Raw genomic sequence first — 869,686 nt, forward strand, 5'->3', positions numbered from 1 at the left:
CCCTGACACGACCCGGAAAAACCCACCCGACCGCGCAAACCGCGACCGAGAGGCGAACCCGGGCCCATCAAAGGAACCCCGGAACCACACCCCACACAGGGGGTTGGTCCCACGGGGCCAAAACAAACTTGGCACAAAGTTGAACACGCGCTGTTGAGTTCTCAAGAAGCAACCGCTCATCCGGCACAAGCCCGAACCCGCCAACCGGCCGGTTCCCCAGGCTCTTCCCAAGAGACGGAATCTCCCCGCGGACCCGAACCCCGTTCCCGGTGAAATCCCGGGGCGGGAACCGATCCGCTGTGTTATGCCTTCACGTTATCAGGACCCCCGCAAACCCACCAAATCGGCGGGGTCGGAATTCCCGACTCCCAATTCCCCGCTTTCTCGCGCAGCAGCGACGGCACAAAGATCCGATCGAATCTGCCGAGCACCGACCGCGCTCGAAGGAGCGCCGGGATTGGGATGCGGTCACGCCCACCGTGCGGTGTTCGCTGCGACCGAGAAAGACCGCCGCCTGTGTGTGCACCACAATCGGGCGCTCCATCAGGCGACCCGACCCACTATAGCCACGCCCCTCCGCAATGCCAACTCGGAGTACCGGTGACGCGGGTCACTTCGGCGACCCGCGACCGAGTCCGCGCCGGAGGTGGTCCCCGGCCGGGCCCGGCCCCCACTGCGACCCCGGCGCACTCCGGCCGGCAGGCGCGCGACCCTGGGGCGCGCAGGCATTCCCGCCGTCGGTCGGCACGCCCCGCCGGCGCCCTGCGGACGTGTCTCTCGCCACAAAGGCGCTCCATCGGTCGCGTGTTCCATACGAGAGCATTATCTTTCTAGGAAAGTAATCCTACGTCGCAGTCCCCCGGAGGGAACCATGAGCGAGCCCGTGAAGCTGAGCATCGTCTACTACTCCTCCACCGGTACCGGGTACACCATCGCCCGCGAGATCGAGGAGACGGCTCAGAAGGAGGGCGCCGAGGTCCGGCTGCGCAAGGTGGCCGAGCTCGCCCCCGCTGAGGCGATCGCGAGCAACCCGGCCTGGGCCGCCAACGCCGAGGCCACCAAGGACGTCGCCGAGGCCGTGCCCGACGACGTCGTCTGGGCGGACGCCGTCATCTTCGGCTCGCCGACCCGCTACGGCAACATCACCTCGCAGCTCAAGCAGTTCATCGACCAGCTCGGGCCGCAGTGGCAGCAGGGCCTGCTCGCCGACAAGGTCTACAGCGGCTTCACCTCCACGGCCACCCTGCACGGCGGCCAGGAGTCGACCCTGCTGGCGCTGTCGAACACCTTCTACCACTTCGGCGGGATCATCGTGCCCCCCGGCTACACCGACGCCAGCAAGTTCGCCGACGGCAACCCCTACGGCACCTCCCACGTCGACGCCCAGGGCAACACCCCCGTCGACGAGGTGACGCGCACGGCCGCGCAGGTGCAGGCCCGGCGCGTGGTCCGCGTCGCCGCCGACCTCAAGGCCGGCCGGACGGCCGCCTGAGGCGCGCCTGAGCGCGCAGGAGCGCACGACGCCTCCGCAGAGGGGGCCGCACCCGCGGCCTCCTCTTTTTCGTGTCCGGGTTCCGGCCGCCGCGGGCTCCAGGCTCCGCCGGCGCTACTGCGGCCCGGCGGCCTCCCAGTTCACGCGCAGGGCCGCCTCCGAGCCCGCCATCCACAGCGCGAAGGCGAGGTAACCGGCCTCGAAGGCGACCAGATCGCCGTCCCAGCGCGCCGGGGATTCGCGGTGCCGGGAACGCAGCAGGAGGACGCCCGCGGCGAGGTTGATGCCGGCCCATACGCCGTTGGCCACGGGACCCGAATCCCGGCCGGCCAGCGGGGTGAGGTGGCGCCGCCCGCTCGCGGCGGTGGCGAGGTGCGGGGCGCTGTTGGCGATCAGCAGTCCGGCGGCGAAGGAGCGGAGTCGTCTGCGCGTCATGACGCACCAGGCTAGGCCGGGCCCGGGGATCGCGCCATGCCCGGATGCGGACATGTCGACAGGCCGATTCGGCGGCACAGGGACATGGAGACAGGACCGCACGGGGATAGGGGCTGCGGCCGGGGCCCGGCGGCGGATCTCCGCGGGGTTGGGAGCGCTCCCGGAACGGAGTTCCGCCGCCGGACTACTGGGTGGTCCCGCGCTGCACCGCTAGCTCGCGGAGCAGGTGAGCTCCGGGACCGGGTTGGTGCCGCTGTACGTGCCCTGCAGCCCGAAGGACGTGCTCTGCCCGGCCGACAGCGTGCCGTTGTATGCGACGTTGGTCGCCGTCACCTGCGAACCGCTGGAGCTGACCTCGGCGTTCCAGGCGCTGCTGACGCTCTGGCCGTCGGCGTAGGTCCAGGTGACCTCCCAGCCGTCCACGCCCTCCTGGGCGGTGACGGTGACCTGGGCGACGAAGCCGCTACCCCACTCGTTCTGGACCGTGTAGTCGGCCGTGCATCCGTCACCGGTGGTCGGCGGTTCGGTGGGGTCCGGGTCCGGCGGCTCCGTGGGGTCGGGATCCGGCTCGGTCCCGCCGTCGTAGACGCCGGCGGTCTCGGCCGTGGCGACGATCCCGTCGGGCCCGTTGAACAGTCGCTCGCCCCAGGAGGTCAGGCTGCTGGGGTCGAAGTCGTTCGTCAGGTCCAGGTAGTCGACGCCGCCGCTGTTGCCGCTGTAGGACCAGCCCAGGTAGCCCACGCCGAGCTGCTCGGCGGTGGCCATGATCGCGTCCTCGTCGGGGTTGCCGTCGCTGTGGTCGTGGCCGAACTCGCCGACGACGATGGGCAGCCCGTTGTCGACGTAGTAACCCAGGTAGTCCTGGATCCGCGACGCCTGCTCGTAGACCCCGTACATGTGGATGTCGAACAGGACGTTGCGGTCCGGGTCGCTCTCGAACACCTGCGCGGCGTTGTCGCGCATGGTGTTGGTCCAGTCCTGGCCCCAGTTGGGGGCGTCGACCATCAGGGTGTGCTCATAGCCCGCAGCGCGCAGGCGCTCGATGGCCGCGGAGGTGTCGGCCGCCCAGCTCTCATAGCCCTGGTTGCCGTAGGGCTCGTTGCCGATGTTGAGGATCGTGTAAGCCTCCTGGCCCTCCAGCGCGCTTTGGATGTCGATCCAGTAGTCCACCGCCTGGTCCAGGCTGGAGGCCGCGCTCTCCTCGCCGTAGCCGGTGGTGTCGTGCACCTCCAGCACGCAGATGAGCCGGTGCTCCTTGCACTCGCTGATGACGCCGGCGACGTCGGCCGCGTCGTTGCGCGTCCATCGGACGCCGTTGCTCAGCACGACGCGGACCGCGTTGGCGCCCAGCGAGGCGATCTCGCCGAACGACTCGGTCTCGCCGGTGAACCAGGAATGCGGATGGTTGACGCCGCGCATGACGAACGCCTTGCCGCTGGCGTCGACGAGGCGGCCGTTCTGGATGTGGAACCCGGTCTCGGCGCTTGCGGGCTGGATCGCGAGGAGGGACAGGACGAGGGTGAATACCGCCGAGGCGGCTAAGGCGAGGCGTGTTCGCATGTTGTTCCCCAAGGTGGATGTCGTCTCGGGTCGTGGACCCGGAACGTGCGGACGTACCGGCCGGCCGGACGGCTTCCCCCTGTTGCGCCCTCGCAACTATAAGCGACGTGACTTACTTAACTCAACTGTCTAAGTAAGATCCTTCCGCGCGATGTGACCGCCTCCTCGCTCTCGGCGCATGTCCGCGGGCGCGCCCCGCAAGCGCCCGCGGCACTACCGGCGACGACTTCGGAAGGGGCCGCTATCCCCCTGCCGAGGGCGGCGGGTCGGCTTCGACCGGCGCGCCGCCCCGCTCCATCCGCCACCACCGGGTGATCCCGATATCGGCGAGGAAGGCGGTGTCGTGCCCCGCCACGATCAGCGCGCCCCGGTAGGCGGCCAGCGCCTCGGTCAGCCGGCCGACGCTGTCCAGGTCGAGGTTGTTGGTCGGCTCGTCGAGCAGGAGCAGCTGCGGCGGCGGGTCGGCCAGCAGCAGGCAGGCCAGCGTGACGCGGAACCGCTCCCCGCCCGAGAGGACCCCGGCCGCGTCCGAGAGCCTGTCGCCGCGGACGAGGAACCGGGCGAGGTCGGCCCGCACCCGCTGCGGCGCGGCCGAGGGCGCGGCGGCACGCACGTTGTCGAGCACGCTCAGCGAGTCGTCGAGGATGTCCAGGCGCTGGGGCAGGTAGCCGACGCGATCGGCGACGCGCGCGACCGTCACCGCCGGGTGCGCCCCCGAGCCGGTGATCGCCCGCAGCAGGGTGGTCTTGCCCGTACCGTTGTCGCCGGTCAGCGCGATGCGCTCGGGGCCGCGCACATAGCTGCGGCCGTGCGGCCCGTCCAGCTCCAGCATGGTGCGGCCGGCGGGCACGGCGGTCTCGGGCAGCCGGATGCGGATGCGGTCGTCGTCGCGCACCGCGGCCTCGGATTCGGCCAGCGCCTGCTCGGCCTCCTCCACTTTGCCCGCGTGCATGATGTGGTGCTTGGCCGCGGAGACCTGGGCATCACCCCGGCGCTGGTTCATCACGACCTTGGGCTCGCGCTTGATCGCGTTCATCTTGCGGCCGTAGCGCGCCCGGCGGTCGAGCTTGGTCTGCGCCTCGATGAGCTGGCGCCGCTCCCGGCGGACGCCGGCCGCGGCGGTGCGGACGGCGCGCTGGGCGGCCTCCTGCTCGGCGGCGAGCTGCTCGGTGTAGGCGGAGTAGTTCCCGCCCCAGATGCGGATACGGCCTTCGCGCAGTTCGGCGATGCGGTCGACCCGCTCCAGCAGCTCCCTGTCGTGGGTGACGACGACGAGCACTCCGCGCCAGGTCTCGACGGCCTCGTACAGCAGGGCGCGGGCCCTGGCGTCGAGGTTGTTGGTGGGCTCGTCCAGGAGGGTGACGGCGGGCCGGCGCAGGATGAGCCCGGCGAGCCCGGTGAGGACCGCTTCCCCGCCGGACAGGGACGCGACCGTGCGGTCCAGCGGATCGTCGCCCAGCACGATGCCGAACCGCTCCAGCTCGGCGGCCGCACGCTCCTCGATGTCCCAGTCGTCGCCGACGGCGGCGAAGTTGTCCTCGGAGGCGTCGCCGGACTCGATCGCGCGCAGGGCGGTGCGGACGGGGGCGATGCCCAGGAGCTCGGCGACGCTCTGGCCGGTGTCGAGGGTGACGCGCTGTTCGAGGCAGCCGATGTCGCCGTCCACCCGGACGCTGCCCGACGCGGGGGTGAGCCGCCCCGTGATGAGTTTGAGCAGGGTCGACTTGCCGGAGCCGTTCAGGCCGATCAGCCCGGTGCGGCCGGTGTCGAAGGCGGCGTTCAGCCCCGAGAAGACAGGGGTGCCGTCGGGCCAGTCGAAGGCGAGTTCGGAGCAGACGATGGAGTGGGGCATGGGACCTCCCGGCGCGGAGCCGACGGAACGGGCAGGATGGGCGCGGTTCCGTTGGTGATGCGCATCGGGAAGGGTGCCTCCGTGTGGTCGGGAACGTCCGCAGCGGGCGTCGCACCCGCGGGAACGAGATTCCCATCCGGCCGGCCGGCGGCGCAAAGGGTTTTTCCGGCCCCGTGCCGGGCCTGCTCCGCCCGGGCCGCCGCGGCAGACGAAGCGGCCGCGCCGGTGGGCAGGGCCGGCGCGGCCGCGGTTGCGGTCAGGCCCTTTCGCCGGGGCCGAACGGGGTCAGTTGCGCAGGCCGTAGCCCATGCGGAACAGGGGCTTCTGGCCGTCGCCGCGGTTGATGGGCTCCTGGTCGACCGAGGACGGCCAGGTCACCGGGAGGCGTCCCCGGAAGGGCTCGTGGCCGAAGAGGACGTCGGTCATGCCCGCGCCCTCGGTGCCCGGCAGCCAGGAGGCGACGAACGCGTCGGCCGTCTTGAGCTCCTCGTCGATGATCATCGGGCGGCCCGAGACCAGCATGGCGACGCACACGTCGGTCTTGGCGCAGATGTCGTTGAGCTGCTCGGTGTCGGCCCGGCTCAGCTGGAGGTCGCCGTCGTCGCCGAAGCCCTCGGCGTAGGGTGTCTCGCCGCCGACCCAGAGGCCGATGTCGCCGGAGAAGTCCTGGCCGGTGTCGGTGCCGACGAAGCGGACGTCGGTGCCGGTGCCCTCGGTCTCCTCCTGGAGGGCCTCCCAGAAGGTGGTGCCTTCGGTGGTGTCGCCGCTGCCGCCCTGCCAGGTGATCGACCAGCCGCCCATCTGGTAGCCGAGGTTGTCGGCGGTCTTGCCGCCCACCACGATGTCCTTGCCGGAGTCGGCGGACAGCGGGAGCACGCCCTCGTTCTTCAGCAGCACCTGCGACCGGGCGACCGCCTCGCGGGCGACCTCGCGGTGCTCGGGCGCACCCACGTCGTCGGTGTAGGAGCGGTCGGTGAACGGTTTCTCGAACAGCTCCATCTCGAACTTGAGGTCGAGGATGCGGCGGACCGCGTCGTCGATGCGCTCCTGGCTGATGCGCCCGGCGCGCACCTCGCTGACGATGGCCTCGATGTTCTGCTCGTAGTCATCGGGGACCATGATCATGTCGACGCCCGCGTTGATCGACTTGCGCACCTTCTCGGCGTAGGAGTCGCCCTCGACCTGGCGCACGCCGCCCCAGTCGGAGACGACCACGCCCTCGAAGCCGAGTTCGCCCTTGAGCACGTCGGTGACGAGGTACTCGTGCTGGTGCATCTTCAGCCCGTTCCAGCTGCTGAAGGAGGCCATCACCGTGGCGGCGTCGGCGCGGACCGCCGCGCGGTAGGGCGGCAGGTGGATCTTGCGCAGCTCCTTCTCGCTCATCCGGGCGTCGCCCTGGTCGATCCGGTAGCCGCTGTCGCCGGTGCCCCAGGTGGTGCCGCCGTCGGCGACGTAGTGCTTGGCGGTCGCCGCGACGGTCTCGTGGCCGAGGTCGCGGCCTTGGAGGCCCTGGATCGACGCGTAGCCCAGGCGCTTGACGAGCTGCGGGACCTCGCCGAAGCCTTCGTAGGTGCGCCCCCAGCGGTCGTCGCGGGGCACGGTCACCGCGGGCGAGAAGTTCCAGTCGATGCCGGTGCCCAGGACCTCCTCGCGGGTGATCTTCTGGATGCGGTGCACAAGCCCGGGGTCGCGGGTGGCGCCCAGACCGATGTTGTGCGGGAAGATCGTCGCGCCGACGACGTTGTTGTGGCCGTGGACCGCGTCGACGCCGTAGATCAGCGGGATGCCCAGTCGGCTCCGCAGGGCCGCGCGCTGGTACTCGTCGTACATGTCGGCCCATTCCTCGGCGGTGCCGCCGGCTTCGCCGCCCGGACCGGCTCCGCCGCCGGAGAGCAGGGAGCCGATGCCGTACTCGGCGATGGCGTCCTTGTTCTCCATGACGTTGAGGTGGTTCACCTGCGTCATCTGGCCCGCCTTCTCCTCGAGGGTCATCTGCGCGAGGCAGTCCTCGGTGGAGTCGCATCGGGGGGCCGCGGCCGCGGTCGGGGCCGCGGCCACCATGAGCGGCAGCAGCAGTGCGCCTGCGGCCAGCGAACACGCCGCGGCGAACGATCGGGATCTATGCGCGCTCTTCGCGCGGGGACCTGCCATATTCGACCTCCTGACTGTGCGCCTCGCGGCGCTCGGAAAACCCGGCGGCCCCACCCCCGGCACGCGCCCCGACGGGCGTTTCAGCTCAGTCCTCGGCGTCGTCGCCGCACCACTCTAACTGGAAATAAAGTTGCCGTAAATAACGCTCCGTGTGAACGCAAAAGCGCCGTGTGCCCGGGCCGCCGCATAGCTGCGCAGCATGGTCCTTCTGCGCTGCGCGGGCATCGCGGCGCACAGGCGGCTGCCGGGATTTTGCCCGGCGCTGACCCCGGCTAGCCCGAGCCGCCGGGCTTCGCTCACGCGCGAGAAGGCACGCGGCGGGGGTGTCCCGGCTCCGCTCCGGGGCGGCCGGCTCAGGCGTCGTAGTCGACGGCGACCTCGGTGGTGACCGGGTAGGACTGGCACGTCAGCACGAACCCCTCCGCCACCTCGGCGTCCTCCAGCGCGAAGTTGCGCCGCATCTCGACCTCGCCTGCGGTGACCTTGGCGCGGCAGGTGCCGCACACTCCTCCGCGGCAGGCGAACGGCAGGTCCGCGCGCACCGCCTGGGCGGCGTCGAGCACGCTCGCGCCGGCGGGCATCGGCGCGCCGGTGCTGCGGCCGTCGAGCACGAACGCGAGGCTGCCGGCCTCCTGCGCCGTGCCCGCGGCCTCGGCGCGGCGCGGCGGCGGAGGCGGCGCGTCGACGTGGAACAGCTCTCGGTGCACCCGATCGGCGGGCATGCCGAGCTCGGCCAGCACCGCCCGCGCGCCCTCGGTCATCGCGAAGGGACCGCACAGCCACACGTGGTCGGTTCCGCGCAGGTTGACGAGGGCCTCCAGCACCCGCCGCAGCCGATCGGGGTCCAGCCGCCCGGAGAGCAGTTCGGCGTCGCGGGGCTCGCGGGAGAGCACGTGGAGGAGTTGGAAGCGGTCGGGGAAGCGGTTCTTCAGGTCGGCGAGCTCCTCGGCGAACATGGCGGTGCGCGAGGTGCGGTTGCCGTAGATCAGGGACACCTCGGCGGCGGGGTGGGCCGCCAGCAGCGACGCCGCGATCGAGAGCAGCGGCGTGATGCCCGATCCGGCGGCGATGAGCAGGTGGCGCCCGTCCTGGCCGGGCTCGGCGCGGAACGAGCCCGAGGGCGTGGCCACCTCGACCTCGTGGCCGGGGGCGACCTCCCGCAGCAGCCAGCCGGAGAACAGCCCGCCGGGCACCTCGCGCACGCCGATGCGCAGCGGCCCGCCCGCGGGGGAGCAGACCGAGTAGGTGCGCCGGTGCTCGCGCCCGCCGATCCGGCGGCGCAGGGTCACGGACTGCCCCGGCCGGAAGGCGTAGTCGGCGGCCAGCTCGGGCGGGACCTCGAACGTGACCGCGGCCGCGTCCGGGCACAAAGGCTCGACGGTGGCGACGCGCAGCGTGTGGAAGGCCGGGGCCGTGCGCCGCCGCGGCTCGGTGGAGGTGGCGGTCACCTCAGATCTCCTTCATGTGCTCGAAGGGCTCCGCGCACGAGGTGCAGCGGTAGAGCGCTTTGCAGGCGGTGGATCCGAACTCCGAGGTGAGCTCGGCGGTGTGGGAACCGCAGCGGGGGCAGTGCGCCTCGCGCCGACGCGGGGTCAGCGACAGCGGCATCGGGCCGTCACTTCGGGGCGCGGGGCCGGGGGGAGAGACGCCGTGCTCGGCGAGCAGGCGTCGGCCGCGCTCGGTGATCATGTCGGTGCTCCACGGCGGGTACAGCACCGTGCGCACCTCGACGCGGGCGAACCCGGCGGCGCGCAGGGCGCTGTCGAGGTCGGCGCGGATGGCGCCGATCGCCGGGCAGCCGGAGTAGGTGGGGGTGATGGCGACGACGGCGCCGCCCTCGCCGTCGGCCTCGACCTCGCGCAGCACGCCCAGGTCGGCCAGGGTCAGCATGGGCAGTTCGGGGTCGGTGACCGCCGCGGCGGCCTGCCGGGCGCGCCGCCTGGCGTCCGCGGTCCCGTCGGGTTCCGCCGCGGTCCCGCTGCGCTCGGCGTTCACCACGTCCCCCTCGGGTGCTCGCGGGCCAGCGACTGCATCTCGGCGAGCAGCGCGGCCAGGGCCGGGGTGTGCTCACCCGCGCGCCCGCGGACCCGCGTGGGCGCGGCAAGGTCGGGCCGGGGGAGATCGGCGGCCGCCAGCACCTCCTCCAGCACCTCCTCGCAGGCGGGCCGCACCTCCTCCGGCGATACGCCGGCCTTGGCGCCGGCCATCCGCAGCTCCACGGGGTCGGCGGCGAACAGCTCGGCGGCGTGCGGCCACACGGCCTCGGCGCCGGCCCGGGTCCGCCTGCGGGACTCGGCGGTGCCGCGGGCCAGGGTCACCGTCCACCGTGCGGCGTAGTCGCGGTGGTAGGCGACCTCGGCCACGCCCTTGGCGGCGACGGCGGCCAGCACCGGATCCGCGGAGGCGCGCAGCCGCTCCAGCAGGGCCAGCCGCCATACGGAGAACAGCAGCAGCCGCAGCGACGACTGCGCGAAGTCGCCGTTGGGGATCTCGGCGAGCGCGACGTTGCGGAATCCGCCGGGGTCGCGGAACAAGGCGAGGGCGTCCTCGGCGGGAACGGGGGAGTCGGGCGGGAGTTCGGGGACGCTGCGGGGGTCGGCCGCTGCGGCGCGGGCCAGCAGCAGCCGCGCCTGGCCCAGCAGGTCCAGGGAGATGTTGGCGAGTGCGACGTCCTCCTCCAGCTCGGGCGCGCGGCTGCACCACTCGGCCAGGCGCTGGGCCAGTACGAGGGCGTCGTCGCCCAGCATCAGGCAGTAGGCGGCGAGGTCGGTGCGGTCCAGGCCCGCGGGCACGGTGGTGTCGACGCCGGCCAGCGGGTCGTCGAATCCGGCGCCGAATGCCCACTGGGAGGCGTCGCCGTCGACGTCGACGAGTCCGGCGTAGACCGACTCCTCGTTCGGCTCGGCGGCGGGGGAGCGGGTCATGGCGGCCTCACATGTGCGGGACGTCGTCGGGGACGGTGTAGAAGGTGGGGTGGCGGTAGACCTTGTCGCCGCTGGGGGCGAACATGGGGTCCTTCTCGTCCGGGCTGGTGGCGGTGATCAGCGCGGAACGCACCACCCACACGCTCACCCCTTCGTTGCGGCGGGTGTAGACGTCGCGGGCGCGGCGCAGCGCCATCTGGTCGTCGGCGGCGTGCAGGGAGCCGACGTGCACGTGGTTGAGCCCGCGCTTGCCGCGCACGAACACCTCGTAAAGCGGCCAGTCGGCGGCGCCGGGGGTCTCGGTGTCCATCAGCCTCGCCCTCCTCGGGTCGCGGCGGCCGGGGCGCCGGCCGGGTTGCGGGCGGCGAAGGCGGCCGCGGCCTCGCGCACCCAGGCGCCGTCCTCGTGGGCGCGGCGGCGGTGGGCGATGCGCTCGGCGTTGCAGGGCCCGTCGCCCTTGATGACGCGGGCGAACTCGTCCCAGTCGGGCTCGCCGAAGTCGTGGTGGCCGCGCTCGGGGTTCCAGGCGAGCCGGGGATCGGGCAGGGTCACGCCGAGCGCGTCGGCCTGGGGAACCGTCATGTCGACAAAGCGCTGCCGCAGCTCGTCGTTGGTGTGGCGCTTGATGCCCCAGCGCATGGACTGCGCGGTGTTGGGGGAGTCGGCGTCGGGCGGGCCGAACATCATCAGCGAGGGCCACCACCAGCGGTCGACGGAGTCCTGCACCATGGCGCGCTGCTCTCGGGTGCCGCGCATCATCGTCATCAGCAGTTCGTAGCCCTGGCGCTGGTGGAAGGACTCCTCCTTGCAGATGCGGATCATCGCCCGGCTGTAGGGCCCGTAGGAGCTGCGGCACAGCGGCACCTGGTTGCAGATGGCCGCGCCGTCGACCAGCCAGCCGATGGTGCCCACGTCGGCGTAGCTCGGCGTGGGGTAGTTGAAGATCGAGGAGTACTTCTGCGCACCGGTGATCAGCCGGCGGGTCAGGTCGGCGCGGTCGACGCCCAGCGTCTCGACCGCCGAGTACAGGTAGAGGCCGTGCCCGGCCTCGTCCTGCACCTTGGCGAGCAGGATGGCCTTGCGGCGCAGCGACGGCGCGCGGGAGATCCAGGCGCCCTCGGGCTGCATGCCGATGATCTCGGAGTGCGCGTGCTGGGCGATCTGGCGGATGAGGGTCTTGCGGTAGCCCTCGGGCATCCAGTCGCGCGGCTCGACGCGGTCCTGGCGTGCGATGACCGCGTCGAACTCGGCGTTGAGCCGCTCCTCGTCCACCGCTGCGGGTGCCGTCATGGCTGCTCCAACCTCGCTGCACCGGTCCATTTACTGACCGAACGGTCTGTAATAGTCTGCCACCACGCAGGCCGAGGGCGCAATGGAGAGGACCCAGCCGTGACCGCACTACTGGAGAGCTACGCGCAGGGCGCCTGGTACCGCGCATCCGACGAGGGGCGGCCGCTGGCCGACGCGGCCACCGGCGAGACCGTCGCCCGCCTGTCCAGCACCGGGCTGGACGTGCCCGGCATGATCGACTACGGGCGGCGCGTGGGCGGGCCCGCGCTGCGCTCGCTCACCTTCCACGAGCGCGCGGCGATCCTCAAGAGCCTGGCCAAACACCTGAACGGGCTCACCGACGAGTTCCACGCGCTCTCGCACCGCACCGGCGCCACCCGGCGCGACAACGCCTTCGACGTCGACGGCGGCATCGGCACGCTCTTCAGCTACGCGAGCAAGGGCGCCCGCGAACTGCCCAACGACACGGTGCTGCCCGACGGCCCCACCGAGCGGCTCGGCCGCGGCGGCACCTTCGTCGGCCAGCACGTCTACACCTCCCGGCCGGGCGTCGCCGTGCAGATCAACGCCTTCAACTTCCCGGTGTGGGGGATGCTGGAGAAGTTCGCCCCGGCCTTCCTCGCCGGCGTGCCCAGCATCGTCAAGCCCGCGAGCCAGACCGCCTACCTCACCGAACTGGTGGTGCGGCGCATCGTGGAGTCGGGGCTGCTGCCCGAGGGCGCCCTCCAGCTGCTCGCCGGCGGCCCCGCCGGCCTGCTCGAACACCTCGGCCCGCAGGACACCGTCGCCTTCACCGGCTCCGCCGAGACCGGGGCCAAGCTGCGCGCCCACCCTGCGGTGGTGCACGGCGGCGTGCGGCTGGGCGTCGAGGCCGACTCGCTCAACTGCTCGATCCTGGGACCCGACGTCTCTCCCGGCGACCCGGAGTTCGCGCTCTTCGCCGACCAGCTCGTCACGGAGATGACCGTCAAGGCCGGCCAGAAGTGCACGGCCATCCGGCGCGCGATCGTGCCCCGGCACCTGGCCGACGAGGTGATCGGGGCGGTCGGCGAGCGGCTGGAGCGCGTCGTGGTGGGCGACCCCGCAGATCCTCAGGTCACCATGGGCCCGCTGGCGGGGCTGGACCAGCGCACCGAGGTGCGCAAGGCGATCGCCGCGCTGCGCGGCTCGGCTGAGGCGGTCTTCGGCGACCCCGAGCGCTGCTCCCCGGTGGGCGCCGACGCCCAGCGGGGCGCGTTCGTGCCTCCGGTGCTGCTGCGCGCCGCGGACGGTGCCGCCGAACCGCACGAGGTCGAGGCGTTCGGCCCGGTCAGCACGGTCATCGGCTACGGCACCGCGGCCGATGCCGTCGAGCTGGCCGCGCGCGGACGCGGGAGCCTGGTCGGCTCCGTGGTCACCAACGACCCCGCCGCGGCACGCGAGATCGTGCTGGGCCTGGCGCCGTGGCACGGGCGGCTGCTCGTTCTCAACCGCGACGACGCCGAGGAGTCGACCGGACACGGCTCTCCGCTGCCGATGCTGGTGCACGGCGGCCCCGGGCGCGCCGGCGGCGGCGAGGAGCTGGGCGGGGTGCGCGGCGTGCTGCACCACATGCAGCGGACTGCGGTCCAGGCCTCGCCCGACATGGCCACGGCGATCACCGGCCGCTGGACCACCGGGGCCCGGCGGCGCAGCGACGGCGCGCACCCGTTCCGCAAGAGCCTGGCCGAACTGCGCATCGGCGACACCATCGCCTCCGAGCGGCGCACGGTGACGCTGGAGGACATCGGCCACTTCGCCGAGTTCACCGGCGACACCTTCTACGCCCACACCGACCCCGAGGCGGCCGCCGCCAACCCGCTGTTCGGCGGGATCGTGGCACACGGCTACCTGGTGGTCTCCCTGGCCGCCGGCCTGTTCGTCGACCCGGCACCGGGCCCGGTCCTGGCCAACTTCGGCGTGGACAACCTGCGTTTTCTGACCCCGGTCAAGGCGGGCGACTCGATCGGCGTCACCCTGACCGCCAAGCAGATCACCCCGCGCACCAGCGCCGACTACGGCGAGGTCCGCTGGGACGCCGTCGTCGACAACGCCGACGGGCAGCCGGTGGCCACCTACGACGTGCTGACCCTGGTGGCCAAGGAGCAGCCGGAGGGCTGACCCGGTCGGCGGCCGACGTTCGGCGTGCCGACATGTCGATGTGCGGACGCGGCACCATGCCGACACGGGCCGGCTTGGCGGCGGGAACGCCATGCCGCCGGACCCACCGGCGGCGGCCGGGAGGCCGCGACCGCCGGCGGGGCTCGACGGGCGCGGCCGTGGTCGGCGGATCCCGCTGCGGGCGGGCCCGCCGACGGGGTCTACCGCACGGTCCCGCCGCCGAGGTCGAGCACGCGATCGGCGAGTGTCTCGAACATGGCCCAGTCCTCGGTGAACGGCCGCTGCAGCTCGGGTTTGCCCGCATAGCTGTCGAACAGCACCCAGTCCGCCCCCAGATCCTCGAAGGCCAGCAGGTCGTCGCGGACTCGGCGCAGCCCGCCGGCGTCGAGGCCCTCCTGAGGCAGGGCGATGCGGGGGTGCAGCGCGGGCACCGGGCGCCCTTCGCGCTCGGCCGCCGCACGCAGCATCGGCAGCCCCTCCTCGGCGAGCCACCCGGGCGTGACGTTGATCGGGTGCCAGCCGGTGCCGAACCGGACGGCGCGGACCGCGGCGGCACGGGAGTTGCCGCCCACCCAGATCGGCGGATGCGGATCCTGCAAGGGGCGCGGCCCGGTCTGGACGTCGGCGAAGGACACCGAAGGCGTGTCGATCGACGCGGTGTCGCGGGTCCACAGCTCGGTGATGGCCGCCAGGTAGTCGTCGGCGATCCGGCCCCGCTTGGCGAAGGGGACGCCCAGCGCGGCGTACTCCTGCCGCGGCCAGCTGATGCCCACTCCCAGAATGAACCGGCCGCCGCTGAAGTGGTCGATGTTGGCGGCCATGCGCGCGGTGAGCAGCGGCGACCGGTACGGCAGGATCGCCACGGTGGTGCCCAACCGCACCCGCTCGGTCCGCGCCGCCAGCCAGGCCAGCGTCGCGAACGGGTCGTAGAACGGTGCCCGGTACTGCTCGGCCACATCGGGTGTCACGGCCACGTGGTCGGAGACCATCACCGCGTGGAAACCGGCCTCCTCGGCGTTGTGCGCCCAGGCCGCCAGGGTCTCCGCTGACCCGTGCAGCCCGAAATTCAACGCGTTGACCGCGAACCTCATCGTCTACTCCCTGTCGCTTGCGGGTTTCCGTGCCAGCATCGGCCATGCCGTGCACGGCCGCCACGGCAGGTGTTGCCCGAAATCCGCGACGATGGCGGCGCGAATCGCCCGAGGGGGAGCCGGGGTGCGACTCGCGGTCGGGCCGGCGGTGCCGCACCCCGGCGCCGGTGCTACGCGCTCACGTGTGCGACCACTGCTGGTTGGCGCCGCCGGTGCACGTCCACTGGATCACACGGGTACCGTTCTCGGTCGACTCGTCGCTGACGTCGAGGCACAGGCCGCTGTGCCGGGCCACGATGCGGGAGTATCCGCCGCCGACGCTCTCGACCGACCACTGCCGGCCGGCCGAACCGTCGCAGGCGGCCTGGACCGCGACGGCGCCCGGCTCGGCGGATCCGCCCTTCACGGCCAGGCACAGGCCGCTGTGCATCGCCGTGATCCGCGAGTATCCCGAACCGGTGTCTTCGATCGACCACTGCTGGTTGCCTCCGCCGTGGCAGGTGTACTGGATGAGTTCCGCGCCCGGGGAGTCCGAGCCGTTGACCACGTCCAGGCACTTGCCGCTGTGCCGGGCGGCCAGTTCGCCGAACGCGCCGCCGAGCCCCCGCACCCGCCCCGTCGCGGTGTCGATGCTGATGCGGGAGTAGTAGTCCATCGCCAGCGTGCGGCCGCCGGAGAACTCCAGCGGCAGCCACACGTACTCCGAATCGTTGGGGATGCCGCCGTCGGCACCCGCCCAGCGGTCGCCCATGTAGAGGTAGGAGGTCGTCTGCGACCCCTCTACGGGCAGCACGAAGGTGGTCTGGCTGCCGTAGCCGGTGGAGTCGCCAAGATCGGACCAGCCGCTCCAGTCGCACTCGATGCAGTCCGCCGTGGCGTATTTCTGCTGGTTGGGGTTCCAACCGGTGGCGCCGGAGGTGACCAGGTAGTACACGCCGTCCCGCTTGAACATCGCCGGCGCCTCGCGGTGGCCGCCGGGCCAGGGGTTGGCGACCAGCTCCTCGACCTCGGTGAAGTCCGGACTCAGCCGGTAGATGTGCAGGTCGTAGTTGTCTCGCGCGGCGGAGATCATGTAGCCGGTGCCGTCGTCGTCGACGAAGGCGGTGATGTCGCGGGACATGTGGCCCAGCGGCCGGAAGCTGCCGAGCCACCGGTAGTCGCCGTCGACGGTGTCGGATACGGCGACGGCCGCCCGCGCCTGGCTGTAGTCGCGGCCGTTCTCCTTGTGCATCCACATGACGTACTGGTCGGTGCGGGGGTTGTAGACGACCTTGGGGCGCTCGATGTTGGATGTCTGCAGCTCGGGATCGGACTGCCGGGTCAGGACGTGGTTGCGGAACTCCCAGTTCTTCAGGTCCGTGGAGCGGTAGGCGGAGACATAAGAGAACCGGCTGTCGTCGCCGCGGTTCTCGCCGAACCAGTAGTAGTAGTCGCCCACTTCGAGGACGCCGCCGCCGTGGGCGTGCAGCGGGTTTCCCGAGGTGTCGGTGAAGCGGGTCCCGTTGGCGACGGTGACGGGTTCGGCCACGGCCGGTCGGGCCGCGGCGAGGGGTGCGAGCAGGCTGATCAGAGCCAGGACGAGCACGATCGGAAGACGTCGCATGGACACTCCTTCGCGAGGAGTAGGGGATGGTCCGGACGATCGCTGGTGAACACTGCCGGTCTCTCGGTTGCTACCGTACGCGTCGGCCGCACCGGCGGGAAGGCTGTCCACAGGGCGCGATCCGGCGCCGGCGGACCGCAGCGCCGCGGGCGCCCGCGGCCGGGTGCCTCCCTATCACCTCCCCTCGATGCCCGGCGTGCTCTCGCGCAGCACCACGTGGCCGGTCATCCGCACCAGGCGCGGCTGGGCGTCGGTGGGCCGCAGCGCCAGGTCGAGCGCGGCGCGCCCGGCCTCCGGCCACGGCAGGCGGACGGTCGTCAGCGCCGGGGTGACATCGCGCAGCACCGCCACGTCGTCGATCCCGGCCACCGCCATGTCCCCGGGCAGCGACATCCCCGCCTCGCGGAACCGCGCGAGCGCCCCGACGGCGACCGTGTCGCTGATCGCCAGGACCAGCTCGGCGGGCACCCGCCGGCGCAGGCACTCGCCGGCCGCGGAGTATCCGCCGTCGCGGTCGAATCCGCAGTGGATGACGCCGGACGGCGGCACCTCGACGCCGCGCTCCGCCAGGCCCGCGGTGAAGCCCTGCACGCGGTCGTGGGCGGTGCGCGCATCGGCCGGGCCGGCCAGAATCGTCACCCTGCGGTATCCCAGGTCGGCCAGCGTGGCGGCGAGGTCGCGGGCCGCACTCACGTTGTCCAGGGAGACGGTGTCGAAGGGCATGCCCTCCTCGCTGATGGCCACGACCCGGCCGCCCTCGTCCTGGAACGCGGCCAGCTCCTCGACCAGCCGCTCCTCCCAGAAGGTGCTGGCCACCGACCGGCCGCCGGCCAGGACGATCGCGCGGGGGCGCTGGCTGCGCAACGTGGACACGACCCGGGCCGCCTGCTGCGCGCTGTTGCGGCTGGAGATCATGGTGACCATCCGGTCCGCGGCCTCGGCCGCCTTGAGCACGCCCGCGGCGACGGGGGAGAAGTAGTCGTCGTTGATGCCGTTGACCACCAGGGCCAGGTGGTCGCCGCGGCCGCGGGCCACCGCCTGGGCCGCGGTGTTGGCGATGTAGCCCAGTTCGACGGCGGCGGCGTGCACCCGCGCCTGGTACTCGTCGCGGACCTTGCGGGCGCTGCCGTTGAGTGCGCGGGAGGCGGTGGCGGGCGAGACGCCGGCGCGCCGGGCGACGTCCTCCAGCGTGACCGGCGCGGAACCGCTCGGCGTGTCCACAGACCTCCCCTTCCTCCGCCGCTCGGGCCCGGAGCCTCCCGACCCGAGCGGGCGCCCGCTGCGCGCCGGCGGCTCAGCCGACGTCGAAGCCCTGCTCCTCGCCGTAGGAGCGGAGCTGCTCGCCCCACTCCTCGGCGCCGGCCTGGATCGATCCGCCCTCGCTGATCCGGGCGCCGACGCTGTCCGCGAAGACCGAGTTGGCATAGACCTGGTACGGCAGGTACTGCCAGCCCCGGGCCACCTGGCCGGAGGCTTCGGCGAGCACCTTGTTGGCCTGCTGTCCGCCGAAGTAGTCGAACTCCTTGGACAGCCACTCGGGGTCCTCCAGCGGCGCCGACTGCGCGGGGAAGGAGCCGGCGTCGAGCTGCTCCTGCACCGAGGCCTCGTTGAGGGAGAACCACTTCAAGAAGCCCATGGCCAGGGCGGTGTCGTCGCTGCCCTCGATCACGGAGAAGCCCGAGCCGCCGTTCTCGGCGTTCTGCGGGTCGCCGGCATCCCAGACCGGTGCCGGTGCGACGCGGAAGTCCCCGGCGTTGTCGGTAAGCGTGCTGGAGATGTTGCCCAGCGCCCAGGCGCCGGTGGTCCAGGTGGCCAGCGAGCCGTCGCCGAGGCTGCGCCACCATTCGTCGGTCCAGCCGGGTTCGGCCGCGACCAGGTCCCGGGCGAGGAGGTCGCTCCAGTAGTCGTTGACCTTCGCGGTGTCCTCGCCGGTGAAGTCGACGGTGACGCTCTCGCCCTCGTGCTGGAACGGGCGGCCGCCGCCCTGCCAGATGAGGCTGTCGAGGCCGCCGGCGTCGCCGGGGTCGATGGAGGCGATGCGGGAGTCGGGCAGCTCCTCCCTGATCTTCTCCGCTGCCTGGGCGTACTCCTCCCAGGTGGCGGGGGGCTCCTCGATCCCGGCCCGCTCGAATACGTCCCGGTTGTAGATCATGATCAGCGGCCCGGTGTTGTTGGGCAGCCCGTAGGTGGTGCCGCCGTAGGTCATCTGGCGCCAGGAGGACCGGGTGAACCGGTCCTCCAGGCCGCCCAGCCCCCATTCCTCGACGCTCACGAGCTGTTCGGACAGGGCCAGCTGCGGCAGCGCGAAGTACTCGACCATGGCGACGTCCGGGATGTTCTCGCCGGAGCTGATGGCGTTCTGCAGGGCGGTGTACTGGTCGGCCGACTGGCCCGCGTTGACGATCTCCACGTCGACGGCGGGATGCGCCTTTTCGAAGGCGGCCACCGCGCCTTCGAACTTGGTGCTCCACGTCCACACGGTCAGTTCGCCGCCCTCGTCGAGCGCGGCCTCGATCTCGGCGGAGCGGTCGGCGGCGGATCCGGCGCCGCCGTCCGTGCCGCCGGACCCGCAGCCGGTGGCGAGCAGGGCGAGGCAGATGCCGGGGGCCGCGGACAGCAGCAGGGTTCGGGACAGGCGCATGGGGATCCCTTCCAAGGACGGGGGTGGTTACTGCTTGACGCTCCCCGCGGCCAGGCCGGACTGCCAGTACCGCTGCAGGAACAGGAACGAGGCGATCAGCGGCACGATCGCCAGCAGAGACCCGGTGAGCACCACGTTGTAGACGGGCTGGAGGTTCGCCCCCGTCGTGACCTGGCTGTTGAGCTGGTTCAGGCCCACCGTGAGGGGATACAGGGAGGGGTCGTTGAGCATGATCAGCGGCAGGAAGTAGTTGTTCCAGGTGTGGACGAGGTTGAACAGCAGCACCGTGGCGAACCCGGGGGCCATCAGCCGGAAGGACACCCGCCAGAAGGTGGTCCAGGCGTTCGCGCCGTCGATCTTGGCGGCGTCCAGCAGCGAGTCGGGGACGGAGTCCGCCGCGAAGACGGTCATCAGGTAGAGGCCGAATGGGCTGACCAGGGCCGGGATGATGATCGCCAGGCGGGTGTTGGTGATGCCCAGCTCGGCGAAGAGCAGGAACGTCGGCACCGCGAGGGCGGTCGCGGGGATCGTGATCGCGCCGAAGACGATCGCCCGGACCAGGCGCTTGGTCGGGAACTCGAACTTGGCCAGGGCGTATCCGCCCCAGGCGCAGATGACGGTGGCGCCGACGGCGCCCGCCACGGAGTACAGGGCGGTGTTGAACAGCCAGGTCAGGTAGATGCCGTCCTGGTAGGTCACGGTGGCGACGATGTTGTCCCACAGGGAGATCTCCGAGCCCAGCCACAGCCCGTTGGAGCGGAACAGCTCTCCGTTGGACTTGGTGGCGTTGACCGTGAGCCAGTAGAGCGGCAGCAGGGTGTAGACCACCATGAGCACCATGAGCGCCTGCAGCACGAGGTTGGTGCGCGGTCTGCGGGGACTGCGCGCTTCGGCGCGCCGCCGGGGCGCGGGGGCGCCGGGCGCGGTCGCCGCCGCCCTGCCGGCGGGCGCGGAGGACGTCGCAGCGGTGTCGGTCATCGGGACTCCTGGCGCGCGGTCATCCGCTGGGCCGCGTAGGCGACGACGATCGTGATCAGCCCGAGCACCACGGCGACCGCCGCGGAGTAGGTGACCTGGTTGGCGTTGAACGCGAGCTGGTAGGCGTACATGTTCGGCGTGAAGTGCGTGCTGATGGAGCCCGGTGCCAGCGTCTTCAGCACGTTGGGCTCGTTGAACAGCTGGAAGCTGCCGATGATCGAGAACAGCGTCGCCACCCACAGGGCCGGGCGCAGCGCCGGCAGCTTGACACTGAGCGCCTTGCGGATCTCGCCCGCGCCGTCGATCGCAGCGGCTTCGTAGAGCTCTTCGGGGATCGCGCGCAGCGCGGCGTAGAGGATCAGCATGTTGTAGCCGACGAACTCCCAGGTGACGACGTTGCCGATGGCGGGGAGCACCCAGGTCTGCGACAGCGGGCTCGGCAGCGCGAGCCCGGTGGCGGCGTTGATCTGGCCCACGAGCCCGAACCGGTCGCCGTAGATGAACCCCCACATCAGCGCCGCCACGACGGAGGGCACGGCATAGGGCATGAAGATGCCGAGCCGCATGAACCGCATGCCGCGGACCCGCCCGGAGTCGAGCACGAGCGCGACCAGCAGTGCGAGCCCGATCATGATCGGTACCTGCACGACCAGGAACAGCGCGACCCGGCCGACGCCGTCGAGGAACTGGGGGTCGGTGGCGACGTCGGCGTAGTTCTCCAGGCCGACGAAGGAGCGGCCGCCGATCAGCTGGTCCCGGTAGAGGCTGAGGCCGGCCGCATAGGCCAGCGGCGCCACCACGCCGCATCCGAAGACGAGCAGGAACGGGGCCACGAACACCAGCCCGGTCCAGTTCCGGGCCGGCCGCCTCGGTGCTGCGGCGGTCGTGGAGACCGCGCCCATCGCGCCTCCTCGTGCCTGTCGGGCCGGAGGGCGGCCCTCGCGGCGATGGTGTAACTTCCATCACGGAATGCGCTTTCCACCGTAGATATGAGTTATGACACGGTCAAGGGCAGGTAAAGACCGTACCGGTCGGACGGCCGGCCACCCGGTACGAGCAAGGGGGCGGCGATGAGCCGCGGAACGGGGACCGCGGGCCGGAGCAGGGGGCACCCGGGCGGTGCCCCGGACAAGCGGAAAGCGCGTTCCGGACCCTGCCCGCCACCGCCGCACCGCCCGGCCCTACCCCGCCTCCTGCTCTGGGCCCCGGCCCTGCACGATCCGCCGCCCCCGATACCCGCGAGGTGACCGCTTGACCGCCACCCCTTTGCGGCTCCCGCCCGAGGACCGCGATCTCTCCCCCTACACCGGCTGGACCCGCGATCACTGGGTCGCACTGGCCGAGCACCTGCTGCTTAGCGTGCGCCCGTACGCCTCTCCCGGCCGCGCCCGGATCGACCTTCCCGGGCCCTCCAGTTCGAGCGGCGCGGCCAGCGACGGCCTGGAAGGGTTCGCGCGCACCTTCCTGCTGGCGGGTTTCCTCGTCGCCGGAAACAGCGGTGCCGACCCGCACAGGTTCCTCGACTGGTACCGCGCCGGTCTCGCCGCCGGCACCGATCCTTCGGGCGAGGAGCGCTGGCCCCGGCCCGACCGGCTCGACCAGGCCAAGGTCGAGGCCGCGTCGATCGCCCTGGTGCTCCTGCTGACCCGGCCCTGGCTGTGGGACCGGATGTCCCCCGCCGAGCGCGACCGGGTCCTCGACTGGATGTCGGCGGTCGTGGGCCGGTCGTATCCGCCGATCAACTGGGTGTGGTTCCAGGTCATCGCCGAGGAGTTCCTCCGGCAGGCCGGCGGGCCGTGGAGCCGCGCGGACATCGACAGCGGCCTGGCCGTGCACGCCGGCCTGGCCCGCGCCGGCGGCTGGTACTCCGACGGACCCGAGCGCTCCTACGACTACTACTGCGGCTGGGCGCTGCACTTCTACCCGCTGGTGTGGTCCTCGCTCGCGGCCGAGCCGCCCGGCACCGGCACGGTCGAGCGCTGGCGCGCGGACCTGTCGCGGTTCCTGGAGGACCACATCCGGCTTATCGGGGCCGACGGCGGACCCGTGCTCCAGGGCCGCAGCCTGATCTACCGGATGGCCGCGGCCGCCCCGCTGTGGGTCGGCGCCTGGAGCGGCGCCACCGCGCTCGCGCCCGGCCGGATCCGGCGCGCCGCCTCGGGGATCCTGCGCCACTTCCACGACCGCGGCGCCCCCGACCGCGACGGACTGCTGCCGCTGGGTTGGCACCACTCCTGGCCGGCGATGAGGCAGACCTATTCCGGTGGCGGCTCGCCCTACTGGGCCTCGAAAGGGTTCTTCGGCCTCGTCCTGCCGCCGGAGCACCCCGTGTGGACCTCCCGGGAGGAGCCCCTGCCCGTCGAGGAGGGCGACGACCAGCGCGTCGTGCGGGCGCCGGGGTGGATCCTCAGCGCCACCGCCCGCGACGGACTGGTGCGTGTGGTCAACCACGGCACCGACCACGCCGAGGAGGGAGACCTGCGCACCGACTCCCCGCTGTACGCGCGGCTGGGCTACTCCTCGGCCACGGTGCCGCCGCTGATCGGGGACACGCTCGACTCGCCTCTGGACAACAGCGTCGCCGTCCTCGACGAGGGCGGAGCCGCCACGCACCGCACCGGCTTCACGTCCCTGGGGGTGGTCCACGACGGGGCGGTGCCGGTGGGCGGCTCCCGCTGGCGCGCCCACTGGGTGGCCGCCGACCCCGGTCCCGGCCGCGACCACGGCTCCGGCAGGCGCGGCGAGGTTCGGCTCGGGCCGACGCTGGAGGTGTGGTCGCTCGTGCGCGGCCCGGACGAGGTGCGGGTGGTGCGTGTGGGCGGCGAGCCGGTCGGCGGCGGGTGCGACCGGTGGCGGCTGCGGGTCGGCGGCTGGCCCGTCGCCGGCGGGGGCGGCCCGGAATCCGTGGTCGAAGCGCTGACCGGCCCGCACGCCGGACAGGAGTCGGGGACAGCGGACCTGGGCGAGGCGGGGCCGCTGGCCGGTGCGACGACCGTGCCGTGGGTGTGCGCCGACGCCGCACCCGGCGAGGTGCTGGCGTTCCTGGTGCGCCTGGGCGCCGATGCGGCGGCCGCGCCGCGGCCGCGGGTCCGCATCGAGGCGTCTGCCGCGGTCGTCACCTGGCCCGACGGCACCGGCGCGCGGGTCGCCCTGCACGGCTGAGGACGGGAGTGGGCACGCCGGCGTACCGGCATGTCGGCGTACCGGCATGTCGGCATGTCCGCGTGTCGGCATACCGCGAACCCGCGCCGCGGGCAGCCCTCCGGGAGGGCGTGCCGGTCGGGCGGGCGGGTCAGGCCGGTCGGCCGAAAAAATCCGCGTCCGGTTTCCGGGCGCGGTGTCGATCCGGGGGCATGCTGTTCGTGTAGGGGGTGAGAGGCCGGCACCGATGCCGGCCGCGAACCCGAGGAGGAGCACCATGGCCCACTACCTGCTCAGCATCTACCAGCCCGACGGCCCCGCCCCGGAGCCCGAGGTCCTCGACCCGATCATGCGCGACGTCGAGGCGGTCAACGAGGAGATGCGCGACTCCGGCGCCTGGGTGTTCGCCGCCGGCCTGCACGCGCCGTCCACCGCCACAGTGGTGCGGGCGCGGGGCGATGAGGCGGACATGACCGACGGCCCCTACATCGAGGGCAAGGAGCACATCGGCGGATTCACCGTCGTCGAGGCCGCCGACCTGGACGCCGCGCTGGAGTGGGGGCGCAAGCTCTCCCGGGCGACCACCCTGCCCATCGAGGTCCGGCCCATGGAGGGTGGAAGCTGCGGGTGAGCAGCAGCGGAACCGCGGTGCCCGCAGCGGAGGTCGAACGCGTCTTCCGCGCGGAGCACGCCCGCGCCGTCGCCGTCCTGGTCCGCCGCTTCGGCGACATCGATCTCGCCGAGGAGGCGGTCCAGGAGGCGTTCGCCGCCGCGCTGCGGCGCTGGCCCGAGCAGGGCCTGCCGCCGCGGCCGGCCGGCTGGATCATCACCGCCGCCCGCAACCGCGCCGTCGACCGGCTGCGCCGCGATGCGCTGCGCGCCGAGCGCCACAAGCAGGCAGCCCTGCTGCACGACCCCGACGGCCCGGCCGAGGAGGGTCCCGTGCACGACGACCGGCTGCGCCTGGTCTTCACCTGCTGCCACCCGGCGCTCTCGCCGAACGCGCGCGTCGCGCTCGCGCTGCGCCTGCTCGGCGGCCTGACCACCGGCGAGATCGCCCGCGCGTTCCTGGTGCCCGAGGCCACGATGGCCCAGCGGCTGGTCCGGGCCAAGAACAAGATCCGGGACGCGCGCATCCCCTACCGGGTGCCCGGGGACGCCGATCTGCCCGACCGGCTGCGCCACGTGCTGGCCGTCGTCTACCTGGTCTTCAACGAGGGCTACACGGCGACCTCTGGAGAGGACCTGGTCCGCGGCGACCTGTGCGCCGAGGCCGTTCGGCTGGGCCGACTGCTGGCCGAGCTGATGCCCGACGAGCCCGAGGTCCGGGGCCTGCTCGCCCTGATGCTGCTCACGGAGTCGCGCCGCTCGGCCCGCGCGGCCGCCGACGGTGCGCTCGTTCCGCTGGCCGAGCAGGACCGCGGCCTGTGGGACCGCGCCCTCATCGCCGAGGGGCAGGAACTCGTCCGCCGCTGCCTGCGCCGCAACAGCCCGGGGCCGTACCAGATCCAGGCGGCGATCAGTGCCGTGCACAGCGACGCCGCCACCGCGGCCGACACCGACTGGGACCAGGTGGTCCGGCTGTACGACCAGCTCTACGCCCTCACGCCGACACCGGTCGTGGCCCTGCACCGCGCCGTCGCGGTCGCCGAGACCCGGGGGCCCGCCGCCGCGCTCGCCATCGTGGACGGCCTGGACCTCGGCACCCACCACATCTTCCACGCGATCCGCGCCGACCTCCTCCGCCGTCTCGGCCGCCCCGCGGAAGCCGCCGCGGCCTACGCCGAAGCGCGCTCCCGGACGGCCAACGCCGCCGAGCAGGCGTTCCTCCAGCGCAGGAGCGACGAGCTGGCCGGCGGCTGACGGCCGCGCGGGAGCCCCGGTGCCGACAGGTCGCCGTATCGACTCGGCGACAAGGCGGCAAGGCGGCACTGTCACCGCCGGCGGCCCGCCCTTTGCGCCCCATTGCTGGACGCCATCCCTCCCGGCCTTCCTCGTGCGGCCTCCCCGCCCCGGGGAATCGGCACCGTGTCCACACGTCGACGAACCGGCCGGCGCGGTGCTCCCAGGCCATACCGCCACCGGCTCCCCGCACCGATGACCTGCACTCCTGGCGCAGGCGCCGATTGCGCATACCCTGTGGCCATGACGAGCTGGGGAAGGCGACGCATGCGGCAGAAGACGGCGATCACGGCCGTTGCGGCACTGGCGATGGGCGCGGCCCTGGCCGGCTGCACTCCCGAGCAGCGCGAGGCGCTCTTCGGCGAGGTCGCGGCCGAAGGGCTGCGTATCGCCGCGGAGGACGCGTTCGCGTCCGCGGGCTTCCCCATCGAGGGACAGCTCGACTGCCAGGTCGAGGAGACCGAGGCCGGCCGCGTCGCGGCGGACTGCAGCGGAACGACGCAGCAGGGCGCCGACGTGGCCTTCGACGGCTCCTTCGACGCCGGCGACACCGACTTCACAAACGGGGTCCAGGGCGAGTTCACCGGAAAGGTCGAGGGACAGACGGTGTTCAGCACCGACTGCCTGGGCTGCGGCGGTGGCGGTTAACCGGGGGCAGGACCCGGGTCAGCCCTGTCGGCATGCCGGTATGCCTGCATGTCGACACTGCGGCGGCCCCGCCCCGGTCACACCGCGCCTGCCGGACCGAAGCGGCGGCGGTACGCCGACGGCGCCAGGCCGGTCCTACGACGCATGAGTGTGCGCATGTGGGCCGGGGTGCCGAGCCCGCTGCGCCGCGCTATCACATCCAGGCGCGGCTCTCCGCTCTCGATCAGCCGGCACGCGAGCATGACCCGCTCTGCGGTGAGCCAGGCCAGTGGGGTCGTGCCCAGTTGCGCCCGGAAGCGGCGGTGCAGGGTCGCCGGACTGACCGCCGCGCACGCTGCCAGGTCGGCCACGGTGATCTGCGACTCCAGCCGTTCCCGGGCCCAGTCCAGGACGGGTGCCAGGGACTCGTCGGCGGGCTGGGGGACGGGGCGTTCGATGAACTGCCGCTGTCCGCCGTCCCGATGAGCGGCGAACACCAGGCGCCGGCTCACCGCGTTGGCGACCTCGGCCCCGTGGTCGCGGCGGACGATGTACAACCCCAGATCCAGCGCCGCAGCGCTGCCCGCGGAGGTCAGGACGTCGCCGTCGTCCACGAACAGCACGTCCTCCTCCAGCCGAACCGAGGGGAAGCGGGCGCGGAAGGAGTCCGCCCACTGCCAGTGGGCGGCGGCGCGCCGGCCCTCGAGGACCCCGGCCTCGGCCAGCGTGAAGGCGCCGCTGCACAATCCGACCAGGCGCGTCCCGCGCGTGTGCGCCTCGCGCACCGCGTCGAGCACCGCCGGGCGGCGCGGCGCGGCGATATCGGGCCGGTTGGGCACGATGAGGGTGTCCGCGGAGCCGACCGCGTCCAGGTCGGCGACCCCGGTCAGAGTGAAGAATCCGTCCCGCATCGTGGTCTGCGGTTCGGCCGCGCAGAGGCGGAAGTCGTACAGCCGACGGCCGATCTCCGGCCGATCCAGCCCGAACACCTCGGTCGCGCAGCCCAGCTCGAAGGGGTTGGAGTTCTCGTCCACCAGCACGACGACGCGGTGCAGACCGCCCGAGGGGCGGTGCGAGGATACTTTCGGCATATGCGATTCCTAGCACTCCCCGCCGACGGCCACAACGGCGAGGATGCTCCCATGAGCTACGCACCCATCGCCCTGAGCACCGCGTTCGCCTCCTTCGACACGCTGTGGAGTCCGCACGTCGTCACCCGGGTCAACGACTACGACGTCCGCGTGGCCAAGGTCGAGGGAGACCACATCTGGCACGTCCACACCGACACCGATGAGTTCTTCCTGGTCTTGGACGGGGAACTGCACATCGCCTTGCGCGACGGCGCCGGCGAGCACTCCGTCCGGCTTCCCCGCGGCTCGGTGTTCACCGTCCCCCGCGGCACCGAGCACCGGCCCTCGGCCCCGTCGGGCGCGTCGATCCTGCTGTTCGAGCCCACCGGAACCTCGTCGGTCGGCGACCGCCACGGCGACGTCCCCGACCACGTCGACGCGACGACCGGGCGCGCGCTGCCGTCGGGCGCCGACCACGACGGCGCCCCGTCCACGTAGCCGCGAGAAGGAAAGCGGGAGAAGGGAGGGATGTCCGCGCGGAGGGCTCCCCGGCGCCAAGGCGCGGGAGCGAACGCCGCACAGGTTTCGGTGTGGCGCATGAATGCCGCACGAACCCACGAAGACGGCCCCTGCCGGTGCTCCGACAGGGGCCTTTACGCTGCTGAACTCCGTGGGCGTACCCGGACTTGAACCCGGGGCCTCGTCCTTATCGGTTCGATCGGGGGCAACGCCGGGGGCCTGGGCGCGGCCGGCGGCCGCGGTGCGGCCGTACGCGGAGGCGCTTTCGGCTCCGCACTACACCGGTTAAGGTCAACGAGCGTGCTTGGCGGCCAGGGGAGCCCGGACCGGATGCCGCCCCCTCACCCCCCGATAGCAAGGAGCCCGCTCATGGTCGACGACACCCCCGACGCACCCCCACCGCCCCCGGGTATCGACACCACGGTGCCCAGCGTCGCTCGGCTCTACGATTACGCGCTCGGCGGCAAGAACAACTACGCCGCCGACCGTGAAGCAGCCGAGCGCATGCTGGCCGTCCTACCCGAAGCGCACCTGATCGCCCACGCCAACCGCGCCTTCCTCGGGCGCGCCGTCGACGCCATGTGCGAAGCGGGAATCGACCAGTTCCTGGACATCGGTGCGGGGCTGCCGGCGCAGAACCCCGTCCACGAGGTCGCCCGGCGGCACCATCCCGACGCCCGCGTGGTCTACGTGGACAACGACCCGGTGGTGCGCGTGCACGCCGAGGCGCTGCTGGCCGACCGGTCCGACGTCACCGGCGTCCTCCAGGCCGACATGCGCGACCCGGAGACGGTTTTCGCCCACCCCGAGGTGACCGCCCGCCTGGACCTCTCCCGCCCCGTCGGCCTGCTGCTGGTGGCGATGCTCCACGTCCTCGACGACGCCCAGCAGCCCTTTGCCCTGATGCGGCGCTATCTCGACCACCTGCCGGCCGGCTCGCTGGTGGCCATCAGCCACGCCGAGAACGACACCCACCCCGAGCGGGCGCGGTTCCTGGAGGAGTCCTACCGGGCGACCAGTGCCTCCGGGCAGATCCGCTCCCGAGCCGAGATCGGCCGCTTCTTCGACGACATGACGCTGCTGGAGCCCGGGCTGGTCCACGTGGGCGACTGGCGCCCGCGCGCCGACGAACCGTACTACGCCCCCGAACAGGCGTGGATCCTCGGCGGCCTGGGCCGCTGGGAAGGCGGCCGCGGGGCAGGCGACGGGAGTGGCGATGCTCGCTGATGCCGCTGGGCGTCCCGAGGGAGCGCTCATCACAACACCTCTCCAACGAGGCGGTGTCGCAGACACCCTCTGAGCCCAGGGAGCGGATTCCGGCGATTTCCGCGCGGTCGATGGCCGGTCACCATGGAGAGCGACCGAGACGTGCTGTCACTGCTGCTGTCAAAGGCCCCTGCCGGTGTCCGACAGGGGCCTTTGCGCCGCTCATCTGTGTGGGCGTACCAGGACTTGAACCTGGGGCCTCATCCTTATCAGGGATGCGCTCTAACCGACTGAGCTATACGCCCGTGTTCCGGGTGGAACTCTACCGCACTCGGTGTACCTGGGCGAACCCGGTTTTGGTGCGGGGGAGAGGATCGGGCCACCCGTGCGGGTGGCCTTCCTCGTCTCCAGTCTATCGTCTCGGAGCCGGTGCTCGGGCCTGCGGGCGGGCGCCGTGCCGGTGGTTACTCCGACTCCGACAGCGTGATGTCGATACCGCCGACCAGGTCGGCGGCGATGTTGTAGAGCATGGCGCCGATGGTGGACAGCGAGGTGATCAGGATGATGTTCAGCGCGCCGATCAGACCGGTGTAGCCCAGTACGCGGCCCGGCGCGAACCACTGCTCGGGGTGGAGGTTGAGTTCATCGCCCTCGCCTCCTTCGGTCAGGGAGGCGATCAGCTCGGTGATCGCGTCGAAGACGCCCAGGGACGTGAGGATGCCGTAGAGCACCAGCACGGCGACGAACAGGATGACGAAGCACACCAGCGAGATGATGAAACTGAACCGCATCACCGACCACGGCTCCACCCGGCTCACCGACAGGTGCGCCTTGCGGGTGGATTTGCTGGCCTTGACCGCAGTCGCGGGACCGCTCGGCGCCATCATCGACACTCCCCTTTGCTCGGCCTTCGCCATGGTGGGGGACGTGCTCGCCTGACCGCCGGCCTCGCTCGATCCGCCCGGAGTGCTCGGCGTGCGCGGTGCCCCACCGGGGCTTGTACCCGATTTCCGAGCGGAACCGCTGGTCGCGGCGGTCGCCGACGTGCTCGACGTAGCCGATGCGGCTGCGGAGGAGCTCGCCGAGCCCGCGGAGCCCGCGCCGGCGGGCTTGTCGGAGGCGGACGGCTTTGTCGACTTGTCGGCCGAGGATCCGCCGGCCCCGCCGCTGCCCGCAGCGGACTTCGACGCGGTCGGCGTCGTCGAGGCGGACGCCGAGGAGGAACCCGGGGAAGCGGAGGCGCTGCTCGATGGACTTGTCGACGTGTCGCCGGACGACCCGGTCGGCGAAGAGGAGCCGGACGCGGTGCCGGCCTTGCCCGACGGCTTGGCCGACGCGTCGTCCGCGGCGCCGCCCGCCGCCTTGGCGACGGCCTTCTCGGCTATGGACGCGGCGGACGACGTGGTCGAGGACTTCGAGGGCGTCGAGGAGGCGGACGACGCCGGCTTGTCGCCGGACTTGCCGGCGGAGCCGCCTGCGGAGGTGCCGTCGCCCGTGCCCGCGGCACCGGCGGGGGAGGGCTGCGCGCTCTTCCCGCCGTCCGCCGCTGCGGCTGCGCCGTCCGATGCGCCGGTGCCGCTCGCCGCGGTGTCGGCGGAGGCGGACGGCTTTGTCGACTTGTCGGCGGAGGACGCACCGGAGGAGGTCGGCGTACCGCCGGACTTGCCGGCCTGCTTCGCCGGCGTTTCGTCCGCGGCGGCGGTCTTCGACGGGGCCGAGCCGGAGGAGGACCGCTTGGCGTCGTCGGCGCCCCCGGCCTTTCCGCCCGCGGAGTCCTGCTGCCCGGACTCGTTCTCGGGCTTCGTCCCCTGCTTCGCCTGGTCCGGCTCCGCGCTCGCGCCGCCCTTGGCCTTGTCCGACCCCTTCGGCGCGTCCGCGGACGACCGGGCGGCCTGCCCGCCGCCCTCTCGGGCTGTGGCGGCCTGATCCGTTTCTGCCGTCGTCTTTTCCGTGCTCACGGAGCCGTCCTTAGCGGACTTGTTGTGAGCAGCGGACTGCCGTTGCGTGTTGTCAGACATAGCCACGTTACCGCTGGACTTTCCTTGTGACGGTGAAACAGGGTCAAGGGGGGGATCGATCCGCGGCCGGACTCCGCACCGGCGGATGACACTGCCACGGGGGCAAACTCTATGCCCGATTCGTCGGTCGGCCGAAACAGCACGCGGAGGGCGGCCGATACCGCCCTCCGCGGTGTTCTACGGTCCTTGCGAGGAGTCTACGGGCGGTCGGCTCCACCGCGGTCTCCCCGCGGTCTCCCCGCGGTCTCGCCGCGGCACCGGCCGCGCGGACCGCCCCGCACGCGGGCGGTGCGACCGCCGGCGCCCGCGGTTCCGGCCGTCAGGACTCGCTGTCCTCCGGCGCCGCGGAACCCGCTGCGGAGTCGGCGGTTCCGGTCTCCTCCGATTCCTCGGCCCCGTCGCCGGCTCCGACCGCCTCCGGGCCCGCCTCGACCTCGTCGACCTCCTCGTCGTCGGCCTCGGCGTTGCGGGCGACGGCGACCACGTGGTTGCCCTTGGCCAGGTTCATCAGCCGCACGCCCATGGTCGTCCGGCCGGACTGCTTGATCTCCGAGCAGCGGGTGCGGATGACGCCGCCCGAGGACGTGATCGCGAAGACCTCGTCCTTCTCCGGCGAGACCATCATCGCGCCCACGAGCTTGCCGCGCGCCTCGACCACCTTGGCGGTCAGCACGCCCTTGCCCCCGCGGTTCTGCACCGGGTACTGGTCGGCCGGGGTGCGCTTGGCGTAACCGCCCTCGGTGGCCACCAGCACGTCGGAGGGCCCCTCGGACTCGCGGACGACGTCCATGCTCAGCAGGTAGTCGCCCTCCAGGAAGCGCATCCCGATGACGCCGCTGGTGGCCCGCCCCATCGGCCGCAGGGACTCGTCGGAGGCGGGGAACCGGATCGCCTGGGCGTCACTGCTGATCAGCAGCAGATCGTCGGTGGGGAACACCAGCCGCGCCGCGATCAGCTCGTCCTCGTCGCGCAGGTTGATGGCGATGATTCCGGCCGACCGCGCCGAGTCGAAGTCCTCCAGCCGCGACTTCTTCACCAGCCCCTGCCGGGTGGCCAGCACCAGATACGGCGCGTCGTCGTACCCGCGAAGCGCCATGACCTGGGCGATCTCCTCGTCGGGCTGGAACTCCATCAGGTTGGCCACGTGCTGGCCCCGGGCGTCGCGCGCCGCCTCGGGCAGCTCGTAGGCCTTGATGCGGTAGACGCGCCCCTTGTTGGTGAAGAACAGGATCCAGTTGTGGGTGGTGGTGACGAAGAAGTGCTGGACGATGTCGTCCTGCCGCAGCTGCGCTCCGCGCACGCCCTTTCCCCCGCGCTTCTGCGCGCGGTAGCCGTCGAGCCGGGTGCGCTTGGCGTAGCCGCCGCGGCTGATGGTGACGACCACGTCCTCCTCGGCGATGAAGTCCTCCGTACGCATGTCCCCCTCGAAGGGGATGATGTGCGTGCGGCGGTCGTCGCCGTACTTCTCGACGATCTCGGTCAGCTCGGAGCTGACGATGGATCGCTGCCGCTCGGGCGAGCCCAGGATGTCGTTGTAGTCGGCGATCTGGGACATCAGCTCGTCGTACTCGTCGGTGAGCTGCTGGCGCTCCAGGGCCGCGAGCTTGCGCAGCTGCATGTCGAGGATCGCCCGCGCCTGGACGTCGTCGATCTCCAGCAGCCCCATCAGCCCGGTCTTGGCCTCGTCGGCGGAGGCGCTGCCGCGGATGAGGGCGATGACCTCGTCGATGCGGTCGATGGCCCGCAGCAGCGCCCGCAGGATGTGGGCCCGCTCCTCGGCCTTGCGCAGCAGGTAGCGCGTGCGCCGGACGATGACCTCGATCTGGTGCTCGACCCAGTAGCGGATCAGCTGGTCCAGGCGCAGGGTGCGCGGCACGCCGTCGACCAGGGCGAGCATGTTCGCGCCGAAGGTCTCCTGCAGCTGGGTGTGCTTGTACAGGTTGTTCAGCACGACCTTGGCCACGGCGTCGCGTTTGAGGACGATGACCAGGCGCTGGCCGGTGCGGCCGCTGCTCTCGTCCTTGACGTCGGCGATGCCCGAGACCTTGCCGTCCTTGACCAGCTCGGCGATCTTCAGCGCGAGGTTGTCCGGGTTGACCTGGTAGGGAAGCTCGGTGACGACGAGCGTCTGCCGGCCGCGGGCGTCCTCCTCGACCTCCACCACCGCGCGCATGGTGATGGAGCCGCGCCCCGTGCGGTAGGCCTCCTCGATGCCGCGGCGGCCCACGATCAGCCCGCTGGTGGGGAAGTCCGGGCCCTTGATGCGGGCGATGAGCTGGTCGAGCAGCTCCTCGTCGGAGGTCTCCGGGTTGGCCAGGTACCACTTGACGCCGTCGGCGACCTCGCGCAGGTTGTGCGGCGGGATGTTGGTGGCCATGCCGACCGCGATGCCGGCCGAGCCGTTCACCAGCAGGTTGGGGAAGCGCGAGGGCAGGACGACGGGCTCCTGGGAGCGGCCGTCGTAGTTGGGCCGGAAGTCGACGGTCTCCTTGTCGATGTCCCGCAGCATCTCCATGGCCAGCGGCGCCAGCTTGCACTCGGTGTAGCGCATCGCCGCGGCCGGGTCGTTGCCGGCGGAGCCGAAGTTGCCGTTGCCGTCGACCAGCGGCATCCGCATGGACCACGACTGCGCGAGCCGCACCAGGGTGTCGTAGATCGCGCTGTCGCCGTGCGGGTGGTAGTTGCCCATGACGTCGCCGACGACGCGGGCGCACTTGAAGTACCCGCGGTCGGGGCGGTACCCGCCGTCGTACATCGCGTAGAGCACCCGCTGGTGCACGGGCTTGAGCCCGTCGCGGACGTCGGGCAGCGCGCGGCCGACGATGACCGACATCGCGTAGTCGAGGTAGCTGCGCTGCATCTCGACCTGGATGTCGACCGGCTCGACGCGCTGGCCGCCGCCTCCGGCTTCTGGAGCTTCCGGTGTGTTCGCATCCGTCACTGGATGTCGATCCTTTTCTGGTGAGTCGTTCGCTGCCGTCGGGATGTGCCGGCGTCAGATGTCAAGGAAGCGGACATCCCGGGCGTTGCGCTGGATGAAGGAGCGCCGGGACTCGACGTCCTCACCCATGAGCACGCTGAACATCTCGTCGGCCTGAGCAGCGTCGTCGAGGGTGACCTGCAGCAGCACGCGCCGCTCGGGGTCCATCGTGGTGTCCCACAGCTCGGTGGCGTTCATCTCGCCGAGGCCCTTGAAGCGCTGCACGAGGTCGCGGGGCCGGGGATCGCGCTTGCCGGCGGCGATGCCGGCGTTGATCAGCTCGTCGCGCTCGCGGTCGGAGAAGGCGTAGTCGGCGTCGCTGCCGCGGCTGTCCCACTTGATCTTGTAGAGCGGCGGCTGGGCCAGGTAGACGTAGCCGGCCTCGATCAGCGGCTTCATGAACCGGAACAGCAGGGTCAGCAGAAGCGTGCGGATGTGCTGGCCGTCGACGTCGGCGTCGGCCATCAGGATGATCTTGTGGTACCGCAGCTTGGCGGCGTCGAAGTCGTCGTGGATCCCGGTGCCCAGGGCGGTGATGATCGCCTGGACCTCGTTGTTCTTCAGGATCCGGTCGATGCGCGACTTCTCGACGTTGAGGATCTTGCCGCGGATGGGCAGGATCGCCTGGTAGTGGGGGTCGCGCCCGCCCTTGGCCGAGCCGCCGGCGGAGTCGCCCTCGACGATGTAGACCTCCGACTTCTCCGGCTCGGTGGACTGGCAGTCCGACAGCTTGCCGGGCAGGGAGGTGGACTCCAGGAGCGTCTTGCGCCGGGTCAGGTCGCGCGCCTGGCGCGCGGCGATGCGGGCGCGGGCCGCCTGGCTGGCCTTGGTGACGATGTCCTTGGCCTCGCCCGGGTTGCGCTCGAACCAGTCGCGCAGGTGCTCGTGGGTGACGCGCTGCACGAAGGACTTGGCCTCGGTGTTGCCCAGCTTGGTCTTGGTCTGCCCCTCGAACTGGGGGTCGGCCAGCTTGACCGAGATGATCGCGGTCAGGCCCTCGCGGATGTCGTCGCCGGTGAGGTTGTCGTCCTTCTCCCGCAGCAGCCGCTGCTCGCGCGCGTAGCGGTTGACCACCGAGGTGAGCGCGGTGCGGAACCCCTCCTCGTGCGTGCCGCCCTCGGCGGTGTTGATGGTGTTGGCGAAGGTGTGCACCGAGGAGGTGTAGGACTGGTTCCACTGCATGGCGATCTCGGCGGAGATGCCCTCGCCCTCCTCCTCGAAGGAGACGATCGTGGCGTGGGCCGGTTCCTTCGTCGTGTTGATGTGCGCGACGAAGTCGGAGATGCCGTTCTCGTAGTGGTAGGTGTGCACCAGGGGGGTGTCACCGGTGAACTCGGGCCGCTCGTCGCGGATGGTGATGGACAGCCCCTTGTTCAGGAACGCCATCTCCTGCATGCGCCGCGCGAGCGTCTCGAAGTTGTAGGTGGTGGTCTCGAAGATCGAGCCGTCGGCCCAGAAGGTGGTCTGGGTGCCGGTCTCGCTGGTGTCCTCGTCGCGGGACAGGGGGCCGGTGGGGCGCGCGGTGCGGTAGCTCTGCCGCCAGACACTGCCGTCGCGGCGGATCTCCACCTCAAGGCGGGTCGATAGCGCGTTGACGACGGTCACGCCGACCCCGTGCAGACCGCCCGAGACCGCGTAGGACTTGCCGTCGAACTTGCCGCCCGCATGCAGCGTGGTGTGGATGACCTCCACCGCGGGACGTTTCTCGACCGGGTGGGTGTCGACGGGCATGCCGCGGCCGTTGTCGGCCACACGCACACCCCCGTCGGCCTGCAGGGTCACCTCGATGGCGCTGGCGTGTCCCGCGAGCGCCTCGTCGACCGAGTTGTCCACGACCTCGTAGACCAGGTGGTGGAGACCGCGCTCACCGGTCGACCCGATGTACATGCCGGGGCGTTTGCGTACCGCCTCGAGCCCTTCAAGAATCGTGATCGCTGAAGCGTCGTAGGCCAAGTGGAAACACCCTCCTGCTGGGGACGCGTCCCGTCCGGTGCCCCCGGGGCATGGGGAGGTCCACCGGGCCGTCGCCAGGCAGGGCTGACCGACTCTGTACCGCGTACCGCCGGCACAACCCGCGCCTGGACATCGCGTACCGCCCCGTTTTCCACCGCCCTCTCCCTTGGGGCGGGCTATACCGGCGGAAGCGTCCGAAGAACTGCCTCCATGATACCGCGCGCACGGCCGGAAAGTGGCATTCGCGGCGCTGTGCCGCCCGAGAACGCACGAGCAGACCGGGACCGGACTCCCTACACGCGGGCACCCCCGCCAACAATTCCCCGCGCCGTTCAGCGCCGCGGAGCGGTACCGCCTACGCCAAGCCCGGGTCAACCCCGCGTGAGCGGCGGGTCACGGAGCGGTCAGCCGGCGCGCCAGGGGCCGGGACCGCGTCCGCGGCCGGGCGCCTGGACCTTGATGGAGTGCACCGTTCCGTGGCCCAACTCCTCGTTGAGCCGGCGCAGCAGGTCGCGCACCATCGCGCGGGCGTGGGCGGCCATCGTCGCCGAGTCGGCCGCGATGACCAGTTCGCCGCCCTCGTAGGAGACGGGGCGCAGGTGCTGGGCGTTGTAGTCGCCCACGATCTGGTCCCACCGGCCGAACACGCCGCCGACCGCGACCTGCTCCTGCCAGCCGTGCTCGGCCAGCCAGGCGCGCACGGCGTCGCCGAAGAGCTGCGGCTCGTTGCGCGAGCGCGCCGGCCTGCGGCGGACCCGCCGGGGCCGCTGCTCGGGGGACGCGCCGCGCTCGCGCGCGGCCGCCTTGGCCTGGGCCAGCGCCTGGCGCGCGAGTTCGATGCCCGTGGGCGCGGGCGGCCCGCCCGCGGGGGAGGGGCCGGGGGCGGCGCCGTCCTCACTCACGCTCGACACCTCCTTCGACGACGCGGAAGCGGGCGCCCTGCAGCTCCGGCGGGATGTCCTCGGCGACGGCGGCGCTCACGAGCACCTGTTCGGCGTGGCGGACGTGCTCGGCCAGGCGGCGCCGTCGCTCGGAGTCGAGTTCGGCGAACACGTCGTCGAGCAGCAGCACGGGGTCGTCCCCGTCAGCCCGCAGCAGCTCGAAGCCCGCCAGGCGCAGCGCCAGGGCATAGGACCACGACTCGCCCTGGCTGGCGTAGCCCTTGGCGGGCAGCTCGTCCAGGCGCAGGTGCAGGTCGTCGCGGTGCGGCCCGACGAGGCTGACGCCGCGCTGCAACTCCTGGACGCGGGACTCGGCCAGGGCGTCGCGCAGCAGCTGGGCGAGCCGGTCGCGGTCGGCCGGGACCGGCTCGTCGGGGCCGGCGGCGGAGGAGCGGTACTGCAGGACCGGAGGCCCGCCCGCGGTCGTGAGCTCGCTGTAGGCCTTGGCCACCAGCGGCTGGAGTTCGGCGACCAGCCCCAGACGCGCGGCCAGCAGCTCGGCTCCGGCCACGGCCAGGTGCTCGTTCCACACCTCCAGCGTCGACAGGTCGGGCTCGCCGCGCTTGAAGAACTGGGCCGATGCCGACTTCAACAGGGCGTTGCGCTGCTTGAGCACCCGCTCGTAGTCGGAGCGCACGCCGGCCAGTCGGGGGGTACGCGCGACCAGCAGCTCGTCGAGGAAGCGGCGCCGCTCGCCGGGGTCGCCCTTGACGAGTGCGAGGTCCTCGGGTGCGAACAGCACGGTACGCAGCACCCCCAGCACCTCGCGCGGGCGCGTGGCCGGCGCCCGGTTCAGCCGCGCGCGGTTGGCCTTGCCGGGGTTGATCTCCAGTTCGACGACGGCCTGCCGGTCGTCCTTGACGATGGCGGCGCGCACGATCGCGCGCTCGGCGCCCTTGCGCACCAGTGGCGAGTCGGTGGCCACGCGGTGGCTGCTCAAGGAGGCGACGTAGCCGATCGCCTCGACGAGGTTGGTCTTGCCTTGGCCGTTGGGGCCGACGAAGGTGCTGATCCCGGGGCCGAGTTCCAGGTGGACCGACTCATACGAGCGGTAGTCGGCCAACTGCAGGTGCGAAACGTACATCGACCTCTCCTGCCTGATGCCCGGGGACCGCGGCGACCGGCGGCGGGCCACCCACCCGGTTTCACGTGAAACCCGCGGTGCCCGGGCGGCCGCCGCGGCGCTCCGTCAGCACCGGCTGCCGTGCTCCAGTCAACCGCGCCCCGGCGACAGTTGCCGGGGCGCCCGCTCGAACCGGGGCGCCGATCGGCGGGAGCCGTTCAGCTCTCGGGATCCCGCTCGGGATCGTCGCCGGAACTGGTGACCTCATGACCGCCGAACTGGTGGCGCAGGGCGGCGACCACCTTCATCGCCGGACTGTCCTCCTGGCGCGAGGCGAACCGCGCGAACAGCGCTGCGGAGATCACCGGGGCGGGCACCGCGTGGTCGACGGCGGCCTGCACCGTCCAGCGGCCTTCGCCGGAGTCCTGGGCGTAGCCGCGGATGGCCTCCAGTTCGGGATCCTCCCGCAGGGCGCGCACCAGCAGGTCGAGCAGCCAGGAGCGCACCACGGTGCCCTCGCGCCAGCTGTCGAAGGTGCCGGGGACGTCGTCGACGATGTCGGAGGCGGCCATCAGCTCGTAGCCCTCGGCGAAGGCCTGCATCATGCCGTACTCGATGCCGTTGTGCACCATCTTGACGAAGTGGCCGGCCCCCACTCCGCCCGCGTGCACGTAGCCGCCGTTCTCGGGGGTCAGTGCGGTGAAAACGGGCTCGGCGCGGGCGACGTTCTCGGGGTCGCCGCCCACCATGATCCCGTAGCCCTCCTGCCGGCCCCAGACGCCGCCGCTGACGCCGGCGTCGAGGTAGCCGATGCCGCGTTCGCTCAGCTCGTCGGCGCGCCGACGGTCGTCGATGTAGTGGGAGTTGCCGCCCTCGATGAGGAGGTCGCCGGACTCCAGGACCTCGGCGAGCTGCTCGATGGTCTGGCGGGTCGGGTCTCCGGCGGGCACCATCAGCCAGATCGTGCGCGGGGCGGCCAGCCGCTGGGCGAGCTCGGCGAGGCTCTCCACGTCGCGCAGCTCGGGGTTGAAGTCGAAGCCCACGACCTCGTGGCCCTTGTCCCGCAGGCGGGCGGCCATGTTGCCGCCCATCTTGCCCAGACCGACCATCCCTAGTTGCATGCTCGTCTTTCCCCCAATACGACCGTGACGGTGTGTGCGCTCCGGTGCGGCCGCGGCGTCAACCCGAGAGCCGGACCGGCATGATCAGGTATCGGTAGTCGGCGGAGGCCTCCTCGTCGGCGGGCTTGCCGGTGATGATGGCCGGCTTCGTGGAGGTCGTGAACTGCAGCCGGGCGACGTCGGAGTCGATCGCCGAGAGGCCGTCGAGCAGGAACGCGGAGTTGAAGGCGATCTGGACCTCGTCGCCGTCGAGGGAGGCGTCCAGCGCCTCGACCGCCTGGGCCTCGTCGCCGGTGCCGGCTTCGAGGACGACCTGGCCCTCGCTGAAGGCGAGCCGCAGCGGCGTGTTCCGCTCGGCCACCAGCGAGACGCGCTTCACGGCCTCGATGAACTCCCCGCGCTGGACCTCGGCCACGGAGTTGAACGAATCGGGCAGCAGCGCGCGGTACTTGGGGAACTCGCCGTCGAGCAGGCGGGTGGTGGTGCGGCGGCCGCCGCCTTCGAAGCCGATCATGCCCTCGCCGCTGTCGGCGTCGGACAGGGCGATGGAGACCTCGGCGCCGCCGGTCAGCGACTTGGCGGTGTCTGCGAGCGTCTTGGCCGGGACCAGTGCGACGGCCGAAACGTCGGGGTTCTCGGGCTTCCAGGCGAGCTCGCGCACCGCGAGGCGGTAGCGGTCGGTGGAGGCCAGCGTGAGAGTGTCGCCCTCGATCTCGACCCGCACACCTGTGAGCATCGGCAGCGTGTCGTCGCGGCCTGCGGCGACGGCGACCTGGCCCACGGCCGCCGCGAACGCGTCGCTGCCGATCGAGCCGGTCGCCGCGGGCATCGCCGGAAGCGAGGGGTAGTCCTCCACAGGCAGCGTCAGGAGTGTGAACTTCGCGCTGCCGCAGGAGACCACGACCTTGGCACCGTCGGTGCTGATCTCCACAGTCTGGGGAGGAAGGTTCTTGGTGATCTCGGCGAGCAGGCGGCCCGAGACCAGGGTGGTGCCCGCCTCTTCGACGTCGATGTCCACCGATACCTGAGCGGAGACCTCGTAGTCGAAGCTGGAGAGCTTCAGCCGGCCGCCCTCGTCCGCGGTGGCGTCGAGCAGCATGCCGGCCAGCACCGGCACCGACGGCCGGACCGGCAGGCTGCGGGCGGTCCAGGCGACGGCGTCGGCCAGTACGTCGCGTTCGACCCGGAACTTCACTATCCGACTCACTTTCCTCGAAACCAGGTGGCCCCTGTGAGTGCTGGGGGCGGTGGCGCGGCGGTGGCACCGGACGCGTCATGGGGACGGGTTCACACGGTACCCGGATTCGCTGCCGTCCGCTGCCCGCACACCCCGATCCCCAACCGCCTCGGCGCCTGCCCCGGGTCCGAGCCGTACGGGAGGCGCGAAAGTGACACCAGACCGGCCGGGCGTCCACAGATCGGGGGCGCAGCTGATTTACCAAGGCACGAGAGAGGTAAATGGGGCGTCGTAGTAGTAGGGGCTGTGGAAAGTGTGGATAACCACTGTCCGTGCAGGTCATCCCCGCGATTTTTATCCACCGGTCCTGTGGGTGGAGCCTGGGGAGAACTCGGCGCGCTGTGGATGCCCGACGGCTCTGCACAGACACTCCCCAAGTTGTCCACGGCCGTTCCACAGGTTTTCCACGGGTTGCCCACAGGGACCGGGGGACCGCGGCCGATCCGCGCCATCGGCGGCACACAGGGCGTCCCCAAACCGTCCCCAGGTTGTCCACTGGAATGGGCGGGTTATCCGCAGGGTTATCCACGGGTTTTCCACAGACAATCCAGGCATCTTGGGGATAACTGCGGAGAGACCGCCGCGAAATCCACCGAAGAAAAATCTGCGGGATCCCGCATGACCGCATCCGGCCCGCGCGGCCGCGTGCTCAGCCGTTGCGCGACTGCTGCTTGATCCGGTTGGTCAATTCGGTGACCTGGTTGTAGATGGAGCGGCGCTCGGCCATGAGCGAGCGGATCTTGCGGTCGGCGTGCATCACGGTCGTGTGGTCGCGGCCGAACTGCTGGCCGATCTTTGGCAGCGACAGGTCGGTGAGCTCGCGGCAGAGGTACATCGCGATCTGGCGGGCGGTGACCAGCACCCGCGAACGCGATGTTCCGCACAGGTCCTCGGTACTCAGGCCGAAGTACGAGGCGGTCTGGGCCATGATGGCCGACGCGGTGATCTCGGGTCCCTCGTCGTCGGGGATCAGGTCCTTGAGGACGATCCCGGTCAGGTGCAGGTCGACCGACTGCCGGTTGAGGCTGGCGAAGGCGGTGACGCGGATGAGCGCCCCCTCCAGCTCGCGGATGTTGGTGGAGATCTTGCTGGCGATGAACTCCAGCACCTCCGGGGGCGCCGCGAGACCCTCCTGGGCGGCCTTCTTGCGCAGGATCGCGATGCGGGTCTCCAGCTCGGGCGGCTGGACGTCGGTGATCAGGCCCCACTCGAACCTGTTGCGCAGCCGGTCCTCCAGTGTCACCAGCTGCTTGGGCGGGCGGTCGCTGGAGATCACGATCTGCTTGTTGGAGTTGTGCAGGGTGTTGAAGGTGTGGAAGAACTCCTCCTGCGTCTGCTCCTTGTTCTCCAGGAACTGGATGTCGTCGACGAGGAGCACGTCGATGTCGCGGTAGCGCCTGCGGAAGCCGTCGGCCTTGCCGTCGCGGATGGAGTTGATGAACTCGTTGGTGAACTCCTCGGAGCTGACGTAGCGCACCCGCGCGCCGTCGTAGAGCCGCTGTGAGTAGTGGCCGATGGCGTGCAGCAGGTGGGTCTTGCCCAGCCCCGACCCGCCGTAGATGAACAGCGGGTTGTAGGCCTTGGCCGGCGCTTCGGCCACCGCGACCGCCGCGGCGTGGGCGAATCTGTTGCTGGAGCCGATGACGAAGGTGTCGAAGGTGTACTTCGGGTTCAGCCGTGCGGGTTCGGCCGAGGTGTGCGGCTGGTTGCCGCCGGAGGTGTCGGGCGCGGCGGGCGCGGGCGGCGGGGGAGCGGTCCCCTGTAGCGCCTCGGCCTCAGGCTCGGGTTGCCGGGCGTCGGCGGGTGCGCCGGAGTGCGCCTCGTCGCCGCGGCCGGACGCGCCGCCGCCCCGGTCCCACTGACCGGAGGCGTCCTCGGGCGGGCGCGACGGCTGCTGCCAGTGCGCTGCGGCCTCCCAGGAAGGGGTCTCCCAGCGGTTGGGGGCGTCCCACTCGGGGGTCTGGGGCTGGGGGCGGTGAGCGGAAGGCCCGGGCTGCTGGGGTTCGGGCGCGGGAGGAGCCGGCCGGTACTCCGCGGCGCCGGGTTCCCGGCGCGGTGCGAGCAGGTCGTCGCCGGCCTGCTGGGCGGGGCCGGGGGAGTCGGGGCGCGTGGGCTCGGCCGCGGGGTAGGCCTGCGACGGCCGCCCCTGCTCATGCCGGCCCTGCGGGCCGCCGTGGTTGCCGTGCTGGGGGTGGTGGCCGGGCGCTTCGTGGGAGTGCTGGCCGGGCTGCCCGAACTGGCCGTCGGGTACGGCCTCGGTGGCCGCCGCGGATCCCGGCAGATCCTCGGGCACGATGGCGGGCTGCTGCCACGGCGCCGCTCCCGGCGCCGGCGCGGGCGGCCCGGAAGCGGGGTCGGCGCCCGGCGGGCCGTAGCCGGGTGCGGGAGGCGCCGCGGGCGGCGCCGGCTGCACCGCGGTGGGGTCGACGGTGACCGCCACCCGGATCTCGCGGCCCAGCTCCCTGGAGAGGGCCTGGCTGATGGCCGGGCGCAGGCGGGTCTCCAGCACCTCCTTGGCGAACTCGTTGGGGGCGGCCAGCAGCGCGGTGTCCTCGATGAGCCCGAGCGGCCGCGTCTGCGGCAGCCACGCGCGCTGCTGCGGGGGGAGAGTGCTGTTGTCGAGGCTGTTCAGCACGCTCGACCACACCATTGCGAGGTTGACCTGTGCCTCAGACACGGTGACCTGCCATGGTTCGTCCCCTTCTCACTGGTCTCCTCGAAAGCGCATCGGGCCGTATGCGGCGGTCGCCGGCCGGTGCCGGCACCGGAGTCCGGCGTTCCATTGTCCCGGTTGTGTGGACGGGTGCGGGACCGGGCCGCGCCGCCGGGCGCGAAGGCGGCGTGCTGTGGGTAACCTGCGGTGGTTCTGTGGATCTGTTGTGTACGGGGGAACGCTGTGCGGCGGGGTCGGGATCGTGCCCTGTGCGGTGGCTTTCCACAGCTTCGGGGCACGATCCACATGTTGTACACGTCGTTGTACACAGCCTGGCAGATGCGTTCCGCGGATGGAGAGTTATCCACAAACCGCAGCTCACATGGGTTGCGTCACGTGCACATCGGCTGTGGACGCCGCTCCGGCGAGGGGCGCCGGCGGCACCGGCCGCGGCTCGCGCGTTTTCCACAGCTTAGGGGCGGCTCCCCAGGTTGCACAGCCTGTGGAGGACGTTTCGAGCCGGTTGTCCACAGGTTCGGGAAAAGCTCGCGCTGCGGCGTCTCGGCAGGCGCGGGGAGGGAGCCGGTAAGGCCGGCGGAGGCGAAAGGGCGAGTGGATGCCGAAGCGCCGCCGTCGGGCACGGTCTGCGGCCGCCGACACGGCTCCGGGGCGCGACCTGCGATTTGACCGGTGCTGAGGCGGCCCGTATCTTCGATATGCTTAGGTCGCCATCGGTCTGCGTTTGCGGCACCGCCCCGGCGTATCCGTCCGGCGGCCTGCGGCGCCGTCGGCGCGCCCTCCCTGAGGGCCCGTGCGGACCTTCGCATTCGCCCTGCGGCGCCGGAGAGCGCAGACTTGAGTGCCCCGCTGCCGTGGGGCAGCCGTGGTACTTGTACTTCGATTACACGCCCCTGGAGCCCTGCAGTGAGCAAGCGTACGTTTCAGCCGAACAACCGGCGCCGCGCCAAGGTTCATGGTTTCCGGCTGCGCATGCGGACCCGTGCCGGACGCGCGATCATCGCAGCGCGCCGCAAGAAGGGGCGCGCGCGGCTGACCGTGAGCCACTGACGGCCACGGTCGACCGATCGACTTGCGGGCCGGCTGTCCCTTGCGGCAGCCGGCCTTCGTTGTGCGCTCAGCCCGCCGAGGACCGATCCGATGTTGTCGCCCCAGAACCGAATGCGCCGCAGCGCGGAGTTCACCTCCGTGCTGCGGTCCGGCCGGCGCGCCGGCCGCGAGGCGCTCAGCGTCGCCTACCTGCCGCCGTCCGCCGGCGGCGCGGCGGGGCAGGCGCCGCCGCGCGTCGGCTTCGCCGTGGGCAGGCCGGTGGGCAACGCGGTGGTCCGAAAGCGCGTACAGCGCCGCCTCCGCCACCTCATGCGGGCGCGGCTGGCACAGCTCCCGGCGGGTAGCCTGCTAGTAGTGCGGGCCAAACCCCTGTCCGCGTCCCTGGGATACGACACGCTGGCCGCGCAGCTCGACGGCGCCATCGCAGCGGCGATGCGCCCCCGCAAGAATGCGACACGCCGTCGCAAGGGGGCCGGTGCACCGGCGAATACGCGCAGCAGCGGGGATCTGGCGGATTCATGACCGAGGACCGACCGAGCCGGGCGGCGAGAGCGCTTGTGGTGCCCATCCGCGGCTACCAGCGCTTCATCAGTCCCGTCCTGCCCCCCGTCTGCCGCTTCTACCCTTCGTGCAGCGCCTATGCGGTGGAGGCACTCCACACGCACGGTGCGCTGCGCGGGCTGTGGCTTGCCGCACGCAGGATCGCCCGCTGCCATCCGTTCCACCCCGGCGGCCTCGATCCCGTTCCCCCGCGCGGGGGTGCCGCCGGGCAGGGGGCGGCGGCGTTCGAACCGGGCACCGCACCGGAACCACCGGGGCAGTAGCTGAACCGAAGGAAGAGGGAGTTGGCCGGTGCTGGACTGGCTTTACAACATCGTCGGCTGGGTGCTGATCGAGATCCACTCGGCCCTGACGAGCGTCGGGCTCAACCCTGATAGCGGCTGGGCATGGGGCCTGTCCATCGTCACCCTGACGGTCCTGATGCGGCTGATCATGGTTCCGCTGTTCGTCAAGCAGATGCAGACGCAGCGCAAGATCCAGGAGATGCAGCCGCAGCTGATGAAGGTGCGGGAGCGCTACAAGAACGACAAGCAGCGCCTGCAGCAGGAGCAGATGAAGCTCTACCAGGAGAGCGGCACCAACCCCCTGATGGGCTGCCTCCCCCTGCTGCTGCAGATGCCGGTGTTCTTCGCGCTGTTCAACGTGCTGCGCAACGTCGCCGAAGGCCACGCCCGCTACGGCTTCACACCGGAGCTGGTCGAGAGCGCGCAGAACGCGGCGATCTTCCACGCTCCGCTGGCCGCGCAGTTCCTGATGAGCAACCGGGAGCTGGAGGGCTACGGCGCCGATCCCATCATCGCCAAGGCCGTCATCGTCATCGCCTGCGTGATCATGGGCACGACGACCTTCCTGACGATGCGCCAGAGCATGAACCGCAGCACCGTGCAGATGCCCGACAACCCCATGGCGCAGTCGCAGAAGATCATGATGTACCTGGCGCCGGCCTTCGGCCTCTTCGGTCTGGCCATGCCGATCGGTGTGCTGATCTACTGGGTGACCTCCAACGTGTGGACCATGGGCCAGCAGCACTTCCTGTACCGCAAGCCCGCCGAGGGCAGCGGAGAGGGCGCGGGCGACGCCGCCAAGACCGCCTCCCCGAACGGATCCGCCAAAGGGCTTCTCGGCAAGCGCAAAGAGAGCGCGCCAGAACCGGTCGAAGAGCCTAAGATCGAGCGTAAGCAGCCGAGGAAGCAGCCGCGGGCCAAGCGTTCGGGCGGCAACCAGCGCAAGGGCTAGCAGGACTATCGGGTAAGGGGTCGCGCAGGCGGAAGCAAGCCCTGGAGGCGCGGCTTCCCGACTCCCGCTCAGACGTTAGGAGACAGGTCGCTGTGAGCAACGGCAACGAGGACGGGGCGGGCGAGCGCGGAAGCGTCGCCGTGGCGGAGGCGCCGCAGACCGAAGGCGAGGCGGCCGACGAGGCCGTCGACATCGAAGCGTTGGAGCGCGAGGGCGACATCGCGGCCGACTACATCGAGGGCTTGTTGGACATCGCCGACTTCGACGGCGACATCGACATGGACGTCGAGGGCGACCGTGCGCTGGTGTCGGTCGTGGGCGCGACGCTCGACGAGCTCATCGGCGAAAACGGCGAGGTGCTGGAAGCCCTCCAGGAGCTGACGCGGCTGGCGGTGCACCGGACCACCGGCAACCGCAGCCGGCTGATGCTGGACATCGGCGGCTACCGCGACTCCCGGCGGCAGGCGCTGTCGCGTCTGGGCGCCGACGCGGTGGCAGAAGTCAAGAAGACCGGTGAGGTCAAACCCCTCGCCCCCATGACGCCCTTCGAGCGCAAGGTGGTGCACGACGCCGTCGCCGCCGCCGGATTGCGCAGCGAGTCCGAAGGGGAGGAGCCCAACCGCTACGTGGTGGTCTACCCCGCCGAATGAGGCCGCGGCGGCGGACGGAGTCCTCCGCACCGCCGGTTTCACGTGAAACACGGCGTCCGGCACAGGCGCCCCTCACGCATAGGATCGTGAGGGGCGCTTTTGTGTGTTCTTCGGTTTATCTCCATGTCGACCTGTCGATTGCTCGCTGACCGGTCGGAAAGGGTCAAGGTGGTGACTGATGGCCTCGGGTGCTGAGGGGAAGGTGGCACCACCCGAGCAGGCGCAGCAGTTGTTCGGTGACGCGTTGCCGGCGATGCGCCGGTACGCGGATCTCCTCGCAGACGCCGGGGTCGAGCGCGGCCTCATCGGTCCGCGGGAGGTGCCCCGCCTCTGGGAGCGGCATCTGATGAACTGTGCCGTGATCGAGGAACTCGTTCCTCAGGGAGCCGAGGTCGTCGACATCGGCTCGGGCGCCGGGCTGCCCGGTGTCGTGCTGGGTATCCTGCGTCCGGATCTCTCGGTGACCCTCCTGGAGCCGCTGCTGCGGAGGACGGTGTTCCTGAGGGAGTGCATCGACCACCTCGCTCTCCCCAACGTCGAGGTGCGCCGGGGCAGGGCGGAGGAGATGCGCGCGCAGATCCGGGCCGACATCGTCACTGCACGGGCGGTCGCGCCGCTGGCACGGCTCGGCGGGTGGGCGCTCCCCTTGCTCCGCAAGGGCGGCAGTCTCCTCGCACTCAAAGGTGAGCAGGCCGAGAGTGAACTGGCGGAGGCGCGCGGCGATTTGTCGGCACAACGCCCTTGCGTTGCCGATGTGATCCGGGTCGGGCGCGGTAAAGTCGAACCCGCTACCACGGTTGTTCGCGTGACGGTCACCGCTGAGAGCGATCATGCGTCCCCGGCGCGACGCTCCCCACGTGGCTCCAAGAAGAAGCGCGGACGGAAGAGGTGAAGTCATTCGTGCCCCAGAACCAGTCCGACGGCACCTATGTTTCACATGAAACGCCTCGCTGGGAGGACCATGCCATGCCTACCGACGTTTCACGTGAAACGGATGTCGACGTGATCTCCGCGCCCGACGCAGAGGTCGAACTCGATACCCCCATCGCCCGCGCCGCCCGAGCCGCGATGTCGGTGCGCGGGCACGGGGACAACTCCTGGCCGCGTCCCGGGAAGTGCCGCGTCATCAGTGTCGCGAACCAGAAGGGCGGCGTCGGCAAGACCACGACGACCGTCAATCTCGCCGCATCGCTGGCCATGCACGGGAACCGCGTGCTCGTGGTCGACCTCGACCCGCAGGGCAACGCTTCCACCGCACTGGGGATGGACCGCGGCGCCGACTCCCGCTCCATCTACCACTGCCTGGTCGAGGACGAGGAGATCCGCGACCTCGCCCACTCGGTGCCCGACATCGACAACCTCTGGTGCGTCCCCGCCACGATCGACCTCGCCGGCGCGGAGATCGAACTCGTCTCCCTCGTGGCCCGGGAGTCCCGGCTGAAGCGGGCGTTCTCCGCCTACGACAGCAGCGAGCTCGATTACATCTTCATCGACTGCCCGCCCTCCCTCGGCCTGCTGACGGTGAACGCGATGGTCGCCTGCGAAGAGGTGCTCATCCCGATCCAGTGCGAGTACTACGCGCTGGAGGGGCTCGGCCAGCTCCTGCGCAACGTCGAACTCGTGAAGTCGCACCTGAACCCGGCGATGGAGATCTCCACCATCCTGCTCACCATGTACGACGGTCGGACGAGGCTGGCATCCCAGGTTGCGGATGAAGTACGCGGACACTTCGGTGATCTGGTACTCAAGACACTGGTGCCCCGGAGCGTCCGCGTCTCGGAAGCCCCGAGCTACGGGCAGTCCGTCATGACCTACGACCCGGGCTCCACCGGTGCGGTCGCCTACATGGAGGCGGCTCGTGAGATCGCCTACCGGGCGAAGACGGGCGCCGGAAACTGACCATGAGACGTGAAGGGAGACGTCGGTGAGCCAGCAGCGGCGCGGTCTGGGCAAGGGCCTTGGCGCGTTGATACCCCAAGCGCCCGACACAGCGAGCCTGGACGCTCCGCCCAGCCTCGGTGCGGAGCAGCAGCCCCCCGAGGCCGTCGGCGGCGCCTACCTCGAGGAGATCGAGGTGGGCGCGGTAACCCCGAACCCGCGGCAGCCCCGCCAGCACTTCGACGAGGAGGCACTGGAAGAACTCCGCGCCTCCATCGCCGAGGTCGGCCTGCTCCAGCCCATCGTCGTCCGCAAGCTCGGTTCCGGGCGCTACGAGCTCATCATGGGCGAGCGCCGCTGGCGCGCGAGCAAGGAAGTGGGCCTGGAGCGCATCCCCGCGATCGTCCGCGAGACCGGCGACGACGAGCTCCTGCGCGACGCCCTGCTGGAGAACCTGCACCGCCAGCAGCTCAACCCGCTGGAGGAGGCGGCCGCCTATCAGCAGCTCCTCGACGACTTCGGCGCCACCCACGACGAACTCGCCAAGCGCATCGGGCGCTCCCGCCCGCACATCACGAACACGCTGCGGCTGCTCAACCTCTCGCCGTCGGTGCAGCGGCGCGTGGCCGCGGGCGTCCTCAGCGCCGGGCACGCGCGCGCGCTCCTCGCGGTCGAGGAGACAGAGACCCAGGACCGCCTGGCGCGCAGGATCGTCGAGGAAGGGCTCTCGGTCCGGGCGCTGGAGGAGATCATCTCGCTGCGTGAGACCGAGGACAAGCCTGCCTCCTCGCGCCGCTCCCCGGCGCGCAGTGCGCCCAGCCCGGAGATGGAGGAGTGGTCGCGGCGCCTCTCCGACGCCTTCGACACCCGGGTGAAGATCAATCAGGGACGCAACAAGGGCAAGATCGTCGTGGAGTTCGCCACGAAGGAGGACCTGGAGCGCATCATCGCCGCGATGGCGCCCGGCGCGGCCGAGGAGTGAGCGTCGTCCCCCGAAGTCGGTATGGCGCTGTGTCGACACGGCTTGTCGACTGATCGGCACGCCGGCCGCGCGCCGATCCCATCGGAGACCGCCTCAGCGCAGAAAAGCGTCCCCGAGCCATCGCGGCTCGGGGACGCTTTTCTGCGCTGAGGCGGGGGAGAGGGGTGCGCTCGTCCGCCGTTCGGGCGCTGTGCGCCGGTGCCGCGCGGGCCGGTTTCACGTGAAACACGTGCCGCAGCGGGCGGGCCTGCTGCTAGCCGATGAACTCCTCGAGGTCCTGCAGCAGCTTGCGCTTCGGCTTGGCGCCGCGGATCTGCTTGACGACCTCGCCGTTCTGGTAGACGTTCATCATCGGGATGGACATGACGCCCGCCTCCCGGGAGGTCTCCGGGTTCTCGTCGGTGTTCAGCTTGACGATCTCCAGCTTGTCGCCGTGCTCGGCGGCGATCTCCTCCAGGATCGGGGCGACCTGGCGGCAGGGGCCGCACCATTCCGCCCAGAAGTCGACCAGCACGGGCTTATCGCTCTTCAGCACGTCGGTCTCGAACGTGCTGTCGGTGACGCTCTTCAGGTCGGCCATGGTGAACTCCTCATCGGTCGCAATGGTCGTGTCGTGGTGCAGTGGGGCCGCAGGAGCGGCAGGCGCTACCGCCCCTGCTCGGCCAGGAAGCGCTCGGCGTCCAGGGCGGCCGCACAGCCGGTGCCGGCCGCGGTGACCGCCTGGCGGTAGTTGTGGTCGACGACGTCGCCGGCCGCGAAGACGCCGGGGATGTTGGTGCGGGTGCTCGGGGCGTCGACGGCCAGGTAGCCCTCGGAGTCGAACTCGAGCTGGTCCGTGAAGAGCTCCACGCGGGGGTCGTGCCCGATCGCGATGAACAGCCCGGTGATGTCGAGCTTGCTCTCCTCGCCGGTGACGGTGTTGCGCAGCCGCACGGCCGAGACCTTGGAGTCGCCGACGACCTCGGTGACCTCGTTGTTCCACAGGAAGCGGATCTTGTCGTTGGCGAAGGCCCGCTCCTGCATGATCTTGCTCGCGCGCAGCTCGCCGCGGCGGTGGATGACCGTCACCGAGCGGGCGAACCGGGTGAGGAAGGTGGCCTCCTCCATCGCGGTGTCACCGCCGCCGACCACGGCGATGTCCTGGTCGCGGAAGAAGAAGCCGTCGCAGGTGGCGCACCAGGAGGTGCCGCGTCCGGAGAACTCCTCCTCGCCGGGCACGCCCAGCTTGCGGTAGCCGGAACCGGTCGCCACGATCACCGTACGGGCGTAGTGCACGTCCGAGCCGACCTTGACGACCTTGGGCGAGGCGTTCAGGTCGACCTCGGTGACGTCGTCGGCGATCAGCTCGGCGCCGAAGCGCTCGGCCTGCTTGCGCAGGTTGTCCATCAGGTCGGGGCCCATGATGCCGTCGGGGAACCCGGGGAAGTTCTCGACGTCGGTGGTGTTCATCAGGGCGCCGCCGGCCGTGATCGCGCCCTCGAAGACCAAGGGCCGCAACTCCGCTCGCGCCGCGTAGACGGCCGCGGTATAGCCCGCGGGTCCCGATCCGATGATGATTACGTTGCGGACGTCGCTCACGATCGTCGCCCTCCGGTCGGCTCGGCGGGCAGGACGCTGGTGGCTGCCCGCGGGGAAAGTCGTCTCTCCCAACAGATGGTAGGGGCGTCCAATTCCCGCCCGTCTCCCACCACCGCCCCCAACGGAAGGCGCTCCGCGCCACCACCCCTCTGCCCGTCTCCCACCACCGCCCCCAACGGAAGGCGCTGTGTGCCAGCTTGCCGCCGAGCGCACGGTGCACCTTTGCGCCGGAGGCCCGCCACCGGTGGTGCGGCTCCACCTGGGAAGAACCGCGTGCGCTCGGCGGCAAGCTGTGGTCGCGCTTCGCGAGGCGCACCCATTGCCGCAGCCCCGATGGTGGCCGCCCCCGGGGGTACCCGGTGGGTTCCTGGAAAGACAGACGCCTCCGAGTTCCGCCGCCGCCGGCAGTGATTCACGTGAAACGTAGGCGCACACGAAGCGGCCCCCGCCGCGGGGCGCGGCGGGGGCCGGGAAGGCGTGTGGGGCGGCGAGGCGGCTACGGCGCGGGCACCGTGGTCCGCGCCAGTTCGGCGTCGGCGGGCTTGCCGCCGCTCGGGCCGCAGTCGGGTGAGAGGACCACCACGTCGTAGGAGTCCTGCGCTTTGTCGCCGGGCCGGGAGCCGTAGTACATCACCCACGCCTCGGTCTGCGTGCCGCCGGAGGAGAACCGGGCGAGGTCGATCAGCACCGGAGGGTCGCCGGCCCCGTCCGCGCGTCCCTCGACGCAGGAGGAGACGTCGGAGGGGATCTGCGAGGCGTCGGGTCGGTCGCCCTGCGCCGTGCCGTCAGCGTCGCTCTCAGCGCCGCCTGAGGCCATCGGGTCGGCGTCGTCGAGGACGGCCGCGGCCTGTTCTGCGAGCCGGTCCTCCGTGTAGACGGTCCCGCTGTGGACGACGACGGACCGGTAGCCCTGTGCCGCGTCGCCGTGCGCCGAGTGCTGCGGAGCGCCGGCCATGGGCTCGTGGACGCCTCCGGCGGAGCCGCCGGTCAGATTGCTCACCACGGCGGTTCCGGCGCCCGCGACCACCACGGCGGCAGCCGCGACCGCGAGGTAGTTGAGCCACCGGTTGGACGATCCGAACCTGCGGCGCATGGGGACGACGTTGGAGGGCAGGCCCCCGCCGGCGGCGCCGGACTCACCGGCGCCCTCGCCGGAACCGTCGGAACCACCGGAACCACCGGAACCACCGGAACCACCGCCCTCGGAGCGGCGGATCTCGGCCTCGGCCCGCAGCGCTTCGTCGAGGCGCTCCGCAGCGGAGTCCGGGAGCGGGGGAGCGGACACCTCCGCCAAGACCCGAGTGACATCGGCCAGCTCGGACCGCTGCGCGGAACACGTCGCGCATTCGGCCACGTGCTGCTGGACGGCGATCTCCTCGGTGTCCTCCAGCAGCCCTTCGGCCGACAAGGCGAGAGTCTCCGCGTCCACATGAGACGTCACGATGCCCTGTCACCTCCTCTCGGGGATGTGACGTCTCGGGGACCCTCAGGGTTCCTCAGGTGGGACAGATATGGCAGAAGTCTCGCGCGTCCCCGTGCGCACCGGCTTTTCACCGTCCCGGGGGCGACTTCGAGGATCTCGGAGGCCTCGTCGACGCGGTAGCCCATCATGTCGACGAGTACCAGCGCCAGGCGCTGCTCCTCGGGCAGCTTGCCCAGCGCGGCGTGGACGTCCATCGCCGAGTCGCTGCTGCCGGTGGGGTCGGGGGTGCTCGCCCTGGTCCGCTCGTTGGAGATCACGTCGAGGGTGGCGTCGTCGGTGGGGACGGCCGGGCGGACCATCTTGCGGCGCATGCGATCGTGGCAGGCGTTGATGACGATACGGTGCAGCCAGGTGCTGACCTGGGCCTCGCCGCGGAAGCGGTGGGCACCGCGGAACGCGGAGAGGAAGGCGTCCTGCAGTGCGTCGGCGGCCTCCTCGGAATCGCCGAGGACGCGGATCGCGACAGCCCACATACGCTCGCGGTGGCGCCGGACCAGCTCTCCGAAAGCCCGGTCGTCCCCCTGAGCGTGCCTGGACAACAGCTCCTTGTCGGGGAGCTCCTGGACCGCGTCAATCACCGTAGTCACGTTTTCCCGCGCAGCTCGACCTCGTTGACGATTCCCCTGTACCTGGCCCCGTCCTGGGGCAGACTAGTGAACCATACGACGACATAGCGTCCCTTGGCAGGCTCGGACAGTTCGATCTCCACCTCGCCCTGGACTCCGCTCTTGACAGCGGCGGGGGACCCGCCCGCGCCGAGTTCGGCCGGATCGGTGGAATCGCCCACGAGGATCTCCAGGTCGTGGGGGCCCTCGCCGAGGTTGAGGGACACGCTGTGCACCTCGGCGCTGCGCCCCAGGTCGACCATCAGGCCCACGCCCGACTTCAGCCCGCCGAGGTCGGAACTCTCGTATCCCTGGGTGTTCCACGCGGTGGTCGCCTGGCCGTCGATGGCCTGCATGGCGATGTCGTTGTGCTCTTGCCCGTCGTCGCCGAGCGGGTCGAAACCGTCGGCCGATTGTGGCCGCAGCGCGGTGAGGTCGGCCGCGTCGCCGTTGCCGGGGCCGTTTCCGGCCGCGGTCTGGCCGGGGTCGGCGCCGCCCGAGCCGCTCATGTTGGTGCCGATGTTCCACGCGGCCACGACGACACCGACGAACACGATCAGGGCCAGCCCTCCGACCAGCACGCGGGTGAGCCCGGCGGGCGCCCCTTTGCCGCGGCGTCGTCCCGGCGGCGGGGGCGCCTGGCGGGGCCGGCGCGGCTGGGGCGCGGGTCCGGGCGGCGCGGCGGCGAACTCGCCCGAGCGCCGCGAGGTGCCGCGGGCGGGCTCGGGGGGCACGGGCGCGTTCGGCGGGGCGGCCGGCAGCGGGACCACGCGGGGGACGTTGGCCAGCGCGTCGGCGACCTCGCGGGCGCTTGCGAGGGGGCCGCCGTGCAGCGGCGCGAGGAACGCCGAGCGGCACACGAGGTCGTTGAGGAACTGGGAGACGCCGGAGTTCAGCTGGGCGGGCTGGCACGGTGCCCCGGCGACCAGCGGCGCGGCGGGCAGTCCGTTGCGCGCCTGGTCGGGCCAGTGGGCGGTCAGCGCCGCATAAAGCAGGCGGCCGAGCCCTTGGGCGTCGGCCGCCGCCGGGTTGTCCGCGCCGATGCCGCGCAGGGCGGCGTCGACTCCGATGCCGGTGACCTTGACCGCGCCCCCGAGGCTCCAGATGAGCTTTCCGGGTGTCAGGTTGAGGTGGTACAGGCCGGCCGAATGCGCGGTGGCCAGGGTCTCGGCGGCCTCGGCCACCAGCCCGGCGGCGCGCTCGGGGGTGAGGGGGCCCTGGGCGAGGAGCTCGGCCAGGGACTGCCCGGCGACCCATTCTTCGACGACGTAGGGGGCGGGTCCGCTGTCGTCGGCGTCGAACACCTGGGTGACGCGGGAGTCGGCGATGCGGCTGGTGGCTCGCGCGGCCCGGACGACCTCGCCGGTGCGGGGAAATCCCTCGGCGAAGGTCCACACTGCGACGAGCCGGGCGAGGGTCTCGTCGGTCGCCTTCCACAGGGTGGCCCCTGCGGTGTGGCTCACCTGGCTGTCGAGTCGGTAACGGCCTGCGAGACGGGCGCCTGGCTCAATCATGAAGGTGCTCATGCCGGGAGTGACGGACGCGACGGCCGAAGGGGGAGGCTCTCACGAGGAGCGGCCTGCGGGGAGGATCCGGCCGTGTCTGTGCCTGTCCCCAACCTCCCTTCGGGCAGCTCAGAAAACTCGTGGACGGCGGTGGAGAACTGCCGTTCCATGCTAGGACGCCTGTGCGGTTCCTTCGGTGGCCAGGTGTGGGCGGATCAGTGAGCATTTGGGTCCTTATATCGGTTACGCAGGGTCATGCCCGCCTGGTGATCAGCTCCTCAGCAGGCGGTTCCGCACCATGTTCAGAAATGTTGTGACTTCAGTCACACCCAAGCGCTTCGCCACCAGTACGAAGAGCACCGCGCCCACCGCGCCGCCGGCCGCCATGGCCGCCAGAGACGGCAGCACCGTCCCCGGCAGCACGCCGAACGCCAGCACCATCGCCACCCCGAACAGCGCGCTGGGGACGGTGGCCGCATACAGCAGCAGCAGGGTGCGCAGGATCCGCCGGCCGTCCAGACCGTTGACCCGGGCGCGCAGCCCGCGCCAGGCCAGGACGCAGCCGACCACGTAGTAGAGCCCGTAGGCGATGGGCAGCAGGACCACCACCAGCTGCGGTGGAGCCGTGAACAGCAGCGCGATCGCCAGCGCGGCGTGCGCCGCCTCCGCCGGCAGCGCGATCAGCGACGGGGTCTTCGTGTCGCCCAGCGCGTAGTAGACCCGCATCTGCAGCTGGAACATCGTGAAGGGGATGAGCATCAGCGCGAACACCATGAGGATCCGCCCGATGCCCGCCGCGTCCTCGGCCGAGGTGCTGCCGTTGGCGTAGATCAGCACGCAGAAGGGGATGGCGAAGACGACCATCGCCACCGACAGCGGCACGATGAGCACCGCCGACAGCCGCAGTCCGCGGGAGAAGTCCGAGCGCACCAGGTCTTTGCGCCCGTCGGCCACGTGCGCGCTCATCCGCGGCAGCAGGGCGGTGATCACCGAGACGGCGATGATGGCGTAGGGCAGCTGGAACAGCATGGACGCGTACTGGTAGGCGGTGATGCCGGCGCCCGCCGCCGACTCCCCCGACTGCGCCGCCCGCACGCCCGCGCGGGTGGCGACGTTCGTGGTCACCAGCAGACCGGTCTGCGCGACCCCGATGTAGAGCATCATCCACGCGGCCGTCCGCACGGCCTCGCCCAACCCCGAGCCGCGCAGGTCCAGGCGCGGCCGCCAGCGGAAACCCGCGGCGAACAGCGCCCAGGCCAGCACCGCGGCCTGCAGCACCTGGCCGGCGGTGGTGCCCGCCCCGAGCAGGGTCAGTTGGGCGTCGGTGACCGATCCCGGGGCGGCGCCGGGCCCCGTGATCGACAGGAAGAGTGCGCCGACCCCGATGATCACCAGGTTGTTCAGCACCGGCGCCCACATCGGCGCGCCGAACCGGTCGCGCGTGTTGAGCATGGCGCTGGCCACGCCGCTGGCCCCGATGAAGAAGATCTGGCCCAGCAGGAAGCGGGCGAGTAGCGTGGCCGCTTCATGCTGCGGACCGGTGAACTCCCCGGCGTAGAGCCGGATCAGCAGCTCCGCCGCAGCGATGGCCGCCACCGTGATCGCGGCCAGCACCAGCAGCAGCAGCGTGAACAGCCGCTGCTCGGTGGCCGTGCCGCCGTCGGCGTCGCGCTTCTTGCGCTTCACCAGGAACGGCACGAAGACGCTGGCGAGCAGACCGCCGATGAGCAGGTCGTAGACGGCGAAGGGGACCATGTTCGCCGTCTGGTAGGCGTCGCCGAGCAGCTGGGTGCCCAGCGCCGCGGCGAGGACGATCGTGCGGACGAAGCCCGTGGCGCGCGAGACGACGGTGCCCGCGGCCATGATCGCGCTGGAGCGCATCAGGTTGCCCGGCGCCGCGTGCGCCGCCCCGCCGATCTCGTTGCCCTCCTCGCCGGGGCGGTCGGCGGTGCCCAGGTCGCCGTAGTCGGAGGGGTCGTGGGCGACGCGCAGTCCGGGCTCGGGCTCGGTCGCGGGCTCGGAGCGCTCGACCGCCTCCAAGACCTCCTCGGGCATGACGAGGCGCCGCCTGCGGGCGGCGCCCGGTCCCTCCGTCCCGCCGCCGGGCCGCTCGTCGGGCTGGTCGCCGGCCACCGGTTGCGTCATGTTCTGGGGCTTCCTCATTAGGCGGCGGGGGAGCCGCGGATGGGGGCGAGGGCCGGCGGCCGCGGTGGCAGGGGGCCGCCCGGGCTACCGCCGCAGGCGTGCACGCACGAGGGCCACCGCATCCGACAGCTCCCGCACCAGCGGTCGTGCGCAGAGGAGGAACAGCAGGGCGCCCGCCAGGCAGCCGACGATCGGCGCACCGAGGTTGGTCGCCAGGCCCTGCCCGAACCGCTCGGTGAAGAACCAGAGCACACCGACGCCGACGGCGGCGCTGGGGATCGCGGCCGCGTGCAGCCGCAACAATGTTGCACCGATGCGCCGCCCGTCAAGACCGCCCAGTCGGCGGCTGAGGATGAAGCCGGCGATGGTCAGGCCGGAGACGAACGAGAGCATGAAGCCGGCGGCCACGCCCACCACGACCAGGTTGGGCGGCAGCACCCGGAAGGCGGTGTAGGCCAGCACACCGTGCACGGTCACGTTGGCGATGCTGATCAGGGCGGGCGTGCGGGTGTCGCTCATCGCGTAGAACACGCGCAGCATCAGCTGGAACACGGTGAACGGCACCAGGCCCAGCGCCATGGCGGCCAGCACCGCGCCGATGTTGGCGGCGTCCTGCGCGGAGGTGTTGCCGCGGGCGAAGACGAGCGTCGCCACCGGCACGGCGTAGATCGCCAGCGCCAGCCCCAGCGGCACCAGCACCAGGGCCGACATCCGCAGCGTGCGGGAGAACCCGGCGCGGACCTGTGCCCAGTCCTCGTCGGCGGCGTGGGCGCTCATGCGCGGCAGCAGCACGGTGATCAGCGAGACGGCGATGATGGCGTAAGGCAGTTGGAAGAGGGTGTAGGCGAAGTTGTAGGCCGTCAGCCCGGCGCCCACGTCGTAGCCGCCGCCGGCGCTGGCGGCGCCGGCGCGGTTGACCACGTTGGCGGTGATCAGCAGGCCCAGCTGGGTCATCAGGGTGTAGAGGAACATCCACCCGGCGCTGCGCAGCGCCTCGCCCAGCCCGGAGCCGCGCAGATCCAGCCGGGGGCGCCAGCGGAAGCCCGCGCGCCACACCGCCGCGATCAGCACCACCGTCTGCAGGGCCATGCCCGCCGACGTGCCGGCGCCCAGCAGCACCAGTTCGCCCTGGGTCACGGTCTCCACGGTCCGCCCGGCGCCGGCCACCCACAGGAACAGCCCGCCCACGGTGATGATCACCAGGTTGTTGAGCACCGGCGCCCACACCGGCGCGCCGAACCGGTTGCGGGTGTTCAGCATCCCGCTGATCAGCCCGCTCAGCCCCACGAAGAAGATCTGGGCCAGCAGGAAGCGCGCCAGGTAGACCGACACCTGCGCCTGCTGCGGCGCGGAGTCGCCCAGGTAGAGCCCGATGAGCGGCTCGGCACCCAGGATCGCCGCGGCGGTCACCGCGAACAGCACGATCACGGCGCCGGTGAACAGCCGGTTCTCGGTCTTCACGCCGCCGTCGGCGTCGCGCATGCGCCGCTTGACCAGCAGCGGCACCAGCACGCTGGCGATCAGGCCGCCGATCAGCAGGTCGTTGATGATGAAGGGGATCGTCTGCGCGGTCTGGTAGGCGTCGCCGAGCAGCTGGGTGCCCAGCGCCGCCGCGATGACCACGGCCTTAACGAAACCGGTGACACGCGAGACCATCGTGCCGGCGGCCATGACCGCGCTGGAGCGCATCATGCCGCCGGTGCCGCCGTCCTGCTCGGCGCCGCCGGACTCCGCGGCGGCGGGTTCCGAGCCTGCCGCGGCGCGCTCGGCCCCGCCCGGGGCTTCCTCGGCGGCGCGGTCGCGGCCGCGGGCAGGCGGGTCGTCGCTGCCGTTGGCGGTCTCGGTGGCCACAGGCGGCTCCCTTCGGGTGTCTGGATTGCGAGCGCGGTGTCCCGCGCGGTGGGTCCGCTCGGCTACCGGTCGGCGTCGGCGCCGCCGGTCCCGTCGTCGCTCTCGGTCGGCGCGGCGTCCGCGGACCGGTCCTCATTGTGGTGCACAGCCGCGTCGGGATCGGACGCCTGCGCGCCCTGCGCGTCGCCGTCGGCGGAGCCGGTGCCGGTGCCGGCGCCGTCCTCGCCCGTGCCGCCGGGCTCCGCGGCGGCAGCGGCGCCGTCCGACCTGTTGCGCGCCCACTTGCGCAGGGCGCGCGGGGCCAGCGCGGCGACGAGCACCAGTGCGCCGATCCCGCTGATGACGAGTGCCTGGCTGCCCATGCCGGTGGCGTTCACCGACAGGTACTGCACCTCGGAGACGGGCTCGCCGCTGAGGTTGTGCAGGTTCATCTGGATCATCGTGCGGCCGTTGACCCGCGCCGACAGTTGGACGTAGACGGTGGTCTTCTGGTTGGGGCCGATCTCGATGGAGTCCTGGTAGTTGCCGATGGACAGGCGCTCGGGGTTGCCGGAGAGCATGGACAGGTTCACCCGGACCGGGTGGTTGTTGAGGTCGTTGGCGATCAGGATCCCGATCGTGCCCGTCGCGCTGGCCAGCGTCACCGGCTCGGTGGGGATGATGTGCACCTTGTCCATGGCGCGCTCGACCGACCGCTGGACCAGCGCCCGCGCCGGCCCGGACAGGTCGTCCTCCCGGCGCCAGGCGGCCGACTCCAGCCGCAGGATCGCGGGGCGGAACGGGTCCTCGCCGTCGACCAGGATGCTGTTGAACAGCCGCACCCGGCCGCGCACGTCCTTGATCCGGTCCAGGTAGGCGCCGTCCAGTTCGGCGCGGGTGCCCCGCTTGGGGTAGGTGAGCGACTGGCGGGCCTCGCCGGAGGCCGGGCCGCCGGGCCGGACGTCGGCCAGGTCCACGGGCTCCAGCCACGGCAGCGTCCGGCTGGCCTCCAGCAGTCCCCGCGCGAACTCGGGGCCGGGGTCCCAGTCGGAGGGCGGGTAGGCGACGATCGTCCGCGGCTCACCGGGGTCCTCGCCGGCGATCATCGCGGTCTCGGCGGCGAAGCGCTGCTGGGCGAGCGCGGCCTCGCCCAGCCCGGAGGCGTCCTGGCGCAGCACCTCGGCCAGGCCGCTGTCGGCGACCAGCGCCGTGCCCTGCTCGCCCTTGCCCAGCGACAGCGGCGCCTGGGCGGTGGGGGTGTGGTCCACCCGGTCCTCAGCGGGCATGGCGGCATCGCGCAGCAGGAACGTGCTGGCGCCGTGACGCTGGTAGAACTCGCGCGTGTCGACGTTCATCAGCCCGCCCTCGGGCAGCGCCACGGTCTCGTCGGCGGAGCGCTCCAGGACCCGCTCGACGGTCTGGTGGCCGAGGGAGAGCGCGGCGTCGGCGTCGTCGGACAGCCCGTGGCGCAGCAGGGCCGCGATGTCGGCGGAGGCGTAGGGCGTGGCCGCCACCGAATCGTCGGCCAGCGCGGCGCGTGCCTGCTCCAGCCAGATCCGCGCCTGAGGGCTGGGCTCCGCGGACTCCTTGGGGATGCCCGCGTCGTCCTCGGCGTCTTCGGCGCCGCTCTCCTGGGCGGCGGCGGCCGCCTGCGGGTCCTCCACCACCTTGTACGGGGAGGTGAGGCGTTCGACGTCGGCGAGCAGTCCGGGGTCCACGGCCCAGGTGACCGGCACGGTGGAGGAGTCCGGCTGCGCGGCGTCCTCGGCCTGCGCGGACCCCGCTGCGCCGGGGGCGGCGTCGGCCGCGGCCGACGCCGAGGCCGAGGGCGTCGGCGCCGCCGGTGAAGGCGAGTTCTCCGCGCCGGGGTCCTCGGGCTCCAGCGACACCTCATCGCTTTGGGCGCCGATCGTCAGCAGTCGGCCCAGGCGCCCTTGCGGCCCGAGGCTCTGCGGCAGCGAATCGTCCAGGAAGGTGTTGTCGTCGGCGCGGTGGGGCCGGTCCATCAGCGGCCACACCCAGGCGATGTCGACAGAAGCGGGCGCGGAGCCGCCGCCGCGGTAGGGCAGGAACGTCCGCTGCCGGCCGAAGTCCTCGCCCGAGCCGTCGAGGGCCTCGACGACCATGGGGTAGACGCCCCAGGAGGACAGCGACATCTCGCCCGCGTCGGCGCGCAGGGTGTAGTCGGCGGACTCGCCGGGTTCCAGCGGGTCCGGCAGCTCCACGGAGGCGCCCTTGATCCCGGGGGCGGCGCTGTCTCCGGAGGCGAAGGAGTCGAGGTCGGACCGCTCGTCGAAGGGGTAGGAGGCGTAGCTGAACCGCACGCTGACGTCGTCGAGCTCGCCGCCGGTGGTGTTGGTGACCTGGCCGGTGATGCGGATCGTGCTGTTGGCGCCGATGGATTTCGGCGTGATCTCCTCGACGATCAGCGGGGGGGTGTCGCCACCGCTCCCGCCGGGGTCGGCGGGAGCCGGAACCTGGGCAGGGCTGAACGCGGCCAGGGCCGGGATGACGGCCGCGGTCGTGGCCACGACCGAGCCGATGTGGACGATTCGACGCACGCCAGAAGGTCTTCCGTGTCAGGTTGACAATGGCCCGCGGGGGATTGGGAACGAAAACGTTAGACGCCGCAATCGCGCGACTCGGTCGGCTACCCGTCGGGGGCGCGTGAGTCGCGGCGGACTGCTGAGAACGATACCCCCTCACCGGCCGCACTCCGATGCATTACGGGCCGGGCGGAATGGATGGCGGCCCCGTCCCTGTTTCCCGCAGGCGTGCGGGGCGCTTTGAGGCGCCGCCTTCCCTCCTCGCTCGGTCGCTCGTTCCTCGCTTCCTCGCTCGTCAGTCCAGACGGCGCCGCCCCCCGCACACCCGCCCGGACCCTGCGCGGCGCCCGCTCAACGCGGCCTGTTCCCCGCCGCCCCCTGTGCACAGGCGCTCCCGCCGATTCGCGAGACGCGATGAGGCGACTTAGTCTCTGGTGGTGTGCCCAATACAGCGTTTCCAGGTGAGTCCCCCCGCGACCCCGCGGGCGGGGCTGCGCCGACCGCCCCGGACGACCTCACCGACAAGCAGCGTGCGGCGATAACCGAGCTCTTCGGCGCCATCGACTCCGTCGTCCAGGAGTTGGGCGAGCTGTTCTCCGCGGGCGGCCACGAGCTCGCCATGGTGGGCGGCCCGGTCCGCGACGCCCTGCTGGGCCGCGAGGTCCACGACTACGACCTCACCACCGACGCCGTGCCGCAGACCATCCTGTCCCTGGTCGAGGGCTGGGCCGACGCCGTGTGGACCGTTGGCATCGACTTCGGCACCGTCGGCCTGCGCAAGGGCGGCCTGCAACTGGAGATCACCACCTACCGCAGCGAGTCCTACCGCCCCAAGTCCCGCAAGCCCGAGGTCCACTACGGCACCTCGCTCTACGACGACCTGCTGCGCCGCGACTTCACGGTCAACGCCATGGCCGTGCGCCTGCCCGGGCGCGAGTTCGTCGACCCCTTCGGCGGACTCGCCGACCTCAAGGCCGGCCGCCTGCGCACGCCGGGCCGGCCCGAGGACTCCTTCAGCGACGACCCGCTGCGCATCATGCGCGCCGTGCGCTTCGCGGCCCAGTTGGGCCTCACCCCGGCGCCCGAGGTGCGCGAGGCCGCCGCCGCGATGGCCGACCGGCTGACGATCGTGTCGGCCGAGCGCGTCCGCGACGAGCTCACCAAGCTGATGCTCAGCGACAATCCCCGCAGGGGCGTGGAGCTGATGGTCGACCTGGGCATCGCCGCCCAGGTGCTGCCCGAGATCCCGCGCATGCGGCTGGAGATCGACGAGCACCACCGGCACAAGGACGTCTACGACCACTCGCTGACGGTGCTCGACCAGGCCATCGAACTGGAGCGCAAGCGCGGCATGGAGCCCGATCTGGTGCTGCGCCTGGCGGCGCTGCTGCACGACATCGGTAAACCCAAGACCCGCGCGTTCGAGTCCGGCGGCCGGGTCACCTTCCACCACCACGAGGTCGTGGGCGCCTCCATGAGCAAGAACCGGCTCAGCGCGCTGCGCTTCCCCAAGGACGTCGTCGCCGACGTCGGCAAGCTGGTGGCCCTGCACCTGCGCTTCCACGGTTACGGCAAGGGCGAGTGGACCGACTCCGCGGTGCGGCGCTACGCCCGCGACGCCGGCGACCAGCTTCAGCGCCTGCACGTGCTCACCCGGGCCGACTGCACCACCCGCAACCGCCGCAAGGCCGCCGCGCTCGCGCGCGCCTACGACGACATCGAGCACCGCATCGAGCGCCTCGCCGAGGAGGAGGAGCTCAACAAGGTCCGTCCCGATCTCGACGGCAACGAGATCCAGCAGATCCTGGGGATCGGCCCCGGCCCGATGATCGGCAAAGCCTGGCGGTTCCTGCTCGAACTGCGCCTGGAGAACGGCCCCATGGACAAGGAGGCGGCGGCCGCCGAGCTGCGCGCCTGGGCACAGCGCCACCTCGACGACGGCGGCGGCTCCCGCACCGGCGGAGATTCGGCCCCGGAGGGCGGCGAGTAGCCCGCGCACCGCCAGACCCCGCCGCGCCGTGTCGACATGCGGCCGTGTCGGCACCTCACCATGTCGACACGGCGGCTCGCTCAGCCTTCGCGTTGCGCCGCGCCCGTATCCGCAGGGCCCGGTGTGCGGGCGCGCACCGCCCAGCAGGCGGCCATCACCAGGTAGCCCGCCGCGAGTCCGGCGACCACGCCGGCGCTCACCCCCGAACGCGGCACGACCGCCGCGGCGAGCCCGGCGCCGCCCACGAACGCCGCGTTGAAGAGCATGTCGTAGACCGAGAACACCCGCCCCCGGTAGGCGTCGTCGACATGTCGCTGAACCAGAGTGTCGACACTGACCTTCACGCCCTGCGATACGGCACCCAGCGCGAACCCCGCCGCGGGGAACAGCGCGGGCGTGAACGGCAGCCCGAACGCCAGCAGCGCCGTGCAACCGGCGCCCAGCAGCAGCGCGATCCAGGCGTCGGCCGAGATCCGCGCGGTGGCCCACGGCGTCGCCACCGCGCCGGCGAAGTACCCGGCCGCCGACGCCGCAAGCGCGACGGAGAAGCCCGCGAATCCGGCGACGCCGCCGGCGGTGAAGGTGTTGTTGTACAGCAGCAGGGTCACCAGCGTCGCGACGCCGTAGCCGAGCCGGTGGCCGGCGATAGTGGCGAGCCCATAGCGCGCGGGGCGGCGGTGCCAGACGTGGCGCGCGCCGTCGACGAGTCCGGCGGCGACGTTGCGCACGGCCGTACGCACCCTGTCGGTCTGCTCGTCCAGGTCGGGTCCGAGCTCGGCGCGTCCGAGCGTCAGCGCCGCGGGCGCGGCCAGCGCCATGGCCGCACCGGCGCCGAGCAGGATCAGTGCCGTCCCCGCGTAGCCGTCCCCGCCCAGCAGGCGCAGTCCCGCGCCCGCGGCGGCGCCGAGGAACGCCGCGAACGTGCCGCAGGTCGGTGTCACCGCGTTGGCCATCATCAGCTTGTGCCGGGGCACCACGTGCGGCAGAGCGGCGGACAGCGCCGCCAGCACGAAGCGGTTCACACTCAGCAGGACGAGCGCGGTGGCGAAGAAGGCGGGGCCGTCGGATCCGGACCACACCAGCGCCGCGGTGCCGGCGGCCACGGCTCCCTTGGCGAGGGTGGACACGACCAGGACCTGTCGACGTGACCACCTGTCGATAAAGACACCCGCGAAGGGGCCGACCGCCGAGAACGGAAGCAGCAGGACGGCGAAGGCGGCGGCCACCTGGGCCGCCGTGGCGTGCTGCTCCGGAGCGAAGAAGACGTATCCGGCCAGGCCGGCCTGATAGGCGCCGTCCCCGAACTGCGATATCAGCCGGGTGGCGAACAGGCGGCGGAACCGCGGTCCCTGGAGGACGTCGCACAGATCGCGGTAGAAGGACACCGGTCAAGCCTACGGCGCGGCGCAGGCCACGGCGGTGCGGCCGGCGTCCCCGGCCGATGTTCCACGTGAAACAGCCGCGGCCGGTCCGCTCGCGGACCGGCCGCGGGATGCCGGCAGGAGGCGCCGAAAAGCGGGACTACTGCCGGTGCAGGGTGCCCGTGGACTCGCTCTGAGTTCCGTCGGAGAAGACGCTGGTGACGGTGACGTCGAGGGAGTCGTCGCCGGCGGGCTCCATGACGACCTGGCCGTTGTCCACGCAGTCCGGGTCGTCGGCCACGGTGTAGCTGAACGTGAACGAGGACTCGGTGGCCTGCGCGTCGGCGATCTCCCAGGTGCAGCGGCCGTCCTCGGTGTCGCCGAGGCCGTACTCCTCGGCCGAGATGGTGTCGCCGGCGATCTCGACGGTGAGCGACCAGGTGCCTACCGTGTTGCCGGCGCTGTCGTACTGGTCGAGCGTCCCGTCCCAGGTGCCCTCGTAGACGGCTTGGAGGCCGCCGCTCGGATCCTGGCCCTCCTCGCCCGAGCCCTGACCGCCCGCGCTCTGCCCGTCGGCGCCGGAGGAGCTTCCCGGGCTGCTCAGCACCACGAACGCGACTCCGCCCACGATGACGAGGACGGCCACGCAGACGGAGGCGATGACGAGGACGAGGCCGGCGTTGCCGCCGCCTCCCGGGGGCCGCCCTCCCGGGGGCGGGGGATAGGGGCTTCCGGGGGTGCCGGGGTAACCGCCGGGCGGCGGCCCCGGCGGTGTCCCGTATCCGCTCCCGGGGTCGCCGGAGGGCTGCCGGCCGGGGTACTGCGGGCCGCCGGGGCCCGGCGGCTGCTGCCACGGTCCCTGCGGTCCCGAAGGCGGCGGCCCGCCGGGATCCTGGGGGTTGCTCATCGAGGCTCCTTGCCCTGCTCGGACGAATCGCCCGGGTCGGCTTCGGTGGGAACGCCATTATGGCTTGCCCGGCGGCCGACCGGTCGCGGCGGCCGGGTCCGGCCGAGCGCGGGGCCGTCCTCCCGCAGCCGCCGTGTTGGGAGCCGGTCCGTGCGCCGCGGCACCGGTCTCGGGGTCGGCGCCGCGGCCGGGGCTCAGCGGTCGATCTCGCCCGCGATGAACCGCTCGACGAGGTCGTGGCCGTCGCTGTCGCTGTGCTGCTCGGGCGGGGACTTCATGAAGTAGGAGGAGGCCGAGAGGATGGGGCCGCCGATCCCGCGGTCCTTGGCGATCTTGGCGGCGCGCAGGGCGTCGATGATGATGCCGGCGGAGTTGGGGGAGTCCCACACCTCCAGCTTGTACTCCAGGTTCAGCGGCACGTCGCCGAAGGCCCGCCCTTCCAGGCGGATGTAGGCCCACTTGCGGTCATCGAGCCAGGGCACGTGGTCGGAGGGGCCGATGTGCACCGATCCGGCGTTGAGCTCGTGCGGGATCTGGGAGGTGACCGACCGCGTCTTGGAGACCTTCTTGGACTCCAGCCGCTCGCGCTCCAGCATGTTCATGAAGTCCATGTTCCCGCCGAAGTTGAGCTGGTAGGTGCGGTCCACCACCACTCCGCGGTCCTCGAAGAGCTTGGAGAGCACGCGGTGGGTTATGGTCGCGCCGATCTGGGATTTGATGTCGTCGCCCACGATCGGCACTCCGGCCCGGGTGAACTTCTCCGCCCATTCGGGGTCGGAGGCGATGAAGACCGGAAGGGCGTTGACGAAGGCCACGCCGGCGTCGAGGGCGCACTGGGCGTAGAAGCGGTCGGCCTCCTCCGAGCCCACGGGGAGATAGGAGACGAGCACGTCGGCGCGAGCCGCCTTGAGCGCCGCGACCACGTCGACGGCGTCCTCGGTGGACTCCTCGATGGTCTCGCGGTAGTACCGCCCCAGCCCGTCGAAGGTGGGGCCGCGCTGCACCGTCACTCCGGTGGGCGGCACGTCGCAGATCTTGATCGTGTTGTTCTCGCTGGCGCTGATCGCGTCGGCGAGGTCGTGGCCGACCTTCTTCGCATCGACGTCGAACGCGGCGACGAACTCCACGTCGCGCACGTGGTAGGAGCCGAACTGCACATGCATGAGGCCGGGGACCCGGGCCTCGGGGTCGGCATCTGAGTAGTAGTGGACGCCCTGGACGAGCGACGCCGCGCAGTTTCCAACACCGACGACGGCTACACGTACCGAACCCATTGGTCCTTGCTCCTTTTTCGTTGCTGATTGGGAATGTCGCGGCGCGCGCCGGGAGAGCGGACGCGCCGACTGCGGCGGCCGGGGCCGCCCCGGCTAGCGCCGGCTGTCGGTGTGCGTTGACGCCCCCTGATGCGGTGGCAGGCCCACACCGGCACCCGCCGACCTCTCGGCGCACCGCCGCTCCTGGCGGATGAGGGCGTCGAGCCAGTCGACCTCGCTCTCGATGGCCGCTGCCCGATGGCGGTTCAATTCAACGGCGTAGGGGTCCTGCACCTGTTCCCCCAGTCGCTCGCGCAGGGCCGACAGCCGCTCCAGCAGCCGTGCGCGCCGGCCGTCGAGAATACGCAGCCGCACCTCCGAGCGGGTGCGGCCGAACAGGGTGAAGTGCACCCCGAAGCACTCGTCGTCGGTGGCCGCGGGGGTGCTCTCGGAGAGCAGCTCGTGCAGCCGGTCGCGGCCGCGTTCGGTGAGCCGGTAGACGATGCGCGATCGCCGCCCCCGCACGGCGCCGTCGCCGGGTGTGGAGGCGGCCACGAGCTCGCGGCGCAGCATCGACTTCAGGCACGGGTAGAGGGACCCGTAGGAGAACGCGTGGAATGCGCCGAGCTCGGAGTTGAGGCGCTTGCGCAGCTCGTATCCGTGCATCGGGGCCGAGGCGAGGTGCCCGAGGACGGCGAGTTCCAGGACCCGGGCCCGCCCTGTGCTCATCGTGGTGCACCTCCTGGTTCGTTTGCGCCTATGGGAGTCAGCCGCACCGCGGCCGGATCTGTTCCCGCCCGCGCCGATCGGGAGTGCGGGAGCGCCGGAGAAAGCGCCGTCGCGGTCCCGATGCGGAGGTCTCTGGGACGATGGGGTCAATGGGTGGTTTTTCCGTTATGACTATATCGCCTCGATATAACGCAACCCTATGTTGGCTATCTAACACCCCCGGGGACGGCCCGGTGCAGCGGCGCGTCCGAGAGGGAACACGGGCGACCTGCGGCTTAGCATCCGCCAGAATGGAACTGCGCGGCCCTCGCGGCGGGGCTCGGACCGGTCGGGGACTTCCGGCCGCATACGCGGAGTAACCGTTCGCGACTCAGGGAGGTCGGCCAACCGGTACGCTCCCGCCTGGGTTGTGCTACGCGGCGGCCTCGCTCTACCGTGACGGGTGCTTTACCCGTGAGACCCGGTGCGCCTGTGGCCCGCCCCCGAGACGGGCCCGGGGGTCGAGGCGGGAGCGAGCCGAGGCCGGCTGCGCAGGCCGATGCCCGGCCGTGCTCTTGAAACGGGATTCTTGCCTAGAGGTCGCCGACAGGAGGAAGCAGAGGACGAGGTCTTCGGAGCGGACGGGAAAACCATCCGCGCCAGTCGGGCGTCCCATACTTCGGACGCCGAACCCCCGAAACGATTGGTGCGGTTCGTTCCGTAGGCCGTATTCGCCTTCGTGCAGGGCTCATCCCCCTCCCTTACCCGAGTCGTAAGGCCTATCGGCCGCTGAACAGCAATCGAGGACGCGTGAGTACCGAAAGACGACGGAATGCCGGCGGGCGCCGCCGGGCCAACGGCCCGGCCGACGGCGCGCGCGGCGACGGCGGCAGGCGCCGGGCCGGCGGCCCGGCGGGGGACGAACGCGCCGGAGGTCGGCGCAGGCCGGGTAACGACGACACGGCCGGCTTCTGGGACGGCGGAGGCGGCCGCGGGGCCGGCGGCTACGGCGGCCCGGGCGGCGGCGACGGTTTCTGGGACGACGAGCGACCCGCGCGGCGCAGCCGTGCCGAGGGCGCAGGCGAGAGCCGCAGGCGCCGCCCCGAGCCGGGCAGGCAGGGCGGCGGCAGGCGCGCCGCGGGCGCCGCGGGCGGAGCCCGCGCCGAGGCTGGCCCGGGGCGCCGCGCCGCGCACTCCGGTGGCCGCCGCAGGGCGCACCGGGGCGAGGATCCCGACGAGTACGACGACCGCGGCCCACTCAAGCGCTTCTTCGCCAAGGCGTGGAAGCCGGCGCTGATCACCTGCGGGGTCATGTTCGTGACCGGCGTCGCGGTGCTGGGCATCGCCTACGCCAACACCCCCGACCCGCGCACGATCGACCAGCAGGACAGCGCGATGCTCGCCGCCACGAGCATCAACTACGCCAACGGCAAGGAGGCCGTGACCACCGGCGAGGTCAACCGGGTCATGGTCCAGCGCGAGGACATCCCCAAGTCCGTGGTCAACGGCGTCCTCGCTGCGGAGCAGCGCAACTTCTACGAGGAGCCGGGGATCTCGATCACCGGCACCATGCGCGCGGTGCTGACCCTCGGCTCGGCCGGCGGCGGTTCCACCATCACCCAGCAGATGGCGCGCAACTACTACGACGTGCTTTCCCAGGAGCGGTCCTACACCCGCAAGCTGCGCGAGATCCTGATCGCCATCAAGGCGGGGCAGACCATGCACCCCGACGAGATCCTGGAGAAGTACCTCAACACCATCTACTTCGGGCGCCAGGCCTACGGCGTCCAGGCCGCCGCCCAGGCCTACTTCGGCAAGGACGTCCAGGACCTCAACGCCGCCGAGGGCGTGTTCATCGGCGCCATCATCCAGCAGCCCGGCAACTTCGAGACCGTCGAAGAGGGCTCGAAGATGGAGGAGATCCTCAAGGAGCGCTGGGACTACGCGCGCGACGGCCTCGTCGAGATGCACCAGAACAACCCCGAGCTGGGCATGACCAAGGCCGAGGCCGAGAAGCTGGAGTTCCCCGAGGTCATCGAGTACGACCCGGGCCGCGACATCCAGGGCCAAGAGGGCTACATCATGACGGCGGTCATCGACGAGCTGGCCAACCGCTACGGGCTGGAGCCCAGTCAGGTGTCGACGGGCGGCTACACCGTCGAGACCTCCCTCGACCCCAAGCTGATGAAGCAGGCGGGCAAGGCCTTCTCCCAGACCCTCCCCGACATGCCCGAGGAGACGGTCCAGGGGTTGACCTCACTCGATCCGCGAACGGGCGAGATCAAGGCGTTCTACGGCGGTACGGACTTCACCTCCGACCCCAACAACTCCCTCAACCTCGACGCCCAGGCCGGGTCGGCGTTCAAGCCCTACGTGCTGGCCGCCGGGCTGGAGCAGGGGATCGGACTCAAGAGCACCTTCAACGGCGACTCCCCGCAGGAGTTCCCGGGTGTGGCCGAGCCGATCCAGAACGACAGCAACCGCGACTGGGGCGAGGTCGACCTGGTCGAGTCCACGGCGAACTCGATCAACACCAGTTTCGTGCAGCTGGCGATCGAGACCACGCCGCAGGCCGTCGTCGACATCGCCGGTGCGGCGGGCGTCAGCGAGGACCAGTTCGAGACCGCCGCGATGGGCCCCAACATCGCGCTGGGCACCTACCGCGTCTCCGCGCTGGACCAGGCCACCGGGTTCGCCACCTTCGCCAACGGCGGCGTGCACATGCCGCCGCACATGATCACCAAGGTGACCAACGCCGAGGGCGAGGTGGTCGAGCCCAAGGACGCCGCCAAGCTGGAGTCGGGCACCCGGGCGTTCAGCGAGACGACCGCGATCGACGCCACCTACGCGATGACCCAGGTCGTCGAGAACGGCGGTGGCGACGCCGCCGCGCTGCCCGACGGGCGCCCGGTGGCCGGCAAGACCGGTACCTCCAACAGCGCCAAGTCGGCGTGGTTCGTCGGCTTCACCCCGCAGCTCGTCACGGCGGTGGGGCTGAGCCGCGACGACGGTGAGAAGCTGGTCATCCCCGGCGTCAGCGCCATCTACGGTGGTACGACCTCCGCCAAGATCTGGAAGGCGTTCATGACCGAGGCGATGGCGGGCAAGGAGGTCCAGGAGTTCGCCGACCCGGTCTACTCCGGCAGCTCCAAGCGCTACGGCCCCACGCCGTCTCCCACGCCGCAGGCCACGCCGAGCGAGGAGCCGGAGCCGGAGAGCCCGGAGCCGTCGATCACGCCGTCGACCCCGCCGGAAACCGCGCCGCCGTCGAACTCGCCGACTCCGCCCTGCCGGCCGGACGACTGGTTCTGCCAGGACGAGACCTCGGGGCCGACGACGCCGACCCCCGAGGATCCGGCTACCGAGGACGACGGCAACAACGGCCGCGGGAACGACGAGGACGACGGCGGCCTCTTTGGCAGCCAGTAGATGACCACGGCATCCGGATCGCGGGCCGGCGGCGCGAATGCCGCCGGCCCGCGGCATGTGGCCCCCGAAACCGGGCGGACCCGGCTTTGGCTGGCCCTTCTCGGCATAGCGGGCGCGGTCCTGGCCTACCTCGCCAAGTGGCCGTGCCGCTTCGGCGGCGCGTGGGTCGAGGGCGGCCAGTACACCTACGCCTGCTACAGCGACGTCTTCCCGCTGTACTACCGCGACGGACTGGGCTCGGGCGCCGTCCCCTACCTGGACGTCCCCACCGAGTACCCGGTGCTGACCGGCGGGCTGATGTACGCCGCTGCGCGCGCGGTCTCGTGGCTGCCGGAGGGCCTGGACCGCGCGTTCGCCTACTTCGACTTCACCGCCGTGGTGCTGGGCTGCTGCCTGGTCGCTGCGGTGATGGGCACCGGCTACCTGGCCGGCCGCGGGGGCGCCGACGCCGAGGACGGGGACTTCCGCCCGCGCGCCGCGCTGCTGGCCGGGGGCTTCGTCGCCCTGGCGCCTGCCGCGGTGCTGGCCGGGCTGATCAACTGGGACCTGCTCGCGGTGGCGCTGGTGGTGGGCGCGCTCGTGTGCTACTCCCGCGGCCGCATGTGGGCGGCGGGCGCGCTGATCGGCCTGGCGACGGCCGCCAAGTTCTTCCCGTTCCTGGTGTTCGGCCCGCTGTTCGTCCTCATGCTCCGCGAGGTGTGGCGCAAGGAGGGCGGGCTGCAGGCGGCCGACTTCCTGCGCACCCTCGCCGGAGCCGCCGCGGCCTGGGCGGCGGTGAACCTGCCGGTGTATCTGGCGGCCCCGCACAACTGGGCGACGTTCTTCCGCTTCAGCCAGGAGCGCGGCACCGACTGGGGGTCGCTCTACTACGCCCTGGGCGGCTACGGCCTCTTCGACTCCGGCGACCTCGACCTGGTCAACGCCACCGGCACCGGTGCACTCGTGGTCTGCTGCGCCGGGATCGGGCTGCTGGGGCTGCTCGCGCGCCGCAGGCCGCCGCTGGAGCAGCTGGTGTTCCTGGTGGTGGCGGCCTTCCTGCTGACCAACAAGGTGTGGTCGCCGCAGTTCGTGCTGTGGCTCCTGCCGCTGGCCGCCCTCGCCTGGCCCCGCACCGTGCGTCCGGCCGTCGCGGCGGCGGTCTTCGCTCTGTGGCAGGCGGCCGAGGTCTGCTACTTCTTCGGGATCTGGCAGCACCTGCTGTACGTCTCCCAGCAGGGCGACCCCGCGGTCGCCGGCCCGCCCGCCGGGCTGCCGTTCGAGGGCTATGCACTGGTGCTGCTGGGCCGGTGGGCCGGGGTCGTGGCGATGTGCGTCCTGACGGTTGTGGATTGCCTGCGGAAGGGCGATCCGAGGGGTTGACGGCTGGTAACCTTGGCTTCCGTCTGGCTCAATGCCCTCCTGCCATGGAGAGACCATGGCCGCGACAGTCCAGAGGAGGTACGAACGCCCATGCGTCGTTACGAAGTGATGGTCATCCTCGACCCCAGTCTCGACGAGCGTACGGTTTCCCCGTCGCTGGAGCAGTTCCTGGGAGTCGTGCGCAACGACGGCGGCACGATCGAGAAGGTCGACGTCTGGGGCAAGCGGCGCCTTGCCTACGACATCTCCAAGAACACCGACGGCATCTACGCCGTGATCGACCTGACCGCCGAGCCCGCCACGGTCAAGGAGCTCGACCGCCAGCTGAACCTCACCGAGGCCGTGCTGCGCACGAAGGTTCTGCGCCCCGCGGCGCACTAGAGGCGCCGCACCCGTCGTGACCACCGGCGCCCGGTCGCCCGGCGTTCCCCGCCCGCACGCCTGATCCGACTACTCAATCCGGAGCCAATCCATGGCAGGCGAAACCCAGATCACGCTCGTCGGCAACCTCGTCGACGACCCGGAACTGCGATTCACCCCCAGTGGTGCCGCGGTCGCCAACTTCCGCGTCGCCTCGACCCCGCGCATCTTCGACCGCCAGAGCGGCGAGTGGCGCGACGGCGAGTCGATGTTCCTCACCTGCTCCGTGTGGCGGCAGTACGCGGAGAACGTCGCCGAGAGCCTGCAGCGCGGCATGCGCGTCATCGTGCAGGGCCGTCTCAAGCAGCGCTCGTTCGAGACCAAGGAAGGCGAGAAGCGGACCGTCTTCGAGATCGACGTCGACGAGGTCGGCCCCGCGCTGCGCAGCGCCACCGCCAAGGTGACCAAGGTGCAGCGCCAGGGCGGCGGTTTCGGCGGCGGCCAGGGCGGCGGCGGAGGCTACGGCAACCAGGGGGGCGGCTTCGGCGGTCCTCAGGGCGGCCGCTCCGGCCCTCCGGCCGACGACCCCTGGGCGACCGGCGGCGGTTTCGGCGGCGGTGGAGGCGGAGGCTTCTCCGACGAGCCCCCGTTCTGACCGCTCACCCCCGACGCGGACCCGCGCGGCCGCCCGGCCGCGCATCCGCCTCATCCTGTCCGATTGACCATCCCCGGGACACCCGGGGCTCTTGCAAAGGAGCACCACGATGGCGAAGCCGGCAGCGCGCAAGCCCAAGAAGAAGGTTTGCCTGTTCTGTCAGGAAAAGCTGACCTACATCGACTACAAGGACACGACCCTGCTGCGGAAGTTCATCTCCGACCGGGGCAAGATCCGCGCCCGTCGGGTGACGGGCAACTGCACGCAGCACCAGCGCGACGTCGCCACGGCGATCAAGAACGCCCGCGAGATGGCGCTGCTGCCCTACACCAGCACCGCTCGCTAACGGGGATTTTCGAGGGAGGTTTGTCGTGAAGCTGATTCTGACCCAAGAGGTCACCGGCCTCGGCGCCCCGGGCGACGTCGTCGAGGTGAAGGACGGCTACGGCCGCAACTACCTGCTGCCGCGCGGGTTCGCCATCCGGTGGACCCGCGGCGGGCAGAAGCAGATCGACTCGATCCGCCGTGCTCGCGCCGCCCGCGAGATCCGCACCCTGGAGGACGCCCAGCAGATCGCGGGCCGACTCAACTCGATGCGGGTGAAGCTCAACCAGCGCGCCGGCGACGGCGGTCGGCTGTTCGGCTCGGTCACCGCCGGCGACGTCGCCGAGGCCGTGAAGTCGGCCGGCGGCCCGGAGGTCGACAAGCGCCGGATCGAGATCCGCAACCCCATCAAGTCGGTGGGCGACCACAAGGTGCAGATCCGCCTGCACCCCGAGGTGAGCGCCACCATCGCGGTCCAGGTCGTCGGCGTCTGACCGCGGCCTCGGCAACACGGGCCCCGATTCCGCACCGGCGGGATCGGGGCCTTTCGCATGTGCGGTGCGGGCGCGAGCGACACGCCGGATCCACTTCGTAACGCTTTGACGACAAACGGTGACATTATCTTCCTGTGGGCCTGTAACTCCACAGGAAGGGTGAGGCCGGTATGTCCAGCCCTGACGCGGAAAGAACGGACACGGGCGTCGCGCGCCGGAGTGTCCTGCACGGAGCCGCCCTGGCGGCCGGGGGCGTGCTGCTCGGCGGCGCGATCGACCTGGCCGCGGCCGACGGTGCACTCGCGGCGGCGCGGCCGCGGGTCTACAACCGCGGCGAATGGAACGCCCGCAGTCCCAAGCGCCGGGCGGAGGTGCGGTCCTCCCCGCCCGACCGGATCGTGCTGCACCACACCGCCACCGCCAACAGCTCCGATCGCAGCAAGAGCCACGCCTTCCGGCTTTCCCGGTCGATCCAGAAGTACCACATGGACACCAACGGCTGGAGCGACATCGGCCAGCAGCTCACGATCAGCCGCGGCGGCTACATCATGGAGGGCCGCAACCGCTCGCTGATGGCGATCGGCGACGGCGACCACGTCGTGGGAGCCCACACGGCCAACCACAACGGCCACACGATCGGCATCGAGAGCGAGGGCAACTACGTGTCGGCCAAGCCGCCGGGCGACCTGATGGACGCGCTCGTCGAGACGTGCGCCTGGCTGTGCCTGGCCTACGGCCTCAACCCGGCCTCGGCGATCGTGGGCCACCGCGACTACAACGTCACCGCGTGCCCGGGCGACGAGCTCTACGCGCTGTTGCCGCGGCTGCGCAGCGACGTCGGGACGCGGATGCGCGGCCTGCGGGCCCGGATCCGACTGCGCGACGACTCCGCCGTCCCTGAGGAGCACCTGCCCACCTATCCGCAGGTCCCCGCCCAGGAGCGGCGTGCGCCCTTTTACCACGGGCCGGCCGTGGGCCCCGACGACCGCTAGCAGGACGCGGCCGTTTAGGGCCGTGTCGCCCCGGCCACCAGCCAGGCGTCCGTGCGCGCACGCACTCCCAGAGTGACTCCGCGGGCCGCCATCCACACCGCGAAGGCGCACCACAGCAGCACCAGCCCGGCCTCGGACTCCGCGGCCGGGCTGTAGAGCACGGCGGCGGCGCAGGGCAGGAACGCCAGCATCGTCCACAGGCCGGCCCACGCCAGGTACCGCTGGTCGCCGGCGCCCATCAGGATGCCGTCGAGCACCATGACCACACCACTCAGCGGCTGCATGAGCGCCACCACCACGAGTGTTCCCAGCAGCAGCCGGTGCACCAGCGGGTCGTCGGTGAACAGCAGCGGCGCCCAGGGCCGCACCGCGAACACCACCGCGGTGAACACCACTCCCGCGAGCACGCCCCATTCGACCATCCGCCGGGTGGCCGCGCGGGCGCCGGAGACGTCGGAGGCGCCCAGATAGCGGCCGATGATCGCCTGCCCGGCGATCGCGATGGCGTCCATCGCGAAGACCAGCAGCGCCCAGATCTGCGTGGCCACCTGGTGGGCGGCGATCTCGGGGTCGCCCAGCCGAGCCGCGACGGCGGTGCACACGACCAGCACGACGCGCAGCGACACGGTACGCACGAACAGGGCGAACCCCGCGCCCGCGGCCGCGCGCAGCCCCGCGGCGCTGGGAGCGGGGGAGATCCCGCGGCGCCGGGCGGCCCGCCAGACGACGCCGACGTAGAGGGCGGCTCCCGCGCTCTGGGCGGCGACGGTGGCCCAGGCCGAGCCGGCGATCCCCCAGTCCAGCCACAGCACCAGCAGCGCCGCGAGCCCGATGTTGGCCAGGTTCGCCCCGACCGCCACCACCAGCGGGGTGGTGGCGTCCTGCAGACCGCGCAGCACCCCGGTGCCGGCCATGATGATCAGCAGCCCCGGGGCGCTGAGCAGGCTGATGCGCAGGTAGACCAGCGCGTAGGGGGCGACGTCGGGCGAGGCCCCCAGGGCCTGCACCAGCCATGGGGCGGCGGGATAGCCGACGGCGAGGATGGCGGTCCCGATGAGTAGCGCCAGCCACAGCCCGTCGATGCCGCTGCGGAGCCCGGCGGCGACCTCGCCCGCGCCGAACCGGCGCGCCACGGCCGACGTGGTGCCGTAGGCCAGGAAGATGCACAGGTTGGCCAGTGTCATCAGCACCTGGCCGGCCACGCCCAAGCCGCCCAGCGGCGCTGTGCCCAGGGTGCCCACGATGGCGGAGTCGCTCAGCAGGAACAGCGGCTCGGAGACGAGGGCGAAGAAGGTGGGGACGGCGAGCCGGAAGATCTCGCGGTCGTGGGCGTGGCGGAAGGGCGGCGCGGAGAGGAGAGCGGGCATGTCCTTGCCAGGATAGCGGACAGGTGTTCGACTGGTTGGGCGGGGTTGTCCACCGCCAGCGGGGGAGCCTGTGGATAACTTGTGGACAGCGGCGGGGGAATTTTCTTTCACGCACAGCCGGTGCACAAAGTATTTCCTGGTCACACAGCATATCGGCGCAGTGTGCGGAAGTTATCCACAGGTGCTGTGCACAAGCTATCCGCAGGATCTCCCCACTCGTCCACAGGATCTCCCCAGCTGTGTCCACAGGCTGCTTTGCGCCACGGGTGCCGCAGTCGCGAGAATCCAAGCTCGGGCATGTCTGGACATGCCGATCGTGAAGCAGGGGGAATCCACGTGAGCGTCGCCGAACACCCGCCGGATGACACCGGCACCGGATTCGAGCGCACACCGCCGCACGACATCATGGCCGAGCAGAGCGTGCTGGGGGGCATGCTGCTGTCCAAGGAGGCCATCACCCAGGTGGTCGAGATCGTGCGATCCGCCGACTTCTACCGGCCGGCCCACCAGACCGTCTTCGACGTGATCGTCGACCTGTTCTCCCGCGGCGAGCCGGTCGACGCCATCTCGGTCAACGCCGAGCTGACCAAGCGCGGCGAGATCGCCCGCGTCGGCGGAGCCCCCTACCTGCACACCCTTACCGAGGCCATCCCAACCGCGGCCAACGCCGGCTACTACGCGCGCATCGTCTCCGACCGCGCGGTGCTGCGCCGCCTGGTCGAGGCGGGCACACGCATCGCCCAGATCGGCTACTCCGGCGACGGCGAGGTCGACGACCTCGTCGACCACGCCCAGGCCGAGATCTACCGCGTCGCCGAGAAGCGCACCGGCGAGGACTACCTGCCGCTGAGCGACATCATGCCGGGGGCCCTCGACGAGATCGAGGCGATCTCCTCCCACGACGGCTCGATGACCGGTGTGCCCACGGGCTTCACCGACTTCGACCAGCTCTCCAACGGCCTGCACCCGGGCCAGATGGTGATCATCGCGGCGCGCCCGGCGGTGGGCAAGGCGCTCGCGCTGGACACGCCGCTGCCCACGCCGCGGGGCTGGACGACCATGGGCCGGGTGGCCGTGGGCGACGAGCTGGTGGCCGCCGACGGCACCCCCACGCGCGTGGTCGCGGCCACCGGGGTGATGACCGGGCGGCCCTGCTACGAGCTGGTGTTCGCCGACGGCACCGCGGTGGTGGCCGACGCCCGGCACCAGTGGCCGACCGTGCGGCGTGCGGCGGGCGGCGCACCGGTGTGCCGCCTGGCCACGACCGGCGAGATCGCGGCCGCGCTGGAGGACGTGCCCGCCGGGGACGCACCGCCCGACATCGTCGTCGCCGCGCCGGATTCGATGCCGGCGCAGCGGCCGGGCCGTGCCCCCGGCCGGGCGGCCCCGGCCGGCACCGCGCCGACGGCCGCGGCCCTGCTCGATCCCCAGTCTGTGGACGGCGCCGCGGCGCCCGAGCCGCACTCGCACCGCGTCGTCGCCGCCCGACGCGTGGCCAGCGTCCCGGTGCGCTGCGTCCAGGTCGACCACCCCGACCACCTGTACCTGGCCACCCGCGCGCGCATCCCCACGCACAACTCCACCCTCGCCCTGGACTTCGCCCGGGCCGCCTCGATCAAGCACCAGCTCACCAGCGTCTTCTTCAGCCTCGAAATGGGCCGCAACGAGATCGTCATGCGCCTGCTCTCCGCCGAGGCGCGGGTGCCGCTGCACACGATGCGGTCGGGCATGATGACCGACGACGACTGGGCGCGCCTGGCCCGCCGGATGGGCGAGGTCGCCAGCGCGCCGCTGTTCATCGACGACTCGCCGAACCTGTCGATGATGGAGATCCGCGCCAAGTGCCGCCGCCTCAAGCAGCAGCACGACCTCAAACTGGTGGTGGTGGACTACCTGCAGTTGATGAGCTCGGCCGGCCGGGTCGAGAGCCGCCAGCAGGAGGTCTCGGAGATGTCGCGGTCGCTGAAGCTGCTGGCCAAGGAGCTGGAGGTCCCGGTCATCGCGCTGTCCCAGCTCAACCGCGGTCCCGAGCAGAGAACGGACAAGAAGCCCCAGGTCAGCGATCTTCGTGAAAGCGGATCCATCGAGCAGGACGCCGACATGGTGATCCTGCTCTATCGCGAGGACGTGCACGAGAAGGAGTCCCCGCGTGCGGGCGAGGCCGACCTGATCGTCGCCAAGCACCGCAACGGCCCCACCGCCACGGTCACCGTCGCGTTCCAGGGCCACTACAGCCGCTTTGTCGACATGGCGCCGGGGTGATTCGGCGACCCCGCCGGTGACCGGTCCCGTGCCGGAGTCTTCGATGCGATGCCGGATTCGGGGCGGCGCCGGATCGGGGCGGTAATCGGCATGGAGCGGCGGAATTCGGTCGCGGCCCTCACACGTGCCGGTCTAAGATCGGCGGATGTCTTTGGAATGGGAACAGGTCATCGTCGACGCGGCGGATCCGGTCGGGCTGGGGCAGTGGTGGCTCGAGGCGCTCGGGTGGGTCGTGGTCGACTCCGACACCGACGTGTTCGAGATCCGTCCCGAGCCCGACCGCCTGCCGGGGCTCCTCTTCGTCAGGTCCGAGGGGCGCAAGACGGTGAAGAACCGCCTGCACCTGGACTTCCGACCGGACGACCAGGACGCCGAGGTGGACCGCCTGCTGGCTCATGGCGCACGGCGGGTGGACGTCGGCCAGGGCGAGCAGTCCTGGGTGGTGCTGGCAGACCCGGAGGACAACGAGTTCTGCATCCTCGGCCGGCGGCGCACGTAGGCGACGAAACCCTGCCACCGCTCGGGATGAGCCGGGGGGTGCGCATGGGCCGTGGCCGTCCGAAAACCGTTGGCCGACAAACCGATCTGTCGTCCTGTCACCCTGTCACCCCTGGCGCCGGGGGCCCGGCGCATCGGGCCCGCGGTGCCTCGGGCAGACTGTGGTCCCGTACGGGTCGTGCTGGAGGAGGGGCGGCATGCGGTTTTCGGACGGGCCGCAGACCGGGTGCGAGGCGCGGATCGCGGCTCCGGCCGCGCGGGTCTGGGGACTGGTGACCGACATCGCGCTGCCTGCGGAGCACAGCCCGGAGCTGATGCGGGCCGAGTGGCTGGACGCGGCGCAGGGCCCGGCACTGGGGGCGCGCTTCGCCGGCCACAACCGCAGCCGCCGCCTCGGCGAATGGCGGACCGTCTGCGAGGTCGTCGAGTTCAGCCCCGAGCGCGCCTTCGGCTGGGCGGTACTCGACGCCGACGGCCGCTTCGGCCCGCCCGCCGACGATCCCGACCAGCCGATGGCGGTGTGGCGCTACACCCTGGAGCCCGAGGGCGGCGGCACGCTGCTGCGGTACGGGGTGCGCCTGGGACCGGGCCGTTCCGGGCTCACCGCCGCGATCGACCGCATGCCCGATCTCGAAGAGCAGATCGTGGTCGGCCGTCTCGACGAGCTGCGCGCCGGCATGGAGACCACCCTGCGCAGCATCAAGAACCGCGCCGAAGGCGGCGGGTAGCGGCCGCCCGTGCACGCAGCGCCTCCTCCGCGGAGGGCCGGACGGGGTCGGCGGTCAGGCGGGGACGGAGGGATCCGGGGACCTGTCGGCGACACGCCATGTCGGCACGGCGTCAGCGGTGCTCCGCCTGCGCACCCGAGAAAGCGCTGAGGGGGCCGGCCGCGGCGTGCGGCCGGCCCCCTCAGCGGGGGACGGGTGTTCCCGTCTTTCAGACCCAGCGGGCCTCGGGACGGGTCCGTCCGTTGTCGTCGGTCACCAGCTGCCAGCTCAGCAGCGGACGGTCGGAGGCCAGGGCCTCGGCGGTCTCGCGCGGGCGCGGCGCGACGCTGGGCGCGTCGGCGCTGCGGCGTCGTACGGCACTGCGCGCGCGGCGGCGGGGCGGAGCGGTACGGCTGGTCTGTGGCGCCGGGCTCACCGGTTGGTTCATTGCGGCACCCCCTCGTTCGCCTTAGTGAAGACTCTAGTTAACCCTACGTTCACCCTGTGGTCAATCTGGATTCCCAGACCGGTCTCTCTATCCGGAGGTCGGCGCGGCATGCGAGCTGGGGGGTAGCGATTCAGGTGAACAAAAGGTGAACAGCGTGCGGCGCGGCGGTGGGCGGGGGTGCCGGCGGGAGGCGGTCGAGGCGCTCGGGCAGGTGGGGGTGCCCATCCTGCGGCCGGGCGGCCGGAAACGGCGAGGGCCCGGCCGCGCGGCCGGGCCCTCGCCGTTACCTCGATGCCGAGGTGTGTTCGCTGCTCGACGGACGCTCGCGCGCCGGCCGAGCGGCGGATCACTCGTTGGGATCCTTGAAGATCAGACCCACGACCTCCAGGTAGAGCTGCTCCGGGTAGGGCACGAAGTGGATCCGGCTCAGCGCCTGGTCCTGACCGGCCGACTCCATCACGAACGTGCCGTAGCCCAGGAAGCGCCCCAGGATCGAGCGCTCGAAGCGCATGTCGGTGACCTTGCCCAGCGGCATCATGTTGACCTGGCGCGTGATGAGCCCCTGGGTCAGCAGCAGCCGCTGCGACGTGATGACGAAGTAGTCGACCGACCACTCGGCCACGCGCCAGACGAACCAGACGAGGATGAGCAGCCACACCCACCAGATGACCGCCAGTGCGGCCGCGCTGCCGGCGATGGGGGTGTTGCTCAGGATGCCCGCGAAGATCAGCGCACCGAGCACGGCGGCGACGGGACCGATCAGCACCGCCGGGTGCCGGCGGATGGTGACGACGTCCTGTTCGTAGGGCAGAAGATAGCGGTTGACCGATGCCGGCGCCCGGTTCGGCGGTGCGACGAGCCTCATGGCCGGGCGACCCCTATGCGCTCAGGGCGTTCACGAATCGGGACATTGATTCAGCGGCCGACATGAGTCCCCCGACACCGGTCTGGATGACTCCGGCAGCGCTTTCCGGCTGTGTGAGCAGATAAAACGCGATGAAAGCGATGAGGGCGTACCCCAACCACTTTTTCAACCTCGCCATGACCGACTCCCCACGAATGCTGCTGACGACCCACTGACCCAAGGTGATTGTTACACCGACATACAGGCCCGTAAAGCTAGATGCCCGTTACCGGCGTGGCGTTCCCAGCGGGCCGTGTGGCGCTGGTCACCCCCTGGGGTGGTCAGCGGCGTTCGGCGAAGGCCAGTGCGAGGACCTGCAGGTGCTGGCGGGCGATGCGTTCCACGAGCTCCGGAGTTGCCCGGCCGGTGACGTCCAGGGCGCCCTGGCGCGCCGCATCCACGCAGCGGGCGATGGTTGCGGTGTCGTGGACGCCGGTGAACTCGGAGTTCAGGCGCTCGACGACGGGGGAGAGGTCGCGCGGCGTAGTGGTCTTCTCGGGCATCTCACTCCTTCGAGGGAAAAGGGTGACCGGTTGCGCTGGGTACCCGCATGCGGGCGCTTCGTAACCGCCCTGGGTACAAGACTAGGGGTCGGACATAGTGGCGAGGGTCGTCAGTAGGGGGCGATGGGGGATTCGGGGGAGGCTATGCGGTTGTCGGCGATCGAGGTTGCAGGTCGACTGTGCACCATGATCGGCCTTTTGTGTCACGACTCCGTCTCAGTCTGAATTCGGCCTACGCAAATCGGTATGTTCTGCATGCTCAGAACGCGGAGACCCCACGCCGGGCGCAGGGGTCCGCCGGATCACCATGGCGTCGTTCCCCATTTTCGGACGTCCAATCATCACGTTCCAGATCGATACAAAAAAGGTCGATCATGTCCGGCCGCCCGCCGGACTCCGCGGACGCCGCCGGCGGGGCTCCGGAGCGACCGCGGTCACCGGGTCAGATGCCCGGAAGTCCGCATCGGTTCAGACGCATCCGTAGAGCCGGTCGCCGGCGTCGCCCAAGCCCGGGAGGATGAACCCCTTGTCGTTCAGGCGGTCGTCGATGGCGGCCGTCACCACCCGCAGCGTCACGTCGTTCTGCTCGCCCAGGTTTTCGGTCAGGGCGTGCAGCCCCTCGGGGGCGGCCAGTAGGCAGATGGCGGTGACGTGGTCGGCACCGCGCTCCACGAGCAGGCGCATCGCCGCGGCCAGGGTGCCGCCGGTTGCCAGCATGGGGTCGAGGACGTAGCACTGCCGCCCCGAGAGGTCGTTGGGCAGCCTGTCGGCGTAGGTGGCCGGACGCAGGGTCTCCTCGTCGCGGGCCATGCCCAAAAAGCCCACCTTGGCGGTGGGCAGCAGCCGGGTCATGCCGTCGAGCATGCCCAGCCCCGCGCGCAGGATGGGCACCACCAGCGGGGTCGGCCGGGTCAGCTGCGCCCCGGTCATCGGCGTCAGCGGGGTCTCCACGGTCACGTCGGCCACGCGCACGTCGCGGGTCGCCTCGTAGGCGAGCAGGGTCACGAGCTCGTCGGTCAGCCGCCGGAAGGTGGGTGAATCGGTCCGCACGTCGCGCAGGGTGGTGAGCTTGTGCGCGACCAGCGGGTGGTCGACGACCAGGGTCTCCATTGAACACTCCGAGTGAGCTGGGCAAACGATGGGAAATCGGCGTCCGAGTCTATCCGTGTGCAGAGGGGCCGAACCCACCGCCCACCAGGGGATTCGGCGCTTCGCGCGGCGTGCGGCGGCATCCGTAATCCGATCGGGTCGGCCATAGCGTTCTGCTGGGCGCCGGATGTCCGTTGTAATAGAGGTTGTGAGCGCCGACTTCTATCACGAGGCAGATTCCCATTGGGGAAACCGGGTCGCGGGCGACCGCGACCGCTACGATGACGCCGCGCCGGACGATCTGGGATCCTGGCCCGATCACAGCCGGACTGGTGGGGTGACGATGACGGAACTCGAACTGGGCGAGGACGACGACGGCGGTGGCGACTTCGCGGCCGTCGCCTATCGCGAAGAGGAGTACTGGGACGTCTACCTGCTCCCGGTCGCACTCACTCAGGACTTCAAGGGCCTGCTGCACGCCCTGCGCCAGCAGCCCAGCATCAGCGGGGCGATCGGCATGCTGGCGATCGGCGACGACTTCTTCGTCATCGTGCGCGTCTACGGCGACGACGTGAGCCTGTTCCTGTCCGACGTCACGGCCTCGGTCGACTGGCAGGTGGCGCGCGACGTACTGGAGTACCTCGACATCGACGTGCCCGACGACGAGGACCTGGACCAGGTGCTTCCCGCCGGCGACATGTCGGTGCTCGCCGACCTCGGCCTGGACGAGATGGAGCTGGGCGCCCTCGCCGGCGACCTCGACCTGTACCCCGACGAGGTCCTCGCCAGCATCGCCGAACGCATCGGATTCCACCAGGCGTTCCAGCGTGCTGTGGACGCGATGGGGTAAGGACCCCACGGATCGAAGCATTGAGGCAGGCAGGCCCCCGGCCGGCCCGGCGCCCGCGAGAGAGGACGGGAGAGCGTGCGGTGTCGATCTTCTCAGCGGTCTTCTGCAGTGTCGCCGACGAGTGGACGGGCGTAGAGACCGAGCTTGACGACGCGGCCAGCATCGACGACGTCGCCGACACCATGCGCGACGTGTCGGGGGCCGCCGCCGACGGAACCATGGTCCTGCTGATGGAGGCCGACGACGAGTGGTTCGCCGTCGTCCGCGTCGAGGACCACTCCGACCCCCGGGTTTTCCTCTCCGACGTCCGGGTCGTGCACGAACACCCCCTCGCGGCGCTGCTGCTCGACAGCGGCGAGATCGAGGCCCCCGAGCCGGCCGAGGGGACCGGCCAGAAGCCCTATCCGCAGCCCGGCGGCGACACCGGCCTGCTGGACGACCTGGGCACCCCCGCCCGCGACCTGGTGTCGCTGACCACCACCGAAGGCATGCTGCCCGGAGACGTCCTCGCCGAGATCGCCGAACGCGCCGGATTCGGCGAGCCGCTTGAGGCCCTGCGGCTGTGACCGGAACGGGGGGCGATCCGGTCCCCATGGAGCGCGCGCGCATCGACGCGGCCCTGCGCCGGGCCCTGGAGGAAGGCCGCCGGACCGCCGGCAGCGGCGACGTGCCCGTGGGCGCCGTCGTCCTGGACGCCTCGGGCGAGGTCGTCGGCACCGGCCGCAACGAACGCGAAGCCGGCGGCGACCCCACCGCCCACGCCGAGATCCTGGCCCTGCGCGCGGCGGCCCGGCACCGCGGCGAGTGGCGGCTGACCGGCTGCACCCTGGCGGTGACCCTGGAGCCCTGCACGATGTGCGCCGGGGCCGTGGTCCTGGCCCGCGTCGCCCGCCTCGTCTACGGCGCCCGCGACCCCAAGGCGGGCGCGGTCGGCTCCCTGTGGGACGTGGTCCGCGACCCCCGCCTCAACCACCGCCCCGAGGTGGTCCCGCCCGACCTGGTCTCCCCCGAGGTCGCCGACGAGTGCGGAGCCGTTCTCACCGAGTTCTTCTCACTGCGCCGTATCCGGTAGAGTTACCCGCGGTGGAGTCGCCTAGTGGCCGATGGCGCTCGCCTCGAAAGCGAGTGTAGGGAGACCTACCGTGGGTTCGAATCCCACCTCCACCGCCAGCTTGCGGAGCCGGTCGCCCGAGGGTTCGGGGGCCGGCTCCTCGCGTGTGTAGGGGGCGGCCGCGGAGTCCGTGCTGCGGTGCGGCCGCAGCCGGGGCGCGGCGGTGTGCCGGCGGCCGGATGCGGCAACGAGGATCGCTGTCCGCGATCCGGGACGCCGATTACGATTGCTTCGACATCCCCCACATACCTGGAGACGCTCGTGACCCCCGGCGGCGTCGGTCCCGATGATCCCGATTCCCTGCGCGCAAGCGCGTGGGAGCGCACCCTCCTGTGGCGATGGCGGCACCCCATGGTGTTCGTGATCGGTTACTGCGTCGCAGTGTGCGTCGCAGCGGGAGCGCTTCTGGGAACGTTTTTCGTACCGGCCGTTTACGGAACACGCGGCGCGCCCCCGCTTGTCGAGTACTTGTGGATTCCGGGAGTCCTCTTCGGCGGGATCTTCGGTTTGCTGCTGGGCGTCGTCCTCGGTGCGTTCGCCAGGGATATGAACGCCCATCTTGCCGACGAGCTGCACCGGCATCCGTCGCGGCTGCTTGCCGCACGGCGGGCGTTGCAGCGCGGGGAGCTCACCGACGACGCGGAGGCGAACCGGATCGCGGCGACTTGGGCACGTCAGGTGAGGCGGATACCACATCCTCCTCGGCTGTTCCGGTGCATCTTCCTTGGGATGGCCGGGTTGGACGCCCTTTGCTTCGTATTCGCCGTCGGCGATGACCGCGTCGCGGGCATGGTGCTGTTCGGTTGGGGAGTGCTCTTCTTCTCGGTGATGGGCACGGTGGGCGTGGCGGCAGCCACGCGGTCTCGCCGCCGGGCGGAGCGTGTCGCGGCGTTGCAGGCAGCGGATGATTGGTGCAGCCGCGCGGGCGAGCGACTGCCCGGGACCACGCCGGCCGGTCCCGCCGTTCTGGACCCGCATGAGGCATCGAACGGTGCCTACCCCTCGCTCAAGGAGTGGTCATGACGGCCGACACGCGCGCCGCTGCGGCACTGCGCGAATCGCCGCTGGAGCGGATGCTGGTATCGCGGTGGACGGGAGCGCTGACATGGACGGCTTTCCTGAGTCTGACAACCGCGCCGGTGCTGGCGAGAATCCTCGGCAGAGCCGGCGAACTGCTGCGGATCGCGCTGGGAGCGGCCCTTCCGCCGGAGTCGGACTATGTGCTTGGCGGAATAGCGGGGATCGGGCTCTGCGCGTCGTTGGCGGCCGTGCGAGCAAGGCGGATCGGCCGCAGCACAGCGGGCGCCGAACCGTGGCGGAAGCGGGCCGCGCGGCTGGCTCTGCTGCGCGGGGAACTCGTCGACGACCCGGAGGCCAACCGAATCGCCGCGGGACTCGCACGGGCCACCGTGCGCGAGGGGTGGAGGCCGAGGCAGGCCCGAGTGCTTCAGGTCGGCCTCGGAATCTTCCTGCTGCTTCCGAGCGCCGTCGGGCTGGTCGTCGCCATCGCGCTCGGAAACGTCGCCAACATGCTCGAGTTCGCCAGGCTGACGGCCGTGCTGGCCTTCGCCGTCGGTGTCGCCATCCCCATGCTCGCGCGCTACCACCGCAACAGCGAGCGCGTCCTCGCCCTCTACGCCGCCGATGAACTCTCCACACGCCCCATCGTGCGGCTGCACCACCACTGAACACGGCCGCACGCCCCGCTGTCCGCCCAGTAGACTCCTTCCGCTCTCTGCGGAGGAGGCTCGCGTGCCCCGATACACGTCCCAGCGCTTCGCCCTGCTGTGCGCGCGCCGCCCGGTAGTGCCCTCGTGGCTCGCCGGCCTGTGCGGCGGCGCGTTGTACACCGCCGGTGCCGTCTCCGCGCTGCTGCTCGCGGACTGGCCGCTGCTTCCGAGGACGGTCTGGATCGCCGCCGTCGCGGTGGGCGCCGCCGTACTCGTGGTCTATGTCGGCGTCGTCTACCGGCGAGCGCTGCGTGACTCGGGAAGCGTCGTTCCGCCCGACACCGATCCGGCAGCGCTGTATGCGGCCGAGCGGGTCGTGCGCCGGGGCGAGTTCGGTCCGGACTCCGCCGTGAACCGCATCGCCGCGGAGTTGGCGGAGTACTGGCTCGCCCAATCTCGGCGGTTGCGCTCCGGTTTCGCGGCGGCGGGGATCCTCGCAGCGGGCCTGGGCGGATGGGCGTGCCTGGTCGCGCTCGGCGGCCGGGTCGCGGATGCGCTGCCCGCGGCGGGAGTAGCGGCCGCGAGCGCCTGCTACGTGTTCTTGGGCGTTCCGTGGGCGGCCCGGATTAGGAAAGGCGCCCAACGAATTGTCGTCATATCGGTGAAGCCCTTTCCCGACTTCGAGACTGCAGGAAACACCGTAACGGCACGCGATTCCCCGGCGGCGAGCCCGCCGCCGGGGTAGCCGCCCTTCTCAGGCCGCAGCAGGAGAGCGGCGGGAAGCGGCTTCGGCCAGGGTGCTGTGGATCGGCATCAGCCGGCCGATTCCGCAGATCTCCAGCACCCGCCGCACGTTGGGGTGCGGAGCCGCGACGCTGATCCGCTTGCCGCGCGCCTGCGCGCGGCGGCGGACGGTCAGCAGGGCGTGGACGCCCGACGAGTCGCAGAAGGTCGTCGCGGTCATGTCCACGATGAGGTCGCCGCCCTCGTCGAGCAGCCTGCACATGCGCTTCACCAGCACGTCGCGATTGTGGATGTCGATTTCAGCGGGCATGGCGGCGGTGGTGTACCGGTCGCCTGCCGGCACCGGTGAAGTGGATGCTGTCGGCATAAGGCTTCGTCCCTTTGCACCGAAGGCTGTGAGGAGGCCCTGGGCCGGACCGGGAGACCTCGGCGTTCGCCCCCATGTCTACCAACCGGCCTGCCAAGCCGGGGCAAACCGTCGTTATGGATCCGCCATTTACGCCATGTCCGACGTGATCCCTTTCTATTGTGTTTCGGACCGCATGTTTTTCACGTTTGCGGCGCGGAGCCGGGGGGCAGCGAAAGGGTGGGTCCGGAGGCGCGGCCCGAGGGTGCCCCCGCACACTCCAGCACGCAGCGGCGGGGACATCCGCCTAGGCGAGGTCCCAATGGGAGGGGACCGGAGCTTCCGGTCAGGTGATTATGAAACAACCTACGCAGATCGTCGCCAAGATCGACTACATCGGGCGCGGTGCCGTCGTCACCGTTCCGCAGAGCATCGAGCCGTGGCACACCCGCTGCCTGCGCGAGCAGCTGCTGTGGCTGCTCAACGAGCGCATCAGCGCGCTCGTGATCGACTTCACGCCGACCATCTCCTGCGCGGCGGAGATGTGCGGGGTGCTCGAACGCGTCCACACGCGCACCCAGGCCCGCGGCATCGAGCTTTCGCTGGTGATCGACACCGGCTCTCCCGCCGCCAGGGCGCTGGAGGACTCGGGGCTGCTCCGACTGCTGCCCACGCACACCGAGCGCGCCGATGCCGAGCGCCGACTCGTGGAGCCCGCCGCGGTGCAGGAGACCGCCGGCGAGCGGCAGACCTCCGGTGCGGTGCCTTCGCAGCGCGGACGCGGTACCGTCGCCCAGGCGTCCTGACGGGCGCTCTTCAGCAGCGGGCCGCGGTGGCCGAGCAGGCCGCCGCGGCCTTTTCGTGTCGACAAGCCGATCCGTCGGCACAGCGCCATGGTGATCAGCGGGTTCGGCGATCGGGCTGTCCAGCACAGCGGAACCACCGGGGCCGCGCTTGTCGACACGTCGACCGGTCGCCGAGTCGGCCGACCCGGGTCCGCCGGTGCGCGTGGTCCGTCGGCGGGCCCGGCCGAACATGGCCGCCGTTTCGCGGGTCCACATGATGGTGGGCGCATACCGGGCCTCGCTAAAGTCACCTCATGCACCCCCATTCCGGCCGGCACCCCCAACCCGCTCCCGGATCCCCCTACAGGCACCCCGGACAGGCCGCTCCATCGGAGGGGGCCAGCCCGCCCTCGACGAAGCGGCCGGAGCGGCGCGGATCCGGGTCGGCGGGCAAAGTCCTGGCCTGGCTCGGGATCGGCTGCGCCGGCGTGTTCGCGGTGGGAGTCATCGGCGGCGGGGTCGGCGGCGCCTATTACCTCGGCTGGTTCGAGACGGCCGACACCTACACCCGGCCACTCGACACCTGTGCGTTCACCGACACCGGCACCATGGCCGAGATCGCCCAGGAGGAGGACTTCTTCACCGACGAATCGACGCTCGGCCGGGGCAACGAGCGCGTGGAGTGCAGCTCGAACAACAGGGCCGACAGCCCGGGGAACCACGCGCAGGTGGTCAGCGAGGTGTTCTTGACCGTGCAGTCCGGCCTGGCCAAGGACAACGGCACCGAGCGGGCCCAGCGCCACGCGGCCTCGTTCGTCGAGCAGAACGGGCTGAGCGCGAGCCGGTGCCCGGGCGGCGGGCAGATCCACACCGGCTACGAAGGCCGCATCGGAACCGCCACCCACCTGGTCGGCAACCTGTTCGTGACCGCACAGGTCGAGCCGAGCCGGGTGGAAAGCGGCGGCCTGCCCGAATCCGAACTCGCCGCCGCTGCGGAGGAGCTGCTGTGCGGCAGCCTGGAGGGACTGCCGGAGAGCTCCTGAGCGCACCGCGGAACACCGTGCGGCGGCGCCCCGCACACACGAAGGCCCCGACCGCGCACCCGGTCGGGGCCTTCGTACTGCCTGCATAGAGGCGGCGGAGGATACGAGATTCGAACTCGTGAGGGGTTGCCCCCAACACGCTTTCCAAGCGTGCGCCCTAGGCCACTAGGCGAATCCTCCGCAGACAACTCTACAAGACTCGGCGGCGTGCTGTGACACGTCGATCCGCAGCGTGGGGCCTTCGCCCGGGTGAACGTGATCACCGCGCCGCGGCGGTTCGCCGGGGCGCCTTCGTCCGATACAGTGGAGGCAGACCCCTCGTGCGGCGTCACCTTATGAACCTCCCCAGGGCCGGAAGGCAGCAAGGATAAGTAAGCTCTGGCGGGTGCGCGGGGGGTCCTTTCTCTTTCCGGGAGGCCTTCCGCCCCCGCCTCTCCAGCGCCGCCCCGTGCGATCTGTCGCAGGTACAGGGTTGAATGGACTCGCGGACCCGGCCCGGGGGCGATCGGCGCCCCGGAACGGCCCGCTTCGTGCCGGTCTGCGGAGGGAGCAGTGAGCGCGCCGTGAGCATCGCGCTGTATCGCAAGTACCGCCCTGCGACGTTCGGCGAGGTCCGCGGGCAGGAGCACGTCACCGAACCGCTGCGCCAGGCGCTGCGCAACGGCCGTATCAACCACGCCTACCTCTTCAGCGGCCCCCGCGGCTGCGGCAAGACCTCCAGCGCCCGGATCCTGGCCCGTTCCCTCAACTGCGACCAGGGGCCCACCCCCGATCCCTGCGGCAGCTGCGAGGCCTGCGTGGCCCTGGCGCCCGACGGCCCCGGCAGCATCGACGTCATCGAGATCGACGCGGCCTCCCACGGCGGCGTCGACGACGCCCGCGACCTGCGCGAACGCGCCTTCTTCGCGCCGGTGAACTCGCGCTACAAGGTCTACATCATCGACGAGGCGCACATGGTGACCCGCGAGGGCTTCAACGCGCTGCTCAAGCTCGTCGAGGAGCCCCCGCCGCACCTGAAGTTCGTCTTCGCCACCACCGAGCCCGACAAGGTCATCGGCACCATCCGCTCGCGCACCCACCACTACCCGTTCCGGCTGATCCCGCCGAGCACCCTGCGCGAGCTGATGGAGGAGATCCTCACCGGCGAGGGCGTGCCCTTCGACCCCGCCGCATTGCCGCTGGTGGTGCGCGCCGGCGCGGGGTCGGCGCGCGACTCGCTGTCCATCCTCGACCAGCTGCTGGCCGGCTCCGACGAGAACGGCATCACCCGCGACGGCGCGGTGGCGCTGCTGGGCTACACCGACTCCAGCCTGCTCGGCGACATGGTCGACGCCCTGGGCGCCGCCGACGGCGCCGCGGTCTTCGGGCTGATCGACCGGGTGATGGAGGGCGGCCACGACCCGCGCCGTTTCACCGCCGACCTGCTGGAGCGCACCCGCGACCTGGTGGTGCTGGCCGCCGTGCCCGATGCCCTGGACAAAGGGCTGATCAACGTCGCGCCCGACGCCGTGGAGCGGATGCGCGAGCAGGCCGAGCGCCTCGGTCCGGCCCGGCTGACCAGGGCCGCCGACATCCTCAACCAGGGGCTGACCGAGATGCGCGGCGCCACCTCGCCGCGCCTGCTGCTGGAGCTGATGTGCGCGCGGATCGTGCTGCCGGGCTCCGCCTCCGGGGGCGACTCAGGTGCGCTGCTCGCACGTCTGGAGCAGCTGGAGCAGCGGATGGCCGCCGGGCCGCCCGCGGCCCCGGCGGTCTCGGCCGCTCCGCCGGTGCCTGCGGCGCCGGAGCACACGGCTTCGCCCCCGCAGCGCCCCGAACGGCCCGCCCCGGCCCCCGAGCCGGCGCCTGCGCCCGATCCGGCGGCCGAGCCCCGGCAGCGCCGGGCTCCGGCGCCCGCGGCCGGTTCGGCGGGCGACTGGGGCGAACCCGGCGGCGACGGTGCGTCGGCGCCGCAGCGCACCCCCGCCCCGGCGGCGCAGCAGGGCGGCGCCGGCACCGCCGATCTCGCCGCCATCCAGGCCTCCTGGGGGCAGATCATGGAGGCCGTCAAGGGCATCCGCCGGTTCACCTGGATGGTGCTCAGCGGCAGCGACGTCCGCCCCGTGGGTGTCGAGGGCAACCTGGTCCAGCTCGGGTTCACCCGGCCCAACGACGCCAAGGGGTTCTCCAACAGCGGCAGCGACCAGGTGGTCTCCCAGGCCGTGCGGCAGGTCCTCGGTGTCGAGGTCCGGGTGGCCGCCGTGCCGGCCAACGGGTCGGGACCCGCGGCGTCCTCGCCTCCCGCGCCTCCGCGCCCGCCTGCCGGGCCGCCCGCCGGAGAGCCGGCGGGGTGGGACACGCCTCCGGCTCCGCAGTCGCCGGAGGCGCCGGGATCCGACACCGCTGCGGGAGGCGGCGCCGATTCCGAGCCGACCGGACCGGCGGCTCCGCCGCAGGGCGGCGGCGCCGCGTCCGGCGACCCGCCGGGCCCCCCGGCGCTGCCGCACCAGCAGGAGCCGCCGCCCGACCCTTTCGAGAACGCGGCCGAGGCTCCGCCGCCGGAGACCGCGCCGGGCCCCGAGCCCTCGCCCGCCCCTGCGCCGCCCGCCCCCGCTCCTGCGCCGTCCGAGCCGGCCCCCTCAGCCGCGGACACCTCCTCGCCGGGGGCCGCCATCGGCGGCGCGAGGGCGGCCTCGGGGTTCGCGCTCATCGAGACCGAGCTCGGCGGCAAGATCATCAGCGAGATCGACCACACGGCCGACTGATTCCGCCGCGGCGGCGCCGTTCCGCCGCGTCCCTGCGCCGGGCGACAGGGGGATCTGTCGACATGTCGCCGGGCCGATCTGTCGACGCGCGGCCCCGGGGCCGCGCGTGCGGCGCGCGGCCCCGGGGCCGCGCGTGCGGCGCGCGGGCGCGGCCCGATCGCCCCGACCGGTGCGGGCGGGCACGCGGAACCGGGCGCATCGAGCGGATACGCTCGCAAGCACGGACAGCGCAGGCAAGGAGAGATGCAGTGAACCCTGGCGGCGGAATGGACATGCAGGCCCTCCTCCAGCAGGCCCAGCAGATGCAGCAGCAGCTGATGGAGGCCCAGCAGCAGCTCGACGAGGCCCAGGTCGAGGGAACCTCGGGCGGGGGACTGGTCAAGGTCACGGTGAACGGGCGCGGCTCGGTCGAGGACATCACCATCGATCCCCAGGCCATCGACCCCGCCGACGCCGAGGAGACCGCGCAGACCGTCGCGGACATGGTGCTGGCCGCCATCCGCGACGCCGAGTCCTCGGTGGAGGAGCTCCAGCAGGAGAAGATGGGCCCGCTCGCCGAAGGCCTGGGCGGCGGCGGCGGGATGCCCGGCGGCGGCATGCCCGGGCTTCCCGGCTTCTGACAGGGGCCGCCGGCCCCTTCGAGTACGACGGGACTCCGCCCGCGGGGCGCTCGCGGGCGGGCGCGCCGCCGGGCGCGGGCGTTCAGGCGCGCGCGTCGGCGCTGCTCAGCGAGAGGTCGGCAAGCCGTCCGTGCTCGTCGAAGGCGGCGCGCACCGTGCAGTCGGCGCGGGCCGCCTGCAGGGTCGCCGCATCGACCGCGGTCACCTGGAACCCGTGCCGCGACAGGTAGCCGCTGACCGCCGCGCGGTGGTCGTGCGGGAACACCTCGATGCCCTGCATGATCCGGCGGGGCAGGGTCGCCATGGTGCACTGGGCGCGTGGGACGGCGTCGTCGGCGATCATCATGGCCAGCTGCGCGCCGGTGCTCGCGGTCACGAGCCCGTAGCCGTACCCGGCGAGCACGCCGGTGGCGGCGAGGCACAGCCGCTCGGCGGCCATCCGGGGATCGGCGAACCCCGCCAGCTCCAGCCGGGGCTCCACCAGCTCGGGGATGCCGTGCTCCTCGCCGAGGCGGCGCAGGTCCAGCGAAGCCGCCAGGCGCGGCGAACCGGGCGGGTGCATGTAGGTGTTCGCCCAGGCCCACACCCAGCTGGAGTCGGTGCCGAAGGTCCCCAGCGGCGCCATCCGCACGGTCACCGCTCCCTGCCGGAAGGTGGACGCCTCGATGTCGACGTGCCATTCGTCCGGCGGCTGGTACGCGTTGTAGACCTCCGTCTGCTCCATCGCCCAGCCGGCGTAGGCCGCGCCCATCCGCTCCAGGCCGGGGCTGAACCACCGGCGGCCCTCGGGCGCCGTCTCGCTCATGTCTTCGTCCTCTCGCTCGGGTCCGCGTCGGAGTGCGCGCCAATGTAGCGGTCTGCGGCGGTCCGCCGGTGGCGGCGGCGCCGCCCGTTCTGGGCTACCGTGGGAGGCGCAGCGAAGACACACGTGGATGGGCTATGTACGAGGGCGCGGTTCAGAACCTGATCGACGAGCTCGGGCGGCTGCCCGGCGTCGGTCCCAAAAGCGCGCAGCGTATCGCCTTCCACCTGCTCGCCTCCGAGACCGCCGACGTCAGGCGCCTCGCCGACGCGCTGATCGAGGTCAAGGACCGGGTGCGGTTCTGCACCGTGTGCGGCAACGTCTCCGAGGAGAGCGAGTGCCGCATCTGCCGCGACGCCCGGCGCGACTCCGCTGTCATCTGCGTCGTCGAGGAGTCCAAGGACGTCGTCGCCATCGAGCGCACCCGCGAGTTCCGCGGCCGGTACCACGTGCTCGGCGGCGCGATCAGCCCCATCGAGGGCGTGGGCCCCGACGACCTGCGCATCAAGGAGCTGATGTCCCGGCTCTCCGACGGCCAGATCACCGAGCTGATCCTGGCCACCGACCCCAACCTGGAGGGCGAGGCCACCGCCACCTACCTGGCGCGGCTGGTCAAACCCATGGGCCTGAAAGTCACCCGGCTGGCCAGCGGCCTGCCCGTCGGCGGCGACCTGGAGTACGCCGACGAGGTCACGCTGGGACGGGCCTTCGAGGGCCGGCGGAGCCTGGAGTTTTAGCTCACACTCCGCGGCCGGGGCCCTGCCGGGGACGTTCAGCGGGGTGCGCGGTGTTTGCCGAGATGGCGGCACGACTTCGGCGCAACCATGAGTATTCGCCCGTTGAACGGGTACGTCCCCGCGCCGGTCCTGTGCGGCCCGCCGTCCGCCCAAGCCGAAGGCTTCGCAGGTGAGACGGCATGACGAACATCCCGCTAGCTACACTTTCCAGTTGATTACCGTGATCCCGAACCCTCAGGAGCAACGACCGTGGCTCTGATCGTGCAGAAGTACGGCGGGTCTTCCGTCGCCGATGCGGAAGCCATCAAGCGAGTGGCCCAGCGGATCGTCGCTCAGAAAAAGGCGGGTTACGACGTCGTCGTCGTGGTCTCGGCCATGGGCGACACCACCGACGAACTTCTCGACCTCGCCGAAAAGGTCTCGCCGCTGCCCCCCGGGCGCGAGCTGGACATGCTGCTGACCTCCGGTGAGCGGATGTCCATGGCCCTGGTCGCCATGGCCATCGGCAACCTCGGCTACGAGGCCCGCTCGTTCACCGGCTCCCAGGCCGGCGTCATCACCACGTCCATCCACGGCAACGCCAAGATCATCGATGTCACCCCCGGACGCATCCAAGAGGCGCTCGACGAGGGTTCGATCTGCATCGTCGCCGGCTTCCAGGGCGTGTCCGAAGACAGCAAGGACATCACCACCCTGGGGCGCGGCGGCTCCGACACCACGGCCGTCGCCCTGGCCGCGGCGCTGAACGCCGACGCCTGCGAGATCTACAGCGACGTCGACGGCGTCTTCACCGCCGATCCGCGGATCGTGCCCACGGCCCGGCGCATCCCCAAGATCTCCTACGAGGAGATGCTGGAGATGGCCGCGTGCGGCACCAAGATCCTGCACCTGCGCTGCGTGGAATACGCCCGGCGCTACGGAATTCCGCTGCACGTCCGCTCGTCGTTCAGTCAGAAGCCCGGTACCTGGGTCGTCTCAGAAGTTGAGGAATCCGAAGGCATGGAACAACCGATCATCTCCGGTGTCGCGCACGACCGGAGCGAGGCCAAGATCACGGTCGTGGGAGTCCCCGACAGGATCGGTGAGGCGGCGACGATCTTCTCGGTGCTCGCCGACGCCGAGATCAACATCGACATGATCGTGCAGAACGTGTCGGCCGCCTCCACCTCGCGCACCGACATCTCCTTCACCGTGCCGATGGACGCCGGGCAGACGGCGCTGGCCGCCCTGAAGAAGGTGCAGGACAAGGTCGGCTTCGAGTCGCTGCGCTACGACGACCAGATCGGCAAGGTCTCGCTGATCGGCGCCGGCATGCGCTCCTACCCGGGCGTCACCGCGCGGTTCTTCGACGCCATCGCGAAGTCGGGCACCAACATCGAGATGATCTCGACCTCGGAGATCCGCATCTCCGTGGTCGTGGAGCAGGACCAGGTCGACACGGCCGTGGCGGCGGCCCACTCCGAGTTCCAGCTCGACGCCGCGCAGGTCGAAGCCGTTGTGTACGGAGGTACCGGACGATGAGTGCACGCCGCCCCACCCTGGCCGTTGTCGGCGCCACGGGCGCCGTCGGCACCGTGATGCTGGACATCCTCTCCACCCGCGAGGACGTGTGGGGGGAGATCCGCCTCGTGGCCTCGCCGCGGTCGGCGGGCAAGCGCCTCACCGTCCGCGGTGAGGAGGTCGAGGTCCAGGCCCTGGCGCCGGAGGTCTTCGACGACGTCGACGTCGCCATGTTCGACGTCCCCGACGAGGTCTCCAAGGAGTGGGCGCCCGTCGCAGCCGAGCGCGGCGCGGTCGCCGTGGACAACTCCGGCGCGTTCCGCATGGACCCCGACGTGCCCCTGGTGGTGCCCGAGGTCAACGCCGATCAGACCCGCAACCGCCCGCGCGGCATCATCAGCAACCCCAACTGCACCACGCTGTCGATGATCGTGGCCATGGGCGCTCTGCACCGCGCCTACGGCCTGGCCGGGCTGGTGGTGGCCTCCTACCAGGCCGCATCGGGCGCCGGGCAGGAGGGCATCGACACCCTGCACGACCAGATCGAGAAGGCGGCCACCGACCGCACGCTGGGCAGCCGGGCCGGCGACGTCCGCGCCGCGGTGGGCGAGCTGGGTCCGTTCCCGGCGCCGCTGGCGATGAACGTCGTGCCCTGGGCCGGTTCGCTGAAGGAGGACGGCTACGCCTCCGAGGAGCTGAAGGTCCGCAACGAGTCGCGCAAGATCCTGGGCATGCCGGAGCTGCCGGTGTCGGCCACCTGCGTGCGGGTCCCGGTCGTCACCACCCACTCGCTGGTGGTGCACGCCACCTTCGACAGCGAGGTCAGCGCCGACGCCGCCCGCGAGGTGCTCTCCTCGGCCCCGGGCGTCGTCGTCCAGGACGACCCCGCTCGCGGCGAGTTCCCCACCCCGGCCGACGTGGTGGGCACCGACCCCACGTGGGTGGGCCGCATCCGCCGCTCGCTGGACGACCCGAAGTCGCTGGAGCTGTTCATGTGCGGCGACAACCTGCGCAAGGGCGCCGCGCTGAACACCGCCCAGATCGCCGAGGTCGTGGCCGCCGAGTTCTCCGCCTGATCACGGCCCGCCGCCCAGCGGCCGGGCGGTCCGCACGCCGGACCGCCCGGCCGTTCGCGTTTCGGCGGCCGCGGCCGCCTACCTGCGCGGCGAGCGCGCGAGGCTGAGGCGGTAGAGGAGCCGGCAGTGGTCGATCGAGCCCACCAGGTCGGAGGTCTCGACAGGGCGCCGGCCTTGGTAGTGGGTGCGCTCGACGACGAGCACCGGCAGTCCCGGTGCCAGGCGCAGCAGGCTGGACTCGGGTTCGCGCAGCGGGCGCACCCCCACCTCCTCCACCACCCGGTCGACGGTCACGCCCGCGGCGCCCAGCCGCTGCAGGACGCTGGTGCCCGGTTCGGCGTCGGCGGGCGTGCGCAGTGTCCCCTGGGTGAGGGCGGAGAGCTCCCAGGCGGTGTGCAGCGCCACGGGCACGTCGTCGGCCATGCCCAGGCAGCGGGTGCGGAAGAGCCGGACGCCGTCGCGCACCCCCAGCCGCCTTGCGATCAGTCCGCAGGCGATCTCGGTGCAGGTACCCAGGTCCTCGCGCTGCAGCGGGTCCACGCCCGACCCCGAGGAGCGGTCGGTGCGGGAGAACCGGTGGATCTGCGGAACCGACCGCACGTAGTAGCCCGACCCCGGCCGGGCCTCCACCAGCCCTTCGCTGACCAGCAGCCGCAGCGCGTGCCGGGAGACCTGCTCGCTGACCCCGTAGGTCCGGGCCAGCCGGGAGCGCGAGGGCAGCCGCGAGCCGGGTTCGAGCTCGCCGTTGAGGATGGGCCTGCGCAGCAGGTCGGCCACCCACAGGTAGCGCGGTTGCCCGCCCACGGCTACAACGCTCCCGGCGCCGCACCCTCCCGTTGTCCGGTGACTCTCAGCGCGAAGTCGAGCTCGGCCGCCATCTGCCGGATGCGCTCCTCGACGACGAACGAGCCGTGGCCGGCGTCGAAGCGGTAGATCTCGTGCGGCTTGCCGAGCTCGGCGAGGCGGGCGAGGTAGTTGTCGATCTGCCGGATGGGGCAGCGCGGGTCGTTCTCGCCGGCCAGCACCAGCACCGGCGCGCGCACATCGGCGGCGTAGGTGATGGGCGAGGACGCCCGGTACAGCTCGGGGACCTCCTCGGGCGAACCGCCGAACATCGACCTGTCGAACGCGCGCAGCGCCTCCATCTCGTCGGCGTAGGCGGCCTCGTAGTCGGCGATGGGCACGGCCGCGATGCCGGCGCTGAAGTCGCCGGGGCGGCGGCCCAGCGCCAGGAGGGCGAGGTAGCCGCCCCAGGAGCCGCCTTCGATCAGCAGCCGGCCGGGGTCGGCCAGTCCGCTGTCCACGGCCCAGTCGCGCACCGCCGCGATGTCCTCCAGTTCGGTGAGGCCCACCCGGCCTTCGAGCGCGTCGCGCCAGGCGGTGCCGTAGCCGGTCGAGCCGCGGTAGTTGACGCGCACGACCGCGAAGCCGTGGTCGACCCACGCGGCCACGTCGGGCAGGAACGAGTCGTAGTCCTGCAGCTGCGGACCTCCGTGGACGACGAAGACGGCCGGGTAGGGGCGCTCGCCCTCCTCGGGCAGCGAGACCAGCGCGTGGATCGTTCCGCCGGGGCCCTCGACGTGCACGTCCTGGACCGGTACCGAGGGCGGCGCCGAGGGGCCCTCGGGTTCGAGCACCACGGCTCCGGTGGTGTCGCGCACGACGGGCGGGTGCTTTGCGCTGGACCAGGAGTACTCGACTGTGCCGTCGGGGCGCGCGGAGGCGGCGGAGACCACCCCGGGAGGGACGTCCAGGGACGTGAGCGCGCCCGTGGCCAGGTCGTAGCGGTGCAGCAGCACGCGGGCGCGGTGCTCCTGGACGATCAGCAGCGCGGCGGCGTCGGGCGTCCACTCGGCCGACAGCTCGCCGGGCAGTCCGGTCTCGATCTCCTGCTGGGCGCCGGTGGCCGGGTCCCACACCAGCGGTTCGCGGCGGCCGCGGCGCTCGTGCAGCACCAGCAGCCGGTGTCCGCCGGGTTCGAAGGCGACCGGTGTGAGGTCCAGGCCGGGACCGTCCCACAGGTCGGCGACGGTCTCGGCGCCGATCGCGGCGGTGTCGGCGCCGGCGGCCCCGGTGTCGGGGAGCAGGCGCAGTACGCGTACCGCCATGTGCCGGCTGTCGCCGTGCTCGCTGTGCGCCAGCGCGAGCAGCGACCGGTCCTCGGAGAGGTCGGCCACCCAGCCCTCGCAGCGGTGGGCGTAGACGGTGCGGGCGGGGCCTCCGGCCGTTCCGGCGTGCGCGCTGAAGCCGGTGTCGGTGGAGCGGCCCACCACGGCGAAGCCGCCGGTACCCAGTGCCAGGCCGGCGATGTAGGAGGGGCCGAGGTCGGGCAGCGGGGTCTCGTCGGGGCCGTCGGGACCCGCCGTGAACGGTCGGCGCCGCCACATGCCGAACTCGTCGCCGTCGGTGTCGTCGAACCACCACACCCACGCGCCGCTCGGGTCGAGCGCACCGGTCTCCGTGCCGTTGGGGCGCTTGGTCAGCTGCCGCCGCTCGCCTGTCGCGCGGTTCCAGACGTGCAGTTCCCAGGTGCCGCTGCTGTTGCTGCGGAAAAGCGAGTGGTCGGGCGCCTCCCTCGCCCACGAGGGAAGACCGACCCTGCCCGCGCGGAACCGTTCCTGCCAACGCTCACCCATGATCTCCAGTAAAGCAGGCGTGATCCCCCTGATGTGCGCGAATCGATCAGGCGGGAGCGCGCTGGACCACCGGTTCCTCCGCGCGCGGCGGGTGAGGCGGTGTACTTGCGCTACGTACTGCGCTACTGCGGGAGGGCGGCGTCCAGGGGCTCCATCTCGACGCCGTCGGCCGCCAGCAGCCGGCGCACCAGGTCGGGATCGTAGTCGCCCAGGCCGGCGTCGTTCAGTACGACCATGTCGGTGGGGTGGGGCAGGATGTCCCGCGGGTGGAGCTGGCAGACTCCGGCGACCTCGGCGGGATCGGGGGCGAACCCTTCGGGCACGGTGCCGGCCTGCAGCGCCCGGTAGGCGTGCAGGCGCAGCCGGTAGGGCGCGCCGTCCTCCGCGCGGCCGCGGATGTCGTAGATCCCCGTCGGCGCCAGCGGCCCCGGGCGCACCCCCGACTCCTCGGCCGCCTCGCGGCGGGCGGCCTGCTCGGCGCTTTCTCCGGGGCCCACGCGCCCGCCGGGCAGCAGCCAGTGGCCCGCGTAGACGCCCCGGTTGGCCAGCACGAAGGTGAGGGTCCACTCCGGGCCGGGGACCATGGCGGCGGCGATCGCCACCGGGGCGGGGCCGGTCGAGGGGTGCGCGGAGGTCGTCATGCGTGCCTTCTCCTGGTCGGCGCTTTCTGCCTGGTGCCGGTCGCCCGGCCGCGTGCGGGGAACCAGCCTTGCGCATATGCGGTCGTCAGCGCCATCGGCGCGCCGGTTCGGCGGGGATCGGCGGCCGGGATCCGGGCCGCTCGGCCCCTCGCTCGAACCCGCGCCGACCTGCGCGGTTTCAAGCGGGCCGAAGGGGCGCGGTGCCGCCTGGACTGACGAGCGCGGGGAGCGAGGCCCTGAGCGGGCCGGAGGGGTGCGGCGCCGTCTGGACTGACGAGCGAGGGAGCGAGGAACGAGCGACTGAGCGAGGAGGGAAGACGGCGCGTCGAAGCACCCCGAAGGCCCGCGGAAAGCACGTGGAACCTGCACCGTCCGCGCATACAGCGGCGCCCGCCCCCGACGGGGACGGGCGCCGCTCCGGCCGGCCGGCGGCCGGGTCGCGATTCCTAGACGACGATCCGCATCGGGTTCTCCAGCACCTCGGCGAGGTCCTTGAGGAAGGCGGCCCCGACGGCGCCGTCGACGGCGCGGTGGTCCACGGAGAGCTCCAGCGCGATGGTGTTGCGGGCCACGACCTCGCCCTCGTGCACGACCGGCTGCTGCTTCATCGCCCCCACGGCCAGGATCGCCGCCTCCGGCGGGTTGATGACCGCCGAGAAGCTGTCCATCCCGTACATGCCGAGGTTGCTGACGCTGAAGGTGCCGCCGCTCATCTCCTGCGGCTTCAGCTTGCCCTCGCGGGCCCGGCCGGCGAGTTCGCGGCTGCGCTCGGCGATCTCCGAGAGCGCCATCTTGTCGGTGTCGTGCAGCACCGGGACGATCAGCCCGGCCTCAACGGCGACGGCGACGCCCACGTTGATGCGGCCGTGCTGCAGCAGCTTCTCGTCCACCCACGACCGGTTCACCTCGGGGTGGGTCCGCAGCGTCGTGGCGCAGGCCTTGACGATGAGGTCGTTGAAGCTGACCTTGGTGCCGGTCTCCTCCAACTGGGTGTTGATCTGGGCGCGGAACGCCTTGAGCGCCTCGGCGTCGATCGTCCGCCGCAGGTAGAAGTGCGGGGCCTCCTGCTTGCTCTGGGTGAGGCGGCGCGCGATCACCTTGCGTACGTTGCTCACCTGGAGTTCGGAGGAGGCGCGGCCGTCGTCGTAGGCCTCCTGGCCGGCGGGCGCCGCCGGTGCAGCCGCCTGGGGCGCGGCGGCCTGCGGAGCGGTGGCCGGTGCGGCCTCCGGCTCGGCCTGCTGCTGCTTGGCGGCGGCCTCGATGTCGGCGCGCACGATGCGGCCCTTGGGGCCCGAGCCGCTGATGGACTCGATGTCCAGGCCGTACTCGCGTGCGAGCCGGCGGGCCAGCGGGGAGCTGCGCGGGCGGGTGCCCGCGCTGCCGTCGGGGCCGGAGGGGGCGGGCTGCTCGGGGGCCGGGGCCTGGGCCGGCTGCTGCTCGGTGCCGCCGCCGGTTTCCGGGGCCGGTTCCCCTGCGGTCTCCTGCTCCTGCTCAGCGGGTGCCGACTCGCCGCCCGACTCCGGCGGGGCCGTGTCGGGGCTGTCGCCGATGTAGCCGATCACCGCGCCGATGGGGACGGTGTCGCCCTCGGAGACGGCCTGTTGGACCAGGTAGCCGTCCTCGTAGGCCTCGTACTCCATGACGGCCTTGTCGGTCTCGATCTCGACCAGGACGTCGCCGGAGGCGACCTTGTCGCCGACGTTCTTGACCCAGGAGCTGATGACGCCTTCCTCCATGGTGTCGGAGAGGCGCGGCATGTAGATCTCAGACATCGTGTGGTCCCCTTCACCCGACTCGCTTGCCGACAGCGCTCAGGGTCTCCTTGACGGCGGTGGTGATCGATTCGGCCGATGGGAGGGCTGCGTTCTCCAGCGGCTTGGCGTAGGGGAGCGGCACCTCGGCCATGGCGACCCGGCGCACCGGGGCGTCGAGGTAGTCGAAGGCGCCTTCCTGGATGGAGGCGGCGATCTCGGCGCCGATCCCGTAGGTCAGCCAGTCGTCCTCGGCGATCACCGCGCAGCCGGTCTTGCGCACCGAGTCGACGACGGTCTGCCTGTCGAGGGGGCGCAGGCTGCGCAGGTCGACGACCTCCACGCTGATGTCCTCCTCGGCCAGCTGCTCGGCGACCTGGCGCCCCACGGCGGCCATGCGGGAGTATCCGATGAGGGTGATGTCGCCGCCTTCGCGGGTGACGGCGGCGCGGCCGATCTCGGCGACCGACTCGTCGCCGTCGGGCACCTCGCCCTTGGAGTTGTACAGCCCCAGGTTCTCCAGGAGCATGACCGGGTCGTCGTCGCGGATGGCGGCGCGCAGCATCGCGGCCGCGTCGGCAGGGGTGCTGGGGGCGAGGACCTTCAGTCCGGGGACGAAGGCGTAGAACAGCTCGATGTTCTGCGAATGCGTGGCGCCGAGCTGCTGCCCGCCGCCGCCGGGGGTGCGGATGACCATCGGCACGCTGGTCTGGCCGCCGAACATCCCGTAGATCTTGGCGGCGTGGTTGATGATCTGGTCGATGGCGATCAGGGAGAAGTTGATCGTCATCAGCTCGACCACGGGGCGCAGCCCCATCATCGCCGCGCCCACGGCCGCGCCGACGAAGCCCTCCTCCGAGATCGGGGTGTCGCGCACGCGCTTCTCGCCGAACTCGTTGAGCAGCCCTTCGGTGATCTTGTAAGAGCCCTCGAAGAGGCCGATCTCCTCGCCCAGCAGCAGGACGTTGTCGTCCCGGAGCATCTCGGCCCGCAGCGTATCGCGCAGGGCCTGGCGGTAAGTGATCACAGACATGTACCCGCTCCTTGAGGTCTATTCGGCGAACACCGGGTCGGCGGGCATGCGTCGCGACTCGTTCGCCACGGGGGTGGCGTAGGTGTAGTCGAACAACGTGGAGACGTCCGGGGGCGGGCTGTTCTCCGCGAAGTCCGCGGCGTCGGCGACCTCATCCTTGACCGAGTCCGCGATCTCCTTCTTCTTGTCCTCGGTGAGCACGCCGGCCTTCTCCAGCTGGTCCTCGAAGGCGGCCAGGGGGTCGTTGGCCCGGGCCTGGGCCACCTGCTCCTCGGTGCGGTATTTGGCGGGGTCGACCACCGAGTGGCCCTTGAGCCGGTAGCTGGTGCACTCCAGGATGTAGGGGCGCTGCTCGGAGCGGGCCTTCTCGACGAGGTCCACGGCCGCGTCGCGGACCGCGAGCACGTCGCGGCCGTCGACGCGCACGCCCTCGATGCGGTAGGCCGACCCGCGCTTGTACAGGTCGGGCTCCGCGGACGACTTCTCGACGGTGGTGCCCATGCCGGTGAAGTTGTTCACGATGGCGTAGACGATGGGCAGGTTCCACAGCGAGGCGAGGTTGAGGGCCTCGTGCCAGGCGCCGATGTTGGTGGTGCCGTCGCCCAGCTGGCACATGACGATCTCGTCGCCGCCGCGGTAGGAGACCGCCAGCGCGGCGCCGGTGGCCAGGGGCAGCTGGCCGCCGACGATGCCGTAGCCGCCCAGCATGCGGGTCTGGGTGTCGTACATGTGCATGGAGCCGCCCCAGCCCTTGGCCACGCCGTCGGTGCGGCCGTAGAGCTCGGCCATGACCCGGCGCGGGCTCATGCCCTTGTGGATGGCGTATCCGTGGTCGCGGTAGTTGGTGTAGAGGTAGTCGCGCTCCTGCAGCGACTCCATCAGGCCCACGACCGTGGCCTCCTCGCCCAGGTTCAGGTGGCAGTAGCCCCCGATGCGCGCCTGGGTGTAGGCCTGCCCCGTGCGCTCCTCGAACCGGCGGACCAGCAGCATCCGCCGGTAGTAGTCGAGCAGGACGTCGGGCTTCTCGTCGGCGACGCCGGAGGTGGTGCCGCCGGTGGCCGATGTGGTGCTGTCTTTCCGGCTCCGCCGGCGGCCCCCCGTGCTCCTGGCGGTGCCGCCGCCCTTCGCCTTGGCCGTGTCAGCCATGCTGGTGCCTTTCTACGTGCGGAGGCGGCCCTGCCCGGACCGGTGGATCCGGGGAGGCCGCTACCCGGGATCGCGGTCGGGACCGGGCCCGGGAGAGGGTGCGCCGGCGCCGGGCTCAATCGGCGGGGCGCGCAAGTGGCTGGTTAGCTGTTCGTGGCCGGACTCGCGGTCCGCCCGCCTCCCGAGTCACCCTTCCCCGGTTCGGGGGCCGGGTCACCCTTTCCGGTCGGCTCGCGTAGCTCGTTCGACCCACATACCGTGTGATGTGCGTCGCGCACACTCTACGTACTGATCGATGATCGATCAATACGACTTTACGGGACACACACCGCGAAAGCCCAGCGGGCGTGTGGGGCGCGGCGCCGTCTGGACTGACGAGCGCGGGAGCGAGGGACGAGCGACTGTGCGAGGAGGGAAGACGGCGCGTCTAAGCACCCCGCACACCCGCGGAAAACGCGAATCAGGCAAGTCAGGGGCGGGGCCGGGCGCGCTTCAGCCGGCGCGGCCGTAGGTCTTCATCGCGGCCTCCACATAATTGAGGACATGCTCGCGCACCATCCGCCCCACGTCCGCGTCGCCTCTGCGGAACGCGTCGGTGATCTGGGCGTGGTCGGCCGCCTTGGCGTGCAGCTCCATGTTCAGCCACCGCACCGACAGCCGGGTCCACACCTCGACGCCCAGCGACTCCCAGGTGTGGGAGAGCACACTGTTGTCGGCCGCGCGCACGATCTCGCGGTGGAACTCCACGCTGTGCTTGATCTGCTCCTCGACGTCCCCGTCGGCCGTGGCCCGGCGCAGCGCCTCGACCTCGCGCTCCAGCGGCCGCGGGTCGGCGGCCAGGCGCGGGGCGGCCAGCTCGGCCGCGACCAGCTCCAAGCCGGCGCGCACCGGGTAGATCTCGGCCATGTCGGCGACCCCGAAGTCGCGCACCCGCGCGCCCTTGTTGGGCACCGACTCGATGAGCCGCAGGGTCTCCAGCTCCCGCAGCGCCTCGCGCACCGGCGCCTGGCTGACGTTGAACTCGGTCGCCACACGGCGCTCGACGATGCGCTCGCCCGGCTGCCAGCGGCCCGAGAGCAGACCCTCCACCAGCATGTGCCGGATCTGCTCCCGCAGAGGGTTGCGGGCCAGGCGGGCGGGGTCGTCCGGCCACTCCGGGAGATCGACCATCAACGGCCTTTCTGCTCAGGCCCCGGGCAGGGCGTCGGGCGGTCGGGATGTCGGGGTTCCACTACGAAGAGTGCCATACACGGCGCCCGCCGGACCTCAGCCGGGCACGGGGCGAACCGCGCCCACCGGGGGCGGACGCGGCGGTGAACAGTAGCCGGGAAAGCGCTGACCAGGGAATGAATCCCGAGGTGAATGGCTCGGCCTTCTGCGAGTGTCAGTGCCGCGCCGGGTGGCGGGACGCTATGCTCGACTGTCGGAAATGTTCCATCAAAGCTGGGTAGCGTGGCGGTGTGTACCGCCCCGGCGGCACGGCCGACCGGGTGGCGGCACAACCCTGTACTGCCCGCCCGTCCCCGCCGTCCGCAGCGCCGCGGACCCCGGCGGCGGCGCCGAACCCCCAGCGCCCGGGGAGGCTTTGACCTCGCGTCCCCGGCGCCTTGGCCCTTCGCGTTCCCACAGACCCCAGACCGAGCGGCGAGCCCGTCCCCCCTACGCACAAACGTGCCGCAGGCCAGCCCACAATGCGTGAGACAGCACTGAGCACATGATGCATACATTGCGGATCCGGTCGAACCCGCCGTTGACTGCCGGGATCTCGATACCCCTGCTGGGAGCCCGGCGGCCGCCCGGCCCGGGCCCCCGCACCTCCGAGGACAGCGCCGCACCGGGGCGCCGGCAGAACGCGCCTCAGGTCACGTGGCCGAGCGTGAGCGAGATCGCGTGGGGCCTCGCCTCCGACAAAACGGCGATCTTCCTGGCTGTGGCACTGATCATAATGACAGTTCTCTCAGCCGGTCCCCTCCACCCTATCGACAATCTGATCAACAACGCACCTCGGCCGTACTGGGATCAGTTGCGGGAACCGCTCATTCTGTGGCCCGACACCGTGGCCTCCCGTTTCGTGGCGCTTCCGGTGCTGGGGGTGACCTGCCTCCAGCTCGCCTACTGGCACCGCTCCTGGCGGCCGGTGATCCTCGGGGCCGTGGGCCCCTTCGGCATGATGAGCCTGGTCGCGGCGATGAAGCTGCTGTTCTCCCGCGGCCATCCGCGCTCCGGCGACCCCTCGTTCTTCGCCGAGTCGGGCGTCTCCTTTCCGTCCGGGCACGGCGCCAACGCCATCCTGATCTACGGGCTGGTGCTGTTTCTGATCATCCGCTACCGCGCGGCGCGGCCGCACATCGTGCGCCGGCTGGCGTACTGCATCGTGGGGATCGCGATCCTGCAGTCGGTGGTGTCGGTGTACCTGCACTTCCACTGGTTCACCGACCTGCTCACGGGCATGGTCGCCGGTGGGCTCGCCCTGGTGCTGACCATCCGGCTGGACCGGATGATCCCCGAGGGCCGCACGGCCTACTGGTGGCCGTGGTACGGCCGCAGCCTCTGGCGCGGCGACGCCCCCGACCCCGACCCCGAGCGGGTCGGGGCCGAGCGGGGCTGAGCCGGACCGGGCCTCCCCGCGGCGCTGCGGCGAGGCCCGGCGCGTGACCGGATCAGCCCGCCGGCACGAGTTCGCGCAGGCGCCCGTTGAGCTCCTTGGCGAAGAAGTCGAAGAAGCCGTCTGGGTCCGGCCCGGCGTTGACCAGCGCGAGGCGGTCGAACCCGGCGTCGGTGAACTGCTGGGCGACGGCGACGTGGCGCTCGGGGTCGGGACCGTAGCCGAATCCCGAGCTCATGTCCTCCTCGCGCACAAAGGACGTCGCCGCCTCGAAGTTGGCCACGTTGGGCAGCTCGGCCTGCACCTTCCAGCCCGTCACGCCGAAGCGGAACATCCGGTGCGCCGACTTCAGGGCGCTGTCCTCGTCGGGAGCCCAGGACAGCGGCACCTCGGCGTAGCGGGGCCCGCTGCCGCCCGCCTGGCGGTAGTTGCGCACCAGCTCGGGCTTGGGCTCGGTGGCGAAGATCGCGTCGCCCAGGTCCGCGGCCAGCCTCGCTGCGGCCTTCCCGCCGCCGGCCACCGCGATCAGCGGCGGGTTCTCCGGCAGGTCGAACACCTGGGCGTCGACCAGGCGCAGGTGCCGGCCCTCGAAGGAGTGGTAGCCGCCCTGCCACAGCAGCCGGATGATCTGGATGGACTCCTCAAGCATCTCGTGGCGCTCGGTGGCCGCAGGCCAGGACCGGCCCACGACGTGCTCGTTGAGCTGCTCGCCCGCGCCCACGCCCAACACGAAGCGCCCCTCCGACAGCAGCGCGACGGTCGCCGCGGCCTGGGCCACGATCGCGGGATGGTAGCGGATGGACGGGCAGGTCACGCCCGTGGCCAGGCCGATGCGCCGGGTGCGGGCGGCGATGGATCCCAGGATCGACCAGGCGAAGCCCGAGTGGCCGTGGCTCTCCAGCCACGGGTGGTAGTGGTCGCTGATCTCGACGAAGTCGAACCCGGCCGCCTCGGCGCGCTCGGCCTGGCGCACCATCTCCTGCGGCGAGTAGCCCTCGGCGAAGAGCTTGTAGCCGATCTGCATGCTTCCTCCACCGGTGGTGTCGGTGTCCCCGCGGGCCGCTACCCGTGGTGATCACCGGGCATGCGCGGGCGGAGGGCAGCGGCGGGAGGCGCGCCGGCGGGACGGCTCAGCTGCCGTCGCGCACGTCTGCCAGGCGCTCGGCGGAGTAGCCGATCTCCTCGAACCGGGCGGTGGCGCCCTGGCCCTGGGGGCTCTGCACGAGGAAGCCGGCCTCGACCTCGTCGTGCAGCGCGAAGTAGCGCACCAGCTGCCAGGGGCCCTCGCCCACGCGCGCGTGGAAGGCGTAGGCGGAGCCGAGCCGGCAGGCGCGCAGCCGGACTTCGCCGGCTTCGGGCGGCGCCTGGAAGGAGTTGCAGTCGTCGCTGACCCCGCGGTTGACCACCGAGACGATGGTCGGCACTCCCTGCGGCGACAGTTCCAGGCAGAGCTTCGCCCAGGTGTCGGGAGAGTGGTACAGCAGCAGGACGGCCGCGTCGAAGGTCTGGGCGAGGTCGATGCGCACCAGCGCGCTGACGCAGAAGTCGCCGTCGAGTCCGCCCACGAGCGCGGGGGCGCTGTCGAAGCGGGCTCCGCTGCCGGCGTCGGTGAACAGGTCGGTGTAGGTGGGGGAGCTGACGACCAGCCTGTCGTAGCCGGGGACCTCGAAGGACGCCGGTGCGTTGATCCAGCGCATCGGCACGGGGAAGGCGGCGATCGAGACGGAATCGGCCATGGGGGTCTCCAGGAGCGGCAGGCCGCGGAGGGGCGTCCGCGGCGCGGATTGGGCGGGGGCAGGCTCGGTCCGCGATCGGCGAAGGCGCCGTTTCGCCAGGAAGATACTGACCGGGAGTAGGTCGGGCAAGGGACCATCGGCAGTGTTCGGCCGGTGTTCAGCGCGGGCCGGGAGGGGTGTCGAATGTGCCGGTGGAGCCGCGACAGGCGGCGGACGCCGCCGTACCGGCCGCTCGGCCGACGAGCCGGTACGCTCGGACGCCGACGCCGCCGGCTCGGCGCGGGCGGCCGGGCGGAGCGGCGGACTGCGGCGTGCGGTGCGGAAGGGTGGTTTCGGGTGGAGCGGGACTCGACCGGAGCGGAACCGGCAAAGGCGGGCGCGCCCGCGGGCGGCTCCCTGCGCGACAGACTGCGGAGCATCCCGGTGTTCGCCGCGGAGATCCCCTCCTTCGACCCGGTGGCGGCCCCCGGCGATCCGGTGGAGCTGTTCACGCAGTGGCTCGACCACGCCGTGGCGGCCGGTGTCCCCGAGCCGCACGTGATGAACCTGGCCACCTCGGACGCCGGCAACCGGGTGGCCTCGCGCTTTCTGATCCTCAAGGACGCCGGCCCCCGCGGCTGGTCGTTCGCCACCGGCTCGACCAGCCCCAAGGGGCGCGACCTCGCCGCCAACCCGCATGCGGCCCTGGCCTGCTACTGGCCGCGCGTGGCCCGCCAGATCCGCGTCGGCGGCACCGTCGCCCCCGAGAGCCCGCAGACCAGCGCCGCCGACTTCCTGGCCCGCTCCGCGGAGGCGCGTGCCGAAGCGCTGGTGGGCGGGCAGAGCGCCCCGATGGAATCGGTCGAGCAGCACGAGAACGAGCTGGCCGAGGCGCGCAGCCGCGTCGCCGCCGATCCCTCGCTCGTCGCCCCGCAGTGGACGCTGTACACGCTGCGCCCCGAGTACGTGGAGTTCTGGCAGGGCGCCAAGGACCGCAACCACATCCGGCTGCGCTACACCGCGGCGGGAGACGGCGGCTGGGACCGGGTGCTGCTGCGGCCCTGACCGGCGCGCGGGTCCGGCCCCCATGTCACCGGGATGGTGCAGGATGTCGGTATGGCCGCGGACGGCCATACCGCCCGACCGGTGAGGAGCATTCGATGATCGGCCGCCTGTCCACCGTCGTCCTGGACTGCCCGGACCCCCGCGCGCTGGCGGAGTTCTACTCCGAGATCCTGGGCATGCCCATAACCCGTGTCGACGGGCTGTGGATCGACATCGGCGATCCGGGCGGCGTGCAGGTCAGCTTCCAGCACGCCCCCGACCATGTCCCGCCCCGCTGGCCCGACCCCGCTTACCCGCAGCAGCTCCACCTCGACATCGAGGTCGACGACATCGCCGCGGCCGAGCCCCGGGTGCTCGCCCTCGGGGCGACCAGGGTGGGCGACGGCTCCGACTTCCGCGTCTACACCGATCCCGCCGGCCATCCGTTCTGCCTGGTGGCCGGCTCCTCCGGAGCGGCCGCGAGCGGCTGACCCCGCCCGGGCCGCGTCGCCGTCGGCGGCACGGCGTGGCACCGACGGCTGCACCGCCTCGCGTGTTCGACTGGAGAGTGAGCAGGTCACTCGCCGGATTCGGCGCGGCGGCGCCTCACCGTCCCCCGGTGTGAGCCGGGTAAGCGAACACCCCGGTCGCCCCGGTCGGGTGCCGTCGCGGCGGGCGGCGGAGAGCGGCTCCGACGCGCCAGGGGAGGCAGCGCATGCCGGTTACCGACTCCCTGTTCGACGACTTCATCCACGTCCGGCCGCGGCTGGCGATCCTGGCGCGGCTGGCCCGCGCCGGCTGGGTGGAGTTCACGCAGCTGCGCGAGAGCGTGGGATGCAGCGACTCCGCGCTGTCCAAGCAGGTCAGCGCGTTGCAGTCGGCCGGCTACGCCGAGGTGCGCAAGATGACCGAGCGCCATCGCCGCCGCACCTGGATCCGGCTGACGGACGAGGGCAGCGCCGCGCTGATGCGCCATCTCGACGCCCTCGAACGCCTCGCCGCCCAGGCGCGCGGCGCGGTCCCGCGGCGCTGACCCGCGCGCGGCCGCGCGCCTGGGCCGCGCTCCCCCGGGTCGAGGCCCCTTGTTCAGGATGCGGTTTCCGTGCTGCGCACGAATTACGGGCGAGGTTTTAGGGCCGATTTCGGCTAGTCGCTATTGCGATCATCAACCCGAAACTATCGGTATTTCCACCTGCTGGCGGTGGGTGTCGTAGCGGTGTCGGAGCCGTACCCCCGCTAGTTCCCGGTTAACGGTCCGCGGTTTTCTCGATTTACGGCTGGCGCTTATTGCCGTCTTTTGCTCCGATAGTTTCGAATTTGCCGCGTCGGCTGCAACGAATCCGCAGGTGCGGGACTCGGCTCCGTCGCGACGTCCGGATTGGTCCGTAACTTCTTCTTCACGAGCCGTCGGAGGCGGTGTTACGTTCATCACGCTCATGAGCGGGAGCGCTCCCGGCTTCAGATTCCCCCACCCACCGGATCCGCACCTGGAGGTGCTGAAGTGAGACTCGCAAAACGCGCGAGCCACGAGACCCCCCGCCGGACCCGCCGCGGCAGGCGCGTCGTCGGCGCAGCGTTCGCGGCGCTCCTCGGAGCGGCCGTCCTGGCGCCGGCCGCACCGGCCGCCGCCGACGCCCCGCTGCGGGACCACGCCGCTCAGCAGGGCTTCGAGATCGGCGCGGCGATCGCCCCCAACCATCTGCAGAACGACAGCCAGTACGCGGACCTGGCCGCCACCGAGTTCAACGCCGCGACGCCCGAGAACGCGATGAAGTGGTCGGTGACCGAGCCGTCCCGCAACCAGTTCAGCTTCGGCCAGGCCGACGCGTTCATGGACTTCGCGCAGGCCAACAACCAGAAGGTGCGCGGCCACACGCTGGTCTGGCACAGCCAGCTGCCGTCCTGGGTCGAGAACGGCAACTTCAGCCGCAGCGAGCTGCTGTCGATCATGGAGAACCACATCGACCAGGTGGCCGGCCGCTACGCGGGCGAGATCGCCTACTGGGACGTCGCCAACGAGATCTTCCTGGGCGACGGCTCGTGGCGCGACTCGGTCTTCTACCGGACGCTCGGCCCGGACTTCGTGGCCGAGGCGCTGCGCATGACCGCCGAGGCCGACCCCAACGCGGAGCTGTGGCTTAACGACTACAGCATCGACGGGATCAACGCCAAGAGCGACGCCTACTACAACCTGATCCAGGACCTGATCGCCCAGGGCGTCCCGATCGACGGCATCGGCCTGCAGGCGCACCTCATCAACGGCCAGGTGCCCAGCAGCATGCAGCAGAACATCCAGCGCTTCGCCGACCTCGGCATCAAGGTGGCCATCACCGAGCTGGACGTGCGCATCCAGATGCCGGCCAGCCAGAGCGAGCTGGAGCAGCAGGCCCGCGACTACCGCGCGGTGATGGACGCCTGCATGAACGTCAACGGCTGCATCGGCGTCACCGTGTGGGGCGTCTCCGACCAGTACTCCTGGGTTCCGGACACCTTCGAGGGCCAGGGTGCCCCGCTGCTGTTCAACGAGAACTACCAGCCCAAGCCGGCCTACGACGCCGTCCACGAGGCGCTCGGCGGCACCAGCGACGGCGGCGGTGACGACGGCGGCGGCGACGACGGGGGCGGTGACGACGGCGGCGGCACCTCGGGTCCCTGCGCCGTCTCCTACTCCGCCGCCAACGAGTGGAACACCGGGTTCACCGGCCAGATCACCGTCACCAACAACGGCGGGTCCGCGCTGAACGGCTGGGAGCTGCAGTTCGACTTCCCCAGCGGTCAGCAGCTCTCCAACGGCTGGAACGCCCAGTGGTCGCAGTCCGGATCCACCGTGACCGCGACCAACACGAGCTGGAACAGCACCCTGGCGGCGGGCGGCTCGGTGAGCATCGGGTTCAACGCCTCGCACAGCGGCAGCAACGCCGAGCCGGAGTCCTTCACCCTCAACGGGCAGTCCTGCAGCGTGTCCTGATTGCCCTGACTCCCTCGACCCCTGCCCGGCGCCCCGGGCACCGGCGGTGACCCGGTGCCCGCGGGCAGGGTGACCGCGGCCGGCCGGACCGCATCCCCCATTCCGGCCGGCCCGGTCACGGCCCCCGCCGCCAGCGGCGGGGGCCGCTTCGCGTGCGCGGCTGCGCACCGGGCGGCGCCGCCGGCCCTATAGGCTCCGGACGCGGGGGCGCACAGTGCCCCGGTGCCAACGCCGAGGCCGCGATGGGGGGATCGTGCCGGAGGAATCGGGCGGGCCGCAGACCGGTCCGGCGCCGTGCTGCGCGGCGCCGCGCAGCAGCGGTGCGGTGCGGAAGCCGCAGGAACCGGTGTCGGCGCCCGGCGCCGCCGCATGCGCCGCGAGCGCACTGCCGCACGACGACGTCGCGCTGCCGGGCGGCGTCTTCGCCATGGGCGACGCCTTCGGCGAGGGCTACGCCGCCGACGGCGAGACCCCGGTCCACGAAGTGGAGGTCTCCCCGCTGCGCATCGGCGCGACGGCCGTCACCAACCGCGCATTCGCGCTCTTCGTCGACGCGACCGGCTACCGCACCGACGCCGAGCGCTTCGGATCCTCGGCCGTCTTCCGCCATGCCGTCAGCGCCCGCCGATCGGACGTCCTGGGCGCCGCGCCGTCCGCACCGTGGTGGCTGGAGGTCGCCGGAGCCGACTGGCGCCACCCCTTCGGCCCGCTCAGCGGGCTGGACGGGCTGGCCGACCATCCCGTCGTACACGTGTCCTGGGCGGACGCGCAGGCCTACTGCGCGTGGGCGGGCCGGCGGCTGCCCACGGAGGCCGAATGGGAGTACGCGGCGCGCGGCGGGCTCGCCGGGCGCCGCTTCGCCTGGGGCGACGACCTTGCGCCGGGCGGGCGGTGGCGGTGCAACATCTGGCAGGGCCGGTTCCCCCACAGCAACACCGGCGAGGACGGATGGCTGGCCACGGCCCCGGTGCGCTCCTATCCGCCCAACGGATTCGGGCTGTTCGAGACGGCCGGCAACGTCTGGGAGTGGTGCGCCGACGCCTTCGACCCGGCCTACTACGCCCGTTCGCCGCGCCGCGACCCGCAGGGCCCCCGGCCGGCCGGCGAGCAGGCGCCGCGGGTGATGCGCGGCGGCTCCTACCTGTGCCACGACTCCTACTGCCACCGCTACCGGGTGGCCGCCCGCACCGGCAACACCCCCGACTCCAGCAGCGGCAACTGCGGGTTCCGCACGGCGGCCCGCGACTGAGCGGCGGCCTCACCCCAGCAGGAAGGCGATCCCCACCAGCACCGGCAGGGTGAGGAACGTCGTCAGCAGCACCGTCTCGCGGGTCATCTCCTGGGCGGTGCGGTAGAGCACGGCGTAGGTGTACATGTTCTGGGCCGTCGGCAGCGCGGCGATCACCACGACCGCGAACAGCTCGGTGCCCTCCAGGCCGAAGCACAGGCTGCCCAGCATCCACGCCGCCGCGGGTTGGACCAGGCACTTCAGCAGCACCGCGAGGGCGACGGGGCCCCGATGCGGGCCGCGGCCGGGAAGCGGGCTGCCGTGCAGCGAGATGCCGAACGCCAGCAGCACCGCCGGCACCGACATCGAGCCGACCAGTTCGAACGGCCGCATCAGCGCGTCGGGCACCGTCCAGCCGCAGGCCGCGACCGCCACCCCGGCCAGGCACCCGATGACCACCGGGTTGCGCAGCGGCGCCGCCAGGATGCGCAGCGGCCCGGTGCGGGAGTCCGGATCGCGGCGGCGCAGGTCCAGGATGGTCAGGCCGATGGGACTCACGGCGACCAGCTGGAACAGCAGCACCGGCGCGACCAGGGACGCGTCCCCCAGCACGTAGGCCGAGACGGGGATGCCCAGGTTGCCGGAGTTGACGTAGGTGGCGCACAGCGCGCCCATCGTGGTCGTGCCCGCGTCCCAGCGGCGCAGCAGGGCCACGGCGGTGAACAGTGCGGCGGCCACCGCCATACTCAGGGCGCTCACCAGCAGCGGTGCGGCCACCAGCATTGACAGGTCGGCGTCGGAGAGGATCTCGAACAGCAGGGCGGGCGTGGCGACGTAGAAGGCGAGGTTGGTCAGCACGTGGCGGCCGTTGTCGCCGAGCACGTCCAGCCGGCCGAGGATGTAGCCGAGGGCGACGATGCTCGCGATCACGCCGAACCCGATCACGACCCCGGTCACGGCGCGTCCCCCCAGCTCCGCTCGCCTGCCGCCGGACGCGGACCGGCCACGGCGTGCCCGGGCCCGCTTGCGAACCCGAAGAGACTAACCGCGGCCGGCCGGGGGCTGCCACGGCGTGGCTCACACTCGCTGCGGCTCCGCCGGAGGGCTCCGCGTTGCGGAATCGGAATGTTTGGCCGCTGCCGACAGTGGCCAACCTGTGCCAAATCGGCACATACCAACGGTATGCAGGCTCTAAGGTGGTGTCTTCTCTTGTTCGGACGGTCAGGAAGGGCACCGGGAGTTGCTGCACCTGAGGGTGATCTCACCGCACGAGCGCACCGACGACGTCCTCGACGTCCTGAAGAACGAGGTCGGGGTGGCGCACGTCGTCGTCTTCAACAGCGCGGCGGTGCAGCCCCCGGGCGACGCGGTCGAGGCCGACCTGGCGCGCGAGTGCGTCGACTCGGTGCTGCTCAAGCTCTCCGCACTCGACATCGACCACACCGGCGCCATCACGCTTGAGGCGCTGGAGACCACGCTGTCCGACACCGCCGATACCGCGCGCGCCGACGCGCCCGGCCACGGTCACGAGGCGGTGGTCTGGGACGAGCTCATCTCCCGCGCCGACGACGACTCCCACCTCAACTGGGTCTACCTGACCTTCCTCACCCTGGGGCTGATGATCGCTGCCGTCGGCGTGGTCACCAACTCCCCGGTCACCGTGGTGGGGGCCATGGCCGTCGCCCCCGACTTCGGCCCGCTCGCGGCTTTCGGGGTGGGGCTCATCGGCCGCCGCTGGGACCTGGTGCGCCAGTCGGCGAGCACCACGGCGATCGGGTTCGGCGTCGCCATGGCCGTCACCACCGTGTTCATGCTGCTGCTGGAGTGGACCGGACTGGTGGCCATCACCGCGCCGGGGCTGAGCGACGAGAGCCAGGTGGACTTCATCTACGACGTCGGACCCTTCTCGCTGATCGTCGCGCTGCTCGCCGGCGCCGCGGGCATGCTCAGCCTGCTGTCGGCCAAGTCGTCGGCGCTGGTGGGCGTCTTCATCTCGGTCACCACGGTGCCCGCCGCCTCCTATGCGGTGGTCGCGGCGACCCTGACCGACTGGACGCGGGCGATCCAGTCGCTGGAGCAGCTCGTCATCAACCTCGTCGGCATCATGATCGCCGCCACCGTCGTGCTGGCCGTGCGCACCCGCCGCGAGCACCGCACCGGCGACGGCCGCCCGCTCAGCCAGCGGTGACCGCCGGCGCGCAGTCGGCGGCACCCGGTTGGCATGTTCACGGGCGCTTCGGGCAGCGGGCCGCGTGGGCAACAGACTCCGCTCCGACCGGAGGAGGAGAGATATGGCAGAGCAGGAACCGAGCAGCCCGCTGAAGGACAAGAACTACAACCTCGTCTGGGTCGTCCAGCAGTCGCTGGAGAACGTCTTCCGGCTGGAGACCTACATCCAGGACGCGGAGAAGCAGGGCGACGACGAGGTCGCCGGCTGGCTGCGCAAGATCCAGGAGAACAACAAGAAGGCCGGTGAGCAGGGCAAGCGCATGCTCGCCCAGCGGCTCCAGGCCGAAGGCGGCTGATCGGCGCTCGCCTTTTCGAGCGCTGCGGCCCGCTGACCCGCGGCCGCCGCCCGGGCGCGCTCCCGCGCCGGGCGGCGGCCGCTCGCATCCGCGCGGCCGGGGGCGGGGGTGCAGACGAGGTCGGACGGGGGATTCGCCGGCATGGGTGCACGCGGGAATGCGGGGACGGGCGAGGGGACGGTCACCGTGGGGGTGGTGGCCGATCCGGTGGCGGCCCCCGCCCAGGTCTCCGAGCAGCTGGCGCGCGACCTGCCCGATCTGCTGGCCGAGCACGTCGACGCCGACCGCCGATGGCGGGCCGACGTCCGCCGCGAGCAGCTGCCGCCCAGCGACGAGGCCCACACCGCGATGATGGACGTGGCCGACGCGCGGATGCGCCGCCACGGCTGGGACTTCGCGGTGTGCGTCACCGACGTCGTCCTGCGCACGGCCGGGCACCCCATCGTGGCCGACGCGAACCGCAGCCGCCGGATCGTGGTCGTCTCCCTTCCCGCCTTCGGCGGCATGGCGCTGCGCCGCAGCGTGCGGGCCGTGGTCGCCCAGCTCATCGCCGACATGGTCAACCCGGCGGCGCGCGTCCAGCTCCCGGGGCGCCCGGCGCGGGGCCGCCGGCTGCCCGTGCTGGCGCGCCGCTTCCAGCGCGTGGCCCCCGAGCAGCCGGGTATCGACACCCGGATCCTGGCCTCCCGCGGCAGGCTGCGGCTGCTGGTCGGCATGGTGCGCGACAACCGGCCCTGGCGGCTGGTGTTCGGCCTGACCGGGCCGCTGGTGGGCGCGTTCGCGTTCAGCGCGTTCTACACGATCAACACCACCGTGTGGCGGCTGGCCACCACCATGGGCGCACTCCGGCTGCTGGCCGCTGTGCTCGGCTCCATGGCCGTCATGGTCCTGTGGCTGATCGTGTACCACGGCCTGTGGGAGCCCTCGCGCGGCAGGCCGCCGGGCGAGCGCGACCAGGCCGCGCTGTTCAACGCTTCGACGCTGCTGACCCTGGGGATCGGTGTGGGCTGCATGTTCGGCGGGTTGTACGGGGTCAACCTGGCGGCGGCGTCGGTGCTGCTCGCTCCCGAGGTCCTGGGCCGGCACGTCGAGGCCGGAGTCGACGCCGGCGACTACCTGGCGGTCGCGCTGCTGGTGACCGCCGCGGGCACGGTCGCGGGCGCAATCGGGTCCGGGTTCGAGACCGAGGACTCCGTGCGCGAGGCCGCCTTCAGCTATCGCGAACGCGCGCGCCGCGAGGTCCTGCACGCCTCCTGGGAGCGGCGCAGCGGCGAGAAGGGCGCGGGGGAGTCCTGCGGTGCGGCAGAGCCCCCCGAAGAGGGGTAGTGCCCTCGGCGGCCCGGCCGCGTCAGCGCTCCGGCGCCGCAGCGGGCGGTGCCCCGTGTGCCGGCTCGGCCGCCTGCGGTCGCGCCGCCGCGGTGCGGCGCTGGTACTGGGCCAGCGCCGCACCGGTGATGATGATCAGCGCGCCGATCGGCTCGTTCCAGGCCAGGTCCTCACCGAGCAGCACGACGCCCGCGCCGATGGCCACGACCGGGGCGACGTAGGTCACGGTCGATGCGACGGTGGCCCCGGCCTCGCGGATGACCCCGTACTGCAGCACGAACGCGAGCCCGGTACCCAGCGCTCCCAGGATCGCGACGGCGGCGAGGGCCTGCGCGGGCAGCGCCTGCGGCACGTCGGTGAACAGCAGCGCGGCGACGGAGATCTGCACGCTGCCGGTGAGCAGCTGGGCGGTGACCAGTTCCAGCGACGAGTGCCCGCTGCCGGCCACGAACCGCCGCAGGTAGGGGGTGCCGATCCCGTAGCCGACGGTCGCGCCCACGGCCAGCAGCATGCCCGCGGCGCCGGCCCCCTCCAGACCCGTCCACACCCCGAAGACGACGAGCACGCCGACGAACCCGATGACCAGGCCCGCCAGCCGGGTGCGCGTAGGCCGCTCGTCGGGGAGCAGCAGCAGCGAGAACAGCAGGACGAAGAGCGGGGTCGCGGCGTTGCAGATGCCGTTCACCGCCGAGGGGATCAGCTGTCCGGCGTAGCCGAAGAGGGTGAACGGCACGACGTTGATGATGAACGCCGTCACCGAAAGGTGGAACCACATCCGCGCGCCGCGCGGAAGGCGGCCTCCGCGCAGCAGCACGAAGCCGGCGAGCGGTATCAGCCCGGTGAGCATCCGGCCGAGCGTGATCTGGATGGGCGGAAGGTACTCGCCGGCGATGCCGATCCACATGAAGCTCGTGCCCCACAGCACCGCCAGCAGCAGGAACTTCAGCCGCCAGCCGAGCGCGGGACGCGGCGAGGCGGGTCCGGCCGGGGCGCGGAGGGCGGGTGCCGGGCGGCGGGGCGGGGAGGCCGATCCGGCCGCGGCGGCGCTGTTCTGCGCGGGGTGGAGGCTCATGAGTCAAGGGATATCGCCGCCACCTGTATTAGGTCTACTTCATTATGCTTAACCGCCGCATTAGCGATGCTCAACCAAAGGCTCGGCCGGGCAGCCGTGCCGAGGCGGGTGCGGCGACGCGGGTGCGGGTTTCGCGGCGCCGCAGCGCGTGAGCTGGGCTTATCCGTCCTCAGCCCCGGTACGCGGTCTGCACCAGCCGGGGCTGGCCGTCCTCCCCCTCCTCGACGCGGTAGCCGTCGCCCTCGGGGGCTGTGTCGAGGATCTCCTGGCGGTAGCGCCGCGCCGTCCGCGGAGTCACGCCCAGGTGCCCGGCGATCTCCTCCTCGGTGATGTCGGGGATCGTCTCCAGCAGGTGGCGCACCTGCTGGCGGCGCTGCTGGGTCGTGGGGCGGGGGGACAGGGGGCGGGCGCTGCGCCGCGGCGCGGGGCCCGGAGAGGGCTGCGGGGCGTCCGCCGCGCGCTGCGCGGGCTCGGACTCGGGCTCCGGCCGGGACTCGGGAGCGGAGGCAAAGGCGGGCTCGGCGGCCGCCGGCTCCTCGGTCGCCTGCTGCGCGTGCGGCGGTTCGGCGGCGGCCGGTTCGGGGGCCGCGCGCGTGCCGCGCTGCGGCTGTGCGGGCTCGGCGGCGCCGGCCTCCGAGGGCCGGGAGGCGGCGGGGGAGACCGGCCCCGGTTCCTGGAACACCGGCGTGTGCGCTCTCTCGCCGCTCCCGGCCGCGGTCGCCGGGCCGCCGGCCTGCTCGCCGCCGGCGGTCTGCTCGCCGCCGGCCTGCTCACCGCCGGTCTGCTCGCCGTCGGCGGCGGGTCGCCGGGACGCGTGGCCGTCGGCGCCGCCGTCAGGCTCCGGGATGGCCACGGCCTCCCACCTTGCCGGTTCGGCGGCCGCGGGCGCCGCGGGTCGCGCGGCCGGCTCGCCGAGCAGGACGCGGGCCTCCTCGGCGCTCATGGCCACCCGCGAAGCGGTCATGGCGCGGATGATGCGGAACGCGGTGGGCAGGTCGTAGCCGTTGTCCAGCATCCACTTCAGGTGGCGCGGGGTCGCCCGCCGCCAGCGGCGCGCGTACTGCTCGCGCAGCATCGCGTAGGCGAGCTGCCGCTGCTGCTCGCGCTCCAGCGCATCCGGATAGGAGGTGATGCCCGAGCCCAGCATCAGCCGGGCGACCTTGAGGGTGGAGACGGGGTGGGCGATCCAGCGCCCGGCCGGGATGCGGTCGGCGGGACCGCCGTGGGCGAGCCCGGCCAGGTGGCGCACCCACGCGGCCACGCCCTCGGCGATGAGGATGATGACCACCGGCGGCCCTGCGTGGCCGAGGTAGGAGGAGGTGGTCCCCTCGCCCTGGGCGACGTTGAGCACGATGGTGATCGCCGAGAGCCCGTAGGCCGACCATCGGTTGAGCGGGTGGCGGCGGCCCTGCCACTCCATGACCAGGTCCATCGCCAGGAAGTAGACGATGACGGCGTCGATGCCCAGCGGGAACAGGAACCGCAGGTCGCCGCCGTTGATCGCGGTGAGCTTGGTGTCGGCCAGCCAGGTCGCCGACTCGTACAGGGCGGCGTAGCTCATCGTGAAGGCGACGGTGATCAGCGTCAGCGCGGTCGCGGCGATGATCGCGGTGGCCACCAGGTAGCCGGTGTGCAGGCCGGAGCCGGTGGCGGTGCGGGGGGTCCGCCGAGCGAGCAGGGCGCGCAGGCCGGCGATGGCGAGCACCACCACGGCGAGCGCGGCCGCGGCGATCACCCACCACGGCACGTGGGACGTCCACGCAGGCATCAGGTCTCAACTCCCGAATCAGGGCACACAGCACTGAACCCACGCGAGTCTGGCAGAGTCGGGTCTCGGTTGCGTGACCGGACGGCCACGGCAGGCGTCCGTGCTGCGGGTGCGAGTGTGCGGCGGGGCGGCCGGTCGCGGCGTCGTCCCCGGTGGTCGGCGGCGCACTGCGCCGTGCCCGCCCGGCGGGATCCCAAGGTCCGATCGGCGAGGGGGTCCGCGGGCCGCGGCGGCGAGCGGCCGGTGGCGTCGGAATCGCCGGTTTCCGCGACAGCATAGCCACCTCCCGGACTGCGGCGCCCGGTCGGGTTCGCTCCGCGCGCCGCCCCGGCGCGGTGGCCGCCCGGGTTTTCCCGACCCGCCCGCGGGTAGCCGCCGCGCCGAAAGCCGCTGCGCCTCCCGTTCGCGAGGAGCCACTCATGTCAGCAGGTCAGACGCCCGATCCCTATCCGAGCTTCGACACGATGCCGATCGGCGGCCGATGGCGGCCGGGCGGTTCGGGGCGGACGGCCGCCGACGTCAATCCCTATGACGACGCCGTGCTCACCGAGATCGGCCTGGCCGGCGCCGACGACGTCGACACCGCCTTCCGCGCCGCGGCGGAGGCCCAGCGCGCCTGGGCCGACACCCCCGGCGGAGAGCGCGCCGAGGTGTTCCTGCGGGCGATCTCGGTCATGGAGGCGCGCAAGGAGGAGATCGTCGACTGGCTCGTCGCCGAAACCGGCGGCGTGCGCCAGCGCGCCGAGTTCGAGTGGGGCCTGGTGCGCGCCGGCATGGCCGAAGTGGTCTCCTACCCGACGCGTGTTTCCGGGCGCATCCTGCCCGGCACGGTCCCCGGCAAGGAGAACCGGGTCTACCGCCAGCCGCTGGGCGTCGTGTCGGTGATCAGCCCGTGGAACTTCCCGTTCCAGCTCTCGCACCGCTCGGTGGCCCCGGCGCTGGCGCTGGGCAACGCGGTCGTGCTCAAGCCGGCCGGCGACACCCCCGTCACGGGCGGTCTCCTGCTCGCCCGCGTCTACGAGGAGGCCGGCCTGCCGCCCGGCCTGCTCAACGTGGTCGTCGGCAAGAGCAGCGAGATCGGCGACCCGCTCGTCACCCACGAGCTGTCCCGGCTGATCTCGTTCACCGGGTCGACGCCCGTGGGCGAAAGCATCGCCCGCAAGGCGCCGCTGAAGCGGCGGGCGCTGGAGCTGGGCGGCAACGGCCCGCTGGTCGTCCTCGGCGACGCCGACGTGGAGCGCGCGGTCGACGCCGCCGCCTTCGGCTCCTACTACCACCAGGGCCAGATCTGCATGGCGACCAACCGGGTCGTCGTGGACTCGGCGGTCCACGACGACTTCGTCGACCGGCTGACCGAGCGCGCCCGCAGTCTGCGCACCGGCGACCCCGCGGATCCGCGGACCGGCATCGGCCCCGTGGTCAACGACAGCCAGCGCGACGGCATCCTCGACAAGGTCGCCCGGGCCGTGGACGACGGCGCCGACCTGGTGCTCTCCGGCGAGCCCGGCGGTCCCGCCGGCCGGGTGATCCCGCCGCACCTGCTGGTGGGCGGCAACGACGTCGCCACGGCCGCCGAGGAGGTGTTCGGCCCGGTGGTGACGGTGGTGCGCGCCGAGGGCGACGAGCACGCGCTGGAGTTGGCCAACGCCACCGAATACGGCCTCTCCAGCGCGGTCTACACGGCCGACGCCGAGCGGGGCGTGCGCTTCGCGCAGCGCGTGCAGGCGGGGATGACCCACGTCAACGACACCACCGTCAACGACGAGCCCAACACGGCGTTCGGCGGCGAGAAGGCATCGGGGATCGGCCGATTCGGCGGCGACTGGGCGATCGAGGAGTTCACCCGCGACCACTGGGTGAGCGTCCAGCACACCTACCGCGACCTCCCGTTCGGCGCGGGCTGAGCCCGAGGCGAGGCCGCGGCGCCGCCGGGCCGCGCGCCCGCGGCGCCCGGCGTCCGATCGGGCTGGTTTCGGGTTAGTTCGGCTTCATAGGCGGCGGGGCACCGTATTAGGATCCCTTCATGCTCAGCGTCGACCGCCTGCGCACCCTCCACGCCATCGCGGCCCACGGGTCGCTCAACGGAGCGGCCGAAGCGCTGCACGTCACCAGCTCGGCCGTCTCCCAGCAGCTGTCGAAGCTGGAACGCGAGGTCGGGCAGTCGCTGGTGGAGCGCAACGGGCGCGGGGTGCGGCTGACCGAGGCGGCCCGGATCCTCGTGGAGCACACCGGGCAGATCCTCTCCCTCGTGCAGCAGGCCGAGGCCGCCGTTGAGTCCCACCGGGGCGAGATCGTCGGGACCCTGGAGCTGTCCTCCTTCGCCTCGGGCGCGCGCGGGCTGGTCACCCCGGCACTGGCCCTGCTCGCCCAGGCTCACCCCAAGCTGCGGGTGCACCTGAGCGAGCTGGAGCCCGACGACAGCATCCCCGCGGTGGCGCGCGGCGACTCCGACATCGCGCTGGCGGTCGACTGGGAGGGCTCGCCCATCGCGCTGCCCAAGTCGATGGTCAAGGCGCCGATCATGGTCGACGTCGCCGACGTCGCGCTGCCGGCGAGCCACCCGCTGGCGCACCGGGAGCTTTTGGAGCTCGACGAGGTCGTCGCGGAGCCGTGGATCAGCTGGGGCAAGGGGTCGATCTGCCACGACTGGCTGGAGGGCGTGCTGCGCGCCCGCGGGATCGAGCCGACGATCGCCCACAGCGTCGAGGAGCACCAGACCAAACTGACGATGATCGCCGCAGGGCTCGGCGCGGCGGTGATGCCGCGGCTCGGGCTGGGGCCGGTACCCGAGGGCGTGCGGCTGGTCCCGGTGCAGCCGGCGCTGGTCCGCCAGGTCTTCGCCTTCTGGCGCAAGGACGCCGCGCGCCGCCCCGCGATCACCGCCGCCGTCCGCAAGCTGCGCGAGGCCGCCGCCGAGCACGGCTGACACCGCGTCGTGTGCTTCCCGCGGGTGTGCGGGGAGCCGTGAGGCGCCGTCTTCCCTCCTCGCTTATGCCGGGTTAAAGAACGGCGGGCGCGCCGGTTTCCCAGGCACCCACCGGGCATCACCCGGGGCGGCTGCCAGCGGGGTTGCGGCAATGGGTGCGTTTCGCATAGCGCGGCCCGCCCGTCGGCCCGCCGCCACCCCATCGGGGACGCTGCGCGTCACATGCTCGCTTGCCGCCGAACGCACGCTGAACCTGTCGGGCGGAGCCGTGGTGACCGGCTTCTTAAACAGGTCGTAGACGCGCTCCGCACGCCCGCTCACTCGCGTCGGCCGCGCGCCGCGGGCGGGTATCGGCCTCCCCGCTGCTTCGCGGCGCCACCGGAGGTGCTGGAATGTCCGCCATGAGAACTCTGGCCAAGGCCGCGGCGTTCGCGGGGCGCTGGTTCGGCCTGCTGATCCTGGCGAGCGCGCTGCTGGGCCTGCTCGTCCCCGACCAGGCCGCCCGGCTGACCCCCGCGATCAGCGTGCTCCTGGGCGTCATCATGTTCGGCATGGGCCTGACCCTGCGGCCCTCCGACTTCGCGATCGTGTTCACCCGGCCGCAGGCGGTCGTGCTCGGCCTGGTCGCCCAGTTCACGATCATGCCGCTGGTGGGCTGGGGGCTGGCCGAGCTGCTGCAACTGCCTCCACTGCTGCTGGTGGGCATGGTGCTGGTGGGCGCCGCCCCGGGCGGAACGGCGTCCAACGTCATCGTCTACCTGGCGCGCGGAGACGTGGCGCTGTCGGTGGCGATGACCTCGGTCTCCACCCTGCTGGCGCCCTTCCTCACCCCGCTGCTGGTGCTGTGGCTGGCCGGCTCGACGCTGCCCGTCGACGCCGGCGACCTGCTGGTGTCCATCCTGCAGATCGTCCTGGTCCCCGTGGTGCTGGGCATCGTGGTGCGCGCGCTGTTCTCCAGGCTGGTGCAGAAGGTGCTGCCGGTGCTGCCGCTCGTCTCGGTCACGGGCATCATGATCGTGGTGTTCGCCGTGGTGGGCGCCAACGCCGACGCTTTGCTGGCCACCGGCGCCCTGGTGGTGCTCGCGGTCGTGCTGCACAACCTGATCGGCTTGGCCTTGGGCTACGGGGCCGGCAAGGCCGTCCGCCTGCCGGAATCCGCCCGGCGCGCCGCCTCGATCGAGGTCGGCATGCAGAACTCCGGCCTGGCGGCGGCGCTGGCCACCACGCATTTCGAGCCGCTGGCCGCGCTTCCGGCGGCGCTGTTCTCCGTGTGGCACAACATCTCCGGGGCCCTGGCCGCCTCCTACTGGGCCCGACGCAGCGGCGGCGCACCCGGCGCCGGCGGCCCGACCCCGGGGGCGCGCAAGCGCGCGTCCTGACCCGCCCCGTGCGGCGCGCAGGGCGCGCCGCACGCGGCTCCGTATTCGGACCTCCCCTATCCGACGGAATCTCCGCCCGTGTTCGGCCACCACGTCCCGGTGCCCGGTGCGCCGTCCGCCGGCCGAGGAGCCCCGACAGGGCTGAGTAGCATGCGACCGTGGGCCGCCGGTGAGGGAGCGGTCCCCTCGCCGAGTGGGAGGCACCAGCATGGTCCGGCCGAATTCCGCTGCGCCGTTCCTGTGGGCGCTGCGCGTCACGGCTGCCGTCCAGGCCGCGCTCATCGCCGTGGAGTTCGCAACGGCGGGTCAGTTGCTGATGGACCGGTCGGGCGCCCTGCCCGTGCACGCCGGAACGGCGCTCGCGGTGCACGTCGCCGGGGGCGCGCAGCTGGTCGCCGCAACTCTGCTCGTCCGCCCGGGAGGCGGCCCGGTGTGGCCCGCGGTTCTCAGCGCCGCGGCGTTGGCCACCGGGTTCGCCCAGGCCTACTTCGGCAGCCACCTGATGCTCGACTGGCACGTGCCCACTGCGCTGCTGCTGGTCGCCCTGGTGGTGGCCGTCCTCGTCGGCTCCTGGCTGCTCCCGGTGCGGCGCGCCGGGCGGTGAGGCTCCGCCGCGCATCCCGGGCGCGCCGCCGCCCCGTGTGAGCTGCGGTCCGGGGGGTAGAGGGGTGCCGCTGCAACCGACCGAGGAGTTTCCATGACGATGCCCGAGGAGTCCGGCAAGAAGACGTCGGACACCGACCAGGTCCTCCCCGAGGAGGGCGACCAGAGCGAGGGGGAGCCCGACACCCGCCGCGAGCTGGAGGCCGAACTCCAGGACGCGATGGAGGAGACCGGTACCAGCCGCGACGACTTCGAGGAGCAGTGACCGCGGCCGGGCGAACCGCGCGCGGCGCCGGCGCCCGGCCGCCGGTTCCTGCAGCAGGAGGAGGGGGAGGGCGCCGCCTGCGCGCCCTCCCCCTCTCAGCCGGGAACCCCGGCGGTGATCGCGGCCGCTATGCGGCGCTGCAGGTCAGCTCGGGAGCCCCGTTCGCGCCGCTGTGAGAGCCGGTGAACCCGAAGTTCGTGTTCTCACCGGCGCCGAGGCTGCCGTTGTAGCCGGCGTCCTCGACCGTGTACACGCCGCCGCTGCCGGAGACCTCGGCGTTCCATGCCTGGTCGATGCTCTGGCCGTCCGGGAAGTCGACGGTCACCGTCCAGCCGCTGATGGCGGAGGCGGCCGTGACGGTCACGCTCGCCTGGAAGCCGGTGGACCACTCGTTGGCCACGGAGTACTCGGCCTGGCACCCGTCACCCGGCTCGGGATCGGGGGTGGGCTCCGGGTCGGGCGTGGGCTCGGGGTCCGGATCCGGCTCGGCTCCGGCGGCCACCGCCATGTCATAGGCGCGCTGGGGCACGAACTCCCCGGCCGAGGCGATGCATCCGTCGGCCTCGCCGGGCAGCTTGACCCACAGGAACGCGTCGATCATGGCGTTGCCGGTGTTCGTCGTGCTCTCGGTGCCGATCGCGCGGCCTTCGGGGTCGCACCACTCCGAGCCCAGGGGGCCGTTGCCGTTGCGGCTGGTGTCGATGACCGCGCGCAGGTGGGAGTGGCCGGTGGCGGCGATGACCTGCTCGGCGTAGGAGACCTCGTCGGAGGTCCAGTTGTAGTTGGACACGTTGGTCGAGATGCCGTGGGCGCTGTTGGCGATGTCGGCGCCGTTGAGGCGCGAGGCGATCTCACCGGGGGAGTGCCAGGCGGAGTGCCCGGCGTCGAAGTACACGCGCGCCTGCGACGAGCCCGCCATGAGCGCCTTGCCCGCGTAGGCGATGGAGTCCATGACCTGGTTCTGCTGGCCCTGGTCCATGCAGTTGCTCATCAGGGACAGCACGTCGGGCTCCACGACGATCGTGGCCGGGCGGCCTTCGAGCCCGGCGGCGACCTGGTCCACCCAGGACCGGTAGGCGGAGTGGTCGGGCGCGCCGCCGCCGCTGTGGTTGCTGCAGTCGCGGTTGGGGATGTTGTAGACGACCAGGATCGGGGTCTTCCCGGCCGACTGGGCGGCCCCGACCAGCGCGTCCACCTGGCCCCGTACCTCGTTGGGGTTGTACTGGGTGAACCAGGTGCCCTGCGGGACGTCGGCGATCCGGTTGGCGATGACGTCGGCGCGCGAATCGTTCGGGTTGTTGCGCACCCACTGCGCCGAAGCCATGTCCGGGTTGACGTAGAACTCCGACTCGGCGGCCGAGGCGGGAGTTGGGCCGGCTGCCACCGCAGCGGCCAGGACGAGCGCGGCGCCGAGTATCGGGCGCACTGATTTTCGGAACATGCACGAAGTCCTTCGTCGTTGCAGCGGCCCCCGTGGACGGTGGTGCGCCCGCGTCAATGGGAGCGCTCCCACACGCTGGACCATAAAGCAGCGGGAGCGTTCTGTAAAGAGCCGGAAACATCCGGTCACCGGGGGACAAGGGTGTCCGGGCAGGCAGACGGGGCGTCCCGGTGCCGGCGGCCGGCTGCGACCGCGCGGACCGGCGGACGTTCGGCGGGTGCCGCGCGCCGGCAGCACAGCGGGGCCTCACCGATCGGCGGAGGAGTCCCGCGAAGCGGAGCGGGCGCGCACGACCAGCACCGCCATGGCGATGTCGAGCGGCAGGACGAAGGCGCACAGCGCACCGAGCGCGGCGGCCACGGTCGTGGCGCCGTTGACGGCGGCGTACACGGCCGCGCCGGCGAGGAACGCCGTGAAGACGAGGTTCACCACCAGAGCCCTGACCGGGTTCCCGCCCTTCTCGCCGCTGCCGCCCACAGTGTCCACCCTTCGCTTCTCTCACCCGCCCCGCGGAGCGCGGCAGCGGTCATCCCGAACAGACTGCACGATCCGGGCACGCGCCGGCGCCCGACCGCCCGTCACAGCGGTGAGTGGCGCCGGTACTCGCCGATCCACAGGTGGGGTGCGCAGCGGTGGAGGTGCGCCGCCATCTCGCGGTAGTCCTTGATGCCCCTGACACTGAACCGCAGGCGGGACCCGGGCAGCCCGGGGACGGGCGGGGGTTCGTCGCGGGTGAGGCGCTGGTGGGTGGCGAACGGCTCCTGCCCGGAGACCGAGCCGGGGTCGTGCAGAAACACCTCGACGGCATACATGTGCTTGCCGTTCTCGGTGGTGAGGAAGCGCATGAGCTCCTGGCCGAGCCGCGCACCCAGGCCGGCCTTGAAGGTGCGCCTGCTCTCCCGCCAGCTCCCGCCCACCGCCCGGATCTGCGGCCAGTCGACCCGCTCGGCACTCCGCCGGGTGACGAACCACAGCCCGGTCCGGTCCGCGGCCAGCCCGTGCGTACGCGACGAGGCGGCGACGCCGGCGATCGCCGGCAGGCTCAGCAGACCGCACGCGATGGCGATGACGAGGGCGATGGTGCGTTCCGGGCCGGCCGCGCCGCCCGTGAGGAAGCGCTCCGGCCAGGCGGCGCCGAGAGCCGCACAGCAGGTCATCAGGATCAACACGGCTGTACCCGCCAGCGAGCGCCCCATTCCGCTGCGTCCGAGGTTCACGAAGGCGGCGTCGGCGGCGGGCCGGGAACGGCCGGTCTCCTCCGATCTGGGCACCCGGTCCACGGGGATCGGTCCTTTCGCCGGGTGCGGTGTCCATGGTGGGACTCGCCGGTCCGGGCGCGGGTTCCCGCAGCCCGGGCCGTGGCGCGCAGCGGCCTCGGCTGCGGCGCACGGGACACCCGATACACGCTCAGCGCAGCCGCTCGGCCTCGCCCGGCCGGACCACGCGGGAGCAGTTGCCGCGCGTGGCCTTGACGATCTCCCCGTTGGCGCGGTCGCTGCGGCGCACCCACTCCTGCGCGTCCTCGGCGCTGCGGCCGCCGGCGATCTGGCGCTCGACCAGGCGCGCCTCGCGCGTGGTGTCGTCGGCATCGACGTACCACAGGTCGTTCAGCAGGGCCCGGACCTCGCGCCACAGCGGGGCGTCCTCGGCGAGGTAGTTGCCCTCGGTCACCACCAGCCGCACTCCCGGCTCGACGATCAGCCGCGCGGCCACCGGCTCGTCCAGCGTCCGGTCGAAGTCGGGTGCGTAAACGGGGGACTCGCCGACCGCGTGCAGGCGCCGCAGCAGCGCCAGGTAGCCGCGCACGTCGAAGGTGTCGGGAGCGCCCTTGCGGTCGCGGCGGCCCAGCCGCTCCAGTTGCGCGTTGGACAGGTGGAACCCGTCCATCGGCAGGTAGGCGGCGGTGCCCGGCCCCTGCGCGGCGCACACCTCGTCGACCAGATACCGCGCCAGCGCGGACTTGCCGGCTCCCGGCGGCCCCGCCAACCCGAGGAACGCCCGCGACGCCGCCCGTGCCGCCATCCCACCGGCCTCGGCGGCCAACTCCTCAAGCATGGAAGCAACCCTAAGGCCTGGTATCCGGCGGATTCCGCACGTCCGGCCCTCAGGCGCAGGCCCGCCCGGCGGACGCATGGTCGAGCGCGCGGGTGTTAGTGGAACGGTACGGCCGCACCGCCGTCGATCGAGCCAGGGGGCACCATGGACGCCGCGACGACGATCCGCGACTCGTTCCGGCGGCTGCCCGACGCCGCCGCGCTCGACCCGCTGCTGGAGCGGGTGGGCGACGCCCGGTTCGTGCTGCTGGGCGAGGCATCCCACGGGACCTCGGAGTTCTACGGGTGGCGGGCGGCGATCACCGAGCGGCTCGTGCGCGAGAAGGGCTTCTCGCTCATCGCGGTCGAAGGCGACTGGCCCGACTGCCTGCACGTCCACCGCCACCTCGCCGACCGCCCCGACGCGGCGGAGGACACCGCCGCGGTACTGGAGGGGTTCGCGCGCTGGCCGCGATGGATGTGGGCCAACGAGGAGATCCTGGGCCTGCTGCGCCGCCTGCGCGAACGCAACGCGCAACTGCCGCCCGAGGAGCGCACCGGGTTCTTCGGCCTGGACGTCTACTCGCTGTGGGACTCGCTGCAGGCCGTGCTGGACTATCTCCGCGAACACGAGCCCGACCAGGTCGGCGCCGCGATGTCGGCCTACCGCTGCTTCGAGCCCTACGCCGGCGACGAGCGGGCCTACGCACGCTCCACCGCGCTCGTCCCGCCCGGATGCGCCGACGAGGTGGCCTCGCTGCTGACCGGCATGCGGCAGGGCGCCATGGCCGCGGAGACGGGCTCCGCCGGGACCGCCGGGGACGCGGGCGGATCGGCGGAGCGCCTGGCCGCGGTGCAAAACGCCGAGGTCGTCGCCAACGCCGAGCGCTACTACCGGTCCATGATCGGCGGCGGCACCGGCGCTTGGAACATCCGCGACACCCACATGGCCGACACCCTGGAGCGGCTCGTCGACCACTACGGGCGCGGCGCCAAGGCCGTGGTCTGGGCGCACAACACCCACATCGGCGACGCGCGGGCCACCGACATGGCGGCGGCGTCCATGGTCAACCTGGGCCAGCTGATGCGGGAGCGCCGTGCGCACGAGGGCGTGGTCGCGGTGGGTTTCGGCACTCACAGCGGTACCGTGATCGCCGGCCGGCACTGGGGCGCCGACCCCGAACCGATGACCGTGCCGCCGGCCCGCGCCGGAAGCCTGGAGGACCGCCTGCACGGGGTCCTCCACGGAGGCGCCGCGATCGCCGTCTTCCCCGAATCGGGCGAGCCGCCGGAGTGGGCGGCGCGAACGCTGGACCACCGGGCGATCGGCGTCGTCTACCGCCCCGCGTACGAGGCGTGGAGCAACTACGTGCCCACGGTGGCGGGAAGGCGCTACGACGCGTTCGTGCACTGCGACCGCACCAGCGCCGTGCACCCGCTGCACCGCGCCGAACCGGCGCCGCGCGAACCCGAGACCTATCCCAGCGGAGTGTGAGGCGCGCCCGGAGCGCGCCGCCGCCGCGATTCGCGGGAAGGAAGCGAGGAGGAGATGACACGCGGTCAAGGAGACAAGCCCCCGCGCGGCAGCCACGACCGGCCCCGCAGCGCGCTGAACCTGCGGCTGGCCTTGGCCGTGCTGGGCATCCTCATCTGCGTCCCGCTGGGTGTGACGGCCTGGGTCACCGGTTTCACCGCCGTGGCGGTCATCCTCTGGGTGCTCGCGCTGATCGGCGTGCTCGACATCGCTGTCGTCCTCTGGCGGCGAAGGCAGCGGGGACCGGGCCACCGTTCGCTGTTCGAGTGAGGGCCGGCCCGGACCCCGCCGGGCCTACGTCCTGTTTAAGAAGCCGGACACCACAGCGGCTGCGGCCATGGGGCTGTGCTGCGCGAAGCGCTGTGCGCCGGCTTGCCGCCGAGCGCACGGCGCACCATTACGCCGGAGGACCGCCCCCATGGCACGGCTCCACCCGCCAAGCTCAGCGTGCGCTCGGCGGCAAGCTGTGCTCGCGCTACGCGAACCGCACCCATTGCCGCAACCTCGATGGTGGCCGCCCCAGGTGGTACCCGGTGGGTTCCTGGAAAGCGGCGCCCCCGCCATTCTTAAACACGACCTAGTCCTGCCGGCGGGCCATGGCCTGCAGCAGCTGCGCGAACGCGTGTCCGCTGACGCGGTCGCCCCATCCTTCCTTGGCCTCGCTGCCCACGCTGGCGCGGACCCGGCGCAGGGCCTCGGCGGTCTCGTCGCCGTACCGGCCGTCGACTCCGTACTCGGGGAGGCTGCCGCCGGCCTTGAGGATGAGCGACTGGAGCGCGATCACGTGCTCCTTCTTCCCGGTGGCCTCGCCGTCGCCTTTGCGCAGGTTGATCAGGGACATGTCGTCGTCTCCTCCTCGGGTGGGCATGCCGTCGCGGACCCAGGTGTGCAGCTCGTCGCCGGGGCAGGTGGTTTCGTTGACGTCGCGGTGGCCTTTGGCGGCCAGGCGCCGCCCGGCCCGCTCGCAGGCTTCGTCGTAGAGCGCGCGGACGGCGGCCTTGGCTGCGGGGGTGGGATTGTTCTGGCCGATGTAGCAGACGCCGATGCCGCTGCGGTTGTGGCCGACGGCGTGCGCCCCGACGACCAGCCAGCCGCGCCCTTCGTAGGCGGTTCCGGAGTCGTCGACGAGCATGTTGTAGCCGATGTCGGACCACCCGCGCCCGTCCATGTGGAAGTCCTGGATGGCGCGGACCGACTGCGTGGTGGGCCCGGCGGAGTGGTGCACGATGAACTCGGTGCGCGCGTCCCATGAGACGTACTCGCGGTTGCGGGGCGGGCGCGCTCCCCACTCCGACCGGTCGACGATGCCGACCTCACTGTCTGTTCTCGTCATGGCAAGACTCTGGCACCCCAGGGCGACCGATCGCACACGTTCCGCAGATTCCGCAGATGACGGGCACCCCGACCGGGCCGCCAGGTCGGGTCCGCGGCCGCCGCGCGGTCCCGTCGCAGCCTGACGGGAGTCTTCCGCGCAGTGCACGGGTCCGCCGCGGATGATCCGGGCGCTATGTGTACTCTTGCCCGAATCCCCCGATACCGCCAGGAGGTACACGTGTCCGACCGAGACCTCCGTCCGGACATCCAGGCCGCGCGGGACCGCATGAGCTACCGGCCCAATCGCGAGATCGACGCCCTGGCCGACCACCTCTGGGCGGGCGAGCAGGTGGCCCTGCTCGCGGGAGGGCGGTACGACGGGACGGACGACGGGTTGCTGGCGCTGACGAACCGGCGGCTGCTCTTCCTCTACGAAGGGTGGGGGTCCCGGACCGCGCGGACGTTCGATCTGGGCGAGATCTCCTCGGTGCGGTGGTCGAGCGGGATCATGTCGGGGGAGCTCGCCGTCTACGCCTCGGGCGACGAGGCGGTCTTCGACAAGGTGATGAAGGACGACGGCAGGGCCATGGCCGATGCGGTCGACAACGCCGTCGCCGGCGGCGGCCCGCCGCACGCTCCCGCACCGTCCCCCGCCCAGCAGTGGTGGCCGCAGGCGCACGCTCCGCATCCCCCGGCCCCGCCGCATCCGGCAGCGGCACGGCCGGCGCCCCCGCACCCGGGCTACGCGCACGCGCATCAGCCGCCACAGCAGGCCCCCGCCGATCCGCTGCCGCACGTGCCGTCGTTCGACCTCGTGCGGATCCTGCGCGACCGCGGCGTTTTGACCCCCGACGAGTTCCTCGGCATCGTGCAGCGCCTGTAGCGGTGGTGCGGGGCGCCGCCCGGCGGCGCGCCGCGGCACGCGCGGCACCGCCGCCCGCGCAGGCTCTCGGCGGGTGATCCCCGCGGTCGGACGCGGACCCGCATCGGCGTGCTCCCGGATGGGCACTGCGGGGCGGCCGGCGCTGCGGCGATTCGGCGGAGCGGATCGGGGAAGCGGCCCGGTGGCCGGTCCGCGACCGGGTGCCGGCCGCCCGCCGCGCACCCGGTACCGCGCCTCCACCCGCTTCCGAGTGCACCAGGAGCCGCCTCATGAGCGCCCAGCCCAGCCCCGTCTCGCAGCCCCAGGCCTTCCGGCCGCAGCGCGTCATCGTCACCGGCGCCGATTCCGGGATAGGCAAGTCCACCGCCAAGGCACTGGCCGCTCCCGGGCGCCAGATCGCGCTGACCTGGCACGAGGACTCCGACGGCGTCCAGCGCGCCGCCGAGAACGTGCGCAACGAGGGCGCCGAGGCCCGCGTGTACCGGCTCGACCTCACCGACCCCACGTCGGGCGCCGCGGTGGTCGACGAGGCGGCCTCGGCCATGGGCGGCGTCGACGCCCTGGTGCTGTCCTCCGGCACCGGATCCGCGGAGCCCCTGCTCGACATGGACTACTCCACCTGGCGCCACGTCGTGTCCGTCGACCTCGACGGCGCGTTCTGCTGCCTGCAAGCGGGCGCGCGCCACATGGCGGCCGCCGGCACGGGCGGCCGGATCGTGGTGATCACCTCGGTCCACGAGCACGCACCGCGAGTGGGCGCGGCTCCCTACTGCGCGGCCAAGGGCGGAGCGGGCCTGCTGGCCAAGGTCGCGGCGCTGGAGCTGGCGGAGTACGGCATCACGGTCAACGCGGTGGCGCCCGGCGAGATCGCGACGCCCATGACCGGGCAGGAGGACGAGTCGGTGCTGCAGGGCAAGCGCCGCCCCGGCATTCCCGTCGCCCGCCCCGGCGACGCGCGCGAGGTCGCCTCCATCGTGGCCTTCTTGTGCGGACCCGACGCCGGATACGTCACCGGCGCCTCCTGGACCGTCGACGGCGGCATGCTCCAGATGGGCCCGCAGGCCGGCTCCCACCTGGGCAGCGACGACTGGCGCCGCCCGTAGTCGCCGCTGCCGCGCAGGCGGCCGCACACCGCCGGGCCGGGAGACGTTTGCGCGGGGCCGCGTCCGGTAGTCCTCAGGGCATGACGCGGCGGCGGAAGGGAGTGTCCATGCTGATCCGGTCAGCCCTGCAGGGCTCGGTGGCGGGAGCGCTGGCGACGGGGGCCATGACGGCGGCGTTCGAGGCCGGGCGCAAGCAGGGCAGCCACCGCCACCCGCCCAAGCACATGATCCGCGCCCACCTGCCCGGCGGCCATCCCGGCAGGCCCCGCAAGGGCGAGAACGCGGTCACGGGGATCGCCCACCTGGGCTTCGGAACGGTCGCCGGCGCCCTCTTCGGTGCCGTGACCGGCCGCCGCAGGCCGCCGCGGACCCTGGGCGTCGCCTACGCGCTGGCCGTCATGCTCGCCGGCTACCAGGGGTGGGCGCCGAGGATCGGCGCGCTCCCGCCGCTGGCGCAGGACCACCCCGCCCGCGCGACCACCCTCACGGCGGCGCACCTCATCTACGGCTGGACCCTCGCCGCCGCCCTCCGCCGCATGCGCCGTTCCGACTGAGCCCGCTGACGCCCACCGCCCCACCGGCCACTACGGTCGGCCCCGGCGCGGATACGGTCGGTCCGCCCGCAGCACCTCGGCGAACTGCGCGGGTACGGGCGCGTCCAGGAGGCCGCGGGGCGTGCCCCGCGGTGCCCAGGCGGGCAAGGCCCGGGGCCGGCTCGGGCAGCAGCGCGGCGCCGCCCCGCGGGCGCAGCGAGACGAGCATTGTTCAGCCGTTTTCCGGCCCTTAGAATCCCCGGCATGGGCTGGTGTGGGTCGGGCGCTGGTGCGCCCTCGTCCTCGCGGACACGCCCTACCCGATGGCGGTCCACGTTCCCGGCCCGCCGGCCGCGGTCGGCCCGGCGGCGCCGGAAGGAACCGCCCCGGTCATCGTCCCCGCGTTGGGTGCGCTGTTCCGGCGGCGCGCCACCGCCGCCGGCGCCCTCGCCCGGCGGTGCACGGGCATCGCCACCCGATGCTGTTCCCCCTTACCCCGGCGTCGGTGCCGGGGCCTTCGCCAGCGGGGTGGCGTTCCTCGCGGCCGGCGCGCCGACCCGGCCGCACCCCGATCGCCCCGGCGCGGAGATCGCGGAGTTACGGCAGGAGTACGACAAGCGGTTCGGGGCCGGCGAGCGGCGGGGCGCCACGGTTGTCCGGCACGTCCGCGAAACCACGAGGAGAATCCGGCATGACCGCCGACCCCACCGCACCGACCATCGCGCCGGAGCTCCGCGAGCGGCTGCATGAGCTGTACAAGCACCTGCACCGCCACCCGGAGCTGTCCATGCAGGAGCACCGCACCGCCGAGCTGATCGACCGGCACATGAGCGGCCTGGGGTACCGCACCTTCCCCTGCGCCGGCACCGGCGTGGTGGCCGTTCTGGAGAACGGCGACGGCCCGGTCGTGGGGTTCCGCGCCGACATCGACGGTCTGCCGGTGGCCGAGGAGACCGGCCTCGACTACGCCTCCACCGACCGCGGCGTCCGCGACGGCGCCGAGGTGCCGACGATGCACGCCTGCGGCCACGACACCCACATCGCCTGCGCCATCGGCGCCGCCACCCTGCTGGCCGACGCGCGCGAGTCCTGGGCGGGCACCGTGGTCTTCCTCTTCCAGCCGGGCGAGGAGACCGCGGTGGGCGCCCGCGCCATGGTCGACGACGGCCTGTGGGACCGCGCGCCCCGCCCGGAGATCGTCTACGGGCAGCACGTGTGGTCGGGCCGCGCCGGGACCGTGGAGATCACTCCGGGGCCCGCCATGTCAATGGCCGACTCGTGGCGGGTGACGGTCTACGGGCGCGGCGGGCACGGGTCCCGCCCCGAGGACACCATCGACCCGGTGGTGCTGGCGGCGCACATGGTGGTGCGGGTGCAGAGCGTCGTCGCCCGGGAGGTACCCGCCCAGCAGGCGGCGGTCGTGACCGTGGGCACCTTCCACGCCGGCGTGAAGGAGAACATCATCCCGGACAAGGCGGAGTTCACCCTCAACGTGCGCAACCTGGACGCCGGCGTCCGCGACCGGCTGCTGTCGGCGCTGCGCCGGGCCATCGACGGGGAGGCCGCGGCCTCCGGGGCGCCGCGCCCCGAGGTCACCGAGCTGTACACCTTCCCGCTGCTGGTCAACGACCCCGCCGAGACCGCGGCGCTCACCGCCGACCTGCAGAAGGCCCTGGGGGCCGACCGGGTCGCCGACCGGTCGGCGAAGATGGGCAGCGAGGACTTCGGGGTGCTTCCCGACGCGATCGGCGTGCCCGGCGTGTACTGGTTCTTCGGCGGTATGCCCGACGAGGTGGTCGACTCAGGCGGGCCCGTGCCGGCCAACCACTCGCCGCAGTTCGGCCCGGCCCTGGAACCGACGCTGACCACCGGGGTCACGGCGGCCTACACCGCGATCATGTCGCGCGTGGGCCGGGGCGGTTAGCCCTCCGCGGGCCGCCGCAGGCGGGAATCGCCGCACCGGCCGGCCCCCGTTGCCGTGCGCGGGCGGCGCGTCAGTGCGGTTCGAGGCGGATGCCGGGCCACTCGGCCCGCTCGGCGAGCCGGGTGGTGACCTCGACGACGCCGTGGCGTACCGCGGCGACGGCGTCGCGCGGCTCGTAGTAGTCCGAGGCGGTGCAGACCGCGACGTGGCGGTCGACGACCGGCTCGGTGATCCTCGCGACCGCGAGGGCGGGCGAGCGCCGCAGTGCGGTGACGCTCGACAGCGGGAGCACGGCGCAGGCCTGGCCGCTCTCGGCGATGCGCACCATCGTGCCCAGCGACTCCACGTCCCCGGCGATCGCGGGCACGGCTCCGAGGTCGGCGAAGGCCCGGTCGATGAGCGCGCGCAGGTTGCTGCGGGTGCCCGGGGCCACCAGCGGCACCCCCTGCAGATCCGCCAGGCGCACCTCGTCCGCGGACCCGCCGGCCTCCGGCCCCGCCCCCGCCGGGCGCCGGGGTCCGCTCGGGTCGGAACCGGTCGCGCCCAGCGCGTTCGGAAACGACTCCGGCAGTCCGACCAGGTACAGCTCCTCGGAATACAGCGCCGTCTCGGCGGGGCGCGGTCCGGCGTCGCCGCGGAACAGCACGGCCAGGTCCAGCCGGCCGACGGTGAGGAGTTCGGAGATGTAGCCGCTCATCGACTCGAACAGCTGCAGGTGGACTCCGGGGAAGTGCCGCCTCGTCCACGAGAACAGAGCCGGCGCGAGATAGACGGCGACCGTCGTCGGCAGGCCGATCGCCACCGTCCCGTGGATGCTGTGGCGGTCCTCGGCGACGTTCTCGGCGATCCGGTCGAAGTGGCGGAGGAGCTGCTGGGCGTCGCGGTACAGGTTGCGCCCGGCCGGTGTGGGCACCACCCCGCGGGGGCCCCGCTTCACCAGCCGCACGCCCAGTTCGCTTTCGAGCTGGGTCATCCGCTGGCTGATGGCCGGCTGCGAGACGAAGAGCCGCGCGGCGGCGCGGGTGAAGCTGCCGCTGTCGATCACCACGATGAAGTCCCGCAGACTCGCGATGTCCACCGCCTCGCCCCCTGCCCCCCGGCCTACACGTCCCGGCCCCGGGCTCTGCACGCCGCAGGAGGCGGCGGGCGCGTTCGGCGACCGGCCCTGTCGATCATCTCACCACCGGGCCGCGCGCCTCCCGCCTGCGGTTCCCTTACACGACTCCGTCCGCCCGCAGCGCGGCGGCCTCCTCGGCCGGCACCCCCAGTTCGGTGAGAATGGCCTCGGTGTGCTGCCCCAGCTCGGGGACCGGGTCCATGCGCGGTTCGGGGTCGGTGATACCCGGCGGTGCGAGCGCCGGGACGCGCCCGGTGGGAGTCTCCACCTCGTGCCAGCGCCCGCGCGCGGCCAGCTGCGGGTGGCGCCACACCTCGGCGAGGCTGTTGACGCGGGCGTAGGCGACGGGGATCGCGGCGAGCAGCGCGGTGGCCTCCTCGCCGGCCAGTTCGGCGAAGCGCGCGGCGATCACGGCGCCCAGCGCCTCGCGGTTGGCGCTGCGTGCGGCGTTGGTCGCGTAGTCCGGGTCGTCGGCGAGATCGGGCCGGTGGAGGAAGCGCTCGCAGAAAGCGCGCCATTCGCGCTCGTTCTGGATGCTCATCATGACCACCTGCCGGTCGCGGGCCACGAACGGACCGTAGGGGTAGATCGTCGCGTGGGCCGCGCCGGCGCGCGGCGGCGGTTCGCCCCCGTCGTAGGCGTAGTACAGCGGGAAGCCCATCCACTCGGCCGTGGCCTCCAGCAGGGACACGTCCAGGTGCGCCCCGGTGCCGGTGCGTCCGCGCTCCAGTAGCGCGGCCAGGATCGAGCTGTAGGCGTACATGCCGGCGGCGATGTCCGACACGGAGATGCCCACCTTGGCCATCTCCTCGCCGCTGCCGGTGACCGACAGCAGGCCGGCCTCGCTCTGCACCAGAAGGTCGTAGGCCTTCATCGTCTCGTAGGGGCCGGGCGAACCGTAGCCGGAGATGTCGCAGACGATCAGGCCCGGGTGCTCGGCCTGGAGCTCGGCCGCGCCCAGCCCGGCCCGGGCGGCCGCTCCCGGCGCCAGGTTCTGGATGAACACGTCGGCGCCGGAGAGCAGGCCGCGCAGGACCGCGAGGCCGCGCGGGTCCTTGATGTCGAGCGACAGGGACTCCTTGCTGCGGTTGACCCAGACGAAGTGGGAGCTCATCCCGTTCACGCGCGCGTCGTAGCCGCGGGCGAAGTCGCCCACACCGGGGCGCTCGACCTTGATGACGCGCGCGCCGAGGTCGGCGAGGTGCCGGCTGGCATAAGGCGCGGCGATCGCCTGCTCCAGCGACACGACGGTTACTCCGCGAAGCGGCTGCATTTCCTTCTCTTTCGCGTGCGGAACGGGCTGAGGAGGCCGGCGGTCACGCCACGAGGCTGATCCCGGCGACGATGACCAGGGACACCACCGACGCCAGCGCGGTCACGAAGGTCAGCGCCTTGAGCGCGCCCTGGGTGGTGACTCCCAGCAGGGTCTGGAACATCCAGAAGAAGTTGCTGTTCACATGCAGGGCGAACAGGGCGCCGGCGCCGATGGCCAGGCCGAGCACCTCGTGGGGGAGGTCCAGACCGCCCATGATCGGAGCCAGGATGCCGGCCGCGGTGATGGCGGCGACCGAGATCGAACCGATCGCCAGGTGCAGCACGGCCGCGATCAGCCAGGCCAGCAGTACGGCGACCAGCGCCGGTGTGCCCGACTCGGCCGAGAACAGCCCGGCCAGCACGTCTTCGAGCGCGGTTTCGCCGATGATCGCGCCCAGTGAGCCGCCGACACCGGTGACCAGCAGGATCTGCCCGGTGGTGTTGAGCCCCTCGTTCAGCGCCTCGTTGGTGCGCTGGTTGCCCATCGCGCGGCGGGCCAGGAGGTAGGCGCCGAGCAGGCCGATGAAGAGCGCGAGCACCGGGTCGCCGAAGAAGGCGATCGCGGGCGACTTGGCCCCGGCGGCTTCGGCGATCGCCCCCGCGGCGATCATGACCAGGGGGACGAGGATGGGCAGCAGCGAGACGGCGAGCGCAGGGGTGCGCGGGCTTTCGGTCTCGGCGCCGGACGCGCCGCCGGAGGCGGCCGCCGATCCCCCGCCGGCCCCGGCCGCCGCGGCGTGCCCGCTCCGGTCCGCCCCGGCGTGGACGGCCTCCTCCTTCTCGCCGACCCCGGCGTGCTCCAGCTCGTCCTTCGCCGGGTTCCAGAACCCCATCCGCAGCAGCTGACCGTAGAGGAGCACGGTGAGCACGGCGGTCACCAGCCCGACCCCGAAGCCGTACAGCAGCATGTTGCCCAGCGGGACGCCCAGCAGCCCGGCGATGGAGACGGTGCCCAGGCCCGGGATGACGAACACGTAGCCGACCAGGATGCCGGCGGTCAGCGAGCCGCCCATCATCCCGATGCCGTTGCGGCCCAGGCTCGGTGCGGCCGAGCGGGCCAGCGGGGCGGCGAGCACGAGCTGGACGTCCACGTAGATGGACGGGAAGATCGTGCTCAACACAGAGGCGAGCGCATAGGGCAGCCGCCGGGGGCCCAGCAGCCGCAGCAGCAGCTCCACGAGCTTCTGCAGCGCGCCCATGGAGAACAGCAGGGATCCGAGTAGGACGCCGAAGCCGATCAGCAGGCCCACTTCGGCCATGATGTCGCCGAAGCCCTGCGCGAAGGTGGAAATCGTCTTCTCGAAACCCAGTCCTGCCGCCAGGCCCAGGTAGATCGACCCGATGACCAGCGCGATCACCGGCTCGACGCCTGCCCACAGGATCAGCAGCACGATCCCGAGAATCGCGACTGCGGTATGCAGCACGATCAAGCTGTCAGTCATCTCGCCCGTTTCCGTTCAGACCCGCGTCGGGGGTTGGCCTTGCGGTCTGGTCGCGGCGGCACGGATCCGCGGCGGCGCTCGACGCGGCGGAGCCGGGCCCGCGCCGGCGGCGCACGCGCCCGCCGGGTCGGCCGATGCGACCGCAACCCGGGCAGGCGGACATGGGGCCGCCCCGCCCTGTGGCCCGCGACACAGACCCGCCCATGGAACATGAGCACCGGCCGACTTGGGTAGACGCGAGTTCCCACGGCCCACATAAGCGCCGCTTATGGCCGGGCGCCCGGAGAGGACCCGCGGCCGCCGCCGGGGGGGAGCCCGGCGTCGAGCGGGCGCACACCGCGTTCGGCGAGGGCGCCGATGTGCGGGCGCCCGCCCGGACGGCGGGCCTCCTTCAGCAGGCAGCGTCGCCCTGCCGCGGAGGCGTGCCGGACCGGCCGCCCAGCCGCTGCCTGCGGTAGTCGCCGGGCGGAATCCCGAACTCGGTCCGGAAGACGCGCGAGAAGCCGGCGCCTCCGGGGAAACCCCAACGGGCGCCTATCGCATGAACGGGGCGCGCGGCCAGGCGCGGGTCGGCGAGGTCGCTTCGTGCGCGGTCGAGACGCTGCCGGCGGATGTAGGAGGTGACGGTCGAGCCGTGGGAGCGGAAGAGGCGGTGCAGGGTCCGCAGCGAGATGTGGTGCGCTGCGGCGACGGCGGTCGGAGAGAGCCCGGGGTCGTCCAGGTTGCGCCGGATGAAGTCCTGGATCAGCAGGAACCGGGTGTGCTCGCGGGTCTCGGCGGGGGAGCGGCCGGCGGCGTCGACGTGGTGGGCGAGCCATTCGGTGATCAGCCCGTTGAGGACGCCGCCCAGCCGCGGGCTGTCGGCGGGGCGGTAGGTGCCGGCATCGTCGGCCAGGGTGGTGAGGAAGCCGGCGAGCAGGCGTCCGATTCCGTCCCGGCCCGGGATCCGGGCGGCGGATATCCGGTGCACGCCGTCTTGGGGAAGCGGTACGGCGGCCCGCGGCACCTGGACCACCACGGATCCGCACGTGCTCGGGCGGGCGTCGACCACGGCTTCGTAGGGGTGGGAGGTGGAGTACACCACCAGGTCGCCCGGTTTCAGCACCGATTCGCGGCCGTCCTGGAAGATGACCTGGCGGCCGCCCCGGATGAGGGCCACCGCATACATCTCCGGATCGGAGCGGCGGATGAGCGCCGGCGTCCGCCGCGACACCATGGACGTGTAGCTCAGGGCGTTGACGTAGGCGCCGCCGATCTCGGCGGATCTCAGCGAGGCGCGGAACTCGGCCGCCGGGTCGATGCTGAGTTCGTTGGGTATCAGCGCGCTCGCCGTGGCGTCGCGCCAGGCGTCGATCCGCTCGGACGCCGGTAGATCCAGATCCCTGCTGTCGAACACGTACTCAAGCACAGACGCCGTTCCTCCTCAGCCCGCTCCGGTCCATCATCTCCGCTGCCGAGGCGGCGAAAAAAGGGGCGGCGTCCGAGGGAATCCGCCGCGGGGCATGCAGTGCGCCGCCGGTCCGGGCGGCGGCAGCGGTGCCGCCCGGACCGGTCCCGCTGCGTGCGCCCTCGCGCGGGCCGCTCGCCGAGCCCGCGTGGTGCGGACGTGGCGCGCAATGCGCAGCAGGCGGCACTCCGCGGCAACGACACCCGCACCGCGGGCGCGGATACTGTTCCGTGCGCCCAGCGGGGCGCTCATATGGGAGTCGGCGCGGTGCGGCCGAGTGCCGGTGCCGCCGCTCCGGCGATCTCGGACGGATACGAGCGCTTGGCAGGGGGACGTATCGGGGACTCGATCACGGGTTCCCGATCTCCTCCCGCAGCGGCGTCTTCGACCAGCGTGAACGGGCGTCGGCGGGGACAGGGGCCGATCGGGCATCCGGGACCGGGCGCCGGTTCGGACCAGCCGCTCTGCGGCGGCCGCGAAGCGTATCCACAGGGTTGTGCATGCGACCCCGGGGGAGGGGCAGGGCGGGCGCGTGCCGGCCGGGTCGCCGCGGGATCGGGCCGAGAGCGGGAGCCTCGCCCGACCACCCGGCGAGCACGGCCGGCGCGCGCCCGCCCGCATTTCCGCCGCGGCACCCGCCGTCAGCGGCCCCGGCGTGGACGGTGCGCCCGGCGAGGGGCGGGAACGGCGCCGATGACGCCCGGAACGCCGTCCCCGCCGACCGCCGATCGGTCCCTTCCCGGCGCAGCGCCGCGCGAGCGCGCGATCGGTGGACCGCCGGTTTCGTCCGGTCAGCGGGGCGGGTCGGCGCCGGCGCGCCCGGCGCGCCCTTCCCCGCGCGGAGGTCCCGCGTCGTGGAGCCCTCGGGCAGCACCGCCTGTGCGCGCTCCTCGCGGCTCACGGCTCGCCCGGTCACCGCGGGGTCAGCCGGATGACCGGGTACTTCCGGTCGGATTTGGCCTGGTACTTCTCGTAGCGGGGCTGGGCGGCGGTGACGCGCTGCCAGGCGCGCTCGTACTCGGCGCCGTCGAGCCGGTGCGGTGTCACCGGCACCTCGCCGCGGCCGGGCAGTACGACCGACGCCTGCTCCGGGTGCGCCATCAGGTTGGCGTGCCAGTCCGGGTGCTGACTCCCGCCGCCGGAGGCGACGATCAGCCAGGCGTCCTCACCGTCGGCGAACCACGCCAGCGGCGTCTCCCGGCGCTGCCCGCTGCGGCGGCCCACGGTGCTCAGCAGCAGCACGTCCATACCCATCATGCTGCTGCGGCCGCCGCGGATCTTGCGGGCCATCCGGGCGTTCATCTTCTGCTGGAACCATCGGGACAGTGGGCCGGGCGTGCCCGGCTTGCGGCCTTCGCGGCTGCCTTCCTGCTGGTTGCGGGTCATCGGTTCCTCCAGTCGGTCCGTCCTTCACGCGCGCCGGGCGGCGTCGCGCGGGTTTGGAGCGGGAGCGTCAGCCTTCGAGCGCCTGCTGGATCCGCACCGTGTTTCCCGAGGGGTCGCGGAACGCGGAGTCGCGAACGCCCCAGGGCCGGTCGACGGGCTCCTGCAGGACCTCGGCGCCGGAGGCCCGCACCCGCTCGAAGGTGGCGTCGAGGTCGTCGGTGCTGAAGACGATCATCGGCAGGCCACCCCTGCCGAGCAGTTCCCGCAGCGCGTCGGCGTCGGCCTCGGAACGGCCGGCGTCGGGCACCGAGAGCACGAACTCCAGCCCCGGCTGCGCAGGGCTGCCCAGGGTGACCCAGCGGGACGTGTTGGCGCCGACGTCGCTGTGGAGCTCAAGGCCGAGCGCGTCGCGGTAGAACACGAGCGCCTCGTCCACGTCGTTCACGGTGATCTGGCAGTACTTGAGTGCGAGTTTCATACCGCCAACGCTAGACAGCGCAGGTCCGCCCCGCTTCTCGATTCCTGACCGGTCCGGCGCCCACCGCGCGCAACGGGTCGAGAGCGGCCTCACGGACACCCCCCCCCCGACACGGAAGCCGGGCCGCGCCGACGGCATAGGTGCCGGGGTGAAGAGGAACCGCGCGCATCGGCCTGACCGGCTCCTCTTCCCCGGCGGCGCCTTCCGCGACGACCCCGCGGGGGGCGTGCCGTGAAGGGCCACAGCTGAGTTCGGACCCGCTGTCGACGATCACCTGTCCCGCTCGGGGGGCGTTGCGGCGGGCCGTGCGGGTTCAGGCGTGCGGCGCCGTGGCGCGGATGCCCGCGAGGACGACGCCGACGATGCGTTCCGCGTCCGCTCGGGTGAACGGGCGGGTGCCGCGGTTGACGACGAGGTGGACCGGGCCGGAGATCATCTCGCCGAGGAAGGAGCTGTCGACCGGTGGCAGCTCGCCCCGATCGACGGCCGTGTCCACCCGCTGCCGCAGGGCGGAAACGCGGTGCTCCAGGATCCTGCTGACCGCCTGCTGCACCGCGGGGCTCTGGGCGGCGGGCTGGAGGGCCTGTTCGAGCGTCCGGCCGAAGGGCGTCTCCAGGCCGCCGGCGATGCCCATCAGGAAGTCCGCCAGGTCACGGTGCAGATCGCCGGTGTCGGCGACCGACGCCAGGTCCTCGGCGTAGCGCAGCAGGGAGTCGACGACCAGTTCCTCGCGGTCGGGCCAGTTGCGATAGACGCTCGTCTTGTGCACGCCGGCGCGTTCGGCGACCTCCTCGTAGCGGAAGCCGGCGATGCCGTCGCGCGCCACGAGCTCGGCGGTCGCGGCGAGGATCTGCGCGCGCACCCGCGCGTTGCGGCCGCCGGGGCGCCGCGCCTGCGCTCGACCGGCGGTTCGGTTGGCCACTGCCGACTCCCCTCCTGGTCTCCGCCCGGGTACCGATTGTCGCCACCTCGGACTTTGCGGTGCAAGCCGGGTGCAAGTAGGCTCCATAAAAGCAACAGTTTGTAGCTTTAGTGAAGGCGGTCGCGGCTGCGGCCTCTCCTTCGCCGACCGCACTGCCGTGCACATCCCCCGTGCCCGCCGGCGGGCCACCGCCGGACCGAACGGCATGTCCAGCCGCCCACACCTGGAGTACATCCGTGCACATCCTCATCTCCGGAGCCGGTGTCGCGGGCCTGGCCGCAGCACTCGAGCTCGGCACCCGCGGCCACGAGGTCACCGTCGTCGAATACGACCGTCGCCTCCGGCTCGCCGGCACGCCGATCGACATCCGCGGAGACGCGGTCGAAACAGCACAGCGGATGGGCCTGCTCGCCGAGATCCGCCGGCAGCGACTGCGCATGTCGGAGACCGCCTGGTTCGTCGATGGCGACGGCGAGCCCATCGCCCGGGTCCCCTTGGCTCAGATCGGCGACTCCGACGACGACATCGAGATCCTGCGCGAGGACCTCATGCGTATCCTGGCCGGGGCGCTGCCGGACAGCGCGGCCATCCGCTTCGCCGACTCGGTCGCGGCACTGACCGACGACGGCGACGGCGTCGAGGTCCGTTTCGCCTCCGGCCGCACGGGGCGGTACGACCTGGTGCTGGGGGCCGACGGCCAGCACTCGGCGATACGCGGCCTGGTGTTCGGTCCCGAGGAGGACTACGCCCGTCACCTCGGTGTCTACATCGCGCTCGCCGCCCTGCCCGCCGAGGCGCGGATCGAGGGCGCCAACGCGATCTACAACGTCCCCGAGCGGATGGCAGGCGTCTTCCGGTACAAGGACAAGGCCGTCGCGGTCTTGGAGTTCCGCTCGGAGCCGCTGGACTACGACCGCCACGACACCGACGCCCAGAAGCGGATCGTCATCGACGCGTTCGCGGGATACCGGTCGTGGCGGATCCCCGAACTGCTCGACGCGCTCCGCGCCGACCCCGACTTCTTCTTCGACTCCGCGAGCCAGATCCACCTGCCCACCTGGCACCGCGGCCGCGTCGCCCTCGTCGGCGACGCCGGCTACAGCGCGGCCTTCCTCTCCGGGCGAGGGACGTCGCTCGCGCTCACCGGGGCCCGCATCCTCGCCGAGGAACTCGACCGGTGCGGCGGCGACCACACCACCGCGTTCCGACGGTACGAGGCGCGGCAGCGCCCCTATGTGGCCTTCGCCCAGAGCAGCGTCGACGACGGGCGCGACCGCATCCTGCCCGCCAGCTGGGCAGCCATCGCCGCCCGCAACGAGGCCCTGCGAGCAGCGGCGGCCGACGCCCGCTGAACCGCCGCAAGAGACCTTTCCACTGCTGCGCTAGAGAGAGCACATAGTGAAAGACACGCTCGAAGAGCCCGTTCCCGGTGCCCGGGAGCATCGCTGGAGCTGGCGGCTCGTCGTCTGGGTGGCCGTCCTCATCCTCGCCAACGTCCTGGCCGACGTGGCCATCGGCTCGCCCATGATGGTCCTCAACCGGCTGCTCGCACACTTCCACACCGACCAGGTCGCGTGGCTCAGCCAGAGCGCGATGCTGGCCGGGGCCATCTGGTCGCCGCTGCTCGCCAAGAGCTCCGACGTCTACGGCCAGCGCCGGCTGCTCGTCATCACCCTGGCGACGGCGTGCGTGGGCGCGCTGGTCTGCCTGGTCGCGCCGAACCTCTGGATCTTCTTGGCGGGGCGCTTCCTGCAGGGGGCCGCCCTGGCTTCGATCTTCATCACGGTGGCCCTCATCCGCCGACTCTGCGCCCCGCGGGTGGCGATGCCCGCGATCGGGCTCGTGACGTCGGGCTCGGCGATCGTCGGGATCGTCGAACCGCTGGTCATGCAGCCGATCATCGGCCTGTTCGGGTACCGGAGCGTGTTCGTCGCGGCGGCCCTGCTCGCCGCGGCGGCTGCCCTGTGCGTGCGCTCCTGCATCCCGGAGCCGCCGATCCGCAGCGCGGGCCGGGTCGACGTGGGCGGGGCGCTGCTGCTCGGCGGCGGCATGGGCGCGGTGCTCGCCTATGTCAGCCTCGGCTCGGACTCCGGGTGGCTGTCCCCCGGCATGCTTGTGCTGGCGGCGGCCGGTGCCGCCGCGCTGGCGGGGTGGGTGGTGCTCGCGCTGCGCGTCGCCGAGCCTGTCATCGACATCCGGGCACTGAGCCGGCCGGTGCTGCTGACGCTGCTGGCCGTGGTGCTGGCCGCGGGCTCCTTCCGGAGCATGCTGCAACTGACGGCCACCATCGCCGAAGTGCCCGCCGACCTGGGACTCGGCTACGGCATGGGCGACGGAGACGCTAAGGCGGTGCTGCTGGCGACGGCCCAGGCGGGCATCTTCGCGGGCGGCACGCTCGCCGGGTGGGCCGCGGGACGGTTCGGTCCCGCGAAGCTCCTCCTCGCGGCCATCGCTGTCGGGGCAGCGGGGACCTTCCTGATGCTGCCGGGAGTGTCCCTGCTCCCGCTGGCGGTCGCCTGCGGAGCCATGGTGGGCGCGGCCGCCGGCGCGATCGCGACGTCCGGCTACAACCTGGCCACCGACCTCGCACCGCCGGAGCGGCAGGGCACGGTCTCCGGCCTGGTGTCGGTCATGTTCGCCCTCGGCTCGGTCGTCTTCAGCTTCGCCGGCGGCGAGCTTCTCAAGGCGACGCGCATCGCCGGTACCGTCGCCGGCGGCGCCCCGGCCAGCTCGGCGACCGGCGTGCATCTCTACGTCCTAATGGCCGGGGTGCTCTTCGTCCTCGCCGCGGTCCCCGCGGTCATGCTGGCCCGCAGCCGCCGCCCGACTCCGTCAGAGCCGGAGGAACCGCAGTGCACGGACGCAACCGCGGCCGCCCGGCTCCGATGAGCCGTCGCCGCTGAGTCCCCGGCCGATCGCCAAGCGGCAACGAAAAAGCCCCGGCCTGTGTGTGCAGGTCGGGGCTTCTCTAAGCTGTCTCAGCTCTGCGCGCTCGGGAGGATTCGAACCCCCAACCTTCTGATCCGTAGTCAGATGCTCTATCCATTGAGCTACGAGCGCCGGTTCGGTTGTGTGTCTGCCGCCGGGGGTGTCCCTGCGGAAGACGTGTATGACTCTACCACGGGGAACGGAGCGGTTCCGCCGGATTGTCCGCGGGGAGCAGGGGTGTGTGAGTGAGGTCCCATGGCCGCCTCCGCTGTCGGGGCGGGGGCGGCCATGGGGGCGGGTCGGTCGGGCTCGGCGTCAGGCCGTGGCCTCCTTGACCGCCTGGGACCAGAGGCTGACCGCCTCGTCGACCTGGTCGGCGGTGACGATGAGCGGCGGGATCATGCGGACGACGTTGCCGTGCGGGCCGCAGGTGAGCAGGAGGAGGCCCTTCTCGGCCGCGGCCTTGTGTGCGCGGGTGGCGGTTTCGGTGTCGGGGGAGCCGTCGGAGGCGGTGAACTCGTTGCCGACCATCAGGCCCAGACCCCGCACGTCGCCGATCTCAGGGTGGTCGGCCGCCACCCGGGCGAGGCCGTTCTTGAGGCGCTCGCCCATCCGCTCCGCGTTGGCGACCAGTCCTTCGTCCTCGATGACGTCCATGGTGGCCAGGGCGGCCGCGCACGAGACCGCGTTGCCGCCGTAGGTGCCGCCCTGCGACCCCGGCCACGCCTTCTCCATGATGGAGTTGGGCGCCGCGATCGCCGACAGCGGGAAGCCGCTGGCCAGTCCCTTGGCGGTGATGACGATGTCGGGGCGGATCGCCGCGTGGTCGTGGCCCCAGAAGCGCCCCGTGCGCCCGAACCCGGTCTGCACCTCGTCGGCGACCAGCAGGATGCCGTGCTTGTCGGCCCGCTCGCGCAGGCCCCGCAGGAAGGCCGGCGGCGCCGGCACGTAGCCGCCCTCGCCCAGGACCGGCTCGACGAAGATCGCCGCGGTGTCCTGCGGGTAGCTGACCGTGGCCAGTTGGTAGTCCAGCTCACGCAGGGCGAAGGCGGCGGCCTCGTCCTCGCTCATCCCCAGCCGGTAGGCGTAGGGGAACGGCGAGACGACCACCCCGGGCATCAGCGGCCCGATGCCCGCGCGGATCTTGGTGCCTGACGTGGTCAGCGACGCCGCCGCCATCGTGCGGCCGTGGAAGCCGCCCTGGAAGACGATCGCGTTCTGCCGCCCCGTCGCCTGGCGGGCCAGCCGCAGCGCCGCCTCGACGGCCTCGCTGCCGGAGTTGACGTAGAACAGCCGGTCGATTCCCTCGGGCAGAACGCTCCCCAGGCGCTCGGTGAGCTGGAGGAGGGGGCGGTGCATGACCGTGGTGTACTGCCCGTGCACGAGAGTGGCGACCTGCCGCTGCGCGGCCTCGACCACCCGGGGGTGGCAGTGGCCGGTGCTCGTGACGCCGATGCCGGCGGTGAAGTCGAGATAGCGGCGGTCGTCCTCGTCGTAGATGTAGACGCCTTCGCCCCGTGCCGCCAGCACCGGCGTGGCCTGCTTGAGCAGGGGAGAAAGCGCGGCCGACTGCTCAGCCATGCTCAGACCTCTTCCGTAGGATTGTTGACAATCGACAGAGCTATGGAATCATCCCACATGAGGCGGTGTCCAGGTCCGTGCCTACCCCCGCGCGGACCCGGGCACCGCCGCTCCGCGAACACACGGCCGGCGGCGGTTAGCCCGCGCGCGCAGCTGGGAAGGCGTCTGATCGAGGCAGTTGCCGAAGGCGTCCTCCGCGTGTCCGGCGAACGCACTGTTACCCGCAGCCCAGAAGGGGATGTACCGCTATGACCTTGGCCGAATGGGAGACGCAGGTCGTCGAGCGCGTGCCCAAGCAGCTGTTCGTCGGCGGCACGTGGCGGGACGCGCGCAGCGGTGCGGCGTTCAAGGTCGAGGACCCGTCCACCGGGTCGGTGCTGTGCGAGGTCGCCGACGCCGGAACCGACGACGGATTCGCCGCCCTCGACGCCGCCGTGCAGGCCCAGCCCTCCTGGCGCAAGCACCCGCCGCGCGAGCGCGGCGAGATCCTGCGGCGCGCCTACGAGCTGCTCATGCAGCGCCAGGACGACCTCGCGCTCTTGATGACCCTGGAGATGGGCAAGCCCTTCGCCGAGGCCAAGGGAGAGATCGCCTACGCCGCCGACTTCCTGCGCTGGTTCGCCGAGGAGGCCGTGCGCATCGAGGGCGGCTACTCCATCTCCCCCAACGGCCAGTCGCGCTTCTTGATCATGCGCGAGCCCGTCGGCCCCTCCATGCTCATCACGCCCTGGAACTTCCCCATGGCCATGGGCACCCGCAAGATCGGCCCGGCCGTCGCCGCCGGCTGCACCATGGTCCTCAAGCCCGCCCAGCAGACCCCGCTCTCCGCCCTGGCCCTGGCCGACATCCTGCGCGAGGCGGGCCTTCCCGAGGGCGTGCTGAGCGTGCTGCCCACCTCCGAGGCCGGCGGCCTCACCGAGCCCCTGCTGCGCGATGGCCGCATCCGCAAGGTCTCCTTCACCGGCTCCACGGCGGTGGGCCGCAAGCTGCTGGAGCAGAGCGCCGAGCAGGTGTTGCGCACCTCCATGGAGCTGGGCGGCAACGCCCCGTTCCTGGTCTTCGACGACGCCGACCTCGACGCCGCCGTCGAGGGCGCGATGCAGGCCAAGATGCGCAACATCGGCGAGGCGTGCACGGCCGCCAACCGCCTCTACGTGCAATCGGGCGTCGCCGACGAGTTCGCCCGCCGGCTCAGCGAGCGCATGGGCGCGCTGCGGCTCGGCCGCGGCACCGAGGACGGCGTCCAGGTCGGCCCGCTGATCGACGCCAAGGCCCGCGAGAAGGTGCAGAGCCTCGTCGACGACGCCGTGAACCGCGGCGCCCGCGTGCTCGTGGGCGGCACCGCCGGCGACGGCGACGGCTACTTCTACCGGCCCACCGTGCTCGCCGACGTGCCCCAGTCCAGCGAGCTGTCCACCACCGAGATCTTCGGGCCCGTCGCCCCCGTCATCCCGTTCGACACCGAGGAGGAGGCCCTGGCCGCCGCCAACGACACCGAGTTCGGCCTGGTCAGCTACCTCTACACCGGCGACCTGAACCGCGCGCTGCGGGTCTCGGAGGCCCTGGAGACCGGCATGGTCGGGCTGAACCAGGGGATCGTCTCCAACCCCGCCGCGCCCTTCGGCGGCGTCAAGCACTCCGGACTGGGCCGCGAGGGCGGCACCGTGGGCATCGAGGAGTTCCTGGAGACCAAGTACGTCGGCATCGGCGGCGTGTGACGCCGATAGGCGCAGAACAGCAGCCATGCGCGGCCCCCGACCGCCCGCGGTCGGGGGCCCCGCATGGATCCGGACTCCCGCGGCCGGCGGGCGGCCGCGCGCCGGCCTACGGCTCCTCCGCCGCCAGGCGGTCGAGTTCGGCGCGCAGTTCGCCGGCCAGCTCGCGTGCCCGCCGCAGCCGGTCGGGCGGTTCCGGCGCGCCGCCGGATTCGGCCGGAGGGCCGCCCGCACTCGTGACCGCCGCGGGCTCCTCACCCGCGCCGCCGGCCGCCGCCTCGGCGAACGCCGTTCCCGGCTGCAGGCGCAACTGATCGGTGGACTCGTCGGCCTCGATGTCGAACACCACCCGGTCGGAGCGGTGCCAGCTCTCGAACCACTCCAGCGGCGCGCCCTCCTGGTCGAAGGTGCTGCCCTCCAGCAAGAGCAGCGGCGCGTCGGCCGGAACGCCCAGCGCCTCCGCGATCAGGGGATCGGCGGGCACCGCACGCACCTGGCGCCGCCCGCTGACCGGCCGGGCACCGAAGCGGGACTCCAGCAGCCGGTGCAGCGAGGCGTCGGCAAGCATGTCCGCGCGGAGCCCCGGCACCCGGTCCGCGGGCAGCCAGGTGCGCACATAGGACAGCGGGTCGCCCTCCACCGCGCGCACGCGTTCCAGCCGCAGCACCGCGCGCGTGCCCAACTGCCGGGCGACGTGCGCTGGCGGCGCGGCGGTCTCCTCCAACTCGACGACTCGGGTGGCCAGCCGCAGGCCGCTACGCGAGAACTGGTCGAACAGCCCGGTCACCCGCTGCACCAGCCGCCGGTGCTCCACCCCGGCGGTGGCCACCGCCGCGCGCCCGGGGTCGCGCCGGATGGAGCCCTCCGACTCCAGTGTGGACAGCGCCTGGCGGACGACGCTGCGCGACACCCCGAAGCGCTCTTGCAGCGCCGCCTCGCTCGGCAGGGTGTCGCCGGGCGCGATCGCCCGGTCACGGATTTCGGCACGCAGCGCCGAGGCGATCTGCGCGTGCAGGGGGCGGGGATCGGACCGGTCCACGGGCATGAGGCGCATTCTAGGGCTTACCTGCTGATGCGGACCGCGGCCGTCCCAGGTGGCCGGACGCGGTGTCAGGCCGCGGCCTGCGCCGCCCGCCAGACGTGCCCCCACCCCGGTGCCAGTTCGGCGGCGCGGCGGATGGCCAGCACCAGGCTGGCCTCGCGGGCGATTCCCTGCCCCGCGATGTCGAAGGCGGTGCCGTGGTCGACCGAGACCCGCACGACAGGCAGCCCGACCGTGATGTTGACGCCGTCGTCGCCGTAGACCGACTTAAAGGGCGCGTGGCCCTGGTCGTGGTAGCAGACAGTGATCAGCTTCCACTTCCCCTGCACCGCCGCGGGGATCAGCGCGTCGGCCGGCAGGGGTCCCGAGGCGCTGATCCCCGCCGCGCGCGCCCGCCGCACGGCGGGCTCCAGCACGTCGGCGTCCTCGTCGCCGAACAGCCGGTTCTCCCCGGCGTGCGGGTTGAGCCCCGCCACGCCGATGGGCTCCTCCGGCCTGCCCAGCGCCGCAGCGAACGCCCCCGCCAGCCGCAGCACGGCGTCGGTGCGTTCCGGGGTGACCAGCCGGATCGCGTCGGCCAGGGACACGTGGGTGGTCAGGTGGAAGAAGTACAGGTCGCCGGCCGAAAGCACCAGGCTGAAGTCCTCGACGCCGAACTCGTGGGCCAGCAGTTCGGTGTGCCCCGGCCAGGGATGCCCGCCGAGGTGCATCGCGGCCTTGTTCAGCGGCGGTGTGACGATTCCGTCGACCAGTCCGCGACGCGCCAGGTCGCAGGCCGCCATGACGAAGCGCGCCGCGCTGTCGCCGGCCTGCGCGCTCAGTTCGCCGTAGGGTACGTCCGCCAGCGACGGGCCGACCTGGACGATGTCGATGTCCTCCGGCCGCCCCTCGGCCAGCTCGGGGGAGTCGAGCACGCGCACCCGTTCGGGGTCACCGCCGGACAGGCGGACTCCGGCGCGCAGCGCGTCGGCGTCCCCCACGACGACGGGGCGGCACACCTGGCGCACCTCGGGGTGGTCCAGCAGCGATTTCGCGGTGATCTCCGGGCCGATCCCGGCGGCGTCGCCGAGGGTGATGGCCAAGGTGGGTCGGGTCATGACCGGTACCTCCTGTGTCGGACCGCCGCGACGGCGGCGAGCAGTGCGTCGGGGGCGCCGAACCCCCCGGCCTTGGTGACGATGCGGCGGCCGTGCAGCCGCCCGCCGCAGAGGGTGCCGACGGGGATGCCCGGTGCGACCTCGCCGGTGAGCGCGAACCCGGTGGCGCCGAGCGCGTCGGCCAGCGCGCGTGCGCCGTCGCCGCCGGTGACCACGAAGCCCGAGACGGCGTTGCGGTAGGCGAGATCGGCGGCCAGGGCGCCGAGGTGCCGCGCGACCGCGGCGGGGTCCAGCCGCGGGGAGCGCTCCTGCGGCGCCACGACGGCCAGGGACTCGCCGGCGACGGAGAGGCGGCGGTCGGCCGCGGCGCACCACTCCTGCCATGCGTCCTCGTCGGCGAACGTGTCGGCGGTGCAGTGCAGTACGGGCGCGTGTTCGGCGAGGCGGTCGACCTGATCACGAGTCGTCGCGTGCAGCGACGTCACGACCACCAGAGCCGGCGCGGGCGCGGCAGCCGCCGCCCACGCCTGTGCCATCGGCGCCGCCAGGCCGGCCGAACCGACCGGGACCGCGCGCGGTCCCAGGTGGGCGATGGCGGCGGCCAGGCACTCCAGGTCCGCCGGAGTGCGGGCGTCGGCGACCACGACCGGACCCGCGTCGGCGATCCGCGCCGCGTCGGCCACCGCGTCGAAGCCGTCCAGCTTCGCCTGCGCCGCGCCCAGCAGGGTCGGGATGTGGCTTTCGCTGACGGGGGTCACGGGGTCGGTGCCCACTTGGGTGCGGTGGGCGGGCGTGCCCTCCACGAGCAGGACGCCGTCCTCCACGGTGCGACCGGCGTCGGGGAAGGCGGGGCAGACGACGGCGACGGCGTCCTCCGCCCAGCTTCGGCGTGCCGCCTCGACCTCGGCCGCGATCTGCCCGCGCAGGGTGGAGTCGACCTTCTTGTAGAGGTGCCCGGCGGCGCGCAGTCCGCCCACGCGGTCGGCCACCGCGGCGGCGGCCTGTTCGGGGGGCAGAGCCCGCGAGTCGGTGCTCACCGCCACCACGTCGGCACCGCTGTCGGCGGCGGCCTCCAGGCGCAGTTCGGTGGACCAGCCCGCGCGCAGAAAGCGCACGGCGGTGTCGTTGGCGCCGGTGAGGTCGTCGGCGACCACGGCGATCGCGGGGGTCACGGCTTCGCCTCCTGCCGGGGCCCGGCGCCGGTTTCGGCCGGTGCGTCGCCGCTGTGCTCGCCGGCCTCCTCCTCCTCGGTGCGGGCGCCCGTCGCCCCGCTGCGCTTGAGCGCCCAGGAGGCCAGCATCGGCGCGAGCACGGCGGTGACGAGCACGCAGGCGGCAACCTGGGAGGTGGCGGTGCCGACGTAGGTCTGGAAGGAGGGATCTGCGGCGGCGACGATCGCCGGGGTGGCGATGGAGTTGCCAGATGTGGTGCCCGCGGCGAATCCGATTCCGCTCTCGCAGCCGCGGCGCAGGATCAGCCGGTAGCCCAGATAGACCAGCCCGCCGGTGACGGGGGTCATCAGCACGCCCAGGACGATGCCGGTCAGCCCGCCGGAGGCGACGTCGGCGAGGTCGATTTCGGTGCCCAGGGCGAACGAGAAGAACGGAATGACGATGTTGGGCACCGGTTTCAGAGTCTCGCGCCACGTGTCGTCGATGTTGCCGACGATCACACCCAGGGCGAAGGGGATGAGGGCCGCGATCAGCGAGGTGAACGGAATCTCGCCGAGCCCGGAGGCGCCGAGGAACAGCAGCGCGAAGAACGGTCCGTCGTTGACCGCGCCGGCGATGTAGGCGCCGCGGTCGCGGGCGCGCCCGTACTGGCCCGTCAGTGCCAGCCACAGACCGCCGTTGGAGTTGGTACCGGCGGAGAGCAGCGCGAGGATCGAGACGCCGAGGAGGCCACCGGGTCCGGTGACCGCGCCGAGGGCGACGATCAGCAGCCCGGGGATGATGCTCCGGCCGAGGAGCACGACTCCGGTGGTGGCCAGTACCGGGCCACCGGTGCGCAGCGTGACCTGGGTGCCGGTGGCGAAGATGAGCAGCGCGATGAGTGGGAGCGCGCTGTCCTTGAACAGGGCCGTGGTGAACCCGCCGATGTCGAGGGCCGCGGGGGCGAAGGTGCCCAGCAGCGATCCCAGGATCAGCGGGATGAGCATCAGCCCACCGGGTAGCCGGTTCATCGTCCCGAACAGCGGGATCAGGGTGCCATGGCCTCGGCGCACGGCTCCTCCTCTCCGGTGGGTGCGGGACCGGGTCCGTCCCCACGGATGTCGAACTCCACTAATTGTACGGACAGATTGTACGTACAGAGCGTGGCGTGCGCCACTAGAGGTTCACATCGGTGCAGACGAGGGCGGCCGCGCTGGGCGCGGGAAGCGGGATTCGCGGGGGTTTCGGCACCGCGAAACGCCGGGCCGCGCTCGGAATCCCGCATGTGCGGGCGCGCGAAACGGCCCGCGATGCCCACTCGGGGGCGCCGCGGGCCGTCGCCGTCCCGACCGCCGTGCGCTCTCAGCCCTGCGCGGAAGACGGGCGCCCCACCGCGGAGGGGCCGGTGGCGTTGACGTTGATGCGCTCGACGGTGTCGAGCATGTGCGACTCGATGAGTTCCAGGAGCCGCTCCTCGTCGCCCTCGGTTATGGCGTCCAGCAGTTTCTGGTGCTCGTCGACGAGCTCGGCGGCCTCCGGGTAGACGTCCTGCATCACCGCCAGGCACATGCGCGTCTCGACCAGCAGGGTCTGGGCCATGCGCTCCAGCCGCCGGTTGCCCGAGCAGCTGACCAGCGTCTGGTGGAACGCCTGGTCGGCGTCGCTCATGGCGGTGCGGTCGCCCGTCTCGGCGGCCTCGACGAGGCGGTCCAGCGCCGCCGTCAGGCGTGCCAGCGCCTCGCCGCGGTTGCCGCGCATGATCAACTGGCAGGAGGCGCGCTCGACCGCCAGGCGCGCCACGTAGATGTCGCGGACGTCTTCGGCTTCGAGTTCGCGGACGAACAGGCCGCGGTGGCGCTCGCTGCGCAACAGCCCCTCCTGGACGAGCCGCTGCATCGCTTCGCGCAGGGGGCCGCGGCTCACCCCCAGCCGCGCCGCGAGGTCGGTCTCGCCCAGCTGGTCGCCGGGCGCCAGGTGGCCGTACATGATCGCCGAGCGCAGCTGGTCGGCGATCAGCGCGGCGGTGGACCTCCGCGGCACGGGTTCGAGTCCGCCGTGGGAGTTCATGGCATCCGCTCTCCTCTCGTCCTCCTGCACGTGCCGCCGGTGTGCCCGCCGCGGGGGCGCTGCGGGCACACCCGGGTCTCAGCCCTCGGCCGCGGCCGCCGCTCCCGCGCCCGCGCCCGCGCGGAACAGGGTCCCCAGGCCTTCCCGCGGGCCGGCCGCGCCCGCGAGGCGCAGCCCCTCCCACACGCTGACCTGGTTGGCGGTCAGCACGGTCTTGCCCAGCCGCTCCTCCAGCGCGTCCAGGATCGCAGCGCTGTGCAACGCGGTGTCGGGGACCAGGACGGCCTCGGCATCGGGGTGGTCGCCGGCGGCCACCCAGTCCAGCACGTCGGCCCCCTGCAGCGTGCCGACCTCGGCCGCGGTGACGATGCCGCGCCCCGACCAGGCCGCGACGTCGATCCCGGCGTCGCCGAGGAAGCCCACGAAGTGCTCCGCGACGTCGTCGGGGTAGCTGGCCGCGATGGCCACGCGGCCGATCCCCAGCGCCCGCAGCGCGTGGACGAACGCGAACGAGGTGCTGGAGGCGGGCGCGCCCGCCTCGGCGCCCACCCGCTCGGCCTGGGCGCGGGCGCCCTCCCAGCCGAAGACGAAGCTGCCGCTGGTGCACGCCCACACGGCGGCGTCGACGCCGCGCGCCCGCAGCTCGCGCGCGCCCTCGCCCAGGACGTCGGACCCGCCCACGTCCAGCAGCGCGTCGACCCGGTGGGCGTCCTCGCGCATCAGGGTGTGCACCAGGTGCAGCCGGACGTCGCCGCCCAGCAGCCGCTCGAACTCGGGATAGTCGTCCTCGGCGCTGTAGCCGGGGTAGAGGAACCCGACGCTGGCCATCTGCGTATACCTCCCCTTCCGGGGGTCGCTGGGGTCGTTGCGGTCGGCCGTCATGCGGCGGTGCTCTGGGCGGTGGCGTCGACCAGGTGCTGGCCGTGTGCGACGGGCCGGCGGCCCATCGCCTGCATCGCGGCCCACATGGTCACCTGGTTGGCGGCGATAACCGGTTTGCCGAGCATGCGCTCCAGCGGCGCGATGATGTCGTAGGTCAGCACGTTGGTGCAGCTGATGAACACCGCCTCGGCGTCGGGGCGGTCGGCGTCGCGCACGGCTTGGACGACCTCGGAGTAGGTGGTCTTCCAGATGTGGCCGAGCAGGCCCAGACCGACGCTGGAGGTGGACTCCACGCCGTGCTCGGCCAGGTAGCCCAGCAGCCTCTCGGTGACACTGTCGACATAGGGCGTCACCACCGCGATGCGGCGCACGTCCAGCGCCTCCAGGGCCTGGATCAGCGCGCCGGAGGTGGTGACCGCCGCGGGCGCCCCGGCGTCGAGGATGCTCTGCCGCAGCCGGCGCTGGCCCTCGGCGCCGTGCACGAAGCTGCCCGACGCGCAGGCGTAGCCCACGACCAGGGGTTCGGGAGCCAGCAGGTCGCGGGTGGCGCGGGCGACGTTGTCGCCGTCGCTGAGCGCCGAGGCCTGGTCGACCGTCACCGGCACCGGAACGAACGGCAGCCGCGTGACGTAGAGCGAGACGTCGTCGGGCGCCCAGCGCCAGAGTTCGCGGTCCAGCGCGAAGTCGTAGGGCGCCACGATGCCCACCCCGGACTGCCACGGGGTCTCGGCCAGGGCGGAAAGCTCCACCACGCCGGCGGACGCCGAGGGGGCGTCCGCGGGCTCGGCCTCGGGGTCGGGAGCGGTCTCGGGGTACTTGAGGAGGACCCGCTCTTCCTGGTCGCCGCCGTTCACCGGATGTCCGGCGGTCCGATCGGTCCGCATTGGTCACTCACCTCCTTCTCTGCATGTCATCGGTTTCGGGGCCGCCGCGCGCGGCCCCCGGTGAACAGCGGTGCTACTCCTCCAGCCGCCGGTAGACCAGGCGCTCGCCGATGGCGCCGGAGCGCCAGACGTCGTTGCACGCCTCGGCCATGGGCGCCAGGCCGTCGACGATGGTGGCGTAGACGTTGCCGGGGACCCAGCCGACGTCGCCGTTGAGCAGCAGGTTGTTGCGGCCGTAGAAGATCGCGAGGTCGATGACCCCGGGCAGGTGGTCGATGCCCTTCTCCTCCTTGAACCGGCGGTCGAGCATGCCGCCGGGGAAGGAGAAGTAGACGACGTCGCCGGGGATGGGGGTGACCGTGGGGTTCTCCTGGCCCGGCTCCTCGGCGGCGAACCGGGGAACCATGGCGTAGACCTCGTTGCGCGCGTACTTGGCGTGGTAGACGTCGCCGCCCTGGGGGAGCGCCTCCCAGACCGCGTCGCAGGTGCGCGGGGCGTCCTTGTCGAGGAGTTCGGCCACGCACGAGACGCCGCGCTTCTCCAGGCTGATGGTCATATACCTGGGCATCGTCGGATGTGGGCCTTTCTAACTGGGCACCGTGATGCGCCGCCGGGGATCGCGGATCGCGGGTTCCCGGCGGAGGTGGGACGTGGCTGGGGCCGGCCGGCGCGGAGTCCGGGCGGGGGACCTCCGTGGAGAGACCGGAAGAATCGGAATCGCGGGAGGCGATACGGCCGATGATGGGACTTGTCGTGCTTTGCGCTGATGAGCTGTGCCGCAGCGGGCGGCGGCCAGTCTGCCGAGTGCTGTCGAATTGTCAACATTGGCCCCGATGGCCGTGCCGCGCGGGCGGAGTGGGCATCGGGTTCGACGGTGCCTATTGTCGACAATCATACGATCGGCGGGCCCGGCGGAGCAACGCTTGCGGGCATTGGCGTGTTACGTCTCCGTGACGCACCGCCGCAGTCCGCGCTGGGATATTGTTGACAATCCTACGGCCTGTGCCTACCGTTTCAACCGCTTCGCGGTACCCGGCCATTGGACGGCAGTGATCGCGGGTAGGCATACGCACGTACCACCAGGCCGCCCACGTCGTCGAATCGGGAGCCGCTCGCAGTGACACCCGCAGACCCGCCGCAGACACACCTCGCCGTCCTGCACGGCGGCGACCTGCCGCCCGGCCACCGGCGCCTCGACACCCACCCGCGGCTCGCCCCGGTCCGCTACGCCACCGCCGACCGCCTCGGCGAGGTCCTGCCCGGCGCGCACGCGCTGTTCGTCTGGGACCTGTTCTCCGAGGCGCTGGAGGCCGCCTGGCCCAAGGCCGACAGCCTGCGCTGGGTGCACGCCGCCACCGCCGGAGTCGACAACCTCATGTTCGACGGGCTGGTCGGCAGCGACGTGGTCGTCACCAACTCCCGCGGCGTCTTCGACGAGCCGATCTCCGAGTACGTCCTGGGCCTGGTCATCGCCTTCGCCAAGGACCTGCCCGCCACGCTGGGCCACCAGCGCCGCCGCGAGTGGCGCCACCGCGAGACCGAGCGCGTCGGCGGTCGGCACGCCCTGGTCGTCGGGACCGGCCCCATCGGCCGCGCCATCGCCCGCAAGCTGCGCGCCGCCGGCCTGACCGTCGAAGGCGCGGGCCGCACCGCGCGCCCCGATGACCCCGACTTCGGCGCGGTGGTCGAGGCCTCCCTCGACACCGCCGGCCCCGGCCTGGCCGACGCGCTGCCGCGCGCCGACTACGTCGTGCTCGCCGCGCCCCTCACCGACGCCACCCGCGACCTCGCCGACGCCGCCTTCCTCGCCCGGATGCGCCCCACCGCCCGGCTGATCAACGTCGGCCGCGGCCAGTCGGTCGACGAGGGGGCGCTCGTGGCCGCCCTGAACGCCGGCGAGCTCGCCGGCGCGGCGCTCGACGTCGCCCGCACCGAGCCGCTGCCCGCGGAGTCGCCGCTGTGGGACGCCCCCGGCCTCATCGTCTCCCCGCACATGTCCGGCGACGTCATCGGCTGGCGCAGCGAGCTGGTCGAGCTGTTCGCCGACAACCTGGAGCGCTTCCTCGCCAACCGCCCGCTGCGCAACGTCGTAGACAAGCAGCGCGGCTACGTGTCCGGTCCCTGACACCCGCTCCCGGCCGCCCGGCCGGGAGCCGCGCTCCCCGCCACCCGCCGACTCCAGGACGACGCCAGGAAGGACTGAGATTGAGTACCAAGTTCGAGGGGCTGGACCGGGCGAAGGCCGAGCCCGGGGACGAGGGCGCCGCCGCCTCCGCGCGGGCCGACTCCCCGGCCTGGCTCTCGGCCGCCGAGCTGCTGGGCGCCTACGCCCGCGGCGAGCTGTCGCCGGTCGAGGCCACCGACGCCGTGCTGGAGCGCATCGAGCGCGACAACCCCGCCCTCAACGCCTTCTGCCTGGTCGCGGCCGACGAGGCGCGCGCCGCCGCGCGCGAGTCCCAGGAGCGCTGGCGGCGCGGCGAGCCGGTGGGCCGCCTCGACGGCGTGCCCACCTCCGTCAAGGACATCCATCTCACCCGCGGCTGGCCCACCCTGCGCGGGTCGCTGAACACCGACCCCGACCAGCCCTGGCCCGAGGACTCCCCGGTGGTGGCGCGGCTGCGCGAGAACGGCGCGGTGTTCGTCGGCAAGACCACCACCCCCGAGATCGCGTGGAAGGGCGTCACCGACAGCCCGCTCTACGGCGTCACCCGCAACCCCTGGGACCTCTCCACCACGCCGGGAGGCTCCAGCGGCGGCGCGGCCGCGGCCCTCGCCGCGGGGATGGGGCCGCTGGCCACCGGCACCGACGGCGGCGGGTCGGTGCGCATCCCCGCGAGCTTCACCGGCGTCTTCGCGATCAAGCCGACCTGGGGGCTGGTCCCGCACTACCCGGCCAGCGCGTTCGGCAGCCTCGCCCACACCGGCCCGATGACGCGCACCGTGGCCGACGCCGCGCTCATGCTCGACGTCATCACCGGGCCCGACGCCCGCGACTGGGCCCGCCTCGCCTCGCCCGGCGCCTCCTTCGCCGAGTCCCTCGACACGCCGATGCGCAGCCTGCGCATCGCCTACAGCCCCGCGCTGGGCCACCTGGACGTCGACCCCGAGGTGGCGCGCATCGTGGCCGATGCGGCGACCGCCTTCGAGGAGCTGGGAGCCGTCGTCGAGGAGACCGACCCCCCGATCCGCGACTGCCGCGAGCACTTCCAGATCCTCTGGTACACCGGCGCGGCCAAGGCGACCGAGGCGCTGACCGGCGCCCAGCGCGAACGCCTCGACCCCGGCCTGCGCGAGATCATCGAGGAGGGGCTGAGCTACTCCGCGCAGGACTACCTGACGGCCATGGCCACGCGCATGGCGATGGGCGAGGCGATGGGCCGCTTCCACCAGGACTACGACCTGCTGCTCACCCCGGCCATGCCCATCACCGCCTTCGAGGCGGGGCTGGAGGTGCCGCCCGGGTGGAGCGATCGGCGCTGGACGAGCTGGGCGGGTTTCAGCTACCCGTTCAACATGACCCAACAGCCCGCCGCGAGCGTGCCGTGCGGATTCACCGCCGCGGGCCTGCCGGTGGGCCTGCAGGTCGTCGGGCCGCGCCACGGCGACGCCCTGGTCCTGGCGGCCTGCCGCGCGTTCGAGTCGGCGCGGCCCTGGGCGCACGTGCGCCCCTGACCACGCTCGGTGCGAAGGCGGGCGCGCCCGGTCGCGCCCGCCGCCCGCGGGGACTTAGGTCCCGAGCGATTCGTGGCCTTCGGCGTTTCCCGGCGCGCCGCCTGCGGCTACCGTCGTAGCCGGGTAGCTATCGCGAGGGAGACGAGGCGTGATGACGACGGCAGGTGCGCCGACCGCAGAGCCCGGTTCCGAGCCGATCGGCGTCTTCCTGGTCGACGACCACGAAGTGGTCCGGCGCGGCGTGGCGGCCATGCTCGAAGGCGAGCCGGACATGCGCATCGTCGGAGAGGCCGGCACCGCCGAGCAGGCGCTCGCCCGCATCCCGCTCGCCTCGCCCGATGTGGCCGTCCTCGACGTCCGGCTGCCCGGGGGTTCCGGGGTGAGCGTGTGCCGCGAGATCCGGTCCGACCACCCGGGGATCGCGTGCCTGATGCTGACCTCCTTCGCCGACGACGACGCGCTCTACGACGCGGTGATGGCCGGAGCGGCGGGCTATGTCCTCAAGCAGATCCACGGCGCCGACCTGGTCGGCGCGGTGCGCACCGTCGCCGCCGGAGGGTCCCTGCTGGATCCCGCCAGCGCGGGGCGGATGCTGGACCGGCTGCGCGAAGGGCCGCCCGAGCCCGACCCCCTGGCCGAGCTCAGCCCGCAGGAGCGGCAGATCCTCGACCTGATCGGCGAGGGGATGACCAACCGCCAGATCGGGGAGCGGCTGTACCTGGCCGAGAAGACGGTGAAGAACTACGTGTCCAGCCTGCTGTCCAAGCTGGACCTGAAGCGCCGCACCCAGGCGGCGATCCTCGTCGCGGAGCTGCGCAGCAAGCGGCGCTGAGGCCGCCCGTGCGGCACCGCTGATCCGGGCGCGACACGGGATGCCCCGCCCGGGTCCGCAGGGGCTCAGGCGGGCACCCGCGCGCCTGAGCCCTCCCGGCGGCTGTGCAGCGGCACGCTCCAGCGCAGCGCCGTGCCGCCGGAGGGGACGGGCTCGACGCTGAACTCGCCGCCGAGGGCCACCGCCCGCTCGGCCAGGTTGCGCAGACCGCTGCGGCGGCCGTTTTCGGAGATGCCGCGGCCGTTGTCGTCGACCTGCAGCGTGAGCCGGTCGTCGGCCTGCACCGACACGTGCACCTCCGAGGCGTCGGCGTGCCGGGCGACGTTGGACAGCGCCTCGCCGAGGACGGCCAGCAGCTGCTCGCCGACGTCCTCGGGCACCGAGGTGTCGATGGATCCCTCCAGCCGCACCCCCGGCTGGCAGCCCAGCGACCGGGCCGCGCTCTCGGCCGCGGTCAGGATGCGGTCGCGCAGCGAGGTGTGCTGCGGCTGGGAGGGCAGCTGGAGGGCGAAGACGGTGGAGCGGATCTCGCGGATGGTCTCGTCCAGGTCGTCGATCGTGCGCTGCACGCGGTCGCCGGCTTCGGCGTCGCCGATCAGCCGCACCGTGCTCATCAGCGTCATGGCCGAGGCGAACAGCCGCTGGATCACCACGTCGTGCAGGTCCTTGGCGATGCGGTCGCGCTCCTCCAGCACCACCAGCCGCTCGGCGTCGCGGCGGGCCTCGGCCAGCTCCAGTGCGACCGCCGCCTGCGCGGAGAAGGCGTCGATCATCCGGCGCGTGGCCTCGTTGAAGGGCGAGCGGGGGCTCATCTTGCCCAGCAGCAGCACCCCGCGCGTGTGCTCGGGCGTGCCGATGGGCACGAGCAGGCCCGGCCCGAATCCGCGGTGGGTGAGCATCGGGCAGTTGGCCTGGCGCAGGTCGGGGATGGTGGCGGGCTCGCCGTTGCGGTAGACCCAGCCGCACTTGGTGTCGGTCATCGTGACCGGGCTGCCGATGATCTGGTCGGCGACCGGGCCGTCGGCGATCTCGGCGATGAGGTCGCGCTCGCGCGGCTCGGGCAGCAGCACCACGGCGACGTCGGCGTCGGACATCTCGCGCGACTGCTGGGCGAGGTAGCCGAGCACCTCGTCGCTGTCGGCGCCGGAGAGCAGGCGGGTGGTGACCTCGGTGGAGGAGGCCAGCCAGCGCTCCCGCAGCCGGGTCTCCTCATACAGCCGCGCGTTCTCGATGGCCACACCGGCCGCGGTGGCCAGCGCGGTGACGATGGCCTCGTCCTCCTCGTCGAAGTCCTCGCCGTTGCGCTTCTCGGTGAGGTAGAGGTTGCCGAAGACCTCCTCGCGCACCTGGATGGGCACGCCGAGGAAGGAGTGCATGCGCGGATGGCCCTCGGGGAAACCGTGGAAGTCGGGGTGCTCGGCGAGGTCGCTCAGCCGCAGCGCCGACCGGTCGCGGGTGGGCACGGAGAGGATGCCCTTGCCGTGCGGGAAGACGTGCATGCTCGCGGCCTGGTCGTCGGTGAGCCCGACGGGGATGAACTCGGCGAAGCGCCCGCCCTCGTCGAGCACGCCCAGGCCCGCGTAGCGCGCGTCGACAAGAGTGGCGGCGGCCTCGGCGAGCCGGCGCAGCACGGTGGCCAGGTCGAGGTCGCTGCCGATGGACAGGACCGCCTCCAGCAGGGAGTGCACGCGGTCGCGGGTGGACAGCGCGGACTCCAGCCGGATGTGGAGTTCGGAGATGAGCTCGTCCAGACGCATCTTGGGGAGCAGGGAGCGTTCCGGGATGTCAGACATCGGATGCACACCTCCGGGTGCATACGTTATCGCGGAGGGCGATCGTCGTGGCCGGAATCGGTGGAATCTGCGGGATCGGCGGAAACCGGGAGACAGGAGAGGGGCGTGCCCTGTCGCGGCCGCCGGGCGAGGTGGTCGAGCGGCGCCCTGTCACTGCAGGGCGCGGCAGACCGGTCTCCGGAAGGATACGGCACGTGTGACGGAGAATCATTCGCAAACAGCGGGAAACCGGAAACAGGGTGAGTGGATGGAAGGGCGGGGCGGGAGGGCGTCGGAGAGCGCGGCCTGGCGGCGAGGCGGCTGCGGGCCGGGCCGCGGCCCGGCCCGCGCTCGTCGTTGACCGGCCCTCGGCCGCTCGGGGAACCTCCGGGGAACCGCCGCTGAAGAATCCTGGTAGGCGAAAGGTGCATACCGGAATATCCGGGACAGCGGCGCGAACGAAACCCCGCGTTTGGCGGTTGCTTCTCGTAGTGATCGTGCTACCGTCGCGTTCTGTTGGGGCCGAGCCCGGGTTTCGGGTAGTCGGTCGCGGCGGAACTCCGCGTCCGTAATCGGGGACATGATGGGGTTCCGTCCGTCTCGGGACTCGATGTACGTTCGGCGGGCCGCAGCCCGCGGCCCGGAGTCGTCGCAGGCCCCCTTCGCCGCACTCGTCGACACTCGTCGAAAGGGAACCCGCAATGCCGCGCACACACCGCTCGCGACGCGGAACACGCGTCGCCGCGGTCACGGGTGCGGCCGGGGTTCCCGCGAAGCTGTGGCCCTCGGCGCGCCGGTGGCTGGTCGTCGCCGGGCTGCTGTCCGGCGCCTGGTTCGCCGGGGCCGCCTGCGCCTCTGCGGACGAGACCGGGGCCGTTCTCGGCGAGACGGCGGCAGCGGTCCAGGAGGGCCAGGAGCAGGTCGCCGAGACCGCGCAGAAGGCGGATGCGCCTGATCCCGCGACCGGGTCGCAGGACCCGGGCGGGTCCGAGGGCGCCGGCTCCCGCCCGGGCCCGGCGGGCGACGCGGTGCAGGACGGCGCGGCCTCCGTGCAGGAGGGCGTCGGAACGCTCGCCGCCGACTCGCTCGGCACCCCGGCGTCCGGCGCCGGCTCCTCCGCCTCCACCGACCCCGCCGGCGAAACCGGTCGGCAGCGCCCGGCCGACTCCGGCGAGGCTCCGCAGGAGGCCGGCTCCGCCGCCGATCGGCTCAGCGGAGCCGTGGCGGCCGTCGGCAAGGTCGGCCGCGACGCGGGGCGCACCGTTCCCGTCTCCGTGGCCGCCTCGGGCGCGCCAGGTGCCGCGGACGCCGTGTCCGAAGCCCGTGCCGCCGGTCTTCACGGTATCGGCATGGGTTCGTTCGACCCGGTCGGCTTCGACGGCGCCGACATCCTTCCCGACCTCGGGATCGACCGCCCGGCCGGCCCCGCCGCCGGAGCCGAGCGCGCTCCGGGCGGTGCCGGCTCCGTATCGGCGGCGCGCGGCACCGGCGCGGCGCCGGCCGCCGAGGGCGGCGCACACGCGCACCCCGGCACCCCGGCCGTCGTCGGCTACGCGGGCTTCGCCCAGCCCGACCACGACGGCGCTTCCGGCGGCGACGAGTCCGAGCCCCGCGACGCCGGCACCGACCGCCCCGAGGCGGCCGCCGCTGTCGGCTCGGCGGTGAACACCCCTCAGCCCGGCGGCGGCGTGTGCGCCGGGTACCTCCCCGCGGCGGCCTCCGCCGCCCCGGCAGCGGGCCGCCTCCTGTGCGCCCGCCAGGCTCTCGCCGACGCCCCGCAGGACCTCGGCGAGCAGCCGACCTTCTCTCCCGACTAGGACCGCCCGCCCGGGACTCTGCGATCGCCCCGCACTCCGCGGCCCGAATCGCACGCCCCGTCTGGCACCCGGCCCATCGGTCCAGCGGCATTCGCCCTCTGGGGGCTGACGTGAGCCCCGTGCCCGTGATCCGCGGCGAGTCTCCTCGCCCCCGGCACGAGGTTCACGTCAGCCCGAGGTCCGCCAGATCCTCAGGTTGATCCCGGCATCCACCGTCCCTGCCAGCCACGCACGGACGCGGAGCCCCCGGGAGGAGTCCCCGAAGTCATCCCAGAACCCGCCGTGGGGGCCTCTGGCCAGGGCGCCCAAGCGGGAAATACGGACACACAAAGTCCATCCCCAAAAGCAACCGAAATCCAGACGATCCGGAAGGACGTTCCATGTTCCAGTTCGCTCGCCAGTCCGCCAAGGCCGTTCTCGTGGCGGCCAGTGCCGCGGGTATCGCCGCTCTCGGCGCAGGTACCGCCGGAGCCGACAACCTCGGCGCGCTGAGCGCAACTGACTCCCTGCCGCAGACCCCTGTCAACGCCGACCTGCCCGCCGGGCTGGGCGGCGGCGCGTCGTCGCTGGTCTCCAAGGTGCAGCAGGCCGACCTGCGGGGCGTCGCGCCCGCACCCGGCACGGAGAACCTGACCACCCCCGTCGGCAACCTGTCGCAGGTGGGCCCGCAGGCCCAGGCCCAGCTCGACGCCGTGCACAACGTGCTCGACGGCGCCCGCAACACCGTCGGCCTGCGCCACACCGTCCACCAGACAGCCAAGCCGGTCACGCCGGGGACCCTCCACCAGGTCACCAAGCCGGTCACACCGGGCACCGTCCACCAGGCGGCCAACGGTGTGGTGCCGGGCGGTCTGGGCGGTGTCGTGCCGCTGGGCACGGTCAAGGGGCTGCTGGGCGGCGCCACCAGCACGCTGCCGCTGAACCACGGCGTGGTCCACGAGACCGCCCACCAGGCTGTCGGCCAGGCCAAGGGCACGGTCGGTCCGGCCGAGGAGACGGTCCACCAGACCGCCCACGAGACGGTCGGCCAGGCCAAGGGCACGGCCGAGCAGGCCAAGGACTCGGTCCACCCGACCGCCCACGGCGCCGTCGGCCAGGCCCACGGGGCCCTCCACCAGGCCGGGGGCGCCGCGCACGGCACGGTGCACCAGGCGGCCAACGGTGTGGTGCCGGGCGGCCTGGGCGGCGTGGTGCCGCTGGGCACGGTCAAGGGGCTGCTGGGCGGCGCCACCAGCACGCTGCCGCTGAACAACGAGGTCGTCCCCCAGGCCGCGCCGGTCGACGGGGCCGCGGGCACGGTGCACCAGGCGGCCAACGGTGTGGTGCCGGGCGGCCTGGGCGGCGTGGTGCCGCTGGGCACGGTCAAGGGGCTGCTGGGCGGCGCCACCAGCACGCTGCCGCTGAACAACGAGGTCGTCCCCCAGGCCGCGCCGGTCGACGGAGTCGCCACCACCCTGCCCGCCTACGACGTCGTGCCCGACCAGGACCCCCTGGGCATGCTGCCCACCGGCCAGGTGACCGGCCTGCTCGGCGACGGCGCCTTCTCCATGGTGCCGATCGACAGCGCCGCCGAGACGCTGCCGCTGAGCAACGAACTGCCCAGCGAGTCCTCCATCGAGGGCGCGCCCGCCGAGATCGCCGGGGAGGCCGTGGGCACAGCGGTCGAGCAGACCGCCGGCGCGGCGCTGCCCGAGACCGCCGACAAGGTCGACAGCCTCGCCAACGAGCTGCCCGCCCCCTCCACCGAGGGCGTGACCGAGCAGCTGCCCGAGACCCCGGTCTCCGTCGAGGGGGTCGACACCGAGGCCGTCGAGGCGGCCGTCCCCGCCACCGGCCAGGTGCAGGACACCGTGGGCACCGTCACCGAGCAGGCCCCCTCCCTGGGCGAGGTGACCGAGAAGGTCGACGTCAGCGAGGCGACCGGCGACGTCGCCCAGGCCGCGGCCGAGGGCGCCGGCGCCACCGGCGCCGTGGACGTCGTCGAGGGCGTCGGCACCCCCGCGCTCTAAGCGACCGCGCGGTCCGACCACCGGAGCGCGCCGATCCGGGCGCTCCGCTGCAAGCCATCTGACCGTGCACCGCGGCCGATCCGTCGGGGCCGCGGTGCACGCCGGCCCCGGGCGACGGGGAGCCGGCCGGACGCGACGCCCTGGGAACTGTGGGGGTTCCCAGGTCGGATTCCCGGCCCGCACCGTCCGCCCGGGGCCTTTCCCATGTCCGCAGACCGGGCGCGCCTTTGGTGGGGGCGCGCCGTACTTCGGCCCGTGGAACCGGGGTCCAAGCCGCCTGGCCGCCGATCGGCAGCCCGAGGAGCGCGTTCGCGAAGGCTGCCCGCAGCCGAGGAGGGCGGACTGAAGCCGCCCCCTCTGGGACTCGGTGCCTGTACCCGGCACCGGCGGTCACCTCCGGCCGCGGTGGCTTCGCGGACTGACCCCGCGGGAGCGCTTGAAGGCGGCGCTGAACGCGAACGCGCTGCCGTAGCCCACGCGGCGGGCTATGGCGTCGACGGTGGTGTCGGAGTTCTCCAGCAGATCGGCGGCCAGGTCGATGCGCCACTCGGTGAGGAAGGCCATCGGCGGCACGCCGACGAGGTCGGTGAAGCGGCGGGCCAACGTCGCTCGCGACACTCCGGCATGCCCGGCGAGCGCGCCCACCGTCCAGGGGTGGTCCGGACGGCTGTGCATCAGTCGCAGGACCGGGCCGACGACCGGATCCCCGCCGGCCCGGTACCAGGGTGGCGCGCGGGAATCCGGCCGGACGAACCAGACGCGCAGGACGGCGACCACCAGCAGGTCCAGAAGCCGGTGGAGCACGAGATCCTGACCGGGCGCGTCTCGCACGGCCTCCTCGGCGAGCCGCGACACGAGCGCGGATTCTCGGTGGGCGGCCTCGGGGACGACCGCGAGCGGGGGCAGAGCGCTGAGCAGTCGCGTGGCGACCTCGCCCGGGCGCCGGTACTTGCCGACCAGCAGCACCGATGGGCCACCCGCGCCGTCGTCGCGGGCCGCCGTGCCGTTGGCCCAGGTGCGCACACCGGTGTCCGCCATCTCGCGCGGCTTCGCACCGACCGGTGTCGTCCGCCGGGGGCCGGGCCCGACCACCACCTGGACCGGGGTACGCGGATCGTCGGCGAAGGTGAACGCATCGGGGCCGCGCATCATCGCGATGTCGCCCGCGCCGAGCCGGACCGCTTCGCCGCCGCTGGGAACGGCCCAAGGCCTCCCCCGCACCACGGCCACGACGCTGAGCGGTGCCCCGTCCCGAACCTGCACCGACCACGGCGAGCTCTGCACGGTCCGCAGCACGAACGCGCCCCGGGCCTTGGCTCCGTCGAGCAGGATCGACAAAGGGTCCACCCGCGCAGTCTAAGACGCGGAATTATGGAACTGCGAGCTTCGATCATGGCCCGCGGCCCGGCGTTGCGATGGACTGGCGGCATGACGGCGACGGTATCGAGGACGCTGGTCCTCGCGGGGACAGGGAAGACCGGGCGCCGCGTCGTGTCCGGTCTCGCGGCGCGCGGCTTTCCGGTACGGGTCGGCTCGCGGCGCGCCGATCCGCCCTTCGACTGGCAGGACGACACCACGTGGGAGCCCGCACTACGGGGCGTGGACGCGGCTTATGTGGCCTTCTATCCGGACGCGGCGTTCCCCGGCGCGGCCGGGACTGTGGGCGCCTTCGCGAACTTGGCGGTGGCCTGCGGGGTTCGGCGCCTTGTTCTGCTGGCGGACCGCGGTGCCGCCGAGGCCGAGCGGTGCGAACAGGCGGTGCGGGACGCGGGTGCGGAGTGGACCGTGGTGCGGGCGGGGTTCATCACGCAGAACTTCAGCGAGGCGTTCCTGGCGGAACTGGTGCGGGCCGGTGTGGTCGCGCTTCCGGTCGGCGACGTCGGAGAGCCCTTCACCGACGCCGAGGACATCGCCGATGTCGCGGTCGCCGCGCTGACCGGGGACGGCCATGCCGGCCGGATCCACGACGTGACCGGACCCCGGCTGCTCACCTTCGCCGATGCCGTCGGCGAGATAGCCGCCGCGGCCCGCCGGGAGGTCCGCTATCTGCCGGTCACGCCCGAGCGGTTCGTCGCGGCGCTGACCGGACGGGGCGTGCCCGCCGAGTACGCGACGCAGTTGGCCGGCCTGTTGGCCGAGGTATTCGACGGGCGCCGGGCCGAGGTGACCGACACCGTCGAGCGCGTTCTCGGTCGGCCGCCCCGCGACTTCGCGGACTACGCGCGCGAGGCGGCCGCAACCGGTGTCTGGGACGCTCCTCCGGGCCCACCGGCGGAGCCGTACGCGTGACCGGGACGAGGAGGACCGCGGCCCGGCCGCCGCCCTTCGGCCGCCCGGCGACCCGTAAGCCGGCGGCGCTCCCGACCGTGTCGCCCGCCGGCCCGGCCTGAGTCCGGGCGACCGGCTTCGGGCTGCATGCTGCGGCCGGATACCGCGATCGTGCATCCGCCCGGCACGAAGCGGGGCCCGGCCCCACCGGCTGTTCGGTGGGACCGGGCCCCGCTGTCGTCTGGAGGAGCGGGCGCCCGCCCGATCGGGCGCCGCGCGGGTTACTGCTGGTGGTGCGGCGAGCCGGGGGTGCCGGGCTCGGAGGTGTCGTCGGCCTCGCCGGTGGCGCTCATGGAGACCCAGTCCTCAGCCGAGCGCTGCCAGTAGCCCCACCCGTTGTCGACCTCCAGCGGGCGGTCGGTGCCGGTGATGTCGACGGGATCGCCGCGCAGGCTCTCCTCGTAGAACCACCGGGAGTCCTCCAGGCTCATGTTGATGCAGCCGTGGCTGGTGTTGGCCTCGCCGAGCTGGTAGTTCCACGTGGCGCTGTGCAGGAACTCGCCGGAGTTGGAGATGCGGACCGCGTACTCCACGAACTCCTCGTAGTAGTTCGGGTCGTCCTTGGAGACGCCGAGGGTGTCGTTGCTCATCCGGTAGTCCGTGTGGAAGGCCATGGTCAGGTGGGTGCCCGACGTCGTGGTGTACTTCCGCTGGGTGGCCATGCCCAGGCTGACCGGGAACTCCTTGACGACTTCGCCGTCGCGCTCGACGGTCATGTGGTGGGCGTCCTCGTCGATCGTGGTGATCTGCTCGCGCCCGACCTCGAACTCGAACTCGCGGTTCTCGATGCCCCACACGCCCTCGGAGGCCGCGACGCCGGCGAGGTTCAGGTTCACCGTGACCTTCTGGTACGGCTCCCAGTACTCCGTGGGGCGGAACACGGCGATCTCGTCGCCGAACCAGTTCCAGGCGCCCTCGGCGGGCTTCTCGGAGGAGACCTCCATGGCGGCCTCGACCTGCGCCTTGTTCTTCACCGGCAGGTCGAAGTCGACGATGATCGGCATGCCGACCCCGACCGTGCTGCCGGGCTCGACGTTGATGGTCTCGATCTCCAGCCGCTGCCCCTCGACCGGCGGGACGGTCGAGAACTCGCTGATGGCCTCGGTGCTCTTGCCCTCGCTGTTCTCGGCGGTGGCGGTGACCGTGACGTCGCTGCCGGGGTGCAGCGTCCAGTCGCTGGTCCACTCGGTCTTGTCGTCGTTGAAGGTACCGGTCATGCTCTCGTCGGTCTTGCCCCCGGAGAGCTTCTGCTCGACCTGCACGTCGGTGATCTTGCCCTTGTCCGCGCTCACGACGACGGGGGAGTCGGGGCGGATCTCGGTGCCGCCGTCCGCGGGGGTGATGGTCACCTCGGCCGCGGCGACGTCGGGCTCTTCGTTGGCGAGGTCGGTGTTGCTTCCGCCGGAGCTGCAGGCGGAGACCGCCATCAAGACGACGGTGGCCGCGGCGCACAGCGCGGCCGACGGCCGGCGTGGAAAGCGGAGTGTCACTTCGGGGGTCCTCCAGGTCGACTGTTGGCGGGCACGGTCCCGGACGTGGCAGGGAGGTAGTGCCACCGACGCGGGGGCGGAGGCGTGTCGGCCACTATGCGGTGCGGGAACGGTGGTACCCGGTAGATGTGACGCCCGAACCGGGGCAGCGGTTCGCTTAAATCACAGATTTTCCTCGCAAAGTCGTCGGCCGCCCGCGATTCCGCCCAGAACGCACCGCGGCCGGACCGCCCCACCGCCGTCCCCGGCGGCACCCCCGGTGGTGCTCACAGCTGCGGCTCCGCGGACTCGCCCCCGCTCTGCGTGCCGTGGCCCAGCCCGTTGGCGCAGGGGTTGGAGGTCGCGTCGCGGCCCTTGATGGGCTCGCCGGGCCCTGCGGTCGCCTCCCCGGCGCCGGGAGCGGGGCTCGGCTCGGCCGCTCCGCCGCCGTGGGGCTGCGCATCCCTTCCGGCGGCGTGGCCGGCGCCGGCCTGGTCCGGGTCCGCCGCCGGGCCGTCCGCCCCCTCCTGGCCGCTGACCAGCAGCCGGTCCTCCACCGGGCGGTCGTGCCGGATGGCGGAGAACAGCCGCGCCGCTGCGCTCTCGTCCCAGACCACGCGGTTGGGGTCCAGCGGAGCCCGCTGCCAGGGCACCGTGTAGAAGGCGATGTCGGACAGTTCCGTCCCGGCGAGGGTCGAGGCGATCGAGATCATCGTCGGCAGGGTGAAGTCGCCGTCGGTGCCGGTGTGCTCGGTGATCGCGGTGAGCATCTCGGTGGTGCGGCCCGGGCGGGTGAGCAGGTCGCTTCCCGCGACCTCGTCGGCCAGCGCGCCGAGGAACATCTGCTGGCGGTCGATGCGCCCGATGTCGCTGCCGTTGCCGATCTCGTAGCGCGCCCGCACGAAGGACAGCGCCTCCTCCCCGTCGAGCACCTGGCGGCCCGCCTCCAGGTCGAGCTGTGCGCGCTCGTCGTGCATCGGCCGCGGAATGCATATCTGCACGCCGCCGATCGCGTCGATCATCTCCCGGAACCCCCCGAAGCTCAGATGCGCGAAGTGGTCGATGCGGATGCCGGTGAGCGACTCGACGGTCTTGACGACGCACGGCGGCCCGCCGTGGAACAGGGCGGCGTTGATCATGCCGTGGTAGCCCGGCGTGCCGTCGGTCTCGCCGTAGGGCTCGCACTCGGGGAGCCGTACCAGCGAGTCCCGCGGGAAGTTGACGACGGTGACCCGGCCGTCGGTGGAGATGTGGGCGAGCATCAGCGCGTCGGAGCGCTCGCCGACGAAGTCGCGCCCGCCGTAGACGGAGTTGCCGCCCTCGCGGCCGTCGGACCCGATGAACAGGATGTTGAGGTCGTCGCCGATCTTCTCCGGGCGGTCCTCCTCGTTCAGGGCCTCGTCCAGGTCGTGGCGGAGGATGTTGCCCTGGAGGGAGTGGTAGTACCCGTACGCGGTGCCTACTCCGGCGACCAGCACGACCGCGACGGCCGCGGCCACCCACGCGGCCAGGCGAGGCAGTCGGCCGATGCGCCCGCCGGCCCGGTGCGGCGGGGCGGTACCGGCGGTCGGACCCGGCTCCGCGGGCCGCTCGGTCGGGGGCGGTTCCGGTCGGTCGGTATCGGCGGATTCGGCGGAGTCGTCGGCGCCGCCGGTCTCTCCGGAGCCGGTATCCCCGCGGGTTTCGGCCGGCTCGAAGGAGGGGGTCGGGGCGGAGGGCTCGCGTGGCCCGGAGTCCGCCGGGCGGTCGGTTTCGGCGGCGCCGGAATCGGCGCCGGGGGAGTCGTCGGGCATGCGGGATCTCTTCGTGCCGAGGGGGTCTGGGTGCGCCGGTCCCGGGCACGCGCGAGCGGATCCGCGTGGCTGGAGAAGCGGAGGGAAAGAGGGGCGGATCCGGCCGCGGTGGAGGGGCGACCGCAGCGGTGCACGGGGATCCTACGAGATTCCCCGTCCGGCCGCGCGTGCGACTTACGGGTGTTCGTCACCGGTGTCCGGAATTGGCTGGGTAATTTCCGCAACACCTTTTCCCGCGGCGACTCTGACCGAAACCCCGCGCCAAGAGAGGTCTCAGGAGACGCGGCGCCACGTGCCGGTCTCGGCTCGGGCGCGGGCCCGGCGCCCGCGCGCCGCACCCGCCGGTGTGGGAACCGCCGGGTGCGGCGCGGCGGGCCCCTGGGCTCAGGCGGACTTGCGGGTGCGCATGCCCGAGATCGCTCCGACACCGACGACCGCCAGGACCAGCTGGGTGATCAGTTCCCACCAGTCGATTCCGGGCGTGTTCGCGTAGCCGGCGAAGCTCGCGATCGCCGTGCCGATCAGAGCGGCCACGATGCCGACGAGGATCGTCAGCCAGATCTGGATGTTCTGCTTGCCGGGCAGAATGATCCGCGCCAGGACGCCGATGACCAGCCCGATGATGAGCGCGGTGAAAATGCCGGTGATCTCCATGACGGTCCCCCTTCGATTCGGTAGTCCGTCACAGGTTGTTCTTTCCCGGATGCGCGCGGGGATGCGTCCGATCGGCGACCGGGCGGCCCGGTGGCAAGCGGCCGCCCGGTCCGAGCCGGCCGTCGAGGGCGGTGTGCGCCCGCCCGCCGGCGCCTGCCGCCGCCACCTGCGCCCCGCCCGGCGGCGGATCAGCCGCGGCCCGCGGCCGCCGCGGGGTGGGCCGGGAGCCCGCAAACCCCTTCTGTACGGCGATGGGCCGCCTTAGGGGCCGGATCGTCTCGCCCGGTGCCGCAGTCGTCCGCGTCCGTCTCATCGTCGGACGAAAAATTGGCCGCATCCGGCCAAGATCGTCCCTTGTGTCCGCGATAGTGAGTGTTCTGGTCGTCATTTCGCATTTGTGAAATCCGACGTCAGACCTCCCTGTCGGGCGTCCGGTCTGGCCGCTGCCCGGCGGCGGGCGCCGGGCGGAGGGTGTGTCCCGGTCTGTGTCGGGTCTGTCGCTCGCCGTTAACTTCACTTATCGTTTCGTCTCATTCACCGAACGCTTCGGTGGATGCGGCGGGACGGTCCCACAAGGTCCAGCCCGCCGGGGATTTGCGTCCGGTACGAGCCGGGCGCAGCTGCCCTTTTCCACCCCCGCTCAAGGAGTAAGGCACGTGCGAAAATCCCCCCACTTCATGGCACTCGGCGGCATCGCCCTTTCCATCGGGCTGATGGCGGCGGCCCCCTCCGCCGCGGCGGCAGACCCCGCCCCCACGGCGGCGCCCGAGCAGCTCGCGGCCATGCAGCGCGACCTCGGGCTGACCGCGTCCGAGGCCGAACAGCTGCTCAAGCAGGAGAGCCGGGCCCGTTCCCTGGAGGACGAGCTCCGCGCCGACCTCGGCTCCGACTTCGGCGGTGCCGTGTTCGACGCCGAGTCCGGTGAGCTGACCGTCTCGGTCACCGACGCCGACGCGGTCGAGGAGGTCGAGGACGCCGGAGCCGAGGCCGAGGTCGTCGACCACGGCCAGAAGGCCCTGAACAAGGTCGTCTCCGAGCTCAACTCCAGCGCTGAGGCGGCCGGGTCCGGTGTCACCGGCTGGTACGCCGACGTCGAGGCCGACACCGTCGTCATGACCGTCGAGAAGGGTGCGGTCGAGGCGGGCAAGGAGCTCATCGCCGAAGCCGGCGTGGACGCCGACGCCGTCAAGGTCAAGCAGAGCACCGAGCAGCCCAAGACCTTCGCCGACATCGTCGGCGGCAACGCCTACTACATCAACGGATCCGCCCGGTGCTCCATCGGCTTCGCGGTCACCACCGGGTTCGTCACCGCCGGCCACTGCGGCGGCACCGGCGACTCGGTCCAGGGTGCCGGCGGCGGCAGCGGGTCCTTCGCCGGCTCGGTGTTCCCCAGCCGGGACATGGGATACGTCCGCACCAGCGGATGGAACCCGACCCCGCGGGTGAACGACTACTCCGGCGGCACCGTGGCCGTCACCGGCTCCGCCCAGGCCCCCGTGGGCTCGTCGATCTGCCGCTCCGGGTCGACCACCGGCTGGCACTGCGGCACCATCCAGGCCCGCAACCAGACGGTGCGCTACGCCCAGGGCATCGTCTACGGCCTCACCCGCACCAGCGTCTGCGCCGAGCCCGGCGACTCCGGCGGTTCGTTCATCAGCGGCAACCAGGCCCAGGGAGTCACCTCCGGCGGTTCGGGCAACTGCAGCACCGGCGGCACCACCTACTACCAGGAGGTCAACCCCATCCTGAACCGGTGGAACCTGACCCTGGCCTGAGCCCCGGGCGGGTCGGAGTCCACGCTCCCTGCCAGATCCCCGACACATGAAGAACGGGCGGCCCCGGTGCACCTGCCTGCGCCGGGGCCGCCCGCGTTCGTGCGCTCGGGGGGTGTCAGTCGTCGTCGTTCCAGAAGGCGCTGTGCGTATCGTCGGTATCGGCGTCCTGGTCGGCGCCCTTGCCCGACTTGGAGCGGCGCGCCGGCTTGGCGGGCTCCTCGGCGGGGGCGGACTTGCGGCGGATGCGGCCCCGGGGCGCCGGCGCGTCGGCGGACTCGGCGTCGGGGGCGGCCGGCGCCGACTTGGCGGCCGAGGCCGACGACGAGGAGCCCTTGCCCGCCGCGCCTTTGGAGCGGACGGAGCCCGAGGCGCCGGTGTCCGCGGTCTTGACCGCGGAGGCGACGCTGCGCGGGGCGCCGCCGGCATGGATGCTCAGCGCCTCGTCCTCGACGTCGAGCATCTTCTGCACGCTCGGCGGCAGCGCGGGCAGCCGCTCGTTGCGGAAGTGCGCGCCCAGCACCTCCAGGGCGTGGTCGCACAGCAGCGGGCGCATGACCGCGGGTTTCGCGCCGCTGAGCTCCTGAAGCTCGGGCAGAGAGAGTTCACGCAGCAGCCGGATGATCGTGCGCATCCGCTCGCGGGTGCGCCGGTCGGAGATCGCCACCGAGGCCATCTCGGCCTCGGCGAGCGCCGGCGTCGGCTCGGTGCCGCCGGACTCCTCCGAGCCTTCGCGCTCGGCGATGAACAGGCCGGTGAGCTGGCGCGTCGACTCCCGGGCGGCGACGCGGTTCTCGCCCTTGCGGATGTGGCGGGCCTGTGCCCAGATCACCACGACGCTGGTCACCAGGCTTATGGCCGCGCCCGTGAGGACCAGCAGCATGTCGTACACGTCAGACCTCCGAGGGGGAAACGGGAAGCGGGCCGTTCCACACGGCGTCGCGTGACCCGTGAGCATTCGCGACCGCGGGGCGGATTGTCAAGTTTGTTGAGAGTCGTCCCTATGGCCTCACGGGGCGTCGCGCACCGTGGCCTCCTAGGCCCCACCGCCCTCGACCGAGGCTCGGCGCGCCGCCCCATGCCGGCCCGCCATCCACAGCCGGTCTCGGCGAAAGCGCCTCCTGCCTGCGCGCCCCCTGCTGATGCCAAATCGCAGCCGGAACCCGCCTTGACACATCGACCGCAACGAATATGAACTTGCTGCGACGTGCCTCCGAGCGAACCCCGCGATCGGCCGGAGGCGAGGGGGACCGCGGGACGTGGACGGACCGGCGGCGGCCGCCGATGAGGGGAGGGCGCGCCGCACTCCGGTCTCGTGGCCGGTCCCGGGCCACCGCGGTCCGGGACCGGTTCTCGCCCCGCCCGGCGCCGCCGTCGGCCGCCCTCGTGATCCCCCGGGGGAATCGCTACGCTGCGCCCCATGTCCCGATACGCCGCGAAACCCCCGGATCCGGGAGTCTGGCGGCCGGCGCCCGGCTGGCCCGCTCCCGGGCAGGAGGGAACCCTGGTCTTACGCCCCGGCGCGACCGGTGCCCAGTACGCGCGCTTCATCGGCCCCTACGCCCCGCTGCTGATCCTGCTGTTCCTCGTCACGACGGGCATCGGCGCGATCTTCTTCGAGACCGCGGCCGAGGGCACCGGCACGGTGGCCGGCATCGCCGTCGGCCTGGTCGCCACCGGCGCCATGGGCGGGCTGCTGGCGGTCCGCGTGCACCGCATGCTCACGCGGACGACCGTGGTGGTCTCGCCGGTGGGCGTCGAGCTGCGCGACCACCTGGGCGTGGAGATCCGGCTCGCCTGGCCGGACGCCCGGGTCGGCGACGTGACGACCCGCTTCTCCCCGGACGCGCGGGCGGGCCGGCCGGGCGGGGTGCGCGTGAGCACGCCCGAGTACCGCTCCCACGGACTGATCGGGTACGGCGACCGGGTCCTGCCGCGCCGGATGCCGCGCCACATGGCCCGCAGGCTCGCCGCCCAGCCCCGCGACCCGCACACCGGCCGGCCCCTGGTCGCCATCCCCTTCACCGCGGCGGGCACCAGGCAGCCGCCCAATCCGCTGGTGGACGCCGCCCGCCACTACCGGCCCGACCTCTTCGCCTGACCCGCGGCGGCCCGCCGGCGATCGGCCGCGGGCCGCCGCGGGCCTGTCCGGCGGAGCGCCTACCGGAGCTCGCGCTTGAGGATCTTGCCGGTGGCGTTCATGGGCAGGGCGTCGCGGAACTCGACCGAGCGGGGGTACTTGTAGGCGGCCAGCTGCTCGCGGCAGAAGGCGATCAGCTCCTCCTCGGTGGGCTCGGTGCCGGCCTCGGGTACGACGAACGCCTTGACCTCCTCGCCGTGGGTGTCGTGGGGCACGCCCACCACGGCGGCCAGGGAGACCGCCTTGTGGGTCATCAGCACCTCCTCGACCTCCCGCGGATAGACGTTGAACCCGCCGCGGATGATCATGTCCTTGGCGCGGTCGACGATGAAGTAGTAGCCGTCCTCGTCGCGCCGCGCGATGTCGCCGGTGCGGAACCAGCCGTCCCGCATCACCTCGGCGGTGGCCTCCGGGCGGTTGTAGTACCCCTTCATGACGTTGTGGCCGCGGATGGCGATCTCGCCCGGCCCCTCGCCCTCGATCGTGTTCCAGTCGCCGTCGACCAGCTTCATCTGCACGCCCCAAACGGGGAAACCGATCGATCCGGGCTTGGTGGGCCGGTGGAGCTGGTTGAAGCTGGCCGTCGGCGCGGTCTCGGAAAGCCCGTAGCCCTCCAGGATCTGCACCCCGAACGTCTCGTGGAACTCGCGGAGCACCTCCAGCGGCGCCGCCGCGCCGCCGGAAACCGCCGAACGCAGGGTGGTGGGCACCTCCTGGCCGCCGCCGCGTACCGCCGACAGCATCGCCCAGTACATGGTGGGCACGCCCGCGAACAGGGTCACCTCCTCGCTGCGCATCAGCGCCAGCGCCTCCACCGGTTCGAAGCGCGGCATGAGCACCAGCTTCGCGCCGCGGCGCAGGCCCGCGTTCATGATCGAGGACTGGCCGAAGGAGTGGAACAGCGGCAGCACCGCCAGCGTGGAGTCCTCGCCGGGGTGGCTGGGCACGAGTTCGTCGTTGACCATCGCGTTCATCAGCATGTTCTGATGGCTCAGCTCGGCGCCCTTGGGCCGGCCGGTGGTACCGCTGGTGTAGAGGATGACGGCGGTGTCGTCGGCGGAGGTCTGCGCCGACTCGAACCGGTCGGAGGCCCCGTCGAGGGCCGCCCACAGCGTCTCGGCCCCCTCGATGGAGGATTCGGTGGCCAGCGCCGCGGCCGGAAGGACGATGAAGTGCTCGGTGCCCGGTGCGGCGTCGAAGGCCTCCTTGCCCCGCTCGCCCAGCGGCAGCTCGGGCGTGCCCTCGAAGCAGAACAGCGCCTTGGCTTCGGAGTCCTCCAGGTAATAGGCGATCTCGCGGGCCTGGGAGAGCACGTTCAGCGGCACCACGACCGCGCCGGCCTTGAGTGCGCCGAAGTAGACGATCGGGAAGTAGGGCAGGTTCGGGCAGGCCAGGGCCACCTTGTCGCCGGGGCGGATCCCGCGTGCCGTCAGCAGGTTGGCCACCTGGTTGGCGAGGCCGTCGAGCATGGAGTAGGGCATGCGGATGTCGCCGTAGACCAGGGCGGTGCGGTCCGGGTTCTTCTGGGCGCTGTCCTCCAGCACGATCGCCAGGTTGAGCATGGGGGTCCTCCTTGCGAGCGGGGCACCGGTGTGTCGGATGCCATAGTCGCAGAGAAGAATACCGACTGGTAGGTATGACCGGGTCGGAGGTGGGCCGCGGGGCGGTCCGGCGGAGTCCGCCGGTCGCGGCCGGGTCCGCCCGGCGTCAGCCGATGTCCTAGGCGCCGGTCAGCTCCGGGCGGTGGCGCCGCGGCTCGCCGGCGCGGTGAGCGCACGGCCACCCGGACACCTCCCCGCTCGCGGTGCTGTCGTTCGGCGCCGCACGGGGTAGGAGATGGTGCGGGGACGACGGATCCCCGACCACCCGACCGGCGACGGAGTCCGCCCATGGCCGAGTACGACCCGCCGGGCGTCGAGTTCCACTGGCGGCCGGGTTGCATGTTCTGCTTCATGCTGCGCGTGCGGCTGCTGCGGCGCGGCGTGCCGCTGGTGGAGACCGACATCCGGCAGGACCCGGGGGCCGCCGCGCGGGTGCGCGCCGCCACCGGCGGCGACGAGACCGTGCCGACGGTCTTCGTCGGCCCCGTCGCCCTGGTCAACCCCCACCCCGACGAGGTCGTGGCGGCGGTGCGCACCCACGCGCCGCACCTGCTCGACCCGGACGGCGAGCGCGGCACGCAGTGACCCGGCCGCGGACTTCACCGGCCTTCGCGGCGCGTGGAGGCCGGGCGAGGTGCCGGGCGACCGAGGGGGAAAACCCGTTGACCTCGACCGTGGTTGAGGGAGCAGAGTGGCGGTGAACCGGAGGGGTGCGGCGACCGTCGGCGGACGCGGCGGCGCCCGACCGCGATCCCGCCCCGGCACGACCTGCACCGCGACACTGCCGAGGAGCACACCATGGCCGCACCGTCGGCGTCCTTCTTCGACGCCGCCTACGAGAACGAGACCGCGCCCTGGGTGATCGGGGAGCCCCAGCCCGAGGTGGTGGCGCTGGAGCGCGACGGCCGGATCGGCGGAGCGGTGCTCGACCCCGGGTGCGGCACCGGCGAGCACACCATCCACCTCGCCCGCCTGGGCTACGACGTGCGGGGCGTCGACTTCTCGCCGCGCGCCGTGGAGATGGCGCGCGCCAACGCCGCCGAGCAGGGGGTGGCCGCCGAGTTCGCGGTCGCCGACGCCTTCGCCCTGGGAGAGGAGGAGCGCCGCTACGACACGGTGGTCGACAGCGCCCTGTTCCACATGTTCGAGGAGGCCGACCGGACCGCCTACGCCGCCTCCCTGCACGCGGCCTGCCGGCCCGGCGGCGTGGTGCACCTGCTCGCCCTCTCCGACGCCGGCCCGGGCTTCGGGCCCCAGGTCGGCGACGACGCCATCCGCCACGCCTTCGGCGCCGGCTGGGAGCTGGAGGACCTGCGCACCGCGACCTACCGCTGCTACGTGGCCGACGAGGGAGGCGCCACCCTCCTGAACGTCCAACCGGGCTCCACGGTGGACCTCCCCGCCTGGCTGGCCCGCATCCGCCGCCGCTGAGGGGCGGGGTCAGTGCGGTCGGCCGCCTTCTGACTCTCCGGGTTGGGAGCGGTCCGGTTCCTCGCCGCTCGACTCCGGGTTCTCCAGGTCCGAGCGGGCCTCGGTGCCGTCGTCGGCGGGCACGGGGGTGGGCACGCCCGTCCCGGTGACCTTGCGGCCCTGGGCGCGGGCCTGCTCGGGGCTCGCCTGCTCCTCGTCCTCGCGGAGCACGGGCGCGAACTCGCGGTCGCGGGTGTCCTCGGGCTCGTGGCCGAGCGGCTGCGACACGGTCTCCCCCTTCCTCCACACGCTTGTGGACGGATCGCCGCTTATCCGGTTCCGCTACCCGCCGGGGTGCGCGGAATGCGGCAATCCCGCTCACCGGCCGCAGGCCGCCGGCTCCGCGGACGGGTCCGGTTCCGGTTCGTGCCGTGCCGGCCCGCCGCCCGGCGCGGTCCGCCGCCGGCCGCGGGCGGGGCCGAGCGCGGCGCCGGCGGCGGCCAGCGCCGCGGCGGCCGTGAACGCGGCGACGGGGCCGAAGGCGTCACTGAGCAGTCCCACGGCGGGGGAGGCGGCGGCCTGCCCGGCGGCGATGGCCAGGAACGCGGCGCCGACGCCGAAAGCCGGCGATTCGGGGTAGACGCGGGTGCCCCACAGCAGCAGTACACCGGTCAGGGCGATGTAGACGGCGCCGAAGAGCCCGCCGGCGACGTGGATGCCCGGGGCCGTGCCCGACGCCGCCACGAGGCCGGCGGTGGCGGCGCCCAGGGCGAGCATGCCGCCCGCCCACGCGCGGCCGAGCCCGGCGCGAGCGGTGATATCGCCCGTGAGTGCCCCGAGGAGCCCGGCGGCGCCCAGCACGATCCACATCGCTGTGGATGAGGAGGTTCCGGCTCCCTGCGCGACGGCCACGTCGCGGCCGAAGGTCCACACGGCGGAACTCGCCGCTCCCATGGCCCCCGCTGCCGCGAGGAGCCGCAGGGCGCCGGCGGGCAGCCAGGGGGAGGAGGTGTCGCGGGAGGGCATGCGGGCGGCGCCCGGACCGCCGGCGGGGCGGCGCCGCTGCGCCGGGACCACCGCGGCCGTCCACACCGTCGCCGCGGCGGCGGCGATCGCGAACGCCGCCCAGGCCAGGCGCCACTCGTGGGCGAAGAGGAGCGCGACGGGGCCGGACACCATGACGCCGAGCCCGGTGCCGGCGTTCACGACGCTCTGCACCCGGTCGGCGCGCTCGGGCGCGACCCAGCGCGCCACCGCCCCGGCCAGCGGCGGGGACGCCGCGCCGCTGCTTATCCCGGTGAGGACGACGCCGACCGCCAGCACCGCGGGGCCGGGCGCGGTCGCGATCAGCCCGGTGCCCGCGGTCGCCGCGCTTCCCGCTGCGACGGCCACGGCGCGCGGTCCCCAGCGCGGGGTGGCGGTGGATGCGGCCACGACCGCGGCGCAGTAGCCCGCGTAGCTCGCGGACGCGATGGCGCCGGCCGCTGCCGCGCCCAGGCCGAACTCCTCGCTCAGCACCGGCACGAACAGCCCGTAGGCGAAGCGCGCGAGCCCGTAGCAGGCCGCGATCAGCGCGAGTCCGGAGGCGGCCAGCCGGAGTGCCGGAACAGTGCCCCGCCCTGCGCCGGATCGGTGCGTCGCCATGATCATCCCCCCTGGTTATACCGATCGGTATACATCCAGGATGCCCACTGCCTCGCCGACAGGTCAACCCACCGGTGGGTATACTTCCCGGTATGGCGACACGAGCCGACATGACCCCGGCGGGAAAGCGGATCCTCGACGCCGCAGGCGGGCTGTTCTACCGCGAGGGCATCAACGCGGTAGGTGTGGCTCTGGTGGCCGACACCGCCGGGGTGACGAAGAAGACCCTCTACGACCGCTTCGGGTCGAAGGACGAGCTGGTCGTGCACTATCTGCAGCGCCGGCACGACGACTGGTGGGCCTACCTCGACGAGCGCCTGGCCGCGGCGGCCCCGCCGCGCACCCTCGTCCTCATCGACGCCTACGTCTCCCATCCGGGGCTGGAGGCGGCGCGCGGCTGCGCGTTCATCAACGCCGCCGCCGAACTGCCCCCGGGCCACGCGGGCTGGGAGGTCATCCGGGCCCACAAGCGCGCGGTCCGCACCCGCCTCGCCGAACTGATCGCGCAGGACGCCCCGCAGGCCGATGCCGAGGACCTGGCCGAACACGTCTTCCTGCTGATCGAGGGCGCGATCGCCCACACCGGCATCGACGGCGGAGACGGCCGCGTCCAGAAGGCCCGCGACCTGGCCGCCCGCCTGCTACGCGAAGACGCGCGGGCCGGCTAGCGTCGCGCCGACGACAGCGGACGCGCACCGGTCCGGACATGCGCCTCCTGGCATACCGGCGGCCACCGGGGTCGCGGCTTCGAAGGCGCGTTCCTTCGGCGGGAGCGGCTATCGTCGACCCGTGACGGGCCCGCTGCGCATCCGCGGCCCGACGACGCACGGGTCAGGGCGCGATTCCTCGAAGGAGTGACCAGTGACGCACCTGTCTGTGGGCGAGCACGCCGCCCGCGTCATGCAGCGCGAGGCCGACAGGCGCGGTATCGCCCTGGAGCCGGACCCCGACACCGGTCCGCCCGCGGAGATGCCCGCGGAACTGGCGCCGTGGGCGTGCAAGGTCGCGGGCAAGGGCTGGTGCGTCTTCGCGGCGCTCGACCGCGACAGCGAGATCACCACCCCCGCCGAGCGCGACTTCGTCCCGCTCGCGCAGGTGCTGGCCAACTCCTGGCAGATCATGGACGGCACCGGATCCGTGCGGGTGACCAAGACCCCCGGTTGAGGCCGCGCTCGCCCGCGCCGCCGCTTGCGGCGGTGGCCGCCGCCGACGGCCACCGTGTCCTCCGCGCCGCTATCGCCGCCAGAAGAAGTGGTGCACGACCCCGCTCGGGCTCGGCACCCGTTCCAGGTGGTAGCGGTCGGTCAGCTCCTTGGGGCTGTCCCAGAGCCGCAGGCCGCTGCCGAGCTCGTACGGGGCGACGGCGATGTGCATCTCGTCGATCAGGTCCGCGTCGAGGAACTCGCGCAGGGTCGTCACGCCGCCGCCGATCCGCACGTCCCGACCGCCCGCGGCGGCCTTCGCCTGTTTCAGCGCTTCGTGCGGGGTCGTGTCGAGGAAGTGGAAGGTCGTATCGCCCAGCTTGAACGAGGGCCGCAGGTGATGCGTGAGGACGAAGACCGGCGTGTGGAAAGGCGGCTCGTCGCCCCACCAGCCCCGCCACTCGTGGTCGGGCCAGGGGCCGCGGACGGGGCCGAACTTGTTGCGTCCCATGATCTCGGCGCCGATGTTGCGCGTGAAATCGCGGACGACGTAGTCGTCGAGCCCCCGGGTACCGCCGGGATCGGTGCGGTTGACCCAATTGGCCGTGGCACCGGCCCAGGCGAACAGGTCGCCGGGATCGGCGTGGCCGAAGGGGTGCTCGAAGCTCTGCTCCTCGCCCGCCCCGATCCCGTCCCGGGTGACGGTGAAGCAGTGGACACGGACCTGCTGTGTCATGATCGGCCTCCTCGAATGGTTGGACCGGCTCGCCGCGACCGCTGCGGTCGCGTACCCGGTGGTCGTCACCGGCGCGCCCCGCACGACAACTCTCGCGGATTTTCTCGGCGTCCTGTCGGATGAGCGCCGTCGGCGGCGACCACGGGGTGAACGGCCACGCGCGTGGCCGCCTACCGAGGAGGAAACCGTGAAGTACCTGATCCTGATGCATGTCGACCCGGCGGCGCTGGAGCAGCTCAGCGAGGAGCAGCAGCGGCAGATCCAGGAAGGGCACGGCGCCTTCATGGCCGCCGCCAAGGAGAGCGGCGAGTTCGTCGCCACCCAGGCCCTGGCCGATCCCAGCCGGTCGAAGGTAGTCCGCAGCTCCGGGAGCGGGCCCGAGGTGACCGACGGCCCCTTCGCCGAGAGCAAGGAGTTCATGGGCGGCTTCTACCTCGTCGACGTCGAGGACGAGGCCCGGGCGCTGGAGCTGGCCAAGCAGATCCCCGACGCCGCCATCCCCGGCCTCGCCCTCGAAGTGCGGCCGGTGATGTTCGCCGATCTGGGCGACGAGTGACCGAACGGCATCCCGTCGGCGAGGGCCTGTGGCGCGAACTCGCGCGGCAGGCCCTCGCCCGCCTGCTGCGCAGCTACGGCAGCGCTCAGTTCGACCTGTGCGAGGACGCCGTCCAGGAGGCGCTCCTGCACGCGTACCAGCAGTGGCCGACGCGGTTCCCCGACGACCCCCTGGGCTGGCTGACCGCGACAGCCCGCCGCCGGTACGCCGACCGCGCCCGCAGCGACGCCCGGCGCCGGAACCGCGAGACCCGCGCCGCGATGCTGCATCCCCCGGTGACGCCGGAGGCCCGCCAAAGCGACGACTCGCTGCTGGTCCTGCAGCTGTGCTGCCACCCCGACCTGCCGCGCTCGGCGCGGGTCGCGCTCACCCTCCGCGCGGTCGCCGGACTGACCACCGCCCAGATCGCCAACGTCTACCAGCTTCCCGAAGCCACCATCGCCCAGCGGATCACGCGGGCCAAGCGCCGGGTCGCCGCTCTCGGCCGGCCGCTCCCGCGGCCCGAACACGCGCGGGAGCGCCTGGCCTCCGTGCTCGACGTGCTCTATGTGATGTTCACCGAGGCGCACCACACGACCGCGGGAGCACCACCGCGCGACGCGGATCTCGCCGCCGAGGCGATCCGCCTGGCCCGGCTCCTGCGCCGCAGCGTCCCCGAGTCGACCGAGGCCGCCGGGCTCCTCGCGCTGATGCTGCTCACCGAGGCCCGCCACCCGGCCCGGGTGGCGCCGGACGGGAGCCTCAGGCCGCTCGACGAGCAGGACCGCACACTGTGGGACCGCGACCTCATCGGCGAGGGGATCGAGCTCGTCGAACAGGCCGCCCCGGGCGCCGACCCCGGGCCCTACCTGCTCCAGAGCTGCATCGCGGCCCTGCACGCCCAAGCCTCCGACACCGCGGCCACGGACTGGAACGAGATTCTCGCGCTCTACCGGCTCCTGGAGATCGTGACCGGTCACCGCAACCCCACGATCAGCCTGAACCGCATCGTCGCCCAGGCCATGGTCGAAGGCACCGACGTCGCACTCGCCGCGATCGACGCGCTGGAAGCCGACCACCCCGGCCTTCCCCGGACCGACGCGGTGCGCGCCCACCTGCTGGAGCAGGCCGACCGGCCCGCCGACGCGGCTGAGGCCTACCGGCGAGCCGCCGCCGCCACCGTCAACCTCGCGGAGCAGCGGCATCTTCGGCACCGCCTGCGCCGCCTCGCGGGCACCGACGGGTGACCGGCGGCCGGGGCCCGGCGGATCGCCGTCGGTGGGCCGGCGGAGGGAGCGGGCGAAAAAACGGGGTCCCCCGCAGGTGATACGCGCGGGGAACCCCATCTGACCTGCGGAGGCTCGGGGATTTGAACCCCGGAAGGGCGTGAACCCTAACCGCATTAGCAGTGCGGCGCCATAGACCGGACTAGGCGAAGCCTCCTGGCTGGGTTAAGAGTACCGATCGCGCGGTCCTCCGTGCAAAACGAATCCCTGGTGGCGCCGCGGCCGGTGCCGGTTCAGGTGGTGGCGCGGTCGATGGTGAGGTCGGCGTCCTGGCGGAGCTTGCTCACGGCGCGGGAGAGGGTGCTCTTGACGGTGCCGAGCGTGACGCCCAGGTGGTCGGCGATCTGGGCCTCGGTCATGTCCTCGTAGTAGCGCAGCACCACCATCGTCCGCTGGCGGCCGGGGAGCCGGCCGATGGCGCGGTGGACGACGTCGGCCAGGTCGGTCTTCCATGTGGGGTCGTCGATGCGCTGGTCGGGGATCTCGCCGGTGGGGTAGACGGTCAGGTGCTGTCGGCGCCATTCGGAGATCTGGGTGTTGACCATGGCACGGCGCACGTAGCCGTCGCGGGCGTTGGGGCTGGCGATCCTGTCCCAGGCGAAGAAGGTCTTGATGAGGGCGGCCTGCAGCAGGTCCTCGGCGTCGGAGCTGTTGTTGGCCAGCGAGCGGGCCATGCGCAGCAGTGCGGGGCCGCGGTCGCCGACGTAGGCGGCGAACTCCTCGTATCTGGACCTGTGCACCGTCCCCGTCACGCGATCACCGCCCCGGGCTCCCTGGTCGCGGCCCGGCGGCGGCCGGGCGCGCAACCCCGTTCACATCCCCGTCGTGGTTCTCACTGTGTCACGGCGGAAGTAATCGGCAGCTCTCATCAGGCCCATCTCTGTACAAACGGGGCGTTCTGTGTCCTTGTGGGCGGGAGGGACCCCCGCAAGCCCGCCGGGCGTTGCGTGCCCGGGCGGCGCCGCGGCCCCGCGGCGGGCGCGGCGCCCCGCAAGCCCGCGGGCAAACACGCCAGCACTGTGACATGCGGCGACGTCGGCGTGGGAGACGGCCGCTGAGCCGCCGGCGGTGACAATGGAGACAGGTCGGACGGTGGAAGGAGGGCCGATGCCCGTCGATGCGAGTGCCCGGCGGCGCCACACCGCGGTGGTGCTGGGAGACCGCGCCGCGCCGGAGCCCACACCGGCGCCCGAGCCCGATCCCGTCGTCCGCGGCGTCGTCACCGAGATCACCCCGCGCCTGGTGGCCGTCGCCACCGCGCAGGGCGAGGAGCGGTTCCTGTTCGAGGCGGCGACCACGTTCTGGTGCGGGCGCGAGACGGGCCTTTCGGCGCTGCGCGTCGGCGACGACGTGGTCGTTAGGTGCCGCGCCGGCCGGGCGGTCGCCGAGCGGATCTGGGTGCGGCTCGCGCGGGTGACCGGCGTGATCGCCGAACGCTCCGGCGAGACGCTCGTGGTCGACACCGGCCACACGGGCGGGCGCCGCTCTGTGGTGGTGCCTTACCGCTACTCCGGCCGCATCGGGGTGCGCCATCCGGTGCTGGAGCCGGGTTACCTGCTCGACGTGATCGGCGTCTTTGAGGACGGCGCGGTGCAGGCGGTCGTGCCCGCGACCACGCAGCCGCCGTTTCCCGTGTGGGACGCCGCGCCGGCAAAGGCCCCCGAGGCCGTCGGTGACCGGATCCGGGGATCGGTGTCCTGGTACGACCCCGCGGTCGGCGACCCGGACCGGGCGGGCCTGCTCGGCGCCGCCTACCCCGCTGTGGACCGCGACAGCGACTGCGGCCCCGGCTGCGACCGCGTACGCGGCTGCCTGCCGCTGCCGCTGCTCTCGCTCGGCACGACCCTCTCGCTGCGCAACGAGTGCACCGGCGACTCCGCCGTGCTGCCGGTGGTCGACTGCGCCTCGGTCACCGCGCACTTCTGCGACCGCTGCACCGACTGCGGCCCCGGCGAGGAGGGCCGGATCGCGCAGTTGACACTGGGCGCGTTCCTCGCGCTCGGCGGCCGGCCCGAATCCGGCTGCTTCAACGCGACCTTGACCCTGGGGTGATGGTTACCGTGCTCGACGTAGTCCGCGAAGCGCAGTTGCTCGTCCTTGCCGTGATCCTGCTGCCGGGTGCGGCGGCCAAACTGCTCGACCGCTCGCCGCGCGGCCAGGGGCCGGCGGTGCTCCTGCCGATCGGGTGGCGGCGGCCCGCCACGCTCGCACACGGTGCGGCCGAGGGAGTCCTCGCCCTTGCGCTGCTCGGCGCGTGGGGGATCGCGGGCGACGCCGCGCGCATCGGCGCCGCCCTGCTCTTCGCCGGCGGGGCCGCGGCGCTCGTCGTCCTGCGGCGCAGCTCGCCCGAGACCGGGTGCGGCTGCTTCGGCGGACTCAGTACGACCCCGGTGGACTGGCGCAGCATCGCCCGCAGCGGTCTGCTGGCGGTTTCGGCGCTCGCCGCGATCGGCGTCCCCTCCTCGGCCGCCGGCGTCGCGGCCGGGGCGACGCTCGGGCATGCCGGGGTGCTGGCGCTGGAGGCGGTGCTGATCGGTGCGCTCTCGCCCGAACTGGTCGAACTCGCGCGCCGGGCCGCCCGCCCGGTGCCCTGCGCGGTGCGGGAGATCCCGGTGCAGCGGACGCTCGCCCGCCTGCGGGCCAGCGACGTGTGGCGCAGCAACGCGGCCGTGGTGGAGGGCACCGAGCCGCTGGACGTCTGGCGGCAGGGCTGCTGGAGGTTCGCCGTGTTCCCCGGGCGCCGCAGCGGGCGGCCGGTCGACGTGGTGTTCGGCATCCCCCTGGAAGGCCGCCGGCCCGCCATCCGCGCCGTGATCACCGACCGCGAGACGGGCGAGGTGCTCTACGCGCTGGGCGGCCTCGCCGACTCCGGCCGCGGCGGTCGCCCCCGCCGGCAGGCCCCCGCGGGCGTGGAGGTCCAGTCCGTGGGCGACGCGGTGTCCGCGCACGGTCCGGAGCGCGAGGCCGATTCCCAGGTGACCGCCTGAGCCGTCGCGGCGCTGCGGCGCCGCGTGCGGCGGGTCACCGCCGCGGCGGCAGGGGCACGTCCCGCAAGGGCCGGCCGCCGTCGATGAGTAGGCGGCCGCCGGGCACCAGGGCATCGGCGAAGCGCGCCAGCGCGCGCCGGCCCGCCTGCGGATGGCGGCCGTCCAGCGCGCCCACGCGGATCGCGAAGGCGATGTCGAACGGGGCTTCGCCCGGTTCCAACTCGAATTCCTCGATCGGGACCCGCCTGACACTCATCCGGCCGGCGGAGATCTCGCGGGCCGAGTTGGCCTCGGCCAGCGAGACCGCCTTGGCGGAGCGGTCGATCGCGAGAATGTGCCCGGTCGTCAACCGCGCGGCCACGGCACGCGCGGCCGCGCCCGGTCCGCACCCGATCTCCAGGACCCGCGCCCCGGGCGTGAGCGGCAGCGCGTCCACGATCAGGGCGAGACGGGGCGAGAGGTCCTGTGCCATGGAGTGAGCTTAGGCCGGGGCGGCGTATTCGGGGGCCGATGGGGGATGCCGCGAGCAGGCGGCTATGCCGACGTCTAATGATTTCTAGTGGAATTCCTAGAAAGAGTTAGAGATTTCGAGCTTTGACGAACCCGACGGTCCGCCTTCGGTGCTCGGTCCCGGTCGGGATCTCGCTACGCTCGTCTTCACTCCTCTAGCGATCTCTAGGAATAACACTAGAGTCGCCGATACAACCCCACACACCCCGCACCGGACGCCCGGTGCTCAATCCGGCTGCCGGCGGAGGAAGCGTCCGAAGTGCGGGACCGTGAACGCGATGGTGCCGCGTTCGGCGCTGTAGATGAGGCCCTTCTTGATCAGGCTGTCGCGGGCGGGGGAGAGGCTGGAGGGGCGGCGGCCCAGGGAAGTGGCGACCTCGGTGGTCTGCACGGGCTCGTCGCCCAGGGCGGCCATGGCACGCATGTAGTCGCGTTCGGCCGGGGTGGCGCGTTCGTAGCGGCTGCCGAAGAACCCGACCGCGAGTTCCTCCTCGGCCTCCGGCGCCGCGATCTCGACGTCCTCGGCGGTGATAGGGCTGCGCAGGGCGTGGTCCCAGGTGACCTTGCCGTAGGCCTGCACGAAGAAGGGGTAGCCGTCGGAGACCCGGTAGAGGGCCTCAAGGGCCTCGGGGCCGAAGGACACGCCTTCGGTATCGGCCGGCGCGGTGAGCGCGTAGTCGGCCGCGCTGCGGCTGAGCCGGTCGATGCGGGTGTAGCGGAACAGGCGCTCGGAATAGCTCTTGCTCGCCGACAGCACGGCGGGCAGGTGCGGCAGCCCCGCGCCGACCACGATCAGCGGTCCGCCGTTCTGCGAAAGCTCGTGGCAGGCCGTGCACAGCGCCGATACGTCGTCGGGGGTGATGTCCTGCATCTCGTCGATGAACAGGGCGATGCCCACCCCGAGGTCCGTGGCGATCGACGCGGCGTCGACGAACAGCTCCATCAGGTCGATCTCCAGGTCGCCGGAGTCGGCCCTGCCGCGCACGGCCGGGGCGTCGATGCCGGGCTGCCAGCGGGGGCCGCCCTTGGCGGCCTTGGCGCCGGACTTGCCGGATGCGGGTTCGTCGGCCTTGGCCTGGGCGAACGCCTTAAGTACACCCAGCACGTGCTCGATGCGGTCGGGCGCGCGGTGGCGCGGCGCCAGCTCGCGCAGGGCCATGTGCAGGGCGGCGGCCACCGGGCGGCGGATGGACTGGTCGGGGCGGGCCTCGATCTTGCCGGTGCCCCACAGGCGCTGGATGGCCATCGAGCGGAAGGTGTTGAGCAGCACGGTCTTGCCGACGCCGCGCAGACCGGTGAGCACGGTGCTGCGCTCCGGGCGCCCCCGCGCGACCCGTTCCAGCACGACCTCGAACTGGCGGAGCTCGCGCTCGCGTCCGGCGAGCTCGGGCGGACGCTGGCCGGCGCCGGGGGCGTAGGGATTGCGCACGGGGTCCATGCCATCGGACCCTATACGCGGTTCTAGCGCGGCCTCTAGAGAGCGGTAGAAAGCGGCAGAGGACGGCGCGTCCCAGTCGACGCGGCGCAGTGCGAGCCGGTCGCCGAATGGGGAGTGGGGGGCGCGCCCGACCCCGGCGGGCCGAGGCGCGGTCCGACCTGGGACGTGCGCTGCCGTGGTCATGCCCCCCACTCCTTTCTCGAACGTGTGTTCGATCAAGGGAACTCTAGTGGATGCGGCCGGACGGTGCCACCCTCGCGGCGGCGGGTTGTGCACATCCCTCCACGCGCCGTCGTGTCCCGGCAGGCGGCACCGGGCGCGCCGGCCGCCCGGTCCGCCAAACGCGGGGCGCACCCCGATACTCCGCGCGTCTACTCCGCCCCGCGCCCGTGCGCCGCGCAGGCGGGACCGGTCGCAGGGCACGTCCGCCCGCCCCGCAGGCCGCGCCGAGCCGGCCGCCCCCTGCGCAGGCCGCACCGGCCCGCACCCGCTACGCCAGTACCTTCTCCTGGCGCTCCACGGCCTTCTCCGTGAAGGCGGCCACGGTCTCGCGGTAGTCGTCCTCGGAGTCGGGGCCGAGCATGGTGGTGGTGCCCAGGTACCCGCCGTTGCGGTAGACGAGGCTGTAGAGCCACACCGTCTCGCCGCCGAGGGAGGTCTCGACGGCGAAGGCCCGCGAGCCGTCGGCGACCGGCTCCGTCTCGACCTTCATCAGCCGGTAGGAGGTCGTCGACCCGTCCTTCATGGTCGCCGTGTAGCTGTCGCACCCCTTCGGCGGCTCGGCCGCCACGACCTCCTCGGCCGTCTCCTCGGGCACCTTGATCAGCGTGTGGGTGAGGGTGTCGTCGCCGCGCGCGAAGGTGGCCAGCGACGTGGGGGCCTTGCGCACCTCGGGCAGGTCCGCCCACTGGTTGGCGGCCTCCATGCACTGGGGCTTGTCCAGCTCGGTGGACTCGCGCAGCTTGTCGGTGCGCTTGGTGGTGCTCAGCTCGGCGTAGGTGCCCGTCTCGCTGCGCTCGGGCACCACCTTGGCCTCGCGGAACTGCAGCAGCTGGGCCTCGTGCAGGCGCTGCGCCGCCTCGGCGCCGGGATCCTTCCGGGCGTCGCCGCCCTCGGCCCCTTGGGCGCCGCCGCAGGCGGCCGCGGCGGCGACGGCGATCACGGCCAGTGCCGACGCCGCCGCCCTTCGTGCTGGCAGGGGGTGCTCCATGGTGCTGATTCCTCTTCTGTGCGATATTGCCGCTGAGGTCCGCAGGCACTGCTCCCTGGCGATGATCGCCGAAAGTAGCCTGGATATTGCACAGAGTATCGAGGAAGGACACCAGTGTTCGCGTCCGAGCCGAATCCGCCATACCTTCGCGACGTCCTGGGAACCATCCCCGCCTACAAACCCGGGCGCAAGGTGGTCTCGCCGAGCGGCCGGTCGGTCAAGCTCTCCTCGAACGAAAGCCCCTACGGCCCCCTGCCCTCCGTGCTGGAGGCGGTGGCCGCCGCCGCGGCGGACCTCAACCGCTACCCCGACACCGCGGCCGCCGAGCTGACCGCCGCGCTGGCGGCCCGGCTCGGCGTCACCGAGGACCGCATCGCCCTGGGCGCCGGGTCGGTGGGCCTGCTCCAGCAGATCCTGGAGGCCACCGCCGAACCCGGAACCGAGGTCGTCTACGCCTGGCGCTCCTTCGAGGCCTACCCGCCCCTGGTCGGGCTGTCCGGGGCCGAGGCCGTGACCGTCCCGCTGCGCGGCGAGACCCACGACCTCGACGCGCTCGCCGCGGCCGTCACCGACCGCACCCGCGCGGTCTTCGTGTGCAACCCCAACAACCCCACCGGCACCGCGGTGCGCGAGTCCGAGCTGACCGCGTTCTTGGACCGGGTGCCCGAGAACGTGCTCGTGGTCCTGGACGAGGCCTACCGCGAGTACGTCCGCGACCCCCAGGTCCCCGACGGCGCCACCCGCTACGGCGACCGCCCCAACGTCGCGGTGCTGCGCACGTTCTCCAAGGCCTACGGCCTGGCCGCGCTGCGGGTGGGCTACCTCGTCGCCCATCCGCACATCGCCTCGGCGGTCCGCAAGACCATGGTGCCCTTCGCGGTCAACCACGTCGCCCAGGTCGCAGCGGTGGCGTCCCTGGCCGCCGAGGAGGAGCTGCTGGAGCGTGTGGCCGCCACCGTCAAGGAGCGCGAGCGGGTGCGCGACGCGCTGCTCGCCGACGGCTGGGAGGTGCCGCCGACCGAGGCCAACTTCGTCTGGCTGCGCCTGGGCGAGGACACCGCGGCCTTCGCCGCCGCCGCCGAGGCCGCCGGTGTGGCGGTGCGCGCGTTCCCCGGCGAGGGCCTGCGGGTCAGCGTCGGCGCGCCCGAGGAGAACGACGCCTTCCTCGAGGTCGCGCGCGAGTACCCGCGCCGCAACCGCGCCTGACCGCGCCCTGCGCGTCGCGCATCCGACCCGGACGCGAAACGGGCCGGCCCCGCCTGCGGCGGGGTCCGGCCCGGAGGTCGAAGTGCCGCCCGCGCGGGCGCGCGGGCGGCGCGGCGGCTACTTGCCGGCCTTGTCCTTGTCCAGCTTCTCCAGGATCAGCCGGTACAGCTGGCGCGGCCGGCCCGGCTGGAGCGTGCGGTTGGGCGGCAGCGGCCAGGCCAGCCCCTCCTCGACCAGCGTGCGCAGCAGGCGGCGGGCCGTTCGCGGGGTGACGCCCAGCATCCGCCCGGCGTTCTCGGCGTCGACCACCAGCGGCCCGTCCTCCTCGGCGATCTTCTCCGACAGCCGCAGCAGGGTCTCGCGGCCCTTGGTACGCAGCGGCTCGGCCGACGGGCGCTGAGGAGCACGCTGCGCGGGAACCAGCGACCGGCCCTCCCGATCGACCGCGAAGCTCTGCCGCGTGGCCTGTGCCCGGCTCAGGGCGGCGCGGGCGTGGGTCTCGGCGTCCTGGGTGGTGCGCCCCATGCCGATGCCCACTTCGATCGCGATCCCGAGCTCGGCCTTGATCCGCTCGACGAACGGCGGCTGGCGGAACCCCTCGGTAGCGGTGACCAGGGACCCGCGCGTGGCGGTGACCATGAACGTGTGGTCGTCGACCGGGTGGGCGGTGGCGTTGATGCGGTGCGCCTCCTGCAGCAGCAGCCGCTGGAGCGACAGGCGCAGCTCGTCGCGCCAGTAGCGCGGCGTGGAGCGGCGGGTGGAGTCGCGCAGCGTGGGCACGTCGACGACGACCACCCCCAACTGGGCCTCCTCCAGCCGGTGGTGGGCGCCCAGCAGCCCCGCGGTCTGCAGCGCGCTGCGCACCCCGGCGTTGGTGGGGCGCAGCCGGGTCACCGGGACCCCCATGGCCTCCAGCCGCTCGGCGACACCGCGCACGCACGTGATCGCCATGCGGGTGGACTTGCGGCGCCACAGGCCCTCGTGGAAGGAGGTCAGCTGGGCGGTGCTGGTGAGCTCCTCGTGGACGTGGATGCCGTCGACGGGCAGGTCGACCTCGGAGTAGGCCTCGACGACGTCGGTGCGGCTGAGGACGTCGAGGCTGGCGCGGGTGGGATCGAGCCGTTCGTCCAGGGTGGCCCGCAGCAGGGCCTCGTGCAGGCTGGCTCCTCCCAGAGGCACGTAGGTGGCGGGCATGGTCAGCACGCCCGCCTTCCGTGCGAACTCGTAGGGGACGGGGCTGGCGAACAGATACGCGTCGATCGCCGAACCCAGGCGCAGCACCTTGTCGGTCGCCTCTTGCTCATCTCGATACGCGGCGGCGATGAGTCTGGCGTTGAGCGGCCCCGTGGACCCCGATCCCATGAGCATGACTCGCTCGACCACTTCATGGGGACCGATGACACCAATCGTCAGATCGCCAGTTCGCTGCGCACTCACCTCGGGCTGCTCCCCGCTACCATTCCACGCTCTTCACTATGTGCGCCCACTGGTTTCCCGAACCTGTTCCCTGTCACGGCATGGTTGCCGTGATCGTACCCATTGTGCGGGGCCAATGAAGATCGTTTCACACAGAACGCCGAAAGCCGGGTGGAAGCCGAACTCCCGCCCCGGTTCCGGCCGCGGACTCCGCGCCTAGTCGGCGGTTTCGCGCACCACGTCGGCGCCCAGCGCGACCAGCCGCTTCTCGAACTGAGCGTGGCCGCGGTCGACCAGGTAGCCCGGTGCCACGGTGGTCTCGCCCTCGGCCACGAGGCCGGCGAGCACCAGGGCGGCCCCGGTGCGCAGGTCGTGTGCGACGACGGGGGTGCCGCGCAGCGCGGTGTGGCCGTGGACGATGGCGCGGGTGCCGTCGACCTCGATCTTGGCGCCCATCTTGGTCAGTTCGTCGGCCAGCGCGAAGCGGCCGTCGTAGATCGCCTCGTGCAGGTAGCTCTCGCCCTCGGCCAGCGTGGCCAGCGCCATCAGCGGCGACTGCAGGTCGGTGGCGAAGCCGGGGTAAGGGGAGGTGACGGCGTTGATGGGGCGCAGCGGGGAGCCGGCGTCGCGCCGCACGTGCAGCACCGCGCCCTGCTGGGCGAACTCCACGCCCATCTGCTCCAGCTTCCAGCGGGCCACGCCCAGGTGCTCCAGGTGGGCGCCGACCAGGCTGACCTCGCCGCCGGTGGCCGCGGCCATCATCGCGAAGACGCCGGCGTCGATACGGTCCGACATGATGGTGTGCTCGACCGCCGTGAGCTCCTCGACCCCCTCGACGGTGATGAAGCCGGTGCCGCCGCCGCTGATCTTGGCGCCCATGCGGGTGAGGAAGTCGATGACGTCGAGGACCTCGGGCTCCAGCGCCGCGTGCTCGATGACGGTGGTGCCCGGCGCCAGCACGGCGGCCATGATCAGGTTCTCGGTGCCGGTGTGGGAGGGGGTGTCCAGGTAGAGGTGGCCGCCGCGCAGGTTGCCCGCCTCGACGTTGATGTGGTTGCGGGCGTCGTCCTCGGTGACCTCGGCGCCCAGGCGGGCGAAGCCGCGGTAGTGGAAGTCGAGTTTGCGGCTGCCGAGGTTGCAGCCGCCGACACCCTCGATCCGGGCCCGGCCCATCCGGTGCATCAGCGCCGGGACGAACAGCACGGACCCGCGGAAGCGCGAGGCGATGTCGGCCGGCAGCACGGCGCGCTCGGGGTCGTTGAGCTGGGAGGCGTCGATCACCACCGTGCGCTCGGCCTCGTGGAACTCCACCTTGGCGCCGATGTGCTCGGCGAGCTCCAGTGCGCGGTGGACGTCCTCGATGATGGGGACGTTGCGCAGCACCGTGCGTCCCTTTGCCGCGAGCAGGGCGGCGCCGATCATCGGCAGCACGGCGTTCTTCGCGCCCTGGATGAACGCCGTCCCGTTGAGGGGACGGCCGCCACGGACGCGGTAACGAACCTCCTGGCCCATGCTCATGTGCTCCTTCGTGAGGCGATCTAGGTGTAGGGGTCGTTCTCGTCGGATCTGGTGCGCTCTCAGACGCGGATGACAGGCGGAGCGTTCCGACGAGGCGGGCTCAACCTGGTAGCCATCGCAGGGTGTCCGGAGTCGGGATCGTGGCGCTGACTGGCACTACGTGTCGTGTGCCCGCTGAAGCGGTCGTCATGCCGACCGCGGTGATGCGGACGTGGTGCCAGGTCGCCGCGCCGGTTCCGGAGGATGGCGGGTTGTTGGGGCGCCCTTTGCGGAATGCTGGGCTGGACCGGCGTCCGGGCAAAGGACGGATACCACTGTATGTCCTGCGCGTTCCCTTCGCTCCCATCGTGGGGCGGATCACGCGCGCTCGGGTGGCCGGTTCCGGCGCGGTCCTGCGGCGCCGTGGCCGTGACCGGCCACGACGCTCGGCCGCCGAACGCGCCGGCGCGGTCCGCGGGAGGGCGATGTGGTCCGGACCGCACCGCCGCATCCGGGCGTGTCGCGCCCCCGCGGACCATCGCGCCGGTCAATCCGCGGCCATGGAAATGTTTGGCCGAGCGCGGCCGGGTCCGGGACCGCCGCGGACGCGCGCACGTACACCCGCACGCCCACGCGCGCGTGCATCCGTACGCACGCCCGCGCGTTCGCCTGCACGCTCGCGGCCGCGGCCCCGGCGCACTCAGCTCAGCTCGGCCAGGCGATCGAAGAGCCCGTCCAGCCGGCGCACGAACCGCTCGGGCCGGCAGACCTCGTCCAGCCGCGCCTCGTCCAGCTCGACGCCGCGCTGGGCGGCCTCCTCGCGCAGCGTCTCGCGGAACGGCGTGCCCGAGTCCCAGGTGCGCATGGCGGCGGCCTGGACGAGCGCGTAGACGTCCTCCCGCGAGGCCCCGGTCTCGATCAGCTCGGAGACGACGGTGGAGGAGTAGATCAGGCCGCCGGTGGAGTCAAGGTTGGCGCGCATCCGGTCGGCGTCCACCACCAGCCCGGTCACCAGCCGCGTGGTCAGGTGCAGCAGGTAGTCGGTGGCGATGGCGGCGTCGGGCAGCGAGATCCGCTCGGTGGAGGAGTGGGAGATGTCCCGCTCGTGCCAGAGCGGGATGCCCTCCATCACCGGCACGATCTGGGCCCGGACGTTGCGCGCCATGCCGCAGATCCGCTCGGAGAGGATCGGGTTCTTCTTGTGCGGCATCGCGCTGGAGCCCTTCTGGCCCTTGCCGAAGGGCTCCCACAGCTCGCGCACCTCGGTGCGCTGGCCGTGGCGCACCTCCAGCGCGATCGCCTCGCACACGGTCGCGGTGATCGCCAGGCACGACACCCACTCGGAGATGCCGTCGCGCAGCACCACCTGCGTCGACACGTCCGCCGGGCGCAGGCCCATGCGCTCGGCGACGTAGGCCTCCACGCGGGGGTCGATGTTGGAGTAGGTGCCCACCGGCCCCGAGATGGCCATCACGCCCACCGCCTCGCGGGCGCGGCGCAGCCGGTCGCGGGAGCGGGCCAGGCCGAAGGCGAAGTCGGCGACGCGGTGGCCCCACACGTCGGGCTCGCCGTGGATGCCGTGCGTGCGCCCCACGCGCAGCGTGGCCCGGTGCGCCAGCGCGTGGTCGCGCAGCGCGGCCACCAGGGTGTCGGCCTTGGCCAGCAGGATGTCGGTGGCCTCGACCAGCTGGGCGGCCAGCGCGGTGTCCAGCAGGTCCGAGGAGGTCATGCCGAAGTGCACCCAGGCCGCCGCCTCGCGCGGCTCGGTGTTGTCGGCCCAGGCGGTGAGGAAGGCGATGACGTCGTGCTGGGTGACGGCCTCGATCTCGGCCACCCGCTCGGGGGTCGGCGGCGGCGCGCTGCGCACCGGCTCCACCGCGTCGGCGGGCACGGTCCCGTCGGCCGCGTGGGCTTCGAGCACCAGGGTCTCGACCTGGCACCAGAGCTCGTACTTGTGGGCGTCGGAGAAGACCCGCCCCATCTCCGGAAGGGTATAGCGCTCGATCACCCGCCCATTTTCGCAGGCTCCGCGGGCAGGAGTGCCCTCCGCCTAGTCGGCGCCCGCCGCCGCACGCTCCGCGATGTCGGTGCGGTGGAAGGAGCCGCGCAGCTCGATGCGCTCGACCGCCTGGTAGGCGCGCTCGCGGGCGCGGGCGAGGGTGTCGCCGGTGCCGACGACATTGAGCACCCGCCCGCCGGCCGAGACGAGGTCGCGCACCCCGCTCCAGGCGGTTCCCGCGTGCAGCACATAGGCGCCGTCGAGCGCCGAGGCGGCGTCGATCCCGCCGACCGGGTCGCCCTTGACGGGCTCGCCGGGGTAGTTCTCGGCGGCGACGACGACGGTCACCGCCGCACCGCCGCGCCACTCCAGCTTGGTGTTGGTGCCCAGCCCGCCGACGTCGGCGGCCTGCAGCAGCCCGCCGATGGGGGTGGCCAGCCGGTCCAGTACCACCTGGCATTCGGGGTCGCCGAAGCGCGCGTTGAACTCCACCACGCGCGGGCCCTTCGAGGTCAGCGCCAGGCCCACGTACAGCAGGCCCTGGTAGCGCACGCCGCGCCGCGCCATCTCGGTGAGGGTGGGGGCCACGACGGTCTCCATGACCTCGTCGACGAGGCCCTCGGGCGCCCAGTGGACCGGCGCGTAGGCGCCCATGCCGCCGGTGTTGGGGCCCTGGTCGCCGTCGTAGGCGCGCTTGAAGTCCTGGGCCGGCAGCATCGGCAGCGCGTGGATACCGTCGCTGATCACGAACAGCGACACCTCGGGCCCGTCCAGGTACTCCTCGACGACGACGCGGCCGCACTCGCGCGCGTGGCGCTCGGCCTCGGCCCGGTCGCCGGTGACCACCACGCCCTTGCCCGCGGCCAGGCCGTCGTCCTTGACCACATAAGGGGGTCCGAACAGGTCGAGCGCCTCGGCGGCCTGGCCGGGCGAGCGGCACAGCCGGGAGCGCGCCGTGGGCACGCCGGCGGCCTCCATGACCTCCTTGGCGAAGCCCTTGGAGCCCTCCAGGCGGGCGGCCTGCTGGTCGGGTCCGAAGACCGGGATGCCCCGCTCGCGCAGCGCGTCGGCGACTCCGGCCACCAGCGGCGCCTCGGGGCCGATCACCACCAGCTCCGCGCCGATCCGGGCGGCCAGCTCGGTCACCGCGAGGCCGTCGACCGGGTTGATCACGTGGTTGTCGGCGTGCTCGGAGGTGCCGGGGTTGCCGGGCGCACAGTGCAGGTCGGTCACCCCGGGGTCGAGGGACAGCGCGCGGACCAGGGCATGCTCGCGGCCACCGCCGCCGAGGACCAGGGCTTTCACTTCACCGACCCTTTGTTTGTCGAGGGGGACAGGGGACTGCCGCGCGCGGGGTCAGACCAGGGAGCGCAGTTCGAGGGTCTGGTCGCGCCCCGGCCCGACCCCGATCGCGGAGATCGGGGCTCCGGCCATCTCCTCCAGGGTACGCACGTAGGCCTGGGCGGTCTTGGGAAGCTCCTCGAAGCCCCGGGCGTGGGAGATGTCCTCGTTCCAGCCGTCAAGGTACTCGTAAACGGGCACCGCGTGGTGGAACTCCGTCTGGGTCATCGGGATCTCGTCGTAGCGGGTGCCGTTGGCCTGGTAGCCCACGCACACCGGGATCCGCTCCAGGCCCGAGAGAACGTCCAGCTTGGTCAGGAAGAAGTCGGTGATGCCGTTGACGCGGGTGGCGTAGCGGGCGATGGGCGCGTCGAACCACCCGCAGCGCCGGTTGCGCCCGGTGGTCACGCCGTATTCGCCGCCCTTCTGGCGCAGCCAGTCCCCCCACTCGTCGTGCAGCTCGGTGGGGAAGGGGCCGGAGCCGACGCGGGTGGTGTAGGCCTTGATGATGCCCACGACCTTGGTGATGCGCGTGGGGCCGATGCCCGCTCCCGCGCACGCCCCGCCGGCGGTCGGCGAGGAGGAGGTCACGAACGGGTAGGTCCCGTGGTCGATGTCCAGCAGCGTCCCCTGGGAGCCCTCCAGGTAGACCGTCTTGCCGGCGTCCAGGGCCTTGTTCAGCTCCAGCGAGGTGTCGGCGACGAAGGGGCGCAGCTCCTCGGCGTAGCCCATGTACTCGTCGAAGACCTGCTCGACCTCCAGCCCGCGCCGGTTGAAGACCTTGGTCAGCACCTGGTTCTTGTCGTGCAGCGCGAGTTCGAGCTTCTGGCGCAGGATCTTGGGGTCGAACATGTCCTGCACGCGGATGCCGGTCCGGGAGATCTTGTCGGCGTAGGTGGGGCCGATGCCGCGCCCGGTGGTGCCGATGCGGCCCTTGCCCAGGAAGCGCTCGGTCACCTTGTCCAGCGCCCGGTGGTAGGGCATGATCATGTGCGCGTTGGCCGAGACGAGCAGCCGCTCGGTGCTCACGCCGCGGTCGCGCAGGCCCCGCAGCTCCTCGAAGAGCACGGCCGGGTCGATCACCACGCCGTTGGCGATGACCGGCACCACGTCGGGCGAGAGGATGCCCGACGGCAGCAGGTGCAGCGCGTATTTCTGGTCGCCGATCACCACGGTGTGCCCGGCGTTGTTGCCGCCCTGGTAGCGGACCACGTAGTCGACCCGGTTGCCGACCAGGTCGGTCGCCTTCCCCTTGCCCTCGTCTCCCCACTGGGCTCCAACGAGCGTGATCGCCGGCATCCGGGTCTACCTCTTCATTCGTTCGATCCGACCGTCGATGGTCGCGGTGCGCCGCACATGAGCAAGCCCCTGGCGCAAGCAAGCGACAGGGGCCCTTGCGCATTGAGCGTACACGACCCGCGCGAGGCGGTTAAGGGACGGATGTCTGTGCGGGGCGGCTGAGCTGCGGCCTTGCCGAGCCGGCGGCACCACCGGCGCGGACGGGGCTCAGGCGCCCAGCGCCTCGGCCGCCTCCGGGCTGCTCTCGCGCAGGAGGGTCGAGCAGCGCTCGGCCTCCTCGTTCTCGCCGATGGCCTCGGCCGCGCAGGCGAGCATGTGCAGCGCGTGCAGGAAGCCGCGGTTGGGCTCGTGCTCCCAGGGGATGGGGCCGTGGCCCTTCCAGCCGGCGCCGCGCAGCTGGTCCAGGCCGCGGTGGTAGCCGGTGCGCGCGTAGGCGTAGGCGGCGACGTCCTCGCCGGCCTCGAAGGCGCGCTCGGCCAGAGCGGCCCAGGCGGCCGAGTACGCCGGGAAGCGGGCGGCGACCTTGGCGGGGTCGGTGCCCTCGGCCATGGCGCGGGCGGCCTCGGGGGTGTCGGGCAGACGGGTGGGCGGCGGCTCGCCGAGCAGGTTCTGTTGCAGGTCCATGCCTCCATCCTGCCAGCGCCGCGCGCCGACGTGGGGGCGTGCCCGGCCGCCGCGTCCGCCCGTGGAAGTGGTGGCGACCGGGCACGCAAGGCCCCCGGCTCGTGGGGAACCGGGGACCCGTCTGGGGGCGGGCCGCTACTTCATCTTGTTGCCCGCACACTTGAGCTGCCGGCACGCCTCGGCGACGCGCGCGGCCATCCCGGCCTCGGCCGCCTTGCCGTAGGCGCGGGGGTCGTAGGCCTTCTTGTTGCCGACGTCGCCGTCGACCTTCAGCACACCGTCGTAGTTGGTGAACATGTGGTCGGCGATGGGCCGGGTAAAGGCGTACTGGGTGTCGGTGTCGATGTTCATCTTCACCACGCCGTAGTCGATGGCCGCGTGGATCTCCTCCAGCGTCGAGCCCGAGCCGCCGTGGAAGACGAAGTCGAACGGCTTGGCCTTGCCGTGCTTCTCGGCCACCGCCTCCTGGGCGTCCTTGAGGACCTCGGGGCGCAGCTTGACGTGGCCCGGCTTGTAGACGCCGTGCACGTTGCCGAAGGTCAGCGCGGTCATGTAGTAGCCCTTGTCGCCGACTCCCAGCACCTCGGCGGTGCGCAGCGCGTCGCCGGGGGTGGTGTAGAGCTTCTCGTTGATCTCGCCGACGACGCCGTCCTCTTCGCCGCCGACGACCCCGACCTCGATCTCCAGGATGGTGCGGGCGGCGTTGGACGCGGCCAGCAGCTCCTCGGCGATCTGCAGGTTCTCCTCCAGCTCCACGGCCGAGCCGTCCCACATGTGCGACTGGAACAGCGGCTGCTGCCCCTTGGCCACGCGCTCGGAGGACTCGCGCAGCAGCGGGCGCACGAAGCCGTCCAGCTTGTCCTTGGGGCAGTGGTCGGTGTGCAGGGCGATGTTGACCGAGTACTTCTCGGCCACGATCCGGGCGTACTCGGCGAAGGCGATCGAGCCGGTGACCATGTCCTTGACCGTCGCACCGGAGAGGAACTCCGCGCCGCCGGTGGAGACCTGGATGATGCCGTCGCTCTCGGCCTCCGCGAACCCGCGCAGCGCGGCGTGGAGGGTCTGGCTGGAGGTCACGTTGATGGCCGGGTAGGCGAAGCCCTGCGACTTCGCGCGGCCCAGCATCTCCGTGTAGACCTCTGGGGTAGCGATAGGCATGGTGTTGACTCCCTGGTTGGCCTGGAGTGTCTTGCGAGCGGCCCCGGCGGTCGATGCGGAACCGCGTCTCTTGGCGGAAATACCCAGTGGGTTGCCTGAGCAAGTATCGCGAAGTCGGCGGCGGAACGAAAGGTCTAGACCAAACCGCGGAGCGTCTCGCCGCGCCGCCGCGCGGTGGCGTGTCCGGCGAGGCGCGGCCTGTGGCGGATCGTTACCGTATGTGTTTTTACCAGGCTCGATGATGCCCCTGGCAGTGATTCGGACAGATATGTGGGGACCTACCGTCGAATGTCCCCGGTGATACACGCTACATTCAACATCGTGGGACGACATCGCAACGATCCACGAGGCATCGCCCAGATGGTGGCCATCGGCGGGGTGATCGTACTCTTCATCACCCTGGTGGTCCTCGGCGGATTCTTCCTCTACAAGTCGCTGCCCTCCGGCAACGACGCCGCCGCTGTGCCCGAAGGCGCGGGCGAGGAGGCCGACCCCCAGGCCGAGGCGCTGGAGACCGGAACCCTCTTCGTCCGGGTGATCGGGGAGTCCAGCGACGTCGTGGTCCGGGTGCCCGGCGGCGACGTCCTGGCCGACACCACGCTGACGACCGACGAGTACCTCAGCTTCGACGAGTCCCGGATCCTCAACGTCACGATCGGCCGGCCGAGCGAGGTGGAGGTCTACGTCCACGGCGAACACAGGGACATCTCCGACGAGGACGCCGGCTACAGCTTCACCGTGGAGCCCTGACCACCCGGCCGCCCCCGTCAGATGCGCAGCTCCTCCGGCTGGAACACCGCCCGGTAGTCCAGACCCTCCGCGCAGACGCGCTCGGCCGCCCCGCGGTCCACGATGACCGCGACGCCCGCCACCTCGGCCCCCGCCTCGCGCAGCGCCGCGACCGCCGTGAGCACCGAGCCGCCCGTCGTGGAGGTGTCCTCGACCGCCAGCACCCGGCGCCCGGCCACATCCGGCCCCTCGATCCTGCGCTGCAGCCCGTGGGCCTTGCCCTCCTTGCGCACCACGAAGGCGTCCAGCCGCCGCCCCTGGGCGGCGGCCGCGTGCAGCATCGCCGCCGCGACCGGGTCGGCGCCCAGCGTCAGCCCGCCCACCGCTTCGTAGTCCAGATCGGCGGTGGCCTCCAGCATCGCCCGGCCCACCAGCGGCGCGCTCGCGCCGTCGAGGGTCACCCGGCGCAGGTCCACGTAGTAGTCGGCCTCCTGGCCCGAGGACAGGGTCACCCGGCCCCGCACGACGGCCTTATCGTTGATGTGTCGAAGGAGTTCGTCGCGGTCGCTCATGATCTCCGAGCCTAGAGCGCCGAGGGGACCGCTCGAAGCGCCGGGCCGAGACCGGCGCCCGCGGCGGCAGGCAGCCGGACAGCGGATCGGAAGTGGGCAGTGATGGCCGAGGAGCGCGAGCACGCCGGCGCGCACGTGCGCGTCGAGACCACCAGCGACACCCGCGAGTCGGCCGACGACCTCGCGCGGTCGGTGGTCGACCGGCGCCTCGTCGCCTGCGCCCAGGTCGAGGCGCCCATCACCAGCTACTACCGGTGGGAGGGCGATATCTGCGCCGACCAGGAGTGGCGGGTCGTGATGAAGACCGCCCGCGACCGCCTCCCCGACCTCGTCGAGCACCTGCGGTCGGTGCACAGCTACGACGTGCCCGAGGTCATCGCCGTGCCGATCGAGGGCGGCAACCGCGCCTACCTCGACTGGCTCGTCGAGGAGACCCGGCCCTGACCGCGCAGCCGCCCGGCCTGGTCCTGCTGCACAGCCCGCTGGAGGAACCGTGGGAGCTGTGCGGCCTGCGCGACGCGCTGCGCCGCCGCGGCATCGGCGCGGACCTGGCCGAGATCACCGACGACGACGGCCCGCCCTACGCCGCGCGCTACATCGCCCGCGCCGCGCTGGAGATCCGGCGGCTCGACCCGCCGCCCCCCGTCGTCCTGGCCGCCCGCGGCGCCGCAGGCCCGCTGCTCCCGCAGATCGGCGCCGCCCAGCGCGCGGCGCACCGCCCGGTGGCCGGCTACCTGTTCGTCGACTCCCTGCTGCCCCAGCCCGGCTCGCCCACCCGCGCCGAGCTGCGCGACGCCCAACTCGGCGCCGGCGCGCCGCAGCCTGAGGAGCCGGCCGCCGCGCGCGAACGCCCCGCAGCCTTCTACACCGAGGCGCTGCCCATGGCCGCCGACTGGCCCGACGCGCCCTGCGGGTACCTGCTCACCGGAGCCGGCCCGCCCGCCTGCGCGCGGCTGGCCGAGCTGCGCGGCTGGCCGGTCCTCGACCGCTCCGCCGCGGGCCCGCGCTCCGGCCCCGAGGGCACCGCAGCACTGGCGGGTGACCTGGCGGAACTCCTGTCCAAGCTGTGAAGTGGAAGGTCTGAGGAGTTCAGAAACCCTCCGAGGACCCGGGGAAGGGCGACCACGGCGGCTGCGGCAACGGGGGCGGATCGCGCTTCGCGGTCCGCGCCCATTGCCGCAGCGGTAGTGGTGGCAGGTCGGGTGTGGCTCCGGTGGGTGCCTGGCAAGCGGAGGCGCGCCCGCCTCCCCATGCGGACGCGCCTCCCGGGGCGCCGTGGCGCCCCGCCACCGGCCGGCGTACCGCGGCCGCCCTTCTCCTCGGGGCCAGAAGGCCGCCGCCGGCCGGTGGCTTCGCCGGAGCAGCGCTCCGGCACACGCCGGCCGTGCGCCCGCCCCTCAACGGGCGCCGTGGCCGGCGGGCCGCCGGTTCCGGGCCCCGCCCCCTCAAGCAGGGCCGCGCGGTTCCGGCGGCGTCGGGGAAGGCTCAGTCGGTCGGTGATCTCCCCGCGTCGTCGAGCAGTGCCAGCGCCTCGGCGCACCCGGCGGGCAGCAGCAGCGTCCACACCCGCGCGCCGTGGTCGGCGCACACCTCTTCGCGTACCAGGCGCAACCGGTCCGTCAGATCCGCCGTGGCGGGTGCCAGCACGGCGATGCGGCTGCGGCTCAGCAGCGCCAGCGACTCGCCGTTGGGGAAGAACCGGCCCAGCTCGTGGCCGAGCACGATCAGCCGGGCGGTGCGCCGCCAAGGGTCCAGCCCCTCGGGCAGCGCGACGACGATCAGCCGGTGGTCCGCGGCCCGGGCCGCCGGATCGGCGGCGCTGCGGTACAGCTCGCTCACCCGGGTGCGCAGGTAGGCGGCCGTCGCCAGCCCGGTGAGCGGGTCCCGGCAGTCCTCCCGGGAGCGGCCGCCGTCCACCCATCCCGCCGCCAGGGCGGAGACCGGCTCGAACGGGGGCTGGGCGCGGCCCAGCGCCGCGAAGAGGTCGGCGAGGTCCTCCAAAGCGGCGCCGATGGGCATGCCGGCGCGCGCCCGGGCCTGCCCGAGCCGCCCGCACGCCTCGGCCAGGCCCTGTCCGCGGACCACCGCCTCGCAGACGGAGTCCACGGCCGGTGTCCACCAGTCCTCGTGCGGCTCGCCGCGCCGCTCGCGGCTGCGCCGGCCCCACAGCTCCCGCAGGCGCCGGCCCGATGCCAGGCCGTCGGCCAGCTCGAAGCCGCCGGTGTCGCGTCCCCTCATCTCAGCCCTGCTCCCGTTGCTCGGCGGTGCGTGGCGCCGCAGCGCCTTCACCCCTATTCACGGACTTCGGTGGCGGCCATGACGCGAGTGCGGGAACATTTTTTCCGAGCGGTTTCCTGCGGCCGTGCTCGTGTGTTCGCGAGCCCCCTCGGCAGGCCGCGGCGCATTCGGACATTCCACGCCGTCCCACGCCGCGCACTCCCCGGTCGCCGGGTGTGCGCAGGCGGGGCCCCCAAAGCGGAAGGGCAGCGCATGAGCGAACCCCAGGGCGATCACGCAGAGACGCTCATCGGTGACGATGAGCTGCTGGCGAAGGTCCGCGAAGGCGACACCGAGGCGTTCGAGGAGCTCTACACCCGCCACGTCGGCGCCGCCCGCGGCCTGGCCCGCCAGCTCGTCCGCAGCGAGAGCGAGGTCGACGACGCCGTCGCCGAGACCTTCGCCCGCGTGCTCGCCGTGCTGGGGCGGGGCGGAGGCCCCACCGACGGGTTCCGCCCCTACCTGCTGACCGCGGTGCGCCACGTCGTCTACGACCGGTTCCGCGGCGAGAAGCGGCAGGTCGTCACCGACGACATGGAGGTCTTCGACGCCGGCGAGCCCTTCGTCGACCCCGCTCTGGCCGGGCTGGAGCGGTCCCTGATCGCCCGCGCCTACCTGTCGCTGCCCGAACGCTGGCAGGCGGTGCTCTGGTACACCGAGATCGAGGGTGTCAAGCCCGCCGAAGCCGCCCCCAGCCTGGGGATGAACCCCAACAGCGTCGCGGCCCTGGCCTACCGGGCGCGCGAGGGCCTGCGCCAGGCGTATCTGCAGATGCACCTGGCCGGCGGCGCGGCCGAGGCGTGCCGCCCGGCCGTCAGCCGGCTCGGCGCCTACGTGCGCGGAGGGCTGGCCAAGCGCGACACCGCCGTCGTCGACCGCCACCTCGACGAGTGCGGCAGCTGCCGCGAGGTCTGCGCCGAGCTGATGGACGTCAACGTCGGCCTGCGCGGGATCGTGCTGCCGCTGGTGGCCGGCCCGGCCGCGGCCGGCTACCTCGCCGCCGCGGGCGGGGTCCCGGTCGGGATCGCCGGATGGTGGCAGCGGATGCCCAAGCGCGCGCAGCAGGCCACCGCGGGCGGCGCGGCCGCGGCGGCCGCGGCCGCGATCGCCTTCGCGCTGGTCAGCGCCGAGGACCCGGTGCCCGGTGAGCCGCCGGGCGCCCCGCCCGCGGCCGCCGCCGCGCCGCCGGGTCAGCCCGCACCGCCCGCCGCCGAGCCGCCCGCGCCGCCCGCTCCTCCTGCGCCTCCCGCTCCGCCCGAGGCGCCCGCCGAGCAGAAGCAGGCACCGGCGCGTCAGCTCAACGAGAGCGCGCCCCCTCCCGAGGAGGAGCCCGCGCCGCCCGCCAAGCGGCCGGAGCCGGCGCCCGCGCCTCCGCAGGTCCCCGATCCGCCGGAGCCCCCGCCCGCCCCGGAACCGCCCGACCCTCCGGCACCTCCGAACCCGCCCGAACCTCCGGAGTTCGACCCGCCCGGGAACGCGCAGCCGCCCGCCGACCCGCCGCCCTTCGACGGCGGGGGCTTCGACCCGCCGGGTGTCGGGCAGCCGCCCGCGGATCCCCCGCCGGCGGGCGGCCGTCCCCCGGGGCAGGCGGCTCCCGCGAACCCCCCGGGGCAGGCCGGACCGCCGGGGCAGCGGCCCGGCCGGGGCGGCGGTCCGCCCGCCGACCGGCCCGGCCGCGGTGTCGGCCGGGCCGCCGCGCTCGGCCCCGGATCGGTGTCCTGGGCCGTGCCGGACTCGTTCGGCGCGCCCCGATCGGCCGCGGCCGAAGGCGCGAGGCCGGGCCCGGCCGCCCGGTCGGCCATCGCGCGTGCCGCGGACCTCGCCCCGCTGAACTGGGCGGATTCGCCTGGGCGGGGCCAATGGCGGTGGCGGGGCGGCATACAAAGCTTTGCAGACTTGGTTAGGCTGTGGCGCGGCCTGTCTACAGGCCCAGTGCCGAACGCCGGCAGGACCGGGGGCGCGGATACCGCCCCGGTCGACCAACCAACGGGAAGGGGCGGTGTCGCGTGGATCGCTGCGCGCTATTCGTAGACGCCGGCTACCTCCTCGCCGACGGTGCGATGGCAGTACACGGAACCCGCAACCGCGATTCCGTGTCCTGGGACTACGCGGGTCTCGTCCAGCTCCTCAACGAGGTGGCGCGAGACCGCACGCAACTCCCGCTGTTGCGCTGCTACTGGTATGAGGCGACCACGGACGGCCGCCGGACCCAGGAGCAGGACGGGATCGCGGACATTCCCGGCATCAAGTTCAGGGCCGCGCGCATCCGTCCCGGCAGACGGGAGGGCGTCGAGAGCTACGTCCAGCGGGACCTGACCACCCTCGCGCGCACCGGGGTGCTGTGCGAGGCGGTCCTCGTCAGCGGCGACGAGGACATGGCCCAGGTCGTCTCGGACGTGCAGGACCTCGGCGTCCGCGTCACCGTCGTACACATCTCGGTCGAGGGGAACTGGACCATCTCCCGGGCGCTGCGCCGCGAGTGCGACGATCTGATCGAGATCGGCGCCGGCCACCTGCGTCCGCACGTCACCCTCCTCGCCGGCGTGGGCGAGGACGACACCAGCGAGACCACCACGCCGCTGAGCAACGGGCGCTCGCACAGCCCGCCGGAGATGCCGCGCCGCCCCGTGGCCTCCCATCCCGCACCGGGCCGGGTCGAGCCCGCGGCGGCCTCCTCCGGGGGCTACGAGCCCGCATTCGCCGGAACCGGCGGCCAGCCCGCGATGGCCGGCAGCGCGATGGACCAGCTGCGCGCCATGCAGCAGAGCCTGGCCCAGCAGCGCGGCGGCGACCACCTCGCGCCGCAGGGCGGCGCCGGCGTCGAGCCGCAGCGCAGCTCGCCCTCGGGCCCCATCGACGCCAACGGGTTCCCCTCCGGCGGCCACACCCCGCCGCGCGTCAGCGGAACGGGCGCGCACGCCGGCATGGCCGGAGCCCAGCCTCCGGGTGCCGAGTCCGGCTACGGCGTGCCGCCCAACACGGGGGCCCACCCGGGGATGCGGGGCGCACAGCACCCCTACGGCCCGCCACAGGGCCGCCAGGCGCCGCCGCAGCACCAGCCGGGGCAGCAGCAGCCCGCACAGCAGACCGGGGCGCAGCCGCCCCAGGCGCATCCGACGGGCGGCCACCCCGCACACGCCCACCCCACCGGGGGGCATCCGGCGCCGGGGCATCCCACCGGAGCGCATCCCTCCATGGCGGGCCACCAGTACGAACGGGAGAATCCGCCGGGCCGGAACACGCCGCCGCCCGCACCGGATCCCCGGTACGGGCCGAACACCGGTGAGAATCCGGGATTCGGAGGTAACACCGGCCCAAACCCTACTATTGGGGCCAGTACGGAAGTTGACTCCCGCTTCGGGAGCGGCGGCGGAAACCCGGTCGGGTCCGCTGCCGGTACTGGCCCCCACCCCGACCACCGCCTCCAGCACGGTCCCTACACCGACCCCACGCCCAGCCTCGGGCCGCCCCCCGCCGGCGGGGCCTCGCCGGCGAACACGATCGAGGACGCGGTGAATGTCGCGCACCAGGAGGGGAACGACTTCGCCGAGTCGATAGCCCGCGACGCCCCCGCACTGTGGATGGAGGCGGTTCTGGTGCGCCGTCCGCGCATGCCCTCCGACTTGGAGGCGCGCCTGCTCCAGGGATCGGCGCTGCCGATCGACTTCCTCCTGCGCGACGAGGTCCGCGAGGCCCTGCGCCAGGGGTTCTGGAGCGCGTTGGAACGTGCGGCCAGAGGATGACCGGCGGCGGCGCCGGCCGCGGACCGACAATGTTGGGGAGCGAGGGAGGGTGGCAGTGACACGTGTGACGACGGACGATCTCGACCGGCTGGAGTTCCGGGCGGTCCAGTCGGGTGACCATGTCGACGTCGCCATGGAACTCCTCGGCCTGGCCAACAGCGTCGACGCCGACAGCGAGATCACCCGCGCGGAGATCTTCGTGCGCGCCGGCGAGCAGTGGGAGATGGCCCAGGAGTTCGAACGGGCCACGGCCGCCTACCAGCGCGCCATCGACGACGGCGGCGTGACCATCGTCGACGCCCGCGCCCTGCAGGCCGGTGCGCTGCTGGAGCTGGACATGATCGACACCGCCTACGCCCAGCTGGAACGCCTGCGCGCCGAGGGGCCGCGCAACCTGCCCACCTTCATCCACATCGCCGAGACCCTGCAGGCCCACGGCGACCTCTCCGGGGCCCACAACTGGGCCACCATCGGCATCGAGCGCTTCCGCCACCAGGACGTGTCCTCCTACGTCCACGACCTGCTGCTGGAGCTCCTGCGCGCCCGGTTCCGCATCCGGATGGACCTGGGGCTGGGCGAGGACGACTTCGACCGCCTGCTGGACGGCTGGAACCGCCACGGCCACCCCAACGACCGCTGAGACCCGGCCGGCGGGCGCTCGCCGCCCGCCTCGGCCCGATCATCACGCCGTCCGGTCGGCCGCAAGCTCCCTGCCGCGGACGTAGGCCTCCATCAGGCTCGTGCCGCTGTACCGCGCCCGGGCGATGTCCGCCACGTGGTGGTCGGCGTTGATCGCGACGCTGTGGTGCACGTGGCCGAACAGCGGCGCGTCGGACATGGAGTCGCCGTAGGCCACGCACCGCTGGATCGGGATGCCCGCGCGCCGCCTGGTCTCCTCGACTATGCGCACCTTGTCCTCGGGCACCAGGATCCCGGCGGGGTCGAGAGGGCTGCGGAAGGGGAGGGGCGGGAAGGGGGAGGCCACCACCTCGTGGAAGCCGAAGTCCAGCATTCGACGGGCGTAGAAGTCCGGCGACATCGTCACGACCAGCGAGCGCTCGCCGCGCGCCCGGATGTCGTCGCACACCTCGGCGATGTCCTCCATGAACGGGGACGCCGAGAACGCCGCGTCGACGTGCTCCTCGGTGAGCTCGGACCACAGCGCGTGCAGCGTCGCCGCGAACACCTTGGTGTCGATCTCACCCGCACTGAAGGCGCGCTCCAGGTCGAGCAGCTCGGCCTCGGTCCCGCAGGTGCGCGCGACCTGCACGGCCGCGCTCGTGCCGCGGATGAGGGTTCCGTCCATGTCGAAGACGTGTAGGAAGCTCATGCCGCCCGTCCTATCACCGGGCGAAGGGGGGTGTCGCGCCCTTTCCCGCCCGTCACCCGCCCCCACCCCTAACGGAGGCGCTGCGCGCCACGTACTTGTTCTGCCGGCTTGCCGCCGAGTGCACGCTGCTCCGGCGCAAAGGTGCGCCGTGCGCTCGGCGGCAAGGAAACACGTGACGCGCAGCGTCTCCGTTGGGGTGGTGGTGGGCTGACGGGCGGGCCGCGCTTCGCGAGGCGCACCCATTGCCGCAGCCCCGGTGGTGGCCGCCCTGGGTGGTGCCCGGTGGGTTCCTGGAAGGCCGCGCCCCGGCCGTTCAACTACATGGCGTAACGGTGGCGCCGCGCGCCGCATCCTCGCCCGCCCGTCGCCCGCCACCACCCCTGCGTCCTGTCAAGTAGCCGGTCACCACAGGAGGTTGCGGCAATGGGGCTGTGATGCGCGAAGCGTTGTGCGCCGGCTTGCCGCCGAGCGCACGGCGCACTTTTGCGCTGGAGTCACGCCACCGGTGGTGCGGCTCCACCTGTGAAGGGCTGCGTGCGCTCGGCGGCAAGGAAACACGTGACACGCAGCGTCTCCGTTGGGGTGGTGGTGGGCTGACGGGCGGGCCGCGCTTCGCGAGGCGCACCCATTGCCGCAGCCCCGGTGGTGGCCGCCCTGGGTGGTGCCCGGTGGGTTCCTGGAAGGCCGCGCCCCGGCCGTTCAACTACATGACGTAACGGTGGCGCCGCGCGCCGCATCCTTGCCCGACCGTCACCCGCCACCGCACTCCTGTGCTGGTCAGCGCCCTGTCGCTCGCGCCTCGGCGGTCATCGGCCCGCATACGTCCGCAGGCCCTATGTGCGATCCGACAAGAGCGGCGCGTCCCCGTGCGGCGATCGGACAAGTGTGGCGGGTGAACAACTCGGCGAGGTATCGAAGGCGGCCCCACTTCCATATCGGACATTGCCCCGGGACCTGACCGGCCGTCAGTATCCATGCATCGCCCGACATACATCGCCCGACGACCGGCCAGCTGAAGAAAGGGGAGCCGATTGGATACGTCGACTCTGGCGTCGATCGCCACCTTCGCCGCGTACTTCATCGTCATGATCGCGATCGGTATCGCGGTGTACAACCGCACGAAGTCGCTGTCGGACTTCGTGCTGGGCGGCCGGAAGCTCAACAGCTGGGTTGCCGCGCTCAGCGCCAACGCCAGTGACTTCAGCGCGTGGCTGCTGCTCGGCCTGCCCGGTGCCATCTACCTCTCCGGGCTGGGCGAGGCCTGGATCGCCGTGGGGCTGGGAATCGGCTTCGCGGCGAGCTGGTGGCTGGTCTCCGGCCGGCTGCGCGTCTACACCGAGCGGGTCACCGACGCCCGCAGCGGCGGGGACTCGAACTCGCTGACGCTCTCCTCCTACCTGGAGAACCGCTTCGCCGACCGCAGCGGCGTGCTGCGCCTGGTTTCGGCGGTGCTGATCCTGCTGTTCTACCTGTTCTACGTGGCCTCCGGGCTCGTGGCGATGGGCGGCGTGTTCCAGCAGGCCTTCGGCATCTCCAGCGCGGTCGCGATCGTCGTCGGCGTATCGATCGTGGTCCTCTACACCTTCCTCGGCGGCTTCCTCGCGGTGAGCCTCACCGACGTGGTCCAGGCCGCGATGATGTGGATCGCGCTGCTCATCGTGCCCATCGCGGGCATCGTCACCGTCTTCTCCGACCCCGGCCGAGAGGCCGGCAGCTTCTCGGAGGTGCTGGGCGGTGTCGAGGGATCGCTCGGCGACGCGCTGGCGCCGATGGTGATCATCTCCGGTCTGGCCTGGGGGATCGGCTACCTCGGCCAGCCGCACATCCTGGCCCGGTTCATGGGCATCCGCTCGGCCGCCGACGTCCGGCAGGCCGGGACCATCAGCGTCACCTGGGCCATCACCGCCATGATCATGGCCGTGGTGCTCGGGTTCACCGGCGTTGTGTACTTCGAGCAGCCCCTGGACGACCCCGAGCAGGTCTTCGCCCAGCTCATCCAGGCTCTGCTCAACCCGTGGGTGGCCGGTCTGCTGCTCGCGGCGATCCTGGCCGCGGTGATGTCCACGGCCGACTCCCAGCTGCTGGTGGGCGCCTCGGCCGTCACCGAGGACGGCTACCGGGCGTTCCTCAAGCGGGACGCATCCGCCCACTCGCTGGTGTGGATCAGCCGCGGCGCGGTCATCGCGATCGCGGTGCTGGCCGCCGTGATCGCCCTGTCGGGCAACAACACCATCATGGGCCTGGTGGGCTACGCCTGGGCCGGATTCGGCGCCGGGTTCGGCCCGGTGATCCTGCTGTCCCTCTACTGGCGCGGCATGAACCGCGCGGCGGCGCTGGCCGGCATGATCGGCGGCGGCGCGACCGCCATCCTGTGGGACATCCTGGACAACTCCGGTATCCAGCTGGGCCCGATCGCGATCGAGCCCCTGGGCACCGGGCTGTATGCGATGGTGCCGGCGGTGATCGTCAGCCTGATCGGAATCTTCGTCTTCCAGTTCGTCGGCCGCGCGACGCCCGGCATGGAAGAGGACTTCGACCGGGTGGAGCGCGAGTTCGCCGGACCCGGCATCGCGCCCGCGGGGCGCTAGCCGGCCGCTCGCCCGGCGAGCACGGGCGGGGGCGCGCACCCGGTGTGCGCCCCCGCCCGCCGCTTTTCCCGTCCTGCGGCCGAACGTTTTCCGGGTCCGGAACCGGTCGCGCGGACGTCGGAAACCGCGGTGCCGAGTAAGCGCGGGTGCGGGTGCCGCAGCGGCGGGGCTTCGCCGATGCGGATCCCGGCGGTGAGCGTCGACCGGGCGCCGCGTCCGCGGAACGCCGCTGACGGGGGGCCGCTGGCGTGTGACGGGCGGTAGGGGTAAAACGGGTTCATGCCCTCAAGAGCCGCGGATCCGGTCGCCTGGTCACGGGTCGACGTATCGGCCGGACTCGGGGTGGGCGCACTCGTCGCCCAGCCCGGCGGCTTCCGGTTGGAGGCCGCCGAGACGATCGCCGATTCCGACGGCCGCTTCTCCGCGCGGTTCACCGTGCACGCCGACCTGGGCTGGTCGAGCACGAGCGCGCGGGTGGAGGCGCTTTCCACCGGCGGATCCAGCTCCGTCCAGCTGGAGCGGCGGGCCGGCGGCTGGACGGTGGACGGGCGGCGGGTGCCCGAGCTCGACGGCTGCGTGGACGTGGACGTGGCCGCCACGCCGCTGACCAACACGCTGCCGATCCGCCGGCTGGGGCTGCGGCCGGGGGAGTACCGCGACATCTCGGCGGTCTGGGTCGACGTGCCCAGCCTGCGCGTGCAGCGGATGGCGCAGCGCTACACCCGCCTGCAGGCCGCGAACGGCCACGATCGCTACGAGTACTCCGACTCCGTCTACGGCGCCTTCGTGCTCACCGTGGACCGCGACGGCCTGGTGGTCGACTACGAGGGCCTCGCTGTGCGCGTGCGCTGAGCCGGCCCCTCTCCGCTCCGGGTGTCCCGGTCACCCCGCCGGTCGGGCCGGCAGGCCGGCGATGGGCCGCCGCGGCTCGACGGGACGGGCGAGGACGCCCTTGAGGTAGTCGAGGAAGCCGCGTGCGTCGACGTCCTCCACCACCGTCGCGTTGGGCTCCAGGCCGTGCACGCCCCACGACATCGCCGCGTACCCGCGGGTGATCTCTCCGCTGGTCTCCACGTCGACGTTGTAGCGCCCGGTGGCGCGCATCAGTTCAGGGTGCAGCAGCAGCGCCGCGGTCAGCGAGTCGGGGTGGGTCGTGCCGTCGATGCCCACGGTGCGGTCGAACTCCAAGGTGGCCGCGCAGATGCGGGTGAAGAACCGCGCGAGCGGTGTGCCCAGCGCCTCGATCTCGGCCAGTTGGGCGGGGCCGAACACGGCCCGGTGCAGGGTCAGCGGGTGCCAGGGCACGACGACGATCTCGAAGCCGGCCGCGAAGACCGCCTTCGCGGCTTCGGGGTCGACGTAGAAGTTGAACTCGGCGGCGGGGGTGATGTTGCCGCGCCCGTTGTTGGATCCGCCCATGATGTAAAGCGTCTTGACGTTGCCGGCGAAGGCGGGGTCCTTGAGCGCGGCCGAGGCGATGTTGGTCAGCGGGCCGATCGCCACGATCGAGAGCTCGCCGGGGCGCTCGGCGGCCAGGCGGACGAGCGTGTCGACGGCGTGCTCGTCTTCGGCGGCCTGGTCGCCGTCGTCCATGGACAGGCCGCCGACCCCGTCTCCGTGCACGTTCTCCGCGCTGACCCATGGGCGCATGAGCGGGCGCCGGCAGCCGGCGTGCACCGGCACCTCGCCCAGCCGTCCGGCGGCGTTGAGGGTGAGGAAGGCGTTGTGCAACTGGCGCTCGAAGCCGACGTTGCCGGCCACCATGGTGATGGCGCGCAGATCGGCCGCCGGGTCGAGCAGGCCGACCAGCAGCGCTACGCAGTCGTCCTGGGCGGTGTCGGTGTCGATGACAAAGGGGACGGGCATGGCGGCTCCGCAATCCGGGTGGCCGCCGTCCGGTTTCCCGCGGGAACAGGACGGCGGCGGTCTGCTCAGGGCACACTAGCGCCGGGGGCGAGCGGGCTGTCTAGAGAAGTGCGGACGCGGCCGCCGCTCGGCCGTTCCACTAAACATCGGATAATGGTCTATGTCCGGAATCAGGTAAATCTTGGCGGTGTGGTCTCCCCTTTGGGAGCGCTCCCGCGTAGACTTGTCGCAGGCCGGAAGGTCTTTCGCGGGCAAATCCCGCGAAGATCGATTAACCGGCGCAATCGTGTATACAATCTGAGCAGAAGGTTGTCGAAGTGCCGCTGGTGCGGCAGAATTCGGCGATGGATGGTGGTTCCTCTGGGGCGGGTGCGACCAGGTCGCCGCCCGAGGTCGGAGCGAGCGCGGATCCGTTCCCGGCTTGTCGGTGCGACGGTCCCGGTCTGCCTGATCGGGCCGGTCGGCGCTCCCTGCCCGGGGATCGACAAGCACCCTAAGGCGGTGGCCCGACATGGCCCAGTGCGACGGAGTGGACGACGACGTCGGAATCTACACACTCCAGGCGTTCCGCACATTCCCCGGGACGCCTGACGAATGTCGCGAGGCCCGGCTCTGGACACGCATGCACATGCGGCCGTTTCCCGATGTGGCCGACGCGGTGGAACTCGTCGTCAGCGAGTTCTTCGGCAACGCCATCCGCCACAGCGCCTCCGGCGAGTCCGGCGGCACCGTCTTCATCAGCCTGGTCGGACTGGTCTCGGGCGCGCTGCACCTGGAGGTGCACGACGAAGGCCCCCGCAGCGACCTGCCGCGCACCGCGGCCCGCGTGGTCTCGCCCGACCTCGAACGCCCTGACGGACGCGGCCTCTTCCTGGCGGCGGCCCTGACAAAGGAGTGGGGCCGGCTGCCCGTCAAGGGCGGGCGGGGATATGCCGAGCGCGGCTACACCAGCATCTTCGACGCCGTCTGCGAGCAGGACGGCGGCGAGTACAACGGCCCCATGATCACCTGGGCGGACTTCACCACATCGGTGCGCACGCCCGAGGCCGCCCGCACGGCCCAGCACTCGGTGTCCTGAGCCCCCGCCCGTCGAGGGCCGCAGCGGTCCCCGCTACGGCGCGATCTCCGGGCTCCGGGGTTGTCGGCAGTCGTGGTCGAGGGCGCGCATGAGCGCGATCATCATCAGGAAGCCCATCACGAAGAACGGCAGCCCGACCACGATGATCACCTCGGAGAGGGCGTCCAGACCGCTCTGGCCCGTGGCCACGAGCAGGGTCGCCGCCACCACCCCCTCGGTCACGGCCCAGAACACGCGCTGGCGCACCGGTCCCGCGTTCTCGGTGCCCGAGCAGAGCATGTCGACCACCAGTGACGCCGAGTCCGAGGACGTGGTGAAGAAGATGGCCACGATCACCACGGCGAAGCCCGAGACCAGCGTGGTCAGCGGGTAGTTCTCCAGGAACGCGAAGAGCGCCCCGGGGATGTCGTTCTGCTCGACGACCTCGCGGACGAGCCCGCCGGGGCCGTCCATCTGGATGTTGAAGGCTGACAGCCCGAAGACGCTGAACCAGACGATCGTGAAGGCGGTGGGCAGCCCCAGCACGCCGAAGATGAACTCCCGGATCGTGCGCCCCTTGGAGATGCGGGCGATGAAGATGCCCACGAACGGCGACCAGGTGATGGTCCACGCCCAGTAGAAGACGGTCCAGTCGCCCTGCCAGCCGGTGTGGTTGAAGGTGTCGTTCCAGAACGACAGCGGGACCAGCCAGCTGGCGTAGATGCCGACGCTCTCGATGATCCCCCGCATCAGGTACAGGGGCGCGCCGGTGGCCATGACGAACACCAGCAGGCCGATCGCCATGACGATGTTGATGTTGGAGAGCCGCCGGACGCCCTTGTCCAGACCGAGCGCCACCGAGACGACGGCGATGGCGGTGATCGACGCGATGATGATGGTCTGGACGGTCTTGGACTCGGGCGTGCCGAACAGCGCCGACAGCCCGCTGGTGATCTGCAGGGTGCCCAGGCCCAGCGAGACCGCGACCCCGAACAGGGTGCCCATGACCGCCAGGATGTCGATCGCCCGCCCGATGGGGCCGTTGATCTGGTCGCCGAGGAAGGGGTGGAAGATCGAGCTCACCCGCACCGGCAGCCCGCGCTTGTAGATGAAGTAGGCGAACGCCAGCGCCGGCAGGGTGAAGATGGTCCAGGTGTGCAGGCCGAAGTGGTACAGCGTGTAGCCCATGGCCTGCTCGGCCGCCTCCACGGACCGGGGCTCGACACCGCCCTGCGGCGGGTTCGCGAAATGGCTGATCGGCTCGGCGACGCCCCAGAACATCAGGATGGTGCCGATTCCCGCGGCGAACAGCATGGCGAACCATGTCATGGTGCCGTATTCGGGCTTGGAGTCGCTGGCGCCCAGCCGCACGCGTCCGTACCGGGTGCAGGCGAGCACGAGCAGGAAGACGAGGAACGTCGTGACGCCCAGGATGTAGAACCAGCCGAGATTGGTGAGCAGCCACGCCGACATAGCGCCGAATAGCGCGTCGATGGTATCGGTGAACGCGATCGACGCGACGACGAACACGACCGTCAAACCGGCCGACACCGAAAAGATCACCGGGTTCGTGTCGAGCCCGAGCCTGCGGATGGTTTTCTGCAGCATCCGGTTTCCTTTCAATGGGCCGCCGGCAGGCGCCGCCTTTCCCGTTTCGCGCGACCGGGGGCCGACGGGGGACCGGCACGCCGTGCGCGGGCCTGGTGGCAGGCGGTCTGCGTGCGTCCGGTTGAGATCATGGCATATGCGGGACAGAGTCGGCCGGGGCTGTCCACAGCCCGCGCGTCGGCATGGATCCCCGGGCAGGGGGACAAGTACGGACCAAGGCGAATCGCGAAAGACCGCTCGGTCCACCGCACGCGGACCGCAATTTTCGTCTGGACACTAATCTGTGATGGTTTGTCCGTTCTGCGGCAATCCTCCTAACGCTGCCCACCGCGCCCGATGCCGTCCTCAGCGGGCCCCTCGGGCCTGCGTGCTGCAATCTTTTTGCTCAGCAAGGCTGCCCGTAAAACGGCACGGAAAACTTCGCAAAAGAGATCAACCGCAGCGTTAACCGCAAATCCGGCGACTGCCGGACGGCGGAGCGGTCGGTGATCGGCGGTCTTGAACTGTGCCCTGCCGGAATCCGCCGAAATACCCCCTGCCGCGACCGGGCCCGCGGTGCGAGGATGGGAACATGCGAGCGCTCAGCGAACTCCTGGACGTCGACGAGTCGGCCTGGCCGGCGCTGGAGGACGCGATCGAGCGAAGCCCGGTCCAGGTGCGCGTGCTGCCCGCCGACCGGCCGCGCCGCGGGCATTCGTGCCTGCTGCAGTTGCAGGTCACCGTGCGCTCGGCGCTGGGCGCCATCGCGGCGAACTCGGGCGGGCTGCTGGTGGACGGCGGCTGGCTGCGCATCTTCGGCGGAGCCGGCACCGAGGATTCGGGGCTGCCGAGCCTGGCGCGGGTCAACGGCTTCCCCGCCGAGGCCCGGGCCGACTGGCGGCCCGAGGGCGGTCTCGTCGTCGCACACGACGTGCTCGGCGGGGTGTTCGCCGTCAACGAAGTCGACGCCGCCGAGGCCGGCCGTCCCGGCGCGCCAGGCGAGATCTCCTACTTCGCGCCCGACACCCTGGACTGGGAGCCGCTGGGAATCGGGCACGGAGCGTGGGTCTCCTGGACGCTGTCCGGCGGTCTGGAGTCGTTCTACCGGGGCCTGCGCTGGCCCGGCTGGCGCGAGGAGATCGCCGGTCTGCGCCCCTCCCACGGGGTGTCGGTGTGGCCGTTCCTGTGGTCGGCCGAGGGGCGCGGCGACATCGCCGCCACCTCCCGCCGCAGCGTCCCGATGGCCGAGCTGATCGGTCTGCACAGCGAGCACACGGAGCTGCTCGGACTCGCCCCGCCGGGGTTCCTCGGCCACGTCCACCACCCCGCCGCCCCCGATACCGACCGCGGCCCCGCTGCCGGCCGCGTCCGCGACCCCGCCGACGCAGGCTCCGCCGAGCACGCCCGCGGCGACTAGCGAGCAGCCGCGGCGCCCGCATCGTCGCCACGTCCGCGCATGCGGTTCTCCGACCCGCTTCCCGCATTCCGGAAATCGGATTTTCATGGCAAACCGGAGTGTTTCTCTCGTCGTGGAGATCGCATTCCGATACTTTCGGTAAAATGCGCTCCGTGATCGACTGGCGGGTCGTGCACACTCCGGGTCATTCAGTGCCGTAATAGTCCGCCGGGGTGCCCGCCTGCCGTCTCGCGGGGCACACGAGGGCGGCCTGCCGGCAAGGTGTGCAACGATAACGGCCCGAGGTCCCGAACTGGGCAAATCCGCGCAAACCACCAGGTTTCAGCGTCGGTCGCCGCAAAGCCTGGCAAGGCCGTAAAGCCGCCCTGAACACCGGAAACGTCGACATTCGCGGCATGTTTTGACGATTCGGTAACGGCCTATGTAGTGTTCAGCACCGAGTTCTCTCGCGCATCTCCCTTCCCTCCCCACACTCCTTTGAGGTGCCTATCGTGACGAACGATTCCGACAGCATCTACGAGCGCATTGGCGGCCACGAGGCCATCGCCGCCGTCGTGGACGACCTGTACGTGCGCATTCTGGCGGACCCGGAACTCGCCGGTTTCTTTACAGGAACCAACCTGGCCAAGCTCAAAGGTCGCCAGGTGGAGTTCTTCTGCGCCGCGCTCGGCGGCCCGGACGTCTACGACGGGGGCGCCATGGACGAGGTCCACCGCGGCCGCGGCATCGAGCAGGCCCACTTCGACCTGGTCGCGGCCCACCTCGTCGACTCGCTGAAGGCGGCCGGCGTCCCCGGCCCCACCGTCGACGAGATCGTGGGCGTCGTCGCCCCGCTGGCCGACGACATCGTCGGCGGCTCGGGCGGCAGGACCGACTCGGCGGTCGGCTGAGTCGGCCCTATCGACCGGACCCTCCCGGACGGCCTCCCGCGCTCACGCCCACGGGAAACCGCCGACTCGGGGAGGTTCCGGCGCACCACGGCCGAGCACCGCGCGTTCCGCGCCCGCGGACCCGCGCGCCGCGCGGCCCGCGGTGCCGGTCGGCGCGGTGTGCTGACCACTACTGCCATATGCCCCGGCTTGTCCGGTCCGTCCCGGGCGGGACGCGCCGACCGCCGGGTGCACTCCGTAAGGATCTGATACGTGGACGTCACGCGGCTGAAGGACAGTTGGAAGAAGGTCGCGGCCTACGGCGATGAGGTGCCGCTTTTCTTCTACTCCACACTGTTCCTGACACATCCCGAGACTCGGAAGCTCTTCCCGGTCAGCATGGCCGGCCAGCGCGACAGGCTGGTCGGCGCGCTCGGGCGGATCGTCTCCGACGTCGACAGGGTCGACGAGCTCGTGCCCTTCCTGCAGCAGCTCGGGCGCGACCACCGCAAGTTCGCCGTGGTCGCCGAGCACTACCCGGCCGTGGGCCAGGCGCTGCTGCACACTCTGGCGCACTTCCTCGGCCCGGAGTGGAAGCCCGAACTCGCCGAGGACTGGAGCGAGGCCTACGGGCTCGTCGCCAAGGTGATGCAGGAGGCGGCCGACGAGGCCGCCACCACCACGCCCCCCTGGTGGGAGGCGCGCGTCATCCGGCACGAGCGCCGCACCGCCGACGTCGCCGTCCTGTGCGTGCAGCCGGAGTACGAACTCGACTTCACGCCCGGCCAGAGCGTGGCCGTGGAATCGCGCCTGCGGCCCAACGTCTGGCGCTACTTCACACCCGCCAACGCCCCGCGCCGCAACGGGACCATCGACTTCCACGTCCGCCTGGTCGGCGGCGGCCCGCTCAGCACCGCGCTGGTCCAGGGCGTGCAGCCGGGCGACACCCTGCGGCTCGGGGCGCCGGTGGGCAACCGGCTGACCCTCGGCGAGCGCCGCGACGTGCTCATGCTCGCCGGAGGCACGGGCCTGGCCCCCTTCAAGGCCATGCTGGAGCAGATGCGCGCCGAGGGCACCGAACGCCGGGCCCATCTCTTCGTCGGCGCGCCCTACGCCCGCGACCACTACGACTACCCTGCGCTACACGAGATGACCCGGGAATGCCCGTGGCTGCGGGTGGTGCCGTGTGTGTCCCGCGAGCCGGCGCGACCGGGGGTCGAGGCGGGCGACGCCGTCGACGTCGCGCTGCGCTACGGGTCCTGGTCCCAGGAGGACGTCTACGTGTGCGGTTCCCCTGAAATGGTCACCGGAAGCCTCCGGCGCCTCGCTGCGGCGGGGATCGCCGACGAACGCATCCGGTACGAGGACTTCGACAGCAGCAGCACGAGCGGAGGAAATCCGTGACCGCACGCGAGGACGGGGGTCCGATGAACCGGTCCCAGCAACGGCTCAGTCCAGAACGCGTCCGTGCCCAGGAGTTCTCGCGGACCCCGATCGGGCGGCGCGGGTACAACGAGGAGGAGGTGCGGCGGTTCATCGGCCGCGTCGCCGAGGACATCGCCGCCAGCGACGCCGAGAAGGCGAGCCTGCGCGCCGAGATCGACCGGCTCCGCAGGCGCTACCGCGAGCAGAACAACTCCGCCGCCGCCTTCGAGGGCCCGCCGGCCGACGCGGTCAACCTCCTCTCGGCGGCGCAGCAGCAGGCCGACGCCTACGTCGCACAGGCCCAGGAGTACTGCCGCCAGCTCACCGACCAGGCCCGCCAGCAGGCCGAGGACATCCTGGTCGAGGCCCGGGACCAGGCGGGCGCCGCCGCCGAGGAGGCCGCGCGCGGCTACCGCGCCAACGCCGGCACCTCCTACGACGCCGACCTGGAGGAGATGGAGCGCCGGGTCGCCTGGATCCAGACGTTCTGCCGGGCGGTGCAGATACAGATGCAGGCGGCCAGCGACGCGTTCTCCACGGAGATCGCCCGGCTCAGCGAGATCACCGCGGAGGCCGCCGCGAACCGCGGCGGCTCCGGCGCGGGCGAGCCCGAGGGGGCGCACCGCTCGCGGCACGCCCAGCAGGCGCCGCCGCAGCAGCCGCCCCCGCAGCAGGCCCCTCCCCAGCACGCGCCCGCGCACGGCGGAATCGGGCCCGACCCCGAGGACATCGTCTACCAGCAGCGCCACGGTGCGCCCATGGACCCCGACCGGCGGCCCTACGCCGAGGACGGCCTGCCCCCGGCCTGGTCGCAGCGCGGCTGAGGCGCCGAGCCGCTGAGGCGCCCGTGCTGCCGCTCCCCGCGGGGAGCGGCAGCACGGGCGCGGCAACGGGTGCGGTTCGCCCACGTCCCGTTTAAGTAGTCGGTCACCACAGCGGTTGCGGCAATGGGGCTGTGATGCGCGAAGCGCTGTGCGCCCACCCGTCAGCCCACCGCCACCCGGATGAGACGCTGCGCGTCGCGTGCTCGATTCAATGCCGCCGAGCGCACGGTGCTCCTTTGCGGTGGAGTCCCGCCACGGGTGGTGCGGCTCCACCTGACAAGTTGCGCGTGCGCTCGGCGGCAAGCTGTGCTCGCGCTTCGCGTGGCGCACCCATTGCCGCAGCCTCGGTGGTGGCCGTCCCAGGGGGTACTCGGTGGGTTCCTGGGAAGCGGTGTCCCCGCCGTCGTTATCGCAATCCAACGGTGGCGCTGCGCGCCGCGTGCTTGTCTGCCCCGTGGCCCGCCACCGCCCCTGCGTCCTGTTTTAGGGAGTCGGTCACCACAGGCGGTTGCGGCAATGGGGCTGTGATGCGCGAAGCGCTGTGCGCCCACCCGTCAGCCCACCGCCACCCGGATGAGACGCTGCGCGTCGCGTGCTCGATTCAATGCCGCCGAGCGCACGGTGCTCCTTTGCGGTGGAGTCCCGCCACGGGTGGTGCGGCTCCACCTGACAAGTTGCGCGTGCGCTCGGCGGCAAGCTGCGCCCGCGCTTCGCGAGGCGCGCCCATTGCCGCAACTCACCCCCCGTGGCTGCGGTGGGCTGTTTGACCCACCCGCGAAAACACCGTGCCCCCGGGGTGGCACCGACCCGGGGGCACGGCTTGCTGTGCGAACAGCGAGCGTTTCGCGGTTTCTAGTTGTGCATCATCCTCTCGTTACAGCGGGGGGTAGGCGTTCTCGACCAGCATCTGGAACTGCTCGGGGAACCAGTGGCCCGAGACCGGAGCGTTGGCCATCGCGCCGCTGGGGCTGTTGCCGTTGCGCACGTTGCCCTCGTAGGTGGGGTCGCACATCCGGTCGAAGCCCTTGCCCTCGTCGTTGTCGATGGGCTCGCTGTTGCCGTCGGACTCGCCGGGCGGCTTGATCCAGGTGTAGGCGTCGATCCCGGAGGCGGGAGCCGCCTGCGGGCGCTCGCCCAGGCCCGCGCCGTCCTGGTTGCACCAGTTGCCGGGGTGGATGCGCCGGTCGACGCGGCTTTCGTCGACGAAGGTGTTCAGGTCGGTCGAGGAGCTCGGGCCGTCGGGCCGCTCGGAGCCGCCCCAGCCGTTGCGGGAGGTGTCGATGAGCATGCCGATGTCGGAGTTGAACCCGGCGGAGACGGCCTCCTGGCGCAGCGCCTGGGCGAACGACTGCTCGTCGATGTACTGGTTCCAGTCGACCCAGTTGGACTGGCGCACCTGCTGGCCGCCGACGGTGTCGTTGACATCGAAGTGCGGCTCCACCAGCGCCGAGTAGTTGGCGGTGTTGACGGCGAAGCCGTGCAGGTCGTCGACGGTGGCGCCGTGGGAGGTGGCCGCCTCGTGGAAGACCTGGACGGACGGGCCCAGGTTGGTGTCCCAGCCCAGCCAGCCGTGGTGGCCGGCGTCCATGTAGTTGTAGACGTTGGGGATGTCGCCCAGCTCGCTCAGCGCGTAGGCCACGCCCTCGACGTAGTTGCCGTTCTCCTTCATGGTGTTGCAGTTCTCGGTGGCCGTCTCGCGGCTGCCGACGTTGGTGACCAGGTTCGGCAGCGAGTCCGGCTCGATGATGGTGACGATCCGCAGGTCCGAGTACTTCTCGTCATCCATGATCCCGGCGATGACGTCGATGTACTCGGTCTTGTAGCGGCCGATCTCCTCCTGGCCCAGCTCGCCGTGGGAGGCCAGCGCCGCGCAGTCGCGGCCGGGCAGGTTGTAGATGACGACCTGGATCGTCATCGGCCGGTCGCCGGCCTGGGCGAGGGCCTCGTCGAGGTGGTCACGCAGGCCCATGTCGCCGGTGGTCGGGCTGTCGTTGCCCGCGATCGCGCCGATCCGGTCCAGCCACAGGGCCGTGGACTCGTCGGCGACGGCGTCGCCGCCGGGCTCGCCGGCTGCCTTCTCCGACCACACCGGGTTCACGTACAGGTCGGCACCCACGAACGGGTTGTCGACGCGGCCGTCGCTGCCGCCGTCGTTGCTGCCGTCATCGCCGCCGCCGTCGTTGCTGCCGTCGTCACCCCCGCCGTCGTCACCGCCGCCGTCGTCACCGCCGCCGTCGTCACCGCCGCCGTCGTCACCGCCGCCGTCGTCACCGCCGCCGGTGGAGCCGTCGCAGACCACCCCGTTGAGGGTGAACTCCGCCGGAGCCTCGTTGCTGCCGCTGTAGGTGCCGTTGAAGCCGATCTGCACGCTGGAGGAGGTCCCCAGCGTCGCGTTGTAGCCGGCGTCGGTCACCGTGACGTGCTGCCCGGACTGGCTGTAGGAGCCGTTCCAGCCGTTGCCGACCTGCTGGTCGCCGGGGAAGTCCCACTCCAGCTCCCAGCCGTCGATGGGGTCGCCGAGGTTCGTGACGGCCACGTTGGCGGTGAAGCCGGTGCTCCACTCGTTGACCACCGTGTACTCGACCTCGCAGCCCTCCGCCGCATGTGCTGGGGACGCCGCGGCGAGTCCGGCCGCGCCGATGGCGAGCGCTGACACGCTCGCCACGGCCCGGCCCGGCCACCGCCGGGTGCGCCCGCGTCGGGGCTGTGCTCTCATTGATCCTCCTTGTTCGTGACCCGCCGACCGGACGGTTCCGGAGCGGTGAGCCGTATGGGGATGGGGAGGGTGGTGTGCCGGGCCCCTTGCGGGGGTCCCGGCACGGCGGCCGTCGGAAGTCGGACCTCCGGCGGCCTTTCCGGACCGGCGTTCAATGCTCCGCCGCCGTTACGACCCGGAACACGAGGTCCCGCCGGTCCGGAAATCTTCGGGTTGGGGCGATGCGGGCCCGGTGGCTTGGAAGCCGATCGACGCCGAGGCGCCGGCGTCCAGCGTGGAGGCCCAATCGGGTGCGGCGGCGGTGACGGTGTCGCCGCTCTGCGAAACGTCGGCTCCCCAGCCGCTGGTGACCTGCACCCCGTCGGGCGCGGTCCAGGTGAGGGTCCAGTCCGTGATCGCCTCGTCGCCGCTGTTGGTCAGTACGACGTCGGCGGTGAACCCGCCGTCCCAGGAGTTGGCGACGCTGTAGTCGACGGTGCAGGCGGTGCCGGCGGGCGGGTCGGTGTCGCCGCCTCCACCGTCGCCGTCGCCGTCGCCGTCGCCCCCGCCGGTGCCGTCGCCGTCACCGGGGCTGGTCGGGCTCAGGTAGGGCTCGACGTAGCTGTACTTGTCCTGGTCCACGGTGCGCCAGTCGTTCTGCAGGATGCCGCCGGTGTCACCGGAGTTGGGGTTCCACGACCAGTAGGTGAAGTCGATGCCGGACGTGCCCTGGCCGAGGTAGGACATCAGGTCCTGCAGCCACACCTGGTCGCGGCTGTCCTGCAGCGTGGTGCCGAACTCGCCCAGCAGCACCGGCGCGCGGTCCTCGTTCTCCAGGTAGCCCCAGAAGTGGTCCCACAGCGCGGGCATGTTCGCGGGGAAGTCCGGGTCCTCGAACCAGTCCTGCATCGCCACCGAGGTGGCGTACTCGTGCGCGGAGTAGACCAGCTTGTCGGGGTTGCTCAGCCGCACCGGGTACTCGGCGGCTCCGGAGAGGTTGCCGCCCCACCAGCCGCACTCGGGAGCACCGGTGCCGGCGACGCAGTCGACGCCTTCGACCACGATCAGCCAGTCGGGGTTGACCTCCAGGATGGCGTTTCCGGCTTCCTCGGCCGCCAGCCGCCAGTCGCGGGCCGGGTCGCCGCACCCCCAGCAGGCGCCGGTGCCGTCGGAGGTGGAGTGCGGCTCGTTGTGCAGGTCGGCGCCGATGACCGTGGGGTTGCCGGCGTAGCGCTCGGCGAGCATCTTCCAGTCGGCGATCCACTCGCTCTGCGGGTGGGCGTCGGTGTACCACAGCGCCGACTGGCTCGACGCCGAAGGGCGGTGGCGGTCCAGCAGGACCCGCATGCCGTGCTCGCCCGCCGACGCGATCACCTCGTCGAGGATCTCCACCCCGGAGAGCCCTTCGAGCTCGGGATTGACCGAGAAGTCGATGCCGTTGGGGACCGAGCCCGCATCCAGCGCTTCGTTGGAGTACGGCAGCCGGATGGTGTTGAAGCCCAGGCCCGCCATCTGCTCGACCATCGAGTCCAGATTGCGCTCCCACAGCCCGTGCGGCGCGAAGGTGTCGGTCTCGGACCCGAACCAGTTGATGCCGGTCATGCGGACCGGGTCGCCGTCGGCGTCGACGAGCTGGTCGCCTTCGGCGCTCCAGTAGCCCTGGCCGGTGCCGGCGGGCTCCGACGGCGCCGCCGCGGCCGGTGGGGCCGTGGCCGGCCCTGCGAGGGAGATGCCGAGTAGCGCGGCGAGTGCGGCCGCGGCCCAGCGGGGTGTACGCATCGGTCGTGCCTCCTGCTGCCCGGTGCGGATGGGGAGGGGATGGGAAGGAAGGGGGTCGCGGTGCCGGGGGCGGGTGCCGCGGCCGCGTGGACCGCGGCACCCGCGTGCCGGCGCTAGCCGAACAGGTTGTCGTGGGTGGCGAAGGCCGTCGCGATCTCCGCCTGTGCCCAGAACCGGTGATAGGTGAAGGTGGGAGCGTCCCCGTCAGGGTTGGCGAGGTAGTCCTCGACCTTGGAGAACTGCGGGTCGTCCCGGTAGAAGGAGCGGATGGACAGGAAGGTCGAGCCCGGCTCGACGGTGTCGCCGTTGGGCATGGTCCCGGACCAGCCCTCGGGGACGTAGACCTCGTCGTCGAAGCGGTCGTAGTCGCCCCGGCTCTCCTCGACGGCGATGCCGATGTCGTCCTCGTTGGCCATCAGGGCGTCCAGCAGCCCCTCGCCGGTGGTGAGGGCGTCGGAGTCGCCCGAGGCCGCCGCGTAGTACAGCAGCGTCTTGGCGAGCGAGGCCGCCACACCCACGTCCTGGCCGTGCGAGACGACGTCGACGTGCAGATCCGGGTTGCCGGTGTAGCTGCCGTCCCAGGTGTCGGGCTGGCCGGACCACTCCATGTCGGCCGGGACCGCGAAGTCCCCGCCGCCGTTGAGCTGGGTGTTCTCGATGGCCCAGGGCACCCACTTGTCCAGGATCTGCCCCGCGCGCTCGTTGCCGGTCTCATAGTAGAGCTGGGCGACGCGCTCCATGCTCCACACCTGGAAGCCGAACCAGTTGTTGGACGGCGGGTCGTGCCAGACCGGCTGCCAGTCGTAGTACATGCCGTAGAACTGCGACGCCTGCACGTCGGACGGGGGCTGCTCGTAGCTGCCCGCCCAGCTGTTGGTGGCGCCGCCGGCCAGACCGCCCTCGGAGGACTGCAGCCACTGCATGAACTCCAGTTGGCGCTCCATGCTGGTCGCCCAGTCCTCGGCGCCCGTGGGCGACTCGGGCTGGAGCTCCTCGCTCTGCGACAGCGCGTAGGCCGCCATCGGGTTCTGGTAGCCCTGGTGGGCGGAGCTGCCGCCGATGCGCCAGGCCCACGGGTACTCCGCGGACTCCATCGCGCCGCCCCACGCGTAGTACCAGGACATCAGGTAGTGGGCGCTGTTCTTGCCCTGGCCGGCCGCGCACTCCTGCGGGCCGACGCAGTCCCCGATCTCCTTGAAGTACTTGTCGTACATGGCGTAGCGCAGGTAGTCGCCCATCTTGGCGGCGTCGTCGACCACGCCGGAGATGGCGTCGGCGTTGCCCTGCTCCTCGGCCCACTTGTTGGCCCAGTAGGCCACCTGCACCGCGCGCGCGTCGGCGTCGGGGGCGTTGGTGTAGCGCCACTGCTGGGAGTAGGAGTCGTCGTCGGTGAACAGGTCGAGGTACCCGTTCTCACCGCCGTGCTCGAACGTCTCGCACGAGGGGTGCGGCACGGTCTCCCACACCGACTCCTGCGACCCGCGCTGGAAGGTGTTGATGAAGGCGGGCGCGTCGTCGGTGCCGTCGCCGCAGAAGCCGAACCCGTAGGTGTTGTCGACGTCCAGCAGCCAGTGCATGCCGTAGATCTCGTCGGTCCCGTAGGTGCTGCTCAGCTCCTGGGCCAGCGGGTCCTCGCCCACCGCCACGCTGTCGTCCAGCGCGGAGGGGTAGCCCTGCGGCGTGTCGTGCTCGGGGATGTAGGTCGCCGGCGACGACGGGTCGTAGGAGCCGTTGGTGGGCTGGTCCTCGGTCTCGGGGATGATGTACTCCTCCAGCGAGGCCCAGGCCTCGTTGAAGGGCTGCCACTCACCGGTGACGCGCCCGTAGGAGGCCTCCAGCCACAGGTAGTAGCTGAACGCCTCGGAGGTGGTGGCGTGCCCGTGGTCGGGCGCCTCCACGATCAGGGTCTCCACCGAGTGGTAGGGGACCAGACCGCCGTCGAACTCGCGGAAGTAGCCGCTGGCGGGGTCCTTGATCTTCTCGTACTGCTCCAGGAACGCCGCCTCGTAGTCGGACGTGGAGGCGTCGATCTCGGTGACCTCGACCGTGGTCGAGCCGTATCCCTGGCCCGAGACGGTGAAGACCGCCGAGGCCAGCGAGCCGCCGTTGTCGGCGGAGGAGACGGTGACCTCCTGGGCGGTGTCCCAGTTGTCGGCGGTGAAGGTCAGTGCGCCGCCGGAGGAGACGCTCAGGTCCTGGCTGCCGTCGGTGCGCGCGACGCTGACGTCCACGGCCGAGGAGGGCGCGTTGGAGAGGGAGACGTCGAAGGTCGCCTGGTCGCCCTGGCGGACGCTGAGGCTGGCGGGGGTGGCCACGATCTGCGGTTCGTCGATGACCTCGACCGCGATCGGGCTGGAGGTGGTCTCGGCGCCTGCGTCGTCGACCGCGGTGGCGGTCACCGAGTAGGGGCCGGTTTCGGCGCCCGACCAGGTGGCGGTGTAGGGCGCGGTGTCGTCGGTGGCGATCTCGGTGCCGTCGGCCTCGAAGACCACCTGCGCGACGGAGCCGTCGCTGTCGGAGGCGTCGGCCGCGAGCTCGATGTCCTCGCCGGCCAGGAACGTCGCGCCGTCCTGGGGGGAGGTGAGGCTGACCTCGGGCGGCGCGTTCTCGGTGCCGCCCCCGTCGCCGCCGCAGACGGTGCCGTTGAGGGTGAACTCCTCCGGCACTGCGTTGCCGCCGCTGGTGGTGCCCTGGAAGCCGACCGTGGCGGACTCGCCGCTGTCGAGGTCGGGGTTCCAGCCGGGATGGGTGACGGTGACCTCGTCGCCGCTCTGGCTGAACTCGCCGCTCCAGCCGTTGGTGACCTGCTGGCCGTCGGGGAACGTCCAGCCGAGGGTCCAGTTGCTGACGGGGTCGCCCTCGTTGTTGACGGTGACGTTGGCGGTGAACCCGCTGCCCCAGTCGTTGGTGATCTGGTAGTCGACGGAACACTCCGTCGCCGCGAGCGCGGCTGTGGCCGGCGCCAGGGCCGTTACCAGCCCTGCCGCGAGTCCGCCCGCTAAGAGCCGCCCCAGCGGCCATCGGGTCAAGAGCCGGGAACCCATGGTGGTGGAGTACCTCCAGTTTCTTTTCAACCCCCGCCGGTGCGGCGGGGACGTGGGGGATGCGCCCGTGAAGGGCGGGTGAACCTGGCGGTGGGCATGGTGGTGGTGCGGCGACGCTGCGTAGCCGCGATGGCCGGGGTTTCGGGCCGGCCGGGGCGGTCGGGGGCGGATCGGGTACGGGTGCGCCTGCGACGGGCGCCGTTACCGGGATGGGGGATGCCGGAGACGGAACGCGATGGGGATGGGGGATGGTGTCTCGGGTGGGGGTTGGGGGCTGTGATCGGCTGGGAGCGCTCCCAGGGGTCCTGGATGCCGAGGCGTCTCACCTCGGCGAAGGGCGGTCTTCAGTTTTCATGATCTTCGTCACTCTTGGGAGCGCTCCCAATTACGGTAACCAGATCTAACCCGTGTGTAAACCGTCCTTCCGCGTTTTCCCCTTGCGGGTGTCGGCGAAGCCGCTCGCGGCGCCGCACGCGGGCGCCGCGAACCCCGGAACAGCCGCCCTCACGCCAGTCGGGCAAAGGCCGCGTCCACCGCCTCCGCCAAGCGGCCGGGATCGTCGCCGGCGGCCGCGCGGCCCGCGTAGTAACAGGCGAGCGCCGTCTCGGCGGCCAGGCGGGCGGTGTGCTCGTCGGCGCCCTTCTCGGCGAGCAGGCCGGACATGGCCGCCACGTAGCGGCGCTGCTTCAGCAGGCTGCGCGCGAGCAGGTCGGGGTTCTCGGCGACGATCCGCTCGTGCTGCCGGTAGGCGGCGGGGTTCTCGGTGAGGCGAGCCACGAGCAGGGCCGCGGTCTGGCGCAGGTAGGCCAGTGCATCGGGCAGCGAGTCGCCGATCGGGGCGGCGGCGGGGAGCAGCCGCGCCTCGTCGGCCAGCGCGGCGTCCAAGCCTTCGTCGCCGCCGAAGACGACCTCCTGCTTGTCGCCGAAGTAGCGGAAGAAGGTCGCCCGGCCCACCTCCGCGCGCTCGGCGATGTCGGCCACCGTGACGCCCTCGAAGCCGCGCTCGGCGAAGAGCTCGTAGGCCGCCTCCACGATCGCCTCCCGCGCCCGCCGCCGCTTGCGCTCGCGCAGAGAGCCTTCACCGGGAGTCGAGCCGCCGTCCATGGATTCATTGTAGACAGGCGATACGCAGACTCTTATGATACCAAGCATCAACCGATACTCAGTATCAAAAAGGAGATCCGCATGACGGACGACCCGACCGCCAAAGCGCCCGCCGCCTCCACGGGGGCCGCCCGCGCCGCCGAGGAGCGCACCCGCGCGTTCCTCGCGGCGCTGGAGCACAAGGACCTGCCCCAACTGGCGGAGGCCCTGGACGAGCAGGCCGGACTCACCATCGCGCTGTCGTTCACCGGCGCGCAGGAGCCCGCCGGGCACTTCTCGGGCAAGCGGGAGGTGCTGGGCTATCTGGAGGGCGTAATCCGCAACATGGATCGGATCCGCTTCAGGGACGTGCGGATCAGCGTGACCGCCGACGGCCAGACCTCGTTCGTCCAGGCCGACGGCGACTTCACCGCCGCCGACGGGCGGCCCTACGCCAACGTCTACGTGCTGTGCCTGGACTGGTCGCAGGGCCGGCTGGTGCACGTCGACGAGTACGCCAACCCGATCGCCTTCACGCAGGTCTTCGGCGAGCTCTCCGCCTGAGCGCTCCCCACCGGAGCGCCCGCTCGGTGCGGCGGCGTCAGAAGTCCTGTGACGACTCGTGCGGGGCCGCGCCCGGGCCGGCTCCCGTCCGCGACCGCACCCCGCGCACGTGGACCAGCCGCGCCAGGCGGATGATCGGCCGCACGAGCAGCTCGGCGCTGCCGATCAGGAAGCACCAGGTGCCCCACGTCTCCCAGGAGGGGGAGAAGAACATGACGCTGCCGACGATGAACCACAGGGCGATCAGGATGTCGTTGGCGATGCTCGCCGCCTCGTAGCGGCGGCGGATCACCAGTTCTTCGGGCCCCACCCGCAGGACCAGGTGGGATCCGCGCCCGGATTCGGCCATGCCCCCGCCTTTCGCCGACATGTCCCCGGGGGCCTACTGCCCGGCGGCGGACGGGCCGATACAAGACGGGTGCGGGTAGATCGCGGCCGAGGGATCACGGCCCCGCTCGGAGCCGCGGCGGTCGGAAGGCGGGCGCTCAGCGCGCGCTCAGCTGTAGCCCCAGAGCTTCGCGTACTTCGCCAGTTCCGGGGAGAGCTTGTCGGCGTTCTCGATCTCGCGCGCGGCCTGGATACGGCCGGACCGGATGTTGGCGCTGCGGTCGCCCAGATTGGGAACGAACTCGCCGTGGTCGTGCTCGCCGTAGTCGAGCATGCCCGGCTCCCAGTCCACGTCCAGGTAGACGCAGAGCTTGCGCAGCGTCTCCTCGGGGTGGGCGGTGAGGTCCTCGTAGCGGACGGTGTGGCCCTCCAGGGCGTTGCGGCCCTTCTCCAGCGGCTCCAGGTACTTCAGCACGTTGGCTTCGAGCTGGTCCCGCGTCGCGGTGTTGTTCTTGCGGTTGGCCAGCGACGAGACGATGCCCTCGGGGTGGCGGAGCAGGAAGATGAACTTCGCGTGCGGCCAGGCGTGGCTCAGCCGCTCCCACGCCCACACGTTGCCCGGCGTCTTGTCGACGATGACGTCCTTGCCGCTGCGCTCCAGCTCCAGGTGCAGGATCCGGTCCCACAGCACATGCTCGATCTCCAGCCGGTCCAGGCCCAGCTCGCCCATGGACTTGGCGGAGAAGTCCTCGGCCAGCTGCACCTCGATCGTGCGCAGGTGCAGCTCGTGGGGCGCGCGGATGCGCGAGTGGCTGTTGAGGAGCATCCGCAGCAGCGTCGAACCGGAACGCACGGGACTGATCACGAACACCGGCGAGGGCACGTGGCGGGCCACGATCGGCACGCCGTACTCGTAGTGCACGGTGTGCTTGGGCGGCCGGGCCTTCTTCGCCTTCGACGCCTTGGGTGCCTTGGGCGCCTGCGCGGACGAGCCGGCAGATGCCGGCGCGGCCGCACCGCCCTTCGCAGCGATGGACCGCGGCGGGCGGAGCGCTTCACCCAGCAGCCGCGCCCTGCGCTTGATGCCTGATCGCAGGTCGCTCATCAGCCTCCGCCTTCCTGCCTGCAACGCCTGTACCTCGAAGAACGCAGTCCAGCCCGACCGCGTGCGGTGCGAGGGACACGCTGAGGGCGCGGGCGGGCTCGATGGCGCCTGAGATTACTGAATAAAAAATGTGTAAAACGTTAAGACTCAATAAATAGTGAATAACGGACGTAAGCTACCACAGGCACCAAACGTCACAGCCGTTCCGGTTCCCGGCGAGCGGGTCCATGCGGGAGCGCCTCGGTCCGCCTCCGGTCATCCGAGGGCGTGTGGGCCGCGGGGGAGCGGTCGCAGGTGAGCGGCCGCGGGCGGGTGGCGGTCCCTTCGCGGTCGTCGCCGCGGGCGCGGCCGGTGCCAACGCCCGCCGCCGTCAGCGCGGTTACGTCCTGTTTATGCGGCCGGTCACCACAGGAGGTTGCGGCAATGGGGCTGGGTTGCGCGAATCCCACCCGTCACCCGCCGCCGCCCCTAACGGAGGCGCTGCGCGCCACGTACTTGTTCTGCGCCGGCTTGCCGCTGAGCGGCGGTGCACCTGTGTTTCGGAGGCCCGCCACCGGTGGTGCGGCTCCACCTGGGAAGAACCGCGTGCGCTCGGCGGCAAGCTGCGACCGCGCTACGCGAGGCGCGCCCATTGCCGCAACCTCGATGGTGGCCGCCCCAGGTGGTGCCCGGGGGGTTCCTGGAAAGCGGCGCCCCCGTCGTTCTTAGACACGGCCTACGTCCTGTTTAAGTAGTCGGTCACCACAGGAGGTTGCGGCAATGGGGCTGTGATGCGCGAAGCGCTGCGCGCCAGCTTGCCGCTGAGCGGCGGTGCACTTTCGCGCCGGAGGTCCGCCACCGGTGGTGCGGCTCCACCTGGGAAGAATCGCGTGCGCTCGGCGGCAAGGAAACACGTGACGCGCAGCGTCTCCGTTGGGGTGGTGGTGGGCTGACGGGCGGGCCGCGCTACGCGAGGCGCGCCCATTGCCGCAACCTTGATGGTGGCCGCCACAGGTGGTATCCGGGGGGTTCCTGGCAAGCGGCGCCCCCGTCGTTCTTAGACACGGCCTACGTCCTGTTTAAGAAGTCGGTCACCCCAGGAGGTTGCGGCAATGGGGCTGTGATGCGCGAAGCGCTGCGCGCCGGCTTGCCGCCGAGCGCACGGCGCACCTTTGCGCCGGGGCCCGCCACCGGTGGTGCGGCTCCACCTGGGAAGAACCGCGTGCGCTCGGCGGCAAGGAAACACGTGACGCGCAGCGTCTCCGTTGGGGTGGTGGCGGGCTGACGGGCGGGCCGCGCTACGCGAACCGCGCCCATTGCCGCAACCTCGATGGTGGCCGCCCCAGGTGGTATCCGGGGGGTTCCTGGCAAGCGGCGCCCCCGTCGTTCTTGGAGACGGCCTATCCCTCGCCGCTGTCGCCCGTGCCCCGGTGCATCTTGCGCAGGCGGAACGCGGCCACCGCGACGAACGCGACCGCGAGCGCGGCGCCGACCGCCCCCGCCACGCCCAGGCCGGTCTCGGCTCGGGCGACGGCCGTGAGGAGGGAAACCGCGGCGAACGCGCCCAGCGACAGCCCGGCGATCACCTGGATCCGGGCTTCGATGTCGCCGTCCGATCCCCCTTCGGTCGCGCCCATGCTGCTCCCTTCGCCGACATCCGCCGGCCCCCCGCCGACGGTCCGGACGACGCCCGCCCCGTTCCCTCGGGCCGCCCACCGGCCGCCCGGGAGGTCAGGCGTACATCCGCTCTCCTGGGGATACCGTCCGGTGCGCACCGGGAAACACCGGACACGCCGAACAACCGCTCTGGAAGGCGGATCGGGGAGAGGAGTCGTGAAGGGGGAGTAGCGGCAGGTGCGCGCAGTGTTCGCCGCGCGCTTGGAGGTGTCGGATGAGTCTCCGCGCTACAGCTCGGCGGCGCGGGCTGCGGTGAGGAAGGCGTGCCACTCGGCGGCCGGGAAGGTGAGGTGCCCGGCCTCCGGGTGCTTCGAGTCGCGCAGGGCCGCGCCAGCGGGGAGGTCGGCGACTTCCACACAGTCTTGATGCTGGCCGCTGTGTGTGCTCTTGCGGAAAGTCGAAGGGACGTGGGCGACCTCTACGCAGTTGGGTGCCTGTCCGCTGTAGCTGCTCTTCCTGAAGATCAGACCATGATTCATGAGGCGCTCTCTAAGGTCTTGGCCAGGTCATCGATGAACCTCGCTGCTTGGGAGGTGCTGATGGCAGCGCCTTGGATGTCACCGAATGTCGCATTATACCGCTCTACGTCCCCAGGCTGCTCGAAGAAGACCGAGTCTGTGATGGTGTCGACGTGAACGATCGGCGGATTGATCGGGTCTGAGAATTCCAGGATGCTAAAGGGCGCAGCGAGGGCGGCATGAGAGCCGGCGTCGAACGGGAGTACCTGGATGTCGACGTTCGGCAGCTCAGCCATGTACAGCAGATGTCGCAACTGAGCCGCCATGATTTGCGGCCCGCCGATCATGCGGCGTAGTGCCGCTTCGTCCATGACGACCCGCAGGCGCACCGGGTCGAACTTCGTGAGGATTTCCCGTCGAGCGATCCGTGCTTGGACGCGGCGTTCGATGTCCTCGGGGCCTGTGTAGCGGCCTCCCTGGAAGAGCGCTTCGGCGTACTCGGGAGTCTGGAGCAGGCCGGGTATCACCAGTCCCTCGAAGCACCGGATCACAGACGCCTCGGCCTCGAAGTCCGGTAGGGCCTGATCGCCGAAGACTTCCCGGTACTTCGACCACCATCCCCGCTCCTTGGCATCGCGCGCGAGCGCGTGCATGGCCCTGCGCTTGTCGGGATCGGTGATCTTGTAGAGATCCATCATCTTGTCGAGATCAGCGGAGCTGATCCGCTTGGTCTCTGTTGTCTCGATCTTGCTGATCTTGGAAGCCGTCCAGCCCAAAGCCTGTCCGGCCTGGGTGACGTTCAGCTTGGCCTGCTCGCGGCCCTGCTTCAGCTCGGTGGCAAGCCGACGGAGGCGAAGAGTGGGGCTGTGGGAGTGGTGCATGGGGGAGAGCCTAGCCAAATTCTCGACATTGTCGAGTTCTCTATTGACACTCGACAATGTCGAGCTACTGTGAGTGTGTAACCGGTCACTGCACCATCACCCGCAGTGCCCAACGCCCAAGCTACTAACCGCCCGTCGCCCTGTCCGAAAAACGGACCAACCCACGGGCACCGGGACCGGTACCGGCACCACACGGCCACCCGCAGCACGCCCCTTCACACAGCCTCAGCTTCAGCCTCAGCACACCAGGAGTCGCCATGCCCGCTTGCGCTGCCCTCGTCCGGCTACCGTCCGTAACGGTCCCGCTCGGACTCCTCGTGCCCTGGCACAAGCAGCACTACTTCGACCCGGCCGCCCCGCGCGCGAACTTCCGCAGCCGGGCGTTCACCTTCTGGGGCGACACGGCCCTCTTCCCGCTGGTCCACGCCTTCCTCGGCGCCTGCGTGGCGGGCCGGGACCCCGACTACCGGTACCTCTTCGACCTGCTGGGCACCGAACTCGCGGCCAACGCCGTCCGGCACTCGCGCTCGGGCGAACCCGGCGGCAGGTACACCCTGCGGGTGGACCGCTGCGCCGAAGGGATGACCTTCACCTGCCGCGACGGCGGTCTGCCGGAGACCCGCGCGCTGGACGCCCGCGCTCGCGCTCACCTGTCGCCGGATCCCGCCGGCCTGGAGGCCGACGCCGAACGGGGCCGCGGGCTGGCGCTGGTAGACGCCCTGTCCACCAGGTGGGGCGACAACGGCCTGGCGACCCACCGACACGTGTGGTTCCACCTGGCCTACGACCTCTCGGAAAGCAAATGGCGCGGCGCCTGAGCCCCCCGGTCCCAGGCGCCGCGCCTATCCCCCCTACATGGCCTAGACAAGGCTCCCCCACCTGTCAGGGCCACTGTGTCCCGCCCCCGGCTTGCGCCCTTAGGAGCTGAACTGTGTCCAAGATTAGCGCTACTCCGACCCCTGCCGTAGCCGTTTCCGCAGGATCTTCGGAGGAAAGTGCTTACCAATTCCGTGAGCCCTCCGAGCAGGCGCTTCAGTATGCCCGGGAAGCCCCGAGTGCGCATATTTGCACTTCAAAAGCGGCTCCCCCGGCCACAAATGCCTATGAGGGCGGTGCATGCCGGTCGTGCCTGCACCCGCCCTGCCGCACCCGGCGCGCCGCCCGGCAGCCGCGCAGGCGCGGACACACCGCCGAATTCGCACCCGAACACCGCAATGCGGCCGTGATCCAGGCGCGCTACCCGGGCACGGCCGTCTGGTTCGGCGAGGCGACCCAGTCCTACTGGGCCATCACCCGTATCGGACTCGTCGAGGCCCGCGACACCGACGCGCTGCTGCTCGCCCTGTGGGCCGGAACGACCCCCACCCGCGCCGAGGCGCCCGCCCCCGCCCGGTCGGCCGGGCCCGCCCGGCCCGCCCGGCCGTCGCCCCCGCTCAGCGGCGCCGAGCCGGTCCCTCCCGCTCGTCCCGTCGCTCCACCGGGGCCGCCGTCGCCGCCCGAGACCGGTGCCGCGCCGCCGCCACCGCAGCCGCGACTCCGCCTACCCCGACCAACCCGGCCCCCAAGGCCACCCACATGACCCGCCGCCCGCCGCCGCCCGTCCCGGCGCCCGCGCCGTCCTCGGGCGGCGGCTCCGCCGCCCGCTGAAACTCCTCGTCGAGGATTCGATGGAACCGGCGCGCCCTGCGGGTATCCGCCGTGCGCAGCCGCACCGCACGTACCCGGCCCCAGAACTCCCAGCCGACCCGGCCCGCGAACAGGTTGCCCGCGAGCGCCCGCACATGCTCGTCGCCGATCGCGCGCGAGTCGTAGGCCATCTCCCACTGCGAGATGATCATGTTGGTGTACATGCTCTGGCGCTGCGCGGCCGGGTCGGTCATGGGGAGGTTGGCGCCCCAGCATCGCGCGTACTCGGGGCTCTCCATGGCCATGCGCAGCAGCTCGCTGTTGGAGTCGCGCAGGGCGAGCTCGCGGGAGATCCGCGTCTCGCGCGCCTGGAGCACCAGCGTCGCGACCACGCCGAGGAGAGCCAGACCGGCCAGCAGCGCGGACGCGGCGCCGTAGGTCTGCCCGATGAGGCTCAGGCCCTCCCAGTCGTCGCTGATACCCCGTACGGCCCCCAGCGCGATCGGCGAGAGGCCGATCGATGCGGCGACGAAAACCGCCAGCAGCGTGAGCAGGATGGGGACGAACACACGGACGGCGGCGCGGTCGTGGCGCGCCGCCGTGGATCTCGATCCCTCTGTCACCGGGACTCCCGGCCCTTCAGGCGCGGACGGCGGGCGGCGGCAGGGGCGCGATCTCGCGCTGGAAGTAGTCCGGCAAGGGCTCGCCGGCCTCGAAAAGCGCGGCCAGCTCGTCGGCGGCCTCGCCGATCGCGCCACGGTCGTCGATCCGCCAGGCGCCGTCGGCGCGGCCCGAGGAGTCATAGCGGACCAGGAACATCACCCGGCCGCCGAGGATCACGATCTCGGGCAGCGGGCGCTCGCGCTCCAGGTGTGCCACCTGCCTTCGCGGGACTACGCGGAGCGCCTGACCGGCCTCGGCGAGGAGGCGCAGAAACTGCATCTCCCACTGGAGATAGGGGCTGACCGGGTCCTCCACCACGCGGATGCGCCGGGTCTGCACGCCGACTTCGCGATCCTTGGCCGCCATGGCCTCGGCATCGGCCCGGTCGGCTTCGTTCAGCTCCAGCGCGCGCTCCCAGTCGCCGGCGGCGAACGCCTCCCAACTGGCGTCACCGGGCTCCTGGAAGTGCTGCGCGCGCTCCAGTTTCCAGAACACCCCGCCTTCTTGGTAGGCACTCCAGTACTGGGCGAGGTAGTCCTTGCGCTCCAGCGGTACGGCGGGCAGCTCGCGCAGCCGCTCAAGCATCGGGGATCTCCGGCTTGGCAGCGGTGAGCGTGATCCGCGGGATGACCACGAGCCGCTCGTCTCCGCCGATGCTGACACCGTCGGGAAGCCGGCCGCGGTAGGCCTCGGTCGCGTCACGACCGATGACGGCGATGTCACCGTTGTCGAGTTCCCAGATGTCGGGGCATTCCGGCCCGGCTTTGGTGACGCCGAGCGCGATAGGCGCCTTGCCGATCCGGCGCCGCAGGCCGGCACGGGAGTCGGCTTCCCAGGGGCGGTTCATCGAGTCTCCTCGGTCGCGAAGGGAGGGACGTTGGAAATGCCCCCGACTCGGCCGCACAAAACGTCGGCCGGGTTTTCGGGCATCGCCGAGCCCGCATCGTTCCGGCCGATAACAATGAACCGGCGATCCGGCGCTCACGCCCGAACGCGGATGAGCCAGGCGGGAATGAACCGGGCGGGGATCGCGCATCGGCGTGTCCGCGGCTCATCCGGTGTAGGCGGGCGGACCCAGTGGCGCGATCACGCGGCGGAAGTAGTCCGCCAGCGGCTCCGACCGCTCGTACAGGTCGGCCACCAGCGCCTCGGCCTCCTGCACGGCCTCCCGGTCGTCGATGCGCACGGCCCCGTCCGGCGTCATGTCCGCGGTGTAGCGCACCCGGTACATGACCTCGCCGCCCAGCAGCAGCTCGGGCAGCGGGCCGTCGCCTTCGAGGTCGGCGACCTGCTCGGCATCGAGCACGCGAATGGGCCGCCCGCACTCGGCGAAGACGAGATGGCTGTGCGTCTCCCAGCGCAGGTAGGCGCTGGGCGGGTGCTCCACGATGCGCAGGCGCCGCAGCTCGACGCCGCGCTGCGCCTCGGCGGCCACGTCCCGGCTGACCCGCTCCCGGTCGCCCTCGAAGATCGCGAGCACGCGCTCCCAGTCCCCGGCCCTGAAGGCGTCCCACGCGGAGTCGCCCACCTCGTCGAAGAACTGGCCGCGCTCCAGCTTCCAGAACACGCCGCTGCGGGCGGCGTACTCCTGCTTGAGGTCGGCGTGGTACTCCGGCCGGTCCATGACCTTGTCGAAGGTGTCGCTGAGGCCACTCTCGACGTCGAGAGTGGCCTCAGCGACACCCCCGACACGGCCGGGGGCGGCACTGCACGCGCGCCTCCGCCCTACCTGATGCCGAGCGCCCCGCTGGGGCACAGCCGGACGGCCTGAGCCGCGGCCTCGCGCAGCTCCTCCGGGGGTTCGGGGAGGAGTACCCGGACCAGGCCGTCCTCGTCGCCCTGGTCGAAGACCTGCGGCGCGGTGAGCGCGCACATGCCGGCGCTGATGCAGACGTCGGTGTCGGCGGTGATCCGCATGGTCGGCCTACCAGGTGACGGGCAGCTCGTGGACGCCGTACAGCAGGCCGCCGTGCTTGTAGGGCAGCTCGTCGGCGGGCACGGCGAGCCGCAGGGTGGGGATGCGGGCGAACAGGGCGGAGAAGGCGATCTCCAGCTCCAGCCGGGCGAGGTTCTGCCCGAGGCACTGGTGCACGCCGTAGCCGAAGGCGACGTGGTGCCGGTTGCCGCGGCGCAGGTCGAGCCGCTCGGGGTCGGAGAACACCGCGGGGTCCCAGTCGGCCGCGGCCAGCAGGGCGATGACCCCCGCGCCCGCGCGGATCGGCGTGCCGCTGAGAGCGGTGTCCTCAGCCGCGATCCGGGTGGTGACGACGTCGGCGATGCTGAGGTAGCGCAGCAGCTCCTCGACGGCGTCCGGAAGCAGCTCGGGGTCCTCCCGGAGCGCGGCGAGCTGGTCGGGGTGCTCCAGCAGAGCCGCGGTGCCGAGCGCGATCATGTTCGCGGTGGTCTCGTGGCCCGCGTTGAGCAGCATCAGGCACATCATCAGCAGCTCCTCCCGCCCGAGTTCGCCGGCGGGCTCCAACTGCTCGGCGACCAGCTTGCTCAGCAGGTCGTCGCCGGGCTCCTGCTGCTTGCGGGTGATCAGCCCGTCCATGTAGGCGCGCAGCTCGCCCAGGGCGGTCGCGAACTGCTCGGCGGTGCTCGACCCGGACACGGCGATCCTGCTCCTGCTCTGGAAGAACGCATGGTCGGCGTAGGGCACACCGAGCAGTTGGCAGATCACCAGCGACGGCACGGGGAGCGCGAACGCCTCCACGAGGTCCGCCGGAGGGGACTGGGCGAGCAGGTCGTCCAGCAGCCGGTCCACGGCGGCCTGGATGCCGGGGCGCATCGCCTTGACGCGCTTGAGCGTGAACTCCTGGATGAGCATGCGCCGGTAGAAGCTGTGCTGCGGCGGGTCCATGCGGATGAACGGCGGGCGCTTGAGGATCTGCGCCTGCCCGGGGATGAGCTTGGGGAAGCCGGGGCGGGTGCCGTCGGCGCTGAACGCCGGGCTGCTCAGCACGGTCCGGACATCGTCGTACCGGGTCACCAGCCAGGCGGCGCCGCCGTCGGGCAGGCGCACCCGGGAGACGGGTTCCTCGGCGCGCAGGCGGTCGTAGGCCGGCGGCGGGGCGAACGGGCACGTCCGCTTGAGCGGGAAGGCCGGGCTGTCAGGAGGCGTGGTCTGGGACATCAGACTCTCCGAAATAAGTGAAGGGAAAACCTCCGTTTGTCGCTGTGGATAAGCTAGCACAATCGAAGGGGATCCCTCCACATCATCGGGAAAGTGGGTACCGGTTGACCGAGAGCACCGCAGGGCTGCGGGCCGACGCCCGCCGCAACCGCGAGCAGATCATCGCCGCGGCCCGCGAACTCTTCCTTGAGCAGGGCATCCACGCGCCGCTGGAGGAGATCGCCCGGCGCGCCGGAGTCGGCATCGCCACCCTCTACCGGCGGTTCCCCGACCGCCACGCGCTCGTCCGGCAGGTCGCCCTGGACAACATGGCGCTGGTCGATGCGGAGATGGAGCGCGCCACCGCAGAGCACCCCGACGCCTGGGGCGCGCTGACGCAGCTCCTGCGCCGCCTGGTGGAACTCCGGATCGGCGTCTTCATGCCGGTGCTGGCAAGCAGCCTGGAAGAGGACATGCGCGGCGACGGGGGAGCGCTGAAGGCCAAGCGCAACGAGCTGCTGGAGCGGATGGAGCAGCTCATCCGCACCGCCCAGGACGAGGGGCAGCTGCGCCGGGGCGTCACCCCGATCGACATCATGCTCGGCGTCATCAAGCTGTCCCGCCCGCTACCCGTCCTCGGCTCGGAGCTGAACGAGCTGCTGATCGGGCAGCAACTGGAGCTGTTCCTCAGCGGCCTGCACGCGGTGGCGCTGGACGCCGCCGAGCCGCTGAGCAGGCACCGGCTCACCCTCGACGAGCTCGACCGCTACCTCAAGGCGGCGGAGTAGCAGCGCGGTGCCGCCGAGCCGGCGAGGAGTTCGAGGCGGTCCTGGGAGGGGGTCCCCGGCTCGGCCGTGTAGACGACCAGGTCGTGCGCGGCCCGCTGAGGCAGGGGCAGATTCAGGGAGCGGAAGGTCAGCTCCAGCCGGCCGACTTCGGGATGGTCCAGCTCCTTGACGCCTTCGTGGCGGATCCGGACGTCGTGACTGCCCCACATGTCGCGGAAGTCGGGACTGAGCGCGGAAAGCTCGCCGACGAGCTCGCGCAGGGCCCGGTCGTGGGGGTCGCGGCCGGCTTCGGCGCGCAGCACCGCGACCGTGGCCCGCGCGCCTTCCTCCCAGTCGGCGAAGAAGTCGGCGGAGCCCGGATCGAGGAAGAAGTAGCGGGGGAAGTTGGCGCACCCCCGATCGGCGGTGGTGTCGCTGTCGAACATCGGGGAGTACAGCGCCCTGCACAGGGCGTTGCTCGCGACGATGTCCAAGCGGCCGTCGCGTACGAAGGCGGGAGCCATGGTCATGGCGTCCACCATCCACTGGACCGAAGGCGGGACCTCGGCGTCCCTGCGGCGGTGCGGCCTGCGGCGGGCGGGGCGAGCCGCTCGGGACAGGTCGAGCAGGTAGGTGCGCTCGTCCTCGTCGAGGAGCAACGCCTGGGCGACCGCTTCCAGCACGTCCTCGGAGACCCCGCTGATGTGGCCCTTCTCCAGGCGTGTGTACCACTCGGTGCTCACGCCCGCGAGGGCCGCGACCTCCTCGCGCCGGAGACCGGGAACCCGTCGGCGCCGGCTGGTGGGAAGTCCGACCCGCTCCGGGGAGAGCCTGGCACGCCGGCTGGTGAGGAAGCCGCGGATCTCCCAGCGGTTGTCGGCGCGGTTAACGGCGTGATCACCGGTGCGGCTCGCGGGCGGAGCGTCCATTCGTCCAGATTACCCGTGGGCCGCGCCGATAGAGGGGTTGTGTTTACACCCCCCATAAGCGCGACCTTGTCCGCCTCTGGCGGCGCCGATTTCATGAGACCGGCGAACGTGAACGGAATTCCTGCACCGCGGACCGCCGTTCGCCGTCCTCAATCCAGTTCTCAGGAGTATGGCCATGGCCGGCAAAACCGTACTGATCACCGGCGCGACCAGTGGTATCGGCGCCCACACCGCGCGGTTGCTCCTCGACCGCGGCCACCGCGTGGCGGTCACCGGACGCGACGAGCGCAGACTGAAGACCTTCCTCGACGAGACCGGCCGCCCCGACCGACTGCTTGGGCTCGCAGCGGACGCGGCGGACTGGCAGGCCACCGAGTCGGTCGTGAACCGCACCGTGGAGCACTTCGGCGCCCTCGACGCGGCGGTGGCCAACGCCGGATTCATGTCGGGCGACTCCATCGGGGCCGGCGACCCGGAGTCGTGGGCGCCGATGGTTCTGGCCAACGTCCTCGGCCCCGCCCTGCTGGCCCATGCCGCCCTGCCCCACCTTGAGTCCACCGGCGGACGGCTGGTGCTCATCGGCAGCGTCGCGGGGCTGAAGAACTCTCCCGGCAATCTCTACTCGGCCACCAAGTGGGCCGTCACCGGCCTCGCCGAGAACCTGCGCCTGCACGCCACGACCCGCGGCATCGGTGTCACCCTCGTCAACCCCGGCATGATCGACACCCCGTTCTGGCAGGGTGTCGGCGCTCCCTCCTACGCCCTGCCTCCCCAGCCGATCGCGGAGGCCATCGCCTTCGCACTCGACCAACCGGCAGGCGTCGACCTCAACACCCTGACCGTGAGGCCCGTGGGCCAGCCCGTGTGACGGCGCCGGGTTGGCGGAAGGGGGCGGAGGGGGCGGAGGGGCCCGGCACCCGGGGTCCGCGTCACCGGATCCGCGTCGCCACCGCGTCCGCGATCAGGGTGCCGAGGCGGCGATGGTCCTCCGGCACGGGGCCGTCGTAGGCGGGGACGCGGTCGGGGGGATGGACGGGGAAGTTCCCGTCGCCGGGGTCGAGACGGACCGGGAGCACGGTCAGCCGGCCCTCGTTCAGGCGGACGTCAAGGCGGTGGGCCGGGGCCGCGTCCTCGGTCTCCAGCGGGTCGTCCTCGTCGTCGGACTCGTAGTGGGCCCGCGCTCCAGAGGCGACCGCGGCGCTGTGCCAAAGGCAGGCGGCGACGATCTCGCCGAGGAGCTCTTCGGTGGTGTATCTCAGGCTGGTCAGGACTTCCGGGGGCGCCGGCTCCTCCTGCGCGTCCGTGCGCAGCGGTTGGATGTGCAGCCGCTTGCCGCTGCTGCGGATGCGGCACGCGGCCGCGCCGATCCGGCGCACGTCTGATCTGGGCATGCCCGGCGTTCGTCTTGGCAACGAAGTCGAGGTCGCTGTACCCGCCCATGGTCGCCGGGGCCTTCCTGATCGCAGCCGGCCGGAATCCGCCGCGCCCGGTTTCCCAGCCGCGCGGCGGCGACGCGGCGCCGAGAGTGGACCGGGACCACTCTCGGCGTCCAGAGTGTGCAGGCGCCACCCTCGGCGCGAGCGGCAGTCCCTCGCGCGGGTTCGGGGCGGGCCGGTCAGCGGGTGCGTTGGTAGTGGCGGCGGGCCTTCGCGCGGTTGCCGCAGACGGCCATCGAGCACCAGCGGGCGCGGTTGGCGCGGCTGCGGTCGAGCAGGAACAGCCGGCACTCGTCGTTGGCGCACGGGCGCAGCCGGCCGGGCAGTTGCTCCTCGGTGGCGGCCCAGGCGAGAACCGCTGCGACGGCGAGCCGGGCGTGCGGTGGTGTCTCGACCCTCCACCGCAATCCGTCCGCAGTGAGTTCGGGGATCTGGCGGACCCCTTCGAGCAGCGGGCTCAGCGCAGTGGGCGGGGCCTCTCCCCGCACGACGGCCTGCAAAGTGTCCCGCGCCTCGCGCAGCAGCGCCAGTTCGGCGGGGCCGCCGTCGCCGCCGTGCTCGCGCGCCCAGCGCCGGCCGCCGGCCGGGTCGGCGAGCGCGTCCTGGTCCTCGCCGTCGACCCGCGGCCTGCTGTTGAGCAGGTCAAGCAGCGTGTCCGTCGAGTGGGTGCCGATCGGGTGCGCGTCCAAGGGGCGACTCCTTCTAACCGGATCGAGTCTATTGACAGGTTAGGTCAGTGCATGCTTGCATGGCGAACACCTAACCACATAAAGGCTTTAAAGGGGTTAGAAATGAACTCGGTGCACCACCGGACCGCCACCGTCGACGGCTACGAGATCTTCTACCGCGAGGCCGGCCCCGCCGACGCCCCCGCGATCGTCCTGCTGCACGGCTACCCGACCAGCTCGTTCATGTTCCGCGAGCTCATCCCGCTGCTGGCCGCCGACTACCGCGTGATCGCGCCCGACCACCTCGGCTTCGGCCACTCGGCCGCGCCCGGTGCAAAGGAGTTCACCTACACCTTCGACGCCCTCGCCGAGCTCACCGACGGACTGCTCGACCGGCTCGGCCTGGACCGCTACGCCGTCTACGTCCAGGACTACGGCGCCCCCATCGGATGGCGCCTCGCGCTCAAGCACCCCGAGCGGATCTCCGCCATCGTCACCCAGAACGGCAACGGTTACGAGGACGGCTTCGTGGAGTCGTTCTGGGCCGACGTCTGGGCGTACGGAGCCGACCCCGGCCCCGCCACCGAGCCCGCCGTCCGCGTCGCGCTCAGCCGCGAGGCCATCCGCTGGCAGTACCTGCACGGCGTGCCCGACCCGAGCCTGGTCAGCCCCGACACCTGGGAGCACGACGTGGCCCTGGTCTCGCGCGAGGGCAACGACGAGATCCAGTTGGCGCTTTTCCGCGACTACACCGGCAACCGCGCGCTGTACCCGCGGCTGCACGAATACCTGCGCAGCAGCGAGGTCCCGGTACTGGCGGTGTGGGGCCGCAACGACGAGATCTTCGGCCCGGAGGGCGCCCTGGCCTTCGCCCGTGATGCCGAGGACGCGGAGGTGCACCTGGTCGACGGCGGCCACTTCCTGCTGGAGAGCCACCTGGACGTCGTCGCCGGGTACATGCGGGGCTTCCTCGGGCGGGTGCTGGGGTGAGCCGGTCCTACCGGCCGGGCGTCCCGGGAGGCTGGGGGCGTGTCTCCTGGGAGCCGCTCCGGTGCGGAGGCGGCCCCCAGGGCCCTGGCATCAGAGGAACAGGAACACGATCAGCACCACGATGGTCATGGCGGCCCCGCACCGGGACATCCACAGGAACACCGTGGCCAGGCGGGGAGGCAGGGCATCGAGTCGGTTGCGGCCCCGCTGCCGCCAGACGATCTCCGGTTTGATCAGCACAGCCGTCTGCGCGACCACGCCGACCAGCACGAACCACGTGACGGGCTCTGTCAGCTTGTCGACGAGCATCGACATCATAGGGACATCACCACGAACACGGCGGCCATCGTGCAGGTCGACATCAGGCAGAGGCGTACGACCCACATGTTCGCGGAGGACGCCGACTCCTGGCTGTAGATGCTCGACCGGAGGAGGCGCCACGTCGGAGTGAACATGAACGGGATCGCGCACGCGATGTAGACCAGCGGGAGGAGGATCAGCGGATCGGTCAGTCGGCTCAAGAGCTCGTTCACGGCTCTCCGTTCCTGGTTGGTGTCCGGGCGTGACACGTTCTTCCGCAGGAACGGACGTAGGAGCCCTCCGGCCGGTTCCACCGCGCGGAGGGGGCGGGAGCCGCCGGCCGGCGCCCTCACGGCCTACCGCCTAGAGTCGGCTGCTCAGATCCGGTCCTACTTCCTCGTCCGGTTCAGGAGGAGCGATGCCGTATCCCTCGGGGCACCCGAACACAGTAGGATCTCCCGCTTCCGCGGTGACCCCCAACTCCGCTTCAACGGATTTAAGCGCCGCCTCGAGTCTCGGGGCGTTGTTCTCGTATACAACCCGATGCGGATTCCCATGGAAGTCGAACCACGTCCACACGTCGTGGTGCACCGCAATCTGCGCCCAAGCCCCATGGGGAGGATCCAAGCCGATGAGAAGGTCGACGAGGCGCGGCTCGCTGCGTTCTACGGAATCCTCGTCGATCCAGACACCGCTGCCGTGGACGTGCAGGAGGTCCACCCTCGCATCGGAGAACATCACAGGTCGACTGCCGATGGCCCGCTGCGCAACATCGCCGGATCCGAGCGGCTCGTCCAGTACGGCAAAAGATGTAGTGATTCCGGTGGCTCCCTGGCCCGGCACCATCCAGGAAAACTCCAGCCTCTTGGGAGCCAGAAGCCGGTGGCGAGAGAGCGCGGCGGCTATCCTGTCCGCCGCCTGGAGAGCGGAGTCGATCGTTCCCTCGGATATGCCATTGAGATTGAAGTCCCATGAGCCTGAAGGCTGCGGAGCTCGAAGAAGCGCGGGCATCGTTTCCTCTACGGATATATCGGGTGATCCGGGGGAATCGTAACCGATCCGTCATTGAAGCGGAGTCTGAATGCGATTCCATAGTTCTCGTGGTTATATTTTAATATCTCGAGGTGCTTTTTATCCAGGCTATTCACCGAATCATGTACATCTAGAATGGCGACTCTTTCGTTCGCTGCGCCAGGCGTGAGCTGTCTGGTCCGGATCTTCCTGAGTGCGGATTCGACTCCGCTTACGCTCTGTACGTCTTTCAGCTGATAACCGTAGTCGGCTGACCCATCGGAGTCCAAGGTCGCGACGTCCAAGTCGATGCCGGCGTCCTTGTCCTTCATCTCGAATGCGATGCTGTCAGGATCGACTCCTCGGTCCAACAGGAGATCCGCGTGCCGCAAGGCCATGTGGGCAGCGGGCATCATCCCCTTTCCCCTCATCATGTCCGCGACATCCTTGAAGTTGGCGATCCCCGTCAGATGACCCTCGGATATGAGCTCGGCAACACTGTGACCATACTCAGACTTCTTCAGCCGACGAATCAGCAGGTCCATGTCCTTCGGGCGGAGATTGAACTGCCCTATCTCTCGAACAACGCTGGCTTCCTGGTCGGGCGTCATGCCTCCGGTTGGCCGAGGTGCCCGTTCAGCGTCCGTCGGAACCTGCTCGCTGGCCGGGTCCGTCGTCGGCGCTTGGCCGGAATCAGGCTGATTCGGGGTGCTACTGGGGTCTGAAGGGTCGTACTCGACGTCGACCCCAGCGACCTGGGGGATCTTCGGTTGGGAGGGTGCGGGATCCGTATCAGAGTGCGACTCGGGAGACCCCTGTTCCGCGGGAGCAGAAGTCGGTTCGGGCTTTTCCTGGGCCCCGGATGGGGAGACGCGTAGGTCCTCGGTGCCTTCTGTCTTCTGGGGGGCGGACGCCTCCGTGGTTGGGGAGCCGGAGGGCTGGGATCGGTCCTGGGAGCCGTCGCCCTCGCCGTCCCCATCCCCCTCGGGGAACGGAGGCCGGTCTCCGCCCCCTCCGCCGGTGGGCGGCTGCCCGCCGCCTCCTCCGCCCCCGCCCTCGCCGGTAGGGCCGGGTGTGGGCGACGGGGTGGAGGGACGGTCCGGGGTGGGGGTGGTCGGGCTCGGGCTGGGGTTGGGGCTGGGGGAGTCGGTCGGGGACGGAGTCGGCCGGGGTGTCGTCGACGGCGGGTTGTCGGGGCCGTCGGCGTTGGCCTCGATGTCGGGGCCGCCGGCGCCGACGAGGGCGGGTTGGCGCTGCTCGGCGAGTTCGTTCAGCTCGGCCGCGCGGCGCATGGTCTCCTCCCAGCCGAGCTCGCGGGCCATGTCCTCCCAGTCGGCCAGCTGGTCCTGGATCTCCTGGGTGGTGGGCAGCCCGTCCCGGCCCTGGCTCTGCGCGCGCATGTTCGGGTCGGGCGTGTTGCCGGAGCCGTCGGAGTCCGACGAGCCGCTGCCGCTGCCGTTTCCGTCCGGGCCGCCGGATCCGGACCCGAGGTCGCCGAGGTTGCCCAGCGTGCGCATGACGCGCGTGCCCCGCCACGCCAGCAGCGGCACGCCCACCGCGGCACCGGCGCCCGTCGCTGTCAGCGCCACACCGGCGACGATGCTGCCGATGTTGACCAGGCCCTGCGTGATCACATAGCCCGGCCGGTCGCCCCACTCCCGCCACGGCACCATGGAGTGGGCGACCTCCTTCCACGCCGTCCCGGCGGTCGACCAGCTCCACTCGCCGTCGCTGTAGCCGGCCAGCATCGCCGCACCGGAGAGCATGTCGCCCCAGGTCTGGGAGGCGTTGTCCCACATGGTCCCCGGGTTGAGCGTCCAGTCGCCCGCGCCGTCGTGGAACCCGAACATGCCCAGGGTGTCCTTGACCGACCCCCAGGTGAGGTCGACGACGGCCGAGCCCACGTCCTCGTACCACGGCGCGTCGTGCTCCTGGGGGATCGCCCACGGGGTGGCCACGTCCTGCGGGGCATCGGTGTAGCCGTAGGCCTTCTCTCCCTCGTCCAGGTTCGGCTGGGAGCCGGGCTCGGCCGCCACGAACGTGGTGCCGCCGAACAGCGCGGTGATCTTGTTGGCGCACTCGCGCTCGGCGGCCATGAAGTCGTTCTGGACTTTGATGAGGTCGTTGTTGAGCTGGTTGAACTCCTCGACCTTGTCCTCGTCCTCGCGCCAGTCGTCGTTGGCGGCGATGTGCTCTTCCATGGCCTGGGCGTCGGCCTTGAGGGAGCGCCACCGCTCCAGGATGGGGCGCACCTCCTCGGCGAACGTCAGCAGCGCGTCGCCGGCGGTGGTGGCGGCGCTTTTGACCTCGTCGCCCTTGGTGGCCACCGGGTCGATCGCCGCGAAAAGGGTCTGGTCCTCGGGTGCCTGGTAGATGCCGTTGAGGCCGCCCCAGGCCGACTTGATGTCGCCGCCGATGTCGGCGACGTCCTGGCCGTCGTCCTTGAGGGCCTGGGCGGCTTCTTCGAGGGCTTCGAGCTTGACAGGGGGGATCGCGATGGCGCCGGCGTCGATGCCGTCGGCCAGTCCCGCCGGGATCTCCACGTTCATTCCTCGCCCCTTCGCCACGCCGTTCCCGGTCGGTCGCGGATTACTTTAAAGCCCGATTCGCTCGCGAGATGGGCGTTTTGTCCGAACGTGGGCGAGAGTGAATACCGGCACACCGGCCCCGCGGCGTCACCCCAGGACAACAGCGAGTGCCCGCGCGCTGCGGCAAAGCACATGACCGAAATCGGCCAGTCGGCCCGCGCAGTCGCCTACGCCAGGGGCCGGGCACGACCGGTGCTCGCCGGGCATCGGCGCCTGGGGGCGTTCTCGCGATCGGCCCCGACTCCGCGTCCGCGGCCACCGGCCGGGTCTCACTCGGCGAGTGCGCGCAGCAGGTCGGCTGTGGCGGGGTCGGCCGGGTAGAACGTCTCGACGGCGATCTCGTCCAGCGTCACGTCGCGCGGTGAGCCGAACACCGTGGTCGTGTAGAGCAGGGCGAGGTCGCCGTACTCCGTCGCCATGCGCATGGGCACGGCGATGTCGTCGATCGGCGAGCGGTCCGCACCGCCGGCCCGGGCGGCCGGTTCCGGCCCGCCCGACTCGCCCGACTCACCCGGCCCGCTCGACTCGCTCGCCCCGCCCGGCAGCGCGTCCGGGTAGCCCTCCAGTTCGGCGAGCAGCTCCGCCAGGCCCGGCGCGGCCGTCCGGTCCAGTTGCCTGCGCACCCGCCGCAGCACGTGGCGGCGCCACTGGGCGAGGTTGCGGATCCGCCGGGCCAGGCCGTCGGGATGCAGCGTCACGCGCAGCACGTTGATCGCGGGCCTGGTCAGCTCGGCGGGTACGCCGCGCAGGAACGCCGACATGGCCCGGTTCGCCGCCAGCAGCTCCCAGCACACGTTCACCGCGAGCGAGGGGTTGGGCTCCTGCCCGGCCAGCACCGAGCGCACCGCGTCGCCCGCGGCGCCCAGGTCGGTGAACGGCCGCTCGGCGTGCGCCGGGGCGAAGCCCGCCGCCAGGTACAGCGTGTTGCGCTCGCGCAGCGGGACGTCCAGCTCGTCGCACAGCCGCTCGATCATCTCCCGGCTCGGGTTGGCCCGGCCGGTCTCGATGTAGCTCAGGTGGCGCGTGGACACGTCGGCGGCGATGGACACGTCCAGCTGGGAGCGCCGTCGGCGCTCGCGCCAGCCGCGCAGGAGCGCACCGACCGGCTCGGTGGTGACCGTCATGCACACACATTGGCCCACCCGCTGCAGGCGCGGCAATGACCTCTGGGGTTATCGACGGGCCGCACCGGCGGCGCGCAGTCTCGGTGCATACCGGCCGGGCCGCATCGGGCTCCGGCCGCCGCACGCAGGGAGGCACAGCCATGACCGAGACCGACACCGGCGCAGCCACCGCCTCGGCGACCGAGCGCTACCTGGAGTTCTGGAACGCCGAGCCGTCGAAGGCGCGCCGACTCGCGCCCGAGGTCTTCACCGACGGCGTGGAATACCGCTCGCCCGCCGCGCTGATGCAGGGGGCCGAGGCCCTCATCGACTTCCGCACGCAGTTCGTCTCCCACGTCGGCGAAGCGTCGTTCGTCGCCCGGCGCGAGCCGGAGGGGCACAACAGCCGCGTCCGGCTGCTGTGGGAGATCCGGCTCGCCGACGGCACGTCGTTCGCGACCGGGACCGACGTGCTGTCGCTCACCGAGGACGGCCGTATCGGCTCCGTCAGCGCGTTCCTGGACCGGGCGCCCGAGGGCTTCGGCGACCACGAGCACGCCTGAGGGAGGCCGCAACCGATGGAAAGGACGATCGCCAACACCCATCAGTACGAGGCGTGGAACGGCTATGAGGGGCGGCACTGGGCCCGGAACCCGGCCCGCTACGAGGCCATGGTCGGCGGGTTCAACCGCCCGCTGTTCGGCGCGGCCCGCATCGGGCCGGGCGACCGGGTGCTCGACATCGGGTGCGGCACGGGACTGACGACCCGCCGCGCGGCCCTCAAGGCCCCGCACGGCCGCGCTCTGGGCGTGGACCTGTCGGCCCCCATGCTGGAGCGCGCCCGCACTGTCGCGGCGGAGAAGGGCATCGCCAACGCCGCCTTCGAGCAGGGCGACGCGCAGGTGCACCCCTTCCCGGCGGGCGCGTTCGACGTGGTGATCAGCCGGGGCGGCACCTGGTACTTCGCCGACCCCGCCGCCGCATTCGCCAACATCGGCTCGGCGCTGCGCCCCGGAGGCCGCCTGGCGATCGGCACCCCCGACAGCACCGGCGACGCGGCGGACACGGGGTTTCCGGACCTGTTCCGGATCATGGGCGAGTTCCTGCCGGAGCCGCCGGTCCTGGCCACTGAGGACGCCGAGCGGGCCCCGGCGACGATGTCGACACCGGGCGACGTCGAGGCGGTGCTGTACGCAGCCGGCTTCACGTCGGTGGCCGTCGAGCGGTGCAGCGCCGAGGCGATGCTCGGCCGGACCGCGGAGGACGCCGCCGACTTCGTCTTCGAATGGGGCCCGGTGCGCCACTGGTTCCGCCACACCGACCCCGAAACCGAACTCCGTGCGCGCGAGGCGGTGCGGGCGGCGCTCGCGCCCTACGAGGCGGCGGGCGGGGTGCGCCAACCCGGCACCGGACTGGTGGTGACAGCCGTACGCGGCTGAGGCGCCGCGAGGGGCCGGACCGCATCAGAGCCGGCCGTAGAGATCCGAGTAAGCGGAGAGGGAGCAGGAGCATGCTGTTCATCGAGGTATTCGCCCCGCGGGGCGCTCTGGGCGCCGAGGGCAGGGAACTGCTGGCCAGGCGGCTGGTGGAGCTGGACGACGGCGTGGACCGCGGGGAGGCGCACCCGCCGTCCGTCGAGGAGAACTCGCGCGCCTACACCCAGGTGGTGGTGCACGAGCCGCTCACCTGGATCGCCGGGGACCGCGCCGTCGGCGCCGACTGGCCGCAGCGCTACGTCGTGCGGGTGCGGGTGCCCGCGCCGTGGGTCAAGCCGGTCGCGGAGGAGTTCGTCGACCGCTACACCCGCATCACCGCCGCCACGGTGCGCGAGGTGCTGGGCGAGGGAGCCGACCCGCAGGTGTGGGTGGAGGTGCACGGCGTCCGCGAAGGCACCTTGGGCCTGGACGGGACGGTGATGGGGGCCGAGGCCATCGGTGAGCTGTTCACCGGCGCCTGGCGCGAAAGCGTGCGCGGCCAGGGTCCCGTTCCCGGCCCGGAGCCGGGGACCGTGCACTGCCCGGTGTGCAGCATGGTCGTGAGCCTCGGCGATGCTGCCATCACCCTGGAGCACGAGGGCGACGTCTACGGCTACTGCAGCAAGCACTGCCGCACGGCCCACGCCGCGGAACTGGGCGTACCGGTCCCGGCGTGAGCAGTGAAAAAGCGGCGGCGGTCACCCGCCGATGGCGACCGCCACCGCTTCGACCTCCACGAGCCGGTCCGGGTGGCCGAGCACGGCGACTCCAGCAGAGCGCCGGGGGCGTCGTGCTCGGCCACGTGCTCCCTGACGACCTCCCGCGTTGGGACGAGGTCGGCCCGCTCCGCGAAAGCCGCATACACGGTCGTCTTGACGACGTCGCACAGCGAGGCGCCCGCGCCGCCGAAGCCCTGGCGCAGGTTGCGCGCGGCCGTGCACCCCCGGAGCTAGCGCGGCAGCTCCGCCTCGATGAGGTCGGCGGCGTATCCGGTGCCGCCGGCCCGGAGCCGGGCGCTGATGCCGGCCAGGCGCCGGGCGACCTCCGGGTCGGCGGTCAGCTCCAGCAGAGCCGACCGCAGCGCCTCGGGGTCGGCGTCGTCGGTGTCGATGCGCCGGGCCGCACCCAGCTCCTGCAGCCGGTCGGCGTTGTCGAACTGGTCCACCGCCTGGGGAACCGCGATCATCGGCGTCCCGGTGTACAGCCCTTCGCTGCAGCCGCCCATCCCGGCATGGGTGACGAACGCGTCGGCTTCGCGCAGGACGGCCAGCTGCGGTACCCAGGAGCGCACCTCGACATTGCCGGGGATCGCGCCCAGTTCCGCCGGGTCCACGTACTGCCCGATCTGCAGCACCACGTGCCAGCCCGGCAGCTCCCCGAACGCCTGGAGGCACCTGCGGTAGAAGGCGGGCTGGTTGGTGTAGGCCGAGCCCAGCGACACCAGCAGCACCCTGTCCGCGCCCGCGGGGCGGCTCCATGCGCCCTGGTCGGCGCGGTCGCCGAAGCAGGGGCCGACGAATGTGACGCTGTCGGCGACGGTGTCGGCGTGCGGCTGCATCTCGCGCGGGATCATCGCCAGGCACCGGTCGGGCCTGCCCGCGAACGAAGCGTGGTCCAGGCCGTGGACGCCGTTCTCCGCCAGCCACGCGTCGAACTTCGCAAAGTGCGCGTCCGCACCCGGCAGCGAGCGCAGCCAGGCCGTCACGGTGTCGTCGTAGTCGGCCCAGGCCACGTAGGTGGGCGAGAGCTGCACACTCGGAACGCCCCAGTCGATCGCCAGGACGCGGGCGGAGTAGCCGCCGATGTCGTAGAGGAACAGGTCGGGGCGGTCCTGCTCGTAGTGGCCGCGGATGACGGGCAGGCTGTGGATGGCGTCGTCGAGGAAAAGGTCCATCCCCTCGACCGGATCGTCCGTCCACTCCGCGTCGTCAAGGGGCAGGGTGGTGGCGAACGGCACCAGCTCGGCGCCGGTGGAGGCGATGAGGTCGGCCATGCGGGGGTCGTTGGCGTAGGTGACGCGGTGTCCGCGCCGCACCAGCTCCCGGACGATCTCCAGGCTGGGCAGGATGTGGCTCACGGCGGGAACGCCGACCATGGCGATGTGGGCAGGACGGTCCACGGGTACTTCTCCAGGTTCGTCGAAACGGGACTGAGGGTTCGCGGTAGCACCGGGTACGGCACGCCTGCGCTCGGTCCCGGGAAGGACGAGCGCGTCGCGCCGACCGCGCCTCTTAGCCGTAGATCTGGTGGAAGTACATGCCGGCGATGGTAGTGCCCCGCTCACCGTCGGCGCACTCCGTTTACCCGCCCGCCCACCAGCGCGGACGACCGGTTTCGGCGGCACCCGTCCGCACCTCCCGTTCGCGGCCCCGGCACCGCCACCGCACCCCCAGGCGGTCAGCAGCCCGGGTAGAGGGCGGCGGCCGCGGCGCGGCGGCGCATGGGGCGGGTGAGGACGTCGGTGCTGTCGAGGCACTGGTCGACGGTGCCGATCAGGGGGAGGGCGCGCACGGTTCCGTCGGCGATGGTGAAGCGCAGCGCGGCCGCGAACCGCTCGGCGTGCAGGACCCGGTACGGCCGGGCGTGGTAGGGCCGGGTGCGCGGATCGATCTCCGGCGTGAGCCCGAGCGCGTTGTGCATTCCGGCCACCGACTCATAAGCCGCGGCCAGCCGGTCCTCGCGCTCGCTTCGCGACGCGGCGGCCATCGCGGCGGTCAGCACCGGTGTCAGCGACGGGGCGCACGGCAACCGCGCGAAGGCGCTGCCGAGCCACTTGCCATACGGCGGATACCGGCGCGCCATGAGCAGGCACAACCGCATCAGGTCCCGCACCAGCCGAGCGGCGACGACCGCCGCCCCGCATTCGTCGCCGACCTCCGCGCACCGCCCGGTGAACGCCTCCTCTTGGCTGATGCGCTGCCACTGGCACGTCAGGACGTAGCGCCACACGTCGTCGGGATACCAGGCGAGCCGCCGCCGCACCGCGCGGAGCCGCCCGGTTCCGTCGTGGAAGACCTCGCCCCCGGTGATCTCCGCGAGCTGCTGGGCGGGAGTGGCGAGCCAGTCGAAGAGCGTCGTCTGCGAGCAGGGGTCGAAGCCGAGTCGGACGGCGAGCCAGCCGTCGAGGCCGGCGACCTCGACCGCGTGGTGCACCCGCCCGCCGGTGATCCGCATGTGCCGAGTGCCGTCGGCGCCGACGGGCACCAGGCTCGTGGGATAGCCCAGGAACTCCGCCGGCAGCCGGTCGGCGAGCAGGTCCGCGACCGCGCCCGCGTACCGGTCGGCGTCGCCGTTGTCCAGCAGCAGCTGGAGGCGCGGACCCCAGTTGTGGTCGGTGGAGCGCGCGGTGTCGAACCCCAGCACCTCCGAGCCCGGCCCCAGCAGCGCGGCCGTATGCACCGGCTTTGGCACGTGCTCGGCCAGCAGGGGCGCGACGGCCTCGCGGTAGAACCGCCGCGCCAGCTCCAGCCCGGGAACGAACCCCTCGCTCATGCCGCGCATGCTCCCAGACCGGCACCCCGCGGGGCGAGCGGATTCCGGGCGCGAGCGAGCGGCGGAGGGCTGCGCGAGCGGCCTGCGGCCGGGACTATCTAAGATGGCCGCATGCCGGCGCATCTCGGACTCGACGACTACATCTCGGTGATCGAGCGCAGCGGAGCCGCGCTGCGCAGTGCCGCCGAGCGCGCCGGGCCCGGCGCCCGCGTCCCGACGTGCCCCGACTGGAGGGTGGCCGACCTCGTCGCGCACCAGGGAATGGTGCACCGGTGGGCGGCCGCCCACCTGCGCGGCGACTCCGCGCACGACTCCGGGCATTCCCACGCCGAAGGACTGGCGGCGCCCGATCCGCTCGGCTGGTTGCGCGCCGGCCTCGACGCGCTGGTCGAGACTCTGCGGGAGACCGCGGACGACGCGGAGGCGGCCGTGTTCCTGCGCGACGCGCCGCGGCCGCGGCTGTTCTGGGCGCGCCGGCAGGCGCACGAGACCACGGTGCACAGCGTCGACGCCCTCGCAGCGGCGCTGGGCACCCCGCCCGCGCCCGCCGACACCTCGATCGCGCCGGCGCTGGCCGCCGACGGGATCGACGAGCTCCTGTGCGGCTTCCTGCCGCGCGCAAAGAGTCGTCTGCGATCCGCCGAGCCGCGCCGCATCCTGGTGCGGACCGCCGACACCGGGCACGCGTGGTCGCTGCGCGTGAGCGAGGATCCTGTGGTCACCGAGGTCGGCGCGGCGGGCACCGCGGAGTCCCCCGACGCGGTTTTCGGCGGCACGGCGGTACAGCTCTACCTCGCCCTCTGGAACCGCAGCGCCGAAGCCGAGGTCGACGGCCTGCCCGAACTGCTGGAGCAGTGGCGCACCCAGGTGCGCGTCGAGTGGGGCTGACCCGGCACCGTGCGGCCGCCGCCGGGGCGAACGGGCCGAGTGCGCCCGGAGCGGTCGGCCCGATCCCGGTCCCCTGCCGTCCGAGCGCGGCCCCGGGTCACCCGGCCCGCACCACGTTCTCGGATCCTCACAGGGTGAGCAGGACGCTGCCGCGTTTGCGGCCGGTCTCCACGCGCTCGTGGGCCTGGCGGACGCGCTCCAACGGGTAGCGGCCGTCGACGACCGGGACCAGCCGCCCCTCCCCGGCCAGGCGGGTCAGCACGGCGAGGTCGGCGGCCCGCGCCTCCTGCGAGCGCAGGCCCGTCAACGCGAGGCGGGCCCTACGGCCGCCGGGGGCCGCGGTCAGCAGGGAGTGCAGCAGGATCCCCGCGCCGGGTCCGGTGGTGAGATAGGCGCCGCCCGGCTTCAGAAGGCGGCGGCAGCGCGCGTAGGAGCTCTTGCCGACCGCGTCGAATACGACGTCGAAGCGCCTGTTCAGCCGGGTGAATTCGGTGCTCGTGTAGTCGACGACCTCGCCGGCCCCCAGTGAGGCGACGAGCTCGGCGTTGGCGCCGCTGCACACGCCGGTCACCCGCGCGCCGAAGTGGGCGGCGAGCTGGACGGCCGCACCGCCGACGGCTCCGGAGGCTCCGTTGACCAGGATGCTCTGCCCCGGCTCCAGGCGAGCGTGGTCGCGGACGAAGGGCAGCGCGGTCAGGCCGCCGTCGGCGACGGCGGCGGCGGTCTCGCCGCTCATGCCGGCGGGCCTGGCGACGGCGCCGGCCGCGCGGACGCGGGCGTATCGGGCGTGTGCGCCGAGCGCGGCGCCGGTCTCGGCGATCACCTCGTCGCCGACCGAGAAGGCGGTGACACCGCCGCCGACCTGGGCGACCTCGCCGACGACGAGCCCGCCCAGGATCGGGTTGCGCGGCCGGAGCAGGCCGAACGCGAGCCGAGCGGTGGCGGGGTCGGCGGAGCGCGCGGCGCAGTCGGTCGGCGTGACGGCGCTGAAGCGCACCCGCACCTGCAGCTCGCCCTCGCCGGCGCTGGGCCGGGGGACGTCGCGGATCCGCAGCGTTTCGGGCGGCCCGTAGCGGGGGCAGACGGCGGCCTGCATGGTGGCAGCGGGCGCGGAGAGCTGTTCCGGCATGGACGTGCCTCTCTGTCGGCGAACGGTACGGCGGACGGCCCACGGCGGGCGCGCGGCGGGATCCGCCGGTGGCCGTCAGCCGCCGTCAGGGGTTTCGGGATAGTGGAAGACGTCCTCGACCCGGACGCCGAAGACCCGCGCGATCTGGAAGGCCACCTCCAGCGAGGGCGAGTAGCGGCCCTGCTCGATGGCGATCACGGTCTGGCGGGTGACGCCGATGCGTTCGGCCAGCGCCGCCTGGGTCATCTCACCGCGGGCGAACCGCAGGGACCGGATGGAGTTGGTGACTCGTGTGGACTTGGCCATACCTCAAAAGCCCCGGCGGTAGGCGACGATCTTCACCGCCGACGAGGTGAGGGCGTTCAGCACGAAGGCCAGGTAGAGCGTGTTGGCGATCCAGAAGTGCGGGACCGCCGCCATGGTCAGGGCCAGCGCCGCCGCCGCAACGCCCGCCAGTACGTAGAAGCCGATGTGCTCGCCGCGCCGGTGGATCTCGGCGTCGCGCTCGTCCCTGCGCTCGGTGCCGCGCGGGGTGAGGAGCATGTTCAGCACGAGCCCGGCGCCGATCGCTGCGAGCATCGGGACCACATAGTCGTAGTCCGGCGCCGCGCCCGCCATCCGCGCCAGGACGACCGCGAAGTAGACCGCGGGAACGGCCAGGGCGACCGCCGCGTAGCTCCACACGCGCTTCTCCTCGAGTGACAACGCCATCGCCCCGCCTCGGTCGGTGTAAAGAACCTTTGACATGCCCAATGTAAAGCGGGCTCGACACGATGTCAAAGGTTTTTGACGTCTCCTTGCTCGGCATACGGCGGCCGCCGGTCCTGTGCCGGGCGGGAGGGGCGGCGGGCGAAGGCGGGGGCCCGCTCGGGGCGGACGCCCACGCCGATCAGGTACGCCGGTACGGCCGACAACTGCGGCACCGCCTTGAGCGCGGCCAGGAGCGGCTTGGGCGGTGCGACGTCGCGGCCCGCCAGGAGCGGCGCCAGCAGCCGCCGGTGCAAGGCACGCTGCACGCCCTGCACGACCGCGGTCGGCAGCAGGCGCCGGCGGCGGACGGCGCCGAGCCTGCGGCGGGTGGCCCGGTGATCCTTCAGCGGTGCGGCGAGCAGGGCCGCGGTGGCCACGGCGTCCTGGACGGCGAGGTTGATGCCCACACCGCCGACCGGCGACATGGCGTGTGCGGCGTCGCCGATGCACAGCAGACCCTCGGTGTGCCAGCGGCGCAGCCGGTCCACCCGCACGTCCAGGTGCTTGACCTCGTCCATGGACGCCAGCTCGCCGACGGTGTCGGCCAGTTCCGGCATCAGCTCGGCGATGTCGCGGCGCAACTCCTCGATCCCGCGGGCGCGCAGTTCGGCGTCGGTGCCCTTGCGGCCCAGGTATGCCAGCTGGATGTAGCCCGTCCGGGGAATGGGGACGATGAACCGGCGGGGACCGGTGCGCGCGGTCAGCGCCGCAGGGGCGGTGCCGCGGACGGGCACGCGCAGCCACCAGACGTCGAAGGCCACCGGGAACTCCCGCAGCGGCAGGCCGGACTCGGCGCGCGCCATCGACTCGCGGCCGTCGCAGGCCACGGTCAGCTCGGCGCGCAGTTCGCCGGGGCCGTCGGGGCCCGCGTAGCGCACGCCCGCGACACGGCCGTTCTCCCGCAGCAGGCCCGTGGCTTCGGTGCTCATGTGCAGCGTGAATGCGGGCTCGTCCCGGCCGGCTTCGGCGAGCAGGTTGAGCAGGTCCCACTGCGGCACCATCGCGATGTAGGGGTGGCGCAGCCGCAGGCGGCCGAAGTCGGCGACGGTCAGCTGCCGTCCCGCACCGATGTCGACGCCCCCGCGGTCGATCCTGCTCTGGGGCAGCGCGGCGAAGCGCTCGCCCAGGCCCAGGTCGTCCAGTAGATCCAGGGTGCTGGGGTGGACGGTGTCGCCGCGGAAGTCGCGCAGGAAATCGGCGTGCTTCTCCAGCACCGTGACCTGCACACCGGCGCGCGCCAGCAGCAGGCCGAGCATCATCCCGGCCGGTCCGCCGCCGATGATCGCGCAGGTGGTCTTCTCGCTCATCGCTGAACTCCCTCGTCCTCGATGCGGGGGCGTGCGCGGTCCTCCGTGTGCGGCACCGGCGGACCCGACTCCCTGATTCCACAAATGTAGAATTCCCCGTGTGTAGATGTCAACGGGTGTGGAATTACGGGAGCGGCGACCCGGATCGGCCGAGCGGCAGTCGGGGCCGGCGGCCGGCAGACCGGCCGACCCGCGTCGCCGCCATAGAATTCCCCGGACATGGAGATAGTTGGGAGGGGTGCGATGACCACGGGCAACGCTGACGGCGTCGACCGACGGCCCGGCGGGCGCAGGCCCGGCCAGAGCGGTACCAAGGACGCGATCCTCGTCGCCGCGCGCGAGCAGTTCGCCGCCAAGGGCTACGCGGGCGCCACCTTCCGCGGTATCGCGGCCGAGGCCGGAGTCGACCCCGCCCTGGTGCGGCACTTCTACGGGACCAAGGACCAGCTCTTCGCCGCCACGCTGCACATGCCCCCCGAAGTGCTGGAACGCCTCCACGAGGCCCTCGACGGCCCCCTCGGCGAGCTGGGCGAGGCGTTCGCCCGCGCGTACCTGGGACTGTGGGAGGACCCCGAGACCGGTGCCGCGCTGAAGGCGATGATGCGCACCGCCCTGACCACCGACGAGGCCGCCGGCCTGCTGCGGGACTTCCTGCAGGCGCGCATCGTCGAGCGGGTCGCCGCACAGCTGGGCGGCGACCGGACCCGGCTGAGGGCCGTGCTGGCGGCCACGCACGTCGTCGGAACGGCCGTGGCCCGCCACGTGGTGCGGGTGGAACCGATCGCGTCCCTGCCCTTCGACGACCTGGTGGCGCTGCTGGGCCCCAACCTCCAGCGCTACCTCACCGGCGACCTGCCGGACCTGCCCGGCGCGCACCCCCAGCACCCCTGACCGCCGCCCGGCGCGCCACCGAGGACGTCATCCTTCGAGGTAGCGCAGAATCGCCGGGTGGACCGTTGCCGACATGGCCGCGCCCCGGCGGGTTCCGGCGCAGCGCGTGCGGCCGCCCGCACCCGCCGGGGCCGCACTCATCACGTGCGGGACCCGTGCCGGGGCGCGCGCCGACCGGACTCCGGCCGGTCGGTGTCGGTGCCGGTGTCACCGCCGGTCGGCAGCAGGAGCCGCTCCACCACCAGGATCACGACCACGAGCGCGAAACCGGCGGCCATGAGCGCCGTCGTCGAGGCCACGTCCGTGGTCGGAGCGAGCAGCGAGCGGTCGGACTCCTCGGCCCAGGGTTGCCACGGCCACAGCGCCCGCAGCGCACCGGCCATGACACCGGTGATGACCACCAGCGTGATCTTGCGGTGGTGCTCCAGCAGCCACTGGAGCAGCTTCACGAACAGCGCCAGTCCGATGACGGCTCCCGCGGCGAACATGCCGAGGTAGCCGAAGTCGCGATCGTTCACGGCGGCCAGCGTGGGCTCGTAGAGCCCCAGCGCCTGCAAGGTGAACGCCCCGGAGACGCCGGGCAGCACGAGCGCCGAGACGCCCAGGGCCGCGGCGCCCGAAACCGCCAGCGGGGCGGGGTCCGTCTCGGTGGCCGGCAGTCCCGTCAGGAGGAAGGCCGCGACCGCGGCCGCCGCGGCCAGCAGGTAGTGCCGGATACGCCATCCGCCGCCGGAGTGGGAGTAGGGAACCCACAAGGAGGCCAGCACCAGGCCGAAGAACACCGCGGAGGCCTGCTGCTCGTGCTCGGTCACCACCGGCTCCAGCAGGCGGGCGGCCGCGACCACCGCCAGGACCATGCCGATCAGCACGGCGATCACCACCGCCCAGGAGACCCGGCCGAACTCGCGCCCGGCACGGACCGTTCCCCTGCCGCGCACCAGGTCGGCGGCGCCCACGGCGACACCGGTGACCACGTGCCCGGCGGAGGTCATGAGCCGTTCATAGACCCCCGTGATGAGGGCGATGGTGCCGCCGCTGACGCCCGGGATGACTTCGGCGGTACCGATCAGGGCGCCGCGCACCCCGTTCAGCAGGTGGGTGCCGATGGCTGTGGGCATGGATCGCGCAACCTCCGTCTCGTCTGCACTGCCCCGCTCGGCGCCGCGCCGCCGCCGGAGTCCGGCCGGCGCGCACGCCGGCACGGCACGAGCGGGATCGGGAAACCGCGGGGCAGGCCGCCTCGGCGGACTCCGCCCCTGACCACGACGCTACGGTGCCGCGGGCGGCCGTCCAATGCGGACGACCGCCCGGACATCCCGGATCTCCGCACGCCAAGGATGCGGAGATCCGCAGTGCGGACCGAGCCGGCCGGTACGCGGGTCGGGCCGAGTGCTTCCGGGAGGGAGGTGCGGGGTCGCGGAACCCCGGCGGATCCCGTCTAGGACGCGGGCGGCACCGCGGCCTCCTGCCGCGATTGGGCGTCCCCGCGCGGCGAGCCCGCGCTCGCATCGGGCGGGGGCTTCCTGCGGGCCCGCCACCCCAGGACGGCGTCCACCGCCAGGAACAGCAGCAGCGAGGCGCCCAGCAGCGGCACGGCCAGGCCGAACACCGCCGGCAGGACCACCACGCCGGCCTTGAGGGGCAGCGGCAGCGCGCGGAAGGAGCCCCGCGGGTAGGGGCGGCCCGCGCTCAGTGCCCGCGCGTGCGTCGGGCGGCGCTGCCACCACATGCGGTAGCCCATGACGATCACGGTGATCAGTCCTGCGGCGAGGGCGGTCAGCAGGAGCTGGTTGGGCAGGCCGAAGAGCACGCCCATGTGCGCGTCGATCCCCCACCGGCTGAACTTGGCCATCAGCGGGTAGTCGGCGAAGCGGACCAGGTCGACGACCTCCCCGGTGTCCGCTGCGATCGCGGCCGAGTCCACCCGCGTGGGCCAGCTGCGGTCGACCTGCTTGACCACGTAGTCGGTAGAGGCCGCATCGGGCACCACCACCTCGACGGGCCCGTCCAGCCCGGCCTCGCGCGCGCTGGCCAGCACGGCGTCCACGCCGACGCCTCCGCCGGCCGCCGGATCGGCGCCGGCGTCCGGCGAGGCCGGCGGCGGCTCCGTGGTGACCGCGGGGGTGCTCCAGGCCAGCCGCTCCCGCAGTTCGCCGATGTTCGCGCCGGCGTACTGCGACCAGGTCATGCCGGTCGCCGAGAGGAACAGCAGGCCCACCAGCAGCCACAGGCCCACGGCCCCGTGCACCGACATGGAACGGAAGCGGGCTGGGGAGCGGGTCCGGGACCGGGCGGCCGGGGACGCGCCGGGATCCTGCGACCGGGTCTGGGAGCGCTCCCGGAAGGTGCCGGCGCCCGGGAGCAGCAGACGGCGCATCCGGCCGTCCCCGCGCCAGGTGCGCGAGACCCACAGCGCGGCGCCGCCCAGCGCGACCAGCCACATCCAACTCGCCGCCAGCTCGCTGTACAGGCGCCCGGCGTCGCCCAGGTGCAGGCTGCGGTGCAGCATGTCGGTCCAGGTGCGCACGGGCAGGGCGCCGCTCGTGCCGTAGGTCTCCATCACGCCGAGGACCTCGCCGCCGTGGGGGTCGACGAACACGGTCATCCGGTGGCTGCCCTCAAGCTCGGGCACGTCGAACAGCACCCGGGTGGAGTCCTGGTCCGTGGTGGCCGGCCGCACCGCGTCCAGCTCCGCGTCCGGAAGCTCGTCTCGGGCGATGTCGACCTGCTCCCGCAGGGGGAGGGACTCGCCGGAGGGCTCGACGCGCAGCTGCTCGGCGTAGACGACCTGCTCGATCTGCGGCGTCCACACGTACAGCAGCCCCGAGACGGCGGCGACCAGGATGAAGGGGGCGACGAACACCCCCGCGTAGAAGTGCAGGCGCAGGATCAGGGGGCGCAGCGCCGCCCAGGCTCCGCGCCGGGCGGATCCCGAGGGGGGCACGTCCTCTGCGGGCGTGTCGGTGTTCCGTCCCATGTGGGCCGTTCTCCTCTCATAGCCGGCGCGGGCGGCTCGGCGGCGCGCAGCGCCCCGAGCGCGGGGAGCCGCGCCGACGGTGGGGGCGGGGTTGTGCGGTGGTGGCAGACGCCGGCTTCGAAAGACCGCGTCCGCAAGCGCCGACAGCAGGCCCCGCCCCGGATCCCCGCGCACGGCGGCGGCCCCGCGCGGGGGAGAGGGCGTGGGGCATGAGGGGGTCCTGTCATGTCGGTGGGAGACCATAAGAACACGTCCCGTTACTGCGCGGCCACCCGCGACGAGGACCCCGATACGCCCTTTTCGCGACGATTGCGAGGGGGTGACCGCCATCAGCGTCGACAGGCCCCGGAAAGTGTCCGGCCGACCCGCCGTGCCGGGATCTGTATCCGCCGAAACCCACGGCGTGGGGCGTCCGTAACTGCCATGGGGTCTGTGTCGGCCAGGACGCCGTTCGCCGCCGGTGCCCCGCCCCCTGTCCGGGACCGGCCTGTGGACGGCCGGGATCCCCGGTCTGCGCGGCGCTATCGTGCTGTGCGCAGGCGTTCCCCCGCGCGCGATTCAATGCGAAGGCGGTTCCCCGTGCCCGTCGCCTACATCGTCCTGGCAGTCCTGGCCGGCTCGGCCCTCGTGGGCTTCGTCGCGCTGGTCGTGTTCGACCTGCGCCGTCGCCGCCGGCGCGAGGTCCACGGCGTCCGGGCCGAGGCCACGGTGGTCGAGGTCCGGCCCGCGGTGCCGCAGGAGCCGGGGGAGGGCATCGAGCAGCCGTTTCTGCTGCGCTACGCGGATGCGCAGGGCAACCGGTACGAGCGGTGGTTCACCGCGGGCTTCGGCGGAATCGTTCCCATGAAGGGGTGGACCCTGCCCGTGGTGTTCGACCCGCGGGAACCCGACAACGCCGCGATCGCGGAGAACCCGTACCTGCACGGGGCCGGAGGCCGCGCGGCCCCGTCCTCGCCGCTGCGGACGTGGTGCATCCGCGCGCTCGTCGCCGCGACGCTCCTCCTCGCGGCATCGGGAGGCGCGGCGCTGGTGTTCGCGGCGTCCGCCCTGGAAGCCGGCAGCGCCGGATACGACCGGGCCGTGCTCGCGGGCGCGGTCCTGCTCCTCGCGGCGGTGGGAGCGGCCGGTATCGGTGGGGGAGCCGACCGTCTGGCAGCGGCCCTGCGGCGGCGGCGCACCGCGGTCACCACGACGGGCGTCGTCACCCAGACCTGGACCGAGACCCGCCGCGGATCGGAATCCTCCGGGCCCAAACGCGTCTTCCCCTACGCGGTCCGGTTCGAACTGCCCGACGGCAGACAGGTGCACCGCCGCGCGCACGACACCCCGTCGGCGCCCCTGCACGAACCCGGTCGAGAGGTCGACGTGACCTACCACCGCGACGACCCGACCGTGTTCGCGGTCGGGGGCGCATGGCGGACCGCGACAGGCCCGGTCCTGGCCATCGTCTTCGGCGCCCTCTTCGCGGGCGCGGCGGCGGCGACGTTGATGGCCGCATCCGTGTCGGGCTAGTGCACCGGCCCCGGACGGTCTGCGTTCGGCCGCTCCGCCGACCGCAACAGGCCCCGCCCCGCCGGCGCCGCCCCGGTGTGCGGCGCCGGCGGGGCGTGCCAACCGCGGCACGAGGCGCGTCGAGGGAGTCCGTGGGGCCACGCTCGGCGCCGAGAGTGACCCTACGGACTCCCTCGACGCGGGAGCCGGAGCGGCCGCCTGCATACGCACACCCTCTTCGGCCAGCCGGGTTACCGGCTACAGCGGGAGTATCAGTCTCGGGTCTTCTTCGAGGGTGTTGCCGGCGCGGGCGCAATCCGGCGGGGTCAGTTGTAGGTCACCTGGTAGCGCAGATGCGTGACGCGGTCGCCCTGCACGGTTTCCAGGTGGTCGAGCCGGACGCCGTCGCGCGTGATGCCGTCGAGGTATCGGACGCCCTCGCCGATGAGGAGGGGCACCAGGTCGATGCGTATCTCGTCGAGCACACCGGCGTTGATGCACTGCCGAACTGGAGGTCGCGCCGACTCCCTCGCCCAGTTCGCCGCCCTCGCCCGAGGACTCGGGTGAGCAGGGGCTGCAGAAGCTCGAAGAGGTGACCTGGCCCGCGGAGCTTGCGGGTCACTGGGTGGCGCACGGCACCTTTCCCGACCAGACCCCGCGGGACTACTCCCTGGTCATCGAAGAGGGAGGCTCGACCGCTTCGATGACCACCAGCGACGGATTCTGCACGTGGAGCTTCGAGTTGTTCCGCACCAACGACAGGAACGGAGTCGACGGCGCCGATAACCAGCGGTGCCGGCTGCGGCCCGCACGAGAACGCCGGCTTCTGGGCCGAGAACGGCGGACTGACGATCCTGTTCTGGGGCAAGAACGGCAGTTGGGCGGAGCACTTCTTCTTCATGGACCGGGCGTGAGAAGCGGCCTGAAGAGCGGCCTGCCGGGCACACCCGGCACCGAGATCGGCCCCCTTGGGCCGCGGCTGCAAGAAAGGCCCCGCGCAGCCAGCGGGCTGGGCGCCCGCGCCGCTCCGCCCGCACCGCCGGCTCAGGCGGCCTGGAACGGGTGCGTCGCCTGGGTGTGGTGACGCCGCGACGGCCGACGATGGGTCGCGGCCATTCCTAGAAGATCGGCGGGATGGTGATGGTGTCGTCCGGGCACGGCCACGGAAGCTCGACCTGCAGGCAGTAGATGTTGCCCTGCTCGTCCGGAAACGGCCAGCAGAGTTCGATCGTGATGTGGCAGTCGTGCGGGATCGGGATGGGGCCATGGTTGATCTTCATGGACCTGGTCTCACCCGTGCCTGAGGTGACGGTCAACCTGGTGACCCGCTGGTCGAGCTCTGCAGTCTCGACGCCCGTCATCTCCGCGACGGACGCGAGCATCATGTCGACCACGGATGCCGCACGCTCGACGGCCTCCTCGTCGCGCAGGCTTTCGTAGGCCCAACTTCGGAGCACCGACTTCGCATCGGGCGCGGAACCCATAGTCACACGCCCCCGTCTGCCCGGAAACCGTAGATGGTTCGCAGCCGGACCGTCCGGAGACGTACGGTCGTCCGGCGGGTGCGGAGAGTTGCTGCGAATCGACAGACAGTCAACACGGCCGGTGGGGCCCTGTCCAGGTGACCCGCGGAATACACCGCCACCGCCCGGCGCCACCGGGCTCTCGGAAATGCCGTCGGCGGCGGGATATCCTTTGCCGCAGTCGCCGTCCCGCACCGCGCCCATCGGCCGCCTGCATCCGTCGGCGATCGCGGAGGCCGCCGCGCCGCCCCGTCGGCAACCGGAACCCCAATCCCCAGCCCACGACCCCAGGGACTCGACACATGACCAGCGACGTCCCCGTCCCGCCGCCGCATCCCCCGCAGACGCCCACGGTGGCGCGGGTCTACGATGCGGTGCTCGGCGGCAAGGACAACTACGCAGTCGACCGCGAAATCGCCGAATCGATCATGGCCTCGGTCCCCCAGGCGCGGTTGGTCGCTCGCGACAATCGCGACTTCCTCATCCGCGCGGTGAGGCACATGGCCCGCTCGGGCATCACCCAGTTCCTGGATCTGGGGGCAGGGCTGCCCACGATGGAGAACACCCACCAGGCCGCCCAGCGCATCGCCCCCGAGGCCCGCGTCGTCTACGTCGACAACGACCCCGTCGTGCTCGCCCACGGCCACGCCCTGCTCGAGGACAACGACTCCACCCGCGTCGTCGTGGCCGATCTGCGCGACATCGAGCCGGTCTTCGCCGCCCCCGAGACCCGCCGCCTGCTGGACCTGTCCCGCCCGGTGGGTCTGCTGATGATCAGCATCATCCACCACCTCGACGACGCCGACGACCCGCACGCGCTGGTGCGGGCCTACCTGCAGCGCCTTGCTCCGGGGTCGATGCTGGCTCTGAGCCACTTCTACGACGGCTCCGACCTGTCCGGCCCCCTCGGGGAGCGGGTACAGGCCAAAGCCCGGGCCAGCGAGGAGATCGTCCTCACCAGCCTGGGCAGCGGCCGGTTCCGCAGCCGCGCCGAGATCACAGCCTTCTTCGACGGGTTGGAGCTCGACGAATTCGGCGTCTGCCACCTCCCCGAATGGCGACCCGAGGGCCCCGTGGGCGTGAGCGAGGACCAGCGCGTGTTCCTGTGCGGCGTCGGCCGCAAGCCGGACACGGCTTCGCCTACCGCTCAGTGAGCGCCGCCTCCTCAGACCGGAGCCGTTCGGCCGGCGCCCGGCGGCGCGGAGGCCGGTGGGTGTCCCTGCCCCGGCCGCCGGGCCGCTAGCCGTCCCGCGGCGCCGGAGCCGGAGAAGGAGCCGCTGTAAACTTGCGCAGTGGCCAACCGGGGCGTAAGCGTCCGCACGGACAAGGGTTTCCACGATGCGCGCAGGGCGGGCGCCGGCCTCGCCTCACCGCGCTACTGGGGTACGGCGCTGCTGCTGGTGGAGACCGCTGTGGTGATCGCGGTCGCCGCTGCCGTGGCCTTCGCCGCCGATTTCTCGGGCACCGGAGCGACGGGTGCGGGCGGCGCCGCAGCCGCCCCTCTCATGGGCCTTTTCGCCATCGGGTTGGGCCTGCTGGTAGGAGTCGCCGCGGCGGCGGCCGCGCTCCCGGTGCTCCTCCTCCTGTGCTCGGGGCTCATTCTGAAGTGGCTGCGCGCGGCACCGACCTGGCGGCGGGCCGCCCGGCGCCAACCGGCAAGGGTGCTGCACGCCGACCTCGTGCCGGGGACCCGCGCAGCGGGACGGCACGTGGTGCGGACCGTGCGGACGCGGGACCCCGACGTCCTGCCCGTCCTGCACCTGCTCTTCGTGCCCGGCGCGGCCGAGCACCTGGCGGGGCCGGTGGTCCTGGAGTTGTTCGAGGGGGAGCAGGTCGGCGGTCCCGTTCGGGTCGGCGCCGCCGGCGGTGCGGCCTGGGCCTTCGACGCGACGGCCGCGGAGGCCGGGATCGAGCCCGCGGTCGAGGTCGACGTCGAGGTGAAGACCAGCGGAGTGCCCCTCGAACCGAGCCTCGACGGCTACTCGATCAGCGTCAGCCGCCCGGCCCTCGGTCGCCAAATGCCGCTCTCGCCGAAGGGGGACGGCTTCGAGGCCGCGCGCAAGGCCGGGCAGAAGGGCACCTCGCCGTGGCGGTGGGGGACTCAGGCGCTGCTTATGGTGCTCCTCCCGGCGGTGGGGCTGGCCGCCACCGTCGACTCCGCCCTGGAGGCGACGGCGGCGGGCTCCCCCTTCGCTCTGCGCAACGCGTGGTTTCTCCTGCCGCTCGCCATGCTGGCGGTGGTTGTGCCGCTCGTCGTGCTCGACGTGCGCCGCAAGATCCGCCGGCGGCGCCTCATCGGACCGGCGTGGCGCCGGGCCGCCGCGAACCGCCCGACGCTCGCGCTGAGCGGCACGATGCTCCCGGGGACCCAGGAGGTCGGGACCTACGGGATGCGCACCGTCCATCTCGACACGCCCGTCCGGCAGGGCGACGGCGGGACCGCCCGGCGCCTGCAACTGCTGTTCGTCACCGCTGAGGGCTGGGGCGAGCGGCTGGCCGGACCGGTCACCGTGCAGCTCTTCGCCGGGGCGCTGATGCGCGGCCCGGCCCGCGTGCAGGACACTCACCGGGCCGAATGGGCCTTCGCGGTGCGAGACCGCGACGCCGCGGAGGAGGAGGGCGACGTCCGCGGCGACTGGGACGACGGCGGCTGGACCGAGATCGGAGACGGAGGCGACGGCGGTGACGGAGGCGACGGCGGCGGGGAATGAGCCCCGCCATGCCGGCCCCGGCCAGGGCCGCCCCGTGGATGCTCGCTGACGCGAGGGGGCGTCGCAGAACGGAATGAGGGGTTTCTGCCTGACTCTGATGCCAGAGGAGTATCGCCGCCGACTACCTCGGCCGGTCACCTCCGCCAGATGTGCAGACAGCGCGCCATGAGCTGGAAGGGGGCAGCGCGCCCGGTGGTTTGGTCGACCGTGCCGACCAGGTGGACATCGAGTTCGGGGCAGTGAAAAGGCCACGTGCCAGTTGCCCCCGAATGACCGACGAGCGTGACCGGGCCGCGCCCCGCCGCCATTGCCCGGGGGACGAGGAAGAACATCGTGCCCAGCCCGTAGCGCAGCACGGGGATGTTGCGCCGCCTGTTGCGTTGTTCGGTGAGGGATTCCAGCGTGCCGGCGCGGCGGAAGAAGGCGTCGGCGAGCAGTGCTGGTTGGAAGGTCATAGGACCTGCACCTGCGCACCCCGCGTACGGCCGCGCCGAGACGTACCGCAGCAGCGTCCAGCTTCACCGTGAGCGCTGCGAGTCATGCTTGGCAGCCGATCACGGATCGCCGTGCGAGGGAGCGGCGTCGAAATTTACCGGTCTCTGCGCTTCACATGCCGCATCCACATGAAGACTCCAGCGCCACTGGGGACGCGGGCAGTACCGGCCCTGGCTTTATAAGCCCGGCCCGGCATACTTTAAGTTCGTGCACGCGATTGGTGTTCTCGGCGACCCGGTGCGTCTGCGCAGTCTGGGGCTCCTCGCCGAGGGTGAGCAGACCTCTGGGCGATCACGGACGTGATCCAGTTTGCGTCCGCACTGTCCCAACCGGCCGTTCCCCAGCATCTTCGCGTTCTGCGTGAGAACGGGGCCGCGTCGGTCCGGGCCGAGGGGCCCGCCGGTTTTGTGCCGTCGACCCGACGTCGTTAAGCGAGGTGGTTGGACCGGTTTCGCGGGTTGTGGGATCAGCGGCTCGATGCCCTGGACACGGAGTCGCCCCGAGGACAGGCGTACATCCCGGTCCCCGGCGGCCGCCGTCAAGGCCACCACGGCCTTCTACGCCCCTGAAGGGAGCGCTTGATGAAGTACACCACCTCGATCGAGATCGCCCTGCCGCGGGAGAAGGTGCTCCAGATGCTCGCGGACCCGGCGCACATGCCGAAGTGGCTGCGGGGCCTGGTACTGCACGAGCCAGTGGACGGAGCGCACGGCCGGGTCGGCACCACCTCGCGAGTCGTGTTTCAAATGGGGAAGCAGAGGATGGAGGCCACCGAGACCATCACCCGTCTGGAACCTGAAGACCTGCACGACATCCCCAGCTCAGTCGTCGTGCACTACGACCGCGAGATCGTCGGCGAAGGCATGTGGCAGGCCCAGCGCGACCGGCTGATCGCAGCCGGTCCGGACACCACGCTGTGGGAGAGCGAAAGCGAATTCGGATTCGACGGATTGCTGGTGCGGCTGATGGCGCTTGTGGCGCCTGGTTCTTTCCGCAAGCAGTCGCAGCAGCACATGGAAGACTTCAAGGCGTTCGCCGAGCACGGGACGGACGTCCGCCGAGGGAAGAACTGATCTGCCACGAGTCAGCGGCGGCCCGTCCGCGGCGACCGAGGATCGCAACTACGGCGACGAGATGGCCGGCCGATGGGATGCCTCATGGCGGTCGCCGTCTGTGGCGATCGGGGAATGTGGCCGTTTTGCGAGGGTGCTCCGGGTGGGCGCCGACCGCCTTTGGGGCCGGCGCTCCTGTGCCCGTGCACCCTGGTGCACCCTCGCTATGGGGCCGGATGACGGGATGGAGTCTGCACAGCGGGCCGCCGCGGCGAGGTGGTGCACCCTCGCGTGCACCCTCGGCATGCAAAAAGCCCTGCCTGTTCGATTTGATACCGCAGGTCAGGGCTGTTTTTCGTACAGAGCGGATGACGGGAATCGAACCCGCGTTATCAGCTTGGGAAGCTGAAGTTCTACCATTGAACTACATCCGCGTCGCTGCAGAGGGTCTCGGGCCTCCGCCGACGTTGGACAGCTTACCGGATGTTGCGGGGGAGCGGGTAACCGGTGCTCGGCGCGGGGGCCGGTGGGGTGAGGCGGTAGGTTCTGGAGGGTGCTGCTCTCCGATCGCGACATCAGGTCTGAAATCGAGTCCGGGCGGGTCAAGATCGATCCGTATGATCCCGGGCTCGTCCAGCCTTCCAGTGTGGATGTCCGGCTGGACCGGTACTTCCGGGTGTTCGAGAACCACAAGTACCCCCACATCGACCCCGCGGTGGAGCAGCCCGCGCTGACTCGGCTGGTCGAGCCGGACGGGGACGAGCCGTTCATCCTGCATCCCGGGGAGTTCGTGCTGGCCTCGACCTACGAGGTGGTCGCGCTGCCCGACGACATCGCCAGCCGTCTGGAGGGCAAGAGCTCGCTGGGTCGGCTGGGGCTGCTCACGCACTCCACGGCCGGCTTCATCGATCCGGGGTTCTGCGGGCACGTGACCCTGGAGCTGTCGAACGTGGCGACGCTGCCGATGAAGCTCTACCCGGGGATGCGTATCGGACAGCTGTGCATGTTCCGGCTGACCTCTCCCGCCGAGTTCCCCTACGGCTCGGCGCAGTACGGGTCCCGGTACCAGAACCAGCGCGGGCCCACCCCGTCGCGGTCGTTCAAGAACTTCCGGTGGGGGATGGGCGAGCAGGGCGGCTCGGCGCACGGGTAGGGACGGCCCCGTAAGCGGCCCCTACCGCGCGAACGCGTCCACTCCCGTCAGTTCGGCCGACAGCCGCCACAGGCGGGCGGCCTCGTCGGGGTCGATGGCGTAGGTGCGCACCCCCGACAGCGTGCTCGCGTCCCCGGTCTCGACCGGCTCGGCGATGTCGCAGTCCTCGCAGTACACCCCGCCCATCCCGGTGAGCTGCGGGGAGGTCGCCGCCCACACCTGCGTGGCGGCCCCCTGCTCGGGTGTCTTGAACCTGGGGTTGATCTGGCGGCCCTGCTCGTCGATCCAGCCGGCGGCGATCATCTCCTCCTTGGGCAGGTGGCGCTGGAGGGGCGTCAGGATGCCGCCCGGGTGGAGGGAGAAGGCGCGCACTCCCTGGTCTCCGCCCAGCGCGTCGAGGTGGACGGCGAAGAGCACGTTGGCGGTCTTGGCCTGCCCGTAGGCTTCCCACTTGTCGTAGCCCCGCTCGAAGTGGATGTCGTCCCAGCGGATCGGGGAGCGGTGGTGGCCGCGGGAGGAGACCGAGACGACGCGGGCGCCCGCTCCGTCGGCGATGGCCGGCCAGAGGCGGTTGACCAGGGCGAAGTGGCCGAGGTGGTTGGTGGCGAACTGCGCCTCCCAGCCGGGGCCGACGCGGGTCTCGGGGCAGGCCATGATCCCGGCGTTGCCGATCATGATGTCGATGCTCCGCCCCGAGGCGAGGAACCGGTCGGCGAAGGCGCGGACGCTGTCGAGGTCGGCGAGGTCGAGTTCGTCCACCTCGACGCCGCCGGCGGCCTGCGCGGCGAATGCGGCGGCCGCTTCCTCGGCGGCCTCCGGGCGGCGAGCGGGGACGACGACGTGGGCGCCCGCCTCGGCGAGGGCGCGCGTGGTCTCCAGGCCGAGCCCCGAGTAGCCGCCGGTCACGACGGCGAGCCGACCGCCGAGGTCGATCCCCTCCAGGACCTCCTTCGCGGTGGTCCGGGCCGAGAAGCCCGATCCGATCGGGCGCTGCGCGGTGTGCTGTGTGGTCATGGTCGCGATGCTAGAAGGTGGAGTGCACTCGACCTCAAGCGCACCGCACCGGCCGCCGCGCCGGTCTCGCCGCCTACGAGCACCGCACCGATACGCCGTCCGCGATCGCCGCCTTCGGCGCCGCCGGCACCGGCCCGCCTACAAGCGCGGAGTCCCGTACCCGCCGCCGTATCCCCCGTATCCGCCTCCGTACCCGCCGGGGCGCGGATACCCGCCGCCGCCCCCGGTCACCTCGGCCTGGCGGCGGCGCTTGGGCAGCACGTAGGCCGCGAACAGCCCGCCGAGGAAGCCGAACAGGTGCGCCTGCCAGGAGACTCCCGTCTGCTGGGGCAGCACTCCCCAGATGAGCGTGCCGTAGAACAGGACGACGCAGATCATGATCACGATGTCGACAGTGCGGCGCTCGACGATTCCGCGCAGGACCGTGTACCCGAAGTAGCCGAAGACCAGCCCGCTGGCCCCCACGGTCAGCGCGCCGGGCCCCGTGAGCAGCCACACGCCCACCCCGCTGACCAGGACCACGATGACCGTGGTCCACAGGAACCGCCACAGCCCGCCGAAGGCCACGAGCGCGCCGAGCACCAGGAACGGCACCGAGTTGCTCATCAGATGGCCGAAGCCCGCGTGCATGAAGGGGGCGGTGAACACGGTCCAGGCGTTGTCGACCGTCCACGAGCGCAACCCGAAGACGATGTCGAGCGCGCCCCCGAGGACGGTGTCGATGATCTCGAACACCCACATCGCGGCCAGCATCGCCGCGACGGTGAGGAAGCCGACTATCCGTGAGTGCGTCACCCCTACGACTCTATGCGAGTCCCCTTCGCGCGCCCAGGGGCGCTCGGGGCTGTGGACGGCACCCTCATCGCACCTACACCGGCCGTGGCGGCGAATCACGGTACTCACACGCGAACGGCCTGTGTGTAGCCGTTTTGAGCTGCCAAGACGCAGAAATTGTGGTGCCTGTCACGCCGCAATGGAATGTGGTGCGAATCACACTCGGGGCGTCCGCGCGCGCCCAAGTCCGGTGCGCACGTCCGCTTTCCGGGTCCCCGCCAACGGTAAACGTGTTATCTCTCCGTGACGATGCCGGGGGCAAGTCTTCGCAGTTCGTCTGTATGGTTCGTATCGCCATAAATGGGATTTAAAGAGCGGTGAGGACACGGCTACGCGCGTGGAAGCGCCCCGATCCGGCGGGGTCCTTCCGAAGGGCGGACGGCGCAGTCCAGTCACTGAAGGTAATCCGAACGCGCATCGCCCAGGCGCGCGGAGGGACGCGCCAGCGAGGCTCGCACTTCCCGCGTGCCCCCGGACAGAGTCAAAGAGGAGACCGTGCCAGCAGTACGCGCAGACAAGCTCTACAAGATATTCGGCAGACGCCCGGGCAGGGCCGTCGAACTGCTGGCGGACGGCCGGCACCGCGACGAGATCAAGTCGCTGAACGTCACCGCCGCGGTCATCGACGTCTCCTTCGAGGTGCAGCCCGGTGAGATCTTCGTGGTCATGGGCCTGTCGGGCTCCGGGAAGTCCACGTTGATCCGCATGCTCAACGGGCTGCTGCCCCCAACGGCCGGTTCGGTCGAGATCGAGGGGACCGACATCACCAAGCTGGGCAAGTCGGGCCTGCGCCGGCTGCGCAGCGAGAAGGTGAGCATGGTCTTCCAGCACTTCGCGCTGTTCCCCCACCGCACCGTGCTGGACAACGCCGCCTACGGCCTGGAGGTCCGCGGTGTGGCCCGCTCCGAGCGCGAGGCCAAGGCGCGCGAGGCGCTCGCGCTGGTCGGCCTGGACGGCTGGGAGCTCAAGGTCCCCGGCCAGCTCTCCGGCGGCATGCAGCAGCGCGTCGGCCTGGCGCGGGCGCTGGCCGCCGACACCGACATCATCCTGATGGACGAGGCCTTCAGCGCCCTGGACCCGCTGATCCGGCGCGACATGCAGTCCCAGCTGCTGGAGCTGCAGGAGTCGCTGGGCAAGACCATCATCTTCATCACCCACGACCTCAACGAGGCGATGCGCCTGGGCGACCGGATCTGCGTGCTGCGCGACGGCCGCGTGGCCCAGATCGGCACGGCCGAGGAGATCCTCAACGACCCGGCCAACGACTACGTCGCCCAGTTCGTCGAGGACGTCGACCGCACCCGCGTGCTCACCGCCTCCTCGGTCATGGAGGCGCCCATCCCCGTCGTCGACCCCGGCCAGGGCCCGCGCGCCGCGCTGCGCACCATGCGCGAGAACCAGACGCCCTGGGCGTTCGTGGTCCGCCGCAACCGCCGGCTGGTGGGCGCGGTGGGGGAGACGGCCATCGGCGAGGCCGTGCGCGACAACGCCAAGGAGATCGACGGGATCGTCGAGACCGGGGTGGAGCGCGTCCATCCCGACACCCCCGTCGCCGACATGTTCGGCCAGGCGGCGGAAAGCTCCTACCCCCTCGCCGTGGTCGACGACCAGGAGCGGCTGGTGGGCGTCATCCCCCGCGTGACGCTGCTCGCCGCGCTCGCGTCGAGCGTGGGCGACAACGGGGAGGCCGAGCCGGCCGCCGAAGCGTCCGGGGACGCCGCCGAGTCCGCGCCCGGCACCGAGGCGGCCGCCGACGGCGAGACCGCCGACGAGGGGCCGCAGAGCGCGGCGCAGACCGAGTCCGACCGGGGCGACGACGCCCCCGCCACCGAAGGGAGCCGGCAGTGAGCCTGACGTCCTATGCCGTTCCCGTGCCGCGCATCCCTGTCGGCCAGACGTTCGACGCGGCGATCAACTGGCTGCGGGTGAACTTCCAGGCGGTCTTCGACTTCATCGGCCTCATCATCGAGACGTGCGTCGACACCCTGTTCGCCCTGTTCAGTGCACCTTCTGCCACCCAGTTCACGCTGGCGGCCGCCGCTGTGACCGCCGGCGGGCTGCTGGCGCGCAAGCGCTACGTCCCGACCCTGATCGCGGTGGCGGTGTGGGCCGGCTTCTACGTCGCCGAGGTGTCGGCGGGCCTGGCGGCAGGGGTGATCACCGCCCTGCCCGCGCCGCTGTTCCTGTGGGCGATGAACCTGTTCGGGGCCGAGTACGTCTACCCGCCGCTGGTCCTGGCGCTGCTGCTGCTGGTCGCGCTGGTCGCCATCAGCTTCACGGCCACGCGCGAACGCCGCCAATGGGTGCTCGCCGGGGTCTCGGCCGGGGTGCTGCTGCTGATCCTCGCGCTGCACTTCATCGTCGGCGTGCAGCTGTCCCTGATCGTGGCGGCCCTGCTGGCCACGATCGCCCTCGTCGTCGCCGGGTGGCGCGTCGCCCTGTTCAGCATCCTGGGATTCCTGCTGATCATCAGCATGGAGAGCTGGGAGAACGCCATGAGCAGCCTCGCGCTGATCCTGGTGGCGACGCTGGTGGCGGTGGCGATCTCGCTGCCCATCGGCGTGCTGGCGGCCCAGAGCCGCCACGTCAGCAACGCGGCCAAACCGGTGCTGGACTTCATGCAGACCCTGCCGGCGTTCGTCTACCTGCTGCCGGCGATCGCCTTCTTCAGCATCGGCATCGTGCCCGGCGTCATCGCGACCGTCATCTTCGCGATGCCTCCCGGCGTGCGCCTCACCGAGCTGGGCATCCGCCAGGTCGACAAGGAGCTGGTCGAGGCGGGCGAGGCGTTCGGCGCACCCGACTGGCAGATCCTGCGGCGCATTCAGCTGCCGCTCGCGCTGGCCACCATCATGGCCGGCATCAACCAGATCATCATGCTCAGCCTGTCCATGGTCGTCATCGCCGGCATGGTCGGCGCCGGCGGTCTGGGCAACGACGTCTACACCGGCATCGCCCAAGGCGACGTCCCGGTGGGCTTCGAAGGCGGCATCGCCGTAGTCATCCTGGCCATCTTCCTGGACCGGCTGACCGGCGCCGTCACCCGCTTCTCCCCCGCGGCCCGCGCGCAGCGCGCGTCCGCCTGATCCCCATCCCCCGCCCCGCCGCCGCCCGCGGCGGCGGGGCACCCCTGGAAACACCCGCACAAGAGGAGGAATCGTGAGCGATCGCAAACGCTCCACCAAGCTGATCGGAGTCGGCGCCGCGACCGCGTCGCTGGCGCTGATGCTGAGCGCCTGCGGTGGAGGCGCCGAGGGCGGCGTGTCCACGGGCCCCGAGGGGGGTGACGAGGCCGCGAACAAGGAGATCACCATCGGCCTCATCCCCTGGGAGGAGGACATCGCCGTCACGCACCTGTGGAAGGCGGTCCTGGAGGAGAAGGGCTACGACGTCACGATCAAGAACGTCGACGTCGCCCCCGTCTTCGAGGGCACGGCCAACGGCGACATCGACCTGTTCCTGGACACCTGGCTGCCCGGCACCCACGGCGACTACTGGGACGAGTACGGCGACAAGCTGGAGGACCTGGGCGCCTGGAACGAGGGCGCCAGCCTGGAGCTGACGGTCCCCTCCTACATGGAGGACATCAACTCCATCGAGGACCTCAAGGGCAACGCCGACCAGTTCAACGGCGAGATCATCGGCATCGAGTCCGGCTCGGGCCTGGTGCAGACCACCGAGGAGGAGGCGATCCCCGCCTACGGCCTCGGTGAGGAGTACAAGCTGGTCAAGTCCTCGACCCCGGCGATGCTGGAGGAGCTGCGCACGGCGATCAAGGACGAGAAGCCGATCGTCGTGACGCTGTGGCGTCCGCACATCATCTACGCCCAGGAGGACCTCAAGGACCTGGAGGACCCCAAGGGCGCGATGGGCGAGCCCGAGTCGCTGCACAGCGTCGGCCGTCCCGGGTTCTCCGAGGACTTCCCGAAGGTCGCCGACTGGCTGGGCAACTTCAAGCTCGACGGCGAGCAGATCGGCGACCTGGAGCAGGTCGTCATCGCCGAGCACGAGGGCGAGGAGACCGAGGGCGCGAAGGCCTGGCTGGCCGAGAACCCCGAGGTCCTCGAGACGGCCATGGGCGAGGACGCCAAGGGCCTGGACTTCAGCTCCTAGCCGGCGTCCGCGGCACCCGCTGAGGCGGGGCCGCGGCCCCGCGGTGCAAACGCGGGCCGTGTCCGCCGGACACGGCCCGCTTCGCTGTCTGGGCCGGATCCGCCCGCGGCGGGCGTCCTCAGCGCCCCGACGTCAGCGAGCGGTCGCGCGGCGGGATGCCCGCGGTGCTCATGAACGCGTCGACCTTGGCCGGCGAGGTCAGCCCGGTCAGCGGGAGGTAGGGGCGGCTGGCGCGGCGCCCCTCGACCGAGGGGAACTGGCGCGGGCGGCCGGTGACGTCGCACAGGCCCAGCGACCGGGTGCGCCCGGGCAGCACGTAGTAGGAGCCGACGTCGGCGAAGGGGATGCGGACGATGTAGCGGCCCCGCGTGTAGCGGAACTCGCCGTCCTCGACCTCCAGGACCGGAACCCGCAGCCGGAACCCGTCCCACAGCAGGGCCAGCCCGGCCAGCAGCGCCGCGGCGCCCAGCGCGGCCACCGCCCAGCGCGCCGGCCCCTGGACGGCCGGCAGCCACAGGCCCGCCGCTCCGGCACCCGCGCCCGCGGCGGCCAGAGCCGCACCGCCCCACAGTTCCGCCCGTTTGCGGCCCATGGGGCAGATCAACCGAACCTTCTCGGACACGGGGGTGCCTCTCTCACTGCATGGGATGGGATGCGGCAGTCCGAACTTTATCGGGTTCCCGGTCGGCCGAAGGGCGGTTTGCGGCGATCGGCGGCGCCGATTTCGAACGTCCCAATCCGGGTGCGCAGCGGGGCGTGCGGCGTGTCGGGGGCCTGTGCGCACACCGACGGCGGCCGCACGCGGCGGCCGCCGTGGTGCCCGGGCCCGGTCGTCCCCCGGTGCCCGCCCCGGTCGTCACCGGATAGCGGGGCGGGCGCGGTACCCGGCCGTCAGCGAGTGGCGGGACGGAGTCCTAGCAGTTGGTCTCGCGGTAGTCGGAGATGTCGGAGAACCAGCCGGTGCTGGGCGGCGGGCACAGGAACTGGCGGTAGCGCTCGTCCCCGTCCACATACAGCTTCAGCCAGGAGATGCTGTACTTGGCGATGGTCGTGTTGGAGATGTTCGGCGCGAAGTGGCTCGCCCCCTCCAGCTCCAGGTAGGCCTTGCCGGGCGAGCTGGGCAGGCTCTCGTAGAACGGGATGGAGTGCGAGCTCACCGAGGCGACGGAGTCGTTCTCGGCGCCGATGATCATGGTCGGCACCCGCACGCCGCCCCAGGTCTTGTCGAGGTTCCACGGGGTCAGCGGGATGGCCGCCTTGATCTCGGGCCGGTCCTCGGCGATCTCCAGCGCGCCGCCGCCGCCCATCGAGTGGCCCATGGCGGCCATCTTGTCGCCGTCGACGATGTCGGCGACGTCGCTGCGCTCGGCCAGGTAGTCCATGGCGGCGCCGATCTGCTCCCCCCGGCTGCTCGGCTGGTCGTAGCGGGTGTTGGTGTCGATGAGGAAGACGACGAAGCCGTGGGAGGCCAGGCGCGGGCCCAGCCACGAGTAGGAGGTGGAGCTGGCGGTGTATCCCGGGGCGACGACGACGCCGCCGTAGACGTGGCTGTCGTCCTCGGGGTAGTGGATGGTGCCGCCGCCGAATCCGCTCACCAGCGAGGAGACGCTCTCCTCGTCGGTGTCGAACGGACCGCTGGACGCCTCAAGGCCCTCCTCCGTGGGATCGGGCCCGATCTGGTCGGCGTGGGCGGGCGCGCCGAGGGCGCCGACACCGCTGACGGCCAGGGTGAGGGCGGCGGCGATGCGGCCGGCGGTCCGCAGGGGGCCGCGGGCCGCGGGGGCGGCGTCCGGCGCGGCGGTCGCCGCGGGGGGTTCGGCGGTGGCGTGCGAATCGAGCATGGGGAATGTCCTTTGCCTCGTGGCGGGGCGCCGGGCGGCCGCGATCGGGCCGGGCCGGGACCCGCCGTGAGTTGCCGGGGGTGTCGGGCGGAGCGCCTGCGGGCGGGTTCGGGGGTAGGGGGTGGGTCCGCCGGGGCGCGTCCGCGGCCTATAGGGGATGCCGGTGCCGGCGGCCGGTGCTGTCCGCGGGCATGTGGTAACTATCCGCAATCGCCGCCGCGGCGCATATCCGTTGAACCACCAGTGTCGGCGTCATCGCAGATGGCGTCCGGGAAATCCGGGGCCGCGCGGCCGGGCCGCGGCCCGGCCGTCCACAGCCTCGGGACCGGCCGGTGCGGATCGCGCCGCAAGCCGCCATGATGGGCGTGCGGCATCCGGTGCGGTGCCGCAAGGCACGATCGAGGAGGGACCGTGGCCCACGACGACTCCGCGCCTCCGGCTGCGGGCGGCACCGCCGCCGGGGCGGGACTGGACACCTCGGTGCCGCATTCGGCCCGGGTGTGGAACTACTGGCTGGGAGGAAAGGACAACTACGCGGTCGATCGCGAGGCCGGCGACCGGTTCCTCGAGGTGTTCCCCGGCATGGCGCAGGGGGCGCGCGCCTCGCGCGCGTTCCTCACCCGCACGGTCCGCTACCTGGCGGGCGAGGCCGGGATGCGCCAGTTCCTCGACGTCGGCACCGGGCTGCCCACCGCCGACAACACCCACGAGGTCGCCCAGGCGGTCGCGCCCGAGGCCCGCATCGTCTACGTCGACAACGACCCGCTGGTGCTGCTGCACGCCCGTGCCCTGCTGACCAGCACGCCCGAGGGCGCCACCGCCTACATCGACGCCGATCTGCGCGAGCCCGAGCGGATCCTGCACGAGGCCGCCGCGACCCTGGACCTCTCCCGCCCCGTCGCCCTGATGCTGATGGGCGTCCTCGGCCACATCCCCGACTACGACGAAGCCCGCTCGATCGTGCGCCGCCTGGTGGCCGCGCTGCCCTCCGGCAGCCACCTGACGATCAACGACGGCACCAACGTCTTCAGCCAGGCCAACGCCGCTACAACGAGACCGCGCCCAACCCCTACATCCAGCGCAGCCCCGAGGAGATCGCCGGCTTCTTCGAAGGGCTGGAACCGGTCGAGCCCGGCCTCGTCTCGGTCACCCGGTGGCGGCCCGAGCCCGGCGCCTTCGGCGAGCCGCCCGAGGTCGACGGGTTCGGTGCGGTCGCCCGCAAGCCCTGAGCCCAGCGGTGCCGGCTCCGGCCGCGGCCTACCAGTGGTCGGGGCGCTCCAGTGCCGGAGGCAGGCGGGTGGCGGCGTCCCCTCGGGCGGCGGCCGCCTGGGGGCCGGTGAGGAACAGGGCGCTGCCGAGGTCGGCTCCGCCGATGCGGGCGTCGCGCAGGTCGGCCCCGATCACATCCGCCCGGCGCAGGTCGGCGCCGCGCAGATCGGCGGCGATGAGCAGGGCACCGCGCAGCTCCGCACCGCGCAGATCGGCACCGCGCAGGTCCGCCCCGAGCAGGTCGGCGCCCGCGAGGTCGCGGCCGGGGCCGGGTGCCTGTTCCCGGGCGAGTGCGCTCGCGCGGCGCAGCAGCGGTCTGGCCCGCTCCCGCAGCCGGTCGGGTTCGGCCGCGCGCAACTCGCCGGCGCCGGCGCGCGTCAGCTGCGCGGTCTCCTCCTGCACCTGCCGCAGATCGGAGTCGAGGGGCGCGGAGGTGGGCAGCGAGCGGGCTTCGTCCAGGTACCACAGCAGCTCGTGCAGCTGCCGCAGCACCGCGAAGGCGTCGAACACGGCGCGGGCGGTGCCGGGGTCGTCGCGCCACGAGCGCCCGCGGAAGGTGGCCTGCGAGACCTGCTGGCCGGCGCCGAAGCAGTCGAAGACCGTGCAGCCGCGGTAACCGTGCTCGCGCAGCCGGGCGTGGATGCCGCAGCCGTAGTCCTCGCGCAGATGGGTGCAGGGCTGCCCGGCCGCCTTGTCCACCGGGAAGTCGGCCGAGGCCGAGAACGGCAGGGCCGCGCAGCACAGCCCGACGCAGGCCGAGCAGTCGGCCCGCAGCTCGGCGCGTCCGGGCGCGCCCCGAGGCGCATCTGGTCCTGCCGCCACTACCTTCTCCCCCGATCGACCCGGGCGCCGCGCCCGCCGCGGCGCCCGCCGCCGCGGGCCAGTCTAGGAGCCGGTGCCCGGCGGTCTTCCGGCCGCGGGGAAACGGGGCCGAGATGCGGGGCGGAAACAGGGGTGACCTGCGGCGGAGGCGTTGTTATGGTGACGGCCTGTCGCCCGGACGTCCGCTGCACCGTGTGCGCGCGAGCCCCCGGCGGCAGCGACGGATTGGATCCCCCAGTGCACAAGCTCTTCTGCGACCCCGTCTCCACCCCTTCGGGGCCGCTCGCCGCCTCCGGCGAGCCGCCCGGGCCGGCCGCGCCGCCCGGCACCGGATCCGGCCCGGACGTGTCGAAGGACACCGCCCGCAGCGCCCGCGACCACGGGCTGGGCGCCCTCGTCAGCGTCCACACCCACGGCGACGTCGACCACCGGCGCGCCGCCGTCTACGTGCTCGCCACGGGCGCGGCGGCCGCGGCGGTGCTCGTGGCCGCCGACTCGGTTTTCCCCACCGCCTCGGACGTGCCCCGCCTGGCGCGGGCGGCCCTGCTGCTGCCGGTGCTGCCGGCGGCGCTGTGGGCGGCCGCGGTCCTGCGCGGGCGCACGGGCGTGTACCTGTTCGAGCGCGGTTTCGTCCTGCGGACGGGACGGCGCTCGCGGGCGGTGCGGTTCGCCGACTTGGTCGCCCTGAAGCACACGCCGGGCAGCAGCGGGGCCGGCGACGTCAAGCTGTGGACGCGCGAGGGCCGGACCCTCGTGCTGTCCGGACTCGATATCCCCGACGCCGCGCCGCTGTTCGCCGTGCTCCGCCGCCACGCCGCCAGGCGCGGCCTGCCGGCGAAGCGGCCGAAGCCCTAGCATTCGGCGCCGGCCCGCACCGCCGATCTCAGCCGGCGCTGTGGGCGATGTCGACGATCACCTCGCGGGTGCCGCTGTCCTCGTCGAGCTGCGAGAGGGCGCGGAAGGGCAGCTTCTCGCGCACGCCGACCGCGAAGGTGGTCACGGCTTCGAACGAGCCGCCGTAGCGCACGGAGCGCAGGGCGGGCCAGTCGGCGACCCTGCTGCTGGGCACCAGCGCCTCCTGGCCCTGCGCCAGCGGTTCCTTGCCGACGCCGCCGCCGGGGGTGCCTCGCGCAGGCGCGTGCACGACCACCTCCAGGACGGCGCCGCCCGCGTGCGGTACGGGCCTGCCCGATCCCTGCGCCTGCACTTCGGGCTGGTATTCCACGTCGAACCCGGTCCGGGCCGCGCCGCCGATGTCGATGACGACGCGGTCGAAGCAGTCGTGGCGGCCGGCGCGGACGTCGACGACGGGGCCGCCGGAGCGGCCTTCGCGCGTATCGGGCCGCAGCGTCCAGCTCTCGGTCGCCTCGCACGCGGCCCGGCCGTCGCCGTCGCTGCCCTCACCATCTCCGCCGCCACCCCCGCTGCCGTCGTCGTGGGCGGAGCCGTCCGCCGGCGCCGAGGACGTCTGGGTCGCGGTGTCCGGGGTCGGGGAGCGCGGTGTCTCGACGGTTCCCGTGCCTTTCGGTGACGCGGGTTCGCCCCCTCCGCCGCACGAGGCCAGCAGCAGCGCGAGCGCAGCGGGCCAGAGGAAGCCCGGCTTCCGCATCGGGGTACACCCCTTCCCTGTCGGGGGCAACAGGTCCTGTCCGGGGGCTACCCGTGGGCGCCGGCCCGCACGCCCGCCAAGGCGCGCGGTGCGTTTCCGATCCCGACGAGTGGGGAGCGGTCCGAGTGGTGCGGGCGCCCGCCCTCCAACGGGGAGACCTGTGCGGCGGGCGCCCGCGTCCGGTCGGCACCCGCGTCCCGCGGACGTCGCGGGCCGGCCGGCGCGCGGCCCGCCGGGCTCTGCGCCGGCGGCGCGACCGCACGTCGCCGGATCCGGCTCCGCGGCCGGGGGACGGACCGAAAGCGGACACTCGGCAGGTCCGCTTCAGCACTGGGAAACGTCGGCGGCACGTGGCACGATAGGCAGGTGACCAGCAGCTCCGCAGCAGATCAGCACTTGCGCGACCTCGCGCTGCTGCGCCGCGTCCGCGACCGGATCGACCGCGAATACGCCCAGCCGCTGGACGTCGAGGCGCTCGCGCGGGGCGTGAACATGTCGGCCGGGCACCTCAGCCGCCAGTTCCGGCGCGCTTACGGCGAGTCGCCCTACGGATACCTGATGACGCGGCGCATCGAGCGCGCGATGGCGCTGCTGCGCCGCGGCGACCTCAGCGTCACCGAGGTCTGCTTCGAGGTGGGCTGCTCCTCGCTGGGCACGTTCAGCACCCGCTTCACCGAGTTGGTCGGCGTGCCGCCCAGCGTCTACCGGCGCCAAGCCGTGCGCGCTACGGCGGGCATGCCCTCCTGCGTCGCCAAGCAGGTCACCAGACCGGTCAGGAATCGAGAAGCGCCGATCGCCGTGCCGAAATAGCGTGACCTCCATGGACATGACCATTCACAGCAGTTTTCTGCCGCACAGCGACCCCGACGCCTCCCTGGCCTTCTACCGCGACGTCCTCGGCTTCGAGGTGCGAAACGACGTCGGATACGGCGGGATGCGCTGGATCACGGTCGGCCCCGCCGACCAGCCTGAAACGTCCATCGTCCTGGAGCCGCCGGCCGTCGAGGGCTGCGGCATCACCGACGACGAGCGCCGCACCATCACCGAGATGATGGCCAAGGGCACCTACGCCGGCGTCAACCTGGCCACCTCCGACGTCGACGCCGCCTTCGAGCGGCTGGCGGAGGGCGGCGCCGAGGTCGTCCAGGAGCCCACCGACCAGCCCTACGGCGTTCGCGACTGCGCCTTCCGCGACCCCGCGGGCAACCTGCTCCGCATCCAGGAGAAGCGCTGAGCCGCCCGGCCGCAACACCATGACCTGCATAGGCGGCGCCGCAGCGGAGCCCGCGCGCGGCGCCGCGGGATCGAGCCGGGCGACGTCCGACGACGACCGCGAATGCGGCCCCGCCCAAGAGACGGAGAAGCGATGAGCACGGCCACGAGGACGGACGCGCAGGCCCCCGCACTGCACGCCGCCGACAGCCACGACATGATCCGCGTGCACGGCGCGCGCGAGAACAACCTCAAGGACCTCAGCGTCGAGATCCCCAAGCGCCGGCTGACGGTGTTCACCGGTGTATCCGGTTCGGGGAAGAGCTCACTGGTGTTCAGCACGATCGCCGCGGAGTCCCAGCGCCTCATCAACGAGACCTACAGCGCTTTCGTGCAGGGCCTCATGCCGACGATGGCGCGTCCCGAGGTCGACGTGCTCGACGGGCTGACGACCGCGATCATCGTCGACCAGGAGCGGATGGGGGCCGACGTCCGCTCCACGGTCGGTACCGCCACCGACGCCAACGCGATGCTGCGCGTGCTGTTCAGCCGGGTCGGGCAGCCCTACATCGGCCCGCCCAACGCGTTCTCCTTCAACGTCGCGTCGATCCGGGCCAGCGGCGCGATCACCGTCGGGTCCGGCAAGGCCGTGAAGCAGACCTTCACCCGCACGGGCGGGATGTGCGAACGCTGCGAGGGCCGGGGCTCGGTCTCCGACTTCGACCTGACCGCGCTGTACGACGACAGCCTCTCGCTCAACGAGGGCGCGCTGACGATCCCCGGCTACACCATGGACGGCTGGTACGGGCGCATCTTCCGCGGCTGCGGCTTCTTCGACCCCGACAAGCCGATCCGCGAGTACACCGAGCGCGAGCTGCACGACCTGCTCTACAAGGAGCCGACCAAGATCAAGGTCGAGGGCATCAACCTCACCTACGAGGGGCTGATCCCCAAGATCCAGAAGTCGATGCTGTCCAAGGACCGCGAGGCGATGCAGTCGCACATCCGGGCGTTCGTGGACCGCGCGGTCGTGTTCACCGAATGCCCCGACTGCGGCGGCACCCGGCTCAGCGAGGCCGCCCGGTCGTCGCGCATCCACGGGGTCAACATCGCCGACGCGTGCGCGATGCAGATCAGCGACCTGGCCGAATGGATTCGCGGCCTGGACGAGCCGTCGGTGGCGCCGCTGCTCGACAAGCTCCAGCACACCCTCGAATCCTTCGTGGAGATCGGGCTGGGCTACCTCTCGCTCGACCGTCCCGCGGGCACCCTGTCGGGCGGCGAGGCGCAGCGCACCAAGATGATCCGCCACCTCGGCTCCTCGCTCACCGACGTCACCTACGTCTTCGACGAGCCCACCACCGGCCTGCACCCCCACGACATCCAGCGGATGAACGACCTGCTGCTGCGGCTGCGCGACAAGGGGAACACGGTGCTGGTCGTCGAGCACGAGCCGGAGACGATCGAGATCGCCGACCACGTCGTCGACCTCGGTCCCGGCGCCGGCACGGAAGGCGGCAGCCTCTGCTTCGAGGGCACCGTCGAGGGGCTGCGCACCAGCGGCACTCTCACCGGCCGCCACATCGACGACCGGGCCAGGCTCAAGGAGAAGCTGCGCACGCCCGAAGGCGCGCTGGAGATCCGCGGCGCCGACGCGCACAACCTGCAAAACGTCGACGTCGACATTCCGCTGGGCGTGCTCTGCGTTGTCACCGGCGTGGCCGGCTCGGGCAAGAGCTCGCTGGTGCAGGGGTCGATCCCCGCCGGAGCGGGTGTGGTCTCGGTGGACCAGGCCCCGATCCGCGGCTCGCGGCGGAGCAACCCCGCGACCTACACCGGGCTGCTCGATCCGATCCGCAAGGCGTTCGCCAAGGCCAACGGCGTGAAACCGGCCCTGTTCAGCGCCAACTCCGAGGGCGCCTGCCCCAACTGCAACGGCGCCGGGGTCGTCTACACCGACCTGGGGATGATGGCCGGCATGGCCGCCACCTGCGAAGAGTGCGAGGGCAAGCGGTTCCAGGCCGAGGTGCTCGAATACAAGCTCGGCGGGCGCGACATCAGCGAGGTGCTGGCGATGCCGGTCGCCGAGGCCGAGGAGTTCTTCGGCGCCGGCGATGCGCGCACCCCGGCCGCGCACCGGATCCTGGACCGGCTCGCCGACGTCGGGCTGGGCTACCTCAGCCTCGGCCAGCCGCTGACGACCCTGTCGGGCGGCGAGCGGCAGCGGCTCAAGCTGGCCACCCACATGGGCGAGAAGGGCGGCGTCTACGTCCTCGACGAGCCCACCAGCGGCCTGCACCTCGCCGACGTCGAGCAGCTGCTCGCCCTGCTCGACCGGCTTGTCGACTCCGGCAAGTCGGTCATCGTCATCGAGCACCACCAGGCGGTCATGGCCCACGCCGACTGGATCATCGACCTCGGCCCCGGGGCCGGCCACGACGGCGGCCGCATCGTCTTCGAAGGCACGCCCGCCGACCTCGTCGCCGCCCGCTCCACTCTCACCGGCGAACACCTCGCCGCCTACGTCGGCGCCTGACGACTCCGGCGCGGGGCGGCAGCGGTATCCGTCTCGCCCCGCCCGGGACCGGTCCGGGCGGGGCGGATTGGCGATCCCGGCCGGCCGTGTACCGGATCCCTGAGGCGCGAGCGCGGTCGGGACGGGTGGTACGCCTCGCTCCGCGTCGGTGCCGGCCGCGGGCATCCCCGCGGCTCCGGGGTCGGCTGCGCGCGCTCGGCCCGCCTCGACCGACGCGCTCGGGACCGTCCCGAGTGCGGTCACGGGCCGAATCCGCCCGTCCCCGGTGGCGGAATCGTCTCGCTTCGCATTGGGCATAGAATGCGACAAGTCCGCGGAACGGTTTCATCTTCGTCCGCGGCGATGCTCGTCCAAACGGCTTCGTGGACGCGCGCATGATGGGAAATTGATGGGTTTTTGATGGCGGTGCCCCAGTATCACCGCTATGGACCATCCGGAGACCAGGAAACGCGATCTTGCGGACGGCGAGGCGTTCGTCGGTGATCTGCGGAGTGCATTGCGCGGTCAGCCTGTGGACGTCCCGTCCCTCGCCGGTCTCTTCCGCGGCGGCGACGGCCGGGTGGACGCTCTCCGCTGTGCTCAGCTGCTGAGCGGCGGCCGGGTCCGCGCCGAGCGGATCCTGCACGGGCTGTGCCGGGAGCGCGGCGCGGCGGAGGAGCGCTCCGCGGAGATCTCCCGCGCCGTCGTCGGCGACCTGCCGGTCGGGGGCATCCGGCTCTCCGGCGCCGAGGCGGTCGCGGTCATGCTGGCCGCCGCCGGCGTGCACAGCGTCTTCGCCTACGCCGGCACCTCCGAGCTGGCGCTCTGCGACGCGGTCGAGCGCACCGCCGCGGTCCGCCTGGTCAACGGCAGAGGCGACAAGGAGTCGGCGTTCTTCGCAGCGGGGGCGTCGCTGCTGCGGCCGAACAGGGGTGCGGCCGTGCTGCACGGTGCCCGCGGCCTCACCAACGCCGCCGGCGCCCTGGCCGATGCCCGGCGCAACGAATCGGGGACCATGTTCGTCGTCGGCCTCCCCTCGTCGGGGTCTGCGCGCTTCCTGCCGCCGCACGGCGAGAAGGGCCTCCTCCAGGGCATGGCGGCCTTAGCGAACTGGACATGGGAGTCCCCGGCCGTCCCGACCGCGTCCGCGCAGAGGGCGCAGGCGGGACGGCGCTTCGTCGAGCGGTTCCGGCACGGACTGGCCGCAACGGCCGAACCGCCCCACGGCCCCGCGCTGTTCGGCCTTCCCCAAGACGTGGCCGAGCAGCGGTGGATACCGCTGCAGGCGCTGCTGGAGGCGCCCGTGCCCGGGCCGCCCCGGCGTGCCGGCGCCGACGGCGCGGCCCTGGACGCGGCGGTGCGGGCGCTACGTGCGGCCGAGCGCCCGCTTGTGCTGATCGACGACTACGCCCTCAGGTACGACGGCGTACAGGCGGCCCTCGACGGCCTCAGCCGGACCATCGGCGCGCCGGTGCTCCAGCTCCGCTACCGGCGCGGACCGATGCTGTTCGAGCGGCTCCAGCCGACCCGCGTCGCCAACTTCGGCGGCTGGATGAACCGGTTCAGCGCCACGCACGCGGACCTGCTCGCCGCATGCGACCTGCTGATCACAGTGGAGGACCGCAACTGCTATCAGCGGGTCGCGGGCCGGCTTCCGGACTGCCGGAAAATCGCGATCAACACCGATCCCGAAAAGGTGCGGAAAAACGAGTACCTCGGGTCGGACGACCCCCTCGTCATCGGAGACCCGGCACTCGCCCTGCGCGGACTGGCCGAGGCGCTGGGGGCGGAAACCGGCCCTCCGCGGGCCGTATGGGCGCCGATCGAGGAGATCCGAGCGGCGGCCTGGGAAACGCCCGAGCCGGCCTCCCCCGAGATCGCGCGCGGGCGAAGGGGCGTCGCCGAGGTGCTCGCCGAGGTGCTCGGCAACTGGCCCCGCCCGGTGCTGGTCGATGACAGCCAGATGTTCGGCGGCCTGCTGGCCGAGCATTACGACCGCCTTCCCGCGGAACTGAGGGTCTTCGGAGGCCACGGCGGGTTCGTCGGCGGCGGCCTGGCCTATGCCGTTGGCGCGGCCCTCGCCGGCCACGGCATCCGCGTGATGTGCACGCTCGGGGACCAGGCGTTCACCAACTCCTTCCAGGGCCTGGTCGCGGCGCTGCAGGAGCAGGCCAGGGTCCTCTTCGTCGTGTGCAACAACGGCGCGTCGGTGTCGCTCAACAAGCAGGCCGACGCGTCCTTCGGCGCACAGCCCGGCCGACGCTCCTATCTCGACAACGTCGACGGCTTCTCCTACCACGGGGTCGCCGCCTCGATGGGCATCCCCGCGGAGCGGGTAGCGGTGCCCATCGGCGGACCGGCCGAGGACGTCGACGCCGCCCTCGTGCGGCTGGCCGGGGCGATGAAGAAGGCGGGCGAAGCGGCGGGGCCCAGTCTGGTCGAACTCGTCCTGCCCTCCGACCCCGAGGTCTGGCGTGGAATCTGGCTGACCCAGGGGTTCGAGCAGATCGCCGAGGCGGCGGTCTGATGGGGCGGATCCTGCTGGATTCGGCGGCGCTGGACGATGCCGCCTGGGCGAGCGGTGCGGGTTTCGTGCGCGGGATCACCACCAACCCGACGCTGCTGAGACGGGAAACCGGGGATCCGCTCGGCCACGCCGAGAAGATCCTCGCAACGGCGGGTTTCGGCGAGCTCTACTATCAGCCGACCGGAGCGTACGGGGATGCGGCCGAGGAAGCCGAGTCCGCCTGGGCGCTGGATCGGCAGCGGGTGATCCTGAAACTCCCCGCCACGGCGAGCGGCGCGGCACTGGCCGCCACGCTGGCGAGCCGGGGCGCGCGTGTGGCGCTGACGGCCGCGCAGTCCCCGCTTGCGATGATCGCGGCCGAGTCGATCGGCTGCTCGGCGGTCATCCCCTACCTGGACCGCGCGCTTCGCGATCCGCACACCGATTCCCGGCTGCTGCGAGCACTGGCGGAGGTGCGCCGCAAGGCGACGCCCATCGTCGCCGCGTCGGTGAAGAGCACGGCCCAGATACTCCAGGCGTTCACCGACGGCGCCGACGCGGTCACCGCGCCCCGCGCCGTACTCGAAGAGCTCTTGCAGCACCCGGCGAGCCTGGAGGCCGAGCGGAGGTTCGCCGCCGAATACCGGTCCTGATCTCGCCGATCCACCCATCTGGAGAGAGGGAAGCCTGATGCCCCTTCGCCCTTCCGATCCCCGGGTTCTGGCCGCGGCGGTCGCCGACAGCATGGTGGTCGCCACCGATCCGGCGGCCCGGCGCTCCGGCCTGTTCTACTGGGAGATGGCGCGGCCCTGGACCACGGCCGTGGTGGACGCGGTGCGCACCGGCGACGATCCGCTGATCGGCTCGCTGGGCACCGCCCTGCTCGACGATCCCGGCGACTTCGACCGCTACACCCGGTTCACCGACGCCCTGGTGAAGCTCGCCCCGGAGTCGCCGACGGCCCGCGAGCTGTTCGGCCTCGCCTGGGAGGCGGAGTCCAACTCGCGCATCGGCTACCACATCGGCTCCGCGCACACGCGCGGACAGGCCCCGGTGACCGTCGCGGAGTTGACCGGCAGGCCGGTCGGCGATCCCTGTCCCGCCGACGCGTCCCCGCCGGTCCTCATCGTGATCCCGTTCCGCGACCGCAGCGCGGAGGGGTGGCGGCTGCGCAATCTGCTGGCCTGCCTGCAATCCCTGCGCGACCAGTCCTATCCGCGCGACGAGTACCGGGTCGTCGTGGTGGAGTCCGACGATGCGCCCCGGCGGCGCGAGGTGATCGAGCCCTACGCCGACCGCTACCTGTTCGCGCGGAAGGCGGGGATGTTCAACAAGTCCTGGGCCGTCAACGTCGGTGTCGTGGAGAGCGGCGAGGCCACCGAGGTCGTCTGCATCCTGGACGCGGACGCGCTGGCCGACCGCGACTTCGTGGCCCGCAACGCGGCCAGCTTCCAGCGGCCGGGCACCGGCGGCCATCTGACCTACCGCGACATGTTCTGCCTCGACGAGGAGGCGACCTCCCAGGCGATCCGCGACCGGATCGCCGCCGGCGAGGCGGAGGCCCCCTCCGAGCGCCTGCGCGGTTTCCTGCTGCGCCGCCCCCCGGGCTGCTGCCTGTGGGTGCGTGCCCAGACGTTCCACCGCATCGGCGGCATGGACGAGCGCTACGAGGGCTGGGGCGGGGAGGACAACGACTTCGCCTACCGGTTCGACTTCTCCGCTCCCTTCGACTCCTTCGACGACCGGCTGCTGCACATGAGCCACCCGCCGTCCTCCCTGCTGCGCGAGGACGGAGAGCTCGTGAACGCCCACATCCCGCCGCTGAGCTGGGGGCCCGACTGGCCGATCGGGCAGCGGGACCGGTTCGAGGCCGAAGCGGTGAGCGACGATCTCCAGCACTGACATGCCCCGGTTCCTGGTGATCGCCGGCCTGTCCGGCGCGGGCCGCAGTCTGGCCTCGGACCATCTGGAGGACCTGGGCTGGTTCGCCATCGACAACCTGCCCATCGCGCTCGTGCCCAAGGTCGCCGAACTGGCGCGTGGGCAGCGGCCGCTCCGCCGCTGCGTCCTCACGCTCGGGTCCGACGCCTACGGCGACCAGACGCTTCCGATGCTGGCCTGGCTGCGGTCCCAGGCGGCCGAGGTGACCCTGCTGTTCCTGGAGGCGTCCAACGAGGTGCTGGTACGGCGCTACGACCAGACCCGGCGCCGGCATCCGCTGGCCGAGGGCGGCGACAGCCATCACCCCATCGCCGCCATCGAGCGGGAGCGGGAGCTCTACGCACCCCTGCGCGCCGCGGCCGATCTGGTCCTCGACACCTCCGAGGTGAACATCCACGAGCTGCGCCGGCACCTGAGCACCCGGTTCTCCGTCTCCGAGGACGGCCGTTCGATGCAGGTGACCCTGATGTCCTTCGGCTACAAGCACGGCCTGCCGCTGGACGCCGACCTGGTGTTCGACTGCCGGTTTCTGCCCAATCCGCACTGGGTCGAGGAGCTGCGGCCCATGAGCGGCCTCGACGCGCCGGTCAGCGAGTACGTGCTGGGCAAGCGGGCCGCGTCGGCGTTCCTCACCCGTCTCGACGACATGCTCACCACTCTGCTTCCCGCCTACGAAAGCGAGGGCAAGACCTACCTCACCGTCGCGCTGGGGTGCACGGGCGGTCGGCACCGCTCGGTGGCGATGGTCGAGCAGGTCGCCCGCAACCTCGGCGGACGCGGTCTGCGGGCCACCCCCATCCACCGGGACGTGGCGAAATGACCTCGGGGCCGTCGGTAGTGGCGATCGGGGGAGGGCGCGGGCTGTCGGTGACGCTGCAGGCGGCGCGCTCCTATGCGGGAAGGGTGACCGCTGTCGTCGCCACCGCCGACGACAGCGGTTCGACGGGCCGGCTGCGAACGGCGATGGACCTACCCGCACCGGGCGACGTGCGCAGATGCCTGACCGCCCTCGCCGGGGTGGCGCCCGACCTGCTCGGGCAGGCGTTCGAATACCGGTTCCCCGGGACCGACCTCGAAGGCCACGCGCTGGGCAACCTGATCGTGGCCGGGCTCGCGGCGACGTCGGGCGACTTCGTGGCGGCCGTCGACGAGACCGCCCGCCTGCTCGGCATGGACCCCGCGTTCCGGCGGGTGCTGCCGGCGACGGCCGAACAGGTCGGCCTGCGGGCCACGACCGCGGACGGGCGGGAGATCGTCGGCCAGTACGCGATCTCCAAGACCGCGGGAATCCGCCGAGTGCGGCTCGATCCCGAGGGTGTCAAGGCTCCTGACGGCCTCGCCGCGGCGATCTCGGCGGCCGACCAGGTCGTGCTGGGGCCCGGATCGATCTACACCTCGGTCCTCGCGGCGGTCCTGGTGGAGGACCTGCTGCATGCGCTGCGCAGCACGCCCGCCCAGACCGTCTACGTGTGCAACCTCGGCGCGGAATCCCGGGAGTCCGAGGGCTACGACGTGGCCGCGCACATCGACGCGCTGCACGCCCACGGCGTCGAGCCGGACGTGACCCTCCTCAGCGAGGGCGCGCGCCTGCCGCTGGGGGACGCGGCGACCGAGGTGGTCATGACCGATCTCGGCGGAGGCGACGGCGAAACCCACGACAGCGCCAAACTCGGCGCGGCGCTGGCCGCGCTCGCCGGTACTCCTCGCCCCGCCGATCAGAGATGAGATGGGAAACGATGGCCTTCTTCACCCTGGCTTGCGCCTTCCACAACACCTCCCGGCTGCTTGAGCGCACCCTGCCGCTCGCGATCCGCACGCTGACCCGGCCGACCCGCCATGAGTTCGAGGTCGTGCTCGTCGCGGACCGCTCAAGCGACACCACCGTCGCCGATCTGCTGCCGCGACTGCGCGATCTCGGCGTGGACGAACTGCGCTTCCGGCGGACCGCCCGGCTGGCGTTCGACGGGGCCCCGTCCAACAACTTCCACGGGCACCACTTCACGACGACGAAGCCCTATCTGATCTCCTTCACCGACGACACGTTCATGCTCAAGACCGAGGATGAATTCGACGTCCTGGACGCGGTCGAGCGGATCTTCACCCGTCACCCCGAGGTGCCCCTGATCAGCAAGGTGGACGACCACGACGAGTGGGACGCTCCCCTGGTCGACATCGGCTCGGAGATCGAGCCGGGGGTCCGGTCGGTGAACCGCGCGGTGGACCAGCTCATCATGTACGACACCGCGCGGTTCGCGGGCCCGGCCGCCCGGCTCGGCGCCTGGCACCCGGAGACCTTCGTCGGACACCCCGGTTTCGAGTACCAGTGGGAGAACCTCGCCAGCCACGTCGGCACGACCGGCGGAAGGAGGATCGCCTACCCGGAGTCATGGCCGCTGCGCGTGCGCCACAGCGACCTGCGGAACCAGCCCGGGTCCATGCACGGCACCCAGGACGAGGACGTCAAGATCAAATGCTTCGAACGGCTTGTGGAGACCTCGGGCCTGGCCAAGACCTGAACCCGAACATGCCGCGGCAGCGGTTTCCGTGACCGGCGGAGCGCTCATCGGGCCGCGTTTCGCATGCCGGAGGAGGGATCGGGCGGGCGCCCGGTGCCGGGATGCGGGCGCGCCCGCATCGCGATCCATGCGCTATCGGCAGGGTCGGCAAGCGGGTCCAGCGGCGTTGCGAACTACTGGAGATGGTGCGGATGATCAGTCAATATGCCCGCCTGCTGCGTCGGCGCAAGGTGTTCTTTCCTTTCGTCTTCGCGGTCGTGGCCCGGCTTCCCCTGGCGATGGCGCCGCTGGGCATGGTGGTGCTCATCGAGGATCTGCGCGGCTCCTACGCCAGCGCCGGCATCGTCACGGGCGCCTTCGCCTGGTTCACAGCGGTCTCCCCGCCACTGTGGGGGCGCGTGATGGACCGGTGGGGGCAGCCGCTGGTCATCGGCGCCACCTCGACCGCGTCCTCGGCCTTCCTGGCGGGTATCGCCGCCGCGGCCGTGGGCGGCGCGTCCGATCCGGTGCTGCTGGTCCTGGCCGCCTGCGCGGGCCTGAGTTTCCCGCCGATCGCGCCCGCCATGAGGGTGGCCTGGCGGACCGTCGTAGCCGACACGGCCGAGCGCCGGACCGCCTACGCGATGGACGCGGTCGCCGTGGAGACCATCTTCGTCGGCGGGCCCCTGCTGCTCGGCGTCCTCCTCTTCGCCCCCGCAGCGGTTCCCCTGCTGGTGACGGCATGCCTCATGGCGGTAGGCGGCCTGGCCTACAGCCGCACGTTCGCGGCACGCTCCTGGCGGCCCGAGAAGCCGGCCGGTGCGGACGGCCGAAGCGGCCGGTCCCCCCTGGCCGCGCGGGGGGTGCTGCTCACCATGCTGGCGGGCCTGGGCCTTGCCGTCGGCTGGGGGCAGATGAACGTGGCGATCACGGCCGCAGCCGAGCAGATCTACCGCAACGAGAGCCTGCTGGGACTGTTCTTCGCCTGCGCGGCCGCCGGCAGCACAGTGGGCGGTCTCTGGTACGGGAGCCGGAAGTGGCGCCGACCCGAACGCGTGCACCTGCCCGTGACCCTGGCCGGCTTCGCCGCCGGGCTCGCGGCCGTCATGCTCGTGCTGAACGGGGGCGCGCACTGGGCGGTACTCTGCGCGATCCTGGCCGTGGCGGGCGTATGGCAGTCGCCGACCAACATCGTCCACCAGGCGCTCGTGGACACGCATGCTCCCCCCGACCGCCGCGGTGAAGCCCAGGGCTGGCTGTTTGCCGCACTCACCTTCGGTTTGGCCGTGGGCACGGCGGTCGCGGGGTTCGTCGTCGACTACGGCGGATCGCCGCTGGCGTTCGGCACGGCCGCGGCCACGGTGGCCGCCGGAGCCCTGGTCGCGGTCGCGGCACAGCGATGGTGGCGCGCCGACCAGCAGGCGCGTTCGGGCGAGCCGGCGCAACCCTCCGCTCACATCGGGTGATCTCCGGCCGCGGAGGCGCCCAGCCGCGGTCAAGGCGGCTCGGGGACGGCCCGAGCGTCGGCGCCGCGGCGGCTGCCGGCCCCCGCGGCCGCCACATCGGTCCGCTGCCTGGTCAGCACGGCCATGCGCACCTGCTGAAGCTCGGGCCCGGGGTCGACCCCGAGTTCATCGCGCAGGCCCTTGCGGACGTCTTCGTAGACCCGGAACGCGTCGTGCCGCCGCCCGGAGCGGCTCAGCGCGTCGATGAGGAGGGCGTTGGCGCCCTCATCGAGCGGATCGGACGCCACAAGATGGCGGAGCTCGCCGATCACGTCGCGGTGGCGACCGAGCATGAGGTCGGCCCGGATGCTCGCTTCCAACGTGTGTTTGCGCAGCTCGTCGAGCTCGGCCGCGATCGCGCGCAGGTATCGGCCATGCGGCACACCGGTCAGTGCCGGCCCCCGCCACAGCGCCAGCGCCTCGCGCAGGACGCGTGCCGTGTGCTGGGGCCGGCCCGCGGCCAGCTCCGACCGGCCCTCGGCCGCGAGCCGCCTGGCCGCGGTGAGGTCGAGGGTCTCGGGCGCGACGCGGAGGACATAGCCGGAGTGCTTACTGGACAGCCGCCCGCCGTCGAGACCTTCGGCGACCAGCAGGCGCCGGAGTTGGTAGACGTAGGTCCGGACCGAGCCCACGGCGGTGTTCGGCGGATCCTCCTCCCACAGCTCGTCGACCAGGTCATGAATATGGACGACCTCACCGACGTGGACGAGCAGGAGCGCCAGGAGCTGGCGCAGTTTCGGTGCGGACGGGGAGCAGTCTCTTCCGGCGCTTTCTATGCGCAGCGGCCCGAGAATCCGGAAGGTTATCACCGGCATTCCTTAGGGTTCAGGAGAAACGGGGCGGGAATTTCCGGGTGCCCGGCGGGCCGGGAGCCGGCATCGCGGCGCGGGGTCGCCTCCACTTGAGGGTACCCCGGCGGATCATGAATCCGCAGGCCGCAATCGGTCACTCGTCAGGTTGGCAAGATCCGGCCGTTTCCATGCCCGAACGGGTATGCCGACTCGGTCGCACGTTCGAGTATTGCCGGTCAGGCCGGTCGGCAGCACAGTGGGCGGCGGCGATCATATGCGGCCCCCAGGGTGCGAATGCCGTCCGAAGAAGGCGGATGATCAATTCCCGGGGCCCAGAGCGAAGGGAATGCGGAATGCGGATCGGTCATCGGAAATCCACTCGGGTCTCGGTCAGGGTCGGTGTGGGAGCCGCCGCGGTCGGTCTGGCGCTGGGCGTTCTTGCGCCGCCGGCGCTCGCGGAGGGTTCGGATGAGCTGTGCCCGTTCTCGGGCGCCCTGTGCCTGTACAGCGAATCGGGGTTTGAGGGCGAGCGGTTCACGGCCTCCCCGCTGCCCGGTGACTCGGGCGCGTGTGTCGATCTGGTGGAGCACGGCTGGGGCGAGGCCGCGCAATCGGCGATCAATACCGGGAGCAACCCCGCGGCGATGTTCCAGAGCTCCGACTGCACCGGTCATCCGATGCAGATTCCCACCGGGTCCACCCCGAATCTGACGTTCTCCCCTAACAGCGTTTACGTCCAGGGGTGAACCAGCCCGTCGATGTGCCGGGCGGTTCGCGGACAGGAGCTGTGCGAGGCGGACGACCGCATCCCGGGATCAGGGGGAAAGCGGCTCGGAAGCGCTCTAGGGCAGCAGCCCTTCACGGATCGCGATCGCGACCGCGCCGGCACGGTTGGCGCAACCGAGTTTGGTGAGAACGGTGGCGACCAGCCTTTTGGCGCCGTGCTCAGAAATGCGCAGGCGCCGGCTGATCTCTCGATTGGTGAGGCCCTCCGACAACAGGCGCAGAGTCTCGTGCTGGCGTTCGGTGAGGGAGGCCGCACGCAGATGCGCCGACCGCTGAGCCGGCCCCTCGGTCACCAGTTGCCGCGCGACCTCGGGCGGTATGGGGAACTGGTCGGCGAGCACGCTGCACAGGGCGTCCGTGAGGGTGTGGACGTTCAGTTCGGCCTGGAGGAGGAAACCGTCGGCCCGGACCGAACCGCGCAGGGACGCGACTCCGGACGGTTCGGCGAGCAGCACCAGGATCTTTGCCTCCGGCGGGATGTCGGTCCACGGAATCGCGTCGGACTCCGAGCCGGCCACGATCACCACCCGGCGGGAGGGGCCGGCCCGGACCTCGGCGAGGTCGGCCTCCCTCAGCATCGGGAAGCTGTCCAGGCAACGAAGCGGCAGCTCGCGCAGGAGCGTCAGCATTCCATGCCGCAACACGCTGTCGGAAATGGCTACGACGATCCGAGTATCGAGAAGAGTGACGCGCTCGCCTCCTCCGGGGCCCGAGGCGGGCACTGTCGGGACCACGGAGCCTCCTCCTCGAACGGGCGCGTCAATGTCTTCGGTGGTCATACCTTTCCTTTGGATCATCCAGGCGTTCGACGCGTCACAAGCATTCCAGGTGGTGCGGCGATCCGATTAGCCGTCGCCGGCCTTTTGTCACGAAGGCGGCGGAAACGGCGTGCGGTGGTCAGGGGGCCGTGGGCCGCAGTAGGCGATCGATAATCGGGAATGGTCGATGGAAATCCGTTTTTTCTGCCCCCGGTTTGTTTCGGGGGCCGGAGGCGGGGTGTGTCCGCCCATTCTGCAGGAGGGTTCGAGAGGCGGAAAGCGGGGCCCCTGCCGGGCCCCGGGCCGGGGTCCGGGAACGGCGCGCGGGTCGATAGCGGCGCGCCCCCGATGCCGCTGCGGCCGTCGGATGGCGGGGGTGCCGGGCGTCGTGCGAGATCGGCAGCGTTCCATGGGCCTCCGCAGGTTGCATTATTTTTATTATTTGATCTTCATGCTCGTCCGGGAGCGCTCCCAAAAATAGGTCGGAGGGATGGTCGTGTCAAGGACGGCTGTCCTCGGGGTGACGGGTTCCTGTGTAATCACGTCGTGGCTCAGGGTGAAAATACGGCCATGGCGGGCGCCGACTTCATTAGTCGCCCCGCGCTTTAGGTTTGGAGTGCAACCGGTTTGTTCTTGAAAGGCGGAGTCGGAGCTGCGGGCTCTGTATGCGTGATTCCCGAATTCCTGCAGAAACCCGATGATCTTGCTCGCCGGGGCACGGCGACGCCGGGCGGCCGGGCGCCGGCGCGCACGGCCGATGCGGTCACCGGACGGGTCGGATGATGCGCGAGTGGCGGGGGTCCTCCGCTACGCCGGTCCGATGGGGCGCCACCGCCGCCGCAGGGGAAGCGCCGGGCCGCCGAGGGTGAGTACCAGCAGGCCGAGCGCCGCCAGCGGGACCCGCAGGGCGGCGAACGGGGCGGTGGTCGGGCCGGCAGGTGCCGGGCGAGGAGGACCGCCATCAGCGGTCCGCCCCCGCTTCCGCCGCCCTCTGCCCTACGCGCTCGACGTCCTCGCCGACGCGGCCGGCACCCTCGTCGCCTCGCTGAGAACAGATGAGTGACCGCGGGCCCGACCGCTCGGGATCACCGCAGCGGGGACGTCAGGCCTTGAGCAGCTGCCGGGTCAGCTCCCACAGGCGCCGGGCCGAGTGCGGGTCGACGGAGTGGGACACGACGTCGCCCGAGACCTCGTGGACGGTGACGGGCGGCTGCTCGTCGTTCAGCTGCGAGACGTCGCTGTTGTTCAGGTAGACACCGCCGATGCCGTCGAGCAGGGGACTGGTGGCCCCGAACACGATCGTGGCGGCCCCTTGCTCCGGCGTCTTCTTACCGCGCTCGGGGTCGATGATCGGCCGCCCGGCCTCGTCGATCAGGCCCATGGCCCGCTGCGCCTCCGCGCCGGCCGAGCTGTTGAAGGCCGTGGCGGCGACGACGCCCGGGTGTGCGGCGTAGGCGCGGATCCCCTCGCCGGCCCAGCGGCGGTCCAGTTCGACGGTGAACAGCACGTTGGCGGTCTTGGACTGGGCGTAGGCCAGGTGGGGGTCGTAGCCGCGGGCGATGAAGTTGGGGTCGTCCCACAGGATGTCGGACAGCCGCTGGGCGCCGGAGGTCGTGGTGACGACCCGGGCACCGCCGGCGGCGCGCAGTGCGGGGTACAGGCCCAGGGTCAGTTGGACGTGGCCGAGGTGGTTCACCGCGAACTGCGCCTCGTAGCCGCGGGCGTCCCGGGTTGTTTCGGCGGTGGCCGGGAAGCCGGCGTTGTTGATCAGGATGTGCAGCGGGCGGCCCGAGGCCAGGTAGCGGTCGGCGAACGCGTCGATCGAGGCCGGGTCGATCAGGTCGAGCCGATCGACCTCGACGCGCTCGATGCCCGCCACCGCCGCCTCGGCGCGCTCGGTGTCGCGCGAGCCGACGGTGACCGAGGCGCCGGCCTCGGCCAGGGCGCGGGCGGTCACCAGGCCGAGGCCGGAGTGGCCGCCGGTGACGACGGCGTTCTTGCCGGTCAGGTCGATGCCGGCGATGACGTCGTCGACGGTCGATGCCGCGGTGAAGCCTGTTCCGATGGGGTGCTGCCGGTGTGCCATGGGACCGGTCCAATCGCTGTGGTGGGCGGAGCGGTGCGGGGAAGGTGAGCGCGGTTCGGGGCGCAGCGGCGACTCCGCCGACCGCCCCACCCGGGCCAGTGTTCGCAGGCGCATTTCAAGCTCTCCAGGTTTTCGTGGCTTTTGCGGGATCAGGCGGCCGCGCGCTCGCCGACGGGGCGCCGGCGCAGGGGGGAGTGCAGGACGGCGGGCGTGTCGTAGGCCATGTCGAGCCGGCCGACGTCGGTGCCGGGCGGCACGATCGCGTCGATGCGGTCGAGGACCTCGTCGTCGAGCACGGTGCCGATTCCGGCGAGCGTGCTGTCGAGCTGCTCCATCGTGCGCGGCCCGATCAGCGCGGAGGTGACACCGGGATGGGCGATCGCGAAGGCCGTCGCCATGTGCGCCAGCGGCATCCCCGCGTCCCGGGCCACCGCGATGAGCTGTTCGACCGCGTCGAGGCGGCGCTCGTCGGCGAGGTGCTTGAAGCCGTAGCGGGCCCGGTGCGTGTCGGCCTGCTGGTTCCTGCGGTAGCGGCCGGTGAGCATGCCCCCCGCCAGCGGGCTGTAGACCAGGGTGCCCATGCCGTACCGCTGCGCGACCGGCAGTACCTCGCGCTCGATGCCCCGGTCGAGGATCGAGTACGGCGGCTGCTCGGTGCGCAACCGCGTCAGCCCGCGCCGCTCGGCCACCCAGTGGGACTCGACGATCTCCGAGGCGGGCAGGGACGAGGCGCCCACGGCGCGGACCTTGCCGGCGCGCACCAGGTCGGTGAGCGCCGAGAGGGTCTCCTCGATGTCGGTGTCGGGGTCGGGTCGGTGGATCTGGAACAGGTCGACGTGGTCGGTGCCCAGCCGGCGCAGCGAGTCCTCCAGAGCGCGCACCAGCCAGCGCCGGGATGCGCCCTGGCGGTTGGGGTCGTCGCCCATCGGCAGCCGCGCCTTGGTGGCGAGCACGACGTCGTCGCGGCGCCCCTGGAGAGCCTTGCCGACGATCTGCTCCGACTCGCCGCCGGAGTAGATGTCGGCGGTGTCGACGACGTTGATGCCGGCGTCGAGGGCCTTGTGGATGATCTTGATCGAGTCGTCGTGGTCCGGGTTGCCGGCGGATCCGAACATCATGGCGCCGAGCGCGTAAGGGCTGACCTTGATGCCGGTCCGGCCGAGGGTGCGGTACTGCATACGGCTTCTCCTGGATGGGGCCGAAGGATGGCGGGCGCTGCCGCGATGTCGTATCCTGAACCTAAGCGGAACGCCCTTCCAGAACTATATGGAAAGGCATTCCGGAAAACAAGCGGAGGAGTGCGGTGACAGACGACACAACGCCGGCCGGGGCCGGCTCGGCGGATCGGGGAGCGGCATCCGGACGGACGCGGCGGCTGCGCGCCGACGCCCAGCGCAACATCGACGCCCTTCTGGAGGCGGCGAAGACCGTCTTCGCCACCTCAGGGGTGGATGCGCCCGCCAAGGAGATCGCCGACAAGGCCGGTGTCGGAGTCGGAACGCTGTACCGGCACTTCCCGCAGCGCTCGGACCTGGTGAAGTCGGTCTTCCAGCGCGAGGTCGACGCCTGCGCCGACGCGGCGCCGGCGCTGGCCGCCGAGAACCCGCCCGGGCAGGCGCTGGAGAAGTGGATCGACCGCTATATCGAGTTCCTCGCGACCAAGCGCGGACTCGTCAAGGCCCTCCACTCCGGCGACCCGGCGTTCGACGCCCTTCCCGGCTACTTCATGGCCAAGCTCGGCCCCGCCCTCGGCTCGCTGCTGGAGGCCGCGGCCGCCGCCGGCGAGATCCGCCCCGACGTCGAGCCCGAGGACCTGCTGCACGCCGTCCCCAACCTGTGCATGCCCGTGGCCGAGGCGGGCGCCGAGTACCCCCGGCGCATGGTCGCCCTGCTCATCGACGGCCTGCGCCACCGGGCCGAGCCGAACCCCTCCTGATCCTCCAGTGGAAGCGGCGCCGCCCGGCGGACCCGCGCGGCGCCGCTCAGTGCGGCGCTTCCGCGTTTCACGGTCTCCGCAGTCGCGGCCGGTGCCGCCGCGCGGCCCGAGCACCGCCGCCGGTACGGCAGGATTGGGGGACTTGCACGGAAGGGACGGAGCGCGCATGGGCGATGTTCAGGGCGATCTCGTACTGCGGCCGGGCCTCCAGAAGGGGCTGCTCCTCCCGGGCGTCTCGGTGGTGGCGGGCATCGTCATCGTCGGTGGGGTCATCGCCGGAAGCGCCCCGATGGCGGCCGTCCTGATCGTGGGTGGCCTGTTCACGGTGTCGGCGGTCCTGATGATCGGTGCCGTCCTCACCTCTCGGATCACCCTGTCGGCCCACGAGCTCGTCGTGCAGGGGCTGTTCGGCCGGCACCGCCGGCCGCGCTCGGCTATCGCGGAGGCGGTCCGCGTGACCATCGTCGGGGCGAACGGGCGGTCGGCCGGCGAAAGCCTGTTCCTCCTCGACACCCACCGCGACCCGCTGATCCGGGTGTCCGGCGGCGCATACACGCGCGAGGACTTCGACCGCCTGGTGGACGCACTCGGCGTGCCGTGCAGCGGGCCCGAAGGCCCCGTCACCGCCAAGGAGTTCCACCGGATGCACCCGGGCCTCGCACCGTGGGCCGAACGGCACGCCACTCTCCTCGCGTTCGCGATAGTCGGCGCCGTATGCGCGCTCATCGCGGCGGCCGTCGCGTTCTTCGCAGTGTTCTGACCGGGGCCGAGGCGAACCGCGGCCGACCGACTCCGGAGCTGCACCTCAGGCGGAGTTCCTGCGCAGCCAGTACACGGCGGCGGCGCCGACCAGCAGCCCGCCGGCAGCGCCGCCCAGACCCCAGGGCCACGCGGGTCCGCCTTGATCGCCATCGGCGACCCGGTAATCCGGGACCGCGCCGGGGTCGCCGTAGGTGCCCTGGCGGTCGACCGTCGACCCCTCGGCCCAACCGTCGCCCATGTCGCAGTTGACGCGGTCGCGGGGGACGACCACATCCTCGCCGACCAGGTTCGGGTTCATGCTCGTGGATTCGGAGGTCGACCCCTCGGGGGGCGTCTCATCGGGCATCCTGATGCCCCATCGCTGCTTGGTCCGCCGCTCGACGTCGTCGACCAGGTACTCGCCGAGGGCGAGCGCGTCCATAGCGCGGGTAGTGCTGAAGTCGGTCAGGAGCCCGCGCGCCTCGGCGGCGTCGCCCGCCTCATAGGCCCGGCGCGCATCATCCTCCACCCCGCCGAGCCGATCGAGCGTCCGCGCCTCGAATCCCTCCAAGGCGCGGGTCACCTCGCCCAGGAACACGCGGGGATGCTCGCAGGTGTAGTACATGAGCCGCTTGAACGTCCGCACCGGGTACCGCGTGGCCTCCAGGTGGGCGTGGTCGGGATCCATGAAGTTCGCGGCGGCCCCCGAGGTCAGGTAGCGGTGCTGGCTGTACTCCGGCGGGATCGTGCGGGCACCGATGTGCCAAGGGATGTAGGGGGCGGTCACTGCGGCGGTCGGCGCGACCCACAGCGTCGCCAGGTCCGGGTTCGCCAGGTCGTCGCGCAGCGCAGCCACCTGGCCGTAGCCGGAGCGGTCGTCGGACCAGCGTGGGTCGCGGACCATGCGCAGCATGTCCTCCAGCCGCACGGGCGCCAGCTTGCGCAGCTCGTCCTCCAGCCGGGGCGGGTAGCGGAACGGCGCCTTCTCGTCGTTGCCGGGCGGTCCCGGGAAGGGAGCGCCGTAGACTTCCTGCAGGTCGATCGTCTGCCGGCCGTCCGCGTCGAACCAGCCCTGTTCCTCGGCGAAGCTCACCAGGTTCTTCGAGCCCATGAAGTCGGGGTCGCCGGCGAAGTCGACCGGGAAGTCCCGGATGTATCCGGGGTAGGAGACCCGGACGTCGTCGGGTCCCAGGCGCTCGGCGGCCCACAGGCCCTCGCCTCCCGCGAATTCCACCAGTACCCACCCCTCGTTCTCGTCGGCGAACAGGTGGGAGTTGCCGCCGTAGGTGGTGTACCCGTACTCGTCGATGAGTCCGCCGACGATCTCCACGGCCTCGCGGGCGCTGGTGGCGCGCTCCATCGCGATGCGCGACAGGTCGCTGTACTGCGGCCCCTCTTGAGGGGTGGGGGTCATCTCGACGAGCTCCTCCCGCGAGGGCGACCAGATGTCGCGGGCGGCCACCTGGTGCTCGTTGAGGCCGCCGTTGGTGAGCGGCGCGGGAAACCCCGCGAATTCCGAGTAGTTCATGGTGATGTACTTGGCCGTCTCGTCGACCTGCGGGATCTCGGTAAGCCGGCCCGGAATGGACGCCTCCTCGGTGGCGCCTACCGTGATCATGGCGTCCTGCGGATGCCGCCGGCGGTCGACGATCTCCAGCCAGTGGCTCGACGGCTCGTGGCCGAACCCGCCGATGAGGACCGAGCCGTCGGCGGTCAGGTTCTTGCCGACGTAGAAGCCGATGCTCTTGTCGGCGCCGGCCGGCCCCGGCGCCTGCGGGGACGCGGGATCCGCCGGACGGGGGGATTCCTCGGCGGAGGTTCCGGCGCTGACGGGCGAGACCGAGGCGAGCGCCAGCACCACCGCGGACCCGACCGTCGTTCCAGAGCTGCGGGGGAGGAACATGTGCTCTCCAGATGTCGGGATCCGGGGCACCGGATCACGGATGCGCGGACAGCGGCCGCACGCACACCTCCGCAGGCAGGGAATCCCGCGAGAGTCCCGTGCGGCTGGATCCGTCATGCCCACGAGCGATCGCCGCACACGTCGTATCGGCTCCGCCACGCGAGGTGACGTCGTCGTCCATGGCCGCCAGTGCTCAGGGAGCGGAGCGCCTTCGGTTCCGTTCCGATTGACCTTGACGCAGCGTCAACGCTTGTAATGGAGGCATGCGAATCGGCGAGCTCGCCGCCTTGGTCGGGGTGTCCACCCGTACGGTGCGGCACTACCACCGCCTGGGGCTGCTGCCCGAGCCCCGGCGCCGGGCCAACGGCTACCGCGACTACCGGCTGCGGGACGCGGTCGCCCTCGCCCGGATCCGGCGGCTCGCCGAGCTGGGCCTGTCGCTGGAGGAGATCCGGGACGTGCTGGCCGACGACCGGGGCCGGGAGCTGCGCGAAGTCCTCGGCGAGCTGGACGCCGACCTGGCGCGGCAGCAGGAGGCGATCGCGGCCAGGCGGGAGCGGCTGGCGGCGCTGCTGGCAGAGGCCGAGCCGGACCCCGACGCGACGGTCTCGCCGGAACTGGCGGCCGTGCTCCGCGACCTGCCCGACGAGGGCTCCGCGTTCGCCGCGTTCGACCGGCAGGTCCTCTCGCTCATCGACACCGGCGTGGATCCCGGCCACCGGGCCGAGTTCCTCGCGTTGTTCCGCCCGCTGACCGAACCGGATGCGGTCGAACGCGGCCGCGACCTCAACCGGCGCCTCGACGAGCTCGCCGGCGCCGACCCCGGCGACCCCCGGGTGGAGGAGCTGGCCGCCGATCTCGCGGGCCACATCCCGGCCGAGATGGCCTCGGCGATGGTGGACGAGTACGCCTCGTCCCAGCACGCATCCGACTCCGCGGGGTCCGCCGGATGGCTGGACCACCTGCTAAGCGAGCTGCCGCCCGCCCAGATCGCCGCGTTCCGGCGGCTGATCGAGATCCTGGCGGAGCGCCGCTGATGCTTCGCTCCGCATCCGCCGCGCCGGCCTGCCGGCTGCCCGCGCCCTCCCGCCGCCGCCCGGCGCGCCGGGCGGGCGCGCCTGACCGCGATCACCTTGGGAGCCGCTGGGTATGAACGTGCTGGAGCTGTCCTCGATCGACCCGGAGCGGCGGGACCTGGTGGGCGGCAAGGCCGCCGGGCTGGCCGCGCTGATCCGGATGGGAGAGCAGGTGCCGGACGGCTTCTGCGTCACGACCGAGGCCCACGAGCGCGGCGAGGTCCCGCGAGCCGAGGTGCTCGCCGCCTACGACCGCCTCGGCGGCGGTCCGGTCGCGGTCCGCTCCAGCGCCACGACCGAAGACCTCCCCGATGCCGGATTCGCCGGCCAGCACGACACCCGACTCGCGGTCACCGGCGCCGAGGAGCTGGTCGAGGCGATCGGCGCCTGCTGGGAGTCGCTGCACACCGAGCGCGCGATCGCCTACCGCCGGGCCGCCGGAGTCACACACGACACCGCGTGCATGGCCGTCGTCGTCCAGCGGATGGTCGAAGCCGAGGTCGCGGGCGTGCTCTTCACCGCCGACCCGCTCACCGGATCGCGGAGCCGGGCCGTCGTCGACGCCGCCCCCGGGGTGGGCGCGGCACTCGTGGACGGGGCGGCGGCGGCCGACCATTACGTCCTGGACGGCGCAGAGGGCGCAGACGCACCGCAGCGCGGGTGCCTCACCCCGGACCGGCTGGCGGAGCTGCGCGAGGTCGGGGCGAGGCTGCAGAGCCGGTTCGGCGCGCCGCAGGACATCGAATGGGCCTACGACCGCACCGGGCGGCTGTGGCTGCTGCAGTCCCGGCCGATCACCACGCTCTTCCCGGCGCCCCCGCAGGGCCCGCAGCCGGGCGCGCGGCTGTACGTGGAGTTCGGACATGTCCAGGGCATGCTCCAGCCGGCCACGCCGATGGGCATGTCGACGCTGAAGTCCCTGGTCGCGGGCATGCTCGCGGCGGTCGGTGTGAAGGCGGAGATCGTGGACATCGGCGGGCGGCTCTACGGCGACCTGACCGACGCGATGCTCGACCCCGCGACCCGGGGGCGGCTGGTGAAGCTCATGGCGGTCGACTTCGGGCCGCGCGCCCAGGCGGTGGTCGAACACCTGCTGCGCGACCCGCGGTTCGCCCCGCGGAAGAGGGTTCGCCGGCCCGGCCGTGCGGCACTGGGGATGGGACCGAAGGCGGTGGCCGGCATCGCGGGTGCGCTGGCCCGGCCGGCGGCGGCGCGGGCGCGCGTGTTCGGCGAGATCGAACGCCTCCGGCGGGAGCCGGCCGCCGACCCCGCCACCCCCGCGGAGCTGCTGGACCTGGTCGAGGACACCGGCCACCCGAGCGGAGACCTCGGCGCACTCGTCTGGCCCGTCGTCAGCGGACTGCTGGCCTCGGCGGCGCTGCAACCGCTGCTCAAGGGCATCGCCGACGAGGACGAGGTGCGCACCGTGCTCGGGGGCATGCCCCACAACGTCACGATCGAGATGGATCTGGCGCTGTGGCAGGTGTCCCGGCGCGCCGCGCCCCACCGCGAACTCCTCCTGAACACGGCACCGGACAAGCTCGCCGCGGCCTACCTCGCGGGCGAGCTGCCGGACATCGGACTGACCGCGTTCCTCGACGCCTACGGCCACCGAGCCGCCGCCGAGGTCGACGTCGGCGTGCCGCGCTGGTCGGAGGATCCCGCACCGGTGTTCGCCATGCTCGCCAACCTCCTGCGAGTCACCGATCCCGAGCAGGCCCCGGACCGGCGGTTCGAACGCGCCTCCGCCAGAGCCGAGGAGATGCTCGCCGAACTCGCCCGGCGGGCGCGGCGCACGCGGCCGCTGCGCGGCCGGCTCGCCGGCTTCTTTTTGCGCCGCGCCCGCGAGCTGGGCGGTCTGCGCGAGGCGGGAAAGTTCGCCGGGCTGTATCCGCTGCGCGACCGGCGCCGGCGGCTCCTGCTGATCGGTGCCCGGCTCCGCGAGGACGGGCTCCTCCAGCGCGCGGACGACGTCATGTTCCTCACGCCGGCCGAGCTGCGCACGGTGGTCGAGGACGGCGCGGACCTGCGCGAGGCGGTCGCCGGACGGCGGAGGGAGTACGCGCGGGAGCTGCGGCGCCGGAGGGTTCCCGTCGCCCTGCTCGACGACGGCACCGACGCGGAGACCCTGCTGCCGGCCCGGGCGACCGGCGCCCGCACGCTCACCGGCAACGGCGCGGCCTCCGGACGGGTCAGCGGCCGCGCCCGCGTGGTACGCGACCCGGCGGACGCGGCGATCGAGCCGGGCGAGATCCTCGTCGCGCCGACGACCGACCCGGGCTGGACGCCGCTGTTCCTCACGGCCGGCGGGCTCGTCACCGAGACCGGCGCGGTGATGGCGCACGGGCCGACGGTGGCGCGCGAGTACGGCATCCCCGCGGTGATCTGCGTCCCGGGCGCCACGGAGCGGATCCGCACCGGGCAGCTGATCACCGTCGACGGTGCCGCGGGCACGGTCGTGTTCGAGTAGCGGCGGCGGCCCGGACCGCCGTCTGCGACCGGGGTTCCGCCGCGGAGTGCTCGCGGGGTCGAGGCGGCCGGTCCCCGCGCCCATGCCGTCCGCCGGGCGTATCCGCATCCGGCCACAGCCCGCGGCGCGAATCCGATGCCGCACGTCACCCCGGGCTGGTTGACTGGTCGCCGACGGTCACCCCCCGGCCCGATCGGACGCCCCCCATGGCACCTGACGTCCCCCCTCCGATCCCGCAAGCCGAGACTTCGACGCAGCGCACCCCCGACCGGATCTCCGCGGTGCTGGGCAACGCCACCCTGCTCGGCATCGGCTACCTGCTGATGCGCCGGCCGCGCACGGCGATCGTGTCACTGCTCGGATCGATCGCCCTGCTGGCGCTCGTCGCCGTCTTCCCCCACATGCTCGTGTGGAGGCTGCTCCTGGCGCTCTGGTGGGCGGCGCTGGTCCTGCACACCTGGCGATCGGCATCCCGCGCGTCCGGTGAGCGGCCGGGCCCGCGCGGCGGGCGGAACCCGGTGTGGCGCGACCGCGTCCTCACGGCGGTCTGCCTGGTACTCGTCACGCCGGCATGGCTGCTCTTGGACACCTGGGCGATCGCGCGCGACGCCGCGGCCGCGCACGCCGGCGGCGACTGCGATCGCGCGGTGGGCTCGTTGCGCTGGCTCGGCGCCGCCCACGGTCTGGTCGACGGCTCGGCGACCGCCCGCGGCCAAGAGGAGCGGGAGGCCTGCGAACTGCTGCTGGCCGCCCTCGACGCATCGGATTCCGCGGCGGGGGCCGAGCAGCTCGGCGCGTATCTGGAGCATCCCGGCGCCCTGTGGGACGGAGCCGGGCCCAAGCGCGCCGAACTCCTGCTCGACGAGGTCCTGCGAAGCGACCCCGATCCGCGGGAGCAGGAGGTGCCCGACGCCGGCGACCCGGCGCCGGCCACGGTGGATGAGGCGTTCACGCAGCTCTCCGCGACGCTTGAGGACACACCCGGCGAGAGCCGGCGCGTCAGAGCCGTCGCGGAGTCGTTCCTCGCCGACCTCGCCGACGTCCCGCCGTGCAAGGCCACAGCGATCGACAGCGTGCTGCACGCGCGGACCTGGCAGTCGCCGGCGCTGGCCGAACCGATGGCGTCGGCGGCCGATCAGGTGCCGGTGCGCAAGTTCGATTGCGCGGAGGCCCTCACCGCGACCAACCCGGAGGCGGCGGGCCCGGTCTACCAGGACCTGGTGCAGACCCACCCCGAACACGAACTGGCGGCAGACGCCACCGAGGGCCTACTCGCCGGGGGCGCATACTGCGACCACCCGGCCGCCTATCCCGACGCGCCGGCCTACAAGGGCGCCGGTCCGCACGCGATGCGGACGCTGGGGATGGACCCCGACGAGTACGGCTTCCCGGACTCCTGGCGGGCCGGCGCCGTCGCCGAAACGGTCCTGGTGACCTGCGTCGAAGGCCCCGACAAGGGCGGCTACCAGCAGACCTGCCACTACGATCCCGGTGCGGACCAACTGCTGTCGCCGTTCCAGCAGTCGGCGAAGGTCGACTTCTATGCCAGCAGGTTCACCGTCAAGGCGTACTCGTTGAAGACCGGCGAGCCGGTGGCGGACTACAGCGCGGAGATCGGCGATCCGTGCCCCGCGGTGCTCGAGTACGAGACCTCCCCCTACCTCGACATAGTGCCGGGCGAATACGAGTCCGACTTCACCGACGCGGAGGCCCGCTCCATCTTCGATCGCCTCATGGACTGACCGTTCTCCCGCTGATCGACCCGTGGCGGTCCGTGGCGGCGGTCTCCCACCATCGGGGGACGGCGGCACGGCGCCGGCGCGCTCGTCGGCGGCGAGGCGTCCCTCGAAGCGCGGACACAGCGGGGCCCGCTGCGGCCCACCCCCGGGGGCGGACCGCGGCGGTCAGGACAGCCGCACCGGCAGGCTCTCCAGAGCGCGCGCCGGTCCGGGCCGCCAGGCGGGGGGCGCCTCGGGGTGGGCGAGGGCGAGGCCGGGGAAGCGGCGCAGCAGCTCGGTGAAGACGATCTGCAGCTCGGCGCGGGCCAGGGCGGCGCCCAGGCAGTAGTGGATGCCGTGCCCGAAGGCGAGATGGTCGCTGCGCCCGCGGTCCAGCCGCAGCTTCGAGGGCTCGGCGAAGACGCGCGGGTCGCGGTTGCCGCCGAAGTACAGCGGCATCACCGGCTCATCGGCCGGGATGGCGACCCCGCCCAGCTCCACCGGCTCCAGCGTGTAGCGGAACACGCCGACGTCGGCGGCCCCGTTGTAGCGCAGGAACTCCTCGACCGCATCGGCCACGCGCTCGGGCTCGGCGGTCAGGCGCTCCCGCTGCTCGGGATGGGTGAGCACCAGAAGCGCGCCGGCGGAGATCACCGCGACGGTGGTCTCATGCCCGGCCAGCAGGATGCTCACCGCCAGCGACACCGTCTCGGCCTCGGTCAGCTCGTCGTGGGCGACGAGGGCGGACAGCAGGTCCTCGCCGGGCTCGGCGCGTTTGGCCGCGATCAGCTCCCGGATGTAGGCCACCAGTCCGCGGGAGCCGGCGGCCATGGTCTCCAGGTCCGGTCCGCCCAGGCTGCGCGACCACCGGCGCCAGTGCTCCTGGTCCTCCAGGGGCACGCCGAGGAGTTCGCAGATGACCCGGATCGGCAGCGGGTAGGCCAGGTCGGCGACCAGGTCGGCCTCCTGCGGCAGAGCGTCGAGCAGCTCGCCGGTGATCTCGCGGATGCGCGGCTTGAGCCGCTCCACGCGGCGGAAGGTGAACTCCCGGGACACCAGCCGGCGCAGCCGCGTGTGGTCCGGCGGGTCCTGGGCGCCCAGCGCCGCCATGAAGTAGGGGCGGACGTCCTCGGGGATCCCCGCCGCGCCCGAGAGGTCGAGCTTGGTCTGCTTGTTCGCGTCGTTGCTGAACCGGGGGTCGGTCAGCACCGTCATGATCTCGTCGTGCCCGGTGACCAGGTGGATCGAGGTGCCGTCGAAGTACGAGGCGGTCTTGACCGCGGGCCCTTCGCACAGCTTCTCCAGCGCGGCGTCGCGATCGGGCGAGGTAAGGGCGGAGATCAGGTCGACGTCCACGGGCCGCCTCCGGTATCCATATGAACAGTTCGGATTTATGTTTACAACGAACCATGCCGCGGCCGCGGCGTCAAGTAACTTTGATGACCGGCCGAACAGACCGTTCTCCCTGGAGGTGCCGTGCCCTCGTTCAGCTCCGCCGAGCGGGAGCGGATCACCGCCCGACTGCGTGCCGCCGGCGCCGAGCTTTTCGCCCGGCAGGGGCTTCGCAAAACCACGCTGGAGGACCTGACGGGCCCTGCCGGGATCTCCAAAGCCGGCTTCTACTCCTTCTTCGACAGCAAGGAGGCCCTCTTCCTGGACCTGATGCTGGAGCAGGCCGGGGAGATCGGGTCCCGGCTGACGGCGGCCGCCACCGGACCGTCCGACACCCGCGAGGGGATCGCCGCACTGCTGCGCGAGATCCTGACCGTGCTGGAGACCAACCCGCTCTACCGCCGCCTGCTCGCCAACCCCGAGGAGATGCGCGCGGTCCAGGCCCGGATGGGCGACGCGGAGGCCGACCGCGCGAGCCGGGCGCTGCTGCGGCCGCTGACCGACTTCATCGCCTCCGCCCAAAGCGAGGGCCGGATCGTCGACGCCGAGCCCGGGGCCGTCCTCGGCGTGCTGCGCACCGCCCTCCTGCCCGCCCTGCACCGCGACGAACTGGCCCCCGACACCTATGCCGCAACCATGGACCTGCTGATCCGCACGATCGCCGTCGGACTCACGGCGCCCGAGGCCACGAGCTAGCCGGTCGGCCGCTCCGGTCGCCTCCCATGCGGCCGGTCCGCCGCGGCGCGCTCCGTCCTCGGGACAGGCCGGTGGCGGCCTCCGGCTGCGGCGGTGCCGGCCGCCGCCACCGCGTTCCCGTCCGGCCGCCTCACCAGGGGACGGCGCCCTCGTCGTCGAAGAACCCGCCGCGCGGCCCGTCGTCGGGCAGGGTGGCGAGCCGGATCGCGATGGCCGCGCCCTGCTCCGGTGTCCGCGGCGCGTTGAAGCCGGTGAAGTCGGTCGCCACGTAGCCGGGGCAGGCGGCGTTGACGATGATGTCCGTGTCGGCCAGTCGGCGGGCGTACTGGGCCGTGATGCTGTTGAGCAGTGTCTTCGACGGCGCGTATGCGGCCATGATGGGGCCGGTCTGCAGCGTCAGCGAGCCCATGTTGCTCGACATGTTGACGATGCGCGGCGAAGGCGCGCGGCGCAGCAGCGGGAGCATCGCGTTCGTCACCCGGACGGCTCCGAACACGTTCGTGTCCAGGACCGTGCGGAGGACGTCGAGGTCGAGCGTCGTGGGGTCCTGTGCGCCGCCGTCGGTCCGGCCGGCGATGCCCGCGTTGTTGACGAGCACGTCGAGCCGTCCGGCCGTGCGCTCGATGCTCGCCGCAGCCGCGGCGGCGCTGGCGTCGGAGGTGACGTCGAGGGCGACCCCGAACGCGTCGACGCCCGCGGCCCTCAGGGCCTCGACGGCCGCCTCGCGCCCGGCCTCGTCGCGCGCGCCCACTGCCACTGTGCAGCCGATCGCCCCGAGCCCCCGTGCGATGGCGAAGCCGATCCCCTTGTTCGCGCCGGTCACCAGCGCGGTCTTCGTGTTGTTCACGCTGTCCATGCTGGGCGAGCCGTGCTCGCGCGTCCAAGACCGATTGGGCACGCTGTGATACTCGCCGGGTATCAGACGGTAGGCTGCGCCTGTGGACGATCTGGAGACCCGCGAGCTGCGGTACTTCGTCGCCGTCGCCGAGGAACTGCACTTCGGGCGCGCCGCCGGACGGCTCGGGATCGCGCAGCCGCCGCTGTCCCGTGCGATCCGCCGGCTGGAGCAGCGGCTCGGCGTCCGCCTCCTCGACCGGGACCGCCGCACAGTGGCGCTCACGGACGCCGGCAGGGTGCTCCTGCGGGAGTCCCGGGCGGCCCTCGACGCCGTCGCGGCCGCCGCACGCCGGACGCGGCGCGCCGGGGACGCCAAGCGGCCGCTGGTGCTCGCGACCAAGGCCGGGGCCTCCCACGAGCTGCTGCGGCGGCTCCTCGACGGCGTCGCCGGCGATCCCGGTGCGGCGCCGGTCGAGGTCCTGCTGTGCGAGGTCGGCGAGCAGGCGGGGCTGCTTCGCGGCGGGCACGCCGACGTGGCGCTCATGCACCGCCCGTTCGACGACCTCGCCGGGTTCGACACCGAGGTCCTCGACGTCGAAGGCCAGGTCGCGATCCTTCCCGCGCAGCATCCCCTCGCCGCACGCGGCCGGCTCACGATGGCGGAGGTCCAGAACGTAGCCGACCTGCCGATCGCCCGCTGGCCCCGGCTCGACGGTTCCTACCCGGACGGCCCCGGACCCGAGGTGCGCACCCAGTCGCAGCTCGCCCAACTCGTGGCGCTCGGCCGGACCCTGCTCGTCATCCCCGCCTCCAGCCGCGCCTGGCAGTGGCCCGAGCACGTCGCGGTGCCCGTCGTCGACGCGCCGCAGGTCACCACGGTCATCGCATGGCCGCCGAGCAGCCGCTCGCCGGCGGTCGCCTCCCTCGTCCGCGCAGCGGCCGGACTCCGCGGCACCCCGCCCGCCTCGACCGGCGACCGCACCCCGTCCGGCTAGACAGCCCCTGTGGAGACGGCCGCCGCCCGGTGCCAGGCGCGCCAGGCGAGCAGGGCGAAGGGCACGATCACCAGCAGGTCGGCGAGATAAGCCACCCATTCGAGACGAAGGGCACGGCCCAGCGGAAATGTGATGGCGGCCAAGCAGATCAGCGCGGCCACCCACCATGGCGACATCCGGGTCCACCAAAGGAGTATGCCGAATACGAACAGTGCCAACGGAAAAACCGGGCCCGGCAGCCAAAGCACGAGAAGGCTTTGCGGCGGGTAGTCGCCGAATCGCGCCAGCCCGGACCGTTCCGCCATGCCGAATACCCCTTCGAAGAACCCCTGCAGCCCGAAGGCGATGCTGCCGAACATCCCGATCAGCAGTACCAGCAGCCACAACCCGGCGATCCGGGGGATCCGCTCGCGCAACCGCTCGTATTCGCCCAGCAGTCCGTACACCCACGGCACCATTGCCAGCGCGATCAGAATTCCGCCGTTTACTCCGTAATGTCCGCCGGTCCAGAAGAACGGCGACGCGGCGAAGATCAGCGGGCCCAGGATGAGGGCCGCCGCCTGCAATCGTTGCACGAGCATGGCGGCAGAGTATGGGCGGTCCCACCGGCCCACAAGCGCACTCTCGGGCGCGGGCGTCATCCGGTTCGGAGCCTATCGGTTCGCGGTGGATCCGCCGCATGATGAGCCGGGACCGCGCCGGTCGATCAGCGCAGCCGCGCCTTCGCCCGCGCGAGGTTCACCCCGCTGGCGACGACGCCGATGTGGCTGAACGCCTGCGGGAAGTTGCCCATGAAATCCCCGGTCGAGGGATCGATCTGCTCGGAGAGCAGCCCCAGTGGGCTCGCCCGATCGCACAGCGACCGGTACAGCCGTTCGGCCTCCTCCACCCGGCCCTGCAGCGCGAGGTTGTCCACGAGCCAGAAGCTGCAGAGCACGAACGCGCCCTCGTCGCCGGGAAGCCCGTCGGTCGACGCTTCATGGAGGTACCGGTACAGCAGGCCGTCTCCGGCCGAGAGCCGGTCGGCGATCGCGGCCGCGGTGGCGACCGCGCGCGGGTGGTCGGCGGGGACCACCTGCCTGAGGGGGAGCGCGAGCAGGCTCGCGTCCAGGCCGCCGCTACCGTCGAGGTGTTCGCGGAAGGTCTGCGCGTCCTCGTCCCAGGACTCCTCCAGGACGAGCCGGCGCAGCTTGTCGGCGGACGCCCGCCAGGCCGCGATCGGTCCGGGCAGACCGAGCCGTTCACCCATCGCGGCGGCCCGGTCCGAAGCCACCTGGCACATGCCGGCCGAATAGGTGAACACCCTGCCCTCGCTGCGCACCTCCCAGATGCCCTGGTCCGGTTGCCGCCACGCCGCCCCCGCGGTGTCGGCGAGTCCACTCAGGCGGGCCCACATCTCCGGCTCCAGCGTGCCCCCGGCCTTCAGCCACTGGTCGGCGCAGTCCAGCACCTCGCCGTAGAGGTCGTGCTGGAGCTGGTCGGCGGCACCGTTGCCCCACCGCACCGGGGCGGAGCCCCGATAGCCCGCCAACTCGGTGTCCACGAGCTCGTCGGGCACCGCGCCGCCGTCGATGCGGTACATGATCCGCGGCGTCCGGCTCTGTTCGAAGGCGTCGAGGACCCACCCCAGGAAGCCGTCGGCTTCATCGGCGAAACCGATCCGGCGCAGCGCGAACACGGTGTAGGCCGCGTCGCGGATCCATGTGTAGCGGTAGTCCCAGTTGCGGACCCCGCCGATCGGAGCCGGCAGCGAGGACGTCGGCGCCGCGACCAGGGCGCCGTTGACCCAGTCGTCGCACAGTTTCAGGGTGATCGCCGCGCGCCGGACCAGCGCCTCCTCGGGGCCGCGGTAATCGAAGCGCGCCATCCACCGGCGCCACGCCTCGGCCGTGTCCAGCAGCATCCGCTCGGCGCCGACCCGGTGGTGGCGGCGCACGCGCCCCCAGGACAGCACCAGGTCCAGGCGCTCGCCGCGATGCAGCTCGTAGGTGCCGTCCAGGCCGCTGAGGGGGCGGTTCGAGCGCAGATGCAACCGCAGATCCGGCCGCCCCGCGACGTCCAGCTCCAGTCCGCCGGAAACCGGGCGCACCTGCGCGCCGCCGCGGGGGTGCATGGCCACGCGCAGGCGGACGTCGCCGTCCAGGACCACGGCGGAACGCACGAGCTCCGCTCGCTGTGCGGGTGCGTCGTCGGCGAGGTCGGCGCCCGAGCGCAGCGCCAGCGCGTCGGTGACGCGGACCCGGCCCGCGGGGCCCTCCAGTTCGGTGGCCAGGACCGCCGTGTCGGGCTCGTAGCGCTGCCGGGCCTGCACGACCACATCCGGCTGGACGGTGAAATGCCCGCCCCGCTCGCGATCCAGCAGGCCGCAGAACGGCGGTTCGGAGTCGAAGCGGGGCAGGCACAGCCACGGGACGGATCCGTCGAGGCCCACCAGCGCTGCGGTCGCGCCGTCGCCGATGAGACCGAGATCCTCCAGGGGCAGGTAGCCGTCGCGCCGGCGCACCGGCCGAAACGGCGGATCGGGATCCAGCATGCCGTCTCCGTTCCCAGCCGGTCCCCGCCGGACGCATACCGCGGTGCCAGGCCCGGCGGTGAGCGGGACCGCGATGACGTCCCCGCGACGCCGGAGCCGCTCCCCGAGTCGCGCGAAGCAGCAGGGCCGTGTTCGTCCCTGCCTGTGCAGTACCCGGCGCGGATCCGGGATAAGCCCGCCGCCGGCCGCTGCTCGGGGATCGTCCACCGCGGTCGATCGCATGCCGCCGGAACCCGGTAGGGCGGCTCAGCGGCCGCGGCCGCTGTCCTCGTCCTCCGGTTCGGCGGTCCGCTCGACTCCGCCCACGGGGACGCGGCGCAGCGCGATCACGGCCATGACCGCTGCGGCCGCCAAGACCGCGGCCCCGCTGGCCGCGGCGGCCTGCATGCCCTCGGTGAACGCCGCGAATGCGGTGGCCAGCAGTTCCCGCGCGGCCTCCGCCGGCAGGTGCTCGGCGACGGCCACCGCTCCGGGCAGCGTTTCCTGGGCGGCCTCGGCGACCTGGGGAGGGGCGTCGGCGGGGACCTCGGCGGCGACCGCGTCGCGGTAGACGCCCATCCCGATACTCCCGAGGATCGCGATGCCCAGAGCTCCGCCGAGTTCACCCGCCGACTCCGACAGGGAGGAGGCCATCCCGGCGCGTTCGGGCGGTGCCGAGGCGACGACCAGGTCGGTGCACACCGCGGCGATCGCGCCCATCCCGGCGCCGACCATGCCCACTCCGATGAGCAGCAGCCCGATGGATGTATCGGGGGTCACCTGGGTCAGCACCCCCATGCCCCCGGCCCCCGAGAGCAGAGCGGCCCCGACGATGTATCCCGTCCGAACCAGCCGGGTGGCCGCCACCGCCAGCATCGAGCCGATCGCCGACATGCACACCATCGGCAGCATCCACAACCCCGCCTCGATGGGACGCATGTCCAGCACCAGTTGCAGATACTGCGACACGAAGAACATGAACCCGACCAGTGCGAACACGCCGAGGACCACGGTCACCAGCGACGCGCTGAACGCGGAGTCGCGGAAGAGCCGCACGTCGATCAGGGGGTCGGCGAGGCGCAGCTGCCTGCGGACCAACCACACCCCCGCAGCGGCTCCCACCGCGACGGCCAGAGCCGCGGCCGCGTCGGGGCCTTCCTCGGCGACCCGCTTCACCGCGAAGACGAGCGGAATGATCGCGGCCAGCGACAGGGCCGCGCTGAGCAGGTCGAGCCGCCCTGCCTCCGGGTCGCGGTACTCGGGCAGCAGCAGCGGGCCGGCCAGCAGGAGTAGCAGCATCACCGGGACGCTGATGAGGAACACCGAGCCCCACCAGAAGAACTCCAGCAACACACCGCCGACGAGGGGACCCACGGCCGTTCCGCCGATGAATCCGACCGTCCACAGGCCGATGGCCACCTGGCGTTGCCGCGGGTCGGCGAACATGTTGCGGATCAGCGCCAGGGTGGCCGGCATCAACGTCGCGCCGGCGATCCCCAGTGCGGCACGTGCGGCGATGAGCATCTCGGGACTGGTCGCGAACGCCGAGGCCGCCGAGGCGAGGCCGAACCCGGCCGCACCGAGCAGCAGGAGCCGCCGGCGGCCGATCCGGTCGCCCAGCGTGCCCATCGTCACCAGCAGTCCGGCCAGCAGGAAGGTGTAGATGTCCATGATCCACAGCAGCTCGGCCGTGCTGGGCTCCAGGTCGGCCGCGAGCCGCGGTATCGCGAAGTTGAGGATCGTGACGCTCATCGCGATGAGCAGTACGGGCAGCATCAGTACGGCGAGCCCGGCCCATTCCCGGCGCCCTGCGAGGTCGGCCGCAGCCGACGGGGGTTCGGTCTTCATGGGCTCGACTCTGCGCGGCGCCGCGCACCGCGCGCGCACCGCCGGCGCACCGCGCGCTCACCGAGGGCGCGGCTGCGCCCGATCGTCGACCGGATCCGCCGGCGTGGGACCGAATCGGCGCGGTCGGCGATACTGGATGGCATGCGAGTGGGAATCCTCGGCCCGACCGAGGTGCGCTCCGAGGAGGGGACCCTCCTGGGGGTGGGCGGCGTCCGCGGCAGGGCCGTGCTCGCCGTCCTCGCCTTGGACGCCGGGCGCCCGGTGCCCAAGGAGCGGCTGATCGACGGCGTCTACGGCCAGTCCCCGCCCGCCGGTGCCGACAACGCCCTGCAGTCGCAGATCTCCCGACTGCGCGGCGCCTTGCGCAGCGGTTCGGTCCCCGGGCCGGTGGAGTCGCACCCGGCCGGCTACCGGCTGGCGATCGACCCGCTCGATGTCGACGCGCACCGGTTCGAAGACCTGGCGGCACGCGGACACGAAGCGCTGGCCGCCGAAGACCACGGCCGCGCGGTGCTTCTGCTCGACGAAGCGCTGAGTCAGTGGCGGGGGCCTGCGCTCGTCGACGTCGCCGCCGCCTCGTTCGCCGAAGCCGCCGCTCAGCGGTTGGCGGAGTTGCGGCTGGGTGCGGTGGAGAGCCGGATCGAGGCGCGGCTGGCGCTCGGCGAGGGCGGGGCGCCGGTGGGCGAGCTGTTCGAACTCGTCGCCGACCACCCGCTGCGCGAGCGGCTGCGCGGCCTGCTGATGCGAGCGCTGCAGGCAGGGGGCCGCCAGGCCGAGGCCCTGGCGGTCTTCGAGCAGGGGCGGGCCCGCCTCGCCGAGGAACTGGGTGCCGACCCGTCGCCGGAGCTGGCGCGCCTCCACACCGCGATCCTGCGCGGCGAGGAGACCGCTCCGCCCGCGCGGCCCCGCGAGCGTGTGTCGGCGTCCCAGGCGACCGGCGCACGGCCGCTGCGGGCGCTTCCCGCCCAACTCACCGGGTTCGTCCCGGGCGGCGGCCCCGAGCAGGGGCCCGAGGGCGTCCGTGCCAAGCTGCGCGCCTCGCGCCTGGTGACGCTCACGGGGCCGGGCGGCGTCGGCAAGACCCGGCTGGCTTTGGAGGCGGCGGCACTGGAGCCCGGCGAGATCTGCTTCGTCGAACTCGCGCGCACCGAGAGCGGCGGCGACGTGCCGCAGGCGGTGCTCACCGCACTGGGCATCCGCGAGTCGGGACTGGTCTCCTCGCCTGTACCCGACGGCGGCCCGCCGCGCGCGGATCCGTCGGCGCGGTTGGCCGCGGCGCTGGCCGATCGTGCGCTGCTGCTCGTTTTGGACAACTGCGAGCACGTGCTGGCCGCGGCGGCCGAGCTCGCGGCGCGGCTGCTGGAGGAATGCCCCCGGTTGCGCATCCTGGCCACCAGCCAGGAGACCCTGCGGATCACCGGTGAGCGGGTGCACCCGGTCGCGCCCCTGGCGCTTCCGCCCGAGAACGCCGGCGCCGAGGAGGCGATCGGCTACCCCTCCGTCCGCCTGTTCGCGGAACGCGCGGCGGCCGCGCAGCCGGGTTTCGCGGTCGACGACGGCAACGCGGCCGACGTCGTCGCCGTCTGCCGGGCGCTGGACGGTCTCCCCCTCGCCATCGAACTGGCCGCGGCACGCGCCCGCGCCCTGCCGCCCGCCGAGATCGCCCGCCGCCTCGACGACCGCTTCGCCCTGCTGGGCCGCGGAAACCGGGCCGCCCCGGCCAAGCAGCAGACGCTGCGCGCGGTGGCCGCATGGAGCTGGGGACTGCTGGACGAGGCGGAGCAGCGGCTCGCGCGGCGGTTCGCCGCGTTCTCCGGCGGCGCCGATCTGGCGGCCGTCAGCGCCGTATGCGATCCGGGCGGCGAGGTCGCCGACACACTCACCGGTCTCGTGGAGAAATCCTTCGTCGAGGCCGTCGACGGCGGCCGGCGGTATCGGATGCTGGCCACCATCCGCGAGTTCGCGGTGGAGCGCCTGGTCGAGGCGGGTGAGGAGCAGCGGGTGGGCCGCGCCCACGCCGACCACTACCGCGAGCTGGCCGAGGCGGCCGATCGCGCGCTGCTCGGGCCGGCCCAGGCCGAACAGCTCGCCCGGCTCTCCGAGGACCACGGAAACCTGACCGCGGCGCTGCGCTGGACCGTCGAGCACGACGCCGCCGCCGCGCTGCGGCTTCAGGCGGCCCTGTCCTCCTACTGGTGGCTGCGCGGACTCCACGACGAGGGAGCGCCGCTGGCGGCCGCCCTGCTGGAGCGCATCGACGCCCGGGAGCCGCGCCGAGCGCCCGAGGACTTCCTGCTGTGTGTGGCCAACGCGACCGCGGACGGGGCGGTGGTGCCCGGCGACCGGATCGACGCAGCGGTGGAGATCGCCGAGGGAGTCGCGCCGCCGCTGCGGCGCCCGCTGCTCGCGCTGCTGTGGCCGGCTTGCGCCGGACAGGCGGGCCGCTCGGCGGGCATCGGCGCCTTCCTCGAACGCTGCCGGACGGCCGAGGAACCGTGGGTGCGCGCGGCCGCCGACGTCGCCGAGGGGTACCTGCGCTACTTCGGAGGCGACTCCCGGCGAGCCGAGGCCGCCTTCACCTCGGGCCTGGCCGGATTCCGCGCGGCGGGCGACCGATGGGGCGCGGTGCAGGCGCTTTCCGGGCTCGCCGGCATCGCCTCGTGGCAGGGCGATCTGGAGCGCACCACCGCTCTGACCGGTGAGGCGCTGGAGATCACACAGCGGCTGGGCGCCCGCGAAGACAGCGCCGACCTGGTACGTCTGCGCGCCGAGGCGCTCCTGCACAACGGCGATCCCGCGGCCGCGCGCCCGGAGTTCGAACAGGCGGCCGAGCTCGCCCGGCAGAGCGCGGCCGCCGAGATTCTGGCGGCGGCCCGCTACGGACTCGCCGAAGCGTACCGGCAGCAGGGCGACCGCATCGCGGCTCGGCGGATGTGCGAGTGGGCCCGGCAGGCGGCCCCGCCGGGCGGCCCGGGGGCCGCGGCGGTACGCGCGCAGCGCGGCCTGGTGGAGCTGGGGCGGCTCGCCGCGGCAGAGGGCGATTCCGCGCAGGCCCGCAGCTGGTACCGGCGCGCGTTCGCCGGCGACCCGAGCCGCTGGTACCCGCCGCAGCGGACCCTCGCGGCCGATGTCCTGGCCCAGGCCGCTCTGGAGGACGGAAACGCCGAGCGCGCCGCCCGGCTCCTGGGCGCATCCGCCGCTCTGCGGGGCGGCAGCGCCGCGCACACCCTCGACGCGGCCCGCACCGCCGAGGCCGCCCGCGCCCGGCTGGGGGAGGCCGCCTACGCTGCCGCCTACCGGCACGGAAGCCGCATGTCGCCCCCGCAGGCCCTTACCGAGATCGCCAAGGCGCTGTCCGACCACGTCACCTGACCGCCGCCGCGCGCTATCGGGACGGGGTGCGGCGTGTGCTCTCGGCGCAACCGGTCCCGACCTGTGGGGCGGCAGCGCAGGGCCGTGCCCAGGGCCGCGGGCCGGGCGGCCGCGAAACCGCCGGCCAGGAAGCGAGCTGGGCGGGCGACCCCTCAGGCCGGCGAGGCGGTGACGATGCGGAAAGGCAGTCCCGCCACGCTGTGGGTCCGGGCATCGGCGAAGCCTGCCGCGGTGAGCATCCGATCGTAGGTCTCCTGGGAATGGACCTCCCCTTCGTAGGTCCAGGCCAGCATCAGCACCGAGAACAGGTGGGACGCCGCTTCCGCTTCTGGTGAGGCGTCCTCGGAGACGGTGAAGCCCACGAGTCCCAGCCGGCCGTCGGGCTTGAGCACGGACCGGGCGCGTTCCAGCAGCCGCGTGGCCCGATCGGCGGAGAAGTGGTGCAGAACGTTGGTGATGAGAACCAGGTCGTAGGGACCGCCCAGAGGCACCTCGAACATGTCACCGGCGATCTGGCTCATCCGGTCGGCGACACCCGCGCGTACGGCCTCCTCTTGGGTGTAGGGCAGCACGCTGTCCCAGTCGAGCGCCCAGATCCGCGCCTGCGGATACCTCTGGGCGACGGTGCATCCGTATACCCCGTGTCCGCAGGCGACGTCGAGTACGTCCAACGTGTCGCGGCCCTTCGCCCAATCGGTGAGCGCCTCGGCCAGCGTCGACGCGGTCGGGCGGGCGACGACCGGGGCATAGCTGGCGAAGTGCTGCCAGTACCCGTATTCCGGGGTCTCCGCATGTTCGTCCATGACCGTTCCGCCCTTGCGGACCGCCTCCGGCAGCCGCTTGAGCGCGTCCCATTCCCAGTCGCTGGCGAAGACGTGCACCATGTCGCCCACATACTGGGGACTCTCCGGATCCAGGAGCTCCGCGCCTCCGGGGGCAAGGAAGTACTCGTCCCCCCGCTTCTCCACGAGCCGGAGGGCGGCGAGGGCATTCAGCAGGATTCGCATGCCCCGCGGTTCGGTGCCGGTCTTGGCGGCCACGGAAGCTGCGGAGTCTCCCCTGATCAGATGCGGAAAGACACCGAGTTCGATTCCCGTGCGGAGCAGGCTGGTGTCCTTGTAGACGCGCATCATGGCAAACAGCGATTCGCGGGTGATGAAAGGCGTTTCAGTAGCGTCCATTGGCCGTCCGATCCGGTCGCGTGGCGATGAGGGGCCGCCCCGCGAAGTTCTCCGGGTTTCGGCGGGGCCGTGGTAGTAGGGCGAGCGGTCGTCGAACGCTCGGCTCCTCCCCACCACCGTCCATCGCCCTCCTGGAGAGCGGCTCGAAACCGGCTTGACCCGTCCTCTCGCCGACCGCCGGCTCTTGAGCGGGAATCGATCGGGCCTCAAGGCGCGGCTGTGATCGTCGAGTAGACGACCAGGCCGTACCGCGTCGCACCCGGATCGGGAGTGAAAATGGAAATAGACGACTGCCGCATCTGCGGCAACCGAACGCTGATCCCCTTGCTCGACCTCGGTCCCCAGGCGGTCACCAGCATTTTCCCGGCCAGCAGGAGCGAGGCTCTGGAAATCCCGAAGGTTCCCCTGGAGCTCGTGAAGTGCTCACCCGACGGGTGTGGACTTGTGCAGCTGCGCCACACTGCGGACTTCTCGCTGATGTACGGTGATCACTACGGCTACCGATCCGGCATCCGCAACTTCATGATCCAGCACTTGGCCGGAAAAGTCGCCGACGCGACCAAGCGGGTGGATCTCGAAGCCGGCGACGTGGTCGTCGACATCGGCAGCAATGACGGGACACTACTGCACGCTTATCCGGAGATCGGCCTAACCCGTGTCGGCATCGACCCCAGCGGTGGGAAGTTCCGAGAATCGTATCCGGCGGACGCCGATCTGATCGCGGACTTCTTCGACCAGAAGCTCTTCACCGATCGGTACGGGGATCGCAAGGCGAAGATCGTCACGTCTTTCGGGATGTTCTACGACCTCCCGCGTCCGATGACGTTCATGCAGGACGTGTACGACATCCTGGACGACGACGGCATCTGGGCCATGGAGCAGAGCTACATGCCCGCGATGCTCGACGCAGACGCCTACGACGTCATGTGCCACGAGCATCTGGAGTATTACGCGCTCCAGCAGATCGAATGGATGGCCGAGCGTGTGGGTCTGGGCGTCATCAGCGCCGAGATCACCTCCATCTACGGAGGCAGCCTGTATGTGACGCTGGCGAAGCGGCCGGAGCGGCACGACATCGACGAGCAGGGCATCGAGCGCATCAGGGCGGCCGAAAAGGCGGCCATGCTGCACACCATGGCTCCGTACGAGGAATTCGCCAAGCGCGTTCCCGAGTCCCGTGACCGCCTGATCGACTACCTGGCCGATTCCCGCAGGTCCGGCAGGCGCACCGTGGGCTACGGCGCGTCGACCAAGGGCAACGTAATCCTCCAGTACTGCGGGCTGGGAGAGGACGAACTCACCGTGATCGGCGAACCGAACGAGGAGAAGCACGGCTGCTTCACTCCAGGAACCGGGATTCCGATCGTCTCCGAGGAGGCGGCCAAGGCACTCAACCCCGACCAGCTCCTGGTACTGCCATGGATCTATCGCGAGGGCTTCATCGAGAGGGAGCACAGCTTCACCCAGGCCGGCGGCAAGCTGGTCTTCCCACTCCCGCGTCTCGATGTCGTCTGACCATGGGCGTGGGTCGACGCAGCCGGTATTCGCACATTCGCCGCCAACAAGCAGGGGCCAGGGCATGACAGAGAACTCGCCGAAATCGACTGCCGACACCACCATGACCGCCGAAGAGCTCCGGGTCGAAGGAGCGTTCGCCTTCACGCCGCAGGTCTTCCCCGACGACCGGGGATACTTCCTTGCCCCCTTCCAGGAGCCGGCGTTCACCGAAGTGCTGGGACACGGCCTGTTCCAGGTAGCTCAGGCGAACCACAGCCGTTCCCGCCGCGGAGTGGTACGGGGTGTGCACTATACGGTGGCTCCTCCCGGGTCGGCGAAGTATGTGCACTGCATGCGCGGGCGCTCGCTCGACATCGTCGTCGACATCCGCGTCGGTTCACCGACCTACGGCCGCTGGGACGCGGTACTGCTGGACCAGGCGGACTTTCGTGCCGTCTACCTGCCCCTCGGAGTCGGGCACGCGTTCATCGCTCTGGAGGACGACACGGTGATGTCCTACTTCATCTCCAGTAGCTACGTCCCCGAGTACGAGCTGGCCGTCGACGCTTTCGATCCGGCCCTCGGGCTGCCCGTGCCCGAGGACATCACGCCCATCCGCTCCCCCCGGGACACGGTCGCGCCGAAGCTGGCCGAGGCGCGGGAGCAGAACCGGCTACCGCACTACACGGAATGCAAGCGCTTGGAAGCGGACCTCTACGCCGGATCCGGGTCCTGAGGCACCTCGCCGAGTCGTCGGCCCGCGCAGCCGGGGCGGAGGAGATCCGCCCCGGCTCGGTCTTTCCCGGACTCAGCCGGGGAGTGCCTGGACGGTCAGAGGTTCCCACCACGTCCTGTTCTCCCGGTACCAGTCGACGGTCGCGGCGATACCGCCCTCGAAATCGATGCGAGGGACGTAACCCAGCTCCGCGGTGGTGTTCTCGATGCTCAACGAGTAGCGCATGTCGTGCCCGGCCCGATCGGCCGTGTACTCGACTTTCGACCAGTCCTGCCCGCAGGCGTCCAGCAGGAGCTCCGTCAGGCGCCGGTTGGACATCTCCGTTCCGCCGCCGATGTGGTAAACGCCGCCGGCACGGCCTTTCACGGCGGCCGACGCGATCCCTTTGCAGTGGTCGTCGACGTGGAGCCAGTCCCGGACATTGCTGCCGTCCCCGTACAGCGGGACCGAAGCCCCGTCGAGGAGGCGGGTGATGAACAGGGGGATGATCTTCTCCGGGAACTGGTAGGGGCCGTATGTGTTGGACCCGCGCGTGGTGACCACATCCAGGCCGTGCGTGCGATGGAACGCCCGTGCCAGCAGATCGGCGGCCGCCTTCGACGCTGCGTAGGGCGAGTTGGGCCGTAACGGGCTGCTCTCCGTGAACGTCCCGGTTGTGATCGACCCGTAGACCTCGTCGGTCGATACGTGGACGAAGCGCTGTACGCCGTGCCGCAGTGCGGCGTCCAGCAGTACCTGGCTTCCCAGGACGTTCGTGGAGACGAACGCGCCCGAATCGGGGATGGACCGGTCCACGTGCGATTCGGCGGCGAAGTGGATCACAAGTCGGTGGCCGGGCATGATCTCGTCCACGGTCCGCTTGTCGCAGATGTCGCCTTCGACGAAGGAAAGCCGGGAGTCGGCGGCCGCCGGGCCGAGGTTTTCACGGTTTCCGGCATAGGTGAGTTTGTCCAGCACTGTCACGGGCGAATCGGGAAGGTCCGGGTAATTCCCCGAGAGAAGGGAGCGTACGAAATGCGAGCCGATGAAACCGGCTCCACCGGTGACGAGGATCATCGAATCTCCAAGAGGTAAGACATGCTCTCTCGACGCGGGGGCTGAAGCGCGACAGGGAACCGGATGGGGAACCGCGGGGAAGGTAGCAAGCGCCTTCGTGATTCCACTCGGCGCAGAGCATTTCAGAAGCCGGGGCGCCGCCGCGGCCGTGTCACCGGTCCAGCCAGGGCCCGTGTACCTGCCGCGAGATTCCGCCCATTGCGGTGTGTGCGGAAGTAAGCTTTTCAGTCGGTTCTCGACAGGCGCTGGAACGGGGATGGAAGTGGAATGGTGCCCGAGTGTGCCTGGCTCGCCGGATCTCGCCGGTCGGCGGAGTAAAAGGGTAGGGCCTGCGCCGTCGGTGGCATGTCGGGCGTTCAGTCGCGATCGATTGATTCGGGGAGCGGGGCGAGCCTATCGCCGGTTATATTGGATCGGACGGGCCGCATACCAGTTCAGGGTTGGCTGTGAACAGACGGGACGCCGCAGAAATATGTCATCGGCAATTCTTCGCCATGAGTCAGGGAGGGTTTTCCGCCTTCGCGGAGCTGGTGCACGCGGAGGGCGCCAATCGGATGGCGGTGCAGGAGCCCCTGGTCTGCCGCGGCCGCGGGCCGGCGGCCTTCCACGCGACGAGCACCCTGTTGCGTGCCGTTTTCGCCGGTCTGACCTGGGACGTCCACGAGGTCGTCGCCGATGGTGATCTCGTCGTCGCCCACGCGACGATGTCCGGTCGGCAGGTGGGGACGTTCTTCAGCTATGACGAACGAGGCGCCGTCCGCACCGCCTTTCCGTCGACCGGTAGGCGCTTCTCGGTCACCCAGACCCACTGGTGGCGATTGGCCGATGGCGTCGTCTACGAGCACTGGGCCAACCGCGACGATCTCGCTCTGGGCCTTCAACTCGGCTGGGTGCGCCCTTCTCTGCGCTACGCCGCGCGTATGGCCCTGGCGATGACGGCCGCCCGGCGGGCCGAGTCCCGCAACGGAGGTCCGCTACCCGGCGGCCACCGGCCGTGAAGTCGCGCCGTCCGCGGAGCCCGGAGGACACAGCGGACGGCGCACGGGGAGGCGGTGGAAAGCCTCAACCGGATGCCGGCTCATCGAGCCGGAGAGCCCCGGAGTTCAGGGCGGCGAGCAGGGTCCTGCATTGCACGTTCAGGTAGTGGCTGTGCGCGGCCAGGGAGTTAAGTTGGCCCGGCGTCACCCATGTGTAGCCGGGCGGGGCCTGGAGCGGTGCTTCGTGTCCGTCGGCTTCGACGAAGAGGTAGTCGCTCTCGGCGTTGAGGAAGCGGCCTCCCTCCTCCGAATGCAGGGCCTTGTAGGGGACGCGTCCGCGGGAGGCGACCAGGTCCAGGAAGCGCGGACGGGCCGAGTCGGGGACAGGGGCCCAGTTCTCCGGCGTGCACTGCACCGTCGGCCCGAGTTCCACAGTGTCCAGGAAGCCCGGTTCCGCCCTGGCGTGCACGAGCACGTGCGGAGCGCCGCCGAACGAGCGGAAGACGAACGCCGTCACCCCGGTTCCGGTCGGTTCGAACAAGGGCTGGGACCACGCGGCGACCTCCCTGTTGCCGGCCTCCACGGAGACGGCGACAACCTGGAAATAGCGACCGTCGGGTCGGCGCAGCACGTGCTCGCCGCGTTCCCATCCCTCGACCTCGGCCAGAGGGAGCAGTTCGGCCTCGACCTCGCGCTGGGAGCGTTCGGCGGAGATCCACGCCAGCAACTCGGCGTCGGAGTGGAGCGCGCGGGCGCCGCTGCCGTCCAAGTCCATGGGAAGGCAGGCGATCACCGTGCGCGCATCCATATTGACCACGTTGTCCAGCCGCAGAAGCTCGCCGATCTGGCCTAAAGTCAACCAGCGGAAGTCGTCGTCCTCCGGAACGTCGCCGATGGCTTCGACCAGCATGTTCCGGTTCTTCTTGCGGAAGAACCAGGAACCGTGCTCCGACTGCAGCGTATCGGTGAGCACTCTGCCTTTATCCGAATCGACGAAATAATCAAGGTACTTGACGCCGGTTCCCCGGTGAACCTTCAGGTAGTTGCTCCTGGTGGCCTGCACCGTGGGCGAAACCTGCACGATGTTGCGGTTCCCCGGTTCCATTTTCGCCTGCATGAGAAAATGCAGGACACCATCGAACTCCTTGACCAGGATCCCCAGGATCCCGGACTCCGGCTGCCGGATTATCGGCTGCTGCCAGTATCGGAAATGCGCGTCGTCGGAGCGGACCGAAAGGCCCTCGACAGAGAAGAACCGGCCGGTGCTGTGCACGAGATTTCCGGTGCTCTCCGCGAAGGACCAGCCGTCCAGGTCCTTGAAGGCCACCCGGTGTACCGTGAAGCGATTCGCGGCAGCACGGTCGGCGAGCCACCCGGGAACGTCTGCCGTCGCCATGTCGCGGCCGTCGCCGGTGCGGCGGGCCGAGGAGGCCAGGCGTGCCGCGAGCGCCGGGCCATCCTTCCGTGGTCGGAGTGGCGGGTCGTCCATCATGCTGCGCTGTCCCCTTCCGGCGGCGGGAGCGGTTCTCAAAGGGAGGCCAGTACCCCGCGCAACGTGCTGATGGTCCTCTCCTGCACGGATTCCGGGAGCGAGGGGTACATCGGCAACGAGAAGATCTGCGTGGCCAGCTTCTCGGTGACGGGCAGAGAACCGGGGGCATAGCCGAGATGCTCGAATCCCGACATGGTGTGGACGGGCCAGGGGTAGCTGACGTTCAGCGAAATGCCTTCGGCGCTCAGCGCTTCGAGGACAGCATCACGCCGGGCGTGGCGCACGACGTAGACGTAATACACGTGGTCGTTGCCCGCGACGGTCCTGGGCAGCAGAAGTCCGCCGGTTTCGGTCAGGTCCGCAAGCGCCTCCTCGTAGCGGCGGGCGACGGCTTGCCGGCCGGCGATGTAGGAGTCCAAGCGCCCCAGCTTGCGCAGCAGGATCTCGGCCTGCACCTCATCGAGCCGCGAGTTGTGCCCGGGCGAACGTACGACGTAGTAGACCTTCTCCATCCCGTAGTAGCGCAACTGGCGCAGCGCTGCAGCGGTCCCTTCGTCGGACGTGACGACCGCCCCGCCGTCGCCGTAACCGCCCAGGACCTTGGTGGGATAGAAGGAGAACGCGGCGGCGTCGCCCATCGTCCCCGCCAGCTGCCCCTTGTAGTGCGCACCGTGGGACTGGGCGCAGTCCTCGAGGATCTTCAGGCCGTGCTCCTCGGCGAGCCGTTGCAGCGGGGCCATGTCGACACACTGCCCGTACAGGTGCACGGGCAGCAGGGCCTTGGTGCGGGGAGTGATGGCGGCGGAGACCTTTCCGACGTCCATCAGGAAGTCGTCTTCGTTGACGTCGACGAACACCGGCGTGGCCCCGGTACCGACGATGCCCACCACGGTCGGCGCCGCCGTGTTCGAGACGGTGATGACCTCGTCGCCCGGACCGACGCCCAGGGCCTGCAAGCCGAGTTTCACGGCGTTCGTCCCATTGTCGACGCCGACACAGAACCGCGCGCCGTGGTAGTCCGCGAACGCCTCCTCGAAAGCGCGGACGCTCGCCCCGAGGATGAGCTGCCCCGAGGCGAAGACCTTTTCGACTGCGGCGAGAATGTCGTCCTTCTCCTTCTCGTACTCCGGCAGGTAGTCCCAAACGCGAATGGTCATTGCACTCTCCCTCGTGCGGGTTCTGTGGTTCAAAGCCGGGCAAGTTCCTCGAGATCGCCGACGAGCTCAAGCGGAAGCGGACGCTCCTCCTCACTCCTGGCGAGCCCGAGCGCGGCGGTCCGATACGCATGGCCCTGGACGACCGTCTCGATCGCGTCCACGATCCGTTCGTCGGGATCGGATTGGACGTCGACCTGGACTCCCGCCCCCGAGGCGACGATGCGCTCGGCATTGTGGAAGGGGGGATCGCCCATGGCGCGCGGAGGAGTGAGGATCTGGGGGACACCGTGAGCCAGGGACGTGCCGACGGTTCCCGTGCCGCCGTGGCTGATGATCGCGTCGCAACTCGGTAGGAACAGCTCCAGCGGCACGTTCTCCGCGAGGCGGATGTTGTCCGGGAGGTCACCGAGCAGCTTCGCACCGCCTTGGGGGACCGCCGCGATGACGTCGACGTCCATCCGGCTGAGCAGCTCGGCGAACCGCTGCACGGGAGACAGGTTGCCGGTCATCCACAGGTACGAGCTGCCGACGGTGAGAGCGACCCGCGGTCTCTGCGATCGCCGGTACATCCACTCCTGCAACCGCCCGCTGCCGTTGTAGGGAATGAATCGAACCGGCAGATAGGTGCGGTCCGCGGGAAGATCCACCTGCAGGACCGGCGGACACGGGTCGACGGTCGCGTGCCCGTCGGGCCGTACGTCGTCCACGCCGTACTCGCGGTAGAGCGCCAAGAGGCTGTCCCGCTCCATCTCGCGCCAGCCCTTGATGCCGGCTTCGAAGTCCGGTCCGGAGAACTGATGGCGAACGCTGGGAATCCCCAACACCTCAGCCACCAGATGCGCGGCGTAACTCTGCCATTCGAAGACGATGAGATCGGGTCTCCAGTCGCGGCAGAGGTCGAGGAGGCCCCCCGTCATCTGCTCCGCAGAGTCCGCGAACAGCGAGAGCGCGATCCGGATGTGGTGCCTGTTCTCCGCGTCACTCGGCCGCGTGGCCTCGCCCCCGGTCCCCTCGGCGGGTCCCACGGCCGCTTGGGACTTCTGGGCCTCGCGGCGCCTGTCCGCGTCGATCTCGGTATCAGGACCGACGACCGCCGAGGTGAGGCCGGCCGCCTGGACGAACGGCGCGAGCCGCGGCTGATGCGCTACGCGCACGTCGTGGCCGGCGGCGCGCAGCGCCCACGCCGTGGGAACCAGGGGAAAGAAATGGGAAGGCTGCAGGGCCGCACTCAGTAGAACGCGCATACCAAGTCCTCGGGTCGTGGAAACACGTGGTGGCGCCAGGCGGGCTCAATTTTCCAGGAGGCGGCACCGGGCGACGCACGGAGAATGGGAAACGGTAAGAAACCGGGTACGGTACTCAGCATGCCGGTGTGGTCTCGAAGGGTGCTCGAAGTCCAGTGGAATTTGGTGCCCCCTGCCTAGTGGAAACCATAGCCCTCTGTTACCGTATTTTGCGCCTCGCTGTGGTATTGCCAAATATTTGGGGTGCCGGCGGGTGCCTTCCGTCCTGTGGATGAGATCGGCGCTCGCAAACCGATGGACGATTTTCCAGGAGGAACCTGGTGCGTGGAATAATCCTCGCCGGGGGGACGGGATCGCGCCTGTGGCCGATCACCCGAGCGATGTCCAAGCAGCTTATGCCGGTCTTCGACAAGCCGATGATCTACTATCCGCTCACCACGCTGATGATGGCAGGAATCGATGAGATCCTCATAGTCACGACCCCCTCGGAGCAGGGCCAGTTCCGCCGGCTTCTCGGTGACGGATCGCATCTGGGAATCTCGCTCCAGTATGCCGGACAGGATACGCCGGCCGGAATCGCAGATGCTTTCCTCATCGGTGCGGAATTCATCGGAGACGAGGCGGTGGCCCTGATCCTCGGAGACAACATCTTCTTCGGTGTGGGGCTCGGCCAGCAATTGCGCGGCCAGGTTCCCGGAGACGGCGGCCGCGTCTTCGCCTATCCGGTCGCCAATCCCGAAGGGTATGCGGTCGTGGAGTTCGACCTCGACCACCGTGTGCTGTCACTTGAGGAGAAACCGGAGAAGCCGAGGTCCCGCTACGCGGTTCCAGGGCTGTACTTCTACGGCCCCGATGTCGTGGACGTCGCCAAGAGCCTCAAACCGAGTGCCCGCGGAGAGCTGGAGATCACCGATGTGAACGCCGCCTACCTCGCGGAGGGGCGGTTGACGGTCACCACCCTCGGACGGGGAGCCGCCTGGCTGGACACGGGAACATTCACCTCCCTGGTGCAGGCCGCCGAGTTCGTGCGTGTCATCGAAGAGCGCCAGGGCATGAAGATCGGCTGCGTCGAAGAAGTCGCGTGGCGCCAGGGGCTCATCGACGACCGGCGGTTGCGCGAATTGGCTGAGCCGCTGCTCAAAAGCGGATACGGGCACTACCTCCTCGACCTCATCGAGACCGACTCCGGGCTCGGGGTCTCCTCGGCCGCAGCGGTTCAGTGAAAGCCGCCCGCCGAACCAGGCGGCCGGAACGGGTCGGTCCCCGCCGGAGCTCCGGCGGGGACCGAGTCGGTGAGGCTGAAAACCCTCACGTGGACCCTCAGTCCGCCCGGCGCACGACCATCGCCGAGTTGAAACCCCCGTGTCCGCGGGCCAGTACCACGGCGGTGTCCAGTTCGGCCTCCCGGGCATCGCCCACGACGAGGTCCATGCCGTACTCAGGCGCTGGACGCCGCACGTTGACGGTCGGCGGAATGACTCCGTCGCGAAGAGCGAGCAGCGCGGTGGCGAGGTCGACGGCCGAGCCGCCGGAGTAGAGCCGTCCGGTGGCCGACTTCGGTGCGGTGACCGGGACGGGCGTGGCGCGCGTTCGGAACGCCGCGGCGATGGCTTCGGCCTCCTGGCGGTCGGCCTCCGGCGTGCCCGCACCGTCGGCGAAGACGACGTCCACCTCGTCCGCAGCAATGCCGGCGTCGGCGAGCGCCTGCTCGACGCATCGGCGCAAGCCGGGTTCACGCCCCGAACCGGGCTTGGGGTCGAAGGTCGCGGCGTATCCGGCGATAGTCCCGTAGGAGCGGTTGAGCCCGCGCTCCGCTGCGGTGTCGGCGTCCTCCAGGACCAGGATGGCTCCCCCTTCGCCCGGTACGTATCCGCATGCGTTTTCGTCGAAGGGGAGGTAGGCCGCATCCGGGGATTCGCACGTGCTGAGATCCTCCCGAGTCGACTGCGCGACCCAGCCCCACGGACACAGAGAGGCGTCTACGCCTCCGGTGAGGACCAAGCCGACGCCGTTGCGCACATGCCGGCGCGCCTGGGCGGCTGCGTCGAGCCCGCCGGCCTGCTCGGTGACGAGCACACCGCCTGGGCCGCGCATTCCGTTGCGAATCGAGATCTGACCCGAGTTGACGGCGTAGAACCAGGCGAACGACTGATAGGCGCTGACGTGCTCGGGGCCCTTGCTCCACAGCTTCTCCAGCTCACGCTGGCCGAACTCGAAACCCCCGGAAGCGCTCGCGGTGACGACGCCCATATCGAATTCGGAAAGCTCCGAGGGTTCGACCTCCGCATCGGCCAGGGCCCAGTCGGCGGCCACCAGCGCGAGCTGCGTCAGCCGGTCGGTCTGGGGTATAAGACGGCCGGGCAGGTGCGACTTCGGGTCGAAGCCGGGCACCTCCCCTGCCAGCCGGGAGGGGTAGGCTGAGGCGTCGAATGCGCTGATCGGACCGATGCCGTTCTCTCCCGCTACCGTCGCCTTCCAGTAGTCGGCGATGCCCAATCCGGTGGGGGCGACAATGCTCATCCCCGTCACCGCTGTTCGGCCGGTCATGCGACCCCCTCTGGAGTTGTGAGGACCATTGCGGATTGGAAACCTCCGAACCCGCTCCCTACGGTCAGGACCGTGCTGGTCGACTGCTCGCGCGCGTGAAGCGGGATGTAGTCGAGGTCGCATTCCGGATCGGGCTCGTGCAGATTGGCGGTGGGCGGGAGCAGGTTGTGTTCGATCGCCAGAGCAGAGGCCGCGATTTCGATCGAGCCGATCGCGCCGAGAGAGTGCCCGATCATCGACTTGATCGAACTCACCGGCGTGCGATAGGCGTGATCGCCGAGACTCCTCTTGAACGCGGAGGTCTCATGGCGGTCGTTCTGCTTCGTTCCCGAGCCGTGCGCATTGATGTAGTCGATGTCGGTCGGATCGACTCGCGCTTCGCCGAGTGCCGCGCTGATCGCCTCGGCCATTTCCCGGCCGTCGGGGCGCAGACCGGTCATATGGAAGGCGTTGCACCGGGAGGCGACTCCGGAGATCTCCGCGTAGATGTGGGCGCCGCGGCGCATGGCGTGGTCGCGGTCCTCCAGGACGAACATCGCCGCTCCCTCGCCGAGGACGAATCCGTCCCGGCCCCTGTCGAATGGGCGGGAGGCCTGCTCAGGAGCCTGGTTGTTGGGTGTAGTGGCCTTGATGGCGTCGAAGCAGGCAGAGGTGATCGGTGAGATCGGCGCGTCCGTGGCGCCGGCGAGCATGATGTCCGCCGAGCCTTCACGGATGGCGCCGACGGCGTGGCCGACCGAGTCCAGTCCCGAGGTGCATCCGGTCGAGACGAGGCTGACGGGGCCTTCAGCTCCCGCACGCCAGGCCGTCTCCCTGGCGATCGAGCTGGGCACGAGGTAGTCGAAGAGGTGGGGGACGCCGTAGGTGTGGTCGACCAGCCACCGGCGCCCCGAGTCGCTGACGACGGAGTATTCCTCCTCCAGGCTCATCGTGCAGCCCACGGCGGTCCCGACCGTTGTACCGACACGCCCCGGATCGATGCGGGAGAGGTCGATCCCGCTGTCGGTGAGACACTCGTCAGCGCATACGGCGGCGAACTGGGCCGCCCGGTCCATGCGGCGCACCTCCTGGGGCGTCAATCCTTCGAGTGCCGGATCGAAGTCGCATTCCGCTGCCACACGGGAACGGTAGGGCGCCGGATCGAAAAAGGTGATTCCACGGGTCGCGGTGCGGCCGTTGCTGATCAGTTCCCAGAACGATTTCGTGCCGATCCCGCCGGGGACGATCACTCCCATCCCGGTGATGACTACTCGGTGTTCATAGCCTGATGTCATACTGGCTCCTGTCGGTTCGTTCACCCGACTCTCGTTCGCGGCGAGTTCTGCGGTCGGGGCCGCGCGGCTCCCTCATGGAACCGTGACGGGTCTGTGCCGATCGGAAACGGAGTCCGAACATCGTGATCCAGTAGGGCGAGCAGGGGCTTTCGCCCGCTCCTGGGGCATTCCGCGGCCGTGGGGTCCAGGCGATCAGCCCGCGGCCGCGGGTGCAAGGCAGTAGAGGAGGGCGCCGACCTGGCCGCACCCCACCCGGACGTAGTGCCAGTTGCGCCATCTTTGCCGCAACTGTTGCCAGTCGGGCCGCGGATTTCGTATATCGATACGCTGCACCAGGACATTGATCGGCGCGATTTTGATGAGGGACACCGCGAACACACCGGCCAGCATCAGGGCGCCGGCGCCGAACATCACCTGCGCGACGCGGCTTTCCGTCGCCGCCGCGATGAATCCTCCGCTGAGTATGGCGATACCGGTGCATGCGGGCATCAGTTTGTCCATGCGGTTCAGCACGAAGGCGTTGATCTCCGGATATCGCTCCACGGGGAGACTGAGCAGCAGTGGCAGGATCACAATGAGGCCGACCAGCAGAGCGCCGGCGGCCATGGCGCTGGAAAGCTGAGATATCGGGAGAACGATCTCGATCAAGGCTGATCCTTTCTGGGCCGATCAGCCGGCTCGTCTCGAGGTGGCCGAGGCCGACCCCGGCGGGCCGTCAGATCCAACTCCTGTGGTAGAACTCCCTCGCTCGCGAATCCGCGATTCCCTGCCAATCGGTCACGAGAGGGGACATGTGGGCGGCCAGGGCCCGGTTCAGCTTCTGGAATGCGGGCGAACCGTGCAGACCGGGGAGATTGTCGAAGATGTCCTTGTCCGCCTGGATGAGGTGCATCGTCATTCCCTGGTAGTGGAACAGCGTGCGGCTGGACACCCCGAACTCGTGTGGCAGATCCGTTTCGTCATGCTCACCGAAGAGCTTGGCCACGGTATCGGCGCTGCTGGGGTCCATCCTGCTGACCATGAGCACCCGGTATGTCATGTCGTCCTCCTTCGTGTTTCGCCGGCCGGCCGCCGGCGCGGGCGTTGTGGGGCGTTGGGGGCAACGGTTGCCGGGACCGGGGTCCGGCTCGCCGGGGACTGTGCCGACTTCGGCCGCGGATGTCGGCCGAGTCAACGGGCCCGCCTTCTCCGCTTCGCCGGTTTGCCGGTTCCGCTCCGCGGGACGAGTTCGTCCAGAAACGAGGTCGTGTGCGTTCCGTTGCGGAACCGGGGGTCGGCGATGACCTCGCGGAGCAGGCCGATCGTTGTGCGCATCCCCGGGCCTTGCACGACGAACTCGTCTAGGGCTCCGTCGAGGCGGGCCAGCGCCTGCTCCCGGTCGGGGGCCCAGGCGATGACCTTCGCCAGCAGTGAGTCGTAGGTGGGTGGTACGCGGTAGCCCGTATAGCAGTGCGTGTCGACGCGCACGAAAGGGCCGCCCGGCGGGTGGAATCTCTGCAGCACCCCGGGCGTGGGCACGAATCCGCGATCCGGGTCCTCGGCGTTGACCCGGCATTCGATCGCGACTCCACGGCGATCGATGTCGGACTGCTCCACGGAGAGCCGTTCACCGGCGGCCACCCGAATCTGCTCGGTCACCAGGTCGATACCGGTCACCGCTTCCGTCACGGGATGCTCCACTTGGATGCGGCAGTTGATCTCGATGAAACGGAAGTCGCCATCCTCGTCGACGATGAATTCGAACGTGCCTACTCCGACATAGCCGACCGCCAGTGCCGCTTTCACCGCGACCCGCCCCATGGCGTCAGCGGTCTCCGGCGCAAGAGAGGGCGAAGGGGTCTCCTCGACGAGTTTCTGATGGCGCCGCTGCACTGAGCAGTCGCGCACGCCGAGGGAGACGCCGTTTCCGTGGGCGTCGCACAGCACTTGGACCTCGATGTGCCGAGCGCGCTCGATGAACCGCTCGACGTAGACCCGGCTGTCCTTGAACAGGGAGAGGGCGTCGTTGCGGGTTTCCCGGAAGACGCGTTCCAGTTCGTCGGCCTCGCGAACGATGCGCATTCCGCGCCCGCCCCCGCCGGCGGTGGCCTTGACGATGACGGGCATGCCGATGGCGTCGGCCACCTCTCGGGCTTCGCGCGCGTTGTCGACCGCGTGTCGGCTGCCGGGCAGCAGTGGCACCCCCGCTTGGGACATGACCGCACGCGAAACGGCCTTATCACCGAGCTTGTGCATGACGTGGGACGGAGGGCCGATGAAGGTGATGCCGTGGTCGCCGCAGATCTCGGCGAAGTCCGGGTCCTCCGACAGGAATCCGTATCCGGGATGGATCGCGTCCGCCCCTGTGGCTTGGGCCGCCTCGATGACGGCGGGGATGTTCAGATAGCTCCGCCCGCCGGGCGGGCCGATGTGAACGCTCGTATCCGCCAGTCTGACGACCGCGGAGTCCCCGTCGTCGCTGGTGTGGACGGCGACCGTGCGGACGCCAAGGGCCCGGCAGGCGCGGATCACGCGCAGCGCGATCTCGCCGCGGTTCGCCACAAGGACCGTGTCGAACAGGGTTCTCACCTCCTTGGGTAGTGCGGCTCACCGGTCCCCGAGGGGTGCGATCGATATGAGCGGCTGGCCGTACTCCACGGGTTGTGCATTGGGGACGAGGATCGCGGCGACGCGCCCGGGGAGATCGGCCTCGACGGCGACCATCATCTTCATGACTTCGATGATTCCGACCTGCTGGCCTTCTTCGACGAAGTCGCCTTCCTCCACGAAGGGCTTGGCCCCCGGCTCGGGAGCGTGGTGGAACGTGCCGACGAGTTGGGCGGTGATGTGATGCGGACCCGGCGCCGACGAGATGCCGTCCTCGTCGCCGTGCTCCTCGGGGACGGATCGCGGTGTCGGCGCCGTCGGCATCGGCGCGGGGTCGGCGGCCGCGGGGGCGCTCGCCCATTCCACCTCGACCTCGACCTGGCCCGAGCTGACCCGCACCCGGTTCACCGAGGACGCGGACGCGGCCACGAGCCGCGCGATACTGGAGAAAACGGCATCAACGGCAAGAGAATCGGGAGGCGTCGTCTCACTCATTCCGTGCTCCCCCTTCGGACGAGGAGACCCCGGACCGCACGCTGCTCGGCCGATCGGTGCGGTACCGCGCAGGCGGACTCCCGAAGTCCAGCGGGCGCCCGAAGGGCATCGGGCTCAACTCCCCTCCGTACGCGGTGCGGCCGTCGAAGCGGAGGCGCGGAACCGTTCTTCGATGCGCTCGCGGATCGCTTCCAGCTGAACCGGCGAGTTGCGGTTGATCCGTTCGGTCATCGCCGCGTCGTCGAACGGAGCGTCGGGCTTCATGGTGAACTCTTGCTGCCAGCGCAGCCGCACGCCTCCGGGAACCTCCGTGTAGGTCCACTTGAGGTTCATGTATTCGAACGGGCCCGTTTCGACGCGGTGCGCGTGAACGGTCCGCGTTCGGGGGTCCGCGGTGCGTTCGGAGACCCAGCTCCACACGGTCCCGTCGGGATCGGGGTGCAGAGTCAGCCGGAACCGCACGGTCGGGCCGTTGCGGTGCAGAATCTCGGTTTGCGCGTACTCCGTGAACAGATCGGGCCATGACTCGACGTCGTTGGTCATGTCCCAGACGAGGTCCATGGGCGCGCCGATGACGATCTCGTTGTCCGTTCTGGCGACCATGATCAGGACTCCTTCTACTCGGGCACTTCGGTGCCACGTGCTGTCAGACGATCCCGCCGACCCGGGGTGGCGCCTCTTCGGGATGGGGGAGCGGCTCGGTGTCGACGTGGCCCAGGTCGGGGCGGGGGGCCAGGGGAGCGATGTGCGCGACGAGCATGGCCTCGTGCTCACCGACGCACTCCAGGCGGTGGCGCATGCCTCGGCGCACCATCACCGAGTCCTCCGGCTCGACAGTGATGTCCGTGCCGTCCAGCCGCAGCTGGAGGACACCGCGGACAACGAACAGGAACTCGTCGGAGTACGGGTGGTAGTGCTCGGCCATGTACTCGCCCGGCCTCAGGGTGAAAGTCGACATGAAGCCGGCGGTGGCACCGACGGTTCCGGGCGTGAGCAGAGCCCGTATCCCCCCTCCCTGACGCCGCACGGGAGGGACGTCGGCGCTGGCGACTTTCAGCCGGGAACCTTCGTTCATTGAGCCCCCTTGTTCGGCTCCGCTTCCACATTCGTCGCTGAATACGTGCACACTCTGGCGAGTCCGCCTCGAATGCATCTCAAGGGGCGCTGAAAACGGCGGGTGGGCGGTACCGGTTTGAGCGGGGGTCGAGCCTGTATCGAGCCGTTTGCCACACCGCCTCGGTATCAAGTCTGCGGATGAGTAAGAGGGAGCGCCGTTCCTCCGCCTGCCCTCAGGCGGCGATGCTGCTTCGTGCGCGTCGACGCGACGGAGCGGGCGCCCGAATGCGGGGGCGGCGTCCCCGCAGGTGCACGGATCGGCGCGGTCTGCCGGACGCCGACGGACGCCTCGCGTGCCGGCTCGGAAGGAAACGACCGGGCGCGTTGGGCACGGACCGCAGGTATTCGACGAAGGAGAAGCAAATGGCCGACTTCACCCAGGACGACCTCCTCCGCATCCTTCGGCAGGTCGCGGGCGAGAGCGCTGAGATCGCGGGCACCGAGAAGATCGACGAAGTGTCCTTTCCCGACCTCGGCTACGACTCTCTGGCCCTGTTGGAGGTGGCGGCGAGCATCGAAAGAGAGTACGGGGTGCGTCTCGCCGACGACACGTTCCTCTCCGCGGAGACGCCCCAGCAGTTGGTCGACCTCGTCAACGCATCGCTGGCGGTAACGCGATGAGCCGATGGCTCAGCTGCGAGGGGTGCAGTGAACTCGTCTACGCCGCCAAGATCGACCGAAACCTCGGCGTCTGCCCCGGATGCGGACACCATTTCGCTGTTCCCGCGCCGCAGCGGATCGCTCAGCTCCTCGATGAGGGCAGTGTGGAGTTCCTCGACCCGCCGACCGAATCGCGGGACCCGCTGGGATTCGTCGACACCCGGCCTTATACCGACCGCATCGACGGTGCCCGAGCCCGCACGGGACTCGACGAAGCCGCCGTCTGCGCCACCGGAACGCTGGAGGGCAGCCCGCTAGCGGTGGCGGCCATGGACTTCCGCTTCCTCGGAGGCAGCCTCGGGGCAGCGGTCGGCGAGATGGTCACCGGGGCTGCCGAGACCGCTCTCCGCGAGCACATGCCGCTGCTGATCGTCACTGCATCGGGCGGAGCCCGGATGCAGGAAGGGCCCGTTGCCCTCATGCAGATGGCGAAGACGAGCCAGGCGCTCGACCGGATGCGCCAGGCCGGGCTGCTGACGGTATCCCTGATCACCGACCCCACGTTCGGCGGCGTCGCAGCGTCCTTCGCGACACTGACCGACATCATCGTCTCCGAGCCGCAGGCCCGACTCGGATTCGCCGGCCGCCGGGTGATCGAACAGACCATCGGCGAGACGCTGCCCGCAGATTTCCAGACCGCTGAATTCCTTCTCCAGCATGGAGCGATCGACATGATCGTCGGCCGTGCGGAACTGCGTTCCGCTCTGGGGCGGCTCGTATCAGCGGCGACTCGAAAGCCGAAGACCCCACCGGACGCCGCACGGCCGGAGCTCCCCGCCGTCATGGTCGACGACCCGTTCGTGCTCCCGGAGCAGGGCGCATGGGACGTGGTACAACGGGCGAGGAATCCGCAGCGGCCGAGTGCGCTCGACTACATGCGCCTGGCCCTCGACGGATTCGACGAGTTGCACGGCGATCGCCTCGGCCACGACTGCCCGGCCGTGGTCGGCGGCATCGGGCGCCTCAACGGTTTCCCGCTCATGGTCATCGGCCTGCAGAAGGGCCACGACGCGGCCGAGTTGGCGCAGCACAACTTCGGCATGGCGACACCCGCCGGCTATCGCAAGGCGAACCGCTTGATGCGGACCGCGGAGCGGCTCGGTCTGCCGATCCTCACTCTCGTCGACACCCCGGGGGCTTTTCCGGGCAGGAGTGCCGAGGAGACGGGCCAGGCGGCGGCCATCGCCGAGAACCTGCGGCTGCTCACCGGCATATCGGTTCCAGTCGTCTGCGTGATCACCGGTGAGGGCGGCAGCGGCGGCGCCCTCGCCCTCGCGGTCGCTGATCGCGTCTACATCTTGGAGAACGCCGTCTACTCGGTGATCTCGCCCGAGGGCTGCGCCTCGATCCTGTGGCATGATTCCGGCGCGGCTCCGCAAGCGGCGTCCTCCCTGCGGATGGATCCTCGGTCGCTGCTGGAACTGGGGATCGTTGACGCAGTGATTCGCGAACCGGAGGCAGGAGCCGCCGCCGACCACGTGACCGCGGCCGACAGGCTGCGGCAAGCGGTGACCGCGGCTTTGCGGGATCTGCTCTCGCTCGACGAGGGCGACCTGCTGAGTCGTCGATACGACCGCTATCGCGCGTTCGGCGCTGTGGACTCTCCGGCCGAGTACGAGATGTCCTGACCCGATCGTCGGCTGAGACCGCGCCGCCGCCGACCGCCGGGCGGATTCCCCGGCCATCGGCGGCGGCAGCGTGCAGTCCGCTCGCCGACTCGGCCGCGACGCGTGGGCCTTGGGAGCGGCGCGGCGGCCGAAGGGCCGGCGGCGGGGAGAGCCGGCACAGCGACTCGAGGTAGGCGCCGACCGCGCGGGCAGCAAGTCCGGTCGCCGCACGACCCATTGGGCCATGCAGCTGAAATAGTTCCGATGGGGATGTATCTTCCCAGTAGAAGCGGACGCAGCACCCCGGAAGGCGAAGTGGAAGGCCGACCATGTCCATACGAGACGAGACGCGGAACTGCTGGAAGCTTACTCCGGAGGAGTCCCGCGGCTTGCGTGAATTCATCACCGCTCTGGTGCTCAACGGTCAGGTCACCGCCGAGGTATCGGGGTTGCGCCCCGTGGACCTCTATGTGTTGAACCTTCTCGACATCGACGGCCGATCCACTCCCGGAGAGCTGGCTCAGCGCACGGCCCTGACCACCGGAGCCGTAACCAAGCTCGTCGACCGCCTGGTGCGCCTCGGTCTCGTTCAGCGAACCCACGACACCGACGACCGCCGGCGTGTCTGGCTGACCACGACGGAGCAAGCCACACGCAACATCGGCGAAGGGGCGAGTCTGTTCAGCCCTATCGCCAGGCGAATGGACGATCTCATCTCGAGTTACTCCGACGAGCACCGCGCCGTAATATTCGACTTTCTGCTGCGTGCCACCGAGGAGCTCAAGGAGATCACCAGCGCTCTTCAAGAGCAGCGCACCGGGCAGCGGGCGCGAATCCGTGGTGGTGCGCATTGAGGCGGTTCAAGTATTCCGCGGGGCACAAGGAAGTGCGGTAGCCGGAAACCGGCAGCTTCTGCGATTTTGCGGTTTCCATGGAGAGTGCCAGCGTAATTACACGCGGTGATTGCGCCGATAATCAGGCGCAGTGCAGCCGATAGCTGCCCGTTTATACAGCCGCAGGAGGCGGCGATGAAAACTGGGTTAACTTAGGCCGTCCCATCCTCCTTGCTCGGCGGGGCAGTATGGCTTGTCTTCCCATTCATGTCATTGGGCTGAACTGGCCAAGATAGGCCAGATCCAATCCTAGGCGCTGCGGTAGGCGAGAACTCGCGATCGAGGGCCGTGTGAGCGTGTGATCAGCAGATTCGAGAGCGCCCTACCGTTATGTCGGCTCGTCCAGTGCCGGAAGGCCCCTGTTGCCTGGTCTCACCTGCCTCGGTAGCATCATGAAGTAGCTTCCAAGCGGAACTAGGTTCCTGTTGGAACCTGGTATCAAGGCGCCGAGCCGAATAAGCCATCACATGGGATCTGGTTGGTACACGAAGAAAATATGAACCTGGTGCCGCGGCTGCTCGCGAAAGGGTGATTCGGAAGGTTGGCAGCCGACCGGTCCGGTTCCATTCACGGGGATATGCGCCCACGTATCGGGCATGCGGCGCAGCGCGCAGGGGCATGCAGGATCGGGCTGACAGTTCCGGCTCTCGGGCATGCCGATAACCGGTTTGCCCAATGGCGAGTCCGCTCGCCGGAGCTTCTATCTCATTCGGAGTTGAAGCATGGAGATAAAGACCCTGGGGCCGCTTGAGATCACGTCGGGGGAGAGACTTTACACGCCGAGTGGAACGAAGATGCGGCAGATGCTCGCCTTACTGTTGAGTAATGCCAACTCGGTAGTGAGCACCGACTCGATCACCGAGGAGTTGTGGGGGGACGACCCGCCCCGCAGCGTCCATACCACGTTGCAGACATACATCTACAAGCTCCGCAAGGACCTCGTCCGCGAATTCCCGGGAGATGCTCTGGAAAACGCGCTGGTGACCCGGGCGCCGGGGTACAAGCTGGCCGTGCCTCCGGAGCGGATCGATGCGACCGCCTTCGAGCGGATGGCGCGCGAAGGACGGCTGCTGCTGCAGAGCGGGCGCCCGGCCGAGGCTCTTGAAACGCTGACGGCGGCGATCGGGCTGTGGTCCGGGGACGTGATGGAGAACGTGCAGAGTTCACGCCGGCTGCAGAGCCACGCGCTCCGGCTGCAGGAGCTGCGCATCGAGTCCCTGCAGCTGCGGATCAAGGCGAAGATCGAGCTCGGCCGCTGCCATGAGCTCATACCGGAGCTGCGCGCTCTGGCCGAGGAGTATCCGCTGAACGAGTGGTTCCACGGTCAACTCATGTATGCACTGACACGCTCGGGCCGCAGAAGCGAAGCCTTGGACGCTTATCAGCGACTGCGCACTATTCTGGGCGACGAGCTCGGGCTGGAGCCCTCCAACGAGATCCAGCGACTCCAGTTGGAGATCCTCCGGGACGACGGCGACATGGTTCCGATCGGCTGACGGGCGGAGCGGCGAGCCGCAGCACGTCCGGCCCGGGACGGTACCGGGTCGGGCCGGGCGGGACGAGGCTGCGGGTGCAGCTGCCACCACCTCCCACCAAAACGGCCCGATCGGACCCGCGAAGCCCCGCGCATGACGCAGCACACTCGCCGGTTGGCGTAGCAGCGTCGTGTGCTGCGGCCCGTTCCACCTCGGCTTCGCGCGGGCCCCGTGACGGAGTCTGCGCCGGTGCGGTGGAACCGTTGTCAGGCGCCGGGCATGTTGTATCCGCCGTCCGCGGCGAGAAAGGCACCAGTGATGTGACCGGCCTCCGGACTCGCCAGAAAAAGGGCAGCGCCGGCCAACTCGCCGGGACTCGGGACGTGTCCCATAGGCGTGACTTCGATCAGCCGCTCGCGGTGGCCGTTCTGCCAGTCCGTTCTGCGTTTTGTGGACTCCGTCTCGATGAATCCGGGAGCGAAGGTGTTGACCCGGACGCGGGGGGCGAAGGCTTGAGCGTAGGACTTCGTCACCCCGATTACGCCGTACTTCGCGGCTGCGTACTGCGGCACTCGGGCGCTGCCGCGCGAAACGACCGTGGAACCTATATTGACGATCGCCCCACCGCTCTGCTGCTCCAGCATCCGGCTACCGAATTCGTGTGTGGCGAGTAGAGTGCCCTTCACGCCCACGCCGAGGACCTGATCCACCGATTCCTCGGTAACGTCCCGCCAAGACAGTTGCTCGCGCGCCGCCTCCGCGGCGTTGTTGACTGCGACGTCCACACGGCCGAAACGAGCCCAGGCCTCCTCGGCCATGCGCTGAATCTGCTTGCCTTCCGCAAGGTCGGCTTGGACGAGGTGCGCCGTCCTGCCGACCGCCCTGATCCTTTCCGCGGTCGCCTCGGCGCCATCCTTCGATGAACGGAAGTGTACGACGACATCCGCCCCCTCCTCAGCGGCCCGTACGGCGATCTCAGCGCCGAAATCCGCGCCGGCGCCGGTCACGAGGACGGTCTTGTGTGCGAAGCGATGCGGGACGAATGCCGACATGGTCCCTCCGGAAACTCGGTATGGATGCTGACGCACCGCCGTACCCGTGTTCCGGGAGCGGCCGCTTGCGTGGCGGCGTCTGCGAGGCGGTGGCGGCTTCGAACCTCTGATCTCCACTGAGGTGCGGCATCGGGAGGCTCCGACATCGTGGCGGTTCGATCTTGACCGCGGCTCGCATCCGCCTGGAGCGGCGCTGGGCACGCAGGAGGCCGGCCGGTGCCAACGGCTCCGCATCGGCGCGGTGCCCGGGGATTCCGCCTCTTCCACACGCCACCCGAACGGGTGTTGATTCGGCTGCGGTGGGCTCCTTGCGTCGTCCGGCCCTCAGCGGGTCTGCGCAATGCGCCACAGTCCAGAAATATTCCAGCGGGACTCCAGTGCAGCGGTGAACCATCGGAGCCAGTGTGGCGCCGTTCCGCGTCCAGCAATTACCACATGGCCGTCAGGGGCCTTAATCCCCCGACTGGTGCTTTCCGGTGAGGGAGGGGACCCGATATGCCCAGGGATTCTCGGGCTCCGTACTGGGGGATCGGCAAAGGGGGACCGAGTCGTCTCTATTCGTCGGCTCGAAGGAGATCCGGGAGTCCGGCCATGGGCGGGAGTCCCGGAGTGGGACGGATTCCGGCGCCGCCGATCGCGATCTCTGATTGGAAGGAGCACGTGCGATGATCGGTCCTGACAGGAGTGTCGACGTCATCGTGATCGGAGGAGGGCCGGCCGGATCCACGACCGCGGCCTTTCTCGCCGAGGCCGGGTTCAGTGTCGTCGTGCTGGAACGCGAGAAATTCCCGCGGTACCACATCGGCGAATCGCTGATCCCCGGATGCCTCCCGGTAGTCCGCGACCTCGGGCTGTGGGACCGCTTGGCCGACTCTCAGCCGACCAAGAAGTACGGCGCCACCCTCCTGTGGGGGGAAGAGGATTCGACGTGGGGATTCCGCTTCGCCGACGGAACGGCCTTCGAATACTCCTACCAGGTGCGCCGGGCCGACTTCGACTCCCTGCTGATGACCCGGGCGCGTGAGCTCGGTGCCCAGGTAATCGAGGAAGCCGTGGTCAAGCGGGTGGAATTCGACGGCGAGCGCGCGACGGGAGTCTCATTCACCCGAAAGGGGAACGACGAGGTCGAGCGGCTCCACTCCGCCATGGTCGTCGACGCATCGGGCCAGGGCCGGATCATGTCCCGCCAGCTCGACCTCGTGGAGTGGCACGAGGACCTGCGCAACATCGCGGTCTGGAACTACTACCAGGGCTGCGACCTGCTGGAGGGCGACAAGGCCGGCGACGTCCTGATCGAGCACCGGCCCGAGGGCTGGTTCTGGTTCATCCCGTTGAACGACGGCACCGTCAGCATCGGATACGTCACCTCGACGAAAGCCATGAAGGAGTCCGGGCGCAGTCCGGAGGAACTGTTCGAATCGGAGCGGAGGTCCTCGCAGGAGGTACTCCGCCTCATGACGAAGGCGGAGCCGGTCGGGGCGTTCCGGACGGCTCGGGACTGGTCCTACACCAGTCGCCGGTTCCACGGCCCGGGTTGGGTGCTGGTCGGCGACGCGGGCGCGTTCGTCGACCCGCTCTTCTCGACCGGGGTCACGCTGGCGATGCGCGGGGCCCGGTCGTGTTCGAAGGCGGTCGAAGTGGCGCTGCGCAACCCGGAGGCACAGGCCGAAGTGCTCGACGTCTACGAAGCCCGCTACCGAGAGTTCCTCAGAGCCGTACTCGACTTCGTCCGGTTCTTCTATAAGACGGACAAGACCCGAGAGGACTACTGGGCCGAAGCCCAGGACATCATCGACCCTGACAAGGTCCAGGCGCCCCATGAGGACTTCTCCACCCTTCTCTCGGGTCTCGCAGATCTGATCTCCGCGGATTTCAGTCTCGACATCAAGCTTGAAGAAGCGCTCGGTTCATGATCCGGCTGCTGCTCAGGGCTCTCAGCGAGGTCTCGGCAAGGGGCTCGGTCACCGCCCTCCGGGGCGCCCGCGTTCGGGGTTGACTCCCTCTGTTCGTGGAACCGGGTTTCGGTTTCGGTTCTGACCGCTCGTGGCGCGGAGGACCCGGTCGGCGATGGCGTCGGGACTCACGCCGAGCGGCGAGAGCCGCCTTCCGAGTCTGCGGAAGCTGCGTGTGCATGCGCCTTGACAGTTTGCGTCCAAGGGACGAAAGTTGACCATAGGAACTATTTTCCTACAGGAAGCTTGTTGTCCGGATGTCATGACCGGTCCGGTGGTCGTCCGGTCGCCTGCCTCCGGCCGGACACCGCCGGCCTGGCGGGCGCTCGGACGGGCACGGTCTTGGCTGGCCGTTCGGCGTCTTCGGGTACCGCACCCGGCGATCTCCGGCCGCCCTCAGGTGGGGGACCTACCGGGGCGGCGAACCCGCGGATCGCCGCGGGGCCTCATCGGAGCGGCTCTATCGGTCGAGGGCAGGCCGGGACGGATCGCCGGCGCCCTGAACCAACACAAGGTTTGTCAGGAGGGATGGAATGTCGATTCTCGTCATGGGTGCGACCGGGACCGTCGGCCGGAGCCTGGTCGCCAAGCTGGCTGCCTCCGGAGAGTCGGTTAAGGCGCTGACCCGCGACGCCGGCCGGGACCTCGGATTTCCGCCGGGAGTCGAAGTCCGGGAAGGCGACTTCCGTAAGCCGGAGAGCATGCGGGAGGCCTTGCGGGGGATCGAGCGTGCATATCTCCTTGCGGATCCCGACGTCGCCCACAGCGTCGTGGCGCAATTGCGGGAAGCCGGCGTCAAGCGTTTGGTGACGCTCGCCTCAGCGATGCTCGACGAGCGCGATGACCAGGGCAATGTCGTCAACGTCATCGAGTCGGCCGTGCAGGGATCCGGCGCCGACTGGACTGTGCTGCGGCCCCGGGCGTTTGCGAACAATGCGTTGGACTGGTGGGCCCCGACCATTCGTGCAGAGCGCGCCGTCTACTGGGTGTACCCCGGCGCCAGCCTGTCCCCCATACACGAGGCCGACGTCGCGGCGGTGGCAGCGGCGGCGCTGACCCAAGATGGGCACGCCGGGAAGACCTACCCGCTGACGGGCCCGGAGTCGCTGACCCAGGCCGAGCAGGTTCGGATCATCGGGGAGGTCATCGGTGCGGACATCGCCTTCCATGAACTGTCGAAGGAGCAGGCGCGGCACGTGCTGACGTCTCAGCACATCCCCGAGATGATCGTCGACCGGCTGTTGAACATGCTCGAGCCCATGGTCGAGACCGAGGCTCCTGTGCAGCCGACCGTCGAGCAGGTCACAGGCCGCCCGGCGCGGACGTTCCGGGAGTGGGTGTCCGACAACGCCGATGCCTTCCGCTGAGGCCGCCGAGCGGTTGCACGCACATCCCGGGTTCGAGTGCAGGGGCTCGTAGAGAATCCGGCCGTGGCGCGGGCCTGGGCTCGCGCCACGGCGCCTCCCGTCCGCGGATCGTCCTGCGTCGGGTCGCCGTGCGGAGCTCCGACTGGGGCCCTCTTGATGGGGCGGGTCAAGCCCCGGCCGCCGGTGATGGCCCCACCGGCTACCCCGGCCACTTGCCGGAGGTCACGGCCCGACGGCGGGTTCGGACTCGCCATGAAGTGTCGCGAACGCCGCCGACCTGAGCAGCATTTTTCGAATCAGCAGGGAGCACCGGGGCGTGTCGGCGGGCTCGGCGCCCGGGCCCGTCCCGGCGGCCTCATCGGCGCCCGGTCGGTCCGGCTCCGCCTGTCTGCGCCCGCCGACTCCCGCCGGCGTGGCCGAGGGCGGTCACCGCGGCGGCCCCTGCGAGGCTCCGGTCAGCGGTATCGCCGGTGATCGCGGCCGTCGGCGCGGTACCGCGGCACCGCGCCCCCTGCCCCGTAGCCCCGATCGCGGGCAGCGCCGTAGCCGCGGCGGCCGCTCTGCTTGGCGAGGTATCGCGACGCCGCGCCGGTGGCCTTGTCGATGTGCCGGTTGTACCTGCCGCCGGTGCGCTTCTTCAGCGTCTCGCCGACCGTGTGCAGATGCCGCTCGGCCTTTGCGGGATTCCTGCGGATGAACCGGATCGCTTGCCGGAGCAGACGTTGCAGGTTGGCCATGGTGCCGCCTCCGATGTGAAGACCGCCGGAGAGCGTGCGTCCCCCGGCACGCCCTCGGGACGCGACATGTCGCGTCTCCCGGGGAACGAACGCAACCGCACGGAGGTTCCCCGCGATGCGGCCGACCGGCCGTGCCGCCTTAAGCCCGGACAGACCTCCCCGGTCGTGGTCCGCTCCACGGCGGTTACCGCCTCCGCGAGGAGCCCCGCGAGAGTCTCGGGACCGGCGCCCGCACGATTATCGGTTCCGGGTGAACGGGTCGCCCAGCCCCGGCGGCATTGTGGACGCGAGCCGTCAGCTCTCGACGATCTCCGCGATTTCGGCGGCGATCTCCTCGGGGCGTTCGCCGCTGATCGCGTGCGAGGCGTCGTCGTAGACGCTGACGGTGGCGTTCGGGAGCGCGCGTTCGGCGGTTGCGATCGCGGTGGTCGAGTCGTGCATCACGGACTGGCCGGCGATGATCGCGAGCACGGGCATCTCCAACTTCCCGAGCTGATCCTCGGTGAGGCGGGCCGGTTGCGGCTTCTTCAGCGCGTAGTGCCGCATCCCGGTCTCGATCATGTCCGCGACAGGTACGTCCTCGACCGGCGCGCCGCCGGCGGTGTAGGAGTTGAAGCCGTCCCGCCACGACTTCGGGAACCAGGGGACCGACGCCGGGATCGAACGGGCGACGGTCTCCAAGGGCATGTCGTCGAAGGTGTAGACCGGATCGATCAACGTCAGCGTCTCGACGTGTTCGGGGCGGCGGACGGCGAGGTTGGCGGCGGTCCAGCCGCCGATCGAGAGGCCGACGAGGTTGACCTGCTGCTCGGGCAGCGCGGAGAGGGTCTGATCGAGCCAGGCGGCCTCGTCCTCGGCGCTGGTGATGGGGCGTGCCTGCACACTCATCCCCGGCTCGCCGAGCAGATCGATCGTGTATACATCGCCGATCTCGAGCAGCGAGGACATGTTGTCGGCCCATACGGGGGTGGCCGAGGCCCTGCCCGGGAGCAACAGCATCGGAGCGCTGCCGCCGGCGCCGTCGAACCGGTAGACGCGGACCACACCGAAGTCGGTGCGGATGTCGAGGTCGGCGGCGACCTCGGGCATGTCCTGGAACGCCTCGTCGTAGGCGGCGAGGTAGGCGTCCTGCCCCGCAGCGCTGTCCCAGTGCCCGACCGGTGACGGGCTGCGCAGCCCGATCGCGGCCGCGCCGACTCCCACCACGACCACCACTGCCGCGATGCGCAACCCCCGGCGCCGGAACCGCCGGCGAGACGACCTCACCGCTGCGTCCGGCCGGGCGTGGACGGCGCCCGGCTCGGTGTGTGGCATGCTAATGCCGCCTCTCTACCGTTCGGTCAGTGATTCAACCGTACGGTAGGGTACTGGCGTGGGCAAGACGCGGACGCCGACAGGCGAGACGGGCAGGCAGACGTTCACACGAAGCGCGCGGCGTGACCAGATCATCGGGGTTGCGATCGGACTCCTGGCCGAACACGGATACGCAGGCGTCTCCCTCTCCCAGATCGCCGAGCGGGCCGGTGTCACCAAACCGACTGTGCTGTACCACTTCTCCGACAAGGCTGACATCGTGCGGGCCGCCTACGAGCACGTGCTCACCGCGCTGGTCACCGAGGTCGGGGCCGCTGTCGACGCGGCGGAGGTCGCCGACCGACCGGCCGCATACGTCCGCTCGATGATCGCCCACTTGAGTGAGCACCCCCTCCACATACGCACCAGCATCGAGGCGCTCACCCGCATCGGGAACGACGCCGACCCGTCGGCACGCTGGCGGCCGCTCGCCGACCTCCTCGCTGCGGCCCGCCAGGCACGCGAGAGCGGGCGGGACCGGCGCGACGACCGCACCGACGCCCTCATCATCGGCGGCGCCATCGACGCGATCGTGGTCGAGAAACTCCACGACCCGGATTACGACTCCGCCCAGGCGGCGGAGGAGGTCGTAGGACTGATCGAGACCCGCTTCATATGATCCGCTCGTGTCCGATGAGTTGCGGCGCTTCGGCGGGTCTTTCTGTCGGAGGACCGCTACGGCCGAGGAGGACTTCATGGGCAGGGTCATCTACTGGATGAACACCTCGATCGACGGCTACATCGAGGATCGCGACGGCGGCATCGACTTTCCGGACCCGGACGGGGACTTCCATCGGGCGGCGAACGACCACGTTCGCCGGTTCGCGGCCTTCCTCTTCGGGCGGCGGCTGTATGAGGCGATGGAAAAGCCCTGGACGCAGGACCTCGGCAAAGAGGACGCCCCCGCCGAAGAGCGCGAGTTCGCCCGGCTCTACAAGGAGACGCCGCGCTACGTCTTCTCCGACACCCTCCAGACCGTCCACGAAGGCGGCACGCTCGTCCGCCGCGACGAAGCCGCGTCCGTGGTGGCGCGCCTAAAGAAGGAGGTCGACGGCACCATGCAGCTCGGCGGTTCCGAGCTGGCCGCCTCCTTAGTGGACCTGATCGACGAGTTCTGGGTGTACGCGTTCCCCGTGATCGTCGGAGGCGGCAAGCCGTACCTGCCCGTCCGCAGCGAACTGCGGTTGCGCCTGGTCGAGCACCGTTCCTTCGCCTCGGGAGCCCTCTTCCGGCGCTACGTGCGCTCCTGACCGCCCGGCAGCGGGTTGCGCGCAGGGGCGGAACCGCGGGGCCGGCGGCCTGCACGCACAGGCCACGCGGCCGGGATAGCCGGTCGGCCAGCTGGGCCGAGAGCGTGGCCTCGGCCGCGCGGAGTGCTCTGAGTCCGTCGGTGGCGAACCGATGGGGAGCCGGGCGGGGGCGGGCGACGGCACCGGGTCGCCTGCCGGCGGACATCCGGGTGTATTCGGGGCGAACTGCGGGCGCCGCGTGGTCATCGTAGGGAGCGGCAGCACGCCGGAACGGCGACCGGCGCTCCCCCGCACAAGCGAACCGAAAGGCAGTCCTCCGTGCGACCGATCCACCACGCCTTGATCCCCCTGGTCGTCCTTCTCGCGGCTGGGACGGGCTGCTCCGCCGGCGAGCCGGTCCAGACCCAGGGGGCGGAGGACCAGCAGCCCCCGCCGGCCGTGCAGCCGAGCACGGGTCCCGAGGCCCAGGCCGCCGCGACCGAGACCGCCGCGACCTACGTCGCCGCGCTGGAGGAGGGCGACGGTTCCGCCGGCTGCAGCGTCGCCTCCGCCGAGATGAAGGCGGCGCTGGCGGAGTCGGTCGCCCAGGAGGCCGGTCCGGCTTCGTGTGCAGCCGGGTTCGCGGCCTACGCCGATGGCCGCCCGGGCGTGGGAGGCATGGAGGTCCGCGAGGTCACCGTCCATCCGGACGGCTGGGCGGACACCGGCGGTGGGCCGACGGCCCACGCCGAGGTCGCCTACCCCGACGGCGTGCACAGCGAGGAGGGCATGGCGGTGGACGGGTTCCGCTTCCCCTACATCGACGGTGCCTGGGTCATCGACATGCAGGTGGACTGACCGGATGGCGTGGCGTGGCGCGGCGGGGCGACCGAAAGCGCGGCCGCCGGCTTCTTCACGCTCGCCGATCTCGGCTAATCGGTGCGAGGGTCGGCCGTAGCCGCGCAGTCGGAGGCCGGGAGAGGAGGCGGGTGTGGAACAGGAGTCGCGCCGTCTCGGGGTCGGGCAGGTGGACCTCGCGGATTGGCGATGGTTGCTGGGGGCCTTGCGCACTCGGTTCGAAACCGGTTCGTTCGGAACAGGAGCCGAGTTCGTCGCGGCTGTAGCCCGGCTCGCCGATGCGGTCGACCATCCTCCCGACGTCGATGTGCGGACGGGACACGTCCAGGTCGCCTTGCGCAGCCACGACGTGGGCGGCGTCACCGAACGGGACGTCCAGCTCGCCGAGCGGATCAGCGCGCTCGCGTCCGCCCGGGGCCTGGTCCCGCGTCCCGAGCAGGTGGAGGTGCTCGAGCTGGCTCTGGATACACCCGAGCCGGAGGTGGTGCGGCCGTTCTGGGCAGCCCTTCTGGGGGGTGGTGAGACAGGCGGGGACGTCACGGACCCGGCAGGAGAGCTCCCGCCGTTGTGGTTTCAAAGGACCGACTCCGCTGCGCCCGATCGGCAGCGCTTCCACCTCGATGTCACGATCCCGCCGGAATCCGCCGACCGGCGGATCGCCGCAGCGGTCGCCGCAGGCGGACGCATTGTCGACGACAGCAATACGCCCGCCTTCATCGTGCTTGCCGACCCGGACGGCAACAACGCCTGTGTCTGCACCGAACTGGGTCGCGACGACGAGCCGGTGCGCTGATCGACGAGCAGGCCGATCAGGCGCGCGACTGCTCTCTCGTGTCGCCGGGTGCCAGGTCGAGAACCGCCAGGGCCCCGCCGTCGGGATGGTTGGCGAAGGAGAGCCGAGCACCCAGCACCTCGGCCTGGCCGCGGGCGATGGTGAGCCCCAAGCCGTGCCCACCGCCGCCCTCCGGTGGCGTCGGGCCCTTGCGGAACCGGCCGGGCCCCTCCCGCAACAGGGTCTCGGGGAATCCCGGCCCGAGGTCGTGGATGCGCACCCGGGCCCCGTCGATCTCCACAGTGACCGGCGGTGCGCCGTGGCCGAGCGCGTTGACCAGCAGGTTGACCAGAATGCGTTCCAGCCGCCGGGGATCGGTCGAGACCACCCGCTCCGAGACGGACCGCACCGTCACATCGGGGCCGAACCGGGCGGCCCGGTGGCGGACGAACTCGGCGAGCGCGATGTCGCTGAGGTCGGCACGCTGCGTCGCGGTGTCCAGCCGCGCCACCTCCAGCACGTCCTCGACCAGCGCCCGCAGGGCGGCGACCCGGTCGCGGACGAGTTCCGCGGGGCGGCCGTCACCGAGCAGGTCGGCGGCGGTGCTCAACCCGGTCAGGGGCGTGCGCAGCTCATGGGCGATGTCGGCCGTCACCCGCTGCTCGGCCGCGATGCGCGCCTGCAGCGCGTCGGCCATCGCGTCGACCGCCCGCGCCAGGTCGCCGGCTTCGTCGCGCGCGGTACCTCCCACGGCCTCGCTTACCCGCGTGTCCCGGTCCCCGGCGGCCACCCGCCCGGCCGCGGCGGCGACCCGGCTCAGGCGCGCCGAGAGACCCGCCCCCATCACCACCCCGGCGCCCGCGCCCAGCGCGACCACCACCGCGGAGCCGGCCAGCAGCACCCGGTCCAGCGCGGCCAGATCGTCCAGCCGGGGAGCGTAGGAGCTGCGCAGCGACAGGATCCGGCCGTCCGAGGTGGGCACAGCCGCCCAGACCGCCGCCACGCCGTCGCCGCCGGTTATGGCGGTGGCCGTGTAGCCGTCGTCGGCGGCGTCGCGCAACCGGGCGGGCACCTCGGCGGAGTCGAGGCGGCTGCCCAGCGCGGGGCTGCCGGTGCGTTCGTAGGCGCGCAGCGCGAGCTCCACCCGTTCGGTCTGGAGTTCGCGGGCCTCCTCGGCCTGCTGGAACGCATAGGCGTAATGCACCGTCAGACTCAGCGCGACCGCGACCAGCGCGCTCACCACCGCGATGGTGGCGGTGATCCGCCGGCGCAGGCTCACCTGTCGCCGCCCGCGAGCCGGTAGCCGAATCCGCGCACGGTCTCGATCCGGTCGGCGCCGATCTTGTTGCGGAGCCGCTGGACATGCACGTCGACCACGCGGGTGTCACCGCCCCACGCGTAGTCCCAGACGTCGTCCAGCAGGACGTCGCGGCTGAGGACGGTGCCGGGCGACTGCGCGAACCGCAGCAGCAGCCGCATCTCGGTGGGGGTCAGGTTCACCTCTCGGCCGCCGCGCAGCACTCGCACGCCGTGCGGGTCGATCTCGACGTCTCCGAAACGCAGCACGCCGCCCTCGGGCGGACCGTCGCCGCAGAATCGCTCGGCGCGGCGCAGGGCGGCGCGCAGCCTCGCTGTCAGCACAGCGCTGTCGAAAGGCTTGGTGACGTAGTCGTCGGCCCCGGCCTCCAGGCCCACGACGATGTCGACCGGGTCGTCGCGCGCGGAGAGCATGAGGACCGGCACGAGGCTCTCCTCCCGGATGCGCCGGCACAGGCTGACGCCGTTCAGGTGCGGCAGCACCACGTCGATCAGCACCGCGTCGGGCGGCCGCGCCCGGAACAGGGCCAGCCCCTCGCGGCCGTCGGCGGCGGGGGTGACGCGGAAGCCGTCCCGCTCCAGGCTGAGGCCGGTGGTCTCGCGGATCACATCGTCGTCCTCGACGAACAGCACGTGCGCCCCGGTCACCTCGCGGTTCCCCCGTCTGCCGCCTCGCTCAGTCGCGTGCCGTCCCACTCCAGCAACGTGCGCGTGACGGTTCGGGGGCACGTCTGCGAATCCGAGTCCGCCGCCCAGTCCGCGTGTTCGACCACGGGACCGCCGTCGTACCAGGCGACCCTGGAGGCGCCGTCCGCGGTGGTGTAGACCCGCTCGGCACGGTCCTCCCAGAGCCGGAAGACGTAACCGGCGAGGCGTGCCGGACAGGCGGCCTCGCCGTCGCACCCTTGCACGTTGACCAGCGCGACCGGGACTCCGGCGCGGGGGAGCTCGTGGTAGCGCACGTACACCGGGTACCAGCCCGCGCCGTACCCCTCCGTGCAGGGCCGCGCGATCGCGTCCTTGACGGCGTCGCTCACCCCCGGGTCATCGCGCAGCACCTCGACCGCGTCGAGGGTGCGCGTGGTCGTGGCGTCTCCGCTCTGGGGCGCGGGCGTGGCAGGGGTCGGCGCCGCTCCGGAGACGCGGACCCCGGTGTCGACCACGCCGCAGCCGGCGGCGGCCGCCATCCCGGCGGCGGCGCAGAGCACAAAGGCCGCCGTTCTCGTGGAATCTAGCATCGCCGCGATGCTACCTCCGTGCGGGCCGCTGTTACACGATCGACAAAATTCCTCCGGGAGACCGCAATACGGCGTCAGCGGGACCGAGAAACCCGCTTTCTAGCCTCCGGTGGGAACACCGAGGAGGCAGGAAAATGGGAATTCGATATCCGCAACCGGTATTGCTGGCCGCGGTGGTTCTTCTCGCGCTCGCGTCGTGCTCGCCGGGGCAGTCCGTGCACACGTCCGGCTCACAGACGGGAGCCGGCGCGCCCGTCGTCTTCCGGGCCGCAACCGACGATCCGGTCGTGTTCTTGACGATCGACGACGGCGCGGTGCGCGATCCCGCGATGATTTCCGTACTGAAGAAGGCCCAGGTACCGGCCTCTCTCTTCCTCACCGGCGATTACGCCGTCGATGACCCCGGGTTCTTCCGCCGGCTGCGCGACGAGGCGACAGCGCGCATCGAGGGCCACAGCATCGACCACTCCGATCTGAAGGGACAGGGCTTCGCCGACCAGAAGCGGCAGATCTGCCGGCCCGCCCGGTCCTATACGAAGATGTTCGGACAGCGGCCGCGCCTGTTCCGGCCGCCGTACGGCAGTTACGACGAAACGACACTCCGCGCGGCCGTTGAATGCGGCGTCTCCCATGTCGTCCTGTGGAGCGCAGAGATCAAGGACGGGAAAATGTCGTTCGCCGCCGCCGACCGCCTGCGGCCGGGCGACATCGTCCTCATGCATTTCGGGGGCGCTTTCCGGGAGAATGTGGCGGAGTTCGTGAGGCAGGCCGACCGCTCGGGCCTGCACCCGGCGCTGCTTGAGGAGTACCTCCGGTGAACACATCGGCCGGAGCACGCTTACCGGTACAGGTGCTGAAGGGCCTGTGGGCTCGCCTCGTCCGCCCGCCGGCCGCACACACACCTCGCCTGGCCGAGGGGAGGCCGCAGGCAGTACACGCCCCCTCATGCGCCACGTTGAGACCAGGGCGGCGGCGGCTAGCGTTCACCCTCCTGAGCCGCCCGCCACCGGCCGGAAGGCGGCAGGTTCCGTAGCGCAGTGGTGATGAGGTCGACGGAACGGGTGAGGGTGCGGTCCGACGGCTGGTCGTGCTCGACGGCGACGGAGGCCGCCGCGAGGCCCGCGCCGAACACCCCGCCGACCAGGACGGTCGCATCCGCTTCGTCGAAGTCGTCCGGGTAGGCGTGATGGAGTGCGCCGGCGAGGCGCCGCAGTGCGGTGAAGGCGTGGTCGAGCATCCGCGCGCGGAGCTGCGGCGTCGACATGATCAGCCGCAGTCGCCGCGTTTCCAACCGTCCGGCGGGGTCGCGGGACCCGCTCCTGGTCGAGTCGATCATGGCGTGGATCGCGCGGTCCAGCACGTCGATCGGGCCGTCGTCCGCGGCGCGAGCCGCGATCGCGTCCAGACCCGCGGTGAGAACGTCGCCGGTATCGGGGAACAGCACGTCGTCCTTGCTCGCGAAGTAGTTGAAGAACGTGGCCACCGACACCTCGGCGGCCTCGGCGATCCGGGCCACGGTGGTGGCCTCGTAGCCCTCCTGTTCGAACAGCTCGTAGGCGCTCTCGATCAGCGTCCGCCTCGTGCGCTGCTTCTTCCGCTCGCGAAGACCCGGTTCCGGCATGGAACTTATAATACATCTAATTTTAGAGCTAGTCTAAGTTCTATGGTGAACTCGCTACTGGACCGGATCGACTACCCGCACCCCGTCCGCGTCGACGAGCAGACCCTGCGCGGCCTGCACCGCGCATGGCGGACCCACGTGCCCTACGAAAACCTCGACATCCAGCTCGGACGCCCGATCAACCTCGGACCGGACGCTCTGCTCGACAAGCTCGTGCGCCGTCGGCGCGGTGGCTACTGCTACGAACAGAACGGCGGGCTCGCGCTACTCCTGCGCGCGGTCGGCTTCGAGGTGACCATGGCCGAAGGTGCCGTACTCCGGCAGGAGCGGGGAGAGGCCATGTGGGGCAACCACAACGTGCTCCTCGTCGACCTCGACGGCCGGCGCTGGCTCGCCGACGCCGGCATCGGCGACGGATTCCTGGAGCCCCTTCCCCTGCGCGAGGGGCACCACAACCAAGGCGGGGTCATCTACCGGCTGGAGCGACTCGGCCCGGACACCTGGCGGTTCCACCACCACCCGGGCGGATCCGTCGCCTCCTACGACTTCCGCCTCCGCCCGCGCGAACTCGCCGACTTCACGGACTGCTCGCGGGAGCTGTCGACCTCGCCGGACTCGGCATATGTCACAACCCTCATCGCTGCCCGGCCCCTCGCTGACGACACCACGCTGTTGCTGCTCTCGCGCACGCTGAGACACGTGGGTGCCAACCCCGGACCGCCCCAGACCCTGCGCACCATCGACGAATTCGCCGAGACCCTCGCCGATCGGCTCCTCGTCGCGGTCGACGACCTCGGCGACGACGGCCTCACCCGCCTCTGGGAGCAGGCCGGCACCCAGCACGACCTCTGGCAGGCCCGGTCCCCGGCCACCGGTTCGCCTTCGTCCAGCGAAAGCCACGGCGGCGGCACAACAGGTTGAACACGGTGCCACGGCAGGAGTTGCCGAATGGTGAAGATTTGGGGTAATTTGCCGCGGATCCCCCAATTCCGTGCTCGAAGGAACAACCTTGACCTCAGGCATGGGCGGTCTGCGCGGCGACACCAGATTTCTGCATATCGGCCCGTACAAGACGGGAACGACCGCGATCCAGGGCGCGTTCCACCAGGCGCGCGCCCGCCTGCGGGAGCAGGGCCTGGTCTACATCGGCAAGAACCGCCAGCCGGCCGGAGCGGCGCAGCAGGCCGCCGGCATTCCGCCGATGTTCGGCTCGGCGCACAAGCGCGACACCTACTGGCAGGAGCTGCTCGAAGAGGTCGAGGCCGAGGGCGCGCTGCGGCCGATCATCAGCAGCGAGTTCTTCTGCGAGGCCGACGACGATGCGGCGCGCCGCATCGTCGAGGACCTCGGCGGTCCGCGTGTGCACCTCGTCGTGACGCTGCGCCCGCTCGCCAAGATCCTCCCCGCCCAGTGGCAGCAGTATGTACAGGCCGGGCTGCTGCACTCCTACGAGGAGTGGCTGGAGGCGGTGTTCAACGGCCCGCCCGCCGAGATACCCACACCCACCTTCTGGCGGCGCCACGATCACGGGACGCTGATCAGCCGGTGGGCCGAGATCGTCGGCCCCGAGAACCTCACCGTGATCGCGGTCGACGACTCAGACCCCGGCATGCTGCTGCGCAGCTTCGAGGACATCCTCGACCTGCCCGACGGCTTCCTGGCTCCCGACGAGACTCAGGCCAACCGCTCGCTCTCCTACCCCGAGGCCGAGTTCTTCCGGCGGTTCAACCGCGAATTCCTCGCCGGCGACCTGGACAGGCTGATGTACGGCCGCTACTTGCGGCAGGGCCTCGCCCCGCACCTGAAGTACCACCACCGGCCCTCACGCGAGGACTCGGTGATTCGCACCCCGGCCTGGGCTATGGAGCGCGCCGCGAAGCTAGGTGTCGAGTCCGCGGCGACGGTCTCGGCGCTGGGGGTGCGGATCATGGGCGATCTCGCCAAGCTCAGCGAGATCCCCGAGAACCGGGTGGGCACGCCGTCCGGAGGAGAGGCGATTCCCGTCGAGGCCGCCGCCCACGCCGTGCTGGGCACGCTCGTCGCGGTCGAGAACAGGGAGAAGAGTCAGCAGAAGGCCGCGGAGAGGGCCGCAAGGAAGGCCGCCAAGGAAGCGGCCGCCGCCGCGGCGAAGAAAGCCGCCGAGGCAGAGCGGAAGAAGGCGGCCAAGGCCGCCGAACGAGCCAGGCTCCGCGATCCGGACCGCCTGCCCAACGTGACGGCCCGCCGCCTCGCCCGGGAACTGATCAATCGCGGCATCCGCAAGCTCGCCCGCACGCGCAGGCGCATTCTGCGCCGCGTTCGGAGTTCCTCGTAGGACCCGTCCCCGCCGGCGCGAAACTGCTGCTGCGGGTCCCCCCCGGGATGGCGCCACCGGGGTGATTTCCTACCTCAGAGGACGGAGCGAGGGTGAGCGGCGAACTCGAGGGAAAGGTATTCAGAAACAAGGCGGGCAGTCTGTTCTCGTTTCTCTGTATTCTTTTCCTATTGTTTATATTTTCGGGGATCTCGTTTGAAGCTCGAGACCTGCCGTGGCCACGATTCGTGGTGGTTTCTATTGTCTGTCCGGCCGGTCTTGCGGTGGTCGTATGGATGATTCTGAAGTGCGTGTTTCTGTCCAGTATGCGCTTGCGCTCAGGATTCATAGAGGTGCATGGGTTTGTGTATCGCCATCATATTCCGGTGCACAGGGTGCAGCATGTATGGGGTGACGGCCCATTGGAAGTGCGTTGTATCGACGGTCGGTCCTATGTGTGCCTGGGCATGTCCGGAAGTTTGGTCGCGGATATGTTCGGGAATCGGGCACACCAGCGGGCTGCCGCCCAAATAAACCAGTATGTGCGTCGCCATCGCCGTGGGATGCGAAGGGCGGGGATGGCGGGTGTTGAGCGCGAGTTCCGCCCCAACGGGATTCTTGTGCTGACTGTATTCACTGCCGGCAGTGCGATTTTCTGGCTCTTCGGCTACATTGCTCCGCAGGTATGAAACTTCAGGGGCGTCCGTCCGGCTCGCCACCGGTCCTTGCAGGCCGGTGTCATTGGTGCCGTCCGTTCCGGAATACGAGGGCGGCGCCGCACGAACGAACGCGGCCAGCCCCTCTGTCGTCGGCTGCCGCGATGATGTCGGCGGTGCGGACCGATGGGAGCAGGGTGATGATCGAGCGGGCCGTGCAGCAGGTCGACCACGACCCGGTGGTGCGTGTGCACGCCGAAGCGCCACCGCACTGATGTTCATCGAGCGGCGCCTGGACCCGACCACCTGGGCCACGGCGCTGGCGCTGCCCACCACCAGCCGCCGCTCCGAGCCGCCCGCCGAACGCGCCCTCGTCGGCTAGTAGGGCTCGTCGATGGCTCCGCAGGCCGTGCGTACATGGACGGTCTCGTCCCACTCCTTGCCAGGGTGCGAGAACGACAGGAAGAGGCGCCATGGACCCGACTGCGGCCGACGCGGTGTGGACCGGTTGTCCGGCCCACACCGCCGCACTGCGGGGACTAGCCGGTTGTACAGGAGGAGCCGTTGAGCGCGAACTCGGTCGGTGGTGGGTTGGAGCCGCTGTGGGTGGCCTGGAACCCGAAGTCGGCGCTCGCCTCCGGGGCGATGGTGCCGTTGTAGCCGACGTTGCCGGCGGTCACCTCGGCGCCGGACTGGCTTACTGTGGCGTTCCAGGCGTTGGTGACCCGCTGGTCACCCGGCCAGGTCCAACTCAGAGACCACCCGTCGATCGGCGTGGGGCCGGTGTTGGTGATGGTCACCGCGGCGGTGAACCCGTTGTTCCAGGTGTTGGCGGTGTAGGCGATTTCGCAGGCGGTGTCGCCCTCCGGCGGATCGGATGGCGACGGACTCGGGGTCGGATCGGGATCGGGCGTGCCGCCGAGGTCCAGGGCCCTGCGCAGGAAGGCGTCGATCGTGTCCCACGTCGGGTCGGGCGTGCCCGTGGTGACGGTCTCCTGGCAGTCGGCGGCGGTGCGGACGGTCTGGGTGCCGAAGTGCGCCGAGCTCATGACGTCGGTCCTGCTGTGGCCGGCGTCGGGAACCGAGATGAACCGGGCGTCGCCGCATGCGTCGCGGACCGCGTTGTAGAGGATGGTGCTCTGCCCGTGCGGCACGATGTTGTCGCTTTGGCCGTGCAGGAGCAGCATCGGCGGATCGCCGCCGTCGACGTAGGTGATCGGGTTGGCCTTGGCGACCTTGTCCGGGCAGGTCTGGATCGCGCAGCCCATCAGCCGCGACGCGGGAGCGTCGGGGGCGTCGTGGTCTATCCCTCCGCTCGGCGGGCTCTGGGCGTTCAGCTGGAGGAAGTCGCTGGGACCGAAGAACGGTACCGACGCCTGCACGCTGCTGGAGACACCGGTGGTTCCCAGATCGCCCTCGAGTTCTGCAACGCCTCCGGTCGTCCCGGCCATGCTTGCCACCCAGCCGCCCGAGGAGGTGCCCATGACGGCGAAGCGGTCTGGGTCGAGCCGGTACTGGTCGGCGTTGGCGCGCAGGAAGCGGATCGCGGCCTTGATGTCGTGCACCTGGGCCGGGAACTGCGCCTGGGAACTGGACCGGACGCTGACGCCGGCCACGGCGTAGCCCTTGGGGTTGAGGGCGTCGGCGATCGCGTCGGCGCCGGACTTGCCGTCGTCGCTCATCCAGGCGGAGCCGCTGCTCCAGATTACGAGCGGCCGGTCCTGGCCGCCCTCAGGCAGATACAGGTCGAGCAGGTGTCCCCGGCTGTCGGCGGGCTGGGCGGGTGCGTAGGCGACGTTGGTGATCGTTTCGGCGGCCTGAGCCGAGGCCGGTGCCCAGGTGAGCAGCACGGCGGTCGTGGCTAAGACGGTCGCGGACGCGCCGAGTGCGACGGCCGCGCGGATGCGAGTAAGCATGGCTTCTTCCAACCGGAGGCGCGCTGTCGGCGTATGCGCTCCCTGCCGCTGCGCGCCGGACGGGGGATGTGCGCCGGGCATGGACCGCCACCGTGATCGCGGACACGTGGTAAGCGAATGCGGACTCCCCGTAAAGGGGTGATACGCCACGGGGCGAGCCCGGCGTGGGAGCGGTTCCAGGGTACGGGAGCCGCCGGGCGGCATCCAGCCCCCTGACCGCAGTCGGCAACGCCCAGACCCTCCACCTGGACGGGAGCCCGGACGGCGCCGCCGAGCGCGGCACCGTCCGAACGGGACAGCGCTTCGCCGCCTCCTCCCCTCGCTTGCCGGTGGGGGCGCCAACCACCGAGCACCGCCGGAACACCGCGTCCATCCCGTGATCGGCGGACGGCAGGCTCGGCGCCGGCGGACGCGGCCCGCCCGCTTCGGCCGCGGGGCTGGAGGAGGCGGAACGCGACCTCGGCCCGGCCCTGCCCGACGATCTGCGCGACTGTATGCGATCGCCGACGATACAGCGGCACGGGGACACCCCTGTATCAGGAGGACACGATGGGTTCGCTCGACGGCAAGACCGCCCTGGTCACCGGCGGCAGCAGGGGCATCGGGGCGGCCATCGCCCAGGATACTGCGAACCCCCTCGGCGCCCGGTGCGTCGAAGCGCACGACAGAACGCGGCGTCCAAGGGAGCCGCGCGGCGGATGGAATCGCGAGAGGCCTTGCCGCATGACGACGAGACGCCGATTCATCGCTCAGGCGGTGGCCCTGCTTCCGGGTGCCGCAGCGGCCGCCGCGGCGGCGCCCCTGACCGGCTGCTCGGCGCCCGCCGACGGTAGCGCAGCGTCGATCGGGGACTTCCTCGAAGACGCGGTCCCCGACGGCACGGGTCTGACCGTGCTGGCGGTCCGGCGGGGCGCGATGGTGTATTGCCGCGGCACGGGCCTGGCCGACCGCGAATCGGGAATCGGGGCCGGCAGCGGCACCGTCTACGACATCGGCTCGATCACCAAGCAGTTCACCGCGGCGGCCGTGCTCCGCCTGGAGGAGGACGGCGCGCTGTCGACCGGCGACCCGCTGCGCGCCTTCGTCGACGGTCTTCCCGCCGAAAAGCGCGGAATCACCCTGCATCAGCTGCTGACCCACACCGCGGGCCTGGTCGACACGCTCGGCGGCGACTACGCACCGCTTGGGCGAGAGGAGATGCTGGAGGCCGTCGCCCGCTCCGAGCTTCGTTCGGACCCCGGCGCGAAATACCACTACTCCAACGCCGGCTACAGCGTGCTGGCGGCCGTCATCGAGAAGGCAACGGGCGCCGGGTTCGAGGAGTACCTCGCCGAGAGCCTCTTCGCCCCCGCGCAGATGGAGCGGACGGGTTACGTACTGCCGCGGTGGGACCCGCTGCAGATCGCGGTGGAGTACGACTCCGACGGCGCCGCGCAGGGCCGCCCGAACGACCGCCCCTGGGCCGTCGACGGGCCCTACTGGAACCTGCGCGGCAACGGAGGGCTGCTCTCGACGGCGACCGACATGTACCGCTGGCACCGCGCGCTCGCGTCCGGCGCCGTGCTGACGCGGGCGGCCAAGCGCAAGCTGTTCGCCCCGCACGTCCCGGAGGGCGGCGGCTCCTACTACGGATACGGATGGGTCGTCGAGGGCGGGGACGGCCGCACCACCGTCTGGCACAACGGCGGCAACGGCCGGTCCTACGCCGAGTTCAGCCGGCATCTCGACGATGACCTCGCGGTGTTCTGGGCGTCCAACAGGGCGACCGCGGCCGGCGAGTGGGATGTCGCGGAACTCGGTCTCACCCAGGCCGTAACCGAGCGCCTGCGCGCAGCGTCATGAGCTACCGCCGACCCTTTGACGCGCCCGCACCGGATCGCCGGCCGTGCGGCCGGAGGCCGCCCGCGCCGCCGCGCGACGCGACAGATCACCGCAGACCCCTCCAGCGGCCTGCCGGTCCCAAGTTGTGCGCTGCCGGCCTTCATAGCAGCCCGGCAGCCCCGCTCGTGGTCGGCCGCAGTACTCCGGGGAATCGAGTCTGCGAGGCTCCTGAGGTGGAGGCGCATGATGCGCCGCTACGAACGCGCCCGCCCCGGCGACCTGGTCCACATCGACGTCAAGAAACTCGGCCGCATCCCCGMCGGCGGCGGCCACAAGGTACTGGGCCGGGCSGCCGGCCGCAGCAACAAAGACACCGACGGCCGCGGCCGGGGGTACCTGTTCCTRCACACCGCCCTGGACGAYCACTCCCGCCTGGCCTACACCGAGATCCTGACCGACGAGACCGCCCCCACCTGCGCYGRGTTCCTSCGCCGYSCCGTGGCGTGGTTCGCCCGGCGCGGCRTCACCGCCCRRCGGGTCCTGACCGACAACGCCTGGGCCTACACCAAGACCACTTGGCACACGACCTGCCGCGGATCAGGGATCGGCTCGCGCTGGCCCCGGCCCTGGCGGCCCCAGACCAACGGCAAGGTCGAACGCTTCCAGCTGACCCTGCTGGAGGAATGGGCCTACCGGTGGCCCTACACCTGCGAGGCCCAGCGCCAGGCCGCGTTTCCCGCTTGGTTGCACTGGTACAACTACCATCGCCGCCACACCGGGATCGGCGCCCGGACACCCGCCAGCCGCGTTACCAACCTCCCCGAGCATCACATCTCGTCCCGCGTGGCGTTCAGCTGTTCGACCAGGGGGGCGAGCCGGGGATCGGCGGCACTGCGGTCGAGCCCTTGGCGGAGGGCGGATTCGTAGACCGGGACGGCGTCGCGGAAAACCGCCAGGCCGTGCTCGGTGATGCCGGTGTAGACGCCGCGCCGATCGTGTTCGCAGATGCGGCGCTCTGTCAGACCTGTGCGTTCCAGACGATTGACCATGCGGCTGACCGAGCTCTGGTTGAGGTAGACGGCCTCGGTGAGGTCCTGCATGCGCATTTCGCCGTCCGGGGCGGCCGCGCAGGAGGCGAGGGCGAGGAACTCGGACAGGCCGATGCCGAACTGCCGGTGCAGCGCTCGCTCGACGACGGAGTCGACTTGGCTGTGCAGAGCCACGAGGCGGCTCCACATGATCCCGGCCGTTGAGAACTCGATCGGTGCGGGGGGTGTGGTTGCGGAGCCGTCTTGCGCCATGGTGACTGGCCTCCTCGTATCGGCCGAGCCCGCCCCGCCCTCGGCCTGGAGGAGTGGGGCGGGCGTCGATGACTACGGCAGTCGTGATCGCCGGAACAGTCTATGCGGTTTGTATGTAGAGGGATGCATACAGACCGGCGATGATTCCCGCCAACGGGATCCCGCCGCGCTGCATTTCGGTCGGCGACACCGCGACGGCATCGCGCGTGCGGCCGGTGACCTGCTCATCGCTGAGCGCCGGTCCATGGCAGTCATCGTTGTCAGGCCGCTTCGCCGACAGGTGCTGCCATGATCGTTGTTCACGTCTGCCGGGCCGGTGCAGCGGCCGCATCGACCTTCGGGCTGGAAGCGAGCTTGATGCCCACGACGCCGGCGATGATCACCGCGAGCCAGAAGATTCGCAGCGGAGTGAGCGGTTGGTCGAACACGACGGAGCTGACGACCGCAGCCCCGGAGGAGCCGATTCCGGTCCAGACGGCGTAGCCGACGCCGACATCGAGTGTCTTCAGGGCCAGTGCCAGCGTAAGGACTGTGAACAGGAAGAACACCGCGGCGGCGAGCGACCAGTACAGATGAGTGAACCCTTCGCTCCCGCCGGTGCTGACGGCGTAACCGATCTCGAACACGCCGGCGATCAGCAGAACGACCCAGGCTCGGGCGTTTCGGCGGCGGACGGCGCCGGTGGCGTGGGAGGACTTCGACGATGCGGTCATTTTCGAGTTCCCTTCTGCGGACGGATTGACCATGAGCGGGGCGGTGGGGGGATCAAGCCCCGGCGCCGGAGAGCTGCAGGCCGACAACGCCCACGACGACGGCGCCGATGCCCAGGAGCTTGCGCCAGTCCAGGCGCTCCTGGAACAGCAGGACGCCGAGCAGCACGATGCCGACAGCCCCCAGGCCGGTCCAGAGCGCATAGCCGACGCCGACGTCGAGCGTCACCAGGGCGAGGCTGAGGAAGAAAGTCCCCCCGGCACCGATGACCAGGGTCAAGACGGAGTACCAGAGCCGAGTGAATCCTTGCGAGGCGTTGGCGCAGAGCGCGAACGCGACCTCGAAGACGATGGCGATTCCGAGAAAGACCCAATGCATGGTGGTTGTCCCTTCTGTGAGAGATGGGGAATCGAAGGCGGGTCTCAGGCGGGGTGCCGATCGGGGAGTGCTTGGGCGGCCGGGGAGCCGTCGCGCCGGTCGAGGTGGGCACGGTGCCGTAGCGCTTGGCCGGCGGTGACGGACTCTTCGGCCACTCGGCAGCGGCACACGTAGCCGAAAAGCACGGTGGCCTGAGGCGGCGGCATGATTCTCTTCGCTCGTCGCCTCGGAAAGTTATGTGACGATCATTGCATGCGCGTACAAATACTTCAACAGTTTTGATGGGGTCGGGCTCGGCGGTACCTGGACCGGTCAAGCGCCGAGTCGGTTGGCCGGCGGCCTCTCAACCGTTGGCTCGGCGCGGCAGCAAGGCTGCTGGGACGAGGGCGACCAAGGACAGAACGAGAGTGCAGCCGAAGGCGACCCCGTACGCCTGCAGGGACGAGTCGCCGGCGGCCAGTTGGCGGCCCACGACGGTGAGGAGGAGGGCTGTGCCGAAAGAGCCGCCGACACGTTGGATGACGCTCAGGAGCGCGGTCGCCCCGGGGATGTCCTCCGCGGCCAGCCGGGAGTAGGCGGCGACCGTAATCGGGACGGTGGCGAAGGCGAGGCCCGCGCCGCGTGCGAATAAAGCCGCGCTTAGCCCCAGGTCACCCGTCTCGGGGACGATGACGTAAGGCAGGGTGGCAAGACTAGCGACGGCTGTGCCGGCGAGGAGCACAGGGCGCGGGCCGAGGCGGTCCGTGAGTCGGCCGGCCAGTGGCAGGGCGGCCATGGTGGCAAGAGCCAACGGTGCCAGCAGCAGGCCGGTCTCCGCAGCCGTGGCTCCGCGTGCCTGCTGGTAGAACAGCGGCAGCAGCACCATCGGGCCGAAGATCGAGGCTCCGGCGACCGCCATCAGCCCTGCGGCCAAGGCGAACGAGGGATTGGCGAACATTCGGAGCTCCATCAGGGCGCGGTCGCTCCTGCGCGTGTGCGCGACGTAGGCGCCGAGTAGCGCCGTGCCGGCGGTAATCGGCACCCATGCCAGCGGCACAGGAGCCGATGCGGTGATCTGAGTGCAGCCATACAGCAGCATCGCCAGCCCTGGACAGAAGAGGAGAAGCCCGCGTACGTCGAGCTGATGCCGATCGGCGGGCACCCGCTCCTGGAGCCCACGCCACGACAGGGCGAGGGCGGCGACGCTGAGCGGGACACTGATCCAGAACACCCATCGCCATCCCGGGCCGTCGACGAGGACCCCTCCCAGCAGCGGCCCGGCCAGCGGCGCTAGCTGGCCCGGTACGGCGACCAGAGCCATCGTCCGGCCCAGGCGGCGGGGCCCGGCCGCCGTCGCGAGGATCGTCTGCAGCAGCGGCAGGATCAGACCGCCACCCACCCCTTGGAGGATCCGGAAGACCACGAGGCTGGTGGTGGACCACGCCGCCCCGCACAGCAGTGAGGCGACCGCGAAGATCACCAGGCTGAGCCGCCACAGCGGACCGGCGCCGAGGCGGCCGAGCGCCCAGGGCATGGTCGGGACGACGATGGCCAGCGTAAGGAGGTAGGTGGTCGCCACCCACTGGATCTGCGCCGTGTCGGCCCCCAGGTCGGCCCGGGCGTCGTCCAGGGCGACCCCCACGATCGTGGTATTCAGCAGGCAGGCCAGACCGCCGACCATAAGGGTCGCGGCCAGGCGGATCAGACTCGGATCCAGTCGGTCGGAGTCCCCGCATTCTGTTGGCATGCCAACATTGTGGGCGATATTCTGTTGGCATGCCAACAGATGATGGGCGGCGGCAGGAGAAGCCGCACCCGGGGATCCAGGTCGACGAAGCCCCCATCGGCTCCCTGCTGCTCCAGGTAGTGCGGGCCCACGCCGCCCTGGCCACCTCGCTCCTGGCCGACCTCGGTCTGGCTGCGCCGCAGGAGGTGGTCCTGCTTTATCTCCAGGACCACGGCCGAGTCCCGCAGTCCGAGCTCGTCCGGTTCCTGGGTCGGGACCGCTCCACCGTGACCGCCACCTTGCAGACCTTGGAGCGCGCCGTGCTGGTCGAGCGGACACCGTCGCAGACCGACCGGCGCGCCATGGACGTCGATCTCACCGAGGCGGGGCGCGGGCTGTGCCCCCGCATCCGCGCCGCATGGGCCGAACTGGAACGACTCACATTCGGATGCCTCGATCAGCGGCAACGCGCCGAGCTCGCCTCGGCTCTGGGCACCGTCCGCGACGCCGCGCGAGCCCACGTGGCGCAGAAGGGAGAAGGCTCGTGAACACCCAGCCGCTCCGCTTGGCACTGATCATCGCCAGCACGCGCGAGGGTCGCTTCGGCGGAGCCGTCGGCCAGTGGGCCGCCGGCCTCGCGCACGGCCGGCCCGAGTACGCCATCGACATCATCGACCTAGCCGACTTCGTCCTGCCCTCTGATCTGAGCGGCTCCGCCGACGTCGGGGACCTCGCCAAGCGCGTGGGTGCCGCCGACGCGTTCCTCATCGTCACCTGCGAGTACAACCACGGTTATCCGGCCTCCCTGAAACTCGCCATCGACAGCCTCCGCCAGGAGTGGGCCGCCAAACCCGTTGGCTTCGTCAGCTACGGCGGCGTCGCCGGCGGTCTGCGCGCAGTCGAACAACTGCGCCAGGTCTTTGCCGAACTGCACGCCGTCACTGTTCGCGACACGGTCAGCTTCCACTTCCCCCACACGCATATCGAAGCTGACGGGCGCGTCAACGACCCCGCCACCGCCGAGGCCGCCGAAACCGCCGGGCGAACCCTGTTCAACCAACTGGCCTGGTGGGGCACTGCCCTCCGCGACGCCCGCAAAGCTGTCCCCTACGCCCCGGTCACGTAACCGCCGATAACCGTGACACCGCACGAGGAGCGAGTGCAATGCCGACCGCCATCGGGTTCTCCCGCTACGGAGCCCCGGAAGTTCTCCACCCTCTCCAGATCGAGACCCCGCGCCCCGGCCCGGGCCAAGCGCTCGTACGCGTCCGTGCGGCCGGAGTGAACCCGGTCGACTGCAAGATCCGACGCGGCGAATTCGCCGGCGCCGAACCCCGACGCTTCCCGCAGCGCCTCGGCAACGAGTTCGCCGGAACCGTCGTCGAACTAGGCCCCGACAACCCCGCCGAAAGTGCCGTGGCCGTTGGTACCGACGTGCTCGGTTCGGCCTCGGCACAGGCCTACGCCGAAACCCTCGTCGTCGACACCGCCGGGCTTGTCGTCAAACCGCCCTCGGTGCCTTGGGAGGCGGCCGCCGGACTGCCGGCCGCCGGGCAAACCGCCCGCACCGCTCTGCTCCGACTGGATGTGCGGCCCGGCGACGTCGTGCTCGTGCATGCCGCAGCAGGCGGCGTCGGCACGATTGCCGTGCAACTCGCGCGCGAACTGGGCGCACGGGTGATCGGCACCGCCAGCGAAGCCAACCACGACTACCTGCGCGGACTCGGTGCGGTCCCGGTCGCCTACGGCCCCGGGCTGACCGAGCGCGTGCGCGCCCTGGTACCGGAAGGCATCGACGCGGCCTTGGACCTGGTCGGCGGCGAAGCCGTCACCACGAGCCTCGCCCTTGTCGGGGACCGGCGCCGCATCGGCACGACCGTCGACCGGAAGGCGGTCGAGGAGCACGGCGTGCAGCGGGTCGGCGGCCGATCGCACGCCGCGCTGCGCGAGGTCGCCGACATGGCCGCCGCCGATCGTCTGACCCTGCCTGTACGCACATTCCCTCTGGGGGAGGCGGCTTCCGCGCACCGCGCCGTTGAGACCGGGCACGTTCGAGGCAAGGTCGTCCTCCTTGTGCCCGGTCTGGGGTCCGCCGCGCACCCAGGCGTCGCTCCCCGGGCGCCGCATCTGGGATCGGTATAGTCACTGGCGCGAGGAAGTCGAGTGGTGAAGTGCGGACTGTCCCACAACACCGCGGCCTACGGCGACGATCCCGATGGCATCACGGCCGTAGCACAGCATGTTGAAGATCTGGGCTTCGACTCCTTCCATGCACTCGAGCATGTCGTGTTTCCCCCGGGCGACACGTTGGGCGGCAACCCCGTGCCCGCCGACACGGCAGTCGTCGACCCCCACACTCCTCGACCTGGTGGCCGCCCGCATCGAGCGGCTGCTCCCGGGACAGCGGTGCTGCAATCCGTCCGCGGATCGAGTCCTGGCTCCTGTCATGAGATCCGGGACGGTTCAACCTCGGGGCGCGGATGGTCGGCCACCTGCCAAGCCACGATCCGCCGAGAAAAGCGGTCCGATACGAAGGCCCCGCGGAATTCGGTGAGGCGCCGCGCATGCACGCACGATGGTGCAGCGGCACGCCCAGCGGGTCGAGCGTCGCCATGCCTTCCCCTGGTTTCGGCCTGGCGAGGAAACGCGCGCCCGGTGGCGGGGGTATGGCGCCCTACCTCCCGCTTGCCCGCGCGGCCTGTCCGAGCCGGATCCGCACGGCGATTGCGGCGCAGGCGATCACGGCGATCCCGCCGAGTATGGTCGGCCAGGTGAGGTACTCGCGCAGGAACAGCGCGGCCCAGCAGATGCTCATCACAGGTTGGGTCAATTGGACCTGGCTTACTTGGGTCATCGGCCCGATGGAGAGCCCGCGATACCAGGCGAAGAACCCGAGGAACATGCTCACCACCGCCAGATAGGCGAACGCGGCCCACTCGATCGCGGCGCCGCTCGGGAGCTGCTGGGCCATCGAGACACCGGTGAGCACGGCCATCAACGGTACCGATAGAACCAGAGCCCAGGACACGGTCTGCCACGCGCCCAGCTCACGCGCCAATAGCCCGCCTTCGGAGTATCCGACCGCCGCCGCCACGACTGCGCCAAACAGCAGCAGGTCAGCCCAATGCAGACCGCCAAGACCGCTGGCCCGCACCGAGGCGAAGACGACTGCGGCGATGGCGCCCACGGCGGCCATGATCCAGAACGACATCGGGGGCCGCTCGCGAGTGCGGAGCACGGCCAGCACCGCGGTGGCGGCCGGCAGCAGCGCTATCACAACGGCGCCATGACTGGCCGGCACGGTGGTGAGAGCGAACGATGTCAGCACAGGAAAGCCCACCACGATGCCGCCAGCCACCAGCGCCAACCGACCCCACTGGATGCCGCGGGGCAGGCGCTGACGGGTGATGGCCAGCGCCGCGGCGGCCAGCAGTGCGGCGACGACCGCTCGACCGCAGCCGACGAACAGCGGCGAAATGCCCCCGCCCTCGACGACGACACGGGTGAACGGGACGGTGAAGGAGAACGCCGTGACGCCCAGAAATCCCCATCCCAGACCCGCCCGAGGGGATAGCACTGGCGCTTTCAGAAGAGTAGCGCTACCGTAATTATTCATGCATAACGATAGCAGTTCACGGATTGTCGCGGGACTGCACGAGTGGATTTCGCAGGCTCCGCCGGGCGCGAAACTTCCCTCCACCCGAGCCCTGATGGCGCAGTACGAGGCGAGCCCGGTCACGGTGCAGAAGGCGCTGCGGGCGCTAGCCGCGCAGGGGATGGTGGAAAGCCGCCCTGGTGTCGGCACGTTCGTGCGCCCGGGGCGCCTCGCCCGCATCAGCGACTACGGCTGGCAGACCGGCGCGCTCGGCTCACCGCAGACCCCCATCCCGCAGGTATCCACCGCGCTGCGCACCGCGCCCAACGACGCGATCGCGCTGCACTCCGGCTATCCCGACCGCGACCTGCTGCCCGAACGCCTGGTGCGCGCCGCGTTCACCCGCGCCGCGCGAAGCGACGCCACCGTTAGCCGCCCGCCGGCCGCCGGGCTGCCCGAGCTGCAGGCGTGGTTCGCCACCGAGCTCGGTGCGGCAGCGCCCCTCGGCACCGCGCCGCCGACCCCCGGCGACGCCATCGTTCTCCCCGGAAGCCAGAGCGGGCTCAACGCGGCTTTTCGCGCCGTGGTCGGGGCAGGGCGACCGTTGCTGATGGAGTCGCCTACGTACTGGGGCGCGATCCTGGCCGCCGCCCAGGCGGGCGTGCAGATCGTGCCCGTGCCCAGCGGCGTCGGCGGACCGAATCCCGACGAGTTGACCCGCGCATTCGAGCGCACCGGGGCGCGCGCCCTCTACGCCCAGCCCAACTTCGCCAACCCGACCGGCGCCCAGTGGCCGCCCGACCTGGCCGATCAGGTGCTGGAGACCGTGCGCCACTACGGGGCGTTTCTTATCGAGGACGACTGGGCGCACGACTTCGGCATAGCGGCTGAGGTGGCGCCCCTGGCCGCGCGCGACGACGGCGGACACGTCATCTATCTGCGGTCGCTGACCAAGAGCGTGTCCCCGTCGGTGCGCGTCGCCGGGATCGTCGCCCGCGGCCCCGCCCGCGGACGCATCCTGGCCCACGTTCAGGCCGACTCTCTGTACGTCAGCGGCTTGCTGCAGGCGGTTGCGCTCGACGTCGTCACCCAGCCCGCCTGGCGCACGCACCTGCGCTCCCTGCGCCAGCAGTTGGCCGCGCGCCGCGACCTCCTCATCGAGGCCCTGCGCGCCCAAGCTCCCGCGGCGAACGTGGAAGCGGTACCCCGGGGCGGGCTCAATCTGTGGGTTCGGCTGCCGGAGGCGACCGACCTGGCCCGCCTCATGGGCGCCTGCGAGGCCGCCGGGGTCCTCGTGGCCCCCGGCGATGAGTGGTTTCCCGCCGAGCCCACCGGCCCCTTCCTGAGGCTCAACTATTCCGGCCCCAATCCGGGAGCCTTCTCCGAGGGTGCAAAGGTCATCGGCGAGGCCCTCGGGCGCGGTAACACAACCTGACACCGGAACGCCGCAATACGCCTCCGAAACTACGGGATGCACTTGTCGCCAGCATCGTCATGATTGCCCGCGCCCACGCCCCCAGCCACGTCCTCTTCGTCCCCGACCTTCGCTCCGGTTTTCGCGCCGCGACATCCCAGTGAGTGAGGTGCGGCTCGCACTTGGACATAAGGCTCCCGTGTATGCGGGAGTCCTATAGCTGACCCGCCCGAACCGCCGGGCGACTACCCCGGCGGACGGCCCATGTACGCGCACGCACTCGCGCGTGGATGAACCTGCCCGGTGCGGTGGTCCGGTCTCAGGCGGCGGCCAAGGTGATTGACGGCGGCCGGGGTGGAGGCCGGGCGCAGCGGTCCTCGACCATGGTGCGGAGCTGCCGAAAGTCGGTCGGCAGCCCCCGGCTTCCCCAGAGTGAGGCCGACGTCGTCTCCGAATACCCCCGCGAGAACTCGCCGAGCCAGCTGAAGGTCGTGCGTGCAGACGGCACGGTCGAGTTCGAGAGCCCCTACTAGAACGATCCCTACCCGCCGGTGGGGTGAGCGTGACGGCAAGATGTCGAGGACCCGGTTGCTTCTCGGCTGAAGCCTGAATGCAACTGTGGCGGCTTTCCGATGTCGGTTAGCCCGTCAGTAGGACCTTGCTGGCGGGCTTGCCCTGTGGTGCAGTGAGTCCACTGGCTCGACATAACGGCTGGGGCGCGTGCAGCTTCGCTCTCGCAGTGCGGAGACCGCCATGGGTCGAGCCCACCATAAGCCGGCGTCCTCGACGTAGCCAGAACTCCGGAGCTGTCCCCCGCCCGAGGACGTCCTTGTCGGACTACCATATTCGCGCCCAGACAGACCCCGCTCCGCCGTGCGGCTGGACCGCAACCGCCCACGGACCTGGGGCGAGGACGCGTCGGATCGACTCCGCTGGTGGGGGAGGGCAGGTCGGTGCGTGGGTGAGGCGCTGGGGCTCCCGGCATGTGGGGCGGCCCCGGCCGTGAGGTGCGGGATGGTTCTGCCGGAGGGTGACGGGTACTCCGGTTGGCTCCAGGAGGGGCGGCGGAGCCGGGGCGTATCCGGCCGTCGGCGGGCGCCGGGACGGCCGTTGACCTGCGTCGACGACTCGGTTCCGACGGAAGAGCACCCGACGGAGCAACATCGGCCCCGACGGGAGGCCCCGAACCGCCCTCACGGGCCCATTGACCTGCGAAAACTAGGTGGGCCACCAGGGGATCGAACCCTGAACCCGCGGATTAAAAGCGCGCTCTATTGTCGCCGGGTGGCACCCAAAAACGCCACTACCTGCTATTTTATCCACTCGATGATGCAGGTCAATGCCATTCTGCGCCGCGCTGTCCCGCTCGCGGCCGCAACCGCCGAGCACCGACGGAGCGCACGACTCCGCGCCGTTTTGTGAGATGCGGGCTCAGCCCGCGCGTCAACGCTACTCGAGCAGCATCTCGGTGCCTGCAACGGATGAAACAATGCTATCCGAACAGCGGCCCGACACCGAGGCACCACGGAAGATAGGCGCCACACAATGGAGGACAACCCTCGTCCCGCCGAAGACGTCGTGGAGGCTCTGCGTGCCGCAGCCGCAGCACGCCCCGAGCAGGTCGTGCTCCTGCCCGGCGTGGACGACGCGGCCATGGACGCCTGGACGGCCCCGCCGCCCGAGCGCCTACGAGCCGTGTTCCGCCAGACCGCTGGGTTCTGGCTGCGGGACTGGAGCAACGACGAACTCGACCTGTTCGGTCCGTTGCACGACATGAACCGGGACGCCCCGGAGGCCACCGGCGCCGACCGATGCGGTGCGGCGGGGACCTACCGCGTCGTGCACACCAACGCGGCCGCCATGACGTACTACGTCGATGTCGATCCGCAGACGGGCGAATGGGGCAGGGTGTTCTATTTCCACCGGGAGGCCGACGCCGGACTGGTCGCTTCCGACTTGTCGACCTGGTTGTACAAACTTGCCGAAGTGGTGCGCTACGCGGTCGGCGTCGCAGCAGACGGTGACAACCACGTCTTCGCGGAGGCGTTTTCCGAGCGCTTCTTCGAGTGGGGAGGGCGCCGCAAGGTCGACCCGGTCGCCGCCGAAGAGGCGAACGAGCACCTGCCGCCCGGCATCGACGGCCGCTGCGCGGGGGCGGATGCGCTGGTGGCCGATCTGCGCCGAGTGGAATACCCCACCGAGATCATGTTCGGCGCGCCGGGCGGCGATCCCCGTAAGGGCTTGTTGGGCCCCACCTACTACCGCTACGACAACGGCCGCTTCCTGGTCGCTGTGGACCTCGACTAACCGACCGTACCCACGCGAATGGTGCCCTGCCTGCGAAGTAGTGACGGGAAGGGGGCGATCATGTGACGATAGCTTTCCGGTGTGTCGGTCGATGGCCATCCACCGCAATCACGCAGCCCCGTCTAGACCAAGCAGTCCACGCATCCTGGTGGAAAACCCGGCTTTTCCGCAAGAAGGCGTGCGTCGTCGACCGACGCGACCCGCTGGCAACGGTCCCCCACGCCCTACGTATTCTCGTCTTCCTCCGTCTCCGCCCCATGGCGCCGCTGCCAGTCCTTCCAGAAGAACAGGCCCTCAGTCCACGCCGTCAGGTGGCCCTCCATCTGATCGAGTGCTTCATAGCCCTCGAGGAGGATGGTGCCGAGTGTGGGGAATCGATCGCCGTGCTCCTTCGCGATCTCGTCCAAGGCATTCTTCAGCTCATCGCGTTCGGGCCGATGCTCGAAGCGCGACATCGCACTGTCGAGGATGTGGTTGGCAAGCCCACGAGTAATCGGCGCGCCCGCTTTTGGGTGACGATCCGCTTCGCCTTCGCTGCGCTCCGGCAAGCGGAAGTACATTTCGCGCCACAGCACAGCTAGCGGTGTGAACGCGGGCGTCCCTTCGATCGCGGTATACATACCGCGCGTAATGCGCCACCGCCGTCTCCAACTCGACTTCTGCGGTCGGCTCGTCCGGCCAGCGACACCGACATAACCTCGCACGACGACACGGCCGGTCGGCGCGTCCTTCAGGAGGCTGGGCGTAACGCTCCAGTAGTCGAGAAGAAACGTCACACGATCGTAGGGGTCCAGACGAACGACAGTGTCCGTGACTGCGTTATTGGGGCCAAACGAGTCGCCCGTCGCGAGCATCCGAGGCACGACGGAGTGCTTCTTCTTTCCGTGGCCGCTGAAGCTCAGCCCCGGAGAATAGATCGTCACCGGCACTCGGCCAGGGTTCTCAACCACGAGCTGCGCCAGTTCGAGCGCCCTGCCGTGTGTGACGCTTCGGGCTGAGGCGTCATCTTGTAGCTGGTGCCGGCCAGAGTGGTTCGTGACCAGCTTGAACTCCGGCTCCCAGACCGCAGTGTTCAGATACACATTCACGCGGCCGCCGTCAAGAAAATGCTTTGTGATCTGCCAGCCGAGCGCGACCAATGCGACGCCGAAGCTGAGCAGCGAGACTCCGAGGGCCAACACCACCACCGGAACCCCGGACAGCTCTGGTGTCATGTGGCAATCGAGTCGTCGAAGACGGCGCCGGGTAGCGCTTCGATGTACGCGATGTGAGCGCGAATAGCATCTCGCATGGTCATCAACGAAAGCGAGGTCGACGGCTCGTCGTTGACGCCGAGTAAGCCAACTGAAAAGTTCTCTATCCGCACGTCGCGGGCCCGAGGTGATTCACTCGGAGCTTCCATGGTGGATCCGAAGGGCCCCCTTGGCGGCATGAGCCGAAGTTGCGGCAGATCGTGGTCGATCGTATACCCGACCAGCTCGAGGACCCCCTCAGCCGCCCGCCGACGAGCGAAGATTTCATTGGGCTCTGCCACGACGGAGACAGCGATCCTCATGTGGATCCTCTCGAGCAACACAGATTCAGCAAGTGCACGCAGAATATCCGGCAGCACCCCGCACAGCCACCCTACTTGGCCACTGCCACGTAGCTAGTGGCACTTCGAGTTGCCTAAGGGGTTCTCCGGTCGACCGACTGGCCGGTCGACCCAGCGGTCGGTGGTCCAGGCTCAGTAGTCGTTGGGTCACGATGACGGCGTTGGCGAGACCAATGACGGCGGTGATGACGCGGGCGCGTCATTCGATACAGATCGGACCTGCCTGAGCCTGACCCTGATGGTGGTAAGGCGGTGTACTAGTGCGGTGACGCGCGCGACGCTGGCGCCGCCCCGCTCTACACCGGGGACCCCGGATACCGGCCGGAGCTGGACCACGCCAAGGACGGTGACGCATGTGAATCACCCCGACGGGCTGATCCCCACGACGACGGGTGGCAGGGTGCCGTCCGTCGTATCGTCGCCCTCGCCGCCCTGGCCTTGGCCGCTATCATGGTGGTGGACTCGTCGGATCGCGGCGGCATCGCGTGGGTGTAGCTCGAAGTATCCGCGTGGCTCGTCAGCGTGATGGAGTGGGGAAATGCCGTGGCCGACCCGGAGATGACCCCCGCCGAGCACCGGCGCCGGCAGAAGCAGCTCCGCGAAGAGCGGAAGCGCGCCAACGGCCCCGTCGAGAAGATCGACCGCGCCGAGATCGGGGACCGGGATGGGTGGGTGTGCGGGCTGTGCCGCGACCCTATCGACCGTTCGTACCGGTATCCCGACCCGCGTGCTGCCTCGGTCGACCACATTCGCTCCATCGCGGGGGGCGGAACCGAAACCCGCGACAACGTGCAGATCGCGCATTGGGGATGCAACCACGAACGCAACGCCGACGACGTGTACGCCAGCGTGGAGGAGGCCGAGGCGGTGCGCGCCGAGATCGCGCGTATCCCGTACCTGGCGAAGCACGCCGAGACGATGGACCCCGAGGAGATGATGCGGCGCTCGCAGGAGCGCAACCGCCCCGAGGAATTCCGCAAGATGCTGGCCCGCCGGGTCGCGAAGTGGGAACTGATCCAGAACCTTGTGTTCGAGGCCGCGGACCCCGACTTCGTCTTCGAGGGCGACGACATCGAGGAGTGACACCCGAGGAAAGCTGGGAACGTGCTGGGTCTTCCGCCCATAGGTCAGGCGCCGCTGAGTGCGGCATCGACCCGCTTCCCAGGTCAGCCACGAACTCGACGACACTCCTCGGGATCTGCCTCGTCCACCCAGTCCAACAGCGCCTCCGGCAACCCCGCCGCCATGGCCTCCGGATCAAGCCCGCCGCATAGCTCCTCGGCGCGCCGGGCAATCCTGGACGGGTGGCCACTGCCGTGCGCATTCGTTCCCACTCTGAGGGCTGCCCGTGAAGCACCGCATTGTCGTGTGGGCCCCGAGGTAAATCCTCCTGGGCGCGCTTGCGCCGAGGGGGACTGGCGTCCAACTTGGTCAACGACTTGTTGCAAACTGCGTTCGCGCGAGGCCGGACATACAGATACCGACCCTGCGCTTTCAGGGGGGCCGTGATGAGCCGGGCAGGACAAGCTAACGAGGTCGGCAGTGTGTTCCGGTGCACCGTAGCTACACACTTCGCAGTGCACGGGCTCCGAAGCCGCTCGGTCTCCGATCTGGATCTCCCGGAGGGCATTGATCCCGTTCGGCTCGACTTCGAGACCAGCGACCCGACCGATGACATCCGAGTCACCTTTTCCGATGGGCGCCGCGCGTATGTGTCCGCAAAACGCAACGTTTCCAAGGGCCCACCGCTCAATGAGACCGTCGCCGGCTGGGTCGCGCAGGTCCCCTCGTTGGGTCCCGGTGACTTGCTCGTAATCGCGGGCGAAGACTTCACCGGGGCTGCCAAGGATCTCCAGCGAGTACTGCGGCGACACAGGGCTGGGCTGCAGATGGAGACGAAGGACGAGCGCGATGCCCTCAAGGCCCTTGACGACCTACTCCCTGAGAACATTCGCGATTTGGTCCTAGACCGGGCACGTGTCCTGCACCTGCCTGATTCGACCCGATCAGAAACGTCCCGAGCCCTCTTGGTGGCGCTGATGGATCTTGCCGTTGCCGACAATAAAGGGCCGTTGGCGGTGAACACCCTATCCGACTTCTTTCATCGACAGGCTGGCGAGGCACTGGGAAGCGGCATTGACGACTGGGTCACGGCCTTGAACAACGCTGGATTGACGGTAGTAGCCGACCAAGGCGGGCCGGCTGGCATGCGGGCGGCGTCTCGGCTGGCCGCCGTCCGCACCTACTGCAACCGGTTGAAGGCAGATGCTGGACGAATCGACCTTAGTCTGCTCGCCGAGGATCTTGCCCCTGTCGTCATCGACGGCCTCATCCACAATCTCCAGATTGACGTGGAGAGCGAACGAACGCCTGAGGACCTGCTGCGGTACGTGAGGCGCTGGCGACGCATGCTGATTGTGGGACAGCCGGGATCCGGCAAGTCTGTCGCATTGCGCGAGATCGCCGCGCACTGCGCTATCCACCCGCACGCCCCCATCCCGATACGGGTGTCGTTGCCCCGCTTGATGAAGCAGCAGCCCGAGCGCTTGACAATCGACGGCGTCATCGACGGGGCCACAGCCCCCGTGGTCAGCCTCGACCAGCGCGTTCCGCTGGCCGAATACCTGTCGAGAGAACTCGCCGCTGGCCGCGCCATCCTCCTGTGCGACGGGCTAGATGAGTGCGGCGCTCACGCCCCGTGGGTCGCCCAGCAGCTCGCCGACCTTCTTGACTCCCTGCACCCCAAAGCCGGCTTCGTTCTGGCAACACGGGCCAACGCCCGGATTCCCGCCACCCGTCTCGGACTCCCGCGAGTGGATCTGGCCCCTCCACGAGACCTCAGCGAAACCGTCGACCGTGTCCTCGTGGCGTGCGCTGATGCGCGCGTCGCGGAGGCCGACCGGGACGCCTGGTTGGAAACCCGGCGCGCGTGGATAAGAGACGCCAAGGATCAGCACGACCATCTCCTCACGGTGCCGCTTCTGGCCATCCTGCTGGCACTGATCTGTGCCGATGCCTCGGACGCCGACCTTCCGAAGGGGCGCGCCACACTGCTGCACCGGGCGGTCGAACAATCTGTCCACAGATGGGAGCAGACGCGCGGGACTCTGGACCCGACCCGACCGTGGTCTCCCGTACTGTCCGCGACCATGCTGCTCCAGGGATTCATTGTGCTCGGACGCATCCTCGACGGCGGGACGACTCCCTCACGCGCCGACGCCCTGCAATCCGTGAGCCAGATGCTGAGAGACCCCGACCACTGGGCGATGCCACCCGCCCAAGCTCAGGAGATCGCAGAACAGATACTCCGCTTCTGGGACGAACATGTCGCGGTTTTTGTCGTCAACGCCGCAGACGAACTCACGACTCGCAGCAAGGTGTTCGCCGAAATCGCCACCGCGATGTGGACGACCACGTGCGAGCAGGAGCAACTCACAAACTGGCTGAGCGACGCCCTCGTCCACACCGATTCCGATGGCGCCATCGCACTCGCCGCCGGACTCGACCCGCGAACTCTCGGAGCACTCCTCGACGTCGGGGCCACCGGCCGACAGGAAGCCACTCTCATGGCGGCCGATCTCGCGAGCCGTGGAATCGTGATGCTCACACCCCGCGAATCGGAACGTACGCTCAATCAGCTCACCACTGGAGTAGTCAACTCGCGCGAAAGCGGCCTACCGGCACGGCGCGGTCCTCGGACCCCTCCGAGTAAGTTTCCTACGCTTTGGGACAAGACACGCGATCCCGGCCCATGGCCCTTCGTTCAAGCCGCCTGCCTGCTCGCACTTCCGGCCGAGTACAGACACCAGCGTGCCACCCTGATCGCAGAGGCTGGGCTTGATGACCGTGCTGAGACGATCGCGGCAGCACTGTGCGAGCTGACCGACGCGACGACAGACAACCGCCCATTGGGCGAAACGGGTATCACCGCTGTCCACGCCGCACTAGCCATCCCGATGCCGCCAGAGGCGGAGATAGTCCAAGAGAGCCGCCGAAGGGCCGCATTCGTCGGTGGAGGTCAACTCGCACCTGGACTGGCTCAGGTCGCGTTGGCTGCAGTCAGCCGCCTTGATGAACTTGCCGAGGATTCGGGTGAGCGGGTGTTTCAGATCGCGATGCACGCCACTCACGGCGTCGGCGACAAGATTGTCGCCGCACTTGCACGTGCGGGCATCGAGACCAGCCGGCGGTGGCGAAACTTTGGCGCAATCCGCGACTGGATGTCGACCCAGGAAGAGCGCAAGGACGCACTTGTCGCCGACCTCAGCTCGCTCGCTGACCCGGGCCCAGATCCGGTCGGCGGCGGATTTTGGTCACTCACCGATTTGGGTGATCTACTCGCAGCGACCGGTTACCCTGAGATTGCGGCCCGCGAATTTGATCGAGCGTTCGTCCATGACAGCCCGCAGACTCGACGTTCCTGGCTCGACGCGATCGCTGACGCCTACGGGATCGACAAGTCAGTGGTAGCGAGCCAAGCCCAACATCTCCAACGGGTCAGTGAAGAGGAAAACGGAACCAGCCCTGTGAGTGACGACTGGTTTGTCGCCTCCACAAGACCACTGGCTAAACTGTCGCTGTCAACCAATCCAGGCCCGGCGCTCAGGGCCGAGCAGCAGCGAACGTTGCTGTCATGTCTGGAAGCAGATTCCAATTGGATCGCGTACTCGGCGGCGAACGTCTTGGTCAACGTGAACCCGCCCTTATTGAATAGTCGGGAACTTTTCGACAAGGACATGTCGGACTGGCCTTTGCAGCGTGCAGGGCTGCTGTACACGGTGGCGATCCTCACCGCTGGGGACGAGAGTGAGCGGCTGTTGGCGCAAGCCGCTCACTCCGATTCGGCGGACTACCGCTACGCCGCACAAATGACGATCTCGGTGGCTTCGGAACTCGACTTTGACGGATCGATCAGGGATTCGCTGTACCGAGACGCCGACTTGTCCGTCCGGCCAAAGGATGCACGTAAAGCGCTTCCCGCACCGATTCATTGGACTTGTCGCGACTGCAGAACCGTCAACGACATTGAGATCGAAGACTGCCCGGCGTGTGACGATGGGGTGCGTCCTGACTCCTGATTGGCCCACGCTGGCGGAAGGGGCGAGTCGCCGCGCCGTGCGCGCCGTGGGTCCTTGCCCTTGTCTGATGGCTTTCAGTCGGGCGCCTCGCTCCTGCTCGGCGGGCGCCGAAGGGCGTAGTGTGTCCTGCTCTTCGGCGGAGGCCTCGTGGCCGTCGTCCTCAGGTATGGCCACTTCCAGACCCCGAGGCCGGGACCATGGCGACCGTGCGCCTGCAGTCAATGGTGGTTCGGAGTAGTGGCTGGGTGACCAGGTGTTGGCGATAGTCGACGAGCACGGTCAAAGGGCCTCCGGCCACCTATCGTTGCCACAACGGACACGAGGGCGACGGGTAGCCGCTCGCTGGCGGCCGGGCGTATCGCGGTTTCGGGTCAGCGGGTGCGGCTGTTGGACGAGGCCGGGGCACTGAAAGACGGCTGGTTGTGGCGGAAGCGTTGAGGTGGGGGGAGGGGAAATTCCGCTCGCCGGTCTCTCGTGGGCGAACCACTGACCCTCGGTAACTGGGACTTATCGGAAGTCGGAAGCATGCGGGGACGACAACCTCATCGAGGTGCTGCAGGACTCCCGCATCGGGAGACCCCCGCGGGTGCGGGGATGACGCGATTGCGACGCGGTGTGATGAGGAGGACGAGGGCCAGCTCGGCATCCCGGGATCTGCGACGTGTGACGTTCCGGCCGCCGCTTCGGCGCCTCCCGGGTGGGCCCCTGCAGAGCGCGGTGCGGTTTACGAGCTGCTTCGAAGCCCGGGGGCGCGGCGTGCTCGTTCAGCCGATGGTCGCATCGGGAGTCGACAGGGTGCAGAACCTGTATGCGGCTCGGGGTAGAGGCCTCTCAGTGCATCCGAGGCAAGAGGAGACCTGAATGGGCTCCAGGCGAGCGCGTTTCCTATACGCGATGGCCGCCCTGCTGGCGCTGGTGTGGCTGGTCGGTGCAGGGTCGCTGGGCTCCTTCCTCGGACGGCTCGGCGAGGTGCAGATCAACGACAGCTCCGCCTTCCTCCCCGTCAGCGCTGAATCCACGAAGGTGCAGAACATCGCCGAGCGGTTTCGGGCGGACACAATCCCCGCGGTGGTGGTCTACGAGGGCTCTGCCGATCTGGGACGCGCGGAATTGGCCGCGATCGCCGAGGACGGCGAGCGGATCTCGGAGTTCGACTGGACGTCGGGCACGGTCGCCGGCCCGATTCCCGGTGACGAGGACCCGAGTGTGGCCCAGCTCGTCGTGCCAGTCTCCGAGGACGCCGATACCGAGGCGGCGGTGAACGACCTGCGCTCGGCGCTGGAACACGGAGGTGCGCAACCGCGGGCGTATGTCACGGGACCCGCGGGTTTCGCCGCCGATCTGTCGGCGGCTTTCGCGGGTATCGACACGACCCTGCTCGCGGTCGCTCTGGGCGCCGTCTTCGCCATCCTGGTCGCGGTTTACCGCTCCCCGACACTGCCGCTGCTGGTGATCACATCGTCGGTGCTCGCCCTCGCATTGGCTGGCGCCCTGATCTACGCTGCGGCCGATGCCGGGTGGCTGACGCTCAACGGCCAGAGCCAGGGCATCCTGTTCATTCTGGTGGTGGGCGCCTGCACCGACTACGCACTACTGCTGGTGGCCCGCTATCGTGAGGCGCTCTCCCTCTACCGTCGGCCGACGCGTGCCATCGGCGCGGCTCTGCGCGGTTCCGCGGGTGCGATCGCAGCTTCGGGGGTGACCGTGATCCTGGGTGTGCTCTGCCTGCTGGCCAGCGAACTGTCCTCCAACCGCAGCCTGGGCCCGGTTGCCGCAGTGGGGATCGCCTGTGCCCTGGCATCGGCGTTGACATTCTTGCCGGCGGTCCTGCTGCTGACGGGGCGGGCGGCGTTCTGGCCGGTACGTCCTCGCTACCGGGGCGGCACCGACTCCGATTCCACCGGCGACGTGCTGGCCCGCCACCGGATGTGGGGCGGCGTCGCGGCGGTGCTCGGCCGGCGCCCGCGCACGTGGTGGGTGGGCACCGCCGCGGTACTGGCGCTGGGCGCGGTCTTCACCGTGCAGTTCGAAGCCGAGGGGACCGCCCAGTCCGAGGTCTTCCGCACCGAGGTGGAGGCAGTCGAGGGACGGCAGGTGCTCCAGCGCGGCTTCGGGGAGACGGCCTCGGCCGAACCCGCGTTGATCACCGCCGACGCCGAGGATCGGACCGAGGTTGTCGAAGCGGCAGAAGGGGTGGAGGGCGTCGTCGGACCCCAGGCCGTCGCTCCGAACGGCGAGCCGATGGTCGTCGACGGTACGGTCCTGATCGAGGCCGACCTGGCCGCACCGGCCGAATCCGAGCGGGCCCTGGACACCCTCGACGACCTGCGCGGTACCGTCCACGGGGTGCAGGGGGCCGATGCGCTCGTGGGTGGGAGCAGCGCGACCAAGCTGGACACGCTGGAAAGCGCCGAGCGCGACCTCGTGGTCATCGTGCCGCTGGTGCTGGCCGTCGTCCTGGCAGTGCTTATCGCCCTGCTGCGTTCGATCGTCGCGCCGATTCTGCTCGTGTCCACTACCGTGCTATCTTTCGCCGCCACGCTGGGCGTCGGAGCGTTGGTGTTCGACCACCTGCTGGCGTTTCCCGGGGTCGATCCGGCCGTCCCGCTGTATGCGTTCGTGTTCCTCATAGCCCTGGGAGTCGACTACAACATCTTCCTCATGACCCGAGCGCGGGAGGAGGTCCTCCGCCATGGCAATCATGCGGGGATGCTACGCGCTCTCACCGTGACCGGGGGCGTCATCACCTCCGCCGGCGTCGTACTGGCCGCGACTTTCGCCGCCTTGGCGGTGATCCCGCTATTGTTCCTGGTCCAGCTCGCGTTCCTTGTGGCATTCGGTGTCTTGCTGGACACCCTCGTTGTGCGGTCGATCTTGCTGCCTGCCTTGGCGCTGGACATCGGAGCCCGCACGTGGTGGCCCGCGCGGACTCCCCGTTTCGCCGACGGCTGAATCCGCAACTCGAAGTGCCGCGAGCAATAGAGCGCAGGGCCTTGCGTTAGGAGTCGTGGTCCGATGCAAGTCTGCACGGCAGACGGCACCGCCTTCCCAAATACGTCGTGTCGAACACGATAGCGACCGGGACCTGGTCCCCGACCACCGTACTTCGCGGCGACCCCGCGAAGGCCGTCCGCGAGATCGCCGAGCGGCCAGGACGCGATCTCCAGGTTCACGGCAGTGCCCGCCTCGCCGGCACCCTGCTCTCCGCGGGCGTCGTCGACACCCTGCGCCTCGTGATGGCCCCCGTAGTGATCGGCTCGGGGCGGCGCCTGCTCACACATCCGAGCCCGGCGGCAGGCCTGCGGCTCGTCCAGCACGAAGCTACGGCACAGGGCCTGGTGCTGCTCGAGTACCCCACGACGGGTAGCGCCCGCACCGCCCATTACCAAGGCGTCACGAACCTGCGGTAATGGTGGGCTCAAGCCGGGGAGGTCCGGAACTCGCAGCGGGTGATAGTGCTGGTCACCACCCCGTAGAGATCCAGGAAAGCCCACCCAATCAACAAGCGCCGCCCGTTGGAAAACGCCCCTGAGAATGCGGCTGCGCCGCCCATCACGGGACGCTGCGGGTGACCGCGCCTTTCAGGACTCGCCGATGCCGCGGTGGAGCGACTGTCGCGACCGTCTGCCTGCTTGCCACGATCACTGCGGCCTACGCCCACATGTTCAGGACCTGGAAAATTGGGCCGGTGGCCGCCACGCGCGTCACCGGTCGACTCTCTCGGGATGATCGGCGGTGGCCGGGCGCGCGTTTGCGTTGTCGGGTATGCAGAGATCTGGGCAGAACACCTCATAGTGGGCGGCGCGCGCTGGTACGGGTGCGCTCAGCAACCGGCTGCGGAGGTCGCGAATGAAGGGCAGCGGGCCGCAGATGTTGATGTCCGCAGTCCTCGGGCACCTCTCGGTCAAGCGCATGCTTCACGATAGGCGCCGCCTGCCTGAGGCGAGTCCGGATCGCACGCGGGCCCCGCCGCGGCCATCGGCATGCTCGGTCCAGCGTGTGTCCGATCTCCTTCTTGTCGCTTGCATCTGGTCGGCGCGGCTCTGCCCCAAGCCGACCGTAGTCACTTGCGGCTCCACCTGCACGGCTCCCGGCGCGGCGACGGGACCTTCGTCCTGCCGCCACGGACGATCGGCCCTGTGAGCCGGTGCCGGTGAGCTGATGAGGTGGCAGAGATCGGCCGGACGGCCGCGCCGGGAGCGGCTTCCGCCGTGCACGGCGATGCGTTTCAGACGATCTACGGCGCTCCCTGAGTGCGGCGGTTGGGAGCGGTTCAGGCGACGCAGGAAGGTCTCAACGTGACAAAGCAGTCAGGCGGCGACACTGCGGGCGATACCGATCCGGGATTGGACGGCCCTGTCACCGAAACCCTGCTGCGGACCCGGAGGTTCCTGCGCCCGCGGGAGGTCTCGGCGGATCTGCGCACGGCGCACCGCAGCGGCGGCCGCGATGCGGACACCTTCTACCGGGACCGGTGGAGCCACGACAAGGTGGTGCGCTCCACGCACGGAGTCAACTGCACCGGCTCCTGTTCGTGGAAGGTCTACGTCAAAGACGGGATCATCACCTGGGAGGGCCAGCAGACCGACTATCCGTCGGTGGGCACGGACCGCCCCGAGTACGAGCCGCGCGGCTGCCCCCGGGGAGCGGCGTTCTCCTGGTACACCTACTCGCCGACCCGGGTGCGCTACCCCTACGTGCGCGGGTTGCTGCTGGAAATGTACCGCGAGGCCAAGCAGCGCACCGGCGACCCGGTCCTGGCCTGGGCCGACATCGTCTCCGATCCCGAGCGCTCCCGCCGCTACAAGGCCGCCCGCGGCAAAGGCGGACTGGTGCGCGCCACCTGGGAAGAGGCGGAGGAGATGGCCGCCGCCGCCCACGTGCACACCATCAAGGATTTCGGTCCCGACCGGCTCGCCGGGTTCTCCCCGATCCCGGCGATGTCGATGGTCTCCCAGGCGGCCGGCTCCCGCTTCTACTCGCTGATCGGCGGGGCGATGCTGTCGTTCTACGACTGGTACGCCGACCTGCCCGTCGCCTCGCCGCAGGTGTTCGGCGACCAGACCGACGTCCCCGAGTCGGGCGACTGGTGGGACGCGGGCTATCTGATCATGTGGGGCTCCAATGTTCCGGTCACCCGCACCCCCGACGCGCACTGGATGGCCGAAGCGCGCTACCGGGGGCAGAAGGTGGTGGTCGTCTCCCCGGACTTCGCCGACAGCACCAAGTTCGCCGACGAGTGGCTGCCCGCCCAACCCGGCACCGACGGAGCCCTGGCCATGGCCATGGGCCACATGGTGCTCAAGGAGTTCTTCGTCGACCGCACGACGCCCTACTTCGACGACTACGTCAAGCGCTACACCGACCTGCCGTTTCTGGTGCGTCTCGATCCCGAGGGCGACTCCTACCGGCCGGGAAAGTTCCTCACCGCCGCCGACCTGGACGGCGTCGGCGGACGTGCCGATGACGGCGCCGGCGCGGAGCACGCGGCGTTCAAGACCGTGCTGATCGACGAGCGCACCGGCGAGCCCGTCGTGCCCAACGGCTCGCTCGGCTTCCGCTACGGCGACGGGGGAGCCGGCAGGTGGAATCTGGCTCTCGGCGACACCCGACCGCTGCTCACCCTCTACCGGCAGGGCGGCGAAACGGCACCCCTCGACCTGCCCCGATTCGACGGGCCCGGCGGCGAGGCCGCGACCACGCGCCGCGGCGTTCCGGTGCGGGAGGTCGGCGGGCACCTGGTCACCACGGTCTACGACCTGCTGCTGGCCCAGTACGGCGTGGGCCGCGACGGCCTACCCGGGAGCTGGCCCAGCGGCTACGACGACGCCGGCCAGCCCTGCACCCCCGCTTGGCAGGAGTCCCTCACCGGTGTCGCGGCCGACAAGGCCGAGCGCATCGGCCGCGAGTTCGCCGCCAATGCGGAGGAGTCGCGCGGCCGCTCGATGATCATCATGGGGGCGGGAACCAACCACTGGTTCCACTCCGACACGATCTACCGGGCCTTCCTCACCTTGACGACGCTGACCGGCTGCCAGGGTGTCAACGGCGGCGGCTGGGCGCACTACGTCGGCCAGGAGAAGGTGCGCCCGATCACCGGCTACACCCAGCTCGCCGCCGCGCTGGACTGGTCGCGCCCGCCGCGCCAGATGGTGCAGACGGCCTACTGGTACCTGCACACCGACCAGTTCCGCTACGACGCCTTCGGCGCCGACACGCTGGCCGCCGCCGACGGCCGGGGCGCCCTCTCGGGCAAGTCCACCGCCGATGTGATCGCCCAGTCCGCGCGCCTGGGGTGGATGCCCTCCTACCCGACCTTCGACCGCAACCCGCTGCATTTGGCCGACGATGCCGAGAAGGCCGGCCTCCCGGTGTCGGAATACGTCCCCCGGGAGCTCAAGGCCGGCCGCCTGCGGTTCGCCTGCGAGGACCCCGATGCTCCGGAGAACTTCCCGCGTGTGCTGACGGTGTGGCGCGCCAACCTGCTCGGCAGCTCGGCCAAGGGCAACGAGTACTTCCTCAAGCACCTGCTGGGCACCGACGCGTCCGTGCGGGCAGAGGAGACTCCGCCGGAGGCGCGCTCGTCCGACGTCGTCTGGCGCGACGAGGCCCCGACCGGCAAGCTCGACCTGCTGCTGTCCCTGGACTTCCGGATGACCAGCACCACGGTCTTCTCCGACATCGTGCTGCCGGCGGCGACCTGGTATGAGAAGCACGATCTCAACACCACCGACATGCACCCCTTCGTCCACCCGTTCAACCCGGCCATCGCCCCGCCGTGGCAGACCCGCACCGACTTCGACGCCTTCTCCGGACTCGCGCGCGCCTTCAGCAGACTGGCAGCGGACCACCTCGGGGTGCGCACGGACGTGGTCGCCGCCCCGCTCACCCACGACACGCCCGACGAGCTCGCCACCCCGCACGGGCGGGTGCGGGACTGGAAGACGGGCGAATGCGAGCCGGTTCCCGGATCGACCATGCCCAAGCTCGTTGCGGTCGAGCGGGACTACCCGGCCGTGGCGGCCAGGATGGGGGCGCTCGGCCCGCTGCTGGACCGGCTGGGGGCGACCACCAAGGGGGTGACCTTCGACGTCTCCCGGGAGGTGGACCACCTCTCCCACAAGAACGGAACTGTGCGCGGCGGGCCCGCCGACGGCCGCCCCGCGCTGTCCCGCGACGTCCACATGTGCGAAGCGATCCTGGCGCTGTCGGGCACCACCAACGGGCACTTGGCCGCCCAGGGATTCCGCACTCTGGAGGCGCGCACCGGAACGCCGATGGCCGACCTCGCGGCCGAGCACGAAGGCAAGCAGATCACCTTCGCCGACGTCCAGGCCGCACCGGTCCCCGTCATCACCTCCCCGGAGTGGTCGGGCAGCGAGACCGGCGGACGGCGGTACTCGCCCTTCACCGTCAACGTCGAGCGCGAGAAGCCCTGGCACACCCTCACCGGACGCCAGCACTTCTTCCTCGACCACGACTGGATGGCCGAGGTCGGCGAGAACCTGCCGGTCTACCGGCCGCCGCTGAACATGCACGCCCTGTTCGGCGAGCCGGCGATCGGGGACACCGGGGAGCTGGGGGTGGCCGTGCGCTACCTGACTCCGCACAACAAGTGGTCGATCCATTCGGAGTACCAGGACAACCTGCTGATGTTGAGTCTGTCCCGCGGGGGCCCGACGATCTGGATGAGCGTGGCCGACGCCGCCAAGGTCGGGGTGTCCGACAACGAGTGGATCGAGGCGGTCAACCGCAACGGCGTGGTGGTGGCCCGCGCGATCGTCTCGCACCGGATGCCCGAGGGGACCGTGTACATGTACCACGCCCAGGACCGGCTCATCGACGTCCCCAGGTCGGAGACCTCGGGAAAGCGCGGCGGTATCCACAACTCCGCCACCCGCCTGCTGATCAAGCCCAGCCACCTCATCGGCGGCTACGCGCAGTTCAGCTACGCGTTCAACTACATCGGCCCGACCGGAAACCAGCGCGACGAGGTGACCGTGATCCGCCGGCGCTCCCAGGAGGTGCAGTACTGATGCGCGTCATGGCCCAGATGGCGATGGTGATGAACCTCGACAAATGCATCGGGTGCCATACCTGCTCTGTCACCTGCAAGCAGACGTGGACCAACCGCAGCGGCATGGAGTACGTCTGGTTCAACAACGTCGAGACCCGGCCCGGGCAGGGCTATCCCCGCACCTACGAGGACCAGGAACGCTGGCAGGGCGGTTGGACGCTGAACAAGCGGGGCCGTCTCAAGCTCAAGGCGGGCAACCGGCTGAAGAACCTCATGACCATCTTCTCCAGCCCCAAGATGCCCTCCATCCAGGACTACTACGAGCCCTGGACCTACGACTACGAGACCCTGACCAACGCCCCGCTGCAGGAGCACACCCCCGTCGCCCGCCCCAAGTCGCTGATCACGGGCAAGGAGATGAGCATCTCCTGGAGCGCCAACTGGGACGACGACCTGGCCGGCAGCACCGAACTCGCTCCGTCCGACCCCGTGCTGCAGAAGGTGTCGGACAAGGTCAAGCTCGAATTCGAGCAGACGTTCATGTTCTACCTCCCCCGGATCTGCGAGCACTGCCTCAACCCCTCGTGCGCCGCCTCCTGCCCGTCCGGGGCGATCTACAAGCGCAGCGAGGACGGCATCGTCCTGGTCGACCAGGACACCTGCCGCGGCTGGCGCAAGTGCGTCACCGGATGCCCCTACAAGAAGATCTACTTCAACCACCGCACCGGAAAAGCCGAGAAGTGCACCTTCTGCTTTCCCCGGATCGAGGTGGGGCTGCCCACCGTGTGCGCCGAGACCTGCGTGGGGCGGCTGCGCTACATCGGCCTGGTGCTCTACGACGCCGACGCGGTGTTGGAGGCGGCCTCCGTCGAGGACGACCGCAAGCTGCTCGACGCCCAGCGCAGCGTCCTGCTGGACCCCGACGACCCCGAGGTGATCCGCGAGGCCGAGCGCTCGGGGATCCCCCGCGACTGGATCGAGGCCGCCCAGCGCTCGCCCATCTGGTCGCTGATCAACCGCTACGAGGTGGCGCTCCCACTGCATCCGGAGTACCGCACCATGCCCATGGTCTGGTACATCCCGCCGCTGTCGCCGGTCGTCGACGCCGTCTCCGAGACCGGCGAGGACGCCGAGAACAGCGGCAACCTCTTCGCCGCCATCGAGCACCTGCGCATCCCGGTGGAGTACCTCGCCGAACTGTTCACCGCCGGGGACACGGCTCCGGTCACCGCCGTGCTCAAGCGCCTGGCGGCGATGCGTTCCTACATGCGCGACATCAACCTGGGCCGCGAACCCGACGAGTCCATCCCCGCCTCCGTCGGCATGGAGGGCGAGCAGGTCTACGACATGTACCGGCTGCTCGCCCTGGCCAAATACGAGGAGCGCTACGTCATCCCGCCCGCCCACGCCGAACAGGCCCACGGCTTGGAGGAACTCGCCACCGAGTGCAGCCTCGACTACGAGGGCGGCCCGGGGATGGGCGGCTGGGGACCCTTCGGCGAGGGATCCGGCGGGACGACGCCCATCGCCGTGGAGAACTTCCAGGCGCTCAAGCAGCGCCAGACCACCAACACACTCGCCGACCCCGAGGACAAGGAGAAGCGCGTCAACCTGCTCAACTGGGACGGCAAGGGACGGCCCGAAGGGCTGTTCCCGCCCGCACCCGGAAACGAGCGCGGCGCGCCCGAGCGCATGGACGGCACCGACCCCGGCGGCGAGACGGACCCCAAGCCATGAGCCGGATCCTGCGCGCCCTGCGCCGCCAACCGATCACCGAGCGCCAGCGTGCGCTGACCCACCGGGTCGCCGCCTTCGCGCTGGACTACCCCGACGAGCGGCTCGTCGCCGTCCTGCCGGACCTGCGCACAGCGGCGGCGGAGCTGCCCGAGCCGGTGCGCGGACACCTCGGCGGGCTCCTCGACCACCTGGAGCGGACACCGCAGCGGAGCCTGGCCGAGGAGTATGTGGAGACGTTCGACCTGCGCCGCCGCTGCTGCCTGCACCTGACCTACTACGCCTACGGCGACACCCGCAAGCGCGGCACCGCGCTCCTGGGGTTCACCCACGCCTACCACGCCTCGGGCTTCGACGTCGACACCGAGGAGCTGCCCGACCACCTGTGCGTCGTGCTGGAGTTCGCCGCCACCGCCGATCCCGACGCCGGCGGGCGCCTGCTCGTCCAGCACCGGGCCGGGCTGGAACTGCTGCACCTGGCCCTGACCGACGCCGGATCGCCGTATGCGGGCGCGCTGTCGGCGGTGAGCGCCACCCTGCCGCCGCTGACCGAGCGCCTGCGCGAGGCGGTGGCCCGGCTGGCCGCCGAAGGTCCGCCGGACGAGGAGGTCGGCCTCGAACCCTTCGCCCCACCGGACTACATGGAAGCGCGCTCATGACAACAACCCTCGACCTCGTCCTGTGGGTCGTCGTCCCCTACGCCTGCCTCGCGGTCTTCGCCGTCGGCCACTACTGGCGCTACCGCTACGACAAGTTCGGCTGGACCACGCTCTCGTCCCAGTTGTACGAGAGCCGGCTGCTGCGGTGGGGCAGCCCGCTGTTCCACTTCGGCATCCTGGCCGTGTTCCTCGGGCACGTCATGGGACTGGGCATCCCCAAGAGCTGGACCGCGGCCGTCGGCGTCTCCGAGGCGCTGTACCACGTCATGGCCGTAGGCGTCGGGGCGGTGGCCGGCTTCTGCACCGTCGTGGGGATGGCAATCCTCATCTACCGGCGCCGGACCGTCGGCCCCGTCTTCAGCGCCACCACGCGCATGGACAAGCTCATGTACCTCGTCCTGGCGATCGTGATCCTGCTGGGGCTGGCCAACACCGTGGTCGGCAACATCGTCGGCCACTACGACTACCGCGAGGGGGTCTCGGTGTGGTTCCGCGGGGTCTTCCTCTTCGACCTGCACCCCGCGCTGATGGCCGAGGCCCCGTTCACGTTCCAGGCCCACGGGCTGACGGCGATGCTGCTGTTCGCGCTGTGGCCCTTCACCCGGCTGGTGCACGTATTCAGCGTGCCCGTCGGCTACCTGTGGCGCCCCTACATCGTCTACCGCAGCCGCGAGGATCGGCTCGGCGGTCAGGCGCCGCGCCGCGGCTGGGACCGCGTGGGCGCGCGGTACCGCCGATGACGGCGCCCATGCCCGTCCCCGCGCCGGCCCGAGGTGCGGGATCCGCGATGCCGCCGGCCGCTCCGCGGTCCGCGCACGACAACGAACGACCTGGAGGTGGACGGCGATGAGTACCGACGCGACCCGTCCCGCTGCCCGAGGGCGCGCGGCCGGAGCGAACCTCGCGCTGGCGACCGCCGCGTTCACCCTGCTGTTCTGGGCCTGGAACCTGGTCGGACCGCTGGCGCCGGCCTACAGCGAACGGTTGGGCTTGACGCCCACCCAGACGTCGGTGCTGATCGCCTTCCCCGTGCTGGTCGGTTCGCTGGGGCGCATACCCGTGGGCGCCCTCACCGACCGCTACGGCGGGCGGGCGATGATGGCCGCCGTCTGCTTCGTCTCCATCGTGCCTGTCCTACTCCTCGGCTTCTTCGGAGACTCCTACGCGGCACTGCTCGCACTCGGCTTCTTCCTCGGCGTCGCCGGGACCTCCTTCGCGGTGGGCATTCCATTCGTGGGGGCGTGGCACCCGCCCGAGCGGCGCGGCTTCGCCACCGGCGTCTTCGGCGCCGGTATGGGCGGCACCGCCCTGTCGGCCTTCCTGACCCCTTACCTCGCCGGACTCCTCGGGATAACGGCCACGCATGTTCTGATGGCGGCGGCCCTGGCCGCGATGGGGTTCGTCATGCTGCTCTTCAGCACCGACCCGCCCGGTTGGCGGCCCAGCACGGCCCCTGTGCTGCCGCGGATGAAGCAGGCGCTCGGCATCAAGGCGACCTGGCAGAACATGCTGCTGTATGCGATCGCCTTCGGCGGCTTCGTGGCGTTCTCCACCTACCTGCCCACCCTGCTGAACACCGCCTACGACTTCGCCCAGACCGAGGCGGGGCTGCGCACGGCGGGTTTCTCGTTCACGGCCATCCTCGCCCGCCCCCTGGGCGGGGTGCTGTCGGACCGGATCGGCCCTGTACGGGTCTGCCAGATCTCCTTCTTCGGAACCGCCGCCTTGGCCGTGGTCCTGGCCTTCCAGCCTCCCGCGGAGATCCCGGCCGGAACCGTCTTCGTGCTTACGGCCTTCGCCCTGGGGCTGGGCACCGGCGGCGTCTTCGCGCTCGTCGCCCGACTCGTGGAGCCCGAGCGTGTGGGCACGGTCACGGGCATGGTGGGGGCCGCCGGAGGACTGGGCGGTTACTTCCCGCCCATGGTGATGGGGGGCGTGCTGGAGTTGACCGGGGCCTACACGATCGGGTTCATCCTGCTGGCCTGCGCAGCACTGGCCGTGGCGCTGTACACCTCCCGCGCATTCCGCGGCGTTCAGGGCCGGGCGCCCAGCGCCTGATGGACCGCGACTCCTACCCCGACCGGGGCGCGGGACCTATGGCGGTGGCGCACTCGAGCGGCTGGTCCAGCTGCAGGCGCTCCCTGAGCAGCTCCACTTCGTGCAGGAAAAGCCGGGGAAGACGGGGTACCGCTCCCTTGCCGCCGAAGGCGCCCCGCGGCGCCTGTGCGGGGAGCCGTTGTCACCGGACGGGCACAACGCGTGTGGTCCCCGGGGTCACGCTGGCCGATCGGCCGCGGCACTCGACCGTGAGCGGCGGCAGCGCTGAAGGGGGGACGGTCACCCGCACCCGGGCGGCGTCGATGTCGAGGCGCACGCTGCGATGCCCCGCGTAACGCAAAGAGAAGGACAGCCGCGGCAGTTCGGGCGGCAGAGCGGGCCTCAGGAGCAGGATCCCGTCCTGGAAGGACAGGCCGGTGTAGCAGCGGATGAGGACGTCGACAGTGCCGGCCATCGCGCCGAGGTGGATGCCCTCAGCGGTCGTGCCGCCCTGGATATCGTCGATGTCGGAGTGCAAGGCCTCGCGCAGGAAGCCCCAGGAGGCCGCCCGGTCGGTGCGGGAGAGCACCCAGGCGTGCACAACCGCGCTGAGTGTGGAGCCGTGGGAGGTGCGGGCGAGGTAGTAGCCGACCGTGCGCGGGATTAGCTCAGGATCGTCGGCGCGGTCGCGGTAGCCCAACCCTCGCAGAAGGGCCCGCAGCTCCTCGGCCGAGAGCAGGTAGAACAGCATGAGCACGTCGGCCTGCTTGGAGGCGCGATAGCGGTTGCAGGTGTCGCCTTCGGCCTCCAGGATGCGGTCGAGGCGGCGGATGTCGTCGTAGCGGCTGCGGTAGGCGGCCCAGTCGAGTTCGGCCAGGTCTTCGTAACCGGCGAACTGGCTGATGACGCCGTCGTGGAAGGGCACCCGCATCCGGTCGGTGATCCGGGCGAAGCGCCTCGTCTCGGCCCCGGTCAGCCCGACCCGCTCCCTCAGCCGCCGGCGCGCCGTGTCGGGCAGCTCCGCCAGGGCCTCCAGCGCCCGCTGCAGCACCCACACGGTCATGACGTTGGTGTAGGCGTTGTCGTCCAGCCCCGGCTGGTCGCTGTCGGGGTAGCCGTCGTGGTACTCGTCGGGCCCCATCACCCCGCGGATCACGTAGCGGCCCAGGCGGCGGTCGTAGGTCGCGAGGCCGGCCAGCCCCCGGGCGGTCTCCAGCAGCAGCTCCGCGCCGAACTCCTCCAGAAAGGCCGCATCGCCGGTGATCCGGTAGTGCTGCCAGACGTTGTAGGCGATCGCGATGCCGACGTGGCGTTGCAGGTGGGAGTTGTCCTCGTGCCAGCGGCCCGAGCGCGGGTTGAGGTGCAGTCGCTGCGTCTCCTCGCGGCCGTCGCTGCCGCTCTGCCAGGGAAACAGTGCTCCCCGCAGGCCGTGGGCGGCTGCGGCGGCGCGAGCCCGGGGGAGCCGGCGCCACCGGTAGCGCAGCAGCGCCCGCGCGGTCTCGGGCAGGTGCAGGTTCAGCAGCGGGAACACGAACAGCTCGTCCCAGAACACGTGGCCCCGATACGCTTCGCCGTGCAGGCCCCGCGCAGGTACGCCGACGTCCAGGTCGCAGGTGTGCGGCGAAAGGGTCTGCAGCAGGTGGAACAGGTGCAGGCGCAGGATCCGGCGGTCGTCGGCGCCGCCGGTGTCGATCGCGAATTCCTGCCACAGGTGGCGCCAGGCCAGCGTATGGGCCTGCAGCATGTCGGCGAATCCGCGCACCCGGGCGAGTGCGGCGCGCGCGGCGGTGAGAGGGTCGCTGATGGCGCGATCACGGGAGGTGTGCAGCGCGACGGTCTTCTCGACGGTCACCGGGCGTTCGCGGACGGCCTCGATCTTCAGGTCGCAGCCGATCCAGTCGGGTCGGCGCTCCACGGACTCCGCGGTGGGCTGGGGCCCGCCTGTCACGCGGGTGCGCGCCGCCAATGCGATACCGGTCCCCGAGGCGGTCGTCTCCGCACGCAGCCACGTCTCCGCCGGCGCGGAGCCTCCGGTCCCGCAGGGCAGGAGGTGGCGGCCGTTGAGCTGCCGATAGCGCAGCACACCGGCGTTGGTCACGGTCCCGTCCAGCGCCGAGCGCACCTGCAGGGTTCCGCTCCAGTCCAACGGGGTGAACTCGGTCTCCAGGGCCGCGAGGTGCGGCTCGGCCATGGAGACCAGGCGGCGTTGGCGGACGCGGGTGGTGCGGCCGGCGCCATCGCGGTAGCGGAACGTCCGGGTGAGCACACCCGTGCGCATGTCGAGCGCGAGGCGCTGGTCGGTCGCCTCCGCGCCGTCCTCGCCCAGCCATCGATCCCCGTCCGTGCGAAAGGTCAGCGGCAGCCAGTCGGGGGCGTTGACCATGTCTTCGTTCTCCACCTCCCGGCCCGCGATCCGAGAGGTGGTGCGGTTGTAGCAGCCGGCGATGTAGGTACCGGGATAGTGCACGCCGTCGCACGCCGACTCGGGGGCCGCGCCGCGCGTGGCGAGGTAGCCGTTGCCGAGTGTGCACAGCGCTTCGCGCAGGCCCTCCCGAGCGGGGTCGAACCCCTCGAAGGTCAGCGTCCAGGAGTCCACTCGCCCTCCTTCCGCCTGGCTGCCCTCAGCTCTGCGAGGTCGGAGACCACGACGTCGGCGCCGCGCGCGTGGAGCTGTGCGGCCTGCCCGGCCCGGTCGACCCCGACGACCAGGCCGAAGCCTCCGCGCGCACCCGCCTCGACTCCGGCCAGGGAGTCCTCGAACACGGCGGTGCGGGCGGGCGGCGTCCGCATCCGGCGGGCGGCTTCCAGGAACAGGGCGGGGTCGGGTTTGCCGGGCAGGTGCAGCCGCTCGGCGTCGCGGCCGTCGACGCGCACGTCGAAGAGATGGGCGGCGCCGGCCGCCTTGACGGTCAACGCGCAGTTGCGGCTGGCCGAGACGACCGCCGTGCGTACACCCGCCTGGCGCAGGGTCTTGAGTAGCGCGATCGTCGACGGGTAGGCGCTGACCCCGTAGGTGCGGATGCAGTCCAGGAAGTAGCGCTCCTTGCGGTCGCCGAGCGCGGCGACGGTCAGCGAGCTCGCATCGGCGGTCCCCTCTTCGGGCAGGACGATCCCGCGCGAAGCGAGGAAGGTGCGCACGCCGTCCAGCCGTGAGCGGCCGTCGACGTAGTCCAGGTAGTCCTCACGCAACGCGAAGGGGACATATCGCCCGCCCTCGCTGCTCTGCCGGGTGCGCAGAAAGTCGTCGAAAGTGCGCTTCCAGGCGGCGGCGTGGACGGAGGCGGTGTCGGTGAGGACGCCGTCCATGTCGAAAGCCGCCGCAGTGACCTCCTCCAACGCGATCACAGCGTCACTCGTGTGCCCCACGTCGCCTTCCCTCACCCCGGTCCTCCTGGTGGACGGCGTCGCTGCGCCGGCCGCCGATCCGATGACCGCCGCACGCCCTCCTTCTCCATTCGACTGAAACTCCGGGCGTCCGACCAGGGACATCGGACGGCTGGCAGGGCGTCGTAAGCCCCGCGTCGGCACGGCCTTGCGGCCCGTCGAGTCGGGGTCGTTGGTACCTTCGCCGTGGCGGCCGAGACCGCCCGCTTCGCCGCGCTCCGGCGCTACGCGGCGGGGTCGCAAGCCCCTCAGAGTGTGCGCCAGGTGATGTAGGGCGGCAGGACGTCGTCGATTTGCCAGGTGATCCGGTTGTCGACCGAGACCACGCCCTCCAGTCCCGCGGTCATCCGGGTCAGGCACTGGGCAGTGCTGCGATGCAGGACAGAGCCTGTGAGTGTGACCTCGCCGTCGTGGACCGAGGCGGCTGCCGCGGTGCCGCTGACCGCGCTTGTCGCCACGCCGATCTCGCGCTCGACCGCGTCGGCGATGTCGTCGTCTGTTCGAAGGAACACCCGCAGCAGATCCCGGCGGGCGGCGATACCCAGGATCCGGCCGTCGTCGTCGACCACCGGCAAGCGTTTGACACCGTGCTTCTCCATGAGCCGCGCGGCCTCGACCACCGACGCGGTCGGCGCCACCGTAACCGCCGGGCGGGTCATCAGCTCGGCGGCGGTCGTGCTCGCCGCCTTCTCCTCGGCGGGTTCGGCCAGGACGCCGCCGCCACCCAGCCGTGCACGCATACGGGCCCGGGGCGGCGGCCGGTAGGCCCGGAGCCCGCCATTGTCCGCGAACTCCTCCTTGTGCAGGAGGTCCTCCTCGCTGACAATGCCCACCACGCGGCGCTCCGCGTCGAGCACCGGCAAGGCGCTGACCCGCCTTTCCACCAGCGTACGGACAGTATCCCGGTATCCTGCGGCCTCATCGACCGTGGCGACGTCGGTCGTCATGACGTCGCCGACTGTGCTGTCCATCGGGTCCCCCCGTTTCTGTCACGGAAGTCCTTCGGGCGTCCGTGGCCTATCGCTTCCACGTCTCCACGATCCGCCGGTGCCGGGTTTCGCTGACAGGGGCGGCACGCCCGCAGACACGCGACCTCTGCACTTGTGAGCACGGGACCTCCGTCCCACGGGTCGAAACCCAGCACGCGAGGCCGCGAGGGAACCGGGAACGCGTTCGACGCCTGTTTCCGTTCACCTGGCGGTGGAACCCGAGTGCGGAAGCGTCGGGAATAGATACGGGCGGGGGTATCGTTGGACCCGGCGAAAGGCGGTGAAGAACCATGGAGATGTCCCCTGCCCTGGTGGGCGATGCGCTCACCCGGCTGCGCCGCGCCCAGGGCCAGCTGTCGGGTGTGATCTCGATGATCGAGAACGGTGAGGACTGTGCGGCGACGCTCACCCAGCTCGCGGCGGTTGCGCGGGCGCTGGACCGGGCCGGATTCAAGATCGTGGCCAGTGGGATGCGGCACTGCCAAGCCGCGCGCGAGCAGGGGGACGAGCCGCCCATGACCGAGGACGAACTGGAGAAGCTCTTCCTCGCGCTGGCCTGAGGCGAACGCGGCGTGTGGGCACGCCGCGTTCTCTTTTGCCTTTTACATACCCCCGGGGGTGTGGAGCGCTGGGTGGTTTTCCGGGGGCCGAGCGTCGCCGCCGCGCGGCGAGGACTGCGCCGCAAGTCGGACGAGCCGCCCGCTTCATCCCCGGGGCCGCCTACCCGCGCGCCGAGCAGCCGCCCACCGGCGGCACGACCGTAAGGAAGTGATCAGCATGAACCCGGACGCCATCCGCGTCGAGGTGATCGAGACCTCGTCGCTGGGTGATCGCAGCTATCTGGCCACCGACGGCGACGTGGCGGTGGTCGTCGACCCGCAACGCGACGTCGACCGCGTCCTCGCCCTGGCCGGCCGATTGGGTGTGGAGATCACCCACGTGGTCGAGACCCACGTCCACAACGACTACGTCTCCGGCGGGCTGGAGCTGTCGCGGCTCACCGGCGCCGACTACGGCGTCGCGGCGGCCGACGACGTGCCCTTCCGCCACACCCCGCTGAGCGACGGCGACACCGTCGAGGTCTCCGGAGGCATGCGGCTGCGCGTGGTGGCGACGCCGGGCCACACCTTCCACCACCTCTCCTACGTGCTGGAAAGCCCCCGCGGTGCGCAAGGAGTGTTCACCGGCGGGTCCCTGCTGTTCGGTACGACCGGGCGCACCGACCTCCTCGGCAAGGAACACGCCCAGACGCTGGCCCGCCACCAGCACGCATCGGCGCGCCGGCTGGCCGACGTGCTGCCCGACGGCGCAGCGATCTGGCCCACCCACGGCTTCGGCAGCTTCTGCACCGCCGCCCCGGCCGAGACCGACGACTCCACCCTCGGGCAGGAGAAGCGGTCCAACCCCGCACTGCGCCTGGCCGCCGAGGAGTTCGTCACCGAGGCGCTGGCCGGGCTGGACGCCTATCCCGCCTACTACGCGCACATGGGCGTGGCCAACCTGACCGGCCCCGAACCCGTCGACCTGCGTTCCCCTGACCGCGCGGCCCCCGACGAACTGCGCCGCCGGCTGGAGAAGGGGGAATGGGTGGTCGACCTGCGCCACCGCACGGCCTACGTCCAGGCACACCTGGCCGGCACCGTCAGCCTCGGTCTGGACGGCCCGATGACCACCTGGCTGGGCTGGATGATCGACTGGGGCGCCCCGCTGACCCTGCTGGGCGACTCCCCCGACCAGATCGCCCGCGCCCAGCGCGAACTGGTACGCATCGGCATCGACCGTATCGAGGCCGCGGCGAGCGGTTCGCCCGAGGACCTCGCCGCCGACCCCGGCCAGATCCGCCACCTGGCCTCCGCCGACTTCACCGACCTGGCCGCGGTCCTGTCCGAGGGCACCGAGGAGCCGTCGCGCCAGAGCGAGGTCGTGCTGGACGTGCGGCTGAACAACGAGTGGAACGCCTCCCACATCGCCGGCGCCGTGCACATCCCGCTGCCCGAGGTGGCCCGCCGCATCGACGAGATCCCGCCCGGGCGCGTGTGGGTGCACTGCGGCAGCGGCTACCGCGCCGCAGCGGCGGCGTCCCTGCTGGACGGGGCCGGCCGCGACGTCGTGCTCATCGACGACTTCTTCGCCAACGCCGCACCGAGCGGCGCGCCCATGGCCCAGGCCTGAACCTCCGCACCGCACCGAAAGGACATCCGTCAATGTCACACGGCTCCGGCGCGGAGATCGGCGTCGACGAGACCCGCACCTTGCTTGCGCACAACGCCGCCACACGGCTTATCGATGTGCGCACGCCCGGCGAGTTCGCGGGTTCCCGCATCACCGGGTCCTGCAACGTCCCGCTCGAGTTGCTGCGCGAGCACCGCCGGGGGCTTCGAGCCGCCCACGGCGACCCGGTCGTCCTGGTCTGCCGCAGCGGCACGCGCGCGGAGGAGGCCCGCCGGCTGGTCGCCGAATCGGGCTTGGCGGACGTACACGTGCTGCGGGGCGGCATCGCGGCCTGGGAGAGCGCCGACGCGCCGCTGGTGCGGGGGCGCGGTGCCTGGGCCATGGAGCGCCAGGTACGGCTGGCGGCCGGAACGATCGTCCTGCTGGCCGTGGTGGCCAGCTTGCTCGCCGAGCCGGTGAAGTGGCTGGCCGCCGCCGTCGGTGCCGGGCTGGTCGTCGCCGCCGTCACCGACACCTGTGCCATGGCGCGGGCGCTCTCCCTGCTGCCGTGGAACCGGGCGGCGGCCGGCGGCGATCCGGCGGCGCTGAGCGCGCTGACCGCGCCCGCCGGCGAACGGGGCTGAGATGCGCGCCATCACCGCGGCGGGGGACGGGAGGTGACGGCGATGGCCGCGGCGCTCGCGTTCGGTCTGGTGATCGGAGTCCTGCTGGGGCTGCTCGGCGCAGGCGGCTCCATCCTGGCGGTGCCCGCGCTGGTTGTGGGCGTCGGCTTGCCGATGGCGACCGCCGTACCTGCGTCCCTGGTGGTGGTCGGGGCCTCGGCGCTGGCGGGGTTGGTTCCGCGGCTGCGGCAGCGCAGCGTGCGCTGGCGGGTCGCCCTGGTCTTCGGCGGCGCCGGGCTGCCTGCCGCGTTCGTCGGGACCGCGGCCGGGCGCCTGGTGCCCGACCGGTGGCTGATGCTGGCGTTCGCGCTGCTGATGGTCGTGGTGGCCGTGCGCATGCTGCGCAGCGGGTCCCAAGAGGGCGGGGCCTGCCGCACCCGTGCCGGGGGCGTCGACTGGCGCAGCTGCCTGCCCAAGGCGTTGGCCGCGGGTGCCGGGGTCGGGTTCCTGACCGGGATGTTCGGGGTCGGCGGCGGGTTCGTCGTCGTCCCGGCGCTGACGCTGCTGCTCGGGTTGACCGCGGGCGAGGCCGTGTCCACCTCGCTGGTGGTGGTCGCCGTCAACGCCGCCTCGGGGCTGGCGGCCCACGCAAGTGCGGTCTCCGGCTTGGACTACCAGACCATCGCCGTCTTCGCCGCTGCCGCCGTGGCCGCGTCACTGGCCGCGGGACGGGTGGCCGGGAACGTCCCGGCCGCGCCCCTGCGGCGCGCCTTCGCCGTCCTGGTGCTGGCCGTCGCCGGAGGCGTGGCCGCCGCGGCCCTCACGGCGCCCGGCCTGCTCACCGCGTGAGCGACGCCTGGATGAGTGGACGGTTCGCCCCAGGGAGGCGCCGAACCCCGCTGGCCGAGTGGTCTGCGGGGTCCGGCGGTGATGATCCGGGCGGAGGCGGGCGGCCCCTGCCCGTATGGCGCCTGGTTCAGCGCAGGGCCGGGTAGCGGCGCACGATGGGTAGTGCGGCCCACCGGCGGCCCAGTCCCGCGGTGTCGCCCGCGTGGATCAGGGCGAGGCCGACCATGGTCAGCGCCATGATGAGGTGGTCGTCCATGAATGGGTTGTTCTCCGGCGGCAGGACAGCGCTCCACATCAGCACCAGCATCAGCGCTCCCGAAGCCGCGCCGATGCGCATGCCGATGCCTAGCAGGAAGGCCAGGCCGATGCCCAGCAGGCCGAGCATGAACAGCCAGTCGGCCCAGGCGGCGCCGGCGAAGGACTGGTAGATCCCGGAGAGTGGGCCCGCGGTGGCCTCGGCCAAAAACCCTCGGGTGGGGCTTCCGCCCTCGACCCAGGACCCTGCGACGGGAGTGGCGAACCCCAGCCCGAGCAGCTTGTCGAGGAAGGCCCACAGGAAGGTCCAGCCGATCGCCAGCCGGGCGGCGGCGAAGACGGCGCGGGCCGCCGGGGAGTCGACGATGTCGCGGGCCGCATCGGCCGCGCGGGCCGTGGCGGGTGTCCGGTGGATGTTGTAGGAGGCCATGTCCCTGTCCTTTCGGGGGCCTGCGGTGGTGGTTCCATAGAACGCCGGATCCCCCTGGGGGCGGCAGGGGCGAGGGCACCGTCGCGGCGGGACCGAGGTCCCCTCAGCGCCGAGACATGGGCCCCTTGCCCGCCCCGTGGGGCCGGGGCGGCGCCGTGGCGGACAGCGGACCGCTCGGCGTGTGGGAAGCGCGTCCGCCGACGCGGCGGCCGGTGACCTGCTCGGCTTCGATGCGGACCCAGGCTTCGCGATCGCCGCCCGCCCATGGACGCAGGGAGTGGTGCTCGCGCAGGGCGGCCAGTTCGGCCGCGTCCTCGACGAGGCGGGCTCGCCCCGCCACGAGCACGCTCCAGCCCTCGCTCATGGTGGCGTCGAGCCGGTCGACCTGGAAGCTCATCGGTCCTGAGGCGTTTTGGGCGATGATTCCGTCGGAGGCGGTGCGGAAGACCACCGCGTCGCCGCTGAGCCCGTAGTTCACCGGAAGAACGAGCGGAGCCGCGCCGGCGGCCTCGGCGAACGCCACGCGGCCGACTCCGCCGACGCTGATCAGCTCCCGGCACTCGCCGGCGGAGAGCGCGCGGATCTGCGGCCGGGGCACGGCGGTGGAGGCGGCACCGGGCGGGGTGTCGGTGTCGGCGCCCAGCAGGTGGTCAGGGGACGTGTGCAGCGCCTGCGCCAGGCGGTACAGCGACTCCCGACTCGGGCGCGCCGGGTGCTCCTCCAGATATCGCACATAGCCCGGGTCCATGCCGGCGCGCGCGGCCACCTCGGCCCGGGTCAACCCCAGCTCGGAGCGGCGGTGAGCAATACGGCGGGACCTGTCTCCGCCGTCTGCATTGCGTCCTTCATTCATCGCCTTACCTCTGCCTTCACCGTTCCTGCAGCTCAACGTGGCCTCCACTGCATCGTCGCGCCGGTGGCGGAGGGCACGCCATGGGGCGTCGCGCCCCTCGGCGAGGGCCGTAGGTCCCCGCTGCCCGAGAGCTCGGGACGTAGGCCCTCCGGCTGCAGGAACGATGGCGCTGACGCGGCACAGGTGCCGCGCGGAGACTGGTGGCGACACCGCGACCACACGGCTCGGTGCTTCTCCGAGGAGGCGGTCGTGGAAACCGGGAGCGAGCACGTCGTCATGCGTGTCGCGGTCATTCAGCCCCATAGAGCCGACGGGCCGGTCGACGGCGCTGCGGCACCGGATGAGAGGACCACATCATGACCACCGGCACCGAAACCGACCGACCCGGCGGACCCGTCCCCGCACCGGACGTTGCGGCGGAGATCGTCGTCGGCGTCGACGGCTCGCCCGCGAGCCGGGCGGCGCTGGACTGGGCTGCCCGGGCTGCGGCCGACCGCGGGCTGGGCCTGCTCGTACTGCACGCGTTGAGCATGCCCCTGTTCGCGGTCCCGCTGGGCCGTACCGTGCGCATGACGCCCACCCCCGAAAGCGCCGCTCACGCAGAGCGCCTGCTGGAGGACTGCGTCCAACACCTCGGCCGGACCCGCCCCGGTTTGGCGGTGCGCACCGAGGTCTCCTTACTGGACCCTTCCCATGCTTTGCTCGCCGCCGCGCGCCGTGCCGCGATGGCGGTCGTGGGGTCGCGCGGCTTGGGCGGTGTCGCATCGGTGTTCCTCGGCGCGGTCGGCGTCCGCGTCAGCGCACATGCCCCCTGCCCCGTCGTGGTGGTGCCCGATCCTGTGGCGGCGGCGGACGACGAGGCGGCCAACAGATACGAGACCGGCAGAACGGTGGTCGTAGGGGTCGACGGTTCCGCCGGAGCGGAGGCCGCGCTGGGCTTCGCCCTGGACGAGGCGTCACGAACCAACGCGGAACTGGTAGCCGTGGGAGCCTGGATGATCCCGGCCCCCCTCGACGCCACGGCGTTCGCCGTCTCGGCCTACGTCACCGACCGCGAGGACGCCGCCGTGCGCGCCGACAAGCACGTCCGCGCGCTGGTGGAGCAGACGCGCACCGCCGACACCGCCGACGTCCCGGTCCGCGTAGCCGTGGTCGAGGACCATCCCGCCCACGCTCTGCTGGCCGAGGGTGCCGGCGCCGACCTCATCGTGGTGGGCTCGCGCGGGCGCGGCGGATTCGCGGGCCTGCTGCTGGGCTCGGTGAGCCAGACGGTGCTGCACCACGCTCGGGTCCCGGTGGCGGTGGTCCGCCGGCGGCCCGAAGGCGGCGCCCAACGCTGAACCGCGGATCGCGGTCAGGCGAGGTCGTCCTCGCCGAGGGGGGCGCTCCAGCACAGGCGGGTGCCGCCCCCCGGGCGGCGCTCGGCCTCGAACGCGCCGCCGCAGCGGGCTGCGCGGTCGGCGAGATTGGCCAGCCCGCTGCGGCGTCCCCCCTCGGTCAGGCCCACGCCGTCATCGGTCACCTCGACGGTGACGGCGTCGTCGACCAGGACGCGGATCTGCACCCGCGAGGCGGCCGCGTGGCGGGCGACGTTGGACAGTGCCTCGCCCAGCACCGCGAGCAGGTGTTCGCCCACCTCCTCGGGTACGCGGCTGTCGATGGGGCCCTCCAGCCGCAGGTCGGCGGAGAACCCCAGCGGCTCGGTGGCGGCGTTGACCACGTCCAGGATCTGGTTGCGCAGCCAGGGGCGGTCGCCGTTGGCGTGCTGCAGCGCGAAGATGGTCGAGCGGGTCTGGCGGATGGTGTCGTCCAGGTCGTCGACCGCCTGCTGCACGCGGTGGGCGGGCTCCGGGGCCTCGATCCGGCGCACGCAGCCCATCAGCGACATGGCGATGGCGAACATCCGCTGGATGATGACGTCGTGCAGGTCCTTGGCGATGCGGTCGCGGTCCTCCAGGACGCTGAGGCGCTCGGCGTCGCTGCGCGCCTCGGCCAGCTCCAGTGCGACCGCCGCATGGCCGGCGAAGGTATGCAGCATCCGCACGGTGGTTGGCGGAAACGGCGCCGCGCCCGGACTGCGGCCCATGATCAGTACTCCGCGGGCGTTGTCGCCGGCGCCCAGCGGCACCAGCAGCGCAGGCCCCAGGCCCAGTCCCTCCAGGAGGGGTGCGGGCTCGCCTCCGGGGCGGCTGATGTCGGTGCCGAGGGGCTCTTCGCTGCGGAACGCCCGCCCGCTGAGCGTGCCGTCGATCACCGCGGTGCGTCCGCGGATCAAGGGCGCGTCGGGCCCGTCGGCCACCCGGACGCCCAACCGTTCGCCCGCCTGTTCGGGAGCGGCGATGGCCACCAGGTCGGCGTCGGACATGCTGCGAGCCCTGCGTGCGATCAAGTGCAGCACCTCATCGGGGTCGGCACCGGTCAGCAGACGCGTGGTGATCTCGTCGGAGGCGGCCAGCCACGTTTCACGGCGCCGGGTCTCCTCATAGAGCCGGGCGTTCTCGATGGCCACGCCGGCGGCGGTGGCCAGGGCGACCACGATGGCCTCGTCGTCCTCGTCGAAGTCGGCGCCGCCGGTCTTCTCGGTGAGGTAGAGGTTGCCGAAGACCGCGTCGCGCACGCGGACCGGAACACCCAGGAACCCGCGCATCGGCGGATGACCCGCGGGGAACCCGCGGGACTCGGGGTGGTCGGCCAGTTCGCGCAGGCGCAGCGGTTGCGGCTCCTTGATCAGCAGTCCGAGGATGCCGCGCCCCTGGGGCCAGTGCTCGATGGCGGCGATCTGCTCCTCAGTGAGGCCGACGGGGATGAACTGCTCCAGCTCCCCGTCGTCGCCGATGACGCCCAACGCGCCGTAGCGGGCCTCGACCAGGTCCATGGCGGCTTCGACGATGCGGCGCAGCAGCGTCTCCAGGTCCAGGCCGGTGCCGATCATGACGACCGCGTTGAGCAGCGAATGCACCCGGTCGCGCGTCAGCATCACCGCGCTGAGGCGGTTCTGCAGCTCGGAGAGCAGCTGGTCGAGCTGCATCTGCGGAATCAGCATCCGCATACGTTCCGTCTCGGAATCATCGCCGGACACGTTTCACCTCCGAGACGCCGGTGCGCGCCGCGAGACAGGGCCGCGGCCGTGCCCTTGGTGCCGATTCTAGGGTGGGGGTGTCCACCCTGGGAAACGGTCTTCCGGCCTCGATGAGGACGAGGAGATCAGTGAGTGACGACGCGTCATCCTCGCGGCGCGAACTCCATCGCATCGACGGTGAAGCGGAAGAACTCGCCCTGCTTGAATCGTGCGGAGCCGAACCACCAGCCCGCCCGTCCCCGGGAAGGGACGGTCACGCCGCCGAATGTGGCCGCGGCGAGCACCTCCATTCCGAACGGAACCTCCGACCAGCGTCCGCGCTCCTGCTTCCACCGAGGCAGCGAGACGGAGCGGAGCGCTCCGTCGTGGTCCGTCAGCAGCGTGAGCGGCACATCGCCGTGGGACGTGGGCACGGTGGCGACGGCACAGTCGGGCGCGGGTGAGCTCCAGACGATATCGCTGTCGGGCACGAGCGCAGTCGGCAGCCACACGCGCTCAGCGACGGCGCGCCCCAGCGCGCTGCGCGCCAGGTTCCCCTCCTTCGCCCGGAGCAGTGGTATGAGGCCCAGCAGGTCGACGCGCAACCAGGCGCGGCCGTCGTCATAGCGGTCGGCGACCCGCAGCAGCCCTCCGGCTACGGTCGCTTGCCACAGGAAGCCCCGGTCGGCGTCGATCACCTGCTCGGCGCGGAAGGGCAGCCACATCCCGGCGCGGATCCAGCCGTGCATGCGCAGTCGAACGCTACGGAGTGGCGGAGTCCCCGGTGCGATCGCGTGGGCGAGGTAGCGCCGGGCCGCCTCCGGCACGTGCCCCGTGGCCGAATCCGGTACGGTTCCCTCGTCCGCTCGGCCGGTCGGCTCGTGTCGCCTCATATCCGCATTTCCCGCGCGGTTGCCGGGGACGTGCGGCCGCGGACTCATCGCGGCGTCGGGGAATCGGCGGGTCGGGCGCCGTGCGGCGTCGGCCGCCCGAGCCGCAGGATCATCTGCGGGTGTGCATCCTCGCAGAGCCGTTCGGCGATGAAGGACCGTAGGAGGGGCTCCTCCAGCGGCTGGGTGTGGAATGCGGCCGACACTCCTTCTGCCGTGGCCGCCAGCAGGATCCGCTCCAGCGCCTGCCCCGCGGCCAGCCAGGCGTTGCGGGTGTCCTCGGCCGTGGTCAGCAGCGCGACGGTGCCTGTGACCGCTCCCGGCGCGTCGAGCAGGCCCCGGATGCGCTTCTGCCCGTAGTCGCGGCCGGCGAAGAGGGCGCCATCGGGGTCGGCCGGGAAGTCTTCGGCGTGCACTCCCTCAGGCGAAGGGCTGCCGGAGGGCCGTACCCAGCGGGCGAGTTCGTCGGATCGGGTGCGTTCGTGGCGGTGCAGGTGCTCGGCGGCCGCTACCAGCCCCGCCAGGGAGCGGACGAGCGGTTCGTCGGTTAGGGGAAGCAGGGCTGCGCCCTCGGTAGCAGCGGCGGCGATCAGGTCGCGCACGAGGGCGACGTCGTCGACATCGGTGGTGAAGAGGCCGCGGTGGGTGTGGCGCCGCGCGATGGCCGCGGCGTGCGCCCGCGTATCGTCGTCGGGTTCGGCGGCGCGGCCCGCCGCGACCTCGGCGAGCCGGCCGGGGCGGTCCGGGTCGGGCAGGATCGCGACTTCGGGGATCACGCCCTCGGCGCGCAAGGCGGCCCGGATGTTGTAGAGCGCCGCGCCGCAGCTGAGAACCAGTTCTCGGGATTGCGGGTCGGCGACGTCCAAGCGGCTGTCGGGGTCGGCGATCACGGCGAGGCGGTCGCGCTCGTCGCTGATAATCCAGGGACGGCTGTTGCACACCGAGGGGGCGCGCTCCCCGGCTCGCAGCGCGGCCTGCAGTGCCTCGTGGCCGGTGGCGGAAAGGTCGGGTGAGTTCATCGTTCATCAGCTCCGGTCTGCGGCAGTGCCGGCGGTTGCGGCTCGCGCATCTGCAAGCGTGAGCGGTCGGACCGACGCGCTCTCGTGCGGGGTGTCGGGCGGTTGCCGTGCTCGGCGTGGTCTGTCACCTCCAGCACACCCCATCGGCGCCCGGACCGGCAGGGTCCGATGCTGGTCCCAAGGGTGCCGGAGGTCCCGTCCGAGTCGGCTGCCGGCCCCGTTCGCCTGTGAAGCGCGGCATCGGCCCTCCTCAGGACTGGTCGAAGACAACACGGCTGACTCCCGGAACCGTCCGCGCGATGTTCGCGGCCGTACGGCGCTGCTTCGACGTCGCTCCCGCACGCGCCAGGTGCACGACTCCCTCGTGCACCTCCGCGCTCCACGGCTTCATGTAGGGGGCACCGGCTTCCAGCGCGGCGCGCAGGTCGGCGCCGACTTCGGTGTCGGGCCGACAGTGCAAGCGCAGCAGGTCGCCGCGGCCGACCATGCCCACAACGCGCCCGTCGCGCACCACCGGCACCCACCGCAGTCGGTTGCGCACCATCATTTCGACCAGTCGGGCCACGTCGGCGTTCTCCGCCGTCGTGACCACGTCGGAAGTCATCACGTCGGCGACACGCTCCGGCAGAGGCACGTCGGGTTCAGCCACCGGCGACGCGGAGGCGCGCGGATCGGATTCGTACCCCTCGCGCAGCAGGTCGATCTCGGTGACGATGCCGAGCAGGACGCCGTCCTCGTCGAGCACCGGGGCGGCCGCCGCGCCGCGCTCCACGAACAGCCGGGCGGCCCGGCGCACCGGCGTATCGGGGGCGAGCACCGCGCGCGGCGCGGTCATCACGTCTGCGACCAGCATGTTTGACTCCTAGAAGATCTCGGTTTCCTCAGCGCTCGGTCGTATCGTCACGCGCCGCCGGCGAGTGTCCCCTTTCGGCGCTCCGGGGAGCACGTCTTCCGGAGCGGCGGGATCCTGCCTCGAGGTATCGACGACGACCGCCTCGGGCCACTCGGCGAAGGCCGCCTCCATTCGTCGGGCGATCCGGGCGTCGGCATCCGAGACCGAGGCCTCGTGTGCACGCCGATCCAAACGCCGATCGATCTCCTCGTCGGGTGCGGTGCAGCGGATCTCCGCCAGGTCCGCCCGTGCCTCCTCGGCGAGTCCCCGGGCGCCGCGGCGGTGCCGGGTGTCGGCGAAGGAGGCGTCCAGCACCACCGACTCGCCCATGGCCAGCAGGCGGCGGGCCCGGTCGAGCAGGTCGCGGTAAACGGTGTCGGTGTTCTCGGCGCTGTAGAGGCCCTCGCCGTGGGCGGCGGCCGCCGACTGCATCGGGTCGACCCCGGCGCGTTCCTTGCGGACCCGGTCGCTGCTCAGACGCACCATGCCCAGGCGGTCGGCCATCTGCCCGGCGAGCGTGGACTTGCCGGTCGCCGGGGTGCCGCCGACGACGACCAGTCGGACCGCGTTACCACGCAGGCGCCGCAGGCAGAGGTCCGCAAGGAGGCGGGCCTCCTCGGCGGCGCCTTGTCCGCCTTGCTGGGCGCGCAGGCAGGCCACCTTGGCGCGCACGAACGCGCGGTAGGCGATGTAGTGGTGGTACAGGGCGGTCGGTGCGGGATCGCCGGCGAAGTCGGCGTAGCGATCCAGGAAGGAGTTGGCGGCCTCGGCGGCTCCGAGCCGTTCGAGGTCCATCGCCAGAAAGGCAGCGTCGTCGAGGCCGTCGACGAAGCGGAGGGCGTCGTCGAACTCCAGGCAGTCCAGGATGCGCGGTCCGTCGTCCAGGCAGAAAACGTCGTCGGCGAGCAGGTCGCCGTGGCCGTCGACGACACGGCCCTGGTCGATACGGGAGGAGAACAGGGCGTGCCGTCCGTCGATGAAACGCAGAGCCAGGCGCTCGATCTCCTCGGTCCGTCCCTCCAGCACGTCCTGCGGGAACGCACGCACCTGAGCGAAGCTGTCGCTCCAGCGTCCCCGCAGGGCGCAAGCTGCTCCGTGAGCGGAGATCTCATCGCCGCGGTTGGCGTCGGCGTGGAAGGCGGCGAGGACGCGGGCGACGCGCCGCAGTTGGGCACCGACATCGGAGCCGTCGCGCACCAGGGTGGACAGTCGCCGCGCGTCGGGCATGCGGCGCATGGCCACCAGGTGGTCGACCGCGCGTCCCTCGGCATCGCTGACGTCGAACACGCCAACGTAGACGTCGGGCGCCAGCCGGCGGTTCAGTTCGACCTCGCGATGACAGGCCGCCAGGCGCCGTTCGCGGGTGCTGTAGTCGAGGAACCCGAAGTTCTCGGGCTTCTTCATCTTGTAGGCGCGGTCTCCAACGAGAAAGACCACGCCCGCGTGGGTCTCGTGGACGGCTGTATAGGGCGTGAACGCCGGGGCGGTCGGTGGCATGGGGTCCGTCCTTGTTCGGTGCGGTCGCCGCTGCTCTTGCCTCGTCGGGCATGCGGACGCGCCCGCGAAGGCAGCGTGTCCAGTTCACCGCGGCGCTGCCGCCCGGGTCAGGAACCGGAGGTCGGCGGCGGTCGGGGCCAAGGTCACCGTCGATCGCCCGCTCACCCAAAGCCGCGGTGCCGCGCGGACGTAGACCGTCCGCGCGGGGCGCCGTCGTCCGCTCCGCCGCCGGAGTACCGGTCCCGGCGGCGGAGGACCGGCCGCAGTTCTCATAGTCCTACGTAGGGAGGCATGAGGTCGTCGGTCTCCCACGTGACCTTGCTGTCGACGGATACCACGCCCTCGATTCGGTTGATCAGCCGGGTGAGAGTGTGCGTCGTGCTTCGGTGGTGGACCGTGCCGGTCAGGGTGACGGCTCCGTCCTCGACCGCGGCGGTGATGTCGGTGCCTTTGACCGTGCCGGCGAGGAAGTCGATCTCCTCTTGGACGGCGGCGGCGATGGCATCGTCGTTCTGCAGGAACACCCGCAGTAGATCGCGCCGGCCGACCATGCCCACCGGCCTGTTGTTGACATCGACGACGGGCAGCCGCTTGACGCCGCGGCGCTCCATCATCCGGGCCGCCTCCACGACCGAGGCGTCGGGAGTGGTGGTGATCGCGGGGCTGGTCATGAGTTGGGCGGCGGTGGTGGCCATGGCCTTCTCGTCGGAGCGTTCGACCAGCATGCCGACGCCGGTGAGCTTGGCGCGCAGACGCGCGCGCAGGGGCGGCCAGTAGTTGCTATCGCGGTCGGTGTCCTTGAACTCCTCTTTGTGCAGGAGGTCCTCCTCGGAGACCACGCCCGTGACGCGGCCCGTTCCGTCGAGGACCGGCAGCGCGCTGACCCGCCGTTCCAGAAGCGCGTGCACGATGTCCTTGTAGCCGGTGTCCTCGGTGACTGAAGCGACCTCGTCCGTCATGACGTCGGCGACCGTCGTTCGCATCGTTTTCTCCTTGATCCGTGCCTGTCTTGTGTGAGTAGTACTTCGGCGTGCCCCAGCGATACGCCGCGATTTCGGAGTCCTAGACCGCGTCGGCTGCGCTGGTCTGCTGGTCGGCGCGGTCGTGGTGCACGGAGGCAGAGGGTCCCGAGAACTCGATGGTGCGGACGCCGGGGAGCTGCTGTACCAGCTCTGCGATGGTGCGGCGTGCGGGCGGCGCCGCGGGGCCGATGATCTCGACGGTCCCGTCGTGGACGGTCACCTTCAGGCCCTGGGCCTCGGGCACGCGTCGGCCGATCGCGGCGTGGACGTCGGCGCGGATGTCAGCGTCAGGGCGCAGCACCAGACACATGACGTCGCGGCGGCGCACTACGCCGACCACTGTCCCTGAGCGCAGCACCGGCACGCACCGGATGTGGGTCTCGAACATGCGCCGACTCAGGGCGCAGGCGTCCTCGCCCTCGGAAGCGGTCACCACGGCACGCGTCATCGCTGCGCCGACGTTGTGGACGGCGGGCGCGGGTGCTTCGCTCAGTCCCCGGGCGAAAGCGTCCTCGTCGGCGTCGAAGTGGTCGGTGAGCAAGTCGCTCTCGGTGAGGACGCCCGCCAGCGCGCCGTCCGACCTGACGACGGGGGCACTGTCGCAGCGCGTCTCGGCCAGCAGCCGCGCCGCCTCGCGCACCGGGGTGTCCGGGGTCAACAGCACCTCGGGCACCGACATCATCTCGTGCACCAGCATTGTCCCTGCTCCTTCGGTCATGGGTACGGCGGGTGGTCCGCCGCTTCGGCGTCCGCCTCACTCGCCGGGGCCGCGGCGGCGCCCGGACGGGACGCGAGTCGCTCCACGGCGGCGGAGAGTTCGGCGACGGCGGTCTCCAGGCGCTGCACGCGGACTTCGAGGGCCGACGCCTGCGGCGGTGGGTAGTCTTCGCCGATCTGGCGCATGGCGGGCCTCCGCTCGGTCTGTGGAACCGTGTCCCCAATGCGGGGCGCGTCAGTGAGAGGGAAGTGCGACAACGGCCCCCGTCGTCGCTCCGCCGTCGACGATGAATTCGCACCCGGTGGAGTACGTCGCCCGCAGTGCGGCAAACAGCACCATGTCGGCGACCTCCTCGGGGCGGCCGAACCGCGGCAGGGGTTGGCCGGCGGCGACCGAGTCGTCCATCGCTTGGGTCATGGGCGTGCGGATCGGCCCGGGGTGAACCGAGCACACGCGCACTCCATCGGCAGCGAACTCCAGTGCCGCAGTCTTGGTCATGCCGCGCACGGCCCACTTGGAGGCGACGTAGGCGGAAAGGCCGGCATAGCCCTGCAGACCCGCCGTCGAGGAGACGTTGACGATCGCCCCGCCGCCGGCCCGGCGCAGGCTCGGCAGCGCAGCGCGCATGCCCAGCCAGCAGCCCACCAAGTCGACATCGAGCGTCCGGCGGAAATCCGACTCGGTCTGGTCGGCGATCGGCCCCATGGTGAGGATTCCGGCGTTGTTGACAACCACGCTCAGCGGTCCGAAAGCCTTCTCCGCGGTGCGGACTGCGGCGGCCCAGCTGTCGGCGTCGGTGACGTCGAGGTGGGCGGCCAGTGCGCGTCGCCCGAGTTCCTTGGCCAGTTGCGCAGCCTCTTCGTTCAGCACGTCGCCGATGACGACGGCGGCGCCGTCATCGTAGAAGGCGCGCACGGTCGCGGCTCCAATGCCCCGGGCGCCGCCGGTGACCAGTACGGCGGGTGTGTGCGAAGTCGTCATGACCTGCGTCCCTTCGTTCCGTTGCCTGATTCCAGACTCCGCCGTTTGCCATCCGCCCGACAGTGGCCGCGGACCCGCAGCGGGCGGACGTTCGTACCGATGTGCGGCGACCTAAGGCCGACCGCGATGACTCGGACGACTCGGACCGGGGGCCGAGAGCCGAAACGACGGACGGGGCCGCGCCCGGGCGCGGCCCCGTCCCGCAGGGCACAAATGCGGCTCATCGCTCCTCGGCGCGCAGCACCGCCACCGGAACCGGGCTGTGGCTCAGCACCGACTGGCTCACCGAGCCCATCAGCATCCCCGCGAATCCGCCGCGCCCGCGGGTGCCCACCACCAGCAGATCGGCGTCCTCGGCCGCGTCGGCCAGCACGCGGGCCGGATGCCCGGCGGTCACGGCCTCCTCCACTGCGACCTGCGGAAAGCGCTCGCGTAGGCCTGCCAGCGACTCCGAGAGTCGGCGGCGGGCCTCCTCTGCGGCGGCCGCGGCCTCAGCGGAGTCGAATCCGTAGTAGACCGGAGCCTCGAATGAGCCCAGTCGGCCGCTGGAGAAGGGGCCGTGGGCGGCGACGGCGCGGAGGGCCGCGCCGCGTTCGGCGGCTGCGGCGAAGGCCCAGGCTGCCGCGGCGGCCGCTGACGCCGACCCGTCCACGCCGACGACGATCCGGTCCGCCGCGGGTTTGGGGTCGCGGTCGGGGACCACCACAACGGGGCAGCGCGCGGTGGCGGCCAACTCCATCCCGGTCGAGCCCAGCAGCACCGCGTTGATGCGGCTGCGGCCGCGTGAACCGATGACGGCCAGTTCGGCCTCGGCCGCTTCCAGCAGCAGGATCGGTGCAGCGTCGCCCACCACGAAATCCGCTTCCACCGGCAGGTGCGGCGCCCGCTCGCGGACTCGGTCCCGGGCGTGCTCGACGACGCGGCGGGCGAACTCATCGAGCGAGAAGTCCGGTATGCCCGCGGGCACCGTGTGGTAATTCGGCCAGTCGAAGGCGTAGACGGCGCGCAGCCGCCGGTGGCGCAGCAGCGCCGCGTCCACCGCCCAGTCCAGGGCACGCAGACTCGCCTCGGTACCGTCGACCGCCGCCAGAACCGGCGCGTCCGCTCTCTCGCTCATCACAGCCTCCCGCCATCGCCTGAGTGCTCAGTGCCGACGCTAGGCAGACGGCGCCGCCAAAGGCAGCGGCCGAGGGCCACGGCATGGGGGACGTTGTACCCGGACGAAGGTGGACCTTCGGGATGACCGGGGTGCGGCTGGTCATTCGGAGCCGCGGCGGCGCGGCTCCTGGGACTTCAACTGGGCGGCGTAGGCGGCCGCCTGCGTGCGACGCTGCATCTCCAGCTTCGAGAGCACGCTGGAGACATAGTTCTTCACGGTCTTTTCGGCCAGAAAGATGCGCTCGCCGATCTGGCGGTTGGTCAACCCCTCACCGATCAGTTCGAAGATGCGCCGCTCCTGGTCCGACAGCGCGGCCAGGGGGTCCTTGCGCTCGGCGTCCTCGCGGATACGGCGCATCATCCGGGCCGTGCTGCGCGGATCGAGCAGGGACTCTCCCGCGGCGACGGTGCGGATCGCGCCGACCAGGTCCGAGCCGTGGATCTGCTTGAGGACATAGCCCGAGGCCCCGGCCATCACCGAGTCATAGAGCGCGTCGTCGTCGGCGTAGGAGGTGAGCATCAGGCAGGCCAGGTCGGGCAGGCGGGAGCGCACCTCGCGGCAGACCTCGACGCCGCTGCCGTCGGGCAGGCGCACGTCCAGCAGCGCCACGTCCGGCTGGACCGCGGGGATGCGCGCGGTCGCCTCGGCGGCGCTCGCGGCCTCGCCGACGACCTCGATGTCGGCCTCGTCGCCCAGCAGCGCGCCGACCCCGCGCCGTACGACGTCGTGGTCGTCGACCAGGAACACCCGGATGGAGTCGTTCTCGGCCATGGCAGGTCCCTTCGCTCGGCTGCGGCAGTGCCGCCCAGGCACCGCGCGGTCGCGGATCGGCCGCGCCGGTGGCGGCGCCAGTGTCGCATGTCCCGCCTTCCTCCACCCGCCCCTACCCGGTGTGGCGGGTGCGGGCACCTGCCGCGGCGGGGGAGTGGGCGACCGCGGCGGCGCGCGGCCGCCGCCTCCCACCGGGCAAGACAGGGGAACCGCCCTATGCGCCGGTGGCAGGGGCCCGCGAAAGCGGGGACGGAGGTCCCCACCCCGCGGGACCTACCGCCCCCCGGTCGGTCACGCACCCGCCACCCGGCCCGATCGCGCCCTCGAAGCGCCGCCGTACCGAAGGTCCCGTCGAACCGGGAGAAAGCGCCCTGCCCGCCCGATGGGGCCGCGACTACGTTTGTGATCAGGCACCCGCCGGTGTCCGGGCCGGTCGGACGGAAACGCGCATCCCGCCGACCGCCCCGGCAGCGGAGGGCGGAGCACGGCACGCGGCCGGTCCAGCCGCGAGGCCCGCCGTCACGGAGACGGGGGTCCGCCCTCCGCCGGCGGGTGCTTCCCGCCCTGCCCTCTGGCACCGCCTGCGGCCCTTTTGCGGCACGTCCGGACGGACCGCGCAAGAGGGGGCCTTGGTCCCCGGCGACCGGGACGAAGCGCGCCGCCACACCACCCTCGCACTCGCCACTGTGGAAGGGAGACGGAAACCGCGGACGGCGCCGGGGCAGCCACCCGAGCGACCGGCGCCACCCCGTCGGACTTCCCGCACTCACGAGGAGGCCGCAATGAACCGGATCGCAGTGACGCACCGCGGCGGCGACGCGTTCGCGGTCGCCGTCGGCGACCAACGCTTCACGATGGACCAGCCGCACGCCGAAGGCGGAGGGGACACCGGGCCCACCCCGGTCGAAGTCTTCGTCGCCGCGTTGGCGGGATGCGTCGCCCACTACGCCCACCGCTACCTCGCACGCCACCGCCTGGCACACGACGGGCTCACCGTCGAAACCGACTTCGCGATGAGCCCCGATCCGCCCGCCCGCGTCCAAAGCGTCCGGATGCGGATCGCGCTCCCCGAGGAGTTGACCGAGGCGCGCCGCAAGGCACTGCTGGCCGTCGTGGACCACTGCACCGTGCACAACTCCCTCCGGAGTCCTCCCGACGTCCGGATCGACGTGGACACCGAGACACCGGCCCGCTGACCCAGGGGCGCCCGGCCCCCGCGGCTAAGCGGCCGCCACCGCCGGGCCCGGAAGCCCGGAAGACCGAGGAAAGGCCACACCCATGAGCGGACCGCTCGCACCCCGACCGGCCTACGCGCTGCTCACCGACGGCACCCAGATCTCGATCCGCCCCCTGTGCGCCGAGGACACCGACGCGGTGCGGCGCATGCACGAGCACATGTCGCCCGAGAACCTCTACCTGCGCTTCTTCGGGTTCACCCGCGGAGTCGCCGAACAGATCGCCGCCAAGCTCTGCCGCGATCCGGCAGGCGGCCGCCTCGCCCTCGGCGCCTGGCTCTCCGACGACCTCGTCGGGGTCGCGGCCTGCGAACCCGCAACCGAAGCCGACGTGTGCGAGGTCTCGGTGACGGTGGCCGACCACATGCACCACCGGGGCGTGGGCACCCTCCTGCTGGAGCACCTGGCCTCAGCGGCCCGGGCCGGCGGTGTCCGCGCGTTCAGCGCCGACGTCCTCACCTACAACACCGCCATGCTGGAGGTCTTCGCCGACGCGGGCCTGGATGTGCGCCGCCGTACCAGCGGGTCGGTGATCGAACTGGAGATCCCCCTCGACGCCGGAGAGCACTACCTCGACGCGGTCGCCGAGCGCGAGCGCAGCGCCGACGTGGCCAGCCTGACCGCCCTGCTGCGCCCCGAAACCCTGGCGGTGGTCGGCGCCGGCCGCAGACCCTCCTCCATCGGCCACGCGATCCTGCGCAACATCACCTCCGGCGGCTACGCCGGCAGCCTCTACGCGGTCAACCCGCACGCCCGGGGCTCGGTCGCCGGCGTGAAGTCGGTGGCTTCGGTGGCCGACCTTCCCGAGGCGCCCGACCTCGCCGTGCTCGCCGTGCCCGCTCCCGCCGTCGCGACCGAGGCGGTCGAATGCGGACGCCGCGGAGCCAAGGCGCTGGTAGTCGTCACCTCCGGGCTGACGGCCGAGGCGAGCCGGGCCCTGATCGACGCCTGCCACCGCTACGGAATGCGGCTGGTCGGACCCAACTGCCTGGGTGTGGCCAACACCGAGCCCGGCACCGCACTCGACGCCACATTCGCGGCACACCACCCCGCGCCGGGGCGGGCCGGCGTCGTCGTGCAGTCCGGCGGCGTCGGGATCGCCCTGATCGACCACCTCTCCCGGCTCGGCGTGGGGATCTCCACCTTCGCCTCCGTCGGGGACAAGTACGACGTCAGCGGCAACGACATGGCCCTGTGGTGGGAGGCCGACCCCCGCACCCGCCTGGGCATCGTCTACCTGGAGTCCTTCGGCAACCCCCGCAAGTTCTCCCGCACCGCGCGCCGCGTCGCCCGCACCACACCGCTGCTGACGGTGATGGCCGGACGCTCGGCCGCCGGCCGGCGCGCCGCCGCCTCCCACACCGCGGCCGCGGCCACCCCGGCGGTCACGCAGGAGGCCCTGTTCCGCCAGGCCGGCGTCATCGCCACCGACAGCCTCGGCGACCTCATCAGCGTGGCCGCGCTGGTGGCCCACCGGCTCATCCCGGCCGGCCCCAACGTCGCCGTCGTCTCCAACGCCGGCGGGGCCGGCGTCCTCGCGGCCGACGCCTGCGCCGACGCCGGGCTGACCGTCCCGGAACTGAGCCCGTACACGCGCGAGGCGTTGGCGCGCCTGCTGCCCTCGGGCGCGGCCACCGCCAATCCGGTCGATACCACCGCCGCCGTGGCGCCGCACGCCTTCGAGCACGCCGTCACCGCCCTGGCGGCCGACCCCGGCATCGACGCCGTACTCGCGCTGGCGGTGCCGACCGCCGCCGGGGAGCTGTCCACCGGCGTCGACTGGGCCGACCGGATCAGCACATACGGCAAGCCCCTGGCGGCCGTCCTGCTCGACCAGCCGGAGACGATCGAGGTGCGCCGCGGCTCCAACGGGGCGGCGGTGCCCGCGTTCGCCTACCCCGAGGACGCGGTGCGGGCCCTGTCCCACGCCTGGCGCCACCGGCAGTGGCTCGACCGGCCCCAGGGCCGGGTCCCCGAGGCGACCGGTGTCGACGCCGACCGCGCCGCCGCGATCATCCGTACCTTCCTCACCGGCGAGGAGGAGGGCGGATGGCTGCCGCCCGCGGCCGCGATGGAGTTTCTCGCCGCCTACGGCATCCCGCTGGCCGCCTGGCGCTGGGCGGAGTCGGCGGCGCAGGCGGCCCACGCCGCCGCCGAACTGGGGCAGCGGGTCGCATTGAAGGCCGACGTCGCCGACGTCGTGCACAAGGGGGCGGTCGGCGCCCTGGAACTGGATGTGCCCGCCGGGCAGGCCGGTGAGGCCTACGCCCGCCTGGCCGACCGCTTCGGCGCCCGCATGCGCGGCGCACTCGTGCAGCCGATGGCCGCACCAGGCGTCGAGGTGCTGTGCGGCACGGTCCAGGACCCCGTGTTCGGCCCGCTGATCGTCTTCGGCGCGGGAGGCACCGCCACCGACACGCTCGACGACCGCGTCGCGCGGCTGGCCCCGCTCACCGACGTCGACGCCGACGAACTCCTCAAAGCCGTGCGCATCACACCGATGCTGCTCGGCCCGCCCGAGCACCAGGGGCCGCCCCCGGTCGACGCGGACGCCCTCACCGACGTGCTGCTGCGCCTCTCCCGCCTGGCCGAGGACCACCCCGACGTGGCCGAGCTCGACCTCAACCCGATCATTGCCCGTTTCGAGGGCGCCGCCGCCGTAGACGCCCGCGTCCGGATCCGCCCGCAGCCCAGATGGGATCCCCACCTGCGCAGCCTGCGCCATCAGCCCGAGTGAGGGGGAGCGGTGAGGCGTAGTCACGCGGGTTCGAGGTCAGTGGTTGAAAAGGAAACCCGTGCGCTGGAAGAAGGCGGGCATCACCGGGGGCGGGGACCGCGCGGCCGAGGGTGGGGAGCGCCCTCCGAGCAGAAGGGGTGCCGATGATGCCGGACTCGTCACGCTCGGATGCGAGGGCCGCGGGCCCCGGGCAGACCTCGGAGCCCGCTGAGCCAGGGACCCGTCGGCGGGCATTGGCGCCGACCCTCGTCCTGTTCGGCCTGTGCCTGCTGGGCCTCGCCGTCGGCGCCGCCGTGTGGCCCTTCGCCCCGTCCATCGCCCGCGCGGCGTGGCTGGCCGCCACCGCGACCGCGCTGGTGCCGGCGGTGTGGTGGCTGATCCAGGGGATACGGGCGCGGAGCGGGGCCACCGACGTGATCGCCGCGCTGGCGCTCCTGGGCTCCGTCGCCGTGCAGGAGTACCTGGCGGGAGCGGTCATCGCGGTGATGCTCACCGGCGGCCGGATGCTGGAGCGCCACGCCGACGGCCGGGCCCGGCGCGACCTCGGCGCTCTGCTCACCCGCGCGCCCAGGACCGCCCACAGGAGGGAGAACGGAGGGCTCACCACCGTCGACGTCGCGGCGGTGCGCCCGGGCGACTTGCTGCTGGTCCGCGCGGGCGAGGCGGTGGCGGTCGACGGCCGGGTCCTGGCAGCGGCCGAGCTCCGGGAAGGACCGGAACGGCCGGAAGGCATGGAGGGGCGGGGGAGCAAGGACGCCGGCGAGGCGGTCGCCCTCATCGACGAATCCGCCGTAACCGGCGAACCGCTGCCGGTTGAGCGATCCGCCGGAGACAGCGTCGCCAGCGGCACCGTCAACGCCGGGGACCCCTTCACCCTCCGAGCCGACGCCGACGCCGAGGCGAGCACCTACGCCGGTATCGTCCGCATGGCGCGTGAGGCCCAGGCGCACAGCGCCCCCTTCGTTCGCATGGCCGACCGCTACGCCCTTCTCTTGCTTCCCGCCACACTGATCCTGGCCGGAGCCGCCTGGCTGGTGTCGGCGGATCCGACCCGGGCGGTCGCGGTGCTGGTGGTGGCCACCCCCTGCCCGCTGATCCTCGCCGCTCCCATCGCCTTCACCGGCGGGCTGTCCCGGGCGGCGCGCCGCGGGGTGATCGTCAAAGGCGGGGGCGCGCTCGAGCGCCTCGCCCGTGCCCGCGTCCTGCTCTTCGACAAGACGGGAACGGTCACGGTCGGCCGACCGCGGCTCAGCGGCGTCGCGGTCGGGCCCGGCGGTTCGCCGACCGAGCAGGACGTGCTCGGGCTCGCCGCCTCGCTTGAGCAGGCTTCGGCGCACGTGCTGGCATCGGCCGTCGTCGCCTCCGCCGAAGAGGCGGGACTGCGCCTGGAGATGCCCGTCGGCGTTTCCGAGGTCGCGGGCCAAGGCTTGCGCGGACATGTGGGCGGGTGTGAAGTCGCGGTGGGCAGGCTCTCGTGGGTGACGGGCGGCCGCCCGCCGCCGAGCTGGATCCGCGACTTCCGCGGTGAGACCGCCGCGGCCGGGGTGACGAGCGTGTTCGTAGCCGTCGACGGGGGCGTCGTCGGGGCGCTGATGCTGGACGACCCGCTGCGTCGCGACGCCCCGCGGACCCTCCGGCTGTTGCGCCGGTCCGGAATCGACCGCGCCGTGATGCTCACCGGCGACCGGGCCGAAGTCGCCGGGCCGATCGGCGAGGTCGTCGGGGCCGACGAGGTCCACGCCGAGCAGACGCCCGAAGGCAAGGTCGCGGTCGTGCGCAGCGAGAGCGAACGGGCGGCCACCGTCATGGTGGGCGACGGCGTCAACGACGCCCCCGCACTGGCCGGCGCCGGCGTCGGGGTCGCGTTGGGCGCGCGCGGCGCGGCGGCGTCGTCGCAGGCGGCGGATGTCGTGATCACGGTGGATCGCCTGGAGCGCTTGGCCGAAGCATTGACGATCGCCCGCAGGTCGCGCGGCATCGCCCGGCAGAGCGCCCTCGTCGGCATGGGGATGTCGCTGGCGGCCATGCTGGCCGCCGCCGTCGGCTGGCTGCCGCCCGCAGCCGGGGCGCTGCTGCAGGAGGGCATCGACGTCGCCGTGATCGTCAACGCGCTGCGCTCCCTGGGCGGGCCCGCCGATGGCGGACTCGTTCCGCGGCTGACCGGCGACAGTGCCGAGCTCGCTCGCCGCCTCGACGAGGAACACCGCCGGTTGCGGCCGCGCGTGCGCCGACTGCCGCACCTGGCCGGTGCGGTCGCCGAAGGGGAGGTCCCGCCCGTCACCGTCCTCGACGAGATCGACGCCTTCGCCCGAGATTTGGCCGAGCATGAGCGCGATGACGAGCGGCTGCTCTACCCCGAGGTCGCCAGAGTACTCGGCGGCCGGGACCCCACCGGAACCATGAGCCGAGCGCATGCCGACATCGCGGCCCGGCTGCGCCGCCTCGGCGACCTGACCGCGCGGCTGCGGGCGGGGGCGGCGAACGCGCCGGCCCGGCGGGAGCTGGAACGGGAGCTGGTGGAGCTGCACGCACTTCTGGAACTCCATTTCACGCAGGAGGAAGAGGGATACTACTCGCTGGCCGAGGACCCCGACCCGCAGCGCAGTCGGCGCGGGCTCCGCCGATGGAGCGCGCGCGGATGAGCGGGGCGAGGTCGGTTCACGAGCATGGAAATGTGGGCCCCGCGCTGCTCGACGCTGAAGAGCCGGCGGACGCCGCCAGAGAATGAGCCTGACCCGATGCCGGATGGGCCGATGGGCTGTCCTCGTCACCGGCCACCAGGCGTTCTTCACCCGCGAGACGCTTGCGGCCATCGGTGACTCCACCATCGCCGCCTTCGCCGCCTTCACCTGCGGGGAGGTACCGCAGCACACTGTTGTGCGGTCGGCGCGAACGTCCTGCCTCCGGTGGAGTGGACATCCCCATCGGAACCGTCTTCGTGCCCGTGGCCTTCGCCCTCGGGCTGCGGCGAGAACCCGGGTCCGGCGAAACCGGGCCACGAGTGGGCGGCCACGGGGCCCGCGGCGTTCGGCCGGAGCCTCGCCCACCGCGCCGACCGGGGGCGCCCCCACATGCGTCGGAAGGCGAAGCGGCGCCAGATAGCCCTGTCGATCTCCGCGGCGGTGTATCCGGCCGCCCCCACACCGAGGATCAGCGTCCAGGCCCAACCAACAGGGCGCGGTGTGTGGAAGAGGGCGTTCATCATGGGTGCGGACGTCAGCAGCCCTTGGGCAGTGCCATCACGGCGATGCCCGCATACACCCGCGCCGCATACTACGCCCCTGTCTTCGCCAGCCGGGGACCGATGACGCCGAGGGCGATCATTCCGATCCCGAGTCCAAGGTGCAGCCAGTTGTCGGCGCTGTTGAGCGGCACGAAGTTGGCGGCGCTTTCGCTGCCTACGAAGAGTCCGTACAACCAGAGCACGAGGTACACCACGCCGCCGCCGACGAGGAAAGCCACGGCCGCGCCCCTGGAACGCGCCATGGCGAGTCCGGCTATCCCGAAGAGTAGGTGGACGGCATTGTGCAGGACCGACACCTGGAAAACGCCGAGCAGGTAGGCCTCGGACTCGTGGCCCATCAACCCCAATTGCCCGTAGTCGGTGGTGACTCCGGGGATGAACCCCAGCACGCCGACGGCGAGGAACACCAGCCCGACGACAGCGGAGAACAGACGGACCGGCTGACGGGTGAATCCCGCGGACGCCCGATTGGAATGTGCGGTGGCCATGGTTACCTCCTCGCACTTCTCGACTAGTCCGGACGGAGCCCGGTGGAGACCTACTTTCCTCGGATGCGTTCGGTAACCGTGCTTGCGCGTCGAATCCGTCGGGATGGACAAACACGACCGCGGTCACCGCCCCCGTTTCCGAACAGGACGGCAGTTGGCCGCAGTCGTTCACAATCGTGGCTAGGGGGCCGCACCGCTGCGGCATCGCCGGGTAGTGCCCGTGTCGGGATCTTTGCACCGCAGGCGTGTCCGCGGTCGGCGGCGTGTCGGGAGCGTCTGGTCGCCCGCGAACCGGTGAACGGCACGCACGTACCAGCTTCAGGGAGACGCGGCTCGACGTTGGCTCGTCACGATAACGACACACCGACGGCGATAGCGGTGCCCGAAAACCCTGCACGCGCGCGAGCGTTTGAGAGGTGCGGACCGTCCGAGTGTGAGTGGTCGGCCGGTCCTCTTGTTGAAGCCGCTTTGGGCTCTTTCTCGGGTTGCATTGACGTGTATTGGGGCAACTCGTGCTGGTGGAAACGATGAACTGCGATAGAAGGTGGACACTATGATCGAGAAGTTGGTCCGGGCTGGTGTCACCTCAGACATGGCCTACACCGCAGGGGCAGCCTCCATCGGCCTGAGCATCTTGGCCTGGTCGGCCTCGAAGGCAAAAGAGAATGCCGGCACCGATCGTGCAGACCGGTGGGGGATGTTCATCGGTGAATGGGCACCCACGTTCTTCGCATTGGGCGTCGCACTGCGATTGGAGGAGACAGGCTAGTAACGCCCGTCTATCGGCACGAGTCGGTCGTGCCCCGGACTGCCGCCGCAGCACAGGGCGAGCGCCGTCGCCACGGCGGTTGCGCTCCATGGGCCGTGGTTGAGTACCGAAGCGGTCAGGTGCCCTGTGACCACGAAGAGATCGACATGGACGAGTCCGGACACGACAACGCCGACCGTATACGGCTCGGTAGAGGTGAGGTGCAGGAGGCTGAACAGCAGTATCGAGACCACCGCGGCCACGCCCATCGCGCAGCGGCGGCGACAAAACGCCTCCGGGGCTCGCCTTCAAAGTGCGCTGGAGCGAGAGGCGGTTTTCTGGGGTGTGGCGTGCGGCTCGGTGATTGGCGGAGCGTTCGTACTCGCTGATGCAGACAGCCGCCGCAGATGGGCCTGGTCGTCCCGCGGAGAGTAAGCCTTATCCGCCAGGACCCGGGTCCGGATGTGTCCGCGGGCGCCCGGGTCGGCAGCTACGCGGTTCGACAAGATTGCCCTGCGCTACGAGATCGCGCCCATTGAACGGCGTGGCCACCACCGGCGAACCGCCCCTGTAGCCCTTGTCGATCAGGGCGAGCAGGTCGAGAGCAGGATGCGGTCGCCGATGCGTCACACGCGGACGGCGCGGGTATCGCGAATGGTGTCAGGAATCCCGCCGAGGCTGTGGCCGAAGAACGCAAAGGATGCCCCGTCGTGGTGCTGCCGAACGAATCCGGCCAGGGCGGGGGCGGCGCTCAGACCCTGCTCGAAGACCCGCGCGACGCCGTCCCGCTGCAACGGATCCGACTGCGCCCCACCGTGGGTCCCATTCACCTTACAGTGCACACCGCAGGGCGCCCCGGATTCCCGGTGGTCGCCGGTGGGTACGCTGAGCTCGGTCCAGGGGGCGCCGGGTATGGGGGTTCGTTGACCTCGGCAGTCTCGTCCACTTGGTCCGTGCTTGTCGTGGCGGTCGTGCTTTTTGCCCGGTAGATTCCGAGGATCCGTGAGAAGCGTGTTCCTGTATGGGGCGATTTTTCGATCGCCGCGCTTTTTCTCGCGGCTCCCCGCCATGTTCGTGGCGGTGTTTTCGACCCTGGAATCGGGAGGACGTGGCTTCGACGGCGATCGCGCGGGCGCGGGCCGAGCGCTGCGGGGCGGCGACGGCGCCGCCTGCGATTCGGTCGTATGCGGGCGGTCGGCCGGAGAAGTTTCGGGGGGCGATGTAAATTGCTTCGGCGTATCCAGAATCCTGTGACCGCCGACCCGCCACGAGGGCAGTAGCGGGCCGGGGCTGCGAGATCCGTGGGGCTGTGGCCGCTGTTGGACGATTCCCAGGCCCTACGGGCTGCGGAGCTTACGTGCTTTCGCTGATGCGGGCGTGCAGGACAGAGTTGTCTCCGCCGCCACCCGACCAGTCCACCTGGAAGGCGGCGTCGGTGCCGGCGGAGTCCCAGTGGTTGGAGCCGACGTAAGGGTTGACCCAGTGCAGGCGCAGACTGCGACTGTTGTAGACGGCGCTGCTGCAGTTCTCCGAGGCCCAAGACTGCCACTTGTCGAGACCGGAGAAGATGCCGTCGGACTCGGTGTAGATCGAGCGGGTCTGGGAGGCTGGCAGGGCCGACTCGGCGAACGGGGTGATGAAGATGCCTGTGCTGCCGCCTCGCTCCGCCGGGCGGAAGTTGCAGTCGGTGTCATTGTGGATGACCAGTTGGGTGCTGCGTGCGGCGTCGGCCTGGGCGGGGGCGGCGCTCAGCGCAAACGCGCAAACGCCGATGACGGCTCCCAGGGCGGTAGTTACGCGGCGGTTCATCTAGATCCTTTCCAAAAGCAAGCCGAAAACAGATCCCCGTGCGGGGTCGAGACAACTGTCGCTGCGGAAAACAGTGATCGCAAGAGGCTCTTCTCTCCTGCTCGTTTGTGGTCGCCGGCAAAACCGGACGAATCCGGTTGCGGCGGATAGAGAAGCAACTTTCGTCAAGTCCGCTGCATTCGCGTGCGTGGGCCAAAATCCCACGTGTGCAATTGCCTGTAAGTGATGGACCATGCGAGAGTGTCGTGTCGGCCTCAAACGCTGAGTCAGGTCCTGCCTCAAGCGGGATAGGTGACGGACCACCGCCTGCCGGCCAGGAACGCGCAGGCGGCCGCAAGCGGTGTGGAGAAAACTCAGGTGAACACATTGCCTCCATCGTCGGAGGTGGGCATGGATGGTGGCTGCCGTGCCTCTGTGGAACTACCTGAGGAGCAGTAGCCATGAATGCATGCCAGCCCCCGCCGTTCCCGAAGCGAAAGAAAAAATTTCCGAAATCCATCGCCTCGGTCGATCCCGTCGAGGTAACCCGGGCGCGCACGTGGGCGGCTGGGAGGCTTTCCTGCACCGGCCGCATCGACGACGTGCAACTCGTGGTCGGTGAACTGCTGGCCAATGCCCTTCAGCACGCACCCCGGCCCCGAGCGGCCGGGGCTCCGGTGGCCCTGCTCGGGCTCGTGGAGACTCCGCCCTGCGTGGAGGTGCGGGTGTGGAGCCGCCGCCCGGAACTGGTCGAGATGGCGGCCCGGTGTCCCGATGGCGAGGCCGAGAGCGGCCGCGGCCTGCTGCTGGTCGAGGCGGTGGCCGATGCATGGGGGTGGAACGCGGTCGGGTCCTGGATGGTGGTGTGGGCCCGCTTCGGCGTGGGAGGTGGTCGGCGGTGATGGGCCTGCGCAGCCGTTCCCGCCGGCGGGGCCGCCGGGCGGTCGGGGACCGGACTACCGCACACGCGGTGGCCGCGGGCATCCCGCGCGGACGCGCGGTGCCGGATGCGGCGGTCAGCGCGCGTGCCCTGGCGCGCGCGTTGCGGGCGCGGGGGCTGGAGCGGGTCTATGGGGTCGCGGATCCGCGGGTGTCGGTGGTTTCCACGCCGCAGGCGACCGTGTGGTGCCGCGGCGGGACGCTGTCCTGGCGCGATGTGTGGGGGCGGCGGGTGCACATCCTGGCCTCCGAGGTCGACGCCGCGGTGTCCCTGCTGCTCGACCAGGCGGAGCATGCTGTGGTCCCCGCCGACTGAGGCCGATCCCCGGCCAGGTCAGCGGGGGTGTGTAGGCGATGTGTCCGCGCTGTGTCGCCGATCTGTCACCCCCGGCGGGATCACTGTCAGGGAGTGCGTTCGAGGTGGAGGTAGGCGAGGAAGCCGTAGTACTGCACGATGCCGGCGGCGGCCGCGGCCGCGGCGAGGGTGGTCCACGCCCGTCCCCAGGGAAGTGACCACGCCTGGTCGAGCCCGGGGAAGTAGGCGGGTTCGGTCGCGAAGGCCCACGCCGAAGCGGCGTCGATGAGGACGTGTGCGCCGATGACGAGGCCGGCGAGGGCGGCGACCACAAGCAGGGCCAGGCCGGCGAGAAGGATGCGTGCGAAGGCGTGGCGGAGGAATCCCAGCCCTTCGGACTCCTTGATCCGATCGGCGATCAGGTCGGTCACGGCCACGGGCGCCAGCAGAACGAACGCGGCGCAGGTGTAGTGCCACGGCCAGGAGGAGCCGAAGAGGGCCGCACGCGTGTCCTCGGGCATGTCCGCGAACCCGGGAGCGGAGCTCGCCGCCACCTGTGCTCCCCAGCCCATGAGGGCGAGGAGCATCTGGTGCAGGAGCCATCCTCCCCCGACCAGGGCCGGGACGAACACCACGACCGTCAGCGCCGCGGCCAGGCGGGCGAACTGGTCGGTGTAGCGGTCGGGGTGCTCTTTGACGTGCTTGATGGCGGCGCCGCACCCGTAGATGATCCCTGTGGCCACGAGGGTGGCCACAATCCCCGACAGTGTCGGGAGGAGGAATTCGTTCACACCGGAACTCTAGAATCGACGCCCTCCCGGATTGTTTGTGTGGCCTGAGTCGGCCAGGATTCCGGGTTCGTCGCGGATCGCCTTCTGCGCGGCTAGGATCCGCCGGGCGTGGCGGCAAGCGCCTCCTTCCTCGCCCTGTGCAGGCGGCGAAATCATGACGGCCGACGGCGGGATTTTGCGGAGTGCGGCGAAAACGTCGCCACACGGTTACGCCGCATCCTCGAAATCAGCGGGTGAGGGCCTCATGACGGCAAGCCCCCGGGAGTGTCGGGTAGGGGCGGCTCGCGGCGGCGAAACCGGCGCGGAAGCGAGTCCGGGCGGGTTCGGACGTTGCTGGCGGTGGTGTCCGGAAGACAGCGACCGACTTGTGCGCGTCCGCCTCGCGGCCGAGAGGCGGACTTTTCGTGTCGTCGACGGCTCCCGGAGTCGCAGGGGGTGTCGGGTCGCCGCTGCGACGACCGGACCCGCCGGGAGCCATGCGCGGTGGTGGGTGGGTGTGCGGTCGTATCGGTCGCCGGCACCCGCGCGGAGGTCGGAGGGTGCCGAGGCGACTTTTTTCGAGTACGGATGCGGTCGGGCTGTCCTCACGCAGACACAACGATGTCAGCGCAGGTCAGCGCGGCGACTGTGTGAGCAGGCATCGCGGGCGGGGAGGCGGTGCGTCGCCGCGGTGTCGGTGCCGCGTGCGCGGGGCGGCCGCGGGGTGTGGCCGTCGTGTCGGTGGTGTGTTTCCCGGGGCTTCTGGGGTGGGCGGTGTCGGCATCCCTGCTCACCTCTGGGAGGACGCACCGCTATGGACATCGCGCCGGGTGCCGCGCCGCTGCGCGCGGCCGAGCACGCCTTCACCGACCTGGCCGGACGCCTGCACCTGGAACCGGTCGGCGACGCATCGGGCACCGGCGGACTCTTTCCGCCGGTGCCCATGGACCTGTTTCAGGTCCGGACGTGGCTGCTGCAGCCCGGACTCGGCCACCGCGACCGAGACGGGGCCTGGCGGCGCATCATCACCCGCGCCCGTGCCGAGCAGGACTGGATGGTGGCCGCGATCGGGCTGGCCATGCCTGCGCTGCGCGCCGCCGCCCGCCGCAGTACCCGCGGCCTGGACGCGGCTGCGGCCGCCGATGTGGAGGCCGAGATCCTGGCAGGGTTCGTCACCGCCGTGGGCGAGGTGAACCTGGAGTGGACCCGGCTGGTGTGGCGGCTGCGCTGCCGCGCCCAGCGCGCCGGGATCCGCGCGCGCCACCGCGAGGAGCGCCACCCGGGCCTGCCCGAGCAGGTGGCCGAATCCGCGGTGCCGCGCCCGCCGTGGGGCCACCCGGATCTGGTGCTGGCCGATGCGGTCGCGGCCGGGGTTCTCACCGCGGCCGAGGCCCAGCTCATCGCCGAGACCCGCTTGGCCGGGGCCACCCTGCACCAGATCGCCGCCGACCTGGGCGTGGGCTACAAGACCGTGCACAAGCGCCGCCACCGCGCCGAGGCCCGCCTGGTGGCCGCCCTGTCCGCCGGCGAAGTCGGCGCCGGCGTCACCGCCCCCACCACCGGGCGGTGAGTCGGGCGGCGCGGTTTCGGGGCGGGGTGTCGATTCCCGGGGGCGGCGGGGCGAGTTTTCCGGGTGAGTTCGGCGCCGCCCTCGGGTGCTGCTCGGTGTGCCCTGACCGAGACCCGCCCGCCCTGTCTGTGTGGAAGGGAGGACGCCCGCGCGGGCGGCGCCGGACTCGGCTCCTCGTCATCGAGCCGTACGCGGAGGTGCACTGTGACCCGTCTGCGATGTGGCCGCCGGCCCCGCCTGCTCAGGCGCGGCCTGGCCGTGGGCCTGCTCGCCGGAGCCGTGCTGGCGGTGCCCGGCGCCGAGGCGGCCCTGGCCCAGGGGACCGGAGGCCAGGGCACCCAGGAGTTGGTGCAAGTGGTCCAGCGCATCCGCCAGGTGATCGTGGCGCTGCTGGCCGCGCTGGCCACCCTGCTGCTGACCGTGGGCGGGCTGCGGTGGCTGCTGGCCGGCGGCGATCCGGGCGAGGTCGACAAGGCGCGGCGCTCGCTGATGGGCGCGGCCCTGGGGTATCTGATCGCGCTGCTGGCCACCGTGCTGCTGGATGTCCTGGAGTTCATCGTGGGCGATGCGGGCGGGGCCGGGTGAACCCGATGGTGCCCATGATTGTGCTGCCGTTGCGGCCGCGCCCGCCCGAGCCCGAACCCGGCGCCGAGCCCAGCCCGCCGGCCGCGCCGTCGCCCGATCCCTCGCCCCGACCCGAGCCCTCGCCCGGGCCCGAACCCGAGCCGCCCTCGGGCGGCGACCCGGGGTCCGGCCCGGGGTCGGGGGATGGGGCAGGGGTACCGGCCGAGATCGCCGACTGCGGGGCGCTGGAGGTCTCCTGCCACGTCTCCCACTGGTTCTACGACCTGGTCACCGGGGCGTTGGAGCCGCTGATGGGCTGGCTGGGCTCGCGCGCCTTCCACACCCCGCTGCCCGGGGACGGGGTGGCGTCGCTGTGGGAGGGCGTGCTGGAGGCCACCACGGTGCTGTATGTGCTGGCGGTGCTGGCCGGCGGCATCGTGGTGATGACCCAGGAGTCCCTGCAGCAGCGCTACTCGGCCCGGGAGATCCTGCCGCGGCTGGTGATCGGCTTCGTGGCCGCCCACGCCTCGCTGTGGATCGCCACCGAGATGATCCGCGGCGCCAACGGCATCGCCGCCGGCATCGCCGCGCTGGGCATCGACGCCGACCGGGCCGCCGCCCGGTTCCAGCAGCGTCTGGACACGCTGCTGATGGACGCGACCGTCTTCATCGTCCTCATGCTCGTGGTGGTCGTGGTGCTGCTGGTGGTGTGGTGTGTGATGGAGGCGGTGCGCATCGCCGCGACCACCACCCTGGTGATCGCGGCCCCGCTGCTGCTGGCCCTGCACGCCCTGCCCTACACCCAGCGGCTGGCCGCGCTGTGGTGGCGGTGCATGGCCGGGGTGCTGGCCATGCCCGTCGCCCAGAGCCTGGCGTTTTCGGCGCTGATGCGCCTGGCCTTCCAGGGCGAGGCCTATGTGATCGAGGAGAACAACGAGGACTGGCTGGTCAACCCCGCGCTGCTGTTGACGGTGCTCTACCTGCAGGTCCGGGTGCCGTTTTGGATCATGCGGCTGGTCTGGCGCGACAATCCCGGCTCGTCGCCGCTGGCCGCGGCGGTGCGCACCGCGGTGATGGCGCTGGTGGTGCGGCGTCTGCTGCCCTGGCGCCGCGCCGCCCCGGCCGGCGCGGCCGGGGGTGGGGGCGGGGCCGGTGCTGCGGCGGGTGGCCCGGGCCCGCGCCGCGGCGGCCCGGGCGGGGCGGCGCGGGCGCGGCCGGTTGCCGTATCCCGGCGCGGCCGGTCGCCCTCAGGGGCCGCGGTCGGAGAAGGAGATCTGCGCGGCGGCTCGGGCGGGCACGGCGCAGCCCGGTCGTCGGAGACCGCGCCCGCCCCGGCCCGCCGCCCCGCCCGCGGGCGCGCGGTGACCGGCCCCGATCGGGAGCCCGTCGAGGGCGGGAGCGAGACCCCGACCACCACGCCCCCGGCCGCGTCCTCTACCGGCGCCGGGGCGGCCCGTGGCCGCCCGGTCCAGCCGGGGTTGTTCGCCCCGGCGCGGCGCTGGCGCCAGGGCGTGCTGCCCACCCCGCCGCCCACCCGGGTGCCCGGGCGCCGCGCCACCCAGCGCTGGGGCGACACCCCGCCCCCCAGCGACCGGGAGCCGGCCGCGCCGGGACCGGGCCAGCAGGCCCTGTTTCCCGCCCCCGCACCCGCGCCACCTCCGGCACCGCGGCGCCGGCCGCGCGCTGAGGAACCGCCGCCGCCCCCGCGCGGCCCGCGCCGGGCCACCGCCCAGCGCTGGGGTGAGGTGGAGGCGGATCCGCCCCGCCGGGAGCCCGCCCGCCCCGGCCGCGGCCAGCTGGCGCTGTTCGCCCACCCGCGCCCGCATGCGCGCTCGGAGCCGCCCACCCAGCAGCCGGCGCCCCACCACCCCGCGACGAAGGCAGGGTCCGAGCGGCCGCCGCGGCCCATCCCGCCGCGGCGTACCAACCGGCGAAAGGAGGAGGGGGAATGACCACCGAGACCCCGGGGCGGTGGCGCGCCCAGATCCCCACCGACATCGACCGGCCCGACCCGATCATCGCCGGGCTGAGCGCGCGCCAACTCCTGCTGCTGGCGCCGCTGGGCGCGGCGGTGTGGGGGCTGCTGATCCTGCTGCGCCCCCACCTGCCGCTGTGGGCGCTGGGGCTGCTGGCGGCCCCGCTGGTGGGCGCCGGGGCGGCGGTGGTCCTCGGGCGCCGCGATGCCATGGGCCTGGATCACTTTGCCTGGGCGGGCCTGGCCTGGCTGCGCGGGCCCAAACGCCGCGTGGGCGCCCCCGGCGGCCTGCCGGACCTGCCCGCCTGGGCACCCAGGGCATCGGGGAGCCCGGCGCTGGCGCCGCTGCGGCTGCCCGCCCGCGCCGTCGACGAGACCGGCGTCATCGACCTGGGAGACCAGCGCGCCCTGCTGGTGGAGTGCTCCACCCTCAACCTCGCCCTGGCCGCCGCCGGCGAGCAGGACGCCGCCGTCGGCGCCATGTCGGCCCTGCTGCACACCCTCACCGAACCCGCCCAGATCCTGGTGCGCGCCGTGGGCCACGACCTGGACCCGCTCATCACCCTGCTGCACCACCACGCACCGGATTTGGCCCACCCCGCCCTGGAGCAGGCCGCCCGCGACCACGCCGCCTGGCTCGCCGACCTGCAGGCGAGGCGCCTGCTGCTGCAGCGGCGCCTCCTGCTGGTGCTGACCACCACCGGGCCCACCAGCGCGCTGCGCGAACGCGCCGAGGACGTGGCCACCCAACTGGAGGCCCTCGGGCTGCGCGCCCGCCTGTGCGATGGCGAGCAGACCTGGGACCACCTGCGCGCCTGCCTGCACCCCCACCCCGCCACCACCGCCCGCACCGCCGACCCCTCGGAGGTGGCGGAATGAGAGTGTTGTCGCGCCTGCGCCGGCCCCGCGGCTCGACCCGGCTGGGCGGCCCGGCCATCGCGATCGGGCCGCGCCGGCTGCTGATCGAGGACACCTGGGCCCAGACCCTGATCGTCACCGGCTACCCGCGCGATGTCACCGCCGGCTGGGCCGAACCCCTGCTGGCCTACCCCGGCCGCTGCGACATCGCCGCCCACATCACCCCGCTGCCCCCGCCGGTGGCCGCCGAGCGGCTGCGGCGGCGCCGCGCCCGCCTGGAATCGACCTGGCGCCACGACGCCGTGCGCGGCCGGGTCGAAGACGCCCAGACCGGTGCGGCCGCCGAGGACGCCGCCGCGCTGGCCCAGCGCCTGGCCACCGGCGGCCGCCTGTTCACCCTCGCCCTCTACCTCACCGTCTACGCCGAGACCGAGGCCGAGCTGGCCGACGAGGTCGCCCACCTGCACGCGCTGGCCTCCAGCCTGCTCATCGACACCGCCCCGGCCACCTTCCGGCCCCTGCACGGCTGGATCTCCACCCTGCCGCTGGGCACCGACGCCCTCGGCGCCACCCGCACGATGGACACCGACGCCCTGGCCGCCCTGCTGCCCTTCACCTCCCCCGACCTCGACACCGACGGGCTCGGCTCCACCACGGTGGTGTGGGGCACCAACACCCACTCGGCCGGGCTGGTGCTGTGGGACCGCTTCGCCCCCCACATCGACAACCACAACATGGTCGTCCTCGCCCGCTCAGGGGCGGGAAAGTCGTATCTGGCCAAACTCGAACTGCTGCGCTCGCTCATGGTCGGCGTGCAGGCCGCCATCATCGACCCCGAGGACGAGTACGCCGCCCTCGCCGATGCGGTCGGCGGTGCCCGCGTGGCCCTGGGCACCCCCGCCGGGCGCATCAACCCCTTCGACCTGCCCGAACCCGACACGGACGGCGACAATGAGCGCGACGGCGACGGCCGGGGGCAGGGGCTGATGCGCCGCGCCCTGTTCGTCCACACCCTGATCGCCACCATGGTCGGCGAGCTGGACGCCGCCACCGCCGCCGTGCTCGACCGGGCCATCCTCACCGCTTATGCCCGGGCCGGCATCACCGCCGATGCGCGCACCTGGAGGCGCACCCCGCCGGTGCTGGCCGACCTCGCCGAGGCCCTGTACGCCCAGGAGGAGCCGCAGGCCCACCGGTTGGCCGAGCAGCTGCACCCCTACACCCACGGCGCCTACGCGGCCCTGTTCGACGGCCCCACCAGCACCGGGCTGGAGGGGCACCTGGTCGTGTACTCGCTGCGCCACCTGCCGGCCGAGGCCGCCGACGTGGGCATGCTGCTCATCCTGGACCGCCTGTGGCGCCGCATCGCCGACGACCCCCGCCCCCGGCCGCGCCTGGTCACCGTGGACGAGGCCTGGCTGCTGCTGCACAACCCCGTCGCCGCCACATACCTGCAGCGCATGGCCAAGGCCGCCCGCAAGCACTGGGCCGGGCTCACCCTGATCACCCAGGACGTGGGCGATGTGCTGGCCACCGAGACGGGCCGGGCCGTGGCCGCCAACGCCGCCACCCAGGTGCTGCTGCGCCAAGCCCCGCAGAACCTCGACGCGGTCACCGCCGCCTTCCAGCTCTCCCAGGGCGAGCGCCAGGTCGTGGCCGGCGCCGGTCGCGGGCAGGCCCTGCTGCTGGCCGGCCACCAACGCGTCGGGGTCCACCCCCTGGCCTCACCCCAGGAACACGCGGTCCTGACGTCGCACCCCTCCGAGCACACCCACACCGGGGGAGAGGAGGCCCCGTGATGCCCCTGCCGGTTGAGGCCGCCGCCCTGGCCGGGCCGGCCGCAGGCGTGGCCGCAGCCGTCGCCCTCAGCGCCGTGGCCGCGGTGGTCGGGGCCCGGTGGGTGCGCTACCGGCTGCTGGCCCGCGGCGCCCACCTGGTGGAGATCTTCCCCCCGCCCGAAGCCAGCCTGGACGGGGCCGAGGCGTTCTGGGCCCAGATGCCCGGCCTGCTGCGGCCCCGCTGGGCCCGCCTGCTCACCCAACCCCACCTCGCCTGGGAATACACCGCCTCCGCCGCCGGCATCGCCATCCGGGTGTGGGTGCCCGGCAGCCTCCCGCCCGCCCTGGTGGCCCGCGCCGCCGCCTCCGCCTGGCCCGGCGCCACCACGACCACCCGCGCGGCCGAACCCGCCGTGCCCGCCGGGACGGCGGCCACCGGCGGGTGGATGCGCCTGGCCCGCGGCGACGAATACCCCCTGCGCACCCGCTTCACCGACGACCCGCTGCGCGGCCTGCTGGGCGCGCTGTCCGCCCTGGAACCGGGAACCTACGCCTGCGTGCGCATCTGTGCCCGCCCCGCCACCGGGGCGCGCCTGGCCCGCGCCCGCGCCGCGGCCGCCCGCCTGCGCGGCGCCCACACCGCTCTGTGGGCTGAAACCCTGGCCGGGTCCCAGCGGGGGCGCCGGGGTGTCCTGCCGCCTGATACCGGTGACAACGTCCGCGCGATCCTGAGCAAGGCCCAGTCTCCGCGCCTGGCCTGCCAGGTCTCCTACCACCTGGCCACCACCCGCACCGGTGCCCAGGCCGCCGAGCAGCTGCGCGGGCGCGCCCACGCCGTGGCCGGCGCGCTGGCCCTGTATTCCGGACCCAACCATCTGCGCCGCGGACTCATCAGCGGGCGGATGTGGGCGCCGCGGATCTGGGCGCGCCACCGCTACCTCGCCCGCGGCTACCTGCTGAGCACCGGCGAACTGGCCGCCCTGGCCCACCTGCCCACCGACGCGGCGGTGCCCGGCCTCGCCCGGGCCGGGGCCCGCAGCATCCCCCCGGTCCCGGCCGTGCCCACCGGCGAGGACCACCCGGCGCGGGTGCTGGGCGATGCCGACGCCGGGCCCGAGCGCCCCATCGCCCTCGGGGTGGCCGAGGCCCGCCAGCACACCCACATCATCGGCGCCACCGGCAAAGGCAAATCCACCCTGCTGGCCCACCTCGCCCTGCAGGATGCCCGCGCCGGCCGCGCCGGGCTGGTCATCGACCCCCGCGGCGACCTGGTCACCGACATCCTCGCCCGCCTCCCCGAAACGGCAGCCGAAAAGACGGTGCTGCTGGACCCCGACGACAACGCCCCACCCCCGCGCCTCAACCTCCTGCAGGGCAGCGACGCCGACTTCGTCTCCGACACCGTCGTGGGCATCTTCCGCCGCATCTACGCCCACTCCTGGGGGCCCCGCACCGACGACATCCTGCGCGCGGCCACCCTCACCCTGGCCCGCGCGGGCGATCCCGCCCTCACCCTGGGCGAGATCCCGCGGCTGCTCACCGACCAGCCCTACCGCCACCACCTGGTGGCCGGGGTCCGCGACCCTGTGCTGCGCGGGTTCTGGGACTGGTACGAACAGCTCTCCACCCCCGCCCGCGCCGCGGCCACCGGCCCCGTCCTCAACAAACTGCGCACCGCCCTGCTGCGGCCCTGGGTGCGCCACGTCATCGCCTCCGGCCCCTCCACCATCGACCTCGGCCGCGCCTTCGACACCGGCCACCTGGTGCTGATGCGCCTGCCCAAAGGCGTCCTCGGCGAAGACACCAGCTCCCTGATCGGCGCCCTCGGGCTCGCCGCCACCTGGCAGGCCGTCACCGCCCGCATCCACCAGCCCGAGCACGAACGCGCCGACGTCGCCGCCTACATCGACGAGGCCCACAACTTCCTACTGCAACCCGGCTCCCTGGCCGACATGCTCGCCGAAGCCCGCGGCTACCGCCTGTCGATGACCCTGGCCCACCAGGAACTCGGACAGCTGCCCACCGAGCTGCGCAAAGCCTTGGCCGCCAACGCCCGCTCCAAGATCTTCTTCACCTGCTCACCCGAGGACGCCACCGCCCTGGAGGCCCACACCCTGCCCGGCCTGGGCGCCCACGACCTCACCCACCTCGGCCAGTACCAGGTCGCTGCCCGCCTGCTCGTCGGCGCCCTCGAACGCCCCGTCCACACCCTGCGCACCCGCCCCCTGCCCCCGCCCGTCCCCGGGCGGGCCACCGCGGTGCGCAAAGCCGCCCGCCACCACGCCCCCACCACCCCCCGACCGGGACCCCGGCCGCACCTGCCCGACATCCGCACCCGCCTCTGACACCCCGCCTGCCGGCACCCCGGGAAAGGAGCGCCTGTGCCGCCCCGGCTGAGCCCGGGCCTGCTGGTCGCGCTGGCCCACCGCCTCACCCCCCGCGACTACGCCCTCCTGGAGACCCTGCACACCCACCGCATGCTCACCACCCGCCAGATCGGCGCCCTGTTCTTCGGCGACCGCGCCTCCCGCCGGGCCCGCACCCGCCTGCTCACCCTGCACCGCCTCGGCGTGCTGGAGCGCTTCCGCCCTCGCACCGCCCCCGGCTCGGCCCCCTGGTGCTGGGTACTGGGCTCGGCCGGCGTCCACGCCCTGGCCCGCCACCGGGACCAGCCCGTCGGCGAGCTGGCGCACCGCGCCGAACGCGCCCTGGCGCTGGCCCACTCGCCCCGGCTGCACCACCACATCGGGGTGGGCGAGGTGCTGGTGGCCACCACCCTGGCCGGGCGCACCCGGCCGGGCCACCGCCTGGAGATCTGGTGGGACGAGACCCGCTGCGCCCACGAGTGGGGCGCCTATGTGCGCCCGGACGCCTTCCTGCGCTACCGCCACCCCCACGGCGCCACCGACGCATTCCTCGAATACGACACCGGCACCGAACCCCTCGGGCGCGTGGCGGCCAAACTGGCCGGCTACCAGCGCCTGGCCGACGCCACCCAGATCACCACCCCGCTGCTGATCACCACCGCCGGCTCCGCGCGCGAGGCCCACCTGGCCGAGCGCCTGGCCGCCGCACCGGCCCCTCAGGTGCCGGTGCGGCTGAGCACCACGACCCTTGTGGCCGAGCCCGGACCCGCCGCGGCGATCTGGCGCCCCACCGAAGGCGGCCCGCGCCGCAGCCTCACCCACCTGCACTGAGCCGAAAGGGGAGAAGCGCCGGGTGCTCAAACTCCTCATCGCCGCCGTGGCCGCCCTGATCGCCGTGCCCGTCCTGCTCGGGGCGATCGCCACCGGCACCCCCACCCAGGCCCCGGCCCGCGTCCCCGGCATCGACGACACCCTGCTGGAGGCCTACATTCAGGCGGCCGCACACCTGGCCGCATCCGGCGACTGCGACGGCATGCGCTGGCAGATCCTCGCCGGCATCGGAAAAGTCGAATCCGACCTCGCCGCCGGCCACACCATCGCCCCCGACGGCGACATCACCCCGCCCATCATCGGCCCGCGCCTGGACGGCTCCGGTATCGGCGGCAACCTCACGCCCCACTACGACACCGACAACGGGCGTTGGGACCACGACACCGCCTACGACCGCGCGGTGGGCCCCAACCAGCACCTGCCCTCCGGGTGGGACACCTACGGCGCCGACGGCAACGCAGACGGCGTCAAAGACCCGCACAACGCCTACGACTCCGCCCTGGCCAGCGCCCGCGAGCTGTGCTTCAGCGGCGGGCAGGGCACCGACCTCACCGACCGCGACGAGCTGTCGGCGGCGCTGTACCGCTACAACCACTCCCATGCCTATGTCGCCGATGTGCTGGCCGCCATCGAGGACTTCGACCAACGCGCCCCCGACCTGGGCGATGCCCCCGCCACCAAGCAGGGCCAGGCCGCCGTCGCCTGGGCCCTGGACCAGGTCGGCAAACCCTACATCTGGGGCGGAACCGGCCCCGCCGGCTTCGACTGCTCCGGGCTGGTCATGCGCGCCTGGCAGGCCGCCGGTGTGGACATCCCCCGGGTCACCACCGATCAGTACCGGGCCGGCACCCGCGTGGAGCTCAGCGGCCTGCGCCCCGGCGACCTGCTCTTCTACGACACCACCGACCTGGGCGCCCCCGGCCCCGCCCCCAGCCACGTCACCATGTACGTCGGCGACGGCCAGATGATCAACGCCCCCTCCACCGGGCAGAACGTACGCGTCCAGCCGGTGGACTCGCCGACCTACGCCAGCCGCTACATGGGCGCCGTCCGGCCGCAGGAATCGGTGTAGCGGTACTACCCCGAAGGCGGCACCACCGATTGAGCCGAGCTGCGCGCTGCCGACACGGTCGACTCTGCGGCGCGTCAGCAGGCGGTTCACCGGCATCAGTGTTGATGCTGTCCTGGGGTGCCTTCGCGCCTTGGGGCAAGGCCGAGACGATCGCGCGCCTCCCGGCGGCCGCCCTCGCCTTCGGCGGGGCGAGTGCTGTGGCAGGCGCGTCGCCGGATGCTCCCGGTTCGCGCCCCTCGTGTCGGAGACGCGAACCGACCGCGGTCCCCCGGGGGATCGCGGGGCCACCACGCGAGGCGAAGCCTGCGGATAAGACTCCGCCGGCGACCGGCCGCGTACCGGGGCTGTCCTACTGTTAACCCTGAACTGTGGGTTTATGCATCCGCGCTGATGCGACCCGTTGCACACGGGGGTGTCCCGGGCGCCGTGCCGTCGGCGGGGCCGGCGCGGGCACAGGCGCGCCGTCCGGCCTCATCTTCGCGATCGTCGCTGGTCGGCTGCGCGGCCACCGGGAATCCGGTGTGGCTACACTGGGGCTCATCGCGAAGTCGGCCCCGTCGGCGCCCGATCGCCGCCGCGCACCGCGGCGGCCATACCCCACACCCGTCCCCGGGCGAGGCAGAAGCCGTGCTCCCGTCGTCAGCTGATCGCAGAAGCGCCCGTGGCCGGTGCCGCGCGTGCGCGCTGTGCGGGGGCGCGAGGTAGGCATGCCCCGACGCCAACGGCGCGGGGTGTGCTTTCCCGCACAGACACTCACCGATCAGCCGCGGCCAGGCGCCCGCATCGTCGCAGCGCGGGGAGAACGACCAACCAAGGAGGAACCGTGGTCGGCACCACGGCCGGTCCCGAGGGGACCGGCGAGGAGAACAGACCCCACGCCCAGGCCGACTCGGTGGAGGGTCTCACCACAGCCAAGGCCTTCGCCGAGGTGGCGCGGGACCTGCAGGCGAGCGAGACCCTGCCCGTCACACTGGAGGAGATCACCGCCCTGGCCGTTGCTGAGATCCCGGGGTGCGCCTATGCGGGCGTGTGCCTGATCGAGTCCAAGAAGCGCCTGACCACCTACGCCTCCACCGCCTCCGTGGTCGACAAGCTCGATGCGCTGCAGCACAGCAAAGGCCAGGGGCCCTGCATCGAGGCGGTGTGGGTGCGCGAGAGCTTCGCGATCGAGGATGTGCAGCAGGAGACGCGCTGGCCCGAGTTCAGCGCCGAGGCCGCGCGGCTGGGTATCGCCAGCATGGCCTCCTTCCAGCTGTTCACACGCAACGACGTCCTGGGCGCGCTCAACCTCTATGCAACCGAACCCGAGGCCTTCGACGCTGCGGCGGTGGAGCTCGGCGAGATCTTCGCCGCCCACGCCGCTGTGGCCCTGGCCGAGGCCCAGACCACGCACAACCTCACCCGGGCCGTGCGCAGCCGCCAGCGCATCGGGGAGGCCACCGGGATCCTGATGGAGCGCTACAAGATCACCGAGCAGCAGGCGTTCGCCCTGCTGTCGAAGGCGTCGCAGAACCTCAACATCAAACTCGTCGACCTGGCCGAGGACCTCGTCCACACCGGCAGCCTGCCCGACCAGACCCCCTGATACGGGGCGTCCGCAGCCCCGGCCGTGGGCTGGGGACGCGGCTGCGCCGAGGTGTGCCGTGCCGCGCACACGCAGCGCCCCGCCGTCGACCGTTGGGCTCGCCGCCGATGCGGCCCGCGTGCCGGCGCAACAGGCGGCCGTCGTCCCTGGTCAGCGGGTATCGACATTCGCTCTGCTTACCGCGGAGGTTTATCGACCGTTGGCCCGGCAAGAAAGTTGAGTGCCAAGCCCTCAGGATGCCGAGGACGTGGGAGGTGAGGCATGATGCTGATGCGCACCGATCCTTTCCGCGACGTCGACCGGCTGACGCGCAGCCTGCTCGGCGATTCGGCGCGGCAGACGCCGATGCCGATGGACGCCTACCGCCAGGACGGGGAGTTCGTGGTGTCCTTCGACCTGCCCGGGGTGCGTGCCGACTCCATCGATCTGGAGGTCGAGCGCGATGTGCTGACCGTCAAGGCCGAGCGGCCCGGGCTCAGTGCCGAGCAGGAGCGTGAGGCGGTCATCGCCGAGCGCCCGCGCGGGACGGTCCTGCGCCGGCTGTTGCTGGGCGAGATGCTCGATGCCGACAACCTCAGCGCCGAGTACGCCGAGGGCGTGCTCACCCTGCGCATCCCGGTGGCCCAGCAGGCCAAGCCCCGCAAAATCGCCGTCAGCGACAGTGGAGGCGGAGCCCGCCGGCTCGGGTCCTGAGCGCGGCGCAACCACCCCCTGCGGGGTGCGGACCCGTGTCCGCGCCCCGCACCGGCCCCATAAGCGGCCCACGCTCCGAAATGGGAGCGGTCGTGATCCTTTATGGGTTCTACTCCTGAATCCGGTGAAACGCTGGTGTGAAGAGCCGCCCAAGGGTCCGTTGGAAATTCCCGGGGAAGCTGCATCCCGCGCATTCGGGTGGGTAGAGATTCCGGCAGAGCCCTCGGCGGAAGCCGGTGTTCGTGGTTGCCCACCTTTCTGCCGGGGGCTCGTTTCTGTCGCGTCCCTGAACGACACCCCGGATGGCACCCCGAGAAAACGGGCCAGACCGCATCGGGCGAACGGGTGGCGAGACCCGGGGGCCGGCTGGCGCTCCCTTCGAGATCCGACGCCCGTCAACCCGCATGCGGGCGTCTGCGCGGGAGCAAGGTCACCGGAACCGTTGCCTGGCCCGCCGACCCGCACGGCCGCTGTCGATACGCGGGTTCGGCCGGCGACAGACCACCAACCTGCCCAGGGGAGGCGTGCTATGGCCGCACCATCCTCCAGCGGGCGGCCAGCCTGCTCCGAGGTACCGGGCCGCAGCGACCAGGACCGTGAACCGCGAGCCGTGCCCGCTTGAGCCGCCCGGTCTCTCCCTTCACAATCGCTGCTTAAACGTGTGTGGCCACACCGGGCCCCGATGATTGTTCGGCCGCCTGGTGGGAACCACAACGGCTTCCAGGGCCGAGTGCTCTGGGAGGAGGCCGTTGGCCGTGTCAATGCGGAGGTGAAAGGTGGAAACCGATCGAATCCGCTTGGAAGGTCTCGACGACGAAACGTTATTGGAGGTGGTGCTGACTATGATGGAGAACGATCCCGAGGCCCCGCCGATGCGACGCTTGCGCGCCGCGATCGTCGCAGGCCGCGATATACCCGAAGACAGCTTCGATATTCGACGGGAGAGGCGTTCCGGTATGGCCAGGCGCGTTCCTCAGCAGGGCCCGAACAGCGGCCGCGGTCGAGCCGGGGGAAGAATCGGCGACGGCGGGGTGCGACCATCACCGCCTCCGCCCCCGAGCCGGTCCGAAAGCAGCGAATAGCCCACCCCCGGACACGCTAGAAGCACACCAGCCCGAATAGCCCTCGCTGACCCCCACGCGCCGCCCCCACCCCGGCGAAACTCCCCACTGCACGCTGCATTTCGTCGCCGGCGGGCACGGCGAGATCCGCCTGCGAAAGGCCGGATCTGCGTTGGTCACCTTTTTCGCAACCGGTGACTGCAGCAGCTGGTAGGGAGCGCTCGCCGCGGCGCCTCACCCGAGGTGGCCCGACACTCCAGGTGAGGGCAAGAACCATCGTGAGCGCGGTTGAGATCAGCCTGGGCCGAGGCAACGCGGGTACCACGGTCGCCGGTGTCGGGGCGGGGGCAGGCGGCCCCGCCCCGACACCGGCGCCGCCTGGGCGGTGCCTCGTGGATTGCCGAGGCGCTACGGAGAGCGGATGTGCCCGGCCCCACGGCTTACGGCGGGGGGCGAGGGGGCGCGTCACCACCGGCCGGCCATAGCGGTAAGGGCGAGGGTCATGGCTAGTAGCCGTGCTGCTGAAGGCACGCGTCGTTGTCTTCGAACCCGTACTCGTTGGGCTCGCAGGGATCCAGCCCCGGCGGCCGGTAGAACGGGTCACCCGGGTCGGCGAACGGGTCGCCGTCGGGATCCGGCGCCGGCTCGGGCTCCAGCAGCGGCTCCGACATCTGCGCCGACGCCGACCGCTCCCGGTCCGGCTGGTGGGCAGCTGGTGCAGACGGTGAAGGCGAGGGCCCGGACAATCGGTCGGTCTGCGCGGCGGGAATCACCGTCTCCACAGAAGCCGAGCAGCCGACGACCAGGGTCAGCGCGGCGACGGCAAGGATCGGGCGCATGGAGAACCTCCCGGGTAGGGCAGCGACGGTAGCCGCCGGAACAGGGCGCCGACGCCGGTTTGCCGGATCCGGCCACCGTGGAATGGGCGCACCCTCAGGTGCTGACGCTGAACCGGATGGCACGGCCTTTGGGCTCTGGTGAGCGCTCCTGCGACCGATAGGGTCGAGACGCCCGCCTGTGCCGGGAATGCCGGAACATCGCCGGGTTCCGCCCTCTCTCCTCCACAGTCTTGAGGCCCCTTGTGAATCATGACGTGTCCCCCGCCGCGCCCGGAACCCCGCCCGGGGTGGATCCCACCGTGCCCAGCTCGGCCCGGTTGTACGACTACTACCTGGGCGGCAAGAACAACTACGCCGCCGACCGCGAGGCCGCCGATAAACTGCTGGCCGCGGTCCCCGAAGTCCGCATGTGGGCCCGCGCCAACCGCGCGTTCATGGGCCGGGCCGTGGAAGTGATGTGCGAGAACGGCATCGACCAGTTCCTCGACATCGGTGCCGGCCTACCGGCCCAGGACCCCGTGCACGAGGTCGCCCGCCGCCACCACCCCGATGCCCGGGTGGTCTACGTCGACCACGACCCGGTCGTGCGCGTGCACGCCGAAGCGCTGCTGGCCGAGCGGCCCGATATCACCGGTGTGGTCGAGGCCGACCTGCGCGATCCGGAGACGATCTTCGCTCATCCCGAGCTGACGCGGCGCCTGGACCTTTCGCGCCCGGTGGGGCTGCTGCTGGTGGCGGTGCTGCACTTCCTCAAGGACGAGCAGCACCCTCATGCGCTGGTGCGGCGCTATCTGGAGCAACTACCCGCCGGCTCCTATGTGGCCATCAGCCACACCGAATCCGACACCCACCCCGAGCGGGCGCGGTTCGTCCAGGAGCTGTATGAGTCCACCAGTTCGCCCGGCAAGATCCGCTCGATCGCCGAGATCCGCCGGTTCTTCGACGGCCTCACCGTGCTGGAGCCGGGTGTGGTGCACCTGGCCGACTGGCGCCCCCGCTCCGACGAGCCGCGCTATGACCCCGAGCAGGTCTGGGCGGTCTGCGGCGTGGGCCGCTGGGACGGACCCGCCGCAGACTCCACCGCAACGTAGGAAGGCCGCTCCGCCGCGGAGCGGCCGACGCCGCCCATCGGGACGCGTCTACAGCTGGAGCGTGATGGCAATGGCGTCGTGGTCGCCGGCGCTACGGTGGCCTCACGATTGAGACCGAACACCGTGTCGCCGAAGGGATGCAGGAGCGGTGCGCACCGATTCGCCGTTGGACACCAACGCCCCGCCCGTGCGCGTGGTGATGTCGCTGGATGCCGAGTGGTATGAGCTGATGTGGAAAGGGGAGAAGACCCACGAGTTCCGGCGCCGGTTCCTCACCGACACTCCCGTGCAGTGGTTCGTCTACCTGACGGCTCCGGCCAGCCGGCTGTGCGCGGTCATCGACCTGGATACGGCGATCGCCGGCACCCCCGAACAACTCGCCGAAATCGCCGAGCGCATGCGTCCCGGTAACGGGGCGTCGGTGCGCTCTTATCTCGCCCGCGACGGCAGAGAACTCGGGTACGCGATGCCGATCCGCCGGATCCGGGAGTTCAAGGGATTCGCGGCTGAGGACCTCAAGCAGATGGTGGTGGGCTTCCACCCGCCGCAGGGATACACACTCGCCGACCGCCACCCCGACTGGAAGGCGGTGTGCGACAAGTTTGTTTCCACATCCTGCGTCCGAGAGGCCACCGTGGAGAGCCCGCCCCTTTGAAACGAGCACCGTCCTCGCTGCGGCCGCGCGTGCATGTTGCTCCCTTTCCTCGGCCGTCTAGATATCGAACAGCCCTTCTTGGGTGGGCCGATTGCACCTTGCGGTGCGCCCCGCCAACTTCACCAGCGCCGCGAGATCGCTGATCTGGGTGCTCTGGTCTGCGGCACTGATGAGCCGCTGGAACACCGTCGCCGTGACGTCGACGTCGGCGTAGGCCCGGTGGCTGGCCCCGGTGGTTCTCCCTACGGTGTGGGTGTTTCCCTGATCTGGGCGAGGATGTGTTCTGCACCCTGGTCGAGCAGGGCGGCGGCGGAGCGTCGGCCGAGGTCGGCGGGGTCGGTGCGGGGCCCGGTCTGGGCGGTGCGGATCACGGTGGTACCGTCGAGGCTGGTGACCTGGGCCGTCAGGCGGAGCTGGCCGTTCGTGGCGGTGGCGAGCGCGCCGACGGGGACGCTGCACCCGCCGTGCAGCTCGGCGAGCATCGCCCGCTCGGCGGTGACGGCGGCCGCTGTCTCCTCGTCATGCAAGGGGGCGAGGAGGTCGCGCAGTCGGTCTTCGCCGTCGCGGATTTGGACGGCGATCGCCCCCTGAGCGGGCGAGGGCGGGTAGGTGCCGGCGTCGAGCGTCTCGGTGATCTCCCCGCTGAGACCGAGCCGGTGCAGTCCGGCGGCGGCGAGCACGAGCCCGTCCAGCCCCATTACGCGGCTGCGGCGCAGGCGCGGCGGGACGTTGCCGCGGATCGGGCTGGTCGTGATGTCGGGGCGCAGCGCGCGCAGTTGGGCGATGCGCCGCGGTGACCCGGTCCCGATGCGCGCTGCGGTGGGCAGGTCGGCGAGCCGGGCTCCGCACAGCGCATCGCGCGGGTCGGCGCGTCGGGGTAGGGCGGCGATCCGGGTGCCGGGAGTGGGGGTGGTGGCGAGGTCTTTGAGGCTGTGCACGGCCACGTCGACGTCGCCGGCCAGCAGCGCGGTTTCGAGCGCGCCGGCGAAGAGGGAGGTCTCGGAGGTGGCGAGGTCGGCGAGGCGGGACGTGCGGTCGTGGTCGCCCGCGGTCATCACGGTGTGCTGCTTCCAAGCGATGTCGGGGTGGGCGGCGCGGAGCGGGGCGGTGACCTCGGCGACCATCACCTTGGCGAGGTGGCTGCCGCGCGACCCCACACGAATCGTGGCGATCATGCGTCACACCTATTTTCTAGGAGTAATGGCCGGGGGTGCTGGGGTGGCCGTGGGCGGGCGGCGCCGGATGCCGCTGAGCGATCCGGCGGGTTCCGTGTTTTAGAGCAGGGTCTGCTGTTCACAATCGTCGTGTCGGCCGAATCGCTCGCCGGCGCTGGCGAGCAGACTGGCCAAGCTGGGCGGCGACGACCACTGCTCGGTGACCAACGCTTTCAAGAGGAGTGCGGCGGCGACGGTGTCCCACAGCGCCCGGTGGGGGCGCCCGTCGGGTGCGAGTTCGCTGACGCGTCCGGTCAGGTCGTAGTCCTCGACGAGGGCACTCAGCGACCGGGATGTGGCTCCGGTGCGTTTGGCCAGGCGAAGGGTGTCGATCATGCCCGCGGGGTGGACGTCGGGGAAGCGGCGGTGCAGCAGGCGCCAGTCGACGCCTACGTTGTGGCCGACCAGGTAGCGCCCCTCCAACCGGGTAGCGAGATCGGGATCGACGACACCGGGCGACGGCGCCTGGGCCAGGACGGCGTCCGTCAACCCCGGCGAAATCCAGGGGCGCCGGGGAACCGGGCGTCCGGGGTTGATCAGCGTCTCGTAAGCCTGCGCCATCGCCGGGAGCCCGCCGGCGAGCGGCACCGCGGCGATTTCGAGGATGGCCTCGTTCTCGCGGTCCTGGGCCCCGGTGCCTTCCAGGTCCAGGGCGACCAGGGGGGCATCGGTCCAAGGCTGCTGCTCGGTCATCGCGGGCTCCCGGCGTGGTGGTCAATCGTCGTCGAAGCGGGCGTGCTCGGCCAGCCGCTCACGTGCCTGGCTGAGCCGACGGTGCTCCTCCCGGCTCAGCTCATAGCCTTGCAGAGCGCGTCCGTGCGCCGCGTGAACATGGGGATGGTCGACCTCCCAGATCTGGTGGCGCAGCCGGTGCTGGAGGGCATAACGGCGCTGCTCGCCCAGCGCGTGGGTCAGGACGTGGCCGTCCTCGATCAAAAACGGCGTGTCGGCCGCGTAGTCGAGGTCGGCCAGGGCCTGGCGGAACTCGTCCTCGGTGGGCGAGCGGTGGTCGGCGGCGCAGCGCCGGCGCTGGGCGGCGGGGCAGATGTCGCAGAGCTCGGGCACACCCCAATGGCCGTTGTAGTCGGGCACCTGGTGGGCGTAGGCGATGCCGCAGGAGGTCTTGCGGAACAGCGGGACGGCGGTACCCGAGTCCCTCCACGCCTGGACGACCTTGGCGTCCAGCTCGGCGGGCAGCATCTTGCGGCGCTGATAGTCCTCGCCGTAGGGCACCTCAACGCCCGCCGCGCGCAGGAACGCGGCGTTCTCCTGTTTGTGGTAGTAGCCGGTGAACACCAGGGCGTCCAGGCCGGCGGCGTCGGCGACGTCGAGGACGCCGGCCATGGTGGCGGGGTCGTCGTTCCAGCCCGGCACGATCGGGCGCCAGTAGAGGATCACCTTCGTGCGGTCGCGGTGGGCGGCGGCGGTTTCGATGGACTTCAGGGTGGTGCGGCTCTTGGCGATGGGCTCGACGCGGGCGTCGGCGATGCCGGAGTAGGTGAACAGTAGGCTCACCCGCACATGCTGCAGCGCCTCCAGCGCGGCCATGTCCTGTTCGGTGATGTGGAAGCGGGTGATGATCAGAACGAGGTTGGTCATGCCGCGCCGGTCGAGCTCGTTGAGGACGGCGAAGGTGTGGGGCTTGACCCCGGGCAGCATGGGGTCGGTGGCCTTGTTGAACAACTGGATCGGGGTGGCGTGGGGGCGGAATGCCTCATGGCCCACCAGCATTGCGACGGCCTCGCCGGTGGGGACCAGCAGTTGCGGGGTTTTCTGCTCGAAGTTGCCCCAGAAGTGGCGCACGCAGTACCCGCAGTCGAGCGGGCAGCCGATGATGTGGTTCAGCGAGAGGCCCGACTTGCGGTTAGTGACGATCTGGGCCATGTAGGGGTCGAGGCCGGCCTGCTGATCATCGGGCATCACCGGCAGGGTGGAGGGGCCGGTGGGAATGGTCGAGGCGACGAATACGGGTTCTGCGGTCATCGCGACTCCTGCACGTGGTCGAGGGAAAGCACGGGTCGGTAGGCGGGGCCGAACCACACGGTGAACTCGCGTTCGGCTCCGGCGGTGTCGTCACTTGTGTGGACGAGGTTGTCGATGAAGCGGCCCTCGGCGCGGGCGCGGGCGGCGCTGTCGATGCCCAGCCGCCCCCGGATCGTGTCGGGACGGGCGCGGGCGGGGTCGTAGTGACCGAGCAGCCCGCGCAGCCGCTGCGGAAGGCCGGCGGTCTCGCTGTGGGCCAGGGCGACGACGACGCGGCTGCCGACATAGTTGCGGCGCAGTTCGGCGGCGACGTCGAAGCCGAACCGGTCGTCGAGGGCGAGCATGTCGGCGTAGTGGGTGAGGATCTGGTCGTGGCTGACCTGCACGTCGCGTCGGGCGACCAGCTCGGCGGCGCGGCCGATGTGCAACAGGATCGAGTCGACGAGCCCTCGGCGCACGGCGTCGGGCTTGCACAGCACCACGCTCCAGTACTCCCACCCGCCCGGCGGCGCGCTCATCGTGTTCCCGTCGGCATGCGTTGGGGCCAGCGGTGCTCGACCAGCCATCGGTGAGCCGGATCCAGCGCCGCCAGCAGGTACGGGCTCACCGGTGCGCTGCTGTGGTGGAGCTGGCGGTAGGCCTCCAGGAGCAGGACGATGTGCTGCCAGTAGGGCGCGAGGCCGAGCGCGGTGACGCTGTCGGGGTCGTGGGCGGCCGTGTTGGCCCGCAGCTTCTCCTCCTGGGCCAGGACGGTGGCGATGTCCTCCCATGAGGCGTTCGTGGGCATCGCGGCGGGCGTGAACGCGGCCTCGGTGATGCTGCCGTTGCGGTCGGCGTCGACGATGCGCTCCATGCGGTGGGCGTCGGTGTCGTTGACGTGCATGGACACCACGTGGTGGGTGTAGTGGCCGAGACGGGCGCCCAGTTGGGCGGCTGCGAACTCCTGGAGGAAGGTGAAGGCGAAGACGTCGGAGACCAGACCGGTGTAGGCGTCGTTGCCGCGCATCGCCACGCTCAGGTGCAAGTGGCCCTCGCGCAGGAGGAACTGGGCGCTGACGGAGCAGGACACGTCCGGGTTGGCGGCATCGGCGAGTTCGGCGGGGCCGAAGAAGGTGAGGACCGCGCGTTTGGTGTCGGCATCGCGGCGAAGTAGATCCATGACGCGCGCCCACTGCGTGGAACCGTCGTTGTCTGGGGCGAAGAGTTTGGGGCCGTAGGCGGTTCCGGCCAGGCGGCGCCCATCGGGTGAGTAGTCGCGCAGCCGGGGCGCGTAGTAGGCGATCATGTCGAGGCCGTCGCGGCCCGCGAGGTACCAGAGCACTTCGGCGACGTTGAAGACGATGTTGACCGGCCGCTGCTTGAGGAACGCCAGTCGCGAGCGCGGGTTTCTCAGCCGCAGGGTCACGTCGGTGATCTCGCGGCTGGCGTTGCCGCGGGGGGCGACGGTGTATTCGTAGGCATCGGCGATTTCGTGCAGGACGGATGTGTAAAGCTGCTGGAAGGTCGCGTATGTCGCGGGGAACATTTTTCTCCTGGCACGGGAGCACACCGCAGCGCGGCCGGACGGCACCGATCCCGATAGTCGGGGCGTCGCGGTATGCGCGCGGCCGCATGGTGGGTTAGGGGACTTCTTCGGGGCGCCGGTGCACAGCGCCTCCGTTGTAGGCGGCGGCTTGGATGCCATACAGCTCGGCATAGAGCCCGCCGGTGGCGATCAGGTCGGTGTGGGTGCCCTGTTCGACCACGCGGCCGTGATCGAGCACGTAGATCCAGTCGGCGGTGCGGGTGCTGGCCAGGCGGTGGGTGATCAGCAGGACCGCGGCGCCTTCGGCGGCGGCCTGGAAGGTGGCGAACAGGCGTTCTTCGGCGCGGGCGTCCAGCGCGGCGGTGGGCTCGTCGGCGATGACCAGGTCGGCGTGGGGGTAGAGGCCGCGGGCGGCGGCGATGCGCTGGCGCTGTCCGCCGGAGAGGTCCTCGCCGTCTTTGAACCGGGTGTCCAAGGGCGTGTTCAGGCCCAGGGCGAGGTCGGCCACGACCTGGTCTCCTCCGCTGAGGCGCAGCGCCCGCTGCAGGCGGTCGGGGTCGGTGTCCTCGGGGGCGGCCATGGTGATGTTGCGTTCGGCGGAGAAGGGCCACTGCTGGTACTGCTGGCGGATCAGCCCGATGCGGGCGTGCAGGCCGGTCGGGTCCAGGTCGGTGATGTCGGTGCCGTTCCAGGTGATGGTCCCGGCGTCGGGGGCATAAAGCCCGGAGATGAGGGTGGCCAGGGTGGACTTGCCCGAGCCGTTCTCTCCGACCAGGGCCACGACCTGTCCGCGTCCGACGGTGATGGTTACATCGGTCAGCGCGTTGGTCTGCGCGCCGGGGTAGGCGAAGCTGACCCCTTTCACTCGCAGCTTCTCCAGCGGCTCCGGCTTCGTGCCTGCGGTGGTGGCGGGGGTGCGGCGGCGGGCTTCGGTGAAGGCTTCCAGCAGATCGGACAGGTACAGCCCGGATTCGTAGCAGGAGTTGACGGCGCTCATGAGCCGGTCCAGAGCGGCTTTGCCTTGGCCCAGGGCGAGGTAGGCGGCGCCGGCCACCGCCAGCGGCATCAGCCCGGCCAATAGGAGAGCGACCAGGGCGGCGTAGGTGGCCAGGGTCGCGATTCCGCCCAGCACGTCGCCCACGGCGCGCAAGCCGCTCTGACGGCTCACCACGGCCAGCAGCGCATCGCGGACGTGGTCGGAGATGCGGGCGAACTCTTCCAAGAGCATGGGCCGCATCGCGTAGGCCCGCAGTTCGGCCGCGGAGTCGCGTTCGGTCATGGCGTGGGTGTACATGTACAGCAGCCGGTTGGAGGTGCTCAGCGCCCGCATGCGCTCATAGCGCATCCGCGCCGAGCGCACCGCGGCCCAGCCCACGGGCGCGACGGTCAGTGCCAGTAGCGGCAGCAGGACGGGGTGGAGCACGGTGACGACGGTGGCCACGGCCAGCAGGCTGACGAGTTCGGTGGCGATGTCGGCGGCGTGGCCGGTGATGCGCCCGGCTTCGTAGGTGCCCAGGGTGCGGGCGCGGTGGATCTGGTCGCACCAGTCGGAGTCGTCGAAGGCCTCCAGGCGGGTGGCGGTGGTCAGCGAGACCAGTTCGACCTCCACGGCCCGCTCCACCATCGGGGTGAGCCGTCCTTGGGCCCAGATCGCCGCGGACCGCAAGGCGGCGCGGGTGACCATGGCCGCGCCGGCCAGCAGCAGCGAGGGCAGAGCCGCTTGGAGCCGCTGGGGGGTGGGGCCTTCGGCGAAGAGACCTTGCAGGATGCCGACGACCGCGGTGAGGACGACGGCGGAGAAGGCGCCGGCGGCGACGTTGAGCCCGATGGTCAGGACGGTGTCGCGGGGACTGGCCTTCCAGCTCCAGCGCAGGGCGGTGGTGATGAGGGCGGGCAGGCGGGTGAGCATGCGCCACAGCGACAGCCCCTGGAGGTCGGAGAACCAGGGGTGGTAGCGGCTGGCGGCCAGTTCGGGCAGTCCGGCGGGGGTGGTCGGGGCGGGGCGGCGTGGGCGGCGCCGTTTCATAGCACTCCAAGACACGAGAGGTCGACCTCAGCGGGCACGGGCGGCTGACAGTGAGGCGGCCTCAGCGGGCGGATACAGCGTGATCTGCGTGGGCAGGGCGAGCGTGATGGTGATCGCGTCGTGGTCGCTGGCGGTGGGGATGCGCTCGTAGCCGGTCAGCAGGCTGGCCAGGGGCGGGCTGAGCCAGGCCTGGTCGACTCGGATCCTTCCCTGCCCGGTGGGTGCGTAGAGGTCGTAGTTGTGTGACCGGGTGGCCAGGTGGTCGGCGGCATCGACCAGCCCGGCCCGGTGCAGGCGACGGGCCACGCGCCGATCGGGCTGCTCGTTCTCGTCGTAGCGGCAGGCGCGATCGCGCTGCTTGATGGTGGCCGGATCCGGCGCGCGGCCGCCGTCGTGCAGCGGGTGGGCGTTGATGTCGCCGATCATCACCCCGTAGCCGCCGTAGCGGCAGACGCGGTCTTCGACCCGCATCGCCTCGTCGAGGGCGGCCTCCGCGCTGGTGGTCGTCAGATGGGTGCTGGCCACCGCCAACCGGGCGGGCAGACCCGCCACGTGGAACAGGGCGATGCCTAGGCCGGTGTAGAGCTCCTGGGCATAGGCGTCGGCCCACCCGCACTGGGCCAGGTGGGGCGAGGGCCGGTAGAAGACGGCGTTGCCGCCGCCGCAGCGCCCCGGAGCAAGCCCGGCCAAGCGCATGCCCAGGTCCTTCTCGGCCCGGTAGGTCTGATGGTGGAGGTGGTCGGACCAGCCGTGACATTCCTGCAGACACAGGATGTCGGGCCGGACGGCGGTGATGGTCTCGGCGAGTCGGGGCCAGCGGTCCTCGGGGTTTCCCTCGCCGTCGCCGATGCCGCCGTGCTTGAGGTTCTGCGACATGATCGTCAAAGCCGTCATCGCTCGTCCCCGTCCTACTGCTGCTGGTGTTGGTGGTCATGGCGCGCGAGGCGCCGCATGATCGGAAGAAGGCCTCTGAGATCGCCCAGCGCCTGTTCGTGCTCGGCTGGGTCGGTTGAGCCGATGCGGCGCGCCTCATCGGCGGCGCTCCCCTGCGGGTCCCCGGCCTCGGCCGTGGCTCAGCCCGCCCTGTCAGGGGCTGAGACCGGAGCGCCGGGCCTCGCGCGACGCGTGCACGTTTCCTCGGGCGGTTCCAAACCGGGTCGGCTCAGCGCGCCTCATACTGACATCACAGGGACGCGTCCGAGCCCGGCGTCGCCCCAGGCCTGTTCAGGTGGCCAGTAGGTCTCGCTGAAATCGCGGCGCCAGTCGGCGACCGGTACCACCCCGGGTTCGACCAGGTCGAGTCCGTCGAAAAACGCGGCGATCTCGGCGTGGTTGCGGGTCTGGGCGGGGGCTGAGGAGCGGGCGTAGACTTCCTCGATGAAGGCGGCGCCGTCGGGGCGGGTCTCGTTCTCCACATGGGAGATCGCCATGTAGGAGCCCGGGCACAGGGATCGGCGCAGCGTGCGCACGACCTCGTAGGGGCGGTGCTCGTCGGTGAGGAAGTGCAGTACCGCGATGAGCAGGATCGCCACGGGTTGGGTGAAGTCGATCAGTGCGCGGGTGTCGGGGTGGTCGAGGATGGTTTGTGGGTGGCGCAGGTCGGCTTGGACGACGGTTGTGGTAGCCGGGTCTTCGGCCAGCAGCGCTTCGGCGTGGCGGCCGACGATGGGGTCGTTGTCGACGTAGACGATGTGGGCGCCGGGGGCGTGGCGTTGGGCGACCTGGTGGACGTTGTCCTGGGTGGGCAGTCCGGATCCGATGTCAATGAACTGGCGGATGCCCGCCTCGGCGGTCAGGTAGCGCACGACGCGGCGCAGCCACATGCGGTTGGCTCGGGCCATGCTGCGCAGTTCGGGGACGCGCTCCAGCAGTTGTCCGCCGGCGTGGCGGTCGGCGGCGTAGTTGTCCTTGCCGCCCAAATAGAAATCGTAGAGGCGGGCGGCGCTGGGAACGGCGGTGTCGACGTCGGGCGGGGGCGGGCAATAGAAGCCTGTCATGGCAATCTCGCTGGTCGTGGGTGCGGGTGGGCCGCGGCCCCTGCGGGCGCCGGGGCGGGGTCAGGGTCGGATGGGTTCGCGCTTGGCGGCCATGGGGTGCTGGTCGGGCTGTGAGCGGCTCATCGAGCGCTGGCGACGTGCTATCTCCTCGCTCAGCAGGGCAATGTCGTGCTCGCTGACGGTTTCGATGAACCGGCGCAGGCAGCTGCGGCGATCGCCGCAGCTGCTGAAGACCTCGCTCATCACCAGGGCGGTGTGCTCCGCGCGGGAGTGCCGCGGCCAATACAGCCACACCCGCCCGTCCATCTCCCGCTCGAGCAGCCCCTTGTGGTGGAGGATGGTGGCCACGGTCATGACGGTCGAGTAGGCGACATCGCGTTCATAGTTCATCGACTCGCGGACTTCACGCACGGCTAGCGGGCGCTCGGCGCGCCACAGCGTGTCCATGATGGCGGCCTCCAGTTGGCCGAAAAGCCTCATCGCTGTCCTTCCTCGGCGGGATGGCCACAGTCCCGTTACAACCGGCCGGCCTGCTGGATCAGGGCGAGGATGGTGCCCACCACGACGGCGCTGGCGAAGAAGACCACGGCCCAGGCGGCTTTGTCGGCGCCGTCATGGCGGGGGCGTCCCGCGAACGCGCCGATGACGACGACACCGATGACCACGGCGGCGGTCACGGCGGCTGACATGCTCACGGCACCTCCCGGGCGCATCGCGTGGGCAGAGGAGCGGGCGTGCTGGTGTACATCGGAGTGCATCCCATCTCGTCACTCGGGGAGCCTGGAGGCGCCCGGGCAGGCCCGCAGGCGCCGGGGGTGGTGCATCATCCAACTGGCCACCGGCGCGGCGCCGGCCTCGTGGCCGGGAGCCAGGGATAGGCGGGGGTAGCGGGTGAACAGCGACCGCAGGCCCACTTCCAATTCCAGCCGGGCCAGTGGGGCGCCCAGGCAGAAGTGGGGGCCGTGGCCGAAGGCAAGGTGGCCGCGGCTGCCGCGGGCGACGTCGAAGACCTCGGGCTGCTCCCACGCGCCGGGGTCGCGGGCGGCGGCGGCATAAGCCAGGAGGAGCAGTTCGCCTTCGCCGATGTCGCAACCGCCCAGGGTGGTGTCGCGGGTGGTGTAGACGGCGGGCAGCAGGCTGACCGAGGAGTAGCGGCGCAGGATCTCCTCGATGCCCTCCTGCCAGGGCACAGCTCCCTTTTGCAGCACTGCGAGCTGGTCGGGGTGGTTCAGCAGCGCCTGGATCCCGTTGGTCAGGGCGCCCATGGTTGTCTCGAACCCGGCGATGACCAGCAAGAACAAGTTGTGGGACAGCTCCGCGTGGGCCTGACCGGTGATCGGGCCAGGGCCGTGGTCGATCACCAGAGCGCTGACCAGGTCATCGCCCGGGCGGGTGCGCTTGTGCTCGATGAGGCCGCCGATGAAGGCGTAGGCGTCGCTGTAGACCCCGGGGTCCTGAAGTTCGAACAGGCGGCGGGCGATGTCGCCCAGCACGGGCGCGTCGGTGTCCTCGACCCCGAGCAGCCCGGTGAGCACTCCTACTGTCAGCGGCCAGGCGTAAGACTCCTTCAGGTCGACCGTGTCGTGCCCGTCGAGGTCGTCGAGTAGGCGTGCGGCCAGCGAGGACACCCGCGGCTCCAGGGCCCGCACCCGTTTGGGGGTGAAGTGGCGCTGCAGCGGGGCGCGACAGCGGGTGTGCTCGGGCCCGTGCTTGGCGAGGAGACTGCCGACCTGGGTCAAAAGGATCACCAGCGAGCTGGCGGGATCCACGCGACCCTCGCGCAGCGCCCACCAGTTGGCCGCGGCGTTGCCGCGCACGAACGTGTCGCTTTTGTCGGCCAGCACCTGGCGCAACTCGGCGTCGCGGGTTACGGCCAGCACGGGGACTTCTAGCCCCCGAAGATCCACGCGAACAACCGGGCCAGCCTGGTGGAGTGCGGCGGCTGTGTGCTCGCGGTCGAGGTCGGCGGCGTCGACGGGGACGGCGGTTGCAGGTTCCACGGTTCTCCTTCGTAGCGGCGCGGGGCGGGGGTGAAGCGGGCGGGAAGCGAGGCCAGCCCGGCGCTGAGAGTGGGCGCCGAGCCGGCCACACCGTCGGGGGCGTCGATCAGGGAAAGGTCGGGCAGGCGGTCGAGAATGCGGACCAGCCCGATCTCGGCCAGCCACAGCGACAGGTCGCGGCCGCGTTCGGGGCAGCGGTGGGAACCGCCGCCGAAAACGAGGTGGGAGCGGTTGTCTCCGGTGTCGAGCCGCGGGGAGGTCGTGATCATCTGGCGCTGGGTCGGCCCGAACCCCAAGACGAGGCAGTCGCCGGCGCGGATCGGGTAGCCGCCCAGGTCGGTGTTGCGGGTGGCATAGCGCCCGACCAGGTGGGGAAGCGGCGGGTGCTTCCACAGGCACCGGTTGATGGTCTGGCTGATCAGCCAGGTGGAGCCCATGCTCACCCGCGCGTTGCGGTCGGTGAGAACCATCCGCAGTGCGGTGGTGATCAGCCTGCACACGGGTTCGTGCCCGGCGGCGATGACCAGGGTCAGGTGGTCGAGGACCTGCTGGTCGCTCAGCCCCTGCGCGATCAGTTCGGAAGCGAGATCGGCGGCGGGGGCGGCGCGGCGCTGGGTGACCAGGCGCCGCATCAACTCTTCGAACTGGACGTAGGCGCACTGGCCGTCGTCGCCGCGCCAGATCCGGGCCATGGTCGTGCACATCAGCACTCCGTCGGACTCGGACATGCCGAGCATGCGGCACAGCGCGATCAGCGGGAGGACCGCGGCATAGCGGCCTACCAGGTCAGCCTCACCGTCGCCGCAGAAGGAGTCGACGAGGCGGTCGGCGATTTCGTGGATCTGGCTGGTGACGTGCTCACTGCGCATCCGGTGCAGAGCCTCGGACAGGACAGCGCGGTAGTGGGCGTGCTCCTCACCGTCGACGCACAGGGGGTTCTGACGGCGCGCGAACATGGGCCGCAGCGGCGAGTCGGGGGGCAGAACGCCGTTGTGCCAGTCGCGCCAGTAGGTGACGTCGCGGCTGTAGGCCTGGGGATCGGACAGGACCTGTCGGTGGATGGGCCAGGTCAGCATCAGATACGCCGGCACCCCCTCTTCCAGCAGCACGGGGGCCAGGCCCTTGGGATAGGTGGCCAGCAGGTCGTCCCAGACGGGGTCGGGGTCTCTCAGTACGGCGGGGTCGTCGAGTCGGATGAGACGCGGCGTGGCAGGTCCATGGGTCATCGGAAGTTCCGGTGGGTTCAGGGGGCGAAGGAGGTGCCCCGCGCGGGGGCGGGGCGCCGCAAGCCGCTCGCATTCGCGGCTGTGTGTTTTGGTTTCGGTGCTTTGGGTGATCGAAGGTGCGCGCGACGGTGTGCGTGACGGACCGGGGGCGTGTCAGCTCGTGTAGATCCCGGCGCGTTGGCACAGGACTCGCACGGCGACGTCGCGGGCCAGCGGTGCGAGTTCGGCGCGCACGTCGGCAAGCGGGTCGGCGCTGCCGTGGGCGGGTGGGTGCAGGCTCATCGCCGTGGCCACGCCGGCGGCCAGGGCATCCTGGGCGGCGATACGCTCGGCGAGCTGGTCGGCGGTGGGCGCCCAAACGGCGTGTGAAAGCCCGATTTCCTGGAAGGCCGGGTCGGTCAGGGCGAAGCTGAGGGAGAGCCATCCGCCGCGGTGGCCAGGTGTCGCCACGCTCCAGGAGATGACGCGGTCGGGGTGATCCGCCCGTAGCTGCTCCAGAGCACGGGACTCATGGGAGGCCGGCGGCCAGGACCGTCGACGGCATACTCGATTCGAGCTCTGGGCCCTGGCCGGCTTCCAACCCGTGGTTGGGCCCGGGTCTTCACAAGATTTATAGGCAGGCGCCATTTCAGTACCCGTATCGTCGGCATGCGTTTCTAGGGCGTCGGCTTTGCTCACGTTTTTGCTCTCCCATTTTTCCACGGACTTCGGGAACGCAATGCGAGTAAACGTCAGCTATGACGTCTGGCTAGTCGCGGGGTACATGACCACCAACGTGTGCCGGTCTTCAATGACCTGGCGTACGGCTTCCTGGAGACTCTTCATGCTGGCCAGGTGGCCGAGGTTAGGAACGATTACCACGGCGTCGTCAAGCGTCTCCAGTCGGTTCATCAGATGTGAGAATCCGCTGTTGGCGCTGTCGAAATCCTCGACAAATACACCCAGGAGTACGTAACCGTGCGCCTCGGCGTATTCCCGCATCGCTGAGTCCAGCGACGCGCCGTCGCCATTAGCGGGCCGCATATATCCGACAGCCGTTCGGGTGACCATGTCCGCGCTCCTCGGGGATGGCAGGTGTAACCACTTTGAAGGAGGCATGGCCGAAATCCCACCCATCGCAGATGTGAAGCTGGGCCGCCATCTCTCCCAACGCGGTTGGGAGGTTTGCCACAATGTGCCGGTGGACTACCGTGACGTTCCCCGAAAGCCGAGTGAGGATTGAATGGCCGCACGGAGGCAGAGTCTTCGTAAGAAGCAGCAGGAGCTGGTCCGCCGGCTGCGCCAACAGGGGCGGACGTGGCCGGAGGTAGCCCGGCATATCCAGAGCGACTACCGAGTGAACCCGCGTGTTGCGATGCGCCTCGCCCACGGCTGGAGCCAGCGCCAGGTTGCCGAACAGTGGAACCAACGGTGGCCAGCGGAGCCGAAGACCGACAAGCAGGTGTCTTACTGGGAGCAGTGGCCGGCGGCGACCGGGCACGCTCCCTCGGTTGACGTGCTAGCCCGGCTGTCGGAGTTGTACCAGTGCGCTGTTGCTGACCTGGTGGCGGATATCGGCGACCATCGCGACGCCGATACTGCTCACCGCGCCCGGGTTGACAGCGACGAACTGGCGGCGCTGGCCGCAAGCGATTCACGGCACCAGCGCCTGGCGGAGCTGGCTGAGCACACGCAAAGGATGGACGTCACTGATATTGCGCGAACCGCCCGCGAATGGTCACTCCGACTCGGAGCAGAGGTCGACCTGCGATCCTTCTTCCTCAAAGTGAGTGCCGGGTTGTCGTTGGCCGCGAGCCTGCCAGAGGACGAGTCCGCGATTCCGGAGGCGCCGACGCCCGGAATACCGGATTACACAGGGATCTGGCACAGTCGTTACCTGTACTACTCGAACAAGCGGGAGGCCGAGTTCGCGGGGGAGCATTACATAGTGCTCCGCCAGACTGGCACCTCCCTGCGCGGGCAGAGCTTGCCCCACACCACGGGGTCGCGGCTGGAACTCGACTTGACGATCGACGGCGCGGTGGTTGGGGGGCACTGGTCGGAGCGTACGTCTCCGAGCGGGTATTACCGCGGTGCGCTCTACCAGGGCACGCTGCAGATGCTCATCAGCCCGATGCGGAGTGACATGGCCGGCAAGTGGGTCGGGTTCGGAAAGAACTTTCGGATCAACACAGGGGAGTGGGAGATCGTCTGGGTCGACCACGCGAGCTCGGCGCGTAAGGTTCGTGAGTACCACCTGAGGGTGTGACGAGCACACGGCCGCTACTCTCTCGTGCGGGGCGGTAGCTCAGCCGGTAAGAGCAGCGGACTCATAATCCGTGGGTCGTGGGTTCAAGTCCCACCCGCCCCACTGCTCCGTCATGCGGGTCCTCAGCGGGACCGGTCACCACGGCGACGACGGTAGTACCCGCTGGCACCTCCCGCTGGGCAGCCATGTCGAAGAGGCCAGCGAGCATCTTCGCCACGTAGATCCGCTCCAGCACAATGCCGTGTCTTCGTTCGAAGTCTGCGGCGAACTCGGCCAACTCCGGCGGTCGCTTGGCGAATCCGCCGAAATGGTACCGGGTCTCAATGCGCCAGTTGCCTGTTGGAACCCCTGCCTCGGCTTGCAGGCGAGCGACGTCCTTCGCGAGCGGCTCGCCACCTTTGAGGGCGCTGAAGCCGATGGCAAGGGCACCGGAGCGGGCGCCAGCGGCCACGCCGGCGAGAGTGCCACCGGTTCCCACCGGGCAGCAGATCACGTCATAGGATTCGGTGATCTCGCCGGGGGTGTCCATGGCTCCGAGGACTCCCGCAGCGTTCGACCCGCCCTCAGGTATGACGTAGACGTCGCCGTGTTCGGCGCGCAGTCGGTCCAAGACCTGGGCGGAGTGTTTGCGGCGGTAGGTGGCCCGGTCCATGAACACGAGATGCATGCCGTTGGCTGCGGCCGATTTGAGGGACCAGTTCAAGGGCTTGTCGCCGAGTTCCTCTCCCCGTACCACTCCGATGGTGGCCATCCCCGCCATCCTCCCCGCGGCAGCGACAGCCCGAAGGTGGTTCGAGTAGGCACCCCCGAACGTCAGCAGAGTCGTGTGGTCCCCGCGTGCGGCATCGGCGAGGTTCAACCTCAGCTTTCGCCATTTGTTGCCGGGGACTTCGGGATGGATAAGGTCCTCGCGTTTGAGTAGCAACCGGATGCCGCGGACGCCGAGCCGCTCGTCTTCCAGAACGGTAAGCGGGGAGGGCAATCCGCCTTGGGCTTCCGCGCTTCGGATCATGGTCCAACTCTAGAGTGGTCTGCCCACCGCGCCCAAGCCCGATCACAGCGGCGAACCAAGCTCGCCTCGTGTGACGGGGCGCGCGCTCCCGGCCGGCCACTGCGACGGCCGCCTTCGGCGTAAACAAGCGCAGGCGTCCGTAGATGCTCAACTCCCCGGATGCGCCCGAACGTATCCGCCGATCTGTAGTGCTGCCCTTCACACCGGACTCCCAGCCGCTGCTTATAGTCGACCGCCATCATCGGTCCGCTACCGCGGCCGCCGCCCAGAGGCATCTTCAATTCGCAGGTCACCGTGCTGATCGCTTGCAGCCTGGTTGTATAACATTAGTCCCCTGTTTTGGCTCCCACCAAGATCATTCCTGGTTCGGATGCGTTGACTGCAAAACCGCAGTCGACGCCGAGGGGATGGCCATAAAAGGTCGCATGGGGCCAACAAAACCTCGCCGCCTGAACGGCGTCAACGGCATCGTGCTATCCCTGAGCGCCAATGGGCTGACCCATGGCGATGCCGTGCTCACACGGGAAGGCGCCAGGTGGGCCCCTCCGGCGACCCCAGCCAAACGCGTTGCTCGCTGGGGGTTGCGGTCATGCCGAAGGCCGAGATGTGCGGTCGGCCGGCGGAGCGCCAGGCGGCGGCAGCTTCCTCGACGGCGTCCCACAGCCGCACGGGTCCGTGCTGGGCCACACGCGGGCCCTGGGCGTCGGCGCGCACCCGCGCCTGGGAGCCAGTAACCACATCCCACAGCAGGGTCTCGGCGGCGTTTCCGATGTGTTGAGCGGCGGGCGCGGCGAGCTGGGCCAGGAACCGGCCCGTCCAGTCGTCGAGTAGTTCCGGCCCCACATCGGTGGGATGCTCGTCGGCGCCTGGGGGGAAGAACACCGGGCCGTGGGGCGGGGGTTGGTGGGACCTGGCCATCATGAAAGACCGGTAGCCGGGCAGGAACCGGCCCTGGGCGGTTCCTGCCTCGTCGACTTCCAGCATCACCTGTGCGTTGGCGTCCATCCACCCCGATAGCGTCAGCAGGATCTTGGCTCCGGTATCGACCTGGTAGAGCCAGGGCTGGGGGAGGTAGCGCCAGGAGCAGGTGGCGATGATGCGGTCGTAGTCGGCCCCGGTGTCGGCACCGCCGAAGCCGTCGCCGACCACAAGGCGGGGATGCTGCCCGATCGCATGCAAGGCGCGGCGGGCGCGCTCGGCGACGCGGGGATCGATCTCGACGGAGGTAACCGCCTCGGCACCCAGCCGGTGGCATAGCAGCGCGGTCGAATAGCCGGTTCCGGTGGCGATCTCCAGCACGCTGTGGCCCTCGTGTACGTCGAGGTCTTCTAACATCCCCACCACGAGTCCCGGCAGCGAGGAGGAGGATGTGGGGGCGCCGTCCAATGGCCCCTCGGCTCGGTCGGCCGGGACATCTTCCACCTGCGTCACCCAGGTCCGGTCGGCGTAGGCCATGGCCAGCCAGGCCGGCTCATCGGCGTCGCTGCGACGCACCGGCGTCCACGGCGGCTTGGTCTCGTCGGTCTCGAACCGGAAGACGGCCTGGCCGAGGAACAGTTCGCGCGGGACCGCTTCCACCGCCGCACGCCAAGACGGGGAGCGCAGCAAGCCCTCTGCGGCGAGGCGGTCGGCCAGCTCCCTGCGCAGAGCCGCGGCATCGCTGGTGGTCATCTCCGGCCCTTCTGCAGCAGGTCGGCCAGGGCGTGGGTGATGGGTGCGGTGATGTGGTCAGGAAACCACGACCACTGGCCGTTGGGGTTGCATTCCAGGAAGATCCACTGCCCGGTGCGGTCGAGTGCGAAGTCGAAGACGCCGAAGGACAGGTTGAACCGGGCCAGGTATGCGCGCACGGCTTCGACGACCGGCTTGGGCGTGGCCACGGGGGTGTAGGTGAGGCGGGAGTAGTCCTCGCGCCAGTCCAGGACCGGCGCGCCGTCGATGCGCACGGCGAAGGCCCGGTCTCCTACGGCGGTGAGGCGGATGTCGGCGTCCTTGTCGACGCAGGCCTGGAACAGGTGGGCCGCGCCGGCGACCGAGGCGTCGAGTTCGCTGGGGTCCACGGGGCGCACCCAGATCGCGCGGCCGGTGCCGTCGGGGGCGTGGTACCGGCTGGGCCACAGCGGCTTGTAGACGATGGGGGCGTGGTGGCGGGCGAAGGCGCGTGCGCGGTCGGGCTGATTCGTGATCAGGGTCGGGGGGATCGCCAGCCCGCAGGCAGAGGCCCCGGCGAGCTGAGCGGGCTTGGACTCGGCGTCGCGGTTGCGCCAGGGATGGTTGAGGTAAAGGGCGCCGGGCAGGCACGCCAAGACGCCTCCCAGCCCCCACCGAGACTGGTCGATCACCCATCGGGCGTCCTGGTCGTCCATCCCCGGTGGGGCGGTGTAGGCAGAGGGGCGGCGCCAGTACACCGACCGCACGTTGTCTGCAGGGAGCTCAGTGTGGGCGGGGGTCACGGTCCCGCCGAGTCCGCGAGGGCCCAGCTCCGCAGCCAGATCGAGGGAGTGGGGGAAGTCGTCCGGGTCGAGCCGGACCAGGGGCACGCGGCGTTCATTGAGCACGTCCACGACCAGGTCGGCGGCAGGGTCGTCGGAGGCGGTGACGACCAGGACGACCCCGTCCACAGTCAGTCCTGGACATAGTCGGTGGTGGTGTCGGTGCGGGTCGCTCCGGGGCCCGAACCGTCGCCGCCGACCGGGGTCTGGGATTGGGTCTGCTGGGAGACGTTGGTGCCGTGTTTGCCGGCTTCGAGGGGGCGGCCGGAAGCGTCGAAGTAGCGTCCTGTCTGCGTATGAGGATCCAGTTCCGCGTGAGCGTAGGGCAGCGGCTCGGAGGGCGGGTATGGGGCCATGCGGCCGAGTCCCCACGGGCGCAAATCCTGCGGGTTCCTTTTCATTGGGCACCTTCCTGGCAGAGGCGGGGGCGAGTCGAGAAACGACACGGGCTTGTGTGTCTCTCGGACAAAAGGCGGAGCGCCTCGAGCTGCGCATTTCGGCGGTATCGCGCCTGCTGTAGCGCCTGGTGCGGACGTGAGGCAGGCATAGGCGCCATTTGTGGCGCACCGGTGCGAATCGGATCTGAGGGGGAGACCAGGGCTTGGGGTAGCGCAATTGGTTGCTCGCCCGGCTGGGCCGCTAGTGTCGCCTCCGACAGTCATCAGGTGATCATTTTTCGGTGGACCTCCGCTGTGACCTTTGGAAACGCGGTCGACACCCAGATCGCGGCCGCAATAGGTCTCGGGCGTATCCGAAAACCTCTTGGATCCCGTGGTTCCCCTTGTTAATGTCACTCTTCGAACAGGGTTAGTCACGACCGGGAAGGTTGCGCGTGATCAGCCTGCCGCGTTTTGCGGGGGCGTGTGCCTTGTTGCTGGTGGCTGCATGTAGTTCGCCTTCGGCGCACGCTCCGTCTTCGCCGACACCGAGTGCGCCGCAGGGCGCGCCATCGGCCTCGTCCAGCCCGGAAGAAGAGGCCCTCGCGGCCTACAGGGCCATGTGGGATGTGGTGGTGGAGGCCTCCCATGAGGCCGAGACCGACCCTGCAGAGCTAGAGAAGTACGCCGCCGGCGACGCGGCTGAGCTGATGCGCCAAGGGCTGGAAGGTATCGAACGCCCTTTGCAGGGGGCTCCGACACACGACATCGAGGTCCTTTCGGCTGAGCCCACCGCCGTCGAAATCCGTGATTGCCAGGACGGCTCGCAATGGGTCGAAGAGGGATCGCCGCCTTCCGATGAGAAAAACATCCGGATCGACGCCACCATTACCCGCGACGCATTGTCGTGGCAGGTGACCGACATGCGGAACTGGGGCCCGGAAACATGTTGAGGGGCAGCACTCTGACCCTCCTCACCAGCCTCTTCGTTCTCTCCTCGATGGGAACATCGGTCGCCGACGACAACGGTTTCTACAGCTCGTGGACGTGCGGTGAAAACGGTGGTCCGGGGTGTGATGTGAGTGCGCGGTCGACGGAGACGGCGCCGGGGAGTTCGGGGTCTGCTGGGCGGCCGCGGCCGCAGTCGGGCGGCGGTGGGGTTGCCGCGGCCGGGGACGGCAGCGGGCAGGCGGCGGCTGGTGGTGCGGGGTGTGGTGTGCCCGAGCGGGTCCGGGTGCCTACCGACAGCGGGGCGCCGGCGTGGCAGCCCAACGGAGAGGACTGCGCCACGCTGGCTTCGGGGTCGGCGCCGGAGTCGTCGGGCGGTGCGGCGGTGGATCCGGTGGCGGTGGCCTATGCGCAGCGGGCGTCGATGGAGCTTCCCCGCCCGCGGATGGGCGGCTCGCCCGCGCTGGATACCGACCAGCTGGTGGGGGTGCCCACGTGGCTGTGGGTGGATGCCCAGGGGTGGGAGCCCGTCCGTGCGCGGGCTTCGGTGCCGGGCGGGTGGGTGGAGGTGACCGCTACGCCCACCACCGCGGTGTGGGAGGTGGGGGAGGGGGCGCGGATCGAGTGCGCGGGTCCGGGCACTCCCTATGACCCTGCGGTGCATGATCCCGAGCAGGCCTCTCCCGACTGCGGGCACACCTTCTCCCGCTCCTCGGCCGGGGCGCCCGGTGGGGCGTTCCGGGTGGCGGTGGAGGTGGTCTGGCAGGTGGCGTGGTCCACAAGCGAAGGCGGGGGCGGAGAGCTTGACCCGCTGGCCACCCGGGCGGTGGAGGAGGTGGTGGTCACCGAGTCCCACGGGGTGGTGACTCGAGGCTGAATCCGAACCGCCGCTGGTGAAGCGGCCGGGTGCGGCAACGGTAGCGGGGACGCGCAACAGAAGGGGCGAGTGTTGGTGACGAAAACCCTCTTAGACGACCGGAAAAACACAGAATCTCCGCCCCGGGCGCAGGCCGCGCGGCTGGGCGCGGTGCGGCGGCGCCGCTGGCGCTGGATCAGCGCCGGGGTGTTGCTGATCGCGCTGGGCGCGGGCGCCAACGTCGCGATCGGCATGGGCCAGCAGGAGCAGACGGCGGTGCTGGCCGCCTCGCGGGACCTGCCCGCCGGCCACGTGCTGAGCGAGGAGGACGTGCGCATCGTGCATTGGGATGGGGCCGCGGGCGGTCTTCAGTTGGTCGATGCCCGCTCGGGGCAGGCCATCGGCTCGCGCCTGGCGGTGCCGGTGACCGAAGGCGCCCCGATCACCGAAGGGATGCTGGGGTCGGCGGCGGCCTATCCGCCCGAGGGCCGGGCGATCGTCGCGGCGGCCGTGGGGCCCGGGGTGCTGCCTGGCGCCGCCGAGCAGGGCAGCCCGGTCGCGGTGATCATCACCCCGGCCGCAGCCGGGGCCGCGGGTACCCAAACGGCCCCACCCGCGAGCGCGGAGGCGCAGGGCGAGGAGGGGCGGTCGGTGCCGGCGCGCATCCACCGCGTGCGCCAGGCCGACCCGGCCACCGGCACCTCCACCGTGGTGGAGCTGCTCGTCGATGCGGCCGATGCCGAAGCGGTGGCCCGCGCGGCCGGGCAGGAGCGGCTGCGGCTGGCGGTGGTCTCCCAGGCGGAGGGAGGGCTGTGATGCTGATCGGTGTCTGCTCGCTGGGCGGATCGCCCGGGGCCACCACGCTGGCCCTGGGACTGGCCGCCACCTGGCAGGCCACCGCCGACCAGCCGATCCTGGTCGAGGCCGACGCCGCCGGCGGCGACGTCGCCGCCTGGCGTGGCCGCAGCAGCGAGGTGGGGCTGGTGTCGCTGGCCGCCCAGGCCCGCACGCCCCGCCCGGAGGGCCACAACCTGCTGTGGGAGCACACCCGGCCGCTGCAGGGCGGGGTGGCCGCGGTGCTGGCGCCGGCCGCCCCGCACCGGGCGGCGCCCAGCGTGTGGCAGCTGACCCAGGCGGTGGAGGTGCTGCGCCCACCGCGTTCGGCCATCGTGCTGGATCTGGGGCGCGTGGCGCCGGGCACCTCGGGGGCGTGGCTGGCGGCCCGCACCGATGCCGTCGTGGTGGTGACGGCCACCGAGGTCGCCCAGATCCGCCGCCTGGCCGACTGCACCGAGATCCTGGCCGCTCTGCCCGGGCGCCGCAACGTGCCGCTGGGTCTGGCGGTGGTCGGCGGCGGCGCGAGCACGGCCGAGATCGCCGAGCACACCGGCCTGCAGGTGTGGGGGCGCATCCCGCGCGATGGGGTCGCGGCCGACTACATCGCCGGGCGCCGGCTGGGCCGGGCCGAGCGGATGGCGCGCCGGCCGCTGCTGCTCGCCGCCGCCGCGCTGGGCCGGCGCGCCCACACCGAGCACCAGGCGCGCCAGGAGCAGCTGCGCGAACGTATCGCCGGCGGCCCCGCGGCCGCCCAACCGACCGGAGGTGCCCGATGACGGTTTCGGCGTCGTCCGATCGCACCGCCGAGCTGGTGCGCATGCTGGCCTCCCAGGCCACACGCCGGCTGCAGGAGGCCGCCCGCGCCGATGCGGCGGCCGGGCACGCGCCGGCGGCCGGGGCCGCCCTGCACCAGCGCGCCGAAGAGATCGTCGCCGCCCTGCTGGACGAGCGCGCCCAGCACGAGCTCGCCCAGGGTCGGACGGTGATGCCCGCCGCGACAGAGGAGCAGGTGCGCCGCCAGGTGCTGGCGCGGGTGGCGGGGTTGGGGCCGCTGGAGGCGCTGCTGGCCGATGAGAGCGTGGAGAACATCACCTGCATCGGCGCCGACCGGGTGTGGGTGCGCCGCACCGGCGGGCACCGGCAGGAGCATCCGCCGCTGGCCGACTCCGACGAGGCGCTGGTGGACCTCATCCGCCGCCTGGCCGCCGAGGCCGAGTCCGGGGAGCGCCGGTGGGACGCCTCGGCGCCCATGCTCAACGTCGAACTGCCCGGCGGGGCCCGGTTGAACGCGGTGGTGGCCCTGGCCCGGCGCCCCTCGGTCACCATCCGCCGCCACCCGCTGAGCCATTTGAGCCTGGCGCGGCTGCGCCGCACCGGCATGGTCTGCGACCGGGCCCACGACCTGCTGGCGGCCGCGGTGCGCTCTCGGCGCAACCTCATCATCAGCGGCGCCACCAACGCCGGCAAGACCACCCTGCTGCGGGCGCTGGCCGACCACATCGATCCCGCCGAGCGGCTGGTGACCATCGAGGACACCCTCGAACTCAACCTCGACCGGCTCGATGAGGGCCGGGCCCACCCCGAATGCGTGGCGCTGCAGGGCCGCCCGCCCAACATCGAGGGCCACGGCGCCGTGGAGCTGGCCGATCTGGTGCGCCAGGCCCTGCGCATGAGCCCCGACCGGGTGATCGTCGGCGAGACCCGGGGCCCGGAGACGCTGGCGGTGCTCAACGCGATGAGCATGGGCACCGACGGGTCCATGACCACCATCCACGCCAGCAGCAGCGCCGGGGTGTTTGCCAAGATCGCCGCCTACACCGCCCAGGCGGCCGAGCGCCTCAGCCTGGAGGCCTCCTGCCTGCTGATGGCCGCCGCCTCCCCGCTCATCGTCCACATCGCCAACACCGAGGCCGGGCGGATGGTCACCAGCGTGCGCGAGGTCGTGGGCGCCGATGGCACCCAGGTGGTCTCCAACGAGATCTATGCCCGCGACCCCCAGAGCGGGCAGGTGCGCCCGGCCGATCCGCCCAGCCCGCCCACCGCGGCCGCGCTGCAGCGGGCCGGGTTCGACCCGGCCGCCCTGGTGGGCGACCTCGCCGACTGGGGGTGGGGCCGGTGAGCCCGGAGCTGCTGCTGCGCGGCCTGGCCGGGGCCGCCATCGCCGCCGGACTCCTCCTTGTGGCCGCCGCGGCCGCCGCAGGGGGCTGGGCGCCGGCCCGCGAGCGGCTGGCGCGGCGCGCCCGCACGGCCGGCTTCCGCCGGGCGGTGCCGGCCGCCGGTGCCGGCCTGGTGTTAGCTGTGGCCACCGGGTGGCCGGTGGCCGGGCTGCTGGCCGCGGCCGGGGCGTGGTGGCTGCCGCCGGTGCTGGGCCCCGACCGGGCCACCGCGGCGGCCGTGGCCCGCATCGAGGCGGTGGCCGCCTGGACCGAGATGCTGCGCGACATGATCGCCGGCGCCTCGGGGCTCTCCCACGCCATCGCCACCACCGCCCCGCTGGCCCCCGACCCCATCCGCGCCGAGGTCCACCGCCTGCACCAGGACCTCCAGGCCCGCGACACCACCCCCGAGGAGGCCTTCGCCGCCTTCGCCGAGGCGGTGGCGGTGCCCACCGGCGACCTGGTCGCCATCGCCCTGACCCACGCCCACACCGGCCACACCGGCGACGTGGGCGCGGTGCTGGGCCGCATGGCCGAGGCCGCCCGCGAGCGCGCCGCCTCCCTGCAGCGCATCGCCGCCAGCCGGGCGCGGCTGCGCACCTCGGTGCGCATCATCGTCGCCACCAGCATCGCCTTGGCCCTGGGACTGCTGCTGCTGGATCCGGGCTTCCTCGCCCCCTATGCCGGCCCGGGCGGGCAGCTGGTGCTGGGCGCGGCCGGGGCGATCTGGGCCGCCGCGCTGGTGTGGCTGGAGCGCATGTCGCGCCCGGATTTGGGGCGGCGCCTGCTCACCCCCCGCCCCGCCGCAGTGGAGGTGGGCTGATGCTGACGCTTGTGGTCGCGGGGGCGTGTGTGGGAGCCGGCCTGTGCGCCCTGGCCTGGGGGCTGCGCCGCCCCAGCCTGGGCGAGCGCCTCCACCTGCCCGCCCCGCCCCCGCCCCGTACCGGCCCGCAGGCGGCCCCGCAGCCGGTCCTGGTGCGGTGGGGTAGCGCCGGTGTGGGGCTGATGGCCGCACTCGGGCTGCCCACCCGCCGCATCCGCGCCGACCTGGCGGTGCTGGAGCGCGACCACCACGACTACCTGGCCGAGAAGGCCGTGGCGGCGGCCGCCGCCACGGGCGCACCCCTGCTGCTGGGCACCGCCGCCACCACACTGGCCGACCTGCCCCCGGCCGCGGCCCTGGCGGGCGGCCTGTGCTGCGGCCTGGCCTGCTGGATGGCCCCCGACGCCGCGGTGCGCGCCAACGCCGCCGCCCAGCGCGCCGAACTGGCCTCGGCCGCCAGCGTGCTGGCCGACCTGGTCGTCATCGCCCTGGCCGGGGGCGCCGGCGTCTCCGGTGCCCTGGCGCGCTCGGCCGCGGCCAGCCCCACCCGCGCCTTCCTGCGGATCCGCCTCGCCCTGCACAGCGCCGCCCTGGACCAGACCCCGGCCTGGCAAGCCCTGGCCGACCTGGCCGCCACCACCCGCGTGGCCGAACTGGGTGAGATCGCCGCCTCGCTGCGCATCGCCGGCACCGACGGGGCCCGGGTGCGCGCCTCCCTGGCCGCCAAAGCCGGCGCGCTGCGCGCCCGCGAATCCGCGGCCGCCGAGGCGCGCGCCCAGGCCGCCACCGAGCGGATGAGCCTGCCGGTGATGCTGCTGATCGCCGGATTCCTGCTGCTGATCGGCTACCCCGCCCTGGCGTCGGTGGCCGCCGGATTCACCCCGCACACCTGAGAAATGGGGGAGGACACCGTGTCCCACCTGCATCGCCGCCGCGCCCGGATCCGCCTGCGCCCGCGCCGCAGCGACCGGGGCGACTTCTCCGCCCAGTACATCCTGCTGACCGCCCTGGCGATCAGCGTGGCGCTGACCATCGGCGCGATCCTCACCGACATGCTCGTCTCCGGCGCCGAGTCGCTGGATCTGGGACTCAACCAATGACCCGCCCCCACCGGCCGCGTCGGCTGCGGGGGCGGGGCGATCGGGGCGCGGCCGAGGCGGCCATCAGCCTGGCCGCCACCCTGGTGCTGGTGCTCATCGTGGTGCAGGTCGCGCTGTGGGCCCACGCCCAGCACCGCGCCCAGGCCATCGCCCAGCAGAGCCTGGCCGCGCTGCGCGCCGCCGAGGCCACCCCGGCCACCGCCCGCGCCCGCGCCCAGCAGATCCGCACCGATTTGGGCGGCGCCCTGCTCCACGACGTGGACATCGACCTGCAGCGCGGCCCCACCCGCGCCCGCGTTGTCGTGGCGGCCAGCACCACCGCCCTGCTGCCCGGCTGGACCCCGACGGTGCGGGTGCGGTTGTCGGGCCCCGTCGAACGGGCCGGCACCCCATGAGCCGCGCCCGGAGCCGCCGGTGGCGCGGCCGCGGGGAGCGCGGCGGCGGCGCCGTCGAACTGCTGCTCATCGCCCCCGTGCTGCTGGTGGCCGCGCTGCTGCTGGTGGTGGCCGGCCGCCAGGTCAGCGCCCAGCTGGCCGCCGACCCGGTGGCCCACGCCGCCGCCCGCGCCGCCTCCCTGCAGGACAGCGCCCCCGCGGCCCGCGCCGCCGCCGAGCAGGCCGTGCGCGACACCCTGGCCGGATCCGGGCTGGCCTGCGGCCGGCACCGCCTGCACCTGGACCTGGAGGGGCTGCGCCCCGGCGGCACCGTCACCGCCCGCCTGGTCTGCACCACCCGCATGGACGGGCTGGGCCTGTTCTCCTCCGGGCGGCGCACCATCACCGCCGCGGCGCGCGTGCCCATCGACACCTACCAGGAGGCCCCCCGATGAGTCCCCTGCGCTGCCGCGCCGCACGCCGCCGGGAGGATGCGGGCCAGGCCACCGCCTTCGTCATCGCGATCATGGTCGCCGTGCTGGCGTGTGTGGGGCTGGTGTGGGACGCCGGCGGCATGCTCATCACCCGCGGCCAGGCCGGCACCATCGCCGCCGAAGCCGCCCGCACCGGCGCCCAGCAGCTGGATCTGGCCGCCTTCCGCGCCACCGGCGAGCGCACCCTGGAGCCGGCCGCGGCCGCCCGAGCCGCCCGCACCTACCTCGCCCGGGCCGGCGCCCGGGGCAGCGTGCGCGTCCAGGGCGCCCGGATCACCGTGACCGCGCGGCTGGACTACGACTCGGTCCTGCTGCCCATCGGGGTGCGCACCGCCGCCGCCCAAGCCACCGCCGCCGCACGCGCCCCCACTTGAGACCGGCGGCCAAGACGAGGTAAGCCACCACCCCGGCCGGGCCCGGCGCCCGGCCCCCCGGGGGTTCGCTGGGAGGTTGAGGTGCCCAACTGGGTGCGGACCGCCGCCGCGCTGGCGGCCACCCTGCTGATGCTGGCCGTGCCGCCCGTGGTGCTGCTCGACCTGGGCTGGCCCGCCCTCGGCGGCTACGACGTGGGCTATGTGTGGTTGGCCGTGCGCAGCGCGAGCCTGCCGCCCGCGGTGCTGACCGCGGGATGGGTGGCGGTGGGCTGGGCCGCCTGGGGCGCCTTCGCCGTGCTCACCCTGGCCGACGTGGTGGCCCTGGCGCGCGGGCACGCCCCGCGCCTGACGCCGCTGCGGCTGCTCGCCCTCACCTCGATCTCCACGGTGCTGGCCAGCCCGTCCTCGGCCGGCGCCGTCTCGGCCCCGGCCCCCGCGGAGCAGGCCGCCGCCCCGGCGCCGCAGGACCCGGCCCCCGACGACGAACTGCCGGAGGCCGGCGCCGCGGACGCCCAGGCCCAGCACCGCACGCGAGTGCTTTCCGGGTTCGCGCTGGGCTCGGCGCAGCTCGATACGCGGATGCGGGCCAACCTCGCCCCGCTGACCGACCTGGTCGGCGCCTACCTCGCCCCCCACAGCCGCATCACCGTCACCGGCCACACCGACGCCTCCGGCCCGGCCGACTACAACCGCAAGCTCAGCCGCCAGCGCGCCGAGGCCGTCGCCGAGGTGTTGGGCCGCCACGCCCCCGCGGGCGTCGAGATCACCGTCGCCGCCCGCGGCGAAGACGACCCCCGCTACGAGCAGGACACCCTGGCCCCGCCGGCAGCCCAGCGCCGCGTCGAGATCACCTACACCCTCGCCCCGCCCACCCCCTCCAAACCCGACGACACCGCCCGCCCGTCCACCCCTGACGCCGCTCCCACCTCGGCGCCCGAGGCCGAAGACGGCACCGCCGCGACCGACTGGCCCGCGGCCGCGGTGATCGGCGGTGTGGCCGCCACCTCCGCTGCCCTCGGCGCCGGAGCCGGACGCCTCACCCGCCGCCGCACCCCCGCACCGGCCCCAAACGCCCGCGAACGGGGCGCCCCCGCCCGCCAGGGCGAGCCGCCCCCACCGCGCGCCCACACAGCGCCCCACAACCCCCCGACACCGCAGCGGGCCGGCGACACCGAGGGGGTCCTGGATGCCCAGCACCGGCTGCGCCTGGCCACCACCGCCACCGCAGACCCGGTGCGCCTGCCCACCCGCGGCGGCCTGTGCCTGCAGGGCCGCTGTGCCGAGCACATGGCGGCCGCGCTCGCCCTGGACTGCCTGCAGGAGGAGCACCCGGTGGCTCTCACCGAGGAGCTGGCGCAGCGCCTGGGCCTGGACCGCAGCACGGCGCCCAACCTGCACTGCAGCACCGGAGCCGCCGATCTGCTCCTGCACGCCGAGGCCCACCTGCTGGGCCGGGCCCGCCGCGCCGCCGAAGAGGCCGCCCCGGTCGCCGAGCCCGATCCCGGAGTGCTCGTCGTCCTGGCCGACGCCCCCACCGACCCCGGCGCGCGGACCCGCCTGCGCGCCCTGGCCGCCGAGGCCGGCATCGTGCTGCTCGTGCTGGGCGAGGCCGACCTGGAACGCACGGTGGTCTGCGACCGCGACGACGTCCTGCAGGTCACCGTCGACGCCGAGACCTACCGCCTCGACGACCTCCACGTGCCCACCCTCACCCCACAAGAGGCCGCCCAGCGCCTGGCCGAGCACACCCCCGCACCCGAGCCCGCCGACAGCGGCGACCCGTCACGAGGTGGAGACGCAACAGCCGGCGCCGAAACAACCCCCGCCCCGACCGACGCCGCCGGGCGCGCGGAAGAAGAAAGGCCCGACCCGGCACCCGCCGAGGAGCACACCGCCGCCGATGCCGCGGACCGATCCCAGCCCGGCGAGAACGGCCACCCCGCCGACCAGCCCCCTGGGCCCTCACCGACGCCGCCATCGAGCACCACGACCCAGACGGCCGAGCACCCTGGGCAGCAGCACGCACCGCCGCACCCGGCCGAGCCGGACACCCGCGCACCCGCCGAGACCGTCGGCGCGGATGCCTCGGCCTCGCCCCGCGTGCGGCTGCGCGTCTTCGCGCCCCATCCCGTCGTGCTCACCCCCGACGGCGAGGAGATCGCCACCGGGCTGCGCAGCAGCGCCCGCCTGCTGCTGGGGCTGCTGGCGCTGCGCCGGGCCGACGGCGCCGGCACCGAGGAGATCACCGAACTGCTCGAGACCGACCCCGTGGCTGCCAAAGCCCAACGCACCGCCGCCGTCAGCAACGCCCGCAGCATCATCCGCACCGCCCTGAACCGGCCCCAGGCCGAGGTCATCACCCACCGCGCCGGCCGCTACCGCCTCGACGAGCACACCCTGGCCTGCGACGTATGGGACTTCGACGACGCCCTGGCCGCCGCCCGCACCGCTCAGGACCACGATCGCCTCGGTAACCTGCACGCCGCGCTGGCGCTCTACCGCGCCCCGCTGCTGGGCGAGGTCGACCACCCGCTCATCGAACCCGAACGCGAGAACCGCCGCCGCCTGGCCTCCTCGGCCTGCGTCGAGGCCGCCCATCTCAGCGAGGACACCCCCGCGGCCCTGGAGTGGCTGGAGCGCGCCCGCGGCCTCGACGAGCACAACGAAGCCATCTACCAGGAACTGATGCGCGCCCACGCCCGCAACGACCGCCCCGACGAGGTCACGCGCGTCTACGGCCTCCTCCAACAGGCCCTGGACGCCATCGGCGCCACGCCCAGTCCGGCCAGCACGCGGCTTGTCGAAGAACTCACCTCCCTGGCACCGCGAGGCGAGAAGAAACCGGTACGGCACCGCCCCCGCCGGCGGTGAGACCGTTGACGTCCCGCCCTGCACCGCGGCCCCGTCGGTGAGCCGGGCGAGTCAGCGTCCACTGGGGACACCGGAAGCCACGCTGCGCACGACGGTCTTGGCCGCGGCGTCGTGTAGTGGCCGGTTCTGGGCGTCGGAAAGTCCGACCAGGCATTCGAGCAGGACGAAGACCTGGCCAAGGACCGGGAGCGATTGCGGGAGTCCGAACACGGCCGCGCGTGTCAGAGCCTGAGGCCATCGAGGCCGACGGGCGTCGGATGCGTTGGCGACCCGTACGTGTACCACGGCCATGCCTACCGTGTGGCCCCATGCCCCGAGCAGCAGCGCGTCGTAAAGAAACATCAGCAGACCCCAGCCGAAGATCGACAAAGCCGTCACAACCGTGACCAGCGTGCCGTCGGCTCTGGTGTTCCAGCCGGCGGCCTCGCCCAGCGCCATGGCAATGATCAGCAAGGCCCAACCGCCCAGCCCGACGACGGCGAAGTCGATCAGGCGAGCGAGCACGCGGCGCCTCATCCGCGGCAACGGCTCGGGGCCGGTGGGGGAGTAGCGGAATGCCGCCGGTGGATGCGGATCGGCCGCCTGCGCGTCCGCGGAACCCTCCGCTGGGTCCGGCGCCGCCTGTGGCGGGTGCGTGTCTTCGATGTCCGTGGCGGGGACGATTTCAGCCGTCACGGGGACGTGGACGTCGCCGAGGCGACCGGACAGCGAGACCGTGGAATCGACCGGTCCCGGCCGGTCGGTGTCGAGATGGATCTCCCACGCGCCATCGGCGGCCGACGTCGGCGTTACCCGGACACTGTGGGTGCGGGGGCGGGCCGTGCATTGTCGTGCCAGAGGCGGACCGATCAGGTGAAGCAGTCGTCGGGGTGCGGGTGTGCCCTGGATGATGCGGCCGAAGTCCACGACGCTCGGTACGGGCGTGAGCCGTACGCCTTCCAGCACCCGGTGAGCTTGAGCGCGGATGGGGCTGGGGGGTTGGCGGGTCAGCCACAGCAGGACCTCGTGGGCGGTTGCGGCTGCAGTGATGTCGTCCCCGGTCACCGCGGCTTCCAGTTGGAGCAACCCCCCATGCTGTGTCTGCGGGTTCGGGCTGAGCAGGGCCTGGCGCAGTGGTTCGGGCAGCTGGGCCAGGGCGCGGTGGCGCCGTGTGCTGCGTGCGAGGTAGACGTCGCCCTGCACATGCACGCTGCAGCTGGGCGTTTGGTGAGGGTTCTCGCTGCGGATGCGGTCGTAGAGAAAGTCGTAGAGCTCGTCGAGCGAGATCCGCCCGTCCTCGTCGAGATCGGCCTCTCCAGTCGTGAGGCCGGCGACCAGGGCGCTGGTGAATACCGAAGGTGTGTGGGGGGCGTCTTCGGCCAGGCGGTCACCTTCGAACGCATACTCGATGGCGTTGGATGCGGTTACTACCGCCCAGCCCTTACCGCTTCCCATGTCCTGGCCGGAGAACGTATCGAGTACGTGGGCGTCGCCGGCACTGCGTAGGCCCATGCCCTCGAGGAACGCCCCACCGAAGCAGCAGTCGAGAAGCAAGACGGTGTTGCGGGCCCGGCACGTACCCATGCACTTGCGGACGAAATACGCCGAGACGGCCGTCGATCTCAGGAGCCGCGGTGTGGTGTCGCGGGCGGCGAAGAACAGCTCCCCTGACAGATTCTTCAGCCCGTGGCAGGAGAAGTGCAGGAGCAGAGCGTCTTCGCGTCGGCCCTCGGCGAAGAACTCCTCAACCTTCGCGGCCACCGCCGGCGAGGGTTCGTTGTGCACAACAGAAACCTCGAAGCCGCCGATGTCAGGATTGCCGAGCACCTCGGCCAGTGCCATGGCGTCCTGGGCGGGAGAACGCAACCGCGTCAGGCCCGGGTCCTCGTAGGTGTCCTGGGCGACGATCAGCGCCCGACGCGCGCCACTCACACCTCTCCCTGGGAAGTTCCGTGGCGTTGCAGGAAAAACTGCAGACTCCGGTCCGCCTGCTCGGTGGAGGTCTCGGAGATCTCCAGCACGTCGCCGTCGATCTCGAGTCGAAGAGAGGGCCGCGGCTGGGTGCGGTCACACCATGCCCGGAGGCTGCGCACGAGCCTGCTCAGCATAGTCATGGAGGCGTCGGTAACGACGGCCAAGCCGGTTAGATCGAGACCCCAATCCGCGCGAGCGCCGGCCGGCGGGGGTCCCGTCTGCAGTGGCCGCACATCCTCGACATCCAGGTGCAGAAGCTCGCCGTGCAAGCTGGCGACCAGCTGCTCCAGGTCTTCTGCGTGAGCGTCACAGGAGACGTGAATCTGCATGGTGGTGTCCATCGCCGCAGCCTCTCCGCTGGTGCGGGCCGGACCCCGATCGAGCAGGCCCGGTATCAGATCACCTGAATCTCAGTCTGCGCCGTCGATGGTCTCCAAGCAACCTTTCACCTGCGGTTTTGCTCCCGTCGCGTGAGGGCCACGGCTGAGAGATGTCGGCGACTGCGAGGTTGCCGACACCGTGCCCGAATGGCGTAGCGCGAAAGCCTGTTTTTTGAACGGGCGAGGTGGCGCAGCCAGATCCGGATCGCGGCGAGCTGGACCGTGCCGTCATTGATCGAGGCCCGCTTGTCGTACCTGGTCGTCACCGCGCGGTTCTGCTTGAGCAAGTTGATGGCCCGCTCCACGGTGTTGCGGCCGCGGGAGGCCCGCCGGTCGAAGGCCGGGGCCTGCCGCCCGACGGGCTGGGCGATCGTCGCGACGATGTTGCGTCGGCGCAGGTGGGACGGGACCGCGGCCGAGGAGTAGGCCTTATCGCACCCGGTTCGGGCAGGTGCGTGGGCGCCCCCGACTGCGGGGCAGCCGCAGGTCGCCCGTCAGCGGCGCGAACATCGGAACGCACCGCCGAGCAACACCAGCGCCCCGTCCACCTCAGCACCGCCCTTGAGGCCTACACCGGGCCGCCGTTGGGCGAAGCCGACCGCCCGATCATCGAGCCCGAACGGGAGAACCGCCGCCGCCTGGCCTCCTCGGTCTGCGTCGAGGCCGCCCACCTCAGCGAGGACACCCCCGCGGCCCTGGAGTGGCTGGAGCGCGCCCGCGACTTGGACGAGCACAACGAAGCCATCTACCAGGAGCTGATGCGCGCCCACGCCCGCAACGACCGCCCCGACGAAGTCACGCGCGTCTACGAGCGGCTTCGGGAGAGTCTCCATAAGTTCCTAGAAATTCAGGAACCAGAACAGAGGAATGGCACCAGCTATGGGGGTCAATGCGCACGCAGGGGATTGAAAGTATAGGAACGGTCGAGGTCGTGGCGGGCCCCTGCGGCAGCGAGCGGACCTGCGTAGCAGCCGTGCGGAACAGTAATCGGTGAACCCGGTGAATATGTAGGATCGAACTATCGGGCCCGTTCGGCGAGGGCAGGTGCGTCATGCCGCCGCGCCGTCAAAGCGTAGAATCCCACCACGGATGCTGCTCCCAGAACTCCTCCGGTGGTGTTCACGAGCACATCGCCCGTGCCGGCCACACCGCCTGTTCCAATCACCAGTTGGGACGCCTCGATTGCCAAGGACAAAAGCGTACCGGTGAAGAAGCGGAGTATAAGAGGTGCGAAAGCGGCGGCTGCTGCGATCCCGACGGGCACGAACAGAAGAAGGTTCGTGATAAGTTCCTCGACGACGAGAGTCGCGCTTCCGTCGCCGTCTGTTGAATCAAGGTAGTCGTCAGGATTGGTGTAATAGACTCCATTTTGTTTCAGAAAATCTGTTTCTCGTCCCCCCAGTGGCTTTCCTGATCCGTCAAGCCACACAGCCTCCCCATCGACTTCGAAGCGATAAGCAAAGTAACCTGTTCCGGAATCTTTCTCTTTAGCGATTTCCCGTGTCTGCTTGTGTGTGAGATCTTCTCGCCCGTTGAAGTATACGCTGCGCCCTTCCGCTGTCTCGATAACAAAGGAGTCTGTGGGGCTGAACTCCTCCATATAGCCTGCGAGGGGATTGACCTCGAATCGAGTTCCCCGCTCTCCTGCAGCCGCCCAACCGGCGTTGGCCGGCTGAACGAGCACCGCGAAGAACAGTACCGCTGCGCAACCAAGGCATATACGCGCCCACTGGACAGTTGGTCGGGGTCGTCGGTAGAGCAACCGGGCCACGAGCCACGCGACGGCCAAAAGGGTGGCGGCGACAAGCGAAATCGTCAGCGGGTTGACGAAGAGTAGAACCATCCACATGTGAAGGAGGCGGCCTTCCCGGTTTCATTAGAGAGGTAACGATGCAGCGCCGGAGAACCCATTCAGCGGAAATCGGGTGTCCGGCTCAGGCAGTGCTAGGGGCGGGGCCGCCGCAATAGGCGACGACCCCGCCCTCTACTTCGTGTGCTGGATCTAGGTTAGTAGCAAGCAGCGAACTCTGTCCGGTAGACGTTGCCCGATACTCGCATCAGTCCCTGATACGACTTGGGTGTCGTCGTTGACCGGAAGGTTTGCCCGGCACGTCCACCGGGAGCGATCGTGTAGCGCTGGCCACCCCAGCGGTCCTGGTTCCCCCACCTGACGCCGAATTCGGCGACGATTGTGGACCCGGAATCCTTGAAATAGTCAACTGCCACATGGCTGCAGGACGATGCTTCAATCCGCAGCGTTCCGTTTGACAGGTAGCCGTACCCGGTGTCAAGGATGGTCGCTTCAGGATCGTCGCCTCGCTCCTCGGCGACGTCTTCCTGGTATTGTTCGAGGCTCTCTACGTCCTTGCCTTCGCCTACTTCGAGCAGTCGATGATCGTCGGTCAGGATGATTTCCTGCTCGTAGATAACTCTGCTTTGTGTGGCTTCTTGGGCCGACGCGGGGGATGCGCCTATTGAGGCCGATACAGCGAGCACCAATGCGGCGGCGAGAGCAATCCTTCGCAAACCTTATTGACCTTCCAGAATGGACGCCTTGTGGGCTCGAAAGAGATTAATGTCGCCCGCTCGCTGGTGACAATGGACGACTGAAGTGGTACACGTCACCACCCGCAGGGCTACGTCTGTGATCTGGTAAGAACCCAAGGAGTGGTGTTGCTGTCCGCATCCGGACACTTACAGCATGCATCGGCGGGTCTGAGTGGCAGACGCTGCCGGGGCCACGGCGGGTGATCAGCCTCCAGGATTGCCCGGCGAGGAGGGATGACCGCCTGAGCGCCTGTCGAGACGGTCGTGGCGCCGGCGTGGCAGAGTGCGTCGGACATGCCGTCTACGGGACCCGCTGCGGGCTCACGCTCGCGCTCGGCACCGGTATGCAGTTAACGCACCTACGAACTGCTGGCCGAGACCACGACCTACCGCTGCGCCGCTCCCACTTCCGCCTCGGCGAACCTGCTCCATATACCTCTCTGACTGACCGCTGTGCCGGATTCAAATCCGATGCAGCCCGCCCGCGTCGGCGCTAAGACCGCATGCGGTGCGCCTTCCACGCATTCGCACCGGCGCTATTCCTGAAACGGACGTGCCAGGGGGTCCACCGGGGGGTCCATTGGGGGGTCCACTCCAGAGTGGACCCCCACCCCCGCGCTGGCGGCCCAGCGCATCTCGCCGACACCGGGTCCACTCGCCGCCCCGACTCGCCACGACAGTGGCGTCGTGCCGAATGATCGGCGCCGTAACCATCCCCGTAGCCGTGGCGGTGCGATTCTCATTCCACCCGATCGCTTCCGGTTTTCGGCCATTCCGGCCCTGACCGCAGCTCCTCCACCCGCGTTCCTGTTCTGCGATTCACCGGCCGGCTGATCGCCCACAGGAAAACCGCGGAGATCACCCGGTATAACCCGCGGGCAAACGCCGCACCCGCCCCCGGCGCGGCCGCGCGCATATACCTCTCTACGGTCGCCCAAGGCAAGCAAAAATCCCGCCTCGAAAAAATCCGCCGAACCCGTTGACACCCGCGGCGCGCCCAAGGTGATCTGGGCTCGCAACGCCAGGCGAACGGGAAACACACCCGGCGCCGAAAAATAAATCAGAAAAGGGCTTGACACCCGGAAAACGCCCAAGCAAACCTGAAGCCGCAACGCCGAACGAAACACCACCGCACACGAAAGGACGGTGATTCACCCGCACAAAGCGCACCCGTTTCGGCGCGAATGCCGACCGGCCGCAACCGGGCCGGATACCAGCCCCCGCACGCCGCGTCACCAGCGGTGACGCGCGCCGCGGGAACCGGGGTGAACCGCGCAACCGCGGTTAGTCACACCCGCCGCAGCCACCCGCTCGGGAACGCCTAAGCCACACCATAGCGCGGGCCAGCCATGCCCAAAAGAGCGCCACGAGAAAAACCGGCGCGGGCATCGCGAACCCGGCACGGGGATTCCCCCGAACCCGCCCCGGGCGGCACTGAAAGCGGGAATGTGCCTGTTCCTTGAAAACTCAATAGCGGACGGCCGACGGCAGGCCGTGTTGAACGAGCGCGCGATACGGCGCGCGAATCCGCCGCCCGTTTCCCAGCGATTCTGCGGCGCGGTTTCCGCCCGGCGCGCCCGATGCCCGGCTGCCGTCACATGCGCTCCCGCAGCGACGCGCGCTCCCATCCCCGCAGGTGGAGGGGCAACCGCGCCCGTGCGCCCAGCGGCGCCGCCCGGCGCGGTGGCGCGCGTCGCCACCCGCAGCCCGACCCGTTCCCTCACAACCCAGGAGGAGAGCCATGCGCATCCCGGCCGTAGTCCGCCCGGAGACCGTCAGGGAACTGGGCGCCTACCTCGACGACTACACCTACGGCATCTACCGGGTCCACGCCCGGCGCCAGACGCGCCGCCTGCGCTGCAACCGGCTGTGCAAGCTCCGGGCCTGCACCGCCCACGGGTGCAGCACGTGCCCGCCCAGCTGCCCCCGCCCGGCCTGCACCAAGCACGGGCCCAAGCAGATGTGGACCTACACCGTCACCTCGTTGATCAACGACGACCAGACCCACCGCCGCAGCGGCGAGGACCCCGTCCTCAAGACCTTCACCGGCGAGAACGCGTGCCTGGACGCCGTCACCTACCTGATCGGCATGCTCCAGGCCAAGGCCGAGCTCAGCGGCGCCCGCCGCCGGTTCGTCGACTACGTCCACGACGAGCTCCACCGCGCGCTGCGCGCCTCGGGCGAGCACTACGCCAACTTCCGCGACCAGTTGAGTGCCGGACGCGCGGCCATGCGCGTCTAGCCACCCCACGCCGGCCTGAGGGCACCCGTGTGCCCACCACCGCCCCCGCCCGCGGGCGGGGGCGCCACCGAAGGGAGACATCTGTGCTGGACCCCCACGCCCCGGCCACCACCGGCGAGGCCGACATCGACGCCGACCGGGTCGAGGTCACCGAGGCCGAGATCGCCGAGTACGTCCTGGCCCAGGGCTACCTGTCGGCCCCCGGCGCCCACGCGTTCGCCGCCTGGCTGCACCAGGAGTGGAACGACTTCCCCGACGGCGACCCCGGCTACACCAACGCCCAGGTCATCCACGGCGCGCTCGTGGACTGGTGCGGCGGCGACGACCCCACCCGACTCTGCGCCCACGGCTACCGCGCCAGCGACTCCTGCCCCGGCTGCGACGCCGCCCAGCAGGACCAGCGCGGCGACGCCGACCAGCCCTGACCGCCCTCCACCGCGAAGGGAGCCGACCCCATGACCAACAAGCACACCTGCCCGCGCTGCGGCCACCTGGTGGTCAAGGACCTCAACGTCGTCCCCCAGCGCATGTGGAACCACGACGTCCAGACCTGGCACTGCGAGAACTGCACCCTCTCGGTGCGCCGCGAGTTCACCGACGGTCGGTGGTCGGCCTGGCAGCCGATCCAGTAGCCGGTACCGCCGGGCCAGGCCCGGCCCGCCCCGGGCTGGTGCCGGGCGCCCAGCGCCGCGCCCACCGCACCCTCCGGACACCCGTGTGCCCACCCGCCCCCGTTGAAGGGAGACCTCCGTGCTGGACCTCGACGCCCCGGCCGCGGCCCGCCAGCCCCTGCGGGGCCCGGCGCGCGCCGCCGCCGAGCAGGAGTTCCTGGCCTTCGTCACCGACCGCGGCTACCTGCCGCCACCCAGCGCGATCGCCTTCGCCGCGTGGCTCAGCGACACCTGGGACGACTTCGTCGAGTCCGACTGGAGCCTGAGCACCGGCTTCGTGCTGCACAGCGCCCTGGAGTACTGGTGCAACGGCGCCGACCCCACCCGGTGCGGCCACGGCCGCCACCTGGGCCAGGTCTGCCCCGACTGCGCCGCCCGCCGAGCGCCCTACACCGAAGCGCCCGCCTGAGGCGCCGACACCGCCGATGACCCGCCGGCCGCGGGTGCGCTGCGAGCGCGCCCGCGGCCGGTGCTGTGTGCAGGGCCGATGGCCCTGACCCGACCCCGACCCGTGCGAAGGAGCCATGCGCCCTATGGACATCCCGATCGAGCCCGCCCACCTGACCCAGCTGCGCGACGGCGGCCCCGGCAGCCTGCTCGTCTGGCACGAGGAGGCCCACCGGCTGCGCGTGACCGCCCTGACCGGCGGCGACGACGACCCCGACGTGCTGGGGTATGCCGACATCATCATCGCCGGATACCGCGACCTGCCCGACGCCGACGACACGGAAGCCGCCATCCAGCGGTGGGCGGTCCGGGCCCGCCAGCACGCGCTGCAGCGGGGCCTGACCCCCACCGTGGCGCCGCTGCGCGTGGCCATGCGCCGCCGCGGCCTGCACCTGCGCTGCGCCCCCGACATCATCGGCGCCACCGGCGAGGACCTGCCCGAGATCGCCGAGGAGTACGAAACCGACTCCGGCCACGCCGTCGTCGCCGTCACCACCCCGCTGGGGTATGCGGCCCCCGCCCGCATCCTCGTCTTCGACGACGCGGCGTGCGAGCCCCTCCACACCCTCGCCATCGAGGTGGAGCACGCCTCGCTGCTGCAGGCGGCCGACATCGTGGCCGCCGCCGCCCACGCCGCGGCCTACCTGATGTAGCCCCGCGGCCGCCGCGCCCGCCCTCCGCACCGCACCGCGCCGGGCTGCGGCCGCACGCCCTCTCGCCTCCCTCGACCGAAAGGAGACCTGCCATGAGCACTCCCGCTGAGCGTCAGGCCGTCATCCAGATCGCCCGCCGGGAATGGGCCGAGGTCGAAGCGGCCGGTCGCCCCGACGCGGGCGGCCACCGCGACCGCGCGGCCCAGGCGGCCGCGCTGGAAGCGGCCTACAGCGCCTTCCGCGTCGCCGCCGAGATCAGCGAACTCCTGGGCGGCCCCGGCGCCCACGAGCTCACCCGCGGCGCCGCGACCTGACCCCGCCCCGCCCGCCCCGGCGCGCTGACGGTCGGCGAGAACCGCCCGTCAGCGCGCCCGCCGTGCCCTTCGTGCCCGGCACCAACGACAAGGAGCCGCCGTGTTCGACGCCATCACCCCCGCCCACCTCGCCCGGATGCGGGCGGTGGGCACCCAGGCCCTGCTGGTCTGGGACCAGCACGACCACCGCGTCCAGGTGGCCCGCGCCGATGAGGCCGTCGCCTGGCTGAACCGCCACACCCCCGTCCTGGCCGGGGCGAGCGCCCTGGAGGCCATCGAGGCCGAGGCCGCCACCGCCGCGGGCGCCGACGAGGACGCCGTCCTGGAGCGCCTGCGCGGCCTCGCCCAGGCCGTCATCGAGGAATGGCCCCACGTGCGGCCCCATGTGGCCGAGGTGGCCGCGCTGCGCCGGGCCATGGCCCACCACGGCCTGTACCTGGACGGGCCGCCCATCCGCACCCCCGACCCCCGCGCCCGCGACCGGTTCGCGCCGCGCGTGCTGGCCGAGCGCTACCACCACCCCGCAGGCACCTGGGTGGTGACCGTAACCGACGTGGAGGCGCCGGGCGCGACCTACGTGCGCGTCCTGGCACCGCCCGACCACCTGCAGGCCGCCTTCACCCTCGACACCGGCCGCCCCGAGCCTGCGGCCCCGGCCGTGGCCGCGGCCGCCCACGCCGCCGCACACCGCGGCCCCCAGCCCTGATCACCGACCGCCACCGCGTTGGGAGGAGCGTTGCCCCCGAACATCGACATCACCGCCGACCACGTCGACCTGCTCAAACAGGCCGGATCCGGATCGCTGCTGGTCTGGGAGGAGACCACCGGCGCGGTCCGCACCGCCGACGCCGCCCGCCCCGACCAGCTGGGCGCCCACACCCTGGTCGTGGCCGGCTACGAGCAGCTCGCCTTCGCCGGAGCCGACGCCGACCCGCAGGCCCAGGACCCCGCCGCGCTTCCCGCGGCCCGCCTGGTGCCCGCCCTGCAGGAGCTGGCCGAGGAGGTCAGCGAGGAATGGCCCCTCATCCGGGCGCTGACCCCCACCGCCCAGCCGCTGCGCCAGGCGCTGGCCGCCTGGGGACTGCACCTGTGCCGCACCGTGGGCGCCTGGCACCTGCGCGGGCACCGGTTCCCGCAGCTGGAGGAGATCTACCGGCACCCAGCCACCGGCGGGCGCGCCCACATCTCCTCACCCCTGGGCTATGCCGCCCCGGTGCGCGTGCGTGTGACCAGCGCCCGCGGACGGCGCCGCGAGCTGGCCGTCGACGCCAGCGCCCTGTCACTGAGCACGGCCGCCACGGCCCTCAGCGCCGCCACCCGCAGCCTGCTCCTCGACTGATAACCGGCCCCCTATGCGGAAACCCGGATGTCCGCCCCCCGAGAGAACAGGAGCCCTGATGCCCACGCTTCCTGAGGGGCTGATCCCCTCGCCCGCCGAATACCGTGCCCACACACTCGCCTGGCAGCACCTGGACGAGGCCCGGCGCGCCTTCGACCGCATCGACGCGTTCGTCCTGCCCCGCACCGTCGAGCCCACCCCCCACCTGCGCGCGAGCCTGCGCCACACCCTCAACGGGGTGGCCGACTGGCTGCAGCGCGCCTGCTCCGAGGGCGACCCCACCTATCGGGACGCCCCCGTGCTCGCCCATCTCATCGGCGACAAGCTCAACGTGGCCAAGCCCGTCCCCGTCGTGGACGCGCACCGCAAGTGGGTCTTCATCGCCGCGCGCCGCCTGGTGTGCCTGCACGCCCCCACGCATCCGGCGGTGCCCGGCATCGAGACCGAGCGATGGCTCGAGCAGCACCCGCACGCGCTGCAAGTCATGCGCACCGCCGCCGAAAGGGCTGCCAAAGCCTGCCCCTGACCATCGCGTCCCAGGACCGGATCCGCCGCCCCGCCCACCCACTCCGCTGGTGGGCGGGGCGGCCTGCGCCCGCCGACCCCTCCTTTGTGTCCGGCACACCGCCGCACGCGGCGCCGTGCACACCCGCCGATGCCCCTCCCGCCCGCCTCTCAAGGAGCCGCGATGCCCACCTCAGTGCCCTCGCCGCGGTTCACCCGCGCGCACCTGACCGAGGCCACCCGGACCCACCTGGCCGCCCTGATCTGCGACATCTGGCCCACCGCGGCCCTGCTGGAAGTCCACTTCCCCGACCTCCTGGCCCCCGCCCACGAGTGGGCCGACCCCGACGACGTGCACCTCCGCTTCACCCTCACCGGCATCTACGCGCCCTCGCCGTCGCGCCTGGTCTTCGCTCCCGAGCTGCTGCACGACCTGCGGCCACCGGCCGCGGAGAGCGACGACGCCGAGGCCCGAGAAGCCTGGAGCCACTACGCCGACGAAGCCCGGGAGCTGGTGGCCGTGCTCATCCGCCAGTCGCTGACCTACCTGCCGCGCGAGGACCCGCCCTGGGAGCCCGGCTGGCCCGACGACCCCGACCGCTACCTGCACCTGCACTGAAACCGGCCACGGGCGGACCCCGCCCGTGGCCCCCGCAAACCCCGCCCCGACCCCGTTTTCCGCCCCGGGGCGGAGCCTCGAAGAAAGGAGACACCGACATGACCGTCGAGACCACCGAAGCGGTGCCCGTGCGCGACCGTGTCGCCCAGGCGCTGGCCGCACGGCCCGAGGGCACCACGGCCGTCACCCTGGTGGAGGCCACCGGCGCCTCGCGCGCCTCGGTCTCCAAGGCCCTGTCCGCCCTGGAGAAGTCCGGCCGGGCCCGCCGCCGGCGCCCCGACGCCACCGAGGCGACCCGGCCCCTGCCCGACACCTGGTTTCCCAGCGCCCCGCCGCCGGGCCCGGAGCCCGCCGAGGACACCATCCCGGAAACCGAAACCGAAGTCGGGGCCGCGCCCGCCGACGCGGCGCCCACCGCGGCCGAGGCCGCCGAGCGCCCGCAGCGCCGGACGCAAAGCGGCCGGCCCGTGGCCCGCCCCGGGCAGCTGCGCGCCATGGTCGCCCAGCACCTCATCGAGCACCCCCACGCCGAGTTCACCCCCGGCGAGATCTCCAAGGTGCTCAACCGCAGCGCGGGCGCCATCGCCAACGCCCTGGAGAAGCTGGCCGAGACGGGCGAGGCCCGCCGGACCTGTGCGGCCCCGCGCCGCTACCAGGCCGCCGCCCCCGACACGGCCGAGGAGTGACATGGCCCCCGCCCCCCGGTGCGGCGACCTCGTCCAGGCCGCGCCGATGCGCCCGGCCGGCCCGGCGGGTGTGGCCACCGGCCTGGTGATCGACACCCGCCCGGGCCACCGGCTGCTGGTGTGGTGGTTCGGCCTGGGCCCGCCGGAGCTGGTCGCCACCGCCCAGACCGTGCCCGCCCCGGAGATGCGTCGGCTCGGCCGCGCCGCCGACCTGCTCGGCCCGGCCGGTCTGCGCGGCCTGCACGCTGCGGCCGCCCCAGCCGCCGACCTGGCCGCCCGCGCCGCGGCGGCCCTGACCTGACCCGCACACCCGCCACCCGTCCGTATCCGGCGCGCCGGCCCTTCGGGGTCGGCGCGCTCATTCATGCAGAAGGGATGACACCACCGTGACGACCGTCAACGACCTGATCGAGGCACTGCAGGACGCCGTCACCGAGCACGGCCCCGGGCTGGGCGATGCCCCGGTGCGCCTGGCCATCCAGCCCACCTGGCCCTTCGAACACGCCCTCGGCGACATCTGCGTCGTCGAGCGCTGGGAGCAGGACCAGGAGCGGCTGTGCGACTCCCCGCTGGTGCTCTACCTCGGTGACAGCGACCAGGTGGGCTACCTGCCCGGCGACGCCCGCGAAGTCCTGGGCTGGCAGCCCTGACCGCCGCCTCCGCCCGCGCAGGGCCGCGGCGTGCCCGCGGCCCTGCGCGGCGAGACCCGCCCCTGTTTCCCCGGCAGGGCCCCGCCCCCACGGGCCGGGCCAAGGGGCGAGCCATCCGCCTGTCTCCACCCCCTCCCGCTTCCGCGGCCCGGTCCCGGCCCTGCCGTCGACCGCAGCGCCGGTACCGGCATGGGACACATCCGCCACCCACAGTGAAAAGGAGTGTGCACACCGATCATGCGTCACAACGAGATCCTCGACGTCGACCCCCTCCAGGTAGCCCAGCTACGGGAAGGCGGCCCCGGCGGCCTGCTCCTCTGGCGAGAAGCCGCCGACCGGGTCGAGGCCGTCGCGCCGGGCCACGTGCCCGGCGACGAAGCCATGGTCATCGCCGGAGTCGAGGACCTGGACGGCATCGCCGCCCAGGCCGAGGAGGACGGCGAGGAATACACCGACACCTACGCCGCGGCGGCTTTGGGCAGCATCGGCGGCGACATCCTGGCCGAATGGCCCCAGGTCAAGGCGCTGACCCCCTGCGTGCTGGACCTGCGCACCGACATGGCCCGCCGGTCCTGGCACCTGGCCGCCCGGCCCGAACACGACCGCTCCCTGAGCACGTACACCATCACCGACACCTACCGCAGCAGCGAGCGGACCGATCTGGCCATCAGGGTGACCACCGCCTTCATGCATACCTCCTCCACGCTGGTGCGCATCCTGACCGTCCGCGGGCGCCGCGAGGTCTACCGGTTCCGCATCGACCCCGGAACACAGCGCCCTGGCATGGCCGCCTACCCCGTCGCCGGAGCGATCGACGCGGCCGTGGAGGTGCTGCCGCGCATCTGAAGCCCGCCTTCCCCGGGGCGCCGCCGGGAGTCCGGCGGCGCCCCGCCCCCGTGCCCCGGCCCCATCTCCTCCCGGCACCGGGCCGCGGGGCCCGACCCGAGCAGAAAGGACCGCGATGAAAACACTCGTGCACACCGGCCTGCGGGTGCCCACCGACCGCATCCGCATCACCCGGCTGGAGCAGGTCGACCTGGGATTCGGCATCGCCTGGTCGGCCCGGCTGTGCGACGGATCCACCATCTTGGGCGAGCTGGTCGACGACGGGCGCGGCTCACAGACGCACTTCCGCCCGTCCTCGGGCGAGGCCCAGCGCGTCGTGGAGGAGTTCGCCGCCCGATGCCGCAGCCCCGAGGGCGCCGCCCTGTCCACCGACCGCGTCCTCGACCTGCTGGCGGATGAGTACGACTACGCCCGCGAGGTCGCCGAGGCCGAAGCCCGCGGCTGCTACCTCGTGCGCGGCTTCGACGACCACGGCATCCCCACCGTCCAGACCCTGACCGTCCCGGGCACCGGGCCTCCCGACTACGCCGCCGCGCTCGAGGCCGCCACACGCCTGCCGCCGCCGGCGCGGGCCGTGCGCGCCCAGCTGTGGATGGGCCCGCGGCGGGGATGGGCCGACATCCCCGCCCCCACCTGAGACCACCGCCCCGCCACCCGTTGCTGCCGCCTCACCGGAGGGAGCCCCCGTGTACACCGTGATCATCTTCGACGACTCCGAACTGGGCACCACCCACCGCCAGTTCTTCGACGACTTCGACCGCGCCTGCGCCGATGCCGTCTTCGCCAGCACCAGCAACGACCTGGATGCCTTCATCTACCAAGCCCCGGCGCCGCTGCGGTGGGGCGCACCGCCGTGTGCCCCCATCGCCCAGACCTGCCCCTGCCCCCAGGAACCCCAGGTCCACATCCGCACCCCCCACTGCGGCTTCGGCCCCCGCCCGCGCCGATGACCGGCCCCCGGTCGTGCGCCGCCGCCGCGGACCGCGCCGCTCGACCCCATGCAGAACAGGAGGTTTCCTCGTGCCCGCGCCCACCCCCGACACGCCCCAAGCGCCCGGGCGGCTGGGCTCCGGCCAGCTGCGGAGCCTGGTCGCCTCCTTCCTCGCCGACCACCCCGGCTACCACACCCCCACCGAGATCGCCCGCGCCCTGGACCGCTCCTCCGGCGCCATCGGCAACGCCCTGCGCCGCCTGGCCGAGGACGGCCACGCCCGCGCCGCCCCGGGCCGGCCCATGCGCTATGAGGCCACCACCGCCATCGCCCACGCCGCAACCGGACCCCCGCCCCCGGAGCCGGGGCGGCAGCGCCCGCGCCCGGCCCGCCCCGAACCCGTCGCCCGCCCCGGCGGGAACCTCTACCACCCCCGCGCCCTGGCCGATGCCCCCGACGTTCAGGTGCTGCGCCGCCTGCGGGAAGCCGGGCTGTGCCCCCTGCTCTACGGCCCGCCCGGCACCGGCAAGACCTCGCTGGTCGAGGCCGCCCACCCCGACCTGGTCACCGTGGCCGGCGACGCCGACACCGCCGTGGCCGACCTGGTGGGCGAATACACCCAGAACCCCGACGGCACCTTCACCTTCGTCCACGGCCCCCTGGTGCGGGCCATGCGCGAAGGCCGGTGTCTGTTCGTCGACGACGCCACCCTCATCTCCCCGCCGGTGCTGGCGGTGCTGTATCCGGCCATGGACGGCCGCGGCGAGATCACCATCAAGGCCCACGCCGGCGAAGTCGTCACCGCCCAGCCCGGCTTCCACGTCGTCTGCGGCCACAACCCCGGCGTGCACGGCGCCGTGCTCACCGACGCGCTCGCCTCCCGCCTGGCCGCCCACATCCACGTCTCCACCGACTACGACCTCGCCCGCCACCTGGGCGTGGACTCCCGCGCGGTGCGCGCCGCGCGCAACCTCGCCCGCCGACTCGAGGCCGGCGAGACCGGCTGGGCCCCGCAACTGCGTGAACTGCTGGCCTTCGCCCGCCTGGAGGAGGTGCTGGGACTGGAGGCGGCCCTGGCCAACCTCGCCGGGATCGCCCCCGAGCCCGACCGCGACACCGTCATCGAAGTCCTGGAATCGGCCTTCGGCCGACCCGTGGCCCCGCTGGCCCTGGGCCCCCAACTCTGACCCCCTGCAACCCGAAAGGAGCCGACCCGTGGCCACCCACCTGGCCCCCGCCCGCGCACCCGCGACCGCCGCCGGCGCCTGGAAGCGGCTCTCGGCCGCGCTCACCGCCGAGGTGGGCGATCTGGCCGAGCGCGAGGACCTCGTCGTCACCTGCGCCCCCGGCGCCGGCGGCGGCGCCCCGGGCTGCTACATCCCCGAGCGGGCCGCCATCGAACTCGACGGCGACCACCTCGGCTGCGACCCGGACACCTGCACCCCCCACCGCGCCGCCGACCGCACCCGCTACCCGGCCCTGTGGGGCGTGCTGTGCCACGAGGCCGCCCACGCCCACCACTCCCGCTGGCACCCCGACCCGGCCGCGCCACGGGCCCACACCCACGCGGCGCTGCTGCTGGAGGAGTCGCGCATCGAAGCCGCCCACCTCGCGCGGCGCCCCGCCGACCGGGTCTGGCTGCGCGCAGCCATGCACCAGCTCCTGCTGGAGGACCTCATCGACCCCGCGACCGGCCAGGCCCGCCACCCGGCCTCGCTGGCCGAAGCCGCACAGGCCGCCGCCCTGCTGCTGGCCCGCGCCGACGCCGGCGTCCTCACGACCGAGGAGACCCGCCCGGTCCGCGCGGCGGTGGTGGCACTCCTGGGGCCCTCCCGGCTGGGGGCGCTGGCCGGCCTGTGGCACCGCGCCCACGCCGCGGCCGACGACGACGGCGCGACGATGATGGAACTGGGCCGGGCCTGGACGGCCATCACCACCGCCAGCGACGCCACCGGCCCCCAGGCCCCGCAGGCGGCGGCGCTGGCCGCAGCCGTCGACGCCGCCGCGGCAGCGGTGGCCGCCACACGCCCCACCCCGCCCACCGGGGGCGCCCCCGCACAACCGCCCGGCGATCCCGGCGGGAAGCTGCCGGTCTTCGACACCCCGCCCCCCAGCGGCAGCGTGATCACCGGCACCCGGGCCCCCACCGCCGGTGAGCAGGCCGATGCCCGCCGCCTGGCCCAAGAACTGGGCCGGGCCGCCCACCGCGAACCGGTCACCACCACCACAACCAGCCCCGTCCCGCCGGGGCGGCTGCGCATGCGCGCCGTGCTCGCCCGCCAGGCCCAGCAGGCCGCCGGCGCCCTGCCCACCGCCGAGCCCTTCGTGCGCACCCGCCGCCGCAGCGTGCCCGACCCGCCGCTGCGCCTGGGCATCGCCTGCGACGTCTCCGGCTCCATGCACGCGGCCGTGGGACCGGTGGCCGGCGCCGCCTACATCTGCGGCCGCGCCTGCGCCCACCTGCCCGAGGGCTCGGCCGCGGCCACCGTCGCCTTCAACGAGCACCTCCACGCCGTCGGCGATCCCCGCCGCCCACCCACGCGCGTCACCGAGTTCGCCGTCGCCGGGTCCGATGAGGACCTGGCCGGTGCCACCGACGCCCTCGACACCGCGCTGGGACTGTCGCGGCCCGGGGCCGCGCGGCTGCTGGTCATCGTCTCCGACGGCCGCTTCCACGACCACCAGCGCATCCGCGCCCAACAACGCCTCGACCGGCTACGCGCGGCCGGGTGCGCCCTGGTATGGCTGGCCATCGCCACCCGCCCCGAGGCTCTGGACGGCTGCGAAGTCACCGTCTTGGAGGAGGGCGCCCACGCGCCGCGGGTGATCGGCGACGCAGCCCGCCGCGCCCTGGCCGACACCTGATCACCGCCCACGCCCCGCAGCCGGCGCCTGCGCCCCCCGTCGCGCGGTCCGGCGCACGAACCCGCACCGGGCCGCGGCCCCGGCGCCCGCATGCACACCGACATCCTCAGCAAAGCCCCCACCACGGGCCGACCATCCCTGGGAACCCCGGCTTCGAAGGCGCGATAGCCGGAGACTTCGCGGCGGTCTGCGAGTCGACCTGCACCGACATCTTCGCCGATACCCGCGCTGTCGTCGTCACCACCCTTCGCGACCCGGATCACGACGGCTGACCCCCGGCGCGGCGTCACCCGCCGCCCACACCACCGCTGGCTCCGGACGACGGTGGTCGGCCGACACCTTTCCCGTTTCCCGTATCCGCCGAGATCGATTGGAGCGATGATGAACCAACCACCCGAAGCAGCAGATGAAGGAGGCGACTGCGCCCTCCAGGACCGACTCCTCGCACTTGTGCACGCCGCCCCTGGCGCCACTCTGCCGATGCTCGCCGAGGAAGCGGGACTCACCCCCGAAGAGGCGGGCCCCGCCCTGGCGCGCCTGGTCGATCGGGGCGCGCTGTCGGCGAGCGGCCCGCCAGGATTCACCCGCTGGCATCCGCCCGCTGATCGACAGGCCCCGGGCCCACCCGCCGCGTCCCGCCACACCACCGTGACTCGCCTGGTCATCAGCTACCTCGACGACCATCCCGGCTGCCGCGTGAGCGACATCGCCGCTGCTACCGGCCAGCACCGGACGTCGGTCTACAAATGGTTACGGGTCTTGATGGCGGAAGGACGCGCCCAGCGCATCGACGAAGCGGCCCAGCCCGGGCGCGGATCCCCAGGCCTGTGGCGGCTGGTGCCCGCCGAGGAGGAGGGCGGCGGCCTTGAGGACACCGACCGCTACGCGGGGCTGGTGCCCAGCGAGCGGGTCTTGCAGTGCGTCGTCGACCATCCCCACAGCACCACCACGGAACTGGCCCGGATCCTGGGCCCCGCAGTCCCTGTGGCCGCCCATCTCACGCGGTTGCACCGCGACGGCGCGGTCACGCGGGCGTCGAAACGGTCGGGGTGGCGCGCGCAGCGCGCGCCGATAGGGGCGGTCCCCGCGGCCGGCGGTGCCCCACCGCGGCCGACGTCGGGGGCCCTGGCCTCGGCGCTGCGCCAGCGGGCCGCGGCCGTCGAAACCGAGGCGGACACCCGCCCAGCCGGCGGGGCCTCGCCCGAGTTGCGGGCCGCGCTCCTGCGCGACTTCGCCGCCGCGATCGACGCCATGTCACCCACACCCACCGGGCCCGGCGACGATGCGCCCTGAAAGTCGACGCCACCCGTGGGAGGTCGGCACCCAGTCCCTCGGGTTTCCCGACAACGAACCGCGACAGGGCCGACAGTCCGACGTCAGAGCCGGGGGCTCAGCTCACCCGACCGCGGGCGCCCGCCTTCTGCGCACCCCCCGCCTGTACCGCCGGCTGCGATGCCGGGGGACGGGCGCGCTCACACCGACACCCACTCTCACCAGAGAAGGGAGCCAACAACCATGTCCGACGACACCGACGTCCTCGACCCCGCAACCGGACGCCCCCGCCTGCTGAGCCGCCGCTGCTCCACATGCGTCTTCCATCCGGGCAACCGCATGCACCTGGAGCCGGGCCGCCTGGCCGACCTCGTCGAACACAACCGCCGCGCCGGCGCCGGACTCACCTGCCACCAGACCCTGAACTCCGCCGGCACGGGCGCCCCCAACGCCTGGTGCCGCGGCTTCTTCGACGCCTACCCCGACACCCTCGCCTTCCAGCTGGCCCGCAGCCTCCTGGGCGGAGTCACCGAAGTCGAGCCGCCCGAGCCCCACGAGCCGTAAACCCGCCTCGCCGAACCCACGGCCCACCCGCCACGGACGGGCGAGCGGCCTAATGGGCGGCGTCGTACTCGGCGATGATCGAGGCCGGGATCCGGCCCCGGTCGTTGACCGGCTTGCCCTGCTGCTTGGCCCAAGCACGGATCGCGGCGGTGCGCTCCCGATCCCCGCTGCGCGTCTTCGGGCGCGACACCGCCGCGCTTTTCCTTCTCGGTGCCTTGCGGGCGGACTCGACAAACGGCGCGAGCGCCTTGCGCAGGCTCTCGGCGTTACCGGAATTGAGATCGATCTCATAGGACCGGCCGTCGAGTGAGAACGACACGGTTTCCTCGGCCGCGCCGCCGTCGAGGTCGTCGACGTACAGAACCTGCACCTGCTGTGCCACTGCGCCTCCTTGGATGGATGCAATCAAATACAGGCAATTGCTCGGTGGAACGATTCAGCCAAGCGTGGCCCGACCCGGCGCTGACCCGCAGAGGACCAGGGAGGGGGTCTCTTTGCCCCGTGGTGAGTGGGGCGCGTGGGTATTCGCCGACCCCTTCGCCTAACGGCTGTGTCCCATCACTGTCTATACGGCTTTTCTATCCGGAAAAGGTATTCGCGTCAAGCTATTCGTCTGAGAAATATTATGCTCGGGTCGGGCGAATAGCTATCGTGTTCGGAATCCGTACGGAGATCCGTGGTGAATGAGGGCGGGGCAATACGGATCCGGCCGCTGACGGGGAAGACCACCGATGCTCAGCAGTTCAGGATCCGCAGCCGGGGGGCATTCCGCCGGCGGAGGTCTCCTGGCGGATCGCCCCCGGTTCCCGACGATGCCGCCCACCCGTGATGTCGATTCCCGCGGTGTGTGCGGGCAGGTTCTTTCGGTGTCAGGGCACTGAGCACGTCCGGCTGCGGGCACCCGCCGATGCCCCACGCCCCCGATTCCCACGGTTCCGCCCATGAGCAGGAGCCGCCGCCGCTGGCGGTGTGGCCCTGCGCCCAGACTCCACCCGAGCAGCAGCGCCGCGAGCGCGGCCTGACCCCGCCGGTGGCCCCGGCTGCCCCGGCCCTGCTTCCGGTGCTGGCCCAGCGCCTGGTGGCCGAGCTGTCGGCGCCCGGCGAGCTCGTGGCCGATGTGATGTGCGGCTCGGGCGCGCTCACCCTGGCCGCCGCCCGCGCCCACCGCCGCGTCCTGGCGCTGGACCTGGAACCCGAATGCCTGGCCCAGACCCACGCCCACCTCGCGCTGACTGAGGCCCCCACCGCCCGCCGCGTGCTGGAGCTGATCCAGGGCGATGCGCGCCTGGCCACCGGCCTGCTGGCCGGCCACCGCATCGACCTGGCCGTGCTCGACCCGCCCGCCCCCGGCGCCCCACACGTTCCCGGCGACTTCGCCGAGTCCAACCTTGCCGCGCTCTCGGGCGCCGCCTACACCCGCGCGCTCACCGACGCGGTGGCCGCGGTCGCGGTGCGGCTGCGCCCCGGCGCCCGCCTGGTCCTGATCGCCGCCCCCGGACCCGAGCCAGCCCGCCTCGCCGCCGGCCTACCCGGCTGGGTCCAGGCGGGTGTGGACGCGGGGCTGGACTACCGCCAGCACATCATCGCCCTGACCCGGCCGCTGCGCGGCACCGCCATCACCACCGACCCCGCCCCCGGCGCGGCCGCGGATGGCCACCACCCGGCCCACCTCCACCTGCTCGTGTTCACCAAACCCGCCCCGAGTCCCGAGGAGCACAAGAAAGGAGAGCGCCGATGACCCACCGCGAGCACGAGCCACCCGCCCGGTGCGGTCCGGGGCGGTCGTCAGTGTGGGCCACCGGCAACCGGCCCGCCGCCCTGCAGCGGCGCGGCCGCTACAACCCCACCTCGGTGGACCACCCGGCCAAGATGCTGCCGGCCATCGCCGCCCACGCCATCACCGCCTACACCCGAGCCGGGGAGTGGGTGCTGGACCCGATGTGCGGCATCGGCACCACCTTGGTCGAGGCCGCCCACACCGGCCGCCACGCCCTGGGCATCGAACTGGAGCCGTCCTGGGCCGAGATCGCCCGCACCAACCTGGAGCTGGCCGCCCGGCACGGGGCGCCCGGCACCGCCCGGGTGCACACCGGCGATGCCCGCGACCTGCCCGCCCGGCTGGCCGAGCAGGGGTGGGCGGGCCGGGCGGCGCTGCTGGTGACCTCCCCGCCCTATGGGGCCATGACCCACGGGCGGGTGCGCACCCGCCGCGACGGTGCCGGCAAGGTCGACAAGTGGTCCCACCGCTACAGCCCCGTGCCCGAGGCGGCCCAGCTGGCCTATCAGAAACCCGCCGTGCTGCTGGAGTCCTTCACCCGCATCCTGGCCGCGGCCCGGGTGCTGCTGCGCCCCGGGGCGCGGGTGGTGATCACCACCCGGCCCTACCGGCTGCGCGGGCGCCTGGTGGACTTCCCGGGCCAGGTGACCCGCGCCGCCGAGGCGGCCGGGCTGGTGGCGGTGGAGCGGTGCGTGGCGCTGCTGTGCGGCATCCGCGAGGGCCGCCTGGTCAGCCGCGCCAGCTTCTTCCAGATGGTCGAGACCAGCCGGCTGCGGCGGGAGGGCTGGCCGGTGGCCGTCATCGCCCACGAGGACGTCCTGGTCCTGGCCAACCCCGAGTCCGCGGAGGGCCCGGCATGACCACCACCCGCTTCCACGTCTCCACCCGCAGGGGCGCCGGCACCCGCGGCGGGCCGCCCGATGCGGCCGGACCGGTCGCCGTGGCCGCCGAGGGGCCGAGGATCGGGTCGCTGTGCAGCGGCTACGGCGGCCTGGACCTGGGCGCAGCCGCGGCCCTGGGAGGCGCCCACCTGGCCTGGGTCGCCGACACCGACCCCGACATCGCCCGCCTGCTGGCCGCACGGTTCCCGCAGGTGCCCAACCTCGGCGAGCTGGCCGCCGCCGACTGGGACCGCGCCGCTGCGGTGGATGTGATCACCGCCGGCTTTCCCTGCCAGGACATCTCGGCCGCCGGTCGCGGCGCCGGAATCGTGAAAGGAAACCGATCCGGTGTCTGGAAACACGTCGTTCGTGCCGTTCGCCGTCTTCGACCCCGACTCGTGCTCTTGGAGAACGTGGCCGCCCTGCGGTGGAAGGGGCGCGGCCTCGACACCGTACTGGCAGACCTGGCCCAGACGGGGTATGACGCGCACTGGTGCAGCGTTCGCGCCAGCGACGTCGGCGCCTGCCACCGCCGCGACCGGGTGTTCGTTGCTGCCCACCCCCGCGGCCAGCGACAACGGACGGGGAACACCCTCACGCCGACGCCGTGCCGGCGGACACCAGGTGCGCCTGAGCGACACGGCCTGCGACCTGGCGGCAGGCGCGGACACCCGGCCGCCGACCCCACCGGCGGGTGCCCCGCCGCCCCTGCTGCCCACACCGCTGGCCAACGACGCCACCAAGGGCAGCGCGAGCCGACGCGGATCACGGGGCGATCTGACCCTGCCCGCCGCCGTGGCACTGCTGCCCACCCCCACTGCACACTGACCGGCCCCACCACCAGCCCCGACCGCGCCGCCGGCGCACACACCACCCGAGCCGACCCGCGGTGGGGCGCCTACGCCGAGGCGATCCACCGCTGGGCGGCGGTGGTAGGCCGTCCCGCGCCGGCGCCCACCGAACCCGGCCGCACCGGCCGACCCCGGCTGAGCGCGGCCTTCGTCGAATGGATGATGGGCCTGGAACCCGGCTGGGTCACCGACCCCGACCTCGGGCTCAGCCGCGCCGCCCAGCTTCGGGCCCTGGGCAACGGCGTCGTCCCCCAGCAGGCCGCCCACGCCTTCGGCCTCCTCTTCCACGACCGAGCCCAGGCCCAGGACCCGTGAGCACGCATCCGCGTCGATGCGCCCGGTTCCTCTCCGCCGCAGCCGCACCACCCCGACGCCCGCCGCGTATCCGCCGCACCCGGTCCCGACGGTGAGCCCACGCCCGCCGGGACGCCGCCCCGACCGCAAAGGGATTCCTGCATGCGTATCGCCGACGCCGACACCCGCGCCCGCATCATCGCCGACCTGCGCGCGCTGGCCGACGACCTGGACGCCCGGCCCGCGGTGCCCGTGCCCGAGATCGCCGAACTCGCCGTGACCTACTTCCCCTCCGGCACCGACAGCGAGCAGATCGTCGAGGTCGACCGCGCGGCCGAGCTGCTGGGCACGGTGGCCCGCTGGTGGGGCGAGCACTATGTTGCCGAGCTGCGCATCGGCGCCGCCGCCTACCGGGCTGTGGCCATTCCCGACCTGCACAAGCGTCGCCATGAGGCGCTGATGAGCTACCGCGACAACGTCATCCCCTGATGCGCCGTCGCCATCCTCCGCTGCCGCTCCCATCCCGGGCCGGGCGGTCCCGCCGCGCTGGGCCCGTCCGGCCCGTGGCCGCCACGTTTCGCGCCGTGAAGGAGGAACCTGTGCCCACCCCTGTGACGATCGACGAGACCGCCGGATGCGCCCGACCCCACAGCTACACCTACACCCGCGTCGTCGACCTCGCCGGGCGCCGCGTGCGCGCCCGAATCCGCCGTGACTACTACGCCTTCCAAAGCCACGCGGTCGCCGAGGTCCTCAGCGACGCCCTCACCTGGACTCACCTGACCCAGGTCGAGGCCGACGACTGGCACGGCGCCACCGCCGAGCCCCACGCCCGAAGCCTCGACGCCCGGGCCGAGCTCGCACCCCTGGCCGACCGGCTGATCGAGCGCGCCGTGGCCATCCTCCCCTGAGCGGCCGGCCGCCCCACCCGCCTGCGGCACCCATCGTGATCGGACGAGGGCCGCAGGGCCGGGCCGCCGGGGGCGTCACCGACGACCGGTGAGGTGTGCGAAAGGGGAGTGGTGTGGCCACCGAGGCGGAACTGCGGCGCATCCGGCGCGCCGGACGCACCCTGGACTACGCCCTCACGGCCGTGGCCGCCGGAGCGCTGGCCTTCTCCACGGTCAACGTGGCCCTGCTGGCCATCGCCCACGGGGTGCCGGCCTGGATCGCCTGGCTGCTGGAACCCCTCGTCGGGGTGGCGCTGTGGGCCGTACTCTCCTCGGACGCGGTCCTCTCGCGCTACGGGCGCAGCGCCGGAGGCTGGGCCTGGGGCCTGCGCACCTTCGCCGGGGTGGCCACGCTGACGCTGAACATCTGGAGTTCGGTGTTCGCCGGCACTGGCCGCCACCTGGCCTTGTCGCCGGATCCGGCCGGGATCCTGCTGCACGCCATCGCCCCGATTCTGCTGATCCTGCTGGCCGAGGCCGCGCCCCGCTACCGTGCGGCCTTCGCCGCCATCACCGCCGACCTCACCGCACAGACCGCTTCGCCAACGCCCCAGCCGCCCTCGACCGTCGGGGATGAATGCTTCCAGGACGACCGGCATCCCCGTCCGGAATCTCCGACGGCACCGGTACAGGAGGGCTCCGCACGCCCCGGTGCCACTGCGGACGCCGACCCCGCTGCGCACGATTCGCCGCACGATGGTGCGGCCGCACGTCGCCTCACACAACCGAGGACCGCAGCCACGCTGGCACCGGCCTTCGGGCTCAATCCGCCCCCGCCAGAGCCCGCCACAGCCGCCAAATCGCGCCGCCGCCGGCGGGAGCGCACCGACGCCCGCGCCCGCTCGATCCTGCTGCTGGAACCCGACATCACCGGCGCCGAACTCGCCCGCCGCCTCGGCGTGGCCCCACGCAGCGGCCAGCGCATCCTCGAACGCATCACCACGGAGGAACCCAAGGAGAAAGGCACGCACCCATGACCCCTGTCACCGATCCGCTCACCCGCCGCCCCAGCACCCGTCCCGGGGCACGGAGTTTTCTCGCGAATCCGCTTGCCCCACGCCCCCGAGTCGCGCCTGAATCCCACCCGGCCCCCGCCCGGGGGCCCGCAACCGTCCGCTCCGCAACGCAACGGGGGTGGTGCCGATGACGTGCGCACCGCTGACCAGGCAGGAGCTGGAGAAGCTGCCGCCGGTGCTGGACCCGCCCACGGCCGGGCGGCTGCTGGGCATCGGCCGCACCACCACCTACTCCCTGCTGGCCGCCGGGGCGTTCCCGGCCCCGGCGTTTCGGGCCGGCAAACGCTGGCGCATCCCCACCGCCGGGGTGTGCCACCTACTCGGCATCGCCTACCCGCCCCCGCCCGCCCGTGAAACATCCGAGTCCCATGAGGAGGAGGCTGATGACACGCATCAGTGAAGGCACCACGTTCAAACGCTGCGGCTGCGCCGACCCGGCCACCGGCAAGCGCCTGGGCGCGGCCTGCCCCAAGCTCAAGCGCCGCAACGGCAGCTGGAACCCCGGCCACGGCTCCTGGGCCTACCAGATCGAGCTACCGCCTGCTTCCCCCGGCAAGCGCCGCCAGGCCCGCCGCACCGGCCTGGCCTCCCACGAGGCCGCCGCCGCGGCCCTGGAGCGCATCCGCGCGCTGCTGGAACTGGCCGAGGACGACTACACCCGCACCCAGATCGCCGACCTCATCCAGCGCATCCACCGCACCCGCGCCCCCCTGCCCCAGGTCGAGGAGGTCCGCGCCCGCCTGCTGGGCGGGGCGGTCACCGACGAGGTGCCCACCGTGGGCGAGTGGCTGCACAGCTGGGTCGCCTCCGCCGACATCGCCGCCTCCACCCGCCGCAGCTACCGCCAGCACATCCGCACCCACCTTGAGCCCCACCTGGGCCCCATCCCCCTGGACAAACTCCGCCTGGTCCACATCCAGGCCTGCTTCGACGCCCTCGAAGAGCGCAACGCCCACATCCGCGCCTGCCGCGCGTCCGACGACGAAAAGACCCGTGCGTCGGTGCGCGGCCAGCGCATCGCCTCGCCGGCGACCCAGCACCGCATCCGCGCCACCCTGCGCCGCGCCCTCAACGTCGCCATCTCCCGACCCGACCTGCCCATCACCCTGAACCCCGCCGCCCACCTGGTGCTGCCCAGCTGCCCGCGCCAGCGCCCCCTGGTCTGGACCCGTGAACGCGTGCAGCGCTGGCGCCGCAGCGGCGAGGTCCCCGGCCCGGTCATGGTCTGGACCCCCGAGCAGACCCGCACGTTTCTGGAGCGGGCCCGACGCGACCGGCTCTACGCCCTGTTCCACCTCATCGCCTTCAAGGGCCTGCGCCGCGGCGAGGCCGTCGGTCTGCCCTGGAGCAACACACGCCTGGAGGACCAGGCCATCGACATCCGCACCCAAATCGTGCAGCTGGGCTGGGAGACCACGGAATCGACCCCCAAGAGTGAGGCCGGCCAGCGCACCATCACCCTCGACGCCGAGACCACCCGGGTGCTCAAACGCTGGCGCAGGCGCCAAAACCGCGAACGCCTGGCCGCCGGCCCCTACTACTGCGACACCGGCCTGGCCTTCACCCACCCCGACGGCAGTGCCCTGCACCCGGCCCAGGTCACCCTGCTGTTCCAGAGGCTCCAGCAGGAGGCCGACCTGCCGCCCGTGCGCCTGCACGACCTGCGCCACGGCGCCGCCTCGCTGAGCCTGGCCGCCGGCGTCGACGTCAAGATCGTCTCCGCCGAGTTGGGCCACGCCACGACCACCTTCACCCAGGACGTCTATCAGAGCGTGTTTCCCCAGGTGGCCCGCCAGGCAGCCGAGGCCACCGCCGACCTGATCACCGGGCGTAGCGCCCACCAGGCGTGAACACTCACCACCGGGTCCCCGCGCCGTCGGCGGCCCCGCCGCACCAACGGCAGGGCCGCCGCCCCGCATCTCCCCGCCGCTTGTTTCCGCGTGGAAGGAGCCGCCCGTGTCTGCCGAGTCCCGCAGCGTCCACCTCAGCGACCCCGTCCTCAGCCAGGACGTGCTGCTGGCCAACCTCGCCGACTCCATCGCCGGCCACCCCTCCGACCGGCTCCTGAAGACCCTGGCGTGGTTGTTCACCGCCCACGTCAACGACCGCCTGCAGCCCGACTACACCTGGATCCCCCGGTATGCCGCCCTGATCGGCCCCTACGGCCGAAGCAACGGGCCCAGCCTCGATGAGATTGAGCGGCTCATCCGCCACAGCTTCGAGGACTTCCTGCTGCTAATGCCCGGCAGCAGTTACGGCGACAGGGCCGGAGGCAAGCTCCGCGGGCAATGAGATGAGGCCGATGGGCGGGGGACAAGCTGATGGGGAGGCATCCGCGGACGGACCTTGTCCAAGCCGGTGGACGGGAACCTTCGGCCGCTCCGCCTGGAGTCCTCATTGATCTCCGACAGTACTGTAGGGCTTTGCGTTTCCACTGTTTCGTCAGTGACACCTGCAAGGATGGGAGCTATGACTATGCACGGGGTGGCGATCTCCCTCTTCGCCGGGTGCGGCGGTCTGGACCTCGGGGTGGAGCGGGCCGGATACCACGTTCGCGCTGCCCTCGAATGGAACCGCGACGCCGCCGACACCATGGACAAGAACTTCGCCCTCCACGCGCCCGTCATCCGCAAGGACATCCTCCAGACCCCCACTGACGAAATCCTTGAGGCAGCAGGCCTGGGTGTCGGCGAGAGCCTGGACCTTCTCGTGGGCGGGCCACCGTGTACTCCCTTCTCCAAGTCCGGTTTCTGGCTGGACTGGAAGCGCAACGGCCTGGATGCCGACGCGTCGCTGCTGCAGGAGTACACGCGCGTGCTTTCTGAGGCCCAGCCTCGCCACTTCGTGCTGGAGAACGTCTACGCCCTCACCTACAACAACCGGGCAAGTCGTCCGGCCTACGAGCGGCTGCTGCGAGAGATCGAGGAAGCCGGCTACACCTACAGCGCGAAGGTGCTCAACGCGGCGGACTACGGGGTTCCGCAGTCGCGGCCGCGACTGTTCATCATCGGTGCGCGCAAGGGCGAACCGACGCCCGAGCTGCCCGCACCGACCCATGGAGGAAAGTGGGAGCGCCGAGCGACCGGCAACGAGGCCACTCCTCATGTAACGGCAGGCCAGGCGCTAGAGGGTCTCATCGCTGACCCCGAGCCCGGCGAGGATGTCGGCGGGCGCTACGGGCATCTGCTGCCCGACATTCCCCCCGGGGACAACTACCTCTTCTACACCGAGAAGCGCGGCCACCCGGACCCCCAGTTCAAGTGGCGCGGTAAGTACTGGTCCTTCCTGCTGAAGCTCTCTCCCGACAAGCCGTCGCCAACCATCCAGGCCCAGCCCGGTCCCTACATCGGCCCCTTCCATTGGGAGAACCGGCGCCTGCGGGTTCCCGAGATCAAGCGTCTGTTCAGCTACCCCGACGACTTCGAGCTGGTGGGCACACGCAACTCAATCCAAGCTCAACTGGGCAACTCGGTACCTCCGCTACTAGCGGAAAAGGTGGTTCGATCGCTGCTCGCCGAGCGGCCACACCCCGACACGGGCCCACAGTGAACTCCTGGACGAGCACAGCCCGTGGACAGCATCTGCGCGGTCGTCAGAAGGAGGACACCGAGCCCGAGATCCTGCTTCGCAAAGCGCTGCATGCGCTGGGGGCCCGGTTCCGCCTCCACCGCCGGCTGGCTAAGGGGTGCACCCCCGACCTCGTTCTGCCAGGGCGCCGCCTGGCAGTGTTCGTCGACGGCGACTACTGGCATTCCTGCCCCGTTCACGGCCGCAAAAGGCGTTTCACCGGCCCGAACGCGGAACGGTGGGAGGAGAAAATGGCCAGGAACAAGGAGCGGGACGTCCGCAGCTCCCACTTGGCACAGGAGGCGGGATGGACTGTCGTGCGTGTGTGGGAGTGCACAGTCCGAAAGGATCCGCAGGCGGCCGCACACGCCGTCCTAGCCGGGGAGTCTCCCCCGCCAGCGCCCTGAGAACATCTGGTGGCAGCCGCGCGCCCCTACCTCTGCCATAGGCTGGGCGGCTTGCAACCTGCGCGTATCGGCAAAATCCGCAACTAGCCGTGTCCGAGCGGATATGGAAACCTTGGCTGCTGTCCAGAGGTCGATCTGAGAGCTTCGGCGGTCATGGCATCAGGCAGCACGGGTAAGACCTATCTGCAGGTCAACAAGGCGAAGGCGCGGGAGAACTTCCTCACGGCCTTGGAACAGGCGACATCAGGCGGGCCTCTGCCTGAGGAGTGGGTCGAGCGCTCGCGCCAGGTGGGGCGCAGCAGCAGCATGACCCATACTCCGATCCTCGGAACGGCGCTGCTGGCCAAGGCGACGAACCGCGACGTTGATGCGCTCGCCCTGCAGAGAAACATCCATCGCGGCTACTCCGCCCGCGGACTCGCCAAGGAAGTCCTCGTGCCGCTGTGCGTGGAGCACGGGATCGACTTGCGGACGAAAGGCGCGGAGCCGCTTAATAACCAGCCCTTCTTCGCTCAACCGAAGATCATCAAGGAACTGGTCCCCGAAACCGACCCCACCGCGCGTAAAGAGCTCGAGTACCTGATCGCCTGCCTGGAGAAGGCCGACTTCCTCGAAGGAGAGGACGCGGTCGCCGCCCTTGCAGCGTTCCTCCGGGTACGTATCGAGGACGGGGACAAAGCAACCCTCCTGGAACTCGAGGCGGGGCAGCTGGGACTGTACGAGCTTGCGCAACTGTCCACAGAGTTCATCAACGTCAATCGGGAGGGCGGCCGACGAGGGCAGGCATTCGTTGCGGCTTGCTTGGACGTGATGTTCCCCGGCAAGGTCCGTGCTGATGCGATCAACGACCCCAGCCGCAGAGTGCCTGGGGATGTGGCCGTCGAGGCAGCGGTCACGTCTTCGGGGGACACTATCGGGGCCGCCGACATTGCTGCGCGACCATCAGCGGGGATTGTGCTGAGCGCCGAGGCCAAGCAAAAACCCGTCACCCCAAGTGAGGTGCTGCAATTCGTCGAGCGTCTCGCCGCGGCGGGGATCGACAAAGGAGTCTACGCCGCCCTCGACCCGAACCAGCCCGATCTCGGCACTCGCGTCCTAAGCCAAAAGAGCCTGGAGCGCAACGGTGTTCTACTGCAGATCGTCACTGAGCCCCGTGAACTGCTGGAGCTAGCGATCCAGTGGTCGCCGAAACCTATCCGGGAGAGTTTGCATGAGTTCCCGCAGTTGCTTGTGCTTCGCTTGAAGGACTTCCACTGTGGCCGGAACAGCCAAGAGGAGTGGGCCGAGATGCTGGCGCAGGAGTTCCCGCAGAAGTGAGCCGCGGTCGCATCCGCCGACGGGTCATCATGGCGTAGCCCATCCGGGAGCCGCCGCTCGATGCCCATGCCGTGCACGCGTTGCTTAGCCCCTCAGCGTGCGCCGATCTCGACGTGACCGCGCCCAAGCGTGGTGACCGCCGATCGCCGCCGACTCGCGCTACCGGAGGTCACGACGCTGGGCGCGGCCCAGCGCCCCTTCGTGGCCGCTCATTCCCGCACGTACCTGTTCCTTCAACGCGGACGGCTCCTGCAGAGCCGTGGACACACCAGGCCGGGCGCATCCTCCCGGGCGTGGGCGAGCCTTCAACGAGGAAGGTCCTGCAGACCAGTGGACACCTGGACAGCGGCGAAGTGTTGCTGAAAGCTCAGGACCGTTCAACGGGGACGGCCCCTGGGGAGCCGTGGACGCTTGCGCAGCGCGTCGCCGATCAGCACCTTGACGGCGTCCCTTCAACGGGGACGGCTCCTGCGGAGCCGTGGACACCCCCGCGAGCCGTGCCCCAGCAGGGTGGTACCGAACCTTCAACGGGGACGGCTCCTGCGGAGCCGTGGACACAGCACTTCACCAGCTGAAATGCGGTTGCTCGCCGCGTTGCTGCAGCCCGCGAGAGCGGTATTTGTGGCCTCGTGTCTGTTTTTCAGCTTAGGAACCTCCCGGAGAATTCATGGGCACCGGAGGTTCGCCGGTCACCGGCGCCTGAGATCGCCCGAGCATAGTAGTGCCCTCTGTCGTTTCGATCGTGCCGCATCGTCGGATACCCATCTTGTCCACTTCCGGGCTTGGGCCACATTTGTCGCCCCCCGCTTATACGGTGCCGATCGCACCAACGCGCCGAATTGGCCCGCATCGGCCGCTCGGCGGTCGACGCCGTAGAGGGGACCCATGTCCGAGGAACTCGTGCAGACACTGTTGGGCGCAGTGGACGAGAAACGCACGCTGGCCGGGATCGCCACGCATGCCCGGTATCGCCCTCCGGAGGGGGAGAAGGTGTTCCCGCCGACCTTCCCCCTCGACGGGACCAACGCGCCGACGCCTGCCCTGGTGGGCCAGCGTCTGACCGACGAGCACGGGCAACGCTACATGGTGGTGCGTGAGCAGCAGCCGCACGAGATCGGCCGCAGCCCGGATGACAAGGTCCAGTACCTGATCGAGCCGCGGCGCATCGCGGGTGAGACGCGCGAGATCGTGGTGCTGGACCAGGTGCCCAGCCAGGCCAACCGCATGGAGGCCGCGCTTTTGGCGGCCCGTGATGCCGGGCGGATCCGGTTGCCGCTGTTCGAGCTGACCATGACCGCCTCCGACGGCATCCCGATGCGGCTGACGTCGCTGGAGTTCCCGCACCGCTTCGCCGACGCCTATCTGCGCGACAGCCTTCTGGACGGCGTGGCCTTCGACCGGACTCCGGTGGGACAGCGGCTGCGCTCGGCCACCGCCCACGATGTGCGCCCGCTGTTCGCGTACTCGCCGGAGTCGCTGATCTTCGGGGCCTGGGACTCCCACCGCAAGGGCCGTTCCCTCAAGGTCGCCCGCTCCTACTCCTCCAGCGTGATCGGGATGGACCCGCAGGTGGGGCAGCGCCGCTCGGGGCGGATGGACCCCAACAACCTTTCCGGTGCGGTCAAGCCCGGCCACAACGGCACGGACTGGGCCTTCGTTGCCTCCGGGGAGAAGAAGAAGGGGGAGCGGCTCAGCGAGGTCGGCCACGGCAACATCGCTCCCGGCGTCGACCACGGCGGCGTGGTGATCAGCCAGGCCCAGCGCTCCGGGTGGCTGTCGCTGGCCGGGCTGGCCCAGCTGCGCTTCGGCGATGCCGGCGCCGAGGCCGCCCACCTGGCGCGGGCCGCGTTGGCGGCGCTGGCGCTGGCGGCCGACCGGTTGGCCTTCGATACCGTGTCGCTGCGGCTGCGTTCGGGCTGCGACCTGGTGCGCACCGAGGACGAGGTGGCGCTGGATGCCGGCACACGGCGCGAACCCCTACAGGTGGACGCCGAGTCGGCGATCGCGGCCTTCCACGAGCTGGCCGAGCGTGCCGGGCAGGCGGGCATCCCCATGGCCACCGACACCGTCGCCCTTGCGCCCAACCCGGCGCTGGCGCAGGCCATCGACTATGCGCTGAGCCGGGCCGACACGGGCGAGGCGGAGTAGGCCACATGGCAGTCGCAATCGAGGCCCGGCTGCTGTCGGGGCGCTATGAGGCCGCGACCCAGCGCGGCGACCGGGTCGAGTGGCCCCCGCATCCGGCCCGGGTGTTCTGCGCGCTGGTGGCCGCCGCCCGCTCCCGCGCCGAGCGGGACGCTTTGGAGTGGTTGGAAGCCCAGCCGCCGCCGCAGGTGTGGGCGCCCGATCTGGAGGGCGACACGGCGGTGACGACCTATGTGGTCACCAACAAGACCCACACCCGTAAGAAGCCGGGCAGCCAGCACTGGCCGGGCCGCACCGCCACCGAACGCACCCGGGTGGCCGGTATCCCCGCCGACGACGGCTTCGCACTGGTGTGGGAGAGGGCTGAACCCCCCGACGGGGTCCTGGCGGCCTTGGGCGAGGTCGCCTGGCGGGTGCCGTATCTGGGGCGGGCCTCCAACCCGGCGGCGCTGCGCGTGCACACCGCCCCCACCCGCCGGGAGGGATGGGCGCTCTATCGCCCGGCCAGGCTGGACGCGGTCAACACCATCGCGCTGCGGGTGTGCTACCCCGGCTATCTGCAGGCACTGGACGCGGCCTTCGACGAAGGGCGACGCGCCTGGGAGGAGGCGCGCACCCTCGCCTACACCCGCGAGGACGACGCCCCCGCCCCCGAAGCCGACCATGCGGCTGCGGGCCCGTTCTCGCGGATGCTGGTCTTCTCCCTACCGGGCGGCACGGTGCGCCCCGAGGGCATCGACCTGCTGCGCGTCACGCACACCTTGCGGGCGACCGTCCTCAGCCGCATCGGCGACACCGCGGCCGGCCAGATCACCGGCCACACCGATGCGGGCCGGGGCCACGTGGGCTATGTCGGCCTGGTCGATGTCGGCCACGCCAACGCCCGCGGCCACCTGGTCGGCATGGGCGTGCTGCTGCCGGAGGACCTGGATGCCGAGGCGGCGGTGCAGCTGCGCCACGCGCTCACCGGCGAGGAGGGGGTGCGGGTGAAGATGGGGCGGGCCGGCCACCTCGACCTGACCTATGAGCCCTGGCCCTCGGTCCCGCGCCGGCTCACCCCCGGCTACTGGTCGGCCGGGGCAGGCGGGGCCTGCTGCTGGTCCAGCGCCACCCCGCTGATGCTGGACCGTTACATCCGCCCCAACACCGACCGGGCGGCCGAAGTCGCCCGGTGCCTGGTCACCGCGGGCTATCCGGAACCGGTCCGGGTGGAGGTCGGCGATGCGCCCCTGCTAGCCGGGGCGCCGCACCGCATGAACCCCAAGACGTTCCCGGCGAATCGGCCGCGCCGCAAGATGCTGCACGCCCGCATCACCTTCCCCCGCCCGGTGCGGGGACCGGTGGCGGCCGGGTCGCTGCGCTACCTCGGCTTGGGCCTGTTCGCCCCGGCCCCCGCCCACCACCACACCCACGACGACGAAGACGGGCGAGTGCGGGAGGCTGCGCATGAGCTGGGACGGTGAGGGCTTCGCGCGCTTCTTCGCCGACGTGCACGGGTTCGCGCCGCTGCCGTGGCAGCAGGCCCTGGCCGAGCGCCTTCTCAACGGAGACGACTGGCCGGAGGAGGTCGATGTGCCCACCGGGCTGGGCAAGACCGCGCTGATCGACATCGCCCTGTTCGCCTCGGCCGCCGGGGCGCCGGCGGCGCGGCGGCGGGTGTTCTTCGTCGTCGACCGGCGCCTGGTGGTCGACCAGGCCCACACCCACGCCCGCACCATCGCCGACGCGCTCGCCGCGCCCGAGAGCGAGGCCGTGGCGGCCGTCGCCGAGGCGCTGCGCCCCTCCGAAGGCAAGGATGGGCCGGTGGTGGAGGCCGGGCGGATGCGCGGGGGCACCACCTGGTCGTGGCGGTGGGTGGAGCGGCCCGATATCCACGCCGTCATCGCCGGCACCGTCGACCAGATCGGCTCCCGGCTGCTGATGCGCGGCTACGGTCTCAGCGCCAACCTGGCGCCGATCGACGCGGCCCTGGTGGGCACCGACAGCCTCATCGTCTGCGACGAGGCCCACCTGGCCGAACCGTTTCTGACCACCCTGCAGGCGGCCTCCGAGTTCGCCGGCGGGCCGGGGCGGCTGCACCGCCCCACGGTGGTGGCCATGTCGGCCACCACCAACGGCGCCGAGGGCACGCGCCACACCATCACCGCCGCCGACGAGACCCACCCGGTGGCGGCGGCCCGGCTGCACGCGCCCCGGTGGCTCCACCTCATCCACCCCAAAGCCACCGCGGCCCAAGCGGCGCGGGCGGTCGTGGCCCAGATGGCCGGCTGGGCCCAGCACCTGGCCGGTGGGCCCGACAGCGGCCGGGTGGTGCTGAGCGTGTGCAACACCGTGGCCCGCGCTCGCGCGGTCTTCAACGCCCTGGCTGATGCCGGTGTGCCCGCCGAGCAGCGGATCCTGTTGACCGGACGGATCCGCCCGCTGGATCGCGACCACCTGCTCGCCCGCACCGCCGACACGTTCCTGCTGGGCCGGCGCAGCTATGCTCCGGCCCCGCCGTTTTACATCGTCAGCACGCAGACGGTGGAGGTCGGCGCCAACATCGACGCCGACCACCTGGTCACAGAATCGGCCTCGATGGCCGCGCTGATCCAGCGGCTGGGCCGCATCGGCCGCGCCCCCGACCAACGCCCCACCGGGGCGAGGCCGCCGGTGTTTCGCGCGGTGGTGGTGCACGATACCGCCACCACGAACGACGACCCGGTCTATGGGCCCGCCCGCGCGGCCGCCTGGGAGCTGCTGTGCCGCCACGCCACCCCGACCCGCCCCACCCCCAAAACCAGCCCCAGCGCCGACCTGCTGGATGAGCACATCGTCGCCTCCCCCGTCGCGCTGCAACGCATGCTCGCCGACCTCACCGACGAGGAGCGGACGAATCTGGCACCCCCGGCCCCGCTGGTTCCCCGCGTGTGGGAGACCACTCTGCAGGCGTGGGCCAACACCGGCCCTCGCCCCCACCCCGACCCCCCGGTCGCCCCGTACCTGCACGGGCTGGAGAGTCGCGAGCCGGACGTGCAGGTGCTCTGGCGCGCCGATATCACCCCCGCCCAGGTGCACCAGGCCCAGGGCGGCGACGTCGCCGTCGCCGAGGCGGTGCAGCAGCGGCTGCAGGCCCTGCCTCCAGCCGCCGAGGAGATGCTCAGCCTGCCCGCCCCGGCGCTGCGCCGCTGGGCCGGCGGGAGGTCCGCCGCCGAAGACGTGGCCGACGTCGACACCGCCCGCGCCCCCGCCGAGCCCGACCCCCGCAACGCGGCGACCATGGGGGTGGTGCGCTACCGCGGGCGCGAGGACATCGCGGTCATACCCGCCTCGGCGATCCGCCCCGGCGACACCATCGTCCTGCCCGCATCCGCGGGCGGGTGCGACGCCTACGGGTGGAACCCCGGCTCCCGCACCCCGGTGGTCGACGTGGGCGACCTGGCGCTGCGCCGCCACCGCCCCCACCTGCGCCTCCACGCGGGCCTGGGCACCGTGCTGCAGCCCTCACCCGGCGAACCCGCGCAGGTCGCCGGATACGAGGAGGCCGATGCGTTGGCCCGCATCCAGCGGCTGATCCAGGCGGTGCAGGAGCGCGACCCCGACGCCACCGTGCGCGGGGCCGACTACGCCGACGCGCTCACCCCGCCCCCGGCTGCCGACGCCGAGCCGCTGTTTGCCACCCGCGCACAGCGGCTGCTGCAGGTGCTGGCCGACCTCGCCGCGCCCGGCCCCCGCCGGCTCAACGCCACCCTCCTCACCGACCCCGGAAGCGAGACGGAGCAGACCGGTACGGTCGTGCTCTCGGCGGCCGGGGCCGGCGCCGGCGACGACGACACCTCCTCGGCCTCCACCGCCCCGGCCCCCGTCGAGCTCGACGCGCACCAGCGCGCGGTGGCCGACCAGGCCGCCGCCTTCGCCCGCGCCCTCGGCTTCGCCGACCACACGATCCACGCCCTCTGGCTGGCCGGGCGCCACCACGACGAGGGCAAACGCGACCTCCGGTTCCAAGCCATGCTGCGCGGCCTGCCCGCCGACGCCCTGGACGGGCTGCCCGTGCTGGCCAAGTCCGGCCTCAACCCCGCCGACCGCGCCGCCTACCGCCAGGCGTTGGCCCGCTCCGGGTACCCGCCCGGCCTGCGCCATGAGGCCCTGTCGGTGCGCATCGCCGCCGCCCTGCTCGACCAGCACGGCTACGACGTCGACCGCGACCTCGTGCTGCACCTGATCGGCGCCCACCACGGCCGCGCACGCCCCCTGATCACCCCCGTGCCCGACCCCGACCCGCCCCCGGTCCCCCTACCGGCGGGCCTGGAGCCCATCACCCCCGCCAGCGGCCTCGACCGGAAACAGCCGGAGCGCTTCGCCCGGCTCCAGCAGCGCTACGGGCCCTGGCACCTGTGCCTGCTGGAGGCGGTGGTGCGCATGGCCGACATCTGGTGCTCGGCCGGCCACACCCCCACCACCCAACCGGCCCCCACCATCCCCCGACGCCCACCGCACACGCCCGCCCAACCGCGACGGGAACACACCGTGGCCCTGCCCGCCCTGGACGGGCGCGACCCCCTCGGGTTCCTCGCCGCCCTGGGCCTGCTGCGCCTGCTGAGCGACCACACCGACCATGCGGCCGCGCTCGGGTTCGACCCGGCCACCGCCACCGCGCACCTCACCAGCCCGCTCCCCGACATCGAGGCCCTCTTCCACCAGGTGCACGCCCTCATCATCGACCTCGGCATAGCACGGCTGCTGCCCGGCGCCCCACCCCGCTGGCCGCCCCAGCAGGCCCCCGGCCGGGCAACGGACCCGCTGCGGGAGGATCGCGCTTGTCTGCCCGCGTTCATCGCCGCATCGCTGGCCGCCGCCGGTGGCCCTGCTGAGCAGGCCGCGGTGCGGCGATGGCTGCCGGCCCTGGTCACCGACCTGGCCGTCGACGACAAGGGCCGTGCGGCCCTCACCCCGTTCATGGCCCCGGCCGGGCGCCAGACCGCGGCCACCTTCTTCAAGGCCCCGCTGATGGAGGTCCGCAACCGTCCCGGCGTGCTCGAGGAAGCGCTGCGGGCGTGGCGGCGCGTGGAGGGGACCACGGGGGAGTACCTCGACCACCGCGCCCTGCGCATGGCCGGCGACACACCGCTGGGCGAGGCCGCCCATGCCTCGGTGCCCGGCGCGACCTGGCTGGCCACCCAGGCCCTGCCGCTGCTGCGCCTGACCGGCGATACGCGGGGAGCGGCCGCGACCTTGTGGCACCGCATCGGTCGGCGGCGCATCATGGCGTGGCCGGTCTGGGAACCCGCCCTGGATGCGCATGCCGTGCAGGCGCTGCTGGGCCACCCCCACCTGCGCCCGGACCTGGACGTGACCGGGCACGAGCCCGCGGTGACGGCCGATCGCCGTCGGCTCGCGCCGTTGGAGGTTGTGACCCTGGGCGCGGCCCAGCGTCGCCCGATCCCGGGCGGCAAGTCCGCCGGCGTCCTGGTTCCGCTGCCGGTGCAACTCCGGTGACCGCCACCGCCACGGTTCGCCGGTGGCCGCGAACCTCCGGTGCCCATCGAAACCCGGGGAGGTTCCGAAGCAGAAACCGCCATAAAACACGCAGCGGAATGGGGGGCCCTGCTCGCTCCCAGTACCCGTCTCCAGGTTTGTCCAGGTCATGAGCGTGTCCACGGCTCCGAGGGGCCGTCCATGTTGAAGGAGCCAGGTCCCAGAGGTATTCGGGATCGGTGTCGGGTGTCCACGGCTCCGAGGGGCCGTCCACGTTGAAGGGACCTGGGCGACCTTGACGTCGGCGAGGAGCACGCCCGTGTCCACGGCTCCGAGGGGGCCGTCCACGTTGAAGGGAGCGCACCGACGAGGGGGAGTCGGGGCAGGTGTCGAGTGTCCACGGCTCCGAGGGAGCCGTCCACGTTGAAGGGCTGCTGGCTTCGACCCCACGACCCACCTGATCGGGTGTCCACGGCTTCGGGAGAGCCGTCCACGTTGAAGGGTCTCCGATGAGTGGCCGCTGGAGGCGACCCCGCTGGTGTTCACGGCCCCCAGGGGGTCGTCCACGTCGCTCTTCGGCGCAGGCTGGCAGGGCGGCGAGCGCCCCCGTATGCGCGATGGGCCCGCTTGGACCTGGATCGCCTGGCGTTGGTTCCCGCGGTGGCGCTCGGCCCGGGACACGTTCTCGTGTCGTCCTTGGAGGCCGGGCCGGGATTCGGCGGTCCAGTGCAGCCTTGCACGCTCCCCTCGGGTGCCCGGCGAGGATCGACTCCGCTGGTGGGGGAGGGCAGGTCGGTGCGTGGGTGAGGCGATGGGGCTCCCGGCATGTGGGGCGGCCACGCGCATGAGGTCCGAGATTGCTGTGCCGGAAGGTGACGGGTGCTCCGGTTTGCTCCAGCGAGGCCGGCGTAGGCACCGCTGCGCGAGCCGCCGGCGGGCGCCGGGAGGGCGGTTGACCTGCGTCGACGACTCGGTCCCGACAAAAGAGCACCGACGGAGCAACATCGGCCTCGACAGGAGGTCCCGAACCGCCCCCACAGACCCACTGACCTGCGAAAACAAGGTGGGCCACCAGGGGATCGAACCCTGAACCCGCGGATTAAAAGTCCGCTGCTCTGCCAGTTGAGCTAATGGCCCCGTGGCGTGGTCATGAGGATGGCACACGCGCGGGTACCAGGGTAACGGGTTTTGGCGGGGGGCGGGGCATGGGCGCGGGCGGGGTGGGGCGGGGCAGTGGGGGGTCAGCGGCGGCAGCGTAGGTGGAGGAAGAAGGGGTGCTGGGCCGCTGGGGCGAGTCTGGGCTCGGAGCGGACCGCGGCCTCATCGGGGCGCGGCTCGCGCAGGGACTCGATGACGAAGCCGGCGGCTTCAAGAGCGCGGGTGTAGGTGTCCAGCGGGCGGTCGATCGCCTCGAACGTCATCGTCAGGCCGTTGGTCTCGACGTGCTCGGCCAGGCGGTGCTGGGCGAAGTAGGGAGTCAGGTGCTCGGCGGGCCGGTTGAGGGGATGGACGATCGCCGCGCAGAGCAGGCCGCCGGGGGTGAGGACGCGCGCGCATTCGGAGATCGCGGCGGCGGGGTCGTCCATGTCGTGCAGGCTCATGAACGCCACGATCAGGTCGGCCGATCCGGTGCGGACGGGGAGCGCGGTCCCGCTGCCGTGGAGTACGCGCTCGTAGCCGCCTGCCTCGTGGGCGCGCCGGGCCAGCGTAGGCGAGCTGTCGACCCCCATGACCCGGTGGCCGGCGGATGCCAGGAGCCGGCCGACGCGCCCTTCGCCGCAGCCGAGGTCGAGCGTGAGCCGTCCCGGAGGCGGCAGCAGGGGTGTGAACGAAGGCCAGTTGAGCTCGGAGAAGTACACGTCATGGCCTGCCGTGCGGGTCCACGCGATCCATTCGGCGGCCCGGTGTTCCCACGCCTGCGCAAGCTGCTCGGCCATGAAGCGGGATTCTACAGACCCGCCCGCGGCTGCGTTCCCGAAGCGGTCGGGCGGGCCCGGCCGTGAGCGTGGCGCCCCGGTGCGCATCATCGGCGCTCGCAGCGCCCGCCCGGTGCCACCGGGCCCGCGAGCGCGCGGCGCCCCGCGGCCGGTCCCGTCTCGGCGGACGCGGCCGCGGGCACCACCACCGCGCTCCCGCACGGTGGCCGACCGGCCACGGCAGGCGCGCCGACTCCGCCTCGCCGAGCCGGCCTGGCCTGGCGGCCCGACCGGGCCCTGCGGACCCTCCGCGCCGACGGGTTTGCGGTGTCGCGGGGCGGCTAAGCATGGGTGAGAACCGTGGTGGAGTCGGCCGACGAAGGGGCAGACCATGCGCGCAGTCACCGTTAGCCCGGACCGCGAGGACCCGCTGGAGGTGCGCGAGCTGCCCGAACCGGAGCCGGGGCCGGGGGAGCTGCTGGTCCAAGGGCTCGCCCTGGGCGTCTGCGGCACCGACCGCGAGATCATCTCCGGCGGCCACGGCGCGCTGCCCGAAGGGCGCGACTGGCTCGTCCTCGGCCACGAGTCGCTGGGTCGGGTGCGCCGCGCGCCCGAGGGCAGCGGGTTCGCCGAAGGGGACCTCGCCGTGGGCGTCGTCCGCCGACCCGACCCCGTGCCCTGCGGGGCCTGCGCGCGGGGCGAGTTCGACATGTGCCGCAACGGCCGCTACACCGAGCGGGGCATCAAGGCGATCGACGGCTTCGGCGCGCAGGCCTGGACGATCGAACCCGAGTACGCCGTGAAGCTGGACCCCGGGCTGGAGCGTGTAGGCGTGCTCATGGAGCCCACCACCGTGGTCGCCAAGGCCTGGGAGCAGATCGAGCGCGTGGGCGGCCGCTCCTGGTTCGATCCGCGGCGCGTGCTGGTCACGGGCGCCGGACCGATCGGCATGCTCGCCGCCCTGCTGGGCAAGCAGCGCGGCCTTGACGTGCACGTGCTCGACCGGGTGACCGAGGGCCCCAAACCGCCGCTCGTGCGGGATCTCGGTGCCGAGTACCACACCGAGGACATCGAGCGCGTGATGTCCGAGGTGGACCCCGACATCGTCATCGAGGCGACCGGAGCCGCCCGGCTGGTGTTCGAGGCCATGGCGGGCACCCCCGCCTACGGCATCGTCTGCCTCACCGGCGTCTCGCCGGCCGGTCGGCGCATCACCGTGGACGCCGGCAGCCTCAACCGCGACATCGTGTTGGAGAACGACGCGGTGGTGGGCTCGGTGAACGCGAACCTGCGCCACTACCGGCAGGCGGCCGACGCGCTGGCCGCCGCCGACAGGGCGTGGCTGGAGCGCATCATCACCCGCCGCGTGCCGATCGACCGCGCGCAGGAGGCGTTCACTCCCCAGCCCGACGACATCAAGGCGGTGCTCGCCCTCGACCCGTCGGCGGAGTAGCGGCGGCGGGGCCGGGCCCGAGCGGGTCCCGCGGTCGGCGGCGCGGCGCCTCACGCGCCGAGGGCCCCCGGCGGCCAAGGGGCACTTCGCCGCCTGCGGCGACTCGTCTGGAAATCCGGCGCAGCAGTGGATCCGGGATCCCGGGGCCCGGGCGGGGGCCCGCGGACCATGGTCGAGCCGCGACCCGTTTGCGGAGGCCCCCGGCGGGTCAGGGTTGCGGTCAGGGGAGCGCCAGGGGCGTTCCCGATGGGAAAGCGCGCGCCGGGAGGGCAGGCTGGAACCATGAACGACAACTTCGGCAGCAAGAAGCTCAGGCGCAGCCGCCAGCAGCGGCTCCTCACCGGCGTGTGCGGCGGTATCGGGGAGTTCGCCGGCGTCGACGCCAATCTCGTCCGACTGGCCTTCGCGGTGTTCACGCTGATGGGCGGCAGCGGGGTCCTGCTCTACGTCATCGCCTGGCTCGTGATGCCCGAGGAGGGCGGCCAGGCGTCGATGCTCGAACACCTCATCCGCAACTTCCAAGGCAAGAAGTCCGACATCTGATGTGGTCGCTCCGCGCCAGGCCGGGCTTCGTGGCACGGCTCCCCCGCGCCCTCGAACAGGCGAAGGGGGAGCCGGCCGGGCAGCGCGAGGCCGCGGCCCGCAAGGACACACGGCCGGGCGGTCGCACGGGGGCGTCCGCCACCCAGGGGGAGACGGCGCTCGCCTCCTAGCGGCGGCGCCGCTCCGCCGCTCGCCGGGGGGCGAGCGCGTCCGGAACGCGACCGCCCATCTGCGTGCCGCGCCGCCCCCGCGTCCCTCAGGTGGCGGCCGGTGCGGGCGTGTTCATCAGCTCGATGGCGCTGCGTGAGATCCGCGACCAGTGGACCGCCAGCCCCAGGGCGCACACCACGCCCACGGCGCCGGCGGCGGTGATGACCACCTGCGTGCTGGTGATCTCCACCAGCAGGCTGGCGAGGGCGATCCCGACGCCTTGCGCCGCCTGGAGTCCGGCCGCCACCAGGCCGAACGCCAGGCCGCGTCCCTCGCCCGGCACACACAGCACGAACGCCGCGTTGGCGACGAACTGGTAGGACGCCGCCACGCCCGAGAGCACCATCAGGCCGACCATCCCCCACAGCGGGGGGTCGGCGAGCCAGACCAGCAGCGGCGCCGAGGCGGCCACGGCCAGCGGTCCGAGCATGTGCATGCGGGTCGCCGGGTTGATCAGCCGCGTCAGCACGAAGCCGCCCACCACGGCCCCCAGCGACGGAGCCGCCATGATGAAGCCCGCCGCCGTGGCGCCGCCCCCGGCTTCGTCGGCCAGGGGGTTGGCCAGGCCGTAGGGCATCATGTAGATCCCGGCCAGCCACGCCAGCAGGCCCAGGGTGCGCAGGCGGGAATCGCCGAACACCAGTCGCGTGCCGTCGCGGGTCACCTGCCACAGCGAGGGGCGGGCGTCGCCCTCCTCGTGTGCCGCCGGGCGGTGGCGCACGCCGAGGTAGACGATCGCCGCCGAGGCCAGGAACGTCAGCCCGTTGTACATCACCGTGGAGTTGGCCCCGATGGCCGAGACGATCCAGCCGCCGGCGGCCAGCCCGACCAGGGTTCCGGTCTGCGAGGTCAGCTGCAGGATGGCCGATCCGGCGACGTAGCGCTCGCCCTGCACGATCTCGGCCATCAGCGCGGCGCGGGCGGCGCTGAAGGGCACGATCGGCAGGATCGACAGGAACAGCAGTCCCCAGATGGCCCAGATCGGCAGGCCGGGGATGCCCATCGCGGCCACCAGCACCGCGCGGACGATGTCGCAGACGACGATCACCCGGCGCCGCGGGAAGAGGTCGGCCAGGCCCGACAGCAGCGGCCCGCCCACGACCTGGGGGATGAAGGTGAGCGCGAGTGTGATCCCCGCGGCCAGCGCCGAGGACGTCTGCTGGTAGACGAGCACGGTGACGGCGATGTTGAGGAGGAAGTTCCCGGTGATCGCCAGGGCTTGGGCCGCCCACAGGGCGCGGAACTCGGGAACCCCCATGACCTCGCGGTAGCTGCGCCGCCAGTCGGAGGGCTGGGCCGGGTCGTCGCCGTCGGCCCCGCCGGGACCGCCGGTGTCGTCGGGGGTGCCGGGGCCGGAGCCGCCGGCGGAAGGGGAGGTCTCCTCGGCGGTCGCGGCGAGCGCGGTCGGCGCTTGGCCCTCCAGCGGCGGCTCGGCGCCCTCCTCGGGAACGGACTCGCTTGCGTCGGTTTCAGGGCGCGGTGGGTTCGCCTGTCCGCGAGCCTGAGGGGGGACGCTTGCTTCGCGGCTGTCCATGTGCGGATCGCCCACTCGGCGACTCCCTTACTGGGTCACAAAGGTGTCACGCTAAGTTGTTGGATGATGACCTACCGTTCCTGATGTGTACGCTTTTCCGCAAGTCATGGCGGCATATTCGTTTCTGTTTCGTTGTAGCCGCGTAGATACCCGCTGCGCTTCATATTGCGGAAGTCCCGTTTTGACCAGGGAGTCCGCGGGTACTGCGGCGCGGTGCGGCGACTGCGCCGGGTGACCGGGGCGTTTCGGCGCCGCGGCCCCGGGCGGCGCCGGCCTCATCCCCACCCGAGCTCGTGGAGGCGCTCGTCGTCGATGCCGAAGTGGTGGGCGATCTCGTGCACCACGGTGATGCGGACCTCCTCGACGACGTCCTCGGGGCCGGCGCAGACCGCGCAGATCTCGCGCCAGTAGATGGAGATCTGATCGGGCAGCACGCCGAAGTAGCCGTCGCCGCGCTCGGTGAGCGGCACGCCCTCGTACAGGCCCAGCAGACCGGGTTCGGGCGGATCCTCCGCCACGACGATCACGACGTTGTCCATATAGCCGGTGAGCTCTTCGGGAATGGTGTCGAGGGCGTCGGCGACCAGCTCCTCGAATCGTGCGCGCGTTAGTTCGACCACGTCTCGCATTGTGCGTCATGGCCCAGGCGGTGACGAGTCCGATCCCGCCCGTCCACAGGGGCGGGGCCGGAGCCGTCCCGCCGGCGCGGGGCGCGCCGCAGGCAGGCGCCGGGACTGCGTTGGCACGCCGTATGCACGGGCATGATGGAGAGGTGTTGTCGCGCGTGAGATCCCGCCTCGTCGAGGCCGGGCGAGCCGCCCCCGCCCGGTTCGCACGCATCCGCCGGGGCCGCACCTGGCGCGTCGCCGCCGTCGTGGTCGCCGCGCTGCTGGGCGGCTGGCTCGGGCTGTCCCTCGGCGGCCAGATCGTGACGCCGATCGGGCCCGCCGACGTGGAGTTCAGCGTGTCCCCCGACTGGGACGGCGAGACGGTCGTCGATGTCTCGCCGCTCGGCAGGCTGGCGTTCGACACCCATTCGGCGCCGCTGAGCTTCCGCGCCTCCATCGACGAGATCCGGCTGTCGGCGGCCCAGGAGATGTTCCAGAACCCCCAGGCGATCAACCGCATGGCCGAGAGCATCGGCGACCAGCTGCGCGACGGCGTCATCCGGCTGTTCGCGCAGGCGGTGGGAGCCGCGGTGGCGGGGGCGGGAATCACCGCGCTCGTCCTGTTCCGCGACTGGCGGCGCGCGGGCCTGAGCGCGCTGACGGCCTTGCTCCTGCTCGCGGGCGCCGGCGGGCTCAGCGCGGCGACGTTCAACCCGGCGGCCATCGCCGAACCCCGCTACACGGGTCTGCTGGCGGGCGCGCCGCAGGTGGTGGGCGGCGTGGAGAGCGCGGTCAGCCGGTTCTCGCAGTACCGCGAGCAGCTGGCGAGCCTGGTGGGCAACGTCTCCCAGCTCTACGAGGCCACCTCGACGCTGCCGGTCTATGAGAACGACGAGGACACCGTCCGCGTCCTGCACGTCTCCGACCTGCACCTGAATCCGGCCGCGTGGAACGTCATCCGGTCGCTGCGCGAGCAGTTCCAGGTGGACCTCATCGTCGACACCGGCGACATCACCGACAGGGGCAGCGCGGCCGAGGACGCCTTCGTCGACGAGATCGAGTCTCTTGAGGTGCCCTACGTGTGGGTGCGCGGCAACCACGACTCGATGGGCACCCAGCGGGCGGTGGCCCAGCAGGAGAACGCCGTCGTGTTGGACGACGAGGTGCAGAAGGTGGAGGGCCTCGTCTTCTACGGTGCGGGCGACCCGCGCTTCACCCCGGACAAGACGCTCGACAACCCGACCGAGGAGGAGCTCGCGGCGATCGGCGCCGAACAGGTCGCCTCGATCGAGGGCCGCGATCGGCCGGTGGACGTCGCCGTGTTCCACGACGCCCGGCAGGGCCAGGCGTTCAGCGGCAGAGTCCCGCTGGTGCTGGCGGGCAACAGCCAGAACCGGTGGACCGAGCTGAAGCCCACGGGCACCCGCTACATGGTCCAGGGTTCGACCGGCGGCGCCGGCCTGCGCGCGCTGGACGGCGATTCGGACGCGCCGACGCCCTACCAGGCCTCGGTGCTGTACTTCGACCCCGAGTCCAAGCGGCTCCAGGCCTGGGACGCCGTCACGCTGGGCGGCCTGGGCCTGACGTCGGCGCAGATCGAGCGCCACATCTCGGAGAACCCCGACCGCGAGATCACCCCGCCCACGACCAGCCCGCAGCCGCCGACGCCGCCGGCGCCGACCACGCCCGCCTCGGGCGAGGCGACCCCCACCCAGGCACCCGCCGCGCGGCCCGAGCAGCCGACCCCGTCGCCGGCCGACTCGCCTCAGTGACCCGTCCGCGGCGAACCGCTTTGGCACCGGGGTGGAATCTCCCCTATGCTTGAGCCGTCCCGACGACTGGCGAAGTGGGAAGTGGCGACCGCGTTCGTCGTCGAGGCCCCCATCGTCTAGTGGCCTAGGACGCCGCCCTTTCAAGGCGGTAACGCCGGTTCGAATCCGGTTGGGGGTACGGCTCCGGTCAAACCACTGCCGAAGGTCTGGCAGAATAAGACGCGGAGCGCGGAGCACGAAGATCCCGACCAATCGGACATCGTCGAGCCGCGCGACAACAGAACACAGCAAGGTCCTGTGGAGCAGCTAGGAGTGCTCGCCACCCTGTCAAGGTGGAGGCCGCGGGTTCAAATCCCGTCAGGACCGCCTCACACACCGCGAGGTGTCCCTGGGGCCAGGTAGCTCAGTTGGTACGAGCGTCCGCCTGAAAAGCGGAAGGTCGGCGGTTCGACCCCGTCCCTGGCCACACGTCAAGGCTGATGGAAACGGCTCTCACCGAACACGGTGAGGGCTGTTTTCGTTTCGGGCGCTCGCGGTCATCCCGCCGGAAGTACCGGTCGAGCCGGTTGTCGATGCGGCGCCGGCCGCTCCGGTGCCGATCGCTCCCTGCCTGCCGCTCGCGGTTGCGCGTGAGCGGCTCGCCCTCACGCCGGCTTCGGCCGCGTTCCGTCCCCGCGCGCTTCGACGTGCTGAGCGCACGGGGGATGCTCGGGTACATGGAAGATCGAAACTCTGCTGTCGAGCCCTATGACTCCGGTCTGCTGGAGGTTCCAGACGGGCACGTCCTGTATTGGGAGACCGTCGGCGACCCGGCGGGTACACCGGCGGTGTACCTGCACGGCGGCCCGGGAGCGGGCTGCACCCGCGGCGCTCGGCGCCTGTTCGGCCTGGGCGGCTTCCGTGCGGTTCTCTTCGATCAGCGCGGCTGCGGGCGGAGCCGGCCGCCGGCCGGCGAGCCGGATGCGGACCTTTCCGCAAACACCACCGCGCATCTGGTGGCCGACATCGAGCGGTTGCGCGAGCACTTGGGCATCGACAGGTGGATCGTCGTCGGGAACTCCTGGGGTGTGACGCTCGGCCTGGTCTATGCCCAGCGGCATCCGGAGCGGGTCCTGGCGATGGTGCTCGGCGCGGTGACGACGGGCACCAGGCGTGAGATCGACTGGATCACTCGGGACATGGGACGGGTCTTTCCGCGCGAGTGGGAGCGCTTCGTCGCGGCGGTACCCGCAGACGAACGCGACGGGGACCTCTGCGCCGCCTACGCCCGGCTGCTGGCCGGCCCCGATCCCCAAACCCGGGAAGAGGCCGCACGGCAGTGGTGCGCTTGGGAGGACACGCACGTGTCCTTGATGCCGGGCTGGACACCGAACCCCAGGTATGCGGACCCGGCGTTTCGCATGACCTTCGCCCGGCTCGTGACCCACTACTGGAGCCACGGCTGCTTCCTGGCCGATGATCAGGTCATCGACGCGATGGACCGGCTGAGCGGCATCCCCGCGACACTGGTCCACGGACGCTTCGACGTCTCCGGGCCGCTGGACACCGCTTGGCGGCTCCACCGGGCCTGGCCGGGCAGCCGACTCGTCGTCGTCGACGATGCCGGCCACGGGGGCGGCGGCTTCACCGGCGAGCTCATCGCCGCCTTGCGCTCCTTCAAAGCAATCGACCCGTCTCGCTGAGCGATCCGCTCGCCCGGCGGGCGGGCCTGTTCGGCCGTGGGGGGGGAGCGTCGCGGACCGGCTGGAAGGGCGCATCGGGTGGGCCGGGGACATCGCCGCGACGCCGGATGCCCGCCTCGGCCCGCGGTGCCGTAGAGTCCACGGGCCGGGGGCGGCCTGCCGGGCGCGCCGCACACGGACACCGCGATCTCGGGAGGGCACCGGTGAGCATCGTCGATTTCCTGTTCCGCCGTCTCGACGAGGACGAGACCACGGCGCGGCGCGCCGCCGACTACCGCAGCAGGCCGGGCGGGGGAGAGGGCGTCTCCGGCTACGAGCGCTGGGTGTGGGTGGATGCGGCCACCGGGGAGCGCCCGCCGCGCAACCTGCATCAGGACATGCTTCGCGTCGAGAACGGGGCGCTGCTGCGCAGTGAGCAGGAGTACCCGATGCAGTCGGCCATGGGCACGTCGCCCGGCCACGTACTCCACGTGCGGAACGGCCACCTCACCGTCAAGCAGGCGGTCGCCGACCACATCGTGCGCCATGACCCCGTGCACGTGGTGGCCGACATCGACGCCAAGCGGCGCATGGTGGCCGCGCACACCCCCACCGGCGGCGCCTCCCGCGGCGACCCGACCTGCCCCAAGTGCGTGACCTGGCAAGAGGGCACGGCGGTCCCCGAGCCTTTCCCGTGCTTCACGCTGCTGCTGCTCGCCCAGCCCTACGGCGACCATCCCGAGCACGACCCCGAGTGGCAGAACCGCCTGCAGCGGTGGCCGCTGGTCGACCCGATGCAGGCGCTCCTCGAGAGGTTCGAAGGCCCCGGCTCACCTGAGGGCGGCTCCGAGTCCCCGTCCTGACCGCGGGAGCGATCGGCGGGGCGCCCGCCCGGCGACCGGCGTGTCCCACGCGGCACCCGGACCTCAGAACCCCTGGCGGCGCAGCTGCTCGATCTGCCTGCGGTCCCGCTTGGTCGGGCGGCCGGCTCCGCGGTCGCGGCGCAGGACGGCGCCGGGCGGCTGGGGGGTCGGCTCGGGGCTGCGGTCGGTGTAGCAGCGCCGGGCGATCGGCGCGCCCACGCGCTTGTCGATCACGAGAGCGACGTCGACGATGCGGGTGACGCCGTGCAGCCGCACCTGCACCTCGTCGCCCGGGCGCACGGTCGTCGCCGGCTTGGCCGTGCGGTCGTTGACGCGCACGTGCCCGCCGCGGCACGCCTGGGCGGCGTCGGCACGGGTCTTGGCCAGCCGCACGGCCCAGATCCAGCGGTCCACACGGCCGCTGGGGTGGCCCTGCGGCATCCGGGGATCGGACTGGGCCGCGGACTCGCCCTGCTGCGCTGGCGGGTCGGTGCGATCCGGGTCGTTCACCTGCTGTCCCTCCGACCGCCGCCGCGACCGCGGCCGCCGGCGGCGCTGCTGTGCCGATTGCGGTGGCCCGGCGGCGCCGAGCCCTCTGCCCGACTGTAGCCCGACTCGGCAGGCGGGCGCGGGGGAGGACGCTGCCGGGGGTGGTCGATCGGCTGCCGGCCGAGCGCTCCGAGCGCGCCGACCGGGATACGGCACGTCTGGGAGGGGGCGGTCCGGGCCGGCGGGGCCGCCGGCGGTGGGCGGCGGAATCCATGGTGCGGAGCGCTCGCGAGTGGCGCTAGAGTTGTACGAGTGCGCGGCCGCCCCGGCGGGCGGATGCGCCGGGGTCCTGTGGAGCAGCTAGGAGTGCTCGCCACCCTGTCAAGGTGGAGGCCGCGGGTTCAAATCCCGTCAGGACCGCATATCCCGCAACACCATTCACCGCACGAGTGCAGGCGGACCGCCGCCCGACGCGGTCGCGAAGGAAACCCCGTGGCCTACCGATACGCCACCGAGCGCCGCGACCACTCCGATCTCGCCGGCGGCAACGTGCTCCGCTCCGCGCCGGGCCACCCCGGCTTCCCCGTGCGCCTGACCGACGAACTGCTCCAGCGCGCCGCCGCCCGCCTTCCCGCCGGACCGCTCGCGCTGTGGGACCCCTGTTGCGGCAGCGGGCACCTCGCGGCCACCGCGGGACTGCTGCACCGCGACCGGCTGGGCTGGCTGCTGGCCACCGACACCGACCCCGCCGCCCTGTCGCTGGCCGAACGCAACCTGGCCCTGCTCACCGTTGAGGGCCTGGCCGAACGCGAGCGGGAGCTCCGCACCGGCGCGGCCGAACTGGACAAGCCGGCCCTGCTGGAGCGGGCGGGTGGCGCAGCGCGGCTGGCCGAGCGGTTGCGCGGGCTCGGCGGCGACCTCGGCCACACGGTGCGCGCGGGCGACGTGTTCGCTCCGGCCGAGCCGGAGCGGCCGGTCGACCTCGTGCTCACCGACGTCCCCTACGGCGGTCTCACCGCCTTCGCCAACGCTCCGGCCGCCGGCGAGCCCGTCCCCGCGCTGCTGCGCGCGCTCTGTGCCGTCCTGCCCGACCACGCCGTGCTGGCGGTGACCGCACGCACCCGCAAGGTCGCCCTGCCCGAGGGCGTTCGGGCGCTGGAGCGGGTCCGCGCGGGCAACCGCGCGGCCGCACTCGTGCGCGCCGGCGACGTGCGGCGCTGAATCGGCCGCGCACCGCGGCCGGGCCCTCCGCGGGACGGGCTGTTTTCCGCGGACTTCCCGCGGCCGAAAATCCGGAAAGCATATCGTGTGGGGTGAAGCTCCCTGCTTGGGTATCTTTCCGGCTAATGGGGCGTGTTCGGTGCTCGCGAGGTACTGCTGCGCTCCATCGGGTCCACGGCGACGCAAAAAGCGAGTGGTGACAGTGGATAATTGCGGTAAACAGGCAGGTCATAGATTTGAAGCCGCCGATCTTCTACTTCGCTTCGATGCATATCTGAGCCGGTCACCGGGAACCGGCGACCTGTATTGTTCACCGCTGAACGGGATTTCCGGGCCGTTATCAGGGCGGTGCGAGTGCGGAAATCCCCACCGTGCCCCGGGCGACGCTGCTCCGGCCCGCAGCGGGCAGGCCGGGCTCGGGCGCGGCCCCGCGGCGGTGCTCCTCGACGAGGCCGCGGCCGAGGCCGTGCTGCGGCGGGCGGCATCGGTGCTGCTCGCACCACCCGACGGGCGCTTCTACGAGCGCCTTCCGCTCGTGCGCCGCGCGCTGCTGGACCTGCCCGCCATCGCAGCCCGCCGCGCCCTCGCCGCGTTCTGCGACCACGCGGCGGCCGAACCCGAATCCGCGCTGCGCGCACACCACGCCCGCACCTTCGGGCCGCGGCGGAGTCTGCACCTGCTCGACCATTCCGGGGGCGACGCGCGGCGGCGGCGCCGCATCCGCGCCCGCATCGCCGACGTCTACGCCGGCCGCGGCTGGCGGATCGGCGGAGCCGAGCCGCCCGACCACCTCGCGGTGGTGCTGGAGTTCGCCGCCCGCGCCGACGCCCAGCGCGGTGAGCGCCTGCTGGCGCGCCTGCGGCCGGGCCTGGAGCGGCTGCGCGCGGCGCTGGCCCAGCGCGGCACACCCTATGCGGGGGTGCTGGAGGCGGTGCGGGCCACGCTGCCGGCGCCCGAGCGCCCCGCGGCCCGCCTGGTCCTCGCCGACGGCCGCTGGGGCGGGCGCGCGGGCGCGGGGATCCCCGCTGTGCCGATGCAGGCCCGGGGGCCGGAGCCCTCCCCGCCCGCGCCGGAGCCCTCCCCGCACGGAACGGCAGCGGCCGACTCCGCGCGCCGCTGAGCCGGCCGGCCTCCCGTTGCTCGCCGCCCGCTGCGTGCCGCTTCGCGGTGCATCCGCGGCCGCGGGCCCCCCGCTCTTCGGCGCGCCGCTGCGGCGAGAGGGCCGCCGCCGTGGAGGCTTGGTAGCGGAGCGGCGCACAGGGCGGCGGTCCCGCGCGCGGCGGTGCGCGGGACCGACCCGGCTCAGGCGCAGGTCAGGAGCAGACGGCGTAACGGAACGGTAGTCATCGCATAACGGGTCGTTCCGAATCGTGAACAAGTGCCCATATCGGGTACGCAGGGTCGGGTGCCGTCCCCCGTAGCAAAGGAGCACCACGGGCAGTGGAACAACTCAACCAACTCGCCAACGACCTCGTCACCACGTTCACAGACGCGTTCTGGGCGTGGGTGATCATCCCCATCCTGGCCGTTCTGAGCATCCACTTCACGGCCAGGCTGGGCGTGGTCCAGCTGCGCCTGGTCCCCGAGATGTTCCGGACCCTGCGCAGCAAGCCCGAGATCGCCCCCGACGGCAAGCGGGCGATCTCGTCGTTCCAGGCCTTCTCGATCTCGGCCGCCGCCCGGATCGGTACCGGCAACGTCGTCGGCGTGGCCGGCGCGATCGCGATCGGCGGGCCCGGAGCGGTGCTGTGGATGTGGGTGGCCGGCCTGTTCGTCGGGGCGACCAGCTTCGTCGAGTCCACCCTCGGCCAGCTGTACAAGGTCCGCGACCGCACGGGCTACCGCGGCGGTCCCGCCTACTACATGCAGCACGGCCTCAACGCGCGGTGGATGGGCGTCATCTTCGCCATCGCCATCACGATCACCTTCGGGTTCATCTTCAACGCGGTGCAGAGCAACACCATCGCCAACGCGATCGCCAACTCCGCCGAGGAGCTGGGATACGCCACCACCGGTTGGGTGACCGCCGTGGTCGGGCTGCTGCTGGTGGCCGTCACCGCGCTGGTCGTCTTCGGCGGCGTCCGCCGCATCGCCCACGTCACCGAGACGCTGGTGCCGTTCATGGCGGTGCTGTACCTGATCATGGGCGCGGTCGTGGTCGTGCTCAACTTCGACCAGATCCCCGCGGTCTTCACGCAGATCGTGCAGAGCGCGTTCGGCCTGCGCGAGTTCGCCGGTGCGACCCTGGGCACGGTGATCATCCAGGGCGTGCGCCGGGGCATGTTCTCCAACGAGGCCGGTCTGGGCTCGGCGCCCAACGCCGGCGCCACCGCCGCGGTCACCCACCCGGTCAAGCAGGGCCTCGTGCAGACCCTGGGGGTCTACTTCGACACCCTCATCATCTGCTCCATGACCGCGTTCCTGATCCTGAGCACCAACCCGACCCTGGGGGCCGAGCGCGGCCCGGTGCTCACTCAGGAGGCCCTGGAGACGGGACTGGGCGGCTGGTCGCTGCACGCGCTGACCATCGTGCTGCTGCTCCTGGCCTTCAGCTCGATCCTGGGCAACTACTACTACGGCACGGCCAACGTCGCCTTCCTGACCGAGAACCGCTCCGTGATGACCGGCTTCAAGGTCGTCTTCCTGATCGCGACGTTCCTCGGCTCGATCGGCACCGTGCAGATCGTGTGGAGCCTGGCCGACACCGCGATGGGCTTCATGGCCCTGGTCAACCTGGTGTCCCTGGCGCCGCTCGCCGGAGCCGTGGGCCTGGTGCTCAAGGACTACATGGCCCAGCGCAAGCAGGGGATCGACCCGGTATTCACCCGCGACCGGTTCCCGCAGCTGCGCGGCGTCCAGTGCTGGGACGGCGAGCAGCAGCCCGCGGCCGAGTCGGCCGGCGGGTCGGGCCGCTAAGCAGCAGCGGGGCGCCCGGCGCACCGGCTACCGTGCCGGCCCGCCGGACGCCCCGCCTTCCGGCCGAGCCGGCGGGGACGGTGCTCGCACCGCGTGTGCGCACGGCAAGGGCGGTGCGGTCCCCCCACGGAAGGGACCGCACCGCCTTCACCGAACCGCTCCGCTGCCCCCTCCCCCGAGACCGCCTGTCGGACTGCGGTCGGCCAGCGGAGCGGGTCCGCCCTCTCGGAGAAGAGCCTGCCCGCCCGCACGGGTGCGGGAGAAGGGCGGGTTGTTCCAGGGAAAGATCTTCCCTCCCGGGGTACCGGCGGTGCGATAATCGGGCCTCATGCAGGGCGACCAGCACCAGGACCGGGGGCCGCTGGCCGAGTTCCTCAGCGCGCGCCGTGCGCTCGTCTCCGCCCGCGACGCGGGCCTCACCGGGGGAGGCCCGACCCGGCGCGTGCCGGGCCTGCGGCGCGAAGAGGTCGCTCAGCTGGCCGGGATCAGCGTCGACTACTACACCCGGCTTGAGCAGGGCAGGCTGCGCACCGCCTCCCGGACCGTGCTCAACTCCATCGGCAAGGCGCTGGGCCTGGACGCCGACCAGCGGCTGCACCTGTTCAAACTGGCCAACCCCGACATCGACATGGGCGCCGCCGAGGACGAGCAGCGCGTCAGTCCCGGCGTCGAGCGCCTGCTGGAGGGCTTGGTCGGCATGCCCGCGCTGGTGTTCGGCCGCTACCTGGACATCCTGGCCTGGAACAGCCTGGCCGCGGCGCTGCTGGGCGACCTGGCGGCGATGGCCCCGCGCCGCCGCAACTATGTGCGGATGGTCTTCCTGGAGCCCGCCACCCGGGCGGTGTTCCTCGACTGGCGCGAACGCGCCCGTGAGGCGGTCTCGTTCCTGCGCATGAACAGCGGCGCCCGCAACGGCCAGCCGCGGCTGCAGGAGCTGGTGGGGGAGCTTTCGGTCCGCGACGACGACTTCCGGCGGTGGTGGAACCAGCACCTCGTCTCGCTGCGGCCCTTCGGCGCCACCCGCGTGGCCCATCCGGCGGTCGGCGAGTTCGCGCTGGAATGGGAGGTGCTCGCCGCGGTCGAGGACGACGAGCAGCACATCGGCCTCCTCAGCGCCGCCCCCGGGACCCCCGACCACGCGGCCGTCCTGCGCCTGGCCGACTGGGCCCGGGAGTGCGGTGTGCGCTCCTCGGCGGAGACGAACGGGACGGCGCCGGAGTGAGGAAGGCGGGCCGGTCCTCGGCGGACGAGTCGGGCGCGGCCCGTCCGCCGAGAACGGGTGGCGGTCAGCCTTCGGGGTCTCAGGTGAAGGGACGCCGCCGCCACGGGGTGGGCAGCTCGCCTCCGGACCGCAGCCACATGTCCAGCACGCTGAAGGCGGCGTCGGCGTTGTCCTGTGCACGCGCGCGCTGAGCAGGAGTCCGGCCGCGCTCCTTCAGGGCGTCGCTGAGCATGTCGTACAGCGCGTCGGCGTGCGCCTCGTCGGGGCGGCGGTGGATTTCGCTGGAATAGGTCATCGCACACCTCCGGCGGATCCGGCGAGCACGGCGATGCCCAGGCGCTGCTCCCGGTGCACGGCGGCGCGGTTGCGTTCCCAGTGGACAACGTGGGGAGGGACGGGGGAGAGGGCGGAGGAGCCGCCTGCAGAAGAAGGGGTTTCCTCGGCGCGGACCGCGAAGATGTAGGGGCGGACGCGCGCCGTGGGCGCTGAGGCGATCAGCCCTGGTCGGGCGGTGCCGGCCATGCCCGTCTGCCCTTGGGGCTGCGGGAAGCCGTCAGTGCCCGGCGGGCGGATGAGCTGGACAAGGGTCGGCAAGACGGACAGTAGGATTTTCATGTCTGCCAGGTCTCCTCTGGTAGGCCACTGCCCCGGACGGCGGCCACCGTCGCGGGGCTTCATCATTCACTCTCCTAATGTACACCGCGTCAGACCGCTCTATACCGCACTACGCCGCGTTCGGCACGTTTCTGCAGCGTAGGGCCGTTCTACGGTGGAACTGTGAGTGAGGTTCCAGAGTTCGAGGTACCGAATATCGGCTACGTCTATGCGGCCGTGGCCGACCACTTGGTTGCGCGGATGGACGCCGGCGATCTTCCGAGCGGAGCGCGGCTGCCCGGAGAGCGGGACCTCGCCGAGGAGTACGGCGTCGCCCTCGGTACGGCGCGCCGGGCGATCCAGGAACTTCGTGACCGCGGGCGGGTCACTACCCTTCCGGCGAAGGGCACCTTCGTCGTTTAGCACCCCTCGGAGGCCGCAGCACGCGAGGAGGCCGACCACCGTTGCGGGGCACGCCTGCGCAGTGCGGTCTCGCTCCGGCCCCGGTCGCGCTGAGGGTGTCGGTGAGGACACTCTCGGCGCCGAAAGTGTCCTCACCGACACCCTCAGCGCGGGAGCCGGGCCTGGCGCCCCCGCGGGGAGGTGCGGCGTCCCGTTCCGCGGGTTCTGTCGGTCCCGCGGGCTAATGTCTGCGCAATGACCGCGAACAGCACAGCCCCCGTCTTCACCGGAATCGGCCGCATGGTCGTGCTCGTCGACGATCCCGACGCCGCGCTGGCGTTCTACCGCGACGTCCTCGGGTTCGACGTGCTCTTCGACCAGGCGGCGGGCGGGTACCGCTACCTGCACGTCGGCGCGCCCGGTCAGCCGACCGCGGGTCTGTGGCTCATGCCCGCCACCGGCGACACCGAGCGGGCCCTGGTCGGGCGGCAGAGCGGCGATCAGCCGCTGCTGGTGCTCTACACCGACGACCTCGACCGCGTCCGGGCGCGGCTGGCGGCCAACGGGGTGCGGGTCTGGGCCGAGCGCGAGGACGCCGACCACCGCTCGCTGCACTTCGCGGACCTCTACGGCAACGTGCTCATCGCGGCCGAACTGCGCGGCACCCCGCAGTAGCGCCGGCGCGCGCACCGACGGCCACGGGCGGCCGGAAGCGGTCGCAAAGCCCGGCCGTGCGGGGCTTTGCGACCGATAGGCTGCCGTGATCACGGCCAACTGGAGAGCGTGAGGGGAGAGCCTTCCCGTGAGCGTGCGCGCCCGCGTCACACGGATCGTGGAGGCCCGGTGGTTCCAGTACAGCGTCATCGCCGTCATTCTCGTCAACGCCGCGGTGCTGGGACTGGAGACCTCCCCGCGCGTCCTGCGGGCTCACGGCATGCTGCTGCACCGGGTGGACATGCTGGTGCTGGCCGTGTTCGTCGTCGAGCTGGGGCTGCGCATATTCGCCTACCGGGGCCGGTTCTTCCGCGATCCGTGGAGCTGGTTCGACCTGGTCATCGTGCTGATCGCGCTGATGCCCGCCTCGGGGCCGTTCTCCGTCCTGCGCGTGCTCCGCGTGCTGCGGGTGCTGCGCCTGCTCTCGGTCGTGCCCACCCTGCGCCACGTCGTCACGGGTCTGTTCAAGGCGCTGCCGGGCATGGCCTCGATCTCGTTCCTGGTCGCGCTGCTGCTGTATGTGGCGGCGGTGATGGCCACCAACCTCTTCCGCGCCAACGTGCCCCAGCACTTCGGCGACATCCTGACGTCGCTGTTCACCCTGTTCCAGATCATGACCGGCGACAGCTGGGGCGCCATCGCCCGCACGGTGATGGCCGAGCAGCCCGCGGCGTGGGTGTTCTTCGTCGTGTTCATCCTGGCCTCGACGTTCATCGCGCTGAACCTGTTCATCGCCGTTGCGGTCGAGGCCCTGGAGCACGACAAGGCCGGCCGCCGCGCGGCCGGCGAGGAGGACGAGGACCCTCAGCAGGAGATCCTCGCCGAACTCCGCGCCCTGCGCGCGGAAGTCGCCGAACTCCGCCGCGACCGCGAGGCGGCGTGAACCCCGGTCCCGGCCGGCTCCCGGTGTGACCCAGGACGCAAGTCGCGGGCCGTGAGGGTGCCTTCTCGGGATGGGAGTCGCTAGTGTTCTAGGTCACAACCGCCCGTGTTCGAGGGGGCCAGATGACCATCGTCGCGATAGAGCCCGCCACCCCGGAACGGTGGGCAGACCTGGAACGGCTGTTCGGGCCGACCGGTGCCTACGGCCATTGCTGGTGCGTCTACTTCCGGCGCAGAGCCAAGGACTTCACCGCGAGCGTCTCGTGCGCTCCGCCCGAGCGCGGGGACGGCAACCGCGAGGCGCTGCGCCGGGTGACGCTGGACGGAAAGGTTCCCGGGCTGATCGCCTACGAGGGCGCCGAGCCGTGCGGATGGGTCTCGGTGGCGCCGCGTGAGGACTTCATCCGGCTGGCGCGCTCGCGTTCGCTGCGCCCTGCCGATCCCGACGAGCCCGGTGTGTGGTCGCTGGTGTGCTTCTGGCTGCCGCCGCGCCGCCGCCGCAAGGGGCTGGGGTCGCAACTGCTGGACGGGGCGATCGAGCACGCCCGCGCCAGCGGCGGACGCGTGCTGGAGGCCTACCCGGTCGACACGGCCGGCGGCCGCGCGCCCAGTGCCGAGGTGTACACCGGGACCGTGCGCATGTTCCAGAAGGCCGGCTTCACCTGCTCCGCCCACCCCGGCAGCGGGCGCCCCATCGCCCGGCTCACCCTCAAGGACGACTGAGCCCCTAGTCCGCTCCGGTTTCCGCCCCCCGACCCCCGCCCTCCGACCCCCGCCCGCATCCGCGCTTCCCGCCGATCGCGCTGCGCCGTCCGCCCCTTCCGGTCCGCCGGCGGGGGCGGTGCCGGGCGGATACCGTGGCGCAGTCTTGCGTGGCAGATACCCTAGGGGGGTATAGTATCCATGCGTCGCGCCGGTCGGCCGCCCGGGCGGCGCGCATACCCCAGGCCGGTATCGGTACTAGGCTGCGAGAGGGAGAATCCGCCGGCCCACAGCTCTCGCGGCGGGCGGCAGCGGAGGAGGCAGGACCACGATGAGCAGGGACAGCACCGGGCTCGCACGCGTACCCGAGGGCTCGGCCAACCGGATCGAACTCGCCATCGGCGGCATGACCTGCGCGTCGTGCGCCAACCGGGTCGAGAAGAAGCTCAACAAGCTCGACGGCGTCACCGCCGAGGTCAACTACGCCACCGAGAAGGCCGGCGTCACCTACGCCGACGGGGTGACGGTCGACGACCTCGTCGCGCAGGTCGAGAAGGCCGGATACACCGCCACCCCGCCCAAGCCCGCCGCCGACGGCGCCTTGGCCGCGGCCGAAGACGAGCAGGACCCGCTGCGCGCACTGCGCACCCGCACCCTCGTCAGCCTGGTGCTGTCGGCGCCGGTCATGGCCCTGGCGATGATCCCGGCCCTCCAGTTCACCTACTGGCAGTGGGCCTCCCTGGCCCTGGCCGCGCCGGTCGTCGTCTGGGGCGCCCTGCCCTTCCACCGGGCCGCCGCCAAGAACCTCCGCTACGGCCAGGCGACCATGGACACCCTGGTGTCGATGGGCACGCTGGCCGCCTTCGGCTGGTCCTTGTACGCCCTGTTCCTCGGCACCGCGGGCGAGCCGGGTGCCATGCACGGCTTCTCCCTGACGGTCGAGCGCGGGGGCGGCGCGGGCCAGATCTACCTGGAGGTCGCCGCTGGCGTCACCTCCTTCATCCTGCTGGGCCGCTACTTCGAGGCCCGCTCCAAGCGCCGCGCCGGCGACGCGCTGCGCGCCCTGCTGGAGCTCGGGGCCAAGGACGTCGCCGTGGTGCGCGGCGGCCGCGAAGAGCGGGTGCCCGTCGACCGGCTCGGCGTGGGCGACGTGTTCGCCGTCCGGCCGGGCGAGAAGTTCGCCGCCGACGGCGTCGTTGAAGAGGGCACATCGGCGGTCGACCGCAGCATGCTCACCGGCGAGTCGGTGCCCGAGGAGGTGGGCCCGGGATCGGCGGTGGCCGGTGCGACCGTCAACGCGGGCGGTCGGCTGCTCGTGCGGGCCACGCGCGTCGGCGCCGACACCCAGCTCGCGCAGATGGCCCGGCTGGTGGAGGAGGCGCAGAGCGGCAAGGCCGAGATCCAGCGCCTGGCCGACCGCGTCTCCGGCGTGTTCGTGCCGGTCGTCATCGCACTGGCCGCGGCCACCCTCGTCTTCTGGCTGGCCACCGGGGGCACCGCCGAGGCGTTCACCGCGGCCGTCGCCGTGCTGATCATCGCCTGCCCGTGCGCGCTGGGGCTGGCCACCCCGACCGCGCTGCTGGTGGGCACCGGGCGCGGGGCCCAGCTGGGCATCCTCATCAAGGGGCCCGAGGTGCTGGAGAACACCCGCCGCATCGACACGGTCGTGCTGGACAAGACGGGCACCGTCACCACCGGGCGCATGGCCCTGACCGGTCTGGCCGCCGCCGAGGACGCCGACGAGGCGGAGGTGCTGCGGCTGGCCGGGGCGGTCGAGGACGCCTCGGAGCACCCGATCGGCCGCGCCGTCGCCGCGGGCGCGGTGCAGCGCGTCGGCGACCTGCCGGGAGTGGAGGGCTTCGCGGCCATCGGCGGACGCGGGGTCGAGGGGACCGTCGCGGGCCGCCGGGTGCTGGTCGGGCGCCCCGCGCTGCTGGCCGAGCGGGGCATGGAGCTGCCCGCGGAGCTGGAGCGCGCCACCGACCGGGAGCGCCGGCAGGGCCGCACCGCTGTGGCGGTCGGCTGGGACGGCGCCGCGCGTGCCGTCCTCTCCGTCTCCGACACCCTCAAGCCCACCAGCGCGGAGGCGGTGGCCCGGCTGCGCGCGCTGGGGCTGCGGCCGGTGCTGCTCACCGGCGACACCGCCGACGTGGCCGAGGCCGTGGCGGCCGAGGTCGGTATCGACGAGGTCGTCGCCGAGGTGCTGCCCGAGGAGAAGGCGGCCGTGGTGCGGCGGCTGCAGGAGGAGGGCCGCACGGTCGCCATGGTCGGCGACGGGGTGAACGACGCCGCCGCGCTGGCGCAGGCCGACCTCGGCCTGGCCATGGGCACCGGCACCGACGTCGCGATCGAGGCCGGCGACCTCACCCTGGTCCGCGGCGACCTGCGGGTGGCCGCCGACGCCATCCGGCTCTCCCGGCGCACGCTGGCCACCATCCGCGGCAACCTGTTCTGGGCGTTCGGCTACAACGTGCTGGCGATCCCGCTGGCGGCGGCCGGACTGCTCAACCCCATGATCGCCGGTGCGGCGATGGCGCTGTCCAGCGTTTTCGTCGTGAGCAACAGCCTGCGGCTGCGTGCCTTCCGCCCGCTGGCGCGCTCGGCACAGGCCGATCGCGGCGGTGCTGAAGGCGCCGCCGCGGACGCCGGGCGGACGCGCCCGGCCGAACCGGCGCGCTGATCACCGGGGAACGCGCAGCGGGGGCGGCCGTGCGCCGCCTCCGCCGTATGCGGCCGTCCGGATCGGGGCGTCTTCTCCATCCGAATCATCCCGAGCCAACCCGGAACGCCCATCATTCCGGACATTGTGTCGCCAATCAGTAGCACAGCGCTTCCCCCCGGGGCCGGGCTTGTCATAGGGTGCAACGCCGAAACCCCCTCCTTCGGGAGTTTCGGCGCATCGAGGGCGCGGTGGGCCGGCACGGGTGCCGCCGCACCGCCTTGCGCCACGCCCTGCGAGCCCGAGGACGGACCGAGTGACTGAGGGATGCCCGTACGCCGAGCTGTACAAGCCCGAGTTCCACCGGGATCCGCAACGCGTCTACCAGCGCATGCGCGAGGCGCACGGGGCGGTGGTGCCGGCCATGCTCGAACCCGGGGTCCGCGGCTGGCTGGTCGTCGACTACGCCACGATCATCTCCTGGTGCCGCGACTCCACGACCTTCAGCCGCGACTCCCGGCGCTGGCGCGACTGGCGTGAAGGGCTGGTCTCCGAGGACGCCGGGGTGCTGGGCATGATGGAGTACCGCCCCAACGTGCTCTACGCCGACGGCGCCGAGCACCAGCGGCTGCGCCGGGCCGTCACCGACAGCCTCGGCCGGATCGACTCCGCCGAGATCGCCGACTACACCGCACGCGTCGCCGAGGCCCTGGTCGACGGGTTCTGCCAGCTGGGCGAGGCCGACCTCCTCGACGAGTACGCCCGCCTGCTGCCGCTGCTGGTCATGAACCGCATGTTCGGCTTCGACGAGGACAGCGGCCGGCGGTTCATGACGGCCCTGGCCGCCATGATGGACGCCGTCGACGCCGAGCGCGCCAACGCCGAGATCGAGCGCGTCGTCTCGGGGGTCATCGCCCGCAAGCGCAAGGAGCCGGGCGACGACGTCACCTCCTGGCTGATGGAGCACCGGGCCGGGCTCAGCGACGAGGAGGTGCTGCAGAACCTCGTGCTGATCGTGGGCGCGGGCAACGAGCCCACCGCCAACCTCATCGGCAACGCCATGCGGATGATCCTCACCGACTCCGAGTTCAGCGACGAGATCTCCGGCGGGCGCATGGACGTCGCCGACGCGGTCGACTACGTGCTTTGGCACGACCCGCCGCTGATCGGATACCCGGTGATGTACCCGGTCTCCGACGTCCCCCTGCCCAACGGCGGCGTGGTGCCCGAGGGCTCGCCCCTCCTGCTCGGCTTCGCCGCCGCCAACCACGCCGTGGCCGACGAGCACAGTCCGCAGGTGGACGGCTTCGCCAACCGGGCCCACCTGGCCTTCGGCGTCGGCCCGCACCGCTGCCCCGCACAGGATCTCGCCACCATGATCGCGACGACCGGGATCCAGACGCTGCTGCGCCGGCTGCCCGGCCTGCGCCTGGCCGTGGACGCCGATGAACTCGAGTGGCGCACCTCCCCGTTCTCGCGGTCGCTGACCCGACTGCCCGTCTCCTTCGTCCCCCAGACCCCCACTCAGGAAGAGACGCCATGGCAGCAGTCCCCCTCGTCCCCGGAAACCTCCACGAGCAGGCCCGACGACTCCGAGACACCGGCCCGGTGGTCCCTGTCCGCCTTCCTGGCGATGTTCCGGCGTGGGCGGTGACACGGCACGCGGCGGTCTCGGCGGTACTGGCCCACCCCTCGGTCAAGAAGAACCCGAAGCACTGGCGCGACTGGCGTGAAGGCCGGATCCCCCCGGACTGGCAGCTCATCTCCTGGGTGGCCAATGAGAACATGCTCTCCCGCGACGACGCCGACCACACCCGCCTGCGCAAGCTCGTCTCCAAGGCGTTCACCCCGCGCCGGGTCGAGCGGCTGCGCGAGCGGATCACCGCCCTGGTGCGCTCGCTGCTCGACGACATGGCGGCCTCCGGCGGCGAGGTCGAGCTGAAGGAGGCGCTGGCCCGGCCGGTGCCCATGACCGTCACCGCCGACCTGTTCGGGGTGGCCGAGCCCGAGGACCGCGCCGAGCTCGCGCGCCTGATCGGGCTGATCATGAACCAGGACACCCCGCCCGAGGTCGCCGGGCGCACCCACCTGGAGGTGCAGGCCTACCTGGCCGGACTGGTCTCCGCCAAGCGCGACGAGCCCGGCGACGACCTGACTACCGCGCTCATCCAGGCGCGCTCGGAGGACGAGGACCGGCTCAGCGAGTCGGAGCTGGTGTGGACGCTGATCCTGATCATCGGCGCCGGGTTCGAGACCACCATGAACCTCATCGTCAACGCGGTGCGGGCGCTGCTGACCCACCCCGACCAGCTCCGCATGGTCCGCAGCGGCGAGTACTCCTGGGACGACGTGATCGAGGAGACGCTGCGCTGGGAGACCTCCATCCAGAACGTCCCGCTGCGCTACGCCGCCGAGGACCTGGAGATCGAAGGGGTGCGCATCGGCGCCGGCGAGGCGATCCTGGTCGGCTACGGCTCAGCCGGGCGCGACCCCGACCGCTACGGCGGGACGGCCCACCTGTTCGACATCACCCGCGCGGACAAGACGCACCTGTCCTTCTCCCACGGCCCGCACTACTGCCTGGGCGCCAACCTGGCGCGACTGGAGCTGGGGATCGTGCTGCCGATGCTCTTCGAGCGCTTCCCCCGGCTCAGCCTGGCCGGCGGGGAGCTGGAGGACCTGCCCTCGATCGTCTCCGGCGGTGTCACGGCACTGCCGGTCCTGCTGAACCAGGACGAGCCCGCCGGAGCACCGGCCGCCGGCTAGGTCCCGCGGTTGCCTCCCCCGCTCGCCGGCCACGGTCTTGTACCTGCGCTCACATGTGATCGCGCACGATGGCCGCAGGCACAAGATCACCGTGGTCGGGCGGGGGCCGCGCCTGCGCGGGCGCCGCTACGGCGAGGCCGGCGCCGGTCGGACGGCTTCCTGGACCCAGCGGGCGACCTCCTCGGCGGTGCGCTCGGCCGGGACGCCGGTGGTGTCCAGCAGGTCGACGGGCGGGTCCATCTCGTGCGCGGTGTCCTGGACCCAGCGGGCGTAGTCGAGCATCTCGGCGATGCGGGGCTCGTCCCACTGGCGCCAGGCGGGACGCGCCCGCAGCCGCGCGGCGAGCACATCGGGATCGCAGGTCAGCGCCAGATAGCGGATCTCGGAGAACAGCACGCGTTCGGGCAGGTCCTCGAACTCGGGCGGCACCACGGTGCCGCACAGCACGACGGGCCTGCCGTTCTGCTGGATCATCGCGGCGGCGCGCAGCCAGGTCGTGCGGAACAGCGGGTGCTCGGTACCCGAGTCGCGCAGAGCGCCCGTCCACAGCAGGTCCTGCTCCAGCACCACGAAGCGGTCCGACAGGCGCTCCAGCAGCAGCCGCGCCACCGTGGACTTGCCCGTGCCGCTGGGGCCGGTCACACACAGCAGCGGGAGCCGCCGGAACGGTTCGCGATGCCCGCATCGGGCGCAGCACAGCACCGCGCCCGCCGGGTCGGCCGTGTCGACGGCGGGGCGGTCGGTGTACTCGCCGCAGCGTGCGCAGATCAGCGGGTTCACGCCGCCCTCCCGCCTGCCGCGTCGTGCCGCCGGGGCGCGGCGATGGGACGGGCCCTAATCGAAGAGGTCCTCCAGGAAGCTCTTGCGGCGGCGGGGCTTGCCGTGGCCGCCGTAGGGGCGGGGGGAGTCGCCGTAGCCGCCGTGGCCGTAGGGCCGCGGGGAGTCCTGGTAGCCGTAGGAGGGCCGGGGGGAGTCGCGGTAACCGCCGTGGTGAGCGGGGGTGCCGCCGGGGTAGGGCGGGGGAGCGGCCGGCTGGCCGGGCGCGACACCGTAGTGGCGCTGCTCGGCGGCGATGATCTGCTCGAGCTCGCCGCGGTCGAGGAAGATCCCCCGGCAGCTCTGGCACTGCTCAAGGTGGATCCCCATGCGGTCGAACGTCTGCATCGGGCTTTGGCACTTGGGGCATATCACGCTCCCACGATAGCCGCGGGGGCTGTGGCGCGGGTAAAACCGGGCGATCTTCCTCACGGCCCACTCGGCCGCTTTCGGCCACTGGGCAGGGAACCCGGCATCGGCGCACCAGGCGGCGCCCACCGGCGCGAGAATCGCGGGCAGGGCGCCCGAGCCGCCGTCGGGGGGGTGCGGCGCCGCGCCCCCTTCCGCCCGTGGAGCGCGCCTGCTGCTCTTACACTCGCCTTGACGGCGGCCCTGCCGCGGGCCCCGCCGCCCCGACGACGCGAGGAATCCCCACCCATGACCAACGACAACAGTGAGCCGGGGCGCCTGCTGTCCGGCCGCTACCGCCTGACGGAGCTGATCGGCGAAGGCGGCATGGGGCGCGTCTGGGAAGGCGTGGACGAGCTCCTGGACCGCCCCGTCGCCGTCAAGGAGCTCATCATCCCACCGCAGCTGCCCGACTCCGAGGTCGAGGTGCTGCGGACCCGGATGCTGCGGGAGGCGCGCAACGCGGCGCAGCTCAGCCACCCTTCGATCATCACCGTCTTCGACGTGGTGGAGATCGACGAGCGCCCCTGGATCGTCATGGAGCTGGTGCGGGGGCCGTCTCTGGGCGACCTCATCAAGCGCGAGGGGGTCTTCCCGCCCGAGCGGGCGGCGCGCATCGGCGTCCAGGTGGCCGCCGCGCTGGCGGTGGCCCACGAGCGCGGCATCGTGCACCGCGACATCAAACCCGCCAACGTGCTCATCGCCCGCGGCGACCGCGCGGTCCTGACCGACTTCGGCATCGCCCACCTGGAGGGCTCCAGCCACCTCACCCGGACCGGCCTGCTCGTGGGCTCGCCCAGCTACCTCGCGCCCGAACAGGCGCACGGCAAGCCCGCGACCCCGGCCACGGACATGTGGTCGCTGGGAGTGACCCTCTACCAGGCCGTCGAGGGCGTGACGCCCTTCCACCGCGACACCCCCATGGCGACACTGACCGCCATCGTCACCGCCGAGGTGCCGACCCCGCAGGCAGCCGGGCCGCTCGCCGGGGTGATCGAGCGGCTGCTGCAGAAGGACGCCGAACAGCGGCCGCCGGTGCACGAGGCCGCACGCATGCTGCAGGAAGCCGCCGGAACCGCGGCCCAGCCGCAGGACGACCACGCCGCGACCCTGCGCGAGCAGCCGCCCGCCCGGGGCGCGACCGCATCCGGTGCGGCGCCGGAGCCGGAGGCGGCGATGGCCGCGGGCCCGGCGGGCGGCGCGTCCGGCGGCGCCTGGGCTCCGCCCGCCGACCCTGCTGACGGGCACGGCGGCGGACGCCGGCGCGCACCCCTGGCGGTGCTGGGCGGCCTGGTCGCGCTGGCCGCCGTCGCCGCCCTGGTGTTCTGGCTGGGTACGCTCGGCGGCGGACCCGAGGAGGCCGGTGTCGCGGGCGAAACGCTTTCACCCAGCCCTGAGCGGCCCACGGCACAGCAGTCGGCCGGCACGGACGGGAGCGGCGCCCGGCCCTCCGCCGACACCGGCGAGGGCGCCGGCCAGCAGACCGGCGCCGACGGCGAGAACGGCGACGACGAGCCCGAGCTGCCCGATATGGAGGAGTACGAGGACGAGACGGGCTTCTCCGTCGACATCCCCGAGACCTGGTCCTACGACCGCCGCGAGGGCACCAGCGTCTTCTTCGACATCCCCTCCGGCGGCTACCTGCAGATCGACCAGACCGACACCCCGGCCGGCAACGCCGAGGAGGACTGGCACAACCAGGAGCCCACGCTCTCGCAGAACTTCCCCGGTTACGAACTGGTGGGCATCGAGGCCCTGGGCGAGCCCTACACCGACGACTACATCAGCGCCGCCGACTGGGAGTTCACCTTCGACGGCTCCAGCGGCCGCATGCACGCCGTCAACCGCGCCTTCCACACCGAGGACAAGGGCTACGCGCTCTTCCTGGTCTCGACCGAGGAGGACTTCGCTCGCAACCAGGCGATCCTGGATGAGATGACCGAGTCCTTCGAGCCCGCGGAGTAGCCACAAAGGATTCGGCGCCCCGGTTGGCGAGGGTTGTCAGGCACCCTCCGCGTCCGCGGTTGCCGAGGGGGTTCTGGTGTGCCCTCCGGGCCCGCGGTTGCCGAGGGGGTCTGCTGCGGCAATGGGCGCGCCTCGCGAAGCGCGGTCGCAGCTTGCCGCCGAGCGCACGCCGCGTTTCTCAGCCGGAGCCGCACCACCGGTGACCGGGTTCAGAACGAGGTCTACCGCTGCTCGGCCGCAACCCGGCTCGGAACAGGTACGTGGCGCCAAGCGCCTCTGCTGGTCGCTGCGGTCGGGCCCCGGACAGTTGCCGGGCTGCCTCCGGCGGGGCGGAGACCGAGCGGGCGCCGCCCGTGGCAGGGTCGGAGGCATGCGCTGGAACCCACAGCAGTGCCGCGACCGCTTCGCCGCCGCGCGGGTGGCGCGGCTGGCCACGGCCGACGCCGACGGCCGGCCCCACCTGGTGCCGGTGACCTTCGCCCTGATCACCTCGGTGGGGCAGCCGGAGGACACGGTGGCGTTCGCCGTCGATCACAAGCCCAAGAGCACCACCCGGCTGCGCCGCCTGGCCAACATCGCCGCCAACGACCGGGTGTGCCTGCTCGCCGACGAGTACGCCGACGACTGGGCGCAGTTGTGGTGGGTGCGGGCCGACGGCCGGGCGCGCATCGTCGAACCCGGGACCGAGTCGCAGGAGGCGCCCCCCGAGCACCACACGGCGGTGCGCCACCTCCAGGAGCGCTATGCCCAGTACCGCGACACCCCGCCGGCCGGCCCGGTCGTGCTGATCGACGTCACCCGCTGGTCGGGCTGGTCGCCCGGCTGACCGGGCCGGCGGCGGGCGCGCGGACCGCTGAGGAGGGCGCGCGGACTACTTGAGGAGCTGGCGCGCCATCACCAGGCGCTGGATCTGGTTGGTGCCCTCGTAGATCTGGGTGATCTTGGCGTCGCGCATCATGCGCTCCAGCGGGAAGTCCTTGACATAGCCCGCGCCGCCGAGTAGCTGGACGGCGTCGGTGGTGATCTCCATGGCCGCGTCGGAGGCGTAGCACTTGGCCGCCGCGCCGAAGAAGGGCAGGTCGGAGTCGTGGCGCTCGGACTTGGCCGCGGCCACGTAGACCATCTGGCGCGCGGTCTCCAGCTTCATGGCCATGTCGGCGAGCATGAACTGGACACCCTGGAAGTCGGCGATGGCGGTGCCGAACTGCTTGCGCTCCTTGACGTAGGCCACCGCGTGGTCGAGGGCGCCCTGGGCGATGCCCACGGCCTGGGCGCCGATGGTGACGCGGGTGTGGTCGAGGGTGCGCAGCGCGATCTTCAGGCCCTCGCCGACGCCGCCGACGAGCCGGTCGCCGGGGATGCGCACGTTGTCGAAGTACAGCTCGCGCGTCGGCGAGCCCTTGATGCCGAGCTTGCGCTCGGGCTCGCCGAGGGTGAAGCCGGGGTCGTCGGCGTGCAGCACGAACGCGCTGACGTTGGCGCCCCGCTTGCCGTCGGGATCGGTGACGGCCATGACCGTGTAGTACTTGCTGACGCCGGCGTTGGTGATCCAGGACTTCTGCCCGTTGAGGATCCAGTCGTCGCCGTCGGCCTCGGCGCGGGTGCGCATGCTCGCGGTGTCGGAGCCTGCCTCCCGCTCGGACAGGCCGTAGGAGAACATCGCCTCCCCGCTGGCCACGGGCGGCAGGTAGCGCTGCTTGACCTCTTCGGAGCCGCCCAGGATCAGCGGCATGGTGCCGAGCTTGTTGACGGCCGGGATGAGTGAGGAGGACGCGCAGGCGCGGGCCACCTCCTCGATGATGATGCAGGTCGCCACGGCGTCCGCGCCGACGCCGCCGTAGGCCTCGGGGATGTGCGCGGCGTGGAAGTCGGTGCCCACCAGCGCGTCGTGGGCGGACTTGGGGAACTCCGAGCGCTCGTCGACCTCCGCCGCGTGCGGCGCGATCTTGTCCTCGGCGACGGCGCGGACCGCCTCGCGCAGTTCCTTGTGCTCCTCGCTGATGCTGAACAGGTCGAAGTCGCTCATCGACGCTCCCCGCCTTTCCTCGGTCTCGGCACCCCGGCATCTCCTGGCGCCGCCGCGCTGGCACTGCGTGTCCGAGCGTGGCATCTAGTGTCATGGTACGACTCGCGTGCGGAGAACGGAATGACGGCCGATACTCGATGGGAGGCACGGAGGACACGGCCGGTATCGACGCGGAAACGGGGCACCCGAGGTGGCTGAACGCACGGACGGCGAGCGGGCCAGGCCGGGCGGCCAGGCGCGGAGCGCGGTGGTGGCGGTCGCGGTGCGGCTGTTCACCGAGGCCGGCTACGAGGCCACCACGATGGACGACGTCGCCGCCGCCGCGGGGATGAGCCGCCGCAGCCTCTTCCGCCGCTTCGGCTCCAAGGAGGACATCCTCTTCGCCGAGCACGACGACCTGTTCGAGACGGTCGAGCGCTTCCTGGACGCGGCCCCCGAGGACGACCCCGTCGCCACCGTCCGCGCGGCGGCGCGCATGGTCTTCCAGGAGTACGTGCGCTCTCCCGAGGTCACCGTGCCCCGGTTCCGCCTGGTGCGCGCAGTGCCCCGGCTGCGCGACCGCGAGATCGCCATGACGGCCCGGTACCAGCGCGCCTTCAGCCGCTTCCTGGCCCGCGGCGAGACCTCCGGAGGGCGGGCCCTGACCAGCGAGGCCCTGGCCGCCGCGGTGATCGCGGCGCACAACCACGTGCTGCGCTCGTGGCTGCGCGCTCCGCACGAACCGGTGCCCTGGCGCCGCTTCGACGAGGCCATGGCGTTCGTCACCGACTCCCTGGGCGCCCTGCTGCGCGACCCCGGCGCCGCGCCGGGCGGCGGCGCGGCGCGCGAGTCGGTCCTGGTGGCGGTCTACCCCGCCGACGCTCCCGGCGAGGACGTGCTCGCCCGGATCCGCGGAGCCCTGGGCGGCGACTGAGCGGCGCCGCCGGCGCCGCGCGACCGGGCCGGCCTCCGGCCGCGGCGCCCGGGCCGCCGGGGGTGGGCCGGGGCGGCGGGAAGCCCCGTGCGGCAGGGGATTCGGGTGTTACACGGGGGGCAACGACTATGTCCACAAGGTAAACGGGTACACTTCCGACGGGCGTGAAAAACAGTACTTCTTTAGCTCAGGGGAAACTGTTTGCCTGCTTTATGGTGTGTCCCATGTCACCGCTTCGCCATTGCGCGACAATTGTACTGTTTTGCTGCTCTGGAGTTTAATAAGAACTGAACTCAAGACATGGTCGAGCCGGGACGGCGGCTTTCCCTGATCCCCCGCATCCCCGCCTGGAAAGGTTGCTCAGGCATGAGCGAAGACGGCAAAGAGCGCGCGGTAGAGCTGCGGTACGAAGGTGGGGCGCACGCCCTGCCGCTGCTGACCGGCACCGAGGGCGACAAGGCCTTCGAGGCCAAGACCCTGCTGAGTCACGCCGGCATGGTCACCCTCGACCCCGGGTTCGCCAACACCGCCGCGTGCCAGTCGAAGATCACGTATATCGACGGCGAAGCGGGCATCCTCCGCTATCGCGGCTACCCCATCCAGGACCTCGCGGCCGGCAGCTCCTTCCTGGAGGTCGCCTATCTCCTCATCCACGGTGAGCTTCCCGGCCCCGGCGAGCTGAAGGACTTCTCCGAGCAGCTGCGCGCCAACGCCGCGCTGCCCGTGGAGATGCGGGCGATGATCGACGCCCTGCCGCGCGACGGTCATCCCATGGTCCTGCTCGGCGCCGCGGTCAACACCATGGCGGCCTTCTACGCCGACACGGTCGACCCCGGCGACTCCGACCAGGTGGACCGCGCCACCCTGCTGCTGCTGGCGCAGCTGCCCACCATCGCCGCCCGCATCTACCGCAACTCCGTGGGCGAGCAGCCGCTGGAGCCCGACCACAGCCTCGGCTACGTCGAGGACTTCCTGCGCATGACCTTCGGCGGGGACAGCGGCAGCAAGGAGCTCGACGAGCTCTACGCCAAGGCCATGGACCTGCTGCTCATCCTGCACGCCGACCACGAGCAGAACTGCTCCACCGCCACCGTGCGCGTGGTCGGCTCCTCCCAGGCAAGCCTCTACGGCAGCGTCTCCGCCGGCATCAACGCCCTCTTCGGCCCGCTGCACGGCGGCGCCAACCAGGCGGTGCTGGAGATGCTGGAGGAGATCCGCGGCCTCGGCGGCGACGTCGACTCCTTCCTGGCCAAGGTCAAGGACAAGGAGAGCGGCACCCGCCTGATGGGCTTCGGGCACCGCGTCTACAAGAACTTCGACCCGCGCAGCAAGGAGATCAAGGGGCTCGCCGCCCAGATCCTCGACCGCCAGGAGCAGCCCGACGAGCTGTTCGAGCTGGCGCTGCGGCTGGAGGGCCAGGCGCTGGCCGACTCCTACTTCACCGACCGCAAGCTCTACCCCAACGTCGACTTCTACAGCGGCGTCATCTACCGGGCGATGGGCTTTCCCACCACCATGTTCACGGTGCTCTTCGCGATCGGCCGGCTGCCCGGCTGGATCGCGCACTGGCGCGAGCAGCGCCTCGACCCCGCCGCCCGGATCGCCCGGCCGCGCCAGCTCTACGTCGGCCCGGCCAAACGCTCCTACAACGGCTGAGGCGCCGGCCGCCCCCACGCACCCGGCCGCGCCGGCGGTGCCGCCCCGCCGGCGCGACCGGGTAACCGGTGACGGCATAGGCCCGCCGGGTCGTCCGCCGGTATCGGATCGCTCCCCGCCGGGTAATAATTCCGCCCCCGCGACCATCGCAGCGCCCGCACGCGGGCAGGGCGTCACTGTGGTCGATCGATCGGGGGAGACATGCTCGACTACCTGGCGGAGCACTGGTGGGTCCTGGCGGTCCGGGGCGCCGCGGCGATCGTCTTCGGGCTCGTCGCCGTCCTGTGGCCCGGAATCACAGCGGTCGCACTGGCCACCGTCTTCGGCGTCTACGCCCTCGTCGACGGCGTGTTCGCCGGCTGGGCCGCCACGCGCGCCCAGGAGAGCGAGCGCCCGCCGCTGATCTGGGAGGCCATCCTGGGCGTGGTGGTCGGGCTGGTGGTGCTGGCCTGGCCGCTGGCCACCGTTCTGGTGCTGACGATCCTGCTGGGCCTGTGGGCGATCGTCACCGGCGTGTTCGAGATCCTCACCGCCTACCGGCTGCGCCGCGACATCAGCGGCGAATGGCTCTACATCTTCAGCGGGGCCGTCTCGGTCGCCTTCGGCCTGGTCATCTGGATCGTGCCCTTCGGCGGCGCGATCGCGATGTCCTTCGCCATCGGCGCCTACGCCATCGTCTTCGGCGCGGCCCTGATCGCGCTGAGCCTGCGGATGCGCGGCTACGGCCGGGGAAGCCCGCTGCGCAGCGGCCCCGCGCAGCCTGGCGGCACGGCCTGAGCCGTATCCCCGCGCCTCGCACCTACATCGCGGGTGGCAGGCACCGCTGCATCCGGCGGCGGATGCGCGCGCCCGCGCCCGCACCCCATCCTGGCGACGCCGCCCCTCCGCCGATCCGGGCGGCCGTAGTTGAATGGGGGGATGGGGTGTGGAGGACCTGCGGACCGCGCACACGAGCGGCGTGACCGCCGCGGACCCGGCCGCCGGAGCGCCCGGTGATCCGGCGCGCCCCGGCCGTGCTGCGCACGCGCGGTTCCGCCGCGGATGAGCAGCCGCCGCCGGCCGGAGGGGGCCTGTTGATCGGCCGCGCGCGGATGCCGGCCTGGGTGACCGACCCCCTGCTGGCCCTGGCCGTGACCGCGCTCCAGCTCCTCGTGGCCTCCAGCCAGGACGGCCTGGAACCCGGTCTCGCGGCACTGGCGGTCGGCAACGCGGCCCTGGCGGCGGTGACCCGGATCCCGCGCACCGCGGCGGTCGTGGTCGGGGCGAGCCTGCTGGCCTACTACATGACCGCCGACGCCGACATCTGGGTGGCCTGGCTGGGGTTCGTGGCCGCCGTGGTGCGGCTCAGCGCCGCCGGGCACCGGGCCGCGTCGCTCATCGCCGTAGGGGTCGTGCTCGCGATCTCCGGCGTCGTCGAGGTCCTCGACTTCGAAGCCGGGCGCGCGCTGTCGGTGCTGGCCTGGGTCCTGGTGGTGCTGCTGGCCGGCGAGATCGCCCGCAGCCACCGCGCCTACGTCCGCGCGGTCCAGCAGCGCGCCATCGAGGCCGAACGCACCCGCGAGGAGGAGGCCCGCCGCCGCGCGATCGAGGAGCGGCTGCGCATCGCCCGCGAGCTGCACGACGTCGTCGCCCACAGCATCTCGCTGATCAACGTGCAGGCGGGGGCCGCCGCGCACCGCCGCGACGACCCGGACGCCGCCTACGCCGCTCTCGACCGCATCAAGACCGCCAGCCGCGACACCCTCCGCGAGCTGCGCTCCACGCTGGGCGTGCTGCGCCAGGTCGACGAGGACGGCGCGCCCACGGCCCCCGTCCCCTCGCTGACGCGCGCTGGTGAGCTGACCGAGCAGACCGCGGCCGCCGGGCTGCCGGTGCGGCTGGAGGTCCGCGGCTCCCCGCGGCCGCTGCCGGCCGGCGTAGACGTGGCCGCCTACCGCATCGTGCAGGAGGCCCTCACCAACGCGCTGCGGCACTCCGCGGCCGCGCACGCCGAGGTGGCCCTGGATTACGGCGACACCGAACTGCGGGTGGCGGTGACCGACGACGGCCGCGGCGCTCAGGAGGCGCCCGAGGGCAACGGCCTGCGCGGAATGCGCGAGCGCGCCGCCGCCGCGGGCGGCACCTGCTGCGCCGGCCCGCGCACCGACGCGCCCGGGTTCGCCGTCCGCGCCGCGTTCCCGCTGCCCGCACCCGGCGGTAGCGCCTCCGCTACCCCGGAGGGTGGTGCCACCGGGCGTCTTGGCCCCGAGTCCGGATGAGCGGTGCCGCGGCGCTGCCGGTGCGGCCGCCGCCTGGTAGGAAAGGGGCGACGGCGGCAGGCCGCGGCGACGACGGAAGCGGGGCGCACATGACCAGGGTGGTGCTCGCCGACGACCAGACCCTCGTGCGCGCGGGCTTTCGGTCCATGCTCGACGGCGAGGAGGACATCTCGGTCGTCGCCGAGGCCGGCGACGGCGAGGAGGCGGTGCGCGCCGCCCGCAGCGAGCGCCCCGACGTCGTGCTGATGGACATCCGCATGCCCGGCCTCGACGGCCTGGAGGCCACCCGGCGCATCGTCGCCGACGAGCGGCTGCGCGAGGTGAAGGTCGTCATCCTGACCACCTTCGACCTCGACGAGTACGTCTACGGCGCCCTGAAGGCGGGCGCCAGCGGCTTCCTGGTCAAAGACACCGAGCCCGCCGAGCTGATCCACGGCGTGCGCGTGGTCGCCCGCGGCGACGCCCTGCTGGCGCCCTCGGTCACCCGCCGCCTCATCGGCGAGTTCGCCGGACGCCTCAAGGAGCCGCCGCCGGCGCCCCGCCTCAACTCCCTCACCGAGCGCGAACGCGAGGTCATGGCGGCCGTGGCCGCCGGCCTGTCCAACGAGGAACTGGCCCGGCGCCTGACGCTGAGCCCCGCCACCGCCAAGACCCACGTCAGCCGCGTACTGACCAAACTCGGCGCCCGCGACCGTGCCCAGCTCGTCGTCATCGCCTACGAGACCGGCATGGTGCGGCCGGGGTGGCTCTCGTAGTACTTCAGACGGAGGCGGTGGGGGCGGTGGGGTCGGCGCGGGGCCCAGCCCTCCCCCGTCCTCACCGCCCCGCCGGGCAACCGGCCATCCGACCGGCCGGATGCGCCGGCGCCCGCACGGCTTTTCACGAGGACCAAGCGCACATGCATCGCCGAATCGACGTGCCTGCCGCGGCGGAACTCATCTGTGCGAACCATAAGACCGATCGTCGTATGCTCGTCGCCATGCGGCTCCGCTACTCCTACCGGGCCTACTCCGACGCCGGCCAGCGCCGTGCGCTGGCCCAGGCGTTCGGGTGCGCCCGCGTGGTGTGGAACGACTGCTTGCGCACCCGCAAGGAAAGGCACGCGGCCGGACTGCCGTATGCGAGGTCGGCGGAGCTGTCCAGGACCCACATCACCGAGGCCAAGCGCACCCCCGAGCGGGCATGGCTGGCCGATGTGTCCGCCGTGGTCCTCCAGCAGTCTCTTCGCGATCTCGATACGGCGTTCACGAACTTCTTCGACGGCCTCAAGGGCAGGCGCCCGAAATCGGGTCCGCCCCGGTACAAGTCCAAGAAGGACACCCGGCAGTCGATCCGCGTCAACAGCAACGCCTTCTGTCTCCGGGAGAACGGCGCGGTGTATGTGGCCAAGGTCGGCGACCTCAAGGTGAGGTGGTCGCGCACCCTTCCGGCCGCCCCGACCTCCCTGACTGTGGTCAAGGACAGCGCGGGCCGGTACTTCCTCAGCTTCGTCGTGGAGACCGAACCCGAGCACCTTCCCGAGCTGGACACCGACACGGGCGCAGACCTGGGCCTGGGCCACTTCGCGGTGCTCGCCGACGGCACGAAGGTCGACAGCCCGCGCTTCTTGCGTCGGGCTGAGAAGAAGCTTAAGAGGATGCAGAAATCCTTGAGCCGTAAGGCCAAGGGAAGCAGCAACCGCGCCAAGGCGCGGGCCGAGGTCGCACGCCAGTACGCCAAGGTGGCGGATCGGCGACGCGATTGGCTGCACAAGCTCTCCACCGATCTGATCCGCGACAACCAAGCGATCTATGTGGAAGACCTCGCAGTCAAGGGCCTGGCCCGTACCCGCCTGGCGAAGTCCGTGCACGACGCGGGCTGGTCGATGTTCGTTGCGATGCTCGAATACAAGGCCGTCAAGTGCGGCCGGTACGTCGGCAGGGTCGGACGCTTCGAACCGACCTCCCAGCTCTGTTCCGCGTGCGGGATCAAGGACGGCCCCAAGCCCCTCAGCGTCCGAGAATGGACCTGCCGGGAGTGTGGGGCCGTCCACGATCGCGATGTGAACGCCGCACGCAACATCCGAGCCGCTGGGCGAGCGGACCGGCTAAACGCCTCGCTGAGCGCAGGTAAGACCAGGACGAAGGTCCCGGCGCAGCGCGTTGAAGCAGGAAGTCCCCGGAAGGGTCAGACGACCCAGGCCGGAATCCCCGCCCTTTAGGACGGGGAACACGTCAACGGCCGGATACGGTCGCCGGACCCCGGCCGCCTTGTAGAGCCTCCGCAACGGGGTAAGACTCGGGAACGAAGACCTGCCGGTCTGCCCGCAGCCACGCGGCCGGGAACGCTCCCCGCGGCGCGCCCGCGCGGAAGGCGGCTCGACGGGGCCGCAGTGCCGACTCAGACCACCGGAGCGTGCCGATGACCCAGTGCACCGACCCCGACTGCACCGGTGTGATCGACGAGGGCTACTGCGACGTGTGCGGCATGGCCCCGCTCACCTCGGAGATGATCGTCCCCGCGCCGCGGGCGGCCCGCAGCGCCGCGGCGCTGCCCACCGTCCCCGCGCCGGGGCGCCTTGCTGCTCCGCCCGGGCAGGGCGGCGCCGGGCCCGAGGGGCGGGGCGGCCCGGCTCGGCCCCACCAAGCGGAGAAGGCCGGCGCCTCCGCCGACGGCCCGCGGTCCGGCCCGCCGGACGCCGCCGGCACCTCGGGGCGCTCGCCCAGCCTGCGCGAGTCCCGCCTCTCCGGCTCCTCCGGCTCCTCCGGCCTGTCGGCCCCCCGGCCGCTGTCGCGCCCGGACTCCGCCGGCGGCACCGCGAGCCGCCCGGGCTCCCCCTCCTCCCGGGGACTGCTGGGACTGGGCATGGTCGAGGTGCCGCCCGTGCCCTACCGCGACCCGGCGAGCGCGGTGCTGAGCGATCCGGTCGTCGCCGAGAAGAACCGGGTCTGCGGCCACTGCGGCGAGAGCGTGGGCCGCTCCCGCAATGGGCGGCCCGGCCGCACCGAGGGCTACTGCCGCTCCTGCCGCACGGAGTTCTCCTTCACTCCCAAGCTTGCGCCGGGCGACCTGGTCGCCGGCCAGTACGAGGTGCTGGGCTGCCTGGCCCACGGCGGGCTCGGTTGGATCTACCTCGCCCGCGACCACAACGTCAACGACAGGTGGGTGGTGCTCAAAGGGCTGCTGAACGTCGGCGACGCCGAGGCCCACAAGACCGCCGCGGCCGAACGCGGCGTCCTGGCCGAGGTCGAGCACCCCAACGTCGTGCGGATCTACAACTTCGTGCAGCACCCCGACCCGCGCACCGGCGTGCCCACCGGCCACATCGTCATGGAGTACGTCGGCGGCAAGTCGCTGTGGGACCTGCTGATCGAGCACCGTCGGCGCAACCCCGCCGCCGACGGCCTCCCGGTGGACCGGGTGATCGCCTACGGGCTGGAGGCGCTGCGCGCACTGGGCCACCTGCACAGCAAAGGGCTGCTCTACTGCGATTTCAAACCCGACAACGTCATCCAGAGCGAAGAGCAGATCAAGATCATCGACCTGGGAGCGGTGCGCCGCATAGACGACCTGGTCTCGCCCGTCTACACCACCGCGGGTTTCCGCGTCCCCGAGCGCGAGCTGCGCGAACTCGGGCCCTCGGTCAGCGCCGACCTGTACTCCGTCGCGCGCTGCCTGGCCGTGCTCAGCTTCCGGTTCGACTACGGGCACACCTACCGCCACGACCTGCCCGACGCCGCCTCCGTGCCCGTGCTGCGGCGCCACCCGTCCTTCGACAGGCTGCTGCGCCGCGCGCTGCAGCGCGAGCCCCAGCTGCGCTTCCAGGACGCCGCCGAGATGGCCGAGCAGCTCACCGGGGTTCTGCGCGAGGTGCTTTCGGAGCTGCATGGCCGCCCGCACCCGGCCCAGTCGGCACTGTTCGGCGCCGAGCACCCCCTGTTCACCTCGGGAAACCTCGTGCGGGTCATCGACGAGACCGACAGTCTGCTGGGCCCGCCCGTCCCCGAGCGCGTCGCCGCCGCCCTGCCGCTGCCGCTCATCGATCCGGCCGACGAGGCCGCCGCCGAACTCGCCGGGCTCTCGGCGCTGCCCGACGCCGACCTGGTGGCCACGCTGGAGGGCGACGCCGACCCCACCCCCGAGACGCGGCTGCTGCTGGCGCGCGCCCTGATCCGGGTGGGCCGCCGCAAGGAGGCCGCCCTCCAGCTGCAGGAGTTCGGCGCCTGCGCGCCCGGGGACTGGCGGCCGTTCTGGTACTGGGCGGTCATGGCGCTGGGCGCCCACCGGTGCGAGGACGCCCACGAGCGCTTCGAGGAGCTGTTCGACCACCTTCCCGGCGAGGCCGCGCCCAAGCTCGGATTGGCCGCCGCCTGCGAGCTCACCGGCGCCCTCGCCGACGCCGAGCGGCTCTACCGCACGGTATGGCTCACCGACCGCTCCTACGTCAGCGCCGCCTTCGGCCTGGCGCGCATCCGGCTCGCCTACGGCGACCCGGCCGGCGCGGTGGCCGTGCTGGATATGGTGCCCGAGCTTTCCAGCGTCTACATCGCCGCGCAGATGGCGGCGGTGAGCGTGCTGGTGACCGACCGGGACCCGCAGGCCCTGTCGGAGGCGGAGCTTTTGGACGCCGTGGCGCGGCTGCGCCGCCTGGGCCTGCGCGGCGAGGCCCGCGACCGGCTCAACGCGCGGGTGCTGCGCACAGCCCTGGACTGGGTCCTGGCCGGCTACGGCCCCGAGTCCCCCGCGACCCGGCTGCTGGGCGCGCCGCTGACCGAGGAGGGCCTGCGCACCAACCTGGAGCGCAGCTACCGCGAACGCGCCCGTATCACCACCGATCCCGTGCGCCGCCGCGAACTCGTCGACCGCGCCAACGCCGTACGCCCCAGGACGCTGCTGTGAGGCCCCGCCCCGCAGCCCGACGCACGCCGGCGTCCGCGCCGGCGAGATCCGGCGCGTCGCATCCGGCGGAGCCGACGAACCGCGCCGATCTTCGCGAACCCGGCCTACCCACCCTTCTCGGGGGTAGGGAAACCGGAGGGGGGACGCGGTCCGAGCGCACGCGGGCGGGGGGAGCGCCGCAGTGCGGCCGCCGCGGCCGGGCGGTGCCCGGTGCCGCGGCGCATCGCCGCGAGTCTCGGGCCGCCGCGCGGGCGCGGCAGAGGGGAGGCGAGGCGCAGCGTGCTGACCTGCCCGGTGTGCGGTGAGGCGGTGGCCGCGGAGGACTTCTTCTGCGAGCACTGCGGCCATGCCCTGCGCGCAACCGGGAACGGCGCCGCCGCCGCGGCGCCCGCGCACCCGGCGGCCCATGCCGCCTCCGCCGCTGCCGGCGCGGACCCCGCTCCCTGCGCCCGCTGCGGCGCGCGGCTGGAAGGCGGCACCTGCACCGCGTGCGGGCTGCGCCGCCGCCCGGGCGACCACAGCGAGCTGTCGCTGGCGGCCGCGGCCGGAGTGAGCGACCGCGGCCTGCACCACGAACGCAACGAGGACGCCATGGCGCTGCGGGTCGCGGGCGCCGCGGCCGGCGGCCGGGCGGGGGACGCCGGCTCGACCGTCGCCGCCGTCGTCTGCGACGGGGTGTCCTCCTCGCCCGAGCCCGACTCCGCCGCCGCCGCGGCGGCCGCGGCCGGGTCGGCGGCGCTCGCCGAGTCGCTGGAAGAGGGGGTCGCCGCCCCCGAAGCCCTCAGCGCGGCCCTGCTTCGGGCCTCCCGCGCCGTCGCGGCCCTCGCCGACTCCGCCGGCCGGGCTCCCGCCTGCACCTTCGTCGGGGCGGCCGTGCCGGCCGCGGGCGGGCCGCTGGCCGTGGGGTGGGTCGGCGACAGCCGCGCCTACTGGCTCGGCGGCGGCAGCCCCGCGGCCCCCTCGTCCCTGCTTACCCGCGACGACTCCTGGAGCGAGGCCATGGTCGCGATGTCGATGCTGAGCCCGCAGGAGGCGGCGCGCTCGCCGCAGGCCCACGCGCTGACCGCGTGGCTGGGCGCCGACTACGGCCACGGCGCCGGGCGGGTCGCCTCCTTCGACCCCGGCGGGGCGGGCAGGCTGGTGCTGTGCAGCGACGGGCTGTGGAACTACGTTCCCGACCCGCAGCAGCTGGCCGAACTCGTCGAGAGCGCGGGCCCCGACCCGCTCGCCGCGGCGCGCGCCTGCGTCCGCCACGCGCTGCGGCGCGGCGGCCGCGACAACGTGACGGCCGTGGTGATCGACGTGCCGGCCGCCGGGACGGCGGGGGAGGTGCCATGACCGCGCCGGCAGCGTGCGGCGAGCCGGAGTTCGCCGTGCACGTCGACCAGAACCGGTGGCTGCCGCCGGGCGGCGGCGATGTGCACGCCGTCGTGCGCGTCACCTGCCGTCCTGCCGACGCGGCGGGCGGCCCGGTCGGCTCCGATCCGGCCGAAGCCGCCGCCGACGTCGCCCTGCGGCTGTGGACCCCCCGCGGCGCGTCCGTGGCCGCGGTGGTGCAGGTGTCGCCGGAGGTGCGCGACCTCACGGCGCGGCGCGTCCCCGCCGGGCCGCTGACCGGCGACTACCCCACCGGGCCGTGGGGCGCCGAGAGCCGCGCCTACCACCTGCACGTGCTGGTGCCGCCCGCGGAGGCCGGGCGGCGGATGCGGGCGGGCCGGGTGCGGCCGCTGCCCGCGGGCGCCGACCCGGGCCGCGCCGCCAGCGGCGACGTCCTCGCCGAATGGGCCGCCGATCCCGACCGGGCCGCGGCCGAGGACCCGGGCGTGGTCCGCCGCACCGGCCGGGCCGAGCTGTCGCGCGCCGTCCGGGAGGGGCTGCGGGCGCGGCGCGACGGCGACCACCACACGGCCACCGTCCGACTGGGGCGCGCGGTGGCACTGGCGCACGCCTGGCAGGACGAGGCCGCCGCCGAACTGCTCCACCGGGTCGTCGACGTCGTCGACGCGGCCGCAGGGACCGTCCGGCTGCGGTCGGCGCTCTCCCGGGCCGACGAGGCGGCGCTGGGAGCCCACTCGACCGCGACCGTGCGCACACGCGCGGGAAACCGCGAACCGGGGGCCGTGTGAGAGGAAGGAGAGGCCGATCATGCCGACGTGTCCGGCGGGGCACCTCTCGCCCGACCACGACCGATGCGACCTGTGCGGGCTGCCCATGCCCGCGCCGCCGACCGGGCGGCCCGGGCATGGGCAGCCCGACCCCGCACCCGACGAGCACTGCCCCGACTGCGGCGCCGAGCGCGCCGGCCGCTTCTGCGAGGCCTGCGGCCACGACTTCGCCGCCGCCGCCCGCACCGAGGCGTCGCCGCTGTCGCTGCCGGCCGGCCTGCGCGCCCGCGCCGCCGAGCACGCCGGCGCCGCCGGGCCCGCGGGCCCGGCCGCACCGCGCCCGGACGGCGCCGATGCGGCGCGCGCCCGGCCGACCTGGTGGGCGATCGTCTCCGCCGACCCCGCCTACTACCAGGCCATGGCCGACCTCGGACTGCTGGATCCCGCCGCCATCGCCTTCCCCGCGCACGCGCCGCTGCGCCGCGTGCCGCTGAACAGGCGGCGCGTGAGGATCGGCCGGCGCAGCCTCAGCCTGGGCATCCACCCGGAGATCGACCTGGCCGGTCCGCCCGAGGATCCGGCCGTGTCCCACGCCCACGCCACCCTGCTCGCGCTGCCCGACGGCGACTGGGCCCTGGTCGACGAGGGGTCCACCAACGGGACGACCCTCAACGGGACCGCCCGCCCCATCGCCCGTGACACGGAGGTGCCGCTGCATGAGGCCGACCGCATCTACGTCGGCGCCTGGACCGCCATCACCCTGCACCGGCAGACGGGGTGAGGGGCGTTGGTGAAGCGCAGCACCGAGGCCCCCGAGATCGCCGACCGGCTCGCCACCCGGGCCGCCGACCGGGCGCGCAGGCGCATGGGCCTGCCCCCGTGGGTGGGCCGCCCCGGTACCCGCGGCCGGCTGTGGCTGCTCAGCGCCCTGTGCCTGGTGCTTACGGGCGTCCTGTTCGCCGTCACCGGCTCGGCGATCTCCCGCGCGCGCGAGGGGCTGGAGGTGATCGGCCGTGGCGAGGGCCCGAAGGTGGTGGCCACCGCCGACCTGTACTTCGCCTTGAGCGACATGGACGCCCAGATGGCCAACGTGCTGCTGATGGGCTCGGAGCACTCCCTGGGCGACGGGCGCGAGTACGCCCTCATCCGCTACGAGCAGCGCCGCGCCGCCGCCACCGACGCGCTGCTGCACGCCGCCCAACTGGCCGCGGGCGATCCCGTGGAGGAGGAGAACGTCCGCGCGGTCATGGAGGGCATGAACCGCTACGAGAACCTGGTGGCCCAGGCGCGCCTGCTCAACGACGAGGCCGGCCGCCCCGCGGGCGAGCCGCCCGACGAGGTGGTCGAGCTGTACCGGAGGGCCGGCGAGCTGATGCGGCAGGACATCCTGCCCAAGGCCTACAACCTCACCCTGGACAGCGGCGCCACGGTCCGCAGCACCTACGAGGAGAACAGTGCCGCCGCGTCGGTGGGGACGGCCCTCGTCGCGGCCGCCGCGACCGCGCTGTTCGCGGCGCTCATCGCCCTCCAGCTCTTCCTGCGCAAGCGGTTCCGGCGCCGCTACAACCTCCCGCTGGCGGCGGCGACGGCCGGCGTGGTCGTCCTGGGCCTGGGCGCGATCGGCATGCTGGAGCAGCAGGCGGCGCTGTTGCGCACCGCCAAGGAGGACGGCCTCGCCTCGGTGCTGTCCCTGTCGCGGGCACACGCCATCAGCACCGGCATGAACGCCGACCAGAGCCGGTGGCTCATGGACCCCGGCCGTGCCCACACCTACGAGCAGAACTTTCTGGAGGACGCGGAGACGGTGCTGTTCCTGGTGCCTGAGAACGGCCACCTGCCCGGCGACCTGGAGAGCTACACCGGCGAAGTCGCCAAGGCGGTGCCAGACCCCACGGCCTACCCCGGCAAGACGCTCGGTCTGCTGGGCGAGGAGATCCGCCCCGGCGGCGTCGAGGGCCGGGAGGAGGTGCAACGCGAGACGCTGCGCTTCTACAGCGCCTACCTGGAGGCCGACCAGGAGATGCGCAAGCTGGCCGAGGAGGGCCGGATCGGTGCGGCCGTCGACGCGCACATGTCCGGGCAGGACTCGGTGGAGGATGTGTTCGACCGCTACGAGCGGTCCCTGGTCCAGTTGACCGCGCTGCACCGCAACACCTTCGACACCGCCGTCGCCGAAGCCGAGGCGGGCCTGCGCGGATGGGACGCGGCGCTGCTGGGGTCCTGCCTGGGCTTCGCGGCGCTGGTGGTGCTGGGCGTGCGGCCGCGGCTGGCGGAGTACCGCTGAGCGCGGGCGCGGGAGGGCGCGGTCGGTTCCCACAGCAGGTCCGGCAGGAGAGGAGGCGGGCGCCGATGGGACTGCGCCGGGTGGCCCTCGCCGCGGGGGCGGCCCTGGTCCTGGCCGGATCCGGGGCGTGCACCGAGGCGGTGGGGCGCCCCTCGATCGCGGACGCGACCCGCCTGGTGATCGGCGTCAAGGCCGACCAGCCCGGCCTGGGGCTGCGCACCGAGGACGGGGACTTCGCCGGGTTCGACGTGGACGTGGCCCTCTACATCGCCGAGGAGCTGGGCGTGCCCCGCAGCGGCGTGGAGTTCGTCGGCGTGACCTCGCAGGAGCGGGAGGACGTGCTCATCGACGGCGACGTGGACCTGGTGCTGGCCACCTACTCCATCACCCAGCTGCGCAAGACCGTCGTCGCCTTCGGCGGTCCCTACTACGTGGCGCGCCAGGACATCCTGGTCCGGGCGGGCGACACGACGGTGCGGAGCGTGGCCGACCTGGAGGGCAAGCTGCTGTGCCAAGGGGCGGGGTCCAACTCCGCCAACCGGGTGATCGAGGAGCGCGGCGTCGACGCCGTGCGGATCGAGCGCCCCAGCTACAGCGACTGCATCGACCTCCTGGCCGAGGGCGAGGTCGACGCCGTTTCCACCGACGACCTGATCCTGGCCGGTTACCTGGAGGCGGCCCCCGAGTCGTTCCACCTGGTCAACGCGCCTTTCACCAGCGAGAAGTACGGGGTGGGGATCGCCAAGGAGGACATCGCCGGCTGCGAGGCGGTCAACCGGGCCATCACCCGGATGTACCAGGACGGCACCGCGGCCTGGCTACTGCGCAAGTGGTTCGGCGACAGCGGTCTGGACGTCAACACCAGCGTCCCCCAGTTCGAGGGGTGCACGTGAGAGCGGTCGGCCGGAAGGAGGGACGGAGGGATCGGTCCCGCGATGGATCCATGGCGGCAAAAGGCGCGTAGCGTCTCGGTGGGCGCGCGCCGGTGACAGCGGGTGGAAACCGGGGAACGGACAGGCAGCGGGGGGCGTCGATGGGGAAGTGGACTCCGGCGGAAGGAGTGGAGCAGGGTGACGATCGTCGAGTTCCTCAACGCGCGCCTGGCGGAGGACGAGAACGCCGCGCATGCGGCGTCCCCGGGCACCGGCGGGCCCGAGCGCGCCCGCGCCGACGTCAGCGCCAAGCGCGGCATCGTCGAGGAGTACACCGCCACCTACCGCGAATGCATGGACACGCTGAACAACGGCGACAGGACCGCCGCCGACGAGGACGGCGCCTGGTCGGCGCTGCACGCCTGGCGCCGCGCCCTGGAGCACCTGGCCGCCGTCTACGCCGCCCACCCCGACTACGACCCCGCCTGGAAGGGCTGAAGACCCGACGGGTCACCCTGACGGCACCCGCCCGCGGTCGCCGCGCCCTCCGGTAGCGCCGATCCTGCCGCCGGCGCCGCTCTGGGCGGCGCGGCGGTAGCTGCGGGATCGGCGGGATTTCTGTGGTCCCCCGCTGCGTGTGGCCGCGGCCTCCGCCTCAGGCGCGGTCGGCGGCTCCCCCCTCCGGCCAGCGCCAGCCCCACGCCCACAGCGCGACCCACAGGCCCGGTGCCACCAGGACCGCTCCCATCAGCAGGTAGACCGGTTCGGCTGCGGCGAGCCGGCCCTGCAGCGATCCGCCGACCAGCAGCAGCAGGCTGAACAGCGCCGGCCACCAGGAGGTCCGGGCGGTCGCGGCGATCGCCCCCGCCGCTGCCGCCTGCACCGCGCCGAGGAACAGTACCGGCGCGACCGGTGCTCCGTAGGGCAGTGCGGCTTCTTGGGCCGGAGCCGCGGCGGCCCCGACCGAGACCGATTGCAGCAGTATGGCGGCGACCTGCACAAGCACGGTTATGCGCAGCGTCCACAGCGCGACGGGGCGCCACCCGCTGCGCAGCCGCGCCGCGAACGCGCTCCGCAGAGCGGGTGGGCGCAGTGCGGGCGCGGCCGCCGAGGGAGCGGCCGCCGCACCGGCCCGCGGCAGCGCGGACGCCGGCCGCGGCGCGGGCGGCCGTGGCAGCGGCGCCCGCTGCGGCGCGGCGGGCAGCGCGGGCCCGCGCGGGTCCGGAACCCGGACAGCGGGCGCCTGGACCGCAGCGGGGGCGGCCGCCGCACCGCCCCGGGGCGCGGATCGGGCCGACAGCGCGGCGCGGGCCCACCGCAGCGGGGCCGCCGCCGCTGACAGCGCCGAAAACGCGGACGGGGTCGAGGCGGGCGCGGTCGCCGGATGGCCGCGAAGACCCGGCGGGAACAGGCGCGCACCCTCGGCCGCGGGCGCCGGCACCGGCGCCCCCGCGGCGCGGGAGGCCGCGCGCCGTGCAGCCCGGCGGCCCGCTCGGCCGGCTGTGTCGGCTCCCATGAGGACCGCCCCTCGTGCCGTCGGCTCTTGGCAGCAGAGTCTGCCCGGTGCCGGATGGCGTGTCGTCCTGCAGCGGGCGGATCCGCCGCTACGCCGGGAAGCGCAGCACGCGCCCCGCCGGCTCACTCCGGCGCGGTACCCCCGCCGATTCGGGCGGTGCACACCCGGCCGGGCATGGACCGCGATCAGACGTCTTCTCCTGCCCGGCTGTGGCACCGATTACACATGCCAGTATCGGCCCTGATCGGCCGGGCTCCAAGGTGCGGCGCGAACGCGGGTCACAGTTCCAGCTCGTTGACCGCCAGCAGGTAGCCCTCGCTGTAGGTGGGGAACTGGAAGACGCCGTCGCGCAGCCGGTCGATGCCGATGCCCTCGCGGATCGCCAGCGCCGCGGTGTGGATCCATTCGCCCGCCAGCGGGGCCACCGCCCAGGCGCCCAGCAGCGTGCGGCGGGTGCGGTCGGCCACCACGCCCATCCGCCCGGCGGGGGAGGTGGCGTAGGTCCAAGGCCGGGCCAGCCCTCGCGGCAGGTCCACCTCCGCCGAAACCGGGTCGTAGCCCTGGGCGCGCGCCTGCTCCGCGGTCAGGCCCACCGCGGCGATCTCCGGGTCGGAGAAGACGACGCGCGGCACGCCGGTGTAGTCGGCGGTGCGCTCGCGGCCGAGGATGTTGGCCGCGACGATGCCGCCCTGGTACTTGGCGACATGGGTGAACAGCGCGGTACCGGTGACGTCGCCGACCGCCCACAGCCCCGGGGCCACCCGGCAGCGCTCGTCGACCTCCAGGCCCTTGGCCCCCGGACCGATCCCCACCTGCTCCAGGTCCAGATCCTCCAGGCGGGGGCGGCGCCCCGTGGCCATCAGCACCACGTCGCCGACCGCCTCGGTGCCGTCGTCCAGCTCCAGCACGCTGTCGCGGCCGCTGCGCCGCGCCCTGCGCGGGGAGGTCCCGGTGCGCACGTCGACTCCGTCGCCGCGCAGGTGCTCGGCCGCGAGCTCGCCCACACGCGGCTCCTCCCGGTCCATCAGCGCAGGGCCGCGCTGCACCAGCGTCACCGAGCACCCCATGCGCGCCAGGAACTGGCCCATTTCCACGCCCACGGCGCTGCCGCCGACGACCACCGCGCGGCCGGGGATCTCCTCGACCGTGGTCGCCTGCCGGTTGGTCCAGACCTCGATCTCCTCCAGCCCGTCGACGGGGGGAAGGGCCGCCGCCGACCCGGTCGCCACGATCACGTGGTCGGCGGTCAGCCGGTGCTCGTCCACCGCCACCTCCCACGGCTCGCGGCCGACGAAGCGCGCGGTGCCCTTGTAGACGTGCACGCCCTGGGAGCGGTAGCCCTCGACCTGCTTGGAATCGTCCAGATGGCGGATCATGGTGTCGCGGTAGTCGCGCATGGCCGCCCAGTCGGGAGCAGGCGCGTCCAGCCCGGCCACCCCGGCGGCGCCCGCGGCGGCCTCCAGAGGACGCAGCAGGGTCTTGGAGGGGATGCAGGCCCAGTAGCCGCACTCGCCGCCGATGAGTTCGCGTTCGACGACGGCGACGCGCTTGCCGTTCTGGACGAGCTGGGTCGCGGCCACCTCGCCGCCCGGCCCCATGCCGATGACGACGGCGTCGTACTGCGCGTCCATGTGCACACTCCCTGTCCTCGCCGGTGCGGCCCGCGCACGGGACGCGCTTGCGGATCCGCCGCGGACGGGGCGGCTCCTCGTCCGGTATGCCACGATCGGCGCACCTGACGGCGCCCGGCGCGCCGTGCGGGCGGAAGTTCCAGTATCCCTTAGTCGTTGTCAGGCGCCCTCCGGGAGCCACGTGGGGCGGTCACCACTGAGTTGCGGCAATGGGTGCGCTTCGCGTAGCGCGGCCCGCCCGCCCGTCAGCCCGCCGCCACCCCAACGGAGACGCTTCGCGTCACGTGCCCGCCCGTCAGCCCGCCGCCACCCCAACGGAGGCGCTGCGCGTCACGTGCCCGCCCGTCAGCCCGCCGCCACCCCAACGGAGACGCTTCGCGTCACGTGCCCGCCCGTCAGCCCGCCGCCACCATTCGCGCATCGCAGCCCCATTGCCGCAGCCGACCCCCTGTACGACCGCAGGTGTGGAACGCTTCGGGCGGGAAGCGTGCATCATTCCGGGTAGGAGTGTGCTCCGGTGGCGCGGGGCCGGCGCGGCTGAGCCCGGCACCGGCCCGCGGCAGGCCGCACCACACCGAAAACGGACATGCGAGGAGCGAAACCGATGCCCGACACGACCGCGACCGACCGCGCGCGCCCGGACCGCCTTCCCCAGTGGGCGGCGCTGGGCGAGCATCGCGCGAAGCTCGGGGAGGCGCACCTGCGGGACCTGTTCGCCGCCGACCCCGAACGCGGCGGCCGGTACACCGTGCAGGTCGGCGACCTCCACGTGGACTACTCCAAGCACCTCGTGACCGACGAGACGCTGCGGCTCCTGCGCGACCTGGCCGAGGCCGCCGACGTGGCGGGGCTGCGCGACGCCATGTTCCGCGGCGAGCGCATCAACAACACGGAGAACCGCGCGGTCCTGCACACCGCCCTGCGCGCGCCGCGGGACGCCGTCGTCGAGGTCGACGGCGAGAACGTGGTGCCCAAGGTGCACGAGGTGCTGGACCGCATGGCCGACTTCGCCGAGCGGGTGCGCTCCGGCCGGTGGGTGGGGCACCGCGGCGACCCCATCACCCACGTCGTCAACATCGGGATCGGCGGCTCCGACCTCGGCCCCGCCATGGCGTACGAGGCCCTGCTGCCCTTCACCGAGCCCGAGCTGGAGGGGGAGGCGGGCATCGAGGTCCGCTTCGTCTCCAACGTCGACGGCGCCGACCTGCACGAGACCCTGCGCGGCCTGGACCCGGCGACCACCTTGTTCATCGTCTCGTCCAAGACCTTCACCACGGTCGAGACCATCACCAACGCCACTTCCGCGCGCGCCTGGCTGCTGTCGGGGCTCGACGGCGACGTCTCGGCCGTCGCCCGGCACTTCGCGGCGGTCTCCACCAACGCCGACAAGGTCGCCGAGTTCGGCATCGACACCGCCAACATGTTCGAGTTCTGGGACTGGGTGGGCGGCCGCTACTCGCTCGACTCGGCGATCGGGCTGTCGCTGATGGTCGCCATCGGGCCGGAGCGCTTCCGCGAGATGCTGCAGGGGTTCCGGACGGTCGACGAGCACTTCCGCACCGCGCCGATCGAGGCGAACGCGCCGATGCTGATGGGGCTGCTGGGCATCTGGTACGGCGCCTTCCACGGGGCCCAGTCGCATGCGGTGCTGCCCTACAGCCACTACCTCGCCCGCTTTCCCGATTACCTCCAGCAGTTGGAGATGGAGTCCAACGGCAAGTCGGTCGACCGCGCGGGACGTCCCGTCACCTGGCCCACCGCGCCCGTCGTGTGGGGCACCCCCGGCACGAACGGGCAGCACGCCTACTTCCAGCTGCTGCACCAGGGCACCCAGCTCGTGCCGGCCGACCTGATCGGGTTCGCGCGCCCGGTGCCCGGCATGACCGCGGAACTGCTGGCCCAGCACGACCTGCTGATGGCCAACATGTTCGCCCAGGGCCAGGCGCTGGCGTTCGGCAAGACCTCGGCTGAGGTCGTCGGCGAGGGGGCGGCGCCCGAGCAGGTGCCGCACCGCACGTTCGCCGGCGACCGCCCCACCACCACGATCCTCGCGCCCGAGCTGACGCCTGCGGTGCTGGGGCAGCTCATCGCCCTCTACGAGCACAAGGTGTTCGTGCAGGGTGCGGTCTGGAACATCGACTCCTTCGACCAGTGGGGCGTCGAGCTGGGCAAGGTGCTGGCCAAGCGCATCGAACCCGCCTTGACCGAGGGGGCCGAGGTGCCCGGTCTCGACTCCTCGACAGCGGCGCTGGTGAGCCGCTACCGGGCGCTGAACGGGTGACCGCGCGGTCGGCAGCCATCCTTTGCTCCCGGGCCTGCGCACCGCGGGGCCGGGAGCGGGGGGACCGGGAGCTGTGCGGCGCGGAGCGCCGCTGAGAGCAGGGGAACCGAGCAGACGCCGGACCGAGACGAGGAAGGGAGCCGCGTGGGGGGACTGCTGCTGATCCGCCACGGCCAGACCGAGTGGAGCACCGCGCGCAGACACACCGGGCTCACCGACGTGCCGCTGACCGAGGAGGGCGAGGAGCAGGCGCGCCGGCTGCGGCCGCTGCTCGCCTCCTACCCGTTGTCGCGCGTCCTGGCGAGCCCACTGCAGCGGGCCCTGCGCACGGCCGAGCTGATCGGGCTGGAGGGGATCGAGACCGATCCCGACCTGAAGGAGTGGGACTACGGCGGTTACGAGGGCCGTACCACCGCGGAGGTGCAGCAGGAGCGGCCCGGCTGGTACGTCTGGCGCGACGGTGTGGTGCCGGGCGACGCCGACCACCCCGGCGAAAGCGTCGAGCAGGTCGGTGCCCGTGCCGACCGCGTACTGGAGCGGCTGCGCCCGATCCTGGACGACCCGGACGCCCACGACGCCGCGCTGGTCGCCCACGGACATTTCCTGCGCGTCCTGACGGCTCGCCGCCTGGGCCTCCCTCCGGATCGCGGCGCGCTGTTCCGCCTGGAAACGGCCGCGACGGCCCGCCTCGGCCGGGAACACGGCCGCCCGGTCCTCACCGACTGGAACGCGGTGCCGCAGCGGAGGTAGCGCCCGGCGGGGAGGAGAAGACTTCGGCGCCCGCGGGCGGCCCGAGTCGGCACGCGTTCGCGCCGGCGGCCCGCCGCGGGCGCGAACGCGCCTGAGACCTGCTACGTGCGCTCGGCGGCAGGGAGAGGCACGTGGCGCGCAGCGCCGCCGCCGGTGTGGCCGTGGGCCGACGGGCGGGCGGACCGCGTTCCGCGGTGGGCGACCGTCGCCGCGTCCTCGGCGGGTTCCGGTCCCGACGGCTCGCGGCGGGTTCCGCACCGCCGCCGCGCAAGCACAGGTCCCGGCGGTTCCCCGGCGGCTCGTCCGCCCGTCACTCGGCCTCTTCCTCCCACGGCAGCCAGGCGTGCAGGTGGAAGCCGCCCGAGCCGCCCGGACCGTAGCCGAGGCGTCCGCCGGCGAGGGAGACGCGTTCGGCGAGGCCGACGAGCCCTTGGCCGCCGATGGGAGGTCCCGCCGTCTCCTCGGCGGATTCCGGTGGTGCCGCTTCGCCCTCCCTCATTGGATCGAAACTCGGGCCTGGCGGTTGCGACGAGTCACCGGCGCCGCTCCGCCCCCTCCGGCCGCTCTCCGGTCTCTCCAGCGGGGCCGCGCCGGCCGGCCCGCCGGTCCCCCCGCGATCGCCGGCGGACGGCCGCGGCGGCTCGCCCGTCCCCGGCGTCTCCGCCGCGTTGCTCCCGGCGGGCGGCGCATCGTTGCCGACCTCCACCGACAAGCCGTCCCCGGGTGCGCCTCGCATGCCGACCCGGACCCGCGCGCCGGGCGCGTGCCTGCGGGCGTTGGTCAGCCCTTCCTGCACGATCCGGTAGGCCGTGCGCCCGGTCGTGTCGGGTGCCCGGCCCGCCACCTCCTCGTGCAGCTCCACGCGCATCCCGGCCGCCGCCGACTCCGCGACCAGGCCGCGGACGTCGGCCAGCGTCGGCTGCGGGAGCTCGCCGACGGGAGCGCGCAGCACGCCGATGACCTCGCGCAGGTCCTGCAGCGCCCGGTGCGCGCTGTCCCGGATCACCGCGGCGGCGCGGGCGACCTCCGCGGCCGGGGCGTCGGGCCGGTATTCCAGGGCGCCGGCGTGCACGCTCAGCAGCGACAACCGGTGCCCGAGCACGTCGTGCATCTCGCGCGCGATCTGCTCCCGCGCGCGCAGTTGCGCCTGCTCGGCGCGCAGCCGGGCCTCGGACTCGGCCCGCGCCGCCCGCTCCTGCAACGACAGCACGAGCTGGCGGCGGTGCCGGACCATCGCGCCCCACCCCAGCACGGCCGCGACCATCACCGCCGTGAACGCGGTGATCCACTGCAGTTCGCCGTCGTCCGGCCGGCGCTGCGGGGAGGCGAGCAGGCTGAACAGGGCGAAGTAGACCATCTGCCCGGCCACCGTGGCGACGCCGCAGAGGGCGGACGTCCGTGCGGAGCGGTGGACGGCGACAGTGAACAGCGCGACGAGTTGGGCGCCGTCGGCCAGCGCGGCGTAGGCAGACAGCGGTATGAGCCCCAGCGACAGCCCCACCGGCCAGCGCCGCCGCAGCCACACCGCCGCGCAGGCGGCCGCGCAGACGACCTGCTCGCGCAGCAATGCCGTCTCGGTGACCTCGGGGTCCTCGGACAGCGCCACAGCCCAGGCGAGCCCGTATCCCACCGCCGCAAGGAACAGGCCGATGTCGACGGCCCACTCGCGCGGCCCGCGCCTGCGGCGGGGACCCGCGGGTGCCGCGGTACGGACAGAAGCCGGCGCGCCCTCCATGGGACCGAACCTACTCGCCGATCCCCCTCCGGCGCCGTCCCGCGGTCCCGGCGCCGACCTGCGTCGCCGCGGCGGATACTTTCGGCTGACGCCGCCCCGGCGATCCGATACCGAAGTCGCGGTGCCGGATACCGGCGGCCGACGCGCCGGAGCGCCCGCGCGGCCTAGCGTCGAGACATGGCACGGATCGCGCGACTCGCCTGCTCGGCCGCGGGCCTGGTGCTCTGCCTCCAGGGTGCCGCGGGACTCGCCGGGGAGCTGGGCGCGGGAGTGTGGCGCTGGGCCGAGCGGATCTCGGTCCTGGGACGGCTGCCGTGGCTCACCGACTACGCGGTCTTCGCCAACGCGTCGCTGCTGATAGCCGGAGCCGCGGTGCTGGTGGCCGCGGCGCGGATCCGCGGCCGCTGACCGCTATCGGCCCCGGTGCCCCGCCACGGCGGGCCAGGCCGTCGACTGGAGGAGTTTCGGACACGCAATGGCTGAGGAGCGAGCTGGCATGAAACAGGATGCGTCGGCACCCGGCGGGGCGACCGTCGTCGCGCCGCGCAAGGGCGAGCGCGTCCTGGTGTGGGGTGGGCTGCCGCTGCTGGGCGGCGTACTCGGCGCCCTGCTGAAGAGCCTGGCCGACTGGGTTGTGACCTGGCCCTGGGCGCCGTTCGAGGGCCCGGCGCAGCTGCTCGCCTCGTTGCCCGACCTGCCCACGCGCATCGGCGGCGCCGTGGTCGGCCTGGTGGCGGGGGCGGTGCTGGCCGCCATCGCCGAGAGCGAGTCCGTCACGGTGACGGTCGACGATGACGGGACGGCGATCGAGCGCGGCGAGCGGCGGGTGTGGTTTTCCCGGTCGCAGGTCAGTGCCGTTTTCAAGGACCGCAAGCGGCTGGTGGCGCTGGGACCGGGGACCGAGGAGCTGGCCGGACAGGAGACCGACCTGGACGCGCGCCGGCTGGCCGCCGCCTTCCGGGCACACGGCTATCCCTGGCACGAGGGCGGCGACCCCTGCGCCGCGGAGTACCGGCGGTGGGTCGAGGGTGTGCCGGACCTGTCCGCGAACGAGCACGCGCTGCTCGCGGCACGGGCGCGGGCGCTGCGCAAGGACGGCTCGGAGAGCGCCCAGGACGCCGAGGCGCTGCGTGCGGAACTCGGTAGGCTCGGGCTGGTGGTGCGCGACGAGCGCAAGAGCCAGTACTGGCGCCGCACCCGGCCCGCAGACGGCTCAGACGAGTGAGGCGGCGCGGGTCGGCCGGTGCCGCGCCGGTCTTACAACCACCGCCGCGCCACGCCGACGACAACCGGCGCCGCCTCCGAGCACGGCGCTGTCGGGGGCGCAGGCCCAGGGAGGCCGGGACGGATTCTTCCCCGCTAGCGGCGCCCCCACCCGTGGACGGCGCGCGATAGGCGGCGGCCCAGCAGCAGGTAGCCGAACAGGGCGCCCGTGGTGTTCAGGATGACGTCGTCGATGTCGAAGGCCCTCCCGGTGATGAGCGTGCCCTGCACGACCTCCACGAGCAGCATCGCCACCGCCGTCAGCACGACGGTGCGCAGAATGCGGCGGAAGCCGGGATACAGCACGGGCAGCAGGACGCCGAACGGCACACCCAGCAGGACGTTGCCGCCGACCTGCTGGATGGCGACCCGGGCCGGGGCGTCCAGGTAGAAGCGCAGCGACCAGCCGGGCTGCAGGTTGGTGTGGGTCTCGCCGACCGCGCCGGGCACGGGCGTCAGGGTGAGCCGGGCCAGCACCGCGGCGAAGGCGACCATCACCGCGAACGCGGCGAGGATGGCGAGCGCGCGCAGCAGGAAGAAGCCGAACCGGCGCAGCGGGCCGCCTCTCGTGCCGGCGCTCGCGGACCGCCGGGAGGCGCCGGATCCGCCGGTCGGCCCCTGCGCGGTCTCGACCGTGGTGGCGGCATCGGCGCTCTCGGCCGAACCGGTCGCATCCGCGGCCTCGGTGCCGGGCGGGCCCCCGGCGGAGTCGCCGCCCCGTCCGTCGGATCGCTCGGCCACATCACCCCCAGGGGTCTTCGGGGCCTCCTCGGACCAAGGTCAATGGGTACCGCATGTTCCCGGCCCTGGGAATGCCCCCGGCGGTCACAGTCGGCTGCCCAACCCCCGCAGTCGGTCCGCGGGCGGCCGCCGCTGCCGGTGGCCGCCCGCCCGGATCCGTCCTTCGGTGCCTCGCCCGGTCGCGCTCGGCGTGCCGGGCCCGCAGCCGGTTCAGGAGGAGGCGAGGTAGGAGGCGCAGCTCTCCAGCAGGTACTCCGTGCCCTGCCGGGAGATCTTCGCGGTCTTGGGGCTGTCGCAGACCTGGTGGACGGTGATGGCGCTGCGGCCGTTCCCCAGGTCGGTGAAGTCCATGGTCATCCGCTGCGGCTCCAGGCCGGCCGAGTCGGCGGCGCCCATGGTCTCGACCAGGCGGCGGTGCTCGACGACCTCCTCGTAGGTGCCGCTGACGGGGTGCACGTCGCCGGTGGGCGTCTTGATGTCGGCGCGGAACTCGCCGCCGGGGCGCACGTCCAGCACGATCGACTCGGGGACCGCGTTGAAGACCTTCGCGAACGCCTCCGGCTCGGTCCAGGCGGCCCACAGCGCGCTGACGGGACCGTCGAACTCGCGGCTGACGGTGTAGCTGTTCTCCTGGGCTTCGGTGCTGCGGGTGTCGGCCATGGCCGTCTCCTTCGGTCTACGCGGCCGCGCCGCGTTCAGTGGGACACCAACATAGACCGCGGAGGAGTCGGGATCTCATCGCCGAGTCGGGAAAATTCGGATCCCGATCCCCATCCCCGCCGCAGCGAGGCAGCCGCAGCCGACCGTCCGGGAGGCCGTTCACCCGAAAACCGCAGGTAAATGCGCTCCCGGGAGCCGACTGCCGGGCGGTTGCCGCGGACTGTCGGGCCGCAACGCAAGGTGGGCCGCCATCCCGCCGACCGGCGTCCCGGCGCCTATGCGCCGTCGCCGACCCCCTTCATGAGGTCGGCCAACCGCTCCGGGTCGGCGAGGGCGGAGCCGACGGCGACGACGTCGGCTCCCGCGTCCAGGTGCGCGGCGGCGTTGTCGGCGCCGATGCCTCCCGTGGCCACGACCCGCAGGTCGGGGAACGGTCCGCGCATCGCCGCGATCCACTCCGCGCCCAGCGGCGCGGCGGGGAACACCTTCACCCACCGGTGGCCGTGCCGCAGCACCCGCTGGATCTCGGTGGCCGTCGCGGCCCCCGGCAGGTGCGCCAGGCCCGCCGCCAGCGAGGCGTCGGAGACCTCGGCGTCGAAGCCCGGGGCGACTGTGAAGACCGCGCCCGCCTCTCGGGCGGCCTGGACGTGGTCCGCGCAGACCACCGTTCCGGCGCCGACGAGCCGGCCGCGTGCGGCGCCCGCCGCGGCCACCGCGCGCAGCGTCTCCACGGCCTCGGGCGTCTGCACGGGCACCTCCACCGCCGTCACGCCCAGGTCCCAGGCCCGCTCGGCGAGTTCGAGGGTGCGCTCGCGCGACATGCCGCGCAGGATGGCCATCACCCGGCACCGGGCGAACAACTCGTCGAACAGCGTGTCGTCGCTCACCGGATTCCCGCCTTCCTGCTGTACCGCCTGCGCTCGCACCATGCTTGCACACGGAACTTCACCGGCCCGGCGCCCCTCCGTCGGGGGACCGGGCCGGTACGCGGCCGGGTCCGGCCGCGGGGCTAGCGCAGGCGCGGCAGGTAGGGGCCGGGGTGCCGGAGCGCGATGACCGTGCCGCGGGTGACCGCCTCCTTCAGCACCGCCGAGGACCGGCCGGTGAGCGCTGCCCGCACGGGGGCGTCGTTCGCCCGCAGGAACTGGCTGACGCCGTCGCGGCGGCCCAGGCTGATGTGCACCGCGACGTAGCGGAGCCGCACCGGGCGGGGCGTGCGCCCGCGCACGACGTCGGCGACCACCTCCCCGGCCTGCAAGCCCATCGGCAGCCCGGTCTGGCAGGTCATCCGCGACACGCCGCCCCGCGTAGCCGCCGCGGCGGCATCCCCCACGCCGATGACATCGGGGTGCGAGACCGACCGCAGGGCCTCGTCGACGAGCATGCGGCCGCCGCCGTCCACGGCCAGGCCCGCTTCGGCGGCGAGCGGGTGGACCCGGAAGCCCGCCGTCCACACCAGCGTGTCGAAGCCGACGGCCTCGCCCCCGTCGAGCAGCGCCCGACCCGCCTCCACGGCGCTGACCGGGGCGTGCTCCCGCACCGACACCCCCAGGCGCCGCAGTGATCGGCGCAGGTGTCGCAGGGAGCGCGGCGGCAGCCAGTCGCCGACGGTCCCCGCCGACAGCAGTTCGACCCGGGCCCGGGGGTAGGACTCGGCCAGCTCGGCGGCCGCCTCCAGGCCGGTCAGCCCGGCGCCGGCCACGACGATCCGGTGGCGCGCGGCTGCGCCCGCGGCGGTGCCGCGGGCTGCCGGGCCGCCGCTTTCCGGCTCGGCGGCGGCTCCTGCGCCTTGGAGGGCCGGGACGGGCTCGGACAGGGGAGCCGGGGCGCCGGCACCGCCGGGGCGGCCCGCGAGCCGCTCGGCGAGGTGGTCGCGCAGTCGGTCGGCCTGCCGGGCATCGGCGACCGCGAACGCGTGCTCCTCAACGCCCGGCACGCCGCGGGTGTCCCAGGAGCTGCCCAGGGCGTAGACGAGGGTGTCGTAGTGGATGCGTCCGGGCCTGCCGTCGACCGCCCCCTTCAGCCGCACGGTGCGCGATTCCGGGTCGATCCCCGTGACCTCGGCGAAGACCGGCTCGATGCCGGTCCCGTCCAGCAGGTCGGTGATGCGGATGTCCCGCATGCGCTGACCGGCGGCGGTCTGGTGCAGGCGGGTGCGCTCGACGAAGTGCTCGGCGGCGTTGACCAGGGTGATCCGGGCCGGGGCGGCGCGCAGCCGCCGGGCCGCGCGCTTGGCGGCGGACAGGCCGGCGAATCCCGCGCCCAGGACGACGATGCGGTGGCGGTGGTCTGACATGGTTCCCTCTTTCCGCGTCCCTGTCTGTGGTGGTCCGCGAAGGTTGAACCGGTATCGCGCACGAGCCGTGACACCGGTGCAGGGTGATGCGCGCCACACCTCGCCGCCGGTCCGCGCCGACCGTGCCGGCGAGGGCTCGGCGGCGGAACGGTCAGCCCGTCTGGCCTCGCAGGAACGCCAGTTTCTCCGGAGACAGCACGACGCGCACCCCCGAGACCCGCTCGTCCGGCACCGTCTCCAGCCACAGGACGCCGATCAGTTCGCCGCCTATGCGGAGCACCGCCGCGGCTTCGCCGTTGACGGGCCTGATCTCGGCTTCGATTCCCGCCGCCTGCGGGGTCGTGGTGACTCCGGCGACGAAGCGCACCACCTTTCCGCGGCCGGCGATCGGGTGGACTGCGGCGCGGACACGGCCGCCGCCGTCGGTCCAGGCGACGGCGTCCTCGGCGAGTAGGCGCTCCAGCGCCGCCACGTCGCCCTCCACGGCGGCGGCGAAGAACCGCTCGAGGATCCGCCGCTGCTGCGCGGTGTCGGGGGTGAAGCGGCGCCGGGGCGTGCCGACGTGCTCGCGGGCGCGCCGCAGCAGTTGGCGGGAGTGCTCCTCGTCGACATCGAGCAGGTCGGCGATCTCGCGGTGGGTGTGGCCGAAGGCTTCGCGCAGCACGAAAACGGCGCGCTCGGGCGGGGTGAGCCGTTCGAGCATGACCAGCACGCCCACCGACACGGAGTCGCGCTGCTCCGCGGTCTCCATCGGGCCCAGCGCGCCCTCGTCGGTCAGCACGGGTTCGGGAAGCCATGGGCCGATGTAACTCTCCCGGGTGGCCCGCGCGGAGGCGAGCCGGTTCAGGCAGAGGTTGGTGACGACCTTGGTCAGCCAGGCCGCGGGCACCCGCACGGCGGAGCTGTCGGCGGCGTTCCAGCGCAGGAACGCGTCCTGCACCGCGTCCTCGGCCTCGGCGGCCGAGCCGAGCAGGCGGTAGGCCAGGCCGAGCAGCCGGGGGCGCTCCGCGGCGAACACTTCGGCTGCGGCTGCGGCTGCGGCTGCGGCTGCGGCCGCGGCCGGCGCCGGTTCGGGCCGCGGGTCGGAATCCGGTCGTGATGAGGCCACACGACGATGCTAAGCCGCTCCCGGTCGCCTTAGCCGATCGCGAGGTCCGGGTCGGCGCGCTTCAGCGCAGCGGGTGCCGCTCTCGGCGCAGACGGCCCAGGCGCGGTACGAACCGGCCGGTCGCGGCGGCGTAGTCGCGGTAGGCGTCGCCGTGGACCCGCAGCAGATAGGGCTCCTCGACCAGTCGGACCTGGGCCTGGACCGCGGTGACGGCGAGGAGCAGCCCGGCCGCCGCGACCACGTTCGGAACGAGCAGCAGCAGGCCGGCGAAGGCGGCCGCGACGAGGGTGTAGACGGGGTTGCGCACCAGGCGGAACGGTCCGCCGGTGACCAGCCGAGTGCGTTCGCCGGTGTCGACACCCATCCGCCACGAGGCGCCCATCGCCCCTTGGGCGAGGGGGACGGCGACCAGCAGGAGCGTCAGCAGCGCGATCCCGGCGGCGGCCGCGACACCGGATTCGAACAGGGGATCCGCCCCGAGAAGCGCCGCGACGGGCGCCGCGAACCCGACCGCGAGCGCCGCGGCGAAGGCGAGATCCACCCACCACTGCGCACTCCCGGCCGGCGCACCGACGCGCAGCCCGGTGTCACCGGTCCTGCGGTAGTGCCGCCACACCTGCCCGCCGAACGCCACGGCCAGCAGGACGACGAAGTAGCCCAGTGCGATCCAGGCAGCCATGGGAGCCGTCCGATCTCTATACAGGGGTTGGTGTATCCACGTTAGAGTGGATCACAGCGGGCTCCGCCCGGCAATGGGGGAGAGGGTGCTCCGGGGGCGGGGCGGTGGACGGGAGCGACGCGGTGGATGGACGGTCGCCGCATCGGCAGCCACCGGACCCTTTCAGCGCCCCCCGGCCTTTCCGCCGGCTCGGGGGTTCGGCGCCGGGCGGACCGGTTCCACCGCAGGGGTCCGCATGTGCTCGTAGACGACGCTGGTCTCGACGTCGGCCACCTCCGGCCGCTCGGTGAGCCGGTCGATGACGAACGCGTAGAGCCCGTCGGTGTTCGGTACCGCGACGTGGATCAGGAAGTCCTTGCTGCCCGACGTCACGAAGACGCCCACGGTCTCGGGGAGGCGGGCCACCCACTCGCGGAACAGTTCGATGTTGCGCCGCGACGGCGGCCGGATGCGCACGGCGATCATCGCCTGGACGCCGCGACCGATCGCCTCAAGGTCCACCTCCGCCCGGTAGCCGCGCAGCACGCCGCGCTCGCGCAGTGACCGCACCCGCTCCAGCGAGGTGGAGGGCGCGACGCCGACCGCCGCCGCGAGGTCGCGGTTGGTGCGCCGGGCATCCTTCTGCAGTTCCCGCAGAATCGCCCGGTCGAGTTCGTCGAGATCCACCGTTTCCGCCCTCCTGCCGAACGAAGTTCGGCGGTGCTTTCCTCACCGCGCACGTATGACTAGCTTCATGCATAGTACGCGTACGTCGCACACCGACCACCCTCCGCGCACCGCAGCAGCGGCGCCCGACGCCGAGGAAGACGTATGACCGACCAGCTCACCCGACCCGACCCGGTGGACACGAGCCCCTTCCGCCTCGAACCCGGCGACATCGACATCGACACCCCCACCCGGAACCTGCGCGTGAAGTGGGTGATGGTGATCGATCCCGACATCGGTCCCGGCGCCGCCGCCAACACCGCGAGCTGCCTGGCCGCGGCCGTGGGCCGCGAAGTGCCCGAGCTGATCGGTCCCGGGGGCGCGGACGCCTCCGGCGGCGTGCACCGGGGACTGCCGTGGACGGGCTGCACCATCCTGGCCGGCGACGCCGCCACGGTGCGCTCCGTCCGCGACAATGCGGTGGCCAAGTCCGCCCTGCTCGTGGTGGACATGCCCATGCTCGCCCAGGTCTGTCGGGTCTACGGCGGCTACCTCGACGCACTCGCGGACACCGGGGCCGAGGAGATCCGCTACAACGGCGTCGCCCTGGTCGGTCCGCGCAACAAGGTGGACAAGCTCGTCGGCCGCCTGCCCCTGCTCCGGTGAGTCGCGGCGGCCGTCCCGCGCCGCACGGGAAGGGGGAGGGCCGCGGCCCTCCCCCCGGTCCGGGACGGTGATCAGTCCAGGATCTCGGTGACCGTCCCCGCCGCCACCGTCCTGCCGCCCTCGCGCATCGCGAAGCCCAGCCCCGGTCGCATGGCCAGGGCGGTGCCCAGCTCGACCTCCACCTCCACGGTCTCGCCGGGGTGGGCGACCGCGGGCGCGGCGCGCAGCACCAGCCGGCCCGGCGCGTCGGCCGTACGCAGGTAGAACTGCGGCCGGTAGCCGTCGCCGACGGCGGTGTGCCGCCCGCCCTCCTCGGCGGTCAGCAGGGAGATCCGGGCGGCGAAGCGCCGATGGGCCGTCTGGGTGCCCACGGCCGCCAGCACCTGCCCGCGCCGCACCTGGTCGCGGCGTACGCCGCGCAGCAGCAGCGCGGCGTTGTCGCCGGCCTCCCCGCGCTCCATCGTCTTGCCGAAGGTCTCCACACCGGTGACCACGGCGGTGAAGCCCGGACCGGCGCCGACCGCCTCGACGGTGTCCCCGACCGCCACCGTGCCCTGCTCGATGGAGCCGGTGACGACGGTGCCGCGGCCCGTCACCGTCAACCCGCCCTCCACCGGAAGCAGGAACGGGGCGCCGGTGTAGCGCTGCGGTACCGGCACGTGCTCGTCGACGGCCCGGAGCAGCTCGCGGACCGCCGCCGTCCACTCCGGGTCGCCCCCCAGGGCGCGCAGCCCCGAGACGCGCACGACGGGCGGGTCCGGGTAGCCGTGCTCGGCGAGCAGCTCGCGCACCTCCAGCTCGACGAGGTCGGCCAGCTCCGGGTCGGCGCCGTCGGCCTTGTTCAGCGCCACGACGACGTGCCCGACACCCACCCGCCTGGCGAGCAGCACGTGCTCGCGGGTCTGCGGCATGACGCCCTCGTGCGCCGAGACGACCAGGATCGCGCCGTCGAGCTGGGCCGCCCCGGTGAGCATGTTCTTCACGTAGTCGGCGTGTCCGGGCATGTCGACATGCGCGTAGTGCCGGGTGGCGGTCTCGTACTCGACGTGGGCGATGCTGATGGTGATGCCGCGCGCGGCCTCCTCGCGCGCCCTGTCGATCCGGTCGAAGGGCACGTAGTCGGCTCCCGCCGACTCGCTGAGGACCTTGGTGATGGCGGCGGTCAGCGTGGTCTTGCCGTGGTCGACGTGGCCCATCGTGCCGATGTTGATGTGCGGTTTGGTCCGCACGTAGGCCTGCTTGGCCATGGTGGTTCCCTCGATGCTCGCTGCGGAAGCGGCCCGCGCCGTGCCCACCCCCTCCCACCGGGCCGCAGGGGACGGGGCGGGAAGGGGTCAGCGCTCGGCGCCGTCGAACAGGTCGCGCAGCGAGATCGCGGTCCGGACCCGCGCACGCTCCGCCGCGCCCGCGGTCGCGGGCGTCTGCGGAGCGGCGTGGCGGAACATGCCTGCCATCGTCCGCCTGCGCCCGCTGTGCGGCAACCGGTTTTTCCGGTCGGGGCGCGGAGCGGGCGGCGGGCGCGGCGACGGCGGCGCCGTCAGTTGTGCGGGCCGGGCGTGACCGGTGACAGGCTGGTGCCGCGGATCTCGGGGTTGGCGCAGGCGTACTGGTGCTCGCCCATGCCCTTGTAGGAGCCGGCGCCCTCGCCGACGAAGTACTCGATGCCGGCGACCTCGGTGGGCTCGCAGTCGGCGGGGTCGTAGTTGCCGGGGTTGGCGTGGAACAGCCGGAATTCGGCGGCGTCGCCCTCGGCCAGCACGAACGGCTCGCCGGGCTCGCCGCGCTGGCGCGCCCACGAACCGACCTGCTCGCCGTCGCCGTCGACCCAGCGCACCTCCAGCGACCCCGGTATCAGGCAGGCGCCGTCGCCGTCGGAGATGCGCACGAGCGCGAAGTCGACGACCATGGTGCCCGCCGCCGCGCCGCGGTCGTTCTCGATCAGCTTGAGGTGGTGCGAACCGCAGGCGGGTACGGTCGCGGCGCCCGCGGACGCGGGGGTGCCGGCTGCCGCGAGCGGCGCTCCCAGCAGGAGGGCGGGCAGTGCCGCCCCCGCTACGGCCGCTGTGCGCAGAGCGTGTGCGGTGGTGGTCGTCGAGGTGAAGACTGACATGGGTCCTCCTTCGCGGATGCCCCGTGCGGGTCATCCTGGTGTCACCATGTGTGATACGGGCGCCGGGGAGGGGGTTCGGTGGAACGGAGCCGAGTACCGGCCTGAAGCGGACATCGCCGCAGGTAAACCCGGATGCGGTGGTGAGCGCCGCTGCGCCTCGGGAACCGGCCGGGACCGGACCGGGCCGCTCGGGTGCTCGTCACGGCTGGAGCAGCGACAACTGCTCGCCGCGAGTGCCGGGTGCCGCGGGGGCCTCGGGCGGGGCGGGTCGGTGGCGCGGTATGTCGTCGCCGCCGGGGCGCAGGAGGCCGTGGCGGCGGGCGGCGTCGCGGACGCGGGCGGAGACCAGGTCGCGGTAGGGCTTGGGCGCGTAGGCGCCGCGGCGGTAGAGATCGCGGTACCGCGGCACCAGCCGGGGGTGTTCGCGGGCCAGCCACTGCATGTACCACTCCCGAGCACCGGGGCGCAGGTGCAGCAGGATGGGTGTGAGGCTCGTGGCGCCGGCCTCGGCGATCGCGGCGACCGTGGCCTCGATCTGTTCTGCGGAGTCGGTCAGGCCGGGCAGGATCGGCGCCATCAGCACGGAGCAGTCCAACCCGCGGTCGGCGCAGCGCCGGACGACGTCCAGGCGCGCGGCCGGGCGCGGAGTGCCGGGCTCGACGGAGCGCCACACGGCTTCGTCGAGGGAGCCCACCGAGACCGCCAGGCCGACGTCGGTGACACGGGCGGCCTCTTCCAGCAGGTCGAGGTCGCGCAGGATCAGCCGCCCCTTGGTGAGGATGGAGAACGGGTTGGCGAAGTCGCGCAGAGCCGCGATGATCTGCGGCATCAGCCGGTAGCGCCCTTCGGCACGCTGGTAGGGATCGGTGTTGGTGCCCATGGCGATCGGCTCGCCCGACCACCGGGGATCGGCCAACTCGCGGCGCAGCAGCTCGCCGGCGTTGACCTTGACCATGATCTTGGTATCGAAATCGCGGCCGGAGTCGAGGTCGAGGTATTCGTGCGTGCGGCGGGCGAAGCAGTTGTGGCTCACCACCCCGTTCGCGAGGAAGTCGCCCGTACCGGTGGTGATGTCGTAGAGGGTGCGTTCCTCGCCGGTGTCCTCGATCGACACGACGTCGAGGGGGGCCTCCGACTTCAGGGCGACATCGTCGATCCGGCGCTTCCGGGTGATCGCGGGGTCCGTCGTATGGAAGAAGCGAAGCCGCTCACGCAGCCCTCCGGTGAGCCGCACGATCTGCATGCCCGGTGCTGTGGCGCGGAATTCGAGTGTGTGCTCGAAGCCGAAGTGCTTCAGGCTCAGCAGGATCGCGGTGATGATCTCGGGGTCGGTGTTGGAGATGCGAAGAACCCCCTGGGAACAGCTTCCTTCGGCGTCGAATATCCCGGCGAGGAATCCCTTGCGCCATTCATCGCAGGGTGCCACCGGCCATTGGGTGATCTCGGATATGCGCTCGAAGGAGGCGCGCTGCGAGTTCCGTATCGCTGCCATCGGCCGCCGGTTCGCGGTTGCGGGGGAGAAGTCGAACCGGTCCGTGCTCACGCCGAAGTCGGCGAGGTAGCCGGCGGCTCGATCCAGGGCCTCATCGTCGGCCAGTGCCAAGCGGAATCGGAACATGCGGGACGCAGCGGCCGAACGCCCTGCTCTGCGGTAGCTGTATTCGCCGTGATGCGCGTCCCCGCGAATGATCCCGCAGAGGTATCCCTGCCGGTAGGCGGCGGAGTTCTCGGGGGGAGCCGCATAGTGGCCCGTGCCCATCAACCCGATCCCTTCGGTGAGGTGCGGGCGGCGATGGCGGCCGGACGTGCCTCCGGTGACGTACTTCCAGCCGCGGCCCGTGAGAAACCGGTGGTCGCCGCTGGCGGTGAGTGTCGTGCCGTCCGCCAATGTGATGCGGTAGGCACGCTTGACCGTCACCCAATGCGCCAGCACCGTCGTGGGTGTGTAGCGCCGGTAGCTGCCCTCGCGCCGGGTTCCGTAGATCCGGTCGCCGGCCCGTATGTCCGCCAGCGGTCTGGTCCGGCCGTCTGCCAGGAGAATCGGGGTGTCGCCGGACAGGCAGTACACGCACGCATGGCTGCATCCCCGGTAAGGGTTGATCGTCCAGCGGAACGGCACCGCCGATTCGCCGGGGACGCGGTTGATGACGGACCGGGCGCGGATCTCGACGGCTACGGCGCCGCCGTCGTCGCCGGCGAGCACCGGGCCCGGGCCGGGGGCGGCCAGCCCGGCCCTGCCGGTGCCGCGCTCGGGCTCGGGGGCGACCGCCGCGCGCTCGAACAGCGCGGGCTCGTCGTGCTGGTCGCGCAAGGTTTCCCATCGCATGCAATAATACGAACACACGTTCGATTACATGTCCAGTCGCCGTCCACAGCCCGGTGACCAGGACCGCCGTCCGCCGCCCGCCCGGGCCGCGCGGGCGCCTCAGGGCGCCGCGGGAGCGGGAAGCACCTGGTAGAGCCGGTCGGCGGGGATCGGGCGGCGCCGCCACTCGCGCGGGTAGCCCAAGGAGACCTCCTGGAACCGCACCCCGTCGTGGTGGGTCACCCGCGGGATGTGCAGGTGTCCGTAGACCACGGCCACGGCGTCGTAGGCGGTGTGCCAGTCGGCCGTGTGCACGCTGCCGCACCACTGGGCGAACTCGGGGTAGTACAGGACCTCGGTGGGGTCGCGCACCAGCGGATAGTGGTCGACCAGCACGGTGGGCCCGGTGACGGCCGAGAGGCGCTGCCGGCTGTACTCCAGGCGGGCGTGGCACCACTCCTCGCGGGTGGCGTAGGGGTCGGGGTGCAGCATGAACTCGTCGGTGCAGACCACGCCCGTCTTGCGCGCATACGCCAGCCCCTCCTCCTTCGTGGAGGTGCCGGGCGGGCGGAAGGTGTAGTCGTAGAGCGTGAACAGCGGCACCACGGTGACCGGGCCGCCGGCGCCCCGCCACACCGGATAGGGGTCCTCCGGGGTGTGCACGCCCAGGCCGCGACAGATCTCCACAAGCTGTTCATAACGCTGGACGCCGCGCAGTTGGAGGGGGTCGCGCGGCGTGGTCCACAGCTCGTGGTTGCCGGGGACCCACACCACCTCGGCGAACCGCTCGCGCAGCAGCCGCAGCGTGAGCTCCACATCGGCGGGCGTCTCGGCGACGTCGCCGGCCACGATCAGCCAGTCGGCGCCGGTGTGCGGGTGCAGTTCGTCGAGCACCTCGCGGTTGCCGCGGTGCGACACGTGCAGATCGCTGATGGCCAGCAGACGGGGTTGGGCGTCGGGCTCCGCTGTGTCGCCCGCGGTTCGTTCGGCCATCAGCCCTCCACTTCGCATCGGCTCCGCCGGGTCCGTCGCGCCACCCGGACAGTCTGGTCTACCGCGCCTACCGAAGGCGCGGCCGCCCCCGGGTGCGGCGGGCACGGGCGGCTCCGGCCGTCCGCGACCGGCTCCGGCCGCCCGGCGGTCGGGTGCGGGTCCGACACACCCGCGCGGGACCGCGCCCGGGTACTCGGCCCGCGCTCCGGCCAGGGAGCGGCGGGACCCCGCGCCCCGGACCGCGGCGCGGAGGCCGGGGTAGGCTCGGTTATCCGGTTGACGTGCGGATCCGCCTCCACCCGAGCGGGATCCGCGCGGCTCCGGCGGCTTCGGTCCCGCCGACGTGCGCGGCCGCGGCCGGAGCGCAGAGGGGGAGTCGATGACCTGGTACACGCCCGCGCCCGCCGCACCCGACCTGGCCGGCGACCTGGTGCTGCGCTGGACCGCACGCATCGAGGGCCGACACCGCCTGGTACCCGACGGGTGCGTCGACCTGCTGTGGATCGACAACGGCCGCCTCGTGGTCTGCGGGCCGGAGACCACCGGATGGACGTTCTCCCTGCCGCCCGGCAGCGCCGCGGTGGGCGTCCGGTTCCGGCCGGGACGGGTCGGCCCGGTGCTGGACATGGACGTCGCCGACGCCCGCGAGCGGCGGGTGCCCGTCGAGGACGTGCTGGGCCCGGCGGCGCAGCGCGGGCTGCTCGACCGCCTGGAGGAGGCCCGCACCGACCGGGAGCGCGTGGCCGTCCTGGAGGACCTGGTGCGCCGCCGGCGGCAGGAGGCGCCGCCCGCCGACCCCGCGATCACAGCGGTCGTCGGCATGCTCACCGCCGACCCCGCTGCGCCGGTCGCCGCGCTCGCCGCCGAGACCGGGCTGAGCGAGCGCCAGCTGCACCGGCGCTGCACGGCCGCGTTCGGCTACGGGCCCTCGGTGCTGCGCCGCATCCTGCGCCTGCAGCGGTTCCTGCGCCTGGCCCGCCACCCGGCCGCGCCCGTCGACCTGGCGGGCCTCGCGCACACCGCCGGGTTCACCGACCAGGCCCACCTGTACCGGGAGTGCCGCGACCTCGGCGGAGCCGGGCCGCGCGAACTGATCGGCAGGCCCTCGCGGCGGGCCGGCGCGCCCGGCGGCGAGGAGCCCGCGGCAGCGCTGGGCGCCGGACTCGGGCCCGCGCCCCTGTACGACCCGCCCGCGTCCGATCCGTACACGACGCCGCTCCACCGCCGCAGGCAGGCTGGTCCCCATGGACACCGCGAAGATCGCAGAGCGCTATCGCAAGCTTGCCGCTGAGTTCACCCGCCGCGTCGAGGGGGTGCCCGCCGACGGCTGGGAGTCGCCCACGCCGTGCGCCGGGTGGACCGCCCGCGACCTGCTGCGGCACATGATCGACAACCACACGAACGCCGCCGGCCACGTCGGTATCGAGCTGGAGCTGTCGGAGTCGGTCGAGGACGCCCCGGTGGCCGCCTGGCACGAGGCCCGCACCGCCCTGGAGAAGGTGCTGGACGACCCGTCCCAGGCGGGCAAGGAGTACGACGGCTACTTCGGCCGCACCAGCCTGGCCGCCACGGTGAACGACTTCCTCGGCTTCGACCTGCTCGTGCACTCCTGGGACCTGGCGCGCGCCACCGGGCAGGACGAGACCCTGCCCGCCGATGAGCTGGACCGCGTCTTCGAGATGGCGCGCGGACTGGGCGACAACCTGCGCATGGAAGGGGTCTGCGGCCCCGAGGTCGGCGTCCCCGAGACCGCCTCCGAGCAGGACCGGCTGCTGGCCTTCCTGGGCCGCCGCCCCTGACGGGACCCCGGGGGCGCAACCGCCGCCGTGCCGGTGCCTCGGACGGGGGCACCGGCACGGCGGTGTGCCCGGGGCTCAGGCGTCCGCGCCGCCCTCGGGCTCCAGGACGCGCATGATGGAGCCGAGCTGGCGCACCTGCTCGCGGGTGAGCCGGTCGAACACGCGCCGCCGCACCAGGTCGACGTGCCCCTTGGCGGCGTCGTGCAGCACCCCGAGCCCTTGGTCGGTGAGGATCGCCCAGAAGCCGCGGCGGTCCTCCTCGCAGGGTTCGCGGCGGACGTGGCCGGCGCGCTCCAGCCGGGTGATCTGATGGGACAGGCGGCTCTTGGAGACGATGACGCTGTCGGCGAGCACCCGCATCCGCATGCGCATGCCGGGCGCCTCCGACAGGGCGACCAGGATGCCGAACTCGACCAGGCTGATCCCGTTGCGGGTCTGCAGGTCGCGGTCGAGCTCCTCCTCGATGCGCGACTGCGCTCGCAGCAGGGTGCGCCATACAGCCTGCTCTTCGGCGTCGAGCCAGCGTATTTCGTCGTCCACCGCTGCCATGGGCGCCATCGTACTCACTTCAGCTCACCCTGGTCCGCTTCTCGGGCCCCCACCGAAGGGCGCGGACCGGCCTGCCGCGCGGGCCAGGAGTCCAGCCCGCTGGCGGCCAGCCAGTCGCGCGCGGCCGCGAACACCGGCTGGGGCAGCCCGTGGCCGCCGGAGTGCTCGTGCAGGACGACGTCGGCGCCGCGCTCGCGCAGCTGGCGGGCCAGCAGCCGCGCCTCCACGATCGTGGTGATCGGGTCGGTGCGGCCGGCGCCCATGAACACCGGGGTGCCCGACAGGTCGACCCGGTCGGGTTCGCGGTCCTGCAGGGGAGCGGCGGAGGCGAACAGCACGGCGCCCGCCAGCACGTCGGGCCGCAGCAGCAGGGTCGCCGCGGCGATGTTGGCGCCGTTGGAGAAGCCAACGGCGATGACGCCCTCCGGGGCGAACCCGTACTCGGCGGCGGCGTCCTCGATGAAGCCGGTCAGCTCGCCGGAGCGGGCGATGACGTCCTCGACGTCGTACACGCCCTCCGCCAGCCGCCGGAACCACCGGTTGGCGCCGTGCTCGTCCACCTTGCCGCGGGGCGCCAGCAGCGCCGCGCCCGGCACGAGCGCGCGGCCCAGGCCGAGCAGGTCGCGCTCGTCGGCGCCGGTGCCGTGCAGCAGGAGCAGCGTGGGCCGCCCCTCCTCCTCGGCGGGGACGAAGATGTGGTGGAAGTCGTTGACCGCGCTCACTTTCCGGCCTCCTCGCTGTTCGCGGCGCCGGCCGACTGCGGCGCCGTGCGCTCGTGCTCGCCGACGACCAGCTCGGGCAGGTGCCGCTCGATCTCGGCGCGCTGGGGCTCCAGCCACGGCGGGAGCTTGAGGGCCCGGCCGAGCTGGAGCAGCGGCTCGTCGTAGTCGAATCCCGGTCCCTCGGTGGCGATCTCCAGCAGCACGCCCCCGGGCTCGCGGAAGTAGATCGAGGTGAAGTAGGAGCGGTCGCGGATCTCGGTGACGCCCACGCCGTCGTCGGCAAGGCGCTGCTGCCAGTCGATCTGCGTGGGCTGGTCGGGGGCGCGGTAGGCGACGTGGTGCACGGTGCCGGCGGCGACCAGGCCGCTGCGGGCCCGGGGCTCGGCCAGCACGTCGACGACGGTGCCGACACCCGCGCCGGCCTCGTCGGTGTGGAAGCGGTAGCGGTTGCCCAGCTCGGCGGCGAGCTCGAAGCCGAGGCGGCCGTTGAGCATGCCGGCGGTGCGGTCGAGGTCGTGCTCGGTCAGGGTCACCCCGCGGATGCCGCGGATGGCGTGCTCGGCGGGGATTCCGCCGCCGTCCCAGGGCTCGGTGTCGTGGTGGTCGGTGGCGGCGACCAGCTCGATGACGAGCCCGTCGGGGTCGTGGAGGGTCAGCACGTCCTCGCCGAGGCGCTCGACGGGGCGGGAGGTCTCGACGCCGAGCGCGGCGAGGTGGCGCTGCCACCAGCCGAGCGAGCCTTCGGGCACCGAGAACGAAGTGGTGGTGGCCTGCCCGGCGCCCAGGCGCCCCTTGGGCGCGTTGGGCCAGGGGAAGAACGTCATGATCGTGCCGGGGTTGCCGGCGCGGTCGCCGTAGTACAGGTGGTAGGTGTCCGGGGCGTCGAAGTTGACCGTCTTCTTGACCAGCCGCATGCCCAGCGCGTTCAGGTAGAAGTCGGCGTTGGCCTGCGGGTCGCTGGCGATCGCGGTGACGTGGTGGATCCCTGCCGGACGCACATCCATGATCGTCTCCCCCTCCGCTGTTGTTTACGTTTTGACTATATCTCTGGAAACAGTTGAATCTTAAACCATATTCCCGGTCGGGGTCCAGAGGGCGGGGAGAAACATGCGGCGGATCTAAGCTGGCGGGCATGACGGCCCCCGATGCGCCCGCGATCCGCGTGCTGATCGTCGACGACGACCCGCTGCTGCGCGCCGGGCTGGCCATGATGCTCGGCGGCGCCCCCGACCTGGAGGTCGTGGGGGAGGCGGGCGACGGCACGGCGGTCGCCGAGCTGGTAGCGGGCCGGCGCCCCGACGTCGTGCTGATGGACATCCGGATGCCGTCGATGGACGGGCTCTCGGCCACCGAGGAACTGCGCTCCCGGGCCGCGGCGCCCGAGGTCGTCGTCCTCACCACCTTCGACGCCGACGAGCACGTGCTGCGCGCGCTCGCCGCGGGCGCCGCCGGCTTCGTCCTCAAGGACACGCCGCCCGCGGAGATCGTGGAGGCGGTGCGGCGCGTGGCGCACGGGCAGCCGGTGCTGTCGCCCTCGGTGATCCGCCGCCTGATCACCCGCGCCACCGGCGGCGACGGGCGCGGCAGGCGGCGCGAGCGTGCGCGCGAGCGGCTGCGGGCGCTCAACGAGCGCGAACACGAGGTCGCCGTCGCGGTCGGCGAGGGCCGCTCCAACGCGGAGATCAGCGCGGCTCTGCATCTGAGCGTGCCGACGGTCAAGACACACGTCTCGCGCATCCTCGCCAAGCTCGACCTCAACAACCGCGTGCAGATCGCGCTGTTGGTGCACGACGCGGGCCTGGTCGGCGACCGCGACGACGAGGGCTGACCGGACGGCTCCGGCGCGCGCCGCCCCGGTGCGGCGGGCGCATCCCGCGAGGTGCGCAGCGGGGCGGGGCGGCGGGTGTTTCCCCAGGCGCGGATAATCGGGGTATGCAGGGGCGTGAAAAGGAGACGGTGACGGACCGGACGCTGGACGTCCTGGAGGCGCTGGCGCACAGCTCGCGGCTGGCCGACATCGCGGCGGCCACCGAGCTGCCCAAGCCGACCGTGCACCGGATCCTGCAGCGGATGGTGGCGCGGGACTTCGTGCGCACCGACGGGCAGGGGCACTACACCGGCGGACCGCGGGTGCTCTCGCTCGCCGGGCGCTACATGCGCCGCCTCGACCTGCCCCAGCACGCCTACCCCGTGCTCTCGCGCCTGCAGCACAGCACGGAGTGGACGGTGCACCTGGCACTGCTCACCGGCGACGAAGCCGTCTACGCCGCGAAGCTGGAGGGGACCAAGCCCTACCACCTGGCCTCCCGCGTGGGGATGCAACTCGGGCTGCACTGCACCTCGGTGGGCAAGGCGATGCTGGCGCGCATGCCCGACGACCGCGTGCACGCGCTGCTGCAGCGCACCGGAATGCCGCGCCGCACGCCCAACACCATCTGCGACGAGGACCGGCTGTTCGCGGAGCTGGAGGTCGTTCGCGCCCGCGGTTACGCGGAGGACCGCGAGGAGAACGAGACGGGCGTGGGCGCTGTGGGCGCCGCGATCACCGACTACACCGGCGAGGTCGCGGGCGGCGTGAGCGCCGCCGCGCTGGTGCACATGCCCAGCGAGGGCACGGCGGCCTGGCGCGGCGAGCAGGTGGCCGCCGCGGCCGAGGAGATCTCCGCCCTGCTGGGGGCCGCGCCGTAGGCGCCGGCTCGGAGAACTCGGCGTGAGCCCTTTCGGGATGGGATGGGCTCGGTTCCCGGCGGGTGTGCTTCTTTTCGGCGGGAGTTGTGGAGGAATCCTCCGGGGGCCGTGCGGGGCCGGTCACCGCAGAGGCTGCGGTGGTGGGTGTGCTTCTTTTCGGCGGGAGTTGTGCCCGAGGAACCCTCCGGGAACCGTGCGGGGCCGGTCACCGCAGAGGCTGCGGCAATGGGGCTGTGATGCGCGAAGCGCTGTGCGCCAGCTTGCCGCCGAGCGCACGCCGCGCCCTCCAGGCGGCGCCCACCACCGGTGACCGGCCCCAGCGAAAGGTGCACCGCCGCTCGGCGGCAAGCTGTGATCGCGCTTCGCGAAGCGCACCCATTGCCGCAGCAGACCCCCTCGCCGACCGTGGGTGGGAGTGTGGGCCCAGACCCCCTCGCCGACCGTGGGTGGGAGTGTGGGCCGAGACCCCCTCGCCGACCGTGGGCCTGAATCTTGCGCCATGGCTGGGCCAGGACATCCGACGTTCTTTCGTGTGACCCCCTTCACAGTCCCTCACACCTGTGCGATTATGCGTGAAATACAATGGAACGACGTTTCACTGAATGAAACACACCTTCAGTGAAGGGACGGAAGGCCAGTGCACAGCCAGCCCGAGCGGCCGCACCAGGCCGACTGGATGGACGGCGACGCCTCTCGCGCGGAGGCCGACGACCAGCCGCCGCGCATGGTGGCTCCCGCGGAACTCACCGAGACGGCCGAGGCCGTGCTGCGGGGCATGGGCGCGCCCGCGGGCATCGCGCTCGCGGTCGCGGGGTCCCTCGTCGACTCCAACCTGGTCGGCCACGACTCGCACGGCGTCCGCCGGCTGCCCGTCTACGCCCGCGCGGTGGAACTGGGGCGGATCGACCCCGCCGCGCTGCCCGAGGTCGAGGGCCGCGACGGGGCGGTGGTGACCGTGCGCGGCAACCGGTCCTTCGGGCAGGTCGCCGCGGCCACCGCCGTCCGGGCGCTCAAGGAGGCCGCCGCCGACCACGGCATCGGCATCGCGGCCGTGCGCGAGTGCAACCACATCGGCCGGCTCGGCGAGTACGTGGAGTCCCTGGCCGAGTCCGGGTTCATCGGCATCGCGCTGTGCAACGTCGACCCCACGGTCGCCCCGTTCGGCGGGCGCGAGCGCAGGCTCGGCACGAACCCGCTGGCCTGGGCGCTGCCGTGCGGTTCGGCCGACGACCCCGCCGGCGACGGGCCGGTGGTCATGGACTGGGCCACCTCGGCCATCGCCGAGGGCAAGCTCGCCATGGCCCGGGCCCGCGGCGAACAGGCACCCGAAGGGGTGCTCATGGACGCCTCCGGCCGCGTCTCCACCGATCCCGCCGACTTCTACCAGGGCGGGGCGCTGCTGCCCTTCGCCGGGCACAAGGGCTACGGCCTGAGCGTGATGATCGAGGCCGTGGGCGGCCTGCTCTCCGGAGGCGGGGTGTCCTGCCTGCCCGGCTACGACGGCGGCAACGGCACCGTGCTCATCGGCGTCGACCCGGCGCGGTTCATGCCCGCCGACGCCTTCCGCGCCCAGGTCGAGGACTTCTGCGAAGAACTGCGCCGCACGCCCCCCGCCGAGGGCGGAGACGAAGTGCTCGTGCCCGGCGACGCCGAGCGGCGCGCCCGCGCCGAGCGGGCCGAAACCGGCGTCCCGGTTCCCGCATCGGTGTGGAGCGCGCTGACCGGCCTGCTGCCCGACCGTCCCGACGATCAGTCGCCGGGCGGACCCGCCGCCGATCCGGCCGCGCGGCCCACCCGGTGACCACCGGCCGACCGGGTGCCCGGTCGGCCCGCCGCGCCCGCTCCGCGGGCGCCCCCGGTCGGCGAACGCCGATCCCGGCCACGATCGAATACGGGGGAGAGACGGAGTAACCGCCATGACCGAAAAGGACGGGGTGACCACCCCGGACAACATCCCCGCAACGTCTCGCGAGCACATGAGGCGCGTCGTGCTCGCCTCCCTGGTGGGCACCGCGCTGGAGTGGTACGACTTCTTCATCTACGGCACGGCCGCCGCCCTCGTCTTCAACGCCCTGTTCTTCACCGACGCCGCGCCGGCCGTCGGCACGCTCGTCGCCTTCGCCAGCTTCGGCGTGGGCTTCGTCTTCCGCCCGCTGGGCGGCTTCATCTTCGGCCACATCGGCGACAAGGTGGGCCGGCGCACGACGCTGGTCATCACCACCCTGGTGATGGGGGTGTCCACGGGAATCATCGGACTGCTGCCCACCTACCCCGTGATCGGGATCTGGGCCCCGGTGCTGCTCACCCTCCTGCGCATCTGCCAGGGCCTGGGCGCGGGAGCGGAGTTCGGCGGCGCCTCCACGCTGCTGTCCGAGCACGCGCCGCCGGAACGCCGCGGATTCTTCGGCTCCTTCGCCCAGACCGGCGTGCAGATCGGCCTGGTGATGGGCACCGTGGTGTTCCTCATCGTCGGCTTCCTGCCCGATGACGCGCTGATGTCGTGGGGCTGGCGGGTGCCGTTCCTGCTCAGCTTCCTGCTGATCGGGGTGTCGCTGTACCTGCGGCTGCGCGTCGCCGAGTCGCCGGTGTTCCTGCGGGCGGCCGAGAAGCGCAGCACCGTCAAGCTGCCCATCATCCAGGCGCTGCGCAACTACCCCGGCAGCTTCCTCGTCGGCATCGGGGCCCACATCGCCGACACGGCGGTCGTCTACATCTACGCGACCTTCAGCGTCTCCTACCTGACCACGCAGCTGGACCAGCCGCGCTGGGTGGCGCTGACCGGTGTGATCGCGTTCGGGATCGCCGTCATCCTGCTCCAACCGGTCTTCGGCGCGCTGTCGGACCGCATCGGGCGGCGGCCGCTGAACATCTTCAGCGTGGTGTTCACCGCCGCGTTCGCCTATCCGTTCTTCCTGATGCTCAACACGGGCGAGCCCGTCGTCATCTGGCTGGCCCTGCTGATCGCCACCACACTGGGCGTGGCGCCGATGATCGCGGTCCAGCCGGCGTTCTACGCCGAGCTGTTCGGCGCCGGGGTGCGCTACACCGGTTTCGCCGCCTCCCGCGAGATCGGCGCGGCCGTCGCCGGGTTCTCCCCGGTCGCAGCCACGGCGCTGCTGGCGGCCTCGGGCGGCGATCCGTGGCTGGTCGCACTGCTGATGATCGGTGCGTCGGCGATCTCCCTGGTGGCCTTCATCGCCTCGCGGGAGACACGGGAGATCGACATCACCGCCTTCGACACCGACCAGGGCAGTATCGTCTCGGCGTCCTGGCGCGATCGCGAGCGCGCTGCCGATTAGCCCTGCGAGGTCGGGGTGCCGCGCAGCCGCGCGGCACCCCGGCGCCTCGTACCGAGCGGAACGGGGAGGTGACCATGAACGCGGCCGCGCCGCGTCTGAGCCGGGCCACGCGCGCCCGGCTGCCCGCCGAGCCGGTGGAGGGACTGCCTCCGCCCGGAACCGGGACCGGGATCGTGCACCTGGGCCCGGGCGCCTTCCACCGGGCGCACCAGGCGGTCTACACCCAGCGCGCCATGGCGGCCGAGCCCGGCGACTGGGGGATCTGCGCCGTCGCGGCGCGCGGCCGGTCGGTGGTCGACGCCCTGCGCGAGCAGGACCACCTCTACACCGTCACCGAGCGGGCGGCCGACGGCGCCGACCGGATGCGCGCGGTCGGCGCCATCACCGACAGCGTGGCGGCGCTGGACGAACCGGACCGGCTGACGGCCGCCGTCGCCGCGCCGGGCACCCACGTCGTCACGCTGACCGTCACCGAGGGCGGCTACCGCCACGACCCCGCCACCGGCCGGCTGCGGCCCGACGACCCCGAGACCGCCGCCGACGCGTGCGGGCGCGCGCCGCGCACCGCCGTCGGCCAGCTCGTGCGCGGCCTGCAGGCGCGCAGCCGAGCCGGTGCCGAGCCGCTGACCGTGCTGTCCTGCGACAACCTGCCGCGCAACGGGCGGCTGCTGCGCGGGCTCGTCGAGTCGTTCTGCGCGATGCTGCCCGAGAACGAGGGCGCGCCGCTGCTGGAGTGGATCGGCGCCCGGGTGGCGTTCTGCTCCACCGTGGTCGACCAGGTCGTGCCCGCCACGGCCCGGGCCGACCTGGACCGGGTCGCCGACGAGCTGGGCGTGGCCGACGCCGCCGCCGTTGTGGGCGAGCAGCACCGCTCCTGGGTGATCGAGGACGGATTCGCGGGCCCGCGTCCGGCCTGGGAGCGGGCCGGAGCCCTGTTCACCGGCGACGTCGGCCCCCACGAGACGGTCAAACTGCGCTGCGTCAACGCCACCCAGACGGCCGCGGCCTGCCTGGGGCTGCTGCTGGGAGCCGAGACCGTCGCCGAGGCCGTGGGCCGGCTGGACCTGCGCCGCTTCCTGCGTGCGCTCTACCGCGAGGAGCTGGCCCCCGGCGCCGCCGCTGCCGGCGGGCGGCCGCCCGCCGTCGACGACCTGCTCGTACGCCTGGGCAACCCGAACCTGCGCCACCGGCTGGCCCAGATCGCCCAGCAGGGCCTGGGCAAACTGCCGCAGCGCCTCGTCGCGCCCGCCGCCGAGCAGGTGCGCCAGGGCGGCGACCCGCATCTGGCGTGCCTGGCGATCGCCGCCTGGGTGCGGCTGCTGCGCATCCCCGCGGGCGCCCGGCCCCGGCTCGACCCGGAGTCGGAGGACCTCGCGGAGCGGCTCGCCGGCGCCCGATACGCCGCGGAGGCCGTGGACCTGCTGCGCGGCCGCCTGCACGGGCTGTCGGAGGAGTCAAAAGCGCGCCCCGACGTCGGCGACCGCGTCGCCGAGGCCCTGCGCATGCTGGAGGTGCGCGGCGCACGCGCCGTGGTGCGCGACGCGGCCGGCTGAGGGCGGGCGGCACCGCTTACCCGGGACTTCGGACAAGGACACGGATCGACCAGCGAGGAGGACGCGAATGCGGATCGAGGGCGCCGTGGTGGTCGTGACCGGCGGCGGAACGGGCATCGGGCGAGCGGTGTGCCTGGAGGCCGCCCGGCGCGGCGCAGCCGGGATCGTGCTCACCTACGCCCGATCGGCCGCGGAGGCCGAGCAGACCGCGGACGACGTCGCGTCCTTGGACGTGCCCGCACTGCCGGTGCGGGCCGACGTCGCCGACACCGCCCAGGTCGAGGACATGGCGGCGAAGGCGGTCGAGCGCTTCGGCCGCGTCGACGCGCTGGTCAACAACGCCGGCACGACCCGCGCCGTGCCGGCGGCCGACCTCGCCGGGCTCACCGACGACGTCTGGCACGAGATCCTCGACGTGAACGTGGTCGGCGCCTTCCGCTGCGCCCGCGCCCTGGAGCACCCGCTGCGGGAGTCGCGCGGGGCGATCGTCAGCACCTCGTCGATCTCGGCCTTCCGCGCGGGCGGCTCATCGATCGCCTACGGCGTGAGCAAGGCCGCGCTCCAGCAGCTCACCCGCTCCCTGGCCGCGACGCTGGCCCCCGACGTGCGCGTCAACGCGGTCGCCCCGGGCACGGTCGCCACCCGCTGGCAGACCGGCCTCCACGGCGAGGAGGGCTTCGCCGCGTTCAGCCGCAAGGAACGCGAGGTCATCCCGCTGCGCGCCACCACCCAACCCGACCAGGTGGCCCGGTGCCTGCTGTCCATGCTGGAGATGGACGCCGTCACCGGCGAGACCCTGATCATCGACGGCGGCAAGCACCTCCTGTACTGACTCCTGTGCTGATCCCCGCACCGGAGCGGCCGACCGGTCCCGGTCACGGCGGCCGCGGGTGAGGGGACGCGGTGAGAAGATGGAACGCCCCTCACCGCCGTCTGCGAGGAACCGCGCGTGTCATCCCCCCAGCCTGTTGTCTCCCGCCGCATGCGCCTGCTGCTGACCGCGCTCGGCCTGGGCGGATCCGCGCTCGGCGCCGTCGCCGTCTTCACCACCGAGAACGGCACCGGCGCGGCCGCGCTGATCGTGTTCGGCGGCGTGCTGCTGGTGCTGGGGCTGTTCGGCGACCGCATCGACACGGTGGAGTTCGGCGGTGCCAACCTGCGGATGCGTGCGGCCGCCGCGGAGAAGTACCGGATGGCCGAGGAGTCCGACCTGCGGGGCGACACCGGCACCGGCGAGCGCCTGCGAAGCGAGGCGCGCGCTCTGATCGAGGCGGCGGGCGCGATCGCCGGCGAGTACCGCTCGACGCGGCGCCTCATGCCAGCGGGACCGGACCGCACCGCTGTGCTGCAGGGGATCGTCGAGCGCGCACGCGACCTGGCGCGCTCGGGGACCTCCGAGCCCGAGCAGGTGCGTGCCTGGCTGCGCTCTTCCGACGAGGAGCGGCGTGTCACCGCCTTGGGCATGATGCAGGCCGATCCCCGCCTGGGCGACTTCGAGGCGCTGCTGCCGCTGGTCGAGGAGGCGGCCAGCAGGTTCGAGCAGTACGAAGCGCTGGTGCTCGCCGAGAAGATGGCCGGCGACCTCGGCCCCGAACAGCGCCGCCGGCTCGCCGCCGCGGTGCGGGCGGCACAGGCGAAGGACAACTTCGGCCGCAATCGCCGCCAGGCCGCCGAGTCGGTGCTGGAACGCCTGGAACCCCCGGAGGGCTGAGGCCGGGACGCCGGCTTCGCCGCCGCAGGGCCCGCGCACACCACCCACCGCCCCGCCCCTGCGCTCCCGCCTGCCGCGTCTTTCCCTGCGGGTGCGACGTCTTCCCGGTTCTCTATACACACGGTGTATAGACCGCGTGTATAGTGCTTCCCATGTCCTTCGCGCACACTGTCCTCGGGCTGCTGGAGAACGGACCGGCCCACGGGTACGACATCAAGCGGGTCTACGACGAGCATTTCGGCCTGGACCGGCCGCTGCATTACGGGCAGGTCTATGCCGCACTGGCGCGGCTGCTGAAGAAGGGCCTGATCGAGGTCGCCGGTACCGAGGCCGGCGGCGGGCCCGAGCGCAAGCGCTATGCCATCACCGACGCCGGGGTCACCGACCTGAACTCCTGGCTGTCCACTCCCGAGGCGCCGCAGCAGTACCTGCAGAGCACCCTCTACACCAAGGTCGTCCTCGCGCTGCTGGCCGGACGCCCCGCCGCCGACGTGCTGGAGGTGCAGCGCGGCGCTCACCTGAAGACCATGCGCGAACTCACTCGGCGCAAGGCCGGCGGCGACCTCGCCGAGCAGCTCATCTGCGACCACGCCCTGTTCCACCTGGAGGCCGACCTGAGATGGCTGGAGCTGACCGCCGCCCGACTGGACGAGCTCGCCGAGAAGGTGACCACGTGAGCGCCGCCGGCGCCGCCGCGCCCTCGCCGGCCGCCGGCGAGTCCCCCGGCGGGACCCTGCTGGCCGCCCGCGGCCTGGCCAAGTCCTTCGGCCCCACCACGGCGCTGCACAGCGCGTCCTTCGACATCGACCCCGGCGAGATGGTGGCGGTCATGGGCGCCTCGGGGTCGGGCAAGTCGACGCTGCTGCACTGCCTGGGCGGCATCGTCCGCCCCGACCGCGGCTTCATCCTCTACCAGGGCCGCGACCTGTGCGCGATGCCGGAGAGCGCCCGCAGCGGGCTGCGCCGCAGCGACTTCGGATTCCTCTTCCAGTCCGGCGGGCTCGTCCCCGAACTCACCTGCCTGGAGAACACCGCCCTGCCGCTGCGGCTCAACGGCGTCGGCCGCAGGAGCGCTGAAGCACGCGCCCTGGAACGGCTGGAGAGCCTGGGCGTGGCCGGCACCGCCCGCCAGCGGCCCGGCGAGGTCTCCGGCGGCGAGGGCCAGCGCGTCAGCCTCGCCCGCGCGCTGATCACCGAGCCCGCGATCCTGTTCGCCGACGAGCCCACCGGTGCGCTCGACTCCCTCAACGAGGAGAGGGTCATGCGGCTGCTGGTCGACGTGGTTCAGCGCGGCAGCACCGCGGTCGTGCTGGTCACCCACGAGGCCCGCGTCGCCGCCTACGCCGACCGCGAGATCACCGTCCGCGACGGCATGACCCGCGACCTCGCGGCGGGAGCCGCCGGATGAGCGGACCGGGGGCGCCCGAGCGGAGGGCGGCACCGCTGCGCTGGTGCCGGGAAGTCGCTCTGGGGGCGGGCATGTCGGTGTCGGGAGGCCGCGTCGCCTGGGTGCGGATCGCGCTGATGGCGACGGCCGTCGGGGCGGCGGTGGCGCTGCTGCTGGGCGCCGCCTCGGCGCCGACGCTGATGGACGCCCGCACCCAGCGCGATGAGGCGCGTTCCTACGACCTGGTGCAGCCGGAGCCCCGGCCTTCCGCGCACACCCTCCTCATCGGCTATGCCGACACCGACTACCGCGACCGGCGCGTCTTCGGCCGCGTCCTCGTCCCCGAGGGGCCGCGCGCGCCGCTGCCGCCCGGAGTGGACGAACTCCCCGCGCCCGGCGAGATGCTGGTCTCGCCCGCGTTGGAGCGGCTGCTCGGCGAGCCCGGCCACCGGCTGCTGCGCGAGCGGCTGGACTACCGCGTCGCCGGAACGATCGGGGACGAAGGGCTGCTGGGCCCGCACGAGCTCGCCTTCTATGCGGTCGAGCAGGACGGTGCGCTCGACCCGCGGATGACCTCGGTCACGCGGATCGACGATTTCGGCAAGCAGCGCGCCGAATCCGGGACGGACCCGGCCGCGCTCCTGCTGGTGCTGGTGGGTGCGGTGGTCGCGCTGCTGCCGCTGGGCGTGTTCGTGGCAGCGGCGCTGCGCTTCGGCGCCGACCAGCGCGACCGCAGGCTGGCGGCGCTGCGGCTGCTCGGCGCCGACCGGTGGACGGCGGGGCGGATCGCCTGCGGCGAGACCCTCGTCGGCGCCCTGGCCGGGCTCGCTGCCGGCGTCGGACTCTTCCTGCCGCTGCGGGAGGCCGTGCCGCCGCTGCGGCCGGGCGGCATCGACGTCTTCACCGCCGACGTCGTGCCGCATCCCGTACTTGCCGGGATCGTCTCCGTCGGCGTCGTCGCCCTCGCAGTGGGGGTCACCGTCGTCTCCACCGCGCGGGCGGCCGCCGACCCGCTCGGCGTCACGCGCCGCGCCTCCCGGCCGCGCCGCAGGCTGTGGTGGCGGGCGGCCGTGGCCGCGGCCGGAGCCGCGCTGCTGCTGCCGATGGTGACGGGTCCGGGCGGGTTCGAGTCGGAGTCCGCATCGCTGCTGGCGGTTGCCGGAGTCGCCCTGCTGCTGCTGGGCGCGGGCGCGCTGACGCCGTGGCTGTTCCAGGTCGCGGTGTCCCGGGCACGCCGCGGCGGTGCGGCCTGGCTGCTGGCGGTGCGCCGGCTGCGCGCCGACGGGGCGGCTGAGACGCGGGTGGTGTCCGGGGTCGTGGTGGCCGTCGCGGGCGTCATCGCTCTGCAGAGCCTGTTCACCGGAGTCGCGGAGCGCTCCGCCGAGCTGAACCTGCTGGGCCAGGGCACGCCCCAGTTCGGCGCCCGCATCCCCGGCACCGACCCGGCGGAGGTCGAGGCGACCGACGAGCGGCTGCGGTCCCTTCCGCAGACGCGCGACGTGCGGACCGTCGTCGAGTACCCCCGCGTGCAGGCCCCGTCCGGGACACTGCCGATGCGGGTCGGCGGCTGCGACGCCCTGCGCCGCTACGCGGACATCGGCGCGTGCTCCGACGGGGACGCCTTCGTCGTCGAGACCTCGGCGCCCGATGCGCGTCCCGCCCGCGGCGACCGGCTGCGGATCCCCGGCGCGGGGGAGACGGCGTCATGGACGCTGCCCGCCTCCACCCGCCCGGTCCCGCTGTCGGACGCCGCCGAAGGGGATCCGCAGCGGTCGGCGGCGAGCGTGCTCGCGACACCGGGGGCGATCGCGGCGGCCGGGCTGCCCGGTTCCCCCGCCAAGGCGTTCTTCGACATCGCTCCCGCCACCCCCCGCGCCGTCGAGGAGGTCCGCACGGCGGTCCGGGAGATCAACCCGCTCGCCGATACCGTGACCAACGGGGCGCCGGGCGCGCAACGGGTGCTCGACGCGCTCCGGGCGCTGCTCACCGCCGCCGTCACCGCGTCCCTGGCCGTCATCGGACTGGGCCTGCTGATCTCCACCGTCGAGCAGTTGCGCGAGAGCAGGCAGGCCCTGGCGGTGCTCGCCGCCACGGGCGTGCGCAGGCGGACGCTGGCGCTGTCGGTCCTGTACCAGTCCGCGATCCCGCTGGCCGTGGGCCTGTCCGTCGCCGCCGCGACCGGGACGCTGCTGGGCAGGCTGCTGATGCGCATGCTCGGCCTGCACGCCGACTTCGACGCGTCCGCGATCGCCGCCACCGTGGGCGCCGCGGCCGCGGTCGTGCTCGCGGTGACCGTGCTCAGCCTGCCCGCCCTGGTCAGGCTCATGCGCCCGGACAACCTCCGGGAGGAGTGACCTTTCCCGGGCGCCCCGGGCGGACGGGCCGGGGCGCCCCTTCCCGACCGCCCAGGGCCAGAACGGTCGACGTCCGCCCGCCCTCACGCCGCCGGGCGCCGGTAGCTGCGGAAGGACGGCCGATCATCCGCGGGCGGCGACGGCGAGGCCTGCCCCCGGTTCTTCGGCACGGAGGCTCGCCGGGGGCTCGCGCGACGATGCAGCGGTGGCGCGGGCCCCCGCCCTCCCGCCTCAGGCCCCCAGGCGGCGGATCAGTCCGATGGCCGCCTCGATGAGCTTGTCGGCCTCCTCGCGGGAATCGGCGACGACGATCTCGCGGCGCGCCTCGCCGATGACCGCGGTGAGCACGCTGACGGTGAGCCGGTCCAGCGCGGACTCGCCGGCCCGCAGCAGCACCGAGTTCTGGCGCACCCACTCCCGGCTGCGTCCGCGGCGCAGCACGTCGAACCCCGGCGGCCCGTCGCCGGCGAGCAGCAGCAAGCCCACGTCGCGGCGCTCCCAGGACCCCTCCAAGAATGCGCGCGCTCCCGCGACGAAGAGTTCGAGCGGGTCGTCCTGCCCCGCCGCGCGCGCCCGCGCGACGGCGCTGGAGGCCTGCTCCTCGTCCGCGTTCTGCTGGTCCTCCCACAACGCCAGGAACAGCTCGGTCTTGCCGCCGAAGTGGTGGTAGAGGCTGCCCACGCTGGAGCCCGCCCGCTCGACGACGTCGGCGACGCCGGCCTCGGCGAACCCCTTCTCGGTGAAGACGTCGCGCGCGGCCTCCAGCAGGACCCGCCGGGTGTGGGCGGTGCGGCTCCACTGCCACGCGCCCTCGCGACGACCCGCGCGTGTGCCCGTCCTGCGTGCCATGTGCGCCTCTCCGGTCGGTGCGGGGCGGACCGCCGGCCGTCGGGCCGTCGCCGGCCCCGGCCGTGTGCGAATCCACGGTAGCGAACGCCCTGCCACCGGCCGCGCCGCCGCGCATGGCAGAAAAGGTGGGAAACTCGGCGTTGCAGACGCCCGCCGCTGCGGCGAGCATGAGGAGCATGACCGCTCCCACCCTGCTCATCCCGCTGTTTCCGCAGGTGCAAAGCCTGGACGTCACGGGACCGCTGGAGGTCTTCACCGGAGCCAACGCCTACTGCGCGAGCCGGGGCAGGCTCCCCCTCTACGACATCCGCACCGCCTCCCCGGGCGGGGCGCCGGTGCGCACGTCCAGCGGGCTGCTGCTGACCCCCGACGCCGCCTTGGAGGCGGTGCCCGTCCCCGAGATGGTGCTGGTCCCCGGCGGCGAGGGCACCCGCAGCCCTCAGCCCGAGGTCGTCGCCTGGCTGGCCGCGTGCGCGCCGTCCGCGCGCCGGGTGATGTCGGTGTGCACGGGGGCGTTCCTGCTCGCCGAAGCCGGGCTGCTCAGCGGGCGGCGGGCCACGACGCACTGGGCGCGGTGCGCCGCGCTGGCCGAGCGGTTCCCCGACGTCGACGTGGCCGCCGAGCCCGTCTACGTGCGCGACGGCAAGTTCATCAGCTCCGCGGGCGTCACCGCGGGCATCGACCTGGCGCTGGCGGTGGTCGAGGAGGACGCGGGCCGCGAGGCCGCCCTGATCATCGCCCGCCACCTGGTGGTCTTCCTGCGCCGCCCCGGCGACCAGGCCCAGTTCAGCAATCAACTGGCCGCGCAGGCCGCCCGGCGCGAACCGCTGCGGGAGATCCAGCAGTGGATCGTGGAGAACCCCGCCGCCGACCTGTCGGTCGAGGCGCTGGCGGAGCGCGCCGGCTTCTCCCCGCGCCAGTTCGCGCGCGCCTTCACCACCGAGGTCGGCATGCCGCCGGGCCGCTACGTCGCCCGCACCCGCCTGGAGGCGGCGCGGCGCCTGCTGGAGGACACCGGCGCTGGGATCGAGGAGACCGCGCGCTCCTGCGGCTTCGGCACGCCGGAGGCGATGCGCCGCGCGTTCCTGCGGGCCCTGGGCGTCGGCCCGTCCGAATACCGGCGCCGGTTCCGGCCGCGGCAGCCCGCGGCCACCGGCTGACCGGAACCGAAGCCGGACCCGAACTCAGCCCCTGCGCCCGGGCGGGCCGATACCCGGGCCGATAACCGGCCCATTCCTAGGGAGAACGAGATGCACACCGCCATACTGCTGTTCGACGGCTATACCGCACTGGACGCCGTGGGGCCCTACGAGATCCTCAGCCGACTGCCCGAGGCGGAGGTGTCCTTCGTCGCCGAGCGGCCCGGAGCCGTCCGCAATGACAGCGGATCGCTCGCGCTGGTCGCCGATGCCGCGATGGACGACGTGTCCGCGCCCGACATCCTCCTGGTGCCCGGCGGGCCGGGGCAGGCCGAGCACATGCAGGACGCGGCGATGCTGGAGTGGATCCGCGCCGCGGACGCGGCGAGCACCTGGACGGCCTCGGTATGCACCGGATCGCTGCTCCTGGCCGCCGCGGGCCTGCTCGACGGGCGCCGCGCCACCTCGCACTGGCTGGCGCTGGACCGGCTTCCGGCCTACGGCGCCCGGCCGACCGGGGAACGCGTCGTCTTCGACGGCAAGTACGTCACCGCCGCCGGGGTGTCCTCGGGCATCGACATGGCCCTGCACCTGACCGGGCGCGTGGCCGGAGACGAGTTCGCCCAGATCATCCAGCTGGCCACGGAGTACGACCCCCAGCCTCCCTACGACGCCGGCGCACCCCAGAAGGCGCCCGGCGATGTCGCCGACCTGCTGCGCTCGCGGTCCGAGGCGGTCCTGACCGGACGGGGGTAGGGCGGCGGCCTTCCGTGCGGGACCGACGGCCACAGGCCAGCGCGCATCGGTTCGGGTGTTCGCCGGTTGATCACTCGACGAGAGCAGCGACGGGGGTGGGTGGTTCAGCCCCAGCCCATCGGAACCGGTGCCCGCCGGTTGGTCACTCGACGGGAGCAGCGACGGGGGTGGGTGGTTGGGCCCGCGCGCATCGGTTCGGGTGCCCGGTGGTTGGGCGTGCGTCAGGGCGGCGAGGTCGGTGGGTGGCCGGGGGTGGGGACATTTCGGGCATATCGCTTCGGGGGAAGCGATATGCCCGCCCATGTAGCGCGGTGTCCTTGCCTGGTGCGCCGGAGCAGCCGATCTTCCGGAATGCGGAAGAAAATCGGGGTTATTTGTCTGGAATGCCGGTCTGTGGCGGCGCCGGGAGCGGCCGCGGCGCCACGAGGTGCGCGGATGGATCGCTTAGGGCGCGAATTCCGCTCCAAACGCCATGATCATCGCTGTCCAGGGCTGCACTGGCGGCCTCGGTGCCCCCGCATGCCGGACATCTCTGGACGAGTCGACGCCCCGGATCGCCCGCCGCGCGGCCGGAGGCCGCCCCCGCGAACCATCGGTGATGATCGTCGCCCGCCCGCCGCGGCGTATGCCCCCGATGCCCGATTCCGTCTCCGGTATCGGCCGCGCCTGGCGGGTGCGCGGCCGCCGACCGCGCGGTTTCTGCCGGCGATCGTGTACCCCTTGCTGCTCTCGTCGTATGCCGCACCGGCGGGTACCCGAACCGATACGCGCGGGCCGGGCCGTCCGCCGCCCTCGCCGCCCCGTCGCAGGCGCAATCGGCGAGCACCGGGACCGATCCGCGCGGGTCTGCGTCCTGTTTAAGGAGCCGGTCACCACAGGAGGTTGCGGCAATGGGGCTGTGATGCGCGAAGCGCGGTGCGCCAGCTTGCCGCCGAGCGCACGGTGCACTTTTGCGCTGGAGGTCCGCCACCGGTGGTGCGGCTCCACCTGGGACGGGCTGCGTGCGCTCGGCGGCAAGCTGTGATCGCGCTTCGCGAGGCGCACCCATTGCCGCAGCCCCGATGGTGGCCGCCCCGGGTGGTTCCCGGTGGGTGCCTGGAAAGCGGCGCCCCCGCCGCTCTTAGCCCCGATCCAACCCCGCGCCGTCGTCGCTGCTCTCGTCGGGTGGGCCACAGGCGGGCACCGGGTGCGGTGGGCGCGGGCTGAGCCACCCGCCGCCCTCGCCGCCCGTTGCACGCGCAACCGGCGGGCACCCGAACCGATGCGCGCGGGCCCGGCCGTCCGCCGCCCTCGCTGCCCCGTTGCATGCGCAATCGGCGGGCACCGGGACCGATCCGCGCGGGTCTGCGTCCTGTTTAAGGAGCCGGTCACCACAGGAGGTTGCGGCAATGGGGCTGTGATGCGCGAAGCGCGGTGCGCCAGCTTGCCGCCGAGCGCACGGTGCACTTTTGCGCTGGAGGTCCGCCACCGGTGGTGCGGCTCCACCTGGGACGGGCTGCGTGCGCTCGGCGGCAAGCTGTGCTCGCGCTTCGCGAGGCGCACCCATTGCCGCAGCCCCGATGGTGGCCGCCCCGGGTGGTTCCCGGTGGGTGCCTGGAAAGCGGCGCCCCCGCCGCTCTTAGCCCCGATCCAACCCCGCGCCGTCGTCGCTGCCCTCGTCGCATGCTCAGCCGGCGGGCACCGGGGTCGATCCGCGCAGGCCGTACCCCGCGCCACCCTCACCCCCTCACAGCTCGACCACCTGGCGCACGGCCTCGCCCGATGCCAGGCGGTCGAAGCCCTCGTTGACCTCGTCCAGGCGCAGGCGGCCCGACAGCAGTTCGGTGACCGGAAGCAGGCCGCGCCGGTAGAGGGCGATGTAGGCGGGGATGTCGCGAGCGGGCACACCCGAGCCCAGGTAGCTGCCGCGCAGGGTGCGCTCCTGCGCGGCCAAGGTCACCGCCGGGAGCGACACGTGCCGGTCGGGGTGGGGCAGGCCCACGGTGACGGTCGTGCCGCCGGGGCGCGCCGCGAGGTAGGCCTGCGCCAGCACCTCGGCGCTGCCCGTGGTGTCGACGACCTTGTCCGCGCCGCCGCCGGTCAGCTCCCGCACGGCCTCGACCGCGTCCGGGCCGCCCGATAGCCGGTCGGTGGCGCCCAGCCGCCCCGCCAGTTCGCGCTTGGCCGCCACCGGGTCGACGCCCACGATCTGCGCGGCGCCCGCCACGTTGGCGCCCAGCAGGGCCGAGAGCCCCACGCCGCCCAGACCGAACACCGCCACCCGCTCGCCCGGCCGGACCTCGGCGGCCTTGAGCGCGGCGCCCACGCCCGTCAGCACCGCGCAGCCGAACAGCGCGGCGACCTCGAAGGGCAGGTCGGCGTCCACCCGCACCGCGGAGTCGGCCGAGACCACGGTGTACTCGGCGAAGGCCGATACGCCAAGGTGGTGGGCGGGCTGCCCGCCCTGCGCGTCGCGCCAGCGCCGGCCCCCGCCCACCAGGTCGCCGGCGTTGTTGGCGGCGGCGCCGCGCTCGCACAGCGCGGGACGGCCCTCCAGGCAGCGGGGGCAGCCGCCGCAGGGCGCGACGAAGTAGAGCACCACGTGGTCGCCCGCGGAGAACCGCTCCTCGGTGCCGGGACCCAGCGCGACGACCTCCCCGGCCGCCTCGTGGCCCAGCACCATCGGCACCGGGCGCGGCCGGTCGCCGTTGACCACCGACAGATCGGAGTGGCACAGTCCGGCCGCGCGGATGCGGACCAGCAGTTCGCCGGGGCCGGGCGGGGCCAGCTCCAACTCGCGCACCCGCAAGGGGCGCGATCGGGCGTAGGGGCCTGCGGCGCCGATCTCCTCCAGGACGGCGGCGCGCACGGGCGCGGGTGTGTTCACTGGCTCCTCCGCAGGTTTTCCAGGGCGGTGCGCAGCCGGCCTTCGACGGGCACCGGCCGGCGGGTCTCGCGGTCGACGAACACGTGCACGAAACGCCCCTCGGCCACCTCGGTGCGCCGGTCGCGGCGGTAAAGGCCCACCTGGTAGTGCACCGAGGAGGTGCCCAGGCGGACCACCGACAGCCCGACCGCGAGCACCTCGGGGAAGCCGATCTCGGCGGTGTAGGAGCACTGCGACTCCACGCACAGGCCGATGACGCGTCCGCCGCGGTAGTCGAGCCCGCCCTCCTCGATGAGCCAGGTGTTGATGGCCGTGTCCATGAACGCGTAGTGGACGGTGTTGTTCATGTGGCCGTAGGCGTCGTTGTCGGCCCACCGGGTGGGGATCTCCGTCCAGTGGGCGTAGTCGGGGCCGGCGCCCTCGGCTCCGCCGGCACCCGCAGGCGTCTGGGCCGCGTCCACCGGCCACCCCCGTCTCCGTTGCGACATACCGATTGGTATGTACGGTACCGAACGCCGCGGATGAGGCAGTATCGACCCATGAAGATCCTCTGGGTGTTCGCCCACCCCGAACGGCGCTCCCTCAACGGCTCCCTGATGGACGAAGGGCTGGCCCAGTTGGAGGCGCTCGGGCACGAGTACCGCGTCTCCGACCTGTACGCGATGGATTTCAAACCCGTGGTGGACGCCGCCGACTTCCGCGGCGTCGGGGGCGCCGGCTGCGACCGGTTGTTCGTCGGCGACGCCCAGGAGCGCGCGTACCGGGAGCGGCGGCTCGGCGAGGACGTGCGCGGCGAGCAGGAGAAGATCGAGTGGGCCGACGTGCTGGTGTGCCACTTCCCGCTGTGGTGGTTCGGCCCGCCGGCGATCCTCAAGGGCTGGTTCGACCGCGTGCTCGTGCAGGGCTTCGCCTTCGGGCTCAAGGACGCGCGGGGGCGGACCCGGCGCTACGGCGACGGCGGGCTCGTGGGCAAGCGCGCGCTCATCGTCACGTCGGTGGGGGCGCGCGAATCCGGGTTCGGGGCGCGCGGCGTGCACGGCGAGGCCGAGGAGGTGCTCTTCCCGCTGCTGCACGGCACGTTCTGGTACACCGGCGCCGCCGCGCTGCCGCCGTTCGTGGTCTACGGAGCCGACCGGGCCGATGACGGGGTCTTCGCCCACTACGCCGCCGAGCTGCGCAAACGGCTCGCGGAGCTGGGCACCGCGGAGCCCATCGCCTACCGGCACGAGAACAGCGCCGACTACGACGACGACCTGGTGCTCGATCCCGAGTGCGCGCCCGGCCGCACGGGTCTGGGCGTGCACACGGCCCAACCCGACGAGCGGGGCCGCCTCAACCCCTCCGAGGCCAAGGACGGCAGCGGCCCGCGGATCCCCGGCCGGCCCGTGCAGTGACCGGCCGCCTGCCGGCGGAGCCGCCCCGGACCGCGGCCCCGCCGGTGGCCCCGCGTGCTCAGTCCTCCGGCCGCAGCAGCTGCCGGAAGAAAGCGCGGTAGCCGCGCATGGTCCGGCGCAGGGCCTCGGTGTCGGCCTCGGAACGGTCGGACCACCGGTCCTCGAGGCTGCGCTTGTGCGCGGCGAGCTTCTCGTTCAGGGTGCGCAGCACCTCGTCGACGAGCTCGTCGGCGCTGCCCACGGCCCGGCGCGGATCGTCGACGAAGTCGCTCTGGGCGTCGCGCCACCTCTCCTTGAGGCGGCGGGCCTCCTCCTCGGAGAACAGCACCGCCCCCTGCTCCTCGGTGTCGGCGCCGCCGGCGGCCGGCCGCAGCGCGGCCGACCCGCCGCGAGGGGCCTGCGCGGGCACGCCCGCGGCGGTGGACTTCTCGACAGCGCCGCCGGAAGGGCGGGAGCCGGCCGCGGACTCCTCACCCGCGCCGCCCGAGTGGCCGGACGAACCGCCACCGCCGGCGGCGGACTTCCGTGCGGCGCCGCCGGACTCGCCGGACGCGCCGGAGGCGGAGGCGGACGTCTCTCCCGCGCCGCCGGAGGGTCCGGAGCCCGAGGGGTCGGAGGCGGCCGCCGGCTTCGGCGCCTGGGCGGTGTGCTCGGCGGCCGGCTGCTCAGCGGGCGGACCCGCCGGACGCTCCGCGGGCCCGGCCCCCTCGTCCGGGGACTTGGCCGAGCGCCGGCTGGCCCGGCCGACCAGTTTGGCCGCGGTGCGGCCGCGTTCCTGCGCAACGGTGTCGGATCCGGCCGGCGCCGACCGGGCGCCGTCGCCGCCGGCGTCCGCTGCGGCCTCGTTCTTGCGCTTCAACGGGTTGTCCATGTCGGGGGACTCCCTTCGGCGGGGGACGCCCGGGCGGCGCCCGGGAGCGGCATGGGGGTGTCAGCGCGCGGCGGAGTCGCCGCGGTCGGCGGTCTCGGGCTCGGTGGACGCGGCTGAGCCGTTGCCGAGGAGTTCGTGGAACAGCGCGCGGTAGTCCACCATCGCGGCCCGCATGTCCTCGGTCGTGGCCTCGCCGGCGGCGCTGCGCTCGCCGATGGCGCGCGCCTTGCGGTAGCGGTCGACGGTTCCGGCGTGCTCCACGGAGAGGTCGGCGATGCGCTGGTCGTCGTCCTCTGTGGGGTAGCCGCGGTCGGCCATCAGCCGGGAGAGGAGTTCGTGGCCCTCGCGCACGGCCTCGGGCGGGCTGTCGACGAACCGCTCCTGGATGCGGTCCCATTCCGCTCGGTACTGCCGGCGGGAATCCTCGGAGAGGGGCTTGAGATCCAGCTTGGCATGGCGCTTCTCGCGCTCGGCGAGCTCGCGCTCCGCTGCGCGGCGGCCGCCCAGCTCCTGGACGGCGCGATCGTATTCGGGACCGAAGCGCCGGCGCAGCCGGCGGCTGCGCTGCCACGGCACGGCGAAGGCCGCCGCGAGAGCAACGGCGGCGACCAGGACGATGATCACGGCGACCGCGACGATCAGGCCGGTGTTCATGTCGATCGGCCTCCTCGTTCCTGTCCGGGCTCCGCCCGCTGCGGGCCCGATGAGGCTTCGATCCTTGGCTACCCGGCGGAGGTGCGGTAAACCGCTGATCATCCCGCGGTCAAGGCCGGAGACCGGCGACGTGCGCCGCCACCTGTACCGATGTGTCGGACGCCGATGGCAGACCCGCTTTCCGGCAGGGAGCGCCGGGGGACCGAAAACGCCGATGCGGCCGAGTTTCGGTCCCCGATCGCCCGGAAGTGTCCGCTATGCCCGCCGGTCGGCTTCCGCTACGGCGGCACGGGCAGGACGTGCGCAAGCGCGGCGGTCGCTCCCAGCGCGACGGTGGCCGCGCCGATGGTCGCGCAGAGGTGCCAGAGCGCCTGCATCCACCCGGGCGCCACCGGTTCGCCGCCCTGCAGGGGCGGTCGGGGCGGTGTGTGGAGGGGACCGGGCTGAAACGCCCGCGGCGGCAGCGCGTGCCGGCAGCCGTGCGGACAACCGGAGGAGGGCGCCGGTTCCGGCGCGGCACCGCCGCCCGCGGCACGCGGGGGCTCGGCGGGGCTCGGGGGCGGGGTCTGCGACCGCTGCGCAGCGGGTGGTGGAGCGGCCCGGCGCGGGTTCCACTCGGAGAAGATCTCCGGTCGGGTATCGGCGAGGCGCCGGATGAGGGCGGCGAGCTCGGCGTTCTGCGCGGCGTCGACGGAATCCGGGTCGCCGACCCCGTCCGGCGTGCCGGGGACGCGTGCCGGCCCGCGGAGGTCCGCGGTGGCCTGGCGGTTGGCAAACGTGGTCGCTGCGGGCATGGCTGGCCTTTCGAAGGAGGGGAGCCGCCCGGAGCCGCCGCGTAACGGGAAAGGAGGGAAGTCCGAGAAAGGGAACGGAACAGGCGAAAACCACCGCCCCAGGGGAAGCCCGCTGCTGCGGACCGGCGCCGTCGGCGCTTCGAGTTTATCGGCGCACGCTCGGGGGATTCCTGGATATCCGATATTGCTGCGAGCGGATTTGTGCCGCCGTGGAAACGCAGGCCGCGGTGGTGAGGAGGCATCCGAAAACGGGGCAATGCAGGGTGAGAACGTTCCTGCGGCAAAAATTCGGGCGATGAGGGCTGTTTTTCGCGGATGGCCGCCTTCAGGTGGATTCTCCGCCGCGGGAGTGGCAGCGCGAGGCCGAATTCCGCCGAGGCTCGTCCGCCGGCCCGCCGGCCCGCCGGCCCGCCGGCCCGCTGGGCGGCCGCGCCGCCCAGCGCCCGTGCTCACTCCGCCGCCGCGACCACCGTCTGCGCCGTTCGCACGATCTCGGCCAACCGCGTGTGGTGGGCGCCCGGCCAGTAGACGCGGCCGCAGGCGCGGCAGCGGGCGAATACGTCGTAGGTCGCCCGGGTCCCGGGTTCCAGCAGGTGGTCGACGGCCTCCTTGGCGACGGGTGCCAGCCGGCCGTTGCACGCGGTGCAGCGGCTCCAAGGCGCCAGCGGGGGCGCGAACCTGTCGAGCACGTCGCGCAGTTGCTCGTCGGGATCCTGCCCGTGCACGAAGGCCCCCGCCTCCAGGGCGCGGCGGTGCAGCAGGCGGCGGTCCTGGGTCAGCAGCGCGCGCCGCTGCTCGTTGGCCATCGCCACCAGCGTGTCGTCGTCGAGGTCGTTGCTGTAGGCGGTGTCGACGCCCACCAGGCGCAGCCGCCGGGCGAGCGCACCCAGATGGACGTCGAGCAGGAAGCGCGGCGGGGCGAAGGGCAACGGCTGAGGGCGGGAGATCCCGGCGACGGGGCGAGCCGCCCCGAGACCGCCCGCGACCGCCGCGCGGCGACGCCGCGGGCGCGTTGGGGGGGTGCCGCGAACCCACCCCGGCTGAGAGCACTCCCAGTTTTCTGAGAGGATTCACATAAAATCCCGATAACGCCTTGTTGTAACAAGGACGTCACGACACCATGGAAGCATCCGATCCGCCCTCCATCGGACCTCACGCCGCACGCCCTACCAGGAATGCTCTCCGTGTCGACGAATCTACGCTCCGCATCCTCCCTTGCCGCCGCCCCCTCCACCTCCACCTCCACCGGCTCCGCGCGCCGCTTCCTGCCCGAGGTCCAGGGCCTGCGGGCCGTGGCGGTGGCGCTCGTGCTGGTCTACCACGTCGACCACGACCTGCTGCCGGGCGGCTATGTGGGCGTGGACGTCTTCTTCGTCATCTCCGGGTTCCTGATCACCTCGCTGCTGCTGCGCGAGGCCCGCGGATCCGGGCGGGTGGCGCTGGGCGCCTTCTACGTCCGCCGGATCCGCCGCATCCTGCCCGCGGCCGGGCTGGTGCTGGCGGTGACCGGCCTGGTGTCGCTGTGGGCGCTGCCCTCCCCGCGCCTGGCCGAGACCGCCCGGGAGCTGGTGGCATCGGCGTTCTACGTCGAGAACCTGTTCCTCGCCGACAAGTCGGTGGACTACCTGGCCGCCGAGAGCGCGGCCAGCCCCGTGCAGCACTACTGGTCGCTGGCGGTGGAGGAGCAGTTCTACCTGCTGTGGCCGCTGCTGTTCGCCGGCTGGGCCGTGCTGGGTCTGCGCGGTGACCGGCGGCTGGGCGGGGAGGGCGCGGTCCTGGCGGCCACCGGGGCCGTCCTCGTCGTCTCCTTCGGGTTCTCGGTCGTGCTCACCGCCACCGAACCCCAGCCCGCCTACTTCCTGCCGCAGACGCGGATGTGGGAGCTGGCGCTGGGCGGCGTGCTCGCGATCCTGCTGCCGCGCTGGGGAGCCGGTCCACTGTGGGTCCGCTGGGTACTGGGCTGGGCCGGGTTGGCCGCCATAGGGTGGGCGGCCTGGACCTACAGCGGCGCCACCGCCTTTCCCGGCGTGGCGGCGCTGGTGCCGGTGCTGGGGGCGGCCGCGGTGATCGCGGCGGGTGAGAACGGAGCGCGCTGGTCCACCTACCGGCTGCTGGCCGGCCGCCCGGCGCGCTTCGGCGGAGACATCTCCTACGCCCTGTACCTGTGGCACTGGCCGGTGATCGTGTTCGCGCTGAGCATGGCCGAGTCGGACTCCCTGCCGCCGCTGTGGGCGGTGCCGGTGGTGGCCGTCTCGGTGCTTCTGGCATGGGGGACCAAGGTGGCGGTGGAGGACCCGGTGCGCCGCTACGGGTGGCTGCGCACCGGGCGCGCGGCCGGGATCTTCGCGGTGGCGGCGGCCCTGCTGGTGGCGCTGGTGGGCGTCGGCCAGTACGTGCGCCACCAGTGGCTGGGCAGTGTCGAATTCGACCCGGTCCAGCACGTCGGGCCCGCGGCGATGGGCACCTCCGAGCCCGAGGGATCGCCCGGCGTGCCGATCTACCCCTCGCCGGTGGTGGCGGGCGAGGACGTACCCGACACCTACGAGGAGTGCGGAGGCGCATCCACGCTCGACACGCTCGACTGCGTCTACGGCCCCGCCGGCGCCGGGACCACCGTCGCCCTGGTGGGCGACTCCCACGCCGCCCAATGGATTCCGGCGCTGCGGAGCATCGCCGAGGACCGCGGCTGGCGGCTGCACGTCTACGCCAAGTCCTCCTGCGCCTACACCCTGACCACGCTGGAGCGCAACGGCCGGGACTACACCGAGTGCGTGCGGTGGAACGAGAAGGTGCAGCACGAGCTGACCACGCAGGTCCGGCCCGATGTGGTGCTGACGAGCTCCAGCGCGAACGCCCGGGCGGCGGGCTCGGCCACCGAGTCCGAAAGCTCCCTGGACATCGCCGTGGGCATGACCCGCCTGTGGGGACCGCTGGAGGACTCCGGCAGCCACGTCGTCGCCATCCGCGACACCCCGCGCATGGCCGAGCGCCTGCCCGAGTGCGTATCGCGCCACGCCGGCTCGCTGTCGGAGTGCGCGCGGGCGCCCGAGGACGCCTTCGCCAACACCGACCCACAGTTGCTCGCCGCCCGCAACGATCCGGACGCCGCCGTCGTCGACCTCACCGATTCCCTCTGCACCGGCGACACCTGCCTGCCGGTGATCGGCAACGTGCTCGTCTACCGCGACAGCCACCACCTCACCGCCACCTACTCCCGCCTCCTGGCCCCCGACCTCCGCCACGCCCTCGACGCGGCCCTCGCCAAGGAGTGAGGCGGCCGGCGCCCGCGGCGGGGTTGCGGGCGCCGGCCGCGGTCGTCGCCGATTCCGCAATGGGCGCGCCGGGGGCGTATGCGGGTGCATAGTCGGCCCCGGATCGCGGCAGTGGGAGAGGAGAGCCGGATTCTCGTATGCCGCCGGAGCCCTGCGGGTTCGGCGGAGTCTGGAGGACGACATGAGCACCGGCGAGAAGCGCGAGAGCAAGGTCGAGCAGATGCGCGGCAAGCTCAAGGAGGCCGCCGGGAAGTTCACCGGCAACGAGCGCATGAAGAGCCAAGGCCGCGGTGAGCAGACTCGCGGCAACGTCCGCGAGACCACCGAGGACGCCAAGGACACGGCCCGCGGCTTCACCGAGGGTCTGCGCGGCGACTCGGCCGGCCCCGCCCCCGAAGAGCGCCGCGGCGGTGAAGGCCCCGACACCGGCCGCCGCTGACCGCCCACCCGACCAGCGGCGACCGCGGGGCGCCGTCCACGCCCCGCGGTCGTCTTCCGCCGCCGCCCCTTTCGCGCCGGTGACGCGCCTTCGGCCGGGTGCGGCCGCCGAATCGGCTCGGTCCGCAGCCCCCACCCGACCCGGAGCCTCGGGTGGTCACCCGGACGCGACGGCGGGCGGACGGCCGTAGGTCATCCGCCGCAGCACCCATTCGGCGGGGCCCTGGCGGAACCCGGCGCGCCGCATGGCTTCGGCCAGCACCACAGTGGCCAGCCACACCGCCGCGCCCAGCGCCACCGCCTGCGCATCGCTCAGCTCCGAGCCGATACCCAGCGCATAGGGCGGGACCAGGGCCGCCCACGCCACCGACTGCAGCAGATAGCAGGTCATCGAGCGCTGCCCGGTCGCCGCGAGAGCGGTGACGACGGGCCCGCGCCGGCCGCTGCGGCGCCGGTCGAGCCGCACCGCGACCAGCGCGATCAGCGCCGCGTAGCCGAACCCGCCCGCGTATCCGGTGAGCAGGTGCAGCCAGAAGACCGCCGCCTCGGCGGCCGGTGCGGCCTCCCACACCTCGATGTTGATCAGCGCCTGCGGAACGCCGCCGGCCACTCCCGCACCGATGCCGCCGGCCGCCGCCCGCCGCAGCAGGGGGAGGTGGCGCAGGGGCTCCTCCAGCAGGCGGCGCCGTGCGGCCCACACGCCGATCAGGAACGGGAACACCGAGATCACGATCATCAGCGGCAGGAAGAACGGCAGCACCGCGATGCGCGTGAGCAGGTCCGACAGCCAGGTGATGTCGGCCGCCGCGCCCTGCGTCCCGGCTGCGAACAGCGCCGTGTTCGCCAGGCTGTAGAGCAGGCTGCCCACAGCCATCCAGGCGAACGCGTGGGCGAGCAGCCGCCGGTCGCTCATCCGCAGGACCGCGGTGAAGAACAGGGCGATCAGGCCGTAGACGGCGATCACGTCGCCGTAGAACAGCAGGACCGTGTGCGCGACGCCGATGATCACCAGCCAGCGCCCGCGCCGCCGCAGCAGGCGGCGGACCCACGGCCACTCGCGCCCCTCCGCCGTGCGCCGCAGGTAGATCTGCGCGAGGCCGTAGCCGAAGAGGGCGGCGAACATGGGATAGCCGCGGTTCTCGCCGAACAGCGCCATCGCCGCGGTGGTGCCGACGTCGACCGGGCCGTCGAGTGAGAAGCCGGCCGCACCGGTGAATTCGCGAAAGAGGTGCGCGTGTACGGTCGCGATGATGAGCAACATGAATCCCCGGCCCAGGTCGGGAGCGAGGGAGCGCTGGTCGGCGGGCAGCGGTCGGGGATCGGAATGGGGCTCGCCGCGTGCGGCGGTGTTCTGGGACATGGGCGCGGCCTCACAGGAACCGGGAGCTAAGCTACGGCGGCGTAGCTGTTTCCCTTGATAAGCTACGGGAACGTTTCTAATGGGTGGGGCAGAGTGAGTGACCGGAACCGGTCAGAGGGCGGCGAAGGGCCGCCGCGCGCCCGGCGCCGCCGAGGGGCGGAGCTGGAGGAGGCCGTCTACACGGCCGCCCTCGAGGAAACGGCCGAGCTCGGCCTGCCCCGCGTCACCATGGAGGGCATCGCGCGCCGGGCCGGGACCGCCAAGACCTCGCTGTACCGGCGCTGGTCGTCGCCCGAGGACATCGTGCTCGGCGCGCTGTACCGGATCCATCCGGTCGAGCAGCCCTCGCCGGGCGCCGACGACCTGCGCGGCGACCTGATCGCGGCGCTCACCCTGATGCGCGACGCGATGGTCCAGCCGGTGTACGGCCTGGTGATGTCCTCCCTGCTCAGCGAAGCGCAGCGCCGCCCCGACCTGCACGAACGCCTGTACGCGGAAGTCTTCGACGCTCGCGGCGGGCGCTTCACCCGTACCGTGCTGCAGCACTACGCCGACCACGGCCGCGTCGACCCGGCGCGCCTCACGCCCGTCGTCGTCGACATCGGCGAGGCCTTGCTGATCAAGTACGGCATCGACGCGATGGAGGTCCCCGACGACGACTACATCGCCGCCATCGTCGACCAGGCCATCCTCCCGGCGATCGGCCACGGCCCCCAGCAGCCGGCGGACTCGGCGGACTGATGCCCCCTGCCGGGGCCGAGGTCGGCCGAAGGGGCACGCCAGGCGGCGCCCGGCCCCGGCTACGTCCTGTTTAAGAGGCCGGTCACCACAGAGGTTGCGGCAATGGGGCTGGGGCGCACGAAGCGCTGCTGACGCCAGCTTGCCGCCGAGCGCACGGTGCACCTTCGCGCCGGTGGCCCGCCACCGGTGGTGCGGATCCACCTGGGAAGAACCGCGTGCGCTGGGCGTCAAGCAAGCACGTGACGCGCAGCGCCTGCGATGGGGCGGTGGCGGGCGGGCGGATCGCGCTACGCGAGGCGCGCCAATTGCCGCAACCTCGCAACCTCGATGGTGGCTGCCCCGATTGGTACCCGGGGTTCCTGGAAAGCGGCGCCCTGCCGTTCTCAAACCCAACCTACGTCCGCTCCCGTGCGAGCACCCGCGCCGCGAACACCTCCACCGCGTCGATCACCGCCTCGAAGCGCGGGGAGCGGAAGAGGTCGAAGGCGTGCTGGGCGCGGGGGAGTTCGGCGTAGACCACCGGGTTGGCGGATGCGCGCCGCAGCGCGGCGACGAACGCGCGGGCGTCCTCCACGGGGACGAGGGAGTCCTGGTCGCCGTGGACCGCGAAGAACGGCGGGGCGTCCGGGCGTACGTGGTCGGCGGGCGAGGTGGGGCGCTCCGATTCGCCGGGGCGGCGGTAGTAGCGGCCGTAGTAGCCGTACAGCGACACGGCCGCGGTGAGCGAGGTGTCGGCGTCCTCGAAGCCCGGCTGGAAGGCGGGGTCGTTGGGCGTCAGCGCGGCGAGCGCCGCGAGGTGGCCGCCCGCCGAGCTGCCCGCGGCGAACAGCGCATCGGGGTCGCCGCCGTAGTCGGGGGCGTGCTCGCGCGCCCAGGCGATCGCCTTCTTGAAGTCGGCGAGGTGCTCGTCGAAGCCGGCGCGAGGGCGCAGCCGGTAGTTCGCGCTGATGCACACCCACCCCCGGCTCGCCAGCCGGTAGAGCAGCGGGCGCGCCTCGCGGTTCTTGCGACCGCTGAAGTACCCGCCGCCGTGGGCGTAGACGAGGATCGGGCCGCCCGACGTCCCCGAGCGGCGGCGGTAGACGTCGAGCCGGTTGCGGACACCGGCGTCGCCGTAGGCGATATCGGCGATGCGTTCGACGTCGGCGCGGCGCACCCGGAACGGGAAGAGCAGGGTGCGCAGGTAGGACGGTGCGCGGCGGCGCGCCGCCGCGAGGAGGGCGTCCACGGCGCCGGGCCGCCCCGCGCCGAGGTCCCTGCGCAGTGCCCGCTCCAGTGCCGGACGGGCGTCCAGAGCGCGGCGCGCGATCACCGCGAGCCCGATCGCGGTCAGCACCGCCAGGGCGAGCCCGGCCCAGGACGCGGGGGTGTCGAGGTCCTCCTGGGCCCACGCGGGCAGGGTCGCGGCGAGCAGCCAGCACAGGACGAACACGGGCGTCTCGTTGACGACCAGCCCGAGGTGGAAGCTCACGACCGCCGCCCACCGCGGGCGGCGCACCGGCGCCAGCGCGAGGGCGGTGTGCACGGCGGCGATCGCGACGGTCAGCAGGTAGCCGTAGGGCATGCCGCCTCCTGTTCGGGTGCCGGGTGGGGGGCTTCCGCGAGCGGTCGGGCGGGGCCGGGGGCGCCGGCGGCGCGGGCCTGCCGCCGATGGGCGGTAGCGGGAGTTGCGGGCTTAGCCGGGGCAGCGGGGGCGCCGGGGTGGAGCGGGCTCTCCGCGGACCGCGGATGCGGCGCCGGAGGTGTGCGGGGCCCGGCTCTGCTCGGCCGGGCGGTCCACGCGGCGGCGATCGCGGCGGTCACGAGGTAGCCGTAGGGCATGTCGCCTCCAGGCGGGAGCGGGGGTAGGGCGATGGGAGCGCTTCTCCGAGCGGCCCGCCGGCTGCGGGGCGGGGGCGGCCGGGGCGGCGCCGCCGGCGGGCCGGGGCGGGTGGAGTTCACCGGCGGCGCGCGGTGGGGGCCAGCACGGGGATGACCACGGCGCCCACGACCACGTGCATCGCCAGCAGCACGTACATGCTCGCCGTGTCCGCGGCGGAGACCACCGGGCCAGCGAGCGACACCAGCAGCACCGCGACCGCGACCGAGGTCCACACCGGCCCCGGCCTGCGCATCAGCCGTTCCAGTACCGCCAGCAGCGCCCACCCCGCCAGCCCCGCCACCAGGGCGGACGCGGCGATCGCCCCGGGCCCGACCGGTCCGACGGTCGCGCCGGTGAAGCCGGCGACGTCGATACCCGCGACGGGGACCGCCAGCACCCACAGCACCAGCGCCGCGGCGGCCGCTCCGAGCGGCCCCGATGCGCGGAGCAGGATGCGGCGCCGGGTGCCGCCGCCTGCATCGGGGGCGGTGGACGGGTGCTGTGCGGAGGCGGTCGTGGACTCGGCCGGGCTGGACATGCGTATCCCCTTTCGGCCCGCTGGGACCGTGCGGCCCGCTCGGGCGGAGCGGCGTGTGGCGGACCGCGGCCGTGCGGCCGGATCCGCCCGTTGACCTCTTCAGGGTTTCCGGTGGGCCGCCGGCGCCGCATCGGGCGCGCGGCCAGTCCGCTCCCGCCTCCGGTAGCGGCCGTATTCGACTTTGGTCGGTGTCGGCGGCGCGCCGGCGGCGGTTAGCCTTGCCCGGTGAACGAGGAGGTCAGCCCCGCCCCGGCGGACACGCTCCGGCGCCCGGCGCCCCGACCGCGCACGGCGGCTGCCGTGGCCGCCGCGACGGCCGTGCTGGTCGCCGTGACGATCTGGGGCCGCTACAGCGCCCAGCCCGACGCCGCACCGCTGCTGCTGGACATCGCCGTCGGCGCCCTCGGCTGCGCCCTGGCGCCCCTGCTGCTGTGGCGCCCGGTCACCGGCGCGTTGGGCCTGGTCGTGCTGGCCGCGCTCTCCCCGGCCGCCACACCCCCGGCCACGCTCGCGGCCCTGCAGGTCGCCCATCGCCACCGCCTCCCGGTCGCGGTCGCCGTGGCCGCCGCGGGCGTCGCGGCGCACGCGGTGCAGGGGCTGTGGCAGCCCAACAGCGGGCTCTCCTACGGCTGGTGGCTGGTGCTGATCACCGTCGGATACGCGGCGATGGTCGGCTGGGGCGCCCTGGCGCGGGCGCACCGCGCGCTCGTCGAGTCGCTGCGCGAGCGGGCGCGGCGCGCCGAGGCGGAGCAGGGCAGGCGGGTGGCCGAGGCGCGCATGGCCGAGCGCACGCGCATCGCCCGCGAGATGCACGACGTGCTGGCCCACCGGCTGTCCCTGCTCGCCACCTACGCCGGGGCGCTGGAGTACCGCCCGGACTCCCCGCCGGAGCGCCTCTCCCGCGCCGCGGGCGTGGTGCGCACCGGCGTGCACGAGGCGCTGGAGGAGCTTCGGGAGGTCATCCTGGTGCTGCGCGACGAGGACGCCGCCGCCGGTTTCGGTTCCGCGGCCGGGCGGCAGCCCGGGCTGTCCGACATCCCCGCCCTGGTCGAGGAGTCCCGCGGTGCCGGGGTGCGGGTGCGGCTGCGCGACGAGGTGGCAGACCCCGACGCCCTGCCGGCCGCCGCCGGACGCACCGCCTACCGCATCGTCCAGGAAGGATTGACCAACGCGCGCAAGCACGCGCCGGGCCGGCCGGTCGACGTCGAGCTGGCGGGGCGGCCGGGGGAGGAGTTGGCCGTCACCGTGACCAACCCGCTGGGCGGTCCGGTCGGCGTCGACGCCGACGAGGGGAGGGACGAGCGGAGCGCGGAGAGCGGCGCCGCCGGCGGGGCGGTCGGCGGCGCAGGCGGTGGCGTGGTCAGCGGAGCGGGCGGCGGGGCGGGCGGCGGGGTGGGCGGCGCGCCGCCCGCAGCGGTCGCCGAGGCGCCCGCAGCCGTCCCCGGCAGCGGCACCGGTCTGGTCGGACTGACCGAGCGGGTGCGCCTGGCCGGCGGCCGGCTCGACCACGGCCCCGCCGGCGACCGGTTCCGGCTGCACGCGCGGCTACCATGGCCCGCATGAGCGGGGCGCTGCGAGTACTCATCGTCGACGACGACGCCCTGGTACGCGGCGGGCTCTGCATGATGATCGACGGAATCGAGGGCATCTCCGTCGTCGGCGAGGCCGCCGACGGTGACGAGGTCCCGGCCGCCGTCGAGACCCACACCCCCGACGTGGTCCTCATGGACCTGTGCATGAAGCGGGTCGACGGCATGGCCGCCACCCGCAAGCTGCGCGCGCGCCCGCGCCCGCCCGAGGTCGTCGTGCTGACGACCTTCGACAGCGACGAGAACATCCTGCACGCCCTGCGGGCCGGAGCCAGCGGCTTCCTGCTCAAGGACACCCCGCCCCCGGAGATCGTCGACGCGATCCGCAAGGTCGCCGCCGGCGACCCGATCCTGTCCCCGCGCATCACCCGCCGCCTCATGGACCGCGCCGCCACCCAGGCCGGCGCCTACGAACAGGCCCGCAACGCCCTGGAAGCCCTGAGCCCTCGCGAACGCGAAGTCGTCCTGTCGATCGCCGAAGGCCACTCCAACGCCGAGATCGCCACGAAGTTGTACATGAGCGTGGCCACGGTCAAGGCCCACGTGTCGAGCATCCTCACCAAGCTGGACCTGGACAACCGCACGCAGATAGCCCTGCTGGCACACGATGCGGGATTGGCGTAAGGGGCTGCTGTCGTCGTCAGGGGCCGCCGAGCACGTGGACCAAGTCGGGGAGGCGCTTACGTCTCGTGCGTCTCCCACGGAGTAGACGATCGCGGGTCCTGGTCAGAGCTGCGGTACCAGGCCATCACGAGTGGCAAGCTCGCAGCCTTGCCAACCATCTGGCGATTTCCAGACTGTGGCGACGTCCATGCTGTTCAAGAAGCCGATATAACCCTGTCCAACACTTTCGGTGAACAACCCGACGAGTCTCGGTTTTTTAGGCTCAGGGTGGAAGAAGTAACGGTAATCAAGGAGCTGCGCGATTGCTTCTCGTGTAGCCTTGGCTCCATTTCCATTGTAGACAACTTTGGCTTCAACAAGCCATTGGCTATCGTCTCTCCACATGAGTAGATCACGGGGGTGGTGGTTGTTTGATGCATTGAATCCCGCGTGTTGTGCCAACGGAACGTACTCCGCGATCAAGGACTCATGGCGACGCTGCTTTACAAGCTCTCGCCCCTGAATCTGGGAGAGGTATTCGGTCGAGTCCTTCGGTTTGAAGTCATCAAGAGCGTTGAAGTGTTGTTCGATCGGGCTGGCTTCAGGGTCAACACCCAGGGGGTCAGCTCCTATCGCATCGAGGTCTTGGCGGATGAGAATGCAGCGCTGATAGACACCGATGATGTCCCAGAGGTCGCTGCGCAGCTCCTCCTCTGAAGGTAGGGCGCTTAGGTCGTAACGACGAGCGACCACACACCCCGCTCCGTATGCGCGTTGTCTGCGTCCACTTGATGCGAGATCCACCGAAAGATCCCACCGATGGATATGAGGGTCAGATAGCCGGTTTCTCAGGGTCTCCGCGGATAGGCTGAGGCGTCTCCGGATTTCCTGTTCTTTGTTTCCAGAGAACTCCGCCTTCAGTTTCTTCTGTAGGCGTGTGATGCCATGATTGATCATCAGTGTGACGCTGCGAAGGTCCTGGGCGAAGAGATAGACGACGTAGAGTCCATGCTCCGGAGACACTGTCTCGTCTGGATCGAAAAATCCGATCCATGGGGTGAACGTGGAGGACCCCTTGCCGCCACTCCCAATGATCTCGATTCCGGCGGGTGTGCATCCAGTCAGATGGGTATGGGCATTGCGAAGTAGTTGTTGGGCAAGTGAACTCATCGGAGCATGGCGATCATATTTTGTGGCAATCTCCAGCAAGTACTTGCGCAAATGCATTTGCCCTCACCAGTATCTAGACCCGGGTGCAAGAGGTCCTACCAACGAAGTAAGGACTTTACATGGTGACGGCCTACACGTCGCCCCCTGAGAGCAGTCACATGCTGCGGTCTCAGCGAACCGAGAGGAGCGCTAAGTCAAGGACAGTACCCTCACGGACGGCAACCCCCCGATGCCTCGGCGCATGCGGTGTCGTCCCTCCGCCTCTCCAGCAGGACCGTGTCCCTCCATTTGCCGTGGTGGCAGGCGATGCGTTCGCGGAGGCCCACGGTGCGGAAGCCGGCGCTGTGGTGGAGGGCGAGGCTGGGTTTGTTTTCGGGGAAGATGGACGTTTGGAGGGTCCAGAGGTCGCCGGTGTCGGCGGCGGTGACCTGTTTGTGGAGGAGGGCTTTGCCCACGCCGCGGCCGCGGGCGGATTGGGCGACGTAGACCGACGTTTCGGCGACTCCCGCATACGCCGGGCGGCTGGAGGTGGGTGCGGCGGCGGCCCAGCCGGCGATTTCGCCGTCGATCTCGGCGACCCAGCGGTGTCCGGGCAGCCATTTGCGAGCGAGGGCCGCGGTGTCGGGGGCCTCGGTCTCGAAGGTCGCGTCGCCGGTGGCGATGCCTTCGGCGTAGATGGCGCGCACAGCGTCCAGATCGGCGTCGTCCATCGCCCGCACGGACACATCCTCCGGCAGGTCGGTGGGGCAGCAGGGCCGGGAGGCGAGCAGCCCCATCACGGCGTCGGCCGCGTGCGGCAGGCCCGTGCAGCAGGCCGGGTTGATGCCCACACGCGTGGACGTGCCCTCCCTGGTCAGGGTCACGAACCCCACCTCGGCGAGCTTGCGCAGGTGGTGGGAGACGGTCGGCTGGCGGATGCCCAGGTCGTCGGCGAGCTCGCCGACACCGGCCGTGCCCGGGCGGGCGGCGACGGCGTGCAGCAGGCGGACGCGCATCGGCTCGGCCAGGCAGGCGAACCAGGAGGCGTAGCGGGCCGCCTCGTCGGGGTCGAGCAGTGCGGCGGGGGCCGGAGAAGCGGGTGCGGTCGCTGTCATGCCCCTATTATCGACCGTCTTCGATGCTTGATGCCATTCGTGCGCCCGCGTCTCCGGGAGAGTCCGGCGTCGGCACCCCCGCCCGTCCGGCCCGTCCCGCCGCTCAGTCCCGCAGCGGCACGTTGAGTTCCACGCGGAGGTCGTCGGGATTCATGTCGGGGGACGGCTCGGTGACATAGACCTCCCACAGGAACCCGGCCGGAACCAGGCCCTGCTCGTCGACCCACGTGCTCAGGCGCTCCCACGACACCGACAGGCCGTCGAAGGCGCCCGCGTGGGTCATCCGGGCGACGCGGCCCGCGGGCAGCGTGCTCGGGACGACGTCACCCTGGGGCTCGACCTGGCGGTCGATCGGGAAGCCGACCTCGATGTCGACGGGGTCGGCGACCTCCCCGTGGTACAGCCCGAACGCGGGACCCGTGATGTTCGCGCCCTGCGCGGCGATCGCCTGAGGGAGGGTGGTGAAGGAGTGGTCAAAGAACGACTCCAGGTCGGCCATTTCGACGGTGCCGCGGATGACGGCGGTCGCGGCCGGCTGTGCCGAGACGATCCTCGGCTCGAACTCGCCGGCCTCGGAGGTGGGCTGCTGCATATGCGGTTCCTTCCCTTGCATCGACTGACCTGACTGACCTTGCATCGGAGATGAATCGCGGGTCACCGGGTCCCGGGTCCCCGGGGTGCGGCTTCGCGCGCGGCTGCGGCCGTCCCGCACCGGTGCCGACTCCGCCGGCGGCCGGAACTCATCGCTCGGCGGGCGCCAGGACTCGGCCCCCTGCCCGGTGCCTTCATCGTCGCCGCTGCGCCGTCGATCGCCGTGGAACCCGCGCCGCGCGGCTCGGCGTTCATCCGTGCGTCCGCCCCGTTGCGCCCGCGTTTTCGCGGCCCTCGCCCGCGCGCCCGCCTTCGCGTTCGGCCCGCGCCCGCTCCCTCGCCCGCGCGCCCGCCTTCGCGCTCGGCCCGCCGCGCTCGCCCGCGCTCACCCGCCCGCCCGCTCCCTCGCTCGCGCGCTCGCCCCGCGGGCTGTGTCTCGATCACCAGCCTGCGCCGCGATACCGACAATCCGCGCCTGGGCCCGTCCGCCGCCTCCGCGCCCCCCTGTGGACGGCGACCCGCGGCGGCGCCCGTGCCGCCCCCACACCCGCCCTCCCCACCAAGCCGCCTCCCTGCGGGAACCCGCCGCCCTGCCGGTCTGCGCGGCGCCCGCACCCCCTCGCACCGGGCTCGCGCCCGCCGGCCCTCCGCCCCCGGCGGACTACCATCATTGCCATGACCGCCGGGAACACGGGCCGCAAGCGCCCCACGATCAGCGACGTCGCCCGACGCGCCGGCGTGACCAAGGGCGCTGTGTCGCGTGCGCTGAACAGCGGCACCGGCGTCAGCTCCGGGACGCGCGACCGCATCCGCCAGGCCGCCGTGGAGCTGGGGTGGAGCCCCAGCTACGCCGCCCGCGCCCTCAACGGCAAGCCGCTGGGCACCATCGGCCTGGTCGTCCGCCGCTCGCCCGAGATCCTCGACTTCGACGCGTTCTTCGCCTCATTCCTCTCCGGCATCGAGTCGGTGCTCTCCGGCGAGGAGCACGCCACCGTCATCCGGTTCGTGCCCGACGCGCTCACCGAGGCCGCCACCTACGAGCGGCTGTTCAACGACCGCTTCGTCGACGGGTTCCTGGTCACCGACCTGCGGGTGGACGACGAGCGCCCGGCGATGCTGCACCGCCTGGGGGCTCCCGCCGTCGTGGTCGGCGCTCCCCAGGGCTCCTCCGACTTCCCCACGATCACCAACGACTCCCACGAGGCGATCCGGGGGCTGGTCCGCCACCTCGCCGCCGGCGGGCACCGGTGCATCGCCCACGTCCAGGGCGACTCCCGCATGCTGCACGCGCTGCAGCGCCGCCGGCACTGGGAGGAGGCGATGCGCGAGCTGGACCTGGAGCCGGGGCCGGTGGAGCTGGGCGGTTACACCATCGTCGGCGGCGCCCAGGCCACCGAGCGCATCCTCGCCCTGCCCGAGCGCCCCACGGCGATCTTCTACGGCAGCGACCTGATGGCCATCGGCGGCTACTCGGTGCTGGGCGAGGCCGGGCTGGAGGTGCCCGGCGACGTGGCCGTGGCCGGATTCGACGACATCGCCCTGGCCGCCTTCACCTCGCCGCCGCTCACCACGATCCGCAGCAAGCACCGCGCACTCGGCAGCTCGGGCGCCCGCATCCTGCTGGACATGCTCAAGGGGCAGGAGCCGCCGGCCTCGACCGTGCTCTCCGGCGAACTGCAGCTCCGGGAATCCGCAGGGTAACGACTCTATAACCACCTCTCCTGTACGAGAGTGATCTCTCCTACACTCTGGCGGTAAACCGGTTTACTTAGCATGCTTCTCCCAGTCCGCCCTGGGAAGCGGCGCCACCCCAGCCCCATCCGCCCCCGACTTCAGCGACATGCCAGCGGCTTCACCTCGGCCGCACCCGCCCTGTCACCGCCGGCGGCGGCAGGCTCGCATGACCACAATGAGGAACGGAGATGGTCGTGAAGATCCCCGCCAAAGCAGTAGTGTCCGCCTCCACCGCGCTCGGCCTCGTCGCCGCGCTCACCGCCTGCGGCTCCGGCGAGGAGTCCGGCGACCAGACCCTGACCTACTGGGCCAGCAACCAGGGAGCCAGCGTCGAGGAGGACAAGAAGGTCCTCAAACCCACCCTCGACCGCTTCACCGAGGAGACCGGCATCGAGGTCGAACTCGAGGTGATCCCCTGGAGCGAGTTGTACAACCGCATCCTCACCGCTGTCAGCAGCGGCGACGGCCCCGACGTGCTCAACATCGGCAACACCTGGGCGGCCAGCCTGCAGGAGACCGGTGCGTTCGTGCCCTATGAGGGCGCCGACCTGGAGGCCGTCGGCGGCGAGGGCCGCTTCGTCGAGACCAGCTTCGCCACCGGCGGAGTCGAGGGCGAGCCGCCCACGTCGGTCCCGCTCTACGGCCTGTCCTACGCGCTGTTCTACAACCCGACCATGTTCGAGGAGGCCGGTATCGAGGAGCCGCCCTCCACGTGGGAGGAGTTCATCGACACCGCGGAGAAGCTGACCAAGGACACCGACGGCGACGGCCAGCCCGACCAGTACGGCGTGGCCCTGGAGGCCGGCAGCGAGCGGCAGAACTCCCACTTCGCCCACATCCTGGCCCAGCAGTACGGCGGGAAGCTGTGGAGCGACGGCCCGAACTTCGCCTCCCCGGAGGTGGTCGACGCGGTGAAGCTGCGCCTGGACATGATGGCCGAGCACGGCGTCGTCGATCCCAGCAACGCCGAGTTCAGCGACGGCACCCAGTCCATCGCCGACTTCGTCGACGGCAAGGCGGCCATGATGATGATGCAGGGCAGCGCCCGCACCACCCTGGCCTCCCGCGACTTCGACAACTACGAGATCGCCCAGGTCCCCATGCTCGACCCGCTGCCGGGCAAGCCGATCCAGAGCCACGCGGCCGGCATCAACATCAGCGTCTTCAACGACACCGACAACAAGGAGGGCGCGCTGCAGCTCGTGGAGCACCTGACCAGCCCCGAGGAGCAGGTCTACCTCTCCCAGGAGTTCCAGACGCTGCCCGTGGCCGTCGACGCCTACGACAACGAGGAGCTGCAGGGCGAGCAGATGCAGACCTTCCGCACCATCCTCACCGAGCACGCCTCCCCGATGCCGCTGATCCCCGAGGAGGGGCAGATGGAGACCGTCCTCGGCGAGTCGATCGCCGGCCTCTTCGCCGACGCGGCCACCGGCAGCGAGGTCACCAAGGCCGACATCCGCAAGGCACTGAAGGAAGCCGAGACCCAGATGGACGCCGCGAACTAGGCACACCCGCGAATCGCCGGCCGCCCCGCCTCCCTGCGGCGGGGCGGCCGACCGATGGAGGCACCCGATGTCCACCACTGAAGAGCCGCGGCACCGTGCGGCTCAGGAGGCGACCGAGCCGGCCGGCCCCGAATCCGGGGCGGAGTCCGGCGCCCGCAAGCGGCGTCCGCGCCGGTCGTTCCTTCCTTATGGGATGATCCTGCCGGCGGCCGCGCTTGAGCTGCTGATCCACATCGTCCCCATGATCCTGGGGATCTACATCGCGTTCACCTCGCTGACGCAGCTGACCATCCGGAACTGGACGTCGGCGCCGTTCGTGGGGCTGGAGAACTTCGTCCAGGGCCTGGATCCCGGCGGCGCGCTGGGCAGCGACCTGTTCCAGAGCCTGTTCCGCACCACCGTCTACACCGCGCTGGTGGTGGGCCTGTCGTGGGCGCTGGGCATGGCGGCGGCGGTGTCGCTGAACACCCGGTTCCGCGGGCGCGGCGTGCTGCGCACCCTGTTCCTGGTGCCCTACGCGCTGCCGGTCTACGTCGCCGCGATCATCTGGGCGTTCATGTTCAACCAGCGCGACGGCATGATCAACCGGCTGCTGGTCCAGGACCTGGGGCTCGTGGACGACCGGCCGTTCTGGCTGATCGGCGAGAACGCGTTCTGGGTGCTGGTGATCGTGTCGGTGTGGCGGCTGTGGCCGTTCGCGTTCCTGATGCTGCTGGCCGCGCTGCAGAGCATCCCCGAGGACATGTACGAGGCCGCGGCCATCGACGGCGCCTCCACCTGGAAGCGGTTCACCCGCATCACCCTGCCGATGGTGCGCTCGGCCAACGCCGTGGTGCTGCTGGTGATGGGGCTGTGGACCTTCAACGAGTTCAACATCCCCTTCCTGCTGTTCGGGGACACCTCTCCCGACAGCGCACGGCTGATCTCGCCGTTCATCTACGAGCACTCCTTCGTCAACTGGAACTTCGGGCTGGGCGCCGCGATGAGCGTGCTCCTGCTGATCGCGCTGATCATCGCCTCGGCGGTCTATGTCCGGCTGGTGCTGCCAAAGGGGCGTGGCAATGACTGAGACACCCGGCTTCCGCTGGTTCCGCCGGATCACCCTGACCTTCCTCACCGTCTTCACGGTCATGCCGCTGTATGTGCTCGTGGTGACCTCGGTCAAGCCGCTGGAGGACGTGCGGGGGCTGTTCACCTGGCTGCCGGACCGGTTGACCTTCCGGCCCTATGTCGAGATGTGGTCGACCATCCCGCTGGCCAGGTACCTCACCAACAGCCTCGTCGTCACCGTGACGGCGACGGTCCTGGCGCTGATGATCGCCATCCTGGCGGCCTACCCTCTGGCGCGGTTGCGCTTCCGCGGCAAGCGGGTGTTCAGCATGACCGTGCTGTCGACCCAGATGTTCCCCGGCATCCTGTTCCTGCTGCCGCTGTTCCTCATCTTCGTGCAGTTGGAGGAGATCCTCGGCATCCAGTTCACCGGCTCCTACACGGGGCTGATCATCACCTACCTGACCTTCGCCCTGCCGTTCTCGATCTGGATGCTGGCCGGGTACTTCCAGGCCATCCCCGAGGGGCTGGAGGAGGCAGCGATGATCGACGGCACCAGCCGCATCGGCGCGCTGTTCCGCGTCATCCTGCCGGTGGCCCGGCCCGGCATCCTCGCCGTGGGGGTGTTCGCCTTCATCACCGCCTGGGGCGAGGTGCTGTTCGCCTCGGTGCTGACCGACACCGAGACCCGCACGCTCTCCATCGGCCTGAAGCTCTACACCAGCCAGGTCGACACCCTGTGGAACCAGTTGCTGGCCGCGTCGCTGACGATCTCCCTGCCGGTGATCGTCGCGTTCATCCTGGTTCAGCGGCACCTGGTGTCAGGGCTGTCGGCGGGCGCGGTGAAGTAGCCCGGGCGCTGCCCGGCGTGGCCTGCTCCGCGTGTCCTCGGCTAGCGTTGCCGCTGGTCGGTTCGGTGGCCGGTGCCGCAGAGCGGTGTCGGCCACCGCCCCTGAACGCGGACGAAAGGCACGGGAGATGAGCAAGGCGGAGGCGGAGAGCCGCCGCAGCGAGGCGCGCCTGGAGGAGTGGCGCAGTCGGACGGTCGTGCCCATGGTGGTGGCCGCCGCCGTTTTCCTGGCGGCCTACGCCTGGCCGATCATCGACCCCGGACTGCCCGCCGTGTGGGAGGGGGTGTGCGCGGCTCTGCTGGCCGCGGTGTGGGCGCTGTTCGCCGCCGACTACGCCGTCCGGCTGTGGTTGGCGCCGCGGCGCTGGGTGTTCGTCCGGCGCAACTGGTTCGACCTGCTGGTGCTGCTGGCGCCGATGCTGCAGTCGCTGCGGCTGGTGCAGGTCATCATGGTCCTGGGCCTGGTCAACAAGCGGGCGTCGATGACGATGCGCGCCAGCGTGTCCAAGTACTCGATCGCGGCGGCCCTGCTGATCGTGTTCTGCGCCGCGCTGGCCGTACTGGATGCCGAACGCGGCGCGCCCGGCGCCGTCATCCGCACCTTCCCCGACGCGCTGTGGTGGGCCGCCACCACCGTGACGACGGTCGGCTACGGGGACATGTACCCGGTCACGGCCGGCGGCCGGATCGTGGCCGGCGTGCTGTTCACGGCGGGCATCGCCCTGCTGGGTGTGGTGACGGCGACGCTGGCCTCCTGGTTCGTGGAGAAGTTCAACGAGGGCCAGGAGAACGCGGCGGCCACCCAGAAGCAGATGGCCGAACTGACCGAGGAGGTCCGCACCCTGCGCGCCGAACTGGCCGCGGCGAAGGCGACCGCCGGTCCCGCTGCCGACACGGCTTCCGACCGCTGAGGCCGGTGCCGTCGGGTCGGCCCTGGGGGGACACCACCGGTCCGCGCCGAGGGTGGTGTCAGAGCCGTTCCCGTCGCCGAGCGTGGCGCTGACACCATCCTCCTCAGCCCGTCTTGGGCTTCTCCGTCTGGGCGGGACCGCCGGTCTGCGGTGGTCGGCCGTCGAGCCAGGCGTCGATGTCGTCGCGGCGGTAGCGGCGGTGGCCGCCCAGGGTGCGGATGCAGCCGAGGTGTCCCCGGTTGGCCCATTTGGCGACGGTGCTGGGGCGGACGCGGAACACCTCGGCGACCTCGGCGGCGGTGAGGTAGGCGGTGGCCTCGTCGGGGCCGATCGGGCCGGCGGTGCTCATGCGGCGGCCCCGGTGTGGTCGATGGCGGTGGCCCAACTGTGGCCGGGGGCGCCCTGCAGGTGGGCCGCGGCGCGGGCGAGTTCGGCCAGGACCTCTGGGCTGAGGCGGTTGCATTGGCAGGCGGGGAAGGGTTTTTTGCAGCCGGGGCAGATGTTGGTCGGCGGATAGGCTCGCATCGCGGTACTCCATTCACGGTGTGGGTGGAACAGCCCCGGCGTGTGGAAGCGGTCGGGGGCGCGCCGTTGCGGGCCGTCCTGGAGGGCGATTCCGGGACGGCCCGTCGTGTGCGGGGGCGAGGTGGCCCCCGCCCGCCCAGGGACGGATGCTGCTGGGACGGCGTGCGGGGGTGCCCGGGTGCGGTCGGGTGTCATTGGCCCGGAGGCTGCGCTTCCCGAACCGCGTCGGGGGCGGGATGCGTCCTGTTTAAGAAGCCGGTCACCACAGAGGTTGCGGCAATGGGGCTGGGTTGCGCGAAGCGCTGTGCGCCAGCTTGCCGCCGAGCGGCGGTGCACCTTTGTGGTGGAGGCCCGCCACCGGTGGTGGGGTTCCACCTGGGACGAGCTGCGTGCGCTCGGCGGCAAGCTGTGTTCGCGCTTCGCGAGGCGCACCCATTGCCGCAGCCTCGGTGGTGGCCGCCCCGGGTGGTGCCCGGTGGGTTCCTGGAAAGCGGCGCTCCCGCCGTTCTTGAGCACTAGGGGGTGCGGTGGATGTCGCGGTAGCGCTTCAGGGCCTCGGCCTGGGCTTCCAGCCATCGGCGCATGCGGTGCTCGTCCGACCAGTTCGCGAAGCGGTTTGCGACAGAGATTCAGCAGTACCATCCGCTCCTCGTTCCTGGGCTGCTGCAGACCGAGGAGTATGCCAAGGCCACCATTCGCGCAGGAAATCGGACAGTTTCAGCGGACGAACTCGCTGCTCGTGCAGCGGAGAGGGTCGAACGTCAGCAGGTATTGCAGCGAGAGCCGGATCCGCCGTTTCTGCTCGTCGTCATATGTGAAACGGTACTGCAGCGGCCACTTGGCAGTGTCCAGATAATGCGGAAGCAGCTGGAGCACCTTCATAAAGCGTCGTACTGGGACAATGTCGAAATACTCGTGGTCCCGCACCCTACCTGGAACCATCCTGGCTTGGATGGTGGGTTTCGACTTCTTAGGCTTCCTGGCGCCGGTACCGTCCTCTACCTGGAAACCAGGGCCACCGGAGGGATCTTTATCGACTCCGCCACGGTGGACGAGCATGTTTCCCTTCTGGGGGACCTGCGAGGTGCGGCCCTGCCTCCCGACCAGTCCCGCACGCTCATCGAACGAGCAAGAGGAGAGTTCTCGTGAAACCCAATGATGAAACCTGGCATAAGTCGTCGTACAGCAATGCGGAAAGCAACTGCGTCGAGATGGCTATAACCACCTGTGGAGGGGGAGCACTGCGCGACACCCAAAATCGAGGAGCCGGGTTCATCGCACTGCCCTCTGCAGAGTGGACAGCCTTCCTGCGGGCGGTGAAGTCGGCGGAGCTGTAGAGACCTCCCGCCTTCCCCTGACATCGCGACCCCTTCGGCTCCGGCCGAGGGGGTTTCGGCGTGTCAGGGCCGTTGGGACACCCCGGTTCCGCCCCGAGGTGGCGCCAGCGCCACCTCCTGCCGCCGAGCGTTGCACCGACACCACCCTCCTTTCTCGTCCGCCTCAGCCGCCTCATCCGCGGGCGCAGCCCAGCACCTCCGAGACCTCCCCCGCCGTGCGCGCGACCACGGGGCCCAGGTCGCGCATGCGCTCCTCGGGCATGCGGGACTCGGGGGCGCTGACGCTGAGGCAGCCGACCACGCGGGCCTCGTGGTCGAAGACGGGGGCGGCGACGGTGCGGATTCCGGGGGTGCGTTCGGAGAAGGACAGGGCGTAGCCCTGCTTGCGGATGTTCTCCAGCTCCTCCCGCAGCCGGGCGGGGTCGGTGATGGTCGCCGGCGTCACGGCCTCGATCGGGCCCGTCACCAGCTCCTCGGCCGCCGCCGGCGGCAGGAACGCCAGCATCACCTTGCCCGGCGCGCCGTAGACCAGTGGAATCGGCACGCCCAGTTCGGTATAGGTGCGGCGCAGCGCGTGGTGGCTCTCGACCTGGTCGATGACCGCGCGCTCGTTGCTGGGCAGCAGCTCGTGCAGCCCCACGGTCTCGTCGACCAGCGCGCGCAGCTCGCGCATGGCGCCCAGGGCAGCATCGCGCAGTGTCGTGGGGAAAGCGCCGCTGCGGGCGAGCTGCACCAGCAGCGGGCCGAGGGCGTAGCGGCGCTGCGCGGTCTGCCGGACGAGCCCGTTGGCCTGCATCGACGCCAGGATGCGGTGAGTGGTGCTGGTCGATAGCCCGGTCGCGCGGGCGATGTCGCTGATACCCATCTCCGGTCGGCGGGGACTGAAGCACTTCAGGATCGCCACGGCGCGGTCGATCGCCTGCACACCCGGCCTTGCAGCCCCGTTGCCCTTCGCGCCGGCGGCGGCGCGGCCTTCGGTCGTCTCGCTCAATTCGGCCCAACCCATTGACGTTAACGTGCTTGCAATCGTACGTTCCTGATATACGGGATCGCATCCCACTATACGGGAAATCCAAGAAACAGGTGCGTGGATGAAGCCGCTCGACGGATTCCGGGTTCTCGACCTCACCCGCTTCCTCTCCGGGCCGTACTGCACGATGGTGCTGGCGGAGCTGGGAGCCGACGTGGTCAAGGTCGAGCAGCCGGTCACGGGGGACGACTCGCGCCGGCTGGCGCCCAAGGTCAACGGCGAGAGCTACCCCTTCGGCATGCCCAACCGCAGCAAACGCAGTGCCTCCCTCGACCTCAAGGACCCGCGCGGCCGCGATGCCTTCCTGCGCATGGCCGCCCGCGCCGACCTGGTCATCGAGAACTTCCGCCCGGGAGTGGTCAAGCGCCTGGGCATCGACTACGACTCCCTGCGCGAGATCAACCCGGCTCTGCTGTACTGCTCCATCAGCGGGTTCGGCCAGACGGGCCCCTACCGCGACCGGCCGGGCTTCGACATCATGGCCCAAGGCGCGGTGGGCTTCATGCGCATGACCGGCCACCCCGAGGGCCGCCCCACCAAGGTGGGCATCGCCATCAACGACATCGCCGCCGGCGCCACCGCCATCTACTCGATCCTGGCGGCCGAGCTGAACCGGCGCGCCACCGGCGAAGGCGACTACATCGACATCTCCCTCGTCGATGCGGGCCTAGCGTGGACGGTGTGGGAGTCGGGCGCCTACTTCGGCAGCGGCGAGGAACCCGCCCCCACCGGCACCCGCCACCGCAGATCAACGCCCTACCAGGCCTACCGCACGGCCGACGGCTATGTGACGATCGGAGCCAACAACGACCGGCTCTGGCGCCGCCTGGTCCTCGACGCCCTGGAGCGGCCCGCCTGGCTGGAGGACGAGCGCTTCGCCACCCTGACGGCGCGCATGGAGCACATCGACGAGCTCCAAGAGGAGATCGAGGAGGTCACCGCCACCCGCACCACCGCCGAGTGGATCAAGATCCTCGACCGCGCCGGCGTCCCCGGCGGCCCGGTGCTCACCTACGCCGAGGCGCTGGACGACCCGCACGTCACAGCACGCGGGATGATCAGCGAGGTCGAGCATCCCATCATCGGCCCAATGCGCACCATCTCCCCGCCCGCCAAGTTCGGCTCGGCCGAGTTCGGCATCCAGGGCCCCGCGCCCTGGCTGGGCCAGCACACCCGCGACGTCCTCGCCGACGCCGGTCTGAGCGAGGACGAGATCGAGGCGCTCTACGCCGAGCGCGTCGCCTTCGACGAGCACCCCGAACTGCACGGAAAGTAGGCAGCATGTCCGACGACCTCCAGGTCGAGCGCTCCGGCGCGGTGGCGACCCTGACTCTCAACCGGCCGGAGACCCGCAACGCCATCCGGTTGGAGATGTACCGCGAGCTTCCCGGAGTCCTGCGCGGTATCGACGACGATCCCCGCGTCAAGGTGCTGGTGGTGCGCGGCGCGGGCACCAAGGCCTTCGCCGCCGGCGCCGACATCAGCGAGTTCCGCGAAGTGCGCGCCGACGCCGAGAGCGCCCGCTCCTACAACGAGCAGGTCGCGGCGGCCGAGCAGGCGCTGGAGGGCATGGCCAAGCCCACCATCGCCATGGTCCACGGCTACTGCGTCGGCGGCGGCTGCGGCCTGGCCCTGGCCTGCGACCTGCGCTTCAGCGACACCGCGGGGAAGTTCGCCATCACCCCGGCCAAGCTCGGCCTCGTCTACAGCCTGGAGTCCACCCGGCGGCTGGTGGACCTGGTCGGGCCCGCCCAGGCCAAGTGGGTGCTGTTCTCCGGCCAGCGCATGGACGCCGAGCACGCGCTGCGCACCGGCCTGGTCGACGTCGTGACCGAACCCGACGACCTGGCCGAGCAGACCTACTCCTTCGCTGAGCTGGTCAGCGGGCGCGCCCAGTACAGCGTCCGTACTGCCAAGGAGATCGTCCGGCGCATCGTCGCCGGCCAGCGCCGCGACGACGCCGAGACCACCGAATTGCGCAACGCCTCGTTCGACACCGAGGACTACGCCGAGGGCGTGCGCGCCTTCCTGGAGAAGCGCGCTCCCGAGTTCACCTGGTCGTGACGGCGGCGCGCCTCCGCTGCCCGCACGACCGGTCGCATCCGCACCAGCGGGACGCGGGCCCGCTCCCGCCCCGCACCCAGCGCCGCTCCGGCGGCCCGCATCCCCCCGACGCCAACCCCCCAACCGGAAAAACGCGCATCGCGCCGGCAAGGAGGCACCGCCATGCCGCTCAAGAAGACCGGAATCCTACTCGCCTCGGCCACGCTGCTGGCCACCGTCACCGCTTGCGGTGCGGGCACGGCGGTCCAGGAGAACCCCGACAACTACCCGAGCAAGGAACTCGACTGGACGGTCGCGTTCGGGCCCGGCGGCGGAAACGACATCATGTCGCGCACCATCGTCGACATCCTCAAGCAGGAGGAGCTCTACCCCCAGGACATCGTCGTGGAGAACCGCGAGGGCGGCAGCGGCGCCAAGGGCTGGGGCCACCTGCTCAGCAACTCCGGCGACCCCTACGTCATCTCGACCACGTCCGGGTCGTTCATCACCACGCCGCTGCAGGCCGACACCGGGTGGACCCACGCCGACTTCACCCACATCGGGCTGTTCGCCACCGACGACATGCTCTTCGTGACCCCGGAGTCGAGCGGCCTGAAGACCTGGGAGGACTGGGTCGACCACGCCAAGGACAAGGGCAAGGTCTCGGTCGGCGGCATCGGCACGGTCAACGTCGACTACATCATCCAGGCCGCCCTCGCCGACCAGGCCGGCTACGAGATCGAGTACATCCCCTTCAACGAGGAGGGGCAGTTGCAGACCGCCCTGTCCTCGGGCTCGCTGGACGCGATCGTCTCCAACCCGGGCTCCATCCTCGGCCAGGTCGAAAGCGGCGACGTGAACCCGCTGCTGTTCACCGGCCCCGAGCGGATGAAGGCGCTGCCCGACGTGCCCACCGGCGAGGAGAAGGGCTATGAGGGCCTGGTCTCCATGCCGCGCGGGCTCATCCTGCCGCCCGACGCTCCCGACTACGCCCGGGAATGGTGGATCGCGACCATGAAGAAGGTGGTCAAGACCAAGGCCTGGCAGGATTACCTGGACAAGAACCACCTCACCGCCGACGTCCGGTGGGGCGACGACTTCACCGTCTATCTGGAGGACACCTCGGCGCGCTTCGAGAAGGAGCTGAAGGAGCAGGGGGCCATCTGATGGCGAAGACGCCGACGTCGCGGGTGCGCCTGCCGTTCCAGCGCGCATCCGCCGAGCAGGAAGCGGACGGTGCCGGGGACGGCAGGGGGGAGCCGGACGGGGCCCGGGCTCAGACCGGCGGCGGGTCCGGCGGATCCGCCGCCGGGCGGCGGCCGGCGGTGTCGGGGCAGACGGTCTTCTACCTCGTCCTTGGCGCCCTGCTGACCGGGTACACCGCCATGGCCTTCGGGATGGAGTGGCAGACGACGGCCGGCCGCGTCGGCCCCGGGCTCTTCCCGCGGATCATCGGCGTGCTGGGTGTGGCCGCGTGCGCGCTGTGCGTCGTGCAGAGCATGCGCGCCGCCCGCGCGGCCGATCCGGCCGAGCAGTCCGCGCGGAGCGGCTCCGAGCAGGCCGAGCGGGTCGAGCAGGCCGGCGGGGCCCGGGCGGCCGCATCCACCGCGCAGGGTGAGGCGGACACCGCCGAGGCCGAGCGGGCCGGCGCGTCCGCCCCCGCTCCGGCGGCCCCGCCCGCCGGCGGCAGCGCCCCCGCAGACGACGAGCACCGGCGCCACCCCTGGGCCGTCGCGGCGCTGTGCGGGATCCTCGCGCTCTTCGTCACCGTGATGGTGCCGGTGGGCGCCGTGATCACCGGTTCGCTCGCGCTCATCGCGGCGCTGCTGGTCTGCGACAGGTCGCACCCGGTGCGCTCCGTCGTGATCGGGGCGGCCTTCCCGGTGGTGCTGTACGCCGTGTTCGTCTACGGCCTCAACGCGCAGCTCCCGCCCGGGATCCTGCCGCTCTGACCAGAGCGCCCTTCGCAAGCCGCCGCAGACCTCGGAGCCCAGTATGGACATCTTCGCCAACCTGGTGAACGGCATCATCGGGGTGCTCTCGCCCACCACCCTCCTCTTCCTGTGCATCGGCGTGCTCGTGGGCATGTTCGTCGGTGCGATCCCCGGCCTGGGCGCCTCGGCGGGACTGGCGATCCTGCTCCCGCTCACCTTCGGCCTGGACCCCACCACGGCGATCGTCATGCTCGCCGCCGTCTACTACGGCGCGATGTACGGCAACACGATCACGGCGGTGCTGATCAACACCCCCGGAGACTCGGCCGGGGTGGCCACCATCCTGGAGGGCCATCCCATGGCCCAGAAGGGGCGCGCCGGTCCGGCGCTGGTCATCGCGGCGGCCGCGTCGTTCGTCGCGGGCACGATCGCGGTCGTGCTGCTGACGATCACGGCGCCGCTGATGGCCGGGATGGCCGCGTCGTTCGGTCCGCCCGAGATCTTCCTGCTGGTGGTCATCGGGCTGCTGACCCTCGTCGTGCTCGTCGGCCGCAACTGGCAGCGCGGGCTGATCTCGGTGCTGATCGGCTTCGCCATCGGGACCGTGGGCATCGACGTGGGCGGCGGCACCCAGCGCTACACCTTCGGTTCCACCGAGCTGATCAACGGGATCGACTTCATCCCCGTGGCCATCGGCCTGTTCGGGCTGGGGGAGATCCTGTGGACCCTCTACCGCGGCGGGCACCGCGGCGGTGCGACGCCGATGCGGCTGGACCGGCGCACCGGCCCGTTCTGGCCCAGCCGGGAGGAGTGGCGCCTGGCGCGCGGACCGATCGCGCGCAACACCCCGCTGGGGTTCGTGCTGGGCGTGATCCCCGGCGCCGGCGCGACCGTCGCCTCGCTCATCGCCTACAGCCTGGAGAAGGGCCTGTCCAAGCGCCCCGAGCGCTTCGGCAAGGGCGCCGTGGAGGGCCTGGCCGCCCCGGAGTCGGCCAACAACGCCGCGGCGACCGGTGCGATGGTGCCGCTGCTGACCCTGGGCATCCCCGGCTCGGCCTCCACCGCCGTGCTGCTGGGCGGGTTCCTGATGTGGGGTCTGCAGCCGGGGCCGCTGCTGATGGCCCAGGAGCCGGAGTTCGCCTGGGGACTGATCTCCAGCATGTACCTGGGCAACGTCATGCTGCTGCTGGTGAGCGTGTTCTGCATCCCGCTGTTCGCCGCCGTCACCAAGACGCCGTTCCGCACCCTGGGGCCGCTGGTCATCATCCTGTGCGCGTTCGGCGCGTTCGCGGTCAACGGCAGCGTCGTCGAGGTGGGCATCATGTTCGCCTGCGGCGTGCTGGGGTTCTTCATGCGGATGTACGGCCTGACCCCCGCGGCGACGGTCATCGCACTGGTGCTGGGGCCCATCGCCGAGGAGACCCTGCGCCAGACGCTCCTGCTCGACGGCGGCATGGAGGTCTTCGTGCAGCGCACGCCCTCGCTGGTGCTGCTGGCCGTGCTCGTGCTGGTGCTGTGCGCGCCCCTGCTGGGGGCGCCGCTCAAGCGGGCCGCGGCCGGGTTCGTGCGGGCACGCCGCCCCGCCGGCGCCGCAGGCACCGGGGAATCCGGGGATGCCGGAGATGCCGGGACGGACGGGCCGCGGGGCACTCCCGGTGACGACTCCGGGAGCGGACCCGAGGACGCCCGGCGGCACGAGGTCTCCGGAGGCGGGTGAGCCGGGGCACCCGCCGCGCGTCCGCCGGAGCCCGCCGCAGTCCGGGCTCCGGCGGACGCGCACGTGTGTCGGGTGCGCGGCGCGCGGACCCTCACCGGCCGCGGGCCCGGCGCCAGGCGCCCTCGCCCAGCAGGCGCAGGCCGTTGAGCGCGACCAGGACCGTGGAGCCCTCGTGGCCGGCGACCGCGAGCGGCAGCGGCAGGGTGCCCGCCAGGTCCCAGGCGACCAGTCCCGCGATGAACACCCCGGCGATCACCAGGTTCTGCGCGACCAGCCTGCGCGCTCGGCGCGACAGCCGCACGGCCGCGGGCACGGCGGCCAGCTCGTCGCGGACCACGATCGCATCGGCGCTCTCCAGGGCCAGATCGGCCCCGGCGCCGCCCATCGCCACCCCGGTGTGGGCGGCCGCCAGCGCGGGGGCGTCGTTGACCCCGTCGCCCACCATCAGCACGCGGTGGCCGTCGGCCTCGACGGCCCGGATCGCCGCCACCTTGTCCGCGGGCAGCAGCCCGGAGCGGACGTCGGCGATGCCGGCCTCGGCCGCCGCGTGCTCGGCGGCATGGGGGTTGTCGCCGGTCAGCAGCAGCGGCGGGGCGCCGGTCTCCTCGGTCAGGCCGGCGACGGCCGCGGCGGCGTCGGGGCGCAGCCGATCGGAGATGCCCAGCAGGCCCGCCGGGCTGCCGTCGACCAGCACGAGCACGGCCGTGCGGCCGCGCTCCGCCAGCGACGCGGCCTCGGCGGCGGCCGCCCCGGGTGTGCCCCGCCCCAGCAGGCGCGCCGGTGAACCCGCCTCGATCCGGCGGCCGTGCACGGTGGCGGCCACGCCGCGCCCGGGGACCGAGGAGAAGTCCGCGGCGGGCGCGATCTCCAATCCGCGGGCGCGGGCCGCCTCGACGACGGCGCGGGCGAGGGGGTGCTCGCTGGGGTGCTCGGCCGCGGCGGCCAGGCCCAGCAGCCCGTCCGCGTCCAGGCCGGAGCCGGGCAGCGGGCGCACGTCGGCCAGCCGGGGCGCGCCCTGGGTCAGCGTGCCCGTCTTGTCGAGCGCCACCCGGTCGCAGCGGGCGAGCCGCTCCAGAGCGCGGGCCGACTTGACCAGGACGCCGTGGCGCCCGGCGTTGGCGATCGCGGCGAGCATCGGCGGCATGGTGGCCAGCACGAGCGCGCACGGAGAGGCGACGATCATGAACGTCATCGCCCGCAGCAGGGTCGGCTCCAGCGCGGCTCCCCACAGCAGCGGCACCGTGAACAGGGCCAGCGTGGCGGCGACCATGCCCACCGAGTAGCGCTGCTCCACCTTCTCGATGAAGAGCTGGGTGTCGGCCTTGGTCCGCGCGGCCTCCTCGACCATGGCCACGATGCGGGCGATCACCGAGTCCGCGGGGTCGCGTTCGACCGCCACGCGCAGCACCCCGGTGCCGTTGACGGTGCCGGCGAAGACCTCGTCGCCGACCTGCTTGGCCTTGGGCAGCGGCTCGCCGGTGATGGACGCCTGGTCGACCTCGCCCGCACCGGCGACCACGCGGCCGTCGGCGCCCACGCGCTCGCCCGGACGTACCACGATCACGTCTTCCGGGCGAAGGTCGGCGGCGGGCACGACGTCCTCGGCGCCGTCGGCGCGGACCCGGCAGGCGCGCTGCGGGGCGAGGTCGAGCAGACCGCGGACGGAGTCGGCGGTGCGGGCGGTGGCCACGGCCTCCAGCGCGCCGGAGGAGGCGAAGATGACGATGAGCAGCGCGCCGTCGAGCACCTGGCCGATCGCGGCGGCGCCCAGAGCGGCGGCGACCATGAGCAGGTCGACGTCCAACCGCTTCTCGCGCAGCGCGCGCAGCCCCTCCAGCGCCGGCTCCCAGCCGCCGGCCGCGTAGGTGAGCGCGTAGAGCGCCCCCCACGTCCAGGCGGGGGCGCCGAGCAGGTGCAGCGGCAGCGCGGCGGCGAACAGGGCGAGCGCGGCGGCGGCCCAGCGCACCTCGGACAGGGCGAGCATCCGGGCGAGCCGCCCGGGCGGGCGGGCGGTGTCCGGCGGCGCCGGCGGCGAGAGCACAGCGGTCACGGGGGTCCCTCCACACGAACCTGCGGATGTGCGGATCCCACCTTACAGGAACACATGAACAACAATTCAAGTGTTCATGAGTCCTGGGGATAGACTGGCCGCATGGGTCACCGAGTCACCACCCCCGCCGAGGACGCCCTCCGCACCCGGCTCGACGCGGCCGACGCGGAGCAGGTGGCCACGACCCTCCAGGCGCTGGCCACCCCCTCGCGGCTGCTGATCCTCGCCCGCCTGCGCGAGGGACCGCTGCCCGCCACGGCCCTGGCCGCCGAGGTGGGCATGGAGCAGTCGGCCTGCTCTCACCAGCTGCGCCTGCTGCGCAACCTCGGCCTGGTGATGGGCACGCGGCAGGGCCGCTCGGTGGTCTACGACCTGCACGACGACCACGTCGCCGCCCTGCTGGACCACGCGCTCTACCACGTCGAGCACCTGCGCCTCGGCGGCGCGGGCGCGGACTCCGCCGCCGAGACCGCCGCGGCCACACCCGAGGAGGACGCGGCGCTGCGCTGAGGGTGGTTGCGCGACGCGACCGCGGGCGGAGCGAGTCAAGTCAAGCCGGGCGTTCGGCATTCCGGTTCAGGTGTACGGGTGGAAGTGGCGTCCCCGAATGCCTCCGCGTTCTGTTTAAGTGGCCGGTCACCACGGTGGTTGCGGCAATGGGGCTGTGGTGCGCGTAGCGCCCGCCCGTCACCCGCCGCCGCCCCAACGGAGGCGCTTCGCGCCACGTACCTAATCAGAGCCGGGTTGCCGCTGAGCGCACGGTGCACGTTTGTGTCGGAGTCCCGCCACCGGTGGTGCGGCTCCACCTAGCAAGTTCCGCGTGCGCTCGGCGGCAAGCTGTGCTCGCGCTTCGCGATGCGCACCCATTGCCGCAGCCTCGGTGGTGGCCGCCCGAGGTGGTGCCCGGTGGGTTCCTGGGAAGCGGCGTCTCTGAATGGCTCTATGTGCTGTTTAAGTGGCCGGTCACCACGGTGGTTGCGGCAATGGGGCTGTGGTGCGCGTAGCGCCCGCCCGTCACCCGCCGCCGCCCCAACGGAGGCGCTTCGCGCCACGTACCTAATCAGAGCCGGCTTGCCGCCGAGCGCACGGTGCACCTTTTTGCCGGAGTTCCGCCACCGGTGGTGCGGCTCCACCTGACAGGTTCAGCGTGCGCTCGGCGGCGAGCAAACACGTGACGCGAAGCGTCTCCGCTGGGGTGGTGGCGGGCTGACGGGTGGGCGGATCGCGCTTCGCGATGCGCACCCATTGCCGCAGCCTCGGTGGTGGCCGCGCCAGGTGGTGCCCGGTGGGTTCCTGGGAAGCGGCGTCCCCGTCGTGCTCGAACACGACGTAGGTGCGCCGCCCGCGTGCTGTACCGGCGGGCACCGGGCCGGTGGGCGGGGGCCGGGCCGCTACCCGCCTGCGCCGGGGGCCGGGGTGCGGCGCAGGACCCACTGCAGGGCGCGCATCGGGCGGCCGGTGAGACTGGTGGTTTCCGACTCCTCGGCCGCCACGACCTCGCAGGCCGGGAACAGGGCGGTCAGGTGGCTCCGATCGTGGTGGCGGAACACGCCGCCGTCGGGCGTGGTGAAGACGCCGTGGACCGGATGGGGCGAGGCGGCGTAGACGGCACGGTAGTGCTCGCTGTTCTGCAGGGGGTAGTCGCACAGGAACACCAGGCCGCCGGGCGCGCACAGCCGCTCGGCCTCGGCGGCGATGCGGCGCTGGTCGCCGTCGTCGGGGACGACCGCGAGCACCGAGATCAGCAGGACGGCGTCGAAGGCGCCGTCGGGATGGGCCAGCGGCAGCTCGGGCGCGTGCTCCAGCCGCAGGTCGGGCGACTCGCGCCGGCCGCGCGCGATGAGCGCCGCCGAGGGGTCGGTCCCCACGGTGTCGCGGTAGCCCGCCCGAGCGAGGTCGCGCATCGCCCGCCCGTATCCGCAACCGAAGTCCAGAACCCGGGCGTCGGGGGTGAGCCGCGCGGCGATCGCCTGGAGCGGAACCGGATGGGTGAAGGTCTTGGCGGATCCGGGGCCTTCCCAGTAAGCGTTCGCCACAGCCGCCCTCCCCCTCGTCCCGCTCCTTCAGCCACCACTATCCCACCGCCGATGCCCGGCGGGGAGGGGCGCCGCGCACCGCGCCGGCCTTCCCGCGGCCCGGCCCGCCCGCCGCCGGCCCCTCAGCCGGTGAACGCCGCGGCGTGCTCGCCGACCCACTGGGCGAAGGTGCGGGCCGGGCGGCCGGTGACCTGCTGGACCGTGGGCAGGACGGTGTAGCCCGCCTCGGGCGGATCGGTTCGCATCTGCAGGAAGAACGCGATGTCGGAGTCGCCGAAGCCCTGGCCGCGCCACAGCTCGACCATGTCGTCCCGGCTCGTCTCGACGTAGCCGACCTCGCGGCCGAGGACCTCGCTGATGACGCGCACCTTCTCGGGCGGGGTGAGGGCCTGCGGCCCGGTCAGCAGGTACCGCCTGCCCGCATGGCCGTCGCCGGTCAGCACGGCCGCGGCCACGGCGGCCACGTCCGCGTCGTGGACCATCGCGCTCTTGGCGGTGGGGAAGCCGTCGCGGACGACGCCCTCGCCGCGCACCGAATCCGCCCATTCGAGGGTGTTGGACATGAACTCGACCGGCATCAGGTCGGTCCACTCCAGCCCGCCGGCCTTGACGGCGCGGGTGAAGCCGGTCTCCTCCAGCTCGCCCCGCAGCACGGTGGCCTTGCGGACACCGGCCTCGACCGCCAGCTCCACGATCTGCGGCCCGTTCTCCAGCGGCCGGTAGTCGTCGCCGAAACCGATCAGGTGGACCGCAGTGACCCCGGCGAACGCCGCCTCCAGGCTCGCGGTGTCGCTGAGGTTCCCGGCGGCGACCTCGGCGCCGGCCGGGAGGTCGGCCCGGGCGGGATCGCGGGTCAGCGCACGGACCCGGTGCCCGCCGGCGAGCAACCGCCGTACAAGGGGGCGCCCGATATTTCCGGTGGCGCCGGTGACGAGGACGGTCATCGCAAACTCCCTTCGCCTCGGTGCCGAAGCTAGCGACGGTCGCGGCCGCCTGCTGTCCGCCACCGTGCGGCGATCGGGGTTCCTCGGCCCTGTTCGACAGGGAGCCGTCCGCGGTGCGCCGGCGGGGTCACACCCCGGCCGGGCGGTCGATCCGGTAGATGTGGTGCAGCGGTTCGTCGTCGGGGTTGTCGGGCTCCATGGCGCCGCTGGCCACGCGCTCCAGGCCGGCCTTCTCCAGGGCGCGCCAGGAGGCGGCGTTGGCGGCGACGACGGCGACCATGACCGCCGGCGCCTCCGGGCAGTCGCGCCAGGTCTTGTCGACGAACGTCCGGATCATCCGGGTGCCGATGCCGCGTCCGATGCGGTCGGGCGGCCCGATCAGGTAGTCGATCGCGACGGCGCCCTCGGGCACCGCCGTGATCGCCGACAGCGAGGCGAACTCCTCGGGGTAGTCGGCCGGGCGCGACCGCTGCACCAGGCCGACGGGAGCGCCGCCGAGCAGCGCGAGCCAGTCCTGGGAGGGCTCCTCGCCGCGCGCCGCGGGGCCGAAGTCGCGTGCCACCGCCTCGGCGGAGGTCTCGTGGTTCCACCACCGCGCGACGTGCGGCTGCGCCAGCCACTCGCACAGCAGCGGAAAGTCCTGCGGGCCGATCCTGCGCCAGGTGAACATCGTGCCCCCGTGGGGTTCGCGGAGCACCGAGCATACGCCGTCCGCAGGGCCGGCGGGCCTGTCGCGCCCGCCGCCTTCGCTGGTGCCGCAACCCGCGCCGCGGGTGTCGGCGACGGGGAAGCATTGCCGACGATCACTCGGCGCCGTATGCTCGCAAACGAGTAATCGTATACGAGGGATACACATGGCCAGTCGCCGCAAAGTGGGCAACCTGCTCGCGCTCGCCGTCCTTTCGGCCGTCGTGCAGCGCCCGATGCACCCCTACGAGGTCGCCTCCGTGCTGCGCTCCCGCGGCAAGGGCGAGGACATGGAGATCAAGTGGGGCTCCCTCTACACCGTGGTGGGCAACCTCGCCAAACACGGGTTCGTGGAAGCGGTCGAGAGCGAGCGCGCGGGCGCCCGTCCGGAGCGGACGATCTACCGGATCACCGACGCGGGCCGGGCGGAACTCGTCGACTGGGCGAGCGAGCTGGTGTCGACGCCGCAGCCGGAGTGGCCCAGGTTCAAGGCGGGCCTTTCGGTGCTCGCCGCCCTTGAGCCCGATGAGGCCCTGGAGATGCTCCGGCGCCGGCTTCACGCCCTGGACGCGGGCATCGCTGACCTGCGCGCCGCGCTGGACCGGCACCGCCGGGAGGTGCCGCGGCTGTTCCTGGTCGAGGACGAGTATGAGATCGCCGTCCGCGAGGCCGAGGCGGAGTGGGTGCGCTCACTCGTGGGCGAACTGTCCTCCGGGAGCTTCCCCGGCCTGGAGGAGTGGCGCCGCTGGCACGCCGCCGGCGGAGCGCCGACCGGCGGCGCCGGGCAGGCGGGGGCGCCGAGCCCGGCCGACAGAGGGGAGGCCGACCGATAGCCGAAAGGCCCCGGCGGAGGTGTTGCAGCACCGCCGCCGAGGCCCCGCCCTCGAACCGAAACCCGGAACAAGCGAGTCCGGTCGCGACGTGGCAGACGCAGGATATCCGGCTCGCCTCGCGGGGTGCGGTTCGAGAAACCCACCGAACCCCTGAAGGCACCGAACGGTCGGTGCCGCGGAGAATCCTGAGGAGAGTCATGTCCGGAACACGCAGCGCGCTGGTGATCGGCGGCGGCATCGCAGGCCCCGTCGCCGCGCTGGCGCTGCAGAAGGCGGGAATCGAGGCGGTGGTCTACGAGGCGCACCCCTCCACCGCCGACGGCATTGGAGGCAGTCTCGCGATCGCGCCGAACGGCCAGGCCGCGCTGGAGGTGGTCGGGGCCCGCCACGCGGCCGAGGACGGTTCGGTGCCGATCAGCCGCTCGGCGCTGTCGTTCGGCGGCACCGAGGTCGAACTGCCGCACCTGGCGGGGCTGCCGCCGATGCGGCTCGTGCAGCGCGCCGGGCTGTATCGCGCACTGCACGACCTCGCGCTCTCCCGCGGAATCCGCGTGGAGTACGGCAAGCGCCTCGTGGCGGCCGACGAGGGGCCCGGCGGTGTCACGGCCCGCTTCGCCGACGGCACGTCGGCGGGCGCGGACGTGCTCGTCGGCGCGGACGGCATCCACTCCGCGGTCCGCAAGCTGATCGACCCCGGGGCGCCCGACCCGGGCCACACCGGCGTGCTGGGTCTCGAAGGGGTGGCGGACCACCGCGTGGGGCGCGAACCCGGCTCGCTGAACTTCGCCTTCGGTAAACGGGCCTACTACCTCTACTGGCCCCTCCCCGACGGCCGCACCGGCTGGGGCGCCAACCTCCCCCAGGACGGGCCGATGACCCTCACCGAGGCGCGCGAGGTCCGGCCCGAGGCGTGGGCGCGGCGGCTGCGCGAGATCTACGGCGACGACGACCCGGGCGGCCGGCTGGTGCGCAGCACTCCGGCCGATCGGCTGCAGGCGGCCGGGTCGCTGCACATCCTGCCGCATGTGCCGCACTGGCACAGCGATCGCATGGTGCTGGTGGGCGACGCGGTGCACGCACCGTCCAACAGTTCCGGCCAGGGCGCGTCCCTGGCCGTGGAGAGCGCCGTCGAGCTGGCCCGCTGCCTGCGCGACCTGCCCGACGCCCCCCGCGCGTTCGCCGCCTACGAGCGCCTGCGCCGTCCGCGGGTGGAGAAGGTCGCCGCCCGCGCGGCCAAGACGAACACGCTCAAGGCCCCCGGCCCCGCCGCCCGTGTGCTGATGCCGGTACTGATGCGGCTCCTCCTGCGGACGGCGCTCAGGCCGGAGAGGACCTTCGGCGCCGAACAGAGGTACCGGATCGACTGGGACGCCCCCGTGCGGGAGCCGGAGCCCGGGGCGGGCGCCGCAAGCTCTGCGGCCGGCAGCGGGCGCTGAACCGGGCGGTCCGCGGTGGGGCCGGGGCGGTGCGCACCCCCGGCCCCACCGGCGGGAGGGCCGGAGGCCGGCCTCGGGGCGACCAGGCGGCTACGCGCATGCAGTCAGCCGTGCGCCGGCGATGGCCCGGATTCCACACCGGTCTTCGAGGCCGGTCGGCGGGGGGCAGAGTTCGGCGGCGTGCGGCGCCGCGTGCCCTCTCAGTCGGCGCCTCGGGCCGGCGGGTCGCCGCCGTCGAGGCGGACGGTGACCGTCACCCGGCCTGCGGCGTCGGTCTCGGCGACCGCGTGGCCGGTGCGGACACCTTCGTCCAGGTCCAGCGAGATCGGGCCTCCCGCGCCGGTGAAGTTGCGCCACCACTGCTTGCGCTCGGGCATCATGACGCTGATCGCGACCGTTCCCCCTTGGCGCCGGTAGCCCACGGGGGTGGAGAACGTGCGCCCCGAGCGCCGCCCGGTATAGGTGACGACCGTCAGGCGCCTGCGCATGAAGCGCCCCCAGCGCGGCGAGTGGCGCAGTGCGGACACGCAGGCGTTGACGGGGCGGGTCAGGCGGCGGGGGAGCGGTCCCTTGTATCGCACGGGGCCTCCAGGCGTGGGGTGGGCGGGCGGTGCGTGAGCGCCGGGCGCGGCCGGCTTCGCCGCGGCGGCGGGACCCGTGCGGGTGGACGCGGACGCGGGTCCGCCGCCACACTAGCCGGATAAGTGGAGACCCCCGTCCGGTTGCACGGAAGTGAGAGGAATGGCCGCCGAGGACTCTCGCATGGCGCCCGGCCGCGCCGCTCCGGCCGCAGGCCCGGGTCTGCGTGCCGACGCCCGGCACAACCGCAACCGGATCCTGGAGGTCGCCGCCGAACTGCTGGCCGAGCGCGGGATCGACGTGCCCATGGCCGCGATCGCCAGGAACGCGGGTGTGGGCGTGGCGACCCTCTACCGCCGGTTCCCCACCCGGCAGGACCTCCTCCGCGAGGTCTTCGCCGACGGGTTCGCCGCGTGCGAGGCGGCGATCGACGACGCGCTGGCCGATTCCGGGCCCGATCCGTGGGACGCCTTCCGCACCGCCGTCGAGCAGGTCTGCGCCGTGCAGGCCGGCGACCGGGGCTTCAACGCGGCGTTCGTCGCGGCCTACTTCCAGGAGTTCGGAGTCGGCGGGGAGCTGGACCGCGTCATGCGGGGCCTGGCCGAGCTGACCAGGCGCGCCAAGGACGCCGGCCGGCTGCGCGCCGACTTCGCCCCCGAGGACTTCACGCTGCTGGTCATGGCCAACAGCGGGATCTCGGCCCGGTCGCCGGAGGCGGCGCGGGCCGCGTCCAGGCGGCTCGTGGCCTACCTGCTCGACGCCTTCCGCGCCGACAGGACCGCCCCGTCCGAGCCCCTCCCGCCGCCCGCCCCACTCGACCTCTACGACGCGCTGCGCCTGCGGTAGGGCGTGATCGGCCGTACCGGGGCAGGGGCCGGATCGGGCGCGCGGAGCCGGATCAGGCGTCGGTGTCGACGCCTCCGGCCAGCAGCGGCTCCAGGACCAGGTCGGGGTTGTCGCGCTCGACCACGCGCAGCCGGTACTTGTTGGGCAGCAGGACCAGCAGCTCGCCGTCGGAGCGGCGCTTGAGCACCTCGCAGCCGGAGAGGGCGTGAGCTTTGGGCGCGGAGTCGGCGTCGGTGCGCCGGGCCAGCGAGTACTCCAGGTGCGCCAGGTCGATGGGGGCGTTGAACTCCTCGGACATGCGGTGGGCGACCACGTCGAACTGCAGCGGGCCCACCGCGGCCAGCACCGGCGCCTGCTCGCCGCGCACATCGGAGGTCAGCACCTGCACGACGCCTTCGGCGTCGAGCTGGGCGATGCCGCGCTGGAACTGCTTGTAGCGCCCGGAGTCCTTGGCGCGGGCCACGGCGAAGTGCTCGGGGGAGAAGCTGGGGATGGGGGCGAACTCCACCTTGGGCCCGGCGTAGAGGGTGTCGCCCACGCTCAGCGCGGCGGCGTTGACCAGCGCGATCACGTCGCCGGGGTAGGCGGTCTCGATGGTGGAGCGCTCGCTGCCGAAGACGGCCTGGGTGTACTTGGTGGCGAAGGGCTTGCCGGTGGCGGCGTGGGTGAGGACCATGCCGCGCTCGAAGCGGCCCGAGGCGATGCGCAGGAAGGCCATGCGGTCGCGGTGGGCCTTGTCCATGTTGGCCTGCATCTTGAACACCTGGCCGGAGAACGGCGCGGAGATGGGGCGCCGCCCGCCGCGGGCGTCGGCGGGGTCGTGGGGCGCCGGCGCCAGCCGCACCAGCGCCTCCAGCAGTTGGGACACGCCGAAGTTGGGCAGCGCGGCGCCGAAGAGCACCGGCGAGGACTGCCCGGCCAAAAACGACTCCTCGTCGAAGTGGGCGCCGATCTCCTCCAGCAGCTCCAGCTCCTCGGTGGCCTGGACCCACTCCTCGCCCTCGACCTCGGCGGCCTGCTCGGCGTCCATGCGCTCCTCCAGGGCGCGGGTGGCGCCGCCGGGGGTGCGGGAGAGCTTGGTGTAGGAGCCCTCGGCGCGGTCGATGAGGCCGCGGAAGTCGCCGGCGATGCCCACCGGCCAGTTCAGCGGGGTGGGCCGCAGGCCGATGCGCTGCTCGATCTCGTCCAGCAGCTCCAGCGGTTCGCGGCCGGGCCGGTCCCACTTGTTGACGAAGGTGATGACCGGGGTGTTGCGGGAGCGGCAGACGTCGAACAGCTTGAGGGTCTGGGGCTCCAGGCCCTTGGCCGAGTCCAGCAGCATGATCGCGCAGTCCACCGCCGAGAGTACCCGGTAGGTGTCCTCGGAGAAGTCGGCGTGGCCGGGGGTGTCGAGCAGGTTGAGCACGCAGTCGCCGTAGTCGATGCGCAGGGCGGCGGAGGTGATGGAGATGCCGCGCGCCTGCTCCATCTCCATCCAGTCGGAGGTCACCCCCCGGCGCGAGCCCTTGCCGTGCACGGCGCCGGCCGAGGTGATCGCGGCGGCGTGCAGGGCCAGCGCCTCGGTGAGGGTGGACTTGCCGGCGTCGGGGTGGGAGATGACGGCGAAGGTGCGCCGCCGGGCCGCCTCCTCGGCGACCTCCGCGCTGGTCTTGGTGTCGGTTTCTGAGGCCGTGGTACTCACCGCTGCTGCTGTTTCCTCACCTGTGGTCGATCGGGGCCGGGTGCGTGCGCCGCCGATGGCGCAGCCGGTGGGCGAACTCCTCGGCCATGGCCAACTGCTCGCGCAGCACGCGGCAGCGCTCGTCGGCCGCCTGCTCGAACGCGTCCAGCCGGGCCGCCAGGGCCGCCCGCCGGTCCTCGGCCAGTCCCGGCTCGGCCAGGCCGTCGAGGGTCTGCAGCAGGTCGCGGGTCTCCTCCAGGCTGAAGTCGAGCGGTTTCATCCGCTTGATCAGCAGCAGCCGGTCGACGTCGGCCTCGGTGTAGAGCCGGAATCCGCCGCGCGAGCGGGCCGAGGGCTCTACCAGCCCGACTTCGCCGTAGTAGCGGATCGTCCGCAGCGACAGGCCCGTGCGCTGGGCGACCTGGCCGATCTGCATGTGCTCGGCGCCCATGGACGCACCTCCCGGGTCCGACTCTACCCGTACGTGAGAAACGACGGTCCAGGACAGGGGGCGCCGCTTCGCCGGCGGCTCGGGACGAGGCACTGCTTTTGCGTGGATCGACATTGATCGATGGTTGATTTCATTGATGGGAGTCGATAAATTCGCCTTCACGCACATAGATCGACGAACATCAATGAAAGGGGTCTCCATGTCTGAGGCGCATCCGGTCGTGGTGATCGGCGCGGGCCCGGTGGGACTGGCCGCCGCTGCGGAGCTGGCCGAGAGGGGCTTGCCGGTGCTGGTCCTGGACAAGGGCGCCCGCGCGGGCGCCGCGGTGCGCGAATGGGGACACGTGCGGCTCTTCTCGTCCTGGCGCGACCTGGTCTCCCCGGCCGCCGAGCGGCTGCTGGCCGAGCGCGGGTGGACCCGCCCCGACCCGGTCGGCTACCCGACCGGCGCCCAGTGGGCCGAGACCTACCTGGAGCCCCTGGCCGCGGCGCTCGGCGACCGGGTGCACCTGGGCGCCGAGGTCGTCGGGGTGTGCCGGCGGGGACGCGACCGGGTGGTCGACGCCGACCGCGCCGAACTGCCCTTCACCGTGCGCGTCCGCGACTCGCGCGGCGGCGAGCGGCGCATCACCGCTCGCGCCGTGGTCGACGCCTCGGGCACCTGGGGCACCCCCAACCCGCTGGGCGGCGACGGCCTGCCCGCCCTCGGCGAGGCGGCCGCCGCCGACCGCATCGCCTACCGGATCCCCGACCTCGCCGACCCCGCTCTCCGCGCCCGCTACGCCGGCCGCCGCACGGCCGTGGTGGGCAGCGGCCACTCGGCGCTGACGGCGCTGGTCGCCCTCGCCGGACTCGCCGAGGAGGCGCCCGGCACGCGCGCGCTGTGGGTGCTGCGCCGCGGCGCCGTCGGCGACGCGTTCGGCGGCGGGCAGGACGACGGCCTCCCCGCCCGCGGCGCCCTCGGCGAGCGGGCCCGAGCCGCCATGGCCTCCGGTCGCATCGAGGCGGCCACCGGATTCGCCACCGCCGATGTGCGCGCGGGCGACTCCGGCGTAGTGTTGGCCGACGAGGAGGGCCGGGCGCTCGACCCGGTAGACGAGGTGATCGCGCTGACGGGATTCCGCCCGGACCTGGCACCGCTGGGGGAGCTGCGCCTGGGCCTGGACCCCGCGCTCCAGGCGCCCGTCGAGCTGGCCCCGCTCATCGACCCCAACGTGCACTCCTGCGGCACCGTCTACCCGCACGGCGCCGCCGAGCTGTCCCACCCCGAGCCCGGCTTCTACCTGGCGGGGATGAAGTCCTACGGCCGCGCGCCCACCTTCCTGGCGCTGACCGGGTTCGAGCAGGTCCGCAGCATCGCCGCCGCGCTCGCCGGCGACCACGCCGCAGCGGCGCGGGTGGAGCTGACCCTGCCCGAGACCGGCGTGTGCCAGGGATCGGGGCTCGCCGACGAGACCGGCGCTCCGGAGGACTCCGCGGCGGGCGGCTGCTGCGGACCCGCACCGCTTCCGGTGGAGGTGGAACGCCCGGCCGCCGTGCCGCTGCCTTGAGGCCGCGGCCCGGCACCGGCGCCGCCGCGGTTCTGGCTGATCCGCGGCGGCGCCGCGCGCTGGCCGCTCTCTGCGTCACCGTGACCACCAGCTACGGCGTGCTGTACTACGCGTTTCCCGTGCTGGCCCCGGCGATCAGTGCCGACACGGGCTGGTCGCTGTGGGCGGTCACCGCCGCGTTCTCCGCGGCCCAGGTCGTGACGGCGGTGGCCGGGGCCGGGGTGGGCCGGCTGCTGGAGCGGGTGGGACCGCGGACGGTCATGACCGCCGCCGCGCTGATCGGCACCGCCGCGACGGCGGGGATGGCGCTGGCTCCCGGCCTGTGGGGCTTCGCGGCCGCCTGGCTGTGCGCCGGAGCCGCGATGTCCGGCCTGTTCTACCCGCCGGCGTTCGCCGCGCTCACCGCGTGGTTCGGCGCCGCCCGCACGACGGCGGTGACGGTCCTGACCCTGGTCGCCGGGCTGTCCAGCACCGTCTTCGCCCCGCTTACCGCCGCACTGGAGGCCGGGCTGGGATGGCGCGGCGCCTACCTCGTGCTGGCCGCGATCCTGCTGGTCGTGGTGGCTCCGCTGCACGGGTTCGCGCTGACGCCGCCCTGGCCCGCCGCGAGCAGGCACGCACGGTCCCGCGGCGGGCCGAACATCGTCCGCACGATCGCCCAGCGGCGGTTCCTGGCCCTGACCGCGGCCCTGACGCTGGGCGCCTTCGGGGTGTACGCGGTGGTGGTCAACCAGGTGCCGCTGCTGCAGGCGCGCGGGTTCGACACGGCGACCGCGGCCTGGGTGCTGGGCGTCGGCGGCATCGGCCAGGTGCTGGGCCGGCTCGCCTACCTCCCGCTGGAGGCCCGCACCGGTGCGCGGGGCCGCGCGGTACTCGTGCTCGCCGGATGCGCGGCGACGACCGGACTGCTGGCCGCGGTCCCGGGCCCCGCGGCCGCCGTCCTGCTGCTGGGGCTGCTCGCGGGAGTGGCGCGCGGCGCCTTCACGCTGCTGCAGGCGACCGCGGTCGCCGACCGGTGGGGCACCGAGCGCTACGCCACGCTGAACGGCATCCTGCACACGCCGCTGATGCTGGCGATCGCCCTGGCCCCCTGGGCCGGCGCCGCCCTCGCCGGGCCGCTGGGCGGCTATCCGGCGCTGTTCGCCGCGCTGGCCGCGATCGGCGGCCTGGGCGCCGTCGCCGCGCTGGCCACCCGCCCCGCCCCCGGCCGCGGGTGACGCCGCGCCCGCCCTCAGCGGCCCGGGTCGGGCGCCGGGCCCGTGGAGTCGCGGATGACCAGGTGGGAGGGGAGGACCACGCGGCGCGGGGACTCCGGGTCGGCGCGGGCCGACCCCGTGGTCAGCAGGATCTCCACGGCGGACCGGCCGGCCTCCTCCTGCGGGCCCGCCAGGGTGGTCAGCGCCGGCACGCAGAAGTCGGCGCCGAATATGTCGTCGTAGCCGACCACGCTGATCTGCTCGGGCACCTGCACCCCCCGCTCGGCCAGCCGCCGCAGAATGCCGATCGCCAGCAGGTCGTTGTGGGCGACGACGGCCGTCGCCCCCGACACCAGCGCCGCATCGGCGGCCGCGCCCCCGCCCGCGACCTGCGGCGGGAACGGGCCCAGCCGGGTCGCGCCCATGCCGCGCCGCCCGGCCCCGGCCGACAGCGCCCTCCAGCGTTCGCCCGCGAGCCAGGACTGGTGGGGGCCGGAGAGGTAGACGAGTGAGCGGTGCCCCAGCGAGGCCAGGTGGTCGACGATCTGCGCGCTGCCCGACGCATTGTCGACGACCACGCTGGGCAGCCCGTCGACCTCCCGGTTGACCAGCACGAGGTTGTGCTCGCGCGCGAGGTCGGCGGTGGTGGAGTCGGGCATGCGGCTCGACGCCAGCACGAACCCGTCCACCGAGCGGGCCAGGCGCTCGATCTGGTCGCGCTCGGTGTCGGCGGACTCCTCGGTGAACCCGAGGATGAAGGTGATGTCCGCCGCCGTCGCCCGGCGCTCCGCGCCCCGGATCGTGCCGAAGAAGTGCGGGTTGGCGATGTCGGGCACCAGCATCGCCAGGGTCGCCGTGCGCCCCGACTGCAGCGCCGTGGCCAGCGGGCTGGGGTGGTAGCCCAGGCGCTCGGCGACGGCCAGCACGTGCCGGCGGGTGGTCGCGTTGACCCGGCGGGGGTTGCTGAAGGCGCGGGAGACCGTGGAGGCGGCGACACCGGCCTCGCGGGCGACGTCGTAGACGGTCGTGCGCTTGGGGGAGCTCATGGTGTCCGTTGTACGCGCGATGGCAACATTTGGCAATCGCTTGCCATGTTTCGCGGCGGAAACCTAGGGTTCACATCATTCCTGCTCCAGGCGGGCCCTACCGTCCTGAGCAGCACCGTTACGTCTTCATCGAGTGGAGCCCCGGATGACCGACACCCCCGAAGCGCCCGGCGACGGGCCGCCGCGCGCCCGCCCGGCGGCGCTGCGGTGGCTGGAGGCCGCGGAGCTGACCGCGGGCGTCGCACTCCTGGCCATGATCTTCGCGCTGATGCTGACCCAGGCGCTCCAGCGCCACCTGCCCGTGTCCGGGTGGGTGTGGACGGGCGAACTCGCCCGGCTGGGCCTGGTGTGGCTGAGCTTCTCGCTGGTCGGCTACCTCCTGGGGCGCGACGAGCACATCACCCTGAAGCTGATCGACTTCGCGCCGCAGGCCTGGCTGCGCCGCGGGGTGTGGATCGCGGCCAACCTGGTGGTGGCGGCCGTCTGCGCCGCCTTCGTCGCCGAGGCGGTGGAACTGGTCTTCGGCGGCTCGCCGATGACCACGCCCGCCCTCGGCATCCCCACCGCCTGGGTCTATGTGATCCCGCTCGTCGGGCTGGTGCTGGCCGCCCTGCGCGCCGCCGCCAACGCCTTCCTGGCCGGCCCGCCGCACGCCGCCGAGGCGCTGCCCGCCGACACCGGGGAGGGCGCCCGATGAACGCCCTCCTGGTCGTCTCCGGGATCCTGCTGCTGCTGGTGCTGCGGGTCCCCATCGCCTTCGCCATCCTGGGCCCCTGCATGGCCTACATGGCGCTGACCGACCAGTCCACCGGGCTGAGCCTGCGCACCGCCGCCCAGGAGATCGACAGCTTCCCCCTGCTGGCCGTGCCGCTGTTCGTCCTGGTCGGGGTGACGGCGAACCACACGGGCATCGCCGACCGCATCTTCGCCTTCGCCCAGGTGCTCTTCGGCCGGGTCCGCGCCGGCCTGGGCTACGTCAACATCGGCGTCAGCCTCGGCTTCGCGTGGATGAGCGGCAGCGCACTGGCCGACGTCGCCGGCGTCGGCAAGATGACGGTCCCGGCCATGACCGACCGCGGCTACTCCCGCCGGTTCTCCCTCGGGCTCACCGCGGCCTCCAGCCTGATCGGTCCGGTGATGCCGCCCAGCATCCCGGCGATCGTCTACGCCTCGGTGGCCACGGTCTCGACGGCGGCGCTGTTCGCCGCCGCGGTCGTGCCCGCCCTGCTGATCGCGAGCGGACTCGCGGTGGCGGTCTTCATCTGGGGGCGCCGCCAGCACCACCTCGCCGGCCGGCGCCCCGAGCGGGGCGAGGTCGGCAGCGCCGTGCTGCGGGTGCTCGGCCCGCTGGGCGCGCCGGTGCTGCTGCTGGGCGGCATCCTCAGCGGCCTGTTCACCCCCACCGAGGCCGCGGCGGTCGGCGCCGCCTACGTGTTCGTCCTGGGTTTCTGCTACCGCAAGCTGGACCTGCGGACGCTGTGGCGGATCGCGGTGGAGACCGCCACCACCGCGGCCTCCATCGCGATCATCCTGGCGGCCTCCGGGCTGCTCGGCTGGATCCTGGCCCGCGAGCAGGTGCCCCAGGACATCGCCACCGTCCTACTCGGGCTCACCGACAGCCCGGTGGTCTTCCTGCTGCTGGTCAACGTCGTGCTGATCCTGATCGGCACCGTGCTGGAGCCGGTCGCCGCGCTGGTGATCACCGTCCCCGTGCTGCTGCCGGTGGCCGTGCAGTTCGGCGTGGACCCTGTCCACTTCGGCGTCGTCACCATCGTCAACCTGATGATCGGCCTGCTCACCCCGCCCATCGGCGGAGTGCTGTTCGTCCTGGGCTCGGCCACTCGTACCCCGATGCAAGAGGTGTTCCGCGGCACCGCCCCGTTCCTGCTCCCCCTGCTGGCGGTCCTCGCCCTGCTGACCGTGGCGCCCGAGCTGGTGCTGTTCCTTCCCGAACACCTCGACCTCTAGCCCGGACCCGCACCTTTCCCCCGACCCCGACCCGACCCCGTCCCGCCGCCAGGCGGCACCGTCCCACCTTCCCCCATTAGGAGGCGTTTACGATGCGCACCAGTCTTCGCTGGGCGGCCCTGCTCCCCGTGGCCGCGCTCACCCTCGCCGGCTGCGGCGGAGGGAGCGGATCCGGCGACTCCGGAATCACCCTCTCCTTCGCCAACAGCTACACCCAGGACCACCCCCACACCCGCTGCGGCATCGAGCTGGTGGCCGACAAGGTCGAGAAGGCCGACGTCGGCATGACCGTCGACACCTTCCCCAACAGCCAGCTCGGCGAGAACACCGAGACGTTCTCCTCGGTGATGTCCGGCGACATCGACATGGACGTGCAGGGCTCGGCCGCGCTCGGGTCGACCTACAAGCCGATCGGCGTGTTCGACGCCGCCTACGCCTTCGACGACGCCGACCACCTGTTCCGCTTCTTCGACTCCGAGGCCTCCGAGACCATCAAGAAGGACTTCGAGGAGGCCACCGACACCAAGATCCTCGACGTCTGGTACTTCGGCGACCGCCACTTCACCGCCAACAAGCCCATCCGCAAGCCCGCGGACCTCAAGGGCCTGCGGATGCGGTTCCCCGACTCCCCGATCTACCTGCAGAACGCCAAGGCCCTGGGCGCCGACGCCACCACGGTCGCCTTCGAGGAGGTCTACCTGGCCCTGCAGCAGGGCACCGTCGACGGCCAGGAGAACCCCATCCCCACCATCGACAGCAAGAACTTCGACGAGGTGCAGTCCCACGTCAGCCTCACCAGCCACCAGATCGGCTCGCAGATGATCGTCGTCTCGGGCAAGACCTGGGACAAGCTCTCCGCCGAGCAGCAGGAGGCCCTGCAGAAGGCCGTCAGCGAGACCCGCGCGAAGAACCGCGAGTGCATCGAGAAGGCCGAGCAGAAGATCGTCGACGAGTGGAAGGCCCAGGACACCGTGAAGATCGTCGACGACGTCGACGTGGACGCCTTCCGCGCCCGGGCCCGCGACTACTTCGAGAAGAATCTCGAAGGCGAGTCGCTGGAGCTCTACCAGGCGTTCCAAGAGGCCAGGTAAGCGGACCGGACACGACGGAGCGGAGCAACGTACATGCGGCGCAGTATCGCCACCGTATCGCTCAGCGGCACGCTGGAGGAGAAGCTGCGGGCGGCCGCGGCGGCCGGGTTCGACGGGGTCGAGATCTTCGAGAACGACCTCGTCGCCTCGCCGATGCCGCCGCGCGAGATCCGCGCGATGGCCGCGGACCTCGGCCTGGGCATCGACCTCTACCAGCCGTTCCGCGATTTCGAGGGGGTCGGCGACGACCTCCTGGAGCGGAACCTGCGCCGAGCCGAGGCCAAGTTCGCGCTGATGCTCGAACTCGGCGCCGACACGCTGCTCGTCTGCTCCAACGCCTCACAAGAGGCCATCGACGACGACGCCCGCGCGGCGGCCCAACTCCACCGCCTCGCCGAGACGGCCGCCCCCTACGGCGTCCGCATCGCCTACGAGGCGCTGGCCTGGGGCCGCCGCGTCCACGACTACGAGCACTCCTGGCGCATCGTCGCCGATGCCGACCACCCCCGCCTGGGCGTCTGCCTGGACAGCTTCCACATCCTGTCCAGGCGCGGCGACCCCGCCGGCATCCGCGACATCCCCGGCGACAAGATCTTCTTCCTGCAGTTGGCCGACGCCCCCTACATGGCCATGGACCTGCTGCAGTGGAGCCGGCACTACCGGTGCTTCCCCGGCCAGGGCGGATTCGACCTGACCGCGTTCACCCGGCACGTGCTCGCGGCCGGCTACACCGGCCCGCTGTCGCTGGAGGTGTTCAACGACGTCTTCCGCGCCTCCGACCCCGCCCGCACCGCGGCCGACGCCCTGCGGTCGCTGTCGGTGCTGGAGGACGCGCTCGACCGCGAGCGGGATGGCGGTCGGGCCGACGAGGGGCCCGGGGCCGGCGGCGCACGGCCCCGCGTCTCCCTCGCCCGCCTGCCCGACCCGCCCGAGGACACCGGCTACGCCTTCGTCGAGGTCGCCGCGCAGGAGGGCGCCGCGGAGCGGGTGCGCGCCGTGCTGGCCGCGCTCGGCTTCGCCCACACCAACGACCACCGGTCCAAACCCGTCCAGCTGTGGAGCAGCGGCGGCGCCCGCGTCCTGCTCAGCTCCACCGATCCCCGGCTCGGCCACACCTGGGGCGGCGACGCCGCCGTCACCGCGCTGGGCGTGGAGGTGGCCGACCCCGACCGCGCCGCGCAGCGCGCCGACCGGCTCCTCGCGCCGACCCTGCCGCGGCGGCGCGACCCCGCCGAGTCCCGCCTGAACGCGGTCGCCGCCCCCGACGGCACGGCCGTCTTCTTCTGCCCCGGTCGGCAGGAGGGCCGGGAGTGGCTGGCCGACTTCAGCGCGGAGGCGGTGCGCGACCGGCACGCCGGCGCCGGCGCGGGGCGGGCCGCGATCGACCACGTGGGGCTGTTCCAGCCCTTCGACCACTTCGACGAGGCCTCGCTGTTCTACCGCTCGGTGCTGGGCCTCACGCCCGACGCCAGCCTGGAGGTCGCCGCCCCCGACGGCCTGGTGCGCAGCCGGGCCCTGGCGGCGGCGGACGGCGGGCTGCGCATCGCGCTCAACGTCTCGGTGCTGGGGCGCGGAACCCCGTCCGACGCCCCCGGCGGCGCCCAACACGTCGCCTTCTCCTGCGACGACGTCTTCGCCGCCGCCGAGGCGATGCGCGCCGCCGGCGTCGGGCCGCTGCCCATCCCCGACAACTACTACGCCGACCTGGCCGCCCGCACCGACCTGGCCCCCGCCATGCGCGAGCGCATGCGGGCAAACGGCATCCTCTACGACAGCGCCGGCGCCGGAGAGTTCTTCCACTTCTACACGCCGATGCTGGACAACCGGCTCTTCTTCGAGGTCGTGCAGCGCACCGGCGGCTACCAGGGCTACGGCGCGGCCAACACCCCGATCCGGATGGCCGCCCACCGAGCGGAGCGCACCAGGTGACCGGCGCACTCGGCGGCGAGGCCGCGCTGACCTCGGCGGCGCGCGGCACCGCCCCCTCCTTCCTCGTCGGGCTCATCGGAGCCGGAGTCGGCCCCTCGCTGACCCCGCCCATGCACGAGCGCGAGGCCGCGGCCTCGGGGCGGCCCCTGATCTACCGCACCATCGACATCACCGAACTGGACCTGCCGCCGGAGTCGGTGGCCGAGCTGGTGCCGGCCGCGCGGCGGCTCGGCTACAACGGGCTGAACATCACCCACCCCTGCAAGCAGCTGGTGCTGCCGGTCCTGGACGGGCTCACCCCCGACGCCGAGGCCATCGGGGCGGTCAACACCGTGGTCTTCGCCGGGGGATCGGCGATCGGCCACAACACCGACTGGTCGGGGTTCGCCCGCTCGCTGGAGCGCGGCCTGCCCCACGCGCCCCGCGACCGCGTGGTGCTGCTGGGAGCGGGCGGCGCGGGCGCGGCGGTGGCCCACGCGCTGCTGGTGTCGGGGGTGCGGGAGCTGGTCGTCGCCGACCTCGACCCCGAGCGGGCCGCGGAGCTGGCCGACCGGGTGGCCCGCCGCTTTCCCGGCGCCCGCTGCGCGGCCGCCGACGCGGCCGCGCCCGACCGGCTCCTGGCCGGCGCCGACGGCCTGGTGCACGCCACACCGGTGGGCATGGCCCACCACCCGGGCGTCCCGGTCCCGCCGGACCTGCTGCGGCCGCCGCTGTGGGTGGCCGACGTCGTCTACCGTCCGCTGCGCACCGAACTGCTGCGCAGCGCACGCGAACAGGGGTGCGCCACGCTGGACGGCGGCGGCATGGCGGTCTTCCAGGCCGCCGACGCCTTCGAGCTGTTCACCGGCCTGGCCCCCGACCGCGACCGCATGCTCGCCCATTTCCACGAACTGCTGGCGGCCGAATGAGGGGGCGCCGGAGAGCCCGCCGCCGGCCCCGCTGACCGGCCGTCTGCGAGAGGCGCCCCGCCGCGTGCCGTCGGCGTGCTTGGCCGCCGGCCCGCTCGCTCGGCGCCTCTCGGAGGCTGTCAGGCCGGCGTTTCGCAGCGCCGGCCGTCGGGGGCGATGACCGAGGTGATCGCGTCGATCTCCAGCGAGACCCGGAAGCCCGGGGGCAGGGCGAGCGCGGGTACGGCTCCCGGGCGGATCAGCTGCAGTTCGCCCAGCCGGGCGGTGCGCACCGGCCGGGTCGGCCCGTAGACCCCCGACCCCTGGTGGCCCAGGAACCAGGGGGCGACTCCGTCGCGGCCCGGCGGCCGGCGGACCAGCTCCACCGCGACGGCGGTGTCGGCGCCCTCCTCGACGTGCAGCGGATCGTCGACGAAGGCGGGCAGGGGAGCGCCGTCGCGCGCGGACAGGACGGCGGCGCAGAGCCGGTCCTGCCGGTCGGCGTCCTCCATCGCGTCGGCGACCCAGGTGGCATCCCAGGCAGCGGGGTGGTCGGGGGGTGCGGGCAGGTTGCGCACCACCGCACGCCACTCGTCTCGGCGCCGCTCGTCGGGTTGCAGGCGGAGCCGGTTCCAGCCCACCTGCACCAGAGGCGCGCCGCTGAACACGTGCTCGGCGTCGAGGGCGCTCAGCCGCTCCCGGATGAGGGTGTAGCGGCGGTCGTCCCCGCGGGGGCGGGGCAGGCGGACCCGGCGGCCGTGGACGTCGAAGGGAGAGATCCGGGCCGCGGTGATCCGGGGGCCGGTGTCGACGAAGACCCCGCGGGAGCGAAACGCCGCCCGGCCGGCGTCGGGCAGGGCGGCGGCGCGAACGAGGCGCAGCGCGGGGAGGCGGGCCAGTTCATCCCACGCGGTGACCTCGAAGGCGTCGTCCTCGCCGTGCCACAGCGGCCTGATGTCGAGCTGGACCTGGAGGCCGTAGTCGATGGCGAGCTCGGTGATGGAGGCGGCCGCCTCCTCGGGGATCTCCAGCCGGCGGTAGTAATCGGCCGCGGCGGGATCGTACTCGGGTTCGTCCGGAGGCGTGTGCGGCGACTCGTAGGGCGGCAGCAGGCCCTGCCCGTAGCACAGCTCCTCGAGCACGAACAGCTTCGCGTTCAGGTCGGTGAATGTGAGACCAGGCATCTGCCCGAAGGTAGAGCGCGGGGACGACAGTTCGGCGACGCGGTCCGGGGGAGGCTCGGAGAAGGGGCCCGCTCGGGCGCGCCCGAGCGGGCCGCCGCTGCGTGGCGCTGCCCCGGGTGGCCGCCGATCCGGGGAGAGGTCCGCAGGGCGGCTTTCCGCGTCATACCCGCAGCGCGTCGTAGGCGGCTTCCAGCTCGTTGAGCATCCGCTCGGCCTCCAGCAGCAGCCCGCCGTAGAGCAGCCGCTCGCCGTTGCCGTCGTGCGCGCCGGAGTCGCCGTCGGGCAGGGGTTCCTCGTGCTGCGAGCGGGCGCGGTCGAGGTGGTCGCGGAACCGCTCGCGGACCGAGTCGAGCTCCTCGGGATCGAGGTCGGCGAGCTGTTCGACGGCGCAGCGGACCTCCTGCAGCACGTCGCCGTAGCGTCCCAGCATCCGCTGCTCGCCGGAGCCGGGGCGGTCCGGCAGCCGCCGCATGATGTCGGTGACGCTGCGCATGCCCTCGCCGATGCGCGCCATGTGGTGCACCAGGGCGTCGTAGGCGATGATCGGCGGCAGCCGCCGCAGCAGCAAACGGCGCGGGTTCCACCGCAGGCTCGTTTCGGCCTCGTAGATGGTGTCGCGCGCCTGGTTGCTCAGCGCCTCGAGCCTTCGGCCGCGCTGCCAGAAGTCCTGGGTCTCCCCGGGGTCGGGGGCCCGTTCCCGAAGGACCGCGGAGATGTCTCCCAGCAGGTCCCGCAGGGTGTAGACCATGTTGTCGAGCGCGTAGCGGGCGTCGCGCAGGCGCAGCGGCGGCAGCAGGGCGACGTTGACGGCGATGCCGACCGCGCACCCCAGCAGCACCACCAGTTGCCCCAGCAGCATGAACCGGTCGCCGGCGGCGGTCGGCATGACGAACACGGAGTACGCGAAGAAGGCCGAGGTGGGCACCAGGTGCCCCTGGGGGCCCAGGCGGCGCCACTGCCCCAGCACCAGCGCGAGGAAGGCGACCACGGCGAACGTCCACACGTGGGGGTTGAGCCAGAAGCCCAGGAGGCCTTCCAGGCAGACCCCGACGCTGGCGGCGAGGGCGAAGCGCAGAGACCGCAGGAACGACTCGCTGATCGTGATCTGCACCATGACCACCGCCGCGAAGGGGGCGAAGGCCGGCGACTGGGATTTGAGCACGTACTCCGCGATGAGCCAGGCGATGGTGGCCGCCACCGTCCCCTTGAGGATGAACAGCAGCATGGCGCGCTCGGGGCCCGGATACTGATGCGCCCGATGCAGATGCCGCTTGAAACGCGCCCAGGACCCGGCGACCCGGGTGGTCCCCGACTGTCCGGCGGTCTGCTCCGCCATCGGATACCTCCCCCTTTCCCCGTCGGCGCCCGCCCTCCTCCGCGAAGGCGCACCCGCGTGCGCCTACCCACGCGGCGGCGGGTATGCCCGCCGGCCGCCGGAAGGGGGGACGGGCGCCCGCGGGGACGGCGGGGGCAGGGCCGTCCCCTTCCGGGCGGCCGGCTACGACAGCTTCACCACTGCCGACCGGTCGAGGCTGATGAAGTCGCGGAGTTCGATCCTGGTGGGCTGCACGTCGGCGGGCACGTCGAAGACGAGTCGGCCGTCGACGGAGTTGCCGGGGTTGATGTCGTTGAGGAACGCGTCCTGGTCGCCGGTCATGATGGCGGCCTCGGTGTCGGCCGAGTACTCCTTGCCCTCGGCGTCGAAGAGGGTCTGGGCCGAGGCGTCGAACGTGCCGGACTCGTCGCCGATGTTCTCGACGGTGACGTGCACGACCACGTATTGGCCGTCGGGGGTCTCGGTGAGGAAGCCGCTCTCGTCGGAGATCTCGGTGACACCGGTCTCGACGTCGGTGACGGTGAAGGCGAAGGCACCCGACTCGACGGTCTCGCCGATGGCGGCGGCCTCCTGCTCGCTTCCGCCGCCTCCTCCCGAGTCCCCACCTCCTCCCGAGTCGGCTCCGGCGTCCGTACCGGTGTCGCCGGCCTCCGCGGAGGTGCCCTCGGACGGGCCGCCGCCGCCCGAGGAGGCCGTGGCGATGATGCCGCCGACGACGAGGACCAGGACGGCCAGGCCGCCGCAGCCGAGGCAGCCGTAGAGCCACCCCTTGCCCTTCTGCTGCCGGGGCGGGCCGGAGTGCGCCGGTTGCTGTGGGTACACGGGATTCTCCTTGGTTCATTCGAACTGCGGGTGCGCGGGGGCGGCGGCCGGGAGGCGTGCGGCCCGGGCCGATGGGGAATGCGCCCCCTCCGGCTCCGCCGGTCCCGAACGCCGCATCCTCGGGTTGAAAGCAAGGCAAGTAGAGCAGTGAGTGAAAGCGTTGTCAATCTATTTGGCGAAAGCCGGGGGGTGTATAAACTCCGGGTAGCAGCTTCGTTCCTCTCCGCCCGGTAGGAGTCCATGAGTCCGCAGGCCGACGCCTCAGTTACCGCCGCCGACATCGCACGACTGGCCGGAGTCACCCGTGCCACGGTGAGCAACTGGCGCCGCCGCCACGCCGGCTTCCCCGCCCCCTCCGGCGGCACCGAGTCCAGCCCCACCTACGATCTGGCCGCCGTGCGCGCCTGGCTGAAAGCACGCGGGCAGCTGCCCGAGGACTCCCCGGCGGACGAACTGCGCACCGCACTGCGCGCCGCCCCCGACAGCGCCGGCGCCGCCGCGGCCCTGCTGCCGTGCACCGTGGCCGCGGCCGACCGCACCGAGGCGGAGCTGGCCAAGCTCGCGGACGCGAGCGACGCCGACCTGCTGGCCTGGGCGCGGGCCGCCGCGACCGACCCCGCGACCGCGATCCCGGGAGCCGGACCCCTGCCCGACACCGCCGCGGGCGCGGAACTCGCGCGGACCCTGCTGCGCTGCCTCGCCGCCGACGGCAGGCGGGCGGCCCTGGGCGTCGCCGCCGAGCAGCTCGATGCGGGATCCGGCGGCGCCCACACCACGCCCGAGCCGCTGGCCGGGGTGATGGCCGAGCTGCTGGGCGAGGCGCCCGAGACCGTGCTCGACCCCGCCTGCGGCAGCGGTTCGCTCCTCGCGGCGGCCGCCCTGGCCGGTGCCGCCCGCCTGCTCGGCCAGGAACTCCACCCCGGGCTGGCCGCCCTTGCCGCCGCGCGGGTGCGTCCGGCCTCCGCGGGTGCGGCGGTCGCCGTGCGCTCCGGCGACAGCCTGCGCGACGACGCCTTCGCCGGCGAAACCGCCGACGCCGTGCTGTGCGTCCCACCCTACGGAGACCGCGGCTGGGGCCACCGCGAGCTCGCCTACGACCAGCGGTGGCTGTTCGGGCTGCCGCCCAAGGGCGAGCCCGAGCTGGCCTGGATCCAGCACTGCATCTCCCACCTGCGCCCCGGCGGGCTCGCCGTGCTGCTGCTGCCGCCGGCGGTGGCCGCGCGGCCCTCCGGGCGCCGCATCCGCGCCGAGATGCTGCGGGCCGGGGCGGTGTGCGCGGTCATCGCCCTTCCCGCCGGCGCGGCGGCGCCGGCCCACGTCGGCCTGCACCTGTGGGTGCTGCGCCGCCCGGCCGAGACCGACGGCCACACGCCCGCGCCGCTGCTGCTCGCCGACACCGCGCCCCTGGCCGACGAGGCCGCGGCCGGGCCCGGCGCCACCGCCGCATCCGGCGCGGCCGGCATCGACTGGGAGGCGCTGCGCGCCGGGATCCTGGAGACCTGGCGGCTGTTCGGGGCGGGCGGCGACCTCGGCTCGGCGCCGGTGCCCGCCCGCGCCGCGGCCGTCGTCGACCTGCTCGACGACGTGATCGACCTGACCCCGGCCCGCCACACCGCACTGGGCGCCGCTCCCGCCACACCCGAGGAGGCCGCGGCCGGAGCCCGCGAGGCGGGGGAGCGGCTGCGCGGCGCCGCGGCCGAGTTCGCCCGCCTCACCGACGGCGCGACCTGGTCGCCGGCCGACGGCGGGCCCCGCGACTGGCGCCGGGCCACCGTGGACGACTTGGTGCGCGGGGGAGCGCTGCACGTGCTGCGCGCCACCGCGCCGGGGCGGCAGGCCGGCGGCGAGCGCGAGGCCGCCGCGCCCGCCGGCGCCGCGGTCCTCACCGAGGACGACATCGCTCGCAGCGGTCCGGCCTCGGGCGGCGGCTCCGACCTCGCCGGCGCCGAAGCCGTCGAGATCCGCGCGGGCGACGTGCTCCTGCCCGAGATCGTGCGCGGCGGCCCCGTGCAGGCCCGGGTGGCCGGCGCCGACGACGCCGGCTGCCTGCTCGGTCGCCACATCCTGCTGCTGCGCCCCGATCCCGACCGCTTCCACCCCTGGTTCCTCGCCGGGTTCCTCGCCGACCGGGGCAACGTGCGGGCCTCCACCACCGGCACGTCCGTCGTGCGGATCGACCCCCGGCGGTTGCGGGTGCCGCTGCTGCCGGCCGCCGAACAGCAGCGCTACGGGGCCGCGTTCCAGCGTCTGCACGCCCTGCGCACCGCCGCCCGCCGGGCCGCCGCCCTGGCCGAGGAGACCTCCCAGGCCCTCGGCACGAGCCTGGCCGCCGGCCTGCTGGAGCCGCCGCAGGAGTGAACCCGGCCACGCGGGCCGCGCCTGCTCAGAGGCCGAAGAGGCGGGCCGCGTTGCCGTAGAGCACCGCGCGGAGCCAGTCGTCGTCCTGGCCGAGCCCCTGCAGGGCCCGCAGCTGCTCGGCATAGGTGTAGGGGATGTTCGGGAAGTCCGTGCCGAGCAGGATGCTGTCCCGAAGGTCCTTCAGGCGCGGCAGCTCCGCTTCGGGGAACGGCGCCAGGCGCTCGGTGAAGGGCGTGAAGGCCATGGTCGTGTCCAGGTGCACGCGCTCGTAGCGCTGCGCGAGATCCATGAACTCGGTGTACTCGGGCATGCCGAAGTGCGCGATCACCGCCGTCAGCCGGGGATGGCGCGCCAGGACCTCCGCGAACGGGCCGGGGCCGGTGAACGGGCCGCTCTGCGGGCCGGAGCCGCAGTGCACCACCACGGGCGTGGCCGAGTCGGCCAGCGCGCCCCAGACGCCGGCGAGCAGGGGGTCGCGCGGATCGTAGGCGCCGACCTGCAGGTGGGCCTTGAAGATCCGCGCCCCTGCGGCGATCTCCGCCGCCACGTACTCGGCGGCCCCGTCCTCGGGGTAGAAGGTGGCGCTGCGCAGGCAGTCGGGGTGGCGGCCGGCGAAGTCGGCCGCCCAGCCGTTGAGCCACTGCGCCATACCCGGCCGGTGCGGATAGGCCAGGGCGGTGAAGCGCAGCACCCCGAAGGCGCGCAGCAGGGCGGCGCGCTCCTCGTCGCTCTGCTGGTAGGTGATCGGCCACACGCCCTCGCCCAGGGCGTGGAAGTAGGCCCACACCTTGCGCATCACGTTGTGGGGCATGAAGTGCGTGTGGACGTCGATGAGGCCCGGCAGCCCGAGCCCCCGCCACACCTCGCGCGCGGCGGCGATCTCCGCGTCGTGCCCTGCGGGCAGAGCCGCATCCGCTGTCACGGAGGCCACTCTAGGAGGCGTGCAGGCCGGGCGGGAGTGGGGGTGGGGGCCGGGGACGGCCCGGAACCGCGCGAATACCAACCGGACGGTATGTTGGGCGGTGCGCCGGGGGCCCGGCGCTTCGCTCCGCCGCGGGCACACGCCGCTGCGCGGCGGCCGACGACGGCGAGGAGGCAGTGATGGCAGTCGACCCCTCCGGGTCCGACCTCGCGCGCATGCTGGAGGAGGACCCCGGCGGTCCGGTGGTGATGCTCAACCTGCTGCGGTTCGCGCCGGGCGGGCGCGCCGCCTATGCGGAGTACTCGCGGCAGGCGGCGCCTTTTCTGCGGAAGTACGGGGGCGAGGTGCTCTACGCCGGCGACGGCGCCCCGCCGCTGGTGGCCGAGGACGGCCAGGACTGGGACGCCGTGCTGGTCGTGCGCTACCCCAGCCGCGAGGCGTTCAGCCGCATGGTCGCCGACCCCGGATACCAGGAGATCACCCACCTGCGCTCGGGCGCACTGGCCGAGGCCGTCCTCCAGCCGACCGTGCCGTGGGGATCGCGCCGCTCCGGTTGACCGCGCGGAGCGGGCCGGGGCGCACCGGGGCGGGCCGCCGCGGCCGGCATCACCGCTCCTCCCCCGGGAGCAGGCCGGCATTGCGGTAGAGCGCCCGCAGGTAGCGGCGCGCCTCGGCGGGCTCGAAGGGGCCCGGCTGGAGTACGCGGTACATCACGGCGCCGACGATCATGTCGACCAGAACCTCGGCGTCGGTGTCCGCGGGCAGGCGGTCCTCGTCCTTTGCGCGCTCCAGCATCGCGCGCAGGATCCGCCGCCGCGGCAGGATGTGCCGCTCCCAGTAGGCGGCCATGAGCCTGGGGTACCGCACGGCCGAACCGAGCGCCTGGGCGATCATGGCCGGGTAGTCCGGGTCGGTCACGGCGTCGACCGCCGCGGGCAGGACCCGTTCGATCAGGTCGGGCAGCGGGACGGCGGCCGCGTCCTCGGCCGAGGGGACCTCGACGTCCTGCACCGCCGACTCCACGGCCGCCACGAGCAGGTCCTCCTTGGAGCTCCAGCGGCGGTAGACGGTCAGCTTGGCGACGCCCGCCCGCTTGGCGACCTGCTCGAAGCTCGTCCCGTCCGCGCCCCGCTCGATGAACAGCTCCAGGGCCGCGGTGAGAATGGCCGCGTCGGCGTCGGCGTCGCGGGGGCGCCCGGGGCCGGCCGGCGTCATCGCCCCGCCTGTCCGCGGCGCAGCGCGGCCTCCAGCCACCGGCCCGGCTCCGCGGGACCGGGCCGGCCCCGCCAGGCCAGGTGGGCGTCGGGGCGCACCAGCCAGACCTCGCCGGTGCCGTCGGTGCGGACCAGGACGGACAGGGAGTCGCCGAGGCGGTCGGCGGCCGACCGGGCACTGCCCTGGGCCCCGGTCTCGGGCACCAGCAGCACCCAGTGCCCGCCGAGCGCGCTGTGCAGGCGGGTGCGGCCGCCGTCCTCCCGCAGGCACTCCCGGTCGGCCAGCCGGTCGCCGGGGCGCGGCCGGCCGCCGGGCCGCCCCCGCGCCCCCAGCGGTCCGCGGCGGTAACTCACCGACAGCTGCGAGGCCGCCGCGGCGTTGCGGCGCTGCAGCGGGCGCAGGTTGCCGATCGGCACCAGGACCCGGTCGCGGACGAACCGCCGCACCGGATCCTCGCTCACCAGCAGCTTGGTGTTGGCCGTGGTGGCGCGCAGCACGCCCGCCGCCAGCGGCCGCCGCTCCGCCTCGTAGGTGTCCAGCAGCGCTGTGTCGGCCCGGCCGGCCACGACGAGCGCAAGCTTCCAGGCCAGGTTCTCGGCGTCGCCGAAGCCGGTGTTCATGCCCTGCCCGCCGACCGGGCTGTGGGTGTGCGCGGCGTCGCCGGCGAGCAGGACCCGGCCCCGCCGGTAGCGGTCGGCCAGTCTGCGGTGGATGCGGAACACCGACGTCCACTCCGCGGAGCGCAGCCGCACGCCGCTCGCGCCGGCCCGTTCGGCCAGCAGCCGCCCGAACCGCTCGGTGATCGCGTCGTCGCCCGGCTCGGTCTCGCCGTCGTCGGCGACATTGGCCATCAGCCGCCACAGGTCGGCCGAGCCCTCGGGCGAACGCATCGGGATCGCCATGAGCACGCCGTCGCGGTGCAGGTAGATCGAGCCCTCCTCGCGGTCGTGCGCCCAGTCTGCGTGGACGTCGGCGAGCAGGAACCGCTCGATCACCGGTGCGCCGGGAAACCCGATGCCGGCGAGCTTGCGGGTGGCGCTGCGCGCACCGTCGCAGCCGACCAGCCAGCGGGCGCGCACCGTGCGCCCGCCGCCCAGGGCCGCGGTGAGGCCCGCGGAGTCCTCTTCGACCCCGACGAGCGGGCTGCTCCATTCGACGGTCCCGCCCAGTTCGGCGAGCCGGTCCCGCAGCGCCGCCTCGATCTCCGCCTGGGAGACGTACAGTCCGCGGTGCCCCGGCTCATCGCCGCCGAGCAGGTCGGCGAGCCCGATGGACACCAGCGGCCGCCCGTTGACGTAGGTGGTGAGGCGGCCCGGGGTGACCGACCGCTCGGGCAGGTCGCCGAGGGCGCCGAGCCTGCGCAGCACCTCCACGCCGCGCCCGAACAGGATGTTCGCCCGCGAGGTGGTGGCCGGCGCCGCCGCCTGGTCCACCACGCGCACCGACACCCCGTGCAGGCGCAGCCCGCACGCCAGCGCCAGCCCGGTCGGCCCCGCTCCCGCCACCACGACGTCGGCGGAGTCGGGCATTGCCTCGCCCATGGCGTCCCCTTTTGTATACAGAACGGTACTGTTTACAAATTACCACGGACGAGCGGGCGCGGCCACGGCTCCGGCTTCAGGTCAACCGGCCGAAACCCCGGCCGGCGGCCGCGCAAGGCGCCGCCGGCCGGGGCCGCGGAGAGCTCACGGGCGGCGGGTGTAGGTGACCGTGTGGGCCTCGGTCATCTCGATCAGGCCGTCGACGCCCAGTTCCCGGCCCATGCCGCTCTGCCGGAACCCGCCGAACGGCGCCCGGTCGTCCTGAGCCACCGCGTTGGCGTCGTTGACCCACGTCGTACCGGTGCGCAGCCGCCCGGCGAGATCGGCCGCTCGGGCGTCGTCGGCGGTCCACACCGACGAGCACAGGCCCGACCAGTCGTTGTTGATGGTCTCGACGACCTCGTCGAGATCGTCGTAGGCGATGATCGGCAGCACCGGGCCGAACTGCTCCTCGTTGACGATGCGCTCGTCCGGCGCAGGGTCCAGCACCAGCGCCGGGCGCAGGAAGTGGCCGCCGGCCTCGTTCACCTCGTCGCCGACCGTGCCGAACTCGCGCACCTCGCGTCCGTTCGCGCGGGCGTCGTCCAAAAGCTCGCGGACGTAGTCGCGCTGCTTGCCGCTGTTGAGCGGCCCCATCGTGGACTCCGGCGCCAGCCCGTGGCCGATCCGGTACCGGTCGAGCGACTCCGACATCCGCGCGACCAGCTCGTCGAAGCGGGAGCGGGGCGCGTAAACCCGTTTGATCCCCATGCACACCTGGCCGGTGGTCATGAAACCGCCTTCGACCAGCCGGGTGATGGTGACGTCGTTGAGGTCCACGTCGTCGAGGAGGACGGCGGGGTCGTTGCCGCCCAGCTCCAGCGTCACGCGCGTGATGTTCCCGGCGGCCGCCGCCATGATCTTGCGCCCCGCGTTCGTGCTGCCGGTGAACACGATCCTGCGGACCCTGGGGTCCTCCAGAGCGGGCGCCACACCCTCGTTGCCGCCGGTGACCACGTTGAGCACACCCGCCGGCAGCCGCTCGGCCAGCCGCTCCAGCGTGCGCACCACCGACAGCGGGGTTGTCGGCGGCGCCTTGACGATCACCGTGTTCCCAGCCACGAGCGCATAGGGCAGGCTCGCCGCGAGGATCGCCAGCGGCCAGTTGAAGGGGATGATGATCGTCACCACGCCCAGCGGCATCAGCGAGACCTCGCTGCTGAACCGCGCGACGCTTTCGTCGCCGCCGCCCCCTTCGGCGCCGGTGGTGGACACCATGTCCGCATGACCGGCCCACGAATGGCGGCGCACGCGGCGCAGCTCGTCGGCGAGTCCGGCCGCCAGCCGGCAGCGCTGCGCGAACACCCCCATCTCCACCGCGGCCTCGGCGCGCACCTTGCCGTTCTCCAGCACGAGGAGGTCGGTGCGCTCGTCGTGGTCGGCGTCGAGCGCGCCGAGTGACTCGGTGAGGATGCCGGCGCGGTCCTGCGGATCGCGCCGGCTCCAGTCCTGCCACGCCCCCTGCGCCGCGTCGACCGCCCGGCGCGTGTGCTCCGGGGTCGCCGCGGCGGCGTAGCCGACGACCCGGTCGGGCGCCGCCGGGTCGTGGACCGGTGTGGACTCCGGCGTCTCCACTGTCTGGCCGCCGATCAGCAGCCCGGTGCGGACCTGCGCCTCGGGCCCTGCTGTCGCCGTCATGTCCGTTCCCCTCTCGCCTCGGCCCCGTCGGGTTCCGTGGGCGGCGGCTACCCCGGGCGTGATGAGGGAAAACCCGGCGAGCAGGGGTGCGCTGCCGGTGCACCGGGTGGCGCCCGCTGGGGCGGACGCCGGCGGCGGGGCGGCGGGTCAGCGGCGGCGGCGCAGTTCGGCCGCCGCCGCGGTCAGGGAGCGGAGCTTGCCCAGGGCCGACTCGCGCGGCAGGTACTTCATGCCGCAGTCGGGGGCGAGCACGAGCCGTTCCGGTGCCACGTACTCCAGGGCGCGCTCGGCGCGGGCGACCACGGTCTGCGGCGTCTCCACGGCCGGGTCCGACAGGTCGAGCACGCCCAGGATCACGGTTTTGCCGGGCAGGCGCTCCAGGACGGCGCAGTCCAGGCCCGACTGCGCGGTCTCGATGGAGACCTGGTCCACCGGGCAGTCGGCCAGCTCCGGCAGGAAGGAGTAGGCCTCCGGGCGCTCGTGAATGATCGCGGCGTAGCCGAAGCAGATGTGCACCGCGGTCGTGCCCGGCGCGCCCTCCAGTGCCCGGGTGAGCACCTCGCCCCCGTACTTGCGCGCCTCCTCGGCCCGCGCCTGCAGGTAGGGCTCGTCCAGCTGCACGATGTCGGCGCCGGCGGCGAAGGCCTCGTGCACCTCCTCGTTCACGGCCGCGGCGTAGTCCAGGGCCATCGCGCGGGTGTCGGAGTAGTGGTCGTTCTGCGCCTGCTGGGCCATCGTGAAGGGGCCGGGGACGGTCACCTTGGCCGTGCGGTCGGTCAGTCGGCGCAGGGCGGCCGCGTCCTTGGCGGTGACACCCACCATGCGGCGGATCGGACCCACCACGCGCGGCACCGGGTTGGGGTGCCCGCTGCGGTCCAGAGCCGTGCCGGGGTTGTCGATGTCCACCCCCTCCAGCACCGTCGCGAAGTGGTTGGAGTAGCTCTCGCGCCGCGCCTCACCGTCGGTGACGATGTCCAGTCCCGCCTCGTGCTGCGCCTGCACCGCGAGCGCGGTCGCGTCCTGGAAGGCCTCCTCGCGCCACTCCTCGCCGACGCGCCACAGCTCCTGGGCGCGCACGCGCGGCGGAAAGCGCCCCTTCAGCCTGTCGCGGTCGATCAGCCAGTCCGGCTGCGGATAGCTCCCGACCAGCGAGGTGGGAAAAAGCACGGCCCTCTCCTTCCGACAGCGGCCACCGCCCCGGCCCGCACCCGCGAATCCGGGCGCACCCCCCCGCAGCCGGGCACCCCGAGCCTAAGCAGCCGCGTCCCGCCGCACAACGGGCCGCGGGCCGCCGTCTCGCGCAACCCGCGCCGCGGGGCGGTCGGCGGCCCTCCCGCGCGCCCGCCCGGCGGTGGCGCGGCGGGTAAGGGCCGCCGCGCCACCGGGGATCGGGGGCGGGGACAGCGCTCCGGCGGCTTGCGGGTGCGGCCGGAGCGGCTGGGGGCGTCAGTACACGGTGATGTTGGAGCTGCCGCTGCTCTGGTAGCCCTCGGTCGCCATGATCATGTAGTCGTGGCGGCCCAGGTTCATGCCGTGCCGGGCCCAGGCGTCGAAGTGGTTGCCGGCGTTGATGGTTCCGCCGGTGCGCCGCGACTGCCGGACGCTCCAGTACTGCGGGAAGGTCGCGGTGCCCTCGATGGACGGGGCGTTGTAGCGCATCGTCCGATAGATGTCGTAGGTGCCGCCGTCGCTGGTGACGGTGCCCTGGTACTCGCCCGTGGGGCGGTAGCTGCCCCAGTTCTCGACGATGTAGTACTCCACGAGCGGATCGCGGGTCCAGCCGTAGAGCGTGAGGTAGGAGTTGCCGGAGGGGTTGAAGCTGCCGGAGTAGGAGACGGTCCGGCGGCCGCCGGGGTTCCAGCCCTTGCCGGCGACGAAGTTGCCGGTGTCGCGCCAGGACGTGCTGTAGTTGCCGCCGGAGCCCAGCTGCATCGAGACCGTGCCCGGGGCGTCCGTCCAGAACGAGTAGAAGTAGCCGTTGTGGTTGCCGGTCTGGTTGGAGGTGATGTCGGCGACGGCGGTGCCGGGCAGCAGGGCCGTCACCGCCACCGCCGCCACCGCGGCGCCGCCGAAGCGGGCGAGCAGGCCGCGTCTGCTGATGGCGGGGCGGTTGGGGGATGTGTCCATGTGCGTGCTTCCTCCTCGGGAAGGCCGGCGCAAAGCCGGATCGACCTCGGACGGCGCGGAGGGGTCCGGCTGTCCTGCGGTCGGCGGTCCGGGTCACGGCAGGTGAACCCGGATCGACGGTGTGTATTCACCGTCGACGCCTGACAGTGTCGTTCCGGTTGCCGAGAGTTGTCAATAAATTTCCGGAAGTTTTCGGACGCACGTGCAAGGGGGCGGCGGGGCAGGCCGAGGGTACGCCTTCGGCGAGCGGTGCCGCCGCGCCTTTTCGGACCTGAACGGTCACGGCCGCCCGGTCACCGCTGCTCGGTGGATCCGCTCCCCCGCCGGGACTGCGGACCGAAGACCGCCTCGTGCAGCAGCTCGACGGGGTGGCGCGCCCGGCGGCCCGTGCCGTGGGCGATCTGCTGGCGGCAGGACACCCCCGTGGCGCAGACCTCCGCGCCGGGCGCGGCGGCGATGGCCGGGAAGAGGCGCTGGCCGCCGATGGCCATGGACAGGTCGTAGTGCTCTGCCTCGAACCCGAACGACCCGGCCATGCCGCAGCATCCGGCATCGAGCTCGCGGACCGAGGCGCCGGGCAGGTGCCGCAGCAGGCGCATGCTCGCCTCGGTGCCGAACGCCGCCTTCTGGTGGCAGTGCCCGTGGAACAGCAGCTCCGCCTGCGCGCCGGCGCCGTCGGCCGGCCGGCGGACGCGCAGCCGCCCGTCGTCCAGCGCGTCGGCCAGGAGGTCCTCCACCAGGCGGGCCTGCGCACCGATGGCGGCCGCACGCTCGCCTCCCACGAGCTGCCGGTGCTCGTCGTGCAGCGTGGCCACGCAGGAGGGCTCGCAGCCGACGATGACGGCGCCCCGCTCGGCGTCGCCGGCGAGCCGGTCGACGAGCTTGCCGGCCGCCGCCTTGGCGTCGTCCAGGAGGCCCTTGGAGATCTGGGCGCGGCCGCAGCACACGTCGGGCTCCATGCGCACCCGCCAGCCCGCGGCCTCCAGCAGTTCGACGGCGGCCCTGCCGATGTGCGGCTCGGTGAAGCTGGTGAAGGAGTCGGCGAGGAACACGGCGTCGCCCACCGGCTGCGCGGCCTCGCGGGCGGGGCGGCGGCGGAACCAGCGCATGAGGTTGTCGCGCCGGAAGACCGGCAGGGGCCGGCGGCGGTCGATCCCCACGAGCCGGTGCGCGAGCGCGCGCAGGGGCGCGATCCGACCGGCCAGGTTGGACAGCGGGGCCGTCCGCGACCCCCACGCGTTGAGCCGGCGGATCCCGCCGAACACCCGCGCGCGCAGCGGGGTCCCGTGCTCGCTGTGGTGGGCCGCCAGCGACTCGCTCTTGAACGTCGCCATGTCCACCGACATCGGGCACTCGTTCTTGCACGCCTTGCACTCCAGGCACAGGTCCAGGACCTCGTGGACGCGCTCGTCGGCCAGCGCGGCACGGGGATCGGGCGCGGACAGCGCCTTGACCAGTGCGTTCGCGCGCCCGCGGGTGGAGTGCTCCTCCTCGCGGGTGGCCATGAAAGAGGGGCACATCACCCCGCCCGACCCGGCCGGCTTGCGGCACGCGCCGATGCGCATGCACCGGTCGGCGGCGCCGCGCATGCCGCCGTGCTCGCTGAAGTCGAAGTGCGTCGGCACGGGGACCGCGGTGGGCAGGTTCGGCGTGCGCAGGTTCTCCGTCATCGCGGGGGCGTCGACGATCTTGCCGGGGTTGAGCAGGCGCTCGGGGTCGAACAGGGCCTTGGCCTCGCGCATCGCGCCGTAGAGCTCGGACCCGAAGATCCGCTCGTTGAACTCGCTGCGGGCCAGGCCGTCGCCGTGCTCGCTGGAGTTCACCCCGCCGTAGGACAGGGCGAGGTCGCAGACCTCCTCGGCGACCGCGCGCATCGTGGCCACCTGCTCGGGGCGGCCGAGGTCCATGAAGGGGCGCACGTGCAGGCAGCCCGCCGAGGCGTGCCCGTAGAAGCCCGCGCGCAGGCCGTGGCGGTCGAGGATCTCGGCGAACCGCGTGGTGTATTCGGCCAGGTGCTCCGGCGGCACCGCGGTGTCCTCCACAAAGGCGATGGACCGCTCCTCCGGCTTGCCGGCGGCCATCAGCAGGCCGAGCCCCGCCTTGCGCAGCGCGCGGAAGGGGCGCTGCTGCTCGGCCGTCGCGGCGCGGATCGCGGCGTAGCCGTGCCCGTGGGAGCGCCACAGCTTCTCCAGCCGCGCCGCTCCGGCCTCGGCCTCGCCGGCCTCGTCGGCGTAGAACTCCACGAACAGCAGCGCGGCCGGTTCCCCGGACAGCCGGCCCGCCAGGTGGCGGTGCTCGGGGGACTTGCGCGACAGGTCCAGGATGAAGTTGTCGACCAGCTCGATCGCGGCGCCTCCGGCGGCCATGGCGTCGTCGGTGGCGGCGATGGCGTCGACGGTCGAGGTGAAGTGCCCGATCACCATGACGGTGGCGGCCGGCTTGGGCGTCAGCGCGACCTCGGCCTCGGTGACCAGGCACAGCGTGCCTTCGGAGCCCACGGTGAACGCGGCGGGATCGAAGGGCCCGGCGGTCAGCCGGTCCAGGCGGTAGCCGCCGGCGCGGCGCCAGAAGGTCTGCTCGCAGGCCTCGACGGCGGCCCGGCTGCGCTCGGCCAGCGCGGGCAGCTCCCGGTAGATGCGCCCCTCCAGGTCGCTCCGGGCCGCCTTGGCCGCGACGACGCCCGGGTCGGCGGGGCCGAGCCGCACGTGCGCGCCGTCGGCCAGGATCGCGTCCAGGGTGTGCACGTGGTCGATCGTCATGCCGTAGGCCGCCGAGCGGGATCCGCAGGAGTTGTTGCCGATCATCCCGCCGAGGGTCGCGCGGTTGCCGGTGGAGGTGTCGGGCGCGAAGAACATCCCGTGCGGAGCGGCCGCGGCGTTGAGCTCGTCCTGGACGAGCCCGGGCTGCACGCGGGCGCGGCGCTCCTCCGGGCGGAGCTCCAGCACCCTGTTCATGTGGCGGGAGAAGTCGAGGACCACCGCCTCGCCCACGGTCTGGCCGCAGTGGCTGGTGCCCGCGCCCCGGGGCAGCACGGGGGTGCCGAAGCGGCGCGCGGTCTCCATCACCGCCGCGACGTCGTCGGGGTCGCGGGGGAAGACCACGCCCAGCGGGGTGATCTGGTACATGCTGGCGTCGGTGGCGTACATGTGGCGCGTGTAGACGTCGAACCGCACCTCCCCGCCGACGGCCCGGCGCAGTTCCGCTTCGAGGTCATCGCTGTGTCCGCGTTCCGGTGCCGACAGTTCGTGGGTTCGGGCCACGGCAGCTCTCCATCTCCGGCTCGCCTGGCGGGGCGGCCTCGACACTAGGCACTTCCATATGGCGAAATCAAGAGTTTGTAATGTGAAAGGACGGTCGTACAGTGGCGGAAGGCCGCGGAAACGTCACCGACCTTGACAGGGCGACAAAAAACGCAAAGACTTCCATTATACGACAAAACGATTCCGGATAGCGGAATCATGCCGAGGTGGAGGGTCATGTCAAGCGGCCGTCATTTCCTGCAGATCCCGGGGCCCTCGAACGTCCCCGACCGGGTGCTCCGCGCCATCAGCTACCCCACGATCGACCACCGGGGCCCGGAGTTCGCCGAACTCGGGCTCGACGTCCTCGACAAGCTGAAATCGGTGATGAGGACCGAGTCCGAGGCCGTCATCTACCCCGCCTCGGGTACGGGGGCGTGGGAGGCGGCCCTGGTGAACACCCTCTCGCCGGGCGACCGGGTGCTGATGTTCGAAACCGGGCAGTTCGGGACCCTGTGGGCCGGAGTCGCGCGCGACCTCGGACTGGAGGTCGACTTCGTCCCCGGCGACTGGCGCAGCGGCGTCGATCCGGCGGTGGTCGAGGAGCGCCTGAGCGCGGACACCGAGCACCGCATCAAGGCCGTCGCCGCGGTGCACAACGAGACCTCGACCGGCGTGACCAGCAGAATCCCCGAGATCCGCGCGGCCATGGACCGCACCGGCCACCCCGCGCTGCTGTTCGTCGACACCATCTCCTCGCTGGGGTCGGTGGACTACCGCCACGACGAATGGGGCGTCGACGTCACGATCGGCGGCTCCCAGAAAGGGCTGATGCTGCCGCCGGGGCTGTCCTTCCACGGGATCAGCGCCAAGGCTCTGCAGGCCGCGGAGTCGGCCGGGCTGCCGCGCTCCTACTGGAACTGGGGGCCGATGCTGGCCTCCGGCGCCGGCGGGTACTTCCCCTACACGCCGGCGACCAACCTGCTGTTCGGGCTGCGCGAAGCCGTCGCGATGCTGCACGAGGAGGGCCTGGAGCGGGTCTTCGCCCGGCACCGCCGGTTCGCCGCGGCCACCCGCGCGGCCGTGGCCGACTGGGGCCTGGAGGTCCAGTGCCGGGTCGAGGAGGAGTACAGCCCGGTCCTCACTGCGGTGGCGATGCCCGACGGACACGACGCCGACAAGCTCCGCACGGCGATCCTGGACCACTTCGACGTCTCCCTCGGCGCCGGACTGGGCAAGCTGAGCGGGCGCGTGTTCCGCATCGGCCACCTCGGCCACCTCAACGAGCCGGGGCTGCTGGGGACCCTGGGCGCCATCGAGGCGGGGATGCGGCTGGTCGGCATCCCTTACCGCCCGGGCGGCGCCACCGCCGCCGCAGAGCACCTCGCCGACACGGCGGCATAGCACCCCGGAACCCGGGCGGCGGTGCCTCCGGGGGCGGGCGCGGCCCCGCCCCCGGACGCACCGGTGCGGTATCGGTCTCAAATCAGCCCCATCCCCCAGAGGGCGACCACGGCCACCATGGACGAGGTGCCGCCGACCAGGGTCACCCCGCCGTAGGAGAGCAGCGCGGCGCGCAGGGACATTCCGGACAGAGTTGTGCACACCCAGAAATAACTGGAATTGACGTACTTGATGATCACCGACCCGCACGCGGCCGAGAGCATGGCCGCCTCGGGCGAGAGGCCGAGCGTGCCCAGCATGGGCGCGGTGAGGGAGGCCGCGGTGATCACGCCGACCGTGGTCGAACCGGTGATCAGGTTGGCGAGGACGCCGAGCATGAACGGCAGCAGGATCGAGGGGATGCCCAGATCCAGGGTGTTCTGGGCGATCATGTCGACGGTGGGGGTTGCCTGCAGCAGTTCGCTGAGCGCGCCGCCCAGGCCGGTGACCATGATGATCATGGCCGAGCCCTTGAGGGCGTTCTCCACCCAGGTCTCGCGCAGCGTGTGCGAGTCGTCGACGCTGTTGGACCGCCAGGCCAGGATGTAGGCGAGCACGACGCCGATCCCCAGCGCGAAGACCGGCCAACCCAGGAACATGGCCAGGTCGCGGACGGCGTGGCCCTCGGGCAGGGCGAAGTCCGCGGCGCTGCTGCCGCCGATCAGCACCAGGGGGACGAGGATCGGGGCGTAGGACCAGCCGAGCGGGGGGAGTGCCCGGTCGGCGCCGCCCTCGATCCGCTGCCCGCGGTACTCCTCGGAGGGGGGCGAGGGGATGCGGGGGCCGACGATGCGCGCGTAGACCCACCCCATGACCGAGCCGAACAGTGTCACGATGGACCCGTAGAGGATGATCAGCCCGATGTCGGCCTCGACCACGGCGGCCGCGGCCAGCGGGCCCGGCGTCGGCGGCACGACCGCGTGGGTCAACTGCATCGCGCCGACCAGTCCCGTGGCCATGGCGCTCATCGTGACCCCGGTCTCCAGCGCGGCCACGTGGACCAGCGGGTTCAGGATGACGTAGCCGACGTCGGAGAAGACCGCCAGGCCGATGATGAAGCCGGCCAGGGTCAGCGCCAGCGACATGTTGCGCTTGCCCACCAGGCGCAGCATCGAATGGGTGATGCGCTCGACGGCCCCGGTGTTGCGCAAGGACTCGCCGATCAGGGTGCCCAGGACGATGACGACGGCGATCGACTGGATCGTCTCGCCGAATCCCTTCTCGAACGCCTCGATGAAGACGGTGCGGTCGACGGTGGGGGCGAATCCCAGCAGCACGATGGGAAGCAGCAGCGCGGCGAAGACGTGCCATTTATAGCGGGCGATGAGGAAAAGCAGAACGACGATTACGGCGACGAATCCGACCAGGGCGACGACAGGTTGGTCCGTGATCGTTTCTTCCAACTGTCCAGTCCTCTCGGGGGGGCCGCGCGGTGCCGGCACCGCGGCGGTCGACTGGTCTCCAGGCGCGCGGAACGATCCCCGGAAATGCTCGGGGGGACGGGGGCGTGCCAGGGAAGGCGGGGCTGGGAGGTCGGTTGGATAACGAGAGGGTGGCTGCCAGGGGGTTTTCCGCATTGCGGGATGTGTTATTCGTATAGTGGGACACTAAATATCTACTTTGGTCACGTCAACCCCTCCTATGACAGGAGGAGTAAGATGTCCCGAATGCCGTGCTGTGCGTCAGAGGTCGGAGGGGTGCGGTTTTCCAGGAGCCCACCGGGTACTCCCTGGGCGTCCGCCATTGGCATTGCGGCAATGTGTGCGCCTCCCGTAGCGCGATCCAGCCCCGTTGCCGCAGCCTCTGTGCTGTGGTGACCGGCTTCGTGAACCCGACATAGGGCGCCGCCGCGATGCGGTCGCCCGGGTGCCCCTGGGGCGCCCCAGGATTCTCCGCATTCAGTACGATTGACCCCCAAAACCCCGCCGACGGAACCCGGGACCGGGCGTCCGCAGAGCCGGCAGACCGCCGGGCGGGCCGACGGGTTGGAGAGCGCCGTGCCGACACCTCAGCTACTCGACGACCTACTGCGTCAGCTGAGGCTGGGCACGTCGGCCGACATCGAAGCGGAGTCGCGGCGCCTCGCCGACCGGTTGCGGCGGCAGGTCGGCGCGGACATCGCCCTGGTGAACGCCGAGGGGGACATCGAGCTGGCCACCGCCGGCATCACCGGCGACGTCCTCGCCGCCCTGCGGCCGGTGCTGGCCGACCTGGTCGGCGGGCGGCTCGCCGCGGCCGCCACGCAGGCCGGCGACCTGCACGTCCGGTGCGAGGTGCTCAGGCGCGACCCGCCGCGGTCGGTGCTGGTTGTCGCCGCCCCGCCGCCGCTGACCCGCGAGGCGATCACCCTGGCCTCGCACACGGGCACCGTGATCGACGCGCTGCGGCGCGTCCACCGCGCCGACGAGCTCGCCCACCGCTACAACCACGCGGCGGGCCGGCTGCGCGTCGCCGTGTTCATGGCCCTCATGGCCGGCGATGTGACGCTGGCGCGCAGGATGACCGTGGGCTCCGTCCCCCCGGTGCTGGACGCCGAAAGCATCCGGATCCACCTCCTGCACTGCCCGCCGCCGGACCGGGACCGGATCGCCGAGAAGTACCAGGACGCATCGGGCTATCACGGCCGCAACCTGATGCTGCGCTGCCCGGCCTACGACTCCCACCTCATCTGCCTCGTGCCCGACGACGGCGAGGGCGACGGCGGCCTCGGCGCCCTGCTGCGTTCGCTGGTGTGCGACGAGCCGCGCTACGCGCTGGGCCTCAGCGAGCCGCAGTCCCTCCAGGCGACGGCCGACGCCTACGAGCAGGCCCGCCACGCCCTGGCCGCCGCCCGCCACACGCCCGACCGCACCGCCCACTACCACGGCCACGCCCCGCTGGCCCGGCTCCTGCCGCGCTCGCAGGCCCTGGCCTGGGCCCGCGCGTTCCTCGCGCCGATCGGGGCGCTGCCCCGGCTGACCGTCGACGTCACCCGGCTCGCCCTGAACTTCCCCCGATCGGGGGTCGCGCGCCTGCTGGGTATCAGCCGCAACACCGTCACGGCCCACCTGCGGCGCGTGGAGGAGACCCTCGGCCTGGACCTCCACGACGTGCACACCCGCGCCGACCTCACCCTCGCCATGACCGTCGCCGGCCTCCCGGACCCGGACGGCGGTGTGCCGCTCGGCACCGATCCGCCCCCGTCCCTGGAGGTCCTGCTGGCCACCGAGGAGGCCGCCACCTGGGCGCGGTCCTTCCTGCGTCCCCTGGACGACGACGCCCACCGGCACCTCGTCCCCACCCTGCGGACCTGGATCGAATGCGACACCGACGCCCAGCGCACGGCGCGCACGCTCGATATGAGCCGCACCACGGTCCGGGCCCACCTGCGCACCGCCGAGCGGCTGTTCAACCGCGATCTGCTGGCCCCGGGGCCCGGAACACACGACCTCGTCCACGCCCTGCGCGTCACCGACTGTGCATCGTGACTAGTCGCAGACCGCGGGTTGAGCACCGTGCGCATTGCCTCGGACCCGCCGTCCCCTTACTGTCTGCTGCGCCCGGCATCGGCGGAAGCCGGCCGGGAAACCGGTGGAACGGGGGCGCCGTCCCCGGTTGAGGGGGCCGGGGAGGGCCCGCCGCTCGCACTCCCGCGGACAGGGGCCGCCAGAGATCGAGGCGGCCGCCGAAAGACCTGTGGTGCCGGACTAGGACGGAGTCCGGTACCACGGAGCCCTTCGCCCGGCTCCCTCACTCCGTGCCGGCCGCGGCGGCCCGCGGATCGGGGGAGCCGGCCGTGACAGGGCGCACCAGGAGCAGCAGAGCCGCGGCGGCCACGAATATCCCGCCGACCACGATGTAGAGCGCCTGCGGCGTCCAGCCGATGTCCAGCAGCGCTCCGGCGGCGGTGGGGGAGATGATGGCCCCGATCCTGCCGATCCCGATCGCGGTGCCCACGCCCGTCGTGCGCACGCCGGGCCCGTAGACCGTGGGGGCGAGCGCGTAGAGGCCGGCGATGCAGCCGTTGGCGAACAGCCCGATGCACGCGCCCAGCACGAACGCCGCGGCCAGCACCGAGGTCGAGGCGATGAACACCGCCAGCAGCACCGCGGTGAGCACCATATAGCTCATCAGCACCGACCGCAGCGTGAACCGGGCCGCCAGCAGTCCCAGCGCGGCGGCGCCCAGGATGCCGCCGACGTTGAGCAGCGTGCCGCCGGTGATGCCCTGATCGGCGCTGAGCCCGGCCTCGGTGAGCATCGTCGGCGTCCAGCTGGTGATGAAGTAGAAGCCGGCCATCGCCAGGAAGAACAGCAGCCACAGCAGCAGCGTCGTGCGGCGGTGGTCGGCCGCCAGCAGCCGCACGAACCCGGCGCCCATGTTGGCGGGAGCGCCCTCGGCCGCCGGCAGCTCCTCCAGCGGTTCGCGCCGCATCCGGCGGGCCAGGGCGTTGACGCGCTCCAGCGCGCGGGCCGGGCGGCGGGTGGTGAGGAAGTCCAGCGACTCGGGCAGGAGGAGGAGCACCAGCGGTATCAGCGCCGCCGTGCAGGCGCCGCCGAACAGGAAGACCGAGCGCCAGCCGAACTCGTCGATGAGCACGACCGCGGCCACGCCGCCGCCGGTGGCGCCGATGGCATAGCCCGTGGAGTTCAGGCTGACGGCCAGACCGCGCCAGCGCTGGGAGGCGTACTCGCTGGCGATGACGTTGCTGCTGGCCAGGATGCCGCCGATTCCGATTCCGGTGACCACCCGCAGCGCGCCCAGTTGCAGGGCGGACTGGCTGACACCGGAGAGCAGCATGCCCGCCGCCGCCAGCGCCAGGCACACAAGGATCATCGGCCGGCGGCCGATCCGGTCGGCCCAGGGCGCCAGGAGCATCGACCCGGCGGCCATGCCGACCAGCCCGGCGCTGAGCAGCATGCCGAGCTGGGCGCCGGACAGGTCCCATTCACCCTGCACCGCCGTGCCGGTGAAGGCCATGACCAGGATGTCGAAGCCGTCGAGGACGTTGAGCAGCCAGCAGGCGGCCACCGCGGTCCACTGGAAGCCGGACATCGCGCCGGTGTCGAGCTCGGCGCGCAGTGAGCGGGCCATCAGGCGGCGCCCCGGGCGGCGAGGGCCGCGCGGGCTGTGGGAGCGGCGGGGGCGAGGGGCGGGAGGGAGGATCGCATGGGCACGGAGCACTCCGAAGGTCGCGAATCGGTGGGGGCGGGCGGGGCGCCGGATCTCGATGGGGGCGCCGGCGTGAGCGCCCCGCGTCTCAGCCGTACCGCCGGCGTGCCATGCCTGGTTCGCTTCCCGTGAAGATAAACCGCCATCGCGGAGGAGGAAACCCCCCTTACCGGGCGTCACGGCGGGGCCGGTCTGGGTCAATCACTTGACTTAATCTTGGGGGGCTCCTTGACTGGCCGTGCCGACGCCGACACGAGGAGGCAGTCATGGAGCAAGGCGCCGACGCGCGGATGCTGGACTACCCGATTCCCGCTCCGGCGGCCCTGGAGCCGCCGGCGGAGTGGGCGCAGCTGCGCGACGGGTGCCCGGTGGCTCCGGTGCGGCTGCCCAGCGGCGACCGCGCCCTCCTGCTGACCCGCTACGAGGACGTGCGCCAGGTGCTCTCGGACCCGCGATTCACCCGGGAGCTCGACGCCGGGGACGCCGCGCGGATCTCCGACAACGAGTCCGGCGGGGTCTTCAACAGCTCCATGGCCTCGACCCTCCCCCAGACGGGCGAGGGTCACCGGCGCTGGCGGCGGATGGTCGCCAAGTGGTTCACCGCCAAGCGGATGGCCGCCCTGCGGCCGCGCATGGAGGCGATGGCCGACGAGCTGATCGACCGGATGACCGAGAGCGGACAGCCCGCCGACCTCAAGGCCGCCCTGGGGTTCCCGCTGCCGGTGTGGGTGATCTGCGACCTGCTCGGCGTGCCCGACAGCGACCGCGACCGGTTCTCGTACTGGTCGGACACCCTGCTCAACCTCACCCGCTACAGCGACGAGGAGATCGCGGCCGCGCAGACCGCGTTCGTCGCCTACATGTCCGGCCACGTGCGCGACCGGCGCGCCGATCCCGGCGACGACCTGCTCAGCGAACTGTCGCGGGCCACCGACGAGGACGGCGCGGGGCTGACCGACGCGGAGCTGGTGGCCACCGGCATGGGCCTGCTGGTCGCCGGGCACGAGACGACGGCCAACATGATCGGCAAGATGACCGCCATGCTGCTGGCCGACCGCCGGCACTGGGAGCGGCTGCTTGACGACCGCACCCTGATCCGCTCCGCGGTCGAGGAGACGCTGCGGCTCGACGCCAACCAGGGGTTCGGCATGCCCCGCTACCTCAGCGAGGAGGTCGAGGTCGGCGGCAGCGCCCTGCCGTCCGGAACCACCGTGGTTTGCAGCATGGCCGCGGCCAACCGCGACGAGCGCGCCTTCGAGGGCGCCGCCGAGATGGACCTGGGCCGCAGCCCCAACCCGCACCTGGCCTTCGGCGCCGGCGCGCACTCCTGCCTGGGGCAGGCGCTGGCCCGCACCGAGCTGCAGACCGTCCTGGAGGTGCTGCTGCGCCGGCTGCCGGGCCTGGAGCTCGCACTCGGCCCCGCGGAGCTGCGCCGGGTCGAGGGACTGATCGTCGGCGGGCTGAGTGAAGTGCCTGTGCGATGGTGACGACATGATCATGACGACGCAGGGACGAGGACCCGAACCGCGCGCGAGCGGCACCCGCGAGCGGATCATCACGGCGGCCGAGCGGCTGTTCGCCGAGCGCGGTGTCGTCGCAGTGTCCAACCGGCAGATCAGCGAGGCCGCGGGCCAGGGCAACAACACCGCGGTGAGCTACCACTTCGGCTCCAAAGAGGAACTGGTGCGCGCCGTCCTGCGCAGGCACGCCGAGCCGATCGAGCGGGCGCGGCGGCGCAGGCTCGGCGAGGCGGGCGCGTCCGCCGACGCGCGCGACTGGATCGGCTGCCTGGTGCACCCGGTGACCGAGCACCTGGCCGAGCTGGGCGCGCCCTCCTGGTTCGCCCGCTTCGGCGCGCAGCTCATGACCGACCCCGGACTGCGGGCGATCATGGTCTCCGAGGCCCTCACCACCCCCTCGCTGGGCGAGGTCCTCGACGGCCTCAACCGCTGCGCGCCCGACCTGCCGCTGGAGGTGCACATCGAGCGCGGCGAGATGGCCGGTCAGCTGATCATCCACACCTGCGCCGACCGCGAACGCCGGCTCGCCCGCGGCGCCACAACCGCCAGGACCGACTGGCACGGCACCGCCGTCGGGCTGGTCGACGCCATCACGGGGTTGTGGCTGGCGCCGGCCACCCCCGCCGACCGGGCCGAGCGGCCCGCCCGGGCATACGCCGCCGAGCGCACCGGGGGCGACGACGACGGAGGCGGCCGAGAATGGGGATGAGATGAGGGTCAGTGCCGACGAGGACAAGTGCTGCGGCGCCGGGCAGTGCGTGCTGATCGCGCCGGAGGTGTTCGACCAGCGCGAGGAGGACGGCATCGTCGCCGTCCTGCAGGAGGACCCGCCGGCGGAGCAGCACGCGGCCGTCCGCGAGGCCGCGAGCGTGTGCCCGGCCGCCGCCATAGAGCTGGAGGAGTAGCGGCGAGCGCCCGCTGCGGCGAGGCGGACGGGTCCCGGTGCCCGCGGGTGGCCCACGCGACGGGGCGGCGAGGACGGTGGGGGTTCGTGCTCAAGGAGTCGGTCACCACAGGAGGTTGCGGCAATGGGGCTGTGATGCGCGAATCCCACCCGTCACCCGCCACCGCCCCTAACGGAGGAGCTTCGCGCCACGTACTTGTTCTGGGCCGGCTTGCCGCCGAGCGGAGGTGCACCTTTGCGCCGGAGGCCCGCCACCGGTGGTGCGGCTCCACCTGGGAAGGACGGCGTGCGCTCGGCGGCAAGCTGTGACCGCGCTTCGCGAGGCGCACCCATTGCCGCAGCCCCGATGGTGGCCGCCCCAGGTGGTGCCCGGTGGGTTCCTGGAAAAGTCAGCGCCCCCGCTGTTCTTAAACACGGCCCTAGGGAACCCGGTCGGTCCGGGCGGTGGCGATGGCCAGCGGGGCGGCGGTGGACCAGGCCTGCGGGGAGCAGGAGTGCGGGTAGACGACCGGGTCCGGGTGCTCGCCGCGGCTGTAGCCCGCGAGCAGCTCCGGCAGGCGGTGGCCGCAGCGCTCCGCCGCCTCCGCGAGGCCGCCGGCGAGCTCGGCCAGCTCCTCCCGCAGCCCGTAGCGCGCCAGCCCCAGCGCGATCACCGCGTTGTCGTGCGGCCAGACGCTCCCGCGGTGGTAGCTGAGCGGGTGATAGGCGGGCTGCCCGGCGGCGAGCGTGCGCACGCCCCAGCCGGAGAAGAAGTCGGGCTCAAGCAGCCGGCGGCCGACCGCCGCCGCCTCCTCCGCGCCGAGGATCCCCGACCACAGCAGGTGCCCCGCGTTGGAGGCGAGCGCGTCGGCGCGGGTTCCCTCGCCGTCCAGCGCCAGCGCGGGGAACCCCTCGGCCGAGGCGATCGGGAAGTCGCGCCGGAAGCGGGCGCGCAGGCCCTCGGCCGCGGCGTCGAGGCGGTCGGCGAAGGCGGGATCGCGCCACACCCGCTCCGCCAGGCGCGCCGTGCGCCGCAGCGCGTCGTAGGCGTATCCCTGCACCTCGCAGACGGCGATGGGACCCGCGGCGGCGGGGGCGCCCTCGGCCGTGCAGACGGCGTCGCCGGAGTCCTTCCAGCACTGGTTGGCCAGGCCGGCGGGGTCGGGGGTGTAGACGAGGTACCCGTGCCGGTCGAGGCCGCCGTCGGCGAACAGCCAGTCGGCCGCGGCGCGGGCGTGGCGCTCCAGCCGGGTCGCGAGCGCGGTGTCGCCGGTCTGCTCGGTGTAGGCGTGCAGCAGGACGAGGAACAGCGGGGTGGCGTCCACGGTGCCGTAGTAGCGGGCGTAGGGCACCTGGCCGAACCGGCTCAGCTCGCCGCGGCGCACCTCGTGCACGATCTTGCCGGGCTCCTCCCGCCGCCGGGGATCGCGGCGCCGCCCCTGGGCGGCCGCGAGCGCGGTGAGCGTCGCCGCCGCGGGCTCCTCCAGGAACGGCAGGGCGAAGTAGGACGCCAGCAGCGCGTCGCGGCCGAAGAGGGTGAGGAACCACGGCACGCCGGCGCCGGGGACCAGCACCGCCTCTCCCTGTGCGCCGGCGGCGGGGACGCGCAGGTCGGCGAGGTCGGCCAGGCCCTGCTCGCACGCCCGGGCGAGCGCTGCTGAGCCGGTGAGGTCGCGCGGGTCGCGCGCGCGTTCCAGCAGGGCGCGGGAGTCGGCCGCGGCGGCGTCCCGGACGGCCTGCGGTTGGGTGATGACGCGGTCGGGTTCCGCGCCGGATTCGCTGTCGCCGTGGCGGGTGCGCACGTTGACGGTGAGCGCGGCCGAGCCGTGGGCGGGCACGTGCAGCGTCCAGTGCAGCGACACCCCGTCGGGGCGGCCGGTCGCCTCCCGCGGCGCCGGTTCGGCGAGCACGTGCGTCGCGGCGTACCAGTCGCCGCGGCGGTACTCGAACCGGACACCGCCCGGGGCGGGCGCCCAGGAGCGGTGCGCGCCGGGCTTGGCGTACTCGCGGTCGTCGGCGCGCAGTTCGAACTGGTCGGCGAAGTCGGCGTCGGCGCGGTAGGACACCTCCACCGCCAGGTCGGCCGCGGTGTGGTTGACCAGCCGCACCCGTTCGGCCAGCAGGGAGGGGCCCACCGCCTGCTCGCGCAGTACGGCGTAGTCGGGCGGCCGGTCGCGCGTGCCTTCGTGGACCAGCACGCCGGGCGAGAGCACGGCCAAGGGCGCGCCGCCGGCGTCCAGCCGCCACCGGCTGAGGTGGCGGGCGTCGCCGGTGAAGAGGCCGTCGGGGCTCTTGCCGCCGGTGCCGTTGACGTCGCCCGCGCCGTCGAGGACCGCGAAGGTCCCGCGGTGGACCAGCACCCTGCGTCCGCTCACGCCGCCGCCTCCTCCTGGGCCAGCAGGTCCAGAGCGGTGGCCGCGGTCCAACTGAAGTCGCGGGTGCCGTGCCCCTCTCCGCTGTAGGGGTCCACGTACTCGGCGAATCCGGTGGACGACGCGGCGGCGAGCAGGGACGCGCGCAGCGCGGCGGCGTCCTGGGCCGCCCCGTGCAGCATCAGCCCGCGGTGGATCACCCAGGACACGTTGAACCAGCCGGGCCCGCGCCAGTACCGGTGCGGGTCGAAGGCGTGCCCGGTCAGGTCATAGCTGGGCACCAGGCGGGTGGCGCCCAGCCGGAACCGCTCCCCGCGTGCGGTGGCCAGCAGTTCGCCGGCGACGGGCAGCCCGGGTACGGCGAGGGGGACCAGCCCGGCGGCCCCGTACTCGCGGACCGGCTCGCCGCCCACGAGGTCGCGCGCGAGGAAGAGGCCGGCGCCGGGGTCGTAGAGGGAGGCGGTGAGCGCCCGGGTCAGTTCCCGGGCGCGCGACTCGTGGGGTTGGGGGTCGTGCCCGGTCTCCGCGGCGATGCGGGCCAGCGCGTGCTCCGAGACGATCCGCAGCGCGTTGAACGAGGGGTCCTCGGCGGCGAACGCGTGCGGGGTCGCCGCGTCGTCGTAGCCGTGGTCCCGGTAGTCGGCGGCCAGGCGCAGATAGCGGCCGTAGTCGAGGTCGGTCGGGCGGTCGCCGCCGGCCGCGTGGTCGAGGTCGCGCCGTTGGAAGCTGCCGGGCGGCCAGGGGGTCACCCGCTCCAGCAGGCCGTCCCACAGCGGGCTGTTGTCCATGCCCGACTCCCACGGGTGCACGATGGCCGCCAGCCCGCTTCCTCCCAGGTCGCGGTGGCGGGCGAGGTAGCGGTGCCAGGCGGCCAGCCGGGGATAGGCGCGCCGGAGGAAGCCGCGGCGCCGCGATTCGCCCGGGTCGGCCAGGTGCGTCTCCCAGGCCGCGAAGGCGTGCACCGGCGGCTGGACGATGCCGGTGGTGCTCGTGCCCGCTGGTGTCTGCGCGGCGGCGGTCTCCGGCGTCCAGAAACCGGGGCCGGGGAAGTACGCGTCGGGCGGGGTGGCCGGGTCGAAGACGATGTGGGGCAGCCGGCCGTCCGTCCACTGGGCGCCGAGCATGGACTCCAGCTCCTGCTGCGCCCGGCGCGGCGAGACGTGCCGCAGGCCCAGGGCGATGAAGGCGGAGTCCCAGCTCCACTGGTGCGGGTAGAGGGATCGCGACGGGAGCGTGGAGCGCCCGGTCCAGTTGCGCAGCAGGACGCGCACGGCCGCCCGGCGCAGTTCGGCGCGGTCGCGTGCGCCGGCATGGCGCGGCGCGGCGGTTGCCTGGGTGGGGCTGGTCATCGGTCCCTACTTCGGTGCGTGCTGCGTGTTTCTTCGCGGGTGTGCGGGGCGCCGCGCGCCTGGCGGCGCCGCCATCAGGGCGCCGCGCGGCGCAGGAAGGGCGGGACGGAGGCGACGGCCTCCTCGGCATCTCCGGAGAGGCGGCACTCCAGGGCGAGGTGGCCGGTGTAGCCGATGGCGTCGACCGCCGCGAGGACGGCGGGCCAGTCGATGTGCCCGGCTCCGGGCTGGAACCGGTTGGAGTCGCTGACCTGGACGTGGCCGATGTACTCGCCGGCCGCGAGCACCGCGGCGGCGGGGTCGGCCTCCTCGATGTTCATGTGGTAGGTGTCGATGCCGATCCGCACGGCCGGGCTGCCGGCCTCGCGGATCAGGTCGGCGGCCTGGTCCAACCGGTTGACCATGTGGTCCTCGTAGCGGTTGAGCGGCTCCAGCAGCAGGACGACCCCCTCGGCGGCGGCGTGCTCGCCCAGTTCGGCCAGGCCCTCCAGCAGGACCTCGCGGTCCTCGGCCTCGCTGCGGGGCGGCTCGAACGGCGGCAGGCGCCGGGAGAACATGCCGTAGGAGGCGGGCGTCTGCGCCGCGCCGCCGCCGATCTCGGCGATGACGGAGAGCTGGGACTTCAGCTGCGCGACGGCGTCGCGGCGCTGCTCGGGGTCGAAGGCGCCGAAGAAGTGCCGCATGTCGACGCACACCGTCGGCATCACCACGCCGTCGCGCCGGGCGGCGCGCAGCTCGGGAAGCCGGTCGCGGAAGGCGAAGTCCCCGCGCCCGCGCAGCTCGATGCCGTCGTAGCCGGCGCGGGCGGCGAACTCCCACTTGCGCTGGAGGGTGTCGCCGGGAAGCAGCTGCTCCTGGCAGGCCAGTTTCAGGGGGCGGTGCACGGCCATGGGCTTTCAGAACTCCAGAACGATCTGCAGGGCGTCGGCGGGGCGCTCGTCGAGCAGGCGGTATGCGGACTCCGCCTCCTCGACGGGGACGCGGTGGCTGACGAGGGAGGCCGGCTCGACCCGGCCGGAGGCGGCGAGGTCGAGGAAGGTCTGCTGGAGGCGTTCGACGGACCACCGCCCGGCCAGTGCCGGGGGGACGCCGCCGATCTGGGAGCAGACCAGCTCGACGCGGTTGTGGTGGAACTCCTCGCCCAGCCGCAGCCCGGCGCCCTCGCCCTGGTAGAAGCCGGTGGCGACGACCCGGCCGCCCACCGCGACCGAGCGCAGGGCCTCGTGCAGCGCGGGGTAGGCGCCGCTGACCTCGATCGCGGAGTCGGCCCCGGCGCCGCCGGTGAGCTCGCGGATCCGCTCGGCGACCGCGTCGGTGCCGGGGTTGAGGGTCGCCTGCGCGCCGAAGCGGGCCGCCTCCCGCAGGCGCACGTCGAGGGCGTCGACGCCCGTCACCGACGCGCCGCTGAGCACGGCCAGGCGGGTGGCCAGCAGTCCGATGACGCCCTGCCCGAAGACGGCCACCCGCTCGCCGAGGTGGATGCCGGCGGCCAGGACCGCGTTGAGGGCGATGGCGCCCACCCGCGCGAAGGAGCCCGACAGCGGGTCCAGGCCCTCGGGCAGCCGGTGGCCGACCATGCGCTCGGCGGGGACGACCCCCTCGCTGCGGTGGCCCCAGATGCCCCACACCCGGTCGCCGACGCCGGGCAGGCCCGGCAGGCCGGCGACGTCGGGCGCGATCTCGGTGACCTCGCCGACCTCGGAGTAGCCCCAGCCCACGACGGGGTAGCCCGTCTGGGCTCCGCCCTCCTGGAACAGCCGCGTCCGGGCGTCCCAGGTCCGGTTGAGGTAGGGGTTGCTGCCGCGGTAGGCGGTGAGTTCGGTGCCTGCGGAGATGCCCGAGTAGCGCGTGCGCACGCGCAGGTGGCCGGGCGGCAGGGGAGCGGGCTCGCAGTCGGCGACCTCGACCCGGCGGGGTCCGGTGAACTGGACGACTCGTTCCACGGCGGTTCCCAGAGGTAGGCGATACAGGGCGTCGGATGTAACGACCATCCGACGGGCATTAGTCGGGAAGTTTAGCCCACTTGATACTCAACTTCAGTCTTGTAATCAGACATAAGTAATGGTTTCATGCCTCCACGGTCGACGCCGTGTGGTGCGCCGCACACGCCTGACCGCCGGCCCACGACACCACTGCCACGAAGGGGAGCTGATGCGCAGGTTTCACCGGCTGGGGGCGCTGGCCGTGAGCTTGGCCCTCGCGGCCACCCTGAGCTCCTGCTCGGAGCCGAGCGACGACGAGTCCACCATCACCGTCTGGAGCCTGGAGAACCTCACCGAGCGGATGGCGGTCACCCGCAAGATCGCCGACCGGTTCACCGAGGAGACCGGGATCGAGGTGAAGCTCGTGGCCGTGGCCGAGGACGACCTCGGCCAGATGGTCATGTCGGCGGCCGCCGCCGGGAGGCTGCCCGACGTCATCGGCGCGGTCCCGCTGGCCTCGGTGCACCAGATGGCCTCCAACGACCTGCTCGACACCCGCAGCGCCGAGCAGATCGTCCAAGGACTGGACCCCGACACCTTCCACCAGCGCGCCTTGGGCCTCACGCAGGAGGACGGGCGGCAGCTGGCCGTGCCCTCCAGCGCATGGACCCAGTTGATCGTCTACCGCAAGGACCTCTTCGAGGAGGCGGGACTGGCCGCCCCCACCAGCTACGCCAGGCTGGAGAAGGCCGCGCGCACCCTGGAGGGCCCCGGGATGAACGGGATCTCGCTGGCGACCGACCCCGGCGACGCCTTCACCCAGCAGAGCTTCGAGTACCTGGCGCTGGCCAACGGCTGCGAACTCGCCACGCCGTCGGGCGAGGTGGCGCTCGACAGCCCCCGGTGCCGCCGGACCTTCTCCTTCTACGGCGACCTGGCGACGCGGTACTCGGCCAGCGGATCGCAGACCGTCGACTCCACGCGCGCCACCTACTTCGCCGGCCGCTCGGCGATGGTGGTCTGGTCCTCGTTCATCCTCGACGAGCTGGCCGGCCTGCGCGACGACGCCCTGCCGAGCTGCCCCCGGTGCGGTCGGCACCCGCAGTGGCTCGCCGACAACAGCGGAGTGGTCAACGCCGTCCAGGGCCCCGGCGGCGACGGGCCCGCCCAGTTCGGCGAGCTGACGTCGTGGACGGTCACGACGACGGCGGACACCCGCCGGTCCCGGGCGTTCGTCGACTACATGCTCGGCGAGGGCTACACCGACTGGTTCGGTATGGCACCCGAAGGCAAGTTCCCGGCCCGCAAGGGCACCCCCGAGGACCCCGACCGCTTCCAGCAGGCGTGGGAGGACAGCGACATCGGCGTCGACACCCGGATGCCGCTCTCCGAGGCCTTCTCCGCCGATATCAGCGACCAACTGAGCGCGGGCATCACGCGCATGGACCGGTGGGGCATCCCCCAGGGCCAGGGCCGCCTCGTGGGCGCCACGCTCGGCGAGCTGCCGGTCCCGCGCGCCGTCAACGCCCACACCAGCGGCCAGATCGCCGCCGCCGAGGCCGCCGGCCAGGCCTACGAGGACGTCGCCGCCATCCAGAACTCGCTCCAATAGCCGCGCGGCGCGCTCCCCCGCCCGCGGCACGTCTTCCGACCGAGGTAGCTCCGCATGACCACGACGCTCACCGCCCCCCCGAGCGGCACCCGCTCCCGGCGGCCCGACCGGCGGGCCACGCTCGCCGCCCGCGAGAACCGCGCCGGCATCGCCTTCGTCTCACCCACCCTCCTGGTGGTGACGGCCGTCGTGGTCGTCCCCATCGCCTGCACCGTCGTCCTGGCGTTCCAGCGGACACGGCTGGTCGACATCCAGACCACCGGGCTCATGGGCGCATGGACGCTGCGCAACTTCGAGCAGGTCTTCCTGTCGCCGGGCTTTTGGACGTCGCTGTGGACCACGGTCGTCTACACGGCCGGCACCACCATCGGCTCCATCGCGCTCGGCCTGGTCGCCGCCCTCGCCCTGCGGCGCCCGTTCAAGGGCCGGGCCGTGCTGCGCGGTTCGATGATGCTGCCCTACGTGGCGCCGGTGGTCTCCATGGCCTTCGTCTGGGAGGTCATGCTCAGCCCCGAGTACGGCATCGTCAACGCGTGGGGCGTCCGGCTGCTGAACTGGGACGCCCCGATCGGGTTCCTCACGCAGCGCTCGCTGGACGTGGAGGTCCTCGGCCTGACCGTGCCCGTCCCCATCGCCCTGGTGACGGTCATCGTGTTCGAGAGCTGGCGCTACTTCCCCTTCACCTTCCTGTTCCTGCTCGCGCGCCTGCAGGCCGTGCCCCGGGGCCTGGAGGAGGCGGCCATGGTCGACGGCGCGACACCGCTGCAGCGCTTCCGCCACATCGTGCTGCCGCAGCTCATGCCCGTGATGGCCCTACTGACGGTGCTGCGGGTGATCATGACCTTCAACAAGTTCGACGACGTCTACCTGCTTACCGGCGGGGGCGCCGGCACCGAGGTCGTCGCCGTCCGCGTCTACAACTTCCTCACCGCCCGGTTCGACGTCGGCGCCGCCTCCGCGCAGGCGCTCGTCCTCGCCGCCGTCCTCGCGGCGCTGCTCGGCGTGTACTTCCGGTTCTTCGCGTCCAAGGTCCAGGAGGAGAAGCAGTGACCCGCGCGCAACTCGAAACCAGGATCCTCGGCGTCCTGCGCTGGGTGGTGATCGCCTTCCTGGCGGTGATCACGCTCTTCCCCTTCTACTACATGCTGATGCTGTCGATACGCCCCATCGAGTCGCTGCTCATGGCCCCCGAGCGGCTGTGGGTGTCGGCGCAGGAGCTGACGCTGAGCACCTACCGCACCGTGCTCACCCCCACCGAAGACGGCGGCCAAGGCTTCCTGCGGCTGCTGCGCAACTCCGCCCTGGTCTCACTGGGCACGGTCGCGCTGACGCTGCTGGCGGCGGTGCCGGGCGCCTACGCCGTGAGCCGGCTCAACTTCTTCGGGGCGCGCAACGTCAGCGTCCTCTTCCTGGCCGTCTACCTGTTCCCGGCGACGCTGCTGGCCGTGCCGCTCTTCGTGATCTTCGCCAAGATCGGGCTGCAGGGCAGCCTCGTGGGCCTGGCGGTCGTCTACATCGCCCAGACCGTCCCGGTCTCCATCTACATGCTGCGCAACTACTTCGCGACCATCCCCAAGAGCGTGGAGGAGGCCGCCGCCCTCGACGGGTGCTCCCGGGTGTCCATCGTGGTCCGGGTGGTCCTGCCGCTGGCCGCGCCGTCGCTGATGGCGACGGGCCTGTACGTCTTCATGATCGCCTGGAACGAGTTCCTCTTCGCGCTGCTGTTCCTGGCCGCCGACCCCGAGGTGTGGACGGTCTCCCTGGGGCTGCAGCAGCTCGCCGGCGGGATCGAGGTCCCCAAGACCGTTCTCATGGCCGGCTCGGTGGTCCTCACCGTGCCCGTGGTGGTTCTCTTCTACCTAGCCGAACGGATGCTCACCGAGGGACTGACCACGGGAGCCGACAAGAGTTGAGCCGGCGGAATCCGCACGGGGACGAAGGAGTTCGATGGCCGCTGTACCGATGAGCGCGGGGCACATGCTGGCACTGATCCGCTCGGGGCAGGCGCGGACGCGGCGCGAGCTGCAAAGCGTCACCGGGCTGGCCCGCACCACGGTGCTGCAGCGCCTCGACCTGCTGCTGGAGGCCGGGTGGGTGCGCGAACGCGGCGTCACCACCTCCACGGGGGGACGCCCGCCCACGCGCCTGGAGTTCGACGAGGGCCACGCCGTCGTCCTGGCCGCCGACCTGGAGACCACGCACGCCCGCGCGGCCGTCCTGGACCTGGCGGGGCGCCCCCTGGCCGAGCACACCGGCGCGCTGGCGGTCTCCGACGGCCCCGTCGCGGTCCTGGACACCCTCGCGAAATGGTTCGGCATGCTCGTCGAGCGCGCCGGGCGGCCGATGGGGGATGTCTGCGGGGCGGGGCTGTCGGTGCCCGGGCCCGTGGAGTTCGAGACGGGCCGGGTCGTGCGCCCGCCCATCATGGCCGGCTGGGACGGCTACGACATCGCTGCCCACCTGCGCGGGGAACTGGGGGCGCCCGGCCTGCCCGTGCTCGTCGACAACGACGCCAACATGATGGCGCTCGGCGAGCACGCGGCCGGCTACCCCGAGTCGCCGGCCTTCGTCCTGGTCAAGGTCTCCACCGGCATCGGCGCCGGCGTCATCGTCGACGGGCGGGTCTACCGCGGGATCGACGGCGGCGCCGGCGACATCGGGCACGTGCGCATCAGCGGCGCCGACGACGCGCTGTGCCAGTGCGGTTCCTACGGCTGCCTGGCGGCCGTGGCCAGCGGCAGGGCCATCGCCCGGGCCCTGACCGGCATGGGCCTGCCCACCTCCTCCGGGTCGGGGGTGCGCGAGCGGCTGCAGGCCGACCAGCCCGAAGCGGTCCGCCTCGCCCGCGAGGCCGGGCAGCGCGTCGGTGAGGTGCTGGCCACCGTCGTCTCCCTGCTCAACCCGGAGGTGCTGATGGTCACCGGCGACCTGGCGGGCACCCCCTTCGTCGCGGGGGTGCGCGAGCTGCTCTACCAGCGCGCGCTGCCCCGGATCACGCGCAACCTGCGGGTGGTCACCGGCGAGCTGGGCGACCGGGCCGGGCTGTGCGGGATCGGCCACCTCGTCGTCGAGCACCTGTACGCGCCCGCCCAGGTCGACGCCCGACTGGAGGAGGGCGCCGCATGACGGCCGGCGCACCCGTGGACATCGGTCTGATCGGCGCCGGGCCCTGGGCCGCGGCGATGCACGCGCCGGTGCTGGCCGCCGGTCCGGAGACCCGGCTGGCGGCCGTGTGGGCGCGCAGGCACGAGGCCGCCCGCGCTCTCGCCGACCGGTACGGCGCGGTCGCGGCGGAGTCCGCGGCCGAGCTCGTGGAGCGCTGCGAAGCCGTCGCGTTCGCGGTGCCGCCGGCCGTCCAGGCGGAACTGGCGCCGGGGGTCGTGCGTGCGGGCCGCGCCGTCCTGCTGGAGAAGCCCCTGGCGCCCACGCTGGAGGGGGCGCGCCGGATCGCCGACGCGGTCGCCGAGGCCGGCGTGGTCTCCCAGATGGTGCTGACCAAGCGCTACCACCCCGCCACGCGCGCGTTCCTCGCCCGGGCCGCGGAGACGGCGGTCTCCGGTGCCCGCTCCTGCTACCTCCACGGCGCGTTCCTCGGCGGGGACCTCGCGACGGGGTGGCGGCTGGAGCACGGCGCCCTGCTCGACCTCGGCCCGCACCTGCTCGACCTGCTTGAGGCGGCGGTGGGCCCCATCGCGGAGGTGCGCTCCGCGGGCGACCCGAGGCGGTGGTGCGAGCTGACCCTGCTGCACCGCGACGGCGCCGTCAGCCAGGCGTCGCTGTCGGGCTCGGTACGCGTCGCCCGGCCGCGCACCCGCGTGGAGCTCTACGGCCCCGACACCGAGCTGTCCTACGACAGCCTCGGCCTCGACCCGGCGGAGGGCCATCCCGTCCTGCGCCGCGAGTTCGCCGCCGCGGTCCGCTCCGGACGCTCCCCGGCCCTCGACGCGGCCCGCGGCCTGCACCTGCAGCGTCTGCTCGCCGCGGCGGCGGGGGAGTAGCGGCCGCGGCCGCCCGCCTCGGTCCTCGCCGCCTGCTCTGACGTCGTGATGATGTCACTGGCGTCAAATTGCATCGAATACGGCTTGACGTGACGTCATAGAGGCGTCATAGTGAAGTCATGGATCTACTGCCGTACGTCGACAACCTTCGCCGCCAGCTCATGGCGGCCGCCGAAGCCGGAAGCGAGGAGACGCGGGAGACCGCCGCGCGCCTCACCGCAGCGCTGGAGCCGGCTGCCCGGCTGGCCCTGATGGACGCACTGTCCGACGCCGCGGACGAGATCACCCGCGACTTCGCTCCAGGGTCCGTCGAGGTCCGGCTGCGGGGTGGTCAGACTGACTTCATCGTGACGTCACCCCCGGTCGGCGAGTCGTCCGACGACGCCACCGACGAGGACGACCGTGCGCACGGCACCGAGCCGGAGGGCCGGCCGTTCACGGGACCCCCTCCGCCCGAAGCCGAGGAAGGCGGCACGGCGCGGATCACCCTGCGCCTGCCCGAGCACCTCAAGCCCCAGGTCGAGGAGGCCGCCCGCCGCGAAGGGCTCTCGGTCAACGCCTGGCTGGTCCGGGCCGTGTCCGCAGCGCTCGACACCGGCACCCGGCGGACCGGCCGGGGCGCGAGCCGGCGGGTCGGACGCGGCTACACCGGCTGGGTCCGCTAACTCCAAGCTCTGCAACTACCTCCACCACCACGTCTCCCACCAGCGGAGACGTCGCCAACCGCCATGACCGGGAGACAGCCATGCCTACTTTCGAGACGCCCGAACCGATCACCGCCGAGATCCACATGTTCGTCGGAACCCTGCAGATCAACGCCGGCGACCGCTCCGACACCGCCGTCGACGTCCGCCCGCGCGACGCGGCCAAGGACGTCGACGTGCGCGCCGCCGAACAGGTCCGCGTCTCCTGCACCGACGGCCGGCTGCTGGTCGAGGAGCCCAGCACCGCGAGCCGGCTGCTCGTGCGCAACGGCGTGATCGACGTGACCGTGGACCTGCCGGCCGGATCGCGGATTCAGGCCGAGACCAGAGACGCCAACATCCGCTGCGAGGGACGCCTGGGCGCCTCCGACATCACCACCACCAACGGCAGCATCACCCTGGACCGGCTGACGGGAGACGCCCGGCTCACCTCGGGGTACGGCTGGGTCCGCGCCCAGGAGATCGACGGCGGCGCCGCGGTCAAGACCTCCAGCGGCGCCATCACCCTCGGCACGGTCACCGGCCCCCTGCGCATGAACACCGCGCACGGCGCCATCGCCGTCGAGCGCACCCTCGACTCCGTCGAGGCCCGGACCGCACACGGCACCGTCCGGATCGGCGAGGTCGTCCGCGGCCGCGTGGACCTGGAGACGTCCTACGGCGAGCTGGAGATCGGCATCCGCGAAGGCACCGCCGCCTGGCTGGACGTGGGCTCCAAGAAGGGCACCGTCCGCAGCTCCCTGGCAGAGGCCGAGGGCCCGGGCGACGCGGAGGAGACCGCCGAGGTCCGCGCCCGCAGCACCTGGGGCGACATCATCGTCCGCCGCACCTGATCGCCGCGGCCGCTCGCCCGCCGCACCCGCTACCGCCCCTGAAGAAGCGCCGCCCGCGGCGCAGGAGAGAACGAGGCAGACATGACCACCCCGCACACCCCGCAACCGGCCGTCGCGGCCACCGGGCTGCGCGAGTCCTACGGCGACCACGTCGTGCTGGACGGCATCGACCTGGACATCCCCGCCGGCACGATCTTCGCGCTGCTCGGCCCCAACGGCGCAGGCAAGACCACCGCCGTCAAGATCCTGTCCACCCTGATCCGCGCCGACGGCGGACAGGCGCGCATCCTCGGCCGCGACCTGGAGCAGGACCCCGACGCCGTGCGCGCCGCGATCGGCGTAACCGGCCAGTACTCGGCGGTCGACGGCCTCCTCACCGGCGAGGAGAACCTGATGCTGATGGCCGGCCTCAACCGCCTGGGCCGCCGCCGCGGCCGGCAGCGCGCCGCCGAGCTGCTGGAGCGCTTCGACCTGGCCGACTCGGCCGGGAAGCCGGCCTCCACCTACTCCGGGGGCATGCGCCGCCGGCTCGACCTCGCGATGACGCTGGTGGGCGCCCCCCGGCTGATCTTCCTCGACGAGCCGACCACCGGACTCGACCCCCGCAGCCGCCGCGGCATGTGGGAGATCATCCGCGAACTCGTGGCCGGCGGGGTCACCGTCTTCCTCACCACCCAGTACCTGGAGGAGGCCGACCGGCTCGCCGACCGGATCGCGGTGCTGGACCGCGGCTCCATCGTGGCCGAGGGGACGGCGGACGAGCTCAAGCGCAGGATCCCCGGCGGCCACATCCGCCTGCGGTTCGCCGAGGCCCGAGCCCTGCACTCGGCCGAGCGCGCCCTCGGCGGGACGCGCGACGACGACGCGCTGGCGCTGCAGGTGCCCGGCGACGGCGGTGTGGACTCGCTGAGGGCGCTCCTCGACCGCATTGACGGCGCCTCCATCGAGGTCCAGGAGCTGTCCGTGCACACCCCCGACCTCGACGACGTCTTCCTGGCCCTGACCGGCCACTCCACCACCACCGGCGACGACGCACGAGACGCCCGCGAGGGCGACGACACGAAAGCAGGCTCCCGATGACCGCCCTGACCCGCACCGCGAGCGATTCGGCCACCATGCTGGGCCGCCGACTGCGGCACATGCGCCGCTACCCGTCCCTGACGCTGATGCTGGCCGGCATGCCGATCGTGCTGCTGCTGATGTTCGTCTACGTCTTCGGCGGCGCCATGGGCGACGGTCTGGAGGGCCCCGGCGGCACCGGGGGCCGCGCCGCCTACCTCGACTACATCGTCCCCGGGATCCTGCTGCTCACCGTGGCCATGGTCGCCCAGGGCACGGCGATCTCGGTCGCCACGGACATGACCGAGGGGATCATCGCCCGGTTCCGCACCATGGACATCGCCCGCGTCTCGGTGCTGACCGGCCACGTGGTCGGCGCCCTGGTCCAGACCCTGCTGGCGCTGGCGATCGTGACCGGGGTGGCCGTGCTGCTGGGCTTCCGCCCCGATGCGGGCCCGGTGGAGTGGGCCGCCGCGCTGGGCCTGCTGCTGGTGGTCACCTTCGCGCTGACCTGGACGACCGTGGCGCTGGGGCTGGTCGCCGACAGCGTGGAGACGGCCAGTAACACCCCCATGCCGCTGATGTTCCTGCCGTTCCTCAGCAGCGGGTTCGTGCCCACCGACACGCTGCCGACCGGGCTGCGGTGGATCGCGGAGTACCAGCCCTTCACCCCGATCAGCGACACCCTGCGCGGGCTGCTGATGGGCACCCAGGTCGGTGAGAGCGCGGTCGTGGCGCTCGCGTGGTGTGCCGGCATCGCACTGGTCTCCTACGTCTGGGCCAAGCGGCTCTACAACCGCGACCCCGCCCGCTAACGCACGGGCGCGCACCGCCGCCTCCTCCCGCGATGCGGAAGGAGGCGGCGTCGCGCTTGCCCCACCCGCTCCGGACCGGACCGGCTGCGCAGACCCGCGCGGCAGAGCCGGGAGCGGGACCGGCGGATCAGGCGCCGGCGCCGGGAGGCCCGTCGAGCACTCGGGGCACGTATTCGAGGAGCTGGAGGCGGCCGTCGAAGGTGCGGCTGTCGACCAGGTCGAGGGCGACGTCGGGATACCCGTCGAAGATGCGGTCCCTACCGGTCGCGCCGGTGATGACCGGGAAGACGACCACGCGGAAGCGGTCCACCACCCCGGCTCGTAGCAGCGACCGGCACAGGCTGAGACTGCCGATGGTACGCAGCGGGCGGGATTCGCGCCGCTTCATCTCCCGCACCGCCTCGACCGCGTCCTGCTCGACCAGCTCGGAATTGGCCCACGACAGCGGCCTCTCCAGGGTCGAGGAGAACACCGCCTTGGGCAGCGCGGTCAGCATGGCGAAGGAGGGGTCGTCGGGCATATCTGCGGCGAAGGCGGACATCAGCCGGTATGTCGTGGCTCCCATGAGGGCGACGTGCTCGGTCTCGGCCCCCTTCTCGGTCCAGGCGAGATACTCGGGCACCTCCATGCCCCACAGGCCCGGCCAGCCCTCGGCGGCGCCGTAACCGTCGAGGGAGATGATGAAATCGACCATGAGGTCCGACATCGCGTTTCCTTCCGTCGGGCGGGGCTGCGGTCAGGGCGCCCTCCGGTCGATTCCGCACCGGTTGGGGCGTCCGACGATTACGACCGGCCGCGGAGGCGAAACTCATCGCCCGCAGCCGGCTGTGTGCGGGTAGCGTTTCGACAGCCGAGAGGGCCCGCGGCAGTGGAGGCGAGGACGGTTCGGCCCCGCCCGTGCCGCGGGGCGCCGACTCTCGGGTGCCCCGCGCCGCGCCGGTGCACGCGCCGGGCCGATCGTGAAAGGAGCGGGTCGTGAGCCGTCGTTTCGAGGAACTGGACTGGCGACCGACGCCGATGGGCGACCTTGTGCTGCGCCGCAGGTGGGACCCTGTGCTGGGCTGCGACGTGCACGAGATCAAGCTGGGCGAGGAGTTCCTGATGTCCAGCGCGTTCACGGCGGCCGAGGAGGCGATGGCCCGGCTGGCGCTGGCCGAGGTGCCCCGGCAGGAGGGTGTCGAGGTGGCGGTGGGCGGCCTCGGGCTCGGGTTCACCGCGCAGGCCGTGCTCCAGCACGCCGGTGTCGAGTCCCTAGTGGTCGTGGAGGCGCTGCCCGAGGTCGTCGAGTGGCACGAACGCGGACTCATCCCCGCGGGCGAGGAGCTCTCGGCCGACGGGCGGTGCCGGTTCGTCGAAGGGGACTTCTTCGCGCTGGCCGACTCGGAGGCGGGCCTGGACCCCCGGGAGCCCGAACGCCGCTTCCACGCCGTCCTGGTCGACATCGACCATTCGCCGGCCCACCTGCTGGCCGAGGGCCACGCCGGCTTCTACCGCGCCGAGGGACTGCGGCGCCTGGCGCGGTTCCTGCACCCGGGCGGCGTCTTCGCGCTGTGGTCCAACGATCCGCCGGAGGCGCGCTTCTCCGCCGAGCTCGGCGCGGTCTTCGCCGAGGTGCGCGCCGACGTCGTAACCTTCCCCAACCCCCTCCAGGAGCGCGACGCCGCCAACACCGTCTACATCGGGCAGACCCCGTAGGGCGCGCCGATCCGCCCGCGCGGCGGCGGGACGGGGCGCGCCCGGTCGCGGCGGTCGCGGAGGGGGCCGCCGGAGACGGGCGCCGGTGTCAGCGCTTGCGGAAGAGCTTGGCCAGCGCCCGGAACGGCAGGGTGACCACCGTGACGACGGCATGGGCGATGGCGCCTATGACGGACGCGATGGCGTTTGCGATGGTGCGCAGTACATCAGCGATACGAGACATGCGGGCCCGCTACCCGCGGCGCGCTTCGCCTATCGCCGCCGTGCGCGAATGCGGCGCCGATCCCGCATCACGCGGCGGTACGACTGAACCGGTACCACTTCGGTGCGGTCCGGTTCATCGGCCATCCCAGATGGGCGGTGTCCGCATCCTCCACCGAGGACAGCTCCCACTGCGGAAACGCGGCTTCGACCTCCGCCCGCGACACCCCCTCCACGAGCCGCTGATACCGCGAGGGCCCGAAGGCGAGCATCAGCAGGACGGCCCCCGGCGCGGCGAGCGCCGTCACCCCCCGCCCGGCCGCCGCCCGCTGCCGCGCATCCAGCCCCTGGAAGCAGCCGATGTCGATGAAGAGGTCGAACACGCCCAGGCCGGCCGACTCCAGGTCGGTCGCGTCCCCCACGACGTAGGAGACCTCCGCCGGGCCCTTGTTCCGGGCGGCCTCGATCGCCTGCGGCACGACGTCGACGCCCACCGCCTCCCACCCGCGCCGGGCCAGCTCGGGGGTGAACCCCCCGCGGCCGCAGCCGATGTCCAGGGCCCGCGCCGGCCCGTCCGGCCGCTGCCGCACCTCGCGGTCGAGCAGAGCGCCGAGCCGGGCCCCGGCCACGGGGCCGTAGCGCTCCCACGGCGTGATGCCGAACCGGTACATCCAGGCGTATTTCGTCATGGCCTTACGCTAAGCGGGCCCGCCGGAGCGGGCCCGCCGCCCCACCGCTTGCGCCTGCCGCGCCCGGCCGCGGGGACCTGGTGTCAGCGTGTACACACGAAGCTGTCGGCACTGCTCGGGTCCCCCGAGCGGTAGCGCGGCCAGAGCGGGTACTCGCACAGCGGCCGGGACCTGTCGCCGCCCGCGTCGGCGGCGACCGGATCGGCGGGCGGGCGCCGGTCCTCCACCCACCGTTCGAGCGCGGTGACCGAGTCCCAGCTCGCGGCGAAGGCGGGATCGCCGACGTTGGCGTGGTTGGCGCCCGGCACGACGTAGTAGCGCAGGAACCGCTCGGTCCGCTTGGGCCCGACCGCCTCGACCACCCGCTCGTAGTAGTCGTTCGTCGCACGGTGGGAGACGAGTTCGTCCGCGGCCCCGTGGATCAGCAGGAGCTTTCCGCCGGCGCGCTGGAACGGGCGCAGGTCGGCGTCGTTGACGTCCTGGAGGGTCGACAGGTGGCTGATCCGCTCCCGCCACCTGCCCGGCCGCGCGGGGTCGACGGACAGTGCGCCGCGGCCGGGATCGCGGGTCAGGAAGTGCTTGACCCACTGGTCCCAGTACTGCATCCCGTAGCCGCTGGTCAGCGGCATCGGATCCGCGGGGGCGGTGCTGCCGAATCCCAGCAGCGGCGTCCGCATGTCCGCGCCCGACAGGAACGGAAAGCCCGGGTAGCCTTGCTCGCCGCTGGCGATCCCGTAGGGCCAGGACCACTCCGAGGAGATGGCGCGCACCGCGTCGATCTGGCGGTCGGACAGGCACGCGGCGCCGGTGTCCTCGCCGCCGGGGCACCGCAGCTCTTGGGGATCGAAGTCGCAGGCCGACACGTTCGAGACGATCCCGTCCTCCAGTCCGTCGCGGCCGTCGCAGGACGCGATGACGCTGTCGTAGAGCAGGCCCTGCTTCTCGGGCCCGGGGAAGGCGCCGGGCTGCGCCAGGAGGCGGGTGGCGTGGCCGAGGTAGAGCACCTCCGCCAGGTTGTTCCACGCCGGGTAGGCGGAGATGACGCCGTCGAAGGCCTTGGGCCACCGCTGGGCCACGGCCAGCGCCTCGCGCCCCCCGGTCGAGCCGCCGGCGAAGTAGGTGTGCTTGGGCTTGGCGCGCCCGGTCCGGCGGATCAGGTACAGCGCCGCGTCATGGGTCTTCTTCAGCGCGTCGCCGGTCGCGAAGTTGCGCAGCGCCTCGTCGTTCATCGCGAACGAGCCGTCCAGCGACGGGACGGGGTGGGCGGCCGGGTCCGCCTGGTGCCCCGAGTCGCTCGCGTAGGTCGCATACCCGCGCGCCAGCGGGCTCGGCTCGTCCGCCGGCCCGAAGGCCACGTTCGCCGTGACGTCGGGGACGGTGCCGTTGTAGCCGCCGCCTCCGAACATCATCGCCTTGCGGTTCCAGTCCACCGGTACGGCCAGGCGCATCCGGATGTCGGGAGCGGAGCGGTCGATCGGGTGCAGCGCGGCGTCCAGGCGGCAGTAGCGCACGCTTTGGCCGCTGACGTCCTCTGTCACCACCGAAGCCGCGGTGACGTCGCCGCCCCGCGTCGGCAGGGTGATGGCGGAGGCGGGGATCTCCCGCCCGTCCAGCCCCGCGCACCGCGTCGGCCTGCCGGCCTGCTCGGCCGGGTCGGCCGCCGCCGGCGGGGCGATCGCCGCGGTGCCCACCACGGCGGCGGCCACCGCCGTCACCAGGCCGGTGCGCGCCGCGGCCGATGCGCGCGCCTTCCCCCCGGGCCTCACCGCCGGTCCCCTTCCTCGGCCGGGCGCGCGGGCCGCACGGGTTCGCCGACCGCGCCCGCGTCCAGGTCGTGGCGGAGCCAGGTCTGGTAGAGGCCCGTGTACAGCAGCGGCGCCACCACCGCGGTCACCGGCCAGATCACGTAGAGGAAGAGCGCAGTGGAGGTGGGCAGGCCGCCGAGGGTGCCCTGGCCGCCCAGCGTCGCGTGGGCGATCGCGAACAGCACCGCGAGTACGGCGCCGAAGGCCGCCACCTGGCCCACCGCGGCCCGCGACCACAGATCGCGCCGGTTGAGCGCGCCCATCAGCATCAGCACCGTCGTCAGCACGGGCACGGCGTAGTACACCAGGAACCACCAGTCGAAGAGCATCCCGGCGGTCGCGGCCGCCAGGGTGGCGAAGGCGGCGGCGACCAGGGCGTCGACGCGGCCGCCGCCCAGCGCGCCGTCACCGGTCAGCTCCGCGAACCGCGCCGCCGACGTCCGGGAGGGTGCGGCGACGGACACGGCGGCGAAGAGCAGGATCCCCAGGCAGATGACCGCTCCGCCGGACTGCAGGTACGCCGGCAGGGTGACCGCGCCCTCCGCGGTCAGGACGGTCAGCGCGAGGTTGGCGACGATGCCGAAGACCACCGCGACGGTGGTGGCCGGCGCCGTGGCGCGGCGCCAGTACAGGCCCAGGACCAGCGGCCCGAAGATGGCGGCCGCGAACGCCGCCCAGCCGATCGCGCCGAGGATGAAGACCACTTGGGACAGGTAGAGCGCGAAGACCAGGGAGCACGCGACGACGAGTGCGCTGGCGACGCGCGCCCACAGCAGCTCCCGCCTGACCCGGATCCCCAATGCCCCGGTGACGTCGCGCATCAGCGCCGACGCCCCCACGGCGATGAAGGAGTTCGCGCTGGACATGATCGCCGCGAGCAGTCCGGCGAGGACGAAGCCGGCGAACGCGGGGGAGACCATGTTGTCCAGGAACCAGGTGGCGGTGTTGTCGATGTTCTCCAGTTCGGGCGCGCGCCCGTCCATGGTCAGTCCGCGCGTGGCCATCCCGACGCCGAGGGCGAAGAGGGTCGTCACGGCGTAGGCCACTCCCGCGACCAGGGCGCCCCACTTCAGCTCGGAGGCCGAACGCAGCATCAGGAACTTGGTGATCAGCTGCGGCTGCGCCGCGGCGCCGAGGATGGCCAGCAGCACGAAGGTCCAGATCCAGGTCAGCGGCTGGGTGCCGTCGATGCGCAGGAACGAGGCGTCCTGGGCGGCGATGCTGTCGAGCATCGGCCCCCAGCCGCCGAGGGTGCTGGTGGCGAGGAAGAAGATGCCGACGGACATGGCCACCATGAGCAGGCCCTGGATGAAGTCGGTCCAGGCGCCGGCGAGCATCCCGCCGACGATCGTGTAGAGGGCGACCACGGCCGAGCCGATCAGGGCGCCGGTGGTCGTGGAGGTGCCGAAGATCAGGGCGACGATGACGCCGATCGCGGTGACCTGGGCGGTCATGTAGGCGACCGCTCCGATGAACATGGCCACCGACATGGCCAGATGCGCCGAGCGGCCCGGGTATCGGAGCCGGATCACATCGGGGATCGAGTAGACCTCGTGCTCCCGGGCCAGCCGGAACAGCCGGCTGCCGAGCAGGAACCAGGACAGCGCGAAGGCCAGGGGCACGAAGAGCGCCGCGGCGACGATCGCCTGCACGCCCCACGCGTAGGTGTTGGCGGTGTGGCCGATCATGCCGAAACCGCTCTGGATGGAGGCGAACGTACCGACCGCCATCACCAGAAAGCCCAGTGTCTGGCCGGCGACCAGGAAGTCCCTCGACGACTTCACCTTCGACCTCGCCCAGTAACCGATACCGAGCATGAGCGCGAAGTAGATCAGGATGAACACGATCGCTGAGTCCATGCGGCTCTCCTTCTGTGGCCCGAACTCCCCCGTGCTGTCATACTACGCAGTATTATGTGAGTCAGGACACAACAGTCAACAGGGTGGGCAGTCGGGGAACTGCCGGCGGTGAGACTGATGCGGGCTCACCGCAGCGCGCGAGGAGGAGAATCGTTGAGCATCAGCGCTCACGACACCGGGGCCGTCGGGAAGTCGCCGGAGGCCAGGCACCGCATTCTGGATGCGGCGGCCGAGGCGTTCATGCGGCGCGGCTTCGCCGGCACCACGCTCGATGACATCGCCGACCAGGTAGGGGCCACCAAAGGGCTGATCTACTACCACTTCCGGTCGAAGTTCGACGTGTTTCTGGCCGTGTACGAGGAGGGGATGCGCCGAGTCCGGGAACGCGTCGAGCCGCACGCGGCCGCCGGCGGCAGCGGGCGCGAGCGGCTGGAGGCGATGTCGCGCGCTCATCTCCTCAACCTCATGACGGACCTCGCCTACCACCACGTGGTCCACCAGGGAGTGCGCGCTCAGGACTCCGCGGAGCTGAAGATCCGCCAGCGCGACGCGCTGACCGCGCTCAACGAGCTCCGGCGCGACTACGAGCGCATGTTCCGCGGTGTCCTGGCCGAGGGCATGGCGGACGGCTCGCTCCGGGCGGTCGACGGATCCCTGGCCGCCCGGACCCTGCTGAGCAGTCTGAACGCCGTTGACATCTGGTACCGCAAGATCGAGGGCCAGCCCGCCGCGGAGATCGAGGACCTGGCCGACCGGATCGTCGACCTGCTCATCGCGGGCATGGCGGCCGAGTAGGCCGGGTGCCGTTCTGCCGGTTCCCGCGACCGACGCTCCGTGCCTCGGGGGTGACTCGGTGCGTTCGCTCCCCTTGACCCTCCGATAGCGCCGTGGTCTACTCAACCGAACGTTTCCGGAAGGGGGCGGGCCGTAGTCGAATGTTAGCGCTCACATCCAGCCGGACGGCCGGTTCCCTCCGATCCGTTTCCGCATCGGCAGACATCGGCGCAGGGCCGCGCAGGTCGGCGGACCGGCGGTGGTGGCCGATCGCCGTGTTCCCTACGGCCGCCGACGCCGCAGTCGGCGGACATCCCCCAACCGGCAAGGAACATCATGACTGCAGTAGTGAAAAGAGGCCTCGCCCTCGCGGCGTCGGTCCTCCTGTTCACGCTGGGACTGGCGACCGCGGCGCAGGCCGCGCCGGGCGGTCTGCCCTCCAGCTTCGAGTGGTCCTCCAGCGGCGTGCTGGTCAGCCCTCAGCCCGACGCCCAGCACGACATCGTCTCCATCAAGGACCCCACGGTGGTCCGGCACGACGGCAAGTGGCACGTCTTCGCCACCGTCGCCGACACCAGCGGCGGCTGGAACCTCACGTACCTGAGCTTCACCGACTGGGACGAGGCGGACACCGCCGAGCAGCACCACCTGGACACCACCGCCATCGGCGAGGGCTACCGCGCCGCGCCGCAGGTCTTCTACTTCGAGCCTGAGCAGCGGTGGTACCTGGTGTTCCAGACCGGGGTGCCGTCCTACTCCACCACCACCGACATCAGCGACCCCGACAGCTGGTCGGCGCCGCGCAACTTCCAGGAGGAGATGCCGCCGATCATCGCCGACAACATCGGCGACGGCTACTGGGTGGACTTCTGGGTCACCTGCGACGCCGCCATGTGCTACCTGTTCTCCTCCGACGACAACGGCCACCTCTACCGGGCCGAAACCAGCGTCGCGGAGTTCCCCAACGGCTTCTCCAACACGCAGATCGCGCTGGAGGACGATCGCAACGACCTGTTCGAGGCCTCCAACGTCTACCGCGTCAAGGGCTCGGACACCTACCTGCTGATCGTGGAGGCCATCGGGGCCGAGGGCCGGCGCTATTTCCGCTCCTGGACCTCCGACTCCATCGACGGGTCCTGGACCCCGCTCGCCGCGACCGAGAGCGAACCCTTCGCCGGCGCGGCCAACGTCACCTTCCCGTCGGGCCGGTGGACCGAGGACATCAGCCACGGCGAGATGCTCCGCGCGGGCGTGGACCAGACCATGCGGATCGACCCCTGCGACATGCGCTACCTGTACCAGGGCATGGACCCCTCGGCCGGCGGCGAGTACTCGCAGCTTCCGTGGCGGCTGGGCCTGCTCACCCAGACGAACTCGCCCTGCGACTCCGACGACCCCGACCCCGACCCGGACCCCGACCCGGACCCCGGGGACCCGGCGGCCCGGTGCGAGGCCGACTTCCGGGTCGCCAACGACTGGGGCAGCGGATTCCAGGCCGAGGTCACGGTGCGCAACGCCGGCGACGCCGCGATCGACGGCTGGCAGGTGAGCTGGCCCGCGGCCGGGTGGTCGGTCGACAGCCTCTGGAACGGTTCGCTGACCGCCGACGGCTCGACGGTCACCGTCGACAATGCGTCGTGGAACGGCCGGATCGAGCCCGGCTCGTCGGCGTCGTTCGGCTTCACCGCCACCGGAACCTCCGCGGTCCCCGAAACCGCCTGCACCGCCGAAACCGGGTAGCGGCCCGGACGGCCGGTGCTCCAGCGAGCCGCTGATCAGCCGGCCCGGGGGCCGGGCGCGAACCGGCCCCCGGGCCCCGTTCGGCGGCGGGCGATCACGACAGCGTGATGCTGTCCGGTTCCGCGTATCCGGTGCCGCCCGGGCGGTTCGGGGTGCCCTTGGCCAACCGGACGACGCCCAAACCCGACTCGGTCCGCGCGATCTGCGGCGGTCGAGCTGAATGTTTTGGGTGGCACCGAGAACTGTGCCACCAGGTGTTTCGACCGACGAACTCCCCAAGTTCCGAAAAGTTTCCGGAAGTCGCTTGACTTCGGACGTGTTGTCGCTCACATTCAACGGCAAAGGCAACAACCTTTCTGACTCTCCGGGCGGGCCTGTCGTATCGGAACTTTGTCAGGTGCGCCGGGCCGCCAAATGTTAGCGCTAACAATCGCGGGTTCAGGGCTCACGATGCGCCCCTCGGGCGGACCGTGCAGCTCCGGCCCCTGGAGGAAGGACCATGTCTACGTTGAGTAAGTCTCCGATCGCGCCGTCCTTGCGGCTGCGAGGGTGGTTCCTGCGAGTCGTCATCGCCGGCGTGATGGCCATGGTGGTCGGCGGTGCCGGCGCCGCGGTCGTACCGACGCCCGCCGCGGCGGCGACCGTCGACACGAACGCGTGGTACGTGCTGGTGAACCGCGAAAGCGGCAAGGCGCTGGACGTGTACAACCTGGCCACCGACAACGGCGCGCGGATCGCCCAGTGGCCCCGGAACGACCAGCACCAGCAGCAGTGGCGGTTCGTCGACTCCGGCAACGGCTACTACCGGGTGGAATCACGGCACTCGGGCAAGGTGCTGGACGTCTACAACTGGTCGACCGCCAACGGGGCGGGCATCGTCCAATGGACCGACTACAACCAGGCCAACCAGCAGTTCCGGTTGGCAGACTCGCCCGACGGCCACATCCGGTTGATCAACCGGCACAGCGGCAAGGCCGTCGAGGTCGAGGGCGCCTCGCACGCCGACGGTGCCGACATCGTTCAGGGCGACGACTCGGGTGCCGCCCACCAGCAGTGGCGACTCGTCCGCGTGGACGGCGACGAGGGGTCGGACGGCAACACGTGCGCTCTTCCATCGACGTACAACTGGACCTCGACCGGCCCGCTGGCCCAGCCGAGGCAGGGATGGGCTTCGCTCAAGGACTTCACGCACGCCCGCTACAACGGACAGCACCTCGTCTATGCGACGAATCATGACACGGGATCGTCCTGGGGCTCGATGAACTTCGACCTCTTCAACGACTGGTCCGGCATGGACTCGGCCAACCAGAACCCCATGCCCTTCTCCGCCGTCGCACCGACGCTCTTCTACTTCGCCCCCCGCGACATCTGGGTGCTCGCCTACCAGTGGGGCCGATCCGCCTTCTCCTACCGGACGTCGACGAATCCGGCCGACGTGAACAGCTGGTCGCAGGAGCAGCCCCTGTTCGAGGGAAGCATCGCCGACTCCTCCACAGGCCCCATCGATCAGGCGCTCATCGGCGACAGCACCCACATGTACCTGTTCTTCGCCGGAGACAACGGCAGGATCTACCGGAGCAGCATGCCCATCGGCGACTTCCCGGGCAGCTTCGGCTCGACCACGACGACGATCATGTCCGAGGGCACCTATGACCTGTTCGAAGCGGTGCAGGTCTACAACGTCGAGGGCCAGGACCAGTACCTCATGATCGTCGAAGCGATCGGCGCGCAAGGAGACCGCTACTTCCGCTCGTTCACAGCCGACAGCCTGGACGGCACGTGGACACCGCAGGCCACCACCGAAAGCAACCCCTTCGCCGGTCAGGCCAACAGCGGGGCCACCTGGACCGACGACATCAGCCACGGCGAACTGATCCGCACCAACCCCGACCAGACCATGTCCATCGATGCCTGCAACATGCAGTTCCTCTACCAGGGGCGCTCCCCCGACTCAGGTGGCGACTACGGCCTTCTGCCGTATCGGCCCGGTCTGCTGACACTGCAGCGCTGACAGGCCGTGTCGCACCGCTCGCCGCGACGCGGGCGGAGGGCGATGACGCCGCTTCCGAGGACACGGACGCCTCGAAACGGCAAGCCGCCGACGGGTAGGGGTCGGGTGCCGGACCGGCCGGACCAGACCGCTTCTCATCCCATCGCCGGCCGGGGGCCGGGCCCGCGCGGGCCCGGCCCCCTTTTTCGAGTGGGCGGTCAGGACAGCGTGATGCTGTCCAGCTCGGCGTATCCGGTGCCGCCGCCGAAGTTGGGCGAGCCCTTGGCCAGCCGGATGACGTTGTAGCCCTGCTCCAGCGAGACGGTCACGTCGGTGGTGGCGAACTCGCCCCAGCCCGCGGTGGGTGCGTAGGAGACGGTGGACCACGCCCCGCCGTTGTAGGCCAGTCCGTGGGTGGAGGTCGCCCCGGTGCCGTTGGCGTAGCGGATGGTCATCGTGTAGTCGCGGCTCTCGGGCACGTTCACGGTGAAGTCCACGAAGGAGTCCGAGCGCATGTCGGCGTCCCCGTCGATCCGGCCGACGTAGTACCCGTTGGAGGCCCCTCCCGAGGAGAGGGTCTCGGCGTTGGCGACCGTGGCGTTCTCGGCCTCGTAGACCTGCTGCCAGGACGTCGTGGGACCGCCTTCGGGGGTGACCAGGAGCTGGTAGGCGCCCTCGGCGTTCATGTCGTCGACCGGGACGGTGATCGAGCCGCCGTCGACCCGCATCGTCGTGTCGGTCACCAGGGTGGGGGCCGGCACGTGGGTGTGCCGGCCCGAGCCCGGCGTGTAGCGGACCTGCACGTCGACCCGCGGGCCGAACGAGCCGAGTCCCTCGACCCGGACGGTGTTGTCGCCCCAGTCCCCGCCGAACACCGTGTTGACGATCTGCCTGCTGGAGTCGTAGGAGGCGACGCCGTCGATCCAGCTCTCCGGCGTGGTCTCGACGACGGTGCCGGTCATGGCCCCATACCAGCGGTACACCCAGTACGACGCGGTAGGCCGGTCGTCCAGGGTGAACAGCCCGTCGAACGTGCCGGCCTCGTACCAGAACGCGCGGTGGGCCTCGCGCGCGCCGTGGCGCTCGAACACGCTGATCCAGTGCACGGCCACGCTGGGGATGTCCATCTGGTTCCTGCTGTTGTACTCGTTGATCGCGATGGGGCGCGGCGAGACGCCCAGCTGCTCCTCGATCGCCCGGTAGTCGGCGACGTGGTCGTCGAAGGAGTCCCAGTCCATGTCGCCCAGCTCGTGCCAGACGATGACATCGGGCAGGGTGCCGGTGTCGCGGGCGTGCCGCATGAACTCCAGCATCCGGTCGTGGTCGTAGGTCGCCCAGCTGGGGCCGACGATGGGGGTGACGCCGTCCCGGGACCGCACGAGCCGGTAGGTGCGGGTCCAGCCGTCGAGGAAGGAGCCGGCCGCCTCGGTGTCCCAGGTCCAGTCGGGTTCGTTCCACAGTTCGTAGCCGTGGATGTTGGTGGTGCCGGTCGCGGCCAGCCGCTTGTCGACGATCGTGGTGACCTTCTGCTCCCAGTCGCTCCAGCCCTCCCACTGGTAGGGGAAGGAGGGGTAGATGTCCGGGAGGCGGATGAACTGCTTGGCGCCGGCCTGCGTGATGTTGCGGCCCACTTCGAGGGCGCCGCAGCACGGTTCGGTGGCGCCGTTGGGGAGGTGGGTGGTGCCGGGCGGGGGCTGGGTGAAGCTCGTGGGGTTCAGCGGCAGCAGCATGTCGGTGCTCGGCTGCGTGTCGGAGCCGACGCCGTAGAGGCCGCCCGAGGCGACCTGGGTCGCCGGGCGCACGACCTGGCCCACGTCGACGGTCAGGGTCAGGCCCGCGGCGGAGGCCGGGGCCGCCGGACCGGCCGTGACGGTGCCGGCGGCGAGGGCGAGGACGGACAGGCGGGTCAGCGTTCGATGGGCGGTGCGACGCATGGTGTGACTCCTTGCCGGACGTTGTGTCGCATTGCTGTGACTCCCCGTATGCAATCCCCGTACTGGAAACGAACCGGTTCGACGAATCCTGTCGGCCGCAGACGCTAGTTTCGAACGCTGTTCGCCACAAGCCCTCTTCTGCTCCGAGGTTTTTATCAGGGGAAATGTGTCTGTGCAGGGTTTACGTCCGTGGCGCGCACGGTTAAGGTTCGAACCGGTTCGCAGGAGCAAGGGAGTAAGCCATGGTCACCATCGGGGACGTCGCCCACGCCGCGGGTGTGGCGCGCTCGACCGCCTCCTACGCCCTCAGCGGCAGGCGTGCCGTCTCCGACGAGGTGCGCGAGCGGGTCCGGCAGGCGGCGCGCGAGCTGGGCTATGCCCCCAACGCCGGAGCCCGCGCGCTGGCCACCTCCCAGACCAGGGTGATCGGGCTGCTCGCGCAGTTCATGCCCGACGAGTTCGCGCCGGCCATGCTGCAGTACATCCAGGGCGTCGCGAACACCGCTCGCGACTCCGGGTACGACATCCTGCTCAGCTCGGATCCGGAGGGGCCCGCGGCGCTCAAACGCATCACCGACTCGCGCATGGTCGACGGCGTCGTCCTGCTCAACGTCGCCGAGCACGACGACCGCCTGCCCGTGCTGCGTGCCGCGCCCCAGCCCGGCGCGCTCGTGGGCCTGCCCGGCGACTGCACCGGCGTGGACGTGTTCGACCTGGACTTCGAGGAGTCGGGCCGGACCATGGTCGCCCACCTGCACGCCCGCGGACACCGCGAACTCATCCTCGTCTCGCAACCCGAGCACGTCATCGAGCGCGGCGGAGCCTACGTCTGGCGCCTGCAGAACGCGGCGCTGGAGACCGCCGCCGCCCGCGGCATCACCCTGCACGCGGTCTTCGGCTCCTCGGCCCAGCCCGAGATCGGGCGCGAGCTGCACGCCCTGCTGGACGCCCATCCGCACGCCACGGGCCTGCTGCTGAACAACGAGGCCGCCGCGGCGGCCCTGCCCACCGTTCTGCACGAACGGAACCTGTCGGCACCCGACGACCTGTCGGTGATCGGGCGCTACTCCGACGAGTTCGCCCGGACCTTCTCGCTGCCGTTCTCCTCGATCGAGAGCGCCCCCGACCGGCTCGGGCGCATGGCCGTGCGCCAGCTCGTGCGCCGCATCGAGGGGGAGGTCGCCGCCGACGCCCCCTACGTGGTGCGGTTCGTCTCGCCGGATCTGGTGGACCGGGGCAGCACCGCCCCGCCGCCCGCGGACTGACCGCGCCTGTTCCCGGGCGGCCGCGCCGCCGCCGGGATTCGTTCAGGAAGGAACCCCCCCATGCACCACACCAGACGCACACCCGCCGCCCGCACCGTGTCGGCGGGCATCGTCGCCGCATCGGTCGTGCTGGCCACCGCGTGCTCCTCGGGCGGCGGCGCCGGCGCCGCCGGCGGCCAGGACGCCGAAACCTACACCTGGTGGGACCCCTACCCGCAGCACACCGAGGGTTCCGCCTGGGCCGAGCGCGTCAGCGCCTGCGGCGAGAAGGCCGGCGTGCAGATCAAGCGCACGCCCTCCGACACGACCGACTTGACCAACCGGGCGCTGCTGGCCGCCCAGGAGGGCACGAGCCCCGACATCATCCTGCTCGACAACCCCGCGGTGCCCACGCTGGCCGACACCGGCATGCTCGCCACCGTCGGCGAACTCGGCCTGGAGGTGGGCGAGGTCGACGAGAACCTCCTGGCGCCGGGCGTCGTGGACGGCAAGACCTACGGCATCCCGATCGGCGCCAACACGCTGGCCATCTACTACAACGCCGAGATCCTCCAGGACGCCGGCGTCGACCCCGAGTCGGTCACCGACTGGGCGTCGCTGACGGAGGCGCTGGACAAGGTCACCGGCAACGGCGACAAGGGCATCACCTTCGCCGCCATCGGCACCGAGGAGGGCTCCTTCCAGTTCCTCCCGTGGTTCTGGGGCTCCGGAGCCGACCTGCGCGACCTCGACTCGCCCGATGCGGTCGAGGCGCTGGAGCTGTGGAACGGCTGGCTGAAGAAGGGCTACGCCCCCGACTCGGTGCTGACCAACTCCCAGAACACGACCTGGGAGGAGTTCCTGACCGGCGAGTTCGCCTTCGGCGTCAACGGCACCTGGCAGGTCAACAGCGCCGCCGAGGCCGGTTTCGAGACCGGCGTCATCCAGATCCCGGCCCAGGACGGGGGAGTGGCCCCCGCGCCCACCGGCGGCGAGTTCATCGTCGCCCCGCTGCAGACGGAGTCCGACCGCTACGACGTCACCCGTCAGATCGTGGAGTGCATGACCACGCCCAAGGGCTTCGTCGAGACCGCCACCACGTTCGCCTACTACATACCGCCGACGGCCGAGGGCCAGGAGGCGCTGCTGGAGCAGGAGCCCGACCTCGAACCGTGGGTCCAGGCGGTGCGCGACGCCAAGGGCCGCACGAGCGACAACCTCGGCACCGACTACCCGAAGATCTCCGAGCCGCTGTGGACCGCGGTGCAGAAGGCGCTGTCCGGGTCGGCCGCACCCGCCGAGGCCCTCAAGCAGGCCCAGGCCGACGCCCAGGCCGCGACCGGCGAGTGACGAGGAGTCCTGCCCTCATGACCACGACCTCGGTCGAAGCGGCGGGGCGTGCGTCCGGCGGCGGTGCGGCGGGCCGGGCGCCCGCCGCACCGGGCGGGCGCGCACGCCGACGGTTCCCCGGACGGCCGCAGCAGTGGAGCGCGATCGGCTTCTCCGCGCCCCTGCTGGTCTACCTGGCGGCGTTCTACGCCTACCCGCTGTGGCGCAACATCGAGCTGAGCCTGCACGACTACACCGTGCGGGCCTTCGTGCAGGGCGACCCGGAGTTCGTCGGGTTCGCCAACCACACCGAGGTGTTCACCTCCGGCACCTTCGGCACCGCCCTGGTCAACACGGCGCTGTTCACCTTCGTCTCGATCGCGTTCCAGTACGCGATCGGGCTGGCGCTGGCGGTGTTCTTCCGCGACAACTTCCGGCTGTCGGGCGTGCTGCGCGCACTGTTCCTCGTGCCGTGGCTGCTGCCGCTGATCGTCTCCTCCTCGACGTGGGCGTGGATGCTCAACAGCGAGAACGGGATCGTGAACTCGGTCGTCGAGGCGTTCGGCGGGCCGCAGATCAACTGGCTGACCTCGCCCGAAACCGCCCTGATCTCGGTGATCATCGCCAACATCTGGCTGGGCATCCCGTTCAACCTGGTGATCCTGTACTCCGGCCTGCAGCAGATCCCCGCCGACCTCTACGAGGCGGCCTCCCTGGACGGGGCCACGGCCTGGCAGCGGTTCCGGCACATCACGCTGCCGCTGCTGCGTCCGGTCACCGCGATCACCCTGCTGCTCGGCTTCATCTACACACTCAAAGTGGTCGACGTCGTATGGATCATGACGACCGGCGGGCCGGGCGACGCGTCGCTCATCCTCGCCGTGTGGTCCTACCGCGAGGCGTTCGGCACCGGCCAGCCGGAGTTCTCCCCGGCCGCCGCGATCGGCAACCTGCTGATCGTCATCGCGCTCGTGTTCGGATTCGTCCATCTGCGGACGCAGCGTTACCGGGAGAGATCATGACCGCCCGCCCCTGGTGGAAGACGGCGCTCGGCGCGCTGCTGACCGCGTTCATGCTGTTCCCCGTCTACTGGATGGTGAACGTGTCGCTGACGCGGACCGCGGATCTGCGCGGCACCCCGCGCTGGTTCCCCACCGCCCCGACCTTCGAGGGCTACACCGCCGCACTGGGTCAGCAGCTGCCGGCGCTGGGCACCAGCCTGGTCATCGGATTCGGCTGTGTGGCCCTCACCGTCGTGATCGCCGCGCCGGCCGGCTACGCGCTCGCGATCCTGAACCTGCGCGGCGGTCGCACGCTGAGCTTCCTGCTGCTGGTCGCGCAGATGATCCCGGCGGTCGTCATGGCGATGGGCTTCTACGCCGTCTACGTGCGCCTGGGCCTGCTCAACACGGTCTGGGGGCTGATCGTGGCCGATTCGACGATCGCGGTCCCCTTCGGCGTGCTGCTGTACTCGACGTTCATGGCGGGCATCCCGCGCGAACTCGTCCAGGCCGCGCGCATCGACGGCGCCGGGACCTGGCGCATCTTCGGCTCGATCGTGCTGCCGGTGAGCAGGAACTCCACCGTGACCGTGTCGCTGTTCGCGTTCCTGTGGGCGTGGTCGGACTTCATCTTCGCCTCCACCCTCAACCGAGCGGGCGAGTTCATCCCCATCACCCTCGGCATCTACCAGTACATCGGCAACAACACCACCCAGTGGAACGCGATCATGGCCACGGCCGTGGTGGCGTCACTGCCCGCGGCGATCCTGCTGGTCGTCGCGCAACGCTACGTGGCCGCCGGAGTCACCGCCGGCGCCGTGAAGGACTGACACGTGGACAACGACACCCGCTCCCGCGTCGTTCCGGTCGCCCCCGCCGCCGGCCCGCGCCGCGGAATCGGACTGGACGAACTGCACCTGGCCGACGGCTTCTGGCGACGGATGCAGCGGACGAACACCCGCACCACCCTGCGCCACTGCCTCGACTGGATGGAGCACCTGGGCTGGACCGCCAACTTCGACCGGGTCGCTCAGGGCGCGACCGGCGGACCCCGGCCGGGGTGGCAGTTCTCCGACTCGGAGATCTACAAGCTGCTGGAGGCCCTGGCCTGGGAATACGGCCGTACGGGCGAGGGCTGGGCGAACGAGGTGCTGGAGTCGCTCGTCGACCGCATCGCCGCGGCGCAGGACGACGACGGCTACCTCAACACCTGCTTCGGACACGGCGGCCGGCCGCCCCGCTACACCGACCTCGAATCCGGGCACGAGCTGTACTGCACGGGCCACCTGCTGCAGGCGGCCGTCGCCCGAGTGCGGACCGCCGGCCCGGACAAGCTCGTGGAGATCGCCCGCCGCGCCGCCGATCACGTCTGCCGCGAGTTCGGTCCCCAGGGCCGCGCGGGCCTGTGCGGGCATCCCGAGATAGAGCTGGGGCTGGCCGAGCTGGGGCGCGCGCTGGACGAACCGCGCTACACCGAGCAGGCGCGGCTGTTCGTCGAACGGCGCGGGCACGGCAGCCTGCGCCCCATCGCGCTGCTCGACGCCTCTTACTTCCAGGACGACGTCCCCGTGCGCGAGGCCGCGGTGTGGCGCGGCCACGCGGTGCGGGCGCTGTACCTGGCCGCCGGAGCCGCCGACGTCGCCGCGGACACAGGCGACACGGGGCTGCTGGAGGCCCTTGAGCGGCAGTGGGAGCGCACCGTGGAGCGGCGCACGTACCTGACCGGCGGAATGGGGTCGCGGCACCAGGACGAGGGGTTCGGGGAGGACTGGGAGCTGCCGCCCGACCGCGCCTACTGCGAGACGTGTGCGGGCATCGCCTCGATCATGGTCTCGTGGCGGCTCTACCTCGCCACCGGCGAGGTCCGCTACGCCGACCTCATGGAGCGCACCCTCTACAACGTGGTCGCCGCCTCGCCGGGCCCGGACGGCCGCGCCTTCTTCTACGCCAACCCGCTGCATCAGCGCACGGCCGCGGTCGGCATCCGGCCGGACCGGGTGAACCCCCGCGCCGAGGGCGGGGTGCGCGCGCCCTGGTTCGAGGTCTCGTGCTGCCCGACCAACCTGGCCCGCACCCTCGCCGGCTGGCAGGGCTACGCCGCCTCCGTCGAGGGCGACACCGTGTCGCTGCTGCAGTACGCCGCCGGTGAGCTGCGCACGGCCCTGGACGGCGGCGCCCTCGCCCTGCGCATCAGCACGGGCTACCCCTACGACGGGGCGGTGCGCATCGAGGTCGTCGAGGCGCCCGAGCGGGAGGTTCGGCTGCGGCTGCGGGTGCCGCACTGGGCGCACGGCGCCACGCTGACCGATCGAGCGGGTGAACGGGGCGTGGCACCGGGCTGGGCGCACGTGCGCGGTGTCCTCGCCCCGGGATCGGTCCTCCGCCTTCAGCTGCCGGTGGAACCCCGGTTGACCTGGCCGGACCCCCGCATCGACGCGGTGCGCGGCTGCGTCGCCGTCGAGCGGGGGCCGCTCGTGCTGTGCGCGGAGTCGGTCGACCTGCCGCGGTCGTGGTCGCTGGATGCCGTCCGCATCGACACCGCGCACCCGCCGCGGGCCGACGGGGACGGCGCCGTCGTGCGGATGACCGCGCTGCGGCCGCCGCCGACCCCGCCGGGCGCCGCCGGGTACCCGCCGTACCGGTCGTCGGCGGCACCGCAGCAGGAGAGCACCGCGCCCGCGTGGCGCGAGGTGCCCCTCGTCCCCTACCACCGGTGGGCGCAGCGGGGGAGCTCGGCGATGCGGGTGTTCCTCCCCGCGGCGCCGGACCGCTCGGGAAGCGACCGCTGACCGCGGCAGCCGCTCCCGCGACGGAACGGGTGTCGACGGGTGATCGGACCCCCCTATCTCGTCGGTCGCCGGCCGGGCAGGTTGGTTCCGTACCCGTGGTGCTCGACCGCGCCACAGACCCGAGGAGCACAGACGGAGTTCCCCGTGACGAAAGAACCCCCGCAAGCCCCGTCCATGTCGCGTGAGGACCGCAAGGTCCTCGCGAGCACGCTCGCCGGCACCACGATCGAGTGGTACGACTTCTTCATCTACGCCCAGGCCGCGGGCCTGGTGTTCGCGCCGCGCTTCTTCGCCCCGGTGAACGAGCAGGCCCCCGGACTGGCGACGCTCATCTCGCTGGCCACGATCGGTATCAGCTTCCTGTTCCGCCCTCTCGGCGCGATCCTCGCGGGCCGGTTCGGCGACCGGCTGGGCCGCAAGCGCATGCTCGTGCTGACCCTGCTCCTCATGGGAGCGGCGACCACGCTCATCGGGCTGCTCCCGACCTACGCGCAGATCGGCGCGGCCGCACCGGTCGTCCTCATCCTGCTGCGCATCCTGCAGGGCTTCTCCGCGGGCGGCGAATGGGGCGGCGCCGCCCTGCTCTCCGTGGAGCACGCGCCGCGCGGTCGCCGGGGCCTGTTCGGCGCCTTCCCCCAGATCGGCGTGCCGATCGGGCTGATCATGGCGACCGGGGTGCTGTGGCTCATGAGTACGCTCACCACCCCGGCGCAGTTCGAGGCGTGGGGATGGCGGGTGCCCTTCCTGCTGTCGGTGGCGCTGATCGTCATCGGCTACCTGGTGCGCCGGGCCGTGGAGGAGAGCCCGGTGTTCCAGGAGTTGCAGCAGCGCACGAAGACCTCATCGGCGCCGCTGCGCGACCTCTTCCGCGGCAACACCAGGAACGTGGTGCTCACCGCGCTGATCTTCGTGGCCAACAACGCGGCGGGGTATCTCCTCATCGCCTACTTCATCAGCTACGGCACCGGCGCGCTGGGGCTGTCCCGGTCCTCGGTCCTGCTCGCGACGGTCGCCGGGGCGGGGAGCTGGCTGGTCTTCACGCTGTACGGCGGGGTGCTCTCCGACCGGATCGGGCGGGTGCGCACCTTCCAGATCGGCTACGCGGCGGTGTTCGCGTGGATGATCCCGCTCTTCCTGCTGATGGAGACCGGCAGCATCTGGCTGTTCACCGCGGCGGTCCTCGTCCTGACCGTCGGCCTGGGGCTGTCCTACGGGCCGATGTCGGCCATGTACGCCGAGATGTTCCCCGCTTCGGTGCGGTACTCCGGCGTCGCGATCGGCTACGCGCTCGGCGCCATCCTGGGCGGGGCGTTCGCCCCCACGATCGCGGAGGCCCTGGTGCAGAGCACCGGAACCGCGTTCTCCATCGGGGCCTACATCATGGCGTTGTGCGTGATCTCCCTGGCGGCCGTCACCGCGGTCGAGGAGCCCGGAGGCGTCGACCTGGGGGTCACCCGACCCGCCGCCTGAGCAAGGAGTCCGCGCTCCGCCCGGCGGTCGAAGGGCTCCCGTCCCGGGAACCGCCGGGCGAAGCCGCCTGGACGGCTTCGCCCCCACCTCGGGTTTCGTGGTCTTCGCCGCCGTGTGCACCCGCCTCGGGTGATCCGCAGCCGGCGGCGATCGGGCCGCACAGCCCGGTTCCCGGCGGCCGCGGCCGCCGGGAACCGCTGACCCTGGACGCCTCAGTCGTCGCAGCAGGAGCAGTCGGGCCCGCAGCCGCAGGAGTCGCCGTCGGACCCGGTCTGCGGATCGGCGCCGACGGCGACGGCCATGCCGCCGGGGGCGCAGCAGTTGTCGCCCTTCCAGGCCTCCCGGCCCTCCTTGACGGCGACGGCGGCGATGAACAGGGCCACCAGCGGGTCGGCCCAGGCCCAGCCGAACAGGGCGTTGGCCAGCAGCCCGACCAGCAGGGCCGCGGACAGGTAGGTGCACAGCAGGGTCTGCTTGGAGTCGGCCACCGCCGAGGCCGAGGAGAGTTCGCGGCCGGTGCGGCGCTGGGCCAGCGACAGGACCGGCATGACGACCACCGACAGCGCCGCCAGCACGATGCCGGGCACCGAGGTCTCGGCCTCGCCCGCACCGATCAGGGAGCGCACCGCTTCGAATGCGACGTAGGCGGCCAGCGCGAAGAACGAGACCGCGATGATGCGCAGCGCCCGGCGTTCGCGGGCCTGGCGCACATCGGCCTCGCGCGCGGAGAACTGCCAGGCCACCGCGGCGGCGGAGGAGACCTCGATGACCGAGTCGAGGCCGAAGCCGATCAGCGCCGCGGAGGAGGCGAGCGCTCCGGCGGTGATGGCCACGACGGCCTCGACCGCGTTGTAGGCGATGGTGGCGGCCACGAGCAGGCGCACCCGCCGGGTCAGCACCGCCTTGCGCCGCTCGGAGACGTGCGGGGTGATCCGGAAGGCCATCAGCAGCAGTCCTTCTCCTCGGCCTCGGCGCAGCTGTTGTCGTCGGCCACCGCCAGCACCGCCGAGCGCAGGTCGTCGATGGCGTGGCCCAGCCGGGCATCGGCGATCTCATAGCGCACCCGCCGCCCCACCGGGACCGCGACCACGAGCCCGCAGTCGCGCAGGCAGGCGAGGTGGTTGGAGAGCCGCGTGCGGCTGATGCCCAGGGAATCGGCGAGATCGGCCGGGTGGGCCGGTGCCTGGCGCAGCAGCAGCAGGATCCGGCACCGGATCGGATCGGCCAGGGCCCGGCCGAAGCGGGAGAGGGCGTCGATGTCGGTGGCGAGGGTCAGCATGAACCCGACGATACAAGAATCCGTGGATCCTCGGAAGTGTGGATCCATGGTTCCGTGTCGCGAACCGGAGGCGGCCCTTGCGGTCGACCGGCGCCGACCCGAGGCTCGATCGGCGGCCGAGTGTCTTAGCCGACCGCTACGGTGCGGGAGAACAGTGGCCGACAGCACGGACAGCACGGACAGCGCGGAGCGGCTCGATCGGGCGTTCGGCACCGGCCGACCCCATCCGGCGCGACCGGGTGACCCGGCCGGCCTGACAGGGAGGACCAGAGATGACATCTACGCCCACGAGCCCGGCCCAGCGGCACGCCCACGACGCGGCCCGATTCACCGACCTGGTCGAGTCCGCCTCGGCCGGGGACTGGGCACGGCTCAGCCCGGTCGCGGAGTGGACGGCTCTGGACATCGTGAAGCACCTGGTCGAATGGTCCCGCGGCTTCCTCGGCGGAGCGGGAATCGAGCTCGGCGAGCTGGACGTCGCCGCCGAACCGGCCGCTGCCTGGAAGCGGCACACCACCGAAATCCAAGCCGTCCTCGACGACCCCGCCGGGCGGATGCTCAGCAATCCGCACACCGGCGACAAGCCCGTGGACGAGGCGATCGACGAGTTCTACACACCCGATGTCTGGATGCACTCCTGGGACCTCGCCAAGGCGCTCGGCCGCGAGCCCGACCTCGGCGAGGAACGCGCCGCCGCCGCGCTGGCGGCCATGCAGCGGGTAGAACGGATGCTGCGCGACAGCGGCCAGTTCGGTCCCGCGGTCCCCGTCGCCCCGACGGCCTCGGCGCAAGACAAACTCATGGCCTTCATCGGCCGCGACCCGACCTGGCACGCCTGACCCCCGCGGACGCATGGCCGCGCAGCGGAACGGGCGGCCACAGCAAGGCGCCGACGGCGCACCCCGCGCGGGGGATGGCGACTCCGCCGACGTGCTCCATGACGCAGAGAGCGAGGACGAGAGCGCGTTCAATCGGGATTCGGCCCCGCGCCCACGCCAGCAGCCCCTTTAGCTTTGTTGTATCTCCGGACTTCCCTATGCCGAAGGCTCCCACAAGGCAGTGCGCGGATTCCAGGTCCCAGCGGCGGTCCCGTCCAGCAGTGGGTCGAGGAAGGGCGCTGCTATTGCGAGGGCCCCGTCCAGGGTGGCTGTCGGCAGGAGCGCCACGGCGCGGCGGGCTTCGGCGGCGAAGCCGCGTTCCCACAGTTGGCGGTCGGGCACCGTGAAACGCGGGGGAAGCGTGAGGCCCCGGCGTTGGGCCTCGGATCGCAGGGCGTCGAGTTGGATGTCGGCGGCGACGTATTGGCTGCCGATGACGGAGAGCATGTCGACGAGGTCTTTGAAGCGGGTGGAGGGGCGCTGTTCCGACCCGTGCCGTTCGAGAATGGCACAGGTCTTGTCCGCGATGTGGTCCGCAAGCGGGTAGACCCGGTAGCCGGGGCGGTCCAGGCCGGGGATAGCGACCGCGGGCAATGGTGGGACGTCCTCCGGGGAGCCGGTCATGCGGATGTCCTCCGCGACCACGTCGACGTGGAAGCGCACCCATTCGGTGGTTCCGATCCGGGCGGTCGTCGGTATCCGAACACCGTTGGCGCCGTCGGAGACCGGGGTCGCGCCGCCCGTTTCGAATATGAACCAGTCCCCGAGATCGAGGGCGGCGGCTCGCCGGAGGTCGTGTTCTGCCTGTCCGCGGTCGCCGGGCCGGTAGACGTCGATGTCCACGGTGCGGCGGACGGCGAGTTCGCGGGCGAGGAGCGCTGTGGCTCCTTTGACGATCCATTCGCTGTCGAGGTGGTAGAGCCGTGCGAGTAGGCGGTCGTAGGCGAACTGGCGCTGCAGTTCGGCCAGTGGCCACGCACCGTTGGGTTTGGCGGCTGCGCGCAGGCGCTCGGTCAGGGCGCGGCGGAACGCTGCCGGAGTGGTGTAAGGGAGGGTCACGGCGGCGGTGTGCTGCCTTCCTGATCGAGCGTTGCGTCGAGCCAGTCGCGCCGTTCCGGGGCACCGACGAGGTCGAGGAGCCAGCGCAGCAGTGCGGCTCCGTCTCTGCGGCGCAGTCCGAAGCGCGCGGCGTGCGGGGCCAGAGCTTGGGCGACGGTGGTCGGGTGTTCGTGGCCGACTCTGAGCGCGTCGGTAAGGACGTGTCCGACGGCGCCGGGGTCCTCGTTATCGGTGAGCAGGTCGGCTGCGGTGCGGGCAGGTCGAGTGACCGGTAGGCCCCGTAGAACGGTGTGTTCGTCGTCGGTCAGGCGGGCGCGGTGCAGGCGGACGTCGGGGCGCCGGGTCTGGCGGCGGGTTGGCAGGACGAACTCGTGGAGGTCGGCGGGGAGATGTCCCAGCTCGTAGAGGGAAGCCGCTGAACGGTGGGAGACCACGCCGGTGTCGGCGGTGCGTTCCCAGGCGGGAACGGCGGGTGCGAGTTGCAGCCAGGCGGCGCGCAGGTCGAGGTGGTCTGTGGGCGGGGCGCCGCGCAGGCGGTAGACCCCGTGGGCGACGCGTTGTGCGGTGGTCTCGTCGGTGGCCATGCGCGACAGGGTGCTCCAGGCCATCCCGGTGGACTCGGCCTGGCGCCGGGTGAAGAGCCCCCACTGTTCTTCGGCCAGGTCCGCTAGAGGCGCGATGGCTGGCGAGCGGTGCATGACTGCATTCTATAGCCTTAGTGCGTCGCATTGCAGGTTCTCGGGTAAGAGAGCTGCGGAACATCCGGGGGAGCTATAGAACGCAGTTGCGGTCTGGGCCGGGCATACCCGCTGGGATTCGCGCCGGCGCAGACACTTCTGCGGCGGCGCTTGGCCGGCCGCTCCCCGCACTACCGAGAGCCGCCGCGGCGGGAGACGCTAGCCGGAGAGCGTATTCGTGCAGGTGAGGGGGAGCCATGCCTCGGTTTGCGTTGGCAGGGCGGGTATCGACGGACCAGGTCTGGAACGAGCAGTCCAAGTCCGAACGGTTCCTCGACGTCCACAACGTGGGGCTGGGTACGCGGACCGTGTCGCGGTGGAACCCGGACGAGAAATGGATCTACTCACAGCAGACAGCCCATCCGGCGATCGTGAGCGGAGCCGAGTTCCGCGCCGCCCCCAGACCACCCCGGCCGTACGCGGTCGGCCGCGCACTTACCTGTTGCGCGGTCTCTTGCGGTGCGGGTTGTGCGGTCGGGCGATGGAGGGTGCGTGGAACAACGGGCGGGCCAACTACCGCTGCAGGCCTGGCACGCCCGGGAGCACGTGGTCGATGGAAAGATGCGCAACGTCTTCGTCCGGGAGGACGCCGTCACCGCCCACCTCGGGACGTTCCTGGTCCGCTTCCTGGCGCGGCCGGGTGTCCCTTTCGAGGAAGTCGACGTCCCCCACGAGTCGGCCGCGCTGGTCTCCGCGTGCCGTGACCGGGGACTGACGTTCACCTACGAGCCCATGGAGCGGGCACTGAGCACACCAGACGGCGCCGAGGAAATCGTGATCCGCCTGTGAGCCTTCCAACGCATCGGCACCACACGAACCACGCTGAGACGACCCCCCATGGAAGGTTGTGCAGTATGGCTGGATACTGAGCGCATCCAGATCACATGGGACAAAGAAAATCCCAGGACACCAGGACCTGGGATTACGTCACCATGCAACTTTATGCGGTCTCATGCATACCTAAGTGTCCGAGGGGGGACTTGAACCCCCATGCCCTAAACGGGCACTAGCACCTCAAGCTAGCGCGTCTACCTATTCCGCCACCCGGACGTAGCGGCCCTGCGCGTGGTGCGCGGGCTGGGTTAACCATAGCAAAGGTCTGGGACCGGTCGGACATCGTTTCCCGGGGCGGGGGGAGCATGGAAGGGTCGGGTCAAGCGTCTGGTGGAGAGGAGTGGTCCGCGTCATGGCGGGTGTCGGTGATGGGGCGAGTGCGGCCGAGCGTGAGGTCGTGGACCTCTGCCGGGAGCTCATCGCGATCGATACGTCCAACTACGGCGACCACTCGGGTCCCGGGGAGCGGGCGGCGGCCGAGTACGTGGCCGGGAAGCTCGACGAGGTCGGGGTGGAGCCGGCTCTGTACGAGTCCCACCCCGGGCGCACCAGCGTGGTGGCGCGCATCCCCGGGGAGGATCCCGGGCGCGCGCCGCTGCTGGTCCACGGGCATCTGGACGTGGTTCCGGCCGACGCCGCGGATTGGACGCACGATCCCTTCGGCGGCGAGATCGTCGACGGGTGCGTCTGGGGGCGCGGCGCCGTGGACATGAAGGACATGGACGCCATGGTCCTGGCCGTGCTGCGCGAGCGCATGCGCGAGGGCCGCCGGCCGCCGCGCGACATCGTGCTGGCCTTCCTCGCCGACGAGGAGGCCGGCGGCACCTGGGGCGCACGCTGGCTGGTCGACCAGCACCCCGGCCTGTTCGCCGACTGCAGCGAGGCGATCAGCGAGGTCGGCGGATTCAGCGTCACAGTGGGCGAGAACCGGCGGCTGTACCTGGTCGAGACCGCGGAGAAGGGCATCGCCTGGATGCGGCTGGTGGCGCGCGGCACCGCCGGGCACGGGTCGATGACCAACGACGACAACGCCGTCACCGAGCTCGCCGAGGCGGTCGCGCGGCTCGGGCGGCACCGGTTCCCCGTGCGCCTGACCAAGACCGTGCGCACCTTCCTGGAGGAGGTCTGCGCCGAGTTCGGCATCGAGTTCGACGAGAACGACGTGGAGGACACGGTCGCCCGCCTGGGCTCGGTGGCCACCATGATCGGCGCCACGCTGCGCCACACCGTCAACCCGACGGTGCTGGACGGCGGCTACAAGGCCAACGTCATCCCCGGCACGGCCACGGCCCAGGTCGACGGCCGGTTCCTGCCGGGCCTGGAGGAGGAGTACTTCGCCGAGATCGACCGGCTCCTCGGCCCCAAGGTGCGCCGCGAGTTCATCCACCACCTGCCCTCGGTGGAGACCGAGTTCGAGGGCGGGATCGTCACCGCGATGTCGGAAGCGCTGCTGGCCGAGGACCCCGGCGCCAAGGCCGTGCCCTACTGCCTGTCGGGCGGCACCGACGCCAAGAGCTTCCAGAGCCTGGGCATCCGCAACTACGGGTTCGCGCCGCTGCGGCTCCCCCCGGAGCTGAACTTCGCCGGGATGTTCCACGGTGTCGACGAGCGCGTGCCGATCGACGGCCTGCGGTTCGGCGTCCGGGTCCTCGACAGGTTTATCGGGATGAGCTGACCGGGGCACGCCCCCGCGCCCCGCAGTCCCCGCCCCCCGGACGGCCCGGTCGGCGCCGACCGCCGACCGCCGCCCCGGCGGGGCACCCCCTTCGCCCGGTTTTGCGGCACCTTGGCGGGCCCGTGACCGCCCGACCGGGAAAAATCCTCGGCGGGTTCCCGGTTTCACCGCTTCCCATCGCCCTCGGTGATGTTACGGTGACTTTCGGTTCGCAGGGCTTCGGCTTTGCGGATCGCCCTGGTGGCGGGCCGAGCCACACCCGTACCGGAGTTCGTCGAAGGGCTGTCCATGGTGCTCGCAGGTCGCACGAGGCGGGTCCGCCCCGCTCGCGCGCGCTGCCGCTCCATGGCGCGTGTCCTGCGCCGGGCGGGTGTGCTGACGGGCCTCGCCGCCGCGGGATGGCTCCTGGGTCAGGCGCCCGCGGCGGCCGACGAGCTTCCCGGCCCGGGCCTCGCGCCCGTCGCCGAGGTCGCCTCCGAGGCCGGCGCGGACATCGCCGAGGCCGGCATCGGCCGGTCCGACCTCGCCGCCACCGGCGACGGCGCCGCAGACGCGGGAGACGCCGCCACCGGCGGCACCACCGCCCAGGAGGTCGGGCGCATCGCCAAGACCGCGCCCGAGTCCGCCGCCGGAGCCCTGGCCGACGCCGCAGAACCCGGACGTGCCGCCGCAGAGACCGGTCTTCCGGCGCTCGCCCCGGCGGCCGAGTCCCGCGGCGTCACCGAGGCCGCGGAGGCCGCCGGAGCCGGTGCTCGCGGCGTCGTGCGGACCACCGCGCAGGGCACCGGAGAGGTACTCACCGACACCGTGCGCGCCGGCCGCGAAGCCGGACGCGAGGTCGGCGGGTTCGCCGACGCGTCGCTCGGCGACTCCCGGCTCGCCGGCGCGGTCTCCGACGGCCTCGCCGACGACGCCGGCCGCCTCCAGGACCACCTGGAGCAGACCATCCAGGAGGGACCGCAGGCCGGGCTCGACGGCGTCGCCGCGACGCTCGTGCCGCCGCGGCCCGACGAGCGGATCGAGGACCCTGTCCGGCCCGAGGCCGCGGACTCCACCAAGCAGGAGTCCGCCGCCGCCAAGGCGGCCGGCTCCGCGCGCTCCGCACCGCAGGCACCGGTCCAAGCACTGGCCGCTGCCGCCGCGGAGGCGGCCCAGGCCGGCTCCGCGCACTCCTCCGGCTCCGCCGACGCGGCCGAGCCGTTGAACGGGTCCGCCTGGCACGACGCCTCCGACTCCACCGGAGCCGTGTCGTCCTCGCCGGTCCCCGGCGCGCCCGCGGGTTTCCTGATGAGCCGCAGCCACACGCTGCGCCTCGTCGCCCAGCGCGTCGCCCTGCCGGACTCCCCGGCCGTGGTCGTCCGCTACACCGCCGACGACCCGTCTTTCTCGCCTGACTAGTACGCGCCGCTCGGGCGTGCCCCTCGCGCACGCCTGACCGCGGCGCGCCCTTCGTGTGCCCGCTGCCGCCGCCGGCGCGCGCCCCGCTCGCGCCCGTTTCGCGGCCCACGGCTTCCGCGCCGCCGCACGCTCTGCCGTTCGACTGACCCGTATCAGCACGACTCTTCGCAAGGAATCGCCTTATGTCCAGGAAAACCACCACGGCGTTCGCCGCCCTCCTGGCGGCCGGATTCTTCTCCGCCGCCCCCATCGCCTACGCCGACACCACGACCAGTGGCAACGGCTCCATCGGCGGCGGAAACCAAGTCATCGCCGACGCCGACGTCCCGATCAACCTGTGCGGCAACGCCGTCGCCGTGCTGGGCACGGCCGGCGCCAAGTGCGAGGGTTCGGGAGCCTCCACCGGCGACTCCGCGGCCTCCGGCGGCGGCGCCTCGGTCTCGGAGTCCGGGGGCGACACCACCACCAGCGGGAACGGTTCGCTGCTCGGCGGCAACCAGGTCGGCGCCGACGCCGACGTCCCGGTGAACGCGTGCGGCAACGCCGTCGGCGTGCTCGGCAACGCCGGAGCCGACTGCGAGAACAAGGACAAGCACACGCCGCCCGACGGCCACGACTCGCCGCCGCCCGAGACGCCCGAGCCGCCCCACAAGCACCCCGAGCCGAGCGGCGAGCCCACGCCCACGCCCGAGGAGCCGCAGCAGCCCGGCGAGCCCACGCCCGCACCGTCGGAGCCGGTGGCGGACACCCCGCCCGCCGACTCCGGCGGCGCGCCGCCCATGACCGAGACGGCCGGCGACCTGCCCCGCACCGGCCTCGGCCTGTTCCCGCTGCTGGCCGCCGCCGGAGGCGCGCTGATCGCGGGCCTGGGCCTGGTGGCGGTCGCCCGGCGCAGGGGCAGGCGCCGGTCCTGACCCGTCCGGCTCCCCGGTCGCCGCGACCGGGGGGCTGACGCGAGCCCCGCGGCCTCGGCCGGGCCGCGGGTCTCACGTCAGCCTCTCCTCAGCCCGAGGGGAGCTGCACGGTGCGCTCCGCCCGTCCGGGCGCCGGCTCCGGCGCCGGACGGGGGCACGCCTCTCGCGCTCCGCGCGGCCCGCACCCCCCAGGTGCGCGGCCGCGGGACGCCCCGGCCGCAGCAGCGGGCGCCCCCGCCAGGGGCGCAGGCGCCGCGGTCCGCAACACCCATCTCACTCAGCTGCACATACGTTTCGAAAGGAATCCCACATGCACAAGTGGGTTCGCACATCCGCAAAGGCGGCCGTGCTCACGGCCGGCTTCGTGGCCCTGGGCGCCGGCGTGTCCTTCGCCGACAGCCACCCCACCACCACCGGGAACGGCTCCGCGCTGAGCGGCAACCAGCTGGTGGGCAACCTGGACCTGCCGGTGAACGTCTCGGGCAACGCGGTGGGCGCGGTCGGCGGCATCGCCGGCGCGGCCTCCCACCACGACGGCGCCGCGGTCCTCGACAGCGGCGACAGCGGTCCGCACACCTCGGGCAACGGCTCCCTGCTGAGCGGCAACCAGGCGGTGCTCGACGGCGACGTGCCGGTGAACGTCTCGGGCAACGCGGTGGGTGCGGTGCTGGGCACCGCGGGCGCCGCCTCCCACGGCAGCGGCTCGGCGGTCGTCCAGGGCGACGGCGGCCACCACCACATGGGCGACGACATCAGCTCCAGCGGCAACGGGGCGCTGGCCAGCGCCAACCAGCTGGTGGCCGACCTGGACGTCCCGGTGAACGCGGCCGGCAACGCGGTCGGCGCCGTGGGCGGGGTGGCCGGAGCGGCGGCCCACGACACAGGTGCGCTGGTGTCCGAGGGCGACGGCGCGCACGGCCGCGTCCACCAGGCCGCCCCCGGCGAGCAGCGCCAGGGGCTGCTGAACCGGCTCAACCTGGGCCGCCCGCTGCACCTCAGCCCCCACGCGGTCGACGCCGGACCCATCGTGCACCAGCGCGCGGGCGGCGGCGACGACATCAGGACCTCGGGCAACGGCTCGATCCTGGGCGGCAACCAGCTGGTGGCCGACCTGGACGTCCCGGTGAACGCGGCCGGCAACGCGGTCGGCGCCGTGGGCGGGGTCGCCGGAGCGGCGGCCCACGACACCGGTGCGCTGGTGGCCGACCACGGCGGCGACGACATCACGACCTCGGGCAACGGCTCCCTGCTGGGCGGCAACCAGGCGGTGCTGGACGGCGACGTGCCGGTGAACGTCTCGGGCAACGCGGTGGGCGCGGTGCTGGGCACCGCGGGCGCCGCCGCCCACGGCACCGGCGCCGCAGTGGTCGAGGGCGGGGGCGGCGACGTCCACCACACCTCCCACGAGTCCGGGGCGGCCGAGACGGTGCCGATGAGCAGCGAGCTGCCGGCGCCCTCCGACGTCGCCGACCGGGTGACCGCGGAGCTGCCGCTGCGCAACGAGCTGCCCGACCCCTCCGGCGTGCTTCCGCTGAACGCGGAGGTCCCGGGGACGCAGGCCGTCGAGGCCCAGGTGCCCGCCGACGTCTCCACTCCCGCGGAGCTGAGCGGCCTTTCGGACGCGACGTCCGGCGCGGCAGGGGCCGTCGAGGAGCAGGTCGGCGCCGACCTGGGCTTGTAGGCCGACGCGCGGCCCGTGCCGGTGCAGACCGGGCGGACTCGGGCCGCGGAATCCGATGGACCGGCGCGCGGTCGACGCGGTGCTCTCCCGCCAGCAATATGTCGTGGTGGACGGGCGGGGAGCGGGACGGGCGGCCGCTGCGCTGAAGCGGCGAGTCCTTACGGGGCTTCCGTGACGGACCGGCGCGCGGCCGGACCGAGCTTTCCCGCAGCAAGGATGTCGTGGTGGACAGGCGGGGGCCGGCCGGCCGTGGCGGCGGTCCTCTCGGAGCGTCCGAGGGGGCTCGCCGCTTGCGTGTGTGCACAGGCACGTCCGCGCACTGCGGGGCGCGGCTCATCGCCGCCGCGGCGCCAGGCGGCGGGCGGTCCGCCCGTCGGGCGGCCGGGGCCGGATCCGGTCACCCAGGGTCCGGCGGCCGCGGCGCGCCGGCGGTGTGTCGGAAATCACATCAGGCGGAGTTGCCGGAGGATCTTCCGGCGCAGCGTCACTCTGCGGCTTCCGTCGGGGAACAGGCGTACCCGGGCAAGTTCCCACTTCCCATACTCGGCCTGCTCGGTCAGCGCCTGGCGTGTGGCGCTGCGCGAGGTGCCGCGCGGGAAGCGGATCTCCCGGTATTCGTACTCAAGCATCGTTCTTATTCTGCGACCGCCGGCGGTGTTCGTGCCATACCGTTCGTACACGTGAACCACCGGCCCGACCGGTTAGCGGACCCGCTCAGGGCGGGCAGGCCGGTTCGCGCCGTCTCGGGAGAGCGAATCCCGTCGCCGTCGGTTACCGTCAGTGGCTGGGAATTCCGATGGCTGGCGGACCTGTTGACCGGTCGCACAGACAGCGCAAGGCGAGATGTAGGGGAAAAGCGTGCCACCCAAGAAGGGCAGCGCCGGCGAGAACGGCTCCACGGACACTGGGCAGCGGAGCGGCACCACCCGGCTGGTCGTCGTCGAGTCGTCCGTCAAGGCCAAGACCATCGCCGGCTACCTCGGCCGCGGATACGTCGTGGAGTCCAGCGTCGGCCACATCCGCGACCTGCCCACCAAGGCCGCCGATGTCCCGGCGCGCTACAAGGGCGAGCCGTGGGCGCGGCTCGGGGTGGACGTCGAGCACGACTTCAAACCCCTCTACATCGTCACGCCGGATAAGAAGCCGCAGGTCAAGCGGCTCAAGGAGCTGATCGCCGAGGCGGATGAGCTCTACCTCGCCACAGACGAGGACCGCGAGGGCGAGGCGATCGCCTGGCACCTGCTCGAGGAGCTGAAGCCGCAGATCCCCGTGCGCCGCATGGTGTTCAACGAGATCACCAAGGACGCCATCCGCCACGCGGCCGAGAACACCCGCGACCTCAACCTGCGGCTGGTCGACGCCCAGGAGACCCGGCGCGTCCTCGACCGCCTCTACGGCTACGAGGTCTCGCCGGTGCTGTGGAAGAAGGTCATGGTGCCCAAGCTCTCGGCGGGCCGGGTGCAGTCGGTGGCCACGCGGCTGGTCGTCGAGCGGGAGCGCGAGCGGATCTCCTTCGTCTCCGCCGACTACTGGGGCCTCAAGGCGGTCTTCGACGCGGTGGGCCGCGGCTCCGACGGCGACCCGACGACCTTCACCGCGGCGCTGGCCAGCGTGGACGGCGCCCGGGTGGCGGTGGGCCGCGACTTCACCTCCACCGGCGAGCTGCGCTCGGGTTCGGGCGTGCTGCACCTGGACGAGGAGGCGGCGCGCGGCTTGGTGCAGCGGCTGGCCGGCAGCGACTTCGCGGTGCGCTCGGTGGAGCGCAAGCCCTACAAGCGCTCGCCTTATGCCCCCTTCCGCACCACCACGCTGCAGCAGGAGGCGTCGCGCAAGCTGGGCCTGTCCTCCAAGCAGACCATGCAGGTGGCCCAGCGGCTGTACGAGAACGGGTTCATCACCTACATGCGTACCGACAGCACCACGCTGTCGGAGAACGCGATCGCCGCGGCCCGCGACCAGGCCACCCGCCTCTACGGTGCCGACTACCTGCCGGACAAGCCGCGCGCCTACTCCAGCAAGGTCAAGAACGCCCAGGAGGCCCACGAAGCCGTCCGCCCGGCCGGCGACACCTTCCGCACCCCCGCCGAGACCGGGCTCAGCGGTGCGGAGTTCCGCCTCTACGAGCTGATCTGGAAGCGCACGGTCGCCTCCCAGATGAAGGACGCGGTCGGCGAGTCGGTGACCGTGAAGGTGACCGGCACCTCCACCGCCGGCGAGGTGGCCGAGTTCACCGGTACCGGCAAGGTCATCACCTTCCACGGCTTCCTCAAGGCCTACGTCGAGGGCTCCGACGACCCCGACGCCGAGCTGGACGACCGCGAGCGCCGCCTGCCGCCGCTGGAGGAGGACGACCCGCTCAAGGCCGAGGACATCGAGGCCGAGGGGCACAGCACCCGCCCGCCGGCGCGCTACACCGAGGCCAGCCTGGTCAAGGAACTGGAGGACCGCGGGATCGGGCGGCCCTCCACCTACGCCTCGATCATCGGCACCATCCTCGACCGCGGCTACGTGTTCCGGAAGGGCTCGGCGCTGGTGCCCTCCTTCCTGGCCTTCGCCGTGGTCCAGCTGCTGGAGCGGCACTTCGGCAACCTGGTCGACTACGACTTCACCGCGCGCATGGAGGACATGCTCGACGGCATCGCCCGCGGCGAGGCCGAGAGCGTGCCGTGGCTGCGCCGGTTCTACTACGGCGCCGAGGAGCAGCCCGGTCTCAAGGAGCTCGTCGGCGACCAGCTCAGCGAGATCGACGCCAAGGAGGTCAGCTCCTTCCCGCTGGCCGGCACCGACATCATGATCCGCGTGGGGCGCTACGGCCCCTACATGGAGCGTGACGGCCAGCGGGTCAACGTGCCCGAGGACCTCGCTCCCGACGAGCTGACTCCGGAGAAGGCCGAGGAGCTGTTCGCCCAGCCCAGCGGCGACCGGGAGCTCGGCACCGATCCCGAGACCGGGCGGCCGATCGTGGCCCGCAACGGCAGGTTCGGCCCCTATGTCACCGAGGTGCTGGAGGAGTCCGAGAACGGCTCGGCCTCAGGCGCCAAGTCCAAGTCGAAGTCCAAGAACGCGCCCAAGCCGCGCACCGCGTCGCTGCTGAAGTCGATGTCCCTGGACACCATCACCCTGGAGGACGCGCTGAAGCTGCTGTCCCTGCCGCGGGTGGTGGGCGAGATCGACGGCGAGCAGGTGACCGCCCAGAACGGCCGTTTCGGCCCTTACCTGCGCAAGGGCACCGACAGCCGCTCGCTGGAGACCGAGGAGCAGATCTTCACGGTCACCGTGGAGCAGGCCAAGGAGCTGTTCGCCCAGCCCAAGCAGCGCGGCCGGCGTGCCGCGGCCTCGGCTCCGCTGCGCGAGCTGGGCAACGACCCCGAGACCGGCAGGCCGATGGTCGTCAAGGACGGCCGCTTCGGGCCGTATGTGACCGACGGGGAGACCAACGCCTCGCTGCGCAAGGGCGACGAGGTGGAGTCGATCACCGACGCCCGGGCGGGCGAACTGCTGGCCGAGCGGCGGGCGAAGGCTCCCGCGAAGAAGTCCGCGGCCAAGTCGTCGTCGGCCAAATCGTCCTCGGCGAAGTCGAGCTCGGGCAAGTCGGCGGGTTCGAAGTCCACGGGAACGAAGTCCACGGGAACGAAGTCCACGGGAACGAAGTCGACGGGAACGAAGAAGGCGGCGGCCAAGAAGAGCACCGCCGGCAGCGGGGCGCGTTCCGGCGCCAAGGACGGCACCCCCAAGGGCGGCGCATCGCAGTCCTGATCCGGGCGGGCGGGCCGCGCCCGGCCGCGCCGCGCCGGGTCCGCGAAGGCCGACGCGCGGTCGGTACGGCGGTGCGGGCCGGGGCCGGCCGGCCCCCTCCGGCGGCCGGCCCCGAGGCTGCGGCGAGCGGGTTGCGCGGTCACCCGTCGCCGCGGGCCGCCCCGCGAACGGCCGCGGCGCGGCGGAAGCCGGCGGCTGCGGCCGCGCGGTGTGACCGAAACGTCACGCCCGCCGCCCGCGCCGCGCCACCTCCAGGTCGGGGCGGACGCCCGTGCCCCCCGGCGGCGCGCGACCACCCTGCTCAGGCGGCCGCGGGGGTGGCGCCCTGGTGCGCCCGGCGCTACAGTGCCGCGACGGCTCCTTGACCGCCTGCGCGGCGCGAGGGGCGGGGGTACTGATCCCGCACTGCCGAGTGAGCTATCGCCTTTCTCACGTTTCGCACTAGGCTGGCGACTGCGCCCGCAGGACGGCCGGTTCGCTGTCCCCGGCCCGATCGGGGCCCAACGCCCACTTCCCAGCACCAGAACAGTCGATACCTTCATCGCTATGAGCAGATCTGCCCCCCTAGGAGCGCCGGGCGAGGCGCGCGGCGTCCTGTCCAGCAAGCCGTTCCGCCGCCTGTGGGCCACGCTGTCGCTGTCCAGCCTCGGCGACTGGCTCGGCCTGCTCGCCCTTCTCGCGCTGGCCGCCGCCCTGACCGCCGACGCGGACCCGCTCATGCGGGCCTACGCGGTCGCCGGCGCCGCCGCCGTCAAGCTCGCGCCGCCGGTGCTGCTGAGCCCGCTGTCGGGCCTGCTGGCCGACCGGTTCGACCGGCGCCTGACCATGGTCGCCGCCGACGCGGTGCGCGCCCTCCTCTACCTGTCCATTCCGCTCGTGGGGCGCCTGGACTGGCTCCTCATCGCCGGGTTCCTCGCCGAGATCGCGGCGCTGGCCTGGACCTCGGCCAAGGACGCGACCCTCACCGAGCTGGTCCCCAAGCGCAAGCTGGCCCAGGCCACCCGGGTGGGGCTGCTGACCGCCTACGGGGCCGCGCCCGCGGCCGGCCTGGTCTTCGCGGCGCTAGCGTCGCTGAGCTGGCTGGTGGGCGCGCTGCTGCCCGGCGGCGGGGACCGCGCCGAGGGCGCCTTCCTCGCACCCCAGGCCGACGCGGCCCTGTACGCTGCCGCGGCGGCGTTCCTCGCGGCGGCGCTGGCGGCTCTGCTGCTGCCCAAGCCGCGCCGTACGGCCGCCGAGGCCCCGCCCACGGCCGCCCCGGCGGGCCCTCCCGGCGCAGCGGGCGCAGCCGCCGAGAACGAGCGCACCACCCCGCTCGCCACCACCGAGGGCACCGCTCCGCTGGCGTCGGAGGCCACCGAGGAACTGCCGACCACACAGACCGCCGGCCAGGCCCACACCGAGAACGAGCGCACCACCCCGCTGTCTCCGGCACCCGAGCCCGCGGACACCGACGCGACGGCGCAGCTGCACCCCGCGCCCGAGCCGCCTCCCGCCGAGCCCGCTGCCAAGCCGGACGCAACCGACCGCCCCGCCGCCGCGCCGCGCCCGGCCGCGCGCCGCTACCGGCCCGAGAACCTGCTCCGCACGCTGTGGCAGGGCGGCCGGTTCGCCGGCACCACGCCCCTGGTGCGGGGACTGCTGGCCGGCATGGTCAGCGTCTTCCCCGCCGTCGCGGCCGTGGCCGGCGTGGCCCGGCTGCACGTGGCGAGCCTGGGAGCGGGCAACGCCGGGTTCGGCGTGCTCTTCGCCGCAGTCTTCGCCGGAATGGGGCTGGGCATGCTGGCGGGCCCGCGCATTCTGCACCACCTCAGCCGCCCGCGGCTGTTCGCGGTCGGCATGGCCGCCGCGGCCCTCGCGCTGCTGGCGGCGGGCCTGATCCCGAACATGGTCATGGCGGCGGTGCTGGTCTCGCTGGCAGGCGGCGCATCCGGGATCACCTGGGTCACCGGGATCACGCTTCTCCACCAGGAGCTGGAGGAGGACATCCGCAGCCGCACGCTGGGCTACCTCAACGCGGTGGCCCGGGCCGAGCTGCTGGTCGCGGTGGTCGCGGCCCCGCTACTGGCGGCGGTGATCCGCGACTACACGCTCGGCTACGGCGAGCTGACCTACGAGTTCCGGGGCACCGGCGCGGTGCTGCTGATCGCGGGCGTGCTGGTGCTGCTCGCCTCGCTGATCACCTACCGGCGCGTCGACCGCGGCGGCGAGGCCCCGCTGTTCAAGGAGTTGTTCGCGGCGCTGCGCGGCGTGCCGCTGCCCACCGGCGAGAACCCGCAGGAGGAGCAGCGCCTGCCGGGCACCTTCATCGTCCTGGAGGGCGGCGAGGGCGCCGGCAAGTCCACCCAGGCCGGACGGCTGTCGGTGTGGCTGCGTGAGGAAGGCTTCGAGGTGGTGACCACCCGCGAGCCCGGATCGAGCAAGCTGGGCATGCGGCTGCGCGCGCTACTGCTGGACCGCGAGCACACAGGGATGTCGGCGCGGGCCGAGGCGCTGCTGTATGCGGCAGACCGCGCCGAGCACGTCTCCTCGGTGGTCCTGCCGGCGCTGCGCCGCGGCGCGATCGTCATCAGCGACCGCTACATCGACTCCACGCTGGCCTACCAGGGCGCCGGGCGCGACCTGGCCCGCGAGGAGATCGAGCGCGTCAACGAGTGGGCGACCGAGGACCTGGTCCCGCACATGACGGTGCTGCTGGACATCCCGCCCGACGAGGGACTGGCCCGCCTGGGCGGCAGCACCGACCGCATGGAGGCCGAGTCCGAGGAGTTCCACGCGCGCGTGCGCCAGGGCTTCCGCGACCTTGCCGAGCGCGACCCGTCGCGCTACCTGGTGGTCGACGCCCGGGAGCCCGCCGAGGAGATCACCCGCGAGATCCAGCGCCGCCTGCGCCCGATCCTGCCCGATCCCGTGCCGCAGGACGCCGAGGCGATCACCGGGATGATGCCCACCATCAAGGAGTGACCGCGCTCGCCTGCCGAGCCGAGCACCGCGGCGCCGGCCGCCGGAGTCCGTACTCCGGCGGCCGGCGCCGTGTCATGACCGGGGGCCTTCCGGCGGCCGCGGTCCGGTGTCGGTGTCAGTGTCGGTGCCTATCCTGGGACGCGGACCCGGGCGGCGTTCGCCGCACCGGGCACGGGCCGAGTCGGCGATGCAACGGCAGCGGGGCGCAGCGGTGAGCGAACAAGTCGAATCCGGGCAGACCGGCGTCTTCGAAGCCCTGGTGGGCCAGGAGGCCGTGGTCGAGCGCCTGCGCGCGGCCACCCGCGCCGCGGGCGACCTCCTCGCCGGAGGACCGGGCGAGGGCATGACCCACGCCTGGCTGTTCACCGGGCCTCCCGGTTCCGGCCGGAGCGAGGCCGCGCGCGCCTTCGCCGCCGCCCTGCAGTGCCCTTCCGGAGGCTGCGGTGCCTGCGGCGCCTGCCATCAGGTGCTCGCCGGAACCCACGCCGACGTCCTCTACGTGCGCCCCAGCGGGCTCACCTTCGGCGTCGACAAGACCCGCGAGCTGGTGCTGCAGGCGGCCTCGCGGCCCACCAGCGGGCGCTTCCGCATCGTGCTGTTCGAGGACGCCGACCGCGCCACCGAGGCCGCCTCCAACGCGCTGCTCAAGGCGGTCGAGGAGCCCTCGCCGCGCACGGTGTGGCTGCTGTGCACCCCCACCGCCGAGGACATGCTCGTCACCATCCGCTCCCGCTGCCGCCAGGTCACCCTGCGCACGCCCCCGACGTCGGCGGTGGTCGACCTGCTGGTGCGGCGCGAGAACGTCGACCCCGAGCAGGCGGCGCAGGCCGCCCGGGCGGCCTCGGGCAACGTCGAACGCGCCCGGCAGCTGGCCACCGACCCCGAGGCCCGGGAGCGGCGCTCGGAGGTATTGGGGATACCGGCCCGGCTGGACGGCACGGGCGCGTGCGTGGCCGCCGCCGCCCGGCTCTACGAGCTCGCCGAGGCCGAGGCCAAGGCCGCCACGGCCGGACTGGACGAGCAGGAGCGCGCCGACCTCAAGGCCGCCTTCGGCGAGGGCTCCACCGGCAAGGGCGTGGCCAAGGCCGTGCGCGGCGCCTCGGGGGCGCTGAAAGACCTGGAGGAGCAGCAGAAGCGCCGCGCCACCAGGATCAAGCGCGACACCTACGACACCGCCCTGATGGACCTGGTGGCGTTCTACCGCGACGTGCTGGCCGTCCAGCTGGGCGCGCGGGTGGAGCTGTCCGCCGCGAGCCACGAGGGCGACCTGCACCGCGTCGCGCGCGCCTCCGGCCCCGAGTCCACCCTGCGCCGTATCGACGCGATCATGCTCTGCCGCGAGCGCATCGCAGCCAACGTGCATCCCCAGATCGCGATGGAGGCCATGACGGCGGCGCTGTACCAGGGCTGAGCCCCGCCCCGCGGGCGCCCGGCACGGCCGCATACGGCCGGGGCCGCCGCCGGCTGTGGACGGCGCAGCGCGCGGCGGCGCGCAGGGCCTAAAGTGGCGCCGTGGACACCTCCCGGATCGCCGAACCCCCCGTCGCGGCGGGCATCCTCCGCCCGCCCCGGCCGCACCGCTCGGGCCGCGCGCCTGCGTGCGGGCCGCGGCACGCCGCGGCGGATGCGGGGGCGGCGTGAGGTACCCGGGGTACCCGGTCCGCTTGGCCGCGGCAGTACTGGCGCTCGCCGCCGCGCTGGCCGGCTGCAGCGGTACCGAGGGCGGACCGCCCGGCACCGCGGACCCTCCCGGCAGCGGGCTCGGCCGGTTCTACGACCAGCGCATCGACTGGCGCGACTGCGGCGACGACGGCGCGCAGTGCGGCACCTTCGCGGTCCCGCTGGACTACTCCCGACCCGGCGGCGAACGGCTGGAGATCGCGGTCAAGCGGTTTCCCGCGTCCGGGCCCGATCCCATCGGCTCGCTCGTCGTCAATCCCGGTGGCCCAGGAGGGTCGGGGGTCGATTACGCCGAGACCGCGGCGCTGCGCGTCGGCGACTCCGTCCGCGAGCGCTTCGACATCGTCGGCTTCGACCCGCGCGGGGTCGAGCGCAGCGCCCCGCTCACCTGCCTGCGCGGGGTGAAGATGGACGACTTCATCGCCGTCGACTACACCAGCACGACCGGCGACTCCGACCCCGCCGAGGTCAGCGAGTCCGGTCTCACCGATCTCGCCCGCCTCAACCGGGGGTTCGTCGAGGGCTGCCGGGAGCACTCCGGCGACCTGATGCTGCACGTGGGCACCGACGAGGTCGCCCGCGACATGGACGTGCTGCGCTCGGCGCTGGGCGACGACAAGCTCAGCTTCCTCGGCAAGTCCTACGGCACCTACCTCGGCGCGCACTACGCCGACCGGTTCCCGCAGCGGGTGCGGGCGCTGGTGCTCGACGGCGCTCTGCACCCCTCCGCCGGCATCGTCCGGCTCGGCATGCAGCAGGCCGAGGGCGCCGAGGTCGCGCTGCGGTCCTTCGTCCGCGACTGCCTGGGGCGGCCTGACTGCCCGCTCGGGGGCCCGGGGGACGGCGTGGACTCGGCGATCGCGAAGCTGACCGGGCTGCTTGAGGACGCCGGCCGCGACCCGCTGCGCAGCACGCTGGACGACGGCCGCCGGGCCGGCCGCTCCTGGCTGGAGCTGGGCATCCACTCGGCGCTCTACAGCAAGGGCTCCTGGCCGCGGCTGCGCACGGCGCTGGCCGCGGCCGTCGAGGGCGACGGCACCCGGCTGCTGGAGATGGCCGGCGACCTCTACAACCGGGGCGACTCCGCCGAGTACAGCAACTACACCTCGGCGCTGGTCGCGGTGAACTGCTCGGACCGGCAGAGCCCGCGCGACATCGGCGCCTTCGAGAAGGCGGTCGACAAGGCGGACGCGGCCTCCCCTCTGTTCGGGGCCGCCCTGACATGGGGCGGCTTGACCTGCGCCTACTGGCCGCAGGAGGCGGTGGCCGAGCCCGAGCCGCTGGACGCCCCCGCAGCGCCGCCCATCCTGGTCGTGGGCACCACCCGCGACTCCGCCACCCCCTATGCATGGGCGCAGGCCATGGCCCGGGAGCTGGAGTCGGGAGTGCTGCTGACCTACGACGGCGACGGGCACACCGCTTATGGTCGCGGCAGCGCCTGCGTCGACGACGCGGTCGACACCTACCTGCTGCGCGCCGAGCCGCCCGATGAGGGCACCGTGTGCTCGTGAGGGCCGCTTGCGCGTACCGGTCGGCAGTCGGGAGGCGCTACACTGGTGACCGCTCCGCACCGCCGGAGCTGCGCCGCCTTAGCTCAGTCGGTAGAGCGATTCACTCGTAATGAATAGGTCGTCGGTTCGATTCCGACAGGCGGCTCCGAGGAGAAGGCCCGGGTCCGGCCCCACCGGTCGGCCCGGGCCTTTCGCGTGCCCGGCAGCCGCCGGCCGACAGTGACGCTTCGTGCGAACATCGGCGCACTGGGTAGGGGTCGGGGTATGAGTCTGCTGCTGATGGTGCTGGCGCTGCTGGGGGCACTGGCCGTGCTGGGCGCGGGCGCCTGGGTGGCGGCGCAGTTGCGGGGCCGCTACCAGGAGACGGAGCCGGGCGGGGCGGCCCCGGCCGTCGCCGCCTCCGCCGAGTCGCCCGCCGGCGGCTACACCCTGCTCGACGCCGCCGGAGGGGACGCCGACGCCGTGCCCGCGCTCCCGGAGGACACCCTCGGCCGCGTCCGCGGACTCCTCGCCGAGGGCCGCGGCAACGAGGCGATCGGCGCCGTCCGCGACGCCACCGGCTGCGACGCCCGGCGCGCCGAGGAGATCGTCGCGGAGATCCGCCGTTCGGCGTAGTCGCAAGCATCTGCGGGGTCCGCGGTCCGCAGTCCGGCGGGAAACGTCGGGTCCGTGTGGAACCATGCCCGGCATGGAAAACGAGAAGCCCGACGTCGCGGTCGATGCCGTCAGGAACACCCTCCGCCGCCTGCCTCTCGAGTTCACCGATTCGCAATGGGTGGGCCGGGTCGGCGACCTCGTGGTGGCCGACGGCGACAGGGTGAAGTTGAATACACCCGCCAACTGGAGGGACGGCGGGTTCCGCTACCCGGCTCCGCCGGGTGCCCATCCGGTCTACGCGGCCGCCCATGATTCGGGCGAGCCCGGGGCCCCGCGCTTTCTGGTGACCCACGTGTTCCTGCCCTTTGCGCCGTGGGAGCAGGTGGCCGAGGCGCACTGGAAGCGCTTCAACGACGGTGTGGGATCGCCGATCGAAGACTGCGCGTGCCTGTGGACCGACCGGTCGGAGGATGCGGCGCTTGGCCTCTGGAAGGACAGCGGGAGCGACTCCATCCCCTGGATCGAGGAGGCGGTGGGTTCCGATGAGGTTCTCGCCAGGCCGGGAAACTACCCCCAGGCAATCGCCGATGCGGGTTCCGGCGTGAACGTCCTCGGGTTTCCGGTGGTGGTGCAGGGCTTCGTCGAGGGCTATACCGCACGCAACGACGCCGGCGACCTCCTCGCCCTGATCCTCTGGGCCGAGGAGAACTGATCCCCTCCCCTGCTGAACCGCACTGCGGCACCCGTCGGCCCTCCCCGGATTCCCGGCCGGCGGCCCGTTCCGCTTACGGGTTGGGCAGCACGTCGCCCAGGTCGGGGAACGCCTCCAGGTAGCCGTCGAGCAGGGTGCGGGCGGTGGTGACCGAGTCGACCAGGGGGTGGGTGGCGAAGGCCCGCAGCGCCGCGGTGCGGGATCCAGTGCGCACCGCCTCCAGGACGTCGCGCTCCACCGACTTGACCGCAAGCACCAGCGCCAGTTGGTGCCCGGCCAGCGGTGCGGCGGCCAGCGGCTGGGCGCCGCCCCCGTCGACCAGGCAGGGCACCTCCACCACCGCGTCGTCGTCCAGCCCGGCCAGCGCGCCCCGGTTGCGGACGTCGACGATCAGCCGCGCCGGCTCGTCGCGCGCCAGCGCCCGCATCACCGCCAGCGCCACCTCCTCGTAGCCGCCGCCGTCCAGGTCCTCCGCGGCGCGCTCGACGCCTCCGGCGGCGCGGCGGTTGTCGGCCATGTAGCCGCGCTCGCGCGCCAACCGGGCGCGGTCCCACAGCTCGAACGCCTCACCCGGCCGCGCGGCGGCCTCGCGGTAGAAGCCGCGCTGCTGCTCGACCAGTTCCTCGCCGCGGGTCATGCGCTCGCGGGCGGAGTCGGCCGCAGCGGCGGCGGCCTCCCGCGCCATGTAGAAGTAGTGCAGGTACTCGTTGGGCAGGGCGCCCAGCGCGCGCAGCCACTCGGCGCCGAAGAGCCGGCCCTCCTCGAAGGAGGCGAGCGCCTCGGTGTCGGCCAGCAGGTCGGGCAGCCGGTCGCGGCCCCCGCTCCGCAGCGCGCGCAACCAGCCCAGATGGTTCAGCCCTGCGTAGTCGGCGCGGACCTCGGCCGGGTCCAGGCCCAGCGCGCGGGCGGCACGGCGGCTCAGGCCCACGGGGGAGTCGCAGATCCCGATCACGCGGTCTCCCAGCACCGCCGACATCGCCTCGGTGACCAGGCCCGCCGGGTTGGTGAAGTTGACGACCCAGGCTCCGGGCGCGTGCTCGGCGACGGCCCGGGCCACGCGGTGCACGACGGGCAGGGTGCGCAGGCCGTAGCTGATGCCGCCGGCGCCGACCGTCTCCTGGCCGATGACGCCGGCCGACAGCGCGATGCGCTCGTCGGTCACCCGCCCGGGCATCGCGCCGACCCGGATCGCGGAGAACACCATGCCCGCGCCGTCGAGCGCCTCGGCCAGGCTGCCGGCGGTGCGCACGGACAGCAGCGGCTCGCCGTGGGAGGCGCGGTGGGTGTCGCGCTGGCGGTCCAGCACGGCGCGGATGCCGCCGAGCCGGTGCTCGTCGGTGTCGAACAGGACGACCTCGGAGACGACGGCGTCGCTGCGCAGCGACTCGGCGAGCAGGGCCCGGTGCACGAGCGGCACGCGGAACCCGCCGCCGCCCAGAATCGCCAGTCGCACGTCGGCGTCTCCTTTCCGCCGGAGCGGTTCCCGCTGACCACCGTAGTCTGCACCTGAGAGGGCGAATGTGTGCGGTCTCAACCGTGCCGGCGGCGCCGTCCTTGCGTAGCCTGCACATCTAGGACTCTTGTACGAATCTTGGGCACGGGCCTCCACGGGGGCCGGCGATCGCGGGGATGACCATGGGCGTGCAGACACGTGTGAGCGGGAAGCAGGGAGCCAAGTCCAGCGGCCGCCTGGAGTCGGCGCCCCTCGTCGGCCGGCCGCACGACGTCCTGGCGGGCGACCGGGAGCCCGACCGCCCGGCGGTCGACCTGGCACTCAGCGGGACGGTGTTCTTCGACATCGTGCTCACCGGGCTGACGGCCCCGCCCGCGGCGGGCACCGAGGTCGGTGCCGAAGGCATGGGGTCGTGCCCGGGAGGGGTCGCCAACCTGGCCGTCGCGGCGTCGCGGCTGGGACTGCGCACGGCGGTCGCGGCGGCCTTCGGCGAGGACGTCTACGGCGACTTCGCCTGGGAGACGCTGAGCGAGCAGGAGCGCGTCGACCTGTCGGCGTCGCGGCGCATCCCCGACTGGCATTCGCCGTTCACCGTGTCGCTGGCCTACCGCGGCGACCGCAGCATGGTCACCCACGAGCACCCCTCGCCCACGCCGCAGGAGGAGATGGCCCACGGCCTGCCGCAGGCCCGCGCGGCGTTCGTCAGCCTGAGCACGGGCACCGGGGTGCCGCAGTGGGCGCTGGACCAGGCCGCCAACGGGGCGCGCATCTTCGCCGACGTGGGCTGGGACGACAGCGGGACGTGGTGCCCCTCGGTGCTGGAGCAGCTGCGGCACTGCCACGCGTTCGTGCCCAACGCCATCGAGGCGATGTCCTACACCCGTACCGGCAGCCCGGCCTCGGCGCTGTCGGCGCTGGCCGAGTACGTGCCGGTGGCGGTGGTAACCGACGGCCCGCGCGGGGCGCTGGCCGTGGACCAGTGCACCGGCGAGTCGGCCGAGGTGGAGGGGCTGGTCCTGGAGGCCGTCGACACCACGGGGGCGGGCGACGTCTTCGGCGCCGCGTTCATCGTCGGGACGCTGGCGAACTGGCCGCTGGAGCAGCGGCTGCGGTTCGCCAACCTCTCGGCCGCCCTGTCGCTGCGCCACACCGGGGGATCGCTCTCGGCGCCGGGATGGGCCGACATCGCCTCGTGGTGGGGCCGGACCGCCGCCGACCACGGCGAGACCGCGCGCAGGCTGGCCCGCGACTACGGGTTCCTGGCCGACCTGGTGCCGCTGTCGTGGCTGCCGACCGAGCAGCGCCGGGCCAGCGCGACGATCGGCCTGCGCACCTGAGGCGCCGCCGGGCCGCGGTCAGCAGGGCGCGCAGGGCCAGGTGCCGTCGACGACCTGCCCGTGGCCGGGGCGGCGCTTGTCCAGCCACTCCTGCCGGCTGCGCGCGTATGCCGCGGCCCATTCGATCTGCCGCTTGTGCAGCTCCGGCAGGCCCAGCGCCGCGATCTCGGGGCGGCGGGCGCCGATCTCGCACGCCAGCGCCAGGCAGGCCGCCGCGTCGCCGAGGGCGGTGTGGGCGTCGCGCAGACCGACGCGGTAGAACTCGCACATCGCCGCCAGGTTGCGCGGCCCCCGCCGGTAGGGATCGGTGCCGCGGTCGATGACGAGGGGGTCGATGACGGGGGAGAGCGCCTCGGCGCCGATGCGGTCGGTCAGCGGCGCGAGCCCGTGGCGCCGCAGCTCGGCCTCCAGCACCATCAGGTCGAAGGGCGCGTTGAAGACGGCCAGGCCGCGCTCGGCGGCGAGGTGGGCGCTGACGGCCTCGGCGATCTCGTCGAGCGCTTTGGGCGCGGGGAGGCCCTCGTCGCGGGCGCGCTCGTTGGTGATGCCGTGGACGGCGATGGCGTCCTCGGGGATCCGGCGCTCGCCGGGGTCGACCAGCCAGGTGCGCTCGGTGCCGGCCGAGTCGACGAAGGCCGCGGAGACCAGGAACGCCTCGCGGGGGTCGCGCGAGGAGGTCTCGCAGTCGTAGCCGGCGAGCGGTCCGGTGTGCCAGCCGATGTGGTCGCCGCGCGGCGGGGGTTCGGGCCGGGGCTCGTGCTCGGTGCAGTAGGTGCGCCACCGCCCGTCCTGCTTGAGCACGACACCCTCTTGGGTCGCCACAGGGGTGCCGCAGGAGGTGCAGGTTCCCGGGTAGCGGTTGCGCATCGTACTCCCCAAACTCCCCAAGTTTTCTTTACGTCCGGGTCATGCTAGCGCCGGGTGCCGACGTTCTCGGGCTGACAGGCGGTTCGGGCCGTTGCGGGCGGTGCGCGGGAGGGGCCGCCGGCCCTGGTGGAGCGCCGCTGCGCGGCGAAGTCCCGCAGGGCACGACATGACTCCCCGGTCACGGGGGTAGACAGATTCAACGCGCGACGGATTCGCGTATGGAGCACCCGGAAGCCGAACGTCGCGGTCGGAGCGGCCGCACGCCGTAGGAAAAGGGGAGACCATGAGCCTGGACGAGGCAGGACGCCAGCTCGAAGCCGCCATCCACGACGCGCGCGTGTCGTTCGACTGCATCGAACTGGACGACCTGGAACGGGCGCACACCAACGCCATCACCGCACGTGCGGCCGTGGACGCCGCGGAGTACGCGATCCGGGTCGAGGTGGAGCGCCGTGCGGCCGAGAAGGGCGAATCCGGCGGCGCGGAGTCGGCGCCGGGCTCACGGGAGCCCGGGGGCCCCTCGGAGGAGCTCAGCGGCTAGCCGGCCCGCCCCGCCCCCGGGTGCCTGCGGGGGTCCGGGGCGAAGGGCGCCCGATATCGAACACAGGTTCGATCTCGGCTATGCTGGAAACATGCCTGACCAGCAGATATCTCCTGACTGGCCGGAAAGCGTGCATCCGCCGGGATCCGAGTCGTTCGAGCAGACGGCCACCGTTTGGCTGTTCGACCACGTGCCCGCCGACTACCGGCTGCACGGCGTGCTGCGGCGGCATCCGGTCGCGCTTTCGCGGCTGGCGCGCCAGCACGTCGCGTCCTCGCTCGAAGGGGCGCGCCAGGGATACCGCACCGCGCGGGTGGACCTCCGCGACCATCTGCCCCAGCACGCCGTCGACCAGGTCATGCACGCCTACCAGGCCGAGGGCAAGCGGATGGCCGCGCTGCTGCGGTCGATCGAAGCGGTCGACGAGGCGCTGCGCGCGGCGGCCGGCGGCGCCGGGTAGTGCGCCGCGGGGGTCAGCCGGCGACGCGTACCACGACCGCGGGCTCGCCGCCGGTGTTGATCAGCTGGTGGTCGTCGGCCGAGCCGAGCACGCGGGCGCGGTCGCCGGTCAGCTCCTGCACCGCCTGCATCTCGCGGTCGGGGGCGACGGTGACCATGTGCACGCGGCCGCGGGCCAGGTGCACGACGGCCGCGCTCCGGCGGCTCTCGGCCGGGATCTCGGCGAATCCGTTGGGTTCCAGCACCAGGATGCTCACGCGCATCCGCCCGGCCGCCGTGCGCCGGGCCGCGCGCGGCGCCGGCTGCCAGCGGCCCCTGCGGCGGGGCCACAGCGCCGGCCGCGCCAGTGCGGTGGCGGCGGCCCGCGCGGCGGCGGCGAGCCGCCCGATCGTCGGGGCGCCGCCGGTACGCAGGTGCGGATAGGGGGCGGGGTGCCCGGCGAGCACGATGTCGCCGATGCCCTCGGGCGATGCCGTCGGCGTCACGTCCGCGGTCCGGGAGCTTGCGGGGTCTGCGGACCCGCTGTGATCGGTGCGGTGCTCGGCGTGTCCGGTCGCGGTTGCGGCGGTGTCGTAAGTCATGGGTGAAGCTGTCCTTCGGGGCGTGGAGCGCTCGGCGCACAGCACCGGCACTGCGGGAATCGGGCCGATACAGCCGTGACACGGGGCGGCGCCCATGGCGGGCGGCCGACGAAGCCGGTGGGATCCGAGCGCGAGCGGCGCCGTCAGGCGGCGCTGGGGCGCGGACCGGCTCAGCGGTGGTCGCGGCAGGGCGGACAGCAACACAGGCAGCGCACACCGACCGCACGGCGAGCGCCGACGGCGGCGCTGCGAGCCATGAAGGGCCGATCAGAACGGGTGCGCGGATGCATACCGAATAGAACACCAACCCGCGCACGGGGTGTCAAGCGCGCCGGCGAAACCGCAACCGGGTGTCGCGCGCATCACGTGCACCGGGGCGGGCGGGGAGGAGTGGGTGGACACGCAGGCAGTGCCCGGAAATGTGGGATCTGTCCGGACCAATTTTCGGTAAACGCGTTGCGGCGCCGCCTGCTTCGGTGATGGCATAAGAAACCGCTGAAGACCGGAACCCGCGCCGGCGTCCGCGCCCGAGCGGGCAGGCGGGTTCGCGAGCCGCCCTCCTCGCGCGCGGCGCACCCGGCCGCGGCGGCCGCTCGGCAGGCGGCGCGGCGGAGCGGGACGAAAACGAGCGCGCGCCTGCCGAGCAGGTCGCGCCGGAGGTGATCGTTGGGGGGCGGCGGAGCGGTGCGGCCCGACGGAAGCGGGCAATCCTCCGCCGCGCCCGAGGGCAGGTGGATCCGGATCGCGGTACGCGCGGCGGTGTGCGCCGCCGCCGGGGTGATGGCCGCGGGCTTTGTGGACTGGCGGGCCGGTGCGCTGGTGGCCGGGCTGGCGGCCCTGACCTATCTCCTGCTGGGCGCGGTCCGCCGCACCCGCTCGGGCGCCGCGGCCTCGGTACTGCGGTCCCTGCGCGGCCGCGGATACCGGGTGGTCCCCGACGGCGGCGGGCGCTACGTGGTCGCGGGCCCCGGAGGCGTGTACCTGCTCGCCGGCACCCGCCGCAGGGCCGCACAGCACGGTTCCGGCGAGTGGCGCATCGGTCCGGTGCCCGCCGAGAGGATCGCCGAGCGCCTCGCCGGACGGGCCGCCCGCCTGGACCGGCTGCTGGGGGCCGGGGAAGGGGGCTCCGGCGGCGCGCCGCACCTCCGGGACGACGCCTCGGCCGGTTCCCCGGCACCGCCCGAGTCCGGGGTGGTGCCGGTGATCCTGGTCGCCGGGCGCCGACCGGAAGCGGTCGTCGAGCTGGGAAGGGCGCTGCTGGCCCGCCCGCGACCCGCCCTGCGGCACATCCTCGGCCGAGGCGACGTGCTCACCGCGGAACAGGCGCGCCTGATCGCCGCGCGGATCCGGCGCCGCCGCTCCTCGGCCTGAACCCCGCGCGACCCCGGTCCGCGGACCCGGCTCCGCGCCGACCGCGCCGCGGCCCCCGCCCGGCGCCGCACCCCTGGCCGCCGCATCGGACCGCAGCGCGGACCGCCGGATCCGACCGCGCCGCGGACGGCGGCACAGCGCGGGCGCCCGGTCGCGAACTCAGCCGCCGGGACCTATTCGCTCACCTTGATGTGGGAGGTGTCGCCGTGCACCCCGGCCTCCTCGGCGCGCTTCACCGAGGCGATGACCTCCTGCTCGGCGTCGTGGCGGCCCACCCATGTGGCGCCCTCCACCGACTTCCCGGGCTCCAGGTCCTTGTAGACGCTGAAGAAGTGCTCGATCTCCAGGCGCTCGAACTCGTTGACGTGGTGGATGTCGCGCAGGTGCTCCATGCGCGGGTCGGTCGCCGGAACGCACAGCACCTTGTCGTCGCCGCCGGCCTCGTCGCGCATGCGGAACATGCCCACCGCGCGGCAGCGGATCAGGCACCCCGGGAAGGTGGGGTGCTTCAGCAGGACGAGCGCGTCCAGCGGGTCGCCGTCCTCGCCGAGCGTGCCCTCGATGAACCCGTAGTCGGCGGGGTAGCTCGTCGACGTGAACAGCATCCTGTCCAGGCGCATACGTCCTGTTTCGTGATCCATCTCATATTTATTACGCTCGCCCTTGGGGATCTCGATCGTGACGTCGAATTCCATGCTGTTCTCGGTTTCCTCTACGGCTAGTGTCGCTACAAGCAGTCGAAGGTCGTCGCATGCCAACGGAAGGCAGGTCCAGGGTGCGGCAGGTACGGGCCCGAGCGCTGTCCGCGTTGGCCGTCCTCAACATATTCGTGCTGGTGGCGGGAGCAGTCGCGATCGACATCATCGAATCCCGGCCCCCCGCGGCGATGCCCTATCCTGTCGCCTTCGCCGAGGACGCTCCCGACGCGGCGCCGCAGGACGCCGCCCAGGTGGATCCGGGGCGGCTCGCGGACATGCTCGATGATCCCATGGCGGAATCCGGCGTCGCCGATGGGCTCCACGCCTACGTGGCCGACGCCCGAAGCGGCGAACGCCTCTACGGCCGCGACGGCGGACAGGCCGCCGTCCCCGCCTCCACTACCAAGATTGTCACCGCTGTAGCGGCGCTTCATGCGCTCGGTCCCCAAGCCCGCATCTCCACCGAGGTCGTCCGCGACGACGACGGCGGGATCGTGCTCGTCGGCGGCGGCGACCCCACCATCACCACCGACGGCTCGTTCGAGCACTATCCGCGCCCGGCCACGATGCAGGAGCTGGCCGCCGAGACCGCCGACGCGCTGAAGGAGTCCGGCACCGACTCGGTCCAGCTCAGCTACGACGACACCCTCTACAGCGGCTCCGACATGCCGCCCGGCTGGAAGCCCGGCTACGTCGACGAGGGCAGCGCCTCCACCGTGCACGCCCTGATGCTCGACGGCGGCCGCGTCTACCCCGAGCAGCACTACAGCGAGCGCGTCGACAACCCGCCCGACGTCGCCGCCGACGCCTTCGCCGAGCAACTGGAGGAAGCCGGGGTGCGGGTCACCGGCGACCCGAGCCCCGCCGAGGCCCCCGACGGCGCCGAACCCCTCGCCTCCGTGGCGTCTCCGCCCCTGTCCTCCCTGGTCGAGTGGATGCTGCTGGAGAGCGACAACAACATCGCCGAGGCCCTGTTCCTCCAGGTCGCCATCGCCCAGGGCCACGAGGCGTCCTTCGCCGGCGGCAGCGAGGGAGTCTCCGAGGTCATGAAGCGGCTCGGGGTCTCCGACGTCCACGTCGAGGACGGCAGCGGCCTGTCGGTGAACAACCGCATCACGCCCAAGGCGCTGGTCGAACTGGTGCGGCTGGCCGCCGACCCCGACCACCCGAAGCTGTACCCGGTCGTCAGCGGCCTGCCGACGGCGCACTTCACGGGCACCCTCACCAGCCGCTACTCCCAGGCCAGCGGGTCGCATCCGGGCGCCGGCCGCATCCGCGCCAAGACCGGCACCCTCAACGGGGTGAGCACGCTGGCGGGCACCGCCTACGCCGCCGACGGGCGGCTGCTGGTGTTCGCGTTCATGGTCAACGACCCCTCCGCGCTGGGCAGCACGCTCGACACCTTCGCCGCGGCCCTCGCCGAGTGCGGCTGCGGCTGAGCACCGCGCCCCCGCGCCGGCCGCCCTCCTGAGACCGCCATCGGGAACTTCCCCGATGAATCCCGGAAATCCCCGTGCCGCACGCCCGATCGGCGATTTCGTGGGTACGGTGAAGGCGTGAGTTTGATCGACTGGGACGTAGCCGTCAACACCGGAGTCCGACTCGTACGGCCCGGCCCGCAGGTGAGCCTCGCAGACGCCCGGCAGGCCGTGGCGCAGCTGCGCGAGCTGTCCACCACCGCGCAGGGCCACGTGCGCGAGTTCACCGGTATGGAACCCCTTGAGCCGGCAGGACCAGCGGTCATCGTCGACCGGCCGGGCTGGATCAAGGCCAACGTCGACGGGTTCCGCGTGGTGCTGGAACCCATCCTCGACCGCCTCGGCGGCGAACGCCTGAGCGGCGGCGCCGCCGGCAACCTCACCACCGCCGTGGGCTCCCGGGTCACCGGGGTCCAGCTGGGCGCGGTGCTCTCCTACCTCGCCGGGCGGGTGCTCGGCCAGTACGAGCTGTTCCTGCCGCCCGACCCCGACGGCAGGGCGCCCGCCGGGCGCCTCACCCTGGTCGCTCCCAACATCGTGCACACCGAGCGCGAACTCGACGTCGACCCGCGCGACTTCCGGCTGTGGGTGTGCCTGCACGAGGAGACCCACCGCACCCAGTTCACCTCCACGCCCTGGCTGCGCGACTACGTCCAGCAGCAGATGCAGGACATGCTGCTGGCCGCCAACATCGACGCCGGCGAGCTGCTGAACCGCCTGCGCACGGTGGGCGAGGCCGTGGCCGACGCCATCCGCGGCGGCGACGCCAACCTCATCGAGGCGTTCCAGACCGAGGAGCAGAGCGAGATCATGGACCGCATCACCGCGGTCATGAGCCTCGCCGAAGGCCACGGCGACTACGTGATGGACGCGGTGGGCCCCGAGGTGGTGCCCTCCGTCGCCGAGATCCGGCGCCGCTTCCAGCGCCGGCGCGAGGGCGCCAACCGCGTCGACAAGGTCATCCGCCAGCTGCTGGGCATCGACCTGAAGATGAAGCAGTACGAGGAGGGCGCGGCCTTCGTGCGCACCGTGGTCTCCCAGGTCGGCATGGCCGACTTCAACCGCGTGTGGGAGTCGCCCGAGACCCTGCCCACCCTCAAGGAGATCCGCAACCCCGAGGCCTGGATCGACCGCGTCGTGCGGCCCGCCGCCCTCCCGCAGGAGTTCGGCGAGCGGCCCGCCGGCCCGCCGCCCGAGGGCGGGACCCCGGGCGGACCGTCCGGCGAGTGAGCCCCGCCGCGCCGGGGGAGCGGCAGTGACCGGTCCCCACCCCGCCGTCGCCGCCGTGCGGCACGCGGTCCGCGGCGCGCTGTCGGGGCTGGCGCCCGGCTCCCTGGTGCTGGTCGCCTGCAGCGGCGGGGCCGACTCCCTCGCGCTGGCGGGCGCCACGGCGTTCGTCGCCCCCCGAGAGGGGCTGCGCGCGGGCGGTCTCACCGTCGACCACGGCCTCCAGGACGGCTCGGCCCGGCGGGCGGCCGAGGTCGCCGCGACCATGCGCGCCCTGGGACTGGACCCGGCCGAGAGCGCGGCCGTGCGCGTGGGAACCGAGGGCGGGCCCGAGGCGGCCGCCCGCAGCGCCCGCTACACCGCCCTGGACCGGGCCGCCGAACGGCTCGGTGCCGCCGCCGTCCTCCTCGGCCACACCCGCGACGACCAGGCCGAGACCGTGCTGCTGGGCCTGGCCCGGGGCTCGGGCGGCCGCTCGCTGGCGGGCATGCCGCCGCACAGCGGCCGCTACCTGCGCCCGCTGCTTCGGCTCTCCCGCGCACAGGTGCACACCGCCTGCGCGGAGATGGGGCTCAGCGCCTGGGGCGACCCGCACAACGCCGACCCCGCCTACGCGCGCTCGCGCGTGCGCCACAACGTGCTCCCGCTACTGGAGTCGGAGCTGGGGCCGGGTATCGCCGAGGCACTGGCCCGCACCGCCGACCTGCTGCGCGACGACGCCGACGCGCTCGACGCCTGGATCGAGGAGGTCGAGGGGCGGGTGCGCGACCGTTCCGGCCCCGGTGTCACCCTGGACGCCGCGGCGCTGGCGGAGCTGCCGCGCGCGGTGCGCACCAGGCTGCTGCGCCGCGCCGCGATCGCGGCGGGCGCTCCCGCGGGCGCGCTGTTCGCGGTGCACGTCGCCGAGCTGGACCGGCTGGTCGCCGACTGGCGCGGGCAGGCGCACGTCGACCTGCCCGGCGGCGTCCGCGGATGGCGCCGGGAGGGGCGGATCGGCCTCGGTGCCGGGACCGGCGCCGAAGACGGCGCGCCCGACCGCACGCGGGCCGACGCCGGCGGATGATGCGCCGCACACTCGGCCAAGGCCGCGCCCGCCCCCGCGGGCCCCGCTGCGCCGCGTTGCCCGCTCCCCGCGCGTTCGGCGAGCCGGGCGGCCCCTGCTCCGCAGCGGGATGCGCCAGGGCACCGGCGGGCGGCGCGCTCCGGCACCCGTCTATTCTGGGGACGTTCTGCCAACCCCGACCTGAGCAGCGAGGTCACTCAGCGTGGACGCGAAAGACATGGGCGAGGATCTGGAGAAGGTCCTGGCGACCGAGAGCCAGATCAACGCCAGGCTGGGCGAGATGGCGGCCGAGATCGACGCTGACTACGCGGGGCGGGATCTGCTGCTCGTCGGGGTCCTCAAGGGCGCCGTCATGGTGATGGCCGACCTCGCCCGAGCGCTGCACCATCCGTGCGAGATGGACTGGATGGCGGTCTCCTCCTACGGGGCCGGCACGACCTCGTCGGGCGTCGTGCGGATCCTCAAGGACCTGGAGATCGACATCAAGGACCGCAACGTCCTCATCGTCGAGGACGTCATCGACTCCGGGCTGACCCTCTCCTGGCTGGTGGGCAACCTGAAGTCGCGCGGCCCGGAGTCGGTCGAGATCTGCACGATGGTGCGCAAGCCGCTCGCCTTCGACGTCGACCTGGACGTGCGCTACGTCGGATTCGACCTGCCCAACGAGTTCATCGTCGGCTACGGGCTCGACTACGCCGAGAAGTACCGCAACCTACCCTTCATCGGCACGCTGGCCGCGCACGTCTACCAGAGCTGACGGGGGACCGGCCGGCGCCCCGCCGCGCCGCGCATCGGGTTCGAGCCCGGAGGACTTCCGCTAGGTCGTGTTCAAGAATGGCGGGGGCGCCGCTTTCCAGGAACCCACCGGGTACCACCCGGGGCGGCCACCATCGAGGCTGCGGCAATGGGTGCGGTTCGCGTAGCGCGAGCACAGCTTGCCGCCGAGCGCACGCTGAGCTTGTCGGGTGGAGCCGTGCCATGGGTGGCGGTCCTCCGGCGTAATGGCGCGCCGTGCGCTCGGCGGCAAGCTGGCGCACAGCGCTTCGCGCATCACAGCCCCATTGCCGCAGCCGCCTGTGGTGTCCGGCTTCTTGAACAGGACGTAAGGGTGGCGGCCGGAGACGGGCACGCGGGTTCGTGGCCCAGAGGGCTTTCCGTTAGGGGTGGTGGAGGGAGACGGGCAGGCTGGCTCGGGCCCGGAGGGCTTCCGTTAGGGGTGGTGGAGGGCGACGGGCGGGAACAAGCGGCCCTCCCCATACGTTTGAGTCGTGACGGTGTCCACCGTCCGCGAACGCGGGGGAGCGCGAGTGCACTCGGTGATGAACGGGGTGTACCGTCGATTATCCCGGCGTTGTAGTAGGGAGACTGTGGGAAGGCTGCGACAACACCGCAGGCGAGCCGCAGCGAATGAAGGAAAACGTGTCCGATAGGTTCCGCTTCCGGCGGCCACATGGGGCTTCTCGGCCAAGCGGTGCGGGTTTGGCATACGGCGCACAGGCGCCCGCTTCCGGCACCGAGGCCGTGCCGACCCCTGCGGTTTTCGGGGCAAGCCGGCTGGTCAGGAGGGACGGACCCAGCGGGGTTCCGGATAGATGAATCTCAAGCGCTTGTACCGCGGGCCGTGGCTGTGGATCGTGGCCATCGGCCTGTTGATGATCGCCGTTTTCCAGTTCACCGGACTGGGCTCCGGCACGGAGCCGGAGAAAGTCGACACCTCCAGGGTCTTCGACCTGATCGCCCAGGACAAGGTCGACAACGCGAGGCTGATCGACAAGGAACAGCGGATCGAGCTGACCACCACCGGCGGCGAGGTCTACGAGGCTTACTGGGTCGCCGGGCAGGGCGACGAGATCGCGCAGCGGCTCGAGAACCTCCAAGAGGACGGGAACCTCAAGTCCTACGACATCGAGGTCCCGCAGGACAGCATGTTCGTGTCGCTGCTGTTCAGCTTCCTGCCGCTGATCATCATCATCGCCATCTTCCTGTTCATCATGAACCAGATGCAGGGCGGCGGCGGCCGGGTGATGAACTTCGGCAAGTCCAAGGCCAAGCTGATCACCAAGGACACTCCCAAGAGCACCTTCGCCGACGTCGCGGGCGCCGACGAGGCCATCGAGGAACTGCACGAGATCCGGGACTTCCTGCAGAACCCCTCCAAGTTCCAGTCGATGGGCGCGAAGATCCCCAAGGGCGTGCTGCTCTTCGGTCCGCCCGGCACCGGTAAGACGCTGCTCGCCCGAGCCGTCGCCGGCGAGGCGGGCGTGCCCTTCTACTCCATCTCGGGGTCCGACTTCGTCGAGATGTTCGTCGGCGTCGGCGCCTCCCGGGTGCGCGACCTGTTCGAGCAGGCCAAGGCCAACGCGCCCGCCATCATCTTCGTCGACGAGATCGACGCCGTCGGGCGCCACCGCGGCGCCGGCATGGGCGGCGGCCACGACGAGCGCGAGCAGACGCTGAACCAGATGCTCGTCGAGATGGACGGGTTCGACATCAAGGGCGGCGTCATCCTGATCGCCGCCACCAACCGGCCCGACATCCTCGACCCCGCGCTGCTGCGCCCGGGCCGCTTCGACCGCCAGATCGTCGTGGACCGCCCCGACATGGAGGGCCGCAAGGGCATCCTGGAGGTCCACGTCAAGGGCAAGCCGATCGCCGACGACGTCGACCTCGACGTCATCGCGCGCCGCACGTCGGGCATGACGGGCGCCGATCTGTCCAACGTCGTCAACGAGGGCGCACTGCTGTCGGCCCGCGCCGGCCGCAACGTCATCGACATGGCGACCCTGGAAGAGGCGATCGACCGCGTGATGGCGGGTCCCGAGCGCAAGACCCGGGTCATGGCCGACGCCGAGAAGAAGATGATCGCCTACCACGAGGGCGGCCACGCCCTGGTCGGCCATGCCCTGCCGCACGCCGACCCGGTGCACAAGATCACCATCCTGCCGCGCGGCCGCGCGCTGGGCTACACCATGTCCGTGCCGACGGAGGACAAGTTCCTCACCTCGCGCTCGGAGATGATGGACCAGCTCGCCATGATGCTGGGCGGGCGCGCCGCCGAGGAGATGGTCTTCCACGAGCCCACCACGGGTGCGGCCAACGACATCGACAAGGCCACCAGTCTGGCCCGCAACATGGTCACCGAGTACGGCATGAGCGAGCGGCTGGGCGCCCGCAAGTTCGGCAGCGGCAACACCGAGCCGTTCCTGGGCCGCGAGATGTCCCACTCGCGCGAGTACTCCGAGGAGATCGCCTCGGTGATCGACGAGGAGGTGCGCCGCCTCATCGAGTCGGCCCACGACGAGGCCTGGGACATCCTGGTCGAGTACCGCCATGTCCTCGACGACCTGGTGCTGCATCTGCTGGACAAGGAGACCCTGTCGCGGGAGGAGGTCCTGGAGATCTTCTCGCCGGTGACCAAGCGGCCCTCGCGCGGCTCCTTCACCGGCTACGGCAAGCGCCAGCCCTCGTCGCGCCCGCCCGTGAAGACGCCCAAGGAGCTGGCCCTGCTGGGCCCGCGCGACCTGGACGAGCTGTCCTCCGGCAACGGCCAGGGCGGCTACTCCGGCGGCGAGCCCTGGGGCGAGTCCGACCGCCGGGGCGAGCAGGCCGAGGGCGGCCCCTCCGGCGGGGTGAACGGCACCGGGCGGCAGCCGGGTGAGTCCGACGACTCCGGGGACCAGGCGTGAGCGCTGAAGGACCCGAGCCCGACACCGACATCCCGCTGGTCGTGCCGGGGCACCACGCGGTCGACCATGCGCGCATCGAGAAGGCGGTCCGGGAGATCCTGCTGGCCATCGGCGAGGACCCGGACCGCGACGGCCTGCGCGACACCCCCGCCCGGGTCGCCCGGGCCTACGAGGAGCAGTTCGCCGGACTGGGCCAGGAGCCCGAGGACGTGCTGACCACGGTGTTCGAGGCGGGCCACGAGGAGATGGTGCTCGTCCGCGACATCGAGCTGTACTCCACCTGCGAACACCACCTCGTGCCCTTCTACGGCAGCGCGCACGTCGGCTACATCCCCAACAGCAAGGGCCAGATCACCGGGCTGTCCAAGATCGCCCGGCTGGTCGACGTCTACGCCCGCCGCCCGCAGGTGCAGGAGCGGCTGACCACTCAGGTCGCCGACGGCATCATGCGCCACCTGGATCCGCGGGGCGTGATCGTGGTGATCGAGGCCGAGCACCTGTGCATGACGATGCGCGGGGTGCGCAAGCCGGGCGCGAAGACGGTCACCTCGGCGGTGCGCGGCGACTTCCGCAACCGCGACCGCACCCGCGCCGAGGCGATGAGCCTGATCCTGGGCAACCACTAGCGCTGCCGGATCCGGCACGCGGGAGGCTCCGGCGCCTGCGGCCGTGCACGCCTGGCACCCCCGCGGCGGCGGCTCGCCCGGGCATGATCGATCGCAGGTCGGGTCGCCCCCGGAGCCGGGGTTCTCGTAGGCTGATCGCAGGATCCGCCCGTCGGCCGCGGCGGCCCAGGAACGTGAGGGGAAGAGACGATCACGGCTATCGAAGCGAACGGGTCCGAGCCGAGGGAGGGCGCCGGAACCGGCCCCGCCCCGCTCCCTTCGGGCCGGGACCTCCCCGGCCTTCCGGTCCGGCAGCGATGCCTGGTCATGGGCGTCGTCAACGTCACCCCCGACTCCTTCTCCGACGGCGGCGCCTGGTTCGACACCGCCAAGGCGATCGAGCACGGCGTCCGCCTCGCCGAGGAGGGCGCCGACATCGTCGACGTCGGCGGGGAGTCCACCCGGCCCGGCGCCCAGCGCGTCTCCCGCGAGGAGGAGCTGCGCCGCGTGGGGCCGGTGGTACGGGAGCTCTCCCGGCAGGGCATCGCCGTCAGCGTCGACACCATGCGCGCCGAGGTCGCCGCCCACGCGGTGGAGGCGGGGGCGCGGCTGGTCAACGACGTCAGCGGCGGGCTCGCCGACCCCGCCATGGCGCGCCTGCTCGCCAAGACCGGCGTGGCCTACGTGCTGATGCACTGGCGCGGGCACAGCCACCTCATGCAGGACCGCGCGCGCTATGCGGACGTGGTCGGCGAGGTCCACGACGAGCTGCGCGACCGCATGGCGGCCATGGTCGACGAAGGCGTCGACCCGGGCCAGATCGTCCTCGACCCCGGGCTGGGGTTCTCCAAGCTCCCCGAACGCGCCCACAACTGGGCCCTGCTCGCCCATCTGGACCGATTCAACGACTTGGGGCGTCCACTCTTGATCGCAGGTTCCCGCAAGCGCTTCCTCGGCCGGCTGCTCAGCGACGCCGACGGCAATCCCCGCGACTTCACCGGCTGCGACGACGCCACGGTCGCGCTGACCACGCTCTCCGCGGCCAACGGCGCCTGGTGCGTGCGGGTGCACGACGTGCGGCCCAACGCCGATGCGGTGCGGGTCGCCGCGGCGTGGCTGTCCGGCGGCTCCCGACTCGACGAAGGGCGCGGCGAACTCATCGGCCGGAGCGGCGTGTGAAGTCCCGCCAGGAGGTCATGGAGCGCGTGGCCGAAGCCAACGCGCAGTTCTACGGCGCCATCGAGAACGGCGACATCGACCTGATGCGCCGCGTGTGGGCCGAGGAGGACGAGGCCCCCGACCTGGTCTGCGTCAACCCGGGCTGGCCGCTGCTGCGCGGCCGCGCCGAGATCATGCGCGCCTGGGCGCTGATCATGGCCAACGTCCCCTACATCCAGTACGTGCTCACCGAGACCCACATCGGCGTCAGCGGCGAGGTGGCCATGGTCACCTGCGAGGAGAACGTGCTCACCGCCGAGGAGGACAACCCCGGATTCGTCGCGGGCGGCCAGGTGGTGACCACGAACATGTTCGTGCGCACTCCCGAGGGCTGGCGGCTGTGGTCGCACCACGCCTCGCCGGTCCTGCTCGACGACGACGAGGACGGCGGCGAGCCGGACGGGGACGTGGTGTGACCGCGGAGCTGGACCGCATCCGGTTGACCGGCCTGCGCGCCCGCGGCTATCACGGGGTGCTGGAGCACGAGCGGCGCGACGGCCAGGAGTTCGTCGTCGACGCCGTGCTCGCGCTGGACCTGCGGGCCGCCGGGCGCAGCGACGACCTCGCCGAGACGGTGCACTACGGCGAGCTCGCCGATCGCCTGGTGGCCGTGGTCGAGGGGGATCCGGTCCGGCTGATCGAGACACTGGCCGAGCGGCTGGCGGCGGTGTGCCTGGCCGAGCGGCGCGTGCGCCTGGTCGAGGTGACCGTGCACAAGCCCCAGGCGCCGATCCCGCACGCCTTCGACGACGTGTCCGTCACGATCGTTCGCGGCAGCGGGTGATCGGATGAGGCGCGCCGAGCCGCCGGCGGGGGCGGCCCCGTTCGGCGGGCGCCGCCCGAGGTACCCGAGAGGCCGAGGGGGTGGGCGATGAACGGACTGATTCCGCCGCGGCGGGTGGTACTTTCCCTGGGCAGCAACGTGGGCGACCGCATGGGGGCGCTGCAGGGCGCCGTGGACGGGCTGTTCGACGCGCCCGGCCTGGACCCGGTGTCGCTGTCGCCGGTCTACGAGACCGCGCCCGTGGGCGGACCCGAGCAGGGTCCGTTCCTCAACGCCGTGGTGACCGCCGATACCCGGATGCCCGCCGACGTGCTGCTGGAGCGGGCGCAGTCGGTGGAGGAGGCGCTGGGACGCGTGCGCGACGTGCGGTGGGGGCCGCGGACCCTGGACGTGGACATCATCGCGGTCGAAGGGGAGCGCAGCGACGACCCGCGGCTCACCCTTCCGCACCCGCGCGCCCACGAGCGGGCGTTCGTGCTGCGGCCCTGGTCCGACGTCGACCCCGGTGCCGAGATCCCCGGGCGCGGCGCGGTGCGCGAACTGCTCGCCGGCCTCGCGGACCAGGAGCTGCGCCGCCGTGACGATCTGGTGCTGCGCGTCTGAGCACCGGGCCGCCGAGCTCTTCGAGCGAGGTCTGTTGAGGTTGTGAGGACTGTGTACGACGACAACGAGGACCGGCCCGAGGACTCCGGCGGCGCCGGAGGCGGTGCGGAGGGCGGTGAGGGCCGCGTCCGGCCGACCGGGTGGCGGATGCCGCTGGTGATCGCCCTGGTGGCGGGCGTGGTGGCCTACCTGGTGATCGACCGGGTCTACGGCGGCATCCCGATGCTGCCCTGGAGCGCGATCCCCACTCTGCTGCTGCTCGCGGCCGCCGAGGTGATCGCGGCCGTGCAGACCCGGCGCCGGATCCGGCGGATGCCGGGGACCGTGCCGATCGAGCCGCTGAGCGCCGCCCGGCTGGTGGCGCTGGCCAAGGCCAGCGTGCTGTTCGCGGCGGTGGCCGCGGGCGGCTTCGCCGGGATGCTGGCCGCTCTGCTGGACCGGCTGCACGCCGTGGACGCCCGCACCGACGCCTTCACCGCGGGCGGGACGCTGCTGTCGGCGCTGGTGCTGCTGGCCGCCGCGCTCTTCCTGGAGTACTCCTGCCGCGTTCCCGGCGATGAGGATCCGCACGGCCCCAGGACGACGTGACCGCACCGGCCCCGCGCGCCGCCGGACCGTCCGGCCGCAGCCGCGCCACGGGCGGTTTCCGGCCGCGTGGGCGGCACGCCGGGAACGTCGGGAAAGCCGGTGCCGTGGCCGGGTTCGTCCGACCCTGTGCGCGGCGGCGCCGCGGAGTGGCATCGGGATGATTGACTGGAATCGTGGACTTTGCCGCGTCTGAGCCAGTCTCTCAGCAAGCCGCGTCCGGCCCGGGGGAGGACGGGGGGCAGCAGGCCCACCAGGGCGCGTCGCCGGCCGGTGCACCGAGCGGCCGCGGGGAGCGCGCCGCCCGGATTGACGCCGCCTTCGCCGCGCCGGCGGGCACGTCCTGGACCCGCGTCTCCCCGGCCCTGACCTGGTACCGCAGGCTGGTCATGCTCGCCGTGCTCGTGCCCGTGCTGCTGCTGGGCGGAGCCGGGCTGTGGGTGATCGGCTGGCCGTGGGCGATCGCCTGGGCCGTCCTGCTCACCGCAGTCGGCGCCGCGGGGTGGTGGGCCGCCCGCGCCGTGCGCGGCAGCTGGGGCTATGCCGAAGGCGAGACCGACCTCTACTTGACCTACGGACTGATCACCCGCCAGCTCGTGGTGATCCCCTACGGCCGGATGCAGGTCGTCGACGTCACCTCCGATCTGCTGGAGCAGGCGCTGGGCATGGCCACGGTGCAGGTGCGCACGGCGGCCACGACCGCCGACACCCGCATCCCGGGCCTGCGCCTGGACGACGCCGTGCAGCTGCGCGACCGACTGGCGGCGCGCAGCGAGACCTTCTCTACGGGGCTGTGATCCGTGAGCGACGCCGACCGCACCGAGTCCGGCCCGGGCGCCGGCGAGCCCTTCCGCGACGACCGCCGGCCGGGTGCCGAGGAGCCGCGCCGGCCGGCGGCTCCGCACCGGACCGAGTCCGACCCCGCCTACCCGGCCGAGGACTGGTTCGGCCCCGCGGCGGCACCCGAGCCCGGCGGTGCTGAGAGCCGGGAGAGCGGCCCCGGCGCCGAGCGCGGGCGGGGAAGCGGGCGCCGGTCCGCTGAGGAGGACGAGCAGGGCGGCGCTGGCTCTCGGGAGGAGGCGGCGCCCGATCTGCGGGCGGAGCCGGGCGTCCCCGCTGATCCGGGGGAGCGCGCCGGCGCCGCTGCGGCCCGACCGGCCGAGCCCTCGCGGGCTGAGCCGGAGCGGGGCGCCGCGGGTGCCGAGGAGGACGCGCCCGGGATCGGCGGTGCTGAGGGCGCGGCGAGCGATCCGGGTGCGGAGCGGGGGCCGGGGAGTGAGCGCCGGTCCGCCGCCGAGGAGGCTGGACGGGGAGTCGGCGTCATGGGTTCCCCGGCAGAAGCACGGCGGGATCCGGCGGCGGGTTCGGGCAGTGCTGTCCCGGCTTCTGCGGAGCCGGGGGAGGAGGCACGGCCCGCTGCTGCCGGGGAGCCGGCCGGTGAGGCTGGAGCGGAGCGGTCCGAGACCCCGCAGGCGGGGCCTGAGCGGCCTGACGCGGGTGCCGAGGAGGACGCGCCCCCAGCCGAGCCGGGCGACCCGGCTGCGCCGTTCGAACCCGTCGAACCGCCCCGGATGGAGCACCCCGGCGATGCGGGTTCGGGGCGGGATGCCGGGGGCGGTGCCCAGCCGCATTCCGGCACCGATCACGATGACGGCGACGGCGACGGCGACGACTGGGCCTTCGAACACCCCTCACCGCGGCCGGCGCCCGCACTGCGCCCTGTGACGGCGCCCACCGACACCCACCGCTCGGAGCAGGTCGCGCCCCCGCCGGCCGCGGACCGCCCCTACTACGCCCCTCCGGGCGAGGCGCACGACGCCCGCACCGGGGCGCACCCGGCGGAGACCGGGAGCGCCCCCGGTGCGCCCGCGGCCGCCCGCCCCGGCGACGGCGGGGATCTGGCGCCCGGCGAGCCCGGAGAGTCCGGCGGCCCTGGCGGCCTCGGCGAGCCCGGCGCCGACCGCGCCAGCGCCGATCGGGCCCACGGCCGCGACGGCGGCCGCACTCGCCAGGCCGGCGGGCGGACCGCGGGAGACGCCGACGCGGCGGAGCGCGACGCCGGCACCGGCGGTGCGGACCGCACCCCGCCCGCCGACGCGAGTGAGGACGACCGCGGTATCGGCGACGACGGAACCGAAGGCGTGCGGATCATCGGCACGGACCCGGCGGGCGTCCCCGTCGAGGAATCGGCCGGAACGCCCGCCGGCTCAGCGAAGCGGCGCGGCGTCCCCAGGTTCGCGCCCGCGCCCGGCGCACCGCCCGTCACCGGCCCGCCCCCGAGTGCTCCAAGGCCGCCCGCCCATGCACCGGCGCAGGAATGGGCGCGGCCGCCGGCGCCCGGACCCGACCACCGCGAGCCGCCGGCACCGCACCAGGGCCCCGGCCGCGGCGGGCCGTCAGGCATGCAGCCCCGACCCCCGGCCGGCGGGCAGCCCGGTCCCCGTCCGCTCCCCGGACCGCCGCCGGGCGGGCACGCCGCCGCCGGACCGGCGCCGGCCGGGCACACATATCCGCCCGGCCCCGGAGCCGCGGCCCCCGGCGGCCCGCCCGGCCCCGTCCGCTCGGTGGGCGGGAACGTGCGCTTCCTGCCGCCCACGCTGGAGGCCCCGCCCGCGCCCGCGGGCCAGGGGTCGCCGGAGCCCCCGTCCGGGCCGGCGAAACCGAGCGAACCCGACATCGCCCGCGGCGCGCACCGCACCCACTGGGCCTCCGTGCCCCTCCAGGTCCTCCTGGTGGTCGTCGTCTTCCTGGCCCTGCCCGGGACGCTGCTCGTGCAGTTCGGGCTGGCCTGGGTGCTGCTGATGACGCTTGCGGTCGCCTGCGGCGCCGTCGCCTTCACGCTGCTGGCCTGGTGGAACTCCTCCTTCGGGTTGCGCGAGGACCACCTCGTGGTCCACTCGGGTCTGCTGCGCCGGTCCTCGCGGGAGATTCCGCTCAGCCGCCTGCAGGCCGTGGACGTCGTCCGGCCGCTGCTGATGCAGATCCTGGGGCTGGCCGAGCTCCGGGTGGAGCTGGCCGGAGGGGATTCCAGCGAGATCCGGCTGCGCTATCTCACCTGGGGCCGGGCCGAGCGGCTGCGGGCGGCGCTGCTCGCGCACGCGGCCGGGCTGGCGGGGTCCACCCCGGAGGCCCCGGAATGGCGGTTCTACCGGCTGCCGTTCGGCCTGCTGCTGGGCGCGCTGGCGTTCCGGCTGCCCGTGCTCGGCAGCGTGATGCTGTTCGTGCTGCTCATCGCGGCCGGGGCCGCTGTGGTCAGCGCTTCCGGCGTGTTCGAGGCCGGGGTCCTCGGCGGTGCCGTGCCGCTGCTGCTGGGGCTGATGCGCGGCTTCTTGGGCCCCCTGCTGCGCTACACCGACTTCTACGCGTCGCTGTCGCCGGACGGGCTGCGGCTGCGCTACGGCGTCTTCCAGGCGCGCATGCAGACCGTGCCGCCGGGGCGGGTGCAGGCCGTCCGCATCGTCGAGCCGCTGCTGTGGCGGGCGCTGGGGGTGGTGCGCGTCGAGGCCAACGTCGCCGGCTACGTCGGCGAGCGGCAGATGGACTCCTCCACCCTGCTGCCCGTGGTCCCGCGGCGGCTCGCCTATCTGCTCGTCAGCGAGCTGTTCCCGGGCACCGACGTGTCGCGCATGCCCATGCATCCGGCCGGCAGCGGGCGCGCCGCCGACGGCGCCCTGGGCGTGGACGAGCATCTGTTCGTCATCCGCCGCGGGCTGGTGTGCCAGGTGACCGAGATCGTCCCGCACACCCGGACGCAGAGCATCAAGCTGACCGCCGGACCGCTTAGCCGACGGCGCGGGGTGGCGACGGTCGAGGCCGACACGCCGCCCGGACCGATCCGGGCGCGGGCGGCGGGCCGCGAGATCGCGGAGGCGCGCCGGATCGTCGACGGGACGGCCCGCTACGGACACGCGGCCCGCCGCGCGAACGCCGGGCCCGAACGCTGGGCGACACGCAGCGAGGTCCCTCCTGCGGACTTCGGCTAGAACCGCTGCCGTTGGGTCGGCGAGGGCGGTGGGGGGCTGGGTCGGCGATCATCGGTTGCCGGCGGCGGGTGGCGGGTCCCCCGACGGGGCGGCGACGGCCCGGAGGGCTCAGCACGCGCGGATCGGTTCGGGTGGGCGCCGGTGGCGGCGGGCAACGGGGGCGGCGGGGGTCCGGGTCGGCGGTCACCGGCTGAGGTCGGCGTATGGATGATCACCCGGCGAGGCGGCGACGGCGGCGGTGGGCTGGGCCCGCGCGGATCGGTCCGGGTGGGCGCCGGTGGCGGCGGGCGACGGGGGCGGCGAGGGCGGTGCGGGGTTGGGCCTGCGGGGATCGGTTCGGGTGCCCGCCGGTGGCGCGTGCGACGAGGGGCGGCGGGGGTTCGGGCTGTGCGGTCACCGGCTGAGGTCGGCGCATGGCCGATCACCCGACGAAGCGGCGAGGGCGGTGCGGGGTTGGGCCTGCGGGGATCGGTTCGGGTGCTCTCCGGTTGGGCGTGCGACGGGAGGCGGCGAGGACGGCGGATGGCTGGGCCGGGCGGTCACCGGTTGCTGGCGGCGGGTGGCGGGTCGCCCGACGAGGGCGGCGACGACGGCGCGGGGGTGAGCCCGCGCCCATCGGTACGGGTGCCCGCCGGTTGTGCGTGCGACGAGAGCGGCGAGCACGGCGCGGGTTCGGGTCGGCGATCATCGGTTGCTGCCCTCGGATAGCCGGCCACCCGACGAAGCGGCGACGGCAGCGGTGGACTGGGCTCGCGCGGATCGGTTCAGGTGTCCGCCGGTGGCGGTGGGCATCGGGGGCGGCGACGGCCGACGGGGGCTGGGCCGGGCGGTCACCGGTTGCCGGCGGCGGGTGGCGGGTCGCCCAACGGGGCGGCGCGCCCGGGTGGCGTTCCGGGGCGCCTCGTCCACTCGCACATCCGGACCGGAACCCCGAATGCCCCCTTTAATTTAACTCGTTCCCGCATCGGTCGCGTCGAGGGTGTCGGTGGGGCCACACTCGGCGCCGAAAGTGACACTGGCGACACCCTCGACGCGGAAGCCGGGCACGGAAACCCGACATTCGGCGTTTTCGGGGCGGCGATGGGGTGACGAGAAGCGCCGCGCGATCGCCCGGGCGGGGTCCGGCCGCGCGGAGGGCCGCCCGCGGCGTCGAATCCTCCCGCGATGTCCGGTATGCGGGGGCGCCGGAGCGGCCCGCACGACCCGGATCGACGATGATCATGGCGTTTGGACCGGGGATCCGCGCCGAAACCGCTCCAAACGCGCACCTCGTGGCGCGCCGGCCGCCTCCACCCCCCGCCATAGGCGGGCATTCCGGGCAGAACACCCCGGTTTTCTTCCGCATCCCGGAAGACCCGGGGTTACGGTGCGCCGCGCAGCAACACCGCGCGCCATCGGCGGGCATCGTCGACCCGCGCAAGGCGAAATGCCCGAAATGTCCCTGTCCAGACCGTGTCCAGGAGCGGGAGGGGCCGCTTTGCAGGAACCCGCCGGGCACCCCCTGGGGCGGTCACCATCGGGGCTGCGGCAATGGGTGCGCTTCGCGTAGCGCGGTCACAGCTTGCCGCCGAGCGCACGCAGCCCGTCCCAGGTGGAGCCGTGCCACCGGTGGCGGGCCTCCGGCGCAAAGGTGGGCCGTGCGCTCGGCGGCAAGCTGGCGCACCGCGCTTCGCGCATCACAGCCCCATTGCCGCAACCTCCTGTGGTGACCGACTCCTTGAACACGACGTAGGCGGCCTCTACCGCCGCCCGTCGCTGCCCGCGTCGGGCGGCCCGCCGTCCGCCGCCGGCAACCGGTGATCGCTCGGCCCAGCCGTCGTCGGCCGTCGCTGCCCCCCGCCGCCAGCCCAACCGGCGGGCACCGGAACCGATCCGCGCGGGCCCAACCCCGCGTCGACCTCGCCGCCCCGTCGGGCGAGCAACCGGCGGACACGCGAACCGATGACCGCCGGCCCCGGCCCGCCGTCGGCCGTCGCCGCCCCCGTCGCCCACCGTCACCGGCGGGCACCGGGTCCGGTTCGTGCGGGGCCAACCCCGCACCGCCCTCGCCGCCCCCATTGCTTCCCGTCACTGGCGCCCACCCGAAACGATCCGCGCGGGCTGGACCCCGAGCACCGGAACCGGGGCGGGTGCACCAGACCGAGGCGGGTGCGCCAGGTCGCCGCAAGATGGTCGGTGTCAGCAGTGTGATGTGTGTCACCAGTGGGACGAACGGGGGCTGCTCAAGCCGGTGGTTCGTGGGGGAATGTCCGGACAATCGGCGCCACAGTATGTGCCTGAATGATTGCAGTGAGTTATTCACATTCGTCGAGTTGGCCGAAAAACGGGACGCGGCCGCCGGTGTGTGGCTAGATTGGTCGACGAACGCGATGTGTAATCGTGTTCTCACGCACAGTCGAGCAAGCTGGGCGGTGACCTCCGCCCGGCCTGGATAAGGGGAATCCACGTGCTGAAGAAGACCCTGGTCGCAAGTGCCCTCACCGCAGCCGCGGCCGGTGCGATCCTCGCGAGCGCGCCGAGTGCCTCCGCCGACGACGACATCACCACGTCGGGCAACGGCTCGATCCTCGGGGGCAACCAGATCGTCGCCGACCTGAACGTCCCGGTGAACGTCTGCGGCAACGGCATCGGCATCCTCGGCAACGGCGGAGGGGCCTGCCACAAGTCCGGCGCGATGGTCTGGGAGTAGCACTCTCCCGGGCTTCCGCGCAGCGGGAGCACACCCACCGAGCGCCGGCGCCGCCCCCCGGGCGGCGCCGGCGTCATGCTGCGGGGCGCCGTGGACGCGCGGGGCTCGGCGGTAAGTAAGCTGGCCGCGCAGAAGTCCGGTACCCCGGTGGACTGGAACGAGGTGCGATGCAGCAGGCGGAGAACACCCAGCGGCCTGCCCGGCTGGATATCGGCGTCGTCGGCGCCGGCCGGGTGGGGTCGGTGCTGGGTGCGGCGCTGGAGCGGGCCGGCCACCGCGTCGTGGCCGCCTCGGCGGTCTCCGAACGCTCGCGCGAGCGCGCGGCCCAGCGGCTGCCCTCGGCCCGCATCGCCGAGCCGGCCGACGTGGTCGCCGCCTGTGACCTGGTCCTGCTCACCGTGCCCGACGACGCCCTCGAACCGCTCGTGCGCGGACTCGTCGACACCGGCGCCGACGTCAACGGCACCTTCCTGGTCCACACCAGCGGAGCCCACGGCTACCACGCCCTCGCGCCGGCCACCGCCGCCGGCGGGCTGCCCCTGGCCCTGCACCCGGTCATGACCTTCACCGGGCGCGACGAGGACATCGACAGGCTGGCCAGCTGCTCGTTCGGCGTCACGGCCCCCGAGACCCTGCGGCCCATCGCCGAGGCGCTCGTCGTCGAGATGGGCGCCGAGCCCGTGTGGATCGCCGAGGAGCACCGCACCCTCTACCACACGGCCCTGGCCGGGGGCGCCAACCACCTCGTGACGCTGGTGGCCGAGAGCGCGTCCCTGCTGCGCGCCGCCGGTGTGGAGCACCCTGCGCGCATGCTCGGACCGCTGCTGGGAGCGGCACTGGACAACGGGCTGCGGCTGGGCATGGACGGCCTCAGCGGCCCGGTCCTGCGCGGCGACACCGAGACCGTGGCCGCCCACATCGGCGAACTGCGCCGGCACTCGCCCGAGAGCGTCTCCGCCTACGTCGCCCTGGCCAGGCTGACCGCCGATCGCGCGCTGGAAGCCGGACTGCTCAAGCCCCACGACGCCGAACGCCTGCTGGACGTCCTCCAGGCGTGAGCGATCCCCCGCCGACCAGGGAGACACCCCCATGATCGACCGCACCCAAACGCCGCGGACCGCGCCCGCGCTCGCCCGCACCCCCGAGGAGCTGGCGCACCTGCGCTTGGAGCTGGGGGGCCGCGTGGCGCTCGTGCCCACCATGGGCGCCCTGCACGACGGGCACCGCGCCCTGATGGCCACGGCCCGCGAGCAGGCCGACGCCTTCGTCGTCAGCGTCTTCGTCAACCCGCTGCAGTTCGGCCCCGGCGAGGACTACGAGCGCTACCCGCGCGATCTCGACGCCGACATGGCCGTGTGCGCCGAGGAGGGCGCCGCCCTGGTCTTCGCGCCCAGCGTGGAGGACATGTACCCCGGGGAGCAGATCGTGCGGATCGACCCGGGCGCGATGGGCCGGGTGCTGGAGGGCGAGTTCCGCCCGGGCTTCTTCAGCGGTGTCCTCACGGTGGTCAACAAGCTGTTCAACCTCGTCCGGCCGGACGTCGCCGTGTTCGGGCAGAAGGACGCCCAGCAGCTGGCGCTGGTGCGGCGGATGGCGCGCGACCTGAACATGCCCGTCGCCATCGCCGCCGCCCCCACCATGCGCGACCCCGACAACCTCGCCTCCTCCAGCCGCAACGCCTACCTCGCCCCCGAGGAGCGCCGGAGCGCCCTGGCCCTGTCCCGCGCGCTGCTGTCGGGGGCGGACGCCTCGGTCACCGGGCCGGTCGGTATTCTCAGTGCGGCCCGCGCCGTCCTCGACGAAGCCGCCGCGGGCGACCCACCGGTCACCGTGGACTACCTGTCCCTGGTCGACGCGAACACCTTCGCGGAGGTCCCCGGCGACTTCCGCGGGGACGCCGTGCTGCTGGTGGCGGCCCGCGTCGGGCAGACGCGGCTGATCGACAACGTGCCGCTCACCCTGTGAGCCCCGGGTCCGCCACGCGGGCGGCGGGCGGCGGCACCGGGACGAAGGAGGATCCGCGGTGTCGGACACGCCACTGGAACTGCCGCGCAGGCTGACCGCGCCGGACCCGGGCTGGACGGCCTCGGCCGACGTCGTGGTGGTCGGCTCCGGAATCGCCGGCCTGAGCACCGCACTGCGCTACACCGAGCTGGCTCCGCACGGCCGCGTGGTGCTGGTCACCAAGGACCTCCTGTCCACGGGTTCGACCCGCTGGGCCCAGGGCGGGATCGCCGCCGTGACCGACCCGGCCGACGCGCCGCTGGCGCACATGGTCGACACGGTCGTGGCCGGGCGCGAGCTGTGCGACCCGGCCGCCGTGCGCGCGCTGGTGACCGCCGGTCCCCGGGCCCTGCGCTGGCTGGTGGAGCGCGGCACGGCCTTCGACCGCGCGGCCGACGGACGGCTGGAACTCACCCGTGAGGGCGGCCACCGCGCCCGCCGCATCGCCCACGCCGGCGGCGACGCCACCGGCGCCGAGATCGAGCGCGCCCTGGTCCACGCCGTCACCGACGACCCGCGGATCGAGGTGATGGAGCACGCCTTCGCCCCCGACCTGCTGACGGCCCGCCCCGCCGGGGCGGGTGGCGCACCGGCCGCGGCCGGCGTCACCGTCCACGTCATCGGCGAGGGCGAGCGCGGCGGCGTGGGCCGGGTGCGGGCGCGGGCCGTCGTGCTCGCCACCGGCGGACTCGGGCAGGTCTTCGCCTCCACCACCAACCCCGAGGTCTCCACCGGCGACGGCCTGGCCCTGGGCCTGCGCGCCGGAGCGGTCGCCGAGGACCTGGAGTTCGTGCAGTTCCACCCGACGGTGCTGTGGCTGGGCGCCGACGCGCGCGGCCAGCAGCCGCTGATCTCGGAGGCCGTGCGCGGCGAGGGCGCCTTCCTCGTCGACACCCGCGGGCACCGCTTCATGCGCGACCGCCACGAGCTGGGCGACCTCGCCCCCCGCGACGTCGTCGCCCAGGGAGCCGCCGAGGCGATGGCCCGCACCGGCGCCGACCACGTGCTGCTGGACGCCCGCCACTTCGGCGCCGCGATGTGGGAGGAGCGCTTCCCCACCATCCTCGCCTCCTGCCGCAAGCACGGCATCGACCCGGTGACCGACCTGCTGCCGGTGGCGCCCGCGGCCCACTACGCCTCCGGCGGACTGCGCACCGACCTGCGGGGGCGCACCGGCATCAGCGGGCTGTACGCGGTCGGCGAGGTCGCGCGCACGGGCGTGCACGGCGCGAACCGGCTGGCCTCCAACTCCCTGCTGGAAAGCGTGGTCTTCGCCCACCGCGCCGCCGAGGACCTGGCCGAGCGCACCGGCGAGGAGTCGGCCGAGCCGCTGGCCACCGCCCCGGCCGCAGCGGCCCCCGAGGGCCGCGGCGGGCTGGTGGCGCCCGCCAACGTTGCGCGGATCCGCGGCGTGATGTCGCGCTTCGCGGGTGTGGCGCGCGACGAGGCGGGCCTGCGCGCCGCGCTGGGCGAGCTCGCCGAGGTCGCCGCCGACCCCGCCAACGATGCGGCCGTGCCCGGCACCGCCGCCTGGGAGGCCGCCAACCTGCTGACCGTGGCCGCCACCCTGGTCCGGGCCGCGCTGGTACGGGTCCGGGCCGACGCCCCGCTCGCGGAGTCCGGCCGTGCGGCCCCCGGCCCGGCCCGGGTGAACGTGCGCGTGGGGCTCGGCGTCGAACCCGAGGCGGTCGCGATCGAACCCGACCCGCTCTCCGGTCCGCTCGGCGGCGAACTCGACAGGGCCGCGCGCTCTGGCGGGCACCGCGGCGGCGGAGCGGCCGGGGTGCTGGAGCGGGTGCGCACCGCGCTGCGGGAGGACCTGAGCCTGCCCTCGGGCGGGCAGGGCACCGACGTCACGACCGTCGCGACGATCCCGGCCGCTCAGCTGCGCACCGCCGACGTGGTGGCGCGCGCCGACGGCGTCGTGGCGGGGATTCCCGTCGCCGAGCTGGTCTTCGCCGAGGTGACGGGCGGCGTCATGGAGGTGGAGCGGCGCGCCGCCGACGGCGACCGCGTCTCGCGCGGCGACGTGCTGATGAGCATCACCGCCCGCACCCGCGACCTGCTCACCGCCGAGCGGACCGCGCTGAACCTGCTCACCCACCTCTCCGGAATCGCCACCGCCACCGCGGCCTGGGTCGCTGCGACGGCGGGCACGGGCGCGCGCGTCCGCGACAGCCGCAAGACGCACCCGGGCCTGCGCGCGCTGGAGAAGTACGCGGTGCGCTGCGGCGGCGGGACCAACCACCGCTTCGGGCTGGCCGACGCCGCGCTGATCAAGGACAACCACGTGCTGGCCGCCGGCGGCGTGGCCGAGGCCGTGCGCGCGGTGCGCACCGCGTTCCCCGGCGTCCCCCTGGAGGTGGAGGTCGACCGGATCGACCAGATCGAGCCGGCCGTATCCGCAGGTGCCGAGGAGATCCTGCTGGACAACTTCACCGTCGAGCAGCTGCGGGAGGCTGTGGCGCTGGTGGCCGGGCGCGCGCGGTTGGAGTCCAGCGGCGGGTTGCGGCTGGCCGACGCCGCCGCCGTCGCCGCCACCGGAGTGGACTTCCTGGCCGTGGGCGCACTGACACATTCCAGTCCGGCTCTGGACATCGCACTCGATCTTCGGGACATTCGCTGAGATCCTCCACAACTCACCAGGAGAGGCCCCAGATGCTCCTCGCGATCGACGTCGGCAACTCGCACACGGTTCTCGGGCTCTTCGACGACGAGCTGCTGGTCGAGCACTGGCGCGTCTCCACCGAGGCGCGCCGCACCGCCGACGAGTGGGCGGTGGTCCTGCACGGGCTCATCGGGGGCAGCTCCATCATCGGCAGCGGGGAGGTCCACGGCATCTCGCTGTGCTGCTCGGTGCCCTCGGTCCAGCACGAGATGCGCGAGATGTTCCGCCGCCACTTCGGCGACGTACCCGCCGTCATCGTCGAGCCGGGGGTGAAGACCGGCGTGCCGGTGCGCATGGACAACCCCAAGGAGGTCGGCAGCGACCGCATCGTCAACGCCCTGGCGGCGGTGCAGCAGTACGGCGGGCCGGCCGTGGTGGTCGACTTCGGCACCGCGACGACGTTCGACGCCGTCAGCGCCAAGGGGGAGTACGTCGGCGGTGCGATCGCCCCCGGCATCGACATCTCGGTGGAGGCGCTGTCGCGGCGCGGCGCCCAGCTGCACATGGTGGAGCTGGTCAAGCCGCGCTCGGTGGTGGCCAAGAACACCACCGAGGCGCTGCGCTCGGGGATCGTGTTCGGCTTCGCCGGCCAGGTCGACGGGATCGTCGACCGCATGGCCCAGGAGCTGACCGACGACGCCGACGACGTCACCGTGGTGGCGACCGGCGGTCTGGCGCCGATGGTGGTCGACGAGTGCGAGACGGTGGACGTGCACGAGCCCTGGCTCACCCTGATCGGCCTGCGCCTGGTCTATGAGCGCAACTCCTGACGGCCCGGCGCCGCCGTGCGTCGGGCCCACCCGTCCAGGGCCGATAGGATTCACTGCGTGAGCGAAGGACTGGACGAATCCTACGACGACCTGCCCGAACAGATGCGGGTCCGGCGGGAGAAGCTGGACCGCCTGCGCGCGGAGGGCATCGACCCCTTCCCGCTCGGGTTCCCCCGCACCACCACGGTCGGCGCGGTCCGCGACAAACACGGGGAGCTCACCCCCGATTCGGCCACGGGCGAGCGTGTGGGGATCGCCGGGCGCGTCATGCTCTACCGCACCGGCGGCAAGCTGTGCTTCGCCACGCTGCGCGACTCCACCGGCGACCTGCAGGTCATGCTGTCGCTGGACAAGCTGGGCGCCGACTCCTTGGCGGCCTGGAAGAGCGACGTCGATCTCGGCGACCACGTCGGCGTCGAGGGCGAGGTCATCACCTCCCGCCGAGGCGAGCTGTCGGTCATGGTCGACTCCTGGAAGCTGACGGCCAAGTGCCTGCGGCCGCTGCCGGAGAAGCACAAGGGCCTGACCGACCCCGAGGCGCGGGTGCGCCAGCGCTACGTCGACCTGATCGTCAACCCCGATGCGCGGGCGATGGTGCGCAGCCGCGCCGCCGCCATCCGCGCGCTGCGCGACGGCCTGCACGAGCGCGGATACACCGAGGTCGAGACCCCGATGCTGCAGCGGGTCCACGGCGGCGCCACGGCGCGCCCCTTCACCACCCACATCAACGCCTACGACCTGGACCTGTACCTGCGCATCGCGCCCGAGCTGTATCTGAAGCGGCTCGTGGTCGGGGGCATGGAGAAGGTCTTCGAGATCAACCGCAACTTCCGCAACGAGGGCGCGGACTCCACGCACAACCCCGAGTTCACGATGCTGGAGTTCTACCAGGCCTACGCCGACTACGACGTGATGGCACGCCTCACCCGCGAGCTGCTGCAAGAGGCGGTGCGCGCCGCGTTCGGCACCACGGTGGTCGAGCGGGGCGGCACGGAATACGACCTCGGCGGCACCTGGCCCGCGGTGCGCCTCTACGACGCGGTGTCCGAGGCGGTCGGCGAGGAGATCACGCCGCGCACGCCGCTGGAGTCGGTCCGCAAGGTCGCCGACGCCCGCGGCGTCGAGTGGAGCCCCGACTGGGGCCAGGGCAAGCTGGCCGAGCACCTCTTCGAGGAGCTGGTCGAGGACACCCTGCAGCAGCCCACCTTCGTGTGCGACTTCCCCCTGGAGACCAGTCCGCTGACCAGGCAGCACCGCGACGATCCGCTGGTCACCGAGAAGTGGGACCTGATCGGGTTCGGGATGGAGCTGGGCACCGGCTACTCCGAGCTGGTGGACCCGGTGGAGCAGCGGCGCCGGCTGACCGAGCAGTCGCTGATGGCCGCCGGGGGCGACCCCGAGGCGATGCAGCTGGACGAGGACTTCCTGCGCGCACTGGAGTACGGCATGCCGCCCACCGGCGGCGTGGGCGTGGGCGTGGACCGGCTGCTCATGGCGCTGACCGGGCGCAACATCCGCGAGACCATCCTCTTCCCGATCGTCAAGCCGGAGTGAGTGCGGCGCCCGGCGGGGTGTGAGCCGGCCGGAGGGGCGCGGCGCCGTCTGGACTGACGAGCGAGGAAGCGAGGCCCCTCCGGCCCGCGGGGAACACAACTCGCCGCCACGCCCGCGAAATCTCGTTGCGGGATCGTGATGTTCCGCGATTTCGGAAAATCCCAGGCCACAGGCCCTGTCTCCAAGGCCGCCTGCAGAAGGCCGTTCGGCCTGCGGGGCCGGTGGTTCAGGCAGCTGAGTGAAGGTTCTTTGCGCAGGTCAGTCAGTTGTCTAAGGTTTCCTCTGGAACAAGCCTGTGACCAGCGATGATCGGGACATCACGCAAAGTAGTCAAACCGACCTTGACGGGCAGTTCGCATCGGCCTAGCGTTTCGACACAAGCGGAGCGCTGCTCCGCAGGTTTGCCGTAGTGGATCGAGATGACGGTGAGTGAGGATGGCCGACCGCGGTTGAGCCGGGGTCCGACCATCCTTGGCCGTGTGCGCCCACGTGCGATCTGTCCGTCCCAGACCGCACCGACCGGGACCGCGCGCTTCCTGCTCGCCTGGCGTGCGCCTTTGTGCCAGAAAGGCCGCGTATCCGGGAGCAGGGGGAACGGGACCGGGGAACGTCGGCGTCCGCGTGACCAGAGGCACGCGCCTCCGCCCGTCGGAGGTTCCTGCGGCGACGAGTTGATGTTCCGCACTCACCACGGATGAGGGAGGACGGAGTGGAACAGGCCACACTCGTACGTCGTGCCGCGAAAGACCCCGGTACCCCGCTGATGCGCGAGGGGATCATGCCGGCGCCGGTGCCGGTTCCCGAAGGGGGAAAGAACCTTCCGGTCAGCCTGACCGACGACGAGCTCCAGCTGCTCGCCGAGATCGCCACCGGAGTGACCACCGACGTCGCCGCTCGGCGACTGGAGCTGAGCGCGCGCACGCTGCGCCGCCGGCTCCGCGCCATCTGCGACCAACTGGGGGTGAACACCCCCATCGAGGCGGTCGTCTGGGCCGCGCGCAAGCAGCTGATCTAGTCACCGCGACCAGGACCGGCCCTCCGGTCCGGCTGAACACACCCTCGAGAAACCGATTCCGCGGCGGCGCACCGTCCTGATCCCCCCGGGACGGGGCGGTGGGCCCCGCCCCCGCTTCATGGCAGCGCGGCGCCGCGGACGAGTAATCTGTTGCGGTCATGGCCGTCACCCAGATCACCGTCCGCCGCGCCCGCACCCGCGATGTCGCGCACATCAGGCGGCTCATCGACTGCTTCAGCGACGAGGGCCGCGTGCTCGGCAAGAGCACCGTCAACCTCTACGAGGACATCCAGGAGTTCTGTGTCGCCGAGCTCGGCGAGGGCACGGAGCGCACCGTCGTCGGCTGCGGCGCACTCCACGTCCTGTGGGAGGACCTCGCCGAGGTGCGCACGGTGGCGGTCGACCCCGCCGCCCAGGGGCGCGGCGTGGGGCACAGCATCGTGGCCGCCCTGCTGGACCGGGCCCGCGAGCTGGGCGTGCGCCGCGTGTTCTGCCTGACCTTCGAGACCGACTTCTTCGCCCGGCACGGATTCGAGCCGATCCAGGGCGCCCCCGTCTCCCCGCGGGTCTACGAGGAGCTGCTGCGCTCCTACGACGAAGGCGTCGCCGAGTTCCTCGACCTGGAGCGGGTCAAACCCAACACCCTGGGCAACACCAGGATGCTGGTCCACCTCAACGAGCCCGGCACCCCGCGCATGCGCTGATGCCGGGGCGCCGCCCCGTCACAGCAGCCGCAGCTGCCTGTCGCGGGGCCGCCGGCGGGCGGCCGACTCCTCGTCGACGGGCATGGTCAGGCCCGGGTCGATCGCCGAGAGGAAGGGCGAGGCGACCGTGTCCGCGGCCGTGCCCCGGCGGGTGCGGCGCCGCGCCCGCGACAGGTAGAGCCGGTGCCGGGCGCGGGTGAGCCCCACGAAGAACAGCCGCCGCTCCTCGGCCTCGCCGGCGTCGCCCGCCTCGCGCGGGGCGCCCGGCAGCCGGAAGGGCAGCCACCCGTCGTCGCAGCCCATCAGGAACACCACCGGAAACTCCAGGCCCTTGGCGGCGTGCAGGGTCAGCAGCGCGACCCTGTCGGCCCGCGGGTCCAGCGCGTCGACCTCGGCGCCCAGGGCCAGCGCCGACAGGAACTCCCCCAGGTCGGCGCCGCACTCCCGGGCCAGCGGGAGGACCAGCTCTCCGGCGGTGCGCAGATCGGCGCACAGCTCCGCGTCGGCCGCGTGCCGTTCGCACAGCAGTCCCACCGCCGAGCGCACCCGGTCGACGAGCGGACCGGCCGGATGGCGGGGCAGCTCGTCGGCGAGCAGCCCTACGCCCGGCCGCGCCAGCAGCCGGTCGTGCGAGCGCTTCTGATACGGCACTCCCGCCGTGTTGAACGCGCGCATCACGGCTTCGGACTGGGCGTCGGTGCGGTAGAGCACGCAGAAGTCGCTGAAGGACAGCCCGCCGTCGCCGTCGCCGGTGACGCGGCCGCTGTCGAGGGAGTGCCAGGAGGTGCCGCCCAGCAGCCGGTCGATCGAGCGGGCCACGAACGACGCCTCGGCCCGCTCGTCGGCGGCCACGTGCACCCCGATGCGCGGAGGGTCGGTGAAGTCGCCCACCGCCCGCAGCTCCCGGCCCGGGACCAGCGAGGAGGGGGCGATCGCCTGCACCGCGGCGTCGACGATGGCGGCGTTGGAGCGGTAGTTGCGGCCGAGCCGCACCGTCGAGGCGCCGGGGAAGTCGGCCGTGAAGCGCAGGAAGAAACCCACATCGGCGCCGCGGAATCCGTAGATGGCCTGATCGGGATCGCCGATGGCGGTGAGGTTGCCGCCGGGGCCGGTCAGCAGCCGCAGCAGCGCGTACTGCCGCTCGTCGACGTCCTGGTACTCGTCCACGCTGATCCAGGGCCAGCGCCGGCGGTAGCGCTCGGCCAGCTCGGCGTCGGCGCCCAGCAGGCGCACCGGCAGGGCGACCAGGTCGGTGAAGTCGACGAGGTCGAGTTCGCGCAGCCTGCGCTCGTAGGCGGCCTCCTCCGCCTCGGCGGCCTCGCCGGAATCGCGCCGGGCCAGTAGCCGCCGCCCCTCCTGCGGGGATCCGGCGACCCCGGCCGCGATCTCCTCGCGGCGCGCGGTGTCGGCGATGCCGAAGCCGGCCGACAGTCCGGCGCGCTCGTGCTGCTCGCGCAGGATGAGCAGGCCCAGGCGGTGGAAGGTGGCGACGGTGATGTCGCCGGCGCCCTCGCCCAGCAGGTCGGCCAACCGCTCGGCCAGCTCCTCGGCGGCGCGGCGGGTGAAGGTGATCGCCAGGAAGCCGGCGGCCGGCACCCCCTGTTCGGCGACGAGGTGGGCGATGCGCCGGGTCAGCGTGCGGGTCTTGCCGGTGCCCGGTCCGGCGACGATCAGCAGGGGCCCGCCGGGCGCCGCGGCGGCGGCCCGCTGCTCGGGGTCGAGGCCGTCGAGCACGCTGCGGACGGCGGCCCGCGCGGTGCCGGCGCCGGCCTCCCCGGGGAACAGGGTCGGCGGTTCGGCCGGCTCCGCCTCCGGCGCGGCGCCGGGGCGGGCGTCCACGGCCGCTGAGACGGCCGCTGCGGGCCGCGCGGCGATCGCCGCGGGTACGGGGGTGTGATCGGCGAGCGCGCCGCCGCTCGGGGCGGCCGCGCGCGGCCCGCCGGGGCCCGCAGCGGAGTCGTCGCCGCCGGAGCGGGGGTCAGCGCCGCCGGGTCCGGATTCCGGAGCCGCACCGCCGCGGCCGCCGCTTTCGGATCCGGCACCGCCCCCGGTGCGCGGGGCGGTCCCGCGCCGGCGCGGCGAGCCCTGCCGCGGACCCGGAGCGAGGTCGCCGGTGTCGAAGAGCGCCGGTGCGGAATCGGCGGCGGCCAGCTCGCCGGGAGCGAACATGTGGATGGTGCCGTACTCGCCGTCGTAGCCGGCGTCGCGCACGACGGCGCCCGCGCGCAGCCGGGTGACGGCTTCGCCGAGCAGGGTACCGCCCGCGCGGGCGACCTCGTCCAGGGGCACACAGGTGAGGATGTCCAGCTCCGAGCCCAGTTCGCCCACCAGCCGGGCCACCTCGCCCTGGACGCGCTTGCTCTTGGGCCCCACGCCCTTGATCTCACTGACGATCTCCGGCAGCGGCACCAGGCTGGTGAAGCCGGCGGCGCCGGCGGGCCGGTGGCCGATCGGGCGGTCGGCCAGCTCGAAGACGCGGTGGGAGACCCCGACGGTCAGCGGCTTGCCGCAGACGGGGCAGCGGCCGGAGTGTTCGCGGGTGGCGTCCGGCTCCATCCGCACGCCGCATTTGCGGTGCCCGTCGAGATGGTATTTGCCCTCCTCCGGGAAGAACTCGACGGTGCCGCGGAATCCGTCGCCGGTCTCCAGGGCGCGGCGCATGGCGTAGTAATCGAGATCGGTGTCGAAGCGGGTGGCCTCGCGGGCGAGCATCGGCGGCGAGTGCGCATCGGAATTGCTGACCTGCGTGTACGAGTCGAGCGAGGACACCGTCCAGTTCATCTCGGGGTCGCTGGAGAGGCCCGTCTCGATCGCGAAGATGTTGTCGGCGAGGTCGGCGTAGCAGTCCCCGATGGCGTCGAATCCGGATTTCGAGCCGAGAACGGCGAACCAGGGCGTCCACACGTGCGCCGGGACGAGATAGCTGCCGGGGTCGCTGGCGAGGGTGATCTCCAGCAGGTCGCGCGAATCCAGGCCCAGGATGGGGCGCCCGTCGGAGCCGAGATTGCCGATCCGGGCCAAATCCGCGGTGATGGCCTCGGCCGCCTCCATCGTGGGGGCGTACAGCAAATGGTGCACCTTTCGGGTCCGTTCGCCCCGTTTATAGATGGTGGAGATCTCCACGGACAGCATGAAGCGCGACGGATTCCGACATGCGGGCGGTAGAGTGCGGAGCACCTCGGCCTCGATATCGGGGGCCAGCCGGAACAGCCCGGGCTCGGCGGGGACCAGTTTGGTACGCAACTCCTCGCGCCAGGCGGGGTGAGTGAAATCACCGGTGCCGACCACCCCAATGCCCTTGCGCGCCGCCCACCACGCCAGGTGCTCCAGGTCGCAATCCTTGCTGCAGGCCCGCGAGTACTTGGAGTGAATATGCAGATCTGCGTGGAACTCCACGGTGAGGTCCTCTCAATGCCCACGGTGACCGGGCCGTGCGGGGGAACGCGCGGAAGCGGAAGTCGTGTCGGCTCTCTCGCCCGCCGATGTCCGACTCGCTCTCGGTCAGGGTGCCACGATCCCACAACTGCCGGTGCGCCTGTCGAAGCTTATGCCGACCGGGGTGGGAGAGCCGTATACGACCAGGTAATGTATGCATTGCGGAGGAGATCTCCGAGGTAGGGGCAGGGCTTCTTCCGCCGGCCCGCCGCGGGGCGGCGCTCATCCATATGCGCGATCGCCGGCGGCCGCAATCCCGGCCGCATCGGGTCGCGGGGCGCTGTCATTTCTATGGCGATTCGGTCGCGGCCGAGTCCGCGGAGGAGGTCCGCCGAGCCTCGGGACGCCTGGAACCCCTTATGCGGCGGGCTTTTGGGATCGGCAGGCAGCGATCCCCGGGGCAGGGGCCGCACAGGTGTGAAAGGTGTCTATGATGTCGGGGTCCGCGTTCGTTGTATGCGGGGCCGTACCGGCCGGCCGCCGATCCGAGTCGGCGGCGCCCCTCCGTGGGGCAATTGCTGCATAAAGTGACGCCAAGGAAGGGGTGTGCGCGCGATGGGGGACGTTTTGTCGGCGCTGCTCCCCCCGGCTGTCGTCGCGGCCGTCTTCTGCACGTTCGTGGTGAAGCTGCTCCGCAAGGAGATGGCTCCCAGAACGTCTGACGGGCGACTGGTCAGCGAGTCCGACAAGTCTTCCGGTCGCGCATCCGCAGACGCCGCAACGGCGTCGCGGCCGCGGTCGGACGCCCTTGCGGAGGAAGACGGGGCAAAGAGCGCAGACGGTTCCGGACCGGAACTTCCCGGAGATGGACCGGACCAGGCAGACCGCTAACCGGCGACGCGCGTGAAAGGGGCGGCGCGTCCCCGGCCTTAACGACTCCGCCCGGTCGCAGGGGGCGCGGGTCTGTATGGCCGGCGAGTTGGGATTTGCTCCGGGCGCGCGGCCCGGGCATAGGCTGGACAGGTTTTCGGCCGCGTGGAGAATTGTCTTCTGCGTTCTCTCCGGATAGCTTTATATTCAGGTGCCATCGCACCGCTCTGCTGGAAAGGTTCTATCTATGGCACAAAAGGTTCAGGTGCTTCTCGTCGACGATCTGGACGGCGGCGAGGCCGAGGAGACCGTTTCGTTCGGGGTTGACGGTTCCTCCTACGAAATCGACCTCAGCGCCGGCAACGCCACCAAGCTGCGCGAAGCTCTCGCCCCCTACGTCGAGGCCGCACGCAAGGCCCCGTCCAAGAGCGGCGGGCGCGGCGGCAAGCGCCAGCAGCGCAACGCCCCCAGCCGCGAGCGCAGCGCCGAGATCCGGGCGTGGGCGAAGGCCGCGGGAAAGCAGGTCAACGAGCGCGGCAGGATCCCGGCGGCCATCGTCGCCGAGTACGAGGCCGCCCAGCGCTGAGCCCCCGCTTCGGCGCCGGCTTGCGAGTGGCGGTTGCGCGGAGCTCTCCGGACCCGGGAGACCCGCGCAAGGCCATTACCTGCCGGACACCTCGCGGCCGGCCCTTGTTCGCTGAGAGCAAATCCGCGCGCGAATGCGCGTTCACGGCCCGTGTGCCCTCGCAGTATCGGGGCACACGGGCCGTTCGCTTGCGGCGTAGTCGGAACACTCAGCCCCCGATAGGTAGTTGGATGAGGATGAACGCCCTATCGTCGGGGAAAGTCTCTGGCACGGAGGGTTGGCAGCAGCCGTCCGTGCGGGATGTGTTCGTCGGGTGAGCCGGTGCGAAGCCGCTCGCTTGGTGGACGGGTGCGGAAGCGCCTCCACGGGGCTTTCCCCTGAGGGGCCGTAATGCGGAAAGCGAGGGTCGGAACTTCCGTCCCTGCCTGACCGCTCTGTGAGGAGCGACGAGACATGTTCGAGAGGTTTACCGACCGCGCGCGGCGCGTGGTGGTCCTGGCCCAGGAAGAGGCCAGGATGCTCAACCACAACTACATTGGTACAGAGCACATCCTGCTCGGCCTCATCCACGAGGGTGAGGGCGTCGCTGCGAAGGCTCTGGAGAGCCTGGGTATCAGCCTCGAAGCGGTTCGGCAGCAGGTAGAGGAGATCATCGGCCAGGGCCAGCAGGCCCCCTCCGGCCACATCCCCTTTACCCCCCGCGCTAAGAAGGTTCTGGAGCTCTCCCTCAGGGAAGCCCTGCAGCTCGGGCACAACTACATCGGCACGGAGCACATCCTGCTCGGCCTCATCCGCGAGGGCGAGGGCGTGGCCGCCCAGGTGCTGGTCAAGCTCGGCGCCGACCTCAACCGGGTGCGCCAGCAGGTCATCCAGCTCCTGCACGGCTACCAGGGCAAGGAGCCGCAGGCCACGGGTGCCTCCTCGGAGTCCACCCCCTCCACCTCCCTGGTGCTGGACCAGTTCGGGCGCAACCTCACCCAGGCGGCGCGCGAGAGCAAGCTGGATCCGGTCATAGGGCGGGACCAGGAGATCGAGCGCGTGATGCAGGTGCTGTCGCGCCGGACCAAGAACAACCCGGTGCTCATCGGTGAGCCCGGTGTCGGCAAGACCGCCGTCGTCGAAGGGCTGGCCCAGAAGATCGTCAAGGGGGAGATCCCCGAGACGCTGAAGGACAAGCAGCTCTACACGCTCGACCTCGGCGCCCTGGTTGCCGGCAGCCGCTACCGCGGCGACTTCGAGGAGCGGCTCAAGAAGGTCCTCAAGGAGATCCGCACCCGCGGCGACATCATCCTGTTCATCGACGAGCTGCACACCCTCGTGGGCGCGGGAGCGGCGGAAGGCGCGATAGACGCCGCCTCCATCCTCAAGCCCATGCTGGCCCGCGGTGAGCTGCAGACCATCGGCGCCACCACGCTCGACGAGTACCGCAAGCACCTGGAGAAGGACGCGGCGCTGGAGCGGCGCTTCCAGCCCATCCAGGTCGACGAGCCCACGATCTCCCACACCATCGAGATCCTGAAGGGCCTGCGGGACCGCTACGAGGCCCACCACCGGGTGTCGATCACCGACAGCGCCCTGGTGGCCTCGGCCCAGCTCGCCGATCGCTACATCAGCGACCGCTTCCTGCCGGACAAGGCCATAGACCTGATCGACGAGGCCGGCTCGCGGATGCGCATCCGCCGCATGACCGCCCCGCCGGACCTGCGCGAGTTCGACGAGAAGATCTCCAAGGTCCGTCGGGACAAGGAGTCGGCGATCGACGCCCAGGACTTCGAGAAGGCGGCGTCGCTGCGCGACGACGAGAAGAACCTGCTCAACCAGAAGGCGCAGCGGGAGAAGGAGTGGAAGGCCGGCGACATGGACGTCGTCGCCGAGGTGACCGAGGAGCTCGTCGCCGAGGTCCTGGCCACCGCCACCGGCATCCCGGTCTTCAAGCTCACCGAGGAGGAGTCCTCCCGGCTGCTGCGCATGGAGGAGGAGCTGCACAAGCGGGTCATCGGCCAGGAGGACGCCATCAAGGCGCTCTCGCAGGCCATCCGGCGCACCCGCGCCGGGCTGAAGGACCCCAAGCGCCCGGGTGGTTCGTTCATCTTCGCCGGCCCGTCCGGTGTGGGTAAGACCGAGCTGTCCAAGACGCTGGCGGAGTTCCTCTTCGGCGACGAAGAGGCGCTGATCCAGCTCGACATGAGCGAGTTCATGGAGAAGCACACCGTCTCGCGGCTGTTCGGCTCGCCTCCCGGCTACGTGGGTTACGAGGAGGGCGGCCAGCTCACCGAGAAGGTGCGCCGCAAGCCGTTCTCCGTGGTCCTCTTCGACGAGATCGAGAAGGCCCACAACGACATCTTCAACTCGCTGCTGCAGGTCCTGGAGGAAGGGCGCCTCACCGACGCCCAGGGCCGCAACGTCGACTTCAAGAACACCGTCATCATCATGACGACGAACCTGGGGACACGCGACATCTCCAAGGGCGCGGCCATGGGCTTCGCCAAGGAGGACGACGCCCAGACGAACTACGACCGGATGAAGGCCAAGGTCCAGGAAGAGCTCAAGCAGAACTTCCGGCCCGAGTTCCTCAACCGCGTCGACGACGTCATCGTCTTCCACCAGCTCACCGAGCAGGAGATCATCGACATCGTGGACCTCATGGTCGAGAAGCTCGACGAGCGGCTCAAGGACCGCGACATGGGGCTGGAGCTGCGCCCGGCGGCCAAGAAGATGCTGGCCGAGCGCGGTTACGACCCCGTGCTGGGCGCCCGGCCGCTGCGCCGGACCATCCAGCGCGAGATCGAGGACGCCCTGTCGGAGAAGATCCTCTTCGGCCACCTCAAGCCCGGCCAGATAGTGGTGATCGACGCCGAGGGCGAGGGGACCGACGGCAAGTTCACCTTCCAGGGCGTGCCCAAGCCCGACTCCGTCCCGGACACTCCCGCTGTGGAGGAGACCGCGGCCGGCAAGGGCGAGTAGCACCCGACCTCAAGGGGGGGCGGTCCTTCGGGGCCGCCCCCCTTGGTGTCTCGCGGCGTCTGAAAGCGCGGGGCCTGCTCCGCAGGAACTCACCGGGTACCACCTGGGGCGGCCGCCATCGGGGTTGCGGCAATGGGTGCGCCTCGCGTAGCGCGGTCCGCCCGCCCGTCAGCCCGCCGCCACCCCAGCGGAGACGCTTCGCGTCACGTGCCCGCCCGTCAGCCCGCCACCACCCCAACGGAGACGCTTCGCGCCACGTGCCCGCCCGCCGGCCCGCCACCGCCCCAACGGAGACGCTGCGCGTCACGTGCCCGCCCGTCAGCCCGCCGCCACCCCAACGGAGACGCTTCGCGTCACTTGTTTGCTTGCCGCCGAGCGCACGCGAATCTTCCCAGGTGGAGCCGCACCACCGGTGGCGGGACTCTGGCGCGAAGGTGCGCCGTGCGCTCGGCGGCAAGCCGGCTCTGAACAGGTACGTGGCGCGCAGCGCCTCCGTTAGGGGCGGTGGCGGGTGACGGGCGGGATTCGCGCAACCCAGCCCCATTGCCGCAACCTCTGTGGTGGCCGACCCCGCATGATTCCCGGTGGGTTCCTGGAAAGCGGCACCCCTGCCGTTCTCAACCGCGGCCTAAGCGCCTCGCACGGCCGACTGTGGACCGAGGCCGCGCCTGTCGTACCCGGCCGGGGGCCGATAGAGTTCCGGCCGTGGTTCCTCCCGATGACAGCGCCCAGCACCAGCAGCAGCCCGCGGCAGGCGGGCCGCCCCCGCCGCACGGGGCCCCGTCCGGCCCGCAGCCCGCGGGCCCGCCGCCGTGGCAGCAGGGCAGCGGGCCCCAGCAGGGCCAAGGGGGCTACGGCCCCCAGGGCGCCGCTCCGCACGGACCGCCGCCGGGGCAGCCCGGCCCGCCCGGTCCGCCCCCGGGGCCGCCCGGACACCCCCCGAACCAGCCGCCCCACGGCCCCTACGGCCCCGTTCCGGCGGGCGCCGCGCCGAAGCGCCGCTCCTCGGGCGCCCTGTGGTGGATCCTGGGCGCGGGCGCACTGGTACTCGTCCTGGTGCTCGTCGGCGGCGGAGTGGCCGCCTATCTGCTACTCGGCGACAGCGGCGGATCCACCACCGCCGAGGGCGACCTGCCCGGCCGCGTCGAACCCGGCGACATCGAAGGCGTGCGCACCTTCGACAACCTGTCGGCCGCGCACACCGAGGAGTACGTCCCCTACGACCTCCATCCGCCGCCCGGCGGCAAGCACCACCCCGTGTGGCAGAACTGCGGCGTCTACACCGAGCCGCTGATGCCCGAGCACGCCGTCCACTCGCTGGAGCACGGCGCCGTGTGGATCTCCTACAAGGACGACCTGCCCGGTGACTACGCGATGACGCTGCAGGAGCTCTACCGCGAGGGCGACTACCTGCTCATCAGCCCCGGACACACCCTCCAGCGCGAGAACGTCGTCGCCGTGGCCTGGGGCAAGCGGCTCGTGGTCGAGGAGCCCGACGACCCGCGCCTGGTGGAGTTCCTCAACACCTACGTGCAGGGGCCGCAGACCCCCGAGCCGGGAGCCCCCTGCAGCGGCGGCACCGGCGCCACCCTGGAGACGGACACGGCCTGACGGGCGCTGCGCGGGAGGGCGGCACGGCCCGATACCGCGCGGCCGGTGCGCGTGCGCGCGGCGGCCGCGCCGGGGCCGTGCCGCCCTCCGTCAGCCGGGCAGGGCGTAGGTGCCGTCCTCCAGCGGGTCCACCAGGCCGTCGGCCACCAGCGCATCCAGCGCGCGCTCGCGCTGCACCGGCTCCTGCCAGACCACGTCCAGGGCCGACTTGGGCACCGGCGCGGGCGACTCCCGCAGCACCGCCAGCAGCCTGCCGCGCACCTGGCGGTCGGTGCCGGCGTAGGTCTGGCCGCGCCGCGGCGGGCCGTCGTAGGCGGGCTTTCCGGCCAGCCGCCAGGCGCACTGGGCGGCGACGGGGCAGTCCGCGCAGGCGGGCGAGCGCGCGGTGCACACCAGGGCGCCCAGCTCCATCACCGCCACGGCCCAGCGGGCGGCCACGGCCGGATCCGGCGGCACCAGCGACTCCGCCAGCGCCACCTCGGCCTTTGACTGAGATTTCGGCGGATACTGCACGCCCGTGTGGGCCCGTGCCAGCACCCGGCGCACGTTGGTGTCGAGCACCGCGTGGCGCTGGCCGAAGGCGAAGCTGGCCACCGCCGCCGCCGTGTAGGAGCCCACGCCGGGCAGCGCGAGCAGGTCGGCGTGGGAGGAGGGGACCTCGCCGCCGTGGCGGTCCACGATGGCGCAGGCGGCGGCGTGCAGGTTCAGCGCGCGGCGCGGATAGCCCAGGCGGTTCCACATCCGCACCGCCTCGCCCGAAGGCTCGGCGGCGAGGTCGGCGGGCGCGGGCCAGCGCTCCAGCCACGCCTCCCAGGCGGGCAGCACCCGCACGACGGGTGTCTGCTGGAGCATGATCTCGCTGACCAGGATCGACCAGGGGGTGGCGTCGTCGCGCCGCCAGGGCAGATCGCGGGCATTGGTCTCGTACCACGCGAGAACGGCTGTGCTGTAAGGGTTGTCGAACATGTCAATCGATATGCGGATCGGCGGGTTGAGTAGGTGCGGCGCCGGGAAACCCGGAATACTGCGCCCATGGCGTCAAGTGCTGGACAACCGGGGCCGGTGAGTCCCGAGACATATTGGAGAAGGCGTGTCTTCGTGCTGGTGGGTCTCTTCGTTGTCGTGGCGCTGATCACCTACGCGTGCACCCGGCCGTCGTCACCCGACGGCGGCGAGGCATCCGGCACATCCGAGAGCCCGACGCCCGAGGAGTCGTCGCCGCCCAGTGTCTCATCCCCGCCCCCCAGCGCCTCCCCCAGCCCTTCCGCCGGCGCCGGCCAGGACGCCGAAGGCGGCGGCGGATCGGCCGGCGGCGGCACGGGATCCGGAGGCGGAGCGGACGCGGGCGACTCCGGCGACGAGTCGGGCGGCGGCTCCGGGGAGGACGACGGGGGAGGCTCCGGCGACTCCGAGGGCTACGCCGCCCCCGAGAACCCCGACGACCCCTGCCGCCCCTCCGACGTGGTGGTGACCCTCAAGACCGACAAGAGCGACTACGACTGGAACGACAAGCCCGAGTTCAAACTCACCCTGGTCAACACCGAGGAGCAGACCTGCACGGTCGACGTTGGGCCCAAGACCCTGAAGCTGGTCATCACCTCCGGTGACGACCGCATCTTCTCCACCGCCGACTGCGCGAAGGGCTCGGCCTCCGACAAGCAGCGGCTCCAGCGCGGGGTCCCCTTCACCACGACCGTGACCTGGGACCGCTCGCGTTCCTGGAAGGACTGCCCCGACCGGGACGTCAAGGCCAAGCGGCCGGGGACCTATGTGGTCCGGCTGCACAGCGACTACGACCACGGCGTCGAGCCGCAGGTGTTCCGGCTGAACTGACCCGCCCCCGATACGACCTCCGCGCCGACCGGGCCAGCCCGGTCGGCGCTTTCGCGGGGCGGCACGGCGTCAGCCGGCCTGCGGCGCCGGGAAGGCCGACCGCAGGGCGCCGCCGATGTCGTCGACGCCCACGACTTCCAGGCCCTCGACGGGCTCCTCGCTGTGGCGCGGCACGATGGCCCGGGTGAAGCCCAGCCGCTGCGCCTCGACCAGCCGCCGCTGGACCCCCGTGACCGCCCGGACGTCGCCGGCCAGCCCGACCTCGCCGATGGCGACCAGGCCCCGCGGCAGCGCCTCGTCGCGCACCGAGCCGGCCACGGCCAGCGCCAGCGCCAGGTCGACCGAGGGTTCGCCCAGCCGCACCCCGCCCACGGTGGAGGCGTAGACGTCGGCACCGGCGATGCGCACCCGCGCACGGCGTTCCAGCACCGCCATGACCATGTTCACCCGCGCGGAGTCGAGCCCGGAGTTGGCGCGGCGCGGCTGCGGCAGGTTGGAGGAGGCCACCAGCGCCTGCACCTCGGCGATGAGCGGGCGCCGGCCCTCAAGCGTGACGGTGACGCAGGTGCCGGGTACCGGCTCGTTGCGGCGGGTGAGGAACAGGCCGCTGGGATCGGGAAGCCCGAGGATGCCGGAGTCGGTCAGCTCGAAGCAGCCGATCTCGTCGGTGGGGCCGTAGCGGTTCTTGACCGCGCGCAGCATGCGCAGCTGGGAGTGGCGGTCGCCCTCGAACTGCAGCACGACGTCGACCAGGTGCTCCAGCAGCCGGGGCCCGGCGATGGAGCCGTCCTTGGTGACGTGGCCGACCAGCACCGTGGCGATGCCGCGCTCCTTGGCCAGCCGGATCAGGGCCCCCGCCACCTCGCGCACCTGGGTGACGCCGCCGGGCACGCCCGCCACGTCCGGCGAGCTCATGGTCTGCACGGAGTCGACGATCAGCAGCGCGGGGGAGACGGCGTCGACGTGGCTGACCAGCGACGCCACCGAGGTCTCGGCCGCCAGGTACAGCTTGGGCGACAGCGCTCCGAGGCGGTCCGCGCGCAGCCGCACCTGTCCGGTCGACTCCTCGCCCGTCACATAGAGCACCGGCCCGGAGTCGGCGCACAGGGCGGCGACCTCCAGCAGCAGCGTGGACTTGCCCACGCCGGGCTCGCCCGCCAGCAGCATGACGCCGCCGGGCACGACGCCGCCGCCCAGGACGCGATCGAGCTCGTCCAGCCCGGTGGGGGAGGCGTGCGCGGTCTCGACGCTGATCTCGGTGATGGGCCGGGCCGCCGTGGTGACCCGTGCCGGGGCGATCACGGTGGTGGAGGGCGCGCCGGACTCCTCGACGGTGCCCCACGCCTGGCACTCACCGCAGCGCCCGACCCACTTGAGGGTGGTCCAGCCGCATTCACTGCAGCGGAAGGTGGTCTTCGCAGCCTTGGCCATGGCTGCACCGTAGCGGTCGGCGACGACACCGCGGACCGGCGCGGGCGCGGCCTGTGGAATCCGGCCGCCCCTGCGGTTACGCTCGGTCACGTCCCTGCCGCTCCCGACTCCTGGCCGGTTGCGGCCAGTGTCGTTTACCGCATGCATTCGAGTGGTGACATAGAGAAGCGGCGCGCCGTTCGACCGCCCCACCCCGCCGGCCCGGTCCGGCACCCGCACGCACCCAGGAGCCGCCCGTGTCCGCAGCACCCGCCACCCGCCGCGGCGCCCCCGCACTCGTTCTCGCCGCCACCGGCGCACTCGTGCTCACGGCCGCGCCCGCCACCGCCGCGACCGCGGATTCCGCGAACGGCGGCCTCGCCGCCGAGTACGTGGCACTCGGCGACTCGTTCACCGCCGGCCCCTTCATCCCGCCGACCTACGGCGACCCCGCCCTGTGCCTGCGCTCGCGCGCCAACTACCCCAACCGGGTCGCCGAGGCGCTGGGCGCCGCCGAGTTCACCGACGCCAGCTGCATCGGCGCCGAAACCCGGCACATGAGCGAGCCCCAGAACCTGGCGCTGACGGAGAACCCGCCCCAGCTCGACGCGCTGACGCCCGACACCACGCTGGTCACCCTGGGTATCGGCGGCAACGACCTCGGCTACGCCGAGATCGCGCTGAAGTGCCTGGCCCTGGCCGCCACCGATCTCGACGGCGACCCGTGCCGCGACCACTACACCGGACCGGGCGGCGACCGGCTGCGCGAGCGCCTGCCCGAGGTCGGGGAGCGCATCGGCGGGGTGCTGGACGCCGCGCGCGAACGCAGCCCCGAGGCCACGATCGCCGTCGTCGGCTACCTGGAGCTGCTTCCCCCCGAGGAGCCGTGCCTGAACGCCCCCTTCGCCGACGACGACATCGAGTACCTCTACGGCGTGTGGTCGGAGCTCAACGCGGTCGTCGCCAAGGAGGCCGCCGATGCCGGCGCCGTGTTCGTCGACACCTCGGGGCCGGGCCACGACATGTGCGCCCCGCCCGGGCAGCGGTGGGTCGAGGGCGTCTTCCCCAACCGCCCCGCGGCTCCCGCCCACCCCAACGCCGCGGGCATGGCCGAGGTCGCCGACCGGGTGCTGGGCGCCCTGGGCGCGGAGCCGGTGCAGCAGGGCAGCCCGCTGGCCTGAGCCGGAGCGGGCCGCCGGCCCGGGAGTCAGTACTCGCGCCACCACAGGTTGACGGCGTAGTCCACTTCCAGGCCGGTGTGCTCGGCGATGACCTCATCGGCCACCGTGGGCGACAGCTCGATCCGCACGACCGCCTCGAAGTCGGCCCGGCTGCGGAAGCGCCAGCGCATCGTCAGCGGTGTGCGCGCGAACCCCTGCCGGAACCAGAACCGCTCGACCCGCTCGGGGTCGTAGCCGGGCAGGGACCGGCGGAACCAGCCGCCGAAGGTGCTGCGGGTGGCGTCGTTGTCGATGATGAACGCCACCCCGCCCCGCCGCACGACCCGGCGCAGCTCGGCCAGCCCCGGCTCGCAGCCGGGGCCGAAGAAGTACGCCAGGCGCGCGTGGGCGACGTCCACGGAGGCGTCGGGGACCGGCAGCCGCTGGGCGACCCCGGTGCGCACCTCGACGCCGGGCGTGCCGGCCGTGCGCTGCCGCGCCGCGCGGGCGAGCCCGCGGTGCGGCTCGACGCCGGTGACCCGGGCGGCCTCGCGGGCGAAGCGGGGCAGGTGGTAGCCGCCGCCGCAGCCGATGTCGAGCACATGGGCGCCCGCCGTGCCGCGCACCGCGCGCATCGCGGCGTCGATGACCCCGTCGGGGTCGGCGGCCTCGTTCTCCAGCTCGTAGACGCGGGGGTGGTGCCAGATGTTGGGGCTGGGCACGGCCCCCGCCAGTGCTGCGCTCACCCGGGGAAGGATAGGCGTCCCGGGGGCCGGGTCCGGTGCGGCACCCGCGCGCCCGGGCCGCCGCGCGCTGGATGCGGCGCGCGGGCGGCGCGGGGGGCCGATCCGGCATGAGCCGACAGCGCATATCTTGGTGGAGTGAGTTCCGTCCAGGTCCCAGACGCGCCCGTTGTGCTGTCGACGGCGTCGGTCTACCCGGAGAAGACCCCGGCGGCCTTCGAGATCGCGGCCAAGCTCGGCTACGACGGTATCGAGGTGCTGGTCTCCACCGACCCGGTCAGCCAGGACACCGACATGCTGCGCCGGCTTTCGGACTACCACGGCGTGCCCATTCTCGCGGTCCACGCCCCGTGCCTGATCTTCACCCAGTGGGTGTGGGGCCGCGACCCCTGGGAGAAGCTGGTGAAGTCCAAGGAGATGGCCGAGGCGCTGGGTGCCGCGACCATCGTGGTGCATCCGGCGTTCCGCTGGCAGCGCGAGTACGCCCGCGAGTTCGAGACCGGCATCAGCCGGATGCAGGAGGAGACCGACGTCGCCTTCGCCGTGGAGAACATGTACCCGGTGCGCATGCGCGACCGCGAGGTCGTTCCCTACGCCCCGAGCTGGAACCCGATCGAACGCGACTACCCCGACGTCACGCTCGACCTGTCCCACGCGGCGATGTCCCACTCCGACGGACTGGAGATGGCCAAGCAGTTGGGCGACCGGCTGTCGCACGTGCACCTGGCCGACGGCACCGGCACGCAGAACTTCGACGAGCACCTGATCCCCGGCCGCGGCACCCAGCCCTGCGCCGCCGTGCTGGAGCACCTGGCCACCACCGGCTACGGCGGGCAGATCGTGCTGGAGGTCAACACCCGCAAGGCCGCCGACACCGAGACGCGCCACCTGGAGCTCGCCGAGGCGCTCGCCTTCACTCGGCTGCACTTCGCAGGGGTGAGGACCGATCCCGCCAATGACGGCGGCCCGCGCCGCGAGCGCACGTCCCTGCTGCGCGAGGCCGCCGAGACGGTGCCGCCGCGCACCTTCGCGGTGTCCTCCGAGGGGACGGTCGACCGCACGGCCTGAGCCGGACCGAAAACCGGGTTGCGGCCTTGGGGCGCGGAGAAATCGCGCCGTTCTCCGGGGGCCGCCTCTTCCTTATCGCCCTGCGTAGGGGGGCGGATCCGCCGGGTCAAGCCGCAGCGAGCCGTTGCGTAGCTGTGATGTTTATGGGTGTCCGAATCCACGGCCAGCCGCTATGTTCACTCTGGTCACTCCCGTCCCCCCGCTACCGCCGCAGGCGGAGACGGGTGAGTCGCGACGTATTCGTCATCCCCGCACTTTCGAAGAGGACTCACTTGTCACACGGCTACTGGCTCAAGAACACCGCGCGCCTCGCCGGAGGTGCGCTGCTCATCGGATCGGTCTCGTTCGCCCTGGGCGGCACGGCGGCCGCGGACGCCACCACGCTGGACGGCAACCACAAGGGCAACAACGGGCGGATCAAGGTCCACGACTCCTCGACCACCCTCGAGTTGCCCAGGAACGAGCCGCACGTCTGCGAGTTCTACTTGGCGGGCCACAAGTTCGACTCCGCCCAGGCGGTCTCCTGGAAGATCAAGGAGATTCCGCCCACGGGCGAGCGGAACGTCGTCGCCGAGGGCGAGCTCACCCTCGACGAGGACGGCAACGGCCGCACCGACGACATCGTCCTGCCCGACGGGCACTACAAGGCCAAGTGGGAGTTCGAGGGCAAGCCCCAGCTCCCCGGCAAGAAGCACAAGGTCTTCTGGGTCGACTGCGAAGAGGACGAGCCGACCGCGCCGCCGGAGGAGGAGCCGAGCACCCCGCCCGGCAACGGTGAGACCACGCCTCCGCCGGACAGCGGCGAGACCACCCCGCCGCCGGATGAGGAGCCGAGCACCCCGCCAGAGGACGGCGAGAGCACGCCTCCCGAGGACGGCGAGGCCACCCCGCCCGCCGACGACAAGGAGACCCCCGCTCCCGACGAGGAGTCCGCGGCCCCCGATGACGGCGGCGCCGCACCGCCCGCGGACGACAGCGCCGAAGGCGGTCTGCCGGTCACCGGCGCCGCGCTGTCCGGTCTCGTCGCGGCCGGCGTGGTCGCGGTCGGCGGCGGCGGTGCCGCGCTGTACCTCACCCGCCGCAAGAAGACGGCTCCGGCCGCCGGCGAGGAGTAGGCGCGCCACCCCTCGCGGAGGCGGCGCACAGCAAGGGGCGGGCGCCCGATCGGGCGCCCGCCCCTTCGTCGTGCTCTCGCCGTGCCCGCGCTGCGGGGGAGCCGGGGGGCCGGGAGTCGGCCGAGGTCCTATTTCCAGCGCAGCCCGGTGATGCGCTCGTAGCACTCCACGTAGCGCGCGCGGGTCGCCTCGACGATGTCCTCGGGGATCTCCGGCCCCGGCGGCGTGCGGTCCCAGCCCGCGATGGTGCTGCTCCAGTCCCGCAGGAACTGCTTGTCCAGCGAGTTCTGCGGGCGCCCGGGGCGCCACTGGTCGGCGGGCCAGAACCGCGAGGAGTCGGGGGTGAGCACCTCGTCGGCGAGGACGAGCGTGCCGTCGGGCGCGCGGCCGAACTCCACCTTGGTGTCGGCGATCACGATTCCCTGCTCGGCGGCCAGCTCGGCGCCGTGCGCGTAGATCCGCAGCGTCGCGTCGCGCAGCCGCTCGGCGGTCTCGGCACCGATCTCGGCGGCGACCTCGTCGAAGGTGATCGGCTCGTCGTGGCCCTCGGCCGCCTTGGTGGTCGGGGTGAAGACCGGCTCCGGCAGCCGCGACGCCTCGACCAGGCCGCCGGGCAGCGGCACTCCGGAGAGCGCCTTGCGCTTCTTGTACTCCTGCAGCGCCGAGCCGGCCAGGTAGCCGCGCGCGACGAACTCCACGGGCAGCATGTCCAGGCGCCGGCAGCGGATGGCCCGCCCCGCCCACTCGGCGGGGACGTCGTCGGCCGAGACGACGTGGTTGGGCATGATGTCGGCGAGCCGCTCGAACCACCACAGCGAGAGCCGGGTGAGGATCCGGCCCTTGTCGGGGATCGGTGTGGGCAGCACCACGTCGTAGACGCTGACGCGGTCGGAGGCCACGAGGATCAGGTCGCCGCCGTCGGCGTAGACGTCGCGGACCTTGCCGGAGTGGACGAGTTCCATGGGATGCCTGCCTGCCGTCCTTGCTGTGAGTGGGAGTGCGACCGCCGCGGCCTCGCCGGCCCGGACCCGGCTCGGCGGAACGACGACAAAGGTTACTTCACCCGCATTCGCGGAGGTCGGCGGGGATGGAGTGCGCGCCGCGGCGCAGGGGCAGCCGCCGTCCACAAGCCGGGCGCACGGCATTGTCCGCCCATAGCGCCGCGGGCTAGGTTCGGGGCATGGACGGATCCGGGCCCGCGGTCGCCGCCGAAGGACTGCGCATCGTCCGCGGCGGGCGCGACGCGGTGCGCGGCGTGGACTTCCGCATACCTCCAGGCGAGATCACCGGCCTGCTGGGGCCCAGCGGCTGCGGCAAGTCCTCGCTGATGCGCGCCGTGATGGGCGTCCAAGTGGTCGCCGAGGGCCGGGTGACGGTCCTGGGCCGCCCGGCGGGCCATCCCGCGCTGCGGCGCCGGGTCGGCTACGCCGCGCAGACCCCGTCGGTCTACGCCGACCTCTCGGTCATCGAGAACCTGCGCTACTTCGCGGCGGTGCTGCGCGCGCCGCGCTCCGACGCCGACCGCGTGCTCGCCGAGACCGGGCTGACCGATCACGCCGGCCACGAGGTCGGGCGGCTCTCCGGCGGGCAGCGCGCCCGCGCCAGCCTCGCCGTCGCCCTGCTCGGCGCCCCCGAGCTGCTGGTGCTCGACGAGCCCACCGTGGGGCTGGACCCCGTACTGCGCGAGGAGCTGTGGCGGCTGTTCCACACCCTGCGCGACCGCGGCACCTCGCTGCTGGTCTCCAGCCACGTCATGGACGAGGCCGGGCGCTGCGACCGCCTGCTGCTCATGCGCGAGGGCGCCATCGTCGCGGTCGAGACCCCCGCCGCGCTGCGCGAGCGCACCGGAACGGCCGACCTGGAGCAGGCGTTCCTGCGGCTGATCCGCGGACACGCCACGGCCCGCGCCGACGGCGCCGCCGCGGCGGCACCCGCCGATCGGGGTCCCGGCGACGGATGCTACGCCGGCCGCCACGAATCCCGCCGCGCCGCAGCGGGCGTGCGCCCGCCCCCGCCCCAAGCACCCCGGGAATCCGAACCGCGTGGGCGCCACGAGCGCCGCCGGCCTCCGGGGGCGTCCGCCGATCCCGACCCGCCGTCCGGCCCCGAGCCCGGCACCGGGAGCCGGCCGTGAATCCGGCCATCACCGCGGCCACCGCCGCGCGCATCCTGCGCCAGCTCAAGCACGATCCCCGCACCGTCGTGCTGCTGGTGGCCGTGCCCACGGTGCTGCTGTTCCTGCTGCGCTACGTCTTCGACGACGAACGCCTCTTCGACCGAATCGCCCCGCAGCTGGTGGCCGTCTTCCCCTTCGTCGTGCTGTTCCTGGTGACCTCCATGGCCACGCTGCGCGAACGCCAGAGCGGCACGCTGGAGCGGCTGATGACGCTGCCCGCCGGCAAGCTCGACCTGCTGTTCGGCTACGCCGCCGCCTTCGGCCTGGTCGCCGTGGTGCAGGTGGCCGCCGTGGTGGCGGCGGCCCAGGCCCTGGGCATGGAGGTCGAGGGCGAACTGTGGACCCTGGGCGCGATCGCCCTCGCCGACGCCCTGCTGGGCATCGCGCTGGGGCTGCTCGCCAGCGCCTTCGCCCGCACCGAGTTCCAGGTCGTGCAGTTCATGCCGGCGTTCATCATGCCGCAGGTGTTGCTGTGCGGTCTGTTCGCGCCGCGTGAGGAGATGCACGAGGTGCTGGAGGCGGTGTCCTATGCGATGCCGCTGTCGTACGCGGTCGAGGCCATCACCGACGCCACGCGCTCGGCGGACGTCACCGGCGACCTTGTGGTCAACACCGGCGTCGTCCTGGCGTGCGCCGTCCTGGCCCTCGTCCTGGGCGCCGCCACACTGCGGCGCCGCACGCCCTGACCGGCGGCGGACGGGCCGTGCCGGCAGCGCGTCCCGGGGAGAAGGGGCCGCGACGGCGTAGCCTCGGAGGCGGCGCGGCACGTGTCCGCGGATCCGCGCGGGCAGCGGGGCGCAAGAGGCGAGCACGGCGAGTGAGGAGTGCGGGATGGTTCTGCGGCGGACACTTCTGGCGGCCTCGGGCAGCGGCAGGCTGCGCGCATTCGTCTCGGGGACCCGGCTCACGCGCGGCGTGGTCGACCGGTTCGTGGCCGGCGAGCGGGCCGAGGACGCCGTGCGCGCGGCCGGGGAGCTGGCCGAGCAGGGCCTGCTGTCCTCCATCGACCACTTGGGCGAGGACGTCGAGCACCCCTCGGCGGCGGAGGACATCACCAAGGGCTACCTGCACCTGCTGCGGCTGCTCGCCGAGGCCGAGCTGACCTCCTCGGCCGAGGTGTCGGTGAAGCCGACCGCCCTGGGGCTGGGACTGGGCGGCGAGGGCATGCAGCTGGCCACCGACCACCTCTCCCGGATCTGCGCCGCGGCCGCCGAGGCCGGCACCACCGTGACCGTCGACATGGAGGCCGAGCGCTACGTCGCCCCCACCCTGCGCTTGGTCGCCGCCCTGCGTGCGGACTATCCCTGGCTGGGCTGCGTGCTGCAGTCCTACCTGCGCCGCACCGAGGGCGACACCGCCGCCATGGCCGCCGAGCCCGGCTCGCGGGTGCGGCTGTGCAAGGGCGCCTACGCCCCCGACCGCGCCACCGGCTACACCGAGCGCCGCGACGTCGACGCCGCCTACGTGCGCTCACTGCGCAGGCTGATGGACAGCGAGGCCTACCCGATGGTCGCCACCCACGACCCGCGGCTCATCGACATCGCCACCACCCTGGCCCGCCGCTACGGGCGCACCTACGACGGATTCGAGTACCAGATGCTCTACGGCGCGCGCCCCGACGAGCAGCGCCGCCTGGCCGAGCTGGGCGCCCGGGTCCGGGTCTACGTGCCCTACGGCGGCGACTGGTACGGCTACCTGGTGCGGCGCATGGCCGAGCGGCCGGCGAACGCGGCATTCGCCGCCCGGGCCGTCGTGCGCCGCGGCTGAGCCCCGCCGCCCGGGCGCCCGTCCACAGGCAGCCCTGCCTCGGGTGCGGCACGGGCCGCGGCCCCGATAGCGTTGAGGAAACGGCGAAGGCTATGAGGTGAGGTCATGATCGCGATCATCGGCGGCGGCAAGATGGGCGAGGCGCTGCTCGCCGGCCTGCTGGCGACCGGCTACGAACCCACCCAGCTCGTGGTCACCGAGCCGAACCAGGAGCGGGCCGCGGAGCTGCGGGAGCGCTACGGCGTCGCCGCCGTCCCGTTGGCCGAGTCCGCCCGGCGCGCCTCCACCCTGATCCTGGCCGTCAAGCCCCAGGACATGGTCGACCTGCTCGACGAACTCGACGGCGACATCGGCGCCGACACCCTGGTCATCTCCATCGCGGCCGGAATCACCACCTCGCTGCTGGAGAAGCACCTCTCCGGCGAGGTCGCGGTCGTGCGCGCCATGCCCAACACCCCGGCGCTGGTGGGCCGCGGCATGACCGCGCTCGCCGGCGGCGCCCACACCGCCGACGGCCAGCTCGACCACGCCGAATCCCTGCTGCGGTCGGTGGGCGAGGTCGTCCGGGTGCCCGAGCGCCACATGGACACGGTCACGGCCATCTCCGGCAGCGGCCCGGCCTACTTCTACTTCATCGCCGAGACCATGATCGAGGCGGGCGTGGCCATGGGCATGACCCGCGCGGCGGCCAAGAAGCTGGTCACCCAGACCATCGGGGGCGCCGCCGCGATGCTGGACGATGCCGGGGCCCACCCGGTCGTGCTGCGCGAGGCGGTCACCTCGCCGGGCGGCACCACCGCCGCGGCGGTGCGCGAGCTGGAGCGCCACGGCGTGCGCACGGCGTTCACCGACGCCATCGAGGCCGCTCGCGAACGCAGCCGCCAACTCTCCGAGGGCTGATCCGCGGGCCGCAGCGGGCGGGCCGGGTCCCGCCGCCGGCGCCCAGGCGCGCGCCTGGCGCCCCCGCCGCCGGGCCTCCCGTGCGCGGTTGACTAGGCTGGAAGAAAAGCGGGTGACTCCCCACACATCCGTTGACTCGATCCGCTCGGCGGGAGGGGCACATGGCCTGTTCGCTGCACGTTGCCTGGGATGACGGGCTGACCTCCTACAACTTCGGCCCGCAGCATCCGCTGGCACCGGTGCGGGTGGAGCTGACGATGGCGCTGTGCCGCGAGTACGGGGTCTTCGACCGCCCCAACGTGGCGCTGAACGCGATCGAGCCGGCATCGGAGGAACTACTCGGCCTCGTCCACCGCGCCGACTACATCGAGGCGGTCAAGCGCGCGGGCAAGACCCTGGAGCCCGACGACCCCTACTGCCTGGGCACCTCCGACAACCCCGTCTTCCCCGACATGCACGACGCCTCCGCCCTGGTGGCGGGCGCCTCGGTGCGGGCGGCCTCGGCGGTGTGGAACGGCGAGTCCGAGCACGCCGCGAACATCGCCGGCGGTCTGCACCACGCCATGCCCGCCAACGCCTGGGGCTTCTGCGTGTACAACGACGCCGCCCTGGCCATCGCCTGGCTGCTGGAGCAGGGCGCCAAGCGGGTGGCCTACGTCGACGTCGACGTCCACCACGGCGACGGCGTGCAGACCATGTTCTACGACGACCCGCGGGTGCTCACCATCAGCCTGCACGAGTCGCCGATGACCCTGTTCCCCGGCACCGGCCGGCCCACCGAGACCGGCGGCCCCGGGGCCGAGGGGTACGCGGTCAACGTCGCCCTGCCCGCCGGCACCAACGACTCCCGCTGGCTGCGGGCGTTCGACGCCGTCGTCCCGCCGCTGCTTCGCGAGTTCCAGCCCGAGGTGCTGGTCACCCAGCAGGGCGCGGACACCCACGCGCTGGACCCGCTGGCCAACCTGATGCTCAGCGTCGACGGCCAGCGGCACATCTACTCGGCGCTGCACCGCCTGGCCAAGGAGACCGCGGGCGGGCGCTGGGTCGTGCTGGGCGGCGGGGGCTACGAACTCGTCCAGGTGGTTCCGCGGGCCTGGACCCACCTGCTGGCCGAGGCCTCGGGCGCCGGGATCGACCCGGCCGTCGACACCCCCCAGGCCTGGCGCGACTTCGTGCGCGAGCGCACCGGCGAGGTCCCGCCGCTGTACATGACCGACGGCCGCACCGTGGAGGTCACGCCGTTCGAGGCCGGGTTCGACCCCGACGACTCCGTCGACCAGGCCATCCAGGCCACCCGCCGGGCGGTGTTCCCCAGCCACGGGATGGATCCCAGCCTGTAGGCCCGTGCTCGCACCGGCGCCGGAACCGGTCTCCTACGGGCGCCCGGTGTGAGCGACCCCACGCGGCCCCAGCCACCCGATCGCCGCGGGCGGATGCCGCCCTCACCGCGCGCAACCGCTGGGCAGCCGGGTGGTCGGGGCCCCGGCGACCGACCGGCGGCAGAGTTGAATATGTCGGGAAAAGGGGTATGACCGGGTGCCAAGACCGTTCACCGCCCTCATCCGCCCCACGGGGAAGGGCGTCGCAACCACCGGGCCACCGGGTCGGAGGGGAAGGGGATAACTGGTGACGCCGCCATCGCGCGCAGAACTCGTCGCCTATCTCGTGCGCACCGGGATCGCCGGCCACGTCGACACGCCGCGGCAGAACAACCTGCGGCACTACCGGCGGCTGTGCCACAAGGACCCCTATTACCAGCTGGGGCTGACCTTCGAGCACGAGTGGCAGTTCGACGAGGTGCTCGCGCTGATGGCCAAGAGCTGCGGCGTCGTCGCCGACGAGGCCCACCAGTGGGGCATCGACACCATCGACCCCGACCGCACCGTCGAGGCCCTGGACGCGGTGGCCGACCGCCTGGCCCAGGCCGCGAGCCGCCGGGAGCGGGTCATGTTCGCCACCGGACACCCCAAGAGCCTCGCCGAGACCTACCGCACCTGGAAGTCGGCCCTGGAGGGCCGCGGGTGCGAGATCGTCACCGCGGCGGCCGGCTACTCCTACGAGGTCGCCACCGAGCACCCGCCCAACCGCCGGGTCCTGGTGTGGAAGGACGGCGTGGGATTCGTGATGGACGGGGGCAGCCCGCGGCACAGCCACCACCCTTTCGCCATGCGCGCCGCACTGCAGGCGCTGTCCGACGAGGAGCGGGAGTGGCCGCAGCTGGTCATCGCCGATCACGGGTTCGCCGGTGCGGCGGGTGAGGCGGGAGTGCCCACGATCGGGTTTGCGGATTGCAACGATCCAGCTTTGTTCCTGGCCGAATACGAGGGCAAGCTGCTGACCACGGTGCCGCTGGACGACGGCTACGCGCCCCCCGAGTACCGCCCTCTGGCCGCATACGTCCTGGCGAGGGCCGGGCTCGCCCCGGACGCCGCCTGAGCGCACGCGGTAATACCCATCCCCTAAACCTCACGCGACCCCCGACCCTCATGTAGCTGCAGAGACAGCAAAACCGACCTTTCAATGCCGTGAACCCGGATCTACCCTGAAATCGGACGTGCCAGCAGTTACCGAACGACACGCCGGCGCGGTGATGGGGTCGCCGCGGCGGATGGAAGAGGCAGGGACATCCACGCTCACGTCCGGAAGTGAGGGCGTCGGAAGATGAACGGGAGTAAGGCTCCTCTCGACGAGGTCCGGTTTCTGACCGTGGCGGAGGTCGCCTCGGTCATGCGAGTGTCCAAGATGACCGTCTACCGAATGGTCCATTCCGGTGCGCTCCCCGCTATCCGCGTGGGGCGCTCCTACCGGGTACCCGAACGCGCCGTGCAGGACTACCTCCGCGAGGCGTTCGTCGAAGCGGGTTAGCCGCGTCGTCACCCGTCGGGGGCGGTGTCACCCGCCCATCGCCCCGCGGGTGGGCGCGCGGTGCGGGCAGCGGCGGCCCCGGGCGCAACTGGGGTCGGGGTGACCGTGGCGGTGCAGGAGCGTCTACTACACTTCGTCGTTGATGCACCTGTCACCTTGCCACCTCCCCGTTTGAGGTTCCGCCGATGCCCTGGAAGACCCGTGCCCGGGTAGTCTCCGCAGCCGCGGCAGCGGCCCTGCTGGCGATCCTCACCGCCGGCTGCGCCGGGGGAGCGGCGTCCGAGACGTCGGGGTCGAGCGGCGACGCCCAGGAGGACCGCTACGTCGCCGGCGACGGCTCCAGCACCTCCTTCGCCCCCGGCGAGCGCACCGCCGCCCCCGAGGTCAGCGGCGAGACCCTCGGCGGCGACCCAGTCAGCCTGGCCGACTACCGCGGCGAGGTCCTGGTCCTGAACTTCTGGGCGAGCTGGTGCGGTCCCTGCCGTTCCGAGGTCCCCGTCCTCAACGAGGTCCACGCCGAGACGAAGGACTCCGGAGTCGCGTTCCTGGGCGTGAACATCAAGGACAACGCCGCCGCGGCCAAGGCCTTCGAGAAGAACCAGGACGTGGAGTACCCCAGCCTCTTCGACCAGCCCGGCAGGGTCCCCCAGGCCTTCCGTGAGACCGTGCCGCCGGCCGCCATCCCCAGCACCCTGGTCATCGACCGCAAGGGCCGTATCGCCGCCCGGGTGATCGGCGAGACCAGCTACAACGAGCTGAGCGGCCTGGTCGAGACCGTCGTCGAGGAAGGCGGGGCGGCCGCGGGCGGCGGCCCCGCCGGCACCGCGGACCCGGCATGATCGCCGAAACCGTCCAGCACGGCTCCCTGCTGCTGGCCGTCCCGCTGGCGCTGGCCGCGGGGCTGGTGTCGTTCCTGTCCCCGTGCGTGCTGCCGCTGGTGCCCGGCTACCTGTCCTACGTCACCGGGCTCAGCGGCGCCGACATCGCCGCCCGCCGCCGCGCCCGCGCCGCCGCCGCGGCGCCCGGCGGTGCGGCGAGCGCCCCGGCCCCGGCCGGAGCCGGCACCGTCGACGCCGAACTGCAGCGCCGCCGCGGCACCATGCTCGCCGGGAGCCTGCTGTTCATCGCCGGGTTCAGCGCCGTGTTCGTGTCCGTTGGCGTGTTCGTCGGCGGAGTCGGCGGCCTGCTGCTGGACTACGCCGAGCCCATCACCCGCGTCCTGGGCGTTGTGACCGTGGTCCTGGGCCTGATGTTCATGGGCGTGCTGCCGGGGCTCAACCGCGAGGTCCGCATCCACCGCATGCCCGACGCCGGCCTGCTCGGCGCGCCGCTGCTGGGCGTGGTCTTCGGGCTGGGGTGGACGCCCTGCATCGGGCCGACCCTGGCGGCGGTGCAGACGCTCGCCTTCACCGAGGGCAGCGCCGGGCGCGGCGCGCTGCTCTCGCTGGTCTACTGCCTGGGCCTGGGGCTGCCGTTCGTCGCGGCGTCCCTGCTCTACCGGCGCGCCCTGGGCGCCTTCGACCGGCTCAAGCGCCACTACCGCGCGATCACCGTCGCCGGCGGCGCGATGCTCGTGGCGGTGGGGCTCCTCCTGGCCACCGGCCTGTGGACCGACATCACCGCGCTCATGCAGCGGTGGGTGGCCGACTATTCGACGGTGATATAGCAGTGGCTTCCGACCAGACCTCAGCGACCGAGGCGGCCGCCGCCGAGCGCGGCCGCCCCGCCGACCCGCCTCCGCCCGCGCTGTCGGCGCTGGGTTGGGCGCGCTGGACCTGGCGCACCCTCACCTCGATGCGCACGGCGCTGATCCTGCTGTTCCTGCTGGCGGTGGGCGCGATCCCGGGTTCGATGCTGCCCCAGCGCGGGGTCAGCGTCGAGCAGGTGCGCAACTACTTCCTGGAGCACCCCGAGCTCGCGCCCTGGCTGGACCGCTTCTACCTCTTCGACGTCTACTCCTCGCCCTGGTACGCCGCGATCTACCTGCTGCTGTTCGTGTCGCTGACCGGCTGCGTGCTGCCGCGGGCGCTGGCGCACTACCGCGCGATGCGGGCCCGCCCGCCGCGCACCCCGCGCAACCTGGGCCGGCTGCCGTACTCGGCGACCTTCACCGCATCGGCCCCACCCGCGCGGGTGCTCGGCGAGGCCCGCACACTGCTGCGGCGCCACCGCACCGAGACCGAGACCGACGGCCGGACCGGCGCCGCGGCGCTCTCGGCCGAGACCGGCTACCTGCGCGAGACCGGCAACGTGCTGTTCCACCTGGCGCTGCTGGGCCTGCTCGCGGCGCTGGCCACCGGGTCGTTCCTGGGCTACCGCGGCAACATGCTCGTGGTCGAGGGCGACGGGTTCGCCAACGCCGTCACCTCCTACGACTCCTACTTCCCGGGCACGGCCGTGGACCCGGCCGACCTCCAGCCGTTCTCGTTCACCCTGGAGGAGTTCCAGGCGACCTACGTCGAGGAGGGCCGGCTCAGCGGTCAGGCCGCCTCCTTCTCGGCCGACCTCGCCTACCGGGCCTCGCCCGAGGCCCCCGAGCGCCGGCACACGCTGGAGGTCAACAAACCGCTGTCGGTGGGCGGCGCCCAGGTCTACCTCCTCGGCCACGGCTACGCGCCCGAGTTCCGGGTCGAGAACGCCCGGGGCGAGGTGGTGTTCGACCAGCCGGTGCCGTTCATCTCCCGCGAGGAGCGCACCTTCACCTCCGACGGCGTGGTCAAGGTGCCCGACGCGGGCGAGCAGCAGCTCGGCTTCACCGGGGTCTTCCTCCCCTCGGCCGCCGAGGGTCCGCAGGGCGACCTGGTCTCGGAGTTTCCCGCGCCCCGCGACCCGGTCGTGACGCTGACCGGCTACCGCGGCGACCTGGGCCTGGGCGACGGCTCCTCTCAGTCGGTATTCGAACTGCAGACCGAGGACATGACCGGCCTGGGGGAGTCGCCCGAGCTGCGGCCCGGCGAGTCCTGGAAGCTGCCCGACGGCGCCGGGACGATCACGTTCACCGGTTACCGCGACTACATCAGCATGCAGGTCAACAGCAACCCCGCGCGCGTTCCGGCGCTGGCGGCGGCGTCGGCGGCCGTGCTCGGCCTGCTGGCGACGCTGTTCGTGCGGCCGCGCCGGGTGTGGGTGCGGGCGACCCCACGCCCGGACGGGCGCACCGCCGTCGAGGTGGCGGGCCTGGGCAAGAGCGAGAACGCGGCGCTGACGGCGGACTTCCACCGCTTCGCCACCTCGCTGAGAGACCGACTGCGGGACGGCCCCGCGACCGAAACAGGCACGAAGGAGTAGCCGGTGATGCACACGCTCGCCGCAGACACGGCGCTGGACGGCCGGATGTCCTCGATCAGCGACGGACTGATCATCGCGATGATCGTGGTCTATGCGGTCGCGCTGTTCCTCTTCGCCATCGAGGCCGCCTACGGGCGCCGGCGGCGGTTGCGGGCCAACAGGCTCATGCCCGCGGCCGCCGGCGCCGGGACCGTCGACGCGCCGAGCGCCTCGGCAGCCGATGCGGCGGGCGCGACGGTCGGCGGCTACGCGCCGCCGCCGGAAGTCCGAGCGGGCGGGGTCGACCTCGACGCCCCCGGGCCGGATGCGATGGCGGTCAGCGTGCGCCGCGAGGAGCCCGAGGCCAGCGCGGCCCAGCACGCGGTGGGCCGGGTGGCCCTGGTCGTGACCGCACTGGGCTTCCTGCTCAACGCCGCGCAGATCACCACCCGCGGGCTGGCCGCCGACCGGTGGCCGTGGGGCAACATGTTCGAGTTCGTGGTGGGGATCTGCCTGTGCAGCGTGGGGGCGTTCCTCTTCGCGGCACTGCGCTACCAGGCCCGCTTCCTGGGCACCTTCGTGCTGGTCCCGGTGGTGCTGCTGCTGGGGATCGCCGCGCGGTGGCTCTACAGCGAGGCCGGCCCGGTGATCCCGGCCCTGCACTCCTACTGGATCGCGATCCACGTCTCGGCCGCCATCATCGCCACCGGCGGGTTCATGGTCGCGGGCGCGGCCGCGGTGGCCTATCTGCTGGCGCGCCGCACCGAGCTCCAGCGGGCGGCGGGCCAGCGGGTCGCGGGCGTCGCCGCCAAGCTGCCCGCCTCCGAACTGCTGGACCGCGTCTCGCACCGCTTCATCGTGCTGGCGTTCCCGCTGTGGACGTTCGCGATCATCGCCGGGGCGATCTGGGCCGACGAGGCATGGGGGCGCTTCTGGGGGTGGGACCCCAAGGAGGTGTGGTCGTTCATCACCTGGGTCCTCTACGCCGCCTACCTGCATGCCCGTGCCACCGCCGGCTGGCGCGGCTCCAAGGCCACCTGGATCGGGCTGGCCGGGTTCACCTGCCTGCTGTTCAACTTCTTCGCGGTGAACTTCATCTTCAGCGGACTGCACAGCTATGCCTGAGCCGCCTGCACGGCCCGCATGGCCCGTGCGCGGGGCGCGTCTACGTCCTGTTTAAGAGATCGGCCACCACAGGAGGTTGCGGCAATGGGTGCGTCTCGCGAAGCGCGGACGCAGCTTGCCGCCGAGCGCACGCAGTTCTCCCCAGGTGGAACCGCACCACCGGTGGCGGGCCTCCGGCACAAACGTGCACCGTGCGCTCGGCGGCAAGCCGGCGCACAGCGCTTCGCGCATCACAGCCCCATTGCCGCAACCTCCTGTGGTGGCGGGTTCCCTGCGGTTCCCGGTGGGTTCCTGGCAAGCGGTGTCCCCGCCGTTCTTGAACGTGCCTAGGCGCCGCGCACACCCGCGGGGAAACCGGCGCGACCGAGCGACGAGGGAAGGCGGCGCCTCAAAGCACCCTGGAGGCCCGCGGAAAGTAGGCACAGAACGCACAGAGCGTGCGGCGCGCCCGGTCGGGGCGCCGCACGCTCTGTGCGGGTGTGCGCGCTAGTCCTCGGGGTTGATGCGCCGGTTCAGCTTGCGCAGGAACTCCGGGTCGTCGTCGGGACCGAGCGGCGTGTCGCGGTCGGACTCCTGCTGGAAATCCGCGGGATCGAGGCGGTCCAGCGACGAGGTCTGGGCGGTCGGCGCCTCGGGTTCGGGGACGGCCGTCTCCCGAGGGCGGCCGAGGAAGAGCCAGAGCAGTGGGCCGACCGGCGTGAACAGCACGATGACGGCCAGCCAGAGGATCTTGGGCAGATTGCGTACTTCAGCGGCGGGGCAGGTGAGCGCGTCGAAGAACGCGTACACCCACAGCACGATCGTGAGTAGCGTGATAAGGCCAGCGAGCCACACCATGGTTTCAGCCTATCCGGGATCGTCCGCGCACGCGCAGTCGACGAGGGAGCCCGGCCACGGGGGGAGCGGGCCACCGAGACGGCTCCGACGCGATAGGCGGTGGGTGGGCGGCGTTCAGTGTGTGGACTCGGTCGGCTCTCCGTGCAGGAGTGCGCGTACCTCGGACTCTCGGAACCGGCGGTGGCCGCCGGGGGTGCGGATGCTGCTGATCCGCCCCGACGCCGCCCACCGCGTCACGGTCTTCGGGTCGACTCGGAAGAGGGAGGCAACCTCTCCAGGGGTCAGCAAGCGTTCGCTTCCTCTTTCCACCTTCACAATCCCCCTTCGGGCCCGCCAGTCGACTTGGGGGGAGGCGGGCGTTTGATCCCCTAGTGTGCATGAGTTAGCCAGTTTCATCCCTAGTTTTCGTAAAAACAGGGAGGAACTGGGGGTGAGCACGCGATATGTGACCGGAACGTAACCTCCAATTCGGAAGGCCGGATCACATCGATCCCATGACCGGTGCAATCCGGCGATCCGCGGCTGCGACGCCTGCCGCCCCGGGGGTGCGGCAGGACACCGGCGAACGGCCCGTACCCTGGCATTGAGCCGGGCCGCAGGGTCTGCGGCGCCCCTGTCGCGGGTGCGCCGCGCTCCGGCCGCCCTCGCCCAGACCTCAATCTATTGCCGAATCATCCGTTGTGAGGCGGTTTTCATGCGTAGCGTCCTCGCTTATACCGCGGCACGCCTGCTGCTGTTCGCGGTGACCTTCGCTCTCCTCTACCTGCTGGGCGCCCGCGGGCTCCTCGCCGCCGCCATGGCGGTGCTGATCAGCGGCCTGGTGAGCTACGTGCTGCTCGCCCGCCAGCGCGACATGATGTCCCGCTCCATCGCCCACGGGATCGACCGGCTCCGCGGAATCGGTACCCGCCTGGAGGCCGGGGCGGCCAAGGAGGACGACGTGCAGGACGCCGAGGCCGCCGGTGCGGAGGCTCCGGCCGGGCCCGGCGCCGAGCGGCACGAGGCCGCATCGCCCGCGGACGCCGAGCGGCCCGCGCAGGACACCGAGGACGATGCCGGGCAGGACGCCCGGCCCGGCGGCACCCCGCAGCAGGCCCGCTGAGCCCTGGAGGCGGCGCGCGTGCGCGCGTGCCCGCGCGCTCCGCGCTAGCCCTAAGGTGGAGGCATGACCCGCGCTGAGCTCGACAAGCGGCCCGCCGACGTCGCGAGCATGTTCGACGGCATCGCCGACCGCTACGACCTCGTCAACGACGTCATCTCCCTGGGACAGGACCGGGCCTGGCGGCGCGCCACCGTGCAGGCCGTCGACGCCTACAGCGGCGAACTGGTGCTCGACCTGGCCGCGGGGACCGGCACGTCCTCGGAGTCCTTCACCACGAAGGGCGCGCGGGTCATCGCCTGCGACTTCTCCCAGGGAATGCTGCGGGTCGGCGCCCGCCGCCGCGGCGGAGCCTCGCGGCGCGGGGTCACCTTCGTGGCCGGCGACGCGCTCGCCCTGCCGTTCGCCGACCAGACCTTCGACGCGGTGACCGTGTCCTTCGGGCTGCGCAACACCAACGACTGCGACCAGGCGCTGCGCGAGCTCCACCGCGTGACCAAGGTCGGCGGCCGCCTGGTGGTGTGCGAGTTCAGCCACATCCCCGTCGGCGCCGTGGACCGCCTGTACGGCACCTATCTGATGGGCGCCCTGCCCCGGATCGCGCGGCTGGTGACCGACAACACCGCCCCCTACGAGTACCTCTCGGAGTCCATCATGGACTGGCCCGACCAGCGCGCCCTGGCCGGGCGGCTGCGCGCGGCCGGCTGGGAGTCGGTGGCCTGGCGCAACCTCAGCTTCGGTGTGGTGGCCCTGCACCGCGGGTACCGCCGCAGCTGACCCTCCCGCCCCACACGCATCAAGCGCCGCGAATGCTCCATTCGCGGCGCTTTTTCGCGTTTCGGAGAACCGGGACGAATGGCTACAAAGCGGACGAAGGTATGCCTTACTTCTCCTGGTAACAGGCTGAACGCCGCTTTTGTCGGCGAAAGCGGCGAAACAAGATGAATGCACCCTGGGGGTCGCCCCAGCAGCACGAAAGGTCTAGACTCTGGATCGCACGGGGTTTGTGAAGCCCTTCACAAGCCTACGAGTCGTACATAACACCCCTGACCAGCCACAAGTCAGCCGCACAAGCGCCAACGGCGCACCCCCGAGGCGCACACACCCGCGCCATGCAAGCCAAGGACCACTCGTGAGCGAGACAGCACCCGCCCTCCTGTCCGTCCGGGACCGGCCTGAGGAGGAAGCCGACGTCATCATCGTCGGAGCCGGGCCGGCCGGATCCACGGCCGCCTATTACCTCGCGCAGGCCGGGGTCGACGTCCTCCTGCTGGAGAAGACGGCGTTCCCGCGCGAGAAGGTGTGCGGCGACGGCCTGACCCCCCGCGCGGTCAAGCAGCTCGCCGCGATGGGCGTCTCGCTGGAGGACAAGGGCTGGATCCGCAACCACGGGCTGCGGATCATCGGCGGCGGGGTGCGCATCGAGCTGCCCTGGCCCGAGCTGGCGGAGTACCCCGGATTCGGCCTCGTGCGCACCCGCGAGGACTTCGACCAGATCCTGGCCGACCGCGCGGTCGCGGCGGGCGCCCGGCTGCTGCAGCGCACCAACGTCACCGGCCCGGTCGTCGACCCCCGCAGCAACCGCATCGTCGGCGTCACCGCCAAGAACCCCGACCGCGAGCCCGTCACCTACCGCGCGCCCCTGGTGGTCGCCGCCGACGGCAACTCCTCGCGGCTGTCGGTGGCCATGGGCATCCGCAAGCGCGACGACCGGCCCATGGGCGTGGCCGTGCGCACCTACTTCACCAGCCCGCGCCACGACGACGACTACCTGGAGTCCTGGCTGGAGCTGTGGGACAGCAGCGAGGGACGGGACATCCTGCTGCCCGGCTACGGCTGGGTCTTCGGCGTCGGCGACGGCACCAGCAACGTGGGCCTGGGCATCCTCAACTCCACCTCCTCCTTCCAGGACGTGGACTACCGCTCGCTGCTGCGGCGCTGGACCTCCAGCATGCCCGCCGAGTGGGGGTTCACCGAGGACAACCAGCAGGGCAAGATCCGCGGCGCCGCGCTGCCCATGGGGTTCAACCGCGTGCCCCACTACTCCCGCGGCCTGATGCTGGTGGGCGACGCCGGCGGCATGATCAACCCGTTCAACGGCGAGGGCATCGCCTATGCGATGGAAGCCGGCCGCATCGCCGCCGACGTGATCGCCCAGGCGCACTCCCGCCCCACCCAGCAGACCCGCGAGCGCACGCTGCTGCGCTACCCGCAGATCCTGCGCGAAACCTACGGCGGCTACTACACGCTGGGCCGCTACTTCGTGAAGATGATCGGCAATCCGGAGCTGATGAAGTACGCGACCAAGTACGGACTGCCGCAGCGCACCCTCATGCAGTTCGCGCTGAAGATGCTCGCGAACCTGACCGAGCCCAGCCGCGGCGACGCGATGGACCGTGTGATCAACGGCCTGTCCAAGATGGCGCCGGCGGCCTGAGGCGAAAGGCAGACACATGCACACCGTTCAGCCACCGCACGATCGCTCGCGCTCGTACGTGAACGCATTCACAAGCGTGCCCGCCGCGCCCCGGCAGGGGGCGCGGGCGCAGGCGCGCGCCGGCCACGAGGGGAACGCCTAGCAATGGAGCTCTACGCACCCGTCTTCGTCCTCGCAGCCATCGGCGCCGCGTTCGTCGGGGTTTCGATGGTCGTCGGCTCCATCGCCGGTCCCAAGCGCTACAACCGGGCCAAGCTGCAGTCCTACGAATGCGGCATCGAGCCCACGCCCCAGCCCGCCGGCGGCGGACGCTTCACGATCAAGTACTACCTGACCGCGATGCTGTTCATCGTCTTCGACATCGAGATCATCTTCCTCTACCCGTGGGCCGTCCACTTCGACGAACTCGGTGTCTTCGGCCTGATCGCGATGGTGCTGTTCCTGGTGAACGTGTCGATCGCCTACGCCTACGAATGGCGCCGCGGCGGACTGGAGTGGGAGTGACCGCCCCGGCGCGCCGGCCCGGCGCCCAGGCACCGACCAACCGCACAACCACGGACGGCACCACGGACCAGAAAGGGGGTTCGCCGGATGGGGCTTGAGGAGAAACTGCCCAGCGGCATCATGCTGACGACGGTCGAGCAGATCGCCGGCCTGGTCCGCAAGAGCTCGATGTGGCCGGCCACGTTCGGGCTGGCCTGCTGCGCCATCGAGATGATGTCGGCGGGCGGACCGCACTACGACATCGCCAGGTACGGCATGGAGAAGTTCGGCGCAACGCCGCGCCAGGCCGACCTGATGATCGTGGCGGGCCGGGTCAGCCAGAAGATGGCCCCCGTCCTGCGCCAGATCTACGACCAGATGCCCGAGCCCAAGTGGGTCATCGCCATGGGCGTGTGCGCCTCCAGCGGCGGAATGTTCAACAACTACGCCATCGTGCAGGGCGTCGACCACATCGTGCCCGTCGACATGTACCTGCCCGGCTGCCCGCCCCGCCCCGAGATGCTCTTCGACGCGGTGCTCAAGCTGCACGACAAGGTGCAGAACGAGAAGCTCGGCGCGCACCGCAAGCGCGAGATCGAGGAAGAGGAGGAGCGCCGGCTGCGCCGCGAGCTCCCGCTGCTGGACCCGAGCGAGGTGGCGAGCCGGTGAGTCTCAACGGCAACGGCGGCCAGGGCCACGACGTGGAGCGCCGCGAGGAGGAGGCCGACCTCCCGGCACGCGCCGGCGAGGAGCGGCTCAACGCGCCCGTCGCCCGCACCGGGATGTTCGGCGCCAAGACCACCGGCGACACCTCCGGCTACGGCCGGCTGCTGGTGCGCAAGACGCCGCGCGCGTCGTCCAAGCGGCCCTTCACCGACCCCGACGACCCCCGCACGGCGTCCTTCGACGGGGTCGCCGACGCACTGGAGCGCGCTCTGGGCCGCGACGGCGCGCCCGGAACCCGGGCGGTCGAGCGGGTCGTGGTCGACCGCGGCGAGATCACCTTCCACGTGCGCCGCGAGCACCTGCGCGAGGTGGCCCGGATGCTGCGCGACGACCCCGACCTGCGCTTCGAGCTGTGCACGGGCGTCAGCGGCGTGCACTACCCCGACGACACCGGGCGCGAGCTGCACGCCGTCTACCACCTGCGCTCGCTCACCCACAACAACGAGATCCGGGTCGAGACCGCCTGCCCCGACGCCGACCCCCACATCCCCTCGGTCGTCTCGGTCTATCCCGCCAACGACTGGCACGAGCGCGAGGCCTGGGACTTCTTCGGGATCGTGTTCGACGGGCACCCCTCGCTGACCCGCATCGAGATGCCCGACGACTGGCACGGGCACCCCCAGCGCAAGGACTACCCGCTCGGCGGGATCCCCGTCGAATACCGCGGTGCCACCATCCCGCCGCCGGACGAGCGGAGGTCATACCAATGACGAACGTCACAGAGGACTACATCGACGCCTCGGGCGGCGACTGGGACGAGGTCATCGCCAAGGCGCAGAGCAGCGGCGCCGAGCGCCTCGTGGTCAACATGGGCCCGCAGCACCCCTCCACCCACGGCGTGCTCCGGCTCATCCTCACCCTCGACGGCGAGACCTGCACCGAGGCGCGGGTGGGCATCGGCTACCTGCACACCGGCATCGAGAAGAACATGGAGTTCCGGACGTGGACGCAGGGCACCACGTTCGTGACCCGCATGGACTACCTCACGCCGATCTTCAACGAGGTGGCCTACTGCCTGGCGGTGGAGCGGCTGCTGGACATCACCGACCGCATCCCCGAGCGGGCCAACGTCATCCGGGTGCTGATGATGGAGCTCAACCGGATGTCCTCGCACTTCGTGGCGATGGCGACGTTCGGCATGGAGCTCGGCGCCACGACCGTCATGACCAGCGGGTTCCGCGAGCGGGAGATGGTGCTCGACATCTTCGAGCTGATCACCGGCCTGCGGATGAACCACGCCTACATCCGCCCCGGCGGCGTGGCCCAGGACCTGCCCGACGGCGCGGTCGAGAAGATCCGCGAGCTGCTCAAGGAGATGCCCAAGCGCATCACCCAGATGCGCAAGCTGCTCGACGCCAGCCCGCTCTACCTGGCCCGCACCCGCGACGTGGCCCACCTGGACCTGGCCGGGTGCATGGCGCTGGGCGTCACCGGCCCCATGCTGCGCGCCTCGGGGCTGGCCTGGGACCTGCGCAAGGCCAAGCCCTACTGCGGCTATGAGAACTACGAGTTCGACATCCCCGTCTCCGACGGCGGCGACGTCTACGCCCGCTACCGGGTGCGCATGGCCGAACTGGAGCAGAGCCTGCGCATCGTCGAGCAGTGCCTGGACCGGCTCCGCCCCGGCCCGATCATGGTCGACGACGCCAAGATCGGCTGGCCCGCCCGCCTGGAGCTGGGCGGCGACGGCCTGGGCAACTCGCCCGAGCACATCGCCCACATCATGGGCGGCTCCATGGAAGCGCTGATCCACCACTTCAAGCTGGTCACCGAGGGGTTCCGGGTGCCGGCCGGGCAGGCCTACGCCGCGGTGGAGAGCGCCAAGGGAGAGCTCGGCTGCCACGCCGTCAGCGACGGCGGCACCCGCCCCTACCGCGTGCACTTCCGCGACCCCTCGTTCAACCACCTGCAGTCGGTCGCGGCCATGTGCGAAGGCGGCACCGTGGCCGACGTCATCGCCGCGGTGGCCAGTATCGACCCCGTGATGGGAGGGGTGGACAGGTGAGCAGCACCTTTACCGAAGAGGTCCGCGCGCGGCTGGAGGTCGACGCCAAGGACATCATCGCCCGCTACCCGCGCGAGCGCTCGGCCCTGCTGCCGCTGCTGCACCTGGTGCAGGCCGAGGAGGGCTACGTCTCCACGGCCGGCATCCGGTTCTGCGCCGAGCAGCTGGGCCTGACCACCGCCGAGGTCACCGCCGTGGCCACCTTCTACACCATGTACAAGCGTCGGCCCACCGGCGAGTACCACGTCGGAGTCTGCACCAACACGCTGTGCGCGGTCATGGGCGGCGACGAGATCCTCAGTGCCCTCAAGGAGCACCTGGGCGTGGGCAACGACGAGGCCACCGAGGACGGCCGGGTCTCCGTCGAGCACGTCGAGTGCAACGCCGCCTGCGACTTCGCGCCGGTGGTGATGGTCAACTGGGAGTTCTTCGACAACCAGACCCCCGAGTCCGCCAAGCGGCTGGTCGACGACCTGCGCCTGGGCAACGACGTGCGCCCCACCCGCGGCCCCGAGCGGCTGTGCACCTGGAAGGAGGCCAGCCGCCTGCTCGCCGGGTTCTCCGACGGGCGCGCCGGCGAGGGCACCCAGGCCGGCGAGCCCTCCCTGCAGGGCCTGCGGCTCGCCCGCGAGCGAGGCTGGGTCGCGCCGCGACCCGGTGCCGCGGCGACCGAGGCCGCCGGCGACGAAGGGAGCGCGAAGTGACCACCCTGACCCCGGTCCTGTCGGACAACTGGGACCGCCCCGACTCCTTCACCCTCCAGGCCTACCGCGACGGCGGCGGCTACGAGGCGCTGCGCACCGCGCTGACCATGGAGCCCGACACGATCGTGGACCTGGTCAAGGCCTCGGGCCTGCGCGGCCGCGGCGGCGCCGGGTTCCCCACCGGGATGAAGTGGGGCTTCCTGCCCAAGGACAACCCCAACCCGCGCTACCTCGTCGTCAACGCCGACGAGTCCGAGCCCGGCACGTGCAAGGACGTGCCGCTGATGCTGGCCAACCCGCACGTCCTCATCGAGGGCGTGGCCATCTCGGCCTACGCCATCCGCAGCTCCCAGGCGTTCATCTACGTCCGCGGCGAGGTGCTGCACGTCATCCGCCGCCTCAAGCAGGCCGTCGAGGAGGCCCGCGAGGCCAACCTGATCGGCCCCGACGTGCTGGGCAGCGGCTTCGACCTGGACGTGGTGGTCCACGCCGGCGCCGGCGCCTACATCTGCGGCGAGGAGACCGCCCTGCTGGACTCCCTGGAGGGCTACCGCGGCCAGCCCCGGCTCAAGCCGCCGTTCCCGGCGGTGGCCGGGCTGTACGCCTCGCCCACCGTCGTCAACAACGTCGAGTCCATCGCCAGCGTCCCCAGCATCCTGCGCAACGGCGCCGAGTGGTTCACCTCCATGGGCACCGAGAAGTCCGCCGGGTTCGGCTTCTTCTCGCTGTCGGGCCACGTACGCCGGCCCGGCCAGTACGAGGCGCCGCTGGGCATCACGCTGCGCGAACTGCTGGACATGGCCGGCGGCATCCGCGAAGGCCACCGGCTGAAGTTCTGGACCCCCGGCGGCTCCTCCACCCCGATCTTCACCGACGAGCACCTGGACACCCCGCTGGACTTCGAGTCCGTCGGCGCCGCCGGGTCCATGCTGGGCACCCGCGCGCTGCAGATCTTCGACGAGACCACCTGCGTGGTCCGCGCCGTCGGCCGCTGGATCGAGTTCTACGCCCACGAGTCCTGCGGCAAGTGCACCCCCTGCCGCGAAGGCAACTACTGGATGGTGCAGGTGCTCGACCGCCTCGAACACGGCGAGGGCACCGAAGCCGACCTGGAGAAGCTGCTGGACATCTGCGACAACCTGCTGGGCCGCTCCTTCTGCGCGCTCGGCGACGGCGCGGCCAGCCCGGTGATGTCCTCCATCAAGTACTTCCGCCAGGAGTACATCGACCACGTGACCCAGGGCGGCTGCCCGTTCGACCACCGCAAGTCGACGGTGTGGGGAGGCACGGCATGACCACGGCGTCCGCGCCGGCAGCGCCGGCGGTACCGGCAGGAGAGGAGGAGCAGTGACCGTCACGACCAACAGCGCCTCGGGCGGCACGCCGGCCGTACCGCCGGAGGACCTCGTCACCGTCACCATCGACGGCTTCCAGATCCAGGTGCCCAAGGGCACTCTGCTCATCCGGGCCGCCGAGCTGCTCGGCATCCAGATCCCGCGCTTCTGCGACCACCCCCTGCTGGACCCGGTGGGCGCCTGCCGGCAGTGCCTGGTGGAGATCCCCGACGCCGGCAACGGGCGGCCCATGCCCAAGCCGCAGGCCTCGTGCACCATCACCGTGATGGAGGGCATGGTCGTCAAGACCCAGCTCACCTCCGCGGTGGCGGACAAGGCCCAGCGCGGGATCATGGAGTTCCTGCTCATCAACCACCCGCTGGACTGCCCGGTCTGCGACAAGGGCGGCGAGTGCCCTCTGCAGAACCAGGCGATGTCCAACGGCGGCGGCGAGACCCGGTTCCTGGACACCAAGCGCACCTTCCCCAAGCCGATCGCGCTGTCCACGCAGGTGCTGCTCGACCGCGAGCGCTGCATCCAGTGCGCCCGCTGCACCCGCTTCTCCGCGCAGATCGCCGGCGACCCGTTCATCGAACTGCTGGAGCGCGGCGCCGACGAGCAGGTCGGCATCGCCGAGGGCGAGCCCTTCCAGTCCTACTTCTCCGGCAACACAGTGCAGATCTGCCCGGTGGGCGCGCTCACCGGCGCCGCCTACCGGTTCCGGGCCCGGCCCTTCGACCTGGTCAGCACGCCCAGCGTGTGCGAGCACTGCGCCGCCGGGTGCGCCCAGCGCACCGACCACCGGCGCGGCAAGGTCACCCGCCGGCTCGCCGGCGACGACCCGCAGGTCAACGAGGAGTGGAACTGCGACAAGGGCCGGTGGGCCTTCAAGTACGCCACCCAGCCCGACCGGCTCACCCACCCGCTGGTGCGCGACGAGGAGTCCCGCGCGCTGGAGACCGCGTCCTGGCCGGAGGCCGTGACCACGGCCGCGCGGGGCCTGGCCCAGGCCCGCGACCGCGGCGGACGCGTCGGCGTGCTCACCGGCGGGCGGCTGACCCTTGAGGACGCCTACGCCTACGCCAAGTTCGCCCGGGTCGCGCTGCGCACCAACAGCATCGACATGCGCGCGCGCCCCAACTCAGAGGAGGAGGCCGACTTCCTGGCCGCCCGGGTGGCCGGCACCGGGCTCGGGGTCACCTACAGCGACCTGGAGACGGCCCCGGCGGTGCTGCTGGCCGGGTTCGAGCCCGAGGACGAGTCCCCGGTGGTGTTCCTGCGGCTGCGCAAGGCCCACCGCAAGAACGGCACCCGCGTCTTCGCCGTCGCCTCCCACGAGACCCGCGGCCTGACCAAGGCGGGCGGACGGCTCATCCCCACCGCCCCCGGCGCCGAACCCGAGGTGCTGGGCGAGCTCGCCGAGGCCGACGCCGAGGCGATCGAGGCGCTGCGCCAGACCGGTGCCGTCATCCTGGTCGGCGAGCGGCTGGGCGCCGTCCCCGGCGCGCTGTCGGCGGCCGCCCGGCTCGCCGACCGCACCGGCGCGCGCCTGGCCTGGGTGCCGCGCCGGGCCGGCGAGCGCGGCGCCGCCGACGCCGGGGCGCTGCCCAACCTGCTGCCCGGCGGGCGCCCCGTCGCCGACGCCACCGCCCGCGCCGAGGTCGCCCGCGCCTGGCGGGTGGGATCGCTGCCCGAGCGCGAGGGCCGCTCCACCGCCGAGATCATCGAGGCGGCCGCCTCCGGCGAACTGGAGGCCCTGCTGATCGCCGGCGTCGACCTCGACGACCTGCCCGACCCGGCCGCCGCGCGGGCGGCGCTGGCGCGGGTGCCCTTCATCGTGAGCGTCGAGATGCGGGCGAGCAGCGTCACCGACCGGGCCGACGTGGTGCTGCCGGTGGCCGCCGTGGCCGAGAAGAGCGGCACGTTCGTCGACTGGGAGGGCCGCCGCCGGCCCTTCGGCGACGCGCTGAAGAAGCCCGGCCTGCTGTCGGACCTGCGGGTGCTCTCCGCTGTGGCCGACGAGATGGACGTCCACCTGGGGCTGCCCGACGACGCCGCCGCGCTGCGCGAGCTGGACGAGCTGGGCTCCTGGGCGGGCGAGCGCGTGCCCGACCCGCTGACCCGCTCGGCCGCGCGCCCCGAGCCCGGCAAGGGCGAGGCGGTCCTGTCGACCTGGCGCCAGCTGCTGGGCCGCGGCCGCATGGAGGACGGCGAGCCCTACCTGGCCGGGACCGCGCGCCCGGCCCTGGCCCGCGTTTCGGCCGCCACGGCCGCCGAGATCGGCCTGGCCGACGGCGGCCGGCTCCGCGTCAGCGGGCCCGGCGGCTCGGTGAGCGTGCCCGCCGTCGTCACCCCGATGCCCGACCGGGTGGTGTGGCTGCCGGAGAACGCCCGCGACTGCGACGTCCACCGCGACCTGGGCGCCGCGGGCGGAGCGGTGGTCTCCATCGCCCCCGACGCCGGCGCCGGCCACGACCCCGGCGGTGACGTGCAAGCCAAGATGACCGCGACGAGTGCGGGGAGCGACCAGTCATGACGACCGCGCTGGCCGGTGCGGCGGTGCCCGTGGCCGCAGAGGCCCAGTTGGAGGCCTTCGGCACCGACCCCTGGTGGATCACGCTGATCAAGGCGCTGGCGATCTTCGTCTTCCTGATGGTCTGCGTGCTGATGATGATCATGGCCGACCGCAAGGTCATGGGCCGCATGCAGCAGCGCCACGGCCCCAACCGCTTCGGCCCGCTGGGGCTGCTGCAGTCCCTGGCCGACGGTGTGAAGCTGTCGCTGAAGGAGGACCTGATCCCCCGCGGCGTGGACCGGGCCGTCTACATCGCCGCGCCGGTGATCGCGGCCGTGCCCGCGTTCATCGCGTTCTCGGTGATCCCGGTCGGGCCCGAGGTCTCCATGTTCGGGGTGACCACCCGGCTGCAGCTGACGGACCTGCCCATCGCCGCCCTCATCGTGCTGGCCACCGCGGCGGTGGGCGTCTACGGCATCGTGCTCGGCGGCTGGGCCTCCCAGTCCCCCTACGCGCTGCTGGGCGGGCTGCGCGCCTCGGCCCAGGTCATCAGCTACGAGATCGCCATGGGCCTGTCGTTCGTCGCGGTGTTCATGTACGCGGGCACGCTGACCACCTCCGGCATCGTCGAGGCGCAGCAGAACGTGTGGTTCGCGGTGATCCTGCTGCCGTCGTTCCTGATCTACCTGGTCACGATGATCGGCGAGACCAACCGGCTGCCCTTCGACCTCGCCGAGGGCGAGGGTGAGATCGTCGGCGGGTTCATGACCGAGTACGGGTCGATGAAGTTCACCATGTTCTTCCTCGCCGAGTACGTGAACATGGTGACCGTCGCCGCGGTGTCGGTGACCTTCTTCCTCGGCGGCTACCTCGCTCCGCCTCCGCTGACCGCGTTCTGGCCGGGCGCGGCCGAGGGCTGGTGGCCCGCGCTGTGGTGGCTGCTGAAGTTCATGTTCGTCATGTTCCTGTTCATCTGGGTGCGCGGCTCGGTGCCCCGGATCCGCTACGACCAGCTCATGCAGCTCGGCTGGAAGGTCCTCATCCCGGTGCAGCTGGTGTGGATCACCGCGGTGGCCTTCGTGCGCATCCTCGTCAACGAGGACGCCCCCGCCTGGGCGGTGGCCGCGGTCGTGGCCGGGTTCGCGGTGGCGACCGTCGCCGCGCTGGCCGCCTGGTCCCGCTCGGCGCGGCGCAAGCGCGCCGCCGAAGCCGCCGAGCGCAGGGAGGAGCTGCGGCTCATGCGCGAAGACTCGGCTTACGGAGGATTCCCGGTGCCACCCGCCAGCGCCCCCCACTACGGCAGCAGCGTGCCGGCCGAGGGGCCGCGATACGCCCCCCGTGCCCCCGACGACAAGCGTGAGGAGGTTACCGGTGCTTGACTGGCTCAACCCCGTGAAGGGGTTCGGCGTCACCTTCCACACCATGTTCACGAAGGTGCCGACCACCAACTACCCCGAGGTCAAGCGCGCGACCGCGCCCCGCTTCCACGGCCGGCACCAGCTCAACCGCTGGGCCGACGGGCTGGAGAAGTGCATCGGGTGCGAGCTGTGCGCCTGGGCCTGCCCGGCCGACGCCATCTACGTGGAGGGCGGCGACAACACCGAGGAGGAGCGCTACTCCCCGGGCGAGCGCTACGGGCGCGTCTACCAGATCAACTACCTGCGGTGCATCCTGTGCGGACTCTGCGTCGAGGCCTGCCCCACCCGGGCGCTGACCATGACCAACGAGTACGAGATCGCCGACGACGAGCGCGAGAGCCTCATCTGGACCAAGGAGCAGCTCCTCGCGCCGCTGAAGGAGGGCATGGAGGCGCCGCCGCACCCCATGCGCCTGGGCGACACCGAGGAGGAGTACTACCGCAGCGGCGCCACACCGGCCGAAGCCGCCGTGGCTCCCCGGCCCGAGGGTGAGGCGAGCCGGTGAGCACCGACATCCTCACCCGCGCCGCCGCGGCGCCGGGAACACCGATCGGCGGCGGGGAGGCCGCCGCCTTCTGGATCCTGGGCACGGTCATCGTGCTCGGCGCCATCGGCGTGGTCTTCAGCCGCAAGGCCGTGCACTCGGCCGTGATGATGGCGATGGTCATGCTCGGCCTGGCCGTCTTCTACGGCATGAACCAGGCTCCGTTCCTGATGGTCGTGCAGATCGTCGTCTACACCGGCGCGGTGCTGATGCTGTTCCTGTTCGTGCTGATGCTGGTCGGCGTCAGCTCGGCGGACTCGCTGGTGGAGACCCTGCGCGGGCAGCGGCTGCTGACCGCGGTGGTGGCGCTGTGCTTCCTGGGCGCGCTCGCGACGGGACTGACCCGCATCACCGTGGCCGACCCGGTCGGCCTGGGCGCGGGCATCGCCGCCGCGGGCGGCAGCGTCCCCTGGATCGCCGCCGAGGTGATCTACCGCTACATCATCGCCTTCGAGGCCACCGGCGCGCTGCTGATCACCGCGGTCCTGGGCGCCCTGGTGCTCGCCCATGTCAACCGGCTCAAGAAGCGGCGCACGCAGCGGGCGCTGGCCCGCGAACGCGTCCGCGGCGACCACCCCACCCCGCTGCCGGGCCCGGGCACCTACGCGCGGCACAACGCCATCGACATGCCCGCGCTGCTGCCCGACGGCTCGGTCTCGGAGCTGTCGCTCAACCCGGTCCTCACCGCCCGCGATCCCAGCCTGCAGTCGGGGGTGCCCAAGGACTTCCAGTTGGGTTCGGTGCCCGAGGCCGGCGGCGCCTCCGACTCCGCCGCCTCCAAGGAGGCCGACCCGCTGGGGGCCGCCCCGGACGACGCGGAGGCCGACCGCGGAGCAGACGAGGCCCGGCACGGCGCCGACGGCAGCGGCGATGCCGACGGCGACGCCAACGGACAGGAGGCCGAGCACTCATGGACCCGATGAACTACATCGTGCTTGCCGCGATCGTGTTCACGATCGGCGCCATCGGCGTGCTGGTGCGGCGCAACGCCATCATCGTGTTCATGTGCGTGGAGCTCATGCTCAACGCCTGCAACCTGGCGTTCGTCGCCTTCGCCCGCATGCTCGGCGACATCGAGGGCCAGGTCATCGCGTTCTTCGTGATGATCGTGGCCGCGGCCGAGGTCGTGGTGGGCCTGGCGATCATCATGCAGATCTTCCGGACCCGCAGGTCGGCTTCGCTTGACGACGCCAACCTGCTCAAGCACTAGAAGGCGACGTGGCTGTGTCTGAACTAACCCTCGCCGCCGAGCAGCACACGACCGCTGTCACCTCCCAGGCCAGCGGGGCGATCCTGTCCAACGCCTGGTTGCTGATCGCGTTTCCGCTGGTCGGCGCCGCCATTCTGCTGCTGGGCGGCCGGCGCACCGACGGCTGGGGCCACTGGCTGGGCACCGCCCTGCCGCTGGCGAGCTTCGGCTGGGCGGTGGCGGCCCTGGCGGAGATCCTGGCCGTCGCACCGGAGGAGCGGAGCTTCTCGGTCCCCGTCTACACCTGGTTCTCGGCGGGCGCCTTCGAGGCCGAGGTGGCGCTGCTGCTGGACCCGCTGTCCATCAGCTTCGCGCTGCTGATCACCGGCGTCGGCTCGCTCATCCACATCTACTCGGTGGGCTACATGGCCCACGACGAGCGGCGGCGCCGGTTCTTCGCCTACCTGAACCTCTTCGTCGCGGCGATGCTGGTACTGGTCCTCGCCGACAACTTCGTCCTGCTGTTCCTGGGCTGGGAGGGCGTCGGCCTGGCGTCCTACCTGCTGATCGGGTTCTGGCAGCACAAGGACTCGGCCGCGGTCGCCGCCAAGAAGGCCTTCCTGGTCAACCGGGTCGGCGACATGGGCCTGCTCATCGCGATCATGCTCATGTTCACCACCTTCGGCACGGTCGCCTTCACCGGCGTCTTCGGCGCCGCGGAGGAGGCCGGCCAAGGGCTGATGACCGCGATCGGCCTGCTGCTGCTCTTGGGCGCCTGCGGCAAGTCCGCCCAGCTGCCGCTGCAGTCCTGGCTGCTGGACGCCATGGAGGGCCCCACCCCGGTCTCCGCGCTCATCCACGCCGCGACCATGGTCACCGCGGGCGTCTACTTGATCGTGCGCTCCGGCCCGGTCTTCGAGGCGGCCCCCGCCGCCCAGACCACCGTCGCGATCGTCGGTGCCGCCACGCTGCTGGCCGGCGCGATCATCGGGTGCGCCAAGGACGACATCAAGAAGGCGCTGGCCGGGTCGACCATGAGCCAGATCGGCTACATGACGCTGGCGGCCGGCCTGGGGCCCATCGGCTACGCCGCGGCCATCGCCCACCTGATCACGCACGGCTTCTTCAAGGCCGGGCTGTTCCTCGGGGCCGGCTCGGTCATGCACGGCATGAACGACGAGGTCGACATGCGCCGCTACGGCGGGCTGCGCAAGGCCATGCCGATCACCTTCGCCACGTTCGGGCTGGGCTACCTGGCCATCATCGGGTTCCCGCTGCTGTCGGGGTGGTGGACCAAGGAGGGCATCATCGAGGCCGCCTTCTCCTCCGGCGGCTCCGTCGGCACCGGGCTGGGCGTGGCCGCGCTGGCGGGCGCGGGGCTGACCGCGTTCTACATGACCCGGGTGATGATCATGACCTTCTTCGGCGAGCGGCGCTGGGCCGAGGGCGCGCACCCGCACGAGTCGCCCGCGTCCATGACCGCGCCGATGATCGTGCTCGCCGCGGGCTCGGTGTTCCTCGGCGCGGTGCTGGTGTTCGGCTACCGCTTCGCGCACTTCCTGGAGCCGGCGGTCGGCGCGCCCGAGGAGGCCCACGAGTTCCACCTGGCCGCCATGTTCACCAGCCTGCCGAGCCTCGCGGCGCTGGGGCTGATGGTCGCCGGGGCGGCCGTGGCCTGGTTCATGTACGGCCGCCGCGAGGTGCCGGCCACGGCGCCGCGGCCGGGCCCGGTCACCGCCTTCGCCCGCAACGAGCTCTACGGCAACGCCCTCAACGAGGGGCTGCTCATGCGTCCCGGACAGGCGTTCGCCGCGGCGCTGTCGGCCTTCGACGCCAAGGTGGTCGACGGCCTGGTCCACGGTGTCGGCACGAGCGTGCGCGACGGCTCCCGGGGCCTGCGCGGCGCGCAGACGGGCTTCGCCCGCACCTACGCGCTGACGATGCTGTTCGGCGCCGCCATCGTCGTCGCAACGCTGGCTGTGAGGATCTAGATGACCGACTTCCCCTGGCTCACCCTCGCCATCGCGCTGCCCGCCCTGGGCTCGGCGGCGGTGGCGCTGCTCCCGCGCGAGCGGGCCGAGACGGCCAAGCGGGCGGCCCTGGGCGTGACCGCGGCGACCCTGGTGCTGGTCGCGGCGATGGCGGCGCAGTTCGCCCCGTCCGGGGACCGGCTGCAGTTCACCGAGGTGTATCCGTGGATCCCGCGCTTCGGCGTCAACTACGCGGTCGGCGTCGACGGCATCGCCCTGGTGCTGATCCTGATGTCGGCGGTGCTGGTGCCCCTGGTGGTGCTGGCCGCCTGGCGGGAGAACGACGACGCGCCCGACGGCGGCAAGGGCTACTTCGCGCTGATCCTCGCCCTTGAGGCGATGATGATCGGCGTCTTCGCGGCGACCGACGTCTTCCTGTTCTACGTCTTCTTCGAGGCCATGCTGATCCCGGTCTACTTCATGATCGGGCGCTACGGCCGCGGAGAGCAGCGCCGGGCCGCGGCTGTCAAGTTCCTGCTCTACAGCCTGCTGGGCGGGCTGCTGATGCTGGTGGCGGTCATCGGCGTCTACGTCTACGGCGGCACGTTCCTGTGGAGCGAGCTGGTGGGCGGCCAGGGCGCCCTGGCGGAGTTGGACCCCATGACCGCGCGGTGGCTGTTCCTCGGCTTCTTCGTGGCCTTCGCGATCAAGGCCCCGATGTGGCCGGTGCACACCTGGCTGCCCACGGCGGCCGGGGCATCGCGGCCGGGCACCGCGGTACTGCTGGTGGGCGTGCTGGACAAGGTCGGCACCTACGGCATGCTGCGCTACTGCCTGGAGATGTTCCCCGGCGCGGCCACCTGGTTCGTCTGGCCGGTCGTGGTGCTCAGCCTGGTCAGCATCGTCTACGGCGCGGTCCTGGCCGTGGTGCAGAGCGACATGATGCGGCTGATCGCCTACACCTCGGTGTCGCACTTCGGGTTCATCACCCTGGGAGTGTTCGTCATGACCTCCCAGGGCCAGTCCGGTGCGGCGCTGTACATGGTCAACCACGGGTTCGCCACCGGAGCGCTGTTCCTGGTGGTCGGGTTCCTCATCGCCCGCCAGGGCTCCTCGGCGATCGCCGACTACCGGGGCGTGCAGAGCAAGGCCCCGGTGCTGGCCGGGGTGTTCCTGGTCTCGGGGCTGGCCGGGCTGGCGCTTCCGGGGCTCTCGCCCTTCGTCAGCGAGTTCCTGGTCTTCATCGGCACCTACGCCTTCCACCCGGTGCCGGCGGTCATCGCCTCGGTCGGCGTGGTGCTGGCCGCGCTCTACATCCTGTGGATGTACCAGCGCACCATGACCGGGCCGCTGCCCGAGGGGCTGGCGCGGCTGCGCGACCTGTCCCGCAGGGAGACCCTCGCGGTGGCGCCGCTCGTGGCGCTGCTGGTGGTGTTCGGGGTCTACCCGCAGCCGCTGCTGGACGTCATCAACCCCGCCGTCGAGGCGACCATGCAGTCCGTCGGCGCCACCGACCCCGCACCGCAGATCGACGCGGCCGAGGTGTCGTCGGGGCACGGCGCTGAAGGAGAAGAAGGAGGAGGGCACTGATGGCGTCGATGGCGTCCTCTGCGCAGGCGGTGCTGGCCTCTCCGGCCATCACCGAGAACCCGCCGCAGATCGACTACTGGCTGCTGTCGCCGATGCTGGTCGTCTTCGGCGCCGCGGTCGTGGGCGTGCTGATCGAGGCGTTCGTGCCCGCGGCGCGGCGGCGCACGATCCAGCTGGGCCTGGCGCTGGCCTCGGTGGCCGCGGCGTTCGTGCTCACCGTCCTGGTCGCGGGTTCGCTGCCCGCCGGCGAGGCGGGTGCGGGCATCGCGTTCGGCAGCGTCGCCGTGGACCGGGTCTCGCTGTTCATCCAGGGCACGGTGCTGGTGCTCGGGTTCATCAGCCTGCTGCTCATCGCCGAGAACCGCCGCGGTGAGAGCGCGTTCGCCGCGCAGGCCGCCGCGGTGCCCGGCAGCGAGGAGGAGCGCGAGCACGTACTGGCCGGGTCCCAGCACACCGAGGTCTACCCGCTGGTGCTGTTCGCCCTGCTGGGCATGCAGCTCTTCCCCGCCTCCGGCGACTTCCTGACGATGTTCATCGCCCTGGAGGTCATGAGCCTGCCGCTGTACCTGCTGTGCGGGCTCGCCCGCCGGCGCCGGCTGTTCTCCCAGGAGGCGGCCGTGAAGTACTTCCTGCTGGGGGCGTTCTCCTCGGCGTTCTTCCTGTTCGGGATCGCCATGGTCTACGGCTACGCCGGCTCGGTGAGCTTCGCCGAGGTGGCGCGCGCGATCGAGGAGGGCGGCGGGCCGCTGTTCGCCGATGGCGGCGGGCAGCCGCTGCTGCTGCTGGGGATCGGGCTGGTCGGAGTCGGCCTGCTGTTCAAGGTCGGCGCGGTGCCCTTCCACAACTGGAAGCCCGACGTCTACCAGGGCGCACCGACCCCCATCACCGCGCTGATGGCCTCCTGCACCCTGGTGGCGGCCTTCGGTGCGCTGCTGCGGGTCTTCTACGTGCCCTTCGGCCCCTCGGCCGCCGACTGGGCGCCGATGCTGTGGGTGGTGGCCGTGCTGACCATGGTGCTCGCGGCGGTGATCGCGGTCACCCAGCGCGACATCAAGCGGCTGCTGGCCTACTCCTCGGTCGTCCACGCCGGGTTCGTGCTGACCGCGGTCATCGCGGCCAGCCCCGAGGGCCTGGCCGGGGCGATGTTCTACCTGGCCGCCTACGGGTTCACCACGATCGGTGCGTTCGCCGTGGTCACCCTGGTGCGCACGCACGAGAACGGCCCCGAGGCCAACGAGCTGTCGCAGTGGGCCGGACTGGGCCGCACCTCGCCGCTGCTGGCGGGGTCGCTGGCGCTGTTCCTGCTGGCCTTCGCGGGCATTCCGCTGACCAGCGGGTTCATCGGCAAGTTCGCGGTGTTCCAGGCCGCCATGGCGGCGGGGGCGACCCCCCTGGTGGTGGTCGGCGTGCTCAGCAGCGCGGTGACGGCGTTCTTCTACGTGCGCATCATCGTGCTGATGTTCTTCGCGGAGCCGTCGGAGGGCGGGCCGACCGTCGTGCGGGCGGGCGCGTTCACCGGCTCGGCGATCGCAGTCGGGGTGGCGGCGACCTTCCTGCTGGGCGTGTTCCCCTCTCCGGTGCTGGACAACCTCATCCCTCAGCCCGGGCAGCCGCAGGACGAGTCGCTGCTGGCCACGTCCGAGGGCGGCGCACGGTAGCCGGATTCACCCGGTGGGTGGCTTTGGCAGCCGAATCAGGGTCAGATAACTTGGCTAGTCGGTTTTGTTCATCCCGAGAGCGCGCGATACGTCCGGTTCAGGAGGTATCGCGCGCCTGCTGACGTGTGGAGCTTCCAGGTGAGCGGTGCTGTCCCGAGCGATTTCCTCGCTCAGCCGAGTATCGACGCGGGTCTCGCCAAGGAGGTCCAGGAAGCTCTGGACCACGTCGAGAAGCTGCTGCGCGAGACCGTGTCCTCCAGCGACCCGCTGCTCACCGAGGCGGCCTCCCATCTGCTCTCGGCCGGAGGCAAGCGGTTCCGCGCGTCTTTGGTCCTGCTCGCCTCCCACTTCGGCGACCCGCACGCGCCCGAGCTGGTGCGCGCGGCGGCCGTGGTGGAGCTGACGCACGTCGCCACGCTCTACCACGACGACGTGATGGACGAGGCCGAGCTGCGGCGCGGCGAGCCCAGCGCCAACCAGCGGTGGGGCAACAGCGTCGCCATCCTCACCGGCGACTACGTGTTCGCCCGCGCCTCGGAGATCCTCGCCGACCTGGGCACCGACGCCGTGCGGATGCAGGCGCGCACCTTCGGGCGCCTGGTGCAGGGCCAGATCCTGGAGACGGCCGGGCCCCAGGACGGCGCCGACCCTCTGGAGCACTACCTGCGGGTGATCTCCGACAAGACGGCCTCGCTCATCGCCTCCTCCGCGGAGTTCGGTGCGATGTTCTCCCGTTCGGGGCCGCAGATCACCCGGACGATCACGCGCGCCTGCGACGCGCTGGGCATGGCCTTCCAGCTGGCCGACGACATCCTCGACGTGGCCGGTGAGTCCAGCGAGTCGGGCAAGGTGCCGGGCACCGACCTGCGCGAAGGGGTGCTGACCCTGCCGATGCTCTACGCCCTGCGGCCTGCCGATGCCGGCGGTGCCGCGGACGGGCGGCTGCGCGAGCTGCTGGGGCGCCCGCTCGACGACGCCGAGACCGAGGAGGCCCTGGCCCTGCTGCGCTCCCACACCGCCATGGAGGAGGCGCGCCGCACCACCCGAGAGTGGGCCGACCAGGCGCGCGCCGAGCTGGCCACCCTGCCCGCCGGGCCGCCGCGCGCGGCCTTCGAGGCGCTGTGCGACTACGTCGTGCGGCGCACCGGCTGACCTCGGCCTTTGCGGCGCCCGGCGGCTCGGCGCCCACCCGCCGTGCCGCGGGCGTAAAGGGCTGTCACCGAATCGGTCATCTGCGGGCAATGGTCCCATGGCGGTCGCATGCCCCCATTCACCTGCGGGAATCTGCCGACTGGCGGCACCCGGCGCACACCGCGCTCCGGGTGCCGACCGCAGACTCGCAGGCGATACGGGGGGAGTGAGTCGCCGTGGCACCGCAGATGGGGACCCAGCAGCTGATCGGGCACCGCCTGGTCGACAAGGACGGGGCGGCTGTCGGCAAGATCGGCCAGGTCTTCTACGACGACCAGACCGACGTGGCGAAGTGGATCACCGTGCGTACGGGTCTGTTCGGCTCCCGGGAGAACCTCGTGCCGCTGGTGGGCGCGGAGATGGTCTACGACGCGCTGCAGGTGCCATGGTCCAAGAGCAAGATCAAAAGCGCGCCCAGCTTCGACGTCGACCAGCACATCTCCGTCGAGCAGGAGGACAGCGTCTACGCGCACTACGGCCTGAACCCGGAGATCCCCGGTCAGCGCATTCCCGAGCAGTTCGCCCGCCCGCGCGGCAAGCACGCGCGCCCGGAGCCGCAGGAGCGGCCCGCAGCGCCCCAAGGGCCGGCCGCCCGCTCTCCGGAGCCCGAGAGCGAGCAGCGCATCTGGGAGCCGAACCGGGCGGGTCCGCGGCCGGAGGAGGCGGATTCCGGGGGCGTCTGGGAGTCGAACCGCCAACCCCCTCAGCCCCACCCGGGCGGCGAAGGCCGGCGTTAGCCATTGGCGCCGCTACGGGCGGCGCGGATCGGCCGCGGTCTCCGGCGGCGCGGCCGACCGCTCCGCCGCCCCGCGGCGCCCCCCGCCGCGGGCGTTGTGGCGCAGCATGTCGGTGACGAACACCACCAGCGCGGTCCACACGATCGCGAAGCCGATCCACCGGCTGGGCGACATCTCCTCGCCGAACACCAGCCAGGCGAAGAGGAACTGCATCACCGGCACGATGAACTGCAACAGCCCCAGCATGCTCAGCGGTACGCGGCGGGCCGCGGCTCCGAACGCCAGGAGCGGCAGGGCCGTCACGACCCCCGACCCCACCAGCGCGGCCGTGTGCCAGGCCGAGACGCCGGTGAACGTGCCCGAGCCGGTCGCCTGCAGGAACACGATGAAACCCGCGGCGGGCAGGAACAGCACCAGTGTCTCCGCCGCCAGGCTCTCCACCCCGTCCAGCCCCGCGATCTTCTTCAGCGCGCCGTAGGTGGCGAAGGAGAACGCCATCCCCAGTGACAGCCATGGCACCCCGCCGTAGGCCAGGCTCAGCACCGCCACGGCCGCCGCGCCGAGCAGTACCGCGGCGACCTGGGCCCGGCGCAGCCGCTCGGCGAAGAACACGACCCCCACCAGCACGCTCACCAGCGGGTTGATGAAGTAGCCCAGCGCCGCCTGGCTGGTCTGCCCGCTGTTGACGGTGTAGACGAACAGCCCCCAGTTCAGCGAGATCACGGCGGCGGCCCCGGCCAGGACGGCGATCCGGCGGGGGCGGCGCAGCAGGTCGGCGATCCAGCGCCAGTGCGCGCGCAGGGCGAGCACCGCCAGCACGGTCAGCAGCGACCACACCATGCGGTGGGCGATCACCTCGGCGGCTCCGGCCGCGGAGACGAGCGGCCAGTAGAGGGTGGACAGACCCCACATCAGATAGGCGCCGGCTCCGAAGAGCACGCCCCGGTTCGATTCAGGCACGCGCGCAAGCGTAAGCCAAGATTCATCCCATGAGTATCCGAATGCTCCTGCCGATCGGCCGCCGGGCCTCGGCCGATCCTTTGCCCCGCGGGTAACCTGGAGGCATGTTCGGCAAGCAGATGACCATGGTCACTCCGGAGCAGGCCCTGCCCGGCAGGGACACCCCTATGCCCGTCCCCGAGCGCCACGAGGTCCTGGGCACGCCACTGGCCCCGCCCTACCCCGAGGGCAGCGAGATCGCCGAGTTCGGCATGGGCTGCTTCTGGGGCGTCGAACGCACCTTCTGGGAGATCGGCGCCGAGAGCGGCATCATCACCACGGCCGTCGGCTACGCCGGCGGCTACACCCCCAACCCCACCTACGAAGAGGTGTGCACCGGCCGCACCGGCCACACCGAGGCCGTCCGCGTAGTCTTCGACCCCCGCGCCATCTCCTACAGCGACCTGCTCAAGGCCTTCTGGGAGAACCACGAACCCACCCAGGGCATGCGTCAGGGCAACGACCTGGGCACCCAGTACCGCTCGGCGGTCTTCTACCGCGACGAGGCCCAGAAGGCCGCCGCCGAGTCCTCCCGCGAGGCGTTCCAGCGGGTCCTGACCGACGCCGGCTACGGCGCCATCACCACCGAGATCGCCCCCGCCGGCCCGTTCTACTTCGCCGAGGACTACCACCAGCAGTACCTCTCCGAGGCCAAGAACCCCAACGGCTACTGCGGAGTCGCCGGCACCGGCGCCACCTGCCCGATCGGGGTGGCCCGCACGGCGGAGTAGCCCGCCGCCCGGTCCGGGCTGGGGCCGGGCATGCCCCTCAACCGGCGACCGCCGAAAGCCTCCAGGGGGCGCGGCCGGCCGGAAGGCTCCGATTTCGGTTGCACTGCGGAGCGGGCGGGGCGCCGATGCTGCGGGCCCGCCCACTCCGCCGTCAGCGGGCCAGGTTGCGGTAGGCCCGTGCCGCGAGGGGGACGAAAACGGCGAGCAGCAGGGCCGGCCAGGCGAGGGCGAGTGCGACCGCGTGGTCGGCGAGGACGCCGCCGGTGGTGCCGGTCGGGTTGCCGAACAGCTCCCGGCAGGCGGCCGCCGTCGCCGACACCGGGTTCCAGCCGGCGAGGAAGCCGAGCCAGCCGGGCATCGTCTCGGGCGCCACGAAGATGTTGGACAGGAACCCGAACGGCCACACCAGGATCTGCACCGACATCAGCGCGCCCTCGCCGCGCAGCGCCAGCCCGAGGTAGATGCCCACCCACAGCATCGCCAGCCGCAGCCACAGCAGCAGTCCGGCCGCGAGCAGCGCCGCCCCGACCGATCCGTCGACCTGCCAGCCGACGACCAGGCCGCCGGCCATCAGTACGGCCAGCTGCACGGCGGAGTTCGCCAGATCGGCGGCCGCGCGGCCGAGGGGGACGGCGACGCCGGCGATCGGCATCGAGCGGAACCGGTCGGTGATCCCGCGCTTGGTGTCGTCGGCGATCGCGCCCATCGTGCTCTCGATCCCGAACAGCATGGTGAGGGTGAACATGCCGGGCAGCAGGTAGGGCAGGTAGTCGCCACCGCCGGGCACCTCGATCGCGCCGCCGAACAGGTAGCCGAACATCAGCAGCAGCATCACCGAGAAGGCGATCCCCACGATCGGGGTCCACGGCTCGCGCTGCCAGTGCTTGAGGTCCCGCAGGGTGAGGATCCAGCCGTGGCGGAGTGTCTGGACGGTCATCGGGCCGCTCCCCGGGTCTGCGGTTCGTCGCTCTCGGCGGTGAGGTGGAGGAAGACCTCGTCGAGGGTCGGCCTGCGCAGGACGGCGCCGCCGACGTCCACGGACGCGGCGTCGAGCGCGCGGATCGCGGCGACCATGGCCGCTGCGCCGCCGGAGGGCCCGGCCTCGACCGCGACCTGGAGTGTCTCGGGGTCCGGGGTTCCGCCGAGCACCTCGGCCGCCCGGGCGAGCTCATCGGGGGTGCGCGCGGTCACTATTACCCGGTCCCCACCGAGCGCGTCCTTGAGCTCGGCGGACGTGCCCTCCGCAATCACCCGGCCCGCCCCGAGCACGGTGATGCGGTCGGCGAGCTGGTCGGCTTCGTCCAGGTACTGGGTCGTGAGCAGCACGGTGGTCCCTTCGCCCACGACGCGCCGGATCGCCTTCCAGACCTCGTTGCGCCCGCGCGGGTCGAGGCCGGTGGTGGGCTCGTCGAGGAAGAGCAGGTGCGGCCGCGTCATCAGGGCGGCGGCGATGTCGAGGCGGCGGCGCATGCCCCCGGAGTAGGTCGACACCTTGCGGTCCGCCGCATCGGCGAGTCCGTAGGCGTCGAGCAGGTCGCCGGCCCTGGCGCGGGCGGTCGGCTTCGACAGGTCGTGGAGGCGGCCGAACATCACCAGGTTCTCGCGGCCGTGGAGCACCTCGTCCAGCGCGCTGGTCTGGCCGACCAGGCCGATCGCCGCGCGCACCTTGCGGGGCGAGCGGCGGAGGTCGTGGCCGGCGACGCGGACCTCTCCGGAGTCGGGGCGGGTGAGGGTGGTGAAGACGTTGACGGCGGTGCTCTTCCCGGCCCCGTTGGGACCGAGCAGGGCGTGCACGGTCCCGGGGGACACCTCCAGGTCGAGGCCGTCGAGGGCCCGGGTGGCGCCGTAGCGCTTGTGCACGTCACGGGCGAGCAGGGGAGGGCTGGCGGGCATCGAATTCCTAACTTCGTACGTAGTACGAGGAATGGTTGCCGCCGAGTGTAGCACTTTTTTCGTACGGTGTAAGAAGAAGTAAGGTGGATGCCGTGCCCCACGATCCCGATCCCTCGCTGCGGCTGCTCTGGCGGCACGCCGCGCCCGAGCAGCCGCAACCGCGCCGCCGCGGGCCCAAGCAGCGGCTCTCGGTGGACCAGGTGGTGGACGCCGCGATCGAGCTGGCCGACGCCGAGGGGCTGGACGCCGTCACCATGCGCAGGCTGGCGGGGCGGCTCGGCCTCGCCGCGATGACGCTCTACAGCTACGTCCCCAGCCGCAACGACCTGATCGTGCTGATGGTCGATCAGGCCCTCGGGCGCACGGCCCTGCCCGAGCTGCCCGCCGACCCCCGGCGCCGCCTGGAGCTGGTCGCCCGGGTGCACTACGGCGACTGCCGCGCCCGGCCCTGGCTGCTCGACGTCGCCGGCGTCCGGCCGTGGCTGGGGCCGCATTCGGCCGACCGCTACGAATGGCAGCTCTCGGCGGTGGACGGACTCGGGCTCGGCGACGTCGAAATGGACCAGACCGTCGCGCTGCTGGTCGGGTTCGCCTCGAACACGGCCCGAGCCGAGCACCGGGTCCGACGCGCCGAACAGGAGTCGGGGATGACCGAGCTCGAATGGTGGGACGCCAATGCGGGACTCCTCGGCGAGCTGATGGCCGGCCGGTCCTACCCGCTGGCGTCGCGCGTCGGCCAGGCGGCGGGCGAGGCCTACCAGGCGGCCGGCGATCCCGCGCGGGAACTGGAGTTCGGCCTGGCGCGGATCGTCGACGGCGTCCTCGCCTACGCCGCATCGCACGGCCACGGCGGGGCGGCCCCGGAGCCCTAGGTGTGATTTCCCGGAACGTTGGTAACAGCCGACACGCCCCCGACAGCGGTTGACCACAAGGAGGGCCTCCTGGTCCCGGTGCGGATTGCGACATCTACGCCGATGCTCAGGAGGCCCTCGTGTGCCACCGTAACGCCCCGCTGACCCCCACCGGGCGCCTGCGCCTGGCGCGCTGCGTCGTCAACGACGATTGGAGCCGCCGCGAGGCGGCCGGCGCCGTCCGGGGCCGTCCTCGCCGGGCACGGGCCCGCGGCCCGGACGGGTGCCGGTGCCTACTCCGCTTCGTCGAGGATCCGGCGCTGGTCGGCGGTGAGCCGCAGGTCGGCGGCCTCGACCGCCTCGTCGACGTGGGCGGTCCGGCTGACCCCCACCAGCGGGATGATCGGCGGATCGTGGTCGATCAGCCAGGACAGCACCACCTGGTTGCGTGTGGCCCCGGTCTGGGCGGCCACCTCGTCCAGGGCCGCCAAGCGCGCGCGGGTGCCCGGATGGTCGTAGGCGCGGCTCAACTGCTTGTCCGCGCTGGTGTAGGCGCCCATGAGCAGCGGGGTGTAGGCGACCACGGCGGTGTCGCGGCCGGCCGCGTTCTCCTCGCGGACGAAATCGAGGTGGTCGCGCGTGGCGTGCACGTGCGCCGCCTCCGGCAGCGGCAGGTCCGCGCGGGGCTGGAGATAGCTGTAGCGCAGCTGCAGCACCTGATAGCGGTGCCGCCCCGGGGCCTCCGCGAGCCCGCGGGCCCGCTCCAGGCGCCAGGCCGCGTGGTTGCTGGCGCCCAGCAGGCCCACGGTTCCCGCCTCGACCAGCTCCGAGAGCGCGTCCACGGTCTCCTCAAGCGGGACAGCGCGGTCCTCCACGTGCGGGTAGTACAGGTCGATGCGCTCCACGCCCAGCCGCCTGCGGCTGCCCTCCGCGGCGGCGGCCACCGCCGAGCGGGAGAGCCCCTCCCAGCTTTCGGCCCCTCCTCCGGCGACGGTGGGCCGGGCGCCGACCTTGGTGGCGATGACCAGCTCTTCGGGCAGGTCCGCACCGCGGGCGGCGCGCCAGCGCCCCAGCAGCGCCTCGGAGTCGTCGGGCGTGCACCCCGGCTCCCAGAACCGGTAGTTGTTCGCCGTGTCGATGAACGTCCCGCCCGCCTCCAGGAAGCGGTCGAGGATCGCGAAGGAGGCGGAGTCGTCCATGACGCCGCCGAGCTTCATGGCACCCAGGCACAGGGCGCTGACGCGGCGCCGGGCGGCGCCGGTGCCGATGGTGCGGTACCTCATCGGGGATCCTCCTCGCCGCTGCGGGCGGCGAGCACCCCGCGGTAGTAGTCGATCTTGTGGCGGATGGCCTGCTGGCGCTCCCGCAGTTGGGCGATGCGCTCGGTGAGGCGGGCGTCGTGGTCGGCCAGCAGCTCCAGGCGGCTCTGGACGGTGTGGTCGCCGTCGCGGACAAGCTCGGCGAACTCGCGCAGCCGCGCGATGGGCATGTCGGTGTCGCGCAGGCAGCGCACCAGGTCCAGCAGCTCCACATCGGAGGGCCGGTAGCGGCGGTGCCCCGACGGGGTCCGCTCCACTTCGGTGAGCAGCCCCTCCTTCTCGTAGTAGCGCAGCGTGTCGAGACTGAGCCCGAAGCGGGCCGCGACCTCGCCGGGGGTGTACTGGGAGGTGTCCATGCCCTGAGTCTTGTAGCTGGAGCGCACTCCAGGTCAACCGTCTGCGAGCCGGGACCGATCGGACACGATGGGCGCGGCGCCGCCGGTGGGACCGCCGGTGGGCCGATGGCCGCGGCCGGCGGCCCGTACCGCGGGCGCCGGCCGCGGAAACCCGTTGCGGCCGGCGCCCGCGGGGGACTCGGGAGCTAGGCCTCGGCGAGCAGCTTGGCCGGGTCGGAGCAGTAGGCGGTCATCCAGCGCGGTTCAATGCGGTAGTAGACGACCTCTCCCCAGTTCATCGGCGACTCGCCGTAGTGGGCGATGAGGTGCTCGTGCACGGCGGGCCACTCCGCCGCATCGGGGCCGTCGGCGTCGGGAGGGCTGATGGGCACGGCCGTGCCGTGCGTGAACACGCCCAGGTCGTCGCCGCGCAGGTGCGCGGCGCTGATCCCCGGCCGCGCCGCCAGGTGGCGCGCCTTCGCCGCGGACCTGTCGGTGCCGAAGATCCAGCGGCCGTGCAGGAAGTGGCCGTCGGCGCCGCTGACACGGGGTTCGCCCCGGGCGGTCACGGAGGATACGGCGAGCGTGCACATTCCGGTCAGGACGCGGACGAGCTGCTCGGCGTCGAGTGTGTGCGGCCGCTCGCTGTCGGCCTGGTAGACGGCCCGAAGATGGCCGCTCGCCCCGTCGAGGGAGCGGGCGAGCAGGCGCTGCAGTTCATCGAGTTCGGCGCGGGTCTCATGCATGGCGGCGATTGTGCCGCGGAAAACTGACACCTTCCGTCAGGAGGGATGTCCAGGAGTCGGCAAAGGAAATCCCGCGCGGATCCCGGCGCGGCGGGCGCACCGCTTTGTCAGAGGGCGGTGCGACACTTCTCACATGATCGACCATCTGGGTATCCAGGTCGCCGACATGGCGGCCGGCACACGCTTCTACGACACCGTGCTCGCCGCCATCGGCGCCAGGCGCATCTTGGACTTCGGCGACGACGCGGTCGGCTACGGCAGGGAGGAACCGGACTTCTGGGTCGGGCCGGCGGCCGACGCCCGGCAGCCGCGCGAGACGCACGTGGCCTTCACCGCACCCGACCGCGCCGCGGTCGAGGCGTTCCACGCCGCCGCGGTCTCCGCAGGGGCCGAGGTCCTGCACGCGCCGCGAGTGTGGCCGGAGTACCACCCGCACTACTACGGCGCCTTCGTCCGCGACCCCGACGGCAACAACGTCGAGGCCGTCTGCCACACGCCGGAGTAGCGTCCGCGTCGCGGCAGGCCAGGTCTACTCGCCTCCGAGCCGCGTCTTCCACTGCGACCCGTCGGCGATCAGCCAGTGGGGGACCAGTCGGACGGGGAAGGGGGCGTCGGTGACGAACACGTCGAAGTCGACGGCCTCGTTCGCGGGTTGGTATTCGCCCCCCTTCAGACGGAACTCGGCTATGCCGATGCCCGTAGGACCGGGGGTCACGATCCAGTAGGACTCGATGCCGAACTCCGCGTACTCGCGCTTCCTGGTGTGGCTGTCGCGAAGCACGCTTTCGGGGGAGACGACCTCGATCGCAAGCAGGGGCGGGGTCTCGAAGTGGCGGTGCGGGATTCGCTCCGATTCGAATACCGACACATCCGGGATCCGGTGATGAGTCCGCCTGGAGTTCAGATCGATTCCGGCTCCCTCGAAGATCTCGAACCCATCGGGGCACTGCGCTTCGAGGTGCACGGAGAGGCGGTGTTCTATCCGGGCGTGGATGGGCATGGGCGAGGGGGACACGTCAAGCCGCCCGTCGACCAGTTCGTAGCGCCTGCCGTCGTCGGGCATGCGTTCCAGGTCGTCGACCGTCAGGGGACGCGGGTCGGTCTCGCCGATGCTCATGGTTGTCATACTGCCTCCTTGGACGCATGGAGACCAGTGTTCAGACGCGTGTTCGGTTACGGGCGAGTACGCTGCGATTTCCCTGTGGACGTGCCCGGCTTGCGGGGGTTCGGGGTGGATTCTCCCGCCGTTCGGCCCCGGATACGGCAAGGCCCGGGCGGCCGATTCCGCCCGGGCCCGAACGTGCCGGTGCCGGAGTCAGCTGACGCCGATGCCCTTCTCCTTGTGCACGTCGACGTTGGAGCAGCCGTCGGGGGCGATGCCCGAGGCCTGCAGCACGTCGACGCAGATCGGGACGGTGATGTTCTGGATCTCGGCGTTGTTGTCGGCGCTGGCGGAGCCGGTCATGGCGCCGAGGGCGAGGGCCGTCGCGGCGATCAGTCCGGAAACCGTGGCGATGCGCTTCATGGGAATCCTCTCGGAAGTACGGGAAGCTCATGAGGGCGGCGGTTCTCTCCGCCCCGCGACAAGTAACCTAACGTAGTCGCAGCAGCGCGTCACGTGATTATGGGCAAAACGCCGACGATTATTTTGTCCATGACCTGCGAAGATCCGGCTTTCAGTGCAGAACGGACGTCTCACCCCCGGGTGTGCGGCCGCTCCGTCGGCCCCGGAGGCCCCGCTGCGGCGGGGCGTGCCGCTCTCCCCGCCCCGCCGGCGAGCGCCGTCCCCCCGACATGCGAACGGCCCGCGTGCTCCGCACGCGGGCCGCGGGGACCGATCGGTCGGCGCGTCGGGCCGGTTCCGGCCGGATCGCGGGTGCGGCAGCCGATTCCGGCCGGAGAAGCGGTCACCAGCCCTGCTGGCCGTACCCCGGGTACTGCTGCCCGTAGCCGGGCTGCTGGTGTCCGTAACCGGGCTGCTGCTGCTGTCCGTAACCGGGGTACTGCTGCTGGCCGTAGCCCGGGTACTGCTGCTGATACTGCTGCTGGTAGCCCTGGCTGTACTGCTGCCCGCTGGGGTACTGGTAGCCGGCGTAGGGGTCCTGCTGCGGCTGAGCGCCGGTGGGGTGCTGCTGATACGCCTGCTGCTGCCCCGTGCTGTGCTCGACCGCCTCCTGGCCGCCGGGCTGCTGGGCGCCCCCCGCGGCGTCGGGCCGGAAGATGAACAGCCGCGCGGACTCGCCCTCCTCGCCCGCGCTGGGGGTGATCTGGTCCAGCCGCCATCCGGCCTCCTCGATCCCTTCGAGGATGCGGGTCAGGCCGGGGCGGACCTTGCTGGACGCCTCGTCGTAGCTGTTGATGTCCAGCTGCACGATGAACATCCGGCGCTTCTGCTGCGCGGCGACCTTCGCGTGCTCGACGACGGTGCTGTCCCTCACGACCTGCGTGACGCTCATTTGTCAACCGTACCTATCTGCTCTGTGCGGCACTCGCCTGCCCGTTGAGCGTTGCCCACCATCACGTCGGCCGAGGAGCCACTCCGCCGGGCACGTCCGCACCCATCATGCCTTCTTTTGGGGACTTCTAGCCAGAAACCCCCGAACAGCTACGATCCGACGGCTTCGACCGCCTCCTTGATCGGCATGGTCCCGCTCACCAGCTCCAGAACCCGGCCGACCGTGGCGGGCTCGTCGAGCAGGGCGACGATGACCGCCGCGACGTCCTCGCGCGGAATCTCCGCCCGCTCCACCTTCGGCGCGAGCCACACCTGTCCGGTTCCCGGTTCGTCGGTGAGCCGCCCCGGGCGCAGGATCGTCCAGTCGGCCTCCAGGCTGCGCTGGCGCAGGTCGTCGTCGGCGGCGCGCTTGGCCTCGACGTAGGCGGCCCACACCGGCTCCGAGCCGGGCGGCGGACCGTCGTCCACCCCGATGGCCGAGACCATGATGTAGCGCCGCACGCCCGCCAGCGAGGCCGCGTCGGCCAGCAGCCGCGCGGCGTCGCGGTCGACCGTGGCCTTGCGCTCCGCCCCGCTGCCCGGGCCGGCGCCCGCGGCGAAGACGACCGCGTCGGCGCCCATCACCTGCTCGGTGAGCTGGGTGACCGTGGTGTTCTCCAGGTCGATCACGACGGGTTCGGCTCCGGCTTCGCGCAGATCCGGGGCGTGGTCGGGATTGCGGATCAAGCCCACCGGCGTGTCGCCGCGCGCGGCCAGCAGCCGTTCGAGGCGCAGCGCGATCTTGCCGTGTCCTCCGGCGATGACAATTCGCATACCCGCAGGCTATTCCCTCAGGGAACCGGCGCCGCGGACCGCCTCGATCGAGGGCGGCGGCGCGTGGCGCGGCCCGGCGCGCCCCGCACTCCGCCAGACGGCGCACGGCGCCCGCCGAGGCCCGCCCGGGTGTTCCCTCAGCCGGTGCTGAAGCGCTCCCGCAGCACGCGCTTGAGCAGCTTCCCACTGGCGTTGCGCGGCAGGTCGTCGACCATGTGCACGCGCTTGGGCGTTTTGAACCCGGCGAGGCGCTCGCGCACGAACGCGATCAGCTCGTCCTCGGTGGCGGGCTCCTTCAGCACCGCGACCGCCGTCACGGCCTCGCCCCAGGTGGGATCGGGGACGGCGATGACCGCCGCCTCGGCGATGGCCGGGTGCTGGTAGAGCACGTCCTCGACCTCGCGGGGCGCCACCAGCACCCCGCCGGAGTTGATGACGTCCTTCACGCGGTCCACGATCGTGAAGTAGCCCTCGGCGTCGCGCCGCGCGATGTCGCCCGAGTGGAACCAGCCGTCGCGGAACGCCTCCTTGGTCTCCTCGGGCTTGTTCCAGTAGCCCTCGCAGAGCTGCGGGGAGCGGTAGACGATCTCGCCGCGTTCGCCGGGCGCGACGTCGGCGCCCTGCTCGTCGACCAGCCGCGCCTCGACGAACAGCACGGTGCGGCCGCAGGACTCCATGCGCCCCTCGACGTGCTCCTCGGGACGCAGCACCGTGGCCAGCGGGCCGATCTCGCTCTGGCCGAAGCAGTTGTAGAAGCCGATGCCCGGGTGGCGGGCCCTGATCCTCTCCAGCACCGGAACCGGCATGATCGCGGCGCCGTAGTAGGCCTTGGCCAGCCCCGACAGGTCGCGCGTGGCGAAGTCGGCGTGGTTGGACAGCGCCGCCCACACCGTGGGCGCGGCGAAGAACGAGGTGATGCCGTTCTCCTCGATGCGGCGCAGCAGGTCGGCGGGCTCGGGGGTCTCGACCAGCTCGCTGTAGGCGCCCGCGGCCAGGGCGGGCATCAGGAAGACGTGCATCTGCGCGGAGTGGTACAGCGGCAGGGCGTGCAGCATGCGGTCGTCCGCGGTGATGTCGAGGGCGTGCAGGCAGCTGATGTACTCGTGGACCAGCGCCCGGTGGGTCATCATGGCGCCCTTGGGGTGGGCGGTGGTGCCGGAGGTGTAGAGCAGCTGGACCAGGTCGGTGTCGCCGACGTCGGTGAAGACCTCCTCGGGCGCGTCGGGGTCGCGGGCGACCTCCAGCACCGACTCCTCGGCGCCGCGCAGCGCCAGCACCTCGCGGGCGGGGATCTGCGAGCGGACCTCCTCGACGCGCCCGGCGAGCTTGGGATCGGTCAGGACCACGATGCTGCCCGACTGCGACAGCAGGTAGCTCAGCTCGGCGCCGCCGAGGCTCTGGTTCACCGGGACGTGCACCAGTCCCGCTCGGGCGCAGCCCAGAAACGCCAGCAGGTAGGCGTCGGAGTTGTGGCCGTAGGAGGCGACCCGGTCGCCGCGCGTCAGCCCCAGGCCCAGCAGCCACGCCGCCACTCGGGTGGCGCCCTGGTCGAGCTCGGCGAAGGTCCACTCGCGGTCGCCGAAGCGCAGCGCCACGCGGTGGGGCGTGCGCGCCGCGCTCCTGCGCAGCATTCCGTCGACCGTGCTCGCTCTGGTGAGTACCGTGTCACCGGCTCCCATACCGCCTCCCGCCATGCGTCGGGCGCCCGTGCCGCCCCTCCTGCGGCATGGCGCACGACACCAACCTAGGCCGCCGGGCCGCCGCTGGACCAGATGTGCACCGGCCCTGTGGACGACCGACCCGGGCGGACCGGTGCCGCGCCGGCGCATCGGAGCACCCGAGGCGCCCGGCCCCCGCCGGCTCGCCCGCACATCGCCGGGCCCGCGCAAACGCGGGGCGGGCGGCCGCGCGTCCGCGCAGCCGCCCGCCCCGTGGATCCGGCGCGTCGGACCGGCTCAGTCCACCGTCCAGGTGTCGCCGCTGGACAGCAGCGCCGCCAGCTCGGCCTGGCCGCCCCGCTCCGTGCGGGCCGCAGCGAGCTGGTCGGCCATCTGCCCGTCGTAGGTGGGCCGGTCCACATCGCGGAAGACGCCGATCGGCACGTGCTCGAAGGCGGGGTAGTCCATGCGCGACAGCGCGAAGGCGTAGCCGGGGTCGGCCCGGTGCGCGTCATGGCGCAGCAGCGCGTCCTCGCCCACCTCGGCGACGTCGGCCACCGACAGCTCCCCGTAGTCGCCCGCGACCACGCCGCGGTCGGAGCCGATGCGCAGCGGCTCGCCGTGCTCCATGCGCAGCAGCCGCATGTCCCGCTCGCCCGGGTCCTTCAGCGGCTCGAACGCGTCGTCGTTGAAGATCGGGCAGTTCTGGTAGATCTCCACGAACGACGCGCCCTCGTGCTCGGCCGCCGCGCGCAGCACGCTGGTGACGTGCTTGCGGTCGGAGTCGACGGTGCGCGCGACGAACCCGGCCTCGGCGCCCAGCGCCAGCGACACCGGGTTGAACGGGGTGTCCAGCGACCCCATCGGCGAGGACTTGGTGACCTTGCCGGTCTCCGAGGTCGGCGAGTACTGGCCCTTGGTCAGCCCGTAGATGCGGTTGTTGAACAGCAGCACGTTGATGTTGACGTTGCGGCGCAGGGCGTGGATGAGGTGGTTGCCCCCGATGGACAGCCCGTCGCCGTCACCGGTGATCACCCACACCGACAGATCGGGCCGGCTGGCGGCCAGGCCGGTCGCGATCGCCGGCGCGCGCCCGTGGATGGAGTGCATGCCGTAGGTGCTCAGGTAGTAGGGGAACCGCGACGAGCAGCCGATACCCGAGACGATCACGATGTTCTCGCGGGGCACGCCCAGCTCGGGCAGGAACCCCTGGAAGGCGGCCAGGATGGCGTAGTCACCGCAGCCCGGGCACCAGCGCACCTCCTGGTCGGACTTGAAGTCCTTCATCTTGTACTCGGTGTCGGTGCGCGGGACCAGCCGCAGGCTCTTGAACCCCGCGTCCGCGCCGTTGCCGTTGCTCTCAGACACGGTCGATGACCTCCTGAACCACGCCCGCCAGTTCTTCAGCCTTGAACGGCAGGCCGCGGACCTTCGTGTAGCTGATGACGTCGACCAGGTACCTGCTGCGCAGCAGCATGGACAGCTGGCCGAGGTTGATCTCGGGGACGACCACGCGGTCGTAGGAGCCCAGCACCGCGCCCAGGTTCTCCGGGAAGGGGTTGAGGTGGCGCAGGTGGGCCTGGGCCACCTTCCCGCCGGCCCGCCGCACCCGGCGCACGCCGGCACCGATCGACCCGTAGGTGCCGCCCCAGCCGAGGACGAGCACGTCCGCGTCGCCCGTGGGGTCGTCGACCTGCAGCTCCGGGATGTCCCGGGCGATCCCGTCGACCTTGGCCTGGCGGGAGCGCACCATCAGGTCGTGGTTGGAGGGGCTGTAGGAGATGTTGCCGGTGCCGTCGCTCTTCTCGATGCCGCCGATGCGGTGCTCCAGCCCGGCCGTGCCCGGCACCGCCCACGGGCGGGCCAGCGTCTCGGGGTCGCGCAGGTAGGGCTGGAAGGAGTCGTCTGCGCCGTTGGGCTCGGTGGCGAAGTCCACCGACAGGTCGGGCAGCCCGCCGACCTCGGGGATGCGCCAAGGCTCGGAGCCGTTGGCCAGGTAGCCGTCGGAGAGGACGATCACCGGGGTGCGGTACTTGGTGGCGATGCGGGTGGCCTCGATCGCGATGTCGAAGCAGTCCGACGGCGACTGCGGCGCCAGCACCGGCACCGGCGACTCGCCGTTGCGCCCGAACATCGCCATCAGCAGGTCGGCCTGCTCGGTCTTGGTGGGCATGCCCGTGCTCGGCCCGGCGCGCTGCACGTCGATCACCAGCAGCGGCAGCTCGGTCATCACCGCCAGACCCAGCGACTCGGCCTTGAGCACCATGCCCGGGCCCGACGTCGTGGTGACACCCAGGGAACCGCCGAACGCCGCGCCCAGGGCCGCGCCCACGCCGGCGATCTCGTCCTCGGCCTGGAACGTGCGCACGCCCAGCTGCTTGTGCCGGGAGAGCTCGTGCAGGATGTCCGACGCCGGGGTGATCGGGTAGGAACCCAGGAACAGCGGCAGGCCCGACAACTGCGAGCCGGCGATCAGCCCGTAGGAGATCGCCAGGTTGCCGGTGATGTTGCGGTAGGTGCCGGAGGGCAGCTTGGCCGGCTTGACCTCGTAGGACACCGCGAAGTCCTCGGTGGTCTCACCGAAGTTCCACCCGGCCTGGAACGCGGCGACGTTGGCCGCCAGGATCTCGGGCTTGCCGGAGAACTTCGACTTCAAAAAGCCGAGCGTCCCCTCGGTGGGCCGGTTGTACATCCACGAGAGGAGCCCCAGCGCGAACATGTTCTTCGCGCGCTGGGCGTCCTTCTTGGAGATGTCGAACTCTTCCAGCGCCTTGACCGTCATCGAGGTCAGCGGCACCTGGCTGACCTTGTACTCCGACAGCGATCCGTCGGAGAGCGGGTCGCTGTCATAGCCGACCTTGGCCAGGCTGCGCTTGGTGAACTCGTCGGTGTTGACGATGACGGTGGCGCCGCGCGGCAGGTCTTCGACGTTTGCCTTGAGCGCGGCGGGGTTCATGGCCACCAGGACGTTGGGCGCGTCGCCGGGGGTCATGATGTCGTGGTCCGCGAAGTGGAGCTGGAAGCTGGATACGCCCGGCAGCGTGCCCGCCGGGGCGCGGATCTCCGCGGGGAAGTTCGGCAGGGTCGACAGGTCGTTGCCGAAGGACGCTGTCTCCTGGGTGAACCTGTCTCCGGTCAGCTGCATGCCGTCGCCGGAGTCGCCTGCGAAGCGGATGATGACGCGATCGATCTGCTGGACCTGCTTGGTCACGGGGATCGCCGACCTCCTCGTCGAACCGCCCTATGCGAACGGCGGTTCAGGTTGGCAGAGTCCTCACCACCACGTTGTGGCCCGGCGGAGCCGGAGGGTGGCCGGACATGGGATTTCGAGCGGGGACCTGGCCTGGGCACCGGCCCGCGGCCGTGCCGCGGCTCCGACGAGCGCGCCCCAGGCGCGCCGGACGGCGGCGCGTCACGGATCCGAGCGGGTTCGGCAGCGGGGCCGAGGGACCGTCCGGTCGGCGGTGGCCGGTGCGTGGATGGGCGCTGCGTCAAGGACAACAAGGCTCGCGTGCGATGCGCACGAGGTCCACGTGCCGCCGCCCGGTGAGCGGAGCTCCCGGGTCGGCGGTCGTCGAAGGAAAAGCGGCCACTCTCGCACTATAGGCGGTCGCTCCCGCCGCGATGGAACCGAGTGGGGGAATTCACAGGCCCCGCGCGCAACCGGGGGCGGAACCGCCTGCGGAACCGAGGAAGCGGCGTCCTCAAGTCCGGGTCGAGGCCGACCGGAACCGGGTCGCGCCGTGTTCGCCTGCCGAAACGGGAACGCCGGGGCGCGATTCGCGCGTTTGCTACCCAGAAGTGGCCTGGAGGGGGCCCTGGACCGAGGGAGGCCGTGAGCCGTGCAGCTCAACACGATCCGCGCAGGGGCCCTGCTCGCCGGGCTCTCGGCTCTGATCGTCGCGGTGAGCTGGGTGATCGCGGGCGTGCAGGGACTGCAGATCGGCATCGTCGCCGTCGTCGGGCTCAACGCCGTCGTCTGCTTCTTCGGCGACGGCATGGCGCTGCGCGCGATGCGGGCGCGCCCGGTCAGCGAGATCGAGCAGCCCGACCTCTACCGCATCGTGCGCGAGCTGGCCACACAGGCGCGCCAGCCGATGCCGCGGCTCTACCTCTCGCCCACGCCGGCGCCCAACGCCTTCGCCACCGGGCGCAGCCCGCGCCGCGCCGCCATCTGCTGCACGACCGGCCTGCTGCGCATCCTCACCGAGCGCGAGCTGCGCGGCGTCATCGCCCACGAACTGGCCCACGTGCGCAACCGCGACACCCTGGTGTGCTCGGTTGCGGGCGCCATCGCCGTGGCCATCGTGTCGCTGACGGCGCTCGCGCTGCTGCTGCCGCTGGGCGACTCCGAGGACGAGGACGTCCCCAGTGTGCTGGGCGCGCTGCTGTTCCTGGTGCTGGGCCCGCTGGCGGCGGGGGTCATCAGGCTGGGCGTGCGCCCCGCGCGCGAGCACCGGGCCGACCGCGCCGCCGCCGAGCTGACCGGCGACCCCCTGGCGCTGGCGAGTGCCCTGCGAAAGATCGACATGGGCACCCGCACCCACCCCCTGCCCTGCGAACGCCCGCTGCTGGCGGCCGGCCACCTGATGATCGCCCACCCGTTCCCGCAGCGCGGCATCAACCGCCTCTTCGCCGCCCACCCCCCGGTCCGCGAACGCATCCACCGCCTCCGCCGCCTCGCCCAGCGCTGGGGCACCTACTGACCGGCGAAGCCGGCGGCGCCGGTCGGGATGGGGCAGGTTATTCGGTTGCCCGCGTACGGAGGGTGCGGCATCGTCTCTCGCCATGCAAGCGCCGTCGTGGACCTTGTTCGATGAGATCGCCTACGACTACGACGAGGTTCCGGCCGCAAGCCTCAGGAGCGCGCGCCCGCGGGGCGGCGGTCGGTGGACGGCCGCCCCGGCGGATCGTGCGTCAGCGGTAGTTGGTGAACTGCAGGGCGATGTCGAGGTCCTTCTCCTTGAGCAGGGACTGGACCGCCTGCAGGTCGTCCTTCTTCTTGGAGCTGACCCGCAGTTCGTCGCCCTGGATCTGGGCCTTCACGCCCTTGGGGCCCTCGTCGCGGATGATCTTGGAGATCTTCTTGCCGTCCTCGGTGGAGATCCCCTCCTTGAGAGAGACGGGCAGGCGGTACTCCTTGCCCGAGGCCTTGGGCTCGCCATCGGTGTCGAGGACCTTCAGCGACACGCCGCGCTTGATGAGCTTCTCCTTGAAGACGTCCAGGGCGGCCTTCGCCCGCTCCTCGGAGTTGGCCCGGATCTCCACCGCCTGCTCGCCCTGCCAGGCGACGGTGGCACCGGTGCCCTTGAAGTCGAAGCGCTGCGAGAGCTCCTTGGCGGCCTGGTTCAGCGCGTTGTCGACCTCCTGCCGGTCGAGCTTGGACACGACGTCGAAACTGGATTCAGCGGCCACGTGCGCTCACACCTTCGAAAATGCGGTTCCAGGGCCGCGAGGGTCCGCGGCCCGCGTTGTCGTCGGCGCAGCCCTGCCCTGCCGGACGGCTGCGGGCTGCGATCAGGCCCCGAGCTTAGCCCGGCCCGCCGCGCCTCCGCGCGACATGCCCGCAACGCCCCCGCCCGCCACCGCGCGCAGGGCGGCGCAGCAAACCGATTTCGTATCCGGGGCGCATGTCCGCTATTCTCACTTGTGCGTCGCGACGAGGAGTCGCCGCAGCCCAGGCAGGTTGCCCGAGCGGCCAAAGGGAGCGGTCTGTAAAACCGCCGGCTCAGCCTTCCAAGGTTCGAATCCTTGACCTGCCACCCGCGGGAAACGCCCCCGTGACCGGCCATGCCGCCGTCACGGGGGCGTTTTCGTGTGCGGGGCGGGGGTGCGGGGCTGGAACGGGTCCGCGGCACGGGGCCCGCCCGTCGCCCGCCACCGCCCAACGGAGGCGCTTCGTGCCACGTACTTATTCAGAGCCGGCTTGCCGCCGAGTGCACGGAACACCTTCGCATCGGAGGCCCGCCATCGGTGGCACGGCTCCGCCCGATGAGTTCAGCGTGCGCTCGGCGGCAAGCTGCGACCGCGCTACGCGAGACGCGCCCATTGCCGCAGCCTCGATGGCGGCCGCCCCGGGTGGTGCCCGGTGGGTTCCTGGAATGCGGCGCCCCCGCCGTTCTTAAGCACGGCCTAACGGTGGCGCTGCGCGCCGCGTCTCCGCCTGCCCGTCACCCGCTGCCTCTGACGGCGGCCTCGGCCGACGCCTGTTCTGGCTGCCGCTCACCCGCCGGCTCCGTCGATGCGGACCTGGGGGCGCTGTCGGTCGCCGGCGCCCGCCACCGCCCCATGAAGACATGTGGCTGTTCCCGCGTCCGCCCCGGCGCGGCAGGCCGGTTCCTTCACTGCGCGCCGGGAACACCGCAATGGCGGGAATCCCCGGCGTTTCGGGGGCGGGTGGGCTAGGGTCGGGGTGGCCGCTCCGGGTTGCGGGGGCGGCGTGTCGGCCGTCCGCGTGGCGGCTGTTCCCTCTTCTTTCACCGCCCCGCCGGCTGTGGTCGTGCGGGGCGTATTTCGTCATGCCCGGAATCGGGCTCGTGCCGATGCCGCGGCATTCCCTTCAGAGCCGCACGCTGCCGCTCCGGCGTGTCGCAGATCCCTGCCGACCGGCCCCCGCTCGACTCGGACCGGCGTGTCGGCGCGTCCGCCGGAAATACGTCTGGAATGCCCCGGACAAACGGGACCGCGGTCCGATGGCGTGCGGTAACGGACACTCCAAACCATCCGGAAAATCCGGCAAATTTATCTGCGCGTGTTTACGAAGTCTCGTTACCAAAGCCGAATGAGTGGACGAAATGGACATATCGAATCCGCGGTTTTTGGCGTTGACAAAAACGTTTGGGTGCGTCGATGATTGCTCCCGTCCACCGCGACAACGGGCGCCTCGATGCGTCTTTCTCCAGCACCTCGTATTGATTATTCCGGGGGAATCGTGATGAAGAAGTTGACCGCTGCCGGTCTGATCGCCGGTGCCGCGATGGGCGCTGTGCTCATGGCTGGTCCCGCGCACGCCAGCGGGTCCTACGGGGGCGACCAGCAGTTCAACCAGAACCTTCAGGTCGTGCCCATCCAGCTGTGCAACACCAACGCCTCGGTGCTCGGTGTGACCGTGCCGGTCCTGTCGCCGCAGACCACGGGCGACTGCACCAACGGCCCGCGCGGCGCCAACGTCGACTGACAGCGCTGACCCGCTTCTTCTTTCCGTACGTTCCACAGTCAGAAGGGAATTCCCCATGCTGCGAAAGCTGGGAATCGCCGGCGTGATCGCCGGCGCGGCCCTCGGGGCCGTTGTCGCCGCCTCTCCCGCGAACGCGGGCGGCTACGGGGGCGACCAGCAGTACAACCAGAACCTGCAGGGGATCGCCGCGCAGTCCTGCAACGCCAACGTCTCGGCGCTGATCGGTGTCACCGTGCCGGTCCTGTCGCCGCAGACCACGGGCGACTGCACCAACGGCCCCGTCGCCGCCAACGTCGACTAGGAGAGGTAGCACAATGCTGCGCAAGCTCGGAATCACCGGCATGATCGCCGGCGCGGCCCTCGGGGCCGTCGTCGCCGCCGCTCCCGCCCACGCGGGCGGCTACGGGGGCGACCAGCAGTACAACCAGAACCTGCAGGGCGTCGCGGCCCAGCTGTGCAACACCAACGTCTCGGCGCTGATCGGTGTGACCGTGCCGGTCCTGTCGCCGCAGACCACGGGCGACTGCACCAACGGGCCCGTCTCCGCCAACGTCGACGACTAGCGGCAGGTCGGGCATGCTGCGCAAACTCGTCGCAGCCGGGACCATCGCCGGCGCCGCCCTCGGGGCATTGCTGCTGGCCGGTCCCGCGCAGGCGCAGACCCACGGCGGCGACCAGCAGTTCAACCAGAACCTGCAGGTACTGCCGATCTCCGTCTGCAACGCCAACCTGTCCGTGCTTGGAGCCACCGTCCCGGTGCTGTCGCCGCAGACCACGGGCGACTGCACCAACGGGCCGTCCGTGGTGAACCTGGACTCCCAGGACGCCTACGACGCCATCCCGAAGGGCACGGGGTACGAGCACTAACCGTGCGGCGCGGCGCCGCCCGAGGCATCCGCCCCGTGGCGGCGCCGCAACGCCGCTCGGCGCACAAAGCCGAAGTCCCCCGGTACTCGAACGCGCGCGGGTGCCGGGGGACCGCTGTGTGCCCGGCCCTGTGCACAGGCCCGCAGCACCGCGCCGCACGCGGGTACACCGCCGCCAAGAGGCTCACCGATCCGCAGCCGGCCGGCCCACCAGCCCAGGAGAGTGCCATGCCAGCCCGCGAACCCGCCGCCGGCCCGGTAGGGGCGGCGGCCGCACTCTGCATCCTCGCGCTGCTCGGCGGGTGCGGCGCGGCGCCCGACTCGGCGGAGGAGCCCGACGGCGCGAGCCCGTCGCCGGTGCAGCCCCCGCCGTCGGCCACCGGCGGCATGGGCGCCGAGAGCACCGAGCCGACCGCGCCGCCGAAGGACATCTTCGTCTTCAACACCCACGGCAACGAGCAGGGCGAAGCCGACCGGCGCCCCGAGAACCTCGTCGCCTCGCCCTCCACCACTTTCACCGATGTGCAGTGGGCCACCTGGGGCGGCGGACCCGCGATCGGGACCGGTGAAGTATCGGGCACCTGGTGCCTGCCCGAGTGCCAGGAGAAGCCCTATCCGGTGACCGTCGAACTCTCCGGCGCCGACATCGTCGACGGCACGGCCTTCTACACCCGCTACTCCTTCCGGGGCCGCGAAGGCTTCCCCGAGGGGATGCGCGGACGCGTGCGCGAGGTCGGCAGCGGCCTGTTGACCCTGCCGTCGGCGTGGTGACGGCGGCACCGGCCCGTACGCCCGCGCCGATCACCTCACATCCCCTCGCCTAAGAAATACCGATGTCCGATAGCTCCAGGTCAGAGGCATAAAATCCGGCGGATCGCGGGGCCGGGCATCCCCGTTCGGTGCGCGACGGTGGCCGGGGGTCTTTAGTCTGCTGAGTTGTGGGTGTCTCAGCGGATCAGGTGAGGACGGCGGGGCCCGACGGCGATACCGCGGGCCCCTGGCAGCGGCTGTCCGACGGGCGGGCGCGGGCGGAGGGCCCGGCCCCCCGGCACGGCCGCGCGGCCCTGCTGCGCCTGGCGGCCTGGTTCGAGGAGGCCGACCCCCGGGCCGCCCACGAGATCTGCGCCGCCGCCTTCGCCGTCTACGGCGCCACCCACCTCGGCGGCCCCTGCGACGAGCCCGCCGGGGCCACGGTCAGCTGGTGGCAGGCCCCCCTGGCCAGCGTCGCCGCCGCGCGCCTGGCCAGCGCACTGCCCGCCGAACCGGCGCGCGACCACAGCGCGCAGCGCTCCCGGTTGCGCGACGCCGCGGAGTCCTCCGCGCACTGGCGCCGCTCGGCCGCCCAGGAACTGCGCCGCGTGCTGGCCGAGCCCACCGGCGACGACTCCCGCATCCGGCTCTCCGACCCCGCCATGGAGGTGCTGATGGAACTGCTCACCGCCGCGCTGGGATCGGGCGACGCCACGCGCCGCCCCGTCTCGGCGGGCGATCTGGAACTCGGCGTCCGCCTGCACGTCCGCCACGATCCGCAGGCCGCCATCGCCCTCCGTGCCAGCGGCGGCGACCTCAACCTCGACGGGCTGCGCCTGCGGGTGACCGCCTTCGACGCCGCCGACGAGACCGCCGGCACCCCTGGCACCGATCCCGACGACCCCGCCGCGGACGAGGCCGGCTCCGCCCTGCCGATCGCGCGCGAAGCCTGACCCGACCCCGGCACGGCCGGCGGTGAGCACACCGCCCCACGACCGCCACGCCGGCCCGCCCCCTCGACCGGGCCGCCGCGAACCGGCGGCCCCGAGCAAGCGACCGACAGCGACGCAGGAGGTGGCGACGACCGTGACGTCCGAGGACATCGCCCTGACGGGCGAGCGCCAGGCGGCGGCCCGGCGCCTGCTGGCCGACCCGATCGTCACCGACCGCACCCACCCCGAGGACTTCGCCCTCATCCGCGCCCATTCCGACTGGCTCATCCAGCGCTTCCGCCGGGTCCTCGGCTACGACCTCACCGTCGCCGCCGACCACGCCCGGCTGGCCAAGACCGGCCTGGCGCGGCCCGCCGCCCGCCCGCTCACCCGCCCCAGCGGCGCGCATTTCACGCCCCGCACCTACAGCTACCTCGCGCTGTGCCTGGCGGTGCTCGTCGAGGCCCCCTCGACCCTCCCGGTGGCGCGCCTGGCCGAGGACGTCGGCGCGGCCGCCGCCGAGGCCGGACTCGCCCTGGCCCCGCGCGAGCGCATGGGCGAGCGCCGCGCCTTCACCGCCGCACTGCGCAAGCTCGCCGAATGGGGCGCGGTCGGCGAGGCGCACGGCAGCCTGTCCGCCTACGCCGACGACCCGGCCGAGGAGGCGCTGCTGAGCGTGCACCAGGAGGTGGTGCGCCGCGTGGTCGCCCACCCGCCGCACGCCACCGCCGACGCCCGCGCTTTCGTCGACGAGCACGACACCGCCGATCCCGCGGGCGACGACGCCGGCGAGATCGCTCTGCGCCGCGCGCTCGCCGAGACCGCCGTCGTCTACCGCGCCGACCTCTCCGAGCGCCAGCGCAGGCGGCTGGCCAACCACCAGTGGCGGGCCGCGGCCGAACTGGGCGACCTGCTCGGCTGCGACACCGAGATCCGCGCCGAGGGCGTCGCGCTGATCATGCCCGGCGACGCCGCCGCCGAGGGGGGCGCCGCCTTCCCCGCCTCCGACCCGGTCGCGCAGGCGGCGCTGCTGCTGCTGGAGCGCCTGGTGGCCAGGCTGAGCCCCGCGTCGGTTCCCGAAAGCGCCGTGGAGGTGCCCGAGGACGTACTGACCGGCGAGCTCGCCGAAGTGCTCGCCGCCGAGACCCGGTCCCGGCCCGGCTTCGGCGCGCGGTCGGCGCTGCGCCACGAGCCCGACCCCGATACCCTCGCGGCCCGGGCCCTGCGCCTGCTGCACGACACCGGACTGATGCACCATCCCGATCCCTCGGGCGCAGACCGCTCGGGATGGCGCCTTCGGGCCGCCGCCGCGCGCTACGGCGGCCGGCCTTCGGGAGGCGGCGGCCACGACCGGGAACAGGGCGCCGCGGAGACCCCCGCGACCCCCCCGCGGTGACCGCGCGCCCCGGTGTCCCGCGAGGCCGGGACCCCGCGCCGGGCACTCGCGGCATCCGCAAGAATGGCAGGATCGCCCGTCACCGGAGACTCCGGCGGCGCGGCGCGAGACGGTACAGAGCGGAGGACGGGCGATGACCGTCGCCAACGCCCACGGGCGAACGGAGCCGTCGCCACCGGGCGGCGGCACCGAACTGCCGGGCGGCGCCACCGGCGCCCGGCAGTCCCCACCGGCCCGCGGGCCGGAGCACGGGGACACCGCACGCCTGCCCGGCGCGGCGGTGCGCGCCGACGGCGGCAGCACCACGCCGGCCGGCGACCTGCTCAGCGAGATGGCCGCCGCGTCCCCGACCGGCCCCCTCAGCGGCGCAGCATCCGGTGCCGAGACCGCCGCCGACAGCGGTGCCGACACCGGCCCCCAGGACGCGAACCGCGAGGACGGCGGCGATCCGGCCGGCCGCGGTCGCTACCGCCTCAACCGCGCCGGGATCCAGAACGTCTGGCACTACGACGACCACGTCTTCGAGTTCGCCGACGGCCGCCTGCTGCTGCGCGGCCGCAACGGCGCCGGCAAGTCCAAGGCGCTGGAGATGCTGCTGCCGTTCCTGCTCGACGGCGACGCCCGCAGGCTCGACACCACCGGCAGCAGCCGCACCAGCCTGCGCTGGCTGCTGCTGGAAGGCCGCGGCGACACGCCGCGCACCGGGCGGCGCCGCGACGACGGCACCACCGGCGCGGAGACCGAGGACGCGCCGGCCGGCGCCTCCGCCGAGACCGCCCCCGGCGGCACGCCCGCCGAGGAGGAGGGGCCGGCCGCGCCCCTGGGCTACCTGTGGGTGGAGTTCACCCGCTCCGCGGACGGCGCACCGGCCGAGGCCGACCGCGGATCCCCCGCGGACGGCGCCGCGGCCGCCCCCGACCGCATCACCCTGGGCGCGGCCGTCACCGCCTCACCCGGCGCCGACGCCCGCAGCGTGTTCTTCATCACCGACCGGGAGATCGGTGCCGGGCTGCGGCTGATCGCCGACGGCCGCCCCATGCCCATCGACCGGCTGCGCAGCGAAGTCGGTCCGGACAACTGCTACGACTCCCCGGTGCACTACCGGGCGCGCGTGATGCGCGAGCTGTTCGGCATCGACGACCCGGTCCGCTACCGCAACCTGGTCCACCTGCTGTACCGGCTGCGCCGTCCCACCATCGGCGAGCGCCTGGAGGCCGGCGAACTCGTCTCCGTGCTCGCCGAGGCGCTGCCGCCCATGGACGAGACCGTCCTGGACGAGATGGCGCGCAACATCACCGACCTGGAGCAGGCGCGCGCGCGGCTGGACGCGCTGCGCGCCGCACGCGAACAGGTGTCCGGCTTCCTCGCCGACTACCGCGGCTACCTGCACCGCACCCTGCGCATCCAGGCCGAGGCGGTGCGCGAGCAGGTGGGGGCCTACCGGCGCCGCGACGCCGAGGTCGAGCGGCTCACCGGCGAGCTGGAGGAGCTGGTCACCGCCGAAAGCACCGTCCAGGAGGAGCGCGACCGGCTGCGCCGCACCCGCGACACCGCCGCCTCCGACGCCGCGACCCTCTCCAGGAGCGGCGACGCGCCTGAGCAGGCCTCCGACTTCGAGCAGCAGGCCCGCGACGCCGCCGTCTCCGCCTACATCCGCGCGGCCGAGGCGGCCTCGGCCGCCGCCGGCTACGCGGTGACCAACGAGGAGCAGGCCAAGAACCGCGTCGGCGCCGACATCGCCGCGATCGGGCGCGCCCTCGACGGGCTCGGCCGCCACCACGAGCAGCTGCGCACCACCGCCCGCGACGCCGGGGTCGACCCCGCCGGCCTCGGCCAGGTACCTCACCCCGTCCCCACCACCCTCGCCCCCCGCGAGAGCGTGACCCGCGTGAACCTGGAGGGCCTGGAGCAGGCCGTCGAGCGCGAACCCGTCTCCGGAATCGACGTCGGCGACCTGCGCGGGCGCCTCGCCGAGCTGCACGACATGTTCACCGCCGCCGATGCGGCCGCCGCCGAGCGCGAGGCCGCCGTCGCCGACCTCATCGAGCGGGCCGAGCGCCGCGCCGCCGCCGAGCAGCGCGAAGCCGCCCTCGCCGGCGAGGCCGAGACCGCCGAGGCCGCCCTCGAACGAGCGCGCGAACGCGAGCACACCGCCGTCGAGGCGGTCCGCTCGGCCAGCGCCGACTACGCCGACCGGGTCCGCTCCTGGTGCGCCCGCCTGCGCGAGACCGCGCCCGACGCCGACCTCGGCGCCCAGCTGGGCGAACTGGAGTCCCTGGTCGAACTGCCGCTGGAAGGCAGCCTGCGCGTCCTCGACGCCGACGTGCCCGAACGCGTCGCCCGCCACGCCCACGGCATCGTCGACCCGCTGCTGCGGGAACTGCGCACCCGACGCGACACCGCCGTGGGCGAGGAGCGGGAGCTGTCCACCGAGCTCGACGAGCTCTCCGAGCGCCGCGGCGCCGCCTCGGGCCACATCGAACCCGAGCGGCCGGCCTGGGCCACGGCCGCGCGCGACGACGCGGCCGGCGCCCCCTTCTACCTCGCCGTGGACTTCGCCTCCGACCTGACCCAGTCCCAGCGCGCGGGCCTGGAAGCCGCCCTGGAGGCGTCCGGCCTGCTGTCCGGCTGGATCGCCGCCGACGGCTCGCTGACCGACGGAATCACCCGCGACCTGCTGCTCGCCCCCGGCCGCCCCGTCAAAGGCCGCAGCCTGCGCGAGGCGCTCACGCCCGCGGACCCCCTGCCCCAGGGCATCACCCCCGGCGCCGTCTCGGCGCTGCTGGACTCCATCGCGCTGCTGCCGCCACCCGGCGAGGAGGAGCCCGAACCCCGCCACCGGCGCGACAGCCCTCCGCCGGCGGCCACCGCGGTCTCCCTGGACGGCCGCTGGCGGCTGGGGGCCGCCGCCGGTGCCCACAGCAAGTCGGGGGCCGAGTACATCGGCAAGGAGGCCCGCGCCGAGACCAGCGACCGCCACCTCGCCAACATCGACCGCCGCATCGCCATCGCCGAGGCGCTGCTGGCCGAGGCCGAGGAGCGCCGCGGCGACATCGAGCGCCTGCACGCGGCCCTGGTCGAAACCGACCGCTCGCTGCCCGACCCCTGCGCGGTGCTCGCCGCCTGGTCGGCCCTCGACAACGCCCGCGCCTGGCTGGCCGGCACCCAGCGCACGCACAACGCGGCCCGCGACGAACTGGACCGGGCGCGCGAGACGACCCTGAGCCTGCGCACCGAGCTGGCCGAGCCCGCCACCCGGTACGGCCTGCCCACCTCCCCCGAGCACCTGGCCGCCACCCGCACCGCTGTGGAGCGGATGCGCACCGAGCTGGCGGCGGCCCACCGCGACCTGGAGAACCTCGCCGTCCTGCTGGAGGACTACCGCCGCCACACCGCGGCCTGGGAGGACGCACGCTCGGGGCGGATCCTCGCCGAGGACGCCCGCACGGCCGCCATCACCGACATGATCACCGTGCGGCGCGAGATCGAACTGACCGACCGCGCCCGCGCGGCGGCCCCCGACCAGATCTCCACCGCCGTCGACCAGGTCCGCGAACGGATGGACGAGGCCGCCGACCGCCTGCCCGAGGTGGAACGCGCCGCCCAGCGCGCCCGCGACGACCGCGTGGCCGCCGAGACACGGCTGGACACCGCGGTGCTCGAACGCGCCGCGCAGGCCCGCCGCGCTCTCGACTCCGGGAGCAGGCTGCGCGCCATGCTCACCCGCGAGGACGGCGGCGCCGACGCCGCGCTGCTCTCCGCGGCCGGGCTGGCCCAGCTCGCCGAGCACCTGGCCCCGGCGGCGGGGGCCGCCGGCGGCGAGCCCGACCAGGACGCCGACTCGGGCGACGGCGACCACGACGTCCTCGCCGAGCGCGTAGCGGCGCTGGACGCCCTGCTGACCGCCCTGGAGGAGGGCCTGGACGAGGCGTCGGAGAGCGAACTGGACGACAGCGGAATCCTGCGCCGCCGCGAGGAGCTGCACAGCATGCTCGCCGCCAGCGACGCGGTCGGCGCCTGGACCGAGCTGACCGAGCCCGCCGGCCTGAAGCGGCTCACGGTCCACGGCGACGACGGCGGCCACGACGTCACCGCCTACGCCGACCACCTGGACGAGGCGGTCGCCGCCGCGGAGGAGGACGCGCTGCTGCGCGAGGAGGAGGCCTTCGAGCGCCACCTGCTCGGCGAGCTCGCCGGACACCTCCGCCGGCAGATCGAGGAGGCCCGCGCGCTCATCTCCACCATGAACGACGTGCTGGGCGACACCACCACCTCCCAGGGCCTGGGCGTGCGGCTGGACTGGCAGCTGGCGCCCGACGCCGACGAGGACATCCAGGCGGTCGTACCGCTGCTGGCGCGGCCGCCCGAGCAGCGCACCCGCGTGGAGACCACCCGGCTGCGCGACGCGCTGCGCCGCTGCATCGAGGCGATCCGCCGCCTCGACCCCACCGCCACCGGCGGCGCGCAGCTGCGGGCCGCCCTGGACTACCGCTCCTGGTTCGCCTTCACGGTCTACGTCACCGACGCCGCCCACCCCGACCGCGAGCGGCGGCTCAGCCACCGCACCGCTCTCAGCCAGGGCGAGCAGCGGGTGGTCGCCTACCTGGTGCTGTTCGCCGCCGCCGCGGCCCAGTTCGGGGCGCTGGCCGCCCAGGCGCCGGCCGCGCCGCGGCTGATCCTGCTCGACGACGCCTTCGCCAAGGTCGACGAACCCACCCACGGCCGCCTGCTGGGGCTGCTCGTCGAACTCGACCTCGACTTCGTGCTGACGTCCGAGCGCGTGTGGGGCTGCTTCGAGAGCGTGCCGAGCCTGCACATCTACGAGTGCCTGCGCGACCCGGCCGTACCCGGCATCGCCACCCTGCACTTCACCTGGGACGGCAGCAGACGCCGGCTCGTGGGCGTGTGAGGACCCGGCGGCACCGCCCCTGCGGCGGCCGGAGCGCCTCGGGGCGCGGCCGCTCAGCCACGGGTCGTGCTACTGCTTTGACCCGACCTGTCCTAGTCTGCAGGGCGAGGCCGACAACTGAGCGGGTGTGGTGAGGACAGTGACGACGGGTCCTGCGACCTCCGGCGCAGTCCCGCGCCGGTACGACAGCAGTGCGGTGGCCGCGCGTTCGCTCCTGGACCGCCTGGCCGACTCCGGGCTGGACCCCGCCGCGCGCCGGTGGGTGCTGGCGGCGCTGCAGGGCGACGAGGCCGTCGCGGCCTGCGCCCGCGGCGACGAGGTGCCCGAGCCGCCCGAGGCCGGCGACGCCTCGGGCGCCGCCCCGGCGCACGCCCGCCGCAGCTTCCTGCGCCGCATCGAGGTGCAGGGCTTCCGCGGTATCGGGCGGCCCAGCTCCCTGGAGTTCGCCCCCGGGCCGGGCCTGACCGTGATCGTGGGCCGCAACGGCTCGGGCAAGTCCAGTTTCGCCGAGGCCGCCGAGGCGGCGCTGACCGGCCGGAACCTGCGCTGGGACGCGATGCCCGAGGGCTGGCGCGACGGCTGGCGCAACCTGCACTTCGACGAACGCACCGAGATCACCGTCGAGCTCCAGCTCGCCGGCGACCCCGGCCCCACCCGCGTCACGCGCACCTGGACCGGCGAGAGCGTGCGTTCGGCCCGCGGCGAGGTGGTCGCTCCCGACGGAACCGCGGCACCGCTGCGCAGCCGCGGCTGGGACCCCGAACTGGCCAGGTACCGGCCGTTTCTGTCCTACGACGAGCTGGGCCGGGCCGTCACCGGCCGCGCCGCCGAACTCTACGACACGCTGACGGCGCTGCTGGGGCTCACGGACCTCACCGACGCCGAGCGCCGCCTGGCCAAGGCCTGCGACCGCCTCGCCAAGCAGCGGGACCGCCCCGGCCACGAGCACGGCTACCTCGTGCAGCGGCTGCGCGCCGGCGGCGACCGGCGCGCAGCCATGGCCGCCGACCTCCTCGGCGCCGAGAACATCGACCTGGACCGGCTGGCCTCCATCGCCGCCGACGACGGCCCGGCCGACCCCCAGCGGCACCTGGTGCTGCGCCGCCTGCGCCGCCTGTCGGTGCCCGAGCGCGGCCTGCTCACCGACGTCGTCAACGAGCTGCGCGGAGCGGCGATGGAGCTGGCGATGGCGGCCGGCACCAAGGGCGACCGCGCCCGCGGCGTCGTCGACCTGCTGCGCCGCGCCCTGGAGCACCGCGAGCGCCACCCCTCTGAGACCGACTGCCCCACCTGCGGCACCGGCGGCGCGTTCGGGCCCGATTGGGAGCGGCGCGCCCGCGCCGAGATCCGAGCGCTGGAACCGGTCGCCGCCGGCGCGGCCGCGGCCTACGAGCGCGCCGAGAACGCCCGCGACCAAGCGCGGTTCCTCATGGCGCCGATGCCCTCGTGGCTGCCGCCCGACAGCGAGCTGGGCCGGGTGTGGGCCGAGTGGGAGGCCGGCACCGAGATCGGCGACCTGACCCAACTGGCCGAGCACATCGAGACGGTGGGCCGCCGGCTGCGTTCGACCGCCATCGCGGCGCGCAAGGCCGCGGGGGAGCAGCTGGACGACCCCACCGACGGCTGGGGCGAGCTCGCCGACCAGCTGCGGGCGTGGGTCGAGGACGCCAGGGCCGCGGTCAGCGCGGGCGAGACCCTGGGGCCGGCCGAGCGGGCCCTGGAGTGGCTGACCGCGATCGCCCGGGAGATCCGTGCCGAGCGGCTGCGCCCGCTCGCCTCGCACGCCGAGCAGGTCTGGCACCGGCTGCGCCAGGAGCGCCGCATCGATCTGGAGGCGCTGCGCCTGGTCGGGCGGGGTGCGAGGCGCCGCGTCGCCGTCGACGTGGCGGTCGACGGCTCCGAGAACGAGGGCAACGCCCCCGGCCTGCTCAGCCAGGGGGAGTTCCAGGCGCTGGCGCTGTCGATCTGCCTGCCGCGCACCATGGTGCCCGACAACCCGTTCGGCTTCCTGCTGCTGGACGACCCCGTGCAGGCGATGGACACCGAGACCGTCGAAGGGCTGGCGGGCGTCCTGGCCGAGGTGGGCCGCCACCGCCAGCTCGTGGTGTTCACCCACGACACCCGGCTGCCCGACGCGCTGCACCGGCTCGGCCTGCGCGCGGACATCCGGCGGATCCAGCGCGACGCGATGTCCAACGTGTGGGTGGCGGAGTCGGGGCGCACCGGCGAGGCGGCCTGGGCGGGCGAGGGGAGCCGCGCGGCCGCGGGCGACTCCGCGCCCGCCCGCGCGCAGGCGCCCGCTCCGGCAGGGCCGTACGGGGGCGAGGCCGCGGGCGCGCCCGCCGGCGGGGACCGGCCCTGGCAGGGCTACGGGCCGCCGCCCGGCCCGTACTCGGGACTGGCCTGAGCCCCGGTCGGCCGCTGCGTCCGCGAAGCGCGGCGAACCGCCGGTCGGGGCGGCAGCGCGGCGGTGCCGCAGCCCCGCCCGAGGCCCGCCGCGGGCGCCGATTTGGCAGAGCACCCCTGGATCCCTGTATAGTCATGACCAACGCGAACGGCGGAAAGCACCGGGAACCGGGTCGCACCGCGCGGGGCGTGCCCCTTTAGCTCAGTCGGCAGAGCGTCTCCATGGTAAGGAGAAGGTCTACGGTTCGATTCCGTAAAGGGGCTCCACCACTTGATTGAGGTTGCGAACCGCTCAGGTGGGAATCACACCGGAGGAATCCTTGTTCCCCGGTGTGTCCGGGTTCGGGTAACCTTCAGTACGGGTTCCCGGTTCGCCCGGGTTCTACGGCGGAGTAGCTCAGTTGGCAGAGCAAACGGCTCATAATCGTTGTGTCGTCGGTTCGAGTCCGGCCTCCGCTACTGCCCTCGTCGCCCCTGCCCGTGCAGGGTGCTGCGCGGGTTCTGAAGTTGTGTCCACCGATACCAGCGAGAAAGGCACTCCGACGTGGCTGTCACTGACGTCAGGCCGAAGATCACCCTGGCCTGCCAGGAGTGCAAGCACCGTAACTACATCACGCGCAAGAACCGTCGGAACAACCCCGACCGTCTCTCGCTGAAGAAGTTCTGCCCGAACTGCCGGCAGCACCGCGAGCACCGCGAGACCCGCTAGCCGGTCGCGCGAGCGGGCGCCCGGCACACCCGGTGGGCGGCGGCACCATAGAGGCACGTGAGCACCAGCCCAGCGAGCACTTCCGCTCGCTGGGCTATTAGTGTTCCACCAGACTCGACCGGCCGCCGCGCGCCCGTGCGCAGGCGCAGAGCACAGTGAGAGGGAGCCGATGGGGATCAACCGCGAGCACGTGGGCCGGGAGTACCGGTCCCCCCAACCCTACGAGGTGACCCGGGGCAAGATCCGGGAGTTCGCCGAGGCGATCGGCGATCCCAACCCGATCTACATCGACACCGCCACCGCGCGCGCCGCCGGCTACGGCGACGTCATCGCTCCGCCGACCTTCCCCGTCATCATGGGTATGGAGGGGATGTCGCAGGCGGTCGTCGATCCCGAACTGCGGTTGGACTTCTCCATGGTCGTCCACGGCGACCAGAGCTTCGCCTATCAGCGCCCGCTGCAGGCCGGCGACGTCGTCGAGACCGTCACCCGCATCGCCGACATCGCCGCGCTGGGCGGCAACGAGCGGCTCACCCTGGAGAGCGAGATGCGCACCGCCGAGGGCGAACTCGTGGTGACCGCCGTGAACATGCTCGTGGTGCGCGGCGCGGCCGAGGAAGCCGGCGCCCAGGGCGCGAAGGGGCAGGGGAGCAGCGCATGACCGCCACCGTCCGCTACCGCGACGTCGAGGTCGGCACCGAGATAGCCGAGCAGGTCTACCCGGTGCGCCGCATCGACCTGATCCGCTACGCCGGCGCCTCGGGCGACTTCAACCCCATCCACTGGAACGAGCGCACCGCCAAGTCGGTGGGCCTGCCCGATGTGATCGCCCACGGTATGTTCACCATGGCCCAGGCCGGGCGCCTGGTCACCGACTGGGCGGGCGATCCCGGCGCGCTCGTGGAGTACAAGGTGCGCTTCTCCGCCCCGGTCGTGGTGCCCGACGACGACAAGGGCGCCGAGATCACCGTCAGCGGCGTGGTCAAGGAGAAGCTCGACGACAACCTGGTGCGCATCGCCCTGACCGCCCGCTCGGGCGGCGCCAAGGTGCTGGCGCGCTCCACCGCGCTCGTCCGCCTGGCCTGAGTCCAGCGGCTTCCGCCCGCGCGGGCGGAAGCCGGCACACCCGTCCAGCAGGGGTTGCCCGTGTCACGTCCCGAACCCGATCCCGCGTCCGGCCCCGCGCCGGGCGGCGCCGCGGCGCGCTCGCCCGAGGTGGCCGCGGACGTGCCGCTGGCCGACTACACCACACTCGGCCTGGGCGGCCCCGCCGCGCGCTTCCGCGTCGCCGCCGACACCGAGGAGCTGATCGCCGCGGTGGCCGAGACCGAGGCGGCCGGCGACGCGCTGCTCGTCCTGGGCGGCGGGAGCAACCTGGTCGTCTCCGACCAGGGGTTTCCGGGCACGGTCGTGCACGCGGAGTCCCGCTCCGTGGAGTTCCGCAACGCCGACGAGGGCCGGGTGCGGATCCGGGCGGGCGCCGGGGTGCCGTGGGACCCGCTGGTCGCGCGGACCGTCGCCGAAGGGCTCAGCGGCATCGAGTTCCTGTCCGGAATCCCCGGCCGCGTGGGCTCGACCCCGATCCAGAACGTGGGCGCCTACGGCCAGGAGGTCAGCCAGACCATCGTCGAGGTGCTGGTCTACGACCGGCGCACCGGCGAGCGGCGGACCATGGGCAACGCCGACTGCGGATTCGCCTACCGCGACAGCGTCTTCAAGGGTGACGACCGCTACGTCGTCTGCGAGGTCGTCTTCGAGCTGGAGCGCTCGCAGGTGAGCCGGCCCATCCGCTACGCCGAGGTCGCCCGCGCGCTGGGCACCGAGGCGGGTTCGCGCGTCCCGCTGGACCAGGCCCGCGAGACCGTCCTGGAACTGCGCCGCGGCAAGGGCATGGTGCTGGATCCCGACGACCCCGACACCCGCAGCGCGGGCTCGTTCTTCACCAACCCGGTCCTGGACCCGCCGGAGTACGCCGAGTTCGCCCGCCGCGCGGCCGACCTGCTCGGCCCCGGCGTCGAGCCGCCGGCCCACTTCGACGCCGACGGCCGCGCCAAGCTCTCCGCCGCCTGGCTGATCGACCACGCCGGCTTCACCCGCGGCTACGGATCTCCCGCGCGCATCTCCACGAAGCACACCCTCGCCCTGACCAACCCCGGCGACGCCACCACCGAAGACCTGCTGGCCCTGGCCCGCGAGGTCCGCGCGGGCGTGGCCAAGGCATTCGGAGTGACCCTGGTGAACGAGCCGGTGATGGTGGGCGTGGCCCTGTAGGCGGGGGTGACCGCCGGGGTGATGCGGTGGGACGGGGGTTGTGGCCGTGGCCCGTGGCCATCGGTTCGGGTGCCCGGTGGTCGGGCGTGCGTCGGGGGCGGCGGGGCGGCGGGTGGTTGAGTCGGCGTTCATCGGTTCGGGTGCCCGGTGGTTGGGCATGCGACGGGGCGGCGAGGGCGGCGGGGGTCGGGCTGAGTGATCATCGGTTGCCGACGGCGGATGGCAGGTCGCCCGAGGGGCCGCGACGGCGGTGGGTGGCGAGGGCGGGGGGCATTTCGGGCATATCGCTTCGGGGAAAGCGACGATGCCCGCCCATGTGGCGCGGTGTCCTTGCCTGGTGCGCCGGAGCATCCGATCTTCCGGGATGCGGAAGAATGGCGGGGTGGTTCGTCTGTTATGCCGGTCTGTGGCGGCGCCGGGAGCGGCCGCGGCGCCACGAGGTGCGCGGATGGATCGCTTGTGGCGCGAATTCCGCTACAAACGCCATGATCATCGCTGTCCAGGGCTGCACCGGCGGCCCCGGTGGCCCCGCATACCGGACATGTCGGGACGAGTCGACGCCCGGGATCGCCCGCTGCGCGGCCGGAGGCCGCCCCCGCGAACCATCGGTGATGATCGTCGCCCGCCCGCCGCGGCATATGCCCCCGATGCCCGATTCCGTCTCCGGTATCGGCCGCGCCCGGCGGGTGCGCGGCCGCCGACCACGCGGTTTCTGTCGGCGATCTTGTACTTGTGGTCACTTGTGACCGCTAACACTGACTAAAAGTACAAGATCGTTTCCTGAGAGTTAGATTAAATCGGGCATTCGGGGTTCCGGGCGAGGGGCGGAGGGCGGACTGGCCTGGTCGAAACCCGACCGGCGCGCCGCCGCCCCCGTCGCCCACCGCGACCGACATCCTTCCGAACCGATGATCGCGAGCCGCACCCACCGCTGTCCTCGCCGCCCGTTGCACGCGCAACCGGCGGGCACCCGAACCGATACGCGCGGGCCGGGCCATCCGCGGCCGTCGCCGCCCCGTTGCATGCGCAACCGGCGAGCACCGGGACCGATCCGCGCGGGTCTGCGTCCTGTTTAAGGAGCCGGGCACCACAGGAGGTTGCGGCAATGGGGCTGGGTTGCGCGAAGCGCTGTGCGCCAGCTTGCCGCCGAGCGCACGGTGCACTTTTGCGCTGGAGGTCCGCCACCGGTGGTGCGGCTCCACCTGGGACGGGCTGCGTGCGCTCGGCGGCAAGCTGTGCTCGCGCTTCGCGGGGCGCACCCATTGCCGCAGCCCCGATGGTGGCCGCCCCGGGTGGTTCCCGGTGGGTGCCTGGAAAGCGGCGCCGCCGTCCTTCTCCAATACCACCCAACCTTGCGCCGTCGTCGCTGCACTCGTCGGGTGGTCAGCCGGCGGGCACCGGGTCGGTGGGCGCGGGCTGGGCCACCCGCCGTCCTCGCCGCCCGTTGCACGCGCAACCGGCGGGCACCCGAACCGATACGCGCGGGCCCGGCCGTCCGCCGCCCTCGCTGCCCCGTCGCAGGCGCAGTCGGCGAGCACCGGGACCGATCCGCGCGGGTCTGCGTCCTGTTTAAGGAGCCGGGCACCACAGGAGGTTGCGGCAATGGGGCTGGGTTGCGCGAAGCGCCCGCCCGTCACCCGCCGCCGCCCCAACGGAGGCGCTTCGCGCCACGTACCTATTCAGAGCCAGCTTGCCGCCGAGCGCACGGTGCACTTTTGCGCTGGAGGTCCGCCACCGGTGGTGCGCCTCCACCTGGGACGGGCTGCGTGCGCTCGGCGGCAAGCTGTGATCGCGCTTCGCGAGGCGCACCCATTGCCGCAGCCCCGATGGTGGCCGCCCCGGGTGGTTCCCGGTGGGTGCCTGGAAAGCGGCGCCCCCGCCGTTCTTAGCCCCGATCCAACCCTGCGTCGTCGTCGCTGCTCTCGTCGGGTGGGCCACAGGCGGGCACCGGGTGCGGTGGGCGCGGGCTGAGCCCCGCGCCGTCCTTGCTGCCCTCGTCGTATGCCGCACCGGCGGGCACCCGAACCGTTAGGCGCGGGCTGAACCACTCGCCGCCCTCGCTGCCCCGTCGCAGGCGCAACCGGCGGGCACCGGGTCCGCTGGGCTGGGGCCCAGCCACCCGCCGCCTTCGCCGGTGCGCCGCCGCACCGGCGTTCGGCCGGCCCGAGTAGCCGCCGGCCGACCCGAGTCCCCGTCTGCGGGCCCGAGGCCCCGCCGGCCGACCCGAGTCCCAGTCTGCGGCTCCCGGTCCAAACCTTTTTATTCGGCGTCCCCAACTCTTTTATTCGCCATTCTTTCCGTCGTCGGACGCCATTCCCAAGAATTGCGGAAACGTATTTCCCTGCTACCGTGGAAAACGTCGAAGGGGAGTAGTCCTCGATTCGCGCGGTCGACATACCGGTGGATCTTTCGCGGACACGGGGTCCGCCCGGATCCGCCCGGCGCGCGGGCCTGTGCTGGCAGCAGGCGGACGAGACCTTCGTCCCGGCAGGCAACTCCGGGGCGAGGCGCCGTTTCCCGCTTCCGCCCGGCACAGACGACGGAGGACGCATGGAATTCCTGCTCGCCATCGCGGCCAGCACCGGTGTGGTGTTCGTCGCAGAAATGGGTGACAAGACGCAGTTGGTCGCGATGTCCCTCGCTACGCGCTACCGCGCCGCGACCGTCCTGCTCGGAATCACCGCCGCGACCCTGGCCGTGCACGGTGTGAGCGTGCTCATCGCCGAGGTGCTCGGCCTTGCCCTGCCCACCGACTGGATCACCCTCGCGGCCGGGATCGCCTTCGTCTGCTTCGGGGTGTGGACCCTGCTCGGCGACGAGCTCACCGACAAGGACGAGGAGCGCGCGGCCTCGCGACGGATCCGCTCCGGTGTCGTCACCGTGGCCGTGGTGTTCTTCATCGCCGAGCTGGGCGACAAGACCATGCTCGCCACCATCACCGTGGGCACCCGCTACGACTGGCTTCCCGTGTGGATCGGGTCGACGGCCGGGATGGTCGTCGCCGACGCGCTCGCGATCGGGCTGGCGGCCCTCCTCGGCAAGAAGCTGCCCGAACGGGCCATCCAGATCGGTGCGGCGCTGCTGTTCTTCCTCGCGGGCGGCGCGATGGTGTTCCAGGGCGTGCGCGCGGTCGCGAGCTGACCCCGACCCGCCGCCCGGCCGCCCCGCCGCTTCACCGGCTTCCTCCGGGCTCCCAGGTGCTCACCCGCCGGCCGCCCCGCTTGCTCCTCGTGCGCCTACTCGCCGGCCGCGCCCTCGCCCGGCGGTGCCGCGAGCCACGCGTCGATCCCCGCCAGCAGCTCCTTCTTCAGCGCCTCGGGCGCCGCCGATCCGCGGACGGACATCCGCGCCAGCTCGGCCAGTTCCTCGTCGGTGAAGCCGAACACCTCGCGGGCGATCCGGTACTGCTCGGCCAGCCGGGGGCCGAACAGCAGCGGGTCGTCGGCGCCCAGCGCGATCGGCGCCCCCGCGTCGAAGAGCCGGCGCAGCGGTACGTGGCCGATCTCGCTGTAGACCCCGAGCGCTACGTTGGAGCTGGGGCACAGCTCCAGAGTGACGCCCTGGGTGGCGACCCGCTCCAGCAGATAGGGATCCTCGGTCGCCCCCACGCCGTGGCCGACGCGGTCGGCGGCCAGGTCGTCCAGGCACTCCCGCACACTGCGGGCCCCCAGCAGCTCCCCGCCGTGCGGCGCCGAGAGCAGCCCGGCGCGCCGCGCGATGCGGAAGGCGCCCTCGAAGTCCAGGGCCCGCCCGCGCCGCTCGTCGTTGTTCAGCCCGAAGGAGACCACGCCCCGCCCGGCGTACTGGGCGGCCAGGCGGGCCAGCGCCTTGGCGTCGAGCGGATGCTTGGTGCGGTTGGCCGCGACCATGATCCCGATGCCCACGCCGGTCTCGCGCTCGGCGGCACCGGCCGCATCGAGGATCAGCTCCAGCGTGGAGGTCAGCCCGTCGAAGCGGGAGGCGTAGCCGCTGGGGTCGACCTGGATCTCCAGCCAGCCCGACCCGGCCGCCCGGTCGTCCTCGGCGGCCTCCCGCAGCAGCCGGTACATGGCCTCGGGCGTGCTCAGCACCGAGCGGGCGATGTCGTAGAGCCGCTGGAACCGGAACCATCCGCGCTCGTCGGTCGCCCGCAGCCGCGGCGGCCACTCCGCCGCCAGCGCGTGGGGCAGGTGGACGCCGTAGCGCTCGGCGAGTTCGACCAGGGTCGAGTGCCGCATCGAACCGGTGAAGTGCTGGTGCAGGTGCGCCTTGGGGAGTCGGGAGATGGGACGTGCCATGACCCAAGGGTGCCTCAGACGGCGGCGGCGGTGCCGGAGGTCCTTCGAAAACCTCCGGCACCGCCGCCGGTGCGCGCCGGGCGGGCGCCGGCGCCCAGGGCGCCTTGCCGCCCTTACCCGGCCTCGCCGACGAGCTTCTGGATGCGGCTGACGCCCTCCTCCAGGTCGGCGTCGCCCAGCGCGTAGGACAGCCGCAGGTAGCCGGGTGTGCCGAACGCCTCGCCGGGGACCACCGCCACCTCGGCCTGCTCCAGGATGACCTCGGCGAGCTCGGTGGAGGTCTGCGGGCGCCGGCCGCGGATCTCGCGGCCCAGCAGCCCCTTGACCGAGGGGTAGGCGTAGAAGGCGCCCTCGGGCTCAGGGCACACGACTCCGGGGATCTCGTTGAGCATGCGCACGATGGTTTGCCGGCGTCGGTCGAAGGCCGCGCGCATCTCGGCGACGGCCGCCAGGTCGCCGGAGACCGCGGTCAGTGCGGCGGCCTGGGAGACGTTGGCGACGTTGGAGGTGGCGTGCGACTGGAGGTTGCCCGCCGCCTTGACCACGTCCGCGGGGCCCACGATCCAGCCCACGCGCCAGCCGGTCATCGCGTAGGTCTTGGCCACGCCGTTGACGACGACGGTGCGCTCGGCGATCTCGGGCACCTCCACCGGCAGCGAGCTGAAGCGCGCGTCGCCGTAGACGAGGTGCTCGTAGATCTCGTCGGTGAGCACCCACAGCCCGTGCTCGGCGGCCCAGCGGCCGATGGCCCGCACCTGCTCGGGCGGGTAGACCGCGCCGGTGGGGTTGGACGGCGAGACGAACACCAGCAGCTTGGTGCGCTCGGTGCGGGCGGCCTCCAGGTCGTCGACCGAGGCGCGGTAGCCGGTGGACTCGTCGGTGACCACGTAGCGGGGCACGCCGCCGGCCAGCTTGATCGACTCGGGGTAGGTCGTCCAGTAGGGCGCCACGACCAGCACCTCGTCGCCGGGGTCGAGAAGTGTGGCGAACGCCTCGTAGATGGCCTGCTTGCCGCCGTTGGTGACCAGCACCTGGGCGGGTTCGACCGAGTAGCCGGAGTCGCGCAGCGTCTTGGCGGCGATCGCCTCCTTCAGCTCGGGCAGCCCGCCGGCCGGCGTGTAGCGGTGGAACCGGGGCTCCCGGCAGGCCTGCACCGCGGACTCGATGATGTAGTCGGGGGTCGGGAAGTCGGGTTCGCCGGCGCCGAAACCGATGACGGGGCGCCCGGCCGCCTTCATTGCCTTTGCCTTGGCGTCCACGGCCAGTGTCGCTGACTCGGAGATGCCGCCGATACGTGCGGAGATGCGAGGTCGGTCAGTCATGCCTCCATGCTTACACGCGCGGGCCGGTCGTTTTCCGGGTCCGCCGGGAAACGGCCGGGAGGCAACCGAAACCGTTTCGGAGCGTGCGGCGGGCAGTCCGCGGGCAATCCGGGTTGGTGCCGCAGCGCGATTGGGCATACACTCGTGCAACCGATGGTCCGGACACCGGGCGCCGAATGCTGTACTCGGTGCGCGGCACTCCGATCCGCGGCTATTGTGGGTACCGCGGTATCCGCTGAAGGGCAGTGGCTCAATTGGAAGAGCACCGGTCTCCAAAACCGGCGGTTGGGGGTTCGAGTCCCTCCTGCCCTGCAAAGGACACGTGGGCGAGATACGGCGCATCGCGTACGCGCGCCAGGCGTCCTCGATCGAGGCAGTTCCGCCGGAACAGTCCAGCCGAACCGTCGACTCCTAAGGACCTCAGGTGACACAGACTGACGCGGACGCCAAGCCGGAGAAGGAGCGCAAGCGTCGTACCGGTCCGGTGACCTTCACCAAGCAGGTCGTCGGCGAGCTGCGCAAGGTGCGCTGGCCCACGCGGCGCGAGCTCATCACCTACACGATCGTCGTCATCGTGTTCGTGCTCATCATGGTCGGTTACATCTCGCTGCTCGACTTCGGGTTCGGCGAGGCCGTCACCTGGCTCTACGGCCAGTTCACCCCGGACACCACCGGGGGCGCTGCCGTCCCCGGCCAGTAGCGGCGCGCGCGGCGGCCGGTCGCATGGCCAAGGTGCGCCCGACTAGCCCGTAAGCTGGCAGTAACCGGCGGCGGCGCTATCGAAGCGCACCGTCCAGCGCGCAACCGACGAGAGAAAGAGCAGCCGTGTCCGAGTCCCCACTGAGCCCCGGCGACCTCCCCGACGAGGAGCTGGATCAGTCGTCGGAGGAAGAGGCCGGTCCGCGCGCCGAGTACATCGACCCCGCTGACGGCTCCGCACTCGGCGCCGAGCCCGAGCAGGGCGGCGCCGAGGAGTCCGCGGGCGGGCGGCCCGAGGGCGAGGAGGCCGAGGGCGGCGACGCGGCCGGCGCCGAGGAGACCGGCGAAGCCGGCGAGGCCGAGGCCCCCCGCGTCGACCCCGTTGAGGAGTTCAAGCAGGAGCTGCTGCTGCTCCCCGGCGACTGGTATGTGGTGCACACCTACGCCGGTTACGAGAACCGGGTCAAGGCCAACGTCGAGAGCCGCACCCAGTCGCTCAACATGGAGGAGTACATCTTCCAGGTCGAGGTGCCCACGCAGGAGGTCACCGAGGTCAAGAGCGGCAAGCGGCAGCAGGTCACCGAGAAGGTGCTGCCCGGCTATGTGCTCGTGCGCATGGAGCTGACCGACGAGTCCTGGGCCGCGATCCGCAACACCCCCGGCGTGACCGGTTTCGTGGGGCTGTCCAACAAGCCGGCTCCGCTGAGCCTGCAGGAGGTCGCCGACCTCCTCGCTCCCGAGGCCGAGGAGCAGCCCGAGCAACCGCAGAAGGAGAAGGCCGAGCCGCGCTCCGACGTCGCCTACGAGGTCGGGGAGTCGGTCACCGTGATGGAGGGGCCGTTCGCGACCCTGCCCGCCACGGTGAGCGAGATCAACGCCGACACCCAGAAGCTCAAGGTGCTGGTGTCGATCTTCGGCCGCGAGACCCCGGTGGAGCTCGGCTTCAACCAGGTCTCCAAGATCTAGCGGCTCCTCCGCAGGACCCTGCCGAGCGGCCGCCGCACCACCGGTGGCCGCCGGCGCGTAGACTTGACGGGTTCGCCCTTCGCCGGGCGGACCCGCCGCGCCCCACTGCGCCGCCGCGCCGGGGCGCCCCACGCCTGAGCGCGGATCCGGCGCAGGTGTGGCCTCCACCGCGGACGCGAAGCCTCCGCGCTGCGGCCCGGCCCGCGGGCCGGCCGTCCGGGATCCACGACACACAGCAGATCAGGCAAAGGACCCGATATGCCTCCGAAGAAGAAGATCGCCGCGCTGGTCAAGGTTCAGCTTCCCGCTGGCCAGGCCACCCCGGCGCCGCCCGTCGGTACCGCGCTCGGTCCGCACGGCGTCAACATCATGGACTTCTGCAAGCAGTACAACGCTGCCACCGAAGCCCAGCGCGGAAGCGTCATCCCCGTAGAGATCACCATCTACGAGGACCGCTCCTTCACCTTCATCACCAAGACGCCGCCGGCGCCCAAGCTGATCCTCAAGGCCGCGGGCCTGGACAAGGGCAGCAACGACCCCAGCCGCAAGTCGGCCGGTTCGGTGACCGAGGACCAGATCCGCGAGATCGCGCAGACCAAGCTGCCCGACCTCAACACCGACGACCTGGACGTCGCGACCAAGATCGTCGCCGGCACCGCCCGTTCCATGGGCATCCAGATCAAGTAGCCGGCGAGGCCGACGACTCAGGGCAACCGTGGAAGGGCCGCGCGCTGGCCCCCACCACACCTCTCGATTTGGAGAAGCAGTGAAGCGCAGCAAGAACCACCGCAAGGCCAGCCAGCTGGTCGACCGCAGCAAGCTCTACGCGCCCCTCGACGCCGTGAAGCTCGCCAAGGAGACCAGCATCGTCAAGTTCGACCCGACCGTCGAGGTCGCCCTGCGCCTGGGTGTCGACCCGCGCAAGGCCGACCAGATGGTCCGCGGCACCGTGAACCTGCCGCACGGCACCGGCAAGACCGCCCGGGTCCTGGTCTTCGCCACCGGTGACCGCGCCGAGCAGGCCCGCCAGGCCGGCGCCGACTACGTCGGCGACGACGACCTCGTCGAGGAGATCCAGAAGGGCTTCCTCGACTTCGACGCCGTCGTGGCCACCCCCGACCTGATGGGCAAGGTCGGGCGCCTCGGCCGCATCCTCGGCCCCCGCGGCATGATGCCCAACCCCAAGACCGGCACCGTCACGCCCGACGTCGCCAAGGCCGTCTCCGACATCAAGGGCGGCAAGATCGAGTTCCGCGTCGACCGGCACGGCAACCTGCACTTCATCATCGGCAAGCTCTCCTTCGACGAGGCCCAGCTGGTGGAGAACTACAGCGCCGCGCTGGACGAGGTGGTCCGGCTCAAGCCCTCCGCCGCCAAGGGCCGGTACCTCAAGAAGGTCACGCTGACCACGACCATGGGTCCGGGCATCCCGGTCGACCCCAACATCACCCGGCCCGCCGCCGCCTGACGGCGGCCGTGTGACGGCAGCGCAGCGGCGCCCCGGCTCCTCGCAGGAGCCGGGGCGCCGTTTTCGCTTCCTGGAAGCGGTGATCTTGTACCTGTGGTCACTTGTGATCGCTCACAATGACCACAGGTACAAGATCAGCGGCGGAGGGGAAGATTGGCCTAAGAGGGCATCTCCAGGTCGCCGATCTGCTCCTCATCGGGGACATCGAAGGACGTGGAGCCGAAGTCGTAGTACACGAGTGTCGACTCCTCCTTGTTGTCCGAGACCTCCAGGCGCAGCGGCATGTCGTCCTCGCCGACCCACAGCGCGATGTCGACCATCCCCTCGGGCGGGCCCGCCAGCAGGTGCTCGACCGTCGCGCGGGCGTCGTCGCCGAGGTCCGTGATGTCGGTCTCGGCGGCCTCGCCCGCGACCTTCGTCGCCTCGAAGTCCTCGACCTCCTCGGTCCCCTCGTACATCCGGGTGCCCTTCAGCGCGACCGCGTCCGCGGCGGCGAGCTCGCTGAACAGGGGCGCGATTCCGTCCAGTGTCGGTTCCGGTTCCGCGGGCACGTTGTTCTCGGTCAGCACCCCGCGGACCCACGGGGCGTCGACGGGGTACCGGCCGATGTGGTTGGAGGCGAGGATCTCCCCGCCGTCGGCGGGCACGAGAGCGACCGTGGTGCTCAGCCGGTCGGCGTCCAGGCCGGAGACGTCCGCACCCGTATCCCGCAGCCTGTCCAGCAGCATCTCGCCCGACCCCGGCAGGTAGGAGGTGACGCGGACCGCTTTGTCGGGCCCCTGGATCTCGAAGGTGTGTGTGGCGGTCGGGAAGGGGATGTCGGCCGCGTCGCCGAGCGCGGTCGCGGTCACGTCGACCGTGTAATTGCCGCCGGCTTCGCTCGTGCTCTCGGCCACGTCGTCGAGGAGGAGGGCCAGTCGGCTCTTCTTCGGTGAAGGGGAGAGGGAGGGCGAGACGGACTGCTGCGGCGCGGCCTCGGGCGCCACCTCGGCCGGCCCGCAGGCGGTCAGCGCCACCAGCGGGGCCAATGCGGCACAGGACAGGAAGTGTCGGGGGATCTGCACGCGAACGGCTTTCTTCTCCGGGGGATCGGCAGGGGGATGAGCACGCAGGTGAGCCGGGGTGCTCGCGGATGCCCATCGTGCCGCACACCAGGGACAGAACACCGTAAATCGGTGCGTCTTGGGGCGAATGACACGGTTTCGGTATCGCTTCGAATCCGCGCCTTCGCCGGTTGTTGCGCCCTGCGGTCGCCCGCTCGCTTCACGAGTGGCGCCGCCACTCCACGCGTCGTCTAGACTGGACAGTGCCGAAGACCGCCGGTCGCCACCCCAGGGGTGGCCTAAGGTCCCATGCGAATGGGCGGCCCGCGCAGGTGTGCTGAGAGCGACGGCTGCTGTGCTGTCGCGCCCCGTGCCCCTGCGCCGGGGCTTTTTTCATGCCTCCCGCCTCCCCATCGCCAGGGCCTTTGCTCCAGACCGGCGTTCACAGTTGGAAGGAGTCCCATGGCGAGGCCGGACAAGGCAGCCGCGGTCGCCGAGCTCAAAGAGGAATTCGAGAGCTCGCAGGGCGCAGTGCTGACCGAATACCGGGGGCTCAGCGTGGCGCAGGTTACCAAGCTGCGCCGCAGCCTCGGCCAGAACGCGCGTTTCCGCATCGTCAAGAACACGCTGACCAAGATCGCGGCCACTGAGGCCGGTCTTGACGAGCAGGTCCAGGACCTGCTCGAGGGCCCCTCGGCCATCGCCTTCGTCCGCGGGGACGTGGTCGAGGCCGCCAAGGGCCTGCGTGACTTTTCGAAGGCGAACTCGCCGCTGGTGATCAAGGGCGGCGTCATCGACGGCAAGGTCATGTCGCCCGAGCAGATCACCCAGCTGGCCGATCTGGAGTCCCGCGAGGTTCTCCTCGCGAAGCTGGCCGGTGCGCTGAAGTCCAAGCAGGGCCAGGCCGCCGCGCTGTTCCAGGCGCTCCCCCTCAAGGCCGTGCGGCTCGCTCAGGCGCTGCACGACAAGCGCTCCGAAGAGGGCGCCGAGGGCTAGCGACGAACCCGCCGGCGTGCCCGCGCCGGTGTCAGGCTCGGCACGCCGCCGCAGGGCGTGCGTGTTTGAAGAGAAAGAGAGACCGCAATCATGGCGAAGCTCAGCACCGAAGAGCTCCTCAGCGCCTTCGAGGAGATGACCCTCCTGGAGCTCTCGGAGTTCGTTAAGCAGTTCGAGGAGAAGTTCGACGTCGAGGCCGCCGCCCCGGCCGCCGCCGTCGTGGCCGCCCCCGGTGGCGGCGGCGGTGCCGCTGCCGAGGAGGAAGAGGAGAAGACGGAGTTCGACGTCGTCCTCGAGTCCGCCGGCGACAAGAAGATCCAGGTCATCAAGGAGGTCCGCGGCCTCACGAGCCTGGGCCTCAAGGAGGCCAAGGACCTGGTCGACAACGCTCCCAAGCCGCTGCTGGAGGCCGTCAACAAGGAGACCGCCGACAAGGCCAAGGACGCCCTCGAGGGCGCCGGCGCCACCGTCACGGTCAAGTAGGACCGAACGGGCCGCGTTCGCGGCTCGGCGGGCTTGTGAGGAGGGCGGCCACCCCCGGGGGTGGCCGCCCTCGCGCGTGTCGCGGGCGGTGCGGACGGAACACGAGGTGCCTCGGCAGCGCGGTGAGGGCGGCGGGTATGCCGGGAGGCGACCCGAGCGGGAGGCGGCGGGCGCCGAACCGGGCCGCCCGGTGCGCCGGCGGCGCGCCCGGCGGCAGACCTCGGGCCCGGCCGATTGGAGCGACGTTGCGGATGTGTCCGGAACCGGGCTTGCGCCGTGTCCGCATACCCGACCGGTGGGGAAGCGCGGAGCGTCCGGGGCGGAGTGAGCGGCACCGGCCACCGCGCTGGGGCGCGAGCGCGGGGGGCGCTTTCCAGAACCCCCGGAAAGAAGGTACGTTCCCTTATGGCGAGCCGTTCACACCCCATATGTCCTGTGGGGCCTCTCACGGCTCGCGAAACCTGCGCGCGAGGGGGCCCGGGCTTGACGGATCCGCCTGTTGGGGCGATGCTGCGTGGTGTCGTGACTGACTTCGGGGGCTGCGGTTGGACAGCGGTGTAGTATTCGGCTACACTGCCCTTTTGCGCTGCCCATTGACGATCCGTGTGCCGGTGTCCGTGCTCCGCGGCCGGATTCCGAGGATCCCTCGGTGTTCCCGGACCCCACCGTACGTTCTCCACTGAAGAGATCCCGACCGATATCCGTCGGCGGGTCTCCGTTCGACATTCCGGATCGTCCGGCGTGCGCGCGCATCAACCGCCACAAGCCTTCGGAAGGACCCCTGTTGGCAGCCTCGCGCAACGCCTCCGCTAACGACCTTGGTCCGAACCGCGTTTCCTTCGCCCGCATTCGGGAGCCACTCGAAGTTCCCGACCTCCTGCCCCTGCAGACCGAGTCGTTCGACTGGCTGCTGGGTAACGAGAAGTGGAGTACCCGAGTCGAGGCGGCTCGTAACGCCGGCCGCAAGGACGTTCCGGAGCAGTCCGGTCTCGAAGAGATCTTCGAGGAGATCAGTCCCATCGAGGACTTCTCCGGCACGATGTCGCTGTCGTTTCGCGACCACCGGTTCGAGCCGCCCAAGTACTCCGAAGAGGAGTGCAAGGACAAGGACATGACCTACTCCGCCCCGATGTTCGTCACGGCGGAGTTCATCAACAACGACACCGGTGAGATCAAGAGCCAGACGGTGTTCATGGGCGACTTCCCGCTCATGACGGCCAAGGGCACGTTCATCATCAACGGCACCGAGCGCGTGGTGGTCTCCCAGCTCGTGCGCTCGCCGGGTGTCTATTTCGACCGGCAGGTCGACAAGACCTCCGACAAGGACCTCTTCGGCTGCAAGGTGATCCCCTCGCGGGGGGCGTGGCTGGAGTTCGAGGTCGACAAGCGCGATTTCGTCGGGGTGCGCATCGACCGCAAGCGCAAGCAGGGTGTGACCGTGCTGCTCAAGGCGCTGGGGTGGAGCACCGATCAGATCCTGGAGCGGTTCGGGGCCTATGAGTCGATCCGCAACACGCTGGAGAAGGATCCGACCGCGGGCACCGACGACGCGCTGCTGGACATCTACCGCAAGCTGCGTCCGGGTGAGCCGCCGACGAAGGAGTCGGCGCAGGCGCTGCTGGAGAACCTGTATTTCAATCCCAAGCGCTATGACCTGGCCAAGGTGGGCCGGTACAAGATCAATAAGAAGCTGGGGCTGGAGACGGAGTTCACGCAGGGGACGCTGACCGAAGAGGACATCGTCGCCACGATCGATTACCTGGTGCGCCTGCACGCCGGCGAGGAAGAGCTGGAGACCAGCCAGGGCACCCGCCCGATCGAGACCGACGACATCGACCACTTCGGCAACCGCCGCCTGCGCACCGTCGGCGAGCTGATCCAGAACCAGGTCCGGCTGGGCCTGGCTCGGATGGAGCGGGTGGTCCGCGAGCGGATGACCACCCAGGACGTCGAGGCGATCACGCCGCAGACCCTGATCAACATCCGGCCGGTCGTGGCCTCCATCAAGGAGTTCTTCGGCACCAGCCAGCTGTCGCAGTTCATGGACCAGACCAACCCGCTGGCGGGTCTGACCCACAAGCGCCGCCTCTCGGCGCTGGGTCCGGGCGGCCTCTCCCGCGAGCGCGCGGGCTTCGAGGTCCGCGACGTCCACCCCTCCCACTACGGCCGCATGTGCCCGATCGAGACCCCCGAGGGCCCCAACATCGGCCTCATCGGGTCGCTCGCGGGCTACGGCCGCGTGAACTCCTTCGGGTTCGTCGAGACTCCCTACCGCAAGGTCGTCGACGGCAAGCTGACCGACGAGGTCGTCTACCTCACGGCCGACGAAGAGGACCGCTACGTCATCGCCCAGGCGAACACCCCGGTGGACGCCGAGGGCAACTTCACCGACAGCCGGGTGCTGGTTCGGCGCAAGGGCGGGGAGTTCGAGGCGGTCTCCACCGACGAGGTGGAGTACATGGACGTCTCGCCGCGCCAGATGGTCTCGGTGGCCACGGCCATGATCCCGTTCCTGGAGCACGACGACGCCAACCGGGCGCTGATGGGCTCCAACATGCAGCGCCAGGCGGTGCCGCTGCTGCGCGCGGAGTCGCCGCTGGTGGGCACCGGCATGGAGTACCGGGCCGCCACCGACGCCGGCGAGGTCGTGCTGGCCGACAAGGCCGGGGTGGTCGAGGACGTCACGGCCGACTACGTCACCGTGATGGCCGACGACGGCACCCGCACCACCTACCGGCTGGGCAAGTTCCGCCGCAGCAACCAGGGCACCTGCTTCAACCAGCGCCCGATCGTCGAGGAGGGCCGGCGGGTGGAGGCCGCCCAGGTGCTGGCCGACGGGCCCTCCACCGACCAGGGCGAGATGTCGCTGGGCAAGAACCTGCTGGTGGCCTACATGTCCTGGGAGGGCCACAACTACGAGGACGCCATCGTGCTGTCCCAGCGCCTGGTCCAAGACGACGTGCTCTCCTCGATCCACATCGAGGAGCACGAGGTCGATGCGCGCGACACCAAGCTGGGGCCCGAGGAGATCACCCGGGAGATCCCCAACGTCAGCGAGGAGGTGCTGGCCGATCTGGACGATCGGGGCATCATCCGCATCGGGGCCGAGGTGATCGACGGCGACATCCTGGTGGGCAAGGTCACGCCCAAGGGCGAGACCGAGCTGACGCCCGAGGAGCGGCTGCTGCGGGCGATCTTCGGTGAGAAGGCGCGTGAGGTGCGCGACACGTCGCTGAAGGTGCCCCACGGCGAGTCGGGCAAGGTCATCGGGGTGCGGGTGTTCAGCCGCGAGGAGGGCGACGAGCTGCCGCCCGGGGTCAACGAGCTGGTGCGGGTGTATGTGGCGCAGAAGCGCAAGATCACCGACGGCGACAAGCTCGCGGGCCGGCACGGCAACAAGGGTGTGATCGCCAAGATCCTGCCGCAGGAGGACATGCCGTTCATGGAGGACGGCACTCCGGTCGACATCGTGCTCAACCCGCTGGGTGTGCCCGGCCGCATGAACGTCGGACAGATCTTCGAGATCCACCTGGGCTGGCTGGCCAAGAACGGCTGGCATGTGGAAGGGACCGAGGAGGAGTGGCAGAAGTCGCTCCACGCGATCGGCGCGACCGACGTGCCTCCGGACACC

Annotated in this window: 773 protein-coding genes, 18 tRNA genes, 1 other RNA gene and 5 pseudogenes; 460 read left to right on the forward strand and 337 right to left on the reverse strand. The window is 72.2% G+C overall.

The window, feature by feature from the left end:
* The first annotated feature begins 871 nt into the window (after window positions 1-871).
* Window positions 872-1,492: an NAD(P)H:quinone oxidoreductase gene (gene wrbA, locus FZ103_RS08340; protein ID WP_156000125.1), complete on the forward strand. Its 621-nt coding sequence runs from the start codon at window positions 872-874 to the stop codon at window positions 1,490-1,492.
* Between the two features lie 114 nt (window positions 1,493-1,606).
* On the opposite strand, the gene FZ103_RS08345 is transcribed toward wrbA, so the two are convergent.
* The 9 genes from FZ103_RS08345 to paaA all read right to left on the reverse strand — a co-directional run bounded on the left by FZ103_RS08345 (window position 1,607) and on the right by paaA (window position 11,704).
* Window positions 1,607-1,927 (reverse strand): hypothetical protein, encoded by a 321-nt coding sequence (locus FZ103_RS08345; RefSeq protein WP_156000126.1) that lies wholly within the window; start codon window positions 1,925-1,927, stop codon window positions 1,607-1,609.
* Window positions 1,928-2,137: 210 nt separating this feature from the next.
* Window positions 2,138-3,487 carry a cellulase family glycosylhydrolase gene (locus tag FZ103_RS08350; RefSeq protein WP_156000127.1) on the reverse strand — a complete coding sequence of 450 codons (1,350 nt, stop codon included), beginning with the start codon at window positions 3,485-3,487 and terminating at the stop codon, window positions 2,138-2,140.
* A gap of 241 nt (window positions 3,488-3,728) precedes the next feature.
* Entirely contained in the window at window positions 3,729-5,339 is a 1,611-nt protein-coding gene (locus tag FZ103_RS08355) for an ABC-F family ATP-binding cassette domain-containing protein (RefSeq protein WP_156000128.1), read from the reverse strand.
* 285 nt (window positions 5,340-5,624) lie between these two features.
* On the reverse strand, window positions 5,625-7,490 hold the full coding sequence (locus FZ103_RS08360; RefSeq protein WP_222936618.1) for a glycoside hydrolase family 3 protein: 1,866 nt from the start codon (window positions 7,488-7,490) through the stop codon (window positions 5,625-5,627).
* Window positions 7,491-7,843: 353 nt separating this feature from the next.
* A complete protein-coding gene (paaE, locus tag FZ103_RS08365) occupies window positions 7,844-8,938 on the reverse strand; it encodes a 1,2-phenylacetyl-CoA epoxidase subunit PaaE (protein WP_186356019.1) in 1,095 nt (364 codons plus the stop codon).
* 1 nt (window position 8,939) lies between these two features.
* Window positions 8,940-9,488, reverse strand: a complete 549-nt coding sequence (gene paaD, locus FZ103_RS08370; protein ID WP_394350088.1) for a 1,2-phenylacetyl-CoA epoxidase subunit PaaD — start codon at window positions 9,486-9,488, stop codon at window positions 8,940-8,942.
* Window positions 9,482-10,414, reverse strand: a complete 933-nt coding sequence (gene paaC / locus FZ103_RS08375; protein WP_156000129.1) for a 1,2-phenylacetyl-CoA epoxidase subunit PaaC — start codon at window positions 10,412-10,414, stop codon at window positions 9,482-9,484. The genes paaD and paaC overlap by 7 nt, the downstream gene beginning before the upstream one ends.
* A gap of 7 nt (window positions 10,415-10,421) precedes the next feature.
* Window positions 10,422-10,724: a 1,2-phenylacetyl-CoA epoxidase subunit PaaB gene (paaB, locus tag FZ103_RS08380; protein WP_156000130.1), complete on the reverse strand. Its 303-nt coding sequence runs from the start codon at window positions 10,722-10,724 to the stop codon at window positions 10,422-10,424.
* Window positions 10,724-11,704, reverse strand: a complete 981-nt coding sequence (gene paaA, locus FZ103_RS08385) for a 1,2-phenylacetyl-CoA epoxidase subunit PaaA (protein ID WP_156000131.1) — start codon at window positions 11,702-11,704, stop codon at window positions 10,724-10,726. The genes paaB and paaA overlap by 1 nt, the downstream gene beginning before the upstream one ends.
* A gap of 99 nt (window positions 11,705-11,803) precedes the next feature.
* On the opposite strand from paaA, the gene paaZ reads away from it, so the two are divergent.
* Entirely contained in the window at window positions 11,804-13,843 is a 2,040-nt protein-coding gene (gene paaZ, locus FZ103_RS08390; protein ID WP_186356020.1) for a phenylacetic acid degradation bifunctional protein PaaZ, read from the forward strand.
* Window positions 13,844-14,043: 200 nt separating this feature from the next.
* Here the strand turns inward: paaZ and FZ103_RS08395 are convergent, their stop codons facing one another.
* From FZ103_RS08395 to FZ103_RS08420, 6 genes are all read right to left on the reverse strand, one after another.
* The gene (locus FZ103_RS08395) at window positions 14,044-14,934 is read right to left on the reverse strand and encodes a TIGR03619 family F420-dependent LLM class oxidoreductase (protein WP_156000132.1); all 891 of its coding nucleotides are present in this window, start codon (window positions 14,932-14,934) and stop codon (window positions 14,044-14,046) included.
* Between the two features lie 178 nt (window positions 14,935-15,112).
* The gene (locus FZ103_RS08400) at window positions 15,113-16,537 is read right to left on the reverse strand and encodes an RICIN domain-containing protein (RefSeq protein WP_156000133.1); all 1,425 of its coding nucleotides are present in this window, start codon (window positions 16,535-16,537) and stop codon (window positions 15,113-15,115) included.
* A 174-nt stretch (window positions 16,538-16,711) separates the two neighbouring features.
* Window positions 16,712-17,758 (reverse strand): LacI family DNA-binding transcriptional regulator, encoded by a 1,047-nt coding sequence (locus FZ103_RS08405; RefSeq protein WP_186356021.1) that lies wholly within the window; start codon window positions 17,756-17,758, stop codon window positions 16,712-16,714.
* 73 nt (window positions 17,759-17,831) lie between these two features.
* Window positions 17,832-19,178, reverse strand: a complete 1,347-nt coding sequence (locus tag FZ103_RS08410; protein ID WP_156000134.1) for an ABC transporter substrate-binding protein — start codon at window positions 19,176-19,178, stop codon at window positions 17,832-17,834.
* A 27-nt stretch (window positions 19,179-19,205) separates the two neighbouring features.
* The gene (locus FZ103_RS08415) at window positions 19,206-20,156 is read right to left on the reverse strand and encodes a carbohydrate ABC transporter permease (RefSeq protein WP_156000135.1); all 951 of its coding nucleotides are present in this window, start codon (window positions 20,154-20,156) and stop codon (window positions 19,206-19,208) included.
* The gene (locus FZ103_RS08420) at window positions 20,153-21,058 is read right to left on the reverse strand and encodes a carbohydrate ABC transporter permease (RefSeq protein ID WP_156000136.1); all 906 of its coding nucleotides are present in this window, start codon (window positions 21,056-21,058) and stop codon (window positions 20,153-20,155) included. The genes FZ103_RS08415 and FZ103_RS08420 overlap by 4 nt, the downstream gene beginning before the upstream one ends.
* A gap of 349 nt (window positions 21,059-21,407) precedes the next feature.
* Between FZ103_RS08420 and FZ103_RS08425 the strand changes: the two genes are divergently transcribed.
* The 4 genes from FZ103_RS08425 (at window position 21,408) to FZ103_RS08440 (ending at window position 25,847) form a co-directional block, all read left to right on the forward strand.
* Window positions 21,408-23,318, forward strand: a complete 1,911-nt coding sequence (locus tag FZ103_RS08425; RefSeq protein WP_156000137.1) for a DUF2264 domain-containing protein — start codon at window positions 21,408-21,410, stop codon at window positions 23,316-23,318.
* Window positions 23,319-23,574: 256 nt separating this feature from the next.
* Window positions 23,575-23,928 carry a YciI family protein gene (locus FZ103_RS08430; RefSeq protein WP_156000138.1) on the forward strand — a complete coding sequence of 118 codons (354 nt, stop codon included), beginning with the start codon at window positions 23,575-23,577 and terminating at the stop codon, window positions 23,926-23,928.
* On the forward strand, window positions 23,925-25,160 hold the full coding sequence (locus FZ103_RS08435; protein WP_186356022.1) for an RNA polymerase sigma factor: 1,236 nt from the start codon (window positions 23,925-23,927) through the stop codon (window positions 25,158-25,160). Before FZ103_RS08430 ends, FZ103_RS08435 begins: the two co-directional genes overlap by 4 nt.
* 306 nt (window positions 25,161-25,466) lie before the next feature.
* Entirely contained in the window at window positions 25,467-25,847 is a 381-nt protein-coding gene (locus tag FZ103_RS08440; protein WP_156000139.1) for a hypothetical protein, read from the forward strand.
* A 77-nt stretch (window positions 25,848-25,924) separates the two neighbouring features.
* Here the strand turns inward: FZ103_RS08440 and FZ103_RS08445 are convergent, their stop codons facing one another.
* Entirely contained in the window at window positions 25,925-26,917 is a 993-nt protein-coding gene (locus FZ103_RS08445) for a GlxA family transcriptional regulator (RefSeq protein WP_156000140.1), read from the reverse strand.
* Window positions 26,918-26,968: 51 nt separating this feature from the next.
* Here FZ103_RS08445 and FZ103_RS08450 point away from each other — a divergent pair, with 51 nt between their 5' ends.
* Both FZ103_RS08450 and FZ103_RS08455 read left to right on the forward strand, forming a co-directional pair.
* Window positions 26,969-27,394: a cupin domain-containing protein gene (locus FZ103_RS08450; protein ID WP_156000141.1), complete on the forward strand. Its 426-nt coding sequence runs from the start codon at window positions 26,969-26,971 to the stop codon at window positions 27,392-27,394.
* Between the two features lie 390 nt (window positions 27,395-27,784).
* The gene (locus FZ103_RS08455) at window positions 27,785-28,642 is read left to right on the forward strand and encodes an SAM-dependent methyltransferase (protein WP_156000142.1); all 858 of its coding nucleotides are present in this window, start codon (window positions 27,785-27,787) and stop codon (window positions 28,640-28,642) included.
* A 210-nt stretch (window positions 28,643-28,852) separates the two neighbouring features.
* On the opposite strand, the gene FZ103_RS08460 is transcribed toward FZ103_RS08455, so the two are convergent.
* Window positions 28,853-28,926: transfer RNA gene (locus FZ103_RS08460), tRNA-Ile, on the reverse strand.
* Between the two features lie 159 nt (window positions 28,927-29,085).
* The gene (locus FZ103_RS26170) at window positions 29,086-29,412 is read right to left on the reverse strand and encodes a DUF3566 domain-containing protein (protein ID WP_394350089.1); all 327 of its coding nucleotides are present in this window, start codon (window positions 29,410-29,412) and stop codon (window positions 29,086-29,088) included.
* Here FZ103_RS26170 and FZ103_RS26175 point away from each other — a divergent pair.
* Window positions 29,372-29,560 (forward strand): hypothetical protein, encoded by a 189-nt coding sequence (locus FZ103_RS26175; protein ID WP_394350101.1) that lies wholly within the window; start codon window positions 29,372-29,374, stop codon window positions 29,558-29,560. The two genes, FZ103_RS26170 and FZ103_RS26175, sit on opposite strands and share 41 nt — an antisense overlap.
* Window positions 29,561-29,587: 27 nt before the next feature.
* Window positions 29,588-30,547, forward strand: coding sequence for a hypothetical protein (locus FZ103_RS26180; protein WP_255429859.1), 960 nt, complete (start codon window positions 29,588-29,590; stop codon window positions 30,545-30,547).
* 411 nt (window positions 30,548-30,958) lie between these two features.
* Here the strand turns inward: FZ103_RS26180 and gyrA are convergent, their stop codons facing one another.
* The 7 genes from gyrA to dnaA form a co-directional block, all read right to left on the reverse strand.
* Entirely contained in the window at window positions 30,959-33,580 is a 2,622-nt protein-coding gene (gene gyrA, locus FZ103_RS08470) for a DNA gyrase subunit A (protein ID WP_186356023.1), read from the reverse strand.
* Between the two features lie 54 nt (window positions 33,581-33,634).
* Complete coding sequence (gene gyrB, locus FZ103_RS08475; protein WP_156000144.1) at window positions 33,635-35,572, reverse strand: DNA topoisomerase (ATP-hydrolyzing) subunit B; 1,938 nt, start codon at window positions 35,570-35,572, stop codon at window positions 33,635-33,637.
* A 404-nt stretch (window positions 35,573-35,976) separates the two neighbouring features.
* Window positions 35,977-36,474, reverse strand: coding sequence for a DUF721 domain-containing protein (locus FZ103_RS08480; RefSeq protein WP_186356024.1), 498 nt, complete (start codon window positions 36,472-36,474; stop codon window positions 35,977-35,979).
* On the reverse strand, window positions 36,467-37,597 hold the full coding sequence (recF, locus tag FZ103_RS08485) for a DNA replication/repair protein RecF (RefSeq protein ID WP_156000145.1): 1,131 nt from the start codon (window positions 37,595-37,597) through the stop codon (window positions 36,467-36,469). The genes FZ103_RS08480 and recF overlap by 8 nt, the downstream gene beginning before the upstream one ends.
* A 197-nt stretch (window positions 37,598-37,794) precedes the next feature.
* Window positions 37,795-38,697, reverse strand: a complete 903-nt coding sequence (gnd, locus tag FZ103_RS08490) for a phosphogluconate dehydrogenase (NAD(+)-dependent, decarboxylating) (protein ID WP_156000146.1) — start codon at window positions 38,695-38,697, stop codon at window positions 37,795-37,797.
* A 58-nt stretch (window positions 38,698-38,755) separates the two neighbouring features.
* Entirely contained in the window at window positions 38,756-39,892 is a 1,137-nt protein-coding gene (gene dnaN / locus FZ103_RS08495; RefSeq protein ID WP_186356025.1) for a DNA polymerase III subunit beta, read from the reverse strand.
* 691 nt (window positions 39,893-40,583) lie between these two features.
* Window positions 40,584-42,611 carry a chromosomal replication initiator protein DnaA gene (gene dnaA / locus FZ103_RS08500; protein WP_186356026.1) on the reverse strand — a complete coding sequence of 676 codons (2,028 nt, stop codon included), beginning with the start codon at window positions 42,609-42,611 and terminating at the stop codon, window positions 40,584-40,586.
* Window positions 42,612-43,511: 900 nt separating this feature from the next.
* Here dnaA and rpmH point away from each other — a divergent pair.
* The 8 genes from rpmH (at window position 43,512) to FZ103_RS08540 (ending at window position 48,962) form a co-directional block, all read left to right on the forward strand.
* Complete coding sequence (gene rpmH, locus FZ103_RS08505; RefSeq protein WP_184585156.1) at window positions 43,512-43,655, forward strand: 50S ribosomal protein L34; 144 nt, start codon at window positions 43,512-43,514, stop codon at window positions 43,653-43,655.
* A 90-nt stretch (window positions 43,656-43,745) separates the two neighbouring features.
* On the forward strand, window positions 43,746-44,177 hold the full coding sequence (rnpA, locus tag FZ103_RS08510; RefSeq protein ID WP_156000148.1) for a ribonuclease P protein component: 432 nt from the start codon (window positions 43,746-43,748) through the stop codon (window positions 44,175-44,177).
* Complete coding sequence (yidD, locus tag FZ103_RS08515; RefSeq protein ID WP_156000149.1) at window positions 44,174-44,479, forward strand: membrane protein insertion efficiency factor YidD; 306 nt, start codon at window positions 44,174-44,176, stop codon at window positions 44,477-44,479. The genes rnpA and yidD overlap by 4 nt, the downstream gene beginning before the upstream one ends.
* 28 nt (window positions 44,480-44,507) lie before the next feature.
* Entirely contained in the window at window positions 44,508-45,452 is a 945-nt protein-coding gene (gene yidC / locus FZ103_RS08520) for a membrane protein insertase YidC (protein WP_186356027.1), read from the forward strand.
* Window positions 45,453-45,592: 140 nt separating this feature from the next.
* Window positions 45,593-46,102 (forward strand): R3H domain-containing nucleic acid-binding protein, encoded by a 510-nt coding sequence (locus tag FZ103_RS08525; RefSeq protein WP_343233491.1) that lies wholly within the window; start codon window positions 45,593-45,595, stop codon window positions 46,100-46,102.
* A gap of 178 nt (window positions 46,103-46,280) precedes the next feature.
* Complete coding sequence (gene rsmG / locus FZ103_RS08530; protein WP_156000151.1) at window positions 46,281-46,994, forward strand: 16S rRNA (guanine(527)-N(7))-methyltransferase RsmG; 714 nt, start codon at window positions 46,281-46,283, stop codon at window positions 46,992-46,994.
* A gap of 176 nt (window positions 46,995-47,170) precedes the next feature.
* Window positions 47,171-48,001: a ParA family protein gene (locus tag FZ103_RS08535; protein WP_222936670.1), complete on the forward strand. Its 831-nt coding sequence runs from the start codon at window positions 47,171-47,173 to the stop codon at window positions 47,999-48,001.
* Between the two features lie 25 nt (window positions 48,002-48,026).
* A complete protein-coding gene (locus FZ103_RS08540) occupies window positions 48,027-48,962 on the forward strand; it encodes a ParB/RepB/Spo0J family partition protein (protein ID WP_186356029.1) in 936 nt (311 codons plus the stop codon).
* 253 nt (window positions 48,963-49,215) lie between these two features.
* On the opposite strand, the gene trxA is transcribed toward FZ103_RS08540, so the two are convergent.
* The 8 genes from trxA to FZ103_RS08580 form a co-directional block, all read right to left on the reverse strand.
* Complete coding sequence (gene trxA, locus FZ103_RS08545; RefSeq protein WP_156000153.1) at window positions 49,216-49,542, reverse strand: thioredoxin; 327 nt, start codon at window positions 49,540-49,542, stop codon at window positions 49,216-49,218.
* 65 nt (window positions 49,543-49,607) lie between these two features.
* On the reverse strand, window positions 49,608-50,540 hold the full coding sequence (gene trxB, locus FZ103_RS08550; RefSeq protein ID WP_186356030.1) for a thioredoxin-disulfide reductase: 933 nt from the start codon (window positions 50,538-50,540) through the stop codon (window positions 49,608-49,610).
* 496 nt (window positions 50,541-51,036) lie between these two features.
* A complete protein-coding gene (locus tag FZ103_RS08555; RefSeq protein ID WP_156000155.1) occupies window positions 51,037-51,981 on the reverse strand; it encodes a hypothetical protein in 945 nt (314 codons plus the stop codon).
* Window positions 51,978-52,598 (reverse strand): RNA polymerase sigma factor SigM, encoded by a 621-nt coding sequence (gene sigM / locus FZ103_RS08560; RefSeq protein WP_186356173.1) that lies wholly within the window; start codon window positions 52,596-52,598, stop codon window positions 51,978-51,980. The genes FZ103_RS08555 and sigM overlap by 4 nt, the downstream gene beginning before the upstream one ends.
* Before the next feature lie 8 nt (window positions 52,599-52,606).
* Window positions 52,607-54,154 (reverse strand): protein kinase family protein, encoded by a 1,548-nt coding sequence (locus FZ103_RS08565; RefSeq protein ID WP_156000156.1) that lies wholly within the window; start codon window positions 54,152-54,154, stop codon window positions 52,607-52,609.
* Between the two features lie 249 nt (window positions 54,155-54,403).
* Complete coding sequence (murJ, locus tag FZ103_RS08570; RefSeq protein WP_156000157.1) at window positions 54,404-56,278, reverse strand: murein biosynthesis integral membrane protein MurJ; 1,875 nt, start codon at window positions 56,276-56,278, stop codon at window positions 54,404-54,406.
* An 84-nt stretch (window positions 56,279-56,362) separates the two neighbouring features.
* Entirely contained in the window at window positions 56,363-58,129 is a 1,767-nt protein-coding gene (gene murJ, locus FZ103_RS08575) for a murein biosynthesis integral membrane protein MurJ (protein WP_343233440.1), read from the reverse strand.
* 62 nt (window positions 58,130-58,191) lie between these two features.
* On the reverse strand, window positions 58,192-60,669 hold the full coding sequence (locus FZ103_RS08580) for a DUF6049 family protein (RefSeq protein WP_186356031.1): 2,478 nt from the start codon (window positions 60,667-60,669) through the stop codon (window positions 58,192-58,194).
* A 424-nt stretch (window positions 60,670-61,093) separates the two neighbouring features.
* Between FZ103_RS08580 and FZ103_RS08585 the strand changes: the two genes are divergently transcribed.
* Window positions 61,094-62,644 carry a CCA tRNA nucleotidyltransferase gene (locus FZ103_RS08585; protein ID WP_186356032.1) on the forward strand — a complete coding sequence of 517 codons (1,551 nt, stop codon included), beginning with the start codon at window positions 61,094-61,096 and terminating at the stop codon, window positions 62,642-62,644.
* An 80-nt stretch (window positions 62,645-62,724) separates the two neighbouring features.
* Here the strand turns inward: FZ103_RS08585 and FZ103_RS08590 are convergent, their stop codons facing one another.
* The 4 genes from FZ103_RS08590 to FZ103_RS08605 form a co-directional block, all read right to left on the reverse strand.
* A complete protein-coding gene (locus FZ103_RS08590; RefSeq protein ID WP_186356033.1) occupies window positions 62,725-64,029 on the reverse strand; it encodes an MFS transporter in 1,305 nt (434 codons plus the stop codon).
* A 136-nt stretch (window positions 64,030-64,165) separates the two neighbouring features.
* A complete protein-coding gene (locus FZ103_RS08595; RefSeq protein ID WP_156000158.1) occupies window positions 64,166-64,912 on the reverse strand; it encodes a hypothetical protein in 747 nt (248 codons plus the stop codon).
* 194 nt (window positions 64,913-65,106) lie between these two features.
* Complete coding sequence (locus FZ103_RS08600) at window positions 65,107-66,186, reverse strand: inositol-3-phosphate synthase (RefSeq protein ID WP_156000159.1); 1,080 nt, start codon at window positions 66,184-66,186, stop codon at window positions 65,107-65,109.
* Between the two features lie 93 nt (window positions 66,187-66,279).
* Entirely contained in the window at window positions 66,280-66,894 is a 615-nt protein-coding gene (locus FZ103_RS08605; RefSeq protein ID WP_156000160.1) for a PadR family transcriptional regulator, read from the reverse strand.
* Between the two features lie 789 nt (window positions 66,895-67,683).
* Here FZ103_RS08605 and FZ103_RS08610 point away from each other — a divergent pair.
* The 7 genes from FZ103_RS08610 (at window position 67,684) to FZ103_RS08640 (ending at window position 74,486) form a co-directional block, all read left to right on the forward strand.
* The gene (locus FZ103_RS08610; protein ID WP_186356034.1) at window positions 67,684-70,302 is read left to right on the forward strand and encodes a transglycosylase domain-containing protein; all 2,619 of its coding nucleotides are present in this window, start codon (window positions 67,684-67,686) and stop codon (window positions 70,300-70,302) included.
* A gap of 57 nt (window positions 70,303-70,359) precedes the next feature.
* Window positions 70,360-71,661, forward strand: coding sequence for a glycosyltransferase 87 family protein (locus FZ103_RS08615; protein WP_343233441.1), 1,302 nt, complete (start codon window positions 70,360-70,362; stop codon window positions 71,659-71,661).
* A 90-nt stretch (window positions 71,662-71,751) separates the two neighbouring features.
* Entirely contained in the window at window positions 71,752-72,042 is a 291-nt protein-coding gene (gene rpsF, locus FZ103_RS08620) for a 30S ribosomal protein S6 (protein WP_156000163.1), read from the forward strand.
* Window positions 72,043-72,133: 91 nt separating this feature from the next.
* On the forward strand, window positions 72,134-72,676 hold the full coding sequence (locus FZ103_RS08625; RefSeq protein WP_156000164.1) for a single-stranded DNA-binding protein: 543 nt from the start codon (window positions 72,134-72,136) through the stop codon (window positions 72,674-72,676).
* A 109-nt stretch (window positions 72,677-72,785) separates the two neighbouring features.
* Window positions 72,786-73,022 (forward strand): 30S ribosomal protein S18, encoded by a 237-nt coding sequence (gene rpsR, locus FZ103_RS08630; protein ID WP_040273181.1) that lies wholly within the window; start codon window positions 72,786-72,788, stop codon window positions 73,020-73,022.
* 25 nt (window positions 73,023-73,047) lie between these two features.
* Window positions 73,048-73,494, forward strand: a complete 447-nt coding sequence (rplI, locus tag FZ103_RS08635; protein ID WP_186356035.1) for a 50S ribosomal protein L9 — start codon at window positions 73,048-73,050, stop codon at window positions 73,492-73,494.
* Between the two features lie 170 nt (window positions 73,495-73,664).
* On the forward strand, window positions 73,665-74,486 hold the full coding sequence (locus FZ103_RS08640; protein WP_156000165.1) for a peptidoglycan recognition family protein: 822 nt from the start codon (window positions 73,665-73,667) through the stop codon (window positions 74,484-74,486).
* A gap of 14 nt (window positions 74,487-74,500) precedes the next feature.
* Here FZ103_RS08640 and FZ103_RS08645 read toward each other — a convergent pair whose 3' ends face one another.
* A complete protein-coding gene (locus FZ103_RS08645) occupies window positions 74,501-75,853 on the reverse strand; it encodes an MATE family efflux transporter (RefSeq protein WP_156000166.1) in 1,353 nt (450 codons plus the stop codon).
* Between the two features lie 336 nt (window positions 75,854-76,189).
* Here FZ103_RS08645 and dnaB point away from each other — a divergent pair, with 336 nt between their 5' ends.
* The 3 genes from dnaB to FZ103_RS08660 all read left to right on the forward strand — a co-directional run bounded on the left by dnaB (window position 76,190) and on the right by FZ103_RS08660 (window position 79,341).
* Complete coding sequence (gene dnaB, locus FZ103_RS08650; protein WP_343233442.1) at window positions 76,190-78,115, forward strand: replicative DNA helicase; 1,926 nt, start codon at window positions 76,190-76,192, stop codon at window positions 78,113-78,115.
* 145 nt (window positions 78,116-78,260) lie between these two features.
* The gene (locus FZ103_RS08655; protein WP_156000168.1) at window positions 78,261-78,614 is read left to right on the forward strand and encodes a VOC family protein; all 354 of its coding nucleotides are present in this window, start codon (window positions 78,261-78,263) and stop codon (window positions 78,612-78,614) included.
* A gap of 196 nt (window positions 78,615-78,810) precedes the next feature.
* On the forward strand, window positions 78,811-79,341 hold the full coding sequence (locus tag FZ103_RS08660) for an SRPBCC family protein (protein WP_156000169.1): 531 nt from the start codon (window positions 78,811-78,813) through the stop codon (window positions 79,339-79,341).
* Window positions 79,342-79,549: 208 nt separating this feature from the next.
* On the opposite strand, the gene FZ103_RS08665 is transcribed toward FZ103_RS08660, so the two are convergent.
* From FZ103_RS08665 to upp, 4 genes are all read right to left on the reverse strand, one after another.
* Window positions 79,550-79,756, reverse strand: a complete 207-nt coding sequence (locus FZ103_RS08665) for a hypothetical protein (protein ID WP_343233443.1) — start codon at window positions 79,754-79,756, stop codon at window positions 79,550-79,552.
* Window positions 79,757-80,114: 358 nt separating this feature from the next.
* The gene (locus FZ103_RS08670) at window positions 80,115-80,633 is read right to left on the reverse strand and encodes a PH domain-containing protein (RefSeq protein WP_156000171.1); all 519 of its coding nucleotides are present in this window, start codon (window positions 80,631-80,633) and stop codon (window positions 80,115-80,117) included.
* Window positions 80,634-80,953: 320 nt separating this feature from the next.
* A complete protein-coding gene (locus FZ103_RS08675; RefSeq protein WP_156000172.1) occupies window positions 80,954-81,175 on the reverse strand; it encodes a three-helix bundle dimerization domain-containing protein in 222 nt (73 codons plus the stop codon).
* 468 nt (window positions 81,176-81,643) lie between these two features.
* The gene (gene upp, locus FZ103_RS08680; RefSeq protein WP_156000173.1) at window positions 81,644-82,285 is read right to left on the reverse strand and encodes a uracil phosphoribosyltransferase; all 642 of its coding nucleotides are present in this window, start codon (window positions 82,283-82,285) and stop codon (window positions 81,644-81,646) included.
* Between the two features lie 322 nt (window positions 82,286-82,607).
* Here upp and FZ103_RS08685 point away from each other — a divergent pair, with 322 nt between their 5' ends.
* From FZ103_RS08685 to FZ103_RS08715, 7 genes are all read left to right on the forward strand, one after another.
* Window positions 82,608-83,114, forward strand: coding sequence for a tRNA adenosine deaminase-associated protein (locus FZ103_RS08685; RefSeq protein WP_156000879.1), 507 nt, complete (start codon window positions 82,608-82,610; stop codon window positions 83,112-83,114).
* Window positions 83,115-83,194: 80 nt separating this feature from the next.
* Window positions 83,195-83,680 carry a tRNA adenosine deaminase-associated protein gene (locus FZ103_RS08690; protein WP_186356036.1) on the forward strand — a complete coding sequence of 162 codons (486 nt, stop codon included), beginning with the start codon at window positions 83,195-83,197 and terminating at the stop codon, window positions 83,678-83,680.
* Window positions 83,681-83,706: 26 nt separating this feature from the next.
* The gene (locus FZ103_RS08695; protein WP_156000882.1) at window positions 83,707-84,186 is read left to right on the forward strand and encodes a nucleoside deaminase; all 480 of its coding nucleotides are present in this window, start codon (window positions 83,707-83,709) and stop codon (window positions 84,184-84,186) included.
* Window positions 84,187-84,196: 10 nt separating this feature from the next.
* A tRNA-Ser gene (locus FZ103_RS08700) sits at window positions 84,197-84,284 on the forward strand.
* A gap of 292 nt (window positions 84,285-84,576) precedes the next feature.
* Window positions 84,577-85,248, forward strand: a complete 672-nt coding sequence (locus FZ103_RS08705; RefSeq protein WP_156000175.1) for a hypothetical protein — start codon at window positions 84,577-84,579, stop codon at window positions 85,246-85,248.
* Window positions 85,245-85,913: a hypothetical protein gene (locus FZ103_RS08710; protein WP_156000176.1), complete on the forward strand. Its 669-nt coding sequence runs from the start codon at window positions 85,245-85,247 to the stop codon at window positions 85,911-85,913. The genes FZ103_RS08705 and FZ103_RS08710 overlap by 4 nt, the downstream gene beginning before the upstream one ends.
* A gap of 64 nt (window positions 85,914-85,977) precedes the next feature.
* Window positions 85,978-86,640 carry a hypothetical protein gene (locus FZ103_RS08715; protein ID WP_156000177.1) on the forward strand — a complete coding sequence of 221 codons (663 nt, stop codon included), beginning with the start codon at window positions 85,978-85,980 and terminating at the stop codon, window positions 86,638-86,640.
* A 9-nt stretch (window positions 86,641-86,649) separates the two neighbouring features.
* On the opposite strand, the gene FZ103_RS08720 is transcribed toward FZ103_RS08715, so the two are convergent.
* Entirely contained in the window at window positions 86,650-86,949 is a 300-nt protein-coding gene (locus FZ103_RS08720; RefSeq protein WP_186356037.1) for an STAS domain-containing protein, read from the reverse strand.
* 392 nt (window positions 86,950-87,341) lie between these two features.
* Here FZ103_RS08720 and FZ103_RS08725 point away from each other — a divergent pair, with 392 nt between their 5' ends.
* Window positions 87,342-87,791, forward strand: a complete 450-nt coding sequence (locus FZ103_RS08725; RefSeq protein ID WP_156000179.1) for a hypothetical protein — start codon at window positions 87,342-87,344, stop codon at window positions 87,789-87,791.
* A 293-nt stretch (window positions 87,792-88,084) separates the two neighbouring features.
* Window positions 88,085-88,813, forward strand: a complete 729-nt coding sequence (locus FZ103_RS08730; protein WP_156000180.1) for a hypothetical protein — start codon at window positions 88,085-88,087, stop codon at window positions 88,811-88,813.
* A gap of 95 nt (window positions 88,814-88,908) precedes the next feature.
* Here FZ103_RS08730 and FZ103_RS08735 read toward each other — a convergent pair.
* A tRNA-Ser gene (locus tag FZ103_RS08735) sits at window positions 88,909-88,993 on the reverse strand.
* A 129-nt stretch (window positions 88,994-89,122) separates the two neighbouring features.
* On the opposite strand from FZ103_RS08735, the gene ffs reads away from it, so the two are divergent.
* The 3 genes from ffs (at window position 89,123) to FZ103_RS08750 (ending at window position 92,177) form a co-directional block, all read left to right on the forward strand.
* An RNA gene (gene ffs / locus FZ103_RS08740) (signal recognition particle sRNA small type) lies at window positions 89,123-89,218 on the forward strand.
* A gap of 158 nt (window positions 89,219-89,376) precedes the next feature.
* Complete coding sequence (locus tag FZ103_RS08745) at window positions 89,377-91,557, forward strand: DNA polymerase III subunit gamma and tau (RefSeq protein WP_186356038.1); 2,181 nt, start codon at window positions 89,377-89,379, stop codon at window positions 91,555-91,557.
* A 266-nt stretch (window positions 91,558-91,823) separates the two neighbouring features.
* Window positions 91,824-92,177 (forward strand): YbaB/EbfC family nucleoid-associated protein, encoded by a 354-nt coding sequence (locus FZ103_RS08750; protein WP_156000884.1) that lies wholly within the window; start codon window positions 91,824-91,826, stop codon window positions 92,175-92,177.
* An 82-nt stretch (window positions 92,178-92,259) separates the two neighbouring features.
* Here FZ103_RS08750 and FZ103_RS08755 read toward each other — a convergent pair whose 3' ends face one another.
* The gene (locus FZ103_RS08755) at window positions 92,260-92,982 is read right to left on the reverse strand and encodes a DUF6882 domain-containing protein (RefSeq protein WP_156000182.1); all 723 of its coding nucleotides are present in this window, start codon (window positions 92,980-92,982) and stop codon (window positions 92,260-92,262) included.
* A gap of 134 nt (window positions 92,983-93,116) precedes the next feature.
* Between FZ103_RS08755 and recR the strand changes: the two genes are divergently transcribed.
* The 3 genes from recR (at window position 93,117) to FZ103_RS08770 (ending at window position 96,292) form a co-directional block, all read left to right on the forward strand.
* Window positions 93,117-93,716: a recombination mediator RecR gene (gene recR, locus FZ103_RS08760; RefSeq protein WP_156000183.1), complete on the forward strand. Its 600-nt coding sequence runs from the start codon at window positions 93,117-93,119 to the stop codon at window positions 93,714-93,716.
* Window positions 93,717-93,965: 249 nt separating this feature from the next.
* Entirely contained in the window at window positions 93,966-95,237 is a 1,272-nt protein-coding gene (locus tag FZ103_RS08765; protein WP_186356039.1) for an aspartate kinase, read from the forward strand.
* Entirely contained in the window at window positions 95,234-96,292 is a 1,059-nt protein-coding gene (locus tag FZ103_RS08770; protein ID WP_156000184.1) for an aspartate-semialdehyde dehydrogenase, read from the forward strand. The genes FZ103_RS08765 and FZ103_RS08770 overlap by 4 nt, the downstream gene beginning before the upstream one ends.
* A 78-nt stretch (window positions 96,293-96,370) precedes the next feature.
* On the opposite strand, the gene FZ103_RS08775 is transcribed toward FZ103_RS08770, so the two are convergent.
* From FZ103_RS08775 to FZ103_RS08805, 7 genes are all read right to left on the reverse strand, one after another.
* Window positions 96,371-97,096, reverse strand: a complete 726-nt coding sequence (locus tag FZ103_RS08775; RefSeq protein WP_186356040.1) for a GntR family transcriptional regulator — start codon at window positions 97,094-97,096, stop codon at window positions 96,371-96,373.
* A gap of 2 nt (window positions 97,097-97,098) precedes the next feature.
* The gene (locus tag FZ103_RS08780) at window positions 97,099-98,928 is read right to left on the reverse strand and encodes a prolyl oligopeptidase family serine peptidase (protein WP_156000185.1); all 1,830 of its coding nucleotides are present in this window, start codon (window positions 98,926-98,928) and stop codon (window positions 97,099-97,101) included.
* A 122-nt stretch (window positions 98,929-99,050) separates the two neighbouring features.
* Window positions 99,051-99,569: an NUDIX domain-containing protein gene (locus FZ103_RS08785; RefSeq protein WP_255429860.1), complete on the reverse strand. Its 519-nt coding sequence runs from the start codon at window positions 99,567-99,569 to the stop codon at window positions 99,051-99,053.
* A 446-nt stretch (window positions 99,570-100,015) separates the two neighbouring features.
* Window positions 100,016-101,341: a dihydrolipoamide acetyltransferase family protein gene (locus FZ103_RS08790; protein WP_156000186.1), complete on the reverse strand. Its 1,326-nt coding sequence runs from the start codon at window positions 101,339-101,341 to the stop codon at window positions 100,016-100,018.
* A gap of 13 nt (window positions 101,342-101,354) precedes the next feature.
* Entirely contained in the window at window positions 101,355-102,353 is a 999-nt protein-coding gene (locus FZ103_RS08795) for an alpha-ketoacid dehydrogenase subunit beta (protein WP_156000187.1), read from the reverse strand.
* A gap of 18 nt (window positions 102,354-102,371) precedes the next feature.
* Entirely contained in the window at window positions 102,372-103,499 is a 1,128-nt protein-coding gene (gene pdhA / locus FZ103_RS08800) for a pyruvate dehydrogenase (acetyl-transferring) E1 component subunit alpha (RefSeq protein ID WP_156000188.1), read from the reverse strand.
* Window positions 103,500-103,991: 492 nt separating this feature from the next.
* Window positions 103,992-104,669 carry a GntR family transcriptional regulator gene (locus tag FZ103_RS08805; protein ID WP_156000189.1) on the reverse strand — a complete coding sequence of 226 codons (678 nt, stop codon included), beginning with the start codon at window positions 104,667-104,669 and terminating at the stop codon, window positions 103,992-103,994.
* Window positions 104,670-105,375: 706 nt separating this feature from the next.
* Between FZ103_RS08805 and FZ103_RS08810 the strand changes: the two genes are divergently transcribed.
* Entirely contained in the window at window positions 105,376-106,107 is a 732-nt protein-coding gene (locus tag FZ103_RS08810; RefSeq protein ID WP_343233444.1) for a phosphatase PAP2 family protein, read from the forward strand.
* 52 nt (window positions 106,108-106,159) lie between these two features.
* On the opposite strand, the gene FZ103_RS08815 is transcribed toward FZ103_RS08810, so the two are convergent.
* Complete coding sequence (locus FZ103_RS08815) at window positions 106,160-107,128, reverse strand: TIGR03557 family F420-dependent LLM class oxidoreductase (protein ID WP_156000190.1); 969 nt, start codon at window positions 107,126-107,128, stop codon at window positions 106,160-106,162.
* Window positions 107,129-107,234: 106 nt separating this feature from the next.
* Window positions 107,235-107,840, reverse strand: a complete 606-nt coding sequence (locus FZ103_RS08820; RefSeq protein ID WP_156000191.1) for a DUF1349 domain-containing protein — start codon at window positions 107,838-107,840, stop codon at window positions 107,235-107,237.
* Window positions 107,841-108,176: 336 nt separating this feature from the next.
* Between FZ103_RS08820 and FZ103_RS08825 the strand changes: the two genes are divergently transcribed.
* From FZ103_RS08825 to FZ103_RS08845, 5 genes are all read left to right on the forward strand, one after another.
* Entirely contained in the window at window positions 108,177-108,884 is a 708-nt protein-coding gene (locus FZ103_RS08825) for a pyridoxal 5'-phosphate synthase (protein WP_343233445.1), read from the forward strand.
* Between the two features lie 95 nt (window positions 108,885-108,979).
* The gene (locus FZ103_RS08830; protein ID WP_156000193.1) at window positions 108,980-109,354 is read left to right on the forward strand and encodes a VOC family protein; all 375 of its coding nucleotides are present in this window, start codon (window positions 108,980-108,982) and stop codon (window positions 109,352-109,354) included.
* A gap of 224 nt (window positions 109,355-109,578) precedes the next feature.
* Window positions 109,579-109,896: a transcriptional regulator gene (locus FZ103_RS08835; RefSeq protein WP_156000194.1), complete on the forward strand. Its 318-nt coding sequence runs from the start codon at window positions 109,579-109,581 to the stop codon at window positions 109,894-109,896.
* Window positions 109,897-110,364: 468 nt separating this feature from the next.
* Window positions 110,365-111,831: an endo-1,4-beta-xylanase gene (locus FZ103_RS08840; protein ID WP_186356041.1), complete on the forward strand. Its 1,467-nt coding sequence runs from the start codon at window positions 110,365-110,367 to the stop codon at window positions 111,829-111,831.
* A 325-nt stretch (window positions 111,832-112,156) separates the two neighbouring features.
* Window positions 112,157-113,080: a formylglycine-generating enzyme family protein gene (locus FZ103_RS08845; RefSeq protein ID WP_343233446.1), complete on the forward strand. Its 924-nt coding sequence runs from the start codon at window positions 112,157-112,159 to the stop codon at window positions 113,078-113,080.
* Window positions 113,081-113,089: 9 nt separating this feature from the next.
* Here the strand turns inward: FZ103_RS08845 and FZ103_RS08850 are convergent, their stop codons facing one another.
* Window positions 113,090-114,016, reverse strand: coding sequence for an AEC family transporter (locus FZ103_RS08850; RefSeq protein ID WP_186356042.1), 927 nt, complete (start codon window positions 114,014-114,016; stop codon window positions 113,090-113,092).
* 283 nt (window positions 114,017-114,299) lie between these two features.
* Between FZ103_RS08850 and FZ103_RS08855 the strand changes: the two genes are divergently transcribed.
* The 3 genes from FZ103_RS08855 (at window position 114,300) to FZ103_RS08865 (ending at window position 116,910) form a co-directional block, all read left to right on the forward strand.
* Entirely contained in the window at window positions 114,300-115,247 is a 948-nt protein-coding gene (locus FZ103_RS08855; RefSeq protein WP_156000197.1) for a DUF389 domain-containing protein, read from the forward strand.
* A gap of 103 nt (window positions 115,248-115,350) precedes the next feature.
* On the forward strand, window positions 115,351-115,584 hold the full coding sequence (locus FZ103_RS08860; RefSeq protein ID WP_156000198.1) for a hypothetical protein: 234 nt from the start codon (window positions 115,351-115,353) through the stop codon (window positions 115,582-115,584).
* 141 nt (window positions 115,585-115,725) lie between these two features.
* Window positions 115,726-116,910, forward strand: a complete 1,185-nt coding sequence (locus FZ103_RS08865) for a hypothetical protein (RefSeq protein ID WP_156000199.1) — start codon at window positions 115,726-115,728, stop codon at window positions 116,908-116,910.
* 22 nt (window positions 116,911-116,932) lie between these two features.
* On the opposite strand, the gene FZ103_RS08870 is transcribed toward FZ103_RS08865, so the two are convergent.
* Together FZ103_RS08870 and FZ103_RS08875 are read right to left on the reverse strand one after the other, a co-directional pair.
* Entirely contained in the window at window positions 116,933-117,982 is a 1,050-nt protein-coding gene (locus FZ103_RS08870; RefSeq protein WP_156000200.1) for a DMT family transporter, read from the reverse strand.
* Window positions 117,983-118,151: 169 nt separating this feature from the next.
* Window positions 118,152-119,750 (reverse strand): DUF2637 domain-containing protein, encoded by a 1,599-nt coding sequence (locus FZ103_RS08875; RefSeq protein ID WP_156000201.1) that lies wholly within the window; start codon window positions 119,748-119,750, stop codon window positions 118,152-118,154.
* A gap of 419 nt (window positions 119,751-120,169) precedes the next feature.
* On the opposite strand from FZ103_RS08875, the gene FZ103_RS08880 reads away from it, so the two are divergent.
* From FZ103_RS08880 to FZ103_RS24850, 5 genes are all read left to right on the forward strand, one after another.
* Window positions 120,170-121,654 carry an aldehyde dehydrogenase family protein gene (locus tag FZ103_RS08880; RefSeq protein ID WP_156000202.1) on the forward strand — a complete coding sequence of 495 codons (1,485 nt, stop codon included), beginning with the start codon at window positions 120,170-120,172 and terminating at the stop codon, window positions 121,652-121,654.
* A 119-nt stretch (window positions 121,655-121,773) separates the two neighbouring features.
* Entirely contained in the window at window positions 121,774-122,676 is a 903-nt protein-coding gene (locus tag FZ103_RS08885; RefSeq protein ID WP_156000203.1) for a LysR family transcriptional regulator, read from the forward strand.
* A 401-nt stretch (window positions 122,677-123,077) separates the two neighbouring features.
* On the forward strand, window positions 123,078-124,055 hold the full coding sequence (locus tag FZ103_RS08890; protein ID WP_156000896.1) for a bile acid:sodium symporter family protein: 978 nt from the start codon (window positions 123,078-123,080) through the stop codon (window positions 124,053-124,055).
* 208 nt (window positions 124,056-124,263) lie between these two features.
* A complete protein-coding gene (locus FZ103_RS08895; protein ID WP_156000204.1) occupies window positions 124,264-124,659 on the forward strand; it encodes a hypothetical protein in 396 nt (131 codons plus the stop codon).
* A gap of 93 nt (window positions 124,660-124,752) precedes the next feature.
* Window positions 124,753-124,923 (forward strand): hypothetical protein, encoded by a 171-nt coding sequence (locus FZ103_RS24850; RefSeq protein WP_186356043.1) that lies wholly within the window; start codon window positions 124,753-124,755, stop codon window positions 124,921-124,923.
* A gap of 127 nt (window positions 124,924-125,050) precedes the next feature.
* On the opposite strand, the gene FZ103_RS08900 is transcribed toward FZ103_RS24850, so the two are convergent.
* From FZ103_RS08900 to FZ103_RS08915, 4 genes are all read right to left on the reverse strand, one after another.
* Window positions 125,051-126,364, reverse strand: a complete 1,314-nt coding sequence (locus FZ103_RS08900; RefSeq protein WP_156000205.1) for a glycoside hydrolase family 6 protein — start codon at window positions 126,362-126,364, stop codon at window positions 125,051-125,053.
* 246 nt (window positions 126,365-126,610) lie between these two features.
* Complete coding sequence (locus FZ103_RS08905) at window positions 126,611-126,850, reverse strand: hypothetical protein (RefSeq protein ID WP_156000206.1); 240 nt, start codon at window positions 126,848-126,850, stop codon at window positions 126,611-126,613.
* Between the two features lie 92 nt (window positions 126,851-126,942).
* Window positions 126,943-127,635 (reverse strand): hypothetical protein, encoded by a 693-nt coding sequence (locus tag FZ103_RS08910; protein WP_222936619.1) that lies wholly within the window; start codon window positions 127,633-127,635, stop codon window positions 126,943-126,945.
* A gap of 136 nt (window positions 127,636-127,771) precedes the next feature.
* Complete coding sequence (locus FZ103_RS08915) at window positions 127,772-128,419, reverse strand: nucleoside/nucleotide kinase family protein (RefSeq protein WP_156000208.1); 648 nt, start codon at window positions 128,417-128,419, stop codon at window positions 127,772-127,774.
* Between the two features lie 144 nt (window positions 128,420-128,563).
* On the opposite strand from FZ103_RS08915, the gene FZ103_RS08920 reads away from it, so the two are divergent.
* On the forward strand, window positions 128,564-129,892 hold the full coding sequence (locus FZ103_RS08920) for an erythromycin esterase family protein (protein WP_156000209.1): 1,329 nt from the start codon (window positions 128,564-128,566) through the stop codon (window positions 129,890-129,892).
* Between the two features lie 54 nt (window positions 129,893-129,946).
* On the forward strand, window positions 129,947-130,201 hold the full coding sequence (locus tag FZ103_RS08925) for a DUF6343 family protein (protein WP_156000210.1): 255 nt from the start codon (window positions 129,947-129,949) through the stop codon (window positions 130,199-130,201).
* A 307-nt stretch (window positions 130,202-130,508) separates the two neighbouring features.
* Here FZ103_RS08925 and FZ103_RS08930 read toward each other — a convergent pair whose 3' ends face one another.
* A complete protein-coding gene (locus tag FZ103_RS08930; protein ID WP_156000211.1) occupies window positions 130,509-131,264 on the reverse strand; it encodes an N-acetylmuramoyl-L-alanine amidase in 756 nt (251 codons plus the stop codon).
* A 219-nt stretch (window positions 131,265-131,483) separates the two neighbouring features.
* Between FZ103_RS08930 and FZ103_RS08935 the strand changes: the two genes are divergently transcribed.
* From FZ103_RS08935 to FZ103_RS08950, 4 genes are all read left to right on the forward strand, one after another.
* Window positions 131,484-132,128, forward strand: coding sequence for a PH domain-containing protein (locus tag FZ103_RS08935; protein ID WP_186356044.1), 645 nt, complete (start codon window positions 131,484-131,486; stop codon window positions 132,126-132,128).
* Between the two features lie 269 nt (window positions 132,129-132,397).
* Window positions 132,398-133,231: an SDR family oxidoreductase gene (locus tag FZ103_RS08940; protein ID WP_156000213.1), complete on the forward strand. Its 834-nt coding sequence runs from the start codon at window positions 132,398-132,400 to the stop codon at window positions 133,229-133,231.
* A gap of 107 nt (window positions 133,232-133,338) precedes the next feature.
* The gene (locus FZ103_RS08945; protein ID WP_156000214.1) at window positions 133,339-133,785 is read left to right on the forward strand and encodes a hypothetical protein; all 447 of its coding nucleotides are present in this window, start codon (window positions 133,339-133,341) and stop codon (window positions 133,783-133,785) included.
* Window positions 133,786-134,455: 670 nt separating this feature from the next.
* A complete protein-coding gene (locus FZ103_RS08950; RefSeq protein ID WP_156000215.1) occupies window positions 134,456-135,688 on the forward strand; it encodes an amidohydrolase in 1,233 nt (410 codons plus the stop codon).
* Window positions 135,689-135,758: 70 nt separating this feature from the next.
* On the opposite strand, the gene FZ103_RS08955 is transcribed toward FZ103_RS08950, so the two are convergent.
* The 7 genes from FZ103_RS08955 to FZ103_RS08985 all read right to left on the reverse strand — a co-directional run bounded on the left by FZ103_RS08955 (window position 135,759) and on the right by FZ103_RS08985 (window position 143,794).
* The gene (locus FZ103_RS08955; RefSeq protein ID WP_186356045.1) at window positions 135,759-136,766 is read right to left on the reverse strand and encodes a LysR substrate-binding domain-containing protein; all 1,008 of its coding nucleotides are present in this window, start codon (window positions 136,764-136,766) and stop codon (window positions 135,759-135,761) included.
* A 136-nt stretch (window positions 136,767-136,902) separates the two neighbouring features.
* Window positions 136,903-138,078 (reverse strand): CaiB/BaiF CoA-transferase family protein, encoded by a 1,176-nt coding sequence (locus FZ103_RS08960; RefSeq protein ID WP_156000216.1) that lies wholly within the window; start codon window positions 138,076-138,078, stop codon window positions 136,903-136,905.
* Window positions 138,079-138,121: 43 nt separating this feature from the next.
* Window positions 138,122-139,561, reverse strand: coding sequence for a GntP family permease (locus tag FZ103_RS08965; protein WP_156000217.1), 1,440 nt, complete (start codon window positions 139,559-139,561; stop codon window positions 138,122-138,124).
* 391 nt (window positions 139,562-139,952) lie between these two features.
* Window positions 139,953-140,969, reverse strand: a complete 1,017-nt coding sequence (locus FZ103_RS08970; RefSeq protein ID WP_156000218.1) for a helix-turn-helix domain-containing protein — start codon at window positions 140,967-140,969, stop codon at window positions 139,953-139,955.
* Between the two features lie 951 nt (window positions 140,970-141,920).
* Window positions 141,921-142,394, reverse strand: coding sequence for a nitroreductase/quinone reductase family protein (locus FZ103_RS08975; RefSeq protein WP_156000219.1), 474 nt, complete (start codon window positions 142,392-142,394; stop codon window positions 141,921-141,923).
* A 67-nt stretch (window positions 142,395-142,461) separates the two neighbouring features.
* Window positions 142,462-142,872, reverse strand: a complete 411-nt coding sequence (locus tag FZ103_RS08980) for a VOC family protein (RefSeq protein WP_156000220.1) — start codon at window positions 142,870-142,872, stop codon at window positions 142,462-142,464.
* 313 nt (window positions 142,873-143,185) lie between these two features.
* Complete coding sequence (locus FZ103_RS08985) at window positions 143,186-143,794, reverse strand: TetR/AcrR family transcriptional regulator C-terminal ligand-binding domain-containing protein (RefSeq protein WP_343233447.1); 609 nt, start codon at window positions 143,792-143,794, stop codon at window positions 143,186-143,188.
* Between the two features lie 236 nt (window positions 143,795-144,030).
* Between FZ103_RS08985 and FZ103_RS08990 the strand changes: the two genes are divergently transcribed.
* The gene (locus FZ103_RS08990; protein WP_186356046.1) at window positions 144,031-145,146 is read left to right on the forward strand and encodes an FAD-dependent monooxygenase; all 1,116 of its coding nucleotides are present in this window, start codon (window positions 144,031-144,033) and stop codon (window positions 145,144-145,146) included.
* A gap of 46 nt (window positions 145,147-145,192) precedes the next feature.
* Window positions 145,193-146,683 (forward strand): MFS transporter, encoded by a 1,491-nt coding sequence (locus FZ103_RS08995; RefSeq protein ID WP_186356047.1) that lies wholly within the window; start codon window positions 145,193-145,195, stop codon window positions 146,681-146,683.
* A gap of 98 nt (window positions 146,684-146,781) precedes the next feature.
* Here the strand turns inward: FZ103_RS08995 and FZ103_RS09000 are convergent.
* Window positions 146,782-146,854 (reverse strand) — tRNA-Arg (locus FZ103_RS09000).
* A gap of 183 nt (window positions 146,855-147,037) precedes the next feature.
* The gene (locus FZ103_RS09005; RefSeq protein ID WP_156000222.1) at window positions 147,038-148,303 is read right to left on the reverse strand and encodes an aspartate aminotransferase family protein; all 1,266 of its coding nucleotides are present in this window, start codon (window positions 148,301-148,303) and stop codon (window positions 147,038-147,040) included.
* 248 nt (window positions 148,304-148,551) lie between these two features.
* Here FZ103_RS09005 and FZ103_RS09010 point away from each other — a divergent pair, with 248 nt between their 5' ends.
* Window positions 148,552-150,021, forward strand: a complete 1,470-nt coding sequence (locus FZ103_RS09010) for an NAD-dependent succinate-semialdehyde dehydrogenase (RefSeq protein WP_156000223.1) — start codon at window positions 148,552-148,554, stop codon at window positions 150,019-150,021.
* 106 nt (window positions 150,022-150,127) lie between these two features.
* Here FZ103_RS09010 and FZ103_RS09015 read toward each other — a convergent pair whose 3' ends face one another.
* The 8 genes from FZ103_RS09015 to FZ103_RS09050 form a co-directional block, all read right to left on the reverse strand.
* A complete protein-coding gene (locus tag FZ103_RS09015) occupies window positions 150,128-151,072 on the reverse strand; it encodes a GntR family transcriptional regulator (protein WP_156000224.1) in 945 nt (314 codons plus the stop codon).
* Window positions 151,073-151,128: 56 nt separating this feature from the next.
* On the reverse strand, window positions 151,129-152,157 hold the full coding sequence (gene pdxA / locus FZ103_RS09020; protein ID WP_156000225.1) for a 4-hydroxythreonine-4-phosphate dehydrogenase PdxA: 1,029 nt from the start codon (window positions 152,155-152,157) through the stop codon (window positions 151,129-151,131).
* Entirely contained in the window at window positions 152,154-153,329 is a 1,176-nt protein-coding gene (locus tag FZ103_RS09025; protein ID WP_186356048.1) for a four-carbon acid sugar kinase family protein, read from the reverse strand. The genes pdxA and FZ103_RS09025 overlap by 4 nt, the downstream gene beginning before the upstream one ends.
* The gene (locus FZ103_RS09030; protein WP_343233448.1) at window positions 153,326-154,381 is read right to left on the reverse strand and encodes a 2-keto-3-deoxygluconate permease; all 1,056 of its coding nucleotides are present in this window, start codon (window positions 154,379-154,381) and stop codon (window positions 153,326-153,328) included. Before FZ103_RS09030 ends, FZ103_RS09025 begins: the two co-directional genes overlap by 4 nt.
* Before the next feature lie 289 nt (window positions 154,382-154,670).
* Window positions 154,671-155,375 (reverse strand): GntR family transcriptional regulator, encoded by a 705-nt coding sequence (locus tag FZ103_RS09035; protein ID WP_156000226.1) that lies wholly within the window; start codon window positions 155,373-155,375, stop codon window positions 154,671-154,673.
* A 78-nt stretch (window positions 155,376-155,453) separates the two neighbouring features.
* Window positions 155,454-156,203: a maleate cis-trans isomerase gene (locus FZ103_RS09040; protein ID WP_156000227.1), complete on the reverse strand. Its 750-nt coding sequence runs from the start codon at window positions 156,201-156,203 to the stop codon at window positions 155,454-155,456.
* Between the two features lie 50 nt (window positions 156,204-156,253).
* Window positions 156,254-157,141, reverse strand: a complete 888-nt coding sequence (locus tag FZ103_RS09045; protein ID WP_156000228.1) for an Asp/Glu racemase — start codon at window positions 157,139-157,141, stop codon at window positions 156,254-156,256.
* Window positions 157,142-157,214: 73 nt separating this feature from the next.
* On the reverse strand, window positions 157,215-157,697 hold the full coding sequence (locus FZ103_RS09050; RefSeq protein WP_222936620.1) for a DUF3830 family protein: 483 nt from the start codon (window positions 157,695-157,697) through the stop codon (window positions 157,215-157,217).
* A 561-nt stretch (window positions 157,698-158,258) separates the two neighbouring features.
* On the opposite strand from FZ103_RS09050, the gene FZ103_RS09055 reads away from it, so the two are divergent.
* From FZ103_RS09055 to FZ103_RS09065, 3 genes are all read left to right on the forward strand, one after another.
* A complete protein-coding gene (locus FZ103_RS09055; RefSeq protein WP_186356049.1) occupies window positions 158,259-159,266 on the forward strand; it encodes a D-2-hydroxyacid dehydrogenase in 1,008 nt (335 codons plus the stop codon).
* Window positions 159,267-159,346: 80 nt separating this feature from the next.
* The gene (locus tag FZ103_RS09060; protein ID WP_394350090.1) at window positions 159,347-160,813 is read left to right on the forward strand and encodes an amidase; all 1,467 of its coding nucleotides are present in this window, start codon (window positions 159,347-159,349) and stop codon (window positions 160,811-160,813) included.
* 151 nt (window positions 160,814-160,964) lie between these two features.
* Entirely contained in the window at window positions 160,965-161,645 is a 681-nt protein-coding gene (locus FZ103_RS09065; RefSeq protein ID WP_156000230.1) for a response regulator transcription factor, read from the forward strand.
* Window positions 161,646-161,710: 65 nt separating this feature from the next.
* On the opposite strand, the gene FZ103_RS09070 is transcribed toward FZ103_RS09065, so the two are convergent.
* Window positions 161,711-163,438, reverse strand: a complete 1,728-nt coding sequence (locus tag FZ103_RS09070; RefSeq protein ID WP_156000231.1) for a GAF domain-containing protein — start codon at window positions 163,436-163,438, stop codon at window positions 161,711-161,713.
* 680 nt (window positions 163,439-164,118) lie between these two features.
* Between FZ103_RS09070 and FZ103_RS09075 the strand changes: the two genes are divergently transcribed.
* Both FZ103_RS09075 and FZ103_RS09080 read left to right on the forward strand, forming a co-directional pair.
* Window positions 164,119-165,234, forward strand: coding sequence for a hypothetical protein (locus FZ103_RS09075; RefSeq protein ID WP_156000232.1), 1,116 nt, complete (start codon window positions 164,119-164,121; stop codon window positions 165,232-165,234).
* Between the two features lie 380 nt (window positions 165,235-165,614).
* Window positions 165,615-167,243, forward strand: coding sequence for a hypothetical protein (locus FZ103_RS09080; protein ID WP_156000233.1), 1,629 nt, complete (start codon window positions 165,615-165,617; stop codon window positions 167,241-167,243).
* 390 nt (window positions 167,244-167,633) lie between these two features.
* On the opposite strand, the gene FZ103_RS09085 is transcribed toward FZ103_RS09080, so the two are convergent.
* Window positions 167,634-168,590, reverse strand: a complete 957-nt coding sequence (locus FZ103_RS09085) for an AraC family transcriptional regulator (protein WP_186356050.1) — start codon at window positions 168,588-168,590, stop codon at window positions 167,634-167,636.
* A gap of 81 nt (window positions 168,591-168,671) precedes the next feature.
* On the opposite strand from FZ103_RS09085, the gene FZ103_RS09090 reads away from it, so the two are divergent.
* Complete coding sequence (locus tag FZ103_RS09090) at window positions 168,672-169,532, forward strand: NAD(P)H-binding protein (RefSeq protein WP_156000234.1); 861 nt, start codon at window positions 168,672-168,674, stop codon at window positions 169,530-169,532.
* 260 nt (window positions 169,533-169,792) lie between these two features.
* Here FZ103_RS09090 and FZ103_RS09095 read toward each other — a convergent pair whose 3' ends face one another.
* The 3 genes from FZ103_RS09095 to FZ103_RS09105 all read right to left on the reverse strand — a co-directional run bounded on the left by FZ103_RS09095 (window position 169,793) and on the right by FZ103_RS09105 (window position 173,487).
* The gene (locus FZ103_RS09095; protein WP_156000235.1) at window positions 169,793-170,998 is read right to left on the reverse strand and encodes an Ig-like domain-containing protein; all 1,206 of its coding nucleotides are present in this window, start codon (window positions 170,996-170,998) and stop codon (window positions 169,793-169,795) included.
* Between the two features lie 329 nt (window positions 170,999-171,327).
* Complete coding sequence (locus FZ103_RS09100; protein WP_156000236.1) at window positions 171,328-172,833, reverse strand: LCP family protein; 1,506 nt, start codon at window positions 172,831-172,833, stop codon at window positions 171,328-171,330.
* A 384-nt stretch (window positions 172,834-173,217) separates the two neighbouring features.
* The gene (locus tag FZ103_RS09105; protein WP_156000237.1) at window positions 173,218-173,487 is read right to left on the reverse strand and encodes a GlsB/YeaQ/YmgE family stress response membrane protein; all 270 of its coding nucleotides are present in this window, start codon (window positions 173,485-173,487) and stop codon (window positions 173,218-173,220) included.
* 656 nt (window positions 173,488-174,143) lie between these two features.
* On the opposite strand from FZ103_RS09105, the gene FZ103_RS09110 reads away from it, so the two are divergent.
* The gene (locus FZ103_RS09110) at window positions 174,144-175,262 is read left to right on the forward strand and encodes an alpha-lytic protease prodomain-containing protein (RefSeq protein ID WP_186356051.1); all 1,119 of its coding nucleotides are present in this window, start codon (window positions 174,144-174,146) and stop codon (window positions 175,260-175,262) included.
* A gap of 115 nt (window positions 175,263-175,377) precedes the next feature.
* Here FZ103_RS09110 and FZ103_RS09115 read toward each other — a convergent pair whose 3' ends face one another.
* Window positions 175,378-176,142 carry a hypothetical protein gene (locus FZ103_RS09115; RefSeq protein ID WP_156000916.1) on the reverse strand — a complete coding sequence of 255 codons (765 nt, stop codon included), beginning with the start codon at window positions 176,140-176,142 and terminating at the stop codon, window positions 175,378-175,380.
* A gap of 537 nt (window positions 176,143-176,679) precedes the next feature.
* On the opposite strand from FZ103_RS09115, the gene FZ103_RS09120 reads away from it, so the two are divergent.
* Entirely contained in the window at window positions 176,680-177,360 is a 681-nt protein-coding gene (locus FZ103_RS09120) for a hypothetical protein (RefSeq protein WP_156000238.1), read from the forward strand.
* 59 nt (window positions 177,361-177,419) lie between these two features.
* Here FZ103_RS09120 and FZ103_RS09125 read toward each other — a convergent pair whose 3' ends face one another.
* On the reverse strand, window positions 177,420-178,961 hold the full coding sequence (locus FZ103_RS09125) for a long-chain fatty acid--CoA ligase (protein ID WP_156000239.1): 1,542 nt from the start codon (window positions 178,959-178,961) through the stop codon (window positions 177,420-177,422).
* A gap of 327 nt (window positions 178,962-179,288) precedes the next feature.
* Here FZ103_RS09125 and FZ103_RS09130 point away from each other — a divergent pair, with 327 nt between their 5' ends.
* Both FZ103_RS09130 and FZ103_RS09135 read left to right on the forward strand, forming a co-directional pair.
* Entirely contained in the window at window positions 179,289-179,585 is a 297-nt protein-coding gene (locus FZ103_RS09130) for a glutaredoxin family protein (RefSeq protein WP_156000240.1), read from the forward strand.
* Between the two features lie 213 nt (window positions 179,586-179,798).
* On the forward strand, window positions 179,799-180,431 hold the full coding sequence (locus FZ103_RS09135; RefSeq protein ID WP_156000241.1) for a class I SAM-dependent methyltransferase: 633 nt from the start codon (window positions 179,799-179,801) through the stop codon (window positions 180,429-180,431).
* A 9-nt stretch (window positions 180,432-180,440) separates the two neighbouring features.
* On the opposite strand, the gene FZ103_RS09140 is transcribed toward FZ103_RS09135, so the two are convergent.
* Window positions 180,441-180,698, reverse strand: a complete 258-nt coding sequence (locus tag FZ103_RS09140; protein ID WP_156000242.1) for a hypothetical protein — start codon at window positions 180,696-180,698, stop codon at window positions 180,441-180,443.
* Window positions 180,699-180,788: 90 nt separating this feature from the next.
* The gene (locus tag FZ103_RS09145) at window positions 180,789-182,054 is read right to left on the reverse strand and encodes an MFS transporter (protein WP_156000243.1); all 1,266 of its coding nucleotides are present in this window, start codon (window positions 182,052-182,054) and stop codon (window positions 180,789-180,791) included.
* A 92-nt stretch (window positions 182,055-182,146) separates the two neighbouring features.
* On the opposite strand from FZ103_RS09145, the gene FZ103_RS09150 reads away from it, so the two are divergent.
* Window positions 182,147-182,722 (forward strand): TetR/AcrR family transcriptional regulator, encoded by a 576-nt coding sequence (locus tag FZ103_RS09150; protein ID WP_156000244.1) that lies wholly within the window; start codon window positions 182,147-182,149, stop codon window positions 182,720-182,722.
* Window positions 182,723-182,915: 193 nt separating this feature from the next.
* Window positions 182,916-183,218: a hypothetical protein gene (locus FZ103_RS09155; protein ID WP_343233449.1), complete on the forward strand. Its 303-nt coding sequence runs from the start codon at window positions 182,916-182,918 to the stop codon at window positions 183,216-183,218.
* A gap of 69 nt (window positions 183,219-183,287) precedes the next feature.
* Here FZ103_RS09155 and FZ103_RS09160 read toward each other — a convergent pair whose 3' ends face one another.
* On the reverse strand, window positions 183,288-183,932 hold the full coding sequence (locus FZ103_RS09160) for a dihydrofolate reductase family protein (protein ID WP_156000245.1): 645 nt from the start codon (window positions 183,930-183,932) through the stop codon (window positions 183,288-183,290).
* A 187-nt stretch (window positions 183,933-184,119) separates the two neighbouring features.
* On the opposite strand from FZ103_RS09160, the gene FZ103_RS09165 reads away from it, so the two are divergent.
* Both FZ103_RS09165 and FZ103_RS09170 read left to right on the forward strand, forming a co-directional pair.
* Entirely contained in the window at window positions 184,120-184,488 is a 369-nt protein-coding gene (locus tag FZ103_RS09165) for a YciI family protein (RefSeq protein WP_186356052.1), read from the forward strand.
* Complete coding sequence (locus FZ103_RS09170; RefSeq protein ID WP_186356053.1) at window positions 184,485-185,714, forward strand: sigma-70 family RNA polymerase sigma factor; 1,230 nt, start codon at window positions 184,485-184,487, stop codon at window positions 185,712-185,714. The genes FZ103_RS09165 and FZ103_RS09170 overlap by 4 nt, the downstream gene beginning before the upstream one ends.
* A 107-nt stretch (window positions 185,715-185,821) precedes the next feature.
* On the opposite strand, the gene FZ103_RS09175 is transcribed toward FZ103_RS09170, so the two are convergent.
* Window positions 185,822-185,910: transfer RNA gene (locus FZ103_RS09175), tRNA-Ser, on the reverse strand.
* Window positions 185,911-185,986: 76 nt separating this feature from the next.
* Window positions 185,987-186,505 (reverse strand): SigE family RNA polymerase sigma factor, encoded by a 519-nt coding sequence (locus FZ103_RS09180; protein ID WP_186356054.1) that lies wholly within the window; start codon window positions 186,503-186,505, stop codon window positions 185,987-185,989.
* Window positions 186,506-186,860: 355 nt separating this feature from the next.
* On the opposite strand from FZ103_RS09180, the gene FZ103_RS09185 reads away from it, so the two are divergent.
* Complete coding sequence (locus FZ103_RS09185; protein WP_156000247.1) at window positions 186,861-187,805, forward strand: hypothetical protein; 945 nt, start codon at window positions 186,861-186,863, stop codon at window positions 187,803-187,805.
* Complete coding sequence (locus FZ103_RS09190) at window positions 187,805-188,740, forward strand: MauE/DoxX family redox-associated membrane protein (RefSeq protein ID WP_186356055.1); 936 nt, start codon at window positions 187,805-187,807, stop codon at window positions 188,738-188,740. Before FZ103_RS09185 ends, FZ103_RS09190 begins: the two co-directional genes overlap by 1 nt.
* A gap of 34 nt (window positions 188,741-188,774) precedes the next feature.
* Here the strand turns inward: FZ103_RS09190 and FZ103_RS09195 are convergent, their stop codons facing one another.
* The 3 genes from FZ103_RS09195 to FZ103_RS09205 all read right to left on the reverse strand — a co-directional run bounded on the left by FZ103_RS09195 (window position 188,775) and on the right by FZ103_RS09205 (window position 191,898).
* Window positions 188,775-189,212 carry a cyclopropane-fatty-acyl-phospholipid synthase family protein gene (locus FZ103_RS09195; protein ID WP_156000248.1) on the reverse strand — a complete coding sequence of 146 codons (438 nt, stop codon included), beginning with the start codon at window positions 189,210-189,212 and terminating at the stop codon, window positions 188,775-188,777.
* Between the two features lie 264 nt (window positions 189,213-189,476).
* Window positions 189,477-190,688: an ATP-binding protein gene (locus FZ103_RS09200; RefSeq protein WP_156000249.1), complete on the reverse strand. Its 1,212-nt coding sequence runs from the start codon at window positions 190,686-190,688 to the stop codon at window positions 189,477-189,479.
* A gap of 490 nt (window positions 190,689-191,178) precedes the next feature.
* Entirely contained in the window at window positions 191,179-191,898 is a 720-nt protein-coding gene (locus FZ103_RS09205) for a hypothetical protein (protein ID WP_156000250.1), read from the reverse strand.
* A gap of 114 nt (window positions 191,899-192,012) precedes the next feature.
* Here FZ103_RS09205 and hisC point away from each other — a divergent pair, with 114 nt between their 5' ends.
* Window positions 192,013-193,104: a histidinol-phosphate transaminase gene (hisC, locus tag FZ103_RS09210; RefSeq protein ID WP_186356056.1), complete on the forward strand. Its 1,092-nt coding sequence runs from the start codon at window positions 192,013-192,015 to the stop codon at window positions 193,102-193,104.
* 117 nt (window positions 193,105-193,221) lie between these two features.
* Here hisC and FZ103_RS09215 read toward each other — a convergent pair whose 3' ends face one another.
* The 7 genes from FZ103_RS09215 to fbaA all read right to left on the reverse strand — a co-directional run bounded on the left by FZ103_RS09215 (window position 193,222) and on the right by fbaA (window position 202,438).
* Window positions 193,222-194,487 (reverse strand): transcriptional regulator, encoded by a 1,266-nt coding sequence (locus FZ103_RS09215; RefSeq protein ID WP_186356057.1) that lies wholly within the window; start codon window positions 194,485-194,487, stop codon window positions 193,222-193,224.
* Window positions 194,488-194,736: 249 nt separating this feature from the next.
* Complete coding sequence (gene murA, locus FZ103_RS09220) at window positions 194,737-196,038, reverse strand: UDP-N-acetylglucosamine 1-carboxyvinyltransferase (RefSeq protein ID WP_156000251.1); 1,302 nt, start codon at window positions 196,036-196,038, stop codon at window positions 194,737-194,739.
* A 679-nt stretch (window positions 196,039-196,717) separates the two neighbouring features.
* Window positions 196,718-198,025, reverse strand: a complete 1,308-nt coding sequence (purB, locus tag FZ103_RS09225) for an adenylosuccinate lyase (protein ID WP_186356058.1) — start codon at window positions 198,023-198,025, stop codon at window positions 196,718-196,720.
* Window positions 198,026-198,067: 42 nt separating this feature from the next.
* Window positions 198,068-199,321, reverse strand: a complete 1,254-nt coding sequence (gene purD, locus FZ103_RS09230; RefSeq protein ID WP_186356059.1) for a phosphoribosylamine--glycine ligase — start codon at window positions 199,319-199,321, stop codon at window positions 198,068-198,070.
* A gap of 51 nt (window positions 199,322-199,372) precedes the next feature.
* Window positions 199,373-200,656 carry an adenylosuccinate synthase gene (locus FZ103_RS09235; protein ID WP_156000252.1) on the reverse strand — a complete coding sequence of 428 codons (1,284 nt, stop codon included), beginning with the start codon at window positions 200,654-200,656 and terminating at the stop codon, window positions 199,373-199,375.
* A 207-nt stretch (window positions 200,657-200,863) separates the two neighbouring features.
* Complete coding sequence (locus FZ103_RS09240) at window positions 200,864-201,280, reverse strand: DUF3151 domain-containing protein (RefSeq protein ID WP_156000253.1); 417 nt, start codon at window positions 201,278-201,280, stop codon at window positions 200,864-200,866.
* Between the two features lie 135 nt (window positions 201,281-201,415).
* Window positions 201,416-202,438, reverse strand: coding sequence for a class II fructose-bisphosphate aldolase (gene fbaA / locus FZ103_RS09245; RefSeq protein WP_156000254.1), 1,023 nt, complete (start codon window positions 202,436-202,438; stop codon window positions 201,416-201,418).
* Between the two features lie 321 nt (window positions 202,439-202,759).
* On the opposite strand from fbaA, the gene FZ103_RS09250 reads away from it, so the two are divergent.
* The gene (locus tag FZ103_RS09250; protein ID WP_343233450.1) at window positions 202,760-203,188 is read left to right on the forward strand and encodes a RodZ domain-containing protein; all 429 of its coding nucleotides are present in this window, start codon (window positions 202,760-202,762) and stop codon (window positions 203,186-203,188) included.
* 17 nt (window positions 203,189-203,205) lie between these two features.
* Here the strand turns inward: FZ103_RS09250 and pyrE are convergent, their stop codons facing one another.
* Window positions 203,206-203,739, reverse strand: a complete 534-nt coding sequence (gene pyrE / locus FZ103_RS09255; RefSeq protein WP_156000255.1) for an orotate phosphoribosyltransferase — start codon at window positions 203,737-203,739, stop codon at window positions 203,206-203,208.
* Window positions 203,740-203,841: 102 nt separating this feature from the next.
* Between pyrE and cutA the strand changes: the two genes are divergently transcribed.
* Entirely contained in the window at window positions 203,842-204,183 is a 342-nt protein-coding gene (cutA, locus tag FZ103_RS09260; protein ID WP_156000256.1) for a divalent-cation tolerance protein CutA, read from the forward strand.
* A gap of 278 nt (window positions 204,184-204,461) precedes the next feature.
* Complete coding sequence (locus FZ103_RS25445) at window positions 204,462-204,809, forward strand: hypothetical protein (RefSeq protein WP_255429861.1); 348 nt, start codon at window positions 204,462-204,464, stop codon at window positions 204,807-204,809.
* A gap of 415 nt (window positions 204,810-205,224) precedes the next feature.
* Here the strand turns inward: FZ103_RS25445 and FZ103_RS09270 are convergent, their stop codons facing one another.
* Window positions 205,225-205,977, reverse strand: coding sequence for a hypothetical protein (locus tag FZ103_RS09270; protein ID WP_156000257.1), 753 nt, complete (start codon window positions 205,975-205,977; stop codon window positions 205,225-205,227).
* A gap of 252 nt (window positions 205,978-206,229) precedes the next feature.
* Here FZ103_RS09270 and FZ103_RS25865 point away from each other — a divergent pair, with 252 nt between their 5' ends.
* From FZ103_RS25865 to FZ103_RS09285, 3 genes are read left to right on the forward strand one after another with little or no spacing between them, the layout of a single operon-like run.
* On the forward strand, window positions 206,230-208,047 hold the full coding sequence (locus FZ103_RS25865; RefSeq protein WP_186356060.1) for a sigma-70 family RNA polymerase sigma factor: 1,818 nt from the start codon (window positions 206,230-206,232) through the stop codon (window positions 208,045-208,047).
* Complete coding sequence (locus FZ103_RS09280) at window positions 208,023-209,759, forward strand: NYN domain-containing protein (protein ID WP_186356061.1); 1,737 nt, start codon at window positions 208,023-208,025, stop codon at window positions 209,757-209,759. Before FZ103_RS25865 ends, FZ103_RS09280 begins: the two co-directional genes overlap by 25 nt.
* 55 nt (window positions 209,760-209,814) lie before the next feature.
* The gene (locus FZ103_RS09285; protein WP_186356062.1) at window positions 209,815-210,399 is read left to right on the forward strand and encodes a hypothetical protein; all 585 of its coding nucleotides are present in this window, start codon (window positions 209,815-209,817) and stop codon (window positions 210,397-210,399) included.
* Window positions 210,400-210,441: 42 nt separating this feature from the next.
* Here FZ103_RS09285 and FZ103_RS09290 read toward each other — a convergent pair whose 3' ends face one another.
* Window positions 210,442-211,089 carry an HAD family phosphatase gene (locus tag FZ103_RS09290; protein ID WP_156000259.1) on the reverse strand — a complete coding sequence of 216 codons (648 nt, stop codon included), beginning with the start codon at window positions 211,087-211,089 and terminating at the stop codon, window positions 210,442-210,444.
* Window positions 211,090-212,120: 1,031 nt separating this feature from the next.
* On the opposite strand from FZ103_RS09290, the gene putP reads away from it, so the two are divergent.
* Complete coding sequence (gene putP / locus FZ103_RS09295; RefSeq protein WP_156000260.1) at window positions 212,121-213,677, forward strand: sodium/proline symporter PutP; 1,557 nt, start codon at window positions 212,121-212,123, stop codon at window positions 213,675-213,677.
* Between the two features lie 279 nt (window positions 213,678-213,956).
* Window positions 213,957-214,529 carry a putative glycolipid-binding domain-containing protein gene (locus tag FZ103_RS09300; protein WP_156000261.1) on the forward strand — a complete coding sequence of 191 codons (573 nt, stop codon included), beginning with the start codon at window positions 213,957-213,959 and terminating at the stop codon, window positions 214,527-214,529.
* A gap of 30 nt (window positions 214,530-214,559) precedes the next feature.
* Here FZ103_RS09300 and FZ103_RS09305 read toward each other — a convergent pair whose 3' ends face one another.
* Entirely contained in the window at window positions 214,560-215,543 is a 984-nt protein-coding gene (locus FZ103_RS09305; RefSeq protein WP_156000262.1) for a nucleoside hydrolase, read from the reverse strand.
* Between the two features lie 511 nt (window positions 215,544-216,054).
* On the opposite strand from FZ103_RS09305, the gene FZ103_RS09310 reads away from it, so the two are divergent.
* A complete protein-coding gene (locus tag FZ103_RS09310; protein ID WP_156000263.1) occupies window positions 216,055-216,621 on the forward strand; it encodes an ATP-binding protein in 567 nt (188 codons plus the stop codon).
* Window positions 216,622-216,654: 33 nt separating this feature from the next.
* Here FZ103_RS09310 and FZ103_RS09315 read toward each other — a convergent pair whose 3' ends face one another.
* Window positions 216,655-218,208: a BCCT family transporter gene (locus FZ103_RS09315; protein ID WP_156000264.1), complete on the reverse strand. Its 1,554-nt coding sequence runs from the start codon at window positions 218,206-218,208 to the stop codon at window positions 216,655-216,657.
* Between the two features lie 571 nt (window positions 218,209-218,779).
* Here FZ103_RS09315 and FZ103_RS09320 point away from each other — a divergent pair.
* From FZ103_RS09320 to FZ103_RS09335, 4 genes are all read left to right on the forward strand, one after another.
* A complete protein-coding gene (locus tag FZ103_RS09320; protein ID WP_156000265.1) occupies window positions 218,780-219,604 on the forward strand; it encodes a DUF2625 family protein in 825 nt (274 codons plus the stop codon).
* 491 nt (window positions 219,605-220,095) lie between these two features.
* Entirely contained in the window at window positions 220,096-220,494 is a 399-nt protein-coding gene (locus FZ103_RS09325) for a group 1 truncated hemoglobin (protein WP_343233451.1), read from the forward strand.
* A gap of 252 nt (window positions 220,495-220,746) precedes the next feature.
* Window positions 220,747-221,877, forward strand: a complete 1,131-nt coding sequence (locus FZ103_RS09330) for a globin domain-containing protein (RefSeq protein ID WP_186356064.1) — start codon at window positions 220,747-220,749, stop codon at window positions 221,875-221,877.
* Complete coding sequence (locus tag FZ103_RS09335; protein ID WP_156000266.1) at window positions 221,874-222,722, forward strand: DivIVA domain-containing protein; 849 nt, start codon at window positions 221,874-221,876, stop codon at window positions 222,720-222,722. Before FZ103_RS09330 ends, FZ103_RS09335 begins: the two co-directional genes overlap by 4 nt.
* A gap of 874 nt (window positions 222,723-223,596) precedes the next feature.
* On the opposite strand, the gene FZ103_RS09340 is transcribed toward FZ103_RS09335, so the two are convergent.
* The 4 genes from FZ103_RS09340 to FZ103_RS09355 all read right to left on the reverse strand — a co-directional run bounded on the left by FZ103_RS09340 (window position 223,597) and on the right by FZ103_RS09355 (window position 231,344).
* The gene (locus FZ103_RS09340; protein WP_156000267.1) at window positions 223,597-225,438 is read right to left on the reverse strand and encodes a glycoside hydrolase family 6 protein; all 1,842 of its coding nucleotides are present in this window, start codon (window positions 225,436-225,438) and stop codon (window positions 223,597-223,599) included.
* A gap of 168 nt (window positions 225,439-225,606) precedes the next feature.
* Window positions 225,607-227,196 carry a cellulase family glycosylhydrolase gene (locus FZ103_RS09345; RefSeq protein ID WP_156000268.1) on the reverse strand — a complete coding sequence of 530 codons (1,590 nt, stop codon included), beginning with the start codon at window positions 227,194-227,196 and terminating at the stop codon, window positions 225,607-225,609.
* Window positions 227,197-227,309: 113 nt separating this feature from the next.
* Window positions 227,310-230,225: a glycoside hydrolase family 48 protein gene (locus tag FZ103_RS09350; RefSeq protein WP_255429862.1), complete on the reverse strand. Its 2,916-nt coding sequence runs from the start codon at window positions 230,223-230,225 to the stop codon at window positions 227,310-227,312.
* 519 nt (window positions 230,226-230,744) lie between these two features.
* Window positions 230,745-231,344 (reverse strand): TetR family transcriptional regulator, encoded by a 600-nt coding sequence (locus tag FZ103_RS09355; protein WP_156000270.1) that lies wholly within the window; start codon window positions 231,342-231,344, stop codon window positions 230,745-230,747.
* Between the two features lie 81 nt (window positions 231,345-231,425).
* Between FZ103_RS09355 and FZ103_RS09360 the strand changes: the two genes are divergently transcribed.
* Window positions 231,426-231,887 (forward strand): nuclear transport factor 2 family protein, encoded by a 462-nt coding sequence (locus FZ103_RS09360; RefSeq protein ID WP_156000271.1) that lies wholly within the window; start codon window positions 231,426-231,428, stop codon window positions 231,885-231,887.
* A gap of 37 nt (window positions 231,888-231,924) precedes the next feature.
* On the opposite strand, the gene FZ103_RS09365 is transcribed toward FZ103_RS09360, so the two are convergent.
* The 5 genes from FZ103_RS09365 to FZ103_RS09385 all read right to left on the reverse strand — a co-directional run bounded on the left by FZ103_RS09365 (window position 231,925) and on the right by FZ103_RS09385 (window position 236,314).
* A complete protein-coding gene (locus FZ103_RS09365; RefSeq protein ID WP_156000272.1) occupies window positions 231,925-232,236 on the reverse strand; it encodes a YrhK family protein in 312 nt (103 codons plus the stop codon).
* Between the two features lie 147 nt (window positions 232,237-232,383).
* Window positions 232,384-233,319 carry a sulfotransferase gene (locus FZ103_RS09370; protein WP_156000273.1) on the reverse strand — a complete coding sequence of 312 codons (936 nt, stop codon included), beginning with the start codon at window positions 233,317-233,319 and terminating at the stop codon, window positions 232,384-232,386.
* 1,379 nt (window positions 233,320-234,698) lie between these two features.
* The gene (locus tag FZ103_RS09375) at window positions 234,699-234,935 is read right to left on the reverse strand and encodes a hypothetical protein (RefSeq protein ID WP_156000274.1); all 237 of its coding nucleotides are present in this window, start codon (window positions 234,933-234,935) and stop codon (window positions 234,699-234,701) included.
* Between the two features lie 267 nt (window positions 234,936-235,202).
* Window positions 235,203-235,454 carry a DUF397 domain-containing protein gene (locus FZ103_RS09380; RefSeq protein ID WP_156000275.1) on the reverse strand — a complete coding sequence of 84 codons (252 nt, stop codon included), beginning with the start codon at window positions 235,452-235,454 and terminating at the stop codon, window positions 235,203-235,205.
* Window positions 235,451-236,314, reverse strand: a complete 864-nt coding sequence (locus tag FZ103_RS09385) for a helix-turn-helix transcriptional regulator (protein ID WP_156000276.1) — start codon at window positions 236,312-236,314, stop codon at window positions 235,451-235,453. Before FZ103_RS09385 ends, FZ103_RS09380 begins: the two co-directional genes overlap by 4 nt.
* Before the next feature lie 317 nt (window positions 236,315-236,631).
* Between FZ103_RS09385 and FZ103_RS09390 the strand changes: the two genes are divergently transcribed.
* A complete protein-coding gene (locus FZ103_RS09390) occupies window positions 236,632-237,132 on the forward strand; it encodes an ATP-binding protein (protein ID WP_343233452.1) in 501 nt (166 codons plus the stop codon).
* 615 nt (window positions 237,133-237,747) lie between these two features.
* Here the strand turns inward: FZ103_RS09390 and FZ103_RS09395 are convergent.
* The 6 genes from FZ103_RS09395 to FZ103_RS09420 form a co-directional block, all read right to left on the reverse strand.
* Window positions 237,748-238,563 carry a DUF6082 family protein gene (locus tag FZ103_RS09395; RefSeq protein WP_156000278.1) on the reverse strand — a complete coding sequence of 272 codons (816 nt, stop codon included), beginning with the start codon at window positions 238,561-238,563 and terminating at the stop codon, window positions 237,748-237,750.
* A 16-nt stretch (window positions 238,564-238,579) separates the two neighbouring features.
* Window positions 238,580-239,188, reverse strand: a complete 609-nt coding sequence (locus FZ103_RS09400; protein ID WP_156000279.1) for a DUF6879 family protein — start codon at window positions 239,186-239,188, stop codon at window positions 238,580-238,582.
* Complete coding sequence (locus tag FZ103_RS09405; protein ID WP_156000280.1) at window positions 239,181-239,450, reverse strand: hypothetical protein; 270 nt, start codon at window positions 239,448-239,450, stop codon at window positions 239,181-239,183. Before FZ103_RS09405 ends, FZ103_RS09400 begins: the two co-directional genes overlap by 8 nt.
* A 204-nt stretch (window positions 239,451-239,654) precedes the next feature.
* Window positions 239,655-240,227 (reverse strand): DUF6879 family protein, encoded by a 573-nt coding sequence (locus FZ103_RS09410; RefSeq protein WP_156000281.1) that lies wholly within the window; start codon window positions 240,225-240,227, stop codon window positions 239,655-239,657.
* Window positions 240,228-240,328: 101 nt separating this feature from the next.
* A complete protein-coding gene (locus FZ103_RS09415; RefSeq protein ID WP_156000282.1) occupies window positions 240,329-240,520 on the reverse strand; it encodes a ferredoxin in 192 nt (63 codons plus the stop codon).
* 7 nt (window positions 240,521-240,527) lie between these two features.
* Window positions 240,528-241,736, reverse strand: a complete 1,209-nt coding sequence (locus FZ103_RS09420) for a cytochrome P450 (RefSeq protein ID WP_156000283.1) — start codon at window positions 241,734-241,736, stop codon at window positions 240,528-240,530.
* A 104-nt stretch (window positions 241,737-241,840) separates the two neighbouring features.
* On the opposite strand from FZ103_RS09420, the gene FZ103_RS09425 reads away from it, so the two are divergent.
* A complete protein-coding gene (locus FZ103_RS09425; protein WP_156000284.1) occupies window positions 241,841-242,503 on the forward strand; it encodes a TetR/AcrR family transcriptional regulator in 663 nt (220 codons plus the stop codon).
* Here the strand turns inward: FZ103_RS09425 and FZ103_RS09430 are convergent.
* Entirely contained in the window at window positions 242,482-243,411 is a 930-nt protein-coding gene (locus tag FZ103_RS09430) for a helix-turn-helix transcriptional regulator (RefSeq protein ID WP_156000286.1), read from the reverse strand. The genes FZ103_RS09425 and FZ103_RS09430 overlap by 22 nt on opposite strands.
* Window positions 243,412-243,586: 175 nt before the next feature.
* Here FZ103_RS09430 and FZ103_RS09435 point away from each other — a divergent pair, with 175 nt between their 5' ends.
* The gene (locus FZ103_RS09435) at window positions 243,587-244,279 is read left to right on the forward strand and encodes an SDR family oxidoreductase (protein ID WP_156000288.1); all 693 of its coding nucleotides are present in this window, start codon (window positions 243,587-243,589) and stop codon (window positions 244,277-244,279) included.
* A gap of 61 nt (window positions 244,280-244,340) precedes the next feature.
* Here FZ103_RS09435 and FZ103_RS09440 read toward each other — a convergent pair whose 3' ends face one another.
* Together FZ103_RS09440 and FZ103_RS09445 are read right to left on the reverse strand one after the other, a co-directional pair.
* On the reverse strand, window positions 244,341-244,802 hold the full coding sequence (locus FZ103_RS09440; protein ID WP_156000290.1) for a hypothetical protein: 462 nt from the start codon (window positions 244,800-244,802) through the stop codon (window positions 244,341-244,343).
* A 224-nt stretch (window positions 244,803-245,026) separates the two neighbouring features.
* Entirely contained in the window at window positions 245,027-245,536 is a 510-nt protein-coding gene (locus tag FZ103_RS09445) for a CGNR zinc finger domain-containing protein (protein ID WP_156000292.1), read from the reverse strand.
* A gap of 102 nt (window positions 245,537-245,638) precedes the next feature.
* Here FZ103_RS09445 and FZ103_RS09450 point away from each other — a divergent pair, with 102 nt between their 5' ends.
* Window positions 245,639-246,505, forward strand: coding sequence for an alpha/beta fold hydrolase (locus FZ103_RS09450; protein WP_156000294.1), 867 nt, complete (start codon window positions 245,639-245,641; stop codon window positions 246,503-246,505).
* A gap of 90 nt (window positions 246,506-246,595) precedes the next feature.
* Here the strand turns inward: FZ103_RS09450 and FZ103_RS09455 are convergent, their stop codons facing one another.
* The 5 genes from FZ103_RS09455 to FZ103_RS09480 form a co-directional block, all read right to left on the reverse strand.
* The gene (locus FZ103_RS09455; RefSeq protein WP_186356065.1) at window positions 246,596-246,823 is read right to left on the reverse strand and encodes a hypothetical protein; all 228 of its coding nucleotides are present in this window, start codon (window positions 246,821-246,823) and stop codon (window positions 246,596-246,598) included.
* A complete protein-coding gene (locus tag FZ103_RS09460) occupies window positions 246,820-247,038 on the reverse strand; it encodes a hypothetical protein (protein ID WP_156000298.1) in 219 nt (72 codons plus the stop codon). Before FZ103_RS09460 ends, FZ103_RS09455 begins: the two co-directional genes overlap by 4 nt.
* 130 nt (window positions 247,039-247,168) lie before the next feature.
* Window positions 247,169-247,816: a hypothetical protein gene (locus tag FZ103_RS09465; protein WP_222936623.1), complete on the reverse strand. Its 648-nt coding sequence runs from the start codon at window positions 247,814-247,816 to the stop codon at window positions 247,169-247,171.
* An 8-nt stretch (window positions 247,817-247,824) separates the two neighbouring features.
* Entirely contained in the window at window positions 247,825-250,365 is a 2,541-nt protein-coding gene (locus FZ103_RS24855; RefSeq protein ID WP_186356066.1) for a hypothetical protein, read from the reverse strand.
* Between the two features lie 308 nt (window positions 250,366-250,673).
* Window positions 250,674-251,528: a helix-turn-helix domain-containing protein gene (locus FZ103_RS09480; RefSeq protein ID WP_156000302.1), complete on the reverse strand. Its 855-nt coding sequence runs from the start codon at window positions 251,526-251,528 to the stop codon at window positions 250,674-250,676.
* 140 nt (window positions 251,529-251,668) lie between these two features.
* Between FZ103_RS09480 and FZ103_RS09485 the strand changes: the two genes are divergently transcribed.
* The 3 genes from FZ103_RS09485 (at window position 251,669) to FZ103_RS09495 (ending at window position 253,659) form a co-directional block, all read left to right on the forward strand.
* Entirely contained in the window at window positions 251,669-252,070 is a 402-nt protein-coding gene (locus FZ103_RS09485) for an isomerase (protein ID WP_156000304.1), read from the forward strand.
* Between the two features lie 15 nt (window positions 252,071-252,085).
* The gene (locus FZ103_RS09490) at window positions 252,086-252,946 is read left to right on the forward strand and encodes a class I SAM-dependent methyltransferase (protein ID WP_156000306.1); all 861 of its coding nucleotides are present in this window, start codon (window positions 252,086-252,088) and stop codon (window positions 252,944-252,946) included.
* A 71-nt stretch (window positions 252,947-253,017) separates the two neighbouring features.
* On the forward strand, window positions 253,018-253,659 hold the full coding sequence (locus FZ103_RS09495; protein ID WP_156000308.1) for a hypothetical protein: 642 nt from the start codon (window positions 253,018-253,020) through the stop codon (window positions 253,657-253,659).
* A 272-nt stretch (window positions 253,660-253,931) separates the two neighbouring features.
* Here the strand turns inward: FZ103_RS09495 and FZ103_RS09500 are convergent, their stop codons facing one another.
* On the reverse strand, window positions 253,932-255,077 hold the full coding sequence (locus FZ103_RS09500) for a macrolide family glycosyltransferase (RefSeq protein ID WP_156000941.1): 1,146 nt from the start codon (window positions 255,075-255,077) through the stop codon (window positions 253,932-253,934).
* 302 nt (window positions 255,078-255,379) lie between these two features.
* Window positions 255,380-256,474, reverse strand: a complete 1,095-nt coding sequence (locus FZ103_RS09505; RefSeq protein WP_156000310.1) for a DUF4037 domain-containing protein — start codon at window positions 256,472-256,474, stop codon at window positions 255,380-255,382.
* A 111-nt stretch (window positions 256,475-256,585) separates the two neighbouring features.
* Between FZ103_RS09505 and FZ103_RS09510 the strand changes: the two genes are divergently transcribed.
* Window positions 256,586-257,362, forward strand: coding sequence for a maleylpyruvate isomerase family mycothiol-dependent enzyme (locus tag FZ103_RS09510; RefSeq protein WP_156000312.1), 777 nt, complete (start codon window positions 256,586-256,588; stop codon window positions 257,360-257,362).
* Window positions 257,363-257,489: 127 nt separating this feature from the next.
* Here the strand turns inward: FZ103_RS09510 and FZ103_RS09515 are convergent, their stop codons facing one another.
* The 4 genes from FZ103_RS09515 to FZ103_RS09530 form a co-directional block, all read right to left on the reverse strand.
* The gene (locus FZ103_RS09515) at window positions 257,490-258,491 is read right to left on the reverse strand and encodes an NAD(P)-dependent alcohol dehydrogenase (protein ID WP_255429863.1); all 1,002 of its coding nucleotides are present in this window, start codon (window positions 258,489-258,491) and stop codon (window positions 257,490-257,492) included.
* Window positions 258,492-258,566: 75 nt separating this feature from the next.
* Window positions 258,567-258,797, reverse strand: coding sequence for a helix-turn-helix transcriptional regulator (locus tag FZ103_RS09520; RefSeq protein ID WP_156000314.1), 231 nt, complete (start codon window positions 258,795-258,797; stop codon window positions 258,567-258,569).
* Window positions 258,798-258,800: 3 nt separating this feature from the next.
* Window positions 258,801-259,202: a hypothetical protein gene (locus FZ103_RS09525; RefSeq protein ID WP_255429864.1), complete on the reverse strand. Its 402-nt coding sequence runs from the start codon at window positions 259,200-259,202 to the stop codon at window positions 258,801-258,803.
* A gap of 65 nt (window positions 259,203-259,267) precedes the next feature.
* Window positions 259,268-260,548: an FAD-dependent oxidoreductase gene (locus FZ103_RS09530; protein WP_156000316.1), complete on the reverse strand. Its 1,281-nt coding sequence runs from the start codon at window positions 260,546-260,548 to the stop codon at window positions 259,268-259,270.
* 243 nt (window positions 260,549-260,791) lie between these two features.
* On the opposite strand from FZ103_RS09530, the gene FZ103_RS09535 reads away from it, so the two are divergent.
* The gene (locus FZ103_RS09535) at window positions 260,792-261,439 is read left to right on the forward strand and encodes a TetR family transcriptional regulator (RefSeq protein WP_156000318.1); all 648 of its coding nucleotides are present in this window, start codon (window positions 260,792-260,794) and stop codon (window positions 261,437-261,439) included.
* A gap of 140 nt (window positions 261,440-261,579) precedes the next feature.
* On the opposite strand, the gene FZ103_RS09540 is transcribed toward FZ103_RS09535, so the two are convergent.
* On the reverse strand, window positions 261,580-262,557 hold the full coding sequence (locus FZ103_RS09540) for a DUF368 domain-containing protein (protein WP_156000320.1): 978 nt from the start codon (window positions 262,555-262,557) through the stop codon (window positions 261,580-261,582).
* A 320-nt stretch (window positions 262,558-262,877) separates the two neighbouring features.
* Window positions 262,878-264,416: a PepSY domain-containing protein gene (locus FZ103_RS09545; protein ID WP_156000322.1), complete on the reverse strand. Its 1,539-nt coding sequence runs from the start codon at window positions 264,414-264,416 to the stop codon at window positions 262,878-262,880.
* A gap of 579 nt (window positions 264,417-264,995) precedes the next feature.
* Between FZ103_RS09545 and FZ103_RS09550 the strand changes: the two genes are divergently transcribed.
* Window positions 264,996-265,928, forward strand: a complete 933-nt coding sequence (locus FZ103_RS09550) for a DUF3592 domain-containing protein (protein ID WP_156000324.1) — start codon at window positions 264,996-264,998, stop codon at window positions 265,926-265,928.
* 305 nt (window positions 265,929-266,233) lie between these two features.
* Here the strand turns inward: FZ103_RS09550 and FZ103_RS09555 are convergent, their stop codons facing one another.
* Window positions 266,234-266,392 carry a hypothetical protein gene (locus tag FZ103_RS09555; protein WP_156000326.1) on the reverse strand — a complete coding sequence of 53 codons (159 nt, stop codon included), beginning with the start codon at window positions 266,390-266,392 and terminating at the stop codon, window positions 266,234-266,236.
* 633 nt (window positions 266,393-267,025) lie between these two features.
* Complete coding sequence (locus FZ103_RS09560; protein WP_156000328.1) at window positions 267,026-267,397, reverse strand: hypothetical protein; 372 nt, start codon at window positions 267,395-267,397, stop codon at window positions 267,026-267,028.
* A gap of 335 nt (window positions 267,398-267,732) precedes the next feature.
* Between FZ103_RS09560 and FZ103_RS09565 the strand changes: the two genes are divergently transcribed.
* Window positions 267,733-268,584, forward strand: coding sequence for an SAM-dependent methyltransferase (locus FZ103_RS09565; RefSeq protein ID WP_156000330.1), 852 nt, complete (start codon window positions 267,733-267,735; stop codon window positions 268,582-268,584).
* Between the two features lie 138 nt (window positions 268,585-268,722).
* A complete protein-coding gene (locus FZ103_RS09570) occupies window positions 268,723-270,141 on the forward strand; it encodes a hypothetical protein (RefSeq protein WP_156000332.1) in 1,419 nt (472 codons plus the stop codon).
* Between the two features lie 134 nt (window positions 270,142-270,275).
* Here FZ103_RS09570 and FZ103_RS09575 read toward each other — a convergent pair whose 3' ends face one another.
* Window positions 270,276-270,596: a hypothetical protein gene (locus tag FZ103_RS09575; RefSeq protein WP_255429865.1), complete on the reverse strand. Its 321-nt coding sequence runs from the start codon at window positions 270,594-270,596 to the stop codon at window positions 270,276-270,278.
* 621 nt (window positions 270,597-271,217) lie between these two features.
* Between FZ103_RS09575 and FZ103_RS09580 the strand changes: the two genes are divergently transcribed.
* Entirely contained in the window at window positions 271,218-271,709 is a 492-nt protein-coding gene (locus FZ103_RS09580) for an SRPBCC family protein (protein WP_156000334.1), read from the forward strand.
* A gap of 342 nt (window positions 271,710-272,051) precedes the next feature.
* On the opposite strand, the gene FZ103_RS09585 is transcribed toward FZ103_RS09580, so the two are convergent.
* Window positions 272,052-272,122, reverse strand: a tRNA-Gly gene (locus FZ103_RS09585).
* A gap of 119 nt (window positions 272,123-272,241) precedes the next feature.
* Here FZ103_RS09585 and dcd point away from each other — a divergent pair.
* On the forward strand, window positions 272,242-272,841 hold the full coding sequence (gene dcd / locus FZ103_RS09590; protein WP_186356067.1) for a dCTP deaminase: 600 nt from the start codon (window positions 272,242-272,244) through the stop codon (window positions 272,839-272,841).
* Between the two features lie 21 nt (window positions 272,842-272,862).
* Here the strand turns inward: dcd and FZ103_RS09595 are convergent, their stop codons facing one another.
* Together FZ103_RS09595 and FZ103_RS09600 are read right to left on the reverse strand one after the other, a co-directional pair.
* Window positions 272,863-273,855, reverse strand: coding sequence for an SDR family NAD(P)-dependent oxidoreductase (locus FZ103_RS09595; RefSeq protein WP_156000336.1), 993 nt, complete (start codon window positions 273,853-273,855; stop codon window positions 272,863-272,865).
* Window positions 273,856-273,993: 138 nt separating this feature from the next.
* Window positions 273,994-274,650, reverse strand: a complete 657-nt coding sequence (locus FZ103_RS09600; RefSeq protein WP_186356068.1) for a rhomboid family intramembrane serine protease — start codon at window positions 274,648-274,650, stop codon at window positions 273,994-273,996.
* A 567-nt stretch (window positions 274,651-275,217) separates the two neighbouring features.
* Between FZ103_RS09600 and FZ103_RS09605 the strand changes: the two genes are divergently transcribed.
* From FZ103_RS09605 to FZ103_RS09615, 3 genes are all read left to right on the forward strand, one after another.
* Window positions 275,218-276,537 carry a betaine/proline/choline family ABC transporter ATP-binding protein gene (locus FZ103_RS09605; protein WP_394350098.1) on the forward strand — a complete coding sequence of 440 codons (1,320 nt, stop codon included), beginning with the start codon at window positions 275,218-275,220 and terminating at the stop codon, window positions 276,535-276,537.
* Between the two features lie 2 nt (window positions 276,538-276,539).
* Entirely contained in the window at window positions 276,540-277,775 is a 1,236-nt protein-coding gene (locus tag FZ103_RS09610; RefSeq protein ID WP_156000952.1) for a proline/glycine betaine ABC transporter permease, read from the forward strand.
* A gap of 73 nt (window positions 277,776-277,848) precedes the next feature.
* Window positions 277,849-278,802, forward strand: coding sequence for a glycine betaine ABC transporter substrate-binding protein (locus FZ103_RS09615; RefSeq protein WP_394350092.1), 954 nt, complete (start codon window positions 277,849-277,851; stop codon window positions 278,800-278,802).
* Window positions 278,803-278,920: 118 nt separating this feature from the next.
* On the opposite strand, the gene FZ103_RS09620 is transcribed toward FZ103_RS09615, so the two are convergent.
* Together FZ103_RS09620 and FZ103_RS09625 are read right to left on the reverse strand one after the other, a co-directional pair.
* Window positions 278,921-279,424 (reverse strand): hypothetical protein, encoded by a 504-nt coding sequence (locus tag FZ103_RS09620; protein WP_394350093.1) that lies wholly within the window; start codon window positions 279,422-279,424, stop codon window positions 278,921-278,923.
* A gap of 292 nt (window positions 279,425-279,716) precedes the next feature.
* Window positions 279,717-280,643 carry a serine aminopeptidase domain-containing protein gene (locus FZ103_RS09625; protein WP_156000338.1) on the reverse strand — a complete coding sequence of 309 codons (927 nt, stop codon included), beginning with the start codon at window positions 280,641-280,643 and terminating at the stop codon, window positions 279,717-279,719.
* A gap of 498 nt (window positions 280,644-281,141) precedes the next feature.
* Here FZ103_RS09625 and FZ103_RS09630 point away from each other — a divergent pair.
* Window positions 281,142-281,872 (forward strand): annotated as a pseudogene (locus tag FZ103_RS09630) (SAM-dependent methyltransferase).
* 28 nt (window positions 281,873-281,900) lie between these two features.
* Here the strand turns inward: FZ103_RS09630 and FZ103_RS09635 are convergent.
* Window positions 281,901-282,734 carry a pentapeptide repeat-containing protein gene (locus FZ103_RS09635; RefSeq protein ID WP_186356070.1) on the reverse strand — a complete coding sequence of 278 codons (834 nt, stop codon included), beginning with the start codon at window positions 282,732-282,734 and terminating at the stop codon, window positions 281,901-281,903.
* A 237-nt stretch (window positions 282,735-282,971) separates the two neighbouring features.
* Here FZ103_RS09635 and FZ103_RS09640 point away from each other — a divergent pair, with 237 nt between their 5' ends.
* Window positions 282,972-283,589: a hypothetical protein gene (locus tag FZ103_RS09640; protein WP_156000340.1), complete on the forward strand. Its 618-nt coding sequence runs from the start codon at window positions 282,972-282,974 to the stop codon at window positions 283,587-283,589.
* A 28-nt stretch (window positions 283,590-283,617) separates the two neighbouring features.
* Here the strand turns inward: FZ103_RS09640 and FZ103_RS09645 are convergent, their stop codons facing one another.
* Window positions 283,618-284,343 carry a hypothetical protein gene (locus FZ103_RS09645; RefSeq protein ID WP_156000342.1) on the reverse strand — a complete coding sequence of 242 codons (726 nt, stop codon included), beginning with the start codon at window positions 284,341-284,343 and terminating at the stop codon, window positions 283,618-283,620.
* 366 nt (window positions 284,344-284,709) lie between these two features.
* On the opposite strand from FZ103_RS09645, the gene FZ103_RS09650 reads away from it, so the two are divergent.
* From FZ103_RS09650 to FZ103_RS09695, 10 genes are all read left to right on the forward strand, one after another.
* Window positions 284,710-285,153: a helix-turn-helix transcriptional regulator gene (locus FZ103_RS09650; protein ID WP_186356071.1), complete on the forward strand. Its 444-nt coding sequence runs from the start codon at window positions 284,710-284,712 to the stop codon at window positions 285,151-285,153.
* Between the two features lie 10 nt (window positions 285,154-285,163).
* Entirely contained in the window at window positions 285,164-285,577 is a 414-nt protein-coding gene (locus tag FZ103_RS09655) for a VOC family protein (protein WP_156000345.1), read from the forward strand.
* Between the two features lie 132 nt (window positions 285,578-285,709).
* Window positions 285,710-288,091, forward strand: coding sequence for an excinuclease ABC subunit UvrA (locus tag FZ103_RS09660; RefSeq protein ID WP_156000346.1), 2,382 nt, complete (start codon window positions 285,710-285,712; stop codon window positions 288,089-288,091).
* Between the two features lie 424 nt (window positions 288,092-288,515).
* The gene (locus tag FZ103_RS09665; RefSeq protein ID WP_156000347.1) at window positions 288,516-290,597 is read left to right on the forward strand and encodes a thiamine pyrophosphate-binding protein; all 2,082 of its coding nucleotides are present in this window, start codon (window positions 288,516-288,518) and stop codon (window positions 290,595-290,597) included.
* On the forward strand, window positions 290,597-291,229 hold the full coding sequence (locus tag FZ103_RS09670) for a transaldolase family protein (protein WP_156000348.1): 633 nt from the start codon (window positions 290,597-290,599) through the stop codon (window positions 291,227-291,229). The genes FZ103_RS09665 and FZ103_RS09670 overlap by 1 nt, the downstream gene beginning before the upstream one ends.
* Window positions 291,230-291,266: 37 nt before the next feature.
* Window positions 291,267-292,478 carry a glycosyltransferase family 2 protein gene (locus FZ103_RS09675; RefSeq protein WP_222936625.1) on the forward strand — a complete coding sequence of 404 codons (1,212 nt, stop codon included), beginning with the start codon at window positions 291,267-291,269 and terminating at the stop codon, window positions 292,476-292,478.
* Window position 292,479: 1 nt separating this feature from the next.
* Complete coding sequence (gene rapZ / locus FZ103_RS09680) at window positions 292,480-293,337, forward strand: RNase adapter RapZ (RefSeq protein WP_156000352.1); 858 nt, start codon at window positions 292,480-292,482, stop codon at window positions 293,335-293,337.
* Entirely contained in the window at window positions 293,334-294,242 is a 909-nt protein-coding gene (gene yvcK, locus FZ103_RS09685; protein ID WP_156000354.1) for a gluconeogenesis factor YvcK family protein, read from the forward strand. Before rapZ ends, yvcK begins: the two co-directional genes overlap by 4 nt.
* A gap of 11 nt (window positions 294,243-294,253) precedes the next feature.
* On the forward strand, window positions 294,254-295,033 hold the full coding sequence (locus FZ103_RS09690) for a hypothetical protein (protein WP_156000355.1): 780 nt from the start codon (window positions 294,254-294,256) through the stop codon (window positions 295,031-295,033).
* A gap of 191 nt (window positions 295,034-295,224) precedes the next feature.
* Window positions 295,225-296,478: an MFS transporter gene (locus FZ103_RS09695; RefSeq protein WP_186356072.1), complete on the forward strand. Its 1,254-nt coding sequence runs from the start codon at window positions 295,225-295,227 to the stop codon at window positions 296,476-296,478.
* A 29-nt stretch (window positions 296,479-296,507) separates the two neighbouring features.
* Here the strand turns inward: FZ103_RS09695 and FZ103_RS09700 are convergent, their stop codons facing one another.
* The gene (locus FZ103_RS09700) at window positions 296,508-297,326 is read right to left on the reverse strand and encodes an AfsR/SARP family transcriptional regulator (protein ID WP_186356073.1); all 819 of its coding nucleotides are present in this window, start codon (window positions 297,324-297,326) and stop codon (window positions 296,508-296,510) included.
* Window positions 297,327-297,661: 335 nt separating this feature from the next.
* Between FZ103_RS09700 and FZ103_RS24860 the strand changes: the two genes are divergently transcribed.
* On the forward strand, window positions 297,662-298,054 hold the full coding sequence (locus FZ103_RS24860) for a peptidase inhibitor family I36 protein (RefSeq protein ID WP_186356074.1): 393 nt from the start codon (window positions 297,662-297,664) through the stop codon (window positions 298,052-298,054).
* A gap of 96 nt (window positions 298,055-298,150) precedes the next feature.
* Here the strand turns inward: FZ103_RS24860 and FZ103_RS09710 are convergent, their stop codons facing one another.
* The 3 genes from FZ103_RS09710 to FZ103_RS09720 form a co-directional block, all read right to left on the reverse strand.
* Window positions 298,151-298,873 (reverse strand): response regulator transcription factor, encoded by a 723-nt coding sequence (locus tag FZ103_RS09710; protein WP_186356075.1) that lies wholly within the window; start codon window positions 298,871-298,873, stop codon window positions 298,151-298,153.
* Window positions 298,874-299,954: 1,081 nt separating this feature from the next.
* Window positions 299,955-300,938: an SDR family NAD(P)-dependent oxidoreductase gene (locus FZ103_RS09715; protein ID WP_156000364.1), complete on the reverse strand. Its 984-nt coding sequence runs from the start codon at window positions 300,936-300,938 to the stop codon at window positions 299,955-299,957.
* A gap of 149 nt (window positions 300,939-301,087) precedes the next feature.
* Window positions 301,088-302,116 carry an aldo/keto reductase gene (locus FZ103_RS09720; protein WP_156000366.1) on the reverse strand — a complete coding sequence of 343 codons (1,029 nt, stop codon included), beginning with the start codon at window positions 302,114-302,116 and terminating at the stop codon, window positions 301,088-301,090.
* A 125-nt stretch (window positions 302,117-302,241) separates the two neighbouring features.
* Between FZ103_RS09720 and FZ103_RS09725 the strand changes: the two genes are divergently transcribed.
* Window positions 302,242-302,874 carry a TetR family transcriptional regulator gene (locus FZ103_RS09725; RefSeq protein WP_343233454.1) on the forward strand — a complete coding sequence of 211 codons (633 nt, stop codon included), beginning with the start codon at window positions 302,242-302,244 and terminating at the stop codon, window positions 302,872-302,874.
* A gap of 166 nt (window positions 302,875-303,040) precedes the next feature.
* Window positions 303,041-303,634, forward strand: a complete 594-nt coding sequence (locus tag FZ103_RS09730) for a hypothetical protein (RefSeq protein ID WP_156000367.1) — start codon at window positions 303,041-303,043, stop codon at window positions 303,632-303,634.
* A 45-nt stretch (window positions 303,635-303,679) separates the two neighbouring features.
* Here the strand turns inward: FZ103_RS09730 and FZ103_RS09735 are convergent, their stop codons facing one another.
* A complete protein-coding gene (locus FZ103_RS09735) occupies window positions 303,680-305,518 on the reverse strand; it encodes a C69 family dipeptidase (RefSeq protein ID WP_156000369.1) in 1,839 nt (612 codons plus the stop codon).
* Window positions 305,519-305,781: 263 nt separating this feature from the next.
* Between FZ103_RS09735 and FZ103_RS09740 the strand changes: the two genes are divergently transcribed.
* The 3 genes from FZ103_RS09740 to FZ103_RS09750 all read left to right on the forward strand — a co-directional run bounded on the left by FZ103_RS09740 (window position 305,782) and on the right by FZ103_RS09750 (window position 310,806).
* Window positions 305,782-306,555, forward strand: a complete 774-nt coding sequence (locus FZ103_RS09740) for a MerR family transcriptional regulator (RefSeq protein WP_156000371.1) — start codon at window positions 305,782-305,784, stop codon at window positions 306,553-306,555.
* Between the two features lie 112 nt (window positions 306,556-306,667).
* Window positions 306,668-309,064, forward strand: coding sequence for a PEP/pyruvate-binding domain-containing protein (locus tag FZ103_RS09745; protein WP_156000372.1), 2,397 nt, complete (start codon window positions 306,668-306,670; stop codon window positions 309,062-309,064).
* A 206-nt stretch (window positions 309,065-309,270) separates the two neighbouring features.
* Window positions 309,271-310,806: a hypothetical protein gene (locus tag FZ103_RS09750; protein ID WP_156000373.1), complete on the forward strand. Its 1,536-nt coding sequence runs from the start codon at window positions 309,271-309,273 to the stop codon at window positions 310,804-310,806.
* 162 nt (window positions 310,807-310,968) lie between these two features.
* Here the strand turns inward: FZ103_RS09750 and FZ103_RS26015 are convergent, their stop codons facing one another.
* Window positions 310,969-312,138: a cytochrome P450 gene (locus FZ103_RS26015; protein WP_156000374.1), complete on the reverse strand. Its 1,170-nt coding sequence runs from the start codon at window positions 312,136-312,138 to the stop codon at window positions 310,969-310,971.
* A gap of 120 nt (window positions 312,139-312,258) precedes the next feature.
* On the opposite strand from FZ103_RS26015, the gene FZ103_RS09760 reads away from it, so the two are divergent.
* Complete coding sequence (locus tag FZ103_RS09760) at window positions 312,259-312,870, forward strand: TetR/AcrR family transcriptional regulator (protein WP_156000375.1); 612 nt, start codon at window positions 312,259-312,261, stop codon at window positions 312,868-312,870.
* Window positions 312,871-313,000: 130 nt separating this feature from the next.
* On the opposite strand, the gene FZ103_RS09765 is transcribed toward FZ103_RS09760, so the two are convergent.
* Window positions 313,001-313,726 carry an SDR family oxidoreductase gene (locus tag FZ103_RS09765; RefSeq protein WP_156000961.1) on the reverse strand — a complete coding sequence of 242 codons (726 nt, stop codon included), beginning with the start codon at window positions 313,724-313,726 and terminating at the stop codon, window positions 313,001-313,003.
* An 82-nt stretch (window positions 313,727-313,808) separates the two neighbouring features.
* Between FZ103_RS09765 and FZ103_RS09770 the strand changes: the two genes are divergently transcribed.
* On the forward strand, window positions 313,809-314,702 hold the full coding sequence (locus FZ103_RS09770) for a LysR family transcriptional regulator (RefSeq protein ID WP_186356076.1): 894 nt from the start codon (window positions 313,809-313,811) through the stop codon (window positions 314,700-314,702).
* Here FZ103_RS09770 and FZ103_RS09775 read toward each other — a convergent pair.
* The 3 genes from FZ103_RS09775 to FZ103_RS09785 form a co-directional block, all read right to left on the reverse strand.
* Window positions 314,699-315,283, reverse strand: a complete 585-nt coding sequence (locus FZ103_RS09775; RefSeq protein ID WP_156000376.1) for a hypothetical protein — start codon at window positions 315,281-315,283, stop codon at window positions 314,699-314,701. The two genes, FZ103_RS09770 and FZ103_RS09775, sit on opposite strands and share 4 nt — an antisense overlap.
* Before the next feature lie 125 nt (window positions 315,284-315,408).
* Window positions 315,409-317,235, reverse strand: a complete 1,827-nt coding sequence (locus FZ103_RS09780; RefSeq protein WP_156000377.1) for a glycoside hydrolase family 15 protein — start codon at window positions 317,233-317,235, stop codon at window positions 315,409-315,411.
* A gap of 246 nt (window positions 317,236-317,481) precedes the next feature.
* A complete protein-coding gene (locus FZ103_RS09785) occupies window positions 317,482-319,062 on the reverse strand; it encodes an MFS transporter (RefSeq protein ID WP_156000378.1) in 1,581 nt (526 codons plus the stop codon).
* A 141-nt stretch (window positions 319,063-319,203) separates the two neighbouring features.
* Here FZ103_RS09785 and FZ103_RS09790 point away from each other — a divergent pair, with 141 nt between their 5' ends.
* On the forward strand, window positions 319,204-322,434 hold the full coding sequence (locus FZ103_RS09790; RefSeq protein WP_156000379.1) for a BTAD domain-containing putative transcriptional regulator: 3,231 nt from the start codon (window positions 319,204-319,206) through the stop codon (window positions 322,432-322,434).
* 152 nt (window positions 322,435-322,586) lie between these two features.
* Here FZ103_RS09790 and FZ103_RS09795 read toward each other — a convergent pair whose 3' ends face one another.
* Window positions 322,587-323,615 carry a cyclopropane-fatty-acyl-phospholipid synthase family protein gene (locus tag FZ103_RS09795; RefSeq protein WP_255429867.1) on the reverse strand — a complete coding sequence of 343 codons (1,029 nt, stop codon included), beginning with the start codon at window positions 323,613-323,615 and terminating at the stop codon, window positions 322,587-322,589.
* Between the two features lie 276 nt (window positions 323,616-323,891).
* Between FZ103_RS09795 and FZ103_RS09800 the strand changes: the two genes are divergently transcribed.
* Complete coding sequence (locus tag FZ103_RS09800; RefSeq protein WP_156000381.1) at window positions 323,892-325,130, forward strand: class I SAM-dependent methyltransferase; 1,239 nt, start codon at window positions 323,892-323,894, stop codon at window positions 325,128-325,130.
* A 64-nt stretch (window positions 325,131-325,194) separates the two neighbouring features.
* Window positions 325,195-325,848 carry a dTDP-4-dehydrorhamnose 3,5-epimerase family protein gene (locus tag FZ103_RS09805; protein WP_275548862.1) on the forward strand — a complete coding sequence of 218 codons (654 nt, stop codon included), beginning with the start codon at window positions 325,195-325,197 and terminating at the stop codon, window positions 325,846-325,848.
* A gap of 72 nt (window positions 325,849-325,920) precedes the next feature.
* Here the strand turns inward: FZ103_RS09805 and rfbB are convergent, their stop codons facing one another.
* On the reverse strand, window positions 325,921-326,904 hold the full coding sequence (gene rfbB, locus FZ103_RS09810) for a dTDP-glucose 4,6-dehydratase (protein ID WP_156000383.1): 984 nt from the start codon (window positions 326,902-326,904) through the stop codon (window positions 325,921-325,923).
* 446 nt (window positions 326,905-327,350) lie between these two features.
* Here rfbB and FZ103_RS09815 point away from each other — a divergent pair, with 446 nt between their 5' ends.
* The gene (locus tag FZ103_RS09815; RefSeq protein ID WP_343233455.1) at window positions 327,351-327,902 is read left to right on the forward strand and encodes an ester cyclase; all 552 of its coding nucleotides are present in this window, start codon (window positions 327,351-327,353) and stop codon (window positions 327,900-327,902) included.
* A 64-nt stretch (window positions 327,903-327,966) separates the two neighbouring features.
* On the opposite strand, the gene FZ103_RS09820 is transcribed toward FZ103_RS09815, so the two are convergent.
* The 3 genes from FZ103_RS09820 to FZ103_RS09830 are packed head-to-tail and all read right to left on the reverse strand — an operon-like array spanning window position 327,967 to window position 331,774.
* A complete protein-coding gene (locus FZ103_RS09820; protein WP_222936626.1) occupies window positions 327,967-329,373 on the reverse strand; it encodes an NDP-hexose 2,3-dehydratase family protein in 1,407 nt (468 codons plus the stop codon).
* Window positions 329,374-329,408: 35 nt separating this feature from the next.
* Window positions 329,409-330,530 (reverse strand): DegT/DnrJ/EryC1/StrS aminotransferase family protein, encoded by a 1,122-nt coding sequence (locus tag FZ103_RS09825; protein WP_156000387.1) that lies wholly within the window; start codon window positions 330,528-330,530, stop codon window positions 329,409-329,411.
* Window positions 330,531-330,559: 29 nt separating this feature from the next.
* Entirely contained in the window at window positions 330,560-331,774 is a 1,215-nt protein-coding gene (locus FZ103_RS09830) for a nucleotide disphospho-sugar-binding domain-containing protein (protein ID WP_156000389.1), read from the reverse strand.
* Between the two features lie 320 nt (window positions 331,775-332,094).
* On the opposite strand from FZ103_RS09830, the gene rfbA reads away from it, so the two are divergent.
* A complete protein-coding gene (gene rfbA / locus FZ103_RS09835) occupies window positions 332,095-332,997 on the forward strand; it encodes a glucose-1-phosphate thymidylyltransferase RfbA (RefSeq protein WP_186356077.1) in 903 nt (300 codons plus the stop codon).
* A 97-nt stretch (window positions 332,998-333,094) separates the two neighbouring features.
* Here the strand turns inward: rfbA and FZ103_RS09840 are convergent, their stop codons facing one another.
* The 8 genes from FZ103_RS09840 to FZ103_RS09875 form a co-directional block, all read right to left on the reverse strand.
* Entirely contained in the window at window positions 333,095-334,294 is a 1,200-nt protein-coding gene (locus FZ103_RS09840; RefSeq protein WP_394350094.1) for a ketosynthase chain-length factor, read from the reverse strand.
* A gap of 23 nt (window positions 334,295-334,317) precedes the next feature.
* Window positions 334,318-335,595, reverse strand: a complete 1,278-nt coding sequence (locus FZ103_RS09845; protein WP_156000395.1) for a beta-ketoacyl synthase — start codon at window positions 335,593-335,595, stop codon at window positions 334,318-334,320.
* Window positions 335,596-335,787: 192 nt separating this feature from the next.
* A complete protein-coding gene (locus FZ103_RS09850) occupies window positions 335,788-336,243 on the reverse strand; it encodes a DUF1772 domain-containing protein (protein ID WP_156000397.1) in 456 nt (151 codons plus the stop codon).
* A 67-nt stretch (window positions 336,244-336,310) separates the two neighbouring features.
* The gene (locus FZ103_RS09855; RefSeq protein ID WP_156000398.1) at window positions 336,311-336,634 is read right to left on the reverse strand and encodes a TcmI family type II polyketide cyclase; all 324 of its coding nucleotides are present in this window, start codon (window positions 336,632-336,634) and stop codon (window positions 336,311-336,313) included.
* A gap of 131 nt (window positions 336,635-336,765) precedes the next feature.
* Window positions 336,766-338,163: an acetyl-CoA carboxylase biotin carboxylase subunit gene (locus FZ103_RS09860; protein WP_343233456.1), complete on the reverse strand. Its 1,398-nt coding sequence runs from the start codon at window positions 338,161-338,163 to the stop codon at window positions 336,766-336,768.
* Between the two features lie 18 nt (window positions 338,164-338,181).
* Window positions 338,182-338,676: a biotin/lipoyl-containing protein gene (locus FZ103_RS09865; protein WP_156000399.1), complete on the reverse strand. Its 495-nt coding sequence runs from the start codon at window positions 338,674-338,676 to the stop codon at window positions 338,182-338,184.
* 114 nt (window positions 338,677-338,790) lie between these two features.
* A complete protein-coding gene (locus FZ103_RS09870) occupies window positions 338,791-339,279 on the reverse strand; it encodes an SRPBCC family protein (protein WP_156000400.1) in 489 nt (162 codons plus the stop codon).
* A 43-nt stretch (window positions 339,280-339,322) separates the two neighbouring features.
* A complete protein-coding gene (locus tag FZ103_RS09875) occupies window positions 339,323-339,634 on the reverse strand; it encodes a cupin domain-containing protein (RefSeq protein ID WP_255429869.1) in 312 nt (103 codons plus the stop codon).
* Window positions 339,635-340,155: 521 nt separating this feature from the next.
* Between FZ103_RS09875 and FZ103_RS09880 the strand changes: the two genes are divergently transcribed.
* The 4 genes from FZ103_RS09880 (at window position 340,156) to FZ103_RS09895 (ending at window position 344,448) form a co-directional block, all read left to right on the forward strand.
* Window positions 340,156-340,413 carry an acyl carrier protein gene (locus FZ103_RS09880; protein ID WP_156000402.1) on the forward strand — a complete coding sequence of 86 codons (258 nt, stop codon included), beginning with the start codon at window positions 340,156-340,158 and terminating at the stop codon, window positions 340,411-340,413.
* Window positions 340,410-342,080 (forward strand): acetyl-CoA carboxylase carboxyl transferase subunit alpha, encoded by a 1,671-nt coding sequence (accA, locus tag FZ103_RS09885; protein ID WP_156000403.1) that lies wholly within the window; start codon window positions 340,410-340,412, stop codon window positions 342,078-342,080. Before FZ103_RS09880 ends, accA begins: the two co-directional genes overlap by 4 nt.
* 368 nt (window positions 342,081-342,448) lie before the next feature.
* Window positions 342,449-342,913 carry a MarR family winged helix-turn-helix transcriptional regulator gene (locus FZ103_RS09890; RefSeq protein WP_186356078.1) on the forward strand — a complete coding sequence of 155 codons (465 nt, stop codon included), beginning with the start codon at window positions 342,449-342,451 and terminating at the stop codon, window positions 342,911-342,913.
* A gap of 761 nt (window positions 342,914-343,674) precedes the next feature.
* Entirely contained in the window at window positions 343,675-344,448 is a 774-nt protein-coding gene (locus FZ103_RS09895) for an AfsR/SARP family transcriptional regulator (protein WP_156000405.1), read from the forward strand.
* 245 nt (window positions 344,449-344,693) lie between these two features.
* On the opposite strand, the gene FZ103_RS09900 is transcribed toward FZ103_RS09895, so the two are convergent.
* The gene (locus FZ103_RS09900; RefSeq protein WP_156000406.1) at window positions 344,694-345,479 is read right to left on the reverse strand and encodes an SDR family NAD(P)-dependent oxidoreductase; all 786 of its coding nucleotides are present in this window, start codon (window positions 345,477-345,479) and stop codon (window positions 344,694-344,696) included.
* A 665-nt stretch (window positions 345,480-346,144) separates the two neighbouring features.
* Between FZ103_RS09900 and FZ103_RS09905 the strand changes: the two genes are divergently transcribed.
* Entirely contained in the window at window positions 346,145-347,392 is a 1,248-nt protein-coding gene (locus tag FZ103_RS09905; RefSeq protein ID WP_156000407.1) for an NAD(P)/FAD-dependent oxidoreductase, read from the forward strand.
* A gap of 572 nt (window positions 347,393-347,964) precedes the next feature.
* A complete protein-coding gene (locus FZ103_RS09910) occupies window positions 347,965-348,798 on the forward strand; it encodes an NAD(P)H-binding protein (protein ID WP_156000408.1) in 834 nt (277 codons plus the stop codon).
* Window positions 348,799-349,253: 455 nt separating this feature from the next.
* Here FZ103_RS09910 and FZ103_RS09915 read toward each other — a convergent pair whose 3' ends face one another.
* Window positions 349,254-349,535, reverse strand: coding sequence for an antitoxin (locus FZ103_RS09915; RefSeq protein WP_156000409.1), 282 nt, complete (start codon window positions 349,533-349,535; stop codon window positions 349,254-349,256).
* Between the two features lie 294 nt (window positions 349,536-349,829).
* A complete protein-coding gene (locus tag FZ103_RS09920; protein WP_343233457.1) occupies window positions 349,830-350,747 on the reverse strand; it encodes an alpha/beta hydrolase in 918 nt (305 codons plus the stop codon).
* A gap of 160 nt (window positions 350,748-350,907) precedes the next feature.
* Between FZ103_RS09920 and FZ103_RS09925 the strand changes: the two genes are divergently transcribed.
* The 4 genes from FZ103_RS09925 (at window position 350,908) to FZ103_RS26020 (ending at window position 353,768) form a co-directional block, all read left to right on the forward strand.
* Window positions 350,908-351,507, forward strand: a complete 600-nt coding sequence (locus FZ103_RS09925; protein WP_186356079.1) for a TetR/AcrR family transcriptional regulator — start codon at window positions 350,908-350,910, stop codon at window positions 351,505-351,507.
* Between the two features lie 76 nt (window positions 351,508-351,583).
* Complete coding sequence (locus FZ103_RS09930) at window positions 351,584-352,138, forward strand: dihydrofolate reductase family protein (RefSeq protein ID WP_156000411.1); 555 nt, start codon at window positions 351,584-351,586, stop codon at window positions 352,136-352,138.
* Window positions 352,139-352,456: 318 nt separating this feature from the next.
* A complete protein-coding gene (locus tag FZ103_RS09935) occupies window positions 352,457-352,975 on the forward strand; it encodes a hypothetical protein (protein WP_156000412.1) in 519 nt (172 codons plus the stop codon).
* Window positions 352,976-353,108: 133 nt separating this feature from the next.
* Entirely contained in the window at window positions 353,109-353,768 is a 660-nt protein-coding gene (locus FZ103_RS26020) for a VOC family protein (RefSeq protein ID WP_186356080.1), read from the forward strand.
* A gap of 16 nt (window positions 353,769-353,784) precedes the next feature.
* On the opposite strand, the gene FZ103_RS09945 is transcribed toward FZ103_RS26020, so the two are convergent.
* The 3 genes from FZ103_RS09945 to FZ103_RS09955 are packed head-to-tail and all read right to left on the reverse strand — an operon-like array spanning window position 353,785 to window position 356,302.
* On the reverse strand, window positions 353,785-354,987 hold the full coding sequence (locus tag FZ103_RS09945; protein WP_343233458.1) for a sensor histidine kinase: 1,203 nt from the start codon (window positions 354,985-354,987) through the stop codon (window positions 353,785-353,787).
* A gap of 35 nt (window positions 354,988-355,022) precedes the next feature.
* Complete coding sequence (gene cseB / locus FZ103_RS09950; protein WP_186356082.1) at window positions 355,023-355,712, reverse strand: two-component system response regulator CseB; 690 nt, start codon at window positions 355,710-355,712, stop codon at window positions 355,023-355,025.
* The gene (locus FZ103_RS09955; protein WP_156000413.1) at window positions 355,709-356,302 is read right to left on the reverse strand and encodes a hypothetical protein; all 594 of its coding nucleotides are present in this window, start codon (window positions 356,300-356,302) and stop codon (window positions 355,709-355,711) included. The genes cseB and FZ103_RS09955 overlap by 4 nt, the downstream gene beginning before the upstream one ends.
* A 134-nt stretch (window positions 356,303-356,436) precedes the next feature.
* Between FZ103_RS09955 and FZ103_RS09960 the strand changes: the two genes are divergently transcribed.
* Window positions 356,437-357,120, forward strand: coding sequence for a polysaccharide deacetylase family protein (locus tag FZ103_RS09960; protein WP_156000414.1), 684 nt, complete (start codon window positions 356,437-356,439; stop codon window positions 357,118-357,120).
* Window positions 357,121-357,278: 158 nt separating this feature from the next.
* Here the strand turns inward: FZ103_RS09960 and FZ103_RS09965 are convergent, their stop codons facing one another.
* Window positions 357,279-357,923 carry a TetR/AcrR family transcriptional regulator gene (locus FZ103_RS09965; protein WP_156000415.1) on the reverse strand — a complete coding sequence of 215 codons (645 nt, stop codon included), beginning with the start codon at window positions 357,921-357,923 and terminating at the stop codon, window positions 357,279-357,281.
* Window positions 357,924-357,965: 42 nt separating this feature from the next.
* On the opposite strand from FZ103_RS09965, the gene FZ103_RS09970 reads away from it, so the two are divergent.
* From FZ103_RS09970 to FZ103_RS09980, 3 genes are all read left to right on the forward strand, one after another.
* Entirely contained in the window at window positions 357,966-358,844 is an 879-nt protein-coding gene (locus FZ103_RS09970; protein WP_156000416.1) for an arylamine N-acetyltransferase, read from the forward strand.
* Window positions 358,845-358,932: 88 nt separating this feature from the next.
* Window positions 358,933-360,237, forward strand: coding sequence for a hypothetical protein (locus FZ103_RS09975; RefSeq protein WP_156000417.1), 1,305 nt, complete (start codon window positions 358,933-358,935; stop codon window positions 360,235-360,237).
* Between the two features lie 92 nt (window positions 360,238-360,329).
* Entirely contained in the window at window positions 360,330-360,905 is a 576-nt protein-coding gene (locus FZ103_RS09980) for a hypothetical protein (RefSeq protein WP_156000418.1), read from the forward strand.
* 506 nt (window positions 360,906-361,411) lie between these two features.
* Here FZ103_RS09980 and FZ103_RS09985 read toward each other — a convergent pair.
* Window positions 361,412-362,788, reverse strand: a complete 1,377-nt coding sequence (locus FZ103_RS09985) for a cellulose binding domain-containing protein (RefSeq protein ID WP_186356083.1) — start codon at window positions 362,786-362,788, stop codon at window positions 361,412-361,414.
* Window positions 362,789-363,511: 723 nt separating this feature from the next.
* On the opposite strand from FZ103_RS09985, the gene FZ103_RS09990 reads away from it, so the two are divergent.
* Both FZ103_RS09990 and FZ103_RS09995 read left to right on the forward strand, forming a co-directional pair.
* Window positions 363,512-364,630: a serine hydrolase gene (locus FZ103_RS09990; protein ID WP_156000420.1), complete on the forward strand. Its 1,119-nt coding sequence runs from the start codon at window positions 363,512-363,514 to the stop codon at window positions 364,628-364,630.
* 225 nt (window positions 364,631-364,855) lie between these two features.
* A pseudogene (locus FZ103_RS09995) lies at window positions 364,856-365,440 on the forward strand (integrase core domain-containing protein); the annotation flags it as partial.
* Here the strand turns inward: FZ103_RS09995 and FZ103_RS10000 are convergent.
* The 4 genes from FZ103_RS10000 to FZ103_RS10015 all read right to left on the reverse strand — a co-directional run bounded on the left by FZ103_RS10000 (window position 365,437) and on the right by FZ103_RS10015 (window position 368,725).
* The gene (locus tag FZ103_RS10000; RefSeq protein WP_186356084.1) at window positions 365,437-365,910 is read right to left on the reverse strand and encodes a MarR family winged helix-turn-helix transcriptional regulator; all 474 of its coding nucleotides are present in this window, start codon (window positions 365,908-365,910) and stop codon (window positions 365,437-365,439) included. The pseudogene FZ103_RS09995 and the gene FZ103_RS10000 sit on opposite strands and share 4 nt — an antisense overlap.
* A 299-nt stretch (window positions 365,911-366,209) precedes the next feature.
* Entirely contained in the window at window positions 366,210-366,623 is a 414-nt protein-coding gene (locus FZ103_RS10005) for a multidrug efflux SMR transporter (protein ID WP_156000421.1), read from the reverse strand.
* 52 nt (window positions 366,624-366,675) lie between these two features.
* The gene (locus FZ103_RS10010; RefSeq protein ID WP_156000422.1) at window positions 366,676-366,999 is read right to left on the reverse strand and encodes a multidrug efflux SMR transporter; all 324 of its coding nucleotides are present in this window, start codon (window positions 366,997-366,999) and stop codon (window positions 366,676-366,678) included.
* A gap of 343 nt (window positions 367,000-367,342) precedes the next feature.
* The gene (locus FZ103_RS10015) at window positions 367,343-368,725 is read right to left on the reverse strand and encodes a DHA2 family efflux MFS transporter permease subunit (protein ID WP_156000423.1); all 1,383 of its coding nucleotides are present in this window, start codon (window positions 368,723-368,725) and stop codon (window positions 367,343-367,345) included.
* Between the two features lie 29 nt (window positions 368,726-368,754).
* Here FZ103_RS10015 and FZ103_RS10020 point away from each other — a divergent pair, with 29 nt between their 5' ends.
* From FZ103_RS10020 to FZ103_RS10030, 3 genes are read left to right on the forward strand one after another with little or no spacing between them, the layout of a single operon-like run.
* Complete coding sequence (locus tag FZ103_RS10020; protein WP_156000424.1) at window positions 368,755-369,252, forward strand: MarR family winged helix-turn-helix transcriptional regulator; 498 nt, start codon at window positions 368,755-368,757, stop codon at window positions 369,250-369,252.
* The gene (locus FZ103_RS10025) at window positions 369,249-369,830 is read left to right on the forward strand and encodes an NAD(P)H-dependent oxidoreductase (RefSeq protein WP_343233459.1); all 582 of its coding nucleotides are present in this window, start codon (window positions 369,249-369,251) and stop codon (window positions 369,828-369,830) included. The genes FZ103_RS10020 and FZ103_RS10025 overlap by 4 nt, the downstream gene beginning before the upstream one ends.
* A gap of 38 nt (window positions 369,831-369,868) precedes the next feature.
* Window positions 369,869-370,846, forward strand: coding sequence for an NADP-dependent oxidoreductase (locus FZ103_RS10030; protein WP_156000426.1), 978 nt, complete (start codon window positions 369,869-369,871; stop codon window positions 370,844-370,846).
* Window positions 370,847-371,378: 532 nt separating this feature from the next.
* On the opposite strand, the gene FZ103_RS10035 is transcribed toward FZ103_RS10030, so the two are convergent.
* Window positions 371,379-372,320, reverse strand: coding sequence for a DMT family transporter (locus FZ103_RS10035; protein ID WP_156000427.1), 942 nt, complete (start codon window positions 372,318-372,320; stop codon window positions 371,379-371,381).
* Between FZ103_RS10035 and FZ103_RS10040 the strand changes: the two genes are divergently transcribed.
* The 3 genes from FZ103_RS10040 to FZ103_RS10050 all read left to right on the forward strand — a co-directional run bounded on the left by FZ103_RS10040 (window position 372,319) and on the right by FZ103_RS10050 (window position 376,020).
* Window positions 372,319-373,734 carry a PLP-dependent aminotransferase family protein gene (locus tag FZ103_RS10040; RefSeq protein WP_156000428.1) on the forward strand — a complete coding sequence of 472 codons (1,416 nt, stop codon included), beginning with the start codon at window positions 372,319-372,321 and terminating at the stop codon, window positions 373,732-373,734. The genes FZ103_RS10035 and FZ103_RS10040 overlap by 2 nt on opposite strands.
* 362 nt (window positions 373,735-374,096) lie before the next feature.
* Window positions 374,097-374,246 carry a hypothetical protein gene (locus FZ103_RS10045; RefSeq protein ID WP_156000429.1) on the forward strand — a complete coding sequence of 50 codons (150 nt, stop codon included), beginning with the start codon at window positions 374,097-374,099 and terminating at the stop codon, window positions 374,244-374,246.
* A 1,012-nt stretch (window positions 374,247-375,258) separates the two neighbouring features.
* The gene (locus FZ103_RS10050) at window positions 375,259-376,020 is read left to right on the forward strand and encodes a hypothetical protein (protein ID WP_156000430.1); all 762 of its coding nucleotides are present in this window, start codon (window positions 375,259-375,261) and stop codon (window positions 376,018-376,020) included.
* A 224-nt stretch (window positions 376,021-376,244) separates the two neighbouring features.
* On the opposite strand, the gene FZ103_RS10055 is transcribed toward FZ103_RS10050, so the two are convergent.
* Complete coding sequence (locus tag FZ103_RS10055) at window positions 376,245-377,234, reverse strand: hypothetical protein (RefSeq protein WP_156000431.1); 990 nt, start codon at window positions 377,232-377,234, stop codon at window positions 376,245-376,247.
* Window positions 377,231-377,575 carry a hypothetical protein gene (locus FZ103_RS10060; protein ID WP_156000432.1) on the reverse strand — a complete coding sequence of 115 codons (345 nt, stop codon included), beginning with the start codon at window positions 377,573-377,575 and terminating at the stop codon, window positions 377,231-377,233. The genes FZ103_RS10055 and FZ103_RS10060 overlap by 4 nt, the downstream gene beginning before the upstream one ends.
* Before the next feature lie 312 nt (window positions 377,576-377,887).
* On the opposite strand from FZ103_RS10060, the pseudogene FZ103_RS26025 reads away from it, so the two are divergent.
* The 10 genes and pseudogenes from FZ103_RS26025 to FZ103_RS10110 all read left to right on the forward strand — a co-directional run.
* Window positions 377,888-378,109 (forward strand): annotated as a pseudogene (locus FZ103_RS26025) (excalibur calcium-binding domain-containing protein); the annotation flags it as partial.
* Between the two features lie 48 nt (window positions 378,110-378,157).
* Window positions 378,158-378,697, forward strand: a complete 540-nt coding sequence (locus tag FZ103_RS10070) for an HNH endonuclease (protein WP_222936628.1) — start codon at window positions 378,158-378,160, stop codon at window positions 378,695-378,697.
* 494 nt (window positions 378,698-379,191) lie between these two features.
* Window positions 379,192-382,692, forward strand: coding sequence for an NACHT domain-containing NTPase (locus FZ103_RS10075; protein WP_222936629.1), 3,501 nt, complete (start codon window positions 379,192-379,194; stop codon window positions 382,690-382,692).
* An 894-nt stretch (window positions 382,693-383,586) separates the two neighbouring features.
* Window positions 383,587-385,644, forward strand: a complete 2,058-nt coding sequence (locus FZ103_RS10080) for an MMPL family transporter (RefSeq protein WP_156000434.1) — start codon at window positions 383,587-383,589, stop codon at window positions 385,642-385,644.
* A gap of 107 nt (window positions 385,645-385,751) precedes the next feature.
* Entirely contained in the window at window positions 385,752-386,102 is a 351-nt protein-coding gene (locus FZ103_RS10085) for a dihydrofolate reductase family protein (protein ID WP_343233460.1), read from the forward strand.
* Window positions 386,103-386,990: 888 nt separating this feature from the next.
* Window positions 386,991-390,728 (forward strand): nitrate reductase subunit alpha, encoded by a 3,738-nt coding sequence (locus FZ103_RS10090; RefSeq protein WP_186356086.1) that lies wholly within the window; start codon window positions 386,991-386,993, stop codon window positions 390,726-390,728.
* A complete protein-coding gene (narH, locus tag FZ103_RS10095; protein ID WP_156000436.1) occupies window positions 390,728-392,446 on the forward strand; it encodes a nitrate reductase subunit beta in 1,719 nt (572 codons plus the stop codon). The genes FZ103_RS10090 and narH overlap by 1 nt, the downstream gene beginning before the upstream one ends.
* Entirely contained in the window at window positions 392,443-393,102 is a 660-nt protein-coding gene (gene narJ / locus FZ103_RS10100; RefSeq protein ID WP_156000437.1) for a nitrate reductase molybdenum cofactor assembly chaperone, read from the forward strand. The genes narH and narJ overlap by 4 nt, the downstream gene beginning before the upstream one ends.
* The gene (narI, locus tag FZ103_RS10105; protein ID WP_156000438.1) at window positions 393,099-393,842 is read left to right on the forward strand and encodes a respiratory nitrate reductase subunit gamma; all 744 of its coding nucleotides are present in this window, start codon (window positions 393,099-393,101) and stop codon (window positions 393,840-393,842) included. The genes narJ and narI overlap by 4 nt, the downstream gene beginning before the upstream one ends.
* A 106-nt stretch (window positions 393,843-393,948) precedes the next feature.
* A complete protein-coding gene (locus FZ103_RS10110; RefSeq protein WP_156000439.1) occupies window positions 393,949-395,160 on the forward strand; it encodes a NarK/NasA family nitrate transporter in 1,212 nt (403 codons plus the stop codon).
* A 181-nt stretch (window positions 395,161-395,341) separates the two neighbouring features.
* On the opposite strand, the gene FZ103_RS10115 is transcribed toward FZ103_RS10110, so the two are convergent.
* The 3 genes from FZ103_RS10115 to FZ103_RS10125 form a co-directional block, all read right to left on the reverse strand.
* A complete protein-coding gene (locus tag FZ103_RS10115; protein WP_186356087.1) occupies window positions 395,342-397,735 on the reverse strand; it encodes a glycoside hydrolase family 65 protein in 2,394 nt (797 codons plus the stop codon).
* Complete coding sequence (locus FZ103_RS10120) at window positions 397,717-398,505, reverse strand: HAD-IA family hydrolase (protein ID WP_343233461.1); 789 nt, start codon at window positions 398,503-398,505, stop codon at window positions 397,717-397,719. The genes FZ103_RS10115 and FZ103_RS10120 overlap by 19 nt, the downstream gene beginning before the upstream one ends.
* A 266-nt stretch (window positions 398,506-398,771) precedes the next feature.
* A complete protein-coding gene (locus FZ103_RS10125; RefSeq protein ID WP_255429870.1) occupies window positions 398,772-399,470 on the reverse strand; it encodes a CBS domain-containing protein in 699 nt (232 codons plus the stop codon).
* 332 nt (window positions 399,471-399,802) lie between these two features.
* Here FZ103_RS10125 and FZ103_RS10130 point away from each other — a divergent pair, with 332 nt between their 5' ends.
* The 4 genes from FZ103_RS10130 to FZ103_RS10145 all read left to right on the forward strand — a co-directional run bounded on the left by FZ103_RS10130 (window position 399,803) and on the right by FZ103_RS10145 (window position 403,135).
* A complete protein-coding gene (locus FZ103_RS10130) occupies window positions 399,803-400,072 on the forward strand; it encodes a metal-sensitive transcriptional regulator (RefSeq protein ID WP_156000442.1) in 270 nt (89 codons plus the stop codon).
* Window positions 400,073-400,289: 217 nt separating this feature from the next.
* The gene (locus FZ103_RS10135) at window positions 400,290-401,684 is read left to right on the forward strand and encodes an MBL fold metallo-hydrolase (RefSeq protein ID WP_156000443.1); all 1,395 of its coding nucleotides are present in this window, start codon (window positions 400,290-400,292) and stop codon (window positions 401,682-401,684) included.
* A gap of 32 nt (window positions 401,685-401,716) precedes the next feature.
* A complete protein-coding gene (locus tag FZ103_RS10140; protein ID WP_156000444.1) occupies window positions 401,717-402,307 on the forward strand; it encodes a rhodanese-like domain-containing protein in 591 nt (196 codons plus the stop codon).
* Between the two features lie 42 nt (window positions 402,308-402,349).
* Window positions 402,350-403,135: a sulfite exporter TauE/SafE family protein gene (locus FZ103_RS10145; RefSeq protein ID WP_156000445.1), complete on the forward strand. Its 786-nt coding sequence runs from the start codon at window positions 402,350-402,352 to the stop codon at window positions 403,133-403,135.
* Window positions 403,136-403,262: 127 nt separating this feature from the next.
* Here FZ103_RS10145 and FZ103_RS10150 read toward each other — a convergent pair whose 3' ends face one another.
* On the reverse strand, window positions 403,263-403,820 hold the full coding sequence (locus tag FZ103_RS10150; RefSeq protein ID WP_156000446.1) for a DoxX family membrane protein: 558 nt from the start codon (window positions 403,818-403,820) through the stop codon (window positions 403,263-403,265).
* Window positions 403,821-403,923: 103 nt separating this feature from the next.
* Window positions 403,924-404,673, reverse strand: a complete 750-nt coding sequence (locus FZ103_RS10155; protein ID WP_156000447.1) for a pyridoxamine 5'-phosphate oxidase family protein — start codon at window positions 404,671-404,673, stop codon at window positions 403,924-403,926.
* Between the two features lie 356 nt (window positions 404,674-405,029).
* On the opposite strand from FZ103_RS10155, the gene FZ103_RS10160 reads away from it, so the two are divergent.
* On the forward strand, window positions 405,030-406,013 hold the full coding sequence (locus tag FZ103_RS10160) for a universal stress protein (protein ID WP_156000448.1): 984 nt from the start codon (window positions 405,030-405,032) through the stop codon (window positions 406,011-406,013).
* A gap of 14 nt (window positions 406,014-406,027) precedes the next feature.
* On the opposite strand, the gene FZ103_RS10165 is transcribed toward FZ103_RS10160, so the two are convergent.
* The 11 genes from FZ103_RS10165 to FZ103_RS10215 form a co-directional block, all read right to left on the reverse strand.
* On the reverse strand, window positions 406,028-407,722 hold the full coding sequence (locus FZ103_RS10165; protein WP_156000449.1) for a GAF domain-containing protein: 1,695 nt from the start codon (window positions 407,720-407,722) through the stop codon (window positions 406,028-406,030).
* Between the two features lie 173 nt (window positions 407,723-407,895).
* Window positions 407,896-408,672: a DUF6544 family protein gene (locus FZ103_RS10170; protein WP_343233462.1), complete on the reverse strand. Its 777-nt coding sequence runs from the start codon at window positions 408,670-408,672 to the stop codon at window positions 407,896-407,898.
* Complete coding sequence (locus FZ103_RS10175) at window positions 408,669-409,640, reverse strand: Acg family FMN-binding oxidoreductase (protein ID WP_156000451.1); 972 nt, start codon at window positions 409,638-409,640, stop codon at window positions 408,669-408,671. The genes FZ103_RS10170 and FZ103_RS10175 overlap by 4 nt, the downstream gene beginning before the upstream one ends.
* A gap of 250 nt (window positions 409,641-409,890) precedes the next feature.
* Window positions 409,891-410,493 carry a CBS domain-containing protein gene (locus FZ103_RS10180; RefSeq protein ID WP_156000452.1) on the reverse strand — a complete coding sequence of 201 codons (603 nt, stop codon included), beginning with the start codon at window positions 410,491-410,493 and terminating at the stop codon, window positions 409,891-409,893.
* A gap of 9 nt (window positions 410,494-410,502) precedes the next feature.
* Window positions 410,503-412,029 (reverse strand): AAA family ATPase, encoded by a 1,527-nt coding sequence (locus FZ103_RS10185; RefSeq protein ID WP_156000453.1) that lies wholly within the window; start codon window positions 412,027-412,029, stop codon window positions 410,503-410,505.
* A 269-nt stretch (window positions 412,030-412,298) separates the two neighbouring features.
* The gene (locus FZ103_RS10190; protein ID WP_156000454.1) at window positions 412,299-413,012 is read right to left on the reverse strand and encodes a CBS domain-containing protein; all 714 of its coding nucleotides are present in this window, start codon (window positions 413,010-413,012) and stop codon (window positions 412,299-412,301) included.
* A gap of 79 nt (window positions 413,013-413,091) precedes the next feature.
* Window positions 413,092-413,748 carry a CBS domain-containing protein gene (locus tag FZ103_RS10195; protein WP_156000455.1) on the reverse strand — a complete coding sequence of 219 codons (657 nt, stop codon included), beginning with the start codon at window positions 413,746-413,748 and terminating at the stop codon, window positions 413,092-413,094.
* Between the two features lie 17 nt (window positions 413,749-413,765).
* The gene (locus FZ103_RS10200; protein WP_156000456.1) at window positions 413,766-413,954 is read right to left on the reverse strand and encodes a hypothetical protein; all 189 of its coding nucleotides are present in this window, start codon (window positions 413,952-413,954) and stop codon (window positions 413,766-413,768) included.
* Window positions 413,955-414,003: 49 nt separating this feature from the next.
* Window positions 414,004-414,750 (reverse strand): SDR family NAD(P)-dependent oxidoreductase, encoded by a 747-nt coding sequence (locus FZ103_RS10205; RefSeq protein WP_156000457.1) that lies wholly within the window; start codon window positions 414,748-414,750, stop codon window positions 414,004-414,006.
* A gap of 220 nt (window positions 414,751-414,970) precedes the next feature.
* Window positions 414,971-415,867 carry a universal stress protein gene (locus FZ103_RS10210; protein ID WP_156000458.1) on the reverse strand — a complete coding sequence of 299 codons (897 nt, stop codon included), beginning with the start codon at window positions 415,865-415,867 and terminating at the stop codon, window positions 414,971-414,973.
* A gap of 141 nt (window positions 415,868-416,008) precedes the next feature.
* A complete protein-coding gene (locus FZ103_RS10215) occupies window positions 416,009-416,680 on the reverse strand; it encodes a response regulator transcription factor (protein WP_156000459.1) in 672 nt (223 codons plus the stop codon).
* A gap of 782 nt (window positions 416,681-417,462) precedes the next feature.
* Between FZ103_RS10215 and FZ103_RS10220 the strand changes: the two genes are divergently transcribed.
* The 3 genes from FZ103_RS10220 (at window position 417,463) to FZ103_RS10230 (ending at window position 423,294) form a co-directional block, all read left to right on the forward strand.
* Window positions 417,463-417,876 (forward strand): OsmC family protein, encoded by a 414-nt coding sequence (locus tag FZ103_RS10220; protein ID WP_156000460.1) that lies wholly within the window; start codon window positions 417,463-417,465, stop codon window positions 417,874-417,876.
* 82 nt (window positions 417,877-417,958) lie between these two features.
* Window positions 417,959-420,652 carry a bifunctional GNAT family N-acetyltransferase/acetate--CoA ligase family protein gene (locus FZ103_RS10225; RefSeq protein WP_156000461.1) on the forward strand — a complete coding sequence of 898 codons (2,694 nt, stop codon included), beginning with the start codon at window positions 417,959-417,961 and terminating at the stop codon, window positions 420,650-420,652.
* A 233-nt stretch (window positions 420,653-420,885) separates the two neighbouring features.
* The gene (locus FZ103_RS10230; RefSeq protein ID WP_255429871.1) at window positions 420,886-423,294 is read left to right on the forward strand and encodes a heavy metal translocating P-type ATPase; all 2,409 of its coding nucleotides are present in this window, start codon (window positions 420,886-420,888) and stop codon (window positions 423,292-423,294) included.
* Window positions 423,295-423,925: 631 nt separating this feature from the next.
* On the opposite strand, the gene FZ103_RS10235 is transcribed toward FZ103_RS10230, so the two are convergent.
* Window positions 423,926-424,384, reverse strand: a complete 459-nt coding sequence (locus tag FZ103_RS10235; protein ID WP_156000463.1) for a DUF4383 domain-containing protein — start codon at window positions 424,382-424,384, stop codon at window positions 423,926-423,928.
* A gap of 553 nt (window positions 424,385-424,937) precedes the next feature.
* Here FZ103_RS10235 and FZ103_RS10240 point away from each other — a divergent pair.
* Window positions 424,938-425,153, forward strand: coding sequence for a hypothetical protein (locus FZ103_RS10240; protein ID WP_156000464.1), 216 nt, complete (start codon window positions 424,938-424,940; stop codon window positions 425,151-425,153).
* On the opposite strand, the gene FZ103_RS26185 is transcribed toward FZ103_RS10240, so the two are convergent.
* A complete protein-coding gene (locus FZ103_RS26185; protein WP_156000465.1) occupies window positions 425,150-425,401 on the reverse strand; it encodes a CPBP family intramembrane glutamic endopeptidase in 252 nt (83 codons plus the stop codon). The two genes, FZ103_RS10240 and FZ103_RS26185, sit on opposite strands and share 4 nt — an antisense overlap.
* 733 nt (window positions 425,402-426,134) lie before the next feature.
* On the opposite strand from FZ103_RS26185, the gene FZ103_RS10250 reads away from it, so the two are divergent.
* Entirely contained in the window at window positions 426,135-426,386 is a 252-nt protein-coding gene (locus FZ103_RS10250) for a hypothetical protein (RefSeq protein WP_156000466.1), read from the forward strand.
* A gap of 99 nt (window positions 426,387-426,485) precedes the next feature.
* Here FZ103_RS10250 and FZ103_RS10255 read toward each other — a convergent pair whose 3' ends face one another.
* Window positions 426,486-426,941 carry a hypothetical protein gene (locus FZ103_RS10255; RefSeq protein ID WP_156000467.1) on the reverse strand — a complete coding sequence of 152 codons (456 nt, stop codon included), beginning with the start codon at window positions 426,939-426,941 and terminating at the stop codon, window positions 426,486-426,488.
* Between the two features lie 440 nt (window positions 426,942-427,381).
* On the opposite strand from FZ103_RS10255, the gene FZ103_RS10260 reads away from it, so the two are divergent.
* A complete protein-coding gene (locus FZ103_RS10260) occupies window positions 427,382-427,822 on the forward strand; it encodes an ATP-binding protein (protein WP_156000468.1) in 441 nt (146 codons plus the stop codon).
* Window positions 427,823-427,890: 68 nt separating this feature from the next.
* Window positions 427,891-428,175: a hypothetical protein gene (locus tag FZ103_RS10265; protein ID WP_156000469.1), complete on the forward strand. Its 285-nt coding sequence runs from the start codon at window positions 427,891-427,893 to the stop codon at window positions 428,173-428,175.
* 86 nt (window positions 428,176-428,261) lie between these two features.
* Here FZ103_RS10265 and FZ103_RS10270 read toward each other — a convergent pair whose 3' ends face one another.
* Window positions 428,262-428,945 (reverse strand): hypothetical protein, encoded by a 684-nt coding sequence (locus FZ103_RS10270; protein ID WP_156000470.1) that lies wholly within the window; start codon window positions 428,943-428,945, stop codon window positions 428,262-428,264.
* Between the two features lie 793 nt (window positions 428,946-429,738).
* Between FZ103_RS10270 and FZ103_RS10275 the strand changes: the two genes are divergently transcribed.
* From FZ103_RS10275 to FZ103_RS10320, 10 genes are all read left to right on the forward strand, one after another.
* On the forward strand, window positions 429,739-430,494 hold the full coding sequence (locus tag FZ103_RS10275; RefSeq protein WP_156000471.1) for a sigma-70 family RNA polymerase sigma factor: 756 nt from the start codon (window positions 429,739-429,741) through the stop codon (window positions 430,492-430,494).
* A 204-nt stretch (window positions 430,495-430,698) separates the two neighbouring features.
* A complete protein-coding gene (locus FZ103_RS10280) occupies window positions 430,699-431,079 on the forward strand; it encodes a hypothetical protein (RefSeq protein WP_343233463.1) in 381 nt (126 codons plus the stop codon).
* A 5-nt stretch (window positions 431,080-431,084) separates the two neighbouring features.
* Complete coding sequence (locus tag FZ103_RS10285; protein WP_156000472.1) at window positions 431,085-433,010, forward strand: hypothetical protein; 1,926 nt, start codon at window positions 431,085-431,087, stop codon at window positions 433,008-433,010.
* Window positions 433,007-433,912, forward strand: a complete 906-nt coding sequence (locus tag FZ103_RS10290) for a PrgI family protein (protein WP_156000473.1) — start codon at window positions 433,007-433,009, stop codon at window positions 433,910-433,912. Before FZ103_RS10285 ends, FZ103_RS10290 begins: the two co-directional genes overlap by 4 nt.
* Complete coding sequence (locus FZ103_RS10295) at window positions 433,909-435,690, forward strand: VirB4 family type IV secretion system protein (protein WP_156000474.1); 1,782 nt, start codon at window positions 433,909-433,911, stop codon at window positions 435,688-435,690. Before FZ103_RS10290 ends, FZ103_RS10295 begins: the two co-directional genes overlap by 4 nt.
* The gene (locus FZ103_RS25870) at window positions 435,690-438,014 is read left to right on the forward strand and encodes a type IV secretory system conjugative DNA transfer family protein (protein ID WP_156000475.1); all 2,325 of its coding nucleotides are present in this window, start codon (window positions 435,690-435,692) and stop codon (window positions 438,012-438,014) included. Before FZ103_RS10295 ends, FZ103_RS25870 begins: the two co-directional genes overlap by 1 nt.
* A gap of 36 nt (window positions 438,015-438,050) precedes the next feature.
* Entirely contained in the window at window positions 438,051-438,866 is an 816-nt protein-coding gene (locus FZ103_RS10305) for a replication-relaxation family protein (protein WP_156000476.1), read from the forward strand.
* Window positions 438,867-438,888: 22 nt separating this feature from the next.
* Window positions 438,889-439,938, forward strand: a complete 1,050-nt coding sequence (locus FZ103_RS10310; protein WP_186356088.1) for a bifunctional lytic transglycosylase/C40 family peptidase — start codon at window positions 438,889-438,891, stop codon at window positions 439,936-439,938.
* An 823-nt stretch (window positions 439,939-440,761) separates the two neighbouring features.
* Complete coding sequence (locus FZ103_RS26030) at window positions 440,762-441,523, forward strand: GAF and ANTAR domain-containing protein (RefSeq protein ID WP_186356089.1); 762 nt, start codon at window positions 440,762-440,764, stop codon at window positions 441,521-441,523.
* Window positions 441,524-441,784: 261 nt separating this feature from the next.
* The gene (locus FZ103_RS10320) at window positions 441,785-442,216 is read left to right on the forward strand and encodes an Hsp20/alpha crystallin family protein (protein WP_156000478.1); all 432 of its coding nucleotides are present in this window, start codon (window positions 441,785-441,787) and stop codon (window positions 442,214-442,216) included.
* 1,567 nt (window positions 442,217-443,783) lie between these two features.
* On the opposite strand, the gene FZ103_RS10325 is transcribed toward FZ103_RS10320, so the two are convergent.
* A complete protein-coding gene (locus FZ103_RS10325) occupies window positions 443,784-444,116 on the reverse strand; it encodes a hypothetical protein (RefSeq protein WP_156000479.1) in 333 nt (110 codons plus the stop codon).
* 242 nt (window positions 444,117-444,358) lie between these two features.
* Here FZ103_RS10325 and FZ103_RS10330 point away from each other — a divergent pair, with 242 nt between their 5' ends.
* Window positions 444,359-445,207 (forward strand): SAM-dependent methyltransferase, encoded by an 849-nt coding sequence (locus tag FZ103_RS10330; RefSeq protein WP_343233464.1) that lies wholly within the window; start codon window positions 444,359-444,361, stop codon window positions 445,205-445,207.
* Window positions 445,208-445,355: 148 nt separating this feature from the next.
* Complete coding sequence (locus FZ103_RS10335) at window positions 445,356-445,862, forward strand: hypothetical protein (protein ID WP_343233465.1); 507 nt, start codon at window positions 445,356-445,358, stop codon at window positions 445,860-445,862.
* Between the two features lie 242 nt (window positions 445,863-446,104).
* On the opposite strand, the gene hemC is transcribed toward FZ103_RS10335, so the two are convergent.
* From hemC to FZ103_RS10405, 14 genes are all read right to left on the reverse strand, one after another.
* The gene (hemC, locus tag FZ103_RS10340) at window positions 446,105-447,037 is read right to left on the reverse strand and encodes a hydroxymethylbilane synthase (protein ID WP_156000481.1); all 933 of its coding nucleotides are present in this window, start codon (window positions 447,035-447,037) and stop codon (window positions 446,105-446,107) included.
* Window positions 447,038-447,136: 99 nt separating this feature from the next.
* Entirely contained in the window at window positions 447,137-447,769 is a 633-nt protein-coding gene (locus tag FZ103_RS10345) for a 3'-5' exonuclease (protein WP_156000482.1), read from the reverse strand.
* Window positions 447,770-447,790: 21 nt separating this feature from the next.
* A complete protein-coding gene (locus tag FZ103_RS10350; protein ID WP_156000483.1) occupies window positions 447,791-449,059 on the reverse strand; it encodes a radical SAM protein in 1,269 nt (422 codons plus the stop codon).
* On the reverse strand, window positions 449,056-449,577 hold the full coding sequence (locus FZ103_RS10355) for a nucleoside-diphosphate kinase (protein WP_156000484.1): 522 nt from the start codon (window positions 449,575-449,577) through the stop codon (window positions 449,056-449,058). Before FZ103_RS10355 ends, FZ103_RS10350 begins: the two co-directional genes overlap by 4 nt.
* A complete protein-coding gene (locus FZ103_RS10360; protein ID WP_156000485.1) occupies window positions 449,574-450,584 on the reverse strand; it encodes a thymidylate synthase in 1,011 nt (336 codons plus the stop codon). Before FZ103_RS10360 ends, FZ103_RS10355 begins: the two co-directional genes overlap by 4 nt.
* A 94-nt stretch (window positions 450,585-450,678) precedes the next feature.
* On the reverse strand, window positions 450,679-452,610 hold the full coding sequence (locus FZ103_RS10365) for an ABC transporter ATP-binding protein (RefSeq protein ID WP_156000486.1): 1,932 nt from the start codon (window positions 452,608-452,610) through the stop codon (window positions 450,679-450,681).
* Between the two features lie 27 nt (window positions 452,611-452,637).
* Window positions 452,638-453,504 carry an endonuclease/exonuclease/phosphatase family protein gene (locus FZ103_RS10370; RefSeq protein ID WP_156000487.1) on the reverse strand — a complete coding sequence of 289 codons (867 nt, stop codon included), beginning with the start codon at window positions 453,502-453,504 and terminating at the stop codon, window positions 452,638-452,640.
* Between the two features lie 278 nt (window positions 453,505-453,782).
* Entirely contained in the window at window positions 453,783-454,607 is an 825-nt protein-coding gene (locus tag FZ103_RS10375; RefSeq protein WP_156000488.1) for an SAM-dependent methyltransferase, read from the reverse strand.
* 60 nt (window positions 454,608-454,667) lie between these two features.
* Entirely contained in the window at window positions 454,668-455,087 is a 420-nt protein-coding gene (locus tag FZ103_RS10380; RefSeq protein ID WP_156000489.1) for a BlaI/MecI/CopY family transcriptional regulator, read from the reverse strand.
* 35 nt (window positions 455,088-455,122) lie between these two features.
* Window positions 455,123-455,296, reverse strand: a complete 174-nt coding sequence (locus FZ103_RS10385; protein ID WP_156000490.1) for a hypothetical protein — start codon at window positions 455,294-455,296, stop codon at window positions 455,123-455,125.
* 78 nt (window positions 455,297-455,374) lie between these two features.
* On the reverse strand, window positions 455,375-456,487 hold the full coding sequence (locus FZ103_RS10390) for a cytochrome P450 (protein WP_156000491.1): 1,113 nt from the start codon (window positions 456,485-456,487) through the stop codon (window positions 455,375-455,377).
* A gap of 8 nt (window positions 456,488-456,495) precedes the next feature.
* Window positions 456,496-457,833, reverse strand: coding sequence for a cytochrome P450 (locus tag FZ103_RS10395; RefSeq protein WP_156000492.1), 1,338 nt, complete (start codon window positions 457,831-457,833; stop codon window positions 456,496-456,498).
* Window positions 457,834-457,986: 153 nt separating this feature from the next.
* Window positions 457,987-458,283 carry a hypothetical protein gene (locus tag FZ103_RS10400; protein ID WP_156000493.1) on the reverse strand — a complete coding sequence of 99 codons (297 nt, stop codon included), beginning with the start codon at window positions 458,281-458,283 and terminating at the stop codon, window positions 457,987-457,989.
* A 285-nt stretch (window positions 458,284-458,568) separates the two neighbouring features.
* Complete coding sequence (locus FZ103_RS10405) at window positions 458,569-458,883, reverse strand: recombinase family protein (protein WP_156000494.1); 315 nt, start codon at window positions 458,881-458,883, stop codon at window positions 458,569-458,571.
* A gap of 172 nt (window positions 458,884-459,055) precedes the next feature.
* On the opposite strand from FZ103_RS10405, the gene FZ103_RS25135 reads away from it, so the two are divergent.
* Window positions 459,056-460,081: a helix-turn-helix domain-containing protein gene (locus FZ103_RS25135; protein ID WP_222936632.1), complete on the forward strand. Its 1,026-nt coding sequence runs from the start codon at window positions 459,056-459,058 to the stop codon at window positions 460,079-460,081.
* A gap of 28 nt (window positions 460,082-460,109) precedes the next feature.
* Window positions 460,110-460,183 (forward strand) — tRNA-Ile (locus FZ103_RS10415).
* On the opposite strand, the gene FZ103_RS10420 is transcribed toward FZ103_RS10415, so the two are convergent.
* The 4 genes from FZ103_RS10420 to tgmA all read right to left on the reverse strand — a co-directional run bounded on the left by FZ103_RS10420 (window position 460,143) and on the right by tgmA (window position 464,247).
* Window positions 460,143-461,093, reverse strand: coding sequence for a 1-aminocyclopropane-1-carboxylate deaminase/D-cysteine desulfhydrase (locus FZ103_RS10420; protein WP_156000996.1), 951 nt, complete (start codon window positions 461,091-461,093; stop codon window positions 460,143-460,145). The genes FZ103_RS10415 and FZ103_RS10420 overlap by 41 nt on opposite strands.
* Before the next feature lie 516 nt (window positions 461,094-461,609).
* Window positions 461,610-462,764 carry an ATP-grasp peptide maturase system methyltransferase gene (gene tgmC / locus FZ103_RS10425; RefSeq protein ID WP_156000495.1) on the reverse strand — a complete coding sequence of 385 codons (1,155 nt, stop codon included), beginning with the start codon at window positions 462,762-462,764 and terminating at the stop codon, window positions 461,610-461,612.
* The gene (gene tgmB, locus FZ103_RS10430; RefSeq protein ID WP_343233466.1) at window positions 462,761-463,714 is read right to left on the reverse strand and encodes an ATP-grasp ribosomal peptide maturase; all 954 of its coding nucleotides are present in this window, start codon (window positions 463,712-463,714) and stop codon (window positions 462,761-462,763) included. The genes tgmC and tgmB overlap by 4 nt, the downstream gene beginning before the upstream one ends.
* A 2-nt stretch (window positions 463,715-463,716) precedes the next feature.
* A complete protein-coding gene (tgmA, locus tag FZ103_RS26035) occupies window positions 463,717-464,247 on the reverse strand; it encodes a putative ATP-grasp-modified RiPP (protein ID WP_343233467.1) in 531 nt (176 codons plus the stop codon).
* 170 nt (window positions 464,248-464,417) lie between these two features.
* On the opposite strand from tgmA, the gene FZ103_RS10440 reads away from it, so the two are divergent.
* From FZ103_RS10440 to FZ103_RS10495, 12 genes are all read left to right on the forward strand, one after another.
* Window positions 464,418-464,915 carry a hypothetical protein gene (locus tag FZ103_RS10440; protein ID WP_156000496.1) on the forward strand — a complete coding sequence of 166 codons (498 nt, stop codon included), beginning with the start codon at window positions 464,418-464,420 and terminating at the stop codon, window positions 464,913-464,915.
* 281 nt (window positions 464,916-465,196) lie between these two features.
* On the forward strand, window positions 465,197-465,787 hold the full coding sequence (locus FZ103_RS10445; RefSeq protein WP_156000497.1) for a hypothetical protein: 591 nt from the start codon (window positions 465,197-465,199) through the stop codon (window positions 465,785-465,787).
* A 186-nt stretch (window positions 465,788-465,973) separates the two neighbouring features.
* On the forward strand, window positions 465,974-466,582 hold the full coding sequence (locus FZ103_RS10450) for an SAF domain-containing protein (protein WP_186356090.1): 609 nt from the start codon (window positions 465,974-465,976) through the stop codon (window positions 466,580-466,582).
* The gene (locus tag FZ103_RS10455; protein WP_156000499.1) at window positions 466,582-467,379 is read left to right on the forward strand and encodes a hypothetical protein; all 798 of its coding nucleotides are present in this window, start codon (window positions 466,582-466,584) and stop codon (window positions 467,377-467,379) included. The genes FZ103_RS10450 and FZ103_RS10455 overlap by 1 nt, the downstream gene beginning before the upstream one ends.
* A complete protein-coding gene (locus FZ103_RS10460) occupies window positions 467,376-468,722 on the forward strand; it encodes a CpaF family protein (protein ID WP_156000500.1) in 1,347 nt (448 codons plus the stop codon). Before FZ103_RS10455 ends, FZ103_RS10460 begins: the two co-directional genes overlap by 4 nt.
* A complete protein-coding gene (locus tag FZ103_RS10465) occupies window positions 468,719-469,582 on the forward strand; it encodes a type II secretion protein F (RefSeq protein ID WP_343233468.1) in 864 nt (287 codons plus the stop codon). The genes FZ103_RS10460 and FZ103_RS10465 overlap by 4 nt, the downstream gene beginning before the upstream one ends.
* Window positions 469,582-470,475, forward strand: coding sequence for a hypothetical protein (locus FZ103_RS10470; RefSeq protein ID WP_156000501.1), 894 nt, complete (start codon window positions 469,582-469,584; stop codon window positions 470,473-470,475). The genes FZ103_RS10465 and FZ103_RS10470 overlap by 1 nt, the downstream gene beginning before the upstream one ends.
* An 18-nt stretch (window positions 470,476-470,493) precedes the next feature.
* Entirely contained in the window at window positions 470,494-470,682 is a 189-nt protein-coding gene (locus FZ103_RS10475) for a hypothetical protein (protein WP_156000502.1), read from the forward strand.
* Window positions 470,679-471,077 (forward strand): hypothetical protein, encoded by a 399-nt coding sequence (locus tag FZ103_RS10480; protein ID WP_156000503.1) that lies wholly within the window; start codon window positions 470,679-470,681, stop codon window positions 471,075-471,077. Before FZ103_RS10475 ends, FZ103_RS10480 begins: the two co-directional genes overlap by 4 nt.
* Entirely contained in the window at window positions 471,074-471,511 is a 438-nt protein-coding gene (locus FZ103_RS10485; RefSeq protein WP_156000504.1) for a TadE/TadG family type IV pilus assembly protein, read from the forward strand. The genes FZ103_RS10480 and FZ103_RS10485 overlap by 4 nt, the downstream gene beginning before the upstream one ends.
* Entirely contained in the window at window positions 471,508-471,924 is a 417-nt protein-coding gene (locus FZ103_RS10490; protein WP_156000505.1) for a pilus assembly protein TadG-related protein, read from the forward strand. The genes FZ103_RS10485 and FZ103_RS10490 overlap by 4 nt, the downstream gene beginning before the upstream one ends.
* An 81-nt stretch (window positions 471,925-472,005) precedes the next feature.
* Window positions 472,006-474,795: an OmpA family protein gene (locus tag FZ103_RS10495; protein ID WP_156000506.1), complete on the forward strand. Its 2,790-nt coding sequence runs from the start codon at window positions 472,006-472,008 to the stop codon at window positions 474,793-474,795.
* Between the two features lie 51 nt (window positions 474,796-474,846).
* Here the strand turns inward: FZ103_RS10495 and FZ103_RS10500 are convergent, their stop codons facing one another.
* The 3 genes and pseudogenes from FZ103_RS10500 to FZ103_RS26190 form a co-directional block, all read right to left on the reverse strand.
* Window positions 474,847-476,706 carry an RDD family protein gene (locus FZ103_RS10500; RefSeq protein ID WP_156000507.1) on the reverse strand — a complete coding sequence of 620 codons (1,860 nt, stop codon included), beginning with the start codon at window positions 476,704-476,706 and terminating at the stop codon, window positions 474,847-474,849.
* Window positions 476,703-477,089, reverse strand: a complete 387-nt coding sequence (locus FZ103_RS10505) for a hypothetical protein (protein ID WP_156000509.1) — start codon at window positions 477,087-477,089, stop codon at window positions 476,703-476,705. The genes FZ103_RS10500 and FZ103_RS10505 overlap by 4 nt, the downstream gene beginning before the upstream one ends.
* A 104-nt stretch (window positions 477,090-477,193) precedes the next feature.
* Window positions 477,194-477,550, reverse strand: a pseudogene (locus FZ103_RS26190) (hypothetical protein); the annotation flags it as partial.
* Window positions 477,551-477,583: 33 nt separating this feature from the next.
* Between FZ103_RS26190 and FZ103_RS24870 the strand changes: the two are divergent.
* Complete coding sequence (locus FZ103_RS24870; RefSeq protein WP_186356092.1) at window positions 477,584-478,045, forward strand: bacterial transcriptional activator domain-containing protein; 462 nt, start codon at window positions 477,584-477,586, stop codon at window positions 478,043-478,045.
* Between the two features lie 101 nt (window positions 478,046-478,146).
* On the opposite strand, the gene FZ103_RS10520 is transcribed toward FZ103_RS24870, so the two are convergent.
* Window positions 478,147-478,812: a VanZ family protein gene (locus FZ103_RS10520; RefSeq protein ID WP_186356093.1), complete on the reverse strand. Its 666-nt coding sequence runs from the start codon at window positions 478,810-478,812 to the stop codon at window positions 478,147-478,149.
* Window positions 478,813-479,135: 323 nt separating this feature from the next.
* Window positions 479,136-479,654, reverse strand: coding sequence for a hypothetical protein (locus tag FZ103_RS10525; protein ID WP_156000515.1), 519 nt, complete (start codon window positions 479,652-479,654; stop codon window positions 479,136-479,138).
* Between the two features lie 1,762 nt (window positions 479,655-481,416).
* Between FZ103_RS10525 and FZ103_RS10530 the strand changes: the two genes are divergently transcribed.
* From FZ103_RS10530 to FZ103_RS10620, 20 genes are all read left to right on the forward strand, one after another.
* A complete protein-coding gene (locus tag FZ103_RS10530) occupies window positions 481,417-481,917 on the forward strand; it encodes a hypothetical protein (protein ID WP_156000517.1) in 501 nt (166 codons plus the stop codon).
* Window positions 481,918-482,000: 83 nt separating this feature from the next.
* On the forward strand, window positions 482,001-482,342 hold the full coding sequence (locus tag FZ103_RS10535; protein ID WP_156000519.1) for a hypothetical protein: 342 nt from the start codon (window positions 482,001-482,003) through the stop codon (window positions 482,340-482,342).
* 30 nt (window positions 482,343-482,372) lie between these two features.
* A complete protein-coding gene (locus FZ103_RS10540) occupies window positions 482,373-482,549 on the forward strand; it encodes a hypothetical protein (protein WP_156000521.1) in 177 nt (58 codons plus the stop codon).
* Window positions 482,550-482,667: 118 nt separating this feature from the next.
* Complete coding sequence (locus FZ103_RS10545; protein ID WP_156000523.1) at window positions 482,668-482,997, forward strand: hypothetical protein; 330 nt, start codon at window positions 482,668-482,670, stop codon at window positions 482,995-482,997.
* Window positions 482,998-483,121: 124 nt separating this feature from the next.
* The gene (locus tag FZ103_RS10550) at window positions 483,122-483,688 is read left to right on the forward strand and encodes a hypothetical protein (protein ID WP_156000525.1); all 567 of its coding nucleotides are present in this window, start codon (window positions 483,122-483,124) and stop codon (window positions 483,686-483,688) included.
* A 92-nt stretch (window positions 483,689-483,780) separates the two neighbouring features.
* Window positions 483,781-484,002 (forward strand): hypothetical protein, encoded by a 222-nt coding sequence (locus tag FZ103_RS10555; protein ID WP_156000527.1) that lies wholly within the window; start codon window positions 483,781-483,783, stop codon window positions 484,000-484,002.
* Window positions 484,003-484,102: 100 nt separating this feature from the next.
* The gene (locus FZ103_RS10560; protein WP_156000529.1) at window positions 484,103-484,708 is read left to right on the forward strand and encodes a hypothetical protein; all 606 of its coding nucleotides are present in this window, start codon (window positions 484,103-484,105) and stop codon (window positions 484,706-484,708) included.
* A gap of 30 nt (window positions 484,709-484,738) precedes the next feature.
* Window positions 484,739-485,341, forward strand: coding sequence for a hypothetical protein (locus FZ103_RS10565; RefSeq protein ID WP_156000531.1), 603 nt, complete (start codon window positions 484,739-484,741; stop codon window positions 485,339-485,341).
* Between the two features lie 58 nt (window positions 485,342-485,399).
* Entirely contained in the window at window positions 485,400-485,867 is a 468-nt protein-coding gene (locus FZ103_RS10570; RefSeq protein WP_156000532.1) for a hypothetical protein, read from the forward strand.
* A gap of 162 nt (window positions 485,868-486,029) precedes the next feature.
* Window positions 486,030-486,464: a hypothetical protein gene (locus FZ103_RS10575; protein ID WP_156000534.1), complete on the forward strand. Its 435-nt coding sequence runs from the start codon at window positions 486,030-486,032 to the stop codon at window positions 486,462-486,464.
* 98 nt (window positions 486,465-486,562) lie between these two features.
* Window positions 486,563-487,150: a hypothetical protein gene (locus FZ103_RS10580; protein ID WP_156000536.1), complete on the forward strand. Its 588-nt coding sequence runs from the start codon at window positions 486,563-486,565 to the stop codon at window positions 487,148-487,150.
* A gap of 1 nt (window position 487,151) precedes the next feature.
* A complete protein-coding gene (locus FZ103_RS10585) occupies window positions 487,152-487,451 on the forward strand; it encodes a hypothetical protein (protein ID WP_156000538.1) in 300 nt (99 codons plus the stop codon).
* A gap of 85 nt (window positions 487,452-487,536) precedes the next feature.
* Complete coding sequence (locus tag FZ103_RS10590; protein ID WP_156000540.1) at window positions 487,537-487,800, forward strand: hypothetical protein; 264 nt, start codon at window positions 487,537-487,539, stop codon at window positions 487,798-487,800.
* 237 nt (window positions 487,801-488,037) lie between these two features.
* Window positions 488,038-488,646, forward strand: a complete 609-nt coding sequence (locus FZ103_RS10595) for a hypothetical protein (RefSeq protein WP_156000542.1) — start codon at window positions 488,038-488,040, stop codon at window positions 488,644-488,646.
* Between the two features lie 115 nt (window positions 488,647-488,761).
* On the forward strand, window positions 488,762-489,283 hold the full coding sequence (locus FZ103_RS10600; protein WP_156000543.1) for a hypothetical protein: 522 nt from the start codon (window positions 488,762-488,764) through the stop codon (window positions 489,281-489,283).
* A gap of 49 nt (window positions 489,284-489,332) precedes the next feature.
* On the forward strand, window positions 489,333-489,596 hold the full coding sequence (locus tag FZ103_RS25140; RefSeq protein ID WP_222936634.1) for a hypothetical protein: 264 nt from the start codon (window positions 489,333-489,335) through the stop codon (window positions 489,594-489,596).
* Between the two features lie 70 nt (window positions 489,597-489,666).
* Complete coding sequence (locus FZ103_RS10605) at window positions 489,667-490,764, forward strand: AAA family ATPase (RefSeq protein WP_222936636.1); 1,098 nt, start codon at window positions 489,667-489,669, stop codon at window positions 490,762-490,764.
* Window positions 490,765-490,792: 28 nt separating this feature from the next.
* Window positions 490,793-492,442: a VWA domain-containing protein gene (locus tag FZ103_RS10610; protein ID WP_156000545.1), complete on the forward strand. Its 1,650-nt coding sequence runs from the start codon at window positions 490,793-490,795 to the stop codon at window positions 492,440-492,442.
* Window positions 492,443-492,823: 381 nt separating this feature from the next.
* Window positions 492,824-493,735 (forward strand): helix-turn-helix domain-containing protein, encoded by a 912-nt coding sequence (locus FZ103_RS10615; protein WP_156000546.1) that lies wholly within the window; start codon window positions 492,824-492,826, stop codon window positions 493,733-493,735.
* 222 nt (window positions 493,736-493,957) lie between these two features.
* Window positions 493,958-494,278, forward strand: coding sequence for a hypothetical protein (locus tag FZ103_RS10620; protein WP_156000547.1), 321 nt, complete (start codon window positions 493,958-493,960; stop codon window positions 494,276-494,278).
* Between the two features lie 49 nt (window positions 494,279-494,327).
* Here the strand turns inward: FZ103_RS10620 and FZ103_RS10625 are convergent, their stop codons facing one another.
* Window positions 494,328-494,660 (reverse strand): Lsr2 family protein, encoded by a 333-nt coding sequence (locus FZ103_RS10625; RefSeq protein ID WP_186356095.1) that lies wholly within the window; start codon window positions 494,658-494,660, stop codon window positions 494,328-494,330.
* A 525-nt stretch (window positions 494,661-495,185) separates the two neighbouring features.
* On the opposite strand from FZ103_RS10625, the gene FZ103_RS10630 reads away from it, so the two are divergent.
* From FZ103_RS10630 to cas3u, 15 genes are all read left to right on the forward strand, one after another.
* Window positions 495,186-496,016 (forward strand): DNA methyltransferase, encoded by an 831-nt coding sequence (locus tag FZ103_RS10630; protein WP_156000549.1) that lies wholly within the window; start codon window positions 495,186-495,188, stop codon window positions 496,014-496,016.
* On the forward strand, window positions 496,013-496,915 hold the full coding sequence (locus FZ103_RS10635) for a TRM11 family methyltransferase (protein ID WP_156000550.1): 903 nt from the start codon (window positions 496,013-496,015) through the stop codon (window positions 496,913-496,915). Before FZ103_RS10630 ends, FZ103_RS10635 begins: the two co-directional genes overlap by 4 nt.
* A complete protein-coding gene (locus FZ103_RS10640; RefSeq protein WP_156000551.1) occupies window positions 496,912-498,102 on the forward strand; it encodes a DNA cytosine methyltransferase in 1,191 nt (396 codons plus the stop codon). The genes FZ103_RS10635 and FZ103_RS10640 overlap by 4 nt, the downstream gene beginning before the upstream one ends.
* A gap of 141 nt (window positions 498,103-498,243) precedes the next feature.
* The gene (locus FZ103_RS10645; RefSeq protein WP_156000552.1) at window positions 498,244-498,570 is read left to right on the forward strand and encodes a hypothetical protein; all 327 of its coding nucleotides are present in this window, start codon (window positions 498,244-498,246) and stop codon (window positions 498,568-498,570) included.
* Between the two features lie 110 nt (window positions 498,571-498,680).
* On the forward strand, window positions 498,681-498,992 hold the full coding sequence (locus tag FZ103_RS10650) for a hypothetical protein (protein ID WP_156000553.1): 312 nt from the start codon (window positions 498,681-498,683) through the stop codon (window positions 498,990-498,992).
* A gap of 113 nt (window positions 498,993-499,105) precedes the next feature.
* Window positions 499,106-500,008, forward strand: a complete 903-nt coding sequence (locus FZ103_RS10655; RefSeq protein WP_156000554.1) for a hypothetical protein — start codon at window positions 499,106-499,108, stop codon at window positions 500,006-500,008.
* 166 nt (window positions 500,009-500,174) lie between these two features.
* The gene (locus FZ103_RS10660; RefSeq protein WP_186356096.1) at window positions 500,175-500,447 is read left to right on the forward strand and encodes a helix-turn-helix domain-containing protein; all 273 of its coding nucleotides are present in this window, start codon (window positions 500,175-500,177) and stop codon (window positions 500,445-500,447) included.
* Window positions 500,431-501,897: a tyrosine-type recombinase/integrase gene (locus FZ103_RS10665; RefSeq protein WP_156000555.1), complete on the forward strand. Its 1,467-nt coding sequence runs from the start codon at window positions 500,431-500,433 to the stop codon at window positions 501,895-501,897. Before FZ103_RS10660 ends, FZ103_RS10665 begins: the two co-directional genes overlap by 17 nt.
* A gap of 106 nt (window positions 501,898-502,003) precedes the next feature.
* On the forward strand, window positions 502,004-502,339 hold the full coding sequence (locus FZ103_RS10670; RefSeq protein ID WP_156000556.1) for a hypothetical protein: 336 nt from the start codon (window positions 502,004-502,006) through the stop codon (window positions 502,337-502,339).
* Window positions 502,340-502,522: 183 nt separating this feature from the next.
* Window positions 502,523-503,596 (forward strand): DNA cytosine methyltransferase, encoded by a 1,074-nt coding sequence (locus tag FZ103_RS10675; protein ID WP_255429928.1) that lies wholly within the window; start codon window positions 502,523-502,525, stop codon window positions 503,594-503,596.
* Window positions 503,593-504,021, forward strand: a complete 429-nt coding sequence (locus FZ103_RS26195) for a very short patch repair endonuclease (RefSeq protein WP_222936646.1) — start codon at window positions 503,593-503,595, stop codon at window positions 504,019-504,021. The genes FZ103_RS10675 and FZ103_RS26195 overlap by 4 nt, the downstream gene beginning before the upstream one ends.
* Before the next feature lie 153 nt (window positions 504,022-504,174).
* Window positions 504,175-505,338, forward strand: coding sequence for a restriction endonuclease, SacI family (locus FZ103_RS10685; protein ID WP_156000558.1), 1,164 nt, complete (start codon window positions 504,175-504,177; stop codon window positions 505,336-505,338).
* Between the two features lie 885 nt (window positions 505,339-506,223).
* The gene (gene cas7u, locus FZ103_RS10690) at window positions 506,224-507,486 is read left to right on the forward strand and encodes a type I-U CRISPR-associated RAMP protein Csb1/Cas7u (protein WP_156000559.1); all 1,263 of its coding nucleotides are present in this window, start codon (window positions 506,224-506,226) and stop codon (window positions 507,484-507,486) included.
* Between the two features lie 5 nt (window positions 507,487-507,491).
* Window positions 507,492-508,946 carry a type I-U CRISPR-associated protein Csb2 gene (csb2, locus tag FZ103_RS10695; protein ID WP_156000560.1) on the forward strand — a complete coding sequence of 485 codons (1,455 nt, stop codon included), beginning with the start codon at window positions 507,492-507,494 and terminating at the stop codon, window positions 508,944-508,946.
* Window positions 508,930-512,961 (forward strand): type I-U CRISPR-associated helicase/endonuclease Cas3, encoded by a 4,032-nt coding sequence (gene cas3u, locus FZ103_RS10700; RefSeq protein ID WP_156000561.1) that lies wholly within the window; start codon window positions 508,930-508,932, stop codon window positions 512,959-512,961. The genes csb2 and cas3u overlap by 17 nt, the downstream gene beginning before the upstream one ends.
* Before the next feature lie 1,043 nt (window positions 512,962-514,004).
* Here the strand turns inward: cas3u and FZ103_RS10705 are convergent.
* Both FZ103_RS10705 and FZ103_RS10710 read right to left on the reverse strand, forming a co-directional pair.
* A tRNA-Lys gene (locus FZ103_RS10705) sits at window positions 514,005-514,077 on the reverse strand.
* A gap of 104 nt (window positions 514,078-514,181) precedes the next feature.
* Window positions 514,182-514,877, reverse strand: coding sequence for a class I SAM-dependent methyltransferase (locus tag FZ103_RS10710; RefSeq protein ID WP_186356097.1), 696 nt, complete (start codon window positions 514,875-514,877; stop codon window positions 514,182-514,184).
* A 370-nt stretch (window positions 514,878-515,247) separates the two neighbouring features.
* Here FZ103_RS10710 and FZ103_RS10715 point away from each other — a divergent pair, with 370 nt between their 5' ends.
* Together FZ103_RS10715 and FZ103_RS10720 are read left to right on the forward strand one after the other, a co-directional pair.
* On the forward strand, window positions 515,248-516,309 hold the full coding sequence (locus tag FZ103_RS10715) for a glucose 1-dehydrogenase (RefSeq protein ID WP_156000563.1): 1,062 nt from the start codon (window positions 515,248-515,250) through the stop codon (window positions 516,307-516,309).
* 282 nt (window positions 516,310-516,591) lie between these two features.
* Complete coding sequence (locus tag FZ103_RS10720; protein WP_156000564.1) at window positions 516,592-516,852, forward strand: PspC domain-containing protein; 261 nt, start codon at window positions 516,592-516,594, stop codon at window positions 516,850-516,852.
* Window positions 516,853-517,108: 256 nt separating this feature from the next.
* Here FZ103_RS10720 and FZ103_RS10725 read toward each other — a convergent pair whose 3' ends face one another.
* Window positions 517,109-518,320: an MFS transporter gene (locus FZ103_RS10725; RefSeq protein ID WP_156001008.1), complete on the reverse strand. Its 1,212-nt coding sequence runs from the start codon at window positions 518,318-518,320 to the stop codon at window positions 517,109-517,111.
* Between the two features lie 551 nt (window positions 518,321-518,871).
* Complete coding sequence (locus FZ103_RS10730) at window positions 518,872-519,225, reverse strand: metallopeptidase family protein (protein ID WP_156000565.1); 354 nt, start codon at window positions 519,223-519,225, stop codon at window positions 518,872-518,874.
* A 122-nt stretch (window positions 519,226-519,347) separates the two neighbouring features.
* Here FZ103_RS10730 and FZ103_RS10735 point away from each other — a divergent pair, with 122 nt between their 5' ends.
* From FZ103_RS10735 to FZ103_RS10760, 6 genes are all read left to right on the forward strand, one after another.
* Window positions 519,348-520,976, forward strand: coding sequence for a metallophosphoesterase (locus FZ103_RS10735; RefSeq protein ID WP_156000566.1), 1,629 nt, complete (start codon window positions 519,348-519,350; stop codon window positions 520,974-520,976).
* 105 nt (window positions 520,977-521,081) lie between these two features.
* Window positions 521,082-521,154: transfer RNA gene (locus FZ103_RS10740), tRNA-Glu, on the forward strand.
* Between the two features lie 113 nt (window positions 521,155-521,267).
* Window positions 521,268-521,342, forward strand: a tRNA-Asp gene (locus FZ103_RS10745).
* A gap of 26 nt (window positions 521,343-521,368) precedes the next feature.
* Window positions 521,369-521,442 (forward strand) — tRNA-Phe (locus FZ103_RS10750).
* A 250-nt stretch (window positions 521,443-521,692) separates the two neighbouring features.
* Window positions 521,693-522,658, forward strand: a complete 966-nt coding sequence (gene pip / locus FZ103_RS10755) for a prolyl aminopeptidase (RefSeq protein ID WP_156000567.1) — start codon at window positions 521,693-521,695, stop codon at window positions 522,656-522,658.
* Window positions 522,659-522,861: 203 nt separating this feature from the next.
* Window positions 522,862-523,500, forward strand: a complete 639-nt coding sequence (locus FZ103_RS10760) for a DUF6221 family protein (RefSeq protein ID WP_156000568.1) — start codon at window positions 522,862-522,864, stop codon at window positions 523,498-523,500.
* A gap of 63 nt (window positions 523,501-523,563) precedes the next feature.
* On the opposite strand, the gene FZ103_RS10765 is transcribed toward FZ103_RS10760, so the two are convergent.
* The gene (locus FZ103_RS10765) at window positions 523,564-523,941 is read right to left on the reverse strand and encodes an RNA-binding S4 domain-containing protein (protein WP_156001010.1); all 378 of its coding nucleotides are present in this window, start codon (window positions 523,939-523,941) and stop codon (window positions 523,564-523,566) included.
* A gap of 393 nt (window positions 523,942-524,334) precedes the next feature.
* On the opposite strand from FZ103_RS10765, the gene FZ103_RS10770 reads away from it, so the two are divergent.
* From FZ103_RS10770 to FZ103_RS10790, 5 genes are all read left to right on the forward strand, one after another.
* Window positions 524,335-524,409: transfer RNA gene (locus FZ103_RS10770), tRNA-Asp, on the forward strand.
* Window positions 524,410-524,481: 72 nt separating this feature from the next.
* On the forward strand, window positions 524,482-525,210 hold the full coding sequence (locus FZ103_RS10775; protein WP_186356098.1) for an rRNA methyltransferase: 729 nt from the start codon (window positions 524,482-524,484) through the stop codon (window positions 525,208-525,210).
* A 436-nt stretch (window positions 525,211-525,646) separates the two neighbouring features.
* Entirely contained in the window at window positions 525,647-526,330 is a 684-nt protein-coding gene (locus tag FZ103_RS10780; RefSeq protein ID WP_186356099.1) for a molecular chaperone TorD family protein, read from the forward strand.
* A 320-nt stretch (window positions 526,331-526,650) separates the two neighbouring features.
* The gene (locus FZ103_RS10785) at window positions 526,651-528,126 is read left to right on the forward strand and encodes an alanine/glycine:cation symporter family protein (RefSeq protein WP_186356100.1); all 1,476 of its coding nucleotides are present in this window, start codon (window positions 526,651-526,653) and stop codon (window positions 528,124-528,126) included.
* 328 nt (window positions 528,127-528,454) lie between these two features.
* Complete coding sequence (locus FZ103_RS10790) at window positions 528,455-529,348, forward strand: helix-turn-helix domain-containing protein (protein WP_156000570.1); 894 nt, start codon at window positions 528,455-528,457, stop codon at window positions 529,346-529,348.
* A 79-nt stretch (window positions 529,349-529,427) separates the two neighbouring features.
* On the opposite strand, the gene FZ103_RS10795 is transcribed toward FZ103_RS10790, so the two are convergent.
* Together FZ103_RS10795 and FZ103_RS10800 are read right to left on the reverse strand one after the other, a co-directional pair.
* Window positions 529,428-529,643: a hypothetical protein gene (locus tag FZ103_RS10795; RefSeq protein WP_156000571.1), complete on the reverse strand. Its 216-nt coding sequence runs from the start codon at window positions 529,641-529,643 to the stop codon at window positions 529,428-529,430.
* Complete coding sequence (locus FZ103_RS10800; protein ID WP_156000572.1) at window positions 529,640-529,963, reverse strand: hypothetical protein; 324 nt, start codon at window positions 529,961-529,963, stop codon at window positions 529,640-529,642. The genes FZ103_RS10795 and FZ103_RS10800 overlap by 4 nt, the downstream gene beginning before the upstream one ends.
* Before the next feature lie 162 nt (window positions 529,964-530,125).
* Between FZ103_RS10800 and FZ103_RS10805 the strand changes: the two genes are divergently transcribed.
* From FZ103_RS10805 to FZ103_RS10835, 7 genes are all read left to right on the forward strand, one after another.
* Window positions 530,126-530,365: a winged helix-turn-helix domain-containing protein gene (locus FZ103_RS10805; RefSeq protein WP_186356101.1), complete on the forward strand. Its 240-nt coding sequence runs from the start codon at window positions 530,126-530,128 to the stop codon at window positions 530,363-530,365.
* A gap of 234 nt (window positions 530,366-530,599) precedes the next feature.
* Window positions 530,600-531,019, forward strand: coding sequence for a VOC family protein (locus FZ103_RS10810; protein WP_156000573.1), 420 nt, complete (start codon window positions 530,600-530,602; stop codon window positions 531,017-531,019).
* A 127-nt stretch (window positions 531,020-531,146) separates the two neighbouring features.
* Window positions 531,147-531,941, forward strand: a complete 795-nt coding sequence (locus FZ103_RS10815) for an ion transporter (RefSeq protein WP_186356102.1) — start codon at window positions 531,147-531,149, stop codon at window positions 531,939-531,941.
* A 122-nt stretch (window positions 531,942-532,063) separates the two neighbouring features.
* Window positions 532,064-532,663, forward strand: coding sequence for a GNAT family N-acetyltransferase (locus tag FZ103_RS10820; RefSeq protein ID WP_156000574.1), 600 nt, complete (start codon window positions 532,064-532,066; stop codon window positions 532,661-532,663).
* A gap of 310 nt (window positions 532,664-532,973) precedes the next feature.
* On the forward strand, window positions 532,974-535,322 hold the full coding sequence (locus tag FZ103_RS10825; RefSeq protein WP_156000575.1) for a cation-translocating P-type ATPase: 2,349 nt from the start codon (window positions 532,974-532,976) through the stop codon (window positions 535,320-535,322).
* A 295-nt stretch (window positions 535,323-535,617) separates the two neighbouring features.
* Window positions 535,618-536,955, forward strand: coding sequence for a cytochrome P450 (locus FZ103_RS10830; protein ID WP_186356103.1), 1,338 nt, complete (start codon window positions 535,618-535,620; stop codon window positions 536,953-536,955).
* A complete protein-coding gene (locus FZ103_RS10835; protein WP_186356104.1) occupies window positions 536,952-538,067 on the forward strand; it encodes a cytochrome P450 in 1,116 nt (371 codons plus the stop codon). Before FZ103_RS10830 ends, FZ103_RS10835 begins: the two co-directional genes overlap by 4 nt.
* Window positions 538,068-538,193: 126 nt before the next feature.
* Here the strand turns inward: FZ103_RS10835 and FZ103_RS10840 are convergent, their stop codons facing one another.
* Together FZ103_RS10840 and FZ103_RS10845 are read right to left on the reverse strand one after the other, a co-directional pair.
* Window positions 538,194-538,847, reverse strand: coding sequence for an AAA family ATPase (locus FZ103_RS10840; RefSeq protein WP_186356105.1), 654 nt, complete (start codon window positions 538,845-538,847; stop codon window positions 538,194-538,196).
* 54 nt (window positions 538,848-538,901) lie between these two features.
* The gene (locus FZ103_RS10845) at window positions 538,902-539,258 is read right to left on the reverse strand and encodes a zf-TFIIB domain-containing protein (RefSeq protein WP_186356106.1); all 357 of its coding nucleotides are present in this window, start codon (window positions 539,256-539,258) and stop codon (window positions 538,902-538,904) included.
* A gap of 282 nt (window positions 539,259-539,540) precedes the next feature.
* Here FZ103_RS10845 and FZ103_RS10850 point away from each other — a divergent pair, with 282 nt between their 5' ends.
* Together FZ103_RS10850 and FZ103_RS10855 are read left to right on the forward strand one after the other, a co-directional pair.
* Window positions 539,541-541,256: a serine/threonine-protein kinase gene (locus tag FZ103_RS10850; RefSeq protein WP_156000578.1), complete on the forward strand. Its 1,716-nt coding sequence runs from the start codon at window positions 539,541-539,543 to the stop codon at window positions 541,254-541,256.
* A 370-nt stretch (window positions 541,257-541,626) separates the two neighbouring features.
* Window positions 541,627-542,082 carry a TIGR03668 family PPOX class F420-dependent oxidoreductase gene (locus FZ103_RS10855; RefSeq protein WP_156000579.1) on the forward strand — a complete coding sequence of 152 codons (456 nt, stop codon included), beginning with the start codon at window positions 541,627-541,629 and terminating at the stop codon, window positions 542,080-542,082.
* Between the two features lie 45 nt (window positions 542,083-542,127).
* Here FZ103_RS10855 and FZ103_RS10860 read toward each other — a convergent pair whose 3' ends face one another.
* Window positions 542,128-543,282: an acyl-CoA dehydrogenase family protein gene (locus FZ103_RS10860; RefSeq protein WP_156000580.1), complete on the reverse strand. Its 1,155-nt coding sequence runs from the start codon at window positions 543,280-543,282 to the stop codon at window positions 542,128-542,130.
* 190 nt (window positions 543,283-543,472) lie between these two features.
* On the opposite strand from FZ103_RS10860, the gene FZ103_RS10865 reads away from it, so the two are divergent.
* The 13 genes from FZ103_RS10865 (at window position 543,473) to FZ103_RS10920 (ending at window position 558,746) form a co-directional block, all read left to right on the forward strand.
* Window positions 543,473-544,195 carry a TetR/AcrR family transcriptional regulator gene (locus FZ103_RS10865; RefSeq protein WP_186356107.1) on the forward strand — a complete coding sequence of 241 codons (723 nt, stop codon included), beginning with the start codon at window positions 543,473-543,475 and terminating at the stop codon, window positions 544,193-544,195.
* Between the two features lie 366 nt (window positions 544,196-544,561).
* On the forward strand, window positions 544,562-545,851 hold the full coding sequence (locus FZ103_RS10870) for a citrate synthase (protein WP_156000581.1): 1,290 nt from the start codon (window positions 544,562-544,564) through the stop codon (window positions 545,849-545,851).
* 201 nt (window positions 545,852-546,052) lie between these two features.
* Window positions 546,053-546,628, forward strand: coding sequence for an HdeD family acid-resistance protein (locus FZ103_RS10875; RefSeq protein ID WP_156000582.1), 576 nt, complete (start codon window positions 546,053-546,055; stop codon window positions 546,626-546,628).
* A gap of 326 nt (window positions 546,629-546,954) precedes the next feature.
* Window positions 546,955-548,109 (forward strand): histidine kinase, encoded by a 1,155-nt coding sequence (locus tag FZ103_RS10880; protein ID WP_186356108.1) that lies wholly within the window; start codon window positions 546,955-546,957, stop codon window positions 548,107-548,109.
* 89 nt (window positions 548,110-548,198) lie between these two features.
* Window positions 548,199-548,864, forward strand: a complete 666-nt coding sequence (locus tag FZ103_RS10885) for a response regulator transcription factor (RefSeq protein WP_156000584.1) — start codon at window positions 548,199-548,201, stop codon at window positions 548,862-548,864.
* A gap of 143 nt (window positions 548,865-549,007) precedes the next feature.
* Complete coding sequence (locus tag FZ103_RS10890) at window positions 549,008-550,309, forward strand: RNA-guided endonuclease InsQ/TnpB family protein (protein ID WP_394350095.1); 1,302 nt, start codon at window positions 549,008-549,010, stop codon at window positions 550,307-550,309.
* Window positions 550,310-550,509: 200 nt separating this feature from the next.
* Window positions 550,510-552,987, forward strand: a complete 2,478-nt coding sequence (locus tag FZ103_RS10895) for a serine/threonine-protein kinase (protein ID WP_156000585.1) — start codon at window positions 550,510-550,512, stop codon at window positions 552,985-552,987.
* Between the two features lie 279 nt (window positions 552,988-553,266).
* Window positions 553,267-554,325: a PP2C family serine/threonine-protein phosphatase gene (locus FZ103_RS10900; protein WP_186356109.1), complete on the forward strand. Its 1,059-nt coding sequence runs from the start codon at window positions 553,267-553,269 to the stop codon at window positions 554,323-554,325.
* On the forward strand, window positions 554,322-555,113 hold the full coding sequence (locus FZ103_RS10905) for a hypothetical protein (RefSeq protein ID WP_156000586.1): 792 nt from the start codon (window positions 554,322-554,324) through the stop codon (window positions 555,111-555,113). The genes FZ103_RS10900 and FZ103_RS10905 overlap by 4 nt, the downstream gene beginning before the upstream one ends.
* A gap of 19 nt (window positions 555,114-555,132) precedes the next feature.
* Window positions 555,133-555,873, forward strand: coding sequence for an FHA domain-containing protein (locus FZ103_RS10910; RefSeq protein WP_156000587.1), 741 nt, complete (start codon window positions 555,133-555,135; stop codon window positions 555,871-555,873).
* 9 nt (window positions 555,874-555,882) lie between these two features.
* The gene (locus FZ103_RS24875; protein ID WP_186356110.1) at window positions 555,883-557,376 is read left to right on the forward strand and encodes a hypothetical protein; all 1,494 of its coding nucleotides are present in this window, start codon (window positions 555,883-555,885) and stop codon (window positions 557,374-557,376) included.
* 65 nt (window positions 557,377-557,441) lie between these two features.
* Window positions 557,442-558,269: a glutamate ABC transporter substrate-binding protein gene (locus FZ103_RS10915; RefSeq protein ID WP_156000588.1), complete on the forward strand. Its 828-nt coding sequence runs from the start codon at window positions 557,442-557,444 to the stop codon at window positions 558,267-558,269.
* A gap of 177 nt (window positions 558,270-558,446) precedes the next feature.
* The gene (locus FZ103_RS10920) at window positions 558,447-558,746 is read left to right on the forward strand and encodes a DUF6221 family protein (RefSeq protein WP_186356111.1); all 300 of its coding nucleotides are present in this window, start codon (window positions 558,447-558,449) and stop codon (window positions 558,744-558,746) included.
* Between the two features lie 157 nt (window positions 558,747-558,903).
* Here the strand turns inward: FZ103_RS10920 and FZ103_RS10925 are convergent, their stop codons facing one another.
* A complete protein-coding gene (locus FZ103_RS10925; RefSeq protein ID WP_156000589.1) occupies window positions 558,904-559,254 on the reverse strand; it encodes a hypothetical protein in 351 nt (116 codons plus the stop codon).
* Window positions 559,255-560,042: 788 nt separating this feature from the next.
* Window positions 560,043-561,395 carry an NAD(P)/FAD-dependent oxidoreductase gene (locus FZ103_RS10930; RefSeq protein WP_156000590.1) on the reverse strand — a complete coding sequence of 451 codons (1,353 nt, stop codon included), beginning with the start codon at window positions 561,393-561,395 and terminating at the stop codon, window positions 560,043-560,045.
* Window positions 561,396-561,981: 586 nt separating this feature from the next.
* Here FZ103_RS10930 and pgi point away from each other — a divergent pair.
* Window positions 561,982-563,676: a glucose-6-phosphate isomerase gene (gene pgi / locus FZ103_RS10935; protein WP_222936648.1), complete on the forward strand. Its 1,695-nt coding sequence runs from the start codon at window positions 561,982-561,984 to the stop codon at window positions 563,674-563,676.
* 144 nt (window positions 563,677-563,820) lie between these two features.
* A complete protein-coding gene (locus tag FZ103_RS10940; protein WP_186356112.1) occupies window positions 563,821-564,426 on the forward strand; it encodes a histidine phosphatase family protein in 606 nt (201 codons plus the stop codon).
* Window positions 564,427-564,736: 310 nt separating this feature from the next.
* Here the strand turns inward: FZ103_RS10940 and FZ103_RS10945 are convergent, their stop codons facing one another.
* Window positions 564,737-566,161 (reverse strand): sensor histidine kinase, encoded by a 1,425-nt coding sequence (locus tag FZ103_RS10945; protein ID WP_156000592.1) that lies wholly within the window; start codon window positions 566,159-566,161, stop codon window positions 564,737-564,739.
* Between the two features lie 177 nt (window positions 566,162-566,338).
* Here FZ103_RS10945 and FZ103_RS10950 point away from each other — a divergent pair, with 177 nt between their 5' ends.
* A complete protein-coding gene (locus FZ103_RS10950) occupies window positions 566,339-566,569 on the forward strand; it encodes a hypothetical protein (RefSeq protein ID WP_156000593.1) in 231 nt (76 codons plus the stop codon).
* 88 nt (window positions 566,570-566,657) lie between these two features.
* A complete protein-coding gene (locus FZ103_RS10955; protein WP_156000594.1) occupies window positions 566,658-567,386 on the forward strand; it encodes a hypothetical protein in 729 nt (242 codons plus the stop codon).
* Between the two features lie 134 nt (window positions 567,387-567,520).
* Here FZ103_RS10955 and FZ103_RS26040 read toward each other — a convergent pair whose 3' ends face one another.
* From FZ103_RS26040 to FZ103_RS10990, 7 genes are all read right to left on the reverse strand, one after another.
* Entirely contained in the window at window positions 567,521-568,165 is a 645-nt protein-coding gene (locus tag FZ103_RS26040) for a VanZ family protein (RefSeq protein ID WP_343233470.1), read from the reverse strand.
* A gap of 210 nt (window positions 568,166-568,375) precedes the next feature.
* Window positions 568,376-568,825, reverse strand: coding sequence for an SRPBCC domain-containing protein (locus tag FZ103_RS10965; protein WP_156000595.1), 450 nt, complete (start codon window positions 568,823-568,825; stop codon window positions 568,376-568,378).
* A gap of 275 nt (window positions 568,826-569,100) precedes the next feature.
* The gene (locus FZ103_RS10970; protein ID WP_186356113.1) at window positions 569,101-569,712 is read right to left on the reverse strand and encodes a bifunctional 4-hydroxy-2-oxoglutarate aldolase/2-dehydro-3-deoxy-phosphogluconate aldolase; all 612 of its coding nucleotides are present in this window, start codon (window positions 569,710-569,712) and stop codon (window positions 569,101-569,103) included.
* Window positions 569,713-569,834: 122 nt separating this feature from the next.
* Complete coding sequence (locus FZ103_RS25145; protein ID WP_222936650.1) at window positions 569,835-571,121, reverse strand: NAD(P)/FAD-dependent oxidoreductase; 1,287 nt, start codon at window positions 571,119-571,121, stop codon at window positions 569,835-569,837.
* 151 nt (window positions 571,122-571,272) lie between these two features.
* Window positions 571,273-572,229: an RNA polymerase sigma factor SigJ gene (gene sigJ / locus FZ103_RS10980; protein WP_343233471.1), complete on the reverse strand. Its 957-nt coding sequence runs from the start codon at window positions 572,227-572,229 to the stop codon at window positions 571,273-571,275.
* Between the two features lie 61 nt (window positions 572,230-572,290).
* A complete protein-coding gene (locus FZ103_RS10985) occupies window positions 572,291-572,908 on the reverse strand; it encodes an isoprenylcysteine carboxylmethyltransferase family protein (RefSeq protein WP_156000597.1) in 618 nt (205 codons plus the stop codon).
* Between the two features lie 162 nt (window positions 572,909-573,070).
* Entirely contained in the window at window positions 573,071-573,574 is a 504-nt protein-coding gene (locus tag FZ103_RS10990) for an Lrp/AsnC family transcriptional regulator (protein WP_186356114.1), read from the reverse strand.
* 144 nt (window positions 573,575-573,718) lie between these two features.
* Here FZ103_RS10990 and FZ103_RS10995 point away from each other — a divergent pair, with 144 nt between their 5' ends.
* The gene (locus FZ103_RS10995) at window positions 573,719-574,219 is read left to right on the forward strand and encodes a DUF2000 domain-containing protein (RefSeq protein ID WP_156000598.1); all 501 of its coding nucleotides are present in this window, start codon (window positions 573,719-573,721) and stop codon (window positions 574,217-574,219) included.
* Between the two features lie 71 nt (window positions 574,220-574,290).
* Here FZ103_RS10995 and tuf read toward each other — a convergent pair whose 3' ends face one another.
* The 4 genes from tuf to FZ103_RS11015 all read right to left on the reverse strand — a co-directional run bounded on the left by tuf (window position 574,291) and on the right by FZ103_RS11015 (window position 579,627).
* Window positions 574,291-575,466 carry an elongation factor Tu gene (tuf, locus tag FZ103_RS11000; RefSeq protein WP_156000599.1) on the reverse strand — a complete coding sequence of 392 codons (1,176 nt, stop codon included), beginning with the start codon at window positions 575,464-575,466 and terminating at the stop codon, window positions 574,291-574,293.
* A gap of 290 nt (window positions 575,467-575,756) precedes the next feature.
* A complete protein-coding gene (locus tag FZ103_RS11005) occupies window positions 575,757-576,329 on the reverse strand; it encodes a DUF4232 domain-containing protein (RefSeq protein WP_156000600.1) in 573 nt (190 codons plus the stop codon).
* Between the two features lie 199 nt (window positions 576,330-576,528).
* On the reverse strand, window positions 576,529-578,655 hold the full coding sequence (locus tag FZ103_RS11010) for an intein-containing Rv2578c family radical SAM protein (RefSeq protein WP_156000601.1): 2,127 nt from the start codon (window positions 578,653-578,655) through the stop codon (window positions 576,529-576,531).
* Window positions 578,656-578,754: 99 nt separating this feature from the next.
* A complete protein-coding gene (locus tag FZ103_RS11015) occupies window positions 578,755-579,627 on the reverse strand; it encodes a metallophosphoesterase (RefSeq protein ID WP_156000602.1) in 873 nt (290 codons plus the stop codon).
* A gap of 379 nt (window positions 579,628-580,006) precedes the next feature.
* Between FZ103_RS11015 and FZ103_RS11020 the strand changes: the two genes are divergently transcribed.
* Window positions 580,007-580,918, forward strand: a complete 912-nt coding sequence (locus tag FZ103_RS11020; protein WP_156000603.1) for a helix-turn-helix domain-containing protein — start codon at window positions 580,007-580,009, stop codon at window positions 580,916-580,918.
* Window positions 580,872-581,426, forward strand: a complete 555-nt coding sequence (locus FZ103_RS11025; RefSeq protein ID WP_156000604.1) for a TIGR03086 family metal-binding protein — start codon at window positions 580,872-580,874, stop codon at window positions 581,424-581,426. Before FZ103_RS11020 ends, FZ103_RS11025 begins: the two co-directional genes overlap by 47 nt.
* 75 nt (window positions 581,427-581,501) lie before the next feature.
* Here the strand turns inward: FZ103_RS11025 and FZ103_RS11030 are convergent, their stop codons facing one another.
* Genes FZ103_RS11030 through FZ103_RS11040 form a run of 3 tightly spaced genes read right to left on the reverse strand, consistent with a single transcriptional unit; the run spans window position 581,502 to window position 583,701 of the window.
* Window positions 581,502-581,975, reverse strand: a complete 474-nt coding sequence (locus FZ103_RS11030; protein ID WP_156000605.1) for a MarR family winged helix-turn-helix transcriptional regulator — start codon at window positions 581,973-581,975, stop codon at window positions 581,502-581,504.
* 14 nt (window positions 581,976-581,989) lie between these two features.
* The gene (locus tag FZ103_RS11035; protein ID WP_186356115.1) at window positions 581,990-582,697 is read right to left on the reverse strand and encodes an alpha/beta hydrolase; all 708 of its coding nucleotides are present in this window, start codon (window positions 582,695-582,697) and stop codon (window positions 581,990-581,992) included.
* Window positions 582,694-583,701 carry a ring-cleaving dioxygenase gene (locus FZ103_RS11040; protein ID WP_156000606.1) on the reverse strand — a complete coding sequence of 336 codons (1,008 nt, stop codon included), beginning with the start codon at window positions 583,699-583,701 and terminating at the stop codon, window positions 582,694-582,696. The genes FZ103_RS11035 and FZ103_RS11040 overlap by 4 nt, the downstream gene beginning before the upstream one ends.
* A gap of 128 nt (window positions 583,702-583,829) precedes the next feature.
* Between FZ103_RS11040 and FZ103_RS11045 the strand changes: the two genes are divergently transcribed.
* From FZ103_RS11045 to FZ103_RS11090, 10 genes are all read left to right on the forward strand, one after another.
* On the forward strand, window positions 583,830-584,525 hold the full coding sequence (locus tag FZ103_RS11045; protein ID WP_186356116.1) for a response regulator transcription factor: 696 nt from the start codon (window positions 583,830-583,832) through the stop codon (window positions 584,523-584,525).
* A 104-nt stretch (window positions 584,526-584,629) separates the two neighbouring features.
* A complete protein-coding gene (locus FZ103_RS11050; RefSeq protein ID WP_156000607.1) occupies window positions 584,630-585,385 on the forward strand; it encodes an IclR family transcriptional regulator in 756 nt (251 codons plus the stop codon).
* Window positions 585,386-586,022: 637 nt separating this feature from the next.
* Window positions 586,023-587,186, forward strand: coding sequence for an Ldh family oxidoreductase (locus FZ103_RS11055; protein WP_156000608.1), 1,164 nt, complete (start codon window positions 586,023-586,025; stop codon window positions 587,184-587,186).
* Window positions 587,187-587,301: 115 nt separating this feature from the next.
* Window positions 587,302-588,684, forward strand: coding sequence for an MFS transporter (locus FZ103_RS11060; protein ID WP_156000609.1), 1,383 nt, complete (start codon window positions 587,302-587,304; stop codon window positions 588,682-588,684).
* A gap of 74 nt (window positions 588,685-588,758) precedes the next feature.
* Window positions 588,759-590,237: a mannitol dehydrogenase family protein gene (locus tag FZ103_RS11065; RefSeq protein WP_156000610.1), complete on the forward strand. Its 1,479-nt coding sequence runs from the start codon at window positions 588,759-588,761 to the stop codon at window positions 590,235-590,237.
* Window positions 590,238-590,304: 67 nt separating this feature from the next.
* Entirely contained in the window at window positions 590,305-591,069 is a 765-nt protein-coding gene (locus FZ103_RS11070) for an SDR family NAD(P)-dependent oxidoreductase (protein ID WP_156000611.1), read from the forward strand.
* Window positions 591,070-591,186: 117 nt separating this feature from the next.
* A complete protein-coding gene (locus tag FZ103_RS11075) occupies window positions 591,187-591,948 on the forward strand; it encodes a hypothetical protein (RefSeq protein ID WP_156000612.1) in 762 nt (253 codons plus the stop codon).
* 152 nt (window positions 591,949-592,100) lie between these two features.
* Window positions 592,101-592,625 (forward strand): PadR family transcriptional regulator, encoded by a 525-nt coding sequence (locus FZ103_RS11080; protein ID WP_156000613.1) that lies wholly within the window; start codon window positions 592,101-592,103, stop codon window positions 592,623-592,625.
* The gene (locus tag FZ103_RS11085; RefSeq protein ID WP_343233472.1) at window positions 592,622-593,356 is read left to right on the forward strand and encodes an ABC transporter ATP-binding protein; all 735 of its coding nucleotides are present in this window, start codon (window positions 592,622-592,624) and stop codon (window positions 593,354-593,356) included. The genes FZ103_RS11080 and FZ103_RS11085 overlap by 4 nt, the downstream gene beginning before the upstream one ends.
* Window positions 593,353-595,689: an FtsX-like permease family protein gene (locus tag FZ103_RS11090; RefSeq protein WP_156000615.1), complete on the forward strand. Its 2,337-nt coding sequence runs from the start codon at window positions 593,353-593,355 to the stop codon at window positions 595,687-595,689. The genes FZ103_RS11085 and FZ103_RS11090 overlap by 4 nt, the downstream gene beginning before the upstream one ends.
* Before the next feature lie 231 nt (window positions 595,690-595,920).
* On the opposite strand, the gene FZ103_RS11095 is transcribed toward FZ103_RS11090, so the two are convergent.
* Window positions 595,921-596,538: a TetR/AcrR family transcriptional regulator gene (locus FZ103_RS11095; protein WP_156000616.1), complete on the reverse strand. Its 618-nt coding sequence runs from the start codon at window positions 596,536-596,538 to the stop codon at window positions 595,921-595,923.
* A 176-nt stretch (window positions 596,539-596,714) separates the two neighbouring features.
* Between FZ103_RS11095 and FZ103_RS11100 the strand changes: the two genes are divergently transcribed.
* Window positions 596,715-597,698: a GlxA family transcriptional regulator gene (locus tag FZ103_RS11100; protein WP_156000617.1), complete on the forward strand. Its 984-nt coding sequence runs from the start codon at window positions 596,715-596,717 to the stop codon at window positions 597,696-597,698.
* 90 nt (window positions 597,699-597,788) lie between these two features.
* Window positions 597,789-598,433 (forward strand): DJ-1/PfpI family protein, encoded by a 645-nt coding sequence (locus FZ103_RS11105; protein WP_156000618.1) that lies wholly within the window; start codon window positions 597,789-597,791, stop codon window positions 598,431-598,433.
* Between the two features lie 1,726 nt (window positions 598,434-600,159).
* On the opposite strand, the gene FZ103_RS11110 is transcribed toward FZ103_RS11105, so the two are convergent.
* Together FZ103_RS11110 and FZ103_RS11115 are read right to left on the reverse strand one after the other, a co-directional pair.
* On the reverse strand, window positions 600,160-601,299 hold the full coding sequence (locus FZ103_RS11110) for a zinc-dependent alcohol dehydrogenase family protein (protein WP_343233473.1): 1,140 nt from the start codon (window positions 601,297-601,299) through the stop codon (window positions 600,160-600,162).
* On the reverse strand, window positions 601,296-601,787 hold the full coding sequence (locus FZ103_RS11115) for a thioesterase family protein (protein ID WP_156000619.1): 492 nt from the start codon (window positions 601,785-601,787) through the stop codon (window positions 601,296-601,298). Before FZ103_RS11115 ends, FZ103_RS11110 begins: the two co-directional genes overlap by 4 nt.
* 51 nt (window positions 601,788-601,838) lie before the next feature.
* Between FZ103_RS11115 and FZ103_RS11120 the strand changes: the two genes are divergently transcribed.
* A complete protein-coding gene (locus tag FZ103_RS11120; protein WP_156000620.1) occupies window positions 601,839-602,693 on the forward strand; it encodes an NAD(P)H-dependent oxidoreductase in 855 nt (284 codons plus the stop codon).
* 58 nt (window positions 602,694-602,751) lie between these two features.
* Here the strand turns inward: FZ103_RS11120 and FZ103_RS11125 are convergent, their stop codons facing one another.
* The 4 genes and pseudogenes from FZ103_RS11125 to FZ103_RS11140 form a co-directional block, all read right to left on the reverse strand.
* A complete protein-coding gene (locus tag FZ103_RS11125) occupies window positions 602,752-603,564 on the reverse strand; it encodes a hypothetical protein (protein ID WP_156000621.1) in 813 nt (270 codons plus the stop codon).
* Between the two features lie 60 nt (window positions 603,565-603,624).
* Window positions 603,625-604,218: a hypothetical protein gene (locus FZ103_RS11130; protein WP_156000622.1), complete on the reverse strand. Its 594-nt coding sequence runs from the start codon at window positions 604,216-604,218 to the stop codon at window positions 603,625-603,627.
* Window positions 604,219-604,496: 278 nt separating this feature from the next.
* Window positions 604,497-605,012 carry a hypothetical protein gene (locus FZ103_RS11135; RefSeq protein WP_156000623.1) on the reverse strand — a complete coding sequence of 172 codons (516 nt, stop codon included), beginning with the start codon at window positions 605,010-605,012 and terminating at the stop codon, window positions 604,497-604,499.
* A 449-nt stretch (window positions 605,013-605,461) separates the two neighbouring features.
* A pseudogene (locus FZ103_RS11140) lies at window positions 605,462-605,983 on the reverse strand (Mut7-C RNAse domain-containing protein); the annotation flags it as partial.
* A 213-nt stretch (window positions 605,984-606,196) separates the two neighbouring features.
* Between FZ103_RS11140 and FZ103_RS11145 the strand changes: the two are divergent.
* Both FZ103_RS11145 and FZ103_RS11150 read left to right on the forward strand, forming a co-directional pair.
* Entirely contained in the window at window positions 606,197-608,284 is a 2,088-nt protein-coding gene (locus tag FZ103_RS11145) for an acyltransferase family protein (protein ID WP_343233474.1), read from the forward strand.
* Between the two features lie 181 nt (window positions 608,285-608,465).
* The gene (locus tag FZ103_RS11150; protein WP_156000626.1) at window positions 608,466-608,723 is read left to right on the forward strand and encodes a CsbD family protein; all 258 of its coding nucleotides are present in this window, start codon (window positions 608,466-608,468) and stop codon (window positions 608,721-608,723) included.
* Window positions 608,724-608,879: 156 nt separating this feature from the next.
* On the opposite strand, the gene FZ103_RS11155 is transcribed toward FZ103_RS11150, so the two are convergent.
* Window positions 608,880-610,082, reverse strand: a complete 1,203-nt coding sequence (locus FZ103_RS11155) for a DUF418 domain-containing protein (protein ID WP_156000627.1) — start codon at window positions 610,080-610,082, stop codon at window positions 608,880-608,882.
* A 93-nt stretch (window positions 610,083-610,175) separates the two neighbouring features.
* On the opposite strand from FZ103_RS11155, the gene FZ103_RS11160 reads away from it, so the two are divergent.
* Window positions 610,176-610,823, forward strand: a complete 648-nt coding sequence (locus FZ103_RS11160; RefSeq protein ID WP_186356117.1) for a TetR/AcrR family transcriptional regulator — start codon at window positions 610,176-610,178, stop codon at window positions 610,821-610,823.
* Between the two features lie 394 nt (window positions 610,824-611,217).
* On the opposite strand, the gene FZ103_RS11165 is transcribed toward FZ103_RS11160, so the two are convergent.
* On the reverse strand, window positions 611,218-612,387 hold the full coding sequence (locus FZ103_RS11165) for an alpha/beta hydrolase (RefSeq protein ID WP_156000629.1): 1,170 nt from the start codon (window positions 612,385-612,387) through the stop codon (window positions 611,218-611,220).
* Window positions 612,388-612,760: 373 nt separating this feature from the next.
* A complete protein-coding gene (locus tag FZ103_RS11170) occupies window positions 612,761-613,222 on the reverse strand; it encodes a DUF6069 family protein (RefSeq protein WP_222936652.1) in 462 nt (153 codons plus the stop codon).
* Between the two features lie 225 nt (window positions 613,223-613,447).
* On the opposite strand from FZ103_RS11170, the gene FZ103_RS11175 reads away from it, so the two are divergent.
* Both FZ103_RS11175 and FZ103_RS11180 read left to right on the forward strand, forming a co-directional pair.
* Window positions 613,448-614,785 carry a histidine kinase gene (locus FZ103_RS11175; RefSeq protein ID WP_186356118.1) on the forward strand — a complete coding sequence of 446 codons (1,338 nt, stop codon included), beginning with the start codon at window positions 613,448-613,450 and terminating at the stop codon, window positions 614,783-614,785.
* The gene (locus FZ103_RS11180; RefSeq protein WP_156000630.1) at window positions 614,773-615,435 is read left to right on the forward strand and encodes a response regulator transcription factor; all 663 of its coding nucleotides are present in this window, start codon (window positions 614,773-614,775) and stop codon (window positions 615,433-615,435) included. The genes FZ103_RS11175 and FZ103_RS11180 overlap by 13 nt, the downstream gene beginning before the upstream one ends.
* A 102-nt stretch (window positions 615,436-615,537) precedes the next feature.
* On the opposite strand, the gene FZ103_RS11185 is transcribed toward FZ103_RS11180, so the two are convergent.
* The 3 genes from FZ103_RS11185 to FZ103_RS11195 form a co-directional block, all read right to left on the reverse strand.
* Window positions 615,538-616,641: an MrcB family domain-containing protein gene (locus FZ103_RS11185; protein ID WP_156000631.1), complete on the reverse strand. Its 1,104-nt coding sequence runs from the start codon at window positions 616,639-616,641 to the stop codon at window positions 615,538-615,540.
* Between the two features lie 152 nt (window positions 616,642-616,793).
* Entirely contained in the window at window positions 616,794-617,678 is an 885-nt protein-coding gene (locus FZ103_RS11190; protein ID WP_156000632.1) for a metalloregulator ArsR/SmtB family transcription factor, read from the reverse strand.
* Between the two features lie 103 nt (window positions 617,679-617,781).
* On the reverse strand, window positions 617,782-618,270 hold the full coding sequence (locus tag FZ103_RS11195; RefSeq protein ID WP_156000633.1) for a GyrI-like domain-containing protein: 489 nt from the start codon (window positions 618,268-618,270) through the stop codon (window positions 617,782-617,784).
* A 674-nt stretch (window positions 618,271-618,944) separates the two neighbouring features.
* On the opposite strand from FZ103_RS11195, the gene FZ103_RS11200 reads away from it, so the two are divergent.
* From FZ103_RS11200 to FZ103_RS11220, 5 genes are all read left to right on the forward strand, one after another.
* Window positions 618,945-619,970, forward strand: a complete 1,026-nt coding sequence (locus FZ103_RS11200; RefSeq protein ID WP_156000634.1) for a LacI family DNA-binding transcriptional regulator — start codon at window positions 618,945-618,947, stop codon at window positions 619,968-619,970.
* A gap of 221 nt (window positions 619,971-620,191) precedes the next feature.
* Complete coding sequence (locus FZ103_RS11205; RefSeq protein ID WP_156000635.1) at window positions 620,192-621,511, forward strand: sugar ABC transporter substrate-binding protein; 1,320 nt, start codon at window positions 620,192-620,194, stop codon at window positions 621,509-621,511.
* 67 nt (window positions 621,512-621,578) lie between these two features.
* Entirely contained in the window at window positions 621,579-622,580 is a 1,002-nt protein-coding gene (locus tag FZ103_RS11210; RefSeq protein ID WP_156000636.1) for a carbohydrate ABC transporter permease, read from the forward strand.
* A complete protein-coding gene (locus tag FZ103_RS11215; RefSeq protein ID WP_156000637.1) occupies window positions 622,573-623,412 on the forward strand; it encodes a carbohydrate ABC transporter permease in 840 nt (279 codons plus the stop codon). Before FZ103_RS11210 ends, FZ103_RS11215 begins: the two co-directional genes overlap by 8 nt.
* Window positions 623,413-623,539: 127 nt before the next feature.
* Window positions 623,540-624,322, forward strand: coding sequence for a potassium channel family protein (locus tag FZ103_RS11220; protein ID WP_156000638.1), 783 nt, complete (start codon window positions 623,540-623,542; stop codon window positions 624,320-624,322).
* 103 nt (window positions 624,323-624,425) lie between these two features.
* Here FZ103_RS11220 and FZ103_RS11225 read toward each other — a convergent pair whose 3' ends face one another.
* Together FZ103_RS11225 and FZ103_RS11230 are read right to left on the reverse strand one after the other, a co-directional pair.
* Window positions 624,426-624,671, reverse strand: a complete 246-nt coding sequence (locus tag FZ103_RS11225; protein ID WP_156000639.1) for a BldC family transcriptional regulator — start codon at window positions 624,669-624,671, stop codon at window positions 624,426-624,428.
* A complete protein-coding gene (locus FZ103_RS11230; RefSeq protein ID WP_156000640.1) occupies window positions 624,668-624,847 on the reverse strand; it encodes a hypothetical protein in 180 nt (59 codons plus the stop codon). Before FZ103_RS11230 ends, FZ103_RS11225 begins: the two co-directional genes overlap by 4 nt.
* Before the next feature lie 582 nt (window positions 624,848-625,429).
* On the opposite strand from FZ103_RS11230, the gene FZ103_RS11235 reads away from it, so the two are divergent.
* On the forward strand, window positions 625,430-625,996 hold the full coding sequence (locus FZ103_RS11235; RefSeq protein ID WP_156000641.1) for a DUF5753 domain-containing protein: 567 nt from the start codon (window positions 625,430-625,432) through the stop codon (window positions 625,994-625,996).
* Window positions 625,993-626,184: a DUF397 domain-containing protein gene (locus FZ103_RS11240; protein WP_186356119.1), complete on the forward strand. Its 192-nt coding sequence runs from the start codon at window positions 625,993-625,995 to the stop codon at window positions 626,182-626,184. The genes FZ103_RS11235 and FZ103_RS11240 overlap by 4 nt, the downstream gene beginning before the upstream one ends.
* Window positions 626,185-626,356: 172 nt before the next feature.
* On the opposite strand, the gene FZ103_RS11245 is transcribed toward FZ103_RS11240, so the two are convergent.
* Entirely contained in the window at window positions 626,357-627,175 is an 819-nt protein-coding gene (locus FZ103_RS11245; protein ID WP_255429873.1) for an IclR family transcriptional regulator, read from the reverse strand.
* A gap of 100 nt (window positions 627,176-627,275) precedes the next feature.
* On the opposite strand from FZ103_RS11245, the gene FZ103_RS11250 reads away from it, so the two are divergent.
* The 5 genes from FZ103_RS11250 to FZ103_RS11270 all read left to right on the forward strand — a co-directional run bounded on the left by FZ103_RS11250 (window position 627,276) and on the right by FZ103_RS11270 (window position 632,908).
* A complete protein-coding gene (locus FZ103_RS11250; RefSeq protein WP_156000643.1) occupies window positions 627,276-628,490 on the forward strand; it encodes a CaiB/BaiF CoA-transferase family protein in 1,215 nt (404 codons plus the stop codon).
* 5 nt (window positions 628,491-628,495) lie between these two features.
* On the forward strand, window positions 628,496-629,278 hold the full coding sequence (locus FZ103_RS11255; RefSeq protein WP_156000644.1) for an enoyl-CoA hydratase-related protein: 783 nt from the start codon (window positions 628,496-628,498) through the stop codon (window positions 629,276-629,278).
* A gap of 162 nt (window positions 629,279-629,440) precedes the next feature.
* Window positions 629,441-630,424 carry a tripartite tricarboxylate transporter substrate binding protein gene (locus FZ103_RS11260; protein ID WP_156000645.1) on the forward strand — a complete coding sequence of 328 codons (984 nt, stop codon included), beginning with the start codon at window positions 629,441-629,443 and terminating at the stop codon, window positions 630,422-630,424.
* On the forward strand, window positions 630,424-631,209 hold the full coding sequence (locus FZ103_RS11265) for a tripartite tricarboxylate transporter TctB family protein (protein ID WP_156000646.1): 786 nt from the start codon (window positions 630,424-630,426) through the stop codon (window positions 631,207-631,209). Before FZ103_RS11260 ends, FZ103_RS11265 begins: the two co-directional genes overlap by 1 nt.
* 43 nt (window positions 631,210-631,252) lie before the next feature.
* Window positions 631,253-632,908: a tripartite tricarboxylate transporter permease gene (locus FZ103_RS11270; protein ID WP_156000647.1), complete on the forward strand. Its 1,656-nt coding sequence runs from the start codon at window positions 631,253-631,255 to the stop codon at window positions 632,906-632,908.
* Between the two features lie 91 nt (window positions 632,909-632,999).
* Here the strand turns inward: FZ103_RS11270 and FZ103_RS11275 are convergent, their stop codons facing one another.
* The gene (locus tag FZ103_RS11275) at window positions 633,000-634,892 is read right to left on the reverse strand and encodes a heavy metal translocating P-type ATPase (RefSeq protein WP_156001050.1); all 1,893 of its coding nucleotides are present in this window, start codon (window positions 634,890-634,892) and stop codon (window positions 633,000-633,002) included.
* 168 nt (window positions 634,893-635,060) lie between these two features.
* On the opposite strand from FZ103_RS11275, the gene FZ103_RS11280 reads away from it, so the two are divergent.
* Window positions 635,061-635,468 carry a helix-turn-helix transcriptional regulator gene (locus FZ103_RS11280; protein ID WP_156000648.1) on the forward strand — a complete coding sequence of 136 codons (408 nt, stop codon included), beginning with the start codon at window positions 635,061-635,063 and terminating at the stop codon, window positions 635,466-635,468.
* An 881-nt stretch (window positions 635,469-636,349) separates the two neighbouring features.
* On the opposite strand, the gene FZ103_RS11285 is transcribed toward FZ103_RS11280, so the two are convergent.
* The 3 genes from FZ103_RS11285 to FZ103_RS11295 form a co-directional block, all read right to left on the reverse strand.
* Complete coding sequence (locus FZ103_RS11285) at window positions 636,350-636,994, reverse strand: class I SAM-dependent methyltransferase (RefSeq protein ID WP_156000649.1); 645 nt, start codon at window positions 636,992-636,994, stop codon at window positions 636,350-636,352.
* A gap of 122 nt (window positions 636,995-637,116) precedes the next feature.
* Window positions 637,117-637,938, reverse strand: coding sequence for an NmrA family NAD(P)-binding protein (locus tag FZ103_RS11290; protein ID WP_156000650.1), 822 nt, complete (start codon window positions 637,936-637,938; stop codon window positions 637,117-637,119).
* A gap of 127 nt (window positions 637,939-638,065) precedes the next feature.
* Window positions 638,066-638,635 carry a GNAT family N-acetyltransferase gene (locus FZ103_RS11295; RefSeq protein ID WP_222936654.1) on the reverse strand — a complete coding sequence of 190 codons (570 nt, stop codon included), beginning with the start codon at window positions 638,633-638,635 and terminating at the stop codon, window positions 638,066-638,068.
* Between the two features lie 157 nt (window positions 638,636-638,792).
* Between FZ103_RS11295 and FZ103_RS11300 the strand changes: the two genes are divergently transcribed.
* Both FZ103_RS11300 and FZ103_RS11305 read left to right on the forward strand, forming a co-directional pair.
* A complete protein-coding gene (locus FZ103_RS11300) occupies window positions 638,793-639,458 on the forward strand; it encodes a PadR family transcriptional regulator (protein ID WP_156000651.1) in 666 nt (221 codons plus the stop codon).
* A gap of 197 nt (window positions 639,459-639,655) precedes the next feature.
* Window positions 639,656-640,894: an NAD(P)/FAD-dependent oxidoreductase gene (locus FZ103_RS11305; protein WP_156000652.1), complete on the forward strand. Its 1,239-nt coding sequence runs from the start codon at window positions 639,656-639,658 to the stop codon at window positions 640,892-640,894.
* Between the two features lie 200 nt (window positions 640,895-641,094).
* On the opposite strand, the gene FZ103_RS11310 is transcribed toward FZ103_RS11305, so the two are convergent.
* A complete protein-coding gene (locus FZ103_RS11310) occupies window positions 641,095-641,475 on the reverse strand; it encodes a nitroreductase/quinone reductase family protein (RefSeq protein WP_343233475.1) in 381 nt (126 codons plus the stop codon).
* Between the two features lie 181 nt (window positions 641,476-641,656).
* Between FZ103_RS11310 and FZ103_RS11315 the strand changes: the two genes are divergently transcribed.
* Window positions 641,657-642,319: a TetR/AcrR family transcriptional regulator gene (locus FZ103_RS11315; RefSeq protein WP_255429874.1), complete on the forward strand. Its 663-nt coding sequence runs from the start codon at window positions 641,657-641,659 to the stop codon at window positions 642,317-642,319.
* Window positions 642,320-642,371: 52 nt separating this feature from the next.
* Here the strand turns inward: FZ103_RS11315 and FZ103_RS11320 are convergent, their stop codons facing one another.
* Both FZ103_RS11320 and FZ103_RS11325 read right to left on the reverse strand, forming a co-directional pair.
* Window positions 642,372-644,000 carry a peptide chain release factor 3 gene (locus FZ103_RS11320; protein WP_186356120.1) on the reverse strand — a complete coding sequence of 543 codons (1,629 nt, stop codon included), beginning with the start codon at window positions 643,998-644,000 and terminating at the stop codon, window positions 642,372-642,374.
* A 16-nt stretch (window positions 644,001-644,016) separates the two neighbouring features.
* Window positions 644,017-644,430 (reverse strand): MerR family transcriptional regulator, encoded by a 414-nt coding sequence (locus tag FZ103_RS11325; RefSeq protein WP_255429875.1) that lies wholly within the window; start codon window positions 644,428-644,430, stop codon window positions 644,017-644,019.
* Window positions 644,431-644,629: 199 nt separating this feature from the next.
* On the opposite strand from FZ103_RS11325, the gene FZ103_RS11330 reads away from it, so the two are divergent.
* Complete coding sequence (locus tag FZ103_RS11330) at window positions 644,630-645,979, forward strand: FAD-dependent oxidoreductase (RefSeq protein ID WP_156000654.1); 1,350 nt, start codon at window positions 644,630-644,632, stop codon at window positions 645,977-645,979.
* A gap of 80 nt (window positions 645,980-646,059) precedes the next feature.
* On the forward strand, window positions 646,060-647,196 hold the full coding sequence (locus tag FZ103_RS11335; protein ID WP_343233476.1) for an MFS transporter: 1,137 nt from the start codon (window positions 646,060-646,062) through the stop codon (window positions 647,194-647,196).
* Window positions 647,197-647,210: 14 nt separating this feature from the next.
* On the opposite strand, the gene FZ103_RS11340 is transcribed toward FZ103_RS11335, so the two are convergent.
* Window positions 647,211-648,221: a LacI family DNA-binding transcriptional regulator gene (locus FZ103_RS11340; RefSeq protein WP_156000656.1), complete on the reverse strand. Its 1,011-nt coding sequence runs from the start codon at window positions 648,219-648,221 to the stop codon at window positions 647,211-647,213.
* A 145-nt stretch (window positions 648,222-648,366) separates the two neighbouring features.
* Here FZ103_RS11340 and FZ103_RS11345 point away from each other — a divergent pair, with 145 nt between their 5' ends.
* The 5 genes from FZ103_RS11345 to FZ103_RS11365 all read left to right on the forward strand — a co-directional run bounded on the left by FZ103_RS11345 (window position 648,367) and on the right by FZ103_RS11365 (window position 654,117).
* Complete coding sequence (locus tag FZ103_RS11345; protein ID WP_156000657.1) at window positions 648,367-648,918, forward strand: TRAP transporter small permease; 552 nt, start codon at window positions 648,367-648,369, stop codon at window positions 648,916-648,918.
* Window positions 648,915-650,189: a TRAP transporter large permease gene (locus tag FZ103_RS11350; RefSeq protein ID WP_156000658.1), complete on the forward strand. Its 1,275-nt coding sequence runs from the start codon at window positions 648,915-648,917 to the stop codon at window positions 650,187-650,189. Before FZ103_RS11345 ends, FZ103_RS11350 begins: the two co-directional genes overlap by 4 nt.
* Before the next feature lie 92 nt (window positions 650,190-650,281).
* On the forward strand, window positions 650,282-651,280 hold the full coding sequence (locus FZ103_RS11355; protein ID WP_156000659.1) for a DctP family TRAP transporter solute-binding subunit: 999 nt from the start codon (window positions 650,282-650,284) through the stop codon (window positions 651,278-651,280).
* 33 nt (window positions 651,281-651,313) lie between these two features.
* Window positions 651,314-653,209, forward strand: a complete 1,896-nt coding sequence (locus FZ103_RS11360; RefSeq protein WP_156000660.1) for a bifunctional sugar phosphate isomerase/epimerase/4-hydroxyphenylpyruvate dioxygenase family protein — start codon at window positions 651,314-651,316, stop codon at window positions 653,207-653,209.
* On the forward strand, window positions 653,206-654,117 hold the full coding sequence (locus tag FZ103_RS11365) for a shikimate dehydrogenase (RefSeq protein WP_343233477.1): 912 nt from the start codon (window positions 653,206-653,208) through the stop codon (window positions 654,115-654,117). The genes FZ103_RS11360 and FZ103_RS11365 overlap by 4 nt, the downstream gene beginning before the upstream one ends.
* A gap of 119 nt (window positions 654,118-654,236) precedes the next feature.
* Here the strand turns inward: FZ103_RS11365 and FZ103_RS11370 are convergent, their stop codons facing one another.
* From FZ103_RS11370 to FZ103_RS11380, 3 genes are all read right to left on the reverse strand, one after another.
* Window positions 654,237-655,280 carry a DUF6892 domain-containing protein gene (locus tag FZ103_RS11370; protein ID WP_156000661.1) on the reverse strand — a complete coding sequence of 348 codons (1,044 nt, stop codon included), beginning with the start codon at window positions 655,278-655,280 and terminating at the stop codon, window positions 654,237-654,239.
* A 160-nt stretch (window positions 655,281-655,440) separates the two neighbouring features.
* Entirely contained in the window at window positions 655,441-656,616 is a 1,176-nt protein-coding gene (locus FZ103_RS11375; protein ID WP_156000662.1) for an aromatic acid exporter family protein, read from the reverse strand.
* A gap of 162 nt (window positions 656,617-656,778) precedes the next feature.
* The gene (locus FZ103_RS11380) at window positions 656,779-657,438 is read right to left on the reverse strand and encodes a DUF4352 domain-containing protein (protein ID WP_186356121.1); all 660 of its coding nucleotides are present in this window, start codon (window positions 657,436-657,438) and stop codon (window positions 656,779-656,781) included.
* A gap of 240 nt (window positions 657,439-657,678) precedes the next feature.
* Here FZ103_RS11380 and FZ103_RS11385 point away from each other — a divergent pair, with 240 nt between their 5' ends.
* On the forward strand, window positions 657,679-659,796 hold the full coding sequence (locus FZ103_RS11385; protein WP_156000663.1) for an N-6 DNA methylase: 2,118 nt from the start codon (window positions 657,679-657,681) through the stop codon (window positions 659,794-659,796).
* A 25-nt stretch (window positions 659,797-659,821) separates the two neighbouring features.
* Here the strand turns inward: FZ103_RS11385 and FZ103_RS11390 are convergent, their stop codons facing one another.
* Complete coding sequence (locus FZ103_RS11390) at window positions 659,822-660,700, reverse strand: amidohydrolase family protein (RefSeq protein WP_255429939.1); 879 nt, start codon at window positions 660,698-660,700, stop codon at window positions 659,822-659,824.
* A gap of 197 nt (window positions 660,701-660,897) precedes the next feature.
* On the opposite strand from FZ103_RS11390, the gene FZ103_RS11395 reads away from it, so the two are divergent.
* Entirely contained in the window at window positions 660,898-661,275 is a 378-nt protein-coding gene (locus FZ103_RS11395) for a DUF1330 domain-containing protein (RefSeq protein WP_156000664.1), read from the forward strand.
* Window positions 661,276-661,324: 49 nt separating this feature from the next.
* Here the strand turns inward: FZ103_RS11395 and FZ103_RS11400 are convergent, their stop codons facing one another.
* The 6 genes from FZ103_RS11400 to FZ103_RS11425 all read right to left on the reverse strand — a co-directional run bounded on the left by FZ103_RS11400 (window position 661,325) and on the right by FZ103_RS11425 (window position 670,538).
* The gene (locus FZ103_RS11400; RefSeq protein ID WP_156000665.1) at window positions 661,325-661,933 is read right to left on the reverse strand and encodes a TetR/AcrR family transcriptional regulator; all 609 of its coding nucleotides are present in this window, start codon (window positions 661,931-661,933) and stop codon (window positions 661,325-661,327) included.
* A complete protein-coding gene (locus tag FZ103_RS11405; RefSeq protein ID WP_255429877.1) occupies window positions 661,930-663,474 on the reverse strand; it encodes an FAD-dependent monooxygenase in 1,545 nt (514 codons plus the stop codon). Before FZ103_RS11405 ends, FZ103_RS11400 begins: the two co-directional genes overlap by 4 nt.
* Before the next feature lie 144 nt (window positions 663,475-663,618).
* Window positions 663,619-665,151, reverse strand: coding sequence for an aldehyde dehydrogenase family protein (locus FZ103_RS11410; RefSeq protein WP_156000666.1), 1,533 nt, complete (start codon window positions 665,149-665,151; stop codon window positions 663,619-663,621).
* Between the two features lie 147 nt (window positions 665,152-665,298).
* Window positions 665,299-666,318 (reverse strand): uroporphyrinogen decarboxylase family protein, encoded by a 1,020-nt coding sequence (locus FZ103_RS11415; RefSeq protein WP_186356122.1) that lies wholly within the window; start codon window positions 666,316-666,318, stop codon window positions 665,299-665,301.
* A gap of 279 nt (window positions 666,319-666,597) precedes the next feature.
* Window positions 666,598-667,278, reverse strand: coding sequence for a glycoside hydrolase family 11 protein (locus tag FZ103_RS11420; RefSeq protein ID WP_156000668.1), 681 nt, complete (start codon window positions 667,276-667,278; stop codon window positions 666,598-666,600).
* Between the two features lie 293 nt (window positions 667,279-667,571).
* Window positions 667,572-670,538, reverse strand: a complete 2,967-nt coding sequence (locus FZ103_RS11425; RefSeq protein WP_343233478.1) for an FAD-linked oxidase C-terminal domain-containing protein — start codon at window positions 670,536-670,538, stop codon at window positions 667,572-667,574.
* 216 nt (window positions 670,539-670,754) lie between these two features.
* Between FZ103_RS11425 and FZ103_RS11430 the strand changes: the two genes are divergently transcribed.
* The gene (locus FZ103_RS11430; RefSeq protein ID WP_156000669.1) at window positions 670,755-671,921 is read left to right on the forward strand and encodes an alanine--glyoxylate aminotransferase family protein; all 1,167 of its coding nucleotides are present in this window, start codon (window positions 670,755-670,757) and stop codon (window positions 671,919-671,921) included.
* Between the two features lie 77 nt (window positions 671,922-671,998).
* On the opposite strand, the gene FZ103_RS11435 is transcribed toward FZ103_RS11430, so the two are convergent.
* Window positions 671,999-673,363, reverse strand: a complete 1,365-nt coding sequence (locus tag FZ103_RS11435) for a GntP family permease (protein WP_255429879.1) — start codon at window positions 673,361-673,363, stop codon at window positions 671,999-672,001.
* Between the two features lie 594 nt (window positions 673,364-673,957).
* On the opposite strand from FZ103_RS11435, the gene FZ103_RS26045 reads away from it, so the two are divergent.
* Window positions 673,958-675,427, forward strand: coding sequence for a helix-turn-helix domain-containing protein (locus tag FZ103_RS26045; RefSeq protein ID WP_186356123.1), 1,470 nt, complete (start codon window positions 673,958-673,960; stop codon window positions 675,425-675,427).
* Window positions 675,428-675,689: 262 nt separating this feature from the next.
* Here FZ103_RS26045 and FZ103_RS11445 read toward each other — a convergent pair whose 3' ends face one another.
* Window positions 675,690-677,033 (reverse strand): MFS transporter, encoded by a 1,344-nt coding sequence (locus FZ103_RS11445; protein WP_156000671.1) that lies wholly within the window; start codon window positions 677,031-677,033, stop codon window positions 675,690-675,692.
* A gap of 344 nt (window positions 677,034-677,377) precedes the next feature.
* On the opposite strand from FZ103_RS11445, the gene FZ103_RS11450 reads away from it, so the two are divergent.
* From FZ103_RS11450 to FZ103_RS11460, 3 genes are read left to right on the forward strand one after another with little or no spacing between them, the layout of a single operon-like run.
* Window positions 677,378-678,598: a cytochrome P450 gene (locus FZ103_RS11450; protein ID WP_156000672.1), complete on the forward strand. Its 1,221-nt coding sequence runs from the start codon at window positions 677,378-677,380 to the stop codon at window positions 678,596-678,598.
* Window positions 678,599-678,608: 10 nt separating this feature from the next.
* Window positions 678,609-679,340 carry a TetR/AcrR family transcriptional regulator gene (locus FZ103_RS11455; protein ID WP_156001070.1) on the forward strand — a complete coding sequence of 244 codons (732 nt, stop codon included), beginning with the start codon at window positions 678,609-678,611 and terminating at the stop codon, window positions 679,338-679,340.
* Between the two features lies 1 nt (window position 679,341).
* The gene (locus tag FZ103_RS11460) at window positions 679,342-679,536 is read left to right on the forward strand and encodes a ferredoxin (RefSeq protein WP_156000673.1); all 195 of its coding nucleotides are present in this window, start codon (window positions 679,342-679,344) and stop codon (window positions 679,534-679,536) included.
* 418 nt (window positions 679,537-679,954) lie between these two features.
* On the opposite strand, the gene FZ103_RS11465 is transcribed toward FZ103_RS11460, so the two are convergent.
* From FZ103_RS11465 to FZ103_RS25500, 4 genes are all read right to left on the reverse strand, one after another.
* Window positions 679,955-681,889: a glycogen debranching N-terminal domain-containing protein gene (locus FZ103_RS11465; RefSeq protein WP_186356124.1), complete on the reverse strand. Its 1,935-nt coding sequence runs from the start codon at window positions 681,887-681,889 to the stop codon at window positions 679,955-679,957.
* Entirely contained in the window at window positions 681,886-683,235 is a 1,350-nt protein-coding gene (locus tag FZ103_RS11470) for a hypothetical protein (RefSeq protein ID WP_222936657.1), read from the reverse strand. The genes FZ103_RS11465 and FZ103_RS11470 overlap by 4 nt, the downstream gene beginning before the upstream one ends.
* Window positions 683,236-683,309: 74 nt before the next feature.
* Window positions 683,310-684,125 (reverse strand): sugar phosphate isomerase/epimerase family protein, encoded by an 816-nt coding sequence (locus tag FZ103_RS11475; RefSeq protein ID WP_156000675.1) that lies wholly within the window; start codon window positions 684,123-684,125, stop codon window positions 683,310-683,312.
* A gap of 6 nt (window positions 684,126-684,131) precedes the next feature.
* Window positions 684,132-685,178: a zinc-binding alcohol dehydrogenase gene (locus tag FZ103_RS25500; RefSeq protein WP_186356125.1), complete on the reverse strand. Its 1,047-nt coding sequence runs from the start codon at window positions 685,176-685,178 to the stop codon at window positions 684,132-684,134.
* A gap of 208 nt (window positions 685,179-685,386) precedes the next feature.
* Between FZ103_RS25500 and FZ103_RS11485 the strand changes: the two genes are divergently transcribed.
* The 9 genes from FZ103_RS11485 to FZ103_RS11525 all read left to right on the forward strand — a co-directional run bounded on the left by FZ103_RS11485 (window position 685,387) and on the right by FZ103_RS11525 (window position 694,178).
* A complete protein-coding gene (locus FZ103_RS11485; protein WP_156000677.1) occupies window positions 685,387-686,769 on the forward strand; it encodes an ABC transporter substrate-binding protein in 1,383 nt (460 codons plus the stop codon).
* A gap of 54 nt (window positions 686,770-686,823) precedes the next feature.
* A complete protein-coding gene (locus FZ103_RS11490; protein WP_156000678.1) occupies window positions 686,824-687,819 on the forward strand; it encodes a carbohydrate ABC transporter permease in 996 nt (331 codons plus the stop codon).
* A complete protein-coding gene (locus tag FZ103_RS11495) occupies window positions 687,816-688,682 on the forward strand; it encodes a carbohydrate ABC transporter permease (RefSeq protein ID WP_186356126.1) in 867 nt (288 codons plus the stop codon). Before FZ103_RS11490 ends, FZ103_RS11495 begins: the two co-directional genes overlap by 4 nt.
* A 34-nt stretch (window positions 688,683-688,716) precedes the next feature.
* A complete protein-coding gene (locus FZ103_RS11500; RefSeq protein WP_156000679.1) occupies window positions 688,717-689,895 on the forward strand; it encodes an ROK family protein in 1,179 nt (392 codons plus the stop codon).
* Complete coding sequence (locus FZ103_RS11505) at window positions 689,892-690,767, forward strand: Gfo/Idh/MocA family protein (protein WP_156000680.1); 876 nt, start codon at window positions 689,892-689,894, stop codon at window positions 690,765-690,767. Before FZ103_RS11500 ends, FZ103_RS11505 begins: the two co-directional genes overlap by 4 nt.
* Window positions 690,768-690,886: 119 nt before the next feature.
* Window positions 690,887-691,432: a histidine kinase gene (locus FZ103_RS11510; RefSeq protein ID WP_186356127.1), complete on the forward strand. Its 546-nt coding sequence runs from the start codon at window positions 690,887-690,889 to the stop codon at window positions 691,430-691,432.
* A gap of 80 nt (window positions 691,433-691,512) precedes the next feature.
* Window positions 691,513-692,304 carry a DUF4097 family beta strand repeat-containing protein gene (locus FZ103_RS11515; protein ID WP_156000681.1) on the forward strand — a complete coding sequence of 264 codons (792 nt, stop codon included), beginning with the start codon at window positions 691,513-691,515 and terminating at the stop codon, window positions 692,302-692,304.
* 81 nt (window positions 692,305-692,385) lie between these two features.
* Window positions 692,386-693,384, forward strand: coding sequence for an ATP-binding cassette domain-containing protein (locus FZ103_RS11520; RefSeq protein ID WP_156000682.1), 999 nt, complete (start codon window positions 692,386-692,388; stop codon window positions 693,382-693,384).
* Window positions 693,381-694,178, forward strand: a complete 798-nt coding sequence (locus FZ103_RS11525) for an ABC transporter permease (protein ID WP_156000683.1) — start codon at window positions 693,381-693,383, stop codon at window positions 694,176-694,178. The genes FZ103_RS11520 and FZ103_RS11525 overlap by 4 nt, the downstream gene beginning before the upstream one ends.
* Window positions 694,179-694,305: 127 nt before the next feature.
* Here the strand turns inward: FZ103_RS11525 and FZ103_RS11530 are convergent, their stop codons facing one another.
* Window positions 694,306-694,884 carry a dihydrofolate reductase family protein gene (locus FZ103_RS11530; protein ID WP_156000684.1) on the reverse strand — a complete coding sequence of 193 codons (579 nt, stop codon included), beginning with the start codon at window positions 694,882-694,884 and terminating at the stop codon, window positions 694,306-694,308.
* 269 nt (window positions 694,885-695,153) lie between these two features.
* Here FZ103_RS11530 and FZ103_RS11535 point away from each other — a divergent pair, with 269 nt between their 5' ends.
* Complete coding sequence (locus FZ103_RS11535; protein WP_186356128.1) at window positions 695,154-695,873, forward strand: spermidine synthase; 720 nt, start codon at window positions 695,154-695,156, stop codon at window positions 695,871-695,873.
* An 88-nt stretch (window positions 695,874-695,961) separates the two neighbouring features.
* On the opposite strand, the gene FZ103_RS25505 is transcribed toward FZ103_RS11535, so the two are convergent.
* The 4 genes from FZ103_RS25505 to FZ103_RS11550 form a co-directional block, all read right to left on the reverse strand.
* Window positions 695,962-696,096 (reverse strand): LPFR motif small protein, encoded by a 135-nt coding sequence (locus FZ103_RS25505; protein WP_255429883.1) that lies wholly within the window; start codon window positions 696,094-696,096, stop codon window positions 695,962-695,964.
* 67 nt (window positions 696,097-696,163) lie between these two features.
* A complete protein-coding gene (locus tag FZ103_RS11540; RefSeq protein ID WP_255429884.1) occupies window positions 696,164-696,763 on the reverse strand; it encodes a class I SAM-dependent methyltransferase in 600 nt (199 codons plus the stop codon).
* 83 nt (window positions 696,764-696,846) lie between these two features.
* A complete protein-coding gene (locus FZ103_RS11545; protein WP_222936659.1) occupies window positions 696,847-698,529 on the reverse strand; it encodes a tannase/feruloyl esterase family alpha/beta hydrolase in 1,683 nt (560 codons plus the stop codon).
* Window positions 698,526-700,427: a sodium:solute symporter gene (locus FZ103_RS11550; RefSeq protein ID WP_156000685.1), complete on the reverse strand. Its 1,902-nt coding sequence runs from the start codon at window positions 700,425-700,427 to the stop codon at window positions 698,526-698,528. Before FZ103_RS11550 ends, FZ103_RS11545 begins: the two co-directional genes overlap by 4 nt.
* 153 nt (window positions 700,428-700,580) lie before the next feature.
* Between FZ103_RS11550 and FZ103_RS11555 the strand changes: the two genes are divergently transcribed.
* The 3 genes from FZ103_RS11555 to FZ103_RS11565 all read left to right on the forward strand — a co-directional run bounded on the left by FZ103_RS11555 (window position 700,581) and on the right by FZ103_RS11565 (window position 704,952).
* Window positions 700,581-701,222, forward strand: coding sequence for a TetR/AcrR family transcriptional regulator (locus FZ103_RS11555; protein ID WP_222936662.1), 642 nt, complete (start codon window positions 700,581-700,583; stop codon window positions 701,220-701,222).
* A 315-nt stretch (window positions 701,223-701,537) separates the two neighbouring features.
* Window positions 701,538-702,941 carry a non-reducing end alpha-L-arabinofuranosidase family hydrolase gene (locus FZ103_RS11560; RefSeq protein WP_186356129.1) on the forward strand — a complete coding sequence of 468 codons (1,404 nt, stop codon included), beginning with the start codon at window positions 701,538-701,540 and terminating at the stop codon, window positions 702,939-702,941.
* A gap of 580 nt (window positions 702,942-703,521) precedes the next feature.
* Window positions 703,522-704,952, forward strand: a complete 1,431-nt coding sequence (locus FZ103_RS11565) for a non-reducing end alpha-L-arabinofuranosidase family hydrolase (RefSeq protein ID WP_156001086.1) — start codon at window positions 703,522-703,524, stop codon at window positions 704,950-704,952.
* 197 nt (window positions 704,953-705,149) lie between these two features.
* On the opposite strand, the gene FZ103_RS11570 is transcribed toward FZ103_RS11565, so the two are convergent.
* A complete protein-coding gene (locus FZ103_RS11570; protein WP_156000686.1) occupies window positions 705,150-706,865 on the reverse strand; it encodes a carbohydrate-binding protein in 1,716 nt (571 codons plus the stop codon).
* 242 nt (window positions 706,866-707,107) lie between these two features.
* Between FZ103_RS11570 and FZ103_RS11575 the strand changes: the two genes are divergently transcribed.
* The 6 genes from FZ103_RS11575 (at window position 707,108) to FZ103_RS11600 (ending at window position 714,698) form a co-directional block, all read left to right on the forward strand.
* Window positions 707,108-708,130, forward strand: coding sequence for a LacI family DNA-binding transcriptional regulator (locus FZ103_RS11575; protein WP_156000687.1), 1,023 nt, complete (start codon window positions 707,108-707,110; stop codon window positions 708,128-708,130).
* Window positions 708,131-708,190: 60 nt separating this feature from the next.
* Window positions 708,191-709,459 (forward strand): extracellular solute-binding protein, encoded by a 1,269-nt coding sequence (locus tag FZ103_RS11580; protein WP_156000688.1) that lies wholly within the window; start codon window positions 708,191-708,193, stop codon window positions 709,457-709,459.
* A gap of 17 nt (window positions 709,460-709,476) precedes the next feature.
* A complete protein-coding gene (locus tag FZ103_RS11585; RefSeq protein WP_156000689.1) occupies window positions 709,477-710,460 on the forward strand; it encodes a carbohydrate ABC transporter permease in 984 nt (327 codons plus the stop codon).
* Window positions 710,457-711,269: a carbohydrate ABC transporter permease gene (locus FZ103_RS11590; RefSeq protein WP_156000690.1), complete on the forward strand. Its 813-nt coding sequence runs from the start codon at window positions 710,457-710,459 to the stop codon at window positions 711,267-711,269. Before FZ103_RS11585 ends, FZ103_RS11590 begins: the two co-directional genes overlap by 4 nt.
* 3 nt (window positions 711,270-711,272) lie before the next feature.
* A complete protein-coding gene (locus tag FZ103_RS11595) occupies window positions 711,273-713,228 on the forward strand; it encodes a beta-L-arabinofuranosidase domain-containing protein (RefSeq protein ID WP_186356130.1) in 1,956 nt (651 codons plus the stop codon).
* Window positions 713,229-713,402: 174 nt separating this feature from the next.
* Complete coding sequence (locus FZ103_RS11600; protein WP_156001090.1) at window positions 713,403-714,698, forward strand: MFS transporter; 1,296 nt, start codon at window positions 713,403-713,405, stop codon at window positions 714,696-714,698.
* Between the two features lie 212 nt (window positions 714,699-714,910).
* On the opposite strand, the gene FZ103_RS11605 is transcribed toward FZ103_RS11600, so the two are convergent.
* Both FZ103_RS11605 and FZ103_RS11610 read right to left on the reverse strand, forming a co-directional pair.
* Window positions 714,911-715,642, reverse strand: a complete 732-nt coding sequence (locus FZ103_RS11605; protein ID WP_156000691.1) for a cation transporter — start codon at window positions 715,640-715,642, stop codon at window positions 714,911-714,913.
* Window positions 715,642-715,977 carry a helix-turn-helix transcriptional regulator gene (locus FZ103_RS11610; RefSeq protein WP_156000692.1) on the reverse strand — a complete coding sequence of 112 codons (336 nt, stop codon included), beginning with the start codon at window positions 715,975-715,977 and terminating at the stop codon, window positions 715,642-715,644. The genes FZ103_RS11605 and FZ103_RS11610 overlap by 1 nt, the downstream gene beginning before the upstream one ends.
* Before the next feature lie 272 nt (window positions 715,978-716,249).
* Between FZ103_RS11610 and FZ103_RS11615 the strand changes: the two genes are divergently transcribed.
* Entirely contained in the window at window positions 716,250-716,816 is a 567-nt protein-coding gene (locus FZ103_RS11615) for a maleylpyruvate isomerase family mycothiol-dependent enzyme (protein ID WP_156000693.1), read from the forward strand.
* A 195-nt stretch (window positions 716,817-717,011) separates the two neighbouring features.
* On the opposite strand, the gene FZ103_RS11620 is transcribed toward FZ103_RS11615, so the two are convergent.
* A complete protein-coding gene (locus FZ103_RS11620; protein ID WP_186356131.1) occupies window positions 717,012-717,914 on the reverse strand; it encodes a nucleotidyl transferase AbiEii/AbiGii toxin family protein in 903 nt (300 codons plus the stop codon).
* Complete coding sequence (locus tag FZ103_RS11625) at window positions 717,911-718,612, reverse strand: type IV toxin-antitoxin system AbiEi family antitoxin domain-containing protein (protein WP_156000695.1); 702 nt, start codon at window positions 718,610-718,612, stop codon at window positions 717,911-717,913. Before FZ103_RS11625 ends, FZ103_RS11620 begins: the two co-directional genes overlap by 4 nt.
* A gap of 531 nt (window positions 718,613-719,143) precedes the next feature.
* Here FZ103_RS11625 and FZ103_RS11630 point away from each other — a divergent pair.
* A complete protein-coding gene (locus tag FZ103_RS11630) occupies window positions 719,144-719,440 on the forward strand; it encodes a hypothetical protein (protein ID WP_255429885.1) in 297 nt (98 codons plus the stop codon).
* A gap of 176 nt (window positions 719,441-719,616) precedes the next feature.
* On the opposite strand, the gene FZ103_RS11635 is transcribed toward FZ103_RS11630, so the two are convergent.
* Window positions 719,617-719,701: transfer RNA gene (locus FZ103_RS11635), tRNA-Leu, on the reverse strand.
* Between the two features lie 136 nt (window positions 719,702-719,837).
* On the opposite strand from FZ103_RS11635, the gene FZ103_RS11640 reads away from it, so the two are divergent.
* The 4 genes from FZ103_RS11640 (at window position 719,838) to FZ103_RS11655 (ending at window position 725,153) form a co-directional block, all read left to right on the forward strand.
* Complete coding sequence (locus tag FZ103_RS11640; RefSeq protein WP_156000697.1) at window positions 719,838-721,160, forward strand: M20/M25/M40 family metallo-hydrolase; 1,323 nt, start codon at window positions 719,838-719,840, stop codon at window positions 721,158-721,160.
* Between the two features lie 345 nt (window positions 721,161-721,505).
* Window positions 721,506-722,558: a hypothetical protein gene (locus tag FZ103_RS11645; RefSeq protein ID WP_156000698.1), complete on the forward strand. Its 1,053-nt coding sequence runs from the start codon at window positions 721,506-721,508 to the stop codon at window positions 722,556-722,558.
* A 182-nt stretch (window positions 722,559-722,740) separates the two neighbouring features.
* Window positions 722,741-723,472 (forward strand): chaplin family protein, encoded by a 732-nt coding sequence (locus FZ103_RS11650; RefSeq protein ID WP_156000699.1) that lies wholly within the window; start codon window positions 722,741-722,743, stop codon window positions 723,470-723,472.
* 310 nt (window positions 723,473-723,782) lie between these two features.
* Window positions 723,783-725,153, forward strand: coding sequence for a hypothetical protein (locus FZ103_RS11655; protein ID WP_156000700.1), 1,371 nt, complete (start codon window positions 723,783-723,785; stop codon window positions 725,151-725,153).
* Window positions 725,154-725,596: 443 nt separating this feature from the next.
* Here FZ103_RS11655 and FZ103_RS11660 read toward each other — a convergent pair whose 3' ends face one another.
* Window positions 725,597-725,782 (reverse strand): DUF5703 family protein, encoded by a 186-nt coding sequence (locus tag FZ103_RS11660; protein WP_156000701.1) that lies wholly within the window; start codon window positions 725,780-725,782, stop codon window positions 725,597-725,599.
* A 229-nt stretch (window positions 725,783-726,011) separates the two neighbouring features.
* Here FZ103_RS11660 and topA point away from each other — a divergent pair, with 229 nt between their 5' ends.
* From topA to FZ103_RS11695, 7 genes are all read left to right on the forward strand, one after another.
* The gene (gene topA, locus FZ103_RS11665) at window positions 726,012-728,909 is read left to right on the forward strand and encodes a type I DNA topoisomerase (RefSeq protein WP_186356133.1); all 2,898 of its coding nucleotides are present in this window, start codon (window positions 726,012-726,014) and stop codon (window positions 728,907-728,909) included.
* Window positions 728,910-729,455: 546 nt separating this feature from the next.
* Window positions 729,456-731,870, forward strand: a complete 2,415-nt coding sequence (gene tmk, locus FZ103_RS11670; protein ID WP_156000702.1) for a dTMP kinase — start codon at window positions 729,456-729,458, stop codon at window positions 731,868-731,870.
* 211 nt (window positions 731,871-732,081) lie between these two features.
* Window positions 732,082-733,281 (forward strand): DNA polymerase III subunit delta', encoded by a 1,200-nt coding sequence (locus FZ103_RS11675; RefSeq protein ID WP_343233479.1) that lies wholly within the window; start codon window positions 732,082-732,084, stop codon window positions 733,279-733,281.
* Between the two features lie 253 nt (window positions 733,282-733,534).
* Window positions 733,535-735,061 carry an alpha/beta hydrolase gene (locus tag FZ103_RS11680; RefSeq protein ID WP_156000704.1) on the forward strand — a complete coding sequence of 509 codons (1,527 nt, stop codon included), beginning with the start codon at window positions 733,535-733,537 and terminating at the stop codon, window positions 735,059-735,061.
* A 72-nt stretch (window positions 735,062-735,133) separates the two neighbouring features.
* A tRNA-Thr gene (locus FZ103_RS11685) sits at window positions 735,134-735,206 on the forward strand.
* Window positions 735,207-735,325: 119 nt separating this feature from the next.
* Window positions 735,326-735,676 (forward strand): hypothetical protein, encoded by a 351-nt coding sequence (locus FZ103_RS11690; protein WP_156000705.1) that lies wholly within the window; start codon window positions 735,326-735,328, stop codon window positions 735,674-735,676.
* A gap of 73 nt (window positions 735,677-735,749) precedes the next feature.
* Window positions 735,750-736,370 (forward strand): hypothetical protein, encoded by a 621-nt coding sequence (locus FZ103_RS11695; RefSeq protein WP_156000706.1) that lies wholly within the window; start codon window positions 735,750-735,752, stop codon window positions 736,368-736,370.
* Window positions 736,371-736,443: 73 nt separating this feature from the next.
* Here FZ103_RS11695 and FZ103_RS11700 read toward each other — a convergent pair whose 3' ends face one another.
* Window positions 736,444-737,823, reverse strand: a complete 1,380-nt coding sequence (locus FZ103_RS11700; protein ID WP_186356134.1) for a 6-phospho-beta-glucosidase — start codon at window positions 737,821-737,823, stop codon at window positions 736,444-736,446.
* Between the two features lie 188 nt (window positions 737,824-738,011).
* On the opposite strand from FZ103_RS11700, the gene FZ103_RS11705 reads away from it, so the two are divergent.
* A complete protein-coding gene (locus FZ103_RS11705; RefSeq protein WP_343233480.1) occupies window positions 738,012-739,160 on the forward strand; it encodes a carbohydrate kinase family protein in 1,149 nt (382 codons plus the stop codon).
* An 18-nt stretch (window positions 739,161-739,178) separates the two neighbouring features.
* Here the strand turns inward: FZ103_RS11705 and FZ103_RS11710 are convergent, their stop codons facing one another.
* Window positions 739,179-740,027, reverse strand: coding sequence for an exonuclease domain-containing protein (locus FZ103_RS11710; RefSeq protein WP_156000708.1), 849 nt, complete (start codon window positions 740,025-740,027; stop codon window positions 739,179-739,181).
* Between the two features lie 283 nt (window positions 740,028-740,310).
* Here FZ103_RS11710 and FZ103_RS11715 point away from each other — a divergent pair, with 283 nt between their 5' ends.
* Both FZ103_RS11715 and FZ103_RS11720 read left to right on the forward strand, forming a co-directional pair.
* The gene (locus tag FZ103_RS11715; RefSeq protein WP_156000709.1) at window positions 740,311-740,568 is read left to right on the forward strand and encodes a hypothetical protein; all 258 of its coding nucleotides are present in this window, start codon (window positions 740,311-740,313) and stop codon (window positions 740,566-740,568) included.
* A 91-nt stretch (window positions 740,569-740,659) separates the two neighbouring features.
* Window positions 740,660-741,028, forward strand: coding sequence for a hypothetical protein (locus tag FZ103_RS11720; protein WP_156000710.1), 369 nt, complete (start codon window positions 740,660-740,662; stop codon window positions 741,026-741,028).
* Between the two features lie 13 nt (window positions 741,029-741,041).
* Here the strand turns inward: FZ103_RS11720 and FZ103_RS11725 are convergent, their stop codons facing one another.
* Entirely contained in the window at window positions 741,042-741,608 is a 567-nt protein-coding gene (locus FZ103_RS11725; RefSeq protein WP_255429886.1) for a hypothetical protein, read from the reverse strand.
* A 684-nt stretch (window positions 741,609-742,292) separates the two neighbouring features.
* On the opposite strand from FZ103_RS11725, the gene FZ103_RS11730 reads away from it, so the two are divergent.
* The gene (locus FZ103_RS11730) at window positions 742,293-742,979 is read left to right on the forward strand and encodes a hypothetical protein (protein WP_343233481.1); all 687 of its coding nucleotides are present in this window, start codon (window positions 742,293-742,295) and stop codon (window positions 742,977-742,979) included.
* A 173-nt stretch (window positions 742,980-743,152) separates the two neighbouring features.
* On the opposite strand, the gene FZ103_RS11735 is transcribed toward FZ103_RS11730, so the two are convergent.
* The gene (locus FZ103_RS11735) at window positions 743,153-743,674 is read right to left on the reverse strand and encodes an inorganic diphosphatase (protein WP_156000712.1); all 522 of its coding nucleotides are present in this window, start codon (window positions 743,672-743,674) and stop codon (window positions 743,153-743,155) included.
* Between the two features lie 140 nt (window positions 743,675-743,814).
* Between FZ103_RS11735 and dacB the strand changes: the two genes are divergently transcribed.
* The 21 genes from dacB (at window position 743,815) to FZ103_RS11840 (ending at window position 770,313) form a co-directional block, all read left to right on the forward strand.
* Window positions 743,815-745,116: a D-alanyl-D-alanine carboxypeptidase/D-alanyl-D-alanine-endopeptidase gene (gene dacB / locus FZ103_RS11740; RefSeq protein ID WP_343233482.1), complete on the forward strand. Its 1,302-nt coding sequence runs from the start codon at window positions 743,815-743,817 to the stop codon at window positions 745,114-745,116.
* Window positions 745,117-745,239: 123 nt separating this feature from the next.
* Window positions 745,240-746,385 carry a zinc-dependent metalloprotease gene (locus tag FZ103_RS11745; protein ID WP_156001098.1) on the forward strand — a complete coding sequence of 382 codons (1,146 nt, stop codon included), beginning with the start codon at window positions 745,240-745,242 and terminating at the stop codon, window positions 746,383-746,385.
* A 25-nt stretch (window positions 746,386-746,410) separates the two neighbouring features.
* Window positions 746,411-747,445 carry a tRNA lysidine(34) synthetase TilS gene (tilS, locus tag FZ103_RS11750; RefSeq protein ID WP_186356135.1) on the forward strand — a complete coding sequence of 345 codons (1,035 nt, stop codon included), beginning with the start codon at window positions 746,411-746,413 and terminating at the stop codon, window positions 747,443-747,445.
* A 202-nt stretch (window positions 747,446-747,647) separates the two neighbouring features.
* Window positions 747,648-748,202, forward strand: a complete 555-nt coding sequence (gene hpt, locus FZ103_RS11755) for a hypoxanthine phosphoribosyltransferase (protein WP_186356136.1) — start codon at window positions 747,648-747,650, stop codon at window positions 748,200-748,202.
* Between the two features lie 835 nt (window positions 748,203-749,037).
* Window positions 749,038-751,131, forward strand: coding sequence for an ATP-dependent zinc metalloprotease FtsH (gene ftsH, locus FZ103_RS11760; RefSeq protein ID WP_156000714.1), 2,094 nt, complete (start codon window positions 749,038-749,040; stop codon window positions 751,129-751,131).
* Between the two features lie 29 nt (window positions 751,132-751,160).
* A complete protein-coding gene (gene folE, locus FZ103_RS11765) occupies window positions 751,161-751,757 on the forward strand; it encodes a GTP cyclohydrolase I FolE (RefSeq protein WP_343233493.1) in 597 nt (198 codons plus the stop codon).
* A gap of 306 nt (window positions 751,758-752,063) precedes the next feature.
* On the forward strand, window positions 752,064-752,915 hold the full coding sequence (gene folP / locus FZ103_RS11770; RefSeq protein ID WP_156000715.1) for a dihydropteroate synthase: 852 nt from the start codon (window positions 752,064-752,066) through the stop codon (window positions 752,913-752,915).
* Window positions 752,912-753,370, forward strand: coding sequence for a nuclear transport factor 2 family protein (locus tag FZ103_RS11775; RefSeq protein ID WP_186356137.1), 459 nt, complete (start codon window positions 752,912-752,914; stop codon window positions 753,368-753,370). Before folP ends, FZ103_RS11775 begins: the two co-directional genes overlap by 4 nt.
* The gene (gene folB, locus FZ103_RS11780; RefSeq protein ID WP_343233483.1) at window positions 753,367-753,738 is read left to right on the forward strand and encodes a dihydroneopterin aldolase; all 372 of its coding nucleotides are present in this window, start codon (window positions 753,367-753,369) and stop codon (window positions 753,736-753,738) included. Before FZ103_RS11775 ends, folB begins: the two co-directional genes overlap by 4 nt.
* Window positions 753,739-753,825: 87 nt before the next feature.
* Complete coding sequence (gene folK, locus FZ103_RS11785; RefSeq protein ID WP_156000716.1) at window positions 753,826-754,341, forward strand: 2-amino-4-hydroxy-6-hydroxymethyldihydropteridine diphosphokinase; 516 nt, start codon at window positions 753,826-753,828, stop codon at window positions 754,339-754,341.
* Between the two features lie 147 nt (window positions 754,342-754,488).
* Window positions 754,489-754,929 (forward strand): DUF3180 domain-containing protein, encoded by a 441-nt coding sequence (locus FZ103_RS11790; RefSeq protein ID WP_156001110.1) that lies wholly within the window; start codon window positions 754,489-754,491, stop codon window positions 754,927-754,929.
* Between the two features lie 173 nt (window positions 754,930-755,102).
* Window positions 755,103-755,723 (forward strand): PH domain-containing protein, encoded by a 621-nt coding sequence (locus tag FZ103_RS25510; RefSeq protein WP_343233485.1) that lies wholly within the window; start codon window positions 755,103-755,105, stop codon window positions 755,721-755,723.
* Between the two features lie 3 nt (window positions 755,724-755,726).
* Window positions 755,727-758,909, forward strand: coding sequence for a PH domain-containing protein (locus tag FZ103_RS26200; RefSeq protein ID WP_394350096.1), 3,183 nt, complete (start codon window positions 755,727-755,729; stop codon window positions 758,907-758,909).
* Window positions 758,910-761,355: 2,446 nt separating this feature from the next.
* Window positions 761,356-761,598 carry a DUF320 domain-containing protein gene (locus FZ103_RS11805; RefSeq protein WP_186356138.1) on the forward strand — a complete coding sequence of 81 codons (243 nt, stop codon included), beginning with the start codon at window positions 761,356-761,358 and terminating at the stop codon, window positions 761,596-761,598.
* A gap of 167 nt (window positions 761,599-761,765) precedes the next feature.
* Window positions 761,766-762,656, forward strand: coding sequence for a Rossmann-like and DUF2520 domain-containing protein (locus tag FZ103_RS11810; RefSeq protein WP_156000718.1), 891 nt, complete (start codon window positions 761,766-761,768; stop codon window positions 762,654-762,656).
* A 31-nt stretch (window positions 762,657-762,687) separates the two neighbouring features.
* The gene (panC, locus tag FZ103_RS11815) at window positions 762,688-763,563 is read left to right on the forward strand and encodes a pantoate--beta-alanine ligase (RefSeq protein WP_156000719.1); all 876 of its coding nucleotides are present in this window, start codon (window positions 762,688-762,690) and stop codon (window positions 763,561-763,563) included.
* A 58-nt stretch (window positions 763,564-763,621) separates the two neighbouring features.
* Window positions 763,622-766,228: an L-aspartate oxidase gene (locus FZ103_RS11820; protein ID WP_186356139.1), complete on the forward strand. Its 2,607-nt coding sequence runs from the start codon at window positions 763,622-763,624 to the stop codon at window positions 766,226-766,228.
* 32 nt (window positions 766,229-766,260) lie between these two features.
* Window positions 766,261-767,040 (forward strand): type III pantothenate kinase, encoded by a 780-nt coding sequence (locus FZ103_RS11825; protein WP_156000720.1) that lies wholly within the window; start codon window positions 766,261-766,263, stop codon window positions 767,038-767,040.
* 57 nt (window positions 767,041-767,097) lie between these two features.
* On the forward strand, window positions 767,098-768,594 hold the full coding sequence (lysX, locus tag FZ103_RS11830) for a bifunctional lysylphosphatidylglycerol synthetase/lysine--tRNA ligase LysX (RefSeq protein ID WP_186356140.1): 1,497 nt from the start codon (window positions 767,098-767,100) through the stop codon (window positions 768,592-768,594).
* A gap of 763 nt (window positions 768,595-769,357) precedes the next feature.
* Complete coding sequence (locus FZ103_RS11835) at window positions 769,358-769,609, forward strand: LuxR C-terminal-related transcriptional regulator (protein WP_156001120.1); 252 nt, start codon at window positions 769,358-769,360, stop codon at window positions 769,607-769,609.
* Between the two features lie 158 nt (window positions 769,610-769,767).
* The gene (locus FZ103_RS11840) at window positions 769,768-770,313 is read left to right on the forward strand and encodes an amino-acid N-acetyltransferase (RefSeq protein WP_156000721.1); all 546 of its coding nucleotides are present in this window, start codon (window positions 769,768-769,770) and stop codon (window positions 770,311-770,313) included.
* Window positions 770,314-770,331: 18 nt separating this feature from the next.
* Here FZ103_RS11840 and FZ103_RS11845 read toward each other — a convergent pair whose 3' ends face one another.
* Window positions 770,332-773,709 (reverse strand): UvrD-helicase domain-containing protein, encoded by a 3,378-nt coding sequence (locus FZ103_RS11845; protein WP_186356141.1) that lies wholly within the window; start codon window positions 773,707-773,709, stop codon window positions 770,332-770,334.
* 594 nt (window positions 773,710-774,303) lie between these two features.
* Here FZ103_RS11845 and FZ103_RS26205 point away from each other — a divergent pair.
* The 4 genes from FZ103_RS26205 to FZ103_RS11865 all read left to right on the forward strand — a co-directional run bounded on the left by FZ103_RS26205 (window position 774,304) and on the right by FZ103_RS11865 (window position 779,719).
* Window positions 774,304-774,579: a hypothetical protein gene (locus tag FZ103_RS26205; protein ID WP_394350099.1), complete on the forward strand. Its 276-nt coding sequence runs from the start codon at window positions 774,304-774,306 to the stop codon at window positions 774,577-774,579.
* 226 nt (window positions 774,580-774,805) lie between these two features.
* Window positions 774,806-775,144: an Lsr2 family protein gene (locus FZ103_RS11855; protein WP_156000723.1), complete on the forward strand. Its 339-nt coding sequence runs from the start codon at window positions 774,806-774,808 to the stop codon at window positions 775,142-775,144.
* Between the two features lie 453 nt (window positions 775,145-775,597).
* Window positions 775,598-778,108 (forward strand): ATP-dependent Clp protease ATP-binding subunit, encoded by a 2,511-nt coding sequence (locus FZ103_RS11860; RefSeq protein ID WP_156000724.1) that lies wholly within the window; start codon window positions 775,598-775,600, stop codon window positions 778,106-778,108.
* 705 nt (window positions 778,109-778,813) lie between these two features.
* The gene (locus tag FZ103_RS11865) at window positions 778,814-779,719 is read left to right on the forward strand and encodes a DUF3105 domain-containing protein (RefSeq protein ID WP_186356142.1); all 906 of its coding nucleotides are present in this window, start codon (window positions 778,814-778,816) and stop codon (window positions 779,717-779,719) included.
* A gap of 90 nt (window positions 779,720-779,809) precedes the next feature.
* Here FZ103_RS11865 and FZ103_RS11870 read toward each other — a convergent pair whose 3' ends face one another.
* On the reverse strand, window positions 779,810-780,685 hold the full coding sequence (locus tag FZ103_RS11870) for an A/G-specific adenine glycosylase (RefSeq protein ID WP_156000728.1): 876 nt from the start codon (window positions 780,683-780,685) through the stop codon (window positions 779,810-779,812).
* A 138-nt stretch (window positions 780,686-780,823) separates the two neighbouring features.
* Between FZ103_RS11870 and FZ103_RS11875 the strand changes: the two genes are divergently transcribed.
* Window positions 780,824-781,552 carry a hypothetical protein gene (locus FZ103_RS11875; RefSeq protein WP_186356143.1) on the forward strand — a complete coding sequence of 243 codons (729 nt, stop codon included), beginning with the start codon at window positions 780,824-780,826 and terminating at the stop codon, window positions 781,550-781,552.
* Between the two features lie 69 nt (window positions 781,553-781,621).
* Here the strand turns inward: FZ103_RS11875 and radA are convergent, their stop codons facing one another.
* Window positions 781,622-782,983, reverse strand: a complete 1,362-nt coding sequence (gene radA, locus FZ103_RS11880) for a DNA repair protein RadA (protein WP_156000730.1) — start codon at window positions 782,981-782,983, stop codon at window positions 781,622-781,624.
* 236 nt (window positions 782,984-783,219) lie between these two features.
* On the opposite strand from radA, the gene FZ103_RS11885 reads away from it, so the two are divergent.
* Window positions 783,220-784,143 carry an SGNH/GDSL hydrolase family protein gene (locus tag FZ103_RS11885; protein WP_186356144.1) on the forward strand — a complete coding sequence of 308 codons (924 nt, stop codon included), beginning with the start codon at window positions 783,220-783,222 and terminating at the stop codon, window positions 784,141-784,143.
* A gap of 26 nt (window positions 784,144-784,169) precedes the next feature.
* On the opposite strand, the gene FZ103_RS11890 is transcribed toward FZ103_RS11885, so the two are convergent.
* Window positions 784,170-784,868 carry a class I SAM-dependent methyltransferase gene (locus FZ103_RS11890; RefSeq protein ID WP_186356145.1) on the reverse strand — a complete coding sequence of 233 codons (699 nt, stop codon included), beginning with the start codon at window positions 784,866-784,868 and terminating at the stop codon, window positions 784,170-784,172.
* Between the two features lie 135 nt (window positions 784,869-785,003).
* Between FZ103_RS11890 and FZ103_RS11895 the strand changes: the two genes are divergently transcribed.
* Complete coding sequence (locus FZ103_RS11895; protein ID WP_186356146.1) at window positions 785,004-785,933, forward strand: sugar phosphate isomerase/epimerase; 930 nt, start codon at window positions 785,004-785,006, stop codon at window positions 785,931-785,933.
* Between the two features lie 272 nt (window positions 785,934-786,205).
* Complete coding sequence (locus tag FZ103_RS11900; RefSeq protein WP_156000732.1) at window positions 786,206-787,048, forward strand: LPXTG cell wall anchor domain-containing protein; 843 nt, start codon at window positions 786,206-786,208, stop codon at window positions 787,046-787,048.
* A 128-nt stretch (window positions 787,049-787,176) separates the two neighbouring features.
* On the opposite strand, the gene FZ103_RS11905 is transcribed toward FZ103_RS11900, so the two are convergent.
* The gene (locus FZ103_RS11905; protein ID WP_156000734.1) at window positions 787,177-788,010 is read right to left on the reverse strand and encodes a phosphoribosylaminoimidazolesuccinocarboxamide synthase; all 834 of its coding nucleotides are present in this window, start codon (window positions 788,008-788,010) and stop codon (window positions 787,177-787,179) included.
* 218 nt (window positions 788,011-788,228) lie between these two features.
* Between FZ103_RS11905 and FZ103_RS11910 the strand changes: the two genes are divergently transcribed.
* From FZ103_RS11910 to ccsB, 11 genes are all read left to right on the forward strand, one after another.
* Window positions 788,229-789,182 (forward strand): ATP-binding cassette domain-containing protein, encoded by a 954-nt coding sequence (locus FZ103_RS11910; protein WP_186356147.1) that lies wholly within the window; start codon window positions 788,229-788,231, stop codon window positions 789,180-789,182.
* Complete coding sequence (locus tag FZ103_RS11915; protein WP_186356148.1) at window positions 789,179-789,910, forward strand: ABC transporter permease; 732 nt, start codon at window positions 789,179-789,181, stop codon at window positions 789,908-789,910. Before FZ103_RS11910 ends, FZ103_RS11915 begins: the two co-directional genes overlap by 4 nt.
* Before the next feature lie 145 nt (window positions 789,911-790,055).
* Window positions 790,056-790,991: a proline dehydrogenase family protein gene (locus FZ103_RS11920; protein WP_156000738.1), complete on the forward strand. Its 936-nt coding sequence runs from the start codon at window positions 790,056-790,058 to the stop codon at window positions 790,989-790,991.
* 105 nt (window positions 790,992-791,096) lie between these two features.
* Complete coding sequence (gene proC / locus FZ103_RS11925) at window positions 791,097-791,891, forward strand: pyrroline-5-carboxylate reductase (protein ID WP_156000740.1); 795 nt, start codon at window positions 791,097-791,099, stop codon at window positions 791,889-791,891.
* Window positions 791,892-792,052: 161 nt separating this feature from the next.
* On the forward strand, window positions 792,053-793,231 hold the full coding sequence (locus FZ103_RS11930) for an acetoin utilization protein AcuC (protein WP_156000742.1): 1,179 nt from the start codon (window positions 792,053-792,055) through the stop codon (window positions 793,229-793,231).
* A gap of 286 nt (window positions 793,232-793,517) precedes the next feature.
* Window positions 793,518-794,327, forward strand: coding sequence for a phosphatase (locus FZ103_RS11935; RefSeq protein WP_186356149.1), 810 nt, complete (start codon window positions 793,518-793,520; stop codon window positions 794,325-794,327).
* A 225-nt stretch (window positions 794,328-794,552) separates the two neighbouring features.
* Window positions 794,553-794,756, forward strand: a complete 204-nt coding sequence (locus FZ103_RS11940) for a helix-turn-helix domain-containing protein (protein WP_156000746.1) — start codon at window positions 794,553-794,555, stop codon at window positions 794,754-794,756.
* Window positions 794,757-794,941: 185 nt separating this feature from the next.
* Entirely contained in the window at window positions 794,942-795,595 is a 654-nt protein-coding gene (locus tag FZ103_RS11945) for a TlpA disulfide reductase family protein (protein WP_156000748.1), read from the forward strand.
* Window positions 795,592-796,422, forward strand: coding sequence for a cytochrome c biogenesis CcdA family protein (locus tag FZ103_RS11950; RefSeq protein WP_156000750.1), 831 nt, complete (start codon window positions 795,592-795,594; stop codon window positions 796,420-796,422). Before FZ103_RS11945 ends, FZ103_RS11950 begins: the two co-directional genes overlap by 4 nt.
* Entirely contained in the window at window positions 796,419-798,044 is a 1,626-nt protein-coding gene (locus tag FZ103_RS11955) for a cytochrome c biogenesis protein ResB (protein WP_394350100.1), read from the forward strand. The genes FZ103_RS11950 and FZ103_RS11955 overlap by 4 nt, the downstream gene beginning before the upstream one ends.
* A 3-nt stretch (window positions 798,045-798,047) precedes the next feature.
* Window positions 798,048-799,148, forward strand: a complete 1,101-nt coding sequence (gene ccsB / locus FZ103_RS11960) for a c-type cytochrome biogenesis protein CcsB (protein WP_186356150.1) — start codon at window positions 798,048-798,050, stop codon at window positions 799,146-799,148.
* Window positions 799,149-799,634: 486 nt separating this feature from the next.
* On the opposite strand, the gene FZ103_RS11965 is transcribed toward ccsB, so the two are convergent.
* Both FZ103_RS11965 and FZ103_RS11970 read right to left on the reverse strand, forming a co-directional pair.
* Complete coding sequence (locus FZ103_RS11965; protein ID WP_156000752.1) at window positions 799,635-799,985, reverse strand: PLD nuclease N-terminal domain-containing protein; 351 nt, start codon at window positions 799,983-799,985, stop codon at window positions 799,635-799,637.
* Between the two features lie 114 nt (window positions 799,986-800,099).
* On the reverse strand, window positions 800,100-800,300 hold the full coding sequence (locus tag FZ103_RS11970; RefSeq protein ID WP_186356151.1) for a BldC family transcriptional regulator: 201 nt from the start codon (window positions 800,298-800,300) through the stop codon (window positions 800,100-800,102).
* A gap of 379 nt (window positions 800,301-800,679) precedes the next feature.
* Here FZ103_RS11970 and FZ103_RS11975 point away from each other — a divergent pair, with 379 nt between their 5' ends.
* The 19 genes from FZ103_RS11975 (at window position 800,680) to FZ103_RS12065 (ending at window position 821,585) form a co-directional block, all read left to right on the forward strand.
* Window positions 800,680-801,087, forward strand: coding sequence for a DUF4229 domain-containing protein (locus FZ103_RS11975; RefSeq protein ID WP_156000756.1), 408 nt, complete (start codon window positions 800,680-800,682; stop codon window positions 801,085-801,087).
* A 63-nt stretch (window positions 801,088-801,150) separates the two neighbouring features.
* The gene (locus FZ103_RS11980; RefSeq protein ID WP_156000758.1) at window positions 801,151-801,861 is read left to right on the forward strand and encodes a demethylmenaquinone methyltransferase; all 711 of its coding nucleotides are present in this window, start codon (window positions 801,151-801,153) and stop codon (window positions 801,859-801,861) included.
* A 355-nt stretch (window positions 801,862-802,216) separates the two neighbouring features.
* Entirely contained in the window at window positions 802,217-803,521 is a 1,305-nt protein-coding gene (locus FZ103_RS11985; RefSeq protein ID WP_186356152.1) for a geranylgeranyl reductase family protein, read from the forward strand.
* Window positions 803,522-803,665: 144 nt separating this feature from the next.
* Complete coding sequence (locus FZ103_RS11990) at window positions 803,666-804,025, forward strand: NADH-quinone oxidoreductase subunit A (protein ID WP_156000760.1); 360 nt, start codon at window positions 803,666-803,668, stop codon at window positions 804,023-804,025.
* An 87-nt stretch (window positions 804,026-804,112) separates the two neighbouring features.
* On the forward strand, window positions 804,113-804,673 hold the full coding sequence (locus tag FZ103_RS11995; RefSeq protein ID WP_156000762.1) for an NADH-quinone oxidoreductase subunit B family protein: 561 nt from the start codon (window positions 804,113-804,115) through the stop codon (window positions 804,671-804,673).
* Complete coding sequence (locus tag FZ103_RS12000) at window positions 804,670-805,440, forward strand: NADH-quinone oxidoreductase subunit C (RefSeq protein ID WP_186356153.1); 771 nt, start codon at window positions 804,670-804,672, stop codon at window positions 805,438-805,440. Before FZ103_RS11995 ends, FZ103_RS12000 begins: the two co-directional genes overlap by 4 nt.
* Window positions 805,437-806,735, forward strand: a complete 1,299-nt coding sequence (locus FZ103_RS12005) for an NADH-quinone oxidoreductase subunit D (RefSeq protein ID WP_156000764.1) — start codon at window positions 805,437-805,439, stop codon at window positions 806,733-806,735. Before FZ103_RS12000 ends, FZ103_RS12005 begins: the two co-directional genes overlap by 4 nt.
* Entirely contained in the window at window positions 806,732-807,439 is a 708-nt protein-coding gene (nuoE, locus tag FZ103_RS12010; RefSeq protein ID WP_186356154.1) for an NADH-quinone oxidoreductase subunit NuoE, read from the forward strand. The genes FZ103_RS12005 and nuoE overlap by 4 nt, the downstream gene beginning before the upstream one ends.
* Window positions 807,436-808,734 (forward strand): NADH-quinone oxidoreductase subunit NuoF, encoded by a 1,299-nt coding sequence (gene nuoF / locus FZ103_RS12015; RefSeq protein WP_186356155.1) that lies wholly within the window; start codon window positions 807,436-807,438, stop codon window positions 808,732-808,734. The genes nuoE and nuoF overlap by 4 nt, the downstream gene beginning before the upstream one ends.
* A gap of 52 nt (window positions 808,735-808,786) precedes the next feature.
* Window positions 808,787-811,309 (forward strand): NADH-quinone oxidoreductase subunit G, encoded by a 2,523-nt coding sequence (locus FZ103_RS12020; RefSeq protein WP_186356156.1) that lies wholly within the window; start codon window positions 808,787-808,789, stop codon window positions 811,307-811,309.
* On the forward strand, window positions 811,306-812,667 hold the full coding sequence (gene nuoH / locus FZ103_RS12025) for an NADH-quinone oxidoreductase subunit NuoH (RefSeq protein WP_156000766.1): 1,362 nt from the start codon (window positions 811,306-811,308) through the stop codon (window positions 812,665-812,667). The genes FZ103_RS12020 and nuoH overlap by 4 nt, the downstream gene beginning before the upstream one ends.
* On the forward strand, window positions 812,660-813,211 hold the full coding sequence (nuoI, locus tag FZ103_RS12030) for an NADH-quinone oxidoreductase subunit NuoI (protein WP_186356157.1): 552 nt from the start codon (window positions 812,660-812,662) through the stop codon (window positions 813,209-813,211). Before nuoH ends, nuoI begins: the two co-directional genes overlap by 8 nt.
* On the forward strand, window positions 813,208-814,173 hold the full coding sequence (locus FZ103_RS12035) for an NADH-quinone oxidoreductase subunit J (protein WP_343233487.1): 966 nt from the start codon (window positions 813,208-813,210) through the stop codon (window positions 814,171-814,173). Before nuoI ends, FZ103_RS12035 begins: the two co-directional genes overlap by 4 nt.
* Window positions 814,161-814,460: an NADH-quinone oxidoreductase subunit NuoK gene (nuoK, locus tag FZ103_RS12040; protein ID WP_040275013.1), complete on the forward strand. Its 300-nt coding sequence runs from the start codon at window positions 814,161-814,163 to the stop codon at window positions 814,458-814,460. The genes FZ103_RS12035 and nuoK overlap by 13 nt, the downstream gene beginning before the upstream one ends.
* 80 nt (window positions 814,461-814,540) lie before the next feature.
* Window positions 814,541-816,430: an NADH-quinone oxidoreductase subunit L gene (gene nuoL, locus FZ103_RS12045; protein WP_343233494.1), complete on the forward strand. Its 1,890-nt coding sequence runs from the start codon at window positions 814,541-814,543 to the stop codon at window positions 816,428-816,430.
* Complete coding sequence (locus tag FZ103_RS12050) at window positions 816,431-817,999, forward strand: NADH-quinone oxidoreductase subunit M (RefSeq protein ID WP_156000768.1); 1,569 nt, start codon at window positions 816,431-816,433, stop codon at window positions 817,997-817,999. It begins immediately after the preceding gene.
* A gap of 8 nt (window positions 818,000-818,007) precedes the next feature.
* Window positions 818,008-819,657, forward strand: a complete 1,650-nt coding sequence (nuoN, locus tag FZ103_RS12055) for an NADH-quinone oxidoreductase subunit NuoN (protein WP_156001142.1) — start codon at window positions 818,008-818,010, stop codon at window positions 819,655-819,657.
* Between the two features lie 138 nt (window positions 819,658-819,795).
* Window positions 819,796-820,809 carry a polyprenyl synthetase family protein gene (locus FZ103_RS12060; RefSeq protein ID WP_186356159.1) on the forward strand — a complete coding sequence of 338 codons (1,014 nt, stop codon included), beginning with the start codon at window positions 819,796-819,798 and terminating at the stop codon, window positions 820,807-820,809.
* 215 nt (window positions 820,810-821,024) lie between these two features.
* Complete coding sequence (locus FZ103_RS12065) at window positions 821,025-821,585, forward strand: PRC-barrel domain-containing protein (RefSeq protein WP_343233488.1); 561 nt, start codon at window positions 821,025-821,027, stop codon at window positions 821,583-821,585.
* Between the two features lie 12 nt (window positions 821,586-821,597).
* Here FZ103_RS12065 and rarD read toward each other — a convergent pair whose 3' ends face one another.
* Complete coding sequence (rarD, locus tag FZ103_RS12070) at window positions 821,598-822,545, reverse strand: EamA family transporter RarD (protein ID WP_186356160.1); 948 nt, start codon at window positions 822,543-822,545, stop codon at window positions 821,598-821,600.
* A 104-nt stretch (window positions 822,546-822,649) separates the two neighbouring features.
* Here rarD and msrA point away from each other — a divergent pair, with 104 nt between their 5' ends.
* Complete coding sequence (gene msrA / locus FZ103_RS12075) at window positions 822,650-823,315, forward strand: peptide-methionine (S)-S-oxide reductase MsrA (protein ID WP_156000770.1); 666 nt, start codon at window positions 822,650-822,652, stop codon at window positions 823,313-823,315.
* Between the two features lie 151 nt (window positions 823,316-823,466).
* Here msrA and FZ103_RS12080 read toward each other — a convergent pair whose 3' ends face one another.
* Both FZ103_RS12080 and FZ103_RS12085 read right to left on the reverse strand, forming a co-directional pair.
* Window positions 823,467-824,252, reverse strand: coding sequence for an ABC transporter permease (locus FZ103_RS12080; RefSeq protein WP_156000772.1), 786 nt, complete (start codon window positions 824,250-824,252; stop codon window positions 823,467-823,469).
* Window positions 824,249-825,208: an ATP-binding cassette domain-containing protein gene (locus tag FZ103_RS12085; protein ID WP_156000774.1), complete on the reverse strand. Its 960-nt coding sequence runs from the start codon at window positions 825,206-825,208 to the stop codon at window positions 824,249-824,251. Before FZ103_RS12085 ends, FZ103_RS12080 begins: the two co-directional genes overlap by 4 nt.
* A 92-nt stretch (window positions 825,209-825,300) precedes the next feature.
* On the opposite strand from FZ103_RS12085, the gene FZ103_RS12090 reads away from it, so the two are divergent.
* Window positions 825,301-826,080 (forward strand): TetR/AcrR family transcriptional regulator, encoded by a 780-nt coding sequence (locus FZ103_RS12090; RefSeq protein WP_186356161.1) that lies wholly within the window; start codon window positions 825,301-825,303, stop codon window positions 826,078-826,080.
* Window positions 826,081-826,352: 272 nt separating this feature from the next.
* Here the strand turns inward: FZ103_RS12090 and FZ103_RS12095 are convergent, their stop codons facing one another.
* The 3 genes from FZ103_RS12095 to FZ103_RS12105 form a co-directional block, all read right to left on the reverse strand.
* Entirely contained in the window at window positions 826,353-827,342 is a 990-nt protein-coding gene (locus tag FZ103_RS12095; protein ID WP_156000778.1) for an aldo/keto reductase, read from the reverse strand.
* On the reverse strand, window positions 827,339-827,734 hold the full coding sequence (locus FZ103_RS12100; RefSeq protein WP_156000780.1) for a MerR family transcriptional regulator: 396 nt from the start codon (window positions 827,732-827,734) through the stop codon (window positions 827,339-827,341). Before FZ103_RS12100 ends, FZ103_RS12095 begins: the two co-directional genes overlap by 4 nt.
* A gap of 185 nt (window positions 827,735-827,919) precedes the next feature.
* Entirely contained in the window at window positions 827,920-828,459 is a 540-nt protein-coding gene (locus FZ103_RS12105) for a pyridoxamine 5'-phosphate oxidase family protein (RefSeq protein WP_156000782.1), read from the reverse strand.
* A gap of 133 nt (window positions 828,460-828,592) precedes the next feature.
* Between FZ103_RS12105 and FZ103_RS12110 the strand changes: the two genes are divergently transcribed.
* Window positions 828,593-828,964, forward strand: a complete 372-nt coding sequence (locus FZ103_RS12110) for a VOC family protein (RefSeq protein ID WP_156000784.1) — start codon at window positions 828,593-828,595, stop codon at window positions 828,962-828,964.
* A 24-nt stretch (window positions 828,965-828,988) separates the two neighbouring features.
* On the opposite strand, the gene FZ103_RS12115 is transcribed toward FZ103_RS12110, so the two are convergent.
* From FZ103_RS12115 to FZ103_RS12145, 7 genes are all read right to left on the reverse strand, one after another.
* Entirely contained in the window at window positions 828,989-829,585 is a 597-nt protein-coding gene (locus FZ103_RS12115) for a Uma2 family endonuclease (protein ID WP_255429890.1), read from the reverse strand.
* Window positions 829,586-829,774: 189 nt separating this feature from the next.
* The gene (locus FZ103_RS12120) at window positions 829,775-829,984 is read right to left on the reverse strand and encodes a hypothetical protein (protein WP_156000786.1); all 210 of its coding nucleotides are present in this window, start codon (window positions 829,982-829,984) and stop codon (window positions 829,775-829,777) included.
* 382 nt (window positions 829,985-830,366) lie between these two features.
* Window positions 830,367-830,915, reverse strand: a complete 549-nt coding sequence (locus FZ103_RS12125) for a hypothetical protein (protein ID WP_156000788.1) — start codon at window positions 830,913-830,915, stop codon at window positions 830,367-830,369.
* A 149-nt stretch (window positions 830,916-831,064) separates the two neighbouring features.
* Window positions 831,065-831,727, reverse strand: a complete 663-nt coding sequence (locus FZ103_RS12130; RefSeq protein WP_156000790.1) for an SDR family oxidoreductase — start codon at window positions 831,725-831,727, stop codon at window positions 831,065-831,067.
* Between the two features lie 137 nt (window positions 831,728-831,864).
* Window positions 831,865-833,406: a fatty acyl-CoA synthetase gene (locus tag FZ103_RS12135; RefSeq protein ID WP_156000792.1), complete on the reverse strand. Its 1,542-nt coding sequence runs from the start codon at window positions 833,404-833,406 to the stop codon at window positions 831,865-831,867.
* A 276-nt stretch (window positions 833,407-833,682) separates the two neighbouring features.
* Window positions 833,683-834,672 (reverse strand): 2-oxoacid:ferredoxin oxidoreductase subunit beta, encoded by a 990-nt coding sequence (locus tag FZ103_RS12140; RefSeq protein WP_156001152.1) that lies wholly within the window; start codon window positions 834,670-834,672, stop codon window positions 833,683-833,685.
* A 73-nt stretch (window positions 834,673-834,745) separates the two neighbouring features.
* Window positions 834,746-836,596, reverse strand: coding sequence for a 2-oxoacid:acceptor oxidoreductase subunit alpha (locus FZ103_RS12145; protein ID WP_186356162.1), 1,851 nt, complete (start codon window positions 836,594-836,596; stop codon window positions 834,746-834,748).
* Window positions 836,597-837,227: 631 nt separating this feature from the next.
* On the opposite strand from FZ103_RS12145, the gene FZ103_RS12150 reads away from it, so the two are divergent.
* Entirely contained in the window at window positions 837,228-838,091 is an 864-nt protein-coding gene (locus FZ103_RS12150) for a M48 family metalloprotease (RefSeq protein WP_186356163.1), read from the forward strand.
* Window positions 838,092-838,302: 211 nt separating this feature from the next.
* On the opposite strand, the gene FZ103_RS12155 is transcribed toward FZ103_RS12150, so the two are convergent.
* Window positions 838,303-838,800, reverse strand: coding sequence for a YajQ family cyclic di-GMP-binding protein (locus tag FZ103_RS12155; protein WP_186356164.1), 498 nt, complete (start codon window positions 838,798-838,800; stop codon window positions 838,303-838,305).
* A 265-nt stretch (window positions 838,801-839,065) separates the two neighbouring features.
* Here FZ103_RS12155 and FZ103_RS12160 point away from each other — a divergent pair.
* From FZ103_RS12160 to FZ103_RS12240, 17 genes are all read left to right on the forward strand, one after another.
* A tRNA-Tyr gene (locus FZ103_RS12160) sits at window positions 839,066-839,147 on the forward strand.
* 1,169 nt (window positions 839,148-840,316) lie between these two features.
* Complete coding sequence (locus tag FZ103_RS12165) at window positions 840,317-840,562, forward strand: hypothetical protein (RefSeq protein WP_186356165.1); 246 nt, start codon at window positions 840,317-840,319, stop codon at window positions 840,560-840,562.
* Window positions 840,563-840,617: 55 nt separating this feature from the next.
* The gene (locus tag FZ103_RS12170) at window positions 840,618-840,863 is read left to right on the forward strand and encodes a hypothetical protein (protein WP_156000796.1); all 246 of its coding nucleotides are present in this window, start codon (window positions 840,618-840,620) and stop codon (window positions 840,861-840,863) included.
* A gap of 13 nt (window positions 840,864-840,876) precedes the next feature.
* A complete protein-coding gene (locus tag FZ103_RS12175) occupies window positions 840,877-841,125 on the forward strand; it encodes a hypothetical protein (protein WP_156000798.1) in 249 nt (82 codons plus the stop codon).
* A 13-nt stretch (window positions 841,126-841,138) separates the two neighbouring features.
* Window positions 841,139-841,429 (forward strand): hypothetical protein, encoded by a 291-nt coding sequence (locus tag FZ103_RS12180; protein ID WP_156000800.1) that lies wholly within the window; start codon window positions 841,139-841,141, stop codon window positions 841,427-841,429.
* 227 nt (window positions 841,430-841,656) lie between these two features.
* Window positions 841,657-842,199, forward strand: coding sequence for a hypothetical protein (locus tag FZ103_RS12185; RefSeq protein ID WP_156000802.1), 543 nt, complete (start codon window positions 841,657-841,659; stop codon window positions 842,197-842,199).
* A 188-nt stretch (window positions 842,200-842,387) separates the two neighbouring features.
* Window positions 842,388-843,131, forward strand: a complete 744-nt coding sequence (locus FZ103_RS12190; protein WP_186356166.1) for a DUF2397 family protein — start codon at window positions 842,388-842,390, stop codon at window positions 843,129-843,131.
* 133 nt (window positions 843,132-843,264) lie between these two features.
* Window positions 843,265-844,506: a DUF2398 family protein gene (locus FZ103_RS12195; RefSeq protein ID WP_186356167.1), complete on the forward strand. Its 1,242-nt coding sequence runs from the start codon at window positions 843,265-843,267 to the stop codon at window positions 844,504-844,506.
* A gap of 133 nt (window positions 844,507-844,639) precedes the next feature.
* Complete coding sequence (locus FZ103_RS12200; RefSeq protein ID WP_255429891.1) at window positions 844,640-849,415, forward strand: TIGR02680 family protein; 4,776 nt, start codon at window positions 844,640-844,642, stop codon at window positions 849,413-849,415.
* Between the two features lie 127 nt (window positions 849,416-849,542).
* Window positions 849,543-851,822: an AAA family ATPase gene (locus FZ103_RS12205; RefSeq protein WP_394350097.1), complete on the forward strand. Its 2,280-nt coding sequence runs from the start codon at window positions 849,543-849,545 to the stop codon at window positions 851,820-851,822.
* Between the two features lie 190 nt (window positions 851,823-852,012).
* A tRNA-Thr gene (locus FZ103_RS12210) sits at window positions 852,013-852,088 on the forward strand.
* 119 nt (window positions 852,089-852,207) lie between these two features.
* A tRNA-Met gene (locus FZ103_RS12215) sits at window positions 852,208-852,280 on the forward strand.
* 85 nt (window positions 852,281-852,365) lie between these two features.
* On the forward strand, window positions 852,366-852,530 hold the full coding sequence (rpmG, locus tag FZ103_RS12220) for a 50S ribosomal protein L33 (RefSeq protein ID WP_040274966.1): 165 nt from the start codon (window positions 852,366-852,368) through the stop codon (window positions 852,528-852,530).
* Window positions 852,531-852,699: 169 nt separating this feature from the next.
* Window positions 852,700-853,191 (forward strand): MaoC family dehydratase N-terminal domain-containing protein, encoded by a 492-nt coding sequence (locus FZ103_RS12225; RefSeq protein ID WP_156000804.1) that lies wholly within the window; start codon window positions 852,700-852,702, stop codon window positions 853,189-853,191.
* Window positions 853,188-853,616, forward strand: a complete 429-nt coding sequence (locus FZ103_RS12230; protein ID WP_156000806.1) for a MaoC family dehydratase — start codon at window positions 853,188-853,190, stop codon at window positions 853,614-853,616. Before FZ103_RS12225 ends, FZ103_RS12230 begins: the two co-directional genes overlap by 4 nt.
* 129 nt (window positions 853,617-853,745) lie before the next feature.
* Window positions 853,746-854,801, forward strand: a complete 1,056-nt coding sequence (locus tag FZ103_RS12235) for a UDP-N-acetylmuramate dehydrogenase (protein ID WP_186356193.1) — start codon at window positions 853,746-853,748, stop codon at window positions 854,799-854,801.
* Between the two features lie 2,550 nt (window positions 854,802-857,351).
* On the forward strand, window positions 857,352-857,942 hold the full coding sequence (locus FZ103_RS12240; protein WP_156000811.1) for a TMEM165/GDT1 family protein: 591 nt from the start codon (window positions 857,352-857,354) through the stop codon (window positions 857,940-857,942).
* A gap of 95 nt (window positions 857,943-858,037) precedes the next feature.
* Here the strand turns inward: FZ103_RS12240 and FZ103_RS12245 are convergent, their stop codons facing one another.
* Together FZ103_RS12245 and FZ103_RS12250 are read right to left on the reverse strand one after the other, a co-directional pair.
* Complete coding sequence (locus tag FZ103_RS12245; RefSeq protein ID WP_156000814.1) at window positions 858,038-859,078, reverse strand: adenosine deaminase; 1,041 nt, start codon at window positions 859,076-859,078, stop codon at window positions 858,038-858,040.
* A 113-nt stretch (window positions 859,079-859,191) separates the two neighbouring features.
* Window positions 859,192-860,400, reverse strand: coding sequence for a pyridoxal phosphate-dependent aminotransferase (locus FZ103_RS12250; RefSeq protein WP_186356168.1), 1,209 nt, complete (start codon window positions 860,398-860,400; stop codon window positions 859,192-859,194).
* Between the two features lie 239 nt (window positions 860,401-860,639).
* On the opposite strand from FZ103_RS12250, the gene FZ103_RS12255 reads away from it, so the two are divergent.
* The 5 genes from FZ103_RS12255 to rplA all read left to right on the forward strand — a co-directional run bounded on the left by FZ103_RS12255 (window position 860,640) and on the right by rplA (window position 863,533).
* Window positions 860,640-860,712: transfer RNA gene (locus tag FZ103_RS12255), tRNA-Trp, on the forward strand.
* Window positions 860,713-860,824: 112 nt separating this feature from the next.
* Window positions 860,825-861,100: a preprotein translocase subunit SecE gene (secE, locus tag FZ103_RS12260; RefSeq protein ID WP_186356169.1), complete on the forward strand. Its 276-nt coding sequence runs from the start codon at window positions 860,825-860,827 to the stop codon at window positions 861,098-861,100.
* 125 nt (window positions 861,101-861,225) lie between these two features.
* Window positions 861,226-862,065 carry a transcription termination/antitermination protein NusG gene (gene nusG, locus FZ103_RS12265; RefSeq protein WP_186356170.1) on the forward strand — a complete coding sequence of 280 codons (840 nt, stop codon included), beginning with the start codon at window positions 861,226-861,228 and terminating at the stop codon, window positions 862,063-862,065.
* A gap of 258 nt (window positions 862,066-862,323) precedes the next feature.
* Complete coding sequence (rplK, locus tag FZ103_RS12270) at window positions 862,324-862,752, forward strand: 50S ribosomal protein L11 (protein WP_156000820.1); 429 nt, start codon at window positions 862,324-862,326, stop codon at window positions 862,750-862,752.
* 79 nt (window positions 862,753-862,831) lie between these two features.
* The gene (gene rplA / locus FZ103_RS12275; RefSeq protein ID WP_186356171.1) at window positions 862,832-863,533 is read left to right on the forward strand and encodes a 50S ribosomal protein L1; all 702 of its coding nucleotides are present in this window, start codon (window positions 862,832-862,834) and stop codon (window positions 863,531-863,533) included.
* A 158-nt stretch (window positions 863,534-863,691) separates the two neighbouring features.
* Here the strand turns inward: rplA and FZ103_RS12280 are convergent, their stop codons facing one another.
* Window positions 863,692-864,597, reverse strand: coding sequence for a hypothetical protein (locus FZ103_RS12280; protein WP_156000822.1), 906 nt, complete (start codon window positions 864,595-864,597; stop codon window positions 863,692-863,694).
* Between the two features lie 441 nt (window positions 864,598-865,038).
* Between FZ103_RS12280 and rplJ the strand changes: the two genes are divergently transcribed.
* The 3 genes from rplJ to rpoB all read left to right on the forward strand — a co-directional run.
* Complete coding sequence (gene rplJ / locus FZ103_RS12285) at window positions 865,039-865,572, forward strand: 50S ribosomal protein L10 (RefSeq protein ID WP_156000825.1); 534 nt, start codon at window positions 865,039-865,041, stop codon at window positions 865,570-865,572.
* Between the two features lie 90 nt (window positions 865,573-865,662).
* A complete protein-coding gene (gene rplL, locus FZ103_RS12290) occupies window positions 865,663-866,055 on the forward strand; it encodes a 50S ribosomal protein L7/L12 (protein ID WP_156000828.1) in 393 nt (130 codons plus the stop codon).
* Window positions 866,056-866,839: 784 nt separating this feature from the next.
* The coding region (gene rpoB, locus FZ103_RS12295) for a DNA-directed RNA polymerase subunit beta (protein ID WP_156001165.1) at window positions 866,840-869,686 on the forward strand (2,847 nt) is incomplete at its 3' end.

The sequence above is a fragment of the Streptomonospora sp. PA3 genome, from assembly GCF_009728995.1.
GTDB lineage: Bacteria > Actinomycetota > Actinomycetes > Streptosporangiales > Streptosporangiaceae > Streptomonospora.

What these genes read in the sequence shown, in the direction of transcription:
- wrbA (WP_156000125.1), top strand. Translation starts at nt 872, where the DNA reads ATGAGCGAGCCCGTGAAGCTGAGCATCGTCTACTACTCCTCCACCGGT.
- FZ103_RS08345 (WP_156000126.1), bottom strand. Translation starts at nt 1,927, where the DNA reads ATGACGCGCAGACGACTCCGCTCCTTCGCCGCCGGACTGCTGATCGCC.
- FZ103_RS08350 (WP_156000127.1), bottom strand. Translation starts at nt 3,487, where the DNA reads ATGCGAACACGCCTCGCCTTAGCCGCCTCGGCGGTATTCACCCTCGTC.
- FZ103_RS08355 (WP_156000128.1), bottom strand. Translation starts at nt 5,339, where the DNA reads ATGCCCCACTCCATCGTCTGCTCCGAACTCGCCTTCGACTGGCCCGAC.
- FZ103_RS08360 (WP_222936618.1), bottom strand. Translation starts at nt 7,490, where the DNA reads ATGGCAGGTCCCCGCGCGAAGAGCGCGCATAGATCCCGATCGTTCGCC.
- paaC (WP_156000129.1), bottom strand. Translation starts at nt 10,414, where the DNA reads ATGACCCGCTCCCCCGCCGCCGAGCCGAACGAGGAGTCGGTCTACGCC.
- paaB (WP_156000130.1), bottom strand. Translation starts at nt 10,724, where the DNA reads ATGGACACCGAGACCCCCGGCGCCGCCGACTGGCCGCTTTACGAGGTG.
- paaA (WP_156000131.1), bottom strand. Translation starts at nt 11,704, where the DNA reads ATGACGGCACCCGCAGCGGTGGACGAGGAGCGGCTCAACGCCGAGTTC.
- FZ103_RS08395 (WP_156000132.1), bottom strand. Translation starts at nt 14,934, where the DNA reads ATGAGGTTCGCGGTCAACGCGTTGAATTTCGGGCTGCACGGGTCAGCG.
- FZ103_RS08400 (WP_156000133.1), bottom strand. Translation starts at nt 16,537, where the DNA reads ATGCGACGTCTTCCGATCGTGCTCGTCCTGGCTCTGATCAGCCTGCTC.
- FZ103_RS08410 (WP_156000134.1), bottom strand. Translation starts at nt 19,178, where the DNA reads ATGCGCCTGTCCCGAACCCTGCTGCTGTCCGCGGCCCCCGGCATCTGC.
- FZ103_RS08415 (WP_156000135.1), bottom strand. Translation starts at nt 20,156, where the DNA reads ATGACCGACACCGCTGCGACGTCCTCCGCGCCCGCCGGCAGGGCGGCG.
- FZ103_RS08420 (WP_156000136.1), bottom strand. Translation starts at nt 21,058, where the DNA reads ATGGGCGCGGTCTCCACGACCGCCGCAGCACCGAGGCGGCCGGCCCGG.
- FZ103_RS08430 (WP_156000138.1), top strand. Translation starts at nt 23,575, where the DNA reads ATGGCCCACTACCTGCTCAGCATCTACCAGCCCGACGGCCCCGCCCCG.
- FZ103_RS08440 (WP_156000139.1), top strand. Translation starts at nt 25,467, where the DNA reads ATGCGGCAGAAGACGGCGATCACGGCCGTTGCGGCACTGGCGATGGGC.
- FZ103_RS08445 (WP_156000140.1), bottom strand. Translation starts at nt 26,917, where the DNA reads ATGCCGAAAGTATCCTCGCACCGCCCCTCGGGCGGTCTGCACCGCGTC.
- FZ103_RS08450 (WP_156000141.1), top strand. Translation starts at nt 26,969, where the DNA reads ATGAGCTACGCACCCATCGCCCTGAGCACCGCGTTCGCCTCCTTCGAC.
- FZ103_RS08455 (WP_156000142.1), top strand. Translation starts at nt 27,785, where the DNA reads ATGGTCGACGACACCCCCGACGCACCCCCACCGCCCCCGGGTATCGAC.
- FZ103_RS26175 (WP_394350101.1), top strand. Translation starts at nt 29,372, where the DNA reads ATGACGAAGCACACCAGCGAGATGATGAAACTGAACCGCATCACCGAC.
- FZ103_RS26170 (WP_394350089.1), bottom strand. Translation starts at nt 29,412, where the DNA reads ATGCGGTTCAGTTTCATCATCTCGCTGGTGTGCTTCGTCATCCTGTTC.
- recF (WP_156000145.1), bottom strand. Translation starts at nt 37,597, where the DNA reads ATGTACGTTTCGCACCTGCAGTTGGCCGACTACCGCTCGTATGAGTCG.
- gnd (WP_156000146.1), bottom strand. Translation starts at nt 38,697, where the DNA reads ATGCAACTAGGGATGGTCGGTCTGGGCAAGATGGGCGGCAACATGGCC.
- rnpA (WP_156000148.1), top strand. Translation starts at nt 43,746, where the DNA reads ATGTTGTCGCCCCAGAACCGAATGCGCCGCAGCGCGGAGTTCACCTCC.
- yidD (WP_156000149.1), top strand. Translation starts at nt 44,174, where the DNA reads ATGACCGAGGACCGACCGAGCCGGGCGGCGAGAGCGCTTGTGGTGCCC.
- rsmG (WP_156000151.1), top strand. Translation starts at nt 46,281, where the DNA reads ATGGCCTCGGGTGCTGAGGGGAAGGTGGCACCACCCGAGCAGGCGCAG.
- FZ103_RS08535 (WP_222936670.1), top strand. Translation starts at nt 47,171, where the DNA reads ATGTCGGTGCGCGGGCACGGGGACAACTCCTGGCCGCGTCCCGGGAAG.
- trxA (WP_156000153.1), bottom strand. Translation starts at nt 49,542, where the DNA reads ATGGCCGACCTGAAGAGCGTCACCGACAGCACGTTCGAGACCGACGTG.
- FZ103_RS08565 (WP_156000156.1), bottom strand. Translation starts at nt 54,154, where the DNA reads ATGAGCACCTTCATGATTGAGCCAGGCGCCCGTCTCGCAGGCCGTTAC.
- murJ (WP_156000157.1), bottom strand. Translation starts at nt 56,278, where the DNA reads ATGACGCAACCGGTGGCCGGCGACCAGCCCGACGAGCGGCCCGGCGGC.
- FZ103_RS08595 (WP_156000158.1), bottom strand. Translation starts at nt 64,912, where the DNA reads ATGAGCAACCCCCAGGATCCCGGCGGGCCGCCGCCTTCGGGACCGCAG.
- FZ103_RS08600 (WP_156000159.1), bottom strand. Translation starts at nt 66,186, where the DNA reads ATGGGTTCGGTACGTGTAGCCGTCGTCGGTGTTGGAAACTGCGCGGCG.
- FZ103_RS08605 (WP_156000160.1), bottom strand. Translation starts at nt 66,894, where the DNA reads ATGAGCACAGGGCGGGCCCGGGTCCTGGAACTCGCCGTCCTCGGGCAC.
- rpsF (WP_156000163.1), top strand. Translation starts at nt 71,752, where the DNA reads ATGCGTCGTTACGAAGTGATGGTCATCCTCGACCCCAGTCTCGACGAG.
- FZ103_RS08625 (WP_156000164.1), top strand. Translation starts at nt 72,134, where the DNA reads ATGGCAGGCGAAACCCAGATCACGCTCGTCGGCAACCTCGTCGACGAC.
- rpsR (WP_040273181.1), top strand. Translation starts at nt 72,786, where the DNA reads ATGGCGAAGCCGGCAGCGCGCAAGCCCAAGAAGAAGGTTTGCCTGTTC.
- FZ103_RS08640 (WP_156000165.1), top strand. Translation starts at nt 73,665, where the DNA reads ATGTCCAGCCCTGACGCGGAAAGAACGGACACGGGCGTCGCGCGCCGG.
- FZ103_RS08645 (WP_156000166.1), bottom strand. Translation starts at nt 75,853, where the DNA reads ATGCCCGCTCTCCTCTCCGCGCCGCCCTTCCGCCACGCCCACGACCGC.
- FZ103_RS08655 (WP_156000168.1), top strand. Translation starts at nt 78,261, where the DNA reads ATGTCTTTGGAATGGGAACAGGTCATCGTCGACGCGGCGGATCCGGTC.
- FZ103_RS08660 (WP_156000169.1), top strand. Translation starts at nt 78,811, where the DNA reads ATGCGGTTTTCGGACGGGCCGCAGACCGGGTGCGAGGCGCGGATCGCG.
- FZ103_RS08670 (WP_156000171.1), bottom strand. Translation starts at nt 80,633, where the DNA reads ATGAGGCTCGTCGCACCGCCGAACCGGGCGCCGGCATCGGTCAACCGC.
- FZ103_RS08675 (WP_156000172.1), bottom strand. Translation starts at nt 81,175, where the DNA reads ATGCCCGAGAAGACCACTACGCCGCGCGACCTCTCCCCCGTCGTCGAG.
- upp (WP_156000173.1), bottom strand. Translation starts at nt 82,285, where the DNA reads ATGGAGACCCTGGTCGTCGACCACCCGCTGGTCGCGCACAAGCTCACC.
- FZ103_RS08685 (WP_156000879.1), top strand. Translation starts at nt 82,608, where the DNA reads ATGACGGAACTCGAACTGGGCGAGGACGACGACGGCGGTGGCGACTTC.
- FZ103_RS08695 (WP_156000882.1), top strand. Translation starts at nt 83,707, where the DNA reads ATGGAGCGCGCGCGCATCGACGCGGCCCTGCGCCGGGCCCTGGAGGAA.
- FZ103_RS08705 (WP_156000175.1), top strand. Translation starts at nt 84,577, where the DNA reads ATGGTGTTCGTGATCGGTTACTGCGTCGCAGTGTGCGTCGCAGCGGGA.
- FZ103_RS08710 (WP_156000176.1), top strand. Translation starts at nt 85,245, where the DNA reads ATGACGGCCGACACGCGCGCCGCTGCGGCACTGCGCGAATCGCCGCTG.
- FZ103_RS08720 (WP_186356037.1), bottom strand. Translation starts at nt 86,949, where the DNA reads ATGCCCGCTGAAATCGACATCCACAATCGCGACGTGCTGGTGAAGCGC.
- FZ103_RS08725 (WP_156000179.1), top strand. Translation starts at nt 87,342, where the DNA reads ATGAAACAACCTACGCAGATCGTCGCCAAGATCGACTACATCGGGCGC.
- FZ103_RS08730 (WP_156000180.1), top strand. Translation starts at nt 88,085, where the DNA reads ATGCACCCCCATTCCGGCCGGCACCCCCAACCCGCTCCCGGATCCCCC.
- FZ103_RS08750 (WP_156000884.1), top strand. Translation starts at nt 91,824, where the DNA reads ATGGACATGCAGGCCCTCCTCCAGCAGGCCCAGCAGATGCAGCAGCAG.
- FZ103_RS08755 (WP_156000182.1), bottom strand. Translation starts at nt 92,982, where the DNA reads ATGAGCGAGACGGCGCCCGAGGGCCGCCGGTGGTTCAGCCCCGGCCTG.
- recR (WP_156000183.1), top strand. Translation starts at nt 93,117, where the DNA reads ATGTACGAGGGCGCGGTTCAGAACCTGATCGACGAGCTCGGGCGGCTG.
- FZ103_RS08770 (WP_156000184.1), top strand. Translation starts at nt 95,234, where the DNA reads ATGAGTGCACGCCGCCCCACCCTGGCCGTTGTCGGCGCCACGGGCGCC.
- FZ103_RS08780 (WP_156000185.1), bottom strand. Translation starts at nt 98,928, where the DNA reads ATGGGTGAGCGTTGGCAGGAACGGTTCCGCGCGGGCAGGGTCGGTCTT.
- FZ103_RS08785 (WP_255429860.1), bottom strand. Translation starts at nt 99,569, where the DNA reads ATGACGACCTCCGCGCACCCCTCGACCGGCCCCGCCCCGGTGGCGATC.
- FZ103_RS08790 (WP_156000186.1), bottom strand. Translation starts at nt 101,341, where the DNA reads ATGTCTGAGATCTACATGCCGCGCCTCTCCGACACCATGGAGGAAGGC.
- FZ103_RS08795 (WP_156000187.1), bottom strand. Translation starts at nt 102,353, where the DNA reads ATGTCTGTGATCACTTACCGCCAGGCCCTGCGCGATACGCTGCGGGCC.
- pdhA (WP_156000188.1), bottom strand. Translation starts at nt 103,499, where the DNA reads ATGGCTGACACGGCCAAGGCGAAGGGCGGCGGCACCGCCAGGAGCACG.
- FZ103_RS08805 (WP_156000189.1), bottom strand. Translation starts at nt 104,669, where the DNA reads ATGGTCGATCTCCCGGAGTGGCCGGACGACCCCGCCCGCCTGGCCCGC.
- FZ103_RS08815 (WP_156000190.1), bottom strand. Translation starts at nt 107,128, where the DNA reads ATGCAGATCGGCTACAAGCTCTTCGCCGAGGGCTACTCGCCGCAGGAG.
- FZ103_RS08820 (WP_156000191.1), bottom strand. Translation starts at nt 107,840, where the DNA reads ATGGCCGATTCCGTCTCGATCGCCGCCTTCCCCGTGCCGATGCGCTGG.
- FZ103_RS08830 (WP_156000193.1), top strand. Translation starts at nt 108,980, where the DNA reads ATGATCGGCCGCCTGTCCACCGTCGTCCTGGACTGCCCGGACCCCCGC.
- FZ103_RS08835 (WP_156000194.1), top strand. Translation starts at nt 109,579, where the DNA reads ATGCCGGTTACCGACTCCCTGTTCGACGACTTCATCCACGTCCGGCCG.
- FZ103_RS08860 (WP_156000198.1), top strand. Translation starts at nt 115,351, where the DNA reads ATGGCAGAGCAGGAACCGAGCAGCCCGCTGAAGGACAAGAACTACAAC.
- FZ103_RS08865 (WP_156000199.1), top strand. Translation starts at nt 115,726, where the DNA reads ATGGGTGCACGCGGGAATGCGGGGACGGGCGAGGGGACGGTCACCGTG.
- FZ103_RS08870 (WP_156000200.1), bottom strand. Translation starts at nt 117,982, where the DNA reads ATGAGCCTCCACCCCGCGCAGAACAGCGCCGCCGCGGCCGGATCGGCC.
- FZ103_RS08875 (WP_156000201.1), bottom strand. Translation starts at nt 119,750, where the DNA reads ATGCCTGCGTGGACGTCCCACGTGCCGTGGTGGGTGATCGCCGCGGCC.
- FZ103_RS08880 (WP_156000202.1), top strand. Translation starts at nt 120,170, where the DNA reads ATGTCAGCAGGTCAGACGCCCGATCCCTATCCGAGCTTCGACACGATG.
- FZ103_RS08885 (WP_156000203.1), top strand. Translation starts at nt 121,774, where the DNA reads ATGCTCAGCGTCGACCGCCTGCGCACCCTCCACGCCATCGCGGCCCAC.
- FZ103_RS08890 (WP_156000896.1), top strand. Translation starts at nt 123,078, where the DNA reads ATGAGAACTCTGGCCAAGGCCGCGGCGTTCGCGGGGCGCTGGTTCGGC.
- FZ103_RS08895 (WP_156000204.1), top strand. Translation starts at nt 124,264, where the DNA reads ATGGTCCGGCCGAATTCCGCTGCGCCGTTCCTGTGGGCGCTGCGCGTC.
- FZ103_RS24850 (WP_186356043.1), top strand. Translation starts at nt 124,753, where the DNA reads ATGACGATGCCCGAGGAGTCCGGCAAGAAGACGTCGGACACCGACCAG.
- FZ103_RS08900 (WP_156000205.1), bottom strand. Translation starts at nt 126,364, where the DNA reads ATGTTCCGAAAATCAGTGCGCCCGATACTCGGCGCCGCGCTCGTCCTG.
- FZ103_RS08915 (WP_156000208.1), bottom strand. Translation starts at nt 128,419, where the DNA reads ATGCTTGAGGAGTTGGCCGCCGAGGCCGGTGGGATGGCGGCACGGGCG.
- FZ103_RS08920 (WP_156000209.1), top strand. Translation starts at nt 128,564, where the DNA reads ATGGACGCCGCGACGACGATCCGCGACTCGTTCCGGCGGCTGCCCGAC.
- FZ103_RS08925 (WP_156000210.1), top strand. Translation starts at nt 129,947, where the DNA reads ATGACACGCGGTCAAGGAGACAAGCCCCCGCGCGGCAGCCACGACCGG.
- FZ103_RS08930 (WP_156000211.1), bottom strand. Translation starts at nt 131,264, where the DNA reads ATGACGAGAACAGACAGTGAGGTCGGCATCGTCGACCGGTCGGAGTGG.
- FZ103_RS08940 (WP_156000213.1), top strand. Translation starts at nt 132,398, where the DNA reads ATGAGCGCCCAGCCCAGCCCCGTCTCGCAGCCCCAGGCCTTCCGGCCG.
- FZ103_RS08945 (WP_156000214.1), top strand. Translation starts at nt 133,339, where the DNA reads ATGCTGATCCGGTCAGCCCTGCAGGGCTCGGTGGCGGGAGCGCTGGCG.
- FZ103_RS08950 (WP_156000215.1), top strand. Translation starts at nt 134,456, where the DNA reads ATGACCGCCGACCCCACCGCACCGACCATCGCGCCGGAGCTCCGCGAG.
- FZ103_RS08960 (WP_156000216.1), bottom strand. Translation starts at nt 138,078, where the DNA reads ATGCAGCCGCTTCGCGGAGTAACCGTCGTGTCGCTGGAGCAGGCGATC.
- FZ103_RS08965 (WP_156000217.1), bottom strand. Translation starts at nt 139,561, where the DNA reads ATGACTGACAGCTTGATCGTGCTGCATACCGCAGTCGCGATTCTCGGG.
- FZ103_RS08975 (WP_156000219.1), bottom strand. Translation starts at nt 142,394, where the DNA reads ATGACCCGCAACCAGCAGGAAGGCAGCCGCGAAGGCCGCAAGCCGGGC.
- FZ103_RS08980 (WP_156000220.1), bottom strand. Translation starts at nt 142,872, where the DNA reads ATGAAACTCGCACTCAAGTACTGCCAGATCACCGTGAACGACGTGGAC.
- FZ103_RS09005 (WP_156000222.1), bottom strand. Translation starts at nt 148,303, where the DNA reads ATGGCTGAGCAGTCGGCCGCGCTTTCTCCCCTGCTCAAGCAGGCCACG.
- FZ103_RS09010 (WP_156000223.1), top strand. Translation starts at nt 148,552, where the DNA reads ATGACCTTGGCCGAATGGGAGACGCAGGTCGTCGAGCGCGTGCCCAAG.
- FZ103_RS09015 (WP_156000224.1), bottom strand. Translation starts at nt 151,072, where the DNA reads ATGCGCCTCATGCCCGTGGACCGGTCCGATCCCCGCCCCCTGCACGCG.
- pdxA (WP_156000225.1), bottom strand. Translation starts at nt 152,157, where the DNA reads ATGACCCGACCCACCTTGGCCATCACCCTCGGCGACGCCGCCGGGATC.
- FZ103_RS09035 (WP_156000226.1), bottom strand. Translation starts at nt 155,375, where the DNA reads ATGAACTCCCACGGCGGACTCGAACCCGTGCCGCGGAGGTCCACCGCC.
- FZ103_RS09040 (WP_156000227.1), bottom strand. Translation starts at nt 156,203, where the DNA reads ATGGCCAGCGTCGGGTTCCTCTACCCCGGCTACAGCGCCGAGGACGAC.
- FZ103_RS09045 (WP_156000228.1), bottom strand. Translation starts at nt 157,141, where the DNA reads ATGCGGACCGATCGGACCGCCGGACATCCGGTGAACGGCGGCGACCAG.
- FZ103_RS09050 (WP_222936620.1), bottom strand. Translation starts at nt 157,697, where the DNA reads ATGACCATCAGCCTGGAGAAGCGCGGCGTCTCGTGCGTGGCCGAACTC.
- FZ103_RS09065 (WP_156000230.1), top strand. Translation starts at nt 160,965, where the DNA reads ATGACGACGGCAGGTGCGCCGACCGCAGAGCCCGGTTCCGAGCCGATC.
- FZ103_RS09070 (WP_156000231.1), bottom strand. Translation starts at nt 163,438, where the DNA reads ATGTCTGACATCCCGGAACGCTCCCTGCTCCCCAAGATGCGTCTGGAC.
- FZ103_RS09075 (WP_156000232.1), top strand. Translation starts at nt 164,119, where the DNA reads ATGCCGCGCACACACCGCTCGCGACGCGGAACACGCGTCGCCGCGGTC.
- FZ103_RS09080 (WP_156000233.1), top strand. Translation starts at nt 165,615, where the DNA reads ATGTTCCAGTTCGCTCGCCAGTCCGCCAAGGCCGTTCTCGTGGCGGCC.
- FZ103_RS09090 (WP_156000234.1), top strand. Translation starts at nt 168,672, where the DNA reads ATGACGGCGACGGTATCGAGGACGCTGGTCCTCGCGGGGACAGGGAAG.
- FZ103_RS09095 (WP_156000235.1), bottom strand. Translation starts at nt 170,998, where the DNA reads ATGGCGGTCTCCGCCTGCAGCTCCGGCGGAAGCAACACCGACCTCGCC.
- FZ103_RS09100 (WP_156000236.1), bottom strand. Translation starts at nt 172,833, where the DNA reads ATGCCCGACGACTCCCCCGGCGCCGATTCCGGCGCCGCCGAAACCGAC.
- FZ103_RS09105 (WP_156000237.1), bottom strand. Translation starts at nt 173,487, where the DNA reads ATGGAGATCACCGGCATTTTCACCGCGCTCATCATCGGGCTGGTCATC.
- FZ103_RS09115 (WP_156000916.1), bottom strand. Translation starts at nt 176,142, where the DNA reads ATGCTGCTGGTCCTCACGGGCGCGGCCATAAGCCTGGTGACCAGCGTC.
- FZ103_RS09120 (WP_156000238.1), top strand. Translation starts at nt 176,680, where the DNA reads ATGTCCCGATACGCCGCGAAACCCCCGGATCCGGGAGTCTGGCGGCCG.
- FZ103_RS09125 (WP_156000239.1), bottom strand. Translation starts at nt 178,961, where the DNA reads ATGCTCAACCTGGCGATCGTGCTGGAGGACAGCGCCCAGAAGAACCCG.
- FZ103_RS09130 (WP_156000240.1), top strand. Translation starts at nt 179,289, where the DNA reads ATGGCCGAGTACGACCCGCCGGGCGTCGAGTTCCACTGGCGGCCGGGT.
- FZ103_RS09135 (WP_156000241.1), top strand. Translation starts at nt 179,799, where the DNA reads ATGGCCGCACCGTCGGCGTCCTTCTTCGACGCCGCCTACGAGAACGAG.
- FZ103_RS09145 (WP_156000243.1), bottom strand. Translation starts at nt 182,054, where the DNA reads ATGGCGACGCACCGATCCGGCGCAGGGCGGGGCACTGTTCCGGCACTC.
- FZ103_RS09150 (WP_156000244.1), top strand. Translation starts at nt 182,147, where the DNA reads ATGGCGACACGAGCCGACATGACCCCGGCGGGAAAGCGGATCCTCGAC.
- FZ103_RS09160 (WP_156000245.1), bottom strand. Translation starts at nt 183,932, where the DNA reads ATGACACAGCAGGTCCGTGTCCACTGCTTCACCGTCACCCGGGACGGG.
- FZ103_RS09185 (WP_156000247.1), top strand. Translation starts at nt 186,861, where the DNA reads ATGCCCGTCGATGCGAGTGCCCGGCGGCGCCACACCGCGGTGGTGCTG.
- FZ103_RS09190 (WP_186356055.1), top strand. Translation starts at nt 187,805, where the DNA reads ATGGTTACCGTGCTCGACGTAGTCCGCGAAGCGCAGTTGCTCGTCCTT.
- FZ103_RS09195 (WP_156000248.1), bottom strand. Translation starts at nt 189,212, where the DNA reads ATGGCACAGGACCTCTCGCCCCGTCTCGCCCTGATCGTGGACGCGCTG.
- FZ103_RS09200 (WP_156000249.1), bottom strand. Translation starts at nt 190,688, where the DNA reads ATGGACCCCGTGCGCAATCCCTACGCCCCCGGCGCCGGCCAGCGTCCG.
- FZ103_RS09205 (WP_156000250.1), bottom strand. Translation starts at nt 191,898, where the DNA reads ATGGAGCACCCCCTGCCAGCACGAAGGGCGGCGGCGTCGGCACTGGCC.
- murA (WP_156000251.1), bottom strand. Translation starts at nt 196,038, where the DNA reads ATGAGCATGGGCCAGGAGGTTCGTTACCGCGTCCGTGGCGGCCGTCCC.
- FZ103_RS09235 (WP_156000252.1), bottom strand. Translation starts at nt 200,656, where the DNA reads ATGCCGGCGATCACGCTCGTTGGAGCCCAGTGGGGAGACGAGGGCAAG.
- FZ103_RS09240 (WP_156000253.1), bottom strand. Translation starts at nt 201,280, where the DNA reads ATGGACCTGCAACAGAACCTGCTCGGCGAGCCGCCGCCCACCCGTCTG.
- fbaA (WP_156000254.1), bottom strand. Translation starts at nt 202,438, where the DNA reads ATGCCTATCGCTACCCCAGAGGTCTACACGGAGATGCTGGGCCGCGCG.
- pyrE (WP_156000255.1), bottom strand. Translation starts at nt 203,739, where the DNA reads ATGAGCGACCGCGACGAACTCCTTCGACACATCAACGATAAGGCCGTC.
- cutA (WP_156000256.1), top strand. Translation starts at nt 203,842, where the DNA reads ATGGCCGAGGAGCGCGAGCACGCCGGCGCGCACGTGCGCGTCGAGACC.
- FZ103_RS09270 (WP_156000257.1), bottom strand. Translation starts at nt 205,977, where the DNA reads ATGAGGGGACGCGACACCGGCGGCTTCGAGCTGGCCGACGGCCTGGCA.
- FZ103_RS25865 (WP_186356060.1), top strand. Translation starts at nt 206,230, where the DNA reads ATGAGCGAACCCCAGGGCGATCACGCAGAGACGCTCATCGGTGACGAT.
- FZ103_RS09290 (WP_156000259.1), bottom strand. Translation starts at nt 211,089, where the DNA reads ATGAGCTTCCTACACGTCTTCGACATGGACGGAACCCTCATCCGCGGC.
- FZ103_RS09300 (WP_156000261.1), top strand. Translation starts at nt 213,957, where the DNA reads ATGCCCTCAAGAGCCGCGGATCCGGTCGCCTGGTCACGGGTCGACGTA.
- FZ103_RS09305 (WP_156000262.1), bottom strand. Translation starts at nt 215,543, where the DNA reads ATGCCCGTCCCCTTTGTCATCGACACCGACACCGCCCAGGACGACTGC.
- FZ103_RS09310 (WP_156000263.1), top strand. Translation starts at nt 216,055, where the DNA reads ATGGCCCAGTGCGACGGAGTGGACGACGACGTCGGAATCTACACACTC.
- FZ103_RS09315 (WP_156000264.1), bottom strand. Translation starts at nt 218,208, where the DNA reads ATGCTGCAGAAAACCATCCGCAGGCTCGGGCTCGACACGAACCCGGTG.
- FZ103_RS09320 (WP_156000265.1), top strand. Translation starts at nt 218,780, where the DNA reads ATGCGAGCGCTCAGCGAACTCCTGGACGTCGACGAGTCGGCCTGGCCG.
- FZ103_RS09340 (WP_156000267.1), bottom strand. Translation starts at nt 225,438, where the DNA reads ATGAGAGCACAGCCCCGACGCGGGCGCACCCGGCGGTGGCCGGGCCGG.
- FZ103_RS09345 (WP_156000268.1), bottom strand. Translation starts at nt 227,196, where the DNA reads ATGCGTACACCCCGCTGGGCCGCGGCCGCACTCGCCGCGCTACTCGGC.
- FZ103_RS09355 (WP_156000270.1), bottom strand. Translation starts at nt 231,344, where the DNA reads ATGGACGGCGGCTCGACTCCCGGTGAAGGCTCTCTGCGCGAGCGCAAG.
- FZ103_RS09360 (WP_156000271.1), top strand. Translation starts at nt 231,426, where the DNA reads ATGACGGACGACCCGACCGCCAAAGCGCCCGCCGCCTCCACGGGGGCC.
- FZ103_RS09365 (WP_156000272.1), bottom strand. Translation starts at nt 232,236, where the DNA reads ATGGCCGAATCCGGGCGCGGATCCCACCTGGTCCTGCGGGTGGGGCCC.
- FZ103_RS09370 (WP_156000273.1), bottom strand. Translation starts at nt 233,319, where the DNA reads ATGAGCGACCTGCGATCAGGCATCAAGCGCAGGGCGCGGCTGCTGGGT.
- FZ103_RS09375 (WP_156000274.1), bottom strand. Translation starts at nt 234,935, where the DNA reads ATGGGCGCGACCGAAGGGGGATCGGACGGCGACATCGAAGCCCGGATC.
- FZ103_RS09380 (WP_156000275.1), bottom strand. Translation starts at nt 235,454, where the DNA reads ATGAATCATGGTCTGATCTTCAGGAAGAGCAGCTACAGCGGACAGGCA.
- FZ103_RS09385 (WP_156000276.1), bottom strand. Translation starts at nt 236,314, where the DNA reads ATGCACCACTCCCACAGCCCCACTCTTCGCCTCCGTCGGCTTGCCACC.
- FZ103_RS09400 (WP_156000279.1), bottom strand. Translation starts at nt 239,188, where the DNA reads ATGCTTGAGCGGCTGCGCGAGCTGCCCGCCGTACCGCTGGAGCGCAAG.
- FZ103_RS09405 (WP_156000280.1), bottom strand. Translation starts at nt 239,450, where the DNA reads ATGAACCGCCCCTGGGAAGCCGACTCCCGTGCCGGCCTGCGGCGCCGG.
- FZ103_RS09410 (WP_156000281.1), bottom strand. Translation starts at nt 240,227, where the DNA reads ATGGACCGGCCGGAGTACCACGCCGACCTCAAGCAGGAGTACGCCGCC.
- FZ103_RS09415 (WP_156000282.1), bottom strand. Translation starts at nt 240,520, where the DNA reads ATGCGGATCACCGCCGACACCGACGTCTGCATCAGCGCCGGCATGTGC.
- FZ103_RS09420 (WP_156000283.1), bottom strand. Translation starts at nt 241,736, where the DNA reads ATGTCCCAGACCACGCCTCCTGACAGCCCGGCCTTCCCGCTCAAGCGG.
- FZ103_RS09430 (WP_156000286.1), bottom strand. Translation starts at nt 243,411, where the DNA reads ATGGACGCTCCGCCCGCGAGCCGCACCGGTGATCACGCCGTTAACCGC.
- FZ103_RS09435 (WP_156000288.1), top strand. Translation starts at nt 243,587, where the DNA reads ATGGCCGGCAAAACCGTACTGATCACCGGCGCGACCAGTGGTATCGGC.
- FZ103_RS09440 (WP_156000290.1), bottom strand. Translation starts at nt 244,802, where the DNA reads ATGCCCAGATCAGACGTGCGCCGGATCGGCGCGGCCGCGTGCCGCATC.
- FZ103_RS09450 (WP_156000294.1), top strand. Translation starts at nt 245,639, where the DNA reads ATGAACTCGGTGCACCACCGGACCGCCACCGTCGACGGCTACGAGATC.
- FZ103_RS09455 (WP_186356065.1), bottom strand. Translation starts at nt 246,823, where the DNA reads ATGATGTCGATGCTCGTCGACAAGCTGACAGAGCCCGTCACGTGGTTC.
- FZ103_RS09465 (WP_222936623.1), bottom strand. Translation starts at nt 247,816, where the DNA reads ATGCCCGCGCTTCTTCGAGCTCCGCAGCCTTCAGGCTCATGGGACTTC.
- FZ103_RS24855 (WP_186356066.1), bottom strand. Translation starts at nt 250,365, where the DNA reads ATGAACGTGGAGATCCCGGCGGGACTGGCCGACGGCATCGACGCCGGC.
- FZ103_RS09480 (WP_156000302.1), bottom strand. Translation starts at nt 251,528, where the DNA reads ATGACGGTCACCACCGAGCCGGTCGGTGCGCTCCTGCGCGGCTGGCGC.
- FZ103_RS09485 (WP_156000304.1), top strand. Translation starts at nt 251,669, where the DNA reads ATGACCGAGACCGACACCGGCGCAGCCACCGCCTCGGCGACCGAGCGC.
- FZ103_RS09490 (WP_156000306.1), top strand. Translation starts at nt 252,086, where the DNA reads ATGGAAAGGACGATCGCCAACACCCATCAGTACGAGGCGTGGAACGGC.
- FZ103_RS09495 (WP_156000308.1), top strand. Translation starts at nt 253,018, where the DNA reads ATGCTGTTCATCGAGGTATTCGCCCCGCGGGGCGCTCTGGGCGCCGAG.
- FZ103_RS09500 (WP_156000941.1), bottom strand. Translation starts at nt 255,077, where the DNA reads ATGGTCGGCGTTCCCGCCGTGAGCCACATCCTGCCCAGCCTGGAGATC.
- FZ103_RS09505 (WP_156000310.1), bottom strand. Translation starts at nt 256,474, where the DNA reads ATGAGCGAGGGGTTCGTTCCCGGGCTGGAGCTGGCGCGGCGGTTCTAC.
- FZ103_RS09510 (WP_156000312.1), top strand. Translation starts at nt 256,586, where the DNA reads ATGCCGGCGCATCTCGGACTCGACGACTACATCTCGGTGATCGAGCGC.
- FZ103_RS09515 (WP_255429863.1), bottom strand. Translation starts at nt 258,491, where the DNA reads ATGCCGGAACAGCTCTCCGCGCCCGCTGCCACCATGCAGGCCGCCGTC.
- FZ103_RS09520 (WP_156000314.1), bottom strand. Translation starts at nt 258,797, where the DNA reads ATGGCCAAGTCCACACGAGTCACCAACTCCATCCGGTCCCTGCGGTTC.
- FZ103_RS09525 (WP_255429864.1), bottom strand. Translation starts at nt 259,202, where the DNA reads ATGGCGTTGTCACTCGAGGAGAAGCGCGTGTGGAGCTACGCGGCGGTC.
- FZ103_RS09530 (WP_156000316.1), bottom strand. Translation starts at nt 260,548, where the DNA reads ATGAGCGAGAAGACCACCTGCGCGATCATCGGCGGCGGACCGGCCGGG.
- FZ103_RS09535 (WP_156000318.1), top strand. Translation starts at nt 260,792, where the DNA reads ATGACCACGGGCAACGCTGACGGCGTCGACCGACGGCCCGGCGGGCGC.
- FZ103_RS09540 (WP_156000320.1), bottom strand. Translation starts at nt 262,557, where the DNA reads ATGCCCACAGCCATCGGCACCCACCTGCTGAACGGGGTGCGCGGCGCC.
- FZ103_RS09545 (WP_156000322.1), bottom strand. Translation starts at nt 264,416, where the DNA reads ATGGGACGGAACACCGACACGCCCGCAGAGGACGTGCCCCCCTCGGGA.
- FZ103_RS09565 (WP_156000330.1), top strand. Translation starts at nt 267,733, where the DNA reads ATGACCAGCGACGTCCCCGTCCCGCCGCCGCATCCCCCGCAGACGCCC.
- FZ103_RS09575 (WP_255429865.1), bottom strand. Translation starts at nt 270,596, where the DNA reads ATGACCTTCCAACCAGCACTGCTCGCCGACGCCTTCTTCCGCCGCGCC.
- FZ103_RS09580 (WP_156000334.1), top strand. Translation starts at nt 271,218, where the DNA reads ATGAAGTACACCACCTCGATCGAGATCGCCCTGCCGCGGGAGAAGGTG.
- FZ103_RS09595 (WP_156000336.1), bottom strand. Translation starts at nt 273,855, where the DNA reads ATGACCACACAGCACACCGCGCAGCGCCCGATCGGATCGGGCTTCTCG.
- FZ103_RS09625 (WP_156000338.1), bottom strand. Translation starts at nt 280,643, where the DNA reads ATGCTCGATTCGCACGCCACCGCCGAACCCCCCGCGGCGACCGCCGCG.
- FZ103_RS09645 (WP_156000342.1), bottom strand. Translation starts at nt 284,343, where the DNA reads ATGCGGAAGCCGGGCTTCCTCTGGCCCGCTGCGCTCGCGCTGCTGCTG.
- FZ103_RS09655 (WP_156000345.1), top strand. Translation starts at nt 285,164, where the DNA reads ATGGACATGACCATTCACAGCAGTTTTCTGCCGCACAGCGACCCCGAC.
- FZ103_RS09660 (WP_156000346.1), top strand. Translation starts at nt 285,710, where the DNA reads ATGAGCACGGCCACGAGGACGGACGCGCAGGCCCCCGCACTGCACGCC.
- FZ103_RS09665 (WP_156000347.1), top strand. Translation starts at nt 288,516, where the DNA reads ATGGACCATCCGGAGACCAGGAAACGCGATCTTGCGGACGGCGAGGCG.
- FZ103_RS09670 (WP_156000348.1), top strand. Translation starts at nt 290,597, where the DNA reads ATGGGGCGGATCCTGCTGGATTCGGCGGCGCTGGACGATGCCGCCTGG.
- FZ103_RS09675 (WP_222936625.1), top strand. Translation starts at nt 291,267, where the DNA reads ATGCCCCTTCGCCCTTCCGATCCCCGGGTTCTGGCCGCGGCGGTCGCC.
- rapZ (WP_156000352.1), top strand. Translation starts at nt 292,480, where the DNA reads ATGCCCCGGTTCCTGGTGATCGCCGGCCTGTCCGGCGCGGGCCGCAGT.
- yvcK (WP_156000354.1), top strand. Translation starts at nt 293,334, where the DNA reads ATGACCTCGGGGCCGTCGGTAGTGGCGATCGGGGGAGGGCGCGGGCTG.
- FZ103_RS09690 (WP_156000355.1), top strand. Translation starts at nt 294,254, where the DNA reads ATGGCCTTCTTCACCCTGGCTTGCGCCTTCCACAACACCTCCCGGCTG.
- FZ103_RS09695 (WP_186356072.1), top strand. Translation starts at nt 295,225, where the DNA reads ATGATCAGTCAATATGCCCGCCTGCTGCGTCGGCGCAAGGTGTTCTTT.
- FZ103_RS24860 (WP_186356074.1), top strand. Translation starts at nt 297,662, where the DNA reads ATGCGGATCGGTCATCGGAAATCCACTCGGGTCTCGGTCAGGGTCGGT.
- FZ103_RS09710 (WP_186356075.1), bottom strand. Translation starts at nt 298,873, where the DNA reads ATGACCACCGAAGACATTGACGCGCCCGTTCGAGGAGGAGGCTCCGTG.
- FZ103_RS09715 (WP_156000364.1), bottom strand. Translation starts at nt 300,938, where the DNA reads ATGGCACACCGGCAGCACCCCATCGGAACAGGCTTCACCGCGGCATCG.
- FZ103_RS09720 (WP_156000366.1), bottom strand. Translation starts at nt 302,116, where the DNA reads ATGCAGTACCGCACCCTCGGCCGGACCGGCATCAAGGTCAGCCCTTAC.
- FZ103_RS09730 (WP_156000367.1), top strand. Translation starts at nt 303,041, where the DNA reads ATGGGCGATGTTCAGGGCGATCTCGTACTGCGGCCGGGCCTCCAGAAG.
- FZ103_RS09735 (WP_156000369.1), bottom strand. Translation starts at nt 305,518, where the DNA reads ATGTTCCTCCCCCGCAGCTCTGGAACGACGGTCGGGTCCGCGGTGGTG.
- FZ103_RS09740 (WP_156000371.1), top strand. Translation starts at nt 305,782, where the DNA reads ATGCGAATCGGCGAGCTCGCCGCCTTGGTCGGGGTGTCCACCCGTACG.
- FZ103_RS09745 (WP_156000372.1), top strand. Translation starts at nt 306,668, where the DNA reads ATGAACGTGCTGGAGCTGTCCTCGATCGACCCGGAGCGGCGGGACCTG.
- FZ103_RS09750 (WP_156000373.1), top strand. Translation starts at nt 309,271, where the DNA reads ATGGCACCTGACGTCCCCCCTCCGATCCCGCAAGCCGAGACTTCGACG.
- FZ103_RS09765 (WP_156000961.1), bottom strand. Translation starts at nt 313,726, where the DNA reads ATGGACAGCGTGAACAACACGAAGACCGCGCTGGTGACCGGCGCGAAC.
- FZ103_RS09775 (WP_156000376.1), bottom strand. Translation starts at nt 315,283, where the DNA reads ATGCTCGTGCAACGATTGCAGGCGGCGGCCCTCATCCTGGGCCCGCTG.
- FZ103_RS09780 (WP_156000377.1), bottom strand. Translation starts at nt 317,235, where the DNA reads ATGCTGGATCCCGATCCGCCGTTTCGGCCGGTGCGCCGGCGCGACGGC.
- FZ103_RS09785 (WP_156000378.1), bottom strand. Translation starts at nt 319,062, where the DNA reads ATGAAGACCGAACCCCCGTCGGCTGCGGCCGACCTCGCAGGGCGCCGG.
- FZ103_RS09790 (WP_156000379.1), top strand. Translation starts at nt 319,204, where the DNA reads ATGCGAGTGGGAATCCTCGGCCCGACCGAGGTGCGCTCCGAGGAGGGG.
- FZ103_RS09795 (WP_255429867.1), bottom strand. Translation starts at nt 323,615, where the DNA reads ATGGACGCTACTGAAACGCCTTTCATCACCCGCGAATCGCTGTTTGCC.
- FZ103_RS09800 (WP_156000381.1), top strand. Translation starts at nt 323,892, where the DNA reads ATGGAAATAGACGACTGCCGCATCTGCGGCAACCGAACGCTGATCCCC.
- FZ103_RS09805 (WP_275548862.1), top strand. Translation starts at nt 325,195, where the DNA reads ATGACAGAGAACTCGCCGAAATCGACTGCCGACACCACCATGACCGCC.
- rfbB (WP_156000383.1), bottom strand. Translation starts at nt 326,904, where the DNA reads ATGATCCTCGTCACCGGTGGAGCCGGTTTCATCGGCTCGCATTTCGTA.
- FZ103_RS09820 (WP_222936626.1), bottom strand. Translation starts at nt 329,373, where the DNA reads ATGATGGACGACCCGCCACTCCGACCACGGAAGGATGGCCCGGCGCTC.
- FZ103_RS09825 (WP_156000387.1), bottom strand. Translation starts at nt 330,530, where the DNA reads ATGACCATTCGCGTTTGGGACTACCTGCCGGAGTACGAGAAGGAGAAG.
- FZ103_RS09830 (WP_156000389.1), bottom strand. Translation starts at nt 331,774, where the DNA reads ATGCGCGTTCTACTGAGTGCGGCCCTGCAGCCTTCCCATTTCTTTCCC.
- FZ103_RS09840 (WP_394350094.1), bottom strand. Translation starts at nt 334,294, where the DNA reads ATGAGCATTGTCGCCCCCACCGGATTGGGCATCGCCGACTACTGGAAG.
- FZ103_RS09845 (WP_156000395.1), bottom strand. Translation starts at nt 335,595, where the DNA reads ATGACATCAGGCTATGAACACCGAGTAGTCATCACCGGGATGGGAGTG.
- FZ103_RS09855 (WP_156000398.1), bottom strand. Translation starts at nt 336,634, where the DNA reads ATGACATACCGGGTGCTCATGGTCAGCAGGATGGACCCCAGCAGCGCC.
- FZ103_RS09865 (WP_156000399.1), bottom strand. Translation starts at nt 338,676, where the DNA reads ATGAGTGAGACGACGCCTCCCGATTCTCTTGCCGTTGATGCCGTTTTC.
- FZ103_RS09870 (WP_156000400.1), bottom strand. Translation starts at nt 339,279, where the DNA reads ATGGTCGCCAGAACGGACAACGAGATCGTCATCGGCGCGCCCATGGAC.
- FZ103_RS09875 (WP_255429869.1), bottom strand. Translation starts at nt 339,634, where the DNA reads ATGTCGACTTTCACCCTGAGGCCGGGCGAGTACATGGCCGAGCACTAC.
- FZ103_RS09880 (WP_156000402.1), top strand. Translation starts at nt 340,156, where the DNA reads ATGGCCGACTTCACCCAGGACGACCTCCTCCGCATCCTTCGGCAGGTC.
- accA (WP_156000403.1), top strand. Translation starts at nt 340,410, where the DNA reads ATGAGCCGATGGCTCAGCTGCGAGGGGTGCAGTGAACTCGTCTACGCC.
- FZ103_RS09895 (WP_156000405.1), top strand. Translation starts at nt 343,675, where the DNA reads ATGGAGATAAAGACCCTGGGGCCGCTTGAGATCACGTCGGGGGAGAGA.
- FZ103_RS09900 (WP_156000406.1), bottom strand. Translation starts at nt 345,479, where the DNA reads ATGTCGGCATTCGTCCCGCATCGCTTCGCACACAAGACCGTCCTCGTG.
- FZ103_RS09905 (WP_156000407.1), top strand. Translation starts at nt 346,145, where the DNA reads ATGATCGGTCCTGACAGGAGTGTCGACGTCATCGTGATCGGAGGAGGG.
- FZ103_RS09910 (WP_156000408.1), top strand. Translation starts at nt 347,965, where the DNA reads ATGTCGATTCTCGTCATGGGTGCGACCGGGACCGTCGGCCGGAGCCTG.
- FZ103_RS09915 (WP_156000409.1), bottom strand. Translation starts at nt 349,535, where the DNA reads ATGGCCAACCTGCAACGTCTGCTCCGGCAAGCGATCCGGTTCATCCGC.
- FZ103_RS09930 (WP_156000411.1), top strand. Translation starts at nt 351,584, where the DNA reads ATGGGCAGGGTCATCTACTGGATGAACACCTCGATCGACGGCTACATC.
- FZ103_RS09955 (WP_156000413.1), bottom strand. Translation starts at nt 356,302, where the DNA reads ATGCTAGATTCCACGAGAACGGCGGCCTTTGTGCTCTGCGCCGCCGCC.
- FZ103_RS09960 (WP_156000414.1), top strand. Translation starts at nt 356,437, where the DNA reads ATGGGAATTCGATATCCGCAACCGGTATTGCTGGCCGCGGTGGTTCTT.
- FZ103_RS09965 (WP_156000415.1), bottom strand. Translation starts at nt 357,923, where the DNA reads ATGCCGGAACCGGGTCTTCGCGAGCGGAAGAAGCAGCGCACGAGGCGG.
- FZ103_RS09970 (WP_156000416.1), top strand. Translation starts at nt 357,966, where the DNA reads ATGGTGAACTCGCTACTGGACCGGATCGACTACCCGCACCCCGTCCGC.
- FZ103_RS09985 (WP_186356083.1), bottom strand. Translation starts at nt 362,788, where the DNA reads ATGCTTACTCGCATCCGCGCGGCCGTCGCACTCGGCGCGTCCGCGACC.
- FZ103_RS09990 (WP_156000420.1), top strand. Translation starts at nt 363,512, where the DNA reads ATGACGACGAGACGCCGATTCATCGCTCAGGCGGTGGCCCTGCTTCCG.
- FZ103_RS10000 (WP_186356084.1), bottom strand. Translation starts at nt 365,910, where the DNA reads ATGGCGCAAGACGGCTCCGCAACCACACCCCCCGCACCGATCGAGTTC.
- FZ103_RS10005 (WP_156000421.1), bottom strand. Translation starts at nt 366,623, where the DNA reads ATGACCGCATCGTCGAAGTCCTCCCACGCCACCGGCGCCGTCCGCCGC.
- FZ103_RS10010 (WP_156000422.1), bottom strand. Translation starts at nt 366,999, where the DNA reads ATGCATTGGGTCTTTCTCGGAATCGCCATCGTCTTCGAGGTCGCGTTC.
- FZ103_RS10015 (WP_156000423.1), bottom strand. Translation starts at nt 368,725, where the DNA reads ATGCCAACAGAATGCGGGGACTCCGACCGACTGGATCCGAGTCTGATC.
- FZ103_RS10020 (WP_156000424.1), top strand. Translation starts at nt 368,755, where the DNA reads ATGCCAACAGATGATGGGCGGCGGCAGGAGAAGCCGCACCCGGGGATC.
- FZ103_RS10030 (WP_156000426.1), top strand. Translation starts at nt 369,869, where the DNA reads ATGCCGACCGCCATCGGGTTCTCCCGCTACGGAGCCCCGGAAGTTCTC.
- FZ103_RS10040 (WP_156000428.1), top strand. Translation starts at nt 372,319, where the DNA reads ATGCATAACGATAGCAGTTCACGGATTGTCGCGGGACTGCACGAGTGG.
- FZ103_RS10035 (WP_156000427.1), bottom strand. Translation starts at nt 372,320, where the DNA reads ATGAATAATTACGGTAGCGCTACTCTTCTGAAAGCGCCAGTGCTATCC.
- FZ103_RS10045 (WP_156000429.1), top strand. Translation starts at nt 374,097, where the DNA reads ATGGTGCGGAGCTGCCGAAAGTCGGTCGGCAGCCCCCGGCTTCCCCAG.
- FZ103_RS10050 (WP_156000430.1), top strand. Translation starts at nt 375,259, where the DNA reads ATGGAGGACAACCCTCGTCCCGCCGAAGACGTCGTGGAGGCTCTGCGT.
- FZ103_RS10055 (WP_156000431.1), bottom strand. Translation starts at nt 377,234, where the DNA reads ATGACACCAGAGCTGTCCGGGGTTCCGGTGGTGGTGTTGGCCCTCGGA.
- FZ103_RS10060 (WP_156000432.1), bottom strand. Translation starts at nt 377,575, where the DNA reads ATGAGGATCGCTGTCTCCGTCGTGGCAGAGCCCAATGAAATCTTCGCT.
- FZ103_RS10080 (WP_156000434.1), top strand. Translation starts at nt 383,587, where the DNA reads ATGGCCGCCCTGCTGGCGCTGGTGTGGCTGGTCGGTGCAGGGTCGCTG.
- narH (WP_156000436.1), top strand. Translation starts at nt 390,728, where the DNA reads ATGCGCGTCATGGCCCAGATGGCGATGGTGATGAACCTCGACAAATGC.
- narJ (WP_156000437.1), top strand. Translation starts at nt 392,443, where the DNA reads ATGAGCCGGATCCTGCGCGCCCTGCGCCGCCAACCGATCACCGAGCGC.
- narI (WP_156000438.1), top strand. Translation starts at nt 393,099, where the DNA reads ATGACAACAACCCTCGACCTCGTCCTGTGGGTCGTCGTCCCCTACGCC.
- FZ103_RS10110 (WP_156000439.1), top strand. Translation starts at nt 393,949, where the DNA reads ATGAGTACCGACGCGACCCGTCCCGCTGCCCGAGGGCGCGCGGCCGGA.
- FZ103_RS10125 (WP_255429870.1), bottom strand. Translation starts at nt 399,470, where the DNA reads ATGACGACCGACGTCGCCACGGTCGATGAGGCCGCAGGATACCGGGAT.
- FZ103_RS10130 (WP_156000442.1), top strand. Translation starts at nt 399,803, where the DNA reads ATGGAGATGTCCCCTGCCCTGGTGGGCGATGCGCTCACCCGGCTGCGC.
- FZ103_RS10135 (WP_156000443.1), top strand. Translation starts at nt 400,290, where the DNA reads ATGAACCCGGACGCCATCCGCGTCGAGGTGATCGAGACCTCGTCGCTG.
- FZ103_RS10140 (WP_156000444.1), top strand. Translation starts at nt 401,717, where the DNA reads ATGTCACACGGCTCCGGCGCGGAGATCGGCGTCGACGAGACCCGCACC.
- FZ103_RS10145 (WP_156000445.1), top strand. Translation starts at nt 402,350, where the DNA reads ATGGCCGCGGCGCTCGCGTTCGGTCTGGTGATCGGAGTCCTGCTGGGG.
- FZ103_RS10150 (WP_156000446.1), bottom strand. Translation starts at nt 403,820, where the DNA reads ATGGCCTCCTACAACATCCACCGGACACCCGCCACGGCCCGCGCGGCC.
- FZ103_RS10155 (WP_156000447.1), bottom strand. Translation starts at nt 404,673, where the DNA reads ATGAATGAAGGACGCAATGCAGACGGCGGAGACAGGTCCCGCCGTATT.
- FZ103_RS10160 (WP_156000448.1), top strand. Translation starts at nt 405,030, where the DNA reads ATGACCACCGGCACCGAAACCGACCGACCCGGCGGACCCGTCCCCGCA.
- FZ103_RS10165 (WP_156000449.1), bottom strand. Translation starts at nt 407,722, where the DNA reads ATGCGGATGCTGATTCCGCAGATGCAGCTCGACCAGCTGCTCTCCGAG.
- FZ103_RS10170 (WP_343233462.1), bottom strand. Translation starts at nt 408,672, where the DNA reads ATGAGTCCGCGGCCGCACGTCCCCGGCAACCGCGCGGGAAATGCGGAT.
- FZ103_RS10175 (WP_156000451.1), bottom strand. Translation starts at nt 409,640, where the DNA reads ATGAACTCACCCGACCTTTCCGCCACCGGCCACGAGGCACTGCAGGCC.
- FZ103_RS10180 (WP_156000452.1), bottom strand. Translation starts at nt 410,493, where the DNA reads ATGCTGGTCGCAGACGTGATGACCGCGCCGCGCGCGGTGCTCGCCCCC.
- FZ103_RS10185 (WP_156000453.1), bottom strand. Translation starts at nt 412,029, where the DNA reads ATGCCACCGACCGCCCCGGCGTTCACGCCCTATACAGCCGTCCACGAG.
- FZ103_RS10190 (WP_156000454.1), bottom strand. Translation starts at nt 413,012, where the DNA reads ATGCGAACGACGGTCGCCGACGTCATGACGGACGAGGTCGCTTCAGTC.
- FZ103_RS10195 (WP_156000455.1), bottom strand. Translation starts at nt 413,748, where the DNA reads ATGCTGGTGCACGAGATGATGTCGGTGCCCGAGGTGCTGTTGACCCCG.
- FZ103_RS10200 (WP_156000456.1), bottom strand. Translation starts at nt 413,954, where the DNA reads ATGCGCCAGATCGGCGAAGACTACCCACCGCCGCAGGCGTCGGCCCTC.
- FZ103_RS10205 (WP_156000457.1), bottom strand. Translation starts at nt 414,750, where the DNA reads ATGACGACTTCGCACACACCCGCCGTACTGGTCACCGGCGGCGCCCGG.
- FZ103_RS10210 (WP_156000458.1), bottom strand. Translation starts at nt 415,867, where the DNA reads ATGAGCGAGAGAGCGGACGCGCCGGTTCTGGCGGCGGTCGACGGTACC.
- FZ103_RS10215 (WP_156000459.1), bottom strand. Translation starts at nt 416,680, where the DNA reads ATGGCCGAGAACGACTCCATCCGGGTGTTCCTGGTCGACGACCACGAC.
- FZ103_RS10220 (WP_156000460.1), top strand. Translation starts at nt 417,463, where the DNA reads ATGAACCGGATCGCAGTGACGCACCGCGGCGGCGACGCGTTCGCGGTC.
- FZ103_RS10225 (WP_156000461.1), top strand. Translation starts at nt 417,959, where the DNA reads ATGAGCGGACCGCTCGCACCCCGACCGGCCTACGCGCTGCTCACCGAC.
- FZ103_RS10235 (WP_156000463.1), bottom strand. Translation starts at nt 424,384, where the DNA reads ATGGCCACCGCACATTCCAATCGGGCGTCCGCGGGATTCACCCGTCAG.
- FZ103_RS10240 (WP_156000464.1), top strand. Translation starts at nt 424,938, where the DNA reads ATGATCGAGAAGTTGGTCCGGGCTGGTGTCACCTCAGACATGGCCTAC.
- FZ103_RS26185 (WP_156000465.1), bottom strand. Translation starts at nt 425,401, where the DNA reads ATGGGCGTGGCCGCGGTGGTCTCGATACTGCTGTTCAGCCTCCTGCAC.
- FZ103_RS10255 (WP_156000467.1), bottom strand. Translation starts at nt 426,941, where the DNA reads ATGAACCGCCGCGTAACTACCGCCCTGGGAGCCGTCATCGGCGTTTGC.
- FZ103_RS10260 (WP_156000468.1), top strand. Translation starts at nt 427,382, where the DNA reads ATGAATGCATGCCAGCCCCCGCCGTTCCCGAAGCGAAAGAAAAAATTT.
- FZ103_RS10275 (WP_156000471.1), top strand. Translation starts at nt 429,739, where the DNA reads ATGGACATCGCGCCGGGTGCCGCGCCGCTGCGCGCGGCCGAGCACGCC.
- FZ103_RS10285 (WP_156000472.1), top strand. Translation starts at nt 431,085, where the DNA reads ATGGTGCCCATGATTGTGCTGCCGTTGCGGCCGCGCCCGCCCGAGCCC.
- FZ103_RS10290 (WP_156000473.1), top strand. Translation starts at nt 433,007, where the DNA reads ATGACCACCGAGACCCCGGGGCGGTGGCGCGCCCAGATCCCCACCGAC.
- FZ103_RS10295 (WP_156000474.1), top strand. Translation starts at nt 433,909, where the DNA reads ATGAGAGTGTTGTCGCGCCTGCGCCGGCCCCGCGGCTCGACCCGGCTG.
- FZ103_RS25870 (WP_156000475.1), top strand. Translation starts at nt 435,690, where the DNA reads ATGCCCCTGCCGGTTGAGGCCGCCGCCCTGGCCGGGCCGGCCGCAGGC.
- FZ103_RS10320 (WP_156000478.1), top strand. Translation starts at nt 441,785, where the DNA reads ATGATGCTGATGCGCACCGATCCTTTCCGCGACGTCGACCGGCTGACG.
- FZ103_RS10325 (WP_156000479.1), bottom strand. Translation starts at nt 444,116, where the DNA reads ATGCGCCCGATCCTTGCCGTCGCCGCGCTGACCCTGGTCGTCGGCTGC.
- hemC (WP_156000481.1), bottom strand. Translation starts at nt 447,037, where the DNA reads ATGATCGCCACGATTCGTGTGGGGTCGCGCGGCAGCCACCTCGCCAAG.
- FZ103_RS10345 (WP_156000482.1), bottom strand. Translation starts at nt 447,769, where the DNA reads ATGACCGAGCAGCAGCCTTGGACCGATGCCCCCCTGGTCGCCCTGGAC.
- FZ103_RS10350 (WP_156000483.1), bottom strand. Translation starts at nt 449,059, where the DNA reads ATGACCGCAGAACCCGTATTCGTCGCCTCGACCATTCCCACCGGCCCC.
- FZ103_RS10355 (WP_156000484.1), bottom strand. Translation starts at nt 449,577, where the DNA reads ATGAGCGCGCCGCCGGGCGGGTGGGAGTACTGGAGCGTGGTGCTGTGC.
- FZ103_RS10360 (WP_156000485.1), bottom strand. Translation starts at nt 450,584, where the DNA reads ATGTTCCCCGCGACATACGCGACCTTCCAGCAGCTTTACACATCCGTC.
- FZ103_RS10365 (WP_156000486.1), bottom strand. Translation starts at nt 452,610, where the DNA reads ATGAAACGGCGCCGCCCACGCCGCCCCGCCCCGACCACCCCCGCCGGA.
- FZ103_RS10370 (WP_156000487.1), bottom strand. Translation starts at nt 453,504, where the DNA reads ATGACGGCTTTGACGATCATGTCGCAGAACCTCAAGCACGGCGGCATC.
- FZ103_RS10375 (WP_156000488.1), bottom strand. Translation starts at nt 454,607, where the DNA reads ATGACAGGCTTCTATTGCCCGCCCCCGCCCGACGTCGACACCGCCGTT.
- FZ103_RS10380 (WP_156000489.1), bottom strand. Translation starts at nt 455,087, where the DNA reads ATGAGGCTTTTCGGCCAACTGGAGGCCGCCATCATGGACACGCTGTGG.
- FZ103_RS10385 (WP_156000490.1), bottom strand. Translation starts at nt 455,296, where the DNA reads ATGTCAGCCGCCGTGACCGCCGCCGTGGTCATCGGTGTCGTCGTCATC.
- FZ103_RS10395 (WP_156000492.1), bottom strand. Translation starts at nt 457,833, where the DNA reads ATGACCCATGGACCTGCCACGCCGCGTCTCATCCGACTCGACGACCCC.
- FZ103_RS10405 (WP_156000494.1), bottom strand. Translation starts at nt 458,883, where the DNA reads ATGGTCACCCGAACGGCTGTCGGATATATGCGGCCCGCTAATGGCGAC.
- FZ103_RS25135 (WP_222936632.1), top strand. Translation starts at nt 459,056, where the DNA reads ATGGCCGCACGGAGGCAGAGTCTTCGTAAGAAGCAGCAGGAGCTGGTC.
- FZ103_RS10420 (WP_156000996.1), bottom strand. Translation starts at nt 461,093, where the DNA reads ATGATCCGAAGCGCGGAAGCCCAAGGCGGATTGCCCTCCCCGCTTACC.
- tgmC (WP_156000495.1), bottom strand. Translation starts at nt 462,764, where the DNA reads ATGACCACCAGCGATGCCGCGGCTCTGCGCAGGGAGCTGGCCGACCGC.
- tgmA (WP_343233467.1), bottom strand. Translation starts at nt 464,247, where the DNA reads ATGACTGTCGGAGGCGACACTAGCGGCCCAGCCGGGCGAGCAACCAAT.
- FZ103_RS10455 (WP_156000499.1), top strand. Translation starts at nt 466,582, where the DNA reads ATGCTGATCGGTGTCTGCTCGCTGGGCGGATCGCCCGGGGCCACCACG.
- FZ103_RS10460 (WP_156000500.1), top strand. Translation starts at nt 467,376, where the DNA reads ATGACGGTTTCGGCGTCGTCCGATCGCACCGCCGAGCTGGTGCGCATG.
- FZ103_RS10470 (WP_156000501.1), top strand. Translation starts at nt 469,582, where the DNA reads ATGCTGACGCTTGTGGTCGCGGGGGCGTGTGTGGGAGCCGGCCTGTGC.
- FZ103_RS10480 (WP_156000503.1), top strand. Translation starts at nt 470,679, where the DNA reads ATGACCCGCCCCCACCGGCCGCGTCGGCTGCGGGGGCGGGGCGATCGG.
- FZ103_RS10485 (WP_156000504.1), top strand. Translation starts at nt 471,074, where the DNA reads ATGAGCCGCGCCCGGAGCCGCCGGTGGCGCGGCCGCGGGGAGCGCGGC.
- FZ103_RS10490 (WP_156000505.1), top strand. Translation starts at nt 471,508, where the DNA reads ATGAGTCCCCTGCGCTGCCGCGCCGCACGCCGCCGGGAGGATGCGGGC.
- FZ103_RS10505 (WP_156000509.1), bottom strand. Translation starts at nt 477,089, where the DNA reads ATGGACACCACCATGCAGATTCACGTCTCCTGTGACGCTCACGCAGAA.
- FZ103_RS10530 (WP_156000517.1), top strand. Translation starts at nt 481,417, where the DNA reads ATGCGCATCCCGGCCGTAGTCCGCCCGGAGACCGTCAGGGAACTGGGC.
- FZ103_RS10540 (WP_156000521.1), top strand. Translation starts at nt 482,373, where the DNA reads ATGACCAACAAGCACACCTGCCCGCGCTGCGGCCACCTGGTGGTCAAG.
- FZ103_RS10550 (WP_156000525.1), top strand. Translation starts at nt 483,122, where the DNA reads ATGGACATCCCGATCGAGCCCGCCCACCTGACCCAGCTGCGCGACGGC.
- FZ103_RS10555 (WP_156000527.1), top strand. Translation starts at nt 483,781, where the DNA reads ATGAGCACTCCCGCTGAGCGTCAGGCCGTCATCCAGATCGCCCGCCGG.
- FZ103_RS10570 (WP_156000532.1), top strand. Translation starts at nt 485,400, where the DNA reads ATGCCCACGCTTCCTGAGGGGCTGATCCCCTCGCCCGCCGAATACCGT.
- FZ103_RS10575 (WP_156000534.1), top strand. Translation starts at nt 486,030, where the DNA reads ATGCCCACCTCAGTGCCCTCGCCGCGGTTCACCCGCGCGCACCTGACC.
- FZ103_RS10580 (WP_156000536.1), top strand. Translation starts at nt 486,563, where the DNA reads ATGACCGTCGAGACCACCGAAGCGGTGCCCGTGCGCGACCGTGTCGCC.
- FZ103_RS10585 (WP_156000538.1), top strand. Translation starts at nt 487,152, where the DNA reads ATGGCCCCCGCCCCCCGGTGCGGCGACCTCGTCCAGGCCGCGCCGATG.
- FZ103_RS10595 (WP_156000542.1), top strand. Translation starts at nt 488,038, where the DNA reads ATGCGTCACAACGAGATCCTCGACGTCGACCCCCTCCAGGTAGCCCAG.
- FZ103_RS10600 (WP_156000543.1), top strand. Translation starts at nt 488,762, where the DNA reads ATGAAAACACTCGTGCACACCGGCCTGCGGGTGCCCACCGACCGCATC.
- FZ103_RS10615 (WP_156000546.1), top strand. Translation starts at nt 492,824, where the DNA reads ATGAACCAACCACCCGAAGCAGCAGATGAAGGAGGCGACTGCGCCCTC.
- FZ103_RS10620 (WP_156000547.1), top strand. Translation starts at nt 493,958, where the DNA reads ATGTCCGACGACACCGACGTCCTCGACCCCGCAACCGGACGCCCCCGC.
- FZ103_RS10630 (WP_156000549.1), top strand. Translation starts at nt 495,186, where the DNA reads ATGCCCCACGCCCCCGATTCCCACGGTTCCGCCCATGAGCAGGAGCCG.
- FZ103_RS10635 (WP_156000550.1), top strand. Translation starts at nt 496,013, where the DNA reads ATGACCCACCGCGAGCACGAGCCACCCGCCCGGTGCGGTCCGGGGCGG.
- FZ103_RS10640 (WP_156000551.1), top strand. Translation starts at nt 496,912, where the DNA reads ATGACCACCACCCGCTTCCACGTCTCCACCCGCAGGGGCGCCGGCACC.
- FZ103_RS10645 (WP_156000552.1), top strand. Translation starts at nt 498,244, where the DNA reads ATGCGTATCGCCGACGCCGACACCCGCGCCCGCATCATCGCCGACCTG.
- FZ103_RS10660 (WP_186356096.1), top strand. Translation starts at nt 500,175, where the DNA reads ATGACGTGCGCACCGCTGACCAGGCAGGAGCTGGAGAAGCTGCCGCCG.
- FZ103_RS10665 (WP_156000555.1), top strand. Translation starts at nt 500,431, where the DNA reads ATGACACGCATCAGTGAAGGCACCACGTTCAAACGCTGCGGCTGCGCC.
- FZ103_RS10675 (WP_255429928.1), top strand. Translation starts at nt 502,523, where the DNA reads ATGCACGGGGTGGCGATCTCCCTCTTCGCCGGGTGCGGCGGTCTGGAC.
- FZ103_RS10685 (WP_156000558.1), top strand. Translation starts at nt 504,175, where the DNA reads ATGGCATCAGGCAGCACGGGTAAGACCTATCTGCAGGTCAACAAGGCG.
- cas7u (WP_156000559.1), top strand. Translation starts at nt 506,224, where the DNA reads ATGTCCGAGGAACTCGTGCAGACACTGTTGGGCGCAGTGGACGAGAAA.
- csb2 (WP_156000560.1), top strand. Translation starts at nt 507,492, where the DNA reads ATGGCAGTCGCAATCGAGGCCCGGCTGCTGTCGGGGCGCTATGAGGCC.
- cas3u (WP_156000561.1), top strand. Translation starts at nt 508,930, where the DNA reads ATGAGCTGGGACGGTGAGGGCTTCGCGCGCTTCTTCGCCGACGTGCAC.
- FZ103_RS10710 (WP_186356097.1), bottom strand. Translation starts at nt 514,877, where the DNA reads ATGGCCGAGCAGCTTGCGCAGGCGTGGGAACACCGGGCCGCCGAATGG.
- FZ103_RS10715 (WP_156000563.1), top strand. Translation starts at nt 515,248, where the DNA reads ATGCGCGCAGTCACCGTTAGCCCGGACCGCGAGGACCCGCTGGAGGTG.
- FZ103_RS10720 (WP_156000564.1), top strand. Translation starts at nt 516,592, where the DNA reads ATGAACGACAACTTCGGCAGCAAGAAGCTCAGGCGCAGCCGCCAGCAG.
- FZ103_RS10725 (WP_156001008.1), bottom strand. Translation starts at nt 518,320, where the DNA reads ATGGGGGTTCCCGAGTTCCGCGCCCTGTGGGCGGCCCAAGCCCTGGCG.
- FZ103_RS10730 (WP_156000565.1), bottom strand. Translation starts at nt 519,225, where the DNA reads ATGCGAGACGTGGTCGAACTAACGCGCGCACGATTCGAGGAGCTGGTC.
- FZ103_RS10735 (WP_156000566.1), top strand. Translation starts at nt 519,348, where the DNA reads ATGCACGGGCATGATGGAGAGGTGTTGTCGCGCGTGAGATCCCGCCTC.
- pip (WP_156000567.1), top strand. Translation starts at nt 521,693, where the DNA reads ATGGAAGATCGAAACTCTGCTGTCGAGCCCTATGACTCCGGTCTGCTG.
- FZ103_RS10765 (WP_156001010.1), bottom strand. Translation starts at nt 523,941, where the DNA reads ATGCCGCAGGGCCACCCCAGCGGCCGTGTGGACCGCTGGATCTGGGCC.
- FZ103_RS10790 (WP_156000570.1), top strand. Translation starts at nt 528,455, where the DNA reads ATGCAGGGCGACCAGCACCAGGACCGGGGGCCGCTGGCCGAGTTCCTC.
- FZ103_RS10795 (WP_156000571.1), bottom strand. Translation starts at nt 529,643, where the DNA reads ATGACCTATTCCAGCGAAATCCACCGCCGCCCCGACGAGGCGCACGCC.
- FZ103_RS10800 (WP_156000572.1), bottom strand. Translation starts at nt 529,963, where the DNA reads ATGAAAATCCTACTGTCCGTCTTGCCGACCCTTGTCCAGCTCATCCGC.
- FZ103_RS10810 (WP_156000573.1), top strand. Translation starts at nt 530,600, where the DNA reads ATGACCGCGAACAGCACAGCCCCCGTCTTCACCGGAATCGGCCGCATG.
- FZ103_RS10820 (WP_156000574.1), top strand. Translation starts at nt 532,064, where the DNA reads ATGACCATCGTCGCGATAGAGCCCGCCACCCCGGAACGGTGGGCAGAC.
- FZ103_RS10825 (WP_156000575.1), top strand. Translation starts at nt 532,974, where the DNA reads ATGAGCAGGGACAGCACCGGGCTCGCACGCGTACCCGAGGGCTCGGCC.
- FZ103_RS10850 (WP_156000578.1), top strand. Translation starts at nt 539,541, where the DNA reads ATGACCAACGACAACAGTGAGCCGGGGCGCCTGCTGTCCGGCCGCTAC.
- FZ103_RS10855 (WP_156000579.1), top strand. Translation starts at nt 541,627, where the DNA reads ATGCGCTGGAACCCACAGCAGTGCCGCGACCGCTTCGCCGCCGCGCGG.
- FZ103_RS10860 (WP_156000580.1), bottom strand. Translation starts at nt 543,282, where the DNA reads ATGAGCGACTTCGACCTGTTCAGCATCAGCGAGGAGCACAAGGAACTG.
- FZ103_RS10870 (WP_156000581.1), top strand. Translation starts at nt 544,562, where the DNA reads ATGAGCGAAGACGGCAAAGAGCGCGCGGTAGAGCTGCGGTACGAAGGT.
- FZ103_RS10875 (WP_156000582.1), top strand. Translation starts at nt 546,053, where the DNA reads ATGCTCGACTACCTGGCGGAGCACTGGTGGGTCCTGGCGGTCCGGGGC.
- FZ103_RS10885 (WP_156000584.1), top strand. Translation starts at nt 548,199, where the DNA reads ATGACCAGGGTGGTGCTCGCCGACGACCAGACCCTCGTGCGCGCGGGC.
- FZ103_RS10890 (WP_394350095.1), top strand. Translation starts at nt 549,008, where the DNA reads ATGCATCGCCGAATCGACGTGCCTGCCGCGGCGGAACTCATCTGTGCG.
- FZ103_RS10895 (WP_156000585.1), top strand. Translation starts at nt 550,510, where the DNA reads ATGACCCAGTGCACCGACCCCGACTGCACCGGTGTGATCGACGAGGGC.
- FZ103_RS10905 (WP_156000586.1), top strand. Translation starts at nt 554,322, where the DNA reads ATGACCGCGCCGGCAGCGTGCGGCGAGCCGGAGTTCGCCGTGCACGTC.
- FZ103_RS10910 (WP_156000587.1), top strand. Translation starts at nt 555,133, where the DNA reads ATGCCGACGTGTCCGGCGGGGCACCTCTCGCCCGACCACGACCGATGC.
- FZ103_RS10915 (WP_156000588.1), top strand. Translation starts at nt 557,442, where the DNA reads ATGGGACTGCGCCGGGTGGCCCTCGCCGCGGGGGCGGCCCTGGTCCTG.
- FZ103_RS10930 (WP_156000590.1), bottom strand. Translation starts at nt 561,395, where the DNA reads ATGGACGCGCAGTACGACGCCGTCGTCATCGGCATGGGGCCGGGCGGC.
- pgi (WP_222936648.1), top strand. Translation starts at nt 561,982, where the DNA reads ATGCGAGGAGCGAAACCGATGCCCGACACGACCGCGACCGACCGCGCG.
- FZ103_RS10945 (WP_156000592.1), bottom strand. Translation starts at nt 566,161, where the DNA reads ATGGAGGGCGCGCCGGCTTCTGTCCGTACCGCGGCACCCGCGGGTCCC.
- FZ103_RS10950 (WP_156000593.1), top strand. Translation starts at nt 566,339, where the DNA reads ATGGCACGGATCGCGCGACTCGCCTGCTCGGCCGCGGGCCTGGTGCTC.
- FZ103_RS10955 (WP_156000594.1), top strand. Translation starts at nt 566,658, where the DNA reads ATGAAACAGGATGCGTCGGCACCCGGCGGGGCGACCGTCGTCGCGCCG.
- FZ103_RS10965 (WP_156000595.1), bottom strand. Translation starts at nt 568,825, where the DNA reads ATGGCCGACACCCGCAGCACCGAAGCCCAGGAGAACAGCTACACCGTC.
- FZ103_RS25145 (WP_222936650.1), bottom strand. Translation starts at nt 571,121, where the DNA reads ATGTCAGACCACCGCCACCGCATCGTCGTCCTGGGCGCGGGATTCGCC.
- FZ103_RS10985 (WP_156000597.1), bottom strand. Translation starts at nt 572,908, where the DNA reads ATGGCTGCCTGGATCGCACTGGGCTACTTCGTCGTCCTGCTGGCCGTG.
- FZ103_RS10995 (WP_156000598.1), top strand. Translation starts at nt 573,719, where the DNA reads ATGACCGACCAGCTCACCCGACCCGACCCGGTGGACACGAGCCCCTTC.
- tuf (WP_156000599.1), bottom strand. Translation starts at nt 575,466, where the DNA reads ATGGCCAAGCAGGCCTACGTGCGGACCAAACCGCACATCAACATCGGC.
- FZ103_RS11005 (WP_156000600.1), bottom strand. Translation starts at nt 576,329, where the DNA reads ATGTCAGTCTTCACCTCGACGACCACCACCGCACACGCTCTGCGCACA.
- FZ103_RS11010 (WP_156000601.1), bottom strand. Translation starts at nt 578,655, where the DNA reads ATGCGATGGGAAACCTTGCGCGACCAGCACGACGAGCCCGCGCTGTTC.
- FZ103_RS11015 (WP_156000602.1), bottom strand. Translation starts at nt 579,627, where the DNA reads ATGGCCGAACGAACCGCGGGCGACACAGCGGAGCCCGACGCCCAACCC.
- FZ103_RS11020 (WP_156000603.1), top strand. Translation starts at nt 580,007, where the DNA reads ATGACCTGGTACACGCCCGCGCCCGCCGCACCCGACCTGGCCGGCGAC.
- FZ103_RS11025 (WP_156000604.1), top strand. Translation starts at nt 580,872, where the DNA reads ATGGACACCGCGAAGATCGCAGAGCGCTATCGCAAGCTTGCCGCTGAG.
- FZ103_RS11030 (WP_156000605.1), bottom strand. Translation starts at nt 581,975, where the DNA reads ATGGCAGCGGTGGACGACGAAATACGCTGGCTCGACGCCGAAGAGCAG.
- FZ103_RS11040 (WP_156000606.1), bottom strand. Translation starts at nt 583,701, where the DNA reads ATGGATGTGCGTCCGGCAGGGATCCACCACGTCACCGCGATCGCCAGC.
- FZ103_RS11045 (WP_186356116.1), top strand. Translation starts at nt 583,830, where the DNA reads ATGACGGCCCCCGATGCGCCCGCGATCCGCGTGCTGATCGTCGACGAC.
- FZ103_RS11050 (WP_156000607.1), top strand. Translation starts at nt 584,630, where the DNA reads ATGCAGGGGCGTGAAAAGGAGACGGTGACGGACCGGACGCTGGACGTC.
- FZ103_RS11060 (WP_156000609.1), top strand. Translation starts at nt 587,302, where the DNA reads ATGACCGAAAAGGACGGGGTGACCACCCCGGACAACATCCCCGCAACG.
- FZ103_RS11065 (WP_156000610.1), top strand. Translation starts at nt 588,759, where the DNA reads ATGAACGCGGCCGCGCCGCGTCTGAGCCGGGCCACGCGCGCCCGGCTG.
- FZ103_RS11070 (WP_156000611.1), top strand. Translation starts at nt 590,305, where the DNA reads ATGCGGATCGAGGGCGCCGTGGTGGTCGTGACCGGCGGCGGAACGGGC.
- FZ103_RS11080 (WP_156000613.1), top strand. Translation starts at nt 592,101, where the DNA reads ATGTCCTTCGCGCACACTGTCCTCGGGCTGCTGGAGAACGGACCGGCC.
- FZ103_RS11090 (WP_156000615.1), top strand. Translation starts at nt 593,353, where the DNA reads ATGAGCGGACCGGGGGCGCCCGAGCGGAGGGCGGCACCGCTGCGCTGG.
- FZ103_RS11095 (WP_156000616.1), bottom strand. Translation starts at nt 596,538, where the DNA reads ATGGCACGCAGGACGGGCACACGCGCGGGTCGTCGCGAGGGCGCGTGG.
- FZ103_RS11100 (WP_156000617.1), top strand. Translation starts at nt 596,715, where the DNA reads ATGACCGCTCCCACCCTGCTCATCCCGCTGTTTCCGCAGGTGCAAAGC.
- FZ103_RS11105 (WP_156000618.1), top strand. Translation starts at nt 597,789, where the DNA reads ATGCACACCGCCATACTGCTGTTCGACGGCTATACCGCACTGGACGCC.
- FZ103_RS11115 (WP_156000619.1), bottom strand. Translation starts at nt 601,787, where the DNA reads ATGTCGCAACGGAGACGGGGGTGGCCGGTGGACGCGGCCCAGACGCCT.
- FZ103_RS11120 (WP_156000620.1), top strand. Translation starts at nt 601,839, where the DNA reads ATGAAGATCCTCTGGGTGTTCGCCCACCCCGAACGGCGCTCCCTCAAC.
- FZ103_RS11125 (WP_156000621.1), bottom strand. Translation starts at nt 603,564, where the DNA reads ATGGACAACCCGTTGAAGCGCAAGAACGAGGCCGCAGCGGACGCCGGC.
- FZ103_RS11130 (WP_156000622.1), bottom strand. Translation starts at nt 604,218, where the DNA reads ATGAACACCGGCCTGATCGTCGCGGTCGCCGTGATCATCGTCCTGGTC.
- FZ103_RS11135 (WP_156000623.1), bottom strand. Translation starts at nt 605,012, where the DNA reads ATGCCCGCAGCGACCACGTTTGCCAACCGCCAGGCCACCGCGGACCTC.
- FZ103_RS11150 (WP_156000626.1), top strand. Translation starts at nt 608,466, where the DNA reads ATGAGCACCGGCGAGAAGCGCGAGAGCAAGGTCGAGCAGATGCGCGGC.
- FZ103_RS11155 (WP_156000627.1), bottom strand. Translation starts at nt 610,082, where the DNA reads ATGTCCCAGAACACCGCCGCACGCGGCGAGCCCCATTCCGATCCCCGA.
- FZ103_RS11165 (WP_156000629.1), bottom strand. Translation starts at nt 612,387, where the DNA reads ATGCCCTACGGCTACCTGCTGACCGTCGCGATCGCCGCCGTGCACACC.
- FZ103_RS11170 (WP_222936652.1), bottom strand. Translation starts at nt 613,222, where the DNA reads ATGTCCAGCCCGGCCGAGTCCACGACCGCCTCCGCACAGCACCCGTCC.
- FZ103_RS11180 (WP_156000630.1), top strand. Translation starts at nt 614,773, where the DNA reads ATGGCCCGCATGAGCGGGGCGCTGCGAGTACTCATCGTCGACGACGAC.
- FZ103_RS11185 (WP_156000631.1), bottom strand. Translation starts at nt 616,641, where the DNA reads ATGCATTTGCGCAAGTACTTGCTGGAGATTGCCACAAAATATGATCGC.
- FZ103_RS11190 (WP_156000632.1), bottom strand. Translation starts at nt 617,678, where the DNA reads ATGACAGCGACCGCACCCGCTTCTCCGGCCCCCGCCGCACTGCTCGAC.
- FZ103_RS11195 (WP_156000633.1), bottom strand. Translation starts at nt 618,270, where the DNA reads ATGCAGCAGCCCACCTCCGAGGCCGGCGAGTTCGAGCCGAGGATCGTC.
- FZ103_RS11200 (WP_156000634.1), top strand. Translation starts at nt 618,945, where the DNA reads ATGACCGCCGGGAACACGGGCCGCAAGCGCCCCACGATCAGCGACGTC.
- FZ103_RS11205 (WP_156000635.1), top strand. Translation starts at nt 620,192, where the DNA reads ATGGTCGTGAAGATCCCCGCCAAAGCAGTAGTGTCCGCCTCCACCGCG.
- FZ103_RS11210 (WP_156000636.1), top strand. Translation starts at nt 621,579, where the DNA reads ATGTCCACCACTGAAGAGCCGCGGCACCGTGCGGCTCAGGAGGCGACC.
- FZ103_RS11215 (WP_156000637.1), top strand. Translation starts at nt 622,573, where the DNA reads ATGACTGAGACACCCGGCTTCCGCTGGTTCCGCCGGATCACCCTGACC.
- FZ103_RS11220 (WP_156000638.1), top strand. Translation starts at nt 623,540, where the DNA reads ATGAGCAAGGCGGAGGCGGAGAGCCGCCGCAGCGAGGCGCGCCTGGAG.
- FZ103_RS11225 (WP_156000639.1), bottom strand. Translation starts at nt 624,671, where the DNA reads ATGAGCACCGCCGGCCCGATCGGCCCCGACGAGGCCACCGCCTACCTC.
- FZ103_RS11230 (WP_156000640.1), bottom strand. Translation starts at nt 624,847, where the DNA reads ATGCGAGCCTATCCGCCGACCAACATCTGCCCCGGCTGCAAAAAACCC.
- FZ103_RS11235 (WP_156000641.1), top strand. Translation starts at nt 625,430, where the DNA reads ATGCGGTGCTCGTCCGACCAGTTCGCGAAGCGGTTTGCGACAGAGATT.
- FZ103_RS11250 (WP_156000643.1), top strand. Translation starts at nt 627,276, where the DNA reads ATGAAGCCGCTCGACGGATTCCGGGTTCTCGACCTCACCCGCTTCCTC.
- FZ103_RS11255 (WP_156000644.1), top strand. Translation starts at nt 628,496, where the DNA reads ATGTCCGACGACCTCCAGGTCGAGCGCTCCGGCGCGGTGGCGACCCTG.
- FZ103_RS11260 (WP_156000645.1), top strand. Translation starts at nt 629,441, where the DNA reads ATGCCGCTCAAGAAGACCGGAATCCTACTCGCCTCGGCCACGCTGCTG.
- FZ103_RS11265 (WP_156000646.1), top strand. Translation starts at nt 630,424, where the DNA reads ATGGCGAAGACGCCGACGTCGCGGGTGCGCCTGCCGTTCCAGCGCGCA.
- FZ103_RS11270 (WP_156000647.1), top strand. Translation starts at nt 631,253, where the DNA reads ATGGACATCTTCGCCAACCTGGTGAACGGCATCATCGGGGTGCTCTCG.
- FZ103_RS11275 (WP_156001050.1), bottom strand. Translation starts at nt 634,892, where the DNA reads ATGCTCGCCCTGTCCGAGGTGCGCTGGGCCGCCGCCGCGCTCGCCCTG.
- FZ103_RS11280 (WP_156000648.1), top strand. Translation starts at nt 635,061, where the DNA reads ATGGGTCACCGAGTCACCACCCCCGCCGAGGACGCCCTCCGCACCCGG.
- FZ103_RS11290 (WP_156000650.1), bottom strand. Translation starts at nt 637,938, where the DNA reads ATGACCGTCCTCGTCACCGGCGCCACCGGAAATATCGGGCGCCCCCTT.
- FZ103_RS11300 (WP_156000651.1), top strand. Translation starts at nt 638,793, where the DNA reads ATGGCCAGTCGCCGCAAAGTGGGCAACCTGCTCGCGCTCGCCGTCCTT.
- FZ103_RS11305 (WP_156000652.1), top strand. Translation starts at nt 639,656, where the DNA reads ATGTCCGGAACACGCAGCGCGCTGGTGATCGGCGGCGGCATCGCAGGC.
- FZ103_RS11315 (WP_255429874.1), top strand. Translation starts at nt 641,657, where the DNA reads ATGGCGCCCGGCCGCGCCGCTCCGGCCGCAGGCCCGGGTCTGCGTGCC.
- FZ103_RS11325 (WP_255429875.1), bottom strand. Translation starts at nt 644,430, where the DNA reads ATGGGCGCCGAGCACATGCAGATCGGCCAGGTCGCCCAGCGCACGGGC.
- FZ103_RS11330 (WP_156000654.1), top strand. Translation starts at nt 644,630, where the DNA reads ATGTCTGAGGCGCATCCGGTCGTGGTGATCGGCGCGGGCCCGGTGGGA.
- FZ103_RS11340 (WP_156000656.1), bottom strand. Translation starts at nt 648,221, where the DNA reads ATGAGCTCCCCCAAGCGCACGACCGTCTACGACGTCGCCCGCGAGGCC.
- FZ103_RS11345 (WP_156000657.1), top strand. Translation starts at nt 648,367, where the DNA reads ATGACCGACACCCCCGAAGCGCCCGGCGACGGGCCGCCGCGCGCCCGC.
- FZ103_RS11350 (WP_156000658.1), top strand. Translation starts at nt 648,915, where the DNA reads ATGAACGCCCTCCTGGTCGTCTCCGGGATCCTGCTGCTGCTGGTGCTG.
- FZ103_RS11355 (WP_156000659.1), top strand. Translation starts at nt 650,282, where the DNA reads ATGCGCACCAGTCTTCGCTGGGCGGCCCTGCTCCCCGTGGCCGCGCTC.
- FZ103_RS11360 (WP_156000660.1), top strand. Translation starts at nt 651,314, where the DNA reads ATGCGGCGCAGTATCGCCACCGTATCGCTCAGCGGCACGCTGGAGGAG.
- FZ103_RS11370 (WP_156000661.1), bottom strand. Translation starts at nt 655,280, where the DNA reads ATGCCTGGTCTCACATTCACCGACCTGAACGCGAAGCTGTTCGTGCTC.
- FZ103_RS11375 (WP_156000662.1), bottom strand. Translation starts at nt 656,616, where the DNA reads ATGGCGGAGCAGACCGCCGGACAGTCGGGGACCACCCGGGTCGCCGGG.
- FZ103_RS11385 (WP_156000663.1), top strand. Translation starts at nt 657,679, where the DNA reads ATGAGTCCGCAGGCCGACGCCTCAGTTACCGCCGCCGACATCGCACGA.
- FZ103_RS11395 (WP_156000664.1), top strand. Translation starts at nt 660,898, where the DNA reads ATGGCAGTCGACCCCTCCGGGTCCGACCTCGCGCGCATGCTGGAGGAG.
- FZ103_RS11400 (WP_156000665.1), bottom strand. Translation starts at nt 661,933, where the DNA reads ATGACGCCGGCCGGCCCCGGGCGCCCCCGCGACGCCGACGCCGACGCG.
- FZ103_RS11405 (WP_255429877.1), bottom strand. Translation starts at nt 663,474, where the DNA reads ATGGGCGAGGCAATGCCCGACTCCGCCGACGTCGTGGTGGCGGGAGCG.
- FZ103_RS11410 (WP_156000666.1), bottom strand. Translation starts at nt 665,151, where the DNA reads ATGACGGCGACAGCAGGGCCCGAGGCGCAGGTCCGCACCGGGCTGCTG.
- FZ103_RS11420 (WP_156000668.1), bottom strand. Translation starts at nt 667,278, where the DNA reads ATGGACACATCCCCCAACCGCCCCGCCATCAGCAGACGCGGCCTGCTC.
- FZ103_RS11430 (WP_156000669.1), top strand. Translation starts at nt 670,755, where the DNA reads ATGTCAAGCGGCCGTCATTTCCTGCAGATCCCGGGGCCCTCGAACGTC.
- FZ103_RS11445 (WP_156000671.1), bottom strand. Translation starts at nt 677,033, where the DNA reads ATGGCCCGCTCACTGCGCGCCGAGCTCGACACCGGCGCGATGTCCGGC.
- FZ103_RS11450 (WP_156000672.1), top strand. Translation starts at nt 677,378, where the DNA reads ATGGAGCAAGGCGCCGACGCGCGGATGCTGGACTACCCGATTCCCGCT.
- FZ103_RS11455 (WP_156001070.1), top strand. Translation starts at nt 678,609, where the DNA reads ATGACGACGCAGGGACGAGGACCCGAACCGCGCGCGAGCGGCACCCGC.
- FZ103_RS11460 (WP_156000673.1), top strand. Translation starts at nt 679,342, where the DNA reads ATGAGGGTCAGTGCCGACGAGGACAAGTGCTGCGGCGCCGGGCAGTGC.
- FZ103_RS11470 (WP_222936657.1), bottom strand. Translation starts at nt 683,235, where the DNA reads ATGACCAGCCCCACCCAGGCAACCGCCGCGCCGCGCCATGCCGGCGCA.
- FZ103_RS11475 (WP_156000675.1), bottom strand. Translation starts at nt 684,125, where the DNA reads ATGGCCGTGCACCGCCCCCTGAAACTGGCCTGCCAGGAGCAGCTGCTT.
- FZ103_RS11485 (WP_156000677.1), top strand. Translation starts at nt 685,387, where the DNA reads ATGCGCAGGTTTCACCGGCTGGGGGCGCTGGCCGTGAGCTTGGCCCTC.
- FZ103_RS11490 (WP_156000678.1), top strand. Translation starts at nt 686,824, where the DNA reads ATGACCACGACGCTCACCGCCCCCCCGAGCGGCACCCGCTCCCGGCGG.
- FZ103_RS11500 (WP_156000679.1), top strand. Translation starts at nt 688,717, where the DNA reads ATGGCCGCTGTACCGATGAGCGCGGGGCACATGCTGGCACTGATCCGC.
- FZ103_RS11505 (WP_156000680.1), top strand. Translation starts at nt 689,892, where the DNA reads ATGACGGCCGGCGCACCCGTGGACATCGGTCTGATCGGCGCCGGGCCC.
- FZ103_RS11510 (WP_186356127.1), top strand. Translation starts at nt 690,887, where the DNA reads ATGGATCTACTGCCGTACGTCGACAACCTTCGCCGCCAGCTCATGGCG.
- FZ103_RS11515 (WP_156000681.1), top strand. Translation starts at nt 691,513, where the DNA reads ATGCCTACTTTCGAGACGCCCGAACCGATCACCGCCGAGATCCACATG.
- FZ103_RS11520 (WP_156000682.1), top strand. Translation starts at nt 692,386, where the DNA reads ATGACCACCCCGCACACCCCGCAACCGGCCGTCGCGGCCACCGGGCTG.
- FZ103_RS11525 (WP_156000683.1), top strand. Translation starts at nt 693,381, where the DNA reads ATGACCGCCCTGACCCGCACCGCGAGCGATTCGGCCACCATGCTGGGC.
- FZ103_RS11530 (WP_156000684.1), bottom strand. Translation starts at nt 694,884, where the DNA reads ATGTCGGACCTCATGGTCGATTTCATCATCTCCCTCGACGGTTACGGC.
- FZ103_RS25505 (WP_255429883.1), bottom strand. Translation starts at nt 696,096, where the DNA reads ATGTCTCGTATCGCTGATGTACTGCGCACCATCGCAAACGCCATCGCG.
- FZ103_RS11540 (WP_255429884.1), bottom strand. Translation starts at nt 696,763, where the DNA reads ATGACGAAATACGCCTGGATGTACCGGTTCGGCATCACGCCGTGGGAG.
- FZ103_RS11550 (WP_156000685.1), bottom strand. Translation starts at nt 700,427, where the DNA reads ATGGACTCAGCGATCGTGTTCATCCTGATCTACTTCGCGCTCATGCTC.
- FZ103_RS11560 (WP_186356129.1), top strand. Translation starts at nt 701,538, where the DNA reads ATGACTGCAGTAGTGAAAAGAGGCCTCGCCCTCGCGGCGTCGGTCCTC.
- FZ103_RS11565 (WP_156001086.1), top strand. Translation starts at nt 703,522, where the DNA reads ATGGCCATGGTGGTCGGCGGTGCCGGCGCCGCGGTCGTACCGACGCCC.
- FZ103_RS11570 (WP_156000686.1), bottom strand. Translation starts at nt 706,865, where the DNA reads ATGCGTCGCACCGCCCATCGAACGCTGACCCGCCTGTCCGTCCTCGCC.
- FZ103_RS11575 (WP_156000687.1), top strand. Translation starts at nt 707,108, where the DNA reads ATGGTCACCATCGGGGACGTCGCCCACGCCGCGGGTGTGGCGCGCTCG.
- FZ103_RS11580 (WP_156000688.1), top strand. Translation starts at nt 708,191, where the DNA reads ATGCACCACACCAGACGCACACCCGCCGCCCGCACCGTGTCGGCGGGC.
- FZ103_RS11585 (WP_156000689.1), top strand. Translation starts at nt 709,477, where the DNA reads ATGACCACGACCTCGGTCGAAGCGGCGGGGCGTGCGTCCGGCGGCGGT.
- FZ103_RS11590 (WP_156000690.1), top strand. Translation starts at nt 710,457, where the DNA reads ATGACCGCCCGCCCCTGGTGGAAGACGGCGCTCGGCGCGCTGCTGACC.
- FZ103_RS11600 (WP_156001090.1), top strand. Translation starts at nt 713,403, where the DNA reads ATGTCGCGTGAGGACCGCAAGGTCCTCGCGAGCACGCTCGCCGGCACC.
- FZ103_RS11605 (WP_156000691.1), bottom strand. Translation starts at nt 715,642, where the DNA reads ATGGCCTTCCGGATCACCCCGCACGTCTCCGAGCGGCGCAAGGCGGTG.
- FZ103_RS11610 (WP_156000692.1), bottom strand. Translation starts at nt 715,977, where the DNA reads ATGCTGACCCTCGCCACCGACATCGACGCCCTCTCCCGCTTCGGCCGG.
- FZ103_RS11615 (WP_156000693.1), top strand. Translation starts at nt 716,250, where the DNA reads ATGACATCTACGCCCACGAGCCCGGCCCAGCGGCACGCCCACGACGCG.
- FZ103_RS11625 (WP_156000695.1), bottom strand. Translation starts at nt 718,612, where the DNA reads ATGCACCGCTCGCCAGCCATCGCGCCTCTAGCGGACCTGGCCGAAGAA.
- FZ103_RS11640 (WP_156000697.1), top strand. Translation starts at nt 719,838, where the DNA reads ATGGCGGGTGTCGGTGATGGGGCGAGTGCGGCCGAGCGTGAGGTCGTG.
- FZ103_RS11645 (WP_156000698.1), top strand. Translation starts at nt 721,506, where the DNA reads ATGGCGCGTGTCCTGCGCCGGGCGGGTGTGCTGACGGGCCTCGCCGCC.
- FZ103_RS11650 (WP_156000699.1), top strand. Translation starts at nt 722,741, where the DNA reads ATGTCCAGGAAAACCACCACGGCGTTCGCCGCCCTCCTGGCGGCCGGA.
- FZ103_RS11655 (WP_156000700.1), top strand. Translation starts at nt 723,783, where the DNA reads ATGCACAAGTGGGTTCGCACATCCGCAAAGGCGGCCGTGCTCACGGCC.
- FZ103_RS11660 (WP_156000701.1), bottom strand. Translation starts at nt 725,782, where the DNA reads ATGCTTGAGTACGAATACCGGGAGATCCGCTTCCCGCGCGGCACCTCG.
- tmk (WP_156000702.1), top strand. Translation starts at nt 729,456, where the DNA reads ATGAGCAGATCTGCCCCCCTAGGAGCGCCGGGCGAGGCGCGCGGCGTC.
- FZ103_RS11690 (WP_156000705.1), top strand. Translation starts at nt 735,326, where the DNA reads ATGAGTCTGCTGCTGATGGTGCTGGCGCTGCTGGGGGCACTGGCCGTG.
- FZ103_RS11695 (WP_156000706.1), top strand. Translation starts at nt 735,750, where the DNA reads ATGGAAAACGAGAAGCCCGACGTCGCGGTCGATGCCGTCAGGAACACC.
- FZ103_RS11710 (WP_156000708.1), bottom strand. Translation starts at nt 740,027, where the DNA reads ATGCGCAACCGCTACCCGGGAACCTGCACCTCCTGCGGCACCCCTGTG.
- FZ103_RS11715 (WP_156000709.1), top strand. Translation starts at nt 740,311, where the DNA reads ATGAGCCTGGACGAGGCAGGACGCCAGCTCGAAGCCGCCATCCACGAC.
- FZ103_RS11720 (WP_156000710.1), top strand. Translation starts at nt 740,660, where the DNA reads ATGCCTGACCAGCAGATATCTCCTGACTGGCCGGAAAGCGTGCATCCG.
- FZ103_RS11725 (WP_255429886.1), bottom strand. Translation starts at nt 741,608, where the DNA reads ATGACTTACGACACCGCCGCAACCGCGACCGGACACGCCGAGCACCGC.
- FZ103_RS11735 (WP_156000712.1), bottom strand. Translation starts at nt 743,674, where the DNA reads ATGGAATTCGACGTCACGATCGAGATCCCCAAGGGCGAGCGTAATAAA.
- ftsH (WP_156000714.1), top strand. Translation starts at nt 749,038, where the DNA reads ATGAATCTCAAGCGCTTGTACCGCGGGCCGTGGCTGTGGATCGTGGCC.
- folP (WP_156000715.1), top strand. Translation starts at nt 752,064, where the DNA reads ATGGGCGTCGTCAACGTCACCCCCGACTCCTTCTCCGACGGCGGCGCC.
- folK (WP_156000716.1), top strand. Translation starts at nt 753,826, where the DNA reads ATGAACGGACTGATTCCGCCGCGGCGGGTGGTACTTTCCCTGGGCAGC.
- FZ103_RS11790 (WP_156001110.1), top strand. Translation starts at nt 754,489, where the DNA reads ATGCCGCTGGTGATCGCCCTGGTGGCGGGCGTGGTGGCCTACCTGGTG.
- FZ103_RS11810 (WP_156000718.1), top strand. Translation starts at nt 761,766, where the DNA reads ATGCAGCAGGCGGAGAACACCCAGCGGCCTGCCCGGCTGGATATCGGC.
- panC (WP_156000719.1), top strand. Translation starts at nt 762,688, where the DNA reads ATGATCGACCGCACCCAAACGCCGCGGACCGCGCCCGCGCTCGCCCGC.
- FZ103_RS11825 (WP_156000720.1), top strand. Translation starts at nt 766,261, where the DNA reads ATGCTCCTCGCGATCGACGTCGGCAACTCGCACACGGTTCTCGGGCTC.
- FZ103_RS11835 (WP_156001120.1), top strand. Translation starts at nt 769,358, where the DNA reads ATGCGCGAGGGGATCATGCCGGCGCCGGTGCCGGTTCCCGAAGGGGGA.
- FZ103_RS11840 (WP_156000721.1), top strand. Translation starts at nt 769,768, where the DNA reads ATGGCCGTCACCCAGATCACCGTCCGCCGCGCCCGCACCCGCGATGTC.
- FZ103_RS26205 (WP_394350099.1), top strand. Translation starts at nt 774,304, where the DNA reads ATGGGGGACGTTTTGTCGGCGCTGCTCCCCCCGGCTGTCGTCGCGGCC.
- FZ103_RS11855 (WP_156000723.1), top strand. Translation starts at nt 774,806, where the DNA reads ATGGCACAAAAGGTTCAGGTGCTTCTCGTCGACGATCTGGACGGCGGC.
- FZ103_RS11860 (WP_156000724.1), top strand. Translation starts at nt 775,598, where the DNA reads ATGTTCGAGAGGTTTACCGACCGCGCGCGGCGCGTGGTGGTCCTGGCC.
- FZ103_RS11870 (WP_156000728.1), bottom strand. Translation starts at nt 780,685, where the DNA reads ATGTTCGACAACCCTTACAGCACAGCCGTTCTCGCGTGGTACGAGACC.
- radA (WP_156000730.1), bottom strand. Translation starts at nt 782,983, where the DNA reads ATGGCCAAGGCTGCGAAGACCACCTTCCGCTGCAGTGAATGCGGCTGG.
- FZ103_RS11905 (WP_156000734.1), bottom strand. Translation starts at nt 788,010, where the DNA reads ATGGAACTCGTCCACTCCGGCAAGGTCCGCGACGTCTACGCCGACGGC.
- FZ103_RS11910 (WP_186356147.1), top strand. Translation starts at nt 788,229, where the DNA reads ATGGACGGATCCGGGCCCGCGGTCGCCGCCGAAGGACTGCGCATCGTC.
- FZ103_RS11920 (WP_156000738.1), top strand. Translation starts at nt 790,056, where the DNA reads ATGGTTCTGCGGCGGACACTTCTGGCGGCCTCGGGCAGCGGCAGGCTG.
- proC (WP_156000740.1), top strand. Translation starts at nt 791,097, where the DNA reads ATGATCGCGATCATCGGCGGCGGCAAGATGGGCGAGGCGCTGCTCGCC.
- FZ103_RS11930 (WP_156000742.1), top strand. Translation starts at nt 792,053, where the DNA reads ATGGCCTGTTCGCTGCACGTTGCCTGGGATGACGGGCTGACCTCCTAC.
- FZ103_RS11940 (WP_156000746.1), top strand. Translation starts at nt 794,553, where the DNA reads ATGAACGGGAGTAAGGCTCCTCTCGACGAGGTCCGGTTTCTGACCGTG.
- FZ103_RS11945 (WP_156000748.1), top strand. Translation starts at nt 794,942, where the DNA reads ATGCCCTGGAAGACCCGTGCCCGGGTAGTCTCCGCAGCCGCGGCAGCG.
- FZ103_RS11950 (WP_156000750.1), top strand. Translation starts at nt 795,592, where the DNA reads ATGATCGCCGAAACCGTCCAGCACGGCTCCCTGCTGCTGGCCGTCCCG.
- FZ103_RS11965 (WP_156000752.1), bottom strand. Translation starts at nt 799,985, where the DNA reads ATGGTGTGGCTCGCTGGCCTTATCACGCTACTCACGATCGTGCTGTGG.
- FZ103_RS11975 (WP_156000756.1), top strand. Translation starts at nt 800,680, where the DNA reads ATGCGTAGCGTCCTCGCTTATACCGCGGCACGCCTGCTGCTGTTCGCG.
- FZ103_RS11980 (WP_156000758.1), top strand. Translation starts at nt 801,151, where the DNA reads ATGACCCGCGCTGAGCTCGACAAGCGGCCCGCCGACGTCGCGAGCATG.
- FZ103_RS11990 (WP_156000760.1), top strand. Translation starts at nt 803,666, where the DNA reads ATGGAGCTCTACGCACCCGTCTTCGTCCTCGCAGCCATCGGCGCCGCG.
- FZ103_RS11995 (WP_156000762.1), top strand. Translation starts at nt 804,113, where the DNA reads ATGGGGCTTGAGGAGAAACTGCCCAGCGGCATCATGCTGACGACGGTC.
- FZ103_RS12005 (WP_156000764.1), top strand. Translation starts at nt 805,437, where the DNA reads ATGACGAACGTCACAGAGGACTACATCGACGCCTCGGGCGGCGACTGG.
- nuoH (WP_156000766.1), top strand. Translation starts at nt 811,306, where the DNA reads ATGACGACCGCGCTGGCCGGTGCGGCGGTGCCCGTGGCCGCAGAGGCC.
- nuoK (WP_040275013.1), top strand. Translation starts at nt 814,161, where the DNA reads ATGGACCCGATGAACTACATCGTGCTTGCCGCGATCGTGTTCACGATC.
- FZ103_RS12050 (WP_156000768.1), top strand. Translation starts at nt 816,431, where the DNA reads ATGACCGACTTCCCCTGGCTCACCCTCGCCATCGCGCTGCCCGCCCTG.
- nuoN (WP_156001142.1), top strand. Translation starts at nt 818,008, where the DNA reads ATGGCGTCCTCTGCGCAGGCGGTGCTGGCCTCTCCGGCCATCACCGAG.
- msrA (WP_156000770.1), top strand. Translation starts at nt 822,650, where the DNA reads ATGTTCGGCAAGCAGATGACCATGGTCACTCCGGAGCAGGCCCTGCCC.
- FZ103_RS12080 (WP_156000772.1), bottom strand. Translation starts at nt 824,252, where the DNA reads ATGACCGTCCAGACACTCCGCCACGGCTGGATCCTCACCCTGCGGGAC.
- FZ103_RS12085 (WP_156000774.1), bottom strand. Translation starts at nt 825,208, where the DNA reads ATGCCCGCCAGCCCTCCCCTGCTCGCCCGTGACGTGCACAAGCGCTAC.
- FZ103_RS12095 (WP_156000778.1), bottom strand. Translation starts at nt 827,342, where the DNA reads ATGAGGTACCGCACCATCGGCACCGGCGCCGCCCGGCGCCGCGTCAGC.
- FZ103_RS12100 (WP_156000780.1), bottom strand. Translation starts at nt 827,734, where the DNA reads ATGGACACCTCCCAGTACACCCCCGGCGAGGTCGCGGCCCGCTTCGGG.
- FZ103_RS12105 (WP_156000782.1), bottom strand. Translation starts at nt 828,459, where the DNA reads ATGCATGAGACCCGCGCCGAACTCGATGAACTGCAGCGCCTGCTCGCC.
- FZ103_RS12110 (WP_156000784.1), top strand. Translation starts at nt 828,593, where the DNA reads ATGATCGACCATCTGGGTATCCAGGTCGCCGACATGGCGGCCGGCACA.
- FZ103_RS12115 (WP_255429890.1), bottom strand. Translation starts at nt 829,585, where the DNA reads ATGACAACCATGAGCATCGGCGAGACCGACCCGCGTCCCCTGACGGTC.
- FZ103_RS12120 (WP_156000786.1), bottom strand. Translation starts at nt 829,984, where the DNA reads ATGAAGCGCATCGCCACGGTTTCCGGACTGATCGCCGCGACGGCCCTC.
- FZ103_RS12125 (WP_156000788.1), bottom strand. Translation starts at nt 830,915, where the DNA reads ATGAGCGTCACGCAGGTCGTGAGGGACAGCACCGTCGTCGAGCACGCG.
- FZ103_RS12130 (WP_156000790.1), bottom strand. Translation starts at nt 831,727, where the DNA reads ATGCGAATTGTCATCGCCGGAGGACACGGCAAGATCGCGCTGCGCCTC.
- FZ103_RS12135 (WP_156000792.1), bottom strand. Translation starts at nt 833,406, where the DNA reads ATGGGAGCCGGTGACACGGTACTCACCAGAGCGAGCACGGTCGACGGA.
- FZ103_RS12140 (WP_156001152.1), bottom strand. Translation starts at nt 834,672, where the DNA reads ATGAAGGACTTCAAGTCCGACCAGGAGGTGCGCTGGTGCCCGGGCTGC.
- FZ103_RS12170 (WP_156000796.1), top strand. Translation starts at nt 840,618, where the DNA reads ATGCTGCGAAAGCTGGGAATCGCCGGCGTGATCGCCGGCGCGGCCCTC.
- FZ103_RS12175 (WP_156000798.1), top strand. Translation starts at nt 840,877, where the DNA reads ATGCTGCGCAAGCTCGGAATCACCGGCATGATCGCCGGCGCGGCCCTC.
- FZ103_RS12180 (WP_156000800.1), top strand. Translation starts at nt 841,139, where the DNA reads ATGCTGCGCAAACTCGTCGCAGCCGGGACCATCGCCGGCGCCGCCCTC.
- FZ103_RS12185 (WP_156000802.1), top strand. Translation starts at nt 841,657, where the DNA reads ATGCCAGCCCGCGAACCCGCCGCCGGCCCGGTAGGGGCGGCGGCCGCA.
- FZ103_RS12200 (WP_255429891.1), top strand. Translation starts at nt 844,640, where the DNA reads ATGACCGTCGCCAACGCCCACGGGCGAACGGAGCCGTCGCCACCGGGC.
- FZ103_RS12225 (WP_156000804.1), top strand. Translation starts at nt 852,700, where the DNA reads ATGGGGATCAACCGCGAGCACGTGGGCCGGGAGTACCGGTCCCCCCAA.
- FZ103_RS12230 (WP_156000806.1), top strand. Translation starts at nt 853,188, where the DNA reads ATGACCGCCACCGTCCGCTACCGCGACGTCGAGGTCGGCACCGAGATA.
- FZ103_RS12240 (WP_156000811.1), top strand. Translation starts at nt 857,352, where the DNA reads ATGGAATTCCTGCTCGCCATCGCGGCCAGCACCGGTGTGGTGTTCGTC.
- FZ103_RS12245 (WP_156000814.1), bottom strand. Translation starts at nt 859,078, where the DNA reads ATGGCACGTCCCATCTCCCGACTCCCCAAGGCGCACCTGCACCAGCAC.
- FZ103_RS12250 (WP_186356168.1), bottom strand. Translation starts at nt 860,400, where the DNA reads ATGACTGACCGACCTCGCATCTCCGCACGTATCGGCGGCATCTCCGAG.
- rplK (WP_156000820.1), top strand. Translation starts at nt 862,324, where the DNA reads ATGCCTCCGAAGAAGAAGATCGCCGCGCTGGTCAAGGTTCAGCTTCCC.
- rplJ (WP_156000825.1), top strand. Translation starts at nt 865,039, where the DNA reads ATGGCGAGGCCGGACAAGGCAGCCGCGGTCGCCGAGCTCAAAGAGGAA.
- rplL (WP_156000828.1), top strand. Translation starts at nt 865,663, where the DNA reads ATGGCGAAGCTCAGCACCGAAGAGCTCCTCAGCGCCTTCGAGGAGATG.